Origin of the sequence: Massilia oculi, assembly GCF_003143515.1 — a bacterium.
GTDB lineage: Bacteria > Pseudomonadota > Gammaproteobacteria > Burkholderiales > Burkholderiaceae_D > Telluria > Telluria oculi.
This window is the reverse complement of the sequence record NZ_CP029343.1, coordinates 400,989-1,299,959: the sequence shown is the minus strand read 5'-3', so window position 1 is coordinate 1,299,959 and position 898,971 is coordinate 400,989. Positions and strand designations below refer to the sequence as shown.

Genomic DNA, 898,971 nt, shown 5'->3' with positions numbered 1-898,971 from the left:
CGTGAACAGGGTGCGCAGCGGCGGATGGCGCAGCAGGGTGAGGGCGTGGCGCTCGCGCGCGACCGTCCACCAGCGCTGCCGCTGCAGGTGGGATTGGGCGGGCGCGGCCGGGATCGAGACCAGCACGCCCAGCGTGCCGAGCAGCAGTGCGCCGGCGGCGATGTAGAAGGGCACCGCCGGCCCGAGCGCCATGGTGAAGCCGGCCAGCATTGGGCCGACCAGCCAGCCCAGGTTGAACGAACCGTTGAGCCACGACAGCGCGTGGTTGCGCAGCGGCCCCTTGATGCGCTCGATGACCAATGCCCGCATCACCGCGCCATTGCCCTCCAGCAGGCCGGTAAAGAAGCGCGCCGCCAGGAACAGCGGATAGGATTCCATCACCATCGCCACTGCCGTCAGCAGGTGGCCGAGCGCGGCGCCGGCGGTGGTCAGGAGCAGGGCGCGCCGCCGGCCGAAGCCGTCAGATAGCGGACCCAGGATCGCACTGCCGATCAGCAGGCCGACCGGGTTGATCATGAGCGCGATCCCCAGCAGCAGCTTGGGCGGCAGGCCGAGGAAGCTGTTCAGTCCATTGGCATTGCCGTCGGCGAACAGCGGCGCCAGCATGGGATAGGGGAGGGAGGCGCCGACGGTGGACAGCAGGCCCAGGCCGCACAGGGTGCCGATCAGCAGGCGTTCGTTCATGGCAATGATGAAATTGGCAACCTGCCCAGCTTACGCCTGGCCCGACAATAAGTAAACGAATTCGTTTATTTATCTGGCAGGGTGTCCGGCAGGGTGATGACGAAGCGCGCGCCGCCCAGGCCTGATGTCTCGACCTGCAGGCTCCCGCCATGCAACACCACGGCCTTCTGCGCGATCGACAGGCCGAGCCCGAAGCCGCCGGTGGCGCGGTCGCGGCTGCGGTCGAGGCGGTAGAAGGGATCGAAGATCCTGTCGCGTTCTTCGGCGGGGATGCCGGGGCCGTCGTCGTCGACGGCGATCGCGACGCCATCCGGCGTGCGCCGCGCCGACAGCACGATCCCTCCCCGCGCATATTTCTGGGCATTGCGCAGCAGGTTGCCGACCGCGCGCGCCAGCAGGCGCGCATCGAGCTCGATCGTGCCGAGCCCGTCCGCCAGCTCGCAGGCCACCTGTTGCGGCGAGGGCGGCAGGGTGGCGCAGCAGTCGCGCAGCAGGGCGTCCAGGTCGACCGGGGTGCGCTGCAAGGTGCGCGCGCTGTCGAGCTTGCTCATATCGAGCAGCTCCTTGACCAGGTTGTTCAGTTCGGACAGGTCGCCCTCCATGGCGGCGATGCGGCGGCTCAGCTCGGGATCCCTGGCCTTGGCGTCGAGCAGCTCGAGCGCGAATTCCAGGCGCGCGATCGGCGTGCGCAGTTCGTGCGACACCGAGTGCAGCAGGCTGCGCTGGGATTCCATCAAATTCTCGATGCGGCCGGCCATGTGGTTGATCCGTTCCGCCAGCGGATAGACGGCGTCCGACGGTTTCAACCGGGCGCGCACCGACAGCTTGCCGGCCCCGAACTCGTCCGCCATGCGCGACAGCGACTGCAAGCCCTGCCAGTGCGAGCGCGACCACAGCGCGATCGGCAGCAGCAGGGCGATGGCGACGATCACGTAGCGCAGCAACTCCATCTTGAGCGCCTGCCCGATATCGATCGGCAAGTCGTGGGCGTGCAAGACGTCGTCCTGGCTGCCGATATAGCGTTCGCCATCCAGGTCGACCCGCCGGTACAGGGATTTGCCGGGCACATCGATCACGATGTTTCCCCGTTCGAGCTCGGCGCGCTGGCCGGCGCCGACGGCGTCCAGCGCCTGGGCCAGCGGCATCAGGTCGTAGCGCACGTCGGACACTTCGCGCACATTGTTCAGGCGGCCCAGCCATTCGTCTTCGGGCGCCTGGTCCACGTATTGTTCGAGCAGGAAGATCTGGGCCGCGGCCTGGCGCCGCGCGATGTCGTCCAGCGGGTCGCCGAACAGGCGCGCGAACGCGAAATAGATGACGAAGGTGGCAGCCGTGATCGACAGCATGACGAGCACGAAGAAGCGGAAGAAGATCCGGTTCACGGGCGCGTCCTGGGTAACTGTCGGTCTGGCGGTGGTGCCGGCTGCATGGTGTCTCCTCGGGCACGAATTGTACAGGCGCAACGGTGGTACCGGTAATCCAAAGGAGAGAGCACACAGGGCGGCTTACAAATTGACGACAATTGGCCGACATCTGGAGGGTGCATGACGTGGGGCCGAACGATTACCATCTTTCTCATCATCAGGTTTTCCGTTTGCCCACCTGATGCGCCAGCAATGGAATATCGGTGGGTTTTTTTATTCAAGCAGGAAGCGACCCGGAGCGGGCCGCGCCTCGACCATAAGGAAGTGCTTATGAGCATGGTGCGCGCGAGCGCTGCCTTCGAGTACGGCGCCGCGCCGGCCGGTTCCGAAGCGCCGGCGCGGCGCATAGCAAGGGTCCCAGGCCTGACGGCGGATGCAACCCCAACGGGCATGCGGCGTTTGTCATAATGGGATGGGAGAGCGAAGCTTGCTCGACGTAAAATATCGACAAACAAACTCTCCGAGTAATTTCACGATGAAACCATTCTTCGCCCTGGCCCTGGCGGCTGCGAGCACCGCAGCAAGTGCGCAGACGCCGGCCACCAACCCGATGCCCGACGGCAGCCGCGACATGTACGCAGGGCTGGGCGCCGTCTCGCGGCCGCGTTACGAAGGGGCGGACAGCCAAAAGGTTTCAGCCTTGCCGGTGCTCCAGGTCCAATGGAGCAACGGCCTTTTTATTTCCGGCATGAGCGCAGGGATGCATCTGTCCAACCGTCCCACGGTCGAGTACGGTCCGCTGCTGACGGTCCACCCGAACCGTGACGAGTCCGGCACGGGCCGCATCGTCGATGGCGTCGGCGTATCGACCTCGCCCTTGCATTACGCACGTACCGGGAACCGTCTGACGGGCATGGAAGACGTGAGCACCCGGCTCGAAGGCGGTTTCTTCTTCAATTACTATCTGGCGCCGGAATGGCGGCTGACCAGCAGCGTGCTGTTTGGCGCAGGCAACGACCGCGACGGCGCGCGCATGGAACTGGGCGTGCAGCGCCTGGCCGTGCAGCTCGCGCCGCAGCACACGATCTCGTTCAATGCCGGCGCCACGGTCGTCAACGCCGACTACAGCCGCGCCTATTTCGGCGTCACCGGTCAGGAAGCCTGGCAAAGCGGCAATCCGCCCTATCGCCCGGGCGGCGGCCTCAAGGATGTCCGCGCCGGCGTGCGCTGGAACTGGGCCTTGAGCCCCTCCTGGATGCTGGTCACCAATGTCCAGGCCACGCGCCTGGTCGGCAGTGTCCGCAATAGCCCGCTCGTCGAGCGGCCCACCAACGTGACGGTTTCGGCCGCCTTCGCCTACCGGTTTTGATGATGCGACGCGCACACCTCACCGCCTGCGTGACCTTGCTGCTGACGGCCGGACTGGCCGTGGCGCAGCCGCGCGCCGGGGAATGGGTGAACTATCGTGACGCCTACCGCGCGATGGTGCTGTTTGACAAATACGGTGGCCCCAAGAATCTGTTGAACAACCACTTGCAGGTGCTGCCGCGCGACAAGGGCGTGCTGCAACCGGGCGCGCAACTGCTCATCCAGGGCAAGAGCGTCCGGACCAGCCTGGCGCTGGATCCGCTCGGCCGTGCCGTGCTGCCGCTGCTCAAGGCGGCTTATGACGAGAACGCGGTGTTGACGTTGACCCGGCCGCCGGGCGGCTTCACGGTCAAGCCGCGGGTTTCGCTGGCGCTGCGCGCCGACGGCGCCTACGAGGTGGCCGACCTGCGCGCGGCCTGCGAGCAGGCGCTCGGCTTTGCCCGCTATGCCGACAATTCGGCGCGCGGCCTCCAATGCACCGGCGTGCGCCTGGTGTTCCCGAAAGACGGCGAGGCGGCTGGCGTGCGGGTGCGTGCGCGCGGCGCCGAACAGGCGCTGGCGCCTTCGCGCGGCGCTGCCTTCGCGGGTGACGCCGACGGTGGGTTCCCGGTCGTGACCTACCGTTTCGGCGCGCAGCCGGCGGGCCAGGTCGTTACCTATAACGCCCCGCTGGCGATCGTGCCGCTGTTCGAATAAGCTTCCGACGTAAAAAAACCTGCCGAGCGCAGGTTTCATGGGCAGGTCGTCAATTCCAGGCGGAGGGAGAGAACAGGTAACCTTCGCCCCACACCGTCTTGATCTTTTCGGATTCGGCATCGTCGAACTTGCGGCGCAGCTTCGAGATGCAGTTGTCGATGCTGCGATCGAGGCCGTCGAACTCGATGCCGCGCATCTTCTTGAGCAGGGCGTCGCGCGAGAGCACGCGTCCGGCCGCCTCGGCCAGCACCAGCAGCAGCTTGTACTCGGTATTCGACAGCACGCAGGGCTGGCCGCGCCAGACCACGCTGCGGTCGGAAGTGACGATGCGCAGCGCGCCGAACTGCAGCACGCGCGCATCGACGCCCGACTTGGCCTGGGTGCGGCGCATCAGCGCGCGCAGGCGCGCCAGCAGAACGCGCGGCTGGACCGGCTTGTTGACGAAGTCGTCGGCGCCTTGCTCGAGGCCGGATACTTCGTCATAGGAGTCTTCGCGCGCGGTGAGGATGAGGATGGGCACGTCGGACTGGTCGCGAATCTGGCGGCACACGACCATGCCGTCCAGGCCCGGCAGCATCAGGTCGAGGATCACCACGTCGGGCGCCAGCTCCTTGAAACGGTCGAGCGCCGCATCGCCGCGCGTGACCAGTTCGACCGCGAATTCATAGCCGGACAGGTATTCGGTGACGAGCTCGGCCAGGCGCGCATCGTCTTCCACCAACATCACTCGGTACATACAATTTTCTCCTCCGTCTCGCATTGTATAAGACCAAGTGTCCAATTAACACATCCTCCAGACATAGAAGACAGTCCATTACAGTTTGACGACAATTGGAAGCGCTTGCGGCTTGTCGGGACGATCACGAGCGTGGCCATCGTGCCACCTCGCGGTGGGATGTGAGGTTGCAGATCTGTGGATCTACCCATCCGGAATGTCCTGAAAACGGACTGATCGATGTCAAACGGGCGCGATCGAACGGCGGTTAAAAAGGTGATCTTTCTGTTTTGATCATCCGAGAGATACGCAGTGACGACCGCACCGCATGACGCGCAATCCGACATCCACCCCGGTTCGGGCGATCCGCACGGCGGCTGGCTCCCCCGCCATGGCAGTGCCGGCATGCGGAGGTATGTCGAACGCGTGCTGGGCGCCGGAAGGATGCCGCTGGCGCCATCGGTGCAGGCGCTGGCCACCTACATCGAGGACAACGAAGACGTCCGCCGCCTGGCCGACAAGGCCTGCGCCGAATGCCTGGCCAGCGTCGGTACGCATTCTCCGCGCATCCAGGATGTCGACGCCTTGCTGCATGGTTTCAACACGATGCTCACCCATGCGCCGGGCTTCGTCGAGGGCGAATTGATCGGCCTGCCGTTTTCCGCCTTCCTGGCGGATATCGGCCGGACCGCGAGCGGCGCCGCCTTGTTCAGGCATCCAGTCGTCAAGCTCCTGGCGTCGAACATCCTGAACGACTGGCATGCCTTCCTGGACAGCCCGGCCTCGAACGTGGGCTTCCGTGTCGATGGCGAACAGTGGCTGTCGGCGGCGGTGAAGGAGCGATACCGCTTCTCCTTGTGGCGCAAGGATGCCGGCGCGCCGCCCTACTGGAACAGCTGGAATGCCTTCCTGACCCGACCCTTCGACGATCCCGCGCTGGCACGTCCCGTCGCCGATCCGGATTCGAACCGGACCGTCGCCTGCCCGACCGATGGCGCACCGGCACGCGCGGACGCATTCCGCTTCGGGAGCAGGCATTGCACGCTGGCCGATCTCCTTGCGACGAGCGCGCCCCAGCAGCAGGCGCTGGTCGACCGTTACCGGCTGGTCGAGCTGTTCGAGGGCGGCCGGGTGTTCCAGACGACGCTGGGGCCGTATGACTTCCAGCGCTGGTGGGCGCCCGTGCATGGCGAAGTCCTGTTCGACCCGTTCACCATTCCCGGCGGCTTCGCCAGCGGGGTGATCGTGATCAGGACCGCCGACCATGGCCATGTGTGCTGCATCCCGACGGGCACGCGTGCGGCGTCCGGCATCGTGTTCGATCCGGCCGTGCGGCGCGGCGCGCGGGTGCGCAAGGGCCAGGAAATGGGGATGTTCAGCGGCGGCGGTGTCTCTTTCGCGCTTTTTTTCGAGAAACCGCCCGGCAAGGAACTGATCTTCCTGAATGCCGACGCCGTGCGCCGGTCGCGGGGTTCGGTGTTGATTGGTGCGCAGCTCGGCGCCTGGTACGTCGGAAAGTCGTCACCGACCGACTTAAATATTGGATTCAGTAAATAAAAATTTCTTAAAATAAATTTCAATCCAGTGTTGCCTGGAAATAAATGTCTATACAGAAAAATATCTGTAATAATCGGATTACTTTCTGACGATAACTTCAGGTTTCGATCAGAAAAATCGATGCCTCACCGGCGCAGATCCGGTAGCGCATCTTCTGCTCCTGCCTACCACATACTGCACGGCGGCCAAATGTTCATCCGACACATTCCAACTACCCGGAACGGATCAGCGGCAGGCTGCCAGTCGACCATCACTTCTCCATCAAGGTTCGCCTGCACCTCGCACGGCGAACGCCATGTCACGCGGCGCGGCTTGTCCCGCGTCAGTACGGCGGGTGCACCACATGCCAAGCCTTCGACTGCCGGTTCTCAAAAATCTCAAAACATAACCGCGGTCAATGATTCTCGAAATCGGCTCCAGCAACATCATCTCACTTTCACTGTTTTGATTAACCCCGATGCAACGGCGCCTCCCGGGCGCTGAAGTGAAAGCAGGGAGCGCAATACCTTTGCGGTCGTCCAGGCAGCAATCTTGCACAAAGAGGAGAGCGGCAATAGCGCACATTCACAATCCGAAGAGCACTGTTGGAGAACTGTATCGAGCGGCTGTCTCGCCTGGTAGGCAGTTCGGCCGCCAGGAGCATGCCGACGTCCTTTTTGATGGCAGGGTGCTTTAACTATTCAATGAGCTTGATTTAACTAGAAAAGGCGTAGGGGTTGGCGCGCGGGTCCAGGACTCGACGTGGAGCATGCACATCACACCAAAAAAAGTGGAGACATGAAAATGCTGGAAACCATAACCAGGCAGGTGCCCCCGGCGCCCGCATATCCGTCTGCAGGTCTGAAACAACAACACCTCACCGATCAAGGAGCGCCAAATGCATAATTCATCGGCAGCCGCGCTTCAGCCCCATCAACCGGCGTCCGGCAATACGCGCTGGTTCCAGCTCGCCGTCGGCGTCGTCTGCATGATCGCCACGGCGAACATCCAGTATGCGTGGACCCTGTTCGTTCCAGAAATCCAGGGTGAGTTCGGCTGGTCGCGGGCTAGCATCCAGGTCGCGTTCACGCTGTTCGTCATCGTCCAGACCTGGCTCGCGCCGCTCGAAGGCTACTTCATCGATAAATTCGGTCCCCGCATGATGGTCGCCTTCGGCGCCATCTTCATCGGCCTGGCCTGGATCATCAATTCGCAAGCCACCACCCTGGCCGGGTTCTATGCGGGTGCGGCCGTCGGCGGTATCGGCGTGGGCTCGATCTACGCCACTTGCATCAATAACGCGATCAAGTGGTTCCCGGATCGCCGCGGCCTGGCCGTCGGCCTCACCGCGGGTGGGTATGGCGCCGGTTCGGCCGCCACGATCCTGCCGATCGCGGCCATGATCGAGTCGTCGGGCTTCCAGCAGACCTTCCTGTTCTTCGGCATCCTGCAAGGCACCCTGGCCTTCGTCGCCGCCTGGTTCCTGCGCTCGCCAACAGCGGCCGAAGTCAAGAAGTCGAGCAAGCTGGTGCAATCGACGCATGACTACACGCTCAAGGAAGCGCTGAACACCAAGCTGTTCTGGCTGATGCTGGTGATGTTCGTGCTGGTGGTCACCGGCGGCATGATGGCGGTGGCGCAGCTGGGCGTGATCGCGCAGGATCTCGGCGTGAAGGAATTCCAGGTCGACCTGCACTTCTTCGTGATGGCCGCCTTGCCGCTGGCGCTGATGCTCGACCGGATCATGAACGGCGTCTCGCGGCCGCTGTTCGGCTGGATCTCGGACCACATCGGCCGCGAGAAGACCATGGTCATCGCGTTCACGCTCGAAGGCTGCGGCATCATCGCGCTCGGCTACTTCGGCCACAATCCGTATGCCTTCCTGATCCTGTCCGGCGTCGTGTTCCTGGCCTGGGGCGAGGTGTACTCGCTGTTCTCGGCGCTGGCCGGCGATGCCTTCGGCACCAAGCACATCGGCAAGATCTACGGGGTGCTGTACACCGCGAAAGGTATCGGCGCGCTGTTCGTCCCGGTCGGCAACCTGATGATGGAGGCGACCGGCACCTGGTCGACCGTCCTGTACACGGTGGCCATCATGGACCTGACTGCGGCGCTGCTGGCGATTACCGTGCTGCGGCCGGTGCTGCGCAATCACGTCAGCTACTCCAGGAGTCGCTACGCGGAAGAAAACGCGGTCGGGAAGGGGCCTTTGCCTGCCTGACAGCCCCGGTGCGGCATGACAGGGAAACGGGCTTCTTCGGAAGCCCGTTTTTCTTGCCTGGGCGGCGCGGTTTCGATGTTAAAACGTCATTTCATGAATCTTGACTGCGGTCATTGAGCTCGTCCGGTGCGTCTCGTTAAGATCAAACGGCGTTTTGTTCCCACGCGCCGATGGGTGAAGTGTGCAGTGCAGCGTGCACGAATGCGCTGCCGGGAGCAGAATGCAATGGCTGAGTTAAATCTTCGGAGGAAACTGGTATGGGCAAGGCACTGGAAGGCGTTCGCATCCTCGATTTCACCCATGTCCAGTCCGGACCGACCTGCACCCAGTTGCTGGCCTGGTTCGGGGCCGACGTCATCAAGGTCGAGCGCGCCGGCGAGGGCGATGCGACACGCAGCCAGTTGCGCGACATCGCGGGCGTGGACAGCCTGTATTTCACCATGCTCAACCATAACAAGCGCTCCATGACGCTCGACGCCAAGCGGCCGGCCGGCAAGGAAGTGCTGGAGACGCTGATCAAGCACTGCGACGTGCTGGTCGAGAATTTCGCGCCCGGCGCGCTCGATCGGATGGGCTTTTCCTGGGAGCGTATCCAGCAGCTGAATCCCCGCATGATCGTGGCCTCGGTCAAGGGTTTCGGTCCCGGCCCCTACGAGCACTGCAAGGTCTATGAAAACGTGGCCCAGTGCACCGGCGGCGCGGCGGCCACCACCGGTTTCGACGATGGCCCGCCGATGGTCAGCGGCGCCCAGATCGGCGACAGCGGCAGCGGCCTGCACCTGGCGCTGGGCATCGTCACCGCGCTCTACCAGCGCAACAGCACGGGCCGCGGCCAGAAGGTGCTTACCTCGATGCAGGATGCGGTGCTGAACCTGTGCCGGGTCAAGCTGCGCGACCAGCAGCGCCTCGAGCGCAACGGCGTCATGGAAGAATATCCGCAGTTCGCCGACGGCCAGTTCGGCGAGTCGGTCCCGCGCGCCGGCAATGCCTCGGGCGGCGGGCAACCCGGCTGGATCCTCAAGTGCAAGGGCTGGGAGAGCGATCCGAACGCGTACATCTATTTCATCGCGCAGGCCCAGGTCTGGCCCGCGGTGTGCAAGCTGATCGGGCGCGAGGAGTGGATCACAGACCCCGATTACGCGACCCCGAAGGCGCGCCTGCCGCGCCTGATGTCGATCTTCGCCACGGTGGAGGAGTGGAGCACCACGCTCACCAAGTTCGAGGCGATGGATATCCTGAATAAATACGATATCCCTTGCGGCCCGATCCTGTCGATGAAGGAAATCGCCCAGGAACCGTCGTTGCGCGCCACCGGCACGATCGTCGAAGTCGATCATCCCGAGCGCGGCCCCTACCTCAGCGTGGGCAATCCGATCAAGCTGTCCGACAGCCCGACCGAGGTGCGCCGTTCGCCCCTGCTGGGCGAGCATACCGATGAAGTGCTGGCCGACCTGGGCTATTCGCGCGAGCAGATCGCGCTGCTGCGCGACGAACGGGTGATTTAGGGCCGGCTCATGCCTGGCCGGGTCCAGTATCCGGGCTGGGCATAGACCGCCTTGAGGGTGTCGATGAAGCTGCGTACCCGCGCCGGCAGGTGGCGCTGCTGCATGTAGACCGCCATGATGTCGTAGTCGGGCAGCGCGTACTCGTCGAGCACCGTGACCAGTTCGCCGCTCGCCAGCTGCGCCTGGATCTCCCAGGTCGACCGCCAGGCCAGCCCCAGTCCTTCGCTGGCCCAGCGGTGCAGCAATTCGCCGTCGTTGCAATCGAGGTTGCCGTCCACCTTGACGGTCACCGGCTTGCCGTCCTTCTGGAAGTACCAGCCGCGCTGCTGCCCGCCCTGCAGATTGAAGGCGAGGCAGTTGTGCTGCGCCAGCTCCTCCAGCGTGCGCGGGACGCCGCAGCGCGCGAAATAATCCGGGGTGCCGCACACCACCCGGCGGTTGGTTGCCAGCCGCACCGCGACGAAACTCGGATCGAGCACGCCGCCGATCCTGATCCCCAGCTCATAGCCTTCGCGCACCAGGTCGACCACGTGGTCGGTGAGGTTGAACGAGATCTGCACGTTCGGATTGGCCGCCAGGTAGGCCGGCGCGTGCGGCGCCACGTGCAGCCGTCCGAAGGCAGCCGGCGCCGACACGATCAGGTGCCCGCTGGCCTGGTCGCGTCCTTCGGAGACGATGGTCTCGGCCAGGTCGATGTCGGCCAGCAGCCTGCGGCAATGCTCGAGGAATACCGACCCCGACTCGGTCAGCGTCAGGTGGCGCGTGGTCCGGTGCAGCAGCTTGACGCCCAGCCGGCGTTCGAGCGCATCGATGCGGCGCCCCAGCATGACCGGCGTGATGTTCTGCCCCAGCGCGGCGCGCGCCAGGCTGCCCTTGTCGACGGCGTCGACGAAGGCCCACATCTGTTTGACCTTGTCCATGCCTCCAGTATTCCATACTCCAGAGATCGAATACACCTACTTTTTGTGTTCTTATCATCGGCGCCGCGACGCTCTAGCATAAGGTCATCGCAATCGTGCGTTCATGAGCCTGGAGGTTGGAATGGCAAGGATGACAGCAGCAGAGGCAGCGGTGCTGGTGATGGAAAAAGAGGGCATCGAGGTCGCCTTCGGCGTGCCCGGCGCCGCGATCAATCCCTTCTACGCAGCGCTGCGCAAGCGCGACAGCATCCGCCACTACCTGGCGCGCCACGTCGAAGGCGCCTCGCACATGGCCGAAGGCTATACCCGGGCCAGGGCCGGCAACCTGGGCGTGTGCATCGGCACCTCCGGGCCGGCCGGCACCGACATGATCACGGGCCTCTATTCGGCGCAAGCCGATTCGATACCTATTCTTTGCATTACCGGCCAGGCGCCGCGCGCCCGCCTGTACAAGGAAGACTTCCAGGCGGTCGACATCGAGTCGATCGCGAGGCCCGTGACCAAGTGGGCCGTCACGGTGCGCGAGCCGGCCCTGGTGCCGCGCGTGTTCCAGCAGGCCTTCCACCTGATGCGCTCCGGCCGGCCCGGCCCGGTGCTGATCGACCTGCCGATCGACGTCCAGATGGCGCAGATCGAGTTCGACGGCGACACCTATGCGCCGCTGGCGCTGCACAAGCCGCAGGCGACCCGCGCCCAGGTCGAGAAGGCGCTCGACATGCTGAACGCGGCGCGCCGCCCCTTGATCACCGCCGGCGGCGGCATCATCAATGCCGACGCCTCGGCGCTGCTGGTGGAGTTCGCGGAGATCACGGGCGTGCCCGTCATCCCGACCCTGATGGGATGGGGATCGATCCCCGACGACCATCCGCAGATGGCGGGCATGGCCGGCCTGCAGACCAGCCACCGCTACGGCAATGCGACCTTGCTGGCTTCCGATTTCGTGATGGGCATCGGCAACCGCTGGGCCAACCGCCATACCGGCGGCATCGAGGTGTTCACCAAGGACCGCACCTTCGTGCACATCGATATCGAACCGACCCAGATCGGGCGCGTGTTCGGTCCGGATCTCGGCATCGTGTCCGACGCGAAGGCCGCGCTCGCACTGCTGGTGGAGGTGGCGCGCGAATGGCGCGCGAGCGGACGCCTGCAGGACCGCACCGAATGGCTCGAAGAATGCCAGGAGCGCAAGCGCACCATGCTGCGCAAGAGCGACTTCGACACCGTGCCGGTCAACCCCTTGCGCGTCTACCACGAGATGAACGCCTATTTTGGACGCGACGTGCGCTACGTGGCCAGCATCGGCCTGTCGCAGATCGCCGCCGCCCAGTTCCTGCATGTGAACCACCCGCGCCACTGGATCAACTGCGGCCAGGCCGGCCCGCTGGGCTGGACCATCCCGGCGGCGCTCGGCGTGCGCGTGGCCGATCCCGACGCCGACATCGTCGCCATCTCGGGCGACTACGATTTCCAGTTCCTGATCGAGGAGCTGGCGGTGGCGGCGCAGTTCAAGCTGCCGTACATCCACGTCCTGGTAAACAACGCCTACCTCGGCCTGATCCGCCAGGCCCAGCGCGGCTTCGAGATGGACTACTGCGTCCAGCTGGCGTTCGAGAACGTCAATGCGCCCGAGCTGGAAGGGTATGGCGTCGATCACGTCGCCGTGGTCGAGGGCCTGGGCTGCAAGGCGCTCAGGGTGTTCCGGCCCGATGACATCATCCCCGCCTTCGAGCGCGCCCGCGCGCTGATGCAGCAGTACGGCGTGCCGGTGGTGGTCGAGATCATCCTCGAGCGCGTCACCAACATCGCGATGGGCACGGAGATCGACGCGCTCAACGAGTTCAACGACGTCCTCGATGTCGAATAACGCCAGCACAGGAGACCGAGATGACCAGACTTGCCGCCAACCTGACCATGCTGTTCAACGAAGTCGATTTCCTCGACCGCTTCGAGCACGCCGCCAGGGCGGGCTTTCGCGGCGTCGAATTCCTGTTCCCCTACGCGTACCGGGTGGAGGACATCGCCGCCCGGCTCGACGCACACCGCCTCGAACTCGTGCTGCACAACCTGCCGGCCGGGGACTGGGCCGGCGGCGAGCGCGGCATCGCCTGCCATCCGGGACGCGAAGCGGAGTTCCAGGACGGCGTCGGCGCGGCGATCGCGTATGCCAAGGGGCTGGGCGTCAAGCAGCTCAACTGCCTGGCGGGCATCGTGCCGCCCGGCGTCGCGCCGGAGGAGGCCTGGTCCACGCTGGTGTCGAACCTCGGGTTCGCCGCCGGCAAGCTCAAAGGCGAGGGAATCCGCCTCCTGATCGAACCGATCAACACCTTCGATATCCCGGGATTCTTCCTGCATGGTACGCGCCAGGCGCTGGACCTCATCCACGCGGCCGGCTCCGACAATCTGTTCCTGCAGTACGACATCTATCACATGCAGCGCATGGAGGGCGAACTGGCGGCGACGATCAAGGCCAACCTCGGCCTGATCCGCCACATCCAGCTGGCCGACAATCCTGGCCGCTTCGAGCCGGGCACGGGCGAGATCAATTACCGCTATCTGCTCGGCATGCTCGATGAGATCGGCTATGACGGCTGGGTGGGTTGCGAGTACAAGCCCAGGGCCGGCACCGCGCAGGGCCTGCACTGGATCGGCGAGCACGGCCTTTGATCAGGGCCCGCAGTGACAGCGCGTGAAGCGCTTCGCACGACAACACACCTGGAGACCATCATGACGAAAGTAGGATTCATCGGCCTTGGCATCATGGGCGGCCCCATGGCCACCAAGCTGCAGGAAGGCGGCTGCAAGCTGTACCTGCACGACCTGAAAAATCCGCCGCTGGCGCTGATCGAGGGCGGCGCCACGGTCTGCACCAACGCCACCGAGGTGGCCAAGCGCGCCGACATCATCATCGTGATGGTGCCCGACACCCCGCACGTGGAAGAAGTGCTGTTCGGCGCCGAGGGCGTGGCGGCCGGGCTTACCCCCGGCAAGATCGTGATCGACATGAGTTCGATCTCGCCGATGGCCACCAAGGAATTCGCGAAAAAGATCAACAAGCGCCAGTGCGACTACCTCGACGCGCCGGTGTCGGGCGGCGAGGTGGGGGCGCGCGCCGCGACGCTCACCATCATGGTCGGTGGAGGGCAAGAGGCGTTCGACCGGGCCAGGCCGCTGTTCGAGCTGATGGGAAAGAACATCACGCTGGTGGGCGGCAACGGCGATGGCCAGACCACCAAGGTGGCGAACCAGATCATCGTCGCGCTCAACATCCAGGCCGTGGCGGAGGCGCTGCTGTTCGCCTCGAAGGCGGGCGCCGACCCGGCCAGGGTCAGGCAGGCGCTGATGGGCGGCTTCGCCGCCTCGCGCATCCTGGAAGTGCACGGCGAGCGCATGGTCAAGCGCACCTTCGCGCCGGGCTTCCGTATCGAGCTGCACCAGAAGGACCTGAACCTGGCGCTGCAGGGTGCGAAAAGCCTCGGCCTTTCGCTGCCGAATACGGCCAGCGCCCAGGAGCTGATGAATTCCTGCGCCGCCCACGGCATGGCCCAGCTCGATCATTCGGCGCTGTGCCAGGCGATCGAGCGGATGTCGAACCACGCCATCGCCACCGCCTGACGCGGCTGCCTTCCGCCATCGGGGGAATCATATGGATACCTGGGTGTTTCATCATCCGGCCTGCCTGGCGCACGAGCCCGGGCCGGGCCATCCCGAATCGCCGCAGCGCCTGCACGTGGTGATGAAGGCGCTGCGCCAGCCCGAATTTTCGCAACTGGCCTGGCGCGAGGCGCCGCTCGGCACGCGCGGGCAGGTGCTGCTGGTGCACGGCGAGGAGTATGTCGACGCGATCGCCGCCGCGGCGCCGCGCAGCGGCCTGGTGGCGCTGGACGGCGGCGACACGCTGATGTCGCGCGGCACCTGGGAGGCGGTGATGCGCTGCGTCGGCGCCGCCTGCGCCGGGGTCGATGCGGTGGTGGCGGGGGAGGCCGCCAACGTCTTCTGCGCGACCCGGCCCTGCGGCCATCACGCCGAGCCGGAGCGGGCGATGGGCTTCTGCATCTTCAACCAGGCCGCCATCGCCGCGGCCTACGCCCTCGACGCGCATGGCCTGCAGCGCGTCGCCGTCGTCGATTTCGACGTCCACCACGGCAACGGAACGCAAGCGGCATTCTTCCACCGCCCACAACTATTCTTTGGTTCGACCCATCAGTCGCCGCTGTATCCGGGAACCGGTGCGGAACACGAGACGGGTGCCAGCGGCAATATCGTCAACCTGCCGCTGCCGCCGGGCGCCGGCTCGACGCTGTTTCGCGCCGCCGTGAAGAGCGAGCTGCTGCCCGCCTTGCGGCGCTTCGCGCCACAGCTGATCGTGATCTCGGCCGGGTTCGACGCGCACCACTGCGATCCCCTGGCCAATATGACCCTGGAAGACGAGGATTACGCCTGGATTACGCGCGAAGTGATGGAGATCGCAGGGGAGGTGTGCGAGGGCAGGATCGTGTCGATCCTCGAAGGCGGCTACAGCGCCGAAGGGCTGCTGGGCGGCAGCGCGGCGCACGTACGTGCGCTGCTGCAGCGCTGAAGGGTGTTGCGCCGGGGGCTAGCCCCGGAAGATTACAGGCCGCAACCGTAGTAGGCCGGGTCCGAATCCTGGCCGGTGTAGCCTGGCTCGAGCTTCTCGCGCAGGTTGAGCGTGAGGAAGGCGACGATGAGCGACAGCAGCGAGTGCGACGGGGCTGCGAAAGTGGTTCCGGCTGGTGCGTTGATCATGACTGGCTCCTGAAAGTTGGTTTGTGCGATGCAGTAAATATAGGGACTACCTGCCGGCGCTTCCAATTTCGAGTGCTGATACCAGTTATGCTGCATGTGAATGTTGCTCTATGAGAACCGGCATTTTTCCGTGATCTCTACGGTGATCCGCCTGTTCGCCGCGCGTGGCTGGGCCGCCACAGGATCAGGATCCGGGTGACGGAATCAGCGCGGCGATCCGGGCGTAGCCTTCGTCCAGCAGGAACTGACGGAACGCCCGCGCCACCGGAGGCAGGCGCTTCTCTCTCCGATGCACGACATACCAGTTGAGCATCAAGGGAAACCCTTCGACCTCCAGCACCACCAGACTGCCCGCGGCCAGTTCGCGGGCGATCGTATGAAACGACAGGAAACCCAGTCCGATCCCGGCGATCACCGCCTGCTTGATCGTCTCGGTGCTCTTGATCTCCATGGCGACCTTCAGTTGATCCAGGCGGGGGCCGAAGGCGTCCTGCATCGAGAACCAGGTATCGGAGCCCGGTTCGCGGATCACGAACGGGTGACCGATCAGATCGGTCATCGAGATGCGATCGCGTCCATCAGCCAGGGGTGGTCGGGCGCAGCCACGATCACGTAGGGATGGGGGGCGAAGGCATCGTTCTGCGTGTCGAGATCGGCAGGTGGCCGCACCATCACGGCCAGGTCGGTGCGGTTCGCCGCCAGCTTGTCCAGCAATTCCTCGCGGTTGTGCACCGTCAGGTTCAGCTGCACGCCCGGATGCTGGCGCGCGAAAGCGACCATTAGCTGCGGAAAGAAATAGTCGCCGGCACTGATCACGGCCACGTTCAGCTTGCCGCCGGCGATTCCCTTGAGTTGCGCCATCGCATCTTCCGCTTCGTCGAACTGCTGGATGATGGCGCGGCAGAAGTGCAGCAGCTCGTCGCCCGCCTGGGTCAGGTAGATCTTCTTTCCCAGCTGTTCGAACAAGGGCATGCCGACGTGGCCCTCGAGCGTGCGGATCTGCGTCGACACGGCCGGCTGGGTCAGGTGCAGTTCCTCGGCGGCGCGCGAAAAACTGAGGCGGCGCGCGACCGTCTCGAAGACTTTCAGTTGACGCAATGTCGCGTTCTTCATCGGTTCTCCCCACCCATGTATACGCAGTCGTTAATGATTATCCCTAAAAACTTTCACTATTACTCATGATTTTGTTCGACTACGATGGTTTCAAGACAGCTCGACCGCAACCACCCACCTGGAGACTGCCATGACGACGACCTGCAGCAGCAACATCGATGCCGAGTGCAATGCCTATAACGCGGCGTTTCATGAACTGGGACTGAGCTGGGTCTGGGATACCGGACTCTACGCGAACGCGGTCGCCGGCGCCGATGACCGTACGGGCCTGCGCGATTATCTGGCGCGGCATCAATCCCACCTCCTGAGCGCGCACGACGCGGATTTCCTGGTCGAGGCGATCCTGGCCGCCAAGGAACGCTGCCAGGCGCAGCTGAGCGCCGCCGGCTGCAATCCGGCAGCCTTCATCGACTGGTCCGCGCTGCAGCAGCGGCAGATCGGGGCGTAGCCCCGGGCGGCACGGTTGAGATTTTCGAATCTTAACCGTGGTCAAGGATATACGGATTTCGTTCTTCCACAATCAGAGCATCCACCGACCCGACGTACGAGAGACTTCCCATGATCCGACACTGGATACGCTTCCAACACCTCGACACCGTACGTTTTGGCACGCTCGAGGGCGACAAGATCCGGATCTTCAAGGGCGATATGTTCGACAGCCCGCGACGGACCGACATGGCGGTGAACCTGAACGAGGTCGAGGTGCTCACGCCGAGCGTACCGGGCAAGGTCCTGGCGATGTGGAACAACTTTCACGCGCTCGGCCAGAAGCTGGGCCTGGCGCCGCCCGCCGAGCCGCTCTACCTGATGAAGCCGTCGACCTCCCACCTGGCGCCGGGCGGCACGATCCGCAAGCCGCTGTGTGAGGGCAAGGTGGCGTTCGAGGGCGAGCTGGCGATCGTGATCGGCCGTCGCTGCACCGCGGTCCCGGTCGAGGAGGCGCACGACTACGTGTTCGGCTACACCTGTGCCAACGACGTCACCGTGGGCGAGATCATCGGGCGCGATCCGACCTTTCCCCAGTGGGTGCGCGCCAAGGGCTTCGACACCTTTTGCCCGTTCGGCCCGGTGATCGCCACCGGGCTCAACCCGGCAATGCTGGTGGTGCGCACGACCCTGAACGGCGAGGTGCGCCAGGATTATCCGATCAACGACATGGTGTTTTCGGTGGCCGAACTGGTCAGCCGGATTTCCCAGGACATGACACTTGAGCCGGGCGACCTCCTGCTGTGCGGGACGTCGGTCGGCGTCGGCTCGATGCGGCCGGGCAGCACGATCGAGGTAGAGATCGACGGCATCGGAAAGCTCATCAATCGGTTCGAGTAAACGACAAGGGGTGGGTCATGAAGATCGCAGTAATTGGAGCGGGGGCTATTGGCGGCCTCGTCGGCGCCAGGTTGGCGCTGGCGGGCGAGGAGGTGACGTTCATCGTGCGGGGGGCCAATCTGGCGGCGATCCGCACGAAGGGCATCAAGCTCATCGAGATGGACGGGGAGGAGAGGGTCGCCTCGCAGGTGCGCGCGACGGACGATTATGACGCAGCCGGCGAGCAGGACCTGGTGATCCTGGCCCTCAAGGCGCACCAGGTCGATGGGGTATCGGCCCAGATCGGCAAGCTGTTCGGTCCGCGCACCGTGGTCGTGACGATGCAGAACGGCATACCGTTCTGGTATTTCCACCGCCATGGCGGCGAGTTCGACGGGCGCACCGTGCACAGCGTCGACGCCGGCGGCGAGTTGGCGCGCCGGATTCCACCGGAGCGGGTGCTCGGCTGCGTGGTCTATCCGGCCGCCGAACTGGTGGCGCCGGGCGTCATCCGGCACATCGAAGGCGTGCGCTTCCCGCTGGGGGAACTGGACGGTACGGCGAGCGAGCGGGTGGCTGCGGTATCGGCCTGCTTCCAGAACGCCGGCTTCAAGTCGCCGGTGCTCGACAATATCCGCGCCGAGATCTGGCTCAAGCTATGGGGCAACGTCAGCTTCAATCCGATCAGCGCGCTGGCGCACTCGACCCTGGTCGACATCTGCCAATACCCGCTCACGCGCGAACTGGCGGCGGAGATGATGCGCGAGGCGGAAGCGGTGGCGACCAAATTGGGCATCACCTTCCGCGTGACCCTGGACCGGCGGATCGAGGGCGCGGCGCAGATCGGCAAGCACAAGACCTCGATGCTGCAGGACGTGGAGGCGGGCCGGGGGCCGGAGATCGATGCCCTGGTCGGGTCGGTGATCGAACTGGCGCGCATGACCGGCACGCCGACGCCGCATATCGATTCGGCGTATGCGCTGGTGAAGCTGCTGGAGCAGACCATGACCGAGGAGGGTGGTGGGGTCAAGCTGCAGAGGGCGGTGACGACAGCTTAGTTGCAATCAGCACGTCGCCCCCGCGGAGGCGGGGGCCCAAGTTCTGCTTGCGCTGCCGAAACGCTTGCAAACTTAGGCCCCGCCTTCGCGGGGGCGACGTTTTCGCGCAAACGAAGGAAACAGCTTCGCCTGACTGTCAGATCTTCCCCCGATTCTTCAAGCGACTCAAGGTCTCCGGCGACAGGTTCAGGTACGCCGCCAGTTCCTTCTTGGGCAGCCGTTCGAACAGGTCGGGATGCTTGCGCATGAAGCGGTGGACCCGGCCCGGCGCATCGAGCAGATGCAGCGTGATGGTGTGCGCCATGATCGCGCTCATCAGGTTCATGACCTCGTACTCGAAGGCCTGCTTCACGGTGCTGTGACTTGCCAGGTAATCGACCCACTGCGGCAGCGGCATGCGCGCCACCCGCACCTTGGTGACGCAGGCGATGCTGAACGGCGTCGGCGTCTTGAGGCACCAGGCGGCGTAGCTGGTCTCGATGTCCCGTTCCGCCGAGAAGCGCAGGATCATCTCCTTGGCTTCCTGGTTGGAGACCTGGCGCTTGAGGATGCCGTCCAGGATGAAGTACTGCGACATCTCGTGCACGCCCTGGTTCATCAGCAGGTCGCCCTTCTGGTGGTTCTCGATCGTGAGATACGGCTCGAGCGCCGCCATTTCGCTGTCGCGCAATTCCTTGAGTACCACATTCTGCTTTAACTGCAGACGAATGATGTTTCGTTCCGAGTGATTTGCAATAGTCGTCATGAACGCGGCCGTTTAGCGAGATTTTCGCATCATGCGGCCAAAATTGACCATGGTCAATGAGACAAATCAGGCGTGCTGGCTATGATGGTTTGCGGGCGATACACACCGCGTTCTGCCCGGATCGACAATAACTGGAGACAGCAATGACTAACCACGTATCGGTAGACGTGACCGACGGCTTCCACCTGGTAATCGATGCCCTGAAACACAACGACATCGATACGATCTTCGGCCTGGTCGGCATTCCGATTACCGACCTGGCGCGCCTGGCGCAGGCCGAAGGGATGCGTTTCATCGGCTTTCGTCATGAACAGAACGCCGGCAATGCCGCGGCAATCGCCGGGTACATGACCCAGAAACCCGGTATCTGCCTGACGGTCTCGGCGCCGGGCTTCCTCAACGGCCTGACGGCGCTGGCCAACGCCACCACCAACTGCTTCCCGATGATCCTGATCTCGGGCTCGAGCGAGCGCGAGATCGTCGACCTGCAGCAGGGCGACTATGAAGAAATGGACCAGCTGAACGCGGCCAAGCCCTACGCCAAGGCGTCCTACCGCATCAACAAGGCCGAGGACATCGGCGTCGGCGTGGCGCGGGCGATTCGCGCCGCCGTCTCGGGCCGCCCGGGCGGCGTCTATCTCGACCTGCCGGCCCAGCTGCTGGCGCAGACCATCGAGGCCGGCCACGCCAAGCGGTCCCTGATCAAGGTGGTCGACCCGGTGCCGCGCCAGCTGCCGGCCCCGGACTCGGTGCAGCGCGCGCTGGCGCTGCTCAAGGGCGCGAAGAAGCCGCTGATCCTGCTCGGCAAGGGCGCCGCCTATGCGCAGGCCGACGACGACATCCGCGCGCTGGTCGAGCGCACCGGCATTCCCTACCTGCCGATGTCGATGGCCAAGGGCCTGTTGCCGGACACGCATCCCCAATCGGCTTCGGCGGCCCGCTCCTACGTGCTGGCCGAAGCCGACGTGGTGGTGCTGATCGGCGCGCGCCTCAACTGGCTGCTGGCCCACGGCAAGGGCAAGACCTGGGGCAAGCCGAAGCAGTTCGTCCAGATCGACATCTCGCCGACCGAGATCGACAGCAACGTGGCGATCGCCGCGCCGCTGATCGGCGACATCGGCTCCTGCGTGGCGGCCCTGCTCGACGGCCTGGACGGCGCCGGCATCGCCAGGCCGGACGCCGAATGGCTGGGCCCGATCGCCGAGCGCAAGGAGCAGAACACGGCCAAGATGGCGGCGCTGCTCAACCGCGACGTGGCGCCGATGAACTTCCACACCGCCCTGCGCGCCATCCGCGACGTGCTCAAGCAGCATCCGGACATCAACCTGGTGAACGAGGGCGCCAATACCCTGGACTATGCGCGCAGCATCGTCGACCAGTACCAGCCGCGCAAGCGTTTCGACTCCGGCACCTGGGGCATCATGGGCATCGGCATGGGCTATGCGATCGGCGCGGCCGTCGTCAGCGGCAAGCCGGTGGTCGCGATCGAAGGCGATAGCGCCTTCGGTTTTTCCGGCATGGAGCTCGAGACCATCTGCCGCTACGAGCTGCCGGTGACGACCATCATCTTCAACAACAACGGCGTCTACCGCGGCACCGACGTCAACCCGACCGGCGGCAAGGATGTCGCGCCGACCGTGTTCGTCAAGAACGCCCGCTACGACAAGATGATCGAGGCCTTCGGCGGCATCGGCTACCACGTGACCAGCCCGGAAGAGCTGACCAGGGCGCTGAGCGAGGCGATCGCCGCCGGCAAGCCCGCCCTGATCAATGCCGTGATCGACGAGACCGCCGGCACCGAGAGCGGACGCCTGACCAATCTGAATCCGCAGAGCAACGCGAAAAAGTGACCGATCCGTAGTACAGCGAAGCGACACGCATGACCGCCGGCGCCCACGAGGCTGCCGGTGGAGCCCGCAATATCGACTGAATAAAGGAGACTGACATTATGAGCAAACCACTCGAAGGCATCAAGATCATCGACTTCACCCACGTCCAGGCCGGCCCCGCCTGCACCCAGCTGCTGGCCTGGTTCGGCGCCGACGTGATCAAGGTCGAGCGTCCCGGCGCGGGCGACGTCACGCGCTCGCAGCTGCGCGACATTCCCGGCGTCGACGCCCTGTATTTCACTATGCTGAACAGCAATAAACGGTCGCTGACGCTCGACACCAAGACGCCCGAAGGAAAGGAAATCCTGACCAAGCTGATCAAGGAGTCGGACGTGCTGGTCGAGAACTTCGGTCCGGGCGCGCTCGACCGCATGGGCTTTACCTGGGAGCACATCAAGGAACTGAACCCGGGCATGATCGTCGCGTCGGTGAAGGGCTTCAGCGACGGCCACCACTACGAGGACCTGAAGGTCTATGAAAACGTGGCGCAGTGCGCCGGCGGCGCTGCCTCGACCACCGGCTTCGACGACGGCCCACCGACCGTCAGCGCGGCCGCCCTGGGCGACAGCAATACCGGCATGCACCTGGCGATCGGCATCCTGACCGCCCTGCGTGCGCGCGACACCACCGGCAAGGGCCAGAAAGTGGCGGTGTCGATGCAGGACAGCGTGCTGAATCTGTGCCGTGTGAAATTGCGCGACCAGCAGCGCCTGGACCGGGTCGGCTACCTGGAAGAGTATCCGCAATACCCGCACGGCAAATTCTCCGACGTCGTGCCGCGTGGCGGCAATGCCGGCGGCGGCGGCCAGCCGGGCTGGGTGCTCAAGTGCAAGGGCTGGGAGACCGATCCCAACGCCTATATCTACTTCACCATCCAGGGCCATGCCTGGGCGCCGATCTGCAAGGCGATCGGCAAGGAAGAGTGGATCGACGACCCGGCCTACATGACCGCCATCGCGCGCCAGGACAAGATCTTCGACATTTTCGGGACGATCGAGGAATGGCTGAAGGACAAGACCAAGTTCGAGGCGGTCGACATCCTGCGCAAGTACGACATTCCCTGCTCGCCGGTGCTGTCGATGAAGGAGATCGCCGCCGATCCATCGCTGCGCGCCAGCGGCACGATCGCCGAGGTCGAGCACAAGGAGCGGGGCACCTACCTGACCGTGGGCAGCCCCATCAAGTTCTCGGACATGAAGGTCGAGATCAAGGGTTCGCCGCTGCTGGGCGAGCACACCGATGAGGTGCTGGAAGGCCTGGGCTACAGCACCAGGGAGATCGCGGCGCTGCACGAGAAGCGGGTGGTGTGACCACGGGCCTGGCTGGATAGGGTGGGATTCGGTGCGCGTCGGCGAGTTGCGACGCGCATCTTTTTTTATGGGGAGGCATGACCATGCAAGCCAACATCGATTTCCAACAACTGCTGCAGGCGCTGGGCGACGGCGTCGTCGTCTGTGATGCGAAAGGTAACATCACGTACTGGAACGCCGCGGCCACGCGCATCTTCGGCTTCAGCGAAAACGAGGCCATCGGGCAGTCGCTCGACCTGATCATCCCCGAGCGCCAGCGCCAGCGGCACTGGGGCGGCTATGACAAGACCATGGCCACCGGCCAGACGCGCTACGGCAGCGACATCCTGCGCGTGCCGGCGCTGCACAAGGAAGGTAAACCCCTGTCGATCGCGTTTACGGTGGCGCTATTGCATGGGCCGGGTGGGGAAGTGTCGGCGATCGTCGCCCTGGTGCGCGACGAGACCGAACGATGGAGTGAAGAACGCAAGCTGCGCGCGAGGTTGGCGCAGCTCGAGACGGCGCAGGCTTGACCGGATGGTGGGGCCTGCACCCCACGTGATCAGCCGGCGTCGCCACCCGGCGGCGGAGGCGGCATATGGTCGCGCCGGTGCTCCAGCAACGCTTCGATCACCATCGGATTGAGTCCCTCGCCCTCGGTCTCGTCGATGTGCGAGAACAGCCGGCTGCGCATGCGCGGCGCCCAGAAGCGCTGCAGGTGGTTGGCGATTTCGGTGCGGCCTTCCCGGGGATCCGGATAGGACGCGAAGAAGGTGCCGATCTGGTTGGCCATCGTGACCAGGTTGTCGATGTTCATGCGGATTCCATTGCGATGTTGGCGCCGTGGGCGTAGGCGACGAAGTCGTCGCCGCGGGCAAAGGCGACCAGGGTCAGCCCGCAACCGAGTGCGGTACGGACGGCGAGGGCGGTAGGGGCCGAAATGGCCACCATGGCGGCGATGCCGACGGTGGCGGCCTTCTGCACCATCTCGACGCTGGCGCGGCTGGTGATCAGGCAAAAGCCGTCGCTCAGGTCGGCCCCGGCCAGGTACAGGCCGCCGATCAGCTTGTCGAGCGCGTTGTGGCGGCCGACGTCCTCGAAGGCCGCGCGCGGCCTGCCGTCCCGGCCGCACCAGATGGCCGCATGGGTGGCGCCGGTGATGCGGTTGAGCGGCTGCTGGGCCCTGGCATCGAGCAGGGCGCGCCGGATCGCCGGGCCGGACAGCGCCCGCGTCGGCGCCAGCCAGGGAAGGGGCCGCACCACCTGGGCCAGGCTGTCGACGCCGCACAGGCCGCAGCCGGTACGGCCCGCCAGGCTGCGCCGCCGCTCCTTGAGACGCATGAAGGCGCCGGCGGCGAGGTCGATGTGGGCGGTGATGCCGCTTGCAGCGTGTTCGATCTCCACGCCATAGCATTCGGCGGGCGAGGCGACGATGCCTTCGCTCAGGGAGAAGCCGAGCGCAAACTCCTCGAGGTCGGCGGGCGTGGCCAGCATCACCGCGTGCGAGACGCCGTTGTACTCGAGCGCCACCGGTACTTCCTCGGCCAGCTCGTCCTGCGTGCCGCGCAACTGGCCGCCGTGCGTGCGGGCGACGGTCATGCAGGCGCTCGGGAAGTACTGGAAGGGCTCCTGCACCTTGGCGTGCGCATCCATGTCGAGGGCGTCCATCATGCGACCGGCTCCGCCAGGCCCAGCTGCATCTGGTTGAAGCGGGCATACTCGAGCTGCCAGTCCGACTGCTGCTGGACCGGCATCACCTGCACCGCCGTGACCTTGTATTCGGGGCAGTTGGTGGCCCAGTCGGAATTCTCGGTGGTGATGACGTTGGCGCCCGATTCGGGGAAGTGGAAGGTGGTGTAGACCACGCCCGGCTGCATGCGCTCGGTGATCATCGCCCGCAGCACGGTCTCGCCGGCGCGGCTGTGGATGCCGACCCACTGGCCGTCCTCGATGCCGCGCTCCTGGGCATCGTGCGGATGGATCTCGAGGCGGTCTTCGGCATGCCAGCGCACGTTCTCGGTGCGCCGCGTCTGCGCGCCGACGTTGTACTGCGACAGGATGCGGCCGGTGGTCAGGATCAGCGGATACTTGCGCGTCACCTTCTCGTCGGTGGCGACGTACTGGGTGATGATGAAGCGGCCCTTGCCGCGCACGAAGCCGTCGACGTGCATGGTCGGCGTGCCTTCCGGCGCCTCGTCGTTGCATGGCCACTGGATGCTGCCCAGTTCATCGAGGCGCCGGTAGCTGACGCCGCTGAAGGTCGGCGTCAGGCGCGCGATCTCGTCCATGATCTCGGACGGGTGGCGGTAGTTCATCGGATACCCCAGCCGGTTCGACAGCGCGACGGTGACTTCCCAGTCGGCATAGCCGGCCCGTGGCGGCATCACCTTGCGCACGCGCGAGATACGGCGTTCGGCATTGGTGAAGGTGCCGTCCTTTTCCAGGAACGAGGAACCGGGCAGCAGCACGTGGGCGTACTTGGCCGTCTCGTTCAGGAAGATGTCCTGCACCACGATGCACTCCATGGCTTCGAGCGCCGCGGTGACGTGCTGGGTGTTGGGGTCGGACTGGACGATGTCCTCGCCCTGGCAATACAGGCCCATGAAGCTGCCGTCGAGGGCGGCCTCGAACATGTTCGGGATGCGCAGCCCCGGCTCGGCCTGCAGCGGCACGCCCCAGGCCTGCTCGAACAGGGTGCGCACGGTGGTGTCCGAGACGTGGCGGTAGCCCGGCAGCTCGTGGGGGAAGGAGCCGATATCGCAGGAACCCTGCACATTGTTCTGTCCGCGCAGCGGATTGACGCCCACCCCGGCGCGGCCGACGTTGCCGGTGACCATGGCCAGGTTGGCGATGCCCATGACGGCGGTGGAACCCTGCGCGTGTTCGGTCACGCCGAGGCCGTAGAAGATCGCGCCGTTGCCGCCCAGCGCATACAGGCGGGCGGCGTCGCGCACCTGCTGCGCCGGCACGCCGGTGATCGCTTCCATCGCTTCCGGCGAATTCTCGGGCTGGGCGACGAAGGCGCGCCACTGCGCGAAGGCGCGCAGGTCGCAGCGCTCGGTGATGAAGTCGTTGGCCATCAGGCCTTCGGTCACGATCACGTGGGCCAGCGCGCTGATCATCGCGACGTTGGTGCCCGGCCGCAGCTGCAGGTGGTAATCGGCGCGGGTGTGCGGCGACTTGACCAGGTCGATGCGGCGCGGATCGATGACGATCAGGCGCGCGCCCTGGCGCAGGCGCTTCTTCATGCGCGAGGCGAACACCGGGTGGCCGTCGGTCGGATTGGCGCCGATGACCAGGATCACGTCGGCTTTTTCGACGGACTTGAAGGTCTGGGTGCCGGCCGATTCGCCCAGGGTCGTTTTCAGCCCGTAGCCGGTCGGGGAGTGGCACACGCGGGCGCAGGTGTCGACGTTGTTGTTGCCGAAGGCGGCGCGCACCAGCTTCTGCACCAGATAGCCTTCTTCGTTGGTGCAACGCGAAGAGACGATGCCGCCGATCGAATCCCTGCCGTGCTTGGCCTGGATGCGCTTGAACTCCGACGCCGCGTAGTCGAGGGCCTCGTCCCACGACACTTCCTTCCACGGGTCGGTGATCCTGGCGCGGATCATGGGTTTCAGGATGCGGTCCTTGTGGGTGGCATAGCCCCAGGCGAAGCGGCCCTTGACGCAGGCATGGCCCTCGTTGGCCTTGCCGTCCCGGTCCGGCACCATGCGCACCACCTCGTTGCCTTTCATTTCCGCCTTGAGCGAGCAACCGACGCCGCAATAGGCGCAGGTGGTGGTGATGCTGTGCTCGGCCTGGCCGAGCCAGATGACCGATTTCTCGGTGAGCGTGGCGGTGGGGCAGGCTTCGACGCAGGCGCCGCACGAGACGCACTCGGACTCCATGAACGCTTCGCTCTGGCCGGCGGAGACGCGGGAATCGAAGCCGCGGCCCGAGATGGTCAGTGCGAAGGTGCCTTGCGTCTCCTCGCAGGCGCGCACGCAGCGGTTGCACACGATGCACTTCGAGGAATCGAAGGTGAAATAGGGATTGCTCTCGTCCTTCTTGAGCTTGAGGTGGTTGGCGCCCTCGTAGCCGTAGCGCACTTCGCGCAGGCCGGTGACGCCGGCCATGTCCTGCAGCTCGCAATTGCCGTTGGCGGGGCAGGTGAGGCAGTCGAGCGGGTGGTCGGAAATGTACAGCTCCATCACGCCCTTGCGCACTTCCTGCAGCTTGGGCGTCTGGGTGCGCACCACCATGCCCGCCTCGGCCGGCGTGGTGCAGGAAGCAGGATAGCCGCGGCGGCCTTCGATCTCGACCAGGCACAGGCGGCAGGAGCCGAACGGCTCCAGGCTGTCGGTGGCGCACAGCTTGGGGATGTTGATGCTGTTCTCGGCCGCAGCGCGCATCAGCGAGGTGCCGGCCGGGACGGTGACCTGGACGCCGTCGATGGTCAGGGTGATCATCTCGGTGGCGACGTCGATGTCTTTCGCCGGTGTCCCGAAATCGCGGGTGAGGATGGTTTCGATCATTGCCTTCTCTCCTGGGCAGCCGTTCAGGCGGCCAATTCGTCGCCGGCCACCTGGCCGAAGTCTTGCGGGAAGTGGTTTAGCGCCGACAGCACCGGGTAAGGCGTCATGCCGCCCATCGCGCACAGCGAACCGTTGAGCATGGTGTCGCACAGGCTGCGCAGCAGGATCACCTGTTGCGGACGCTCGGCGCCGGCGCGGATCTTGTCGATCACCTCCACGCCGCGGGTGGAACCGATGCGGCAGGGCGTGCACTTGCCGCACGATTCGACGGCGCAGAATTCCATCGCATAGCGCGCCAGCTTCGCCATGTCGGCGCTGTCGTCGTGGACCACGATGCCGCCATGGCCCAGCACCGCCCACAAGGCGGCGAAGGCCTCGTAGTCGAGCGGGGTGTCCCACTGCGAGGCCGGCAGGTAGGCGCCCAGCGGGCCACCGACCTGCACCGCCTTGATCGGACGGCCGCTGGCGCTGCCGCCGCCGTAGTCATACAGGATCTCGCGCAGCGTGACGCCGAACGCCAGTTCGATCAGCCCGCCGTTCTTGATATTGCCGGCCAGTTGCACCGGCAGGGTGCCGCGCGAGCGGCCCATGCCGAAGTCCTGGTAGAACTGCGGCCCCTTGTCGAGGATGACCGGCACCGAGGCCAGCGACAGCACGTTGTTGATGACGGTCGGCTGGCCGAACAGGCCGGCCAGCGCGGGCAGGGGCGGCTTGGCGCGCACCACGCCGCGCTTGCCCTCGATGCTCTCGAGCAGGGCGGTTTCTTCGCCGCAGATGTAGGCGCCGGCGCCCTTGCGCACCTCCAGCTCGAAGGCGCGGCCGCTGCCGGCGACGTTCGCTCCGAGCAGGCCGGCGCACGTGGCCGTCTGGATCGCGTGATTCAGGGCGGCGATCGCATGCGGATACTCGCTGCGCACATAGATGAAGCCGCGGGTGGCGCCGACCGCGAGGCCGGCGATCGTCATGCCCTCGATCAGGACGAAGGGATCGCTTTCCATGACGATGCGGTCGGCGAAGGTGCCGGAGTCGCCTTCGTCGGCATTGCAGACGATGTATTTCTGGAAGCCGGGCGCCCGCAGCACCGTGTTCCACTTGATCCCGGTGGGGAAGGCGGCGCCGCCGCGTCCGCGCAGGCCGGAGGCGGTGACGGCGGCGACGATGTCGGCGCCCGTCATCGTCACGGCCTGGCGCAGGCCACGGTAGCCGCCGTGGGCTTCGTAGTCGCTGAGGGACAGCGGATCGGTGATGCCGCAGCGGGCGAAGGTCAGGCGGGTCTGGCGGGCCAGGTAGGGAATCTGCTCGACCAGGCCGAGCGACAGGCGGTGCGTGGATTGGCCGTCGTGGAAACCGGCATCGAACAGGGCGGCCACGTCGCTTTCGTCGACGTTGCCGAAGCCGATGCGCCCGTCCGGGGTCTCGACTTCGACCAGCGGTTCGAGGTACAGCAGGCCGCGCGTGCCGTTGCGCACAAGGTCGATGGCGATGCCGCGCCGTGCGGCCTCGCCACGGATCGCGCTGGCGACATCGTCGGCGCCCAGGGCCAGCGCGGCCGAATCGGCGGGAACATGGATACGCACGCTCATGCGACCTCCTCGGCCTTGGTGGCCACTTTCGCGATCAGCTTGTCGAAACGCGCCGACGTCACGCGGGCGTGGACGGCATCGTTGATCATGATGGCCGGCGCGGTGGCGCACTGGCCCAGGCAGTAGACGGGTTCCAGGGCGAAGCCGCCGTCGGCGGTATGCGCGTGCAGCGCGCAACCGAGCGCCTGACTGACGTGCGACAGCAGGGCGTCGCCCCCCATGCTCTGGCAGGCCTCGGCGCGGCAGACCTGCACCGTGCAGCGCGCCGGCGGCGTGGTCTTGTAGTAGTGGTAGAAGGTGATCACGCCATGGACCTCGGCGCGCGACAGGTTGAAGCTTTGCGCGAGTCCCTCGACCGCATCGGGCGGGATGAAGCCGAGCCGGTCCTGGATCGCGTGCAGCACCGGCAGCAGCAAGTCCTGGCCGAGCAGGCCATTGTGCGCATGAAGTGCGAGGATGTCGCCGATGACGCGGCGCGTGTCGGTGCTGTCTTGTTTCATGGTGTCTCCATCTCTGCCTTGCATATGTTTATCGGAACATATATAACGGCTTTTATTGACTGCTCAGGCCAGAGTAGCACCCGATTCACCGGTGTTCAATATGAAGGATTTTGCATATGATCAGAGTGGAGATACGGCCGGACTGGATCGTGCGCGATGCCTCCGGCGAACCGACCGCGCTGCCGGCGCTGCTCGGCCTGCTGCTCGCGGTGAGCGAACTCGGTTCGATCAGCAAGGCCGCCACCGCGCGCGGCATGTCCTACCGCCATGCCTGGGGCCTGTTGCAGCAGTTCTCGGCGCAGTTCGGTGTCGAGCTGGTTCATAAAGTGCGCGGGAAGGGCACGGTGCTGTCGCCGCTCGCCGAAAAGCTGATGTGGGCCGACCGCCGCATCCACGCCCGCCTGACTCCCACGCTCGATAGTCTCGCCTCGGAACTGCAGCAGGAACTGGCGCGGGTCCTGGTCGGCGACGCCCAGGTGTTGCGCCTGACCGCCTCGCACGGGTTCGCGGTGGCGGCGCTGGTGACGCAGTTGAATGAGCACGGCGTCACGGTCGACATCAATTACCGGGGCAGCAGCGACGCGGTGGCGGCGCTGGCGCGCGGCGAGTGCGACCTGGCGGGTTTTCATTTGCCGGTCGGCGAACTGGAAGGGGCGGCGGCCGCCAAGTACCGGCCCTGGCTCGACCCCGAGCGCCACGCGCTGCTGCACCTGGCGTATCGCATGCAGGGGCTGTTCGTGGCCAAGGGCAATCCGAAGGGCGTGACAAGCCTGGCCCACCTGGCGCGCCACGATCTGCGCTTCGTCAACCGCCAGAAGGGCTCGGGCACGCGGGTGCTGCTCGAACTGCTGCTGGCCGACCTTGGCGTCGACCCGGCCGTGATCAACCGTTCCGGCACCGCCGAATTCACGCATGCCGCGGTGGCGGCCTATGTCGCGAGCGGCATGGCCGACGTCGGCTTCGGCGTCGAAACGGCGGCGCGCCGCTTCGATCTCGACTTCATCCCTGTCATACGCGAGCGGTACTTCCTGGCCTGCGATGCGAGCGCACTGGACACGCCGCTCCTGAGGTCGGCGCAGGCGGCGATGGCGGGCGGCGCTTTCCGCGAGGTGCTGTCGGCGCTGCCCGGCTACGATGGCGCCCTGAGCGGCGAACGGCTCGATCTGCACTTCCTGTTCCAGGAGTAGAAGCGAAGCGCGGTATGATGCAGCCATGTCAACCAAGAGCATGGCGGCGGATGAACTGGATCGATGACTGGCGCGTGCGCCGTGAACTGCGGCGGTCACGCTATCGTGAACAGCTGGTGCAGCTTGCGCCGGCCTTGCACGCCTACTGGCAGCGTGTTGGACCGGAAGAATTTCCGGGCATGCCCACCGGACGCCTGTTCTTCCACCGGGCCGCTGTCGGACTGATGGAATTCTTCGACGCATCCGCACGGCGCGGCAAGCCGTGCGCACTGCCGTCGCTGGCCGCGGACTCGGTCTGGCATGCGTGGATGCGCTGGGATGCCGACGATCTCGCCCGCTTTTGCCGGCGCCATTTCGGCGCCACGATCGCGCATCTGCCGCAGTCGGCCCTTGACCGCTCAGCCCTGGCGCAGACGCTCGTCGGCTGCCGCGCGCTGGAAGGGCGGCCTTCCCACGGCCCCGGCCTGCCGCCGCTGTTCGCACTCGACGCCCGCCTGCACATGCCGAACGGCCACGGTTACTGGATCGAGCACGGCGACATCGTGTACCGGCGTCTCGATGCGGCGGGCAGCAGGCCGGGGCCGGCGCGCGTGCATCCCGATCTCGCGCTGCCGGCGCTGTTCGGTGCGGGCCTGGTCAGTGAAATGACCTACCTGGCGCTGATGTATAAGCCAGGGACGCAGGCGCATACTGCGGCGCAAAGCGGCGATGGCGGCATTGTCCTCTTCGATTCCGCTGGCGGCAGCGACAGTTGCGGCGATGGTGGAGGCGGGAGTGGCTGCGGCGGCGGTGGCGGCGACTAGACTCCGGCGCCGGTGAAAAAAGGGCCCGCGCGAGCGGGCCCTGGTCGTCGACGCATCATGCCGCGAGCGGCACGACGGTCAGCGCATTCAGACGAAATTCTTGTTCACGAATTCCCAGTTGGCGAGGTTCCAGAACGCTTCCAGGAACTTGGCGCGCGCATTGCGGTAGTCGATGTAGTAGGCGTGTTCCCAGACGTCGGCGGTCAGCAGCGGCACGTCGGCGGTCGTCAGCGGGGTGCCGGCGCCGGTGGTGTTGACGATGTCGACGCTGCCGTCGGCCTTTTGCACCAGCCAGGTCCAGCCCGAGCCGAAGTTGCCCAGTGCCGATTTGTTGAACTCTTCCTTGAACTTGTCGAACGAACCCCACTTGGCGTTGATCGCGTCCAGCGCCTTGCCGGTCGGCGCGCCGCCGCCGTTCGGGCTCAGGCAGTTCCAGAAGAAGGTGTGGTTCCAGACCTGGGCCGAGTTGTTGAACACGCCGCCGGTCGACTTCTTGATGATCTCTTCCAGGGACAGGTTCTCGAACTCGGTGCCCTTGATCATGTTGTTCAGGTTGGTCACATAGGTCTGGTGGTGCTTGCCGTGGTGGTATTCCAGGGTCTCGGCCGAGATGTGCGGTTGCAGGGCGTCCTTGGCATACGGCAGCGGCGGCAGGGTGTGTTCCATGTGTGCGTTCCTTAGTGGTTGGGAAAGGTTGCTGTTCTTATAGCGCCGTTATTCTACGCAATATGGCGCAACGGTGCAGGCTTGCTGTTTCTGCAGGCCCGGCAAGCGCTGGGGATTCACTCGAGGACGCTCTGGACCTGGGCCACGCCGACCTCGGCGCTGCCATTCGCCAGTCGCACCGTCAGCGTGTCGCGGGCGTGGATCTGGGCCGGGTCGCGCACGATCTGGCCCTTGCCGTCGCGCACGATGGCATAGCCGCGCTCCAGCGTGCGCTGCGGGTTCAGCAGCTCGAGCTGGGCCGCGAGGCCATTGAGCGCCTCGCGCCGCGCCTTGAGCTGGCTGCGCAGGCTCGCGTTCAGGTGGCGGCTGTCGGACGCCAGCCGGGCGCGCAAGGAGCCCATGTCGGGGCGGTGGCGCGACCAGCGCTGCTGCAGCTGCGCGAGCAGCAGGCCGTGGCGGTTCAGCGGCAGCTTGACCGCATGCGTCATGGCCGTGGCCAGCGACAGCAATTTGAGGCGCTGGTGGCCGATCTGGGCCGAGGGGCTGAGCAAGCGGCGGCTCAGGTTGTCGAGGCCCTGGCCGGCGTCGTGCAGGCGGCGTTCCATGGCGCGCTGCAGGTCGAGGGCGTCGCCTTCGAGCGAGGCGAGCCAGTCGGCGCGCGGCGTGGCGGCCAGTTCGGCGGCTGCCGTCGGCGTGGCGGCGCGCACGTCGGCGGCGAAGTCGGCGATGGTGACGTCGGTTTCGTGGCCGACGCCCGAGATCACGGGAATCGCGCAGGCGTCGATCGCGCGCGCCACGCATTCCTCGTTGAAGCTCCACAAGTCCTCGATCGAGCCGCCGCCGCGGCAGACCAGCAGGACGTCCACTTCCGCGCGGCGCGAGGCGGTCATGATGGCTTCGGCGATCTTGTCGGCCGCGAACTGGCCCTGGACCGGGGCAGGGTAGAGCACGATCCGCACGTGCGGGGCGCGCCGGCGCAGGGCGGTCAGCACGTCGCGCAGGGCGGCCGCCTGCGGGCTGGTGACGATGCCGATGCTGCGCGCGAACAGCGGCAGCGCGCGCTTGCGGTCGGCGTCGAACAAGCCTTGCGCGGCCAGCTTTTCCTTCAGGCGCAGGAACGCTTCGTAGAGCTGGCCCACGCCGGCGCGGCGGATCGCCTCGACATTGATCTGGTAGTCGCCGCGCGCGCCGTACAGGGTCACCAGGGCGCGCACCTCGACCTTGTCGCCTTCGCGCGGGATAAAGCCGGCCATCTGCGCGCGGCTGCGGAACATCACGGCGCGCACCTGCGCCGCATCGTCCTTCAGCGTGAAATACCAGTGGCCGGAGGCGGCGCGGGTGAAGTTGGAGATCTCGCCGCCGATCCACACCAGCGGGAACGAACGCTCCAGCAGGCGCGCCACTTGCTGGTTCAGGGCGGTGACGCTCAGGACGGCGGGGGCGGTGAAGGCTGGATCGGCGTCGTTCGGTGCTTGCATGGCGGGCTGGTGAAAATGGCGAAAACAATCATTATCCTCCATCGGCAAGCCTCGGGTGGTTCGGCGGCCGGGGCCATGATGGGCACGATGTTGCTGCTTTTCAATGCAATCTATTGAAATTCGTTGTTAATCAATGACTTATCGGTGGGGTAATGTCGTTTGAGAGCGATTTATCCACAAAAACTGTGGGGAACTCATCCGATCTGAGGGGGAGTGCGCAGCGATTGGGCAGGATAAGTAGAATTGTTACGAATCAATGACTTAAGTCCCTAGCCGGGAGCTTGATCACAAAGTTGTCCACAGAATCTGTGCAAACCTTTCGCGTGGGCCGGAGCTTGGCAGCGTGGTCGCCCGGCCCTTTGTCGCGCTGAAACTGCTGCAACCGCCGCTGCCTGCTTTTTGGGCGGCCTGATCTAATGCCAATTAAATCAAGCACTTAAGTGGTAAAGTTCGACCTTCCTCACATTCTTATCCACAAAAATTGTGCACATGGCGAATAATGTATGCACGGGCGTCTCTCAGGCCGAACAAACAAGGCAGAAACCGCCTTCAAGGCACAGTTTGTTGGCAAAAAATGCCATATGATAATATTTTAGGCAGTGATATTTTATTGAGGTAAATCAAAGGCTTACTGTCATAAATCGCTCATTGCTCACACTTTTGTCCACAAAAAGTGTGCGAAACCCCACATGACCGAAGACGAAGTACAGCCCGGTTTCGCTGCCCGGAATTTAGGCTCAACAATTTAAGCCCGAGAAATCAGTCACTTAGCTGAGTCCGGCTACCCTTGCGCACAATTTTGTCCACAGAATTTGTTCGCAACTACAGCATCCCAGTGGGCAAATACCCAGGCCAGGGTTCGGTTGAGGCAAGTCATGAGGCTGCCATTTTCTTGCGCAGGCTCAGAAAGCCCTTACAAATCAAGGTACTTGTTCCACCTCGCGGTCATTGCGCACAATTTTATCCACAGAAGTTGTGAAGAACTCTACTTGCCGCTTTGCTGCCAACTTGCTACATTGCCGAATTGATTTTTTTCCTCTCAGGAGTATCTCTTGCTCGCCATTTTTCAAGCCGCCGGCTGGCCCATCTGGTTCCTGCTGGTCGCGTCGATCGTCGCCGTCGCCCTCATCGTCGAACGCCTGATCACCCTGCGCCGCGAGAAGATCCTGCCCGCAACCTGCTCGATGAAGTCATCCGCGTCTACCGCAGCGGCAAGGTGACGCCCGACGTGGTGGATAAGCTGGAACAGAACTCGCCTCTCGGCGCCGTGCTGGCCGCGGCGCTGCGCAACGTCGATGCCCCGCGCGACGTGATGAAGGAATCGATCGAGGAGGCCGGCCGCGGCGTCGCCCACAACCTGGAACGCTTCCTCACCACGCTCGGCACCATCGCCTCGCTGGCGCCGCTGATGGGCCTGTTCGGCACGATCGTCGGCATGATCGAGATCTTCGGCGCCGCCAGCCCGACCGGCGGCAACAACCCGGCTCAGCTGGCGCACGGCATCTCGGTCGCGCTGTACAACACCGGCTTCGGCATCGCGATCGCGATGCCGGCCCTGGTGTTCTATCGCCACTTCCGCAACCTGGTCGACACCTATGTCGTCGACATGGAACTGCAGGCGGTGAAGCTGGTCGACGTCGTCCACGGGGCACGCAAATGATGGACTTTCGCCGCGGCCGCAAGCGCGAGGAACCGGAGATCAACCTGATCCCGTTCATCGACGTGCTGCTGGTGATCCTGATCTTCCTGATGGTCTCGACCACCTACAGCAAGTTCACCGAGCTGCAGATCACCCTGCCGACGGCCGAGGCCGAGAAGCAGGCGGACAAGCCCTTCGAGATCAATGTGACGGTCGATGCCAAGGGCAACTACACGGTCAACAATACGCCGGTGGCCTTTACCAGCGTGGCCAGCCTGGCCCAGGACATGAAAAACGCCGCGCGCACGCCCGGCGGCCAGGTGGTGGCCAGCCCGGTGATCATCGTCAACGCCGACCAGTTCGCGATGCACCAGATGGTGATCAACGTGCTGGAAGCGGCGCGCGTGGCCGGCTACGACAAGCTGACCTTCGCGGCCCAGACCGGCGCCGCCAAATAATTCCCGAGGCGCGCGTAGGCTGCGCGCCGTTTTTCTTCCTGCATGGCTTCCCGACTCGAATCGACCCTGACCCGCGCCTGGCTCCGGCGCGGGCCCCTGGCCTTGCTGCTCCTGCCGCTGGCGCTGCTGTTTCGCCTGCTGGCCGGCCTGCGCCGGCTGCTGTTTTGCACCGGCCTGAAAAAGGCCGAGCGCCTGCCGGTGCCGGTCATCGTGGTCGGCAATATCTTCATCGGCGGCACCGGCAAGACGCCGTTGACGATCTGGCTGGTTGAAAGCCTGCGCGCGGCGGGCCTCAATCCCGGCGTGATCTCGCGCGGCCATGGCGGCCAGGAAGGCGCGGCCCTGGAGGTCACCCCGCAGTCCGATCCGCGCGCGGTGGGCGACGAGCCGCTGCTGATCGCGGCCCGCGCCGGGTGCCCGGTCGTGGTCGGACGCCGCCGCGTGGAGGCGGGAAGAAAGCTGCTGGCGGCGCATCCCGGGGTCGACGTGCTGATCGCCGACGACGGCCTGCAGCACTACGCCCTGGCGCGCGACGTCGAGATCGTCCTGTTCGACGGTCGCGGCGTCGGCAACGGCTGGCTGCTGCCGGCCGGCCCCTTGCGCGAGCCGCCTTCGCGCCGGCGCGACTTCACGGTGGTAAACTCGCCCGCGATCTCCCCAGGCCTGGCGCGCGCGGTCGGTGGGCAGCCGTGGCGCATGCACCTGGCGGGAGAATTCGCCGAGCCGCTCCAGGGCGGCCAGCGGGTGCCGCTGGCCCGGCTGGGAGATCGACGCATCGTGGCCGCCGCCGGCATCGGCAATCCGGGACGCTTCTTCGCCATGCTGCGCGCGGCCGGCCTGACGGTCGGCGAGCTGCCCTTGCCCGACCATCACGACTTCATGGACGAGCCGTTTGACGGCGTCGATGCCGATGTCATCCTGATCACCGAGAAGGATGCAGTAAAATGTCGGCAAATTGATCATCTGAAGAACGATCCACGCCTGTGGGTCGTGCCGGTCACGGCGCAGCTCGACCTGCGCCTGGCCGAACAAATCGTGGAGAAATGTCGTGGACGCTCGCTTGCTTGATATCCTGGTCTGCCCGTTGTGCAAGGGACCGCTTGAACTCGACAAAAAGGCGCAGGAGCTGACCTGCCGCGCCGACCGCCTGGCCTATCCGATCCGCGACGGCATCCCGATCATGTGGGCCGACCAGGCGCGCAAGATCGAACCCGCCTGAGCAGGGCGGGCTGAACGACATGAGCTTTACCGTCATCATCCCGGCGCGCCTGGCGTCGACCCGCCTGCCGAACAAGCCGCTGGCCGACCTGGGCGGCAAGCCCATGGTGGTGCGCGTGGCCGAACGCGCGCGCGCATCCGGCGCGACGCGCATCATCGTCGCCACCGACCATGAAGACATCGCCGCCGCCTGCGCCGCCCATGGCGTGAGCGCGGTGCTCACCCGCGCCGACCACCCGTCCGGCACCGACCGCATCGCCGAAGTGGCGCAGGTGCTGGGCCTGGGCGCGCACGAAGTCGTGGTCAACCTGCAGGGCGACGAGCCGCTGATCGATCCATCGTTGCTCGCGGCCTGCGCCGCCCGCATCGACGCCAACACGCCGATGGCCACCTGCGCGCATCCGATCCAAGACGCCATCGACGTCTTCAACCCGAACATCGTCAAGGTCGTGCTCGACAAGCTCGGCCGCGCGCTGTACTTCTCGCGCGCCACCATTCCCTGGCATCGCGACGCCTTCGCGGCCAGCCACGACTCCCTGCCGCTGGCGCAGTTCGCAGGACATCCGCCGCTGCGCCATATCGGCCTCTACGCCTACAGCAACGCCTTCCTGCAAGCCTATCCGAAGCTGGACGTATCGCCGCTCGAGTCGATCGAGGCGCTCGAACAGCTGCGCGTGCTGTGGCACGGCTACCCGATCGCCGTGCATGTCACGCAAGAGGCGCCGCACGGCGGCGTGGACACGCCGGACGACCTCGCGCGGGTCCGCCTGCATTATCCGTCTTGATGACAACCGCTGAGTAAAGATGGGGCCATCTGCGCGGGATCAATAATCTGGTCGCGGGCCCCCAAAACTGGCTTGAAAGCCAACTTTTGTGGTAACTTCCGTGTCAAGAAGGCTTGGCAACAGCAAACATAATTTATACAATCCGCAGCAATTTTCATTATTTTCTAGAATCTCAGGAAACTCATGCGTCTCATTCTGTTAGGAGCACCCGGCGCCGGTAAGGGCACCCAGGCAAACTTCATCAAGGAAAAGTTCAACATCCCGCAAATCTCGACCGGCGACATGCTGCGCGCCGCGATCAAGGCGGGCACCGAACTGGGTCTGGCTGCGAAGAAGGTGATGGATGCCGGCCAACTGGTGTCGGACGACATCATCATCGGCCTGGTGAAGGAGCGCCTGAAGGATGCGGACTGCGCCAACGGCTATCTGTTCGACGGCTTCCCGCGCACCATCGCCCAGGCCGAGGCGATGAAGGACAGCGGCGTCACCATCGACTACGTGCTCGAGATCGACGTTCCTGACGAAATGATCCTCGACCGCATGACCGGCCGCCGCTCGCACCCGGCCTCGGGCCGCGTGTACCACGTCAAGTTCAACCCGCCAAAGGTCGAAGGCGTCGACGACGTCACCGGCGAGCCGCTGATCCAGCGCGACGACGACAAGGCCGAGACCGTGTCGAAGCGCCTGGAGGTGTATCACAACCAGACCGAAGTGCTGCTGGGCTACTACGGCAAGTGGGCCGAGTCGGGCCTGCCGGGCGCGCCGAAATACCGCAAGATCTCGGGCGTCGGCCCGGTCGAGCAGGTGCGCGACAACGCGTTCGCCGCGCTGTCCGAATAAGCGCAGCAACCCAAAGCAGGTTGGCAGTAAAAGTCGTTCCCGCGCAGGCGGGAACCCAGGTTTCCACGTGTCGCGATGACGCAGGCAACTTGAGTTCCCGCCCCCGCGGGAACGGCGTTTTTGGGCGCGGTTGCTTGTCGGCTTGACCTGCATGCCTCCTTGATTATGTGAGAAATTGTTTCTCGTGCGCCGTGCGCACGTTGACAAGACGATAATAGGTCATCGATCAAGTCAAGAGAGAGGTCTGCCATGAATACGCCGAAAACCATCCTTGCCGTCCTGCTCGCCGCCACCGCCATCGGCGCTGGCGCCCAGACCACCGGCACCACCCAGGGCCAACCGGCCACCGGCGCAACTTATCGCCCCTCGCTCGACGGCCAGCAGGCCACGGCGCCGGCCCCGACGATCGACATGCGTCCCATGACCCAGGAAGAAAAAGCCACCGGCCGCCAGGAGCCGTCGCGCCTGAAGGACATCGATCCCGCCACCCACCCGGCGCCGCAGAACGTGCGTCCGCAGCCGTCGCCGGTAACGATGCCGCGTCCGCAGGATAGCCAGGCGGTGCCGCCGAGCGCGCGCATCACGCCGGCGCCGGCCACCGCGCCGGCCCCGGTCGGCCCGAGCGCGCGTCCGGTCAGCGCCTGCACCGGCGCCACCTGCACCGACGCCAGCGGCGCCACCACGGCCGGCCAGGTCGGCAACGCCAGCGTCAACAGCGAAGGCCGCCTGTGCAACCGCACCGGCAATACGATGCAATGCTTCTGAATTCCTGAGCGGCGACAGGGTGGTTCCACTGAAAAGTTCGCTACAATGCCGATTGACGTTAACGTAAACGTTAATAAGCAGCACCAGAACTTTTATAAAGGGACATCACCATGCACATCCAGAACAACGTCTTCATCGTCACCGGCGGCGCCTCGGGCCTGGGCGCGGCCACCGCGCGCATGCTGGCGGAGAGCGGCGCGAAAGTCGTGATCGCCGACGTCCAGGAAGAGGCCGGCCGCGCGCTGGCGGCTGAACTTGGCGGCCAGTTCGTCCGCTGCGACGTCACCCAGGAGGCGGACGGCAAGGCCACCGTCGCGGCCGCCGTGGCGCTCGGCACCCTGCGTGGCCTGGTCAACTGCGCCGGCGTGGCGCCGGCCGTCAAGACCGTCGGCAAGGATGGTCCGCATCCGCTGGACGTGTTCCAGCGCGCCGTCAACATCAACCTGGTGGGCACTTTCAATATGGCGCGCCTGGCGGCCGAGGCGATGAGCCACACGCCCGAGTCCGATTTCGGCGAGCGCGGCATCATCATCAACACCGCCTCGGTCGCGGCCTACGACGGCCAGATGGGGCAGGCGGCTTACGGGTCATCCAAGGCGGCCGTGGCCGGCCTGACCCTGCCGATGGCGCGCGACCTGGCGCGCAACGGCATCCGCGTGATGACCATCGCGCCGGGCATCTTCGAGACCCCGATGCTGATGAACATGCCGCAGGAAGTGCGCGATTCGCTGGGCAAGATGGTGCCGTTCCCGCCGCGCCTCGGCATGCCGAAGGAGTATGCCCACCTGGCCAAGGCCATCATCGAGAACGTGATGCTCAACGGCGAAACGATCCGCCTGGACGGCGCGATCCGCATGCAGCCGAAGTAAAGTTCTTGTCCTGAAAGCAAGCAGGCGCGACATGAGGTAGCATGTCTGCGGTCTCGGGCGCGCTGCCGCTGTCGTGCGGCGGCGCGCCCGTCTGCTTTTGGGAGAATCGTTTGAAACAACTCAGCTCGCTCGCACTCGGCCTGGCCCTGGCCGGAGTCCTTACCCACCCTGTCCTGGCCCAGGATTCGCTGCAGGCCGCGCCCGAAGCGGCCAGCGGCTATGCCGAAAAGACCGGCTGGCCGGCGCAGAAATACATGGTGGCCGCGGCCAATCCGCTGGCGGTGGACGCCGGCTACCAGATCCTGCGCCGCGGCGGCAGCGCGATCGACGCGGCGATCGCCACGCAACTGGTGCTGACCCTGGTCGAGCCGCAATCGTCGGGCATCGGCGGCGGCGCCTTCATGGTGCATTACGACGGCAGGCAGACCCAGGCCTTCGACGGCCGCGAGACCGCGCCCGCCAGGGCCGACGAGCACCTGTTCGAACGCCCGGACGGCACCCCGCTGTCGCGCACCGAAGGCGTGGTCGGCGGCCGTTCGGTCGGCGCCCCGGGCGTGCTGCGCATGCTCGAAATGGCGCACCGCCAGCATGGCAAGCTGCCCTGGAAGGCCTTGTTCGAGCCGGCGATCCTGTTGTCCGAGCAGGGCTTCGCGGTCAGCCCGCGCATGCACAAGATGCTGGCCGGCGAGACCCACCTGCGCAAGGATCCGGTGGCGGCCGCCTACTTCTACGACAGGAATGGCGAGGCCTGGCCGGTCGGCCATGTGCTGAAGAACCCGGCCCTGGCCAGGACCCTGCGCGAGATCGCCGACGGCGGCGCCGACGTCTTCTATACCGGTCGCATCGCGCGCGACATCGCGGCCAAGGTCGCCAGCCACCCGACCAATCCCGGCCTCCTGAGCGCCAGGGACATCGCCGACTACCGGCCCAAGGTGCGCACGCCGGTGTGCAGCGACTACCGCCAGTACACCGTGTGCGGCATGCCGCCGCCGTCGTCGGGCGGGATCGCCGTGGCCCAGATGCTGGGCATGTTCGAGACCTTCGACATGAAGGCGCTGGCCCCGAAGGACGGCGTGCCCGGGGCCGAGGCCGTGCACGTGTTCTCGGAAGTGGGCCGCCTGGCCTATGCCGACCGCAACCGCTACGCGGCCGACACCGACTTCGTGCCGCTGCCGGGCCGTGGCATCCCGAGCCTGATCGACAAGGCTTACCTGAAAGCGCGCGCGAGCCTGGTCGGCGCCCGCTCGATGGGCGAGGCGAAGGCCGGCACGCCGCCGGGGATGGAAGTCGCCTGGGGCACGGACAACGCGATCGAGACGCCGTCGACCTCGCACCTGTCGGTGGTCGACGCCGAGGGCCGCGGCCTGGCCATGACGACCACCATCGAGGATGCGTTCGGTTCGCGCCAGATGGTGGACGGCTTCATGCTCAACAACCAGCTGACCGATTTCTCGTTCAGCGCGCGTGACGCCGACGGCCCGGTGGCGAACCGGGTCGAGGCCAACAAGCGGCCGCGCAGCGCCATGTCGCCCACCATCGTGTTCGAGAAGGACAGCGGCAAGCTGGTGCTCACCGTCGGCTCGCCGGGCGGCCCGGCCATCATCAACTACGTGGCCAAGGTGCTGGTCGGGACCCTGGACTGGGGCCTGAACGTGCAGCAGGCGATCGCGCTGCCCAATTTCGGCAGCCGCAACGGACCCACCGAGCTGGAACGCGGGCGCTTCCCGCCAGCCACGCAAGACCTGCTGCGCGCGCGCGGCCATGCGATCCGGGTCAGCGACCAGACCTCGGGCCTGCACGGCATCGAGCGGATCCGGGTGCACGGGGTGCCGATGTGGTTCGGCGGCGCCGACCCGCGCCGCGAGGGTATCGCCAAAGGCGACTGAAAATCGGCCGGGAAGCCACAACTGAAGACAATTTGTTGCGCTCCCGGCCCCATATTTGCCTCAAGACAAGCGGATTTTGCTACCCTGTCGCCGTGGATAGCAAACAGAAAAACGGATCGATCCTGACAGGGGAAAAAGCGCGCGCCGCCTGCCAGGCCGGGGTCCTGCATGCGATCTCGCGCCTTGTCGTTTCCCTGTTCCTGTCCCTGGCGCTGGCCATTGCCGCGCTGACAACGCTGCCGGCGGCGGCCGCGCCCGAGCCGACCCTGCGCTTCGAGCACCTGTCGGTGCAGCAGGGCTTGTCCCAGGAGTCGGTCCTGTCCATCGTCCAGGACCGCGACGGCTTCATGTGGTTCGGCACCCAGTCCGGCCTGTCGCGCTACGACGGCTACCGCTTCGTGCACTACCGCAGCGAGATCGGCAACCCGCGCAGCCTGTCCAGCAACTGGGTGCGGGTGCTGCACCTGGACCGCCACGGCCGCATGTGGCTGGGCACCGACGGCGGCCTGAATCGCTACGATCCCGCTACCCGCAGCTTTACCCTGTACGCGCCGCACGAGCCCACCCGGCGCGGCACCGGCAACCGCCAGATCAAGACCATGATCGGCGACGGCGGCGACGGGCTGTGGATCGGCACCGCCGACGGCCTGCAGCACTTCGATCTCGAGACCGGCAAGTTCACCGTGTGGCACCACGTGCCGAACGACGAGCGCGCCCTGCGCGACAACGGCATCCAGGCGCTGGCGCTCGATGCCGACGGGCGGCTGTGGATCGGCACCGCGGCGGGCCTGGACAGCCTGGCCCCCGACCGCCGGACGATCGAGCACCACCCATCGACGCTGGATGTCCGCTCGCGGCCGGTGCACGCGCTGCTGGTCGACACCGGCCAGCGGCTCTGGATCGGCCGCTACGGCGGGCTGGAACGGCGCGAACTGCGCGGGCCGGAAGCTGGAAACCTGCGCCGCTTCGGGCCCGCCGACGGCGTCAAGGACTCCTGGATCACCACGCTGTACCAGGATCCCGACGGCACGGTGTGGGCCGGCACCCACGACGACGGCCTGCTGCGCTGGCGCGCCGGGGACGAGCGCTTCGACGCCTTCCGCAACGTCGTCACCGACCGCCACAGCCTGGTCGATAATTACGTCTCGGCCCTGTACCGCGACCGGGTCGGCACCTTCTGGGCCGGCACCTGGTATGGCGGCGTCTCGCGCGTCGACCTGGGCAGCGGCGGCTTCGCGCGCCTGAACGCGCGGCCCGGGGTGGAGGATTCACTGGCCGACAACAAGGTGCGCGCGCTGCTGGAAGACGGGCAGCGGTTGTGGGTCGGCTCGGCCACCGCCTTGCACCACTTCGATCCGCGCACCGGCAAGGCCGAGGTGTTCCGGCACCACAAGGACGACCCCAACAGCCTGATCGACGTGCCGGCGGCGGCCCTGGTGCGCGACGGCGCCGGCCTGCTGTGGATCGGCAGCCGCTCCGGCATCACCTCCTTCGATCCCCGCACGCGCCGCTTCCAGCGCCAGGTGCTGCCGGGCGACGCCGACGCCAACAACGTGCGCTCGATGCTGCTCGATCGCGCCGGCTCGATCTGGATCACGACCCGCGGCGGCATGCACCGGCTCGACCCGCTCACGCGCGCCGTCACCAGCTACCGCCACGATCCGTCGAAATTCACCAGCCTGTCGGACGACATCGCGCGGCCGATGCTGGAAGACCGGCACGGCCGCTTCTGGGTTGGCACCTTCGCCGGCCTCGACCTGCTGGACCGCGCCAGCGGCCGGTTCCGCCACTTCAGGCATGATCCCTACGACCCGAACAGCATCAGCCACGACGAGGTGCACCACCTGATGGAAGACAGCCGCGGCGACATCTGGATCGGCACCGCGGTGGGCCTGAACCGCATGGTGACGGGGCGCGACGGCGCGCTCAGCTTCACCCGCTACACCACGCACGACGGCCTGGTCGACGATTCCGTGGCGGCGATCGTGGAAGACCAGGACGGCCGCATCTGGGCCAGCACCTCGAGCGGCATCTCGAGCTTCGATCCGGCCAGTGGGCGCTGGCGCAGCTATACGGCGGTCGACGGCATTACCGAGGGCGCCTTCTTCGACGCCTCGGTGTTGCGCACGGCCGACGGGACCCTGTATTTCGGCGGCTTCAACGGCATCACCGCCTTCGACCCACGCGCGATCCGCGACAACCGCATCGCGCCGAAGCCCGTGATCACCGGGCTGCAGGTCTACAACCGCCCCTCGAGCAGGCCTTCCCGGGCCTGCTGCCGGGACCGATCGAGAACGCCAGCGCCGTGACCCTGCCGGCCGAGGCCGCCGTGCTCACGCTCGAATTCGCGGCGCTGCACTTCGCCGCGCCCGAGCGCAACAAGTTCGCCTACCGGCTGGACGGCTTCGACAAGGGCTGGGTGAACGCCGGCGCCGACCAGCGCTTCGCCACCTATACCAACCTCGATCCCGGGACCTATGTGTTCCGGGTGCGCGCGGCCAACAAGGACGACGTCTGGAGCGAGGACGTGGCGGCGCTGGCGCTGACCATCGAGCCGCCGCCGTGGGGCACGCCGTGGGCCCGGATCGCCATGATCGTGCTGGTGTGCAGCGCCGTCTACGTGGGCCTGCGCTTCCGCCTGTCGAGCCTGCGCCGCCACAAGGAACGGCTGGAACACCAGGTGAGCGCGCGCACCGAGCAGGTGGAGCAGCAGAACCGCATGCTCGAGCAGCAGACGCAGGAACTGCGGGAGCAGGAGCGGCGCGGGCGCCACCAGAGCAACGAGCTGGCGCGCGCCTATCGCGCGCTGCAGGAGAACGAGGAAGTGCTGCGCCAGGCCAAGGAGCGCGCCGAGGACGCGACGCGCCAGAAGTCCGAGTTCCTGGCCAATATGAGCCACGAGATGCGCACCCCGCTGGCCGGCGTGATCGGCATGCTGGGCTTCGCGCTGCGCGACGCGGCGCTCAGGGACCACACGCGCGAGCAAATCCTGCGCGGCCAGGCCAATGCCGAAGCGCTGCTGGCGATCATCAACGACCTGCTCGACTTTTCGAAGATCGAGGCCGGCAAGCTGACCGTCGAGCGCATCGACTTCGACCTGCACGAGAAGATGCGCAACGTGGCCAGCCTGTTCCAGGAGCAGGCCGCGGGCCATAGCCTGGACTTCTCGGTCCAGGTCGACGACAACGTGCCGCGCTTCCTGGTGGGCGACCCGACGCGCGTGCGCCAGGTGCTGGTGAACCTGATCGGGAACGCCTTCAAGTTCACCAGGTCGGGCAGCGTGGCGGTGCAGGTCGAATGCAGGCCAAGCGACCAGGACCGCCCGCCGGGCATGCACATGATCCGCTTCACGGTGCGCGACACCGGCATCGGCATCCCGGCCGATGCGCTGCCGCGCCTGTTCCAGAAGTTCGAGCAGGCCGACACCACCACCACGCGCCGCTACGGCGGCACGGGCCTCGGCCTGGCGATCTGCCGCCAGCTGGTGGAACTGATGGGAGGCACCATCGGCGTCAACAGCCAGGAAGGCAAGGGCAGCGTGTTCAGCGTGCTGCTGCCGCTGCCGGACGGCGTCGAGCCGGCCCACGTGGAGCATGCGCCGCGCGCGCCGCACAGCCATCGCCTGCGGATCCTGTGCGCCGAGGACTTCCCGACCAACCAGATCATCGCGCGCCTGATGGTCGAGGAGATGGGCCACGCGATCGACATCGTCGACAACGGCGTGGAAGCCGTCGCCGCCTGCGCCCGCAAGCGCTACGACCTGGTCCTGATGGACGGCCGCATGCCCGAGATGGACGGCGCCAACGCCACCCGCCTGATCCGCGCCGGCGGCCCGCAGGATGCGCCGGTAGCCGATCCGCACCTGATGATCGTGGCGCTCACCGCCAACGCCTCCGACGAGGACCGCACGCGCTACCTGGCCTGCGGGATGGACGCCTTCCTGACCAAGCCGATCGACGAGGCGGCGCTGCATGCCCAGCTGGCGCGCGCGATCGAGCGCCAGCTGCAGCGCGGCGTGCCGCTCGAGCCGATGCCGGCGCAGGGCACGCTCGACAGCCGCGCGCAGGCGATGGCGGCGCTGGACGCGATGTTCGAAGTGACCTTCGATGAACCGGCGGCCGCACGCAAGGCGGAACCGGCGGCGCCTGCGCGGCCGGCGGCGACCGGGCATGGGGATGGGGAGGCGCTGGCGGTGCGCCTGCGCGCCGCCTTCCGCGCCGACCTGCCGCGCCGCCGCCGTGAGCTGGCGGCCGCGGTCGCATCAAGCGACCTGGACGCGGCCGGCCGTATCCTGCACGGCCTGCGCGGCAGCGCCGGCCACCTGGCGGAGCCAAGCCTGCAGATGCTGTGCGGCGAACTGGAAGCGGCGGCCGACGCCGGCGACCACGCGCGCCTGCGCGCCGGCCTGCCGCAGCTGCATGCATTGCTCGATGCCTTCGCGCCGCACTGATCGGCAGACAATCTTGCAACCGTGCTACCGTGCCTGCCTATAATGCAGGTCTTGACCGATCAGGCGGAGAGCGAATGAAGGTGCTGGTAGTGGACGACGACATCGTGGCGCGCATGATGCTGATGCATCTGGTCGACAGCTGCGGCAACCATGCGATCCTGGAAGCGGAAGACGGCGCCGACGCCTGGCGCCAGCTGGAGGCCGGCCTGCGGCCCGACATCGTGTTTTGCGACCTGCGCATGCCGCACCTGTCCGGCCTCGAGCTGCTGCAGCGGCTGCGCGCGGACGGTGCGACGGCGGCGCTGCCCTTCGTGCTGGTCTCGGCCGCGTCCGACGCCGCGACGCTGGACCAAGCGGCGGCCCTGGGCGCCAGCGGCTACATCGTCAAGCCGTTCCGCCAGGAGGACGTGCGCGCGCAGTTCGATCGCTTGTTTCCAGCCGGAGGAGACGACATGCCCCCGGACGAAGCACCGCACGAGGTCGCGCGCCGGCTCGGCATCGACGCCGCGCGGCTGCGCCTCTATCTCGACGGACTGGCGCGCCAGCTGCAGGCGGCCATGCACGAACCGCCGCCCGGCGACGAAGGGACGCAGGCGCGCCTGAACCGCCTGCGCGAAGGCTGCAAGACGCTTGGCCTGTACGGCGCCGCCGCGGCACTGGCCAGGGTGGCCGACACCCGTGCTCCGGCGCCGCAGGACGTGGCGGCGGCGCTGGCGACGGCCAGCGCGGCGGTCGTGCGCCAGGCCGGGCGCGCCGCGCATGGCTGAGCGCAAGAAGAGGTGGCGAATCCGCTTGTCGAAGAGGTGCTTTAGATTTAAAGTATTCCTGGATTGTTGCTTGAGCGCTTATTGCCGTCGCCTCGTCTCACCCAGCCGGGATCATTCATGAACGACGCCACCATCGCAACCCTGTCCCCGTCCGGCCACACGGATGGCTTCGCCCGCGCCAACCTGCCGCCGCCGCACGCCTGGCCCGAATTCCGCTTCGACCTGCCCGAACTGCATTACCCGCCGCGCCTGAATTGCGTCGCCGAACTGCTCGACAGCGCCGTCAAGCGCGGCTGGGGCGGGCGCACGGCGCTGGTCGGCGCGCGCGAGCGACTGAGCTATGCCGAGCTCCTCGAACGGGTCGACCGCATCGCCCACGTGCTGCGCCACGACCTGGGCCTGGCCACCGGCAACCGGGTGCTGGTGCGCGGCGCCAACTGCCCGACGATGGCGGCCTGCATCCTGGGCGTGATCAAGGCCGGCTGCATCGCGGTGCCGACCATGCCGCTGCTGCGCGCGCGCGAACTCGGCGCCATCGTCGACAAGGCGCGCGTGAACGCGGTGCTGTGCGCCGGCGCCCTGGTGGACGAGGTCGACGCGCTGGGCCTGGCGGTGCCGGTGCTGGCGTTCGACGCCCCGGCCGCCGACTCCCTCGAACAGCGCATGGCGCGCCATGGCGCGCCGTTCACGGCGGCCGACACGGCAGCCGACGACGTCTGCCTGATCAGCTTCACCTCGGGCACCACCGGCGTGCCGAAAGGGACCATGCACTTCCACCGCGACGTGCTGGCGATCTGCGACTGCTTCCCGCGCCACGTCCTGCGCGCCCAGGCCGACGACGTCTTCGTCGGCACGCCGCCGCTGGCCTTCACCTTCGGCCTGGGCGGGCTGCTGCTGTTTCCGCTGCGGGTGGGGGCGGCCGGGGTGCTGATCGAGAAGCTCACGCCCGATACCCTGCTGGGCGCGATCGCGGAGCACCGCGCCACGGTGTGCTTCACCGCGCCGACCTTTTACCGGCAGATGGCGGCGCAGGCAGGCCGGTTCAGGCTCGCCAGCCTGCGCGCCAGCGTGTCGGCCGGCGAGGCGCTGCCGGTGGCGACGCGCGCGGCCTGGCAGGCGGCGACCGGGCTGGCCATGATCGACGGGATCGGCGCGACCGAACTGCTGCACATCTTCATCTCGAGCGCAGGCGACGACGTCCGCCCCGGCGCCACCGGCAAACCGGTGCCCGGCTACCAGGCCTGCATCCTCGACGCCGAGGGCCGGCGCGTGGGGCCGGGCGTGATCGGCCGGCTGGCGGTGAAGGGCCCCACCGGCTGCCGCTACCTGGCCGACGAGCGCCAGCGCGACTACGTCCAGGATGGCTGGAATCTGACCGGCGACGCCTACGAGATGGATGCGGACGGCTATTTTTATTACCGCGCGCGCCTTGATGACATGATCATCTCGGCCGGCTACAACATCGCCGGCGCCGAGGTGGAAGAAGCGCTGCTGCACCATCCGGCGGTGGCCGAGTGCGCGGTGGTGGGGCGGACGGACCCCGAACGCGGGCAGGTGGTCGAGGCGCATGTCGTGTTGCGCAGCGGTCAGCTCGGATGCGAAGAGCTGGCCCGCGAGCTGCAGGAATTCGTGAAATGCCAGATTGCACCGTATAAATATCCGCGCGCAATTCTATTCAAGGAACAGCTGCCGCGCACCGAAACCGGTAAACTGCAACGGTTTAAATTACGCACTGAAGCGGTTTGAGGAATTGCATGGATGACGACAGGCGCAAAGAGGTGGCCGCTGCCGCTGGGAGAGGGGCGGCCGGGCTGGACCTGGAAAGCCGCCTGACGGACGAACATCACCAGTCGCTGCGGCTGTGGCTGCGCATGCTGTCGTGCACGACCCGGATCGAGAACGAGATCCGCAGCCGCCTGCGCACCACCTTCGGCATCACCTTGCCGCGTTTCGACCTGATGGCGCAGCTCGAGCGGCATCCGGATGGGCTGCGCATGGGCGAGCTGTCCAAGCGCATGATGGTCACCGGCGGGAATATCACCGGGATTACCGACCAGCTCGAGCGCGAGGAACTGGTGGTGCGGGTGCAGGATGCGCGCGACCGGCGCGCGTCGGCGGTCAAGCTGACCGCAGCGGGCCGGGCAGCGTTCGCCGAGATGGCGGCGGTGCATGAACGCTGGATCGAGGAGATGCTAGCGGATGTGCCTGGCGAGGACAAGGCGGCCATGATCGCCTTGTTGTCGACCATGAAGCGAAAACTGCGGGTGGACGATGAGGTCTAGGGGCCGCTAGTCACGCTCTGGCTGCTCGCCGATCTAAATCGGCGGCGGCAGCGAGAACGCCGTTTTCACGTCGCGCGCCTCCCGGCGCGGACTGCGTTGGAAAAAAAGCTTGAATTCCCGGCCGAGCACGGCAAGGGCGCGCCGATCGTGCGTGCCGCCGAGCCGCGCGAGATCGCCAAGATCATCGCCTTCCTGGCGTCGGACAAGGCCAGCTTCATCGGCTGAGCATTGTCAGCCGAATCCCCAAAAAAAGGTACCAACAACTGCAGCCGCTGGGTAAGTTACCGCAATCGGATGTCCTGCATTGTCCGTCTGTATATCCGCGCGACCACACTAAAAGCATGAACAAGCGTGGGCTTATTTGATGTCAAGGATATTGTCGCTCCAAGTACTTACCATTGATTCTTGGAATGTTTTGCGAAGACACCTATAGCCGAGGACGAATTCGCGCTGTCGCCATGTTTCGTCATCGGGTTAAAGCAGCCTCAGCGGCGGATAAATGAACCTCAATGACCTGATTGAAGGATTTACCAGCCTGAGCGAGTCGCATCGCCCCATACGTTTGCGGTTTTCGCGAGGACAGCAAGCGTCTGGCGACGTCCTGCTGGTCCAGCGTGTCAGCGGAACCGAAAGCTTGTGTGGCGGACTGGAATACCGGCTCCTGTGCGTGTCGACACGCGCCGATCTCGCTCTGAAGGACTTCATTGCACTGCCGGTCGAGCTGCAGTTCGTGACGGGACTGGATCAATCCATCTAACCGCAAGCCAAAAGAGGGGGGCGGGTCGTTCGAGCGGACATGCGGGTATCTGGATCGAGTGCAGCAATTTCATCAGACGATCGCGGGCACTTACCACCCCAACAGTTACGCCCATTATGGTGCCGACCGCGGGCGACAGAGCTTTGGCGAAGTGGTATGGGAAATCAGGAACTGTGCTGACCCCAGCGGGTGGCAGGACTGGCCTATTATCAGCGATACCAAACAAGGGAAACTCGAACTGGTCAGTTGGGATGTCAACAACCGTGGCAAAACATTTGCAGAGAGCCCCTCCATCCCCAATCCTAATATCAGCAAGGCTTCTGCCGCGCCGGTTTCAAACCCGAGTGGTAATAAATCGATTCACGCGACAATTCTTCCAGCAAGCGCGCCTGGTGATCAGACGGTGCCCGCCAGGTCCGCCGATCACCAGCTGCACAGCGGCATGTTCAAAGGTGTGTTCCGCCAGACCGGCTACGAACATCAGTCCAGCTACAAGGATCCTCTGGCTATCGCCTAGACCTTGTACAGCATCGTGCGCATCGCCCAGAAGGCAAGCTGGAAATGCTGAAAGGAATACCATGTACCCGACCGCCATCAGACGCTTCATCCTTATTCCACTTGCTGCCGCGAGCCTGCTGCTCGCGGCATGCGACCCTTACCAGAAAGAATGGAAGACGCCGAACATGACCGCCCCTACTCCCCGCCTGCAACACATGTTCGAGAAAACGAAAACTGTCTGCTTTGGCCGGTTCACGGTCGACGTGCCGGTATCGGCTACTGTCGCCTGGGGGAGCACGGATGTCCCACTGGGCGTCACCATCTACCGTGATAACGTGGATGAAGTAAAGGGGTTGGCCCAGAAGCTCGTCGACGAGCTGAGAAGTGAAAAGGCCATTTACCTTAATAACATCCCCTTGCTGATTTCAGTGGACGAGACGCGGCAGCCTGAAGGGCAAATCGTCGCAGGCTACGAAGGGTTTGAAGCGATGGCTGAGCTGAAAATTAGTGGCTTCTTTGGATTAAACAATGACGGCGTCATCATTGATGCGCGTCCATTGAAAAGGCAAAAAGACGAAGTCATCGCAGACATAAAAAGCATGTCCCGCCGCCTGCGGCAACGTGCGGACGACGAAGCCCCTGCCGAGCCCGGAAACTGCATTGAACACTTTTTTTTGCCAGACAAGCAAAATCCAACACAGGATGATCTGATGGAGCACATCCGTATTGGCTTTCGTTTGAAAGAGTTCCCCGACGCGCACTTTTCAATTTATGTCGCACCATCGAATCCTCACGATCCTGAGGGCGACTCGCTCCGGACCCAGTGGAAGCGCGTCAAGGAAAGCCCAACCACGCCCGAAGAGAAACTTGCGCTCGCCAAAATTGATTTTTTCCGCGAGAGCGCGCGCCGGATACATGATTGGAAGACAGGCTACGAGGTCCTCTTGCGTAACCCCGACGAAGAACACGTCCATTCTTATCACGACTTCCAGGCCAAATTCACGGGCGTTCCCCATGACCCGTTCAGACCGTACGCCGACATCCAGTTCCAGACCGGCGTCGGCGACAACGCCGCCGGCTCCACGAAGGCCAGCCTGACCGACGAAGAAGCCATCGCGGTCTGGGACAGGATCATCAGCACCATCCGCGTGCGCGCGACCAGTTCCAATCCCTTGAAATCCGCCGACACCGGTCCACGCCTGCCGCTGGGCGAACTCGCCGCAACCGGGCGCACCTGCCCGCAGACCGGATTGTGGGAGCACGATGGGCCGGGGACGGCGGGGGACAACCGCCGTCAACTCATCCGGGCCGGCGACCGCATGCCGCATGTGGTGGCAATGGGCGAACCGTCGATCTGGCAAAAACTCAAGGGGCAACGGCCCTCTTATCGGGCGGCGACGGTCTGGAAACTGGTCAGCTACGATGATGCGCCTGCTCTTGCGCACACGGCGGGGCAGCCAACCTCGATCGTGGGAATCCCTCCCTCGGACGACCTTTCGAAAGATGCTGCCGATCCCAGGCCGAACGGTGGCCGTGGCGAACAAACCCCACCCAATGAGAAAGGCTGAGCGATGCCCAATGTGATTCGATTAGGTGACGCAACGTCTCATGGTGGCAAGGTCGAAAGTGTGAGCGCCACGCACTTCACGGTTGATGGAGTCCCGGTCGCCTGCGTCGGTGACGCATGCAGTTGTCCCGTCAAGGGGCATGAGAAATGCACGATTGCCGAAGGCGATCCGAGCCACGTCATCAACGGCATTGCCGTTGCCTACGACGGACATAGAACGACTTGTGGTGCAAGCCTGATTGCTTCTATCGGAAACTTCAGTGGGCAATAAAGAACCCGTTCCCTGATATTTCAGGCGCATGTGGTGAGATGCGGTGAAACATTCCGATTGAAAGGGGTGGTCCCCCCGACTGGAATCGAACCAGTATCCCACGCTTAGGAGGCATGTGCACTATCCATTGTGCTACGGGGAGGAGGCAGGTTCCGCCATGACTGGCGACGCCTCGCAAGACAAAGCCTGCAATCCGGTGGCCGCGCCTGCAAGACAGACCGCGACCATGGATCGACTGCAATTATAGCCGAGGATAGCAAGAGTTTTGCAAGTTCGGGCTCGCCAGTCGGTACAATGTGCGCCTTAATCAATCAACGCACATTTTCCGACCCCGCGCCGGCAACACCGCGCGACGGAACGCTTACCGATCATGGCAGTCATCTCCCTCTCCTCCGCGCAACTGGCCTTTGGCCACGTCCCGCTGCTCGACCACGCCGATTTTTCGCTGGAAACCGGCGAGCGCGTCGGTCTCATCGGCCGTAACGGCACCGGCAAGTCCTCGCTCCTGAAGATCATCTCGGGCCGCTCGAAACTCGACGACGGCCTCCTGGTCATGCAGCAGGGCGTGAGCATCGCCTATGTGGAGCAGGAACCGGTGTTCGACCCGCAGATGACCGTGTTCGAAGTGGTCGCGCTCGGCATGGGCGACCAGCAGGCGATGCTGACCGAATACGAAGAACTCACCGGCAAGTTCGGCCAGGGCGACGACGATGCGCTGATGGAGCGCATGCACGTGCTGCAGACCAGGCTGGACGCCACCGACGGCTGGAACCTGGCGAACAAGGTCGAGACCACGCTGGGCCGCCTGAACCTGGCGGGCGAGGCGAAGATGGGCACCTTGTCGGGCGGTATGCAGAAGCGCGTGGCGCTGGCCGTGGCCCTGGTGTCGGCGCCGGACGTGCTGCTGCTCGACGAACCGACCAACCACCTGGACTTTACGTCGATCAAGTGGCTGGAGAGCTTGCTGCGCGAGTTCCGCGGCTCGATCCTGTTCATCACCCACGACCGCAGCTTCCTGGACAATGTCGCTACCCGCATCATCGAACTCGACCGCGGCAAGCTGCTCTCGTTCCCGGGCAATTTCACCACGTACCAGGAACGCAAGCGCGAGCTGCTGGCCAACGAGGAAGTCGAGAACGCCAAGTTCGATAAATTCCTGGCGCAAGAGGAAGTGTGGATCCGCAAGGGCGTGCAGGCACGCCGCACCCGCGACGAAGGCCGCGTGCGCCGCCTGGAAGCGCTGCGCCTGCAGCGCGCCGCGCGCCGCGACCAGCAGGGCCAGATCAAGCTCGACGTCGCCACCGGCGAGCGCTCGGGCAAGATCGTCGCCGACCTGGAAGGTGTGTCGAAGCGCTATGGCGACAAGGTCATCGTCGACGGATTCACCGGCACCATCATGCGCGGCGACAAGGTCGGCCTGATCGGACCGAACGGCGCCGGCAAGACGACCCTGCTCAAGATCATCCTGGGCGAGGAAACGGCCGATAGCGGCGCCGTGCGCCTCGGCACGAAATTGAATGTCGCGTATTTCGATCAGATGCGCACCCAGCTCAACGAAGAGGCGAGCCTGGCCGATACCATCGCGCCTGGCAGCGACTGGGTCGAGATCAATGGCCAGCGCAAGCATGTGATGACTTACCTGAACGACTTCCTGTTCTCGCCCGAGCGGGCGCGTTCGCCGGTCAAGTCGCTGTCGGGCGGCGAGCGCAACCGCCTGCTGCTGGCGCGCCTGTTCGCCAAGCCGGCCAACTGCCTGGTGCTGGACGAACCGACTAACGACCTCGACATCGATACCCTCGAACTGCTGGAAGAATTGCTGGAGGAATACACCGGCACCGTCTTCCTCGTCAGCCACGACCGTACCTTCCTGGACAATGTCGTGACCCAGGTCATCGTGGCCGAGGGCGGCGGCAAGTGGCGCGAATATGTCGGCGGCTATACCGACTGGGAGCGCGTCAGGGCGGCGGCTCCGGTGGTGCAGGCGACGGCGCCGAGCGCGCCCAAGGCCAGCGCCGCCAAGGTGGAAGAAGCGCCGGCCCAGGGCGCGGGCAAGAAGGTCAAGCTGAGCTACAAGGAACAGCGCGAACTCGAAGAACTGCCGCAGCTGATCGCTTCGCTCGAAGACGAGCAGTCCGCGATCACCCTGCAATTGAATGCGCCCGACTTCTACAAGACGAATCCGGCCGACGCCAAGCGCATCAATGCGCGGTATGCCGAGATCGAAGACCTGCTGCTCGACGCGCTCGACCGCTGGGAACGCATCGAGGCGCGCGCCAGGGGCGAGTAAGCGCATCATCCGAGAGATCGGATTCGAACACCATCTTCGGCTGGCCGGCGTCATGGCCGGCGTCGACTATGGCTTGTTGTATATGCGGCATCGCAAGCCGTTGTCGCCGATACTGGCTCACGCTATCACCTGTGGATTGCCGGGAGTCCGGGTGGTGCGTATCGGAGGCCGGCAGTTCTGGTAGTTCCTTTAGCGCAGTATCTACTGGGAAACGCAGAACATGCCTTCCAACCCTGCATCGCATCGGCTTCGGACCGTGGCGGCCCTGGCGGCGGTGTTGTGTTCTTTCCCAGCAGTGTCCGCGCCGAACGATGCGCAGCAAGAAGACGGGCTGCGGCTGCTTGGCGGCATCGGCTGGGCCTACGACGACAATATCTTGCGTGTCGCGGACGACGAGCAACCGTTCGAAGGCCGGCGCAGCGATTCCTATCGCACCCTCGATGCCGGCGTCGTGCTCGACAAGTACATCAGCCGCCAGCGCATCGCGGCGACCGCCAAGGTGTCGAAGGTCAAGTTCGACCACTTCGACCAGCTCGACTACGATGGCCGCGACCTGCAGGCGAGCTGGCTGTGGCAGGCCGGCAAGGGGTTCGAGGGCCGTCTCGAAGCGCTGTACGTCAAGACGCTGGCGCCGTACACCGACTTCGACAGCGACCAGCGCAATCTGCGCGAGCAGCGGCGCCAGTTGCTTGATGCCGGCTGGAAGCTGCATCCAAGCTGGAAGCTGCGCGTCGGCGCCGCGCGCGACAAATACACCTACGAGCTGGAGGCCCAGCGCTACAACGACCGCACCGAAAAGACCTATGAAGTCGAGCTCCAGTACCGGCCGAAAAGCGGCAGCACGGTCGGCCTGGTGGCGCGCCGCGTCGATGGCGCCTATCCGTACCGGCGGCCTTACAACAGCAGCGTGCTCACCGACGATTTCACGCAGGACGAGCTGAAGGCGCGAGTCGACTGGCTCGCCAGCGGATCGACGACGCTGCAGGCGCTGGTCGGCTATGCGCGGCGCGACCAGCCTTCGTACGACGACGGCCGCACCAGCGGCGTCAATGGCCGTGTCACCTGGCTGTACAAGCCGCAAGGCAAGATCAGTTATGGCGCGTCGCTGTGGCGCGAGTTCGCGCCGATCGAAAGCGCGCGGGTCAGCACCACCCTGAACAAGGGGGCGAGCCTGCAAGCCTCCTGGCGCGCGACCGACCGCGTCAGGGTGGACGCCCGCGCGTCCTATGAAAAGCGCGACTACACGGCGCGCGACCTGTTTGCCGGCTCCGATGACCTGACCGACGCGATCCGCAGCGCCAGCCTGCGGGCACTATGGCAGGTCCGGCCCAAGGTACAAGTGATTGCCGGCTACGCCTATGAATCGCGCTCGGGGTCGCAGGCACTCGGCACCGGCAAGTTCGACGCCAATATGGTGCAGCTGAGTGCCAATGTGCTGTTCTGACCAGGGATGTGGCGGCGCATGACGGTCAACGACATTCCCATCATTTCGTTCTTCCAGCGCGTGCTCGATCCGCTGATCGTGATGGGCAGCCTGTACCTGGCGACATTGGCCTTTGGCGAACCGTTCTCCGGCTATTGCCTGGTGCTGATGATCCTGGCCTTCTTCATCTCGTCGGCCGTCTACCAGCAAATCGATCCCTACCGCACCTGGCGCAGCGGCCGCATGCTGGCCTATGCGCGCGATACGGTGTTCGGCTGGTGCCTGACGCTCGCCGTGCTGTACTTCCTCGGCTCGGCCAGCGGCATGACATACTATTACGACGAGCGGGTATTGCTGGCCTGGGCGGTGGCGACGCCGCTGACGATCCTGGCCAGCCATATCGCGGTGCGCTTCGCCACCGGGGGCCGCAAGCACCACGCGCGTGAAATGCGCTCGGTCGTGGTGGTCGGCGCCAACGATGCCGGCATCAAGTTCGCCGCCGTGTGCGAGCGCCATCCGAACCTGTTCATGCAGGTGCAGGGCTTTTTCGACGACCGTGGCGACCGGCGCCAGCCGCCCGGCCTGCGCCATCCGATGCTGGGCAAGATGGCCGAGGTCGCCGCCTATGTGCGGCGCAAGAACATCAAGATGATCTTCATCAGCCAACCGGTCTCGGCCCAGCCGCGCATCCGCCAGCTGGTCGACGAGTTGAAGGACACCACTGCTTCGGTCTATTTCTTGCCCGACGTGTACGTGTTCGACTTGATGCAGGCGCGATTCGATACCGTGGGCGGCATGCCGGTGATCGCGATCAGCGAGACCCCATTCATGGGCTTTAACAGCGTGCTCAAGCGCGGCACCGACGTCGTGGTCAGCACGCTGGCCCTGGTTCTGCTGGCGCCGCTGATGGTGGTGATCGCCCTTGCCGTGAAGCTCGGTTCGCCCGGCCCGGTGCTGTTCAAGCAGCGCCGCTACGGGCTGTATGGCGAAGAAATCTATATCTATAAATTCCGCTCGATGACGGTGCTGGACGACGGGCCGACCATCGTCCAGGCCCGGGCCGACGATCGCCGCATCACGCGCATTGGCCATTTCCTGCGCCGCACGTCTCTCGACGAATTGCCGCAGTTTATCAATGCGCTGCAAGGACGCATGAGCGTGGTCGGGCCGCGTCCGCATGCCGTAGCGCACAACGAGGAGTGCCGCAAGCTCATCAAGGGTTACATGCTGCGCCACAAGGTCAAGCCGGGCATCACCGGCTGGGCCCAGGTAAACGGCTTGCGCGGCGAGACTGTTACCCTCGACAAGATGGAAGCGCGCATCCGCTACGACCTTGATTACCTGCGCAACTGGTCGTTGTGGCTCGATCTGTGGATCATCCTCAAGACCGTCAAGGTCGTCCTCACGCGCGAGAACGCGCACTGACGCCGGCCAGTCGCCGCACGCGAAAATTGAACCGTCGGGCTTCGCGCGCATCGAATGGCAGGGTGGCCGGGTTCCAGCCGGGCTTTCGAGTCTATCAATTTTGTCCCGGAAATTGATGAGCGCTAATCGACACGCTCTTTGATCTGGACGATTGCCGACAAGCTTGCGCGGCCATCCACGCTGGGTAGAATCGATAGCTGGAATGCAAGAGCAATCGTCGGTTTCTCCGCCGCAATAGGGGGGACATCGGCATTGATCACGGGAGGCAATGTGCACGACAAGCCACGCATCTATGTCGCCGGCCACCGCGGCCTCGTCGGTTCGGCCATCGTGCGCGCGCTGCGCGCCGCCGACAAGGCCGAGATCGTCACACGCAGCCACGACGAACTCGAACTGACCGATCAGGGGCGGGTACGCGAATTCTTCCGCAGCGAACGCATCGACCAGGTCTACCTGGCCGCGGCCAGGGTAGGGGGCATCCACGCCAACAACAGCTATCCGGCCGAGTTCATCTACGACAACCTGATGGTGCAGGCGAATGTCGTGCACGAGGCCTGGCGCGCCGGCGTGCGCAAGCTGCTGTTCCTGGGCTCGTCCTGCATCTATCCGCGCCTGGCGGCGCAGCCGATTCGCGAAGAATACCTGATGAACGGCGTGCTCGAGCCGACCAACGAACCCTATGCCATGGCCAAGATTGCCGGCATCAAGCTGTGCGAAAGCTATAACCGCCAGTACGGCACCGACTATCGCAGCGTGATGCCCACCAATCTGTACGGTCCCGGCGACAACTACCACCCCGAGAACAGCCACGTCATTCCCGCCCTGCTGAGCCGCTTCCATGAGGCAAAGACGAGCGCCGCCCCCGAGGTCGTGATCTGGGGCAGCGGCAAGCCGATGCGCGAATTCCTCTACGTCGACGACATGGCGGCCGCCAGCGTGCACGTGATGGAGCTGGCGCCCGAGGCGTATGCGGCTGCTACCGACCCCATGCATTCGCACATCAATGTCGGCACCGGCCAGGACGTGACCATCGCCGAGCTGGCGCGCCTGGTGGGCGAGACCGTGGGCTACCGCGGCAATATCGTCTTCGATGCCAGCAAGCCCGACGGCACGCCGCGCAAGCTGCTCGACGTCTCCAGGCTGGCGGCGCTGGGCTGGCGCGCCAGCACCCCGCTGGCCGACGGCCTGCAGCGCGCCTATCTCGCCTATCTTGCTTCTCTCTCCTGCGAAGCCGGTCTCGACGCGCGATGTGAAATACACAACAGAGCGGATGGCGCAAGCGGTCCAGAATGGCAGATTTCACCCCGGACCGCGCATGCCTGAGGGGCAGTGCCGTCCAACCACGCTGGAGAACACCATGCTTAATGCCTCAGACTCGCCGCTTTCATTCGCACCGGGGTTCAGCCCCGGGCGGGCCGTGTGCGCGGCCCTGTTCCTGGCCAGCGTCGCGCTGGCCGGCTGCAACCGGGACAAGCCGGTGCCCGAGACCAAGCCCGGCCAGGCCCTGGCCAGCGTGAATGGCGAAGAGATCACGGTATTGCAGCTCAATGAAGAAATGCAGCGTGCCGGCGTCCCGGCGGCCCAGCAGCAAAGCGCCAGCAAGCAGTTGCTGCAAGCCCTGATTGACCGCGAGCTGCTTGCAAGCGCAGCGGCCAAGGAAAAGATCGACCGCGACCCCAAGGTGATGCAGGCGATCGAGCGCGCGCGCTCCCTGATCATCGCCCAGGCCTATATGCAGAAGCGGGTCGGCGACGTCGGCCGACCGACCGAGGCCGAGATCGAGGACTACTTCAACAAGCATCCCCGGTTCTTCGCCAACCGCCGCCAGTTCGCGATGACCCAGCTCGTGTTTCCGGCGGCCAGCGTGACGCCCGAGCTGCGCGACGCCGCCGACAAGGCGCGCTCGCTTGAGGAAGTGGCGGCCTATCTCGACACCCGAAAGGTCGCCTATGGCCGCGCCCAGGTCACGCGCAGCACCGCCGACCTCAAGCCCGAGCTGGCCGCGAAGCTGCTGTCGATGCCGAAGGGCCAGTTGTTCCTGGTGCAGGAAGGGCAGCGCGCGCTGCTGACCTCGATCGACGAGGTGCGCGACGCGCCGGTGTCGCTGGCGATCGCCGCGCCGCAGATCGCGCAATACCTGGCCAACCGCAAGAACAAGGAACTGGCCCAGGCCGAGATCCAGCGCCTGCGCGCCACCGCCCGGATCGACTACCTGAACAAGGACCTGGCGCCCGACGCCGCCACGCCCGGCGCGCTCCCGGCCGCGGCGCCGGCCTCGCTGGCGGGCGCTGGACTGGAAACGGGCGCGACCGCGAACGACGGCAACGGTGACAACGACATCGGCCCGGTGGCCGATACCGTGGGCGAGGACGCGCGCGCCGACAAGGCGGCGCTCGATCGCGGCGTGGCCGGCCTCAAGTAACGCATTCCAGGGACTTCCCAACGACGTGCTAGCCGGAGACTGACGATGAAACGATGGATCAAGTGGATGACGGGGGCCGCCTTCATGCTGGGCATGGGTGTGGCCGGTGCGGCCGAGGTGCTGCTGGGCGCCGGGGACGTGGTCAGGCTGTCCGTGTATGGCAGCCCCGACCTGTCGATCGAGACGCGCGTCAGCGAGAGCGGCCACATCACGTTTCCACTGCTGGGCCAGGTGGCAGTGGGCGGCCTGTCGGTGGCCGCCGCCGAAAAGAAGATCGCCGGCCAGCTCGAGAAGGGGGGCTATATCAAGCGGGCCCAGGTGAACATGCTGGTGACCACGCTGGCCAGCCAGCAGGTGTCGGTGCTGGGCCAGGTGAACCGGCCGGGCCGCTATCCGGTCGAAGGCAGGCGCAAGGTGCTCGACATGCTGGCGCTGGCCGGCGGCATCCATGGCGACGGCGGCGACATGATCAGCCTGGTGCGCACGCGCGACGGCAAGACGACGCGCGAGACCATCGACGTGGTCGACATGGTGCACAAGGGCGAGCTCGACAAGGACTACGAGGTCGCCGGCGGCGACATCATCTTCGTGGAGCGGGCGCCGCGCGCCTACGTCACCGGCGAGGTCGGCCGTCCCGGGCCGTTCCGCCTGGAGCGCGGCATGACGGTCCAGCAGGCGATTTCAGCCGGCGGCGGCCTGAGCCCGCGCGGCAGCGACAACGGCATCAAGATCACGCGCCGCGACGCTAAGGGCAAGCCGGTCACGCTGGATGTCCAGGCCGGCGATCCGGTCCAGGTCGACGACGTGATCGTGGTGCGCGAAAGCTGGTTTTAACGAAGCGTGATTGAAGCGCCGGTGCGCTATCACAGCATGTCCGGCATTGGGTTCTTGCTGGGCTGTGGCGCCGGTCCCCGCATGCAAAGGTGAATCATGAGCGTGCATCAATTTCTGCTGATCTCGCTGGCCCGGAAGAAAATCGTCCTGGGAACGCTCCTGGTCACGGTGCTGCTCGCCCTTGGCTGGAGCCTGGTGCAGCAAAAGACGTATGAAGCGACGGCATCGGTGCTGCTCAACTACAAGGGCGTCGATCCGCTCACCGGCCTGACGATGCCAGGGCAATTGATGCCGGGGTATATGGCAACGCAGATGGACATCATCGGCAGCAAGAACGTGGCGCTGCGCGTCGTCGACACGCTGCGGCTGGCGTCCAGCCCGGCCGTCGTCCAGCAATTCCAGGAGGCCAATGAGGGCAGGGGGACGGTGCGCGACTGGCTGGCCCACCTGCTGCTCCAGAAGCTCGAAATCATGCCGTCGCGCGAGTCGAGCGTGGTCGAGATCAGCTTCAGCGGCGCCGACCCCGTGTTCGCGGCCGCGGTCGCGAACGCCTTCGCCGAAGAATATCGGCGGGCCGGCGTGCAGCTCAAGACCGAACCGGCCAAGAACGCCTCGCTGTACTTCAACGAGCAGACCAGGCAGTTGCGCGACAACCTCGAGGCGGCCCAGGCCCGCCTGTCGAAGTACCAGCAAGAAAAAGGCATCGTCAGCCTCGACAACAACCGGGTCGACGTCGAGCTGTCGCGCCTGAACGACCTGGCCGCCCAGCTGGTCATGGCCCAGGCCGCGGCCATGGAAGCGGGTTCGCGTGAAAGGGCGGCCGGGACCGCCGGCGCGGCCGTCGATTCGCCCGACGTCGCCAACAATACCCTGATCCAGAACCTGCGCATGAACCTGGCCAGCGCCGAGGCCAAGCTGGCCGAGGCCGGCGCGCGCTTCGGGCGCAATCACCCGCAATACCAGGCCGCGGATGCCGAAGCCGGCAAGCTGCGCGCCGCGCTCGGAAATGCGCTGGGCAGCGTCACCCGCAGCGTCGGCGCCAACGCCGACGTCTATCGCCAGCGCGAAGCCCAGCTGCGCAGCGAGCTGGGGGCGCAGAAGGAGCGCGTGCTGGAGCTGAACCGCACCCGCGACGAGCTCGGTCCCTTGCTGAAAGACCTCGAAGGCGCACAGCGCGCCTTCGATGCGGCCAGCCAGCGCTATTCGCAGACGCGGATCGAGGCCCAGTCCGAGCAGTCCGACGTCTCGGTGCTCAACCCGGCCGTGGCCCCCACGACGCCGAGTGGCCCGCGCATCCTGCTCAATACACTGGCGGCGATTTTTCTCGGCACCGTGCTCGGCGTCGGCCTGGCGCTGCTGCTGGAATTGCTGGCGCGGCCGGTGCGCTCCAGCAGCGACTTGCACGACATGCTGGGCATTCCGGTGCTGGGCACCATCGCCTGGCAGCAGCCGCCCGCGCGCGCGGGCCGTGTTCGCAGACTGATTTCGCAGGCTGATCGCGCCCGGCGGGCAGCCGCGCCTGAATTGAACTGAGCTGAGCCGAGGACGCGCCATGAACTCATCCGTGCTATCCGCCCTGCACAGCGGCCCCGGCCGCGACGCCAGCATGGGGACGCTGCTGGTCGATGCGGGCAAGCTCAGCGTCGATGACGCCGAGCGCGTGCTGCGCACCCACGAAGACCTGGGCATCCGCTTCGGTGAAGCGGCGCTGCGCCTCGGCCTGGTGAGCGAGGACGACATCCAGTAGGCGCTGGCGCGGCAGTTCGCCTATCCCTATGTGCGGAAAGGGCAGGCCAGGCTCTCGCCCAGGCTGGTCGCCGCCTACGAACCGTTCTCTCCCCAGGTCGAGGCCTTGCGCGCGATCCGCAGCCAGCTGATGCTGCGCTGGTTCGCGCGCGGGAGGCGCGCGCTGGCGATCGCCGGCGCCGACCCGGACGATGGCGCCAGCCTGTTCGCGGCCAACCTGGCGCTGGTGTTTTCCCAGCTCGGCGAGCAAACGCTGCTGGTGGACGCCAACCTGCGCGCGCCGCGCCAGCATGAACTGTTCGGGCTCAGGCCGCGCCAGGGCCTGTCCGACCTGCTGGCGGGGCGGGCCGACCTGGACGCCATATTGCGCGTGCCGTCCTTTGCCGACCTGTCAATATTACCGGCCGGGACCGTGCCGCCGAATCCGCAAGAACTGCTGGCGCGGCCCGGCTTCTGCTCGCTGTCGGCGCAGCTGGAGAGCCGCCACGACGTCGTGCTGGTCGACTTGCCGCCTTTTACCGCCGGCGCCGACGCCCTGGCGGTGGCGGGCCGTGCCGGCGGCGTGCTGCTGGTGGCCTGCAAGCACCGCACCCGCATCGCCGACGTGGCGCGCATGGCCGGGCAGATGGCCGATGCCGGCGCCGAAGTGGTCGGTTCGGTGGTGATGGAGTTCTGACATGGCCACCGGGCGCGAGATGGGGCCGCGGCACGTGCCGTATCCTGGTTCCGGTACTGGTCCTGGTTCAGGTCCTAGTTCCGGTACTGGTCCCGGCGCCGGCCTGCGCCAGGCCGTGCCCGAATGGTGGCCGGTCATGCTGGGCCTGGCCCTGCTGTTCGGACCGACCTTCCACGACCTGTTCACCGGCGCCTGGATCGGCGAAGAGCAGGGTCATGGACCGATCATCTTCTTTTTGTCCCTGTGGCTGGTCTGGCGCAAGTGGCCCGAGGTGAGGGCGGCCAGCGCGCCGCCCCGGCCGCACCCGACCGGCTGGGCGGTGCTGGCTTTCGGCCTCGGCATCCACCTGCTGGGCCGTTCGCAAAACATCCTGATGTTCGAGGTCGCCTCGATCCTGGCGGTGCTGGCGGCAATCGTCCTGCTCAAGCTGGGCGCGCGCGCCCTGCGCCTGCTGTGGTTTCCGTTGTTCTTCATGCTGTTCATGGTGCCGCTGCCGAGCGAGCTGGTGGCGGCGGTGACGATGCCGATGAAGATGGCCGTCTCCTGGGCCACCGAACACCTGTTGTACGCCGCCGCTTATCCGATCTCGCGCTCCGGGGTGGTGCTGCAGATCGGCCAGTACCAGCTGCTGGTGGCCGATGCCTGCGCCGGCCTGCAGACCCTCCTGACCCTCGAGGCGCTCGGCCTGTTCTACCTGAACCTCATGCGCCATCCTTCAGCCGTTCGCAATATTGGGCTGGCGATCCTGATCGTGCCGGTCTCGTTCATGGCGAACGTGATCCGCGTGATCGCGCTGACCCTGGTCACCTATTATTTTGGCGACGCGGCCGGACAGGGCTTCCTGCACGGCTTTGCCGGCATGGTGCTGTTCGTGACGGCGCTCCTGATGATCCTGGCGCTCGACTCGACCCTGCAATGGTTCATCAAACGCCGGGAGCAACTGCGCCATCCCGGCGGCCAGCCAAAGCCGCCAACATCGCCGAATTCGATACGCGGGGCGGTCCAATGAAACCGGCGCGCCGCCACCTGGCCATCAGCATCGCGCTTGGCCTGGCCATGGCCGCGACATCGGCCCTGACCGGGGCCTTGACGCCGGCGCCGCGCGCGCCGTTGCCGCACGAGCGCTTCAGCCTGGAGCAGATGATTCCGCAACGCTTCGGCGCGTGGACGGTCGACCCGAGCGTCGTGCCCCTGCAACCCGATCCGGAGCAGCAGGGCGTGCTTGCGAAGATCTACGACCAGACCCTGTCGCGCACCTATGTCGACGCCTACGGACAGCGGGTGATGCTGTCGATCGCCCATGGCGGCGACCAGAGCAGGGCATTGCAGCTGCACCTGCCCGAGGTCTGTTACGTGGCCCAGGGCTTCGAGCTGCTCGAAGACAGCGAAGACCTGCTGCCCACCCGCCACGGCCGTTTGCCGGTCAAGCGCCTGGTGGCGCGCCTGAGCGAGCGCAACGAGCCGATCACCTACTGGATCACCATCGGCGACAAGGCGACCAAGGCCGGCATACAGCAGAAACTGCGCCGCCTCGCCTACGGCCTGTCGGGCGAGATCCCGGACGGCATGCTGGTGCGGGTATCGACCATCGGCTCCGACCGGCATGCCGCCTGGCGCGTGCAAGACCGCTTCGTGGTCGACCTGCTCGCGGCGCTGGCGCCACGAGATCGCGCCCACCTGATCGGCGCCGACACCGCGCCCACGCCGACGGCCACGGCGGCCGCGCCTGACCCGGCGGCCACGGCCGCCGCGCCGCCGGCAGCACGCACCACTGACCCGGCGGCAGCGCGGCGATGAACGACATCCTGCCCTATATCTATTATTCGCTGCCGTGGCTGTTCGTCATCGGCCTGTCGGTCGCGGCCGTGCTGGGGATCGGCGTCGGGCTGGCATGGCCGCGCTTCCTGGTCTATCCCTATCTGCTGCTTTTTTCTGGGTGAATTCCACCAGCTACGGCAACCTGGCCGTGTTCGCGTCGCGCAGCATCTACAGTCGCGGCTCGGGCATGCTGTTCTTCGGCGTGGTCCTGTGGTACGTCCTCGGCGCCTGGCTGTGCGCCCGCATCGCCGCCAGTTTCAACGACAACGCCGCGACCGGCCCGCAGCGCCAGGCCGCGCCGGCCTGCAATCTGCGGCCATGGTTCCTGGCCTGGACCGTCCTGCTCGCCGCCCACGTCGGCGTCGGGCTGGCCACCGGGGTGCCGCTGGCGGCGTCGCTGGCGCCGTCGGGATTTTCGAACATCGTCTGGATGGCGCCGCTCATTTCGCTGATGCTGCTGGCCTTCCGCACCCGCGAGCAGGCGCTCGCGCTGGCGCGCTTCATCATGCTGGCGGGTCTGGCGCGCGCGCTGTTCGGCCTCGGCCGCTGGGCGGTATCGGAAGGCGACCCGAACAACGTCTATGCCAATATGAATGCGATCCAGATCCGCCTGACCTTCTTCGACATCAACGACAGCCTGCTGTGCACGCTGGCGTTCGCGATCGCCGCCGTCGCGCTGTTCCAGGCGCCATCCGGCGCGCCGCTGCCGGCGCAGGGCCGGCCGTGGCGCGCGCTGGCATGGGCCACCCTGCTTGCTACCACGCTGTGCGTGGTGCTGTCCTATCGCCGCACCGCCTGGATCGGCTTCCTGCTGGCTTTCGTGGTCGTGCTGTGGCGCTTTCCTCCGGCGCGCCGCCTGCAGCTGGGCCTGGCCGCGTTGCCGATGGCCGGCGCCGCGATGGCCTTCGTGGCGGCGCGGCGCCTGGCGCAGACGCGGGCCGAAGGGGGAAGCAGTGCGGGGGGCGGCCTGTTGCACGATATGCAGTCGCGCCGCTTCGGCCCCGAAAGCGAGCGGGTGCTCGAACTCAAGCTGGCCTTCGCCGACTTCCTGGCGCACCCGCTGGCCGGCATCGGCGCCTGGGGCCGCTACCATGGTTATCAAGCCATTTCGTGGCAAGGCAATCCGGACGGCGGCCTGTTCCTGCACAGCGGGGTGCTGCATATCGCACTCAAGAGCGGCCTGCTCGGCACGGTGCTGCTGGCGGGCACGGTCGTCGCCTTCGTCGTGGGCGCGCGGCGGGCGCTGCGCAGCCTGCCGCCCGATCTGCTGGGCCTGGGCGCGGCCGGGGCGGCGGGGCTGGCGTTCATGATTCCCGACCTGCTGATCGGCACGCCGTTCCCGCAGGTGCGCACCACCCAGATGCTGGCGCTATGCCTGAGCTTGCCTTACCTGGCGCTGGCGGCAGCGCAGGGGGCGACAGCGCCGCAACGGCCGGCCTGGCAGCGCGCGCCGCGGCGCCACCTGGTGCCGGCCTGATGAAGCTGCGCCTGGCCCGCAACGCCTGGTCCAACCTGCTCGGGGCGGCGGTCCCCGCGCTGGTAATGCTGGTCACGGTGCCGCTGGTGGTGCGTGGCCTGGGCCAGGCCGGCTACGGCGTGTACTCGCTGGTGACGGCCATCGTCGGCTATTTCGCGGTGATGGACATCAACCTCACGGCCGGCTCCGTCAAGTACATCGCCCAGCACCAGGCCAGAGGCGATGCGCGCCAGGTCGCCGAGACCTTGTCCTTCGGCCTGGCCACCTATGCCGCCATCGGCCTCCTTGGCGCGCTGGGCATCTATCTGAGCGCGGCCTGGCTGATCGAAGCCGTGTTCGCCGTGCCGGCTGCCTTGCGCCCCGAAGCGTGCGCGGCCCTGCAACTGGCCGCGCTCGCTTTCCTGTGCGGCCAGCTGCAGATCTACCTGAACAGCGTGCCGCAGTCGCTGATGCGCTACGATATTTCTGGCCGGCTCGAGATGGCGTTCGGCGCGCTGCTGCCGCTGGCCACGGTGGGCGTGCTGGCCCTGGGCTTCGGCCTGTTCGAGGTGATCCTGCTGCGGGTGGTGGCCAGTGGCATCCACGCCCTGCTGTTGTGGCGCGCCATCCGCCGCCTGCTGCCTGGCTGGCGCTGGCGCTGGCCGGCCGCCGGCATGCGCGCGGTCCTGCTGCGCTTCTCGGGCTGGACTTTCCTGTCGCGCTTTGCGGCGCTGTCGTACGCCCACGCCGACAAGCTGGTGATCGGGGCCCTGGTCGGCGTCGCCGGCCTGGCGTATTTCACGGTCGCCGCCACCCTGGCCAATCGCGTGTTGGGGCTGAGCTTTCGCCTGTCGGCCGTGTTCTTCCCGGCCGCCAGCGCGCTCGCGGCCAGGGGCGAGCTGGCGCGCCTGGATGCGGTCTACCTGAAGGCGACGCGCTACGTGGTCTACCTGAACGCGGCGATCCTGGTGCTGCTGGCGGTGTTCGCCCATCGCATCCTGGGTTACTGGATGGACGCCGACTTCGCCCGCCACGGCGCCGCCATCCTGGCGCTGATGGCCTTGTCGCAATGCGTCGATTCCCTGACCAGCCTGCCGTCGCTGGTCAACGACGGCATGGGCCACCCGCGCGTCTCGGGCCTGTTCGCCATGGGGCGCGCGCTGGCCGGACTGGGCTTCGTCTACGGCGGCGTGGCGGGGTGGGGCATCCTTGGGGCTGCCTGGGGCCACCTGGCCACCTCGCTGCTGTTCGCCACGGCTTTCCTGGTCTACGTCCATGGCCGCACGGTCCCGACCCCGCTGCGGCGCCTGCTGGTCCATGGCTATGCGCCGGGGCTGGCCGGGATCGCACCGGTCGCCATCGCCGCCGGCGCGGCCGAGGCCTTGCTCGACGACAGCCTGGGCGCCTTCGTCGCGATCCTGGCCGCGACCGCGCTGCTGCTGGCTCTGCATGGGGCCCTGTTCGTGATCGAGCGCGACGACCGCGACCTGGCCTGGACCCGCCTCAAGACGCGCTGCCATCCGGCGCGCGCCCGGACCGGCTGAGGACGGCTCAGGACGACGGAGGTCAAACAAGACATGCGCATCCTGATGGTGTCCGAGGATTTGCCGGGCGAACAAGTGGGCGGCCTGGGCAAGCACGTGGTGACCCTGGCCAACCGCCTGCTGCAAGAGGGCCATGCCGTCGAGATCCTGGGCCGCAGCGACCGGCCCTCGGCCGACCCCGCGCGCCAGATCGGATTCGCCGGACGCTTCCGGCCCGGCTTCGCCATCGCGCGCCCCGGCTGGAAAGAGGCGCAGCTGGGCGCGTTCAATCCGCTCAAGCGGCCCTGGCTCGCGCGCCGCATCGCGCGCGCCATCGATGCCCACGCCGCCGGCTTCGACGTGGTCCACTACCATGGCCACCTGCCGATGACGGGTCTGTACGTCCGGGACGGCATCAACTTCGTGCAGACCCGCCACGACCAGGGCAGCGAATGCCTGACCCACCTGCGCTTCGTCGACGGCGCCGTGTGCGAGCGGCTGGCGCCGGGCGCGTGCACGGCGTGCAGCGCGCGTGGCGCCGACCTGCATCCGGGGCCGGTGCGCACGGCGTTGACGGCGCTCGCCGTCAGCGGCTACCGCAGCCAGGCCGCGCGCGCCTTCGCCCGCCACAAGACGGTGTTCGTGTCCGACTTCCTGCGCCGCCATTTCCTGCGCGCGGTCCCCGATGCCGACCTGTCGCGCAGCCGCGTGATCCACAACCTGGTCGACTATCCCTCCCTGCGGGCGCTGGCCCTGGCCGCGCCCAAGCCGCAAGCGGGGGAGGTCGTGCTGGCCGGGAGGATCGACACCGGCAAGGGTTTCGCGGAGTTCCTGGACGCCGCTGCCGGCCGCCTGCCGGGCCATGCCCGCCTGACCGTCGTCGGCGACGGTCCGCAGCGTGCGGCGCTGGAGCGGCGCCACGCCGGCCCGCAGGTGCGTTTCCTCGGCTGGCAAGACCATGCGACCGCCCTGGCCCTGGCCGCGCGCGCCCACCTGTGCGTGGCGCCGTCGGTGTGCGAGGAAGCCTGCAGCACGACGGTGCTCGAAGCGCTGGCGCTGGGCCGCGGCTGCCTGGCGCTGGCGCGCGGCGGCACGCCCGAGCTGGCGTACTACGTCCAGTATCCGGGCCAGCTGGCGCTGGCCTCCGCCATGCCGGAACTGGTGGCGCGGCTCGCGCGCCTGCTCGCGGCGCCGCCACCGCCACGCAGTGCGCCGCCGGCCGACTTCGGTGCCGACGCCGCCCGCCTGCTGCCCACCTTACTGGAGCTGTATGCCGAACCAGCCGACCTTTTCGATCGTCACCTGCACCTGGAACAGCGCCGCCACGCTGGCTGACACGCTGGCCTCAGTCCAGGCCCAGAGCTGCCGCGACCTCGAGCATATCTTCGTCGATGGCGGCTCGCATGACGCCACCCTGGACATGCTCGCCGTCTACCCCGGCAACAAGCGCGTGCTGCGCGACGTGCGGGGCGGCATCGGCCACGCCATGAACCGGGGCATCGCCGCGGCGGGCGGGCGCTACGTCGCCCATTTGCACTCGGACGACTACTATGCCGGGCCGGCGGTGCTGGCGACGGTCGGGCGGCGCATCGGGCAGCTTGTCGGCATGCACGGCGACGGCGACGACGGCGGCGGCGGCGGCGGCCCTCCGCCGGCCTGGCTGGTGGGCAATATCCAGGTACTCAAGGAGGGGCGCCTGCTGCCACCGAACCCGATGCCGCCGTTCTCCTACCGCTCGTTCGCGGCCGGCCGCGCCTGGGTGCCGCACCCGGCCGTGTTCGTGCGGCGCGACGTGTTCGCCCTGGTCGGCGGCTTCGACGAGCGCCTGCGCTACGCGATGGACATCGACTTGTGGCTGCGATTGGGGATGTTGAGCCCACCGGCGCTGGTGGACGCGGTGCTGGCCGTGTTTCGCGACCATGCCGGCAGTGTCTCGTCGCGCAACCGGATCGCGGCGCGGCGCGAAGAATTCGCCGTGCGTCGGCGCCATGCGGGCAAGGCGCCGCTGGCGTTCGGCATCTATTGCCTGCGCTACCTGAAACGCATGCATGCATTACGCGCGCAAGATGCCCAGGCGCCAAGCTAGTTATCGCACAGTCTTTCCATATCGAGCACGACAGTTACAGGACAGAACATCCTGTTCGCCAAATGTTAAATCGTTCGTGTTGGATTCCTGAGAACGGCGGGCGAAAATTCAAAAAATCCTCTGTTTCCTTGGGGAAGTTGATTTTGTTCAAAAAAACCTGCGGTAACATTCTTCCCGTTAAGCAAGCATCGTCCGATGCCTGCGGCAGGTATCGGTCCAGCGCCCGATCGCGGCGCGGTCCCTGAACAATTCTCGTTCTCTCGGAGCTCCAGCATGAATTTTCACCGGAAAGGTAGGGTCCGCGCGCTAGCGCTGTCGTCGCTCTTGGTCTGCATGAGCGCGCGCGCGGACTGGGCTCAGTCCCCCGATCCTCTGGTCGTCCAACCCAGCCCGGACTTGAATCAGGTCCAGGCGCAGAACCCGCCCGGATTCACCTGGGCTCGCCACGCCAGCGGTCCCGCCGCCTACGAGCTCGAGATTACGCCAGGCGGCGGTGCGCCGAGCAAGGTCGTCACCGAGCGCAACTGGTACCTTCCGCCGAAAGCCCTGGCCTTGGGCAAGTACACCTGGCGCGTACGTCCGGTCGGCAGCGACGACTGGTCGACGCCGCGCGCCTTCTCCATCACCAGCAAGTCGAATCTGTTCGAGGTGCCGGAGAATGCCGCGCTGCGCGCGCACATCACGGCCAAGGCACGGCCGCGTTCGTTGCCGCCCTCGTTCACGCCTTACGCCAGCTGGAGCAGCGCGAAGCGCGCCGAACTGGACCCCTACGTCAGCCGCATGAGCAACGAGATCAAGCTGCAGATCAACGCGGTGCCAGCGCTGAGCGATGCGCGCTGGCCGATCGTCATCAGCTCGCCGCTGACGGCCGCCATGGCCAGCCAGCAGACCGACATCCGCCAGCGCATCAACGAAGCCAGCCGCCAGCTCGAGGCCGCCGCCGTGATGTGGCGCATGAAGGGCGAGCGCCTGTTCCTCGACGAGGCATTGCGCCGCGGCGACCAGATGGCGGCCCTCGATCCGCGCGGGCCCACCAGCTACGCCAACCAGGACCAGGCCACGCGCCAGATCTCGGTCTCGCTGATCAAGGCGGTCGACATCCTGGCCGGCGACCTCGACGCGGCGCGCCGCGCGCGCTGGCTGAACACGGTCAAGATCCGCACCGAGGAAATCCATGGCAACCTGGCCGGCGACAATGGCCGCCTCGACCAGTATCCCTTCGATTCGCACGGCAACACGAGCCTGATCTTTCTTGCGCTGATCTCGACCCTGGCCCTGGGCGACATTCCGGAAGCGCAGACGTGGTTCGACTTCTCGTTCCGCGCCTATGCCAATTCGCCGTCGCCCTGGAGCGGCGAGGAGGGCGGCTATGCCAACGGCACCGCGTATGCCGAATACGCGGCCGGCTACCTGGTCGCGCTGTGGGATCCGATGTCGCAGGCGTCCGGCGTGAACTTCTATGCCAAGCCCTGGGCCCAGGGCCTGCTCGACTTCGCCAGCCAGTTCACGCCGCCGGGCTCGCGCGTGCATGCCTTCGGCGACGGCTCCGAGACCAGGCCCGACACCCGGGTCTGGCACGCCTTCGGCTCGCGCATGGTGTCGCCGCGCGCGGCCTGGTACGTCGCCAGCCTGGGCGGCACCGAAGACACGCTGAGCCTGCTGCAAGCGCCTTATCCGCTGCCGATCAAGGACACCAAAACGGAGGCGCCGCCGAGCAACTCGGCCTATTATCCGAGCATCGGCTGGGTCTCGATGCATACCGACATCGGCTCGGCCGGGCGCACCTCGCTGTACTTCAAGTCCAGCCCCTACGGTTCGTTCAACCACAGCCATGGCGACCAGAACGGCATCCTGCTGTCGAGCGCGGGCCAGCCGCTGCTGGTCAAGGCCGGCTGGTATGACTGGTACGGCTCGCCGTACTGGACCGACTGGTATCACCAGACCCGTTCGCAGAATGCGGTCACCTTCGACGGCGGCAAGGGCCAGCTGGTGACGGGCTACCGCGAGCAGCTGCAGCGCAACGGCAAGATCACCGGTTTCGCCGCCCAGCCGGCCTACGATTTCGCCGAGGGCGACGCCACCGCCGCCTATGGCGGCCAGCTGACCATGGCCAGGCGCCAGGTCTGGCACCTGCGCAATGCCGGCAACGCGATCCTGGTGCGCGACCGCCTGGCCAGCACGATCGCCCGCACCTACGAGTGGAATATCCATACCCCGGTCATCATGACGGTGGAGAACGCGCAGAACGTCAAGGTGTCGGCCGGCGGCCAGTCGCTGTGCCTGCGCTCGCTGAACGCGGATGCCAGTTTCGCCAGGTGGATCGGGCCGGGCGCCAAGGTGAACGTGATCGAGGACCATGGCGCCTTCTACCTCAAGAACGACGGCAAGTCGACCGCCGAGTTCCTGGTGCTGCTCGACGTCGGCTGCAGGAGGCCGCAGGTAGGCATCACGACCGCGGGCACGGTGCGCACCGTGACGGTCGCCGGCCAGAGCGTGACCTTGAACTAGGCAATTGCCCGGCGCCTGGGTGGCGCGCTCCGTCCAGGCGCGATGCTAGTCTGGCGCGCATGAGCGGAGTTGCGGCCAGCGATGAAACAGGCGTTCCTGATCTGTGCGCACAAGGACATGGACCAGCTCAATGGGCTGGTCCGGCAACTGTGCGATCCCGACTTCCGCGTCTACGTCCACCTCGACCGCAAGAGCGCGCTCGACCCGGCGCAACTGCATCCGACTGCCCGCCTGGTGCGCGAACGGGTCGCCGTGCGCTGGGGTGACGTGTCCCAGGTCGAGTCCGTGCTGGCATCGGTGCGCCAGATCCTGCTGGAAGTTCCGGATTTCGACAAGCTCATCTTCATATCGGCCCAGGATTTCCCGCTGTTGCCGAATCATTTGTTAAAGGCAGAGCTGGCGAGGATGCGCGGATACGAGCTGATCGAGACCGCGCCGATTGCGGCCAGTGGCTGGCGCGTGATGCATCGCTACGCCTATTTCCATCGCGACAGTGGCAGGCTGGCCGAACGACTGGCCTGCGTCGTCGCCAATCGCGCCTTGCGCCTGCTGGGGCGCACACGGCACCTGCCGGACGGCTTCGTGCCCTATGGCGGCTCATGCTGGTGGACCTTGTCACGCAACTGCGTGCGCGAGCTGCTGCGCCTCGCCGACGCGCATCCCCGCCTGCTGCGTTTTTGCCGCAGCGTACAGTCGCCCGACGAGTTGTTCTTCCAGACGCTGGTGATGCATTCGCGCTTCGCCGGTCGTGTGCTGCCGCAAAATTTCCGCTACATCCAGTGGCCGCAAGGCGGCGCCTGCCATCCGAAGGTGCTCGACGAAGGCGATTTCGAGCGCATCCGGGCTTCCGGCGCCCACTTCTGTCGCAAGCTCGACAGCCACCCCAGCGCCGCCTTGCTGTCGCGCCTGCTGGCATGGAAGGAAGGCCGGGCCGCGTAAAAAGTTTCAGAACGTGATCTTGATCTCGCGCGCGCTGAAGGTCGCTTCACCGTGGTACACGGCTTCGATATTATTACCGTCGGGATCGATCACGAAAGCGCCGTCTTAGCCCGGGTGATCAGGACGTTCGCCCGGCGCGCCATTGTCCTTGCCGCCGGCCGCCAGCGCCGCATGATAAAAGGCGTCGACCATGGCGCGGTCGCGCGCCTGGAACGCCAGGTGATGGCGGCCGGTCAGCTGGCCCTGGGCCGCTTCGCTGTCCGCCGTCGAGACGAACAGCTCATCGGCCCAGAAATAATCGTCTCCCGAGCCGGCCAGCGGAATGCCCGGCACCTCGAACACCGCCGTAGACAACCTGCGTGAAGCGGGCAGGTCGCGCACCACCAGCTGGATGTGGTCGATCAGGCGTCCGCGGTGGATTTCCTCAAGGGTTGGCTGGGCAGCCGATGATACGACAGCCGGCCCGGCACGTGCGCGTCAATACGCTTCGGAATGGCTGAGCGTGGCGACACGCATCTTGCATGGATGGCATGATTTCCCGGAACTCGAATCGGACAAAGCATGGAGGAATGCAAGTGTGGTGGACAGAAAGCTGGCTGACGATACAGCGTGAATTTTCCGACCTGGGCAATGCCGAGGACGTGACCGTCATCGTGGTGCGCCTGCTGGTAGCCGCGCTGGTGGGGGGCATGCTGGGCTACGAACGTGAATCGGTGGGGGCCTCGGCCGGCCTGCGCACCCATATGCTGGTGTCGGTCGGCTCGGCGCTGTTCGTGCTGATTCCGTTGCAGGGCGGCATGAAGATCGAGGACCTGTCGCGCGTGCTGCAAGGCGTCACCGCCGGCATCGGGTTCCTGGGCGCCGGCGCGATTCTCAAGCAAAAGGAAAACAACGACATCAAAGGCCTGACCACCGCCGCCAGCGTCTGGATGACGGCCGCCATCGGCGTCGCCGCCGGCATGGGCCGCGAAGCCACGGCCATCCTCAGCGCGCTGTTCGGCCTGGTGATCCTGTCCATCCTGCGCGCGCCGGCCAAGAAGGAGGGCGAGTACAACAGGGCCAATCGCGACAGCGACCGCTGAGTACTCTCCCGTCAATCAATGTGTTGTTGGCTGACAGAACCGGCGTGTTATTTCCGGTTGAGTACTCAGCGCGCAATTCTGCGATAGCTGAAACGTTTGCGTCGCGGGCCGGTCTAGTATCGTAGGTCCCACCCATCGATACGAGGCGCCATGCCCGAGCCGTTTTCCATCGCGTTCATCGTGCGCGACCCCTTGCCGCCGACCCGCGCCGACCTGCTGACCCTGTTCGGCGCCGAAATGCCGCGCCATGGCGTCGGCAGCGAGCTGGTCGGCCAGTCCGGCGGCGGCGGTCCGGCGGAATGGGGCGGCGGCGGGATGCACGCCGTCGGCAGCCTCAATAGCCGCTACGCCAGCGTGCTGTCGCCCGCCTGGGACCTGCTGGGCCTGGCCCGCGCCTGGCGCCGCCGCAAGCCGGACGGCATCCAGGTGCGCGACAAGATCGCGTCGGGGCTGCTGGGCCGCCTCGCCGCCGCCGCGCTCGGCGTACCCTTCCTGTACTGGATGTCGTTCCCGATCGTCGAAGGCTTCGAGGTGCGGCGCGACGAGATCGCGCGCCGCGGCCGGGGCCCGCGCTGGCTCGCGCATGCGGCGCGCGCGGCCGCCTCGCGCTGGCTGCTCTACCGCCTGGTGCTGCCGGGCGCGCGCCATGTGTTCGTACAGAGCGAGGCGATGGCCGACTGGCTGGCAGGCAAGGGACTCGCACGCGAGCGCATGACGGCGGTGCCGATGGGTGTCGACGCCGCGCTGTGCGAACGCGGGCGCATCGTGCCCAGCCTCGATTCGCGCCTCGACGGGCGGAGGGTGGTGCTGTACCTGGGCCGGGTCGCGCAGGCGCGCGGCTCCGGCTTCCTGCTCGACGTCGTCGAGCGGCTCGCCCTCGATGTGCCCGATATCCTGCTGGTGATCGCCGGCGACGCCCCCTCGGGCGACGACATGGCCTGGATGCGCGCCGAGATCGCCCGCCGCCGACTGGACGGGCGCGTGTTGCTCACCGGCTGGCTGGCGCGGCAGCAGGCGCTCGGCTATGCGGTGCGGGCCGAGGTCGGCCTGTCGCCGATCCCGCGCGGCGTCCTGTACGACGTCTCCTCGCCGACCAAGCTGGTCGAGTACCTGGCGCTGGGCATACCCGGCGTGGCCAACGACATCCCGGACCAGGCCCGGGTGCTGGCCGAGAGCGGGGCCGGGCTGTGCGTGCCGATGGAAGCGCCGGCCTTCGCCGCCGCCGTGCGCCGGCTGCTGCACGAGCCCGGCCTGGCCGCTTCCTGCGCGGCGCGCGGGCCGGCCTGGGTCAGGGCCCATCGCAGCTATGCGATCCTGGGGCGGACAGTGGCGCAGGCCTATGCCGGCATCCTGGCCGGGCGGGGGGACTGATGGATGCGCGCACGCTCGCCCTGGCGCTCAGGTCGCTCGGCCGCCTCCTGGCGCGCGGCCTGCCGGCGCGGCTGCTGGTGCTGCCGCGCCTGATGCGCAATGAACGCTCGGCCGCCGCCCTGAATGCCTATGTGGCGCGGCGCGCGCGCCGCCTCGGCGTGGCCGTGCCGCCGGATGCGACCCGGCTGCACGCGGTGCCGCCCGGCGCCTTCCTGCTCGCCAAGTCGGCGCTGCGCCAGGACCCCGCGCGCCACCTGCGGCCGCGCCGCTTCGGCTCGCTGCTGCGCAACACGATCCGCACCAGCGGCACCTCGGGTTCGCCGCTCACCCTGGTGCAGTCGCTCGGCGCCGTGATCCGCGAGGAGGCCTTCATCCAGCGCCAGCTGCGCTGGATTGGCTGGCGGCCGGGACAGCGTCGCGCCTGGATCCGCGGCGACCTCGTGTGCGACGAGCGTCCGCACGACGGGCGCTACTGGCGCCGCGACCCGGTCGGCAAGCTGCTCGTGATGTCGTCCTATCACTTGTCCAACGCGACCATCGGCGCCTATGTGGCGGCGCTGGAAGCCTTCGATCCGACCGTGATCCACGCCTATCCATCCTCGATCGGGACCATCGCCCACTGGCTGGAGGCGGCCGGGCGCCGCTATGGGGGCCAGGCCTTGCGCGGCGTGATGACCTCGTCCGAGACCCTGGAGCCGGGCGTGCGCGCGGCCGTCATGCGCGCCTTCGGCGTCATCGTGTTCGATTGGTATGGGCAGGCCGAGCGGGTGGCCGCCATCGGCACCTGCGAGCACGCCCGCTACCACCTGCTGACCGACTATGGCGGCGTGGAGTTGCTGGCGCTGCCCGACGGCAGCAGCGAACTCGTCGGGACCAGCCTGAACAATCCCGCGATGCCGCTCGCGCGCTATCGCACGGGCGACACGGTGCTGGTGGGCGAAGGCGTGGACGAACCCGCGCCTTGCCCCTGCGGCCGCGTGTTCCCGACGCTCGAGGCCGTGATCGGACGCCAGGAGCGCATCCTCACCTTGCCCGATGGCCGCATGGTGGCGCGTCTCGACCGTGTGTTCCAGGGCAGCGGCCTGCGCCTGCTCGAGGGCCAGGTGCGCTACCACGGCCAGGCCCGCTTCACCCTGCGGGTGGTCCCCGCCGACGGTTTCGGCAGCCGCGACGAGGCCGCCCTGCGCGAACGATTCCTGCAGCGCGTGCCCGGCGTGCAGGTCGCCGTGGAGCGGGTCGAGGCGATCCCGCGCGGCGCCAACGGCAAGTTCGAGTTCATCGCCGTCGACGGCTGAATCGTGCGCGAGATTCGACAATCCGCCATGTATGATCGTAAATATTGCTCCTTTGGTAAGCACGCGCAAGCTCAGCCCGGGGGCGCCTGCATGCATACGGCGCCCCCACGCGTGCTGATGGTTGGAACGGCGCTGGGGGCAGGGGAGGCATCGCAAGCGTGGTCGACGTGCTGCGCGCCGAGGGCCTGTTCGAGCGCGAGGGCATCGTCTACGTCGCGACCCATGCCGAAGGGCGCAAGCTCGGCAGCGCGCTGCGCGGCCTGTGGCGCGTCGGGCTGGTCTGCATCCAGGCCCGGGAGAGGCCGGCCATCGTCCACGTGCACGCCGGATCGCATGCCAGCTTCCTGCGCAAGTCGCTGGTGTTGCTGATGGCGCGCCTGGGCGGCGCGCGCACGGTGTTCCACCTGCATGGCGGCGGCTTCCGGCGTTACGCGCAGGTAGATGCCGGGCCGTTGCTGCGGCGCTGGATCCGGCACACCCTGGAGGCGAGCTCGCGCGTGATCGCGTTGTCGCCCGGCTGGGCCGCCTGGGTGCGCGAATGCGCGCCGCGCGCGCGGGTCGTGGTTGTGCCCAATCCGGTGCCCAATCCGGCGCCAAACCCGGTGCATCCGGCGTCGCCCGCGGCAAGTGAACCAGCCGAAGCGGGCCGCATCCTGTTCCTGGGGCGCCTCGATCCGGCCAAGGGCGTGGACGAACTGCTGCAAGCCTGCGCCGTACTGGCAGCGCGCCATCCGCGGCTGCGCCTGGTGCTGGGCGGCAGCGGCGACCTGGACTGGGTGCGCCGCCGGGCGGGCGAGCTCGGCGTCGCCAACCGGGTCGAGACGCCGGGCTGGCTGGACGCGGCCGCGCGCGACGCCCAGCTGGCCCGCGCCTGGCTGTTCTGCCTGCCGTCCCATGCCGAAGGCCTGCCGATGTCGGTGCTCGAGGCGATGGCGGCCGGGGTGCCCGTGGTGGCCACCCGGGTCGGCGGCATTCCCGAAGCGCTGGCCGACGGCGCGCTGGGCCTGCTGGTCGCGCCGCGCGACGCGCCAGCGCTGGCCTGCGCCATCGGGCGCCTGCTGGACGACGGCCCGCTGCATGCGCGGCTGGCGTGCGCGGCGCGCGCCGCCGTCGAGCGACACTATTCGGCCGGGGTGGTGTGCGCCGCATTGGCCGCGCTGTACGCGCAATTGCTGGACGAGAGGGCGCAATGAAGAAAACGGTGAGGGAAATTTGATGAACGCAACAGTACGCATGGCATGGCTGGTCAACCGGCTGCGCTGCATGTCGGTGCCGGAAATGGCTTACCGGGTGCACCAGGCGGCGACGATCCGCCTGGCGCGCCGCGCCGTCGGCCGCGCCGCGCCGCCGCCGCTGCCGCGCACCCTGAGCCTGGGCGTGCGCGGCGCGCCGGCTTTGGCGCGGGCCGAGGTCGAGGCGCTGCTGCTCGAGGCCGAGCGCATCGAGGCCGGCCACGTGGTGCTGTTCGCCGAGCGCCGCTTCGATGTCGGCGTGCCGACCGCCTGGAACCGCGATCCGGAAACCGGCGTCGTCGCACCATCGCTGTACCGCGGCGACATCGCCATCGGCGACCGCGAACTGGTGGGCGACATCAAGCACGTGTGGGAGCTGAACCGCCACCTGCACCTGGTGACCCTGGCCCAGGCCTGGGCGCTGACGGGCGAGCCGCGCTGGCTGCACGCGCTGGAGCACAACCTGCGCAGCTGGTTCGCAGCCTGCCCGCCGCTGACGGGACCCAACTGGACCAGCTCGATGGAGCTGGGCATCCGCCTGGTCAACTGGAGCCTGATCTGGCAGCTGGTGGGTGGCGAGCGCAGCGCGCTGTTCGAGGGCGATGGCGGGCAACGCCTGCGCGCCGACTGGCTGGACAGCATCCATGCCCACTGCCGCACCATCGCGCGCCACCTGTCGCGTCATTCGTCGGCCAACAACCACCTGATCGGCGAACTGGCCGGCCTGTATGTGGGCGCCGTCACCTGGCCGTGCTGGAAGGAATCGAAGGACTGGGAAGCCCAGGCGCGGCGCGAGCTGGAGCACGAGGCCCAGGCCCAGTTCTCGCGCGACGGCGTCAACCGCGAGCAGGCGTTCGCTTACCATATGCTGTCCAGCGAATTCCTGTTCGTGGCCGGGCTGCTGGGCCAGGCCAGCGGCAAGCCTTTCCCGCGCAGCTACTGGACCGTGCTGCAGCGCGCGCTGCGCTTCCTGCGCTCGGTGCGCGACGTCGACGGCGGCCTGCCGATGGTCGGCGATGCCGACGAGGGCTGCGTGTTCCGCCTGCACGCCGGCAGCGGGCGGCCGGGCCCGGACCGCGCCGCGCAATTGCTGGCGCTGGGCGACAGCGTGTTCGGCGGCCAGCCCGACCACCACCCCGGCGTGCGCTGGCTGCTGCACGCGCTGCCGGGCGGGCGGCCCGACTGCGATCCGCATGAGATCGAGTCCGGATGGTCCTTCCCCGACGGCGGTTACCTGCTGTTCGGCAACCACTTCGGCGAGGCGAACGAGATCAAGGGCGTGCTCGACTGCGGCCCGCTGGGCTATCTCGGCATCGCCGCCCATGGCCACGCCGACGCGCTGGCCCTGACCCTGTCGGTGGCGGGCGAGGCCTGCCTGGTCGATCCCGGCACCTATTCGTACTGGCAAGACCAGAAATGGCGCGATTACTTCCGCGGCACCTCGAGCCACAATACCGTGCGCGTCGACGGCCTCGACCAGTCGGTGCCGGGCGGGCGCTTCATGTGGCTGCGCAAGGCGCGCTCGAGCATCGAGCGCATGCCTGCCTCGTCTCAGGAATTCGACTTCCGCGGCTCGCATGATGGCTATGCGCGCCTGCCGGACCCGGTGCTGCACCTGCGCAGCGTGCGCTTCGACGGCGCCAGCGATACCCTGACCGTGCGCGACGAGGTGGCGGCCAGGAAGCAGCACAAGGTCGAGGCGTTCTGGCACTTCGCGCCCGGCCTCGACGTGCGCCTGACCAGCCACGGCCTGTCGGTGCGCGGCAAGCGCTTCGTGCTGCAGATGCAGGCCAGTGGCGACGACCTGCACCTGGAGCTGGTGCGCGGCGCCGAGAATCCGCCGCTGGGCTGGTATTCGGCCGCCTATGAATCGAAGACGCCGTGCGACGTGCTGCGCATTACGACCATATCGTCCGCCGTTCCCATCGAATGCAGGTTTACAATCACCTTTATCGATGATAAATAATTAATGAGAAGAAACGTCAGACGCCGGACCGGAGGCACGCATGAACGAGCGCGTCACGCTGTTTGGTTGTAATGTAGATAACGTTTCGATGGAAGAGACCCTGGAACGGGTCGAGGATTTCGTGCGCGCCGGGCGGCCGCACCAGCATGTGGTGGTCAATGTCGACAAGCTGGTCAAGGCCAGCCGCGACGAGGACCTGCGCCGCATCATCAATGCCTGCGACCTCGTCAATGTGGACGGCATGCCGGTGGTGTGGGCCTCGCGCCTGCTGGGCAAGCCGCTCAAGGAAAGAGTCGCCGGCATCGACCTGTTCGAAGCCCTGATGCGGCGCGCGGCGGACAAGGGCTGGCGGGTATTCCTGCTCGGTGCGCGCCCCGACGTGGTGCGCGAGGTGGCTGCGACCTATGCCCGCCGCTATCCGGCCCTGGTGCTGGCAGGCGTGCGTGACGGCTACTGGCAGGGCAAGGATGCGGAAGCAGGGGTGGTGCGCCAGGTGCGCGACAGCCGCGCCGACCTGCTGTTCGTGGCGATTTCCTCGCCCAGGAAAGAACAGTTTCTCGGTCTGTACCAGGCCGAGATGCGGATACCGTTCGCGATGGGGGTGGGCGGGAGCTTCGACGTGGCGATGGGCCGGGTCAAGCGGGCGCCGGCCTGGATGCAGAAGGCCGGGCTCGAGTGGTTCTTCCGCTTCCTGCAAGAGCCGCGCCGGATGTTCCGGCGTTACTTTATCGACGATATGGCATTTATCTGGCTCGTGGTCAAGGAAGCGGCCAGGACGAATGAATGAGGCATGAAAGAAGCGCGCTAACGCGAACAAAGGGCCGCAAGCGGTCCATGGATCACCAACATACTATCAACAGAGAGCGAAAGACATGAAGATTCTGGTTACTGGCGGTGTGGGCTATATCGGGTCGCATACCGTCGTCGAGCTGCAGAACGCCGGGCACGACGTGGTCGTGCTCGACAATCTGTCGAACGCCCGGCAGTCGGTCTGCGAGCGCGTCGAGCGCATCACCGGCAAGCCGTTCGCTTTTGTCCGGGCCGACATCCGCGATCGCGCCGCCCTGGAAGCCGCGTTCGCCGAGCACAAGCCCGAGGCGGTGATCCACTTCGCCGGCCTGAAGGCGGTGGGCGAATCGGTGGCGCAGCCGCTGCGCTACTACGACAACAACGTCAACGGCAGCGTGATGCTGTTCGAGACCATGGCCAAGTTCGGCTGCAAATCGCTGGTGTTCTCGTCCTCGGCCACCGTGTACGGCGATCCCGCCTCGGTGCCGATCCGCGAGGACTTCCCACTGTCGGCCACCAATCCCTATGGCCGCAGCAAGCTGATGATCGAAGACATCCTGCGCGACCTCGCCAAGGCCGAGCCCGACTGGCGCATCGCGCTGCTGCGCTACTTCAATCCGGTCGGCGCCCATCAAAGCGGCCTGATCGGCGAAGAGCCGAGCGGCATCCCGAACAACCTCGTTCCCTACATCGCCCAGGTCGCCAACGGCCAGCGCGACAAGCTGTCGGTGTTCGGCGGCGACTACGACACCCCGGACGGCACCGGGCTGCGCGACTACATCCACGTGGTCGATCTCGCGATAGGCCACGTCAGGACGCTCGATCGCCTGAACAAGGGCCCGGGCATCGTCACCTACAACCTCGGCACTGGCCGGGGCAACAGTGTATTGGAAATGGTACGCGCCTTCGAAGCGGCCAGCGGGCGTCCGGTCGCCTACCAGATCGTCGACCGCCGTCCCGGCGACGTGGCCAAGTGCTACGCCGATCCGTCCCTGGCCCGCGAGGAACTGGGCTGGACTGCCGAACGTGATGTCGCTCAAATGTGCGCGGACGTATGGCGCTACCAAACCACAGCCAAATAATGCAAAGGATAGTCTAATGAAAGCCATGATTCTCGCCGCAGGCAAGGGCACGCGCGTCCGTCCGCTCACCTATGACTTGCCAAAACCCATGATCCCGATTCTGGGCAAACCCGTGATGGCCTACCTGATCGAACACCTCAAGAAAAATGGCGTGTCCGAAATCATGGTCAACGTCAGCTGGCTGCACGAAAAAATCGAAGAGTATTTCGGCGAAGGCGAGCAGTTCGGCGTCCAGATCGGTTATTCCTTCGAAGGCTATACGAAGGACGACGGCGAAATCGTCCCGGAACCGATCGGCTCGGCCGGCGGCATGAAGAAAATCCAGGAATTCGGCGGCTTCTTCGACGACACCACCGTCGTGCTGTGCGGCGACGCCCTGATCGACCTCGACCTCAAGGCCGCGCTGCTGGAACACCGCCGCAAGGGCGCGATGGCCACCGTCATCACCAAGGAAGTTCCATGGGACAAGGTGTCGTCCTATGGCGTGGTGGTCTCGGACGAGCAGGGCCGCATCCTGGAATTCCAGGAGAAACCAAGCCAGCAAGAAGCGAAGTCCAACTTCATTTCAACCGGCATCTATATCTTCGAGCCGGAGGTCATCGACCTGATTCCGTCGGGCGTGCCGTTCGACATCGGTTCCGAGCTGTTCCCGCTGCTGGCCGAGCGCGGCCTGCCGTTCTATGCCCAGGGCCGCCCGTTCAACTGGCTCGACATCGGCACCATGGGCGACTACTGGGAAGTGCTGCAGTCGGTCATCACCGGCGAAGTCAACAATATGGATGTGCCGGGCATCCAGATCAAGCCGGGCGTCTGGGTCGGCCTGAACACCAGCATCGACTGGGAGGGGACGACCATCGAGGGACCCGTCTACATCGGCTCCGGGGTAAAAGTGGAGGCCGGCGCCCGCATCGTGGGCCCGACCTGGATCGGCCATGGCAGCCATATCTGCGAAGGCGCCGAGATCGTGCGCAGCGTGCTGTTCGAGTACACCCGCGTGTTGCATGATGTAACATTGAATGAAATGATTGTCTTTAAGGAATATAGTGTCGACCGAAAAGGCGAAATGAAGCACGCCTCCGAGTATTCCTCGCAGGAGTGGCTCAATGCACGCGACCGTCGCCGCTCCCGGCGCGAAGAAGTCGCGGATCAGAATACCAACGAGTCAGAGAAAGAGAAAGTCAGCGCATGAAGATCTATCCAGTCATCCTCTCCGGCGGCGCCGGCACCCGCCTGTGGCCCCTGTCGCGCAAGGTCTTGCCGAAGCAGTTGCTGCCGCTGGTGGCCGACAAGACCATGCTGCAGGAAACCGCCATGCGCGTGGCCGGCTGGCCGGAGATGATGGCGCCGCTCGTGGTGTGCGGCAATGACCACCGGTTTATGGTGGCTGAGCAATTGCGTGAAGTGGGCATCACGCCGCTGGGCATCCTGCTCGAGCCGGTCGGTCGCAACACGGCGCCGGCCGTGGCCGCCGCCGCCCACCATCTGCAGCAGATCGACCCAGAGGCCGTGATGCTGGTGCTGCCGGCCGACCACGTGATCGAGAACGGCGAAGCCTTCCGTGAAGCGGTCGACCGCGCCACCCGCCTGGTGGCCAAGGGCGCCCTGGCCACCTTCGGCATCGTTCCCAAGACCCCGGAAACCGGCTACGGCTACATCCGCCGCGGCGAAGCGGTGGACGAGTGCGGCGAATGCTACAAGGTGGCGCGCTTCGTCGAGAAGCCGGATGCCGCAACGGCCGAAGGCTTCCTGGCCGAGGGCGGCTACTACTGGAACAGCGGCATGTTCATGTTCGCCGCCGCACGTTATCTCGAAGAGCTTGAGCGGCACGCCCCGGCCATCGCCGGCGCCGCCAGCCAGGCCATGCACGCGGCCTACCGCGACCTCGATTTCTGCCGCCTCGACGAAAACGCATTCTCGGCCTGCCCGTCGGATTCGATCGACTACGCGGTGATGGAACACACCCGCGACGCCGCCGTGGTGCCGGCCGATATCGGCTGGAACGACGTCGGTTCGTGGTCGGCCCTGTGGGAAACCCAGGCCAAGGATGCCAACGGCAATGCCCAGCGCGGCGACGTCTACCTCGACGGCGTCAAGAATTCGCTGGTGCGCGCCGAAAGCCGCATCGTGGCGGTGGTGGGCCTGGAAGACGTGGTCGTGGTCGAGACCCAGGATGCGGTGCTGGTCACCTGCAAAACCGCGGTGCAGCGCGTCAAGCAGGTGGTCGAACACCTGGCCTCCAAGGAACGCACCGAGCACCTGCACCACACCCGCGTCTACCGTCCATGGGGCCACTACGAGGGCATCGATGCGGGCGACCGTTTCCAGGTCAAGCGCATCACGGTCAAGCCGGGCGAGAAGCTGTCGCTGCAGATGCACCACCACCGCGCCGAGCACTGGGTCGTGGTGTCGGGCACCGCGCGCGTGACGTGCGGCGACACGGTCAGCCTGCTGTCCGAGAACGAATCGACCTATATCCCGATCGGCATGAACCACCGTCTGGAAAACCCGGGCAAGCTGCCGCTGCACATCATCGAGGTGCAATCGGGCAGCTACCTGGGCGAGGACGACATCGTGCGCTTCGAGGACATCTACAAGCGCGCGTAACAGAGAGCTTCCAGGCCCGCTCCCGGCAGCGGGCCTGGAACTTGTCCTGCGACGGCCAGTCTGACGTTGCATGAACAAGATCCTGGCACGGGGCGGGGCGGCCGCCATCCTTGTTGCAGCCGTGGGCATGGCGGCATCGCCGGCGGCGGCGCAGACCGCTACGCGCTTGCTCGATCCCAGCCTGCAGGGCCAGCTCGAACGCTGGCTCGGCGCAGGCCCCCTCTATCTCGAGAACCTCTATACGCGGCAGCCGGGCGACGACTCGCTCGACTTTCACGCCGCTGCGGATGGGCGCGGCAGCAACTTCACCCTGATGCGCGTCGCCAACGATGCCGGCGACAGCTGGATCGTGGGTGGCTACAATCCGCGCAGCTGGTCTTCCACGGCCGGCTGGCACGTGTCCGAGTTCGACTGGCAACGCACCGGCTTCCTGTTCAACTACACCGATCCGGCCGTCTACCGCCAGCTGTTGCTCGATAACGTCCTGCCCAGCCAGGGCGCGCGCCAGACCTATAACTGGCCCGATCACGGTCCCACCTTCGGCGCCGGGCCCGACCTCTTCGTCGACAACCAGCTCACCACCTCCATTTCCTGGCAACTCAGCTATGGCGACCCTGGCTTCGAAGGCCGCAGCATCATCGACGGCACCTTTGGCGGCCAGTTCAGGCGGGTCGAGGCGCTCGAGACCTATGCCATTTCACTGGTGCCCGAGCCACCCGCTCATGCGCTGCTGGCCGGCGGACTTGGCGTGATCTGCTGGGCCGCGCGGCGCCGCCAGCGCTGACTTTCACGTCGTTGATTCCCTGCGGCAACCCAACTCAGTGTAGTTGAGTTTCCGCTAAGCTAGAAATTACCCATCCGGGCTAATTTCTAGTCATCATGTTGTCAATATCCGCATTTACTATCATTCTGCTAATAGAAACAGCAGGCACATCTTGTGCGATAACTAATGGGGAATCAATGACCACCTTTGCAACTTCCACGCCGCGGCGTACGCTGCTGGCGACCCTGGTCGCCGGCCTTGCCGCGGGCGCGCCGGCCCATGCCGCCGACGTCGTCATCAACCAGCTGTATGCCCACTCGCACAGCACATCGAGCAACTTCGGTCACGATTTCGTCGAGCTGTTTAACCGTGGCAGTGCGCCGGTGAGCCTGGACGGCATGCGCGTGCAATACCAGTCGGCAAATGGCAGCAGCTGGAGCAGCGTCACCCCATTGCCGGCGGTCACGCTGGCCCCGGGCCAGTACTTCCTGCTGCGCGGCGCGCGCGACCAGGGCAAAAACCCGATCGAGAACTTCGACGTCCAGGCGCCGAGCTTCAATATGGCGGGCGGGACCGGCAAGGTCGCGATCAGCGACGGCACCCGCATCCTCGACCTGATTGGCTACGGCAGCGCCAACCTGTCCGAAGGCGCGCCGGCGCCGTCGCCGACGCTCGAGCAGTCGCTCCAGCGCGCCGCAGCCGGTTGCCAGGACAGCGACGACAACCGCGCCGACTTCGTGCTGGCGCCAGTGGCCGGCCCGCGCACTACCACATCGCCCTTGCAGGCCTGCGGCGACACCGGTCCGGCGCCCAAGCCGATCGTGCTGGCCTGCCCGGCCACGGTGCAGGTCGAGCAGGGCCGTGGCGGGTCGGCGCTGCTGTCGGCGATCGATGGCGATGCCATCGTCAACCGTGCCGGCATCGTGTCGGGCGGCGTCGCCGGCATCACCCTCGGCGGCTTCACCCCGGCCGCTGCCGCCGGCGGCAAGGCCGAGGCGCGCCTCGAGATCGCCGCCACCCTGGCCGGCGGCCGCTATCCGGTGCAGGTCGAGTTCGGTAACGATGCCGGCGAGACCGAGCGCTGCACGGTCGACGTCGCCGTTGCCGGCCTGTTGACCATTCCGCAGATCCAGGGCTCCGGCGACACCAGCCCCTACGCCAACACCGTGCAGACCGCACGCGGCGTGATTACCGCCAAGGTCGACGGTGGCTTCTTCATCCAGGATCCACAGGGCGATGGCGATCCGACGACCTCGGACGGCATCTATGTCTACGGTCTCGATACCGCACATGCGGTCGGCACCCTGGTCAGCGTGACCGGCCAGGTGGTCGAGTTCCGCCCCAACGGCGCCGGCCGCACCTATACCGAGTTCAAGGACGTCACCAATATCACCGCGCTGGGGGCCGGTCCGGCCATCGTGCCGACCAATATCACGCTGCCCGGCACCGACCTGGCCAGCGTGGAAGGCATGCTGGTGCGCTTCACCAATACGCTCACCGTCAACGGCAACGGCGACCTGGCCAACCGCGGCGAGCTGACCCTGTCCAACGGCCGCCGCGAGCAGCCGACCAGCCGCTATCCGCAGGGCTCGGCCGAAGCAGAAGCGCTTTATCGCGAGCATATGGCCAACCGCATCGTGCTGGACGACGGCCTGTTCCGCGCTCCGGCCGCCATGCCTTACCTGGCCGAGGACGGCACCGTGCGGGCCGGCGACACGATCGACAACCTGACCGGCGTGATCGACTTCGGCTCCACCGGCGCCAGCAGCGGCGCCAGCACCGGCTTCAAGCTGCAGCCGACCGAAGCCCCGGTCATCGTGCGCGCCAACGAGCGCCCGGCGGCGCCGGTGCTGCCGGAGGGCGTCAAGGTCGCGGCCGCCAACGTGCTGAACTTCTTCACCACCTTCACCAATGGCGGCGATGCCTGGGGCAGGTCGGGACAGGGGTGCAAGTTGGGCGACAGCACATCCGCCGGCAATTGCCGCGGCGCCGACAATGCGGCCGAGTTCGTCCGCCAGCGCGACAAGATCGTCGCCTCGCTGGCCGCGCTGAATGCCGACGTGGTCGGCCTGATGGAGATCCAGAACAACGGCGACATCGCGGCCAAGTACCTGGTCGACGAGATCAACCGCGTCACCGCGCCGGGCACCTACGCCGTGGTGCCGGCGCCGGTCGGACTGGGCACCGATGCGATCCGCGTCGCCATGATCTACAAGCCCTCCAGGCTGACCCTGGTAGGGGGCGCGCTGTCCGATCCGCACGAGATCAACAGCCGTCCGCCGATGGCGCAGACCTTCATGGCCGGCAACGGCGGCAAATTCTCCGTCATCGCCAACCACCTGAAATCGAAGGGCTGCGGCGGCGCCAGCGGCGGCGATGCCGACCAGGGCTACGGCCAGGGCTGCTATGACGCCACCCGGGTCCAGCAAGCCCAGCGCCTGACCAGCTTCTTCATCCCGCAAGTGGTCGCGGCGGCGAAGGATCCGGACGTGCTGGTGCTGGGCGACTTGAATTCCTACGCTTTCGAGCGCCCGATCAACCATCTGACGGGCGCGGCCGGCATGGTCAATGTGATCGAGCGTTTCGTGCGTCCGCACGCGATGCCGTACTCCTATGTGTTCAACGGCCTGGCCGGCTCGCTCGACCATGTCCTGGCAAGCAGCTCGCTGGCGCCGCAGGTGGTGGGCGCGTCCGAGTGGCACAACAATGCGGATGAGCCGAAGGACATCGACTACAACATCGAGAGCACCGGCACCGACGTCTACCGCAAGAACGCCTACCGCGCCTCGGACCACGATCCGCTGGTGGTCAGCCTGAACCTGAGCGGTTCGTTCAATGACGTCACCGCATCGAGCAAGATCGTGATCGGCGGCTTCAGCATCAACCGTGCGACGGGCAAGACCACCGGCAATGTCACGATCACCAACACGAGCGCCAGGGCGCTGGCCGGTCCGCTGCACCTGGTGCTGCAGGGCCTGCCGGACGGGATCACGCTCGACAATCCGGCCGGCATGCACGCAGGCGCGCCGTACCTGACCTTGCCTCAGGCGGCCATCGCCCCGGGCGCCACGGTCACCGTCACGACCGCGTTCACCAACGGCGCCAAACGCAACTTCACCTATACGCCGCAGCTGGTCTCCGGCGCGTTCTAAAGGAAATGAACATGTCTAACTTTGCATCCCTGCTGTTCCGCGCACTGCTGGCGCTGTCGATCGCGATCGGCGCGCCGGCCGCGCTGGCCGGACCGATCTACCGTGTTTCGCTCGATACCTCGGCCCTGGCCGGTACCGTCGGCTATCTCGACCTGGGCCTGAACGGCCCGCTGGACGCGGCGCCGACGGTGGCCCGCCTCGGCAATTTCAGCGGCGCCTTCCTGGAGGGTGACATGCGGTCCGGCGACGTCGGCGGCGACGTCGTGAACGGCATCGTGCTGCGCAGCGGCCCGGAATGGAATTTCTTCGACCAGCTGGTCACCTTCGGCGGCCTGTTCAGCTTCGACGTCGAATTCGACCTCGGCGAGGGCGCCAACGGCAACCTGTTCAGCGTGGCCTTCGTCGATGACGCCCTGAATTACCTGGGCGCCGCCGGCAATGTGATCGAGATGAACCTGGTCGCGGGCCAGAGCGTCGAGCTGCAACTGGTGGATGGCGCGTTTGCCGGCGTGGCCGAGGTGCCGGAACCGGGGGCCTGGCTGCTGCTCGCGAGCGGCCTGTTCCTGCTGGTGACGACGCGCCGCCTGGCGCAGCGCTGATCCCTGATCATCACCCCGGATCAGGACTGGGACAGGCGGGCCTCGAGCGCGGCACGGCGCTGGGCATCGATGCGCCAGGCCTCCGCATTGCCGTCGATGATGCGCAGGCTGGCGCAGCCCTCGGCGGCGCAGTCGGGCACCGGCATCGTGGCCGGGGCGATGGCAGGGACGACCGAGGCCGCTGCCGCAATCGCCCGATCGGCGCCTGGCGCCGTCTCCGGTACTGCGGCCGGGGCCTGCGCATTGGCGATCACGGTGGCGGACGCCGTCTCGACGGTCGTGTCGACGTCGTATTGGCCGCCGCAGGCAGCCAGGAAGGGCGTGAGGGAGAGGGCGGTAAGGATGCGCAGGAAGGTCATGTGATCTCGGACAAGCTCGTCTGTAACGAGCCATTGTAGTGAGTAATTTTTCCTACGCTCAATTTTTTACATTTGCGAACGTCCAATTCTGCATTCGATGAAAACAGGATGCGCGACGTTCAGGCTTCTTGCCTGCAAATGAGAAATATATCCTTATAGAAATTAAAGATGGTCTGAAGTAACAGTGTAGGCCTTGGACTGTTCCGTAAGCTCCACGCAACAGCCGGGTCGACACATTTGGTAACAGTGAGTCAATGCGATCCGCTTGACCAGTCATATCGTGCGCGCGAAGATGGCGGCATGAAAAAACTCCTCCTCACCCTCCTCTTCGGCGTGACCGCCGCCTGCACCACCCAGGCCCACGATCCCGCCTCGCCGCCCGTGAAAGAGGGCGCACCGCCGGTCGTTGCGCTCCAGCCCGGCGCCACCGTCTCCGAGATCAAGCGCCTGATCGGCACGCCCGCCTGCAGCGACAATGCGCAGTGCCGTTCGCTTCCGGTCGGCGCGCTGGCCTGCGGCGGCCCGCAGGAATACCTGCCGTACTCGACCGCGCAGACCGACGAAAAAGCCTTGCTGGCCCTGGCCGAGCGCTCGAAGACCGAACGCCAGGCCGAGATCCAGCGTACCGGCGAAATGTCGATCTGCATCCACCGCCCCGATCCGGGCGCCGTCTGCGTCGCCGGCGTTTGCCAGCTCGGTTCGCCCGCAGCCTGATTCGCTTCATTTCCATTCAAAACGACAAAGCGCGCCGAGGCGCGCTTTGTCTATTTACTGCTTGCCACTCACCGCTTACACGCCGACGTCCCTTTCCTTGACGCGCTGCGGACGCTCGGCTTTCGGCACCGGCTGGTTGGTCTCGACCTGCAGCACGGTGGTCGAGCCGACCGTGCCGCTGGCGTCCAGCAGGCGCACGGCGCCCAGGAAGCGCTTGCCGGTCGGCAGGCCGGACCAGCTTACCGCGACCGTCGCCTTGCCGCCGGCATACACGGTGGCCGGCACCATGGCGCGCAGGTTGCCGCCCTTGTCGCTGGTGTTGACGACCACCGCATGCAGGCCATACGAGGTGGCGCCGCCGGACGCGGTGCTGTAGCCCAGCGTGCAGACCTTGTAATTGCCTGCCGGCGGCGCCGCCAGCGCGATCGTCTCGTCCGAGCCGTAGGTAGCCGAGTAGGCGACCAGCTGGCCGGCCGCGTTCACCATCACGAGGTCGAGGTCGTCGCCGCCATTGCCGCTGGTATCGCGGTCGAACAGCTCGAACTGCGCCGCCATGGTGTCGGCGGTGAAGGTCACCGGCAGCACGCGGGTGCCGTACAGGCCGCGGTGGCAGGCGTCGGCCATCAGGGCCAGCGTGTCGAGGCTGCCATCCGGCGCCGGGGCGATCGTGTTGGCGGTGCGCACGATTTCCTTCAGGCCGCCGACGGTCGATCCCATCTTGCCGGCGAAGCCGGTGCTGATGCTCATGGCCTTGCTGCCGCTGGCGCGGTCGCTCGAGATGAACGCCGGGGCGATGATCAGCTTGCCGGAACGGGCCACGATCGGGCTGCGCACGGTGTGGCCGCCGCCGGTCCAGGTCAGCGTGCCATATTGCCAGGCGTTCTCGGGCGCATTGGTACGGGTCAGGGTCACCGTGAACGACTTGGTCTGGCCAGGCTCGATCGCCAGCGTGGCAGGCGACACCACGGCGCTATAGCCCGGCACCGAGATCTGCGAGCTGAAGCTCGAGGTGCTGGCGCTGACATTGGTCACGGTGCGGGTGATCTTCAACGAGCCGAGCACGTTGCCGACGGCGATCGACGGCAGGTTCAGCTCGTAGCCGGGGATCTGGCCACCCGCGCACTGGCTCGCCACCCCGGCGCCGCACAGGTATTTGCGGTAGTCGGCTTCGCCGATGTCATAGACCAGGCCCGGATCGAGGGCCGCGGTCGGGTTGACATGGCCGGCGCCCTGCGCGAACGGCAGGATGCCGCGCAGATCGCCCTGCTGGGTATCCGGGAAGGTGTCGGTCGCGGTGGTCATCAGCGCCGACTTGATCATCGCCGGCGTCCAGCTCGGGTATTTCTGGCGCAGCAGGGCGGAGATGCCGGCCACGTGCGGGGCCGACATCGAGGTGCCCTGCAGCGATACGAACTCGACCGGCGGCACCAGGGTGCCGTTGACGATGTCGTCATGCTGCTCTTGGGTCAGGCCCGGCGTGCCGCCGGCGATGATGTCCACGCCCGGCGCGGTGACGTCGGGCTTGAGCACGTTGGCGTCGGCACGGTTCGGGCCGCGCGACGAGAAGCTGGCCATGATCGGGGCGTTCAGCTTCGAGGTGCCGACCACGAACTTGCTGATCGCGGCGGTGGCGTTGGCCGCACTCGCGGCCGCATAGCTGCGGATCGCCTGGCCGTCGGCCTGGGTCACGTGCACCGACGGCACCGAGTGCATGTCGGCCACCAGGCCGGCGCCGTTGTCGACCTGGATCATGCCGACGCCCCCGGCCTCGCGCACCGCGCGGCTCTTGTCGACGCGGTCGTTCTCGCCACGGTTGCAGATCACGACCTTGCCGGCCACCTTGGCCGGGTCGAGCACGGCCTGGCCGCCGTTGAAGGAGGCGCTGTAGCAGAAGGCCAGACGGGCGGCGTTGGCGCCCGGCAGGCCAACCGCCGAAGCGTCGACCAGCTCCTCGGACGGCAGCGGTTGGGTGTTCATCGATGCGCCGGTGTATTTCTGACCATTGCCCAGGGTGACGGTCGCCTGGAATTCGCGGTTATGGGTCGAGGCGCCGACGGTGGTGTGCCACGGGCTGATGTGGGCCACCTGGTTGCCCGGGCCGTCGTTGCCGGCCGAGGCCACGGCCACGACGCCGGCATTGGCGGCGCCGAAGAACGCTTGCTCGACCGGGTCGGTGAGGCTGGTGCCGCCGCTGATCGAGAAGTTAATCACGTGGACGCCGTCGGCGACTGCCTTTTCGATCGCGGCCACGCTGTCGCCGACGAAGCAGCTGTTGCGGCGGCCGATCGTCACGCTCGGGTCGACGTAGGTCCAGCAGACCTTGTATGAAGCGATGCGCGCGCGCGGGGCCACGCCCGACATCTCGCCGATGTCGACGCCGGCCATGGTCACGTCCACGCCGTAGTTGCCGCCGGCGGTGGTCGAGGTGTGGGTGCCGTGGCTACCCTCGCCAACGTCGCCGCCGAGCGAGTCGCGCGGCGAGGAGCGGAACTCGCTCCAGTGGGTGGTGCGCCCGGTGCTCAGGTAGACGCTGTCGAAGTATTGCGCGCCGATCAGCTTGTTGTTGCAGTGGGCGGTGGTGAAGCCTTCGCCGGTCTGGCAGTCGCCCTGCCAGCGCGCCGGCGGCGCCGAGTAGGCCAGGCTGCCGCTGTTGTCGTGGGTCGGCTTGCCGTTGGCGTCCACGCGGTCGGCGTAGGACGTGTGTTCGGGCCAGATGCCGCCGTCGACGATACCGATGATGACGTCCTCGCCAGCCTCGGTCACGCCGCCGAGCTTGGACCAGGCGCCGTTCGGGCCGGTCAGCTTGAGGAAGTCGCGGGTCGAGACAGTGGTCAGTTCGCGCGGCACGTCGGGCGTGACGGCCAGCACGTCGCCGCGGGCGACCAGGGCGCGCACTTCGGCATCGGTCAGCATGGCCGAGAAGCCGTTGAGCACCACCTTGTAGTCGTGCACGACGGGGGCGCCGCCGATGGCGGCGCGCACGGCGGCTTTCTTCTGCGCCAGGTAGCCGCTGTAGAGCTGGACGCTGGCGCTGTCCAGGTCGAGGCGCTGGCCGGGGCGTGGCTGGGTGGCGGCAAGGCCATTGACGCCGCCGTCATAGGAGGCGATCGGTTTGTCGGTCAATTGGACGACATAGGGGCGGCGTACGTCGTCGGCCTGGACTGCCAGCGACAGGCCGGACAGTGCGAACAGGATGGCTGCGGAAATTGGGCGGAGTTTCATGGATGCGTGTCCTTGGGTTCTGCGAGATTCGGCTGGGTCGGGCGGTGCGGTCAGGCCTGGCGGCGGCGGGCGCGGGCGGCGAGGCCGGCAAAGCCGAGGCCGAACAGCGCGAGCGTGGCCGGCTCAGGCACCTCGGCCAGGGCGTCTTCGAGCACCAGGTTGTCGATCGCGAACTGGCCGCGGTTCGAATTGAATGCCGAGCAATTACCGGCGGCATTGCAGGTAAAGCCGAACATCGCCACGCTCACGAAAGCGGTGTTGGCGAAGGTCTCGAATGGGGTGTAGCGGCCGAATTCGAAGCCGCTCGATCCGGGGCCGTCGAGCAGCAGGTCTTGCAGCAGATAGGTGCCGTCGGCCAGGAAACCCTGCATGCGCAGGATGCCCGAGATCGCCGGATAGCCGCCCAGCGCAGCGTCCAGGCCGATGAAGCTTGCGTCGAGCGACTTCATCATGAAGGAAGCGCCGGCGCTCGCGGACGAAAGCCAGACGATGCTGTCGTTGAGGGCGCCGTAATAGCCGCCGTCGCCATTGACCGGGCAGGCCATCGCGACGCAGAAACCCGGATCGCTGGAGTCGGCGATCATGCCGACCAGGCTCCCGACATCGGCCGGGTCATACGCCTCCGTGCGCATGTTGTAGCCGCTTTCCTGCCAGGTATCGCCACTGCCGAACAGCATGCCCGCGCCACTGTCGAACGTGATGTTTGCAGCCTGGACGGGTGCGGCAATCGCCGCCGCGCCGAGCGCGGCAGCTGCAAGCTTGGCCAGGGGACTGGTCAGGGAGGGTAATGCCATCTGCGATTTCCGAGTCATGATTTGCCTTTGTGGTTGGGAGTTCTCTCGCCAGGGTACGGCGGGGCACAGCGTTTCGCACCTGAGGTTCAGGTTGCTAAGAAATATATCAATGGAAGTAATAAAAGTGTAAAAAAGTTTAACAAGCAATATTTTGACTTTTCGCAACTTGCGCTAATTAAATTTGGTTTTCTCTATGACCAATCATTGTTTCCCACCTTTTTTCATCTGTTTGAAATATGCATCATTGCATTTCAGAAATATTGTCATAGTCGTTCAATTGCGATAGGCGTGCGAAAGGGTGGTGCTTTTTTGAAAAGAACAGTTGTCGCAGCGCTCAGCAGCGTGTTACCTTTCACGGGCAGGATTTCAAAGAAGCAATCTAGGAGTCGCTTGATGGTTTTTGCTATGAAACAGGGCGCCGTCGTCCGTCGCGGGCGTGGCGCGGGCTTCACGCTGCTGGAGCTGCTGGTGGTGATCGTCATCATCGGCCTGCTTGCCGCCTATGTCGGACCCAAGTACTTCTCGCAGCTGGGCAAATCCGAAGTCACCGCCGCCCGCGCCCAAATCGACGCCTTCGACAAGACGCTCGATACCTACCGGCTCGATGTCGGGCGCTATCCGACCACCGAAGAGGGCCTGGCCGCCCTGATGACGGCGCCGCCGAGCGCCGGCGCCAAGTGGAACGGCCCCTACCTGAAGAAGGCGATTCCGCCCGATCCATGGGGCAATCCATACCAGTACCGGGCGCCCGGCGCCCGTGGCGACTATGAGGTGCTGTCCCTTGGCAAGGATGGGCAGCCGGGCGGGACTGGCGACAACGCCGATATCAGTTCCAACTGAGCACGTCGACCCGAGCACCTCGAACTGAACGTATCCATTTCGCTTCACCCCAACCTGGCCGGGCATCCCATGCAGTTCGCCGTTCGCACCCTTGCGCCCGATATGTCGATCTCGAACGTCGTCGTCGATGCGCTCGACGCCCAGGACGCGCGCCGCCAGGTCGAGGCGCGCGGCCTGTTCGTCAGCGCCGTCGAACCGGCGCGCGGGGCGGCGCTGGCGCGTCCCAAAGGCGGCAAGCTCTCCCTCGTGCTGTTCAGCCAGGAGCTGCTGGCGCTGCTCAATGCGGGCCTCGGCATCGTCGAAAGCCTCGAGGCCCTGCTCGAGAAGGAAGGCTCGCCGTCCACGCGCGGCGTGCTGGAACGGCTGCTGGGCGGCCTGCGCGAAGGCAAGCGCTTTTCCAGCGTGCTGGCGGCGCAGCCGGCCTTGTTCCCGCCTCTGTACGTCGGCATCGTGCGCGCCGCCGAAGGCACCAGCGACCTGCCACGCGCGCTGGCGCGCTACATCGACTACCAGCAGCGCATCGACACCGTGCGCTCGAAGATCGTCAGCGCCTCGATCTATCCGGTGATCCTGTTGATGGTCGGCGGCGGCGTCAGCGCCTTCCTGATCGGCTACGTGGTGCCGAAGTTCGCCGAGGTGTACCACGGCGCCGGCCGCGACCTGCCGTGGATGTCGCAGCTGCTGCTGGACTGGGGCCAGTTCGCGGCCGGCCACGGCACGGCGATCCTGGTCGCCGCGGCGCTGCTGGTGGCGGGCCTGGTCGCCGGCGTGCGCCATTTGCTGCGCAGCGGCGGCATGGCGCGCCTGCTGGCCCGCCTGCCGGGCATCGGCGAGCGGGTCCGCGTGTATGAGCTGTCGCGCCTGTACCTGACGCTGGGCATGCTGACCGAGGGCGGCATCACCATCGTCGGCGCGATCGAGACCGTGCAGCCGATGGTGTCGAGCCACCTGGCCCGCAACCTGGCCGCGGCGCGCGCCGCGATCGAGGCCGGCCAGCCGCTGTCGAACGCCTTCGAGGCGCACGGCTTGACCACGCCGATCTCGCTGCGCATGCTGCGCGTGGGCGAGCGCACCGGCGAGATGGGGCCGATGCTGACCCAGTCGGCCGCCTTCTACGACGGCGAGATCGGGCGCTGGATCGACCGCTTCACGCGCACCTTCGAGCCGCTGCTGATGGCCGCCATCGGCCTGGTGGTGGGCGCCATCGTGGTGCTGCTGTACATGCCGATCTTCGACCTGGCGGGAGACATGTCGTGAGCGCGGAACCCTTCGACACGGCGCTGCTGGCGCGCGCGCGGGCGGCCGCCGCCGTCTCGCGGCGCGGCCTGGTGGCCGAACTGGAAGCCCTGAGCGGGCGCGATCCGCGCGAACTGGTGCGCGAGCTGGCGGCGCCCTTCGGCCTGCCGGTGATGGAGACCGGCGCCATGCTGGCGCTGTCCCCGGCCTTCGACCTGCTGCCGCTGGCCCAGGCCCTGTCGCGCCACTGCGCGCTGCTGCGCCACCCCGACGGCCGCCTGACCGGGGTGCTGGCCGATCCCTTCGACCTCGACCTGCAGACCTGGCTCGGGGCCCAGGCGCGCGCCAGCGCCAGGCAACCACTGGAATTGTGCCTGGCGCTGCAATCGGACATCCAGGCCTATCTGTCGAAGCAGGAAGAGTCGGCGCGCGCCGTCGACTCGCTGGTGGGCGGCGCCCAGGACGCGCGGCGCGACGGCAAGTCCGGCACCGTGCTGTCGTTCGCCTCGGTATCGGAAGCAGGCAGCCCGGCCGTCAAGCTGGTCAACTCGACGCTGTACGATGCGCTCAAGGCCGGCGCCTCGGACATCCACCTGGAGAGCACCGCCGGCGGGCTGGCCGTCAAATACCGGGTCGACGGCGTGCTCGATCACGCCGCCACCGTGGGCGGCATCGAGCTGGCCGAGCACATCATCTCGCGCCTGAAGGTGCTGGCCGAACTCGACATCGCCGAGCGCCGCGTGCCGCAGGACGGCAGCTTCCGGGTCGAGGCGGGCGGGCGCGACATCGACCTGCGGGTCTCGATCATGCCCAGCATCCACGGCGAGGACGCGGTGATCCGTATCCTCGACAAGCGCGCCATGATCGAGGCCTATGGCGCGCTCACGCTGGAGGCGCTGGGCTTCGATGCGCCTTCGCTGGTCACCCTGCGCCACCTGGCCCAGGAGGCCTATGGGATGCTGCTGGTGACCGGCCCCACCGGCTCGGGCAAGACCACGACCCTGTATGCGGCGCTGACCGAGATCCATAACGGCCGCGAAAAGATCATTACCATCGAGGACCCGGTGGAGTACCAGCTGCCGGGAATCCTGCAGATTCCGGTGAACGAAAAGAAGGGCCTGACCTTCGCCAAGGGCCTGCGTTCGATCCTGCGCCACGACCCTGATAAAATCATGGTGGGCGAGATCCGCGACCGCGAGACCGCCGAGATCGCGGTGCAGTCGGCCCTGACCGGCCACCTCGTGCTCACGACCGTCCACGCCAACAATGTGTTCGACGTGTTCGGCCGCTTCACCCACATGGGCATCGATCCGTATGCCTTCGTCTCGGCCCTGAACGGCATCTGGGCCCAGCGCCTGATCCGCATGTGCTGCCCGCGCTGCGCCGAGCGCTACGAACCGGACGCGCATGAACTGGCCTCGGTGCGCCTGACGCGCGAAGAAACGGCGGACTACGTCTTCATGCGCGGCAAGGGTTGCGGCGACTGCCGCGGCACCGGCTACAAGGGCCGCCGCTCGATCGCCGAGATTCTGACCCTGAACGACGAGATCCGCGAACTGATCGTCGACAAGCAGCCGATCCGCCGCATCAAGGCCGCGGCCCACGCCAACGGCACCCGCAGCCTGCGCCTGGCGGCGCTCGACCTGGTGCGGCGCGGCGCCACCACGATCGACGAGATCAAGCGGGTGACACTGCATGCGTAGACTGAATTTTTCGCCGCCGCTGCCGCGCTTGGGCCAGGCCCTGCGCCTGGGCGTGGCCGCCAACGGCCTGGCCCTGGTCAAGACCAGCCGCCTGTTCGGCGGCGCGCCGCTGGCCTTGTCGGAGCAGCCGCTCGACCTGTTCGCCCCCGACGCGCTGGCGCCCGGGCTGCGCATGCTGCTGTCCGACCTGCCGGTCAAGGGCTGGCCGGTGAGCGTGGTGCTGGCCGACGAGCTGGTGCGCCTGTGGCAGGTGCCGCCGCCGCCGGGCGCGACCCGCATGGGCGACCTCGAGGCGGCCGCCGCGCTGCGTTTCCAGCACCTGTTCGGGGCGTCCGGCGCGGACTGGAAGATCAGCGCGGACTGGGATGCCGTCGATCCCTTCCTGGCCGCGGCTGCGCCAGTGGCCTTGCTCGACGCGCTGGCGGCGGCCGCCGGGGAACATGGCTTCCACCTGGTCGAGATCAGCCCGCAATTCGTCGCCGCCATGAACGCCTGGCGCCGCGAGCGGCGAAGCGGGGCCTGGTTCGGCCTGGTCCATGGGGGCGTGCTGTCGCTGGCGGCCTATGAGGGCCGCAAGCTGGCGGCGGTGAGGAGCGCCCCGATCCCCGCGGGGGCCGACCGCGACTGGCTCGAATCCCATATTGCGCGCGAAGCGCTGCGGGTCGGGATCGCCCGGCCCGAGCTCCTGCAGTTGAGCGGCGCCGCGCCAAGCGCCTGGGCCAGCAGCCCGGGGCGGCTGAAATTCGCCTGCAGCCTGCTCGAGCAGCTTGATGAGTGGTCGGAACTGGCGCGGCTGGCGCGCACGGGAGTAGCAGCATGAGGCGCACCCGCATCGATTTCGCGCCGCCCGGCCTGCGCCGCACGCTGTTCCGCGCGCCACCGACCCTGATCTATGCCGTGCCGGGCGTGCTGGCGCTGTGCATCCCGGCGCTGTTCATGACGCAGCGCTACGTCGAGCAGCAGGAAGAAGTGCGCGACTTGCAGGCCGCGCTGGCCAGGCGCAGCGCGCCGGCGCCCGTGGCCGCGCCGCCGGTCGCGAGGATCGCGGTGTCGCCGACCCAGGCCGGCGCCGTCAATGCCGCCATCCTGCAACTGAACCTGCCGTGGCGCGACCTGGCCGCGGCGCTGGGCGAAGCCACGCCGAACACGATCGCGCTGCTGGCGCTGGAACCGGACGCCAAGCGGCGCACGGTACGCATCAGCGCCGAGGCGCGCTCGAGCGACGAGATGCTGGCCTATATCACGCGCCTGCAGGCCGAGGAATGGTTCAGCAGCGTGGTGCTGCTGCGCCACGAGGTGATGGAACAGGATCCGAACCGCCCGCTGCGGTTCCAGGTGAGCGTACAGTGGGAGGCCGCATGAAGACGGGCGCATCGCTGCTGCGCGCGCGCCTGCTGCTGGCGCGCATCGACCCGCTGGTGGCCCTGGTGCTGGCGCTGCTGCTGGCCGGCGCCGCGGCCCAGGTGGCGCTGGTGCCGGCGCGCGCGCAATTGAACGAGGAATACGAGGCGGCGCGCCTGGCGGCGCGCACGCCGCTCCCGCCGCAGCCCGCGCCGGCGGCGCAGCCGCCCAGCAGCGACCAGAACCTGCAGCACTTCTATGCGACCCTGGGCGAGCGCCGCGGCGTGGAGCGCCAGTTGAAGGAGGTGTTCGCGCTGGCCGAGCGCCACGGCCTGACGCTGCGCCAGGGAGAGTATCGGGCCACCAACGATCGCAACGCCAGGCTGGTCGCCTACCAGATCAACCTGCCGGTGAAGGGCAGCTATGGCGCGATCTGGGAATTCGCGATGGACGTGCTGCGCGCGATACCGCACGCCTCGCTGGACGACGTGGCCTTCCGCCGCGACAGCGTGGGCGAGGCCGGGGTCGAGGCGCGCCTGCGCCTGACCTTCTATCTCACGGAAGGAAGCAAGTCATGAAGCCGCGCCACATTGCCCTGGGCGTGGCGCTGGTGCTGGCCGCCGGCCTGGTCGTCTTTGGCGACAAGGCGCCAGAGACGGAACTGGCCGAGCCGGTCGAACGCGCGACAGCCACGACGGCCACGACGGCCACCGAGCCGGCGCGCAGCGTCGCGCCATCCGTCAGGAAATCCGGCGACGACGTCGCCATCGCGCGCCTGATCCCGCGCGAGACCTTGATCGGCGCCAGCGGCGACCGTTTCGGGGAAGGAGAAAATAGCCTGTTCGCGCGCCATGACTGGACGCCGCCGCCGCCGCCGCCATCGAACGAGCCGCCGCCGCCGCCACCGCCGCCGAGCGCGCCGCCGCTGCCGTTCACCTATATCGGCAAGTCGCTGCAGGACGGCGTGTGGCAGATCTACCTGGCGCGCGGCGAACGCACCTATCTCGTGAACGATGGCGACACCATCGACGGCATCTACCGCGTGGACGCGATCCGCCCACCGGTGCTGACCCTGACCTACCTGCCGCTGGAACAACGACAGCAGCTCAATATTGGAGTATTCGACTGATGGTGCGAACCCGGATTCAAGGCCTTGCCATGCTGCTGCTTCCACTGCTGCTGGCAGGGTGCGCGGCCCAGCGCGCCTACCAGGAAGGCAATGCGCTGGTGGCCCGGGACCAGGTGGGCGCCGGCCTGGCCAAGTACCAGGAAGCGCTGGCGTCCGAGCCGGACAATCCGGTTTACCGGGCGGCCTTCCTGCGCGCGCGCGACAACGCCACCGCGCGCCTGGTGGACCAGGCCGAGCGCGCGCTGGCCTCCGGCCATGCTGACCTGGCGACCCAGGACTTCCGCCGCGTGCTGGCAATCGATCCCGCCAACGACCGCGCCCGCGCCGGCCTGCGCCAGGTCGAGGCCGAGCGCCGCCACGCGACCGCCATCGGCGAGGCGCGCGCCGCCCTCGACAAGGACGAGCCGGACACCGCGCGGCAACTACTGGCGGCGGTCCTCACCGAGCGCCCCACGCACGAGGCGGCGCGCCAGCTGATGCAGGAAGTCGACGAGAAGGCGGCGGCCGCGCCGAAAGGGCAGGCGGCGCTGGCGGCCAGCTACCGCAAACCGATCAGCCTGGAATTCCGCGACGCGCCGCTCAAGCAGGTGTTCGAGGTGATCGCGCGCCATTCGGGCCTGAACTTCATCTTCGACAAGGACGTCAAGGCCGACACCCGCACCTCGATCTTCCTCAAGAACAGCACGGTCGAGGCGGCGGTGTACTACCTGTTGATGACCAACCAGCTCGAGCGCCAGGTCATGGACGGCAACACGGTCCTGATCTACCCGAACGTGGCGGCCAAGTTGCGCGAATACCAGGAGATGACGGTCAAGACCTTCTTCCTGTCCAACGCCGAAGCCAAGAGCATCGCCAACACGTTCAAGACCATCCTCAAGGCGCGCGACGTGGTGGTGGACGAGAAGCTGAACCTGGTGATCCTGCGCGACAATCCGGAAGCGATCCGCATCGCGACCCAGCTGGTGGCCCTGCAGGACGTGCCCGAGCCCGAGGTCATGCTCGACGTCGAGGTGCTCGAGATCCGGCGCAGCAGCGTGATGGACCTCGGCATCGCCTGGCCGGCCGGGCTTTCGTTCACGCCGCTGCAGACGCTGGACGGCATCCCGCTGACGATCGACAGCCTGCGCACCTTCAACAGCAGCAATATCGCGGTCAGCGACATCAGCGCCACGGTCAACGCCAACAAGACCGATGGCGACACCAACACCCTGGCCAATCCGCGCATTCGCGTGCGCAACAAGGAGAAGGCCAAAGTCGTCATCGGCGACAAGATCCCGAACATCTCGGCCACGGTGTCGTCGGGCATCGGCGGCTTCGCCTCCGAGAACATCAACTACATCGACGTCGGCCTGACCCTGAACGTGGAGCCGACCATCTACCTGAACAACGAGGTGGCGATCAAGATCGGGCTCGAGGTCAGCACCCTGGGCGAGTCGGTACGCACCAGCAACGGCACCGTGGCCTACCGCATCGGCACCCGTTCGGCCAACACCCTGCTGCAACTGAAGGATGGCGAGAACCAGGTGCTGGCGGGCCTGATCAGCAACGAGGACCGCAGCAGCGGCAGCAAGGTGCCGGGCATCGGCGACCTGCCGGTCGTCGGCCGCCTGTTCGGCAGCCAGCGCGACCAGCGCGATCGCACCGAGATCGTGCTGTCGATCACGCCGCGCATCGTGCGCGCCATCCAGCGCCCGCCGGCGTCGGCGTCGGAATTCGGCGCCGGCACCGAGGCCAGCTTCCGCCGCCGTCCGGACAATGTGGTGCGGGTGCAGGTCGGGACGGCGCGCGCGCTGCCCACGCCAACCGCGGCGGCGCCGGTCGAGACGACCCCGGTCGCGCCACCGCCGGATGCGACGCCGAGCTTCTCGGTGCCGCCGTCGGCGCTGCCGGCCACGCCGCAACTGGGCTCGCCGCCATCGGCGCCGCCCGGCGCTCCCGTGCCGCAGCCGGAACCGGCGCCGGCGCCTGAACCCGAAGTCGTCCCGGCCGCCTATCCGCCGGGCGTCAACCCGCCGATCCCGCAGCGATGAACATCCTGGCGCGGCGCGGCTTTACGCTGATCGAGCTGCTGGTCACGCTGGCCATCCTCGCGCTGCTGGGGACCCTGGTGTTGCCGGTAGCCGAGGTCACGGTGCAGCGCCGCGACGAGCAGGAGCTGCGGCGCGCACTGCGCGAGATCCGCGCCGGCCTGGACGCTTTCAAGAAGGCGGGCGACGAAGGCCGCATCAGTAAAGCAGCGGACGCCAACGGCTACCCGGAACGCCTGGAACTACTGGTAGAAGGCGTGCCCGACCTGCGCAGCCCGAAGCAGGCCAAGATCTACTTCTTGCGGCGCCTGCCGCGCGACCCCTTCAATCCCGATCCCGAACTGTCGGACGCCGCCACCTGGGGCAAGCGCAGCTACGCCAGCGAGGCCGACGAGCCGAAGGAGGGCGACGACGTGTACGACGTCTATTCGCTGTCGCCACGGACTGGCCTGAACGGCATCCCCTACAACAAATGGTGAACCCGATGAAAACCGCGCGCGGCTTCACGCTGATCGAACTGCTGGTGGTGCTGGGCATCGTGGCCCTGCTGCTGACGCTGGCCGTGCCGCGCTTCTTCCCCAGCATCGACGGCGCGAAAGAGACCATCCTGGCCGACAACCTGCGCAACACGCGCGCCGTGGTCGACCAGTACCGCTCCGACACCGGGCGCTATCCGGAGTCGCTCGAACAGCTGGTGGAAGAAAAATACCTGCGCGAGATCCCGCTCGACCCGGTCACCGAAAGCCGCGAGACCTGGGTGCTGGAGGCGCCGCGGGAAGGCGAGCAGGGGGGCTTTTCCAACCTGCGCAGCGGCGCGCCCGGCAACGACCGGCGCGGGCGTCCCTACCTGGAGTGGTAGTGAAAGCGCGCGGCCAGGCCGGCTTCACCTATTTCGGCCTGATCATTTTTGTGGCCATCATCGGCCTGGTGGGGGCGGCCACGCTCAAGATCGGCTCGCTCCTGCAGCGCGCCGCGGCCGAGGAAGAGCTGCTGGACATCGGCGCCGCCTTCAGCGCAGCGCTGGACAGCTATGCCGCCGCCACGCCGCGCGGCGCCTCGCCCTATCCACCGTCGCTGGCGGAGCTGCTGAAGGACCCGCGCTCGCCCGCCGTGCGGCGCCACCTGCGCAAGGTCTACGTCGATCCGCTGACCGGCAAGGCCGAGTGGGGCATCGTCTACCTGGGCGGCGGCGAGACCGGCGTGGTCGCCATCCACAGCCTGTCGACCGCCAGGCCGCTGAAGGTCGCGAACTTCGACAGCCGCTTCAAGGGACTGGACAACAAGGCGACGATCTCGGAGTGGCGCTTCAGCGCGGGCGAACGCAGCCTGGCGCCTGCCGTCACGAGCACGCAGTCGGGCGGTCCGGGTGCGCAGCCGGCGCCGCCCGTCGAACAGCCGGCGCCGCCCGTCGAACAGCCGGCTCCGCCCGTCGAACAGCCGGCTCCGCCTTCCGCTCCGGCCGTGGAGGAGCCCGCGCCGCCGGAGCCGGCCGGGGAGGAAAGCGAAGCGGTTGATCGGGAGTGAGGCGACGTGATACTTTTGCACGACTGCCCGACACGACCGACAATCGCATGCCTCCGTATTTACACACTGCCGGAACGTCCTGGCGCGGCTTGACCGTCGCGCTGCTGCTCGTCGTGTTGACGCCGATGCTCGCCATGGCGGCCGAGAGCAATGTGCAGCAAAGCCCGCGCGCCACGGTGTCGCTGGTAAGCGAATACGCCGCCGTGAGTCCGGGGCAGCAATTGCGCATCGGCCTGCGCCAGCGCCTGGCGCCGCACTGGCATACTTACTGGAAGAATCCCGGCGACGCCGGTTCGCCGCCCAGCATCGCCTTCAAGGCGCAGGGCGCAGCCACGGTCGGCGAAATCGCCTGGCCGGGGCCGGACCGCTTCATCGTCGGCCCGGTCGCCAGCTATGGCTACGAGAACGAGATCGTGTTCCCGATGGCCCTGACGGTGCCGCAGGATGCGCGGCCCGGCTCGCACCTCGTGCTGGAGGCTGATGCCGACTGGGTCGTGTGCGAAAAGGAGTGCATTCCCGAGGAGGGCAAGTTCCGCCTGGCCTTGCCGGTCGAGGCGGATGCGCGGCCGGCCGACGCCAAGATCCTGGCCGCCTTCAAGATCGCCGACGCGCGCCAGCCGCAGCCATCTCCCTGGCGCGCCTCGGTGAGCGCGAGCGAATCGACCGTGCAACTGGCGGTCGAAGGCGAAGGCATCGCGCCGTCCTCGGTGCAGTCGGCCTTGTATTTCCCCGACAGCTGGGGCGTCGTCGACCACGTGGCCGACCAGGCCCTGACAGTGGAAGAGGGCAGGCTCACCCTGGCGACGACCAAGGGCCAGGGCTACGCGCCCGGGCCGTCCGCCGGCCTGCTGGCGATCACGGACGGCGGCGGACAGAAACGCTGGTTCGCGCTCGAACTCACCCCCGCTGCCGTCGCCACCGCCACCACCGCCACCGCCGCCGCTGATGCGCCGGCCACGCTGCCCTTGTGGCAGATGGCCTTGTTCGCCTTCCTGGGTGGCCTGATCCTGAACCTGATGCCCTGCGTATTCCCGGTGCTGGCGATCAAGGCCACGGCGGTGGCCGGGATGTCGGGCGGCGACCGGCGCGAGGTCCGCCTGTCCGGCCTGTTCTACACCCTCGGCGTGCTGGCCGCCTTCATGGCGCTGGCCCTGGCCCTGCTGGCCGTGCGCCTGGGGGGCAGCGCGGTCGGCTGGGGCTTCCAGTTCCAGTCGCCGCTGTTCGTGGCGGCGATGTCCTGGCTGATGCTGGCGATCGGCCTGAACCTGTCCGGCGTGTACGAGATCGGCGGCGCGCTCGCCGCGAATTTGGCTGGGACCGGCCAGGGCCTCACCGAGCGCAAGGGCCACGCGGGGAGCTTCTTCACCGGCCTGCTGGCGGTGGTGGTGGCCACGCCCTGCACCGCGCCGTTCATGGGCGCGGCGGTCGGCTCGGCGCTGGCGGCGCCGGCTCACGTCAGCCTGGCGGTGTTCGCGATGATGGGCCTCGGCCTGGCCCTGCCATTCCTGCTACTTGGCATGTTCCCGGCGGTCGCCCGAAAACTGCCGCGGCCCGGCGCGTGGATGGTGACCCTGCGCCAGGCGATGGCCTTCCCGATGTATGCGACGGCCGCCTGGCTGCTGTGGGTGCTGGCCCAGCAGGCGGGCGAGGCCGGCTTGCGGATGGCGCTTGCCGGGCTGGTGCTGGTGGGCCTGGTGGCCTGGCTGGTCGGCCTGGGCCAGCATGGGACCAGGAAGCGCTGGTGGCCGCGCGGCGCGGCAGTGGCCTGCGTGGCCGGGATTGCCGGCTTGATGGGCATGCTGCATGGCGCCGAGCCGCAGGCCGCCGCAGCCCCTGCGCAATCCACGCAGGCCGAACCCTACAGCGCCGAGCGCCTGGCCTTTCTGCGCGCCGAAGGCAAGCCGGTGTTCGTCAACATGACGGCCGCCTGGTGCATCACCTGCCTGGTCAACGAGCGCACGACCTTGTCGACGGCCGCCGTCCAGCAGGCCATGCAGGAGCGGGGCGTGGTCTACATGAAGGGCGACTGGACCAACCGCGATCCCGCCATCACGGCATTTCTGCAGTCGTTCCAGCGCGACGGCCTTCCGTTTTATGTCTTCTATCCGGCCGGATCGGCGCCGGTGGTCCTGCCGCCGGTGCTGACCCAGGCCATCGTCACCGAGTCGTTCGGGCAGTAATCATTCATTCACAAAGGAGATGTCATGCAAGCTTCCTCTCGTCGCACAATCTTGCGCACTACGGTATCGATGGCGGCCCTGCTGTTGGGCGCGACTGCGGCGCCGGCCTTTGCCGCGCCAGTCGTCGGCCAGCCGGCGCCCGCCTTCACGGCGGCCGACAGCAAGGGTAAGCAGCACAGCCTGGCAGACTACAAGGGCAAGGTCGTGGTGCTGGAATGGACCAACCACGATTGCCCTTACGTGAAGAAGCACTACCAGGCGAATATGCCGAACCTGCAGAAACAGGCGCAGGATGCGGGCGTGGTCTGGCTGAGCGTGATCTCGTCGGCGCCGGGCGAACAGGGCTTCGTGGATGGCAAGAAGGCCGACGAGCTGACGGCCAGCCGCAACGCGGCGCCAAGCGCGGTGCTGCTCGACCCGCAAGGCACGGTCGGCAAGGCCTATGACGCGCGCACCACGCCGCATATGTACGTGATCGATGCCAAGGGCGTGCTGCGCTACGCGGGCGGCATCGACAGCATCGCCTCGGCCAGTCTGGAAGACATCGAGAAGGCCAGCCCGCTGTTCAAGACCGCGATGGAAGCGGTCGTGAAGGGCCAGAACGTGGCCCAGGCCACGACCCGTCCTTACGGCTGCAACGTCAAGTACAAGTCTTGATCGCGGTGCAGCTCAATTCGCGCGGCGCCGGAAGTCGCGCGGCCTGAAGCCCAGCACTGCCAGCACGGCGAAGTAGGCCAAGGCGCAGGCGGCGATGATGCCGAGCAGGGCGCCGATGCGCAAGCCGGGCGTCGCCTTCATCGCCGCCCAGTCGAACTGCGCCTGGCCGAACCAGGCGAGAAGCCCCATCACGCCGACCGCGACGGCCAGCTTGATGAAGAATGCCAGCCAGCCCGGCTGCGGCGTGTAGATGCCGCGCCGGCGCAGGCCCAGGTACAGGCAGGTGGCGTTGATGCAGGCGCCCAGGCCGATCGACAGGGCCAGGCCCGCCACGCCCAGGTCGAGCCAGTACACGAACAGCACATTCATCAGCTGCGTGGCGAACAGCACCATGATCGCGATGCGCACCGGCGTCTTGACGTCCTGGCGTGCATAGAAGGCGGGCGCCAGGATTTTCACGAGGATGATGCCGAGCAGGCCGGCGCTGTAGGCCATCAGGGGCATGGCCGAGTTGGCCAGCGCCGCGTCGTCGAATTTGCCGTAGTGGAAGAGGGTGGCGATCATCGGCTCGGCCAGCGTCGCCAGGCCCACCGCCGCCGGCAGCGCCAGCAGGAAGGTCAGGCGCAGGCCCCAGTTGAGCAGGGCCGCATACTCTTCGGCATTGCCTTCGCTATTGGCTTTCGACAGCGACGGCAGCAGGATGGTGCCCAGGGCCACACCCAGCATCGCGGTCGGGAATTCCATCAGGCGGTCGGCATACTGCAGGGCCGAGACGGCGCCGGCCGCCAGGCTGGCGGCGATGCCGGTATTGATCAACAGGCTGATCTGGGCCGCCGACACCGCGAACACGGCCGGCCCCATTTTTCTCAGCATGCGCCGCACGCCGGCGTCGCGCAGGCCGTGCATCGGATTGAGCGAAATGCGCGGCAGCATGCCGATCCTGACCAGGGAGGGGATCTGGATCGCCACCTGCAGCAGGCCGCCGACGCAGACCGCGATCGCCATCGCATAGATCGGCTGCTCCAGGTAGTTGACCAGCACCAGCGAGGCGAAGATGAAGGACAGGTTCAGCAAGACCGGGGTAAAAGCGGGAATCTTGAACTGGCGCCAGGTATTCAGGATGCCGCCGGCCAGGGCCACGAAGGACATGCAGGCGATATACGGGAACATCATCTGCGTCATGATCACCGAGGCGTCGTAGGCGCCGGGTGTGTCGCGCAGGTCGCCGGCGAGCAGCGTGATCAGCAGCGGGGCGCCGACGATGCCGACGATGCTGGTCAGCACCGTGGCCCAGATCAGGGCGGTGGCGACGTGGTCGACGAGGGTCTTGGTGGCCCCCTCGCCGTGCTGGGTTTTATATTCCGACAAGATCGGCACGAAGGCTTGCGAGAACGCGCCTTCCGCGAACAGGCGGCGCAGCAGGTTCGGCAGGCGGAAGGCGATGATGAAGGCGTCGGTATAGGCCGAGGCGCCGAAGGCGCGCGCGAACAGGCTTTCGCGCAGCAGGCCGGTGACGCGCGACAGCATGGTCATGCTGGAGATGGCGGCGAGGGTTCTGAGCAGGTTCATGGCGCAAGATTATACTTGGGCAACTCGTCGGAATCCGGTACGTTTCGATGAACCGCGCGAGGCTCCCGGAAGAACAGTAAACCGACAGTCTTTGAATTTTGAATTGCTCCGAATTGAAACCTTCGCTATAATCGTGGGCTGTACTGAATTCTGTTAGCAGACACTAATCGTTGGGCAGGCACCGCATAGCCAACCCCGGCGCCAGTTTGACAGTCGCTAATGTTTGCAAACGCAACTTGACCCCGATTTAGGAAATTCCATGGCAAATACCGCACAAGCGCGCAAACGCGCTCGTCAAGCAGTTAAGCAAAACGCACACAACTCGTCGCAGCGTTCGACCCTGCGCACCGCAATCAAGGCCGTCCGCAAAGCCATCCAGGCTGGCGACAAGGCTGCCGCGACCACCATCTTCCAGCAATCCGTGTCGAAGATCGACAGCATCGCTGACAAGAAGATCATCCACAAGAACAAGGCAGCGCGTCACAAGAGCCGCCTGGCTGCAGCCCTGAAAGCACTGTCGGCTTAATAGCCCGTTTGCGACGCGGCCCTGGGGCCGCGACGGCAAAGTTCTGTGCAGTTGGAAAGACCCGCCCGACTTCGGTCCTGGCGGGTTTTTTTGCTTGGCGCCGCATTTCCTCGCTGCGGCCCGCCAAGCTTGTCGAACGCTTAAAAACTGGTAAGCCGTGCAAAGGTCGGGCATAATATGGCGCGTCTTATGTCTTATAGAAGACTTCGGCGCTGACCGCGACGCCGCAGGGTGATGTGATCACTCCTTTGCGATCTGCCATCCCGGCGTCGGGAGGGGTAGAATGTCCGGCATCAGCGCGGTGCGCCTGGGTCCTGGCCTGTGGCCAATTGTCAGTTTTATACTCGCGACAGCGTTCGCGATTACCGAGGAAAATGTGCATGAGCAGTGATCAGACCATCATCTACACCCTGACCGACGAGGCGCCGCTGCTGGCGACCCACGCCTTCCTGCCTGTGGTCAGCACCTTCACCAAGCCGGCCGGCATCACGGTCGAGGCCAGCGACATCTCGGTCGCGGCCCGTATCCTGGCCGCCTTCCCGGAGAACCTGACTCCGGAACAGCGCGTGCCCGACGCGCTGGCCGAACTGGGCAAGAAGACGCTCACGCCGGAAGCCAACATCATCAAGCTGCCGAACATCAGCGCCTCGGTCACCCAGCTGACCACCGCGATCAAGGAACTGCAGGACAAGGGCTACAACATTCCCGACTATCCGGCCGATCCGAAGACCGACGAAGAAAAAACCATCAAGGCCAAGTATGGCAAGTGCATCGGCTCGGCCGTGAACCCGGTCCTGCGTGAAGGTAACTCGGATCGCCGTGCACCGCGCGCCGTCAAGGAATACGCGCGCAAGAACCCGCACTCGATGCAGCCATGGTCGCAGGCGTCGCGCACCCACGTGTCGCACATGACCCACGGCGACTTCTACCACGGCGAAAAGTCGATGACCCTCGACGCGGCGCGCGACGTCAAGATGGAACTGGTCACCAAGAGCGGCCAGACCATCGTCCTGAAGCCTAAAGTTGCCCTGCAGGCCGGCGAGATCATCGATTCGATGTTCATGAGCCGCAAGGCCCTGCTGGACTTCTACGAAGCCCAGATCGAAGACGCGCACCAGACCGGCATGCTGTTCTCGCTGCACGTCAAGGCGACCATGATGAAGGTCTCGCACCCGATCGTGTTCGGCCACTGCGTGCGCATGTTCTACAAGGAAGCCTTCGCCAAGCACGGCGCCCTGTTCGACAGCCTCGGCATCAACGTCAACAACGGCATGGCCGACCTGTACAACAAGATCGCCGACCTGCCGTCGTCGCAGCGCGAAGAGATCATCCGCGACCTGCACGCCTGCCAGGAACACCGTCCCGAACTGGCCATGGTCGACTCGGCCAAGGGCATCACCAACTTCCACTCGCCGAACGACGTGATCGTCGACGCGTCGATGCCGGCGATGATCCGCGCCGGCGGCAAGATGTACGGCGCCGATGGCCGCCTGAAGGAAGTGAAAGCCGTCATCCCGGAGAGCACCTTCGCCCGCATCTACCAGGAGATCATCAACTTCTGCAAATGGCATGGCGCCTTCGATCCGAAGACCATGGGCACCGTGCCGAACGTCGGCCTGATGGCCCAACAGGCCGAAGAATACGGCTCGCACGACAAGACCTTCGAGATCAGCGAAGACGGCGTGGCCAACATCACCGACCTCGCCACCGGCGAAGTGCTGATGAGCCAGAACGTCGAGCAGGGCGATATCTGGCGCATGTGCCAGGTCAAGGACGCGCCGATCCGCGACTGGGTCAAGCTGGCCGTGACCCGCGCGCGCAACTCGGGCATGCCGGCCGTGTTCTGGCTCGACCCGTACCGTCCGCACGAGAATGAGCTGATCAAGAAGGTCAAGCTCTACCTGAAGGATCACGATACCAGCGGCCTGGACATCCAGATCATGTCGCAGGTGCGCGCGATGCGCTACACGCTGGAGCGCGTCAAGCGCGGCCTGGACACCATCTCGGTGACCGGCAACATCCTGCGCGACTACCTGACCGACCTGTTCCCGATCATGGAACTGGGCACGTCCGCCAAGATGCTGTCGATCGTGCCGCTGATGGCCGGTGGCGGCATGTACGAAACCGGCGCCGGCGGCTCGGCGCCGAAGCACGTGCAGCAGCTGGTCGAGGAAAACCACCTGCGCTGGGATTCGCTGGGCGAGTTCCTGGCCCTGGCCGTCTCGCTGGAAGACCTCGGCATCAAGACCGGCAACAACAAGGCCAAGGTGCTGGCCAAGACCCTGGATGCGGCCACCGGCAAGCTGCTGGACAACCGCAAGTCGCCATCGCCGAAGACCGGCGAGCTCGACAACCGCGGCAGCCAGTTCTACCTGTCGATGTACTGGGCCCAGGAACTGGCCGCGCAGACTGAGGATGCCGAACTGGCCGCCAGGTTCGCGCCGCTGGCCAAGCAGCTGGGCGAGGGCGAAGCCAAGATCGTCGCCGAACTGCTGGAAGTGCAGGGCAAGCCGGCCGACATCGGCGGCTACTACAAGCTGGACGAAGCCAAGGTGGGCGCCGTGATGCGTCCGAGCGCGACCTTCAACGCTGCGCTGGAATCGCTGGCCTGATCGCGGCATTTCGATAAAAAAACCCGCCGAGCCGTCAGGTCGGCGGGTTTTTTTGTCTTCCGCACAGCCCCTCGCCCTGGCCACGCTGCATCGCGCCAGACCGCGGCGCATATATTGACGAGACCCGGTCGAGCTGGAATTTTTTTAGGAGAATCGGGAATAGACGGCATGGCTGTTCCGTCCATCCGACTATAACCCTTCATTTTCCAGAGGTCCGACATGAAACGCCCTTCGTTTACCGCCATGGTCCTTTCCGCAACCTTGCTGGCGCCGCTTGCTCATGCTGAGCCCGCGGCCAGGATGGTGGACGGCAAGCTGGTCGATACGTCCGGCATGACGCTCTACACCTTCGACATGGATGTCGCCGGTGCGGGCACGAGCAAGTGCAACGGCCCCTGCGCGGCCCTGTGGCCGCCCGCACTGGCGGCGGCCGACGCCAAGCCGGAAGGCGACCTGAGTGTCGTCACCCGGGACGACGGCAACAAACAATGGGCCTACAAGGGCAAACCGGTCTATACCTATGCCTCCGATAAAAAGCCCGGGGATGCGACCGGTGACAATGTCAAGGGCGTATGGCACGTCGTCAAGTGAGCCCGGCCGCCACCTACCAACCCGACCATTGACACCGCCATGCGCGCACCAGACGAGGCAGAGATCGTGGCTTGCATCCCCCATTTGCGCCGCTACGCGCGCGGATTGCACTCGAATTCCGAGCACGCCGACGATCTCGTTCAAGACACCCTGGAGCGTGCCTGGAGTAAATATTCCATGTGGCAAAGACGAGGCGAAGTGCGTGCCTGGATGTTCGGCATCATGCATAACCTGTTCATCGACCGCGTACGAAGCCAGCGGACCCGCACGGAAGAGAGCGTCGGCGACGATTTGCCGGACGTTGCCGATCGCGACAGGCAGGGCGACCAGCTCGAGGTGCGGGATCTCGACAGCGCCCTGCAACGCCTGCCGCCCGAACTGCGGGAAGTGCTTCTCCTGGTCGGTGTCGAGGAGTTGAGCTACCAGGATGTCGCCACCGCGCTCGGGATTCCCATCGGGACGGTCATGTCGCGATTATCGCGAGCCCGTGAACGCTTGCGGGCCGAACTCGATGGGCGTCGCTCCGCCCCCAAGATACAGCGCGTGAAATGATATGGCCAACGAAACTCCAGACTCCTCCTCCAAACCGGCTCGCGGCGGGCCGATCACCGAAGCTGACCTGCATGGTTATGTCGACCGGCAGTTGACAGCGGCGCGGCATGCCGAAGTTGAAGCGTATCTGGATACCCACCCGGAGAAACTTCTACAGGTCATGGATTGGCAGCGACAGAATGCGCAGCTACGCGCCTTGTTGAACCCGGTTCTCGACGAAGCCATACCCGGCCGTTTGCCGCTGAAACCTGCCGTTGCCTGCTATCCATGGCGTGGGCTTGCGGCGGGAATCATGATCGCAGTAGTCAGCGCAAGTTCAGCCTGGGTCGTGCGCGGTTCGGTCGATGGGGAAGCGGCGTCCCTTGCCCTGGCCAGATCGACACACATGATGGCCTCGGGCAGCCACCACCTCACCGGATTTGCGCGTCGCGCGGCAGTGGCCCATGTGGTTTACAGCCCCGATATACGGCGCCCGGTCGAAGTGGGCGCCGACCATGAGCAGCAGCTCGTCACCTGGTTGTCCAAGCGCCTGGGTACCGCGGTCAGGCCGCCTGGCCTGCAGGGCATTGGATACGCATTGATCGGCGGGCGTCTGCTGCCCGGAGAGTCCGGCCCGGTCGCACAGTTCATGTACCACGACGCCACCGGACAGCGCTTGACGCTGTACGTGACCCGCGAGGTAGCCAAGCGCGCCAGTCAGGCCGAAACGGCATTTCGTTTCGGGCAGGACGGTCCCGTCAATGTGTTCTATTGGGTCGACGGGGAGTTCGGCTACGCCATCTCGGGCGGCGCCGATCGCAAGGAGCTCATGCGCGTTTCGCACGAGGTGCACCGGCAACTGGCTCCTGCCTGATGCAGTCTATCCGGCGCATCGCGCGCAGCGGCCACGCTCTCCTGTACTGCCTGGCTGCTGCGGCCCATTCAGCGCTTCCTATCTGTTCGCCGCACGCGGCGCCTGGCGGCGTCGACGCGCGCGGCCGGGCACGCATCGCGAACGAAGATCCAAATACCCTGGTCGTGATCGACAGGTCCGACGACCGTCCCGGATCGGCTCAGTAGCGCCATCCTGGCAGGGCGGGATCCGCATGAACGCACGTTGACGCGCAATGGCAAGGACTTGCGGCTCACCTCGCCAGGCCAAGACCGCATCGCCAACCTGCGTACCGAGCGCGCTCCGGTCCGCTGTCCGAGGCGGCTGAACTTCGACACCGAGTCCCATCCCATCCCCGGAGCGCGGCCCGATCGCCGAATCGCCGATCTGGCGGCGCGCACGGGCGTCCAGAATAAATCGGCTCCGTGCAGCGTCTATCCATGTGCGACGACGTTCATCCGTAACGGCCTGGCAAGCACACCGCGATCACTTGTGGTGCGCACCACACACAGAGATCGGACGACCAATATTTTCGTTCAGTTGTTCACAACCAAGGTAAGACATGCAAACTCTATTAAAAAATACATGGCGCTCGCTGGCCACGGCTGCGCTGGTCGCGGCGCTGGTGGCTTGCGGCGGCGGTGATGACGGCCGGCCCGGCAGCGACACGGCGACCGAGACTTTCCTCGTCACGCTGACAGGCGAGCAGGAAGCACCGAAGGCGATTGCCACGGCGGCCAATGCCAGGGCGACGTTGGCGCTGGACCGCGCTACGCGCACGATCAGCGGCAGCATCACCGTCGATGGGCTGGTACCGACACTGGCCCATATTCACACCGGCGAAGCGGGCATCGCGGGACCGGTCACATTTCCGATGACTATCTCAGGAAATGTCGCAACCCTGGCGTCGACGCAGTTGACCGCCGCGCAACTGTCCACGCTGGACGCCGGTGGCTTCTACTTCAATGTCCACAGTGCGGCCCATCCTGGCGGGGAGATTCGCGGGCAGATCGGCCGCGAAGTCTTTGTTGCCCACATGACCGGGTCGCAGGAAACGACACCCGTGGAGAGCGCCGCCGTGGGCGATGGACGCCTGGTCCTCGACCCCGCCACTGGCGCCGTCTCGGGCGGTATCGAACTGTCGAGCATCAAGGCGACCGCTGCCCATGTGCATACGGCGACCTTCGGCGCTGACGGAGCCATCCTGATTACCCTGGAAAATCGCAATGGAGGCGGTCGGTTCACGGTGCCGGCGGGTACGGTATTGAAGGCCGACGAGATCGTCAGGCTTCGTGCGGGAGGCATGTATTTCAACGCGCACAGCGCCGCCAATCCCAACGGCGAGATACGCGGCCAGATCGGACGCAGGATACTGATTGCATCGGCATCGGGCCAGCAGCAAGTACCAAGCAATGGCTCCACGGCCAGCGCCCGAGGCTTCCTCGTTTACGACGCAGCCAAACGCACGGTGGAAGGAAAGTTCAGCCCGAGCGGTCTCGCCGCCAGCAATGTCAGCATCCATCAAGCCACCCCGGGCGCGAACGGCAGCAAGATTCTGGCGCTGACCCAGGCTGCCGCAGGCAGTCATGACTGGCTGCTTCCAGCAAGCACGGCGGCGCTGAGCGTGGATCGGGCGCAGGCACTGCTAAACGATGGCTTGTACTTCAACGCACAATCGGCGGCGTTCCCGGCTGGCGAGATCCGCGGCCAGATCCGCGCCGTCACCGACGATGCTTCACCCGTGATGCGCATCGTGTCGCCGGCGTCCGGGGTGTCGGTGGCGCGCGGCGAGGGCGTTGCCGGTTCCGGAAGCTTCAATGGCAGCGGTTTTTCCATCAATCTCGAGATGATCACCCGCGATGGCGTGGGAATCGCGGCGCAGGAAAGTCTGAATATCCGCGATACGGGCCTGTTGGGCAAGCCCAATCCCAGGCTGCCCACTCTGGTGGTGAGCTTCGATGCCGATCTGATCAAGCCCGATGGAACGGTCATCCCGAAGAATACCAATCTTGCAGCGCTGTTCAATATCGCAGGCAGCGACGACACGCCGGGTCCCGGTGTGACCTTGTGGACTGGCTGGCATGTCCTCGAGTCGCTCAAGGAAGACACCACTGCGGTGACGATGACCGCGAGCGTGACCGACAAGGCCGGCCGCGTCGCGACGGACGTCAGGACCTACAACGTGCTTCCCGGCCGGCGCTCCGGCCAGTCACTCACGCCACAGGCAGCAGGCCTTCCAGGCGATGACATCGACGATGCCGATGGCCCCGAAGTGACGATGATCGCGCCCCGGCCAACGGCGAGCATCTCCACCGGGCCGCAGGACGCGTTGCCGAAGCCGCCGGGGAATGCTTCCCTGATGTTCATTCAAGTGTCGGCCCTGGACAAAACATCCGTTGGCATCGCAACCGATGAAAGCGGTGAGGGGCAGGCGGAGGCGGATCGCGGCACGGTCGTCGATGGGTCGCAGATTGCCGCCAAGGGGCCCAATCGCAAGCTGCCTGGCCTGTTCTTCAGCTTCGACGTTCCGCTGCAGACGCCCCAAGGGCCGATTGTCCCAGCTGGCCAGAATCTTGCGCCACTATTCAATATCGTCGGCAGCGAGGTGGATGCCGGGCGGGTGCGAACCACCTATGGCTGGGTCATCGGGGGCAGCTTGCTTGTACCTGGCGGCAAGACCACGGTCACAGCGCTGGCTCGCGTGACCGATAGCGCCGGCAACTCGGGCAGCACCAGCAGCACCTTCGGCGTCAGCCAGGTCGTCAATGGCCAGGAACTGACGCCCGCACCGTGACACAGGCAGCCGGCGGGGCGATTGTCCGGCCGGCGCGAAAGCGCCGACGGCCGCGCCGTAACTAGAAATGGACTTCGGTATATTCCCCGGGCATCAACGGGTGCGTCGCCAGCGAGAACGGCCCGATGCTGCTGCGCACCAGCCGCAGGGTAGGGAAGCCCACTGCCGCCGTCATCCGCCGCACCTGCCGGTTCTTGCCTTCTTCCAGCGTGATCGCGATCCACGCGGTCGGCTTGTCCTGGCGCGCGCGGATCGGCGGATTGCGCGGCCACAGCCATTCGGGCTCGGCGATGCGCACCGCGTGGCATGGGCGGGTAGTGAAGTCGCCCAGGTCGAGCGGGGCCTGCAGGCGCGCCAGCGCGGCGGCGTCCGGCACGCCATCGACCTGCACCAGATAGGTCTTGGCTTCCTTGTGGTCGGGGTGGGCGATCTTGTGCTGCAGCTTGCCGTCGTCGGTCAGCAGCATCAGGCCCTCGCTGTCGGCATCCAGCCGGCCGGCGGGGTAGATGCCCGGGATATCGAGATAGTCGGCCAGCGACTCGCGGCCCTCCTGCGGCGAGAACTGGCACAGGACCTGGAATGGCTTGTTAAAGAGAATCAGGGGCATGGGGAAGCGTGTGAACGGATGAGGATAGCTGAGGCATAATGCAGGGCACGCCGATGTCTCGTGGCGGCACGCCGGGCGTCATTGTAAGCGAGTTCGCGCCGCCGGCCGCCGCCCTCATGGAGGAATGGATGGTCCAGCATATCACCGTCCCGGCCGCTGGCCGGAAGATCACCGTCAACGCCGACTTCACCCTGAACGTCCCGGACAATCCGGTCATTCCCTATATCGAAGGCGACGGCACCGGCGTGGACATCACGCCGGTCATGCTCAAGGTGGTCGACGCGGCGGTCGACAAGGCCTACGGCGGCGCGCGCAAGATCAGCTGGATGGAAATCTTCGCCGGAGAGAAGGCGACCAAACGCTACGGCGCGGACACCTGGCTGCCGGACGAGACGCTCGCCGTGCTGAGGGACTACGTGGTCTCGATCAAGGGCCCACTGACGACGCCGGTGGGCGGCGGCATCCGTTCGCTCAACGTCGCGCTGCGCCAGGAACTCGACCTGTATGTCTGCCTGCGTCCGGTGCGCTACTTTGCCGGCGTGCCGTCGCCGCTCAAGCAGCCGGAAAAGACCGATATGGTCATCTTCCGCGAGAACTCCGAAGACATCTACGCCGGCATCGAGTGGGAAGCCGGCTCCGAAGGCGCGAAGAAACTGATCGCTTTCCTGTCCGAGGAAATGGGCGTCAACAAGATCCGCTTCCCGGCCACCTCGGGGCTGGGCATCAAGCCGGTCTCGCGCGAAGGGACCGAGCGCCTGGTGCGCAAGGCGATCCAGTACGCCATCGACAATGACAAGCCTTCGGTGACCCTGGTCCACAAGGGCAACATCATGAAGTACACCGAAGGCGCGTTCCGCGACTGGGGGTATGCACTGGCGCAAAAGGAATTCGGCGCCCAGTTGTTCGACGGCGGCCCGTGGTGCAAGGTCAAGAATCCGAAGACCGGGCGCGACATCATGATCAAGGATTCGATCGCCGACGCCTTCCTGCAGCAGATCCTGCTGCGTCCGGCGGAATACAGCGTGATCGCCACGCTGAACCTGAATGGCGACTATATCTCGGACGCGCTGGCGGCCCAGGTCGGCGGCATCGGCATCGCGCCGGGCGCGAATATGTCCGATTCGGTCGCCATGTTCGAAGCGACCCACGGCACGGCGCCGAAATACGCGGGAAAGGATTATGTGAATCCGGGTTCACTGATCCTGTCGGCAGAGATGATGTTGCGCCATATGGGTTGGAGCGAGGCGGCCGACCTGATTATCTCGGCGATGGGCCGGGCGATCGTCGCGAAGACGGTGACCTACGATTTTGCGCGCCTGATGGAAGGGGCGACCCAGGTGTCGTGTTCGGGATTCGGCGAGGCCATCACCCAAAACATGTAGGCGTCATTCAAATCGCATAAGGAGGGACTGTGGGCGAAGAATCGATCACGCAAGCCAGATACGAGAAAATCGGACGTTTTATTGTTGCTTTCCAGCGGCATGCCGATCCGGAGCGCTTGCGCGCTTCGGGCGCAGCCGCTGAGTTGGCGCCCGACCTGGCCGAACGCGCGGCGTCGCTGATACGCCGTTACGACGAGGCGCTCGATGCGCTCCAGCGCAATAGCGCGCAAACCATGCCCGATTCGGTTGACGACGATCAACTCAATGCCATTCTCGCCGACGCGGAGGCATTCGCACGGGAGAGCGGCTGGACGCACGGCGATGCGCCTGGGTGATAATCAAAAAAGGACGAAAAAAAACCCCGCTTGCGCGGGGTTCTTCGCTTCCGGGAGGGGAGTGATTACATGCCCTGGATGTTGGAAGCTTGCTTGCCTTTAGGGCCTTGCGTGACTTCGAATTGGACTTTTTGACCTTCTTTGAGGGTCTTAAAACCGTTCATGTTGATCGCGGAGAAGTGAGCAAACAGATCCTCGCCGCCGTCATCAGGAGTGATGAAGCCAAAGCCTTTGGAATCATTGAACCACTTAACAGTACCAGTTGCCATAAAAGAACTTTCAAATTTAACAAATCACACGAGCCATAAAAGCAAGAAGCTTCTTGCCCCTCCTCAGCCTGCTCACTTCTTATCAACAAGTACATAAGTACAATGTCAATAACTGCATTGTTGGTGGAATAATCACTGAAGTCAAGCGCTTTTGCGTGCCTATTGCCAAATATTTCCGCGCCGACCCACCGGTGCTCTTGATTTCCGCAATCGGAACGCCATCTGCGCAAATATCTGAAAACGCGTAAGATGGAAGCACCAGAAAACGAGCTGATGTTTACGCTTGGCACCAACCGCGGAAGTATTAGAATAACCCCATGGCAACGAAGCACGATACTGAACAGCTGCTCGAGCGGCAGACCGTCGAACCGCCTCCGCTGTACCAGGTGGCGCTACTGAACGATGACTACACGCCGATGGAGTTCGTGGTCGCCGTGATCCAGGAGTATTTCAACAAGGATCGCGAAACCGCAACCCAGATCATGCTCTCTGTTCACCGTCATGGTAAGGGTGTGTGTGGGGTGTTTTCCAAAGATATAGCGTGTACCAAAGTGGAGTTTGTCTTAACGCATGCGCGCAAGGCCGGGCACCCCCTGCAGTGCGTGATGGAGGAAGTATGATTGCGCAGGAACTTGAAGTATCCCTACACATGGCCTTTGTCGAGGCACGCCAGGCACGCCACGAATTCATCACCGTGGAACACCTGCTGCTCGCGCTGCTCGATAATCCATCGGCCGCCGAAGTCCTGCGTGCGTGCGCGGTCAATATCGAAGACCTGCGCAAGACCTTGACTAATTTTATCGGTGACAACACCCCGACCGTGCCGGGCACGGGCGAGGTCGACACACAGCCGACGCTCGGTTTCCAGCGCGTGATCCAGCGCGCCATCATGCACGTGCAGTCGGCTTCGAACGGCAAGAAAGAAGTGACCGGCGCGAATGTGCTGGTCGCGATCTTCGGCGAGAAGGATTCGCATGCCGTCTATTACCTGCACCAGCAGGGCGTGACGCGCCTGGACGTCGTCAACTTCATCTCGCACGGCGTGCGCAAGGACCAGCAGATGGACACCCAGAAGGCGTCCGAAGGCGTGGAAGAAGCGCAGGTCGAAGGCCAGGCGAAGGAGTCGCCGCTCGACCAGTTCACCCAGAACCTGAACAAGGCGGCCGCCGACGGCAAGATCGATCCGCTGATCGGACGCGAGGAAGAAGTCGACCGCGTGATCCAGATCCTGTGCCGCCGCCGCAAGAACAACCCGCTGCTGGTGGGCGAGGCCGGCGTCGGCAAGACCGCGATCGCGGAAGGCCTGGCCTGGCGCATCGTGCAGGAGGACGTGCCCGAGATTCTGCAGAACGCCGTCGTGTTCTCGCTCGACATGGGCGCGCTGCTGGCCGGCACCAAGTACCGCGGCGATTTCGAGCAGCGCCTGAAGGCCGTGCTCAAGCAGATCAAGGACACCCCGAACGGCATCCTGTTCATCGACGAGATCCACACGATCATCGGCGCCGGCTCGGCCTCGGGCGGCACGCTCGACGCGTCGAACCTGCTCAAGCCGGCACTGGCCAATGGCCAGCTCAAGTGCATCGGCGCGACCACGTTCACCGAATTCCGCGGCGTGTTCGAGAAAGACCATGCGCTCTCGCGCCGGTTCCAGAAAGTCGACGTCAACGAACCGTCGGTCGAGCAGACCGTGGCGATCCTGCGCGGCCTCAAGTCGCGCTTCGAAGAGCACCATGGCGTGAAATACTCGGCGTCGGCGCTGTCGACCGCGGCCGAACTGGCGGCGCGCTTCATCAACGACCGTCACCTGCCAGATAAAGCGATCGACGTGATCGACGAGGCCGGCGCGGCCCAGCGCATCCTGCCGAAGTCGAAGCAGAAGAAAACCATCGGCAAGACCGAGATCGAGGACATCATCGCCAAGATCGCCCGGATTCCGCCGCAAACGGTCAACCAGGACGACCGCAGCAAGCTGCAGACGATCGACCGCGACCTGCGCAACGTCGTGTTCGGCCAAGACCCCGCGATCGAGGCGCTGTCGGCCGCGATCAAGATGGCGCGTGCGGGCCTGGGCAAGACCGACAAGCCGATCGGCTCCTTCCTGTTCTCCGGTCCGACCGGCGTCGGCAAGACCGAGGTGGCGAAACAGCTGGCCTTCATCCTGGGCATCGAGCTGGTGCGCTTCGACATGTCCGAGTACATGGAGCGTCACGCCGTGTCGCGCCTGATCGGCGCGCCGCCGGGCTACGTCGGCTTCGACCAGGGCGGCCTGCTGACCGAGGCGATCACCAAGAAGCCGCACACCGTGCTGCTGCTGGACGAGATCGAGAAGGCCCATCCGGACATCTTCAACATCCTGTTGCAGGTGATGGACCATGGCACCCTGACCGACAACAACGGTCGCAAGGCGGACTTCCGTAACGTGATCATCATCATGACCACCAATGCGGGCGCGGAGAGCCTGACCAAGCGTTCGCTGGGCTTCCTCGATTCGAAGGCGGCTGGCGACGAGATGGCCGACATCAAGCGCATGTTCACGCCGGAGTTCCGTAACCGCCTGGACGCGATCATCAGCTTCCGCGCGCTGGACGAAGACATCATCCTGCGCGTCGTCGACAAGTTCCTGATGCAGCTCGAAGAGCAGCTGCACGAGAAGAAGGTCGAAGCGGTGTTCACCGAGAAGCTGCGCAAGTTCCTCGGCCAGAAGGGCTTCGACCCGGCGATGGGCGCGCGTCCGATGTCGCGCCTGATCCAGGACATGATCCGCAAGGCGCTGGCCGACGAGCTGCTGTTCGGCCGCCTGGTCAACGGCGGCCGCGTGACGGTCGACCTGAACGAGAAGGACGACGTGGTCCTGGAGTTCCCGGAAGGCGACGCACTGCCGCCACCGGCACCGGCGGAGACGGTCGAGATCGAGTAACGGAGCGCGCCGTAAGGCGCTCTGAGCAAGAAGCCCGCGCACCCGGTGCCGCGGGCTTTTTTTTGGGCGCTGTACCCGTTAGATATGGATGAGCATTGAACTGCTGAGCTGACCCGCGGTCCAACCCCGGTCGTCATCGATCGGGAGCGCGCAATGAAAGCGCCGGAGTTTGCGAAGCTGTTCAACGGGTTGCCGCTGCTGAACCAGCCGCAGCGCCAGCAGGTGCTCGCCGTCCTGCATCCGGCAGCCGGGCTCGACCGAGTGATCGCCCTCATCGGCGAGATCCGGTCAAAGGAGCGCTGCTGCCCGGACTGCGGCTGCGAGCGTTGTCGCGCTGGCTACCCAACTACCTTGGCTGGCATTGGGCGATCGATGGTGGGAGGGTCCCTTCCGTCGAACAATTGCTGCGTATCGCATTCAAGGTCATCAACAGATAACGATGACAGCGCCTTTTTTTTGTTATCGGAACGATGCATGATGGCGCTCGGCGCTCACTCCAAGCGGCATAACTTTTATTCAACTTTCTTGTCTTTATTTTAAAAATATTTATAAAGAACCATGGTAATTCTTGAAATGTGAGTTCACGACGGTGTCATATAAAATTTCTAGAATGCACGCATCGTTGTCCCACCTCATCACGGACTACCCATGCGACTGCCACAGCTCAATACTTCCGCCAAGCTCATCGGCGCCTTCGGCATCCTCTCCCTCGTCATCGTGATCATCGCCGCCGTCGCGGTATGGCGCATGCACGCGGCGGATGTCATCACCTCCAACCTGGTCGACGACAAGCTGGCGAAGCAGCAGCTGGTATCCGACCTGCTCGGCATCGAACGCCTGAACGGCTCGCGCACGGTCTCGATCGCCCGCAGCGACAGCCTGGAACTGGCCGATTATTTCCAGGCCGAGCTGGCCGAAGGCCGCAAGAACATCGCCGCCATCGAGGCGAAGCTGGCCAAGCTGCCGGTGTCGGAGCGCGAGCGCGCGATGCTGCAGGACGCGGCCCGCCACAAGGCCGCGCTGGGTACGGTGCAGGAAGCGCTGTTCAAGGCCAAGGACCTGGGCCAGACCGGCCTGGTCGAGGACATCCTGACCAGGCAGTGGGAACCGGGCTACAAGGCCAAGGTCGGCGCCTTTGAAGCCCTGCTCGCCCACGAGAGCAGCGAGGCGCACCGTCTGGCCGACGAAACGACCGCCTCGTCGAGCTTCAGCAAGATCCTGCTGCTGGGCCTGGGCGGCGCGGCGCTGCTGGTCGGCGCCGGCCTGGCCTGGGCCTTGAGCCGCAACCTGGTGGTGCCGCTGAAGCAGGCCGCGATGCTGGCCGAGCAGGTCGCCCACGGCGACCTGCGTCCGACGATCCAGCACCAGCGCACGGACGAGATCGGCCGCCTGTTCGACGCCCTCAACGGCATGACCCACGGCGTCTCGCATACCGTGTCGCAGGTGCTGGTCGGCGCCCAGGCGATCGATTCGGCCTCGAACGAGATCGCCGAAGGCAACCAGGATCTGTCGAACCGCACCGAGCGCCAGGCCGACGCGCTGCGCCAGACGGTAAGCGCGATGGATGAACTGAGCGAGGCGATCGCCAGCAACAACGCCAATGCGAAGAACGCCAATGCCCTGGCCCAGACCGCGTCGGGCGTCGCCACCGAAGGCGCGCGGGCGGTCGAGCAGCTGGTGGCGCGCATGGAAGCGATCAAGGTTTCGGCCGCGCGCATCGTCGACATCACCGGCATGATCGACAGCATCGCCTTCCAGACCAATATCCTGGCGCTGAACGCGGCGGTGGAAGCGGCGCGCGCCGGCAGCGAAGGCCGTGGCTTTGCCGTGGTGGCCAGCGAGGTGCGCAACCTGGCCCAGCACTCGGCCGGAGCGGCCAAGGAAATCAAGAAGCTGGTCCAGGAGTCGTCGAGCGAGATCGAGGCCGGCACCGGCATGGCCGAATCGGCCGGCTCGACCATGCGCGCGATGCTGCAGCACGTGCACGAAGTGGCCGGCATTCTCGGCCAGATCCACACCGCCAGCGCGGGCCAGGCCATCGGTGTCACCCAGGTCAGCAAGTCGATCGCCGAGATCGACATGTCGACCCAGCAGAACGCGGCGATGGTGGAAGAAGCCGCGGCGGCGGCGGCCTCGATGCGCCAGCAGGCGGCGGAGTTGTCGGCGCTGGTGGCGACCTTCAAGCTGCGCAGCGCGCTGGCCGCGCCGGAGCAGCCGCATCGGCGCCTGCTCGAAGCGGCTTGACGTTCAGATCGCCGCCAATGCGCGGCGCAGATCCTCGCGCTGGTCATCGACATGCTCGATGCCCACCGACAGGCGGATCAGCCCATCGCCGATGCCGAGCGCGGCGCGCTGCTCGGGCGGAATGGTGGCGTGGGTCATCAGCGCCGGATGCTCGATCAGGCTTTCCACGCCGCCCAGGCTCTCGGCCAGGGTGAACACTTCGCAGGCTTCCAGGAAGCGGCGCGCGCCGGCGATATCGGTGTCGAGGTCGATCGAGACGATGCCGCCATAACCGTGCATCTGGTGGCGCGCCAGCGCGTGCTGCGGGTGCGATTCCAGGCCCGGGTAAAACACCTTGCGTACTTGCGGTTGCTGCTCGAGCCAGCTGGCCAGCAGCATGGCATTGGCGTTGCTGCGCTCGACGCGCAGGGCCAGCGTCTTGATCCCGCGCAGCACCAGGAAGCTGTCGAACGGGCCCTGGATGGCGCCCACGGCGTTCTGGATGAAGCCGAGCTTCTCGGCCAGGCCGGTCTGGGCGTCGCCGGCGCCGACCACGGCCACCCCGCCGATCACGTCCGAGTGGCCGTTCATGTACTTGGTGGTGGAATGCACCACGATGTCGAAGCCGTGCGCCAGGGGACGCTGGTTGATCGGGCTGGCGAAGGTGTTGTCGCACACGCTGATGATGCCGCGCGCGTGGCAGATGCCGGCGATCGCCGTCAGGTCGGCCAGCTTGAGCATCGGGTTGGTCGGGGTCTCGACCCACACCATGCGCGTTTCGGGCTTGATGGCGGCGGCCAGCGCGTCGGGGTCGGACAGGTCGACGTAGGTGAACGACAGGCCGGCGCTGTCGCGGCGCACGCGCTCGAACAGGCGGTAGGTGCCGCCATACATATCGTCGCCGGCCACGATGTGCGCGCCGGCCGGGAGCAGCTCGAGCACCGCCGCGATCGCGGCCAGGCCGGAAGCGAAGGCGAAGGCGGCGCGGCCGCCCTCGATGTCGGCCACGCAGCGCTCCAGCGCCCAGCGCGTCGGGTTGTGCGAGCGGCCGTAATCGAGGCCCTTGTGCACGCCAGGGCTCTCCTGGCGGAAGGTCGAGGTGGCGAAGATGGGCGGCATCACGGCGCCGGTGGCCGGTTCGGGCGACTGTCCGCCGTGGATGACGCGGGTGGCCAGGTGGCGCTTGAATTCGATGGGATGAGATGGATTAGTCAAGACAGGGTCCTTCGCAGATGGTTGAGCAGGTCGTAGCGCGTGATCAGGCCGTAGAAGGTCGGCCCGTCGGCAATGACGGCGGTCAGGCCGCGGTCGAGGATCTCGCGCAGCTGGCCCATGCTCGCCGCCGGATGCAGCGTTTGCAGTTCGGACGTCATGGTGCCGGACACCGGCGCATTGAAGCGCGCGGTATCTTGCGTCACCTGGTGCAGCAGGTCGGATTCGTCGATCAGGCCCAGCAGCCGGCCGCCGGCGTCGACCACCGGCAACTGCTGCAGGTCGCTCGAGCGCATGCGGTTGAAGGCGGTAAGCAGGGTGTCGTCGGGCGAGAGCGTGATGACTTCGCCCAGGTCGTGGCGGCGGCCGATCAGGTCGCGCAGGTCGCCTGTTCTGGGTCGCGTGATCAGGCCCTGGTCGACCATCCAGCCGTCGCTGTACACCTTGGAGAGGTAGCGGGTGCCGGTGTCGCACACGAAGGTGACCACGCGCTTGGGGCGGGTCTGCGCACGGCAATAGCGCAGCGCCGCCGCCAGCAGGGTGCCGGTGGAGGAGCCCGCCAGGATGCCCTCGCGCTGCAGCAGCAGGCGCGCGGTCGAGAAACTCTCTTCGTCGCTGATGGTATAGGCGGTTTTTACGCGCGACAGGTCGGCGATGCCGGGGATGAAATCCTCGCCGATGCCCTCGACCGCCCACGAGCCCGCGTGTTGCGAGACGTGGCCGGTCTCGACGTACTCGGCCAGGATCGAGCCTTTCGGATCGGCCAGGACGAATTCGAGCAGGGGCTGGGTCTTTTTAAAATAGCGCGACAGGCCGGTGAGGGTGCCGGATGAGCCGACGCCGACCACGATGGCGTCGAGCTTGTGGTTGGTCTGGTCCCAGATCTCGGGGCCGGTCGTCGTTTCGTGGGCGCGCGGATTGGCCGGATTGTTGAACTGGTCGGCGAACCAGGCGCCGGGAATTTCTTTCGCCAGGCGCGCGGCGTAGTCCTGGTAATACTCGGGATGGCCCTTGCCGACGTCGGAGCGGGTCAGGTGGATCTCGGCGCCGAGCGCCTTCAGGTGCAGGACTTTCTCGGCCGCCATTTTATCGGGCACGACGAGCACGACGCGGTAGCCCTTGATGCACGCCACCAGCGCCAGGCCCAGGCCGGTATTGCCGGCCGTGGCCTCGATCACGGTGCCGCCGGGCTGCAGCAGGCCGTCGTGCTCGGCCTGCTCGATCATGGTCTTGCCGATGCGGTCCTTGATGGAACCGCCCGGGTTCTGCGATTCGAGCTTGAGGAACAGCTGGCAGGGGCCGGTATCGATCCGGGTGACTTCCACCAGCGGGGTATCGCCGATCAGCGAAAACAGTGCAGCTTGCGACGCATGTTGCATATTGCCTCCGTTAAGCCGGCCAGCCGGCGCGGGTAGCGCAAGAGTCCGCGGCGGGCCGGCGTGCTACGACGAACTGGCGCGGATCGGCGCCAGCACTCTGAAGGATCATGATACGAGCTTTTGTCGAGCGCTGCTTTGGAGAAGCTTAAGGTTTTGCTAAGTCTCGGTCTTGAGGCGGCGCCACAGGGTCGTGCGGCTGATCCCGAGGTGCTGCGCGGCAAGATCGCGTTGTCCGCCGAAGCGCGCCAGCACGGCAGCCACCGATTCGCGCCCAGGCGCAGGGGAGGGCGCCGTGCCAGGGGCCGCCACTTCTCGCCCCAGTTCCGGCGCCACCGACAGCATGAAGGCCGGCGTCAAGGCCTGCAGCGGCTCGGCCGCCAGGAACAGGGCGACCCGTTCCATCAGGTTGCGCAGCTCGCGCACATTGCCCGGCCAGGCATAGGAAGCGAGCAGGGGCGCGCAAGCGGTGATCTCGGCCGCCAGGTTCGGATGCGGACGCGCATCGAGCGCGGCCAACGCCTGTTTCAACGACCATTCGGCCAGCGGCGCGATGTCCTGCGCCCGGGCACGCAGCGGCGGCAAGGCCAGGCGCAGTACCGCCAGCCGATAGAACAGGTCGGCCCGAAAACGTCCTTCGCGCACCCGCGCTTCCAGATCGCAGTGGGTGGCGCTGATCACGCGCACGTCGATCGGCACCGGCCGGGTGCCGCCGACCCGCATCACCTCGCGTTCTTCCAGCACGCGCAGCAGGCGGGTCTGCAGCGCCAGCGGCATTTCACCGATCTCGTCCAAGAACAGGGTGCCGCCGTTGGCGGCCTCGAACAGGCCGGCGTGGCCGCCGCGGCGCGCGCCGGTAAACGCGCCTTCCTCGTGGCCGAACAGTTCCGACTCCAGCAGCGACTCGGCGATCGCGCCGCAGTTCACCGCCACGAAGGGGCGGTTGGCGCCGCGGCGCGGACTTTCGCGGTGGATCGCCTGGGCCACCAGTTCCTTGCCGCTGCCGGTCTCGCCCTCGATCAGCACGGTGCTGGGCGAGCGCGCGTACAGCACCACGGTCTGGCGCAGGCGCTCCATCGCGGGCGAGTCGCCGCGCAAGTCGTTCATGCCGCGCCGCGCGCGTTGTTCAGTGGGCTTGCGCCGTCCACGGCCGGCCTCGAGCCGGGTCAGGCGCGCCAGTTCCAGCGCATCGTCGAAGGCCTGGCGGATCGAGGCCGCCGAATACAGGAACACGCCGGTCAGCCCGGCTTCCTCGGCCAGGTCGGTGATCAATCCGGCGCCGACGATCACGGCGATGCCCTCGGCCTTGAGTTCGTGCACCGCGGCGCGCGCATCCTCGCGCGTGACATAAGTGCGCTGGGCCAGGTCGAGGCCGAAGGTGGCGGCGAAGTCGCCCAGTTCCGGCAGTGGCGCCTGGTAGCTGATGACGCCGATGCGGTGCGAGACGCGGCGCGCCCGCGCCAGCGCCTTCAGTACGTCGAAGCCGCTGGCCTTGGCCGCCACCACCGGCACCGACACGCGGCCCTTGAGCCAGGCGGCATTCGAGCCGGCCGCGATGACCACGTCACAGTGTTCAGTAGCCAGGCGCTCGCGGATATGTTTCGCAGCCTCGTCAAAACCAAGATGCAGCGGTTCGATCAAAGCTAGGTGGTCGTATTCGACGGTGATGTCGCGGAACAGGTCGGACAGGCGCGAGACGGAGACGGTCCAGATGACGGGCTTGTCGCCGGCATCGAGCGGGGAACGGGACGAATTCATGTTTCAAGTCTAGTGCATTTTTCGGAGTAACGTTTCAATTTGAAACGCCGCAACGTAAGCGAACGGGCGGTCAATAACTTCGATGCCGTAAGAATCCGGTAAGGGGGCGCCCGTAGGATGGGTCTCAGCCGCAAAGGCAACACCAGAAAAACCAGGAGACAAAATTGGATCAAGACGTCGTACAAAGGGTCAAGAGCGACCCGAATTACCTCAAGCTCAAAGAGACCCGTTCCAGGTTCGGCTGGACGCTGACCTGGGCCATGATGATCGTGTACTACGGCTTCACGCTGCTGGTCGCCTTCAACAAGGAGTTCATGGGTTCCCGCATCGGTGACGGCGTCATGACCTGGGGCATTCCCCTGGGCCTGTTCGTCATCGTGTTCACCGTCGTCATCACCGGCATCTACGTGCGCCGCGCCAACCGCGAGTACGACGAGCTGAGCGACGCCATCAAAGCGAAAGTGGGTGCCTGATGAAACGCTTCCACACCGCAGCCGCTCTCGCCGCGTTGGCTTCCCTTGCCGCCGCCGGCATCGCCCAGGCCGCCCCTGACCTTGGCCAGGGCGTCAAGCAAGCCACCAACTGGACCGCCATCATCATGTTCGGCGTGTTCGTGCTGGGCACCCTGTACATCACCAAATGGGCTGCAGCCAAGACCCGTTCGGCATCCGACTTCTATACCGCCGGCGGCGGCATCACCGGCTTCCAGAACGGCCTCGCGATCGCGGGCGACTTCATGTCGGCCGCCTCCTTCCTGGGCATTTCCGCCGCCGTGTTCCTGGACGGCTTCGATGGCCTGATCTATGCGATCGGCTTCCTGGTCGGCTGGCCCGTCATCACCTTCCTGATGGCCGAGCGGCTGCGCAACCTGGGCCGCTTCACCTTCGCCGACGTGGCCTCCTACCGCTTTGCCCAGAAGCCGATCCGCGTGTTCGCGGCCTCCGGCACCCTGGTCGTGGTGGCCTTCTACCTGATCGCGCAGATGGTCGGCGCCGGCCAGCTGATCAAGCTGCTGTTCGGCCTGGACTACTGGATCGCGGTGGTGCTGGTCGGCATCCTGATGATGGTCTACGTGCTGTTCGGTGGCATGACCGCCACCACCTGGGTGCAGATCATCAAGGCCGTGCTGCTGCTGTCGGGCGCCTCGTTCATGGCGTTCTCGGTGCTGGCCCAGTACAACTTCAGCCCGTCGCAACTGTTCCAGTCGGCCACCGAGCTGCACGCCAAGGGCGACGCCATCATGGGCCCGGGCAGCTTCATCAAGGACCCGATTTCCGCGATTTCGTTCGGCATGGCGCTGATGTTCGGCACCGCCGGCCTGCCGCACATCCTGATGCGCTTCTTCACCGTCCCGAGCGCCAAGGAAGCGCGTAAATCGGTGCTGTGGGCCACCACCTGGATCGGCTACTTCTACATCCTGACCTTCATCATCGGTTTCGGCGCGATCGTGCTGGTCGGCACCAACCCGGCCTTCAAGGATGCAGCCGGTGCACTGCTGGGCGGTAACAATATGGCGGCAGTCCACCTGGCGCAAGCCGTGGGCGGCGATGTCTTCCTGGGCTTCATCTCGGCCGTGGCCTTCGCGACCATCCTGGCGGTGGTGGCCGGCCTGACCCTGTCGGGCGCCTCGGCGGTCTCGCACGACCTGTACGCGACCGTGTTCAAGAAAGGCCAGGCAACCAGCGCCAACGAGCTGAAGGTGTCGAAGATCACCACCATCTGCCTCGGCATCATCGCCGTGCTGCTGGGTATCGCCTTCGAAAAGCAGAACGTCGCCTTCATGGTGTCGCTGGCCTTCGCGATTGCCGCTTCGGCCAACTTCCCGGTGCTGTTCATGTCGGTGCTGTGGAAAGACTGCACCACCCGCGGCGCCACCGTGGGCGGCTTCCTGGGCCTGGCGACCGCGGTCATCCTGACCGTGCTGTCGAAGTCGGTGTGGGTCGACGTGCTGGGCAACGGTGCCGCGATCTTCCCGTACGCGTCGCCGGCGATCTTCTCGATGGCGGTCGGCTTCTTCGGCATCTGGATCTTCTCGATCACCGACAAGGGCCCGCGCGCACGCATCGACCGCGCCGGCTTCGAGGCGCAGGAAGTGCGCGCCGAGACCGGTATCGGTGCGGCGGGCGCGTCGGCGCACTGAACCGTCGTTGAGTATCAAAAAGGGGCGGCCTGAAAGGGCCGCCCTTTTTTATTTGCCCGACGTCGCGTCCCACGGCTCGAGGCTGAAGGCCGCACCTTCGATGTGGCGGACGGCGGGTTCGCCCGCGAGATAGTCCTGCAAGCCCGCCATGAACAGCTGGTGGTCGTCGCTCGTTTCGAAGCGTGGGGTGTGATCTTCCAGTGTCTGCCAGCGCACGATGAGCGTGAACTGTTGCGGCAGCTCGATCCCGGGCGCCAGCAAATGGCCCCGATAACCCTTCGCGCGGGTCAGCAGGTGAGCGACGTCGGCAAATGCATGTCTGAACGCGTCGGTGTGTTCAGGCCGGACGAGCAGGGTGGCGATTTCGTAAACCATGACGTTCCTTTCGACGTGAATCAACCGGTTCAGGCTTGCGCGCTCGTGCGATCGGCCAGCGGCCCCACCGCGATCGCGATCTTCCCCCTGAGGCCGTTGTCACGGCTTTCCAGCCGCGCATGCGCAAGCGGGATGTCGGCCAGCGAGTAGACGGCGCCGACGTGGGGCCTCAGCTGGCCGCGCTCGATCAAGGCGCTCAGTTCGTCGAGCTTGCCGCGGTTCTGGCGGGTGAAGACGAAGTGGTAGCTCGCATTCTTGCCCCAGGCCTGGATCAGGTTCTGCGGTATCGCGATGTCCACGATCGACACCACGCGGCCGAGCTGCGCCAGCACGTCGGGGCTGCGCGTCAAGGTGTCGCCGCCGATGGTGTCGAACACCACGTCGACGCCGTGGCCACCGGTCTCGCGCACGATGGCCTCGACATAGTCCTCTTTCGTGTAATCGATGACCACGTCGGCGCCCAGGGAGCGTGCGAACGCGAAGTTCTCTTCCTTTACCGTGGTGAACACGCGGGCGCCCATGGCCTTGGCGACCTGGATCACGACGTGTCCCACTCCGCCCGCGCCGCCATGGATCAGGACGCTTTCCCCGGCTTTCAGCTGTGCACGGACGGCGAGCGCTTCCCAGGCGGTGCCGCCGACGAGGGTCAGGCTGGCGGCCTCGAGATGGGTGAGCGACGCGGGCTTCCTGCCGACGATGCTCTCGTTGGCGACATGGTATTCGGCATAGCTTCCGGGACCATCGAAGATTTGCGGGGTGTACCAGACTTCGTCGCCCGGCGCGAACGCGGTCACGCCCGGTCCGACTTGCTCGACCACGCCCGAGACGTCGTGACCGGTGATGCCCGGCAGCGGCACCAGGTCGGCGTAGTCGCCGCGGCGCACCTGATAGTCGAGGGGATTGATGGAGGTTGCCTGCACACGCACCAGCACCTGGCCGGCCTGCGGTACGGGTTTTTGGACGTCGCGCAGTTCGAACGATTCCGGGCCGCCAAAAGAAGTGAGCACTTGAGCTTTCATGATTGTTTCCTCGTTTCGTTAAAAAGGGATATCGGGAATTATCGATATTTACTGGCAAAAAAATTTATAGCTCTTTGCCGATGATCTCGGCGAGCGCACTGATGGCTGCCTCATTGCGCTTGTAGTACGTCCACTGGCCAATGCGCCTGACTTCCACCAGGCCGGCTCTTTGCAGCGTCGCGAGATAATCGGACACGGTCGACTGGGACAGGCCGACACCTTCCTGGATGCTGCTGACACAGACGCCAACCGTGTGCACATCGCCCTCATCCTGCGGAGGGAAATGGTTCTCGGGATCCTTCAAGCCTTTCAAAATGTCGAGGCGTGTGCGGTTCGAGAGGGCTTTGAAGACATCGAGCAGTTCCATGGATTCCAGTATATCGGGATATCCCGATATGTCAAGCCACTCGTTCAGATCGTAGTGCCTTTAAGCTGGCCTTAATTGTTTCACGCGTTGCATCCCGCCGTTTCAGTATGAAACGATGGAGCCTCGACGGCAGGCGCGGGCGTGCGCGGTAATGCAGTCTAAGTGTTTGAATACAATGGAAAATGAATGCTGTTTAGCCATGATGAACAGGGCTGGCACGCGGTTTGCAATACCAATCCAGACAACAACCGCATCTGAAAGGACACCGCATGACCAAGCTCTCCGCCGGCGCCGCATTCCGCAAGGCAATGCAGGAAGAATCCCCTTTGCAAGTGGTCGGCGCCATCAACGCCAACCACGCCCTGCTGGCCCAGCGTGCCGGCTTCAAGGCGATCTACCTGTCGGGCGGCGGGGTCGCGGCGGGTTCGCTGGGTTTGCCGGATCTCGGCATCTCGAACCTGGACGACGTCCTGATCGACGTGCGCCGCATCACCGATGTGTGCGACCTGCCGCTGCTGGTCGACGTCGACACCGGTTTCGGCGCCTCGGCCTTCAACGTGGCGCGTACGGTGCGCACCCTGGCCAAGGCCGGCGCCGCCGCCTGCCACATCGAAGACCAGGTCGGCGCCAAGCGCTGCGGCCACCGTCCGGGCAAGGAAATCGTCAGCAAGGACGAGATGGTCGACCGCATCAAGGCCGCCGCCGATGCCCGTCCGTACGACGAGTTCGTGATCATGGCGCGCACCGACGCGCTGGCCGTGGACGGGCTGGACGCCGCCATCGAGCGCGCCGTGGCGTGCGTGGAAGCCGGCGCCGACATGATCTTCCCCGAGGCAATGACGAGCCTGGAGATGTACAAGCAGTTCGCCGACGCGGTCAAGGTGCCGGTGCTGGCCAATATCACCGAATTCGGTTCCACGCCGCTGTTCACCGTCGACGAATTGAAGGGCGCCGGTGTCGGCCTGGTGCTGTATCCGCTGTCGGCCTTCCGCGCGATGAACAAGGCGGCCGAGAACGTGTACACCGCGATCCGTCGCGACGGCACCCAGCAGAACGTGCTCGACACCATGCAGACCCGCGCCGAACTGTACGACCGCATCGACTACCATCGCTACGAACAGAAGCTCGACGCGCTGTTCGCCCAGAACAAAGCCAAGTAATCAGGAGACCAGGACATGAGCACCACCAACAACGAAACCCCAACCTTCAAGCCGAAGAAATCCGTGGCCCTGTCCGGCGTCGCCGCCGGCAATACCGCGCTGTGCTCGGTCGGCAAATCGGGCAACGACCTGCACTACCGCGGCTACGATATCCTGGACGTGGCCGATGCCTGCGAATTCGAGGAAATCGCCTATCTGCTGGTGCACGGCAAGCTGCCGAACGAGGCCGAGCTGCGCGGTTATAAAGCCAAGCTGAAGTCGCTGCGCGGCCTGCCGCAGGCGGTGAAAAGCGCGCTCGAAGCGCTGCCGGCCGGCGCCCATCCGATGGACGTGATGCGCACCGGCGTGTCGACCCTCGGCTGCGTGCTGCCGGAGAAGGACGACCACAACATCGCCGGCGCGCGCGACATCGCCGATCGCCTGATGGCCTCGTTCGGCTCGATGCTGCTGTACTGGTACCACTACAGCCATGCTGGCCGCCGCATCGACGTGGAAACCGACGACGATTCGATCGGCGGCCACTTCCTGCACCTGCTGCACGGCTTCAAGCCGAGCGAATCCTGGGTGCAGGCGATGCACACCTCGCTGATCCTGTATGCCGAGCACGAATTCAATGCCTCGACCTTCACCGCGCGCGTGGTCGCCGGCACCGGTTCCGACATGCACTCGGCCATCACCGGCGCCATCGGCGCGCTGCGCGGTCCGAAGCACGGCGGCGCCAACGAAGTAGCGCTCGACATCCAGAAGCGTTATGAAAACGCCGACGAAGCCGAGGCCGACATCCGCAACCGCATGGCCAACAAGGAAGTCGTGATCGGCTTCGGCCATCCGGTGTACACGATCTCGGACCCGCGCAACAAGGTGATCAAGGAAGTGGCGCGCTCGCTGTCTCTCGATGCCGGTTCGATGAAGATGTTCGACATCGCCGAACGCCTGGAGTCGGTGATGTGGGAAGTGAAAAAGATGTTCCCGAACCTGGACTGGTTCTCGGCCGTGTCGTACCACATGATGGGCGTGCCGACCGCCATGTTCACGCCGCTGTTCGTCATCTCGCGCACTTCGGGCTGGGCCGCCCACGTGATCGAGCAGCGCATCGACAACAAGATCATCCGCCCGAGCGCGAACTACGTCGGTCCGGAAGACCTGCAATTCGTGCCGCTGGCCGAGCGTAAGTAACTTATTCAGCACTACAGCATCTCGCACGTCGTTCCCGCGTAGGCGGGAACCCAAGTCAGTTCGCAGGCCAGAAGGGCGATCGTTGCCATGCGCGCTTGACTTGGATCCCCGCCTTCGCGGGGATGACGGTTTCACGGTTAACTTATATATTGAGCTGTATCATGAATACCAACCACCTGAAACCCCTGCCAGGCACCGACCTGGAGTATTTCGACACGCGCGCCGCGGTCGACGCCATCCAGCCCGGCGCCTACGACACCTTGCCCTACACCTCGCGCGTGCTGGCCGAGAACCTCGTGCGCCGCTGCGATCCAGCCTGCATGAACGACTCGCTCCGGCAGATCATCGAACGCAAGCGCGAGCTCGATTTCCCCTGGTTCCCGGCGCGCGTGGTGTGCCACGACATCCTGGGCCAGACCGCCCTGGTCGACCTGGCCGGCCTGCGCGACGCCATTGCGCTGCAAGGGGGCGACCCGGCCTTGGTCAATCCGGTGGTGCCGACCCAGCTGGTGGTCGACCACTCGCTGGCCGTCGAATGCGGCGGCTTCGACCCTGATGCCTTTGCCAAGAACCGCGCGATCGAGGATCGCCGCAACGAAGACCGCTTCCACTTCATCGACTGGACCAAGAAGGCCTTCCAGAACGTCGACGTGATCCCGCCCGGCAACGGCATCCTGCACCAGATCAACCTGGAACGCATGTCGCCCGTGATCCAGGTGGAGAACGGCGTGGCCTATCCGGACACGCTGGTCGGCACCGACTCGCACACGCCGATGGTCGACGCGCTGGGCGTGATCGCGATCGGCGTCGGCGGGCTGGAGGCCGAAAGCGTGATGCTGGGCCGCGCCTCCTACATGCGCCTGCCCGACATCGTCGGCGTCGAGTTGACCGGCCGGCCCGGTCCCGGCATCACCGCCACCGATACCGTGCTGGCGCTGACCGAATTCCTGCGCAAGTCGAAGGTCGTATCGAGCTACCTCGAGTTCCATGGCGAGGGTGCAGCCGCACTCACCCTGGGCGACCGCGCCACGATCTCGAACATGGCGCCGGAATTCGGCGCCACCGCCGCGATGTTCTATATCGACGAGCAGACCATCAAGTATCTGCGCCTGACCGGCCGCGAGGACGAGACTGTGCACCTGGTCGAGACCTATGCGAAACAGGCCGGCCTGTGGGCCGACAGCCTCAAAACAGCCCAGTACGAACGCACCCTGAGCTTCGACCTGTCCAGCGTGGTGCGCAATATCGCCGGGCCGTCGAATCCGCACAAGCGCGTGCCGACCTCGGAACTGGCGGCGCGCGGCATCGCCCACCCGGCCGCGAATCGGGTGGAAGATGAACCAGGCCGGATGCCCGACGGCGCCGTGATCATCGCCGCCATCACCAGCTGCACCAACACCAGCAACCCGCGCAACATGATCGCCGCCGGCCTGCTGGCGCGCAACGCCAACCGCGCCGGCCTGCTGCGCAAGCCCTGGGTCAAGAGTTCGCTCGCGCCGGGGTCGAAAGCCGTCGCCCTTTACCTGGACGAAGCCGGCCTCACGCCCGAGCTGGACCAGCTGGGCTTCGGCGTCGTGGCGTTTGCCTGCACCACCTGCAACGGCATGAGCGGCGCGCTCGACCCGGCCATCCAGCAGGAGATCATCGAGCGCGACCTGTATGCCACCGCCGTCCTGTCTGGCAACCGCAACTTCGACGGCCGCATCCACCCGTATGCCAAGCAGGCCTTCCTGGCCTCGCCGGCGCTGGTGGTGGCGTATGCGATCGCCGGTACCATCCGCTTCGACATCGAGAAGGACGTGCTGGGCTTGGACGCCGCCGGCAAGGAGATCCGCCTGGCCGACCTGTGGCCATCGGACGAAGAAATCGACGCCGTGGTCGCCGCCAGCGTCAAGCCCGAGCAGTTCCGCAAGGTGTATACGCCGATGTTCGCGCGCGTGGTCGACGATGGCGCCTCGGTGAGTCCGCTGTACGACTGGCGTGCGCAGAGCACCTATATCCGCCGTCCGCCGTACTGGGAAGGCGCGCTGGCGGGCGAGCGCACCCTGCGCGGGATGCGCCCGCTGGCGGTCCTGGGCGACAACATCACCACCGACCACCTGTCGCCATCGAACGCCATCCTGCTCGACTCGGCCGCCGGCGAGTACCTGGCGAAGATGGGCTTGCCGGAAGAAGACTTCAATTCCTACGCCACCCACCGTGGCGACCACCTGACGGCGCAGCGCGCGACCTTCGCCAATCCGACCCTGAAGAACGAGATGGTCAAGGATGGCATGGGCAATGTGATTGCCGGCTCGCTGGCGCGCATCGAGCCGTCGGGCGAGGTGACCCGCATGTGGGAAGCGATCGAGCATTATATGGAGCGCAAGCAGCCGCTGATCGTCGTGGCCGGCGCCGACTATGGACAGGGCTCGTCGCGCGACTGGGCGGCCAAGGGCGTGCGCCTGGCGGGCGTGGAAGCGATCGTGGCCGAAGGTTTCGAGCGCATCCACCGCACGAACCTGGTGGGCATGGGCGTGCTGCCACTCGAGTTCAAGCCCGGCATGAATCGCATCACGCTCGGCATCGACGGCACCGAGACCTTCGACGTGGTGGGCGAGCGCACGCCGCGCGCCGACCTCACGCTGGTGATCCATCGCAGGAACGGAGAACAGCTCGAGGTCGTGGTGACCTGCCGCCTCGATACGGCCGAGGAGGTCGCCATCTATGAAGCGGGCGGGGTGCTGCAGCGCTTCGCACAGGACTTCCTGGAATCGTCGGCGCCGAAGGCGGCGGCATGATGGAGAACCGCACGATGCCCCATACCCCACAAATCAGGATCCCCGCCACCTATATGCGCGGCGGCACCAGCAAAGGCGTGTTCTTCAAGCTGCAAGACCTGCCCGAAGCGTGCCGCACGCCTGGCGCCGCGCGCGACGCCTTGCTGCTGCGCGTGATCGGCAGCCCCGACCCCTACGGCAAGCAGATCGACGGCATGGGCGGCGCCACCTCCAGCACCAGCAAGGCCGTGATCGTCGAGCGCAGCACCCGTCCCGACCACGACGTCGACTACCTGTTCGGCCAGGTGGCGATCGACAAGCCCTTCGTCGACTGGAGCGGCAACTGCGGCAACCTGTCGGCCGCGGTCGGCCCCTTCGCCATCGCGAACGGCCTGATCGACCCGGCACGGGTGCCGCAGGACGGCATCGCGGTCGTGCGCATCTGGCAGGCCAATATCGGCAAGAGCATCAATGCCCATGTGCCGATGACGGACGGACAGGTTCAGGAAACGGGCGACTTCGAGCTCGATGGCGTGACCTTCCCGGCGGCCGAGGTGCAGCTGGAATTCATCGATCCGGCGGCCGAGGAGGAGGGCGCGGCTGGCGCGATGTTCCCGACCGGGAACCTGGTCGACGAACTGGACGTGCCCGGCGTCGGCACCCTGCGCGCGACCATGATCAACGCCGGCATCCCGACCATCTTCGTCGAGGCGGGTGCGGTGGGCTACGACGGCACCGAGCTGCAGGACGCCATCAACGGCGACGCGCGCGCGCTGGCCATGTTCGAGACCATCCGTGCCCACGGCGCGCTGCGCATGGGCCTGATCGCGAGCATCGAGGACGCCGGCAAGCGCCAGCACACCCCGAAGGTCGCTTTCGTCGCGAAAGCGGCGGGCTACCGGTCGTCCAGCGGCAAGCAGGTGGCGCAGGGCGACGTCGATCTGCTGGTGCGCGCGCTCTCGATGGGCAAGCTGCACCACGCGATGATGGGGACGGCAGCGGTGGCGATCGGCACCGCTGCGGCGATTCCCGGCACCCTGGTCAACCTCGCGGCGGGCGGTGGAGAGCGCAGCGCGGTGCGCTTCGGTCATCCGTCCGGCACCCTGCGCGTGGGCGCCGAAGCGGTGCAGCGGGACGGCGCCTGGAGCGTCAGCAAGGCCATCATGAGCCGTAGCGCGCGGGTCTTGATGGAGGGGCGGGTATGCGTGCCGGGTAACGTTTTCTGACGCGCCGGGACGGCTGTGGCGCGCTGTCGCATTCTTGCTGCAAGCAGTACGATGACCGGCCCGTTTCAGGGTATGATGTTTGTCTTTGTTGCCACTCGGCAATCAATGGCAACCATGAGCATAGCCGCGACAGCAACGACCGATGGATGGATTTTCGAACCTGCAATTAGCTGACGTTGCGCAGACCGGTGGAAACGATGCGGACCTGGCCGCCTTGCGGCGCATGGTGCGCGAGCAGCGCGCCGTGTTCGAGAACGCGCCGGTCGGCATCGCCGTCACCCAGCCCGACCAGATCCGCTCCTTTAATCCGCGCGCGGGCGAGATGTTCGGCTTCGCGCAGGACGAGGTTGGCAGCATCGCGCCGGCCGAGGTCTGCGTCTCTCCCGAGGATTACCAAACGTTGATCCGGGAGGCGTTCGCGGTGCTGGCCGGGGGCGGCCTGTTCGAAAAGAGCGAGCAGCAGTTCCGGCGCCGCGACGGCAGCACCTTCTGGGCGCGCCTGCGCGGCTGCGCGGTCGAACCGGGCAACCGCGGCGCCGGCACCATCTGGATCGTCGAGGACGTGACCGAGGCGCGCCAGGCCATGAGCGAGGTGCAGGCGATCATGACCAATGCCTCGATCGGCATCATGTTCACCCGTAACCGCGTGATCCGCCGCGCCAATCCCGCCTTCTGCCAGATGTTCGGCTATGCCGAGGGCGAGCCGGTCGGGATGTCCACGCGCGTGATCTACCCGGACGAAGAGGCGTATCGCCAGCTCGGCGCCGATGCCTATCCGCAGCTGGCCGACGGCCGGCCGTTCACGACTTCGCGCACCCTGGTGCGCAAGGACGGCACGCCGGCCTGGGTCCAGATGATCGGCTACCAGGTCAACGCGAACGATCCCGACAAGGGCACGATCTGGATGCTGGAAGACCGCACCCGCGAGCGCAGCGACGAGCAATCGCTGCGCGAGGCGCTGATGGAAAACCGCGCCATCCTCGACAACGCGGTGCTGGGCATCGCCGTGGTCGAGGGCGGCCGCACGCTGCACTGCAACCGCAAGATGGAAGAGCTGTTCGGCGCGCCTCCGGGCGGCATGGACGGCTTCGCGGTTCGCGAGCTGTATCCCGATCACGCCAGCTGGAAGAAGGCGCGTGAACTCTCCGGACGCCAGTTCGCGCTCGGCCAGGCCCACATGGCCGAGCACGAGATGGTGCGGCGCGACGGCAGCCGCTTCTGGGCGCGCCTGTCGGGCCGCCTGTTCGACCTGGCGCAGGCGGGCGGCAGGAGCGTGTGGCTGGTGGACGACGTCACCGCCCAGCGCGAGGCGGCCAACGCCATTCTGCGCGCACGCGACGAACTCGAGGTGCGGGTGGCCGAGCGCACCGCCGAACTGGCCGGCGCCAACGCCCTGCTGCAGGATGAGATCAACGAGCGGCGCCAGGCCGAGGCGCGCGTGCATCACATGGCCTACCACGACAGCCTGACGGGATTGCCCAACCGCGCCATGCTGTCCGAGCGGCTCGATGCGGCGATGCGCGTCGTGGCCTCGGGTGACGCGCCCCAGCACGGGCAACAACTGGCGCTGATGTTCATCGACCTCGACCGCTTCAAGAACATCAACGATACCCTGGGCCACATGGTCGGCGACCAGCTGCTGCGCAACGTCGCGCTGCGCCTGGTGACGGCGGTGCGGCCCCGCGACCTGGTGGCGCGCCTCGGCGGCGACGAGTTCGTGGTGCTGATGCCGGAGATCGCCGGCAAGGGCGATGCCGCCGTGGTGGCCGACCGGATCATCGATGCGCTGTCGATGTCCTGCCAGATCGACGGCCACTGCCTGCACATCTCGCCCTCGATCGGGATTTGCCTGTATCCGGACGATGGCGCCGACGTCGAGACCCTGATGCGCCACGCCGACGCCGCGATGTACCAGGCCAAGGCGGCCGGCCGCAACAATTACCAGTTCTTCACCGAGCGCATGAACCTGGCGGCGGCGCGCCATTTCGAGCTCGAATCGAGCCTGCGCGGCGCCCTGGCGCGAGACGAGTTCGAGCTCCACTTTCAGCCGATCATGTGCACCGAGACGCGCCGCCCGCGCGCGCTGGAAGTCCTGCTGCGCTGGCGCCGCGGCGGCGCGCTGGTGGGGCCGGACGAATTCATCCCGATCCTGGAAGAGAGCGGGATGATCATGGAAGTCGGCGAGTGGGTGATCCGCAGCGCCTGCGTCCAGGTCATGCAGTGGCGGCGCGAGGGGCTGGACGTCGTGCCGCTGGCGATCAACCTGTCGGCGCGCCAGTTCACGCACCAGGGCCTGATCGACTCGATCCGCGCCATCGTCGACGAGACGGGGATCGCGCCAGGCATGGTGGAATTCGAGATCACCGAGACCGCCTTGATGCAGCACGGCGGCCAGACGCTCGAGATCCTGCGCCAGATAAATGCGATGGGGATGTGCCTCTCGATCGACGATTTCGGCACCGGGTATTCGAGCCTGGCCTACCTGAAGCGCTTCCCGGTACGCAAGATCAAGATCGACCGCGCCTTCGTGCGCGAACTCGAAGCCAGCACCGAGGACCGCGCCATCGTGGCGGCGGTGATGGCGCTGGCCAACAGCCTGCAATTGTCGGTGGTGGCCGAAGGCGTGGAGACGGAAGGGCAGTATGCCTTGCTGCGCTCCTTCGGTTGCCAATATGCGCAGGGCTATCTGTTCGCGCGGCCGTTGCCGGCGGAGCAGGTGGCCAGGTTGCTGGCCGGCTGATTCGACCGGCCGGCGCACACCCGCCGGTCGAACGCACCATCAGTCCGCCAGCGTCGCCACCACGGGCGCATGATCCGACGGCTGTTCCCACTTGCGCGTCTCGCGGTCGATATGGCAGGCGGTGCAGCGATCGGCCAGTGTCTTCGACAGCAGGATGTGGTCGATGCGCAGGCCGCGGTTGCGGCGGAACGCCATCTGGCGGTAGTCCCACCAGCTGTATTGCTTCTCGGGCTGCTCGAACAGGCGGAAGGCATCAAGCAGGCCGAGCGCCATCAGTTCCCGCAGCGCAGCGCGCTCGGGCAGCGAGAAGTGGATGCGGCCTTCCCATTCGGCCGGGTCGTGCACGTCGCGCGCTTCGGGCGCGATATTGTAGTCGCCCAGGATCGCGAATTGCTCGTGCGCGGCCATCTCCGCCGCCACCCAGGTGCGCAGCGCGTCCAGCCAGGCCAGCTTGTACGTATATTTGTCGGAACCGACTTCCTGCCCGTTCGGGACATAGGCGCAGATGAAGCGCACGCCCCCGATCGTGGCCGCCAGCAGACGCTGTTGGGCGTCTTCAAAATGCGGGTTGTTCCTGACCACGTCCTCGATCGGGAGCTTCGACAGGATGGCCACGCCGTTATAGGTCTTCTGGCCGGAGAACGCGACGTGGTAGCCGGCGGCGTTCAGCTCGGCCAGGGGGAATTTGTCATCCGTGAGCTTGGTCTCCTGGATGCAGAGCACGTCGACCGGGTTGGCCTCCAGCCATTGCAACAGATGCGAGAGTCGGACCTTCAGGGAGTTTACGTTCCAGGTAACTATTTTCATTGTTCTATGTGTGTCATGGTAGAGTGTTGGCCGTCACATACTGTCGTGCGGCCAAGTTGCTTGCCAACGAGCTATTATCACCGAGTTCGCGATCGGCCATCGGGCGGCCTTTGTTTTCCTTGGGGGGAAGCAAGGGCGCCAGCTTGGCCAAGTCACAACAGGCGATAATAAAATTGATTAACAGATTGCCAAAGAGTATTGCTCCACCGCCGGGTCGGCGCTATAAACGAGATCGGGTGGAGTTTGATACAAACGAACTCGGCAGTGTGAGTTTGTTGCTTTTCGGTAATAATAAAATTGCGTACGGGCAACTTCCATTGTACCATTAGCGTGTCGTGAGGCAGGTTCGGTCGGACCACACAGTTGTTCAAGACCATCGACACGCGGTAGTGGTACTATTGTGAAATATTCGGTTTCACGAGTTAATATTCCGGACGCAGATTTGAAAAAGGACAGAAATGCGCAGTGCATTTGAAGCGTGGGCCCAGCGTGAGGGTCATATTGTTCGCCGCCGCGAAGACAAGCCCGAGGAATACCTCGTTTTTGAAACCCAGCGCCGCTGGGTGATCTGGCAGGCAGCGCTGGCGCATGGCGCCAAGGCCGCCGCCGACGCGCCGTCGAAGTTCGCCAAGGATGGCGAGCAGAAGCCGGCGATCGCCCAGGACGAAGCAGCCGTGCGCAATCGCGTGCTGAACGAAGTGCTGGACGCCTTCAGCGAACTGGACGAGACTGCCGGCATGGAAGGCGTGCTCAAGGTCATCCAGGGTCTGAAGAAAAAGCAGAAGGCCGAAGCCGAGAAGGCTTGACCCGTCCGCATGCCGACGTGTTACCGCCATTACAAGGGCGGCATCTACGAGCTGGTGTGCGAAGCAGTGCTGGAAGCCGATCACACACCCGTGGTCGTCTATCGCGGCCAGGATGGTGTCGTGTGGGTAAGGCCCCGTGACGCCTTCTTCGAGACGGTGGTGGTCGACGGCAATACCCTGCCGCGATTCGCCCTGCTCGACGCGACGTCCGCGTGAAGCGCAGGGCAGGGCATCAAGTACGGCGCGCCGCTGCCGTTAACGAGGTATCTGCCTCTCGATGCTCGCCATGCCGTTCCCAATCCGCTCGTTTGCCGTTGCCGCTTTCGCTTCGCTCGCCGTGGGCGGATGCGCGACCATGTCCGAATCCCCCGTGCAGCAGCTCGAGGTGCGCGCCGTGCTCGATTACCGCGAGGTCGGCGGGGTCGGTTGCATCCTCAGCAATGACGTGGGCCGCTGGTACATGATTGCGCCCGGGCGCGTGACCGTCACCCGCAGCAGCCAGCCGATCTCGATCAGCTGCAAGAAGGGCTCGGCCGCCACCGCCGCCGAGGTCGTCCAGGCCAGGCTCGACACCAGCAACCTGATGGGCAACCTCGTCATCAGCGCCGGTCTCGGCTATTTCGTCGACCGTCATTCGGGGGCGGGGTATGGCTATCCGGCCATCCTGACCGTCGTCATGCAGCCGTCCGCGCCGCCGCCCGAGGCGGCAGGGGCGAATCCGCTCGATACGCGGGTGTTCTGACCACCAAGTAAAGCGGCCCCGCATGCGGGGCCGTTCTCGTTGCATCGCCTCAGGCGGCGATTACACCCTCGCTTTACACCCGATTCATCAGGAACGTGGTCAGCAGCGGCACCGGACGGCCGGTCGCGCCCTTGTTCGCGCCCGACTTCCAGGCGGTGCCGGCGATGTCCAGGTGGGCCCAGGTGTACTTGCGGGTGAAGTTCTCCAGGAAGCAGGCCGCGGTGATCGAGGCCGCGCCCGGGGTGCCGATATTGGCCAGGTCGGCGAAGTTCGACTTGAGCTGGTCGTTGTAGATCTCGCCCAGCGGGAAGCGCCATGCCACGTCGCCGGCTTGCTTGCCGGCGTCCAGCAGCTCGTTCGCGAGGCCGTCGTGGGCGGCGTCGTCGCGGGTGAACAGGCCGCTGGTGTGGTGGCCCAGGGCCACGATGCAGGCGCCGGTCAGGGTCGCGATGTCGACCACGGCGGCCGGCTTGAAGCGCTCGGCGTAGGTCAGGGCGTCGCACAGGATCAGGCGGCCTTCGGCATCGGTATTCAGGATCTCGATGGTGGTGCCGTTCATCGCGGTGACGATGTCGCCCGGCTTGCTGGCGCGGCCGGACGGCATGTTCTCGCAGGCGGCGACGATGCCGACCACGTTGAGCTTCAGGCCCATCTCGCCGATCGCGCGGAAGGTGCCCAGCACCGAGCCGGCGCCGCACATATCGTATTTCATCTCATCCATGCCTGGACCGGGCTTGAGCGAGATGCCGCCGGTGTCGAAGGTGATGCCCTTGCCGACCAGGACCACCGGCGCATCCTTCGATTTGCCGCCATTGTGCTTGAGGACGATGAATTTCGGCGCTTCGTCGCTGCCCTTGGCCACCGACAGGAAGCTGCCCATCTTGAGCGCTTCGAGCTGCTTGCGCTCCAGCACTTCGATGTCGAAGCCATAGTCGTCGGCCAGCTTGCGCGCGGTATTGGCGAGGAAGGTCGGGGTGCAGACGTTCGGCGACAGGTTGCCCAGCTCGCGGGTCAGGTTCATGCCGTTGGCGATGGCGGCGGCCTGGGTCAGGGTAGCCTTGTCCATGCCGGCGCCTGGTGCGGCGACGACGATCTTGCGCACGCCGGTGATGGCCGGATCTTTCTTGCTCTTCTGGCCGTCGGTACGGAATTCGGCTTCGCTGGCGCCGAGCACCAGGGCGCGCAGCGCCCAGTTTGCGTCGCGCTCTTTCACGCTGTCGAGCGGGAATGCGATAATGGCGTCCGCCGCGCCCAGGGTGGAGAACACCTTCAGTGCGGCGGTGACGCCGGTGGCGAAGCTTTTCTCGCTGACGGTTTCATCGGCGCCGAGGCCGACCAGCAGCACGCGGGGAGCCGCCACGCCGGTCAAGCCGCGCAGCAGCAGGGTCGAACCCGGCTTGCCGCTGATGTCGCCCGACTTGAGCGCCGCGCTGATGTCGCCGTTCACATCGAGTGCTTTTGCCGCAGCCGACAGTTTCTTGTTTTCGTACACCGCAACCGCGATGCAGCCGGATTTCGCAGCGGCCAGGGTGTTTTTTGTGTCGAATGCTTTTATGCTAAAGTCCATTTGGTTCTCCGTTTCGATGTTTGGCGGCGGACTGCCTAATCTGCAATTATAACTACTCTATTGAATGATTTTCCGACGTTCCCTGCAACGTGAACTGGCGAGCGCCGCGGGCGCCACTTTCACGGTGCTGTTTTCCATCCTCGTCACCTGGACCCTGATCGCCATCCTGGGCCGGGCCGCGGGCGGCAAGGTGGCATCCGGCGATGTGCTGGCGCTGATCGTATTCCGCAGCGCCGAGCTCTTGCCGATCATCCTGATCCTCACGTCCTTCATCGCGGTGGTGGCCACCGTCACGCGCAGCTACCGCGATTCCGAGATGGTGGTCTGGTTCGCCTCGGGTCAATCCCTCCTCGGATGGATCCGGCCGGTGCTGGTCCTGGGCCTGCCGATGGTGGCCCTGGTCGGCGCCTTGTCCTTCGTCGTCACGCCCTGGGCCAAGATGAAGAGCGCCGAATTCGTCGAGCGCTTCCAGAAGCGCGAAGACCTGCAGCGGGTCGCGCCGGGCCAGTTCCGCGAGTCCAGCTCGAGCGACCGCGTGTTCTTCGTCGAACGCAGCGCCGAGGGCTCGACCGTGGTGCAGAACGTGTTCGTCGGCGGCGTCGACGGCGACAGCCACTCGGTGGTGGTGGCCAAGCAGGGCGTCATCGAATCCGACGGCAAGGGCGGCCAGTTCCTGGTGCTCAGCAATGGCCGCCGCTACGAGGGCGTGCCGGGCCAGGCCAATTTCCAGACCATGGAATTCGAGCGCTACAGCATGCGCGTGGCGACCCAGGCGCCGATGATCGGCGCCGACGTGCCGGTAGCGGCGCTGTCCACGCCGGCGCTCCTGGTCGCGCCCAACCGCTTTACCCAGGCCGAGCTGCTGGCCCGTATCGCGGCGCCGATCACCTGCCTGGTCCTGATGCTCCTGGCCATCCCACTTGGATTCGTCAATCCGCGCGCGGGTTCGTCGGCCAACCTGATCGTCGCCTTGCTGATTTTCTTCACCTATAACAACCTGGTGCGGCTGACCGAGGCCAGCGTCAAGCAGGGCAAGCTGGCCTTCGCCATGGGCTGGTGGCCATTGCACTTCGCTGCGCTGCTGGTAGTGGTGGGCCTGTTCGCGTGGCGCCTGAACGTGAACCACCGCTATCATCCGCTGGTCCTGATCAGCGCCTTCAAGCGCCGCCGCCACCTGCAGAAATCGCCGGCCGCCAAGCGCGAGGAGGCGCGCGCAGAATGAAAATCCTCCAACGCTATTTCGCCGTCAATATATTCCAGGCCGTGGCCTTCGTGCTGGCTGCCTTCCTGGCCCTGGTCGCCTTCATGGACCTGACCAGCATCCTGCCGTCGGTCGGCAAGAACGACTTCGGCATGCAGCACGCCTTGTTGTACGTGTTGTTGCTGGTGCCGGGCAATGTCTATCAGGTGATGCCGGTGGCTGCCCTGATCGGCACCATCTATACCATGGCGCAATTCGCGTCGAGCTCCGAGTTCACCATCATGCGCGCCTCGTCGATGTCGACCCGCCAGGCCGCCATGATGCTGTTCAAGATTGGCGCGGTGTTCGTCCTGATCGCCTTCGTGTTCGGCGAACTGATCACGCCGCGCACGGCGCCGATCGCCGAGCGCATGCGCCTGACCGCCAAGGGCGGTTCGGTGTCGGCCGAGTTCCGCTCGGGCATGTGGACCAAGGACAGCGTGCACGCGGATGGTGTGCGCGGCAACATCACCGGCACGCGCTTCTTCAACGTGCGCCGCATCGCGGCCGACGGCCAGCTCGAAGACGTGCGCCTCTACGAATTCGACAACAATATGCGCATGCGCTCGATCGTCACGGCGGTGCGCGGCACCTATGGCGGCAACAACACCTGGCGCCTGCTTGATGTCACCGAGACCATGTTCGCCAACAGCCGCGAGCTGCCGGCGCCCGGATCAAAGGTCCCGGCCGGGCAGACCATCCAGAGCACCTATGGCCAGGAAACGGCCTCGGTCTCGACCCGCAAGCTCGACAGCTACGTGCTCGCTTCCGAGATCACGCCCAAGATCCTGTCGGTGTCCCGTTCCGACCCCGAACGCATGTCGGCCTCCGAACTGGCCGTGTACACGCGCCACCTGGCCGAAAACCGGCAAGAGACCGAACGCTTCAAGGTCGCCTTCTGGAAGAAGGTCATCGACCCGTTCTCGATCTTCGTGCTGATGGCGCTGGCGCTGCCGTTCGCCTACCTGCACACGAGAAGCGGCGGCGTCAGCCTCAAGATCTTCATCGGCATCATGATCGGGGTGAGCTTCCTGCTCATCAATTCGCTGTTCTCGCACCTGGGCGTGCTGACCATCCTGCCGGCATTCCTGACGGCGGTGGCGCCAAGCCTGCTATTCCTGCTGATGGCGCTCGGCGCGCTGTGGTGGGTGGAAAGGCATTGATGAATCATTCGAGCCAGCGTGGCCTAGTCCTGTTCGCCCACGGCGCGCGCGCCGCCAGCTGGGCCGCACCGTTCGAGCGCCTGCGCGACGCCACGCAGGCGCAGGCGCCGGACGCCGAAGTAGCGCTGGCCTTCCTGGAACTGATGACGCCCAGCCTGCCGGATACGGTGGCGGCGATGGTCGCGCGCGGGATCGACCGGGTCACCGTGGTGCCGGTATTCCTGGGGCAGGGAGGCCACTTGCTGCGCGACCTGCCGGCGCTGTGCGACGGCATCCGCGCCGCGCATCCCGGCCTGAACCTGCATGTGGTCGGCGCGATCGGCGAGGACCCTGGCGTGCAGCGCGCGATGGCCGATTATTGCGTGGCCGCGCTCGGCGACTAGTTGTACGCGTGGGCGGGGAATCCGCCCACCCTACGGCTGGTTCGCTCGTTTCGCGAGCGCCTCGCCCATCATCACCAGCACCGGACCATGGCCCGGCTCGAGGCCGCGCGCAAGGTCGGTGAGCGTCAGGCGCAGGATGCGCTCGTCGGCGCGGCTGCAGTTTTCCACCACCACCACCGGCAGGTCGGCGCGCCGGCCCTCGGCCAGCAGGCGCTCGGCGGTGGCGGCGGCTTCGCGGCCGCCCATGTACTGGACCAGGGTGTCGGTTTCGGGCAGGGCAGGATGATCCGGCTCGCCAGGCGCGGTGCTGGAAGTGAAGAAGGCGACGCTGCGCGCGAGGCCGCGCCTGGTGAGCGGCTGCTTGGTCGCGGCGGCGGCGGCCACCGCGGTGGTGATGCCGGGGACGACTTCGACGTCGATCCCCTCGGCCTCCAGCGCGCGCAACTCTTCGTCGGCGCGCCCGAACAGCATCGGATCGCCGCCCTTCAAACGCACGACCAGCGCATATTTTCGCGCGCACTCGACCAGCTGTTCGTTGATCAGGGTCTGCGCCATCGAGCGCTGGCCCGAGCGCTTGCCGACCGAGATTTTCTCGGCCTGCGCGCACAGTTTCAGCATCTCGGGCGTGACGAGGGCGTCGTACAGGACGACATCGGCCTGCGCCAGCAGGCGCGCGCCGCGCACCGTGATGAGGTCAGCCGCGCCGGGTCCGGCTCCTACCAGATACACTTTTCCCAGCGCCGCCATGAAATCAGACCCTGTCCTCTAGAAACGATTACTCTTCGATGCGGATCATACCCGCTGCGACGGTCTGGTGGGTGACTTCGTCGATCAGGATGAAGGCGCCGGTGGCGCGGATGTCGGCGTAGGCGTCGGCCGCCAGCGGCTGCTGGACCGTCAGCTGCACGCGCGCGATGTCGTTCAGCTTCAGGCCGTCGGCAGGGTGGCGCTGTTGCGTGTTGACGTCGAGGATGGTGTCCAGGCGCGCCACCTTGGCCGCGGTCTGGCGCGTGCCGTGCTTGATCCAGTACTTGCGGCGCAGGTCGAGCGGCTCGTCGGCCATCCAGCACACGTCGGCCGTCACCTGCTTGAGCAAGGTCGCCGGCTGCGCGCTGCCGGCCAGCATGTCGCCGCGCGAGACGTCCACGTATTCGTTCAGCACCAGGGTCACCGACTGGCCGGCCACGGCCGATTCCAGCGAGCCGTCGAAGGTGACGATCTCTTTCACCGTCGCGCTCTGGTTCGAGGGCTGCACGACCAGCTTGTCGCCGACCTTGACCACGCCCGATTCGATGCGGCCCATATAGCCGCGGAAGTCGTTCGCCTCGTGGCCGTTGTGGCGCGCCACCAGCTGTACCGGAAAGCGCAGCGGCGCGGCGTGCGACTGGTCGTAGACCGAGAGCGACTCCAGCAGCTCGATCAGGGTCGGGCCTTCGTACCAGGCCAGTTTGTCCGAACGGTCCACGACGTTGTCGCCGGCCAGCGCCGACAGCGGGATCGCGGTGATGTCGTTCAGGCCCAGCGATTGCGCGAATTTTTCGTACTCGGCGACGATGCGCTCGTAGACGCTGCGGTCGTAGTCGACCAGGTCCATCTTGTTCACGGCCACCACGACGTGCTCGATCTGCAGCAGCTTGGCGATGGTCGAATGGCGCTTGGTCTGCGTCAGCAGCTGGACGCTGCCGTCTTCCCCGAACTTCACCTTCGACACGTCGATCAGGATGATGACGGCGTCGGCGGTCGAGGCGCCGGTGACCATATTGCGGGTGTACTGCTCGTGGCCCGGGGTGTCGGCGATGATGAATTTGCGCTTCGGCGTGGCGAAATAACGGTAGGCCACGTCGATCGTGATGCCTTGTTCGCGCTCGGCCTCGAGGCCGTCGGTCAGCAGCGACAAGTCGATGGTGTCGCCCACGGTGCGCTTGTGCTTGGCGCGCGAGACGGCGGCCAGCTGGTCGGCGAAGATGCCCTTGCTGTCGTACAGCAGACGGCCGATCAGGGTGCTCTTGCCATCGTCCACCGAGCCGGCGGTGATGAAGCGCAGCAGGGTCGAACCCCCTTGCTGGTTCAATTTTTCGTCGAAGTTGTCAGTGCGGGCGTTCATCAGAAGTATCCTGCTTTCTTGCGTTTTTCCATCGAGGCTTCGGAGGTCTGGTCGTCCATCCGGGTCGCACCGCGCTCCGTCACTTCGGTGACGGCGGTCTCGGCGATGATGCCGGCCACGGTATCCGCGCTTGACGCCACCGGGCAGGTGCAGGAGATGTCGCCCACGGTCCGGAAGCGCACGGTGCGGTTTTCGACGGTCTCGCCTTCGCGCGCCGGGGTCAGCGGGGTCAGCGGCACCAGCAGGCCGTTGCGCGGGATGACGTCGCGCTGGTGGGCAAAATAGATCGACGGCAGCGCCAGCTTTTCGCGCGCGATGTACTGCCACACATCCAGCTCGGTCCAGTTCGAGATCGGGAATACGCGCATGTTCTCGCCCGGATGGACGCGGGTGTTATACAGGTCCCACAGCTCGGGGCGCTGGGCTTTCGGGTCCCACTGGCCGAACTCGTCGCGGAAGGAAAAGATGCGTTCCTTGGCGCGCGCCTTTTCTTCGTCGCGGCGCGCGCCGCCGATGCAGGCGTCGAAGCCGTGCTCGGCGATGGTTTCCAGCAGGGTCACGGCCTGGGCCGCATTGCGCGAATCCGTCTGAGGATTGCGCAGGCGCACGGTGCCGCGCTTGATCGAGTCTTCGACGCTGCCGACGATCAGGCGTTCGCCCAGTTCGGCGGCGCGCGCATCGCGGAAGGCGATCACTTCGTCGAAGTTGTGGCCGGTGTCGATGTGCACCAGCGGGAAGGGAAATTTGCCCGGGCGGAAAGCCTTTTCGGCCAGGCGCAGCAGGACCACCGAATCCTTGCCGCCCGAGAACAGCAGGGCAGGGTTGCTGCATTCGGCCGCCACTTCGCGCAGGATGTGGATCGCTTCCGATTCCAGCGCGTCCAGGTGGGCGGCGTTCACGTCGCTCAGTACTACATTGTCGCTGATAGTTGTCATGGCTGTGCCTGTTCTTTTCTCGGGTCGTGGCTCAAGCGGCCACGGATTTGATGCGAATAAGTTTGCCGTCCACGACGTGCAGGCCGCATTCCTTCGATTCCGGGTTTTCCCACCACCAGCGCCCGGCGCGCACGTCCTCGCCCGGCTGGATGGCCCGGGTGCAGGGTTCGCAGCCGATCGACGGGTAGCCGCGGTCATGCAGGGCGTTGTAGGGGACGTTGTTGCTACGCAGGTAGTCCCAGACGTTCTGCTCGCTCCAGTCGGCCAGCGGATTGAACTTCTGCATGCCGTGTGCATGGTCGTCTTCCTGTACCGCCAGTTCGGCGCGCGTGGTCGACTGGGCGCGGCGCTGGCCGGTGATCCAGGCGCGCTTGCCGGCCAGGGCGCGGCCCAGCGGCTCGACCTTGCGGATGCGGCAGCATTCCTTGCGCATCTCGACGCTGTCGTAGAAGGCGTTCAGGCCATGGTCCGCGACGTAGCGTTCCACCGCCCCGGGCTGCGGGCGGTACAGGGCGATGTCGTAGTCATACACCTGCTTGACGCGCTCGACCATCGACAGCGTCTCGGCATGCAGGCGGCCGGTCTCGAGCGAGAAGATCGCGATCGGCAGTTTCGCCTTCAGGATCAGGTCGGTCAGCACCATGTCTTCGGCCGCCAGGCTCGATGCGAACACGGCGGGCGTGAGATCGCGGGCAATACGGGTCAGTATCGCGTGGGTTTCATCCACGCGACGATGCAGGTCGCTCATCTTGACAGCTCCTAGATGCCGGCGCCGACGTCGCGGTGCTCCGCCGGGGTATCACGCGGGACCCTGCGGAACAGCGGGATCGGATTGTCGACCGTCGCCTGGTAGGTTTCCGAAAACACCGACAGGCCCTTGAGTGCGTCGTCGATGCTGCGGTCTTGCCTGGTGGCGAAGGCGTCGAAGCCGCAGCGCGCCATCTGGAACAGCTGGTCGCGCAGCACGTCGCCGATCGCGCGCAATTCGCCGGTCCAGCCCAGGCGCTTGCGCAGGTTGTAGGCGATCGAATAGCCGCGGCCATCGGTGAATTTGGGGAAGGAGATCGCGATCACGGCAAAGCGCTGCAGGTCGTCCTTCAACGCGGCGGCGCTTTCGTCCGGCGCCAGCCACACGCCCAGTTCGGCGCGTTCGAGCAGTGCAGCGCGCTGCGCCTGCCACACGGTCAGCGGCACGATGATCTTGCCGGCCGGGACTTCAACGCCTTCGGCGGTCTGTCCTTCGTCGAGGCTCAAGACGCTCCAGTCGTCATCGACCACTTCGCGACCCTTGATGATTTGCGGGTGTCGGTCAAGCATAGTGGTCCTCTCCGTGCAGTTCTTCCGCCGCGATCGGCGTGGCGTACACATGTTCCTTGAATGGGGCGATCCCCAGGCGCTGCACGGTGTCGACGAAGCGCTCACCTTCGATTCGACAGCGTACATAGACTTCGAGCAGGCGCCCGATCACTTCCGGCATCTGCACCGCCGAGAACGACGGGCCGATGATCTTGCCGATGGCGGACTCGTTGCCCTGGGCGCCGCCGATCGATACCTGGTACCACTCGCTGCCGTCCTTGTCGACGCCCAGGACGCCGATATTGCCGACGTGATGGTGGCCGCAGGCATTGATGCAGCCCGAGATATTCAGTTCGATGTCGCCGATATCGTGCTGGAAGTCCAGGTCGTCGAAGCGTTCGGCGATGGCGGCGGCGATCGGGATCGATTTCGCGTTCGCCAGCGAGCAATAGTCGCCGCCCGGGCAGGCGATGATGTCGGTCAGCATGCCGATGTTCGGCGTCGCCATGCCTTTCGACTTGGCCAGTTGCCACACCTCGAACAGTTTCTGTTGCTCGACGTCGGCCAGCACCAGGTTCTGTTCGTGGGTCACGCGCACCTGGCCGAAGCTGAAGCGGTCGGCCAGTTCGGCCACGAAGTCCATCTGCTCGGCGGTAGCGTCGCCCGGCGGCACGCCGGTCTTCTTGAGCGACAGCACGACGGCGGCGTAGCCCGGCACCTTGTGCGGCTTGACGTTGCGATTGAGCCAGTTGGTGAAGGCGCGGTTGTCGCCGTGCGCGGAGGCGCCGTGCGACGCAGCGACGTCGGTATCGGCCAGCTCGCGGTAGGCATGCGGCTGGAACCACTTGGCCACGCGGTCGAATTCTTCCTGGGTCAGCGTTTCTGGACCATCCTTGAGGTCGGCCCATTCTTCCTCGACCTGGCGCGTGAATTCCTCGACGCCGAGGGCCTTGAGCAGGATCTTGATGCGGGCCTTGTATTTGTTGTCGCGACGGCCATGGGTGTTATACACGCGCATCACGGCTTCGGTATAGGTCAGCAGGTGCTGCCACGGCAGGAACCCGCGGATCACGCTGCCCAGGATCGGGGTGCGGCCCATGCCGCCGCCGGCCATGAACCTGAAGCCGACTTCACCGGATTCATTGCGCACGACGGTCAGGCCGATATCGTGCACGGCGATCGCGGCGCGGTCTTCCAGGGCGCCATTGATGGCTACCTTGAACTTGCGCGGCAAGGCCAGGAATTCGGGGTGGAAGGTGCTCCACTGGCGCAGGATTTCGGCGAAGGGACGCGGATCGACGATCTCGTCCGCCGCTACACCGGCGTATTCGTCAGTGGTAATGTTGCGGATGCAATTGCCGGAGGTTTGGATCGCGTGCATTTCGACCGAAGCCAGGTCGGTCAGGATGTCCGGCGTCTGCTCGAGCTCGATCCAGTTGTACTGGATGTTCTGGCGCGTGGTGAAGTGGCCGTAGCCGCGGTCGTACTTGCGGGCGATATGGGCGAACATGCGCACCTGGTTCGACGACAGCAGACCATACGGCACGGCGATACGCAGCATGTAGGCGTGGCGCTGCATGTACAGGCCATTCTGCAGGCGCAGGGGCAGGAATTCTTCTTCCAGCAGCTCGCCGGAGAGGCGGCGGGCGACCTGGTCGCGGTACTGGGCGATGCGCTCGCGAACGATGAGGTGGTCGTATTGGTCGTAACGGTACATGTGCAGGGTCCGTATGGAGAGGCGGATGGTGCTCGCCCATTAAATAATGTGCCGATGATACGGAGCCAAGCTTATATTCCAAACTACGGATAATTTATTTGCTTATATACGTAACCCGAATAAGCATCTTAGAATGTCGTTCTTACCTGGTTTGCTGCCTCCTTAACAACAATAATTATCAAATGAATCTCCACCAACTGCGCTTCGTGCGCGAGGCCGTCCGTCAGAACTACAATCTGACCGATGCCGCCAAGGCATTGTTCACTTCCCAGCCCGGCGTCTCGAAGGCCATCATCGAACTGGAAGAAGAGCTTGGCGTCGACATCTTCACCCGGCACGGCAAGCGCATCCGCGGCCTGACCGAGCCGGGGCGGCTGGTGCTGCAATCGGTCGAGCTGATCATGCAGGAGATCGACAGCCTGAAACGCATCGGCAAGGAGTACGCCGCCCACGACAGCGGCAGCTTCACCATCGCCACCACCCACACCCAGGCGCGCTACATGCTGCCGAGAGTGGTGCAGGGCTTCATGCAGAAGTATCCGAAAGTGCGCCTGTCGCTGCTGCAGGGCAACCCGAAGCAGATCGCCGACATGGTCAAGAACGACCAGGCCGACCTGGCCATCGCCACAGAATCGATCGCGGCCGTCGACGGCCTGATCACCTTGCCCGCCTACCAGTGGGAGCACGTGGTGGTGGCGCCGCCGGACCACCCGCTGTTCAAGTCGCGCGCCATTTCACTGGAAGAAATCGCCAGCTATCCCGTGATCACGTATGATGCCGCCTTCGCCGGCCGCAGCAAGATCGACCACGCTTTCTCCTTACGCAACCTGAAGCCGGACGTGCTGCTCGAAGCGATCGACGCCGACGTGATCAAGACCTATGTCGAGCTGGGCATGGGCGTCGGCATCATCGCCGGCATGGCCTTCGACCCCGAGCGCGACCGCAACCTGCGCGCGCTGCCGGTCGGCCACCTGTTCGGCATGAACACCTCGCGCGTGGCGATCAAGCAGGGCGCCTACCTGCGCAGCTATATCTATACCTTCATCGAGCTGCTGACGCCGACGCTCAACCGCAAGATGGTCGAGTCGGCGATGCGCGGTGGGGAAAACTACGAACTGTGATGGAATCAACGATGGACAAGAACGAGGTCATTGCCTACTACGACGGCATCGCCGCCCACTACGACAACGCTGGCGCCGGGTATTCGGAAGAGCAGCTGGAAGACCTGGACGAGGCGCGCGAGCAGCTCGCCACCTTGCTCAGCGGTCACCGCATCCTGGAACTGGGTTGCGGCACCGGCGCCTGGACCGAGGTGCTGAGCGAGACCGCCGAATCGGTGCTCGCGACTGATGCCAGCGCAGCCATGCTCGACCTGGCGCGCATGCATGGCGAAGACCTGGACAATGTCGAATACCGCCTGGTCGATGCGCTGGCCCTGCCGGACGATATCGGCTGCGGCGAGGACAAGTTCACTGCGGTGTTCATGGCCGGTCTGTGGTCGCGTCTGACGCGCGACCAGCAGGAAGCGCTGCTGCTGTCGCTCAAGAAACGCCTGGGCAAGGACGTGCTGCTGGTGGTCTTCGACGATGCCTATGTCGAAACCGAGAGCGCCACCATCGCCCGCACCGACCTGCAGGGCAATACCCATGAATTCCAGCTCGACGCCGACGGCAACCGCCACGAGCTGGTCAAGAATTACCCGACCGACAGCTACCTGCGCAAGCGCCTCGACAAGGTCGGCCGCGAGATCAAGATCGCGCGCTGGGAGTTCTATTGGGTGCTGACCTGCCGCCTCAAGTGATGGATCAGGGAGCAGCGCGGGACTTGCACATCTGGGTCGACGCCGACGCCTGTCCCGCCGTCATCAAGGACATCCTGTTCCGGGTGGCCGAGCGCCTGCAGCTGAACGTGACGCTGGTCGCCAACCAGCTGATCCGGGTGCCCGGCTCGCGTTTCATCCGCGCGCTGCAGGTGCCGGCCGGACCTGACGTGGCCGACGCCGAGATCGTCGCCCGGGTGAACCCCGGCGACATCGTCGTGACCGGCGATATCCCGCTGGCCGCACAGGTGCTGGACAAGGGCGGCCTGCCCCTCAATCCGCGCGGCGAGTGGTACACCAAGGACACCATCGCCCAGCAATTGACGATGCGCGCCTTCATGGAAGAGCTGCGCGGCAGCGGCGTCGATACCGGCGGGCCGGCCGCCTTCAGCCAGGCCGACCGCCAGAACTTCGCGAATGCGCTCGATCGCCAGCTGGCGCGATCGAGGCCGCGCGCGGCGGACCGCTAGATCCACGCCGCCGCGCCCGATGGCAACACCTGTTGACCTGCGCACGATACAGTTGTGCCATTGATAACAATGTTGTTCTTGTTATAATGAGGCAAGGGTGCACACGTCATCAAAGGCGTGGCAGGATGCGCGATGGTCGGGCCGCCACGCGTAACAGTTCACGCCCGTGTCAACCGGACGCTGGCGTGAACGTTGAGAGCTTGCCATGCACGCTAACGTACTACCCGATCACCGCACCAGGCCACTGTCGCCACCATTCCCGAGGATGGCCGCATGACGCGCACCCGCTACGGCCTGCGCTCTCCCGACAGCCCCGACGGCCGCAGCGGCGCCAGCCTGCTGATCGAGCGGATGTACGCCTGGCGCGGCTACCAGGCGGCAAGGCTCGACGCCGACGACCCGCACCGCATCACACTGACCGCGTCCGACCGGGGCGAGGTGGTAGGCACGCTGACCATCGGGATCGACGCCGGCCGCGGTCTGATGGCCGACGGTATGTACAAGGAAGAACTCGATGCCCTCCGGGGCCAGGGCGCGCGCCTGGCCGAGGTCACCAAGCTGGCGTTCGACCATTCGGTCCAGTCCAAGCATGCGCTGGCCAGCGTGTTTCACCTTGCATTCATCTACGCGCGCGAGATGCACGGCTGCACCGACGCCGTCATCGAAGTCAATCCGCGCCATCGCCGCTTCTACGAGCGCATGCTCGGTTTTCGGCAGGTGGGGGAGCTGAAGGTGAATCCGCGGGTGAACGCGCCATCCTTCCTGCTGCACGTCAGCCTGGCCTATGTGGCGCAACAGGTCGAGGCGGTCGGCGGCGCGTTCAAGCGCGGCATCGACACCGGCGAGCGCTCTTTCTACCCCTATTTCTTCTCGCCGGAAGAGGAGCGCGGCATCGCGGCGCGGCTGCTGCGCAGCGGGGCCGCCGACGCCGATCGCTGAGCCGGGACCTGGCCAGCCGGTGGGATGAAAAACGCCGGCATGGCCGGCGTCAAGCGTCCCCGCGGGCGCGGGGACGGAGTGGAAACCGCGCATGCCGCCCGCAGGCGACACGCGCGGCCTTGCGTGATCAGAACGAGTGACGCAGGCCGACGGTGAACACCGAAGGATCGGCGCCCAGCGCGGTGGCTGGCGGGGTCACGTTGTTCGACGAGGCGTTGATGCCGAACACGCCGCGGCTGTTGTTGCGCAGTTGGGCGTAGGTCGTGTAGATGTTGGTGCGCTTCGACAGCGAGTAGGTGTACGACACCGACACGGTGTTGCCCTTGGCATCGGTGTTGTCCAGCTTCTGCTGCTGGAAGTTCAGGAAGAACTTGTTCGCGCCGACGGCGTACGAAGCGCCGATGTTGGCGTTGGTGTACTCTGGGTTGACCGCGTTGCCGGCGCCTTCCAGCTCGGCCTTCATCCAGTTACCCTTGATCTCGAACGCGCCGAAGTTGTAGCCGGCGCCGAAGGCCATTTCCTTGTCGTCGCCCTCGCTCAGGCGCTCGATGGTGTGGTAGCCGGCGCCCAGGTACAGGCCGCCGTTCTTGTATTCCAGCGACGCGCCCAGCAGGTCGCCCGATGGGTCGACGGTTTTTTCGCCGGTCGAGTAGGCGGCGTTGACGACGAAGCCCGACAGCGCGTTCGATTTGTAGTTGACCGAGTTGGCCAGGCGGCGGGTCAGGCGGTTGGTGCCGAAGGCCGACAGGTTCGAGCCGTACAGGCCCTGGCCGTTGATGTCCGATGCGGCGGCGACGGCGGCGATCGGCGAGTATTCGCGGCCGACGGTCAGGGTACCGAAGTCGCCCTGCAGGCCGACCACGGCGCGGCGGCCGAACGTCTGCGAATCGGTGGCGCCGGTGTCGAGCGACACGCCGGCTTCGATGTTGAACAGGGCTTTCAGGCCATTGCCGAGATCTTCGGTACCGCGGAAGCCCAGGCGGCTGCTCGACTGGTTGCCCGAGCTGACGGTGGTGCGGCGGTCTTCGCCCGGTGCATCGGTGTCTTCCAGGGCGATGGCTGCGTCCATCACGCCGTAGATCTGGACGTTGGTCTGGGCTTGGGCGAACAGTGGCAGGGACGACAGCACAGCGGCGGCCAGGAACTTATACTTCATGAAGATCTCCAGTTTAGTTTCGACAAGATGTTGAGTTATCAATCAACTCAGATCGACAGCGATCTTATCGAGCCAATATGTCGAGTTCATGACATCCTGACTATGTTGTTTTTACGCAATAGCCCGAATAATATTCTTTACTTTCGGCATCCGTAGAAAACTTTAGACGACATGTCCGCTCAGCGGCAGCACGATGTCGATGCGGGTGCCCGGCGCTTCGTCGCCGGCGATGGTGATGTCGCCCCCCATCCCCCAGACCCGTTCGCGCATGCCGACCAGGCCCAGCGACTGCGCCTTCTCCATGTCTTCGGCGCGGATGCCGCGGCCGTCGTCCTGGATCGTCACCAGCAATTCTCCATTGGTGCGGTAGAGGTTGAGCAGGACGTTCTGCGCCCCCGCATGGCGCGCGATATTGATCAGCGCCTCTTGCACGATGCGAAACACGGCCGTGCTGGCGGCATCGTCCAGGCGCAGCTCGGCCTCGTCGGCAAGCAGGGTGCAGGCGATGCCGTGGCGTTCGACGAATTCGTCGCGCAAGCCCTGCAGCGCGAAATACAGGCCGCCTTCGTCGAGGGCCCGCGGACGCAGGTTGGCGGCGATCCGGCGCAGCGAGGCGATGGCGGTGAGCAGGTTGGTTTCCATGCCGGCGACCAGGCGCACGCTATCGTCCGGCAATTGGTCGACCCGGGCCAGCAACGTCAGGTCCATGCGCAGCGAAGCCAGCAGCTGGCCGAGGTCGTCGTGCAGCTCGCGCGCGATGTGGGTGCGCTCTTCTTCGCGGATGCTTTGCAGGGCCGAGGACAGCTGGCGCAGCTGGTCGTGCGAGCGCGCCAGCTTTTGCTGCACCAGGTGGCGCTCGGACACGTCGCGCAGGATCACCGTAAACACGAGGCGGCCTTCGTGCTCGACGCTCGAGATCGATCCCTCGATGGGGAACAGCTGGCCGCCGGCGCGGATGCCGGTGACGGCGTAGTCGGTGGCGCGCCGTCCCGCGCGGCCGCCGCCGGCCGGGAAGTAGTCGAATGGGGTATGCGCTTCTGGCGAGGGCGGCTGGATGAAGCGCGACAAACGGCTGCCCTGCATGGCGCTCACGCTCGAATTGAACATCTGGGCCGCGGCCGGGTTGGCCAGCAGGATGGTGGTGTCCTCGTCGACCGACAGGATGGCGTCGCTTGCGCTGTGCACGATGCGGCGGCTGTCGAAGCCGCGCGCGCCGCGCTGTGGGCCGCGGGCGCGCCTCGGCGCAGCGGCCATATTGCCGGTGCAATAGTCGGACAGGAAGCCGGCCACCAGCTCAGCCGGACCCGTGCGGCGGCTGCGTGCCCTGCGCTGAGGTCTCATGCGGAATAGATATATAGAGGGGAGGGCCGCAGACGCGGACCTGGCCCTCTACATTATGCGCAAGGAGGAGGGTGGGCGTTGAGACGAGACAAGGCGCCAGCGCTCAGCCGCGCCGGCCGGCTTCACATCTGCTTGAACAGGTGCAGGAAGCTGCGGCTGACCTCGAGTTTTTCCGGGCGCCCCTTGACCAGCACGAGGTGACGGCCGCGGATGTCGCGCGTCACGCCCTCGATCGCATTCACGTTGACCAGGGTCGCGCGGTGGATCTGCCAGAACAGCGAAGGATCGAGCTCGTCGGCCAGGTCGCGCACCGGCTTGCGGATCAGGGCTTCGAAGCTGGCCGTCTGCACGGCCGTGTATTTCTCGTCCGACCGGAAGAACAGGATGTCCTCGACCGGGATCATGCGCAAGTCCTGGCCGATGCTGGCCTGGATCCATTGCAGGTGTTTTTGCTTCGGCGCGGCGATCTTCTCGGCCAGCTGGCTCAGCATGGCCGACACGCTGTCGTTGACGCTGCCGGCTGCCTGCGGCTTCTCGAGGCGTTCCTTGAGGCGGTCGACCGTGATCTTCAGGCGGTCCGGCTCGGTCGGCTTGAGCACGTAGTCGATCGCGCCGCGCTCGAAGGCTTCCACCGCGTACTGGTCGTAGGCGGTGACGAACACGATCTGGCTGGCGTCGCCGATCTCGCGCGCCGCTTCCATGCCGGTCTTGCCCGGCATGCGGATGTCGAGGAAGGTCAGGTCGGGCTTGAGCTCGCCGACCAGTTGCACGGCTTCTTCGCCATTCTTCGCTTCGCCGACGATCTGCAGTTCGGGCCAGGCTTCCTGCAGGCGCATGCGCAGCTGGTCGCGCATCAGTCTCTCGTCATCGGCAATAATCGCGGTAGGCATGGTGAGTCTCTTCTCAGGTTTATTATGCAATGATTATTCAATGAAACCGGGCGTCAGGCAAGCCGGGCCGCCAGCGACGCGCATTTCCAGCCCTACCTTCAAGCCTGTTTCGACAGCTGGTAAGGCACCTCGATCGTCGCGATCACGCCGGTCGGGCTGTTGGCGCCGATGTGCAGGCGGGCGCTGTCCCCGTGCAGCAGCTTGAGGCGGTCGCGGATCGTCTGCAGGCCCAGGCCGGTGCCGTCGCTCGGCACCACGCCGAAGCCCACGCCGTCGTCGGTCACGGTCACGCGCAGCTTGCTGTCGGCCACCTCGGCCACGATCCTGAGGGTGCCGCCTTCGGGCTTGCACTCCAGGCCGTGCTTGATCGCGTTCTCGACCATCGACTGCAGCATCATCGGCGGGAAGGCGGCGCTGCGCAGGCCCTCCGGGATCTGCAGATCGACCGTCAGGCGTTCTTCCATCCGCATCTTGAGCAGGGCGAGATAGGCGCTGACCATGTCCACTTCGCGCCCGAGGCCGGTGAGCACGGCGTTGTCGCGCATCTGCGGCAGCACCGCCCGCAAGTATTGGATCAGGCTGCGCTGCATGGCCGAGGCGCGCGGCGGGTCGACCCGGATCAGGTGCTCGACCGAGGCCAGCGTGTTGAACAGGAAGTGCGGTTCGACCTGGGCCTGCATCATCTGCATCTTCGTTTCGGACAGCTGGCGCTGCATGGCTTCGCGCTCGGCGGCGGCGTTGGCGACCTGGGCCTCGGCATCGGCGCGCTTCTTGCCGCCGACCAGGGCCTTGGTGCCGAACAGGGCGAGCAGGAGCAGCAGCACGAAGTTCATGAACCAGGTCGAGGCCTGCTTGTGGTAGCGCGACACCTTCTGCTCGGCGGCGTCCTCGACCGCCGCTTCGATCGCGTTCGACAGTTCTTCGCCGATCTGCGGCGGCAGCTCGATATGGACGGAATCGTCGCCCGGGTGGATATTGATGCCGCTGCCGCTGCCGCTGCCGCTGCCGCTGCCGCCGGTGGCGGGCGGTTTCGGCGGCAGCGGCGGACGCGGCGCCTCCGTGGCATCCGGATCGGCCGGCGGAACCGGTTCGACAGGTTCCGCCGGCTCGGCCGCGCCGCTGCGCGCACGGGTGCGCGGATTGAAGCGGATGCCGCTCTCGTCGATCAGGATGCTGGCTTCGCTGCGCCGCCCTGCCTCGCGCTCGGCGCGCGCGATCTCTTCCTGGGCCGGTCCATTGAACAGTTCTTCCTGCAGGATGCCGGCGGCGGTCAGGGTCAGGCAGGCAAACAGGAGGAATTTCCACCACGATAGCTGGGTAACCCAGGTCGCCACCGCGTCGAAGGCCCGGTAGAGCCAGGACAGGATGCCCGTCAAATACTGTTGTGTCGAACTGCGTGCTTGCATGGTCGTCAATCTTGTGTGCTCGTCGTTGCGGGATAGCCGACGATGGAGCGTTGGAATGTTGCAACTTTAACGCGCCGGACGCGTCAGGACCAGCCCCCTGCGACAGCCTGCAGGATTCGGGGAATGGACGGTGCGCATGCGCTGGAAATGATCGAACTCAACAGCTATTAATTAAAAACATTGCAAGGTATGATGCTCATCTCCGATGGCCGGGCCTTCCGGGCACGTTCCGGGACCAATCACAACCGATGACGAAAGGGTGTGCAGATGTCCGCTATTCCCCAAAAATTCCGCCTCGTAACCCGTAGCGATTTCGACGGTCTCGTGTGCGCCGTGCTGCTCAGGCATCTCGAGCTGATCGACGACATCCTGTTCGTCCATCCCAAGGACATGCAGGACGGCAAAATCGTGATCACCGCCCGCGACATCACGACCAATCTGCCTTACGTCGCCGGCGCCCACCTGGTGTTCGACCACCACCTGTCGGAAACCATCCGCAACACCGGCCGCCGCGAGAACCACATCATCCACCCCGAAGCGCCGTCGGCGGCGCGGGTGGTGTATGACCACTACGGCGGCGCGCGCACCTTCCCGGCCGCCTGGAACACCATGATGGCGGCGGTCGACAAGGGCGATTCGGCGCGTTTTACACGCGAAGAAGTGCTCGATCCGCAGGGCTGGGACCTGCTCAATTTCTTGATGGATGCGCGCACCGGCCTCGGGCGCTTCCACGATTTCCGCATCTCGAACTACCAGCTCATGATGGACCTGATCGGCTACTGCGCCACCCAGGACGTCGAACAACTGATGGCGCTGCCGGACGTGGTCGAACGCAGCACCCTGTACCGCGAGCACAGCGAGCGCTGCAAGGAGCAGATCCGGCGCTGCGCGCGGGTCGAAGGCAACCTGGTGGTGCTCGACCTGCGGGAAGAGCCCGTGATCTATGCCGGCAACCGCTTCATCATCTATGCCCTGTTCCCCGAGACGAACATCTCGATCCACGTGCTGTGGGGCGTCAAGCAGCAGAACACGGTGTTCGCCGCCGGCAAGTCGATCCTCAACCGGTCTTCGAAGACGAATATCGGCGCGCTGATGCTGGAATACGGCGGGGGCGGGCACGAGAATGCCGGCACCTGCCAGGTGGACAACGAGCTGGCCGAGGACGTGCTTGGGGCGCTGGTCAAGCGCATTACCAGCGAGGGATAGTACTCAGGCAGTATGCTGCCGCTGCGCCAGCAAATGCCGCGCCGCGTCGGCCGACAGCGGTTCGCAGAACCACTGGCCCTGCATCTGGTCGCAGCCGTGGCTGCGCAGGAATTCCACCTGCTCCTCGGTTTCGACCGCCTCGCCGACCACCGTGATGTCGAGGTTGCGGCCGATGTCGATCAGGGCCCTGGCCAGCGAGCCGCCGCGGCCGTGGTCGGCGATATCGTGCACCGCCGCCTTCGACAGCTTGACCTGGCGCACCGACAGCTGCTGCAGGAAATTCAGGTCGGAGATGCCGCGCCCGAACTGGTCGATCGACAGCATGGCGCCGACGTCGCGCAATTGGGCCGCCAGGTCGCGTCCCAGTCCCGGATTCCTGATCAGGTCGGCCTCGGGGATCTCGATCTCGAGGGCGCCGGGTGGCAGGCCGTAGCGCGACATGCGCTCGGCGATGCCGGCGATGAAGGTGGGCCGGCTGTACTCGCGATGCGAGACATTGACCGCCACCGGCAGCGCCGTAAAGCCGGCATGGCGCAGCTCGCGCGCGAAGGCGCAGGCCTGGTCCAGCACCCGGTTGCCGATCTCGACGATCAGCCCGTTCTCCTCGGCCTCGCTCAGGAAGGCCGCTGGCAGCATCACCCCGTGTTCGGGATGGCGCCAGCGTAGCAGCGCCTCGAAGCCGCGCACCTTGCCGCTGCGCGCGTCCATGCGCGGCTGGAACAGCAGGAACAGTTCGTCGTTGTCCAGCGCGCTTTTCATGCTGCCGGCCAGGGTCGCGCGCGCTTCGCTGGCCAAACGCATCTCGCTGGAATAGAAATGCACGCCCCCGCCACTGTTCTTGGCCCGGTACATGGCCATGTCCGCCGCCCGCACCAGGTCGGCCGGGGTGCGGCCGTCGTGCGGGAAGGACGCCACGCCCAGGCTGGCGCCGACCGGGATCTCGCTGCCGCCGAAGGCCACCGGCATGGTCAGCGCACGGCGCACGCGCTCGACCATGCGCAGCGTATAGCGCAGGTTGGGCTGGTCGACCAGCACCATCACGAATTCGTCGCCCGACATGCGCGCCACCGTGTCGCTGTCACGCACCGTGGCCTGCAGGCGGCGCGCCACCACCTTCAGCACCACGTCGCCGGCGTCGTGGCCAAAGGTGTCGTTGATGGGCTTGAAGTTGTCCAGGTCGATCAGCACGGTCGCCACCAGCGTCTGGTGGCGCTGGGCCAGGTGCACCGCGTGGCCGAGCCGGTCCCACAGCAGCGTGCGGTTGGCCAGGCCGGTCAGGTTGTCGTGGTTGACCTCGTGCTCGAGGTGGTCGGTGCGCTGCTTGCTGGCCGTGACGTCGGTCACGATGCCGACGAAGTGGGTCACCTGGCCGTTGTCGTCATGCACCGGCGTGATGTGCAGGTCGTTCCAGAACAGCTCGCCGTTCTTGCGCAGGTTGCGCAGCACCGCGTGCACCGAGCGCTGCTCGTGCAGCGCCCTGCTCAAGCGCTTGCGTTCGTCCTCGTCCAGCCCGGGTGCGGCCATGAAGCGCGTATCCTTGCCGATGATCTCGTCGGCCGTGTAGCCGGTGATGCGTTCGAAGGCGGGATTGACGTACTCGACCGGATGGTCTGGGTCGCCATTGTGGGCGATGATCACGCCGTTGCTGGCCGCGTCCAGGGCCCGCTTGTACAGGTTCAGCTGGCGTTCGTGCGCGCGCCGCCTGGAGATGTCGATGCCCATGCCGAACAGGTACCGGCCGCCTTCGCAGTCGATGCGGGCGCCCCGCAGCAGGACGGGAATTTCCCGCCCGCTGCGCGCGACGTAGTCGACCTCCATCTCCAGCTCGATGTTGTCGTCGAACATGCGATGAACCTTGTCGGTGAATTCGACACGGTCGCACGGATCGAGCATCTCGAACGCATTGGCTGCCGCCAGTTCGTCGGGCATCATTTCGCAGACGCGTTCAAGATTGTGGTTCCACATCAGGATGCGACCTTCGCGGTCGAGGATGTAGAAGGTGCCAGGCAGCAGATCGACCACGTCCTTCAGCGCGGTGGCGCCGAGACGCTCGGCGTCGGACATGGCATCGGCTGCCGGAATGACGGTGACGCTGACGCCGCGCGCGCCGCCGCTCGCATCGAGCTGGGCCGAGAGCGTGACGCTGGCCGCGCGCCCCGCCGGCAACACGAGCCGGACGGCGCCGGCGTCGAGCAGCTCGGGCCAGGGCGGCGCGCCCAGCAACCGCGAGACCTCCCGGCCGAGCGCATCCGCCGCCGCCAGGCCGAACAACGCGACGCATCGCGGGTTCCAGGTGACAATCGTACCTGTGTCGTCGGCCAGGAAACTGGCCTGCTCGGAGGGGTCGAACGCTGACATGCCGGGTCGCCTTTCTTGCAACGCAGCGCGTGCCGCCACGGCCAGCGCTTGCGTGAAGCCAGCTTACACCTGTTCCAAATTAGCTTGGCAAGCGTTATGTGACGTGCGCGACAGTAGCGTCATGCAGGCGGCGCGGGTGGGTGTAGGTCACGTGGCGGCCGCCGCGCACGAAACCGGCCAGGGTCAGCCCGGCCCGGTCCGCCAGTCGCACCGCCATCGCGGTCGGTGCCGAGATGGCCGCCAGCAAGCCAATGCCGGCGCGGGCCGCCTTCTGCACCATCTCGAAGCTGGCGCGGCTGGTGACGAGCGCGAAGCCGTCGTGAGCATCGATGCCCGTGCGCGCCAGCGCCCCGACCAGCTTATCCAGCGCGTTGTGACGGCCCACGTCTTCGCGCACCAGCAGCAGGCGGCCGTCGCGGTCGGCCCAGCCGGCGGCATGCATGGCGCCGGTGGCCTGGTGCAGGCGCTGCTGGCCGGGCATGGCGGCCATGGCGCGCTGCAGCGCGGCCGGGGCGAGCGGGGCGTTGGTCTCGCGGGCGCCGCCGTCGCGCGGGTCGTTCTGCGCCATCTCGTGCTCGAACCAGGCCAGGCTGTCGATGCCGCACAGGCCGCAGCCGGTCTGGCCCAGGCGTGCGCGCCGCGTTGCCTTCAGGCGCGCCATGGCGCCGGGCGCGATGTCGATGGACAGCGCGATGCCGTGCGGGCCGGCCTCGATCTCGATGTCACGGACGTCATGCGCGGCGCGGACGATGCGTTCGGAGAGCGAAAAGCCGATGGCGAAGTCTTCCAGGTCTTGCGGCGACGCCAGCATCACGGCGTGGCTGATGCCGTTGTAGACCAGGGCTACCGGCACTTCCTCGGCCAGCAGCTCGCTGCCGTCCTCGATCGCGCCATCGCGCCAGCTTGCTGCCGGCACGCTGCTGGCGAGCGCGAACGTCGCGTCGCCGGCTTCGGCAATCGGTGCGCGCGCGTTCATGGCGTCGTCACGGCGGCGCTGCGTTCGAGCAGCACGTCGATCGACTTGGCCGCCGGCACCTTGCTTTCCTTGGCATGGTGCCACAGCGGAATCAGGGGATTGCATTCCGGGTAGTAGCCGGCGATGCAGCCGGGAGGCACGTCGTAGGGCACGATCTGCAGGCCGTCGACGCGGCGCTCGACGCCGTCGTCGGCTTTCGTGCGCAGTGCCACCACGTCGCCCTTGGCGAGACCGTATCTCGCCATGTCGGCTTCGCCCATGAACAGCACCATGCGGCTGCCGTACACGCCGCGGAAGCGGTCGTCGTGGCTGTAGATCGTGGTGTTGAACTGGCCGTCGCTGCGGATCGTGAACAGGCGCAGCACCTCGGGCCCGCCGTCCATGTCCGGGTTGCCGGGCAGCTCGTCCGGCGCCGTGAACTCGGCCTTGCCGCTCTCGGTCTTCCAGATCCGTTCGGCGGCGGCGAGCGGCTTGCGGAAGCCGCCGGGGGTCCACATGCGCTCATTGAAATCGTGGAAGATCTCGGGGAAGGTCTCGGCGATGGCGGCGCGGATCGTGCCGTAGTCGGCGACCCAGGCATCCCAGTCCACGCGCGGGTTCGGATCGAGCGTGGCCTTGGCGATGCCGGCCACGATGGCCGGTTCGGACAGCAGGGATGGCGCCACCGGCTCGGCCATGCCGCGCGAACCGTGCATGCACGAGGTGCTGTCCTCGACCGTCACCGCCTGCGCTCCCGTGCGCTGGCGGTCGATCTCGATCCGTCCCAGGCAGGGCAGCAGGTAGGCGGCCTTGCCGTGGATGACGTGATTACGGTTGAGCTTGGTTGCGACCTGCACCGTCAGCGGCAGCTCGCGCCAGGCCGCTTCCATCAGGCGCGTCTCCGGCACCGCGCGCAAGAAATTGCCGCCCAGGCCAATAAAGGCTTGCAGCTCGTGCTTCAGGATCGCTTCGCAGGCGTCGACGGTGGTCAGGCCTTCGTCGCGCGGCGGCTCGAAGCCGTACTGCTCCTTGAGCTTGTCGAGCGGGGCGAGCTCGGGCTTTTCGGTGATGCCGACCGTGCGCTGGCCCTGCACGTTCGAGTGGCCGCGCACCGGGCAGATGCCGGCCCCGGGCTTGCCGATATTGCCGCGCAACAGCAGCAGGTTGACCAGCATCGTCACGTTCTGCACGCCATTGCGGTGCTGGGTGACGCCCATGCCGTAGACAGCCATCGCGGCGCCGGCCTGGCAATAGACCTCGGCCGCCTGTTCCAGCGCGGCGCGCGGCAGGCCCGATTCGCGCTCGATCGCATCCCAGCCGCAGGCGCGCACGGCGCGCTCGAAGTCCTCGAAGCCGTGGGTGTGCTCCTGGACGAAGGCGACGTCGATCACGCGCTGCGCGCCGCTCTCCCGGGCGACGTCGTCCAGCGCGAAGACGGTCTTGCAGATGCCCATGATGGCGGCCGTGTCGCCGCCCGGCCTGATCTGGTGGTAATGGGTGCTGATCACGGTCTCGTGCCCGGTCAGCATCTCGAGCGGCGATTGCGGATTGGTGAAGCTCACCAGGCCGCGTTCGCGCAGCGGGTTGAAGGTGACGATCGGCACGTCGCGTCCGCGCGCTTCCTGCAGCTGGTGCAGCATGCGCGGGCTGTTCACGCCCACGTTCTGGCCGAAGAACAGGATGCAGTCGGTATGCTTGAAATCGTTCAACCCCACGGTGCCGACGCCGACCCCGATGCTCTTCTGCAAGCCGACCGAAGTGCTTTCGTGGCACATGTTCGAGCTGTCCGGCAGGTTGTTGTTGCCGTACATGCGCGCCAGGAGCTGGTACATATACGAGGTTTCCAGCGAAGCGCGGCCGGAGGCGTAGAACACCACTTGCCTGGGCTCGCAGGCGCGCAAGTGGGCGCCGATCTCGGCGAACGCCGCGTCCCAGTCGACCGGACGGTACTTGTCGCTGGCGGCGTCGTAGCGCAGCGGCACCGTCAGGCGGCCGTGGTCTTCCAGCGCGTGGTCGCTCCAGCCTTCCAGTTCGGTGAGCGTGTGGCGGTCGAAAAAGTCGGGACCGATCGCCTTGCTCGTGGTTTCCCAGGCGGTGGCCTTGGCGCCGTTGGCACAGAACTCGAATGGATGCGGGTCGGCCGGCTTGGCCCAGGCGCAGCTGACGCAGGCAAAGCCGTCGGGCTTGTTCTGCTTGAGCAGCAGCACCGTGTCCTTCAGCACCACGTTCTGCCCGGTCAGGACCTTCTTCACGTCATCGACTGAGCCCCAGCCGCCTGCGGGCATGGTGGCGTCTTCGACGCGGAGGCGGTGTTCTCGATCACTCATCTGGCTCTCCCTGCTGGTGGAGTTCCACCGTAACGTTGCAGGGGGAATGCCTCGGTGCGTCCGCGCACATTGAGGTGCAATCCATCGTCGCGGTGCGGGACAAGGGCAGGTCGGAGCATCGCGCCGATGGGGGGGGAGGGCGCCAGCAAAAAGCGCGGTACTCGTCAGCCATGGCGTGGCCGCGCGCCGTCTCCCCGATTACCTGGGCTGGCACTGGGCACGCGACGGCGGGAGAGTCAATTCCGTCGAGCAATTGCTGCGTATTGGATTCGGGGTCATCAACAGCTGATGCGTACAGCGCCAACAAAAAAGCCACGGCAGGCCGTGGCTTCATGAGGAGCGCGGCAGCCTTACGCAGCCGCGATATCCTGCTTCTCGGGCAGCGCGATCTCGTTGTTCACGCTGAACTGGTAATCCTTGAACACGTGTTCCGCGCTCAGGATCTGGTAGTTGCCGTCCGCCAGCAGGTGGGTGGTGTCCTTCAGGCGGTAGGTGTAGTGGCCGCAGGTCCAGCAATTGAAGTTGCGCATGTGCGTGCACAGGCAGGTCTTGTCCATCACGACCACTTTCTTCTGGTCCGGATGGGCCTGCACCTCGCGGTTGTACGAGTTGATGTAGGCGCAGTTGCCAGTGGCGTCCAGCAGGTAGCCGTAGGATTCGCAGCCGGGACGGATGCCGGAGCCGATCGCCGGGGTATTCTTGAGCATGCGCATCGGGTAGCCGGTCGGCGACACGCCGTTGACTTCGATGTCTTCTTCGCTGGCGCGGAAGTACTCCTGCTTGACGCTGTCCGGCAGGCCGCACTCGTGGGTGACGGTGAAGCGGGTCGCCACCTGCACGCCGCCGGCGCCTTTTTCCAGGAAGCCGACCGCATCCGAGCCGGTGAACACGCCGCCGGCCGCGATCACCGGGATGCCCAGCTGCTCGGCCTGCATGAAGGCGAGGACTTCGTCCATGATGGTGTGCAGGTCGTACTGCTTCCAGTCATCGATGCCGAAGCCCAGGTGGCCGCCGGCCAGCGGGCCTTCGACGATCACGAAATCCGGCTTGCGGTCCAGGCGCGAGACCTTCTTGAGGAAGAGCTGCAGCGCGCGCACCGAAGACACGATGATGCCCAGATGGGCGTCGCGGAAGCGTGGATGGTCCTTGATCAGCTCGAACGAGCCCAGGTGCAGGCCGGCCGACAGGGTGATGCCGTCGATGCCGGCGTCCAGTGCCGACGCCAGGCGCACGCGCAGGGTTTCCTTCGGCGCATTCATGGTCAGCTTTTCCATGCAATTGACGTAGATAAGGCCATCGCCTTTCTTCGCTTCCATGGTCGCACCGACGTGGCGACGGGTCGCCTCGGCAAGGTGATCCAGGTCGAACTGGACCACCGCCTTGTTCATATTGTTGATGTTGAACTTGTAGGTCTTCGTCTTGTCTTTAACGAAGGTGGTGTCGAACTTGCGGTCGGACACGTCCTGGGACATGGCGTCGGAGATATGACCGATCCCACCGAGGCGGGCCGCTTCAAGGGCCAGCTCGGACGTCGAAATGTCCACACCCATTCCGCCGATCATGATGGGCACATATTCCTTGTTGCCCATACGTAGGCGGAAATCATCAACACGTTTCATTGCTATCCTTAGACTACCTAAACTGCCTGGGGTTGCGGCGGCGCACGGCGTCACGAAAACGCACGAATGTCAAGGCGCCATTCTACTCCAAGCGGGGCTACGCGCCGCGGAACACGTCCGCCTGCGCCACGCTCTCGAGCCGGCCATGCCGGCCACCGGCGACTGGGCTATGAATCAGTCGCGGAAATTATTGAAAGCCAGCGGCAGCTCCTGCACGTCCTTGCGCAGCATCGCCATCGCAGTCTGCAGGTCGTCGCGCTTGGCGCCAGTCACGCGCACCGACTCGCCCTGGATGCTGGCCTGTACCTTCATCTTGCTTTCCTTGATCAGCTTGGTGATCTTTTTCGCGTCTTCGGTTTCAATGCCGTTGCGCACCTTGATCACCTGCTTGACCTTGTCGCCGCCGATCTTCTCGACCTTGCCTTCGTCGAGGAAGCGCACGTCGACCTTGCGCTTCGACATCTTGTTGATGAGCACGTCCTTGACCTGGCTGAGCTGGAAGTCGGAATCGGCCAGCAGCGTCAGTTCGCGCTCTTTTTGTTCGACATTGGCCGAGCTGCCCTTGAAGTCGAAGCGGGTCGCGATTTCCTTGTTCGATTGCTCGACCGCGTTCTTGACTTCGACCATGTCTGCTTCGCAGACCACATCAAACGATGGCATGGAGTGTGTCCTTGTTTAGATTAATCCCTCTATTTTAGCGGACAACGGCCCGAATCGCGACCGTTTTGCCATGCTGGAAAGTCGGGAATGCGTGAACCACTATAATGAAACGACATTTTCCATCCCAACCGTCATGCATCCAGACCTGCCCATCGTCCACGATCAGCCGCTTGCCGGGCTGAATACCTTCCGTATCCCCGCCACCGCCCGTCACTACCTGCGCGTGACAAGCGCCGGGCAATTGACGGCGCTGCGCGCCGATCCGTCTCTCGCCAACCTGCCGCGCCTGGTGCTGGGCGGCGGCAGCAACCTGCTGTTCACCCAGGATGTCGACGGCCTGGTGCTGCACATGGCCGGCCAGGGGCGGGAGATCCTGGGCCAGCACGGCGACAAGGTCCTCGTGCGCGCCCAGGCCGGCGAGAACTGGCATGCCTTCGTCCAGTTTACCCTGGCGCAGGGGCTGGGCGGGCTGGAAAACCTGTCACTGATCCCCGGCACGGTCGGCGCCGCACCCATCCAGAACGTGGGGGCGTACGGCGTCGAAACCAGGGATGTGTTCCACAGCCTGACGGCCTTCGACATGGCCAGCGGCGAACTCCGCACCCTGGACGCCGCCGCCTGCCGCTTCGGCTACCGCGACAGCATCTTCAAGCATGCCGAGGGACGCGATCTCATCGTGCTGGACGTCACCTTCGCGCTGCCGGCGGCCTGGCAGCCGAACCTGCGCTATGCCGAACTGGCCAACGCGGTGCAGGAGGCGGGGCTGGCGGCGCCGACGCCGCGCGATATCGGCGCCATCGTCGAAGCGATCCGTCGCCGCAAGCTGCCCGATCCCCAGGAGATCGGCAATGCCGGCAGCTTCTTCAAGAACCCGGTGGTCTCAGACGAGGAATGCCGGCGCCTGCTGGAGACGTATCCGAACCTCGTCCACCATGCCCAGCCGGACGGCAGCCAGAAGCTGGCGGCGGGCTGGCTGATCGACCAGTGCGGCTGGAAGGGAAAGAACATCGGCCCGGCCGGTGTCTATCACAAGCAGGCGCTGGTCCTGGTCAATCTGGGCGGCGCGATCGGGACCGATGTGGTGCGCCTGGCCCAGGCCATCCAGGCCGACGTGGCGGCCCGCTACGGCGTGGCGCTGGAACCCGAACCCGTATTCATTTAAGGAACCCACCATGAAGAAGGCAATCGTCACAGGCCACACCCGCGGCCTCGGCGCCGCCGTCGCGGCCGAACTGCAGGCGCGCGGCATCGCCGTGCTGGGCCTGGCGCGCGGACGCTCGCCACGGGCCGGCATCGAACAGGTCGTGCTCGACATGGCCGATCCCGCCGCCCTGCAAGCCTGGCTCGCGGGCGATGCGCTGCGCGATTTTCTGCAGGACGCAAACGATGCACTCCTGGTGAACAATGCCGGCGTCGTCGCGCCGGTCGGTCCGCTTGCCGTCCAGGATCCGGCCGAGGTGCTGCGCGCCGTCGCGCTCAACGTCGGCGCGCCCTTGGCGCTGGCCGCCGCCTTCGTGCGGGCCGCGCCAAAGGCCCAGCGCCGCATCCTGCACGTCTCGAGCGGCGCGGCGCGCAATGCCTATCCCGGCTGGGCCGTGTATTGCGCGACCAAGGCGGCGCTCGACCAGCATGCGCGCGCCGTGCTGCTCGATGGCGATCCGGGCGTGCGCGCCTGCAGCCTGGCGCCGGGCGTGATCGACACCGATATGCAGGCGGCCATCCGCGCCACGCCGGATGCCGATTTCCCGATGCGCGAGCGGTTCGTCGCGCTGAAGGAGGGCGGCGCGCTGGATACGCCCGAGGCGTGCGCCAGCAAGCTGGTCGATTACCTGCTGGCGCCGGGATTTGGCAGCGAGCCGGTAGATGACTTGCGTAACTAGTTGACAGGCGTGCGACACTTGTCGCATGATTGTGGCTGCCGTCACACGCTGGAGTGTTGTCCATGGCCGTCCCCTCGATCTCCGAACTGAGCCTGCTGAAAGCGCTGTGGCGCCGGCAGCCATTGAGCGCCCGCGAAATCCATGACGCGGTGGTCGAGGAGCTGGCGTGGTCGTATTCGTCGACCCGCAAGACGCTCGAGCGCATGCTCGAGAAAAACATGGTGCGCCAGGAGCTGCGCCATGGCGTGCAGGTGTACGAGGCGGTCAGCGACAAGGTCGATACCCTGGCCGCCTTCGCCCACGACTTCGGCCGGCGCGTAATGGAAATCGATACGCCTCTGCCGGTCAATATGTTCACTGGCAGCAAGCTGGTCGACGATGCGGAGCTGGCCCGCCTGGAGCGGCTCCTCAACGACTGGCCGGTCGACACGGACGGGGCCCCATGACCGCGCTCGACAAGTTGGCCATCCGCTTCCTGTTCGCCAGCGCGGGTTGCCTGGCGGCCGGGCTGGCGGTGTGGGGCGCGACCCGGCTGGCGCGCCGTGCGCTGCCGGCGCTGGGCATGCAGCGCTCGACCTGGCTGCTGGGCCAGGCCGCGATCGCGGCCACTTTCCTGTTGCTGTTGATAGCGCCCGCCCGGCAGGCGGAGATGCAGCCGGTGTTCGAAGTCGACGTGAGCGCGGTGGCGGCAAGCCTGCCCGCCGCCCTGGCGCCATCGGGCCCCGCCGCCGGCATGCCGGCCACCATCGCAGGTGAGCGTTCCTGGCTGGCGTGGCTGGCCTGGGCCTGGGTGTCGATCTATGCCTGCGGCCTCGCCTGGATGGTCGGCAGGCTGTGGCAGGGCCAGCGGATCGTGCAGCGCCTGATGCGATGCGGGGCGCCCCAGGCGCCCCAGGCGCATCCGGCGCACCCTGCCGTCATCGAAGTCGACGCCCCCATACCTCCGATGCTGGTCGGCCCATTCAAGCCGCGCCTGCTGCTGCCGCGCGGCCTGCGCGACATCGATCCGCTCCAGCGCGAGCTGATCGTGGCCCATGAACTGACGCACTGGCGCCGCGGCGACCTGTGGTGGCTGACGGTGGGCGCCGGGCTGCAGGCGCTGTGCTGGTTCAATCCCGCCATGCGCCTGCTGCGCGAACGACTCGCCTGGGCGCAGGAACTCGGCTGCGACCGCGACGTGTTGCGCGGCCGGCCGCCGCTCGAACGCCGCGCCTATGCCGCCGCGCTGGTCGCGCAGCTGCGCATGCAGCACCGTACGGTGAACGGGGCATTGGCATTTGGCGGCGTCAGCCCCGATACGCTGGCGGCCCGCGTTGAACTGATCCGTGCTCCCGGCGCCGCGCGGCATGCGGCATGGGCGCGCGGCGCGGGACTCGCGATCCTGGCGCTGGCCTTCGGCGGCAACCTGGCGCTGCAGCCCGCGCTGGCCTGGAGCGATCAGCCGGCCAGGCTCGATTGCACCCTCATGCTCGACGCCGCGAGCGGCGCCCCCCTCGTCGAGCAGGGCGACTGCGATGTGCGCGCCACGCCGGCCTCCACTTTTAATATCGTCGTCAGCCTGATGGGCTACGACGCGGGCATCCTGGTCGACGCCCACACGCCGGCGCTGCCGTTCAGGAAGGGTTATGTCGACTGGCTGCCGGCCTGGCGCACCACCACCGACCCCACGGGCTGGATCCGCAACTCGACCGTGTGGTATGCGCAGCAGGTGACCGCGCGCCTTGGTCTCGATGGCTTGCAATCGTATTTGCAGCGTTTCGACTACGGCAACCGGGACCTGTCGGGTGGCGTGACCGATGCCTGGATCGGTTCCTCGCTGCAGATCTCGGCGCAAGAGCAGGCGGCGTTCCTGCGCAAGGTCGTCAACCGCGAGCTGGGTTTGAATGCGCAGGCCTACGACATGACGGCGACGCTGCTGCGCCTGCCCACGCTGCCGAACGGCTGGGACGTGTACGCCAAGACCGGCACCGCCGTGCTGGATCGGCCGAAGGGTTCGCAAGATCCGCCGCGCTCCTATGGCTGGTTCGTCGGTTGGGCCAGCAAGGAAGGGCGCACGATCGTGTTCGCGCGCCTGATCCTGGACCGGGAGAATCCCGATCGCGCAGCCGGTCCGCTATTGAAAGAAGCCTTCCTGCGCGAACTGCCTGCAAGACTGGACGCGCTCTAAACCTCCATCAAAGGACATCTCCATGAAGATCACAAGCCTGGCATTGGCCGCGGCTGGCCTCGTCACGTGCATGCCTTTCGCATCCGCCAGTGACTGGAACACGCCGCAGGACCCGTTCGCGCTCTCCGCCGACAGCTACTACGTCGGCACGCGCGGCCTGAGCGCCGTCTTGATTACCTCCAAAACAGGCCACATCCTGATCGACGGCGCTACGCCGGAGGCGGCAGGCCAGATCGCCGCCAATGTCCGCAGGCTCGGTTTCAAGGTCGAGGACATCCGCATCATCCTCAATTCGCACGAGCACTTCGACCACGCGGGCGGGATCGCCGAGCTGCAACGGCTGTCCGGCGCCGAGGTCAGGGCCACGCCCGCCGCGGCCGCGGTCCTGCGCACCGGTAAAGTCAGCCGCGGCGATCCGCAATATGCCGGCCTGCTGGAAAACGACATGGCGCCGGTGGCCAGGGTCGGCGTCGTGCGCGACGGCGAGACGGTCAAGGTCGGTCCGCTGGCCGTCACCCTGCATGCGACCCCCGGCCACACCCAGGGGGGATCGACCTGGACCTGGACGTCGAACGATGGCGGCAAGCGCGTGAACATGGTGTATGCCGACAGCCTGAACGCCATCGGCGCCGGGGGCTTCCGCTACAGCGGCGACCCGGCCTATCCGAACGCGCGCGGCGACGTGGAGCGCTCGATCGCGAAAGTCGCGGCCCTGCCTTGCGACGTGCTGGTCTCGGCCCATCCTGAAGGGAGCGATGTATGGAAGCGTCACGCGCAACGCGCCACGCTCGGCAACGCGGCCTTCGTCGACAAGACCGCTTGCCGCGCCTATGCCGACAAGGGCCGCGCGCGGCTGCAGAAGACGCTGGCGGAAGAAGCGAAGACGCCTGCGATCGTCTGGCGCGACGATGCGAAGATCGCCGAGATGTTCGAGAAGGCGGGCGTGACCGGCACCTTCGTCGTGCACGACGTCGCCGCCAACGTCTACACAGGGCATGACCGCCAGCGCGCCAATATCCGCTACGTCCCGGCGTCGACCTACAAGATTCCCAATTCGCTGATCGGCCTGGCGACCGGCGCCGTCTCCAGCGTCGACGAAGTGTTGCCGTACGGCGGCGGGCCGACCTACCTGCCGCAATGGGCCAGGGACATGCCGCTACGCGAGGCGATCAGGATATCGAACGTCCCGGTGTACAAGGAACTGGCGCGCCGCATCGGCATGCCGCGCATGCGAGAGGGCCTGCGCCAGCTCGATTACGGCAATATGGATGCGGGGGCTGTCATCGACGCCTTCTGGCTCGAAGGGCCGTTGAAGATCAGCGCAATCGAGCAGACCCGTTTCCTGGGCCGGCTGGCGCAGGACCAGCTGCCGTTTCCGAAAGCCGCGATGGCGGCGGTGCGCGAGATCGTGCGCCAGGACGATCACGCGAACCTGTACGCCAAGACCGGCTGGTATATGCCCGACGATCGCAAGAACCAGATCGGCTGGTGGGTCGGCTGGGTCGAGAAGGACGGCAAGGTGTATGCGTTCGCGCTGAATGCCGACATCACCGACGATACGGTTGGCGCCAAGCGGGTGCCGCTGGGGAAGGCGGCTTTGCAGTCGTTAGGGCTGTTGTAGACCTTTTCAGCCACATATCGCGGCGTACAGGTCGTGCCACGTCGGATTGGTGGACTGGATCAGGTTGATCTTCCAGTCCCGGTTCCAGCGCTTGAGCTGTTTCTCGCGAAGGATGGCGTGGGTGATGTCGGTGCGGGTTTCGTACCAGAAGAGGCGTTTGACCCCGTGTTTGCTGGTGAAGCTCGGCACGACAGCTTCCTTGTGCTGCCACACGCGCTTGATCAGGTCAGAGGTAACGCCGATGTAGAGAGTGCCGTAGGGGCGGCTGGCCAGGATGTAAACGCAGGATGGTTTGTCCATGCCGGCCAGTTTGGTGTCTGGCCCTGGTGTGTGTTTGTGGTGGGTCAAATCGGCTTGGGTTCCCGCCGTTGCGGGAACGACGTGCTCGGGGGCGTGGCCGAAGTCGCTTCTTCAACGCATCGCGACCAGCATCAACGTCGTTCCCGCGAAGGCGGGAACCCAAGCCCGCACGCACACCACCACCTCCCGCCAACGGCCACCCAAGCCATCACGCCACGCCTCCGATCACCCCCAAGCCATGCCGCTCACGCGCCCCATTGCACTTGCCATCCCCGATCTGCACCTCCCTGCATGCCGAAGGCCGTTGCGCATACACGCCACAAGCCATCGGCCCGGCGTCGCCCGTTCCGAGCGCGATGCAATAGGGGCGGGAAGCACTGGTCCCCTTCATGCACGAAATATGCGGCGTGACCTGTTCGGTCATGGCGTCGGGCAGACCGAGGTCGAGGGCTTCGGCCCAGTAGAAGGACACGCGGTAGCTCTTGCAACAAGCTCCGCAGCTCAGGCAGGGAAGGACGTCGTCGGCGCTCATGGTGGCCAATTCTAGCGCGGACACGGGACGAAAAAAAGCCGCCCGAAGGCGGCTTCCCGATCAGCTTGAAACCGGCTGTGAAGCCGGTTGCGTCAGCCCTTGTTGGCCACCTTGTTGGCCACCTTATTGGCCGCTTTATTGACCACCTTATTGGCCGCCTTATTGACCACGTTTCGCGCGCGCCTTGGCGGCAATCCGCATGCGCAGCGCGTTCAGCTTGATGAAGCCGCCCGCATCCGCCTGGTTGTAGGCGCCGCCGTCTTCGTCGAAGGTCGCAATGTTCATGTCGAACAGCGAATCGGTCTTCGAATCGCGCGACACGACGATCACATTGCCCTTGTACAGCTTGATGCGCACCCAGCCGTTGACGGTGGCCTGGGTGTGGTCGATCAGGGTCTGCAGCGCGACGCGTTCCGGCGCCCACCAGTAGCCGTTATAGATCAGCGAAGCGTAACGCGGCATCAGGTCGTCCTTCAGGTGCGCCACTTCGCGGTCCAGCGTGATCGATTCGATCGCGCGGTGCGCGCGCAGCATGATGGTGCCGCCCGGGGTTTCGTAGCAGCCGCGCGACTTCATGCCCACATAACGGTTTTCCACCAGGTCCAGGCGGCCGATGCCGTGCTTGCCGCCCAGGCGGTTCAGCTCGGTCAGGACGGCGGCCGGCGACAGGCGCTTGCCGTTCAGGCCGACGATGTCGCCCTTCTCGTATTCGATGTCCAGGTACTCGGCTTCGTCCGGCGCCTGCTCGGGCGACACGGTCCAGCGCCACATCGATTCCTCGGCCTCGGCGCTCGGGTTTTCCAGGTGGCGGCCTTCGAACGAGATGTGCAGCAGGTTGGCGTCCATCGAGTACGGCGCGCCGCCGTTCTTGTGCTTCATGTCGATGTCGATGCCGGCGTCTTCCGCGTACTTCAGCAGTTTTTCGCGCGACAGCAGGTCCCATTCGCGCCATGGGGCGATGATCTTGACGTCGGGTTTCAGCGCATAGGCGCCCAGCTCGAAGCGCACCTGGTCGTTGCCCTTGCCGGTCGCGCCGTGCGAAACGGCGTCGGCGCCGGTCTCGTTGGCGATCTCGATCAGGCGCTTGGCGATCAGCGGACGCGCGATCGAGGTGCCCAGCAGGTATTCGCCTTCATACACGGTGTTGGCGCGGAACATCGGGAACACGAAGTCGCGCACGAACTCCTCGCGCACATCGTCGATGTAGATGTTTTCCGGCTTGATGCCGAACTTCAGCGCCTTGGCGCGCGCCGGTTCCAGTTCCTCGCCTTGGCCGAGGTCGGCGGTAAAGGTGACGATTTCGCAGTTGTAATTGTCCTGCAGCCATTTCAGGATGACGGAGGTGTCGAGACCGCCGGAATAGGCAAGGACTACTTTCTTGATGTCGCTCATGGGAGTTCCAGTGATGGAGGGATGGTAGAGGAGTAATGGTCAGCTGGCGCACAGGTTCACCGCCCGGGAGGGCAATGAACGGCCAACGATCAAGCTTCAGTGGGTGAAAAAAATCAATTATCTTCGATACGACCGAGCAGCAGGTACTCGATCAGGGCTTTTTGCACGTGCAGGCGGTTCTCGGCCTCGTCCCAGACCACCGATTGCGGGCCGTCGATGACGCCGGCCGAGACTTCCTCGCCGCGGTGCGCGGGCAGGCAGTGCATGAACAGGGCGTCGCTGGCCGCGCGCGCCATCTTGTCCTCGTCGACGATGAAGCCGTCGAAGGCTTTCAGGCGCTCCGCGTTTTCCTTCTCGTAGCCCATGCTGGTCCAGACGTCGGTATTGACCAGGTGGGCGCCGGCGCAGGCGTCCGACGGGTTGTCGAACAGGGTGTAGCGCGAGGTCGAGACCAGGCTCGGGTCCAGTTCGTAGCCCTTCGGCGTCGAGACGTTCAGGTGGAAGCCGAACACCTCGGCCGCCTGCAGCCACGAGTACAGCATATTGTTGGCGTCGCCGATCCAGGCCACCGTCTTGCCGGCGATCGAGCCGCGGTGTTCCCAGAACGTGAACACGTCGGCCAGCACCTGGCAGGGATGGTGTTCGTTGGTGAGGCCGTTGATGACCGGGACGCGCGAATGGGCGGCGAAGCGCTCGATGATGTCCTGGCCAAAGGTGCGGACCATGATGATGTCGCACATGCGGCTCATCACCTGGCCGGCGTCTTCGACCGGCTCTCCGCGGCCCAGCTGGCTGTCGCGGGTATTCAGGTAGATGGCGGCGCCGCCCAGCTGGTGCATGCCGGCCTCGAACGAGAGGCGGGTACGGGTCGAGCTCTTCTCGAACACCATCATGAGGGTGCGGTCGACCAGCGGGTGATACACCTCGTAGGCCTTGAACTTGCGCTTGATGATCGCCGCGCGCTTGATGACGTATTCGAACTCGTCGCGCGTGAAGTCGGAGAATTGCAGGAAGTGCTTGATCGGAGTGGTGCCTGGCATAGTGGGTCTACTCGAATGTTATCCCTTGAATTATAAGGGGTTTTTCTTTCCGTTAGGGAAAGTATAGTCTCTCGTCCCTGGTCTCAGTACAAGGTCTGCGACGATTCGTGCAACAGCTGCGCATACAGTTCGTGGCGCATGCGCGCGATCTTGCCGTCGGCCACCGCATCCAGCACGGCGCACTGCGGTTCGGCCAGGTGGCGGCAGTTGTAGTACTTGCAGCCGCCCAGGTAGGGCTTGAACTCGACGAAGGCGCGCTCCAGCATGCCTTCCGTCAGGTGGTACAGGCCGAATTCCTGGAAGCCGGGCGAGTCGATGATCGTCGCGGTTTTCCCTTCCGCGCCCGGGAGCCGGTACAGCCTGGTGAATGTCGTGGTGTGCTTGCCGGTGTCGAGGGCGGCCGAGATCTCGCGCACCGCGATGTCGGCGTCCGGCACCAGCAGGTTGATCATCGACGACTTGCCCATGCCGGACTGGCCGATGAAGATCGACGAGTGTCCTGCCAGCAGCGGCATCAAGGTGGCAACGGTCTGTTCGGGCTGGCCGGTGGCCGATACCTCGTGCACCGGATAGCCCAGCGCGGCATACGGCGCGACGCGCTCGCGGGCGCGCGGCAGCAGGTCTGCGACGTCGGTCTTGTTCAGGATCAGGTGGGCCTCGATGCCGGCCGCCTCGCAGGCGACCAGCGCGCGCGACACCAGGTCGTCGGTAAAACCGGGCTCGGTGGCGACGACGATGAACAGGCGCGAGATGTTCGCCGCCAGCAGCTTCGATTTGTATTGGTCGGAGCGGTAGAGCAGGGTGGTGCGGTCCGCGATCTTTTCGATCACGGCCTGGTCGGCGGAGGTGCGCTTGAGGTGCACCACGTCGCCCACGGCGACGTTGGTCTTCTTGCCGCGCGTGACGCATTGCAGTTTTTCGCCGTCGACGTCGGCCAGGTAGTGGCGGCCGTGGGCCGCGATGATGGTGCCTTTGAGTTCGCTCATGCGCTCGTCATTCCAGGGTAAAGCGCATTCACTTTCGCGGCGCAGATAAAATCGTTTTCGGTCAGGGCGCCGCCGGCCGAGTGGGTGCTCCAGGCGACGCTGCAGCTTGCGTGGCCGACCGTCATCTCCGGATGGTGGTCCTGCGTTTCGGCGACCTGGGCCACGGCGTTCACGAAGGCGATGGTGGCGCGGTAGTCCGGCAGGCGGAACTCGCGCGACAGGACGCCGTCGACCGCCGTCCAGCCGGGGACGTCGTTCAGCAAGGTGTCGATCGTCCGCGGATCGAGGGCGTTCGCGTGGCGGACGCAGTCGCGATGCTCCAGCTTCATGCGCCCGCCATCGTCAGGTGTTTCACGCGCACCGAGGCCGGCGGATGCGAATCGTAAAAGGCCGAATGCAGCGGGTCAGGGGTGAGCGTGGAGGCGTTGTCCTCGTACATCTTGACCAGGGCCGACACCAGGTGGCGGCCATCGGTATGCTTGGCCGCGAAGGCGTCGGCCTCGAACTCGTGCTTGCGCGAGGTGATCGAGGACAGTGGCGCCAGCGGGAAGGTGAACACCGGCAGAACTAAAACGAAAAGCACCAGGGCCATGCCGTCGTTGGAGGCGTTCATGAAGGGCATCACGCCCAGGCCGGTATAGAACCAGGCCTGGCCCTTCAGGTAGCCGAGCAGGGCCAGGAAGGCCAGCGACATGGCGAACATCACGGCGACGCGCTTGACGATGTGGCGCAATTTAAAGTGGCCAAGTTCGTGCGCCAGCACGGCCTCGATCTCTTGCGGCTCGAGGCGCGACAGCAGGGTGTCGAAGAACACGATGCGCTTGGCGCGGCCGAAGCCCGAGAAATAGGCGTTGCCGTGGGCGCTGCGCCTGGAACCGTCCATCACGAACAGGCCGCGCGACGCGAAGCCGACGCGCGCCATCAGGCCCTCGATGCGCTGCTTGAGGCTGGCGTCTTCGAGCGGGCTGAATTTGTTGAACATCGGCGCGATCACGCTCGGGTAGATCGCGATCATGAGCAGCTGGAAGCCGCTCCACACCAGCCAGGTATAGAACCACCACAGCTCGCCAGATTGCTCCATCAGGGTGAGCACGACCCACAGCAGCGGCAGGCCGATGACGGCGCCCACGATCGTGCTCTTGACCAGGTCGGTGAACCACAGGCCGGGCGTCATCTTGTTGAAGCCGAAGCGCTGCTCCAGCACGAACTGGCGATACCAGTCCAGCGGCAGGTCGAGCAGGCCGGAGATGACGCCGAAGGCCACCACCAGCGTCATCTGGTGCCACAGCCCCGGGCCGGTCAATGGCAACAGTGCCAGCGACAGCAGCTGCAGTCCGCCCAGCAGGGTAAAGCCGATCAGGACCGCGCCGCCCCACAGCATGCCCACCAGGCCAAGGCGGGTCTTGGCGACGGTGTAGTCGGCCGCTTTCTGGTGCGCCGCCAGCGGCACCTTTGGTGCAAACTCGGCCGGCACGCTGGCGCGGTGGCGCGCGATGTGCCGGATGTGGCGCGCGGCCAGCCAGGTGCGCAGCACCATGGTGAGCACGAAGAAAACGACGAACAAAACCGAAAACCCGAATGAAGACATTCTGTGCCTGTGAGAAAATGCAGGATTAAGTGTAAGACACGACTAAACACGACTAGGCAAAGAGAGAATTATGTCACAAGCTACACCAACCACCGAGTCCGCCGCAGCCCAGCGCCCGAACGAGTTCAACCTGGTCTGGGTGGACATGGAAATGACCGGCCTGGATCCGGACAACGACCGCATCATCGAAGTGGCGGTGGTCGTTACCGACCCCGAGCTGAACATCATCGCCGAAGGCCCGGTGTTCGCCATCCACCAGTCGGACGCGACGCTGGACAAGATGGACAACTGGAACAAGGGCACCCACGGCAAGTCGGGCCTGATCGACCGCGTGAAAGCCTCGACTGTCAGCGAAGCCCAGGCCGAGCAGGAACTGATCGCCTTCCTCAAGCAGTACGTGCCGGCGAACAAATCTCCAATGTGCGGCAACTCGATCTGCCAGGACCGCCGCTTCATGGCGCGCGGCATGCCGAAGCTGGAAGCCTTCTTCCACTATCGTAACCTGGACGTGTCGACGCTGAAGGAATTGTGCCGCCGCTGGAAGCCCGAAATTGCCGGTGGTTTCAAGAAGCACCAGAAGCACACGGCCCTGGCCGACATCACGGAATCGATCGAAGAACTGCGCTATTACCGCGAGCACTTCATCCAGAAGTAATGTTGTAAAAGCTGCAGCAAAAAAACTGCGCAGTATTGACAAGAAGGTATGCGACAATCTGCGGTATGGTTCCGCTCACGCATACCGCCTTCGCGAGTGAAGGCCAGGTGGCCTCGCGCATGCGCAGCCACGACTGGCAGACTTCCAGCCTCGGCCCGGCCGACGGCTGGCCGCCGTCCCTGCGCACGGCAGTGGGCATGATGCTGCATTCGTCCTTCCCGATGTTCATCGCGTGGGGACCGCAGTTCTCCTTCCTGTTCAACGACGCCTACATCCCCATCCTGGGCGGGCGCTATCCGTGCGCGCCCGGCCTGCCATTCGCCGAGGTGTGGCCCGAGGCATGGCCGGACCTGCGGCCGTTGCTCGAGCGCACCATGGCGGGCGAGGCGGTGTTTTTCGAAGACCTCGAGCTGAGCCTGCTGCGCAACGGCTATCCGGAGCGCGCCTGGTTCACCTTCTCGTATGCGCCCCTGTTCGACGCGGCCGGCCAGGTCGGCGGCCTGTTCTGCACCTGCATGGAAACCACCGGACGCGTGCTGGCCGAGCGGCGCGCGGCCTTCCAGCTCAGGGTGTCCGATGCGCTGGGCCCGATCGGGGATCCGGGCGAGGTGATTGCCACCGCCAGCGCCTTGCTGGGCGTGGAGCTCGGGGCCGCCCGGGTGTTGTATGCAGAAATCGATCCGCTCAGCGGCCGCCTGGACCTGCCGCGCCTGTGGTCGCAGGATGGCGCCGCGCCGGCGGCCTTGCGCTCGCCATTCCACGAACTCAGTCCGGCGGTGGTGGACGAGCTGCGCAGCGGGGCGGTGGTGCAAATCCACGATGCGGCCAATGACCCGCGCACGCAAGACCTGCGCGCCGTCTGGCGCGGCGAGCGCATCGGCGCCTTGCTGGTGGTGCCGCTGGTGAAATCCGGCCGCCTGATCGCTTGCCTGGGCGTCGATGCGCCGACGCCGCGCTCCTGGACCGCCCACGACGTCCAGCTCGCGCGCGACGTGGCCGAGCGCACCTGGGCCGCGGCCGAGACCGCGCGCGCCCAGGCGCTGCTGCGCGAAGAGCGCGACCGCAGCCGTGACATCTTCGACAATATCTCCGAAGGCTTCGCGCTGTTCGACCGCAACTGGATCGTGCAGCGCATGAACGCCGAGGGCCTGCGCATCTGCGCCGTCACGCGCGAGGAAGTCATCGGCCGCAACCACTGGGAAGTGTTCACTGCCATGGCGGACAGCGAGGCCGGCCGCATGTACCGCCGCGTGATGGACACGCGCCGCGCCGGCGCCGCCGAGCAGTGCCACGTCTTCCCCGACGGGCGCCGCATCTGGACCGACATCCGCGCCTATCCGACCCAGGACGGCGGCATCGCCAGCTTTTTCCGCGACATCACCGACCGCAAGCTGGCCGAAGAAAAACTGATGCAAGCCAACCGCCGCAAGGACGAATTCCTGGCGATGCTCGCGCACGAGCTGCGCAACCCGCTGGCGCCGATCAGCGCCGCCGCCGAGCTGCTCCGGCTGGGCAATATGGACGAGCGCCGGGTGCACCAGAGCAGCGCCATCATCGGACGTCAGGTGCGCCACATGACGCGCCTGGTGGACGATCTGCTCGATGTCTCGCGCGTCACGCGCGGCCTGATCACGCTGGGCCAGGCGCGGGTGCCGGCGCGCGCCGTGGTCGAAGAAGCGGTGGAGCAGGTGCGGCCGACGATCGACGCGCGCTCGCAGCAACTGGGCGTACGCCTGCCGCCCGACTACGCCGCCGTGCGCGGCGACAAGGCGCGCCTGGTGCAGGTGGTGGCCAATGTGCTGGGCAACGCCGCCAAGTACACACCCCCGGGGCGTGGCATCGACCTGCGCGCCGAGGTGCTGGGGACGCGCCTGGTGCTCAGTGTGCGCGACGAGGGCATCGGGATGGACCGCGAGCTCACTGGTCGCGTGTTCGACCTGTTCACCCAGGCCGAGCGCTCGTCCGACCGCTCGCAGGGTGGCCTCGGACTGGGCCTGGCCCTGGTCAAGCACCTGGTCGAGCTGCATGGCGGCACGGTGGGCTGTTCCAGCCCCGGCTTAGGGAAGGGCAGCACCTTCGTGATCAGCTTGCCGTTGCTGCAGGAAGAAGCTTCAGTGCCTGCGCCGGACGCTGCCTGCCCGGCCGGCGCCGCGCCCTTGCGCGTGCTGGTGGTGGACGACAATCATGACGCCGCCGAGACGCTGGGGCTGCTGCTGTCGGCGCAGGGGCACGAGGTGGCGATCGAGCATGCGTCGCTGCCAGCGCTCGAACGCGCGCGCGCCATCCGGCCGGATGTCTGCCTGCTTGATATCGGCTTGCCGGAGATGGATGGGCGCGAACTGGCGCGGCGCCTCAAGGCCGATCCGGCGACGAGGGACGCGACCCTGATCGCCATCACCGGCTACGGCCAGCAGCAGGACCGCGACGCCGCGCTGGCCGCGGGCTTCGCGCATCACCTGGTCAAGCCGGTCAATGTCGATGTGCTGCTGCGCGTGCTCGATGGCGTGCGCGGAGAAGAAAATGCCAGGCAATCGGAGACCTTGGCCGACGTCGTTCCCGCGCAGGCGGGAACCTGAGTATCCGGCGCAGCCACAAAAACAATCGAAGGAGACTAGATGAAAACAAAACGGACCGTCATCGCAAAATCACTGGCGCTTGTATTACTCTCCACCCTGGGCACCGTCTCCCATGCCGCCAACCCGATCGTCCCCGGCTGGTACGCCGACCCTGAAATCCGCATCTACGGCAACAAGTACTGGATCTACCCCACCTATTCGGACCACGACGGCACGCCGCGCACCTCACACGCCTTCACCCCGGAACAGAAGCGCATGCGCGCCAAGTCCGACCTGATCTGGGAACCCTACCTGAAGCAGACCTTCCTCGACGCCTTCTCGTCGACCGACCTGGTCAACTGGACGAAGCACACCCACGTGCTCGACGTCGAGAACGTCGCGTGGGCGGCCTATGCGGTGTGGGCGCCATCCGCCATCGAGCACAACGGCAAGTACTACCTGTTCTTCGGCGCCAACGACATCAAGGCCAACGGCCAGCTGGGCGGCATCGGCGTGGCGGTCAGCGACCGTCCCGAAGGCCCGTTCAAGGATGCGCTGGGCCGCCCGCTGATCGACAAGATCCACAACGGCGCCCAGCCGATCGACCAGATGGTGTTCAAGGACGACGATGGCCAGGTGTATATGTATTACGGCGGCTGGAAGCATGCCAACGTGGTCAAGCTGGCGCCGGACCTGCTGAGCGTCGTGCCGTTCCCGGACGGGACCACCTACAAGGAAATCACGCCCGACCCGGCCTATGTGGAGGGCTCGTTCATGGCCAAGCGCAATGGCGTGTATTACTTCATGTGGTCGGAAGGAGGGTGGACGGGACCGGATTACCGCGTCGCTTACGCCATGAGCAAGTCGCCGTTCGGTCCATTCAAGCGCATTGGGACCATCCTGCAACAGGATACGACCATTGCCAACGGGGCGGGGCATCATTCGGTGGCCAATATTCCAGGGACGGATGATTGGGTCATCGTCTATCACCGCAGGCCGCTCGATGACAAGGATGGCCATCATCGGGAGATGGCTATCGAGCATGTGTACTTTAATGCGGATGGCACGATCAAGCCGGTGGTCATGACGAACGAGGGCGTGGCGCCACGGCAGATCCGTCGCGGCGGATAATGGCGTGAAGTGGTGAACAAGACCGCTAGCCGGTTCTACGGGACGTGGCGGGGCAGTAGTGCAATGGCGCTAGTCCTGCCAGGACATTTTGGCCTTCGGCGGCATCATCACTGGATCGTGTGAATGTATGTACGGCAACAAGCGAACTGGCGCAGAACGCCCTGCAGCACGCTGGAGATGAGTTGACAATGTTTACCTCGCAAGGCAATGGTACGACGGATGACATGCGGAGAATGTGTTAGTCAAAGTCTTACCGCAGGGTTATAGTTCAAGGCGACGTACGGTTGTATGGTTCATGGCGAGCAAAGTCCAATCCCGGATTGCGCCGATACAGCCCCCCCGATATTCCAGGTCGGCGAGTATTGGACAGTTTTATTTATTGTGCCCGTTCCCACCACTGTTTTTACCATGCATTCTTCATCATTTTACGAGGCTGTTTTCAATGGCAGCTCAGTGGGAACCTGCCTGCTCTCCGCTTCGGATGATCCAGTCATCCTCGCGGTTAACGATGCCTTTTTGAGAGGTAACTCGAGGAAGAGGGAAGACCTCGTCGGGAAGAAGCTCTTCGACGTCTTTCCAGAAGATCCATCGGATCCATTTGATACCGGGACCGCGGCCCTGCGCACCGCGCTCGCGAAGGTGGTTGAAACGGGCTTGTCACAGGTCATGACAGTGCAGCGCTATCCGATAGAAGTAGCTCAGGCTGATGGACAAATCATATTTGAGGAGCGTTATTGGCGGGCCACAAGCACGCCGATTCTTGACGTGGAAAACAATGTCGTCTGCATAGAGCACACTGCCGCTGACGTGACGGATCAGGTTTATGCGGAAATCGCCAAGCGCAACAGCGAAGATCGGTTGAGCGCCTTTATTTCAGCCACCTCCGATGTTATCTACCGCATGAGTCCGGACTGGAAATTCATGGACAGCCTGGACGGACGCGGGTTTTTGAAGACAACGACGCAGTGGGCAGAGTGGCCGATGGAGCAGTATGTGCACCCGGATGATCTCGAGCGTGCCCGTTCCGCCATTGAAACGGCAATTCGCGAGAAAAGCGTGTTTGAACTCGAACACCGGGTTCTGCGTGTCGACGGCAGTTGCGGCTGGACCTATTCCAGAGCCGCTCCGCGGTTGGATGATAACGGAGAGATATTTGAATGGATAGGCGCTGCTAGCGACATTACGCAACGCAAGCTGACGGAAGAAAGCTTGAAGCAGGGCGAACGTCGAAAAGACGAGTTTCTCGCGATGCTGGCACATGAGTTAAGAAATCCACTGGCGCCAATCAGTTCGGCAGCAGAACTGTTGCGTCTGGCTCCGCTGGATAGGCCGCGCGTGCAACAAACAAGCGAGATTATCCTAAGACAAATCAAGCATATGGCGAGCCTGGTTGACGATCTGATGGATGTTTCGCGTGTCAGCAGAGGACTCGTGAAGCTTGAACTTGCACCATTGGATGTGCGGCAAGTCGTCGGTGAAGCGGTCGAACAATTGACTCCAATAATGCAGGTTAAGCGCCATCACCTCCAGTTCCATCTGGCGCCTGGTACGACATTGGTCAGCGGGGACCGAAAAAGACTCGTGCAAGTGGTCGCCAATCTTCTGAATAACGCGGCCAAATATACCCCGAGCGGCGGTGAAATCAAGGTTGAAGCAGAAGCGCGCGGCACGCAAGTCGTGGTCAGCGTGACAGATAACGGCATTGGAATGCAGCCCGACCTGGTTGCGCGCGTGTTTGACCTGTTTTCACAGGCTGAGGTGACGTCCGACCGCACATCAGGAGGATTGGGCTTGGGGTTGGCACTCGTCAAGAATCTGGTCGAGCTTCATGGCGGGACAGTTACCGCCGAAAGTCAGGGTTTAGGTTATGGAAGCAAATTCACCGTATGCCTTCCGCATTTGGAGGAAGCCGCCGGAATCGCGCCCGCAGGCGGTGCAGACCAACCGCACCCTTCCCACAACCAGAAGCTGCGGCTGCTGTTAGTGGATGACAATGTCGACGGAGCGCTTACGCTCGCCATGCTTCTGGAGGCATCTGGCCATACAGTCACTGTTGAGCATCATCCGAGAAGCGCTCTCGAGCGCGCTGCTGCCGGCGTTTTCGATGCCTGCCTGCTCGACATCGGCTTGCCGGAGGTTGATGGGTATGAGTTGGCAAAGCGCCTCCGGGAGCATTCCGGAACTGCGGCCTCCGTGCTCATCGCTGTAACCGGCTACGGCCAGGAACAGGACCGTCAGCAATCCCTGGAGGCTGGCTTCGCCCATCATCTTGTCAAGCCGCTTGATGCCGCCGAGTTGTTCTCGATTTTTGCGCATATAGCACCCCGTTAGAGGTCAAAGCACGCTCGACGCTGAGCGAGCGCGCGCCGGATGAGACGATGCGCGCATCAAACAGCGGCCCTCCCGGCGGCTCGGCGCCGTATACCAGGCAAGGCAGCGAAAAGTGGAACGGGCTGAATGCCTGCACTATTTTCGGGTGATTGTGCACTCAATTCGTGCAAATGTGCTGTAATGACGCTCTTCGCGCTCATCCTTGGTGCAATGTCATCCTTTCTTCTATCCATTCTGAGGCGACCCCATCCGGTCGCCTTGCCGCCAATCGGCCAGGCGCGGGCCGCGTTCGGCGCACTGTTCGGCCTGGCCCTTTCCGGCGTGCTCAGCCAGGTCGTGCTGGCCTGGAGCGCTCCAGGCGCTCACGTCGCATGGCTGGTCGCCCCCATGGCCGCCTCCGCCGTATTGCTGTTCTGCGTCCCCGCCAGCCCTCTGGCCCAGCCCTGGCCCGTCATCGGCGGCAACGTGGTGTCGGCCCTGGTTGGCGTTGTCTGTGCCCAGCTGCTGCCCGACCCGATGTTCGCCGCGCCACTGGCGGGCGGCCTGTCGATCGCCATGATGTTCCTGCTGCGCTGCCTGCATCCGCCGGGCGGTGCGGTGGCGATGACGGCGGTGCTGGGCGGGCCGGCGGTGCACGAAGCCGGTCTGTCGTTCGCGCTGGCGCCGGTAGGCCTGAACACCGTGCTGCTGGTGCTGGCGGCGCTGCTGTACAACCGGGTGACGGGCGCCCATCACGCGCACAAGGCCGCTCCCGCGCCGACCGCCGTCGCGGTCGAGGACATTGATGCCGCGCTGGAACATTTTGGCGAAGCGCTCGACGTCTCGCGCGAAGACCTGGCCGTCATCGTCAACGATGCCGAGCACCATGCGGCCGAGCGGCGCGTGCGTCACCTGCATGCCGGCGATGTCGTGGTGCCGCCGCTGGCGCGGCTCGAACCCGATATGCCGCTGGCGACGGCGCGCGCCATCCTGCTCGAACATGGCTTGCCTTCGCTGCCGGTGGTGGATGGGGAAGGGCGGCTGCTTGGCGTGCTGACCCTGAAATCGCTGCTGCGTGCGGCGGCCGAGGCCGAAGCATGGAGCATCAAGGCGCGGGCGCTGATCGTGCTGCGCGGGCGCAAGGAGGCCGAGCGGGTGGCCGAGCTGATGATGACCGGGATCGCGGTGCAGGCGGCGCAGCCGGCCAGCGACGTGGCCACGCTGGCGGGCCGTCATGGACTGGCGCGGGTGCCGGTGGTCGATGCGGCGGGAACGCTGGTGGGGATGGCGGGGCCGGTCGAAGTGCTCGATGCCCTGCATGGGGGGGCGCTGGCGACGCAGGGGTGGCGGTCGCGGCGCCGGCGCGGCGATTGATTCTGGCGAGGCGCCGGTTTCGTCAGCGATGATCTCGCTGCTGACCATCACCGCGTGGGGCGGCAAAGCCGCCCACGCTACGGTGAACGCGGCGGCGAAACGGGTGGATCAGGCCGAATCAGGTGAGCCGGCCCGATACAGGTAATCAAGCCGATTCAGCCCCGCAGCACTTCTTGAACTTCTTCCCGCTGCCGCAAGGGCAATCGTCATTGCGGCCGACCTTCGGCTCCTCGCGCACCACGGTCTCGACCGCGGCCTTGCGCAGCGGCAGCCAGTAACGGTAGAGGGCCGGCACATTGGCTTCGATCTCCAGCGCCAGGGCGTGGATCTTGTGCGGGTTGTCGACCAGGGCCAGTTCTTCTTCCTCGATCTCGTCGGCGCCGAGCAGGTAGATCGGGCGAATGAGTTCGGCGACGTCGGAGGTCCAGATCGGATCCCAGGAATCGGCGCGCAACTCGACGCCTTCCCAGAAGCCCCAGCACCAGGCTTCCGGATCGATCAGGGTCTTGCCCTCGAATTCATGTTCGACGAACAGCGGCTCGAACTCCTTCGGCGAGACTTCGAAGGTGATCAGCACTTCGTTCATGAAGCGCATGATCAGGTTGACGATCTTTTCTTCTTCGCGCTTGTTCTTCCACTTCGGCGCGGCCGCTTCGTCCTGGCCCCAGACCAGCGGCAGCCATTCGGCCGGCATGATGGTTTCCGGACCGATCGCGATCGCGGTCAGGTAGCCGTGCAGGGTGTCCATCGTCATCGCTTCGTCGGAGCAACGGTCGGACAAGAGGAACTGGTCGAGTTCGTCGAATTCTTTTTCGGAGAGGGGCTGTTCGAGATGCATGGGAGTGTCTGGTGATGGCGCCCGGGCGCCGGTTTTGCGTAAAGGCGCCAGTGTAACGCCTGCGCCGCCGGGCGGCAGCAAAAACCTCGATTGCAGACGGGAGATGGCGCCGCGGCGCAACGGCCGCGGCGCCGGGACGGCATCAACGCTTGGCGTTGAAGGCCTTGGTCAGCTCGTCGGCCGCGAACTGCTGCGCTTCCCTGGCTTTCGGCACCACCGCGCCCATGCCGAAGAATTCGTGGGTCACGCCCGCGTAGTGGCGATAGTTGACGGTCACGCCTTCCTTCTTGAGGCGGTCGGCATAGGCCTTGCCCTCGGTCATCAGCGGGTCGATCTCGGCGGTGATCACGGTCGCCGGAGGCAGGCCCTTGAGCGAGGTCGCCTTCATCGGCAGCGCATACGGGCTCTTCGGATCGGCGCCGTAGTGCTTGAAGAACCAGCCCATCATCGCCTTGTTGAGCGGCTTGGCGTTGGCGTTTTTCTTGTATGACGCGTTGTTCATGTCGTTGTCGACCACCGGATACACCAGCAGCTGGTGCACCGGCAGCTGGGCTTTCTGGTCGCGCGCCATCATCGACACCACGGTCGCCAGGTTGCCGCCGGCCGATTCGCCGGCCACCGCCACGCGGGTGGCGTCGCCATTGAACTGCTTGGCGTTGTCGATCGCCCATTTATAGGCGGCGAAGGCGTCTTCCGGCTGGGTCGGGAATGTGTGTTCCGGCGCCAGGCGGTAGTCGGCCGAGACGACGATCGCCTTGGCCTGCTTGGCCAGCGCGCGGATCGACGCTTCATAGACCTTGGTATCGGCGATCACGAAGCCACCGCCGTGGTAGTAGACGATGACGGGGAACGGACCCTTGCCTTCAGGGGTGAAGATATGAACCGGGAAGCTGCCGCCCTTGCCCTGGACCGTCTGGGTCTTCATGGTCACGCCCGGTTCCGGCGCGGTGCTCTGGCCCGCGTCCGACAGCACTTCTTTCACCGCGTCGGCGGCCGACGGCTGCTTGCGCGCTTCTTCCGGGCTCAGGGTCTCGATCGGCTTCGGTTTCAGCGACGCCATCGCGTCGAGCACTTTCTGCATGTTCGGTTCGGCCTTCGGCGGCTGGGCTGCGGTCTGGGCAACCGCGGTGCCGGCCAGCATGCCGGCGGCCAGTGCAACCATGGTCAGGGTCAGTTTCTTCATATTCTTCCTTTCGGGTTTCTCGCCCGGCGCGACATGCGCTCGGGGTTTCTGACATGAGACCGTGTAACAACGCCGCACTCCGTGCGGGAACGAACTCAGCGCGGGTGAAATGCGGGCCACTCCCGCTTCCCGGTGCGCCGCCGTACAATAGGCACATGGATAACTTAACCACCGACAACGAAACGCCCGAGCATCCGTATGCGCGCCTCGATCCTGCCCTGGTGCTGGACGCGCTTGACAGTGTCGGCATGCATGGCGATGGCCGCCTGCTGGCGCTGAACAGCTACGAGAACCGCGTATACCAGGTCGGCCGCGAAGAGGGCGGGCCGGTGGTGGTCAAGTTTTATCGGCCCGAACGCTGGACCGATGCCGCCATCCTCGAAGAACACGCCTTCGTGGCCGAGCTGGTGGAGCAAGAAATCCCGGTCGTGCCGGCCCTGGTCATCGATGGCAAGACCCTGCACGCTTTCGCGGGCTTCCGTTTTTCGGTCTTCCCGCGCCGCGGCGGACGCGCGCCCGAGCTGGGCGACCCGGCCGTGCTGGAATGGATCGGCCGTTTCATCGGCCGCATCCATGCCCAGGGCGCGGTCAAGGCCTATGAACACCGGCCGGCACTGGATCCGGTCACTTTCGGGCGCCAGCCCTACGACTACCTGCGCAAGCACGATTTCGTGCCGCCCGAGCTGATGGCCGCGTGGTCGAGCGTGGTCGAGCAGGCGCTGGACGGCGTGGCGCGCTGCTACGAGCGCGCCGGCGAGCTGCCGCTGCTGCGCCTGCACGGCGACTGCCACGGCGGCAATGTCCTGTGGACGCCGGACGGCCCCCATTTCGTCGACTTCGACGATAGCCGCATGGGCCCGGCGGTGCAGGACTTGTGGATGTTGCTCTCGGGCGAGCGTCACGAGATGGTCGGCCAGATGGCCGACGTGCTGGCCGGCTACGAGGACTTCTGCGATTTCCACCCGCGCCAGCTGTACCTGGTCGAGGCCTTGCGGACCCTGCGCCTGATCCATTATGCGGCGTGGCTGGCGATGCGCTGGAGCGATCCCGCCTTCCCGGCCGCCTTCCCCTGGTTTAATACCCAGCGCTACTGGCAGGACCGGATTCTCGAGCTGCGCGAGCAGGTGGCCCTGATGGACGAACCGCCACTGTGGCCGGCGTGAGGGGTCAAATGGATGAGCTGAGCCAATATTGCCGCCCAGTTCCGCGTAGCATACCGAACGGATTTGCCGGATAATCGAACCGACCGCCGCCATTGAGACCTCGCATGGAACCAAACCCAGCCAAGCAAGACGAAGCCGACTTCTCGATCGACCTGTCGCAGGCCGCCGGCATGGCGCCGGCCGAGGCGTCGCGGGAAACGCCTGACGCGTCGCCCGAACCCGCGCCCGACGCATCGTCGCAAACATCCGCGGCCGCTCCGGCGTCGTCCGCGCGCAAGCCCCTCGAGATGCGCGAAATCCAGGAAGCGATCGCGCGCGTGGAAGCCGAGGCCAAGGCCAACGTCGCCTTTGAAAACCGCCAGACCGCCGAATCGCGCGCCCGCACGCTGGCCGACGAGCGCGCCGCCATCGATGCCGCCGCCGCCGCCGCCGCGCTGGCCAATTCGCAGGCCTCCGAAGACGCGATCGCGGCCAACCGCGACCGCCTGGAATCCCTGCGCGCCGCCGCCAAGGCGTCCGCCGAGCGCCTGGAAGCGATCCGGCAAGAGACCGCCGAGCTGCGCGCGCGGGTCAAGAGCGATACCGAGATCCGCTTGGCGCTGGAGGCCCGTTCGCGCTCCGAAGAAGAAGCGCGGCGCCGCGCCGCGGTCCAGATGGAGGCCGAGGCCGAGCTGGCGGCCAAGGCCGCCCGCGCCGCCGACGAGCTGGTGGCGCATACCGAGCAGGCCAGGCTGCAGGCCGCCGAGCGCATGGCCGCGGTGGAAGCGGCCAAGGAAGAAGTGTTGCACAACGCCAGCGCCGATGCCCGCATCGCCATCCTGGCGCGCGAGCGCGAGCGCGCCGAAAAGGCCGCGCGCCAGACCGCCGAGAAACTGGCCGAGGCCGAAGCCGAGGCGCTCGACCTGACCCAGCAGCGCGAACGCGCCGACCAGGTGGCCCTGGCCTCGGCGTTCCAGCGCGCGGCAGCCGAGGCGCGCGCGCTGGAAGAAGCGCGCGCCATGGCCCATATCGAACAGGAGCGCGAGGCGATCGCGCTGGCCCAGGCCGAGTCCGAGCGCGTCGCGGCCCAGTCGCTGCGCATGCGCCTGCAGACCGAAAAGGAATTGCGCGACGCCGCCACCCACCGCGAGCGCCTGGAGCAGATGGCGGCTGCCAGCGCCGAGGCGCGGCGCGAGGCCGAGACCCGCATCCTGGCCGCGACCGAAGCCCGGATCGAGACCGATCGCAAGCTGCGCCTGGTGGCCGAAGACCGTGTCCGCGCCGAGGAAGAAGCGGACGAGCAGGTGCAGGCCCGGCTGGAGGCCGAGGCCGAGGCGGCGCTGGATGCGCGTGCGCGCGCCGCGGCCGACGAAGCGGCGGCAGCGGCGGCCCGGCGCGAGGCCGAGGAGCACCGGCGCGAGCGGCTTCTCGCCGAAGAAAAAGCGGCGCTGGCCGAGGCCGCGGCCGAGGTCCAGGCCAGACGCAATGCCGACGAGGCGGAAGCGGTCGCGTTCGAGGCCGAACTGGTCGAACTGCAGCGCCAGGCCGCGCAACTGGCCGAGCAAAAACGGGAAGAAGCCGAGCGCCTGGCCCAGCTCGAGCGTGAGCGGGTGGCGGCCGAGACCCAGGCGTTGCTTGAGCTCGAGCAGAAAGTGGCGGCCGAGCGCGAATTGATGCAGGCGGCCCGGGCGCGCAGCGAAGCCGAAGCCGCCGCGGCGGCGGCGCTGGCCGCCAAGGCCCAGGCCGAGCGCCGCCTGGAAGAAGCCCAGCGCGCGGCCTTCGAGGCCCAGCAGGCCCAGATGGATGCGGTGGCGGAAGAAGCCACGCAAGCCGAGGCCACGCGCGACGCCCAGCAGGCGCATGCGCGCCGGGCGCAGGAGCTGGCCCAGGCCCAGGCCGAGCGTACCGAAGTCGAGCGCCAGCAGGTGGCGCTGACCGAGCAGGCGATCGCCTCCGAGCGCGAAGCCACGCAGGCCGCGCGCGAATCGCTGGCCCTGGTCGAGCGCAAGCTGGCCGCCCAGCGCGCCCAGGCCGCGGCCGACGCCCGCGCCAACGAGGCGCAGGCGGCGCGGCTGGCGTCGGAACATGCCGCCGCCCAGGCCGCCGAAGCGCGCGCCGAGGCCGAGGAGGAACAGGCCCGGCTGGCGCGCGAGCGCGAGCTGGTCGAGCAGGCGGCGGTGCAGGCGGCGGTCGACAAGCGCGAGGCCCAGCGCGCGCTGCTGGAGCACGCCCAGGCCCACGCCGAGATGCAGCGCAAGGCGGCGCAGGCGACCCTTCAAATGGCCGATGCGCGCAAGCACCTGGTGAACCTGGAAAGCAAGCGCCAGGATGAGCAGGCCGCCGAGCTGGCGGCGACCGAGCGCGTCATCGGCGAGCGCAAGGTGGAAGCCGGCCAGCGTTCCGTGTCGGCCGACCTGACGCGCGAAGTGTTAGGACGGTTCAAGCAGTCGCAGGCGAGGGCCGGCGACACCTCGGCCGCGCAGGCGGCGGCGAGGCTGGCGGAAGTGATCGCGGCCCAGCGCGAACTCGACCGGGACAAGGAGTAGGGGTGGCGGCTGCGCCGCCGACGCTGCCGCTTACTGTGCCGGCGTTCCCTGCGCCTGGCTCGGCGACACCGGGTCCACCGGCCCGGTCAAGGCACGCTTGACGAAATACTCGGTATCGCCAAAGCAGCTGGTCGGCACGCCCTTGTGCTGCTCGTACGAGATCTGCACGCGGCGGCCGATATTGCTGTTCAGTTGCTGCACGACCGCCTCATCGCGCACGGTGAAGGCGAAGCGTTCGGGAATCGCTCCCGGCATGCTCGACAGCAGGATCTCGCCCTCCCAGGTCTTGCACAGCCAGCCTTTCTTGGAGAACGTCTGCAGATAGCCGGCGCGGTCGCCCTCGGAATACGACCAGGTCAGAGTGAACCAGGTGTACAGAGAACCGAGCACGGCGACGACGGCGATGACGGACAGCAGGATGGCGGTGGCGCGGGCTTTGGGCATGGTCGGGCAGGGCGATCAAAAAGGGTTGGATTGTCAATATGGCAGCGCTGGCGCGATGCGCGCCCATTCTGCCATGCCTTGCCGTAATCGCAAACCGCAATTCTCAGTCTTACCGATTCAGCCGGTCCGCGCCGCTACCTCGGCCTCCTGCGCCGCGATCCGCCTGCGGTGGCGTATGGACGACCACAGCGACACCAGGATGAAGGCCAGCCCCGACAGTCCGGTGAACCATTCCGGGATGTGATAGTGCACGCTGGCGAACATGATCAGGGCCAGGATGCCGATCGCATAGTGCGCCCCATGCTCGAGATAGACGAATTCCTGCAGCGTGCCCTTGTAGACCAGGAACACCGTCATCGAGCGCACGAACATGGCGCCGATCGCCAGGCCCAGCATGATGATCACGACATCGTTGGTGATGGCAAAGGCACCGATCACGCCGTCGAAGCTGAACGAGGCGTCCAGCACTTCCAGATAGAGAAAGCCGCCGATGCTGCCCTGCGAGATCATGGCGCCGACCGACGGGTCTTCTTCCTTCTCTTCGAGCAGTCCGCTCAGCCACTTGACGCCGATATAGATCAGTACCCCGGTGACGCCGGCGATCAGCACCGCCAGCTTGCGCACCTCCGGCATCAGGCGCATCGCGCCGATCACGCCCAGCAGGGTAATCAGCACGGCTAGCCCCTCGGAGCCGTATTTGCCGACTTTTTCCTCGAACCAGGTAATCCAATGCAGTTCTTTTTCCGTGTCGAAGAGGAAGTTCAGGAACACCAGTAACAGGAAGGCGCCGCCGAAGGCCGCGACTTCGGCGTGGTGTTCGGTCAGGTGGCGTGAATATTCATTGGGGTTGTCGAGCGCCATATGCCAGACGTCGAGCAGGCCGAGGCCGGTGGCGGCGGCGACGATCACCAACGGAAACAACAGGCGCATGCCGAACACCGCCACCAGGATCCCGACCGTGAGGAACAGCTTGCGCCAGAATTCGTTCCAGTGCTTGAGCACCGAGGCGTTGACGACGGCATTGTCGAAAGAAAGCGACACTTCCAGCACGCCGAGGATGGCGGTGATCCACAGGGCCTGCAGCAGCCCGGGCATGCCCTTGTGCTCGTAGCCCCACCAGCCGGCCAGGGTCATCAGGACTGCCGTGACGATGAAAGACCATCGGAAATGCCGCATATGCCCCTCTTGTGTGGTTTGACTCGTTGGGTCAATATTACCGTTTCCCGGCCTGATGCGTCCGTTTCAAAAGTCGCCCACCGCGCCTTGCTTCTGAGATAATTCCGCCCAGCATTTTCACCTAGAAGACATCATGGAAATTATCTACCTCGCGACGCCCATACTGACCTGGATGGTGGTCGGCCCGATCAAGTTTCTCATTTCGAGTGTCCGCCTGCGGCGCTGGGCCTTCGACCTGGTCGGCAATGGCGGCTTTCCCAGCAACCATAGCGCGGTCGTGTCCAGCATGGCCACCCTGATCGCCCTGCGCGAGGGCATGGGCCACCCGGCCTTCGGCGTGGCCTGCACGCTGGCCTTCATCGTCATGATCGACGCCAACAGCCTGCGCCAGCACGTCGGCCGCCACGCGGTGTCGCTCAACCGGCTGCACGACGGCAAGGCCGACTACGTGATCCTGCGCGAAAGGATGGGCCATACCAAGATCGAGATCCTAGGTGGCGTCCTGACCGGCATCGGCATGGGCTTCCTGATCAATGCCGTCCTCGGCGGCTTCTGATCATGTACATACAGCGGGCGTCCATCCCCCGGACGTCCGCCTGTCCGTTTCATCCCGCATCTCGTCCGGGCTGGAATGCAGCTCATCGCCAAAAAACGCAGTTCATCCATCGAATTCGGCGTTATACAGGTTCGTCAATTGACGCCATCAGGGCCCTCCTGAATACTTCGCGCTGGCTGTATCTATTCTCATTTTTATAAAAAAGACCAAGTCCTTCTCTGGAGAACCACAATGCTGCGCAAAACCCTCCTCGTTCTAGCCATCGCTTCAAGCCTCGTCGCCTGCGGCAAGGATTCCGCCAAGGCCCCCGGCCAGGCCAAGGACAACAAGCTCACGCAGCTGACGGTGGCGCCCGAGGATGTATTGACGATCCAGAGCGACTCGATCTCGTCCGGCCCGGTCATCACCGGCTCGATCCAGCCCGAACGCAAGGCTGACCTGCGCGCCGAAGTGTCGGCCATCGTGCTGCAGGTGCTGAAGGAGAACGGCGAGCCGGTCAAGCGCGGCGACGTGCTGGTGCGTCTCGATGAAACCTCGATCCGCGACACCCTGACGTCGGCCGAGGATGCGCAGCGCGCCGCCAGCCTGGCGCTGGAACAGGCCAACCGCCAGCTCGAGCGCCTGAAGACCCTGACCGCCTCCGGCATGACCTCGGCCAAGGCCCTGGACGACGCCGAGATGGCGCGCAACAACGCCATGAGTGAACTGTCCGGCGCCCGGAGCCGCGTCGCCACCGCGCGCCAGCAGCTGGCCCGCACCACCGTGCGCGCGCCGTTCGACGGCATCGTCTCCGAGCGCAAGGTCTCCAACGGCGACACCGCCAATATCGGCAAGGAACTCGTGAAAGTCATCGACCCGGCCAGCATGCGCTTCGAAGGCGCGGTATCGGCCGATGCGGTCAGCACCGTCAAGGTCGGCCAGAAAGTCAATTTCCGCGTCAACGGCTATGGCGAACAGCGATTCGCCGGCATCGTCAAGCGCATCGACCCCGCTGCGAACCCGGTCACCCGCCAGGTCGAGGTGCTGGTGGGCTTCGCCGACAAGGCCCAGCCGCGCGTGGCCGGCCTGTATGCCGAAGGCCGCGTCGACGCGGCCGCCACCGACGCCCTGATGCTGCCGGAATCGGCCCTGGTGCGGGTCGGCGACAGCAGCCACACCTGGCGCATCAAGGATAAAACCCTGTCCAAGGTCAACCTGGTGGTGGGCGCGCGCGACCCGCGCACCGGCAACCTGGAAATCAAGCAGGGCCTGGCCGCCGGCGACGTCGTGCTGCGTTCCCCGAGCTCGAACCTGAAGGATGGTCAGAAGGTCGACATGCCGGCGGCCCGTGTCGCCAGCGCGGCAGGGACCGGCAGCGCGAATGCGCCGGTCCAGGGCAAGTAATACGGGAAATAATAACTAGGAAAACAAACCATGTTCCTGTCCAATTTCAGTGTCAAGAAACCGGTCGCGACGATCGTCATCATCGTCGCGATGATGGCCATCGGCCTGCTCGCGCTGTCCAAGCTGCGGGTCAACCAGAATCCCGACGTCGACATCCCGGTCATCGTGGTCGACATCCCGTATCCGGGCGCCTCGCCCGAGACGTCCGAGCGGGAGATCACCAACCGCCTCGAGAAGCAGATGCAGGCGATCCAGGGCGTCACCGAAGTCAATTCCAACTCCTACGAGGGCGGCGCCACGATCTGGATGGAGTTCGACTTCGACCGCAACCTGATCGAAGCCTCGGACGACGTGCGCAACGCCATCGCCGCGGTGCGCTACAAGCTGCCGATCGAAATGCGCGAGCCGGTGCTGCGCCGCATCGACCCGGCCGCGGAACCGGTGATGTCGCTGGCCCTGTCGTCCAGCACCCAGAGCCATGCCGAAATCTCGCGCTACGCCGAGGACGTGCTGGCCGACCAGTTCCGCGCCATCGACGGCGTCTCGACGGTGGCCGTCAACGGCGCCCTGCGGCGCGAGTTGTCGGTGCTGCTGCGCGCCGAGAAGCTGCGTGAATTCAATGTCTCGGTCACGGAGGTCACCAACGCCCTGCGTAGCGGCAATACCAATGCGCCGGTCGGCAAGCTGCGCGACGAGCTGGATGAGAAGGGCATCCGCCTGGTCGGCCGCATCGAGCGACCCGAAGATTTTTCGCAGATCGTGGTCAAGCGCAATGGCGACACCATCGTCCGCCTGAACCAGGTGGCCGAGATCCAGGACGGCTTCGCCGACATCAACAGCCTGTCCATGCGCAGCGGCAAGCCGAACGTCGGCCTGCAGATTTCCCGTTCGCGTGACGCGTCGACCGTGTCCCTGGCCAAGAAGGTGCACGAAGTCGTCAAGGAAGCGAACAAGCACCTGCCCGAAGGCACCAAGCTGGAAGTCACCCGCGACGGCGGCGAGGATGCCCAGTCGAGCCTGAACAATGTGATCGAGGCGCTGGTACTGGGCGCGGTGCTGACCGTGTTCGTGGTGTATGCCTTCCTTAACTCGTGGCGCTCGACCCTGATCACCGCGCTGGCCCTGCCGACCTCGGTGCTGGCGGCCTTCATCGCGGTCTGGCTGTGCGGCTTCACCCTCAACTTCATGACCCTGCTGGGCCTGTCGCTGGCGATCGGCGTGCTGATCGACGATGCGATCGTGGTGCGCGAAAACATCGTGCGCCACATGGAAATGGGTTCCGACCGCCGCACCGCGGCGCTGGAAGGCACCGCCGAGATCGGCATGGCCGTGGCCGCCACGACCTTCTCCATCATGGCCGTGTTCGTGCCGGTGGCCTTCATGCCTGGCGTGTCCGGCGAGTGGTTCCGTCCGTTCGCGCTCACCGTGACGTGCTCGGTGATCGTGTCGCTGCTCATCTCGTTCACGCTGGACCCGATGCTGTCGGCCTACTGGGGCGACCCGCCGGATCACCACACCGCGCCCAAGAAAGGCCTCGGTCGCGTGCTGGACAAGTTCAACCACTGGTTCGACCACCAGGCCGACCGTTATGGCCGCGTGATCGCCTGGGCGCTGCACCACCGCCGCTGGATGGGCTTCCTGGCGCTGGCCAGCTTCGTCGGCGCGATCGCCCTGCACTCGACGTTCGGCGGCTCGAGCTTCCTGCCCAAGATGGACTCGGGCACGATCATGATCGACGTGCGCGTGCCGGCCTCGTCGAGCGTCGAGTACGCCCGCCGCAAGGTCGAGGCGGCCGCCGAGCTGGCGCGCACCCTGCCCGAAGCCGAGGACACCAACAGCAACGTCAACCTGAACGGCGGCCGCGTCTATGTCGACATCGGCAAGCGCCGCCAGCGCGAACGCAGCGCCTCCGAAGTCGCGGTCGAGCTGCGCCAGAAGATCAGCCGCCTGGTCGGCGCCGAGTACGTCGTCATGGACGACCTGAGCGGAAACGGCAAGCCGGTGCAGATCGAATTCAGCGGCCCCGATTCGCGCAAGCTGATGGAACTGACCAATGCCTATATGGCCAAGCTGCGCGAAGTGCCGGGCGCGGTCGACGTCACCCTGTCCGAGCAGGATCCGAAGAACGAGCTGCAGATCGTGCTCGACCGCGGCCTGGCGAACATGATGGGCATCTCCGTCAACGACGCCGCCCAGTCGCTGCGCGTGGCCTTCGCCGGCATCGAGGTGGGCGACTGGGTCGACCCGACCAGCGAGACCCGCGACGTCGCCGTGCGCCTGCATCCGGACGACCGCGTCAATACCGAGAGCATCGAGCGCCTGCCGATCTCGGTCGGCGGCACCGGCATGATGGTGCCGCTCGACCAGATCGCCGAGATCACCATGGGCAAGGGGCCGTCGGCCATCCGTCACAAGAACGGCGAGCGCATGATCACCGTGTCCGCCAATGCCCAGGGACGTTCGCCGGGCGAGGTCACGGCCGACGCCATGAAGCTGGCGCGCACCTTCGACTTCCCGCCGGGCTATGGCCTGGCGCTGGGCGGCTCGGGTGAAGACCAGCAGGAGCTGTTCACCGAAATGATCATCGCGCTGCTGTCGGGCATCGCCCTGATGTACCTGATCCTGGTGATGCAGTTCGGTTCGTTCACGGCGCCGATCGGCGTGATGATGTCGCTGCCGCTGTCGCTGATCGGCGTGGTCGTGGCGCTGATCATCACGGGGCACACGCTCAACCTGATGAGCATGATCGGCATCATCATGCTGATGGGCCTGGTGGCCAAGAACGCGATCCTGCTGCTGGACGCCGCCCGCGCCCTCGAGCACGAAGGCATGGACCGCGAGGAAGCCCTGATGGCGGCCGGCCGCAAGCGCCTGCGTCCGATCCTGATGACGACCTTCGCGCTGATCGCCGGCATGCTGCCGGTGGCGCTGGCCTTCGGCGACGCGGGCGAGTTCTACCAGCCGCTGGCGATCGCCATCATCGGCGGCACGATCACCTCGACCGTGCTGACCCTGCTGGTGGTGCCGACCTTCTACGACAGCATCGAGATCGCCCGCGACCGCATGCTGGCCAAGTATGGCCGGCGCGCAGAGCGCTGGAACGCGCTGCCGGCCTTCCTGATGACCTTCGTCGAAGCGATCCTGACCCTGACCTTCGTGCGCCTGGTCTACCGCGTGATCGTTCGCATCGGCCGCCTGGCGACCGGCCGCGGCAAGGCCGTGCCGGCCTGATCCCGACCTGCGGGCGGCGCCTGCCGCCCTGGATCCGACACGGCCAGCCATGCGCTGGCCGTGTCTTTTCGACGACGAGCCGCATGCGCTCGCCGCGCACTTGCCCATATTGCGCCGGTATTTCCTGTTGTTATGGTCTAATAGCGGATGCCCTCTGCATGAGTTGACGCCGGACTGCATGCGCCGCAGTGAACAGGGTGTCAAGAATCCGTCTTTTATCGTTCCCGCCGTAAGGTCCCGTACCATGTCCGCACTCCCGTCATCCTCCACGCTTGTCGATTCCGACCTGAACTGGCTCGCCGGTGGCGGCGAGATGGGAGAACTGATCCGCAGCATGGATTGGTCGAAGACGCCGCTCGGACCATTGTCGGACTGGCCGCAGAGCCTGCGCACCTCGGTCAGCCTGTGCCTGTCCTCGACCTTCCCGATCCTGGTGTGCTGGGGGCCGGACGACATCCAGATCTATAACGACGCCTACCGTCCGATCTGCGGCGACCTGCATCCGGCGTCGATGGGGGCGCCGTTCAAGGTGGTATGGGCGTCGGCCTTGCCGGTGGTGGGCGCGGCCTTCGAGCGCGCCCACCAGGGCGACGGCGCCTACATCAAGGATCAGCAGATGTTCCTCGACCGCAGCGGCTATCTCGAGGAAGCGAACATGACGTTCTCGTTCTCGCCGATCCGCGACGAGTCGGGGACGGTGGGCGGCATCTTTCACCCGATTACCGAAACCACGGCCCAGGTGCTGGGCGCGCGCCGCAGCCAGGGGTTGCGCGACCTGACCGCCGGCCTGGCGACGACCCGCTCGATGGCCGAGATCGGCCAGCAGCTGACGGCGCATGGCGAGCGCATGGAGGCCGACGTGCCGTTCATGCTGTTCTACCAGATCGACCAGGACAGCGGGATCCTGGAGCTGCGCGGCGGCGGCGGCTTGCCGCCGCACTGCGCGCTGGCGCCGCGGTCGGCGCCGCTGGACGACGATTGCTGGCCGTTCGCGCGCTGCGCCGCCACGGGCGCGGCGGCGCAGGTCGACGACGTCGCCGCGCGCCTCGCCGGCGCCGCCTGCGGACCTTACGACGATCCGCCGCGCTCGGCGCTGGTGCTGCCGCTGTCGCTGCCGGGCCAGCAGGAGCTGTTCGGCTTCCTGGTCGCCGGCGTGAGCGTGCGCCGCGCGCTCGACGCCGACTACCGCAACTTCTATGAATTGCTGGGGGCCGCCGTGAACACCGCGGTCGGCAACGTCATCGCCTACGAGCAGGAGCAGCGCCGCGCCGAGGAACTGGCCAAGATCGACCGCGCCAAGACCGCCTTCTTTTCCAACGTATCGCACGAATTCCGCACGCCGCTGACCCTGATCCTCGGCCCGCTCGAAGACGCCCTGGCCGACGCCGAGGGCAGCATGAGCGCTGCCCAGAGGAAGCGCATCGAAGTTACCCACCGCAACGCGCTGCGCCTGCTCAAGCTGGTCAACTCGCTGCTCGACTTCTCGCGCATCGAGGCCGGCAGGGTGCAGGCCAGTTACGTGCCGGTGGACCTGGCGCACCTGACGCTCGACCTGGCTGGCGTGTTCGAATCGGCCATGGCCAAGGGCGGCCTGGCCTACAAGGTCGAGCTGCAGGACCTGGGCCAGCCGGTGTGCGTCGACCGCGACATGTGGGAAAAAATCGTCTTCAACCTGCTGTCCAACGCCTTCAAGTTCACCCTGAACGGCAGCGTCACGGTCAGCTTGCGCGAGCATGCCGGCATGGCGCGGCTGTCGGTGCAGGACACCGGTACCGGCATCCCCGAGCACGAGCTGCCGCGCATGTTCGAACGCTTCCACCGCATCGAGGGCGCGCCGGGGCGCACCTATGAAGGCACCGGCATCGGCCTGGCCCTGATCCAGGAACTGGTGCGCCTGCATGGCGGGACCATCGCCGTGACCAGCACGTTCGGCGAAGGCACGCGCTTCGACGTCGACCTGCCGTTCGGCCACGCTCACCTGCCGCAGGACCGCATCCTGCACGCGCCGGACACGATGGAAGACCGCCAGCGCATGGGTTCCGCCTTCGTCGAGGAAGCGCTGCGCTGGCTGCCGGACGCCGAGGCGCCACCGCGGGAGGAGGGGCAGCCGGCCCCGGTCGACATCGCCGGCCAGGCCAGAGCGCGCATCCTGATCGCCGACGACAACAACGATATGCGCGCCTACCTGAAGGCCTTGCTCGAGCCGCATGCAGAGGTGCGCGTGTGCGCGGACGGCCAGGCCGCGTTCGAGCTCGCGCTGGCCGACCCGCCCGACCTGCTGCTGAGCGACGTGATGATGCCGAAGCTCGACGGCTTCGGCCTCATCGCGCGGGTCCGCGCCAGCGAGGCGCTGCGCCTGCTGCCGGTGATGCTGCTGTCGGCGCGCGCCGGCGAGGAAGCCAAGGTCGAAGGCCTGCAGGCCGGCGCCGACGACTACCTGGTCAAGCCGTTCTCGGCCAACGAGCTGCTGGCCCGGGTGCAAACCCAGGTGGCCATGGGGCGGGAGCGGCGCCAGATGGAGCACGATGCGCGCGCGCGCGAAGCCCATGTGCGGGCCCTGGTCGACGCCTCGCCGGCGATGTTGTGGACCACCGACAATGACGGCCGGTGCACTTATCTCAGCCAGCGCTGGTACGACTACACCGGCCGAACGCCGGAGCAGGACCTGGGCCTGGGCTGGCTCGACAATGTCCATCCCGAGGACCGCGGCCGCGCCGGCGAGATCTTCCTGGCCGCGAACGCGGCGCGCGAGCCGTTCTCGTTCGACTACCGCCTGCGCTGCCACGACGGCAGCTACCGCTGGTTCATCGACTCCGGCATGCCGCGCCTGAGCGCGGCGGGCGAGCCGGATGGCTATGTTGGCACGGTGATCGACATTCAGGTGCGCAAGACCCTGCAGGAGCGCTTCGAGCGGGTGTCCGAGGCGGGCGACATCGGCGTCTGGTACGCCGATGCGCCGTTCACCGAGTTCCAGCTCAACGCCGAAATGGCGGTGCACTTCGGCCTGGATGGCCCGCGCCAGGCGTCGGTGAATGCGCTGCTGGCGGCGGTCGCCCCGGAAGACCGGGAACGTCTGGCCGCGAGCGTGGAACACACGGTGCGCTCCGGCGCGCCGCTCGACCAGGAGTTCCGCACCGTGGCCGGCGGCGCGCAGCGCTGGCTGCGCGCGATCGGCTGGTGCGGCCTGGGCAAGCACGGCCAGCCGGAGCGCTTCGATGGCGTGACCCTCGACATCGACAGCCAGAAGTGCGCGGAGCAGGAGCTGCAGCGCCTGGCCAGCGAACTGGGACAGAAGAACCGCGCACAAAGCGACTTCCTGTTCACGCTCGCGCACGAGCTGCGCAACCCGCTGGCGCCGATCCGCTCGGGCCTGGAGCTGATGCGCATCGGCGCCGCCAGCGGCGACGTGCAGGCCATCATGCGGCGCCAGGTCGACCACATGGTGCACCTGGTCGACGACCTGCTCGACATGGCGCGCCTGGCCGAGGGCAAGGTGACCTTGCGCCTGGAACGCGTGCTGCTGGCCGACGTGGTGCGCGAGGCGGTCGACATGAGCATGCCGCTGGTCGATGCGCGCAAGCACGCGCTGGCCTTGCGCCTGCCGCAAGCGCCGCTGGCGCTGCACGCCGACCGCCACCGCGTGGCCCAGGTCCTGAGCAACCTGCTCAACAACGCGGCCAAGTACACGCCGCAGGGCGGGGCGATCGAGCTTGCGGCGCGGGTCGAGGCGAACGAGGTGGCGCTCACGGTGTCGGACAACGGCATCGGCATCGCCGGCCCGGCGCTCGAGACGGTGTTCGACATGTATGCCCAGGCCCATCTCGGCACCGAGATGGCGCAGGGCGGCCTGGGCGTGGGCCTGAACCTGGTCCAGCGCCTGGTCAAGCTGCATGGCGGCCGGGTGACGGCCAGCAGCGCCGGCGCCGGCATGGGTAGCCAGTTCACGGTGTGGCTGCCGTTGCCGCAGGATGCGCTGGCCGAGGCGCCCGGCATGGCGGGGACCCGCGCCGCGCCCGAACCGGCCGCTGCGCGGGTCGCCGCCACGCCGGGCGGCGTGCTGCGCATCCTCGTGGTGGACGACAATGTCGACGCGGCCGAGACCTTGCAAGCCCTGCTCGAAATGAACGACCACACCGTCAGCGTCGCCAACGACGGCGCCGCGGCGTTGCGCCTCGCCGGCGAAGACCTGCCGCAGGTGGTGTTCCTGGATATCGGCCTGCCCGACATGAGCGGCCATGAGGCGGCCGAATCGATGCGCCGCATCCCGGGCATGGAAAACGCGACGCTGGTGGCGCTGACGGGATGGGGGCGGAGCAGGATCGGCGACGGTCGAGCGAGGCGGGGTTCGATCATCACCTGACCAAGCCGGCCGATTTCACGATGGTGGAGAATCTGATCCGCGACGTCGCAGCCAGGATGCGCACGACGGGCTAGCCGGCTGCGGCGGATGCGGGCCTGAAAAAAAACAACCCGGCCGTGAGGAGCCGGGTGCTGGTCTTGCGTGGAACGCTGTTCCGAGCGCGCCCTGCAAGCAGGGCGTCGTTCGGTGAATCGCCCAATCGATTACTGGCCGGTGGTGCCGGTCGGCGGCGTGGTGGTGGTGGTGGTCGCCGGATCGGTGGTGGTTGGCGGCGTGGTGGTGTCCATGGTGCCGGTCGCGCCGCTGGTGTCGCCGGCGGTGCCGGTCGCGCCGGTGGTGCCGCTGGTGCCCATGTCGGTGGTGCCGGTGCCGGTGGTGCCGGTGCCGGTTGCGCCGGTGCCCACGTCACCCGTGGTGCCGGTGGCGCCCGAGGTGCTGCTTGGCATGGTCGCCGAAGTGTCGGCCGGGGTGGTGGTGGTCGCTGCGTCGTCCTTCTTGCAGGCGCCCAGCAGGGATGCCAGGACAGCGGCGGTCAGCAGGATTTTTGGTGCTTTGGTCATTGCATTCATTGTTGACTCCTCGTTTTACGTCTATCTTCGTGCCGAAGTTTCCAGCTCATTGTGGTGAGGCGCTGGAAGGTCTGCGGCGCCAGTTAGTTCCGACCCCTTTGCAATTTAAGGGCGGAACACTCAGGGAACCGACGGAATACGCGGCCCCGGTGCGTACTTCAATCCAACTGTGCCCATTAGACCGGAAGCCCGTCTGCCGGTTCGTTAGATACCGCACTCTTGCTCCACTCCGTAACATTTTTTACAGAGTTTTCGTCAGCCGGGCGTCAAGCCCCCAGCTGTTCGTCCCCAGGCACGGCCCGGACGTTCCTGTCATCGGCGCTATGCTTGACGTGGTCGGCGTGCCCGATCTGTTCCAGCAGCGCGGGTACTTCCATAGAAATTTCTCGCGCCAAATATCCCAAGGTGCCAAGGCGCTCTGCCAGGCGGTCGCCGGCGCGCGCGTGCAATGCCACGCCCCAGCAGGCCGCCTGTTCCGGCGCGGCGCCGCGCGCCAGCAGGCCGGCGATGATGCCGGCCAGGACGTCGCCTGAGCCCGAGATGGCCAGGCCAATATTGCCCGCGCCCTTGTGTTGCCACAGCGTGCCGTCCGGCGCCGCGATCACCGTGCGTGCGCCCTTGAGCGCGATCACCGCATTCCAGTCGCGCGCCGCCTGCAGCGCCGGGGCGTCTGGCTGGCCGACGATGCAGTCTTTCTCGAGGCCGGTCAGGTGCGCCATTTCGCCGCAGTGCGGTGTCATGATGACTGGCCGCTCGAAGCGCATCGGCTTGCCTTCGGGCCAGTCGTGCGGCATGTGCAGCATGACGTCCATCGCGCAGGCGTCGAGCACCAGGCCGACGCCCGATTCGTCGAGGCGGGGCAGCAGCGCGTGCACCAGGCGCGCGGTGCATGGGGCGTCGCGCATGCCGGGGCCGACCAGCACCGCGTCGACCTTGTCGGCCAGCGGATCCAGGCTGCCAAGTGCGTCGAGGTGGAAACCGTCGGTGTCGTTTTCCGTCAGGCCGATCACGCGCGCCTCGGGCATCGCCAGCGCCACCAACTGGGCCACGCTGGCCCCGGTCGCGATGGTCAGCTTGCCGGCGCCGGCGCGCAGGGCCGCGGTGGCGGCCAGGATGATGGCGCCCGGCATTTCGCGCGAGCCGCCCAGCACCAGGACGTGACCGCGCAACTCCTTGTCGCCCTCGGCCTCGGGTTGCGGCAGCGGCCACGCGGCCAGGCAGGCGGCGTCCAGGTCGTGCACGGTGTGATTGCCGGAATCCATGGCGGGCGTCAAGCCTTGGGCGAGGTCGGCACATCCCTGGCGACGGTGACCGGGGTGCCGGTGGCCTCCAGCGGCGCCACGAAGTTCACGAGGCGCACGGCCAGGTCGCCGCGCTTGCCCTTGTCGGGGTCGAACTCATAGGACGTGACCGAGCAGTTGGGCACGTCGCCGGCGCGGTCGAAGTCCAGGATCTGCGCCTCGTTCAAGTGTTCGAACAGGTAGCGGAAGCAGTTAACCGTGACCTGGTGCGCGACGATCAGCACACGTTCGCCGCAGAAGTCGCGCTCGAGCGTGTCCATCACGCTGCGCAGGCGCAGGATGACGTCGCACCAGCTTTCGCCGCCGGGCGGGCGGAAATAGAACTTGCCGACGTGCTGGCGCTGCTCGTACAGGTCGGGGAAGTGGTGGGCGATGCCGTGCGTCGTAAGACGGTCGAGCACGCCAAATTCTTTCTCGCGCAGGCGCTCGTCGGACAGCACGCACAGCAGTTCGTCGCGCTCCAGGCGCTGCATCAGGATGTTGGCGGTCTCGGCCGCGCGGACATAGGGCGAGTGCAGCACCACATTGGGCCGCTGGTGCGGCGGCAGGGCGGCGAACCAGGCGCCCAGGGCTTCGGACTGGCGCTCGCCCAGTTCGGACAGCGGCACGTCGACGTCGCGATCGGCGATGTCGATGCGGTGCCCGGCGGCGGCTTCCGCCAGGTCACGCGCGACATTGCCCGCGCTTTGCCCATGCCGGACCAGCCAGATTTCCTGAGGCCACTTCTGCTCCATCGTCGTCCGCCGAAAAGTTAGCATGGCGTCATCATGACGGATTCGGCAGGGCGTCAGCGCACGATTGCTGCCGCCCGCGGCGATGGTTAGGCGTGCTTACACGGCCTGTTCGTCGCCGTCGAGGTTGACGTCGGCATCGTCCTGGAACACCCGCATATCGGTCTGGCCCAGCACCCGGCTGGTGACGCTGCCGGCCGCGATCGAGCCGCTGACGTTGAGCGCCGTGCGGCCCATGTCGATCAATGGTTCCACCGAGATCAGCAGGCCCGCCAGCGCCACCGGCAAGTCCATCGCCGACAGCACGATCAGGGCCGCGAAGGTGGCGCCGCCGCCGACTCCGGCCACGCCGATCGAGCCGAAGGCGACGATCGCCAGCAGTGGCAAGAGAAACGCGGCCGTGAACGGATCGATGCCGACCGTTGGCGCGATCATCACCGCCAGCATCGCCGGATAGATGCCGGCGCAGCCGTTCTGGCCGATGGTGGCGCCGAACGAGGCGGCGAAGTTGGCCGTGCCCTCCGGCGTGCCCAGGCGCGCGGTCTGGGTCGCCACGCTCATCGGGATCGAGCCGGCGCTGGTGCGCGAGGTGAAGGCGAACACCAGCACCGGGAAGATCTTCTTCACGTAGCGCAGCGGATTGAGCCCGACGCCGGCCACCATCGCCAGGTGCACGCAGAACATCAGCGCCAGCGCCGCATACGAGGCGACCACGAAATTGAGCAGGCCCAGGATGTCCTGCAGGCTGGAGCCGGCCACCATCTTGGCCATCAGGGCGAACACGCCGAACGGGGTCAGGCGCAGCACCAGGGTCACCATGCGCATCACGATCACGTGGGCCACGTGCACGAAGCCGCTGAAGGACTGGAACACTTCCGGCTTCTTGCCGGCAATGCCGACCGCCGAGACGCCGATGAAGACTGCGAACACCACCACCGCGATGGTCGAGGTCTTGCGCGCGCCCGTCATGTCGAGGAAGGGATTGGCCGGAATGAAGGACAGCAGCAGCGACGGCAGCGACAGTTGCTGCGCCGTGGCCAGGTTGCCCTGCAGGTATTCGCCGCGCGCGACTTCGGCGCTCGAGGCGGTCAGGCCCACGGCCGACAGGCCGAACAGCTTGGCCATCGCGATGCCGATGATGGCCGCGACCACGGTCGTGATCAGGAGGATGCCGATGGTGAGGGTGCTGATCTTGCCGAGCGACGCGGCGTCGCGCAGCTTGAGGATGGCCTGCACGATCGACACCATGATCAGCGGGATGATGATCATTTGCAGCAGCTTGACGTAGCCGCTGCCGATCACGTCGAGCCAGGCAGTGGTCGCCACGATCTCGCTCGAGCCGGCGCCATACACGGCTTGCAGCCCGGCGCCGAGCACGACGCCGAGCCCGAGGCCGGCGAACACGCGCTTGGTGAACGACGCATGGCGCGCCTGCATGCCATACAGGAGTGCGCAGATGGCCAGGGCAAGGGTCAGGTTAAGGAGGACGGGAAAGGTCATGACACTCGGTTGAAGCAAGGAATCGCGCCATTCTATCGGCAAAGTTGCCTTGCCGTAGTGTTAATGTCACATTTGCTTATGCCTCCAGCGCATTTGGACCGACGATGCCCGCGTTCCGCTGGCCTTGTCGGGTATCTGTTGCTGCACGGCGACGGAAGATGAGTGATAACGCAAGGAAATACTCAATGCTTCCCATAAAGGGAGCAATGTTTCTATAATCCAATGGATACCACATTTTTTATCCATGGGCTTAAGGCCAGCGAATCATGTTCAAACATCTCAGCATCAAGTCGCGCCTCATCTTCGTCATCGCCTTCCTGGCGGTCGAGTTGGTCGCCGGCGCGGTCATCGGCATCTACAACCTCGGCATCGCGAATACCGAACTCAAGCAGATGTACGACCACCGCCTGGTGGGCCTCGGCCAGGTGGGCCAGGTCACCCAGCTGATCACCACCAACCAGCTCACGGTCGCCAAGGCGGTCAACCTGGAAGATGCCGGTACGCGCAATGCCGCGCTCGAAACGGTCGATGCGAATATCGTGGCGATCAGCAAGATCCTCGACAGTTACCGCCAGATGCCGATGAGCGCCGGCGAGCAGGCCCTGTATGAACAATTCACCGAGGCGCGCAAGGTCTTCGTCGAGCAGGGTATCCGCCCGGCGATGGCCGCGCTCCGCGCTGGCGACAATGCCGGCGCCATCGCCCAGCTCAATGGCCCGATGACCAGGCTGTACCTGCCGGTCGCCGATCTCGGCGCCAAGCTGGTCAAGGAACAGCAGGACGGCGCGCTGAAGGAATACCAGGCCTCGCAATCGACCTTCGAGATCGTGCGCGCGGTCTGCCTGGCCGGCCTGGTGTTCGGCCTGATCATGGCCGCCTTCGTCGGCTGGGTGCTGGTGCGCGCCATCGTGCGTCCGCTGGAGCAGGCGGTCGCGATCGCCGGCGCCGTGGCCCAGGGCGACCTGACCCAGACCATCGAAGTGACCTCGAAGGACGAGACCGGCCGCCTGCTGCAGGCGCTGAAGGACATGAACGATTCGCTGGTGAAGATCGTGAGCCAGGTCCGCACCGGCACCGACAATATCGCCACTGCCTCGAGCCAGATCGCGGCCGGCAACCTGGACCTGTCGTCGCGCACCGAGCAGCAGGCCGGTTCGCTGGAAGAAACCGCATCGTCGATGGAAGAGCTGACCTCGACCGTGAAGCAGAACGCCGACAACGCACGCCAGGCCAACGCCCTGGCTACCTCGGCCTCGGAAGTGGCGGGCAAGGGCGGCGCGGTGGTCGAGCAGGTGGTGCAGACCATGGGCGCGATCAACGCCTCGTCGACCCGCATCGTGGACATCATCGCCGTCATCGACGGCATCGCTTTCCAGACCAATATCCTGGCGTTGAACGCCGCGGTCGAAGCGGCGCGCGCCGGCGAGCAGGGCCGCGGCTTCGCGGTCGTGGCGGGCGAGGTGCGCAGCCTGGCCCAGCGCTCGGCGGCTGCCGCCAAGGAAATCAAGCTCCTGATCGACGACTCGGTGGACAAGGTGCACCACGGCTCCGAGCTGGTCGAGCGCGCCGGCGCCACGATGCAGGAAATCGTGCAGAGCGTGAACCGCGTGACCGACATCATGTCCGAGATCACCGCCGCCAGCCAGGAACAGACCGCCGGCATCGAGCAGATCAACGGCGCCGTGGCCCAGATGGACCAGGTGACCACGCAGAACGCGGCGCTGGTAGAAGAAGCGTCGGCTGCGGCGGCTTCGCTGCAGGAAGAGGCGACCGCGCTGGCGCAGACCGTGGGCGCGTTCAAGCTGAATCAGGCGGGCGCCAGCCGCGCCAGCGCCGCGGCGCCGCGCGTGACCACGACCTTGCCGGCGGTGGTGGCGAAGGCGCCGGTGAAGGCGGCCGCGAAGCCGGCCAATGCCCCCGCGTCGGCCAAGCCGAAGGCGGAGGCGGGTGCGGCTGCGGCTGCGGCTGCGGCTGCGGCTGGGAAGCCGAAGAAGGCCGAAACCGCGGACGTGGGCGACGGTTGGGAAGAATTCTGATTCCAGCCTGACGTCACGACGATGAAGAAGCCAACCTGAGGGTTGGCTTTTTTCGTCCACCCTACGCGCGCAGCTTGCGTAGCCCGGTCGCGAGCAATGCGAGCGCCAGCAGGCCCAGCGCCAGCAACTGTCCTGACGGCATGCTCGAACCCGATGCCACATGCTCATACCGTGGTAGCCTGGCCAGATCGTCCTGCGTCATCCTCCGCTCCTCGAACAGATACGGATAGAAGAAGCGCCGCAGCCGCGTGTGATACGCCGCGATGCGGTCCTGGTAGGCCAGCTGCCCCGCCAGGTCGGTATCGGCCAGCCGGTGCAGCAGCACCTGCACGTTCACCGACGCCAGCACCAGGCCGACGCGCGCGGTCCAGCTTTCCCTCGCCTGCATGCTGGCGCGGTACAGCGCGACGTCGGCGGCCACGGCATCGTCGCCCGCCTGGTGCATCGCGTAATACCACTTCCAGTGGAAACGTCCTTCGACCGGCGGCGTATCCTTCCACTCGGGGTGGGTGCGGAAGAATTTCTCGAACGTCTCGGGCTTCGGGATGTCCCAGCCGGAGTGCACGGCCTGGCGCTGCGCCAGCGCCAGCTCGACGCCCTTGGAGACCGGCGACAGGCGCGCGATCGCTGCATCGGCCAGCGTCGGCAGGATCATCGTCAGGCCGACCAGGCAGGCCAGCAGGATCGCGGCGCTGCTGCTCGAGGTGCGCGCGCGCGCGGCCACCCAGCCGGCCAGGCCGAACCAGAAGGCGAGATAGAGCGTGGCCACCAGCGCGATCGCCGCGAAGCCCGCCAGCCCGGCGCCGGCCACCAGCGCGCCGCAGGCCACCGGCAGCAGTGCGGCCATCCATACCAGGCCATAGCGCAAGCCGACCCTGCGCCGCCAGGTGTTGGCCGCCGCCGCGGGCAGCGACGCCAGCAGCCGCAGGCGGCCAGCTTCGCGCTCGCTCGAGACCAGGTCGTGCATCAGCGCGATCACGAACAGTGGCGCCAGGAAGACCAGCACGAAGGCGAAGTCGAAGCGGCCCGGCATGGCCAGCTCGGGGTTGATGGCTTCGGACTCGTACAGCTGCGAGTGCAGGCCGAGCAGGCGCACGCGCAGGGCCTGCGGCTGCAGGTCGCGCTGGCCGATGGCCACGAAGGCCAGCGGCGATGGCGGGTTCACCGTCAGGTGCGGCAGGTAGTAGCCGACCGAACCGGCTTCGGCCGCGCCACTCTTGAGCTGCTTGGCGGCGATGGCGGCATAGTCCTGCGCGTGGCTGGCGGCGATGCGCTCGAGCGCGGCGCGCTGCTGGCTCACGGCCTGCAGGCCGGTCCAGATCGACAACGCGCACAACAGCGCCAGCAGCACGATGGCGCCGACGGCCAGCCGGGAATGCGCGATCTGGCGGAGTTCAAATTTCAGCGTGTTCATTTGGCCTTCCTTTCGAGGCGTTTCGCGATCACACGGCCGGCGCCGGTCAGGACCAGCAACCACCCGCCCAACACGGCGAAGGCCGGCCAGGCGTGGCGGGCGGCCACCTCGGCGTAGGGGGCGGGCGCATAGCCGAAGCGCGGCGTGTCGTCCCAATGGTGCTTGTCGATGCGTCCGTCGCCGGCGCCTTGCGGCGAGACGACGTTGGCGTGCAGGCCGTTGAGCGACTGGACGAAAGCGTAGCGGTATTTTTCTCCCTCGACCAGGAAGCGCGCGTGGCTGTCGAGGTTGGTGCCGGCCAGCGCGGTCGACATGCGGCGCAGCGCGATCACTGGGCTGAACAGGCTGGCAGAGTGCACGATCGCGTTCTCTTCGCGCTGGCGCGCGAAGTCGGCGCGCATGAATTCGTCGAACAGTTCGCTCGTCATGCGCTCGCCCTCGGCCATCAACAGGCCGCCATAGTTCACCGGCAGTTCTTCGACCCGCTGCACCCCGTATTTCTCGAGGGTGCGCGCGCGGAAGGCGTTGAAGTAGGGGTCAATGGGATCGTGGCTGTCGCCGATCGCGGCCAGGCGTTCGTGGATCGCGACCTCGGTTTCGATGCGGCTCGGCCGGCCGACGTCGCCGGCGGCGAAGTCGGGCATCACGCGCGGCAGCAGGATCGCGGTGACGATCCAGCCGGCCACCAGGGCCAGCAAGGCGTCGCGCGCACGCGGCAGGCTGCTCGACACCAGCACCGCCGCCGCCACCCACAGCAGCAGGTAGAGCGCATACCCGATCAGCATCGTCAGCGCCTGCGGCGCCACGGCCGGATGCAGCGCCGCGATCGCGATCAGCGCGACGAAGGCGGGCGCGCCGAGCAGCAGCGCCACGCCGGCGTGCGCGGCCAGCTTGCCGAGCAACAGGGTCGCGCCGGGGATGCCCTGCACGATCTGCAGGCGCAACTGGCCGCGCTCGCGCTCGCGCGCCACGCTGCCGAAGGCCAGGAACACGATCAGCAAGGGCGTCAGCACCTGCAGCACGAAGGCCGGGGTGAGCTGGCCGAAGCGCAGCAGCACCGAGGACTGGCCGGCGTCGCTGAAGTTGGCGCTGTTCTGGCGGTGGCCTTCGAGGAACAGCGTGTTGCCGGTGAAGGGATCGACGCCGAAGTCGAAGAAGGCGAGGGGACTCAGTGGGCGGAACACGTAGTGCCCATAATGCACCACGCGGTGCGGGTGGCGGTCGGGCTGGTTATTCCACTGTTCGTCGGCCGTGTCCTGAAAGCGCGCGCGCTCGGCGTTCACGGCGTCGACGCGTTCATGGCTGACCAGGATCGCGGCCAGGGTCAGCGCCAGCATCAGGATGCCGGCGGCCACCGCCACCTGGTTGCGCAGCATGGCGCGCCATTCGCTGCGGGCGATGGCGGGCAGCGCTTGCATCAGGGCGGCGCTCATGCCGCGTCCTTCGCCTGGCTCGTACCCGCATAGCGCCGGTAGAGGTCGCGCACTTCATAGCGTTCTTCTCCGCTGGCCGCGACTTCGTGGCTGATATGGCCGCGCTCGAGAAAACCGATGCGGTCGGCCACCTCGGCCGCTCCCAGTAAATCGTGGGTGACCATGAAGATCGCGCTGCCGCGTGCACGCAGGCCTTGCAGCAGGGCGTTGAACTCGCTGGTGGCCTGGGGATCGAGGCCGGTAGTGGGCTCGTCCAGCAGCAGCACCGGCACCTGGCGCGCCACGGCCAGCGCGATCGCGACTTTCTGGCGCATGCCTTTCGAGTAGCCGCCCAGGCGCCGCCGCCAGGCCGAGGCATCCAGGCGCACGGCGTCCAGGGCCTCGTCGATGCTGGTGGCGGTCCAGCTGCTGCCTGCCAGGCGCAGGAAATATTCGATGTTTTCGCGCGCGTCCAGGTGCTCGTACAAGGCGACGTTTTCCGGCACGTAGGCCAATTGGCCGCGCGCCGCCAGCGGGTCGGCGGCGACGTCGATGCCGCACACGCGCACGCTGCCGGAGCGGGGAAGCGTGAAGCCGAGGAAGGTGTTCATGGTGGTCGACTTGCCGGCGCCGTTGCCGCCCAGGAGGGCGTAGATCTCGCCGCGCGCGACGCGCAGTGACAGCTCGTTGAGCACGGGCGTGGACTGGTAGGCGACGGTCACGCCGTTTGCTTCCAGGGCAGGGGTAGTCATGGTCATCGTGGTCCTTTGTGGTGAAACTGAAGCAGTGGTCACACGCCGTGCGCGAACGCGCATGCGCGAGCGCAGGCCGGTTTGACGCGGCCTGCGAGGAATTCAAAGACGGATCAGTGGCGCGGAGGCGCCTGGCGGGAAGGAATCAGGTAGCGGCGCAGGACGACCGGCGCGGGGCGCGGCAGGCGCGCGAGGACGAAGGCGATGACGAGGAAGAGCGCCAGCAGTTGTGGCGATGCCGCTGGAAGGTCGGCGGTGGAATGGGAAGCGATCTGGCAGCTGACGCAGTCGGACAGCTGTTCGGACAGGTCATGGTCGTGGAACGAGGCGCCCACGAGCTGCAGGGCAAGGATCAGCGCGCACAGGCAGGCCAGCACCCGGCGCAGGGGTGCGCTCGTTGCACGATAAGGTGCGTGCTGACGTGTGTCCTGGAACTGCATGCGATCCCGATTGACGATGATGCGGGGCAGTATAGCCCAGCCGTGATCGAGTCGACAACCGGGTGTCTTGCGGCGAGGCGCTTACTCGAAGGCGATCAGCAGCGCGGTCAGGCCGATGCATGCAGCGGCGATGACGCCGATGCGGGTGCGCAGGCGGCGGCCACTGGAGACGATGTCCTTGGCGATGCCGCGTCTCGGCGCGCGCGGGTTGCTGCGGTCGACCGCCGTCGCGGCATGGATTGGAGAATGGTGGCGTTCGGTGTGTTCGGTATTCATGGTTAACTCCAGCGCCGTCCCGAATGGAGACTGGCAAATCAATGATGAGTGGCCGGCGTGAGCCGGGCGTAATACGAAGATGGTGTGCCGTTCAGGCGCGCCGGGCGCGCTGAGCAGGATGATGAGCTGACTGGCAACTGGGCCGCACCGGCATGTCGTCGGGATAACGCAGGCAGGGGTAGAGCGGACAATAAATGCGTGACATGCGGATGCCAGTACAAAGCGTCGAATTCGGGACCCGGGGCGGCAACGAGACCTTCAAGTCTGGCTGCGTCCAGGACGTTATTTATTTTACATGCATGCCACGTATAGACAAGCGGCGCACGATTGAAAACAACTGATGTTTTCACATAGCAACAATTCATCCTAGCACGACAGGTGGGGTAGTAGAAGCGTGTATTTGCAGCTTCTCTGGGCCTGACGCAACAGCCTGTCCAAAATGATGCGCTGCGCAATTGCAGTGTGCAGTTTGCGCCATCCCGCGGTGCGCCGGCGCTGCAGAGGATCGTGGCTCACTCTGTACGTTTGCCTGGCATGAAGATTGCGTCACCATCATCAGCGCAATGGAGCGCTGCGTGCGCCGCCAACGAGGGCAGCGCCCACCAAGACAATGACGTCTACCGGGACATGACTACGTTCATGCCGGGTATGCGTCTTTTTTTTTTTGCCTGACTAGATTGGGATTGCGATGAAAAATCAGAAGCTTGAAGCGGAGAGCGTAGCGACGGCGGATGTCGGCGAAGTCGATGTCACGCGCAGGAAGGTCCTTCATGGCGCAGGTCTGGTAGCGGGAGGAAGCTTGATGGGGCTGGCAACGGGCGGCGTGTGGGCGGCAGGATCGGACAAGCCGGAAAAGACCGAGATCAAGATCGGGTTCATTCCCCTGACCGATTGCGCGTCGGTGGTGATGGCTTCGATGCTGGGTTTCGACAAGAAGTATGGCGTGAAATTCGTGCTGAGCAAGGAAGCATCGTGGGCCGGCGTGCGCGACAAGCTGGCGAATGGCGACCTGGATGCCGCCCACGTGCTGTACGGGCTGCTGTACGGCGTCCAGATGGGCATTGGCGGACAGCGCAAGGACATGGCCGTGCTGATGGGACTGAACAACAACGGCCAGGCGATCACGCTCTCGAAGCAACTGGCGAACCAGGGCGCCGTGGATGGCCAGTCGCTGGCCAAGGTGATGCGCACGGAAAAACGCGAGTTCACTTTTGCCCAGACCTTCCCGACCGGCACCCACGCGATGTGGCTGTACTACTGGCTGGCCGCCAACGGCATCAATCCGATGAAGGAAGCGAAAGTCATCACGGTGCCGCCGCCGCAGATGGTGGCCAATATGCGGGTGGGGAACATGGACGGCTTCTGCGTTGGTGAGCCGTGGGGCCACCGCGCCATCATGGACGGCATCGGCATCACCGCCGTCACGACCCAGGACATCTGGCGCGACCATCCGGAAAAGGTGCTGGGCTCGACGCTGGAGTTCGCGAAGAAGCACCCGAACACCTGCCGCGCCATGATGGCAGCCATCATCGAAGCCGGCCGCTGGATTGACGCCTCGATGGCCAACAAGAACAAGATGGCCGAGGTCATCGCCGCCAAATCGTACGTCAACACCAGCAAGGACGCGATCGACCAGCGCATCATGGGCCGCTACCAGAATGGACTCGGCAAGACCTGGGACGACCAGAACTACATGAAGTTCTACAACGACGGTGCGGTCAACTTCCCGTACCTGTCGGACGGCATGTGGTTCATGACCCAGCATCGCCGCTGGGGCCTGCTCAAGCAGGATCCGGACTACCTGGCCGTGGCCAGCGCGGTCAACCAGGTCGCGTTGTACAAGGACGCGGCAACGCTGGCCAAGGCGCCGGTGCCTTCCAGCCCGATGCGCAGCTCGAAACTGATGGACGGCAGCGTGTGGGACGGCAAGGACCCGAAAGCCTATGCCGCTTCGTTCAAGGTCAGGGTCTGACTGTCATCTTGTCTGAATAGGGGAATGCCATGAACGCTATCCTGAAATCCGAACGCCATGCGCCGCCCGCCGGCGGCGCCAACGTCGTCACATTGCCGCTTGCCGTCGATGCGCCTGCCGCCAGCGCCGCGCCTCCCGCGCGCAAGCCGGCGTCCGTCGTGCGTGGAACGCAGCCGTTCGCCAGGGCGGTGAAGGCTGTCCTGCCGCCGCTGGTGGGCATCGCCTTCGTGGTGCTGGTGTGGCAGCTGATCGCGACCCGCAACGAGAGCTTCCCGTCGCCGCTGGTGACTTTCCAGGAGGCGCTCAAGCTGTTCGCCGATCCGTTCTATCACAACAGTCCGAACGACCAGGGCATCGGCTGGAACGTGCTGGCTTCGCTCAAGCGGGTGGCGGTGGGCTTCGGGCTGGCGGCGCTGGTTGGCATTCCGCTGGGCTTCATCATCGGGCGGGTGCGTTTCGTGAGCGGCATGTTCGGTCCGATCATCAGCCTGTTGAAACCCGTGTCGCCGCTGGCCTGGCTGCCGATTGGCCTCTTGGTGTTCAAGTCGGCCGATCCGGCGGCGATCTGGTCGATCTTCATCTGCTCGATCTGGCCGATGATCATCAACACAGCGGTCGGCGTGCAGCGCGTGCCGCAGGATTACATGAACGTGGCGCGCGTGCTGAACCTGTCGGAGTGGAAGATCCTGACCAAGATCCTGCTGCCGTCGGCGCTGCCCTACATCCTGACCGGCGTGCGCCTCGCCATCGGCACCGCGTGGCTGGTGATCGTGGCGGCCGAGATGCTGACCGGCGGCGTGGGCATCGGCTTCTGGGTGTGGGACGAGTGGAACAACCTGAACGTGGCGAACATCATCATCGCCATCGTTGTGATTGGCGTGGTGGGCCTGCTGCTGGAGCAGGCGCTGGTGGCGCTGGCGCGGGCGCTGACGCATGAACAAGTGGCTAACTGATCAAGGAGGGCGATCATGGATGACGTTCAAAGCAAATTCATCGACATCACCGGCGTGGAGATGGCGTTTCACACGAAGAAGGGCGTGTTCCAGGCGCTGCAGGGGATCGATCTCGCGGTGCGCAAGGGGGAGTTCATCACGCTGATCGGGCACTCGGGATGCGGCAAGTCGACCTTGCTGAACCTGATCGCTGGCTTGTTGAAACCATCTGCGGGCGTGCTGCTGTGCGCGAATCGCGAGATCGCGGGACCGTCGCCGGAGCGGGCGGTGGTGTTCCAGAATCATTCGCTGCTGCCGTGGCTGACCTGTTACGAGAATATCCATCTCGGGGTCGAGCGGGTGTTTGGTGCTAGTGAGACCCGCGCCCAGCTGCGCGAACGCACGCTGGCTGCGCTGGCGCTGGTGGGCCTGTCGAGCGCGGAGGGGAAGCGGCCGCATGAGATATCGGGCGGCATGAAGCAGCGCGTCGGGATCGCGCGAGCGCTGGCGATGGAGCCGAAGGTGCTGTTGATGGATGAACCGTTCGGCGCGCTCGACGCGCTGACGCGGGCGCATTTGCAGGATGAGCTGCTCAAGATCGTGGCGGCGACAAGATCGACTGTCGTGATGGTGACGCACGATGTGGATGAGGCGGTGCTGCTGTCGGATCGGATCGTGATGTTGACCAATGGGCCGGCTGCGACCATTGGCGAGATCGTCGAGGTGGGATTGGAGCGGCCGCGCGACCGGGTGGCGCTGGCGCAGGATGCGCGCTATACCGAGCATCGCAAGGCGGTGCTGGAGTTCTTGTATCGAAAACAGGCGCATCCGGCGGCGGAGGCGGCGTAGCTAGCCGGGCGCCGGTCGCGGATAGTACTTCCACAGGAAGAAAGGCACCGACTGGCGCCATTCTTCCTCGGTCTGGTCCGGCACCGCGCGCAAGTCCAGCATCCATTCGCACGACCCTGCCGGCCGCGATCTCGACGTAGATCTCGTCCGGGTAGATATCCCGATGCGGGTAGCCGGTACGGCGGCGCTCGCCCCTAACGCCGCGGATGATGCCGCTGAATTAGGTCGCGGCCAGCGGTGACGTAGCGTGTGGGAACAGCAGTGGCAGATCGGCCTGCGGGTGGAATCCGATCATGAGCAAGGTGTGCTCATGGCCGCATTCCCGGATTTCCCAGGTGGGCGATAGCCGTTCGAGCGGCTAGGCCAAAGATTGAAGCGGGGTGGCGAAGGAAGTGATTTGCGATACGGCTCGACCGCAAAGGTATGGGTCGAGCAGACGAGGCCTTCGACCGTCATGTGCTCGGCGAAGTCCATCGTCATGGTCGCTCCTCCGGCTCAGGATGGGCTCAGGGAGCTTTCTTCTTCTGCACCTGGCGCTGCTGCTGCTTGCGCTGCGTCTGATTGCGGTTCTGCTTGGCTTCGTACAGCGCGACGGCGTCCAGCTTGGCCTGTGCGACCGTGCGCAGTTCTTCCTTGTCGTCGTGGGTGACGAAGTAGTCGGCGGCTTGCGCATCGACCACCAGTTTGATCGCCGCTTCGTCGTCGAGGTTGTAGATCTCGGTGAGAAGGGTCGTTACTTCATCGAGGAAGTCTTCGTAAGTCATGGCGCTATCGTCCTTGAACAAAAGAGAAATAATAAGGTAAAAACAAAAACGCCAGCCCGAAGGCTGGCGTTTCTGAGAATCTTTGGTAGGCCGTGCGTGGCTCGAACACGCGACCAACGGATTAAAAGTCCGCTGCTCTACCAACTGAGCTAACGACCCGAAGAAGCAAGATTATAGGGCCAGGTCGTGAACCTGTCAATTGCCGAGCCCGATCAAGCCCCGGCTTAAAAACCGCGGCTTACTTCAGCGAAGCCAAGCGGTCGCGCGCCGTCTGCGCCGCGCTCGAGTCCGGATACTTGGACACCAGCGTCTGCAGTGACTTCTTCGCGTTCTTGTTGTTCTTCAGCAGGGCGTAGCTGCTGGCGATGTTCAGCATGGCGTCCGGCACCTTGGCGCTGTCGGCGTAAGTGGTGGTCACGACCTGCTGGGCCGCGATGGCCTTCTTGTAGTCGCCCAGGGCGTAATAGGTGTTGCCCAGCCAGTACTGTGCATTCGACGCATAGGCCGATTGCGGATACTGCTTGACGAATTCCTGCAGCGCGCTTGACGCGCCCTTGTAGTCGCCCGACTGGAACAGGGCGGTGGCGGCCTCATAGGCGGTCTTTTCGGTCGGCATCACCTCGGCGGTCTGGCCGTCGATGACTTCCTGGCGCGGCTCGAACCGTTTCATGCGCGCGTCGAGGTCGGCGTACAGCTGCTTCTGGCTTTCCTGGGCCTTGGACAATTCATTCTGCAGCACTTCGATCTGGCCGCGCAGGCGCGCGATCTCGCGCATGGTCTGCTCGTGCTGGTTCAGCATCTCGATCTGGACCGTCTTGTCCGACTTGCCGTCGATGCGCGCGGTCAGGTCGCGCGTGATGTTGTCGACCTTGGTGCGCAGGTCCAGGATGGCCTTGCGCGCTTCCTCGTCATCGAACGGGCCGGCCGCGGCATGCAGCGGCATCCACAGGGCCAGGACGAGGCAGGCGAGGCGGGACGGAGACAGTTTGATCATAAGCGTTGCTCTTTCTAGACCGGTTGCTGAGATAAAACGGGGCGGGTAGCAGTCTGCACTGCGTCCCGCCCCATGTCAATCGGCTGAATCAGCCGTATTGATTACTGGTAGACGATGTCGGCGCGGCGGTTTTCAGCCCAGGCTTCTTCGTTGCTGCCGGTTGCTTTTGGCTTTTCTTCGCCCAGCGAGACGGCTTCCATCTGGCCTTCCGACACGCCCAGCGACGCCATCGAGCGACGGACGGCTTCAGCACGCTTCTGGCCCAGGGCCAGGTTGTACTCGGTGCCGCCGCGTTCGTCGGTGTTGCCCTGGATCAGGACTTTACGCGAGGTGTTCTTGGTCAGGTAGCCCGAGTGGTTCTGCACCACTGGCTGGCCGTCGGCGCGGACCACGAAGCTGTCGTAGTCGAAGTAGACGCTACGGTTGGCCAGGACGCCTTTTGGATCGTTCAGTGGATCGACGGTGCCGGTTTCCACTGGACGGATGTCACGGCTGTCGGCCACTGGTGCTGCTGGCTCTGGCGACTTTTCAACGACTGGGGTTTCGTCCAGTTTGGTTGGCGACGAGCAAGCAGCCAGCAGGGCGGCAGCGGAAGCGATGAAGGCGAGACTCTTGAAGTTGCGCATGGATTTTCTCCTGTTCTGGTTAAGGTTTTACTTCTTACTTCATGAAAGGACCCCAGCTGGGCTCCCGAATGTTTCCCGCTTTGGTCGTCAAGCGTTGCTTGACCCGTCCATCCACAGACACCACTGCAAGCGAGACGCGCCCGCCGCCCTTGGTTGCATACATGATGTACTTGCCGTTAGGCGAAAAACTCGGTTCGGTGGCCCCATCGGCCAGGCGAAGTTCCCGGCCGCTTGCCAGGTCCATCGCGTATAAGGAGAAAGCGCCGCCGCGCTGCGAAATCCAGGCCAGCGTCTTGCCGTCGGAAGAGACGCGTGGGCTGATGTTGTAGTTGCCGTTGAACGTCACGCGGGTGGCATTGCCGCCCGAGACGCTCATCTTGTAGATCTGAGGACCGCCGCTGCGGTCGCTCGTGAAGTAAATGGTCTGGCCGTCGGCCGAGAACTGCGGCTCGGTATCGATGCCAGGATTATTGGTCAGGCGACGGTGGCCGCTGCCGCTCGAATTGACGGTGTAGATTTCCGTATTGCCGTCCTGCGACAGGGCGACGGCCAGGGTCGAGCCGTCCGGCGACCATGCAGGCGCGGAGTTATTGCCCTTCTGGTTGGAGATCACGTTGCGGCGGCCGGTCATCAGGTCTTGCAGATAGACCACCGGCTTGCGGTTTTCCATCGAGACGTAGGCGACCTTCATGCCGTCCGGCGACCAGGCCGGCGAAATGATCGGTTCCTTGCCCTGGGTCGCGATGATCTCGTTCTCGCCGTCGGCGTCGGCCACGGCCAGCGCGAAGCGGCTCGCCGCGCGGTCTTCCTTCACATACGCGATGCGGGTCGAGAAGATGCCGCGCACGCCGGTCAGCTTTTCATAGACGTCGTCGGCGATGCGGTGCGCCTGCAGGCGGGTGTAGCGGGCTGGACTTCGCCGCCCAGCTGCGAGATTTCGCCGCCCTTGACGGTGTTGAGCAGCTTGTAGCGGATCGCGAAGCGGCCGTCCGGCTGGCGCGCCACGCTGCCGACCACCAGCGCGTCGGCGCCACTGGCCTTGAACGCGCCCAGGTTCACCTTGCCGGCGTCGGCATCGCTGATCACCTGGCCGGCGTCGATGACCTTGAACACGCCGCTGCGCTCGAGGTCGGCGCGGATGACGGCCGAGACTTTGTCGGGGGCGACGGATTCGTCGGCGAAGGCGGCGATGGCCACCGGAATCTGGTTGCTGCCGACGCCGGCGATTTCGATCTGGATTTGCGCATTGGCTGTCGTCCCCGTTGCGAGGGAAACGCTGAACAGCAAAATGTGAAGTTTTTTCATGGTGTCTCTAGTAAAACTGGTTCGAACCGAATCAATCGTAATCTTTCATCGAGAAATTCACGTCAAGCGTACGCTCCACGGTCCCGTCCTTCTTCTTGGGAAGTGGAGATGCTTTCTTGATACCATTTTCCACTGCTCTGTCAAATTCTGGCACACCGCTGCTTTTCACGAGGCGTACCGACATGATTTCGCCGGTCGGCAACTGCTCCACCCGGAAGGTGGCGCGCGGATTGCCGGCCACGTCGGTATTGCCCGGATAGGCCGTTGCGCTCTTGATCGCAGCCGTGATCGCGGCGATGTAACCGCCATCGCTGCGCGGACCGGTCGACTTCACCGCGGTGCCGGTGCTGCCCATGGCGCCGGCCATGCGCTTGAGCTCTTCCTGGCGGAATTTCTCCAGCTTGGCGGCCTCGGCCTTGGCGGCAGCGGCGTCCTTTTTCTTTTTCTCGGCAGCAGCAGCGTCGGCCTTCTTCTTCTCGGCGGCTTCCTGCTTCTTGCGTTCCGCTTCCTCGCGTTTCTTCTTCTCGGCTTCGTCGCGCTTCTTCTGTTCCGCTTCCTCGCGTTTCTTCTGTTCCGCTTCCTCGCGCTTCTTCTGCTCGGCCTCTTCGCGCTTCTTCTCTTCCGCTTCCTTGCGCTTCTTCTCCTCGGCGGCAGCCTTCTTCGCTTCTTCTTCCTTGCGCTTCTTTTCCTCGCGCAGCGCAATCTCCGGATCCGGCGTTGGCGCAGGACGTTCCACCACCGGCTCCGGTGGAGGAGGTGGCGGCGGTTCCGGCGCGGGCTCGGGTTCGGGCTGCGGCTCGGGTTCCGGCGCCGGCTCGGGCGGCAATTCGGGCGCCGCGGCGGTCTGCACCGACATATCCCACACCTCGGCCTCGACCGAGACCGGGTTGACCTTCTGCCAGCTCACGCCGATCGCCAGGAAGGCCAGCAGCGCCGCGTGCACCGCCACCGCCAGCAGGAACGATGGCAGCGGTTTCGGTTCAGGCGGCACGTGGTAGGGCATGCCGTTGTTGGCGGACTTCGGTGCGGTCATATCGTCGGCGTCACTGGGTGGCCAGGCCGACCCGGTTGATGCCCATCTTCTTGGCTTCCGAAATCAGCTGGATCACGTCGTCGTATTTGCTGTCCCGGTCGCCTGCGATCAGGACCGGAAAGTCCGGATTCTCTTCGTGCAGTGCGCGCAGTCGCTGCAGCAGGGCGGAGCGGTCGGCCACTTCGTCCTGGGCGACTTTCACTTTTCCGTGCACGCCGATCGACAGCTTGTTGCCCGGCTCGATGGAAATCTGGATATACGTGTCCGGCGGCAGCGCGGATTTCTCGGCGCGCGGCAGATTGACGACGCTCGGCGCCTCATTCGCCGGCACCGCCATGAAAATAATGAGCAGCACCAGCATCACGTCGATATATGGCACGACGTTGATTTCGGACTTGAACTTGCGGCGACGTCCGCCGCGCATGCTGCTGGAAAATGCCATCCCGATGCTCTCCCGGTTCTCGTGGCGGATCAGCGCGACTGGCGCTGGAGGATGTTCGAGAATTCTTCGACGAAGCTCTCGAAGCGGTTCGCCAGGCGGTCGATGTCGTGGGTGAAGCGGTTGTACGCGACCACGGCAGGGATTGCGGCGAACAGGCCGATCGCGGTCGCGATCAGCGCTTCGGCGATGCCGGGAGCGACCACCGCCAGGGTGGCCTGCTCGACGCTGGCCAGGCCGCGGAACGAGTTCATGATGCCCCACACGGTGCCCAGCAGGCCGATGTACGGCGAGACCGAACCGACGGAGGCCAGGAAATTCAGGTGGGTGTCGAGCGAATCGAGTTCGCGCTGGAAAGAGGCGCGCATGGCGCGGCGGGCGCCGTCGAGCACCGAGTTCATGTCCAGGGCTTCGCGCGATGCCTGCTTGCCCTTGATGAATTCGCCCATGCCGGCCTCGAAGATGCGGGCCAGGGGGCCGCTCTGGTCGCGCTGGCTGCTGGCGCTCTGGTGCAGCGTGTGCAGATTGCCGCCGGCCCAGAAGCTGCGCTCGAACTGCTCGGTCTGCGCGCGTGCGGCGCGGATCGCGAACACCTTGCGGAAGATATAAGTCCAGCTCACGATCGACAGCAACAATAGCAAGGCCATGATCAGCTGCACCAGCACATGGGCATTGGCGATCAGGGAGACAAACGAGAGGTCATGGGTTGCGGTCATGGCTTAACTTATATGATTTTTCAGGCGGCACGCATTTTAGCAGCCACGTCGTCGGGCAGGGAACGAGGGCGTGTGGTTCTTACGTCAACGCAGCCGATTTTCACGTTGGCCGAATTGAGCAGCACCTCGCCGCACCATGCTTCCTGGAGAAACTGCACCGAGGCTCCGCCCACTTTCGTCACGCTGGTGCGGATGCTCAGTTCGTCGTCGAGACGGGCGGCGGAGCGGTAATCGAGGGTCATGCTCCTGACGACGAAGGCCGTATGGTCCGCGTCGATCAGGGTTTGTTGTTCGATTCCAAGCGCGCGCAGGAACTCGGTACGGCCACGCTCGAAGAACTTCAGGTAGTTGGCATGATAGACAATGCCTCCGGCGTCGGTATCCTCGTAATAAACCCTGACTGGCCAGTTATACACTGAAGGCATTCTTTGTTGCCGAATAAATGAAAACGGGAAAGATTTTACGCGACTTTCCACTTTAATATGTACGCTGACGTACGTTTAAAGTGGAAAAGTTTTACGTACAGATAGCACGGGGTCGTGCTTTTGAGCAGTAGTAGACTTGAAACGTAGTTAAAAGACCAATCACTGTAACATTTTCTCACAAATAATAGTCGTGTGGCCGGTCTTTGTGGCCACGCGATGCGGCAGGCATGGCGTCGATCAGCTCCGGCGCACGCTGAACGGCGAGAACCCCTGGCAGGTCGGCATCAGTTCGATGCTGTTGACGTTGACATGCGGCGGCAGCGTCGCGATCCAGTAAGCGGTGTCGGCGATGTCCTTCGCGGTCAGCGGCTGGGTGCCTTCATAGACCTTCGCCGCGGCTGCGTCGTCGCCCTTGAAGCGCACGTTCGAGAATTCGGTGCCGCCACACAGGCCCGGCGCGATATTGGTGGCGCGCACGCCGGTGCCGACCAGGTCGGCGCGCAGGTTCAGCGTGAACTGCTCGACGAAGGCTTTAGTTGCGCCATACACATTGCCACCCGGGTAAGGGTAGTGGCCGGCCACCGAGCCGATGTTGATCACCAGGCCGCTGCCGCGCGCCACCATGTCGGGGAGCACGGCGCGGGTCATGGTCACCAGGCCCTGGCAGTTGGTCGCGATCATGGTTTCCCAGTCTTCCAGCGGCACTTCTTGAGCCGGCGCCGTGTTCAGCGCCAGGCCGGCATTGTTCACCAGCACGTCGATCTGTTTCCACTCGGGTGGCAGGCCGGACAGGGCGGCCTCGATCGAGGCGCGGCTCGTCACGTCCAGGGTCACGGCCAGGGCGGACTCGCCCAGCTCACGCGCCAGTTCGGCGATGCGGTCGGTGCGGCGCGCGGCCAGGACGACGCGGTGGCCATGGGAGACGAAGGTGCGCGCCATTTCGGCGCCGAAGCCGGCCGATGCGCCGGTGATGAAGACGATCATGATGGGTCCTTGGATGGCAACAGGGGGCAGGCGGGAGAGGCAAGGCGCGCTGCCGAACCGTAAAATTGTAGCCGAAACGACCACGGGTCCGCTGGGGACCGCCCTTTCTCGGCCGGCACAGCGGTTTCCTTGCCCTGCGATGGGGAGTTCAGTACAATTTGGAGTCCTTACGTCTCACGTAACTGGCGAAACACCGCGTACGCGCACCATTCGGATGCACGGCGCGGCAAAGGTGGGCACCCACCGGGGAACGTGAGACGCCATACGCCGTTCGCCTGGGCAGCCATCAACCGGTACGCGTTCGATCGCGGCTGCCTGCGCCCGTGCCTACGGCCCGCCCCGGCTCCCGCCTTTCAACGCCACCCGTTGCCTGGATTACTATCGATTGGAGTTTTTACATGTTTGCCAAAGACCATACGCTCGCCAATATCGACCCGGAACTGTGGGATGCAATTCAAAAAGAAAACGTTCGCCAGCAAGACCACATCGAGCTGATCGCCTCCGAGAACTACACCTCGCCGGCCGTGATGGAAGCGCAGGGCTCGCAGCTGACCAATAAATATGCCGAAGGCTATCCGGGCAAGCGCTACTACGGCGGCTGCGAATACGTCGACGTCGCCGAGCAGCTGGCGATCGACCGCCTGAAGGAACTGTTCGGCGCCGAAGCCGCCAACGTTCAGCCGAACTCGGGTTCGCAGGCCAACCAGGGCGTGTTCTTCGCCATGCTCAAGCCGGGCGACACCATCATGGGCATGTCGCTGGCCGAAGGCGGCCACCTGACCCACGGCATGTCGCTGAACATGTCCGGCAAATGGTTCAACGTCGTCTCGTACGGCCTGACCGCTGAAGAAGACATCGACTACGAAGCGCTGGAGAAGCAGGCGCACGAGCACAAGCCGAAGATGATCATCGCCGGCGCGTCGGCATTCGCCCTGCGCATCGATTTCGAGCGCATCGCCAAGGTCGCCAAGGACGTCGGCGCCTGGTTCATGGTCGACATGGCCCACTACGCCGGCCTGATCGCCGCCGGCGAATACCCGAACCCGGTGCCGCACGCCGACTTCGTCACCTCGACCACCCACAAATCGCTGCGCGGTCCGCGCGGCGGCATCATCCTGATGAAGGCCGAGCACGAGAAGGCCATCAACTCGGCGATCTTCCCGGGCATCCAGGGCGGTCCGCTGATGCACGTGATCGCCGGTAAGGCCGTGGCGTTCAAGGAAGCGCTGTCGCCGGAGTTCAAGCAATACCAGAAGCAGGTCGTGAAGAATGCCAGGGCGCTGGCGGAGACCCTGATCGCGCGCGGCCTGCGCATCGTGTCGGGCCGTACCGAATCGCACGTGATGCTGGTCGACCTGCGCGCCAAGGGCCTGACCGGCAAGGAAGCGGAAGCGATCCTGGGCCAGGCTCACATGACCTGCAACAAGAACGGCATCCCGAACGACCCGCAGAAGCCATTCGTCACCTCGGGCATCCGCCTGGGCAGCCCGGCCTTCACCACCCGCGGCTTCAAGGAAGAAGACGCGGTCACCGTCGGCAACCTGATCGCCGACGTGCTGGACAACCCGCACGACGCCGCGACCATCGAGCGCGTGAAGGGCGAAGTCAAGAAGCTGACCGACAAGTACCCGGTGTACGCCCGATAAGCGCTCGCTGATCGTCGCGATGTATGGGGCCGGTTCGCCGGCCCGCTCAGTATCCATGTAGTACCTGCAGCCCCGGCGCCATGAAATGTCCCTTTTGCCAGCATGAAGAAACACAAGTCCTCGATACCCGCGTATCGGAGGAAGGGGACGCCATCCGGCGCCGGCGCCGCTGCGGCAAGTGCGACAAGCGCTTCACCACCTATGAGCGCATCGAGCTGTCGATGCCGATCATCGTCAAGAAGAATGGCAGCCGCACCGAATTCGCCTCCTCCAAGCTGCGCGGCAGCCTGATGCTGGCGCTGCGCAAGCGCCCGGTGGCGGCCGAAGCGATCGACGGCGCCGTCGCCTCGATCGAGGAAAAACTGCTGACCAGCGGCCGGCGCGAAGTCCCCAGCGTGTATGTCGGCGAGCTGGTGATGGAAGAGCTCAAGCGCCTCGACAAGATCGCCTATATCCGCTTCGCTTCCGTCTACAAGAATTTCGAGGACCTGGATTCCTTCCAGGCGGCGCTGGCCGAAGTCGGGCACCAGCGCAAGCTCGACAACTGACGTCGTTTCCAAGTTCCGCTTTTCGTCCGACGCATTCTTGCGTCGACGCATGGGCGCCTGTGTCCTGCCTGATAACTTCTCTGCTCGCACATCGTTAGCGGAGGATAGGCATGCAGGCGCATCTCCCCGCCCGCCCGGGCGGTTTCACCATGATCGAAGTGCTGGTGGCCATGTTCGTGCTCGCGGTCGGCGTGGTCGGCGCCAGCGCGGCGCAGCTGGCGGCCCAGCGCACGCGCCAGCATGCGGCATTGACCTCCGAAGCGGCGCTGCTGGCCTTGTCATTAACCGCGCGCATGCAGGCCAACGCCCAGGTGGCGAGCCTGCCGGACGGCGCCAATCCCTATTTGCCGCTCGATTACAAGGCGCTCGATGCCAGCCCGCCGGCAGGCGGCGCCGCGTGTTTCGGCGCGGGCTCCTGCGATCCGCTGGCGCTGGGCGCCTTCGACCTGCGCGAGACGCGCCTGGCGCTGCATCGGGGCTTTCCATCGGGCCGCATCGCGGTCTGCCGCGACGGCGCGCCGTGGGATGCCGACCACGGCCGCTACCGATGGGCGTGCAGCGGGGACGCAACTGCGCCGGTGGCGATCAAGATCGGCTGGCATGGCACGCAGGACGGGCCGGGCTACGTGTTGCTGGTGGCGCGATGAGGGCGGTCAACGCACGCGGGCGCCAGGCCGGCCTGACCATCGCCGAACTGATGGTGGCGATGGCGCTCGGCCTGGCGGTGCTGCTGGCCAGCGGCTCGCTCCTGATCACCAGCGTGCGCGCGCATGCCGCCGTGATGGAAGCGTCCGAGATGGACGACAGCGGCCGCTATGCCGTCGATGCGCTGGCGCGCGCCATCCGCCTGGCGGCGCACGTCGACTGGGCGGCGCATCCGATGTCCGACCCTGCGGCGCCGGCCCGGCTGGCCGGCCTGGATGCCAGTTCACTAGAGCGGTCCGGCGTCGGCATCGATGCGACCTTGCCCGACGAAGCCAATGGCAGCGACGTGCTGGCCCTGCGCTTTCCCGGCAGCGGCGCACCGCCCGACGGCGACGGCGCCACCCTCGATTGCGCCGGTTTCCCCGTGCATCGCGACGAAGAGGGCTGGAGCATCTTCTACGTCGCCCGCAACGCCCAGGGCGATGCCGAGTTGCGTTGCAAGTACCGGGGCGCGAGCAACTGGTCGTCGGATGCGGTGGCGGGCCGGGTCGACGGCTTCCAGGTGCTGTACGGCCTGGATGCCGACGGCGACGGTGTGCCGGACCGCTACGTCAATGCGACCGAGCTGGGCGCGCTCGACGCGGCGCTGGTGCTGGCAGGCGCCACGCCAGACGAGCGCGCGGCCGACCTGCGCAAGCGCACGCACTGGAAGCGGGTGGCGCTGGTGCGGTTCGCGCTGCTGCTGCATGGGCCGCGCCTCGATCCCGGCGCGGATGCCGACATCGCCTACGACTTGTTCGGGCCGGATCATGGCGCCGCCTTTTCCACAGGCGACCCGGGCACGCGGCTGGCGGGAGCGGCGCTCGACGACGGGCGCGCACCCCGCATGCGCAAGGTCTATGGCGCGACCATCGCCTTGCCGGTGGCGCCGGATTGAACCTCGCATGCGTACCCTCAATTCACCGACCCGGCGGCGGGAAGGCGGCATTGCGCTTCTGACCGCCCTGGTCCTGATGCTGGCGGTGCTCATGACCGGCATCGCGTCCACCCGCGGCGCCCTGCAGGGGGCGCGCGCCGCCGCCCACGAACGCGATCGCGTGCTGGCGCTGCAGATGGCCGACGCCGCGCTGCTGGATGCGGAGCGGGACATCGAAGGCGGCGCCGACCCCGGCTCGGCGCGGGCCAACGCGATCGCCGGCGGCAGCGCTGACGCCTTCGTCGCCGGCTGCGGTGGCGGGCGGCCCTACAACGGCCTGTGCGCCCACGCGACCGATCCCGACCAGGTATCCGGGCTGCTGGCCGACGATGACGGCCCGGCGATCCTGGTGGGCAGCTTTACCGGGCAGGGCATGCCGGATGGCGAGGGCGCGCTGCCGCTCGCGGCGCCGCGCTACCTGATCGAGCTGATGCCGACGACGCCCGACGGCCAGCTGTACCGGATCACGGCGCGCGGCGCCGGCAGCATGCCCGGCACCCATGCCGCGCTGCAGGCCTATTACCGCAAGCCGCCCGATGGTGCGCGGGGACGGCGCGTCGGCTGGCGCGAGCTGGGCAACTGGAGCGAAACGTTCGCGCTGCCTGGCGCAAGCGCGGCGGGCCATCCGACTGGAAAGGGCAGACGAAAGGATAGACAATGAGGCATGGCAGCAAGGGATTCACGCTGGTCGAACTGATGGCCGTGCTGGCCATCCTCGCCGTCCTGGCCGCGCTCGTTTATCCCTCATACACGCAGCAGGTGGTGAAGGCGCGCCGCATCGAGGCCCAACTGGCGCTGCTGGACATCATGCAGCGCCAGGAACAATACCGCGCGCTGCACCATTCCTATCTGGCGTTCTCGATCGATACGGAGGACGCCGACACCGGCCAATTCCCGACCTGGACCGGCAACAGCGCCGCCGCCAGCGCCCATGAGCTGGACGGTTACGCCTGTCCCGGCCAGGAGATCGCCCACTGCATCGAATTGCGCGCACGGCCGGGCACCGCCAATGTGGATGCCGGTTTCGCCGACCCCGACTGCGGCGACCTGACGCTCGACAGCACCGGCCGGCAGACGGCCAGCGGTCCGTCGGCGCGCTGCTGGCCGTGAGACGGGCGATGAGGAGGCGGCACTGCGCCGGCCTGTCGCTGGCCGAGCTGGTGGTGGTACTGGGGATGGTCGCGGTGACGGCGGCGGTGGCCGCTCCCGGCCTGCACGCGCTGGTGCGCGGCCAGCAGCTGCGCACCGCGTCGGGCGACCTGCATGGCGCGATCCAGCTCACGCGCTCCCAGGCGATCGCGCGCAACGAGCGGGTCATGCTGACGCCCAACGACGAGGCGGGCCGCGACTGGTCGCGCGGCTGGACCGTCTACGTCGATCGTGACGACGACCGCCGGCCGGGGGAGGGCGACGAGATCCTGGCCGTGCATTCTCCTCTGGCGGACGGCATGCGGGTCAGCTATTCCTTCACCAGCCCTGCGCCGCCGCAATACATCGCCTACAATGGCGCGGGACGCAGCTGCAGCGACACCAACAGTGCCGCATCGCGTCTCGGCACGCTGTCGCTATTCCATGGCGGCGGGGTGCGCCGTATTAAAATCAATATGCTCGGGCGTGCGCGCCTGTGCAATCCGGCCCGCGAAGACGGGTGCGACGGCGCCGCGGCGCCGCCCTGAAGGAAGAGATGGCGACCACCGATATGGCGACCAAAGAGATGGCGAACGGCTACAGCGAACTGATCCTGAACGATACCGACGGCATGGCCCTGGCCCTGGCCTGGGCGGCGCGCGGCATGTACATCACCGCGCCTAATCCGCGCATCGGTTGCGTGATCGTCAAGGACGGCATCGTGATCGGCGCCGGCCACACCCAGCCCGCCGGCCAGGCGCACGCCGAGATCCAGGCGCTGCGCGACGCCGCGGCGCGCGGCAACGACGTGCGCGGCGCCACCGCCTACGTGACGCTGGAACCGTGCAGCCACCACGGCCGCACGCCGCCATGTTCGGACGCCCTGGTGCAGGCCGGCCTGGGAAGAGTTGTGGCGGCGATGGTCGACCCGAATCCGCTGGTAGCCGGCCGTGGCCTGGCTCAGCTCGAGGCGGCCGGCATCGAGGTCAAGGCCGGCGTGCTGGCCGAGGCGGCGCAGGAGCTGAACGTCGGCTTCTTCTCGCGCATGGTGCGCGGCCTGCCGTGGGTGCGACTGAAAGTCGCGGCCAGCCTGGATGGCGCCACGGCGCTGGCCGGCGGCGAGAGCCAGTGGATCACGGGCGAACAGGCGCGCGCCGACGGCCACGCCTGGCGCGCGCGCGCCAGCGCGATCGTCACCGGCATCGGCACCGTCAAGTCCGATGATCCGCAGTTGACGGTGCGCGGCGTCGACACGCCGCTGCAACCGCGCCGCGTAATCGTCGACAGCCGCCTCGAGATCGACCTGGGCGCCCGCATCCTGCAGGGCGAACCATGCTGGATCGTGGCCGCCGTCGGGAACACGGAAAAAGCCGCCGCCCTGACGGCCGCCGGCCATGAGGTCTTGATGCTGCCGAATGCGCGCGGCAAGGTCGACCTGCCGGCCCTGATGCGCGAGCTGGGCCGGCGCGAAATCAATGAAGTGCACGTCGAGGCGGGCTCCAGGCTGAACGCCTCGATGGTGCGCGAAGGCTGCGTCGACGAGCTGCTGGCCTACCTGGCGCCGAGCCTCATCGGACCGGGGCAGGGCATGTTCGACCTGCCCGCGCTCGAGCGCCTGGCGGACCGCCGCCAGCTGCGCTTTCACGACGTGGCGCGCGTGGGCGACGACCTGCGCATCCTGGCCCGCTTCGTCGAGCCGGCCGCCTGATACTGAATTAGCCCCAACACGAAGGAATCACATGTTTACTGGAATCGTCGCCGCCGTCGGCAACATCACATCCGTTTCTCCGCTGGCGGGCGGTCTGGACGCCGGCGTGCGCCTGGTGGTCGACGCCGGCCCGCTGCCGCTGGGTGACGTGGCCCTGGGCGACTCGATCGCCATCAACGGCGCCTGCATGACCGTGGTCGAGAAGACCGACAAGGCGTTCACCGTCGACGTCTCGCGCGAGAGCCTGAGCAAGACGGTTGGCCTGGAAGCCACCGGTGAAGTCAATCTCGAAAAAGCGCTGACCCTGGCCGAGCGCCTGGGAGGCCACCTGGTCTCGGGCCACGTCGACGGCCTGGGCGTGGTGCACAGCTTCGAGCCGGTCGGCGAATCGTTCGAACTGATCGTCGACGCGCCTCATGAGCTGGCCAAGTTCCTGGCCTATAAGGGCTCGGTCGTGGTCAATGGCGTGTCGCTGACCGTCAACCGGGTCGATGATCTCGACGCCGACGGCAAGCAGGTGTGCCGCTTCTCGATCAACCTGATCCCGCACACGATCGAGGTCACCACGCTCAAGCACCTGAAGGCCGGCTCGCAGGTCAACCTGGAGATCGACCTGATCGCGCGCTACGTCGAGCGCATGCTGGCAAGAACCGGCGGCATGTAAGTCTCGAGCCCTGGTACGCATCGGCGGTGGTCAAGCCGCTCAGTCCTGCAATGTGCACAGGCTGTCAGGTGCGGGAGACGCGAGGTCGATGAGATAGTCTGCGACGATTCCATCGACACACGCATTGCCGCCGATCAGGGCCACGCCGTGCTGTTCGCCTTCGACGGTGAGCAGGCTGGCGCCAAGCGTCCTGGCCAGGCTGATTCCCCCTTCGTGCGGGGTCGCCGGGTCGCGGGTGACCGACACGACCAGTGTTTCGGGAAGTCCCCCGATATCGACGGCATAGGGAAAGCCAAGCGTCGGCTTCACCGGCCACGCTTCACAGATATCCCGGGCCTGGACCGGCCGGCCTGTGGCCAGGAAGGGCGCAGCCTCGAACACCGCGCGCTTCATCGCGCTCTCCTCCTCAGGAGTATGGCGTTCTTCGTCGAGACATTCGATCGCGATTTGTGCCTCGTTGGCGTTGCCGTAGCTGCCATCGGCATGTCTCGCTTGGGCCAGGTCACGCAGGAGCATCAGAGGTTCACCTTGCCCGGCTTTCAGTGCGCCGATGCCCCGGATGACGGCTGGCCAGCCCGACTCGCTGTACAGGGGCAGGACCACGCCGTTGAGTGCGCCGGTGTAGGTCAGCTTGCGCCCGTCGGCGGTGACGATCGGTTTGTCGATCAGAGATTGCAGGAGCTGCTGGAAGACGGCGGTCGCCTGCCTGGGATCGGTACCGAGCGGACAGTCTGGTGAGCTGGCGCAGAAGGCCGCCATATTGTCGAAGCCGTGTTGGAAGCCCGCGAACTGAACCAGCCGGCGTGCGGCGGTGCCAGTCAGTGGGTCGACTGCACCGTCGAGCACGAGGGCCCGCACGTTTTGAGGGAACATTTCGGCGTACACGGCGCCCAGCCGCGTGCCGTAGCTGGCGCCGGCGAATGTCAGCTTTTCGTCGCCGAGCACGGCGCGCAGCACGTCCATGTCGCGGACAACATCGCGGGTGCCGACGTGGGCCAGCACGTCCGCACCGCCAGAACGCGCGGCGCACTTCCTGTACACCTGGCGGGTTTCGTCCTCGGTGTAGTCCTCGACCCCGGAGTTGAGCGTGGAGAGTGTCACGTCGGCCTCGCGTTCCGCATCCGTGAAACAGTCCAGTGCCGGTGTCGACGCCCCGACCCCGCGCGGGTCGAACCCGATCAGGTCGAACCGTCGCGTGATCGGACTATCGGCCAGGGCATCCGCCACCGTCGCCGCGTAGCCCATGCCGGAAAAGCCGGGCCCGCCCGGGTTGAGCAGGATCGAGCCAATCCGGTGGTCCGGCTCGCCCTTCGCCGCCACCCGCAGCAGTGCGATCTGCGCCGTTCTTCCCTCCGGTCTCTCGTAGTCGAGCGGCACCTGAAGCCGGGCGCATGTCAAGGTCTTGTCGGCGTATGCCTTGGCTTGCGCGTCCGTGGTGGCGTAGCCGTCGCAGGGACCGAACGTCAGCTGCTGGTTGTAGAAGCGCGCCAGCCCGGGCGGGATGTCGCCGGGCGCCTGCGGTCGATCCGGGCCGCCGTTGCCGCCACAGGCGCCAAGCAACAGGCCCAGCGCCACGAGTGTCCCAATCCTGGCCATGTGCCAACGCCGACCGTCAGCCTTGCGTGTATCTGATGTGTTCATCCAAGCAGCTTCCTTTCGATTTGATTGACTGAAGTTTTACTTCAGGAATACAAATTGGCGGAGCAGCGCGGCGGTTGAGTGGCCTGTCGCTCCAAAGCGCTTAGTTTCAACCTCGATCATTGTGGGAACATGGCGGCGTAGCCGCGGCGGCAGGGGGGAATGCAGGGCGGGAATCAGCGGGTCGCGCGCCAGGTGAGGGTAAAGGCGACCGCCAGCGCCGCCGCCGAGATCAGCACCGTCCACAGGAGGCTGCCGAAGCTGATGCCGTCGCGCCGAACGCACAGGCCGTAGGCCAGCGCCAGCAGGCCCATTCCGGCGGGACGCAGCCAGCGCGACGGGACGGCACGCCGCGACCGGCCGCGCCATCGTTCCCAATGCTCCGGCATGGCCAGCGCCAGGCAGGCGAAGCCGCCATAACTGGCCAAACAGGCGGCGACCAGCATCAGCGCCATCATGCCCGCACCTCGGCCTGGCGCGCGTCGCCTCGGGCCGGTTCGACGCCCAGGCGGCGTGCTCCCCACGCCGCCAGCATTGCCAGCGCCAGCAGCAGCATGTCCACGCCCGCCACCGCCCAGTTTCCGCTTGCGAGCGCCCGCAGCGGATGGTCGCCGGTGGTGACTGCGTTGAGCAGGACGCACACCACGGCCAGCAGGCAGATGGCCCAGGCTTGACCACGCCAGGCCGCGCGGCCGTGCCACCACGCATGGCCGAAGCTGGCCACCCACACCACGTAGAACGTCCAGACCTCGAGCGCCGCGCGCGCCTGGCCGTCCAGTCCCTGCGCGGGCGGCAGCAAGCGGTTGGCGGCCATGAATGCGAGCGTGGCGATCACGATTCCGGTGACGCTGCCGACAGTGAGCCCTTCGACCACGCGCACCCCGGCCAGTCTCTTCGCGGCATGGCGCGCGCGGCGCGCCTCGAGCCAGAACAGGAAGCCGGTGGCGATCAGCACGCAGCCGGCCAACCCGGCCAGGAAGTACAGCCAGCGCAAGGTCCAGTGCTCGAACTGGATGAAGTGGATGCCCGAGATGAAGCGCTGGGCCGACATCACGGGCGCCGCCTGGAACCGGTGCAGCACCTCGCCGCTGGCCGCGTCGAAGAAGATCTGGTCCACGTTCATCGTGACCTCGCGCGCGTAGGAGCGGCGCAGTTCGACGTAGCTGTTGGCGTCGCCCGGGTGCCAGACCCGCACGAAGTATGGCTGGGATCCGGGTTGGGTCCCGCCCCATTCGCGCCGCGCGATATCCGCCATCGCATCGAGCGAGGCCAGGGTGCCGGGCGCGTTGGCCCTGGGCCGGCTGTACTTGCCGTAGGCATCGGCGAAGAACGCGGCCTTGGCCGCCTTGCCTTCGCCATAGACGCCGGTGTACGCCTGGGGAAAGTAGATCATCATGAAGATGACCATGCCGGACAGCGTGATGATGAAGTGGAAGGGCAGGCCCAGCACGCCGACCAGGTTGTGCAGATCGAGGCTGCTGCGCTGCAGGGATTTGCGCGGCCGGAAGGTGAAGAACTGGCTGAAGATCTTGCGGTGGATGATCACCCCCGAGACCAGCAACAGCAGCATGCCCATCGCCGCCACGCCGACGATCCACTTGCCGGTCTCCATCCACTGCAGGTGCAGGCCGTAGTGGAAGGGGAAGAAGAAGCCGCTGCCGCCCAGCGTGCCCTGCTCAGGGAGGAAGGCGAGCCGCTGCGGATCCAGCTGGCGCGGCGCCGGTTCCACATCCGCCGCCTTGTAGGTGAAGCGCAGCACCGGTGTGCGCTGGGTCGGCAGGTCGACCCGCCACTGGCTGGCGCCGGCGGGAACCTCCGGCAGCACGGCGCGCGCGACGGCGTCGAGCGAGATGGGCGCGCTTGCGGGCGCGAGCCGCGTGGCCGGCATCATCCAGCGGTCGATCTCGCGGTCGAACACGCTCAGGGTGCCCATCCAGAACACGGCGAACAGCACGCTGCCCAGCACGACGCCGGCCCAGGTATGGAGCCAGGCCATCGATTTGCGCAAGGTCTCTTCCACGGCGCCTTCCTAGTCGACCATCTGAATGACCGCGGCCGCCAGGACCACCCCGGCCGCCAGCACGATCCACAGCCGCGCCACCGGGCGTACGCTGAAGGCCCAGACCAGCAGCGCGAGATAGAACACGAAACCCAGCATCGACGACAGCGCGACGGCTTCCGAGCGCGCCATGCCGAGGCGGGCCAGCACGGCGCCGGCCGCGATCACCGTCAAGGCGGTGAGCAGGTAACCGCCCGCCACCGCGCCGACGATCCTGAGGCCGCGTTCAGAAGCCGAGCGCATAACCCACGGTCACGGTGCGGCCGCGGCCGGCGAAGTAGCGGGCCGGCTCGACCAAGGCGCTCTGCGAGTAGTACGTGATGTAGTCCTTGTCGAGCAGGTTGGCGAAGCCCAGGCGCAGGTCGCCCTTGCGCAGCTTGTAGGTCAGCGCGGCGTCCACCAGCGTGTAGCCCGAGAAGCGTTTGGCCGGCTCGTCGAAGTCTTGCGAGAACGCATGCTGGGCCTGCACCAGCGACGACAGGCGGTCGGTCCAGTTCGCGGTCCAGCTGGCCAGCACGCGGTCCGGCGCCACGTTCAGGCCGTCGAGCTTCGCATCCAGGCTGCCGTCGTTATTGCTGTCGTAGCGGCCCTTGGTGCGCGCATACGAGAGGCTGGCGCGGTGGGCGGCATTGAAGCGGTGCGCGATCCTGGCCTCGACGCCTTCCAGCCGCGTCTTTTCGCGCGCCATCATGAATACGCCGCCGACCGAGACGACGCGGGCGCCGAAGTCGGAATCGGAACGATAATAACTGGCGTCGAATTCCCAGTCGCCCTTGCGCACGCGGGTGCCGGCTTCCACGCCGTCGGTCAGGATCGGCTCCAGGTTGCGCAGGCTGCCAATGCTCTGGCCCGGCGTGTTGATCGAGCGGAGCGTGCGGCCGATGTCCGGCAGGCCGAAGCCTTCCGAATAATTGGCGTACAGGGTGACGTCCTTGACCGGCTCCAGGACCAGGCCCGCATTGAGCAGCGTTTCGTTGAACTTGATCTTGCCGCCTTCGACGAAGGTGTTGTTGTAGGCGGCGAGCGTGCGGTAGCTGTCCACTTCGAGGTCGGCGTGCTCGCGCCGCGCGCCGGCGTGCAGCGTCAGGTGATCGAGCAGCTTGAATTCGCCCTGGGTGAACAGCGACAGGTTGCGGTATGTCGACTCCGGCACGAACGTGCGCCTGGTCCCGTACATGTCCTGTTTGCCCTCGTCGACCAGCGTGTCGAAGCCGAAGGTGAGCTTCAGGCGCCCATCGAACAGGCCCTCTTTCGTCAGGCCGACCTTGCTGCCGTATTTCGAAGCGACCGAACGCGACTGGTCGTACAGGGTGCCGCGCGGCGCGATCGTCACGTCCTGGAAGGTGGCCGAATTGTCGGCGCCGAACAGGCCGACGAACTCCTGGCTGTAGGCCATCGCGGACAGTTCCATGCCGGCCAGGCTGGTGTGGGTGTAGCTGGCGCTGGTGGTCCAGACGTCGTTCCAGGCCGGGGTGCCGGGCGGTGTGCCTTCGATCGACGTGGAGGGAATGCCGCGCGCGCGGTCGCCCGGCACGCCAAGGTAGCTGGCCTTCGACTTGATGCGGTAGCGGTTGACCGAGAACTGCAGGCGCTGGCGCTCGTCCGGCCGGTAGCCGATCTTGGCCAGCACGTCGTAGCTGCGTGAATCCATCAGGTCGCCCTGGGTCACGTCGACCCCGATCGAACGGCCGGCGCCGTCCAGGTACAGCCCCTGGTCCTCGTAGCCGACCGAGAACAGGTATTCGAGCTTGTCGCCGCGGCCGTCGAGCCGGTAGGTGGTCTTGTAGCCGAGCAGGTCGCCATTCAGGTCGGAGGTGGGCGTCGTCACCTGCACGTCGACGTGCTGGTTGAAGCTGCCCGGGGCAGGGCGGCGCGTGATGATGTTGATGGTGCCGCCGGTCGCGCCGAGGCCGTTGATGGCGTTGGGGCCCTGAACGATCTCGATGCGGTCGACCATCGCGTAATCGATGGTGTGGGCCTCGCGCCCGGTGGGGCGCACCGGATTCGATTGCGGCACGCCGTCGACCAGGATCAGCGGGGTACGTCCGCGCAGCGTCTCGCCCGAACCGTTCATCTTGCCGCGGCTGGGCGTGTACGAGGGCAGCAGGTTGCTGAGGACGTCGGACGTGTTGGTGGAAATGGTCAGCTGGCGCGCGATGTCTTCCTTGCGGATCACGACCACCGTCTGCGGCGCCTTGTCCGCTTCGACGTTCGAGCGGGAAGCCGCGATGACGACCACGGCGCCGTCGCCACCGGACGGCTGGGCCTGGGCGGCGAACGCCAGCAAGGCGAGTGAAATGAACGCCGCGAGCGGATGACGCGTGAAAGGGAAGGTCTGCGATGACTGCACGAACGACTCCGGTCTACTTGATAATGAGAACTATTATCAAGTAGGCCGGAGTCGGTGTCAAATCACCATCGGCGGTCGATGGGGTGACGCGCAGGTCAGCGGCCGGCGGCGCCCGTCCTGCCGGCACTGGCCACCTTGGCCGCCGCCTGCGTCTCCGGGTTGAGCACCACCTGCACGTAGTTCTTCGTGTCGAAGTAACGCCGCGCCGCCGTCCTGATGTCGTCCGCCGTCAGGGCCTGCACCTGTTTTTCCACGGCGAGGATCGAGGCCGGATCGGTGCCCTCGGTCAGCGCCGATTGCAGGTTCGCGACCCAGTAGCCGTTCTCGCGCAGCGAGCGCCGGTGGTTCTGGATCCAGCCGGTCTTGACCTTGTCCAGTTCCGCCGCGTCCGGGCCGTGTTCCTGCAGGCGCGCGATTTCGGCGAAGGTCGCGGCGATGACCTTGTCCACATTTTCCGGCCCGGTCGGCAGGCTGATGCCGACCGAGTAGTTCCCGTAAGGGATCTTGCTCAAGGTGCCGCTGGCGCCGCCGCCGTAGATCATCGCCATCTTTTCGCGCAACACCTCGATGATGCGCAGATTGGTCACTTCGATCAGCGCCGCCAGGCGCAGCTGCTCGGCTTCGGTGAATTCGGCCGGGCCGGTGAAGTTGAGCGCGATCGTGCTCTTCGGCTCCGATCCGCTGCGCACCTCGCGCTTGACGATGCCGGTGGCCGGACGCAGGCCGACGTCGCGGTAAGCGACCGGGATGTCCGGCGTCGGCAGGGTGCCGAGATAGGTCGCCAGCAGCGGCCGGATCTTTTGCTCATCGAAGCTGCCGACCAGGATGAAGGTCAGGTCCTTGGCGCTCGAGAAGCGCTGGCGGAAGATGTCGATGCTGCGGTCCAGGTCGATCTTGGCGTATTCCTCGGCATCGAGCGTGCGCGGCGCGCGCGGGTGATTGTTGTACAGGACCGCGACCAGGGCGTCGTTGAAGTAGCGCCCCGGCAGGCCGCTCTGGTTGCGCGCGATCTCGGCCTGCTTGTCGATGTAGGCGTGGAACAGGCCTTCGTCGCGGCGCACGTCGGCGAACTTCAGCCACAGGAGCTGCAGCATGGTCTCGATGTCGGTGGCGCCCGAAGCGCCCGCGATCACGTCGGTGTAACTCCCCAGGCCCACGGTCACGCCGGCCGCCTTGCCGGCCAGGATCTTGCGCATGTCGAGCGGGGAAAAGTCCTTCACGCCCATGCTGGCCACGATCGCATTCGAGAAGCGCGCATTGAGGATGTCGCCGTCGGGGAACAGGCTCTGGCCGCCGGGACGGGCCGCGCTCAGCATCACCTGGTCGTTGCGGAAGTCGGTCGGCTTGAGGATCACCTTGACCCCGTTCGACAGCGTCAGGCGGGTCAGGCCCAGCGCCTTGTCGTGCTCCTCGGCCGTGATCTTGCCCGGTTGCGCGGGGCGCTCCATCAGGCGTGTCGCCAGCAGTTTTTCGTCGTGGCGCTCCACCGGCGCGCGCGCGGCCGCGCTGACCGCCGCCAGCAGTTGCTCGCCGGTCGGCGCGTCGGGTTTGTCCACGCCCGTGTACAGCACCAGCTTGCCCGAATCCTCGGGAATCGTGCGCTGCGCGTAATCGTTCATCTCGGCGAGCGAAATGCCCGGCACCAGCTGCTGCACGTAGCGCCACTCGGTGTCGATGCCGGGAATCGCCTCGTCCTGCAGGAAGTTGCGGATGTACTCGGCGGCGTAGGTGGCCGAGTCGCTCTTGGCGCGCTCGTTCCAGGCCTGCTCGTAGGTGCGCATCAGGTTCTTCTTGGCCCGCTCGAGCTCCTGCTCGCCGAAGCCGTGCTGGCGCGCGCGCTCGTTTTCCTGGACCAGGGCCGCGATCGCCGGCAGGGCGCCGCGCGGGCCGATGGCGGCCGAGGAATTGTAGGAGTGATAGCGCGGGGTCAGCTTGCCGAGCGAGCTGCTCGCGCCCAGGTAGGGCGCGTCGGGCAACTGCGCCAATTCGGCCAGGCGCTGGTTGAGCATGGTACCGAACAGCGATTGCACCAGTTCGTCGCGGTAGGCGCCGATGGTGCCCAGCTCGCGCACCGGCTGCACCGGGTAGCGGATCAGGACCGCGTTGCCATTGGCTTCCGGGTCGGTGACGACCAGCGCCTCGGTATCGGCGCGCGCTGGAATGGCGGCGTAGCCGCGCGGACGCGGACTGGCCGGGTTCTTCAGGCGCGAGAAATGCCGCTTGACGAGCTTTTCGGCGCGGGCCGGGTCGACGTCGCCCACCACCACCACCGCCATCAGGTCGGGGCGGTACCAGTCGCGGTAAAAGCGCTTGAGGGCATCAGGTTTGAAATTTCTTAATACGTCTTCGCGGCCGATCGGCAGCCGTTCGGCATACTTCGAGCCGTTGAACAGGCGCGGATAGATCTGCTTGCCCATGCGGTCCGAGGCGCCTTTGCCGAGGCGCAGCTCTTCCAGCACGATGCCGCGCTCCTTCTCGATCGCATCGGCATCGAAGCGCACGCCATGGGCCCAGTCTTCGAGCACCTGGAAGGCCTTGCTCACGTGCTCCGGCTTGTCGGTCGGGATCGGGAGGATGTAGACGGTTTCGTCGAACGAGGTATACGCATTCAGGTCGGCACCGAAGCCCACGCCGATCGACTGCAGATAGGACACCAGCTCGTGCTTGCGGAAGTTGGTGGTGCCGTTGAAGGCCATGTGCTCGACGAAGTGGGCCAGGCCGCGCTGGTCTTCATCCTCGAGGATGGAACCGGCCTTGACCACCAGGCGCAGTTCGAGCTTGCGTTCGGGGCGCGCATTGCGCTGGATGTAGTAGGTGAGGCCGTTGTCCAGTTTCCCGACCTTGACCTGCGGGCCGACCGGGATGGGCGATTCCATCTGCAGCGCCGGCGCCTGCACTGCCTGCTGGGCCGGCGCCTGGCCTGCCTGCGGCGCGCCATGCGCCAGCGCGGACAGGCCCAGGACCGCGGCCAGCGCCATCGACGGCAGGCCGCGTACGAATTTGTTGCTCATTCAATGGTTCCCGGAAGACTTGGTGATTGCATTCTACATGGCGCGAAGGTGTGCACGGATGAGCTTAAGGCTGCCCTAAACCTGTCGTCGGTTCAGAGGACGACCCGTCCTTTCGCCAGCAGCTGGGCCATCTCGAAGGCCGGCACCGGCCGCCCGTACAGATAGCCCTGCAGGACGTCACAGCCGAGGGAGCCGAGAAAATCGCGCTGGCCGACCGTTTCCACGCCTTCGGCCACCACCGCCAGCGACAGGCCCTGGGCCAGGGCGATCGTGGCCTGGGCGATGGCGGCGCTGCGCTGTTCGGTGGCGATATTGCGGACAAACGTCTGGTCGATCTTGAGCTTGTCGAGCGGGAAGCGCGACAGGTAGCCGAGCGACGAGTAGCCGGTGCCGAAGTCGTCCAGTGACAGCGAGACGCCCAGCGCGCGCAGCTCGGCCATCTGGGCCTCGGCCGCGGCGCTGTCGCCCAGCATCACGCTCTCGGTCAGCTCGACCTCGAGCCATTGCGCTTCGAGGCCGCTGTCGTGCAGGGCGGCGCGCACCACCTGGGCCACGGACCCGGCCTTGAACTGGCTGGCCGAGACGTTGACGGCCACCCGCACCGGCCCCAGGCCGGCGTTTTGCCAGGCCTTGTTCTGGAAGCAGGCCTGGCGGATCACCCATTCGCCGATCGGGTGGATCAGGCCCGTGTCCTCGGCCAGCGGGATGAAGTCGGCGGGCGAGACCGGCCCGATCTCTTCGCTGCGCCAGCGCAGCAGCGCTTCCATGCCGACCACGCGGCCGTCCAGGCGCGAGACCTGCGGCTGGTAGTGCAGCGACAGCTCGTCGCGCTCGATCGCGCGCCGCAGGCGCGTCTCCAGCGCCAGCCAGCGCAGCGCCTCGGCATTCATCTCGCCCTTGAAGAAGCGGAAACCGTTGCGGCCCGATTCCTTCACGTGGGTCAGCGCGGCGTCGGCCGCCTTGAGCAGGTCGCCCGCCGCGTCGCCGTCGCGCGGATAGACGCTGATGCCGATGCTGCCGGTGACCACCACGTCGTGCTCGCCGACCAGCAGCGGCTGGGACACGGCTTCCATCAGGCGCTGGGCGCAATAGATCACGTCGTCGGTGTCGTCGAAGCCCGTCAGCAGCAGCACGAACTCGTCGCCCGACAGGCGGGCCACGGTGTCGGTCGCGCCGGCCACCTCGCCGGCGCGGCGCGCCACCTCGCGCAGCACGGCGTCGCCGGCCGCGTGGCCCAGGCTGTCGTTGATGCGCGACAGGCGGTCGACGTTGAACAGCAGCAGCGCCACCTGGCTCGCATCTTGGCGCGCGGCGGCCAGCGCCTGCTGCATGCGGTCGTTGAACAGCGAGCGGTTCGGCAGCAGGGTGAGCGAATCGTGGCTGGACAGGAAGTCGAGTTGGTGATGCGCGGCCTTCAGCGCCGACAGGTCGGTCGACACCGCGACGTAGGCGGTGCGCCGGCCCTGCTCATCGTGGACGGCGCTGATGCTCATGCTGGCGGGGTAGATCTCGCCGTTCTTGCGTCGGTTCCAGATTTCACCGCGCCATTGGCCGTCCTGTTCCAGGCAGTTCCACATGGCTGCATAGAAGGCGTCGTCATGGCGTCCCGACTTCATGAGCCTCGGGTTCTGGCCCATCACCTCCGCCTCGCGGTAGCCGGTGATTTCCTCGAAGGCCGGGTTGGCGGCGACGATGCGGGCGTCGGCGTCGGTCATCAGGATCGCTTCCTGGGTGCTGTCGAATACCTGGCGCGCCAGTTCCAGCCGGTGCTCGCTGTCGCGCAGGGCGGCGTCGGCATCGGCGCGCGCCATTGCCTCGAGCTGCAGCTGGGCGGCGTGACGCTGCACGACTTCGTACAGGTTCAGGTTTTCATAGGCCACCGCCAGCTGGGCCGCCAGGGCCGTGGCCCAGCGTTCCTCTTCGTCCGAGAACGGCGCCGCGCCGACCTGGCGCGTGCAATACAGCCAGCCGAGCGGATGCTGCAGGTCGTGCACCTGCAGGCCGAGCAGGTGGCCGACCTCGGGATGGTGGTGGGGCAGGGTGGCCAGCAGCGCGTCGTCGCGGCCAAGGCGCAGCGGAGCGCGGGCGCGCAGCAGCACGCCGGGCAGGTCTTGGTCGTTCAACGCGCGGTCTTCGAGCAGGCCGTGCTCGACGCCGTGGGTGCACAGGTGGCGCACGGTGCGCTCGGTGCTGGCCAGCAGGCACAGGGCGACGCAATCGGCGTCGAGCACGCGCCGCGCGGCGTCCACGAAGGCATCGGCCAGGGCCTCGACGCGGCGCTCGCCCACCAGCATCATGCACATGCGCTCCAGTTCGGACAGGCGCGCGCACAGGTCGAACGGCAGGTCGCGATCGTGTTCGCGGCTGGACGGCAGCGCCGGCGCCGGCGCGCCGTGCACCACGCCCAGCTCGGCCGCCACCGCTGCGAGGATGCGCTGCGGCTCGGACGGCTTGCCCAATACCGTGGTCACGCCGCAGCGCGCCGCCATGGACATGGTCTCGCGCTCCGAATAGACGGCCGATAAGAAGATGACGCGGGTCGCGTGCAGGGCGGGATCGGCGCGCAGCTGCTGGACGAACTCGTAGCCGTCCATGGTCGGCATCAGGATGTCGGTGATGATCAGGTCGGGGCGCTCGGCGCGCGTGATGGCGAGCGCCTGGGCGCCGTCCTCTGCTTCGAGGATCCGGTGGTCGGTGTAGCCGAGCAGGACGCCAAGATAGTTGCGGTTGCTCGGCCGGTCGTCGACGATCAGGATCGTGGCCATCAGCACCGCCCTCCGCATGGGGCGGCGCCTGGATGGCTGACAGGAACGGCTACCCGCATGGCAACTCCGAGAATTGGCCCACACCGCCTGGATGGGTGCGGTAAAGATGTCTTAATAATAATCCAGTTGGATGTGGACACGGTACGATGTTGCAACTGAAAACATCGAGCTTAACAATTTAAAGCCGCAGAATCACTAGTTGTTGCTCATTCGTAACGCTAGTTGACGCCATAGTACGGCTGTGCTGGCGAATTGGGGAGAGGCAGGGGCCGACAATGCGGTTGAACGCCTGTAAATCCTTTAAAATAGCGGATTACGCATAACACTCCCGTTTCAAGGAATCCCGTATGTCTATTTCCAGCACCGAGGACATCGTCGCCGAACTGCGCGCCGGCCGCATGGTCATCCTGGTCGACGAGGAAGATCGCGAGAACGAAGGCGACCTCGTGCTTGCAGCCGACTTTGTCACGCCCGAAGCGATCAATTTCATGATCCGCCATGCGCGCGGCCTGGTCTGCCTGACCCTGTCCGAGGAAATCTGCGACCGCCTGGCGCTGCCGATGATGACCTCGCGTAACGGCACCTCGTTCGGCACCAATTTCACCGTGTCGATCGAAGCGGCCGAAGGCGTCACCACCGGCATCTCGGCGGCCGACCGCGCGCGCACCATCCAGGTGGCGGTGAACAAGGGCACGACGCCGGACGACCTGGTGCAGCCGGGCCACATCTTCCCGCTGCGTGCCCAGAAGGGCGGCGTCCTGATGCGCGCCGGGCATACCGAAGCGGGCTGCGACCTGACCCAGATGGCGGGCCTGACCCCGGCTTCGGTGATCTGCGAGATCATCAAGGAAGACGGCACCATGGCGCGCCTGCCCGACCTGATCGAGTTCGCCAAAGAGCATCATCTGAAGATCGGCACCATCGCCGACCTGATCCACTACCGCAGCCAGAACGAGTGCCTGGTCGAGCGCGTGGCCGAGCGCACGCTGTCGACCGAGGCCGGCGAATTCCAGCTGGTCGCCTTCCGCGATGCGCCGAGCGGCTGCGCCCACCTGGCCCTGGTCCACGGCGAGCTGTCGCCCGAGAAAGAGGCGCTGGTGCGCGTGCACCAGCCGGTGTCGATCCTCGACCTGCTCGAGAACCGCGCCACCACCCACTCCTGGGACATGGCATCGGCCATGAAGACGATCAAGGCCAGCGAGGCCGGCGTGATCGTGCTGCTCAACTGCGGCGAAAGCGCAGAACAATTGTTCGCCCAACTGGCGCCGCAGGACGGCAAGGCCAGCCGTCTGGGTGCGCGCGCCGCGTCGATGGACTTGCGCACCTATGGCATCGGCGCCCAGATCCTGCGCGCCCTGGGCGTGGGCAAGATGCAGCTGCTGGCCAATCCGCGCAAGATGCCGTCGATGACCGGTTTCGACCTGGAAGTCACCGGCTACGTGCCGCGCCCGGACGCCTGAACAATCAACCAATCAACAAGAAGAGGTCAGCCATGACGGTAGGAACTTTTGAAAGCAATCTGCAGGGCGAAGACCTGCGCATCGGTATCGTGCAGGCCCGTTTCAACGCCGACGTCGGCCACGGCCTGCTGTCGTCCTGCCTGGCCGAGCTCAAGCGCCTGGGCGTGGCCGACGAAGACATCCTGCACGTGACCGTGCCGGGTGCGCTCGAGGTGCCGCTGGCGCTGCAGCGCATGGCCGTGACCGAGCAGTTCGACGCCCTGATCGCCCTGGGCGCGGTGATCCGCGGCGAGACTTACCACTTCGAGCTGGTGTCGAACGAATCGGGCGCCGGCATCACCCGCATCGGCCTCGACTACGGCATCCCGATCGCCAACGCGATCCTGACCACCGAGACCGACGAACAGGCCGAAGTCCGCATGGCCGAGAAGGGCGGCGACGCCGCACGCGTCGCGGTCGAGATGGCCAACCTCCTGATGGCGCTGGACGAGCTGGTGCCAGAGGACGAATAACAGTAAAGGCAAGAAAACAATGACTGACAAGAGTACGCACGCCAACCCGAGCAAGAACCGCACGCCGCGCCACCGCGCGCGCGAGTTCGCGCTCCAGGGTCTGTACCAATGGCTGCTGAATAACGAATCGGCGCGGGTGGTGTCGACCAATATCCGCGGCGCCCACGGCTTCGACAAGGCCGACAGCGAGTTCTTCTCGGCGCTGCTCAATGGCGCGATCAGCACCTCGGTCGAGCTGCGCGAAGCGATCGCTCCGCTGATCGACCGCGCGATCACCGAGCTGTCCCCGATCGAGCACGCGGTGCTGCTGCTGGGCGCCTACGAGCTTAAGAATCATCCCGAGATTCCGTATCGCGTCGTGATCAACGAGGCGGTCGAGCTGACCAAGTCGTTCGGCGGCATCGATGGACACAAGTACGTCAACGGCGTGTTGGATAAATTGGCGTCGCGCCTGCGTCCGGACGAAGTGGCGGCGAACGAGCGCCGCTGATCGTTCCGTCTCCAGCTTGACGAGAAAAAGCCACCGTGCGCGAGCCGGTGGCTTTTTTATCGTCGAGGAGATGCATCGAGTGGGGCGGACGGCTCAGCCGTCCACCCTGCATGTATAGGTAGCGTGGCGCAGTCCACGCAAAAAAGCCACCGCCGCAGCGGTGGCATCGAAGGACTTCCCTCGTGATCTTACAGGCCGGCCAGCGGCTCGACGTTCGGCACGTGCGCGCCGGTGGTGGAGGCGGTCGTGGTTTCCTGCATCGGCTTGGCTTCCGGCTTCGCGGCTTCCGACTCAGGCTGCTTGGCCGCCATGATCGTCACCGGCGCCGGCGTCACGCGCGGGCTGCGCACCGGAACGTTCTGGCCCTTCGAGACCTTCTTCAGCAGGCGGTACTCGTTCAGCACCTTGTTGCCATAACCCGAATCGGTTTCCAGGTCGGCCGCGCCGACATAGGTCTTCAGGCCGCCTTCGATCGAGCCGGTACGCTTGACGTAGTCCTTCAGGATCAGGGCGCCGACACGGATGTTGGCGACCGGGTTCAGGGCCGCCTGCGGGCCGCCCACGTCCTCGAACTTGTCGTGGTGGACCTTGGCCATGACCTGCATCAGGCCCTTGGCGCCCATCGGGCTTTCGGCGAACGGGTTCAGGCCCGATTCGATCGCCATCACCGCCAGGATCAGGAGCGGGTCGAGTTTGAGCTCGTGCGCCGTCAGGTAGGCGGTCGAGACCAGCATATTGGCGGCGTCGCCGGCCACGCGATAACGCTTGGACAGCCAGTTGGTGACGTACTGCTGCTGCTTGCTGTTGCCCAGCATCGCATGCGAATCGCGCAGGTGCGTCGTCTCGACGGCCACCGCTTCGGCCACGGCCTTCGGCGTCGGCGCGACGATTGCCACTGGTTCGGCCACGGCAACGGCGACTGGCTGCGGATGCAGCATTTCAGAAACGCGCTTGGCGAAACTGTCATTGGTGTACAGCAGCGCCAGCATGGCGACTGCGGTCAGACCGAACACGGTCAGGGTAGTGCGTGCGGTTTTCACGAAACCGCTAGCCGTTTTGCTCACGGAAGACCACGTGATTGGCTGGCTGGCCATGGATTGCACGAGCCTTGCGCTCGTGATAAAACGATGAAACATCGAATTTTCCCCTTGTCGCGGCGAAAAGAATCCCGTCGTGTCGCTTAGAGCGAAACGCAGAATGTGTTTTGCCGTGCATCAGAAAATCGTTTGTCGCCGCGACGCGGCCGACTAACGCCGTCATTGCTTTGCTTCAGCTGGCTGCTAACCCGTAGGGCAGGGACCAGTGGCTCAACAACTGTCTCGGGGGATTGGGCAGACGCCCAAGAGAAAACACTCCTTAAAATGTCGTATGGGGCCCCGACCCCGTGAATGCATGAGAACAGCTAAAATTGTGGCAAAAAAGGTAAGGCCGTCTCATCAAGTAGAACGGATTGTAGGGGCGGAGCTTATATCAAGTCAACCCTAGCACGCTCGTCTCTTATAACTTTTGGTTCTGATGAGGCGACCTTCCAAATGGAAATACTTGACGAATCAATCACTTGGCTCCACCCTCTCACTTACGTTCTGCAATCGAAGAAATGCTCAAAACTTGATGAAATATACAGACTTGCGAGATTTTATGGCCCAGCTTGACCGCATGGGCGAGCTCAAACATATTGACATTCCGGTGTCGCCCAACCTCGAAATGACCGAGATCTGCGACCGTACCCTGCGCGCAGAAGGCCCCGCGCTGCTGTTCCGGCAACCGACCGGGCACACGATCCCCGTCCTCGGCAACCTGTTCGGCACCCCCAGGCGGGTGGCGCTGGGCATGGGGGCGGAAGATCTGAGTGAGCTGCGTCAAATCGGCCACGTGCTGGCGCGGCTGAAGGAGCCCGAGCCGCCCAAGGGGTTCAAGGACATCATGGGCATGGGCTCGCTCGTCAAGGCGGTATGGGATATGGCGCCGAAGGAAGTGAAGGGCGCCTCCTGCCAGGAAATCGTCTGGGAAGGCAAGGACGTCGACCTCGGCCGCCTGCCGATCCAGCACTGCTGGCCGGGTGACGTCGCGCCCCTGATCACCTGGGGGCTGGTGATCACCAAGGGTCCGAACAAGAAACGCCAGAACCTGGGCATCTACCGCCAGCAGGTGCTGGGTCCCAATAAAGTGATCATGCGCTGGCTGGCGCACCGCGGCGGCGCGCTCGATTTCCGCGAGCACGCGCTGGCCAATCCGGGCAAGCCGTATCCGATCGCGGTCGCGCTGGGCGCCGACCCGGCGACCATCCTGGGCGCCGTGACGCCGGTGCCGGACACGCTGTCCGAATACCAGTTCGCCGGCCTGCTGCGCGGCAGCCGCACCGCGCTCGCCAAGGCGATCGGCAGCGAACTGATGGTGCCGGCGTCAGCCGAGATCGTGCTCGAAGGGCATATCTACCCGGATGCGAATCACCCGTCCGGCTTCGAGCATGCGCTCGAGGGGCCGTATGGCGATCACACCGGCTACTATAATGAACAGGACAGTTTCCCGGTGTTCACGATCGACCGCATCACGATGCGGCGCGATCCGATCTACCACTCGACCTATACCGGCAAGCCGCCGGACGAGCCTGCCGTGCTGGGCGTGGCGCTGAACGAAGTCTTCATCCCGCTGCTGCAGAAGCAGTTCACCGAAATCACCGATTTCTACCTGCCGCCGGAAGGCTGCAGCTACCGCATGGCGGTGGTGCAGATGAAGAAGCAGTACGCGGGCCACGCCAAGCGGGTGATGTTCGGCGTGTGGAGTTTCCTGCGCCAGTTCATGTATACCAAGTTCATCGTCGTGGTCGACGAGGACGTCAATGTGCGCGACTGGAAAGAGGTGATCTGGGCCATCACGACCCGCGTCGATCCGACCCGCGACACGGTCATGGTCGACAACACCCCGATCGACTACCTCGACTTCGCGTCGCCGATCAGCGGCCTGGGCAGCAAGATGGGGATCGACGCCACTAATAAGTGGCCTGGTGAAACCAATCGCGAGTGGGGAACGCCGATCGTGATGGCGCCGGCGGTCAAGAAGAAGGTGGACGAGATCTGGGGGCAGTTGGGCATCTGATCGCTCCTGGCAGGGGCGGTCGCTGCGGCGCCCCTCCCATTTCCCCAAACCGCACACGCTGGGGTATAATGTGTGCTGGCGGGCCCCTGCGCATTGTGGCATAGTTTACCTGGTCAGGTCGGGAACGAAGCAGCCAAAGCCGTTTACCGCAAGTGCCGCAGATCAGGCTCGCCTCTTATCTTTTGCCTGTTATCTCTTCCTCGCAATAACTCCCATTGATCTTTCGAGCCGGTAGCAGGCGTCCACACGTCCGTCGTCTCCGTTGTTCCTTCCTGTTTATACGAGAGCCCGCCCGCGGATTGTTCGCGACGACCGCCATCTGCGGTAAAATCGTGGCATGTCCTATCAAGTCCTCGCCCGCAAATACCGTCCCAAGAACTTCGAAACGCTGGTTGGCCAGGAGCACGTCGTCCGTGCGCTGACCCATGCCTTGCGCACGGAGCGGCTGCACCATGCCTATCTGTTCACGGGCACGCGCGGGGTCGGCAAGACCACCCTGTCGCGCATCCTGGCCAAGTCGCTCAATTGCACCGGGCCGGACGGGCGGGGCGGCATCACCGCCGAGCCGTGCGGGCAATGCGAGGCTTGCCGCGCGATCGACGCCGGCCGATTCGTCGACTACATCGAGATGGATGCGGCGTCCAACCGCGGCGTGGACGAGATGGCCCAGCTGCTGGAACAGGCGGTCTACGCGCCGAGCAATGCGCGCTTCAAGGTCTATATGATCGACGAGGTGCACATGCTCACCAATCACGCGTTCAATGCGATGCTCAAGACGCTCGAGGAACCGCCGCCGCACGTCAAGTTCATCCTGGCGACCACCGATCCGCAAAAGATTCCCGTGACGGTGCTGTCGCGCTGCCTCCAGTTCAATCTCAAGCAAATGCCGCCGGGTCATATCGTCGGCCACCTCGAGAACATCCTGGGCCAGGAAGGCGTGAGCTTCGAGCAGCCGGCGCTGCGCCTGCTGGCGCAGGGCGCGCACGGCTCGATGCGCGATGCGCTGTCGCTCACCGACCAGGCGATCGCCTATGCGGCCGGCCAGGTCACGCTCGATGCGGTGCAGGGCATGCTCGGCGCGCTCGACCAGTCCTACCTGGTGCGCCTGCTCGACGCCCTGGCGGCGCAGGACGGCGCCGACCTGATGGCGGTGGCCGACGAGATGGCCAGCCGCAGCCTGTCGTACAACGGCGCGCTGCAAGACCTGGGCACCCTGCTGCACCGGATCGCGCTGGCGCAGTCGGTGCCCGGCGCGGTGCCGCAAGACTTGCCCGAGCTGGCCGACATCATGCGCCTGGCCGGGGCCTTCGAGCCGCAGGAAGTGCAGCTGTATTACCAGATCGCCGTGCACGGCCGCAATGAGATCGGCCTGGCGCCGGACGAATATGCCGGCTTCACCATGACCCTGTTGCGCATGCTCGCCTTTCGCCCCGGACAGGGTGGAGCCGAAGCATCGGCCGCACCGCCCGCCGCCGCTCCCGTAGGCGCCTCGCCTGCGCGCGCCGCGGTGGCGGCGGCGGCCAGCCATGCGGCGGTGACGCCGCGGTCGGCCCCACCTTCGGCGCCACCGGCTGCACCCGCGGCGCCGGCGCCTGCGCAGCCCAACGCGCCGGCGGCCGCCCCCGGCGCGCCGGCGATGACGTCGGCGCGGGCCGCGATCAATGCGGCGCTGGAGGCGGCGCGCGCCGCCTCGGGCATCCGCACCCCACCCAAGCGTCCGGTGGCCGACCCGGTCGCGCCGGCGCCAGCGGCGCCATCGCCCGCTGCGCCTCCGCCATCGGCGCCCGGACCGTCGGCCGCGCAGTCGTCCGCACTGCCGTCGGCGCCACAGGCACGCGCCGCTTCCGCCCCGCCGCCATGGGACGGCGGCCAGCCGCAGGCCATGGCCCAGCAGCCGCACTCACAAGCGGCCATGCAGGCCCGCCAGCAGCCGCCGCAGCAGCCGGACGACGATGTGCCGTCCTGGGTCACCGATTTTTCCGACGACACCGCCGTCGCCGCCGAGGCGCCGGCCGTGGTTGCGCCCGCGGCACAGGTGCGGGCACCGGCCGCGCCGCCGCACGCCTATGTCGTCACGCCCGTGCCAGAGATCGCCTGGGACGGCAACTGGCCGGCGCTGGCCGGCAGCCTGCCGCTGCGCGGCGTGGCCCAGCAGCTGGCGCTGCAGACCGAACTGCTTGCCTGCGTCGTGCACGACCGCTCGGTCACTTTCAAACTGCGCGTGCCGGTCGATACGCTGCGCGCCAGCGGCAATAGCGAGAAGCTGGCGGCTGCGCTGCAAGAACATTTCCCCGACTTCCGCGTGAACGTGGAGTCCGAGATCGGCCCGGTGTGGTATACAGCCGGGGCCGAACAGAAAGCGGCGCGCGAAGAGCGCCAGCGCCTGGCCGAGTCCATCGTCGCTGCCGATCCTTTCGTGCAGGAGCTCGAGCGACGCTTCGACGCGTTCGTCGTGCCCGGCTCGGTCAAGGTCGCCTGAGCGTGCCGCTGCCGATCAATCACCCATCCGACTTTTGGAGAAACCCACCATGATGAAAAACCAGCTCGCAGGCTTGATGAAACAGGCGCAGGCCATGCAGGACAATATGAAGAAGGCGCAGGAGCAGCTGGCTCAGATCGAAGTCGAAGGCCAGTCGGGCGCCGGTCTGGTGAAGGTCGTCATGACCTGCAAGAACGACGTCAAGCGCGTCACCATCGACCCGTCGCTGCTGGGCGACGACCGCGACATGCTGGAAGACCTGGTCGCGGCCGCGTTCAACGACGCCGTGCGCAAGGCCGAGGCGACCGCCGCCGAGAAGATGAGCGGACTGACCGCCGGCATGCCGGGCCTGCCGACTGGCTTCAAGATGCCTTTCTGATCCATTGATAGCAGTCCCGGCCGGCGCCTGCCGGCGGGACGCCCCACATGTCGACCTCGCTCGAATTTCTCATCGAATCGCTGCGCCGCCTGCCTGGCGTGGGCCCCAAGTCGGCCCAGCGCATGGCATTCCACCTGCTGCAGCACGACCGCGAGGGCGCCGCGCAACTGTCGCGCGCGCTCTACCAGGCGGTCGACACGGTGCACCATTGCGCCAAGTGCAATACCTTCTCCGACATTGAAATTTGCGAGCTGTGCGCCGACCCGGAGCGCGACCACACCCTGCTGTGTGTGGTCGAGACCCCGGCCGACCAGATCATGATCGAGCAGACGCTCACCTGGCGCGGCCTGTATTTCGTGTTGATGGGCCGGCTGTCGCCGCTGGACGGCATCGGCCCGCGCGACCTCGCCCTGGACAAGCTCGTCAACCGCGCCACCGATGGCGTCGTCGGCGAAGTGGTGCTCGCGACCAATTTCACCAACGAGGGCGAAGCCACCGCCCACTACATCAGCGAAATGCTCAAGGCGCGCGGCCTCAAGGTTAGCCGCCTGGCGCGTGGCGTGCCGGTAGGCGGTGAACTCGAGTATGTCGACGCCGGCACGATCGCGCGCGCCATGCTCGATCGACGAAGCGCATGATGTTCGTTATTTCTTTCCGCTAAGCGCGGCCCATCCGGACCACCGGCGCACGCCATGCGTGCGCGCAAGCCGGCGCCCTGGGCCACTGCTATTGTGGATTTTTCTGCGAGCTGGCCATGCATATCGTCGACCTCACGATGTTCTATGCCGCCGAGGGTGGTGGCGTCAGCACCTACCTGAACGCCAAGTCGGCGTGGCTGGCGCGCCAGGGCCGTGCGCGGCACACGATCCTGAGTCCGAACCGCGATGTGGCGGGCGATGTTGCCCGCGATATGGCGACAGACGCCGCGCGCGCCACGCATGCCGCGTCGGCATGCCTGCGCGTCCCCAGCCTGGCCTTGCCCGGCTTTCACGGCTACCGCATGCCGCTGTCGGTCGCCGCCATCGCCCGCCGCCTGCGCCGCTTGCGGCCCGACCTGGTCGAAGTGGGCGACGCCGGCCACTGCGCCTGGGCCGCGCTGCGCGCGCGCGACCGCCTGCACATCCCGGTCGTGGCCTTCTACCATTCCGATTTGCCGCGCCTGGTCGAGAACCGTTTCGGCCTGCATGCCGCCCAGCTCACCCGGCGCTATCTGGCGCAGCTGTACGGCCAGTTCGACCTGGTGCTGGCGCCGAGCCGGCTGATGGTCGGGCAGCTGCACGCGATGGGGGTGCACGGCGCGCTGCACCAGCCGCTCGGCATCGATTGCACCGTCTTCCATCCCGACCGGCGCGATGCCGCCGTGCGCGCCGAACTGGACGTGGCGCCCGGGGCCTGCCTGCTGGTGTATGCCGGACGCTTCACGGCCGACAAGAAACTGGATGTCTTGCTGGAGGCAATGGCGCGGCTCGGCCCCGGCTTTCACTTGCTGATGGTGGGGCCCGGCGAGGCCGCCTTCGATATCCCGAAGGGCGCCCGGATCAGCCGCCTGCCGTTCCAGCGCGACCAGCGCGCGCTGGCGCGCCTGCTGGCCAGCTGCGACTTGCTGGTGCACCCAGGCGATTGCGAAACATTCGGCCTGATCGTACTCGAGGCCATGGGGTGTGGCCTGCCGGTGGTGGCGGCGGGCGCCGGCGGACTTGCCGAACTGGTCGACGACGAGACGGGCGTGCTGGCGCGGCCCAATAGCCCGGACAGCCTGGCCGAGGCGATCAGGCATGCGGCCGCCCGCGACCTGGCGGCGCTGGGCGCCAATGCGCGGCGCAAGGTCGAATCGTCGTTCGCCTGGGAAACGGTGTTCGACGGGTTGCTGATCCATTACTGCAGGCTGCTGCCGCAGGATGCTGCGGGCTGCATGAAGCCAGCCTGCGCGACCCCGGGCCGCGTACCCGACGATCAATCCTACGCCGGGGCCGGGTCTTACCAGTAAGGGCCCCAGTAGCCGCCGCGATAGCGCGGCCCCCAGGCGCCATATGCGCCGGCGCCATTGCCCACGCGCTGCAGTTCCTCGCGCGTGCCCAGGTGCAGCACGCATTCGCGCCAGGGATCGGTGTTCGCGCTATAGCCCAGCTGGCTGCATGCCGGGCCGTAGATATTCATGAGTTCCGCCATCTCGGCCTGCGCGCGCGCCGATTTCTCTTGCGGCGTCGAACAGGCGGCGGCCAGCAGGGCCAGGCCGATAGCGGCGGACGTGCGCACGATGGCCGGCATTCTTGCGCTCTTGTTGACGTTTTGCATGACAGTTCCTCCCGCCGCAACCCGCGGCATGATTCCAGAATAGCATCACCCGCACGCGCCGCGTGTGCGATGACAAACGAATGGTGAGATTTCTTCGCCTACCTCATTGGCGTAGATGGGGACGGATGTGTCCGCCTTCAACGACATCAGCAGCTACGCCGCCGGCGACGCAGTGGATGCGCCCGTGACACCGCCTGTAACGAGGTATTTTTCTCGCACCAATTCGTATTCGGCGTGAATTTTCTGGCAAGATACGCCCCCAAAACAAGGAGACGCGACGTATGGACAAAGCCTTGGGCAAGTCCCGATGGAAGACCTGGACCCTGCGCGGGGCCGGGGCGCTGCTGGCGCTCGTGCTGCTGGCGGCGCTGGCCATCTGGCTGTTCCTGCGCGCCAGCCTGGCCCAGCTCGACGGCGAGCGCCGGGTGGCCGGCCTGGCGGGCGAAGTCAAGGTCGAGCGCGATGCCGGCGGGGTGCCCCTGATCAGTGGCGCCAGCCGGCTCGACGTCGCCTATGCGACCGGCTTCGTGCATGGACAGGAACGCTTCTTCCAGATGGATTTGTTGCGCCGTACGGCGGCCGGCGAGCTGGCCGAGCTGTTCGGCGCGGCGGCGCTCCCCACCGACCGCACCCACCGCCTGCACCGCTTCCGCGCCCGCGCGCTGGAGACGCTGGCGCGCCTGCCGGCGCCGGAACGCGCGCTGCTGGAACGCTATGCGCAAGGCGTCAACGAAGGCCTCGATGCGCTCGGCGCGCGGCCCTTCGAATACGCGTTGACCGGCGTGGCGCCGCGGCCGTGGACGGCGCCCGATTCGCTGCTGGTGGTATGGGCCATGTACATCGACCTGCAGGGCGCCCAGCAGGCGCGCGAACTGGCGCGCGGCTGGCTGCGCGCGCACAGCGACGAGGCGCAGCTGGCTTTCCTGCTGCCCGAGGCGACCGCTTATGATACGACCCTCGATGCGCCCCTGGACCGGGGCGCGGCAAGGGCGGCAAGCCCGTTGCCGCCGCAGGCCCCGGCCTGGTGGGGCGCCGCGCCGGATGCACCCGGCGCGCCGGTCAGGCTGGCCGGCCTGGAGGTCACCGATTCGGTCGGCAGCAACAACTATGCGCTGGCCGGCAGCCGCAGCAGCTCCGGCGCGGCCATCGTGGCCGACGACATGCACCTGGGCCTGCGCCTGCCGAACATCTGGTACCGCCTCGCGCTGCGCTTTCCCGACCCAAGTGCGCCCGGCGGCCAGCGCCGCCTGGCCGGCGTCAGCCTGCCCGGGGCGCCGCCGTCCGTCATCGTCGGCAGCAATGGCCAGGTGGCCTGGGCTTTCACCAACAGCTATGCCGATTCGCTCGACCTGGTCGAACTGCAGGTCGACCCGGCCCGGCCAGGCCAGGTAGGCTTGCCGGGCGGCTGGGAGACGCCGCGCGAGCACGTCGAAGCGATCGCCGTGAAAGGCGCCGCGGCCGAGCGCATGGTCGTGCGCGAGACCTCGCTCGGCCCGATCCGCGAGGCGGCGGGACTCAGCTATGCGCTGCACTGGATCGCCCACGATCCGGCCGCGCTCAATATGAATCACCTGAAACTCGAGCGGGTAGCCAACGTCGAGAAAGCGCTGGCCGCCGCCGCCAGCAACGGCATCCCGGCCCAGAACTTCGTCGCCGGCGACGTGCAGGGGAATATCGGCTGGACGGTCGCCGGCCTGCTGCCGCGCCGCACCGCCGACGGCCAGGCGGCCAGCCTCGCAGCCGGCTTTCCGCTCGCCGCCGGCAGCGGAGCGCAGACCTGGAGCGAGGCGCTGCCCTACGCCGACCACCCGCGCATCCTGAATCCGGCCGACGGCCAGATCACGACCGCCAACAGCCGCCAGCTGCTTGGTGCGGGATCCGCGCTGCTGGGCGACGGCGGCTACGACCTGGGCCAGCGCAACCGGCAGCTGCACGAGGGCTTGCAAGCCATGGGCGACCAGGTCGACGTGCGCCGCGCCTTCGACGGGGCCATGGACGACCGCGCGATCCTGGTCGGCCAGTGGCGCCAGCGCGCCCTGGCCGCGCTCGATGCGCAGGCGCTCTCCGGACACCCGCAGCGCGCCGAGTTCCGGCGCCTGCTGGAGACCAGCTGGAGCGGGCGCGCCAGCGTCGAGTCGATCGGCTATCGGCTGGCGCGCGACTTCATGTGGGCCGTGCACGACCTGCTGTACGGCGGCGTCAATGCGGCGCTGAAGGAGATCGATCCGAAGGCCAGCGCAGCCGCGGCCAGCACGCGCTGGCCGGCGGTGGCCGCGCGCCTGCTGGACGAGCGGCCGCCGGGCTGGCTGCCGGCCGGCCATGCATCGTGGCGCGACCTGGAGCTGGCGGCGGTGGACCGCGCCATCGCGGCCCTGGTCGATGCCGGCACGCCGCTGGCCGAGGCCACCTGGGGCCAGCGCAACACCGCCGACATCGCGCATCCGATCAGCATGGCCGTGCCCGCGCTGCGCCCCTGGCTCGCCGCGCCGGGCCAGCCGCTGGCGGGGGACGCCCACATGCCGCGCGTGGCCGGGCCGAAGTTCGGCCAGTCGGAGCGGCTGACCGTGTCGCCGGGACGCGAAGAGGAGGGCTTGTACAATATGCCGGGCGGGCAGAGCGGGCACCCCTTGTCGCCGTTCTTCCTGCTGGACCACGCGGCCTGGGTCGAGGGCAAGCCGGCGCCGTTGCTGCCGGGGGCGGTGAAGCATACGCTGCGCTTCGTGCCCTGATCTACTTGGCCGACAGGGCCTGCTGCGCATGCTGCAGCATCTCGGTGATCTTCTCGGCGCTGGAAGGGTGGCCGAGGTAGTAGCCCTGCACCATGTCGCAGCCATACTGCTCGAGCAGCAGCAGCTGTTCGCCGGTCTCGACGCCCTCGGCCACCACCACCATCTTGAGGCCGTGGGCCATGGCGATGATGGCGCGCGTGATGGCCGCGTTTTCCGAATCCTGGGGCAGGCCGGCGATGAAGCTGCGGTCGATCTTGAGGGCCCGCACGTCGAAGCGCTTCAGGTAGTTCATCGACGAATAGCCGGTGCCGAAGTCGTCGATCGACAGGTGCACGCCGATGCCGCGCAGCTGCTCGAGCGTGACCAGCGTGGCGCGCGCATCGTCCATCAGGGTGCCTTCGGTCAGCTCCAGTTCCAGCAGGCGCGGCTCCAGCCCGGTCTCGTTCAGGGCCGACAGCACGATCTGCGACAGGTTCTCGTCCTTGAACTGCTTGGCCGACAGGTTGACCGCGATGCGCAGCAGGCGCCGCGTCAGGCGCTGCCAGGCGCTCGCCTGGCGGCAGGCGGTGCGCAGCACCCATTCGCCGATCGGGACGATCAGGCCGGTCTCCTCGGCAAGCGGGATGAATTCGGTCGGCGGCACCAGGCCGCGCTCGGGATGGCGCCAGCGCACCAGGGCCTCGACCCCCACGATCTCGGACGTTGCTACGTCCCGCTGCGGCTGGTAGACCAGGTACAGCTCGTCGTTCTGCAGCGCGCGGCGCAGGCCGACCTCGAGCTTCACATGGCTCATGATCTGCATCGTCAGCGAAGAGCTGTACAGCTTGGCGTTGTTCTTGCCGCAGTTCTTGGCATGATACATCGCGGTGTCGGCGAACTTGAGCAGTGACCCACAATCGTCGCCATCCTCTGGGAACAGCGAGATGCCGATACTGGCGGTGACGAAGATCTCGTTGCCTTCGATCAGAAAGGGCCGCCGCATCGCTTCCTTGACGCGGGTGGCGACGTTCAGCGCGTGCTCGACCCGCTCCAGGTCGGGAATCAGGATGGTGAATTCATCGCCGCCCAGGCGCGCCAGGCTGGCGGCATCGCGGGCGTCGTGCTCGACGCCTTCCCCGCGCGAGACCAGGTCGCTGGGACGGGTGGTCTCGCGCAGCCGCTCCGAGACCATCTTGAGCAGCTGGTCGCCGGCGTTGTGGCCCAGCGTGTCGTTGATGCGCTTGAAGGCATCGAGGTCCATGAACAGCACCGCGAACTTCTTGTTGCCCATCTTGGCGCGCTGCAGCTCGCGTTCCAGGGTCTCGAGAAAGGCTTGCCGGTTGGGGATGCCGGTCAGGCCGTCGCAATAGGCCAGGCGCCGGATCTGTTCCTCGGCGCGCTTGCGTTCGCTGATGTCGCGCACCAGGCCCAGCACCTCGGACGGGCTGGTGGCCACCAGGCGCGCCTCGAAGTGCAGCACCTCGCCGCATTCGATCAGTTCGTACTCGACCGAGCGCACCTGCTGGGTGGCGAGCACGGTCCTCAGCTGCTCCAGCATGCGCGCCGCGATCTCGGGCGGCAGCGTGTCGGACAGGTGCTTGCCGATGAAGCGCGCGCTGGCCGGGGGCGTGCTGGCCGGCCGTCCCGGGCCGGAATAGCCGGGCCGCTCCTGCGGCAGACGCGTCTGACCGGCCTCGTAGTCGAGATAGAAGCCGTCTCCGTTCAGGCGAAAGAAGGTGTCGGGGATGGCTTCGAGCACGGCGCGGTTCTGGGCGTCGGCGATGCGCAGGCGGGCGATGGCGTCGCTGGCGCGCAGCACGTACAGCACGCGGTGGCCGAGGATCGGCCAGTTGATCGGCTTGGAGACGAAGTCGGTGGCGCCGACCTCGTAGGCCTGGGTCACGGCCTCGACGTCGTCGCTGCCGGTGACCATGACGATCGGGACGCAGGCGCCGTCCTTCTCCGCGGCGCGGATCGTGCGGCAGGCCGTGAAGCCGTCCATGCGCGGCATGTCGACGTCCATCAGGATCAGGTCCGGCACGCGCTCGCGCGCAAGTTCGACCGCTTCCAGGCCGTCGCCGGCCTCGATGCCGTCCATCCCGACCTGGGTCAGCATCTCGAGCATCAGGAGGCGCATGACGGGATCGTCGTCGGCGACGAGCACCGTCCCGCGCTGGGTGGAGGCAAAGGCTGGCATGTCAGGATTCCTTTTCAAGCATGGCATGGAGCGACTGGCGCACCGATTGGAATTCGCGCTCCATGTCGCCCAGCAGGGGCGCGGCGCCGTCGACGCTGCCGCTGCGGCCGAGCTGTTCGAGATCGCGGCAGGCCGCGGCCAGGCGACCCGCCCCGATGTTGGCGCTGGCCGACTTGAGGCCGTGGGCGATGCGGCGCAGGCTTTCGGCGTCGCGCGTGGTCACTGCCTGGCGCAGCGCCTGCAGGTGGCGCGGGGTGTCGCCCACATAGGCGTTGATCACCTTCTGCACCAGGGCGTCGCCGGCGTCGCGGCTCAGCGCGCGGATATTGGCGAGGGCGGCGCGGTCGACCGGGGCGTTCTGCTGCGGCGGCGCTGGTGGTGGAGGTGGAGGTGGAGGTGGCGGTGGTGGTGGCGGCGGTGCAGCCGGCTGCGGCGAAGGCGGAAAGGGAAACGCGAGCGCCAGTTCGGCGTCGTCGTCATGGTGGCGCTCGGCCAGCACCGGCAGCGCCACCCAGCGTCCGATCACGGCCGCCAGCTGCTGCTGGGTGAAGGGCTTGGACAGGTAGTCGTCCATGCCGGCCGCGAGGCAGGCTTCGCGGTCGCCCTGCAGCGCGTTGGCGGTGATCGCGATCACGGGCAAGTTGCGCGCGCGGCCCATCTCGCGCTCGTGGCGCCGGATTTCCCCGGTCGCCGCGAAGCCGTCCATTACCGGCATCTGGCAATCCATCAGCACCGCGTCCCAGCCGCCTTCGTGCACCGCATGCAGCGCTTCCTGGCCATTGGTGGCGCAGTGGGTTTCCAGGCCCAGGCTCTCCAGCATTGCCCTGGCCACTTCGACGTTGACCGGATTGTCCTCGGCCAGCAGCACGCGCCGCGCGCGCCGCGCCGGCTGCTGGCGCGCCATCGGCGTCGGCCGGGGAGCATCGTACGGCGCCGCAGCGGCGGCGGCCGGATGATGCAGCCGCGCCGCGCGCGCCGTCAGGCAGGCGTACAGGTCGGCCGCGCGCGCCGGCTTGACCAGCTGGTAGGCCACGCCGGCCTCGCGCCGCTGGACCGGATCGGCGGCCAGCCGCTCTGGACTGAGCAGCACGAAATGGGTATTGATCGGGGTCGAACGGGCCACCGCCTCGGCCCGCACCGAGGCCGCCAGCGCCAGGCCGCTGGTCTGGGTCAGCTCCATGTCGAGCACCGCCGCATCGTAGGGCCGGCCGGCGCGCGCCGCGCTCACCAGGTGCTCGAAAGCGGCCGCGGCGCTGCCCACGCCCTCGCAGGCGGCGCGCCAGGCTTCCAGCTGCTGCACCAGTTCCTTCCGGCTGGCCTCCTGTTCGTCGACCACCAGCACCCGCAGTCCTTCCAGCGTGTGCTGGCGGTGGCCGGGCGCGTCGGGATCGACGCGGCGCTTGTCGAAGCTCAGCGTAAACCAGAAGATCGAGCCCTGCCTGGGCGCGTTCTCGACGCCGATCGTGCCCTTCATGAGTTCGACCAGCTGCTTCGAGATGGCCAGGCCCAGGCCGGTGCCGCCGTACTTGCGGGTGGTGGAATCGTCGGCCTGGGAAAAAGCGTTGAAGATGCGCGCCCGCGCGTCGCGCGAGATGCCGATGCCGGTGTCGTGCACCTCGAAGCGCAGAGCCACCCGCTGCGCGTCCTCGCCGGCCACCCGCACCCGCGCCATGATGCGGCCCTCGGTAGTGAACTTGATCGCATTGCCGATCAGGTTGGCCATGATCTGGCGCAGCCGGTTCGGGTCGCCGCAGATCGCCACCGGGATGTCGTTGGCGATGTCGAAGTCGCAGCCCAGGCCCTTGGCCGCCGCCTGCGGGGTGTAGACGTTGTGGATGTCGTCCAGCAGGTCCCACAGGTTGAAGTTAATGTATTCGATGGTCAGCTTGCCGGCCTCGATCTTGGAGAAGTCGAGGATGTCGTTGATGATCACCAGGAGGTGCTCGCCCGAGCGCTTGACCAGCTGCGTGTAGCGGCGCTGGGCCTCGGTCAGCTCGGTGGCGAGCAGCATCTCGGTCATGCCCAGCACCCCGTTCATCGGGGTGCGGATCTCGTGGCTCATGGTGGCCAGGAAGCCGCTCTTGGCGCGGCTGGCCGCTTCGGCCGCGTTCTTGGCCTTCTCCAGCTGCTCGGTGCGCACGCCGACCTGGCGTTCCAGTTCGTCGCGGTGATGCAGCAGGGCCGCGCCACGGTCCTCGATCTGGGCCAGCATGGTGTTGAAGCTGTCGATCAGCACGCCCAGTTCGTCGCTGCGCTTGTGCTGCACGCGCAGGCCGTAGTTCTGGCTGGCCGAGACCTTTTGCGCGGCCTGGATCAGCCTGGCGATCGGTTCGGCGATGCTGCGCTTGAGCGGCCGCGCCAGTCCCAGCGAGACCAGCAGCGCGGCCCCCATCGCCAGCCCGATCACCAGCAGGCTGGCCAGGATGTCGAGCCACATCGGCAGCAGGTCGGCCTCGATCATGATCGCGCCGACCGCCAGCTCGCCATGGCGTACCTCGTGCACCACGCGCATGTGGCGCGACAGCAGGGAGCTGCCCGCGCGATTGGCGTCGTCGAGCGTATCGAGCCCGAGATCGTCGAGCGAGGGGAGCTCCGCGCCCAGGCGCGACGGCGCGCGGTATTCGGCCAGCGAGCGGCCGAAGCGGTCGTACAGCACCGCCGCCGAGATGTCCTGCTGCGCTTCCAGCGCTGCCAGCGTCGCGCCGGCCTGGCGCCGGTCGACCAGCATCAGGTCGCTGGATGTGGCCGCGCCGATCACCCGCGCGAAGGCGGCCAGTCGCAGGCTTTCGGCCTGGCGGTGATGGATAATGGAAGTGACGGCGAAGGCGCAGAACACGAACAGCAGGGCGGTCGCCGTCGAGAGCAGCGAGAGGATGTTCAGCTTCCGGTTCAGGCTCGAGCGCTCGAAATTCTGCATCGCGGTTCCCGCAAACGGCACAGCGCAGCGGATCCGGCAACGACGCAGATCCTCCTAGCGGGCAAGAACCCGCAGGAAAAAAATATACGCACTAGGGAGGTGACAGCTTTGCGAATCCGCAAATGTGGCAAAGGGAACAATTCCATGTCGCAATTAGCATCGACGGGCGCAAATAAAGGGGCGCCCGCGGCGCCCCTTGTCGGATCAGTTCGTGCTGCCCGTCAGCAGCACGACGCCCGGCTTCCCCCATATCGCGCTTCCTGGCGCTCGCGGAAGAATTCCTCGTACGTCATCGGAGGCTGGTCCGGATGGGTACGCTCCATATGCGCCAGGTAGGTGTCGTACTCGGGCAGGCCGACCATCAGCCGCAGGCTCTGCCCGAGGTAGTTGCCGGCCTGTTTCAGGGTGCCGAACATCACTGCACCTGCGCGACAGGCATGGCGACGTACGGCGACTCCTTGGCGGTCGGCGCATTGGCGCGCCGCGCCTCCATCACCGTGCGCACGCCGTAGAACAGCACCGCCAGCACCACGAAGATGAAGAAGCCTGCCAGGCTGGCGTTGACGTAGTCGTTGAAGATGATGCGCTCCATGTCGATGATCGACTTGGCCGGCGCCAGGATCTCGCCCGCGTCGTGCGCCGCCTGGTACTTGTTGGCGTGCGCCACGAAGCCGATGCGCGGATCGCTGTGGAAGATCTTCTGCCAGCCGGCGGTGAGCGTGCAGGCCAGCAGCCACAGGGTCGGCATGATGGTCACCCACGCATACTTGGCGCGTTTCATCTTGAACAGCACGCAGGTGCCCAGCATCAGCGCGATACCGGCCAGCATCTGGTTGGCGATGCCGAACAGCGGCCACAGGGTATTGATGCCGCCCAGCGGATCGACCACGCCCTGGTACAGGAAGTAGCCCCAGGCCGCGACGCACAGGCCGGTGGCGAGCAGGTTGGCCGGCAGGGAATCGGTGCGCTTGAGCGATGGAGCGAAGGCGCCCAGCAGGTCTTGCAGCATGAAGCGGCCGGCGCGGGTGCCGGCATCGACCGCGGTCAGGATGAACAGCGCCTCGAACAGGATCGCGAAGTGGTACCAGAAAGCCATCATGGCCGGGCCACCGACCAGGTTCGACAGGATCTCGGCCATGCCGACCGCCAGCGTCGGTGCGCCGCCGGCGCGCGAGATGATGGTGTGCTCGCCAACGTTACGCGCCATCTGCTCCAGCGCTTCCGGCGTGATCACGAAGCCCATCTGCGAGACCGCCTGCGCCGCCGACTGCGCGGTGGTGCCGAGCAGCGCGGCCGGGCTGTTCATGGCGAAGTAGATGCCCGGGTCGATGGTCGACGCGGCGATCAGCGCCATGATGGCGACGAAGGACTCCATCAGCATGCCGCCATAGCCGATGAAGCGGGCCTGGGTTTCGTTTTCCAGCATCTTGGGCGTGGTGCCCGACGAGATCAGCGCGTGGAAGCCCGACACGGCGCCGCAGGCGATGGTAATGAACAGGAAGGGGAAGATATTGCCGGACCATACCGGACCAGTGCCGTCGATGAACTTGGTCATGGACGGCATTTTCAGGTCCGGGGCGACCACGATGATGCCGATCGCCAGCGCGAGGATGGTGCCGATCTTGAGGAAGGTGGACAGGTAGTCGCGCGGCGCCAGCAGCAGCCACACGGGGATCACTGCCGCGACGAAGCCATACCCGATCAGCATCCAGGTCAGTTCGGTGCCGGTGAAGGTGAACATCGGGCCCCAGGTCGGCGAATCGTGCACCCACTGGCCGCCGACGATGGCGAGCATGAGCAGGACGAAGCCGATCAGCGAGATCTCGCCGATGCGCCCGACGCGCACGTAGCGCGAATAGACCCCCATGAACAGCGCGATCGGGACGGTCGCCATCACGGTGAAGGTGCCCCATGGCGAACCGGTGAGCGCCTTCACGACGATCAGCGCCAGCACGGCGAGAATGATCACCATGATCATGAAGGTGCCGAGCAGCGCGATCAGGCCGGGGATCTCGCCCATCTCGGACTTGATCAGGTCACCGAGCGAGCGGCCGTCGCGGCGGGTCGACATGAACAGCACCATGAAATCCTGCACCGCGCCGGCGAACACGACGCCGGCCAGGATCCACATCATGCCGGGCAGGTAGCCCATCTGCGCGGCCAGCACCGGGCCGACCAGCGGACCGGCGCCGGCGATCGCGGCGAAGTGGTGGCCGAACAGGACGTTCTTGTTGGTGGGGACGTAGTCGAGGCCATCGTTGAACTTGTAGGCCGGGGTCTGGCGCGTGGGGTCGAGCCCCATCACCCTGGTGGCGATGAACAGCGAATAGAAGCGGTAGGCGATCAGGTAGACGCAGCCGGCGGCGGCGACGATCCAGATGGCGTTGATGGTTTCACCGCGCTTGAGCGCGATGTAGCCGAGCGAGAACGCGCCCAGGATGGACAAGGCGATCCATCCGAGCATGCTCGAGAGACGTTTCATGGGTGACTCCTCCGAAGTGGATTGATGCTTTTGCGCCAGTACGTGCCGACGCCATTATTGACAGCATGCCGTTGAGTATCTTGCACTATTGTCAGTACCGCAAGCGCATGATTACGCAGTCTCTACGTAATCCTACGTAGATCGGTCTCCGCCATCGGACGTAGAATGCAGGCCTTCGAATCGACCCATGCGAGAAAAACCTATGCGGCTGAGGCAAAAAGTGATCGTGCTGGCCGTCGTGCCACTGGTGGTGGCGCTGTGCGCGATCGCGCTCTTCGTGCGCCAGCAGGGGGTGACCCTGGCGGCCGAGCAGCGCGCAACGATCCAGCGCGCCTACCTGGCGAGCAAGGAGGCCGAGCTGCGCCACTACGTCGAGCTGGCCACGCGCTCGATCGCCCACCTGACGCGCACCGGGGACAGCGGCCCGGCCACCCAGCGCGAAGCGATCCGCATCCTGTCGAGCCTGAGCTACGGCGAAGATGGCTACTTCTTCGTCTACGACACCCGGGGCAACAACCTGATGCACCCGCGCCAGCCGGAGCTGGTCGGTACCGATATGTGGGAGTGGCGCGACTCGACCGGCGCGCCCACCATCCAGCGCCTGATCGCGCTGGCCAGCGGGGGCGGCGGCTTCTTGCGCTATACCTGGGCCAAGCCCTCGAGCAACCGGCCGGCGCCCAAGCTGGGCTACGTGGTGCCGATCGCGCACTGGAACTGGGTGATGGGCACCGGCATCTACCTCGACGACGTCGAATCGGCGCTGGCGCTGGTCGACGCCCAGCAGTCGCGCAATATCGAAGAGACCCTGCTGTGGATGGCGGTGCTGGCCACGGTGGCGGCGGTGGGCGTGGCCGGCGGCGGCCTGGCGCTGAACATCAGCGAAGGCAGGGTGGCCGACGCCAAGCTGAAGGCGCTGGCCCAGCGCGTGGTGGAATCGCAGGAAGAAGAACGCGCGCGCCTGTCGCGCGACCTGCACGACGGGATCAGCCAGGCGCTGGTCTCGGTCAAGCTGCAGCTGGAGGCGGGCATCATCCGCATCGACGGCGATGCGGCGCGGCGCGAACAGGGCCGTGCAGGGCTGGAGCGTACCGTCGAGCAGGTCAAGACGCTGCTGGGCGAGGTGCGCCGCATCTCGCACGACCTGCGTCCGACCCTGCTGGACGATATGGGCCTGGCGCCGGCGCTGGACCACCTGGCCAGCGAATTCGGCGAGCACGCGGGCGCGCCGGTGCGCTTCCGCGCGGCCGGCGCGGTGGACGCGCTGCCCGAGATCGTGGGCACGATGCTGTTTCGCATCGCGCAGGAGGCGCTGACCAACGTCGAGCGCCACGCCCAGGCGCGCCACATCGAGATGGTGCTGGAACGCGTCGGCGACCTGGTGAGCCTGAGCATCGCCGACGACGGCGTGGGCTTCGATACGGACGGCGTGGCCGTGCATCCCAAGCGCGGCATCGGGCTAAGGAATATGATGGAGCGCATGGAGGCGATCGGCGGACGGTTCTCGATCGTGTCGTCGCCCACGGGCACCCGGGTGGTGGCCAGCATCGATTTGAAGGAGCAAGGCAGTGATTGGTGATGTGAGTGGTGAAGTGAATGATGAAGTGAATGAGGTAAAAATCCTGCTGGTCGACGACCATCCGCTGGTGCGCGACGGCCTGCGCGCGCGGCTCGAGTCGGCGCCCCACCTGACCGTGGTGGCCGAAGCCGGCTCGGGCGAGGAAGCCCTGGCGCGTGCCGGGGAGTTCCACCCCGACCTGGTGCTGATGGACGTGAACATGCGCGGCGGGAGCGGCATCGAGGCCACCTACCAGCTCACCGCGCGCTATCCCGGCATCGCGGTGCTGATGTTGTCGATGCACGACAAGCCCGAATACGTGAGCCAGGCCATGGCGGCCGGCGCCCGCGGCTATGTGCTGAAGGACGCGCCGGGCAAGGACATCGTGCTTGCCATCGAAACCGTGATGGGCGGCGGCATCTACTACAGCGCCGCGCTGGCGCGCCAGCTGGCCAATCCGGCCACGCCGAGCGACCAGCTGACGGCGCGCGAGCAGGAAGTGCTCAAGCATATCGCGGCCGGGCAGTCGAACAAGCAGATCGCGCGCGACCTCGACTTATCGGTGCGCACCGTCGAAACCCACCGCCTGAACATCAAGCGCAAGCTCGGCATCGAAGGGCAGGCCGAATTGATCCGTTTCGCGGTCCAGCGCGCCGGTAGTAACTGAGAGTGAACTCTCAATATCCACTGAGAAACATTGCGGTTGCTTTATAGTATTCGCTGCCATAAGATTGCCTGAATAATATTGAGAAACATCATATGGCCGAGCAGGGACATTTTCCGCTGGTAGCAATCGACCCGGTCGCCAATGCGCAGAACGAATGGGTGGCGTTAAGCATCAGGCTGGCGCCCGGCGCCGACCTGGCGCAACGCCTGCAAGCGGTGTTCGCCGGCGCCGACCTGCTCACCGCGATCGCTCCGCTCGACTGCCTGCTGCACCTGGATGGCCCGGAGGCGCTGACGGCGCCGGTGCTGGCGCTGCTGCCGGCCAACCGCGTCGGCCTGGTGATCAAGGCCGGGGCGCTGGCATCCGACAGCGCTGCGCGCCAGCTGGCCGAGCTGCATGCCTACGGCTATCGCGTCTGGCTCGACGGCGACGTCCCCGAGGGTGCGCAGGCGCCAGCGGCCCTGCGCTCGGCGGCGCGCGATTGCCGCGCGCATGGTGATGCCGCGCTGCTGCCGGGCCGCCTGGTCTCGCTGTTTGGACCGCACCTGGCGTACGGCGTCGACGGCGCGCGCCGCTTTTCCGAATGCGAGAACGCGGGTTTCGACTGGTTCAGCGGCGACTATCCCCATGACCCCGACGCGGCGCCATCGAAGGACGACGACGGCAGCTCGCGCCGCCGCATCCTGACTCTGCTGGGCCTGTTGGCGCGCGACGCCGAATCGCGTGAGCTGGAAGACCAGATCAAGCAGGATCCGGCGCTGGCCTACCACCTGCTCAAGCTGGTGAACTCGGCGGCGTTCGCGGTGAACACCCAGATCACGAGCTTCTCGCATGCGATCACGGTGCTCGGCCGGCGCCAGCTGCAGCGCTGGCTGCAGCTGCTGCTGTACGCGCGCCAGCAGCCGGACGGCTTGCCGAACCTGCTGCTGCCGCTGGCGGCGCGCCGCGCCGCGCAGCTGGAAGCCTTGAGCCGGGAGGCGGGCGGCGACCGCGACGCGCAAGACCTGGCCTTCATGACGGGCGTGTTCTCGCTGCTCGACCGCCTGCTGCACATGCCGATGGCGGCGATCGCGGCCGACCTGTACCTGCCGGACGACGTCGCCGGCGCCCTGGTCGAACGGTGCGGCGCGCTCGGCGCCTGGCTGCGGCTGACCGAGACGCATCCGGACCAGCCGATGCTGGAAGAGGCGGGCGTGAGCCCCGCCGCCTGGTGGACCAGCCTGCTGCACGCCTATCATTGGGCGATCCAGGTGGGCCGGAATGTCTGACCTGCGCGAACTGGATTCCTTCGACTTCGTCGGCGGCACCACCGCCGTCTGCGACGCCATCCTCCGCCTGCGTGGCGACGTCCTGAGCCTGGAGCTGGGACGCCTGGCGGCCCTGCTCACGGGCAGCCCGGAGGGACGCTTCGTGCCGGGCGCCGGCTTGATCGATCCGAACCCGCCGGGCGCGCGCATCCTGCGCCATCCGGTGGCGGCCGGCATCGAGCAGTTCGGCTGGTATGAGGTGAGCCGCGGCGAAGGGTATTGCCCCGAGACCGAGCGCAAGCTGGTGGCGCTGGCAGGGCTGACGGCCAGCCTGCTGCAGATGCACGCGCTGGCGCAGCGTTCCACCCACGCCTATGTGCAGATGGAAGCGCAGCTGGCGCACCAGTCCCAGATCCTCGACCAGATCCACGAGTCGGTGCTGACGATGGACCAGATGGGCTACATCACCAGCTGGAACCGCGGCGCCGAGCAGCTGTTCGGCTATACCGCGCTGGAAGCGATCGGGCGCAACATCCTGTTCTTGTACGCCGACGAGGACGGCGGCGACGACATGCAGCCCGACCTTTTCGCGGAGCAGGGCGGGCGCATGATGGAAGTGCGGCGCCGGAAAAAATCGGGCGAGGTGTTCTGGGCCAGCCTGTCGCTGTCTCCGCTGCGCGACCTGGCCGAGCGGCCGACGGGCCTGATCGCCTATCTCACCGACATCACCGAACGCAAGCAGGCCGAGGAGCAGCTGCATCACCTGGCCTATTACGATGAGCTGACGGGCCTACCGAACCGCACGCTGTTCGCGCGCCTGGTCGACCAGGCGCTGGCGGTGTCGCAGCGCAACGAGACGGCGGGCAGCGTGCTGTTCGTGGACCTGAACCGCTTCAAGCGCATCAACGACACACTGGGCCGGCGCATCGGCGACGAGCTGCTGCGCCAGGTCGCGCAGCGCTTCAAGGACGCCCTGCGCGAAGAAGACGTGGTGGCGCGCCTGTCGGGCGACGAATTCGCGGTGGGGCTGTCGGACATCCGCCAGCACTTCGAGGCCACCACGGTGGCGCAGAAGCTGCAGGCCTCGCTCGACGCGCCGTTCTTCATCGGCGGGCACGACCTGCGCGTGGGCGCCAGCATCGGCATCAGCGTGTATCCGCAGGACGGCAACGATGCCGAGACCCTGCTCGGCCTCGCCGACATCGCGATGGAGCGCGCCAAGCGCGCCGACGCCAATCCGGACCGCAGCGTCGCCTTCTACAGCCAGGACATGAACAAGGGCATGCAGGAGCGCATGCGCATCGAATCGGGCTTGCGCCATGCGCTGGGCAACGGTGAACTGATCCTGTATTACCAGCCGAAGTTCGAGATCGCCAGCGGACGCATCGTGGGCGCCGAAGCCCTGGTGCGCTGGGTGCATCCGCAGCGCGGCATCGTGCCGCCATCGGAATTCATTCCGCTGGCCGAGACCACGGGCCTGATCGTGCAGGTGGGCGAGTGGGTGCTGGAGCAGGCCTGCGCGCAGGCGGCGATCTGGCAGAGGTCGGGGATTGCTCCTTTCCGGCTGGCGGTGAACGTGTCGGCGCGGGAGTTTACGCCGTCGTTACCTTCGCGGGTGGCCGATACCTTGCGGCGCTACCAGCTCGATCCGTCGTGGCTGGAGCTGGAGATCACCGAGAGCACGCTGATGCACGACTTCGAGCGCGTGACGGCGATCATGGACCGGATCACGGCGCTGGGGGTGTCGTTGTCGCTGGACGATTTCGGGACCGGGTACTCGAGCTTGTCGTACCTGAAGCGGTTTCCGATCCAGACCCTCAAGATCGACCGCTCGTTCACGACCGGGATACCGAAGGATGCGAGCGATTGCGCGATCGCGGGCACCATCGTCAGCATGGCGCGGCAGCTGTGTTTGCGGGTGATCGCGGAAGGGGTGGAGACGCTGGATCAGCTGGAGTTTTTGCGCGAGGCGGGGTGCGATGAGGTGCAGGGGTATCTGTATGCGGCGCCGCTGCCGGCGTATGATTTCGAGCGGTGTTTGCGGGATAACTGGTTATTGATCGGGTAAGCAGGGTCCTGGGGTTTGTCGGGCTGCGCGCTGGCGGCCCATCGATGGCCGCTCGCTGATGCACGTCGTTCCCGCGCAGGGGGGAGCCTCAGCTCGCCGGTCTCATCCTGGCACGTGAACAACCTGACCAGCCCAGATGATTTATGTATAATGCCGGTTCCTCACAGGAAGCGTGGCCGAGTGGTTGAAGGCAGCAGTCTTGAAAACTGCCGACGGGGGAACCCGTTCGTGAGTTCGAATCTCACCGCTTCCGCCAATAAAATCCCATAACGTATTGATTTATATGGGATTTCCAAATCACGCTGCTGACTTACCCCCGTTTCTACCCACAATATCGTGCGAGCTTCAAGCCTTCAGCGAAGGAGTTCACTTCATTCAGCGACCATCTAGTGCATTTCGGTGACAATCGCATTGGTATCGGGAAGCCAGCTTTTGTCGTGCACCACAACCAAGCGGTGCTAACTCCAATCCCCAAGATGCTTGCTACCTTAGTAACAGGGATGAGATGGTCATTCTGAATCATTTACTACCTCCTTCTAAAACGTTAAAGCCGAAGCCTCCTATGTGTATGTTTGCAATAGGCGTGCAGAATCGCCAGTGGGCCGCCACCATGGGATGAATATACCATAGTTGCCATGGTGTTGCAAGCGGGTATCTCTGGGCGAGTTCTCAAGATGGTAGGAATATGGTAGATTAATGGAAACATTCAACGCCGCGATAGTCGCAACAGTAAGCTAAATTCACAAGAGACAAGCGTGACAATTGTATTTACAGCGATGCGAATCGCGCATACTACTCTTTGCCTGACGGAATACCATCGTTACTGGACGACTAACGAGGACGGTGAAAAGGTACGGAATCCTAAATTCACGCAGATGTGTGGCCGCTTGTTGGATGTCAAAGGCGATCCAAATGGCGCTAACTTCAAGGCATCAGTGCAGGTCTACGCACTCCTGTTGTCTAAAGCGCTGAAGGATTATCCGCTGGCTCCGTACGTGAGTATTGATATTGCAATTGTTCCCAAGAGTGAGGCTGGTAGGGTGTCTCCCGGCTTGATTGCTGTTGCTGAGCGTCTGGTGGCCCTTGATAAAAGGTTCGTGATTCCACGTTCGCCGATGCTTGTCCGTACGAAAACTATTGAAAAATTGGCTAATGGCGGCAATCGTGCTCCGTGGGTGCATACCGCCTCTATCGATGCCATCATCCCCAGGGACCGTAGGGGCCGTGCTGTGCTGCTTCTCGATGACATTGGCACAACTGGCAATTCACTAATGGCGTGTGCAGAGTTGCTTTATTTAGCTGGCGCTGCTCGCGTATTCCCGGTGGTATTGGGACGGACCACATGATGGAAGAGTCTTTGTTCTATGCTTCACTCGGAGCGGCGTTGGTCGGCAAGTTGTACATACCGCCCAAGCTGGCGTCTGAGGTGTTGAAGACGCTTGCTCATGCAGGAGCAACACGAGGCACAGTCGTTGAATTGTATGCTGACCTGTATCCAACGTTACCGCCCCTTGGCTCTGCGGACTTGGAAGTTGGTATTAAGCTAATCGAAAGGACTCTTCGAGCGGGTGTCGTGGCATTGCCTGTGACCTCGCCAGCGTATCCTAAGAGCCTTGCTCTGATCGATGATGCTCCCCCGGTAATTTATTATCGCGGAACTCTATCGACACTTAGTCAAGTGCCTGGATTGGCAGTGGTAGGCACACGCAAAGCCACCCCTAATGGGCTGGTGATTGCAGAGCGGATTGGCAAGTACTTTGCGGAAGCTGGGTGGGTGATTGTTAGTGGGCTGGCGTTGGGTATTGATGCCGCTGCTCATAGGGGTGCTCTCCAGGGGCAAGGCAGGACAATTGCTGTCATGGCGCATGGGCTCGGTACGATCTATCCGAAGGCCAATGCTCCTCTGGCGGATGAAATCCTCGCTAGCGGTGGCTTGTTGCTGTCGGAGTATCCTGTTGGAATCCCTGCTAAACCAGAACAGTTTGTGTTAAGGAATCGTATTCAAATTGGTCTGTCTGTCGGCTCGGTTATTGTCGAGGGAGAAGAAAAGAGTGGCACAAGAACCCAAGCCGAGTACTGCCTAAAGAATAGACGGCATCTCTTTGCAGTATTGCAGAATGATGCCACTTCTGCTCTCAATCTCGTGTCGTCGCTGCCTATGCAGTTGGTGAGTAAGCGCGGTGCAATGCCAATTTACTCTAGGGATGATTACGCTAGGGTGGAGAATATGCTGAATGCGAAGAAGGCGCAGATTCTCGGTGATAATGCAATTCTTGCGTAGTAGCTAAGCTATAGTCTCCCTAAATTAGAATTTCCCAGATATCGACAGGGCGGTTTAATACGAATATCCGGGTATGGAATATCCAATGCCCGGATTTCAAAATATCTACCTGCCTAGAACGTTGTGCTATGCTTCGTCTGCGAATGAGCTCAGTGTAGTGACTGTCGCCTTGTCATGCCAGCTTGGTATGTCGCATAAACGTGTTGCATTCTTCCGATCATTCGATCCAAGAGTTCGTCACCGGTCTTTATCTTTATGCTAGGATCGGCACTTTCTACTGGTTGAGTGATTACGATAGCGGTAAGCGCCTTGTCCCGTCTGGGTCGAGATGCGGAGAAGATTTGTCCTTGCTCCTCCCATTCGCTATCAAGCTTATCGCGAGCTTTGTGGATATAACTTAGCCACTCTAGTGCATCGACCAAGCGCGCTTGAGCTTGTTCGGTTGCCCGGTTTTTCGGGCCGAGGTAGGGAAGTTGGGCATAGTGATTGCCAGCATGTATCTCGTTCTTCGGTGCCGCTATCCACGGGTTGTTTAGGCCATGCTTGCGGCACTCCTTGGCCAGCCAGCAATCCTCGAACATGTTGAGAAGTGCTTGCGGTGGCGACTGGTCGGCATCGACCAGAATGAATACGTGAAGGTGTTCGCCTCGCTCCTTGCTGCACTCCCGGGCAGAGAACCATTCATGAGGAAGGCCTCTCCTGGTTAGTTGCTGACATAGGGAGACGAGTACCCGCTTATGTTTTTGATAAGTACATCCAGACAGAATGAGATGATAAAGGCGTGGCTCACGATAGTAAGTGAGGCATTCGACGATCTTTGTCTTGGCTGCTCTATATGCACGTTTCCCTTTTGGGTGCCATCCTGCATTGTTTCGCCTTCTTCCTGATACGACGTTATCTGGATAAGAAGTAATAGCCTTCGGCATGTTGTTGTTCCTTTCTTTAGTCGATAGTCCTCCTTGGTCGATCCGAAGACAGACACATTGATTCCTTGTCTAGTTAAATTAGGCGGTCGGATGACTGCCCTGATTGTTGGCTATTCCTGAGCGACCCAGTGACCAATAGAAGTACTTTAGTAGTACCCCTCTGAGGTCTACTACCTGACTACTAAGGTAACGGGGAATGTCTCCTACGAAGGAGTAGCGTGTCGCTAAGGCTATCAGTGGCCGGAAATGCAGAGCCAGTGCGGCTCTTGGCCAAGTAAGATGCTATGCGAGCCTTGAGTGTAAAACGTTCACCGATCGAGGCGAACCGTCAATTATAGCACGGTATTAAGCTGCTCTGCAAGTGGGGTAAGAATCAATTTAACGGCCCGTAGAGGGGTTGCTGCTATTTGCGTTAGGGGTGGTAGCCTGGCTTTCATGGAAACCGTGTGGTGGCACCTTAAATCGCTTCCTGTTGCATATCACTGGCAGTGGGTTGCTTTCATGGAGGAAACGGGGCGCTCCACAGTATGGGGTTGCCTAAAATTTGTGCAGTGTGTCACATAGAAAACGTACCCATTTGCTTAGTAATGGCGTGTTTCTCTATCCTGTCAGATAGAGGTGGGCTCGGCATCAAGCTTATAGCCCAGGATACTTGCCGCATAGTAATATAAGTGAATAGTTACCATGTCGATAGCAGAATAAGCATGACTAGCACTGTCGCCGTTTGACTCAGACTTGCTGTCATGCCATTCGCTGATGTTTGCGTAGGCAGGCGGTGGAAGAGGCTTGCCGCTATTCTCAATGATAAACTTTAGATATGCCTCAATCTTCTCGCTAAGCGCCTTTGGGCGTGATTCATGCGAAAGAGTATTCCGAAGCTTGTTGAGATCGTTGATCGCTTTCCATATCCAGTGCTCTGGATCGACGTGTGGGCTGCTGGCTTTCGCAACTGCTAGGAGCTGCACGAATGTTAGCCGTGATCCTTCAAGGGCTTTAGCGTTCGGGAGTATCCTGTCCAAGTAGGATCGGAGAAGCTCCTCAAACAATAAGTGAGCCTTCAGTAGTGAGTACGTCGGATCGCCCACTTTCGGAGTGATCCATCGAATGTAACCGTCAATATGATTATCAGACATAGAGGCGCGAAGATGAGTAGTTTGTCAATTCCCTGGCGTGCAGTATAAAGCCCAATCGTTCATGAGCTCACGGCGCTTTTCAAACAGGTCGGAACGAAAGTAGGCTGCCTCTGTTTTATCTTTCTGTGCATGGGCTAGTGCTGCTTCGCAGACTGCATGTGGGTAGCTGGTTTGTTCGGCTGCCCAGTCGCGGAATGAGGATCGAAACCCGTGCACGGTGAACTGATAGCCGAGCCGCCGCAGTGCGGCTGTAAATACCATGTCGGAGTACGCTTTGCCCTTCGTGTTAGGAAAGATTAGCTTGGGGTGTTGCCCCTTCTGTGCTTCCAGAATCTCCACTGCTCGGGCTGGGAGTGGCACTCGGTGCTCGTTGCCGGACTTCATGCGTTCACCCGGGATAATGCGTCGTTTTTCGTCAAAGTCAATTTCTGACCACTCCGCAAGGCGTACTTCTCCTGTCCGTGCGGCCGTTAGTATGATGAACTCCAGCGCCAGCTTGACAGCATCATCACTGCCTGACATGCGGATTGCCGAGACGGTCGTGGCGACATCCTTGTAGGGGCAGGCAGCGAAGTTGCCGCGATTCCCCTTTGCTGCGGGAAGAGCCCTTGCGATCTGTGCCCAGATGCCAGCGTCATGATTGTGTCTGTAGTCCTTGGCTGCGGCCCAGTCGAGAACAGCATGGATACGTTGTTTAACCCGGGAGGCGGTCGGCGCTTTCGTCGTCCAGATCGGGGTAAGGGCCGCAAGAATGTCAGCTTTTGACACGTCCGAGATGGTCTTGTTGCCGAAGAACGGATAGGCGTATGTCTTTAGCGTGTTCGTCCACTGTGCAGTGTGTTTGGCATTCCTCCAAGTGTGCTTGTGAATTTCATAATACTCCTCTGCGCACTGGGAGAAGGTCCGCTGTTGTTGAAAGGTGGCGCGTTGACTATCTCGTGCTGCTATTGGATCAACACCGCTCTTGGCAAGTAGGCGGCTTGCTGTCGCTAATTCCCGTGCCTTTGCGAGCGTGACATCAGGGTATGAGCCAAGGCCCATCTGCCGCTCCTTCTTGTTGAGCGTGAATCGGTAAATCCAGGACTTTGACCCGGTAGGCGACACTTGTAAGTACAGTCCGCCGCCGTCTGGATAATATCCCGGGGCCGTCGCCTTCTTCACCGCCATTGCGCTCATTCGCTCCAACTCCCTTTTACCCACGTTTCTACCCCCGTTTATGACGTAGATTTGAGTGTATCTCAATGGATGAGCTTAGACAAATGCGCGGCTTGTCTCATAGGGAAATGAGTGCTATGCGGGACAGCGATAAATTGATCTGGATTAAAAGTTAGGAGGACACCGCTTCCGCCAAGCATACTGAACAAGAGCCCCACACGCTGGGGCTTTTTTTCGTCCCACACGGTCAATTCCTGCCCGACCAGCTAGGAAGCTGCGTCCTCCGCACAACTGGCTAAAACTCCGAACGACAAAAAACACATGGACCAATCCCGTCACGAACGCAATAATCGTGTCAGGATCATCCATCATTTTCCCGCCAAATGACCGACATCGACGTTAACCAGCCAGGCCCGCCACTGAGCGCCGAACACCGCAGCGAACTGGAATCGCTCCTCCACCCGATCAGGGAAGACCTGCCCACCGGTCCGCCGATCCGCTTCGCCCCCATTTTCGACGTGTTACGCGAGGCGCGCCGGGAAGACGATCCGCGTCTGCCGATGGGCGCTTGGGAGCAGCCTGGGAAGCGCGTCGATTGGGCCAGAGTCGAGATGCTCTGCAAGACGACATTGAGCGACTATGCCAAGGATCTGCAGATCGCCGCCTGGCTCACCGAAGCCTGGACGCGCCAGCAGGGTTTCGAAGGGCTCTTGCGCGGTTTGCTGCTGGTAGAGGGCCTGCTCGTGCGTTTCTGGGAGACCGTGCATCCGCAAGTGGACGAGGATGGCGACCCGGGTTTTCGCGTGGCGCCGCTCGAGTGGATGAAAAATTCGTTGGCGATCACGATCAGGATCCACGTTCCAGTGCTGGGCCAATCCGGCGAGCCGCTCGGGCGATTCAGCCTGGCGGACTGGGAAAGCATGTCGGGCGACGCTTCCTCGCCGGCTGCGCGAGAAATGGCGCGCAGGGCAACGGACGAGGGCGGCCAGGCGCTGCAGGCGCGTGCCGACGTCATCGACTATGCCAGGGCTTGCCGGGGAGCGGACGCCGAGCGCAGCCTTCAGCAGGTTCGCCATTGCGTGGCCGCCGTGCTGTCGATCGCCAGCGTGACCGAAGCGCGCCTGGGTGAGGATGCGCCGGATATGTCGAGGCTGTGCGATACACTGCGCGCGGTCGAGCGCGTATTGCTGCAACTTGGGGCCACTGGCGAAGCCGGCGCCGTCCCTCGGGATGCGGTGCAGGAGCAGGCGCAGCCCGGCGCGGTCGCGGGCAAGATCCCGCACGAGCAAGCAGTGCCTGACGATGCTGCCCCGACGAGCCACACGTCGACCGCCCACGACTCGCCGCCGGACGCGTCGGAACTGCTCGGCCGGCGCATCGACGCCATCTGCAAGGCGGCCGGAATCCATGCGCCAGGCAATGCCGAGCGCCTGATGGCGATGCAGATTGGACTGCTGCACGATCAGAACACGATCCTGCAAGGCGCCACGAAGGACGCGGCGGGCCAGGCGCGTCGGGCCGGGGCGGATGCCGCTTGCGCTGAGTTTACCGCGCTCGTTGGCGCCGTGCTGTCCGGCAAGGGGACGGCCCGCTAGATCGGCGCCGCCCGCTTCGATGCGGGCAAGCTGGTACGTTCACCGGGCGGGCGGTGTGGCCGTCTCGGGTTTCCAGACATAGATGCCGCCATCGGCCATCAAGCTCAAGGACAGCATGTCGCCCTGCATTATGTATGAGCGAACATACCCCATATCGCTGGCGATGCGGCTGTCGAGCGATCCAGGCGGGCACATCGCTCGGGTCATCGCCAGGTTGCTGAACGTAATTGTGCCCCGGCCCGGCTCGCTGGTCCCGATCGTGTACGACGTCGAGCCCCGGTTGCAGTCCAGCTGGAACGCGGCGCGGCCGTCCGGCGTCAGCCGCATCGTATAGATCCGGTCCGGCGGCGGCCGCGTGTTGCCCGTGGCGTCGTCCATCGACTGGATTTCGTGCAGGCGCCAGGTCGTGCCGGTCAAGGCGATGGCCTGGGTGCCCGGTCCGGCGGGATTGGTCGGTGGCGCCGTGTAGGTGCTGCAGGCGGCGCACAGTACTGTCGCGAGCGCGACGGCAATGCTCGATGGCTTCGACATGCTTGGTTTCCTCACGCGTGTCCGGGACTGTCCCGGTGCAGTTCCTGGGGTTTGTATTTTCATCATCATCCCATGCGAGGTGCGACGGCAGGTGCACAGTTGGGTCATCCGATGAACACATGAGCGCGGGCCGTGTCGGCCAAACGCTCGAGCGCGCTCCCCGAGCCGCGAACGCCGCCAGCCTGTCTACGGCGCCTTGCGCTTCTTGCCCCCGGCCGCGAACATCTCGATCTTCTTGGTCGGCCCCGACACGATCAACAGGTCGGCCGAGCGGATCGTCGTCTCCGGCAGCGCATGCTGGAAGTCTTCGTTGGCGCGCTTGACGCCCACCACGGTCACGCCGAAGCGGCTGCGCACATGGGCTTCGGCCAGCGTGCGGTTGTGCGTCTCGGCGGGCGCGTTGATCTTGGCGATCGCAAATCCATCCTCGAACTCGATGAAGTCCATCATGCGCCCCGTGATCAGGTGCGCCACGCGCGCGCCCATGTCGGCCTCGGGATAGATCACGTGGTGGGCGCCGATGCGCTGGGCGATCTGCCCGTGCTCCGGCGTCATCGCCTTGACCCAGATGTCCTTGATCCCCAGTTCGGTCAAGACCATCAGGGTCATCAGGCTGGCCGCCAGGTCCGAGCCGATGCCGACGATCGCATGCGAGAAATCGGCCACGCCCAGCTGCAGCATCACGTTCTCGTTGGTCGAGTCGGCCTGGACCGCGTGGGTCAGGCGGTCGCCCCACACCTGCACCAGGTCTTCGCGCGTGTCGATGCCCATCACGTCGTGCCCAAGGCGCATCAATGACTGCGCCACCGCGCCGCCGAAGCGTCCGAGGCCGATGACGACTACGCTGTCGCCGGCCGAAAACGCGAACTGCTCCGTAAAAATTCTACCCAACAATTGGATGCTCCTCAGGATAACGGTAAGGCATGCGCCGCTCGCCCAGCACCAGCGAGGTCGCGAAGGTGATCGTGCCGACCCGCCCCACGAACATGAGCAGGGCCAGCATCAGCTGGCCGGACACGGGCAGGTCGGCGGTGATGCCGGTCGACAGGCCCGCGCTGCCGAAGGCCGCGATCACCTCGAAAATGACCTGGTCGGTCGGGAAATGCGAGATACGAAGCAGGGCGACGGTGCCGAAGGCCACGATGACGCTGCCCAGCACCAGCACCGTGATCGCCTGGCGCTGGGCCGACGAGCCGACGCGGCGCCCGAACGCTTCGGTATCGGCGTGGCCCTTGGCTTCGGCAATCACCAGGAGCACCAGCACCGCCACGGTGCCCACCTTGACCCCGCCCGCCGTGCCCGCGCTGCCGCCGCCGATGAACATCAAAAAATAATGCAGGGCCCAGGTTTCGCGGGTCAGCGCCGCCACGTCGACCGTGTTGAAGCCCGAGGTACGGGCCGCCGCCGACATGAACATCCCGTTCATGAGCTTGTCGAGCAGGCCGAAGGCGCCGAGGGTCTGCGGATTCTTCCATTCGAACAGCAGGATGGCGACGTAGCCGAGGAGCAGCAGGATCAGGGTGCCGGACAGGGTCAGCTTGGTGTGCAGCGACCAGTGACGCGGATCGCGGAAGCGGTGGCGCAGGTCGTGCAGCACCGGAAAGCCCACGCCGCCGATGATGGCGGCCAGCATCACCGGCACCAGGATGGCGGCGTCGCCCGCGTAGCGGATCATGCTGTCCGGGTGGATCGAGAAGCCGGCGTTGTTGAAGGCCGACACCGCATGGAACAGTCCCACCCAGCCGGCCTCGCCCCAGCCCATGCCGTAGTCGGACTGCAGCCTGAGCGTCAGGATCGCCGCGATCGCCAGCTGGAACAGCACCGACACCACCAGCACCACCCGCGCCACGCTCGAGATGTCGCCCATGCCGATCGAGCGCGTCTCGGTCTGGGTCATCAGGCGCGTGCGCAGCTTCGGTGAGCGGTTCACCATCAGGCCGAGCAGGGTGGCGGCGGTCATCATGCCCAGGCCACCCAGCTGGAACAGCACCATGATCGTCGACTGGCCGAAGCCGGACCAGTAGGTGCCGGTATCGACCAGGACCAATCCGGTCACGCACACCGCCGACACCGAGGTGAAGAAGGCCACCATCAGCGGCGTGGCGCCGCCGTCGGCGCGCGCCAGCGGCAGCATCAGCATCGCGGTGCCCGCGAGGATCGCCAGCAGGAAGCCCAGGGCGACCGCGCGCGCGGGGTGGATGACCTTGTTCATCGACAGCCTGGTTTATTTTGGTTGCGTGGGCGGATCGACGTCGAAGTCCATGGTGTCGAGGTCGCGGTCGGAAGCCAGCGGCGCGCCCATGAGCTTGAGCCAGACGAAGCCGAGCGTGCCCGCGATCACCGAAGCGGCCAGGATCGACATCTTCGAGGCGTTGATGATATCCGCATGTCCCACGAACGCAAGGTTCGTGATGAAGATCGACATCGTGAAGCCGATGCCGCCCAGCATGCCGGCGCCCAGCACGTGGCGCCAGGCCAGGTCGAGCGGCAGGCGGCACAGGCCGATCGCGACCGCCGCAAAGCTGAACAGCAGGATGCCGACCGGCTTGCCGAGCACCAGGCCGAGCAGGATGCCCAGGCTGTTGAGAGAGGTCAGCTCGGCGGCCCAGTCGGCGCCGATCACGATGCCGGTATTGGCCAGCGCGAAGATCGGCAGGATGAGGAAGGCAACCGGCTTGTGCAGCACGTGTTCCAGTTGGTGCGACGGCGAAGCGGCGTCGTCCTCCTGCGCGGAGTAGGGGATGGTAAAGGCCAGCAGCACCCCGGCGATGGTCGCGTGCACGCCCGACTTGAGCATCAGGAACCACATCAGCGCGCCGCCCAGCAGATAGGGCCACAGGGCCAGCACGCGCAGGTACTTGTTCATCACGCGCAGCGCCGCGAAGACCGCGAGCGCGCCCGCCAGGTAGGCGACCGACAGCTGCGCGGTGTAGAACACGGCGATGACGATGATCGCGCCCAGGTCGTCCATCACGGCCAGCGCGGTCAGGAACACCTTGAGCGAGGCGGGCACCCGGTTGCCCAGCAGGGCCAGGACGCCGAGCGCGAAGGCGATGTCGGTGGCCATCGGGATGCCGACCCCGGCTTGCGTCGGCGTGCCGCCGTTGAGGGCGAAGTGGATCCCGGCCGGCACCACGATGCCGCCAGCCGCCGCCAGGATCGGCAGCATGGCATTGCGCAGGTCGGAGAGTTCGCCGTTATACATCTCGCGCTTGAGTTCGAGGCCGACGAGCAGGAAGAAGACCGCCATCAGCAAGTCGTTGATCCACAGTTCGACGGTCAGGCCACCGAGCGGGATGTGCCAGAAGCCCAGGTAGGAAGGGCCCCACGCCGAATTGGCGATGGACAGGGAAACCAGGGTGCACAGGATCAGGATGGCGCCGCCGGCTTTGCCCGATGCAATGAATTCTTGGAAGGTGTTGGAAAGTCGTCGTTCGATGCGCATAATTGTTTTCCAGCCGCGACGGCGCATATGCCGTCCGGTTTGTCTCATGAATTGGCAGCCCACGGTCCGGCATGGCCGGGAATGGGCCAGCGGAGGGCGAATGAAGGCAGGAAGCGAAGCGGCCAGGAGGTGGCCGCGATGATGCAACGATACAGGGTGAGTGTCATGGTAGACGTGCGTAGCCGAGCCGCGTGGCGGCCCGACCAGCGCAAATCCTGTCATACCTGAGCGGTATGATCACCCAGACAAGATTATAGACGATGATCCAGCCGGTGCGGCGCCCTGGAGGCTGTTTTATCCGCCCGGCGCAGGTTCAACGACGGGACGCGGCGGCCGCGTCGATCTCGCCGCCCCAGGGATCCTTGAGCGCCACCGGCTTGCCCGCCGCCGAGAAATCCATGATCCGGTCTTCGCTGCGCGCATAGCGCGGCCAGGCCGGCAAGCCCGCCCCATTCGGATCGCCGCGTTTGGCGAAGTTCACCATATACGTGCTCATCGCCTTGCCCACGGCGACGTCCCTGGCCGTCGCCTGCTCGCCGTACTTGACCGCCACCGTATCGAAGAAGAAGGGGATGTCGGTCGCATGGCCGGCGCCGGCGCCCGGCTTGGCGATGGAATCCGCCACGTACGAGAAGCGATAGGCGTATACCGGCACGCCGTGGTCGGCCAGCGTCGCCGCCAGGCTGCGCGCGCCTGCGACCATATAGCCGGTCTTGCCGCCGATGTCTGCGCTCGTCGCGCCGATCATCACCGGCACCTTGTGCATGCGGCCTGCGGCGAAGGCGGCGCCCGAGTCGATCGCCAGCCTGCCGTCGGCGAACGGCCCGTGGTAGGTCGGCATCCCCTGCATCCTGAAGTTCGCCAGGTTCATCCCGTCCACCACCTGTTCGGCCGGCAGTGCGCGCAGCTTGTCGAGCGCTTTCGGATCGTCGGCAGTGATGCCCTTGCCGGCTGCGAAGTTCACGCCGACTTTTTCGGCGCCGGCCAGCGGCGTCGGCGCCGTGCCGCCATCGCCGCCCGACATCACGACGGCCTTGGCGAACAGTCCGCGGCTCTGTGGCGACGTGAGCAGGAAATTGACGGACATGCCGCCGGCCGATTCGCCGCTGATGGTGACGTTGGCGGGATCGCCGCCGAAGGCCGCCACATTGCGCTTGACCCACTGCAGCGCCGCAATCTGGTCCATGAAGCCGTAGTTGCCGAGCGCGGGTTCCTGGCCAACCTTCCGGCCCGCTTCCTGCGTCAGTTGCGGATGGGCGAAGAAACCGAAGCGGCCGATGCGGTAATTGAAGCTGACCACCACCACGCCCTGTTTCGCCAGCTCGGCGCCGGAATAGGTCGGCGGCGACGAGCCGCCATTGACGAAGCCGCCGCCATAGATCCAGACCAGCACCGGCAGCTTGCCCTCGCTTTTATTCCCGTCGGCGGCCGGCTTCCAGACGTTGAGGTACAGGCAGTCTTCATCGGGTTTGGTGCCGAGCGGCGCGGCGTCGCTGGGGAAGGGCAGTTGCATGCAGTCCGCCGCATGGCTGGTGGCCTGGCGCACCCCGGTCCAGGGCTGGACGGCTTGCGGCGCGCGCCAGCGCAGGCCGCCCACTGGCGGGGCGGCAAAGGGGATGCCTTTCCAGCTGGCGATGCCGGCGTCGACCTGTCCCTCCACCTTGCCGCCGTCGGTCGTCACCACCGGGCCGGCGAACGACCATGGCGCGGCGAAGGCCAGGGCGGCGGCGAGCAGGGGGGAGAGGGGGGAACGCGGCATCGGGGGCTCCTTATTGAGTATGTTAGCGTGTCTTCATGGTAACCGAATCGCTCAGCCGAAGCCGTCGAACGCATCCTTGAGGAAATCGACGAATACCCGCACCCGCGGCGACAGCTGGCGGCTCTGCGGATACAGCACATACACGGGCAGGGCCGGCGGCGCAAGGTCGGGCAGCAGGACTTCGAGCTCGCCCCGGGTCAGCTCGTGCTCGACGCGGTAGCGCGGCACCTGCACGACGCCAAGTCCGGCAAGCGCGCCGGCCGTGTACATATCGGCGCCGGTGACCGCCACCGCGCTGCGCAAGGTCAGCTGCCGCAGCGCGCCATCGACCAAAAATTCGAGCGGATACGGCTTGCCGGTCGCCGAGGAAATGAAGTTCACGGCCTGGTGTCGCTGCAACTCGTCGAGCGTGGCGGGCCGGCCATGGCGTTTCACGTAGGCCGGGCTGGCGCAGGTCACCTGCGCGATCTGCGCGATTTGCTGGGCTACCATCGACGAATCCGCCAGGTTGCCGACGCGCAGCACGCAATCGATGCCTTCGCGCACAAGGTCGACCAGCCGGTCGCCTTCGCCGATCTGCAGCTCGATGCCCGGATAGCGCGCCAGGAAGGCCGGCAGGCGCGGCGCCACGACCCGGCGCGCCAGCGTGGCTTGCAGGTTCACGCGCAGCAAGCCGGTTGGCGTCGCGCGGGTGAAGACGCTTTCCATTTCGCCGAGGTCGGCCAGCAGGCGCACGCAGCGCTCGTAATACGCCTGGCCGTCGAGCGTCGGCGCGACCACCCGCGTGGTGCGTTCCAGCAGGCGGGTGGCCAGCCGCGCTTCCAGGCGCTTGATCGCGTTCGTCACGGTCGCGCGCGGCAGCGACAGCTCCTCGGCCGCCACGGTAAAACTGCGCCGCTCCACGATACGCGTGAAAATCTGCATCTCCTGAAAGCGGTCCATATGCGTGGTCATCGATATCGTCCTTGAGCCAGCCGGCAAAAACGAATAGTGACATGATCGAATGTCTTATTCCCCATAGTCGATTTTTCCGAAAACGCTTGTACTAACATGACGAGAAATGGATACAATTTTTTGCTAAAAGAAATGCTACAACGACTTCAGCTTGCGTTAAAGTGTTGCGTTCCGTCCAAAATCCCCGGCGACCGATAAATTTCCCTTGTGCATTGTTTCCAGTAATGAACTCACCCATAGTTTCATTGCTATCATGACGGGTTATTACGTTCACGCAAATCTCTTATGCAAGGGCTGCTCTGCAAATTTCGCCTGTCCACCCTGATGACCCTGGCAGTGTGCATCACCGTGGCATTGACCGTGGCCTTGCAACTGACGGTGGTGAACCATTTCGCCGTACGCCAGGCGAATGCCGAAGCCGAGCTGCGCCTGCAACAACTGTCGTGGCAGATGCGCGATGCGCTCAATCGCGTGGTGGAACAGGCCGTCGGCGATGCCCGCCTGCTGGCCGCCTTGCCGTCGGTGCGCCAGGCGCGCAATCCCGCGGCGGCGCGCGTCACGCTCGAGAGCCTGCAGCAGACCTTCCCTGACTACGCCTGGATCGGCATGGCCGATAACTCAGGCACGGTGGTGGCCTCGACCATGGGGCTGCTGGAAGGGAACGACGTCAGCATGCGTCCCTGGTTCCAGGCCGGCCGCGATGGCGTGCGCGCCAGCGACTACCATCCGGCGCTGCTGCTGGAGAAGCTGATGCCGCACAGGCCCGACCCCTGGCGTTTCGTCGACGTGTCGACGCCCGTGTTCAGCCAGGAGGGCGAGCTGTTCGCCGTGCTGGGCCTGCACCTGAGCTGGGAATGGGCGCGCCGCCAGGCGCAGATGCTGCTCACGCCGGCGCTGCGCGAGTACGGCGCCGAGATCCTGGTCGTGCGCGCGGACGGCACCGTCATGCTCGGGCCGCAGGAGCTGGTGGAGCAAAAGATCGATACCGCCAGCCTGCGCCGCGCCAATATGGGCGACACCGGCGCGCTGCGCGAAGCGTGGCCGGGCGGGCGCACCTATCTCACCGGTTTCAGCCAGACCGGCAACGCCCGCAATCCGGCGACGTTGCAGTGGTCGGTGCTGGTGCGCCAGGATGAAGAAAGAGCCCTGCAGGGGGCAAGCGAGCTGAAACGTCGCATGCTGGCCTGGAGCACATTATTGGGCCTGCTGCTGGTGATCGCGGCCGCGCTGCTGGCGCGCCGCCTGGCGCAGCCGATGGCCCAGCTGGGCCAGGCGATCGAAAAGGTAACCGAGGCCACGGCTAGCGGGAAAGACTTGCCGGCGATTCCGCAGATCCGTGGCTTCCATGAAGCGAACATGTTGTCGGGCACGATGCGCGACCTGGTCAGCAGCGAAGCGCAATACCGGCGCGCACTGCAGCAGATGAACGAGCACCTTGAAACGGCGGTGGCGGAGCGCACCGCCGAGCTCAATGCGCTGCTGCTGCGCGACGTGCTGACCGGCTTGCCCAATCGGCGCGCGCTCATGGAGGCCTTGCCCGAGGCCATGGCACGGGCCTCGCGCAGCGCGATGCCGGCGGCGTTGCTGTTCATCGACATGGACGGATTCAAGGCGGTCAACGACACCCACGGCCACGAAGAGGGCGACGAGCTGCTGCGCCAGTTCGGCGCGCGCCTGGCTGCGGCCGTGCGCATGACCGACCTGGTGGCGCGCCTGGCCGGCGACGAATTCGTGGTGGTGCTCGAGATGCTGGCCAGCCCGGGCGACGCGGAAGATACCGCGCACAAGCTGCTCGCCTGCATCCGTGAACCCTACACCTTGCTCACCACCGACGTCACGGTGGGCGCCAGCATCGGGGTGGCGCTGTTCGCGCCGACCGACAAGCCCGACCTGGACGCCTGGCTGGCGCGCGCCGACCATGCGATGTACGCCGCCAAGCGCGACGGCAAGAACGCCGTCAGGCTGGCCGCGGTGCCGGTCTGGCATGCGGCGGTGACCGGTACCGTTTCCTGATCGTTCCTCGAGTTTCCACCATGACCCAAATCAGCCAGATCATCGCCACCATCAAGCGCCAGCTGAAACTGCAAGGCTTGACCTACCGCGACGTCGCCGTCGCGCTCGACCTGTCCGAGCCCAGCATCAAGCGCCTGTTTGCCAGCGAGCAGTTCACGCTCGAGCGCATCGTGGAAATCTGCAGCCTGCTCGGCTTCACCCTGGCCGAGATCGCGCAGGAAGCCCAGAGCGGCCAGCGCCGCCTGCGTACACTGAGCGCCGAGCAAGAAGGCGAGCTGGTGCAGGACGACAAGCTGTTGCTGGTGGCGGTGTGCGCGCTGAACCATTGGCGCATGCTCGACATGCTCAATGTCTACCGGCTGAGCGAGGCCGAGTGCCTGCAATACCTGCTGCGCCTGGATCGACTGCAACTCATCACGCTCCTGCCCGGCAACCGCATCCGCGTCAACGTCGCACGCGACTTCGACTGGCTGGCCGACGGCCCGATCCGGCGCTACTTCAACGGCCAGGGCATGCCCGAGTTCGTGGCCGGCGGCTTCGACGGCAGTGGCGAGACCCTCGATTTTGCCCACGGCATGCTCACCGACAGCGCGCGCGCCAAGCTGCAGCACGAGCTGCGCCTGATGCGCGCGCGTTTCGCCCAGCTGCATGAGGAAAGCCTGGCCGCGCCGCTGGCGCAGCGGCGCGGCAGCGGCCTGCTGCTGGCGCTGCGCGAATGGGAGCCGGCCGCCTTTGCCGCCCTGCGCCGTTGACGCCGAGATTTCTGGAAGCATCGTAAAGGTTGCGCCGGTTCATCATTCGGTGTACGGTGAACAGCAGTAGCCGAACCGTGCGCCGGATCAAGGGCGACCATCAGGTCATGCGCTGGCGCATAGGCGGACCGAAAGGCGAGCCGAAACTCCCGGTTATGTGAGGTATTAGACAGATCAGGCTGCCACAACAGGCGGATAGTAGGTGTCAGGGAGAGATTGACGCCATGAGAATGTCCATCGTCGCATTGGCCGTGCTCGGAGGGAGCGCGGCGTGCGCTTCGGCGCAGAATGAGCCGGCGCCTGTGCAAGGGGCCGGCGCCGGAGCGATCCAGGAAGCGGTCTGCGGGCCGGACTGCCTGGCGGAGCTGCAGCTGACGGCGCGCGCGGATGCGGCGCCGTCGGGACTGTCCATCTTCACGCACGAGCGCGCAGCCGACCTCGAGCGCGCGCCCACGCGCGAACGCCAGGGCGCCGTGACCATCGGACGCCAGTACAACCTCGATTACACTACCCTGAACGACGTCGGCGACCCATTCCAGGGCGGCCTGGCGGCCCAGTCGGCGCCGCGCGGCTTTCGCGCCGACGACAGCGTGGGCTACGAAGGCCGCGTGGCCGGCATCAGCACCGGCGCCAAGTGGCGCAAGGGCGATGTCGACGGCTCGCCGTCGGGCCGGGCCTGGGGCATGACGGTCGGCGTCAACCTGGGGCCGCTGAACATCCGCGCCGCCCATCAGAACCGCAACGTGGCCAAGGTCACGCGGGTCAACGAGATCGACATCACGATGGCCGCCAGGAATTCCATCGTCGCCGCCAATATGCGCTTCGATTGGGGCACGGCCTACGCCGCCTATAGCGCGAACCGCGGCTGGGGCAATTCGCCGCTGTTCAATCCGGACAACCCCTATGGCGCCAGCGTCGCCGCCACACGCTCGACCGACAGCCGCGACGTGCTGATGGGGGTAGCGGTGCCGGTGTCGCGCCATACCACGCTGCTGGCGTCCTACGTGCAGCGCAACGACCGCGACCCGGCCAACAACGACGCGCGCCAGCTCGCCGTCGGCGCCAGCTATGCGGTGTCGCGCCGGCTGGATTTCTATGCCGCGTACTCACGCATCCAGCACCTGGCCGGCGCGCATCTGGGGGACAATCGGGGCGACGGTTCCGCGCTCAACGTGGGCATGCGGCGCGCGTTCTGAATTCGCCTGCCGTGCCTGCGCTGCGACAGGCAGTGGCAAAATTCAGTACTCTGTCTCCATGGTTCATCAACACTTATGGAGGCATTATGACTGGCACCAGCACACTTGATCCCGACAACTTCCCGGAACGCCCAGACCGCAACCTGGGCAAGGGCCACGGCATCGACGCGCTTGGCCCGAGCGATATTTCGGACACCGGCAGCGACGTCGTCGGCGGCCCCGGTTTCGCCGGCAATCTCGACCCTGAACAGACGCTCGATTTCGACGAAGGCACGACGTCCGACCTCGAAGCCAGCCACGCCGGCGACACCGCCGGGCCCGACGTGGGCGACGCCGATTTCTCGGGCGACAGCGATATGGGCGGCACCGGCGAGCGCGCCGCGGCCGGCCGCGACGCCGTGTCCAGGGACGGCGCCGACATCGATACCGACCGCATCGAGTCCATCCCCGATCTGCCGCTGACCGAGGAGGAGACCGATTTCTTAACGAGCCGTCCGCCGACTCAGGGCGAAGGCCGCTAGCAGGGCGCCGCCGCCCAGCAGGGCGGTTGCGATCTGCTTCGAGCGCAGCTGGGCCGCCGTGTACGGGCTGCGCTCATGGGTCTGGTAAATGCCCTGGCGCTCGCGCAGCTCGCGCGTGTGGTCGGGCTTGTGCAGGGCGTCACGGCGGCCCGGATCGGCCGGCGCCTCCGACCTCTGGCCCTTGAACATGGTCGCCGTCACATATTTGTCGAAGGCGCGCGGCAGGAAGCGGGCGCCCGATGAGTTCATCTTGGCCGCGCCGCCGACGAACACGTCGCGCTTCGGATGCTGGGCCGCATACAGGATGGCGTCGGCCACCAGCTCCGGCGCGTACACCGGCGATGGCAGCTTCGGTTCCTTTTCCATATAGTTCTTGGCGTGCACCGCGAACATGGTGTCGATGCCCGACGGCTTGACCAGGGTGATCGACATCGGCGCGCCTTCTTTTTCCAGTTCCATGCGCAGCGAATCGGTGAAGCCCTTCACCGCGTGCTTGGACGCCGCGTACATGCCCTGCAGCGGGATGCCGTGGTCGGACAGTTCGCTGCCCAGGTTGATCAGGGCGCCGCCGCCGCGCAGCTTCATGCGCTTGACCGCTTCCAGCGAGCCGTTCACGACGCCCCAGAAGTTGGTCTGGAACAGGCGGTGGTGGTCTTCGGGCGCGATGTCCTCGATGCGGCCGAAGATCGAGATGCCGGCATTGTTGACCCAGGTGTCGATGCGGCCGAATTCGCGGATGGCGGCGTCGCCGATGCGCTCGACGTCCTCGATCTTGCCGACGTCGGCGGTGACAACGATGACATCGGCGCCGCGGGCGCGCAGTTCGTGGGCCAGTTCGTCCAGTGCGTCGTCGGCGCGCGCCGCCAGCACCAGGCGGGCGCCGCGCTCGGCGGCCATGCGCGCGGTCGACAGGCCGATGCCGCTGGTGGCGCCGGTGATGACCATGACTTGCTCGTTGATCTTGCGGAGTTTGACTGACATTGCGTGATCCTTTCCGTGTTCGGGTTATGCAGGGAAGGACCGCCGCGTTCGCGACAGCGATGCGCGGCAGGTCACGAGTTAGTGAATTGTTCACTTCGTGACCGAGTTTGCTATTTCAAGGGATTTCTTGGCGCGCGGGTGAGGCGATGCGTCATGCGCGAAAAAAAGACGCCGCCCCACCAGTGGCGGGAACGGCGTCCAGGAGACATGGTGCGGTGTATGGCCTACTTCCTGGTATAGATCTGGTCGAAGATGCCGCCGTCGGCGAAGTGGTTCTTCTGGGCCGCGGTCCATCCGCCCAGCTCGCTGATCTGGAACAGCTTGATCTGCGGGAATTGCGACGCATATTTCTTGGCGAACTTGTCGACCGCCGGGCGATAGTAGTTCCTGGCGATGATGTCCTGGCCTTCGTCGCTGTAAAGGTATTCGAGGTAGGCCTGGGCCACCTTGCGGGTGCCTTTCTTGTCGACGTTCTTGTCGACCACGGCGACCGGCGGCTCGGCCAGGATGCTCAGCGACGGCGCGACGATCTCGAATTTATCGGGACCGAGTTCGCGCAGCGCCAGCAGCGCCTCGTTTTCCCAGGCCAGCAGCACGTCGCCGATGCCGCGCTCGACGAAGGTGGTGGTCGCACCGCGCGCGCCGGAATCGAGCACCGGCACGTTCTTGTACAGGGCGCCCAGGAACTCGGCCGCCTTCTGCGGATTGCCGCCCGGCTGGCGCAGCGCGTAGCCATAGGCCGCGAGGTGGTTCCAGCGCGCGCCGCCCGAGGTCTTCGGATTCGGCGTGATCACCGAGACGCCCGGCTTGACCAGGTCGTTCCAGTCCTTGATCTTCTTCGGATTGCCCTTGCGCACCAGGAACACGATGGTCGAGGTGTACGGCGCGCTATGGTATTGCAGCTTCTTTTCCCAGCCCGGATTGATCAGGCCCTTGTCGCGGATGGCGTCGATATCGTAGGCCAGCGCCAGGGTGACGACGTCGGCCTGGAGGCCGTCGATCACCGAACGCGCCTGCTTGCCCGAACCGCCGTGCGATTGCTTCACGGTGACGTTGTCGCCGGTCCTGGCTTTCCAGTGCCTGGCGAAAGCAGCGTCGAACTCGTGGTACAGCTCGCGGGTCGGGTCGTACGACACGTTGAGCAGGTTGACGTCGGCGGCGAATGCCGAGGTCTGCACCAGCAGGGTCAGCGCTGCCAGCGAACGGATGAAGGTTTTGCGAAGCATTGATTATCTTTCTGGAGGGTGGGAAACCGTAGCGTACGGTCCCGGCCCACCGAAAGAGAACGAATAAATTCACGCAACCATATGCGTTTTCTTAGCGTAGATCCGGGATGGATCAGTGTGCCTTGGAAAGAATGAGCAGCCAGCGGCGGAACAGCAGGATCTCGACGTGGCCGGCCTCGACACCGGTATCGCACTCGATGACTGGATTGACCGCATAGAAGCGCTTGCGGAAATCGCGGGTGATGATGATTTCGCGGCGGCCGATGCGCGCCAGGAAAGGTACGGGTGCGTGTTCCAGGCCGAAGGAGCTGTTCAGAGTGGTCATGTTCGTTTCCTTGTATCGAAGTGGTTGTGCAGTGAGGAAAGAATAACACAACTACTGTACAAATCCACAGCTACTGTTCGGATATACAGTAAATTTTTGCGTGTGTGGTTTTTTCGCCAAGTCAGTCATAATCAATGTCATGAGCAATATCGTGCCCCGCCTTCACCGTTTTGCCGCCGCCCGCTTCTCGCCCGAAGGCGAGTATGGCCTCCATCTCACTGTCGGCATCGCCTTCCTGCTGCTGGCGATGGCAGGCTTCGCCCACCTGGCCGGCGCGCTCAATGCCGGCGCTCCGATCACCCGGCTCGACGTGGTGGTGGCCGAGTGGCTGCACGCGCACGCGAGCCAGGGCGGCCTGTTGCGCGATGCGCTGCTGGTGCTGACCCATGTGCACAGTACGCCCGGCGTGCTCGCGATCGCCTTCGGCGTCGGCATCTGGCTGTACCGGCGCGGGCATCGCTACTGGGTCGTGGCGCTGGTCTCCAGCGTGCCGGGCGGGATGCTGCTCAATGTGGCGCTCAAGCATACCTTCGAGCGCGCGCGTCCCCATTTCGAGGAGCCGATCCTCACCCTCACCACCTATAGTTTCCCGAGCGGGCACACGATGGCCGCCACCGTGCTGTACGGCGTACTGGCCTGCTACTTCGCGCGTCATGCCAGGTCCTGGATCGGGCGCCTGCTGCCTTTCGTGCTGGCGGCGCTGATGATCGGCCTGGTCGCGTTCTCGCGCATGTACCTCGGCGCCCACTACCTGACCGATATCCTGGCCGCGCTGGCCGAGGGCTGCGGCTGGCTGGCGATCTGCATCGGCGGCGCCGCCACCCTGAACCGGCGCCATGCCCGCGCCGCGCGCGAACGCGGCGAGCAGGGCGGGGCGCCGCCGCAAGAGATATAACAGACACCAAGGAGACCCCGATGCGCACCCTCGTTCACCTGTCGGACCTGCATTTCGGCCGCGTCGACCAGGCGCTGCTCGGCCCCCTGCGGGAGCTGGTCGAGCGCATCGCGGCCGACGTGGTCGTGATCTCGGGCGACCTGACCCAGCGCGCCAAGGTCGAGGAATTCGAAGAAGCGCGCGCCTTCCTCGATTCGCTGCCCGGCCCGCAGATCATCGTGCCCGGCAACCACGACATCTCGCTGTACAACGTGTTCCGTCGCTTCATGCGCCCCCTGGCGCGCTACAAGCGCTACATCACCGACGAGCTCGAGCCCGCGTTCATCGACGACGAGATCGCCGTGGTGGGCGTCAACACCGCGCGTTCGCTGACCATCAAGGACGGCCGCATCAGCCACGAGCAGGTGGCGGGGCTGCGCGAGCGCCTGGCCGGCCTGGGGCCGGAGGTCACGCGCATCGTCGTCACCCATCACCCCTTCGATTTGCCGGAACACTTCGAAAAGCGCGACCTCGTGGTGCGCGCGCCGATGGCGATGGAGGTGTTCGCCGAAACCAGCGTCGACATCCTGATGGCCGGCCACATGCATGCCAGCCACGCGGGCAGCACGGCGGCGCGCTACCAGATCGCGGAGTACGCGGCGCTCGTGGTCCAGGCCGGCACCGCCACCTCCACCCGCGGGCGCGGCGAAGTCAATTCGTTCAATGTGGTGCGGGTCGAGCCGCAGCGGGTCGAGATCGACCGCTATGGCTGGGACGCGGTGGGCGGCAGGTTTGCGCTTGTCACGACCGAGAAGTTCGTGCGGGCCGGGAGCATCTGGTCGCCGCACAGCGACGGGATGCTGGCGGCCGGTCTCTGAACCGGCCGCGGTATTTCAGCTCCCGCATTTCAGATTCCGCAGTTCAGATCCCGCAGTTCAGATCCCGCATTTCAGATCCCGCATTTCAGATCCAATACTCGGTCAGGCGCGACATCATCTCGCGCAGCCGATCGCTCCACGGCCGCCGCTTCCAGTCGGCAAGCTTGATTTCTTTGGAGTGCCGCAGGTCTTCCCTGAACGCCGCTTCCATATCGCGCCCGAAGTGCGGATCGAGCACCACCACATTGACCTCGTAGTTGTGGATGAAGCTGCGGCGGTCGATATTGGCCGAGCCGATCGACGACCACATGCCGTCGATCACCGTGGTCTTGGCGTGCAATACCGCCACCTGCAGCTGGAAGATGCGCACGCCGCCTTCCAGCAGCTCCTGGTAGAACGATTCGCCCGCATACTTGATGAAGTCGTGGTCAGACACGCCCGGCAGCACCAGCTGCACGTCGACCCCGCGCTTCGCCGCCGCGACCAGGCTGTCGACGATCTGCCGGTCCGGCACGAAATAGGCGGCGGTCATGTGGATCGACTTCTTCGCTTCGCCGATGGCCAGCACCAGCGATTTATAGATCTCCGAGTCGCGGTCGGGCGATGTCGCCAGCACCCGCACCACTTTCTCGCCCACCGGGGCGAGCTTGGGGAAGTACTCGATCTCGGGCAGCTCGCCCGCGTCCTGGTGCACCCAGTTGTCGATGAATGCCCATTGCAGGGCGCCGACGGCCGGACCCTCGATCTTGATGTGGGTGTCGCGCCAGCCGACGTCTTCTTCGTTGACCCTGCCGGCGCGCTTGTTCGAGCGGAACAGCGAGCTGTTGGCATAGGTGCTGCTGATATTGATGCCGCCGGTGAAGGCGACCTTGCCGTCGACGATCATGATCTTGCGGTGGTCGCGGTTGTTCAGCGCCCATTTGCCGGGCCGCTTGGTCGGGTTCACCGGGTTGAACACCAGCACGTTGATGCCGGCCTGTTGCAGGCGTTCGAAGAATTCCTTCGGCGTGGCCAGGGTGCCGACGCCGTCGACGATGATGTTGACGGTCACGCCGTCGCGGCGCTTCTGCATCAGGATCTCGGCGAACTGGGTGCCGATCTCGTCATGGTCGAAGATATAGGTTTCGAGGTTGATCGAGGTCTTCGCGTTCTTCGCCGCCTCCATCATGGCGCGCATCGTGGCCGGGCCGTCGAACAGCAGCGAGACCTGGTTGCCGGCGATCAGCGGCACGCCGGTCGCCTGCTCTTCGAGCACCGCCAGCTGCTTGAGGTCGGGCGAGGCGCGCGCCCAGCGCCGCTTGAGCAGCGCCGCCGCCTGTCCGTCCTTGAGCTCGCCGCGCGGCGTGGCCACGGTGGGCACGGCCTTGTCTGGCGCTCCGGCGATGGTGCTGCGGTCGGGCAGGGCCTTGCATGAGGCGACCACGCAGACGAAACCGATGAAGCCACACCAGGCGGCGAAGCGCTTCTTGTTCATTTTATTCCCCTCGAGGACACGGTATCGGGCGGCGGCAACTGGCGATGCCGCGGGCCCAGGAAGAATTCGACCGGCGAATAGGCGAAGCGCCGGCCCAGCGCCTGTACCAGCAGGATCCAGCGCTTGAAGACGATCTTGCGCGCGCGCAGCGCCACCCACAGCGCCAGGCCGAAGCTCACCAGGAGGTTGACGGTGCCGATCATCAGGACGCCGGCGGTGGCGTTGGCGATCTGGGCCCAGGTCATGCCGTAGTCCAGGGCGACCATTGCAGTGGCGAAGTTGGCGGCCGAGAAGGTGATGTGGCGGATGTCGATCGGCAGGCCGAGCAGGAAGCCGACCGTACCGGTGGTGCCGAGCAGGATGCCGAAGAAGAAGTTACCCATCAGGCCGCCGAGATTGTCCTCGACATAGCCGCCCAGGCGCGCCGTGCGCTCGGCGCCTAGAAGGCGGCGCAGGGCGCGGATTTGCCGCACCCGCTGGCCCATGCGCGTATACAGCGCCTTGTTGTCGTAATAGCCCGAGATCAGGCCGGCCACGAACAGCCAGACGCCGGCGACGGCGGCGTAGAACAGGGCCGGGCTGTGCAGCGGGTCGATGTCGTTCAGCATGTGCAGCGCCTTGATCGGGTCGACCAGGTGGTGGCCGGTGTACCAGCGCACGCCTTCGGCAATGCCCATGGCCACCGGAAACGCCACCAGCACGTTGCCGAGCACCGCCACCATCTGGGTGCGGAACACTTTATTGACCAGTTCGGCCAGCTTGTCGACGTCGACGCCGCGCCCGGTGGCCGAGCGGTGCAGCGAGGCCGCGATGCGCTGCGCCGTCATGGCCGGCTGCTTGGTGGCGACCGTGAAGTGCAGCATGTGGATCAGCACGAAGCCGAGCGAGTAGTTCATGCTGAACAAAAAAGCCTCGACCAGCGGCGGCGTCCTCAGGTAGCCAAGCAGGATCTTGAACAGGCCATGAAGCCGACGATGAAGCCGGCGCCGGACGAGGACCACAGCATCTTGCGCAAGTCCTTGCGGTCTTCGGCGATGTAGTGCTCGCCGGTGCGGCTGGCGTTCTCGGTGACGTTGCGCGCCAGCAGGTGCACGTTGTCGCGCACCAGGCCGCTGACCTGGTACTTGGTGTTGTGGGCCTCGATCAATTCCTCGGCCAGTGCAATCGCGGCGCGCTGGCGCGGGCTCAGCATCGGGGTGTCGGTCAGCGCCAGCTGGCCGGGTTTGTCGGCTTGCGGCGCGACCCGTGCCAGCACCTCGCCGTCGATGACCAGCTCGTCCATGACTTCCGGCGCCGGGGCGGGGGCAGGTGAGGGTGTCGAGCCCTTCTCGTCGGTGACGTCGACCAGGAACAGCAGCTTCTGCAGGCGGTCGATGCTCTGCTGCACCGCCACCAGCAGGTAGGTGAGGGCGATGCTGGTGCCGTTGGACAGCGCCAGGCGCCGGATCTTGAGCACCACGTCCTCGCACTGGTCGAGCATCACCAGCAGGTGGCGCGCGTCGTCGGGGCGCTCGCGCTCGCCGCTCAGGTAGCGCGCGTATTCGTCGAGGTAGCGGTTGGCCTCGATGTTCTGCATCAGGAAGGGCGAATCGAAATTCTCGATCTGGCTGTAGCTGTGCACCAGGCGCGGCTCGAGGCCGAGCGCGCAGATGCGGCAGGACAGGGTGCGGATCGCGTCCAGCAGGCCTTTGAGCGTGACCACGAGCGCGCGGCCGGGCGCGCTGCCGTCCGGCGGCGCGGCATTGGCGATCACGTCGAACAGTTGCATCCAGTCGGCGTCGGGCACCGCGCGGATCCATTCGAAGTCGTCCTCGCGGTACAGCACCTGGTCGAGCGCGTCCGACAGATACAGGTCGTCCAGCGCCGGCGGCAGGAGACGGTAGGTGATGCGGCTCTTGAGTTCGGTAACGAAGCCGTCGGTCGACAGGATGCCGATATCGCTGTAAAGGCTGGTATGCCGCCGCTTCTCGAGCAGGGTCGTGACGTAGCGGCGCAGCGCCCAGGCCTGGGCTGGATTGCCTCTCAGGAGCTGGGTCAGTGTGCGCACCGCCTGGGCCGGGTCGTCCCCTTCCTGCCATACCCAGCGCTGGCGCGGGCGCAGGTGGCAGACCAACTCGACCAGCAGGTCGATGTCGTCGCTGTAGGGATCGATCCGTTCGAGTGTAGCAAGCATGAAAACAATTTTTACTGGAAAGCCGTAGTGTACGCGACGAGACCGGTAAATATGGTGTGGCAACGAACAGTAAGGGAAGGGAATGAAACCGCCGACAGTTGGATATGTGCAAGTCACGCCAAATAGTGCTTGCTCTGGCGAGTATTTCCTTGGAGCATGTATTTGCTGCCCGGCGCCGTTGCCGCGGCGGCCGGATGCGAAAGGCGATGAGATGAAACGAAGAATACTGACCGTAATGCTGTCCTGGGCCGTGGCGGGCGCCGCCATGGCCCAGCAAGCCGTGCCGCTGCCGGCACTGGGGGCCGACCTGGGCCAGACCACGGCCTCCGGCCTCGATTCCGGCGGCTTCATGGCGGGCCAGCTCGCAGCGGCCTACTCGAGCCAGATCGCGGGGGTCGGCATCATCGGCGGCGGCCCCTTCTATTGCGCAGGCACCTACCCCGAGCGCAGCACACTGGAAAATGCGGCCGATGCCTGCATGAACCCGATCGCCCGGCCGGTCGGCGCCGATGGCGCGGTGTCGTTCAGGAACGCGCGCAAGTTCGCCGCTGACGGCCGCATCGATCCGGTGCAGAACCTGGCGCGACAACGGGTGTACGTCGCCAGCGGCGGCAACGACGTGGTGGTCAGGACCTCGGTGGTGGAAGAGGTGCGGACGTTCTACCAGCAGGCGGGCGCGGCTCCCGGCCAGATCAGGTATGTCTTCAACGGCGAGGCCGGCCATGCGATCGCCACCGATCATCCGGACGACCCGCCATGCGCGGCCACCCAGCCTCCCTATATCAACAATTGCGGCTTCGTGCAGGCGCACGAGGTGCTGCGGCACCTGTACCCGGAACGCACCCGCGCGGCCGGCGGCGCGCCATCGGGCCAGCTGATCCGCTTCGACCAGCGTGAATTCGTCCGCGGCCTGCGCACCAGCATGGATGCCGAGGCGTATGTCTACGTGCCGGACGCCTGCCGTGGCGGCGGATGCGCGGTGCACGTCGTCTTCCACGGCTGCAGCCAGGGCGCCTCCGAGATCGGGAGCCGGTTCTACCGGAATGTGGGCTATAACGAATTCGCCGATGCCAACCGCCTGATCGTGCTGTATCCGCAGGTCTCCCGTTCCAATCGCATTCCCGCCAACCCCAGGGGCTGCTGGGATTTCTGGGGCTATTCGCAGGACCAGCAGGGCGCCTTCTTCGCGACGAAGCAGGCGCCGCAGATGCAGGCCGTGATGGCCATGGTCGAGCGGCTGGGGCGCAAGTGATGTGCGCGCGACCCGCTAGCCCGGGCTGCGTGGCGCGGCGGCGGCGCTGGACGGGCCGGCGCCGATCCCGCTACACTGGTACGGTTTTGCAATGATGAAGGAAACAATGTACCTCACTTATTACAACGGCCAATGGGCTGAAGGTAACACTCCACTGTATGGCGCAATGGACCACAGCCTGTGGCTCGGTTCGTCCGTGTTCGACGGCGCGCGCGCGATCCGCGGCAAGCTGCCCGACCTGCGTCCGCACCTTGAGCGCGTCATCGCCTCCGCCGAGAAACTGGGCCTGCGCTGCCCGCTGACGGTCGACGAGATGGAAGCCCTGGTGCGCGAAGGCGTGGCCAGATTCCCGCTTGATGCCGAACTCTATATTCGTCCGCTGGTGTTCGGTTCCGAGGGCTTCCTGATCCCGGTCGCCGAAAAAAGCCAGTTCGCGCTGACCCTGTTCGATGCGCCGCTGCCACCGTTCACGGGCTTCTCGGCCTGCCTGTCGACCATGCGCCGTCCGCAGCCGGACATGGCGCCAACCGACGCCAAGGCCTCGGCCCTGTACGCCAACTCGACCCGCGCGATGCGCGAAGCGAAGGAGCGCGGCTTCGACCAGGCCATCATGCTCGACGCCGAAGGCCATGTGGCCGAATTCGCGGCGTCGAACCTGTTCCTGGTGACGGAAGATGGCAAGGTGGTGACGCCGGCCCTGAACGGCACCTTCCTGGCGGGGATCACCCGGGCGCGCGTGATGGCGCTGCTGGCCGAGGCCGGCGTGCAGGTCGAACAGCGCAGCGTCAAGCCAGCCGAACTGAATACCGCGCGCGAGATCTTCAGCACCGGCAACTACGGCAAGGTCACGCCGTGCACCCGCTACGAGGACCACACGCTTGAAGCGGGGCCGGTTGCGCGCCAGGCGCGCGAGCTGTACCTGGCGTTCACCGAAGCGACGTAAGACGTTTCGGACTCGAAAAAGAAGGCGCTGTACCCGTTGGATATGGATGAGCATTGAACTGCTGAGCTGACCCGCGTTCCAACCCCGGTCGTCATCGATCGGGAGCGCGCAATGAAAGCGCCGGAATGTGCGAAGCTGTTCAACGGGTTGGCGCTGCTGAACCAGCGGCAGCGCCGGCAGGTGCTCACCGTCCTGCATCCGGCAGGCGGGCTCGACCGAGTGATCGCCCTCCGCGCAAACGCGGTGGCAGGGCCGCCCTGCGCGACAGCTCACGTCACCTCGACTGCATCCTGGTAGTGCGCGACCGCAGCGGACAGACCATCGATGCCGTCACCGGCCGCGGCGCCTTGAAGGTGACCCAACTGGTCAAGCACCTGCTGCCGACACGCGATTCGCAAGCGCTGCTGGTCACCGACGCCAACGCCGCCTATCGCGCCTTCGCCCAAGCCCTTGGCATTGCGCACCAGGCCGTCAATCTCAGTGCCGGTGAGCGGGTCCGCAGCGGCGTCGAAGCCGCGATCCATCTTCAACATGTGAACGCCTATCATCGGCGCTTCAGGAAATGGCTGGCGCGCTTCCATGGCGTGGCGTCGCGCTGGCTACCCAACTACCTTGGCTGGCATTGGGCGATCGATGGTGGGAGGGTCACTTCTGCCGAGCAATTGCTGCGTATCGCATTCAAGGTCATCAACAGATAACGATGACAGCGCCAAAAAGAAAGGCCGGCATTGCCGGCCTTTGTCGTTAGTGGGGGAGGGGGGGGCGATCAGCCGCGCGCCGGTTCGGCGACGTAGATCTCGACGCGGCGGTTGCGTGCCTTGCCTGCGCTGTCGTTGTTCGAGGCGATCGGTTCGCGCGAGCCGCGGCCTTCGATGGTGATGCGGTTCGGGTTCACGCCGCGGCCGGCGAGGAAGTCGCGGGTGCGCGAGGCGCGGTCGACCGACAGCGGCTGGTTGATCGCGTCGCTGCCGGTGCTGTCGGTGTGGCCGATGATGACGACGTTGGTGTTCGGGTTCTCCTGCAGGGTCTGGGCGAAGCGCTGCAAGATCGGCTGGAAATTGCCTTTGATGTCGGAACGGCCCGTGTCGAACGAGATGTCGCTCGGGATTTCCAGCTTCAGGCGGTTGTCCTGGGTCTGGGTGACTTGCACGCCGGTGCCCTGGGTGGCTTGTTCCATCTGCTGCTTCTGCGCTTCCATGCGCTTGGACCAGATGTTGCCGATCACGGCGCCCGCAGCCGCGCCGATGGCGGCGCCACCGGCAACGCGGCCACCGCCGCCGCCGCTGGTCGTGCCGCCGATCAGGCCGCCCAGGCCGGCGCCGATGCCGGCGCCGGTCGCGGTGCCGCGCTGGGTGGCGGACATGTCGGCGCAACCGGTGGCGGTCAGGGCGACGATGGCGATGGCGGCGGTGGTTTTGATGAAGTTTTTCTGCATGGTGGAACTCCTTAAGTAAAAAATCCGTTTCGTCGTCACGCCCGAATCAGGCGCGACCGCGAAACGGATTGGGTGCTGCGACAAGCATGACTTGCCGCTCTACTGCTATATGCCGCGTCCGCTGATCAGGCGCACCAGGATCATGATGACGGCGACGACCAGCAGGATGTGGATGAAGCCGCCGATGGTGTACGAGGTCACCAGGCCGAGCAGCCAAAGGATAACGAGAACGACAGCGATGGTATACAACATGATGGTTTCTCCTCTACTGTTTGCGCCGGTTGCGCTGTGATTCCAGTATGTAGTTGCATACTGTTGTGTACCGTTCGATGGCGTACATTATGCGCAACTTTTTTGTTTTCGCAAGCCAGGGATCCAGCCCATCATGCCCACCAGGCCGGTGCAGCCGATCAGGCAGGTGAGCAGGCCGCCCGCGATCAGGAACACGATGTCCTGCGGTTGCAGGTGCGCCTGCCCATCGGGCGCGGCCCCGGCCGACAACAGGCCGAACAGAGTGAGTACGATTCCCCAGACGATGATGCCGATCCATGCCATGCTGTTCATGCGCTTCTCCCACGGTTGATGGTGTCCCGCTTTTCGTTTCAGCGTGATTCGATTGTCGGGTCAGCTCATCCATATTTCCGTGCGTTGGCGCACATTGCACTCAGGAAAAACATTGGCCGGGACGCTTGCGCAATCCCGGCCATGTGCTAGCCATGCAGCCTGCTTGATTCAGTCCATCCGATTCACGCCACCGAGCGCAGCTTGCCCTTGACGATGCGCACGCGGTCGCCGCTGCGCCATTGCGGCTGGCTGTTCTGGCGGAAGGTGCGCAGGGTGCCGTCGTCCAGGCGCACGCGGATCTCGTAGCTGGTGGTCGCCTTCATATTGCCTTCGACCTGGTTGCCGACCACGGCGCCGCCGATCGCGCCGGCCGCAGTGGCCAGGGTACGGCCGTTGCCGCCGCCCACCTGGTTGCCCAGCAGGCCGCCGATGACGGCGCCGCCGGCCGCGCCCAGGCCACTGCCTTCAGCGCGCTGGGTGATGGTGCGGACCGATTCCACGTTGCCGCAGTTCTCGCACCAGTTGCGCTCATTGGCGGCGACCTGAGTCGGCCTGGTTTCCTTGACCGGTGTCGCCACGACTGGCGCGGTGACCGGTGCGGGTGCTTGCACCGGAGCGGGCGCATAGGCCTGCTGCTGTGCTTGCTGTGCCGGCGCGAGCGGTGCGCCCGGATAGGCGGTGTAGCCCGGCGCCTGCTGGGGAACGTCCTGCGGCAGGGTGGAAGCGAGGGCCTGGCGGTCGGCTTCGGTCAGCGGTCGGTTGGCGGTGCCGCCGGTGGAGGAGGGCAGCCAGCCCATGATGGCGGCGGTGCCGACCAGGCTGAACAGCACGACCGCAGCGGCCGCCAGCAGCAGCAGCGGGTGGGTGCGGTTCTTAACGGGATTATGTGGGGGCGTATTCATCTTTATTCCTTTCGTATGGCGTTGACGCCTTGGTACATTGATTGTCTTCAGGAACAACCCGGGGTTCCGTGCGTCACCGTACATACTCGCTCAAGGGGCGACGGTTACGCTGCCATAAATTGTTTGCAAATGTATCTGGAACGGGGCGCTTCCGGCTTGCGCCGCGTACTGATCCTTACAATTTTCTCTGAGGAAAGAATGAACGCTGCCGTTCCCCCGCCCGTTACTGACTGCTACAGCAACCTGCTGCTCGCTGCGTTGCCGTCGCAAGAGATGGCGCGCATGTTGCCGATGCTGGACCAGGTCCGGGTGGAGGCAGGGCAGGTGCTGTGCGAAGCCGGGGATCCGATCGAGCACATCTATTTCCCCCACGATTGCCTGGTGTCCCTGCTGGGTGTGGCCGAGGGGCGCATGACGCTCGAGGTCGGCCAGGTGGGGCGCGAAGGCATGCTGGGCGTGACCACCGCATTGGGCCACGACACGACCCAGGTGCGCGCCGTGGTCCAGCGCGCCGGCAACGCCAGCCGCATGGACGGCGCGCGCTTTCGCAGCGAGGTCGAACGCAATCCGGCGCTGCAAAAGGTGCTGTACCGGTATACCGATGCGCTGCTGGCGCAGGCGATCCAGATCGCCGTCTGCAGCCGCTTCCACGTGCTCGAGGCGCGGCTCGCGCGTTCGCTGCTGGTCACGCGCGATCGCCTGCAATCCGACAAATTCCACCTGACCCATGAATTCCTCGCGCACTCGCTTGGCGTGCGCCGCGTGGGCGTCACCAAGGCCGCCAGCGCGCTGCAGCAGCAAGGCCTGATCGACTATAGCCGCGGCAATATCGAGATCCTCGATCCCGAAGGACTGGCGGCGGCGGCCTGCAGTTGCTACGCCATCGTCAGGGAGGCCGGCGCCATGCCGGTCGCCAAGTAGAAACGCCCGGCAAGCCGGGCGTTTTGCTGTCGGACGAGGCCGTCGATCAGTTGGTGGTCTTGACCTGGTTGCCGATCACGCCGCCGACGGCTGCGCCGCCCACGGTGCCGAGCGCGCTGCCGCCGCTCACGGCGCCACCCAGGACGGCGCCGGCGCCGGCGCCGATGGCGGTGTTACGGTCCTGCTTCGACATGTTCGAGCAGCCGACCATGCCGAAGGCGGCGGTTGCCAGGGTTGCGGTCACTACCAGCGATTTGATGTTTTTCATGATGATCTCCTTTTGATGGGGTTACTTCAGGCGCAAGTCATTCCTGACCGATTTGACGCCCTTGACGGTTCGCGCGACCGAGGCCGCCGCGGCTACGCTGTCGGCCGAGCTTACGAAGCCGCTGAGCCGGACAATGCCTTGATACGTGTCGACATCGAGATCGGACACCGTCAGTTCGGGATCGAGCTTGATGGCGCTGCGCACGCCGGCGCTGATGGCTTCGTCATTAACGGTCTCGGCGCTGCCGAAACCGGGAATGCCTGAGGCACAACCTGCCAGCGGTCCGCAGGCCAGGAAGGCCAGCAGGACTGGAATGCTTGCGTGACGCTTGATGCTCGATCCGTTCATTCGGGTATGTCGCTTTCTCGGTGACTTGGTGCAAGACTAAAGTTCGTTGCTAATTTGATCTGTTCGGCAACACACAATCGGCGCGCTGTGTTGTTACAGGGTGTTTCAGGCGCGACCTGGCGCGGGTCTTGTCTGGCCGGTGTGGAAGTCAATGTGCGTCAACGAACTGAGTGCCGGAGATAACAGGTTTATAACGTTCTCTACAACACTTCCCCAGGAGAATATGCGATGAATAAACATCAAACGATGACCGGGCTTCGCCTCAGCTGCGCCGCAGTTGTGCTGACACTGACCGCATGCGCGAGTCCCGACCAGGCTCCCGCGACGGCCGACGTGGCGGTTTCGCGCCACGCGGTCGAGAACGCCGTGTCGGCAGGCGCCGCCGAACTGGCGCCGGCCGAGATCAGCGCCGCCCGCGACAAGATGGGCCGAGCCAACCAGGCCCTGGCCGCGCGCGACTACAAGCTGGCGCGCGAGCTGGCGATCCAGGCCCAGGCCGATGCCAAGCTGGCTCAGAGCAAGGCCGTGTCGGCCAAGGCGACCGCCGCTTCGACCCAGCTGAACGAAGACCTGCGCGTGCTGCGCGAGGAAGTCGATCGCGCCAACGCCCAGTGAGATGAACCGTCGACGTCCGCATAGAACGCATGAGTCCGCGCCGTCGAACGGCGCTTCAACAAGAAGAGGAACAAGAACATGAAAAACCGTAAATCCGCCGTCTCGATCCTGGCCGCCGCCGTGCTGGCCGCCGCCTGCGCCAGCGCCCCGGTGACCACCGCGACCCTGGACCAGGCGCGCGCCGACTTCGTCAGCGCCAACAACAACCCGCAAGTGTCGACCTATGCGCCGATGGAGTTCAAGCAGGCCAGCGAAGCGCTCGACCAGGCCAACCAGGCCGCGCATCGCCGCGAAAGCCTGGAAGACGTCGACCGACTGGCCTATGTCGCCAAGCAGCGCATCGCCACCGCGCAGGAAGTGGCCAAGGCCAAGGCCGCAGAAGCCGACATCGCCGACGCCTCGCGCCAGCGCGACCAGGTCCGCCTGGAAGCCCGTACCGCCGAAGCCGAGCGCGCCAAGCGCGAGGCCGAAGCCGCCACCGCCGCGGCCCAGCAGGCGCAGGCCCAGGCCCAGTCCGCCCAGCAGCAGAACGCTGCCCTGGCCGAGCGCGCCGCCCACCTGGAAGCCTTGCTGAACGACATCCAGGCCGTCAAGACCGAGCGCGGCTACGTGGTGACGATCGGCGATGTGCTGTTCGCAACCAACCAGGCGACCCTGAATCCGAACGGAATGTCGACCCTGCGCAAGCTGGCCGACGTGATGCGCGAGAACCCTGACCGTACGGTGCTGGTCGAAGGGTTTACGGACAGTACCGGCAGTGCGAGCTACAACCAGGACCTGTCGCAGCGCCGCGCCAACGCGGTCGCCAGCGCCCTGGGCGAAATGGGCGTGCCGCGCGATCGCATCTCGATGAAGGCCTACGGCCAGGCATTCCCGGTGGCGTCGAACGACAACGCTTCCGGCCGCCAGCAGAACCGCCGCGTCGAGATCGTGCTGTCCAACGATGGCGCCCAGATTCCACCACGCGCAGCAATGCGTTGAACCGCTTTGAACACTGATTAAGGAACTACCATGGAACAAACGAACAACCTGGCACACGGCTTCGACATCTCGGCGATTCGCCGCGCGGCGGCCAACCTCGACGACGGCGCCGTCACCGAGGGCTACCAGGCCGACCGCGAAGCGGTCATCGCGATGCTCAACGACGCCCTGGCCACCGAACTGCTGTGCGTGATGCGCTACAAGCGCCATTACTACACGGTGGCCGGCCCCAACACGGGCCACATCAAGGCCGAGTTCCTCGAGCACGCCCAGCAGGAGCAGGAACACGCCGACCGCATCGCCGAACGTATCGTGCAGCTCAACGGCTCGCCGAACTTCAACCCGGCCACGTTCGCCGCGCGCAGCCACGCCGAGTACGACGAGTCCGACGACGTGCAGGCGATGGTGCGGGCCGACCTGATCGCCGAACGGGTGGCGATCGAATCCTACCGCCAGATGATCGCGGCGATCGGCGACAAGGATCCGACCACGCGCAATATGCTCATCGACATCATGTCGGTCGAAGAAGAGCATGCCGACGATATGCGCGACCTGATGGCGTGAGTCGTCAGTCCCGTCACTGGCCAGGGCCCCGGCCCTGGCCAGTGACGGGCGTTTGCGTCCGTTTTCTTGATTTTAGTGACAGGAGTAGAACATGCTAGAAACTTCCCGCAATACCAACGGCAGCATGCACCCGATCAGCGGCAGCACCTATGCAACCCAGTCCGACATGAAGGCGCTGGTGCGCGATGCCCAGTCGATGCTGACCGCCGCCGCTTCGCTGACCGGCGAAAAGGCCGAGGAACTGCGCGCGCGCGGCATGGAGCTGCTCGACCGCGCCCTGGGCGGCGCCAGCCTGCTGCCGACCCAGGCTGTGGAAAAGGGCAAGGAACTGGCCCACACCGCCGATGTCTACGTCAAGGACAATCCGTGGCGCACGATGGCGATCGCGGCCGGCGTCGGTGTGCTGCTCGGCATCCTGCTGAGCCGCAAGCAATAAGGCCGGGGAGCTGACGTGGATAAACAAGACGCGATCGTCCGTAACCCTGGTGTCATCAGCGGTATTTCCAGCCTCTTCAAGAGCCTGTTCGGGCTGGCGGTCTCGCGCGTCGAACTGGCGGCGCTCGAGCTGTCCGAGATCCGCAACCACGTGATCGAGCTGCTGGCCATCTTCGCGGCTGCCGTGCTGGCGGTCTGGTTTGCCATCGCTTTCGGCGCGATGACGGTGGTCGCGCTGGCATGGGAATCGATGGGCTGGACCATCCTGCTGATCATGTTCGCGGTCTTCGCCCTGATCACGGCGGTGCTGGTGACGAAGGGGCTGGCGCTGCTCAAGCAGAACAAGCTGGCCTTCCCGGCGACGATGAAAGAACTCAAGAACGACCGCGAGATGTTGATGTAAGGGCAGCTGGAAAAACCGTCGCGAGCGGCGGCAGTTCCGGTCGACAAGCGCAGCTGTACTTGAGGTACAGCTGAGGTACATCGAACATCGCAGACCTACGGCCCGACCGGAAATGCAATGCGCAGCAGGTTTTTCGATGTGCCGTAAGCGATCACCAAGGGAGAAGGTATGCAGAATCAAAACGGAACGACAGGATTGGCAGGTCACCAGCACAGCCTGGATCCGGCGGTGCGCAAGGCGGAGCTGTTGCGTGAGGGCGAATTCTTCCGCGCAGGCGTGGCGCACGCCAAGGCCAGCATCCAGTACGGCATCAAGCCCGAAGTCATGCTGCATTCGGCGATGGATCACGCGACCTGGGCCTTGCGTGCCAGGGCCGATGCCATGCTGAAGCCCACCGGAACCAATGTGTCGGTCCTGTTGCCATATGCGCTGGGCGTGATCAATTTCGTGCGCCAGCGCCGGATGGGCAAGCAAGCGGCGGGCGCCGCCCTGGTGCTGGGCGCACTGGGCTGGTACGTCAATCGCAAACGGGCGCGGCAAATACCAGAATAAGGGTAAGCTGTCTTCGACACGTTGGCGCAGGGAGGTTGCGGCAACCGCCAGCCGGAACATGGGCTGGAACAGCTGCAGCATGAATATGAACGATCGCGCCGCCACCAAGAACGACAGGGCGGATCGTGTTGTACGGAATATGGTGGGGCTTGAGCGGCGTCGCAATCGGGGATTGGACGCCGTCTTTTTTTGTCGGCTGTCCCTATAACGCACGCAGCGGCTGGCGGTTGACGCGCCGTGAGCAGGCGCTGGGTCATGCCGTCGTCAAATCGCGAGGCGCAGCATGCATCCGTCCAATATCGTCCTGCTCGAATTCCATCCTGAACGCGATGACCTCAGCCCCGACAAGGAATTGCGCAATGGCCTGTCGGTGGCCCTGCGCATGGGCGATACCTTGTGGCTGGCCAACGACGAGTCGCTCAGCATCGAGCGCCTGACGCTGGCGGCCGAGGACAGTCGCGGCAAGACCAGTTTTACGCGCGCACACCGCCAGTTCGCGTTGCACGACTTCCTGCAGCTGCCCCTGCCGCCGCATGAGGAGGGAAGCAAGCGCATCAACGAAGCCGATATCGAGGGCCTGGCCAGCGACGGCGACTACCTGTGGCTGACCGGCTCGCACAGCCTGCGCCGCAAGCGGCCGGACGAGGGCGACGGCGTGCGGCGCACGCACAAGCGCCTGGCCAGCGTCAGCGCCGACGGCAACCGCTACCTGCTGGCGCGCATCCCCCTCGTCAGGCAGGACGGCGGCTTCACACTGCAGAAGGAAGCCGTGGACAAGGGCAGGCGGCGCACCGCGGCGCTGCTGCGCGGCGACGAGCACGGCAACGAATTGACGGGGCTGTTGCGGCAGGACGAGCACTTCGGTCCCTTCCTGGCCATTCCCGGCAAGGACAATGGTTTCGATATCGAGGGCATCGCCCTGGCCGGCAAGCATGTGCTGCTGGGCCTGCGTGGCCCGGTGCTGCGCGGCTGGGCCGCGATCGTCGAAGTGGCGCCGGTCGAGGATGGCGAAGAGGGCTGGCTGCGGCTGGCGCCGCTCGACGACGAAGGCGCCCTGTACCGCAAGCATTTCCTCGACCTGGACGGACTGGGCATCCGCGACCTGTGCGTGCAAGGCAAGGATCTCCTGATCCTGGCCGGGCCGACGATGGACCTCGACGGGCCGGTGACCCTGTTGCGCTGGCCCGGCGGGGCGCGGCCCGACAAGGCCTCGGTGGTGAGCCGGGGCCAGCTGGAACACGTGCTGTCGCTGCCGTTCGGACACGGCGTCGACCATCCGGAAGGCATCTCGCTGTTTTCGAGCCAGGAAGGACGCGAAGAGGGGCTGCTGGTGGTGCACGATGCGGCCTCGCCCAGCCGCCAGATCGGCGACAGCATCCTGGTGGCCGACGTGTATCCGCTGCCGCCGCGGCGCAAGAAGAAATAGGCGAAAAAAAGCGGCCATCGGAGTGGCCGCTTTCGCTGGTGCGCCTGGAACCTATTGCCGCGGCATCGGCTTGCCGAGCTGCGCCGTCTCGCGCTGCCAGGTGGCGCGCGCCTCTTGCATGCACGACTTGCGTTCTGCCGCGGGCGCCTTGCGGCAGGCGTTCTGCGCTTCCTGCAGCGCCGCGCCGAGCTCCTTGCGCAGCGTTTGCTGCGCCGGATCGTCGCGGTACCAGCGCGGTGGATCGCCTTTGGCGATTTCCTGGGCCTGCTGCCGGGCGACGGTCGGGTTGACGGCGGCGTCGGTGCCGGCTTGCGCGGTTTCTTGGGCCGATGCGTGGGCCGATGCGTGGGCCGATGCCTGGGCCGATGCGTGGGCGGATGCCGCGAAGGCGGCGCCGGCCAGTGCACAGGCGCAGGCGCCGCGCATGATGCGGGTGAGAGTAGCCATGCTTGCCTCCAGCTGTCTGATACCGCTGGATCAGTAGCGGTAGACGCGGCCGTCGACGATGCGCACGCGGTTGCCCACGCGCAGATCATAGGCGCTGTCCTGGGTCACGGCGCGGTATTCGCCGTTATCCATGCGCATATTGATCTGGTACATCTCCGGGCCTGCGGCGTTGCGGTTCTTCTCGACGTTGTTGCCAACGACGGCGCCAGCCAGGCCGCCGGCCACGGTCGCCGCAGTTCGGCCGCTGCCGCTACCGATCTGGCTGCCGGCCAGTGCGCCGACCACACCGCCCAGCACGCCGCCGGCGCCGCTGGTGCGGTTCTCGCCCTGGACCACCTGGATCGATTCGATCACGCCGTAGCCGGCCGAGGCGGTGCTGCTGCCCGAGCCGTATCCATTGTTGTAGCCGTAGGGCTGGGAGCTGTTGCTGGCGCAGCCAGTGAGAAGCGCGCCGGTCGCCAGCAGGGCGACGATAAATTTACGGTTAGCATTCATGTTGTTCTCCTGACAAAAGTATATGTCCAGAATAGTCAGGTGCCCAATGAGGGTCTGTGCGTTGCCGCACCCACCTTGTTTGGAGAGTAGAGCCGGCCGCGATCGCGCTTTTAGCGATGGGCGGCGCGTCCGATCGCGGCTGGCGGCTCTTTCTGAATCTACTCATTTGTATGCGCGGGCCAACAGTCTGTTGCTTGTGTTCGGCATCGAACAGAAGCCGGTTGCGCGGCATGTAAAGATGTCTCCAATGTTGACAAATGGAGAACAAAAACAATGAAGACGTCCCACGTGCTCCTTCTGATCGGTGCAGCCCTCGGCTGGGCTGGCCAGGCTGTCGCCCAGCAGCCGGCGCCGGAGCCGAAGACCGTCTATCAACAGGCGATGGATGCCGCCGAAGCTTCCTACGACGCAGCCAAGGCGCGCTGCGATGCGGTGGCTGGTGTCCCGCACGAGATTTGCGTCGCCGACGCTAAAGCCGCCCGCGTGCGTGTCGAGGAAGAAGCGGGCGCCGCCTACAAGAACACGCTGGCGGCCTATACCCAGGCGCGCATGCGCATCGCCTCGGCCTATTACGAGCGCGACAAGACGCGTTGCGGCGCCGCGCTCGGCAACGACCGTGAAGTATGCCAGCGCCAGGCCAAGGCGACCCTGGTGGCCAGCCAGGCCGACGCCCGCGCCGACCGCAAGGCGATCGAGGCGCGCCTCGAAGCGCAGGACGCCAGGATCGATGCCGAATACCGCGTCGCACTGCAGAAGTGCGATGCCTTCGCCGGTGACGTCAAGGAAGGGTGCGTCAGCACCACCCGGACGGCCTACGGCAAATGAAAGAACCTGCGGGCCGGATTGCCGGCGCCGCCCAACCCGCCCGCAAGGGTATTGCACCACCATGACTATCAATAAGGAGCCATCATGAAAATCGCCAAGAACCTCATTTCCGCCGCTTTCGTCGCCACCGTCGCCATCACCGCCGTCGGCTGCTCGTCGACCAACCAGCAAGCCAGCACCGGCGAATACGTCGACGATACCGTGATCACCACCAAGGTCAAGGCTGCCCTGATCAACGACCCGAACGTGAAGGCACGCGAAGTCAACGTCGAAACCTTCAAGGGCGACGTCCAGCTGTCGGGCTTCGTGGCCGATGCCCGCGACGCGCAGCGCGCCGTCGAAATCGCCCGTGGCGTCAAAGGCGTGACTTCGGTCAAGAACGACATTCGTGTGAAATAATATACGGGTAACCGGGGCGGCCCGGCATCTCGTTCAGGCAAACCATGCAGCTAGCACCAACCGATCCGGCCATGCCGGCAGCTTCCAACCCTTCGCCTGAACCAGCCGCCCCTCCTGGCGACGCCGCCCGCGCGGAAACGCGCGCGGCTGGCGACGACTTCGCCTTGCACATCGGCGGCATGCGTGTACCGCTGCACGTCAATGCACGCGGACTGTCGCTCGGCATCCTCGCCACCATCGCCTTCGTGTTCGCGCTCCAGTGGGCGCAGAAATTCTTCGTGCCGCTGCTGCTCGGCATCCTGATCGCCTATACCCTCAATCCCGTCGTGCGCTGGCTCGAACGCTGGCACATCAAGCGCATCATCGGCGCCACCCTGGTCACGGCCGTGATCGTGGGCGCGATGGCGGGCACCCTGTACCGGCTGCAGGGCGAGTTCTTCAACATTCTCGACGAATTGCCGACGCTGACCCACAAGGTCACGCGCATCCTTACCAATACCAGCGGCCAGCGCTCGACCCTGCAGCAGATGCAGGCGGCGGCGGCCGAAATCGAGCGCGCCGCAAGCAATGTCGGCGCCGACGCCAAGCGCCTGGCGCAGCAGCGGCGCCAGTATCCGCCGCCGGCCGCCGCCGCGAGTTCGCCGATCCGCGTGATGGACTGGGTGCTGGCCGGCTCGATGAGCCTGGCCGCCTTCATGTCGCAGGCGACCATGGTCGTGTTCCTGGTGTTCTTCCTGCTGCTGGCGGGCGACACTTTCAAGCGCAAGCTGGTCAAGCTCACCGGCCCCTCGCTCACGCGCAAGAAAGTCACGGTCCATATCCTCGACGACATCAATACCTCGATCCAGAGCTATATGTTCATGCTCCTGGTGACCAATATCCTGCTCGCCCTCATGATGTGGGGCGCGCTGCGCCTGATCGGCCTCGAGAACGCAGGCGCCTGGGCCGCCTTCGCCGGCGTGGCCCACCTGATGCCGTATTTCGGTCCCCTCGTCATCACGGTCGCGACCGGGATGGCGGCCTTCCTGCAGTTCGAGACCCTGAGCATGGTGATGCTGGTGGCCGGCGCTTCGCTGGTGATCGCGACCCTGGTGGGCATGGTCGTCGCCACCTGGATGACCGGCAAGATCGCGCGCATGAATCCGGCCGCGGTCTTCGTCAGCCTGCTGTTCTGGGGCTGGTTGTGGGGCGTATGGGGCTTGCTGCTCGGCGTGCCGGTGGTGATGGTGCTGAAGGTGGTGGCCGAGCGGGTCGAGGGGATGGAAGTGGTGTCGGAGCTGCTGGGAGAATAATCCGGGTGGGGTGAAAAGGCGCTGCCTCCCACCCCACAATGCCTCAGGCCGTCCTGGCCTTCGGTTCGACGCCCGTGATTTCCTTCGGCTTGTTGTGCAAGCTACCCATTTGCAGGGCGTACTGGCGCGCGAATTCGGCGCCCAGGAAGAAGATCTGCGCCGAATAATACACCCACAGCAGCAGGGCGATCAGCGAACCGGCGGCGCCGAAGCTGTCGGTGGTGCCGCTGTTGCCGATATACAGCCCGATCCCGAATTTACCCAGCGTGAACATCGCGGCGGTGCCGAGCGCGCCGATGGTGACGTCCTTCCACGACAGCCGCACGCGCGGCAGCAGCTTGTAGATCACGCCGAACAGCGTGGCGATGACCAGGAAGCCGATGCCGGAGGCGATCCAGCCCATGACGATGGCGGCTTCCTGCCACACACCGGTGATGAACTTCTCGGCCACCGTGGTGGCGGCGCTGACGACCAGGGACACCATCAGCAGGAAACCCAACACCAGGACCATGCCGAACGACAGCAGGCGGGTGCGGATCGTATTCCAGATGCCGGCGTCCGGCGGCGCCGGCAGGCCCCAGATCTCGTCCAGGCTGTCCTTCAGCTCGGAAAACACGGTGGTGGCGCCGACGATCAGCAGCACGGTGGCGACGATCGTGGCGAAGCGGCCCGTTTCCTTGTTCTGGGCGCCGGCCAGGATCGCCTGGACCGTGTCCGCCCCCTGCGCACCCAGCAGCCCGCGCAGCTCGGCCAGCAACTGGCCTTGCGCCGCTTCCTCGCCATAGAAGAAACCGGCGACGGCGATCACCAGCACCAGGATCGGCGCCAGCGAGAACAGGGTGTAGAAGGCCAGTGCCGCTCCCTTGCTGGAGGCGCGGTGGTCCAGCCATTCCGTTACCGCGCAGCGCAGGACTTTCAGAATCTGGTGCGTGTAAGGGAACCATTTTTTTTCTGCCATATCCCATCCTCCAAATGAAAAGGGGCCGAAGCCCCCCGAATAAGCGTTACCGCCTAAGCGATTACTGTTGCACCGGCACTTCGACCGTGATCTGGTCGACTTCGACGCGGCGGTTCGGTTCCAGGCAAGCGATCAGCTGAGCGCGGTTTTTCTGGTTGCACTCGACCAGCGGGTTGGCTTCGCCCTTGCCGACGGCGCGCAGGCGGTTGCCGTCGATGCCCTTGCCGACCAGGTATTCGCGCACGGCGTTGGCGCGGCGCTCCGACAGCTTCTGGTTGTAGGCTTCCGAACCCAGGCGGTCGGTGTAGCCGGTGATTTCGACGTTGGTGACCGAGGTGTCGGCCTGCAGGGCAGCGGCGATCTCGTCCAGCTTCGGCGCCGGGGTGATCACTTCAGCCTTGTCGAAGGCGAACAGCTTGGTGGCTTCCAGGGTCACTTTCTGGAAACGCGTGCTGGTGGTGGTGGCGGTTCGACTGGCGCCGGTGCTGGAGGCGGCGCCTCGACCACTGGGGCTGGAGCCGGTGCCGGTGGTGCTGGCGGCGGGTTGAACGCGTAGTTCAGGCCGACGGTCAGCATCTTGTTGTTGCTGCGCTTGAAGCCGAATTCTTCGTCATCACGCAGGAAGCCGCGCACGGTGCGCAGGTCGGCTTGCAGCGACCATTGCGGGGTCAGGCTCGCCTGGAAACCGATACCGACGGTGGCGTATGGCGAGTTTTTCTCGACGAAGCGGCCGACGACGCGGTTCTCAACCTTGTCACGCTCGGCGCCCAGGCCGAACAGGACGAACGGACGGAAGCGATCGCGGCTCAGCATCAGCAGGGCGTCGACGCCCAGCAGGGTCTGGCGATAGTCGTTGATGCCTTGCTCGAAGCGGGTCTGGCTGGCGCCGATCTGGATATCCCAGTTCTGGTGCACCGCCTTACCGAACTTCAGGCCGCCACCGGTGTCGCGATCGTCCACGCCGAAGTCCGCATCCGGCTTCACGTGGTTGACGCTTGGCTGGATGTACCACGATGGGTTGATCTCTTGGGCGAGGGTGGCGCTGGATGCGCACAGCAGTGCAGCGGCCAGGGCGATCTTCTTGGTATTGTTCACAGGTAACTCCCGTAGGTTAAAAGTTGATGACAACGCATACGTCAGCTGCGATGTGGGATAAAGAATAACAGTGCAAGTTCCAAAAGCTCGGTGCGGTAGCGCACCCAACGTGGAAAGGCTGTGCGATTTTACAACAGTGGTAAAAACTCTACATTTCCAAGATGAAACGAACTGTAACGACGCTGTCATGTGCCGAGTGTGCGTGCCGTGCGCAAGGATTGTCACCCGGCTGTCATATCGACATATTTACATTAGGTGGGTGACAGGACATCCTGACATTGTCATGTGGTGCATGCATGCACTGCGAAAGAAGGCTTGCATTTTTTGTATCGTCACTTGCTGGACAGGGCAGGATAAAAAATGCTTTTAGGAATGTTGTCGAATGTTGGATGGCGCACAGACCATGATGTCTGATGCAGGCAATCTTGAGCCCAGTTAAGCGGAACCGAGATGTTGTCAGGGTGTCATACGGCACACAGCGACCCGGACCACACAGTCTCACTCTCTATATTGGAGCTCATCGATATGCATGCAACGACTCAGCACAACGCGGCCCCAGGCGAAACCGGCGCAGTGCACACTTCCGGCAATTCGGCGCTGATCGAGCGCGTCCCACCACAACCGACCGAGCGCGCCCCGATTTCGCTGGCCCCGATCGAGCGTGTGCGTTCGACCTCGGCCACCCAGCGTCGCATCGAAAACATGCAAAAGCTGATCAACGAGCTGTCGAACCACGAAATGCTGGCCGACGAGATCGCATGGTTCCTCAAATTCTCGCCGTCGGGCGCCCGCAAGTACATCCGCGACCTGCGCGAAGCCGGCGTGATCGAACTGGCGCGCTATATCGAAGGCACCGCCACCTACCTGGGCAAGGCCGTGTACCAGATTTCGCCAGATCCAGAGCGCGTCAAGGCCTTCCTGGCCGCCATCTGCCAGCCGAAGCGCGAGGGCGCCGCTCCACGCAAGGAGCGTCCAGGCCTGCGCGAACAGAATATGGCCGGCAGCGGCCGCCATTTCCACATCCTGGCCGATGACACCCATTACGCCATCCGCGTGAACCGCAGCCCGGTCGCGCGCGACCCGCTGGTGGCTGCACTGTTCGGCCCGGCGCCAGGCCAGAACGCCGCAACCGCCAAGGAACGCGCCTGAGTGCGCGCCCGGGACCGCTGCGGTAGAGACCCGCAGCGGCTCCGGTTCGACGATCGCTGTCGTCATTTTTGCCGCGCTTCATGCGCGGCTTTGTTTTTATGCGGCCACCATGCAGGGCCCTTCAGGTAACCAACTTATTGCACCTCCTGTGTTGAAAACCGGTCAATAATCCTCACCTGTCTGCCATGCCGCCGCTCAGCCGGCGGGTTCAACCAGATAGGAGTGACGATGTTACCGAGTGCCGAATCGCTGGAAGGCAAACCAGTCCCGAACGTGGTCTTCAAGGCCAGGCCCGACGACCAATGGCGTGATCTCAGTTCCGACGAGCTGTTCAGGGGCCGCACGGTCGTCGTGTTTTCCCTGCCAGGCGCCTTCACACCAACCTGTTCCTCGACCCATTTGCCGCGCTATAACGAACTGGCGCCGGTGCTGCGCTCGCATGGCGTGGACGACATCCTGTGCGTCTCGGTCAACGATGCGTTCGTGATGAACCAGTGGAAGGCCGGCCAGGACGCGGCCAATATCACGGTCATCCCGGATGGCAACGGCGACTTCACCGAGGGCATGGGCATGCTGGTCGACAAGCGCGAGCTGGGCTTCGGCCGCCGCTCATGGCGCTATTCGATGCTGGTGCGGGATGGCGTGATCGAGAAAATCTTCATCGAACCGGAGCGCGAAGGCGATCCGTTCGAGGTGTCGGACGCCGATACCATGCTGGCCTACCTGGCGCCGGATGCCGAAGTGCCGGAACCGGTGGTCATGTTCTCGCGGCCCGGCTGCCCCCATTGCGCCCGCGCCAAGCAGGCGCTGCGCGACAACGACATCCACTATACCGATATCTCCGAAGACCAGAAGATCAATACCATCGTCCTGCGCGGCGTCTCCGGTCACATGACCTGGCCGCAAGTCTTCGTCGGCGGCGAGCTGATCGGCGGCGCCGACGAGGTGCAAGCCTGGCTGGCCGGCAAGGCCTGACCATGGAAGCCATCGCAGTCGGTACGCTGGGCCTGGCCGTGCTGGCGGCCTGGCTGTGGCCGAAGTGGCGCCTGCGGCAGGCGCTGGCGCGGCCCTTGGCGGCCTCCCATGCCGCCATCCTGGCGCGCAACCTCGCCCAATACCGGGCGATGGACGAGGGGCAGCGCCGGCGCCTGCAGCGCATGGTCCAGCAATTCCTGCACGAGAAGAAATTCGTCGGCTGCGCCGGCCTGGACGTCACCGACGAGATGCGGGTGACGATCGCGGGCCAGGCCTGCCTGCTGTTGCTGGGGCGGGTCGGCGACACGGGCCAGTCCGCCATCTATCCCACGCTCGACCTGATCCTGGTCTATCCCGGCGCCTTCCTGGCGCCGCGCAAGCAGGTCGACGTGTCCGGCGTGGTAACCGAGGAACGCCAGGACTTGCTGGGCGAATCCTGGGGCGATGGCCGCGTGATCCTGTCGTGGGACCATGTGCGGCGCGCCGGCCATGCCGACTCGGCCGGCCACAACGTGGTGCTGCACGAATTCGCCCACCAGCTCGACAGCGAGTCGGGCAATACGAATGGCGCCCCCTACCTGGGCAGCAGCGAGCGTTACCGCAGCTGGTCCGAAGTGCTGTCACGCGACTACGCCAACCTGCGCCAGGAGGCCATGTGGGGCATGCAGGGCGTGCTCGATCACTATGGCGCGACCAATCCGGCCGAGTTCTTCGCGGTGGCCACCGAAAGCTTCTTCGAGCAGCCGCACCAGCTGGCGGCGCGCCATCCGGCCCTGTACGAGGAATTCCTCAAGTATTACCGGATCGATCCACGTCAATGGCAGAGCGCTCCACCGCCCCCGGCGGAGGAACCGCCGAGCTATGGGGTGGTCTATGGACAGTGGCGGTAGCAGGGTACTATCGGTGGCAATGAGCAGCGTGCGATCGCGTACAGAGCGGCCGGCGCGGCCCGCGTACGCTTGAGCTACCGTTTTGCCACCTATTTGCCACGTAAAATTGGGGAGGAATCGCCGATGTCCACCATCATCGCAGGACGTTTCCAGCTTCAGGACGACGTCGACCGTGCGCGCGGCGCCCTGGTCGATGCCGGATTCGATGCCGACCGCATCAGCGGGTTCTACCTGAACCAGCCCGGCCAGCACGATATGACGCCCATCGGCGGCGACCACATCCAGTCGCCCGGCGCCAAGGAGGCGCCCGAAGGCGTGGTGAAGGGCGTGGCCACCGGCGGCGCCGTCGGCGCGGCCGTGGGCGCCGCCACCTCGCCCGTCACCGGGCCGCTGGGTCCGGTGGTCGGTGGACTGGTGGGCGGCCACATCGGCTCGCTCTTCAGCTTCAGCAAGATGAAAGAGCGGGGCGAACCCGAAGAGGGCGGCGAGAACGCCGTGCCGCCGCGTCAGGCCGGCATGCTGGTGGCGGTCGCCTTCGACGATCCCGACCTGCAGGCGCGCGCCGTCGACCTGCTGCGCCAGCTGGGCGCCCACCACATCGAGCGGGCCCAGGGCAATATTGTCGGTGGCGACTGGGCCGATTTCGATCCCGGCAGCAGGCCCGACATCATCGCTTGAACCGCCAGGGAGCGGCGCACCGCGTTGGCTGCGCTGTTCGTTGCACCTCGGCTTTGCCTCCTTCACACTTGATCCTAATCAACAGCCTGCTGTTGTCGTTTCCCTACACTCGGATGCTCGCAGTCGCGCCATTGGCGCCAACGAGAACAGGAGGTCGACATGGCAGGAGACAAGGTAGCACGGCAAGAGAGGCGGGTAGCCCTGGTGACGGGGGCGATGGGTGGGCTGGGCACGGCATTGTGCCGGCGCCTGTATGCGGAGGGCGTCCTGGTGGCGGCAACCCATTCGCCGCAGAATGCGCGCCGCGACGCCTGGCTGGCTGCCCAGGAGGCGGACGGCGTCAAGGTGCGGGCCTACGAGCTCGACGTTACCAACGGCAATGCCTGCCAGAGTGTGGTGCGCCGGGTGCTGGACGACTTCGGCCGGATCGACGTCCTGGTCAATAACGCCGGCATCACGCGCGACCGCAGCATGCGCAAGATGAGCCAGGAAGACTGGCATGCGGTGATGGGCGCCAATCTCGACAGTGTGTTCAATATGACCCGGCCGGTGCTTGAGACGATGATCGCGCAGTGCTGGGGACGCATCATCAATATCTCTTCGATCAATGGCCAGCAAGGCGCCTTCGGTCAGGCTAATTACGCTGCGGCAAAGGCGGGCATGCATGGCTTCACCAAGTCGCTGGCGCTGGAAGTGGCGCGCCACGGCATCACGATCAACACGGTCTCGCCCGGCTACCTTGACACCGCCATGGTGGAAAAAGTGCCGCAGGACGTGCTGCGCGACCGCATCCTGCCCCAAATCCCCGTCGGCAGGCTGGGCAAGCCGGCGGAAGTGGCGGGGCTGGTGGCCTATCTGGTGTCGGACCTGGCGGGTTATCTGACTGGTGCCAATATCGCCATCAATGGCGGGCAGCATATGTACTGAGGGTAGGGGCCGCCATGCGGCGGCCACCTGGTCGGCATCCGCGGTTCAGGCCGCGGCCGTCGGCGGCGTCGGCGTGAGCGCATCGAGGGTGGTGCTGTGCAGCTGGATTTTCTCGATGGCCAGCACGATCGGCGTCGGCTGGCCGGCGGCGACGGCGCCGGCCAGGGACAGCAGGCCGCCGACGAGACCAGTGACTTCGCCGATCACGCCGATGCGCCGGATTTTTTCGGCGGCGGCGGCGGTGAGGGCATTGAGCCGGCTTTGCGGCTGGCCCAGGCCCTGGATGACGAAGGCGGCGGCGTCGGCATACAAGGTATTGGCGCGCTGGCGCAACACCATTTCATCGTCCAGCAGGCGGCGCATGGCGTCCTGCACCGGGACGGGGACGCCGCGGTCGTCGTAGCTGCGGATCTCGCGCAGGATGCGTTCGTGCAGGCGGTCGGCGATCGTCGACAGGCCATCGGCCAGTTCGACCACCTGCTGCATGCTGGACAGGCCGCCGCGGTCGCCAGCACCGTCAGTGGTCCTGATGGCGTCGCCTTTGGCATTGGCGGTTGGAGCGGCCTGGGCGCTGGCGGTAGTGGTGGCCTGGGGCGGAGTTGCACCATCCTGCGCGGCATCCGCATCCGAGGGGGTGGTCTTGTCGTGTGATGGCTCCTGCATGACGTCCTCCTCAATCGCCGTTCAGCCCATCGCGGATCATGCGCAGGTCGCGGGCGTAGCCGGCGAGCATGCGCCGCGTCTCGTCGCCCGTCAGCTTGTTCATGTTCTCGCGCATCTTCTGGTGGCCGAGCGCCACCTTGGTCAAGCCTTGCAAGGCCAGCTCGTAGCGGCGGTCGATCAGCTTGTACTCGGTCGACTTGTTCAGGTAGTGCACCTTGGCCAGGGTGACGAGCATGCGATCGGTGTTGCGGTTGGAAAACGGAAGCTCCACATCGAAGATGCCGAGCACGGTCTTCTTCTCATTCTCGTTGGTCTTGTAATAGAGGCGGGTGAGCGAGATCATGGCGTCGAGCAGCACCTGCACATCCGCATCGCCGTCACGCACCATGGTGTCGACGCTGCGGTTCTGGTAACCCGAGGCGATCACGCGCGTGAGCAGCCGGGTCATCCCCGTGTACGCCGCCACATGCCGCTGCTGCAAGCCGGATTCCGCATTCGCCTTGAGCCCATTGCCAAGGTCATCGATGCGCTCCGACAAATCGTAGCGACCGTCGCCCGCAAGCAGGCTGAGCGTTTGCATATACAGGACCAGCGTCTTCTGGATGGCGACGAAGTCGTCATGCACGGCGCGCCGCCGCACATCGTTCTCGCGCGCGATGCGTTCGGCCTGCGGCGACAGATAGGGCTGCTCGCGCTCGTAGGTGTCGCGATACCGCCGCGACAACTCCGCATAGCCGCCCAGCTTGGCCGAGGCATCCGCGAATTCGCGCACCTCCTGCAAGCTGACCGACCCCTGCGAAGCGCAGCCGCCGAGCAGCACGCCAAGCCCCACCACCAGCCCCACCGCAAGTCGACGCAGCATCACGATCCTCCCGCCCGCCAGCCCTAAAACCCCATTCTTCCAAACCCCCAACGCCCCACCTTGCCAATTATCAATTCCCCTGGTAATCCACCCTCACCACCCTACAATCAGGGTCAGAGTAGAATTAAATGATAACTTTCGAAGTTGTCAAACAATTCTACTTTGACCCTGATTACTGAGTAAGTGATTAAGGGAATGCGTGCCTTGCCGCGTTTCCGCTGCCAAGTTTAATCATAGCTATTGGCCAATAATTCGACGCTGACCCTGATTAATTAGAGGGGCAAAAATAGCGTAGGAGTAAGGCTTTGATGAAAAGCGGCAGAAAAATTGACGAGATGAATCGATATTCCCAGTAAGCGGGCAATTCAATAGATGGGAGAGAACAAATAAATGAGGGTCGGAGTCGAATTAAATGACAACATTTAAAAGTTGTCACTTAATTCGACTCCGACCCTAATTGTTGGGTAATAACTTAACGCAGACAAGCCGAGGGTAAAGTCGGAGAACTGGGCGGTGTGACAATCTTTCCCAATAATTCAACGCTGACCCTCGATAGCTGACCCTCGATGGAATTAGCGGTCGCGGCGGACGGCGGAGGCGGGGCGGGGGCCGCTGTGGCGCTTTGCGGCGGCGGGGGCGCCGGTGCCGGGGGTGCGTGGTTTGCCGCCACCGCCACCACCGCCACCACCGCCGTGGCCACGGCCGCCGCCTGGACGGCCACCGCGGTTCCCGTGGCCTGGCGCGCCGCTCCGCAGCTGGATCGGTTGCGGCTTGGCGTTCAGGTCGGGCTCGAAGCCGGGGATCACTGCGCGCGGCAGCGTTTGCTTGATCAGCTTTTCGATGTCCTTCAGCATCTGGTGCTCGTCCACGCAGACCAGCGACACCGCCTCGCCCGTCGCGCCCGCACGGCCGGTACGGCCGATACGGTGGACATAGTCTTCCGGCACATTCGGCAGGTCGTAGTTCACCACGTGCGGCAGCTGGTCGATGTCGATGCCGCGCGCCGCGATGTCGGTGGCCACCAGCACTTGCAGGCTGCCATCCTTGAATTCCGACAGCGCCTTGGTGCGTGCCGACTGGCTCTTGTTGCCGTGGATCGCCATCGCGCCGATGCCGTCCTTGCCCAGTTGTTCCACCAGTTTGTTGGCGCCATGCTTGGTGCGCGTGAATACCAGCACCTGGTGCCAGTTGTTCGACTTGATCAGGTGCGCCAGCATCGGGTGCTTCTTGTCGCGGTCCACCGGGTGGATTTTTTGCGCGATCACTTCCACGGTCGAGTTGCGGCGCGCGACCTCGATCGACTGCGGATTGTCCAGCAGGCGGTCGGCCAGCGCCTTGATGTCGTCCGAGAAGGTGGCCGAGAACAGCAGGTTCTGGCGCTTTGGCGGCAGCAGGGCCAGCACCTTGCGGATGTCGTGGATGAAGCCCATGTCCAGCATGCGGTCGGCTTCGTCCAGGATCAGGATCTCGATTTTCGACAGGTCCACGGTGCCCTGGCCCGCGTGGTCCAGCAGGCGGCCCGGGGTGGCGACCAGGATGTCGACGCCGTGCTTGAGCAGCTTGATCTGCGGGTTGATGCCGACGCCGCCGAAGATCACGGCCGAATTCAGGTTCGTGTACTTGCCGTACAGGCGCACGCTTTCCTCGACCTGGGCCGCGAGCTCGCGGGTCGGGGTCAGCACCAGCGCGCGGATGGCGCGCGGCGCGGTCTTGTTGCGCTGGGCGGCGCCCACCGCGTCGCTCGACAGGCGGTGCAGGATCGGCAGGGTGAAGCCGGCGGTCTTGCCGGTGCCGGTCTGGGCGCCGGCCAGCAGGTCGCCGCCATTCAGGACGGCCGGGATGGCCTGGCTCTGGATCGGCGTCGGGGCGGTATAACCTTGTTCGGTCACCGCGCGCACGATCGCGTCAGAGAGACCAAGAGAAGAGAATGACATAGATTTTTTCAGTAAAAAACGGCCCGTCGCCACAGTGGCGGCAAGTCCTGGAATCGGGTTGATGCGGGCGCGCAAACAAGCGCTTGCCCGGACACTGCCGCGCAAGGCGGCCAGCAAGGATTATAGTGAAATTAGTTTCACGATAGAAAGTTTTTGCGCCATTACTATGTAATGCTTTGTAAGACGCCTGGAAAAGCGAACGGGCTACCGACAAGCGCAGCCTGCCAGTAGCCCGACCAGAACAACCGGTATTTTACGCGAAAGGCGAAAGCAGCGGGACCAGCGCGCCGAAAACCTTCGGGCCGGCGGCGATCACGTCGCCTTTGTTCAGGTATTCGGACTCGCCATTGAATTCGCCAACGATGCCGCCCGCCTCGGTCACGAGCAGGGCGCCGGCCGCGATATCCCAGACCTTCAGGCCTTTTTCGAAATAGCCGTCGATGCGGCCGGCCGCGACGTTCGCCAGTTCCAGTGCCGCCGAGCCGCCGCTGCGCACGCCGTGGCTGCGCGAAGCGACCACTTCGTACATGCGCAGGTATTCGGCCAGCGCGCGTGGATCGGGACCGTGGCCGGCCGACAGCAGGGCGCGGCCGATGCGCTCGGTGCCGCGTACGCGGATGCGCTTGTCGTTGAGGTAGGCGCCGGCGCCCTTGGTCGCGGTGAACAGGTCGTTGCGGACCGGGTCGTAGACCAGGCCGTTGGTGATCACGCCGCGTTGCTTGAGCGCGATCGAGATGCAGTAATTGGGATAGCCGTGCAGGAAGTTGGTGGTGCCATCGATCGGGTCGATGATCCACACGAATTCACTCTCGTCGTTCAGGTTGCCGGATGCGCCGCTCTCTTCCGCCAGGATGGCGTGGGTCGGATAGGCCTTGAGCAGGGTTTCGACGATCGCCTGTTCCGCCGCCTGGTCGACGTCGGTGACGAAATCGTTGTGTTGCTTCTCAGAGACGACGATGCGATCGATGTCGAAGGACGCACGGTTGATGACGGTGGCGGCGCGGCGGGCGGCCTTGATGGCCGTGTTGAGCATTGGGTGCATGGAGGCTTTTCCGTGAAAAACGCGAACGCCCACTCACGCACCTTGGGGCGTCGTGAACGATCAGCTATTGAAGAGTGATTAAAGAGCAGGGCAGTGCCGAACCGGCTACAATCGTGGGCTTGTTCCCGTGATCACAAAAAACCGTCCGCACTGCGCGATGGTCGCTATTGTAAATGAACCCGACCCAAACCGACACTTCTCTTTTCAAACGCCTCCCGCTTTTCGAGCGTCTTCGGTTTGTCCTGGTCGAGACCAGCCGCGCCGGCAACGTCGGCTCGGTGGCGCGGGCCATGAAGACCATGGGCTTCAGCGACCTGGTGCTGGTCGCCCCCAAGTGCGAGAACCCGCTGACCGACCCGGAAGCGGTGGCCTTCGCCAGCGGCGCCATCGACGTGCTGGGCCAGGCGCGCATCGTCGCCGACATCAACCAGGCGCTGGACGGCTGCAACTTCGCCGCCGCCGTCTCGGCCCGCCTGCGTGAATTCTCGCCGCCGGTCTGGACCCCACGCGCCTTCGCCGCCCACGCCGGCAGCCAGCAGGACCTGCGCCCGGCCATCGTGTTCGGCAACGAGCGGGTCGGCCTGCCGAACGGAATCGTCGAAAGCTGCAACGTCCTGATCAACATCCCGGCCAACCCGGATTATTCGTCGCTCAACCTGTCGCAGGCGGCCCAGGTGCTGGCCTACGAGGCGCGCATGGCCGCGGTGGGCGACGGCATCGATGCGCGTGGGGTAGGCTTCCACGGCGAGGCGGCGAGCATGACCCAGGTCGACGGCATGTATGCCCACCTCGAACAGGCGCTGGTCGCGATCGGCTTCCTGAACGCCGACAACCCCAGGAAGCTGATGCCGCGCCTGAAGCGCCTGTTCGCGCGCACCGGCCTGGAGACCGAAGAAGTCAACATCCTGCGCGGCATCGCGAGCGCGATCCTGAAGGAACGGCCGCCGCGCTGAGCCGTATCTCACCCTGTCCCTACGGCCGCATGGCGTACACTAGGGGACATGGCGAATTCACGCAACACCTCAGGCCGCACCTTGCGCCGCACCTCGCGCCGCACCTTCCTGGCCGTCGGCGGCCTGGCCGCGCTGGCGCTGGGCGCCGGCGGCGCCTGGTACCGCGCCACGCAGCGGCAATCGCCGAATGGTTTCGCGCTCGACGGCGAGGCGCGCGCCGCCCTGCATGCGATCGCGCCGGCCATCCTGGACGGCGCGCTGGCCCACGACCCGGGCCGCCGCCAGCGCCAGCTGGGCGACGCCATCGACGCCGTCGAAGCCGCCATCCGCGGCCTGCCGCCGGCGACGCAGGAAGAAGTGCAGGATTTGTTCGGCCTGCTGGCCCTGCGGCCGGCGCGGCGCCTGCTCACCGGCGTGCCGACCGGCTGGGAGAGCGCCGACCTGGCCCACGTCAGCGCCTTCCTCCAGGAGTGGCGCGTGCACCGCCTCAAGCTGATGCGCAGCGCCTACGGCGCCTTGCACGACCTGGTGCTGGGCGCCTGGTATGCCCAGCCGGCCAGCTGGGAGGCGATCGGCTATCCCGGACCGCCACGGGTGCCGGCATGACGGCCCGCATTCCCAATCCGATCGAGGCCGGCCTCCAGCGCGGTTGGCGCACGATCGACGCCTCGACGCTCGAGCACGACCGCACCCTGGAGGCCGACGTCGTCATCGTCGGCAGCGGCGCCGGCGGCGCCATCAGCGCCGAGATCCTGGCCAGGTCCGGCCTGTCGGTGATCGTGGTGGAAGAGGGCCCCCTGAAATCCTCGCGCGATTTCCGGATGCGCGAGGCCGACGCCTACCCGCAGCTGTACCAGGAATCGGCCGCGCGCAAGACGGCGGACAAGGCGATCAACATCCTGCAGGGCCGGGCCGTCGGCGGCTCGACCACGGTCAACTGGACCTCGAGCTTCCGCACGCCGCAGCCGACCCTGGACTGGTGGCGCCGCCACCACGGCCTGGCGTTCGCATCGAACGACGAGCTGGCGCCATGGTTCGCCATGGCCGAGCGCCGCACCGGCGTGGTCGACTGGCTGGTCGGTCCGAACGAGAACAACGCCATCCTGCGCCGCGGCGCGGCAAAACTCGGCATTGCCAGCGCCGCCATCCGCCGCAACGTGCAGGGTTGCTGGAACCTGGGCTACTGCGGCATGGGTTGCCCGACCAATGCCAAGCAGTCGATGCTGGTGACCAGCATCCCGGCGGCGCTCGACAATGGCGCCACCCTCATTACGCGGGCGCGCGCCGAACGACTGGGCCTGCGCGGCCAGCAGGCCGAGGAACTGGTCTGCAGCGCGCTCGGCGCGGACGGCGTGCTGCCGAGCGGGCGTCAGCTGCGCCTGCGCGCGCGCCATTTCGTGGTCGCCGGCGGCGCCATCAACACCCCGGCGCTGCTGCTGCGCTCGAAGGCGCCCGATCCCAGCGGGCAGCTCGGGATGCGCACCTTCCTGCATCCGACCCTGATCTCGGCCGCCTTTTACGAGAAGCGGGTCGAGGGCTGGGCCGGTGCGCCGCAGAGCGTGTATTCCGACCACTTCCTGTCGCAGGATCCGATCGACGGCCCGATGGGCTATATGCTCGAGACGCCACCCGTGCATCCGCTGCTGGCGGCCACCATGATGAGCGGCTTCGGCGAACAGCATGCGGCGGCGATGCGCGACTTCGCCCACCTGGGCGGCATGCTGGCCCTGCTGCGCGACGGCTTCCATGAAGACTCGCCGGGCGGCGTCGTGCGCCTGCGCAGTGACGGCAGCGGCGAGCTCGATTACGAACTGAACGACTACCTGTGGGACGGGGCGCGGCGCGCGCTGCTCTCGATGGCCGAGATCCAGTTCGCCGCCGGCGCCCGCACCGTGCAGCCGGCGCACGAGAAGGCCCAGCGCTACCGTTCGTGGGCCGAGGCGCGGCGCGAGATCGCGGCCCTGCCGCAGCGCGCCCACGTCACGCGTGTGGTCTCGGCCCATGCGATGGGCGGCTGCGCCATGAGCGGCGACGAGCGCCGCGGCGTGGTCGATCCCGCCGGCCGTTACCGGGGACTGGCGAACGTGTCGGTGCATGATGGCTCGCTGTTCCCGACCTCGCTCGGCGCCAATCCGCAGCTGACCATCTACGCCATCACGGCGCGCCTGGCGAGCGGCCTGGCGGCGAACCTGACGGGCCGCCCGGCGGCGGCGCTGGCATGAGCTCGCGCACCCTGCTGCGATGGATCCTGCTGGTGCAGGTGCTGGCGGCGCTCGGCATCGGCGCGGCCGGGGTGCGCTGGCTCGGTCTGAACGGCTGGCAGGCCGCCGCGCTGGGGCTGGGCAGCGTGGCGCTGGTGCGCCTGCTTATCAATGCCAACAACTTCCTGCTGGCGGCGCGCGCCGGCAGCCCGACGCCGCCCGAATTCCGGATCGGACCGGGCGCCGCCTTGAAAATGGCTTGGGAAGAGTTCGGCACCAGCATGCTGACTACCTCCTGGCACATGCCGCGCGCGCGGGCGCGCAGTCACATCCACTCCGGTTCGGCGGCGGCGCCGGTGCTGCTGGTGCACGGCTACGGCTGCAACAGCGGCTATTGGGCCCACCTGGCGCCGCTGCTGGACACGGCGCGCATCAGCCACGCCACGCTCGACCTGGAACCGCTGACCGGCGACATCGACGGCTATGCCGCGCGCATCGAGGACGCGGCTGAGCGGCTGTGCGCGCAGGCCGGCGCGGCGCAGCTGATCGTGGTCGCCCACAGCATGGGCGGGCTGGCCGCGCGCGCCTGGATGCGCATCCACGGCGCACGGAGGGTGGCGCGCCTGATCACGCTTGGCACGCCGCACCACGGCACCTGCCTGGCCGCCTTCGGGCTCGGCATCAATGCGGGCCAGATGCGGCGCATGGGCGTGGCCGGACCCGAATGCGCGTGGCTCAGCGCGCTCGCGGGCGGCGAAGCGCCCGAAGTACGCGCGCGGATCGTCTCGATCTACAGCCACCACGACAACATCATCGCGCCGCAGACCTCGAGCGAACTGCCGGGCGCGCGCAACCTGGCGCTGGGCGGCGTGGGCCACGTGGCGCTCGGCCGCAACCCGCGCGTGCTGGCCATGGTGATGGGCGAGATCGAGGCCTTGCGCAGCGACAGTGTGGCGCCTGCCGCAGCGCACCATCATCACTGACTCACGACCATGCCGCTGCATGGTACAGTGATGACAACATCGCATTTCCGGAGCGCCATCGTGGCCCGTATCCTCATCATCGAAGACAACCCCGCGAACATCGAGCTGATGTCGTTCCTGCTCGGCGCCTATGGCCACACGCCGCTGTCGGCCGCCGACGGCCCCCGTGGCGTGGCCGCCGCGCGCAGCGAGCGTCCCGACCTGATCGCCTGCGACGTCAACCTGCCCGGCATGGATGGCTTCGCGGTGCTGGCCGCGCTCAAGACCGAGCCGCAGCTTGCAGGCGTCCCGATCCTGGCCGTGACCGCGCTGGCGATGGCGGGCGACCGCGAGAAGGTGCTGGCCGCCGGCTTCGATGGCTACATCAGCAAGCCGATCGAACCGGAGAGTTTCGTCGCCGAGCTCGAAGCCTTCCTGGCCGCCGCGCCGGCAGTTGCGCCGGCTGCCGCGAGCGTCCCTGCAGCCCAGCCCGCGCCCCAGCCCGCACCCGCGCCGAAGCCCGGCGCCGCGCCGGAAGAACGCACGCTGCTGCTGGTCGACGACGACCGCTTCATGCTGGGCGTGCTCAACGACATGCTGGTCGGCCAGCCCTACCGCGTGCTCAGCGCCTGTTCGGGCGAAGAGGCGCTCGAGGTGCTCGACCACGAAGCGGTCGAGGTGATCCTGTGCGACCAGGCCATGCCCGGCATGCGCGGCACCGAAGTGCTGGCGCGCGCCGCCGAGCGTTATCCCAAGACCGTGCGCCTGATGCTGTCCGGCCAGCCCGACCTCACCGAGATCGAGGCGGCGATCGCCAGCGGCGTGGCCGACGACCACTACGTCAAGCCCCTTGGCGCGCGCACCCTGCGCGAACGGATCGACGAGGCCTTCCGCCTGCAGAGCCAGCGCGCCGCCGCCTGAACGGGGGCGATGCGATCGGGCCGATCGAAAGATTCATCGAACGACCGTTCGATGTTATCCTTGCGGGAATGCACTATTAACTTCGGCCTACATGCAACAAAAAGCCCCGCGCCGCACCCGTGAACGCATTCTCGAGCTGTCGCTCAGGCTGTTCAACGAGTTTGGCGAGCCCAATATCACGACGACCGTCATTGCCGAGGAGATGAATATCTCGCCCGGCAATCTGTATTACCATTTCCGCAACAAGGACGACATCGTCAATTCGATCTTCGTCCAGTTCGAGGCGGAGATCGAGCGCGTGCTCGCGGTGCCGGCCGGGCGCCGTTCGAACATGGAAGACGTGTGGCTGTACCTGCACCATATGTTCAAGCTGATCTGGCGCTACCGCTTCTTCTACCGCGACCTGAACGACCTGCTGTCGCGCAACCGCAAGCTCGAACTGCACTTCAAGGCCATCCACGCCCACAAGATCAAGGTCGCGCGCCAGCTGTGCGAAGACCTGCGCAGCGAAGGCTCGCTCGAGGCGTCGGACCAGCAGATCGGCGCCATGGCGACCAATATGGTGGTGGTTGCGACCTACTGGCTGTCGTTCGAATACGTGCGCAACCCGCGCAAGTACAGCGAGCAGCAGGCCATCGCCGACGCGCTGGCGCGCGGCTGCTACCAGGTGCTGTCGATGGTCGGCCCCTACCTGCGCGGCGAGACCCGGGTGCTGTTCGAAAAGCTGTCCGACGACTATCTCCAAAAACTGTCGGCCGACGCCAAGCCGGGCGCCGACTTCTTCTGAGGCTGACACGATGAAAACCCTGGCCGTCTATTGCGGCGCCGCGCACGGCGCCAACCCCCTGTATGCCGACGCCGCGCGCGCCCTCGCACGCGCCATGGTCGAGCACAATATCGCCCTGGTCTATGGCGGCGGCAAGGTCGGCCTGATGGGCGTGATCGCCGACGAGGTGCTGCGCCTCGGCGGCGAAGCGACCGGCGTGATCCCGCGCGCGCTGGTCGAGCGCGAGGTCGGCCACGCCGGCCTGACCCGCCTGTTCGTGGTCAAGGACATGCACGAGCGCAAGGCGATGATGTCGGACCTGTCGGAAGGCTTCATCGCCATGCCGGGCGGGATGGGCACGCTGGAAGAGCTGTTCGAGATGGTGACCTGGGCCCAGCTGGGCATCCATGCCAAGCCGATCGGCCTGCTCAATGTGAACGGTTTCTACGACGGACTGCGCGCCTTCGTGCGGCACCAGGTACAAGAAGGCTTTGTGCGGCCGGAACACGAGGGTCTGATGCTGGCCGAGAGCGACCCGGTCGAGTTGATCCGGCGCCTGCGCGCGGCGGCGCCGGCACCCGCCGTTCAGGCGGCGGTCGAGGCCGACGCCGAGGCCAGGGGATTGCGCGGATAAGGGCCGTAGCCGGCTTTACGCAACGCTCCCACGGCCATCGGCCAGCAGGCGCGCCAGCGCCTGCGCGGGCAGCGGGCGGCTGAACAGATAGCCCTGCATCTCGTCGCAGTCGTTGGCGCGCAAAAAGTCGCGCTGCTGCTCGGTCTCGACGCCCTCGGCGATCACGCGCAGGTTCAGCTTATGGCCGAGCGAGATCACGGCCAGCGCGATCGCCTGGTCGTCGGCGCGGTCGGCCAGGTCGGCCACGAAAGACTTGTCGATCTTGAGGCGGCTGATCGGGAACGACTTCAGCGCCGACAGGCTGGAGTAGCCGGTGCCGAAATCGTCGATCGAGAGCGACACGCCCATGGCCTTCAGCTCGCGCATCTTGTCCACCGAGCGGCCCAGGTCGCGCATGATCAGGCTCTCGGTCACCTCGACCTCGAGGCCTTCGGGCGGCAGGCCGCTCGCGCCCAGGGCGTCGGCGATGCGCTCGACCAGGCGCTTGTCCTCGAACTGGCGCGCCGAGACGTTGACCGACATGCTCACCGGCGGCAGGCCGGCGGCGCGCCAGGCGACGCTCTGGGCGCACGCGGTGCGCAGCACCCATTCGCCGATCGGGACGATCAGGCCGCTCTCTTCGGCCAGGCCGATGAAGCGATCGGGCGAGACCAGCCCTTGTTCCGGATGGTGCCAGCGGATCAGCGCTTCCACGCCGAACAGGCGGCCCGATCGCAGGTCGACCTTGGGCTGGTACAGCAGCTCGAACTGGCAGGGGCCGGCGTGATCGTCGGCGCAGGTGTCGAGCGCGTCGCGCAAACCTTCCAGCAGCATCAGCTTCTCGTCGATGCTGGCGTTCATCTCGCTGGCATAGAACTGGACGTTGTCGTTGCCCAGCTCCTTGGCGCGGTACATGGCGACGTCGGCGTGCATCATCAGGGCGTTGGCGTCGACCCCATCGCGCGGATAGAAGGTCACGCCGATGCTGCAGCTGACCTGCACTTCCTGGCCCTCGACCAGCACCGGCTCGGTGACCGCCTGGCGCACCCGTTCCAGCAGCGGCGCGATCGAACCCGGCTCGCCCGTCAGGGCGGGCAAGAGGATCACGAATTCGTCGCCGCCGAAGCGCGCCAGCGTGTCGCCCGCGCGCAGGCAGCGCCCCATGCGCGCGCCGACCACTTTCAGCAGCGCGTCGCCGGCGTTGTGGCCGAGGGCGTCGTTGACCAGCTTGAAGCCATCGAGGTCGATGAAAGCCAGGCCCACGGCGCCGCCGTCGCTGGCGGCGGTCGCGATCGCCTGGTCGAGGCGCTCGCGCAGCAGGCTGCGGTTGGGCAGGCCGGTCAGGTCGTCATGATGGGCGAGGTGGCGGATGCGCTCTTCGGCCAGCTTGCGGTCGGTGATGTCGCGCACGATCACTACCACGCCGCCCTCGACCGCGACCGCCTGGCGGTACAGCCAGCGCTCGCCATGCGGCAGCGTGCGCGCCAGCCATTCGGTTTCGCGCGTGACGCCGTCCAGCGCCACCGCGGCCAGGTCGGTGAAGATGCCGGCGCTGAAGGCGCCTGGCAGCATCACCGACATGCGCTGGCCCGCCAGATGCTCCTTGGGCAGGCCGGTGAGTTGTTCGGCGCGGCTGTTGGTGGTGACGATGGTGAAGTCGGTCACGCGTCCCCGCTGGTTCACGATGCTGCGCAGGACGAAGAAGGCGTCCGGGCTGGCCTCGGATGCGGCGGCATAGGTCTCCTGGGCCTGGCGCTCGCGCCCGCGCGCCTTGGCCAGCTGCCACGACCAGGCGCTGACCAGGATCACCACCGCCACCAGTAGCGTGCTGCCGGCGCCGGCGCCCAGCAGCCAGGCGCGCCGCTGCTGGCGAAATTGCGCCATCTGTTCGCTCTCCGACAGGCCGGCCACTGCCAGCAGCGGAAATCCACCCAGCGGCCGGCTGCTGGTGTAGCGCGTCTCGCCATCGATGCGGCAGGCGCGCAAGCCGACGATGCCGGTGGGGCCGGCCGTGTAGGACTGGCCCCAGGAGACCTGTTCGCCGATCCGCATCGCGCGCACCACGCCGTCGACGCCGACCAGGCCGAGCAGGCCCCGCTCGCCCTGGCGCGAGCGTTCATATGAGCTGGTGAAATAGGCCGGGTCGACGGCGACGATCGCCACCCCGGCGAAGCGGCCGGCGTCGTCGTCGATGCGGCGCGAGAAATGCAGCTGCGATTCGTTGCCCCGGGCGATGGCCTGGCTCACGTAGGGCAGGTCGTGCCGGATGTGGCGGTGGAACTCGAAATAACTGGCGCCGGACAGGTCGCGCGGGCCGGCATCCGGATTGCTGGCCACCACGCGTCCGTGGCTGTCGGTGATCTCGACCTGGAAGACCAGGCCGGGCGGCAGCAGCCCCCTGGCCGCCAGCGCGGGGAGCGCGCCCGACGGGCCGTTCTGCTCCACCGCGTATTTCAGCACGCGCAGGGTCTGGTCGATGTTGCTGAGACTGCGCGCCATCTGCGCCTCGTAGGTATCGAGCAGCTCGTGGGTGGCGTCGCGCGTGGCGGCCTCCGCGGTGCGGCGTTCCGCCTCGATCACGTGCAGGGCGGCGAACCACATGGCGCCCAGCAGGAGCAGGGCGAACAGCGGCAGCGAGATGTGGGTCTCGAGCGCGAGGGCGAGCCAGCGCGCGGGCATGCGGCGCACCCGGATCCGGGACGGCGCGGCCGGCGAGGTGGTGGACGCGAGCGTGTTCATCGCATCCTCACGGCAGGACCAGCACGGCGCGGACCGAGGCGTCGAGCGCCTCGCGCCCGATATAGCCGATCATCGCCGGATTCCCGGCCACGAGGCGGCGCACGCCGGCGTCGCCACTGGCTTCGCGCGGTGGCTGGCCTCGACCAGTGAACACCATCTTCGACCAGTGCGCCTTGAGCAGGGCAGGCGTCTTGCCGGTGAGTCCGCGGTAGAAGCTGTCGCGCTGCGGCGCGCCGAGCGGCTGGTCGACGGCGACCGCCTGGGCGCCGTCCGGGAAGCGGCTGGCATGGCCGAGGAAGATCGCGGCCACCTGTTCGGCGTTGATGGCCGTTACCGGGCTGCGGCTGGAGACCACCACCACCAGTTCGGCCGAGGCGTTGGCGGTGGCCAGGCTGAGGGCGAGAATGGCGAGCAGGCGCCGCACGGATGGCAAGGAACGAGGGAGCGCGCGCATCAGAACACGAAGTCCAGGGCCAGGCTGCCGACATGCACCGCGCGGTCGGGACGCAGGTCGGGCTGGTTGTTGATCAGGGTGCCGCGCGAGCCATCGCGCGGACGCAGCCGGTCGAACTGCAGCTTGAGCGCGATATTGGTCGCCGCATCCCAGCGCAGGCCGGCGCTCCAGGTGGACTGCACCGGGATCGCCGCCAGAAACTCGTTGATGCCGGCGTTGATCTGGCCGGCCGCCGCGGCCAGTGGCGGCGTCAGGCCGTCCAGCGGCAGGCCGGGATCGCGGGTCGGGACGTCGGCGCGCACCTGGGCGTAGCCGGCGTAGGGCGTCAGCGCGCCGCGGCGCAGTCCTGCGCCGATATACATCGAGGTGCCGCCGCCGAGCAGCGACTCGGTGCGGGTGCGGCCGCACTCGGCGGTGACGAACCAGGGGCCCGGATCGACGCTCACGCCGATGCTGACCATGGAGACACGTTTGTCCCTGATCTCGTAGCGGTCAGCCAGTGCGCCGCCAGCCGGCCCGAAGCGGCGCAGCACCGTGAACAATTCCTCGCCGATGGCGGTGTTCAGGCGCCCGCTGGCGGCCGACAGGCGCGTGCTGACGGCGCCGCGTTCGATGCTGTGCGACAGGCCGACGATGTCCTCGGCCTTGATGCGCAGCTGATTGCGCAAGTCCTGGTCGGTGCGGCCGGCGAATACCTGGGTGGCATGCAGCACGGAACCCGTGCTCCAGCGCCAGGTGGCGTCGAGGCCGTCGCTGCTGGAAATGGGCAGGGAACCGTAGACCTCGACCGGCGTGCGCACCCAGGGGATCGTGTAGCCGACCTTGCGCGATTCGGCGCCGAGGAAGACGGGCAGGGCGATGCGGCCGGCGCGCACGGCCAGGTCGGGCGTGAGCTGGTATTTGATATTGGCCCATTCGATCTGGGGTGTGTAGCTGCCGTCCAGTCGCTGCTCGCTGACCACCTGCAGCACGCCGGACCAGGCGCCAAGGTCGAGGTCGAGCTGGACGCCGAGGCGGCTGTCGACGTCGGCGCTCCAGGCCCGCGTATGGCCGGCGCCATCGGCGCGCAGCACCGAGGCGGTGAAGTCGGCGCTGCGCGCGCTTGAATACACCGCGCCCAGCGTGCCGAAGCCGGACAGCTTCAGAACGGGCGTGGACACGGCCGGCTCGCCCGGCGCTTCCGCGGCGCAGGCGTGGGAGGACAGGAAAGCGAGCGCGCACGTAGCGAACGCGGCGGACAGGCGCCAGGTGTGTTGCTGAACCATGTGATGTGAGTGGCGGGAGGCGAGGGGGCTCGGGATGACGGCAATTCCGAGTGTGCAGACTGTATCGGAGCCGGTTCGCGAAGTCGAGTGACCGATGGTTAGAAATTTACTTTTACGAAACGTTCGTTGTTGAAGTGCAACGATGGCGATTGGCTGCACGCGTTGCGGCATCCGAGAGGCGCACCGTGCGAAAACAGGCTAGGATGACAGGATGGCATGCCGCCACGTTTTCACGAAAGGTTGGAATGAAGCGTTCAGTCTTGTCGATCATCGTCGCAACCCTGGCCGCGTCGGTAGCCGGGCCTGCGCTGGCTGCGGACCCGGCGTTCTGCACCTCGATGTGCGCCTCCGAACAACGCGAATGCCGTGCCGGGGCCCAGGCGCTGCCGCTGGAACAGCGCTTGACCGGGTCTACCCCGGAATACCGCAACCCCTTGGCGCGCACTGCCCAGGGCGCGGTGCCGGGCCAGGCGACCCGCGCGCTCGATGCCGCCGGCGACAACGGACGCCGGATGGCGCGCCTCGACGCTTGCGACACGGCGCTCCAGCGCTGCACGCGCGCTTGCGCGGCGCAGCCGGATGGCGCGGGAAGATCGCCGCTGCGCGAGCCCCCGGTGTCGCCAGCGCCAGCGCAGTCGAGCTAGTCGCCGCTCCACAAGCGCTCGCCGGACAGGTCGAGCCAGGTCAGGTACAGGCGCACGTCGAACTCGAGCTGGTGGTAGTCCGGCTCCATCCAGCAGCACAATTTGTAGAACGCCTTGTCGTGTTCCTTTTCCTTCAGGTGCGCCAATTCGTGCACGGCGATCATGCGCAGGAAGGGCAGCGGCGCGTCGCGAAACAGGCTGGCGATGCGGATCTCGTGCTTGGCCTTCAGGCGTGAACCCTGGACCCGCGAAATGGCGGTGTGCAGGCCCAGCGCATGCTGGATCACCTGGATCTTGCTGTCGAAGGCGACCTTCGCGACCGGTGCGGCCTGGCGCAGGTAGTCGTCCTTGAGATCTTGCACATAGTCGTACAGGGCGCGGTCGGTGCGGATGTCGTGCGGCTCGGGATAGCGGCGCCGCAAGCTGTCGCCAAGGCGGTTCTGTTCGATCAGCCCGCTGACCTGGGCTTGCAGGGTGTCCGGGTAGGCGGTCAGGTATTTCAGGGTAGGCATAAGCCCGGCAATGTACCACAGGCGCAGGCCCGCCGCGCGGGTCTGCGCCGGGACCGCTCCGTGAAACGCCAACAGCCAGCCGCGCTAGCTTTCTTCGCCCTGGCGGTTGCCCTTCTGCGCGGCCGCAGCCGCGGCGGCTGCCGCGCGTTGGGCCGATTGCCGGCTTTCGCCACCCTTGCGGCCGATGTCGGCCATATGGGCCCGGTTGCGGCTCACGGCCTCGCCGCCTTTCTGGCCGGCGCGGCGCGCTTCTTCGGAATCGAATTCGTGCGCCGTGCCTTTTTGATGGGCCGCCTGGCCACCCTTGCTGGCGATTTCGCGCTGCTGGTTCTGGTCCATCGCCGCGAAGCCGCGCTTGGCGGGCGGCCCGCTCTTCTGGGCATTGCCCTGACTGCTGCTCTTTCCTCCGTTCTCCTTACTGGTCGCCATGTCGATCTCCTTGTGCCCGTGGGGCTGTCAGTTGTAGAGGCCGTACGCTATGCTTGAACGCACTTGGAGCCATCTCAGGCTGCGCTCGTGCGATTAGAGAAACGTGGTGAGCGTTAGTTCCGCCCCGTCGCCATGCGGCGCGTCGGCCCGCTCAGGCGGCACGTTTCGCGGGCGCCGGCGCCAGCGCGGCTGCGTGGCCGAGGCCGGTCTGGGCTTCGGCCATCACACCCATCAGGCCCTGCTGCCAGACGCGCACATGCTCGCCCAATGGCTGCCAGCCGCGCATCGCGGTGGGGGCAGTTGCAGGGGATCGGTGCAGGCGGCGAGCTGGCGGCCGGTGTCGAGCGCGGTCTCGACGAAGTGGCGCGCCATCTGCAGGTTCAGGTCGGTCACGCGCGCCAGCAGCTCATGGCTGCGCTGCGACAGCGTGGCCAGCTGGTTCGCTTGCGCGCCCAGCTGTGTGGCCAGTTGCGCGTTCGGCGGCGCGCCCGCCGGCGTGCCGAATGGGCCCTGCAGCGCCGGGTTGGCGAAAAAACTCTCGAAAAGGGACAGCATGGCCAGCTCCATGGAGAAAGGGCGGGGCGCCCTGACCTGTACGACCGTGGAGCCGGCGACAAGTTCTAGGCGTCCGCCACTTTCAGCACCAGCTTGCCGAGGTTGCGGCCTTCGAACAGCATCAGCAGCGCCTGCGGGAACTGCTCGAAGCCATCGACCACGTATTCATGGCTCTGGATCGCACCTTGCTGGAGCCATTCGCCGAGCTGGGCCACGGCTTCGGGATAGCGCGCCGCGTAGTCGAACACGATCATGCCTTCCATGCGCGCGCGGTTGACCAGCAGCGCCAGGTAGTTGGCCGGACCCTTGACCGGTTCGGTCACGTTGTACTGCGAGATCGCGCCGCAGATCACGATGCGCGCCTTCATGTTGATGCGGGTAAGGACGGTGTCGAGGATCTCGCCGCCGACGTTGTCGAAATAGACGTCGACGCCCTGCGGGCAATGCTGCTTGAGGGCGGCGCCGACGTTGCCGGCCTTGTAGTCGATGCAGGCGTCGAAGCCGAGGCGGTCGACGACGAAAGCGCATTTATCAAACCCGCCGGCGATGCCGACCACGCGGCAGCCCATCTGCTTCGCAACCTGGCCCACGGTCATGCCGACCGCGCCGGCCGCGCCCGACACCACCACCGTCTCGCCGGCCCTGGCCTGGCCGACGTCGCGCAGGCCGAAGTACGCCGTCATGCCGGGCATGCCCAGCAGGTTCAGCCAGGCTGTCAGGTTGCCCACTTGCGGATCGATCCTGGCCAGGTTGGCGGTCTTGTCGTCGGCCGGGCCGGACCAGTAGCGCTGCACGCCGGTGCCGCCCATCACGTAATCGCCCACGTTGAGGCGCGGCGAACGCGAGGCCACCACCACGCCCACGCCCCCGGCGCGCATGACTTCGCCGATCGCCACCGGACGGATATACGATTTGCCCTCGTTCATCCAGCCGCGCATCGCGGGGTCGAGCGACAGGTACAGGACCTTGACCACGATCTCGCCTTCGCCCGGTTCGGGCACGGCCTGTTCGTGGAACTGCCAGTCTTCGCGCCTGGGCAGCCCGACCGGGCGGGCGGCGAGCAGGAACTGCTGGTTCGGAGGGAAAGCATTGGTCATCGGGGTCTCCATGTTCAACAAGACGGCCAGTCTAACCCGGCCGGGAACCCCGCAGTCGCCGCGCATGCGACAATAGCGGGTTTTCATCCTTCAGCACACACGAGCGCACGCAACAATGGCTATCAAAGCGACCATCTACAAGGCCGACCTGTCGATCGCCGACATGGACCGAAACTACTACCAGGAACATGCCCTGACCATCGCCCGGCATCCGTCCGAGACCGAAGAGCGCGTGATGATCCGTGTGCTGGCCTTCGCCCTGCACGCCGATCCGGCGCTCGCCTATGGCAAGGACTTGTTCGACGTCGAGGAGCCGGCCCTGTGGCTGAAGGACCTGACCGGCGCCATCCAGACCTGGATCGAGGTCGGCCAGCCGGACGAGAAGCGTCTGCTGAAGGCGGCCGGCCGCGCCGAGAAGGTGGTGGTGTACAGCTATAGCGCGACCAGCAGCATCTGGTTCAAGGGCCTGGCCAACAAGATCGAGCGCGCGAAGAACGTCAGCGTGATCAACATCCCGTCGTCGACCAGCGCGCAGCTGGAAAAGATGGCGCAACGTTCGATGCAGCTGCAGTGCACGATCCAGGACGGCCAGGTGTGGCTGACCGACGGGACGGACACGGTGCAGATCGAGCGCGAAGCGCTGCGCGGCGCCCTGTAAGCGCCTGTCCCGATCAGTTCGGCGCGTCGCCCAGCCGGCGCGACTTGCCCGAACCGGCGACCGAGCTGCGCAGCTTCGGGTCGCCATAGTACTTGACGTCGCCGGACCCGGCGATCGACGTGCTCAACTCGCGCCGAGCCCACACCGTCACGTCGCCCGAACCGGCCACGCTGACGCTGACGCTGTCGGCCGCCACCTTGCCCATGTCGACATTGCCCGAACCCCCGATCGACACCGACACGTCGCGCGCCTTGCCGCCGCTGGCGCGGAAGTCGCCGCTGCCCCCGACGCTGACCGAGACCTTGTCGGCGTCCAGGCTGGCGACCCGGATCTTGCCCGAGCCGCCCAGGTTGATGCGCAGGGTCTGGGCGCGCAGCGCCTCGGCATCGATGGTGCCCGAGCCGCCCAGCGACAGGCGCTCGATCTGGCGCGCGTTGACGACGATCTTCATGGTGCGCGCGCGCAGGTTCATATTGCGCTTGGTGGGGCGGATGCGCAGCACGCCGTCGTCGACCTCGGTCTCGATCAGGCGCTGCAGATTGTCGTCGGTCTCGATCGTGATGCCTTCGGTATTGCCAATGCGCAGTTCGAGCTGGGCCGGCAGTTCGAGCGCGACGCCGGTGAAGCGCTCGACCTGGCGCGCCTGGCGCGTCACGCTGCCGCTGCCTTCGACTTTTTCGCCGCCGAAGGGCCAGGCCATGGCGGGCGTCGGCGCGGCGACACAGGCCAGGGTGGCGGCCAGCAGCAGGGTCCGTACGGCGAATGATGGTGTGAAGGCTTGCATGGGTGGACTCCTTGATTCGTTGGTATGGCAGCCATCGTAGCCAGCCGGGCGTGTCGGCAAGAGGCGTTTGCGACGAATTGCAGCCTGTCGGGGATGAAATGCAGGAGCACGCGACGGGGCGCGCCGACGCGCCGGCCCGGAATGCACTAGAATCGTGCGTTTTTGCCAGGGATGTACAGGGATGAACCTGATTTTATTGGTGGCGGCATTCTGCATCGGCATCGCGATGTCGGCGCAGGCCGCGGTGAACAGCCAGCTGGCCCATTCGATCGGGGCCAATTCGATCATGGCGGCGCTGATTTCATTCAGCTGCGGCACGGTGGCGCTGCTGGTGATGGCGCTGGCCAAGGGCGGTGTGTCGAGCCTCGGGACCACCCTGGCGGCGCTGCCGTCGCAACCGGCCTGGAAGTTCCTGGGCGGCTTCATGGGCGCGGCCTTCGTGCTCGGCACCGTGTTCCTCGCGCCGCGCATCGGCCTGTTGACCCTGGTGGTGCTGGTGATCGCCGGCCAACTGCTCAGTTCAATGGCGATCGACCATTTTGGCCTGATCAATATGGTGAAGCGCGAAGTATCGCCGGTACGCCTGACCGGGGCGCTGGTGGTGGCCCTGGGTGTGACCATCACGGTGTTCGGCGACCGCATTGTGGCGAGTTTGTCACGCTGACGATATTTTTACTCTGGTGCAACATTCCAGTCCTATAATGACTGGAACGCGTTTTTTCTTTGCCACCAGATGGAATACCACCAGTCCTCGCAGATCCCGATCCTCTCGTACATCGAAAACGAAGACCATCCGGTGTTCGAGACCCTGGTGCAGCAAATCCTGCACCTCCTCAATTCGAAGCTGGTGTTCTCGGACATCATCATCCACCAGAACAGCCCGCTGATGCTGCGCCAGCCGAAAGGCCTGGTGGCGGTGACCGATTCGCCGATCACGAAGGAAGAGCTGGAAGAATTCTTCGACGTGATCGAGCCGAACTGGCCGCAGCGCATTGCTTCGCGCGCTTTCGACCGCTCGATCGATCTGCATACGGCGCGCATTCGGGCCAACTGCTTCCGCTTCCAGGGCGGCAAGCGCATCGGGTGCGTGATTCGGCGCTTTCCGAAGGAGCCGATTGCATTGTCCGACCTTGGCCTGTGGGATGACGAGCGCGAGTTCGCACGGCTGACCAGCGGGCTGGTGCTGATCATTGGCGATACCTGCCAGGGCAAGTCGACCACCATCGCCTCGATCCTGGATGAGATCAATCGCCAGCGCTCGGGCCACATCATCACCATCGAGGATCCCGTTGAAACCCTGATCCCGCAGCGCAAGTGCATCATCACGCAGCGCGAGGTGGGGGAGGATGGGGACGTCGAAAGTTACTACCTGGGGGCGCTGGATGCGCTGCGCGAGCGGCCCGATGTCATCGTGATTGGCGAGATCCGCGATGCGCAGACGGCGCAGGAGGCGCTGGCGCTGGCCGAGTCGGGGCCGCTGGTGCTGGCGACCCTGCATGCGCGGTCGACCGAGCTCGGGCTGCAGAAGATGTTGCGCTTGTTGGGTAATTCGGAAGCGCAGGCGCAGGCATTGGCGCATGCCTTGCGTGGCATCTTGTGCCAGGCGCTGTTGCCCTCGGTCGAGGGGAACCGGTATTATCTCGCCACTGAATGCCTGACGCCGAGTCCAGCGGTGGTACGCATGCTGGAGGCAGGTGACCTGGGTGGCATCCGCGCCCAGATGAACAAGAACATCGATGACGGCTGTCACACGATGAACGCCTCGCTCGAAGGCTTGCTGGCCGCGCACAAGGTGCGGGTAGAAGATGCGCGCAATGCCACCACGGACAGGGTGACGTTTGCGGAGATGGTTTGACCAGCCCTGGATATCCGGTACCGTACGCTTTGACTTGAGCGAGTCGTTCATGAGCTGATAATTGAGAAGAGAGCCCGTGCCCGAGATCGACGTACCTTCCTTGTTCATCGCCATGACGCTCAACCTGTTGATCATGGCCGTAGTGCTGCCGTATTTCATGGGGCGGGTGAACCGTGCCGCACGCTGCGCGCAAACCGGGATCGTGCTGCAAACTGCGGGGTGGATTTTCCTGTTGTCGTCGAGTACCTTCGAGCGGGGCGGTTGGGCCGACCACCTGCTGTCGACGCTCTCGATGGCTTGCGTATCGAGCGGCATGGTGTTCAATGCCATCGCATTCCAGTTATGGTGTGGCCGCAGAGAATCCGTGCGGCTTCCGGTCGCCATCGCTGTCTTGATGACTGTCGGTTACGGCATCGGCTACGCCGACTACGAGTTCCGGGTGGCATGGGCCAATGGCCTGCTCGCCTTGCAAATCGCGATCGTGGTGCTCGACCTGTGCCGCCCGCCTCAGGTGCCAGTCGGACGCTGGCGCTGGCTGTTGATCATCTGCCTCTCGATCCAGATCGTGGTGCTCGCCTGCCGCGCGGTGCTGGGCGGATTCTACAGCGCCGCATTCCCGATTTTTTTCGGCCCATACCTGGTCAATCAGGTGTTTGCACTGTCATCGAATGCGATGATGGTGCTGTCGCTGGTGGCGATCCTGCTGGCGCACCGCGACGAGGCGGCGCGGGAGCTGGAGCGGCTAGCCATGCAGGATGGCCTAACGGGCGCTCTGAACCGCCGTGCGTGGCTTCTGCAGTCCGGCGCATCCCTGGTCAGCAGCAAGCGTGACCGCCATCCGCTGGGCCTGTTGATGATCGACCTCGATCATTTCAAGCACATCAATGACACGCACGGCCACGCTGTGGGCGACCGCGCACTCCAGCTTTTCGTCACCGGCTTGCGCGTCGTCAGCGGCGTCGGCGACGTGTTCTGCCGGTACGGTGGCGAGGAATTCTGCGTGCTGCTCAAGCGCGCCGACCTTGCCGCGGTCATCGCTTACGATGAACGCCTGCGCCAATGGCTGGCACAGCACTCGCGCCCGGAACTGGGATTCGCTCTGTCGTACAGCGCCGGCGTCGACATGCGCACGCACGACAGCGACACCATCGACATCATGCTGCAGCGAGCCGACGTCGCGCTGTACCAGGCCAAGTCGCAGGGACGCGGCCGCACGCTATCGAGCTCGGATGCATATCCCAAAACCGACTTGCTCCACTATTGATAAGCATGTTTCAACCCTGCATTGAGCGAGCAACTGCTTGCATAGCCTGGATAAATGCTGTTGGGTGTCTCCAGACCGCAGACGCGACCCACGCGATCTTCGCAGCTTCGTCTGGTGAGCGAGTGGGCTGCTCAGCTGTGGGCTATGCAAACTACGCGGTCTGCTGGATACCAACCGATATCGCTGGGCCAGCAGCGATGACGTCGCCAGCCGCCTGCGTACGGGTGTACAAAGGCTCGGGAGCGCGACTCCAAACGCCTGCTCTCCCGTAGCGGAAAGCGCGTGATCCGAACTGGATTGGCTGGACCTGAGCGACGAGTACCAGTTACTCGTCCATCCAGGGATCGCGGACCATCGTCCGATGTTGAAAGATAGCCGATTGCCCGGCACGCCTGGCTCGCATCGTTCTCTGCTAAGCCACTTCGCACACGTGCAGTGCCGTGTATCCCCGACGCACTCGCTGACCCTGGCACGCGCGATCGCGATCCCGAAAGAATTGTTATTGCGGCGGCTGTCCGTTCGATGCCATCAAGCCGGCGTCCACCGGCAGATTAACGCCGGTAATCAGCCGCGCATCGTCGCTCGCCAGGAACGCCATCGCCGCCGCCACGCCCTCCGGATCTTCAGGCGCGCCGAGCGGCATGCGTTCCCTGAACTTGGCGACCAGTTCGGGATCGTTCACCATGTCCTCGGTCATCCCGGTTTTCGTGAAGCTCGGATTGACGGCGTTCACGCGCACGCCGTGCTTTGCCATATCCATCGCCATCGCCCGCACCATATTGCTGACGGCGCCTTTCGAGGTGTTGTAGGCAAACAGGTTCCAGTCGCCGCCAAGCCCGGAAACCGACGAGGTCATGACGATCGCGCCGCGTGCCTTGATCAGCTCGGGCATCGCCGCCTTGGCCATGTGATAGTAGCCGCCGACATTGACCGCCATGACGCGTTCGAAGTCTTCTTCGCTCGTCTGCGTGATGTCGCCCTCGGTGGCCATGCCGGCGTTGTTGATGAGGATGTGCAGGCCGCCGAAGCGCTCGATGGCCGCCTTGACGGCGGCGGTGGCGGTGTCCTTGGCGGCGGTATCGCCGACCTGCACGAGGACCCGGTCCTGGGGCAGGCTGGCGGCGGCCTTCTCCAGCTTGTCGCCGTCGATATCCAGCATCACGACGCGGGCGCCCTCGTCGAGGAAGCGGCGGGCGGTCGCCAGTCCGATGCCGGAAGCGGCGCCGGTGACCAGCACGGTTTTGTCGTTGAAACGGTTCATTCGTATCCTTTCGGGCTGGCTCAGGGGGGGCGCGATTGCGTGCAGGCCGCTATCCTGAGCCTGATCAGTTCACGGAAATATGGTCACGACGATAACATGGCCGTACTTGCGGAGCCGTTCGGTTCTGGCAGGCAAGGTGGAGGGCATCGCTACTCGCTTCAGTCGCCGCTGATCGCCCGATACCGGTTCACCTCGACGGCAGTGACAGGCGGCGCCGCATTGCCCCAGCTCGTACGGATCCAGCTCAGCACCGCCGCCACCTGGGCGTCGTCCAGCTCATGGCCAAACGGCGGCATGCCGTACGGGCGAGGATTGCCCTTCGTCCCGGGCGGGAAGCCACCATTGACGGTCATGCGGATCGCATTCACGGCCGGGCTCAAGGTCACGGCGCGGTTTCCCGCCAGCGGAGGATAGGCGGGCAGCTTGCCCCGCCCATCGTCGCCATGGCACTGTGCGCATTTGGCTTCGTAGATGCGCCGGCCGTCCGCCAGCACCCGCTCGTCCGCCGGCGGCACGCGATCCGGCCGCTGCGCGGGCGTCGCCGGCAACGATTGCAGATAGCTCGCCATCGCCCCAAGGTCGTCCGGGGTCAGGTGCTGCAGGCTGCGCGCCACCACTTCGGCCATCGGTCCGGTGGCCGAGCCGCGCGGCGAAATGCCGGTGCCGAGCAGCGCCACGATGTGGTCCTTGTCCCAGTCTTTCATCCCGGCCTCGCCGCTAGACGTCAGCGAGGGCGCATACCAGCCCAGCGTGGGGATCAGGCCGCCATCGAGTCCTTCCTTGTTCGCGCCGAACCCGTTGCGCGTGCTGTGGCAGGCGCTGCAATGCCCCAGACCCTCCACCAGATAGGCGCCGCGATTCCACTCCACGCCGCGCGCCGGTTGTTCCTCATGCACGCCGGGACGGAAGTAGAGCAGGCGCCAGCCGGCCAGCAGCAGCTGGCTGTCGTAGGGGAAGCCCAGTTCGTGCGACCGGTTCGGCTGGCGCTGCGGCGCCAGGCTGCGGAAATAGGCGAATAAAGCGTCCGAATCGTCGCGCGTGACCTTCGTGTAGTTCGTGTAGGGGAAGGCCGGGTAGAGCAGGCGGCCATCCCTGGCGATGCCGTTGTGCAGCGCGTTCCAGAAGTCGTCGGCGCTCCAGTCGCCGATGCCGGTCTCCTTGTCGGGCGTGAGATTCGGCCCGTAGAAACGCCCGAATGGCGTCTCGAGCGCACGGCCGCCGGCATACGCCACGCCGCCGCGCGCCGTGTGACAGGCGATGCAGTCGCCGGCCCGCGCCAGGTAGGCGCCACGTTCGATATTGGCCGTGTTCACAGCGTAGGCCGCCGGCGCGCGCGATGGAATATGCTCGGCGCGCGGCCACGCCAGCGCCACCGCGGCCAGGGCGAGAACGACGATAAGGAGGAGGGCAACCCGCAAGGTCTTCATCGCGCCTCCGGATCGCTGCCGCAGGCCAGCGGCAAGGGACGCGCGATGGTGTCGGCCGGGCGCGGGTCAAGCGGCATCGGCTGCGCCGCCAGCCAGCCCGAGATGGCCGCCACGTCTTCCAGCGACAGCCGCGCCGTGATGTCGGCCATGCAGTCCGGCGCATGCGCGCGCCGCACCTTGTTGCGCCATGCGCCGAACTGCGCGTTGACGTAGTCGCGCGGCAGGCCGAGCAGGCCGGGGATGTTCGGTTGCACGCCGGTCAGGCGCGCGCCGTGGCAGGCCACGCAGGCCGGGATCTTGCGCGCGGCGTCGCCGTCGACCACGAGCCGGCGCCCGCGTTCGAGCGCCGTGCCTGACAGGCCGGAAGCCTGGGGCGGCAGCACGGTCGGCGGCAGGGCCGCGAAGTGCTGGGCGATCTCGCGCAGGTAAGCGTCGGGCAGGTGGTCGACCAGGTAGGTCATCAAGGGATACTGGCGCCGGCCGTCGCGGAAGTTCAGCAGCTGGTGATGCAGGTAACCGGCCGGCTTGCCCTGCAATCGGGGATAAAAGCTGTCGTTGACCGGATTGCCGCGCGCATCGACCCGCGCATGGCAGGTGGCGCAGGCGAGCAGGCGCTGGCCGAGGGTATCGGGCACGGTTTGCGGCGCCGCCGTGGCCGCACAGGAGAACAGGCCGAACAGGCAAGCGAGGGACAGGCGCAGGCGACGTGAAATCATGAGCTCCCACCGGCATCGACGATGTGGGAATGATATCGCGGATTGCTGAGCCGGAACTCCCTCTTTTGGTGCGCAGTCTCCCGCCAAGGGTCAGGCCGGCGGATTCGCCTTCCAGTGCCGGTAGATCTTCAGCGCCGCATGGGCATCGTCGGCCGCATACTGCAGCTGCTTGTCCGACAAGCGGGGCAGGGCCCAGTTGGTGGTGGTGATGCGCTTGGACTTTTGCAGGCGCTGGCCGAAGAAGCGCTCGACGGCGCTCCTGGCGCCGAGCGGATTCTTTTCACCGCGCCGGCGCAGGGCCGTCGACAGGTCGAGCACATTGCGCAGCCCGATGCCGAACTTGGACTTCAGGCGCCGCACGTCGTCACCCAGGCCGAAGCCCACCTTCAGCACGCGCTCGTCCTCGAGCACGGGTTTCAGGACGGTGACGGCCAGCGCATTGCCGGCCGGGGTCGCGGTCTGGAACAGCCAGGCCGTTTCCAGGGTCGCGAGCTGCACCAGGTGAGGCCCGGTCGAGACTTCGCCCTTGGCGAAGGTCGGCTTGGATTCGGTGTCGAAGCCGATCGCGTCGCCGCCCAGCAGGTCGGCCAGCGCCTCGCGCGCATCCTGCTCGCTGCGCACCAGGCGCACATTGGCCAGGTCGATGCCGACGTAGGGGGGAAGGTCGTCCTCGGGGACCTCGGGGCCCGCGCTCAATTCTTGGAGAACTTGGACGCGAGCGCCTGCAGTTTTTCCTGGCGCTTGCGGTTGTTTTCTTCTTCTTGCGCGGCTTCGCGTTCGGCCTTCTTGCGTTCGGCTTCCTTCTTGAAGCGCTGCTGCAGCTGCTCCTTGGCGTGCAGGCGGTGCGCCTCGGGCACCTCGGCGCCAGGGGCGCCGTCCAGGTCATGGCGTACTTTGGCTTTTTCCATCGCGCGCAGGTAGCGCATCGAACCGGTGTGGATGCCGAGCGCGGCGCGCATGACCTTCTTGTCCAGGCCGGGCATGCGGGCCTGCAGCTGCTTGTCGATGCCGATCGACAGCGGCAGGCAGTCGCGGAAGGCTGGATACTCCTGCTGGAGTTGCTTGAGCAGTGCGCGTGCCGACAGGCCTTGCGCCGGCGCGGCCGGCGCTGCTGCTTGCGGCTGCTGCGCCTCCGGAGTGGTGGCCTGGGTGGCGTTCGTGTCGACGGACTCTGCAGGGGTGTTGGTATTCATTGACTTCATGGTAAGAACAGGATTGCGAAGGATAGCACGGCGCTCGGGCGCGCATTGTACTAGTTCCAATTATAAATGTTGGGAAACTTATAGCAGGGCAAGCGCTGGCGCATGAAATCGTGTATCATCCGCCTCTTGCCTTGAGTCCGGCTTGCGCCGGCGCAGACCTTCCCGGAAGCTTGTACGGAGGGCATGTCAGGGTAGCGCTATGTGAATTGTGTATATCCCTTATCGGATCTATCAATTATCACCAAAACTTGCAGTGGGGCATAATGTGCCCCTTCCCCTATTCTTCTAGAAAAATAGATGCAAGCCCGTGTTAGCGGGCTTTTTTTCGTTCCGACATGCACAGCACGATTTTGAACATCGACCACCGCCTATCTGTCCGCAGCCCAGAATCGCGTTGGCGCGCACAACACCCGGTAAGTCGTGCTTGAAACCTGGCATGTCCGCCCCTAGGTAGGGCCACTTCCGTTTCCCTTTCCCAGGATCCGCACGCGGGTCCCGCTGGATTATTGACTTCGCAGGCGCGCAACTCGCCTCGACTGGAGAGTTTTAAGTATGAAAAACACCGCCAAGACATTGACACTGACAGCGAAAAAAGCGCCGGCCAAAGCTTCGGCGCCGCTGGCAGTGCCGAAAACCGCGACCTCCTACTTCCTCGAAACGGAAGCGGCGGCCAAGGTAACGGTGGTCAAGACCCGTTCGCGCCTGGCCACGCTGAAGGCGCAGGCCGACGCCATCCTGGCCGCCGGCGCTCCGGTGGTGGACGAGCCGGTCGCTGCGCCAGTCGTGGCGGACGTTACTGCTCCTGCGCCTGCTGCTGCGCCTGCCGCCGACCCGATCGCCGCCGCGGTCGAGGAGGTGGTGGCCGAAGCGGCAGCCCCGGTGGCCGACGAATCTGCTCCTGACTCTGCCGCTGCCGACGCGGACGCCGGCATCGACCTGGCCGCCGAATACATGCAGGCGCAGGCCAAGCCGGCCGTGGCGCCGGTCATCGTGCGCAAGCGCGGCAAGCTGGCGGCCCTGAAGGCGGCCGAGCCGGAAGCTCCGGCTGCTGCCCCGGCGCCGGCGCCGGCCCCGGTCGTCCAGGCCGCCGCCGAGGAAGCGCCGAAAGTCGTGCGCACCCGCGCCGTGCGCCGTGTCGAAGTCAGCCCGGCGGCCCCCGTGAGCGGCGTCGGCGCCGTCAGCAAGACCACCGACGCCGCCGCGCTGGCCGCGATCGACACCTCGGGCTACCTGCTGCCGCAGGTGAAAGTCCCGGGCCGCCGCGGCCGTAAACCCAGCGAATTCGTGCCGGAGAACGACGAAGTCGCGGCGCTGAACGCCGTCGAGCGCGCCGAACTGAAGGCCGCCTCGAAGGCGCGCGAGCGCAAGGCCAAGGGCCTCGGCATGCTGAACGAAGCCGGTTTCTCGGAAGCCGAACTCGAAAAGCGCCGCCAGCAGCTGAAGAACCTGATCAATATGGGCAAGGAGCGCGGCTACCTGACCCATGCCGAGATCAACGACCACCTGCCGGAAAACATCATCGATCCGGAAGCGATCGAGGGCATCATCGCGACCTTCAACGACATGGGCATCGCCGTCTACGAGCGCGCCCCTGAAGCCGAAATGATGCTGCTGTCGGACCAGGCCGTGACCCCGACCAGCGAAGACGAAGTCGAGGCCGCCGCCGCGACCGCACTGTCGACCGTCGACTCCGACTTCGGCCGCACCACCGACCCGGTCCGCATGTATATGCGCGAAATGGGCGCGGTGTCGCTGCTGACCCGCGAAGGCGAGATCGAGATCGCCAAGCGCATCGAGCAGGGCCTGAAGGACATGGTGCAGGCCATCTCGGCATGCCCGACCACGATCTCGGAAATCATCGCGCTGTCGCACAAGATCGCCAGCGACGAGCTGAAGATCGACGACGTGGTGGATGGCTTCGTCGACCTGGAAGACACCCCGGCCCCGGCCGCCTCGGTGGCCCACGCCGCCGCGGTCGCGGAAGAGGATGAAGACGAAGAAGTCGAGGTCGAGGACGAAGAAGAAGAAGGCGAAGGCGGCAACGCCGGCGGCGCCGCGGCCGGCTACTCGGCCGAGCAACTGGCCCAGCTGCGCAAGGGTGCGCTGGAGAAGTTCGCGCTGATCGAGCAGCAGTTCGACCTGATGGGCCACGCCTTCAAGAACGAGGGCTATGGTTCGCCGGCCTACGAAGAAGCGCAGGCCGTGATCTCGTACGAGCTGCTGGGCATCCGCTTCACCGCCAAGGTCGTGGAAAAGCTGTGCGACACCCTGCGCGGCCAGATGGACGAAGTGCGTTCGATCGAGCGCGCCGTGCTGGACATCTGCGTGAACCGCTGCGGCATGCCGCGCGCCCACTTCATCAAGGTCTTCCCGGGCAACGAGACCGACCTGCAATGGGGCGACCGCGAAGTCGACTGCGCCTATCCGTACAGCGCGGTGCTGAGCCGGAATCTGCCGGCCATCAAAGAGCTGCAGCAGCGCATGATCGACCTGCAGGCGCGCGTGGCGCTGCCGCTGGCCGACCTGCGCAAGATCAACAAGCAGATGGCGGCCGGCGAGAAGCGCGCCCGCCAGGCCAAGCGTGAAATGACGGTGGCCAACCTGCGCCTGGTGATTTCGATCGCGAAAAAATACATCAACCGCGGCCTGCAGTTCCTGGACCTGATCCAGGAAGGCAATATCGGCCTCTTGAAGGCGGTCGACAAGTTCGAATACCGTCGCGGCTATAAGTTCTCGACCTATGCGACCTGGTGGATTCGCCAGGCGATCACGCGCTCGATCGCCGACATGGCGCGCACGATCCGCGTGCCGGTGCACATGATCGAGACGATCAACAAGATGAACCGCATCTCGCGCCAGATCATGCAGGAAACCGGCAGCGAGCCGGATCTGCCGACCCTGGCCGCCAAGATGGAAATGCCGGAGAATAAGGTTCGCGAGATCATGAAGATCGCGAAGGAACCGATTTCGATGGAAACCCCGATGGGCGAGGACGGCGATTCGCAGCTGGGCGACTTCATCGAGGACAACGCGACCCTGGCCCCGCTGGACGCCGCGCTGCACGCGTCGATGCGCAACGTGATCAAGGAAGTGCTGGACTCGCTGACCCCGCGCGAAGCGAAGGTGCTGCGCATGCGTTATGGCGTCGAGATGTCGAACGACCACACGCTGGAAGAAGTGGGCAAGCAGTTCGACGTGACCCGTGAGCGTATCCGCCAGATCGAAGCCAAGGCGATGAGCAAGCTGCGCCAGCCTTCGCGTTCGGACAAGCTCAAGACCTTCCTGCACAACCAGTAATCTGCTGGCTCGCTGGATGTAAAAAAGCCGCCCGGTTTGCGCCGGGCGGCTTTTGTTTTGTGGGACGTTACGCGTTCAACCGGTGTTGCGCAAGCCGGCCGCGACCCCATTGATCGACAAATGAATCCCCCGATGCACGCGCGGATCGGCATTGTCGGCCAGCTTGCGGCGCCGATGGATCAGCTCCACCTGCAAGTGGTTCAGCGGGTCGAGATAGGCGAAGCGGTTCTGGATCGAGCGGGCAAGCAGCGGGTTGCCGGCCAGCCGTTCGCTGGCGCCGGTGATCGCTTCCAGCGTGCGGATCGTCTCGCCATGCTCGGCCGAAATGCGGCGGAAGATGCGCTCGCGCAGGCCGGCGTCGCTCACCAGGCCGGCATAGCGCGAGGCGATCGCCAGGTCGGTCTTGGCCAGCACCATGTCCATGTTCGACAGCAGGGTGGCGAAGAACGGCCAGTCGCGGTACATCGCGCGCAGCTCTTCCAGCTTCGCGTCGTGGTCTCCTTCATCCAGCCAGCTCGTCACGCTCGACGCGAACCCGAACCAGCCCGGCAGCAGCAGGCGGCACTGGCCCCACGAGAAGCCCCAGGGAATCGCGCGCAGGTCTTCGATGCGGCGGGTCGACTTGCGCGAGGCGGGGCGCGAACCGAGGTTCAGTTCGGCGATCTCGGCGATCGGCGTGCCTTCGAAGAAGTAGTCGGTGAAGCCCGGGGTCTCGTACACGAGGTTGCGGTAGGCCTTGTAGGCGCGGTTCGACAGCTCGGCCATCACGGACTCGAAACGCTGCAGGCGACCGGCGTCGACACCGCTGGCCCCGTCTTTGGCTCCGTGCGGCGTCAGGCTCGCTTCCAGCGTCGCCGCCACCAGCAGCTCCAGGTTGCGGCGGCCGATCTCGGGGTTCGAGAATTTCGAGGCGATGATTTCGCCCTGTTCGGTCAGGCGGATCTGGCCGTTGACGGTGCCGGGCGGCTGGGCGCGGATCGCGTCGTAGCTCGGGCCGCCGCCGCGGCCGACGGTGCCGCCGCGGCCGTGGAACAGGCGCAGCTTGACCTGGCGCTGGGCGAACACCTCGACCAGTTTCAACTCGGCCTGGTACAGCTCCCAGTTCGAGGTCAGGAAGCCGCCGTCCTTGTTCGAGTCGGAATAGCCGAGCATGACTTCCTGCAGCCGTCCCTGTTTCTCGATGATGCCGGCCACCAGCGGAATCGCCATCCACTCGTCCATGATGCCGGCGGCGCGCTGCAGGTCGGGGATGGTCTCGAACAGCGGGATCACCATCACGTCGCTCGCGCCGGTACTCGCCCGCATCAGGCCCGTCTCTTTCTGCAGCAGCAGCACTTCGAGCAGGTCGGACACGGTCTCGGTGTGCGAGATGATGTAGTTGCGGATCGCGCGCGGGCCGTAGCGCAGGCGGATGTCGCGCGCGCAGCGCAGGATCGCCAGCTCGGAATTGGTCTCGTCGCCATAGCTCTCGTAGGGCGAGAACAGGGGCCGCGACTGCGCCAGCTCGCGCAGGATCAGCGCGCGCTTGTCTTCTTCTTTCAGCGCCGCGTAGTCGGCTTCGACGCCGGCGCGCGCGAACAGCTCGGCCAGCACGCGCTCGTGGATGTCCGAGCTCTGGCGCATGTCGAGCGAGGCCAGATGGAAGCCGAAGATGCGCGCGGCGCGCAGCAGGCCGGCCAGGCGCGGCTGGATCAGCATGGCGCCGTGGTTCTGGCGCAGCGAGTCGGCCAGCACCTCGAGGTCGGCCGCGAACAGTTCCGGGTCGAGATAGGGCGCGGCGTGGCCGACTTCCTTGCGCAGGATGTGGCCCACGCCCAGCTCGCGCGCGGTGGCGGCCAGGCGCGCATAGATGCCGATCAGCGCGCGGCGGTAGGGTTCGTCGCTGCGGTGCGGCGAGGCGTCGGGCGAGGCGTCCGCCAGCTGCTCCAGCGCCGGCGAGACCTTGACCAGCAGGGTGGAGGCCGACAGCTCGGCCCCAGCGCGTGCACCTCGTCGAGGTAGAAGTCGAGGATGGTGGTCGACTGGCGCGTCAGCGCGTGGCGCATGGTGTCGGCGTTGACGTTCGGGTTGCCGTCGCGGTCGCCGCCGATCCAGCTGCCCATCTGCAGGAAGGAGGCGTGGGTGGCGGCCGCCGATCCATCGCCGCCATACTGTTCAGCGAGCTCGAGTTCGATGTCGTCGTACAGGGCCGGGACTTCGCGCAGGAAGGTGATGCGGTAGTAGGACAGGGCGTTCTCGATCTCGTCGGCCACGGTCAGCTTGGAGTAGCGCAGCATGCGCGTCTGCCACAGGGTGGCGATGCGGGCGTGCAGCAGCTGCTCGTTGCGGCGGCGTTCCTTCGGCGTCTGCGGCGCGTCGCGTTCGGCCAGCAGGCGCGCGATGTCGTGCTCGGCGTCGAGGATGCTCTTGCGCTGGACTTCGGTCGGGTGGGCGGTCAGCACCGGCGAGATCAGGGCGTCGCGGAAGAACGCGTCGACGGTGTCGCGCTTGATGCCGGCCTCGGCCAGCTTGCCCAGCGCGTAACCGATGCTGCCCGAACGCGGCGAGGATCCTTTGAGCAGGTGCGCGCGGCGGCGGCGGTTGTGGTGCTGGTCTTCGGCGATATTGGCCAGGTGCGAGAAGTAGGAGAAGGCGCGCACCACCGAAATCGTCTGGTCGCGGGTGAGCTTGTGCAGCAGGGTGGCCAGCTCTTCGCCGGCATCCGGATCGTCGTCGCGGCGGAAACGCACCGCGGTCTGGCGAATGGTCTCGACGATGTCGAACACCGCGTCGCCTTCCTGGTCGCGCAGCACGTCGCCCAGCAGGCGGCCGAGCAGGCGGATGTCTTCCTTGAGTGGGGCGTCCTTGTCGGCGCCGGCTTGTACTACGGGTGCAGCAGGATTGTCCATATCGACCACAAGTAATAGATTGTGCGATGGCGGTTGGCCACGATCTGCAAGATGCCCCATGATAAAATTTATGATCTTATGCAGGGAACGGCTACTGGCATCGTCCGGGTCGGCCCAATGACAGTGAAAGAACTCGAGTGTTAAACGCTATACAGCAGGTATCCAACGCGGCGCCCCAGGCGCCAGCCAGAGTGATTATCGCATCCCGCGAGAGCCGCCTCGCCATGTGGCAGGCGGAGCACGTGCGCGACCGGCTCGTCGCATTATATCCAGAATGTAGCGTCGAAATTCTCGGAATGACAACACGCGGCGACCAGATCCTCGACCGTACCCTGTCCAAGGTCGGCGGCAAGGGCCTGTTCGTCAAGGAACTAGAGGTGGCGATGGCCGAAGGCCGCGCCGACCTGGCCGTGCACTCGCTCAAGGACGTGCCGATGGAGCTGCCGGAGGGCTTCGAGCTGGCTGCCGTGCTCGAACGCGAAGACCCGCGCGACGCCTTCGTGTCGAACGATTACGCCAGTCTGGACGACTTGCCGGCCGGCGCCGTGGTCGGCACCAGCAGCCTGCGCCGCCAGTCGCTGATCGCGGCGCGCTACCCGCACCTGGTGATCCAGCCGCTGCGCGGCAACCTCGACACGCGCCTCGGCAAGCTCGATCGCGGCGATTACGCGGCCATCATCCTGGCCGCCGCCGGCCTCAAGCGCCTCGGCCTGCCGCAGCGCATCAGGGCCCTGCTCGAGCCCGAGCTGAGCCTGCCGGCGGCCGGCCAGGGCGCGATGGCGATCGAGATCCTGAGCGGCGCTCGCAGCGACGGCGTCGACCTGCGCGCCGTGCTGGCGCCGCTGAACCACGTCGCAACCGCCCAGGCGGTGCTGGCCGAGCGCAAGGTGTCGCGCATCTTTGGCGGCAGCTGCCAGATCCCGCTGGCGGCCTATGCCACCGTGCAGGACGGCCAGATGCGCCTGCGCGCCATGGTCGCGACCCCGGACGGCAAGCGCAGCGCGCACGCCGAGGTGGCGGGCGCCGCCGAGCAGCCCGAATACCTGGGCGAGCAGGTGTCCGAGCTGCTGGCGCAGCAGGACGCCAGCGCGATCCTGGCCGCCTGCCGCGTCGATGCGGCCGAGGATGCCTGAGCTGGCGCCAAAGGCGAGCGAGCGCGTGGTCGTGGTCACCCGCCCGCGCGCCCAGGCCGACGGCCTGGCGCGGGCGGTGCGGGCGATCGGCCGCACGGCCGAGGTCTTGCCGCTGCTCGAGATCGCCCCGATCGACGATCCGGCGCCGCTGCGCGCGGCGCTGGCCGCCTTGCATGACTATGCGCTGGCGGTGTTCGTCTCGCCGAACGCGGTCGATGCGGCGTTCGCCCACCTCGATGCCTGGCCGGTGGCCGTGCCGCTGGCGGTCGTGGGCGAGGGCAGCCGCGCCGCGCTGGCGCGCCATGGGGTCGCGGCGCCCGGCCATACGATTCATAGTCCGGCCGACCCGGCCCACAGCGATTCTGAACACCTGCTCCAGAGCCTGGACCTGGCCCTGTTTGCCGGCCGGCGCGTGCTGATCGTGCGCGGCGACGGCGGGCGCGAGCTGCTGGCCGACGCCCTGCGCGCGGCCGGCGCCACGGTCGAGGCGGTAGCGGCCTACCGCCGCAGCACCCCTGTATTGACGTCCGGGCTGGCCGCACGATTGCGCGCCTTGCTGGCGCAGCCAAACGACTGGATAATCACGAGCTCGGAAGCACTGCGTGGCCTGGCCGGCCTGGTGGGGGCGCTGGGACCCGGGTCCCAGGCACAGTTCGAGCAACAGCACCTGATCGTGCCCCATGCGCGGATCGCCGGGACGGCGCATGCCCTGGGCCTGCGCCACGTGACCCTGACGGGATCCGGAGATGCCCGTCTACTAGCAGCGTTACAATCACAATAATGAACGAATTGCCGAACAATCCAGATCAGCCGCAGGCCAACGTGCCCGCACCGAGTCTCCACAAGCCCGAGGGCGTCCAGGGCGGCACGCCGTCGGGCGCGGCCGCGGGCGGCGTTCCTCCGGGCGGCACGCCTCCGGTCGGTGGCGCGCCCCCAACCGGAGGCGTGCCCCCAACCGGAGGCGGTCCCGTCCTGCCGCGCATGGGCGAACCGGGCGGTCCCGCTTTGTTCGACCGCCTGGCGCGCCCGCTGCCGCTGGCCGTGATCGCGCTGGCCGTGCTGCTGGCGCTGCAGACGTATTCGTCGCACAACCGCATCAACGCGCTGCGCCAGGACATGGCGCGCAGCCTCCAGAGGGGCAATGCGGTCAATGCCGAGACGGCGGCGCTGGCGCGCGACGTGGCGGACCAGTCGAAGGAGCTCCAGATCAAGGTCGGCGTGCTCGAAAGCCGCCAGAGCGAGGCCCAGAGCCAGCAGCTGGCGCTCGAGCAGCTCTATAAAGACCTGTCGCAGAACCGCGACGAGTGGGCGCTGACCGAGATCGAGCAGGTGCTGTCGACCGCCAGCCAGCAGCTGCAACTGGCCGGCAACGTGCAGGGCGCCCTGATCGCGCTGCAGAACGCCGACCGCGCGGTGTCGCGCTCCGACACCCCGCAATTCCTCACCATCCGGCGCGCCATCGCGGGCGACATCGAGAAGCTCAAGGCCCTGCCGGCGGTGGACCTGGCCGGCGTCGCCGTGCGCCTCGACCACGTGATCGGGCAGGTCGATACGCTGCCGATGCTGTCCAGTGAAAAACCGCTGCTGCCGGTGGCGCCGGTGCGCACCGGCCGCAAGGGCGAGGCGGCGGCCGCGCCGGCGCCGGCCACCGGTCCGGCGCAGCCGCTGGGCGTGGGCCAGCGCATGCTCGACACCTGGAGTCTGTGGAGCCAGGAGATGTGGGACGACGTGCGCCAGCTGATCCGGGTGCGCAGCGTCGAGTCGCCTGAGGCGCTGATGCTGTCGCCGAGCGAATCGTTCTTCGTGCGCGAGAACCTCAAGCTGCGCCTGTTGAACGCGCGGCTGGCGCTGTTGTCGCGCAACGAGGCGACCTTCCGCGACGACCTGGCCACGGCCCAGGCCATGCTGGTCAAGTATTTCGACACGCGCGCGCGCGTGACGCAATCGAGCCAGGCCGCGCTGCGCCAGGTCCAGGCCAACAACCTGACGATCGAGATGCCGACGCTGGCCGACAGCCTGAACGCCGTGCGCAACTACAAAGCGAAACAATAAGTCATGCACAAAGCGAAGCGATAATAATGCGTTTACTCCTCTGGTTAGTCGCGCTGATGGCCGCCGCCATCGGCATCGCCGTGACGGCGCGCTTCAATCCGGGCAATGTGGTGCTGTTCTACCCGCCGCACCGGATCGACATGTCGCTCAACCTGTTCGTGGTGCTGCTGGTGGCGTCCTTCCTGGCGCTGTACGGCCTGGTGCGCGCCATCAACGCCACCCTCAAGATGCCGCAGCGCGTGGCCGCCTATCGCCAGCGCCGCGCCGAGCGCGAAGGCAACAAGGGCATGCGCGACGCGCTCAAGGCCCTGTTCGAGGGCCGCTTCGGCCATGCCGAAAAAGCCGCGATGCGCGCCGCCGAGCTGCCCGAGAACGCGGGCCTGGCGGCCCTGATCGGCGCGCGCGCCGCGCACCGCATGCGCGAGCCGGCGCGACGCGACGCCTGGCTGGCCGGGATCGCCCACGACAACACCCTCAAGACAGCGCGCCTGATGACGGTCACCGAATTGCTGGTCGACGACCACCAGCCCGAGGCCGCGCTCGAAGCGGTGGCCGAACTCAATGCCAGCGGCCAGCGCCACATCCACGCGCTGCAGTGGGCGATGAAGGCCAACCAGCAGGCGCGCAACTGGCCAGAGGTGTTGCGCCTGGTGCGCATCCTGGATAAACGCCGCGCGCTGCATCCGGCCCTGTCGAGCCGCCTGCGCGAGCTGTCCTACGAGGCGTTGCTGGGCGGCGACGGGCACGACGCCGAATCGCTGCGCCGCATCTGGGCCACGGTGCCGGCGCAGGACCGCACCGTGCCTTATATCGCGGCGCGCGCGGCCAGCGCCTTCAATGCGCGCGGACTGCACGACGAGGCGCGCGCGATCGCCGAAGAGTCGCTCAAGGCGGGCTGGGACGAGCGCGTGGTGCGCGCCTACCGCGACGCCGCCAGCCCATTCGGCTCTCCCTCACTGCTGGCCCAGATCGAAGCCTGCGAGACCTGGCGCCGCGAGCGCCCGACGGACGCCGAGCTGGCGCTGACCCTCGGTTCGCTGTGCCTGAAGCAGAAATTGTGGGGCAAGGCGCAGCGCTACCTGGAGCAGGCGCTATCGGACGCCCTCGAGGCGTCGATGGTGCGCGAGGCGCACCTCAAGCTGGCCCAGATGCACGAGGCGCTGGGGCAGGAGCAGGAGGCGGCGAGCCATTACCGGCAGTGCGCGCTGGCCAGCATTCTTTGAGGCGCGCACGCACGGCCCGCCGCACAGGCCATGTCGGTTTCGCTATAATGACGGCCTATTATTGACTCTCCAGCAACCAAGGACCATCCATGAGCCTGAATAACGTCCCAGCCGGCAAAGACGTGCCGAACGACTTCAACGTCATCATCGAAATCCCGATGAACGCCGATCCGGTCAAGTACGAGGTCGACAAGGACAGCGGCGCGATCTTCGTCGACCGTTTCATGGGTACGGCCATGCACTATCCGTGCAACTACGGCTATGTGCCGCAGACCATCGCCGACGACGGCGACCCATGCGACGTGCTGGTCATCACCCCGTTCCCGCTGCCGCCGGGCGTGGTGGTGCGCTGCCGCGCGCTGGGCGTGCTGAAAATGACCGACGACGGCGGCGGCGACGCCAAGGTGATCGCGGTGCCGGTCGAAAAAGTGCTGCCGATGTACAAGAAAATCCAGTCGCTGGACGACCTGGAAGAGCTGCGCCTGAAGCAGATCCAGCACTTCTTCGAGCACTACAAGGATCTGGAACCGGGCAAGTGGGTCAAGATCGAAGGCTGGGCGGGCATCGAGGAAGCCAAGGCCGAGCTGGTCAATGGCGTGGAAGCATACAAGAAGGGCGCCCAGGCTTAATTGCCCAGGCCCGTTCTTCATCAGGCGAGCCGGCACCCGCGAGGGCGCCGGCTTTCTTTTTTTTTGCCAGACCGGCGTCGCTTACCAGCCCAGGTCGCGCAGCAGCGGCAGCGTCAGATCGCGCGGCGGCATGACGGCGTAGCGCAGGTCGCTGTTGCTCGACGGCTCCATCAGCAGGTTGCGCGTGGCCTCGGTAGTGAAGTGCGAGACCGAGGAGCCTGGCGCGTTGACGCCCGGCGTGTACATCAGCATGCGGCGGCGGCCGTCGGTGCCGGCCAGCCGCGCCGGATCGGACTGCAGCCGCGCCACCACGCCGGAGCGCTTGGACGAGCGGTTCTGGAGGGCCTGCTTGAGCGCCCGTCCGTCGGCGCGCGTAATGCGGGCCGAGGGAATCGCGATGCTCGCATCGAGGCCCGGCATGCCGGCCACTTCGCCCTCCGCGTTATCGGCGACGATCATGCCGAGGGCGCCGGCGGCCTGCACATGCGTGCCTTGACCACGTAGTCGCAACTGCGGCGGTCGACCACGGCGATATTGCCGCGCACCGCCAGCGCATTGACGGCGCTCAGGGCAGAGCGGGCCAGGCCGTTGCCGTTCAAGCCGTCGACCACCGGCGCCTGGGGAGCGGCGGCGGCGAAGCCGCACAGCGCCATCAGCGCTGTGGCAAAAATTGTAGCCAGTGAGGAAAGTGATTTACTCATCGGATTCTCCGGATGTCAATGGCGCGCGCGGCGCTGCATCAGGCCAATCACGCCCAGGCTGCTCGCCAGCACCAGCAGGCCGGCCGGTTCGGCCGCGGCAGCGGCCCTGCGCATGGTTTCCAGGCCGACCTGGCCGAGGGTGGCGGGGTCGCCCAGTTGGCGAAAGACGAAGTGTCCTTCTGGTTCGGCCGCCAGGCCGGCGCCGGGCGGGACGCCGTGATCGGGGTGGTTCCAGCCGGGCATGCCGGCCAGGTTGCCGAAGCCATCATCGAGCAACCCGGCCTCGGCCCCTGCGGCCCGGGACGAGGATGCGGCGGTGGTGGCTGACGCTGTCGCAATCAGGAATGTCAGTCGTTTCATGTGGTGTGTGCGCTCTGGCCAGAAGGATGGAATTCCTCGCGCTGGCTGACGACGAGGCCATTGGTCCATTCATGATAAAAATCGCAACCTCGGCGTTGTTGATATGCATTCAGGGTGACGAGCAGAGCGCATCGTGTCCCTCAAACGCGGCGACGGAACTCGATGAAACCGCGTGTATTCGTGCAAGTTTTTGCTGCGACGTCATCGCTACAGGGAAAGTGGGGGGCTGGAAAGGACGGCGACCCGGCGCCACACGGGCGCCGGGCGCAATGGAGAAGACGCGCCCGGTCTACAGCGGGGCGAGCAGCGGCGTATAGCTGCGCCGGTACAGCTTGTCGCCGAACAGGCCGAAGATGGTGGCGCGCGCCAACGCGGGAAGGCAGCGCATCTTGTCCCGGGCCGCGCACTGGCGCTGCACCCAGCGGATCCGGTGCTGCCGCCGCCGCGTGTACGACGCCAGCGCGAGGTCGAGATCCTGTCCCGTGGCGAGGACGTCGGCCAGCACCACCTCGTCCTCGATCGCCAGCGCCGCGCCCTGCGCCATATTGGGCGACGCGGCGTGGGCGGCGTCGCCGATGAACACGACCCGTCCCTGCGCCCAGTCGTCCATGACCACCTGGCCGAGACGGCCGAAGTGGACCGCCGCCTCGTCCTGGTGTCCGCGCTCGAGCAGCAGGGAGACGGGCGCGGCGAATTTCTGGAACAGTTCCGGCAGGCAGGCGTGGCGGTAGGGCTCGGGATCCGCCCCCGGCGGCAAGGTCAGGTCGGCGTACACATAGACCCCGGTGGCGCTGACGGGAATCGCGAGCAGCGTGCAGCCGTTGCCCAGCATGGCGGTCCAGCCCTCCACGCCGGCGATGTTCTGGGTAATAAAGCGCCAGCAGACCTGGCGGCCATACTGCGGATTGACGTCGGGCCGCACGATCCGGCGCACGCCCGAATGGATGCCGTCGGCGCCCACCACCAGGTCATAAGTGGCCGACCTGCCGTCGGTGAAGACGACCTCGCAGCGTCCCCCGGACTGGTCGATGGCCTCGACCGACACGTCGTGGCGCACCCGGGATTCGCCCAAGGCGGCGCCCAGGATGGCGTGCAGCCGCGCATGCGGCAGCGACAGGCAGGGGCCGCAGCGAGCCCAGACGTCGCTGGTGCGGGTCTCGGTCAGTTCCCAGCCGCGATGGTCCAGTATCTTTTGGCTGCGCACGGCCACGGCGTTGGCGCGTACCCGGTCGAGCAGGCCCAGGCTGGCGATGGCGCGCGTGGCGTTGCCGGGGAGGTAGAGTCCGGTGCCGGACGGCGATGGCGCGGCAAGGCGTTCCACGACGTCGGTTGCGATGCCGCGCTGTTCGAGGGCAAGGCCCAGCGACAGGCCGGCGATGCCGCCGCCCACGATCAAGATTTTCCTTTGCATGATGTCTGCTGCCCGTTCATTCGTTCAGCATGAAGATACGCGGCGCGCCGCATCTTGGATGCGGCGCGCCGGAACAGGCGGGAGACGGATTGCAAGAAAAGCGGGCGGCGTCAGGCGGCGGTCGCGTGGCGCCGCGCCAGCCAGGCCCGCACGCGCAGCTTGCCGACGATCCCGATCGGGAAGAAGTAGATCGACAGGATGAACAGCACGCCCAGCCACAGCAGCCAGCGGTCGGGATGCAGGGCCGCGGCCAGCAGCGGCACGCCCTCCAGCGCGGCCGCGCCGTGCGCCATCAGTTCCTTCAGGTAGTTCTGGGCAAGGATGAACAGGGTGGCGCCGATCACCGCGCCATACATGGTGCCCATGCCGCCGATGACGACGATCAGCAGGATGTCGGTCATCACTTCGAAGCCGAGCGAGGTCTTGGGCCCCACGTAGCGCAGCCACAGCGCCATCAGGGCGCCGGCCAGCGCCGCCACCAGCGCGGCCAGGCAGTTGGCCCAGATGCGGTAGACCATGGTGCGGTAGCCGAGCGCCTCGGCGCGGAACTCGTTCTCGCGGATCGCCTGCAGCACGCGGCCGAACGGCGAGTTCACCAGCCGCAGCAGGAACAAAAACAGCAGCAGGCAGCCGGCGAACACCAGGTAATAGGTGATCACCTTGCCGTCGACGTAGCGGCCGAAGACCTCGTTCTCGAACAGCAGGTAGCCGGGCGACAGCAGCTCCGGCACGCTGAAGGTCACGCCATCCTCGCCGCCGGTGAGGTCGGACAGCTGCGACGCCAGCACGGCAAAAGAAGAGGCAACCGCCAGCGTGATCATGGCGTAGAAGATGGCGCGCACGCGCAGCGCGAACAGGCCGACCACCAGCGCCAGGGCCAGCGCCAGCAGCAGCGCCAGGACCAGGCCAGTCACCATGACGCTCCAGGTGGGTTCGTCGACGCGGGCCAGGGCCAGGCCGACGCCATAGGCGCCGATGCCGTAGAACATGGTGTGGGCAAACGAGACGATGCCGGTATATCCCAGCAGCAGGTCGTAGGACGCCACCAGCACGATGTAGACGCAGATCGTGGCCGCCGTGTTGAGCGGGCGCGCGCCGGAGAACAGGAAAGGCGCGAGCAGCAGTCCCAGCACGATCACGAGCAGCAGCGCGGTGAGGATGCGGCTGCGCGGCAGGTCGCCGGAGAGAAGTCGGTGCAGCATGAAATTGAACATGACTTCAGTTCCTCGACGTCGAATACAGGCCGGCCGGGCGCCACAACAGGACCGAGATCATCAGGATGATGCTCGACACCAGGGCGATCTTCGGCGCAAGGAAGCCGGCGTAGTTGGCCACCAGCGCCATCAGGAGCGCGCCGATGAAGCAGCCGCCCACCGAACCCAGGCCGCCGATGATGATGACGATGAAGATCATCACCATGATCTCGCTGCCCATCGCGGCGGTGAGCGTTTCCTTGTACAGGCCCCACATCACGCCGCCCAGCCCGGCCAGGCTCGATCCGGCCGCGAACACCGCCACGAACAGGCGCCGGATGCGGTAGCCGAGCGCCTCGACCATCTCGCCGTTCTCCACGCCGGCTCGCACCAGCAGGCCGACCTTGGTGCGACCCAGCACCAGGAACATGGCGATGAACACCATGAGTCCGACCACGACGGCGACCAGGCGATACTTCTCCACCGCCGCGTCGCCCAGCAGGATCGCGCCGCGCAGCGCGGTCGGCAGCGGCAGGGCGATCGTCTCGGCGCCCCAGATCACGTGGATCAGCTGTTCGGCAACGATCATGCCGCCCATCGTGATCAGGATCTGCTTGAGGTGCTGGCCATAGACCGGCTTGACGATGATGCGCTCGAAGGCCCAGCCCAGGAGGCCCGTGACGACCATCGCCAGCGTGACGGCCAGGGCCAGCACGCCCAGGTTGATCAGCAGGGAGTCCATCTCGAGCCAGCCGCGCATGGGCAGCAGCACCAGCGTGGCGGAAAACGCGCCAACGGCGACGAAGGCGCCATGGCCGAAGTTCAGCACGCTCATCAGGCCGAACACGAGCGTCAGGCCGCTGGCCATGATGAAGATCATCATGCCCATCGCCAGGCCGGCGACGGTGAGGGTGAGCCAGGTGGGGAAGCTGCCGACCAGCGGCAACATGGCCAGCATCAGGGCCGGCACCAGCAGCAGCGGCGCGATGTCGCGCCTGGCCGCCGGCAGCGGCGAATCTGCGTGAGCAGCGGCCTGCGCATCGGTTTTGGAAGTGGGGAGGATTGCACTCATGTCGTATCCTATTGGTGGGAGTCGAGCGACAGTCCGAGCAGGCGCTGCTGCAGCGCGGCGTCGCCGGCCAGCGCCGCCATCTTGCCCGCATGGGCCACGCGGCCGTCGTCCATCACGCTGACGCTGTCGCCCAGCGAGCGCACGAAGTTGAAGTTCTGCTCGACCAGCAGGATCGTCGTTTCGCGCTCCTTGAGTTCGCGAAAGGCACGGACCAGGCTTTGCACGATGCTCGGCGCCAGCCCCTTGGTCGGCTCGTCGACCAGCAGCAGCTTCTTCGGTTCGACGATGGCGCGCGCGATCGCCACCATCTGCTTCTGGCCGCCCGACAGGTTCCCGGCCGGGTAGTGCCAGAACTTGCGCAGGGCCGGGAAGAAGCCGCAGATCCAGTCCACGCGGGCCGCGTCCAGCGGGCCGTTGCGGGCGGCAAGCACCATGTTTTCGCGCACGGTCAGTTCCGAGAATACCGCCATGTTCTCGGGCACGTAGGCGATGCCGGCGCGGGCGATGTCGGGCGTGGCCATTGTCGTGATGTCGCGGCCGTCGAAGTGGATGCTGCCGGCGCTGGCACGCCAACAGCCCATGATGGTGCGCAGGGTGGTGGTCTTGCCGGCGCCGTTGCGGCCCAGCAGGACGGCCAGTTCGCCGCGCCGCACGGCCAGGTCGACGCCTTGCAGGATGTGGTACTGGCCGATGTGGGTGTGCACGCCCGCCAGCCGCAGCAGCGGCGCATCACGTTCCGTCTGGTGGGCCGGATCAGGCGTGAGCATGTTCGGGTTCGGGTGTTCCAAGATAGGCTTCCTGTACGATCTTCGATTGCATCACTTCGCGCGGATCGCCGTCCGCCACCAGCGCGCCGTTGTGCAGCACGACGATGCGGTCGGCCAGCTGGCGCACCACGTCCATCTTGTGCTCGACCAGCAGCACGGTCTTGTCGCGTTCGTGCTTCACCTGGCGGATGAGGTCGAGCACCACGGGCACCTCGTCCACGCTCATGCCGGCCGTGGGTTCGTCGAACATCATCACGGAGGGCTCGAGCGCCAGCAGGATCGCCACTTCGAGCTTGCGCTGGTCGCCGTGCGACAGCGCGCCCACGAACATGTCGCGCCGGCTGATCAAGGCGACGCGCTCCAGGTAGTGTTCGGCGCGCGCGACCAGCTCCTTGTGGCTCGACCAGATCGAGAAGAAGTTCAGGCCCATGCCGGCGCGGCTCTGCACCGCCAGGCGCACGTTCTCCGCCACGGTCAGGTGCGGGAACAGGTTCGTCAGCTGGAAGGCGCGGCCCAGCCCCAAGCGGGTGCGGCGCGCGGCGCCGTCGCGCGTGACGTCGCGGCCGTGCAGCGCGACCTTGCCGCCCGTCGCCGCCAGCTGGCCAGAGACCAGGTTGAAATACGTGGTCTTGCCGGCGCCGTTGGGCCCGACGATCACGGTCAGGGTGCCGGGGTAGAAATCCGCCGTCACCGCGTTCACCGCGACGTGGCCGCCGAAGCGGACGGTCAGGTCGCGGGTCGACAGCGCCGGCCGGCGCGCATCTGTAGCAGAGGGGAGCGCCGTCATGTCAGCGCTTGTTCTTCACCGGCAGCGGCAGCTCGCTGGCCGGGATTTCGCGCACCAGTTCCAGCAAGTCCCATTCGTTCTTCTGGTCCTTCTTGATGCGGAAGTGGTACATCGGCTGGATCGCCTGGTGGTCTTCCTTGCGGAACGTCATCAATCCTTTCGGAGTCTCGAAGCTCATGCCCTCCATCGCCGCCACCATCTTGTCGCCATTGCCGTCCGGGACCCTGGAGAGCGCCGCCACCACCGCGCCCGCCGCCGCCATGCCGCCGGCGGTGAACATGTCGGGCGGGGCCTTGAAGCGTTTGGTGTGCTCCGCCACGAACCAGTCGTTCATCTTGTTCTTCGGGAAGCTGTAATAGTAGTAGATCGTGCCTTCGGTGCCGGCGAAGTTCTTCCAGGTCTTCATCACCGGCAGGATGTTGCCGCCGGGGGAAAGCACGATGCCATGACGTTCCGGCTTGAGGTCGGCGATCTTGTTCATCGGGTTCGGGCCGGCCCAGACGATCTGCAGGATGCGCGGCTGCGGCTTGTCCTTCAATGCGTCGAACAGCCGCTGCGAGGAGGCGGTGAAGTCGGTCGTGGCCAGCGGCGCGTATTCTTCGTGGACCACCTTGGCCGCGCTGCCGGTGGCGGCCAGCGCCTCCTTGCCGGCCTTGATCGCGTCGCGCCCGAAGGCGTAGTCCTGGGTCAGGAAGCCGATGCTGCCGCCCTTGAGCGTGCTGGCGGCGGCCAATGCATCCTGCATCGAGCTGCGCGCGGTGCGGAAGATGTACTTGTTCCACTTGTCGCCGGTGATGGCGTCGGCCACCGCCGGCTCGATGATCAGGACTTTGCTGTACTCCTTGGCGACCGGCAGCATCGCCAGCGCCGAGCCGGACGACGTCGTGCCGACGGCGATGTCGACCCGGTCATCGCCATAGGCCTCCGCCAGCAAGGTGCGTCCAAGATCCGGTTTGCTCTGGTCGTCCTTGACGATCACCCTGATCTTGCGGCCGTTGATGGCCATGGTGCCATTGGTCAGGTATTCGAGGCCGAGCATGAAGCCGGCCTCGGTCTCGCGCGCATAGGATTCCATGATGCCGGTCTTGCCGGCGATGAGGGCGACCTTGAAGTCCTTCCCCTGGGCCAGGGCGCCGGGAGCGGCGCCGGCGGCGAAGGCGAAGGCCAGGGACAGTGCGAGGGGCTTGATCAGGTGTTGCATTGTGTGTCTCCTTGTAATTATCAGGGAACCCGCGCCAGGAAAGCGCTGATCGCCTCGAAGGCTTCCGGTTCGGTGAGCATCGGCGCATGGCCGACGTTCGGCACTTCGGCATAGGCCAGGCTGGGGGCCGCCTTGCGCATCCAGGCCGCCTGCTCGAGCTCGACCAGGTCGGACAATTCGCCGCGGATCATCAGCGTGGGGCGATGCCGCGTCAGGCGCCGGAAGGCCATGCGCAAGGCCAGCGAGGTTGGAGGAAGTCTACCGTTTTGCAGGCTGTGGGCGATACCGGGATCGTAGCGGGCGCACAACAGGCCGTCGTCGCGTTGCTCGAAGGCGCGCTGGGCCCACTTGTTCCATTCCGTGTCCGGATTGGCGGGGAAGGCGCAGGCATTGATGTCGCGCACGTAGCAAGTCGCCTCGTCCCAGCTGGCGAAGGTGGCCGGCTTGCCGACGTAGCCGGCGATCCGTTCGAGTCCGCGCGGGGACAGCACCGGGCCGATGTCGTTCAACACCGCGCCGGCCACCAGGTCGAGGCGCTGGGCGGCCAGGGTCATCGTGATCAGGCCGCCCATCGAGGTGCCGATGAAGACGGCGCGCGCGATGCCCAGCGCATGCATCAGGGCCACCACGTCGGCGGCGTACACCAGCGGCGTGTAGTTGGCCGGATTCGGGTCGCGCGCCGAGTGGCCGCGGCCGCGCACGTCGACCGCCAGCACGCGGCGCCCCAGGGCTGCCAGCTGCGGGGCCAGTTCGTCGAAGTCGAGCGAGTTGCGCGTGAGGCCGTGGATGCAGATCACGGGCAGGCGGGCCGGGCCGCCTGCGCCGTGGTAGTCGCGTGCGTAGAGGGCGAGGCCGTCGCTGCTGGTGTAGCGTATGGGGGAGAAGATTGACACGCTCGATGGATCCTTCAGGTGGTTCGTGGCACGGGCGTTCACGCCCGTGCCTGTTCCTTCGTCAGAAGCGCAACTCCAGGGTCGCCGACACCGTGCGCGGGTTGCCGTAGAAGGCGGTGACCGTGCCTTCGTTGCCCAGGGTCGGGAACAGGTAGCCGGCGGTCTTGTAGTGCTCGTCGCCCAGGTTCTTGCCGTGCAGGCCGGCGCGCACCTTGCCATCGGCGCGGGTCCAGACGATCGACGCGTCCCAGATCCGGTACGACTCCTGGTCGAGGATCGACGGCGTCTCGAACTGGGCGGTGGCGCCCTTGTACGACCAGCTGCCGATCAGCGAGATGCGGCCGTTGTGGCCCATGATCGGCAGCGCAATATCGTAGTTGGCGCGCAGGTTGGCCGAGTTCTTGGGCGTGTTCTGGAAGATGCGCTGGCCGGCCACGTTCACGCCCGCCACGATGTACTCCTTGTACTTGGCGTCGATGTAGCTATACATGCCCGCGATCATGAAATTGGGCGTGATGTTGGCGATCGCTTCCAGCTCGGCGCCCTTGATCTCGGCCTTGCCGGCATTGGTCGTCACGCCGGCGAAGCTGTCGTCGCGGCCGTCGCCGTTGGTGTCGACCGCGATCGAGCCGGGGATCTGCACGTCCTGGTAGTCGCTGTAGAACAGGGCGGCGTTGGTGGTGATGCGCCCGCCGTTGAGGGCCGACTTGAGGCCCAGCTCATAGGTCTCGATGGTCTCGGGCGCATAGCCGGCGCGCGCGACGTCGAGCGGAATGCGGGTGCCGACCACGTTCAGGCGAGGATCGAAGCCGCCGCCCTTGAAGCCTTCGGAATACGAGGCGTAGACGTTATGGGCGGGGTTCATCTTCCAGTTGACGGCCACGCGCGGGGTGAACTTCTTGTCTTCGCGTTCCAGCAGGCCGTTACGCAGGTCGGTGTCGGTGCGGAACAGGAGCGCGGCCGGATTGCCCATGTTCGGCGAGCCGGCCAGGCCGAAATAGATCTGACGCAGCACGTCGGCTTCGCGCTTGTCGACCGTGTAGCGGCCGCCCAGCGACAGGCTCAGGGTGTCGGTGAGGTTGTAGCTGCCGTCGAAGTAGGCGGCCCAGGCCTTGGTATCGATGTCGCCCATGGTGTAGGTGGACGTCGGCACCGCGCCGGCCAGGATGGTGTCGAACTCGTTGAAGGCGTTGGCGTCCATGTAGTAGACGCCGGCCACGCCCTGCAGGCGCGGGCCGTTGTAGCTGACCTGCAGCTCCTGGCTGAACTGGCGGTTGGTGTACAGCGCCGGCACTTCCATGTCGACCACGGGCAGGGCGTCGAAGTCGATCGGCGCATACGATTTGTCGCGGCGCGCCGCCGTGATCGACTTGACGCTCCATTCGCCATTGATCATGTATTCGATGGTGGCCGAGCCGCCGTAGGCGCGCACTTCCTGGTCGTGCCCCAGCGATTTGGTCAGGTTGGCGCGGGTGTCGAACACGTCCGGCAGGATCGGCGCCCCGCTGGTGCGGCCGACGATCAGGCGATGGCCGTTCTTGGGATTGGAGTCGTCCTGCGTGAAGTCGCCGGCCAGCCGGATGAACAGGTCCTGGTTGGGCGTGAACTCGGCCGAGACGCGGCCGGCGGTGACGTCCTTGTCGTAGTTGCCCTTGCCGGTGAACAGGTTGTCGCCGAAGCCGTCGCGCTTGAAGCGGGCGAAGGTGGCGCCCACGCGGGCGGTGTCGGTCAGCGGGGTGCTGGCGGTGACCACGGCTTCTTTCTGGCCGTACTCGCCGACCGTGGCGCGCACGCGCACGTCGCGCTGCGGGCCGAGTTTGCGGGTGACGTACTTGACGGCGCCGCCGATGGTGTTGCGGCCGTACAGTGTTCCCTGCGGGCCGCGCAGCACCTCGATGCGCTCGACGTCGTAGATGTCGGCCACCGCGGCCTGCGGGCGGGCCAGGTAGATGTCGTCGATATAGATGCCGACGCCGGATTCGAAGCCGGCCAGCGGGTCGGCCTGGCCGACGCCGCGGATGAAGGCGGTGAGCGTGGTGTTGGTGGCGCGCGAGGCCTTGAGGGTGGTGTTCGGCAGCGCCAGGGCTAGGGCGGTCACGTCGGGCACGGCCTGCTTGGACAGCTGGTCGGCGCTGAACGCGGTGACCGAGACCGGGACGTCCTGCAGGGTCTCTTCGCGCCGGCGCGCGGTGACGACCACTTTCGAGACGTTTTCCTCGGCAGAAGCCACTGGCGCGGCGCCGGCATCCTGGGCCTGGACCGTGCCCACCGATCCGCCGGACAGCACCAGCAGGGCGGCGGCGGACTGGTTCAGCAGCTTCATCTTCTTCCTGGTCAGACGCATTCTAGTCTCCTCATTTTTTGGTATGGCATGCAATCGAGCATGCGTGCGATCGAGCGCATGCCAATCAGTGTGCCAAGGTCGGGTTTGGTTGAATAGTCAACAATCGCCCACCCCGTTGTGCATGAATGCACAGTCCGCTCGCAGGCCTTCGTTGTGAGCTTTCCTAGGGACAGATGCCGCATCGCACCATTTCTGTGGCACTGCAGACATCGTCGGTAAATTGCTTGCAGAAGGAATGTGCACGAGTGCACAATGTGTCATCTTGATATCTGACAAGCGATCTCATGAATACGCTGCCGGAGTGGACGGACTTACGGTTTTTTCTCGAGCTGGCCCGTGCCGGCACCCTGTCGGGCGCCTCGCGCCGCCTCGACGTCGAGCACACGACCGTCGCGCGCCGCATCGACCGGCTCGAGACCCAGCTCGGCGCGACCCTGTTCGACCGCTCGCGCGAGGGTTACGAGCTGACCGAGGTCGGCCTGGCGCTGCTGCCGCACGCCGAGGCGATGGAAGGGGCGGCGCTGGCGGCGGCCGAGCAGATCGGCGGGGCGGAAGTGGCGGCCCATGGCGTGGTGCGCCTCGGGGTGCCGGAAGTGTTCGGCGTGAAGGTCGTGGCGCCGCTGCTGGTCGGCCTGCTCGACCAGCACCCGGACCTGCAGATCGATTTGCTGGCGCTGCCCCGCTTCGCCAACCTGGCCAACCGCGAGGCCGATCTCGGCGTGATGCTCGATCCGCCCACCACCGGCCGCTACGTGGTCACGCGCCTGGCCTCGTTCCGCTTCTACCTGTATGCGTCGCCCGCCTACCTGGCGCGCCATCCGGCCATCCGCACCCAGGCCGACCTGGCGCGCCACGACTTCGTCGACTACGTGCAGGACCGCCTGGCCAGCCGTGAGCTGTCGTACCTGAACGAGCTGGGGTTCACGCCGCGCCGGCGCATGTGCTGCTCGGGCATGACGGCGCAGATCGAGGCGGCGTCGCTGGGCATGGGCCTCATGATGGCGCCTCCCTATGCGGTGCCGGACGACGGCCGGCTGGTGCCGGTGCTGCCGGGCTTTTCGGCCGAGCGCTCGTTCTGGCTGACGGCGCCGACCGACCTGTATCGCCTGCGCCGGGTGAAGGTCGTGTGGGACGTGCTGCGCGAGTATGCCGACAGCTCGCCAAGCCTGTTCGTCCAGGAAGGCATGCAGCCTGCATTGGCGCCGGATTGAAGAGCAAGGTATCCTCGCACGGTTCACATTCAAGGTTCACCTTCACAAGGGCCCCATGCGCAGCCAGATCAGCGACGACATCACCTTCCGCAAACTCGAGATCCTGCTGGCCTATATGGAAGGCGGCAACCTGAACGCCGCCGCGCGCATGCTCGACATCAGCGCGGTGAGCGTGCACCGCGCGCTGCATTCGCTCGAGGAGGGCATGAGCTGCCAGCTGTTCAGCCTGCAGGGCCGCAACCTGATCCCGAACGACGCGGCCCAGGTGCTGGCCGAGGTCAGTCGCGAAGTGGTCAAGCTGATGGCGGACGGGATCGCCGCCACGCGCTCGGCGGCCGGCTATTCGGCCGACCATCTCAGGATCGGCTCCTTGTATTCGCTGACCACCGGGGCGATTCCCGAGGTCATCATCGGCATCAAGCTGCGCAAGCAGGAAATCGAGACCGAGCTGGTGCTGGGTTCGAACGCCGAGCTGCTGCATAAACTCAAGCAGAACGCGATCGACGCGGCGCTGATGGGGATGCCCGATCCCGACCCCGAGATCGAATCGATCCCGCTGTTCGAGGACGACGTGTTCTTCGCCGCGCCGGCCGGTTCGCCCTACTCGAAGATGAAGGAAGTCGACCTGCGCGCCTGCGCGGCCGAGAAGTTCGTCTGCCTGAAGGATGGCTTCGTGACCCTCGCGGGCTTCCAGGAAGCCTTCCGCATCGCCGGCTATGCGCCGGCCATCGTCACCCGCGTGGGCGACATCTTCTCGTTGATGAACCTGGTGGCGGCCGGCATCGGCTACACCTTGCTGCCGGGCCGGGTGCGCAATGCCTTCGGCGACAAGGTGCAGCTGATTCCCCTGAAAGCCGACTACCACATGCAGCAGACCATCGGCCTGAGCTTTTTACGGGTACGGGAACGCGACCCCAATCTGCTGGCGCTGGCGGCCGTGTGCCGCATGCTCAAGCACAGGACCGCCTGATACCGCGACGCCTGATACCGCGGCGCAGCATCCGGGCCGGCTTCCAGGTCGACAGTTTCGCTGACAGTAAACGTTGCCGACCGAGCGTAATTGATCTCCACGCCAATCGCGGTTAACTTGGCGTCACGAACAGCATAAAAAAGAGCATGGTCCGGCCCGCCGCAGCTTCCGAGGGCGGCGCACGGCACGGAGCATGCATTGGAGACGTACCACCCGCGGCTACACCGGTTGGAGCCGGCGCCGCACCTCGAAGGAGCCTCGCCGTGTCCTCTCATGTCATTGCAATCTGCGTGCTGGCGCTGATGTTCATCGTCGCCACCGCCATGCCCATCAATATGGGCGTCCTCGCCTTCGTCGGCGCCTTCCTCGTCGGCACCCTGATCGCCGGCATGGAAACCAAGACCATCATGTCCGGCTACCCGGCCGAACTGTTCCTGACCCTGGTCGGCATCACCTTCCTGTTCGCCCAGGCCCAGAACAACGGCACCATCGACTGGCTGGTGCGGCTGGCGGTACGGGCCGTCGGCGGGCGCATCGCGGCCATCCCCTGGGTCATGTTCGCGATCACCGCTTTGCTCACCTCGGTAGGCGCCGTCAGCCCGGCGGCGGTGGCGATCATCGCGCCGATCGCGCTCGGTTTCGCGGCCAAGTACAAGATCAATCCCCTCATGATGGGCCTGCTGGTGATCCACGGCGCCCAGGGTGGCGGCTTCTCGCCGATCAGCATCTACGGGGGCATCACCAACAAGGTGGTGATGGAAGCGGGGCTGCCGATCTCGCCCCTGACCACCGCCTTCACCAGCCTGGGCGTGAACCTGGCGGTGTCGGTGCTGCTGTTCTTCGTGTTCGGCGGCGCCAAGCTGATGCGCCAGCAGGTGCCGATGGCCGAGCGCTCGGGCAAGGGCCTCCCGGTCTCGCCGTTCGGCCCGCCGGTGGCGGTTGCGGCCCAGGGGCCGCAGATCTACGGCGACGCCGAGAACGAATCGGCCAGCGAAGAGCGCCTGACCAAGGAGCGCTCGAGCGCGGCCGTCGGCGCCGTCGGAGCGACCGGCTCGGGCAGCGCCGCCGGCCATGGCGCCGTCGACCTGAACGAAGGCCCGACCTTCCACCAGATGTTCACCGTGGTCGGCCTCATCGCGCTGGCCGTGCTGACCCTGCTGTACAAGCTCGACATCGGCTTCGTCGCCATCACCATCGGCTTGCTCATCTCGATCCTGTCGCCGCAGGTGCAGAAGCGCGCCATCGGCCAGGTGTCGTGGCCGGAGATCATGCTGATCGTCGGCGTCAGTACCTATGTCGGCGTGATGCAGAAGATGGGCACCATCACCTGGGTCGGCGACAGCGCCGCCAGCCTGGCCTCGCCGCTGACTGTCGCCTTGCTGCTGCTGTTCGTCGGCGCGATCGTCTCGGCCTTCGCCTCCTCGACCGCGGTGCTCGGTTCGCTGATCCCGCTGGCGGTGCCGTTCCTGGCCTCGGGCACCGGCGTCGACCCGATCGGCTTCATCGCTGCGATGGCGGTGGCATCCACCATCGTCGACGTCAGCCCGTTCTCGACCAATGGCGCGCTGGTGCTGGCCAGCGCCCAGCACATCGACCGCGACGTCTTCCTGCGGCAGCTGATGATCTATGGCGGCATCGTCACCCTGGTGGCGCCGCTCGTGCTGTGGGTGCTGTTCGTGGTGTTCTGAAGTTGCGCTGACAGGAAATCAACATGAATCAAAGTGAATCGCAGGCTGACCTTCGCTGGACCACCCAGCAACGCAACCGAGGCGATCGCCTGGCAAGAGTCCAGGCGGCGCTCGGCGGGGCGCTGGACGGCAAGGTCGTCCAGGCCGCGCACATCGTCGACCTGCTCAACGCCGTGCTGGAACCGGGCGACCGGGTCTGCCTGGAGGGCAACAACCAGAAGCAGGCCGATTTCCTGGGCAAGGCGCTGACAAAGGTCGACACCGGCCGCGTGCATGACTTGCATATGCTGCTGTCGGTGCTGTCATTGCCCGAACACCTGGACGTGTTCGACAAGGGGATCGCCTCCAGGCTCGACTTCTCGTTCTCCGGCCCACAGGCCGGCCGCCTGGCCAAGCTGGCGCAGGCCGGCAAGCTCAATATCGGCGCGATCCACACCTACCTGGAGCTGTTCGCGCGCTATTTCATCGACCTCACGCCGCGCGTGGCGCTGGTGGCGGCCGAGATGGCCGACCGCGAGGGCAACCTGTACACCGGCCCGAACACCGAGGACACGCCGGCCATCGCCGAAGCGACCGCCTTCAAGAGCGGCATCGTGATCGCCCAGGTCAACCGGATCGTCGACAAGCTGCCGCGGGTCGACATCCCGGGCGACTGGGTCGGCTACGTGGTGCAGTCGCCGACTCCGTACTACATCGAGCCGCTGTTCACGCGCGATCCGGCCCAGATCTCCGAGATCCAGGTCCTGATGGCGATGATGGCGATCAAGGGCATCTATGCCGAGTACGAGATCGAACGCCTGAACCACGGCATCGGCTTCGACACCGCCGCCATCGAGCTGCTGCTGCCGACCTATGCGGCCAGCCTCGGCCTGAAAGGGAAGATCGCCCGTCACTGGGCGCTGAACCCGCACCCGGCACTGATTCCGGCGATCGAAGCCGGCTTCGTGGAATCGGTGCATTCCTTCGGCTCCGAACTGGGCATGGAAAAATACATCAGTGCGCGGCCGGACGTGTTCTTCGTCGGCCCGGACGGCTCGATGCGCAGCAACCGCGCCTTCTCCCAGGCGGCCGGCCACTACGCCTGCGACATGTTCATCGGCTCGACCCTGCAGATCGACTTGCAGGGCAATTCGTCGACCGCGACACTGGGCCGCATCGCAGGTTTTGGCGGCGCGCCGAACATGGGCGCCGACGCGCGTGGCCGGCGTCACCCGAGCAAGGCCTGGCTCAAGGCCGGCGAACAGGCGCGCGCCGGCCGCAACGTGATCCCGCGCGGGCAGAAGCTGGTGGTGCAGATGGTCGAGACCTTCCGCGAGCATATGGCGCCGGCTTTCGTCGAGAAACTCGATGCCTGGCAGCTGGCCGAGCAGGCGAACATGGCGATCCCGCCGGTGATGATCTACGGCGACGACGTGACCCATATCCTGACCGAGGAGGGCATCGCCAACCTGCTGCTGTGCCGCACCGAGGAAGAGCGCGAGCAGGCGATCCGCGGCGTGGCCGGCTACACGCCGGTCGGGATGGGGCGCGACAAGCGCATGGTCGAGAACCTGCGCGACCGCGGCATCGTCCAGCGTCCCGAAGACCTTGGCATCGACAAACGCATGGCGACCCGCGACCTGCTGGCCGCCAAGAACATGAAGGGCCTGGTGCGCGCGTCCGGCGGCCTGTACGATCCGCCGAAGCGCTTCAGGAACTGGTGAGGAAACAAACATGGAAACGTTGAAATACCGTTTCGAGCAGGGCAGGCGCTCGCTGGCCGGCATGCCGCAGCTGGTGGGCGTGGTCGGCTCGGGCAATCTCGAGGTATTGATCGAGCCGTCGCCCTTGCAGGGCGCGTGCGAGATCGAGGTGCGCACCGCGGCGGTCGGCTTCGGCGCCACCTGGCAGGCAGTGATGGCCGATTTTCACGAGCGCTGGAGTCTCGCCGACGCGCGCATCAGCATCAACGACATGGGGGCCACGCCGGCCGTGGTCAGCCTGCGGCTGGACCAGGCGGTGGAATCGCTGACTGGCGCATTTTCAAAGGACGTGCCATGAGCAGTTACCAGGAATTGACGGCGCGCCAGCGCATCCCGGCGATGTTCGACGCCGGCAGCTTCGAGGAATTCCTGCCGCCGAGCGAACGGGTGGCGAGCCCGCACCTGGCCCAGCTCGACGCGCCGGTGTCGTTCGACGACGGCGTCGTCGTCGGCCGCGGCAAGCTCGATGGCAAGCTGGTGTTCGGCGCCGCGCAAGAGGGCGGCTTCATGGGCGGCGCGGTGGGCGAGGTCCATGGCGCCAAGCTGGTGGGCATGCTGCGCCGCGCGATCGACGAGCAGGCGCACGCGGTGCTGCTGCTGCTGGAATCGGGCGGCGTGCGCCTGCACGAAGCCAATGCCGGCCTGATCGCGGTGTCGGAAGTGATGCGCGCCATGCTGGATGTGCGCGCGGCCGGCATCCCGGTGGTGGCGGTGGTGGGCGGCGCCAATGGCTGCTTCGGCGGCATGGGCATCGCGGCGCGCTGCGCCAACACCGTCATCATGTCCGAGGAAGGGCGGCTGGCCATGTCCGGCCCCGAGGTGATCGAGACCGCGAATGGCGTGGAGGAATTCGATTCGCGCGACCGCGCGCTGGTATGGCGCACCACGGGCGGCAAGCACCGCTACCTGCTGGGCGATTGCCAAGTGCTGGTGGCGGACGAGTCGGACGCTTTCCGCAAGGCCGCCATCGATGCCATCGCCGACCTGCGTGGCGGCGAAGTGCGCCTGACGCTCGAAGGTTTGCTTGCCGAGCAGGCCATGCTGGCGCGGCGCCTGGACGACAGCGCGGGCCTGGCCGAACCGATGGACGTATGGAAGAAACTGGGCGTCCCGGAGCCGGCCAGGGTGCCGATGCTCGAAGCCGACGCCTTCCTCGACATGGCGGCGCAATACCGCGCCACAACGGGAGATTGACGATGGATTGGCAACTACTCACGACCCAGCTTTTCCCCGGCGGTCACGACATCGTCGAACGCGATAACTTTTTATCGGGCACGGCGCAAGTCGATGGCCAGCCGGTCGCCGTGATCGGCACCACCGGCCACACGCCGATCGGCATCGAGATCGCGCTGGCCCAGGCGCAAGCCATCCTCAGGACCGTGCAGGAGCATCCGGGACGACCGATCCTGATCCTGGTCGACACGCAGGGCCAGCGCCTGCGCCACCGCGACGAGATGTTGGGCATCAACAGCTATATGGCCCACCTGGGCAAGTGCGTCGACCTGGCGCGCCGCCAGGGCCATACCGTGATCGGCCTGGTGTACGACCAGGCGCTGTCGGGTGGTTTCATCACCAGCGGCCTGATCGCGAGCGCCTGCTATGCGCTGCCGCAGTCGACGATCCTCGTGATGGGCCTGCCGGCGATGGCGCGCATCACCAAGGTGCCCGAGGAACGCCTGACCGAGCTGGCCAGGGACAATCCGGTGTTCGCGCCTGGCCCCGAAAACTATCTGCGCATGGGCGGCCTGCACGGCATCTGGGAAGACGATCTCGCCGGGCAGCTGGTGCGCGCGCTGCGCGACGCCACCGATGAAGACCGGCGCATGGCGCTGGGCCTGGAGCGCGGCGGGCGCCTGCTGGCGCAGCCGGTCGCCGAAGCGGTCCGGAGCGGCGGCCATGTTCGCGCGGCATGACCTGGTGTGGCTGACGCGCCGCGGCTGGCAGCGCGCGCGCGCCTCCGCCCCCGAGGCGGCGCTGGCCGCGCTCGACCGCTGGCGCGACAACGGCTGGCCGGCGGTGGTGCGGCGCGCCGAGGCCGGGATGGCGGCGAACGAGGTGGCGATCGGCTTTCCGTTGCCGCCGCGGCCGGAGGAGGGCGGCAAGCTGAAGTTCGGCTGCCGGGTCGAGCTGTCCGATATAGGCCGCCGCACGCGGGCCTTGCCGCTGGTCGCGGCCCTGGACGCGGTGCCGGAGCAGTGGCGCGACAGCCTGGCCCTGCTCGAAAGCCAGGCCGCGCAGGCCAGCGTCGGCCTGGCGGTGTATGGTTCGGTGGCGCTGGCGGCGCTGACCGGCCAGTACTACCTGACGCCGCACTCCGACATCGACGTGCTGCTGCAGCCCACCAGCCGGCGCCAGCTGATGAAGGGGCTGGACCTGCTGGCCTGGCACGCGGGCATCCTGCCGCTCGACGGCGAAGTGGTGTTTCCCGACGGGCGCGCGGTGGCCTGGAAGGAGTTGCGCGCAGCCTTTGCCAGCGCGCCGGGCGCGCGCGTGCTGACCAAGGGACTGCACCGGATCGCGCTGGTGCTGCCCGAAGAACTGATCGCGAAGCTGGAGGAAGAGACGTGCCCGAATTGATTGTCCTGCAAAAGATGCCGGCACCGCGTCCGGCGGCCGTCCCCGGCGAGCGCGCGTTCTGCCAACGCATTGCGCGCCTGGCCGTGCGCAGCCTGTACGCCGAGCTGGTCCTGTATCCGAAGCCGGGCCTGGTCTCGCTGGTCGACAACGGCAGCCACGCCGACATGACGGCCGCGACCTTCTTGCGCAGCATGTTCGCGCTGCGCCGCTTTTTTTCGGACATCACGCACGCCGGCATGCATGACGCGCCGTTCCACGCGCTCAAGCGGCTCGGCATCGATGCCGAAGCGCGCATGCTGCGCGCCACCGCCGGCATCAACACCCACCGCGGCGCGATCTTTTGCCTCGGCATGCTGTGCGCAGCGATCGGGCGCTGCCACGCCAGCGGCGCGGCCCTTACGGCAGGCAGGGTGCATGCGACGCTCCTCGATGGCTGGGGGCGCGAACTCGGCGCGCACAGTGTCGACGCGGAGGCGCATTCGAATGGGTCCCGTGCGCGGTCGGCGTATGCCGCGAGCGGCGCACGCGAAGAGGGCGCGCGCGGTTTCCCGTCGGTCTTCCATGTCGGCCTGCCGGCGCTGCGCCGCACCCTGGACGCTGGCCGCGGCATGCGCGCGGCGCGCATCGATGCGCTGTTCGCCCTGATGGCCCGCATCAGCGACACCAACGTCTACCATCGCGGCGGCCCCGAGGGCGCCTCGACGGTGCGGCGCCAGGCGCGCGCCTTCGTCGCGCGCGGCGGCACCGCCAGCCCCGATTGGGAAGCGCGGGCGCGGGCCTGTCACCGGGACTTTGTCGCCGCACGCCTGTCGCCGGGCGGCGCGGCCGACCTGCTGGGCGCGGCCTGCCTGCTGCAGGCCGTGACGGTCGGCTAGCATGGCGGGTCGGCTCGCCATCCTGTGCCCGGGACAGGGCGCCCAGCATGCAGGCATGTTCGACCTGGCGCGCATGGACCCTGGCGCCAGCGGCCTGCTGGACGAATGGTTCGGCGACCCGCAACTGGGTCCGGTGCTGCGCGCTTCGGTGGAGAGCGAAGAAGGTTTCGTCAACCGCGTCGCGCAGCCGTCCATCGTCGCGGCGACCCTGGCGATGTGGAGCGCCTTGGGCGCCCGGCTGCCGGAACCTGCGCTGGTCGCCGGCTACAGCATCGGCGAATTGTCGGCCTATGGCGTCGCCGGCGCGCTCGATCCGGGCGATGCGGTGAAGCTGGCCGTCGAACGCGCGCGGATGATGGATGCGTGCCTGGAAGGCGGGGAGGCGCAGGCGATGGTCGCGCTGTCCGGCATGCCGGATGGGAGCGTGGAGGCGCTGCTGGCCCGCTTCGGCTTTTATCCGGCGATCGTGACCGGCGACGATGCGCTGGTGGCCGGCGGTCCCGCCCGGCACGGCGAGTCGCTGGCGTCAGCGGCGCTGGCGGCCGGTGGACGCGCGACCGTGCTGCCGGTGGCCGTGGCCTCGCACACGCCGCTGCTGCAGGACGCCGTCGCGCCGTTCGCGGCGCTGCTGGAGAAGCAGCGCTGGGCCGCGCCGGGCTTCCCGGTGCTGTCCGGCATCTCGGCCGAGCCCGTCACCGATGCGAAGAAGGCAATACGGGAGCTGCCGCGCCAGATTGCCGAGCCAATCCTCTGGCGCGAATGCATGGACGCGTGTGCCGAGGCTGGCGTGACGGTTGCGCTCGAACTGGGTCCCGGCGCCGCCCTGGCCCGTATGTTGCAATCACGCCACCCCGACATCGCCTGCCGCTCGGTCTCCGAGTTCCGTTCGCTCGACGGGATCTATAGCTGGCTACAGAGGCAGCTCGATTAACATTCACAAAGCTGATGTCTGGTATTGTTACTCGGAATTGGAAGTTCGTCCGGGTCGCCTATATAACTCTTGCATAGCAGTCGTTATCGTAGGCGCCGTCGTTGTCGGCGGTGCAATTCAGGAGTCGGAACGTGAAAAAGATCGTCAATGCCCTCGTCGCTGCCGCCGGCAGCCGCGCCAGGACCATCATCCGCAAGCAGGCCGAGGCCGGCATGCCGTTTCAGGAGAATTTCCGCAGCAATGCGGGTGGCTGGAACTGAGCATCACTTGCCGCCGAAACATCGGCGGCCATGAATGAAAAAGCTGATCCGCATCGCGGGCCGGCTTTTTTTTCGTCGGTACCGCTGATCGCGAACCCGAGGCGCCTGGAGCGCGCCTCCCGATCGGGCGCGCGCCATGGCGGCGACCAGGTGCGTCTCGACGGCGACGCATGGGCTGCCGACGATGTTCAGCGCGTCCGGAACGGGTTGCGTTCGTTCAGCTCATCCATGTAATCGTCGATCCCGCCCGCCTCGCGCTCCAGGAAGCGCTCGACCGCATCGGCGAACGACGGATGCGCCAGCCAGTGCGCCGACCAGGTGCGGGTGGGCAGGAAGCCGCGCGCCAGCTTGTGCTCGCCCTGGGCGCCACCCTCGAAGGTGGCGATGCCCTGCTCGATGCAGAACTCCAGTGGTTGATAGTAGGCGGCCTCGAAGTGCAGGCAGGGCACGTGCTCGAGCGCGCCCCAGTAGCGGCCGTACAGCGTGTCCGCGTCGTGGATCACCAGCGAGGCCGCGATCGCCCGGCCTTCCTTCTCGGCGATCACGAGCAGGATATTGTCGGGCATCGTTGCCCCGATGCGCAGGAAGAAATCCAGGTTGAGGTAGGGCGTCGAGTGGTGTTCGCGGTAGGTGTTGCGGTAGCAGCGGTTGAACAGCACCCAGTCCTCGCGCGTGGCGTCGACGCCGCGGACCCGGCGCATCGTCACGCCGGCCTCCATCACCTTGCGCCGCTCGGCGCGGATGTTCTTGCGCTTCTTCTGCTCGAGCGTGGCGAGGAACTCGTCGAAACTGCGGTAATTCTGGTTGAGCCAGTGGAACTGTACGCCGCTGCGCAGCAGGAAGCCGGCGTCGCGCAGCTGCGCTGCCTCGTCCTCGGGCGGAAACAGCACGTGGGTCGACGAGACCTCGGTCGCCTGCTGGGTGGCGCGCAGCACGTCGACCAGGGCGGCACGCGCCGCGGCATCGCGCGCCAGCAGGCGCGAACCGGCCACCGGGGTAAATGGAATGGCGCTCAGGAGTTTGGGGTAATAGTCGAGCCCATGGCGTTGATACGCGTCGGCCCAGGCCCAGTCGAACACGTATTCGCCATACGAGTGGCCCTTGACGTACAGGGCAGGGCGGCGGCCAGCACGTCCCGCTCGTCGAACAGCAGCAGGAATTGCGGCTGCCAGCCCGTCTCGGGCGAGGCGCTGCCGGATGCGTGCAGCGCATGCAGGAAGGCGTAGGAGAGAAACGGCGTCGGCGCCGCCTGGGCCCGGACCAGTGCGTCCCAGGAGGCCTGGCCGACTTCGGACAGATCGGAAACGATATGCGTGCGATAATTCAAAATTGCTTCCATTGACGAGGTGAGTGACGACAGGCACCGATGCAGCCTCGACCTGTCTCACTGCGAAGATCATTTTATGAACAGCCCATTCTTCAATCTCTATTCGCACCATTTCGCCCGCGTCGCGGTGGCCATTCCGCGCGTGCGGATCGCCGACCCGGCATATAACGTCGAGCAGACCATCCTGCTCGCGCGCCAGGCTGCCGGGCAGGGCGCGGCCCTGGTCGCATTCCCCGAACTGGGCCTGTCCGCCTATACCTGCGACGACCTGTTCCACCAGGAAGCGCTGCAGCGCGCCTGCCTCGAGGGCCTGGCGGCCATCGTCGAGGAATCGAAGACGCTGCCGCTGGCCATGGTGATCGGCATGCCGCTGCGGGTCAACCACATGCTGTTCAACTGCGGCGTCGTGGTTGCGGGCGGCAAGGTGCAAGGCGTGGTGCCAAAGAGCTTCTTGCCTAATTATGGCGAGTTTTACGAATCCCGGCAGTTCACCCCCGCGGATTGCGCGGTGGTCGACCAGATCGACCTGTTCGGCGCGCTCGTGCCGTTCGGCCCGAACCAGCTGTTCGAGGTCGCCAACTTGCCGCTGCTGCGCTTCCACGTCGAGATCTGCGAGGACGTCTGGGTGCCGGTGCCGCCATCCTCGTTCGCGGCGATGGCCGGCGCCACGGTGCTGGTCAACCTGTCGGCCTCGAACGTCGTGGTGGGCAAGAGCGGCTACCGCCACCAGCTGGTCGGCCAGCAGTCGGCGCGCTGCATGGCGGCGTATCTTTACACATCGGCCGGCCGCGGCGAATCGACCACCGACATGGCCTGGGACGGCCAGTCGCTGATCTACGAGAAGGGCGAGCTGCTGGCCGAGTCCGAGCGCTTCGCCGACGATTCGCACATCATCTATGCCGACGTCGACCTGGACCGCCTGTCGACCGAGCGCATGAAGACCACCACCTTCGCCCAGTCGGTGCGGCGCCATGCGGCTGAAGTCTCGAACTTCCGCGTCATCGGCTTCGAGCTCCAGTTGCCGTTGGAGCGCACCCTGCCACTGGCGCGCACGATCGAGCGCTTCCCCTACGTGCCGGCCGACCGCGCGCGGCGCGACGAGCGCTGCACCGAAGTCTATAACATCCAGGTCCAGGCCCTGATCCAGCGCCTGTCGTCGAGCGGCATCCAGAAAGTGGTGATCGGCGTCTCGGGCGGGCTGGATTCGACCCATGCGTTGCTGGTGTGCGCGAAAGCCATGGACCGCCTCGGCCTGCCGCGCACCAACATCCTGGCCTATACGATGCCGGGCTTCGCGACCAGCGGCCGCACGCTGAGGCAGGCGCGCGACCTGATGGCGGCGGTCGGCTGCAGCGCGCGGGAGATCGACATCCGCCCGAGCTGCATCCAGATGCTGAAGGATCTCGGCCATCCCTACGTCGATGGCAAGGCCGAATACGACATCACCTTCGAGAACGTGCAGGCGGGCGAACGCACCAATCACCTGTTCCGCCTGGCGAACTTCCACAACGGGATCGTGATCGGCACCGGCGACCTGTCCGAGCTGGCGCTGGGCTGGTGCACCTACGGCGTGGGCGACCATATGTCGCATTACAACGTCAACGCCAGCGTGCCCAAGACCCTGATCTCCTACCTGGTGCGCTGGGTGGCCGAGACCGGCGACGTCGTGGGCAGCCAGGCGCAGGTGCTGCTCGACATCCTCGACACCGAGATCAGCCCCGAGCTGGTGCCCGGAGGTGACAAGGACGACAAGCCCGCGCAAAGCACGCAGGACCGGATCGGCCCCTACGAGCTGCAGGACTTCAACCTGTTCTACACGCTGCGCTACGGCTACAAGCCGAGCAAGACTGCCTTCCTGGCGTATTCTGCCTGGCAGGATCGCGAACTTGGCCGCTGGCCCGAGGAGCTGGGCACGCGCAACCAGTATGACCTTGGCGCCATCAAGCGCAACCTGTCGATCTTCCTGTTCCGCTTCTTCAAGACCAGCCAGTTCAAGCGCTCCTGCGTGCCGAACGGACCGAAGGTCGGCAATGGCGGCTCGCTGTCGCCGCGCGGCGACTGGCGCGCGCCGTCCGATTCCGAGGCCACCGTGTGGCTGGACGACCTGGCCAACATCCCTGATTAACCCGTATCTGAAAGGACCTGCACCATGAAACAGATTACCTGCGTGATCAAGCCGTTCAAGCTCGACGAAGTGCGCGAAGCGCTGGCCGAGGTGAACGTGACCGGCCTGACCGTGACCGAAGTGAAGGGCTTCGGCCGCCAGAAGGGCCACACCGAGCTGTATCGCGGCGCCGAATACGTGGTCGACTTCCTGCCGAAGGTGAAGATCGAGGTGGTGGTGGACGATCCGATGGCCGAGCAGGTGGTCGACGCCATCATCAAGGCCGCGCGCACCGGCAAGATCGGCGACGGCAAGATTTTTGTGCAGAACGTGGAGCAGGTGATTCGTATTCGTACCGGCGAGACGGGCGCGGACGCGGTGTAAGCACGTTCGGGGCGGCGTTCACCGCCCCATTCTTACCGCCCCATCCTTACCGCCCCATCCGCATATCGAACTTCCACGTCAGCAGCCGCAATCCGCTGATGAACAGGCAGCTCGACCACAGCGCGAAGTCGTGCGACACGCCGTATTTACCCATCAGCAGGAACAGCCAGTTGCCGAGGAAGGCGCAGATCGCATACGGCTTGCCGTCCCGGAATACCATCGGCACCTCGTTGCAGACGATGTCGCGCAGCACGCCGCCGAAGATCCCGGTGATCACGCCCATCATCGAGGCGATGAAGATCGGCATCTCGGCCGCCAGCGCGGCCGACGTGCCGGCGATCGAGAACAGGCCCAGTCCCACCGCGTCGGCGACCACGATCAGGCGTTCCGACACGATCTGGCGCAGCGTGCGGATCAGGGGCGACGCCACCAGCGCCAGCACGAAGATCGCGATCGCGTATTCCTGGTGCGTGACCCAGAACAGCGGCCGCTTGTCGAGCAGGATGTCGCGCAGGGTGCCGCCGCCGAAGGCGGTGATGAAGGCGACCGTGAAGACCCCGACCAGGTCCATCCGCTTGCGCCGCGCCTCGATGAAGCCGGAAAACGCGCCGACCAGGATCGCCATGATTTCGATGAACTTGATGAGGGTCATGCAGCAGCGGGAAGCGGGAAGTGTTGTTAGACTACCATGCGCTTGCAGACTTACGTAAGGTAAATCTTCAGCGCCACCAACGACGAGAGAAAGCCCGCCCGCGCATGCGTATCGCCACCATATTCCTGGCCGCCCTGGCCGGCGCCAACCCCGCCAATCCCCTATGGGCAGCCGAGTTGCCCAAGCTGTCTTTCCAGCACCACGACTGGGAACTTGCCTGCGACAACACCCGCACCTGCCGCGCCGCCGGCTACCATGCCGAGGAAGGCCGTCACCGGCCGCTGTCGGTCCTGCTGGAACGCAGGGCAGGGCCGGCCGAGGCGTTCGCCGTCAGGCTGCGGCTGGGCGATGCCGACGATGGCATCGACCTGCCCGCATCGCTGGCGATGCAGGTCGACGGCCGCGCGCTCGGTACGGTCGAGCTGAAAGGCGAGGAGTCGATCGGCAGCCTGAGCCCTTCCCAGGCCCAGGCGCTGCTGCGCGCGGTGGCCGGCGCCGGCAAGGTGAGCTGGCGCGCCGGCGGCCGCACCTGGACCTTGTCCGGACGGGGCGCGTCGGCGGTCCTGCTCAAGATGGACGAGTTCCAGGGCCGCCTGGGCACGCCGGGCGCCGCCATGCGCAAGGGATCGAGGCCGGAGCGGGACGTGTTGCCGCCGCTGCCGGCGCCGGTCGTCACGGCGGCGACGGTCGCGGCTGGCGAGCTGGCGCCCCCAGGCAAGGAAGAAGAACGGATCCTGCTCGCGACCCTGCGCAAGACGGCCGGCAACGAGGATTGTGCCGACCTGGAGGCGATCGCCAGCGGCGAGAGCACATTCACCTATGCGCCGCTCACGTCGACGACGATGCTGGTGTCGGCGCGCTGCTGGCGCGGCGCCTACAACGAAGGTCACGGCTACTGGGTCGTCAACCGCAAGCCGCCGTTCTCCCCGCAAGCCGTGACGCAATCGGGCACCGGCTACGACAAGGGCGTCATCGGCGCCGCGCACAAGGGCCGCGGCATCGGCGACTGCTGGGGCCACGACGAATGGGTATGGGACGGCCGGCGCTTCGTGCACACGGCGTCGAGCACGACCGGCATGTGCCGCGGCATCGCGCCAGGGGCGGCTGGACCTTGCCGACGCTGGTCAGCCAGGTGCGGCGCTGATCAGCCGTCGGTCAGCGGCAGGCGCACGGTGAACACCACGCACTCGTTTTCGTAGCGGTAGACGATCTCGCCACTGTGCTCGCGCACGATCTGCTGCGCGATGTACAGCCCCAGGCCCATCCCGGTGCGGTTGCGTGGATTGTTCAGCGAGGCGCGCTTGAAGGGGTTGAACAGGGACGCCACCGTCTCCGGCGCGATCGGCGCGCCCGCATTCGACACGGCGACCGAGGCCTCGCCGCCCTGCGCGCGCAGGCAGACGGTGATCCGCTGGCCAATCTCGCCGTGGTGACGCGCATTGCTCAGCAGGTTCGACAGCACCTGGGCCAGGCGGCCGCTGTCGGCCTTCACCGTGGCCGGGTCGTCGCACACCAGGTCCAGCGGGATCGACGGATAGGCCATGCGCGCCTCATCGATCAGGTCGATCAGCAGGGCCTTCAGGTCGACCGGTTCGAGCGCCACGCCCAGGCCCATGCCGCGGTCGATGCGGCTCATGTCCAGCACCTGGCTGATCATGCGCTGCATGCGGTTGGTGGAGGACTGGATGCGCTTGCCGAGGGTCGGCTGGTTGTTGCCGCTGCCGCCGGCGTTGCCGGTGCGTTCCAGCACCATGCCGGCCATGTTGATCGAGTGGAGCGGGTCGCGCAGGTCGTGGCCGAGCATCGCCAGCAGCTGGGCGCGGGTGGCCTCGGTCTGCGAGCGGTGCGCGTTCACCGCCCGCACCAGTTCGGCCAGGGTCAGGCGCGCATTGGCCAGCACGTTCGCTTCCCAGGGATGGGCGCAGCCGCGCACCGTTTCGTGCCAGGCGTCGAACGAGCCGCGCGGGGTGAGCCGCTCGCCCAGCGGGCCGAGCGCGGCGATCTTGCCGGGACGGCCGCCCCAGGCCATGGTATCGATCTGCTCGACGCGCAGCAGGATGCACCAGCCCTGGCCCAGCGGGTCGAAGGGCAGGGCCAGCAGGCCGACCCATTTTCCGAGCCGCTCCTGCAGCGCCTGGGGCCAGTCGGCCTGCATTTCGCGCACCACCAGGTCGTGCTCGTTCGCGGGCAGCGACTCGACGATGGCGCGCGCCAGCTCGTCCGGCAGTTCGCCATGGGCGGCGATCTTGCCGTGCTGGGCGGAGATCATCGCCTGCGATCCGGACGCGGCCATCAGTGCGGTGGCGTGCTGGCCCAGGGCGTCGAGCGGATCGTCGTCCAGCAGCAGCGATTCGATCAGCGCGGTGCGCACCCGCGCCGACTGCTCGGCCAGCGTCGCGTCCTCGCGCGCCTCGATGCTGTGGATGGTCGAGGCGATCACTTGGGCCAGCACGTCGGCCGCCATGCGTACGGCATACGGCACCAGCTTGGGCGCCATGTGGTGGCAGGCGAGCAGGCCCCACAGGCGGCCGTTGATCACGATCGACACGCTCATCGAGGCGCGCACGTGCATGTTCTTGAGGTATTCGATGTGCACCGGGGACACGCTGCGCAGTACCGCGAAACTCATGTCCAGCGGCGTGGCGTCCGGGGCGCCGTGCAGCGGCACCTCGTTGTAGTCCATGTCGGCGATCACGCGCAGGGTATTGAGCGTGTACAGGCGGCGCGCCTGGGCCGGAATGTCGCCGGCGGGATAGCGTTGTCCGAGATACGGCACCAGGTCGCCGCGCTGGCTCTCGGCCACCACGTCGCCGCTGTCGTCGGAGCGGAAGCGGTAGGCCATCACGCGGTCGAAGCCGGTGAATTCGCGCACCTGCTGGACCGCGGAAGCGAGCAGGGCGTCGATGGTTTTCTGGCGGCGCAGGCGGTCGATCAGGCCATGCGCCTTGATGGCGAAGCGGGACACTTCCTCGCTCGACGTCTCGCGCAGCTCGAACTCGGCAAGGATGCGGCCCTGGTGCGCGTGCACCACGCAATCGTAGTCGGCGCCGCCGATGACCAGGCCGGCGGCGAGCGGCGCGGCGTCCTCGTCGTCCTGCGCGGCGAGGCAGTCGGCAATGGCCTCCAGCGCCGCCTGCGGCAGGGCGAGCGCGGTGTACGGCATGCCCAGATATGGGACGATGCCGAGCATCGCCGGGGCGTTGCCGCTCCAGCCCGCGAGCTGGCCATCGTTTTGGAAGAACAGCAGCGCCCCATGGGGCTGGATGGAACCCGGGATATGGATGGGTTCGTCAGCGCAGGACAGCAGGTCGACCTGGCGTCCGTGTTCCATTGGAACTGCTTGCGTTGCCTTCAATACACATCCCCTTTTTCGGTAATCCGGAAGCGTCCGGCGTCAAGGCATTCTACAATCAACGGACGAATTTCGGCCGGTTTGCCACTCTGAAACGGAATATTGTCACACGACATTCACCCCGGCGTCTATCCGGCGCAACATCAATCGTGCAGAGCGGGGCGCAGCAGGGCGATCAGGGCGCCATGGCCGCCGTCGGCGCGGCCGGCGGCGCAGAAGGCGATGACTTCGTTCTTCTGCACCAGCCAGCTGTGCACGATGCTGCGCAGCACCGGTTCGCCCTTGGGCGAACCGTAGCCGATGCCGTGAATGATGCGCACGCAGCGTACCCCGCGCCGGTTGGCGCGGTGGAGAAAATCGGTAAGGGCGTCGCGCGCGCCGTCGCGGGTCAGGCCGTGCAGGTCGAGTTCGTCCTGGATCGGCCAGTGGCGCTTGCGCAGCTTTTTCACGACGTCGGGGCCGACGCCGTCGCGGGCATAGCTCATGGACGGGTCTTCGTCGAGCATGCCCTCGACGTCGAACAGGTCGGACAGTTCATCCGACATCGAGGCGCGCAGCACGTCCGCCGTTTCTTCCTCGGGACTCAGCTGCGCGCGTGCACGGGCGGCGCCGGGCGCGACGTACACCGGGCGGTGCACGTAACGGTCCGATTCGGGCAGCTTGTGCACGCCTTCCATCGAGGTGCGGAATTCGACCGCCCGCTCGCGCGCGATACGTTCGCGCTTCTCGCGTTCGGCCTGTTCGATGGCGCGCACGCGCTCCTCTTCCTTGAGCCGGTCGCGCAAGCCTTTCAGCTCGCCGAAATCCTTCATGCCCGCCATCGTTTTGCTACCTTTTTGTTGCGTTGATTACTTTGGATCGTCTTCCAGAGCTTCGAGGTAGCGCTGGGCGTCGAGCGCGGCCATGCAGCCGGTGCCCGAGCTGGTGATCGCCTGGCGATAGATGTGGTCCTGCACATCGCCGGCGGCGAACACGCCCGGCACGCTGGTGGCGGTCGCCATGCCCTCCAGGCCCGACCTGGTCACCAGGTAGCCGCCGCTGTGCATCTCGAGCTGGCCTTCGAAGATGCCGGTGTTCGGCTTGTGGCCGATCGCCACGAACAGCCCGTGCACGTTCAGTTCCTTGGTGGCGCCATCGAGCGCCGACTTCAGGCGCAGCGAGGTGACGCCGCTCTGGTCGCCCAGCACTTCGTCGAGGGTCTGGTTCAGTTCCAGGACAATCTTGCCTTCGCTGACCTTGTGCATCAGGCGGTCGACCAGGATCGGCTCGGCGCGGAACTTGTCGCGGCGGTGGATCAGGGTGACCTTCGAGGCGATGCCGGCCAGGTACAGGGCTTCCTCGACCGCGGTATTGCCGCCGCCGATGACCGCGACTTCCTGGTTGCGGTAGAAGAATCCGTCGCAGGTGGCGCAGGCCGACACGCCGCGGCCCATGAAGGCCTGTTCCGACGGCAGGCCCAGGTACTGGGCCGAGGCGCCGGTGGCGATGATCAGGGCGTCGCAGGTGAAAGTGTGGCTGTCGCCGACCAGGCGGATCGGTTTCTCGTTCAGGTAGGTCGTGTGGATGTGATCAAAGACGATCTCGGTGTTGAAGCGCTCGGCATGCTGCAGCAGGCGCTGCATCAGTTCCGGACCCTGCACGCCCAGCGGATCGCCCGGCCAGTTCTCGACGTCGGTGGTGGTCATCAGCTGGCCGCCCTGCTCGACGCCGGTCACCAGCATCGGCTTCAGGTTGGCGCGGGCGGCGTACACCGCGGCGCTGTAGCCGGCTGGCCCGGAACCGAGGATGAGGACTTTGGCGTGTTTGGTAGTAGTCATGGCGGCGCTCTTTGCTTCACGTGGTTGTGGTGTGGACACACGGCAATTGGGGGCGGCCTGACAGGAATCAAGGGCCCACCGGGGGCTGCCAGAAGGTGTCCAGAGAGCGCCGATTATAGTCGATGATGCAGATGTGCATGAATCGTAGGGGCAACCCGGCCATATATCGCTTAGAATGGGTGGATCGTCGATAGTACTTACTTCCGCAGTACCTGTAATGAGCAAGAATAGCCAAGCCAGCACCTCCGGATACACCCGCACCCAGGCCAGCGCCGCCGCCCGCCGTCCGCTGCCGGGCCGCCTCGCGCGCCTGCTGTCCGAGGCGCGCTGGATCGCCGGCGCCGTCGCCTTCCTGTATTTCGTCCTGATCCTGCTCAGCTACAGCAAGCTCGATCCCGGCTGGTCGCATGCCAATGTCGTGCCGCGCATCGCCAACCTGGGCGGGCGCGCCGGCGCCTGGCTGTCCGACCTGCTGCTGTTCATCTTCGGTTTCTCGGCCTGGTGGTGGGGCGTGATCTTCCTGCGTCAGGTCTGGCGCGGCTGGCGCCGGCTCACCGACAAGCTCGGCACCAAGGTGGAAGAACCGCACCACGGCGAGATGTACGTGCGCTGGATCGGCTTCGCCCTGATGTTCGCCGGCAGCGTCGGCCTGGAATACCTGCGCATGTGGTCGTGGGACGTTGAGCTGCCGCGCGCCCCGGGCGGGGTGCTGGGCCAGTTGATCGGCCACGCGAGCCACGTCGCCTTCGGCTCGACCGGCGCGACCCTGCTCCTGCTGCTGCTGTTCTTCCTGGGCTTTTCGCTGTTCTTCCAGGTGTCGTGGCTGAACGTGGCCGAGCGCATCGGCGCCGTGTTCGATGGCACCATCGACTGGTTCCGCCTGCGCATGGAAGACATCGAGGATCGCCGCCATGGCGAGGCCGCCGCCGTCAAGCGCGACGAAGTGGTGGTTCACGAGCGCGCCAAGTTCACCGAAAAGCATGCCGACAAGCCGATCCCGGTCGTGAAGGCCGAGCCGTCGCTCGAGATGGCGCCTTTGGCGCCGGCGGCTGCCCCGGCGTCAAAGCCCCTGGCGTCGGCCCAGGCGGTCGCGCCAGGCATCAAGATCGAGCCGCAGATGATCAGCGTGCCGAAATCCGAGCGCGCCGAGAAGGAGCGCCAGTCGCCGCTGTTCCAGGATTTGAATGGCGATGCGGGCCTGCCGCCGCTTGGACTGCTGGACGATGCGCCGGCGGCCCAGGAAACGGTGTCCATCGAGACACTGGAATTCACCAGCCGCCTGATCGAAAAGAAGCTGTCCGACTTCGGCGTCGAAGCCAAGGTCGTGGCCGCCTATCCGGGCCCGGTCGTCACCCGCTACGAAATCGAGCCGGCCACCGGCGTCAAGGGCAGCCAGATCGTCAACCTGGCGCGCGACCTGGCGCGTTCGCTGTCGCTGACCTCGATCCGCGTGGTCGAGACCATCCCCGGCAAGAACTACATGGCCCTCGAATTGCCGAATCCGAAGCGCCAGATCGTCCGCCTGACCGAGATCCTCGGCTCCAAGGTGTATGGCGACAGCGTCTCGAGCCTGACCGTGGCCCTGGGCAAGGACATCGCCGGCAAGCCGGTGGTGGCCGACCTGGCCAAGATGCCGCACTTGCTGGTGGCGGGCACCACCGGTTCCGGTAAATCGGTCGGCATCAATGCCACCATCCTGTCGCTGCTCTACAAGGCGGATCCGGCCGACGTGCGTTTGATCCTGATCGACCCGAAGATGCTGGAGATGTCGGTCTACGAAGGCATTCCGCACCTGCTGGCCCCGGTCGTGACCGATATGCGCCAGGCCGGCCATGCGCTGAACTGGGCGGTCAACGAGATGGAGCGCCGCTACAAGCTCATGAGTAAACTCGGCGTGCGCAACCTGGCCGGCTACAACGGCAAGATCCTCGAGGCCGCCAAGCGCGAGGAACACATCCCGAACCCGTTCTCGATCACGCCGGACGCGCCCGAGCCGCTGGAAAAACTGCCGACCATCGTCATCATCATCGACGAGCTGGCCGATCTGATGATGGTCGTCGGCAAGAAAGTGGAAGAGCTGATCGCACGTATCGCCCAGAAGGCGCGCGCGGCCGGGATCCACCTGATTCTTGCGACCCAGCGGCCGTCGGTCGACGTGATCACCGGCCTGATCAAGGCCAATATCCCGACCCGTATCGCGTTCCAGGTGTCGTCGAAAATCGACTCGCGCACGATTCTCGACCAGATGGGCGCCGAGACCCTGCTGGGCATGGGCGACATGCTGTATATGCCGCCCGGCACCGGCCTGCCGATCCGCGTGCACGGCGCCTTCGTGTCGGACGACGAAGTGCATCGAGTTGTAAAACATCTGCAGGAGCAGGGCGAACCCAATTATATTGAGGGCATCCTCGAAGGTGGCACCCTGGAAGAAGGTGGCGCCGACGGCGCGGTGGCGGGCGAGGGCGGCGGCGAATCCGACGCCATGTACGACCAGGCGGTGCAGGTCGTGCTCAAGAACCGCAAGGCATCGATTTCGCTGGTGCAGCGTCACCTGCGCATCGGCTACAACCGGGCCGCCCGCCTGATCGAGCAAATGGAGCAGAACGGCATGGTGTCGCCGATGCAGTCGAACGGCAACCGCGACATCCTGGTGCCGACTGCCAGCGCCGAATAACAATCAAGGAACCCTGGATGCAAGCAATGACCAAATGCAGTTTTGCCGCGCTGTTGGCCGCGAGCGCCTTCGCTTTCCCGGGCACGGCGAGCGCCGCCGCCCTCGACCAGTTCAAGTCCTTCGTCGCGTCGACCCAGTCCGCCAGGGGCGAATTCACCCAGCAGCAGCTGGGCAAATCGAAAAGCGGCAAGGCCACGCCGGCATCGAGCGGCAGCTTCGTGTTCGCCCGCCCCGGCAAGTTCATCTGGACCTACCGCAAGCCCTACGAGCAAGTGCTGCAGGCCGACGGCGAAACCCTGTACATCTACGACAAGGACCTGAACCAGGTCACCACCCGCAAACTGGGCAATGCGCTGGGCAGCTCGCCGGCCGCGATCCTGTTCGGCAGCAACAAGCTGGACGAGAACTTCACGCTGAGCGAAGCCGGCGCGCGCGACGGCATGGAATGGCTGAACGCCACACCGAAGGCCAAGGACACCTCGTTCGAGCAGATCAGCATCGGCCTGAAGGATGGCGTGCCGATGGCGATGGAATTGAAGGACACCTTCGGCCAGACCTCGCGCCTGACCTTCACCAACTTCCAGCGCAACCCGCAACTGGGCGCGCAGCAATTCAAGTTCACGGCGCCGCAGGGCGCCGACGTCGTGAACCAGTAAGCAATCAAACGGGGTGCGCGCGCCGCGCGGGTGCGCGCGCCGCGCGGCCCCGTCGTGCATCGGCTACACTACGCCCATGCACAACCATTCGCCTTTCCGTATTCATGTCCACGGATGACCTGTTCAAGACCGCGCCGGCCGCGCCGCTGGCCGAAGCCCTGCGTCCGCGCACCATCGACGAGGTGGTCGGCCAGAGCCACCTGCTGGGCCCCGGCAAACCGCTGAACCTGGTCTTCAAATCCGGCAAGCCGCACTCGATGATCCTGTGGGGACCGCCCGGCGTGGGCAAGACCACGCTGGCGCGCCTGACCGCCTACGCCTTCGACTGCGAGTTCATCGCGTTGTCGGCGGTGCTGTCGGGCGTCAAGGATATCCGCGCCGCGATCGAGCAGGCCGAGCAGTACCTGGCCCGCGGCAAGCACACGATCCTGTTCATCGACGAGATCCACCGCTTCAACAAATCGCAGCAGGACGCCTTGCTGCCGTTCGTGGAAAGCGGCCTGGTGACCCTGATCGGCGCGACCACCGAGAACCCGTCGTTCGAAGTCAATTCGGCGCTGCTGTCGCGCTCGCAGGTGTACGTGCTCAAGGCCCTGAGCGACGTCGAGATGCGCCAGCTGCTGGGGCGCGCCCGCAAGGAAGCGCTGCAGCACCTGGAATTCGACGAGCTGGCGATCGACACCCTGGTCGGCTATGCCGACGGCGATGCGCGCCGTTTCCTGAACCTGCTCGAGCAGACCAGCACCTCGGCCAATACCGCCGCGACCAACCGCATCACCGCCGAGTTCGTCGAGAACGCGCTGACGCTCAATGCGCGCCGCTTCGACAAGGGCGGCGACAATTTCTACGACCAGATCTCGGCCCTGCACAAATCGGTGCGCGGCTCGCATCCCGATGCCGCCCTGTACTGGCTGTGCCGGATGCTCGACGGCGGCGCCGATGCCAAGTACCTGTCGCGCCGCATCGTGCGCATGGCGTGGGAAGACATCGGCATCGCCGATCCGCGCGCGATCCAGCTGGCCAACGACGCCGCCGCCACCTATGAACGACTCGGTTCGCCCGAAGGCGAGCTGGCGCTGGGCCAGGCCGTGGTCTACCTGGCCGTCGCATCGAAGAGCAATGCGGGCTACAACGCCTTCAATGCGGCGATGGCTTTCGTGCGCAAGGACAAGTCGCGCGAGGTGCCGGTGCACCTGCGCAATGCGCCGACCAAGCTCATGAAAGAGCTGGGCTACGGCCACGAATACCGCTATGCGCATGACGAGCCGAACGCGTATGCGGCCGGCGAAACCTATCTGCCGGATGGGATGCCAGAGCCCGGCTGGTACCAGCCGGTGCCGCGCGGGATCGAGAGCAAGATCGCCGAGAAGCTGGCGTGGCTGCGCAGCCTGGATGATGAGGCGCGCGGCCCGCGGGGTGACGCTTGACCACTCCCTGATAGTCTGCGATGCGTCGCTGCACAGCCCTGCGTCTACGGCCAGGGCCGTATATTGCTTACGATGCCGTCTGTCAACGTGTACGGTACGCGTACGGGCGTGGAGGCGGCCGCAAAGTCGGCCGGATTTCGGGTGACCAGTTGGCGGCCCGTAATATTTGCAGTGGCAAGAATGATCGCATCGGGAGTCGCCAGCTTCTTTCCTGTTCCGGCTCGATGTGCCTTGATGCTGGCGCTTCGAAGCCGTGTCGTCTCCCTGATGATCTCATCGGTAGTGTGTAGTACATAGACAGGAAGTTGTCTGGTCAGCTGATCGAAAGCGCCCGCATCTGCCGGGGACAGACCTGCCGCAACTTCCATCCATGTGATCGCGCTGATCGCCAGATTTTCATGGTTGGCAATCTCGTCCAGCGCTTCGGGAATGCCGTTGAAGTGATCGATCAGAATGTTTGTATTCAATAGGATCAATCCCATTCCGCACGCGCCTCCAGCTGGTACTGCAGACCATCCTTCATGGAATCGTGACGGTCTTTCCACATTCCCGCAGTTTGTCTCAGAACTTCGCGCCGGCGGTTGCGTTCGGCGTGTTGCTCGAGTCGCGCAGCTCGGCTGTTCTGCAACACGTCGTCGACGATATGATCGCCGACAGGAAGGCGCGTGCCCACGCGATATGCGATAACGGGTTGCCTCGGCTTGCTCAGTGAGGACGCTGAATATGCATGTTGTTTGCTGGACGGAGAATATTTCGTATATCGCTTGATCGATATGACTACCCGCCTGGCTGGGCTTGCCGTTAGCGACGCAAGCTGCTCGGACACCAGATTCTCGGGTCGCATGTCCTTGCTTCTTGCCACTTTCTCAAGAGCGCGCATCTGAGCATCAGGCAAATTTACGATGAGCTGTCGCATAGGGTTCTCCTGGCCGTAGCCGAACGGGATAGGGCTGGTCGATGTCGCTGTTAGTTTAGCCCACATTGCACTTCCTGTCTGGCGGGGAAGGTCAAGCCCCGGAATGTTCGGCACTCTCTCGGCAATACGGTCGCGCTTTGTGCGGCCAATCGCGCATTCGCGCATTCTGCGCCGCGTTTCATGCGCTTCGTCGCAAGTCGATGGCGATTCCAGGGGCTGGTGGCTAAAGTACCACCATCGCACAGCAATTCGCGAATCACCCAACCCCTGAAGGAGCCATCATGAACATCCGTAAAAACTTCGAAGCCCTGTTCCTCGCCGTCGCAGCCCTGGGCCTGGTCGCCAGCTTCGCCACCGCCAACGAGCGTCCGGTCGAGATCGCCGCATCGACCGTCCCGGCGATCGACATGGCCAGCATCCAGACCGTGATCGTCAGCGCACCGCGCCTGGCAGTCCGCTAAAACCGGCGCAAGCCGGTTTTGGGGGCAGCAGGGCGAGGCCCCGGCAGCATGGTTGCCGAATCTCGCAAAGAATGTCGGTCGGCTTGGTACAATTGTGTTTTCGATACACAGCCCAGTCCAACCAGACATGATTGACATCCAACTTCTCCGCAAAGACATCGACAACGTCGCCGCCCGCCTGGCGACCCGCAAGTACCAGCTCGATGTGGCCAGTTTCAATGCGCTGGAGGCCGAACGCAAGGCGATCCAGACGCGCACCGAAGAACTGCAAGGCAAGCGCAATGCGCTGTCGAAGCAGATCGGCATGCTGAAGGGCAAAGGCGAAGACACGACGGCCGTGATGGCGGAAGTCGCCGGACTGGGCGACGAACTCAAGGCCAATGAAGTGGCGCTGGGCGAGGTCCAGGCCAAGCTGGCGAGCTTCATCGCCGCGCTGCCCAACCTGCCGCACGAGAGCACGCCGGAAGGCAAGGACGAAAGCGCCAACGTCGAAGTGCGCAAGGTCGGCACGCCAGCCGCGTTCGATTTCGAGGTGCGCGACCACGTCGACATCGGCGAGCGCCTGGGCCTGGACTTCGAGACCGCGACCAAGGTCACGGGCTCGCGCTTCTCGATGATGAAGGGCGGCATGGCGCGCCTGCACCGGGCGCTGGCGCAGTTCATGCTCGACACCCATACCAGCCGTCACGGCTATCTCGAGTGCTACACCCCGTACATGGTCAACGCCGATTCGTTGCGCGGCACCGGCCAGCTGCCCAAGTTCGAGGCCGACCTGTTCTCGGTCAAGAAGGGCGGCGTGGAAGGCGAGGGCGAGCACTTCTACCTGATCCCGACCTCGGAAGTCTCGCTGACCAACGTGGTGCGCGACGAGATCGTGGCGGCCGACGAACTGCCGATCAGGATGACCGCGCACACCCCGTGCTTCCGTTCCGAAGCCGGCAGCTATGGCCGCGACACCCGCGGCATGATCCGCCAGCACCAGTTCGACAAGGTCGAGCTGGTCCAGGTGGTGCATCCGGAGCAGTCGTACGCGGCGCTGGAAGAGATGGTCGGCCAGGCCGAATTCATCCTGACCTCGCTCGGCCTGCCATACCGCGTGATGCAGCTGTGCACCGGCGACATGGGTTTTTCGGCCGCCAAGACCTACGACCTCGAAGTATGGCTGCCGGCGCAGAACACCTACCGCGAGATTTCGTCGCTGTCGAACTGCGAAGCCTTCCAGGCGCGCCGCATGCAGGCGCGCTTCCGCAACGCCGCCGGCAAGCCGGAACTGGTGCATACCCTCAACGGCTCGGGCCTGGCCGTGGGCCGCACCCTGGTGGCGGTGCTGGAGAACTACCAGCAGGCCGACGGCAGCGTCGTCATTCCGGAAGCGCTGCTTCCGTACATGGGCGGACTGGAGCGTCTGGCGCCGGGCGCCTGAGCGGTGGAACAGAGAAATCGTGCTTGTGCACACATTTCCCCCTTCCATTTTTCTTGAATGAGTCTATAATGGCGGTCTCTTGCAGGCCACTGCAAGGATCGACCAAAGCCGGAGAGGTGGCAGAGTGGTCGAATGTACCTGACTCGAAATCAGGCGTACGGGTGACCGTACCGTGGGTTCGAATCCCACCCTCTCCGCCAAGTATCATGAGAACAGCCACCGCAAGGTGGCTTTTTTCATTGGCTCCTCGCCGCACCCATTGACCACACGCAAGCCGGACATGACTGCCCCATCATCGACGCCCCGACCATCCGCACGCGCGCAGAGCGCGGGCCGGAGCGCGCGCTGCGAGCGCCTGGGACGTCAATCCGCCTGCTTCGCGGGATCCGGGCTGCCGCGCGGTTACTTCTGTTCCGTCACACCCCCTTAAGCACCTGCCTTCCGCTCAGTGTGCGCCGACGCCCTGCGCGTCGGCGCCTGGCCGCGCGCGCCCCATGCATGCATCGCCTGGCGCCGCGATCCGTTCCCATCACGTCCGGCGCGCCGCGCCGGGGAAGGTATGTCCGTGTCTCTCCAATCCATCCGCCAGGACTGGTTTTCCAACGTCCGCAACGACCTGCTCGCGGGTCTCGTCGTCGCGCTCGCCCTGATTCCCGAGGCGATCGCGTTTTCCATCATCGCCGGCGTCGATCCGCAGGTCGGCCTGTACGCCTCGTTCTCCATCGCCACCCTGATCGCCTTCTTCGGCGGCCGTCCCGGCATGATCTCGGCGGCGACCGGCGCCATGGCGCTGGTCATGGTCAGCCTCGTCAAAACATACGGCGTGGATTACCTGCTGGCGGCCACGATCCTGGCCGGCCTGCTCCAGGTCGTGGCCGGCTGGATCAGGCTCGGGCGATTGATGCGCTTCGTGTCGCGCTCGGTCGTGACCGGCTTTGTCAACGCGCTGGCGATCCTGATCTTCCTGGCCCAGTTGCCCGAGCTGACGGATGTCGGCTGGCAGGTCTACGCGGTGACCGCCGCCGGACTGGCGATCATCTATGGCCTGCCGCATCTCACACGGGCGGTGCCGTCGCCGCTGGTGGCGATCGTCGTGCTCACCGGGGGCGCGATCGCGCTCGGCCTGGACATCCGTACCGTGGGCGACATGGGCCAGCTGCCCGACAGCCTGCCGTCATTCCTGGTCCCGGACGTGCCGTTCACGCTCGAGACGCTGCGGATCATCCTGCCGTACTCCGTGACCCTGATGGTGGTGGGCCTGCTCGAATCGCTGATGACGGCCACCATCGTCGACGACATGACCGATACCCGCAGCGACAAGAACCGCGAATGCGTCGGGCAGGGCGTCGCCAACGTCGCCACCGGCTTCATCGGCGGCATGGCCGGCTGCGCGATGATCGGCCAGTCGGTGATCAACGTGAAGTCCGGCGGACGCGGGCGCCTGTCGACGCTCACCGCCGGCGTCGTGCTGCTGATCCTGGTCGTGTTCCTGGGCGAGTGGGTGCAAAGGATCCCGATGGCGGCGCTGGTCGCGGTGATGATCATGGTGTCGATCGGCACCTTCGACTGGGCCTCGATCCGCCGCCTGCGCGAACATCCGTCCAGCTCCAGCATCGTGATGGTGGCCACCGTCGTCGTCACCGTCGCGACCCACGACCTGGCCAAGGGCGTGCTGACCGGCGTGCTGCTGTCGGGCGTGTTCTTCGCCCAGAAGGTCAGCAGGATGCTCGATGTGAGCTCGAGGCTGGACGCGGAGGGCGTGCGTCAGTACCGGGTCGCCGGACAGGTTTTCTTCGCCTCGGCCGACCTGTTGGTGCACGCGTTCGACTACGCCGAAGCGCCGGCGCGGGTGCGTATCGACGTCAGCGGGGCGCACTTCTGGGACATCACCGCGATCGGTGCGCTGGACCGGATCGTCATCAAGTTCCGCCGGGCAGGCGCGCAGGTCGAGGTCGACGGGCTGAACGCGGCCAGCGCCAGCATGGTGGACAGGTTCGGAGTGCACGACAAGGACGGCGACGTCATGCTGTCGGGTCATTAGGTTGCGCGTCGAGCAGCAGTTGCCAGTAGCCGACGTCGATCCGGCGCCCGAACTTCTGGCCCACTTCGGCGAAGTGGGCGACCTTGCGAAAGCCCAGGCGCTCATGCAGCGCGACGCTGCGCTCGTTGGGCTGGGCGATGCCGCCGATGACCGTGTGCAGCCCGCGGCTGCGCAGCCCGGCGAGCAGCGTCTCGTAAAGGCGCCGGCCATGTCCCTGGCCGGCCAGCGCCGGATCGAGGTAGACGCTGCTTTCCACCGCATGCCGGTAAGCCGGCCGGGCGCGCCATCTGGTGGCGTAGGCATAGCCGGCGACGTCTCCATCGACTTCCAGCACCAGCCAGGGCAGGCCCCCATTCGTCACGTCGGCGATGCGCCCGGCCATGTCGGCGTCATGCACCGGCGCTTCCTCGAACGAGATCGTCGTGGTGGCGACGTAGTGGTTGTAGATGGCGCAGATGCGCGCTGCGTCCAGGCTGGAAGCGGGGCGGATGTCGGTCATGGCTTGATGGTAGCAGCTCATCGAGTTGCACTCTACAGCTGCGCGATCTGGCGGTCGATCGCCCGGTTCGCGCGCTCGCTGCGTTCGCTGTAGCGGTCCGTCAGGTAGGCGCTGCTGCCGCGCATCAGCAGGGTGATCTTGACCAGCTCTTCCATGACGTCCACCACGCGCTCGTAGTAGGCGGACGGGCGCATGCGGTCGTCGTCGCCGAATTCCTTGTAGGCCATGGGCACCGACGACTGGTTCGGAATCGTGAACATGCGCATCCAGCGGCCCAGCAGGCGCAGGGTGTTGACCACGTTGAAGGACTGAGAACCGCCGCACACCTGCATCACGGCCAGCGTCTTGCCCTGGCTCGGCCGCACCGAACCCTGCTCCAGGGGGATCCAGTCGATCTGGTTCTTGAAGACCGCCGTCACCGCGCCATGGCGTTCGGGGCTGCACCACACCTGGCCCTCGGACCAGATGCACAGTTCGCGCAGCTCGGCCACCTTCGGGTGGGTATCGGGCGCGCTGCCCACCATCGGCAGGGCGGACGGGTCGAAGATCTTCACCTCGGCGCCGAACTGGCGCAGGATGCGCGCCGCTTCCTCGGTCAGCAGGCGGCTGAACGAGCGCTCGCGCAGCGAGCCATACAGCATCAGGATGCGCGGGGGGTGGTCAAGGTCCGCGGCCCGGGCGAGCATGGCGGGCGAGGGTAGTTCCAGGCGGGCAGGGTCGATGTTCGGCAAGTCGGCAATATGATTCATCAAGGGTTCCTTCAAAACTGATCCAGCCTGCGACCGCGCGGGCTGGAAAGCGGGTCAGCCGAGGCGCAGGGCGAGTGCTGCCAGGGTGACGAGCAGGATCGGAAGCGTCAACATCAGGCCCACGCGGAAATAATAGCCCCACGAGATCCGAATGCCCTTCGATCCCAGCACGTGCAGCCAGAGCAAGGTCGCGAGACTGCCGATCGGCGTGATCTTCGGCCCGAGATCGCTGCCGATGACGTTGGCGAAAATCATGGCTTCGCGCACGACGCCCTGGGTGCCGGTGTCGTCGATGGCCAGGGCGCCGATCAGGACGGTCGGCATATTGTTCATGATCGAGGACAGGACCGCGGTGATGAAGCCGGTGCCGAGCGCCGCGCCCCAGACGCCGCCCGCGGCGCACCGCTCGAGCACGACGGTCAGGTAGTCGGTCAGGCCGGCGTTGCGCAGGCCGTAGACGACCAGGTACATCCCCAGCGAAAAAATGACGACCTGCCAGGGCGCATCGCGCAGCACGGCGCGGGTGGCGATCCGGTGGCCGCGGGCGGCCACGCCGAGCAGGAGCGCGGCGCCGGCCGCGGCCACGGCGCTGATCGGCACGCCGATCTCGTCGAGCCAGAAGAAGCCGACCAGGAGCAGGCCCAGCACCCACCAGCCGGTGATGAAGGTCGCGCGGTCGTGGATGGCCGCGTCCGGATGCCGCAGCTGGGTCACGTCGTAGTCGACCGGGATGTCCTTGCGGAAGAACAGCAGCAGCACCGCCAGCGTGGCGCTCACGGCGACCAGGTTGACCGGCGCCATCACCGCCGCATAGCGGGTGAAGCCGATGTCGAAATAGTCCGCCGAGACGATGTTGACCAGGTTCGACACGACCAGCGGCAGGCTGGCGGTGTCGGCGATGAAGCCGGCCGCCATCACATAGGCCAGCGTGGCCCTGGACGAAAAGCGCAGGGCGGCCAGCATGGCGATCACGATCGGCGTCAGGATCAGTGCGGCGCCGTCGTTCGCGAAGACGGCCGCGACCGCGGCGCCCAGCAGCACCAGCAGCACGAACAGGCGCTTGCCGCTGCCCTTGCCCCAGCGCGCGACGTGCAGCGCCGCCCACTCGAAGAATCCGGCCTTGTCCAGCAAAAGGCTGATGATGATGACCGCGACGAAGGTGGCGGTGGCGTTCCAGACGATATTCCAGACGACGGGAATGTCGGACAGGCTGATGACGCCCGCCAGCAGCGCGAGCAGTGCGCCGCCGGCGGCGCTCCAGCCGATGCCGAGGCCGCGGGGCTGCCAGATGACAAGAACGAGGGTCGCGAGGAAAATGAGTGATGCGGCAAGCACGGTGGTCTTTCTTCGAATGCGCGCGCCGGAGCGCGTCGTGGGAGGGGGCTGTCCGCCGGTCAGGCCGCGAGCGTGCCTATGCGGTCGAGTTCGGCCTTGAACGCCGCCTTGTCCTGGGCGAGCTGCGCCAGCGGCAGCGCCAGGAAGGCCTGGATGCGCGCGACGATGATCGCATGGGTGCGCTCGAACGCCTCCTCGATCTCGTCGTCCGTGCCCACCACATGGCTCGGATCGTCCAGGCCCCAGTGCGCGCGCAGCACGTTGCCGAGGTAGGCCGGGCAGGCTTCGCCGGCCGCGCTGCTGCAGACGGTGATCACGATATCGGGCGTCACGGGCAGGTCGTCCCACGACTTGCTGTAGTAGCCCTCGGTCGAGATGCCCTTGCGGTGCAGCAGGGCCACGGCGCGCGGATGCAGTTGCCCGGTCGGCTGGCTGCCCGCGCTGAGCGCGCGCCAGCCTTGCGGCGCCAGGTGATTGAAGACGCCTTCGCTCAGGACGGAGCGGCAGGAGTTACCGGTACAGAGAAACAATACGTTCATGATGTCGTCGTCGGTGGTGGGGAATGGGATCAGGCGTCGCCGATACGGATGAGCTCGGCCTGGATGGCGTTCTTTTCAAGCATGTGCAGCGGCAGGCTGGTGAACAGGTTCAGGCGTGCGACCAGGTGCCGGTAGACCCGGCGGAACGCGGCTCGCCGCACGTCGTCGCTTCCAGCGACCAGTGCCGGATCCTCGCATCCCCAGTGCGCCGAGATCGGATGGCCGGGCCAGATCGGGCAGACCTCGCCGGCCGCGCTGTCGCATACCGTGATGACAAAATCCATGTGCGGCGCATCGGGCGCACTGAACTCGTCCCAGCCCTTGCTGCGCAGTCCCGTCACAGGGCACCCGGCACCGGCAATCTGCTCGACGGCCAGGGCATCGACGGCACCCGCCGGCCGGCTGCCAGCCGAGAAGCCACGAAAGCGGCCACGGCCCATGCTCGTCAACAGCGCCTCGGCCATGATGCTGCGCGCGGAGTTTGCGGTGCAGAGGAACAGCACGTTATACACCTTGCCATCGACGGGTGCGTGGCCGGCAACTTCCGTGGCGGCCGCCGCTTGCGCTGGCGAGAGTAAGCCCGGCGAATTGGCGTCGCAGTGGTGTGTCATCAGGTAGTCCATCAAGTCGCGGACTGTACCGAGCTTGGCGGAGTAAATGATTGCCCCGCCAGCGCGGCGCGGCGTGAGCAGGCAGGCATGCGCCAATACTTCGAGGTGGGACGACAAGGCCGGCGGCGTAATGCCCAACGCTTGCGCGATCGCGCTGCCCGGCAATCCATCGGGCCCCGCCTCCACCAGCAGCCTGAAGACGGCCAGCCTGTGTTCCTGCGCCAGGGCGCCCAGCGCACTGAGCGATGCTGCGGTTTGCATGATGGTCGAAGTTTGAACTCAATAGTTCAATAGATGTTGAGATGAATGCGACTTTAGCAGGCTTTGCTTAATAGTTCAATGACTATTGAATTTTTACGTCCTGCCCGGCGCGCCGGAGCGGGCGGGGTTACAATCGGCGGTTTAAGACGTCCCGCATATGGATACCAAACACGTACTGAAAGCCCTGGCCGCACTGGCGCAGGAATCCCGTCTGGCCATATTCCGGCTGCTCATCCAGACCGGGCCAGCGGGGCTGTACGCCAGCAAGATCGGCGAAGCCTTGCATATCTCATCGTCGGCCCTGTCGTTCCACCTCAAGGAACTCAGCCACGCCAATCTGGTGGTCGCGCGCCAGGAGGGGCGTTTCGTGGTCTACACGGCGCAGTTCGACACGATGACGGCGCTGGTGGGATTCCTGACCGAAAATTGCTGTGCCGGCGAGGCCTGCGCCGTGCCGGCGCAAGCGTGCCCACCTGGCGTGGACGCTGCCGGCAACGCCCGGGCCCACGACACGCGCCCCTGAAAGTGGCCAGGCCGGCGGCGTGCCGCCGATCACAATGACACGGACTTGACCAGCGCCAGCACCTCGCGAAAGCGCGGATGGCGGCAATCGCGCAGCCACTCGAACAGCACCATCTCGTGGGTCACGACGGTCGCGCCGGCATGCCGCAGGCGGCGCATGGCGGCGGCGTGGTCCGACGGGCGGCGCGAGCCGCTGGCATTCTCCACCACGAACACTTCGCGTCCGGCGCGCAGCAGGCCGAGCGCCGTTTGCAGCAGGCAGACGTGGGCTTCGCAGCCGGCGAGCACCACTTGCCCGCGCCCGGGCGCCTGCGCGTCGAGCGCCGCCAGCAGGCCGTCCGCGCAGGCGTCGAAATGCGTCTTCGCCACCGTCTGCACGCACAGCCGCGCCAGTGCATCGGTAGTCGGGCCGAGACGGCCGGGGTTCTGCTCCGTTCCCAGCACCGGCGTTTCCAGCAGCGCCGCAGCGCGCGCCAGTACCTGCGCCCTGGCGACGACGTCCTCCGCGCCGTGGATGGCCGGCATCATCCGGGCCTGGTAGTCGACCAGCACCAGGGTGCTGGCCCGGGCATCGATTGCGTTCATTGTCATTCGGACTCGGATTTTCCTGGGTCAGATTAAGTTTTGTTGCCATGCGGCATAAAATTATTGCTTTGCAGTCATGTGGTGCTACCATCTTGCGGTCACGGCACGAGGAGACAGCCATGGAACCGGTGAACACCACGCATCCCTATTATGACCGGCTGATCGCCACTGCGCGCGAGCAGGGGCCGGTGACGGTGGCGGTGGCGCATGCCTGCGACCGCTACGCGATCGAGGCGGCCCTGGATGCGGCGCGCATCGGCCTGATCACGCCACTGCTGGTCGGCCCGCAAGCACGCATCCACGCCGCGGCCGACGCGGCCGGTCTCGACATCGGCGCGCTGGCCCTGTTCGATACGGAGCATAGCCACGCTTCGGCCGCGCGCGCTGTGGAACTGGTGCGCGAGGGAAGGGCATCGGTGCTGATGAAGGGCAGCCTCCACACCGACGAACTGATGGGCGCCGTGGTGTCGGGCGCCACCGGCCTGCGCACCGCGCGGCGCCTCTCCCACTGCTTCGTGATGGACGTGCCGGGCCGCGGCGAACCCTTGATCATCACCGACGCCGCCATCAACATCATTCCCGACCTGGCGGCCAAGCGCGACATCGTGCAGAACGCGATCGACCTGGCCCGGGTGCTCGGCTTCGAGGGCGTGCGGGTGGCGATCCTGGCGGCGGTGGAAACCGTGAGCGCCAAGATGCCGTCGACGATCGACGCCGCGGCGCTGTGCAAGATGGCCGACCGCGGCCAGATCACGGGCGGCATCCTGGACGGGCCGCTGGCGATGGACAATGCGATCGACCCGCAGGCCGCCGCCGTCAAGGGCCTGCTGTCGCCGGTGGCCGGCCACGCCAACGTGCTGGTGGCGCCGGACCTCGAAGCCGGCAATATGCTGGCCAAGAGCCTGAGCTTCATGGCCGGCGCGGCGGCGGCCGGCATCGTGCTCGGCGCCCGCGTGCCGCTGATTCTCACCAGCCGCGCCGACACGGTCGCGGCGCGCCTGGCCTCGTGCGCGGTGGCGGTGCTGCTGGCGCGCCACCAACTGGCCAGCGCCCAGCTGGCGGGGCGCTGAGATGCAGGCCAGCGACTGCGTCGCCGTCATCAACGCCGGCTCTTCCAGCATCAAGTTCTCGGTCCACCGCCTGCCCGATCTGGGGCTGGCCTTCAAGGGCCGGATCGAGAACCTGTACCGTGGCGCGACGCGCTTCATCGCCCAGGACGCCGACGGCGCCACGGTCGGCGAGCACACTTGGCCGGACGCGCTCGACCACCACGCCGGCATGGCCTTCCTGATCGACTTCGCCGAGCGTGAACTCGATGGCTACCGCGTGCGCGCGGTGGGCCACCGCATCGTGCATGGCGGCGTCGACTACAGCGGCCCGCAGCGGCTCGATGACGCCGTACTCGAACGCCTGGAGCGGCTGGTGCCACTCGCGCCGCTGCACCTGCCGCACAACCTGGCGCCGGTGCGCGCCCTGATGGCGCTGGCGCCCGGATTGCCGCAGGTCGGCTGCTTCGACACCGCCTTCCATACGGCCCAGCCGGCGCTGGCCCAGGCCTTCGCGCTGCCGCGCGAGATCACCGACCTGGGCATCCGCCGCTACGGCTTCCACGGCCTGTCCTACGAATACATCGCGGCCACCTTGCCGCAGCATGCGCCCGCGCTGGCCGGGGCGCGGGTGGTCGCCGCCCATCTCGGCAACGGCGCCAGCATGTGCGCCATGCGCGGCGGGCGCAGCGTGGCCAGCACCATGGGCTTCACCGCCGTCGACGGCCTGCCGATGGGCACGCGCTGTGGCGCCCTCGATCCGGGCGTGGTGATCTACCTGATCGAGGAACTTGGCATGAAGGTGTCTAGCGTGCAGCGCCTGATGTACCAGGAATCGGGGTTGCTGGGTGTGTCCGGCCTGTCGTCCGACATGCGCACGCTGGAGGCCAGCAGCGATCCGCGCGCGCGGCTCGCGATCGATCTGCTGGTCTACCGGATCGGCCGCGAGCTCGGTTCGCTGGCGGCCTCGCTGGGCGGCCTGGACGCGCTGGTGTTCTCGGGCGGGATCGGCGAGAACAGCGCGCGCCTGCGCGCCGCCGTCTGCGAGGGCGCCGCCTGGCTCGGCGCCGAACTCGATCCCGGCCTGAACGGCGCGCCGCCAGCTGGCGTCGCCCGCATCAGCGCGCCAGGCAGCCGTATTTCGATATGGCGGGTGCCGGCGAACGAAGAACTCATGATCGCCCGCCATACCCTCGACCTGCTGGAGACCGCATGATGCACCATCATCCCATCCTGGAAGGAAAGCGCGCGCTGGTGGTCGGCGTCGCCAACGAGCATTCGATCGCCTGGGGCTGCGCCAGATCGTTCCATGCGCTGGGCGCCGAGCTGGTGCTGACCTACCTGAACGACAAGGCGCGCCCGCACGTCGAACCGCTGGCCGCGCAGCTCGGCGCGCGCCTGCTGCCGCTCGACGTGCGCGAGCCGGGGCAGCTCGAAGCGCTGTTCGCCGAACTGACGCGACTGGGCCGGCTCGACATCCTGGTGCACTCGATCGCCTTTGCGCCGAAGGCCGATCTGCAGGGCGGCCTGCTCGACTGCTCGCTCGACGGCTTCCTGCAGGCGATGGACGTGTCGTGCCATTCCTTCGTGCGCATGGCGAAGCTGGCCGCGCCCTTGATGACGCAGGGCGGCAGCATGTTCGCGATGAGCTACCACGGCGCCGACAAGGTGGTGCCGAACTATAACGTGATGGGACCGGTGAAGGCGGCGCTGGAATCGAGCTGCCGCTACCTGGCCTATGAACTCGGGCCGCGCGACATCCGCGTACACGCCATCTCGCCGGGGCCGCTCAAGACGCGCGCCGCCTCGGGCCTGAAGGATTTCGACCTGCTGCTGAGCGATGCGGTGGCGCGTTCGCCGCTGGGAGAACTGGTCGACATCGACGACGTCGGCCAGGTGTGTGCCTATCTCGCCTCGGATTTCGCGCGCCGCCTGACGGGCAGCACCGTCTATGTGGACGGCGGCCTGAACATCATTGCCTGAATCATGGCGCAACCATGAAAGTCATCCTGTCCGGCCTGCACGGCGACGCCTGCGAAACCGTCATCGTCGAAAGCTTCGCGCCGTTCTTCCACATCCGCCACGTCGAGATGATCCGCGAAGGCTCGCCCGACAGCCCCTGGGCCGTGCTGCACAGCGCCGATTCCTTCGAGCGCGCGTGAGGAGCGTGCAATGCGCTGCATGGTGGGAGATGGACGTCCGCTATCGGGTCGATAGCAATAATTTAGTTAGGACTCCTTGACTTAAGCTCGGCAGATGGTATTCTGTGTCCATGGGCAGTCAGGCAGCCGGCGCCGCAGCCACCCGGCCAGACGCGCCAGGCATGCCGTCGCATGCAGGCGGTCGCGGCGCTGGATACCTGACTGCTCCTTTTTACCGTCCTAATAATTAGGATTCCTATTTAAAAGGCCGTACTCACCGATTCCGGCCAATCGACTGAAAGGAAACATCATGTCCCGTATCGAACTCGTGAACCCGGCCACTGCCCAAGGCACCAGCGGCGAACTGCTGCAACAGATCAAGGGCGCTTTCGGCGTCGTGCCCAATATGTTCCGCGGCGTCGCCAACTCGCCGGCGGCACTGACCAGCATGTGGGGCTCGTTTGGCGCCCTCGATGGCGGCGCCATCGGCGCCCGCCTGGGCGAGCAGATCGCCGTCGCGATCGCCGACCGCAACGATTGCCACTACTGCCTCGCGGCCCACACCGCCCTCGGCCAGAAAGCCGGCGCGACGAAGGAGGAGATGGCGCAAGCCCAGGCCGGCCAGTCGAGCGACCCGCAGACCGCCGCCGCCCTGCGCTTCGCGCTGGCCGTGGTCGAGAAGCGCGGCCACGTCGACGCGGCCGAGGTGCAGGCCCTGCGCGACGCCGGTTTCGACGACGGCGCGATCGTCGAGATCATGGCCCATGTGGCGCTGAACCTGTTCACCAACTACGTGAACGTGGCCTTCGACGTGCCGGTCGACTTCCCTGGCGTGAAGCTGCGCGCAAAATGAACGCGCCTCTCTACCACGCGCCAGCGCCCGAGTTCGAGGTCAGCGGCTGGCTGAACGCCACGCAGGCGCCGACCCTGGCGTCCCTGCGCGGCAGGGTGGTGGCGGTGTACGCCTTCCAGATGCTGTGCCCGGGCTGCGTCTCGCACGGCATCCCGCAGGCCAAGGGCATCCGCCAGCTGTTCGGGCAGGACGAGGTCGCGGTGCTGGGCCTGCACACGGTGTTCGAACACCACGAGGCCATGAACGAGGGCGCGTTGAATGCCTTCGTCCATGAGTACCGCATCGGCTTCCCGGTCGGCATCGACCGCGCCAGCGACACCGGCCCGGTGCCGCGCACGATGGAGCGCTACGGCTTGCGCGGCACGCCGACCTTGCTGCTGTTCGACCGCCAGGGCGTGCTGCGTCACAGCCTGTTCGGCCGGGTCGAGGACATGCAGGTCGGCGCGCTGATCGGCCGGCTGCTGGCCGAGCCTGTCGAAGCCACGGGTTGCGACGGCGACGCCTGCAGCGTGCGCTAGCAACAGCAACAGCAACAGCGACAGCAACAGTCAGCGCGTCGGCGCGGCGCGCCCCCGGGAGCGGGGCGCCGCCGGCCATCATCGCGCGATTCGATTCACTCGCAAAACAAGAAAGAGAACCTGTTATGAAACTGATCCAGACCACCATCGCCGCGGCCCTGTCGCTGACCATGCTCGGCGCCCATGCCCACCAGGGTGAGCACAAGGGTGGCATCAAGAGCGCCCCCGCCAAGGCCGTAAAAGCGCCATTCGACATCCACCACACCCGGATCACGACCGAGGGCAATGTCGCGACCTTCCACGTGGCGGTGTCGGGCAAGGCCGGCGCCTCGAAGCCGGGCAAGACCGGCAAGCTGGCCGGCAGCAAGGTGTTCTCGTACGTGTGGCCGACCACGATGGATCCATCGACCGTGGGCTTCGAGCGCGGCGCCGGCATCCTGGCATTCGCCGTGACCTCGCACCCGGATTTCGACGATACCCCGCTGTACGACGAAAACGGCGACGGCAAGCTCGACAACGACGGCGACCTGTGGCACTCGCACTGGGTGGTGCTGACCAGGGACGCGGCCTGCGGCAGGGACGCGCTTAAGATCGTCGACATCCCCGAAGGGGCCAAGCCGAAGCTGCCGAAGACCTGGCCCGGCTTGCCGATCCTGATCGACAGCCCGGCCTACAGCCCGGTCTTCAAGGGCGAGACACTCGAGGTGAAGGTGCCGTTCGACGACATCGGCGTGCTCAATGCGGCCAGCTTCGACGGCGTGACCGCTGCGCTGCGCATCAATGAGAGCGTGCACAATCCGCTGGTCTGCGTGGCCGACGTGTTCAAGGTCGCCTCCGGCGACCTGAGCCTGCCGGGCAAGGTCAACCAGTAATCATCCGGTAAAGGCGCCGCCGGGGATGCGCGGCGCCAGTGGTTTTTGCAGTCGCAGCGCATCCATGCCGTCGTGGTAGTAGGCTGCGTGGCGGCCGAATTCGCGGTAGCCGCGGCCGCGAAACAGCGCCAGCGAAGCCGTGTTGTCGGCGCGGATTTCGAGCCGCAGGCAGGTGTGGCCCAGCGCGCGCGCCTGCCGCTCGGCGGCATCGACCAGCCGCGCGCCCACGCCCCGGCCCAGGTGCGCCGGATGGGTCGCGATCGAATACAGCCGCGCGATCGTCGAGTTCGCGCGAAACAGCAGCAGGACGTAGCCGCGCAAGGACGTGTCGTCATCGGCGTCGACCAGCAGGGCGACTTGCGCGCTGGCGAGCAGGTAGCGAAAGCGCCGCCGGTCGAGCCGGTTGCCGGGAAAGCTGGCGTCTTCGATGCCGACCAGCGCCGCGACGTCGTCCAGGGTGGCGCGCCGGATGAATGCAGGCCTCATCCCCATAATGCGTGCGCCGCCCCGAGCTGCGCCACCGGCAATGTAGACAGCTTCGGCAAGGTGGCGTACACCTCGTCGTACAGCGCGTGCATCTCGGCGGCGGACTCGGGGTCGCAGGTCTCGGCGTCGCTCACGCAGCGTCCAGGGCCGTAGTCATGCGCGGCCGGCCCGTGCAGGACGACGTTGGCCAGGCTGGCGTCTTGCACGCGCGCCACGTGGGCCAGCACGGCCGCGCGTTCTTCCATGCGGGGACCCGCGGCGCCGCAGACCGCGACGAACAGCACCCGCATGCCGGGATTGAAGACGCGCGCCGCGTTCAGGCGCGCCAGCAGCCGGTATTGGCAATCGAGATCGATCTCGCCGCCGCGCACCGGCACCAGCACCAGCCGCGCCGAGGCCAGCACGCAGCGGCACTCCTCGCTGTCGCGCGCGCCGGCGTCGACCAGGATGTCGTTGAACAGCGGCCGCAGGGCGGCCAGCCGCGTCTTGATCGCGCGGCTGCCGACCTGGCGCGTGTCGATCCAGGGCCGCAGCGCCGCCGCGCTGCGCTGCGCGCCCCAGCCATCGTCGCGTGCGGTGTTCATCAGGCACACGCGGCGCCCGCTGCGCGCGCGCAGCACCGCGAGATTGCGCGCGATGACGCTGCGGTCGGGGTTGCCGTGCTGGTTGACGATGGCGATGATCATGATGGCCTCCAGTGCAGGTTCGATGGCGACAAGCGTAGCGGGGAGGCCGTAAAAACAGGGAAAAAGACAGGGGAAGAGCGATCAATGCCGTGTAAACGTGCGCTTCCGCGCTCGACCATGCCGGGATAAGGTGCCGGTCCCCGATCAATCCTGGAGTTGCCATGCCCGACGTTTGTTTTCCCGTCCTGTCCACCGAGCGCCTGCGCCTGCGCGCACTGCGCCCAGACGATGCGCCGGACCTGCTGGCGCTGTACGCCGACACCGAAGTGATGCGCCACTGGATCCATCCGCCCTGGACCGCGCTGGCGCAGGCGCAAGACGCGATCGACGAGGCGCGGCGCGAGCTGGCCAGCGGACGTGCGCTGCACCTGGCGATCGAGGCGCGGCGGGAGGCCCGCCTGGCCGGCAGCTGCGCGCTGTACGATATCGCGCCCGAACGCCGCCGCGCCGCCCTCGGCTATCTGCTCGCCCCGCCGTACTGGGGGAAAGGAATGGCGCGCGAAGCGCTGCAGGTCCTGCTGGCATATGGCGCCGAGACGCTCGGACTGGAGCGCATCGAGGCCGAAGTCACGCCGGACAACATCGCCTCGCAGTCGCTGCTGGCGCGCCTCGGCTTTGGCCGCGAACGACGCCTGCCTGCCCGCTGGCGCGTCGGCGGCGCGACTCGCGACGTCGACCTGTGGGTGTTTACACCCCCTTGCCATGGGTAGGGTGGTTCTTTACACGGTTTTTATGGCTGCGCCGCTAGAGTGGCGTCCAACCCAACTCCGGCATCGCCACCATGACCACGCACCCCAAGAACTCTCCCGATCCCGAGACGCGAACGCGCCGCCTGGTCGTCGTCGACCACGCCCGGGACTGGCGCGCGCCCGACCCCGATTGCACCGTGATCGAGGCCGACGACTTCCTGGCGGCGAGCGCGTCGGACGATGGCGCGCTGGTGATCAACCTGTGCGGCAGCTACAAATACCTGTCGGTCGGCTACTACTGCTCGCTGATGGCGCAAGCGCGGGGGCAGCAGGTGCTGCCGTCGGTGAAGACCATCAACGACCTGTCGCGCAAGGCGATCTATACCCTCGATACGGGTGAGCTCGACCGTGCGCTGAACGATGCGCTCGGCGGCGCCGGCGGCGTGCCGATGCCGGTCGCGTTCTCGCTCGACATCCGTTTCGGGACGACCGACTACACGCCGCTGGCCGGCCTGGCGCGCAGCATCTTCGACACCTTCCCGGCGCCGCTGCTGCGGGTCGACTTCGCACGTGGCGACGCATGGCATATCGCCGCGATCCGGATGCAGGGCGCCGCTGGCCTGGGCGACACGGAACGCACCGCCTGCGTGGCATTGGCGGCCGCCTGGCAAGGCTTGCCGCGGGGCGCCCCGGTCGCACGCCGCTACCGCTATCGCATCGCCATGCTGCATGACGCGCACGAGGAGCTGGCGCCGAGCAATCCGGGCGCGCTGGCGCGCTTCGTCGCCGTGGGCCGCGAACTGGGCGTCGAGCTCGCGCCGATTTCGCGCCAGGATTTTTCGCGCCTGGCCGAATTCGACGCCTTGTTCATCCGCGAGACCACCGCCATCAACCATCACACCTATCTGTTCGCGAAGAAGGCGGAAAGCGAGGGGCTGGTGGCGATCGACGACCCGTCTTCGATCCTGCGCTGCACCAACAAGGTTTATCTTGCCGACCTGCTGCGCCGGCACGGCATTCCCACGCCGCTGACCCTGACCCTGCAAAAGGCCGATGCCGGCGCGCTGGCCGCCATCGAGGCCAGGATCGCCTATCCGATGGTGCTGAAAATCCCGGACGGCGCCTTTTCGCGCGGCGTCGTGAAGGTGGCGGATGCGGATGAATTCCGGCGCGTGGCGCAGGAACTGCTGCGGCAGTCGGCCCTGATCCTGGTGCAGGAATACCTGTACACCGAATTCGACTGGCGCATCGGGGTGCTGAACCGGCAAGCCATCTTCGCCAGCAAGTACTTCATGTCGAAGGGCCACTGGCAGGTCGCCAAGCGCGACGCCAGCGGCAAGGCCGAATTCGGCATGGCGGCGGCCGTGCCGCTGGGCGAGGCGCCGCCCGAACTGCTGGAACATGCCCTGCGGGCGGCCAACCTGATCGGCGACGGCCTGTATGGCGTGGACATGAAGATGACGCCGCGCGGGCCGGTGGTGATCGAGGTGAACGACAATCCGAACATCGATGCCGGCGCCGAGGACAGCGTGCTGGGCGACGAGCTGTACCGGATCGTGCTGCGCGACTTCGTGCGGCGCCTGGACTCGCTGCACGGGGTGGGCTGCTGATTAGGACTCCTTGACAAAGCCGCGCGCTTTGCTATGCTGAAGCGCATGGACATCCAACCCGAAACCCCCTGGGACAGCACGCCCGACGTCTCCGCCCGCATCGTCACCGCCATCGGCCGCATCGCGACCGTGCTGCGCGCCGGCATGTGGGAGGTCTCGACCAGCGAAGGCCTCAATCCGGCCCAGGCCGAGATCCTGCACCTGTTGCAGCATCGCACGCGCGGCGTGCGCCTGTCGTGGCTGGCCAGGCAGTTGTCGATCTCGGCGGCCAGCGCCAGCGATTCGGTGGCCGCGCTGGTGGGCAAGGGACTGGTGCGCAAGGCGCGCGCCGAGGATGACGGCCGCGCCACCGCGCTGCACCTGACGCCCGACGGCGAGCGGGTGGCCGAGCGCCTTGGCCACGCGCTGTCGTTCGCCGACAATGCGGCCTCGCGGCTGCCGTCCGGCCAGCAGTTGCAGTTGCTCACCGGCCTGTTCAAGCTGATCGCAGAACTGCAGAAGACCGACCGCTTTCCCGAACTGCGCGCCTGCCTGTCGTGCCGCCACTTCGAGGCCAATAAATACCCGGGCGCCGAGGTGCCGCACCACTGCGCGCTGGTGGGAGCGCCGCTGCCGATTTCATTCCTGCGCATCGATTGCGCGGAGCACGAGCCGACCGATCCCGTCACCCAGCAACGCAACTGGGCCATCTTCGCCTGAGGGGACAAGCATGGAGGCATTCCGACCGCGCCCGATCGAGGCGTTGCTGACCGGCCGCGCGCGCATGATCGGCACGCCCGGCACGCTCGAGGTGTTGAGCGGCATCGGCAAACAGGCGCGCCAGGGCGCTTTATGGCTGGCGCTCGATGGCCTGGAGGGCGACGAGCAGGGCGACCGCGTCTACCACGGCGGTCCCGAGAAGGCGTTGCATCACTACGCGTTCGAGCATTATTCCCACTGGCGCGCCTGGTATCCGGACAGCGCGGCGCCCTGGCTGGCCGGGGCGTTCGGCGAAAACGTGTCGACCGTCGGCATGAGCGAGCGCGAGGTGCACGTGGGCGACGTGTTCCGGGTCGGAGAGACGCTGGTGCAGGTGTCGCAGGGACGCCAGCCGTGCTTTCGCGTCAACCTGCGTTTCGGGCGGCCCGATGCGGCGCTGGCTCTGCAGGCCAGCGGCCGCACCGGCTGGTATTACCGCGTGCTGCGCGAAGGCTGGCTGGCGGCGGGCGACGCGTTCGAACTGGTCGACCGGCCATGTCCCGACTGGCCGTTGGCGCGCGCGATCGCGGCCATGTTCCCGATTGATGCGCAGGCGCCGGGGCTGCGTGCCGACTGGCAGCAGGCATCCCGGCTGGCGCCGCTGGCGGAGCGCTGGCGCATGACCTTCGAGCGGCGCCTGGCGAGCGGACGGATCGAGGATTGGAGCCTGCGGCTGAACGGTCCACCGGCGTAAAAATTACCTGGCACGCATGCCTTGCAGTTTTCTCCATGCGTCCGCTATAATGCGGCCTCGCTTACGCGACCACGCAGCACCGATTCAGGAGAGGTGGCAGAGTGGTCGAATGTACCTGACTCGAAATCAGGCGTACGGGTGACCGTACCGTGGGTTCGAATCCCACCCTCTCCGCCAAGCAGCATGAAAAAAGCCACCGCAAGGTGGCTTTTTTCATTCCGGGACGTCACAGAGGAGTAGGGCGCCTGCGCGCCCTACGTGGGGGATTCGAAGGGCATCGCGTACTCGCGATGCCGCGGCCTGCAGGATGTAGGCGAATCCCACCCTCTCCGCCAAGCAGCATGAAAAAGCCACCGCAAGGTGGCTTTTTTCATTACATGAGAAGAGTCGCGCAAAGCCTCGCCGCATCGGGGAAACCCCTATGCGCTTCCCTGATGCGGCGCGCTCCCTTGTTTGCGACAATAGGGCTACGGGTGTCCCCACGCCCGATCCGGGCGGTGCCGCACGAGCTCGTCGGCGCCATGGCCCCATCTTTTTCTTCCATCGAATGACAGGTGCGATGTCGCTCTCTCCGATCGATCCGGTCTTTCGGCCTTTCCTGCATGGAGGCCGCGTCCGGCTTTGCTGAGCTCGGCGGTTGCGGGCCTGGCGGTTGGTTCCGCCGGGCCTGGCTCCCGCCGAGCGCCCGGATGCGCTCCGGTTCCACGCCCGCAAGGCGTGGCCGGCTTTCCAGTATGTCTGCAGCGGGAGCAGCAATGCACGATCCAACCATTTCATATCGCCCGGGTGCGCACGCCCCGGATCCGGCGCGCGAAGCCAGGGCCAGGCTCGCGGGACGCCGAAAACGCCTGCTCGCCCGGCAGGCGCTGGCGCGCGGCGCACACTGGCGCCGCTGCGTGCTCGGCGCCATGACGTCCGGCCTGGCCATCCTGGTCGCCCTCCAGTTCGGCATGGGCCGCCCGGCGGCGGCGCCGGCGCCGTCCGGCGAATAGCTGGCGGCCGCGGGCAAGCCGAACGAACAGGCAACGCGCAAGCGCACCCCAGGCTAGGGGGCCGGGCCGGCCCCCACCCCATCCATGAACAGACCAGACCAGGAACACGATGACCCACAAACTCCCTCGTATCTTCGTATCGAGCACCGACTTCGAACGTCTCATGGCCCGGCTGCGCGCCTTGCCGATCGCCGATGCCGACCGCCTGCAAGGGCTGGCCGATGAGCTGGACCGGGCCGATGTACGCGATTGCCGCGCCATGCCGGCCGATGTCGTCATGATGGGCTCGACCGTCACGTTCGCGATCGGGACCGGCGCCGACCTGACGCTGACGCTTGTCTACCCGGACGAGATGGACGGTCAGGCCGACCGGATCTCGGTCTTCGCCCCGGTCGGCAGTGCCTTGCTGGGTTTGCCAGTGGGGGCGCGCATCGAGTGGCCGCGTCCGGACGGGCTGACGCAACTCATCACCATCAAGCAAGTGAGCTGAAAGCGAGCCGGCACCGATGCGGCTTCAGCGCGGCTGGTTCTGCAAATGCTGGCGCACCAGGTCGGCGACCGTCGCCACGTTCAGTTTGTCCATCACGCGCGCCTTGTGCACCTCGACGGTCCGCACACTGATCGCCAGCAGCTGAGCGATTTCACGGTTGTGGCGGCCGTCGACCACCAATTCCATCACCTCGCGCTCGCGCGGCGTCAGACTGGCGTGGCGGCGCGCATGGTCGCGCGCGGCGTGTCCACGGGGCGCGTCGCGCTGGCGCGACAGCGCTTCTTCCACCGCCTGCATCAACTGCGCTTCCTGCAGAGGCTTTTCCAGGAAATCCACCGCCTGCGAGCGGAATGCTTCGCGCGCCGAGCCGACGTCGCCATGCCCGGTGATGATCAGGACCGGCAGCCTGCTGCCCAGTTCCACCAGCTTCTTTTGCAGGGTCAGTCCATCCATGCCCGGCATGCGGATGTCCAGCAGCACGCAGCCGCGCAACTCGTCGTTCCAGGCGCCAAGGAAGGTCGTGGCGTCGGCAAAGAAGGCGGTCCGGTAGCCGTGCAGGCTCAGGAGAAGGCCGAGCGCGTCGCGCACGGCCGCATCGTCGTCGACGATGTAGACGGTTTGTTCACTGTACATGGTCTGGACCTTCATCGGCGCCGTCATGAAAGGGCAGGGTGATCTTGAGTATCGCGTGGGGGCCCGGTTCCACGCTCAGTGTGCCGCCATGCGTCTCCACGATCGCGCGGCTGATGGCCAGGCCCAGTCCCAGTCCGCTCGACTTGAGCGAGATGAACGGTTCGAACAGGCGCGCGCGGATCTTGTCGGCGATCCCCGGACCGTTGTCGGCGATCCGGATCCATACCGTGGCGCCGTCCATCCCGGAGCGCACCGCGATGCGGCGCTCGGCCCCGGCCGGCATCTCGGCCAGCGCCTGGAGCGCATTCGACAGCAGGTTGCGCAGCACGATCTCGAGCTGGATGCGGTCGCCGAGCAGCACGGCGCGCGGCGGCGGCGAGACGTCGAGCACGATGCCCTGGGCCCTGGCCTGGCCCACGAACGGCGCCACAGCGCCGCGGATGAGTTCCGCCAGCGCCAGCGGTTCGAGCGCCGTCGTCCCGGTGCGAAAGAAGTCGCGCAGGCGCTTGAGCACGTCCGAGGCGCGCTGCGATTCGGCGACCATCGACCTGATCGTGGTCTGCAGCAGGGCCTCGTTGCCGCCGCGCGCCATCAGCCGCTCGCAGGCGCTGCCATACATCGACAGCGCCGTCAGCGGCTGGTTCAGCTCGTGCGCGACGGCTCCCGCCATCTCGCCGGCGGCAGCCAGGCGCAGCGAGTGGCGCAGGTCGTGGCTGGCGCGACGCGCGACATCCACCGCGATCCCGATCAGGAAGCCGGACAGCGTCAGCGTCAGCACCAGCATCTGCACGTTCGGCATCTGCGCCGGGTAGGCAATCGGGCGCAGGGCGGCGATCGTCACGCCCGCCTCGAGCACGATGGCGGCGGTGACCGCACCGGCCATGCCGTGCCGCGCGGCCGACCAGGCCAGGGGCAAAAACAGCAGGTAATAGACCAGCGACTCGGGCGCGGGCCGCTGCAGCCCGACGGCCAGCACCAGCGCGATCAGCGCGACATAGGCCAGCGTTTCCCAGCTGGCGATTCGGCCCAGCACGTCGGCGCGCAGCCCGGCGTCGAGCAGGTAGTGCAGGGCCGGCACGATCACCAGCATGCCCGCCGTCTCGGCGATCGTATAGCGCGTCACCAGATCGAGCCAGGCGCGGCTGGCGAAAGCATCGGCGCCCAGCAGCATCAGCGCATAGGCGGCCGCGCTGAGCAGGCTGCCGAGCGTGACCAGTCCGGCCCAGGTCAGCAGGCCGCGGTGGCTGGCGAAGAAGGCGTGGCCGGCCAGGTAGCGCCGCATGACGGCGCCCACGGCCAGGTACATCGGCACCGGAAGCAAGCCGACCACGAGCGACAGCAAGGGCTGGGCAGGCAGGGCCGGCGTGATGGCGGCGGCGACCAGGACGGTCGCCACCAGCTGCGGCACGGCCTTGAACCCTGCCGCCAGCACCAGGTAGAGCGCCAGGCCAGCGGCCGGGTGCCATACCGGCGCGATCGTCTGATGGCGCGCTTCGGGGCCGCTGAGCATGTCGAGGACGATGTAGGCGATGGCGAAAGCGCCGCCGAGCCATACAGCCCGCACGGCACGCAAGTCGGTCATGGTGTGCTTTCCCGGCGCGCGCGCCGCCGGCAGAATGATAAGAGCGAGGAAAGAGCGCATCCTGCACCGTTTGGCGCGGCAGGTCCATCAGAGAAACCCTTACGTGCGGCCCTGATGCGCGCGCGAATGCCCGTCATTATACTGCCGCCGCCTGGTCGCGGGCTGCATTGCCAGCCCCGATGCACAAGCCCAATCTTCCCGTTCGATTTCTTGACATGGACCTCAACAAGCAATTCATCAAGACCAAGCGACCCTGTGCGGACGGTTTTCGCTGGTTCCTCAAACACCACCAGGAGGGCGCCGATTACCAGCCGCTGCTCGATACGCTGGTGCTGGCCGGACGCACCGGCGACGCCTGCTGGCTGCTGGAGCAGTTCGGCCCGACCGATACGGTGCTCGAGGTCGACGCGGTCGACGCCGGGGCGCTCGTGTTCGCTGGCTCGCTGCTGGTGCGGGGCAACATCGAGGTCGACACCGTGCTGGTGGCCGGTGGCGGCATTCGCGGCGGCGGCGGCATCCGTACCGGGCAGGGGCTCACGAGCGGGGCGACATCCGCGCCGGTGGCATGATCCGCTGCGGCGGCGCCCTGGCGTGCGGTGGCGACGTTGACGCCCAGTGGAATATCGAGGTCGTCGGGGACCTGCGCGCGGCCGGCAACGTACGCGCCGGCTGGGACATCGCCTGCGGCGGCGCCGCCGATATCGGCGGCAACTGCAAGGCCGCGCATGGCATCGCGTTCGGCGCCGCCGCGCGCTGCGGCCTCGGCCTGCGTGCGGGCGACGGCATCGAGGGCGAGGCGGCAATCCGTGCCGGCCACGGTATCGAGGCCGGCAGCAGCATCGCCTGCCGCGACCACCTGGAGGCGCAATGGGGCATTCGCGCCGGCGGCGATATCCGCGCGGCAGGCGCGATCCGGGCGGGCGAAAGCCTGCAGGCGCAGCACATCGAGGCCGGCCAGGGCTTTGGCGTGTACGCCGGGCTGGCGGTGCGCGAGGACAACTGGGCGGCCTGCGCCCAGGTACGCTCGGCGCACCGCCCGGTGCGGCTTTTCAGCGGGCACTGGGAGCCATGATGGCGCCGGCGATTCCCGCCTTCGTGGGCCTGTGCGGCAGGCCGCACGCGCTGCGCATCGACGTCGACCATTGCGACGACGGCATCGAACGTGAGCTGGCCAGCCTCTATCGGCGCATGGCGCGGGCTGGCGACTGCCTGTATGGCATGGCGGCGCCTGGCATTGCGCATCCCGGCTTCGCATTCCGCCATCGGGTTGCCGACGGCGAGCACTACGTGTACGCCATCGACGCCGTGCGCGGCCGCATGGCGGGGTATACGGTATTCAACCGGCTGGTCGAAGTCGACCGACGTACGGATCGCCACGTGCGCGCCCCGCACGCCAAGTTCGGGCTCGCCTACCGGCGCGCCGGCATCGCGACCGCCATCTATCGCTGGTGGCTCGATGACGGCAATTGCCTGCTCAGCGGCGCGCGCCAGTCGCCGGGAGCACACGCCCTGTGGATGTCGCTGGCGCGTCGTTACCGTCTGGTTCATGCGAACCTGGACGGTCGCCGGCTAAGCGCCTTGACGCCAGAGCAGCTTGCCCGGCGCCGCGACGAACTCGGCACCCGTATGCTGTTGCTCGGAGAGGGCTGGGACCTCGAGCGCTGGTGCGCCGCGACCGGCATGCCGCCGCCCGGGACGGCTGCTGCCCCGGCGCCGCATTCCGGGCTTGCACGCCCGGGAACCGTCACTGGCAGCGCGGCACGCCGCTGACATGGCGCCGACGGCCCGGGCAGACCCGCGCCTCAGTCCAGCATCCCGCGCCGCAGCGCGATCACCACCGCGTGCGTGCGGTCGCTGGCCTGCAGCTTTTGCAGCACATTGCTCAGGTAACCCTTGACCGTCTCTTCGGCGATGCCGAGTTCACGCGCCACCTCGCGGTTGCCGAGGCCCTGGGCGACCAGGGCCAGCACGTCGCGTTCGCGCGCGGTCAGCTGTTCCGGCCTGGCCTGGGTCAGGCGCTGGGCCAGGTCCGGCGCCAGCACCCGGCGGCCGGCGTGGGCCGCGCGCACCAGGTCGGCCACGCCCGCGCCCAGCGAACTTTTGAGGACGTAGCCCGAGGCGCCTGCCTCCAGTGCGCGCTGCACCTGGCCGTCGCCGGCATAGGTGGTGACGGCGATGATGCAGGCCTGCGGGTCCCTGGCGCGGATCGCACGGATCGCCTCGATGCCGCCGCAGCGCGGCATCGCCAGGTCCATCAGGGTCACGTCGGGCAGCAGCTCGAAGTAGCGTTCCTGGGCCTTGAAGCCGTCGTCGGCCTCGGCCACGATCGCGATGTCCGGCTCGTCCTCGAGCACGCCCGCGATCCCGCGCCGCATCAAGGGATGGTCGTCGACCAGCAGGACCCGGATCGGCAGCGTCGCGCGCTCGCTCATTGCGGTTCGCCGGCGCGGCGCATGCCCGGCGCGAAAATGACGGTGGACCTTCCCATGAACTTCCTGATCGATTGTGTTGGCGATTGTCGCCACGTCCCCCCCGATCGGGCCTGCTGGAGGTGGAATGTGACCGCTATCCTCCCATTATGCCGCCTCCCGGTTACAAATCAATACAAGTAGCGGGATGGCACATGGCGTCGCGGCGGCATTGTCAATCAGCGAGGGAGAGCGAGATGAGAGGCGTACCTGGATATGAAACACTGATATTCCTGGATTTCGAGCTGGTGCCGGCGGCCCGGCGCCTGCGGCGCGGCGGGCAGGCGGTCGCGATCGGCGGCCGGGCCTTCGACCTGCTGGTGCTGCTGGCCACCCACGCCGGCGAGGTGCTGAGCAAGCGCGCGCTGATGCAGGGCGTGTGGCCGAACACGGTGGTGGAAGACGTCAACCTGCGCGCGCAGGTCGTCAATCTGCGCAAGGTGCTCGGTGGCGGGGGCGATTGCCCCTGGCTGGTCAACGTCGCCGGCCAGGGCTACTGCTTCACCGCGCCCGTGCGGCGGCCCTCGATGCGCTACGGCGCCGACGACGGCTGGCAGGAGGAGGCGCGGGAGGTGAGGGAGCTGCGCGCGCCGGCACGCGCCGGGGCGGCGGCGCTCGGCGCCTGAGCGCGTGCGGCCATGCCGTCGCTAGCGGCCCGCCGCCGCGCACACCGGCGAACCGTTGATATAGCGCCAGCCCTGGCCCATCACCACCACATCGGACTCGTCCAGCTTGCGTCCCGGCCCGCACAGGGTCCGATGCGCTGTTGAATTGCGCACGTTGTACAAGGTCTTGAGCGGCTGGTCGGCGTCCGGATAGGCGATCACGCCATCCACGCTGAACGAGCTGTCAAGGTGGGTGGTGCGTTCGTAGAAGATATCCGGATCCGGGTTGTACCACGAGGGCGCCGTCTCGAGCACCCAGCGTCCCAGCGGGCTGAACCAGGTGTACTCGTAGCGTTTGGCGTGCCACATGGCGCCGAACTGCAGCACCAGCACCGCCGTCATCAGGGCCAGCGGCCAGCGCCGCTGCAGGGCCAGCCAGGCCAGCGCCAGGTACAGCAGCGGCGAGGCGCCCCACACCACATAGCGCATCGGGCCGGAGGCGCCGGAATTCCAGTTGACGGTGGACAGCGCCGGAATCGCCAGCGCCAGCATCAGGCCGACCGTCGCGGCCAGGTGCCACAGCGGGCGCTGCGCGCGCCGCTGCCACAGCAGCCACGCCAGCAGCACGGTGACGGCCGGGAAGGCGATGATGGCGCCCTGGTTCGGGTCGAAGAAGAACGAGCCCAGGCGGCCTGGAGTGACCAGCGCCGGGTCGGTCGAGAACTTGGCGATCAGGCTCGGCTCGTGGAACTCCCACAGGCTGAACAGCATCGGCACCACCGACAGCCCCATCTGCAGCGCGCAGGCGATGACATGGCGCCGGTCGACGACACGGCGCAGCGCGGCTTGCCATGCCAGGTCTTCCGAGACGATCAGCCAGCCCATGCGGATGAAAGGTGCGAACAGGCCGAACAACACCAGCGGCGGATTTTGCGTCGCGGCCAGGCCGACCAGGATCGCGCCCGCGATCGGGCGTCCGATGGTAAACAGGATCAGGCCCGCCAGGAGCGAGCCCATGGTGAACACTTCCGGGCTGGTCCAGTTGAGGTAGGGCAGCGCGCCGCACAGCACGAACAGGGTGATGCCGACCCAGGCGCGCCTGGCCGAGCCGAGCAGCAGGTAGCAGGTCGCGGCCAGCGCCAGCACCGGCAGGTAGTTCATCACCTGGTAGGCCTTCCACGGATTGACGCCGATGCCGTCGAGGATGACGAACGGGACCGCCGTCAGCATCGAATAGCCGACGAAGTGGATCGACATGTAGTGGCCGCGCTCGGACAGCAGCAGGCCCGGGATCGGAACTTGCTCGCCGGCGCTGATCCGGTCGCGGATCGTGCCGAGCACGGTGCGGAACTCGACCTCGTTCTGCGGCGTGAGTTCGATCATGCGCTCGACGTCGCTGGCCACGATGTAGGGCGTGCCGTGCTCGGCGACGGCCACCGTGGTCAGGCCATACTCGAGGAAGTCGCCATAGCGCTTGACGCTGGTGGTGCTGAACACCACCACCAGGAGCAGGAACACCGACAGCAGAAAGCGCAGCAAGGCTTGCTTGCCGGGAGGAGCGACTTGCATGAATGGTAGTCGCGCACTGTTCGCGCTGTAATTGCAGTAGTTGCCAGATTGTAATGCCTTGCCCTGGCGAGTACCAGCATTCGCGCGTCATCCCGACGTCGATTATTCACGGCGCATGGATCGGATACGCACTGGCCATGAGCCAGCCATCACTCCAGCCTCAGCGCCTGACCGCATGCAGCGACACCGCCGCGATCCGCTCGACGTCCTCGTAGCCCGGTTCGCCCAGCTGGCCGCCGAAGATGTCGGGATCGAGCTCTTCGTAGGTCCAGGTGTCGCATCGCGCCGCCAGGGTCGGGCGCAGGCTTTCCAGGAAGTGGTCGCGCTGGCCGCATTGGGCGACGCCGGTGTAGAGCATCAGGCTGCCGCCGCGGCGCAGGCGTCCCAGACTGTGTTCGACGATCCGGCGCGACAGTTCGGCGCCGCGTTCGCCGCCGCCATCGCGATAGCGGCGACCATCCGGATCGGCCACGAAGGGCGGGTTCGACACCACCAGGTCGAAGTCGCCCTGCAGGCCATCGAACAGGTCGCTTTGGGCCAGCGCCAGGTTCGAGACCCCGTTCAGGCTGCCGTTGACCATCGCCAGTTCGAGCGCCCTGCTATTGATATCGGCGCCGATCACCTCGGCGTGCGGGAAGGCGCGCGCGATGGCGAGCGCGCCGGCGCCGCCGCCACAGCCGATGTCCACCGCGCGCACCGGCCCGGCGCCGACGAAGGCGAAGCCGCGCCGCATGGCGGTGATGAAACGGTAGGCGTCGGGGCCGAAGAACACGCTGTCGTCGTCGCGTGTCGGCCAGGCCGAATGGAACAGCAGCATGTCGTCCAGGGTCGACGCCCGCACCAGCGAACGCAGCCCATCCTCGTTTTCGTCCAGCACGCCGGCGTCAGCCATCAGCGCGACCACGCTGGCCGGCAGCAGATCGCGGTCGAACGGCCGGCTCCAGCCGAACACGCCGCGCAGGTCATGCGCGCGCTCGTTGCCGGGACGGTTGTTGATGCGGCGGTGCGTCGAGGGCGTGACCGTCATGAAGCAGTAACCGGCCTGGCGCAGGGCCGTGCCGAGGGCGAGGAGGGCGCTGGCATTGGATGAGTTCATTGCGCCAGCGTGGCACAGGCGCCACGGCCGCTCCGTACGCGCACGCACGCACGATGTGTGCGTGCGCGGGCCGGATTTGGTGCATTATGTGATCAACCGGCAGACGATGGAAAAGCGACCGGAAAATCGAGAGCGAGAGAGGAATCATGACGAAGCTGGAACTGGATGAAGTGCCGCGCAGCCGCATGGCGCGCGAGATCGCACGCGAGCGCCGCGAGCGCGCGCTGCACGACGAGCTGCGCGCCGGATTGGGCGCGCTGGACGACCTGCGCGGCAAGGACGCGCGCGAGCGCGCCGACACCTGCAACCTGCGCCGCGGCGGCAACTAAAAGGAGTATCGATGCGTTGGGAAGGCGACCGTGAAAGCGACAATGTAGAAGACCGGCGCGGTGGCGGTGGCGGTGGCGGTGGCGGCTTCGGCTTCGGCGGCCGTTCGATCGGCATCGGCACCATCGTCGTCGCCCTGGTCGCCTCGTATTTTCTCGGCGTCTCGCCCACCACGATCCTCGGCCTGCTGTCGGGCGGTGCGCCGCCACAGCAGCAGGCGCAGGTCGAGCAGCCGCGCGCCGACGATCGCGAAACGCGTTTCGTGCGCACCACACTGGCTTATACCGAGGATGCCTGGGCTCAGCTGTTCAGCGAGCAGGGCGCGCAGTACACGCCGGCCCGCCTCGTCCTGTTCGAAGGCCGCACGAGCACCGCCTGCGGTGTCGGCCAGAGCGCGACCGGTCCATTTTATTGCCCGGCCGACGGCAAGGTGTATATCGACCTGGGCTTTTTCCGCACCATGCAGCAGCGCTTCAACGTCGAGGGCGAGTTCGCACAGGCCTACGTGATCGCGCACGAAGTCGGCCACCATGTGCAGAACCTGCTGGGTATTTCGAACAAGGTGCATGCCGCCCAACAGCGTGCCTCCGAGACCCAGGGCAACGCCTTGTCGGTGCGCCTGGAACTGCAGGCCGACTGTTTCGCCGGCGTATGGGCCAATCGTACCAACCAGCGCGCGCGGATCCTGGAACAGGGCGACGTCGAGAAGGCCCTGAACGCGGCCAGCGCCATCGGCGACGATGCCTTGCAAAAGCAGGCGCGCGGCGTGGCCGTACCGGATTCATTCACCCATGGCAGCTCGGCCCAGCGGGTGCGCTGGTTCGAGCGCGGACTGGAAAGCGGGCAGGTCGAGGCATGCAATACATTTGATGCCAAAAACCTGTAAATGGCATCATTTGGTTGCAATAGGGAATAATCGCCTTATTTTATTCGGCACTATGGGCTGAAATCCGCATTCGTGCGCCTATCGCGATTGGCGACTTTTTCGCACCGCTATCGCTGATTTCCCGGTCGACGTCCGATCATGACCGTGTTGCCGATTTGTGGCAACACGGTCATTGTTCTTGAGCAAACCTACCTTTACAAGCTCGTCCATCATGGTCGATGACCGGCGCCCCCCGGCCCGGCATTCCGGATGGAGACGAGATGATCCCGCAACCGCTTCTCAAGGCAGCCCTGCTGGCGGCTGCCGTCCTGTGCGCGCCCGTGTTGTCGCCTGCAGCGTTGGCTGCGCCGATGATGGGCCCGCCGCTCAAGCTGGACGGCAAGGCCCAGGCCCAGGTCGTGACCCAGCTGGCGGCGCGCCGGCCGGCGGTCGGCCTCGACGCCGACCACGGCTACAAGGTGATGGCCCAGCACCCGGGCGTGCAGGGCACGCACGTGGTGCGCGTCGCCCACCTGTACAGGGGTCTCAGGATTTTCGGTTCGGAATCGGTGGTGGTGCTCGACGCGCGGCGCCAGATCGTGTCCGAAAGCGCTTCGCCGCGCCGCCTGCACCTGGGACGGGGCGCCGCCAACCGCATGCGCGGCGCCACCGCCGGCTTCAACGTCAGGCCCACCATCCACCGCAAGGCCGCGATCGCCGCTGCGCTGCGCGACATGCCGGACGGCGTCGTCAACGTGGTCGCGCCGACGGCCGAACTGCTGATCTATCCATTGATGCGCGACGAACGCGCGCCCGGCGCCGAGGGCAAGCTCGAGTCCGAGCTGAACGCGGTCGACCTGGTCGAGACGGTCGAGCGCTACGAGCTGGCCTGGCTGGTGCGCCTCCGCACGCGCAGCGGCGAGCAGCCGCTGTACTACGACGTCGTCGTCAACGCGCGCGACGGCGAGATCATCGACCGCTGGAACATGCTGCAGACGGTGGAGGGCATCGGCAAGAGCCAGTACAACGGCGAGGTTCCCTTGAGCACCACCTTCGCCAACAACATTTACCAGATGCTCGATCCCGAGCGCGGCAAGGGTGGATCGTTCGGCGCGATGGCGATCACCAACGCCAGCCACGGCACGTCGAGCGGCCGGGTCTACACCAGCACCGTCAACACCTGGGGCGACGGCAAGCAGTTCGTCGAGGGCGGCAGCACCACGGGGCCGAATGGCCAGACCGCCGCCGTCAACGCCATGTGGGGTCTGAAGAACACCTATGACATGCACAAGAACGTGCTCGGCTGGCTGGCGCTGGACGGCCAGGACACGGCCACCCACATCGCGGTGCACGTCAACCGCGGCTACGACAACGCCTATTACAGCGACACCTGCCGCTGCATGTTCATCGGCGACGGCACGTATTTCACCAACCTGGCGTCGATCGACGTGGTCGGCCACGAGATGGGCCACGGCATCACGGCCGCCACCTCGAACCTGGTGTACTCGGGCGAGCCGGGCGGCCTGAACGAATCGAGTTCGGACATCGCGGGCGAGGTGGTCGAAGCCTATGCGCGCGGTGGCGGCACCGGCGACGTGATCCCCGAGAGCGGCAACGACTGGATGCTGGGCAGCGAGATCAGCCGCACCGGCACGCCGCTGCGCTGGATGATCAAGCCGAGCAGGGATGGCAATAGTCACGACGCCTGGAGCACGGGCCTGCGCCGGCTGGACGTCCATTACAGCAGCGGCCCGAACAACCGCATGTTCTATTTCCTGGCGCGCGGATCGAATCCCGATGCCGGCAACGATGCCTGGAGCCGCTACCTGGTGAAGCAGCCGCTGGCAATGACGGGCATCGGGATCGACAAGGCCTTCCGCATCTGGTTCCGCGCCAACACGACCAAGTTCACGTCCTCGACCAATTACGCCGACGCGCGCGCCAGGATGATCGAGGCGGCCGGCGAGCTGTATGGCGCGGGTGGACGCGAGGCGATCGCGGTGCAGCGCGCCTATGCCGCGATCAATGTCGGTGCGGACGTCGACGAACCGGTGGCCGAGCCGTCGAGTGCGCCCGTTACTGGTCGGACATTAGTGGAAACGGATTGAGCGGCGTGCCTTTCCACCACTGCTTTTCGGGCGTCAGCGCGACGACGGCGAAGTGCAGGTGCGGCGCGCCCGGATCGGCATTGCCGGTCGCGCCGACGTAGCCGACGACGTCGCCGCGCTTCACAATCATGCCTTCCTTGATGCCGTCGGCATAGCGGTCGAGGTGGGCGTAATAATAGGCGTACTGCTCGTTCGGATCGAACTGGTAGACCGTCAGCCCGCCCGGTTTGCTCTGGAACAGCTTGACCACCTTGCCGTCGGCCGCCGCGAGTACCGGCGTGCCGGTCGGCGCCATGATGTCGAGCGCCTCGTGCTGGCGCTGCTCGCCGCGCGGCTGGTAGAAGGTGTCGGTCAGCTGGTCCGACTTGACGCCCCGGACCGGCACCAGCAGCTTGCCGGGAACGGTGGCAGGGGCCATGGGCGCGGCGCCTTCGGCCAGTTCAGGCCGCAGCGGCAGGTCGGCGTCGAGCAGGTTCGGCTCGACCACCGGCGCGGGCGGCAGCTGGCCCTCGATCTGCGCTGCGGGCACGCCGGCCGGGTTCGAGGCCGGCGGCGCGGTGGCAACGACCTCGGGCGCCGGCGACCTGGATCGGTCGCTCAGCAACACGAACAATATCCCGGCGCCCAGCAGCGCGCCAACGATCAAGGTCATCAGCCATTTCATCGCGTTCTCCGTCCGGCGCCTTCTGCGCCGCTAGCAGGTTGTTGTAAAAGCGTATGTGATCATTACTTGACCAGTTCGACGTCGGTGCCGTCACTGACCACCGCGCCCACTTCGGCGGCGCTCCAGTTGGTCAGGCGGATGCAGCCATGCGACTCGGTCTTGCCCACGTGGCCCGGCACCGGGGTGCCGTGGATGCCGTAGTGCGGCTTCGAGAGATCGATCCACATCACCCCGACCGGATTGTTCGGGCCCGGCTTGATCTGGGTCTTGCTGTCGCCCGGCTTGGCGTCCCAGAACAGTTTCGGGTTGTAGTGGTAGACCGGATTAGCGTGCACGCCATTGATCTTCCAGTTGCCGATCGGCAGTGGATCGCGGCTGCTGCCGGTCGAGACCGGATATTGGGCCAGCAACTGGCCGCCGGCGTCATACAGTTGCAGGGTCTTGGTCGAATCGCGCACCACGACCCTGGCTGCCGGCGCCAGCGGCTGCTTGCCGCTCACGTGGGGGACCACGATCCGTTCGCCGGCCTGGGACAGGGACTTGCCGGGATTGAGGCGCTGCAGCAGGGCCGGGCTGGCATGGAATTTTTCGCCCAGGCCTTCGAGCGCCGTGGCATAGCCGAGGGCGGGCAGCTTGGCCTTGCCCATCATCGTGTCCGGGATCGGCAGGAAGGGGCCGGCCACGTCTTCCGCCGCGATCGTGTATTCGGCCAGGGTCGGGCTGGGATCGGTGTTCAGCGCGTTCCAGGTGGCTTCGTCAAGCTTGCCGGTGACGGGAAGGTCGCGCCGGGCCTGGAAGGTGTTCAGGGCCTGGCGCATGTTCGAGCCATAGGCGCCGTCGATCTCGCCGGGGGACAGGTATTGGCGCTCGAGCAGCACCTGGGCCCGCAGCAGGCGCTCGAATTCGGCCTGTTCGGCGATGGCCGGATCCTGCATCGCGCCTGGCGCCGCGGTTTGCTGCTGCAGCGGCTGCTGTACAGGAGCTGGCTGGCCGACCGGCTGTTGCGCGAAGGCATAAGGGAGCACGCCTCCAAGGGCGACGATCAGGGTCAGTGCGGTGGCTTTCTTCATACGGTCTCCTGCAAGTTGCTTCTGGAAACCTTAGCGTAATGACATGAATCAACCGGGTCTGTGCGTGAACGAACTCTTCAATCTTGTCCGGTTTGTTCCGCCCGGCGCTACAATCGACCCACCATGCCGACAATCATTCATACCGTCACCGTCGTGCCCCTCGACGCCAGTTTTTCTGTGCAAAAAGATGCGACCCTGCTGCAGGCGCTGGAGGCAGCCGGGCTCGATGCGCCCAGCTCATGCCGTAATGGCACTTGCCGCACCTGTATTTGCCGACTGCAGGCAGGCACGGTGGCCTATGCCATCGAATGGCCCGGCCTGTCCTTCGACGAACAACGCGAAGGGTATATTTTGCCTTGTGTGGCGCTGGCGCGCAGCGATCTGGTGGTTGACATGCCACTGGCCCGGCGCGTGCAATTCGATTGAGCCCGTCAGGCTACGCCGTCCAGGCCGGTTGTGGCGAAACGCTCGCGATATACTTTCGGTGCGATGCCGAGTTTCTTCATGAACACCCGCCGCATATGCGCCTCGTCGCTGAAGCAGGCGCGCGCCGCCACGGTCTTGACTGGCAGCGCAATGTCGGCCAGCAGGTGGGTGGCCCGCTCGAAGCGGCTGGCCTCGATGAACTCCTGGGCGCTCAGGCCGACCTCTTGCTGGAACACCCGGGCGAAGTGGCGCTCGCTCATCATCGCCCGGGCGGCCAGTTGCGCCGTCGTAAAGCGTTGGTGCAGGTTGTCCAGGATCCAGTTCTGCAGTTCGCGGATGTTCGGCCGCGCAGTGCGTTCGCTCTTGAGGTAGGAACTGAACTGCGACTGGCCGCCGGGGCGTTTCAGGTAGACCACCATCTCGGTGGCCACCTCGAGTGCCAGGTCGCGGCCGAAATCTTCCTCGACCAGGGCCAGCGCCAGGTCCATGCCGGCGGTGACGCCGGCCGAGGTCCACAGCTTGCCGTCGCGGATGAAGATCGCATCGGCCTCGACCGCGATGGCGGGATAGTCGGCCTGCAGGCGATCGGCCACGCTCCAGTGGGTGGTGGCGCGCTTGCCGTCGAGCACCCCGGCGGCGGCGAGGAAGAAGGCGCCCGAGCACAGCGACGCCAGGCGTTCGATGCGGGGGCAGGCCGCCGCCACCCAGTCGACGATCGCGGCGCCGTCCGCCAGCGCGGCATCGATGTGGCGCGCGCCGACCACGATCGCGCTGTCGGGCAGGGCCAGCGTGTTCAGTACCTTGGTCGCCTCGAGCGACATCAGGGTGTCCGACCGCACGGGACCGGAGCGGCTTGCCGCGATGCGCACGTCGTAGCCGGGCGGGTGGCCATGCCGCGCGAGATGCAGGTTGGCGTACTCGAACACCGACATCGGCCCGATCGCCTCCATCGCCTTGAAGCCGGGGTAAACCACGATGTCGACGGTTCGGGTGCGTTCTGTGCTGGCCTCGATGGCGGGTGGGGTCGTGCTGCTCATGCGCCATTGTCGCCGCCGCGGCCGGCAAAATCCAGTCTTCATGCAGCAAATTCCTGCCAATTTCTTGCCCCTCCATCCATGGTGGGGGACGGAGGGCGCATACTGCGGGCAGATCACATCCAATCTTATTAACGCAAGCAAGGATCACCATGAAAACCAAAGCAGCCGTCGCATGGCAGGCGGGCCAGCCGCTGACGATCGAGGAAGTGGACCTGCAAGGCCCGCGCGAAGGCGAGGTGCTGGTCGAGCTGAAGGCCACCGGCATCTGCCACACCGATTACTACACGCTGTCGGGCGCCGATCCCGAGGGCCTGTTCCCGGCCATCCTGGGCCACGAGGGCGCTGGCGTCGTGGTCGACGTCGGCCCGGGCGTGACCACCCTGAAGAAGGACGACCACGTCATTCCGCTGTACACGCCGGAGTGCCGCCAGTGCAAGTTCTGCCTGTCGCGCAAGACCAATCTGTGCCAGGCGATCCGCTCCACCCAGGGACGCGGCCTGATGCCCGACGCCACCTCGCGCTTCTCGCTGGACGGCAAGCCGCTGTTTCACTACATGGGGACGTCGACCTTCTCGAACTACATCGTGGTGCCCGAAATCGCGCTGGCGAAGATCCGCAGCGACGCGCCGTTCGACAAGGTCTGCTACATCGGCTGCGGCGTCACCACCGGCGTCGGCGCGGTGCTGTTCTCGGCCAAGGTGGAAGCCGGCGCCAATGTGGTCGTGTTCGGGCTTGGCGGCATCGGCCTGAACGTGATCCAGGCCGCGAAGATGGTCGGCGCCGACAAGATCATCGGCGTCGACATCAATCCGGCCCGCGAAGCCATGGCGCGCAAGTTCGGCATGACCGATTTCATCAATCCGAACGAGGTCGCCAACGTGGTGGACCAAATAGTGCAGCTGACCGACGGCGGCGCCGACTACAGCTTCGAATGCGTCGGCAACACCACGCTGATGCGCCAGGCGCTCGAATGCACCCACAAAGGCTGGGGCCAGTCCTTCATCATCGGCGTGGCCGCCGCCGGCCAGGAGATTTCCACCCGCCCGTTCCAGCTGGTGACCGGGCGCGAATGGAAGGGCTCGGCCTTCGGCGGCGCCCGCGGCCGCACCGACGTGCCGAAGATCGTCGACTGGTACATGGAGGGCAAGTTGAACATCGACGACCTGATCACCCACCGCATGCCGCTCGAACGCATCAATGAAGGCTTCGACCTGATGAAGAGCGGCGAATCGATCCGCTCGGTGGTGCTTTACTGACGAACGCGGATCAGTCGGCCGGCAGCGCCAGCGCTTCGTGCGCGGCGCTGGCCGCGACCCCGACCTTTTCTCCGCCACCCATCAGATAGACGCGGTTGCCGACCACCGCCGCACCGTGGCCATGACGCGGCGTCGGCATGGCCGGCAGTGCCGACCAGCGGTCGCTTGCCGGGTCGTAGACCCAGGATTCGGCGAACACCTTGGCGTGCGGGACGAACTGCTCGCCGCCGAACACATACAGTTTTCCACCGTGGGCGGCCGCCGCCAGGCCGCCCTGGGCCAGCGGCATGGGCGAGCGGGTTTCCCAGCGGTCGCTGGCCGGGTCATACACCTCCAGGGTCGCCACATTGACCGGCCGCGACCTGCCGTCGGCCTGCGCGACCATCCGGCGCCCGCCCACGACGTAGATCCTGTTGTCGATCACGGCGCCGGCCGCGCTATTGCGCGCGCTGGGGGCGTCGGCGATGCGGGACCAGAGGCCCGTGCGTGGGTCCAGGGCCTCGGCCCGATTGGTGTCGGCGTGTTCGCTGATGTGGCTTGCTTCCGGGCTGGTCGGGATGCGGCCGCCGATGAAATAGATCTTGCCTTCCACGCTTGCGACCACGCCTTCCGCCCGCGCTTGCGGCAGCGACGGGCCGCTCGACCAGCGGTCGGTTTTCGGATCGTAGACGAACACCGAGGCGTGGGCGCGCCAGTCCGGAATCGCGCCGGAGAAGCCGCCGATGCCGTAGATCCTGCCGCCGGCCGCGGCCAGGGCGATGTGGTGGCGGGCTTCGGGCAGCGGCGCCAGCTTGATCCAGCGGTTCGCTTGCGCGTCATAGCTTTCGAAGAGATCGGACAAGCCCGGCGCCGCACTCAGGATGCCGCCGGCCACGTAGATCTTGTCGTCCAGGACAGTCGGATAGATTTCCTGGCGCGCCAGCGAGGCGTCGGCCACGCGCGACCAGGACTGCGCCAGGACGGCATGGGAAGCGGCGAGCATGCCCATCGCCAGCAGTGCCGGCACGATCGGTTTCAAGATGGGGACTCCCTGGATCATCGTTGGATGGCGAGCGCCTGTTCGATCACCCGCAGCACTTGCGGCCAGGCGGGCGAGGTCGCCGCCACTTCGTCGTAGTGGCTGGCGTCCGGCAAGATCACGACCTCGGCCTTGTCTCCGGCCGCTGTTGCCCGCGCCGCGTAGTCGTGGGCCACGCGCGGCGGAGAAATCGTGTCGAGCGCGCCCGTCACGAGCCAGGTGCGGCTGCCGTTGGGCATCAGGTCGGCGGCATTGGTGTCGGCCAGCACGTCCGTCCGTTCGGGGCTCGGCGTGCCGGCCAGTTGCGCGATGTCGCGGTCGCAGCTGGACTTGATCAGCGCCGCCTCGTGGCGCAGGTCGGCCAGGCCGCCCAGGCTGACGATGCGGTCGACCTTCAGGCCATCGGGGTGGTAGAGGGGGCTGCCGGCGGGGATGCGCGACCGGCCCGCGATCCACTGCACCAGCTGGCCGCCGGCCGAATGGCCGACCGCGACGATGCGCCCCAGGTCCAGCTTGTGCGCCGGGGCATTGGCGGCGAGCAGGTCGAGCGCCGCGTGCATGTCGAGGTACATGCCGGGATAGCCGCCGCCTTCCTCGTCGACACGCCGGTATTCGACGTTCCAGACGGCGATGCCGCGCGCGGCCAGGGCGCCGGCCATGTTGCGGAACTGCGTGATGCCGCCGAACTTGCTGGTCCAGCAGCCGCCATGCACCAGCACCGCCACCGGGAACGGTCCGGCGCCCTGCGGCACGAACAGTTCGGCGTATTGCGAGGGAGCGGGGCCGTAGGCGAGCTTGGCGCTCGGAGCGGGGCCGCTCAGGGCCAGGTAGTCGTCGAGTTTCATGGGGGCGGCGTGGGCGTTCAGGAGCGCGCCGAGCAGGAGGACTGGAAGCAGGCTGGACAGGCGCATGGCAAGTGTTGCCGAAGTGGATAAAACGCCACTATAGCCGAGATGTTCTTGCTGCGGGACATTGCACTGGTGGTGGACCAATCGAAAAACCTGGCTGCTCCATCCGTGCTAGTCTGCGCACGAATGCACTACAGGCAACCGCGTTGCCTTCCATGTCATCGCGCGCCGGCCGGCATCGCCGCGGCGCGCGTCCAAGCTGAGAGGCCCATATGAGCGAACGACAGTCGTACGAATCCAGGCAAGCGCGCCAACGCGACCGCGTTGGCCAGCACTTCCATTCCACGCCCGATCCGGAATTTCCGGGAGAACCGCCGCCACCGCCAGCGCAGCCGCCGGTACCGGACGACGTCCCCGACCCGGTCAACGCCCCGGTCGAGGAACCCCGCCTGCCCGAACCGCCGATCCGCGCCAGTTAGGCGCTTCGTCCCGGCTTACAGGCCGGGCGTCCCCTGGCGGTTGCCTTCCGGCGCACCGCCGCCGCCTTCATTACCTTCCTTGCCGCCATGCGGCGCGTCCTCGTCGGACTGGCGGTTCGACGGGGGCAGGGATGGGATGCCGCGAATCATCTCATCGGTTTCATGCTGTCCCGGAGAACGTTCGCCGCTCCCGATGTCCGCTTCGTCGTACATCACGCGGCCCTTGTTCTTGGGATCGATACTGGGCGTCGGGTGGTTCATGCTGTGCTCCGCTAAAGTTGTCAATGTCGTACGATCCTAACAGGCAGCCCGCAGTCCCGGCGCGCGGCAGGAAGCCGCCTATGGTGTTGCTTTTTCGTCGCCCGAAACGCGGGTGTGCTCGCTGTCACACAGCGGCAACGGTGCGCTTTCTATAATGAGCTTGTAACTATAAAAAGCAGGAGGAGACGATGGGTTCGACCTTGTACAACAAGATTTACCTGGGCCGCCGCCCGCTGCTGGGATCCGCCCATGGCCGGCTGGCGCTGGTGCTGGGGGTGATTGCCGGGGCCGGGATCGGCTGGTACGCGCTGCGGTCGCTGCGCTGAAGGTTGCCGCGACGGGCCGGGGCGCGTACCATGCGCCCTTTGCTTAATTGAATGCGGTAATGAAAAACGAAAAGCTGACGACGGACGAGTACGACGCGCTGGAACTGGTGCGCCGTGGTGGCAAGCAGAACCTGGCCACGGCCTGCGTCGGGCGCAACACCAAGCGCCTGTGCGGCATCAAGCTGATGTCCCTCGGCCGCGACAAGCGGCTGGCCCTCACCGAAAAGGGCGAAGAAGTGCTGTTCCTGCGCCGCTGCGTGCTGGGCCTGCGCGCGCTGGCGCAAGACCCGATGGCGGCGGTCGACGAAGACGTGCTGCGCTTTTTGGGCCGCAAATCGCATATCCTGCCGCTCGAGGCGGGTGGCCATGCGCTCAGTGAGCGCGGACGCGAATCGCTGGCCGACATCGACCAGCAGGAAGAACGCCGCTGATCTCCAGCGGTGGCGCCGGCGCCTAGCTCGCGCGCCGCAGCTTCGGATAGACCAGCGCCCGCACCGCCACCTCGGCCGGCACGTTCATCGTGGCCAGGAACTCCGCCGCGCGTACCAGGCCGAGCGTCGGGATCGAGGCTATCGCCTGGTTCACCAGGTCGCGGGTGCGACCGTCCACGCGCTGGCTGTGGCCCGCCTGCACGCCGGCCGCGCTTGCCGCGTCAGGCGTCTCGTCGATCATCATGGTTCGTTCTCCGTCAGTGCAAAATTGGCACGGGTATTGGACGTCCGCCGATATGCAAATGGCTATGGAAATGTTTTCGAGAAGGCAATTTTCATGCTTCCCGGATAGGGTCGGCGCGACGTGGCCCCGGCGACGGTTTCAGGCGGGCAGCGGCGCTTCCTGTTCGAGCGCCGGCGCCGGCAGCGCACGGCGCTGGCGCAGCAGCTGCTCGAATTCAGGGGCCGCCAGCGGCTTGCTGAAGTAATAGCCCTGCATCTCGTCGCAGCCGTGGCTGCGCAGGTAGTCGAGCTGTTCCGGCGTTTCCACGCCCTCGGCGATCACCGCCAGCTTCAGGTTGTGGGCCAGCGCGATGATCGAGGTCACGATCGCGGCGTCGTTGGCGTCGTGCGTGATGTCGGCCACGAAGGAGCGGTCGATCTTGAGCACGTCGATCGGGAAGCGCGACAGGTAGGAGAAGCTCGAGTAGCCGGTGCCGAAGTCGTCGATGGACAGGTTCACCCCAAGCGCCTTCATCCGGTGCAGCAGTTCCACCGCCGGCGTGACGTCGCTCATGAACAGGCTTTCGGTCAGCTCGATCTCCAGGCAGGCCGGGTCCAGGCCGGTATCGTTCAGCGTCGACTCCAGGCTTTCCAGCAGGTCGGGCGCGCCGAACTGGCGCGCCGACAGGTTCACCGCCACCCGCAGGCGCGGCAAGCCCGCGTCCTGCCAGGACTTGTTCTGGGCGCAGGCGGTGCGCATCACCCAGGCCCCGATCTGGACGATCAGGCCGGTCTCCTCGGCCACGCCGACGAAGCGGCTCGGCGGCACCATGCCCAGCTCCGGATGGTTCCAGCGGATCAGCGCTTCCATGCCCACGATCTGGCCGCTCTTGAGGTCGACCTGTGGCTGGTAGTGCAGCACGAATTCATTGCGTTCGAGGGCATTCCTCAGCGCGCTCTCGATGCGCACCCGCTCCTGAGACTCTTCGTTCATCGCCGGGGTATAGAACTGGAAGTTGTTCCGGCCCAGCTTCTTGGCGCGGTACATGGCGATGTCGGCATGTTCGATCAGGTTGTCGCTCGACGTGCCTGCGCTTGGATACACCGCCACGCCGATCGAGCAGGTGACGAAGAACTCCTTGTTGCCGAGCATGACCGGCTGGGCCACCGCATCCATCACCCGCTGCACGATGGCCGGATCGAGCAGCTCGTCGGCGTGCTCGTTGAGGATCGCCACGAATTCGTCGCCGGACAGGCGCGCCACGGTGTCGGCATCGCGCAGCGACGAGCGCAGGCGCGCCGCCACCGTCACCAGCAGCACGTCGCCGGCCTTGTGGCCCATGCTGTCGTTGACGAACTTGAAGCGGTCGAGATCGATCAGCATCACCCAGACCGGACGGCCGCTGCGGTTGGCGTAGGCGATCGCCTGGCCCAGGCGGTCCTGCAGCAGCGAGCGGTTGGGCAGGCCGGTCAGCACGTCGTGCTGGGCCACGTGGTGCACGCGCTGTTCGGTCAGCTTGCGTTCGGTGATGTCGCTGCCGGTGCCGCGGTAACCCTGCAACACGCCTTCGTCGTCGAAGACGGGCTGGCCGTTCACGCAGAACCAGCGGGTGTCGCCGTGGTCGTCGACCACCTGGTATTCGAGGTTGGCGAAGGCCTCATGCGCCTGCATCTTGGCCAGGTGCTCGCGTCCGCTCTCGTTGTCGAGCAGGCCCGGCACGTACTCCCAACGCGTCTTGCCGAGCAGGCCCTGGACCGCGACGCCCGACTTTTCGGTGAAGCCGCCGGTGATCATCGTGAAGCGGAAATCCTGGTCCTGCTCCCAGTACCAGTCGGACGACATCGCGACCAGATGGCGGAAGCGCTGCTCGCTTTGCAGCAGCGCCTTTTCGGCGCGCTCGCGCGCGGCCATGTCCTCGATCAGGCGGCGGTTGCTGCGGCGCAGGTCCGACGTGCGCTGGCGCACCAGTTGCTGCACCTTGCGCGCACGCATCCCCGCCGACTGGACGAAGGCGGTGCCAAGCAGGGTCACCAGGATGCCGCCCACCAGCAGCGCCACCGAGGCCATGTGGTCGGGCAGGAAGGGGCGTGGCGCGGCGGCGACCTCGACCCGCCATGGGCGTCCGCCCGCCTGCAGCACGGTAGCGCGGGCGCCATGGTCCGGCCGCAGCCAGCCGATGAGCGCCGGGCGCGCACGGGGCGCGGTGGGGCCGGTCGACATCAGCAGCGCCGCCGGGTCGGCCCGTTCGCCGGCATACACCGACACGAAGATGTCGGCCCGGTCCAGCAGGCCGGCTTCGAGCAGCGACTGGTGCACCAGTTCCTTGCCCCGCACGACGGCCGCGGTATTGCCGAGCAGCTCGCCGCGCTTGCCCAATACCGGCATGACCAGATCGAAGGCGGTGGCGCCGGTCCGCACCAGCGTGAACAGGCTGGTCGCGGTGGGCTGGCCGCTGTTCTTCGCTTCGTCGAGCGCGCTCATGAGCGATGCATCGCGGCCCAGGTCCAGGCCGAACGCGCCTTCGTTGCCAAGCATCGGTTCGACGTACTCGATCACGTGATAGCGGGCGCGCGCCGGCGCCGGCGCCAGACCGTTCGGTGTCTTCTCGGTCACGACGGCGCCCGGCCGCACGCGCTGCAGTTCGGCCTCGACCGCCGCGCGTTCATGGGCCGGCACCACCCGGTGGTAATGGAAGGCCTGGATGAAGCGGTGCCGTTCCAGCAGGCGCGAGGTGAAGTCGGCGAAGCGTTCGCGGCTGACCGGCTCGCCGTTCGAGAACAGCTGGTTGGTCACCGCCAGCACCTCGATCGCCCCGTCCATCCCCTGGCGCACCGCCGCCACCCGCTCGTCGGCGCGCTGGGCGAATGCGAGCGCCATATTGTCGTACTCGAGGTGGCTGACGCCCATGAACAGGCCGAGGGAAGCGGCCAGGCCGCCCCCCAGGGTGAGGGCCGCCGCGAGTGTTAGTGAACGGATCGGTCGGCGCGGCATCGGGTCGTATTCCTGGACTATGGTCTGGCTATGTGCGTGTGTTGACGGAAAACTGCTTGCCGGTGGGCATTAATCCGCGCAAGTGTGTCATAAACGCGATGGGCTCGCAAACGAATCCTGTCGTGCGAGACAATTCGGCCACATGTTCAGGCCCGGCGCCATGCCAGCCAGATCACCAGCAGGCGCGCCAGCAGGCGATTGCTCCAGCCGAAGCCGCGGCCCTCCCTGGACGCCATGCGGACAAGCAGCCGTTCGGCGCGGCCAGGCGCCGCGCCCGGTTGGCTGGGGCGGACCGCGAACAGGATCCGGTTATTGCCGGCGATGCGCGCGAACCAGCCAAGGCGGCCGTCGAAGGCGGCGCGCAGGCGCTGCAGCGCGCCCGCATACTGGGGATCGTAAGTAAATATGTTGGCCACCAGCACGCCGCCCGGGTGCAGTGCGCGCCGGCAGGCGGCGTAGAAGGCGCCGTCCGTCAGGGTGGAAGGCAGGCCCTGGCTGTCGAAGCCGTCGACCATGAGCACGTCGCAGCAGCCCGGCATGCGCGCCAGGTAGTCGGCCGCGTCGCAGTGCAGGATGCGCAGGCGGGCGTCGTCGGGCGGCAGGCAGAACTGGTCGCGCAGGGCGATCACGTCATCCCGGATTTCGAGCACGGTGATGCGGGCGCGCGGGAAGTGGCGGTGGCAGAATTTGGCCAGCGAGCCGCCGCCCAGGCCGACCATCACGATGTGGCGCGGATCGGGCGCGAACAGCGCGAAGCACATCATGGCGCGCGTGTATTCCAGCACCAGCGCGTTGGGCCGCGAGACCAGCATCTCGCTCTGGACCTCGCCGGGCGTGAATTCGAGGGTGCGGCGGTCGCCCTCGGTGCGGACCAGGGGCGGGCGGGTGTCGTCGGTGGCGGGGTGGTCGAGGCGAGCCGGCATGGGTGGAGTATATGCGAGCGGTGCGCCTCGGCGTCCTAAAGATCCACTCCTTCGGGGGCGGCCTTGCATTGATCGGCTCGTCGCTGAGCGTATGCAGCCAACAACAGGCAACAGCGTCGCCCCTGTGTCGAGGATGCACGCGACGTCGCCTGGCCGGGCACAGTCGCCATCGCATCCATGTCGGAAAATGACATCAGGCGCCTGACCCCATCAGCGGCACCACGCCGAAGATCACGGCCGCGACCAGCATCACCAGCGAGGCCGAGATCGACCAGATCAGGGTGTAGCGCTGGTGGTCGCCGAACTCGACCTTGCACATGCCGACCAGCAGGTAAGTCGAGGCGACCAGGGGGCTGAGCAGGTGGACCGGCTGCCCGATGACCGAGGCGCGGCCGATCTCCGCCGCCGTGATGCCATACACCTCGGCCGCCTTGGCCAGCACCGGCACCACGCCGAAATAAAAGGCGTCGTTGGAGATGAAGAAGGTGAACGGGATGCTCAGCAGGCCGGTGACGATCGCGAGATAGGGGCCCATCCATTCCGGCACCGCCGCGATCACGCTCAGGGCGATGGCGTCGACCATTTTCGTGCCCTGCAGGATGCCGACGAAGATGCCGGCCGCGAAGATCAGCGACACCACCGGCAGCACATTCGCCGCATGCGCCTCGATGCGCGCCTTTTGCGCTTCCAGGCCCGGATAGTTCACGGTGATGGCGATCGCGAAGAAGATCATGAACAGCACCGGCAGCGGCAGGGCGCCCAGCACCAGCAGCACCAGCAGCGTGACGGTCAGCAGGAAGTTCACCCAGATCAGCCCGGGGCGCGCGGTATCCGGCGAGGACACGCCGGCCGGTGGTTCGTCGCCACCGCCCGAACCGCCCGATCCGACCGTGGCCGCGGTGCCGGCATCCGCTTCGATACGGCCGGCGGCGAAGGCGCGCACATTGCCTCCGTGCGCAGCGGCGGCCGGCGCGGCGCTCCACTGGCCGGTGGTGCCGTTCATGGCGCCGGCCACCGCGAGTTCCGGAAAGGCCGGCTGCAGACTGGCCACCGGGGCCATTTTCTTGACGCTTGACTGTCCCGGCAGGCTCACGGTGCCCAGGCGCTTGCGTTCGCGCATGCCCAGTACCCAGGCCACGAACATCACCCACGCGGCGGTCACCGCCATCGCCGGGATCATCGGCACGAAGATGTCGCTCACGTCCACGCCGAGCGCAGTGGCGGCGCGCGCCGTCGGGCCGCCCCAGGGCAGGATGTTCATCACGCCGCCGGCCAGCATGATCACGCAGGCCATCGTCAGGCGGCTCATCCCCAGGCGCATGTACAGCGGCAGCATGGCCGACACGGTGATCATATAAGTGGTGGCGCCGTCGCCGTCGAGCGAGATGAACATCGCCAGCGCCGCAGTGCCGACCACGATCTTCATCGGGTCGCCCTGCACCAGTTTCAGGATGATCCGCACGATCGGGTCGAACAGGCCGGCATCGATCATGATGCCGAAATACAGGATGGCGAACATCAGCATGACGCCGGTCGGGGCCAGCGAGCGGATCCCTTCCAGCATCATCGGTCCGAGGCCGGCGCCGAAGCCGCCGATCAGGCCGAAGACGATCGGCACGACGATCAGCGCGACCAGCGCCGGCAGGCGCTTGGTCATGATCAGGAACATGAAGACGACGACCATCGAATAGGCGAGGATGGTCAGCATGTCATGCTCCGCTATAGGTAGGGAATGGCGTGGCAGGAAGGTATGACTGCGCGGCGCGCGCGAAAGCCGGCTGCTTCATGATGTCTCCGATCGTTGTCGTGAATGGGGTGGTTCCCCGTTTTCGCCAACTATAGGCCGCGCTAGCTTTCAATCAGCTTTCAGCGCGCGGCGCATCGAAGCTGACCTGGACTTCCAGGCCGCCGGCATCCGCCCGCCCGAGCGCCAGGGCGGCGCCATGCAGCGTGGCGATGTCGCGCACGATCGCCAGTCCCAGTCCGGTGCCGCCGGGATTGGCTTCCAGCGTGGCCTGGGCGCGGTAGAAGGGCATGACCACCTTGTCGATCTCGGCGTCCTGGATGCCGGGGCCGCTATCGCTCACCGCCAGCACGACACGAGCGTCGCGCCGCCCCACCCACAGCAGCACGCTGCCGCCCGCCGGGGTGTAGCGGATCGCGTTGTCGACCAGGTTCGCCACCAGTTCGTGCAGCAGCAACTCCCGGCCGACGACGGTGGTGTCGGCGTCGGCCTCGGCTTCGAGCGCCAGGTCGATGCCGTTCTGCACCGCAGGCAGGGCCAGTTCCAGGCCCACCTGGCGCGCAATGGTTGCCAGCGCCACCGGCTGCGCCGCTTCGCCGCCGCCGCCATGCTCGATGCGCGCCAGCACCAGCAGGCGGTTGGCCAGGTGGATGGCCGAGTCGGTGGTGCCGGCAATCGAGGCGACGATGGCGCGCATTGCCGCCGGATCGTCTTCGCGCAGGGCCAGCGCGGCCTGGGTCTTGAGCACCGCGAGCGGGGTGCGCAGCTGGTGCGAGGCGTCGGCGATGAAGCGGCGCTGGCTGGCGATCAGGTCCTGCATGCGCGCCATGGTGCCGTTCATGGCCGCCACCAGCGGCCGCACTTCCTTGTGCACCAGGGCCTGGTCGATGGTCGACAGGTCGGACAGCGGGCGCGTCTCGACCTCGTTCTTCAGGCGCATCAGGGGGCGCAGCACCAGGCGCACCGCGAACCACACCAGCGCCGCCACCGCCAGCACCAGCAAGGCCTGGCGCCACAGGGTGTTGAGCAGGATGTCGCGCGACAGGGCGTTGCGGGCGTCGAGCGTCTCGCCGACCTGGATCAGGGCGATGCCGCGCATCGAATCGTCGTAGACCGGCTGCAGCAGGGCCGCGATGCGCACCGGTTCGCCGTTGTAGCTGGCGTGGTAGAAGCGCACCAGGGCCGGATACAGGTCGCTGCGCGGCACGTCGGCCGGGACCGGCGGCAGGTCGTCATAGCCGCTGACGGTCTCGCCTTCGAGGCCGGTGACCTTGTAGTAGATGCGGCCCAGCGTATCGGTCTCGAAACTGTCCAGCGCCACATATGGGACGTTGGCGACCACCTTGCCGTCCCTGACTGTCACGCGCTCGGCCAGCGCGCGCGTGGACGACAGCAGCGAGCGGTCGTAGGCCACGTCGGCCGCTTCCAGCGCGTCGCGGTACAGCGACACGGCATTGAGCGCGACCAGCGCCACCAGCGGCAGGATCAGCCAGCGCAGCAGCTGCTGGCGCAGGCTGCCGAGCGGCGTGGACTCGCGCTCCATGGCCTTAACCGGCTTTTTCCTGCATCAGGTAGCCGATGCCGCGCAGGGTGACGATGGCGGCGTCGCCGCCCGGGCGCTCGAGCTTCTTGCGGATGCGGTGGATGTACAGCTCGATGGCGTCGAGATTGGCGTCGTCGCTCAGGGCGAACACTTCCTGGAACAGCTTTTCCTTCGACAGCGCGCGGCCCGGTCTGGCGATCAGCGCCTCGAGCACCGCGTGCTCGCGCGGCGTCAGCGCCAGCGGCTCGCCGCAATAGGAGAACATGCGCGAGACCGTGTCGAAGGCGAGCTGGCCGCAGCGGTGCACCAGCGCCTCGTTGCCGCTGCGCCGGCGCAGCAGCGCCTTGACGCGCGCTTCGAGTTCGGCCAGCTCGAACGGCTTGGGCAGGTAGTCGTCGGCGCCCAGGTTCAGTCCCTGCACCTTGTCTTCCAGGCCGCCGCGTGCGGTCAGGATCAGCACCGGCGTGTTTGCGCGCGCGCCGCCGCGGGCGCGCAGGCGGCGCAGCACGTCCAGGCCGTCCATGCGCGGCAGGGTCAGGTCGAGGATCACCAGCGCGTAGTCCTGGGTGTGCAGCAGGGCGTCGGCATCGGCGCCGGTGCTCGCGCATTCGACGGTCAGATGGGCGTCGCGCAGCGCCTTCGACACCCAGTGCGACAGCTCGACGTGGTCTTCAACTAGCAGGATTCTCATCGCGCCAGTGTAAGCGCAATCCCGGGGCGGTGGAAAGGGCGGGCGTTGAAAGCTAACTGAAAGCTGGCCGCGCATATAGTCGGGCGATAAAGCAGCACAACCATAACAAAATCCGGAGACACCATGAAGCAGTCGGCCCTCGCGCTCGCCGTCCTGGCAGCGCTTTCCCTGAACCATTCCGCCCACGCCCAGAGCAACGTGCAGGTCTATGGCCTGATCGATGCCGGCGTCGAGTACGTCAACCATGCCGCCGAAGACGGCGGCAAAGGTGGTGGCAACCTCGTGCGCGTGATTTCGGGCGGCAAGAACACCTCGCGCTGGGGCTTTCGCGGCAGCGAAGACCTCGGCGGCGGCCTGAAGGCGATCTGGCAGCTCGAAGGCGGCATCCTGATGGATACCGGCGAAAGCGACGGCCACGTATTCAAGCGGCAGGCCTGGGTCGGCCTGGACGGTTCGCTCGGTCGCCTCGTCATCGGCCGCTCGTTTACCACGACCTATGAACTGGTGATCAAGTTCGATCCGCTGGGCTTCGCCCCCCATTATTCCTGGGCCACCGGCGCCAGCGCCACCGGGCCGTCGAAGTATGGCATGACGACCCAGTTCGACAACCTGGTCAAGTACACGGGAAAAAGCGGCGGCTTCACCTACGGCGCCACGATCGGCCTGGGCGAGCGCTCGGGCAGCCTGGCCGAAGGCCGCAAGCTGGCAATGGGCGGCTCGTGGTTCGGCGAGGGCGGCCTGGGACTGATGGCCTCGTATGAGCGGATCAATGGCAACGCCGTCGCCGGCGTGCCCGCGCGCGACGAGACCACCGCCTACCATCTGGCGGCCGATTATCAGACCGGCAAGTGGCGATATACCGCCGGCATGCGCGGCTACAAGCTTGACGCTGCGCGCGCCAGCGCCGACCTGCGCGCCGACACGTACTGGGGCGGCATTTCGCGCACGATCGATGACGTGACCCTGACCGGCGCCATTTATCATGTCAACACGAAGGACGTCCCGGCGCTGGAAGACGCCGACCCGACGATGTTCGTCGTGCGCGGCATGCTGGCGCTGTCCAAGCGGACCACGCTCTACCTGTCGGCCGCGCATGCGAAGGCCGAGCATGGCCAGCTCGTCGGGCTGTCGCGCGACGACCCCGGTTTCGGTTCGAACCAGACCGGCATCACGGCCGGCATGCAGCATCGTTTCTGAGCCGGTCCGCCACCGCCGCCGGCATGGCGCTATCATGCGTCCCATGAGATTCGTGCACACCTTCCTCGCCATCCTGGCCCTGGCGCTGGCCGCGCCCGGCGGCGCCCAGCCGCGCGAGGCCGAATGCCTGATACCGTCCAAACCCGGCGGCGGCATGGACCTGACCTGCAAGCTGGCCCAGAAAGCCCTGCACGGCCAGCCCGGCGCGCCCGAGCTGCAGCTGAGCTACCTGCCGGGTGGCGTGGGCGCCGTGGCCTGGCACACCATCGTGTCGCAGCGCCGGGCCGAAGCGAATACCCTCGTCACCTTTTCCGGCGGTTCGGTGCTCAATCTCGCGCTGGGGAAATTCGGCGACGCCGACGTCGACGATGTGCGCTGGGTGGCGGCCTTCGGCGCCGACTATGGCATGATCGCGGTGCGCGCCGATTCGCCCTGGCAGTCGCTCGACGATTTGCTGAACGCCCTGAAGCGCGATCCCAAGAAAGTCCTGATCGGCATGTCCGGCACGGTCGGCAGCCAGGACTGGATCAAGATGGCGCTGCTGGCGCAGATGGCCGGCATCGATCCGCGCAAGATGCGCTTCGTCGCCCTCGAGGGCGGCGGCGAGCAGTTCATCGCGATGCAGGAAAACCACGTGCAGGCGGTGTCGGGCGACACCTCCGAGGCCTTGCTCCACACCGGCGCTGGCCGGGTGAGGGTGCTGGCGGTGCTGTCCGAACAGCGGCTGCCGGGTGCGCTGTCAAATGTGAAGACCGCGCGCGAGCAGGGCTACGACGTGGTCTGGCCCGTGATCCGCGGCGTATGGATGGGGCCGGACGTGCGCGAGGCCGACTACCGGCGCTGGGTGCAGGCTTTTGCCAACATGGAGGCCAGCCCCGGATTCGCCGAAAAGCAGGCCCGGGCCGGCCTGTATCCATTCTCGCTCACCGGCGACGCGCTGACGCGGTATATCAGGCAGTCGGTCGCCGGCCACCACCGCCAGGCGCGCCAGTTCAAGCTCTTGCGCGAACGTTAGCCGCCAGGGTCAGGCCCGGCTATACTGTCGCTCGGACGCGCTGGCCCGGACCAGGCGTCGCCCCGCACAACCCAAGATTTCAGGACGACATGAATACAATGTATGGTGAACCGGTTTCCCAGCGCCTGCGCGCCCTGGTTCGCGACATGCCGCGCACCGGCATCACGCTCAGCGAATTGATCCACCGCGTCGGCAACGACGGCCTGCTGATCCTGGTCACCCTGCTGACCCTGGTGTTCCTGATCCCGATCTCGATCCCGGGCGTGAGCACCGTGTTCGGCGCGGCCATCCTGCTCATCAGCGTCAGCCGCCTGTCCGGACGCGACCTGTGGATCCCGTCGAAGCTGTCGCACCGCGTGATCGGCACCCGCAAGCTGCGCCCGCTGCTGCGCAAGGCGCTGTCCTGGCTCAAGAAGCTCGAGCGCGTCAGCCGTCCGAACCGCATCCAGTGGCTGGTGGCCGCCGGCCCGGTCGCCTTCTTCAACAATGCGGCCCTCATCCTGGGCGCCGTACTGCTGATGATGCCCTTCGGCCTGATTCCGTTCAGCAATACCTTCCCGGCGGTGGCCATCCTGTTCCTGGCCATCGGCCTGCTGCAGCGCGATGGCCTGTGCATCCTGCTGGGCCATGTCAGCAATGTCGTGACGATCCTGTATTTCAGTGTATTGATCGGCGGCGGCGGCCTGGCCGCGCGCGAGGTGTTCAACCGCTTCGCCGGCTGAACCTGGCACGCTTGTTGATGTCCAGAAGCAACGTCGAGGCGGAAGAGTTGGCTTGTTGGAAAGCATCTTCTTCTGATAAGCTGGCCGCTTCGACGGAGAGCCCATGTTCCTGGACCATCCCACCATGACCGCGACCGATGCCGTGGCCGAGCCGGACCGCCTCGAGCGGCTGCAGCGCGTGTATGGCTACGCCGCAGCGCTGGCCGATGTGGCGGGCGATGGCGGCTTCGTCGATAAAGTCACCCAGTTGCACGATCACAAGGGCACCCTGATCGTGTTCTGGCACGAACCGCCCCTGGAAGCGGAGCGGGACTATTTCACCCGCGCCTGGGCCAGCAAGGTCGGCGACGGCACCCTGAACGTCGAACATGAGTACTGACACAATGATGCTGGACGCGTCGACCATGGTCCTGGTACTGGCATTGGGCAACCTGACCCTGTGCGCGCTGCTGACCTTCTTCAATCACGGACCGACCCGCTCGCCGGCGCTGGTGCTGTGGAGCCTGTCGAAACAGATCCAGGGCGGCGCCTGGCTACTGCTGGCCCTGGGCGACGCCGGCGTGGTGCCGGCTCCGATCGCGGTGCCGGGCGGCTATGCCTTGCTGTTCGCCGGCGTGGCCGTCGAGGGCGGCGCCTCGTGGGAGGCCGCGCGCCGGCGCGCCTGGCGCACGCCGACCATGATCGTCGGCGGCCTCGCGATCCTGGCTTTCTTCCTGTGCTACCTGATCGACGAGGACGCCCTGCGCGCCGTGGCGGCCTCGCTGCTGCTGGGCGGCTTCTATTTCTCGGGCGCGCTGGCCCTGGCATGGCGCTGGCGTGATGTCAGCCTGCTGCAGCGCTTCCTGGCCCTGGCCAGCATGGCGCTGGCCCTGGTGGTGGCCTCGCGCGGCCTGTCGGTGCTGTTGTTGCCGGGCGGCTGGGGCTGGCTGACGAGCGAGCTGCTGGGCCAGCTGTCCAGCGGCGCCCTGTACCTGCTCATGCTCGGCAATGCCTTCGGCGTGCTGCTCCTGACGCGCGAACGCCTGCAGGACGCGCTCGAACGCGCCGAAGTGATCGATCCGCTGACCGATGCGCCGAACCGGCGCGGCTTCTTCCAGCTGCTGGCGCCGTGGATGGCGCTGGCGCGCCGTCCGGGCCAGCCGACCGCGCTGGTGGTGTTCGATCCGGATGGCTTCAAGCGCGTCAACGACAGCTATGGCCATCCGGCCGGGGACGTCGTGCTGCGCCAGCTGGTCGACGTCTGCCGGCGCCAGTTGCGCGACAGCGATCAGCTGGGGCGCGTGGTCGGCGTGGAATTCGCGCTGCTGTTGCCGCGCACCAATGTGGCGGAAGCCGCGCTGGTGGCCGAGCGCATCCGCGCCGCGATCGAGTCGACCCCGTTCAAGGGCGAGCGCGCGATGATCAAGCTCACGGCCAGCTTCGGCGTCACCACCATCCGCCCCGAGGACAGCACCACGACCCTGTTCCAGCGCGCCGACGAGGCCTTGCAGCGGGCGCGGCAGGCGGGGCGCAACCGGGTGGAGCTGGCCGGCGAGACCCTGGCCGAGGTATGAGCGGCCTCTCTTGAGAGAGTGAGCGCGCGGCGCCGTCACGCGCATGTCACGGACGCGGCATATCCTGCGGCCTGTTCAAAGGACATGCCATGCAAGCATCACATAGCGAATCACCAATCTACGCCGCCGTCGAGCTGGGCTCGGACAGTTTCCGCCTGCACATCGGACATGTCGAGGAAGGCGTGCTGCGCCTGGTCGCCACCATGGCCGAGCCGGTCCGGCTGGCCGCGACGCTCGACGAGGACGGCATGCTGTCCACGGCCGCCATGCGGCGTGCGCTGGACTGCCTCGAGGCTTTCCGCGGCGCGCTCGATGCCTGGCGCCCACAGGCTGTGCGCGTGGTGGCGACTTCGGCCCTGCGGATGGCGCGCAACGCCGCGCTGTTCCTGCCCGCCGCCGGCAAGGCGCTGGGCCGGCCGATCGAGCTGATCGCCGGCGACGAGGTCGGGCGCCTGGTGTACCTGGGGGTGGCGACCACCCTCGGCGCACACGACGCCACGCAGCGGCTGGTGGTGGATGTCGGCAGTGGCGCGACCGAGCTGGTGCTGGGGCAAGGCGCCGCGATCCGGCGTATCGAATCGTTTGCCATTGGCGCCGTGCGCCAGAGCCTGACCTTCTTCGCCGATGGGTGTCTGGACGGCGCCGCTTTCGACGCCGCGGTGCGCTCGAGTCGCAGCCGCTTCGCCGAGGCCAGACTGGGCGCCCAGCGCTGGCAGCGCGTCTACGGCGCCTGCAACCCGGTACGTGCGCTGGCCGAGATCGCCCAATCAAGGGGCGAGCCGGAAGGCATACTGACCAGATCCGGCCTCGAGAGACTGCGCGCCGACTTCATCGCGCTTGGCCACGTGTCGCGGGTGCGCCAGGCCTATGCGCCGGCCGAACGCGTTTCGCACCTGCCGGGAGGATTGGCGATCCTGATCGGATTGATGGAAGAACTCGACATCGCCGAACTGGCGGCGGTGCAGGCCGGCCTGCGCGTGGGCGCGCTGTGGGACCTGCACCAGCGCGCCGTGGCGGTGAACTCGCTAGCGAATCCGCTCGGCGTCGCCTGATTCGGCCGCCGGGACGGGTGGCGCCACCAGATGCGCCGTGCCCGGCGGCTCGTCGCGCAGCCAGCCGAACAGGATCGCCATCATCAGCGGGCCGACGAACAGGCCGATCACGCCCAGCGTCGAGACGCCGCCCAGCAGGCCGAACAGCACCGCCAGGAAGGGCAGGTTGACGCGCTGCCCGATCAGTTTCGGGCGGATGAATTTATCGACCAGGAACAGCTCGACCGCGCCCCAGGTGAACAGGCCCAGCGCCTCGGCCGAGTGGCCCTGGCCGAACAGCAGCAGCGACACCATCGTGAACGACAGCGGCGCGCCGCCCGGGATCAGGGCCAGGTAGCCGGTGATCACGCCCAGCAGCACCGGGGCCGGCGCGCCGGCCACCCAGTAGGCCACGCCCAGCACGATGCCTTCCAGGATCGCGATCGATCCCAGCCCCAGCGCGGTGCCGCGCACCGACAGCGGCAGCACGCGCCGCAGCTTGGTGTACTGGTCGGGCAGCAGGCGCGCGCCGGCGCGGTCGATGTAGTGCATGACGCTGTTGCCGTGCACGTACAGCACGAACAGCGTGAGCAGGGTGAGAAACAGGTACAGGGCGTTGGCCAGGATCGTGGAACCCCAGACGCGCGCGGTATCCGTCAGGTGCGGCATGAAGTCGCCCACCGTGGTGCGCACCAGCGCGTTGAGTCCGCCCGGCACGGCGAGGTGCTCGAGCCACCACTTGACGGCGGGTTCGGCCACCAGCGGCAGGTTGGCCAGCCAGCTTGGGACCGGCACCCCGGTCTGGTTGAAGCTGATGAGCATGCGCTGCAGGCTGGCCAACTCGTAGGTGAGGGTGTGGAACAGCAGCACCGACGGCCCGACGAAGCTGACGATCAGGAGCAGCAGCATGGAGCTGGCGCTGGCCAGCGGCGCCCAGCCGCGCCGCAGCAGGCGCTGGTGCAACGGCCAGGTGATCACCGCCAGCAGGCCGGCCCAGGCGATCGAGCCAAGAAAATGTTGCAACAGGAAGGCCAGGGCGATGGCGAACAGCACCGGCAGGATCAAATGAGCTTTGTTGCGCATACTGGCCCGGGTTGAATCACGTTTTCCTCAATAGTTTCCACGTCGTGCAGAGTTTACAGCAGAGTTGTCCGCTCGAAAGAATAATACAGGATGCATTCCCATAAAAGCGGAGTTTACAGAATGAATACTTCCGAAAAACAGAAAGCCGCCGCTATGAAGATCGCTATGAAGATCGTATTGTGACACCGATCGGCGCCGGCGGCAGCAAGCGCGCGGTATGTACGGCAGCCTGCGGGAAGCGAATAAATCGTTTATACTATTTGCCCTCGCAACGATGGAGCAGCACCATGCCACGCAAGCCGGCGACCGCGCCCGAACCAGCAGCACCAGCGCGCGCGGCGCGCCTCAGGGCGAAGAGCGCCAGTCCAACACCTGCGGCCAGGACGGTGACGAAAGCCGCGGCCAAGCCGGCCGCAAAGCCGGCCGCAAAGCCGGCCGCCAGGGTCACCAGGGCCGCGACGGCGAAGGGCGGACTCAGGACGGCGGTCAAGTCGGCCGCCAGGGCGCTCGCGACTGCGCCGGCCAGGAAGGCCGTCGCCAGGCCGGCGGCGAAGGCCGTGGAACGCGCTCCCGTCCAGGATGCGCGTCCGGTACTGGTGCGCGACAGCTTCACCATGCCCGAGGGGGAATACGCGGTGCTGCTCGAAGTCAAGCAGGCCTGCCTGCGGGCCGGCATCGACGTCAAGAAGAGCGAACTGCTGCGCATCGGTGTGGCCCTGCTGGGCCAGCTCGACGTGGCCGCCTTGCAGGGCGTGCTGGCGGCGCTGCCCCAGCTCAAGACCGGGCGTCCGCCGCAAAGCTGAAGGTCGGGCCGAACCCCTTAGTGGATTGCCGACGCGCTCGTCAACTCCTTGAGTTCGCGGATCGGGATATTCGATTTCTCGTGCATGCGCAGCAGGATTGTGGCGCCGACGTTGAGTTTGCGGTGGCGGATCTTGCTGATGATCGGCGGCTGCACTTCGAGCACGCGGCACAGCTCCGCGTCGTTCTTCAGCTGCAGGCGCTCGATCAGGGTGTCGAGCAGTTTGTTGGGCACGAAACTCGAGGGCTCTAGCGCCCGCGCTCGATGCATGGCCTCGAGCATTTCCTGTTTTTTCTGTCGTACGCTCATGTCGATTCTCCAATATGAAAACATGATTCAAGACAGATCGACCGTTCTGGAAAAGTAGCCCGGCCTGTTGTAATGGCTTGTTGCGGCGGGTCGTTGTGATAATACTACGATTATGTTGCGCACGCTTCGCGAAATTTAACTAAAAATGCTGCAATTGCGCGTTTCTTCCAGGAACTTATGCTAATTTCAGCCCGGAATGCGAGAGGAGCAACACCTTGTCGGCCATGGCGGCCGCGGCGTGGGAGTGGGTGACCATGATGGCGCCGGCGCCGTGGGTGCGGGTCTCGCGGCGCAACAGCTGGAGAATGACGTCGGCCGTTTCCGGATCGAGGTTGCCGGTCGGCTCGTCCGCCAGCAGCAGGGCCGGACGGTGCACCAGGGCGCGCGCGATCGCCACCCGCTGCAGTTCGCCGCCCGACAGCTGGCGCGGGAAATCGTCGCCCCGTCCTCCCAGGCCGACCGCTTCCAGCATCGCGGCCACGCGCGCGGCCGCGGGTCCCGCGGGCATGTTGGTGAGCAGCAGCGGCAACGCCACGTTCTGGCGCAGGGTCAGGTGCGGCAGCACGTGGAAGGCCTGGAAGATGAAGCCCATGCGGGTGCGCCGCAGGCGGGTGGCGGCATCGTCGTCGAGGCTGGACATCGGCGCGCCGTCCACGATCACCTGGCCGGCGTCGGGTGTGTCGAGCCCTGCGATGAGGTTGAGCAGGGTGGATTTGCCGACGCCCGATTCACCCATGATCGCCACGAACTCGCCGGCCTCGAACACATGCGACAGCTGCGCGAGCACCGTGCGGCCGCCGTAGGATTTGGTGAGCTGGTCGAGTTCGAGCATGTGGATGAGATGGGCCTATCGGGTCAGGGAACGCCGGAGGATGGAGCTGGCCGCATCGACCAGGGCCACCAGCACCAGCATCGCGATCACCACGGTGGCCGCGCTGGGCATCTGGAACAGCGACAGGTGGTACTTCAGCATCTGGCCCAGGCCCCCGGCCCCGACCACGCCCAGCACCGCCGCCGCGCGAATATTGTTTTCCCAGCGGTACAGCGTGTACGACAGCATCTGCGGCAGCGCCTGGGGCAGCGTAGCGTACAGGAAGGCTGCTAGCGGCCGCGCGCCGTTGGTGCGCAGGGTCTGCTCGGCATGCGGCTCGACGTTTTCGAGGGCGTCGGCGAACAGCCGCCCCAGCACCCCGGCCGTGTGCGCGGCCAGCGCCATGGTGCCGGCCATGGGTCCCAGGCCGGCCAGCACCAGCAGCACCGCGGCCCACACCAGCTCGGGAATCGAGCGCAGCACATTGAGCACCAGGCGCGTGACGGCGCGCGCCACGCGGCCCAGGCGTCCGGCGCCGGCCAGCGCCAGCGGCAGGCCGACGATGGCGGCGAGCAGGGTGCCGATGGCCGACATGGCCAGCGTCTCCCACAGCGCGCCCAGCGTTTTGACCAGGAAGGGCGTGCCGGTCTCAGGCGGCGCGAAGCCGGCCAGGAATTCGCGCGCCGAATCGACCGCCTCGGCGGTGAAGAAGGCGCTCCACTGCAACGGCAGCGAGGCGAAGCTGGCCACGACCAGGGCCAGCAAGCCAAGCAGGATCAGCCAGGTCCCGATGTCGCGCGGCGGCGCCGGCGGCACTGCCTGCAACTGCGTGGATCGCTTCATCCCAGCCTCCGGCGCAGCATCTTCGACACCAGGTCGGCCGCCGCCACCAGCAGCACGAACACGATCAGCATGGTGGCGACTTCGCCGCCGGCCATCATCTTGGTCGATTCGTCCAGGCGCTGGCCCAGGCCGCCGGCGCCGACGAAGCCCATCACCGCCGAGCCGCGGATCGCGCACTCCCAGCGATAGACGGTATACGACACCAGTTCGGCGCTCGAGTCGGGCAGGGCGCCGTACAGCAGCGCCGGCAGGCGGCCCGCGCCATTGGCGAGCAGGACGTCGGTGGCATGGGCGTCGCTCGACTCGAGGATCTCGGCATATACCTTGGCCAGCATGCCGCTGTACGACAGGGCGATCGCCAGCACGCCGGCGGTCGGCCCCAGGCCGACGATGCGCACGAACAGCAGCGCCCACACGAGTTCGGGCACCGAACGCAGGACCATCAGGATCCAGCGCAGGCCCTGGCGCACGAGCGCCGCGAACGGATGAATGCGGCCGGTGCCCAGGCGTGAGATCGACAGGCGTTCGGTGATGACGAAGGTGGCGGGAATCGCCACCAGCAAGGCCAGCGTGAGGCCGGCGGTGGCGATCGCCACCGTCTGCCAGGTTTCGCGCAGCACCATGGCCAGGAATTCGGCGTCATGCGCCGGGACCAGGAAATCGGACAGGAACATCCCGGCCGCGCGCAGGCTTTGCGCGTCGAACAGCAGCCAGGGCTTGAATTCGGCGCCCGCCAGCAGCGGATACAGCAGGACGAGGAGAATCGCGGCCCAGGTGACGCGCGTGCGCCACGCGGGATCGCGGTGAAGAACTGCAGCGGCGCTCATCAGAAGCAGGCGCCGACGGCGATCTGGCCGGGTGTCTCGTGCAGGGTGGCGGGTGCCGGCTCGACCGCTTCATTGGCGTACAGCTCGGCGATCATGGCGTCGCTGACCTCTTCGCGCAACGCATCGAACACGATGCGGCCGTCGCGCAGGCCGATCAGGCGCCCGAACTGCTCGCGCGCCAGGTCGACCTGGTGCAGACTGCACACCAGGGTCGCATTGCGCCCCTGTGCTTCCTGGCGCAAGGTGGCCAGGGTGTGGCGCGCCAGCGCCGGGTCGAGCGCCGAGATCGGCTCGTCGACCAGCAGCGCTTCGGCGTCGGAGAGCAGCAGGCGCGCCAGGCCGCAGCGCTGGCGTTCGCCGCCCGACAGGCGGTCGACCCGGGCATACAGCTTGTCGCCCAGCGAAAAGCGCGCCAGCGCGGCGTGGGCGGCGGCGGGATCCTGCGGGCGCACCAGCGAGGCCAGGGCCTGCCATAGCGACCAGTGCGGCAGGCGCGCGGCCAGCACCGCCGTCACCACGCGCTGGCGCGCCGGCAGCGGCGGCGCCTGCGGCGCCAGGAACAGGCGCGCACGCAGGTGGTGGCGCTCGGCCCCGTTCAACTGCCAGGCATCCTGGCCGAAGATCTCGAGCGTGCCCTCGGCCGGCCGGTGGGCGCAGGCGAGGGTGGACAGCAGGGTGGTCTTGCCGGCCCCGGAAGGACCGATCAGGGCGACCTGCTCGCCGGCGCGGATCGTGAGGTCGAGCGCGTGCAGGGCCGGCGCGCGGCTGCCGGCCAGGTGGCGCACGGTCAGGCCGCGCAGGCGGTAGGTCGCCATGGTGAATCGCCTTCCGATATTACTTCAGCAGGCCCGCATTGCGTGCGGCGGCTTCGATCGCGCCATAGTTGGCGGTCTTGGTCGGCACGAATTTCGTCGCGCGCTGCAGGTCGAGGATCTGCTTGCCTTCGGCGGTCGAGCCGTCCAGCGCCAGGAAGGCGTCGGTGATTTTCTTCTTCAGCGCCGGATCCATGTCGGTACGCACGGTCCAGTTGTAGTCGAAGTAGCCCGGGGTGGTGTAGAACACGCGCACCTGCTTCGGGTCGACCTTCTTGCTCTCGACCAGCTTCTCCCAGACCGAGATGTTCAGCGCGCCGGCATCGACCTTGCCGCCGGCCACGGCCGCCACGGTGGCGTCATGCGCGCCCGAGAAAGCGATGCGCTTCAGGTCGGTGTCCGGATTGATCTTGGCTTGCAGCAGGAACGAGCGCGGCATCAGGTGGCCCGAGGTCGACGATTCCGAACCGAAGGCCAGGGTCTTGCCCTTCAGGTCTTCCAGCTTGGTGATGCCCGGCACGGTGGTGATGAAGACCGAGCGGAATTTCTCGTCTTCCTCGCGCTGCACCAGCGGGGTGACCTGGCCCTTGCTGCGCACATTGGCCTGCACGAAGGTGAAGCCGCCGAACCAGACCATGTCGATCTTGCGGTTGATCAGGCCTTCGACCGAGGCGGCGTAGTCGGTCACCGGGGTGAACTCGACCTTCAGGCCGGTGGCCTTGGCCAGGTATTCGCCCAGCGGCTTGAACTTGCGCTGCAGTTCGGTCGGCGATTCGTCGGGGATGGCCGAGACGCGCAGCACGCCATTGCTCTGGGCTGCGGCCGAGCCTGCGATCAGCATCGTGCCAGCAACGGCTGCGCACAGGGTTTTCAGGACGTGACGGCGAATGGACATGGTCATGGTGGCTTCTTAGTGATGGTTAATCGTGATGGAATACGAATTATAAATGCCCATCATTCCACTCGGCAAAAACAATAGACGAATTGCTGGGTCGTGCCGAACGGTGTCCGGTGCAGTTCGGTGCGGCTTTCGACCAGGCGGAAGGCCGGGCCGAACTGGTCGTGCAAGCCCTCGGCGTCATAGCGCACGATGTCCAGGCCGCTGCATTTGGTGGGCCCTTCGGGGCCGAAGGTGGCGACGATCACGCTGCCGCCCGGACGCATGGCGCGGGCCACCTGGCGTACGTAGGCGGCCCGCTGGGCGGGTTCGAGCAGGAAATGGAACACGGCGCGGTCGTGCCAGACGTCGTAGCGCCGCTCCGGCAGCTCGGCCTGCGTGATGTCTCCCACCAGCCACCGGGCCCGGCCGGCCTGGGCGCCCAGGCGCGCGCGGGCGACGCGGATCGCCTCGGCCGAGATGTCCAGCACGGACACGTCGGTGTAGCCGCGCGCCAGCAGGTCGTCCACCAGCGTCGCTTCGCCGCCGCCGACGTCGATGATCGCCGCCGAGAGTGCCCCTGCGCTGCGCTCGATCAGGGCGAGCGAGGTGTCCAGGTGCGGGGCGTACCAGCTCACCGCATCCGGCGCCCTGGTGCGGTACACGGTCTCCCAATGAAGTCGCTGGTCCATATTCCACTTTAGAAAGATCGCAGGGCAGCCGGCCCTGCACGCTTGCATTGCCGCGCGCCGGCGATTCGAGGGAATCCGCTATGATGGCAAAAACAGCAACGATGGAAGTAAATCTCATATGCCATCTCGCATGGTGCGGTGTGGCGGCACGAATGATAAACCTTATGCTGACAACCTGCACATCCGACGAGCGCCAGGCCGCCGTTGCCAACGCCCATGACGCACAAGACCTGCATGCGGGCCTCGGCGCGCCAGACGTCTGCATCTCGCCCAAGTTCCTGTACGACGCGCTCGGCTCCAAGCTGTTCGAGGCCATCTGCGAGTTGCCCGAGTACTACCCGACCCGTACCGAAGCAGCCATCTTCGAGCGCCATGGCGCCGAGATCGCGCGCGTGGCCGGCCTCGGGACGACGCTGATCGACCTCGGCGCCGGCAATTGCGCCAAGGCCGCCAGGCTGTTCCCGCTGCTGCAGCCTGCGCAGTACGTGGCGGTCGACATCTCCAGCGAATTCACGCATGACGCCCTGGCGCGCCTGCGCCAGCGTTTCCCGCAGATCGCGATGGAAGCGCTGGGCATGGATTTCTCGAGCCGCTTCGAGCTGCCCGACCTGGTGCGCGCCGAGCGCCGCCTGTTCTTCTATCCGGGCTCGTCGCTCGGCAATTTCACGCCCGAGGACGCGCAGGCCTTCCTGGCGCGCCTGCGCGCGCAGTGCGGGCCGGATGGCGGCATCCTGATCGGCATCGACCTGGCCAAGGACAAGGCCACGCTCGACGCCGCCTATGACGACGCGCTGGGCGTGACCGCCGCCTTCAACCTGAACATCCTGCGCCACGTGAACCGGCTGGTCGACGCGGACTTCGACATCCGCCAGTGGCGCCACCACGGCTTCTACAACGCCGCGCGCGGACGCATCGAGATGCACCTCGAGGCGCGCACGGCGCAGGACGTGCACTGGCGCGGCGGCGCGCGCCGCTTCGAGGCCGGCGACTGCATTCACACCGAGAACAGCTATAAATACCAGCAGGCCGACGCCATCGGGCTGCTGGAGCGTTCCGGCTTCGAGGCGACCCGCGTCTGGACCGATCCCCAGCGCTGGTTCGCGGTGATCCACGCACAGGCCATCTCCGTATGAACATGCTGCGCGACGAGGGCCTGCCGCGCACCTTCGCCCGGGTGCGCGGCCATTCGCTGCACCTGGCCGAGGCGCTGTCCGACGAAGACTGCTGCGCGCAGTCGATGCCCGACGCCAGCCCGATCAAGTGGCACCTGGCGCACACCACCTGGTTCTTCGAGACCTTCATCCTCGAGCCGCGCGAGCCGGGCTTCGCGCCGTTCCACCCGGCGTTTCGCGTCATTTTCAATTCCTACTACAACGGCGTCGGCGACAAGCATCCGCGTCCGCAGCGCGGCCTGCTCACGCGGCCGGCGCTCAGTCAGGTGAAAGCCTACCGCCACGACGTCGACCGCCGCATGGACGCCCTGCTGGCGCGCGGCATCGATGGCGAACTGGCGGCCCTGGTCGAACTGGGCCTGCAGCACGAGCAGCAGCACCAGGAATTGATGCTCACCGACGTCAAGCACCTGCTGGCGCAAAGTCCCCTGTTTCCGGCCTATGCAAGCGATCCGCTGGAGGCGTCCCGGCCGGCGCCGCAGCTAGGCTGGCTGCCGTTCGAAGGCGGCCTGGCCGAGATCGGCCACAAGGGCACGGGCTTTTGCTTCGACAACGAGCTGCCGCGCCACCGCACCTATGTGGCGCCGTTCGCGCTGGCCTCGCGCCTCGTCACCAATGGCGAGTACCGCGAGTTCATCGAGGCCGGCGGCTACCGCGACCCGGCGCTATGGCTGGCCGAGGGCTGGGACCGGGTCTGCTCGGGCGAGATCACCCGGCCGCTGTACTGGATCGAACGGGACGACGGCTGGCACGAGTTCACGCTGCACGGCGTGCAGCCGCTCGACCCCGAGCGTCCCGTCACCCACGTCTCATTGTATGAAGCCGACGCCTATGCGCGCTGGCGCGGGGCACGCCTGCCCACCGAGGCGGAATGGGAGTTCGCGGCGCGCCAAGCCAGCCTGGGCGCACTGCCGGTGCACCATCCGGCGGCGGCCAGCGGCGCCGGCCTGCAGCAGATGTTCGGCGCCTGCTGGCAGTGGACCAGCAGCAGCTACGCGCCTTACCCCGGCTATGCGCCGGCGCCGGGCGCCATCGGCGAATACAACGGCAAGTTCATGATCAACCAGTACGTGCTGCGCGGCTCGTCCTGCGCCACGCCCGAGGGTCATGCGCGCGCCAGCTACCGCAACTTCTTCCCGTCCGGCGCGCGCTGGCAGTTCACCGGCATCCGGCTGGCAAGATGAGTCGCCGGCGTGACTGGCGCGCGCGCCTGAAAGACCAGCGCGCCAATATCTACATCCTGCAGCACCCCCTCAAGTTCACCCTGCAGGTGCTGAGGGGCTTTCGCGCCAACCAGGGCCTGCTGCTGGCCGGCGCCGTCGCCTATTACGCGCTGCTGTCGATCGTGCCCTTCCTGATGCTGGTGGTGGTGGCGCTGTCGCACTTCATCGACCCGGTCGAGCTGCTCGACACCTTGCGCCGCTATCTCGAACTGCTGGTGCCGGGCCAGTCGCGCCCGCTCGTGACCGAGGTCGCCAACTTCCTGCAGGACCGCCAGTTGCTGACCTGGGTGCTGGCGCTCACCATGCTGTTCTTCAGCTCGCTTGCGTTTACCGTGCTGGAGAATGCGATGAGCGTGATCTTCGTGCACCGGGTCGCGGTGCGGCGGCGCCATTTTCTGGTCTCGGCCGTGTTGCCGTATTGCTACATCCTGGCGCTGGGCATCGGCATCATGGTAGTGACCCTGGTCGCCGGCGCCCTGCAGGTGATGGGGTCCGAGAGCGTGTGGCTGTTCAACTACAAGTGGTCGCTGGGCGGGGTGTCGGGGGCCTTGCTGTATCTGCTGGGACTGGCGGGCGAGATCCTGGTGCTGACCTCGATCTACCTGGTGATGCCGGTGGGGCGGCTGTCGATCTGGCACGGCTTCGTCGGCGGTGCGACGGCGGCGCTGCTGTGGGAAATCGCGCGCCACGTGCTGGTCTGGTATTTCTCGACCTTGTCGCAGGTGAACCTGGTGTATGGCTCGATGACGACGGCGATCGTGGTGATGTTCTCGCTGGAGATCGCCGCCACCCTGCTGCTGCTGGGCGCCCAGGTGATCGCCGAGTATGAGCGGGTGGGGCAGGCCGGCGACGGGGAGCCGCCGGCGCAGCCGACTGGCGATACTCCGCCACTTGCGCGGGGCTGACGTTGTCAGCCCCGCGCACGAGGTGATGCCGATTATTTTCCTTCGCCTTTTGGCTTGATCATCAGGCTGGCGATGCAGCTGCCAGCGATCAGGACTGCCACGACGGTCAGCGAAGCCTGCACCGGCACGTGGTACCACGGCATGATCAGCATCTTGACGCCGATGAAGGTCAGCACCATGGCCAGGCCATACTTGAGCAGGTGGAAGCGGTCAGCCACGTCGACCAGCAGGAAGTACAGCGCACGCAAGCCCAGGATCGCGAACATGTTCGACGTGAACACGATGAACGGGTCGGTCGTGATCGCGAAGATCGCCGGGATCGAGTCCACCGCGAAGATCAGGTCGGTCACCTCGATCAGGATCAGGACCAGGAACAGCGGCGTCACGTAACGCAGGCCGTCCTTGCGCACGAAGAACTTCTCGCCGTGGTCGCCCTCGGCCACGCGCAGGTGCTTGCGCGCCAACTTGAGGATCGGGTTGTTGGCCACGTCCGGCTCTTCGTCGACCGCCACCAGCATGCGGATACCGGTGAACAGCAGGAAGGCGCCGAACAGGTACAGTACCCAGCTGAATTCGCTCACGACCCAGGCGCCGGCGCTGATCATGATGGCGCGCATGATGATCGCACCCAGCACGCCATAGATCAGGACGCGGCGCTGGTATTGCTGCGGCACCTGGAAGGCGGTGAAGATCAGCAGGAACACGAATACGTTGTCGACCGACAGCGCTTTCTCGATCAGGTAGCCCGAGAAGAATTCGAGCGACTTCTGGCTCGCGATCTCGGCGCCGGCGGTGTCCTTCAGGTAGTAGTACAGGCCGGCGTTGAAGATCAACGCCATGCTGACCCAGACCAGCGACCAGATGCCGGCTTCCTTGACGCTGACCTTGTGCGCCTTGTTACCGCCGAAAACGAACAGGTCGAGCGCGAGCATGACCAGCACGAAGCCGACGAAGCCGGCCCACATCATGGGGCTTGCGATGGTTTCCAGTCCGTTCATCGGGCACTCCTTGTAAAGACAGTGGAACGAGGGGGCATGACAATCCTCCAATGGGGGTAAAACCCCACTATAGGATGCGCCGATACCTCGCACAAATCGAATCTTATTTGATGTAACATCGAATTTTTCGATGTTTACGAACGCGCGCCATGTCGACACTCAACTACAAGCACCTGCGCTACTTCTGGATGGTGGCCAAGACCGGCAGCATCGCCAGGGCGGCCGAGCAGCTGCACCTGACCCCGCACTCGATTTCGGGCCAGCTGTCCGAATTCGCCGACAGCCTGGGCGTGGAGCTGTTTCGCCGGGTCGGGCGCAAGCTCGAACTGACCGATACCGGGCGCCGCATCGTGAGCTATGCCGAAGACATCTTCAATACCGGCGACGAGCTGCTCGAAGTGGTGCGCGACCACGCCTTCGTCGCCACCTCCTACCGCGTGGGCTGCGCGGACTCGGTCTCCAAGCTGATCGCCTTCGACCTGGTCGAGCCGGCGCTCAAGCTCGAGGAACCCGTCAAGCTGATCTGCCGCGAAGGACGCCTGGACAGCCTGATCGCCGACCTGGCCGTGCACCGGCTCGACCTGGTGATCGCCGACCGCCCGATCCCGGGCCATTTCAGCGTGCGCGCCTACAATCACTTGCTGGGCGAGAGCCCGATGACGGCATTCTGCACCGAAGCGCTGGCGGCCGCATTCGACCGGCCGTTCCCGGCCTGCCTGCACAATGCGCCGCTGCTGCTGCCGGGCGAGGATTTCGCGATCCACCAGCGCCTGCTGCGCTGGCTCGAGCGCTGCGACGTGCATCCGCGCGTGGTGGGGGAGTTCGACGACAGCGCCATGATCCAGGCGTTCGGCCGTTCGGGCGCCGGCGTGTTCTTCGCGCCCAGCGTGATCGCAGCCCAGGTCGGCAGCCAGTACGGGCTGGTCGCGCTGGGGCAGGTCGAGTCGGTGGTCGAGCAGGTGTATGCGATCACGACCGAGCGCCGCATGAGCCATCCGGCCACCGTGGCGATCAGCAGGCTGGCGCGCGACAAGCTGTTTGCGCGGGGAGACGGCGCTGTTGCGCACAGTCAGTCCGAAGCGACGCCCTGAGTGGCACGTTAAGTTCTTCCCGGAAACAAGTCGGAAACGGCGAAACTGACCGGGAGACGGTGTGCGGGCCCGGTCGACCGTGGCCTGGGCGCACTGAGCTGACTGATCTCGATGCCGGCCGGCGGGGTGGGGCGCCGCCGAGCTCCCCGTGGTGTCGCTTCAGGCGCGGACGGTGATGCCGGCGGCGCCGGCGTCGACGCGGCCGACCACTGCCGCGTCAGGGAATCCTTCGCGCGCGAACAGGGCCAGCACGTCCTCGACCGAAGCCGGATCGCAGGCCACCAGCAGGCCGCCCGAGGTTTGCGGATCGGTCAGCAGCGCGCGCTGGGCCGGGCTCAAGGCCTCGTCGAGCTGCACGTCCTTGCCGTAGGCATCCCAGTTGCGGCCTGACGCGCCGGTGAAGAAGCCGTCGTGCGCCAGTTGCAGCACGCCGGGCAGCAGCGGGATCGTCGCCATGTCGAGCTGCGCATGCAGCTGGGCCCCGCGCGCGAGTTCGAGCAGGTGGCCCAGCAGGCCGAAGCCGGTGACGTCGGTCATGGCGTGCACGCCGGGCATGTCGGCCAGCAGGCGGCCCGGCTTGTTCAATCTGGTGGTGTTGGCGATCATGGCCGCATAGCCGTCCTCGCCCAGTACGCCCTTCTTGAGCGCGGCCGACAGCACGCCCACGCCGAGGGGCTTGCCCAGCACCAGCACGTCGCCGGCGCGGGCGGCGCTGTTCTTCTTGACCTTTGCCGGGTGCACCAGACCCATCACCACCAGGCCATAGATCGGCTCGACGGAATCGATCGTATGGCCGCCGGCGATCGGGATGCCGGCTTCGCGGCAGATGGCGGCGCCGCCTTCCAGGATCTGGCCGATGGTCTCGAGCGGCAGCTTGTTGATCGGCATGCCGACCAGGGCCAGCGCCATGATCGGGGTGCCGCCCATCGCGTACACGTCCGAGACCGCATTGGTGGCGGCGATGCGGCCGAAGTCGAACGGGTCGTCGACGATCGGCATGAAGAAATCGGTGGTGGCGACCAGCGCCTGCTCGTCGTTGAGCTGGTAGACCGCGGCGTCGTCCGAGGTCTCGATGCCGACCATCAGCTCCTTCGGCAGCGGGAAGCCGCCCGACGACTTGAGGATCTCGGCCAGCACGCCGGGCGCGATCTTGCAGCCGCAGCCGCCGCCGTGCGAGAACGAGGTGAGTTTGATGGGTTGGTCGGTGGTGCTCATGAGGTTATCCGGAAGTCGTTGAAAGGGACGTAACGGTCATTATCTCCCATGTCGCGCGGTGGCGCTCGATGGCCGCCCCAAATGCAGGAACGGCCGCCGAATGGCAGCCGTTCTTTTCAGACGCTAGGTCAGGAGTCCCGCCTGCGCGGGCCATGCTTATTCGCCGAACGAACGGCGGGCGCCGTCCATCGAGCGCGGGTGGGCGCCCTTGTAGCCGCCTTCGCGGCGCTGGCCCTGGCCTTCGCGCGGGCCGCCGAAGCGGTTGCCGTCGCGTGGCGCGCGGTCGGCGGCCGGACGGTCGCCTTGCGGACGCGGCGCGTAACCTTCACGCGGGCCACGGTCTGCGTAACGGCTCTCGCCGGCCGGGCGGTCGCCCTGCGGACGCGCCGCGTAGCCTTCGCGCGGTGCGCGGTCGGCATAGCCGCCTTCACGCGGGCCGGTCGGCTTGCCGAAGCCGCGCTGTGCCGGCTTGCCGGCATTGCGGCCGTCGCCCGGCTTCCAGCCCGGACGCGCTGCCGAACGCGGCGCCGCCGCGCGCTTCGGTTCGAAGCCTTCGATGACGTTGACCGGGATCGGCTGGCGCGTGAAGCGCTCGATGCGGCGGATGTTCATGTTCTCGGCGTGGTTGACCAGCGAGATCGCGACACCGTTGCGGCCGGCGCGGCCGGTGCGGCCGATGCGGTGCACGTAGTCCTCGGGGAACTTCGGCAGGTCGTAGTTCACCACGTGGGTGATGGTCGGGACGTCGATGCCGCGCGCGGCGACGTCGGTCGCGACCAGCACCCGGACGCTGCCGCGGCGCATGCCGTCGAGCGTGCGGTTGCGGGCGCCCTGGTGCATGTCGCCATGCAGCGCGGCGGCGGCGAAGCCGGCGATGTTCAGGCGGTCGGCGATCATGTCGGCGTCGCGCTTGGTGGCGGTGAACACCACGGCCTGGTCCAGCGTCTCGTCGCGCAGCAGGTGGTCGAGCAGGCGGTTCTTGTGCGACAGGTCGTCGACAAAGTGCACGCGCTGCACGATGTTCTCGTGGCGGTTCGAGGCGCTGGCGATCTGGATCGTCATCGGGTCGGTCGTGATGCGGCGCGCCATATTGCCCACGACGCCGTCCAGCGTCGCCGAGAACAGCATGGTCTGGCGGGTCGATGGCGTGGCGGCGACGATCTTCTCGATGTCGTCGATGAAGCCCATGTCGAGCATGCGGTCGGCTTCGTCCAGCACCAGGATCTCGAGCTGCGAGAAGTCGATCTTGCCCGATTCCATATGGTCGATCAGGCGGCCAGGGGTGGCGACGAGGATTTCAGGATTTTTTGCCAGCAATTGCATCTGCTTTGGATACGGCATGCCGCCCAGGATCGAGACGCAGCGCACGCGGCGCATATGGGCCGTGTACTTGTCGGTGTTGCTGGTCACTTGCAGCGCCAGTTCGCGGGTCGGGGTCAGGACCAGCATCTTCGGCTGGGCCGGCTTGAAACGGACGCGCTCGCCACGTGCGCGGGCAGCCTGCGCTTCTTGCGCAGGGGTCTTGCCGGCTGGCAGGGGCTCGGCGTTCGCCAGGTGGTGCAGGGCTGGCAGCATGAAGGCCGCGGTCTTGCCCGAACCGGTTTGCGACGAAACCAGCAGGTCGCGGCGGGCGATGGCCGCGGGAATGGCTTGCGCCTGGACCGGGGTCGGGGTGGTGTAGCCGGTGTCGGCGACAGCCTGGACGATGGACGCGTGCAGGCCTAGGGCTTCAAAACTCATGTGTTCTTTACTTTCAGAATAAATCATGCGCTCGCACATGGGGCGCGAACGTAAAAATGCAACGCGAACCGACAAACGAAATGACTCAGTAATGAAAGAAATTTCGGCACAAAAGCTTTGCGCCGGGACGGTGTCTGGAAACGACACGCAAGGCGGGAGGCTTTGGAAAGGCGCTCTGCATCGAGCTGCCTGGGGTTTGCGTAGCTGCTTGTTGTACTGCTAACGCTGTTGCTGCCGGCTCATCGAATCTCCTGGAGATCGTATCGAGCGGACGCGATGTCGCAGCGCACAAACCGAACTATACAGGTTTTTCCGGTTCTTTGCACGACAGCGCGTAAAACCGCATAGCTAATGCTGCGCAGCAACATCAGCGCTGCTTGCGCGCCGACGAGGTATTGCGGGCGATGCGCTTGCCGGTCTTGCTGCCTGCGGCCTTGGCCTTGAAGCGCGAGGCATTGCGCTTGGCCTTGCCGCGGTCGGCCTCGAAGGCGACGACGGCGTTCTCGATGATGTTCTCGGCGATGTCGCCATGGCTCGAGGCCGAGGTTTTCGGCACCAGGATCGTCGATCCGGCTTTCAGGCGCGACTGCGGCGGGATGTTGTTGGCCTGGCGAATGACCTCGGGCGTGGTGCCGAACTTCGAGGCCAGCTGGGCGATGGTCACGCGGGCGCCGGTGATCTTGTGCGTGGTCCAGGTCGACAACGCATGGCCCCATTGCGCCAGGTTGATGTGGAATTTCTCGGCGTTCTCGGTCGGCAGCAGGATCTTGGTCCGCTCGCCGCCAATGATGACCGGCTTCTTGAATTGCGGATTGAGCGCCTTGAATTCGTCCAGCGACATTTCGGCCAGTTGCGCCGCGATGGCCAGGTCGATGTCGCTGGTCTTGTCGACCGTGGTGAAATAGGGCTGGTTGTCGATCGCCGGCAGGGTGACGCCGTACTGCGATGGATTGGCCACCACGTTCTTGACGGCTTGCAGCTTGGGCACGTAGTTGCGGGTCTCGGCCGGCATCAGCTCGGCCAGGCTGTCGAAGTCGGTCGGCTTGCCCAGTTCCTGGTTTTTCTTGATGGCGCGCTGGACATTGCCTTCGCCCCAGTTATACGCCGCCAGGGCCAGCGGCCAGTCGCCGAACATCGTGTACAGGCGCTGCAGATAGGTCAGGGCGGCGTCGGTCGAGGCGATCACGCCGCGCCGCTCGTCCTTGAACATGTTCTGGCGCAGGTCGAAGTCCTTGCCGGTGCCCGGCACGAATTGCCACAGGCCGGCGGCGTTGGCGCTCGACATGGCCTGCGGATTGAAGGCCGATTCGATCACCGGCAGCAGGGCCAGCTCGGTCGGCATGCCGCGCTTTTCCAGTTCCGACACGACGTGGTACAGATAGGGCGAGGCGCGCCCGGAAATGCGCGACAGGTTTCCCGGGTGGGCGGCATAGGCCTGGGCGTGGCGCGTCACCAGGGCATTGTTCAGGTCGGGAATCGCATAGCCGCTGCGGATCCGGCCCCAGACGTCGGTCTCGCGGTACTCGTCGGCATCGAGTTTCATCACCGACGGCAACTGCGCCGAACGCTCGAGGCTGGAAGCGGCGAGGGCGCCGGAAGCCGGGGCCGCGTCCATCGCCTGGCTCAGCGGTGCTGCCGCCAGGAGGGCCAGCGCAGCCAGGGTGAGAATGGAGCGTTTCGTGTCGTGCATAGGCTTCATGGTGAGGCGTTTCCAATGTTGCGTCCAGGAACGAAAGGACAGGACAAGAGGGCAGTGTACGTATCAATTGTCGAGTCAGTCAAGAATTAAGTCGCTGTCGTTACAATTCAGGCCGCGCGATAAATGTCATCCGTTGGCATCATGAAAACGGAAGATGCCGCACGTATCATGAATATTGATGAGCGGGACGCTGCTTGCCCGACCCGCCGCGAATAACGGCCGCGTCTGGCAAACCTTAGCGCCGTGGCGGGGTCGAATTGTGCGTGGCCGCAAAGAGTGCGTACAATCCAGGCTTTGCCGTTCGCCTTTCGAAAGCTTCACCATGAGCACCCCCAATCTGAACGCCGACGATGACGCCATCGTCGCCGCCACCCGCAAGTGGCTGGAGCGGGCCGTCATCGGCCTCAATCTCTGTCCCTTCGCCAAGTCGGTCCATGTCAAGGAGCAGGTGCGCTACGTCGTGTCGAACGCCACGACGCCTGAGCAATTGCTTGAAACCTTGATGGACGAGTTGCAGCGCCTGTCCGACACCAGCCCCGAGCAGGTCGACACGACCTTGCTGATCCATCCCTTCGTGCTGAACGATTTCGAGGATTACAACGAATTCCTGGACGTGGCCGACGTCGCGGTCGAGGACATGCAGCTCGACGGCGAGTTGCAGGTGGCTTCCTTCCACCCGGATTACCAGTTCGCGGACAGCGACGCGAACGACATCTCGAACTACACCAACCGCGCCCCGTACCCGATCCTGCACCTGCTGCGCGAGGACAGCATCGCGCGCGCGGTGGAGGCCTTCCCGGAAGCGGAAGAGATCTTCGAAAAGAATATCGCCACCATGGAAAAGCTCGGCCACGAAGGCTGGGACAAGCTCGATGTCGGCCCGGCCTGAAACAGACGGCGCCGCCGCGGCGCCCGAACGTCCCGATACCCCGTGCGTGGCGGTGTGCTCGACCACCTTCGACGAGGTGTGCCGCGGCTGTGGCCGCACCGTCGCCGAAGTCGCCAACTGGGTGTCGATGGACGCTGCCGCGAAGGAAGTCGTGTGGCAGCGCATCCTGGCGCAGGGTTATCCGCGCCGCAACAGTTAAGCGCGGGGCTCAATACGCCCCGATGAAATCCTTCTTGCCGATCGGGACGCCGTTGTGACGCAGGATCGCGTACGCCGTGGTCACGTGGAAGAAGAACTGCGGCAGCGCGAAGTGCGTCAGGTAGCGCGCACCGTCGTCGAAATGGCGCGCCCGCTCGCCGCTGCCGTGGGTGATGGGGCGGGTGGCGCCGGCTTCCACGTCCGCCTGTTTCAGGCTGTCGATGAAGCCCAGCGTCTTGCTGATGCGCTGCTGCAGTTCGGCGAAGGTGCGCTCGCCATCCTCGTAGCGCGGCGGCTCGACCCCGGCCAGGCGCGCGCTCGCGCCCTTGGCGAAGTCAGTGGCGATCTGGACTTGCATGGCCAGCGGGAACATATCGGGATACAGGCGGGCCTGCAGCAGGGCGTCCGGCTCGATGCGGCGTTCCTGGGCGTGGGCCTCGGCTTTTTCGAGCACCGCGGCCAGGCTGCCCAGCAGCTGGCGGAACACCGGCACCGAGGCGGCATACAGGGAATGGCTCATGTGGTCTTTCTCCTAAATAGTTGGTCCTACAGCATCCCGATCATAGCAAGACTTGTCGCGCCTCGTTGACAGCTAGTGACTCCCGGCAAGCAACTGTGCATAATCTGGCCATCCTCCATGCATCGGGCTCGCCCGACCCAGTCCAGCATCCATGTCGAGTCCCGCCGCCCGCACCCCGTCCCGCCTGCGCTCGCTGTACGGCCGTTCGCTTTACGGTGCGCTGCTGCTGGTCGTGTTCGCCGGCTTGCTGGCCCCCGCCGTGGTCGGCGGCTACCTGCTGGTCGACCTGCATCAGCGCGCGGGCGCCAATCCGAATGACACGTTGCAGGGCGATTATGCGCTGGTGCTGGTGCTGCAGCTGGCGGTGTCGCTGCTGCTGATCGCGCTGCTGCTGCGGCGGCGCCTGCTGTCGCCCCTGCGCAAGCTGACGCGCTTTTCGGATCGCCTGGCGCGCGGCGATTTCGAGACCCCGCTGGGGCTGGCGGCCCAGGACGAGCTGGGACGGCTGGGCGAGCAGATGGAGCGCATGCGCCTGGCGATCCGCGACCTGTTCGCCGACGTCGCACGTAGCGAGGAACAGTTCCGCACCATCGTGACCCAGGTCCCGGGCGCGGTCTACCGCGTGCGCGCCGGTGGCCCGATCGAATTCGTCAGCGACGAGATCGAGAAGATCACCGGCTACCCCTCGGCGCGCTTCATGTGCGCCACCACCGAGGATTGGGCCGCCATCGTCCATCCGGAAGACCGGCGCGTCTACCACCGCACCGTGCGCAACGCGGCCTTGTCAGGAAACGCCTATGAGATGGAGTACCGGATCGTCGACGCCCACGGCATCGAGCGCTGGGTGCAGGAGCATGGGCAGCCGCAGGGCGCCTGGGATCCGGCGCTGCATGGGCCGGATGGGGTGCGGGTGGACGGCATCATCTCGGACATCAGCGAGCGCCGCCACGACGAGATGCGCATCGAAGCGCTGCTGGCCGAGCAGGCCGCGATCCTGGACAACGTCATGTTCGGCGTGCTGTTCGTGCGCCAGCGCCGCATCGTCTCCAGCAACCGCCGCTGCGAAGAGCTGTTCGGCTACGGCGAGGGCGAGATGGTGGGACGTTCGACCGCGATCCTGTATCCCAATCACGAGGACTACGAACGCGCCGGCGTCGAGCAGTATCCGCTGCTCGAGAAAGGCATGGACCTGGGCGAGGAGCGCCAGCTGCGCCATCGCGACGGCAGCCTGTTCTGGTGCCTGATGAGCGGCTGCGCGCTCGAACCGAACCGCGCCGACGAGGGCAGCATCTGGGTGTTCGCCGACATCACCGAACGCAAGCTGGCCGAGGAAAAGCTGCGCCTGTCGGCCAACGTCCTGGAACACATCGCCGACGGCGTGATGGTGCTCGACGTGCATGGCCGGATCGTGGCCACCAATCCCGCCTTCACCCGCATCACCGGCTATGCAGAGCATGAGGCCGTGGGGCGCGCATCGAGCCTGTCTTCGCACGACCAGTCGGGCACCCGCAACGATCCCGCCCTGCACCAGGAACTGTGGCGCGAGCTCGGCGCATCCGGCTTCTGGCGCGGCGAGATCTGGGACACGCGCAAGGGCGGCGACGCCTACCTGGAAGCGCTCACGGTGTCGGCGGTGCGCGACGACGATGGCGCCACCACCCACTATGTGTGCGTGTTCAGCGACATCACGCGCGAGCGCGAATCGCAGATCCAGCTCGACCACCTGGCCCACCACGACGCGCTGACCGCGCTGCCCAACCGCCTGCTGTACCACGACCGCCTGCGCCACGCGATGGCGCGCGCCGAGCGCGACGGCGAGCAGCTGGCGGTGATGTTCATCGACCTCGACCGCTTCAAGAACGTCAACGACACGCTTGGCCACCAGGTGGGCGACGAGCTGCTCAAGCAGGCGGCGCTGGCGCTGTCGCGCTGCCTGCGCGAGGGCGACACCCTGGCGCGCCTGGGCGGCGACGAGTTCATCGTGCTGCTGGAAGACGTCGACGGCGTGCATGGCGCCACGCGCGTGGCCGACAAGCTGATGGCGATGTTCGAGCAGCCCTTCGACGTCTCGGGCTACGAGCTGTTCGTCACCGGCAGCATCGGCATCAGCCTGTATCCGCAGGACGGGAACGATATGCACCTCCTGATCCGCAATGCCGACGTGGCGATGTACCAGGCCAAGGCGCGCGGCCGCAACGGCTACCGGTTCTACGCGCCGGCGATGAGCGGCGACGGCGACCTGCGCCTGCGCATGGAGGCGCTGTTGCGGCGCGCGATCGACAAGCGCGAGATTCATCTGGCCTACCAGCCGCAGGTCGAGATCGACAGCGGCCGCCTGGTCGGGGTCGAGGCCCTGCTGCGCTGGAACAGTCCCGAGCTGGGGGAGGTGGCGCCGAGCCGCTTCATCCCGCTGGCCGAGGACACCGGCTTCATCGGCCAGCTGGGCCAGTGGGTGCTGCAGGAAGCCTGCCGCCAGATGGTGGCGTGGGAGGCGGACGGCCTGGCGGTGCCGAAGATCGCCGTCAACCTGTCGGCGCGCCAGTTCGAGCGCGGCGGCATGGCCGCCGCCGTGGCCGAGGTGCTCCAGGGCGCCGGCCTGGCGCCGCAGCGCCTGCAGCTCGAGGTGACGGAATCGGTGATCATGAACACGGGCGACGCGCTGCAGTACGTGAACGACCTGCATGCGATCGGCGTCTGCCTGGCGATCGACGACTTCGGCACCGGTTACTCGTCGCTGGCCTACCTGAAGCAGTTGCCGGTGCGGACCCTGAAGATCGACCGCAGCTTCATCAAGGACATCCCGCAGGATCCGGACGACGAGGCGATCGCGATCGCCATCATCCAGCTCGGCAAGAGCATGAACCTGTCGGTGATCGCGGAAGGCGTCGAGCGGGAGGACCAGGCGGCCTTCCTGCTGCGCCACGGCTGCAACCTGGCCCAGGGCTATTTGTATGGCAAGCCGCTCGCGCACGACGAGATCCTGGCGCGCTGGGGAGCCAGGCATCATGCGTAAGCAGGGTCGCCGCAACTTCCTGCTGGCCGGCCTGGCCGCCGGCGGCGCGCTGCTGATCGGCTGGGGCGCGCAACCGCCGCGCCAGCGCCTGCATCCGTCGCGACCGCTGGCGCTGGATGATGGCGAGGTCGCGCTCAATGGCTGGGTTGCGCTCGCGCTCGATGGCACGGTGTCGGTGGTGGTGCCGCGCAGCGAGATGGGGCAGGGCGTGCACACGGCGCTGCCGATGCTGGTGGCCGAGGAGCTCGACGTCGGCCTGGACGCGGTGCGCGTCATCCAGCCGCCGATCGACAAGATCTATGCCAACGTCACGGTGCTGCGCGAGAACCTGCCGTTCCACCCGGACGACGCCGGCCGCACGGCCCAGGGCGCCCAGTGGCTGATGGCGAAGATCGGCCGCGAACTGGGCATCATGTTCACCGGCGGCTCCAGCAGCGTGCGCGATGCCTGGCTGCCAATGCGCGAAGCGGGCGCGGTGGCGCGGGCGATGCTGGTGAAGGCGGCTGCGCAGGAGTGGGGGGCGCGTGCGGAGGATTGCCGCACCGAAGACGGCTTCGTGATACACGTCGACGGCCGCAGCGCCGGCTATGGCGCGCTGGCCGGGCTGGCGGCGCAGGCTGGCGCCGGCCTCACCGCGCGCGACGTGCGCCTGAAGGAAGCGAAGGATTTCCGCCTGATCGGCAAGCCTTTGCCGCGCCTCGACAGTCGCGCCAAGTCCGACGGCAGCGCGCGCTTCGGCATCGATGCGCGGCCGGCCGGGATGGTCTACGCGGCCTTGACGATGGCGCCGACGCTCGGCGCCACGGTGGCGGGTTTCGACGCCGACGCGGTGCGCCGGATGCCGGGCGTGCTGGCCGTGGTCGACGTCTCGTCCGCGCTCGAAGGGCGCACCGGCGCCGGGGCCGGCGTGGCGGTGGTGGCCTCGACCTGGTGGCAGGCGCGCCAGGCGGCCCAGGCCTTGCCGGTCACCTGGCAGCCGGGCGAGGGTGTGGCGCTGTCGAGCGCTTCGGTCCTGGCCGGCCTGGCGCGCGCGCTCGACGAGGAGCGCGGTTACGTCTATCACGAGACCGGTGCACAGGAGGTCGAGGGCGCCGTGCGCACGCTGCGCGCCGAGTACCGCGCGCCGTTCCTGGCGCATGCGGCGCTGGAACCGGTCAACTGCACCGCCCAGGTCGCGAACGGCAAAGTGCGGCTGTGGGCCTCGACCCAGGTGCCGAGCATCGCGGTCGACTGCGCCGCGCGCGTGGCCGGGGTGGCGCGCGAGGACGTGGCGATCGAGGTCATGCTGCTGGGCGGCGGCTTCGGGCGCCGGCTCGAAGTCGACATGGTGGCGCAGGCGGTGGCCGTCGCCATGGCCACCGGCGGCCAGCCGGTGCAACTGATCTGGACCCGCGAGCAGGACACGATGCACGACGTCTACCGGCCGGCGGCGCTGGCGCGCTTCACGGCGCAGCTGGACGAAGGCGGGAACATCCTGGCCTGGGACAACAAGTCGGCGAGCGGCGCCATCGGCCACCAGTACGTCGAACGCAGCCTGGGCCTGCCGGGCGTGGGACCGGACAAGACCACCGCCGAAGGCGAGTACGACCATCAATATGCGATCCCGAACCAGCGCGTGGCGCACGTGATCGTGGACAGCCAGGTGCCGATCGGCTACTGGCGCTCGGTTGGACATTCCCACAATGCCTTCTTCAAGGAGTCGTTCCTGGACGAGGTGGCGCACGCCGGCGGGCAGGATCCGGTGGCCTTGCGGCGCACCCTGCTGGCGGGGCAGCCGCGCGCGCTGGCGGTGCTGGATGCGGCAGTGGCTGCCGCCGGCCGTGCGCCCGACGGACGCGCGCACGGCGTGGCGCTGCATCGCTCGTTCGGCAGCACGGTGGCCCAGGTGGCCGAGGTCTCGGTCGAGGACGGCGCGATCCGCGTGCACCGCGTGGTGTGCGCGATCGATTGCGGCCTGGCGGTCAATCCGAATATCGTGGCCCAGCAGGTCGAGTCGGGCGTGGTGTTCGGCTTGTCGGCGGCGCTGGCCGGCGAGATCACGATCGAGGCAGGCAAGATCCGGCAGTCCAACTTTGGCGACTATCCGCTGCTGCGCATCGGCCAGGCGCCGCGGGTGGAAACCATTGTGGTGCCCAGCAGCGCGCATCCGGAAGGCGTGGGCGAGCCGGCCGTGCCCCGGTGGCGCCGGCGGTGGCGGCGGCGGTGTTCACGCTGACCGGGCAGCGTTTGCGCAGCCTGCCCTTGAAGTTGGGTTGAGCACCTGGCTGTCGCCGGCGAAGACGGCGGATGCTTCGCGGGGAAGCCGCCCGCCGGTCATTGCTTGCCGGGGCCGTAGAGCAAAGGTTTAGCGCAGGGTCAATCCGGCGCGCCGAACAGCACGCGCAGATTGCATTCTTCTTGCCAGTCGCGCCGCTCCTGGCTCGACTGCGCCAGGCGTGCCAGTTCTTCGTCGCTCTGTCCGGCCTGGGCCTGGATCAGCCGGTCGGCCACGCCGCCGTCGGGCACCATGGTGCCGAAGAAGGCGACCGTGTCGCCGCGCTGCAGCAGCAGGGTCGGGAAATTGTCGACGTCGAGGTCGCCCACTAGGTCGGCCTGGTCTTCGATGTCGATCCAGACGAAGTGCTTGTCGGGATGGCGCAGCGCCAGTTCTTCGAAGGTGGCGCGGTAGGTCGCGCAGGTGCCGCACCAGGCGGCGCACAGGCAGGCGACGGTCCAGCCGTCGCCGTTGACGGCGGCGGCGACCGCGCCGCGGGTCGTGGAATCGAGGGTCAGGCTCTGCATGTGCGGCATTGTACAGCGACTTCCGGATCGTGTTGCAGCGCAATGGCGATTCGCGCCGCCGCCATGGAAGGCGCCGGGCCGAGAGGTTAAAATAGCGGCATGTCTACCATCCTTGCTATCGAAACCTCGGCCGAGCTGGCGTCCTGCGCGCTGCTGGCCGGCGAAATTGTCACTGTCCGTTCGACGCCTGGCGTGCGCAGCCACTCGCAATCGGTCCTGCCCATGGTGCAGGAGCTGTTGAACGAGGCCGGCATCGCGCTGGCCGACTGCGACGCCGTCGCCTTCGGCGCCGGTCCCGGCTCCTTCACCGGCGTGCGCACCGCCTGCGGCGTGGCCCAGGGCCTGGCCTATGGCGCCGGGCTGCCGGTGCTGCCGCTGGTGACGCTCGAAGCGATGGCCGAGGCCTGCCGCGCCGCCACCGGCGCCAGCGACGTGCTGGCCGTGCTGGATGCGCGCATGGGCGAGGTGTACTGGGCCCAGTACCGCTTCGACGGCGGCAAATGGACCGAGGTGGTGGCGCCGGCGCTGTCGGCGCCGCAGGACGTGGCGCCGACAGCGGCAGAAGGCCTGAGGGCCTGCGGCAACGGCTTTGCCGAGTATGCCGGCGCCTTCGCCGGCCAGCCGTTCGCCCAGGGCGCGCTGCCCGACATCGTGCCGCATGCGCGCGAGCTGGCGCTGCTGGCGCGCGGCGCGCTGGCGGCCGGGCAGGGCGTGCCCGCGGCCCAGGCCCAGCCGCTGTACCTGCGCAACAAGGTCGCCTATACCAGCGCCGAGCGCCAGGCGATCAACCAGGCCAAGGCCGGCGCATGACCCGGTTGCAGGATACCGACTTGCGCCTGGCCCCGATGACGGCGGCCGACGTGGACGAGGTGTGGGCGCTCGAATGCAGCGTCTTTCCTTATCCCTGGAGCCGCGGTAACTTCGTCGACGCGCTGGCCAGCGGCTACGATTGCTGGACCGTCCGCGAGGTCGGGGGAGAAGCCGACGGCGAGCTGGCCGGATATTATCTGTTGATGTACGCGCTCGACGAGGCGCACCTGCTCGACGTCGCGGTGGCCGGCAAGCGCCAGCGCCAGGGCCTGGGCCGGCGCCTGCTTTACCAGATCGGCGCGCGCGCCCTCGGCCAGGGCATGGCATCGATCCTGCTCGAGGTCCGGCCGTCGAACGAGCGGGCGCTGGAAGTGTATCGCCGCCATGGCTATGTCCAGATCGGCCGCCGCAAGGGCTATTACCCGGCCGGCCAGGCGGGCCGCGAGGATGCGATCGTGATGAGGCTGGATTTATGAAGAACACGAGCCAGCGCGACGCGCTGTTCCTGGCCGAGATGGGCATCGGCCCGCTGTGGCAGCTGCGAGATGCGCCGCAGTCCGGGGCCGCGGTGTTGACCGATGCGGTGACCGATGCGGTGATCGATGCGATGAGCGATCCGGCGGCCGAAGCGGCCGTCGCCGAGGCGGCGCCGGAAGCCGCCGCGCCCGCAGCGGCGCCGGTTTCTGCGCCTGCGGCTGCACCGGAGCCGGCGCCTGCCGCACGCGTCCACACGCCGCTGTCGGCGCCGCCTTACCGCAATCCGCCGCCCGTGGAAGACGCATCGGCCTGGGACGACAGCGTCGCGCCCGAACCGGCGACGCCCGATGTCGCGACCATGGACTGGGCCGGGCTGCGCCAGGCGATTGCCGCATGCAAGGATTGCGCCTGCGGCGCAGGCCGCAAGCCCGTCCACGGCGCCGGCCCGCGCCAGGCGCGCTGGCTGATCGTCGCCGGCACGCCGAGCGCGCTCGACGACGAGGCCGGCCAGCCGCTCACGGGCGACCCCGGCAAGCTGCTCGACAATATGCTGCACGCGGTCGGGCTGTCGCGCGAGCGCGATGCCTACGTCACGCCGCTGGTCAAGTGCCGGCCGCTGAACGCGAAGGGCGGCGACCGCGCGCCGACCCCCGGCGAGATCGCCGCCTGCCGTCCCTTCGTGGAACGCGAACTGGCGCTCACCGGAGCCACGACCGTGCTGACCCTGGGCCAGGTCGCGACCAACGGCCTGCTGGGCCGCGCGCTGCAGGAGCCGCTGGCCGGCGCCCGCGGCGAGGTACATCGCCTGGGCGAGACGCCGCTGGTGCCGACCCTGCATCCGGGCGAACTGCTGCTGCGCGGCGAAAACAAGGCGCTGGCCTGGGCCGACCTGTGCCGGGCGCGTTCCCTTGGACCACGCGACTAGCAGCTATCAGGCGGCCTTCCACCGCCGCTGGGGCCACCTGCGGCGGGCCCCGGTGCGCGCGCTGGCCTGGCTGCTCGATTCTCCCGACCTGCTCGACGCCGACGCGCCCGAATGGGCGGGCCGCATCGCCACGCTCGGCCCGGTCACAGCAGGGGTGGCCGACTGGCTGGCGCGGCTCGACCTCGACCCCACGGCGCTCGACGCCGCCCTCGGCGGCAAGACGTATACGCGGCTCGGGCTATACGCCGAAAAGCTGATGGCCTTCTATTTCGCCGAACAGGGCCGCCTGGTGCGCCACGGCCTGCAGGTGCGCGCCAGCCGCAACGACACGGTGGGCGAATTCGATTTTTTGCTCGAGCGCGGACCGGATGCACTGACCCACATCGAGTTCGCCACCAAGTTCTACCTGCTCGATGGCGGCGGATCGAGCGAATTCGACGCGCTGGTCGGCCCCAACCTGGCCGACAGCCTGGGCCGCAAGATGCGCAAGGTGTTCGAGCGCCAGCTTGCGCTGGGCGAGCACCCGGCGGCGCAGGCGCTGCTGCCGCGGCCCGTTACCCTGGCGCAGGCGCTGGTCAAGGGCTGGCTGTTCTACCCATCCGGCAGCTGGCCGGCGATGCGCGGCATCACGGCCGGGCATTGCCGCGGCTTCTGGTGCGCGCTGGCGGAACTCGATGAGGTCGCCGGCGAGGCGTTCCTGGTCTTGCCCAAGCTGGAGTGGCTGGCGCCGCTGCGCGCGCCGGCGGCGACCGCGACGATGGACCGGGTCGAGCTCGCCGCCGTGCTGGCCCGGCAATTCACGGCTTCCGGCACGCCGGTCCTGGTGGCCAGCGTACGCCGGCACGACGGTTTCGTCGAGGAAATCGAGCGCGGTTTCGTCGTGCCGGGCGATTGGCGCGGGCGGGCGGCCGCGGCGCGGATGGCGAAGCCGGTCGCCTGATCATCCGCGCAGCAGCCGTGGCAGCGGCCGGGCGCGCGCGCCGTCCGGAAACAGCACCCGGGCCGTGCGCTCGGGATCGAGCCCGAACGCCTCGGCGCAGGCTTGCGCCACCAGCGCGTCCAGCGCGAGCGTGGGCCTGAGATCGCGCCCGTCGAGCAGGTCGGCGGGGGCCAGCCCCGGCCAGTCCGCGACGATGCGCCCGCCTTGCACCGCGCCGCCGACCAGCATGGCGGCGGACCCGGTGCCGTGGTCGGTGCCGCCGGTGCCGTTGGCCGCCGCAGTCCGGCCGAACTCCGTCGCGACCAGGATCGTGGTCTGGCGCCAGGCGTCGCCCAGGCCCTCGCGCAAACCGTCGACCAGGCGGTCGAGGTCGCGCAGCTGCTTGGCCAGCCGTCCGTTCTGGGCGCTGTGCGTGTCCCAGCCGCCGGTCTCGATCATGGCGATGCGCGGACCGTCGGGCCGCGCCAGGAAACCCGCCGCCATCCGGCCAAGTTCGCCCGGCGGCTGGCGGTGTCTGGCGTCCCCGGCGCCGCCGGCCATCGCCTGCGCCTGGAGCGCCGAGGACCACAGCGCGTGCAACTGGGCGTCGCCTTCGTACAGCCGGCGCACGCGCAGCAGCAGGTCTTCGTTCGCCTGGGGCAGCGAAGACGGGGCGAACGACGTGGCCCCGGCCGCGCCGCGCAGGGCCAGCGGCACGGTCGGCGCGAAGGCGATCGCGTCGGCCTGGGACCCGGCGCGCGGCAGCAAGCCCACCAGCCGGTTCATCCAGCCGTCCTTGACCCGGTAGGGCGCGTTGCCGCCGCTTTCGAGCACGTTCTGGCCGTCGAAATGGGAGCGGTCGCGGTAGGGCGAGGCCACCGCGTGGAACATGCTGGCCTGGCCGGCCTCATACAGCTTTGCGATGCCGCCCAATGCGGGGTGCAGCGCGAAGCTGCCGTCGAGCTTGTGCGCGCCGGTTGGATCGACGGCCAGCGCGCCGCGCAGGCGGGCATAGGCGGGATCGGCATACGGCACCACCGTATGCAGGCCGTCGGCCGCGCCGCGCTGGATGATGAAGACGAAGCGGTGCGCGGTGTCGGCCCCCGCGAACACGATCCGCGGCGCCGCGCACAGGGCCGCGGCGGCCGAGAGAAAAGCACGTCGGTTCAGCAGCATGTCATCTCCTCAGGAATTCGGGCGCCGCCAGCATCAGGGCCAGCGCGGTGCCGGGACTGTCGGACGAGGCGATCGCCTTCGCCGTGGCCGGGCTCAGGGAGCCCGGCAGCACCCGCGGCGCGAGCGCGCGCGCATCGAACGCGTCGCCGGCCTGCATCGCCAGCCGCTGCGCGGCCTCGACACGGCGCAGCAGCGCGTCGGGCGCGGCCCAGGTGTCGGCGACGTCGCCGAAGCCGGCCGGCGCGCCCGGCCGCCATACGGGCTGTCCGAGCTGGTTCATCAGGTTAACGAGCTGCGCCGCCGGCATCTCGCGCCGGCCCAGGGCGCGCATGCCGGACAGCGCCCAGTCCCAGGGCGACTTGAACTTGGCGGGGCCGGGTTGCCAGGACTCGGGCGCGGCCACCAGTTCGCGGTACAGGCTGGGCAGGTCGCCGCCGCTGCGTTCGAAGCTGCGCGCCAGCCGTTCCACCAGCGCCGCCGGCGGATCGTCGGCGACGAAGTGGCGCGCGAGCTTGGCGCCGACGTGGCGCGCGGTGGCGGGGGAGACCGCGAGGTCATGCAGGATGGCGCGCGCCTGTTCTTCTCCCGCCGGCGCGTAGCGTCGTCCCAGCACGTTGCGGGCGCCCGGTTCGTGCAGCGCAGGCGCGAAGCGGAACGTGTCGGCGCCGTCCGGGCCGGGCAGCGTCCAGCCGGTCAGCGCGCGCGCGAATTGCGTCACGTCGCCCTGCGCGTAGCCGCCGCGCACACCGAGGGTGTGCAGCTCGAGGATCTCGCGCGCCAGGTTTTCGTTGAGGCCCGGGACCCGGCGTCCCTGGGCGCGCCGCGCCGCCACGCTGTCCGGGCCGGTGGATCCGGCCTGGTCGAGGTAGAGCAGCATCGCCGGATGCCGCACCGCGGCCAGCAGCAGGTCTTCGAAGCGGCCCAGCACGTGCGGCCGGATGGCGTCGGCCTCGAAGCTGCCGGCCAGTCCCAGCACCGGCTGCTTCTCCACCGATACCGCGAAGTGATTCGACCAGAAGTGGACCAGCCGTTCGACGAAGGGTGTGGGGCTGCACAGGGCGCTGGCGGTGCGGGCGGCCACCGCCGCGCGGTAGGCTTCCCGGGCCTTGCGCTGCCAGGCGGCACGGACGTCGGCGCGCTCGGCCTGCGGCGCCTGGCGCTGGGCGCGCTGCTGCGCGATCCAGGCGCGGGTCCGGGCCGGGGTGCGCTCGACGGCGCGCCATGGCGCGGGCAGCGGCTCGAAGCTGTCCAGCTGGGCCAGCAGCCAGCCGCGCGGGTCGGACGGCGCCTCCTCGTCCGGTCGCGCGCCAAGGCCGAAACGGTTTCTTGCAATGGCGTCGGTATTCATGCGGCCCATTATAGGAACAGGCCGCGCTTGACCGATGTAAGCGAGTGTTACAGCGGGATCGAAAAGAACGGAAGGTCGGTCAGTGCTTGCCTTCGCCGATCAGCCCGAGCGAATCGTGTTCGCGCTGATTGAGCGTGTGGCGGCGCTGGATCAGCAGCATGATGCCGGCGACCGACAGGCCGAAGATGACGATGATGATGTCCAGGTCGAGGTTCAGGGTGATCATGATCGCGTAGGCGGCCAGCATCACCAGGATCGACAGGTTCTCGTTGAAGTTCTGTACCGCGATCGAGTGGCCGGCGCTCATCAGCACATGGCCGCGGTGCTGCAGCAGCGCGTTCATCGGCACCACGAAGAAGCCCGACAGGAAACCGATCAGCGCCAGCAGCGGGTAGGCCACCGATACCGAGGTGACGAACACCATCACGGTCACGACCAGGCCCATGATGATGCCCATCGGAATCACGGTCAGCGACTTGCGCAACGGAATCATGCGCGCCGCCATGGCCGCGCCCAGCGCCACGCCGATCGCGACCACGCCGATCAGGTTCGTGGCCTTGTCCAGCGGCAGGCCGAGCGAGCGCTCGGCCCATTTCAGCACGATGAACTGCAGGGTGGCGCCGGCGCCCCAGAACAGGGTCGTCACGGCCAGCGAGATCTGGCCCAGCTTGTCGCGCCACAAGGTGGCCGAGCAGTTGGCGAAGTCGGTGATCAGCTTGATGGGGTTGCGTTCCTGGTGTTCGTAGCGCGCGCCGGTGTCCGGAATGCGCAGGTTGAACAGCGCGGCCAGCATGTAGATGCCGACCACGACCGCCATCGCGGCTTCGGCGCCGGTCGTGATGCCCAGGCCCGCGAAGGCGTCGAACGACAACAGGAAGTTCGCGCCGCGCTCGCTCACCAGGGTGCCCCCGAGGACGGTGCCGAGGATGATCGACATCACGGTCAACCCCTCGATCCAGCCATTGGCGGGCACGAGTTTCTCGGGCGGCAGCAATTCGGTCAGGATGCCGTACTTGGCGGGCGAATACACGGCCGCGCCGAAGCCGACCACGGCATACGAGAGCAGGGGGTGGACGGTAAAGAACATCAAGGCGCAGCCGGCGACCTTGATGATGTTGGCGATGAACATCACGCGCCCCTTCGGCAGGGCATCGGCGAAGGCGCCCACGAAAGCGGCGAGCAAGACGTAGAACAGCACGAATGACAGCTTCAGCAACGGAGTCAGCGATGCCGGCGCATCCATGGCGACGAGCAGGCTGATCGCGACAAACAGGAGCGCGTTATCCGCCAGCGACGAGAAGAACTGCGCCGCCATGATGGTATAGAAACCACGGTTCATTCGAGAATTCACAAATCTGGTCCGGGTTGCTTTATACCATGAATGCATAGACGGGCGAAACGGGAAACGGTGCCATGGCGGCGGCGCGCGGTCCGCTCCGGTAAAATAGGCACTTGACGTTTTATACCGGATTCCCTCCGTTTTTCTTAAAAGATTGCCATGCCGCGTCCGCTCTTCGCCACCATCCACCTCGATTCCATGCAACACAATCTGGCCCAGGCGCGCAGCTGCGCGCCGCTGGCGAAGATCTGGGCCGTCGTGAAAGCCGATGCCTACGGCCATGGCCTGGAGCGCGCGCTGCGCGGCTTCGCCAGCGCCGACGGCCTGGCGCTGGTCGAGCTGGAAAGCGCGATCCGGCTGCGCCAGCTCGGCTGGACCAAGCCGATTCTTTTATTAGAGGGATTCTTCGAAGCGGCCGACGTGCCCATGCTGGCCGAGCACGATATCGCCACCGCCGTGCACAGCATCGAGCAGGTCAAGCTGCTCGAGTACACCCAGCTGTACCGCCCGATCGACGTCTACCTCAAGATGAACACCGGGATGAACCGCCTGGGCTTTCCGCCCGCCGAGTATGCCGCCGCCTGGCAGCGCCTGCGCGCGATCCGCGACGTGCGCTCGATCACCCACATGACCCACTTCGCCAACGCCGACGAACTGGAACACCCGCGCCTGACGATCGCCGAGCAGGTGCGGCGTTTCCAGCTGGGGGCCGCTGGCCTGGCCGGCGAGCGCAGCCTGTCGAATTCCGGCGGCGTGCTGCACCAGGCCGAACTGGCCGGCCAGCTGTCGAACGACTGGGTCCGGCCCGGCATCATGCTGTACGGCGGCACGCCGGGCGGGCGCAGCGCCCAGGATTTCGGCCTGCGTCCCACCATGACCCTGCGCTCGGAAGTGATCGGCATCCAGCATATCGGGCCGGGCGACACGGTCGGCTACGGCAGCCGCTTCGAGGCCGACGGCCCGATGACGATCGGCGTGGTGGCCTGCGGCTATGCCGACGGCTACCCGCGCAGCGCGCCGCACGGCACGCCGGTGATCGTCGACGGCGTGCGCACGACGCTCGTCGGCCGGGTCTCGATGGACATGATGACCGTCGACCTGACGCCCATCCCGAACGCCCGCATCGGCAGCAAGGTCACCTTGTGGGGCGACGGGCTGCCGATCGACGACGTGGCCCAGGCCGCCGGCACCATCGGCTACGAGCTGATGTGCGCGCTGGCGCCGCGCGTGCGCGTGACCGAAGGCCGTCTCGGCACCGACGGTTGAAGCGGCCCGACCATACCCATATATACAAGTACGATGGCAAAAGCGAAAACCAATTACACCTGCAGCGAGTGCGGCGCGATCGCCACCCGCTGGACCGGCCAGTGCGCCGACTGCAAGGCCTGGAACACGATGGTCGAGACCGTCGTCGACACGCCCGGCGTCAACCGCATGTCGCAGACCCCGCACCGCAGCCTGGCGCAGACGGCGCCAGTGCTGTCGCTGGCCGACATCGAGGCGATCGACGTGCCGCGCTTCGGCACCGGCATCGAGGAATTCGACCGCGTGCTGGGCGGCGGCCTGGTGGCCGGCGGCGTGGTCCTGATCGGCGGCGACCCCGGCATCGGCAAGTCGACCCTGCTGCTGCAGGCGCTGTCGAGCCTGTCCGCGGTGCGCAGCACGCTCTATGTGAGCGGCGAGGAATCCGGCGCCCAGATCGCGCTGCGGGCGCGCCGCCTTGCGGTGGATGCGAAAGACCTGAAACTGCAGGCCGAGATCCAGCTCGAGAAAATCCTCGGCACGATCGCCGACCTCAAGCCGGACGTGGTGGTGATCGACTCGATCCAGACCATGTATTCGGATGCGCTGACCTCGGCCCCCGGCTCGGTGGCCCAGGTGCGCGAATGCGCGGCCCAGCTCACGCGGGTGGCCAAGCAGACCGGCGTCACCATCATCCTGGTCGGCCACGTCACCAAGGAAGGTGCGTTGGCCGGCCCGCGCGTGCTGGAGCACATCGTCGACACCGTGCTGTACTTCGAGGGCGATACGCAGTCGAGCTACCGCCTGGTGCGGGCAATCAAGAACCGCTTCGGCGCGGTGAACGAACTGGGCGTGTTCGCGATGACCGAGAAGGGCCTGAAAGGGGTGTCGAATCCTTCCGCCCTGTTCCTGTCGCAGCACGACAGCCAGGTCCCGGGTTCCTGCGTGATGGTGACGCAGGAGGGCACCAGGCCGCTGTTGGTGGAAATTCAGGCGCTGGTCGACGCCAGCCACCTGCCCAACGCGCGCCGCCTGTCGGTCGGCCTGGAACAGAACCGCCTGGCGATGCTGCTGGCGGTCCTGCACCGCCACGCCGGCATCGCGGCCTTCGACCAGGACGTGTTCATCAACGCGGTCGGCGGCGTCAAGATCACCGAACCGGCGGCCGACCTGGCCGTGTTGCTGGCGATCAACTCGTCGATGCGCAACAAGCCGCTGCCGCGCGGGCTGGTGGTGTTCGGCGAGGTCGGCCTGGCCGGCGAGATCCGGCCGGCGCCGCGCGGCCAGGAGCGCCTGCGCGAAGCGGCCAAGCTGGGCTTCTCGCTGGCGCTGATCCCGAAATCGAACGCACCGAAGGCGAAGATCGAGGGCATGAGCATCATCGCCGTCGAACGCATCGAGGAGGCGTTCAGCAAGTTGCGCGAGATCGACTGACGGTCAAGTCGGCCCTGCCGGCCAGGGGCATGGGGTGTCGGATTTCCTGGAAGATTCTATAATTGTGTCTTGTTCACTGTATTCGGATAAACACGTGTTTCAAGACCAACGGAAATCCCCACGCAAGGTGTACCGCACCAAGGCCATGCTCGCCATGGACGGCCAGCCGCCGGTCGGCGGCAAGACCACCGACGTCGGCGCCAACGGCGTGAGCGTCAGCCTGGCCGATCCGCTGGCGGTCGGGCAGGGCGGGCAACTGTCCTTCGACCTGCTGGTCGAGGGCAGCTTCGTGACCATCAATACGCGGGTCAAGGTGTCATACTGCATCTTCAGCAGCGGCGAGTTCAAGGTCGGCTTCCAGTTCCTGCAACCCGACCTGGCGGCGGTGACGGCGCTGGCGCGCTTCATGCGCTGAATCCGCCCCGCATGCGACAAGCGGCAAGCGCCATTGGCCTCGCCGCCTGATGTATCGGCCCACTGAGCGGGCCATTCGCTATTCGTGATAGCGGTCGTGCAAATCGCTGGAACTGCCGCGGATCTCCTGGTAGATCTCGAACGCCACGAGGGCGGCCAGTCCGCTCAGGATCCCCATCACCATCAGATCTAACATATGAACCAGACGCCTGTCGGCGTCCCCTCCATTCCGTGACTACTATCTCAGGTTAGCAGGCAATGGCGTATTTACAAGTGTCCACAATGCGGAACATGACATTATTCGGCTGACGCCGATTTCCATCCGCGCGCCGCGCCGCGCCCGGCGATGACATCCTTGCGCGCGTGTCATGTTCATGTCACATTGGCCAAATATGTCATGAACCTGTCATATTCGCCCGCTAGACTGCGCCTCATCGTCAGCGGGACCATCCCGTGTGTCACTTCCAAAGGATCCGATATGCGCATGAAGCACCTCCTCGTCTCGATCGCCCTGGCCGCAACGGCATTCTCCGCCAGCGCCCAGAACGTCAACATCACCGGCGCCGGCGCGACCTTCCCATACCCGATCTATGCCAAGTGGGCCGAGCTGTACAAGGCGGCTTCCGGTGTCGGCCTGAACTACCAGTCGGTGGGTTCGGGCGCCGGCATCAAGCAGATCAAGGCCAAGACCGTCGATTTCGGCGCGTCCGACATGCCGCTGGCGGCGAACGAACTGAATGCGGCCGGCCTGTTCCAGTTCCCGGCCATCATGGGCGGCGTGGTGCCGATCGTGAACCTGGATGGCATCGCTCCGGGCCAGATGAAACTGAGCGGCGCCGTCATCGCCGACATCTATATGGGCAAGATCGTCAAGTGGAACGCGCCGCAGATCGCCGCGCTGAACCCGGGCGTCAAGCTGCCGGCCACCGACATCACCGTCGTGCGCCGCGCCGACAGCTCGGGCACCTCGTTCCTGTGGACCGACTACCTGAGCAAGGTCAGCCCGACCTGGAAATCGACCATCGGCGCCGGCACCACCGTCAAGTGGGCGGTGGGCGTGGGCGGCAAGGGTAATGAAGGCGTGGCCGCCAACGTGCAGCGCATCAAGGGCGGCATCGGCTATGTCGAGTGGGCCTACGCCAAGAAGAACAAGATGGCGCACACCCAGCTGCAAGGCGCCGACGGCGCCTGGCTGCAGCCTTCGGACGACGCCTTCAAGGCCGCCGCCGCCGGCGCCGACTGGAAGGGCACCCCGGGCTTCGCGGTGGTATTGACCCACCAGCCGGGCAAGGGCGCATGGCCCGTGACCGGCGCCTCGTACATCCTGGTCCACAAGACCCAGGACGCAGCCAAGGGCCAGCAAGTGCTGAAATTCTTCGACTGGGCCTACAAGAACGGCGCTCCGTCGGCCGCCGAGCTGGACTACGTGCCGATGCCGGCCGAAGTCACCAAGCTGGTGCAGGAAGCCTGGCGCGCCAACCTGAAGGACGCGTCCGGCAAGGCGCTCTGGTAATCCACATTTCCTGAACCCGGAAGGGCCGGTGCGACCGGTCTTTCCGCATGCCAGCGATATTGACAAAACGATATTAATAGCGAAGTCAACCATACCATGAGCGTCCATCCATCCGTGTCCGTGAACGAGCTGCCCGCCAAGGCAGCGGCCCAGGCCGACACCTTCGAATCGCCCGCGCTGCGCAATACCATGCGCAACCAGCGCCTGCAGGATTTTTTCTTCCATAAAGTCACCTGGCTGTTCGCGGCCTCGGTGCTGGCGGTGCTGGCCGGTATCATCGTCTCGCTGGCGATCGGCGCGGCCCCGGCCTTCAAGGAATTCGGCCTGGGCTTCATCACCCGGGTGGAGTGGGATCCGGTGAACGACCAGTATGGCGCCATGATCGCGATCTATGGCACCCTGGCGACCTCGATCATTGCGCTGGCGGTGGCCTTCCCGATCAGTTTCGGCATCGCGCTGTTCCTGACCGAGATCTGCCCGGTCTGGCTGCGCCGTCCGCTCGGCACCGCGGTCGAACTGCTGGCCGGCGTGCCGTCGATCATCTACGGCATGTGGGGCCTGTTCGTGTTCGCGCCGCTGTTTGCCGAGTACGTGCAGCCGGCGCTCAAGGATACCCTCGGCCAGCTGCCGCTGATCGGGGTGGTGTTCCAGGGCCCGATCATGGGTATCGGCATCCTGACCGCCGGCCTGATCCTGGCCATCATGATCATCCCCTTCATCGCCTCGGTGATGCGCGACGTGTTCGAGATCGTGCCGACCGTGCTGAAGGAATCGGCATACGGCCTGGGCTGCACCAGGTGGGAAGTGGTGCGCAAGGTGGTGCTGCCGTACACCCGCAACGGCGTCGTCGGCGGCGTGATGCTGGGCCTGGGCCGCGCACTGGGCGAGACCATGGCTGTCACCTTCGTGATCGGTAACTCGCATGGCATCTCGGCCTCGCTGTTCTCGGCCGGTAACTCGATCTCGTCGACCCTGGCCAATGAATTCGCCGAAGCGGCGACCGCGCTGCACTCGTCGGCCCTGTTCGCCCTGGCGCTGATCCTGTTCGCGATCACCTTCATCGTGCTGTCGGCGGCGAAGCTGATGCTGCTCGGTATGTCCGTAACGAAGGCACCAAATAAGAAGGCCGTGCAAATGAATACGACAATTAAGAACCCCGTCTATCGCAAGCGCCTGCTGGCCCACCGCGTCGGCATCACGCTGTCGGTGCTGGCCATGGGCATCGGCCTGGCCTTCCTGGCCTGGATCCTGGGCACGCTGCTGTACAACGGCTTCGGCGCCCTGGCCGGCACCCTGTTCACGAACGACACCCCGGCCCCGGGCACGCCGGGCGGCGGGCTGCGTAACGCCATCGTCGGCTCGCTGATGATGGTCGGCCTGTCGACCCTGGTCAGCACCCCGATCGGCATCCTGGCCGGCATCTATTTGGCCGAGTACGGCGAGAACAACAAGTTCGCGCAAGTGACCCGCTTCGTGACCGACATCATGCTGTCGGCGCCATCGATCGTGATCGGCCTGTTCGTGTATGCGATCTACGTCGCCAACGTCCAGCACTTCTCGGGCTATGCCGGCGCGATCGCGCTGTCCCTGATCGCGGTGCCGGTCGTGGTGCGCACCACCGACAATATGCTGCGCCTGGTGCCGTCGAGCCTGCTGGAAGCGGCCTATGCCCTCGGCGCGCCGCACTGGAAGGTGGCGATGACGGTGCGCCTGCGCGCCGTGAAGGCCGGCGTCGTGACCGGCGTGCTGCTGGCCGTGGCCCGCGTGGCCGGCGAGACCGCGCCGCTGCTGTTCACCGCGCTGAACAACCAGTTCTACAGCCACGACATGAATGCGCCGCTGGCCAACCTGCCGGTCGTGATCTACCAGTTCGCGATGAGCCCTTACGATGACTGGCGTTCGCTGGCCTGGGGTGGTGCACTGCTCGTGACCGCTACCGTGCTGCTGCTGAACATCATTTCGCGCACCATGTTTGCCCAAAAGACCCCGCGTTAATCCCACTGATAAAAGACAAAGTGATGAACCAAGCCATGCTCAATACGACTCCGGCGCCGGCCGCCGCCAAAGCCAAGACGATCGAAATCCAGGGCCTGAACTTCTTTTACGGCAAAACGCAGAGTCTGAAAAATGTGTCGCTCGACATCCACGCCAAGCAGGTGACGGCCTTCATCGGCCCGTCGGGCTGCGGCAAGTCGACCCTGCTGCGCACTCTGAACCGGATGTACGACCTGTACCCGGGCCAGCGCGCAGAGGGTTCGATCATATACCGCGGCCGCAACATCCTGGAGCCGGGTGTCGACGTCAACATGCTGCGCGCCAAGGTCGGCATGGTGTTCCAGAAGCCGACGCCATTCCCGATGTCGATCTACGACAACATCGCCTTCGGCGTGCGCCTGTACGAAAACCTGTCGAAGGGCGAGATGGACGAGCGCGTCGAGTGGGCCCTGAAAAAGGCGGCGCTGTGGGAAGAAGCCAAGGACAAGTTGAACAAGAGCGGCCTGTCGCTGTCGGGCGGCCAGCAGCAGCGTCTGTGCATCGCGCGCGGCGTGGCGGTCAAGCCGGATGTGTTGCTGCTCGACGAACCGACCTCGGCGCTGGACCCGATCTCGACCGCCAAGATCGAGGAACTGATCAGCGAGCTGAAGCAGGATTACACGATCACCATCGTCACCCATAATATGCAACAAGCCGCGCGTTGCTCGGATTACACTGCCTACATGTATCTTGGCGAGCTGGTCGAATTCGGCGAGACCGACCAGATCTTCATGAATCCGGCGCGCAAGGAAACGCAAGACTATATTACCGGCCGCTTCGGCTGATTCCACCCGGTTGATCATTTTGCCGGCCAGGGCCGGCTTCACAAGAATATTTGACGGAGAAGTTATGACAGGCGAGCATTCATCCAAGCAGTACGACCAGGAACTCGAGGGCATCCGTTCCCAGGTCTTGCTGATGGGCGGCATGGTGGAAACCCAGTTCGAGGAAGCGCTCGAGTGCTTCCGCATCGGCGACATCGCGCGCGCCGAGCGCGTGATGGCCGAAGACCAGGCCGTCAACCAGCTCGAAGTCTCGCTCGACGACGCCTGCAGCCACCTGATCGTCAAGCGCCAGCCGACCGCCAACGACCTGCGCACCGTGATGGCCACCATCAAGGTCATCACCGATCTGGAGCGCATCGGCGACGAGGCGACCAAGGTCGCGCGCACCGCGAAAAGCCTGCACGAGCGCGGCACCACCGGCTTCGCCCACTACGACATGATCCGCACCATCGCCAAGGCGACTTCGGAACTGCTGCACGATTCGCTGGACGCGTTTGCCCGCCTGGACGGCAAGCAGGCCTTGCAGATCATCGCCGGCGACGAGGTGGTCGACCACGAGTTCCGCACCATCCTGCGCACCATGGTCACCTACATGATGGAAGACCCGCGCACGATCTCGTCGGCGCTGGACACGCTGTGGGTGGCGAAGGCGATCGAGCGCATCGGCGACCACGCCAAGAACATCGCGGAATACGTGATCTACGTGGTCGAAGGCCGCGACATCCGTCACAGCAAGGTGATCCTCGACGACCAGCCGGCGGCTTGAGCATGGCGGACAATACCTCCGTCCTGGTGGTCGAAGACGAGCCGGCGATCGTCGAGCTGGTGACGTATTCGCTGCGCGAGGCAGGGTGGGACATCCGCACCGCCGACACCGCCGCCGGCGCCTGGGAAAGCATCAGCCGGGGCAAGCCCGACCTGCTGCTGCTGGACTGGATGCTGCCCGACCAGAGCGGCCTGCGCTTGCTGTCGCGGCTGCGCGCCGACCGCGATTTCCAGGACCTGCCGGTGATCATGCTGACGGCAAAGAGCATGGAAGAGGACAAGCTGGCGGGCCTGAACAACGGCGCCGACGACTACATCACCAAGCCGTTCTCGCCACGCGAGCTGCTGGCGCGTTCGCGCGCGCTGCTGCGCCGTAAATCGCCGCACCTGGCCGAGGCGCCGCTGCGCGCCGGCACGGTGACGCTCGATCCGAACAGCTGCACGGTGACGGTCGAGAACCAGCAGATCGACATCGGCAATGCGGAGTACAAGCTCCTGAAGTACCTGATGGCGCATCGGGAGCGCGTGTTCTCGCGCGCCCAGCTGCTCGACAAGGTGTGGGGCGACCACGCGGTGATCGAGGAGCGTACGGTCGACGTGCACGTGCTGCGGCTGCGCAAGGCGCTCAAGAGCGCGGACGGTTTGATCCGGACCGTGCGCAGCGTCGGCTACATGCTGTCCGAGAAATAAGCGGTGTCGAAGGACGCGATGAATCCCAAGCTGCTGTTCTGGGTGCCGGCGCTGCTGCGCACGGCGCTGTTGTTCGCCGCGGCCGGCGTGGTGTGGTGGTGGTTCGGCCCCGTGGCCGGACTGGCGCTGGCCCTGGCCGGCATGGCGGCCGCCGTGTTCACGCAACTGTCGTACCTGTACAAGCTGGGCGAGTGGCTGGACGAGCCGCACAGCACGCGCCTGCCGGACGGCTGGGGCGCCTGGACCGATGCGTTCGCGCGCTTGTATCGTCTCAGGCGCGACGACGAGCGCCACCAGGCCGAACTGACCGAGTGGCTGGCGCGCTTCCGCCAGGCGATGCACCTGCTGCCGGAAGGCGTGGCCATCATGGACGACGTGCTGTTCCTGGAGTGGTGCAACCCGGCGGCGGAGAAGCACCTGGGCCTGACGATGGAGCGCGACAAGGGCCTGCGCGTCACGAACCTGGTGCGCCATCCGGACTTCATCGACTACATCGTGCTGGGGCGCTACGAGCAGCCGCTGACGCTGTCGTTCCGCGGCCGCAAGCTGGAATGCCGCATCATCCCGTTCGAGAACCGGCGCCAGATCCTGGTGACGCACGACGCCACCGACACCGAGCGCATCGAGGCGATGCGGCGCGACTTCATCGCCAACGCCTCGCACGAGCTGCGCACGCCGCTGACGGTGATCGTTGGCTTCCTGGAGATCGCGATGTCCGACCCGGGCATCGACGTCGCCACGCGGATGGCGCACCTGAACCTGATGACGGAGCAGGCGCACCGGATGCAGCGCCTGATCCAGGACATGCTGACCCTGTCGCGGCTGGAGTCGGACGAGTATCCGCTCAAGCGCGAGCGGGTGGACGTGCGCAGCCTGGTCGAATCGATCGCCGCGGAGGCGCGCGCCCTGTCGGGCGGCCGGCACCAGATCGAGGTGGCGGTCGACGGCCCCGACGTGATGGGCAGCATGGAAGAACTGCGCAGCGCCTTCGCCAACCTGGCCTCGAACGCGGTGCGCTACTCGCCGAACGGCGGCACGATCCGCCTGGCCTGGACCCGTCGCGCCGACGCCCTGAGTTTCGCGGTGACGGATTGCGGCATCGGCATCGACCCCGAACACATCCCGCGCCTGACCGAGCGCTTCTACCGCGTCGACAAGAGCCGTTCGCGCGAGACCCAAGGCACCGGCCTCGGCCTGGCAATCGTCAAGCACGTCCTGCTGCGCCACGGCGGCAAGCTGACGATCACCTCACAGCCAGGCAAGGGCAGCACCTTCTCCGCCGCGCTTCCCAACACCTCGCTGCCCGCCTGACCCTGATTGCGTATCGGCGTCGGGCGCCCATGGCGGGCCGGCAGGACCGTCAGAGGCGCTGTGGCGTGTCGAGGACGCGATCGGCCGGGCAATATATTAGACAAGTGCCGTGCTTTTGTATATCTTTGCCCCCTTACTTCGGAGGCAAGATTTGGGCAGCGACAATTTATCACCGCAACACGCAGCCTATGCATTCGGCCTGGACCTGGTCCGCTTCGGCTGCGCACTGATGGTGGCGCTGTTTCACTTTACCTGGCGGATGCCGAACGAGGCCGATATCATGCCGTTCGGTTGGGTCGGGGTACAGGTCTTCTTCGTCGTTTCGGGCGTCGTCATCGCCAACTCGGCCATCGCCTCCACGCCCTACCGGTTCGCCCGCAACCGCTTCCTGCGCCTGTATCCGGCGGCCTGGATCGTCGCCGCGATCAGCTTCGCGATCCTGTCGGTCGTGCCCGCGCCGGCCTATCACGCGCTGGGCATCGGCGTGAATCCCGCGTGGCGGGCGCTGGCCAGCTCCGTGGTGCTGGTGGGCGAGGAAGCGCTGGCCACCGCCTATTGGACCTTGCCGATCGAAATCGCCTTCTATGCCCTGGTGTTCATCGTACTGCTGCGGGCAAGGGCGGGGCTGCGCGCGGTGGCGCGGCTGCTGGCCGTGGCCAGCAGCGCCTATCTGGTTTCCCTGTTCTACCTGGTGGCGTCGACGTCGGGTCCGGGCGCGCTCGACCTCGGCTACGGCCTGAAGAACATGCTCCTGCTGCGCCACGGGGTCTTCTTCGCGATCGGGATCTATTTGTGGATGGCGACGCAGCGGCAGCCGCTGGACCGCAGCGACCGGGTCCTGTTCGGGCTGTCCCTGGGCGCGGCGGCGCTCGAGATCGTCTGCCGCTCGGTGAGCCTGACGACCATCTTTGCCGCCGGCGACGCGGGGCCCCTGGACATCAGGTGGGTGACGGTCGGCGCGCTGCTGTCCTTCGCGGCCCTGCTGGCGGTGATCCGCGTCTCCTTGGTCAATGCGCAGCGCTGGACGCCTTCCGCGCGCGCGGGGGCCAGGATACGGATGCTCGGCCTGGTCACCTATCCGTTCTACCTGGCGCACGAGGTGGTCGGCGGGGCGATCCTCGTTGCCGCCACCGGCAATGGCCTGGGCCGGCCTGCCGGCCTGGCGCTGGCCATCGCCGCGACGCTTGCCGTGGCCTGGCCGATCGCCGCGCTCGCCGAACCGGCCCTCAGGCAGGCGATCGTCCGCGGCGCGAGATGGGTGCGCGGTTCGGGCGCGCGCACCACGATGACCCTGGGCGCCAACGGGCGGCTGCCGAAATAGGACGACAGGATCGGTGTCAAGCCAGCAGGGCCACCAGCACGGCCAGCGCCGGCACGCCGATCCAGGCCGCCTGGATCGCCCGGCGCGGCGCATACTGCAGCAGCAGCGTGACGCTCCAGGCGGCCAGCGACAGCACGCCGCACCACACGACCGGTCCGATATGCCAGCCGCTGGCCGCGATGCAGGCGCCGAAGGACAGCGCCAGTGCGAGCCAGCCGAGCAGGCGCAAACCCAGGCGCAGGCCCGCGTCCGGTTCCGCGCCGCGGCCGTGGATGTCGGCGTAATGGCGGTCGATCGACAGGCCCTTGGCGGCGAAGCCGCTATACGCCAGCGCGGCGCCGGCCAGGATCAGCGCACTCATGCAGCCTCCAGCTTGTCGGTGGTCACGTCGGCCTTCACGTCGGCCGGCGCGCGCATTGATGCCGCCGCCGGCTTCTTCGGCCTGCCCAGCCACCAGGCCGCGTAGCCGAGCAGCAGGCCGAGCGCCAGCACCACCAGGTCGAAGCCGGCCACCGCGTGCAGGGCCGGACCGCCGAACAGGGTCACGCCCAGATGGGTGTCGGTGGTGAGCGCGTTCAGCACCGGAATCCCGGCCAGCAGCATGGCGCCCAGCGTCAGCTGGAAGCGCCACATCGCGCGCGTCGGGCGAATCTGCGCCAGCAGCGCCGCCAGACCCCAGGCGACGAAGAAGCAGTTGGCCTCGAGGTTCGTGCGCTGCGCGATCTCGACCGGCAGCAGGCGGTTGGCCCAGAAGTAGACGGCGAAGGCGATCGGCAGGCCGGCGATGGCGCCGATGTTCAGGGCGTCGACCAGGCGCACCCCGACGCCGGCCTTGCCGCCTTTCGCGATCGCCCTGGCGTATTTCTGGCGCTCCTTCACGCCCCACAGCAGGGCGCCGGTGGCGACCATCGCGGTGCCGGCCAGGCCGCACACGAAGAACAGCGCGCGCAGCAGCGGGTCGGCGAAGTGGGCCACATGCAGGCCGTAGATCGCGGCGCGCGCGTCCAGCGTCGTGCTCATCGGCTTGGGCCCTGACAGCAGCGCGCCGCTCACGCCGTCGAAGGTCATGGTGGGTTCGATGTTCGACAACTGCTGGCCCGAAGGACGATGCAGCGCCACCCGGGCGTTGGCGTCGTTCGGATTGCTCACCACGATCCGGGTCGGCGCCTGGCCCCAGGTGCGCTCGGCCTGCAGCAGCATCGGCCCGATGTCGGCCAGCGGCGCGAATTGTTTCGCCGGCTTCACCCGCTCGGCATTCGGGAACACGTCCGCGAACATGACGTTCTGCTCGGCGCCGTACAGCGCCATGGTGGGCGAGGGCATGTACATGAACATCAGCGTGACCAGGCCGGTATACGTGATCATCAGGTGGAACGGCAGGGCCAGCACCGCCGTCGCGTTGTGCGCGTCCAGCCACGAGCGCTGGCCCTTTCTGGGGCGGAAGGTGAAGAAATCCTCGAAGATGCGCTTGTGCGTGATCACGCCGCTGACGATCGCCACCAGCATGGACATGGCGGCGATGCCGACGATCCAGCGGCCCCAGATCGCCGACATGTAGTACAGGTCGAAGTGCAGGCGGTACAGGAACTCGCCGCCGCGGGTGTCGCGCGGGGCGGCGGTATGCTCGCCGGTCATGGGATCGAGCGTGAAGTTCTGGGTGCGGAAGGCGGCGCGCCGCTCTTCGCGGCTCATGCCCTTGCGCGGCGGATTGGTCCAGCTGGCGTAGATCAGCGGATTACGCTCGTGCGGCAGGTCGAGGAACCAGGCATTGGCCTTCGGGGCGCGCTGCTGCAGTTCGCGCACCGCGAGCGTGGCCGATTCGGCTGGCGTCACCTTCGAGGGCGCATCGGCCGCCTTGTGCAGTTCGGGCTTCATCCAGAACGTGATCTCGTGCTTGTAGTAGGCGGCGGTGCCGCCCATGAACACCAGCAGCAGCAGCCAGCACACCAGCAGGCCGGACCAGGTGTGCACCCAGGCCATCGATTGGCGCAGGCCTTCTTTCATGACGTCCTCCCGGCGAGCCACAGGATGGCGCCCAGCACGCCGCTGGTTGCGACCACGCCGACCCAGGCGCGCAGCGCGCTGCCGGTGGCGAACACCCACAGGATCACGCAGGTATAGACCACGAAGGAGAGCAGGGTGGCGATGGTGACGGCGTCGGCGCGCGGCAGCGGCAGCGCGATGGCGATCAGCGCGCTGGCGATCGCGGTCAGCACATAGCCGCCGCCGATGGCCGCGGCCGCGCGCGCAGCCACGCCGCCGCGGTAGCGCCAGGTGAGGGTAGTCATGAGACTCTGGCCTTTCTATGCAAAAACAGACGGCGATCAGTGCTGCGCGCCCGGCGCCAGCGCAGGACCGGCAGGCAGGGCGGCGATGCCTTTCGGCTGCGCGACGGTCAGCGAGGACGTATGGCTGGCGCTGGCGTACTGGACGCCGGCGCGCTCGCCGCCGGTCTTGTCGGTATGCGCGGTTTCCAGCACATAGGTGCCCTTCCACGGCAGGTCGAACTTCACCGCGCCGTTGGCGTCGGCCAGCGCTTCCTTCGACCAGCCGCTCGGCACGGTGATCGCCACCTTCGCCTTCGGCAGCGGCCGGCCCTGATAAAACACCCTGAATTCTCCGGGGGTGCCGGTCGGGACGATGTCCAGCGCCAGCTTCGGCTGCTGCGCGGCGAAGCTGGTCGCCAGGCGCGCGGCCGGGATCCAGATGTGCTGGCGGGTCGTGCCGTCCTCGGTCGTTTCCCAGCCCGGATAGGCATTGTCTTCGGCCACGATCGCATCTCCCGCTGCCAGGCTGGCGCCGCCGACCACATAGCCCCTGGTGGTCTTCTCGAGCCTGAGCCCGGTCTCACCGGACGCCTTGAGCAGGGTCGCGCGCGGCGCGACCAACTTGTCCAGCAGGCCCGGCGTGGTCTCGCGCTGGTTCAGGCCGAACTCGCCGAACTGCAGGGTCACGGTCTTGCCGTCCTGTTCCAGCCAGACATGGTGGGCCTGGGCGGCGGGTGCGATGGCGGCAAGGGCGAGCAGCAAGGAGAGCAGCGGTTTCTTCATGGTCGTCTTTCTTTTATTCAGGTTTATTTAATTCGATGATGCCCCCGCTATTCCAAAATAAAGAATGTCTTTTTTGGCTTAGGCACCGAATATGTGCATTGCATCAATTATTGAACAAGAATTATAATGCGAATCATTCTCATTATCAAAACACTTTCAAGGAGTGATCATGTTGCGCCCAGTGCCATCCGTTGTATCCCACCCAACGCCCATCGCCCGTCTCGTGCGCCAGGCCACTGCACTGTGCGCAACCGCAGCCCTGCTGTCGCCGCTGACTGCCATGGCGGCAGCGCCGGAAGCGCCGGACGACATCGCGGCGGACGCGATCCCCACCGTCAACATCACCGGCAGGCACGACGCCACCACCGAGAAGAGCAAGTCCTTCGCCACCCGTTCCTCGACCCTGTTCAAGGGCGAGCAGGACATCCGCGACACGCCGCAGCCGGTAACCGTCATCACCCGCCAGTTCATCGAAGAGCGCAACCTGCTCGACCTGACCGACGTGCTCACCAATACCGCCGGCATCACGGTCGAGTACACCGACAGCGAGCGCCTCGGCTACAACGCGCGCGGCTTCGGCATCGATGCGATGCAGATCGATGGGCTGAGCTACAAGCAGTCCGGCTCGGCCTTCATCCAGCCCGACACGGCGGTCCTGGACCGGGTCGAACTGCTGCGCGGCGCGTCGGGCATGCTGCGCGGCTCCGGCAATCCGTCGGCCACCGTGAATATGGTGCGCAAGCTGCCTACCCAAACGTTTCAGGCGTCGGCCGGCCTGACGGTCGGCTCGTGGGATCGCCGCCGCGTCGAGGTCGACGTGTCGACCCCGTTCAATGAAAGCGGCTCGGTGCGCGGCCGGGTGGTGGCGGTCAAGGACAAGAAGGACTTCTTCCAGAACGGGCGCGAAGAAGACCGCGAAGTGCTGTATGGCGTGGTCCAGGCCGACCTGTCGCCGCGCACCACGGTCACCGCCTGGCTGCAGCACACCGATCTCGACGCCACCGGCGCCTGGGGTGGCATACCGGGTAATTTCGACGGGACGTCGCTGAACATGCCGATCGGGACCGGCCTGAGCGCCGCCTGGAATCGCTGGAACCGCTACAACGACCAGGCCCAGATCGGCGTCGAGCACCGCTTCGACAATGGCTGGAGCGTGCGTGCGAATGCCGGCTATCTCGGGCTGCGCATCAAGCCGAATGGCTTCAAGCAGTCGTACATCACGCGCACCAGCACCACCAATCCCTACCTGATGGACATCACGACGTCGCAATACACCGGCGACGACAGCCGCCAGCAGGCGCTGAGCATCGTCGCCGACGGCCCGTTCACGCTGTTCGGACGCAAGCATGCGCTGGTGGTGGGCGCCGAGCGCGTCTACGACCGGACGATCGCGACCTACGGCGTGGGCAGCCTGTTCAGGCAGACCATCGATATCCGCACCTTCGATCCGTATTCGAGTTATCCGGAACGCGAAGTGACGACGATGCCGGCCGGCGGCAATCCACCGACGGTGACGACCAATAACGGCACCTTCGCCACCGCCCGCATCGCGCTGGCCGACCCACTGACCCTGTCGCTCGGCACGCGCCTGAGCTGGTGGGAAACCGAGAACCGCGCCAACGGCAGCGGCTACAAGGTGACGCGCGAAGCCACGCCGTATGTCGGCCTGGTCTATGACCTGTCGAACGAGATCAGCGCCTATACCAGCTATACCGAGATCTTCACGCCCCAGAACGTGCGCGGCGCCGACGGCAACCTGCTCGAGCCGATCACCGGCGAAGACATCGAGCTCGGCCTGAAAGGGGCGTTCTTCGGCGGCCGCCTGAACGCCTCGGTCGGCCTGTTCCAGGTCGAGAACGTCGGCCGCCCGATCGAAGACGCGTCGTCGATCAATCCCTGCCTGCCGTACTTCACCACCGGCTATTGCCGCATCGCCGGCGGCAAGCAGCGCAGCGAAGGCCTGGAGGCAGAAGTGTCGGGTGAGGTCCTGCCTGGCTGGCAGCTGATGGCCGGTTATACCAACACCCGCACCAAATACGTGCGGGACACCGCGGCCAATACCGGCCAGCCGCTGCGCAGCATCGATCCGAAACACCAGCTGCGCCTGTTCACCAGCTACAGCCCGAACCGCTCCGGCCCGGGCTGGACCGTCGGCGGCGGCGTCAACATGCAGAGCGATTCCTTTGTACGCGGCGGCGGCCTGACCGCGACCCAGGGCGGCTACGGCGTCGCCAACGCCATGTTCGCCTGGCGCTTCAGCGACAAGCTGTCGGTCCAGGCCAATGTGAACAATCTGTTCGACAAGGTCTACTACAAGAAATTCGGCCCGACCGGCCTGGCCTGGTACTACGGCGATCCGCGTAACGTGTCGGTGAGCCTGCGCGGCAGCCTGTAACGATCGCCGCCCGCCCACCCTGGGTGGGTTGGATGTGCTCGGGAGAACGAGCCGAGGTACAATCGTCGCCTCGTTCCTTTCCGTACATTCCATGGTTTCTCGTCGTTCTTCCCTCGTGGCCTGCGCCGCGCTGCTGCTGGCAGCCTGCGGCAGCACCCCGACTCCGGCTCCCGTCGTCGCCTCGCCCGTTGCCGCCTCCCAGGCGGCGCCGCTTCCGCCCAAGAAAATCCGCATCGGCCTGGCACTCGGCGGCGGCGCCGCGCGCGGCTTCGCCCATATCGGCGTGATCAAGGCCCTCGAGGCCCAGGGCATCTATCCGGAGATCGTCGTCGGCACCAGCGCCGGCTCGGTGGTCGGCTCGTTGTATGCATCGGGCCTGAACGGCTTCGCCCTGCAGAAGACGGCCCTGACCATGGACGAGGCGACCATCTCGGATTGGGCCATGCCGTGGCTCAGCAAATCCAGCGGCCTGCTCAAGGGGGAGGCGCTGCAGAACTATGTGAACAAGGCGATCGGCAATGTGCCGATGGAAAAGCTGAAATTGCGCTTCGGCGCCGTGGCGACCGACCTCAAGACAGGCCAGCCGATCCTGTTCAACCGCGGCAATACCGGCATGGCGGTGCGCGCGTCGTCGGCCGTGCCGAGCGTGTTCCAGCCGGTAAAAATCGGCAACAAGGAATACGTCGACGGCGGCCTGGTGGCGCCGGTGCCGGTGCGCTACGTGCGCGAGATGGGCGCCGATTTCATTATCGCCGTCAATATCTCGAGCGCGACCGAGGGCGCGGCCACGGCCAGCTCGCTCGACGTCCTGATGCAGACCTTCAGCATCATGGGCCAGCGCCTGAACCATTTCGAATTGAAGGACGCCGACATCGTGATCACGCCGGCGCTCGGCAATATGGGATCGAGCGATTTCGGCGGACGCAATCTCGCCATCCTGGCCGGCGAGCAGGCCGCTGCCGCCGTCATGCCGCAAATTAAGGCCAAGCTCAAGCTCCGGCAGCAAATTCCATAAGAAAGGCGACACCATGAACACCAAACCCTACCTGACCCTGGCGGACGTGAAGAAGATCGGCGCCGCCGCCGAAGCCGAAGCCGTCAACAACGGCTGGAACGTCTCGATCGCCATCGTCGACGACGGCGGCCACCTGCTGTGGCAGCAGCGCCTGGACGGCGCGCCGCCAGTCTCGTCGTATATCGCGCCCGCCAAGGCCAATACCGCCGCGCTCGGCCGCCGCGAATCGAAGATCTATGAAGACGTCATCAATGGCGGCCGCATGTCCTTCCTGAGCGCGCCGAAGCTGGAAGGCATGCTCGAAGGCGGCGTGCCGGTGATCGTCGACGGCCACGTGATCGGCGCCGTCGGCGTCTCGGGCGTCAAGTCGGAACAGGACGTGCAGATCGCGAGGGCAGGGATTGCCGCCCTGAACGCCGCTTGATGGCATATTGCGTGCGCCATATTGTGCACCCAACATAAGTTTCAGCAGGGCAGGGAAGATGGCAGGGTGCGTCATCTTCCGGCAATTTGCGAGAGGGTATGTGGCAGCGCCGCATTGCCGAACATCAGAGTTCGCGCTATAATTCGGAAGTTTATCTAATTCAAACTTAGCCGTAGCGCATACCCACCATCCCTCATTCAACATGACCTCCAACACCGGGCGGCTCCACTGCGTCCAGGACAGTTGGATGTCGGTCTGACGTGGCGAAGCTACGGCAACTTTTTCGGGAGTTGCCCTTGCCGCCATTTTTTTCTGGCCCCTCCGTTCCAGCCATCCTGGCGCTTGCTGACGGGACCATCTTCAAAGGAGTTTCCATTGGTGCCGTCGGTCATACGACCGGCGAAGTGGTGTTCAACACCGCGATCACCGGCTACCAGGAAATCCTGACCGACCCGAGCTACTCGCGTCAGATCGTCACCCTGACCTATCCGCACATCGGCAACTACGGCGTAAACAGCGCCGACGTCGAAGCGGGCAAGGTGCACGCCGCCGGCCTGATCATCCGTGACCTGCCGCTGCTGGCCTCGAACTTCCGTTCGACCCAGTCGCTGGGCGACTACCTCAAGCAAGAGAACGTGGTTGCCATCGCCGGCATCGACACCCGCAAACTGACCCGCATCCTGCGCGAAAAAGGCGCCCAGGCCGGCGCGATCCTGACCGCCTCCCAGGGCGCGGAACCGTCGCCAGCCCAGGCGCTGGAACTGGCGCGCTCGTTCCCGGGCCTGGCCGGCATGGACCTGGCCAAGGTTGTTTCGGTGACCGAGCCCTACGAGTTCACTGAAACCGAATGGAAGCTGGGTGAAGGCTACGGCAAGCAGACCAATCCGCGCTACCACGTGGTCGCCTTCGACTATGGCGTCAAGCGCAACATCCTGCGCATGCTGGCCGAACGCGGCTGCAAGGTCACCGTGCTGCCGGCGCAATCGACCGCCGCCGACGCCCTGGCCCTGAACCCCGACGGTATCTTCCTGGCCAACGGCCCGGGCGACCCCGAGCCATGCGACTACGCCATTGCGGCCTCGCGCGAGCTGATCGAGAAGGGCATCCCGACCTTCGGCATCTGCCTCGGCCACCAGATCATGGCGCTGGCCTCCGGCGCCAGGACCATGAAGATGAAGTTCGGCCACCACGGCGCCAATCACCCGGTGCAGGACCTGGACAGCAAGAAGGTCTTGATCACCTCGCAGAACCACGGCTTCGCGGTCGATCCGGAAACCTTGCCGGCCAACTGCCGCGTGACCCACGTTTCGCTGTTCGACGGCTCGCTGCAGGGCTTCGCCCGCACGGACAAGCCGGCCTTCTGCTTCCAGGGTCACCCGGAAGCCTCGCCCGGCCCGACCGACGTCGCCTACCTGTTTGACCGCTTCATCGGCCTGATGCAAGCAGCGGAGAAAAAATAATATGCCAAAACGTAGTGATATCAAAAGCATCCTGATCATCGGCGCCGGTCCGATCGTCATCGGCCAGGCAGTCGAATTCGACTACTCCGGCGCCCAGGCCTGCAAGGCCTTGCGCGAAGAAGGCTACAAGGTCATCCTGGTCAACTCGAACCCGGCGACCATCATGACCGACCCGGAAACGGCGGACGTGACCTATATCGAGCCGATCACCTGGAAGGTCGTCGAGCGCATCATCGAGAAGGAGCGTCCCGACGCGATCCTGCCGACCATGGGCGGCCAGACCGCGCTCAACTGCGCGCTCGACCTGCACCGCCACGGCGTGCTGGACAAGTACAAGGTCGAGCTGATCGGCGCGACCCCGGAAGCGATCGACAAGGCCGAAGACCGTTCGAAGTTCAAGGACGCGATGACCAGGATCGGCCTGGGCTCGGCGCGTTCGGGCGTGGCCCATTCGATGGAAGAAGCGTGGAGCGTGCAGCGCGAGCTGGGCTTCCCGACCATCATCCGTCCTTCGTTCACGATGGGCGGCAGCGGCGGCGGCATCGCCTACAACGAAGAAGAATTCGAACAGATCTGCAAGCGCGGCCTGGAGGCATCGCCGACCAATGAGCTGCTGATCGAAGAGTCGCTGCTCGGCTGGAAAGAGTACGAGATGGAAGTCGTTCGCGACAAGAACGACAACTGCATCATCATCTGCTCGATCGAGAACCTGGATCCGATGGGCGTGCACACCGGCGACTCGATCACGGTCGCGCCGGCGCAGACGCTGACCGACAAGGAATACCAGATCATGCGCAACGCGTCGATCGACGTGCTGCGCGAGATCGGCGTCGACACCGGCGGCTCGAACGTGCAGTTCTCGATCAACCCGAAAGACGGCCGCATGATCGTCATCGAGATGAACCCGCGCGTGTCGCGTTCGTCGGCGCTGGCCTCGAAGGCCACCGGCTTCCCGATCGCGAGAGTGGCGGCCAAGCTGGCGGTCGGCTTCACGCTCGATGAGCTGCGCAACGAGATCACCGGCGGCGCGACCCCGGCCAGTTTCGAACCGTCGATCGACTACGTCGTCACCAAGATCCCGCGCTTCACCTTCGAAAAATTCCCGACCGCCGACAAGCACCTGACCACGCAGATGAAATCGGTCGGTGAAGTCATGGCGATGGGCCGCACCTTCCAGGAATCGTTCCAGAAAGCCCTGCGCGGCCTGGAAGTCGGCGTCGACGGCCTGAACGAAAAGACCCGCGACCGCGAAAAGATCGAGGAAGAACTGGGCGAGCCGGGGCCGGAACGCATCTGGTACGTGGGCGACGCCTTCGCCCAGGGCTTCACCCTGGAAGAAGTGCACAATCTGACCAAGATCGATCCGTGGTTCCTGGTGCAGATCAAGGAGATCGTGGACATCGAGCTATGGCTCGAGAACCAGACCCTGGAGTCGCTCGACAGGAACGTGCTGTACAAGCTGAAGCAGAAGGGCTTCTCGGACCGCCGCATGGCCTTCCTGCTGAAGGTCGACCCCAGCGCCGTGCGCGCCCGCCGCCACGAGCTGAACATCCGTCCGGTGTACAAGCGCGTCGATACCTGCGCCGCCGAGTTCGCGACCAATACCGCGTACATGTACTCGACGTACGACGAAGAGTGCGAATCGAACCCGACCGACAAGAAGAAGATCATGGTGCTGGGCGGTGGCCCGAACCGCATCGGCCAGGGCATCGAGTTCGACTACTGCTGCGTGCACGCCGCCCTCGCCATGCGCGAAGACGGCTACGAGACCATCATGGTCAACTGCAATCCAGAGACCGTGTCGACCGACTACGATACCTCGGACCGCCTGTACTTCGAGTCGCTGACCCTGGAAGACGTGCTCGAGATCGTGGAACTGGAAAAACCGGTCGGCGTGATCGTGCAATACGGCGGCCAGACCCCGCTCAAGCTCGCGCTGGACCTGGAAGCCAACGGCGTGCCCATCATCGGCACCTCGCCGGACATGATCGACGCCGCCGAAGACCGCGAGCGTTTCCAGCAACTGCTGCAAAAACTGGATCTGCGCCAGCCGCCGAACCGCACCGCGCGCACCGAAGCCGACGCCCTGGCGCTGGCCGAAGAGATCGGCTACCCGCTGGTGGTGCGTCCTTCCTACGTGCTGGGCGGCCGCGCGATGGAGATCGTGCACGAGCAGCGCGACCTGGAGCGCTACATGCGCGAAGCGGTCAAGGTCTCGCACGATTCGCCGGTGCTGCTCGACCGCTTCCTGAACGACGCGATCGAAGTCGACGTCGACTGCATCTCGGACGGCGAAGCCACCTTCATCGGCGGCGTGATGGAACACATCGAACAGGCCGGCGTGCACTCGGGCGACTCGGCCTGCTCGCTGCCGCCGTACTCGCTGTCCCAAAGCACCATCGATGAACTCAAGCGCCAGACCTCGCTGATGGCCAAGGCCCTGAACGTGGTCGGCCTGATGAACGTGCAGTTCGCGATCCAGCAGTCGGAACAGGACGGTCAGACCGTCGACACCGTCTACGTGCTGGAAGTGAACCCGCGCGCTTCGCGTACCGTGCCGTTCGTCTCGAAGGCGACGGGCCTGCAGCTGGCCAAGATCGCGGCGCGCTGCATGGTCGGCCAGACGCTGGCGCAACAGGGCATCACCAAGGAGGTGATCCCGCCGTTCTACAGCGTCAAGGAAGTCGTGTTCCCGTTCGTGAAGTTCCCTGGGGTCGACACCATCCTGGGACCAGAGATGAAATCGACCGGCGAAGTGATGGGCGTGGGCGCCACCTTCGGCGAAGCCTTCGTGAAATCGCAGCTCGCCGCCGGCATCAAGCTGCCGAAGTCGGGCACCGTGTTCCTGTCGGTGAAGTCCTCGGACAAGCCGCGCGCGGTCGGCGTGGCGCGCGACCTGGTCAAGCTGGGCTTCGACCTGGTGGCGACCAAGGGCACCGCCGCCGTGATCTCGGCGGCCGGCATCCCGGTGCGTTCGGTGAACAAGGTGCTGGAAGGCCGTCCGCACGTGGTCGACATGATCAAGAACCACGAAATCGTCATGGTCGTGAACACGGTCGAGGAAAAGCGCAGCGCGATCACCGACTCGCGCACGATCCGTACCTCGGCACTGGCCTCTCACGTGGTGACCTACACCACGATCGCCGGCGCCGAAGCGGCGATCGAGGGCATGCCCCACATCGACGAACTGCGCGTGTACGATTTACAAGGCCTGCATAAAACCTTACACTAAGCACACGCAGTACCCGTAGGACAGCTTAGTACACAAGTGAACCACAGAGCTCGCGCGGCCTTGGCGCCGCGTGCCTCTGTGGTTTTCGCTTTGAGACGCTACGGGTGTCCCGTACAACACAAACAGCAGAGAACCATGAACACACCACTGACCAAATTCGGCGCAGAACTCCTGAAAGAAGAGCTGCACCAGCTCAAGACCAAGGAGCGCCGCATCGTGATCGACGCGATCGCCGAGGCGCGTTCGCATGGCGACCTGTCCGAAAACGCCGAGTACGACGCCGCCAAGGAACGCCAGGCCTTCGTCGAAGGACGCATCGCCGAGCTGGAAGGCAAGCTCTCCACCGCCCAGGTCATCGATCCGTCCACGCTCGACGCCGACGGCCGCGTGGTGTTCGGCGCCACCGTCGACCTCGAAGACCTGGAGTCGGGCCAGAAGGTCACCTACCAGATCGTGGGCATCGACGAAGCCGACCTGAAACTGAACAAGGTCTCGGTGACCTCGCCGATCGCGCGCGCACTGATCGGCAAGTTTGCCGAAGACGTGGTCGAAGTGCAGGCCCCGTCGGGCCCGCGCGAGTACGAAATCCTCGAAGTCCGCTACGTCTGATGGAAGCGGCGGCGGCCAGCGGTGTGAAAGCGGGGCGCTTGCCGGCGGCGCGCCTGCTGGTGGCCGCGCTGTGGACGGGCGTCCTGTGGGCGCTCGGCTATATCGCGGCGCCGGCGGCGTTTTCCGTCCTGGGCAGTAGCCAGGCGGGCGACCTGGTCGCGGTACTGCTCACGCGCCAGGCGTGGCTGTCGATTGCCTGCGCCGTGGTGCTGCTGGTCTTGCTGCGGGTGTCGGGCGACCTGGCGCCGCCGCGCCGCAAGTTCCTCAGCCTGCTGGTGCTGGCGATGCTGGCGTGTACGCTCGTGGTGTTCGTCGGGCTGCAGCCGGCCATGGCGCAATTGCGCGAGCTGGCAGGGCCGGGCGGGGTGAGGGCGTCGCCGTACTGGACGCAGTTCGCCGTCATGCATGGGGTGTCGCAGCTGTTCTATCTTGTGCAGAGCTTGCTCGGGGCATGGCTGCTGGTCAGGTTGCGTTAATCAAGCTGCATTGAACGCGCGGACCGTACCGACGTAAAAAAACCGGGTTGCCCCGGTTTTTTTGTTCACTTGTTCAGCGAATTTTTCTTGGAACTGGTCTGGCGCGGCTTGGCGCGCTTGATGTTGCCGCCGGCGGTGACGCGTTCGTTCCCTTTCAGCATGACCTTGGTGACGCTCGGCTTCTTGGTGCCGCTGGCGCTGGCCTTGACGATGGTGACTTCGCGCATGCCCGGGCCCGATTTGCCGCTGCGTTCCTTGACCGCCTCTTTCTTGGGGCGGTAGAGGACGAGCAGCTTGCCGATGTGCTGGACCGGCGCCGCTTCGAGGTCGGCGCAGATCTGCTCGTACATGGCGACGCGCGCTTCGCGGTCGTCGCCGAACACGCGCACCTTGATCAGGCCGTGCGCATCGAGGCTGGCCGAGATTTCCTTGACGACGGATTCGGTAAGGCCGGCTTCGCCGATCATGACGACTGGATTGAGCCCGTGTGCTTCTGCGCGCAGGGCGCTGCGCTCGGCCGGTGTAAGTTTGATCATAACAATTCTTTTTTGATGTACCTATAAAAGCAGTATTCTACGCGAATGGCCAAGAACAAATTAAACAAAAACTGGTTGCACGACCACATTAACGATCCCTACGTCAAACTGGCCCAGAAAGAAGGCTTCCGCGCCCGCGCCGCCTACAAGCTCAAGGAGATCGACGAGCAGGAGAAGCTGATCAAGCCCGGCCAGGTCATCGTCGACCTCGGCTGCACTCCGGGCAGCTGGGCCCAGTACACGCGGCGCAAGCTGGCCGGGGCCGACGGCGGCGGCATCAATGGCACCATCGTCGGCCTCGACATCCTGCCGATGGAGCCGATCGCGGACGTGCAATTTATACAAGGCGACTTCCGCGAGGAAGACGTGCTGACACAGCTCGACGAAGTCTTGTCCGGCCGCAAGGCCGACCTTGTGCTTTCCGATATGGCGCCCAATTTGTCGGGAATCAGCCATGCCGATGCAGCGCGCATGGAACATTTGATCGACCTGGCGATCGAATTTTCGCAGCTTCATCTGAAGCCGGGCGGTGCGCTGGTGGTTAAATGTTTTAAAGACATGGGTTTCACGCAAATCCTTGAAAAATTCCGGACCGAATTCAAGACCGTGAAGCAGATCAAGCCGAAGGCCAGCCGCGACAAATCGTCCGAGATCTTCCTGCTTGGCCGTGGCTTGAAGAATCCCGCGGACTAAGGCGGGCGATTCATTCTTTAAACGGGTAGAATTTCCTCTTGAAATCTCCATGCGCGCCCACACATCAGCCGCGTGATCCCTCCGGTCCGGTGCCATGGAATTGTATGCAATGTGCCGGCGGGATGTAAAAAGATAGTATTTCGGCACTATTGCCTGCACCGCGTGGCGGTGTCGGCTTATTGCGAGTAAAATCGGAATACTGAAATCGGTAGAGATGCGAATGCATCGGAGGAGTGCTCGTGAATAATATGTTTTCCAAATCCGCCATCTGGGTGGTCGTCGCGCTGCTGTTGTTCATGCTGTTCAAGCAGTTCGACACCCATAGCGTCGCCGGCGGCAGCAAGACCATTGCTTATTCCGAGCTGCTCGATGAGATCAAACAACGTCGCATCAAGGATGTGACGATCGAAGGCTCGAACATCACCGCCACCCGCAGCGACGATTCGAAGGTGCGCGCGACCGCGACCATCCTGGACCGCGGCCTGATCGGCGACCTGCGTGAAAACGGCGTGCGCTTCGACGTGAAGCCGCCGGAGGAGCCATCGTTCCTGCAGCAGGTATTCATTTCGTGGTTCCCGATGCTGCTCCTGATCGGCGTCTGGGTGTTCTTCATGCGCCAGATGCAGGGCGGCGGCAAGGGCGGCGCTTTCTCCTTCGGCAAGTCGAAGGCGCGCATGCTCGATGAAACCAATAACACCGTCACCTTCGCCGACGTCGCCGGTTGCGACGAAGCGAAAGAAGAAGTCTCGGAAATCGTCGACTTCCTCAAGGATCCAACCAAGTTCCAGAAACTGGGCGGCCGCATTCCACGCGGCGTGCTGATGGTCGGTCCTCCGGGTACCGGTAAAACCCTGCTGGCGCGCGCCATCGCCGGCGAAGCGAAGGTGCCGTTCTTCTCGATCTCGGGTTCCGACTTCGTCGAGATGTTCGTCGGCGTCGGCGCGTCGCGTGTCCGCGACATGTTCGAGAACGCCAAGAAGCATTCGCCCTGCATCATCTTCATCGACGAGATCGACGCGGTCGGCCGTCACCGCGGCGCCGGCATGGGCGGCGGCAACGACGAACGCGAACAGACCCTGAACCAGCTGCTGGTCGAGATGGACGGCTTCGAAGCGCAATCGGGCGTCATCGTGATCGCCGCCACCAACCGCGCCGACGTGCTGGACAAGGCGCTGCTGCGTCCGGGCCGTTTCGACCGCCAGGTGATGGTGGGCCTGCCGGACATCCGCGGCCGCGAACAGATCCTCAACGTGCACATGCGTAAAGTGCCGATCGGTACCGACGTCAAGGCCGACATCCTGGCGCGCGGCACCCCGGGCTTCTCGGGCGCCGACCTGGCCAACCTGGTCAACGAAGCCGCGCTGTTCGCCGCGCGGCGCAGCAAGCGCCTGGTCGAGATGATCGACTTCGAGGACGCCAAGGACAAGATCTATATGGGTCCGGAGCGCAAGTCGATGGTCATGCGCGAGGAAGAGCGCCGCAACACGGCCTATCACGAGTCGGGCCACGCGGTGGTCGCCAAGCTGCTGCCGAAGGCCGATCCGGTGCACAAGGTCACGATCATGCCGCGCGGCTATGCGCTGGGCCTGACCTGGCAGCTGCCGGAACACGACAGCCTGTCCGGTTACAAGGACAAGATGCTCGAGGAAATCTCGATCCTGTTCGGCGGTCGTATCGCTGAAGAGATCTTCGTCGGTCAGATGTCGACCGGCGCCTCGAACGACTTCGCCCGCGCGACCAAGCTGGCGCGCTCGATGGTGACCCGCTTCGGCATGTCCGACAGCATGGGCGTGATGGTCTACGAAGACAGCGAGAACGACGGCTTCTTCGGCGGCGCCACCAAGACCATTTCGGAAGCGACGCAGCAAAAGGTCGACGCCGAGATCCGCGCCATCCTCGACACGCAGTACGCGCTGGCACGCCGTCTGCTGGAAGAGAATCGCGAAAAGGTCGAAATGATGACCAAGGCGCTGCTCGACTGGGAAACCATCGATTCCGAGCAGATCAACGACATCATGGCCGGCCGCGAGCCGCGCCAGCCGAAGACTGTGCTGACCAAGCGCACGCCGCCTGGCGACAGCGGCTCGGGCGGTGTGGCGCCGAATGCCACCGCACCCGCCTGACGCTGTCTCTCCCCTCAAAGGCACCCGTCAGGGTGCCTTTTTTGTTTTTTCCGCCATGACCAAAAAACTGCAATGCGGCCACTTCAGCTTCGCGCTGGAGGGAGCTGAATCTGCCTATCCAGTGGTGATGGGCATCCTGAACATTACCCCCGATTCGTTTTCCGACGGCGGCCGCTTCCAGGGCCTTGAATTCGCGCTGACCCATGCCGAGACCATGATCAGGGACGGCGCCACGATGATCGACATCGGCGGCGAATCGACCCGTCCCGGCTCGCCGGGCGTGCCGCTCGACGAAGAGCTGCGGCGCGTGATGCCGACGCTGTACGCGCTGCGCACGCTCGACGTCGCGCTGTCGGTCGATACCTGCAAGCCCGAGGTCATGCGCGAAGCGCTGATCGCCGGCGCCGACATGATCAACGACATCAACGGTTTTCGTGCGCCGGGCGCGATCGCCGCGGTGCAGGACAGCGACTGCGGCCTGTGCGTGATGCATATGCAGGCCACGCCGGAAACCATGCAGCAGGCGCCGCAGTACGACGACGTGGTGGGGGAGGTGATCGCCTTCCTGCGCGAGCGGGTCGACGCGATGACCTTGGCCGGCATCGAGCGCGAGCGCATCTGCGTCGATCCTGGTTTCGGCTTCGGCAAGACGGTGGAACACAACTATGCCTTGCTGCAAGGCTTGCAGCGCATGCGTGACGAACTCGATTTGCCGGTGCTGGCCGGCATGTCGCGCAAATCCATGATCGGCGCCGTGACCGGGCGACCGGTCGAACAGCGGGTGGCCGGCAGCATCGGCGCGGCATTGGCTGCGGTAGCGCATGGCGCTAGAATCGTGCGTGTGCATGATGTGGCGGAGACTGTCGATGCCCTGAAGGTGTGGCATGCGGCGATGCATCCCCCCTCGGTCCTGTAAAAATCGTTTCAATAAGAGAAAAGAGAACTAGATGGCACGGAAATATTTCGGCACCGATGGCGTGCGCGGCACGGTGGGCGTAGCGCCCATTACTCCTGAATTCGTGATGCGTCTCGGCTATGCCGCCGGCACCGTCCTGGCCAAGGGCCGCAAGTCGAGCAGCGGCCGTCCGGTCGTCCTGATCGGCAAGGACACCCGCATCTCGGGCTACATGCTCGAAGCCGCGCTGGAAGCCGGCCTGTCGGCCGCCGGCGTCGATTCGATGCTGGCCGGTCCGATGCCGACCCCGGCCATCGCCTACCTGACCCGCGCGCTGCGCCTGCAGGCCGGCGTCGTCATCTCGGCCTCGCACAATCCCTTCCAGGACAACGGCATCAAGTTCTTCTCGGAACACGGCACCAAGCTGCCGGACGCCGTGGAGCTCGAGATCGAGGAAGCGATCGACGAGCCGATGGGCTGCGTCGCCTCCGATAAACTCGGCCGCGCGACCCGCCTGCGCGACGCCCAGGGCCGCTACATCGAATTCTGCAAGAGCACCTTCCCGAACGAACTCGACCTGCGCGGCCTGAAGATCGTCGTCGACAGCGCCCACGGCGCGGCCTATAACATCGCGCCGCACGTGTTCCACGAACTGGGCGCCGAGGTGATCTCGATCGGCGCCCAGCCGGACGGCTTCAACATCAACGCCGGCTTCGGCGCCACCGCGCCGAAGGCGCTGTCCGAAGCCGTGGTGGCCAACAAGGCCGACCTCGGCATCGCCCTGGACGGCGACGCCGATCGCCTGATCATGGTCGACGCCGACGGCCGCGTCTACAACGGCGACGAGCTGCTGTACGTGATGGTGCGCGACCGCATGAGCACGGGCCCGGTGGCGGGCGCCGTCGGCACCCTGATGACGAATATGGCGCTCGAAGTCGCCTTCAAGCAGATGGGCATCGGCTTCGCGCGCGCCAAGGTCGGCGACCGCTACGTGCTCGAAGTCATGAAAGAGCGCGGCTGGCTGTTCGGCGGCGAAGGCTCGGGCCACCTGCTGGCGCTGGACAAGCACAGCACCGGCGATGGCATCGTGTCGGCGCTGCAAGTGCTGTCGGCCCTGGTGCGTGGCAATAAATCGCTGGCGGAATGCTGCAGCGAGCTGCAACTGTTCCCGCAGACCCTGATCAACAAGAAAGTCACGCCGGGCTTCGACTGGACGCTTGATTCGGCGCTGGTGGCCGAGAAGGAAGCGGTCGAGCGCGAACTGGGCGACAACGGCCGCGTGCTGATCCGTGCATCCGGCACCGAACCCTTGATCCGCGTGATGGTGGAAGCGAAAGAGGCGGCCGTGGCCGAAAGCATGGCGCGCCGCATCGCGGACAAGCTGGCAGCATGACGGAATCGCCAGTCTGGCCGAATGCTGGCCAGGGCTGGCATTTCGCGTCGCCATCGCTTATAATGTTTCTCACGGCGGAGTGTAGCGCAGCCCGGTAGCGCACCTGGTTTGGGACCAGGGGGTCCAAGGTTCGAATCCTTGTACTCCGACCAAAAGATTCATCAAGGCAGGCCGTCATCGACGGCCTGTTTTGTTTTCCGCATCGCTACGCCGGCTGCGCTTGCACTGTCACATTGCAAGCATCAATGCTAACGGTTTATAGTAGCGCCTCTTCCAGGCCGCCCTTAGCTCAGTTGGATAGAGCAACAGCCTTCTAAGCTGTGGGTCACACGTTCGATTCGTGTAGGGCGGGCCACTTCTGCTTACTCAGCGCGCCCGTTCAGGTCACGATGAACTCGTAGCCAGCCTCGAGCGAACCAATGACCCTGGCCTGGTTTTCCGGGCTTTCGCTGAACCCCACCACCATGTCGGCCACGGTGATCGCCTTGCTGTCCAGCGCCTGCTTCCAGAAAGCGAATCCATCGGCGTCCGGCGCGCGGTCGAGCACGTTCGCATAGAGCAGGGTGATGATGTCGGCATTGCTGGCTGCGGCGCCGACCAGCTTGCCGAACTCGGCCGAGTGCACGAAAGCGTCCGCCACCGCGTGCAGGCTGGCCCCGTCACCCATCTGGCCGATCCAGTAGCCGAGTCCACCCTTGTCCGGCGTACGGTCGAAGGCCGCCTGGTACAGGCGGTAGGCCTCGGCCGGAAAGCCCGTGGTCTCGTAGGAAATGTAGTCGCCGCCCTCGAAGGACAGCCGCTCGACGTTGCGCAGGGTGTCGACGCCGTCGAGACCCAGCAGGTCGGTGACCGTGATCGTCCCGTCCTTCACGCTGACCGCGTATTCGTCGCGATAACCCTCCAGCACGAAGGTGTCGATGCCGGCGCCGCCGTCGACGATGTCGTCCGAGCGGGTACCGTACAGCATGTCGTGGCCGCCGGCGCCGACGATGGCATTGGTCGGAGGGTAGACCGGCGCCCGGTCTTCGTACACGTTCAGGCTGGCATAGGTGTCGTAGTAGTCCTGGCTCCATGATGCGTCGATGTAGTACCAGCCGGTATAGGGCGCGACGAAGGAGGCGTAGTCATAACCGTAGGCGCCGCTGCCGTCGTCGCTGGCGATTTCCTTGCCCAGGTCGTCGAACACGCGCAGGTCGACGGGATCGAAGTAACTGCCGCTCTGGACCGTGTACGCCATGCCCCTGGTGGCGTGGAAGACGAAGACGTCGTCCTGGCTGGCATACGGGTCGTGGGTGCCGAAGTGGGCGGTGCGGCCGTAGTACTGGCCGAGCTCCGGGTCCTGCACCGGTCGCAGGTCGAGCCGCCAGGCCCAGTCCATCTCGTTCGGCGTCAGGGTGTACCGGTGATCCTGGGAATAGTTTGGCATGATGGACCTCGCGCAATGTGAGGTCTTCATTGTATGGCTGGGCTATTGCGCCGATGTGTTGAAATGGTGTCGCTTTGTAACGGCGACACCTGAATCGCAAGCATGTCTTTCAATGTATGCATGTGGGGGGCGGCTCGGCGCCGCCCCGATCGTCAAGCCGCGCTGACGGCCTCGGCGCCCGAGTCGCCCCAGGCATGCATCGCGCGGCGCAGCAGCCGGCGCTCGCGGTGGTCGATCACGCTGTCGGCGCGCACGATATCGAGCATGCCCTTGAGGACCGTGACGCGCAGCGCCTCGTCCTGCACCTCGTCCAGCAGGCGGTCGATCGTCGCCGGCTCGATCTCGACCATGCCGCCCTCGCGGTCGGCGCTGGTCGCCAGCAAGTCCTGGGTCAATTCGCCCGCCGTGTCGTCGAAGGTGTCTTCGCTCACCCGCAGCGCCCCGAGCACGCCGCTCCGGTGCAGGCTCTTTAGTTCCTGCGGCGCGATGCGGCCGTCGACGATCATGGCCAGCGCCAGCAGGCGGCACATGGCTTTCGGGCTGTTGGTGGGGTAACTTCTCATTGCATTCCTCGCTTCAAAAGAACTGGGAGTCACCAATATACGGCGCTGCCAATCGAAAGTAAAATCGAATAATCTTTCGAAATCATCCCATTTTTTAGTGGTGTTGCATGATCAATTACAAGCACCTGCAGTACTTTCACGCCGTCGCGACGGTCGGCAGCGTCGCCCGCGCAGCGGAGCAGTTGCACGTGTCGCCGCAGGCGATCAGCACCCAGTTGCAGGTGCTGGAGGAACAGCTTGGCGAGGAATTGCTGCGCAAGAAGGGACGCGGACTGGCGCTGACCGAAGCCGGCAAGACGGTGCTGCGCTATGCCGACCAAATCTTCAGTCTTGGCAACGAGCTGGAGCAGGCAGTGCGGCGCGGCGTGTTCACGGAGACGGAAACGTTGCGAGTGGGCCTGTGCGACGTGATCGCCAAGACGATGGCCTTTCGCCTGCTGCAACCGGCGCGCGACGCCGGCCTGGCCATGCACCTCGTGTGCCGGGAAGGGCGCTTCGCCGACCTGATGGAAGACCTGAGCGCGCACCGGCTCGACCTGCTGATCTCGGACCAGGGCTTGCCGCCCGGCGGCGCGGTGCGCGGTCACAGCCACCTGCTGGGATCGAGCACGGTGACGGTGGTCGCTCATGCCGAGGTCTGCCGGCGCTGGGCCGGACCATTTCCGCAACGCCTGAAGGACGCGCCGTTCCTGATGCCGGGCGAGGACGCCGCCCTGCACAGCCAGCTCAAGGCCTGGCTCGAAGCGCATGGGCTGCGTCCGATCGTGGTGGGCGAATTCGACGACGGCGCCTTGCTCGGCTCCTTCGCTGGCGCGGGCGCCGGCTTCATGGCGGCGCCGACCGTGCTGGCGGACGCGCTGTGCGCGCAGTATGGGCTGGTGCAGGTGGGCGTGATCGATTCGATCGTCGAGCAGATCTATGCGGTGACGGTCGAGCGGCGCGTGCACCACCCGGCCTTGCGACGCATCCTGGAGCGGGCTCCAAGCGCCTTCGGGCAGGCGCCCTCCTAGAACGGCGGGGAGGTGGCGTCGGGCGGCGGCCCGTCGAGGTCGATCTCTCGTTCGACCATGCCGGCAAGGTCGAGTTCCGGCAGCAGCGCGCGCGTATCGAACTGCGCGTAGGCCCGCGCCGGGTGCGCGCGCGGGGCCACCAGCATGATCGGCAGGCGCGGGAACCAGGGACCGAGCCGCGCCAGCAGGGCGTCGCCGACGCCGGCCCGCAGCGAGGCCGGATCGGCGAAGACGAGCGCCATCCGGACGCCGCGCACGGTGACGATGCCGCCGGTCAGTCTCAAATGCGGTCGCTTTCCTTGCGCACCACCCGCCCGATGACGATGCATTCGCCGCCCTGGCATAGCTTGCGGTGGTATTTGCGCTGATCGACGTTGTCCGAGGTCAGCCACCACTGGCCGGCGTCGCGCGCCAGGCGCTTGACCACGGCCTCGCCCTCGTAGTTGAAGGCATAGACGGCGCCGTCGACCAGCTTGGTCTCGAGCGTGTTGATGACCACGATGTCGCCCGCGTACAGCGAGGGTTCCATGCTCTCGCCCTTGACGTAGATCGCGATCAGGTGCGACGGGTGGTACTGGTTGCGCTCGATCCAGGTGCGGCGCATGCCGAGCGTGCCGCCATCGCGCCGTTCCGGCTCGGTCTGATAGCCGGTGATGCCCGCCGACAGCCGCAGCTTGACCATCGGGATCTGCACGAAGCCGTCGTCGTCGCCTTCGGCCGCCACCACCCGCAGGATATTGCTCAACCCGCCAGGGGGCGGCGCGTCCTGCGCCGGCGCGCCCGACATCGACGCCAGGATGTCCGGCGGCAGGCTGCGGCCCGTGACCCGGGAAATGGCCAGCAGCTGTTTCAGGTTCGGGCTGTGCTTTTCGTTTTCCCAGTGCGAGATATTGGCCTTGGTATTGCCGCGCTCGGTGCCGAGCTCGAGCGCCAGCCGCGCGCCGAGCGCCGTGCCGGACAGGCCGGCGCCGGTGCGCGCTTCTCTCACCCAGCACGCAATCATCGTTTGGAGATCCATATCGGCATGGTATAGGAAAACTATACTTAGGAGTATAGTTTTTATTTACTGATGTGGTATAGTTTTCCTATACTTTCATTCACTGCATTGACGTGGCTCAGGGTCGATCACGATGCCCATGCGCCGCTTCAGAGCGAAGCACGGGAGACACGATGATCATTGACACTTACCTGCGCCTGCTTGGCGCCGACCTGGCCACGACGCTGACGCTGTCTGACCTGGGCATCCTGGTCGGCATCCTGACCGGCTTGCTGGGGGCGCTCGTCAATCTGGTGTACACCTGGCGCAAGGACCGCCGCGAGCAGCGCGAAAGCGATGCCGCGTGGGACAGGCGCCGGAGCGAAAAGTGACAGGTCGAACCATACCGCCGCCAGGGTACGGTGCCTGTAGAATAGCGGACCGCATTGACATCGATTCCGGAGTGCCTTCGTTCATGGTTTTTCTCACCGTTCCCTATGCCGAAAAGGACGCCGCCAAGGCGCTCGGCGCCCGCTGGAACCCGACCCGCAAACGCTGGTACGTGCCGGACGGCGTGGCCACCGACCCGTTCGCCAAGTGGCTCGACGGCGCGGCCGGCGTGCAGGCCTCATCTGCGAAGCCGGCCCGGGTCGATAGCTACCAGGGCAAGACCGTGGTCGGCCTGAATTACGTCGAGCTGGCGCACGACTGCAATCCGATGCAGGCCTGCCCAGCCTGCGCGGAGCAACTGGCCGGCACGCCCTGGGCCCAGGCGCAAGCCGGACTGCGGGCGCTGGTGGGCGCGATGCCGGGCACGTCGAGCAAGTGAACGGCGCTGGCCGGGCGTTCGCGCCAGCGTGTGCACGGAGCCGCCCGCCAGCGGGAGTATTTGAATCGTGCGCCTCGCATTACCGCTGAGTAAACGCTAAGATGCCAGCTTGACAATATTGCTCAAGCGACGACATGACCCAAGCGACCGCTGGCAGGCGAGGACACGATCAGGCACGCAGCGACCGGCGCCTGGGCGTGGGCATTGCCATTTCGGTCTTGCTGCACGGGCTGGTATTGTCGCTGCAGTTCGGTGTGCCCGGCCTCGATCTCGGCGGCGGCGGACCGATTGACGTCACGCTGGCGCCATCCCCTGAGGCGCAGCCGGCAACCGCCCCGATTCCCCCATTGCCTGAAACGCCGACGCCGACGCCCGCGCCGCCACCGCCACCGGCGCCTGCGCCGCCACCGCCACCGCCACCGGCGCCTGCGCCGACGCGGGGCCTGCGCCTGGTCGACCCGCCGCCGCCACCGATCGTCCAGGCCGAGGCGCGGCCGCCTGCCCAGGCCCGGCGTCCGAAGCGCCCCAAGCCGCCCGCGCCGAAGCGCAAGTTGCGCGAAGTGCCACCCCCGGTGATCGTGGCCGCGCCGAATCCCGAATCCGAGTTCACCGTTCCCGTGCCCTTGCCGGACGTCGTTCCTGAGCCGGCGCTCGATGCGCCGGCACTGGCCGACGCGGTCGCGGACCAACCTCCGGCGGAACCGGCCGAAGTCGTGGATCCTGGTCCGGATCTCGTCGCGCAACAGGCCGAGGAAGAACGCCAGCGCCTGTTGGCGGCGGAAGAGGAGCTGGAGCGCTTGGCCCAGGCGGAGCGTGAGGCCGCCGAGCGGCTGGCGCAGGAACGGGTCGCGCAGGAGCGGCTCGAACAGCAACGGCGCGAGGAAGATCGTCGCGTGGCCGAGGACGAGGCGCGGATCGCGCGACTGCGCGAAGCCGAGCGTCAGCAGGCGCAGGAACAGGCCGCGCGCGTGCAGGCCGAGCAGCGTCTCGCGCAGCAGGCCGCCGAGCAAGCGCTGCGTCAGGCGCAGATGCAGGAGCAGCTGCGGGAGCAGATGCGGGAGCAGGAGCGCGCCGAGCGGCAACGCCTGGAAGCGCAGCGTCTTGCGCAAGAGGAGGCCGAGCGCCGGCGCGTCGAGGAAAGCGCGCAGCAGCAACTGGCGCAGGAGCGCGCACGCCAGCTGGCGCAGCAGCAGGCGGAAGAACAGGCGAAACGACAGGCGCAACAGCAAGCGGAACAGCAGGCGCGCGCCGAGGCCGAACGCCTGGCCCGCCAGCAGGCGGAAGAAGCCGCGCGCCAGGCCGCCGCGCAGCGGATGCAGGCACAGGCGCCGGGTCCCGGCGCGGGCGCGGCGGCGATGGCTTCCATGCCCGTCGGCCCGGGCCAGGGAGCGGGTCGTGGTGCCGGCAGCGGCGGCGGAAGCCAGCCCGGCGCCGGGGCGCTGGCCGGCTTGCCCGGCAATCGCGCGCGCGAACTGCTGCGCGGCGTGACCATTCCCAACGTGAATGCGCCCGCCGCGCCGGCCGAGCGGACGATGGGCGGACGTCGGGTGCTGGCCGACGGCGGCGAACGCGACGCGCCGCTGCGCCTCTATGTCGACAGCGTGCGCCAGAAGCTGGAGCGCAACGCGGTGCTTGGAGGCGCACGCCTGTCGCTGCAGGACGTGCGCATCGACCCCCTGGTCAGCGTGTCGCTGCGCAGCGACGGCAGCATCGACGACGTCACCATCATCCGCTCGAGCGGACGGGCCGACATGGACGACGCGGTGCGCCGCTTCGTGCGCCTGAATGCCCGCTATTCCGCGTTTCCGCCGAATGTCGCCGCACAATTCGACATCATCGAGATCCGCCGCATCTGGCGCTTCGCCGATGGACTGAAGCTGATCGAAGAGATGCGCTGAACCACCCTGTCCGAAGCCCGCCACGTTTTGCCCGTCGTACCAGACCTGACCGACGCCGCCGTTCGCCATTTGATACGCTGCAAAGCCAAGTCCGATGGACGCCGTACTCTGAACTGAATCGTTCACCTACTGCGTCTATTTTTGATAGGCAACAATCATGGCTCGGTGTCGTTCAGTTGCAATAAGGGATTTGTCGCGGGCTTCACGATGCGCTCCACGGTCGCTTCGCGCGCCGGTGTCCGTGTCCACCATCGCCCTGATGTTTGCCTTGTGTCTCGCCCTGTCGGCCTGCGCGACCGGCATCGGCTTCGGTGAGGCGGCGCGTTCGGGCGGTCCCGGCGATGCGTCGGCGCCCACCACCGAGCTGATCACCGAAACCCTCATCGAAAAAGAGCGCGCGGCGCAGGCCAGCGTCGCCCGGCAAGACCTCACACCCCTGTTCGTGTCCCGGCCGCCGCCGTATACCATCGGGCGCGGCGACATCCTGTCGATCGTGGTCTGGGGCCATCCGGAGCTGGCCGCCGGCGGCATGACCATGGCCACATCGGCCGCCGACAGCGGCGTCGTCCAGCCGAACGCGACGCCGCCAGGCTTCGCGGTCGATCATCAGGGCCGCATCCAGTTCCCGCTGATCGGCCTGCTCAGCCTCGATGGCAAGACCGAGGAAGAAGCGCGCGCTCTGCTCACCGGCAAGCTCGCCCGCTATATCGCCAATCCGAACCTCACCCTGCGTGTGCAGGCCTACCGCAGCCGCCGCGTCTATGTCGATGGCGAAGTGCGCACGCCCGGCCTGCAGGCGATCGACGACATCCCGATGACCCTGGTCGAGGCGCTGAACCGCGCCGGCGGCATGCAACCGGCCGCGGACCAGAGCCGCATCGTGATCGAGCGTGGCGACGACCGCTTCCACGTCAATCTGCGCGAGCTGGTGCAGAAGGGCGTCAATCCGGGCACCATCCTGCTGGCGCATGGCGACGTCGTGCGCGTGCATTCGCGCGACGAGAGCAAAGTGTTCGTCTCGGGCGAGGTGATCTCGCCGAAGGCGCTCACCATGCACGACGGCCGGCTCACGCTCAACGAAGCGCTGGGCGAGACGGGCGGCATCAGTCCCCTGAGCGGCGATGCGCGCCAGGTGTACGTGGTGCGCAAGGCGCAGGACCGCACCCGCGTGTTCCGGCTCGACGCGCGCGATTCCGGCGCGCTGGCGATGGCCGAGACCTTCGAATTGCGGCCCAAGGACGTCGTGTACGTCGCGGCCTCGCCGCTGGCGAACTGGAACCGCCACCTGAGCCTGCTGTTCCCGGGCGCGCTGACGAATGCCGTTGGCGTCACGAATCGTCCCTGAGCAACTGCCGATGCTGTCCCGAGGAGTCCCGCCATGACCAGCCCGCACGAGGCGCATTCGCTCAAACAGGTCTCGCACAGCCCGCCGGTGCTGTCGGTGCCGTTCGATCCACGCCCGCCCGAACCCTTGCCCGAGGAATCCGCGGTCGACCTGAAGGGCTATCTCAATACGCTGTAGCCGAGCCCGATGATGCCGATCACGGCATGGCGGTCGCGCAGCCGGTCCAGCAGCTGCTCCAGGTGAACTGATTGGTTCTCGTCTCGCATGGGTTTCCTCGACATTGACTGTATGACTGCAGGTAAAGACGGCACGTATGACAACGATGTGACGGTATGAAACGGCGGCGCCGGCAGGCGCTAGATCCGGAACGGCACGAACTTGCCAATCAGGCCGGCAGGCACGGGCTCCTCGACCGGCGCCTGCGGCAAGGGCGCCGGCGTCGAGGGTACGTATTCGGACACGATGGCCTTGACCATCGACTCGATGGGGCGCGCTCATGGGTCTCGCAGGCCATCATGAGACAGGTGATGCAGGTCTCGAGCACATTGGGCCGCAGCGCGCTCTCCTTCATGCGCATGATGCGCTGGTGCTCGCTCGGGAAGACGGTGCCGTCGGTGAGCAGTTCTTCATGCAGCTTTTCGCCCGGGAACAAGCCGATGAACTGGATCTCGATGTCGCCGCGCGGCTGCTGCGGCGTGCGCTCGGTGAGGCCGTGCATGGCGATCATGGTGCGCGCCAGGTCGAGGATGCGCACCGGCTCGCCCATGTCGAGCACGAACACGTCGCCGCCCTTGGCCATGGCGCCGGCCTGGATCACCAGCTGGGCCGCCTCGGGGATGAGCATGAAGTAGCGCGACACCTCGGGATGGGTGATCGTCACCGGCCCGCCGCGCTGAATCTGGCGCTGGAACAGGGGGATCACGGACCCCGAGGAGCCCAGCACATTGCCGAAGCGGACCATGCAGAATGTCGTGCCTGCCTTGTTTCCCGCGCCATGGGCCGGGTCATGGCCGGCGCCACCGCTTGCGTCGTCGCCCGGTGCGCACCCACCGGCGGCGCGAGCCGCCGCAGCCTGGAAGATCAGCTCGGCGATGCGCTTGCTGGCGCCCATGATATTGGTCGGCCGCACCGCCTTGTCGCTGGAGATCAGCACGCAGGTCTGGACGCCGTGCCGCGCCGCGCCGGCGGCGATGATCTGGGCCCCCAGCACATTGTTGCGCAGGCCCTCGACGATATTGGTCTCTACCAGGGGCACGTGCTTGTAGGCGGCGGCATGGTAGATGGTGTCGATGCCGCCGGCGGCCAGCACGCGTTCGACCAGGTCGGCATTGCAGACCGAGCCCAGGTGGGCGTGGATGGGCAGGTCGGGAAACCGCGCCGCCAGCTCTTGCCGGATGGTGTAGAGGGCGTATTCGGAGTGGTCGATCAGGTGCAGGCGCGCCGGGCTCAGGGTGACGATCTGGCGACACAGTTCGCTGCCGATGGAACCGCCGGCGCCCGTCACCAGCACCCCCTTGCCGCGCACGCACCGCGCGAACAGGTCGAGACGCGGCGGAACCGGCGGCCGGCCGAGCAGGTCTTCGAACTTGATCTCGCGGATGGCGTCGCGCAGGACCGACTTGTCGCTGGCCCTGTCGTCGGCCAGGTCGACCAGCCGGGTGAGGATCTTGGTGGGTACGCCGGCCTGACCCAGGCGCTGCATCAGCTCGCGCAGGCGTTCGGGCGTGGCGGCGGGCAGGGCGATGACGATGGTGCGGATGCCGAGCGCGGCGCCGAGCTCGACCAGGCGCGAGGTGTGGAAGACGCGCAGGCCGGCCACGGTGCGCTCGTTCAGCGCGTGCTTGTCGTCGAAGAAGCACAGCGGGCGGTACTCGTCGCCGTCGCGCATGATCTGGGCCAGCCGGGCGCCGGCCTCGCCGGCCCCGTAGATGGCGACCGCCAAGGTCTTGCCGGCGAAGTGGCCGCGCTGGCTGCGCAGCAGTTTGCGCACGCCGATCCGCGATACGACGACATAGGAAAAAGCGATGAACCAATATATCGCCAGCGCGCTGCGCGGAAATCGCGCCTCATCGAGGAATACCAACGCAAGATAGGCGCATAATACGGCAATGCCCAATGCGAGACCGGTCAGGGTGAGCAGGCGATGGTCGATAAAGCGGATGACGGCGCGGTATAAATCGGATAGCCAGAAAGCCGCTATCGTCAGCACCGCCACCAGTAAATAAGAGCCCGGACCAAATTGTTTTGCAAGTTGTAAATCGCCACCGCGCAATATCATTGCGATTAAAAAACACACGGGAAGCGCAACCAGGTCGACGGCGATGGCCAGGGCGGCCTTCGCAGTGCGATGCATGGACACGATTCTCGCGCAGAGCTGGTGCGGTAGGTTGTGGCGTTGAATTGACATGGCAATCGGCTTCTCGCTGAAAGAGAACGACGTGCTGCTGCAATCAAAATAATGGTTTACTGCCCGATCAGGCGTTTAAATAAAACTCTGCGCTGGGTGGGGTGGTTTTGCCGATTGGTTTTGTGTGTATAAACTTATTATCTGTCCGAGATTGAGTGACAGGTTTGAGGTCACTCAACAGCGATAGGGGATATAATGCATGAATACAAAGGTTGATATGAAGAAGTGAATATAAGAAATGGCGCTGTATAATAATTTCCAGCGACCATTTATTTGATTCGAGATATTTGGGGAAGCGCGGGGGCGGCGGATGCCGTTGGGAATGGCGGAGATAAACAGGCGTCCCGACCCGGCAGGCCGGAACGCGGTCGACGATGCAGGACGTCAGGCGGCAGGACGCCCCGGACGCGGCTGCGGCGCCATCGGCGGCACCGTGATCTGTTCGTTCAGGCGCAGGAACTTGAAGCCGGCCAGCGCCTGGCCGCGCTTGCCCGCACGCGCGTTGCGCTCCTGGCGCTCGAGCGTGCGCGATATATACGAGTCGAACGTCTCCTCGCGCACCTGCGGTTCGGCCGAATGCAGGAAGTGGCGCTCGCCGTTCGGTCCCAGCACCACCAGGCCCACGTGCGAGGCCCAGTACTCGCCGTCGCGGGTCGAGATCACGTTGACGAAATCCCCCTCCTGCAGCTGGCCGGCGATGGCCGCCACCTGTTCCTTGGGCACATAGGCCTGGCGGCTGGTCTCGACCGGGATGTCGCGCACCGTGTTGTGGCGGGTGGCCAGGAAGCGCGCGCGGTCGACCTTCATGTCGTACGACGGGCCGCCTGGTCCAGCCAGTTCCGCGCTGACGTCCGTCACCAGCCAGCGGTTGGCCACATTCCAGTCCATCTCGGTGTAGTGGTTGCGCGTGGCCACGCCGATCACGCCGTCGCGGTAGCGGATCCGCTGCAGCATCCAGAAGAACTCTTCCCACGTGGCGGACAAGGCCATCGCATAGGTATGCTCGGCGAACACCACGCAATCGCTCTGCGCCAGGCTGTAGAGCGGCAGGCTGTCGTGGATCTCGTAGGGGAACTCGCCCAGCAGGTGCAGCGAGTAGGGCTGGCCGATGTTCTGGCGCCCGATCGCGGCGATGCGCTTGCGCAGGTCCGGCTCGGCGCCCTGCATGTGGGCGATGTACTGGCCGGCCTCGAACGGCGTCATCTGGTAGACCTGTTTTTGCAGCAGCGCCGACAGGGGCGTGGGCGCAGGCGGCGCCCCCGGGATGGACTGGGTGGCGGGCGCGGTCGCGCACCCGGTCAGGACGGCGCTGGCAAGCAGCAGGCAGGCAAGGCGCATGGCGTTCATCAATGTGGGGTAAAAACGTCAAGCTAATCTGGTGCGCCCGGCTTGGGTAATGAAATTTCTTCGTCCAGCCATAACCGCACGGAGGGCGACTTTATGTACATTCCTTCAAGTTATATAGAAGCGAACACAAGTGATTATTCACGGACGGAATACTTCATGAATACTCCGATCATGGCAGTCTTCAGCCTGTCTTAAGAAACACGATAGCACTATTCCCAGGAGAGAGAAGATGTTCAAGCAGAAGCCGCTCGCAGCGGCCGTATCGATGGCAGTCTGGAGCCTTGCAGCCCTGCCGGTCATGGCGCAGGAAGCCACCCCCGACGTGCCGATGCAGACCGTGGAAGTGACGGGCATCCGTGCCTCGCTGGCCAAATCCCTGTCGGTCAAGCGCGACGCCTCGGCCAACGTCGAGGTGATCACCGCCGAAGACGTGGGCAAGATGCCGGACAAGAATCTGGCCGACTCCCTGCAGCGCCTCGCCGGCGTGGCGGTCCGCACCGACTACGACGAAGCGGAGAAGGTGTCGATGCGCGGCACCAATCCGGACATGTCGCTGATCATCTTCAACGGCCACGCGGTCAGCAGCGCCGACTGGTATGTCGCCGACCAGGCGTCGAGCTCGCGCTCGACCAGCCTGTCGCTGATGCCGTCGCACGTGCTGCAGCAGGCGGTCGTCTACAAGAGCTCGCAGGCGAACATCGTCGATGGCGGCCTGGCCGGCACCATCAACGTCAGTACCCGCAAACCCCTGGCGCAGAAAGAGCGCTTCTCGGGCGTGGTCAGCGTCGGCGCCAGCTATGCCGACCTGCCGGGCCGCTACGCGCCGGACATGAACGGTTCGGTCACCTGGAAGAACGAGGCCGGCACCTTCGGCGTGCTGGCCGCGCTGTTCGCCGAAAAACGCCACGTGCGGCGCGACTCGGTGTCGCGCTTCGCCTACGGCACCAATAGCGGCTGGGACGTGATCAACACCTCGACCATGCTGGGCATTACCGACGCGTCGCTGGCCGGCACCGGTTACACCGCGGCCGACCTCAACGGCGTGCGCCTGCCCGGTTCGATGAGCTCGGAGTTCGTGGAGTCGGTGCGCGACCGCAAGGGCGGCATGCTGTCGCTGCAGTTCAAGCCGAACCGCGACCTCGACGTCACCATGACCGGCTTCCATTCGGCCATGGACGCGGATAACCACGGCCGCCTGACCTCGAGCGCCATCTATTCCATGCTGCTCGGTAAGAACCAGCCGCTCGGACAGACGACCGCCGCCGCCGCCAACACCAATTCGAAGGGCCAGCGCGTGTACGCGCAGATCCGCAATCCGGTGATCGTCGACGAGACCACGGTTTACGGCCATCCGCTGAAGGTGCTGAAGGCGGCCGACATCGTCTTCCCCGACGGGACCACGCCGCAGTACGTCGGCAATTCGGAAGGCTTCTTCCGCGACGGCGCCAAGGCCGAAAGCTCCTTCCTCGACCTCGATGCCAAGTATCGCGTCAACGATGACCTCACCGTGAAGACCCTGCTGTCGGCCACCCGCGGCGTCGGCCAGACCAAACTCGACCAGGGCCTGACCCTGGCGCGCTACGGCACCGGAATCTCGTACGCGCTGGGCGACCTGCACGACGCGCCGTTCGTCCAGTACCAGAACGCCGGCGGCAACCAGCCGGGCCTGAACCCGGACGGCAGCGGCTACACGATCGTCGACCGCGCCGCATCCGGCGTGAAGACCGTGGACAAGGAATGGAGCGCGCAGTTCGACGCCGAGTACCGCCTCGACCGCGGCATCTTCCAGTCGCTGGAAAGCGGCGTGCGCTTCGCCGACCACAAGCGCACCAGCGGCCGCCGCGGTCCCGCCTTCCGCAACGGCATCACCGTCGACCCGGTCACCGGCCGTGTGGTGTCCAACACCCCGACCCCGACCACCGGCTGGCAGGCGTTCCCGGGCGACTTCGGCGACGGTCTCGATGGTCCGGCGGGCTGGGACAACACCGGCTTCACCTACACGCCGGAAGCGATCAAGGAATACATTGCCGCCAACACGAAGGTGACCAGCGACGCCTGGGAGCGCCGTGTCAACTCCGAGATCGACATGCAGGAGCGCCAGAGCGCGGCCTACGTGATGGCCAACCTGGAAGGCGAGCGCTGGTCGGGCAACCTCGGCGTGCGCTTCACCCGCACCGAGGTCAAGGCCAATATCGCCACCCCGATCCCGGCCGGCGCCTGCCGGCGCGTGGAGCCGGGCCAGGCTCCGGTTCCCTGCGCCGCCTATCCTGGCGCGATCACCGATGCCGGCGACGCCACCGCCTACTTCGACGGCCAGCCGTTCAATCCCACCGCCGGCATCCTGTACTACAAGACGCCGACCAAGCGCACCTTCGACAACTGGCTGCCGAGCCTGAACCTGCGCTATGACATGGGCAATGACATGCTGGCGCGCTTCGGCGTCAGCCGCACCATCGGCCGCCAGAACTACAATCTGCTGGGCAGCGGCTTCGGCACCCCGGGCTGCGACGCCAACGGCTGCCGCGTGACCGGTCCGAATCCGGACATGGAGCCGCAAACCTCGGACAACCTCGACCTGTCGTGGTCGTGGTACTTCGCGCCGCGTTCGGTCGTGGCGGTGAGCGTCTTCCATTCGTCGATCGACGGCTATCCGAAGACCGGCGCAGTCGGCAGCTCCACCGTCGACCTGCTCGATCCGCGCGACCAGACCGTGAAGACCTTCTTCATCAACACGGCCTCGCAGCAGGGCGCGAAGATCAACGGCATCGAGCTGCAGTACGAGCAACCGTTCGGCAAGACCAACTTCGGCTTCACCTCCAACGTCAGCCGCGCCAAGACCAAGGTCGACGACGGCCGCCCGATGGTGGGCGCATCCGAATGGACCGGCAACGTGGGCCTGTACTACGAGGATGCCAAGCTGTCGTCGCGACTGGTGGCCAACTACCGCGGCGAATACGTGAACAGCACCACGGCGCCGTCGCCGACCGCCAACAGCCAGGGTCTCTCGGTGATCAACGGCATCGCGATGCCGACCGCCCCGACCTATGCCGACGCGGTGACCACGCTGGCGTTCTCCGCCAACTACTACTTCACCAAGAACCTGGAACTCGCGTTCAGCGCGACCAACCTGACCAATGCCAAGCGCGCCCAGTATCGCTATAGCGAGGAAGAGCAGCAAAAGCTGGATGTCAGCGGCCGCCAGTATTATCTGAACCTGCGCTACAAGTTCTGATCGCCGCGATCGCATGACATCAGGGGAGCTTCGGCTCCCCTTTTTTTTGCGTCCATCGCCGTCACACGCAGGTCACCTGGAGGGCTGGGCCGTATTGACGCGCACAGTGTGCGTCACCTAACGGTGCAGTGGCTGCGGTTTCGATAAGATGCACCTGTCTGAGTGAGGAACGCGCGATTCGATTCGCTGCCATCCGAAACCTCAACAGGTTAGCCGGTCGCCTCGAGGATCGGCACCAATTTCAGGGACGCGCCGCCAGCAGTCCAGGCGCGCCCCGCAACGACAAGCGGAGGTTGCCATGTACGATGTCAAGCATCCACCCAAGCATCTGGTGCGCGCCTATCTCGAACGTCGCTCGCGCGATCCGAAACCGCCACCGACCCCGGAAGAAATCCGGCGCCAGCTTGGCTGGGGCATGCTGATGCCGGCCGACCTCAAGATGGGCACCAACCGCTCCTGATTTTCCCTCTTTCCGCGCCGACGTCCCGCGAGGACGCGGCGCCCAGCCCACCACAGGAGACATCCATGACCAGCAAGATTGGCAGCAAACACATCGCCCAGCACCGCGGCAAGAAAGAACGCCTCGAGATCAAGCGCGCCAACGTCGCGCGCGAAGCCGTGCGCCAGCTTGAGGCCCGCGCCAAGTACCGCAACCAGCCGAAAGGCCAGGCAAAGCGCGAGCAGGCGCAGACAACCGCCTGATCCAGCCCATACGCTGCACACGGCCCGCCTGCGAGGCGGGCTTTTTTCGTCCATCCTTCCCGCTCTTCTTCATTCATCGCCGCCCGCCGCGTGCGCTCTCCATTCGCCGCCTTCCAGCCGCCATTCGCCGAATAGCGCTTTCGCGATTGCCTTCCCTTTTGTTATCGTATATCCAGTTCGATAACCAGAAGGAGTGACGCAATGGAGTCCGAAGACGCCTATCGCTGGCGCAAGCAGGTGCTGTGGGGCCTGCTGCTGATCGTCGTCGGCGCGGTGGTGCTGCTCGACCGCCTGCACTATATCGATGCCCAGGATTACTGGCACTACGCCCCCTTGCTGCTGGTCGTGGTCGGCATCGGCCAGACCATCGGCTACCCGAGCCCGAAGGAATTCGGCAACGGCTTGTGGACCGTGTTCACCGGCCTGTGGCTGTTCGCCGTATTGGAGAACGCCTTCGGCCTGACCTTCCGCAACAGCTGGCCGCTGTTCATCCTGATGTGGGGCGTCAAGCTGGTGCTCGATCCGTTCATCGCGCGCCGATTCGCCAACAACCAGAGGAACCGCCATGAAAAATGATCCTCATGCAAAAGGGGTGACGAGCCAGGTCGTGCTCGGCCTGCTCGTGATCGGGATGGGGCTGCTGTTCCTGCTCGATAACCTGGGCTTCGTCGACATGCACCGCGCCTTCTCGTTCTGGCCGATGTTGTTCGTCATCGTCGGCACGGTCAAGCTGTGCGACACCCGGACCCAGGGCGGCACCCTGCTCGGGGCCGGCCTGGTCGGCGTCGGCATCCTGTTGATGCTGGACCGGATGGACATCATCGACTTCAGCTGGCGCACCATCTGGCCGCTGGTCCTGATCGGCCTCGGTGGCCTTCTGGTGGCGAAGGCGCTGCGCGGCAAGCGCGCGCTGGAACACGGGGTGGCGATGGTCGACGGCGCGCCCGTGGACGCGGGCGTGGGCGAGGTGCTGGACATCACCGCCATCCTGGGCGGCTACGAGCGCCGCGTCACGAGCCAGAACTTCCGCGGCGGCGAGATCACGGCGGTGATGGGCGGCTGCGAGCTCGATATGCGCGGCGCCTCGATCCAGGGCGAGGCGGTGGTCAATGTGTTCGCCTTCTGGGGCGGCGTGACCATCAAGTGCCCGCCCGACTGGACCATCGTCCTGCACGGCACGCCGATCCTGGGCGGCTTCGAGGAAAAGACCATCGCGCCGCCGGACAACAGCAAGCGGCTGTTCATCCGCGGCTACGCGATCATGGGTGGCGTGGAAATCCGCAACTGATGGGCGGCGGATTCTGGGCGCGGCGCAGCGCCGCGCTGTACCTGGCGGCCTGGCTGATGCTGGGGCTGATGCTGGCCGGGCTGCTGTCCGCCACGGGCGGCGCCGGCCTGGCTGCCAGCCTGCTGTTCGCGCTGCCGCTGGTGCTGGTTTACGCCGCCGTGTGCGGCTTCTCGGCGTATTACCTGTGCCGCGCCTATCCGCTGGCGCGCAAGTCGACGCCGGCGGTGCTGGGCGTGTTCCTTGTCACCGCCGTGTGCGCGGCGTTGCTGTGGTGCGCCGCGGCGTCCGGCTGGGCCGCGTGGTGGCGGTGGCTGGCGACGGGCGACGATGACGTGGCGATGTCGCGGGCCCTGACGGCGGTGATGTTCGGCGTCGGCGTGCTGCTGTACGGGATGACCGCCTGCGCCCACTACCTGGCGCTGGAATTCGAGCGCGCGCGCGGCCTGGAGCGGCGCGAGCTCGAACTCAAGCTCCTGGCCCAGGACGCCGAGCTGCGCATGCTGCGCACCCAGGTCGATCCGCACTTCCTGTTCAACAGCCTCAATTCGATCAGCGCCCTGACGGCGATCGACGCCGGCGCGGCGCGCGACATGACCTTGCAGCTGGCGGGCTTCTTTCGCCATACGCTGGGACTGGAGGCGCACCGCAAGGTGACGGTGGCCCAGGAAGTGGAACTGGTCGAGCGCTTCGTGGCGATCGAGGGGGTGCGCTTCGGGCCCCGCCTGGGCGTGGAGCGCCACGTGGACGAGCAGGCGGAGGCTTGCCTGCTGCCGCCCATGATCCTGCAGCCGCTGGTCGAGAACGCGGTCAAGCACGGCATCGGCCAGCTGCTCGATGGCGGGGTGGTGCGCGTGCACGTCGAGCGCGCCGGTTCGCAGCTCAGGCTGCGGGTGGAGAATGACGTCGATCCGGATGGCTCCGGCACGGCCGCGGGGGGCGGCATTGGCCTGGCCAATGTGCGCGCGCGCCTGCTGGCGGAGTACGGGATCGAAGCGAGCGTGCATGCGGCGCGCGTGGACAATATTTTCAGGGTGGAGCTGGTGCTGCCCGCCGACACAGGAGAGTAATGGATGCGCACCCTGATCGTGGACGATGAACACCTGGCGCGCGCGCTGCTGCGCGAATACCTGGCGGCCCATCCCGACGTCGAGATCGTGGCCGAATGCGCCAACGGCTTCGAGGCGGTCAAGGCGATCGCCGAGCACGATCCCGACCTGGTCTTCCTGGACATCCAGATGCCCAAGCTGGATGGCTTCGAGGTGGTGGAGCTGGCCGGCGCCAAGCCGCACTACATCTTCGCCACCGCCTACGACCAGTTTGCGTTGCGCGCCTTCGAGGTGCATGCGCTCGACTACCTGCTCAAGCCGTTCTCGCGCGAGCGCCTGGCCGAGGCCTTGAACCAGGCGCGCCTGCGTTCGCCTCAGCCTGCGCGGATCGAAGCGGCGGTGAAGGAGGCTCAGGCGCGCCAGCAGCCGCTCGAACGGATCCTGATCCGCGATGGCGCCCGCGTGCACGTGGTCGCCGCCAGCACGATCGACCATATCGAGGCGCAGGACGACTACGTGCGGATCGCGGCCGGCGGCAAGAACTACCTGAAGCACCAGCGCCTGTCCGAACTCGAAGCGCAGCTCGACGGCGCCGCCTTCGTGCGCATCCACCGCTCTTACATCGTCAATGTCGGCGCGATCGAGCGCATCGAGCCGGTCAGCAAGGACAACCACTGCGCGGTGCTCAGGGATGGCGTGAAGCTTCCGATCAGCCGCAGCGGCTACCAGCGAGTACGCGAGCTATTGGCGTGAATCGAGTTCCCACCATGCCGGCATCAAGGTCCTGATGCCCGGCTGGGCGAAGCGGTCGTCGATCAGCCACACGACGCCGCGATCCTGCTCGGTGCGGATCACGCGGCCGGCCGCCTGCACCACCTTCTGGATGCCGGGGTACAGGTAGGTGTAGTCGTAGCCGGCGCCGAACAGTTCCTGCATCCGCTCGCGCAACTGCTCGTTGACGGGATTGACCTGGGGCAGGCCGAGCGTGGCGACGAAAGCGCCGATCAGGCGCTCGCCCGGCAGGTCGACGCCTTCGCCGAAGGCGCCGCCCAGCACCGCGAAACCGACCCCCGTGCCGCCAACGGCGAATCGGTCGATGAAGCACTGGCGTTCGTGCTCGCTCATGCGGCGCTCCTGGCGCCAGGCCGTGATGGTCGGGTCCAGCCGCTCCAGCGCATTGGCCACCTTGTCGAGATAGTCGAAGCTGCTGAAGAAGGCCAGGTAGTTGCCGGGCCGCTCATGGTACTGGCGCGCGATCAGTTCGGCGATCGGCTGGACCGAGGCGGCGCGCACCTGGTAGCGGGTCGAGATGCCGCGCGCGACGTGGACCTCGAGCTGGCTCGCCCTGAACGGCGAGTCGACCTCGACCCAGGCCGTGTTTTCCGGCATGCCGAGCGTGTCGAGGCAATAATGCCAGGGCCCGAGCGTGGCCGAGAACAGGGTGCTCGAATGGGTGGCGGAAAAGCGCGGGCCGAGGAAGGGCGCCGGCACCACGTTGCGGATGCAGATCGTCGAGTCGCGCAGGGTGGGGCGGTCGGCGTCCCGGCTCAGGTCGCACAGCGAGTGCGGGCCGAACGATTCGGCCAGGCGCACGAAGCCCATGGCGTCGAAATAGAAGCGCTGCAGGTCGGGGTCGAGCGGGCCGGGAAAGGCCGCCAGGTGTTCGTTGATGGCGCTGCCCATTTCCTGCAATGCATCCACCAGCTTCGATGGGATCTTCTCGAGGAGCTGGTAGGGCGCGGGCGCCGTCTTGTCGACCGCGGTCCAGGCCCGGCCCACGCGCTCGAGCGCCTTCTTGACGGTCGGCGGCGCGCCGGCGCGGGCCAGGCGCAGCAGCGCGCGATCGAGTTCGGTGCTGTACATCGAGCGCGCCCGGCCAACCAGGTTGTGGGCCTCGTCGACCAGCAGGCTGGTCTTCCAGCCGTTGTTCAGCGCCAGCGCGTACAGCATGGCGCTGCCGTCGAAATAATAGTTGTAGTCGCCGACGATCATGTCGGACCAGCGCGCCATCTCGCTGCCCAGGTAATAGGGGCAGACCTCGTGCGCCAGGGCGACCTCGCGCAGCGCCTCGCGGTCCAGCACGGGCACGTCGGCCGCGGCCGCGCGCGCGGCCGGCAGGCGGTCGTAGAAGCCGCGCGCCAGCGGGCAGGATTCGCCATGGCACTCCTTGTCGGGATGCTCGCAGGCCTTGTCGCGCGCCGTGAGTTCGAGCACCCGCAGCGGGGCCTGGCTGGCGCGGCACAGGGTCGCGGCGCCGTCCAGCGCCAGGCGCCGGCCGGGCGTCTTCGCGGCCAGGAAGAACACCTTGTCCAGCTTCTCGCGCGGCATGGCTTTCAGTACCGGGAACAGGCTGCCCACGGTCTTGCCGATGCCGGTCGGGGCTTGCGCCAGCAGGCAGCGCCCGCCCGTATTGGCGCGGTAGATGCTTTCGGCCAGCTGGCGCTGGCCGGGACGGAAGTCGGCGTGCGGGAACGGCAGCGACGTCAGTGCGGCGTCGCGCGCCGCGCGGTGCGCCGCTTCGCTGGCGGCCCAACCCGAGAAGCGTTCGCACAGTTCCTCGAAGTGGGCGCGCAGCCAGGCGCTGTCGCGCGTTTCGCGCAGCACGGTTTCGACGCCGCTGACGATGTCGTAGTAGACCAGGGCCAGGTTGACCGAATCCATGCCCTGTTCCTGGCACATCAGGTGGCCATACACGCGCAGCTGGGCCCAGTGCAGGTGGCGGTGGTTGTCGGGGATGGCGTCCACCCGGCCGCGATGGGTCTTGACCTCTTCGATCAGGTTTTCATTGGCGTCGTAGCCATCGGCGCGGCCGCGCACGTGCAGGTCGTTCCACTGGCCGGACAGCGCGACCTCGCTGCGGTAGCCGTCGCCGCGGCGGCCGGCGACGACGGCGTGGCCGGCAATGCCTTCCTGGGCGCTGGGAGAGGGGGTGAAGCGCAGGTCGAGGTCACCCTGCTTGGCGGTGAACTCGCACAGGGCGCGTACGGCGATGGTGTAGCTCACGTAATCCTAGGCCGCCATCCCGGTCGATTCGAGCCACTGCAGGTAGCACACCGCCAGCGGCATGTCATGCGCGGCGCAGTAGTCGATCCAGCGCAGCTGGTTGTCCTGCAGGCGGTCGCCCGGGCCTTTCACCTCGATCATCAGGTAGCGGCCTTCACCCGGCCAGAACTGGATCAGGTCGGGGAAGCCCGTACGGTTTTCCTTGACGTCGGCCAGGATGCGTTCGCACCACTTGCGCAGGTGGGCGGGCGGGATGCAGGCCAGGGCCAGCTCGATGAGTTCAAGCGTGACGCCGTCCCAGTGCACGAACGGCGATTGCAGGCCGGCCTTTTCCTGGTACGTGCGCCGGATCGTGTCGCGGTAGCTGCCGTCGTCCAGCCCGGCCAGGCAGGCGGCGAATTCCGCGCGACGGCGCTGGTGGAAGTCGGCGCTGTGCAGGTCGGCCGGCCCGCGATGGAAAGGGTGGAAGAACGCGCCGGGGATGGCGGCGAACACGGCGCGCCAGCACAGCAGGCCGAACAGGGTGTTGGCCAGCGCGTTCTCGACGTAGAACACGGGGGCGTCGGCCGCGTGCAGGTGGCCGCGCACGGCGCCCTCGACCCAGCGTTCGCCGTTCGGCGGCGCCAGGCACAGCTCGATGCGTTCGACGGCCGTCCTGCCGCGCGCGGCCAGGCGCGGGTGGCCGAGGCGGCGCGCCAGGCGCGGCGCGATGCGGGACAGGTGCTGGCGCTCGGCCTCGTTCTCGGGCGTGGCTTGGGCTTCGAGCAATAGGGCATGCGCCTGCTCGAAGCGCTCGTGTTTTTCGAGCACGCGGATCGCGCGCGCCCGCGCGCCGGGAAAGCGGCAGCGCGCGTAGGCGGCGTAGGCGCCGTCCCAGTCCTTGAGCTTTTCGTAGTGCTGGCCGATCTGGAACGTCAGTTTTTCGCGCCGGCTCTCGAGCCAGTCGTTGCCGAAGGCGTGCACGGGGAGGTCGCGCACCACCTCGTCCACGTCCTCGCCGGCGGCGAAGCGCTCGCGGCAGGCGTGTAGCTGCAGGTAGTGGTCGACGTCGGCGCGCTGGCGGAACCCGCGCGAGGCAGGCGAGATATCCACGCTCTCGTAGCGGAACAGGCCGAGGTCGGACAGCACGAAGTCGGTCCAGCCCTGATGCAGATTGCCGAAAAAGACCAGCCGCAGGCGGTCGCACAGCGGCTTGACCAGGATGCGCCAGGCGACGTCGGAGCAGGCCGGATGCCAGCCGGAGAAGCGCCGCGCCTCGGGGAACACGGGGCGCAGGGCGTCCAGCTGTTCATCCTTGCGCGCCGTCTTGCGCGGCAGCCGGGTGCCGAAGGCGTCGAGGAGCTCGGGCTTGGACAGCAGGTCGAACAGTTCGTCGAGGGTGAGTTCGGGGTCGGGCTCGATCCAGCCGGTGCCAAGCAGGTGCCCGGCGGCCTCGACCGGGCAGCCGATCTCCGCATAGCTCAGTTTGCTGGCGCGGAACAGATTTCCCTTGCGCATGACCATGCGCACGAAGAGGGCGCGCGCATGGTGCGGCAAGGCTGGGAACGTGGCCAGGAACGCCTGTTCGCCGTCGTCCAGCAGGTCGCCATAGCGTTCGCCGATCCAGTCGAGGACCCGCTGGAAGTTATCCAGATAATAAAACTCATTTTCCAACACCCTGATCATGAACAAACGCCTAACCTGTGCTTATATACAGTATAGCGTTTTCTGGCGCCGGCCGCCCGGCAGGTGCGGCCTATTCGCCAGGCCTAGCGTGCCGGAGGGGTAGGGGTTTCATCTTCCGCAGACGTGGCGTGACCGTTGGCATGGTAGATCACGGCCGAGATCAGCGCGACGTCGCTGTCGTCGTGGGACTCGCCGGCGCGCGCGGGGTTGACCGTCCGGGCGGGACGTGTGGCCTGGCGCGAAGCCTGGGCGCGGAGGCGGGTGGGCGCGGCGGCGCGCGCCTCCGGACGGCGCGGCGGCGGAGCCGCCTTGACGGGGGCCGGCGCGGCCTTGGGTGGGGTCGTGGGCACGGCGGCCGGCTCGAGCAGGCGCAGCGGGGGAATGGGGGCCGGCGGAGGCGCCGCCGCCAGCACCGGTTCCGGCGCTGTGTCGACGATCAAGGCCGTCTCGACCTGGGCGGGGGCGTTTTGCTCCATCGGGGCGGGCGCCGCTTCGGGCCGCGCCGCCTCGAGCGGCGCCGGACCGGCGCCGGCCGCCAGCCAGGCCAGTGTTGCCGTCAGGCCGACCGCGACCGCCACTGCCGCGCCATACCAGGCCAGACGCGTACCGTTACCGGCGCCCGCGCGCCGCGCCGGCTCGCGCTCGAGCTTGGCGAGGATGCTGTCCTCACGGCCGCCGCGGCGCGACGACGACATCAGGTTGGGGCGCATATGGGCATGCATGCGGATGTCTTGATTTTCGTCTGATGAACGCACGACATTACTCCTAAGATTGGCTTCTCCTGTTCTGATTAGAAACAATCCTGGGGAGTCCGATGCTGATCTTCCAGGTGTTCGACAAGGGCGTGATGGACGACGCCGAAGGCCGCCAGATCGATTTTCGCAACACGATCATCATCCTGACCTCCAACGCCGGCTCGAGCCAGATGATGGCGGCTTGCCTGAACAAGGCGGCGAGCGAGCTGCCCACGCCGGAACAGCTGTCCGAGCTGCTGCGGCCCGCGCTCATGAAGCATTTCAAGCCGGCCTTCCTGGGCCGCCTGGCGGTGGTGCCGTTCTACCCGATCGGCGACGAGGTGCTGGCCAACATCATCCGTCTCAAGCTGGCGCGCATCGGCGCGCGGGTGCTGGACAACCACAAGGCGACATTCGAGTACGACGACGCGCTGGTGGAGGCGGTGCTCAAGCGCTGCACCGAAGTCGATTCCGGTGCGCGCAACGTCGACAACGTCCTGAACGGCACCTTGCTGCCGGAGATCGCCGACAGCGTGCTGGCGCGCATGGCCGAGGGCGGCGGCATCGCGCGCGTGAAGGTCGGCGCAACCCGCGCGGGCAAGTTCAAGTACCTGATCGAATCGACACAGCCCTGAGGAGCGCGCGATGCTGGATATGGATGCTCTGCTGGCGCCGATCGCGCCCGGCAATCCCTGCGGCGCCGACCTGGCGTTTTCTCCCGAGGTCGACGAGATCGCGCGCGCACGCCTGGCCGACGATCCGTCGCTGGAGCAGGGCGCCTGGGTCACGGCACTGAAGGAAGCCGACTGGAAGCTGGTCGGCAAACGCTGCACCGCCCTGCTGCAAACCCGCAGCAAGGACCTGCAACTGGCCGTGTGGCTGGCCGAGGCGAATGCGAAGACCGGCGGCATGCGCGGCCTGGCCGAGGGCCTTGAACTGGTGGCGGCGCTGTGCGAGCGCTACTGGGAGGGATTGCACCCGCAGGCCGACGAGGATGGCTTCGAGCGCCGCATCGGCAACCTGTCGTGGCTGGCGGGCCGGATCGCGCCACTGGTCAAGACGATACCGCTGGCCGAGAACGGCGTGCTGACCCTGCAGGCCTGGGAAGTCGCGCGCGCCAAGGGGCCGGAAGCGGTGGCCGAACTCGAGACGGCGCGCGCGCGCGCCAAGGGCGCCTTCGTGCAGACGCTGCTGGCCGATTGCGAAGCCTGCCTGGCGGCCTTGCAGGGACTGGAACGGGTGGTCGACGGCCAGCTCGGCGCCGATGGGCCGGGCTACAGCGTCGGACGCGCCACGCTGCGCGACGTGGTCGACCTGCTCGAGCCGGTGGCGGGAGCGGCGCCGACGCCCACCGAGGCGGCGGCCGGCGGCGCCGTCACCGCGCAGGCGCTGCCGATGAGTCTCGACGGGCAGGTGGCGCACCGCGACCAGGCCTTGGCCCAGTTGCGCCAGGTGGCCGAATTCTTCCGCCGCACCGAGCCGCACAGCCCGGTGGCCTACCTGGCCGAGAAGGCCGCGCGCTGGGGCGAGCAGCCGCTGCATGCCTGGCTGCGTTCGGTGATCAAGGACGACGCCTCGCTGGCGCGGCTGGAAGACTTGCTGGGGATCGAGCATCCGGCGCCGTGACGCCGGGCGTCCATGGGCCGATTACTCGGCTTTTTCGGTCCTGGCGGCGCCAGGCGTCACCATCGTGCTGGCGCGCTCGAACTGGGCTTCGACGGTCTGCACCGCCTGGCGCGTGGCCTGGGTTACCTGCTCGTAGCCCTTGAAGGCATTCTCGATCGCGGCCTTGATGATCTCGACCGCGTTTTCCGAGCCCGGCTTGACGTTCTGGGTGACGTCGTAGATCAGCGCCGACAGCGTGTTCTTCGCTTCCGCCACATGGGCATCGGCGGCGCCGCGGAACTCGTTATGCATCTCGTCGATGATGGACTTGAGCTGGGCCGCGTACTCGGTGGCGTTGGTGACGCCGGCGGCCGGCTGCATGCGCGCGGCCAGGGTGTCGAAGGCGGCTTTCGGATTGCCGGCCTGGGTGGCTTCGGCCATGCTGCGGCCGGCCGCCATCGTGCTGTCGACCGAGTTCTTCGCGGCGTTCAGGTTGAGGGCGACGACCTGCTCGACGCCCTTGACGGTCTTGCCGGCCAGGGCGTTGAAGGTCTGCATCTGCAGGTCGAACAGGGTTTTCGTGGCGTTTGCGAACTGCTCCGGGCTGGTGAACATGGGTGTCTCCTCAGTGGATGCTCTGTTATGTCATGAAGTCTGGCGGCGATGTTTGTCAAAACGCCGCCTCTTCCGCTTTCATTATTTAACAACAATGAGTTTTTCGCAACGCATGTCCCGATAGGGACCGTTTGATTTTTCCCAGCCTTCACCCAGCGGAGTCTGGGAACAGGCCAGTTCGCCGGTGAGCTTGCTGCGCCATTGGTAATAGGGGGCAGGCCCGGCCATGGCGGAGGACAGGATGAGGACGAGTGCCAGCCCGAGGGCAGCGGGTCGGAGAATCTGCATGGCTCCATGCTCGGACGTTCTCGACTGCAAGTCAAGCGCCGCTTGAGCCTACCACCATGGGAAGGTGTATGCTGGACGCTTGAAACAACAGGGGAATGCCATGCAGTCCACATGCAAGCTGAACATCGGCGACGCCGCGCGCGCTTCCGGCGTGACGGCGAAAATGATTCGCCACTATGAATCGATCGGTCTGGTGAAAGCGGCGCGCCGGACCGAGGCCGGCTATCGCCTGTACAGCGAACAGGACGTGCGGGTGCTGCAATTCATCCACCGCGGCCGCGCGCTCGGGTTTTCTCTGCAGCAGATCGGGGATTTGCTGGCGCTGTGGGAAGACAAGCACCGGGCCAGCGCCGACGTGCGCGCGATGGCGCTGGCGCATATCGCCGAGCTGGATCGCAAGATCGCGGAAATGGCAGCGATGCGCAGGACGCTGGAAAGCCTTGCCGCGTCCTGCCATGGCGACGAGCGTTCGGATTGTCCGATCCTGGACGACCTGGCGACGCAATGAAAAAAGAGGGGATATGACGAAAAACGCCGTAGTCCTCATGAGAAGGCTACGGCGTTTTGCGGGACGAGAAGTCCGAAAAACAAGGTAGATGTTGGTGCCCACGGAGGGACTCGAACCCCCACACCTCGCGGCACATGGACCTGAACCATGCGCGTCTACCAATTCCGCCACGTGGGCACTGATACAACCGTACAACGATACTGCTTTTACAACCAGGTAGATGTTGGTGCCCACGGAGGGACTCGAACCCCCACACCTCGCGGCACATGGACCTGAACCATGCGCGTCTACCAATTCCGCCACGTGGGCACTGAAACCACCGTACAACCTTACAACCAGAAAACGTTGGTGCCCACGGAGGGACTCGAACCCCCACACCTCGCGGCACATGGACCTGAACCATGCGCGTCTACCAATTCCGCCACGTGGGCGTTTTCTGTATTACAAACAACCTGTCAATCTGTTGGTGCCCACGGAGGGACTCGAACCCCCACACCTCGCGGCACATGGACCTGAACCATGCGCGTCTACCAATTCCGCCACGTGGGCACTGCAAATCAACTCTGCTACAATAGCAGGCTTTGTCATTTTCCGCTAGATCAACATTTCCAGATCGTCACGCCAAAACACCGCTTGCCACTGCTGCTTTCTTCGCTTCGTCGTTGCCGCCGTTGCTGAAGAGAGCGAGATTATAGCGGATGATTTTCAATAGTCAAAGACCCACGATGAAGTTCTGTTCGGGGCACTGAATAATATTCCAGGGACGTCTCGCAGCACGCCGCGTTAGGCGAATCGGATGGACCTCCGTTACACTACGCCTGTCAAGGCGTCAATCAAGCTGGCTGCCGCCTGTTTATTCATGAGCGGCGCTATTACTGGCCAAGAGAAAAAAGAACCGATTTGAAGCAACCTACTCATACCATTCCAAGTCGCGAGGAAATCCTCGCAGTCTTCCGTGACGCCACCGAACCGCTCGATGCGGCCGGCCTGGCACGTGTCCTCAAGGTCAAGCCCGCCGCCCAGGAAGTCCTGGGCCGCCGCCTGAACGCCATGGAGCGTGACGGCCAGATCCGCTCCGACCGCAGCGGCACGTATATGCTGGCCGACCATTCCGCCTTCGTGGCGGGCAAGGTCGCTGCGCATCGGGACGGATTTGGATTCGTGATCCCGGACGAGCCAGGTCCCGACCTGTTCCTGTCCGACCGCGAGATGCAGAAAGTGCTGCATGGCGACCGCGTGATGGCGCGCGTGACCGGCCTTGACCGCCGCGGCCGTCCCGAAGGCTCGATCGTCGAAGTCGTCGAACGCGCCAATACCCACATCATCGGCCGCCTCCTGAATGAGGGCGGCGTCTGGATTGTTTCGCCCGAAGACCAGCGCATCGCGCAGGACATCCTGGTATCCGGTTCGCCGGGCAAGGCGCGCGCCGGGCAGGTGGTCAGCGTCGAGCTGCTCGAGCAGCCGGGCCGCTTCCAGAAGCCGACCGGCCGCATCGTCGAAGTGCTCGGCGAACTGGACGATCCGGGCATGGAAATCGAAATCGCCGTGCGCAAGTTCGGCGTGCCGCACGTGTTCTCGCCACCGGCGCTGAAGCAGGCCGCGCGCCTGCCGAACGAAGTGATCAATGCCGACCTGGCCGACCGCGTCGACCTGCGCGACGTGCCGCTGGTGACCATCGACGGCGAAGACGCGCGCGACTTCGACGACGCCGTGTATTGCGAGCCGGTCAGGATCGGCCGTGCCAAGGGCTACCGCCTGCTGGTCGCGATCGCCGACGTCAGCCATTACGTGAAGCCGAACGACGCGCTGGATGCCGATGCCATCGAGCGCAGCACGTCGGTGTACTTCCCGCGCCGCGTGATCCCGATGCTGCCCGAGAAGCTGTCCAATGGCCTGTGTTCGCTGAACCCGCATGTGGACCGCTGCACCCTGGTGTGCGACATGGTCGTCACCGAGGACGGCGAAGTCACCGCCTACCAGTTCTACCCGGCCGTGATGCACTCGGCGGCGCGCCTGACCTATAACCAGGTGGCCGACATCCTGCTCGACACCGACGGCGAGGAAGCGCAGGCGCGTCCCGGCATCGTGCCGCACCTGCTGAACCTGAACGGGGCGTTCCGCGCGCTGCTCAAGGCACGCCAGGAGCGTGGCGCGATCGATTTCGACACGACTGAAACCTATATCGTGTGCAACCCGCTGGGCAAGATCGAAAAGATCATCCCGCGCACCCGCAACGATGCGCACCGCCTGATCGAGGAGTGCATGCTGGCCGCCAACGTGTGCGCCGCCGACTTCCTGCTGCGCCACAAGCACCCGGGCACCTTCCGCGTGCACGCCGTGCCGACCGAAGAGAAGCTGAACCAGCTGCGCACCTTCCTCAAGCAGGTGGGCCTGAACCTCGGCGGCGGCAACAAGCCGACCGCGCGCGACTACGCCGCGGTGATGCAGGAAATCCGCGAGCGCCCCGACGCGACGCTGCTGCAGACCATGCTGCTGCGCTCGATGCAGCAGGCGGTCTACAGTCCGGACAACGTCGGCCACTTCGGCCTGGCCTACGAGGCTTACGCCCACTTCACCAGCCCGATTCGGCGCTACCCCGACTTGCTGACTCACCGCGCCATCAAGGCGATCCTGCTGGGCAAGCGCTACGAGCCGAAGGGCATCGAGCTTGGCAAGCTGAACTCGACCCAGTCGAACTCCGCGCGCAAGCAGGCCGCCAAGGACAAGCTCGAAGGCAAACCGCAGAAAAGCGAAAAAGACCTGACGATCTGGGATGCCCTCGGCGTGCACTGCTCGGCCAACGAGCGCCGCGCCGACGAAGCCTCGCGCGACGTTGAAAACTGGCTCAAGTGCTTCTTCATGCAGGACAAGATCGGCGAAGAGTTCACCGGCACGGTCGCCGGCGTCACCACCTTCGGCATCTTCGTGCAGCTCGACGAGCTGTTCGTCGAGGGCCTGGTGCACATTACCGAGCTGGGCGCCGATTACTTCCAGTACGACGAAGCCCGCCATGAACTGCGTGGTGAGCGCACCGGCCAGCGCTACCAGCTGACCGACCGCGTCACCGTACGGGTGGCGCGGGTCGACCTCGAATCGCGCAAGATCGACCTGACGCTGGCGTCGGCGCCGGTTGCACCGGAGGCGGGCGAGGACACCGGCCGCAACCGGCAAGGCCGCAGTGAGGGCCGCAATGAGGGCCGCAATGAGGGCCGTGGCAACGGCGGCGGCAAGAAATCGCGCGGCGGCCGTTCGCGTGGACCGAAGCGCGACGTGCCCGCCGTGGTGGAGGCGCCGACCCCGCTCGAGCGTGCCCGCCAGGTTGCGCAGGACGCCATGGTCGTGCCGTCGAAGCCGCCAAAATCGCGCAAGGCCCGTGCCAAGGCGAAGGCGGAAGAGCGCGCGAATGCAGCTGCTCAGGCACCGGCACCGGCACCGGCACCGGCACCAGCGCCAGCACCGGCGCCGACGCCAGCGCCCGTGGTCGAGCAGCAAGCTGCACCGGCCGCGCGCAAGCCGCCTGCGGCCAAGGCCAGCGCCAAGGCTGTCGCCGAGGCAGCACCGGCACCGGCACCGGCGCCAGCACCAGCACCAGCGCCGACGCCGGCGCCGGCGCCGGTTGCCGCCCCTGCAGCGAAGCCGAAGGCAAGGAAGGCGCCGGCCAAGCCCGCTACCAAGGCCGAACCGGTCGCGGAGCCAGTCGTCGCGGCGCCGGTCAAGGCTGTCGCGGCCAAGAAGCCGGCAGCCAAGAAAGCTGTCGCCACCCCGCGCAAGGCGGCCGCTACCAAGACCGCGGCCAAGGCCGACACCAAAACCAAAACCAGCAAGAAAAAAGCACCTGAAAGCGATTGAGAAGTAGCAAATGAAAAATAAAATGATTTTCGGCTTCCACGCCGTGACCTCGCGCCTGCGTCATGAGGCGCAGTCGGTGGAAGAGATCTTTGTCGATGCCGAGCGCAATGACGGTCGCATGAAGGACCTGATCGCCAATGCCAAGGCGGCAGGCGTGCGCGTGATGCCGGTCGACGCCTCGCGCCTCGACAAGATCACCGGCACCCGCCGCCACCAGGGCGTGATCGCCTTCGCCAGCCAGCTGGCGCTGGCGCGCAACCTGGATGAGCTGCTCGACGCCATCGAGGGCCCGCCGCTGTTGCTGATCCTGGACGGCATCACCGATCCACACAACCTGGGCGCCTGCCTGCGCGTGGCCGATGGCGTCGGCGCGCACGCGGTGATCGTGCCAAAGGACCGCGCGGTCGGCCTGAACGCCACCGCCGCCAAGGTCGCCAGCGGCGCGGCCGAGACGGTGCCCTACATTACCGTCACCAACCTGGCGCGCACCATGCGCGAGCTGAAGGAACGCGACATCCTCCTGATCGGCACCTCGGACGACGCCGAGCGCGGCCTGTACGAAGCCGACTTCACCGGCCCGGCCGCCCTGGTCATGGGTTCGGAAGGCGAGGGCATGCGCCGCCTGACGCGCGAGACCTGCGACGTGCTGGTCAACATCCCGATGTTCGGCTCGGTCGAGAGCCTGAACGTGTCGGTCGCCTCGGGCGTCTGCCTGTACGAGGCGCGCCGCCAGCGCATCGCGCGCGAAGGCTGACCTCGGTATTACCGCAACAACGGCCTGGCAGCGCGTCCAGGCCGGCTCTTCCGCATTATCCTCTCCGCAAGCATTCCATCCCCGGATCGGCTACCATGAATGCCGATCCCTCCGAAGCACCACCATGTTTTTCTCACGACTGCGCGAAGACATTCGCAACATCATCGAGCGCGATCCCGCCGCCCGCAACGGCTGGGAAGTGCTGACCTGCTATCCGGGCCTGCACGCCATCGTCGCCCACCGCTGGGCGCACGCCTGCTGGCGCATGGGCCTGAAATGGCCCGGGCGCTTCATCGCGCACCTGGCCCGCATCGTCACCGGCATCGAGATCCACCCCGGCGCCGCGATCGGCCGCCGGGTCTTCATCGACCACGGCTTCGGCGTCGTGATCGGCGAGACCGCCGTCATCGGCGACGACTGCACCATCTACCAGGGCGTCACGCTGGGCGGCACCACCTTGGTGGCCGGTACCAAGCGCCATCCGACGCTCGAGCGCGGCGTGATCGTCGGCGCCGGCGCCCAGGTGCTGGGCGCCTTCACGGTGGGCGAATACGCCAAGATCGGTTCCAACGCGGTGGTGGTCAAGCCGGTCCCGGCGGGCGCCACGGCCGTCGGCAATCCGGCCCATATCATCCAGAAAGAAGACCAGTCGCGCAGCGCGCGCATGTTCGCCGCCTATGGCGTCACGCCCAACGGCGACGACCCGCTGTCGAAAGCCCTGCGCGGCCTGATCGACCACGCCGCGCGCCAGGACGAGCAGATCGAACGCCTCACCGAGACCCTGCGCGCCGCCGGCCTGTGCTGTCCGCGGGTGGAGGAGGGTGATAAACTCGATTCGGAACGACTGAACCGCCTGGTAGATTAAGTAGATGAAGGAATCACATGACGAACGAAGCGACTGGCGGCACTGACGCCGCAGCCGTGCTGGACCCGGTCGAGCTGCGCGTGCTGGCCGTGCTGGCCGAGAAGGAAGCGCTGACCCCCGATAACTATCCGATGTCGCTGAACGCGATCGTGAACGGATGCAATCAATTGTCGAGCCGCGATCCGGTGATGCAGCTATCCGACGACATCGTCCTCGACACCCTGCAGCGCCTCACCGAGCGCAAGCTCGTCAATGCGATCTCGCAGGCCGGCGCCCGGGTCGTGAAGTACGAGCACCGCATGCGCATCAAGTGGACGCTGGAGCAGGACAAGCTGGCCGTGCTCACGGTGCTGATGCTGCGCGGCCTGCAGACCGCCGGCGAGATCCGTACCCGCAGCGGCCGCCTGCACGAGTTCAAGAGCGTGCAGGACGTCGAGACGGCGCTGCAATTCCTGATCGATAAATACCCGCCGCTGGTGGTCAGGCTCGAACGCGCGCCGGGCACCAAGGAATCGCGCTACGGCCAGCTTCTGGGCGGCGAGATCACCATCGTGGTCGGCAGCGAGCAGACCTCGTCGGCACAGACCCAGGGCGGCCGCATCGCCCAGCTCGAGGAAGAAGTCGCGTCGCTGCGCGGCGAGATGGATGAGCTCAGGGCGCAGTTCGAGGCGTTTCGCCGGCAGTTCCAGTAAGCGCCTCCGCGGGTTCGCGCTCGAGCTCGACCAGGGCATCGTCGCTCCAGCTGGTGTCGCCCAGCGGAACGCGAAACCCCTTGCCTTCGGTCTCGAGCAGGGCGCTGCGCTTGCCATCGACCAGCACCGCGGCACGCAGCGCGTGCGTGTACTGGAAGGTGAAGCCGGACTTGCCCTCGAACGTGAAGCCGCACCAGTCGCGCGTGCGCAATAACGTGTTCGCGGCAAGCACCACCCAGAGTGGAATCTCTTCCTTGATGATCGCGACCTGCACCCGGCATTCCAGGCGCAGGTCGCCAAGGCGCCGCACGTGGTCGGCTAAACCCGGCGAGCGCACCACCGGGGTCACCCGGTAGTGACGCCGTTTCTGGTTCAGCACCAGTTCGCTATGTGCATCGAGCGCGGCCTGGCTGCGCGGCACGGTGAACATCCCGTTCGGGTCGACCGCCAGCGCCAGGTTGAAGCCGTCGTCGCCGCCAAGGCGCGCCGCCGGCAGCACGGGGTTGTCGGCGCCGCTGCGCGGCTCGATCCTGAACTGCAGCACCGGTACCGCCGGGGCCATCCGGTGGTAATCGTCGAAGGCATCCAGGCCGGCAACGATCGCCTCATACTTGCGCACTTCCGGATCGCGCATCGCATTGACCTTGATTTCCTCCGGGCTGTCTGGCTTGCTGGTCTGGGCGGCGGCAGGGGCGCCGACGCCCAGCAGGACCGCGCACGCCATGGGGAGCAGGGTGCGCATCGTCTTCAACCCTCGTCGCGCCAGCGGCGCAGGCGGATCGCGCCGTAGATCATCGCGCAACCGGCGGCGGCGGCGATCCATACCGCGGGCGCGGCCAGCGTGCCGTAGGACAGGCCGATCAGCATCGGCCCGTCGAGGCCGGCATTCTGTCCGGCCAGCGCCCTGCCATTGACTTCGCCGAACCAGATGCCCGGCATCAGGCCGCCCAGGATGCGCACCACCACCTGTTCGCCGAACCACTTGACGTTCAGACTCAGGCCCGAGAAGCGGCCGACCAGGAAATCGAACCAGGCCAGGAGGGCAAGGGCGATCATCGGCACGCCGACCGCCCACAGGAACACCTTGGAGCGGGCCCAGCTCGACACCAGCAGCAGCCAGCCGACCGTCGGCAGCGCCCACAGGATGTAGAGCGGCACGAAGGCCAGCAGGTAGAGCGGCGACAGGTAGAAGTTCGCGTTGGCCAGCACCGGGGCGATCAGGTTGACGCCGTTGACCGCGCTGGCCAGCAGGCCGAGCACCAGCAGCACCAGGGACGTGCCGAGGCCGATCGCCACCGTCAGCAGCGGCGCCACCACCAGCGCGACCGCGACCTTCGACAGCACCGTTTCGCGGTCCGATACCTGCAGCGATTTCCAGAACAGGATGCTGCGGTCGCGCCGCTCGTCATACAGGGCCGCCAGGCAGTAGAAGAACACCACCACCGGCAGCACCAGGAACAGCGGCGCCGTGATCGCCAGGTAGCTCGAGGCCGCGACCGCAGCCGCCTTGGCCTGCATTTCCGGCGGAACGCCGTCGATCGTGATCACCTGCCGGCCTTCGACCTGGAGGTGGAAGGCGCCGGTCGTGGCCATCGCATACAGGAAGCCGCCGCCGAGCAGCAGCACCAGCGCCGCCGCCACCACCAGCGGCGCATAGACGAAGGCGCCCTTGTGTTCCCACAGTTCGCGCCGGATCAGCCATTTCATCGTGCTCATGTGCGTATTCATGCGTAGCTTCCTTTCATGGTGGCGACGAACAGGTCGGCCACGCTCGGGTGGCGCACTTCGCCCAGGGCTTCGAGCTGGCTGCGCGACAGGCCGCCCGCGCGCTGGGTATCGAACAGCATCACCGATTTGCCGAACACGGCGCGCTGGTCGAGCGGCTGCAGGGCCCGCGCCGCGGCGGCTTTTTCGTTCGGCACCATCACCTCGACATAGCGCTGGCCGATCTCTTCCATCGATGCCGCGAGCGCGATCTTGCCTTCGCGGATGAACAGCAGGTCGGTCAGGATGTGCTCGATCTCTTCGACCTGGTGGGTGGTGATGACGATGGTTTTTTGTTCGTCAAAGTAGTCTTCCAGCAGGTGCTGGTAGAACTGCTTGCGGTAGAGGATGTCGAGGCCGAGCGTCGGCTCGTCCAGCACCAGCAGGCGGGCGTCGATCGCCATCACCAGGGCCAGGTGCAGCTGCACGACCATGCCCTTCGACATTTCCTTGACCTTCATGCCCGGCTTGAGCCTGGTGTTGGCGATGTAGCGCTCGGCCTTGCTGCGATCGAAGCGCGGATGCACGCCTTCCACGAAGTCCACCGCATCCTTCACCCGCAGCCAGCGCGGCAGGATCGCGACGTCGGCGATGAAGCACACGTCCTTCATCAAGGCATCGCGCTGGGTGCGCGGATCGAGGCCCAGCACCGACAGCTCGCCCTCGAACGGGATCAGGCCCAGGGCGGCTTTCAGGGTGGTGGTCTTGCCTGAGCCATTGGGGCCGATCAGGCCGACGATGCGGCCGGCCGGGATCTCGAAGTCGATGCCGTCGACGGCCACCTGCTTGCCGTAGCGCTTGGTCAGGCCGCGTGCGGACAGGACTGCGCTCGATGCCGCGCTCGACGTCGCGTGCAGGGCCGGGTTCCGGATCGCGTCTTGGACGGTGTTCATGCCGCACCTCCCTGTGGATTGCCGCTGTCGCGCAGCAGCTGTTCGACATCCAGCCCCAGGCGGCGGATGCGCTCGACCATGGCCGGCCACTCTTCGCGGATGAAACGTTCGCGTTCGCTTGCCAGCAGTTTTTCGCTTGCTCCTTCGGTGACGTACATGCCAATTCCCCTTCGCTTTTCCACCAGGTGCTCGTCGACGAGTTCCTGGTATGCCTTCGACACTGTGATCGGGTTGAGTTGATACTCGGCGGCGATCGAGCGCACCGAGGGCAGGGCATCGCCGGCTTTCAGTACGCCGTCGAGCATCATGCCGACCACCCGCTCCTTGAGCTGGCGGTAGATCGGGGTGCTATCGTTCCAGTCGGCGCGCATTGTCGGTCTCCCTTGCGGTGTCTTGCGGCGTGGTGCTCATATGGCCTTCATGGTGAGGTATTGAAGTGGTGATGTAGTTCACTATAACACCTTCTGCGCAAATGTAAACATGCATACCCGCACACCGATCGCGCTAGCGTGAAGGCATGGTCTCGCGCCGCTCGACCAGGAAGTCGAGCAGGACGCGCACGGCGGGCGGCATGTGCTCGCGCGCCGGCGAATACAGGTAGAAGCCGGCGTCCTCGTGGCGCCAGTCGCGCAGGACCTGCACCAGGCGGCCGTCGGCAAGCTGGCGGCGCACCGCGATGTCGACGATCTGGATCAGGCCCAGGCCCTGGAGCGCCATCCGCGTCATGCCCTCGTCGTCGTTGGTGGTGAGCTTGCCGCTCACCGCCTGGGTGAAATGGCGGCCCCCGGCGCCAGGTTCGCGGAAATCCCAGTCGTGCAGGGCGCCAGTGCCGGGATAGCGGTAATTGATGCAGTCATGGCCGGCCAGGTCGGCCGGGGTGTCGGGCACGCCGTGCCGCGCGAAATAGGCGGGAGCGCCGACCACGGCCATCGACACGGGCGGGCTGAGCGGCACGGCGACGACGTGCCCGGCCAGGCTGCGCCCCAGGCGGATGCCGACGTCGCAGCCGTCGGCGATGATGTTCGACAGCGCGTCGGCCATGACCAGTTCGAGCCGTACCCCGGGATGCCGGGCATGGAAGCCGGCCAGCTGCGGTTCGATCAAGGTCCTGGCGGCCAGGCGCGAGGTATTGATGCGCACCAGCCCGGATACGGCGCCATCCGCATCTCCCAGGCCGTGCAGCGCGTATTCGATCTGGCGCAAGGCCGGTTGCAGGCTGTCTAGCAGGCGCTGCCCAGCCTCGGTCAGCGCCATGTCGCGCGTGGTGCGGTACAGAAGGCGGGTGCCCAGCTCGCGCTCCAGCGTCTTGAGATTCTGCGACAGGGCGGCGCGCGACACCCCCATCTCGGCCGCCGCGCGGGTAAAGCTGCGGTGGTGGGCAATGCGTGCGAACCAGGCGAGCGAGGGAAGCAGGGAAGGATTCATCCCATCAGTGTAAATCACAACTTGACAGTCATGTGGCGATTGAGGCCTTCCGCATGCCTAATCAAGCTTTTACCATCGGTGCTCCCTTATTCATTCGGAGCGATACAAGATGGCAAGCAAATCATTACGCGTCGGGATCATCGGTGCGGACACCAAAGCCAGCTGGGCCGGCGCTTCCCACGTGCCCGCGATCTGTTCGCAGCCGGGCCTGGTCCTGGCGGCGGTGGCCACGCGCCACGAGGACAGCGCGCGCGCCGCGGCCGACACGTTCGGCGCCGGGCGCTGGTACGCCGATCCCTATCGGCTCATCGCGGACGACACGATCGATATCGTCACCGTCGCCGTCAAGGTACCGGCGCACCGCGAACTGGTGCTGGCGGCCCTGCGCGCCGGCAAGGCGGTCTATTGCGAGGCGCCGCTCGGCGCCAGCCTGGCCGAGACCGAAGAGATGGCGGCGGCGGCCGGCACGTTGCATACGGCGATCGGCCTGCAGGGGCGCCTGAACCCGTCGGTGCGCCGCGCCGCCGAACTGGTCGCATCGGGCAAGCTCGGGCGCCTGCTGTCGGCGAACGTGCGCGCGACAACCTTCGGGTTCGGTCCGCAATCGATGGCTGCCTACGATTACTTCAACAAATCGGCTTCCGGCGCGAGTTTCCTGACGATTACGACGGCCCACGTGCTGGACGTGGTCGAGGCGGTGTTGGGCGACATCGTCGAGGTCGATGCGCGCACCGCCTTGCTGTGGCCGGAGATCGAGCTGGTCGATACCGGCACGGTCTCGGTGCGCGAGATCCAGGACCACGTGGACCTGATCGCCCGCACCGCGCGCGGTGCCTCGGTGTCGGTACAGGTCCTGGCGGGCGTGGCGCCGCCGGATGCCGGGTTCAGTCTCGAGCTGCGGGGCACGGAAGGCAGGCTCACCTTGTCGGGCACCCACCTGGCCGGCGTCCAGGTCGGCGACCTGGCGCTGTCGGCCAGCTTGGAGTTCGCGGCGCCGGATGCGCCGGTCGCGTCCGGCGTCGGGCCGACCGCCGCCGACTTCTGGGCCGGCGCGGCGATCAATGTGGGCGAAGTCTATGCCAGCCTGGCGCGCGATATCGCCGGCGGCGCCTACGCCACGCCGGGCTTTGCGCATGCGCTGCACAACAGCCGGCTGGTCGCGGCCGTCGAGCGCGCGGCCAGGAGCGGGGAGCGCCAGCGGCTTATCGCGTGAGTTCGGTCAGGTCGTGGCGCACGATGCTGCCGTCGGCATGCAGCGCGAGCCAGCCGCCGCGGTCCGGCTCGGCGTCGAGCTCCCAGTCGGGCAGCACGTAGCGCAGGCGAGTGCCGTGTTCGTGCACGGCGGGATGGTGGGTATGGCCATGGATGATGACGTCGGCGCCGGTATCGAGGAACACGGCGTCGATCGCGTCAGGCGTGACGTCCACGGTCTCGTACGATTTCTCCGTATGCGCGTCGCGCGAACCCTGGCGCAGGCCGGCGATGATCGCCTTGCGCTGGAGCAGCGGCATGCCGAGGAAATCGGCTTGCCAGGCGGGTTGGCGCACCTGGGCGCGAAACGCCATGTAGGCGGTGTCGAGCGTGCACTGGGCGTCGCCGTGCAGCAGGGCCACGCGGCGTGGGCCGGCCTCGATCACGTGCGGGTCTTGCAGCAGCTGCAGGCCGGCGGCGCGGGCGAACCCGTCGCCGACCAGGAAGTCGCGGTTGCCCGCCATCCAGTAGACGGCGGTGCCGGCGTCACTGACCGCGCGGATCGCGGCGACGACCTGCGCATTGAACGGGTCGTCGACGTCGTCGTCTCCGGCCCAGTATTCGAAGATGTCGCCGAGCAGGTAGAGCCGCTCGGCGTGCACCGCGCGCGCGCTCATGAAGGCCAGGAAGGCCTCCAGCGTGCGCGGGTGCGAGACCTGCAGGTGCAGGTCGGAGATGAACAGCGCGAACGGGCGCGGTAAACACGTCATTGGATTGACCCGTGCCGGTGCGCGCCGCGCATTACAGCACTTCGATCTTTTCGATGATGACCGCGTCGACCGGTACGTCCGAGTGCATGCCGCTGCGGCTGGTCTTGACGCCGTTGATCGCGTCGACCACGTCCTGGCCTTCGGTCACTTTGCCGAACACGGCATAGCCCCAGCCGTCCTGGCCAGGGTAATCGAGGAAGGCGTTGTTCTTGGTGTTGATGAAGAACTGGGCCGATGCCGAGTGCGGCGCCGAGGTGCGGGCCATGGCCAGCGTGTACTTGTCGTTCTTCAGGCCGTTCTTGGCTTCGTTCTCGACGGTCGCTTCGGTCGGTTTCTGCTTCATGCCTGGCTCGAAACCGCCGCCCTGGATCATGAAGTCCTTGATCACGCGGTGGAAGATGGTGTTGGTGAAGTGGCCTTTACCCACGTAGTCGAGGAAGTTGGCAACGGTCTTCGGTGCTTTTTCGGCGTCCAGCTCGGCGGTGATATTGCCCTGGTTGGTGGTGATGAGAATAGTCGTCATGGCTTGTCCTGTTCTATGGGTTTGTTGTTTGCTATGTATTGCAACTGCGGCAGCTGCGGCAAAACCGTTATTTTACTAGCTTGTCGCGCTGAAGCAGGGTGACGTTGGTAATCTTGATCGGCACGACCGGCACGTTCTGCATGCCGCGCACGTCGTCGACGACCACGCCCTTGATCTTGTCGACCACGTCCTGGCCCTTCACGACCTTGCCGAACACGGTATAGCCCGAACCCTTGACGAAGGGATGGTCGATGCCGGAATTGTCGGCGACGTTGATGAACCACTGCGAGGTCGCGCTGTCGGGATTGTCCTCGCGCGCCATCGAGATCGTATAGGGCTGGTTCGACAGGCCGTTGTCCGACTCGTTCTTGACTGGCTTGAGGGTTTTTCTGCCCTCGAACTTCTCGTTCATGCCGCCGGCCTGGATCATGAAGCCGTCGATCACGCGGTGGAAGATCGTGCCTTTATAGAAGCCGGACTTGGCGTAGGCGGCGAAGTTGGCCACGGTCTTGGGGGCTTTTTCCTGGTCCAGTTGGACGACGATCTCGCCCATCGTGGTCTTGATCGCATACTGCGGGCCGACCATGGCGGGGGCTTCGGCAGCCGCTGGCGCTGCCGGCTGTTCGGCGGCTTCCTGGGCGAGCGCGGCGCCCGGGAGCAGCAGGCCGCAGGCCAGGGCGGCAGTGGCGCCCGTCATGCGGGCAAGCAGGGAACGGCGGGTGATCGATGACGACATCTGGCTTCCTCTGATGGACCTCGCGCAAGGCGCTGTCAAGGGTTTTCCCCAAAAATAAAGCTGGACCGCAGGCGGCCAGCCGGGATTTTATCAATGCTATACTTTGCGCAAAGGCGTGCGCAGAGCAACGTCCCATTCTATCAAATAAGAACAACACCGAGGAGTCAGGCGAACCCGACGCCGCACCCGCCCAGGGCGCACCAGCATTGCTGTTGCTGCGCCGGAGGCTGCGGTCTGTACTGCGCCCGGCGCTCCTCTTCCGATACGGAATTCAATGAGCCAACTCAAGATTTACAACACGCTCGCGCGTGACAAGCAGGTATTCGTTCCCAAGGTCGCAGGCAAGGTCGGCATGTATGTGTGCGGCATGACCGTCTACGATTACTGCCACGTGGGACACGCGCGGATGATGATGGCTTTTGACGTCGTGTACCGCTGGCTGATGGTGTCCGGCTACGATGTCAACTACGTGCGGAACATCACGGATATCGACGACAAGATCATCAAGCGCGCGGTCGAGAATGGCGAAACCATCGGTGCGCTGACCTCGCGCTTCGAGAAATACATGGACGAAGACACGGCCGCGCTCGGCATCCTGCCGCCGACCGTGGTGCCGCGCGCCACCGAATACGTGCCGCACATGCTGTCGATCATCGAGAAGCTCGAGCAGAAGGGCCTGGCCTATAAAACCGAGGAAGGCGACGTCAACTACGCGGTGCGCGGCTTCGAAGGCTACGGCAAGCTGTCGGGCAAGTCACTCGACGACCTGCGCGCCGGCGAGCGCGTCGACGTCAAAACGACCAAGCGCGATCCGCTCGACTTCGTGCTGTGGAAGGCCGCCAAGGAATCCGAGCCGGCGGAAGCGAAATGGGATTCGCAGTGGGGCCGCGGCCGTCCGGGCTGGCACATCGAGTGCTCGGCCATGTCCTGCGCCACGCTCGGCGAGCACTTCGACATCCACGGCGGCGGCGCCGACCTGCAGTTCCCGCACCACGAGAACGAGATCGCGCAATCCGAAGGCGCCTTCGGCGGCCCGATGGTCAACTACTGGATTCACAACGGCTTCGTGCGCGTGGATAACGAAAAGATGTCCAAGTCGCTGGGCAACTTCTTCACCATCCGCGAAGTCCTCGCCAAGTACGACGCCGAAGTGGTGCGCTTCTTCATCCTGCGCGCCCACTATCGCAGCCCGCTGAACTACTCGGACGTCCATATCGACGACGCCAGGGGCGCGCTCACCCGCCTGTACACGGCGCTCGGCGATATCGACCTGGGCGATGGCGAGCTCGCCGTCGACTGGGACGAAGCGCACGCCCAGCGTTTCCGCGAAGCGATGGATGACGATTTCAATACCCCGCTGGCGGTGGCCGAGCTGTTCGACCTGGCGAGCGAAGTCAACCGCAGCAAGTCGGTGGCGCAGTCGCTTATCCTTGCACGCCAATTGAAGGCGCTGGCAGGCGTGCTGGGCCTGCTTGAGCGCACGCCGCGAGACTTCCTGCAGGCGGGCACGCCGGGCGAGAGTGGACTCGACGAAGCAGCGATCCTGGACGCGATCGCGCGCCGCGCGGCCGCCAAGGCCACACGCGACTTCGCCCAGGCCGACGCGATCCGCAAGGAACTCACGGCAGCCGGCATCGTCCTGGAAGACAAGGCCGACGGAACGACCTGGCGCCGCGCATAATGGCAGCCAACAAGGACAAGGCCGGCGGCGCCGCCGCAGGCGCCAGCGTGGAGTCGTCGGCATCGCCGGCGCAGGATGCGCTGGCGGTGCCGATCTACTGGGCCGAGGCCAAGCGCGAACTGATGCAGCGCGACCGCATCATGAACAAGCTGATCCCCCAGTTCGGCGACCTGCACCTGCGCGGCCAGCCCGACCCCTTCATCACGCTGGCCCGTTCGATCGTCGGCCAGCAGGTGACGCCGAAGGCGGCCGACCTGGCCTGGGGTAAATTGCTTGCCGTCTGTCCCAAACTGGCGCCGAGCCAGGTGATCAAGCTGGGCGCGGTGGAGCTGTCGGGCTGCGGCCTGTCCAAGCGCAAGACCGAATACATCCTCGACCTGGCCGACCATTTCAAGGCCAGGCGGGTGCATGCCGACCTGTGGTCGGAAATGGATGACGAAGCCGTCATCGCCGAGCTGGTCCGGATCCGCGGCATCACGCGCTGGACAGCCGAGATGTTTTTGATATTTAATCTGCTGCGGCCGAACGTCCTGCCACTGGACGACCCCGGCCTGATCCAGGGCATCAGCCAAAATTATTTCTCGGGTGAACCGGTCTCGCGCAGCGATGCGCGCGAGGTCTCCGCCAACTGGGAACCCTGGCGCACGGTTGCTACTTGGTATTTGTGGCGCAGCCTGGACCCCGTTGCGCCTCTTGCTTAGACGCTAATACTCGACGTTATCCCTGCAATCCCGACGTTCGATACGCTGTCGGCTTACGGTAGAATAGCGCCCTGATCGGCCGCGCATCACGGAGCGCGGCCCAAGACATTACCCCGGAGGTACAATGACTAAAACAACTTTCCTCAATTTTGAGCAGCCGATTGCCGAGCTCGATTCCAAGATTGAAGAGCTGCGTTTCGTACAAGACGATTCCGCTGTCGACATCTCCGAAGAGATCGATCGCCTGGACAAGAAGAGCCAGCAGCTCACCAAGGACATCTATGCCAAGCTGACTCCGTGGCAAGTGTCGCAGATCGCGCGCCACCCGCAGCGTCCCTACACGATGGACTACGTGAACGCGATCTTCACCGATTTCCATGAGCTGCACGGCGACCGCACCTTCGCCGACGACCAGTCGATCATCGGCGGCCTGGCCCGTTTCAACGGCCAGCCCTGCATGGTGATCGGCCACCAGAAGGGCCGCGACACCAAGGAGCGCGCGATGCGCAACTTCGGCATGCCGAAGCCCGAGGGCTACCGCAAGGCGATGCGCCTGATGAAGCTGGCCGAGAAGTTCGGCCTGCCGATCTTCACCTTCGTCGATACCCCGGGCGCGTTCCCCGGCATCGACGCCGAAGAGCGCGGCCAGTCGGAAGCCATCGGCCACAACCTGTACGTCATGGCCGAACTGAAGGTGCCGCTGATCGCCACCATCATCGGCGAAGGCGGCTCGGGCGGCGCGCTGGCGATCGCCGTCGGCGACGCGGTGCTGATGCTGCAGTATTCGACCTATTCGGTGATCTCGCCGGAGGGCTGCGCCTCGATCCTGTGGAAGACCTCGGAACGCGCGGCCGACGCCGCCGAAGCCCTGGGCCTGACCGCGCACCGCCTGAAGGCGATGGGCCTGGTCGACAAGATCGTCAGCGAACCGCTGGGCGGCGCCCACCGCGATCCGGCGCAGATGGCGCAACTGCTCAAGCGCGCACTGGCCGATACGCTGCGCCAGTTCCAGGGCATGAAAACCAAGGACCTGCTGGAAGCCCGTCACGCGAAGCTGATGAGCTATGGCAAGTTCAAGGAAACGCTGCCGCGCGAGGAGTGATCCTCTGAGCCGTTCGAAACGCGGGGCCAACCCGGCCGGGCTGGTCCCGGCGACTTTTGCGCAGGCCATGCTCGGCCTGCGCGACAAATACACTACCCGATCCCTGGCGGTTGCCTGTAGCGGCGGCCTCGATTCGATGGTCTTGCTGCGGCTTGCCCACGACTGGTGCGCACAGCACGGCGTGCGGCTGCATGCCTTCCACGTGCATCACGGACTGAGCCAGCATGCCAACGACTGGTGCGCGCATTGCGAGCGCAGCGCCGGCGAGCTCGGCATCGGCTTCGACCACCGCCGCGTGACGATCCCGCACGACGGTTCCGGCGTCGAGGCCGCGGCGCGCAAGCTGCGCTACGCCGCGCTGGGCGAAATGTGCCGCGTGCATGACGTCAAGCTGCTGCTCACCGCCCACCACCTGGACGACCAGGCCGAGACCGTGCTGCTGCAATTGCTGCGCGGCTCGGGCGCTGCCGGTCTCTCGGGCATGGATGCGGACAATCTCGCGCCTGGCCTCCTGGGCGTCGCCGACCTGGCGCTGGCGCGGCCGCTGCTGTCGCAGCCGCGTGCGGCGCTGGAAGCGTATGCGCGCGAGCATGCGCTGGCCTGGGTCGAGGACGAATCGAACCAGGATCCGCGCTACACCCGCAATGCGCTGCGCCACCAGGTGATGCCGGCGCTGGCGACCAACTTCCCCGGCTTCCAGGCGCGGCTGGCGCGCGGCGCGGCCCATGTGGCCTCGGCCCAGCGCCTGCTCGACGAACTGGCGGCCCAGGACCTGGCGGCCTGCCAGGACGGCGACGCCGTCGACCTGGCTTACCTGAGTGGCTTGAGCGCCGACCGCATCGACAACTTCATGCGTCACCTGTTTTCGGTGCGCGGGCTGGCAATGCCGTCGACTGCCTGGCTGACCGAGATGGTGTCGCAGCTGTTCTCGGCGCGTGAGGATGCGCAGTTGAAGGTCACGCATCCAGGCTGCCATATCCGCCGCCATCGCGGCAAGCTCTACCTGACGCCACACCTGCCGATTCTCTCCGGCATGCGCGATCCCGACGATATCGGCGTGCTCGACAGGGAAGGGCAGACGTTCCGCTGGCAGGGCGAGGCGTCGATCGCTTTCCCGGACTACGGCGGCGTTCTGCACTTCGAGCGGGTCGAGCAGGGTTTCGATCCGGACTGGCTGCGCGCACAGACGCTGACGATCGACTTTCGCAAGGGCGGGGAAAGGCTCAAGCTCGCGGCCAACCGGCCATCGCGCGGCCTGAAGGCGCATTACCAGGCGCTGGGCGTGCCGGCCTGGGAGCGCGAACGGCTGCCGACAGTCAGTCGCGATGTCGACCTGTTGTTCGCGGCGGGCATCGGCATGGATTGCCGGCACTGGTCGGCGACCGGCCAGGAGCTGATCGGGCTGCGCTGGGAAGTGAACAGAGGCTAGTTTGTATAGGCAAGTGTATTCCGAAAACGCATTAAGTTATTTTCTTTCCATATAGCTTTTTCGTTCTTCAAGTCTTGTGATGCCGCGTTGCAGCATGCTACATTGAGGGTCCTCTTTTCTATTTACATAAGCTGGAACCCTCCCTGATATGGCTTTAATTGTCCACAAATATGGCGGGACGTCGATGGGCTCGACGGACCGTATCAAGAATGTCGCGGCCCGGGTGGCCAAGTGGCATGACGCAGGTCACCAAATCGTCGTGGTGCCGTCCGCGATGTCGGGCGAGACCAACCGCCTGATTGGTCTGGCCAAGGAAATCATGCCGCAACCGGACCCGCGCGAATTGGACATGATCGCCTCGACCGGCGAGCAGGTGTCGGTGGGCCTCCTGGCCATGGCGCTGCTGGCCATCGGCAAGGATGCGGTGTCGTATACCGGCTGGCAGGCGGGCATCCGCACCGACTCGTCGTTCACCAAGGCGCGCATCCAGTCGATCGACGACAGCCGCGTGCTGCGCGACGTCGCGGCCGGCAAGATCGTCATCATCACCGGTTTCCAGGGCGTGGACGAAGAAGGCAATATCTCGACCCTGGGCCGTGGCGGCTCGGATACGTCGGCAGTGGCGATTGCGGCCGCGCTGAAGGCCGAGGAATGCCTGATCTACACTGACGTCGACGGCGTCTACACGACCGACCCGCGCGTGGTGGACGAGGCGCGCCGCCTGTCGAAGATCACGTTCGAGGAAATGCTCGAACTGGCCTCGCTGGGCTCGAAAGTGCTGCAGACTCGCTCGGTCGAGTTCGCCGGTAACTACCAGGTGCCGACGCGCGTGCTGTCGTCGCTGACCGATCCCCTGATGCCGCTGGAAGAAGAAGCCCAGTCCGGCACCCTGATTTCGTTTGAGGAAGAAAGCAATATGGAACAAGCCGTCATCTCCGGCATCGCGTTCAATCGCGACGAAGCAAAGATCACCGTCCTGGGCGTGCCGGACAAGCCGGGCGTGGCCTACCACATCCTGGGCCCGATCGCCGATGCGAACATCGAAGTCGACATGATCATCCAGAACCAGTCGGTGGACGGCAAGACCGATTTCACCTTCACCGTGCCGCGCAACGACTACGTGCGTGCGATGACCGTGCTGGAGAGCCAGCAGGAAGCGCTGGGCGCGGCCAAGGTGCTGGGCGACGCCAAGGTGTCGAAGGTGTCGGCCGTGGGCGTGGGCATGCGCAGCCACGTCGGCGTGGCGTCGCAGATGTTCCGCACCCTGTCGGAAGAGGGCATCAATATCCAGATGATTTCGACCTCGGAAATCAAGATCTCGGTGCTGATCGACGAGAAGTACATGGAGCTGGCGGTGCGCGCCCTGCACAAGGCGTTTGGCCTGGAGCAAGGTTAACAAATTTCAAAATTTTTGGGCGTGCATCCTTGACGCGATGAGGTCCAGCCCTTAAGATGCCTGCACTCAGCGCTGACGTGCAAACGTCGGTTCTGATGGGAGACGTGGCCGAGTGGCCGAAGGCACTTCCCTGCTAAGGAAGCATACGGCTTATACCCGTATCGTGGGTTCGAATCCCACCGTCTCCGCCAAGTATCATGAGAAAAGCCACCGCAAGGTGGCTTTTCTCATTCCTAGGCAGGGCAGACGAACAAGGCGCCTGCGCGCCTTGTGGGTGGGATTCGAAGGGTTGCGCGTATTCGCGCAACCGCGGCCTGCAGCATGTAGGCGAATCCCACCGTCTCCGCCAGATTAAGGTCCCAAGATGTTTAGGGACATCAAAGAAACCGCTGTTCTCATAAGGCAGCGGATTTTTTGTTGCCTAATACTGTCCAATATCGTCTCCCAGGAGCCAGCATCCTTGGGGGCTCGTTTGGGGGCCCCGTCGGGGCCCCCGTGGACAGGAGGCCCCCAAATGCGCAAGCGCGTACCGCCGCTGAACCAGCTGCAGATCAAGAACGCCAAGCCCCGCGAGAAGCCCTACAAGCGCGCCGACGGTGGGGGCCTCTACCTCGAGGTCACCCCGGTCGGAGGCAAGCACTGGCGGATGAAGTACCGGCAGCCCAAGGCAAGGAGAACAAGCTGCACTTCGGCGCCTTCCCGGCCGGTTCGCTCCTTGACGCGCGCGCGAGGCGCGACAGCGCACGCCAGATTCTGGCCGCTGGGGCTGACCCGGCGCGCCAGGCACGGATGACGGCCGCAAACACCTTCGAGCAAGTAGCGCGCGAATGGCATCACACAATGCTGGCGCAGTGGCAGCCGCAGACGGCGCGCGATATCCTCCATCGTTTCGAGCAGGACGTCTTCCCGCAGATCGGGAAATTGGCCGTCGCCGAGATCCAGCCGCGTGACGTCATCGATGCCATCCGTGCGGTTGAACGGCGCGGGGCACTCGAGATCGCAAGCCGGCTTGCAGCAAACTGTTCGAGGGTATTCAGGTATGCGATGCGATGCGTTGCGGGCTGGCCGAGCGCAACCCGGCCGAGCACCTGCGGGAGGTGTTGGCGCCGAGGGAAAAGGGTCAGTTCGCGGCGATCGGGACGGATGGGCTGCCGGAATTCCTGCGCGCCCTGAACGCGAACGAGGCCTGCATGGGACTGCCTGTGCGGGTCGCGATGCGTCTGATGCTGCTGGTGTTCGTGCGAACTTCCGAGCTGAGCGAGACGCCGTGGGCGGAGATCGACCTGGAGACGGGCGAGTGTGTCATCCCGTGGCGCCACATGAAGCGCGGGAAGCGGCGTATCAACCCGGACAAGACGGACCACCATGTGTGCCTGCCGCGGCAGGGCCTGGTCCTGCTGCGCCAGCTGCACAGACTCACGGGCGGCGGCACCTGGCTGTCTCCCAACATGTGTGACCCACAGCGCCCAACGAGCAACAACACCTTGCTGAAGGCGCTCGAGCGGATGGGGTACAAGGGCGACATGACCGGGCACGGCCTCCGCTCGCTTGCCATGAGCACCTCGAAGGAATAGCTGGGCTACCGGCACGAGGTAGTCGACCGCCAGCTCGCACACGCGCAGAAGGACAAGCTGGAAAGCGCTTACGACCGGGCGAGCTACCTCGAAGAGCGGCGCGCGATGATGCAGCGTTGGGCGGACTACCTCGACGAGGTGGCAGTGGCCGCCTTGCAGCGACGTGACGAAATCCGTCATGTACGGAACGAGGGAGATATCGGTCGTCTCGCACCATGAGGCGGGGCCGCAGCTGTTTCCCAGCCCCGTCCCAAGTCACACAATGCATGATGCTGTTGCCTGGAAGATCGCCGAGTGGAGAAAGGGGCGGAAATCGGGGGTATCCGGCGCTGGTCCTGCCCCAGCTTGCAGGGCTATTCTTGAAGACGTCGCAACTAATTGGAATAGCAGTGCAAACCTCAGTTCTTTCGAGCCACGGTCGGATCATTCGCATCCGTGAAGTCATCGCAATGACCGGGCTTTCCCGCTCAAGCATCTACGCGGCTATCAAGCAGTGCACTTTTCCAGCGCAACTCAAGCTGTCTACTCGCTCATCAGGTTGACTGGAGAATGAAATAATCGAATTGAGGGAAATGCGGCCCCGAGGTTAACAGCGGGAAGGCTGAAAAGTGCCCACGGTCATGTCCAGCTTTGGCGAAGGTCAGTTGCGCACGTACGAGCCTGCGTGAACTCCGAGCTGTCGAGGTAAGAGGACAGTGAAGAATTTCCTTGTAACTTGATCGAATCTGTGGCCAACGGATTAAAAATTGCCGGGTCGAAATGAGCATTCTTTATTAATCAATTACATGCAACGCTTGCCAAATGCGATAACCAGTCATATCAAAGGGGGGAAATCCTAGCTTATCGGGAATCACGTCACAAGAACGTCAAATAGTTAGATCGGATCAACCGACCGTCGCAGGCACGCTGCCGAGCAGTTTGCACCCGCATTCTGTCGTGCATCCCTCGACCGCAACGGGTACCCCGTCGACTGTTAGTGTGTTGTGGGCGGTGATGATCTTGTTTACACCGTGCGGTTTGCCACCAGGGTAGGGCAGCGGACAATCAACCTTATCACCCAGTCGTGCGATCGATCTTCCCCTGATGTCGTGGTTGGGCGAACCGCTAATAACTGTGCCGCCATGATCGGTTTTGTCTCCGACTGTAATGATCTTCAATGACATTTGGCTCTCCAGTGGACTCGGTGACATTAATAAACAGATCGGTGGGCCGTCGGCTAATCGCAGCCGTTAGGTCAACGTTATATATCGCAGCTGACGCTCGCAGTGCTGTAAAACCTTGGAATTAACCGGCGTGCTGTAGGCCCCTTGGTTAAGCGTAATATCAGGCAGCTTTATTTGAAAAAACACCCTTGAAAAGACATATGGTGCCCCTGAAGAGAACGCCAAATCACAAATGGCCGTGAATTTATCCCCAGCTTGCAAGGCCGCTAGCTTATTTTGCTGCGCATCATCGGCAGCGGTCAGTCTTGCCAATTCTTGCGAGTTAGCGTGCGCGCGAACCTTCAAAATTGAATTGCCACTGAATGATTGGCTTACATCAAGTACTGCACCTGAAATTAGTACTTGTTCTGTCGTCTCGGTAAGCTCTAGGGATGAATGTCCGGCTTTTTCAAAATGTTTGTAAAGTTTACTCAAATCGACGGCTTTTGGTGCCGGCTCAGCCATTGCCATGAATGATGCAAGCATAAAGCTTGCAGCGACAGTAATTTTTTTTGAGGTGCACTATGATCTCCTTGGGAGTCCAACGAAAAAATTTCGGCATTCTGTCAGGTGCCCTGAACAGTAAAAATATAATTTCTATAATTAACCCTTTTGCCGAGCCACTTCACCTAGGTTCAATATAGATTTGCGTAACAAATTCACGTAATTCATAACTCACGTCAACTTGCCTCCTCACGTGAAGTGCCACGTACACTGCATATTTTTTATTATCAGATAGACGTCCAACGCTCTCTTCTAAAAATTTCGATAGCATACAATATTCTTTTTTCAGCGCCTTTTCACTTACATCACCCCAACCTATACTGGTGCACGGTCCGTGTAGCCAGGGCAATGCAATATAACCAATTCTCTTCTCTTTCAATGAGATGAAAATGCCAAATCTCATATCGTGTGCCAAACAGTCAGCGCAATAGTAAATACCTCCAGCGTCTTCTGGTTTCTCTATGAAACCTTCGTCGGCAAGGATAATTAAGTCTTTATAATCAGACGCAACCGAAATACTTTCTTCGCCGAGACTGATCTTTCCTTCGGTGAAATTAATCATGGGCTTGCCAACTCTATAAGTGCGCCTTTCCCGATACTCATACGATCTTTTGCGGTGATGTAATACTGCGTTCTACCACTAGATCCATATTGGTCATTGGCTAGCGCGTAAGCTATTTCTACGCAAAGATCTTCTTTTGGTGTGAACTGCTTTACCTGCTCTCGAAATCCGTGCGAATAGTTTGAGGTTTTTCCCAGGGCGCCCTAGTGGCTGACGTTAGTTGTCGAGTCCCGTCTGATCGTAGACGCGTTTGACGAATAGATCAGGTTTGCGTTTCTGCCAATCCTTGAGCGCCTGAATCGGTGTCGTTGAGCCGATAGCTCGCTGCGGGATATGGTGGTTGTAAAGCTTGAGGTAATTGTGCAATGTGGTCTCCAGATCGGCCCTGCTATCGAAGCGGGTCTGCGCGATCAGCTCACTGATCCTGCCATTGAAGCGTTCCACCATGCCGTTAGTTTGCGGGTGGCGCGGAGGCGCCAGGCGATGCTCGACTTCCATGCTGCCACATGCCTTGTCGAAGGCGTGATTGCCGCTGGGCTTCTTGTCTTTGGTGGCGAAGCGGTCGGTAAATTGCGAGCCGTTGTCGGTCAGTATCTTGGTGATCTTGATCGGCGATGCGAGCTTCAAACGGCGCAGGAAATCGACGCTACTACGTTCAGTCATATCGTTGTAAATATGCAGAAAAACCCAGCGCGTCGCGCGGTCAATGGCAACAAACAGGTAGCGGCGTGAGGTTTCGTCAGGCATCTGTGGCAGGTACTTGATATCGACGTGCAGGAAGCCTGGCTCATAGTCCTTGAAGGTCTTCTTGGCCTTGATCGTTTCGCCTTCAGCTTGAGGGATCACGTCCTCCAGTCGTGCCATGCCTTCGCGTTTGAGCAGTCGCGCAATGCCTGAACGAGAGACCTCGGGATTGATGTATTGCCGGGTGATGTAGAGCAGGTCGTCGAGCGGTAAGTAAAGCGTCTGGCGCAGGGACAGCACGACCAGTTCCTGGGCTGCGCTCAGGGTCGTATGCAGGGTGTGAGCACGATGCGAGCGGTCTTGCACACCGTCCCGCTTGAGCCATTTGGCAGCGGTGGCCCGAGTGATATTGAACACCTTGGCCGCTTGACGGTCGGACAGGCCGGAATCCTTGATCTCCTGACGGATTTTTGGCGTGGTGCGGGCTTGCGGGTGAATGCGTGAACTCATGCTCGATATGGTGATGTTCTGCGAGGGGCTGACGAACGATGCGGGAAGCCAGCAATTATCTCATCGAGCACGGCCTTTGCACGGAACAAGGCCATGCTGCGACGGGGAACATGATCACACGAAACTAAACAGTTAGTATATCAGTCGCTCATCCGACTGGGAGCGGCTCATCGAGGTTTCATAAAGATGTCCGCCTGACAGGCACGAGGCTCACAGCACACTTCAAGTAGTCCCCATTTGAAGCGCCAAGTACGCTTCCTATTTCCCTTATTGTCAGGTGGGCGTCTGACCATCTCTTCTATGAAATTCAATAGCAGACGATATTCATCCTTCAACGCCTTTTCACTTACGTTATCCCACCCTTTCATAGAGCTGTCCAACCAGCTCAATCGGAGCCATTCAATTCTTTTCTCTCGCAACCTGATGAAAACGCCGAACCTCATGCCGTCCGTTTCAGCCTCGACGTAGTAATAAACTCTGCCGCCACCAGTCTCTCGCTTTTCAATTAAACCTTTTTCGGCAAGAGCGTTTAAGTATTCATTATCAGAAGCAGCGAAGAGACTTTTCTCTCCGAGATTGATTTGTCCTTCAATAAAATTGATCATGGGTTTGTTAAGTCCATAATTGAGCATTTTTTCATGCGTTTACGATCTCCTACAGTGATGTAATACTGCGTTCCTCCACCCGCACCATATTGGTCGGTGGCTAGCGCGTAAGCTTTTCCGACGCAAAGATCTTCTTTTAGTGTGAATGCCTGTACTCTTTCCCTTGCAGGGAACTTGAAGAGGTCAGGATCTTTTCCAGAGTGCCCCACTTGTGTCGACTCATGATATGCATTAACTGATTTCTTTGACGCAGCAAGAGTAGACGCGTCAGCAATCCGCCTAGCTTCTTGTAAGGATACAGTGTATAGACAGTGGTTCCTTTAGGCAGGATCACATTTGACCAACGGTCTTTATTAGGGTAGTGATCGCTGCTTTGAAATTGTGCCGCACCGCGCGCCGGATTTCTCGTATTTCGACATGGGGTTGCACTACATGCAGGACAAGCTGCTTTCCGGTTCTTCGGCCGCAAACCCAAAGGGTCAATCCAACCCGTGGGATTAGGTGCGTACTGATAAGCGTTCATCCCGCCGAGCAGGCCGATGGGATCAGCCGTTATATAACGTGCGCCGTCCGGATCGTAGTACCGATACCGGTTGTAGTGCAGCCCGGTCTCTTCATCAAAGTATTGCCCCTGGAACCGGATCGGGTTACGCATCCCGGCCGTGCGCGTTGCCTCGCCGATCGCTTCCTTTGCCTGCCCCCACGCCTTGTACTGCGCCGACCAGGCGACCTGGCCCTCGCAATCCGTCAACTCCTGCGGCGTGCCCAGATGATCGCACTGATAGAAGGCAATCTCTTCCTTGCCGAACGGCTCGGCTTCCTGCTCGAATTCATCGTTCCACAGCGGATCAAGCGCAATATCGTACTTGCCGCCGTTGCCCGCCATCAGCGCCTTAACATCGGTGGTGGGCGCCAGTCGAAGCGACTGGTTTCGGGTGGCCTGTACCAGCGGCACGAAGCTGTCGCGCTCGTACACGTAGTGCACCGTGCGTTCGCCCGCGGCATAACCGTGGTGCACGCTGCTTTCCAGGGCCAGCGTGTCGCCGTCCCAACCGTACATGGTCCGGGTGGCCTTCCGGAAGGCAGCGCCTTCCATCGCCTGGCTGTGCTTGGCGATGCGCCGCCCCAGCGGATCGTAGGCAAAGGTGCTGACGCCATGCCGGGTCGTGGCGCGGGTCATTCGGTTGAACGCATCCCATGCATATTCGGACCGCTCGCCGTCCTGGGTACGTTCCACGACGTTGCCGCGTTCGTCGTAGCGGTAGCGCACGCCGACATATTCCTTGAGCAAGTTGTCCAGCAGCTTTGGTAGCGGGACACGGCGGGCAATGGGCTCCTGCTGCGCGGTATCGGGTGCCTGGATGTTGCCGGCCGGGTCGAACGCGAAGGTTTCATGGCCCAATGCGCTGTTTGCCGCCAGCAGCCGTCCCACTGGGTCATAGCGGTATTTGACCTGGCCGCGCCGGCTGTCCTCGATGTTCGTCAGCCAGTAGTGCAGGCCGAGCGCTTCCCAGCGGCGGTGCAGGTGGTTGTAGTCGGTCTCGTTGTACTGGTTGGCCACCGTCAGGCGCGGGTCGTCCTCATAGACGTGCATGTGCCAGTCCGCCTGAGGGTAGTGCTTCAGGGTTTCTTCGGTGATCTCGCGCACGCTTTTGTGGTGGAACGGCACGCTGTTCTTGCGCAGGCGCGCGAATGCGAGCCAGGGTTCCAGCACCATCTCGAAGAAGGCGAAACCGCCGTCGCTGCGGAGAAAACGGAACTCGGTGACGTAGCCGTTGAAGTAGCGCACCGAGCCGTCCTGGCGCACCAGGGAGATGGTCACCATTTTTCCCATGATGATCTTCAGCGGGATGCGCGAGTCGTCCGACAGTACCTCGAGCACGAAGCGGAAGCCGCGCGAGACTTCCTCGCGGGCGACCAACTTGTTGGGTAGCAGGATGGCGGGCGGGCCGTCCTCGAACGGGAATTCCAGCCGCATCAGCCGGTTGTACTGCGATTGCCCGCTGAACGCCGACAGCGCGGCACCTGCCGCGATCACCTGGCTTTCGCCCATTCACTGCTCCCAATGACAGACCGACGTTGCCATAAGCGGGACTTGGAAAGATTCAGCAGACTTCCTGCGCAATTGGCGCGTGGTCTGCTTATCCGATTCGCGTTTGTTAGTCTTTCCACTCTCGGACGATTTGTGCGAGATCGTCGCGCGTCATTTTTCTGGCTTTCAGTATTTCTACAAGATCGTCCTTCGATAATGGGTATTGGTTTAACACCTTGGATACATCGTCGGCATCAAGCTGATAGAGCCAGGTTGATTCGCTTGACGCATGCGAAGAGAGCTGCTCGGCCGGGAGTTTTCCCTTGTAAAACACTTCGATCGTGTAGAGTTCATGCCCTTCTGCAAACCCTTCTTTAAAACGAAGAACCGTATTTGCCGGAATCATGTAATACGGTTCCCCTTTGCCGCTGGCGATGAGCATCGGTTCTGTAAGACGGTACACGGGCTTGTTTTCCATAATTTTATTCCAAAAAAAGATCGTCAAAATTCCTGCAATGAAAAGCAGGGATATTCCACCAGTAAAAAATTTCTTGCTCATTTTGCGCCACCGTGCTTCTCGACCTTGTTAGGCCGGCGGTGCGGGTTACTTTCCAGCATTTTTTTCAAGTCGGCCGGCATGAAGATGCGGGAGGGCCATCCGGCTAACTTTGCGGCGAATTGTTCCGACCCACTCATGCCTTCGCCTTTGTTGAACTTCGGCACGTCAAAGTCGAGATCCTTGATGGCCACACGTGCGCCTGTCATCGCAGTGGTCGCACAGTTATTGTTTAGAGCATGGTAATCCTCGGCTAGACGATATTCCTTCATATGATCTCCATATGCCTTCAAAACCGGACGATTGCCGATGAGAGATTTAAAATGTGCGTTCACATTGGCTGCTGAAGCGGCAGGAACATGATAAGCGAAGCTGGTAGTCGTTCGGCCAGTCGCATTTTCACCCGCGATGTATTTTTTGAATATCGTCCAGACCCGAAGCCTGCCTTGGCCATAAGGGCCAGTCTCACCGTTGTACCTACCAAAATCATATACATAGTCATCGCTAGGAGTGATTACCCGGAGTGCGACATGGCCGTATGTGTGCTCCTTGCCATTCGACTGATAAGGGCCACCGATCAGGATTTCGATAATGGGCGACTGGACCTGTATCGTCGTAGTTTGTTTGGTTGCAATGCCCAAGCCATCTTTAGTGCTTTTGGTAGTTGCGTCTATTGTGGGCACGATCAGCGTCCTCAACGTGAAAGAGCGTGTGTTCAGTTCGTTGGAGCTTCGTACGAATACCCAAGATTCGGGAACGCGATTTTGCATTGCCCGGCAGGAATCTGATCGATACGGGCACCTCCTTGATCATCGACGTTCCCAGAATGCTGAGTACCGCCAGGATCAGTAAGGATGTAGGCTTCGTTTGGGATCGGGCCACTCTCGTTGATCAGCTTGAATTCGACCCAGGTCAAGCTGTCGGTGAGGTCACTGAGCGTCTGTTCGCTAGCAGTCGACGACCCGAATTTTGCTGCCGCCATCGAAGCCGCAACACTCATACTCTTTGCACCAGGAAGACTATGCGTCGCAGCATGCGCGACGAAATTCCCGTTGGTGCCAAATTCGATTTGGCCAGCAGCGAACTTCGCGTAGCTGCCGCCGCCGTTGATAACGACTTCTTCCTTGGCGCTGATCGTGATCCGGTTGGCCGTTTGCGTGATGTCCAGCTTTGCCAGCAGCTTGATGTTGTCGGTCAGCGCCTGGACGTCGATGTCGCCGGCCGCGGCCACCATCTTCATGCCCGCCTTCTGGACGAACAGGCGGAACGACTGGCGGATGCTGGCGAAGAAATGCGTGCCGGCAGCCACCGATAGGCTTTTGCCGGTCGTGAGGGCCGTGTGGCGGTCGCTGGCGATATGGGTGTCGCCCGAGGTCGTCGTGGCGATGCCAGCAGGGCTGGCCAGCACCAAGTGCGGCTTGTTCAGCTCGGGAAAGCCACCGCCGTCCGACGCCAGCCCCTGGACCGCGTCGTTCTGCGACTGCAGAAGGGATGCGACGGCATCCTGGTTGTCGGCCGGCTCCTGTGCGCCGTTCTTGTGCGCGATCTCCGCCAGCAGTTGATGATGTTCGGCAGCGAGCGTGAGCCGACGCGTCGTCTCGCCCATGTCCTTGATCGGCCCGCGGGCCGCCTGGCGCGCCTCGGTCGTGATCAAGAGCCCTCTGGCGGCGCGCGCCACGCCGTGCCCGTCGGTGCGCAGCTCCCAGCCCTCGCCGCGCGCGTCCTTGCGCCCGCTGGTGTCCTCGATGCGCGTGATGTGCCCGAGCGAGAGCTGGCTGCACTGGTGGTCACTTTTCAGCTGCGCCTGGATCTGTTCCTTCGTGTCGTCCAGGACGAGGTGGTTGCCGCGCTTGCCGCCGCCGAGCTCGCGGCTGCGCAGGCCGGCGAGCGCTTGTTGTTTGGGCAGCGACCACGGCGGCATGTGCTTGCCGTTCTGGACGGCCCCGAGGATCAGCGGGTGGTCGATGTTGCCGTTGGCGTAGACGACGACTACCTCCTCGCCCACGCGTGGCAAGCGGATCTGTCCGAATTCGTGGCCGGCGGCGGGCGTCATCACGCGGATCCAGGGCGAGCTGTTCTCGTCATGCTTGCCCAGCCGGTCCCAGTGGAGCTGCAGCTTGACCCTTCCATAGCCGTCCGTGTGGATCTCGGCGCCGGCCGGGCCGCCCACGGTCGCGGTGTGCAGGCCCGTGTAGGTGCCGGGCTCGCTGTTGAAGCCCGAGCCGGGGCGCCAGCGGATGTCCTTGCGCACGCAGGTGAAGCGGTTCTCGTAGTGCGAAGGCGCACCCGGGCCGGCCTGGTAATTGTTGGTCGCCTCGTGGTCGACGGACAGGATCAGGTAGTCGCGGTCGCCGATACCGGGACGCGGTTCGGGATCGTACTCGAGCGAGCGCGGCTTGGCGCTGAAGTGCCCGCCGAGCTTGAAGGTGCGACCTGGCATCACACTCCTGTCGTTGCCCACGGCTTCGAAGGTCTGCGTGTTCTTGTCCTGCTCGACCATGCGCCGCGCCGCCAGCTGCTCGCCGTCGCTGCGCATGCGAAAGCCGTACGACCCCGTATCCTCGTACACCTCGTAGGGGAAGATGTCGCCTTGTCGGTTAGCTGAATGGAAGCTGGCGTGCTGCGCGCCTGGGTTCTTGTAGTCGGTGCTGGCCAGGGTAGTCTGGCCCGAACCGAGGCGCCGGCTCGCCGTCCATTCGCGGATGCCGTCGTCCTCGAGCGAGCCGTCATTGTCGCGAAAGGGGATGACATCCTCGTCATCGTGGCGGGTAGCGTCGATCGGCTCGGCCAGGAAGCTTTTATCGGACAGCATGAGCTTGTGGCCATCGAAGCGGTGCTCGTACCAGTAGTGCAGGCCGAGCGCTTCCCAGCGGCGGTGCAGGTGGTTGTAGTCGGTCTCGTTGTACTGGTTGGCCACCGTCAGGCGCGGGTCGTCCTCATAGACGTGCATGTGCCAGTCCGCCTGAGGGTAGTGCTTCAGGGTTTCCTCGGTGATCTCGCGCACGCTTTTATGGTGGAAGGACACGCAGTCCTTGCGCAGCCGGGTGAGTGCGAGCCAGGGCTCGAGCACCATCTGGAAGAAGGCAAAGCCGCCGTCGCTGCGGAGAAAACGGAACTCGGTGACGTAGCCGTTGAAGTAGCGCAGCGAGCCGTCCTGGCGCACCAGGGAGATGGTCACCATTTTTTCCATGATGATCTTCAGCGGGATGCGCGGGTCGTCCGACAACACCTCGACCGAGATGTGGAAGCCGCGCGAGACCTCTTCATGAGCGACCAGCTTGTTCGGGAGCAGGATGGCGGTCGGGCCGTCCTTGAACGGGAAGTCCAAGCGCATCAGCCGGTTGTGCTGCGATTGTCCGCTGAACGCCGACAGCGCGGCGCCGGCCGTGATCACCTGGCTTTCGCCCATCAACTGCCTCCAATGGCTGCTCAAGATAAAAGATCCAACGGCTAAGTTACCCTGTTGTCGCTAGACCGAAATTGACGGGAGTCAATGTGTTTCTCTGAGCCATGTCTACAGTTTCTGGGTGTCTTCTTCGAATCGATCCACCAGGCGGACCTGACATGCTGAAAAACCTGAGACAACATGGGCGATTGGCCGGGAACGATGCCGCCATAGCGGCTGGAAAGCAGGCGCCGCCGGAGTACGAACTGGTCGACGTCAATCCGGCGGTTAGCTGCAGTCGCGTGATCAATCTTCTCGGGCGGCCTTACGCGGTCCAGTTTCATAGCCAAGGCGCGATCGATGCCTGGACTCGGGCGCTCGGAACCCTTCAGATCTGGCGCCGCTGGCAAGAGCCGAGCACGCGGTGCTGGCAGATCAGGAGGACATTCTTCGGCAGTTCGAACACGCGCGTCCCGAGCGCCCGCTATCGGGGGCAATGGCCGAGATGATTGCCGAGGACCTGCAGAGCTGCGGGACGGGACGTTCGAGCGATCGATGCACGCCGCGGTCAGCTACGTAGTGAGGGTGTTCCTGTACATGGCGTTGAAACAGGCGCGCGTGACGGAGCACCGCGACCACGACGCGGCGCTACGCCGCGCCGCCGGCCTGGGCGAACGCAAGCGCGCCAAGCTCTTGCAGAGATCGGCTGCCCTGTACGACAGCATCATGGTTGGTCCCGAGTCCCTGCCGTCAAGCGCTCCGGATTGTGCGTCCGGGGGCAGCGTGACGCCGCACTGGCGCCGCGGGCACTTCCGGATGCAGCCTTACGGCGCCGGCAACCAGCAGCGTAAACTCATCTTTGTCGCGCCGGTATTGGTGCATGCGGAGCGGCTGCAGGGCGAAGTGCCCGCGCTAAAATCCTACAGGGCCGGCGCGGGCGCAGTCGCTGCCGTTTGAACCGTTCCCGTCCCCTGTGTGGCGCAGGACAAGGGCATCGGCAGGCGCAGCATCGACCTGATTTCCGGACGGCGGGCGACGCCGTCAGACCCAGTCAGGAAGGTGCTCCAGCCAAGCCGGCGTGGCGTCGTCCTCGTACTCAAGGTGAGGCGCTTGATGCAGGGAGGCGCCAGCAGCAGCCGTAGTTCGTAACGCATCATTGGCGTCGCAAACAGGCTGGCCATCTCCGCCAGGGCGCTCAGCGCGTCCCCACCGGGAAGAAAGCCCGCTACCTGGGCCTCAATGAGAGGGCCGATGTGCAGCCTGGCGCGCAGGTCGTGGCGCCACTGGCGTACCCCGAGTGCAGCACTACTACCCAGCGTCGGCGCCGTGACGCCGAGCGTGCTGCGCCGGTTCAAAGGGACCGGCGCCCAGCAGCCGACGAACTGCTCCAGCTCGATTGGTAGCCCGAAGTGGGCGCTCAACACCTGTTCGATGGTGCTTGCCGCGACGGGCCGGGTTCTGAGCAGTCCTGAAAAATAGGCCATCGTTTCCTGCTTCACCTGGCCGGCCGGGTGCGTGCGCCCGATGGCGGATGCCGATCGCACGCCCGCTATGGCGCCCAGCATCGGAAGCAGGCGGTCCTGGCCCTCGATGTCGAGGCTATGCTCGACCCGGTACTTGGCCCAGGCTTCGTAGAACAGCCCGATAAGGCGGTTCGACAGCACGTCGAGGAGTTCGCGCTGACTCGCATCGCCGTCATCCGTCTTGCGGGCCGCGATCCGCTCGGTGTCGTGCAGGGGCAGGGTGCCGCCGGCTCCCAGTAGCCCGATGAATGCCGGCGTGATCCGGATGCGTTTCAGTTCTCCCCTGCGCAGGGCGGCAAGAGGATCCGGTACGTTCGGTTCCACCACGAGCGAATGCACTTCGCTGGCCGGGAACGAGAGGGACAGGTTGTTCTGAAACCTCAGCACCTCGCGCATGGCACGCTCATAGGACACGCCGTGACGCCGCAGCTCGCGCAGCAGCAGGTTGAGCAGCTGCGCGAATTCGAACCGGTACGGCTCGTCAAGCAGCAGGCCGATCACACTAGTGCCATGCGCCCGCTTCGTGGCTTGCATCGAAACAGCTCCTTTCCGCTTTGCCGGGACAGGATGACGAGTTCGACAAAGCTGTTCAGTTGGACATACAGCGCGAAGAACTGATCGAGGACCTGTACAAACAGATGCATTCCGGCGCCGGCGAAGGCTTCTTCGTCGAGCGTGAGGCGGATCTCGGTGCCGTGCACCAGGGACGAACCGCGCCTGTGCCGCATCCAGGCCGTGGTCTCGCTCTGTTCGAGGGCGACAATGCCGCCGATCTGCCGGCGCGAGACTGGCGAAGGCGCGAAGTCGTACAGCGCCAACATCTCCCGCAAGCCTTCCGCTCCTTCCAGCAGCAGCGAATGGTGGTTGAGCGCCAGATGCGAGATCAGGCGCCAATGCATGCCGGATACGTTTGCCAACCGGACCGGGCGGGTCGGCCTGCGCAATAGGCGGATCACGCTACTTTGCCCCGTTCCGGGAACGAACAAATCGCCGTCGGGTGCGCCGATCTTGAGCGAGCATGGCAGGTCGCGGTTGGAGCAAGTCAGATCGATGGAAAGGAAGTGTCGTCCGATTTCCAGTGGCTCGCAGTCGGCATTGACGAGTGTGATCGATTTCTCGTGGCCCGGACTGCAGATGGCAAGCGTCTCGTCATGGCGCATCATCCAGTAGTGCCCTTTGCTCATAAGGCTTTCTTCGCCATGCCGGAGCGAATAGAAGGGGCGAAACTCCGTGACGACCTTGCCGGCGCCGTTCTGGCGCACCATGTGCACGCGGTCGACCGAGTACACTTCGAACGCTTGTGGATGGCTGCCATGTGCGAGCAGGGGGTAGTCGGCCGATAGCTGGTTATAGTTGACCGGAACGCCTGCTTGCCTGAACAGGTTGACCACGGGCGTGCAGCCGGGCAGGAGATGCTGTTTCGACAGGCTTGCCAGCATGCGCGCCTTGTCGCCTTCGGGACGTATGTCGGCGATCGCCAGGCGCAGCGTGAAGTACGTGGGCCCGACAGGGATGCGGCGGAGCAGGGCGGGGACGTCGATGTCGAAGAAGTTGAATTTCTCGGGAAAGGCGAAATACTCGGCGAGGAGGCGGTACGCCGTGTGGGCGCGCGCTTCGAAGGGAATGAGCGCATCGTCATCAGCGAAACCGGCTGGCGTCACCGGGACGACCGGCAATCGTTCCCACGGCCCATTCTCGTCCAGTTGCACGTAAGCGGCGCGGGTGTGCATGCAAAGGGTGTCGCGCAGCGCGGCGCAGAACGAGGCATCGCCATCGATGTACAGGCGCATGACGGCTGCGCTAGCCGCGCAGAGCGGCTCGTCCGGTCGCCTGGAAGCGAACTTCAAGGTCAGCGTAGCGGTGACGTCATCGGGCAGGCGCGTCGCGACTGGGGCGCAGACGGCCGTGTCGAAGTTCGCGTCAAGCAGCACGACGGGTGATGGCTTGACGTCGTAGACGGTCTTGAACGTACATGGGACGCCGGCTAGCTGTGCGGATTCGAGGAGCGTGCCCCGGGGCATCGCGGGCATCGTCTCAGGCTCTTCACCTCCATCGGACGCACCCAGCACGCGCGCGATCGCGCACGAAGGGAACGGCCGCAGGTAGTGGGGAAACAGAAGGTTGAGCAGCGCCTCGGTGAACTGCGGGTACGAATCGTCCAGGCGCTTCGCGACACGCGCACTGAGCAAGGCGACGCCCTGTAGCAGCCGTTCCACGTGCGGGTCGTTACATGTCTCGCCGCCCAACTGCAGTTGTGCCGCGACCTTGGGATAACGCTGCGCGTATTCGCGGCACAGCGACCTGAGGGTCACGAGCTCGCGCTCGTACTTCGTGAACAGTTCATCCATGGGATCGCTGTCTTTCGCTTTCTAGTCGGTGCCTTCGATCGAGTACTGCTGGAGGGACGGTCGAAACACGGCGTTGAAGAGCATCGGTTCGGCCTGCGGCGCGCTCTTGAGCCGGGCCGTGATGACGAAGTCGACGCGGTTGATCACCCCCCGTCGTGGCTGCAGCGTCACCGCGATCTTGTGCAGGCGCGGTTCGTGGCGTTCGATCGCCAGGCGGACGGCCTTGCAGATTTCCTGCTGGTCAGTGTCGCTACTCATGCACATGCCGGCGAAGTCGATCAGGCCGTAGTTCACGATCGATCTCGATACTTCCTGATAGGGCTTGAGCGATGCCGGAGACAGGGCCGAGCGGGTATTGAGGAGCGCCTGCAGGTCGCGCGTGATGCTGCGCATGGCCTCTTCCACTGCCCGCGTGCGCGCGGCACGCCTGTTGCCGGACGCAGCTTCGCCATCGATGTCGAGACGGTCGAACAAGCCGCGGGTAAATCCTTGCATGGTGTTCTCCTCGACGACGCCGCACGGGACCACGACAGACATTATTGAGTCTTGCAGCAAAAAAATGTTGTGCCTTCGCAATAGCGCGGCATCGTCAACGTAACGGACTAAGGGAATGAGCAAGATCAAAACCGAACAGTCTCATGAAGCCATGCTTCCAAGAATCTGTCTGTAGAAAAGACTTTATTGGAGGAACTCATGAGCGTGGCATCCAAGATCATGTGGTCAGAGGGCCTGACGCTGGGCCCACAACACTTCCAGTGTCAGGATCGTTATCATGAGACGCGGCTCCAGCAGATAGCCTCGGCCCTCAACCCGTATTTCTGGGGCGTCAGCGAGGTGCAATGGGATTTGGATGGATTGGCAAATAACCGACTGAGTGCGAACGTGTTATCAGTCATTTTTCCGGACGGCGAGATCTATGAGGCGCCGACCACCGACCTGTTGCCTGAGCCGGTCGACCTCTCGCGCCTGCCGGCGAACCTCGACACATTGACCTTCTGCGTCGCGCTGGCCCTTGTCAAGCCGCATGGTGGCAACGCCGATGAGAACGGGCGCTACGTGTGCCATGACATCGAAACAAGCGATCTGTACAGCGAGGCACTGGCCATCGAGGTGCCATTCCTGAAAAAGCAGGCACGGTTCATCGCCAGTGCCGAGGCGAGCGGCCAGCACATCAGCGTTCCCGTGGTTCGGGTCCGGCGCGCCCCGCAAGGCGGATTCGAGCTCGACCCGACCTTTGTTCCACCCAGCATTACGATTGGCGCTGCGCCTGCCCTCGGGCGAATGCTGGAAGGGCTGGTGAGCGTCATGACCGCAAAAATCGATACGCTCCAGCGCACGCATCGCAAGGCGAGCAGCGAAGTGTATGAGGTCGGCGCAGGCGACATTTCCTCCTGGTGGATGCTCAATATCCTGAGTACCGCCAGCGCCCAGCTGATGCACTGCGCCCGGTCCCCGGGAATGCATCCGGAAGCGATGTTTCGGCAGATGCTGGCCGCGGTCGGCGGGCTGATGACGTTCTCCGACCGCTACAAGACAGCCGACCTGCCAGCTTACCGCCATGAGATGTTGGGCGAGGTGTTCGCGGAGCTGGAGTCGCTGCTGCGCGACCTGGTCGATACCGTCATAGGAACAAAATATTTCATCATCCCGCTGATCGCCGACCGGGGACGGCGCGCATACGCGCAAGCAGTGCTCGATCCGGCAAAGGTCACATTCCAGACGCAGTTGTGCCTGTCAGTTACCGCCGATATGCCGGGGCTTGAACTGGTGGCGACGGTGCCGATCCGGCTCAAGGTCGCCGCCCCTGACGACCTCGAGAGCATTGTCGGATCGGCTTTGCCGGGCGTGCCGCTGGCGCACATGCCGCAGGTTCCTCCGGCAATTCCGGTGCGGCCCAACACCTATTACTTCTCGCTGTCGACGAAAAGCCCGCTGTATGAGAAGGCACTCGCAACAGGCGCGCTGGCGATCTACACCCCGGACGGGATTCCGGGGCTGAAGCTCGAGTTGATTGCGGTGACATGATCCGGGCTACTGTTCATGACGACCTGCACTTGACGGTGAACGCGCGCGGACGACAACCCGTCTGGCCATTGGAATCCTGCTTACGCCGCATTGGTTTCGCTTGGGAAGAACTCGGCAATATTATCCCAGGGTTCCATCGGGTTCACTGCGACGTTGATGACCCGGTAGGGAACTTCGACAACGTCGGGGTTATACATCGGCGGCCGGCTCGATGAAACGAACGGGTTGCAGTCGAGGGCAGTGTCGCTGAGCGAGTGATCGGCATCGTTGATGTCCTGCCCGGCGAAGCCGGAGGGCAGGAAGGTCGCCTGGTAGCTGGGAAGCGCGAGCGCGGTTGCCGGGCCAAGTAGCGCAGATACCAGCAAGCATGTGGGCAATCGTGCGTGGCGTGCCATGATGGTCCTCCGGACGGTGCGGTCATTGACCAGCATGCGCCATGCGTCGTCGCGAGGCTTGAGGTGAATCAGGCGTGCCAACCAGAGCCTGCATGCCGGGCGGTGCGAGCCGCCCACACCGGATGACATTTTTCCTTGCACCCGCGCAGCCCCTTGAATGTGTAGAACGATTCCCCATCCCGGTACACGAAGCCGTCCGACCGGTTCCACATGGGCGTGGCCCTCGACGCGCGTACGCCGGAAAGCGGGGCCATCCCAAGGTTGAACCAGCGATGGCCGTGCTCCTGGCCCCACCGGAAGACATGGGTGAGCATGCCATCCATCAGAACGCGCTGCGCCAGTTCGCCCTGCGGCCACGCATGCGGGTGCTCGACGCGGCGCGAGCCACCCAGCGCCGCGATTCGCCGACAGGGCAACGCCGCCCACACCCCAGCGGGAATGCAGGCGGTGCCGGACGGCCGTCCCCGACAGCAGCGCGAAGCCGACGCTGTTGCCGATCGCGTAGCCGATGAAGGCGATTAGGGCGATTAGGGCGATCAGGGCGATGCACGTGCGTGCGATGCGCCGGCCGATGCAGACGAAAGCGAGCTGGTCGTAGCAGCACGGTCGCTACCGTCGGCGCCGGCCAGTGTCGCAGACTGGTCCGCTTGCCGGACATCGGGGCGAAGCTCACTTGTGTGGTCCTCCCGGCGCTGCGCAATGCGGCTGCATGCCGTTCGAGCCGCGCCGGGGCGCGGTCGTTCCCTGAAGGCGATGACGGAGCGGCGGGCGCGCCGCAGTGAAACGTCAAGCCTGGCGCTAGGCGCCAGCCTTCGCGCGATGGCGCTCCTGGAGCCAGGCCACGATGCCCGGCACCAGGGACAGCACGATGATGCCCATGATGACTGCCGTCAGGTTGTCGTTGACCCAGGTGATATTGCCGAAAGCGAAGCCGGCCACCGTCAGCGACACGACCCACAGGGTGCCGCCGGCCACGTTATACGACAGGAAGGTCCGGTAGCGCATGCTGCCCAGCGCGGCGACGAAAGGCGCCAGGGTGCGCACGATCGGCACGTAGCGCGCCAGTACGATGGTCTTGGGACCATGGCGCTCGAAGAAGCGTTCGGTGTGGGCGATGTGTTCGGGCTTGATGAAGCGCAGCCGGTAGCCGTGCTTCACCCGGTCGCGGAACAGCGTACCGATCGCGAAGTTGACGATGTCGCCGACCACCGCCGCGACGATCAGCAACGGGATCAGGACGGGCAGCGACAGCATGCCTTTCGCCGCCAGCGCGCCGGTCACGAACAGCAGCGAGTCGCCGGGCAGGAAGGGCATCACGACGACGCCGGTCTCGACGAAGATCACGGCGAACAGCAGGATGTAGACGAGGATCTGGTATTCGGCCGCAAGGACGGCCAGGTGACGGTCCAGGTGGAGGAACCAGTCGAGGAGTGTGGTGAGCATAAGCGTTTTCTGATGTCTTGATTAAATACGCCCGTCGCAAGCTGCAGGACGGGGCGGAAGTTCATGCCGCGCTCGGCTTGTGAACGCGTTCCGCGCAGCAGCTTACCATCTCGGTATCGTGTCCGCCTCATCCGAGCCGATCTGGTATACGTTTACCTCCAATCAGACGGATTCGACAACATAACAGGAGCATGCATGACCAGACAACGGATGAAGGCCGCGGTCTACGATGCCGCCGGCGGCCCCGAAGTGCTGCGCTATACCGGCGTCGACATGCCGCCGTGCGGCCCGGACCAGGTGCTGGTGCGGGTCGGGGCGATCTCGATCGAGGGCGGTGATTTATTGCATCGTGCTAATTTGGCGCCCGAGGCGCCGAACCATATCGTCGGCTTCGCCGCCGCCGGCGAGATCGTCGAGGTCGGCAGCGCGGTTACCGACCGGCGGGTCGGGCAGCGGGTGGCGACCGGGGCGCTGGAAGGTTCCCATGCCGAGTTCCGCGCCGTGCGCGCCAGCGCCACCTGGATCGTCCCGGATGGCGTTGACGATGCCGCCGCCGCAGCGGTGCCGGTCGCTTTCGGCACCGCCTGGCACTGCGTGCACGAACGGTTGCGGCTGGCCAAGGGCGAAACGCTGCAGGTACAGGGCGGCGCCGGGATGGTGGGCCTGGCGGCCATCCAGATCGCGCACCGGCTCGGCGCGCGGGTGATCGCCACCGTGTCGGGCGAGGAGCGCAGCGCCCGCCTGCGCGCGCTGGGGCTGGACGAGGCGATCGATCACCGCAGCCAGGACGTGGTGGCCGTGGTGCGCGAACTGACGTCCGGACACGGCGCTGATGCCGTCATCGATCCGGTCGGCGCCACGCTGGCCCAGTCGTTCGAGGCGTTGAGGGAACACGGGCGGCTGGTCTTCGTGGGCAATGCGGGTGGCTCGCTGGCGCCGGACCTGTTCCCCGCCATGGCCAAGAACCTCACGCTGCACGGCGTGTTCTTCGGTGCGCTGTGGGAAAGCCCGGAAGTGGCGGCGACGATCGACGCCATCCTGGCGGACGTCGCGGCTGACAAGCTCGAGGTCGTCATCGACCGCCGCTTCCCGCTGGCCGAAGCCGCGGCGGCCCACCGCCATGCCGAGCAGGGCGGGATACTCGGCCGTACCGTCATGATCCCCTGAAATGAACGGCGGCTGGCGCCGTCCACTGCCGATGCTATCATCGGGCAATGAATATCCAGCAACTTGACGACGCTTGCGCGCCCATGGTCACCGCGGGAGCGCGGGCGCCGGCGGCGCACTGGATAGCGTTATGGGCTGTCTTGTCGATCCTGCTGCTGGCGCTTGGCGGCACAGGCGCACAGGCGGCCGCGCCGAACGGACTGGAGCACCGTCGCTGGTTGTCCGCCGACGGCGGGCCGAGCCAGGTCGGCGCGATCGCCGAAGGCGCCGACGGTTATCTATGGCTCGGCACCAACGATTCGCTGGTGCGCTTCGACGGCTTGCGCTTCCGGCGCCAGTCTCCCGCAGCGCGCGGGGCGCCAGCCATCGTCTCCTCGCTGCTCGCGCAAGGCGATGCGCTGTGGGTCGGTTTGCGCAGCGGCGGCGTGGCGCTGGCGCGGGCGGGGCGGCCGCTCGCACGCGAGCACGGGCCCGGCGCACCCGCCGGCGTGGTCTTCGGCCTGGCGCAAGGACACGACGGCGCCCTCTGGGCCGCCGCCGACGATGGCCTGGCGCGGCGCGTGGACGGCGCCTGGCGGCGCATCGGCCCTGACCATGGCTTCGATGGCGGCGCGCGCGCCGTGTTCGTCGATCGCGACGGCATCGTCTGGGCTGCCGGCGAGCGCCGGCTGTACTACCTGCGGGCCGGCGCGCGGCGTTTCATCGACGCCGGTGTGGCGGTGGCCGACGCCGGTCAGATCGCCCAGGCGCCCGATGGCGCCATCTGGCTGACGGAACGACGGGAAGGCAGGATCCATCGCGTGGAGCTGGACGGGCAGACCGTGTCCTCCGGCGTCGCCCGGCTCGCGGCGCCGGCAACGAGCCTCGTGTTCGACCGCGCCGGCGGCCTGTGGCTGGGCACCACCGGCCGCGGCCTGCTTCATGTCGCGCATCCCGATGGCCTGGCGGCCCTGGCCGGCGCCAGCGACTTCACGGCCAGGGAGGGCCTGAGCGCGGACTTCGTGTGGCGGCTGCACCTGGATGCCTCCGGCAATCTGTGGGTCGGCACTAATGCCGGCCTGGACCGCTTTCGACAGCGCATCCTGGCGCCGTCGGCCTTCCCGCCCGATGCGCTGAACGTGGCGCTGGTCGCCGGCGACGATGGCAGCTTGTGGGGCGGAGCAGGCAGCGGTCCCGCGCTGCGGCTGCAGGATGGCCATGTGCAGGCGCTGGCCATGCCGGCGCCGGTCAACAGCGCGCTGCGCGACGCCGACGGCGGCATCTGGATGGCCGGCCCGGCCGGCATCTGGCGCTCCCGTGGCGCGAATCTGGCGTTCGTCGCCGACCTGCCGCCCGGCGCCGCCGGCCAGGCGCCGGTGCGCGCGATGGCGCGCGATGCGCAAGGCGTGCTGTGGGTATCGGTCAACAAGGTCGGGCTGTTCCGGCTCGAGGCGCAAGGGTGGGTGCGGGCGCCGCTGGCGCCGGGCCGCGACAGCCAGCGCATGCCGGTCAGCGCGCTGGCCGCGCCCGACGGCTGGCTGTGGTTCGGCTACCGCGACGGCCTGCTCGAAGCGCGCCGCGGCGGGCAAACGCTGCGCTGGAGCGCCTCCGACGGTCTCGACCTCGGCCACGTCACCGCGCTGGCGCACCATGCGGGACGCACCTGGGTCGGCGGCCAGCATGGCCTGGCGTATGTCGAAGCGGGCCGCCTGCGCCGCCTGCCGCTGCCGGACGACGGCATGTTCGACAATATCTACGCCATCGTCCCGGCGCCGGGGGCCGACGGCCGCGAGGCCGACCTGTGGCTGCATGCCCGGGCGGGCATCTTCCAGGTCGGCGCGGCCGAACTGCGGCGCGCCGCCGCCACGCCCGGCCATCGTCTGCGCTACCGTTCCTTCGATGCGCTGGGCGGCCTGGCGAACGACCCGCACCAGGTGCTGCCGCTGCCGACCGCCGTGCGCGCGGCCGACGGCCGGCTGTGGTTCTCGACGGGCGGCGGCGTGGTGTCGCTGGATCCGGCGCGCCTGCCGCCGCCGGAACCCGGGCCCGCGGTCGAGATCGAAGCGGTCAGCATCGACGGCGCCCGGTTGAGCGCCGATGCCCCGCTCAGCCTGGGGCCGGAGGCGCGGCGCATCGCCATCGACTACACGGCGCCGAGGCTGGCCGCGCCGGAGCGCCTGAGCTTTCGCTACCGGCTGGACGGCTTCGATACCGACTGGGTCGATGCCGGCCGCGCGCGCCAGGCCATCTATACCGGTCTGGCGCCGGGCGACTATGCGTTTCGTGTCGTCGCCCTGAACAAGGATGGCGTGCCGAGCCCGCGCGAGGCCGTGCTGCCGCTGCGCGTCGCGCGCGCCTTCTACCGCCATCCGCTGTTCCTGGCGGGGGCCGGCCTGCTGCTGCTGGCAGCCTTGCAAACGGTCTACCGGACCACCGCGCGGCGCGCCGCCGAGCGCGTGCGCGACCGCCTTCAGGAGCGCCACCGCGAACGCGAGCGCATTGCGCGCGAGCTGCACGACACCTTGCTGCAGGGCGTGCAAGGACTGGTGCTGCGGTTCCAGGCGGCGGCCGACGTGCTGCCGCCCGGCGCCCCCTCCCGTGCGCAGCTGGAACAGGCCCTGGCGCGCGCCGACCAGGTGCTGGTCGAAGGGCGCGACCGCGTGCGCGCGCTGCGCGCAGGGCCGCTCGATGCCGGCGAACTGCACGAAGCGCTGGCGGCAGCGGGCGAGGAATTGGCCGCGCAGTGGACATGCGGGTTCGCGTTCACGGTCGGCGGGACGGTCAGGCGCCTGCAGCCGGCCATCCTGGACGAGGTCTACCGGATCGGCCACGAAGCGCTGCGCAATGCCTTCGCCCATGCCCGGGCGGCGCAGGTGACGGTGGACGTGACCTACCGGCGCGCCGCCTTCGTGCTGAAGGTGGCGGACGATGGCTGCGGTATCGACCCGTCCTGGCTCGAGGAGCACGGCCGGCCCGACCACTGGGGCTTGCTCGGCATGCGCGAACGCGCCGAGCGCATCGGGGCCAGGCTGGGCATCGGCAGCGGCGCGGGACGGGAAGGAGGGCGCGGCACACGGGTGGTGCTGACGCTGCCGGCACGCATCGCTTATCGTCGCCGCCCGTTCTGGCGGCCGGACTGGCTGCGCGGCGCCTGAACGAAGCGCTTATCGGCTTCCTGGACGGCTTGGGGGGGTAGCCGCGCTCTCGCAGCACGCGCTCGAGCATGCCCAGGTCTTCGAAATGGATGTAACGGAGGACGACGGCTGATTTGCCTACGGTGCGGGCTTTTCTGAATTATGTCATAGGACAAAGTCTGGCACGATGACAAAGTCCCGGCGTGGCGGTCGCCGGGCCAGACCAATGGCAGGGTGCGCCGCCGGCCCCGATCTGCTATCGTCGTCGGCACCAGAAGAAGGAGGCCGGATGTATTCGAGCGCGACTAACAAGTTCCTGTCCCTTGCCCTTGCCCTTCCCTTTGCGCTTGCGCTGGCCCTGGTCCTGCCTGGGGCGTTCACGGTGCGCGCGGCCCCGGCCGACGCGCAGCCGCTGCACATCATCGTGCCGCTCGCGCCCGCGACCACCGCCGACCTCGCGGCGCGCCTCATCGGCCGCCATTTTTCACAGGCGCTGGGCGGGCGGTGCTGGTCGAGAACCTGCCCGCCGCCGCCGGCGTGCCGGCCACCGCGCAGATCGTGCGCGGGGCGCAGGATGGATCGGTGCTGGGCATGGTCGCCTCGAACCACGTCATCAATCGCGCCATGGGCAGGACGATGCCCTACGATCCGCTCACCGGCGTGGCGCCGATCACCGTGATCGGCAGCTTCCCGCTGGTGCTGGTGGCGGTTCCCTCCTTGCCGGTGCGGGGCGCACAGGACCTGATCGCGCTGGCAAGGGCGCGGCCGGGCGTCCTCAACTACGGTTCCGGCGGAGCCGGCAGCCTGCTCCACCTGGCCGTCGAGCTGCTGCGCGCGGAGGCGGGCGGTTTCGACGTCCAGCACGTGCCCTACAACGGCACGGCGCAGATGACGGCCGACCTGCTGCGCAACCAGATCCAGTTCGGCTTCCTGTCGGCGACGGTGGCGACGCCCCTGATCCGCAGCGGCAAGGTGCGCGCACTGGGCGTGTCGACACGGGAGCGCTCGGCCTTCCTGCCGGAGGTGCCGACGCTGGCCGAGCAGGGCTTGCCGGGCTACAGCTTCGATGCCTGGCTGGCGCTGGTGGCGCCGGCCGGCCTGCCGCCACAGCTGGTGGAGCGCTACCATGCGCTGGCGCAGGAGGCGCTGGCATCGCCCGAGGTCCGGGATGCACTGGCGCGCCAGGGAATGACGTTCATCGGCAACAGCCCGGCCCAGGCGGCCGCCTTCCTGGCGTCCGAGCTGGACAAGCACACGGCGCTGGTCAGGCGGTCCGGGGCGGCCCTGGAGTAGGAGGATCGTCGTGCATCCGGCCGGGCCGGCGGAGCGTAACTATCCGGGAATGCCGCACCCCCTGCCACTTCAATGGAAAGCACGATGAACAAGCCATCCCGACACGTCGTTCCCGCCGCTCACCCGGTCCTGCTGTATTCCTGCCTGCGCGCCCTGACGACCCTGCTGGCGGCGGCGCTGCTGGTCGCCGCCAGCGCGAGCGCGCAGGCCGACGCCGCCACTGCGAGCGCCCGCCCGCCGCGCTACGAAACCCTGCCCGCGGTGCCGCCGCTGCCGGCGCTGGCCGAGCAGGGCCACGTCGAGAACGAAGGCGCGTGCATCTGGTATGGCATCGTCGGCCATGGCTCGCCGGTGATCCTGCTGCATGGCGGCCGCGCCAGTAGCCTGACCTGGGGCCACCAGGTGCGCGCGCTGGTGGCGCGCAAGCACCGCGTGATCCTGGTCGACAGCCGCGGCCATGGCCGCAGCAACCTGGGCGAGCAGCCGCTGTCGTATGCCTTGATGGCGCGCGACGTCGCGGCGGTGATGGACCGGCTCGAGCTGCGTCGCGCCGCGCTGGCCGGCTGGAGCGACGGCGCCATCGTCGGCCTGGAGCTGGCGATGCGCCAGCCGCAGCGCGTGAGCCGGCTGTTCGCCTTCGGCCCCAACGTCAACCGGCGCCACATCGAGGCGCCGCTGCCGTCGCCGGTGCTGCCGCTGATCGGCCCGCGCCTGCGCGCCGACTACGAGGCCATCGCCCCCGATCCGCAGGCCTTCATGCGCCTGGGCGACGCGGTGGCGGCGATGCAGGCGAAGGAGCCGGACTACACCGACGCCCAGCTGGCGGCGCTGCGCGGTCCGGCGATCGCGATCGCGGCGGCCGACCACGACGAATTCATCACCATGCGCCACTTTAAGTATGCGGCTGCCGCCATCCCCGATGCGCGCCTGCTCGTGCTGCGCAAGGTCAGCCACTTCGCGCCGTGGCAGGATCCGGCCTGCTTCAACGAAGCCATGCTCGACTTCCTCGATCACTGAGCCGGCCGGAGGACCCGATATGGACAAGCCGCAGCTCGACCGCACGCTGGATCCTGCCTTGCGCAGCTGGGTGGCGTCGGCGAACGCCCCGGACACCGACTTCCCGATCCAGAACCTGCCGTTCGGGCGCTTCCGGCGCAAGGGCGAACTGGCCTGGCGCATCGGCGTCGCCATCGGCGACCAGGTGCTCGACCTCGAACGCGCAGGCCTGGTGGCGGACGCCGACATGAACCGCCTGATGGGGCAGGGAAGGACGGCGCGCGAAGCCCTGCGCCTCGCCATCTCGCGCGGCCTGGCCGAGGGTAGCGCCAAACGCGAAGCCTGGCTGGCGCGCGCCGCCCTGGTGGCCCAGGCCGAGGTCGAGCTGGGGCTGCCGTGCACGATCGGCGACTACACCGATTTTTATACCGGCATCCACCATGCGACCACGGTCGGGCGCATGGTCTTTCCCGACAGTCCACTGGGCGCCAATTACAAATGGGCGCCGCTGGCCTACCACGGCCGCGCCTCGTCGATCGGCGTGAGCGGCCAGCGCTTCCATCGTCCGCACGGCCAGGCGCTGGCCCCGGGCGCGGCGGCCATCGAGCCGGTGCTGGGGCCGTCGTCCTGCGTCGATTTCGAGCTCGAACTGGGCGCCTTCATCGGCAAGCCGAATGCGCCCGGCACGCCGATCGCGATCGGCGCCGCCGAGGAACACCTGTTCGGCTTCACCCTGCTCAACGACTGGAGCGCGCGCGACATCCAGGCCTGGGAATACCATCCGCTCGGGCCCTTCCTGTCGAAAAGCTTCGCCACCACCATCTCGCCCTGGATCGTCACGCCGGAGGCGCTGTCGCCGTTTCGCGCGCCGTCGTCGCGCCCCGGGGGCGATCCCGCGCCGCTTGCGTATCTCGACTCGGCGCGCAACCGCGAGCTGGGGGCGATCGACATCACGCTCGAAGCATGGATCCAGAGCGCGGCCATGGCGCGCGCCGGCCTGCCGCCCGAACGCCTGATGCGTTCGAACTACCGAGATGCCTACTGGACCGCGGCGCAGATGATCGCCCATCATGCGGTGGGCGGCTGCAACCTGCGCAGCGGCGACCTGCTCGGCACCGGAACCCTGTCCGGACCGCAGCCGGAGCAGGGCGGGTCGCTGCTCGAGCTGGGCGCCGCCGGACGGCGCTCCGTGGCGCTGTCGAATGGGGAGACGCGCCGCTGGCTCGCCGATGGCGACACCGTGATCCTGCGCGGATTCTGCGAGCGGCCGGGCTACCGGCGCATCGGCTTCGGCGAATGCGCGGGGACGGTGCTGGCGGCGCTGCCGATGGCGCGCGCCTGCGCCGCGGGCTGAGCGCATGCCAGTCGGGTCTTCGGCGAGGCGCTGCAAGCGCGGGGCGCGGTGTGGCCACGCGCAACCAGCTCAGGCAGGCAGGCGTGGCTTGCGTGCATTATTGAGAATGGGATATCATTATCGAGTTCCAGTGATACTCCTACTTTACCGATAATGAAAATAAAGCTGCTTCCCCTGGCGCTCGGCCTGTCCGGCCTCGCGCCCGTCGTCCATGCCGCCGACCCCGCCATCGTGATGGGCGAAGTGCGCGTCAGTGCCCAGCGCGACGCCGGCGCGCTGCGATCGAGCACCGTCCTGACCTCGGTCGACGTGCTCGGCGCCGACAAGATCGAAGACAAGAACGTGACCAATAGCTGGGAGCTGGTCGGCCAGCTGCCCGGCATCCAGCTCACCGAAACCCGCATGGGCGCCGAGTCGGGCAAGGTGACCTTCCGCGCCTTCAATGGCGAAGGCTATATCAACGGCATCAAGGTGCTGATCGACGGCATTCCGAGCAACGTCAACAGCGGCAACCAGCGCTTCATCGACATGATCTTCCCGCTGGAGATCGACTATATCGAGGTGGTGCGCGGCACCAATGACCCGCGCTATGGCCTGCACAATATTGGCGGCAACATCAATTTCGGTACGCGCCAGGGCGGCAACTACCTGGACGGCCGCTTCACGGTCGGCAGCTTTGATACCCGCGAAGTCCAGCTGGCGTATGGCAAGGAAACCGACGGTTTTTCGCAAAACTACATTCTGGCCAAACAGGATACCGACAGCTACCGCCGCAATCACGGCGATTCCGACAAATACTCGCTCGGCGGCAAGTGGTTCCTGACCTCGAAGGACAAGTCCCTGACCGGTGGCGTGATCCTGCGCACCTACCGTCACGACGCCGACGAGCCCGGGTTCCTGACAGCGGCCGAACTGGCCTGGGACCGGCGCCAGTCGCCGGCCAAGAATGCCAATGATTTCACCAAGCGCGACATGCACCATGCCAGCGCCCACCTGGACTGGCAGATCTCGCCAAACGCCTTTCTCAGCAACAAGCTGTACTACAACGAGTACCAGGATGACCGCCGCGTCACCTTCACCAGCAACCCGGCCGGCCACGCCCCGCGCCAGCGCCGCCTGTGGGACGAGCAGCAGCTCGGCTTCATGAGCACGCTGACCTGGCGCGCCAGCGAGCGCGTGACGGTCGATGGCGGCGTCAACACCGAGCGCCAGGACAATGGCTACAAGCGCCAGCGCTACCTGTACGCGCTGCCGACCGATTTCAGTACCCCGGCTGCGATCCAGAACGACGACCGCTACAAGCTCAACAACGTCGGCGCCTACGTGCAGGCGGTCATCAAGGCCACCGATACCCTGAGGATCGTGCCGGGCTACCGCGTCGACCGCTTCACGGGCAGCAGCTCGCTGCCGGGTAAGCTGGGCTCCGGCCTGACCGCCGGCTTGCAGGATTACGGATGGATCAAGCAGCCCAAGTTCAGCATGGTGTACAGCCCGGCCGCCGACGTAAGCGTGTACGGCAACTGGGGGCGTACCTTCCAGATCCTGACCGGCTCGGTCGGGCCGGCCTACCTGGTGCCGGGGCAGGCGCCGTTCGACGCCTCGATCAATACCGGCAAGGAAGTCGGGATCAAGCTCAAACCGGGCGCGCGCAGCGACCTGCGCCTGGCAATCTGGCGCCAGGATGCGACCGGCGAAGTGGCGAACATGCCGGCCACCGGCACCACGGTCGGCCTGGGCGAGACGCGCCGCGAAGGGATCGACCTGCAGTTGTCGGGCAAGGTCACCGACAAGCTCGCGCTGTGGGCCTCGCACTCGCTGCAAAAAGCCGAGGTGGTGAGCGCCTTTGCCGCCGACGGTGTGTCACTGGCAGGCAAGGAAGTGTTCTCGACGCCGCGCCATATCAGCAATGTGGGCCTCGACTATCACCCGTCCGCGCACTGGCACTTCGGACTGCAGGGACGGGCGCAGGGCAATTACTTCATCGATAGCCCGAACGCGCTGGGCAAATATGGCGGCTTCGTGCTGTTCGACGCCAATATGCGCTACGCGATCACGCCGCGTGTGAGTGTCGACGTGCAGGTCAAGAATATCGCCGACCGCCGCTACGAATACGCGTGGTACGACAATTTCTTCTGGCCGGCGAGCCAGGCGCAGCCGATGTATTCGTCGGGCAACGGTCGCGCAGCGTATGTGTCGCTGAACGTGAAACTGTAATTTGTCGGCTGGCGGTTTGAAAGCAGAACGGGCGCGCCGGTTGGCGCGCCCGTTTCTTTAAAGGCCGGTCCGCTTAGCCGACCTGGCTGCCCAGCGCCGCCTCGTAGCGGCGTTCGACTTCGGCCCAGTTGATGATGTTGAAGAAGGCCGCGATATAGTCGGGACGCTTGTTCTGGTATTGCAGGTAATAGGCGTGCTCCCAGACGTCCAGGCCCAGGATCGGGGTGCCACCCGACATGCCGGCGAACTCGCCCATCAGCGGACTGTCCTGGTTGGCGCTGCTTTCGACCAGCAGCTTGCCGTCCTTGCCCAGGGTCAGCCAGGCCCAGCCGCTACCGAAGCGGGTCTGCGCGGCCTTGGTGAAGGCGTCCTTGAAACGGTCGAAGCCGCCGAGGTCGTCGTCGATGGCCTTGGCCACCTTGCCCGAGGGCTGGCCGCCATCCGGGCTCAGCACGGTCCAGAACAGCGCGTGGTTGGCGTGGCCGCCGCCGCTGTTGCGCACCACGGTCTGGATGTTCTGCGGCAACGCGCCGATATTGCTGATCAGTTCTTCGACCGGCACCTCGGCCACGCTGGCCTCGGCCAGGGCGTTGTTGACATTGGTGATATAGGTCTGGTGGTGCTTGGTATGGTGGATTTCCATCGTGCGCGCATCGAAATGCGGTTCGAGGGCATCGTAGGCATAGGGCAGTGGCGGCAGTGCATAAGGCATGATCATTCTCCGTTCAGATGGTTGTAAACACTGTTTCGGCATGAAGCGTTGCACCGGGACCGGATAGGGCCCCGCGATTTGCATGCGTTGGTCGTATTACACAACCTCAAGCGTGCTTGAGGTCAAGTGAAATGCGCGGCCTGTGCGGTCGCGCCGTTCCAACGACGGTTTGCCATGCGGGCGCACCGGGCGAGTAGGCGGGACGCGAGAACGCATCCCGTGGACGACTCACCGGGCGCCTGGTCCTGTCCAGAATACCAGCATCCCGAGGATGCTGGCGCGCCAGGTGAGCGTGAAGGTGATCGTGAGCGTGGCGCCGGCCAGCGCCATGAGCCATACCAGCACTGCGATCGAGGGCGAATCCACCGTCAGGCAGAGGGCCAGGGACAGCAGCAGGCTTGCCGCGCCGCCCATGCGCAGGGTCCTGGCCAGGGCCGGAGTACAGGGGGCTGCGCCCCTTACCTGGGACCAGTGCACGTCCATCGACAGGGCGAACCACCCCATGCCGGCCACGCAGGCCAGCAGGGCCAGCAGCAGGAGCAGCGCATCAGGCATGGCCGGCCTCCATCGTCGCGTTCTTGACCGCCAGCGGGCGCGCTTCGCGCTGGCGCAGCTTGCGTGCGGCCAGCACCGCCAGCGCGGCGCCGGTGAGCATGAACAGGTCGGCGCCGGCCACCGGCCAGTAGCCGGAGGCGATCGTGCGCAGCAGGTGGTCGCCGGTGGTGATCCAGTTGAGCACCGGCGCCGTTACCGCCAGCACCGCGACCGCCAAACATTGCTCGCGCCAGGCCGGGGCCAGGCGACCCTCGGCGACCGCGGCGGTGCGCCAGAAGGCGTGCGCGCCGGCCACGATCCAGCTGCCCCAGAACAGGGTTTTCTCCATGGCGCCGCGCAGCGGCCAGCCGGCCGGCATGACGTCGGGCAACAGGCGATTGGCGATCAGCATGCACAGGGTGGCCACCAGCATGCCGGTGACGACCGTGACGGCCATCGCGTCGACCACGCGCGCGCCGCTCACGCCCTGCCTGGCGTGCTGGCGCTTGCGCTTCTCGACGAAGAAGAACAGGCCGGTGGCGATGCAGGCCGCGCCAGACAGCCCGCCCAGCACGTACAGCCAGCGCAGCAGCCAGTGCTTGAAGTGCTGCAGGTGCAGGCCGGTCAGGAATTCATTGATGCGCGCCACCACGGTCGGCGGCGGATCCTCGCGCAGCAGCTCGCCGGTGGAAGCCTTGAAGTGGATGCCTTCGCCGGTCAGCTGGACGCGGTCGGTGCCGGCGCGGTAAACGCTGACATAGCCGTTGGTGTCGCCGACATGGGTGATGTTCAGGTAGCCGACGTCGCCGGCCATGCCTTTCGCCGCCCAGCGGCGCTGGGCCTCGGCCACCATGGCGTCGACGGAGGCGAGCGGAGCCGCCACGCCGGCGCGGTCGTGCGGCAGGCCGGTTTCCTTCGACTCGACCAGTTCGTGGCGATCGTGCAGCGGGCTCAGCTGGGTGTGCGTGACCGGGAAATAGATGTAGGCGAAGATCACCAGGCCGGTGAAGGCGAAGAAAAAGTGGAAGGGCAGCGCCACGACGCCGGTCAGGTTGTGCAGGTCGAGCATGCTGCGCTGGGTGCTCTTGTTCGGACGGAAGGTGAACAGTTCGCGGAAGATCTTGCGGTGCATGATGACGCCGGTGACCAGGGCCATCAGCATCATGAGGGCCGAGAAGCCCACGATCCAGTAGCCGACGTTCTTCCAGTCGAAGGTGAGGCTGTAGTGCAGCGGATAGAAGAACTCGCTGCCGATCTTGAGGCGGTCCACCGGCAGGGCCTCGCCCGTGCGCGGATCGACCGTGCGGTTGGCCCAGATCGCGGTTTCATGATCCTTGGCATTCGGCACTTCATAGCCGGCGAACAGCAGCAGCACCGGATCGCGGTGGGTGGTGTAGGCGCCCCAGGTTCGCGGCGTGTCGAAGTGGGCCGGCAGCGGGCCATCGGCCAGCGGCGCCGTCATGGCGCGGGCGGCGGCGTCGGGCTGCATCTGCTTGAAGATCGGCGCCAGCATCTTGTCGAACGACGGCATCGGCTGCGGTTCGTAGCGGGTGTCGGGAATGGCCCAGCGGTCGATCTCGCGGTCGAACACGGACAGCGAGCCGAAGAAGAACACGACCATCAGCACCAGGCCCAGCGCCAGGCCGAACCAGGTGTGCAGCCAGGCCATCGTGTGGCGGAAGTTGGGGAACATATCAGACCCCCGACGCGATGATCAGGCTCTGCAGCCACCAGGCCACCGCGCTCATCAGCGCGCCGCCGCCCACCAGCACCAGCGCCACACGGCGCAATCCCTGGCTGGCGAAGGCCACCAGGAAAGCGGTCAGGAAGACCAGGAAACCGACGATGTAGGACAGGTGCTCGGCATCGTGGAACTCCATGCCGGCGCTGTACAGCAAGGCGATGCCCAGGGCGACGACGCCCCAGGTGAATGCGTAGCCGCCAAGGATGGCCACCGCGGTGCGCGAGGCGATGTGGCGGGGCGTGAGTGTCATTGAGGTCATGGTCGCGCTGGTTGGGCGTGGCTGGAATGAAAAAGCTGTAAATGCGACAGCAAATGATAATCATTCTCATGATAGATGCATCACGCCGCCTTGACAAGCAATCGCGCCGATTTTGAACACGGCCGTGGCGGGCAGGCGTCGTGCGCCTGGCGCGCCGGAAGCGCGACTGTCTTTACTGGCGCAGTGCCTGGACCTCGCGCTGGCTGGCGAGCGGGCGAATCTCGGTGCTTTGCTGCATGGTATTGCGCCAGCCATCCGGCCCCAGCACCCACAAGCGTACATACCGTCCGCGCAGCCGGTTGGCGCCTTGCATCTCGGCCCGGAAGCGCACGGCGACCAGCGCCGCGCGGCCATTGTCGGGCAGCCGGATTTCCATGTCGTCGATCTCGTCCGAACGGAACTCGAACTCGTCGCGGCTCAGGAGTTGCATGAATTCGGTCTTGGTTCGGGCGCGACCGCCCGATTCTGGTGGATGGTGACCTGGACGTATCGACGAACGATGCGGCGGCGGCCCCGACCGGCCTGCCAGCGGGGACGCCATGAACGGGCGGCGCTGGCGCGACTTGCCGAGCAGGCCGGCGCCGCCGGCACGGTGCTGGCGCTGGATGCCGACGCCCTGGCGCCCGATGATGCGGTGGCGCTGGCCGACATTGTGTTCTTCGACGAGGCCGCATTTCGCTGCCGCTTCGACGCGCCGCCCGGTCCGGCGTCCCTGCGGCGCGCACTGGCGCTGGGCCCGCATACGGTAATGGTGACGCTGGAAGGTGCGGGCGCCATGGCGGCCTGCGCCGCCGGCTTTGCCCAGCAGTCCGCCATGCGGCCAGGGCGCACGGAGGGGTTCCATGCGGCGTTTCTCGACGCCTGGCTCGACGGCGTCGCTCTGGACGAGGCCCTGATGCGCGCCGGCGCCCTGGCTGGTCAGTCCGGCGCCGGAGGCAGGTTGCGGTAGACTTTCAGCGCATACGCCCGCGCCTTGGCCGGCGTCGGGCTGTTGTACGCGCCCACGGCCAGCCACGGGTCGCGCAGCCGCTGCAGGTTCTGGGCCAGGATCCAGCTGCCCACCTGCAGGCTCACGCAGGGGTCGTACAGGTGCTTTTCTTCGATGCCGTGGCGCTTGAGGAGCGGGAACCAGCTGCTGTTGATCTGCATGAGGCCCACGTCGTAGCTGCCGTTCCTGTTGCGGTTGATGGCGCGCGGGTTGATGCTCGACTCGGTTTTGGCGATCGCGTACAGCAGGCGCACGTCCACGCCGTAGCGCCTGGCGGCCGCTTCCCAGCAGGCGTGGGCGGGTGTGCAGGCCAGTATAGCGGCGAACAGCAGCAGTGCGAGCAGGCGGGCGCGGATCGTCATGGCGTCAACAGTCCATTCAGGTAGCGAAACTGGTTGTGCGGCGACTGGCAGCTCAGCGTGACGCCATTCGCGTCGCGCATGGCGGTGCCGATCGGGTACAGCCTGCCGTAGCTGCCGTCGGGCCTGGGCTTCTGTCCCGGCAGATTGCAGGCCGTGCCGGCCACGATGGTCTTGCCGTCCACCCAGTTGGCGCCGGATTGCGCGCCGTTGCGGGCGTCGAACTCGCGGCCCCGGACGATGCCGCTGGCGCGCACGTCGCGCCCGGCATCGATGGTCCCGGCGGCAGCGACAGAACCGGCGTCCAGATGGCCGCGGGTGACGAGCGTGCCGGCGCGGGCCTGGGACGGAACCTCGAGGTGACCGTTCTGGTCAACCGCCAGCGCCTGCCAGGCGTTGCCGGCGCGGGCGACGTAGGCGCGGCCGGTATCCGCCGTCATCCGCACATCGCCCGGCGCATCGCCGGCTGGCAGGGCAGCGTGGCTGGCGCTGGTCTCTTTCCATGTGCCGCCGGCGCGCTGGCGTTTCCAGACGCCGTTCGCTGCGCAACTGAGCAGGTCGCGCTTGCTGTCCAGAGCGATGGCCGGGGCGGTACCGCAGGCCTGGCCGACGGCAGCCACGGCGCCGCCGCCCATTGCCAGCGGCGTTTCCAGCACATTCCACGGGGCCTCGACGGCGGGTCCGCGGCGCGCCAGGAAGTCGGGCGCCCCTGCGCCGGTCCCCAGCGGCTGGCGCAACAGGCTGACCAGCCGCCCGGGCGCGATCGGGCCGGCCGGACAGGCGCCAGCGGCGAAGGGCTGAAGGCTGGCAGTATCGAGTGTCCAGGCGCCAAAGGCGCCACGCGCGCGCAAGGGCGCAGCGGGCATCAGATAGCCTGCGCCGGGGCCCGCACTGGCGGCCATCTCGGCGAGATCGGCCGGATCTGGCTGTTGACCCCCGCTGGCACTGACCAGCGCCTCGACCTGGCTCCCGTTCCTGAGCAGCAGCACACAGGCGGCATGACCGTAGACGTTCAGCGGCTCGAAGCCGGGCGCGAGGTAGCCGGCGGCCAGGAGCTGGTCGAGCGGAAGGGCGGTGGCGACGCCCGCCGCGAGTTCGCCGGCCAGCAGGTCGCGCCGCGCTTCCAGATAGCGCTGGGTTGCCGCCGCCAGCTCGGCGTGGCGGCGGGCGCCGTCGCGCAGGCGGGCGCGTTCCCAGTCCTGGCCCAGGATCGGCAGGATGGCGCCGGCCAGCAGCGCGCCCAGCACGATCACCGCCAGCATCTCGAGCAGGCCGAAGCCGCCCTGTGGCGCGCGCCTCATGGCGTCATGCCGCCGCTCTGGTAGCGGAACTTGTGATCCTGCTCGTAGCAGATCATGGTGATGCCGTGCTTGTCCGGCAGCTGGCTGCCGACCGGGTAGATGATCGAGTTGCTGGCCGTCGGGATATGACAGTCGCGTCCAGCCCAGGCATAGTTGCCGTTGTTCGGGTCACCCGTGCCGCTGAATTCGAAGACCGGCGAGATGAAGAAGCTGTCGGCCCACAAATGGTAACCGTAGACGCCTTCGGTCGCTTTCACCTCCTTGGCGCGCACGTCGATGCTGACATTCATGTCGCCGCCCACCTCCGCGTGGCCGATCACCTTGCCGCTGCCGGCAGTCAGGCGGTTGGGGACCTCCAGATTGCCGTTCTGGTCGACCGCCAGCGCCTTCCAGCCGCTGCTGCCGTGCACGAAGGCGCGTCCCGTGTCGAGCGTGACCCGCACCGCGCCATTCGGTTCGTCGGTCAGCGCGAGCAGGGCGCCGAAATTCGCCACCGGGTCGCGCCAGGTGTCGTTGCCGCTGTTCTTCCATCGTTTTTCGGGCCCGCAGGTGACGATATTGCGCTGTTCGTCGATGGCGATGCGGGCGGCGTCGCCGCAGGCCGCGCCGTTCTGCACGAGGGCGGCGCCGGCCATGCGCAGCGGAGCATTCATCTGGTTCAGTTCGGGCCGGCCCGGCACCGCGCCGCGGTACAGGAAATCGGTCGGCAAGGCGGCGCCGGCGTCGGCGAACAGGGCGGATGCCAGGCGTCCACCAGCGGCGGCGGTGCCGGTGCAGCTGCGGTTGGTGTAGGCGGCCAGCGCGGCGGCGTCCAGGCGCCAGCTGCCGAAGGCGCCGCCGGCTGCCGGTCCCGGCGCCGTTGGGTCCAGCTTGATGGCGCCGCCACCGGCGCCGGCATGTGCTGCGATATAGGCGAGCGCGGCGTCACCGATTGCCTCGCCGCCTTCGCTCGCCGCAAGCGCAGACAGCGCCGCGCCGGCCCGCCGCACGAGCAGGCAGGGTGTCTGGCCATAGGGATTGGTGTCGCTGAAGCCGGCCGGCAGGAAGCCCGCGCCGGCCGCCTTCAGCGCGGCCAGGCCGACAGCCACCGTGCCACCGGCGGCCTGCTGGTACAGGGCCGCCTGGTTGGCACGCAGGTAGAGCGCTGCGGCGGCGGCGAAGCGCTGCTGATAGCCTGCCGCGTGCTGGCGCCGCAGGTCGTCCAGCAGGCGCGCGGTCAGCGTCGCGACGCCGGCCGCGACCAGTGTGGCCAGCGCCAGCGCACCCAGCATTTCGACCAGGCCGAAGCCGCGTGTCCGGCTGATTGGCTTCATCGCGCGGCCTTCAGTAGCGGTGCGCCAGCCAGACCGGCGCGCCGGCCTTCAGCGCCCCGTTCGGAATGGCGGGCAGCGCCACCGCGGCGCCGGCATGTGCGGCCGGATCGATGCGTCCGGCGCCGGGATTGGCGCGGCCGGCCAGCTCGGATCCGTGCGCCAGCTGCGCCAGGTCGGCCGCGATGTCGACAGCCGGCAATCGGGTGGCGTAGACCGCGATCACGCCGCCGGCGTCCACGTGGTTGCTCCACAGACCCGGATCCGGGTCGGCATACCAGGTCGGCAGCGACAGCTGGGCTTTTGGCACCGTGCCCGCAAATGCCGGGTGCTCGTGGGCATAGCGCACCACGGCGTCGCGATAGACGGCCATGCTGGATGCCAGGGCCGCGCCGTTGCCGGCCAGGGCCAGGGTCTGGTCGTCGTTATGTTCCTGCATGGCGTACAGGCCGCAACTGCCGGCCAGCGCCAGGGTCACCCATCCGGTCCACATCAGGCACGCTCCCTCAGGTCGAAGACGCCAGCCGGCGCGCGCAACAGATTGTTCACCTGCTGCTGCATGGCCTGGCGTAGTTGGTCGAAATGGCCGTCGCGCAGCAGCCGACGGGCTTCGGGCGCGCCCTGCAACTGCAGGAATTCGGTCTCCAGGCGGCGCGGCTGGCCGGCCTGCACCGGCTCCGGCGCCTGCGGCAGGCGTTGGTGCAGGATGCCGGCCAGGCCATCGGCAAGCAGCGCGCGCGCCGCGCCCTGGCCAAGATGGGCGTCGGCCATCGTGTGCAGACGGCCGAGCGTACGCACCGGGTCTTCGCCGACCATGGTGGCGATCACCAGCCGGCCTTCGCTGCTGGCGCGCAGCACCTCGGCGGCCACCCGCGGCTCGACGATCTCGTGCACCAGCACCATCCCTGCGCCCCAGCGTGCGCTGTCGCGCAGCCGGTCGATGAAGCCGCGCGTGTCGCGCCCGCCCACCGTCTGGTAACAGATGCCGTCGCCGTGGGCGCCTTCGAGCGGCAGCTCGGCCGGCACTTCGGCTGTGACGGCCACGCCCCCGAATGCCGCCAGTCTCTCCTTGACCATCGCACAGGCGGTGGTAGTCTTGCCCATCTTGGGGCCGCCCGCGATCACGAACAGTCCGCCCAGGCCGGGGTCGAGCATGCGCCGCACATAGGCGGGCGGGATGCCGAGTTCGGCCAGGCTGCCGATGCTGCCCGCGAGCTTGCGCAGCACGAACATGGCGCCACGCGGCGTGGGCATCACTGCCACACGGTATTGTGCCTCGCCGTGTTCCTGGCGGAACTCTGCGGCGCCGTCCGGCAGCGCGTCCAGCGTGGCGCGGCAGGCCGCGAGAAGGCGCGCGCAATCCTGGCGCAGCGCTGCGTCGGGCGGAAGCGGCACCACGCGCGCGCCGGGCAGCGCGCAGTAGCGGTCATCCAGGGATGGATGGCCGAGATACAGGTCGGCGAAGGCGAAATGCTTGAGACTGGACATAATCGGGCGGGTAGCGTTGGCGGAGGCGGCAGGCTGGATCAGGTGGCGGTCCAGGTGATCTCGTTCTCGCCGGCGGCGCACGAGGCGTTCGCGGTGGTCGGCGTGATGGGGAAGGAGACAATGTCATTGGTCGCATTGACCTTCACCTTGCTCCAGCCGCTGGCGCCGCTCAGGATCGAGATGCAGGCGTCCTGCGGCACGGCGGCATACTTGATCTCGAAGGCGGAAGTGGCACCGGTGATGGTGACCGCGCCGTTCCAGGCGTTCTTCACGTCGTTGTTGTTGACCGCGAGCGTGGCCGGCAGCACGCGCGACTTGATCGCCTGTTCGGTGATCGCGACCTGTCCGTAGCTGGCTGCCTGGCCCATGTAGAGACGCTTGATGCCGGTGCGGATCGACACCACTTCCTCGATGGTGCGGTTGGCCTGGGCATTGCCGAAGGCGCTGCCGAGCATCGAGACCGCGCCCAGCACGACGATGGCGGCGATGCCGAGATAGGCGATGATCTCGAGCAGCGAGGCGCCCCGCTGGCGGCGTGCGCGCGGGACGATGTGGGCGTTGTGCGGTTGCTTGTTCATGCTGTCGTTCTCCATTGGTGGTCAATCGAATGCCCCGGTCGGGGCGGTTAATATCAGTGCACGGCGCGGGTAAGGGCGGTGATTTCCTGCTGCAGGCCGAAGAATCCGGTCACCAGCCAGCCCATTACCAGAGACAGGGTCAGGATCGCCAGGCCGTTGAGCACCTTCATCTGGCCGGCGATCGCCTCCACCCCTTCCTCCATCCATTCCTGCGCCAGCATCGCCAGCGCTTCGGTGAAGCCTTTGTAGTCGGCGTAGACGCACAGGTCGTCGATCACTTCCTGCGACGGAAAGCCGTAGCCGGCGTTGCGCAGCGCCTCGCCGCAGTTCAGGCCCGACTTGACGCCCAACAGGGCGCCATCGAGCCGCTCGCGCAACCAGGGGCTGGCGGCGTCGGACAGGCGCATCAGCGATTTCTCGACGCTGATGCCGGCCCCCTGCAGCGCCGAGAACGCCAGCAGGAAGCTGCCTCCCGCCAGCAGGCGGTAGATCGACCAGGGCGCGACCCGGTCGGCCAGGGCGCGCAGGCTGCCGCGCCAGCGCGGCAACGAGAAGACCACCAGCGCCGCGAGCGCGCCCAGCCCGGCCAGCACCGGCAGCGTCCAGTGCCGCACCGCCTGCGACATCCAGTACAGCGACGCCGCCACCCCCTGCCATTTGGCGGGATCGACCAGCATCGCGAACTGCGGCACCACCTGGGTGCCGAACACGTACACATAGGCCAGCGTCAGTCCGAACAGCGCGGCCGGATAGGCCAGGCCGCCGACCACCACGCGCCGGATCTTCTTGCCGGCCTGGGCCACTTCGATCAGCACGTAGAGTGTGTGTTCGAGGCGGCCCGATTGTTCCCCGGCCAGGATGATCATCTGCTCGTTCTGCGGAATCCACGGCTGCAGCGCCTCGGACAGCATGCGGCCGTTCTGCAGCATGCGGCGGCAGTCGTCGCAGATGATGACCATGGCGTCGCGCTTTCCGCCGCGCGCCGCCGCGCGTTCGCGCAACTCGTCGATGATCCTGAGCAGCGGCAGGCCGTTGCCGAGCATCTTGGCCACCTTGCGGTAGAAGCGCAGGCGCGGCACGTCTCCGAACTGCAGGCGCGCGAACGCGCGTTCGATATCAATGGGCATGGATACGCTCCCCTCCGGCGGCCGTCATGCCGGCCGCCAGGTCGCGCCACGCGGCCAGTGGCCGGCCTTCCGTGACCAGCAGACCGACCGTCTTCTCTGCAGTGCGCGGATCGACCAGGCCGGCCGCGACCTTGTCGATCGCGTGTTCGACCAGCGTGCGGCCATCGAGTTCGGTGCGCCAGTAGGCCAGCGCGCCACGCTTGTCGCCGCCGCGCAGCAGCTCGCAGAAGCGGTCGTCGGGCAGAATCACTTCGGCCAGCACGCTGCGTCCCGAGGTGGCGCGGCCATGGCAGTGCTGGCAGCCGTCGCCGGACACGCACACGCCGTCCAGGTTCGGACCGAGGGCGCCATGCAGGCGCGCCAGCAGCGCCGGCTCGAACAGGTGGCTGCGGGCGGCCAGCGGCTGCTTGCAGTGCGGGCACAGTAGCTTGACGAGTCGCTGGCTGATCAAGCCACTCACGACGGTGTGGTCGGCTACCATGCCGATCGGCAGTCCCAGGTCGACCAGGCGGTCGACGATCGCGATCGCGCTGTTGGCATGCACCGTGCTCCAGACCTGGTGGCCGGTCATGGCCGCGCGCAGCGCGCTGCGCGCCGAGGCGCCGTCGCGCACTTCGCCGATCATGATGGTGTCGGGGTCGAGCCGCAGGGCGTTGGCGATGGCAGCCGCGAACAGGCGGCTGCGCTCGTTCTCGTCGGCGGCGTTCGTGACCGCAGTCTGCACCGCGCCCGGGATCGGGTACTCGATCGGATCTTCGACCGTGAGGGCGTGGATGCTGCCGCCCGATTCGATGATCTCACCGGTCAGCACGCGCTGCAGCGTGGTCGACTTGCCCGAGCCGGTGGGGCCGCTGATGATGTTCATGCCGATCGGCTGGTTCTTGAGGATGGCGATGGCCGCAGCGTGGGCCGGGCTGAAGCCCAGCGGCAGCAGGTCGATGTCGTCGCCGGCATCGTTGTACAGCAGGCGCAGCACCATCAGATTGCCTTCGGCGGTGGGGGCGGTGGCGATCCTCACCCCATCGAGCATGGGTGGCAGCTTGTCGCGGTCGCCGATGCTGGCATCCTGACGCTCGGTCGGCTTGTAGCTGCTGTCCGAGACCGCAGTCATGGCGCCGTACAGCGTCGCCAGCAGGCGCTCGCCGTATTCGCGGGTCTGGCTGCCTACATGCACCAGATCGTTGTGGATGCGGAAGTGGAATTCGGTGCTGAGACGGTTGACGCGGATGTGCACGTCCGACGCGCGTTCGCGGCAGGCCCGCGTCAGCAGGTCCTTGGCCGTGACCTGCATCAGCGAGTGTTCCTGGTGGCGCGGGGGGCGCCGCCGCTGCCAGACTGGTAGGCGCGGCAGATGTCCTCGATCGAGCTGGCCACCGTCAGGAAGGGCTGTTCCATGCGGCGCAGGCGCGCCTGGTAGGACTGCACATGGGGATTGAGCTCCTGGCCGGCGGCGACCAGCAGGCGGCCGTCGGACAGCAGGCACAGGAGCTTTCTTTCCTCGTCGCTGGCCATCAGCTTGCCGCTGCGGCTGATCACATCGGCTACTTCGGCGCTCTCGGACGCCGCGCCCGGACGCGTGCCGGCGGGTTTCATGGCTGTCCTCCAGGGACGGCCGCCACCGCCACCGGTGGCGGCAGTGCCGACAGCGTCCATGGCAGGCGCGCCGGGGCGGTGACGCCGGCAGCGGCCGGTCCGGCGGCGCTCGCAGCCGGCGCATGGGCCAGGCGAATGCGTTCCTTGCGCCCGCGGCCCACCACCACTTCGCCGGCGCGCACCGACAGCACCGTCATCCCGTTCGGCAGCACTTCGCCGATCGCCGCGTCCATCTGGCTGCCGTTCTCCATCATCAGGGTGGCGTGCATCCGGTGGCCGATGCCCTCGACCGCGACCACGGTCGGGTCGCCGGCCCGCGCGGGGCGCTCCAGTTGGCGTGTCTGCAGATGGCGCTGGGCCAGGTCGTTGCGCTGGGCCGCCAGTTGCAGCCGAACCGCCATCTGGCGCTCCTCGGCCTTGAGCAGCAGGGTTTCGTTTTCGATCCTGGCCAGGCTGTCGGCGGTCGAGCGCGCGCCCGCGGCTTCGTTCGCCGGCTCGGCGGCGATGGCCGTCAGCGACGCTGCGAACAGGGCGCCCAGGACGGCGGCGCGGGTTGGGTAGTCATTTCGCATACAGCACTCCTTCGAGAGACCAGATTCCGGAACGGTAGGTGATTTTTTCGAGCCGCAGTCCGGGCATTTGCAGCATCGCCGGCAAGGCCTGCGGCGCCAGGCGGTCGAGCGCGACGCTGACCGAATAGGTGGTCCATCCCGGTGGTGGCGGCACGGCGCCGTCGGGACCGGGGGGCGCGGGTGGCAGCGGACGTTCGGCGACCTGGCCGGTCAGGCCGAGCCGTTGCCACAATTCCTGCAGCATGCGGCGGCCTTCGATCCCGGACGCCAGTTCCTCGGCGCGGGTGGCGCCGGCCTCGAGCGCTTCGGACAGGACGGCGCGTTCGCCGCTGGCATCGACCTGGGCCTGCGGCAGCGCCGCCAGCAGCAGGCCGAGATGCGATTCGCCGCGCCGCCAGCTGTGCGTGGCGTCGCCTGGTCCGCACTGGAATTGTTCGAGCGGCCAGCCGCCCGGCGCCAGGTGGCGCAGCCGTGCGAGGCAGCGCCGCACCAGGTCGTCGGCCGGCGCCTGCGCGTGCCAGGGTGGAGGGGGCGGCGGCGCCGGTGGCGGCGCCTCGTGTAGCACTGCCTCCATGGCGCGCTGCTGCATGTCGCGCAACTGCTGGGCGCTGTGACGCTGGTACAGCGTGGCTGCCGTCACCAGCGCGGCCAGCGTCGCGCCGGCGCCGAGCAGCCAGGCGCGCCGCTGCGCGGGCCGGCCCACCGTGTCGAGGCGTGCCCAGCGGACCTTCGCGTCGCCGGCCAGCAGCGCATCGATGTCGACCGGGAGGAAGTCGTGAAAGCCGTACTGGGCGAGCCCGGGGTCGCCTGTCACGCGGTTCCAGCCGCCGAGCGCATAGTCGCCGTGCAGGCGTTCGAGCACTTGTTCGCGGGTGCCGGCGAAATCGCCGCCGGGCAGGAAGTTGGCGTCGCGCACGGCCAGATAGGCCCACATCCCGTCCGGCAGCCGGAACGCGCCGAGCCAGTTGTGCGGCGCCTGCCGCTGGCCGTTGCAGAATCCCGCGTCCTGGGCCAGGCGCGCCGCCGCCACGCAGGCGAAGGAGGCCTGGCCGCGCCGTGCGCCGTCGCGGGTGTGGGCATAGCCTGCCTGCGCCATCGTGTGGTCCTTGCGCAGCACCAGCAGATCGGCGTCGATCTTGAGCGCCAGTGCGCGCGCTTCCGCCGCCAGCTCGCGCGGGCGCGACAGCGATTGCCAGAACAGGCCGCACACCAGCTTGTGGCGGCCGATGGCGATGGCGTGGATGCTCATGTCAGCTCTCGTCTCAGGCGCCGGCCATGGCCACGGGGGTGACCAGGATCACGATGATTTCCTTGCCGGCGCGCGCCTTGACGCCGCCCCCGAGCAGGAAGTTGGACGGGTGGCCGACGCCGTTGCGATCGAGGTTGTCGTCGGTCTGCTCAAAGCCGCTGATGATCAGGGTCTCGTTCGATTTCATGGCGACCCGCTGCAGGAAATTGCGGGTATCGACTTCCGGCGTCTGGATGATGGCGGCGTTGTCGCCGCCGCTCGACACCGTGTTCAGGCGCACCAGCGACGAGATATCCGTCGAGAACTGCAGCATCACGGTGCCGTTGTCCAGCAGGTGCGGCAGGATCGACATATTGAAGCCCGAAGTGACGGTGCCGGGCGTGAGCGAGGTGGAGCTGCCGACGTCCGCCGTCAGCGTGGTCTGCGACGACTTCAGATAGGCGGTCTGCTTGGCGACCTGGATCGGCACCGGCTGGTTGTTCAGGGTGACCACCGAAGCGGTGGTTTCGCGCCGCACCTGGCCCTGGTCGGACAGCGCGTCGATCATGACCTCGCTGCCGGCCCAGCGGCTGGCGCCACTCAGGATGCCAGCCGTGAAACTGCTGCCGCCGCTTGGCGCCAGGTTGTTGGTGATCTGGTAGCGGTTTTCGAGCGTCTCGTACAGCAGGTCCCATTTGATGCCGTAGTTGTCGCCCTGGTTCAGGGTGACCGCCAGCACCGTCACATTGATCATGACCTGGCGGCCGAGCGCCTTGTTCTGGGCCTCGATGAAGGCACCGATGCGTTCGAGCGAGGCAGGGGTGTCGGTCACGGTCAGGGTGCCGGTGGCGGGCGAAGCCAGCACCTTGCCGCCGGCAGAGAGCATGATGGCGACCGTTTTTTCGAGGCTGCCGAACACCGACAGCTCCGATTTGACGGCGGTGTTCTGCACATTCGCCGAGCTGACGCCGCCACCGCTACCGCCGCCACCACCGCTGCCGCCCGCGGCGCCACCACCGCCGCCACCCGCGCCGCCTTCGTTACTCGCATTGCTGCTCACGCTTGCGTTCAGGGACGCGTCGCCCGGAATCGCATTGATCTGGAAGGTGCGGGTATCGTGGTGAAAGAACAGGATGGCGCCATCCGCATACTTCCAGGACACGCCGAAACGGGCGGCGGCGGTGTCGAGCAGGCCGCGCAGGCTGCCGCTGGCATAGACGATGTGCGTCGGAGCGCCGCCTGTCGCCGCGTTGGGGGCGGCGGGAACGGTGGCGGCCCCGGTGGCGACCCCGGCGCCGCGCGCGCCCGCTGCCAGCGCATCGGCGCTGACGCGCACCGGGATCCCGGCGCGCACGGTAATGCGCTCGGCGAATTCGGACAGCGAGGCCACGCTGCGGTCGAAGGTCGCGTTCTGGTCGAACAGCGGCGGCAGCGCGGCAAGGTCGCGCTTGACCGTGCTGCGGCCGATCCACATCCCGTTCTCGCTGACTACCGAGGACACGCTGCGGCCGCGCGCCTCGACCTGGCCGACGTCGCGCACCATCCGCGCAGCCTGGCGCTCGCCGGCGTCGATGCGTTTGGCGACATCGCCCGGCAGGCCGCTGCAGGCGGCCAGCGCGGCGGCCAGCGCCACGACCAGGAACGGTTTGACAGGCAGGGAAGGGGACATCACTGGTTTCCTTTCGAAGTCACACGGATCACATGGTTGCCCCGGTACAAGACGACCTGCATGGGCGTTTCGGCGCCGGCCAGGCTGTCGGCGACGGCCGTCACGGCCTGCTCGAATTCGCCCTCGACGCGGGTGTTGGCATCGATCCGGAAGTCGACCGGCATTTCCCACAGCAGCTGCCAGCCGGCCTCGCGCGCCCAGCGCGCGAAGGTCTTGCTGAGCGTGCCGTCTTCGAGCTTGACGGTCCAGCTCGGGATAGGTTTGGGCGCCGCGGCGGTCGCGGTCGGGGTCGCGGGAGCCGCCGCCGTCGCAGCCTGCGCGACCTCGGCCGGCTTGGGACGCAGGCGCATCTTCGGCGCCCCCGGCTTCGACGAGCTGATATACAGCACGGCGCCGTCGTAGTGCCAGACGAACTGGTGGAAGGAACCCAGCATGTCGAGCAGCACCCCCGGGGCCATGTCGAAACTGCCCGTGACGCTGCCTTCGACTTCGTCGGCCAGGTCGAGCTGGACGCGCATCGCGCGGGCGAAGTCGCGCAGCACCTGGCGCAGATCCTGGCGCTGGGCGACGTAGTCGAATTTGGCGCGCTGCCAGGTCGGCGCGGGCGCGGCCGTCAGGGGCATGGACAGCGCCAGCAGCAGCGCGCAGGCGACGGCCCGCAGGCAGCGGCGATCGGATGGAACATTCTGTGCTGGCATGAAGACCCTGTCGAGGAAGGTGGACATCGAGACGGCGGCAGGCCCGAAGGCTTGCGGACGAATGGATTCTAATCAGCACACCGGAAACAGTTTTTCAAAAATTCTCATCGGCAACTTCGATGGTTGATGAGAAATGTTGATGTCTTCTATGGCCAGACGAAGGACATGGGGCGGAACCGGGCCGGCTTTCCGGCTCACACACGACCATCTCACTTCTGCGAACGGACACACCATGGCGGCGATACCTCAGATGATGCGGACCGCGACGAATCTGCTGTCGCGGGCCACGCCCCATCTCACCAATCTCGCGCAGGCGGCCGGTGCAGCGGCGACGCTTCACGCGGCGGTGTCCGGCAGCGGGCAGGCCAGGACGGCGCCGGAGCAGGCGGCGCCGCCGCCGCGGTTCCGGCAGTGCGCCCGTTCGCAGCAATTGCAGCGGCAGTTCCGTGGAGAGCAGGCGGCGCGCGGCGCGCGTGGCGAGGCGGGTCGGGCGGACGAGCCGGCCGACCCGGTCAAGGGGGAGCTCAAGCGCATGTCCGACGAGGCGCAGGAGCGCGCGGAAGCCACGGTCGAGGCGGCGAAGTCGGTCGGCTGATCCTCTACGCCGCGCGGGGGAACCTGCGTGCGCCGCGCTCCACCCCACCGGTCAATTCTTTCTTGTTTCGATCGCTTTACCCTACTTCGGGAGTCATCATGATCAACCAATCCATGCCGGTCGACCCGACCGGCACCACCAGCAGGCTGCACGAGACCGCCCCGGTCCGGATCGATCCGGTCGTCGTCGACGACGGCGACGCGGCCGCCTTCCGCGCTGCCATGGCCCAGCATGCGCGCGCTGCCGGCGTCGCGCCTGACCTGGGCAATGCCAGCGGACGCGTGGCGCTGGGCGAGCAGATCATGGGCCGCGCCAGCACCCTGGCAGAGGAAATCCAGGGCGACCAGCAATACGTGTCGAAGCTGCTGGAAACCGCGACCCGCAGCGGTGACTCGATGCACCTCATGAAGGCGATGATGGCGATGCACGATTACCAGACCCGCGTGCAGTTCGTGTCCAAGGTGGTGTCCAAGGCCGCCACCTCGGTCGACCAGCTGACCAAGCTGCAATGATCATGAGCATCGACCGTTACCCAGCCGGCGTTGCGCCGGTGTCGCCATGGCGCTGGCTGCGCCAGTTGCTGGCCCTGCTGGTGCTCGTATCGCTGTGCGCGTGCAGCCGCCAGGTGGTGCTGCAGAGCGACCTGACCGACGCCGACGCCAACGAGATCGTCGCTTTGCTGCGCCATGCCGGCATCGAGGCCCAGAAGCTGACCGTCAAGGGCGTGGTCAGCCTGCAGGTGCCCGAACCGTCGCTGGCGCGCGCCAGCGAGGCGATGCGCGCCGCCGGCCTGCCGCGGCGCCGCTTCTCCGATCTGGGCACGGTGTTCAAGAAAGAGGGCATGATCTCCACCCCGCTCGAGGAGCGTGCCCGCTACCTGTACGGCCTGTCCGAGGAACTGGCGGCCACGCTGCAGCAGATCGACGGCGTGCTGGCGGCGCGCGTGCACGTGGTGCTGCCCGAACGGGTGGCGCCGGGCGAGCCGGTGATGCCGTCGTCGGCGGCGGTCTTCATCAAGTACCGCGCCCCGTTCGACGAGGACGGCAATGTGGCGCGCATCCGGCGCATGGTGGCCGGCAGCATTCCGGGACTGGCCGGCGACGACGGCGCCGCCAAGGTGCCGGTGGTGTTCACGCCGTCGCTCGAGCGGACGCTCGACGTCGACTGGCGCACCAGCTTCGGCGTGACGGTGCAGGCCGCGTCGGCCGGCCGCCTTGCCTTGCTGGTGTATGGACTGGGTGGACTGGCCTTCGTGGCGCTGGCCGCGTTGGGCGCACTGCTGGCTTTGCGCCATCCTGCGGTGGCCCTGTGGTGGCAGCGGCGCCGTCCCGGCGCGGCCGCGGCGGGGACCGCATGACGGCGCCGGCGTCCCTGTCGCCCGCCTTCGTGCAATGGTGGTTCGCGCCCTGGGATCTGGCCGGCTTGCGCCAGGATGCCGGCGCCCCCGCGCCGCGCGACTTGCTGGGCCGGCGCGACGCCTACCGGCGCTGGTGCCTGGACGCCGGCATTCCGGCGGCCCTGCCGCCCACCCCGGACAGCCGCTGGGCGGCGCTGGCTACCCTCGGTGACACCGAGCTGGCGCGGGCGGCGCGCCTGTTCGGCGGACTGTTCGCGGCGCGCATGCCGCTGCCGCAGGCCCTGGCCGGCCTCGAAGAAGACGAGCGGCGCTGGTGCGCCGGCGTGGCCAATCTGCAGCCACTGCCGCGTGCGCCGTGGCGCGCGTCGACTGCACTGGAAGCGGGCGTGGACGGCGCCGGCCTGGCCTGGCTGGCGCTATGCCTCGAACACGGCTTTCCCGGCCTGTGGCCGCGCCTGCGCCTGCGCCTGCCGGCCAGCGCCGCCGCCGGCGCCGAGCGCTGCCTGCAGGATGGCGGCGTACCCCCGGCCGACGCCGCGCTGGCGCGCCTGGCGCGCTGCTGGACCCTGTGCGAGCGGCGCGCCGCCTGACCCCGACACGAAAGGCAGACCATGGATTTTTGCAGCACCCGCATCGACATGCCACCCGGCCTGGTGGCCAGCCACGGCATCCTGAGCAGCGCGGCCCTGGCCCTGAGCGAGGACGCGCAAGTCGCCGCCGGGCGCCTGCTCGCCGAAGCGCAGACCCGGGCCGGCGCGCTGGTCGAGGACGAACTCGCGCGCTGCCGCGAGGATATCGGCGCGCGCCAGCGGCAGGCGCTCGGCCAGTTGCAGGCCATGCTGGCGGCCCAGGAGCGCCTGCCGCGCGAATTCCTGGCGCGCACCGGGCCGGTCGTCATCGAACTGGCCCAGGCGCTGTTCCTGCGCCTGGTGGGCGAGCTGGCGCCGCACGAACGCGCCCAAGTGCTGCTGCGCCAGTTGCAGACCGAGGCCCCGGCGCGCCTGGCCGACCCGGAATTGCGCGTGCATCCGGAAGATGCGCCGTCGATCGCGCCGCGCCTGCTGCCGGCCGGCTGGCGCGTGCGCCCCGACCCGAACCTGGCGCGTGGGTGCTACCGGCTGGAGTCCGGCGCCGGCGAGTGGCAGGTCGACTTCGATGCGGCGACCCTGGCCTTGTCGGATGCGCTGGAGGCCCTGCAGGCGGCGCCGCCAGAAGAAGGGGCAGCGATATAGATTTTTTTTTCGCGTCGATGGAACCGTTTTGTGCATCGCGTGCACTCACCCTGCACGCGCCCCTGCGCTCGGGGCGCATCCACCTTGTCTCGAAAGGGAGTCCGACATGTCCGTCTCACATGCAGCCAGCATCGACCCATTGCGCCGCCTGGATCGTCGCATGGACGCCGCCAATGGCCAGATCGAAGATTTCATGCAGGCCCAGGCGGCCGGCGAAGAGCCCGATCCGGCCGCTTTCACCGCCATGCTGGAGCAGCGCATGACGGTCGAACAGGCGATGCAGGCCCAGCTCAAGCTGCACGAGAAGCCGCTCAAGACCGTGCTGACGGAAACGCGATGAGCCAGCCGCCAGCGCAGGACCAGGACGTCCAGCTGCGCCGTGTCGGCGACGGGGCGGAGCTCAGCGTCGTGCTGGGGCCGGCCCACGATCCGGATACGCTGCGCGCGGCGCTGGGTCTCGGGCTGTCGAGCGCCCTCTGTTTCGATGCCGGCCTGGCCTGCAATGACGACGGGCGCTGGCTGGTGCTGACGCGCTGGCTGGATACCTTGCCCGATGCACCGGCGCTGGACGCGGCGCGCGCGGCCATGCTCGAACAGCGCGCCGCCTGGCGCGCGCTGCTGCCGGCGCAGGGCGATGCCGGCAGCGCCTCCGCGCGCGCCAGCCAGGAATTGCGCCAGCAGCAGCGCCTGCGCGGCCTGTTCGCCCGCACCAACCCATGAGAGTCACGATGATCAAGCGATTACGCAACAGCCTGTTGAGCGCGGCCATGGCCGCGCTGTGCTGCATGCCGGCCGGCGCCGCCGTGCCGTCCAGCTGGAAGGCGACCGGCTTCTCGATCGATGCCAATAATATGAAGCTGTCGAAGGTGCTGCAGGAATTCGGCAAGACCTATGGCGTCAAGCTCGACATCCAGGTGCGCGCGAGCCAGGCCTTGCAAGGCCGCCTGCAGGCCGACGACGGCGCCGCCTTCCTCGACCGTCTGGCAGCCAGCCACCGCTTCAACTGGTTCGTCTACAACGGCGTGCTGTACGTGGTGCCGCTCGACGACACCCGCTCGGTGCGGATCGAGGTCGGCGAGGACGCCGTTCAGGACGCCAAGGCCGCGCTGCAGGGGCTGGGCCTGTTCGACACCCGCTTCGGCTGGGGCGAGTTGCCCGACGAGGGCGTGGTGCTGGTCAGCGGTCCGCGCGAATACGTGCGGCTGGCGGGCGAGATCCTGCTCCCCGGCGGCAAGAAGAAGGAGCCGTCGCAGGAACGCCAGATGATGCTGTTCCGGCTCAAGTACGCTAGCGCGACCGACCGCGTGATCCAGTTGCGCGGCACGCGCGAGACGCTGCCCGGCCTCAAGACCATCCTGTCGAACCTGCTCAATCCGGCGACGCCCGAGCGCCTGGCGGCGCCGGCCACCGATTTCGACGCCGCCAGCCGCAAGCGCTCGCGCACCGCGCCGGTGGGCCCGGGCGAGGCGCAGGAGCTCGATTTCGCGGCCGGCGCCGAAGCCCTGCGCACCGCGCTGCCGCTGCCGTTCGCGGCCAGGGGCGCGAGCCCGGGCGCTGCCGAGACGGACGCCGCCGGCGCCGACACGGCATCCAGCCGCCGGCGCGACGCGCGCAACGCCGAGCGCGCCGAACGGCCGCGCATCGAGGCCGATCCGGCGCTGAACGCGATCCTGATCTACGACCACGTCAGCAAGCGCGACAGTTACCAGCGCCTGATCGACGATCTCGACGTCGAACCGGCCCAGGTCGAGATCGAGGCGCTGATCGTCGACATCGACCGGACCCGCCTGGCCGATATGGGCGTCGAATGGAGCTTGTCGGTCGGCACCAGCAACGTGACCGTCAATGGCGGCTCGGGCGACTCGGCCGGGGTGGCGCTGCCGCTGCCCGGTTCGACCCTCCTGATCCGTAATGCCGCCAACTTCTATGCGCGCCTGAAGGCGCTCGAGGGCACGGGAGAGGCGCGCGTGCTGGCCAAGCCGACCGTGCTGACGCTGGAAAACGTGGCCGCCGTGCTGGACCTGAGCCAGACCGCCTATGTCCCGCTGGTGGGCGAGCGCGTCAGCGACCTGGCCGACATCACCGCCGGCACCATGCTGCGGGTGTTGCCGCGCATCCTGCGCGACGGCCGCGCCACGCGGGTGCGGCTCGACGTCGACATCGAGGACGGCGGCTTGACCGAGGTCGGCGGCAAGACCAATGCCAACCGCGCGACCATCACCACCCAGGCGATGATCGAGCTGCAGCAGACGCTGATGATCGGCGGCTATCACTCGGAGCAGACCAAGCGCGAGCAGAACAAGGTGCCGCTGCTGGGCGACCTGGCCGGTATCGGGGGCCTGTTCCGCAACGAGTCCGAGACCCGGCGCGACCGCGAGCGCCTGTTCCTGATCACGCCGCGCCTGGCCCAGGGCGGCACCGCCGCGCCGGGCCGCTCGACCGTGGGGCGCTCGGCCCTGCTGATGGTCGATACGCCGTCGATGGAGGTGGCGCCGGCACCGGCGCCCGCGCCTGCGCCGGTTCCGGCGGCGCCGGCCGCCCCTGGCAGCTAGTGTCCGCATCGTCGCCAGCCGCGCACGGCATGCCGTGCGCGGCTTTTCTTTTATCGTTCGACAATGAAGAAGCGCCCCCGGGCCGCATGCGGCCGGCGGGGGCGCCGGGATCGAGGTAAAGACGCAATCAGGCCATGTCGTTGGCCGACTTGGCCAGCGTGTTGTAGCCGCGCAGCTTGGCCATCGCATTGTTCTGGGCGATGCGCCACAGCGCATCCTGGGTCGCCTGTTCACCCAGGGCCTGGGCCTCGGCCGCATGGGCTTCGGCGCTCTGGACACGGGCGTCGCCGCTGCGTTGCGACAGCATGGTGCTCTGGAGTGTCGTCATCGGAAATCCTCCCGGAAAAAAGGATAAAGAAATCCGCCGGGCCCGCAGGCGCCGGCGGCCATGGACTGCTTAGCCGATCGAGCCGGCGGCCTGGACGGTGTCGTTCGAACGGCGGATCTGGGCTTCGGCCATCTTGACCTTCATGCCGTTGATGCCGTTTTCCATGCTCTGGTCGGCGATCGAATCGGCCTCGTCCTGCTGCGAGTTACGGGTGTTGAGGGTGTTCAGGTTCTTGGTATCCTGGGTGTTGTTGTTGGCATCCGTCGCAGCGCGGTCGCTGGCATTGCTGGCGGTGCTGCCGCCGAGGCTGGACAGGGCGCTGATACCGCTGATACCTGCAGAAATGAGACCGAGCATGTGATTCTCCTTGATGATGGGGTTGGAAGCGAAGCGCTGCATCTGGCAGCTGAACATAAGTGGCTTGGTCACCTCAATGGTTCCTTCGCGGAGAAGCTGCCGACAAGCCCACGGGGATCACATCGATCTGTGGAACGGGGCCAGGTCGACCGCAACGGGCATGCGTTTTTTCCACGATGGGCCGACGCCTTGGCCTCGGCTCGCTCGGCGCGGGAACGTCATGGGGGTATTCGGATCTCGGGCGCTCGTCCGAGATATTATTCTGGGAGATCACATGACCGGCGGCGGCAAGCGGCTCGCCATTGGCATGGCGTTCGCCCTGCTGGGCGTCGCCAGCCTGGGCGTGGCCGACATGGTGAGTCAGTGGCTCTGCGCGCGAGTATTCGCCTGTGCCGCGTCCTCTTACGCCCCGATCGACGTGTGCGAGGGCGATGCGCGCCTGGACATGCTGCGGTTTGCGGTCTGGGTCGGCCCGGCTGCCGCGTTCGGGGCCGGCGCATTCCTGTTTGGTGGCCGGCGGCGGTCGTTGCCAGCCTGGCTGGGCTTTCTCATCGCGCTGGTGGCGGCGCATCCGTCGATCATGGCGGGGATTCGGTAGGCAGTCGTCTGGATGACAGGGCTCACCAGTCGGAATGCCATTTTCTGTCACCGGCGCTGGAAAAGATTTCAATCTTTCGGGAACTGTTCTCCGCAATGCGCCACAGACCGGCATCTGTTGAACTTTGTTGAGATTCCCCGGACCGCACAGGAGTTGCCATGAACCCGATTTCCCATCACGACGCCGTATCCGACATCCTGCCTGCCGGCGCCCGTGCGCCGCGCGGCGCCGAGGCCTATGCCGATGTCGAGCCGCTCGGCCCCGACTGCATCGACGGCAGCCAGGCCGGCCTGAACCGCTTTCTGCGCGAGATGGCGCAGCTGGCCGGCGACGACAGCGCGGCGCTGACGGTGCAGCTGGGAGAGATCGTGGTCATCGCGATGCCGGCCCTGGAGGGCGGCATGACGATCGCAGCGCAACTGCCGCGCGGCGGCACGCAGCGCGTACGCCAGCCGGCGCCGGCCGGCTGCGAGCTGGCCTGGCATGCGGACCTGGGATGCGAGGTGATGGTGCGCCACCTGGGACTGGCGGCGCTGCTCGCCGAGCCGGACGTGCTCGACGCCTTGATGGACAGTGCCGCCATGGCGCGCGCACTGGTGGCCTGAAGAGGGCACAGGGAGGGAGGCGGCGCCGCGGCGTCGGCTTGACTATCCCAGGCGGGTACGAATGGCGGCCCGCACCCGCGACACGCGCGAACGCACGGTGCCGATCGGGATGCCCAGGCGCGTCGCCGCGTCCTCGTAGGTGCAGTCGCCCTCCAGCACCGCCTCGAAGGTGGCGCGCATGTCTTCCGACAGGTTTTCCATCATGTCCTGGGCCAGTCGGGCGATCTGGCGCAGCTCGATCAGGCGTGCCGGATTGGCGTATTCGTCGCCGATCTGTTCCAGCAGCGTGTCGTCCAGCTCGTCGGTCGGGTCGGCATAGCTGCGGCGCACATGGTTGCGCGCCAGGTTCAGGGCGATGCCGAACAGCCAGGTCGACGGCTTGGACAGGCCGGCGTAGCGCGGCGCGCAGCGCACCGCTTCGACGAAAGTCTGCTGCACAACGTCCTCGGCATCCTCGTTGTTGCGCACATAACGGCGTACGAAGCGGTACAGGTGCACCTGGTGGGTGCGGAACAGGGCGTCCAGATCGATGGCGACGACCGGTTGGGCCGCCGTATCGTCGGCCAGGGGGAGGAGGGTAGTCTCGGTGGTGGGCATGATGGCTCCGGGTTGGTGACGGGGCCGGCCGGACCGGGTTTGGCCGGGCTCCCCTGTGTCGATGAGTTGCAAGATAGCAAGAAGACTTTTCGCTGTGACGGTTTGCTGAGTAATCCTGAGACTTTGAGAAATCATGAGTTTCCGCAGGCAACCGCCAGCCCCGCCGGCTCCACTGAGCCTCCATGAGAACAATCCATCACCCCGTGCAGCACGTCGCCCCGGCGCTCGTGCAGCCCACCATGCATCCCGGCGCGGCCGGCCATCCCGGCCTGGCGCCGGCGAACGCCCAGACCCACTCCCAGTTCCACCAGCAGCGCGCCGGCGTGCTGCGCCAGATGCCGCGCCCGACGCCGGCCCAGTCCCAGAACGCCCAGCGCAACCGCACCGCCCAGCAGGCGCGGTCGGCGGCCGAGCCCGAGAACGCGCTGATGCGCGCGATCGCAAACGCCGAACGCAGCGGCACCGGCGACGACGAGGCCATGCCGGACGGCATGGAGCGCGCCCTGTCGGCGCGCCTGGACGACAAGGGCGGTCCGGCTGGGGTGGATGTCTTGCAGTGCGACGAGGCCGCCGACGCGACGCCCGACGAGGGCGCGTTGAAACAGTTGCGGGAGCGCCTGGGCGGCGGCGCCGAGATCGGCGGCGTCAGTGCGCTGGACGATGCGCTGGCGCTGGCCGGACGGATGGCGGCGCCCGGGAAGGGCGCGCTGGCCGAGCGGGTGGCCGATCTGCGCCGCAGCGCGGCCCAGGATCCGGCCATGCGCCGTCACGACCTTGATGGCGTCCAGGTCTGGATGGCCCAGCGCCAGGCGGCCAGCATCAATCTGCTGGTGTCCTGCCTGGAGCAGGGCGCCGGCCTGCATGCCCAGCTGCGTGGCAACGGCTTGCTGGACAAGGGCGACGACGGCAAGGGGCCCTCAAGCGCGGAGCGCACCGGCCTCGGCCTGCTGGAAGCGGGCCGCGCCGCCGGCGGCGCCGCGCTGCTGACCCGCCTCGGCGCCGTCGGCGGCCAGGGCCGGGACGGGCGCAAGGCCAGCCAGATGGTGGCCGCGACGCTGCGCACCTTGCCGCACGAACTGTGGGCCACCAACGAGGCGCGCGGCAAGCTGCTGCAGGAACTCGATCAGGACGCCGGCGAGGGCGCCGCGCCGGCACAGGGCGCCGACCGCACCGAACGACAACTACGCGCAAGCCAGGAGCATCGACATGCATAAGGACGCAGCAAAATGGGATGGCTGGGCGCAGCTGCTGGCCGCGCTGGTGGCCAGAGCCCTCGAGGAGGATCAGGTGCTGGGCCAGGCGCTCGGCGAAGAGCGCGAGCTGCTGGCCTACCCGGTCGCCGGCCAGGACCTGGTGCTGGTCGGACTGGGCCTGAGTGCGGCGCGCGCCGAACACCTGGACCTTGCGGCGCTGCTGCGCCGGCGCGGACGGGAGATGGAGCGCTCCGGCCACTGGCTGCCGGCCCGCTTCGAGGACGGCAGCCTGTTCCTGCTGCGGCGCTGGCCGGGCAGGCCGGATCAGGCGTGGCCGGGTGGCGCCGCGCTGGCGCTGCGTCACGCGGAGGAGCTCCTCGATGAATAAGCTCGGTGTATCCGGCGCCGGCATCGGCGCCAATGGCAATGCGCGTGGCCGGCCGATGGCCGCCGGCGCGGCGCGCGCCGCCGCGGCCCCGGTCGATGTGCCGCCGAACCTCGATACCGGCGTGCTGTTCGTCGGCGATGGCGGCGCGCCGATGTCGCCCGGCGCGCGTCACGACGCGTTCGCGCCGCTGACCGACATGGTCGGTCCGCGCATGGGGCCGGCCAATCCGGCCTGGGGCAACGACGCGCTGGCCTTGCTGCGCAGCCTGCAGAAGCGCCTGATCGCCCATGCACTGACGCTGGACGCGGGCGAACGCCGCCGCTGCCTCGATGCGATCGCTGTGCTGGAACCGGCGGTCGGCATGCGCCTGCGCATCATGCAGATGCAGATGTCCGAACTGGAGAATGACCATGGCAAGTGATATCGATCGCGACCTCGAGACCGCCATCGGGCTGGTCTGGGGCCACCTGAAGGCCCGTCAGTACCCGCAGGCCGCGATCCTGGCCGGCGGCTGCCTGTCGCTGTGGCCGGGCCAGCCGATGCTGGTGCTGCTGGCCGCCTATGCGGCCGGCGAACTGGGCGAGCCGCTCACGCCGCAGCTGCGCGGCCAGCTCGATCGTAGCCGGCACGCCGACCTCGCCGCGCTGGTGTTGCGCCGCGCCGCGCCTGCGCACGCAGGGGAGGCGCCATGATCCACGGCTGGGTATTGATTCTGAACCGCTTCGCCCAGCGCGCCGCCGAACGCGCCGAGCTGGCGGCGGCCGCGGTGGTGATCGCCATCGTGCTGATGCTGGTGCTGCCGCTGCCGATCTGGCTGCTCGACATCCTGATCGCGGTCAACCTGTGCGTCGCCGGCCTGATGGTGGTGGTGGCCATGTACCTGCCGGGGCCGACCGCGTTTTCCACCTTCCCGGCGGTGCTGCTGCTGACGACGCTGTTCCGGCTGGCGCTGGAAGTGTCGACCGCGCGCCAGATCCTGCTCGAGGCCGACGCCGGCCACATCGTCGAGACCTTCGGCAACTTCGTGGTGGGCGGTAACCTCGTGGTGGGTCTGGTCGTGTTCCTGATCCTGACCGTGGTGCAGTTCATCGTCATCACCAAGGGTTCGGAGCGCGTGTCCGAGGTGGCGGCGCGTTTCACGCTGGACGCGATGCCCGGCAAGCAGATGTCGATCGACAGCGATCTGCGCGCCAACCTGCTCAGCGCCGACGAAGCCCGCGCCAAGCGCGCCGAGCTGGCCAACGAGAGCCAGCTGCACGGCGCCATGGACGGCGCGATGAAGTTCGTCAAGGGCGACGCCATCGCCGGCATCTTCATCGTCTGCGTCAACCTGGTCGGCGGCATCGCGATCGGCGTCATCCAGCGCGGCATGACGGCCGGCGAGGCGGTGCAGCTGTACTCGGTGCTGAGCATCGGCGACGCGCTGATCGCCCAGATTCCCGCGCTGCTGATCTCGCTGACCGCCGGCATGATCACGACCCGCGTGGTTGGCGAGCAGGAAGAGGGCGAGACGACGAATATCGGCCAGGACATCGTGCGCGAGCTGTTCGGCGAGCCGAAGGCGCTGCTGACGGCCAGCGTCATCATGCTGGTCTTCGCCTGCATCCCCGGCATGCCGGTAGCGGTGTTCCTGACGCTGGCCGCGATGCTGGTGGTGGCAGGCCTGGTCGGGGTCTTGCGTCCGGCGGCCGAGGCGGCCCAGGCCACGACCCAGGCCGCCCATGACAGCGGCCGCGTATCGGACGTGCTCAGCTTCACGGCGACCCGGCCCTTCATGGTGCGCCTGCCGGCGGCGATCGAGGGCAGTCCGCGCGCCGAGGCGATCACGGACGCGATGCGCATCATGCGCAACGAGGTCCTGCTGCAGCAGGGCATTCCCGACCTGCCGATGATCGATTTCGTGTATGCGGTCGACCTCAGCCCTGACCGGATCGAATTCCTGATGGCCGAGGTGCCGCTGGTGGCGGCCAGCATCCGCAGCGGCTGGGGCGCCACCTCCGAATCGGTCGGGCGTCTCGAGGAGCTGGGCTTTACCGCCCTCGAGGACGGCGTGTCCGGCTCGCGCAAGCGCCGGGTATGGGTCGACCTGTCGGCGGGGGCCGAGCTGCAGGCAGCCGGCGTCGCGGCCGAGCCGTGGGAGCGGGTGTTCGCCGCCGACGTGCGCACCGAATTGATGCGCAACTGCCAGATGTTCCTGGGCGTGCAGGAGATGTCGCGCTTCACCTACTGGGCCGAGAAACGCATTCCGGTGTTCGCCCGCGAACTGGGCAAACTGGTGACGACGCCGCGCATGGCCGAGGTCCTGCAGCGCCTGGCGCGCGAAGGCGTCTCGCTGCGCAATGTGCGCCTGATCCTCGAGGCCCTGCTCGACTGGGTGCCGCGCGAGAAGGATTCGGACATCGTCGCCGACCAGGTGCGTCTGGCCCTGAAACGCCAGTTGTGCCACGAAGTGGCGCGCGACGGCCTGATCGAGGTGGTGCTGCTCTCGCCCGAGCTGGAAGACCAGGTGCGCGGAGCGATGCGCCAGACCAGCCAGGGACTGTACCTCGACCTCGATCCGGAACTCGAACAGCGGACCCTCGACCGACTGGGCGAACTGGTGGGCACGGCCGGCATCCGTACGCCGGTGCTGGTCACCGCCGCCGACATCCGGCGCGCGGTGCGGCGCCTGATCGAAGAAGAGTTCTTCGCGGTGCCGGTGTACGCCTTCTCGGAACTGACCCAGCACGCGCATATCCAGCCGGTCGGGATGCTCGAGTGCTGAAGCAACACGATTTTCATTGACACAAGGAAGACCCATGACGAATCTCGAATTACGCATCCTGAGCGGCCTGCATCGCGGCGCGGCACTGCCGTTGATCGGCGAGGCCCTGGAGCTGGGCGGCGCCGAACACTGCGACGTGGTGCTGGCCGACCGCGGCCTGGCCCAGCGCCACGCGCGCCTGTCTCCCGGCATGGAGGGCTGGCGTCTCGACGCGCTCGACGGCGAGGTCTGCGGCGAGTTCGACGTCGAGGCCCGGGAAAGCCTGGTGCTGGCGCCCGGCGCCCGCGCGCGCCTGGGCGAGGTCTGGGTGTGCCTGAGCGCCCCGGACATGCCCTGGCAGGCGGCGCCCGAGCCGGCGCCGGTGGCGCCGGAAGCGCCGGAAGCGCCGCCGCTCGCGCCGCCGACCGTCGAGACGCCGCCGCCACCGCCGCGCCTGCGCAGGCGCTCCAGCGTCAAGCGCCTGGTGCTGCTGCCGTTCGGGATCGTGATCGTGCTGTGCGCGGCCACCGCCTACGCCTTCAATGCGCGTCCGCAGACGCCGCCTCTCGGCATCGACATTCCCGTCAAGCCGGCCCAGGCGCTGCCGGTGGCAGCGGCGGCGCAGGAGAACGCCGCCTTGAGCGGGGCCGCGCTGCGCGCCGCCTTCGAACGCGAACTGGCCGATGGCCAGATGCTCGAGCGCTTCGAGCTGCAACTGAACGACGCGCGCTGGGAGATGCGGGCCGACCTCGACGGCGAAGAGAAAGAACGCTTCGAACGCATCCTGAAACGCTTCATCGCGGCCCACGGCATCGGCTTCCCGGTCGATGCCCGCATCGTGCCATCGGGCGCGCTGCTGCCGTTCCGGATCCAGCAGGTGCTCAGCGGGGCCCAGGCCGGCGTCGTCACCGAGGATGGCCACCGCCTGTTCGTCGGCGACGAGTATCGCGGCACCCGGCTGGTGTCGATGAAGGATGGGCGCCTGGTCTTCGCCGGCAAGCGCAAGATCGAGGTGCAGTGGTGAGTGCGCGCGTGGACGAGGCACTGAGCGAGCCACTGAGCGAGGCCCTGGCCGTCTTGCGCGAACGCATGCCCGGCTGGCTGGCCGCCTTGCCGGCCCAGCCGGGGATGCGGGTGCGCGGCCGCGTGACCCAGGTGCTGGGCACGCTGGTCGAGGCGGCGATGCCGCCGGTGCGGATCGGCGAACTATGCCATCTCCACGACCCCGACGACGATCGCCCGCCGATGCTGGCCGAGGTGTGCGGTTTCACCGGCAGCGCGACCCTGTTGTCGGCCCTGAGTCCGCTGGAGGGCGTGTCGCCGCGCACGATGATCACGCCGCTGCGGCGCAGCCACGTGGTCGAGGCGGGCGAACACCTGTTCGGCTGCGTGCTGGACGGCTTCGGCCGCCTGCAGTACCGGGCCCCGGCCGCGCCGCCACCTGGCGACGACGACGGCGGCTGGCGCGACCTGGTGCCGGTGATCCGCGACGCGCCGCCGGCCAGCGAACGTCCGCGCATCGCCACCCCGCTGCCGACCGGTGTGCGCGCGATCGACGGCCTCCTGACCCTGGGCCGCGGCCAGCGGGTCGGCGTGTTCGCCGGTCCCGGCTGCGGCAAGACCACCCTGCTGGCCTCGATCGCGCGCAACTGCGCGGCCGACGTGATCGTGTTCGGCCTGATCGGCGAACGGGGGCGCGAGCTGAACGAGTTCCTCGAGCACGAACTCGACGCCACGCTGGTGGCCAAGACCGTGATCGTGTGCGCCACCTCGGACCGCACCTCGATGGAGCGCTCGCGCGCGGCGTTTACCGCCACCGCGATCGCCGAAGCCTTCTGCGCGCGCGGCAAGCAGGTGCTGCTGCTGGTCGATTCGCTGACCCGTTTCGCCCGCGCCCAGCGCGAGATCGGCCTTGCGGCGGGCGAGCCGCCAGCGCGCGGCGGCTTCACGCCCTCGGTGTTCACGATGCTGCCGCGCCTGATCGAGCGCGCCGGCGGCACCCGCGGCGGATCGATCACGGCCATGTACACGGTGCTGGCCGACGGCGACAATGCGAGCGACCCGATCAGCGAGGAAGCCCGCTCGCTGCTGGACGGCCACATCGTCCTGACCCGCAAGCTGGCCGAGCAGGGGCATTATCCGGCGATCGACATCCTGGCCAGCATCAGCCGGGTGATGAGCAATGTGGCCGCGCGCGAGCAGTTGAAGGCGGCCTCGCGCTTTCGCCAGCTGCAGTCGCGCTATGCCGACATGGAGCTCCTGATCCGCCTCGGCGAATACCAGGCCGGCAACGATGCCGAGGCCGATGCGGCGGTCGACCGGCGCCCGGCCCAGCTCGACTTCCTGCGCCAGGACACGCGCGCCAGCGCGGGCTTCGACGACACCGTGGAGCGCCTGCAGGATCTGGCGGCATGAGGGGGCGCCAGCACCGGCGCGAACCGGTCGACGTGAAGGATCCGGCCCGGCCCGATCCGCGCATGGCCGAACTGGGCCGGCTGCGCCAGCTGCGCACCGCCAGCGCCGAGCGCGAGCAACTGGCGCGGCGTGCGGCCTGGCGCACGGCGCGCGCGGCGCTGCATGCGGCGGTCGCGGCCTGGCGCGCGGGAGAAGCGCGGACGATGCGGGACTGGCAGGACGCGCGCGCAGCCTTCTTCGCCATGCGCTGCAGCGGCGGCCAGTTCCGCGCCGCCAAAGCCGCCTATGAGCGCGGCCGGCGCGAAGGCGCCGTGGCGCGCGCCGCCGCCCAGGAACAGGTCGGCGCCTGCCGCGCCGACGGCCGCCGCTATTTCGCCGCCGGCGAGGAAGTCCGGCGCGCCCGCAAACGCCAGGAGAAGCTGCGCATCCTGGACGGGGAATTACGGCGCCTGCTGGCGCAGGTGGAGGACTGAATGCGCATCCTGGCGACACCGACTCACGGGACGAGAACCGAACGGGGCGAGCCCGATCCGCCGCGCGAGCGCGACCGGCGCGATGCGCCGGCCGGCACCTGGCAGGCGGCCCAGGCGGAGCGCCAGCGCCAGGCGGCGTCGCATCTGCCGGCGCCGAAGCGCCAGGAAGCAGCGCACGAACAGCGCCGTGCGCCGTCGGCGCCAGCCGGCGCGAGCGCGGCGGCGCGGCTCGATCCCGAGGCGGCGCCGCATGCGTGGGTGGAGGCGCGCCGCGGCCATGAGGGCGGCGCCGGACGGGAAGGCGGCGGTGGCGGGCGCGAGCCGGCCGGCGCGGTCGCCACCCAGGCCCTGGCGGCCGCGCCACCGGACGCGCTGGAGGCCGGACTGATCGACGCCATCGCCGCCCAGGCCCCTGGTCAGGACCTGTTCGAGCTGCTGCTGCCGGGCGGCGAGCGGCTGGGCGTGCTGCTGGCGCCGGGGGCCGACCAGGTGCTGCGCATCCTGCTCAGTTGCAGCAACGCCGGCCTGCGGCGCCGCCTGGACGAAAAATCGATGGAACTGGAACAGGGCCTGGCGCGACGTATGCAGCAAGCGACGCGCCTGACCGTGCTCTGACATCCGGCCAGTGCGCGTCTTTCCATCCACCGACGCCGAAGGATGCCGATGTTCGACACAGAATTAGCCCCCAGTCCGCTCGCCGTCCGCCCGCCGTTGCCGGGCGTGCGTGCGCTGTCGGGCGCACGCGCGGCCCTGTTTGCGCGCCTGGGCGCCGGCTGCAGCCTCGATCTGTGGCCCCAGCGCCCGGCGGACGAACGCATCAGGATGACCCTGTACGCCGATGACGGTCGGGCGACGCTCGACTGGACCGGATCGATGCAGTTGCACGGGCCCTGTGGCGCCCTGCAACTGTCCGACGGCGCGCGCTGGCTGCGCGCGCTCGGCGGCGTCGATCCTGGCGATGGCGCCGACGCATGGCTGTGCGGCGCCGTGCTGGGCGCGCTGGACGGCACCCCGCTGGAAGCCTGCGCCCGGCTCCAGGCCGGCGCCCTCGGACAGGTCGACGACGAAGTGGTGCTGCGCTGGGTGCTGCACAGCGGCCATCACAGCGTGGCCTGCCACGCGCGCGCCGGCGCCGCCACCTGGTGCGCGCTGCTGGCGCAGGCCGACTGGCGCACCAGGTCCGCGCCGCTGGCGCATTTTGCGGCATTGCCGATCACGACCTCGGTGGTGCTGGCCCGCCACACGCTGCCGCGCGCCGCGTTCGACGCCCTGTACCCGGGCGACATCGTGCTGGCCGACAGGCCGGCCTTCGACTGCGCGGGAAGGGGCCGCCTGACGCTGGCCGGCCACGCGCTGGACGTCGCCTGGCGCTCGCCGAATTACCTCGACATTCTTCACCTGGAGCCTTGCATGGAACAGCAGGACATGGATGACGGCGGCGCCGCATTGCCGCTGTCCGACTTCGGCATCGGCGGCGACGAGCGCGCGCCCGGCGCAGGCATGGACCCGGCGGCGCTGGCGGCGCTGCCGGTCACCCTCGACTTCGTGCTGGGCCGGGTGCAGCTGCCGCTGGGCCGCCTGCAGCAGCTGGCAGCGGGCAGCGTGCTGGAACTGAGCCACGGTTCACCGCTCGACGTCGCCATCGACTGCGGCGGCCGGGTCATCGGGCGCGCCGAGGTGCTCGATGTCGAGGGCCGCCTGGCCTTGCGCGTGACGCGCTGGGAGGCGCTTCGTGAGCGGTCAGTTCGATGTGGTGTCATTTGCGGTCCTGGTCGGCGCGCTGTCGCTGATGCCGCTGATGGTCGTGTGCACCACCTCGTTCCTGAAGATCTCGCTGGTGCTGCTGGTGCTGCGCAATGCCGTCGGCGTGCAGCAGGTGCCACCGACGCTGGCCATCTACGGCATCGCGCTGGCGCTGAGCGCCTTCGTGATGGCGCCGACGGTGCAGGAAATCGGCCAGCGCGTCATGGCGATGGAGTCCAGCAACGGACCCGGCGCGCGCACGGCGGCGCGGCCGCTGCTGCCGCAGGCGGCGGAGGCCTTCGAGCCTCTGCATCAGTTCATGCTCAAGTACAGCCGCCCCGAGCAGCGCGAGCTGTTCCTGGCGTCGGCCAAAAAACTGTGGCCGGCCGACGCGGCGCGCGAAGCGCGCGCCACCGATGCCATGATCGTGATTCCGGCCTTCGTCGTGTCCGAGCTGCAGACCGGCTACGAGGTCGGCTTCCTGATCTATATCCCCTTCGTCGTCATCGACCTCTTGATCTCGAACCTCCTGATGGCGCTCGGCATGCAGCAGGTCAGCCCGCAGACCATCTCGATCCCGCTCAAGCTGCTGTTGTTCGTGATGGTGGACGGCTGGGGCAAGCTGCTCAATGCGCTGGCGCTGTCCTATGTGTGAGCGCCACGCCTTCACCGGAGCCTGACGTGGCCGACACCATCCATTTCTTCCAGCAGGGCCTGTGGCTGGCCATCGTCATGTCGGCGCCGCCGCTGCTGGTCGCGACCGTGCTCGGCGTCGCCGTCTCGCTGTTGCAGGCGGTGACCCAGATCCAGGACCAGACGCTGCCCTATATCGTCAAGCTGGTCGCGGTGGCGGTCACGCTGGCGCTGCTGGGGCGCTGGTTCGGCAGCGAGCTGATGACCCTGACCATGCTGGCGTTCGACCTGGTCGCACGCACCGGCCGCTGAAGGCGCAGGTCCCATGCTGATCGACCTGCACCACCTGCTGCTGGCCGTGGCGCTGACGCTTCCGCGCACCGCCGTGGTGCTGGCCATCCTGCCGGGCTTCGGCGCCGGCACGCTCGGCGTCATGCTGCGCGCGGCGGTAGCTTTCGGGATGTCGCTGCCCGCCATGCTGCCGGCCTACCACTTCGTGCGCGACCACCACGCCGGCGTCATGCTGCTGACCGCGCTAGGGATCAAGGAAGCCCTGATCGGACTGGTGCTGGGCATCCTGCTGGCGGCGCCGATGTGGGCCCTGCAATCGGTCGGCTCGATCGTCGACATGCAGCGCTCGCCGATCCAGATCCAGAACGGCAATGCCTCGATCGACCGCGACGCCAGCGCCCTGGGCGGCCTGATCCTGCAGGCGATGGTGGTCATGATGATTCACGCTGGCCTGCTGGCGGCACTGGCGCGCGTGGTGCTCGACAGCTACGCGGCCTGGCCGGTCGGCAGCCTCGGGCCGCCGTTCGGCGATGTGCCGCAGGCGGTGCTGGTCAACCGCTTCGCGGAACTGATGTGGCATATCGTCGTGTATGGTGCACCGATCATCCTGGTGCTGGTGCTGATCGACCTCGGCATGGCCGTTATCGGCGCCTTCGCGCCGAACCTGCAGGTCTCGTTCGCGGCCTCGCCGATCAAGAGCCTGGCCGGCATGTTCGTGCTGCTGGTGTACTGGTCGACGCTGTCCCACTATGCGAGCGGCGACTTCGCGCGCGCGCTCGACCTGATTCCGTCGCTGCTGGCCGGAAGCACCGGGCGATGAGCGAAAAGACCGAAAAGCCCACAGAAAAGTCGCTCCAGGATGCGCGCGAGAAAGGCACCGTCGCGGTCAGCCGCGACCTGGCGCGCGTGATGCCGCTGGCCCTGCTGGGCGAGCTGGCCTTCGCTTTCGAGGGCAGGGCCGGGCGGCCGTCCAGGGACTGATGGAACTGGCGCTGTCGCGCATCGGCACACCGTTCGCGCATGCCCAGGGCGAGCTGGCGACCGAGGCTTTCAGCCTGCTGCTGCCGGTGTTCGCGGTCTGCCTGGTGGCGATCGCGGTGGCGGCGGTGGCCGGCTACTGGGGCCAGTTCGGCATCCTGATCGCGCCCGGCGTGCTCACGCCCAGCATCGACAAGCTCAACCCCGCCAACGGCATCAAGCAGCTGTTTTCGATGCGCAAGGTGGCTGAGGCCTGCATTTCGCTGATCAAGGTCTCCCTGGTGGGACTGGTCACCTGGGTGCTGATCCGCGACGCGCTGCCGACGCTGGTGAGCTTTGCCGGCGGCACGCCGGCCAGCATCCATGAGGGGCTGGTGACCCTGATGCGGGCCCAGTTCCGCACCCTGGTGGGCATCTGCCTGGTGCTGGCGCTGATCGACTACGCCGTGCAGCGTCATTTCACGATCAAGTCGCTCATGATGAGCATGGAAGACATCAAGCGCGAATACAAGAACTCCGAAGGCGACCCGCAGGTCAAGGGCCAGCGCCGCCAGTTGGCCCACGAGCTGGCCGGCACCCCGGCCGAGGACAGCACCGCGCAGGCCGATGCCGTGGTCGTCAATCCGACTCACTTCGCGGTCGCCATGCGCTACGACGCGGCGGCCACGCCGGTGCCGCTGGTGCTGGCCAAGGGCCGCGACGAAGTCGCCCAGGCCATGATCCGGCGCGCCCATGCGCTGGGCATTCCCGTGATCCGCCATGTGTGGCTGGCGCGCACGCTGTATGCCACCGGCCGCGCGGCCCGTCCGGTCCCGCGCGCCACCTATGCCGCGGTGGCGCACGTGTATGCGGTGATCGCGGAACTCGGGCAGGACGGCGCGCATTCCGGCCCGGTCGACCTGGAAACCACCGGACTGGCGCCGGACTGACAAGGACTTCGGAAGATGGACAAGACCCCGTTGGCGCCTGCGGCGCCGCTTTTCACGCACGCCGATACCGTTCACGAGGTACTGCCGGCGGCAGCCTTGCCGCCGTTGCTGCTGGCCGTGCCGCTGGCCTTGCCGTCGGCGATGCCGCTCGGCCTGGGAGGGGCGGCCTGGCCGGGGCGTCGATGATCGGCGGCGAAGGGGAGGTGGAAGGGCCGATCGGCCTGGCGGATCGCACGCCCTGGCTGGGAATGGCGCCTGGATTGCCGCAGCCGGTGCTGCGCGTGGGGGAAGTCAAACCTGGCGTGGGGAAAAGAGATGCGGTGCTGCGGCGCGCCCGTTCGGGGCGGCCCGCACCGCATGCCGGCGCCGAGTGCAGCGCCGGCGTGTGCATCTGCGGCCGCTGTCCGCCGCACCGCATCGAATGAGCGCTGCGGCGGGGCGGGGAGCTCAGCGCTGGCTGTTGAGCAGGTCGTGCAGCTCCATGCGGTTATAGGCCGCGCGCATCGCGTCGCGCGCGCTGATCTGGCGTTTGCCGACCATCGTCGCCAGCACGTCGTTCAGGCTGCGCGACATGTTGTCGTCCTGGCGGCGCATGAATTCGGCGATCATGTGGTGCTTGGACGGATCGCCGATGAACTGGGCCAGCTGGCCATTGTGATTGAACAGCATTTCGCTGGCCAGCATGAAGGCGCGCCCGTCCTCGCTAGGCACCAGGCCCTGGCAGACCACCCCGACCAGGGCGCCGGCCAGCGCGCCGGCATGGCGCTCGCGCTGCTCGGCCGGGAAGAAAGCCAGCAGGCGGGTCAGCGCCGAGACCGCGCTGTTGGTGTGCATCGAGGCCAGTACCAGGTGGCCCGACTCGCCCGCGTGCAGCAGCGTCTCGGCCGTGTCCTGGTCGCGGATCTCGCCGACCATCAGCACGTCGGGCTTCTGGCGCAGGCCTTCGAGCAGGCCCGAGGCGAAGGTTTCGGTATCGACCGGCACTTCCTTCTGCGAGATGATGCCCTGCTTGCGCCCGAACTCGTATTCGACCGGCTGCTCGATGGTGACGATGTGCGACTTGCGGGTCGAGTTCAGGTAGTCGAGCATGGCCGCGATGGTCGTGGTCTTGCCCGAGCCGGTTGGCCCGGTCACCAGGATGATGCCGCGCGTCGCCTCGAGCATCGTGCGCACGTAGGAGGGCAGGCCGGTCTGGTCGAGCGGCAGCGGATTGACCGGCAGGCAGCGCATCGAGATGCAGACCTTGCGCCCGCGCCCGGCGCGGAACACATTGCAGCGCAGGCGGCAGTCGCCCAGCGTGATCAGGCGGTCGATGGCGCGCTCGACGATCTTGTCTTCCCAGTCCTCGTCGATCGTGTCGAGCAGGGCGCGCATCTCGCCCAGGCGTACCGGGACCGAGGTGGCAGCCTGCCAGCCGCGCGGCAGCTTGAGCATCATTGGTTCGTCCTGCTCGATATGGATATCGCTGCATTGCTGACCGAGATTCGCCAGCGCATGGATCTCGAGCATGAGATCACGCGCCTCGGAAAGTGGATTGATCATGTTCTCCCTTTTAAGAATGGAAAGCAGGGACAGTATCGGTTAACCGGTTCGGTGCGCCCGGGCCGCCCCTCGCTGCACGCCATGCGCCAAGGCGATCCATCCGGTCGACCTTGATAAATTATAGAAAGCCATGGCCTGCCTGTCCCTCAACATGTCTCAGCATGTCTGAAATGAGTTTCTAACATACAACATTTTGCACCACCCCGGTGTGCTCGATGTCGATCGCTGCCGCGCCCGATCCGACCAGCTCGAGCCGGTAGCCCTGCGTATATGCGGTGCGCAGCAGCACGCCCCGTTCCGGTCCCAGCGCCAGCTTCTTGCGCAGCTTGTAGACGTGCTGCTCGATGGTGCGGCTGGCGATCTCGCTGCCGACGCCCCAGATGGCGACGCTGATGGTGTCGCGCGAGATATACACGCCCGGTGTCGAGAAGAACAGCCAGGCCATGGTGAATTCGCGCGGCGTCAGTTCGACCTGGCGCCCGTGGTCGCGCAGCACGCTGGCTTCACGGTCGAGCACGAAACCATGGTGCTCGATGGTGCGCTGGACGGGCAGGCGGTCGCGCCGGCGCAGCAGCGCGCGCATGCGCGCACCGACCTCGACCGGCTCGAGTGGCAGGGCACAGTATTCGTCCGCGCCGCTGTCGAAGGCCTCGGCGATGCGCTCCGGTGCGGTGCCGGCGCCGAGCAGCAGCACCGGCGTGGTCTCGCCCGAGCGGCAACCGAGCCAGCTGAAGAAGCCATCGTCCTGCAGCGCGCTCCCGGTCATCTCGAAGACGATCAGATCGTAGCTGCGGCGCCGGATCGCGCGCATCAGTGCCAGCTCGCCTCCCAACCGCTCGCATGCCAGCCGGTGGCGGATCAGGATGGTTTCGAGCGCCTCGAAAGCGCCGTCGTTGCCGATACAGCAGGCGACATTCATCAGCGCCCTCCCTGGGTGCCGGGCGCCGACGCCGTTTCCGGCCGGGCAGGGTCTCCGGGGTGATCCCGGACAACAGAAACGCTCTCGCGCGTTTCACGTCGCAAATGGCACATCATGTCACTCCGATTCGTGGTTCGGCTGCGGTACCGGGCAGCAGCCGATTCGATCGGTGCTACCCGGCTCGCACGATGGCACGGGTGTTGCACAGGCGCGCATGGATGCCGCCGGCCTGGCACGACCGTGCAATGGTCATGACGTTCTATTATGAAAGATTATCGACAAGAAATTTCTCAAAATTTCTCGTTGCGGCGTGCCACATTTTGCGAGACCGATGTGTCAGGGTGATGGCAACCGGATGTCAGGCTTCTTCAGGCACCAGGAAATGGTCCTGCTGCCAGCGCTGGGCGACGGCCACGTGCTTGATCATCATTTCCATCGCGTTGCCCGGGTCCAGCCCGTCCAGCGGCAAGGCGAGCATCGATACCACGTGACCGGTGTCCGGATTCATCGTGAACACCGGGCTCCACAGCCCGTGCAGGTCGCGGTTGGCGGCCAGCAGCGCCGCGTAGATCTCGGCGCGGTCGCGCTCGGGCGCGGGGCCGAAGTCGCAGGCGAACATCACGTTTTCGTCGCCCCACTGTTCAGGATCGTGGGCAATCAGGAAGGGCGTGCCGTTCAGGTCGACCTGGAGCGCGCCCGGCGCTGGGTCGAGCGACGTTCCCAGCTGGGTGGACAGGGCCTGGACAAAACCTTCGAAAGTGGCTTGCTGGTTCATGCATTCTCCTCTGTGGGGTAATGGGGGGATGGCGCCGCCAGTCTGTGGAGGGTGCCGGTCCGACCGGCTTGGGTGGCGCTGGGGGCGGCGCCGGTTCCGCGCTGCGATGCGGCGAACTCGGCGCGCCATCACGACACTCAAGGTGACCACACCTCAAAGGAGAAAGCGCATGTTCAGTTTCCGCACCACCCGTAACACGCCGCCGCCGTTGCCGACCCACGTGTCGCCGACCACCGCCGGGTCGCCGGGCGCGCCGCTTCAGGGCGTCGTCGCGACTTCGCCGCAGGGCGGCGAACTGGTGTCCGCGTCGGCGCATCCGGCGCGCGTGAGCAGCATGCAGACCGACTTTCAGATCAATCGCAACCGAGCGCTGAACGCGGCGATGAACGACATCGTGCGCTGCAGCAGCCACATGACGATCACGAGGACGGACATGGATAACCTGCGCAAGGCCAAGCGCGAGCTGATGAAGATCGACCACGCCATGCGCATGGAGGCGGCGGGCCAGCTCGTCGGGGACGTCTACAAGGCGCTCGGCAAGGACCAGCGCAAGGTATTCCACGACCTGTACCGGGAACTCGGGATGACCCAGCTTGCCGGCGCCCTCAACACCGGCCTGGGCATCCTGCCGACGGCGGTCGGATCGGCGCTCAAGAGCAAGGCGGGCGCCGGCGCCGTCCTCGCATGGTCCGGTCTGGCCCAGCTCTACCAGCCCTATCTTGGTGTGCTGATGTTCAACACACTGTATGCCGGAGCCGACTTCATGCGCAAGACCGGGATGCCCGGCCGTAGTCGCCCGATCGAGAGCGCGAAGACCTTGCAGCAAACGCTCACGGCACTGAACGACGCGAGCGACCGGATGGCCGAGGCGCTGACCGCGGCGCACGATGTCGCGCCTGGTTCGGCAGAGGCGATCGCAGCGCGTCACGCGCTCACCACGGCACGCGTCGCCGGCGCCCAGGCCATGGAAGAGCGGATGAAACGCGAGCAGTTCGACCAGAGCTTCGATGCCGGCCAGTACATCAAGTCGCTGCTGTCGGGCACCAAGCAGGTCGCCTTCTACCTGAGCCAATACGTGGCGTATGCCGACAACCAGGACTGCAAGGGCACGGAACGCGCGTTCAAGATGCAGATGGCGGTGACCGGCATCGTGCTCGGGCTGAATGTACTCGCGGCCGTCGCGGACCGCCGGCGCGAGGCGCAGCGCATCATGGCCACCAACCTGGCGTATGGCGACGTCGACAACAAGAACCATGTGCGCGATATGTTCCGCTCGCCCTACACCCAGAAGATGTGGGGGGTGAACGACGGCATCGAGAAGCGGACCGACGCCACTCTCGGCGAACTGGCCAGGCTGTTCGGCGTGCCGAAGCGCGCACTCAAGCGCTTCGACGAGGCCGGCGGCTTCAACCACCAGCGCTTCAGCCTGGCGCTCGACGCGCCGCGGCGGGAAAAACTGGCGCGGTTCGAGGCGATGACTGAGGGGCCGCTGCTGGCGGGCGCGCGCAGCAATATGGAAGAGCTCACGAAGCTCGTGCACCTCGAGGAAGTGGGCAAGCTCCACATGCTGGAGGACTTGTCCGCGCTGGGCGTGCTGGAGGCGCTGGACCGGCGCCATGCCGAGGTCGCAGGCGGGGGCGCGGCGCCGTATGCGGCGCCATCGGCGGACGAAATCAAGAGATTGCCGGGCATCGTGAGCGACGATCAGGTGCGGCGTCTGCTGGACGGTCCGCTGCCGGCCGCGCTGAAAGACAGGATGGGCGAGCTGCGCGCCCGTTTCGATGCCCTGGACAACCGCAGGACGCTGACCGCAGGCCATCCGAGGATGATGCTGGGACTCGATTCCGAATACGCGCTGTCGGACCTGCTGGACCAGCAGCGCAGGGATCCGGCCGGGGCGCTGCCGGCGCCCCAGGCCGGTGCGCTGCTCGCGCTGCGCGGAAAATACGCCGACCAGGCAGCGCCCCAGGCACTGGCGGACGCGCTCGACATCGATCTGGCGCAGGCCACGAAGCTCTGCGCGGGCCCAATGTCCAACGCTCTTCGGCAGCAGTTGCACGATCTGCAGGACAAATACGAAACGCGCGCCGGTCTCAGGGGCGAAGACCTGGTCGAGGTCGATCGCACCGGCATGCTCGAGTGGGCGGACCTGGCCCGCGCCGATGCAAAGCCACTGTCGGCGTCGGAGAGCGCGGTGCGCAGCCGGCTCGAGGCGAAGTCCCGTACCAGCACGCTCAATCTGGACGGCTGGCGCGGCAACGCCGGCATGGAGGACGTGGCCGAACTGGACGAACGCCGCGCCGCCTCGCTGACGCCGTTCGAGCATTGCCTGCTGCAGACGCTGCGGGTGCGCCCGGGCGCCCCTGGGGCGGTGCCGGGCGACGCCATCCTCGCCGCCGCCAGACTGACGCCCGTCATGGCGAATGAGACGGCGGCTGCGCGGATCCACACGCTGCTGTCCGAATTGCGCGGACACCGGCTCGACAAGGCCTTGAGCACCTGGGATTTCAGCAATCTGTCCGAGCCGGCCAAGTTGTCGGTCGAGAGGCTTCTGCAGGGTAAGCGCGGGGTACTGGGCAACATCAAGGACCTGGCGGGAATGCGCTGGAATATGCCGGGGCATGTGGTGCCCGCGCTGGTCGTGCAGTACGCCCGCGCTACGTTCATGGCGGTCGGCGGCAGCGGCTTCTTTTTCCTGTTGCAGGCGGCGGTTGGGCTGGCGCGCAGGCTCAACGAGGACCAGTTCGCGTGCAAGCCAGGCGAGGGGCCGAACGATGCCTCCAGGACGTTCTCGCACGTGATGATGGGCGTCGGTGTACCCTTCCTGGCCGCTGCGCTGCTCGGCGCCTGGGCCGGCCCGCAAACGGTGAATGCATCGCGCGTACGGCGCGAGTTCTTCACCCGGCGCGAAGGCCGTCCGAATTTCACCGAGATGATGAAGGCCAACTACCTGTATTCCGCGCGCAAGGCGGTTACAGATTACGCCGGCCAGCGCTGGTTCAGTGGGCCGAAGGCCAAGGCCCGCAATACCAGACTGATGGGGCAGGTTGACGCGCGCCTGAAGATGCTGCTCGATGTCGCCGACGGACCGGACCGGGAGTCGTCCCCCGATACCCGACCGGCGTCGCGCGCCGGCAGGTCGCCGGTCCGGCTGCATCCCACCCGCACGCTGACCGAGCAGTCGTACCGGACGCGCACGCCCGACGGCGGCGCGTCGCGCGGTATTGCGCGCCAGGCACGCCATCAGGTGGCCTTCCAGCGCAAGCGACCCGTCACGGCCAACCGTACCTCGCTGTCCAAGGACAGCCAGCGCCTGGCCTGGGGGCTGCGGCCGGATGGGGTCGATTCGACGGTGCTGGCGACGTCGTACAGCCATCAAGCGGGAACGTCCGCGATGCGCCGGCTGGCCTCCAACCTGATGCTGGACATGAATATGTATCTGGAAGAAAAGCTGCAGCTCGCGCTGGAGCACATGATCGAGCTTCCCCGCATGAAGAAGATCGTGGAGCTCGTGCACCAGATGCTGGACGGTGCCGGCGCCGCGTCCGGATTGCCGTTGACGCTCGATGACGAGACGCTGGCCGATCCGGTCAAGGGCGACCTGCGCAAGGCCCGCCTGCTGTACCTGAAAGAGCAGTTGCGCCCCAACTACGACAAGGACGTGCTCGAGACCTTCTTCAATAACGCCGAGGGCAGCGACAAGGCCATCAACGCCTTGCGCAATGCGGCGTCGAAGCCGCTCAGCCCCGAGCAGCAACTGCAGATCAAGCTGGTCAAGATGCTGTTCGGCCAGAAGCCGTATTTCGGCGGCTCGTCCGAGTACCATGACAAGGACGTGAATTCCTTCGAGTACTGGATCTATCACCTGAGCACCATCACGCGCGACCCGCGCCGTGCCCTGAAGGCCGGGCCAGGCGAGCTCGGCCATCAGATGCTCAAGCCCATGCGCGACTACCTGACGCCAGATGGCAGCCTGGTTGCGCTGAACAACCAGAGCAACCTCGGTGTCGGCGTGGCCGAGGCGGACTGGGAGGAGTTGTCGCCGACGATGCATGTGGCGATCAAGCGCCAGTTGCAGAAGCATCTGGACAAGTCGCAGGCCACGGACGCCAGCAAGCTCAAGCTGTACACGACGAGTTTTGCCTTGTGGGACAGGATTCGCAAGGACTACGGCGACTCCAGCAAGGATTACAGCGATGTCAGCAAGGACGGCTCGGATATCGACAAGCTGTGGAACCGTCTTTCGGAGGACGACAGGAAAGAGGTCTATGGCGACATCGCGGCGATTCCGTGGGAGGACGCGCACCTGCACGGCAAGGAGGGCATGATGAATGTCGCCGGCGTGCACGGCAATGTGCTGCAGACGCCCCAGGAGGCGGCAGACCGCTACATTCGTCACATGAAAAAGCAGATGCGCCACGAGCACGACACGGACGTCGTGCAGGTGCCGCGCCCGGACGGTTCGATGGTCAGCAAGAACTATGTCGAGCTGCGCGAGGACTTCCTGCGCAGTCACGAGAGCTGGTATCGCAGCGCGCATGCGAACCACCGGCCGATCGTCGGCGGGATGAGCGGCCATACGCTGGGCTATCTGAACCTGTACAAGGATGCGCTGATCCATGCCATGGACAAGTTGAAAGCCGACCCCGGGGAGCTGCCGTCACTGGAATTCATGCGTGTCGTGATGCTGGCCGCACTGGTGGGCCAGAAGCGTCACCACAGCTACGACGAGGTGATGGCCGCCAGCCAGGGCATCAGCGACGGCCGGGTCACGCTCGAATACAAGGATCGCACCGGCTTCAGGGATCTGCTGGAGTCGGGCGACCGGCAGATCGCGCAGATCGCAGGCAAGGTGCTGGGCGAGGCGGTCGACGGTTATGATGCCAACCAGAGCGGCTCGGTACTGGCGGTGCTGACCAGGGACTGCAACCTCAGCGCCGAGGAGTCGGCGGCCTTGAGCGAGCGCCTGCGTCCGGTCATTGCCGGTTACCTGCGTTCGGTCGCCGAGGGACGTCGGGAGAGGCGCAGGACGGCAAGCCCCAGGCCGGCTTCCTGGACCGGATGGAAGAGGCGCTGAACGAGACCTTCCCCGCCGATCGCGGCGACGCGGCGTCCGTGCGTTCGGTCTGACTGCCCGGGGCGCCAGCCGCCGCGCTCATGGGGCTGTCGGCATCAAGCGGTAGCCCCGGATTCCGGCGCCGCGCAGCATCGCCCCGCGCTGCGGACCGAGCGCCAGTTTGGTGCGCAATTTCTGGACGGTCTGCTCGATGGTGCGGTCGGCAATCACGCCGGCCGCATCCTGCAGGACGGCACAGATCTCGGCGCGCGCCACGAACCTGCCGGGCGCCGAAAACAGCAGCCAGGCGATGGCGAACTCGCGCGTCGTCAGCTCGACCGCGCGGCCGCGGTCGCGCACGCCACCGGTCGTGCGGTCGAGCACGAATCCTTCGTGCTCGATGAGGTGGTGCACCGCCGGCAGGCGGTGCCTGCGCAGCAGGGCGCGTAACCTGGCGTCGAGCTCGGTCTGGTCGAGCGGACAATCCCAGAAGTCGTCGATGCCGCTGTCGAAAGCCCGCGCCACACGCACCGGCGCGATGGCGCTGCCGATCGCGAGCATCGGCGTGTCGGCGGCGAAGTAGCGTTTGCACCAGGTGAACAGGGAAACGTCGTCCGCGTGCCGCTGCAGCTCGACGATGACAAGCTCGGGTCCGGGGTAACGCCATACCGGGGCCGCGGGTTCTCCGGCGATGCTCAGGACGTCGACATGGTGGCGACGCAGTGCGTCCTGAAACTGGCGGCGTATCGCATCCGTGCGGATGCAGCAGGCGACATTCATGGGGCCACCTGCATCGCGCGATATTGATGTGTCATGCGGTTCAAATCGTTATCATCAAGGGACGAGTGGCATGTCGCCATGATCCAGCGCGGCGACGTCGCTTTGAAGCGATGCGGTCCAGCATGCGTCGTGGGTGACCGCCACTGGAAAGACGAAGGGGCCGCCGAAATCCGCCATCGCGCGTGGGTCCAAGGGTGGAGATGAACCGTGGCAATGTCTCCGAGAATGCGTCATCCTCACTGGCGCCACAGGGCGCCGCTCACCCTTGCACCCGGTCGTCCGTGCCGTGCTTGCTGACTCCACGAGGTTTACAACATGAAAAAGAAGTCCCTGCCGGCGGCTCTGGCCTGCGCCATGCCCTTGTCTGCCCACGCCGCCGGGCGGGTCATCGCCACGGGCGAGGCCCGCGTCAGCGCCCAGCGCAACGACGGCGCACTGCGCTGGTCCACCGTCGTGACCTCGGCCGACACGCCCGGCTCCGACAAGATCGAGGAGAAAAAGGTCGGCATCAACGGCATCAAGGTATTGAGCGACGGCATCCCGAGGATGTCAATAGCGGCAACCAGCGCCTGGTGGACACGATCTTATCGCTCGAGGTCGACAACATCGATGTGGTCGGCGTCATGGGCACGCTGACCTGGCGCGCCAGGGAGCGTGTCACCGTCGACGGCGGCCTGACGACCGGGCGCCAGGACAACCGCTACCAGCGCTTGCGCTGGTCTGTCTAGTTGCGTTGCCTACTTCTTCTCGGCAAGTCAATGCCTTGTTGGCAGGTATGTAATTTGGAATCGCTCAGCCTGGAGGAGGATCGGCGGTCTGCCATGCGCCGATGCAGGGTCCACGCCCGTGTTCCTGTCGTCGTCGTAGATGCCAGCAGCGGCAGATCCACCAAGCCGCATCCCGGTCCGAATAGGTGTTCGCGCTCTCGAGCGTTGAAAGCAGCCGGTTGTCTCTCCAAGGCCTGATTATCGTCGACGCGAAGCGCGCTGCCCGACAGGACGCGCTGGATGATGCTACTGCCGACCGCATTCGATTTCAGGAACCCGCTCGCACCGACCGTCCCGGCTGAATGCCGTATGAGCAGGCCTTGCTTGATCACGTGCGCCAGGTGCTGCGTACCGGCGGCGACAGGTCCCTGATGGACGCGGCGTTCAACATGCTGAATGGACATGATACTTCCTTTAGTTGCGTAAATGCTGGAATGGTCAATCACGGTTGTTGCGGGCGCACCTCGTGACAAGTCTCCGGGAAAGATCATCGCGCAAACTCTTCGCGTTTACCGAAAGGCTGACATTCAAGGTTCACCCGACCGTGTCCTGTTTCAGTCTGATGACAATGTCGCGCGAGCCCGGGAACGCTTCGTGCCGCCGCATGCCATGCACCTCCCCAGCGCGTTTGTGAAGCGTGGGTCGTTCGTATCGGGCGTCGACCAACAACGCACGCTGGTTTGCAGCGGCGACGGCAAAACATCCGTCAGCCGTAAGGCAGACGGATAACGCGAGTTTCGGTTGCAAGCCAGGAGAGACGCTCCGGCATGCTGGCTGCGCGATATTGTGCCTGCATGACTAGCGCCCTTATCCTTCGGCTTTTTTTGTCAGACCATGAATTGCTCAGTCACCAGCTTGATCTTGTCGTCTTCGGCGCCATTGTCTGTCACCGCCACGTAGAAGCTTTCGCCATCTGGCGCCACGCGTACCACCACATGGCCGTCGTGGCTGTGCAATTTGCGCGTCAGGCGACCGTTGGCCAGCAGGTTTTCGCGCATCACGGTGGTGGCGAATACTGCACGCGGCCCCGGGTACAGTCGCTCGCTGAACATGCGCTCAAGCTGCAGCATGTCGGGATGCGCGATGTGCCATGACGGGATCACCCAGGCCCGCGGCCTGAGTGTGCGCACGACCTCGGGGTTCAAGCCATCGAACATGCCGTGGTGGTCCGCCGTCGCCACCGATACCGGCCCCGCCGCGCGTGCGGCCGGGCCCAGCACGTCGTGCCAGGGTAGCGCGCCATCGTGCGTGTAGCTGGTCAGGTCGCCCGCCGTGAAATAGCGGAAGCGTCCGCTGGCGATGCGGATCGCCGCCGAGCACGCGTTCTCGCTCGGCCAGTCGGCGCGCGCCAGCGTTTCTAGCGGCGGGAACAACTGACGGGTGGCGCTGCCAGTCCCCGTCCATACCACGCCATTGGCGGCGATATTGCGCACCTCGAAGCTGCTCGCGGTAGCGCGGTGGGCGCGTCCGGCGAACTGTTCGTTACTGCCCACCCGGAAAGCTTCGACGCGCAGCCCCGCCTTACGCCTGTCCGCAATGAAGGCGCGGTAGTTGTCGGCGAACGGCGCGGCGATCCGGGCCGGGAAATCGTAGTCCGGATAGCCTCGGTCGACCACGGTGCCGATCGCGATCTGGGCCGCCACGTCGGTCACGCCGCTCAGCCGGAAGGCGCCGTCAGGCGCCAGCGGTGTCGCCGCGTCGGCGTCGCCGGTATGGTCCGGGTGCAGATGGGTAGTAAGCAGGTAGTCCAGGCCCTCCAGGCCGGCGCGCCCCAGATGACGTCGCACGTAGCGCCCCATCCACTCGCCGGGACGGCGGCTGGCGTTGGGGCGCGGCGCCACCGACACTTCGGGTTCGTTGAACGAGGCGCCGGCGTCGATCAGCATGCTGGTACCGTCAGGCAGCATGACCAGGGTGGCGTTGCCACGGCCCGTAGCGATGTGGTGGATGTCGAGCCAGCCGGGCTGCCATGGCGCAAGCGCCGCACCCGCGCGCTCGGGCGCAGGGACGGAAGCGGGCGCTGCGGGCGCGGCGCGCGCCGATGGGCCCAGCGCCAATGGCAGCAGCGCGCCCAGCAGCAGGCGACGTCGGTCGTTCGGCGCCGCCATCAGAAGCGGCCCGTCAGGCTCAGGCCGAAGGTGCGCGGCTCGCCGGCGTAGCGCGCGCGCACCACCTGCGTCGAGCGGGTCAGCAGGTATTCGGTATCGTTGGCATTCTTCACCCATGCCAGCACGCGCCAGCTGCCGTCCGGCGACTCGACGCCGGCCGACAGGTTGGCCAGTCCGAAGCCTGGAAGCTGCAGGTTCGGGTCGTTGGCCGCGCCGGTGTTGTAGCTGTCTTTCCAGGCATAGCTGGCGGCGCCGACCAGGTATCCGAACGACGTCGGGTAGCGCAGATCGGCCGCAACGCCGGCCTGGCGCCGCGGCGAGTTCGACATGGGGTTGCCACTATTGTTGATATTGCCGATCGCAAAATGGTCGTAGTGCGCGTCCAGGTAGGCGAGGTTGGCAGACAGATCCAGCCAGGGGGCCGGTTTCCAGGCCAGTTCGATCTCGCCGCCGTTGACGGTGGCCTTGCCCGCGTTGAAGATGGAGAGGATGCCGGTGAGGGTATTGTTGACCAGCTCCTGCTTGTCGCGGTACTTCATCCGGAACAGCGAAGTATTGATGCGCATCCGATTTTCCAGCCATTGCGACTTGATACCTGCTTCATAGTTGTCGACTGTCTCGGGGTCGAACGGCGCGCGGAATGCTACCGCGCTCGCGGCGTCGGCGTTGAACCCGCCGCTGGTGAAGCCGCGGGTGGCGCTCAGGTAGGTCATCAGGCCGGCGCGCGGACGCCACGCCAGCACCGCCCGCGGGGTGACTTCGCTCCAGCTTCGGCTCAGGTCGTCCACGCTGAAACCGCTTGTCGGACGGACCAGGTCGCTGCGCGTCAGGCTGGCGCGCTTGCGGTCGCGCGTGTAGCGCGCGCCCATGGTCAGGTCGAGGGCCGGCGTCAGGTGCAGCACGCCGTCGGCGAACACGCCGACGCTGCGGCTGTCGACCTGCTGCTCGGCGACGGTGGCGCTGGCCAGTGCTCCGGTGCGTGCCGCCAGGCCACGCACGGCGAGGCGGCGCCAGCCGTCCTCCTCGGCGAAGTAGAGGCCGGCAACGATGTTGCCGCGCGCCCAATTTGGGCTGGCATAGCGCAGCTCCTGCGAGAAGGTGTCGATGTCGTCGGCGTCGCTGGTGACGCTCTGGCTGCCGCTGGCGAGCAGGGTGTAGCTGGCGCCAACCCCGGAATAGTCTTCGCTGGAGACGGACTTGCGCCAGGCGCTGATCGAGGTCAGCTCGCCGGCGTCCAGACGCCACACCAGCCGCGCCGAGGCGCCCTTGATCGTACGGCGGAACTCCTGTGCGACGCCAAGTTCCGAGGTGCGCACGTCGCCGTCGTTGCCCAGGGTATCGGACGACAGCGTGCGCCCGCCGTTGTCGTCCTCGCCGTAGTCGGCGCCGAAGGTGGCGTTCAGGCCAGGGGCAAGGCGCACGAGCGCCTGGGCGCGCAGGTTCTGGCTGTCGATGTCGTCCTGTTCACGTCCGCTCAGGCGGTCGCGCCCCAGCCCGTCGCGCCGGCGGCTGGAAGCCGACAGCTTGAACGCCGCCTCGCCGCCAAGCGGCACGTTGACCAGGCCCTTGGCATGGCGCTCGCCATAGTTGCCGGCAATGAGTTCGCCCTCCAGCGCGAAACGCTCCGGATCCGGACGCCGGGTATTGATCACGATCGCTCCGCCGGTGACGTTGCGGCCGAATAGCGTGCCCTGTGGCCCTTTCAGCACCGCGATCGACTCCAGGTCGAACAATTCGAAGCTGGCGGCGCTATTGCGGGGAATGAAGACGTCGTCGACGAACACGCCGACCGGCTTGTTGACGCCGATCTGGGAGAAGGTATTGCTGATGCCGCGGATGGCGATGGTCGGATTGGCCTGGCTGAAGGCCGACACCAGCAGCCCCGGCGTCAGGCGCGACAGTTCCTGCAGACCCTGGACCCGGTGCGCGTCGAGTGTACGGGCCGACAGGGCGGTCATGGCGATCGGCACGTCCTGCGCCGGCTGGGCGCGTTTTTGTGCGGTCACGGTGACGGTGTTCAGTTCCGTCCCGGTGCTTGCCGCTTTCTGGGCGGCGCCGGTCGCGGGGCGAAAGATCAGCACGGCGTCGCCGTCGCGCCGTACGCTCAGACCGGTACCGGCCAGCAGCGCCTCGAGCGCCTCGGCAGGGGGCATCTGCCCGCGCACGCCGCTGCTGCGCAGCGCCTGCACATCGTTCGACCGGTACAACAGCTGAACGCCGGTCTGCTGCGCGTACTGGTCGAGCGCGCTCTTGAGCTCTCCCGCAGGGATGTCGAGCGCCAGCGTCTGGGCCTGGAGCGTGGAGCAGAAGGTGAGGGCGCACAGGGCGCCGAGCAGTTTTGGATTTGCCATCGTTTTTTTCCTAGCCATCTTTGCTTGCGTAAGGGGGGCCGTGCCGGCTGTGTGGTGTTGCTTCCCTGTAAGACGGATGGCGCGGAAAAAACCGGAATGCTTCGGTTGAAATTAATTTGTTGGGTCTGCCCGCGACAGTACGATCTGCCCGATGCCATATTGCGCATGCAGGCCGAATCCCTGTTCCAGCAGGCGCACGAATCCGTCCAGGTTCGACGGTGCGAAGCTCCCGCCGATCGGCATCGAGGCCGCCTCCTTGTCGGACAGCACCAGCTTGCGTTCGTTATAGCGGTTGAATTCGGCCACCGCCTCGCCCAGCGTTTCGCCGTCGAACACGATGCGTCCGCTGCGCCACGCCATGCGCTGCGCGGTCTGCGCCGGACTGCGGTCGGCGCGTGCGATCCGGCCGCGCTCGGCACTCGCTTCCTGGTTGGGACTCAGTTCGACGGTTTCTTCGACTTGCAGCACCGTGGCGTTCGCGCTGACCCTGACCCTGCCCTGTTCAACCAGTACCGACGTGCGCTCGCCGTCGCGCCGTACCGTGAAGCGGGTGCCCAGCACAGTCACGCGGCTGGCGCCGGCATCGACCACGAACGGGCGCGCCGGATCGGGAGCGATATCGAAATATGCTTCGCCGTTGTCGAGCCACACCTTGCGCTGGCCATCAGGCGCGGCGCGCAGGCGGGTGGAGGTGTTGAGCGTGAGCCGCGAGCCATCGGCCAGGGCGACGGTGCGGTTCTCGCCGGTACGGGTGGCGTAGCGCTCGCCCTGGCGCGAGCTGAACTGGGGTGCAAGAACCACACCCAACCCGCAGGCGAGCAGAAGACCTGCCGCCAGGCGCCAGGTGTGCGCGAGCGCCGGCCCGGGACGCCGCGCGGGCGCCGGATCGGGACGGGCCGCGCCGTTCAGCGCATCGGCGCGGCGCCAGGCGGCGTGCAGTCGCAGGTAGGCCACACGGTGGCGCACGTCGGCTTCCAGCCATGCGTCCAGTTCGGCCTGCTGTCCGACGTCCCAGCGCGCGCCATCCTGGCGCGCCAGCCATTGGGCTGCCTCTTGCTCGAAGCTTGCTGCTGACTTGTTAGCCTGGTCCATCGCTATATTGAAGTGGTTCCGGTTGCCTGCTCATTCTGCGTATCCTTTTTCTCCGGCTTGCGCAGCTTGCGTTCCAGCTTGAGAATGCCAGCCCCGACGCCGCGTGCGAACAGCGCGTCGGCGATGGCGCGCATGCCTTTCGCGATCTGCTTTTCCACCGTGTCCTCGGTCACGCCCATTTCGGCCGCCACGGCGCGCTGCGACATGCCGTCCACCTTGCGCAGCATCACCGCCTGGCGGCAACGTGCCGGGGAGGGCGTCGAGCGCTTCCGCCAGCACGTTCAGTTCGGCGCGCCCGCTGGCATGCCGTTCCGGCGTCAGCTCGCAAGCCGACAGGTCGTCCAGCTCGGCGAACGCCTCGATCGAGACGACCTGCTGCCGCCGCGCGCGGTCAACCAGCAAATTACGCGCGGTCGCGAGCAGGAACGCAGCGGTGCGTTCGGGACGGCCGCGGCGCGCCGCTTCATACACGCGTGCGTAGACCTCCTGGCGCAGGTCCGGCCATTCCGCGCTATCGCGCCAGTTCTGCCGCAGGTAGCGCATGAGAACGCCCTCCAGCGGCAGCACTTCTCGGATGAACCAGTCGTCCAGATCGTTGAACATGTTTTGTGTGAAAGACGAATGGCGGTCAGAAATCCGGTACCGGCGCGGCAATGGACATCATCGCGCGCCGCACTCGAGGCTAGCAGCACAGTGTGACATGGCGATGAACGACGTTCTGGACGAGCGGACGGCCGTCGGTCGATGGCCTGGCGGCCGTCATTATCCCAGGCTCCACTTCGACGCAGTAGGCGGCATGACGGCGTTCGGCAAGTGGTTGCTGCGTCTGCTGCTGCTGCCACCGCTTCCAAGCAGTAAGAAGCTGCCCAATGTCGAGCTGCGCACCAATGCCTTGCTCAGGGACCGGACACAGCGACGCGAAATCGATGGCATCTGGCTTGCTCCAATCGGTTGAGAGCGGAAAAAGCGCAGTTTTTTCATCTTCACGTCACGATGCTATCAAGAACCGGCCCACCTCAGCATCTCGATCATCCAGGGGGAGGCGTCAGTAAGCTCTGAGCAAACTCGACCGACTGAACGTCACTCGGATCGTGCCGGTAATTTGGCAAGGACAACCAGTCGCTGGACAACCCGCACTAAGCCTGTCCAGAGACTCGACCGTCCCATCGCTCGGACAAGCCGGTGCGATTTCCTGCCTGAGCGTTTTACTTGAGACGCAGGAAAAGCACCGTGTTCGCGTCGAAGTAGTACGAATCGCTCTGGGGCTTCACCAGCGCGTAGATATTCTCCTTCACGTATTCAATATACCTTGTTCGCAATTTATCGTCAAAGAAATGGACTTGCCATTCGGAACCGTGAAGGAGCATGTGGTTTGATCCAGACAGGGCGGCCTGACTAGACGCGGCACGGCCTGGCGGTCTGAAGTGGTTGAGCTTACGCAATCGGAGACCGTTGATGTAAGGGCGCCGGAACGGGTACACGGTTATTTGCGCTTTACGATTCAATGAGTTCAGTTGCGGGCCACGATCGAATACTGATCCCACCGTCAAGCCTGGCGCTAGGCGCCAGCCTTCGCGCGATGGCGCTCCTGGAGCCAGGCCACGATGCCCGGCACCAGGGATAGCACGATGATGCCCACGATGACTGCCGTCAGGTTGTCGTTGACCCAGATGATATTGCCGAAAGCGAAGCCGGCCGCCGTCAGCGACACGACCCACAGGGTGCCGCCGGCCACGTTATACGACAGGACTGACCTCGGTCGATGTGCTGGGCGCCGACAAGATCAACGACAAGAACGTCAGCAACAGCAGGGAGCCGGTCGGCCAGCTGCCCGGCATCCAGCTCACCGAGACCCGGATGGGCGCCGAATCGGGCCAGGCGAGCTTCCGCGCCTGCAATGGTGAGGGCGATATCAACGGCATCAAGGTGCTGATCGACGGCATCCCGAGCAACGTTAACAGCGGTAATCAGCGCTTCATCGACATGATCTTCCCGCTCGAGGTCGACTATATCGAGGTGGTCTAAGGCACCAACGATCCGCGCTATGGCCTGCACAATATCGGCGGCAACATCAAACTCGGCACCCGCCAGGGCGGCAATCACTTCGACAGCCGCTTCACGGTCGGCAGCGTCGATACGAGGGAAGTGCAGGCCGCCTATGGTCGCGAAGCCGACGGTTTCTCGCAGAATTATTTGGTGGACAGGAAGGATTCCAACAGCGACCGCCGCAAGCACGGCGATTCCGACAACTACTGGCTGGGCGGCAAGTTGTTCCTGACCTCGAAGGACAGGTCGCGCACCGGCGTCCTGATGCTGCGCACCTACGAGCACGACGCCGACGAAGCGGGCTTCCTGACCGTGGCTACACCTATGCGATGCCGAGCGATTTCACGACGCCGGCGGCGATCCAGAACGACGACCGCTACAAACTCAACAACGTCGGCGCCTGTGTGCATGCGGTGATCAAGGCCACCGATCAGTCGCGCATCGTGGCCGGCTACCGGCTCGACCGCTTCACTGGCGGCAATCCGCTGGCGAGTGGGCGAATCTCGGTGCTTTGCTGCATGGTATTGCGCCAGCCATCCGGGCCCAGCACCCACAAGCGCACATACCGCCCGCGCAGCCGGTTGGCGCCTTGCATCTCGGCCCGGAAGCGCCCGGTGACCAGCGCCGCGCGGCCATTGTCGAGCAGCCGGATTTCCATGTCGTCGATCTCGTAGGAACGGAACTCGAACTCGTCGCGGCTCAGGAGTTGCAGGAATTCGGTCTTGGTTCGGGCGCGACCGCCCGATTCGACGTGGTAGTAGTCGCCGCTGATCAGCTTGCGCAGCGAGGTCACGTCGCGATTGGCGACGGCCTGGGCGCGGCGCTGCTCGGCCGCGCGCAGCGCCGCCAGATCGCCTGCCGCCGTGCCGGCGTCGCTTGCCGTGCCGCTGTTTGCCGCGCCGCTGTTTGTCATGCCTGCGGAGGCGGGCTTTGGTGCGCCGGGCTGGGGGAGTTGCGTCATGCCGACGGCTGGCTGGGAGGCGGCAAGGCAGAGCAGGGCGGACAGCAGGGCGGGCAGAAAGCGCATGGTCGGCGTGAGAGTGGTGGCACTGGCAAGTATATAAATTCCTGCAGCGGGATTTGTAACAAAGTTTTGCAGCATTTTGACTCGGCGCGCGCTGCGCGTGGTGTGCGGAGGAAAGCAACGTCTGCTCTGGCGCAGTAACGTAGCACTATCGATTGACCGACCCGGAGCGTTCTTTTCATTCATAAGGCCATTCCCGACGCCATGCCTGCAGCCGCCCTGCGTCCCGACGAAACCGAGCGCCTCGCGCTGCTGCGCGAATTTGACCTGCTGGACACGCCGGCCGAGCCGGTATTCGACCGGGTGGTGCGCCTGGCCAGCCGCCTGCAGCAGGTGCCGAAGGTGGCATTCTCGCTGATCGACGCCGAGCGCCAGTGGTGCAAGTCGCGGGTGGGCATCGAGGCCGCCGAGACGCCGGATGGGCGCTGGATCAGTGTCAACCGGGCGCTGTGCGAGCTGCTCGGCCATGCGACCGACGAACTGCAGGGGCGCGGTTTCGCCGACGTCACGCACGAGGACGACCGCGCCGGGGACGCGGCCCAGATGGACCGGCTGGCGCGGGGCGAGATCGACTTTCTGCGGCGCCAGAAGCGCTACCTGCGCCGGGACGGCTCGCCGGTCTGGGTCGACGTCAGGCGCAAGCTGGACGCGGCCGGGCGCCACGAATACGACGTGGCCGTGATCAAGGACATCCATGCGCAAAAGCTGGCGGAGGAAGAACAGGCGCACCTGCACGCCGATCTCGAGCGGCGGGTCAAGGCGTGCACGCCGGAAGAATTGATCAAGGCAGCCGACCATTGGATGGTTGAGGCCAAGAAATCCGGGCGCGGCTGCGTGCTGCCGCTTTCGTCTTCGTCGTAACAGGATTAGGATGTGAACATCGCAGGCGGCCCGCGCCGCATGCCGGCCACTCACAATCCAGGAGAACACGATGCATACCGCAGACTCACGGGACGTCCTCGCGCACAAGGGCACGCTGCGCATCGATCTGTTGCGGGTCAGCCTGGCGACCGCGATGGTCCTGCTGGCGCCCCTGGTCGCCATGCAGTTCACGCACCAGGTGGTGTGGAGCGGCGGCGATTTCGCCGCCGCCGCACTGCTGCTGGCCGGCGCCGGGCTGGCCTGCCTGCGCACCGCGCGCCGCGTGGCGCGCTGGCGGCCGTGGCAGCGGGTCGCCGCCGTCGGCGCGCTGGCTCTGTTGTTCGCCGCGCTGTGGGTGGAACTGGCGGTTGGCGTCTTTTTCGGTCTCGGCAGCTGATGTGCCGCTGGTCCGGTGCAGCCGCCGCGCGTGCTTCCTGAGACCTGGCGGGATGGCGCTGCTAGCGCAGCCGCAGCTCCTCGAACCGGAAGGGCTGGGCGATGAACACCGTATTGCAGACCTCACTCGGGTAAGCGTAGTCGAAAGCGATCCGGCCGGCGCTGTCGACCGCCACCAGCCGCGCCTGGGTGCGTTGCTCCAGCGCCGAATAGGCTACCAGATACTGGCCCGGCGCGCCTTCATAGGCCGACGAACAAATGTCTGACAGTAATTTGCGGTCGGCATCCCAGGTCCAGACTTCGCGCGCCGTGCGCGCCTGCTCGTCGATCGCATACCGTGACGGCGTGCTGTAGCTGCGGTTCTGGCCCGCTGGCGCGCCGGGCGGTTGTTCGGCGCTGGCCAGGCCGTTGTTGAACATCAGCAGTTCGCGGTTGGGCGCGACCGACAGCGAGTGCTGTCCGATCGGCACCTTGCCTTCGGTAATGCGCAGGGCCAGCGCGCGCAGCGACGGATAATTGACATACCAGTGTTTGGTAGTGTCGCCCAGCAGCCAGTGGATGGCGCCCGTTTCGTAGTCGAGCTTGACGACGAAGTTCTCGCGGCTCGAGATCAGCAGCGAATTGTCGTGGGCATCGTAGATGGCCGAGTTCATGTGGAACCAGTCGACGCCGTCGCGCACGAAGTTGTCGGGATTGTCGCCGCCAGCGCGCATCGTGGCGCGGAAGATCTGGCCCAGGTCCCATTCCTTGAGCACCCGCCCCGAGATGTCGATCTCGGCCAGGATCGACTCCACCAGCCGTACGCTGCCGACCAGGGCGTCGAGTTCGGCCAGGAAGCCGGTCTTGCCGCGCGCCAGGTCGTGGTGAAAGTTGGTGAAGCGCGGATCGTCGAGCCGGCTGCTGCGCACGGTGCCGTCGACGTCGACCTGGTGCAGCAGCGGCGCGCCCGGGTCGCCGACATAGAAGGCGTCATCGCCGAACAGCGAGGAGATGGAACTGCCCGGCGCGTCGCCGGCCCAGCGCACCTGGCCGTCGCTGTCGAGGATGACCGGCGTCGTGACACCGTTCTTGATCAGCATGTATTCGACGCCGGGCGAGGCGCCTCCGCGCGCGGTGCGTACCTCGGGCGTGGCATAGACGGTGGCCGGGCCGGTGTAGGGGCCGGTGGCCACCGCCACCTGCGCCACGTGGGTCGAACCGTCGCGAAAGCGCGTCGTGAGCGTGAGCTCGTTGCGGTGGCTGGCATACAGGCCGAAGACGGGGACGGCGATGCGCTTGCCGGACGCGTCCCAGGCCGCGCGCCGGCCGAGCCAGGCATGGTCATAGGTGACCTTGACCGGCCGCGAATGCGAGCCCGGACGGCCGGCGATCGTGTAGTGCACGCTGTCGAGGTGGGCGAAGTTGTCCAGCGTATAGCTCAGCTGCGCCACGAACGGTGTGGCGCCGGGGGCCTGGGCGATGGCGTCGATGCCGGCGCGTTCGGCCTGGGTCTCGTCGTCACTGCCGCAGGCGGACAACATGACGGACATCAGTATCCAGAGCAGGAGCGTGGTTGGCGACTTCATCAGCGCATTCATCGATCCTCCTGCGGGTCATTGCCGAAACCTCGAAACGAGGCACAACTCTGTTGTATTCCCTTTGGCGGACCGGTGCCTGCGATCGGCGCAATCCTGTTGCGCGAACTAAATGAAAAACGCTTGACCTTCCCATCGTGGGAAGGACTATCCTTTCGGTATGGATACGAGGAACGAGCAAATGAATAACACTGTCCTGAACATCGGCGGCATGACCTGCGCCTCGTGCGTGGCGCGGGTCGAGAAGGCGCTGCGCGCGGTGCCGGGCGTGAGCGGCGCCAGCGTCAACCTGGCCACCGAGAAGGCCAGCGTGCAGGGCCAGGCCGCGCCGGAGGTGCTGGCGGCGGCCGTGCGCGCGGCCGGCTACGAGGCGGACATCGAACTGCCGGACGCCTCCGGCGCGCGCCCAGCGCGGCGCAAGGAAACGAACGCGCTGCCGGCCTGGTGGCCGGTGGCCGCCGCCATGCTGCTCAGCCTGCCGCTGGTGCTGCCGATGCTGGCCGCACCCTTCGGTCGTGCGTGGATGCTGCCCGGCTGGCTGCAGCTGGCCCTGGCCACGCCGGTCCAGTTCTGGCTCGGCGCGCGTTTCTACCGCGCCGGCTGGAAGGCGCTGCGCGCCGGCAGCGGCAATATGGACTTGCTGGTGGCGCTCGGCACCAGCGCCGCCTATGGCCTGTCGGTCTATCTGCTCTTGCGTGCGGGCGCACATGGCGCCCATGCCGATCCCGAGCAGCATCTGTATTTCGAAACCTCGGCTGTCGTGATCGCGCTGGTCCTGCTGGGTAAATGGCTGGAAGGCCGCGCCAAGCGCCAGACCCTGGCGGCGCTGGACGCATTGGGCCGCCTGCGGCCCGACGAGGCGCTGGTGCGGCGCGGCGGCAAGGACGTGCCGGTGGCGCTGGGCGCGCTGCGCGTGGGCGAACTGATGGTGGTCAAGCCCGGCGCGCGGGTGCCGGCCGACGGCGTCGTGGTCGAAGGCAGCAGTCACCTTGACGAGTCGCTGCTGACCGGCGAGAGCCTGCCGGTGGCGAAACAGCCGGGCGACCGGGTGGCCGGCGGCGCCGTCAATGCCGACGGCTTGCTGCTGGTCGAGGCGACGGCGGTCGGCGCGGCGACGATGCTGTCGCAGATCATCCGCATGGTCGAGGATGCGCAGGCGGTCAAGGCGCCGATCCAGCGCCTGGTGGACCGGGTGAGCGCGGTGTTCGTGCCGGTGGTGCTCGCGATCGCGCTGGCGACCCTGCTGGGCTGGGGCCTGGCGGGCGGCGACTGGCAGGCGGCCCTGCTCAATGCGGTGGCTGTGCTGGTGATCGCCTGCCCCTGCGCGCTGGGCCTGGCCACGCCCACCGCGGTGATGGTCGGCACCGGCGCGGCGGCCCGCCACGGCATCCTGATCAAGGACGCCGAGGCGCTGGAGACCGCGCATGCGCTGGACGTCGTCGTGTTCGACAAGACCGGCACCCTGACCGAGGGCAAGCCGCGGCTGGTGGCCCATGAAGGCGTCGACCCGGCGCGGCTGCTGGCGCTGGCCGCCAGCGTGCAGGGGGGCAGCTCCCACCCGCTGGCGGGCGCCGTGCTCGAGGAAGCGGCGCGCCAGGGCCTGGCGCCGCCGCCGGCGGCCAGCGCCGCGCGCGCCTTGCCGGGCCGCGGCGTCGAGGCCGAGGTCGGCGGCGCCACCATCGTGCTCGGCAACCGGCGCCTGATGGAAGAGCTCGGCGTGCCGGCCGCGGGTGGCGAGCGGCATGAAGCGGCCGGGCGTACCGTGTCCTGGCTGGCGGAGCGCAGGGACGGGCGGGTGCGGGTGCTGGGTCTGCTCGCCTTCGGCGACCGCATCAAGCCGGGCGCGCCCGACGCCGTCGCGCGCCTCAAGGAGGCCGGCATCGAGCCGGTCCTGCTCAGCGGCGACAGACAGGGCGCCGCGCGCACGGTGGCGCAGGCGCTCGGCATCGAGCGCGTGCATGCCGAGGTGCTGCCGCTCGACAAGGCGCAGGTGGTCGCCGGCTTGCGCCGGGACGGGCGCAAGGTGGCGATGGTCGGCGACGGCATCAACGACGCGCCGGCCCTGGCGGCGGCCGATGTCGGCATGGCGATGGCGACCGGCACCGACGTCGCCATGCACAGCGCCGGCGTGACCCTGATGCGCGGCGACCCGCGCCTGGTGGCCGACGCCATCGCGGTATCGCGTCGGACCTACCGCAAGATCCGCCAGAACCTGGGCTGGGCCTTCGTCTATAACGTGATCGGCCTGCCGCTGGCGGCCTTCGGCCTGCTCGATCCGGTGCTGGCCGGCGCCGCGATGGCGCTCAGCTCGGTCAGCGTGGTCGCCAACGCGCTGCTGCTGCGGCGCTGGACGCCCGCGGTGGCCAACCCGGCGACCGACCCGGCCGCCATTGAATCCGCAACTGCATCTGCACCCGTATCCGAACCGATTCCAACCACCGGGGCGGAAACGCCCCCAAAGACAGGAGAAAACACCATGTATGAACTGACCGTGGAAGGCATGAGCTGCAACCATTGCGTGGGCCGCGTCACCAAATCGGTGCAGGCGGTCGACGCCGACGCCAAGGTCGCGATCGACCTCGACAAGGGCAGCGTGCGCATCGACAGCCAGGCCGACCTCGACCGGATCGTGGCCGCCATCGACGGCGCAGGGTATCCGGTCACCGCGCGATCCGCCGCCTAGGGTTTTTTCGTCCAGCGGTATCAAATATGGACGTTAAGCCATTTATTCCTCGCCCTATGCAAAGAGAATTGCGCTATATTTTATTGAAACGACAATAAAACATGGCGCCGCCCGGACAGCCGCAGAACGCCTGCTGCCCCCGCCGGATCCGCCACGGGGAGAACAATGCGACAAGGCGTTCCGGCAGAACCGACCGACCTGGTAAAGCATCCGCCGAGCGGCGCCCAGCTGCGCCACGCGCTATGGGTAGTGTCCTGCCTGGCGCTGGTCTTCGCGCTGCTGGCGCCGGCCGCCGGGATCCCGCTGGCGCGGGCGCCGGAATTCATCCCGATGTACGGCTCGGTGCTGATCGGCGTCAACTTGCTGACCGGCATCCTGCTGCTGGGACACGTCCACACCGGACGCTCGCGCGCGCTCGGCCTCCTGGTTCTGGGCTACCTGCTCACGGCGCTGATCGCCAGCGCCCACCTGCTGACCTTTCCCGGCCTGTTCGCCGACCAGGGCGTGCTGGGCGGCAATCACCAGACCACGCCCTGGCTGCACCTCGCCTGGCATGCGCTGTTCCCCCTGTTCGTGCTCGGCTATACCCGCAGCACCGATGCGCCGCCGCTGCCCCCGCACTTCATGCGCGTCGGCGCCTTGCTGATCGTGCTGGTCGTGGCGCTGCTGGTGCTGGTGTCGACCTCGGGCGTGCGCTGGCTGCCGCCATTGATGGTGGGAACGCGCACGCTGCCGCTGTATCACTGGATCGCGGGCGCCGTTCTTGCCCTCACGGTCGGCGTGCTGTGGGCGATCGTGCGCAAGCGCCCGCGCACCGTGCTCGATGTCTGGCTGGCGGTGGCGATGGCGGCCTGGATGTTCGAGGTCGCGCTGTCCTGCGTGCTCAACGATGGCACGTTCGACCTCGGTTTCTATGCCGGCCGACTGTATGGACTGGCGGCGGCGCTGTTCGTGCTGGGCGCGCTGGCGATCGACAATATCGCCCTGCATGCGCGCCTGCACGCGACCTTCCAGGAAATGATGGAGACCCGCGCCCACGCCCAGTGGCAAAGCCTGCTGGGGACGGTGCTGCGGCAGTTGCCGGACGGGGTGCTGATCGTCGACGCGGCGGGGCGCTGCGTGATGGCCAATGACCAGGCCGGCCGGATGGCGGCCAATTTCGGCCCGGGCGCCGACGGCGCGCATGCCGGGACGCACCGCGGCATCGCGGCCATGCTCGACCTGATCCGCGCTCCGGTGGCGCGCGCGGTGGGCGGCGAGACCTTCCACGACGCCGTGCTGGAAAGCGTTCATGCAGGCGTGCGGCGCACCTATACGGTGAGCGGCGCGCCGCTGCGCGACGGCGCCGCCGAGCTCGCGGCGGCGGTGATCGTGCTGGACGACGTCACCGAGCGCACCGAGGCCAGCGCGGCCCTGGCGCGCGCGCTGGACCAGACGCGCTACCTGATCGAGAACACCCCGCTGGCCGTGATCGAATGGAACCGCGAACGGGTCGTCACCCAGTGGAATGGCCGCGCCGAAGAGCTGTTCGGCTGGCGCCAGCATGAGGTGGTCGGCTCCCGCATCGATGCGCTGCCGATGATCCACGAGAGCGACGCCGACCAGGTGGGCCTGATGATCCGGCGCCTGCTCGATTCTCCCACCCGCCACGCCAAGTCGAGCAACCGCAACCTTACCCGCGACGGCCGCGTGCTGTGCTGCGAGTGGTACAACTCGGTGCTGGTCGACGAGGCCGGCCAGATCCTGACCGTATTCTCGCTGGTGCTGGACGTGACCGAGCGCGAACAGGCGATGGACGGCCTGCGCGAGGCCGACCAGCGCAAGGACGTGTACATCGCCACCCTGGCGCATGAGCTGCGCAACCCGCTGGCGCCGATCGCCAACGCGGCCTCGCTGCTGCGCTGCAAGTCCCTGCCGCCCGAGCGCATCGAATGGATCGCGGCTATGGTCGGCCGCCAGGTGGCCCAGATGGCGCGCCTGCTGGACGACCTGCTGGAGGTCTCGCGCATCGGCCGCGGCAAGATCGAGCTGCGCCGCGCGCGGGTCGAACTCGGGCGGCTGATCCGCGACGCCCTGCAGGCCAGCATGCCGCTGATCGAGAGCGGACGCCACCAGGTGGCGCTGCGGCTGGTCGACGAGCCACTGTGGGTCGACGCCGACGCGCTGCGCCTGACCCAGGTGTTCGCGAACCTGATCAACAATGCGGCCAAGTACACGCCGCCTGGCGGGGCGCTCGAGATCGGACTGCGCTCGGAGAACGGCGAGGCGGTGGCCTGGGTGGCCGACAACGGCGTCGGCCTTGACGCCGGCATGATCGAGCGCGTGTTCGATCCCTTCGTGCAGGTCGGCAGCGCGCGCCACCTGGCCCAGGGCGGCCTGGGAATCGGGCTGTCGCTGGCCAAGGGCTTCGTCGAGCTGCATGGCGGCAGCGTGCGCGCCGACAGCGATGGGGAGGGGCAAGGCGCCACCTTCATCGTGCGCCTGCCGCTGTGCGAGGCGGCCGAGCCGGAGGCCCACGCCGAGAGCGAGTCGGCCGGCGGCGCCGTCACCGGCAGGCATATCCTGGTGGCCGACGACAACGTCGACGCCGCCGATTCGCTGGCCTGGCTGCTGCGTTCCGAGGGCGCGACCGTGGCGGTGGCGCACGACGGCGTCCAGGCGCTGCGGCTGTACGATGAGCGCCGCGCCGACATCGTGGTGCTCGACCTCGGCATGCCCGAGATGAGCGGACTGGAAGTGGCGGCGATCCTGGCCGACAAGTGTCCGCGCCCCTACCTGGTGGCGGTCACGGGACGCGGACGCCAGGAAGACCGCGCCGCCTCGCGCGCGGCCGGCTTCGACGAGCACTTCACCAAGCCGGTCGCGCCGCAGCAGCTGATCGAGCTGCTGCGCGGGGTGACGCAGGATCAAACAAGGCGCTAGTGGTGGCCGTCGTGGTCCTTCGGGCCCGGCTTGCGCGCCTTGAGGGCAGGGCCGGCCGGCGCCTGCTGGCTGGCATGCGGCGCACTGGTGGCGGCCGGCACCTCGCCGGTCCATTCGCGGGCGACGCTGCCGGCCGGGTGGCGGTACCAGCCGGGATCGCGGTAGTCGCCGCGCTTCAAGCCCTCGCGCACCTTCAGTACCGTGAACATGCCGCCCATCTCCAGGTTGCCGAAGGGGCCGTCGCCGCTCATCATCGGCAGCGTATTGTGCGGCAGCGCCATCTTCATGTCGCCCATCGAGCCGCCCTTGTCGCCCATGACCATATAGCCCGGCACCAGCTTGTTGATCTTCTCGGCCACGCCGCGGTGGTCGACGCCGATCAGGGTCGGCACGTCATGGCCCATCGCATTCATCGTGTGGTGCGATTTATGGCAGTGGAAAGCCCAGTCGCCCGGCGCGTCGGCCACGAACTCGATGGCACGCATCTGGCCGACCGCGACGTCGGTGGTCACCTCGGGCCAGCGCGCCGACTTGGGCACCCAGCCGCCGTCGGTGCCGGCCACTTCGAAGCGGTGGCCGTGCAGGTGGATCGGGTGGTTGGTCATCGTCAGGTTGCCGACCCGGATGCGCACCTTCTCGTTCAGCCCGGCCACCATCGGATCCAGGCCCGGGAACACGCGGCTGTTGATGGTCCACAGATTGAAGTCGAGCATGGTGTTGGTGCGCGGCGTGTAGCTGCCCGGCTCGATGTCGTAGGACGACAGCAGCATCACGTAATCGCGGTCGACGGCGTGCTGGCGCGGATTCTTCGGATGCGTGACCCAGAAACCCATCATCCCCATCGCCATCTGCTGCATCTCATCGGCATGCGGGTGGTACATGAAGGTGCCGGCATGGCGCGCCACGAATTCATAGACGAAGGTCTTGCCCGGCTGGATGCCGGGCTGCGTGAGGCCGGTGACTCCGTCCATCCCGCACGGCAGCAACTGGCCGTGCCAGTGCACGCTGGTGTGCTCCGGCAGCTTGTTGGTCACGAAAATGCGCACCCGGTCGCCTTCGACAACCTCGATCGTGGGCCCCGGGCTCTGGCCGTTGTAGCCCCACAGATTGGCCTGCATGCCGGGCGCCAGCTCGCGCACAACGGGTTCGGCCACCAGGTGGAATTCCTTGACGCCGTCCTTCATGCGCCAGGGCAGGGTCCAGCCGTTGAGGGTCACGACCGGGTTGTAGGGACGGCCGCCGGTTGGCGCCAGCGGGGCCGCGGTGGCGGCGGAGGTGTGGACCGGGGCTTCGGGCAGCGTGGCGGCGCCGGCCTTGCTCACCAGCGAGGCGCCCAGCATGGTCACGCCGGCGCCGGTCAGGAACGATCTGCGGTTGGTCATTGTGCTTCCTTGTGTTCGTGGGCCTGGCCGTGCGGCGGGGCCGCCGGCGGGGCAGTCTGCAGGCGGCCTCCCAGGGCGGCTTCGAGGTCGGCCTCGGCCAGCCAGAAATCCTTGAGGGCGTCGATGGTGGCATGCACCGCCGCCGCCTGTTCGCGCGCATCGGCCAGCAGCTCGAAGGGGCTGGCCAGCATGCCGTTGTAGCGCAGCAGGGTCTCGCCCGCGATCTTCTGGCGCAGCGGGATCACCTGGTCGCGGTAGTGGCGCGCGACGTCGTAGCTTGCGCGGTAGCCCAGGTAGCCGGCGCGCGCTTCGCTGCGCGCATTCACGGCCGTCTCGGCGACCCGCCCGACGGCCTGCATGTACAGGCTTTCAGCACGCGCGACCCGGGCGCCGCCCCAGTCGAACAGCGGCAGTTCGAGCGAGATCTCATAGCCTTCGCTGCGCGGCTCGCCCGTCTCGCTCTTGCTGGCGTAGCCCAGGTCGAGCACATTGACCATGCGCGTGGCGCGCGTCAGGCCCAGGTCGGCGGCGGTGCCGGCGGCGGCGGCGCGCGCTGCGCGCACGTCGAGGCGCCGCTCCAGCGCCAGGCGTTCGATGCCGGCCAGTTCGACCGGCTGCGCCGGCAGCTCCGGCAGGCGTTCCGGCAGGGCGTAGCCGGCCTGAAAGCCCCACAGGCCGAGCTGGCGCGTCAGGTGTTCGCGGGCGACGTCGCGGGCGCGGGCGGCGCGCAGGACAGCGGCGCCGGCTTCGGCATGGAAGGCCGATTCGCGCGCCAGGTCGAGCGCGCTGGCATTGCCGGCCAGGGTCATGCGTTCCATCAGTTCGCTCGAGGCGTCGGCCGCCGCGGCGACCTGGCGCGCATAGTCGAGCGCCTGGCCGGCGGCCACGGCCTCGATCCAGGCGCGCCGGGTGGCGATCGCATGGCGTTCGATGGCGGCGGCGACCCGTAGCGTGGTCTCCTGGTGGCGCCGCTCGGCCATGCGCTGGCGCAGCGGCATGGTCAGGAGGCCCGCCAGGTCGAGCGACACGCCGCGCTCGATCTCGCGGCTGCCGCCGCCATCCATGCGCGAAAAGCCGAACGAGGGATTGCGCAGGCGCGCGGCCTGGGCCAGGTCGGCCTGGGCGATGCCGGCGTCCCAGTAGCTTGCCTGCAGGCCGGGGTGGTTCAGGACGGCGATGCGCACGGCGGCGTCCAGGCCGAGCGGCTCCTTGAGCAGGGCGTCGATTTCCAGCGCCAGTGCGCGCCGGTCGTCGTCGTTGCGCAGCAGGCGCGCCTCGACGCCGGTACGCTCGCGCGCCTCGTCGGCGCTGATGCGCAATGCGGCGCCGGGATCGGTGCTGGCGCAGCCGGCCAGCAGCAGCGCGGCAGCCGCGGCCAGGGCGCTGCGCGACATCATCTGAGTGGCCATCAGTGGTGTTCTCCATGCCCGTGGTGGCCATGGTGTTCATGGCCGTCGGCCTTCGGCTTCGCCTTTGGCGCGGGCTTGGCATGGCCCGCATGTGCGGAGTGGTCGGCATGTGCGGCGTGTGCGCCATGATGGGCATGCGCCGGCTGGCCGGCCACGGTGCGGTTGCTTTCCTGCCAGTTGCGGTCGGGCGTGGTCGCGGCGGCGGCAGGCGGGCGCTGCACATGGGCGCTTTGATATCGCGTCTCGGGAACGGCGGCGGCGGGGTCGATGGCGGTGTGCTGGGCGATGGCGGGCATGGCCGCGAGCAATGCGCCCAGCAGGGCGGCCGCGCGCCATGGCGCGGCGGTGTACGTAAACATGGTGTCCTCGTTCGGATGAAATGCGTCGGACCGCGCACGGGGCGCGGCGGGCGAAATCAGGCGAGCGGGAAGCGGGGCGGTCGTTCGGGCAGCGCGAGGTCGACCGCGGCGAGGCGGCCGGTGGCGGCCACGAGGAGAGCGGTGGTCAGCGTGGGCGGAGGCGGCGCGATGCCGGACGCGGGCGCCATGGCGGCGCCCATGCAGCATGCGGCGCAGGCGCTGCAGCTGCCGTCATGATCGTGCGCATCCTGGGCAATATCTGGCGCCTGGTCCTGCATTTCGTGGCAAGGGGTGCTTGCGGCGTCGTGGTGCGGGGCCGCATGAGCGGCCTGCTGCGTCCCTTGCGGCGCGTCGTGTGCGCACGCAAGCATGGCGGCCGAAGCGATTCCCTGGAACGGGATCGCCAGCAGCATCAGCCATACGAACAGGAGACGGAGAGAATATTTCACGCGGCGATTCTAGCACGCCCGGCGCCCCGGGCGGCAAGCCCCGGCTTTGACGCGCCCTTGGCCCGCGGCGTTTGATACGATGTGTCACTACTTGCCGATAAAAAGGTCACCATCAATGAGCGTTCGCAACCTGCAATACCTGTTCGCGCCGAAATCGGTGGCCCTGATCGGCGCCTCCGAGCGCCCCGGCAGCATGGGCACGACCCTGCTCGACAATCTGCTGGGCGGCGGCTTCAAGGGCAAGCTGTACGCGGTCAACCCCAAGTACGAGCAGGTCGGCGAGCTGCCCTGCTACGACAGCGTGGCCGACCTGCCCGAGGCACCCGAGCTGGCCGTGATCTGCACGCCGCCGGCGACCGTGCCGCAACTGGTGCGCCAGCTGGGCGAGCGCGGCACGCGCGCGGCCGTGGTGCTCAGCAGCGGAATGGCGAAGGCGCGCGATGGACGCGGCCGCAGCCTGCGCCAGGCCGCGCTCGATGCGGCCCATCCCTATCTGCTGCGCCTGCTCGGACCGAACAGCGCCGGCCTGCTGGCGCCCGGCCTCGGCCTGAACGCCAGCGTGGCCCACAGCGGTGCGCTGGCGGGGCGGATCGCCTTCGTCTCGCAATCCGGTTCCCTGATGACCGGCGTGCTGGACTGGGCCCGCACGCGCGGCATCGGCTTTTCGCACTTCATCTCGCTGGGCGACTCGAGCGACGTCGACCTGGGCGACGTGCTGGACTACCTGGCGAGCGACGGCCACGCGGGCGCCATCCTGCTCTACGTCGACCAGCTGCGCTATGCGCGCAAGTTCATGTCGGCGGCGCGCGCCGCGGCGCGCAGCAAGCCGGTGCTGGTGCTCAAGTCGCGCTCCTTTGATGATGGCGTGCGCGCGTTGGCCAGCGAGAGCGGGGCCCTGGCCAGCGAGGACGACGTATTCGACGCCGCGGTGCGGCGCGCCGGCATGCTGCGGGTGTACACCACCGAGCAGCTGTTCGCGGCGGTCGAGACCCTGGCCTATGCCCGCCCGTTGCATGGCGAGCGGCTGGCCATCGTCAGCAACGGCGCGGGACCCGGCGTGCTGGCGCGCGACGCGCTGCGCTACGGCAAGGGCACGGCCGCCACGCTGTCGCCCGAGTCCATCGCCCAACTGGACGCGCTGCTGCCCGGCGGGGCGAACGCAAGGACGGTCAACCTCGCGGTCAACCTGCTGGGCGGCGCGCCGCCCGAGCGCTACGCGGCCGCGCTCGAGATCCTGCTCAAGGACCCGCAGGTCGACGCCGTGCTGGTCGTGCATTCGCCGACCGCCACCGTCGACAGCCGCGAAGTGGCGAACGCCATCGCGCCGCTGGCGCGCGCCGCCTCGCGCCCGATCCTGTCGTGCTGGCTGGGCGGCGCCTCGGTGCTCGAGGCGCGCACCATCGCCGCCAATGCGCGCATGCCGACCTTCCGCACCCCTGAAGACGGCGTGGCCGGCTTCCTGCAGCTGGTGAACTATCGCCGCAACCAGAACCTCCTGATGGAAGTGCCGCCCTCGATGGTCGGCCACATGGCGCCCGACCGCAGCGCCGCACGGGCGCTGGTGCGCGAGGCGATCGCCAACAAGCGCCTGCTGCTGTCCGATCCCGAGACCAAGGCCATCCTGCGCGCCTACGGCCTGGCCCTGGTCGAGACCCGCGCCGCGCCCGACGTCGAGGCCGCGGTGGCGGCGGCGCGCGCCATCGGCTACCCGGTCGCGGTCAAGATCCTGACCCCCGACGTGATGCACAAGTCGGACTTCGGCGGCGTGACGCTCGACCTCGATTCGGACGATGCGGTGCGCGCCAGCGCCCAGCGCATGAGGAAGCGCCTGGACGAGTTGTTCCCCCAGGCGCGCTTCGACGGATTTTCGGTGCAGGCCATGTGCCGGCGCGCCAACGGCCATGAACTGATCGTCGGCGCCGCCACCGATCTGGTGTTCGGCCCGGTGCTGGTGTTCGGCCAGGGCGGGATCTCGGTGGAGGTCACCGACGACCATTCGGTGGCCCTGCCGCCGCTGAACCTGGTGCTGGCGCGCGACCTGGTCGACCGCACGCGGGTGGCGCGCCTGCTGGCCGGCTACCGCAACCGGCCGCCGGCCAACCTGGACGCGATCCTGGCGGTGCTGATCCAGGTCTCGCGCCTGGTCTCCGACATCCCCGAGATCGTCGAACTCGACATCAACCCGCTGCTGGCCGACAGCAAGGGGGCGACCGTGCTCGATGCGCGGGTGCGCCTGGCGCTGGCCGACCGCTCTGGCAGCACGCTCGACCGCCTGGCGATCCGTCCCTATCCGCGCGAGCTCGAAGAGACGATCGACTGGCAAGGCGCGCCGCTGCTGCTGCGCCCGATCCGTCCGGAGGACGGCCCGGCCCACCTGGCCTTCTTCGATGCGCTGACCCCGGACGACATCCGCTACCGCATGTTCGTGCGCATCCGCGAGTTGCAGCCGTCGCAGCTGGCGCGCTTCACCCAGATCGACTACGACCGCGAGATGGCCTTCATCGCCACCCGCAAGAATGCCGAAGGCGTGAACGAGACCCTGGCGGTGGGCAGGGTGGTGGCCGACCCCGACAACACCAGCGCCGAATTCGCGGTGACCGTGCGCTCCGACCTGAAGGGCATGGGGCTGGGGCGGATCATGATGACCAAGTTGATCGAGTATTGCCGGGCGCGCGGCACCGGCGAGATCGTGGGCGAGGCGCTGCCCCAGAATTCGCGCATCGTCGCCATGGTCAAGAAGCTGGGTTTCGAGGTGACGATCGACGGCGAGGAGGGCATCCGAAAAATGCGCCTTGCATTACGTTAGTGTTTTGCGACGTTTAGTGACAAAAGGTGAACTTTGCACGCAGCCACGATGGTATCGTAGCGCCCATTCTTGCCGTACATGTCGCCCTGTCACGTCGTGACGATCCGCCTTAGCATTTGCAACTCGAACCTCGTATCGATCACGATGTCCCGACTCGGTCTTTTCTTTTGCGCTCCCTACGCGCTGTTCATCGCGACCTGCCTCGGTTTCGTCTCGCTGGGCAATGTCGACTACCGGTCGCAGTTCACCTACCTGGAGCTGCCGATCGCGGCCCAGCTGGCGCTGGCGCACTGGCTGGGCCTGGACCGCGCGCTGGAAATCATCTCGTGGCCCGATGCCTACGGGCTGTTCATGACGCCGGCCTTCATCCTGCTCTATGCGGCCGGCGCATCGATCGAGCGCAGGCTGGATCGGGGCTAACAGCGTGATGAAGGAAATACACGCGATCAGGTGGTTCAAGTACCGCGAAGCCGGCATGGCATCGTGGATCGTCAAGCGCGGACTGCTCGCCTACGGCATCCCGATGTACTTCTTCTTCGTGATCTCGGGCTGGTTCCGCAAGCCCGAGCAGTTCGTGCCGTCCCTCGTCTTCAACATCCCGTCCTGGCTGATCGCGGGCACCGTGTTCGGCGTCCTGACCTGGCATGCGTTCGAATGGCAGTATCGGCGCTATGTCGCGAAGAACGGGGAACCTCCGGCATCCGTCAAATGATGCGGCGTGGAGCGGCGGTCAGCGGGGCGCCGCTGTTGTGCGTGCCGGTCGGTTCGATCAGCAGGACGTGCGCTTCTTCGCTCGCCCGGGGGACTTCGTTGCCATCTTGCCCGGCGCATCAGGGGAAGCGTCGGCCGTCACGCCTTCGGGATGGCGCGGCATCCAATGCGCACCCTGGCGATGATCGTAAAATCGCTTTCATTTGCCCGCCCGCCAGCCATGCCAAACCATTCCATCGACCTCTCGATTGCGGTCGAACCGCAACCGGATTACCAGGACGCCAACGTCGTCATCCAGGGCCTCATCGACTTCAACGCGGCGCACGCCGGCGGGGCAGCGCCGCAAGAGCTGCTGGTAATCTTGCGCGACCATGACGGAAAGGTGGTCGGCGGCCTGTCCGGCGACACCTGGGTGGGCTGGCTGCAGGTGCATGCGCTGTGGCTCGCCGACGATATGCGTGCGCGTGGTTTGGGACGCGCCCTGATGCTCGAAGCCGAGCGCGAAGCCGTGCGCCGCGGCTGCACGCAGGCCTTCCTCGAAACGCTCAGCTTCCAGGCACTCGGTTTCTACGAGAAGCTCGGCTATGCGGTATTCAGCCGCCTCGACGGTTTCCCGCCGGGCGGCGCGCGCTACGCCATGCGCAAGTCCTTGGAGCCGGGCCGGGCAGACTGAGTTCGCGCGCTCAGCGCCGGAACCGCACGTCCTCGCTCACCACCGCCGCATCGCCCTTTGGCTTCTTGGGCTTCTTCGGTTTCTTGACGATCTGCCCCTTCGCATCCGTCACCGGTACGCGGTGATCCGGCGCGAAGCCGGGTTCCTCGACGCGCTCGAGCGTCTGCCGGGTCAGCACCTCGATCGCCGCCAGCTGCTCGACTTCGTCGGCGCATACCAGCGACACCGCCTCGCCGGTGGCGCCGGCGCGGCCCGTGCGGCCGGTGCGGTGCACGTAGTCTTCGGCCACGATCGGCAGGTCGACGTTGATCACGGCCGGCAGGTCGTCGATGTCGATGCCGCGCGCGGCGACGTCGGTCGCCACCAGCACCCGCACCTCGCCCGCCTTGAAGCGCTCGAGCGCGCGCAGGCGCGCCGGCTGCGGCTTGTCGCCGTGGATCGAGTCGGCCGTGATGCGCTTCGCTTCGAGCAGGGACACCAGCTCGTCCACGCCCTTGCGGGTGCGGGCGAAGGCCAGCACCTGGGTCCAGTCATGGCGCTTGAGCAGATGCACGAACAGCTCGGGTTTGCGCTTCTTGTCGACCGGGACGATCCACTGCTTCACCGCGGCGACGGTGGTGTTGCGCGGCGTCGCCTCGATGCGCACCGGATCGCGCAGCATCTGGTTCGACAGCGCGCGGATCTGGTCCGAGAAGGTGGCCGAAAACAGCAGGGTCTGGCGCTTCCTGGGCAGCAGTTTCATGAGGCCGTCGAGCTCGCGCGCGAACCCCAGGTCGAGCATGCGGTCGGCTTCGTCCAGCACCAGGGTCTTGACTTCGTTGAAGCGCACGGCGTTCTGGCGCTGCAGGTCGAGCAGGCGGCCGGGCGTGGCGACCATCACGTCCACGCCCTTGCGCAGCGCCATCATCTGCGGGTTGATGCTCACGCCGCCGTAGGCGACCATGGTGCGCAGCGGCAGGCCTTCGGCATAGGTGCGCACGCTTTCGTGCACCTGCTCGGCCAGCTCGCGGGTCGGCACCAGGATCAGCGCGCGCACCGCATTGCTGCCCACGGTGCCGCTCTTGGCCAGGCGCTGGAGGATGGGCAGGGTGAAGCCGGCGGTCTTGCCGGTGCCGGTCTGGGCCGCGGCCATCACGTCGCGGCCGGCCAGCACGGCGGGGATTGCCTGTTCCTGGACGGCAGTGGGAGTGTGGTAGGCGAGGGCGTCGAGGGTGCGGACGATCTGGTCGATCAGGCCGAGGGATGCGAACGACATGGATGGGACAACCTTGGGACGAAAATGAACAGGCCGTAGTTTACCCTGCCGGAGGCCGGCATGGGCGTATCACGACGGCCGGCCGCTGGCGGCGCCGGCGGATCTGGCGCGAATTCGCTGCAAATCAGCCGTGAATCAGCTGTTAATCATCCGAAAATCAGACGAGAATCAGACGAGAATCAGACGAGAATCAGCCGCGAGCAGACTGGCCTGACAAGCCCAGGCTCAGGTCGGTGATCGGCTTGACCGGCTCGTTGTGCTCTCGGCAGCCGCCGAGCAGCAGGCAGCTCATGGTCAGTGCAGCGGCGAGCATTCGGCGTGACAACATGATGGACTCCCTCCCGGTGGTGGAAGCCCATCATACGCCGGCCGTCTCTAGCATGGCGCGCGTTCGGTATCGCCGGCGGGAACGGCGCCGCTCAGAAGCTGTACGACACGCTGGCCCGCAGCACCGGGAAGAACCTGCAGTCCGACAGCTGCTCGACCAGGCGCGCTTTTTCGCGCGCGACGTCGGTCGCGAGCACGGTGCAGGTCAGGCGCGAGCTGGTGCAGCCGCGGCTGACCAGGTTTACGTGCGCCTTGCCCTGGTAGAAGGCGCCCAGATCGGCGCTGAGGTGCCAAGGCTGGTTCGGGGTGAGGGCATTGCCCCACCCGATGCGATGTACGGCGCGGCCTTCTGGAAGTCGATGTTCGCGTCCAGGTTGCCGACATCGGCCGCGGTATAGCCACGGCCATTGATCAGGTACTGGCCGTTGGCATTCGGACGGCCGCGGCCCTTGATCTCGTTGCCGTTGTACAGGATGCCGCCGGTCAGCCGGATCGCTCTGTCGGCGAGCACGTACCAGTCGAACAGCACGTCGACGGTCTGCAGCTTGGCCCTCGCGTCGTAGTTGATGCCGCCGGTGCGCTTGTCGAAATCGTGCTTGAAGTAATTGATGCCGAAACGGCCGTTGAGATTGCTCTCCATCGGCACGACCAGGTGCACGCCGGCGCCGGTGGTGCCCAGCGTGGCGGTGACGGCGGCGCCGATTTCGGCGTGGGCCCAGGCACTGGCCAGCGTGGCGGCCAGCGCGACAACGATGCGTTTCAGTACCATCTGTCTATAAAACCCTTTGATCGGAAAGATGTTGTAGCGGGCAGGGGTGGGGGGGGATATGTCTGAAAATAGTAATGAGAGGTGGAAAGCAACAGTCTTTTCGCCCGACAGCGTACCGGCCCCATGCCGCCTGGCCCCGATTTCGTCGGCCCAGTCCCGACTCCGTCGCATAATGCTGTCTTGCAAGGAATGGATAGCCTATGGTGGGCCCATTCTCACCATCCGAAAGCACATCATGTTTGCAAGCCTGTTCCACGTTTTCCGCCTGCTGCTGGCCTGGCTGGCGGGCTACCTCGCCGTCTGCATCACCCTCAACCAGACCTTGCTGGAGCGGGTCGACGTCGACCTGGGCGCCGTCGGTCCGCTGCTCGGCTTCGCCCTGTGCGGCTGGGTGTTGCTGGAGGTGTTTTCGCATATGCGCCGGGTGCGCCTGGTGATCGGCCACCTGGACGCCAGCACCCTGTCGAACCGCCAGCGGCGCCAGATCGAGATTCCGCTCGAAGCGGGCGAGGCGTTCGACATGATCGATGCCGCCATCCGCGAACTGCCCGGCGCCACCGTCGTCGACAGCGCGCGCGACAGCCTGCAGGTGCGGGCCAAGGTCGCGCGCATCGACCCCTACGGCAAGGAGGCATCCCAGTTGTGGGGCCTGGAAACCTTCGGCAACCGGCGCAACCAGATCCTGGCGACGGTGACGCCCAACGGCGACGTGGCCGGCAGCGTCACATTGATCTGCGAGCCCGAGGCGCCGGCCTGGACTGACTGGTTCCTGGTCGACCATGGCACCAACCTCGAGAACGCCGAGGCCGTGGTGCGCGCCATCGCGCGCCGCATCGCCGAGCGGCGCCGCGCAGAAGCGAAACAGGTGCGCGAGAGCGTGACCGAGAAGGAACTCACGGTGGCGCGCCTGAACCTGCTGCATGCCCAGGTCGAGCCGCACTTCCTGTACAACACCCTGGCCAGCGCCCAGGTGCTCACCCGCAGCGATCCGGCGCGCGCCGACGCCATGCTGGGCAACCTGATCCAGTACCTGCGCCATTCGCTGCCGCGCACCGAGGATGCGCCGTCGACCCTGGGCGAAGAGCTCGAGCGGGCGCGCGCCTACCTCGACATCCTGGCGATCCGCATGGGGCCGCGTCTGTCGCTGCAGGTCGACGTGCCGGACGAGTTGCAGCGGCTGGTGTTCCCGCCGATGATGCTGCAGACCCTCGTGGAGAACGCGATCAAGCACGGGCTGGAACCGAAGCCGGGCGGCGGCACGGTGTGGATCCTGGCCCGCGCGGTGGGCGGCGAACACGCGCAGGCAGTGGCCGTGACCGTGGCCGACGACGGCCGCGGCTTCTCGAGCGAAGGCGCCGGCACCGGCATCGGCCTGCGCAATGTGCGCGAACGCCTGCGCCTGGCTTACGGCAAAGGGGCCAGCTTCGCCATCGTCGCCAACTTCCCGAGCGGGGTGGCGGCGACCATCACGGTGCCGCTGGCGTTGCAGGGGACGGGAGGCCGCCATGCTGCCTGATACCGTTAAATGCGTGGTCGCCGAAGACGAGGCGCTGCTGCGCGACGAGCTGGTCAAATTGCTGCTCGAGGCCTGGCCCGGGCTGGACATCGTCGCCGTGTGCGAGGACGGCGGCAGCGCGCTGGAAGCCATCGAGATCCACCGTCCCGAGGTCGCCTTCCTCGATATCCGCATGCCGGGGCTGTCGGGTCTGGAGGTCGCGTCGAGCCTGCTGGCGGCGGGCCTCGGCACCGAGGTCGTGTTCGTCACCGCCTATGACCAGTACGCGCTCGACGCCTTCGATCGCGGCGCGGTCGACTACCTGCTCAAGCCGGTGGCGCGCGAGCGCCTGAACGCCACCGTGGCGCGGGTGCGCGAGCGCCTGGCGCGCGGCGGCGTCGATGCCGCCACGCTGGCAGAACTGCTGGCGCGGCTGCAGGTGGTGGCGCCGCCGGCGCCGCGCGCGCAGCCGCTGGTCTGGCTGACGGCCAGCCGCGGCAACGAGACGCGCCTGATCCTGGTCGACGACGTGGCGTATTTCCAGTCCGACGCCAAGTACACGGTGGTGATGACGGCGGATGGCGAGTCGCTGCTGCGCAAACCCATCCGCGACCTGCTCGAGGTGCTCGACCCGACCATGTTCAAGCAGGTGCACCGCTCGACCATCGTCAACCTGCGCGCGGTGGCCGGCGTGGCGCGCGACGAGAGCGGGCGTGGCACGATCCGCCTCAGGAACCGGTCAGCCAGTCCTTCATGAACCTGTTCCGTAATATGTAGTCAAGAATATCGACATGCGCAACGTCATTCACGCGGCCATAGTAAAATCGACATTGTCCGAGGACCCGGCGCCGTTGCCGGGCAGGGCATTGTGAAGGAGGCAACTTGCGTAGCGATATCGTGATCGTGGGTGGCGGCGCCGGCGGACTCGAGCTGGCCTGCAAACTGGGCCGCAAACTGGGTCCATCCAAGGTGACGCTGGTCGACAGCCGCCTTTATCATATCTGGAAGCCGTCGCTGCATGAAGTCGCCGCCGGCACCCTGGACATCCACCAGGAAGGACTGTCGTACGCCATGCTGGCCCACGACAATGGATTCAATTTCGTGCTTGGCCCGATGACGGGACTCGACGCCGCCGGCCAGGCGATCGAGATCGGTGCGGTGCACGCCGCCACCGACGACGAAGAAGTGCTCCCCGTGCGGCGCCTGGGCTATGGCTCGCTGGTGATGGCGATCGGCAGCACCTCGAATTACTTCGGCGTCCCGGGCGCTGAAGAGCACTCGATCTCGCTGAACGCGACCGAGGACGCCGAGCGCTTCCGCCTGCGCATGCTGCGCCTGATGCTGGCGGTCGAGCAGCAGCGCGAGGAGGGCAAGGAAACTGGCCTGGACGTGGTCATCATCGGCGGCGGCGCCACCGGCGTCGAGCTGGCCGCCGAGCTGCGCGAAGCGTCTGGCGCTTATGCGCGCTATGGCTTCGCGCGCATGGACGTCAAGCGCGACGTGCGCATCACCATCCTCGAGGGCGCGCCGCGCATCCTGGCGCCGCTGCCCGAACGGGTGTCGAAAGCGGCCCACGACCTGCTCGGCAAGCGCGGCATCGATGTGGTGGCCGACTGCCGCGTCACCGCGATCGAGGCCGACAAGGTCGTCGACGGCAAGGGCAATGTCTACCCCGCCGACCTGTGCGTGTGGGCCGCCGGCATCCGCGCCCCCGAACTGCTGGCCAGCCTGGGCCTGCCGACCGCGCGCGGCGGCGGCCTTGACGTCGACGCCCACCTGCGTGTGAAAGGCGTGCCGAATATCTGGGCGCTGGGCGACTGCGCCGTCTGCATCGACGGCAATGGCGCGCCGGTGCCGCCGCGCGCCCAGGCCGCGCACCAGCAGGCGGATTACCTGGTGGCCGCCTTCCTGCGCATGGACAAGGGCCAGGCGCCCTCGGCTTCGCCGTATGCGTACCGCGACTACGGTTCGCTGGTCTCGGTCGGGCAGAGCACCAGCGTCGGCAGCCTGATGGGTTCGCTGCGCGGGGCCAGCTGGTTCGTGCAGGGCGCGGTAGCGCGCTCGATGTACGCTAGCCTGCACCTGATGCACCACCGCGCGGTGATGGGCATTACCCGCACCGCGCTGCTGGCGGTGGCGCGCTTCCTGATCCGTCGCAGCACGCCGCTGGTCAAACTGCACTAGGTGCTGGCACCAAGGACAACGGCGGCCATTGGCCGCCGTTGTCCTTGGTGCACCGACCTGTTTCAGGCCGCCAGCTGGCGCGGCAAGGTCATCTGCAATATCGCGCCGCCGTTGTCGGCGCGCGCCAGGGTCAGGTTGCCGCCCAGGTAGCGCGCGCGTTCGCGCAGCAGGCGCAGGCCGTGACAACCCTTCGACGATTTTTCCAGCGCATCCTCGCCCGGCCCCACGCCATCGTCGCGCACGGTGAGCATGGCCATTTCGCCGTCATCGTCCAGGATCACGTCCACCCGCGTCGCCTGGGCATGGGCGGCGGCGTTGCGCAGGCCTTCCTCGGCGCAGCGCAGCAACAGCACGCCGTGCTCGCGCGACCAGGCGCCGTCGTCGTCGGGCAGGCTGGCGCGGGCCTTCAGGCCGCGCTCGGCGCCGAAGGCGGGCACCAGTTCGGCCAGCGCGGCGCGCAGGCCAAGGAACTCGAGCTTGTCGTTCCACAGCTCGAGCTGCATCGTGCGGTTGGTTTCGATGATGCCGGCCAGCAGGGTCTTCATCTGGGCCGCGCGTTCGCGCGCCTTGCCGTCGGCCGGCAGGTTCTGGGTGAGCAGGGCCAGGTGCATGGTCAGGGCCGTCATCGACGAGCCCAGGCTGTCATGCAGCTGGCGCGCCAGCTGGCGGCGTTCCTGGTCCCAGCAGTTGGCCAGCCAGGCCAGCATCTCGGTGAGTTCAGCGGTGCGCGCCGCGACCTGGCGCTCGAGCTCCGGGTCGGGGGGCGATGGGGCCGGTTCGGTCATCGTAGGCTCTGTTAAATGTTTCCCAAATCATACAACAGTTGGCAATCCGGCGGCGCGCGTCCGGCGCCGCCAGACGCCAGGCCGGTATTCCCGCATAGCGTGCGCTCCCGTACAGTCCGCACGGCAGCCGCGGCGCATGCTGGAAACGTGGCCAGCGAGCCATCCATACCATACAGAATACGGGGGTACTACCATGAGCAAGAATGAGAAACCGCAGGATGCGATCGAACTCCTGACCAGCCAGCACGACGAGGTCAAGGCGCTGTTCAAGCAATTCGACGAACTAGGCGAGCGCGCCACCACCAGCAAGAAGAAACTGGCGAACGAGATCTGCCAGCAGCTGATCATGCACACGCAGATCGAGGAAGAGATCTTCTATCCGGCGCTGCGCTCGGTGTCGAAGGAAATGGAGGACATGCTCGACGAGGCCCTGGTCGAACACGCCTCGGCCAAGGACCTGATCTCGCAGGTCCAGGAAATGGAGCCGGGCGACGACCTGTACGACGCCAAGGTCACGGTGTTGGGCGAGTACATCGAGCACCACGTCGAAGAGGAAGAAGAGGAGATGTTCCCGAAAGTGCGCAAGCTCAAGCTCGACCTGGACGCGCTGGGCGCCGAGATGGCGGCGCGCCGCGACGAGCTGCTCGCCACGGCGTGATGGCGCCGCCGCTGCCGTGACTGCGGCGGCAACTGCGGCGGCTTCAGGCGGCGGCAGTGCCGGCCGGGCCGGGGCCGAAGCCGCCAGCGCTTCCAGCAGGCGCTCGATCTGCACCGGCTTGACCAGGTGCTGGTCGAAACCGGCTTCCATGACGCGCCGCTGGTCGTCCGGCAGGCCATAGCCGGTCACGGCGATCAGGCGGATCGCGCGCGTGGCCGGATCGGCGCGCAGGCGCCGCGCCACCTCGTAGCCATCGATGCCGGGCAGGCCGATGTCGACCAGCGCGGCGTCGGGTCGGCAGGCATGCGCCTGGCCCACGCCCTGCAGGCCGTCGGCGGCCTGGTACACCGGGTAGCCATGGGCGGCCAGCATGGTCGCCATCATCTCGCGCCCGTCTTCATTGTCTTCGATCAGCAGCACCGACGGTTTGCCGGTGTCCAGCGGCGGCGCCACCGCCGGCGCGCAAGGTTCGGCCGCGCCGGTCGATTGCGCCAGGTCGGCGCTCGGAAGACGGATCGTGAAGCTGGAGCCGAGCCCGGCGCCGGCGCTGTCGGCGGCCACGCTGCCGCCGTGCAGCTCGACCAGGCGCCGCACCAGAGACAGGCCGATCCCCAAGCCGCCCTGCGAGCGGTCGATCGAGATCGCGCCCTGCACGAACACGTCGAACACCTGCGGCAGCAGTTCGGGCGGGATGCCGACGCCCGAGTCGCGCACGCTGAGCACGACCTCGTCGCCGGCGCGCGCCAGGGCGATGTCGATGGCGCCGCCGCTCGGCGTGTATTTCAGCGCGTTGTCCAGCAGGTTCGACACGATCTGTTCCAGCCGGGTAGGGTCGCCGTCGACCCAGCCAGCGGCCAGGTCGACCGCGATGCGGTAACCGCTCGTGCGGCCGGTGGCGCGGAAGGTTTCCAGGCAGCTGGCCACCAGCCTGGACAGGTCGGTGGCCTGGCGCGCCAGCAGGATCTTGCCCGACATCGCGCGCGACAGGTCGAGCAGGTCGTCGACGATGCGCGACAGGTGCTGGCTCTGGCGCTGGATGATGGCGCGGGCGCGCGCCACCGTGTCGGGCGCGGCGCCGGGCAGGCCGATCAGGCCCGAGGCGCTGGTGATCGCCGACAGCGGATTGCGCAGCTCGTGGCCCAGCATGGCCAGGAACTCGTCCTTGGCGTGGCTTTTTCTCTCGGCGGCGCGCCGTTCTTCCATCTCGCGCACCAGGCGCCGATTGGTGGCCGTCAGCTCCGAGGCGTGCTGCGACAGCTTCTCGGCCTGGCGCTTGAGCTGTTCGTTCTTCATCGCCAGAGTGACGAAGACCGACACCTTGGCGTGCAGGATCTGCGGGATGACCGGGGTGAACAGGAAGTCGGCGGCGCCGCGCTGGTAAGCCTTGAGGCGATCGATCTCGTCGGCCAGGAAGGCGGTGACGAAAATGATCGGGATGTCGGCCGATCGCGGGCGCTGGTGGATCGCCTCCGCGGTTTCGAAGCCGTCCATGCCGGGCATGTTCACGTCGAGCAGGATCACGGCGAAATCGTGCAGCAGCACCTGGCGCAAGGCTTCCTGGCCGGAGCGGGCCGACAGCACGGTGTAGTTGCCCTCGTCGGCGCGACCGTCGAGCAGGCTCGTCAGCGCCAGCAGGCTGGCGGGGTCGTCGTTGACCACCAGGATCTTGGGTTTATCGCTGTTCGCCACGAGGGATTCGGTCAACATTGCTGTGCTCGCCAGACAAAGGATTCTAGACTTATAGTTATGTTCGAGTAAATACCTTGCAAAACGCGCCATCATAGCATGTGACATAAGTGCCACTTGGCAAATAAATCAATCGTGCGGCAGGTGACGATGTTCGATGCCGCACATACGTCGGTACGGGCCTGTGCCATAGTGGGATCGAACCGGTTCGCTGGAGGACGGGGGCCTACAAGAAAGGACACAAGATGAATATCGACACCATCGTAAACCAACAATTCCATGGCAAAACTTTCCGTGAGTTGAGCGACGCGCCTTTATCGGCGCTGCGCGGCATCGGCGAGCAGCAGGCCGCCGCGCTGGCCGACACGCTGGGCGTGAAGACGATCGGCGACCTGGCGAACCTGGAGGTCATCCGCTACGCGATCGCCATCAATGCGCTCTCCGGCTGCGAGGGCCTTTCCAACAAGGAAAAGGCCGAGGAAACGCTGCTCGACGATGCGGTCGAGATGACGTTCCCGGCCAGCGACCCGATTTCGGTCGACGCCGGCATCACACGCATCGAGGTGGCGCCGGACATGGTCGACGCGGGCCATGACCACCAGCACGCGCAGTCGATCGAGGAAAAGAGCAAGATTCGCGACTGTCCGGTGGAAGATAAACGCTGATTCTTTTCATTCGAATCAATGACAGGCCATGCGGCATCCGCCGTATGGCCTGTTTGCATTGGGGCCTGCGGTCGCCGGACGCGCCTTCCCGCGAAAGTAAAGGCGCTGTACTCGTTAGATGTGGATGAGCATTGAACTGCTGTGCTGACCCGCGGTCCAATCCCGGTCGTCGACCGGGAGGGCACAATGAAGGCGCCGCAGTTCGAGAAGCTGTTTGACCAGCTTGCGTTGTTGAACCAGCCTCAGCGACAGCAGGTGCTTGCCGCCCTGCATCCGGCAGCCAGGCTCGACCGGGTGGTTGCCCTCATTGGCGAGATCCGGTCAACGGGGCGCTGCTGCCCGGGTTGCGGCTGCACGCGATGCCACCGGCACGGCCAGGCCAACGACCTGCAACGCTTTCGCTGCTGATGCCCATAGCGCCAAAGTAAAAGCCCGGTATCCCGCCGATGCAGGAGCCGGGCCTTGGCGGCCTTGCTGGACGGTCGGCGTGTCAGCGATGCTGCGCTGCCAGCTCCACCGACGTATTCGGTCCTGCGGCCTGGCTCGGCGCCGCCGAGGTCTTGGCGGCCGCCTGGCGGTTCGCCGCCGGCGAGCAGAAGCGGTTCTTGCCGGCGCGCTTGGCCTCGTACAGCGCGTAGTCGGCAATATTGATCAGCGCATCGACCGATTCGGCATCGTCCGGATAGATGCTGATGCCGATCGAGGTCGACAGCCGCAGGGTGAGGTCGTTGATGAAGAAGGGCTCGGACAGCGCCTCGACCAGTTTCGAGGCCGGGCCCTGGGCGTCGGCCAGGCTGTGGATGTCGCCCAGCACCACCATGAATTCGTCGCCGCCGAGGCGCGCCACGGTGTCTTCCTTGCGCGAGCTCGACAGCAGGCGCTGGGACACCATCTTGAAGATGTCGTCGCCATAGGCATGGCCGTAGGTGTCGTTGATCGCCTTGAAGCCATCCAGGTCGAGGTACATGACGGCGGCCTTGGCGTGGCTGCGGTTGGCGTGCTGCAGGGCCGTTTCGATGCGGTCTTCGAGCAGGCGCCGGTTGGGCAGGCCGGTGAGGGCGTCGTGCAGGGCCAGTTCCTGCTGGGCTTTCGAATATTGGGCCAGCTCCCTGTATAGCAGCCGCACCTCCAGCATATTGTGGATGCGCTTGTGCACTTCGAGAAGGTCGAAGGGCTTGCTGATGAAGTCGCGGGCGCCGGCTTCGAGCGCGGCGATCTTGAAACTCGGCTGGGCGGTCAGGGCCAGCACCGGCAGGTAGCCGCCTTGCTCGATCTCCTTGAGGCCCTTCATCACCTGGAAACCATTCAGGCCCGGCATCTGCAGGTCGAGCAGGATCAGGTCATAGTTATGCTCGCGGTGGAGCGGGCAGACCTGTTCCGGCAGCATAGTCGAGCTGACGCAGGTGTAGCCTTCTTCGCGCAATATCTCTTCCATCAGTTCGATATTGTCGGGCGAATCGTCCACTACCAGGATCTTCGCGTTCAAAATGTCTTGTCTGCTCGGCATGCTTTTCTCTTCTCTTCGTACGGAGCGGATTCCCTTCTGGGTGGAATCGGGCTTGAACCCATCACTACTTAGTCTAGCAAACAGCTCAAAATTTCTTGTAGGACAGCGCCGCGTGCGAGGGTAGGAACATGAACGACCGGCCGACAACGACTGCGCTTCATTGGCTCAGCCTCATTGGACCGTCATCACTGGCCCTCGCTCAACGGTCGCCGGTGCGCGTTCCTCCACTGAGCAGTGGCGCCACCGGCGGCGCGGTCACCATACCGATCGCGGCCATCAGCTCGGTCTGCTCGACCGGTTTCGAGACATGGGCCGAAAAGCCCGCTTCCAGCGCCTTGAGCCGGTCTTCGGAGCGGGCGAAGGCGGTCAGGGCGATGGCGGCGACCTGCCCACCCGCCTCGCGCGGCAGCGCCCGCACCCAGGACAGCAGTTCCAGGCCGTCGACCTCGGGCATTCCTAGGTCGCTGATCAGGAGGTCGGGCGGCGCGGTCCGCAGCATCTCGAAGGCCTCGCGCGCGCTGGCGGCCAGGCGCACGCTGGCCTGGCAATCGGCCAGGATGCGGGCGATCAGCTCGCGCGCATCGCGGTCGTCGTCGACCACCAGCACCGAGGTGCCGCGCAGATCGCGGATCGCGCCGTCGGCCGCCTGGGCGGCGAGGTCGGCATCGGCGGGCTGGGCCGGCGATTCGCGGATCATCCGGGCACGGGCCGCGTCGAGGGAGCGCGGCGGGGTCTTGGCCACCGGCAGCTCGATGGTGAAGCTGGCGCCCTGGCCGACCCCGGCGCTTTCGGCGCTCACCGTGCCGCCGTGCTGCTCGACCAGGTGCTTGACGATCGACAGGCCCAGTCCCAGGCCGCCGTGGGTGCGCGTCATCGAGGCGTCGGCCTGGCGGAAACGTTCGAACACGTGGGTGATGAATTCGGGACCGATGCCGGCGCCGTTGTCGCGGATCGTGATTGCGACCTGCTCCTCGTGCCGGCCGACCTCGATCGTGACCAGGCCGTCGCGCGGCGTGAACTTGATCGCGTTCGACAGCAGGTTCCAGATCACCTGCTGCAGCCGGCCCGGGTCGCCCGCCACCGCCGGCACGTCCGCGCCGTAGTGGCGCTCGATGCGGATGCCCTTGGCGTCGGCCGCCGGGCGCACGGTCTCGATGGCGGCGTCGATGAAGCCGGCCGGCGCGACGGTCTGCATGTCGAGCAGCACCTTGCCCGAGGTGATGCGGCTCATGTCGAGCAGGTCTTCGATCAGCTGGGCCTGGGCGCGCGCATTGCGCTCGATGGTCGACAGGCCGCGCTGCAGGTCGGCGCCGTCGCGGCTGCCGCGGCGCAGCACCTGCGACCAGCCGAGGATGGCCGACAAGGGCGTCCTCAGCTCGTGCGACAGGGTGGCCAGGAATTCGTCCTTCATCTGGCTGGTGCGCTCGGCCTCGGCGCGCGCCTCGCGCTCGTTCTCGAGCAGCACCTTGCGCTCCTCGGCCGCGCGGCTGGCGGCTTCCACCAGGTGGATATTGTCGATCGCAATCGCGGCCTGGGCCGCGATGCCGCTGACGATGCGCTCGCTGCGTTCGGTGAACACGCCGGGTTCGGGGTGGCCGAAGAACATCGTGCCGAGCAGCTCGCCCGAGCGCGCCGTGACCGGCACCGACAGGTAGCTGCGCACCGGTGGATGGCCGGCCGGGAGGCCGAACCGGGACGCCTTGTCCGCAAGCAGCGGGTCATGGCGGAGGTCGCCTATCCGTACCAGGCCGTCGGCGCGCAGCCCCGGACCGAACAGGGCGCTGGCGCCCGGCTCCGCGAAATCCTGGAATTCGGCCGAAGTGGCGCCCGACAGCGTGTACAGCGAGAACAGGGTGCCCGCGCCGCGCTCTCCATGGTGGAAGAAGGCGCCGAAACGGGCCCCGCAGACGCCGGCGGCGGCGTCGGTGGCGGCCTGCATCAGCGAGCGCAGGTCGCGGGTCGAGGCCAGGATCGTGCCGGTGCTGTTGAGCAGCTCGAGCACGTGCGATTCTTCGCGCAGCGCCTGCTCGGCGCGTTTGACCTGGTCGACGTCGGTATTGGTGCCGAACCAGCGCACCACGCGGCCGTCGCGGTCGTGCACGGCCTCGACCCGGGTCAGGAACCAGCGGAAGTTGCCGTCGGCGCCGCGGATCGGGAACTCCATCTCGAACGGCGCGCCGGTGCGCACCGATTCGTCCCAGTGCTCGAGCACGGCCGGCAGCACCGCCGGGTCGTACACCGCTTTCCAGCCCCAGCCGGTGGATTCGCTCGGGGTGATGCCGGTGTATTCGTACCAGCGCTGGTTGAACCAGACGATGGCGCCGCTGGGGTCGGCCATCCAGGCCAGCTGCGGGATGGTGTTGGCCAGCGCGCGCAGTTCTTCCTCGCTCTGGCGCAGGTGGTCGTCGGCCTCGCGCCGGGCGCTGATGTCCTGGGCCATGCCGGTCATGCCCAGCACGCCGCCGCCCTCGGCCGGGCTGGCATAGTCGGGGCGGCCGACCAGGGCCACGCAGCGTGCGGCGGCCTGGCCGCTTGGCGCGCCGCCGGCGTGGCCGTCGCGCGGCAGCAGGCGGCATTCGAGGTCGAGGTCCTTGCCTTGCGAGAAAGCTTCGAGCACGGCGCGCCGCACCCGCGGCCGGTCGTCCTGGGCCAGGCGGGCACGCAGCAGCGGCCACTCGAGCGCCACGCCTTCGGGCAGGCCGAGAATCTCGGCCGCGCGCGCGCCGAAGGTGACGCGGTCGCTGGCAGCGTCCCAGCGCCAGTCGCCCAGGCGGCCGGCCGCGATGGCGAGCTGCAGCCGGTTGTTGTTGGCGATCAGGGCTTGCTGGTCGAGCTTGCGCGCCGAGATGTCCTGGAAGTACAGGGTCAGGCCGTCGGGTGAGGGGTAGACCCGCATGTCGAGCCAGCATTGCAGGCGGCGGTAGAAGAACTCCTTGTTGACGGTGATCCGCTGCTCCATGGCGCGCCGGCAGTCGGCGGCGACCGAGGTGCCGTGCAGGTCTTCGAATTCATCCCACAGCCGGCGCCCGACCAGGCTGTCGCGGCTCTTGTTGAGCGGCGCCACCATCTGCAGCGCGCGGCCATTGATATAGGTGATGTTCCAGTCGCGATCGACCGCGCAAAAGCCGTCGGTGAGGCTTTCGAGCATGTTTTCCATGCGCTCGTTGGCGCGCTGCAGCTCTTGCCGGGTGGCCGCCAGGTCTTGTTCGGACACGTGGCAGGGGTTGCTGCTGGAAAGGTCGGAGGGAGTGTTCATGCCGGGGTTGCGGAACGCCCGAGACCGGGCAGGATGTGTTTCATTGTAGACCAGACAAGCCGGTCTGACACACACGCTTGATGCGCGGCTGGCGCCGGTCGCGTTTCAAACGCTTCACGGCGTTTCCTGCGGTGTCGTTCAGCCGGACTTGCCCGGCCGCCGCGCGACCCTGGACAGGGCGTCCTGCAGCTGGTCGATCTCGTAGGGCTTTTGCAGCGACTGGTAGGGGAACGACAGGTGGCGCAGCAGGGTGTCGCCGTAGCCGGAAGCAAAGATCACGCGCAGCGACGGATCGTCCGCGATGGCGCGGGTGGCCAGGTCGACGCCCGACATGCCGGGCAGGCTGACGTCCGAGAACAGCACGTCGTAGCGCTGGCGGGCGAGCAGGGCCAGGGCATCGTCGGGATGGGCCACGCCGTCGGCCTCGTGGCCGAAGGCCTTGAGCATCTCGCACACCAGGTACTGGGAGTCGACGTTGTCCTCGACCACCAGGATGCGCATGGCGCCGCCGCCGGCTTCTTCTTCCTGCGCTGCGGCCGGCGCCGCGGTGGCCGGGGCCAGCGCCACCTGCACGCCGCGCACCGCGCCGGTCTCGTCGCGCAGCGGGGTCAGGCGCAGGTCGAAGCGCGACTCCTGGCTGCCGTCGAGACGGCGGAAGGTGAGGGGGGCATCCTGCACCACGCCGGCTTCGCCGCGCCACGCAGCCTCGAGGGCCTTGCCGGCCGCCGCCAGCGGGGGCGGCAATACCGGCGGCACCGAACCGCCAGGCACACGGCCGTAGCCGGGACCGGCCAGCAGCGCATAGGCCTCGTTGAACACCGTGATCGTCTCGGTGCCCCAGACCAGCAGGGTGGGCAGCGGAGAATTGAGCAGCAGATCGCTGCAGAGCCGGAGCGGCAGCGGCCAGCGGGCAGCGTCGCCCAGCGCGGTCGCCGACCAGTCGTAGGATGCGGTGCTCCGGGCGGAGGTGTCGAGGTCGGGCATGGGCAAGCTTGTTGTAAAAACGAAAATATGGCCGGCATCCTACACCAAAAGGCCGTTGCCTGCTTTGACAAGCGTGCGCAGCCACGCAACGGAAATAAAGTAACTAACCAACACAAATGTTCGGCGCTCCGGTGAGGCCGCTGTCGCGGGGGAGTGGCTGCCAGCATTGGGTGGAGCAAAAAAAAAGCCCGCATCGTGAGAGGCGGGCTGAATCTATTTCCTAGGAAGAGAATAGAGGAGACAGGTGAATGATGCTGCATTGCGTCAAATCAGTCCAATTTATATTTCCAATACCAGTCATAGCCTTAATAAATATCCCAAGGGGATTGTCAAGTGCACACTGTAGCGTGCGCGCACTTGGTGCGTGCGAGAAAATGTTCTAGGATGGCAACTATGTCATCTTCTTCGTTGCTCGCTCGCGCCGGTGTCGCGCTGTTGTCCTGCGCCTGTGCGGTGCAGGCGCACGCGCGTCCGGTCGACCCGCCGGTGGAACCGGCCGTACCGCTTGCCGACTACTCCCTTGAACAGCTCTCCGACATCGTGGTGACCTCGGTCTCGCGCCAGGACGAAGCGCTGGCGCGCGCGCCGGCCTCGGTCTACGTGATCCAGGGCGCCGAGATCGCCCGTTCCGGCGCCACCACCTTGCCCGAGGCGCTGCGCCTGGCGCCCAACCTGCAGGTGGCGCGCATCGGCGCCGGCTCGTATGCGGTCAGCGCGCGCGGCTTCCTCTCGCCGCTGGCCAACAAGCTGCTGGTGATGGTCGATGGCCGCAGCGTGTACTCGCCGCTGTTTTCCGGCGTGTTCTGGGAAATGCAGGACCTGGCGCTCGAAGACGTGGAGCGCATCGAAGTGATCAGCGGCCCGGGCGGCACGGCCTGGGGCACGAATGCCGTCAACGGCGTCATCAACGTCATCACCCGCAGTGCCGCCCAGACCCATGGCGGCCTGGCGAGCGCGCGTGCCGGCGCCGGCGAAAAGGGGGCGAGCGTGCGCTATGGCGGCCAGCTCGAGGGTGGGCCGCACTGGCGCGCCTATGCGCGGGCATGGACGTCGACGGGCTCGCGCTCGATGGGAACGGAGCGGACGGGGGCGCCCTGCGGCGCCAGCAGGCGGGTTTCCGTCTCGACTGGGAGGCCGACGTGACCGATGTCACGTTCAGCGGCGACGTGCACGATGGCCGCCTGCGCGCCGGCGGCGACCAGCCGCGCATCGAGACCTCCGGCGCCAACCTGCTGGGACGGGTCGAGCATCGGCTGGACGGGAACGGGAGCGTGCGGCTGCAGGCCTGGCTCGACCATTCGCGGCGCGACCAGCAGGGTGTCGGCGCCCAGCGCCTGGACACGTTCGACGTCGAGGCCCAGCACCTGCTGCGCCTGGGCGGCCACCAGCTGGCCTGGGGCGGCGGCTATCGCTACAGCCGCGACCGGATCGACAACGGCCCCTTGCTGCGCTTCACGCCGGCGCGCCGCAGCCTGCGCTGGTCGCACCTGTTCGTGCAGGATGAAGTCAAGCTGGCCCAGGACGTGCGCGCGAGCGCCGGCGTGCGCATCGAACACAATGTCTATACCGGCAGCGAGGTGCTGCCCAGCCTGCGCCTGGCATGGGACGTCGATGCGCGTTCGATGCTGTGGGCGGCGCTGTCGCGCACGGTGCGCGCGCCGTCGCGCATCGACCGCGATTTCTACGTCATCGACCCGCGCGATCCCGACGCCTATCTGGTCGGGGGCGGCGCGGACGTGGTGGCGGAGACGGCGCGCGTGGCCGAGCTGGGCTACCGTGCCCAGCCCCTGCCTTCGCTGTCATGGTCGGCCACCGCCTTCTATACGGATTTCGAACGCCTGCGGTCGCTGGAGCGGGCGCAGGCTGGCAACAATCCGCCGGCCGCCTCGCCGGTCGCCTATGTCCTGCAAAGCCTGGGCAAGGGCGCGCTGCGCGGCGTCGAGCTGTGGGCCAGTTGGCAGGCCGCGCGCGGCTGGCGCCTGCATGCGGGCGCGGTGTTGCAGGACGTGGACGTCGGGCGCGAGCCGGCCAGCCGCGACACCACCGGCCTGAGTTTTCTTGCTGGCAACGACCCGCGTCTGACCTGGACCGTGCGCAGCGCGCACGACCTGGGCGCGCGCCTGCGGGCCGATCTGGCGCTCCGTTACGTCGACGGTATGCCACAGGCGGCCCTGCCAAGCTATCATGAGCTCGACGCGCGGTTGGCGTGGCAGGTGCGCCCCGATCTCGAGATCGCCCTTGTCGGGCGTAACCTGCTGCACCGACGCCACGCCGAATTCGGCGCGGCCGGCAGCCGCCAGCTGATCGAGCGGACGGTGTTCGCCAGTGCGGCGCTGCGTTTTTGACTGGCCAATGGAATCCATGACTATCACTCAACCTGAACGCCCGCAGCGCCGCCTGGCCTGCCGGGCCCTGGCGCTGCCCCTGCTGCTGGCCGGCGCCGGCGCGCCCCTGCTGCCGGTGGCCGCCCAGGCCGCGGCGCCGGCGCTCGAGCGGCGCGTGAAGGCGGCTTTCCTGTATAAATTCCTCGGTTACGCCGATTTTCCGCCGCAGGCCTTCGCCGACGCGGCCACGCCCCTCACCCTGGGCGTGTTCGGCGCCGACGACATGGCGGCCGAACTGACGCGGATCGCCACCGGGCGCATGGTGGCGGGGCGCACGATCGTCGTGCGCGCGCTGCGCGAGCAAGACCTGGCCCGGCCCGCGCACCTGCTGTTCGTGGCCGGCCAGGACGAGGCGCGCACGGCGCGCCTGCTGCGCGCATCGCCGGCCTGGCTGACCGTGACCGAATGCGAAGGCTGCCTGCAGCACGGCAGCGTGATCAATTTTACGATCGTCGATGAGCGCGTCCGTTTCGACGTCTCGCTCGATGCGGCGGAAAAAAAGAATGGAAGCTCAGTTCGCGCCTGCTGACGGTCGCGAACCGCGTGCAGAAAGGAGCCTCATGATGCCAATGCACGATACCGGTTCCGTTCGGAGCAAACTGATCCTGATGGCGGTGGCGACCACGGTGGTGGCCCTGCTCACCGCCGGCGTGGCGATGCTGCTGCTCGACCTGCGCACCTTCCAGCGCTACTGGATCGACGACCTCACCACCCAGGCCGACATCGTCGCCAGCGTGACCGCGCCAGCGGTCTCGTTCAACGATACGGCCGACGTCACCCAGAGCCTGACCCTGCTGCGCGTGCGTCCGCAGATCGTGGCGGCCGCGGTCTATACCGCCAACGGCACCCGTTTCGCCACCTATGTGCGGCCCGACGTGCGCGCCCGGTTGCCGGAGCGGCCGGAGCCGGCCGGCTACCGGATCGAACGCGGCGAAGTCGTGCTGTACCGCGACATCGTCGAGAACGGCGAACGGATCGGCACCGTCTACCTGCGTTCGCGCTACGGCGTGCTGGATCGGGCCCTGAGCTATGGCGCCATCCTGGGCGGCGTGCTGCTGGGCGCCCTGGTGATCGCGGCCCTGGTGGCGTCGCGCCTGCAGGCCTCGATCACGCGTCCGCTGGAGGCGGTGACCGACGTCGCCCGCCAGGTGATGCTGCGCCGCGATTTTTCACTCCGGGTGCCGGGCAGGGAGAAGGGCGAGATCGGCGTGCTGGTCGAAGCCTTCAACGACATGCTGGCCGAGATCGGCCGCCGCTCGGACGCGCTGCAGGCGGCCAACCGCACGCTCGAACACGAGATGGAAGTGCGCCAGCGCGCCGAAGGCGCCCTGATCGTGGCCGACCGCCGCAAGGACGAATTCCTGGCCACCCTGGCGCACGAGCTGCGCAACCCGCTGGCGCCGATCCGCACCGGCCTGGACATCCTGCGCATCCGCAGCGGCGACGCCCAGGCCACCCAGCGCGCCACCGACATCATGGAACGCCAGCTGCGCCAGATGGTGCGCCTGGTGGACGACCTGCTGGACGTCTCGCGCATCAATACCGGCAAGTTCACCATCAAGATGGGGCGCGTCGAACTGAAGGCCGTCGTCAACGACGCCCTGGAGGTGGTGCGTTCGTACATCGAGCTGCATGGGCACGAGCTGGTGCTGGAGCTGCCGGACCGTCCGGTATTCCTGCACGGCGACGCCACGCGCCTGGCGCAGATCCTGTCGAACCTGCTCAACAACGCCGCCAAGTACACCAACCGCGGCGGCAAGGTGATGCTCAGGGGCGCGGTGGAGGACAAGACCCTGGTGCTCGAAGTCGCCGACACCGGCATCGGCCTGGCGCCGGACATGCTCGATTCGGTGTTCGAGATGTTCGTGCAGGTCGATTCGACCCTGGAACGCAGCAATGCCGGCCTGGGCGTGGGCCTGTCGCTGGCGCGCAAGCTGGTCGAGCTGCACGGCGGCACCATCACCGCCCACAGCGAGGGCCTGGGCCTGGGCAGCCGCTTCCTGGTGCGCCTGCCGATCGTGGTCGAGCCCGAGCCGCCGACCAAGCCGACTCCGGCCGCCTTCATCAGCACCGAAAGCTATCGCATCCTGCTGGCAGACGACAATGTGGACTTCGTCAACAGCATCGGCGCCTTGCTCACCGCGATGGGCCACAGCGTGGTGATCACCCACAACGGTCCGGACGCGCTGGCCGCGGCGGCCCGCTTCTGCCCCGACTATGCCTTCCTCGACATCGGCCTGCCGCATATGTCGGGCTACGACCTGGCGCGCGGCATCCGCAAGCTGCCGACCGGCGCCCTGACGGTGCTGATCGCGGTGACCGGCTGGGGCCAGGAAAAAGACCGGCAGCTGGCCTTCGAGGCCGGCTTCGACCACCACATGGTCAAGCCGGTGCGCTTCGAGCAGATCGAGGAAATCCTGGGCACGCGCAGCGTCGTCAAGAAGCTGCGCACGTAAAAGGGCAGTGCACATAAAAAACGGAAGCGCCGAACGCGCTTCCGTTTTTTTACTTGCGGCAGGTTGGCGGGGGCGTCAGTCCTGCTTCGCGCGGCGGCGGTGGGCCAGGAAACCCAGCATGCCCAGGCCGCCCAGCATCATCCCGTAGGTGCCGGGCTCGGGCACCGGCGCCAGCGCCACCGCGCCGCCAAAGCTGGCGCCGTCGGCCGACAGCAGTTCGCCGCTCACCTGCAGGTAATAATCGCCGACACCCAGGTTGTCGCTGGCGAGGGTCCACAGGTCGACGGCGCCCGCTTGCACTTCCTCGCCCGCCGTGATGAGTACGTCGTCGGCGCCGTACAAGGCAAGACCCGTGATGTCGAGGCCGACGTCGCCGCTGCGGCTGCCTGACGCGACGACCGCGTCGAGGTTGTGGCCGATCGTGCTCGCGATCGTGAAGGTGAACTGGTCGGCGAAGGTGCTGCCTGCGTTATCGGCGGCAAAGGTGTCGCCGAAATAGGCGGTGAGATCGACCAGGTCCAGGGCTTGCGGCGAGTCGCCGATGTCCTGCGCCATCACGGCGGAAGAACCGAACGACGACGCGCCAGCCAGTACCATTGCAGCAATGAGAGATCGTTTCATGTCTTTCCTCGCTTAGAATCAGCCGCGACCTGCAGCCTTGGTTGAGAGACCGGAACTTCATGCTAACAAAAGAGCAAATAAATGCATCCCCGGCGATCGTGTGCTTATGGAACAAGAAATATGTTCTCAGCGGCCAACTAGTTGCTGGCGCGATAGGGAGCGACCGGGCCGTCATAGGAGAGCGCAGCCATCTTGTGTTGTAGAGAAGAAAACGCCGGAAGTGTGCTCGACATATGTAGGGGAAATCCTACGTCAACTATTGATCTTCTCCGGCGTAGAGGCCGTTGACAGCGTGGGTGCACGGCTGAACAAGGCGTAAGGGATGAGCGCCAATAGCTCTGGCGCATTGTGGAGAGCGGAAAAGAAAAATGGCTCAGAATTTCTTCTGAGCCATTCTCTTTGAAACAGTTGGTGCGGCTGGCAGGAATCGAACCCACGACCCCTTGGTTCGTAGCCAAGTACTCTATCCAGCTGAGCTACAGCCGCCCGAGGGACGCATTATAGCAGCATGTGGTCAGTTGGCAAAGTCGTGCTGATCGGGGTGATGATGGGGCGGGCAGCACGGCATTCCGACTCCGCGGACAGTCATGCCCAGGCCGGAAAAGAAAAATGGCTCAGAATTTCTTCTGAGCCATTCTCTTTAAAACAGTTGGTGCGGCTGGCAGGAATCGAACCCACGACCCCTTGGTTCGTAGCCAAGTACTCTATCCAGCTGAGCTACAGCCGCCCGAGGCACGCATTATAGCGGCATGTGGCGAGTTGGCAAAGTGCTGATTGCATTGCCTGGCCGGCAGTCCTGTCCGTTGGTTGTCGCCTGGAACCAGGCGTCTCGCACGAACCCCGGATCGCTGAAAAGAAAAATGGCTCAGAATTTCTTCTGAACCATTCTCTTTGAAACAGTTGGTGCGGCTGGCAGGAATCGAACCCACGACCCCTTGGTTCGTAGCCAAGTACTCTATCCAGCTGAGCTACAGCCGCCCGAGGCACGCATTATAGCGATGCCTACTCGTCTTGGCAAAGGGTTATCAGGAAATTTATTTCTTCATTGATCGCATCAGCGCCTCAATGACCGCCCGATCGTTGGGATTGCCCAGCAGTGCAGGCAAATCCGCCTGCGGGACCAGGTGCACGGCCTGGCTTTCCCATCCCATCAAGGCCGGATTGCCGCCGATCCGGCGCGCCAGGTAGTAGCGGGTATAGGTCAGCGTACGCGCGCTGTCGACCAGATGAGCGAGGATCTCGACCCGCAGGCCGGACTCCTCGAACGCTTCGCGGATCGCGGTGGCTTGCAGGCTGACCCTGGGATCGACCCGGCCCTTGGGAAAGGTGGCGTCATACCCGCCGAAACGGTTCGACGGCGATACCGCCCACACGCGGCCATCGTCTTCCACGATCACGACCCCGGCCGCCGGGGATCTCGATGGCGGCAGGTCGAAGGCCGGTTCGGCGATATCGGCCTGGCCGGCGACCTCGCTCCATGCGGCATTCGTGGCGGGCGCGTCGATCCACGGCGCGAACGGCACGCCGTTCAGCATCGGGGGCAGGGCGCCGAGCGGGATGACGGTCGCGACCCGCGCCGGGTCGTTCCAGGTATCGGGTGCGGTCGGCAGCGACGGCCGGGCAATCGGTACCGGCTTGCCGTGCTCGTCGGGCTGCGGATGATGGACGGTGGCGTCGTTCATGGGGAGAGTGGCTGAAGCAAAAATGCGGGCCGAAAGCAATAAGGGCACTTCTTGCGAAGTGCCCTTATCTGAAGAAGGTTGGTGCGGCTGGCAGGAATCGAACCCACGACCCCTTGGTTCGTAGCCAAGTACTCTATCCAGCTGAGCTACAGCCGCCCAATGCAGGCATTATAGCGGGAGGCGAGCGTCTTGGCAAAGGTTCATTGCCGAAGAGCGTGACGGGCCGGGAAAATCGTCCCCGATCATCCCCGGTCGATAACGGAAAAGGGCCAGATCTCGCGATCTGGCCCTTCGTATTTTCTGGTGCGGCTGGCAGGAATCGAACCCACGACCCTTGGTTCGTAGCCAAGTACTCTATCCAGCTGAGCTACAGCCGCCCGAGGCACGCATTATAGCAGCGGCTTGTCCGTTCTGGAAGACTCAAAATATTTCACCTAAGCAAACTCCTCTGGTAGATTTGATGGCAGCTCAATGAATTGGATTGCCATGCCGGGTTTCGCCACTGTCCGCGCCACGTCGTGTCGCTACGTGTTCCTGTTGTTGCTGGGCGTCCTGGGCGTGCTCGCCGCGAGCCTGTCGAACGACGCGGGCGCCGCCCAGCGCAGCCTGCGTTTCGAACGGTTGTCGGTCGACGACGGCCTGTCCCAGCATTCGGTCATGAATATCCTGCAGGACCGCCAGGGTTTTATCTGGTTCGGCACCCAGGCCGGGCTGCACCGTTTCGACGGCTACCGGATGACCGTGTACCGCAACGACACCAACGATCCGGGCAGCATCCCCGACAACTTCGTGTCCGCCTCCTACGAGGATCCCCAGGGCCAGCTGTGGTTCGGCACCAAGGGCGGGCTCGCGCGCCACGACCCGGCCACCGGCCGCTTCCAGCGCCATACGCTGGCCGATGAAGGGCGCAGTGTGCTGCGCTCGGTGGTGGCCATCGTGCCGGGACCGGATGGCGCGCTGTGGCTGGCGACCACCGACGGCGTGGTGCGTTTCGATCCGGCCACCGGCCGGCACCGGAGCTATGTGCACGACCCCGAGGATCGCGCCAGCCTGCGCGACGATCGCGTCAATGCGCTTGCCTTCGACAACGCGGGCGCGCTGTGGGTGGGCACGGCGGCCGGCCTGGACCGGATGGATCCGGGCGGCGGCCGCTTTGCACATTTTGCGCTCGCGCCCCTGGCCGACGCCAGACGCAATACCGTGCTCGCGCTGTCGATGGGTCCGCGCGACACGCTGTGGGTCGGCACCGCGTCCGGGCTCGAAGCCTGGCGCCTGGACGAAGGAGAGCCGCAGCGCCGGCGCATGGGCGCGGCCGAGGGCCTCGGCGACGTGCACATCAAGACCCTGTACCATGACAGCGGAGCCCAGCTGTGGGTCGGCACCGAGACCGACGGCCTCAAATGGCTCGACCCCTCCAGCGGCCGCTTCATCAGCTACCGCAACGCGGCCCAGGACCCGCACAGCCTGTCCGACAACCAGGTGCCGGCGGTGCTGGTCGACCGCACGGGCACGCTGTGGGTCGGCACTTATTTCGGCGGCATCAACCGCACCGACCTGGCCAGCGGCGGCTTCGCGCGCTATGGCGACACCGAGGGCATCGGCCGCGCGCGGGTACGCGCCATCGCCGGCGACGGCGCCGGCCGCCTGTGGGTCGGCACCGTCAGCGATGGCCTGATGCTGCTCGACCCCGTCACCCGCCAGGCCAGCCGTGTGCGTGGCGCGCTGCTGGGCGACAGGGTGACCGCGCTCGCCAGCGCCCGTGGCCGGCTGTGGATCGGCACCCCTACCGGCCTGCTGTGGCGCATGCCGGATGGGCGCATGGGCCGGGTGGCGCTGGGGCCCGGACCGAACGCCAGCCATGTGCAGGCGATCCGCGCCGGCCGCGACGGCACCTTGTGGGTGACGACGCGCGACGGCCTGTCGGCGCTGGCGCCGGGGGCCGAGACCACGCGCAGCTGGCGCAACGATCCGCTCGATCCCACCAGCCTGGGCGACAATTATGGCCGTGCGCTGCTGGAAGACCGCCACGGCATCCTGTGGATCGGTACCGAATCGGGCCTGGAACGTTTCGATCGCGCCACCGACACCTTCACCCGCTTTCGCAACGACCCGGCCGATCCGGGCACCTTGCGCCACAGCCGCGTCAACTACCTGCACGAGTCGCGCTCGGGCGAGCTGTGGGTCGGCACCGCCGGCGGGCTGCACCGCATGATGCGCGACGGCGAGCGCACCTGGTTCCGCTTCTATCCTTTCGATCATGCCCGTGAGGGGTCGTCGGTCGGCGCCATCCTCGAGGACGACGACGGCACCCTGTGGGTCAGCACCACGGCCGGGATCACGCGGGTCGATCCGGTGGGCGGCCAGACCAAGAGCTATACGGCCAAGGACGGCCTGATCGACGGTTCCTATTTCGTCGGCTCCGCCTGGCGCGGCGTCAACGGCCAGCTGCATTTCGGCGGCATCAACGGCATGACCTCGTTCCAGCCCGCCGAAGTGCGCGATAACCCGTTCCCGCCGGCGGTCGCGATCACCGACCTGCTGGTATTGAACAAGAGCCGGTCCATCCCCGACCTGCCGACGCGGCGCGAGATCACGCTGTCGTACCGCGACACGGTGTTCACGGTCGAATTCGCGGCGCTGCACTACGCCGACCCGGACGGCAACCGCTATGCCTACCGGCTCGAAGGTTTCGACCAGGGCTGGGTGGACACCAACGCCAGCCGGCGTTTCGCGACCTATACCAACCTCGATCCGGGGCGCTACGTGTTCCGGGTCAGGGCCAGCAACAAGGACGGCCTGTGGAGCCAGGACGCCGCCACGCTGGCGATCACGATCACGCCGCCATACTGGAAGACCTGGTGGTTCCGCACGCTGGGGGCGGCCGTGGCGCTGGCGCTGTCCTACCTGGCCTACCGGCTGCGGGTGCACGCGCTGGTGGAGCAGAAAGGGCTGCTGGCGCGCGAAGTCCATGCCCGCACCGCGGAACTGCTGCTGCAGAAGGAAGCGGCCGAACGCGACAAGCGCGAGGTCGAGCGCCAGAAGGAATCGGTCGAGCGGGCGCACCGCAATATCGCGCTGCTGTCCGACATGGGCCGGGTGCTGACCGCGAACCTGGACAACGAGGCCATCATGAGCACGCTCTACCAGCACGTGGTGGCGCTGATGGACGCGCCGGTGTTCGCGGTCGCGCTGTGGCACCCCGAGCGCGAGACGCTCGAGCTGCCATATGCGATGGTGGTCGGGCGGCGCATGGCGCCGCGCGAGCTGCGCTTCGATCCGGCGCGCCACCTGCTGTCGCGCTGCGTGGCCGAGGGCCGCGAATACCTGCTGGTCGACGTGCAGGCCGAGCTGCAGGTCGAACTACCTGCGTGGCTGGCGCAGGCGGGCGACCCGCTGGACGCGGTGGCGGTCTCGGAGTCCGCCGTCCAGGCGCCGCGCTCGCTGCTGTGCGTGCCGGTGACGGTGGGCGAGCGGGTGCTGGGAGCGGTGACGGTCCAGAGCCGCCAGCCCGGCGCCTACGGCCAGGTCCATCTCGACATGCTCGGCACCCTGGCCGCCTACGTCGGCGTGGCGATGGACAATGCCGAAGCCTATCACCGCCTCAAGGAAACCCAGGCCCAGCTGGCGGCGCAAGAGAAACTGGCCTCGCTCGGTTCGCTGGTGGCGGGCGTGGCGCACGAACTCAATACCCCGATCGGCAACAGCCTGCTGATGGCCAGCACCCTGCAGGAGCGCACCAGCGCGGTGGCGGCGCGCTTCGCGCAGGCCACGCTCAAGCGCTCCGACCTGGAAGACTATATGGCGGCGTCCAAAGAGGCATCGGAGCTCATCGTGCGCAGCCTGCACAACGCGGCCGAACTGGTGAGCAGCTTCCGCCAGGTCTCGGTGGACCAGGCCAGCGCCCAGCGCCGCCGCTTCGACCTGGCCCAGGCCGTCCACGAAATCGTGGCGACCCTGATGAACACGGTGCGCCTGGCCGAACACCGCCTGCTGCTCGACGTGCCGGCCGGGATCGTGATGGATGGATTCCCCGGCCCGCTGGGCCAGGTCCTGATCAACTTCGTCAACAACGCCATGCTGCATGCGTTCGACGGGCCGGGCGGCACGATGACGATCGGCGCCGCGCCACACGACGGCCGGGTGACCATCACCTTCCGCGACGATGGCCACGGCATCGAGGCGGCCCATCTCGGCCGCATCTTCGATCCCTTCTTCACCACCCGCATGGGGCAGGGCGGAACCGGGCTGGGCCTGAACATCGTCTACAACATCGTCACGAGCCTCTTGGGCGGGACGATCCGGGTCGAAAGCACGCCAGGGGCCGGCACGCTGTTCGTGCTCGACTTGCCGCTGCGGGCCCCGGATGCGCCTGAGCAAGGGTAAGAAAGGCGGCAATCAGACCACGTTGCGCGGCGTGCCCGCCCGCCAGGCCTCGATATTATCGACCAGCATATCGGCCAGCGTCTGCATGGCGCCGGCGCTGGCCCAGGCCACGTGCGGGGTCAGGATGAAGTTCGGCAGGCGCAGGCCGAGCAGGGGATTGCCGGACGATGGCGGCTCCTTGGAGAGGACGTCGAAACCGGCGCCGATGCGGCCTTCCATCAGCACGTCGGCCAGCGCCGCCTCGTCGACCAGGCCGCCGCGCGCGGTGTTGATCAGGAGTGCGCCCGGTTTCATCAGGCCCAGCTCGCGCCGGCCGATCAGGCCGCGGGTCTGTTCGGTGAGCGGCAGGTGCAGGCTCACGATGCTTGACGTCGCCAGCAGCTCATCCAGCGCCAGCTGGGTAACGTCCGGCTCCTGGATCGGCGAACGCGAGGTGGCGGCCACCCGCATGCCGAACGCGCGCGCGATGCCGGCGACGCGTTGTCCGAGCGCGCCGTAGCCGACGATGCCCAGGCGGCTGCCGGACAGGTCGCCGATCGGGTGGTCGAGCAGGCAGAAGCGGCTGGACGTCTCCCATTTGCCCGCCTCGACGTCGAGGGCATAGGCGCGCAGGTTGCGGCGCAGCGCCAGCATCAGGGTGAAGCAGTGTTCCGGCACCGAGACCAGCGAATAGTCGCGGATGTTCGACACCACGATGCCACGCTCGCGGCAGGCGGCCAGGTCCACGTTGTCGGTACCGGTGGCCGCGACCGCGACCAGCTTCAGGTCGGGCAGTTGCGCGATCGTCCCTGCGGACAGGGGCACCTTGTTGGTGATCGCGACGGTGGCGCCGGCCAGGCGTTCCACGACCTCGTCCGGGTTGGTGCCCGCGTGATCCTGCCATGCATGCGCGAAGCCGGGCACCCGCACATTGGCTTGCAGGCTGTCGCGGTCGAGGAAGACGATACGGTCCATGATGTCCTTTACGCTGCGGGAAAATACAAAGCGAACTACAAAGCGAAATACAAGGCGAACTACAAGGCGAACTACAAGGCGAAAGCCTATTGTAGAGCAGGCATGGCAAAAGACAGGAAGACCTGTCTTTTGCATGGCGCGGCGTGGGGAACGCCGCGATATGGTGGGGCTCGAGCCGGCTTCTGGTGAGGGCCCTGAGCCTGGGGGATTACTGCGAACGGGCGACGCCGTCGGCCTTCGCTTCGACCTGGTCGGCCTTGGCTTCAGCCTTCTTCTCGGATGCTTTCGCTTCGGCCTTGGCCACGTCGGCTTTCGCCTCGGCATTGGCCTTCTCTACCTTTTCGTCGGCCTTGGCGACTTCTTTCGCGTGCTTGGCGTCGGCCTTGGCTGCATCTTTGTGGGCCTGCGCTTCGGCGTGGGTAGCGGGTGTGGCGTCAGGCGTCTGGGCGAACACGGAAGTAGCGAACAGACCAGCGATCAGGGTAGCGGCGATTTTGCTCATGGTGTCATTCCTTTAAAGTGGTTTGAAACTCGATCGATCTCAGGTGGGGCTCCGTGGAGTTTTCCCCGTGTTACTGAGGTGATAACGGGGAGCGTTACGGTCCAGTTGACGAAAATTACATCCGCTTACATTTATCGCAACGGCCCCGGTCAGCGTTCGCTGCCGTACGGTTCCCGGCGCGAGGCAGGAATAGGCTGTGATCAATAGGTTCCAGGAGCACCGCGATGCCCGACGCACTCAAAGTCTATAAAGCCAAGCGCAACTTCACGATCACGTCAGAACCGGCCGAAGGGGGTACGCCCGGACTCGATGCCCTGACCTTCGTCATCCAGAAGCACTGGGCCAGCCGCCTGCATTACGATTTCCGGCTCGAGCTGGATGGCACGATGAAAAGCTGGGCGGTGCCGAAAGGCCCCAGCTACGACACCCACGACAAGCGCATGGCGGTGCACGTCGAGGATCACCCGATCTCGTATTCCGATTTCGAAGGAACCATTCCAGCCAAGCAATACGGAGCGGGGAAAGTGATCATCTGGGACAAGGGTACCTGGGAACCGCTTGAAGACCCGCACAAGGGTTTTGCCAAGGGCAGCATCAAGTTCGAGATGCACGGGCACAAGATGCGCGGCCGCTGGACCCTGGTGCGCATGAAGGGCCGCGGCAACGAGAAGCAGGAGCCGTGGCTCCTGATCAAGGAGAAGGACGAATACGCGCGCTCGTCCGAGGAGTTCTCGCTGGTCGACGAGATGCCGGACAGCGTCAAGGATCTGCCGATGCCCGGGCGCGTGCAGCGCAAGGTCGACGCGCTGCGCGCAGACGAGGAAGCGGCGCCGGCCCCGAAGAAGCGGGCGGCGGCGAAGAAGGCCGCGAAGAAAGCGCCGGCGTCGCCATCCGCCAAGGTCGCCTTGCCCGAGAAATTTTCTCCCGAGCTGGCCACGCTGGTGGACGCGCCGCCGCCCGACCCGGAGAACTGGGTATTCGAGGTCAAGTTCGACGGTTACCGCATGCTGGCGCGCATCGAGGACGGCGCGGTACGCCTGATCACGCGCAATGCCAACGACTGGACCGACAAGCTGTTGCCGCTCAAGGCCGAGCTGGAGCGCATGAAGCTGCCCGATGGCTGGTACGACGGCGAGATCGTGGTCCACGACGAGCACGGCAAGCCCGATTTCGGCAAGCTGCAGCAGGCCTTCGACGGCAAGCATGCCGAGCGCATCGACTTCTTCCTGTTCGACTTGCCGTACTTCGACGGCCACGATCTGCGCGAGCTGCCGCTGGTCGACCGGCGCGGCTTGCTCGAAAAATTGCTCGCGAAAAAGACGTCGGACAAGGTGCGCTTCTCCGCGGAATTCGGCGACAAGCCGGACGAACTCGTGATCGCCGCCTGCAAGATCGGCCTGGAAGGCGTGATCGGCAAGCGCCGCGACGCGCCCTATGTGTCGCGGCGCTCGCCCGACTGGATCAAGCTCAAGTGCGGGCTGCGCCAGGAATTCGTGATCGGCGGCTTCACCGATCCCAAGGGGTCGCGCACCGGCATCGGGTCGCTGCTGCTTGGCACCTACGACGAGGAAGGCGTGCTGCGTTACGCGGGCAATGTCGGCTCGGGCTTCAACCATTCCTCGCTGACCTCGATCGCCCAGCGCCTGGAAAAGCTGCGCAGCGACGAGAGTCCCTTCCCGCCGCGCGCCGTCCCCGGCCGCAAGCACCACTGGGTCAAGCCGGTGCTGGTGGCCGAAGTCAGCTTCTCGGAATGGACGGGCGCCGGCGCCGTGCGTCATCCGGTATTCCAGGGGCTGCGCGAGGACAAGCCGGCCAAGGGCATCAAACGTGAAAAGGCACAGCACATGACCGATGCGACTCCAAATGACGATGAGGATCCCGTTGCGGCATCCGGCAAGCTACCGGCATCGATGAAGATCACGAATGGCGACCGTGTGATCGACAGGGAAAGCGGCGCGACCAAGCTCGACCTGATCCGCTACTACGCGCTGGTCGGCGAACTGATGATGGCGCACCTGAAGGGCCGTCCTGTGTCGCTGGTGCGCGCACCCGAGGGCGTGGGCGGCGAGCTGTTCTTCCAGAAGCACGCCGACGTGCGCAAGATGCCTGGCCTGCGCCAGCTGGACCAGGCGCTCGACCCCGACCATCCGCCGATGCTCGAAGTGGCGAAGGTGGAAGGCATCCTGTCGTCGGCGCAGTGGAACGTGGTCGAGATCCACACCCAGAACGCGTTCAAGGGCAGTTACCAGAAGCCGAACCGCATGGTGTTCGACCTCGACCCGGGCCAGGGCGTCGAATGGCCGGCGATGCAGGAGGCGGCCCAACTGATGCACGCCTTCCTCGACGAACTTGGCTTGCCTGCTTTTCTCAAGACCAGCGGTGGCAAGGGCCTGCACGTGGTGGTGCCGATCAAGGGCGGCCACGACTGGGATACCGTCAAGGCGTTCTCGCAGGCGATCGTGCGGCATATGGCCGATACCTTGCCCGATCGCTTCGCCTTCAAGAGTGGCCCGAAGAACCGGGTCGGCAAGATCTTCATCGACTACCTGCGCAACGGGCAGGGCGCGACCACCGTCGCCGCCTGGTCGGCGCGGGTGAGGCCCGGACTCGGGATCTCGGTGCCGCTGCGCTGGGAAGAGTTGCCGGGCCTGACATCGAGCACGCAGTGGACTGTGGCCAATGTGCACACACGGCTGGACGAGGGCAATGCGCCGTGGGAGGGTTATGCCACGGCGGCCAGGACGCTCACGAAAGCGATGAAGGCGCTCGGGTTCGAGCCCTGAATCAAAAACCGCCACGCCGGAACTGGAGGCCCGGGTGGCGGCAAGGAGGGAGAACCGGTTTGCGGATTAGTCGACGTTCCTGCCCAGCGCCTTGAGCGAGGCGCGCACGCCGGCGCCATACGCACGATCGGCAAGGTCGAAGTGGCGCAGCTGCCGCTGCAGGATGTCCTCGTCCACCTGGCTCAGCGGGCCGGCCAGGTTGTCGCACAGGTTCTGGCGCGCCTGGGTGTCCATCAGGCGGAACAGGTTGCCGGCCTGCGTGTAATCGTCTTCCTGGCCGCGGAAGTCGAAGCGTCCGGCATCGCCCTCGAGGCCGAGTTCACGCTCGCCGTGGCCCATGCCGGTGGCGCCGGCGCCCACGCTGTTCAAGGTGTGGTAGTTGCGCGCCGAGCCGCCGTTGGCGATCGCCATCGCGCCGTCGCGCTGGTGGTTGTGCACCGGGCAGCGCGGGGCGTTGACCGGCAGGTGCTGGTGGTTGGTGCCGACGCGGTACAGCTGGGCGTCGTGGTAGCCGAACAGGCGGCCCTGCAGCATCTTGTCGGGCGAGTAGCCCAGGCCCGGCACCACGTTGGCCGGCGAGAAGGCGGCCTGCTCGACTTCAGCATGGTAATTCTGCGGGTTGCGGTTCAGTTCCAGCACGCCGACCGGCTGCACGGGGAAGTCGCCATGCGGCCAGACCTTGGTCAGGTCGAACGGATTCCAGCCGGTGCGCGCGCTCCAGGCTTCCAGTTCCTGGATGGTCGCGACCTGCACCTGCACGTCCCACTGCGGAAAGTCATTGGCGGCGATCGCATTGAACAGGTCGCGCTGGGCATGATCCGGGTCGCTGCCGGCAATGCGGGTGGCGTCGAGCGCGCTCAGGTTCTTGATGCCCTGGCGGGTCTTGAAGTGCCATTTCACGTAGACGCGCTCGCCCTGTTCGTCGATCAGGCTATAGGTATGGCTGCCGAAACCGTCCATGTGGCGGTAGCCGTCCGGGGTGCCGCGGTCCGAGAACAGGATCGTCACCTGGTGCAGGCTTTCCGGCGCATTGCTCCAGAAGTCGAACATCATGTTGGCCGACTTGAGGTTGGTCTGCGGATCGCGCTTCTGGGTGTGGATGAAGTCCGGGAAATTGATCGGGTCCTTGATGAAGAATACCGGCGTGTTGTTGCCGACCAGGTCCCAGTTGCCTTCCTCGGTGTAGAAGCGCAGGGCGAAGCCGCGCGGATCGCGTTCGGTATCGGCGCTGCCTTTTTCTCCGCCGACGGTCGAGAAGCGCAGGAACACCGGGGTCTGCTTGCCGACGTGGGAGAACAGCTTGGCCTTGGTCAGCCCGGTGATGTCATGGGTGACGGTGAAGCTGCCATAGGCGCCCGAACCCTTGGCGTGGACGACGCGCTCGGGAATGCGCTCGCGGTTGAAGTGCTGCAGCTTTTCGATCAGGTGGAAGTCCTGCAGCAGCAGCGGTCCGCGCGGGCCCGCGCTCAGCGAATTCTGGTTGTCGGCGAGCGGGATGCCGGAGGCGGTGGTCAGGCGGGATTGGCTCATTCGTGATCTCCTCATTGCGTTGCATTTCAATGAGATAGATTCTAAAGAGCAATCTGGATTAGGGAAAGATAATTGCTTTAATTATTATGATAGGTTTTTACAATACTCCGAGAAGAAGAAATGTCAGAAGGCGGCGGCGCCGCCCTCCGGCATTCAGTCTCCGTTCTTGAAGATGCCCCGGACATTCATCGCCATCAGCGCCAGCTGCAGGGTGATCAGGGCCCAGGCTTCGTCGTGCAAGCCCCAGACGATCCACATCAGGTTACTGAGGATGAACATCCAGAATCCGAAGACCCGGCGTTCGGCGCGCTTGGAGCCGATCAGGAAGGCGGCGTAGAGGCTGACCACCATGGCCGGCCATTGGAGAAGGTCGATCAGTTCCCCCATCCTCACGCCGCCTTCCTGCGTGCCGCCGCCTTCGCCGAGGCTTTTGCCGCCGCCTTTTTTGCGGCGGCCTTCTTCGCGGCCGGCTTGGCCGCAGCCTTGCTCGCCGCGGTGCGGGTCGACTTGGCGGTGGCGCCGGAGCGGCTGCCCGTGCCGGACGTCTTGCGCGCGCGCGGCGCCGGGGCGTCGTCGTCGTCGTCCTCGTCCTCGGCCGGCTTCCTCGACTTGCGCGGCGGCGGATCGTCGTCGTCGTCGTCGTCCAGCGCCGCCAGCGCGGCCTTGGCCGGCTTCTTGCCCAGGCTGGCCTGGAGCAGGGCGACCAGGTCGATGACCTTGCCGCTGGCGCGCTTTTCCTTCTCGGGCTCGGGCTGGGTGATGGTCTTGGTCTGCCTGGCCTTGATCTTCTTCTTGACCAGGGCCAGCACGTCCTCTCGGTAGGTGTCGTGGTACTGCTCCGGCGCCCAGTCCTCGCTCATGCCCTCGACCAGCGCCATCGCCATCTTGAGTTCCTTGACGGTGACGGCGGCGGTCTTCGAACTGGGCGAGGGGATCTTGAGTTCGTCCGCATCGCGCATCTCGTCCGGGTAGCGCAAAGTGTTGAGCACGATGGTGTCGCCCACGCACACCAGCGCGGCCAGGTGCTGCTTGACGCGGATGACGACGCGCGCGATGCCGATCTTGCCGGCCTCGCGCAGGGTCTCGCGCAGCAGGGCATACACCTTGGTGCCGCCCTTGCCCGGTGCGAGGTAATAGGGCTGGTCGTAGTAGATCAGCGGCACGTCCTCGGCATTCACGAAGGCCTGGATGTCGATGGTCTGGGTCGCCTCGGGGTTGGCGCGGCGCAGGTCTTCATCGGACAGCACGACATACTCGCCGTCCTCATATTCGTAGCCCTTGACGATGTCGTCCCACGCGACTTCCTTGCCGTTGCCCTTGTTGTAGCGCTTGAAGCCCACTGGCGAAAAGTCGCGCCGGTCGAGCATGGTCAGGTCCAGCCCCTTGCTGTCGACCGCGGTGTACATATCGACCGGAATGTGGACCAGCCCGAAACTGATCGCCCCTTTCCACATGCTGCGCATGGATGCTCTCCTCGTCGTTTGCGGATCGGCCTGTCAGCCGACCGAACCGGTGATCGGCAGCACGATGCCGGTGATGTAGCCCGAGCACACGGGCGAGGCCAGGAACACGTAGGCCGGCGACAGTTCTTCCGGCTGGGCCGGGCGCTTGTAGTCGGTGGCCGCGCCGAATTTCTTCAGCTGCTCGGGCGTCTGGTCGGCCGGGTTCAGTGGAGTCCAGACCGGGCCCGGCGCCACCGCATTGACGCGGATGCCCTGTTCGATCAGGCTCGAGGCGAGCGACATCGTGAAGGCGTGGATAGCACCCTTGGTGGCCGAATAATCGAGCAGCCTTTTGGAGCCCTGCAGGCCGGTTACCGATCCCGTGTTGATGATCGCCGCGCCGCGTTTCAGATGGGGCAGGGCGGCGCGCGCCATGTGGAAGTACCCATAAATATTGGTGCGGAAGGTCTCGTCGAGGCGCTCTTCGGTGATGTCGAGCAGCGAGTTCGCATGCTCCTGGAAGGCGGCGTTGTTCACCAGCACATCCAGGCGGCCGAACTCGGCGACGACTTTTTCCACCGCCTCGTTGCAGAAGGCGGCGTCCTTGACGTCGCCCGATATGGTGATGCAGCGGCGGCCCTCGGCCTCGATGCAGCGTTTGGTTTCCTCGGCGTCCTCGTGCTCGTTCAGGTACATGACGGCCACGTCGGCGCCTTCGCGCGCGAACAACACCGCGACCGCGCGGCCGATGCCGGAGTCGCCGCCGGTCACGATGGCGCTCATGCCCTCCAGCTTGCCGCTGCCCTTGTAGCCCTCGGCCATGAACTTCGGCTTGAGCTCCATCTGCGCTTCGATGCCGGGCTTGGCCAGGTGCTGGTCGGGCATCGGCGTTTCCGGCTGCCGCACGCCGGTCTGCACGGCGCCCTCGTCATTACTGCCGGCCTTCTGCATGCTGCCATCGATTTGGTCCTGGCGGTTCTGGATGGCCTTCTGCTTGTTCGCCACGTCGTCCTGCTGTCCCATCGTGCTTCTCCCATGAATGTGCATCCGATCTGGAGAGTATTGGACGCATGGCCCGGCGCGACGGTGCGGTTCCACACACAGCGCCGCGCTTATGGCACACTCGCGAGGCAAACATGCCGAATCGGTAATGCCTGGAAACGTTTTGGAGAATGAGGATGGGAGAAGAGGGCGCGCGCGCGGATGAGGTGGACATCGACTACAGCTGCCTGTTCGTGAATCCGGTGGGCCAGCGCCGCGCCGATTTCCAGAGCGCGTGCGCCGGGGTCTTCTCGCAGTTGCGGGTGGCCTCCGGCGCCGAGCAGGCGCGCAGCCTGCTGGCGCGCGAGCCGGCCGACCTCGTGGTGCTGGACCTCGAGCGCTGCGAGCTGGGCATCGACCTGGCGGCCCTGGGCGCCCTGGTGGCCGAACGGACCGGCAAGCCGACCCTGGTGCTGTGCCCCTTCACCAATGCGCGCTGGCTGCCGGCGCTGATGGCCTTCGGCCCGATCGACTATGCCATCGGCCCGCTGCGCGCGCAGCAGACCCGCGCGTTGCTCGACGCCCGCCTGCGCGCCGGCTTCCCGCCGGCATCCGCGCCGGCATCTGCGCCGGCATCTGCACCGATGCTCGCGCCGACCTCCGCCAAGGAAGAGCTGCACAATCTGCTGGCGCTGCGAAGCGCCAGCCTGGAGGCCCTGAGCCACGCCGACGACAGCGTACGCTTCGCCGAGCGCCTGTGCGCCGCGCTGTCCGGCTGGCCGGGCCTGGTGCATGCGGCGCTGTTCCAGCACCGCGACGGCGACCTGCACCTGGAAGCCGAACAGGGTGTGGGCGGCCTGCACCTGATGGCGCTGCTCCACCGTGAGGGGCGCCTGCTGCAGTCGCCGCTGCGCCACGCTTTTCCCGGCCTGCTGGCCGCCGCCACCGGCGAATTCACCCTGCTCGACGCGCCGGAGAAGGCGGGCGAGCCCGAACTGGCGGCCCGCCTGGAGGGCTTCGGCGTGCGCATGGTGGTCGGCCTGCCGATCCCGGGCCAGGGCCCGGGCGGCCCGCGCGGTTCGCTGTGCCTGATGTTCGACCATGCGCGCGCCTTCTCGCGCGCGCAGCTGCAGGCGCTGGACGACCTGGCACAGATGGCGGCCCATGGCCTGCGCATGGCCGAGGTCACGCGCGAGAACGAGGCATTGCTGGCGCGCGTGACCCACCTGGCCACGACCGACGCCCTGACCGAGGTCGCCAACCGCCGCCACGGCGAGCACCTGCTCGAGCAGGAGATCAAGCGCGCCCGCCGCTACCGCCTGCCGCTGGCGCTGGTGAGCTTCGACATCGACCGCTTCAGCCAGGTCAACGACAGCTTTGGGCATCCGGTGGGCGACATCGTGCTGCGCACCGTGGCCGACACCGTGCGCGCCCTGCTGCGCGCGAGCGACGTGCTGGTGCGCTCGGGCGGCGAGGAATTCCTGGTGATCGCTCCGCATGCCAGCGCGATCGACGGCCTGCGCATCGCCGAGAAGCTGCGCGCCGCAATCGAGCAGGTCGAGATCCCGGGCTGCGACCACGTGACCATCAGCCTGGGCGTGGCCCAGTTGGGCGAGAGCGAGAGCGGCGATTCGCTGGCGGTGCGCGCCAATGCCGCGCTGGCGCGCGCCAAGCGGGCCGGGAGAAACTGTGTCGAACTGGCGATGTCCTGAGCCGGCGCCGCCGCGTTAGCTCATAAACCGAATATCCTTATTCGGTATTTATGCTACGCTAGCGGCCTTTCAAATTGGCAAGTCCTCTAGGGTGACCATGCTTCAATGGCTTCGCGAATACCGGGGCGCCGCGCTGCCGGGCGATATCAGCGCCGGCATCGTGGTGGCGATGATGATGATCCCGCAGGGCATGGCCTATGCGCTGGTGGCCGGGCTGCCGCCGGTGGTCGGCATCTACGCCAGCATCTTCCCGCCGCTGCTGTACGCGCTATTCGGCACCAGCAGCACCCAGTCGGTGGGGCCGATGGCCATCGTGTCGTTGATGACGGCGTCCACGCTGGCGCCGCTGGCCACGCCCGGCACCGGCCTGTATGGCGTGCTGGCGGCCCAGCTGGCGCTGATGTCGGGCCTGGTCCTGCTGGCCTGCGGCCTGCTGCGCATCGGCTTTCTTGCCAACTTCTTTTCGCGTCCAGTGATGAGCGGCTTCACCATCGGTTCGGCGATCGTCATCGCGTGGGGGCAGCTGCGCACGCTGATTGGCGGTCCGATCGCGCTGGACGCCTCACCTCACTGGCCCAGCATCGCGCTGGGTTTTGGCTCCCTGGCCCTGCTGGTCATGGCGCGCGAATGGCTGGCGCCGCTGCTGCGCCGGCTGCGCGTCAAGCCCGTCGTGGCCGATATCGCGGGCAAGCTGGCGCCGATGTTCGTCGTGCTGGGCGCCACCGCGCTGGTGCCGTGGCTGGAACTGGACCGCCTTGGCGTGGCTACCACCGGCGCGGTACCGGCCGGCCTGCCGGGCCTGAATCTGGCCACCTCGAGCGGACATTGGCAGGCCTTGCTGCAGCCGGCGCTCTTGACCGGCTTCATGGTGTTCTTGATCAGCATGTCGGGCGCGCAGGCGCTGGCGCTCAAGCGGGGCGGCGAGAAGCTGGCCAGCAACCGCGAGCTGGTCGGCCTGGGCGTGGCCAATGTCGGCAGCGCACTCTCCGGCGGCTTTCCGGTCACCGGCAGCATCTCGCGCTCGGCGGTGAATTTCGCGGCCGGCGCCAACACCCAGCTGGCGAGCGTGATCACGGCCGGCCTGCTGGCCCTGGCGCTGGTGGCGCCCACCGGCTGGCTGGCGCTGCTGCCGCTGCCGACGCTGGCCGCGACCATCATCGTGGCGGTGCTCGGCATGCTCGACTGGTCGACCCTGCGCACCGCCTGGCGCTACGACCGCGCCGACGCGCTGGCACTGCTGGCCACTGCCGGCGGCGTGCTGGTGCTGGGGGTGGAGGCGGGCGTGCTGGTGGGCGTGGCGCTATCGATGGGCTCGCTGATCTGGCGCGCCAGCCGGCCGCACATCGCGGTGCTGGGTCGCATCCATGGCACCGAGCACTTCCGCAACGTCGACCGCTATTCGGCCGAGACCACGCCTGGCCTGCTGATGCTGCGGGTCGACGCCGGCCTGTTCTTCGGGAACGTGGACGCGGTGAACGAGCGTATCGACGAGGAACTGGTGCAGCATGCCGCTACAGCCCACCTGGTGCTGGTGCTGTCGGCGGTGAATGCGATCGACACCTCGGCCCTGTTCGGTCTGCAGGAATTGAACGCGTCGCTGGGCCAGCGCGGCGTGACCCTGCACCTGGCCGAAGTGAAGGGGCCGGTGATGGACCGGCTGCGGGACAGCGATCTGCTGGGCCAGCTCAGCGGGCAGGTGTTCCTGAGCGCGGCGAATGCCTGGGACAGGCTGGCGGGGTCGAGTGCGGCGGGACGGCCGGCGCCGGCCTGACGGCGCCGGTGCCGGACAGCGTGAGGCGCATCAGGCGCGCTTGCGCCGGGCCTCGCTGTCGTCCTTCGCGGCGAGGACGATCGGGGCTGCGTTTTCTGGGTAAAGGGCGGTGACGTCCTGGTAGACCGCGCGGATCGCTTCCATGTCGCGCTCGACGTCGCCCGATAGCTCGAGCGTCTCGGTCACGCGCAGTTCCTTCTTCTTGTAGTCGAAGCTGACCAGCAGCAGCGGCACGTTGGCGGTGCGCGCCAGGTGATAGAAGCCGCTTTTCCAGTGCGGACGATAGCCGCGCGTGCCTTCCGGCGTGATGCCGACCCAGCACCAGTCTTCCTTCAGCATCTGCTGGGCCAGCTGGCGCGTGGCGCCCATCGGCGCGCGGCGATCGACCGCGATGCCGCCCCAGTAGCGCATCAGGCGGCCCATCGCGCCGCGGAACAGCGAATCCTTGGCCAGCCAGCGAAACGGCGTGTCGAGCGCCCACTTGGCGACCAGCCCGATGGGGAAGTCCCAATTCGAGGTGTGCGGGTAGACCACCGCAATGCCATGTGGCCCGGGCAGTGGCTTGAAATACAGCTTCCAGCCGAACAGCTGCAGCACGCGCAGCGCGGTGCGCTGGCGCAGGGTGGGCAGTGCCTCGGGACGCTGCAGGTAATCGCTCATCGGGTCTCCGGTGGGGCGTAATAGCATGTTGCTATGGGAAATCTCATTACGCTCTAGAAAATCAAGCGTCGGATTCTAGCCGGAGCGGGGAGGGGGACAAGCAAAAATGCTGGTGCCGGGTATGCACTGTGGTTATCATGCCGCTGTCTGAACGACAAGCCGATGACAATCCGACACCAAGCCTGATCACAATGGAAATCACGATCTATCACAACCCGCGCTGCGGGACTTCGCGCAATACCCTGGCCGCGATCCGCGAGGCCGGCCACGAACCGCAAGTGGTCGAATACCTGGTCAATCCACCGACCCGCGAACAACTGGCGCGCCTGATCGCCGACGCGGGCCTGCAGCCGCGCGACGCCGTGCGCCGCAAGGAAGCCCTGTACGCCGAGCTCGGCCTGGACCGGCCGGAGGTGGACGACGCAGCCCTGCTCGATGCGATGGCTGCGCATCCGATTCTGATCGAGCGGCCTTTCGTGGTCACGCCGAAGGGCGCGCGCCTGTGCCGGCCGTTCGAGCGGGTGCGCGAAATCCTGTAAGCGTTACGCCCCGGCTAGGGGGGCGGCGCCGACGGCAGGGCCCCGATGTCGGCCTTGCGCATCGGCCGCGCCCCGGTATTGCCGCTGCCGGGCGGCGCGGAATCTGACGGCAAGCCCTGTCCGATCGCCGGCGAGCCGCGACGCAGGCGGAAGTCTGGCGTGCCGCCTGCGCCGTACTCGACGAACTGGGGCGGCGCGCTGATGCTGCCCGTATGCTCGCGGCCGGGCGACAGCTTCCAGTCCTGGCCGGCGTTCTGGTACACGAGGTTGTTGCGGAAGCTGTTGTGGCGGCCGATCGCCCCTTGTTCGAGGATGCCGTGGTGGTTGTCGTAGACGATGTTGTTGCTGACGTGGGTGTGGTCGTTCGGCCCCTTGCTGTGATAAAAGTCGCCGCCGCCGACCACGATGCCGGTGCCGCATGCCGCCACGGTATTGCCACGCACGGTCACGCGGTTGGCGTCGTGCCACAGATGGATGCCCGCGCCGGATACGCGGTAAACGACGTTGCCCCGCACACTGGCCGTGGTGCTGATGTAGATGCCGTGCATGTAGCGGCAGCCGGGTGGGCCGATGTCGTGCACGTGGTTGCCGGTCACGGCCACGTCCATGCCCTTGAAATAGCTGTCGATCCCGATGCCCGAGCCGCCCTTGGGCTCGCACGGCACGTCGTTGCCGATGTGGTGGATGCGGTTGCCGTGCACGCCGTTGTGCGAGCCGCCGTTATAGATGCCGCTCAGCCATTTCATGCCGCTCTGGTACTGGGTGCCGTCGATTTCGAAGCCGACGATGTCGACGTAGTTGCCGCGGTTGTCCCAGGCCGCGCTCTGGCGCGCGTCGAGCGGCGGCACGATCCTGGCGCCCCAGCGCTCGGTGCTCTGGAAGACGATGCGCGCTTCGAGCGTGCCGCTGGTGGTGGTGCGCACGCCGCCCGAATAGATGCCGGGCGCCACGTGCACGGTCGTGCCCGGCGTGACCACCTGGGCCGCGCGCGCGAGGGTGCGGAAGGGTTCGGCGCGGGTGCCGGGATTGCTGTCCGAGCCGTTGGGGGCGAGATAGAGATGGGTGCGCACCAGCTCGGGCACCACGAGTTCTTCGTGCCCGCCGTCGCGCAGCCTGCAGCCGGCCAGCAACGGCCCCGCGAGCAGCGGACTGGCAAGCAGCCAGAACAGGATCAGGCGCATATCGATCGGGATCTTGGGCAGAATCCGGAACATCGCATCCTCGTCGTCGGATCGGGTGACGGAACCAGTCTGATCCCGCCCAAGCGGGCGGTACGCCGGATCGATCAAACTCGTCCTTGAGCATGCGCAATGCAATCATGCGCGCGGGCAGCGTTTCAGTCTGGCGCGACCACGACGGGCATATAAGTGTCCAGGAACTCGGCCGGCATGCGGCGCGGCCGGCCGCTGCCGATCTCGATGCAGACCAGTTCCCAGCGTCCGCGCAGCACGGTGGCGCCGTCGCTGTCGCGCACCAGCTGGAAGCGGCGCTCCATCGTCAGCTTGCCGTCGCCGCCGACCAGCCAGGTGGCCAGGCTCAGCGCCTCACCCTGCACTGTTGGCAACAGGTATGCGTAGTCGCCGCGCCGGATCGCCATCGCGCGGTCCAGGCGCCGGTAGTCGTCCAGCGACAGGCCCAGCATTTCCGAGTGGGCCCAACCGGCCTGTTCGCACCAGCGCACGTAGACGGCGTTATTGGTGTGGTTCAGGCCATCGATGTCGCCAGCCTGCGGCGCGACCGGCAGGATGAACGGTTGCGGAAAATCCCAGTCCAATGTGTTTCCTCTGCAAGCGCGGCCGGGGCCGCGGACCCGGCCATTATATGTTCACGATGATCCTGCTGCTGTACCTGCAACAGCACCTCGACGTCACGCTGGAGAGCAGCAGCCTGCGCGGCGAGTTTGCGAGCGGCGCCGCATGCGAGGCAGCCGCCGTCCGGCTGCGCGGCGCGCTGCCCACGCCCGAAGGCCATGCGGCGGCCTGGCATGACGCGCTGTGCGTGCCGATCGCGCGTGGCGTCAAGGTACGCGAGGGAGCGCCGCTCGACCTGGGCGCGCTGCTGCGCGAACATCCGCCGGCGCAGTGCGGGGCCGACGGCGCATGGCGCCGGGTGGCGGAACTGTGCGTTGCATTGCCGACGGCGACGAGCGGCGCTCAGTCGCGCTTGAACTCGGCCCTGGACGGGCAGGGCACGAGGCCGGCGAGGCCACCTCCACCCGGCTTGTCGAACAGGACGGCGCCGCCGCCCTCGGCGCCGAACATGCTCGCCGCACGCCGCCGCCGGTGCGGCAGTAATATTGACCGTTCTTGCGGAAGCGGTAGACGATGGTGCCGTCGGGCGAGGTATAGCTCTCCGACGTCAGCGTGAGCGAGGTGTCCTTGCGGGCGCCTTCGACGGCGCTGGCAAAGCGCTTCCATGGGGTGTCGGTCGGTTCGAGCGGGGCCAGCTTGCCCTTGCGTAGTTCGTGATCGGCGCTGCCGGCGGCGCGCCTGGCGCGGCTGGCCAGCGTCGCTTCCTCGGAGACGGCATTGTCTTGCGGCGCAGGCTGCGCCGGTGGGTCGAGATAGGCTTCGGCGCCAGACTCCGCTGGCGGGGCAGTGGCAGGAGCGGTCGTGACAGGCTGCGCTTCGACCGCAGGGCGCGCCGGTGAGCGGGCAGAGGAACGGGGAATCGGCGCGGGTGGTGAGGATTCGGGTGCAGGCGGCGGTACCAGCACCGGCACCACGAGGAATTCACGCAGCGTCGGAACGATGGATGGCAACGCCCGCACGCCGGTGGCGTCAAACCACCACCATGCGAGCAGCAGGTGCGCGCCGAGCGTGGCCGCCAGCGGCCAGCCCGGCGCGCGGCGCGGCATCAGGCCGGCGTCCGCGCTCATCGAGGGTCTACTTCGGCGCCGTCATCGCCGCCTTGATGGCCACGCAGCGCTGCTCTTCCTGCAGGGTGTCCAGCAAAGAACGGCGGGTGAACGCCGACAGGTCCTGCATCCGGTCGGCCGCGCGGCTCAGGCGCTGCACGCTTTGCGGCGTGCAGGCGGTCGGGATCATCGTGGTGGCGTAGGCGCGCATATAGACCGGGCCGGCCGCCTTGTCGATTGCCGGCAGGCGCGCCAGGCGTGCGTCGGCTTCGCGCTCGCTCAGCTGGCCCTGTTCGGCCGGGAACACGCTGCCCATCGCCGTACGGATGCGCGAGAACGGCAGCGGCGACTTGAGGTCCTCGATCTTCCCGACCCAGTCCGCCTTGACCTTCGGATCCGGACGCGACGCGGTGGCCGCCACCGCCGCCACCTGGCCGGCGTCGGACTTGTCGCGCGCGCTTTCCGCCACGATCAGCCCTTCGGCGCCGGCGTGATCGTAGCGATTGAGGTGGGCGATGATCGACCAGCGCTGGTCTTGCGTGAGCTGCAGGCCGGCGGCATCAAGCTTGCCGTCGAGGATGCCGGCCAGGCGCGCCAGCGCCTCCGGAGTCGTGGCCACGCTCACGTAGAGACCGAACCAGCGGCGCTGGACGTCGGCATTGGCCTTGTGCGCCAGCACGCCGTCCCAGGCCATCTTTTCAAGCGCGGCGTAGGTCTGTTTCGCATACGCGCTGTCGAGGCGCATGGCGTCGAGGTAGGCTTTCGACTGGACGACCTTGCCCAGCACGTCGCCGAGCAGGGTGTAGTCCTTCTCTTGCGGCGCATTGTTCAGGGCCACGGTGATGAAGTCGTTCAGCGGCAGCTGGGCGTCGCGCACGCCATCCCACAGGCTTTGCCACAGCATGGCGCGCAGCAGCGGATCGTCGACCTGCGACAGTTTCGTCCGCGCGGTGTCGAAGGAGCGCTCGTCCAGCTGGACTTTCGCATAGCCCCAGTCCTGGTAGTTCGGGTACACCAGGTCCGGGCAGGCCGCGCCGTCGAGGTCCCTGACCGCGGTTTTCGCGCCCTTGTAGGTCACCGGCACGTTCTTGATCAGCGACAGCTTGCCGCCGTCGATCTTGAACGCCGCCACCTGTACGCGTTGTTCGCGCAGGGTCGGCAGCTCCTTGCCCGGCGCGGCTTGCGTGAGGGTGAAGTCGCGGATCTTGCCGTTGCTGCAGCTGTAATTGGCGGCGATCGTGTTCACGCCGGCGTGGTACAGCCACTCTTTCGTCCAGCCCGACAGGTCGCGGCCGGCGGTCTTGGCCAGGGTGCCGATGAAGTCGTCGAGGGTGGCGTTCTGCCACGAATACTTGACCAGGTAGTTGTGCACGCCCTTGCGGAACACTTCCTCGCCCAGCAGGTGACGCAGCTGCTTGAGGGCGGCGCCGCCTTTCGAATAGGTGATGGCGTCGATATTGTCGAAGGCGTTGCTCGAGGACGGCACCGGCACCTCGATCGGGTGGGTGCTCGCGGTCTGGTCCTGGATGTAGGCGCGCTGCTTGCCGGTCTGGTAGAACTTCTGCCACGAGTCCTTGAACTCGGTCGATTCGGCGGTGGCCAGGATGCCCATGAACGACGCGAAGCTTTCGTTCAGCCACAGGCCGTTCCACCACTTCATGGTGACCAGGTTGCCGAACCACTGGTGGGCCATCTCGTGCATGATCACTTCGGTCATCGACTGCTTCTGGTCGGCCGTCATGTTGGCCACGCCGTAGCGTGCTTCGGCGAAGGTGATGGCGCCGGCGTTTTCCATCGCGCCGTACAGGAAGTCCGGCACGATCAGCTGGTCGTATTTCTCGAAGGGGTAGGGGATGCCGAAGTACTCTTCGAAGAAGGTCATGCCGGCCTTGGTCTGGCGGAACCAGTCGGCGGGGACCACCTGCTTGGCCAGCGACTGGCGCGCGAACAGGCGCATCGGGTACTTGCCGCTATTGTCTTCCCAGACCTGGTAGGGACCGGCGTGCAGCGAGAAGTTGTAGGGGCTCAGGCGCTTGGTTTGCTTGAAGGTCCAGCGGCGGTTGGCGCCGGCGTCATCGATCTTCGTCTCGCGGGTGGTGGTGACCACGTGCCAGTCCTTCGGCGCGGTGACGGTGACGGTGTAGCTGGCTTTCAGGTCGGGCTGGTCGAACAGCGGGAACATCTGCTGGGCGGCCACCGGCTCGAAGTGCGAATAGGTATACACCCGGCCGTCGGCTGGATCGACCATGCGGTGCAGGCCTTCGCCATTGGTGCTGTGCAGGCGCTCGTAGGCGACGGTGACGGTGTTGCGGCCCTTGGCCAGATGCGCCGGGTCGATGGTGATGAACCAGTTGTTGTAGCGCGCCTGGACCGGCTTGCCGTTGACGCTGACCGACTTGACGGTGGCCTTGTTCAGGTCGAGGGTGACGGCGGAACTGGTGTCCTTGAGATCGAAGGTGACGGTCGTGGTGCCGGCGAAGGTTTCCTTGCCGGTCAGGGTAAAGTCCAGCACATAGTCGACGTTCGCGATGCGGGCGGAACGCGCAAATGCGTCGTCCTGCGAGAGGAAGGCGGTTTCGGCGCGGGCCGGGGCTTGTTTTGCCGGCGCGGCGTGGACGGCGCCGCCGAAGACGACGGCGGAAGCGATGGCGACGGCCATCACGCGGTGTGCGTGAAAGTTCACTGAATATCCTCTCTCTCGGTGGGCGCATCTTGGTGCGCGAAATGTCAATCGCGCAAGAATAGCACTAACGTTCCACGCTGGACACCAGTTGGAGAGATTGCGTGCTCTCGGTATGCGTGTTCGCTAGTATCGTCAATACGCGTAGAAACGGGACCGTGAAGGTCCCGTCGAAAGAGGCGCCGCCACTTCGCCGGCGGTGGGCGGCGAAGCGGTGGCGAAAGCGATGTATCAGGCAGCCTGTTCCAGTGCCGGATAGTCGGTGTAGCCGACCGGGCCAGGATGGTAGAAGGTATCGGTATTCGGCTCGTTCAGCGGCGCACCCAGCCGCAGGCGCTTCGGCAGGTCCGGATTGGCGATGAACAGCTGGCCCCACGACACCGCGTCGGCGGTGCCGCTGGCGATCAGTTCCTCGGCCTTTTCGCGGGTGAGCTGCTGGTTGGCGATCCAGACGCCGCCGAATTCCTTCTTGATCATCGGACCCAGCGCGTCCGGACCTTGTCCTTCGCGGGTGAAGATGAAGGCGATCTTGCGCTTGCCCAGCTCGCGCGCCACGTAGCCGAACGTCTCGGCCGGGGTCGAATCGCCCATGTCGTGCGAATCGCGGGCCGGCGCCAGGTGCATGCCGACGCGGTCGGCGCCCCAGACGTCGATGCAGGCGTCGGTCACTTCCAGCATCAGGCGCGCACGGTTCTCGATCGGGCCGCCGTAGGCGTCGTTGCGCTTGTTGGTGGAATCCTGCAGGAACTGGTCGAGCAGGTAGCCGTTGGCGCCATGGATCTCGACGCCGTCGAAGCCGGCCTTCTTGGCGTTTTCGGCGCCCTTGCGGTAGCCGGCGACGATGCCGGGGATTTCATCGAGTGCGAGCGCGCGCGGGGTGACGAACGGGCGCTTCGGACGCAGCAGGCTCACATGGCCGTCCGGCTGGATCGCCGACGGCGCGACCGGCAGCTCGCCGCCGAGGAAGGACGGGTCCGAGATGCGGCCCACGTGCCACAGCTGCAGGAAGATACGGCCCCCGGCCTTGTGCACGGCCTCGGTGACGATCTTCCAGCCTTCGACCTGCTCGTCGGACCAGATGCCCGGCGTATCGGCATAGCCCACGCCCATCGGGGTCACCGAGGTCGCTTCGGACAGGATCAGCCCGGCGGACGCGCGCTGCACATAGTATTCGGCCATCAGCGCATTCGGCACGCGTGCGCCGCCATCGGCGCGCGAGCGGGTCAGCGGCGCCATGACGATGCGGTTCGGCCATTCGAGGGCGCCCACCTTGATCGGGTCAAACATTGTAGTCATCGGGTATTCCTAAAGTCCGTCGTTCAGTTGTGCGAGAAAGGCATGGATCGCTTCCTCGTTCCGTTGGAAGAAAATCCATTGGCCGACGCGGCGCGTGTTCACGAGCCCGGCGCGCTGCAGGGTGGCCAGGTGCGCCGACACCGTCGATTGCGACAGGCCGGTTTTCTGGTCAATGAGCTTGCAGCACACACCCATCTCGAGCGGGTGATCCTGCTCGCTGAAGTGGTGCTGCGGCTCCTTGAGCCACTGCAGGATCTGGCGCCGCACCGGGTTGGCCAGGGCCTTGTGGATCGCGTCGATGTCCATGGTTTTCCTTATATCGGCTTCTTTCGATCCGAATATCGTCATCTTACGATATTCAAGAAATGTTTGCTGACGACGGCTCGAAATGTCCTGTCCAGGGTCTTACTCGCGGCCGAAAGTCGCGTTGGGGCGGGTCAGGTAGTACCACTCGGTGTTGGCGGCGGCGTTCGCGGCCGGGAACAGGATGCGGCCGCCGAATTCGGCCACCACCGGCGTGCCGTCGGCGCGGTGGCCGAGCAGTTCGCCTTCGCTCACCGGGTCGAAGCTCTTCCATGGGCGTACGAAGGCGTCGTCCGCGTGCAGCTTGTCGTGCACCACGACCATCGACAGCGCTTCCATCTCGTCGAAGGCGACCGGTTCCGGATCGGCGGCGGCGATCAGGCCCAGGTGGGCCAGCGTGTTCATGATGGCGCGGTAGGCGACGTCCGGCGCGGCCGGATCGTCGTGCTGGCCGCACTCGAGGGTCAGCGCGTAGCCGCCGGTGCTGCGCATGTACTCGGTGGTGCCGACGCCGTAGCGCAGCACGGTCTCGAGTTCGTCGGCGCTGCGGCTGCGGCGCTGCACGCCGTCGCCATAGGTGGCCAGCCAGCCGTCGACGAAGCGGCGCACGCCCAGGCGGCGCGCCCAGGCGCGCTCCTTGGCCGCATGGCGGAATGGCTGCAAGGTGCCGTCGTTGTCGAGCGGCCCGACCATCACGAACGGCTCGCCGGTGGCGGCGAAGGAGTGCAGGTCGAGCAGCACGTCGTGCTGGCCGAGGAGGGGGCACAGCCAGTTGGCGACCTGGTCCTCGAAGTCCAGCGGATTCTCTTTCGGGAACAGGTCGCGGTTCAGGTTGCGGTCGCCGTTGCGGGTGTTCTGGGCGTAGGCCAGCGGGTTGACGATCGGGACGAAGGTGACGCTGCCGGCCGCGATGTGCAGCTTGCCGCTGTCGATTTCTTCCATGACCCGCTTGATCGCCTTGGTGCCGCATACTTCGTTGCCATGGGTCGCGCCCATGATGATGACGCGCGGGCCGGCCGCTAGGGCCGTGTAGTTGATGGATTTGAATTGGAACTGGCGGGCGGAAGTCATGGCGGTATGGGCTGTATTGGCTGTGGAACGAAGATGGGTGCTTATTTTATCGGACAAGGTGCGCGGACTCGATGGAGGGGTTCAGCCCTGCGCCTCGATGACCCCAAAACCCGCCGGCGCATCGCCCAGGTAGGCCAGCACCGCATGCGCCTGGATATTGGCGTCGTACTGCGCATTGGCCGCGATCGCGGCGCGCAATCCCGGCACGATGTCTGGCGTATGCGGCTGGCGGTAAGCCTTGATCAACAGGTGCACCAGGTCGGCCGGGGCATCGGCGCGGCGCAGGCGCGATTCGATGATGGACAGCAGCGCGCGCTGCATGCGCGGGGTGGGGTTGCGGATCTCGCCGAACACATAGGGCGTGTTGGCGATCGCGGCGCAGACGACGCTTTCCATCCGGTCGGCCTGGTAGTCGGACGGGATGTCGAAATACGCCTTGTTCCAGCGGGTGTGCGGATAGGCGTGGCCGGGCGGGAAGCGGTCGGCGTTTTCCAGGCCCATGGCCCGGCTTGCACGCGACCAGAGGTCGCCGAGGGTGTCCAGCAGTGCCATTACGAGATGTCTTGCGCTTGTGTCATCCCGCGAGTGTAGCGCATGGCCGGGAACCTCGCATAGGGGGCAGCAGGGCGGTTTGGGGCGCCCTGCTGCCGATCGTTCAACTGAACCTGCCGGCCCGGAAATCCTCGACCGCCTGCTGCAGCTCGGCCTGGGTATTCATCACGAACGGACCGTACTGCGCGATCGGTTCGTTCAGCGGACGCCCGGCCAGCACCAGCGCGCGGGTATCGGCCACTGCCTTGATGCGCACGCCGTCGGCCCCGGGCGCGTTGTCGAGGATCGCCATGCGCGCCTGGCCGACACCCTTGCCCTCGATGACAGCTTCGCCGCGGAACACGTAGACGAAGGCGTTGTGCCCGGCCGGAATCGGCTGCTCGAAGGTCACGCCGGCCGGGATCTCCAGGTCGAGGTAGAGCGGCTCGGTATGCGCGCGCTGCACCGCGCCATCGACGCCATGCGTGCTGCCGGCGATCACCTGCACCGTCACGCCGTCGTCCAGCGTGAAGCGCGGCACTTCCTCGAGCGGGATGTCGCGGTACCAGGGCTCGATCATCTTGTCGCTGGCGGGCAGGTTCAGCCACAGCTGGAAGCCCTCCATCAGGCCCTCGTTCTGCTCCGGCATCTCGGAGTGGATCACGCCGCGGCCGGCCGTCATCCACTGCACGCCGCCATCGGTGATCATGCCCTCGTTGCCGGCGCTGTCGCGGTGGCGCATGCGGCCGGCCAGCATATAGGTGATGGTCTCGAAGCCGCGGTGCGGATGTTCCGGGAAGCCGGCGATGTAGTCGCCCGGCTTGTCGCTGCCGAAGGCGTCGAGCATCAGGAATGGATCCAGGCGGCGCTGCAGGGGACCGGTCAGCACGCGGTTGATCTTCACGCCCGCGCCGTCCATCACGAACTGGCCGTTGATGATGCGCTCGATGCCGCGTGTTTTCTGGATCGAGGTGGTGGCAACTGCGGTGTTCATGCTGCTCTCCTGTTGTTTGCGCCGCCTGGCGGGCGGCAAGAATTACGCCAGTGCCGCCTCGACGGCCGCGTTGGCCGCGGCCTGGCCCTTGGCCACGGCTTCCGGCCCCATCGCCATGCCCGACGAATAGATGAAGGTGTGGTCGTTCAGGCCGAGGAAGTTCAGCAGGGCGCGCATCTGCGGCACCTGCGGGTCGGCCGCTTCGTCGTACACGCCGCCGCGGGACGCGGCCACGTACACCTTCTTGTTCTTCAGCAGGCCTTCCGGACCGGTCTCGGTATAGCGGAAGGTCACGCCGGCGCGGGCCACCGCGTCGAACCAGCTCTTCAGTTGCACCGGCATCGAGAAGTTGTACATCGGGGCGCCCAGCACGATCACGTCGGCCGCCTGCGCCTCAAGGATCAGCGCATCATCCAGGGCGACGCGCGCTGCCTGTTCCGGGCTGCGCTGCTCAAGCGGGGTGAACAGGGCGCCGACGGCGGCGCCGTCCAGCAGCGGGTGCGGCTGGGCGCCGAAGTCGCGGCGCACGACGGTCGCGCCCGGGTTGGCGGCGGCCAGCTTGTCGACGATTTGCTGGGTGACGCGGGTCGATTCCGATGCGTCGCCGCGAACGCTGGTGGTGATGTGCAGGATGTTCATGGTCAGGCCCCTTCGTTTGGTAGAGAGTTTCGATGGGGAACACTTTAGCAATTCCAAAATCAGTCCGGAAGCCAGTAAAATGGATAACATTATTCTGCTGATGGGACAATCATGGACGTGGAACCGAATGACTTGCTGCTGTTCGCGCGGATCGTCGAGTCGGGCAGCTTCACCCGCGCCGCCGAGCGCGTCAACCTGCCCAAGTCGACCGTCTCGCGCCGCCTGGCGCTGCTCGAGACGACCCTGGGCGAGCGCCTGCTGCAGCGCACGACCCGCAAGCTGGTGGTCACCGAGTTCGGCGCCAGCCTGTACGAGCATGCGCGCCGCCTGGCCGACGAAGTCGACGCCGCCGGCGCGCTGGCCCAGCACCGCCAGGGCGAACCGAGCGGCAAGCTGCGCATCTCGGCGCCGGGCGACTTCGCCAACAGCGGCCTGAACGAAGTCATCGCGCGCTTCCTGGAGCGCTATCCGGCGGTCAGGCTGGAGATGGACCTGACGCCGCGCCGGGTCGACCTGGTGGCGGAGAATTTCGACATCGCGATCCGCATGGGCGACCTGCCGAACGACGCGACCCTGAGCGCGCGTCCGATCACGCTCGAGCAGCCCGGCCTGTACGCGGCGCCGAGCTACCTGGCGCGGCGCGGCATTCCCGAGCATCCCGACGATCTCGACGCGCACGACGTGCTGTGCATCCTGAGCCGCACCGGCGGCGCCATGCCATGGACCTTGATGCGCGGGAAGCTGCGCTGGGAGCGCGCGCTCAACGCGCGGCTCACGGCGAATTCGCCCGACCTGCTGGCGCGCATCGCCTCGCGCGGCGCCGGCATCGCGCTCAGCTCGACGCTGTTCGCCCAGCCCTACATGCAGACCGGTGAACTGGTGCGGGTGCTGCCGGAGTGGGATATGCCGACCGCCAGCGGCTGGGCGGTGTTCCCGAGCCGTAAGCTGATGCCGGCCAAGACCCGGGCCTTCCTGGAGATGATCGAATCGGCCTGCACCGAGAAGGGCCACAGCCCGCATGCCGCGGTGGCCGCGTTCAAGGCGCGCGCGGCGCTGGAGGACGAAGCCGTCGAACTCAGGACTTGAGCGGACGCTCGCCCATCGGTTCGCCCAGGCGCACCTTGCCTTCCGGCGCCCAGGCCGGATTGAAGGCGATGGCGCCGCGCTGGAACAGCATCACGACGGTGGAGCCGAGCAGGAAGCGGCCCATCTCGTCGCCCTTCTTCAGGGTGACCTGGCCCGGCTCATAGTGCCATTCGCAGATGCGCGGCATGCGCGGCGGATTGACCACGCCATGCCAGACGGTGGCCATGCTGCCGACGATGGTCGCGCCGACCAGGGTCATCACGAACGGCCCGAATTCATCGCTCTCGAACACGCACACCACGCGTTCGTTGCGCGCGAACAGGCCCGGCACGCCGCGCGCCGTGGTCGGGTTCACCGAAAACAGCTTGCCCGGCACATAGATCATGCGCGTCAGGCGGCCGTCGCACGGCATGTGGATGCGGTGATAGTCCTTCGGGCTCAGGTACACGTTAGCGAAGTGTCCGTGCTGGAAGTGCGCGGCCAGCGCCTGGTCGCCGCCAACCAGTTCGGCCGTGGTGAACTTGTGGCCCTTGGCCTGGAAGATCTGGTGGTCGTCGATGTCGCCGAACTGGCTGATGGCGCCGTCGACCGGGCACACGTAGTCGCTGGCCGCCAGCGGACGCACGCCGTCGCGCAGCGCACGGGTGAAGAATTCGTTGAAGCTGGGGTAACTGGCGATGTCCGGATTGGCCGCTTCGCTCATGTCGACGCCGTACTTGCCCACGAACCAACGAATCAGGCTGGTCGTCATCGACCCGCCCTTGTGGCCAGCGACCCGGCCGGCGAAGTTGGTCATCGCCTGTTTCGGCATGACGTATTGGGGCAAGACTTTTAAGCGGGACACGGGCGATCGCCTTTCTTCGAAAATTGCGCATTATAACGGGCGTACACTATGGTAGTGCCGAATGGAAAATGGTATTTCCATTGCAAGCCTTTGGCCGAGTGTACTCCAGGTAGCGCCATAGCGGCGAACGCTGCCCGGGAGGGCCGCGAACGGGATCGCGGAAAGTACCGGTGTCGCATCGTCAGGTTTTCAGGCCGCTGTAGCTGTGGCCGTGGAAATAGCGCCATGCCAGCAACAATGCCACCGCCTGCATCGCCGCGCACAGGAAGAAGCTGCTGCCGATGCGCCAGTCGTCGCGCGGCAAGTGGCTGACCGCGCTCAGGATGCCGGTACCGAGCAGCGGTGTGACGATTACGCCCAGGCTGCCGATCGACTGCAGCGAACCCATCACCTCGCCCTGCTGCTCGGGCGGCGAGGATTTCGACACGATGCCCTGCAGGGCGGGCCCGGTGGCATAGGCCAGCACATTGGCCAGGATGAAGACGTACATCATCCAGCCCTGGGTCGCCAGGCCATAGGCGAGAAAGGTCAGCATGCCGGAGGTGAGCGCCATCAGCGACAGCCGCACCTCGCCGAAGCGGTGAATCAGCCTGCCCAGCAGCCAGGCCTGGACCACTACCGAGCCGAGGCCGACGCAGAACAGGGCGATGCCGTTGTCGCGCGGCGTCCAGTCGAAGCGGAAGGTGGTGTACAGCACCCAGGTCGACTGCAGCATCATCTGGGCGAAGGTGGCCAGGGTGATGACGATCACCAGGCCGCGGATGTCTTCGCGTTTCACCAATCGCAGCAGGGCGGAGAAGGGATTCAGGCGCGCCAGCTTGAACGGTGCGCGGCCTTCTTTCGCCAGCGACTCCGGCACGAAGAAGAAGCCGTACACCAGGTTCGCCGCCGACAGCGCCGCGGCTACGTAGAAGGGCAGGTGGAGATCGGCGTCGCCCAGCAGGCCGCCCAGCATCGGGCCGCAGATGAAGCCCAGGCCGAAGGCGGCGCCGATCTTGCCGAAGCTCTTGGCGCGGTTCTCGCGGGTCGAGATGTCGGAGGCATAGGCCGAGGCGACCGACATGCTGGCCGAGGACATGCCGCCGATGACGCGGCCGACGAACAGCCAGGCCAGGGTCGGCGCCCAGGCGGTGGCCAGGAAGTTCAGGCACATGCCGGCCATCGAATACAGCAGCACCGGACGCCGTCCGATGCGGTCGCTGAGCGCCCCGAGCGCCGGCATGAACAGGAACTGCAGCACCCCGAACACCGCCGCCAGCACCCCGTACCACAGCGCCTGCTGGTCCGGCCCGTCCACGAACTGGCCGACCAGCAGCGGCAGCACCGGGACGATCAGGCCGATGCCGAGCATGTCGATGAAGATGCAGACGAGGACGAAATTGAGCTTGCCGGGGACAGCTTGCGGTGCTGCGGTCGAACTGGTCATGGACGCCTCGGTCAATACAGTTCGTCTATCTTAACATTGCAACAAATAGTCTAGGCTCCACTCCATTCGGCCGCGAACTCCTCGCGGAAAGCCAGCAGCTGGCCGAGCCGTTCGCGGCCCAAGTCACGCGCGGCGTCGGTCTGCATCATGTCCGGGAGCTTCCTCAGCTTGACCATGATGTGATCGAGGCAATAGCGGCGGTCGTCGAAGTCGCGCTCCTTTCCCAGCGGGTCGCTCGGGTGGGCCAGGCTGCTCTCCATGCGCCCCGCGATATAGAACATGCGCGCCAGTCCCACCAGGCCCAGGCCGTCCATGCGGTCGGCGTCCTGCACGATCTTCGCCTCGATCGTCTCGGCGGGGATCGCGGCCGAGAAGCTGTGCGCCTCGATCGCGTGCGCCACGGCATCCAGTTTTTCAGGCGGGAAGCCCAGGTGGGCCAGCTGGTGGCGCGCCAGCCGCGCCGAGCGAGTTGATGCCTGGTTGCGTTCGGGATCGTTCTTGGGCAGGTTGACCAGGTCGTGCAGGTAGCAGGCGGCCAGCACCACCAGGCGGTCGGCTTCGGGATGGTGTTCCAGCAGCGCCTGCGCAGTGCGCCAGACGCGGTCGAGGTGGGCGCTGTCGTGGGCGCCGTCGGTATCGGCGCTGCCGGCGGCCATGGCGGCCAGTCTGGTGCGCCAGTCGGCGAGATCGGTATTGCTCGTTTCGGTCATGTTTCCTGTTCCAGAGTGAGGGGCGGCGCGGCGCGCTGCGACAGCGCGTCGGCTCTTGCATTCTTGTGGCGCGGGATCCAGCGCAGCCTTGCCTGCGGCAGGCGGGCCAGCAGGGCCAGCGCTTCGGCGCGCAGCAGGCCCAGGGCCGGGGCGTTGGCGCCATCGGGGGTGTTGACGTCGTCGATCACGACCTGGCTGTCGCCCAGCACCAGCAGGTCGTTCGCGCCATGGTCGATGGCCGCGCGCAGCACGGCGTTCAGGGCGCGGTATTCCGCTTCGCTGCTGTTGCCATGTCCGCCGTCCAGCGACAGTTCGATGCGCTGGCCGTCCGGGCCATCGAGGACGGCGCCCAGGCCGCAGCGGCCCGGATTCGGACGCGCCGAACCATCGAACCAGGCGCGCCAGGCGCTGGTCTCCGGCCCAGCACCGCGGTTGCGCGCGGCGGCGGCGCTGGCCTGGCGCCGCGCGGCCTGCAGTTCGGTGTGGCGGCGCTGGGCCTGGCGCTCGGACAGCAGGCTGGCCAGTCCGGCGCTGCCGGCGCTGAGCGTCAAGGTCCGTTCCAGGGCCTCGGCCTCGGGCATGCCGGTGCGCGCCGTCAGACGCCGGGCGGCGGACAGCTCGGCCTTGAAGGCGGCGGCTTGCAGGGTGGCGAGGTCGATCATGGCGAGAGCATAACCGATCCGCGATGATTGACAGGTGTTAAGACTTTTGAAACACTCATCGTGTTCAACCCAACCACAGGAGAAGGTATGCGTCGGAATCGCCGTGCTGTCAGTCTGTCCTTGTTCGCCATGCTCGCCGGCGCCGGTCTGGCGCCGATTCAGGCCATCGCCCAGGCCGCGCCCGCCAAGACGACCGTCAAGCCGCGCACTCGGCCGGTCAAGCGCTACACGATCGAGCAGTTCATGGCGACGACTTCGCTCACCGGCGCCTCGTTCAGCAAGGACGAGAAGCAGATCCTGTTCAGCAGTAACGAGTCCGGCATCTTCAATGCCTACACGGTGCCCGTCGGCGGCGGCAAGCCGCGTGCGCTGACCGCGTCGAAGACCGACTCCACCTACGCCGTCGGCTACTTCTACAACGACGACCGCATCCTGTTCACGCGCGATGGCGGCGGCGACGAGCAGAACCACCTGTATGTGCGCGAGCTCGACGGATCGGCGCGCGACCTCACTCCCGGCGACAAGCTGAAAGCGTCGTTCGCGGGCTGGAAGCCGGACGGCAGCGGCTTCTACGTCGTCACCAACGAGCGCGATCCGAAGTTCTTCGACCTGTACCTGTACGACGCCGCCACCTATGCGCGCACGATGGTGTACAAGAACGACAGCGGCATGAATGTGTCGAGCATCAGCCGCGACGGCAACTGGCTGGCTTTCAACAAGCCCGCCACCACGTCGGACAGCGACGTCTACGTCTACAACGTGCAGGCGCGCGAGATGAAGCACGTCACGCCGCACAAGGAGCCGGCAAGTCATTCGGCCGAGACTTTCGACCCGGCATCGAAGCGGCTGCTCTTCACGAGCAATGCGGACGGCGAGTTCGCGCGCATCAAGGCCTACGACCTGGCCAGCGGCGCGACGAGCGACGTCGAGAAAGCCGACTGGGACCTGCTGGGCACCGGCTACTCGCGCAACGGCCGCCACCGCGTCAGCATGGTCAATCGCGACGGCAGCATCGAAGTGCGCCTGTATGACGATGCCGGCAACCCGGTGGCCCTGCCGAAGCTGCCGGGCGGCGAGATGCGCCAGGTGACCTTCTCCGGGAGTGGCAACCTGATGGCGTTCTACCTGAACGGCGACCGCTCGCCCAGCAATCTGTACGTGCATGACTTCAGGAACGGCAAGACCGCCCAGCTGACGCGCAGCCTGAACCCGGAGATCGATCCGAACGACCTGGTCGAAGCCGAGGTGGTGCGCTTCAAGTCCTTCGACGGCATGGCGATCCCGTCGATCTACTACCGACCGAAGGGCGCGTCGCCAACGGCGAAAGTGCCGGCGGTGGTGTTCGTGCACGGCGGGCCGGGCGGCCAGACCATGCGCGGCTACAGCGCCCAGATCCAGTACCTGGTCAACCACGGCTATGCGGTCCTGGGCATCAACAACCGCGGCAGCTCGGGCTACGGCAAGACCTTCTTCCGCGCCGACGACCGCAAGCACGGCATGGAACCGCTGTGGGACTGCGTCGAGGCCAAGACCTGGCTGGCCAGCCAGGGCGATATCGATCCTGAGCGCATCGGCATCATGGGCGGCAGCTATGGCGGCTACATGACCCTGGCGGCGCTGGCCTTCCGGCCCGAAGCGTTCAAGGTCGGCATCGACATCTTCGGCGTCAGCAACTGGGTGCGCACCCTGGAGAGCATCCCGCCCTACTGGGAAGCGCAGCGCAAGGCGCTGTACGACGAGATCGGCGATCCGGTCAAGGACAAGGAGTTCCTGGTCGCGACGTCGCCGCTATTCCACGCCCATCACATCCGCAAGCCGCTGATGGTGATCCAGGGCGCCAACGACCCGCGCGTGATCAAGGCCGAGAGCGACGAGATCGTCGAGGCGGTGCGCAAGAACAAGGTGGAAGTCGAGTACGTCGTGTTCGACGACGAGGGCCACGGCTTCTCCAAGAAGAAGAACGCGGCCGTGGCGAATGCGAAGATCCTCGCCTTCCTGGACAAGCACCTGAAAGGCTGATCCGCATCCCGGCCGCGCGGTGGATCAGTAGCGGTAGGGATTGTCCGGGCGGCGGTCGTGGCGGTTGCGCACGCCGTCGCCATCGCGGTCGCGGTCATGGCGGTCGCGGATGCCGTCGCGGTCCCGGTCGCGGCCATGGTGGCGGTCGTGCTTGCGGTGATGGCGGTCGCGGTCGTCGCGGTAGTGGCCCGGTGGCGGACCGTAATGGTGGCCCGGGCCGCGGTTCCAGCGCGACGGCTCCATCACCCAGCGGCCGCCGCGATGGTGCCAGCTCGGCGGCGCGTACACATAGCCCGGGCGCGCGGCGATGTAGTGGCCCCGCACCCAGTGGTGTCGGTGCGCGCGCCATTCCCAGTAGCCGGGCGCCCAGACGTAGCCGCGGCGCGGTGCAGGAACGACTTCATAGATGGGCGCGGGCGGCGCGGCGCCGATCACGACCGAGATATGGGGCTGGGCGCTCGAGGCCAGCGGGGTGAAGGCAGCGGCGCCGAGGGCGAGCAGGGCTGCGATTAAAAGAGGGGATTTCATGTTCGTCTCCAGATCCTTGAGCGGATGCGATGGAATATAGCAATCCGGGAATCGGGACGTGGCGTTTGAAGCAAGTTCTTACAACTGATACAGCTCAGTGGGCCAGGCAGGACCCGGTCGCCGCGCGCCGCACGATGGCGGCACGTCGGCGAAGGTGGTCCGGCATGCGGCGGTTCACATGCGGCTCCCGACGGTGACGGTGTCCGCCGCCAGCAGTTGCGACTTTTCGGCGGCGTCCAGGCGCTTGGCGCTGACCGTCACGACCGCCATTTTGTCGCCGCTGGCAATGGCTGCGCTGTCGATGCTGTAGTTGTCGGCACGGGCGTCGGGAATCTTGGCCAGGTAGCCCGCCGGGACGGCGACCAGCGCGGCGGCGATGAAGATGGCTTCCATGTGCTTGAGGACGTTCATTTTGCTGCTCCTTGTAGTGGGTAGTGAGGGGTGGTCGGTGTGTCGATGTGTTCACTGTAGGCCAAGCGCCGCATGGTCTCCAGCGGGATGCGACGAGCCGTAGAAAACGCGGAATGAGCTGCATCAGACGGCGGATGAAGCCACCGGACACCTCGGCTTTCACCTGCCCTCCGCTAGCTGAGCGCGAGGGGCGCGTGGGCGCCACGTAACCACCGGATGACAGGCATGCTCGCGACCCTGATCGACCAACTGGCCGCTACGCGCACGGCGCGCCGCCGTTCCCGCAACCTGCGCGCAGGCGCCCGCTCGACGAGCGCCGAGGCCAGCCGGTCGCTGTCCCTGGGTCCCGCCTGGCTGTGGTCCCTGGTCGTCGTCGTCCTGGGCGGCGCCGTGGCGCTGGCGATGCATGCGCGTGCGCTGCCGGACGGCGCGGCCGAGACGCCCGGTGCGGTCGCGTTGGCCGCCCTGCAGCCGGTCGCGCCGGGGCTCGACTTCGTGGTCCCGCGCGACAGCGGCATTTCGCTCACCCAGCACGGCGGCCTGGCCCTGCTGGTGGCCAGCGGCATGCGCGCCGGCTCGGCGCTGCGGGTCGACCTGTGCACCCAGATGCTCGACCCGGCGCGGCCGCGCATGCTGCCGCTGCGGATCGGCTACCCATTCGACGAGGCGGCGCGTATCGCGCGCGGCGGCAACGCGCCGCCGCGCAGCGTGCTGCTGGCGCGGCCGGGTTCCGGCATGCCACGCATCGACATCACCGGCAATGCCGGCGCCGGCACGGGCGGGCTGGCGATCGCCTGGAACGCCGGCGCCGCCACGGCGGGCTGGATCGGCGATGCCAGCGGCGGCAACGTCACGCGCGCGCGCCAGGGCCAGGCGATGCTGGGCAGCAGCGGCTGGCTGCTGTGGGGCAGCGAGGCACTGCGCTTCACGCGCCGGCCCAGCGCCGCCTGCCCGCAGGCGGGCGAGCTGGTGCTGCATCATTTCCAGCAGGGCGCCGCCGGCGGCGCGGCCCTGGTGCAGGCTTTCCCGGCCCAGGGAGAGCAGGTAGAGCTGCGCCTGGCGCCCGGGGCATGGCAGGTGCCGCTGCTGCCGGGCCCCGGCATGGAAGACCAGGCGCTGTTCGAGGCGCTGCGCACGCGCGGCCTGCTGCGCCTGGGTCGCGACGGCTTGGTCGAGCTGGCGCCGCGCGACCTGCTGGCCTGGCACCGGGCGGGCCAGCAGGCGCGCGCACCGCTGCCGGGCTGGCAAGATCACGTGCTGGACGCCGGCGACCGTCGCCTGCTGGAACGCCTGCACCACCGCGCCGATGGCGCCTATGTGCGCGAGCAGGTGCGCATCTTTAATAGCGAGCGGCGGCTGGTGGCCTGGCGCACCCGTCCGGGCGCCGACGCCGTCTGGCATGCGCTGGTCGGCGGCGCGCCGGCGCCGCGCGAAGCCGGCCTGCCGGTGGCCGCGATGCGCCTGTTCGCTCGCCTGCCGGAAGGCTGGGAGCCGTGGCAGCGGGTCGGCGGCTGGGAAGGAGGCCGCCAGGGATCGCTCGTGACCTTGAATACGCCGGCCACCGGCCGGCCGGTCGAGCTGCTGGTGGCGGGCAGGGTGCGCGGCGTGTCGGGCGCCCGCGTGCTGGCCCAGGGCGCCTGCGATGGCCGCGCCTGCCCGGACCGCGAGGCGGTGCAGCGGCTCGTGCTGGCGCCACTGGCCGGGGCGGCCGCGATCGCGGTGCAGGTCGAGCCGCTCGACCTGGCGGCGATGTCGGGCGGCGCCGACGCCGCCTACCGCCACCTGGCCATGGTCGGTGGCCGCCTGGCCTGGCAGGCGCTGCCGGCCGGCGGCAGCGGTGGAGCACGGTCCGAAGCGGTGCCGGTACGCTTGCGCGACCGTCACGGAGAAGCGTTGTGGGCCGACGGCGCGCCGGCCGAAGCGGCGCTGCGCGCCGGCCTGGCGCCGCTCTTGGGCGTGCACCGCCAGCACGACGGCAGCGTGGCCGGCATGCTGGCGCGGCTTGGCGGCACGGAGCACGTGGCGCATCTGAGCCTCGACCTGGGCCTGCAGGCCACGGCCCAGCGGCTGCTCGATTGCATCGGCCTGCGCGGCGGCCGCTGGGACGGCCAGGCCTGCGTCGGCGGCCTCGATGCCCAGCCGGAGCGGCGCGCCGGCCTGGTGCTGCTGGATGCCGGCAGCGGCGACATCCTGGCCGCGGCCTCCAGCGGCGGCGGCCAGGCCGAGCCAAGCCGCTGGGGAGAATTGCGCGACTTCGACCGCGCCGACCCGGCGCGCAGCCCACTGCGCATCGCCGCCTTCCAGCACGACGGCGGCGCGCACCGGGCCCCTGGCTCGACCTTCAAGGTGATCACCGCCCTCGGCCTGGAGGGAGCCGCGCGCGGTGACGCCCGCCTGGACGGCCTGCTCCAGGGTTTGCCGCTGCATGAGGTGGACCGGCTGGCGCAGGCGGGCGGCTACGATTTTCGCACCGGCGCGCCCAGCTATCCCTTCGATGGCAACCGGGCCCGCATCACCAATTTCCGCGACCAGATCACCAGCACCCGCGCCCAGGACGGCCGCCTCGGGCTGGCGCAGGCGATGGCGCACAGCGTCAATACCTGGTTCGCCTGGAGCGCGGAACTGAGCGACCGCACGCTGATGGACCAGCCCGACGGCGGCATGCCGGGCGCGCGCGAACTGGAACCGGGCGCGCTGGACACGGTGCGGCCGGTGGCGGCGATGGCGGGACGACTTGGCTTCGGCCAGCCGCTGCGGCTCGACGGGGGCCTGCTGCCGCCTGACTACCGCTGGGGCGAGTGGGACGCGCTGCAGGCCAGCGCCTCGCGCCTCGACCCGGTCCACAGCCGCCACGAGCTGCGCCAGATGGCGATCGGCCTGCGCATGCAGACCACGCCGCTGCAGATGGCGCTGGTGGCGGCGGCGGTCGGGGAGGGGCACACCGTGACGCCGCGCCTGCTGCTGTCGCTCGACGGCCGCGCGGCCCAGACGGGGGCGGGCGAGCCGCTGGGCGTGCGCCTGGACCGCGTGCGCGCCGGGATGAAAGGCGTGATCGACGGCGGCACCGCGGCCGGGGCGTTTCGCGCGGCCGGCTTCGACGCGTTGCGCCCTGGCCTGTACGGCAAGACCGGCACGGCGCCGGCCGGCCAGGACGAGCTGGCGACCGTCTGGTTCATGGGCTGGCTCGAGCCGGGCAGCCTGCCGGGCCAGACCCGGCGACTGGCATTCGCCGCCTTCGTGAGCCATTCCGCGGCCACCGGCGGCGGCCATGCGGCTCCCGTCGTGGCCGCTCTTTTGCAGTCAATGCAATCGTCGTTGGAAGGCCAGTCGTTGGAAAAGAGGCACAAATAGGGCTCTCCTGCGCGCCTCAAGGCCGTGTTTGTATGGCATCATCTATTTCAATCCGCAAAAACCCGCGGAGCGAAACAGAGGATGGGGAAGGTATGCGTTTGCCGGGAACCCGGTATCAGGAACACGGTTGGGAGCAGGTCCGCAAGCTGCTGGGACACTGTTCCCTGCAGGCGTGCGCCCGGATCGAGCCGGATACCTTGCTCGATCCGGATCCTGAACAGTCGCTTGGCGCCTATGTCGACGCGGTGGCCCAGGCCCTGCGTACGGCCGGTACGCGTGCCGAAGCGCACGGCAACAGCTACGGCGACACCTGCGGCGAGCTGGCCCTGACCCTCGTCTACGAGCTGCAGGCGCGCCCGTCGGACTGGGCCTTTCTGTGCGCGGCGGTGGCGGCCGAGCATGCGCGCAGCGGTCCGTTCTGGACCCAGCCCGGCGGCGAGGCGCAGCTGCGCAAGAAATTCAACGACCTGTATGCCGTCCTGCGCGACAAGGTCGACAGCGACAACTACCAGGCCGCCTGCGGCCGTCCGTGCAGTCCCAACCGCATGTATGCCTACCGTATGCTCGATACCGCCTGGCACGAGGTCGCACGCCTGTTCGAGCTCTGGCGCGAGCATGCGCCGCAAGTCGGCGCCATCCTGGGTCGCGAGGTGGTGGCGATGCCGATCGAGGCGCGCCAGCTGCGCACGAGCGGCGACTGCAAGCCCGAATGGATCGTGCGCTGGAGCGAAAGCCTCGAGTTGCATACCGGCGCGGCCGGCCCGCTGCACACCAGGTCCAAGCGTTTCGCCAGCCTCAAGAACAGCCCCGAAAAGATCGGCGTCATGCTGCGCGAGATCGGCGAATACGAACTGCTGTCGGCCAACCGCGACCAGGATTGGCTGCACGACGCGGGCGAGGCCAACGCCTGGCTGGACGACTACTGGCGCGTGCTGGATGAGTCGGAACAGGGCAGCACGCCCGGTCCCGACCTGATCCTGGAAGCGCGCCAGGACGAGCTGGACGTCGCCGACGCCGGGGAGGCGTTTGACGCCGACCCGGTCGAGCCGGAGGAAGCCGCGCGCCTGGCCCTGGTGGCGCAACAGCTTTCACTCCCCCCAACTATTCTCTACTGGCGGCGCTGGCAGAAGACCGCGCCAGCTGGGCGGCGCGCCGGATGGCGCAGGATTCGCTGCCGGTGCGGCTGGCGGTGTATCTGAAGCTGCTCGGTCCATTCGACGACAGCTATCCGTCCGAATGGCTGGATCCGCAAACCGGCGAGCTGCCGACGATGCAGCAGCTGGCCGGGCTGGACGGGATTTCGCTGCCGACGCTGCGCAAGCGGCGTGACGCCGCGATCAACCGTCTGAACGAGATGGCGGGAATGGAGGAGGAAAGACGATGGGCATGACGGAACTGGATCGCAAGCTGCAGGCCGGCGCCTTGCTGGGACGCCGGATCGCGGGCGACCGCCTGGTGCTGGCCGACGAGGTGCTGGCGCAGGCGCTGGACGGCAGCCGGCCCTTGACGGCGGGCGAACGCGCCGCGCTGCAAGGCTCGCCACTGACCTTGCGCCGCCTGCGCCACCTGGCGGACAGCCGGCGCGCGCAGGCGCTGTCCGGCAACTGGCGCGGCAGCCGCGGCCTGTTGCGCGCCGCCGATGGCGGCAATGCCCTGGACCTGCTGCGCACCGACGACGGCATGTGGCGCCTGCACTTCGTCGACGCCGCGGGCAGCCTGGCCGTGGTGGTCCAGCTCGACCCGGAAGCGGCGGGTGCGGCCGGGGTGATGGCGGCGCGGCCGGCGATCCAGGTGCGCGATGGCCGCGGCGAGCTGGTCCTGGAAGGGCAACTCGATGCCGACGGCGAGTGCGAGGGGCGGTGGCCTTTCGAAGCGCCGCCCGCGGCGCATTTCCAGCAGCATGGGGCACGCTTCGAGGTGATTCCTCGGGCGACGCCGATCACATAGTGGTGTTCTGAGATACCGGAAGGACGATGATGCTAGGTTCGCTGTTCAAGAGTACATTGCAGAACACGCTGCGCCCGCTGCGGCAGCCGGAGTTCGACGCGAGTCGCCTCGGCGGCGTGGCGATCGCGCTGCCGGCGCCGAATGGCCTCACCGTCCCACCGGGCTGCGCCGCCGTGCTGGTCGACCAGGCCGGACGCAGCCGGCGCCAGGCGGCCGGCAGCCGCATCGCCGCGATCGAGGGCGAAACCGCATGGTGCGTCCATCCCGGCCCTTACACTTGCGAGCTGACGCCGTTCGCAGGCGCGCCCGAGATCGGGCTGCGGGTGCACTTCGCGATCGACGCCAGCGACCCGCGCGCCACGCACCAGCGCTTCGACCTGTTCCTGGCCAGCGAGGCAGGCTGCATGGTCGAACTGGGCGGATTCGTCGAGCTGGCGCAGACCGCGCTGCAGCGCGAGCTGGCCCAGGGCAACCTGGAGCTGCCTCCATGCACCACCCTGGAAGAGTGGAATGCCTTCCGCACCGGTTTCAACCAATTGCTGTATACCCGCTTTGGCGTGACGGTCGACGATTGCGTGCCGGTCGACCTGGGCGCCGCGCGCGATTATGCGGCCACGCTCGATGCCCGCCTGGCCGCGCGGCTCGATGCCGTCCATCCGTCGGCCGCCGCCCGCGAGGGTGCGCTCGCCCCGGTGGCGCCGCAGCAAGCGTTCGTTCCCGCCTGCGAGGACGCGCGCGCGCTGCGCCGCCTGTTCCTCGAGCTGCCCTGCCTGATGTGCGCGGTGCGCATGGCGGTGCTGCCGGCCGACCAGGAACGCTTCCGCCAGCACCAGGACCTGCTGCGCCGGCTCGACCTGGTGAGCCTGTCGGTCGGCACCATGCCGGCCCTGGAGCTGGCGGCTCCCGGCCAGCCGCTGGCGCAGGAAGAGCAGCTGCGGCGCGCGCGCCACAGCCGCCGCGCCGCCGCCGCGCTGGACGAGGCCTGGGCCCTGCTGGCGCGCCTGAAGGTGGCCGGCGAGGGCCCGCTCGACGCCTTGTTCGACGAGGCCGACCGCATCGTGGCCAATCTCGAGACCGAGGCCGGCGCGCGGCGCGCCGTCACTGCGCGTGAAGTGGAGCTGGAGGAGGTATGACCGCTATCCAGTGCCGCAGCATCGCCGTTGACGGCGGCATGCTGACGATCACCGCCACACGCCGTCCGCGCGCCGGACGCGCCGACGTCAAGTGCAGCGTGCCGGGCGCACCCGGCGTGGCCGAGCGCATTCAGCAGGTGGTGCGCCTGGCGCGCCACACCGAGCCGCGCGTCGACAGCCGCGACCAAGTGGTGCTGAGCCTGGACCGCGCGCCGCTCGACGCCGACCGCGATTGGGAACTGGCGGCGGTGCTGGCCGACCGTATCGTGCGCGACGTCTTTGCGCCGAAGCGCGAGGTCGTGGCCAACGGCTGGTCCGATGCCTGGCACCTGGGCCGGATCGACGGTCGTCGGCTGGCAGGGATGCCCGACGGCGTGTTGCTGGGCGGCGCCGACGCCCTGGCGCACCTGGGCGTTCTGAACGGCCAGCCCGATCCCGCCGCCGCGATCTCCAGCGCGCGCGCCTGGTTCCCGATGCACAGCGGCGGCGAACACGACGGCCTGGGCTGGGTCGAGGTCAGCGTGCGGCCATTGGCCAGGGCCGGGAGCGGCGAAGACGATCCTGTCAGCGTGCCGGACGTGGATGCGGTGCGCCAGGCGCAGGTGGCGGCGGTGCTGGCCGGGTCGCGCCACTTCGACGGCCGTGGCCAGGGCCAGTGGCGCACCACGGTGCGTTTCGGCGAGCCGCGCTTCTCGGGCGACTCTTACCAGCTGGCGCTGGTGATGGCCGACCGCATGGCGCGCGGCCGCGAATTTTTGGCGCGTGGCCGGGTGATCGCCACCGGCAGCTCCAGCGCCTGGCATGCGGGACGGGTCGAGGCGGTCGAGGCACTGGCGCCGAAATGCGCGCTGATCGCGCGCGAAGCCGGCCCGGGCGACCGCATCCTGCTGCCGAAGGAGTGGGAAACCGCCCTGCCGCAGGGATTGCGCGAAGCGTTGCGCGCGCGCGGCGCGAGCCTGGCCTGCGTCGAGCGGATCGGCATCATCTAACTGGGCGTCGGGCTGGGATTGACGGATCGCACCCCACGCACGGGAGCGATCCGTGCCGGAGGCATGGCCCTGCTAGAATCCAGTGGCTGGACGGCAGGTTTGTAATCGGAAGTGACGAGAAGTACAGGATAGAACGGAGTCGGATATGTTGCAGATGTTCGGAGTTAAAGGCGCCAGTTGTCCGCGCTGCGAGTGCAGGAACGCGCCCGAGGCGCGCTATTGCGCCGGCTGCGGCGTGATCCTGGGCGCCCCGCGCAACAAGCCGGTGCTGGTCGAGAACCGCTGGGTGCCGGGTCCCGACGAGCTGGCCGTGTTCTTCGGCGTGCGCGAACTATCCGGCCTGTTCGTCAAGACGCTGCGCGTGCCTGCCACGGCGCGCGGCTTCATCCTGCAAGGAGATAAAGCCACCGAGGTGCCGCAGGGCGAGTACGAGATCGAAGGCTTCTTCACCCGCCTGAACCACCTGCTGCGCGACCAGCACGCCGAGATCCTCGTCACCCGCACCGGCGCGCTGGCGGTGCCGTTCGAATTCGCCGACATCCCCACCTGCGAACATCTCGACATCGCCCTGCGTTTCTCGGTCAGCGTCAGGATCGAGCATGTGCCGGCCTTCGCCCGCCATTTCATGACCACGCCGGGCACGATCGGCGCCGGCGAATTGCGCGAACTGCTGTCGCATCCGGTGCGCCAGCTCGCGCTGGAGTTCATCGGCGCGCGCTCGATTCGCGAGCTGGCGGCCAATGGCGAACTGCGCGAACAGCTCGATCAGCGCCTGCAGGGCGGCCTCAGGACGCTCCTGGCCGGTTACGGCCTGGCGGTGACGGCGGTCGAGACCTTCGAGCTGCGCCACGACAAATACGACACCAACCGGGCCCGCATCGGCAGCCTGTGGCTGGCGACCGACGAAAAACACGTGCAACTGGCTCACAGCCGCCAGCTGGACGAGCTGTACACGGCCGAGGAATGGCAGCGCATCAAGCGCAGCGAAGAAGAAGGGCGGCTGCGGCTGCGCCGCGCCGAGCTGCGCCAGGATGACGCCATCGCGCGCGCAGAACTGTCCCTGCAGGGCGCCGATCGCGCGCATGGCGTGCGGGCGCGCCAGATCGAGCTGTATGGGCGCATCCTCGAGGCGGATTCGCGCAAGCAGGCGCTGGCCAACGGCGCGGCCGAGGTGCTGGCCGAACTCGACCACGAGATGGCGCACAAGAACGCGCAGCGTGCCGACGAGACGGCCGAGTGGCAGCACCTGCGGGCGCTGGCCGGCGTGCGCATGCGCGCCGAGATCGCGGGCGCCCAGCAAGAGGCCACCCAGGCGCGCCAGCTGGCCCAGCAGCGCTTCTCCCAGCAGCTGCTGCAACAGCAGATCCGCAACAAGATCGAACAGGCGCGCCAGATCGAGGACGCGGCCCGCCAGCGCGCCGAGCTGGCAAGGCTGCGCGAAAGCGAAGAAGAAGCAGCGCGGCGAATGCGTGACATCGAGGGCGCCGAGCACGAGGCGACGTTCCAGTCCCTGAAGCTGGCCAACGAGGCGCGCCGGCGCGAGGCCGAACGGGCGCAGGAATGGGAAGACGAACAGGCGCGCCAGCGCATCGAGAGCGTGCGCCGCGGCGCCGGCCGGGCCGACGCCCAGGCCCAGCACGAAAAGCTGCTGCGCACGATCGATGCCGACGCCACGCACGCGCGCCGGATGCAGGACGTCACCCTGGAGGCCGACGAGCGCCGCGCCGGCATCGCGGAAGGTGCGCGCGCGGCCGACCGCGCCCACGAACTCGAACTGGCCCGGCTGGCGATGGCGCGCGCACAAGCCCTGGGCGCGATGGACGATACCGCCAAGCTGGCACTGAGCGAGGCGCCGAATGCGGCCGTGCTGGCCGACTACCTGAAAACGCGCGTGCATGCCTCGATGGATGGCGACCAGTTGACGGCGCTGGCCGGCGTGGCCGGCGTCGGCAAGATCGACGCGGCGCTGGCCGATGCGCGGGTCGCCGCGGAACAGGCGCGCCGCGAGCACGAGGTCGACAAGGACCGGCGCCACCAGCTCGACCTGCTGGCCATGCAGAACGATGTGAACAAGGCGGCGCTGACCTCGCAGGCAGCGCTGGCTACTGGCGTCGCCAGCGCGCGCCAGTGCGTCCACGGCCACCCTGCCGGACGTGACGACCGTTTCTGCGCCGCATGCGGAGCGACGCTGCCGGCGTGATTCAATAGCAATGCAGACTGCCATCGACAAGATCCGCGAACTACGCGCGCTGCACGAAGACGGCTTGCTGAGCCGTCAGGAGTTCGACCTGCGCAAGAACGCGATCCTGGACGCGGCCTATACGCCGGCCGAGCGCGCCGGCGCCGGGGCCGAACCTCAGGCGCCCGGCACGGAAATCTACCCCGAGCCCGGCGTACCCATGGCGCGTCCCGGCACCGAGATCGGCCTGATGGCCGGCCAGGAAATCGGCCCGCAAACCCGCCGCTACCGGCTGGAGCGCCTGATCGCCCACGGCGGCATGGGCCAGGTGTGGCAGGCGACCGACCTTGCCACCCACGCCGAACTGGGGCACAGCGCCCAGGTGGCGCTCAAGATCCTGCCCCCGCACCTGACCCAGGCGGCGAGCCACGCCAAGCTCCTGATCCAGGAGGCCACGCGCGCGCGGCGTCTGGCGCACGAGCACATCGTGCGCGTCTACGAATGGGCCCAGGATCCGGCCACGTCCAGCTACTTCATCATCATGGAGTACCTGGAAGGCGAGGACCTCGACGCCGTGCTGGCGCGCGAGTCGCGCCTGCCCCTGGACCGCGTGCTGGCGCTGCTCGACCCGGTGGCCGATGCCCTCGACTACGCCTGGGGCAAGCACCGCCTGGTCCACCGCGACATCAAGCCGGGCAATGTGTTCGTCACCCGCAAGGGCGAAGTGAAATTGCTCGACTTCGGCATCGCCGCGCGCGCCCGCGCCAGCGGCGCCATGTCGCCGCTCGACGCGCCGGCGACGTCCGGCACCGCCGGCTACCGCGCGCCCGAGGCGGCGCTCGAAGGCCGGGTGCCGGAGCCGACGCTCGACGTGTACGCGGTGGCGGTGATGATCCACCAGCTGCTCACCGGCGTGCTGCCCGGCGCACCGGGGGACAGGTGCCCGAGACGCTCGGCGCGCGCCAGTGGGAAGTGCTGCGCGCCGGCTTCGCATCCGACCCGGCGCAGCGGCCGGCCACGGTGCATGCGCTGCTGGACGCGATCCGCGCCGCGGCCGGCCCATCGGCCGAGGAACTGGCCGCGCAGGAGGCGGCGCGCCGGGTCGAAGCAGAGAAGGAAGCGCGCGAGCTGGCTGCACGCCGCAAGGTGGAGGCTGAAGCCGCGGCGGCGGCCCAGGCACGGCTCGACGAGCAGCGTCGCATCCAGTTGCGCGAACAGCAGCGGCGCGAACGGGCTGCGGCCGAGGAGGCGCGCCTGGCGCGCAAGGACTCGCTGCGCCAGCAGTTGCTGGCCAAGCGCGACGAAGAAGTGGCGAAGGCGCAGGCGGCCAAGGAAGAAGCGGCACGCAAGGCTGCCCAGGCCAAGGCCGCCGCCGCGTATCTCGCGGAGCAGAAGAAGGCGCGCGAGGAAGAAGCGGCGCGGGTGGTCGGGCAGGCGGCTCCGGCCCCAACCGCTCCGGCGCCATCGGTGCCGGCCGTCGACCCCGGCGCCATCCTGCACGACCCGTTCACCGACGGCAGCGGCAACGGTCCGGCCCTGGTCCTGATCCAGGCCGGCCGTTTCGAGATGGGCTCGCCCGAGCACGAACGCCGCATCGCGATGGCGGCCGGCTCGCAAAAGAACTGGATCGCGCGCGAGACGCCGCAGCACTGGGTCGGCATCGAACGCCCCTTTGCCATGGGCCGCTATCCGGTGACGGTTGGCGAGTGGCGCGCCTTCGTGCGGGCGAGCGGCTGGGAACAGCATGGCGAGGTCGATTGGGAATCCCCCGGTTTCCCGCAGACCGATATGCATCCGGTGGTGGGCGTGACCTGGTTCGACGCGCAGCAGTACGTGGCCTGGCTGAGCGCGGCCACGGGCAAGCGCTACCGCCTGCCGAGCGAGGCCGAATGGGAATACGCCTGCCGCGCCGGCAGCAGGACCGCGTTCAATGTGGGCGACACCATTACGACCCTGCACGCCAATTTCGACGGCAGCTTCACCTATAACGGCGGGCCGCGCGGCGAGTTCCGGCACGGCACCACGCCGGCCGACATCTTCCAGCCGAATGCCTGGGGCCTGCACGATATGCATGGCAACGTCTGGGAATGGGTGCAGGACGTGGTGCACGACAACTACGAGGGCGCGCCAGGCGACGGCAGCGCCTGGGAACTGGGCGGCGACCAGGTGCGGCGCATCCTGCGCGGCGGTTCATGGCTGTACAACCCGCGTTACCTGCGCTCGGCGCTGCGCAACGGCTTCTCGGCCGTGCTGTCGAACGATATCGTCGGCTTTCGGGTGGTGCGCGAGTTGTAACTCCGGTGTGCAGTCAAGCACGGCCTTTTCGACCAGGAGCGCGCTTCGTCGTGATCGGCGGCCCGCCGCTGGACGGCAAGCGCTTCATCTTCTGGAATTTCGTCTCGGCCAGCCGTGAGCGCATCGAGCAGGCGGCGCACAACTGGGAAGCGGACCGCTTCGTCGCGCTGCCCGGAGAAACTGAACGCATTCCGCTGCCGCCTTTGCCGTCGGCCTGGCGCCACGACTGACTTGCCGCGCGGCTAACTGGCGCGGGCGGGTTGCGGGCAGGCGTAAGCTGGCCTCACCAACGTGGGCTCATTGCATACGGGAGGTGAACCATGAAGATTCCTGAACATCTGCGGGCACCGGCGATCGTGTTCGCCCTGCAGGCCGCACTATTGGCCGGCGCGGCGCTGGTCTTCCTGATCCTGATCCCGCCGCACGGCTGAGCGCTCGCCTGACAGGCGGCGTCAGGCGTCGAGTGCGATCGTGAGAGCGTGGTGGTGGCGTTCGCCGCCGCCGCGGTGGCCGCCATGCGCCTCTGGATAAGCCTGCGCCACGAAGCGCGCCGCCATGCCCAGGCCCGCCTGCTGCAGGCGGTCCAGCCGGGCCTGCGGCGCCAGCGGGGTCTCGCGGCCACTGTCGCGGTCGCGCTGCCAGAAGCCGCCGTCGCGATGGAACAGCATCGGCAGCGCCGCGGCGCGCGGCATGCTGGACGCTTGCTGGGGCCGGTTGGGAGCGGGCAGGCAGTCCGGCGCCATCAGGTAGAAGCATTCGGCGCGCGCGCCGGCGTCGAGGCGGTGCAGCACGACCGCGTGCGCCATCAGGGCCGTCACCTCGAGCGTGACGATGCCCTTGATGCTGGCCGTCAATTCGATCCGCATGCCGAGCCGCAGCTGCACCGGCATGTGCTTGCCGGGCCAGACGCCGTCCAGCAGCAGGCCATAGCGCGACACGTCCTCGATCTCGAAGCCATGCCGGCTGCGGCGGATGACGGCGTGTCGTCCCGACAGTCGGCGGGTCAGGCCGCCAATCTCGGCGCCGGTTTCGCCGTGGTGGGCCAGCAGCAGGTCGGCCTCGGGCGCGATGCTCTCGAAGCGGCCCAGCACGCACTCGTCGAGCGCGAACAGGCGCACGTGGCGCTGGGTGGCCGAGTCGGCCTCGGCGTGCACCAGGCAGGCGCCAGTCACGGGACAGGGATGCTGCGCGGCCTCGACCGGGATGTCGATCTCGATCAGGTCTTCGTCCCAGGCGATGGTCGACATGCCGAGGTCGATCCTGCCGCCGCCGCCGTCCAGGTTCAGCTGGGCGATCGAGGCATTGCGGGCATTGACGTCGATATCGATCCGTCCGCCGCCGAGAGCGCCGCCGGTGGCATTCATGCGGGCGATGCCGGCGTCGTCGGCCGTCACGCGCACGTTCTTGTGGGTGGCGAGGAAGGTCTGGTGGATCTCGCCCAGGCTGGCGTCCTGGCGCGGCACCAGGATGACGGGCGAGCAGGTCCAGGTGCGATTCGATTCCGGGGCCTGGCGATGATGGCTGTGCAGCTCGATCTCGATGCGGTACTGGCCGTGTTCCAGGCCGCGCGAGGAAAACTCGAGGAACAGGGGGCGCCAGTCGCCGCGCGAGGTGCGCTGGAACGCATAGCTTTCGCCGCCGTGCAGGCGCAGCGCCGAGCGCACCAGCATGCGCACCTCGGGCGCGCAATCCATCGGCATGCCGCGCAGCTCGAGTCGGATCGCCTGGCGGCCGCCGGCGGCGCGCGGGTCGAAACCGCTGATGTGCAGCTGGGGGCGTTGCAGGTTGGTCCGGGGGAGCGTCGGCGCCGGCCCGATGTCGGTCGGGCGCCGGCTGCGCAGGGCGGTGATGGCGTCGAAACTCGACGGCAGGCCGACGGCCGGCGCGGTGGCTGCCGGCGGCGGGGAAGGCTGCAGCGCGGCCTGGACCTCGGGCTGGGCATGCCCGTGCGCGCACAGGGCGTCGCCGGGCAGGACCCAGACGGTGCAGTGCGGATGCTCGGGATTGCGGCAGCGGTTCATGTCAGGGCGACAAGTCAAGTAATGGTCGAAATCAATATTGCAAGCTTACGCTGTTTTTGAACCGCACGGCGCACCAAGTTCGTTGATTAACAACATTATTTTCTAAAAGCATTAGATCAGTTGGTGGCTTTGGCCGGGGCTTCCACCGGCAGGACGGTTTCGTCCGCGTGGCGGGCCAGTGGGCGCACGACCAGGGCGGTCAGGTTGTCGGGCTGCAGTCCGGCCGGCGGATCGTTTTCCAGCAGGCCAAACAGGCGCTCGACCAGGGTCACCGCATCCGGATCGCCCTGCATCTGGGCCGGCCAGCCGGCGACGAAACCGTCCGGCTGGGCGCAGGACCAGAAGCCGTCGGTGGCCAGCAGGTAGGCCGCGCCGGGCCGCAGGGGTAGCGCGCGGCGGTCGGCCAGGTGGGCGAGCCAGCAGGGCAGGTTATCCGGGCTCAGGGCGAACAGCGGATCGGACAGGCGCGTCGGATCGGCGAAGGCGTTGCCAAGGATGAAAGCCTGGGCGATCTGCGGCGCATGGCGTCCGTGCACCTGGCGCCACCAGTGGGCTTCGTCGAGGCGGCCGGCGAGGGCGGCCACGGTGGCCGGCACGTGGTCGACTGTGAGGGACGTGGCGTGCGCCGCATCGAGTTCATACAGGCGCGAATCGCCCACGTGGTACAGCAGCGGCGCGCCGCTCGCCGGCAATTCGAGCAGGGTCAGCGTGGTGCCGGGCCGCCCGGCGCCGCTGGCGCCGTGGGCGAAGCGCGCCTGCAGGCCGGCGTGGATCGCGTCCAGCCGCCCGCTCAGTTCTTCCAATGTGGCGCAGGCCGGCATCGCCAGCAAGGCCGCCGCAAGCGCTTCGGCCGCTTCGCGGCCATGGCCATGGCCGCCCATGCCGTCCAGCACCGCCAGCCGGCCATGCCCGGCCGGCCAGCCGTCCACAGTGACAGGGAAGGGCTGCTGGTCCTGCAGGCGGCAGGCGCGGCCGTCGAAATCGATGACGACGAAATTGTCCTGGTTCTCGGCGCGGGTGGACGGGCCGCAACCGACGCGGCTCGCGACCGCGACGTCGAAGCAGGGAGCGAAACGGAAATCGGCGAGCGTGACTGGCATTGGCAAAATGTTCAGGATGATGGCGCCACTTTACACGCTCGCGTGACGGATGAAAGACACGATTAGATGGGGTGTTTCCGGCCACCCGTCAGCAAGACCAGGGCGTTGAGCACCACACAGGCGCCTGCGGCGGCTAACGCGGCGCGCACGCCCCAGGCGTCGGCGACCAGTCCCCACAGCACGCTGCCGGCCGCATAGCCGCCTGACATCACGAACAGGTAGATCGACAAGGTGCGCGCGCGCACTTCGGCAGGGAACGACAACTGGGCCGCCGCGTTGAGGGTCGAGACGGTGGTGGACCAGGCCATGCCGCCGCATACGATCATGGGCGCGAGCAGGGCCAGCGAGCGGGTATGCGGCATGGCCAGAAGCATCGCGCCATACACCAGCAGCGCGCCGGCCAGCAGCCCGGTGCGGTCGACCCGTGACCGCACCTGCGGCAGGAAGAAGGCGGCAGCCACCGCACCACCGCCCAGGCAGCCCATCAGGGTGCCATACACGCCGGCGCGCAGGTGCAGCACGTCGCGCACGAAGACCGGCAGCAGGCTGGCGAAGGCGATGGTGGCGAAGAAGACCGAACACACATTGCGCAGGATGCGGCGGTAGCGCGGGCAAGCGAAGGCGGTGGCGAAGCCCAGGCGCAGGCGCGCGCCGAACGTTTCGCGCGTGCCCGGCTGCGGTTCGCCCTCGCGCCACCAGTGCCAGTAGACCCCGAGCAGTCCGATGAAGGAGACGGCGTTGGCCAGGAACAGGGCGCCTGGCCCGATCCAGCCGAACAGCAGGCCGCCCAGCGCCGGGCCGAGGATGGCGGACAGGTTGTACGACAGGTTGTTGAGCGTGGCGGCGGCTTCGACTTCGTCGGGTTCAACCAGGCTGGCCAGGGCCGCCTGCCAGGCCGGCCAGATGAAGGCGGTGCCGATGCCCAGGCAAAACGTGATCGCCAGCACCGGGCCGCTGGATACCTTGCCGCTCCAGACCAGCACGGCCATCGCGCCGGCGCATACGGCATTGAACAGATTGCAGAAGAACAGGAACTTGGGCCGGTGCACGGCGTCGGCCAGCACCCCGGCGAGCAGCGCGAACAGGAAGACCGGCAGATAGGTGGCGGTCTGCACCAGCGAGGTGATAGAGGCCGATTGCGACAGCGAGGCGACCAGCCAGGCCGCGGCGAAGGTCTGGACCCAGGTACCGAGATTCGATACCAGGTTGGCGAGCCAGATGCGGCGGTAGCGGGCATGGCGCAGCGGCTGCGTCAGGGGCACCTTGCGGCGTCTGGGAACCGTGCCGGCGGCAGGGGAGAACAAGGCGAGTAAGCTGGCTTTCGGCATGGTCGAACCATGGTAGGACGGGGTCCGCTCGCTCGTCAATAAAATTGCATTATGGAAAATCAACGCTGTGGTATGTTTACTCTCCACGCAACACTGTCAAACCATGTCATGGACATCAGACCGCTGGTCGACACCGATATTCCACTGCTCGTTCCCGCCATCGCGGCCCAGTTGCGCGAGCTGGCGCTGGAGTTCATCGTGCACGAATCGACGCACGAGGGCGCCGCGACCTTCCTGGCCGAGAACGACCAGACCGGTGTGCGCAAATACCTGGCGCTGGGGCATGTGTATCACGTGGCGCTGGATGAGGGGCAGCTCGCCGGCTTCATCGCGATCCGCGACAACAGCCATCTGTTTCACCTGTTCGTCGGCAAGCGCTGGCAGGGGCGGGGGCTGGCGCGGCGCTTGTGGAACGTGGCGCGGGCGGCGGCGATCGCGCGCGGCGGCGACGGTAATTTCACGGTCAATGCGTCGAACCATGCGGTGCCAGCGTATGAGGCGTTCGGCTTCGTGCGGGTGGCGCCGACGCAGTGCGTGAAGGGGCTGTATTTCAATCCGATGCGGCTGGGGTGGGCGGACGACGGCCACGGCTAGCGCGCACCGCCCGCCTGCACACCATGGACGTCGACAGCAGCGTCAGCGCGCCGGTTTCGGCCGGCGCCGCGCCCAGCCCAGGATGCCGCCGCCGAGCACGAATAACGAGGCCATGCCGGGCTCCGGCACCTCGCCGCCAGGCGCGTGCAGGATGAAGGAAAGGTTGTCCGCATAGCCGTCGTTGTCGCCGGAGACCAGGCGTTCCATCGACAACCAGAACGACAGGGAGCGGGTGCCCTCCGGCAGGAAGCCCTCGGACTCGCGGTAGAACAGGCCGGTCTGGTTGTCGCGGTCTCCCGGCGTCACGGGGCCGATCGCCGAACTTCCGACCTCGTTGCCCAGTTCGTCGAGGAACTGCACGTAGAACAACGCGTTATCGCCCTGGTTGCTCCAGCCGCCGAGCCATCCGCTCAGGGAGTACGACATCCGCTGCGAGGTCGTCGTGCCGAAGTCCAGCGTCTGATAGCCGACGGCGTATTGGCCGAGGCCGCTGAACATCCGGGCGCCTCGATCGCCGGGGCCGGGCTGGGTCGGCAAGACCCAGTTGCTGCCGTAGTTCACGGACTGGAACATATCGTAGCCGGGATACCCGGTCCATCCGACCAGGCCGGCCTCGGCATCGCCGTTGACGACCAGGTTATCGCCATAGACCACTGCCGCCTGGGCGCTGCACACCGCGGCGAGCAAGGCCGCGCCAACGAGAAATCGCTGCATCATGGAAGACTCCTTGTGAGGTTCAATTGACACGATACTGGTCGAGCCTTGCCGGCCCGTGCATTGCGGGGTCGCTGATCGACGGTAGTCCGTTCTCCAGGTGGCCGGCGAAGCGCCGGAACCAGCCGGGCAAGCCGTTCACGCGAAGGCTGTAGTCGTACCAGTGGTGGCTTGCCGCCAGCGGCAGCCTGAGGCTGCTGCGCGAACGCGCCACGACACGCACCTCGACCGGCCTGGCGTTGTAATACTTGTTGGCGGTCAGGACGAAGGTGCATGGCTGCGCGCCGTCGTTGACCAGCTCGATGACCAGGTCACCCGCCTTGCGGTCGGCGCGCAGGATCAGTTCGGGCCCGGCCGCATTGCTGCCGCGGCGAACATCTCCCGCGACGTGACGGTGGAAGCCGTTCGGCCCCAGAATCCAGAGATCGTAGAGCGAAGCGGCGCCCCAGCGGCCCTTCAGCTGCTTGCCCGCCTCGACGGTGTAGCGGCGCGGAACCTGGTCCAGCGCCAGGCGGTCGTAGACATGGAATACCGCACCGGCTTCGCCGGCGTTGTCGAAGGTGAGTTCGACCTGGCCGGCCAGCGCTTGCGCCTGCACCTGGAGTTCGTACGGCAAGGCGCGCGCCGGACGCACCCCGGCTGCCTGCACCGGCGCGGCCAGTGTGGCCGGCATGGCCGGCACCTTGGTGTTGGGCAGGGCCAGGGCCATTGCGCGCCGGGCCGCCGTTTCGGGCAGCAACTGCCCGAATCCGCTGTCGGGCGGGTTCACGAAATCGAAACACGAGAGCAGGTCGCCGCTCACCGCGCGCCGCCATGGGCTGATGAGCGGCTCGCGCACGCCGAAGCGGGCCTCGATGAATCGCACCACGGACGAATGGTCAAAGACCTGGGAATTCACCCAGCCACCCTTGGACCAGGGCGAGATGACGTACATCGGCACGCGCGGCCCGAACCCGTAAGGGCGGTGCAGCGTGCGTGGATCGGCGCCGTTCAGCACATGGTGGTATTCACCAAGCGTGTCGACTGTCGACGCGCCGGCCAGGCGCGCCTGGGCCGGGTCGGCGCTATAGGCCGTGTAGGCCGGGACCGAGGGAGGCGGCATGTGGTCGAAGAAGCCGTCGTTCTCGTCGAAGTTGACGAGGAACACCGTCTTGCTCCAGCTCTCGGGATTGGCCGTCAGCGCGTCCAGCACGCGCGCGATATAGTCGGCGCCGGAGGCGGGGCTGGACGGGCCGGGGTGTTCGGATCCTTCCGCGGTGGCCACGATCCAGCTCACCTGCGGCAGGCGGTTGGCCAGCACGTCGGCCTTGAGCAGGTCGAGGTCGCGCGTGCTGATGCCGCGCTCGCGCAGCGCCTGTGAAGCGCCGGGGCGCCCGTACCAGGCGTTGCGGAAGCTGCGGAATCCGGCCAGCGGATTGTCGGTAAAGTTGTCCGCCATGTTCTGGTACACCTGCCAGCTGATGCCGGCGGCCTGCAGGCGTTCGGGATAGGTAATCCAGCGATAGTCGGTGGACGGGTCCTGGTTGAAGTTGTCGCGGCTGTTGTCGGTCGACGGGCCGCCCGCCACGGCCAGCGGATCGTTATGGCCGGTAAACAGGAACAGGCGGTTGGTATTGGTGCCGGTCTGCGTGGCGCAATGATAGTGGTCGCAGATCGTGAAGGCGCGCGCCAGCGCGAACTGGAACGGCAGGTCGGCCTCGGCGTAATAGCCCATCGAGTGATTCTGCTTGGCCGCGCACCAGTCGTTCATGCGTCCACTGTCCCAGGCCAGTTGCGCGTCGAGCCAGGCGTGCGGCGTGCCAGCCACCCGGATGACGGGAAAGTCCTGCACCGTGTTGAGCCGGAATGGCGCGATGGCGCGGCTTTGCGGCCAGTCGGGCCGGCCGGGCACCGGCGCGCCGCCGACGCTTTTCTGGACGAAGACCGACTTGCGGCTGAAAAGGTTTTGCCGGTCGACGACGGGGATTGGGAACGGATCCCCGAAGCCGCGCACGCCTTCCATGGTGCCGAAATAATGGTCGAAGCTGCGGTTTTCCTGCGTCAGCACGACGATGTGCTCGACGTCCTGCAGGCTGCGGGTGCGCTGGTTGGCGGGCAGGGCGAGGGCGCGCTGGATGGCGGGAGGGAAGGTGGCCAGCACTGCGCTGGCGCCGCCCGTCTGCGCCACCGTGCGGAGAAAGTCGCGACGGCTCATGGGCGCACCTGCATGATGAGCGGGGCAAAGTCGTGTGGTTGCATTGGATTGATCCGGTCGGTTGGATGGATGGCAAAGAAACACGTACAGCGCCGGCCAGCTTACGTATCGATGATGAAGTGTTGATGACAACATAACGCTGAGTGCGCGAATCCATTATGTTGAAAACAATTCTTGGTCTCAGCGGTGTGCAGCTTGTGCCTGGTGATCGGTTAGGGTATGTTGGACACGCGTGCCGGTCCGCATGCGGCGAGCGTCTAACGTTCGCCGCAATATCCCCTGCTATTTTCATGACGATAGAATTGTTGCTGGCAGCAGCCAGAAGTTTCTTGTTTGTATTGGTCACCATGCTGCCGATCCTGAATCCGGCCGCCACCGCACCGATCTTCCTGAGCATGACCGAGGGCGCATCGCCCGCAACCCGCACGCTGCTGGCGCGCCGCATCGCGCGCAATATGTTCTGGCTGATGACGGGGTCGATGCTCATCGGCTCTTATGTGCTCGACTTCTTCGGCATCTCGCTGCCCATCGTGCGGGTCGGCGGGGGGCTCATTCTCGCCTCGGTGGCCTGGCGCCTGCTGGGAGCGACGCCTTCCTCGCTGGACAGCCGGACCGCGCTGGCCGAGGCCTACACACCGGACCACGCCCACCGGCAGGCCTTTTATCCATTGACCTTCCCGATCAGCTGCGGCCCGGCCTCGATCGCGGTGGCGATCACGGTGGGCGTCGCGCTGCACGACGTGCAGATCGTGTTCTCGCTGGCGCGCATGGGCGGCGCCTTGATGGCGCTGGCGGTCATCGGTGTGCTGATCTATCTCGCGTTTCGTTACGGCGAACATTTGCTGCGGCTGATCGGCGAGGCCGGGACCGCCGTCTTCCTGCGCCTGACCGCCTTCATCCTGCTGTGCCTTGGCGTGCAGATCGTCTGGGACGGCCTGCGCGAACTGCTGCTCGAGGTGATGTCGGTGCCGGTGCACCTGGCCACGGTCCGGACGATCCTGGGCGCCGGATAGAATTGGTGAGCGTACGCGCTGGCCGGCTCGCTATACTGCTGGTCGATGACCAGCCTCTCCTATCCATTACCGCCGACTGCCGGCACGCGCAATGAGCGCCTTGCCGGTGTTGGCGTCACGCTGGCGGTCCACCTGGCGCTGATTCTGGCCTGGCAGATGGCCGGGGGATTGCCGTCGATGCCGCAAGAAGGTAGCGACGAAGCGATGCAATGGTTGACCCTGCCGACGCCGACGCCGGCGCCGCGCGTCGAACCAGCTGCGCCTGAACCGGTGAAGGAAGTGCGGCCCGCATTGGATGCTGCTCCAGCGCGGGCAACCCGCACCATTGCCGCCCCGGTGTCGCCAGTGCAGGAAGCGCCATCGGCAGCGCCGGCACCGACGGCTGCGGACGAGCAGCCCGCCCGGTCGCCAGCCGCCGTGGACATCCTCGCCAATGCGCGGCGCAGCGTCGGAGAGATCGACCGCGCCCTGCGCAAGGAAAACAAGCCCGTGATCGTCCTGCCGCCGGATAGCCCGCAGATCCGCATGCGAGAGGGCATGGAGCAGGCCCGCGCCATTGCGGCGCCGCGTCTGTGGGAAGCGCCCAAGGTCGAGGAACTGGTGAACAATACTGGCGACGGCGCGCGACGCACGCGGGTGATCACCGGGAGGGGTACCTACTGTGTCACCGACAGGGCGCCGACGACCAATGTCGAGATGATCGAGATGCATGGCCGGCAGCGCTTCACCAACTGTCCGACGCATGAAACGCCGGCCAAGCAGCAAGTCTGGCGCACCGCGCGCGATTAGCATCGCTTCGTCAACAGGAAATAAGGAGTTCTATGTTCACAGGCCAGTTGATTCTGGTTTTCTCGTTCGTGACGACGTTTGCGCTGACGGCTTATCTGGCCAGTGGTGCCAAATCGCACAGTCGCCCCGGGCGGTTCTTTATTGCCGCGCTCGTGATGATTGTGATCGGCTACGGCTTCAGCCTGGCGAACAATTCCCGGAATGCCTCAATCGTCAAGATGGAAAACTCTGCTCGTTCCCTGGACCAGAAGATCGAAAATTTGGAAAGCGCCGCGCGCGCCAAGTCGAAGGATGTTCTCCCGGCCGACAGGCAAAGAATCCAAGAATGGAGGCGCCAATCGGGTCAGCTGACCGAATCGGCCACGAAGATACGCAGCGCCACAGCGCATCTGGATCACAGAGCGACGTTACTTCAGCTGGTCGCGGGCGCGTTTGCCGGCGCACTGGCCAGTGCAGCTATCACCAACCGGGCGAAGGCGCAGCATGATGCCAGCGTCCATGCGGCGATGGACCAACATTTCCGCGCACTCTCGGATTCGGCGAAACGGTTATCAGACGATATTCGAATCCATGTATCGACGAGTAACGTCGATACGAGCGTTCACGCGGAAATTACGCGCAAATCAGCGAAACTCGCCGTGCTGGTAAGAGAACTTGAGCTGCTCTCTGCGGAGCTGGGGCGTCGAGAGCTGGAGAATTTCGTCATGCTGGGCGGTAGTGACTGATCCCCGAGGCTCGATCTCCCATTCAGACACCGGGTCCTTCGCCTGCCCGCCGCAGCCACAGGCTGCTGGCCCAGCCCTCGACCGCCTTGCCATCGACCGTCGCACGCACCTGCCACCAGTCGCCTTCGCGCAAGCCGGTCGCTTCCACCCGCGCGCCGGCCGGCACCACCAGCAGCCGTTCAGCGCCGACGCCGCCCGCCACACGCAGGTTGAGCGCATCGTGCACGCGGTAGCGGGCACCGGCGACCGGCAGATCGATGCCTGCCACCTCCCGCGCCTGTGCCGACTGCACCGGCTCCAGGGCCGGCGCCGAAGTCCCGGACACGGCCAGCAACAGCGTCCCGCCAACCGCGGTCCCGACTCCGAGCACGCCGAGCGCGCGCGCATTCGGCCGCCGCCACCAGGCGCGCGGCGTGAGCCAGGCGCAGGCACACAAGGTCAGCACCAAAGCCACCGCGTAGGCGGCCGCGTGAGTCCAGGTGACCATCGTCGTCAAGCGTCGAAACGCAGCACGTAGTGTCCGGCCACCAGGTGATGGCCAGGCGGGATCACATAGGGTTGATCCTGGGTCGCGCTCTCGATCTGGGCCACCAGGGCCAAATGCTCGTCGAGGTGGTACAGCGCCTGGGTAGGCGACAGGCGCGCGATACGCAGGCCTTCGCTGGAGGCTTCCCAGCTGAAGGCGTTGCGCGACAGGCCAAGACGGTCGGCGCTGGCGGCCGGGGCGCCGTCACCCTGACGCACGAATTGCGGCGTGTCGAGCACGCGCAGCGCGCCCAGCGACGGCATGCCGCGCCCGAAGGTCAGGCGCGTGCCCGCTGCCGCAGGCTGCGACGGGCCTTCCGGCAGCACCAGCAGCGCGCGGTAGCGCTCGGCCAGCTGCTGCTGGACCGCAAGCAGGCGGATGCTGGCGTTGTCGAGCGGCGCGAACTGCGACGGCGCGGCGATGCGCTGGCGGCCGGCCGGAGTGATTGCGTGCAGCTCGTCGGCATCGTCGACCGCGAAGCGGATGACGCTGTCCTTGCCCGGCGCACCGGGCAGCAGCTGGGCGTTCAGGCCGACCTCGAGTTCCTGGGCGCCGGTCTCACGGTAGCGGCTCAGGCGCGGCAGGGCCAGCGCGGCCAGTGTGATGCGGTGGCGCGCAACCGGGGCGTAGGTCGCATCGAGCTCGGTCGTTGGCGTCGGTTTAGTCGCCGGGCTCGGAGCGGCCAGCGGCATCGCGGTCATGTCGGCGGCCAGCGGCGTGGTGGTGCGCGACTTCCATACCGCCGGGCTGCGCTGAGGCTGCGCGCTTGGTGTGGCGGGTGCGGCGCTGGACGTCGGCGCAGGCTGCGGACGGACGGCGGCGCCCGCGCTGGCGCCGACGCGGCTGATTTTCAGGAGCAGGCGCTGGGCGCTGGCGCCCTTGCCGCGCAGGACGTAGTAGCCGTTGGCGGCATCGAAGCGGCATTCGAAACTGTCCTTCGGACGCACCTGCAGTTCGAGCGGGGCGCCTGCGCCGTCGTTTACCAGCAGCAGCCCGCCTTCCGGGCCGAACGGCCAGCCGGGCACCGCGAAGGTGGCGTTGGCGCCGTCCAGGCCGACCAGGGTCAGGCGCTGGTTCGGATAGATGGCGCAGACCGGCTGCCAGATCGCGCTGTCGCGCGAGGCGGTCACCGTGTACTGGACTTGCTCGCCCGGCGCCGGCAGGTAGACGGCGTGGCCGAACTTGACCTGCACTTCGCCCGGATCGAGGTCGTCGCTGCCCAGCACGTGGTAGCGTACTTCGTCGCCGCCGAGCAGGTCGCCGAAATCTTTCTGGTGCAGGGCGGCCAGCGATTGCGCCAGGTCGCGCACGCGCGCGCCGCGGGTCAGGTGACGGTCGTCGTCGACCTCGTCCTGCGGCAGCACCAGGGTTACGTGCGAGAAGCAGCGGGTGGCCGCGCGGCCGCGCTGCTCGCGCGGCGAGCGCTCGAGCAGGTCGCGCAGCAGCGGACGGCGCGAGAACAGCGCGAGGCCAGGCGCCTGCCACAGGGCGTCGGCGTTGAACACATCCTGGACCTTGCCTAGGACTTCGTGTTGGACATAGACCGGCATGATTGACTCTCCTCGTTGAATTGGGTGCTCGCCATGCCGAACGCTAGCAGGGGGCAGATGAAAAACAGCAGGTGCGAGCCGCCCGCGGACAGGAAGCTCATGGGCTGGCCCATGATCGGGAACATGGCGAGGTTGGTGCCCCACGACAGCAGCAGGTGGCCGGCGACGAAGGCCGCGCCGCCGCACAGGGCGAAGCACTGGAAGCGGCCGCTCCAGGCGCGCCGGAAGTCCTTGGCCTCGTTCGAGCAGCGCCAGGCGCCGGCGGCGGCGCGCAGCAGCGCCGCCAGGAACAGCGCTTGCAGGCTCCACAAGGCCAGGCCCGCCGCCAGCCCATGGCGGTGCAGCAGGAAGGAGGGGGCGAAGTCGTCCTGGATCGCGGGAATGGACAGGGCCTCGCCGGCCGCGCCGCCCAGCGCCGCCAGGCCGAGCAACTGGTCGGCGCCCAGCCAGCCGCCCTGCACGATGGCGCGGCTGCCCTGCAGCATCTGCTGGCCGGTGTGAGGGTGAATGGCCGGCTCGCTCCAGACCTGGAAGCGCTCGGGATAGAAGCCGAAGGCGCCGAGCAGGTCGCCGCCGGCGCGCATCGTCACGCCGCCCGCCGCCAGCAGGGCTGCGGCCACGAGGACCGAGGCCAGCGCCGCGCGCCGCCCGTGACTCGCGCACCAGGCCAGCAGCATGGCGCCGCTCCAGACCAGCAGCAGCAGCAGCGGAGAATAATCGTCGACCCGCACCAGGGCCGCGGCGAGCAGGAACACGAACAGCAGCACCGGCGCAGCCATCCGCAGCCAGAAGCGCCAGTCGCGCCGCTCGTGCGCGGCCCCGCCGGCGGCCAGCGCCAGGCAGTGGGCGCTCAACGCGGCCAGGGCGAACTTGGCGAATTCGAAGGGCTGGATGTCGAACACGCCGGTTTCGCCGCCGAAGCACACCTGCAGCAGCAAGCCGCCCAGCGCGAGCGCGGCGCATACCAGCAGCACGCGTTCGGTGACCGGGCGCGACACGGCGCCGCGGGCGAAACACGACAGCAACAGCAGGGCGCCGGGCAGGCCAAGCCCCAGCAGCGCGGTCGTGTTCTGGAAGTGGCGCAGCCAGGCCGTGTCGCTCGCCCCCAGCCCCATCTCGAGCTGCACCAGCAGGCCGGCGCCGAGCAGCAGCACGGCGCTGGATGCCAGCAGCGAGGCGCGGCGCGGATACAGCAGGGTGAGCCAGAGCGTGGCCCATGCCAGCAGCAGGGAGATGGCAGCGCCGGGTGCGCCGACGGTGCGCTGGGTCACCAGCAACAGCATGGCGCTGGCGGCCAGCAGGCTTGCTGCGAAGGGGCGCACGAGCGCCGAATATCCCCTGCGCTGGCGCAGCGATGGCGCGATGCAGGCGAGTCCCATCATCAGGACGAGGCAGGCGGCGGCCCAGGCCAGCGACGGCGGCGCGGGCAGGGCGAGATGGTCGCGTTGCTCCCAGCGCCAGCTCACCGTGGCCGGCAACTGATTCGCGGGCGACGCCGACAGCGCGACCTGGCGCGACGGCGACAGGAGCAAGGTAGCGCCATCCCGCGCGATGGTGAACAGGGTGCGGCCGACGGCGAAGCCGTCCACGTCCGCCAGCGGCAGCTCGCGCTGGGCGGCGTCGATCCAGCCGGCGCCCTGCGAGACCAGCACCGGCTGGGCGCCGCGCGCCGACAGGGCGATGCGACCGTCCTCCTGGCGCAGCAGCAGGGCGTCGCCGGGTTCGATCGCGGCGGCGGCGATGCGGTTGCCGCAGTAGAGCAGACCGCCGAGGCTCAGGGGACGGGCCAGGCTCGCTCCTTGCGGCAGCCAGCGGTTCCAGGCCGCTACCGCGCGCGCCGACAGGCCGGCGTCGGGACAGGCCGGCTGGGGCTGGCCGTCGCGCAGCACGGTGGCGCCGTCGTAGGTCCAGGTCTGCTCGCCATCGTGCAGGGTGACGCGTCCCGCTTCGGCGGAGACCACCTGCAATCGCCGCGCGCCGGCCTGGATGCGCTGGCCGGCCGCGAGCGGCAGGTCGCTGCTGCGCTGGCGCGCATCGCCCCGGCGCAGCACGACGGCTTGCTGCGGTTCGGCGTTGCGCAGCAGCCAGTCGCCGTCACGGTCGCGGCGCAGCACCACCTGGCGCGGCGCCGCGCGCGGCGCGCCCAGTTCCTGGCGGCCCAGCATGGCCGATTCTCCGGGGGCGAGGGTCACTGCGATCCCGGCCGGCGTCCAGGCGGCCGGCGCCCTCATCAAGGCCAGCAGCTGCACGGCGCACAGCAGCGCGAGCAGGGTCGCGGCCAGGGTGGCGCCGAGGGATAGGCGCCTCATGCCGCGCTCCGCAGCGGTTCGGCATTCAGGGCGGAGACGATGTCCGCCAGGCCGCGGCTGATGTCCAGCGCATGGCTCGGACGATCGGCGGGACGCTCGGCCACCAGCGCGCGCAGCAGCGCAAGGCCGGGCGCGGCGGCCGGGCCCAGTCGGCTGGCGAACAGCGCCGCTTCGTCCGGTTGTAGTACAGCTGGCCGGGCCTGGCGCTCGGCCAGCAGGCTGGCCGCCGCGTCGCGCCCGTGCGCCTGCCAGGCCTGGCCGCAGGCGCTGCTGTAGCGCAGCAGGCGCCCGCAGACCAGGTAGTAGAGCAGGGCGCCAAGGGCGAAATAATCGGTGCGCGCCTCGGTGGCGTAGCCGTTGGCGTCGGGGAAGAACTGTTCCGGGGCTTGCCAGTTGGCGGTGCCGGCATAGGTGTGCGCGCGCAGGTCGTCGAGGCGGCGGTTGGTGCCGAAATCGGCCAGCTTGACGCTGTCGTTCGCGCCGTCCAGCAGCAGGTTGCCCGGTTTGAGGTCGAGATAGCGCCAGCCGCTGGCGTGCACCTTGGCCAGCGCCTGGCTGACCTGGCCGATCCAGGCCAGCGCGCGGGCAGGGGCGATCGTGCGCCCCAGCGCCATCTCGCGGGTCAGGTGGCCGGCCAGGTCGCCGTCGAGCAGCTCGAGCGCCATCGCCGGCATGCCGGCGTGCTCGCCGCTGTCGAGCAGGCGCACGATGTGGCGGCCATCCCACGGCGCCAGGCCGCGCAGGAAGGCGATCTCGGTGCTGGCGCTGGCCAGCCAGCGTGCGCGCAGGCCGGTTGGGGCGCGTTCCATCTGTTCCAGGTTGACCAGCTTGAGGGCCACGCAACCGTTGGCCTGCAGGCTGTCGGCGCGCCACACGACGCCATAGGCCGATCCGGCCAGCGCCTCGCGCAAGCGATACTGGCCGCCGGCCAGCGAAACGACGGTGCCTGCTTCGTACATGGTGTCCCCGAACCTGGCGCATGGCGCCGATGTGGGGAACTAGCGGAGGGGAGACGAAAAAAAGCCGCGCGGTGCGCGGCTCATTGGATCGGCGTGGATCAGCGGCCGTGGCCGTAGTGATGACCTCGGCGGTCGTCGCGATCCCAGCGGTCGTGGCGATCCCGACGGTCATGGCGATCATGCCGGTCCCAGCCGCGGCCGCGATTGTCGATGTAGACCGGGCGCGGTTGCACGTACACCGGACGGGGCTGGACATAGACCGGACGGGATTCCACATACACCGGGCGTGGCTGCACGTAGACCGGACGCGGTTGCACATACACGGGGCGCGGCTGCACGTACACCGGTTGCGACTGGTAGTAGCCGTTGTTGTAGCCGTTGTTGTAGCCATTGTGGTGGCCGTAATGACGGCGGTCGTCGCGGGTCTTGATGGAGTTGCCCACCGCCGCGCCGATCACGCCGCCGGCGACGGCGCCGCCGGTGCCGCCGACCGTGTGGCCGACGACGGCGCCGAGCACCGCGCCAACGGCCGTGTTCGTACCACGATCACCGGCCATTGCCGCCGGCGATACCGCGACAGCGGCCAGCAGCACAGCACCAAGGGTTGTCGATTTCAACATGGTCTTTCCTTTTACCCTGGCGGAGATCGGGATGATGACTGCGACACCGGGTATGGACGTACTATATTCCCGACGCCGGATTGTGCCTTTCGTTAATACAGTTTTTTACAACTGCTTCTCAGCCGGTAACATTCCGCCTTGCAAGCAGCGGCAGGCGCCCCATCTAGGAACAACCACCGTCATTCGATCATCACCATGCGCCCGAGCCGTAGCTTCGTCGTCGTCCTCTCCCTGCTGGTCTTGCTGCTTGTCTATATCGGCATGCGCCTGCTGCCCGATCTCGGGCTGGGCCTGGCCGGCAATGCCTTCTCCGTCGTCCTGCTGGGCCTGCTCGGCGCGCTGGTGCCGGTCGGCCTGATGTCGTCCTCGCTGCGCCGGCGGCGCTGGTCGAACCTGGTTGCCTGGCTAGGCTTGCTGTCGATGGGTCTGTTCTCGTCGCTGCTGGTGATTACCTTGCTGCGCGACCTGGTCCTGCTGGCGCTGCTGCCTTTCGGCGCGTTGACGCCGGCGATCGGCTACGGCAGTGCACTGGCCGTGCCGCTGGTGGCGCTGGCCGTGACCGTGGTCGGCTACGTCAACGCGCGGCGGGTAGCGCGGGTGGTGAAGGTCGACGTGCCGATCCGGGACTTGCCGGCCGAGCTGCACGGCTACGCCATCGCCCAGATCTCGGACATCCACGTCGGCCCGACCATCAAGCGGCCCTACCTGAACGCCATCGTCAACAAGGTCAACAAGCTCGGCGCCGACGCCATCGCCGTCACCGGCGACCTGGTCGATGGCAGCGTGCAGCGCCTGGCCATGCATACCGAACCGCTGGCGCGCCTGAAGGCGAGCGACGGCGTGTTCTTTGTCACCGGCAACCACGAATACTATTCCGGCGCGCTGGAGTGGATCGCCGAGGTGCGCCGCCTGGGCCTGACGGTGCTCATGAACGAGCACGTGGTGCGCCGGCGCGGCAATGCCGCCCTCATGATTGCCGGCGTGGCCGATTACACGGCCCATCACTTCCACCCCGAGCACAAGAGCGACCCGCAGCGCGCCGTCCATGGCGCGCCGCCCGGGGTCGGCGTGAAGGTGCTGCTGGCCCACCAGCCGCGCAGCGCGCCCGAAGCGGCAAAGGCCGGCTTCGACTTGCAATTATCGGGCCACACCCACGGCGGCCAGTTCTTCCCATGGAATTTATTCGTACCGTTGCAGCAGCCTTTTGTTGCCGGTCTGAACCGCGTACGCGATATGTGGGTTTATACCAGCCGCGGCACAGGCTACTGGGGACCGCCGAAGCGCTTCGGCGCGCCGTCGGAAATCACGCTGGTGCGCCTGGTGCCGGCCTGAGCAAGGAGCTGCGCCCTTACCGTTTAAATGTACGTACGGCAAAAAACAGGGGCGAAAAGTTGCCGAATGCGCTATCGTTTGAATCCTTTCGAACTAGCAAGGGTTTGCCGCATGAAACGCAGCTTCCGTCTCCACCACCTTCCCGTCATGGGCGTCATCGCCGCCGCGCTGCTGAGCGTCCCGGCCCTGGCCGCCAGCCCCGGCAACGATCCGGCAGCCCTCGCCAGGATTCGCGACACGGCGATGAGCAGCGATTACGCCTGGCAACGTACCGAAGACATGACCGACCTGATCGGTCCGCGCCTGTCCGGTTCGCCCGGCGCGGCCGCCGCGGTGACCCAGCTGGCGGAAGCGATGCGCAAGCTCGGCGCCAAGGTGACCTTGCAACCTGTAAAAGTGCCGCACTGGGTGCGCGGCATCGAGACCGGCGAGCTGGTCGAGTACACAGGTCGTCCGCAGGGCGTGACCCAGCGCGTCGTGCTGTCCGCACTGGGCGGTTCGGGCGCGACCCCGGCCGAGGGACTGGTGGCGCCGGTGCTGGTGCTCAAGAGTTTCGACGAGCTCAAGAGCCGCGCCGCTGAAGTGAAGGGCAAGATCGTCCTGTTCGACGTGGCGTTCGACCAGCACATGGCCGACCGCGGCCTGGCCGGTCATGCCTATGGCCAGGGTTCGGCCTACCGCCGCAACGGCCCGCGCATGGCGGCCGAGCTCGGCGCTGTCGGCGCGCTGGTGCGTTCGGTCGGCGGCGCCGCCTACCGCCTGCCGCATACCGGTTCCTCGGGCCTGCTCGAGAACGCACGCATCCCGGCCGCCGCCGTGACGGCGGAGGACGCGATGCTGATGGCGCGCCTGGCCAAGCGCGGCCCGCTGAGCATGAAGCTCGTGCTGACCCCACAGAACCTGCCGGACGCCGACAGCTTCAATGTGATCGCCGACTTGCCGGGCACCGAGAAACCGGACGAGATCGTGATCGTCTCGGGCCACCTCGATTCCTGGGACCTGTCGCCGGGCGCGCACGACGATGCCGCGGCCGTCGCCAGCGCGATGGCCGTGTTCGAGGTGCTCAAGAAGCTCGACTACCGGCCACGCCGCACCATCCGCTTCGTCGCCTGGATGAACGAAGAGAATGGCCAGCGCGGCGCGGCCGCCTACCTGGCCGCCGAACAGGCCAACGCGGGCAAGCACTTCGGCGCCATCGAAAGCGACAACGGCGTCGGCCGTCCCTTCGGCCTGCGCGCCAGCGTCATGCCGCAGTCGGTCAAGCTGTTCGCGCCGCTGCAAGCGGCAATGCAGCCGATCGGCGCCAATGTGTTCCAACGCCAGGACGTGCTGGCCACCGGCGACCTCGCCGGTCTGGAACGCGCGGGCGTGCCGAGTTTCGCGCCGATCGTCGACACCTCGAGCTATTTCGACTATCACCACACGCCGGCCGACACCCTGGACAAGGTCGATCCGGACATCCTGCGCCGCCACGTGGCGCTGATGACCGCGACCGCCTGGTACCTGGCGAATATGGAGCAGGACATCGGCCGCTCCAGCGTGCCGAAGCCCTGATCCCGGTTCGCCCGCGCCGCCGGCTCAGGCCGCTGTGCTGATGCGCCGGATCGCGCGCGCATGGCCGCGGTAGGGCCGGCCATAGATGGTCTGGATGCCACTCGCGAAATTCTGGCCCCAGACCAGCTGCGCGCGGGTGGCGTGCGGCTCGCTCGACCAGTACCAGTTGCGCTCGAACGATTCGCGCAGGTTCGCGAACAGCAGCGCCAGTTCGCGCCGCGTCGGCAGCGCACCCCCATGGGCGCTCGCCCAGTCCACGGCCGTGGGCCAGCTGACGTCGGCGGAGTCGCCTGGCAGCAGGACCAGGTGGTAGTCGGGTTCGTCCTTGCCCAAGATCAGACCGGCATATTCTTCGCCGTCTTGCAGCAATCCCCGGATTTGCATGTATTCGCCCATTGAAATCTCCTCGCGTTAAGTAGCCGTGGGATAAGACTGCTGAGCGCGACTTTTGGTTTCGTGTTGGGTTCGATTTAGATCATGGTCGCGTCTAATTTCTAAGGAGAAGGATCGCCCCGGTCCGCACAGACGCTACCCGCAGCACTGCTGCCGTCGCCTGGCTGGCCGCCGCCATGTCCGCCGTCGCCGCCATCCGGACCGCCCCGAGCAACTATCTGCGCGTCCTTGCCATTTCTCTCTGCAAACTCGTCCGCTGGCGCGCTACATGGGGACAATCCAAGGCGAGTATTCGATTTCTATAGGGAAATTGTTCTTGGAGATTTATTACTTCAAGAAAAATTTCTCTAAAAAAGTTGAACTTAGGAAGTTTCCCAAGCTCAAAGGGTTGCATTCATTATTTGGGGTAAGACACATTCATGCAGACCTTCGCCACCTTCGCTTCGATCCGTACCAACGTCACCCACGCCGCTGCCGCTGTCGCTTTGCTAGCCGCCGCCATGTCGGCCAACGCCGCAACGATCCCGACCACCCCGAACAATTTCTACGTCTCGCCAACCGGCTCGGACACCGCCGCCGGCACCAAGGCCGCACCATTCAAGACGCTGGCACGCGCCGCCAAAGCAGCAACCAAGGCCGGCACGACTGTGTTCGTTGCGCCGGGCACCTATGCCGGCGGTATCAGGACGACCGCCAGCGGTACGGCAAGCAACCGCATCTACTGGGTGTCGACCACCAAGTGGGGCGCCAAGATCGTGCCACCTGCCAATTCGACCAACAAGACCGCCTGGGACAACCGGGGCAACTACGTCAGCATCATCGGTTTCGACGTCGACGGCAGCAAGATCGGCACCGGCACCAAATGGGTGCTCGGCATCTACACCGGCGGTTCGTACAACGTCATCGAGGGCAATCGCGTGCACCACATGGCGACGACCATCCCGTGCAATAGCGCCGGCGGCTCGGCGATCGGCGTCGACAGCTATTACAAGGGCGTCAAGGGCGATGTGATCGGCAACGTCGTGCACGATATCGGCCCGGCCGGCTGCACCTACGTCCAGGGCATCTATCACAGCACTTCGGGCACGATCAAGAACAACATCGTCTACCGCGTGGGCTCGGCGGCGATCCACCTGTGGCACGATGCGACCGACCTGCAGATCGTCAACAACACGGTGAGCTCGTCTGTGTTCGGCATCATCGTCGGCGGCGGCGACTTCTACTTCACGAAGGCAGGCGCCAACAACGTCCACGTGCACAACAACATCGTCTACGACAACAAGTACGGCATCTCGGAACAAGGGACCACCGGCAAGGGCAACACGTATAAAAACAACCTGGTCACCAGGAACACGACCTACAACTTCCGGCTGCGTAACGGCCTGACCCATACGGGCACCATCAGCTCGGAACCGCTGTTCGCCGGTTACTCGCGCACCGCCGCAATGCCGAATTACAAGCTGTCGACCAGCTCGCCAGCGATCGGCCGCGGTCTCGCCACCTACGCGCCGAAGACCGACATCGACGGCAAGGCACGCGGCACCGCCATCGATCTCGGCGCTTACCAGCGCTAAGCAGCACTCAGCACCACCCAGCAGCACCCGGCACTACCCAGCAGCACCCCGGCAGTACCGACCCGGACCGAAGCCAGCCCCGGCCAGCTTTGTCCGGCGTCACCCGCGCCAGCGCCAGCTGGCAGATCTCGTGGACGGGCGCCTGCGCCCCGTCCGCTCCGACACATCAGGAGAAGCCCACGCCTCGCGTGGACAGTCGCGCCCTGTGCGTGGCCCCTCCGTTGCCCGGTCATTTTTCCGGACTAGAAGGAAACCCTTAGATGAAAAGCAGCACCATGATCGCCTCGCACCTCCGCACCAATATGACCCGTGTCGCCGCCGCAGCAACCTTGCTGCTGGCCGCTACCGCATCGGTCCACGCCGCTACAGCCCCGCAAAGTGCGGCGCCAGCCGCCACTGCCGCTGCCTCGGCCCAGGAACAAGTGCGTCAGCTGTACCTGACCCTTCTCGGCCGTGAGCCGGATGCGGGCGGCCTGCAGTACTGGACCCAGGCAATGAGCCGCGGCGTCAGTCTCGTGAGCGTCGAAGCGGAGATCAAGCGCAGCGCCGAGTACACCAAGCGTCATCCAGGCCCTGTCGCCGGCCCGAGCACGATCCCGGCCACGCCGTACAACTACTACGTCTCGCCGAACGGTTCGGACAGCGCCGCCGGCACCAAGGCCGCGCCGTTCAAGACGCTGGCACGCGCCGCCAAAGCAGCAACCAAGGCCGGCACGACCGTGTTCGTGGCGCCGGGCACCTATGCCGGCGGCATCAGGACCACCGCCAGCGGTACGGCAAGCAACCGCATCTACTGGGTGTCGACCACCAAGTGGGGCGCCAAGATCGTGCCACCTGCCAATTCGACCAACAAGACCGCCTGGGACAACCGGGGCAACTACGTCAGCATCATCGGTTTCGACGTCGACGGCAGCAAGATCGGCACCGGCACCAAATGGGTGCTCGGGATCTACACCGGCGGTTCGTACAACGTCATCGAGGGCAACCGCGTGCACCACATGGCGACGACCATCCCGTGCAATAGCGCCGGCGGCTCGGCGATCGGCGTCGACAGCTATTACAAGGGCGTCAAGGGCGATGTGATCGGCAACGTCGTGCACGATATCGGCCCGGCCGGCTGCACCTACGTCCAGGGCATCTATCACAGCACTTCGGGCACGATCAAGAACAACATCGTCTACCGCGTGGGCTCGGCGGCGATCCACCTGTGGCACGATGCGACCGACCTGCAGATCGTCAACAACACGGTGAGCTCGTCGGTGTTCGGCATCATCGTCGGCGGTGGCGACTTCTACTTCACGAGGGCAGGCGCCAACAACGTCCACGTGCACAACAACATCGTCTACGACAACAAGTACGGCATCTCGGAGCAAGGGACCACCGGCAAGGGCAACACGTATAAAAACAACCTGGTCACCAAGAACACGACCTACAACTTCCGGCTGCGTAACGGCCTGACCCATACGGGCACCATCAGCTCGGAACCGCTGTTCGCCGGTTACTCGCGCACCGCGGCAACCCCGGACTACAAGCTGTCGACCAGCTCGCCAGCGATCGGCCGCGGCCTCGCCACCTACGCGCCGAAGACCGACATCGACGGCAAGGCGCGTGGCAGCAGCATCGACCTGGGCGCATACCAGCGATAACAGCTGGTGATGGCGGCATGGCCGCGAGGCGAATGGCCCGGACGTGCGAGCGTCCGGGCCACTTTTTCTATGGCGCTGTCATCGTTATCTGTTGATGACCTTGAACGCGATACGCAGCAATTGCTCGACGGAAGGGACCCTTCCACCATCAATCGCCCAATGCCAGCCAAGGTAGTTGGGTAGCCAGCGCGACGCCACGCCATGGAAGCGCGCCAGCCATTCCTTGAAGCGCCGATGATAAGCGTTCACATGTTGAACATGGATCGCGCCCTCGACGCCGCTGCGCACCCGTTCACCGGCACTGAGATTGACGGCCTGGTGCGCAATGCCATGCGATTGGGCGAAGGCGCGATAGGCGGCGTTGGCGTCGGTGACCAGCAGCGCCTGGGGATCGAGTTTCGGCGGCAGGTGCTTGAACAGTTGGGTCACCGTAAGGGCGCCGCGGCCGGTGACGGCATCGATGGTCTGTCCGCTGCGGTCGCGCGCCACCAGGATGCAGTCGAGGTGACGTGAAATGCCGCGCAGGGCGGCCCTGCCACCGCGTTTGCGCGCAGGGCGATCGAGCTTGCGCGACCCCTTCTGCGATTCGAGCAGGAGCATCTCGTCGGCCTCGACGATGCCGGCCAGGCGCTCGGGCCGGTCGTCCTTGACCCGCTCGAGGAAGCGGTGGCGCCAGCGAAAGGTCGTGTTCCGATGCACGCCTACTCGCTTGGCCGCAGAACGCACCGTGCGGGCATCGAGCACCGTGTCCAGGTAATCGAGCCACTTGTCCTTGTGCCTGAGCCGCGCCAGCGGCGTGCCGGTCAGGTCGTTGAAGGTGCGGCCGCATGCGCAGCAGCGAAAGCGTTGCAAGTCGTTGGCCCGGCCATGGCGGTGACAACGCTCGCAGCCGCAATCCGGGCAGCAGCGCTTCTTTGACCGGATCTCGCCGATGAGGGCGATCACTCGGTCGAGCCCGGCTGCCGGATGCAGGACGGCGAGCACCTGCTGGCGCTGCGGCTGGTTCAGCAGCGGCAACCCGGTGAACAGCTTCGCAAACTCCGGCGCTTTCATTGCGCGCTCCCGATCGATGACGACCGGGGTTGGACCGCGGGTCAGCTCAGCAGTTCAATGCTCATCCATATCTAACGGGTACAGCGCCTTTTTATTCGGATTCGGTATCGACCGGTTGCACGACCTCTGGACCGCCGAGCCCGGCCCGGTTGAGCAGGGTGCTGACCGCGTGCCACTCGAACGCGTCCGAGGGCAGGGCGGCGCGGCGCGCGAACGCCAGCGCTTCCTCGCTCGAGAGCGCAGGATCGAGCCAGGTCTCGGCATCCAGCGCATCCAGCACCACCGGCCGCCGGTCGTGGATGTCGAGCATGCCTCCCGAGGCATCGTCGGTCACGAGCACGAAGCCGGCCTCGGCGCGGTGTTCGGTAAAACCGCCGAAATTGGCCAGGGCCAGCATGAATAGCGGCGCGCCGTCCCGGCGGTGGATGTGCCAGGGTTGTTTATGGCCTTTTTCTCCGGTCCACTCGTACCAGCCCTGGGCCGGCACCAGCGCCCGACCCGACTTGAGCAGGCCGCGCCAATAGCGGTTGGTGAGCTTGTCCATGCGCGCATTGATCGTCACCGGCACCTTGCCCTTGGCCCAGCGCGCCTGGTAGCTCCAGTACACGTCGTCCACCCGCCGCTCGCCATCCTGGATGTGCAGCAGCGGCCGGTAGGTGCCGGGCGGCACGTTGTAGGCGGGCGTGGCTTCGCTGTCATACACCGCGTCGAGCCAGCCGAGCGCGCTGGCGTAGTTGCGAGCCGTCTGGCTCTGGTCGAATCGTCCACACATGGATCGATACTAGCGCAAGCCGCATGAAGGCAGCACGCGGCAGCGCGCGAGGCGTGTGGCGTTTGGCCGCACCGTCCGGCAATGGTATGCTCCGGGATCATATGATTGACGAGGAGCAGGTATGGCAGCAGGCTGGTGGACCGTATTGAAGACCGTCCCTTGGAGCGAGGTGATCAGCGCCGCGCCGCAGGTGGCGACCGGCGCGCGCCGCCTGTGGGACACGGTCAATCGCAAACCGGGGTCGGTGGACCCGGCGACCGGCCTGAGTCCCGAGATGGCCGCGCAAGAAGACGACATCATCGGCCTCCTGATCGCGCGTTCAGAACAGAACGATGCGGAGCTGAACGATTTGCGCAACCAGATGCGCGCGGCCTCCGAGCTGATCGCCAACCTGGCCGACCAGAATGCCCAGCTGATCGCCAAGATGGACGTGCAGCGCCAGAAGATCACCTGGCTCGGCGTGACCGCCGGCCTGTCCGGGCTGCTGGCCGTGGTGGCACTGATCCTGGTGGCAGTGCGGACCTAGATGAAATGAAACTGGTACTGATCTGCGCGACACTGTTCATCTTCATTTCGATGCTGCTGAACGGTGCGCGCCAACGCGGCAAGCTCAACGAGAGCGCCAACCGCGCCGTGACCGGCCTGGCCAATTCGATGCGCATCTTCGTGTTCGGCTTGCTGTTCTTCGTGGCGATCGTCTGCGTGGCGATGGCCTGGCATATGCTGCAGAGCCCGCCTTGACCCCGGCCGGCGTGGGCGCCGGCAATCTTGGTTCTTCCGTTGGTCCGGTAAACTCCGGTATGATTTGAATTGTTTCCCAAATTCAACATTTGCCGATCCGTGACTCAAACCAATCCAGAACCCATCAGCAGCCTGCCGGCGCGGGCGCTCAATCTCGTCGATTGCGGTGTCATCGTGCTCGACCATGAAGGTTGCATCGTCCTCTGGAACGGCTGGCTGGTGCCGCGTTCCGGCCGCGGCGCGGCCCGGATGCAGGGCCATGCCTTGATCGACGTCTTCCCCGACCTGCGCGGATCGCGCGTCGAGGCGGCCATCTTCGCCGCGCTGCTCGAAGGCGTCGCCACCGAGCACGTGCCGCCCTCGAACAGCCGTGCGCCATTCCCGCTGCGCGCGCCGGGCAGTTTCGACGGCGCCCTGATCGACCAGGCGGTCTCGGTCACGCCGTTCGACGAAGGCGGCCAGCGCTTCTGCCTGGTCGAGATCCGCGACGTGAGCAGCATCGCGGTGCGCGAGCGGCGCCTGATGGAGCACGCCGAATCGCTGCGCGCGCGTTCCTATATCGATGGCCTGACCGGGATCGCCAACCGCCGCCATTTCGACGTGGCGCTGGAGCGCGAACTGCGCCGCGCGCAGCGCGCGGATGGCGCGCTGGCGCTGCTGCTGGTCGATATCGATTCGTTCAAGGCCTATAACGACCACTTCGGCCACCAGCAGGGCGACAGCTGCCTGGCAATGGTGGCCCAGGAGCTGGCCGGCATGCTCAAGCGGCCGGCCGACCTGGCGGCGCGCTATGGCGGCGAAGAGTTCGCGGCGGTGTTGCCCGAGACTACTTTGGAACAGGCGCGCGTGCTGGCCGACCGCATCCGCGCCCACGTCGCCGGCCTGGGCCTGCAGCAGGCGCCGGCCGCCCACCATCCGCAGGTCACGCTCAGCATCGGCGTCTCCGCCTTCGACCGGGCGCGCCTGAATGCGCCGGAAGCGCTGATCGAGGCTGCCGACAAGGCGCTATACGCGGCCAAGCGCGGCGGCCGCAATCGCGTGGTCGCCGACGGCGACGAAGTGGACGCCGCCGCCTGAAGCGTCAGACGGGCGGCAGCCGGTCCAGCAGCTTGTCGAGCGTGACCGGATACTCGCGCACGCGCACGCCGGTGGCGTTGTAGATCGCATTCGCGACCGCGGCGCCGACTCCGCAGATACCGAGCTCGCCGACGCCCTTTGCTTTCATGGGCGAGGACAGCTCGTCTTCTTCCTTGAGGAACACGACTTCCTGGTGGGGGATGTCGGCGTGAATCGGCACCTCGTAGGTGGCGAGATCGTGGTTGGCGAAGAAGCCGAGGCGCTTGTCGACCACCAGGTGTTCCATCAGCGCCGCCCCCACGCCCATCGTCATCGCGCCGATCACCTGGCTGCGCGCCTGCTTTGGATTGAGGATGCGGCCGGCCGCGCACACGGCCAGCATGCGCCGCACCCGCACTTCGCCGCTGATCGCGTCGACCGCGACTTCGACGAAGTGGGCGCCGAAGGTCGACAGCTGGTTCTTCTTGTCGAGGCCACCGGAAAATTCGATGGTGTCCTCGGCCACCAGCTCGCCGCCGGCGGCGGCTTGCGCCAGCGGCAGGTTGCGCCCGCCGGCACGCACGGCGCCGTCCACGAACTCGGCCTCGCTCTCCTTGACGCCAAGCTTGGCGGCGACCTGTTCGCGCAGCTTGGCGCAGGCGGCGTAGACGCCCGAGGTCGAGCTGTTCGCGCCCCACTGGCCGCCGGAGCCTGCCGAGACGGGGAAGCTGGAGTCGCCCAGGCGCACCTCGACCCGATCGAGCGGCACGCCCAGCATTTCGGCCGCCGTCTGGCCGATGATGGTGTAGCTGCCGGTGCCGATATCGGTCATGTCGGTTTCGACGATGACCTTACCTTCGCCCGTGAGCCGCACCCGCGCCGCCGACTTCATCACCGGACTGTTGCGGAAGGCCGAGGCCACGCCGTAGCCGATCAGCCAGCGGCCGTCGCGTGTCTGGCCCGGCTTGGGATTGCGCTTGTTCCAGCCGAACTTCTCGGCGCCCATGCGCATGCACTCGACGAAGCGGCGCTCGGAAAACTTGCGGATCGGCTTCTCGGGATCGACCTTGGTGTCGTTGAGGATGCGGAACTGGACCGGGTCGATGTTCAGCTTTTCGGCCATCTCGTCGATCGCGATTTCGAGCGCCATCATGCCTGGCGCCTCACCCGGCGCGCGCATCGCATTTCCTTCGGGCAGGTCGAGCATGGCGACGCGGGTCGCGGTCATGCGGTCGGCGCCGGCGTACAGGAGGCGGGTCTGCTGGGTGGCGACTTCCGAACTGCCCTTGGGCAGATTGCCGTTCCAGGACTCGTGGCCGATCGCCGTGATGCGGCCGTCGCGGCCGGCGCCGATGCGGATGCGCTGGATGGTCGCCGGGCGGTGCGTGGTGTTATTGAAGATGAGGTGACGGTGCAGCGCCACTTTCACCGGACGCTTGGCTGCGCGCGCGCCCAGCGACGCCAGCAGGGCGTCGGCGCGCAGGAACAGCTTGGACCCGAAGCCGCCGCCGACGTAAGGCGAGATCACGCGCACCTTGTCCTTCGGGATGTTCAGCGTCTTCGACAGGTCCTTGACGCACCAGTTGATCATCTGATTCGAGGTCCATACCGTCAGCTTGTCGCCTTCCCACACGGCGGTGGAGGCATGCGGCTCCATCATCGCGTGCGACTGGTCCGGGGTGGTATAGGTAGCGTCGAGCTTCACCGGGGCGGTATCGAAACCACGCTGGAAGTTGCCGGCCTTGGAGTCGGGCGGGTCGGATTCCCAGTCGGGCTTCACGGCCTTGTCCTTCTCGGCGGCGAGGTCGAAGCGACCTTTCTCTTCGACGTACTTCACACGCACAAGATGCGATGCGGCGCGCGCCTGCTCGAAGGTCTCGGCCACCACGAGCGCGACGGCCTGGTGGTAGTGCTCGACCTTGGGGCCGGCCAGCAGGTGGGCGACGTTCATGTCGCCTTTACCCAGCTTGCCGGCATTGGCGGCCGTGACCACGGCCAGCACGCCGGGTGCGCGGCGCGCGGCGTCGATCTCGACCGAGGCGATGCGGCCCTTGGCGATGCTGGAGCCGACCACGAAGCCGTGGGCGGCGTTCGGCACTTCCTTGTGGTGCTCGTAGGCGTAGGGCGCGGTGCCGGTGCACTTGAGCGGGCCATCGATGCGGTCGAGCGGCTGGCCGACGTAGCGCTGGCGGTCGATGGGATTGGTGGTGGCTGGAGTCGTGAATTTCATGGGATCAGCCTTTCTTCGCTGCGGACATCGCTTCCGCGAGGGTACGGTGCACCAGGGTCACCTTGAATGCGTTGTCTTCGGTGGTACGGGCGCCGGCCATCAGGCGATCGGATACCGCCCTGGCGCCTTGCGCCATCTGCCGTTCGGCCTCTTCGACCCGCCACGGCTTGTGCGCCACGCCGCCGACCGCCACGCGGCCGCTGCCGTCGGGCAGGATCACGGTGGCGACCGATACCAGGGCAAAAGCGTAGGAAGCGCGGTCGCGCACCTTGCGGTAGGCGTGCACGCCGCCCAGCGGCCTCGGCAATTTGACGGAGGTGATCAATTCGCCCGGCTCGAGCACGGTCTCGATGTGCGGGGTATTGCCCGGCAGCCGGTGGAAATCGGCGATCGGGATGCTGCGCATGCTGCCGTCGGCCTTCACCGTCTCCACCTCGGCGTCGAGCAGGCGCATGGCGATCGCCATATCGCTCGGGTGGACGGCGATGCAGGCTTCGCTGGCGCCGACCACGGCGTGGTGGCGGGTGAAGCCGCCGATGGCGGCGCAGCCGCTGCCCGGCTGGCGCTTGTTGCACTTCTGCGCCGTATCGTAGAAATACGGGCAGCGGGTGCGCTGCAACAGGTTGCCCGAAGTGGTCGCCTTGTTGCGCAACTGCGTCGACGCACCCGCCAGCAGGGCGCGCGACAGCACGGCGTAATCCTTGCGCACGCGCGCGTCGGCCGCCAGGTCGGTGTTGCGCACCAGGGCGCCCACACGGAGGCCGCCGTCGGCGGTGGGCTCGATCTCGTCGAAGCCAAGACCGTTGACGTCGACCAGGGCGGTCGGGGTCTCGATCTCGAGTTTCATGAGGTCGAGCAGATTGGTGCCGCCGGCGATGAAGCGGGCGTTCGGGGTGCGGGCGACGAGCTGGGCGGCCTGAGCCGGCGAGGTGGCGCGCTGGTAGGTGAATGCCTTCATGCCTTGACCCCTCCCACTTCGGTGATCGCATCGATGATGTTCGAGTAGGCGCCACATCGGCAGATATTGCCGCTCATGCGTTCGCGGATCTCTTCGACGGAGAGCAGGGGTTTCGCATTCAGGTCGGCGGTCACGTGGCTCGGAATGCCCTGGCGGATTTCCTCGATCACGGACACGCTGGCACAGATCTGACCGGGGGTACAGTAGCCGCACTGGTAGCCGTCGTGCTTGATGAAGGCGGCCTGCATCGGATGGAGCTTCTCTGGCGTCCCGAGGCCCTCGATGGTGGTGATGCTGGCGCCTTCGTGCATGACCGCCAGCGACAGGCAGGAGTTGATGCGGCGCCCGTCCATGATGACGGTGCAGGCGCCGCACTGGCCCTGGTCGCAGCCCTTCTTGGAACCGGTCAGGTGCAGGTGCTCGCGCAGCGCGTCGAGCAGGCTGGTGCGGGTGTCCAGCTCCAGGGTGACCTGCTTGCCGTTGACGGTGAAGGTGACGCCGGTGGTGACCGGCTCGGGAGTGGTGGCCGCGCCAGCCGTCGGTGCGGCCTGCTGGGCATGCGCGCCCGGGACGGCCGCGGTCGATACCGACAGGGCGCCGGCGATCAACAGGTCGCGCCGGGTGAGCTTGACGTCGCTAAATTGGTCCATGCTTATGGCTTCCTTCTCTAGAGTGCGTTGCCCACGCCTGTTCTCGGCGTCAATATTGCGGCGCCGACAGGTGTGGAAGGGCTTGCGGAGTTGTCGAATTGATTCTAAGTCAGCTGCCGGGAAGGCCGCGTTCACTTGAAACCTGAAGGATCTGGCTGGCTGTTAAGCACGCCTCGGTCGCACATGGCACATCGGTCCATGCGGGCACATGGTGGGGGGATGCAAGCCCGCACGCAGGCACACGAAACCTCACGCGGACCAACGGGCAGGGCTCGATCGTCCGGACCGGCGGCGCCGGCCAGGGCGGTGTTGGAGCATGAGGAAGGGCTGCGCCTATTGCTGAAGGACGTAGTCGCCCGGCGCCGGCGCCGTATTGGGCATTGGTGCCGGCGGCGGAACATGCTTGCCGGCATGGCCTGACAACCATTGTTCCCAGGCGGGCCACCAACTGCCTTCTACCTGGGGCACGCACGCCAGCCAACGGTCGGGATCGATGTAGGGATCGTCATGCCCGTGCACGGCGATCTGGTAGCTACGGTTGGGACTGCCTGGCGGTGAGACCACGCCGGCATTGTGGCCGCCGCTGGTGAGGATGAAAGTGATTTCGGTATCGGTGAGAGGGATGATCTTGTACACCGAGCGCCATGGCGCGACATGGTCGGTGAGCGTGCCGACCGCGCAGATGGGCACGTCGATGTCGCTCAGCGAGACGGGATGTCCGCCGGCCAGGTAGCGCGAGCTGGCCAGGCTGTTGCTCAGGAACAGGCGGTGCAGGTATTCGGAATGCATGCGATAGGGCATGCGAGTGGCGTCGGCATTCCAGGACATCAGGTCGCTCTCTTTCTCGGGCAGGTCGAGCAGGTAGTGGCGCAAGCGCCGCGACCAGATGAGGTCGTTGGAGCGCAGCAGCTGGAAGGCGCCGGCCATCTGGCGCGTGTCGAGGTAGCCCTGCTGCCACATGGCGGCCTCCAGGAAGCTGACCTGGCTGTCGTCGATGAACAGCGACAGCTCGCCGGGCTCGGTAAAGTCAACCTGGGCCGCCAGCAGCGAGATGCTGGCCAGGCGCAGATCGTGGTCGCGCGCCATGGCGGCGGCGGCGATCGCCAGCAGGGTGCCGCCCAGGCAATATCCAGCGGCATTGATCTTGCTGGCGCCGGTCTGGGCGACGATGGCGTCGAGCGCGGCAGTGATGCCCAGTTGGCGGTAGTCGTCCATGGAGAGGTCGCGATCTTCGGCCTGGGGGTTCTTCCACGACACCATGTACACGGTATGGCCGCGCTCGACCAGGTAGCGCACCAGGGAATTGTGCGGTGACAGGTCGAGAATGTAGAACTTCATGATCCAGGCCGGCACGATCAGGAGCGGCACTTCGTGCACGGCGGGGCCTACGGGGTCGTAGCGCAGCAATTCGATGAGCCGGTTCCGCATCACCACCTTGCCCGGCGTGATGGCCACCTCGCGCCCCGGCCGGTAGTTGACCACGCGCGGCTTGCCCGCGAGCAGCCCTTGCACGTCGCGCCGGGCGCGCATGGCGCCGTTGACGAGGTTCATCCCGCCGCTGGCCAGCACGGCGCGTTGCACGACGGGGTTGGTGGTGACGAAATTCGACGGCGCCACGCAGTCGAGCAGCTGGCGGGCGACGAAGGTGACGACGTCGGCATGGTGCGGCGCCACGCCGCGCACGCTGGAGGTGGCGCGGTGCCACCATTGCTGGCTCAGCAGGAAGCCCTGGCTGAGCTGGCGCCAGGGCCAGGCATTCCAGGCCGGATCGACGAAACGTTTATCCTGGGCCAGCGGTCGCACCAGATCGGCGGCATCGCCGGCCGGCGTGACCAGGTAGTGCAGCCAGCGCTGCCAGCCGAGGGCAGCGTCGGTGGCCAGCTCGTGCTGCTTGTCGGGCGACATCATGAGGTGGCTGGCCCAGTCGAACCAGGCCATGGAGAGCGCTGCCGGCGACAGGTTGCCGGTGAGGCGGCCCAGCCAGGCCCACAGCACCAGGTCGGCATGGACTTGCCCGCTGCCGGCGACCCGCGCATGGCGGTGGGTGCCGCCGAGCCAGGCGCTGCCTTCGAGCCGGCGCGTGCTGCCGGCGGCATCGGGTCGCCGATTGGGCAAGGTATCGGGCGCCATGGCGGGGGCTCGCGGCATGCAGTTGCGCTCAGTGCGCGATCAGGAGCGGTGTGTCGCTGCCCGCCAGCAGCGCGCGCGTGACACCGCCGAGGACGAATTCGCGGTAGCGGCTATGGCCGAAGGCGCCTGTGACCAGCAGGCCGGCATCGTGCTCGCGCGCGACCTTGAGGAGCGCCTCGCCGGTGCTGCTGCGCGTGGTCTCGATGACGACGTCGACCTTGACCCCGTGGCGCGCCAGGTGCAGCGCCATGTCGGCGCCCGGTTCCTCTCCATGCATCTCGGCCATGGCGCCGGGATTGATGAGGGTGAGCTTGACCGTATCGGCTTGCCGTAGCAGGGGCAGGGCGGCGGAGATCGCGCGGATCGCCTGCATGCTGCCATCCCAGCCGACGACGGCGGTGCCGGGCAGGGGCCGGTTTTTCCAGCCGGGCGGCACCACCAGCACGGGACGCGCACCGTGCAGCGCGACGTATTCGGGCAAGCCGCGCGCCTGGGCCGGGATGCCCGGCACGGCGATCGGTTCGCCGTCGCGGCTGACGATCACGAGATCGGCATAGCGCGATTCGAGCAGCAGGGCGTAGCGGGCGTCGTCTTCGAGCATGCGCGTCTCGAAACTGGTGACCCCTTGGCGCTGGACGGCGGTGCTGAATTCTTCGAGCCGCGCCTCGACTGCCTCGCGCACCCCGCTGAAATCGGATTCGGGCATCATCGGTGCCCCCATCGAGCCGACCAGGAGGGAATAGTCGAGCCAGGAAATGCCGGTGGCGGCGCTGCCGACGAGGTGGGCGTCGAAGGCATTGGCCAGCAGCGCGCCGGCGCGCAGGCGCGCCTCTTGCTCGGGACTGCCGTCGACGTGAACCACGATAGTCTTGTACATGCTCGTTCCTTTCTTTTCGGTAAAAGCGGACTCGGGCGGATAGACGTTCCGGAACCTGCCAAGGGAGCGACCCTGGACGGTTTCTGGCCTATACGCTTGGATTATTTAAAGTCCACTTTATTCCCGGATCGGAGACGTGTCAGGGGCGCGGTTGATGTGAATCAAAAAATCTAACAAAGAAGGCGGAGAAATGCCGAGGAGCATTGTCCTGAAGGTGTACGACTGTTCTGACGCAAGGACGCGGTCGCGATTACCACTTTCAGGCCTTGTGACTATCCGGCTTGGCCGCATACTCATGTCATTACCGGCGATGTGGTCGGTTCTCTTGTGTCTCCATCTCGGCCCTGCCGAGGACTTGGCCGTTGCCTGCTTCGTGCGGCAGCGGCTTTTTTTTATCAGATGGCAGGATCCGTGGCATGCGCTGTGGCGAGGTCCGGCGCGGCGGACGGTCGCGCGGCGGCAGTGACGGGCTTGGCGGCGTGCGCGGCCAGGTCGCCGGGAACGAGTACTTCCCAGTTCGTGCTAACGAGGTCGAGGACCATTTCCTCTTGCCGGCCGCAGCAGGTGCAGGTGCGCTGGTCTCGGGTCCTTTCGTACTGCCAGGAATGGGTCGTCGCGATTGCGCTCGTGATGGCCGAAAAGAACGATTTTGATGCCGAGAGAAATCCCATGATGCTCGCCAGAAGTTAACCTGGTCAGCCTATTACGGAACTTGTCGTTACGCAAGATACTGAACAGACAAAGGCAACAGTCCCTCGCTCGCGGCTGCTCGAGTGTTGTGAAATGGATGAATCAGAGGCCGGACCAGGGGCGTGGCGATCCTTGGCGATTCAAGTGACTTCGAAAGTCGCGCTCATGACGCCGACCAGCGCCACCATCTCGGCCGACCCGACCCGACCCGACCCGACCCGACTCGACCAGTGCCGGCAGCACGTCGCCGCGATCGACTGGCCATTGACCAGCAGCGCATTCCATTCCGACAGTTCGAGCGCCGTCGCGTCGCGCCCGAGTGCCGTTCGGTACAGATGGGCGACGAGGGCCGCCTCGTCCGGTCCGCCCGTTGCTTCATCGGCAGCGACGAAGCTGGCGGCGCTGTCGGTCAGCGAGGCCGTCGATGTTGACGGTGGCTGAAACGGTTGCCATGGCGCTTCTTTACGCATGGGCATGTTGAAGCCGCCTAGTGCAAAGGTGAATGAGCCGTGAGCCGGCAAAACGGGTGCTATCGCGGGCGTCGATACTCATTGCGCCTCAGCCAACGCATCGGCCTGGCCGAGGCAGGCCGGAAAAAGGGCCTGCCACAGTGCCATGGCCGACACCAGATCTGCATCGCCTGCAGCGACGAGCGCAAGCGCGAGACCCGGTATCAGGACTAGCGTCAGATCTGATACTGGCGAATGCAAGCAGCGGCACGCATTGGCAAGCTGTTCGGGTGATCGCAGCAGAATTCAGCAATCCAGCCGGTACAGTGTACGAACCCTTTGCACGCCGTGGGATATGGCCATCATTTCTGCAAGGCCCCTGGTAGTAAAGCTTTGCGCGCGGACCTCGTGCAAGGCAGCCGCCTGTTTCGGTGCATCGGGGATGCCGCGGATTCTCTCGATCGAGTATGCGGGCCAGAATCCCCCGTCGGGGGCTTCCACCACGCGACCATGGATGCGGTAATCGCCTTCATCCCAAGGGTTGACCGACCTTGTTGAGCCGAAGCTGTCCATAAACCCCTCGTTCTAAATCGACAACTTATTTTACGAGCGGCGGGGCCTGAGGTCAGTACAAAGCATATCAACAGCGGTTCAAATTCGTACCGGCCATGCTGAATGCATACGGCGTTTCTCGCCTTGAACGGCTGAAGTTTGCCAAAAGCGTCGCGAGCCTCGCTACCGCCGGCTGTAACCGGGTCTGCAATGGGCTGCGCATCGCCGAAGGGCCTCATGGCTGGAATGGCCGGAAGCCAGGGGTGGCATGGGGCTGGAGAGAACACCCATCCGATAGTTGGTGAAATGCATTATTTGTTGTTTTTAAGAAGCTCCTAAGTGAACGGTGCTGTACGAGGTTGCAAACTGCAATTAATATTTAGAAAGAAATCTCTCCAATTGTCACGCTAGCGTTAACTCCCAGCGATTGATGTGGCCCAAAAGGTGGAATAATGCAGAAGTTACGAGGAAAGCGCGTCGCGCAGATGATGAACGAACTGGAAGCTGAGGGAGTCGTCATCTCCGAAGCGGATCAGGCGATGCTGTGCGCGTACGTAAAAGGATCGGTGAGTGGTACGGATCTGCTTGCGCACGCCGTTCAATTCTGTGATCTTTCGTCGTACCAGAGCTGGCTTTGCGGTAACTTCGGGGGGGCCTACCCTACCATGTTGTCAGAGATATCAATCGAACAACTCGTCGCGGAGATGGCAAGCAGTCTGAGGCATCGAAGCGCCGAGACGTCGACAAGACCGGTGCAGGCACCCTGGGCTCACCGGACTGCCGCCGAACTTCTAGAGCCGTTCCGCCTGGGCGCCCGCGTGACGTCGATCGTCGGTCTCGTCGACCCATCCCCTGTGACAGCCCAGGCCCTCCAGGCCGAACTCGATCACACGCCATAGCGCGACGAGCGAGACTGGACCTTTGATCACAGCGGTAATGCCAGCAAATCGGCAGGCTTTTGCGGCTGCGTACGTTGCATCGCTTGCTGTGATCAGAATGACAGCGGCGGTATGGCAGCGGCTTTTCAACTCACCAGCAAATGAGCGCCGCTCCACCGGGCGCGTCGGGCTGCAGATCAACACTACATCGAACCGTGTCGTCCCCACCGCGCTCAACGCGGCATCATGCTTTTCGGTGGTGATAGTCATATAGCCGAGCGAGGTCATATGAATCTTCAGATCCCCGCACAGCTCACGGCTGTCACCGACTACCAATGCTGCTTTCATGTCGGCACCATGTTCTAGCTACTTGGCTCGACTTTACTGTTGATTCATTCCCTAACAGTAGCAGCGCTCGCCGTTCAGGCAGGCGGGACTTCTCCTACAGGTCATCAATGAGCTACCTTTTTCGGCATTCGGCGGTGACAATGTCGATACCGCAGCGGCCCGACCGCCGCGGCACCCGGCTCCTCGTGTACGACCGACACTGCCTGCGCCACGACGCCTGACGCTTCACATGGTGAGCCCGTGCCTGAAAGTCAGACATGACATTGCCGACGAGAAACACTGCAGTCCCGGCCACAGTGATGCAATAGCGTACAGCGTGCCTCGCGAACAAACTTATTGCGTTGACACCGAATTACGCAGAGCGCTGACCGCAGGTTTCACTTCCGTCGACTGATGCATCGTGTTGCGCCAACGGTTCCCATGGCGTTCCCACACGCGCATGAACCTGCCGGTGTATTGAATTTTGTCGAGACCAACTTCTCGGGTGACCGTGAAGCGCCCAACGGCCACTGCGACAAAACCGTTAAGCCTGATTTCGACTTCATCGACTTTGTAGCTCAGGAATTTGAGCTCCCCTCGTTGCACTGCCATCAGAAGCTGAGTTTTCGATCGAACTCGGCCATTGCTTTCAACGTGGTAATAATAATCAGAGAAAAGGTTCTTCAAGAGCTCTACATCTCCTCGCGCCATTGCGTCTTCTCGAAGCATCTCGGCGTCGCGCAGCGCTTGCATCGCATCCGGCGCCTTCATTGTGCTTCCACGGGAAAGGGATGGGGGCGTTTGGAAATCGCTTTTTGCATGTGCCATGCTTGCTGCGATAGACATGGCGACGAGGCTATATATCGCGTACTTGATGGTTTTTTTATTCATGATCTCGAAGGACCAATTTCTGAATGAAGGCTGCTAGTCGGTTGCGAAGCCGGTTATCGAGTGGCCGGCGCGGCCACCCTGGATCAGCGCGCGCTGAATCAGCCGGAAGAGGCGCGCCTGCTTGGTAGAGCGAGAGGAAACCGGCAGCCATTCCAGATGCGGCGGCGATATCAGAACCAAGGTCGACCTTTACGGCTGCGAAACGGTCAATTACTTGATTCATGCGGAAAGTATGGCAGAAATGGCTACATTCGGTATCTGCTCAAGAGAAGACTATGCGTAGTGCATCTAAATGCGATGCTGGCGCAACAGTGGGCATGTTGGCACCAATCGATACTGCATCAGCGTACAGTATTTCAGTGAGTCAACCATGTCCGCCCCCGCGCAGAAGCGGTGTTGGGTCTGCCTATAGCGGCTCCCCCGGTACATTCAATGTAATTTCAAAGAATTTTGTGGAGGTTCTCTTGAGTACGCTGGCATCAAGGAAGACGGCCTGCGGGAACTGCGCGCAAAGGCAACAATCAGCATCGACGAGGTTCAGCTGAACATTGCCGCGGTGGGATAGCTAGGCCATACCGTGCCGTCGATGAGTTCGAGCTATGTGGATCGCCGCAAACGCGAGTTGGTCAAGCCAAAGAGTTTGAAAAGACGAGAATTAAAGGCTTTTGTGAAAAAACGCGCAGTTTGGGGAACGTTGGAGCGGTAAAAGGAGCACGTACTGACCCCGCATATTCCCTGCACATACCCCGCGCATACCCCGCAGATACCCCGCAGAAACCCGTTGATCAGCATAAATCCTTGATGTCCGGAGCGGGAATCGAATCGGCACGCGATTGCTGGCAGCAGATTTTAAGTCTAGCGCCAAGGTTATTAAAATCAAAACCTTAAGCCGGGTTTGCGTTCCGCAAATCTGTAAACGGGAGCGCAGTTCTGTACCGTGAGCAGCGCTATCCATATGTCGTTTTGCGGAACTACTTTGTTGGCGTAACGAGCTTGCCCCTTCGGTGACGGACGTAGTGCTGGGTCATCGTCTGGGTCGAGTGCCCCAGCTGATTCTGGGCTGCTACGATACCCTGAGACTCTTGTTTGCCGCGCGTTCCGCGGCAGCGTCGCAGATATCCCAGGCCAGTACCTGCACAAGCACGGCCCCAGGCCGATTCGGGAAGTTTTTCGCGATCACTGGCATCGGTCGCAAGTTGAGCAAGAAGGATGGGCGCTGCAGACCGCGTTCCGCAGCGGTTGGCGGCACGAGCGAGCCATCGTCCGCGCGCTTGACGGCGCCTTCCGCGCCAAGGTCCGGAGCGCCAAGACCGGCGACTTTCGCCTGGACGGCGACGCCATGCGCGACATCGACACTGCACTAACGATCCACGACTGCCGGATGGAAGTCGCCACCCAGGGCGAGACGGTCGCCGCGCTGCAGCTGGTGAGCCGCCGGATCGATGAGGGCCACGTCTACAATGAGGCCGCTTGACGATCAAGAGCCTGCTGGCGCGCGGCATGATCGCACTCCCTCAACTTGAGGAAGTGCCGAACGACGGCCCGGACCCGAAGATGATCCGTCAAGACCGCGTCGGCAAGCGCGACTCCTATGTGATCGCGGCGCAGCTGTCGCCCCAGTTCACCGCGCGGCTGGTCGACCGTTGGCAGGGGCTGGAGGCCGTCGGGCCAGCGCAGGTCGTGCCGCAGTCGTTCGCGGCGGCGCTGCGTCTCACGGCCGAGCAGCAGGAGTTGATCGATGCTCAGGCCGCCCAGCTCGCCGCGGCGGCGCCGGCCGTGGAGTTCGTCGAGCGCTATGCCGACTCGAGCGGCACCAAAGGCTTCCGCGAGGTGGCCAGGCTGCTGGGTGCGAACGAAAGCGCATTCGGGGAGTTACTGCTCGACCAGAAGATCATGTACCGCCTCGGCGGCGCGCTGACGCCCCATGCCCAGTACATGGACGCCAGCCGCTTCTGCGTGAAGGCCGGCACTGCCCAGAACAACCACGCGTTCAACGCCGCGCGCTTTATCCCGAAGGGCGTGACCTGGACCGCGGGCGAGTGGGCAAAGCACCAAGTAGCGCTGCGTCAGCACCACGGGGAGGCAGCCCATGCTTGACTACTTCCCATTGCGCGGCCTGGCCGCGTCCAGCCCGACCGTGCACTTGAGGTCTTCGTCGGTGGTCGAGTTGCTGGATGAACTGGATCGCCTGCGCGCCAGCGGCGCCGGTGTCGGTCGCCCCGCCGGTCGCGCCAGTGCCGGCGGCACCGACCGAGCGTCGCGGCGTCAAGCCGGAGGGACTGGTGCTCAAGAACCTGGTGCGCCGTAACCCGCCGATGTCAAGGGCCGCGTAGTGGTTGTGCGCCCGGAATCTGCTCTCGCTGCGACCGGCTGGACGTCAAGTCGATAATGCCATCGCTGGGGAGGTAACACCTATTGAGCCGTCCTCGGTTATGACTTTGTGTGCCCTCCATGGGTTCCAATAGAGAATTCCGGCATTGTTGTCGTAGAACGTGTCGCCGTTGTGAACTTGAAGGATTAAAAACTCCGTCATGAGCTTATCCTTCACAGGTCTCATGTTAATTGATTTATCAAGATAGTTCAGCGAAAGTTCAAACAGGTCTTTCTGATCTTGGGTAATGCTGCCGCGGTAAATGGTTGGCATAATTTTCCTACATATCACAATATGTGCTTGCGTTATTTTTATGAACTCTAGACTTAGCCCAAGTGCGCAGGAGCTTTAGAGTCTTCTCATCCGACGTAAGGTATGAGTGTTTAGAAGTTGTACCCTTATCGATAATTCCAAATACTCCGGGCTTCAAGTTGTGCGCATCACTAATAAGCATTCGAACTTTGGATCCGTCGCGAAGAGTAAAATAAATTACGTTGCGAAGCTGGAATTGTTCTTCACCTTCATTCGAGATAATTATCCCTCCGCTTAAAATCGCAGACAGTTCGGCAATCTTCTCCGAATTGCCGTCAATATCATAGATGCATCCGTTCCGTAGCATGTCGGCCTCAGTAACCGGAGCGTAAGTGTTCACGCTTAAGGGATAAAATACCAACTTCGCGCTCTTAATGTCTTTTGCCAGCGGGATCTGCCCAATTCTCTCGTCGGCGGCAACGTGAGTCGAAGATAAAATGGCTGCTGCAGCAGCGAACGAAGATCTGAGCATTTTTAGTTTCAGGTTCATCAGGCCTTCCAAGTCATAGTGGCAGTACTAGTTGCGCAGGCCAATGTAATTACCTTTTCCTGTGCAGAGCAGTCCGCGCGCAGAACTGCTCAAGCGACGGTAATAAAATCATCGCCAACGACAACTTGCGAATGTTCACAAAGTGTAACAAAAGAGAGATTCTTGGCGGAAACGAGTCAATTAGTTGATGATCGACCTCAGGGTGTTTACAAACAATTTTTGCTGGTTGGGAAATAGTTATCTAGCTGTTTAGTTTCGTGTGATCATGTTCCCCGTCGCAGCATGGCCTTGTTCCGTGCAAAGGCCGTGCTCGATGAGATAATTGCTGGCTTCCCGCATCGTTCGTCAGCCCCTCGCAGAACATCACCATATCGAGCATGAGTTCACGCATTCACCCGCAAGCCCGCACCACGCCAAAAATCCGTCAGGAGATCAAGGATTCCGGCCTGTCCGACCGTCAAGCGGCCAAGGTGTTCAATATCACTCGGGCCACCGCTGCCAAATGGCTCAAGCGGGACGACGTGCAAGACCGCTCGCATCGTGCTCACACCCTGCATACGACCCTGAGCGCAGCCCAGGAACTGGTCGTGCTGTCCCTGCGCCAGACGCTTTACTTACCGCTCGACGACCTGCTCTACATCACCCGGCAATACATCAATCCCGAGGTCTCCCGTTCAGGCATTGCGCGACTGCTCAAACGCGAAGGCATGGCACGACTGGAGGACGTGATCCCTCAAGCTGAAGGCGAAACGATCAAGGCCAAGAAGACCTTCAAGGACTATGAGCCAGGCTTCCTGCACGTCGATATCAAGTACCTGCCACAGATGCCTGACGAAACCTCACGCCGCTACCTGTTTGTTGCCATTGACCGCGCGACGCGCTGGGTTTTTCTGCATATTTACAACGATATGACTGAACGTAGTAGCGTCGATTTCCTGCGCCGTTTGAAGCTCGCATCGCCGATCAAGATCACCAAGATACTGACCGACAACGGCTCGCAATTTACCGACCGCTTTGCCACCAAAGACAAGAAGCCCAGCGGCAATCACGCCTTCGACAAGGCATGTGGCAGCATGGAAGTCGAGCATCGCCTGGCGCCTCCGCGCCACCCGCAAACTAACGGCATGGTGGAACGCTTCAATGGCAGGATCAGTGAGCTGATCGCGCAGACCCGCTTCGATAGCAGGGCCGATCTGGAGACCACATTGCACAATTACCTCAAGCTTTACAACCACCATATCCCGCAGCGAGCTATCGGCTCAACGACACCGATTCAGGCGCTCAAGAATTGGCAGAAACGCAAACCTGATCTATTCGTCAAACGCGTCTACGATCAGACGGGACTCGACATCTAACGTCACCAAGCTGACCATAAGAATACTTGTTATACCAAGATGCCTTCGATAACTAGGTGCAACTTTAAGGTTGATAAATAGAAAATCTCGGGCAGGCTTTCATGGGATAAAAGTGCTGGTGTCGTCAGAAGCATTTCAAGGAGAAATCTAAAGTTTGCCGAGCGCTACCTCAACGCACTGAGCACCTCCAACCTGGAGGACGACGACCAGCACCACCAGACCGGGCAGCTGGTGCCGCAGCGCTGGCAGACCTGTCCGGAGGCTCGGGCGAGCTGTTCGGGTCAATGCTGTTGCGCGCGCATATCGCTGGCATGCCGCGTCAGCCCGTTGAGAGTGCGGCGCGCGCGCTGGCGGTACTGCTGCGCGTCTGAACCTGCGCGGTGGCGCATAAGGGATTCAAGCGGAAATCGTTCAACATTAAGGCTGAATGGGACATCGCCGCCGTCTGCGGTCTCTATAAGAAGATCGCCCGCGCGAGTCTCTCCCATTGGCTGGGCGGCGAGTGCGAGTGCTGCCACGACACCAAGGTCGTCGGCGGGAGTGCGTGCACGCATTGCGACGGCACCGGCCTTGAGCCGATCCAGGGCGGCGCGATCGAGCGCGAGAAGGTGCTCGATATGGTTGCGACTCATCAGCGAAACCGCTCATCACGCCGCTGCGCGATGCGAGGTCAATTACTATTGCACGGCAAAATGATGCTATTCAGCGGCATTGAGCGTGACGGCGCCTTCGGCCTCGAGCAGGAATGGGCGGTCCAGATCATCGGCGCGAAGTAGCTTGGCACGCACTTTTGCGGAACCATCGCAAGGGGTGGGGATTTGCAGAGGGGTGCATAAACACTGGTGCCCGGAGCCGGTAACGTTGAGCTATTAAATTCAACAACTTACCGTGGGATTTGCCAAAAAAATGCCAGATAAAATAAGCGAGGCTGAATGGGCTGACCTTTACGAACGTGAGCGCTTCCAAGTTCCGTCTCGAGAGCTAAGTCCACAGGTGAACAGGAGTTTTGTTTGGGAGGGGTGGGATAAGCAGCACAAGACCCCTGCCGCATGGTTGACGCATTATGCCAGCGCCTTCCATTTCAGCAATGAGGAAATTCTAGCGGCGCGGACGTCTAGCGATATGCCATTCGCAGGGGTATCTATTTCCTGTTTGACGACAATGAGTGCGTGTACGTGGGGCAAACGAAGTGCTTCTGGGATCGGTCTCAGCAGCATCAAAAAAACGGCCTCCGCTGGACCTCACATGCTTATTTCGAAGCGCCGAAAAGGCATGCGAAGGCGATCGAGGCCTACTACATTAGGCGTATGAGGCCATGCTTCAACAGCAGCTTCCCGAATGAAGTGACGTATTCGGAGCTGGTGGATAAACTCGGGCTCGACCGGCCCCAGGTTGACGCGCTTATGGCCCCAGCCGCACCGACCACTCCTGGACATACGCCGGCCCCTTGTCGCCCTGCGGCCGTTCCTCGCCCTTGAGCAGCATGCCGGCGCCGTGCATCGTGGTCAGCTTCGCCTCGTAGAGAATCAGCAGTGGATCGGCCACTTGGTTGCCTGGGCGCTGCAGCTCCGCCACGATCATGCCACCCAAGCCGTGCACGACCAGCTCGCCCTCAACGAACGGCGCGCGGGCTATCTCGTTGTCGGACATGCGCTGGCCGCGCTTGCGGAGGAGTTTTACTTTGGCGAGCATCCGGGCAGTGTAGCACCGCTGAGTTTCCCGTCCTCGAGCGGCTCACCCAGCATCCGCTGCATCATCGCTTCGGCGGGCGCCGACACCTCGCCACCAGCGATGACCACCAGCCGCGGCCCGGCGTCCTTGCGCTCCTGGTGAACGGTCAGGACGTGGCCGCCACCGCCCGGCGTGAGCGCGTAGATGTCGAACTCCATCACGGCGCCGCCGGGGCGGGCGGGGTGTACCGGCTGCCACCGAACAGGCGCACCGCCAGCACCATGGGGCCACGGCGCCATGCCGGAACGCCGCACGCCTCGAGCGCCTCGCCGTAGACCTCGTCGGCCAGCGCGCGCGGCACGGCGCCGGTCTCGTAGAGGAAGTCGTGCACGACCGCAGCCTCGTCGCCCACGCCGCCGAACAGCCAGTAGGTGAGCGGCGCACGCGGCACGCTGGCGAAGTCGGTGACGAAGCCTTCCGGCACGACTACGTAGCGGTCGAGCAGCGCCGACGAGAACGCCAGCGGCGCCAGCAGGATCCGGTCGGCGCTGGTCAGGCTCACGCGATCGGTGCGCAGCGTCGACAGGAAGCGGGCCTTACTTGCCCGCGGCGCCATTGCGCACCTCGTCGCCGGTATAGGTGCCGGAGCACTGCAGGGCCAGGTTCGAGCAGCCGGCTAGGGCGAGCAGGGCGGCGAGCAGCAAGATGCGTTTCATGGCTTTCCTTTCAGGTGGTCGTACTGGGACATGTTCCTGCCGCGCATGACGGCGATCAGGTTCTCGGCATACTTCGGGTCGGTGGCATAGCCGGCCTTCTGCAGCGCGCGCGCCCAGGCCTCGCCGGTCACTTCCTTGAAGCACGCGGCGTAGCGCGGGTTGGCCTTGAAGAAGCGCGCGCGGTCGGCGATGCAGTCGTCGATGCTGGCGTAGGCGCGGAACTTGTCGACCACGTTTACGCGTTTGCCGGCGACGTATTCGTGCGTGGCGACGTCGACGGTCTTGCCCTTCCAGGCGCGGTCGGCCTTGATGCCGAACAGGTTGTTGCCGGGCGCGCGGGAACCCCAGCCGGACTCGAGCGCCGCCTGGCCGATCGTAATCGACGCCGGGATGCCGTGCTCGCGGTGCACGCGTTGGGCGGCCGGCAGTAGCATGTTGATGAAAGCGAGTGGTGGCATGGTCAGCCCTTCAGGTGGGAGATGAGCCAGGTCAGCCCGCTGCCGAGCGAGCCGGCGGCGCCGCCGATCAGCATCAGCGTGCGCCAGCCTCCGCGGGCCTGGGCCAGCTGGTTGAGCACGCGATCGAGCTTCTGGTCGAGTTCTTGGTTGGAGGCGTCCAGCCGCGCGATTGCGGCCTTCATGTACGCGACTTCGACCTGGAGCTGGGCCAGGGCGATCATGTTTTGCTGGTCGGTGGTGGTGGTCACGGGGACCTTTCAGAAAAGAGAAAGGCCACCCGGAGGTGGCCTATAATTGTTGAAACTTCTAGGGGCAGGAATGAGCGGCTACATCACGTACAAACTACTGAAGGCCGGTGCCATCCTGGTGGTGATCTGCCTGGTTGGGCTGTGGCAGGGATTCACCGGTCGCGATCACTGACTGCCGAGCACTGGTGCGCTGCGTGCCAGCATCAACTGCACTTCGATCGGCAGTCCAGAATAAGCTGGGTCGAGCACCAACTTCTTCGCTGTCTTGCTGTTCAGGACTGAGTTCACCCCACGCCCAGCAGCAGCGCCTGCAGCAAGCCCGACCGGCCCCGATGCCATTGCTGTGACCCCGCCGACTACCGCACGCTGCGCGGCTCCGTGATTGCCCTCTCGAGACTTGAGAAACTGCGCCGCAATGTCTGCCAGCTCTTGTAGATCCTGATTGCCGATGTTGCGCATGTTCGCTAGGCGGCCGATTGAGATATCGCCGTCTACGCCGTTCTGCGCCAGGCGCTCCAGCGCCAGCATGTTCCCGTACTGCTTGCGGGTCGTGCCAAAGGCTTCTGCCGCCTCGGGCCCGATCGAGCGGTTCAAGGCGCCCATGAGGCTGCGCCGCAGCTCTGTCGCATAGTGGGCCTCTGGCGAATTCCGTTTGCCGATCCGGTCGAGCATCTTCTTGACGTTGTAGGCCGCCTGGCCGTCCAGTTCGCCTGATGCGCCCTTCGACATGATCTCGTCGATCTGGCGCGAGATGATGCCGGCGCCGTCGGCGCCAAGCTCGCGGAAGGCAGTCGCTTCGTGCTCGGCCAGTTCGTCGAGGAACTGCGAATCGACGCGGACTTTGTTGGAGCTGAGCACGCGGTCGAACTCTCCGCCGAGCTGCTGCTGTGCATTCCGCAATGCCATCGTGACGTTGTCGGAATCCTGGCCGAAGGTGCGGCTCAGCGCCCGGTTCAGCTGGCTCTGCATCGCCTCTTCGGTCGCCGCGCGCCCGCTGAACGGGACGTAGTTCAGGCTCGACGCAATCGCATTCAGCGGCTTGCTGTTCGTGATGCGGTCGACCGGGACGTCAATCCCAAGCTCCTGGGCGCGACGCGCCAGATTCGCCACTTCGGGTTTGACGGCTCCGCCTCGCATCGCACGCCCAGTCCCGCGGGTAACGGCCAGCGCTGCCTTCCCAGCCACAGGCAAGCCGGCGCCGATTGCGCCTCCCGCCAGCGCGTCGTCGGGGCTGACCAATCCGGCAGACGCCGCGCCACTGATGCCGCCGCCCAAGGCGCGTACGCCGAGCCCGGCTGCGCCGCCGAGGCCATTCGCTTGCATACCGCTTGATGCCAGGGCAGATACCAGCGCCGGAGATGCTCCAGCTGCGCGCGCGCCCGCCGCCAGCGTGCCGCCGACCGGCAGCGTAGCCGCGATGTTGGCACCGAGCCGCCCTGCCTTGAACGCGGTCGAGTCCTTGTTCTCCTCGGTCAGAGCGTCGAAGTCGGCGTTGCGCGTGCGCGTGGCCTGGGCGATGTCGGGAATGCGATGACGATGTTCCGCTGGCAATGCTTCGCGGATCGCATTGGTCACTTTGCCCGGCAGGTAACTACCTGCGTTGAGCAGCGTATTACCAATATCGGCGATGCCGAGGGCGCCGCCTTCCAGCAAACGGCGCGCCGTGCTTTTCTCCGATTTCGGCTTCATCTCTGCCTTCGCAGGAGCGTCGTACCGGTCGAAGGGGTTCGCGCCGGCGGCCGGTGGATCGTATCGATCGAATGGATTGCTCATTATCGTCCCAGGACGGAAGCGGCGGAGCCGGCGCCATACTTGGCGTCGAAGGCGTCGCGTAGTTTCGGGTTCAGCTTCAAATGGTTGATCGCGTCGCGCGGAATGTCGGCCGGTGGCTTGCTGCCATACTTTTCGTACATCGATTCCAACGTTTTGAGCGCTGCCTTCTTGGTATCGTTTGGCACAGTAGGGTCACCGATTTGCGCAGCCATCTGGCGGTACAGCTCGACGTCCAGGTTCGACTGCGGACCTTCCATGCGCGGCTGCGCCATCATGATGTTGCCCTCGAGGACTCGCAGCTGGGCGATGTTCTTGGCGCCGTCCGTGGACGACCCGTAGTAGCGAGCGCCCTGATCGATGGCAGCGCCAAGATACGATCCTGTTGCGCCATCGATAAGCTTTCCTGCCTGCTTGATCAGTGGCATCAAGTTTTTCGCCGCGGCCTCGCGTTTTACGGCAGCCTCGCCGGGAAGTGCCTGACCATTCATGGTGGCTGGTCGTGCCACACCGGTCGCTTTATCGATCAACAGCGGTCCGCGCAAGGGATCGTTGATAATCTGAGTCTGCTGCCCTTCCCGGGTCAGTGCATTCAGCTCGCGTGCGCGGGTATCTTGACGGAGCGAGTTCTCGCGCTGAACCTGGGCCGAGAGAAGATCTCCGGGCGTGACCGTGTTTGCCATCGACCGGACCGATTTGCCGGTAGTCGGATGGATCAGTTCAGTCGTTCCGCCCAGGTTCACGCGCTCGAGGTTCTGCGCCACCTCGAGGGGAACCGGCTGTCCGCTCGAGCCATCTTCAAAGTAGGGCGCATACAGCGTCTGGTCGCCCACGTTCACCTTCTGCCACTCCTTGACCTTCGGCTGCAGCTTCAGGGCCTGGTTTTCGGCGGCGTTCGCCTCGGCCGCATAGCCGTTGTCGCGCAAGAACTGTGCGTACTGCAAGCGCTCTTGCACTAGGGCGCTGCGGCCGCCGGCGCCGCCTGGCGCGGTCATGCTCGCGGCAGCCATCGGCGCGCCAGGCGTGGTCATCGACGGCGCCGCGCCCGGCATCAAGCTCTGGAACATTGCATTGGCCGAGCGGTCCGCCGGCGGCGCCGACTTCGGTTGACCGGCGCCGCGCGACTGGCCGTATTGCGACGTCAGCTTCAGCAGGTTCTGCGCGCGCTCGCGCTGCGCCTCCTGCGCCGCCAGGTCGGATTCGGCGTTCTTGATCTGCAGCGCGCGCATCTGCTCGAGCTGGGAAGCCTGCTGCGCCTGCTGCGTGGCCTGCTGGCCAGCCATGAGGCCGCTGCCCAGGATCTGGCCCAAGCTGGTCGGAGTGCGCGACGGGCCCGAGGCCTGGAGAATCTGCGCCGCGGCGGCGAGCAGGCCCTGGGATTGCGGGTCGCCGCCGAAGATGTCGAGTAGTCCTGCCATGATGTCTCCTTAGAAATAGCTGCCGCTGGTGCCCAGCCGCCGCTGCCGAACAGGCTACCGAGGGTTCCGGTGGTTCCCCCGGCGCCGCCGCCGAACATCCCGCCAAGCTGGCTTCCGAGAAGCGCACCACCCAGGGCATTACCTGCCGTGCTGTTATAAAGCGGCTGACTGACATTCCCGGTAGTGGTGTTGGTCGTGGTCGAGTTATTGGTTGATGTAGCGCCGGCACCAAGGAAGGGTGCCAGGATGCCGCTACCCATGCCCAGGCGGCCCAAGTCGGTATTGCTGTAGTTTGCCGCGCCGCCCAAAAGGCCTTGCTGCAGGCCGATGCCGGTAGCCAGGTTGTTGCTGTTCTGACCGCGCGTGGCGAGCAGCGCCTGCACGTTCGTGTTGTCGGCCGCTTGGCGCGCCGCCGCGTCCTGGGAGGCGACGCCGTACTGCTGTCCGGAAAGACCCTGTGCCGCCGACAGGGCGCGGTTTTGGCCGTTCTCGTACGCGTTGGCCAGCGCAGACGAGTTGGCCGCCGTGGCGCCCAGGCCGAACTGCGTGTTCGAGTTGTTGAGCTGCTTCGTCAGATCGCTGATGGCCAGGCCCTCGGCAATGCCCTGGCGCGAGCCGCCATACTGGCCCGCTGCGATGGCGCCGCCACGAATACCGGGCAGGATGCTGCGCTGCAGGTTGTCGGTCAGGTTCTGCTGGTTCTGCTGGAACTGGGCGCCGGCGAGCGCGTTCCCGGCCTGGAGCGACTTCATCAGCGCCGACGTGTCGCCGCCGCCGAGCAGGCTCTGGAACGTGGGCGACAGGTTGATGCCGTTTTGCGACGGCGCCTGAACCTGCGCGCCCTGGATCGCCGGCGCGTTGAATTGGCCGCTCATGAGGGCGTTGCTGCCCGCCAGGCCATTGTTCAGGATCTGGCCGGCATTCGAGTTCAGGAAGCTGTTGCTCTGGCCGGCCAGGCTCGAGCCGCCGTTGCCGAGCAGGGATTCCAGGCCGCCCAACACGCCACCTTGGCCGCTGAGGCCCAAGAGTTGGGCGACACGCGGGTCAAGAGTCGTAGTTGAGGTGTTCGACTGCGTTCCATTCTGCGTGCCGTTCTGCGACGTGGTGGTGCTTTTCGGAGCGCCACTACCAGAGACGGCGCCGCCGATCGCCCCGCCGATAGCGCCGCCTACAGGGCCACCGAGGGCCGTCCCTACAATTGGAGCCGCGATGCCGACCAAGCTTTTCAAAAAGCCCATAGTGTTTTCCTTTGTGTAAGTTGATACCAGCTCAGGAGCTACTCACCCCGAACCAGCTCCAGTTCATGCCGTTGTGCAGGTACAGGCCGCGGCCGCTGCCCGGGTTCCACAGCACGCCGTCGGCGTAGCGGATATCCCCTTGGCGTGGCTTCGGCGGCGGCGCGTATGTGACGTCTATGTGGCCTTCGGCCAGGCGCTGGATCGCGACGGCGATCTTGCCGAGCTCTTCCTCCAGGTATCGCTGTGCACTCGGCGGCAGGTCGCTCGGCATCGGGCCTGGCGAATACTGGATTGTTGCAATGGTCGGTGTTCTCACCAGCGGCTCCCAGGTTGAATGTCGTAGTCGTAGCTCTCCAGCAGCCATTGCGCGGCCGTGCCGGACTCGATTCGCAGCGCCGGGTAGCGGGAATCCACGAAGCAGTCGCAGGCGATCGTCTCGCCGATGACGTGCTCCATCTCGGCTTCCCACTCCGGATCTGCGAACGGGTCGGTCTGGTGGCCGCCCACCCTCACAATCACGGTCTCGCCCACGTTGCCGGTCACGCGCAGGCGCACGCCGGTGATGCGCTTCGTGGTGGTGGCGTCGCCGAACGACAGCCCGCGCCGCTCGAGGTAGGCCATGGGCAGGGTTCCGTTGAACGTCGCCGAGGCGTCGAGCAGCAGCAGCTGTGCGTCGTTGGACGCCATCAGCACGCGCGCCTGGTTCGGGACGAAGCCCGGGCCATTCCAGGACGAGATATCGGATTCCCACGGATCGCCGTCCGATGCCCAGCTGTCGCTCAGCGTGCTATTCACCGGGCCGAAGGCGGCATGGTTCAGATTCGGGATGTCGCGATAGCTGACCGTCTTGTCGACGTAGTTCCAGACCAGCGCCTTGTTCGGCACCGTGCCGCCCACGCTCACGTAGCAGACGAAGACCTCATTCATAAACGGGTTCTTGAACACGAACGCGCGGTCGGTGTAGGCCGTGTCCATGTCCTGGAACAGGGCCCGGCGCGCCACCTTGTCCAGCACCGACACCGCAGACTGCCCGTCATGCACATAAACGTCGGAGCTGCCCAGCACGAAGTGCACGCCGTCGAGCTCGACGATGCAGTTGCGGTTCATGGCGCCGGCGGTGCCGAGAACCTTGCGGAAGCTGAACACGAACGGGCCGCCGGTATAGTCCATGCGCCAAACCGACTGCTCCTTGTAGATCATGAAGCTGTCGCGCAGCTGCAGGCCGTCCACGATGCGGTCACCCCCCTCGGCCAGGTCGGTCTCGCCAGCGTCCTGCGTCGGATCGCTCGGGTCCCAGGTGATCGGCACGCCGCCCGGGTCTGCCGGCGACGACCACTTGACCATGTAGCCCAGGTTGACGCCACCGCGCGTGATATTCAGCGCGACCAGGAAGTTCTTGTACGCCCGGAGAGACTTGCAGAAGGTGTTGGCCGGCCAGTTGTCGAGCACCTGGAAGCGCCCGGCAATGTCCAGATTCCAGCGCTGCGGAGGGTCGACCTCGTTCCCGGGGTTCAAAATCGGGATGCCCGACAGCATGGTGCTGGTCCAGGCGTTCTGCTTGCCTGTGTAATCGACGTCGGCGCCGGCGGTCTGGCGCGTCAGATTCGTGTGCACCGCGGCGCCGTTGACCACCGACACCGCGTAGACCTTGGCGGCGCCGGCGTAGAGCCAGTAGCTGTTGCCGCTGATGTTCAGCTGCGCCACGTGGTAGGGCGTGATCGTTGGCGCGCCATAGGCCGGGCCGTGGCCGAAGAACTGGCGCGCCGCGCCGTCCAGGAAGCGCACGTTCTGCGCGTCCGTCCAGGCGGCCGGCGGCAGCTTCTGCTGCGTCAGGTCCTTGATCACGCCCACCGAGCCGGCGCTTTCGATGGTGACCTTAGACATCGAGCGCCCCCGCCATGATGAACAGCTGGTCGACCTCGGCTTCCGTCTTGCCCAGGGCGGTCGGGATGGCCAGCACCAGCTCGTGGTCGCGCGCCATGGTCAGCGCCTGGGCCATATAGGTGCGCGCCAGCAGCTGTTCCTTCGCCGGCATGGCGCTGATGTAGGCCTGCAGCGGCTCCCACCAGCCCATTTCGATGAGCACGAGCTGCGCGTTGAGCATCGGCACGCGCGCCGGCACCTCGATCGGCGCCGCCGGCGGCTCCTTGGCTGCCAGCCCGCCCTTGACCCACTCGTAGGCCAGCGGCGAGAAGTCTGGCGGCAGCTCGGTGCTTACCATCTGCCAGCCTTCGACCGTGTGCACGGGGAAGATGACGTCAGGCGCGCGGATCTCGTCCGGCGTCATCGTGAACGGGCCGACCGCCAAGATGGCGGTGCCCACGACGAGAAGTTGCGTCATGCTGCTACCTCGATGTTAAGCAGCCGGAGCCGCGAGTTAAAGGGGGCCAAAACCAAGACGCGGTTCTGCGCCACCGCCTGGATCGGCTGCATGGTCGGACCACCTAGCTCCGGCACCACGATCGAGCCGCGCTTGACCGCCAGATCACCGTTCGACCGGTAGACCGGTATGGCCTGGATGCCGGCGCCGAAGACCAGGTAGTCGCCCTGCGACAAGCGCACGGCAGGGGTGGTGCCGATCACGCCAGCCGTACCGGTTGGCGAGACCTCCGGGATCAGCTGGGCGGTGCCGAGGGCCACGCTGGTGCCGCTGATCTTGTGCGGGACGATGTTGTATCGCTGATTGCCGGTGATGCCGGAGTTCGTGATTGCGATAAAGTCGGTGGTGTTCTGCGCCGCGACGAAGCCACCCGTGAAGCTGCCCGATAGCAGCGTACCGAAGGTCAGAACATTGCTAGCCTCCGTCACGACCACAGCCCGGGTTGCGCCGCTGTCCGTCCATGTCAGCAGCGCCGAGTTTAGGCCGAGTGGGAATAGCTGAGGATTGAAGCGCGTGACGATATTCGAATACGCAATCACCGCATTGCCAGCGCCAAGCCCAGTCGCGGCCCCGGAAGTGATCGTGGCGCCAACAACCGTCATAGCCATAACGAATACCTGCTGCGACGTGCCGTTGCCGACGGTTAGCAAGAACTTCGTTGCAGACAGCTGGCATGACGAGGTAAAGATTGGGCTGGCAGCGTTGGCCAAAGCCACGGGGGTTCCAGCGGTAGAGGTTACCCCGTTCACCGTTACGATAAGTGCCCCTGGCCCGGCGCCGCTTGAGGTTGAGTAGATGAAGACCGCTGTAGTAGCCGTGAGCGGATAAATTGCGTACTCGCCGGATACGGGCACCCCCATGTTGAGTTGCGTGCCTGGAGTTACGGTTGTGCCACTCACAGAGACCGACATGACGGTCGTGCTATTGCTCATCACGACATACAGTGTCGGGGACAACTGCGCCATGCGTGGCGATCCAATGCCGGTATCGGCATTCGGCACGGTCGCCAGCACCCCGACCGACAGCGAATACGTCGGGCTCGCGCCGGTCAGCGAGATCACGACCGCCTTACCGTTCGTGAACACGATCAGGCGCGTGGCGTCGATCCTGTAGGCGTTCAGCGGCGTCTGGCCGGAAGTCGTATCCACCGTCACCGGCGTACTCACCACCTTGCCCAAGTTGTCCACGACGAAGGCGGCATAGCCGGTCGACAGCGCAGCGAAGTGGACGCTGGTGTTCGCGTCCATGGCGACGAAGGCCGGGAAGATCGTCGTACCGAAGCCAGCCGGGAACAGCACGTCGCCGGTGATCATGCCCGGCTCCATGCCCATGCCGGTGACCAGCCAGACGCCGGCAGCCGTCGCGTTCTCCTTGAGCGAGACGAAGGCGACGCCGCCGGCGGCCACCGCCTGGAGCAGCGTGCCAGCGTTATCGCGGATCCCGGTCGAGTACATGCCCTTGCTGTTGTCGATGATGAACTGCGGGCCGCCCAGGGTCAGGCCGGTCGCGCTCGGTAGCGTGACGGACTTGCCCTGGGCGGTCATTTGCACCGGCACCAGCTGGAAAGCCGTGGTGAGCGCGACATTGTCGGTAGCGGTGGCGGCGACGGTCGCAATGCCGGGATTCGAATAGACGACCGAGCCGTTCAGCACGCGCACGTACTTGCCGTTGTTCGCCGGATCGTCCAGGCCGGGCAGGGCAGCGCTGAACGCAGCCTGGTCGAGCGCATTCTTCGTGATCGACAGCAGGCGGAACTCGGTGCCGGTATAGCAGGCGGCGTAGATGACGCCCGGCACCAGGTCGCCCTGGATCAGGTCGAGGCCGTTCACGCTCTTGAGTGGCTTGGCGTCCAGCGCCGAGATCTTGATGGTCGACGCGCCGGTGTTCGCCACGGTCACGCCGAACACGACGGTCATGCGCTTGCCGTAGCCGATGATTGGCCGGGCCGGCGCGACGGTGTACGCATTGGCTGCGCCGCCGTCGACGCCGGTGCACATGATCGCGCCTTCGAAGCCAGCCAGGTCGTTCAGCAGCGAGGTCTTGACGTTGCGGATGTGGTCGTCGCCCTGGGATTTTGGATCCCCCGGCGTCGGGTTGGTCGGCACCAGTTCGGAAATGTGGGTAGCGGATTCGAGGGCCATGTGTTGCCTATGGTGTAGAGGTGTCGTTTCGCACGACCAGATCGCCGGCCGTGCCTTTTGTCGAGTTGGCGGCGCCGAGCGCGGCCTGGTACTTGCCTTCCCACGTCGCCAGGCCTTCCTGGTCGCGCACCCAGATCATCAGCTCGGCCATCGTCGCAGCGAGGTAGAGCGACGGGTTGCGGGCGATGAGCCAGTTGCTGCCGTCTTCCGCATCGGCCAGCGGCGGCAGCGTCATGCGCGCCGACAGGTTGAGCTGGTAGACACCGTCGGGGGAGGGGCCGAGATACAGGAAATCGCCGATCGTCGCGTAGCAGGCCGGGCGGCCGGTCGTGGCGTCGTCGTAGCGCGCATTGAACGAGTCGGCCGTCAGGTGTCCCAGCGGCTTCGCACCCGGGACACCGATCGAGCGGATCTCGATCACCTCAGTGGGCAGCGGCAGCATGCTCTGGCCCGCCACGGTCGTGATGCTCATGCTCGACTCGATGCCGCGGGCTTCCAGGTCGGCGCTCATGCGCTCCTCGGCCAGCATCACGAAATCGGGAATGCGCGGCGTCAAGTCCTTGCGGTGCGACCAGCTGACCACGGCATCGAGAAGCCAGGTGTAATCGCGAGCGGCCATTAGAAATTGCCTTTCCAGATGCGGAACATGCTGTTGTCGGGGTGCTGCACGAGGCGCTTGATGTGCACCTCGTTGCCCATGAACTCATAGAACGAGATGCCGTTGTCGTTACAGTATTTCTCGACGATCACGTTCGGGATGCGCGCCGCATGCTTCACATCGGCAGTACCGTGGTGGCCTTCGCTGTGCCGGCGCTTGGCGTCTTCGAGGATCGCCGTGCAGTCCTGCGAACGGCCGATTACCAGCTTGTCGTCTTGGGTAAAGATGCGGGTTTCGAGGTTCATTGCAGACCTTGGGTTGATTGATGGCGACGCATAACGCGCCACCTATAAGGACGGACCGGATTAGCCGGCGGCTCGTCACCGAGGTAACCGGCCGCGAACATCGATGCTCCGGCGAGGGTTGATGCAAGGGCGCCCGAGGGCTTCAAAGCCACCGTGCCGGCAGCAGACATCTCGGCACCAGCAAGCGCTGAGGCAAAAGCGCCGCGGTTCAGCACCGCGCCAGCACCAGACATCGAGGCGCCCGAAAGCTGCGAGGCGAGGGCGCCGGAAGGCGAATTGCCGACCGTGCCGCCAGCAGCCATCCCAGCGTTATCCAGGGCTGACACGAGCACGCCACTGACAATCACTGCGCCGCTGCTTGACATACCTACATCACCGGTAGTCGACGACAGCGCCCCCGATACACCCTGGTCTGGCGTGTCGACGGTGAAGTTGTCGACCCGGATCTGGTCAGTCGAAGCACTGGCGAAACGCAATCCTGTGTAGCCGCGGGCCGTGATGGTTGCGTCCGCAACCGGCCCTAGTATCGTTACATCATCGAGCAGCGCACTTATCTGATCACCCCGCATACGCAGCGTGATCTTCGGCTCGGCGCCAACACCGAAGTTCATCGACTGCGACAGCAAGGTGATCGCGTTATTGTTGACAAACCGAGCCAGCACCAGCCCCGAGCCGTTGTTGACCAGTCTGACCTGGTAAAAGGTCAGGGCTGCGCCGCCAGGACCGGTCATGCGGCCGCAAACCCCGACAGATGGAGAATTGGCCGCGCTAGCGAAGAACAGGCCGGCGCTGACGTCGTAGTCGGCGGTTTCGGCTTGGACATCGGAGCGGCAGTAGACGGAAGTTGCTGTTGTAGATTGCCGGGCGCGACTTCCTAAGAGCTGGGAGGTGCCAGATGCCGCGGCGAGCGTCGAGCGGACCCATGCGGCGTTGTAGTTCTCCAGCAACTGTCCATCGGGCCCGGCGAACTCGTCGCGGAATATCTGGGCCATATCAGTTGATCTGCATGCCGCCGTAGGTGAACGTCGGGAATGCCTGCTTGCCGATTCCCTCGACGATGTCCTTGAATGTTGCGGCGGTAGCGAGAAATGCCGCGCTGATCCCGCGGGCGGCCAGGCCGTCAGCCAACGTGACGATCTCGGCCGATGGGATGCTCGACACCGGGTCGTCGCGGCCGAAGTCAGGCAGCGCGAGCAAGCGCGGATCCGCCAGCATGCCGGAGTGGTCTTGTGATTTTGCGAGCGCCAGCGCCCAACTCAGGTCAGCCGCGTAAGCTGCTCCGAAGTCGCGCGTGTATTCGCCGACCACTGGCTCATTGATCGGGTCTTCTTCAGGTCCATACAGCTGCACGTTGCTCACGTAGTAGCGCTTGGTGGCGGTCATGCTGATCTCCTTTAGCCTGCGGTTTGCTCGGAGGCGGTGATGGTGAACGCGCCCGAGACTGGGCACAGGATGAAACTGGCGCCGATCGGCAGGTTGATGCCGTAGGGCGCGCCGACGGTCTGGTTCAGCGCCAGGCCGACTGTGAGGGCCCCGGTGTTTCCGTTCGTCCAGGTGGCCACGATCGTGCCGCTCGAGCAGGTCAGCGGAGCCGTGCCGACTCGGGCCTGCAACGAGCACGTGCTGCCGCCAGCGAGGTTGAGCGACGCCGAGCAGGATGGGCTGATCGTCACGATCGCGGCCTTGGTGGCGTTGATCGCCTGGTATGCGGTCGACACAGCGACCGTGCGGGTGGTCGGCAGGCCATAGTCGAACGTGTATGGGCCGACCGGCGCAGGCTTGTTGATGAGGTCGTTGTAGTCGCCGGTGCTGGCCACTGGCGCGAACGTTGGTTTGCCGGTCAGGTCCGCATATGCGCCGCTGAACAGTGTGGGCCTGCCCACCAGCTCGGCCCACGCGCCAGTGATCGCTACGGGCGCCAGGCCGGTCAGGTCGGCCGCCTCGCCGGTCATCGCCACCGTCTTGAGCAGCGGCTTGTTCAGGATCTGGCCGGCACCGCTGGTGGCGTTCCAGTCCGGGTTGACCTGGGCCGGGATGTTCGCCGAGAGCACGCCATTGCTCGCGACCAGGCCGGCGCCGACGGTCAGGTACGCCGGCAGCTTCGTAGCGTGGCTCCAGATCAGGATGCCGTCGCTGGCAGGATTGTCCAGCGTGCGCGCCTGATTGGCGGTATCGGTGCTGTTGCGCTGCGTGACGATGATGCTGTTCGCAGCCGCCGAAGCTTCAGTGGCGGCGGAAACGGCCAGCAAGAGCGTGATGACGTGGATTGCGAGCTTTTTCATGGGTTCCCTTCGGTAATGACAGCAGAGGTGCAGGAGACTTGGACGCCGGCCGTGATTGCGGTCGTGTTCAGGTTGAAGTCGGCGCCGGACGTACCGACACTGAAGTCCTTGACGAATGCACCGGTCGAGTCGACCACGCGGCCCCAGGTGGCAGTTCCGGTAGCATTGGCCGATGCGTCCGGCGAGATCGCTGAGAACGTCAGCACGCCGCCGGATGCATTCGGCGCGCTTGGAAACGACAGGACCAGTTCAGCAAGGAGCGTGGTTCCTGCGCCGCCAGTGGCTGGCCGGGTGCCGTCATAGACGCGCAGGGTTCCGGCAGCGCCGCCCTTATCGATGTCAGTCTTGATTGCGTTGGCGCGCGTGTTACGCAGTGCAGTGTTGAAGCCGATCGTCATGCGGCACCTCGCAGGCTGGCTTTCGTTGCTTCCGCCCAGGCGATAGCCGCAGCGCGTGCAGCGTGCTCGGTCTCTTCCGATCCAGTGGTCTCGATCGGCTTGCCGTCGGCGCCGTACACGCGGCAGTGCCAGTGCCAGCGCCCATCGGTCGGCTCGGGGTTGATGAAGTATTCGTGGTAGGCGCGGCTGCCCGGGGCTCCGCGAGGGTCAGGGCTGGCGGAGATCGTCTGATCCACGGTCGACTTCTTGAAGCGGTCGAGCAGTCCCATTACAGACCCTCGCCATTGGTGAAGTACAGATTGGTGGTGCCGCTGGCGGTGACTGCGGCCACATGCGACGCGGTGCCGGTGGTGAACGTCTCGGTGGCGCCGGCCTTGATCGGCATCTTCGCGGCGTTCGAGGCCACGGTGACATCGCCGAAATGCAGGAAGGCGGTCGCGGTGCCGTCGTTGACCACGCGCACCACGCTCGAGTTGGGATCGATCTGCACGCGTGCCGACGTCGTGGTCGCCGCCAGCGTCACAGTGTCAGCGCCGGAGGGGCGAAGGTTTTCAGGGTCATGATTGTTCCGAGCAAGGATAAAAAAAGGCGACCCCGAAGGGCCGCCCATTCCACTGCCAGCGCCGTGGGTTACAGCACGTCGAGCACGGCGCCGTTGGCGGCCGGGTTGATCGCTTCCAGCGTGCCTTCCAGCAGGATTTGGTTGCGCTCGCTGTCGCCGGTCTTGGCCAGCGGCGATTTCTGCCATGGGCGGAGGGTGGCGAAGGCCCATTTGTCCGACTGCAGGACGAACACGTCGCGAGCGCGCTGCTGGATGTTCACGACCGCCTTCAGGGTGCCGAAGTCCGACACATAGACATCGATCGAAGCGTTCAGCTTGTTGTCGGCGTCCTTCTGGCGGGTCGCGTTGCCGGTGAAGGTCGAGAAGGTCTGCTTCTGGGTGGCGCCCATCATGATGACGTTCGGGCGCCCGCCGGCGATGTAGGTCTTCTGCAGCGTGTCCTTCAGCAGCGACTCGGTGAACGCGCGGGCGGTACCGTCAGTCTGCGCCACATTGGTTACGTAGTTCGGGGCAACGTAGCCGGCGCCCGAGCTCACGTTCGCGCCGACCATCCAGCCGACCAGGCCACGCATTTGGCGCGGGCCGTTGGCGGTCACGCTGTTGCGGGTCAGGGCGAACTCCAGATCCAGCTTCATCTCGGCCGATTTCAGGGCCATCTGCTTGGCCATTTCCGACTTCTTACCGGCTTTGTCGACGCTTTCCTGGGTGCCCGAAACGCTCGCAGCTTCTTTCAGGATCTGGGTGTAGTTGCCCAGGCGGACTTGTGGGGTCACTGCGGTGGCGGTGGTATCGTCGCCTTCGGCTTGCGCGTTCTGCTTGGCAGCGCGCAGGGCCTGGGTTTGCCATTCGTGCAGCGTGCCCGAGGCCGAGGACTTGCCGATCATCGAGTAGAACGGCGTCTCACTCGGGGTGATCATGTCGATGATGTCGGTCAGGTCTTCGCGGTTGCCGACTGCGGCGGTCGAAACGTAGGTATTGGTTGGTGCGGCCATTGTGGCCTCCTATGAATTTGGTGGTTACAGGAAAGCAGATAAGGCGGCAGCAGCGTCCTTGACGGAGCCGGTCTGCTTGAGCTGTTTGATTGCGGTGGTGCGGCCATCGCCCGGGCGTGCCGAATCGGCATTACCAGGGCGCTCGACCTTTGGCGGCGCGGCTGCGACTTTCTTGGTGGTAGCTCGTGCACGTTCCATCAATGCGTCGAATTGCATCGCCTTACGGGCCATCAGTACTGCGCGGTGGTCGGTGAATACCGCTTCCTCCGGCGTCAGACCCTGGCTCATCAGATACTCTTTGATCTGCGTCGATTCCGCTTTCGCTTTCGCCGGATCACGCCACTCGGGCAGCTTGGCAAGGAGGAGTTCTTGCTGCGTTGCGAGGTGCTGACGTTGGGCGTCCAGTTGCTCGGATTGACGCTGATCGTTGATCTTCTGCAGCTCCTGCTGGGCCTGCTGGAGCTCAGCGTGCCTTGCTTGCAAGGTGCGTTGCTTCATCAGGTATTCCGTTGGGTCGTTCTGCAGCAGTTCTTCAGTGAGCTGCGCCGCGAGGGCATTCAGCTCGTATGTTGCCTGGTCGGCGAAGCTGCCCAACTTCGTCGCATATTCGTCTCGCTGAGCGCGGGCTTGAACGGCCTGGGCATCAGCTTCCTTGCGCTGTTCGGCCAGGGCCATCGTCTTCTGCGTGTAGTCCTGCAGACGCATGCCTGCCTTGACGTGCTCAGCCATCTCATCGGCGGTCAGGGTGACGTCCTTGCCGTCGACTTTGATCGTGAACGACTGGGGCGCGGCCGGAGCATCGTCGGCAGGGTTACCGTCGCCTTCGACCTGCTCACGCGCCAGACGCTCTGCCGCTTCGGCTTCGGTTTCCTCGGCCGGCGCGGCTTCAGCAGGCGAAGGTTCGGCGGCTGCAGGGACTGCCTCGGGCTCGTCGCTCAGGCGCGATTCGAACGCGCTGGCGGCGGCGAAGGCGTCCATCGGGCCGCCAGCCGAGCCGGTGGCGCCGTCGGTGGCCTGATCCATCAGGCGGGGCTTATTCCAGTAATTCGGGTGCATTCGTTATCCTTCGATCGCGACGACTTCGCCGCTGGAGACTTGATAGGCCGGTTTGCCAATGAGGACTTGGGCATTGATCCCGCCGCCCAGGTCGAACAGGTCACCACGCGCTTCTGGATACCAGATGCGCGTGGTCAGCCGGGTATCCTTACGGGCGGCGTCCATCACAGTGAGCCAATCGACCGGACGGGGCGGCGGGGCAGAGGTCAGCGAATTACCACTCCCTCCGCCCGCTCCCGCGCCAGCATCGCCTGCTCGTGCTCCAGGTCCACTTTCGCCAGTCGGCCGTCCGTCATTGCCGCTTCCAGCGTCGAGCGCAGCTTGTGCAGCAGCTTTACCGTCATCCACAACGTTTCGCGCCCTGCGGGGTCGCGTGCTGGGCTGTTTTTCCATGCTTCGACATGCTCCTGTTCAATATCGGCGAAGGCCTTGGCGAAGGCGGGGTTGTCCAGCACTTGGCGCGCCTGCTCGCCCTGCGTGATGCGTTGTTCAAGCGTTTCCATTGGCTGCCATGTCCTCGTTCGATTGGGTTTCGGCGGCAGCCAGAGATTCGCTCTGTGCGCGCGCGGAGATCTGTGCTGCTACGATCTTTGCATCCAGGCCAGCGTCGATTTCGTGGCGCCGCAGGGCCAGCTTTTCGCGCTCGAGTGCTATCCTGTCCATCTGTTCGGCATGACGGCGCTGTGCGTCGCGCTCGGTCTGCTCTGCCTCCAGGAAGATGCGCTGCTCCTGCTGCTGCGCCTCGAGCTGCTGCCGATTCAGATCAACTTCCTTCTGCGCCTGCGCTTTGCGCTCCGCCGTCTCGCGTTCGATCTGCGCCAGCATCTGCGCCTTCTCGCGCTCGAACTCGAGCTGCTCCTTGCGGGCCTGCGCGTCGAGCTGCGCCTTCACTACGGCCGGATCCTGCTGAGGTTCCTTCTGCGGCATCTGCGCCGGGTCGGTGAAGAAACGGTCAGCATCGCGGAAGCCCAGGGCCTCGGTCAGCTTTTTGTCCGCGGCGAACAGGTTGGCCGGCGTGGCGTAGCCGATCTGCAGCGCGGTGACCTGCGACTGCTTCAGAGCCATGAGGTGCTGGACCAGCTGATCCTTGTTGCCGGTGCCCAGGCCTACGCCCGGCGACATGTCGAACTGGTTCGTCCATTCGCGCGGGTCGACGTCGGCCCAGCCGCCGGACAGCTTCACCTGCTCGGCCTTGTTCTGGTACTGCGACACGAGCCGCAGCATCTTCTTGAACAGCCGTGCGAAGCCAGTTTCAGCCATGGTGCGCGCCACCAGCTCCAGGCGCTCATCTGCCCGGTTGGTGACGATGTTCGACTGCGTAGCGGTCTGCGCAACCTGCATGCCGCCGCCCTGGCTCTGCCGGGTGTAGCCGGTGGCTTCCTCTGCATCGCGCTCGGCCGCTTCCATCATGCCCATCGCGCTGGCGATGTCGCCCACGCCCTGGTCGAGGCGGCCGACGCCTTGTGGGTTCTTCACACGCACCACACCGCCTGGACGGCTGTTGAGCAGGTCGTCGATGTTCACCTGTTCCGGAACCGCCCAATAGCGGCCGTTCACTTGCAGGTACAGGTTGTCCAGCACCGAGCGCTTCAGGCTCGTCTTGATCTTCTGGTGTGGCATGGCCAGATCAGCCATCGACCAGCCGAAGAACTGGTGCGGCAGAGGGATCGATGCCAGGTCAACGAACGGATTCGCGTCCACCTTCTCGCGATCGAGGATCTTGCCGCCGGCGCGCATCACCTTAAACAGTGCGGCGCCATCGCCATCCAGGTCGGCATAGACGTAGCATTCCTCCAGCCAGACAAGGCGCGAATCCTTGTCTTCGGACTCAGCCGGGGCGATCAACTGGCTTTGCAGCCCGAGGAGATCGCGCTCGCGTGCCTCTGGCGTCTCGGCCGGGTCGTCGAAGCTCATGCCCTCGGTGTCGTATCCCCGCTCCTTCAGGTACGCCACAGTGCGGCGCACGCGATGACCCTTGAACGTGTTGTCGTCGATGTCCTTGCAGCTGCGCGACACGAACATCTCGTCGGGCGGAATATTCTCGATGCACAGGCGGCCACCTTCGCGCGTGCGCTTGACGGTGATGTCGTAGAGCATCGGGACCGGCTGCTGCTGCATGGCGGCGAACTGCTGCTGCGCCTGCTGTAGCTGCTGCATGCCCTGTTGCGCAGCCTGGGGATTCTGCGCGGATTGCTGCTGCACTTGCGCAGCCATCTGCTGCAACTGCTGTCCTGCCTGTTCGAGTGCGCTGGCTTTCTGCTTGGCGGCCGCCTCGTCCTCGTATGCGCGCTGCCCGGTTACCTCGATTTCCTCGTCGTCCAGCAGGATCGCCAGTTGCACATCGGTCTGGCCGCGGTATTCCTCGGTCGTTTCGACCGGCGCATCGTCCCACCAGACCTTGATGAACCCGACCTTGGACTTGAGCGCGTCCATGATCCAGGTGTAGATGATCATGTAGCCTGGGTTCTTCTTGCGCAGCAGGTAGTTCAGGTACTCCGTCGCCTGCTTGGCCTTCTTCTCGTCATCCGGCTGGGTTTCGGTGAACTCGACCACGTTGTCGGTGCCGCAGAATATCTTCATCAGCGGGCCGTGCATGCCCAGGATGGTATTGGCAACCGTGGTGTCGACTACCGACGAGCGGCCCTCAACCTCTGGCGGCGCCAGGTCACCTTTCGGGAGGCCCTGGAAATAGTATTCAGCCTTGGCGCGCGCTGCCGCCAGCAGGCCGCCGTAGCCGGATTCCGCGCTGGCGTCCTGCATTTCTGCGTCGGTGAGCGCGCGCAGCTGGTCGTCTGTCATTTTTGCCATCAGGTGCTTCCGAGTGATCTGTAGTTGAGTGATCCGCCCCATTCCTCGTTGCGCATGTCGTCGGCATTGATCGCCACGTAGCGGAGGTTGTCGGCGCCGTGGCTCCACTCATCGTGAAGCGGCGCGCCTGGCTCGTTGGTCTGCTTGTTGATCGAGCGGCGGTAGCGTTTGGCGCACTGCACCAACCGCGCAGTGCGGTCCTTGTCGAAGTACATGCGGCCGAAAGCCATGCGGGTGACACGGATGCCATCCTCCACGCTCATGTTCGGCGTGATGCGTACCGACCAGCCCAGCGCCTCCATGATTTCCTTTGCACTCTTGCCGGTCTGGATGTTCTTGTGCTCGCCGTCGTGGGGCAGGTAGACGTTGCCCCAGTTGTATCCCTTGAGCTTCAGGTCGGCCGAATAGCTGTCGAGCGTGCGCCGGTTATCCTCGATGTACTCGATGATGCGCAGCTCCGACGAGTGCTTCTGCACCAGGCTGATAGCCATGGCGTCGTTCCAACCAAGATCGAACACGACGTGGACCTTGAGCATCGGATCGTAGGGGATGTTGCAGATGCGCCTGTCGGCCTCGACCTTCGTCATCTCGTCGTAGTAGATCGCGCCGGCCACCGCGGGCTTGCACACGCCACCCCAAATGTTGTCGTAGTCCTTAGGCTGATTTTGCAAACAGTCGAGGCGCTCTTGCTCCAGCTTGTCGGTGAACCACGGGTTGTCATTGAAGTTCATCTGCACAACCATCGCGCCGGTCGGAGGGGTAGCGACGAACATCTGGTAGGTCACGTCCGTTTCCAACTCTGGGTTGAATGTGATCCAGATTTCCGAGCCCGGCTTGCGGATGGTCGGTCGCAGGACATCCCACGACTTCTTGCTGACCGCCTGGGCTTCCTCTACCCAGCAGATGTCGACGCCCTCGAACGACTTGATCGTGGTGACGGTGTGCTGTGCCAGGCCGGAATAGGCAAACGTCGTGCCGTTCTTGCCTCTGATCTCGTAGGCCAGCACCTCGTAGAAGTCGGACAGGCCAAGCTCGGCGATCTGGTCCTTCAGCAGCGTGTGCACCGAATCCTCGATCGACTTTTGCACCTCACGCGCGCACAGGATGCGGAGAGGCCGCTCGGCACCCAGGATCAGCAGCGCTCGGGCAAAGCCCCAACTCTTGCCGGAGCCGCGCCCACCGTGCGCTGTCTTGTAGGGCGCTGGCTCGAACAGGAAGGCGAGTTTTTCGGGGAACTTAGCTGTTTCCATTGGGTTTCACGAACTCGACCTTGATGCCGGTGAACAGGCCGGTGCCATTCGCGCCGGTCAACTCCGTTTTATCGGTGAACATCTTCAGGTGCTTGCCGAGCAGCTCGGCCCCCTTGAGGACGGCGCTTGCATCGAACTTGTATTCGCCGGTCGCTTCACCATCACGATCGCGGACGGGCTCGGCCTGCTTGCACCGCTCGATGGTGTCCACGATCGTGCGCAGGACGTAATCAGCGTCCACCTGAGTGCGCTCGGTGCGCTGATTCATGGCGGCCTGGATGGCGGCGGCGACACTAACATTTGCTAACAGGCGGCTACCTTGCTCATTGGCGGTTTTCGCGCTGTACCCGGCGCGGATCGCTGCCTGTGTTGCATTGAGGTCAATGAGGTATTCAGCGACGAAGCGCTGCTGCTTGTCGGTGAGACTCATAGTGGTCGCGGAATAAAAAAGCCCGCGCGCGGCGGGCAAAGGGGATGCAGGAAGGATTGGGCCCCGCACCCCGGAGGAGACAAGGAGGGTGGACAGCCCCGCGATGTGCCGCACACGGCGGACGGAGGGTGAGCGGGCGTCCACCACACGGCTGCTGACTGGTGCGCATCGGCCGGGATTCGCCCAGCCGTCCAATCAGCATGCGTGTGGCACCTCGTTTCGTGAGGCATCCGGCGATCTTGCGGCGGCCGCGCGCTCAATCGCACCGAGCTGGGGTTGATCAACCACCATCAGCAACTGGTGGGGCCACACGGCTGCGCACTCCCCGTGCAGTAACCGAGCGCGCTGCTCGGGCTTGCATGTTCGGCGCTCAATGCGCATGCGTGTGGTGACTGGTTACGCCAGTCAGGCGGCAACAGCCTTGCGGCTACCGGGTCAAGCGGCTGATCGGGCGTTGCTCCCCATTGGACGGTGCCGGACTTTCACCGGCTTGGCGCTTCTCCCGAAGTTACGCGCTCACCTTGCAAGCCTGATGCCGAAGCAGAGCAGGAACGTTTTATTTGCCGCTGCCATCCTCGCCCTTGAGATAGGCCTCGTACGCCTTGGCTGCCTGCAGCACGCTGCGGTGGTCGCGCCCCAAGGGGTGCTCGGTGCGCAGTGCAGCTTCCAGCGCATATTCGCGGATCTGGCGGTTGTAGTCGGTGCAGGAATGCGAATTGGCCTCGTCCATGGGCTTCTCCAGTTGGTTGCCGCCTCACGCGCGCGTGCGACCCACCAATGCAAAAAGCCCGCACAGTGGCGGGCTTCGTCGTCCGTAGGGACGAGCGTCATCCTGGTGGAATCGCTCGTCGAATTTCTAGACGGAATTAAGTTGTAGCTTGGAATTTACTGTTGAGTTTGCTCGGTGTCAATAAATTTCTAGGCAGAAGCAGGCACCTCGTCGCCAAACCGCCACGCAACGAGTACACGCATTGCTGCTATCAGCGGGGTTGGTCCCATGTGCTCTAAGTCCTGCGCGGGCCGCATTAGGGTCTCGATACGATGTGCTCGCGCAATCCAGATGTGAGCGGCGCGCGCCTCAATCGAAATGCACCGCTGCTCGATGATCGGACCAGCAAGCGCCCAATCTCTCGACGGCTGGAACTTGGCGGGTCCGTAGCTCTCTCGCCTGCTCAGGTCTGCGCAGTAGGTTGCGCCGATTGTAGTCTCGACAATGGACACACGCACATCAAGCGCGTTGCCCGCCCACAGATCGAGCGCGGGCCCCTCCAGATCGGCCACCCTCATCCAACTATCCCCTTATCCGTATTCACCAACGCCTCAATTGTCTCATGCGCCTTCCGCAGCAGGTCATCGAATATCGACGCCGGCCGGTGGTCGATGCCCATCTTGCGGCAGACGACGCCCCGGTTTGCTCGTTTGATGTAGTGCCATTTCAGGATCACCCGGTACTTCGGGAGCAAGATTCGCATGTTACTCTCGATGAGCTGGGCGTCAGCCTCATCGACGTTGCGGCGCTCGCCCGACTTGTCCTCGATGATGCCGGCGGCGATCTTGGCGCGGTCGATCATCTTGCCGGTCGGGCTGACCTCGATGCGGCGCTCGGACTCAGTGGCCCACCGGCTCCAGTTGGTAAGACGGGCCTCGATGTCGTGGCTCGCGCGCGTCATGGCTGCGCTCCGTACAGTGCCCACAGCAATGGATCGCGCGGCACCGGCTTGCGCTCCCAGTCCTTCACGGTGCGCTGCTTCGGTTGGCCGATGCCGGGCGTCGGATTATCCGGATCGAAGTCCGGCGCCGGCCCCGCTCCCCATTTCGCGCGGCGCTCGTTGAGCAGGTTGATGCGGTGGATTTTTCCTTGGACCTGGAGCCGGTTGACTGCCATGGTGGCCGAGCCGGCGGTGATTTCCAGCTCATCGACCAGCTCGCGGGTCATGATGCCCGGCCGCTTCTTGATGTGTTCCTCGACGCGCTCTTGGACGGTTGGAGGGAGGAATTTCGGGATGTTCATGGCGCGGACTTCCTTTCAATGGTGCGGGTGTTGAGCAGTGCAGCGAACCAGGGCTGCGGTGTCTGGCGCACGCGCTTGATGCGGCCGTAGACGCGGGCGGCGGCCTTGACCCGATCGTGGCGGTCCGGGTCAGCCTTGATGCGCTGCCATTCGAGCTGGTTGCGCTCGGCACGGGTGGCGATGCGCGGTTGCGGGGCGTCCTTGCGGCTGCCGACGGCGTACACAGGCGCGAGCTGGCCCGTGGTGCGCTTCCAGCGCCGGACATGGATCTGACGCTGTGCTGTGGTCAGGAATGCGATGTAGCGGCGCATGGTCGGCTTGGCGATGCCCAGCAGGCATTGCAGTTCGTCGCGGGTCATCGGCTGCTGCTCGAGCGCGGCGAGGATCCGGGCGATCCTTGCCTGGGCCTTTGGCGTGGTGAAGGTGTGGTTCTCGATCACGATGCCTCCTTCATCTTCTTCAGCGCGGCCAGGAACACGGCACAGCCATCCTCGACGCGGCCCGCGGCCGGCACGTTGCAGCCTGTGATCTCGTTCAGGCGAATGCGCACTTGGTTTTTTGTCATCGGGTCCAATTCGGCGCCGAGCTCGGGCATGTTGTGGTCGATCCAGTTGGCGAGCGCCCGGCGATTCGGGCCGCCGTAGGCATAGCGTCGCCGCATTGCCTCCGGGTTGACTGGCTTCGGCATTAGCGACTTGGCCCAGGCGATGAGAGTTGAAATCACGCTGTCTCCTTTTTCATATCCCGCAGCATTGCGCGGTACTCTTTGGTCATCCGGCGCAGGTCGTCATGCGTCCACTTCGCCGGAGTGTTGTTGGCCTCCAGCGCCTCGACGCGCGTCAGGCCGATGCGATCGATCAGGCCGATGCGGTAGTCGACGGCGTTGCCGGCCTTGTACTGGTTGTCGTGCTTGGACTGCGCGTGGCAGTTGTCGAAGTTGAAGCGCAGGTGCGGCGCCGAGCCGGTCGAACGATAGTGGCCGGCATCAACGGCGTTGCCGGTCCAGTCCAGCGTGCGGCCGCTCGAGATGCATCGGTGGCCGGCCAGCATGTCCCGGAGCCGCACGACCGCGTTGAACGCCCGCTGGCAGTCCGCGATGAGCTGGGGGTACGTCTTCATGCCGCCGAGCTTCGCCTTGTCCTGCGCGCGCTCCTGGCGCTTCTGCTTGGCCTTCTGCGCGTCGAGCTTCGTCACCGCGATGACCACAGCGCAGTCGTCGCTGCACCAGTTTTTCCACGGGCGCTTGGCGTCGACCTCGTACGGCGCGCGGCAGGCGCGGTTGCCGCACTTCTTCGTGCGCGGCTTGCCCACCACCGGCGCCGCAGCGCGCGGCAGCGGAGCCTTGCGCTTGAGGGTGCCAGTGCGGGCGATGGGAGAGGTGCGGATCATGCGGCCACCTCCATGACTTTGATGCCGGCCTCTAGCGCCTGCTCGACCATGTTCGCGGTGCCACGGCCGCCGGGGAACGCACATACCCCATCGGGCTTGCCCTCATTGATCATGCGGCCATTGCGGATCGGGCCGGCGGCCTTGCCATGCGCTTTCCAATCGGCTTGGAATGTCTGTACCGGAATACCGTTCTCGACCGCCCATTCACGCGCCAGCCGATCCGCGCCCGCCGCGCCGCCCTCGATAAGCAGAGTGACCGCGCGCTTTGCATGAATTGCGTGCAGCACGTGGCGAACTCGGCTAACGTTTTTGAAGTCGCGCCCTCCGCAGACAAGTAATTTCATGCTTTCTCCAATTCTTGTTGTTGTGCCTGCTGCTGCGCCACATACCGCGCCCTCGGCGCCCGGTCCTTCGCTTCCTTGAACAGCACGCCGATCTGGCCGTTCCAGGGCGTGGCGCGCTCCCAGGCAGTGCACCAGCCGTGGCCAGGCGGAAGGTCGGCGCGGTTCAGGGTGAAGCGCTCACACATGGCGCAGGGGTCGTAGGCGCTCATCGCTGCGCCTCCGCGATCTCGCGTGCCAGTCCGCGCGCCACGATCAGCTCGAGCTGCGCGCGGTATTCGGCGATGCGCTGGGCGCGTGCGGCCATGAGCGCCATTTCCTGCGCGGTAGGGCGCGACGTGGCGCGGGTGTCTTGGTGGGTGGTCATGGCGCCTCCTCGGCGCCCATGGCTTGCTGGGCGAACTGCACCTGGATCAGCGTCAGCGTCTTGTCGCCGCGAGCCGCGCGCGCCAGGATCGCTTTCGCCCACGAATTGTGGTCACGGCCGTCGCTCGGCTTGGCGATGACGGTGGCCGCCTTGAGCTTGCGTAGCATCTGTTCGGCCTGTTCGCGGGTAGGCATGGACTTGCCGGGCGCGGCCAGGGCCAGCATCGGCTGGGGAATCTCGGCCCATTCGCCGGCCTCCATCTGCTCGGCCAGCGCCGTCTCCCAGCGCGGCTTGATCTGGCTGTACGTCTGGTTGCCCAGGTCGAAGGCCAGCGGCATGGCGGCCCAGTACACGGCAGGGTGGGACCACTTGCCATACTCGCCGGCTGCTCGCGCCTGGACGCCGGCCACGGCCTCGTAGTACGTCTTCATCGGGTCCAGCGGTGCGCGGCACAGCTTCTTGAACTCGGGCAGAGTCGGTGGCCAGTCGCGGGTTTCGAGCGCCTTCAGGCCGCGCGTGATCTCGATCGGCTGGTAGCCGGCCAGTTCCTGGGCCCAATGCTCGACCAGCTCGTTGGTGCTGGTGGCGCCCCACTGGTCCGTGAACTTCTTGCCGTAGCTGAGCAGCATCTTGTGCAGCAGCTTCTCAACCCAGCTTGCGGGCAGGGGCGTCGTTGAGGTCGATGATGCGGTTGTCAGGTTCATGGCTTCGGTTCTTTCCGGTCAGGCTGTCGGCCCAGGCTTTGGCTTTGTCGTTCGAGGTCTGGTAGGCCGGCGCTGGACCGGCGCGCTGGTCTTTCAGCACCCATTCGGCCTCGAACCCGGCCCAGCCCCTGGTGCAGCAGAGCGAAAGGGCGGCTTCCAGCGACAAACCGGCTTTGCCAGCTTCAGCGATGATGTTTTTCAGAGCGGTGGGGGTGACCGCAGCACGCTTGGTCTTGCGGAGAGCAAGCCAGTCGGTAGCGATCTGAGGCGAGACAGCCAGGGAAGCGAGTTCAGCACCAGGGTCGAACGTCGGCGCAGCCGGCGCTGGTTTTGCTTTTGACCTTGGTTCTTTCTTTTGTTCTCTTCTCTTCTCTTCTTTAGGTAACGCTGCGGTAACGCTGTCGGCGTTACCTTCATCGTTATCCTTGGCGTTTCCCTTGTGTTTCGCCACGCGCTTCGCAGTAAGCGCGCGGTTTTTAGCGGTCTGGCCGTTGTGTCGCTCGAAGTTTGGAAGCGAAATACCATGCTCATCGGCGATCAGCCAGCCCACATCGCACATCGCTTGTGCGAAGCCGGTAACGCCGATGATGCGATCCATTAACGCTGCGGTAACGCGCGGAGCGTTACCATTCACGGTCTGTTGGTCAAACCAACGCCATACCTTCAGAAGCTTGCCAACGGTCAGGTCAGGGTCGTCCCAGCCCATGGCAACGGTGATCGTGAAGACCTCTTGCTTCTCGGGGGTGTTCGCTTCGAATTTGATCCATTCGCCGGCCATGTCAGTGCCCCTTTTCGATCAGGGACACCTGGCGCGGGTCTACCGGCTTGGCGACGTAGATGAAGCCGCGCTCGCAGTGTTCGAGCTCGGCGCGCTGAGCGACCGTGCAGGCGCGATCGCAGATGGAGGAATGCTGATGCTGGAACAGGCAGCCGCGGCAGCCCTTGGCCGGCCTGGTGGTGAACTGGAGGGACTCGGGCGACATGGTATCGCCCTGGTGCCCGAGCCATTTCTGGATGCTGACGAGCTGCGTCATGGCTGGCCAGCCTTCCCCGCCTTGCGATACTTCTCGACGGCCTCGGCCAGCTCGTTGCTGCTCTTGGCCAGGCGGCCGATTGCACGACCCTTCTGATCGGCGCCCGCATCACGAACGATGCGCCGCTGGTCGGCCCAGCTGCACGCCTTGGCGATAACCTTTGTCGCCGCGTGGGTTTCGGGTGATAATGTGCTCACTGTTTCAATCCTTTCCAAGCCCGGCTCCCACCGGGCTGTTTTTTTACCGAAGCCGGAAACCATTAAAGGTGCCTCCGGCCCGATGCCATCGCGCGGCCAACTGGCCCACGACCGGCCCCTGTACGCACCGGATGACGCGGCCTAACATGGGCACTCACAGCACGCATGAGCAGCAGGTGCGCATGGGTAGCGCTTGGCAATCCCTTCGCAGCGGAACATTTGGCGAACATGTCCTTCTGCTTCTGGGTCGCACGAACTCGGATGATCTGGTCGCGCGGTCCATCGTCTAAGTTCGCCAGCGCTGCTTCGATCAGGGTCGGGCTCGGGTTCTTCATTTACTTCTCCTTGGTGATGCGGATTACGGGGTGGGTGATGCTGGGCAGGAGCCCATAGGCAACTTTCTGCCCGAAAGAAAAAGCCGCGGGTTATTGCGGCTGGGGTGCTGGCGGCTCGGTCGCGACCTTGTGCTTCTTCGCCAGTCGCGCCAAGCCGTCGATCACTTGGAATGAGGGACGCTTCGTGCCGGCCTTGCCGGACTCCATGTCGCTGATTGAGGTTTGCCTCAGCCCAATCGCGTTACCGATCTGCGTTTGGGTGAGCCCGGCCTGGCGCAGGCTTTTGATCGTGAAAGAGATGTCCATGAGACGTATTATGGGAACTCCGGTATTCCCTGTCAACCGGTTTTCCGGTTTTGTTCCAGATGACAATACCGGTATGTCTATAGGAACTCGCGTTAAACAGGCCCGGAAAGCGGCCAAGCTGACTCAGATTGAGCTGGCGAAGAAGTCGAACCTCAAGCAGAGCAGCATTTCCGATCTTGAGGTGGGCAAGTCTCAGGGAACGACCAACCTCGCGTCGCTCGCTGCAGCTCTTGGCGTCAGCGCGCTCTGGCTTGAGACGGGTAAGGGCCCGATGTCGCCTGAGCAGCCGCCGACTGAACAATTTGATCAGAACGTGTCGTTGATCAGATTGGCGTCTAGGCCTATACCGGTTATCTCGTCGGTGCAGGCCGGTGCGCTGCGCGACATGGAGAACCCGTATGAGCCGGGTGATGGCTATGCAGTCGAGTACACGGAAGATCCGAAGTTGTCGCGTTGGGCTTTCTGTCTCGACGTGGAAGGGATGTCGATGGCGCCGCGCTTTCAGCCTGGCGACCGGCTTTTCGTGGATCCTGATCGATCACCTGGGCCCGGCAATTTTGTTGTGGCGCGCAACGGCAGCAATCAGGCGACGTTCAAGAAATATCGGCCGCGCGGGATCGATGCAAATGGCAATGAGATTTTTGAGCTTGTTCCGCTTAATGATGATTTCCCGACACTTCGAAGCGATCAAGAGACTTTGGTGGTTATTGGCGTGGTCACCGAAGTAAAGCAAAAGCTGGTCTAGTAAGAACAAAGTACAACTAGGGGAATTGAATGAAGTTCTTTATTCTTGCCGCGCTCTTAGGCATATCAATGCAAGCCAATGCTAATGAGAAAATTGGAGCATGGGAGGTCATAATAGACGGTGGCGATATCCAAATCGCCAAGACTACAAATAGAAACGGAGAGGTCGCTGGTGTTCTTTGTTTTGCGTCTACAAACTCATGTAGTGCATATTTCTCGTGGAGTCTCACATGTGACGAGAATGGGAAATTCCCGGTCCTGATTAATTCAGCGGCTGGAGCCAATTACACCGACGCGACATGCGCTACTGTAGCTGGGAACAGGCTGATGTTCCTTGACGATCTCAACATGTCGGTTCTGGGATTCGAAGGGGGCGGAGAGATTGGATTCGCTGTGCCGCTGCAAAACGGCCAGTTCAGCGTATCCAGATTTGACTGTTCAGGTGCTACCGCGGCTATCCGAAAAGCTCGCACTCCTCCAGCCAAGGGGAATAAGATAAAAAATCCAGCATCGCAAATTCTGTAAAAATAATCCCCGCCGTGGCTACGAGAGAGGAAATATGCCGAAATTCGTAAAGTTGGAGCAGTGGCGTTTTGACCCGAATTCGGGCGACGTGGATACACGCCTGAAGGATGTAGGCGGAAACATTTACGACGCGTCCTTCAAGCGCGAAATGGTCCCGGAACTCTTGGTGCGGATGCATCAAATGCTGTCCGGGACTATTGACCAATTCCCCGAAGGACTCAAGGAGCTGACGGAGGCATATATTCCGTTGGACGCCAGCCTGCAGATTCTGCCAAATTCTGATCTTGCCATTTTCCTTTTAACTCAAACGGGAATGCAGGTGCCGATTCATTTGGAACTGAAATTGTGCGATAGGCTACTAGAACTTTTAGGGGAAGCTCGGACCACCCTTTTAGCTGAACAGGCGGCAACTCAGTCTGGCTTGAGGCAGTAACTTTCATATGATGCCTTTAAAATAGTCCCCGCCGTAGCGGGGAGTGGAGGGGATATGCTGGAATTGGATTTTAAAGTTTCTGAGGATCGGAAAACTGTTGTATTGAGCGTCGCAGAAGATAACTTATCAGCGCATATACTGAGCCCAAAAGATGTCGAGAATTTGATAAGCAGGCTTTCAGAAGTCCGTCAAATGATGGCTCCAGTGGCAGCCCTATCTGGATCACCATTTGATTCGGATCCGATGGAAATCGATAGCTTTTCACCTGCGATCCAGGTTCATCCAGCATCTCTGAGCGTAGGCGAACTTGTGATACTAGGTGTGGCTTTTCATGGTTTGGGCTGGCGAACGGCCGCTCTGCGTCCAGGCGAGGCACAGCAACTGGGTTATCGGTTGCTGGCCCTTTCTGCCCAGGGACAGAAGAGCTAGCCATGCCAGCAATGAGCTGGCTTGCCTGACTTAACCCGGAAACCGAATAACGCTCCTTCCGATCCGTTCCAAAACGCCGTACATAAATTCGGCAACGTCCGTTCTGTCGCTCGATCAGCTTCACGACTAGTCGTGCAGGCTCCATCCCATCCTCCATGCCCGCCACGCGCGGGCTTTTTTACGCCCCTACGCCGGGGCCGGCTGCCTGAACTGCTCGGGCAGGAAAATTATCGCACAAAAATAACGGAATACCGGTTGACATGACTTACCGGAAGTCCGATAATCACTCCATCGCAACCGAGCCCAGCAGGGCGAGACTGGAGAAGATGATGGCAAGCACCCAGACCCACGACGAGCTGTATGAGACCGAGCTGGCGAAGCTGATCGAGCAGCGCGTGTCCGAACGCCGTGCTGCGCTGGTGGCGCGCGACGAAGCCGCGCTCAAGGTGGTCGCCGACGAGCTGCTCGAGTTCCTGCTGGAGGGCTGCCAGTTCCGCGAGCTGCTGGCGGTGGTGCCGACGGAATCGCAGGCGGTGGTCGGCAAGCGCTTCGCGAACCTGCTCGAACAGTACCTGGCCACCGAGGCGCACACCTGGGCGAAGCACGAGATCAAGAAGGTCGCCCGCGCCAACAAGGAAATTTCCATTGCAGACCGGGCGCACCGTTACCTCGACCGCCTGGCCGCACCAGTGTAAGACGGCGCGCCGCGCCCCGGAACGCGCGGATTGCCCAATCCTGGGTGAGGAAATAGGGGGCCGCCTCGGTCGCAGAGGACGTAGCACCTACGTAGCGTGGGCAGCCGGAGAGACGGCACCGACAACCACAAGGAGAAATGATGGAACTGCTGAACAGGGTCGAAAGCGCCGTCGCCGAGTACCAGCCTTTCTATGCGCAGCTCGCCGAGCTGGAGCAGAAGAACGCCTCGCTGGTCTTCGACTACGAATCGCCGAAGGGCAACAAGGAAGCGCGCAGCCACGTGAACACGCTGCGCCTGACGAAAGGCGCCCTGGAGCGCACACGTAAAGCGGCGAAGGAAGAGTCGCTGCGCGTGGGCCGCGCCATCGATGCTGAGGCGAAGGAAATCAACGCCCGCATCGAGGCCATGATCACTGTTCACCAGACCGCCATCGACGAAATCGAGCAGCGCGAGAAGCAGCGCGTCGCCGACCTGGCCGAGCGCCTGGCCGAGCTGCGCAACACGGGCGCCGGCGCGCGCACCTCCGGCGAACTGGCCGAAGCGATTGCGCAACTCGAGCCGCTGGTCGTCGGCGACGACTGGCAGGAGTTCAAGCCGCAAGCGCTGGAAGTGAAAGACGACCTGCTGCGCAACCTGCGTGTGCGCCACGCTGAATACCTCGCCGACGAAGCCAAGGAAGCCGAGCTGGCCCGTCTGCGCGCCGAAGCTGCCGAGCGTGAGCGCCTGGAGCGTGAAGCCGCCATCGTCCGCGCCGCCGAGGAACGCGCCAAGGCAGAAGCTGCCCGCGCCGCCCAGGAGGCAGAGGCCCGCGCCGCCGCCGAACGCGAGGCCGCCGCGCGCCGCGAACTGGAACTGAAACTGGCCGCCGAGACCGCTGAGCGCCGCCGCGTCGAAGCCGAGCAGCGCGCCGAGCAGGAGCGTATCGACGCCGCTGCCCGCGCCGAGCGTCAGCAGCAGGAAGCGAAGGAGCAGGCTGAGCGCCAAGCCAAGGAAGCAGCTGAGCGCGCAGAGCGCCAGGCCGCCGAAGCCGTGCGCCGCGAGCAGGAGCGTGTCGCCGCCGAGCAGGCCGCCGCAGCTGCCGAGCAGGCGCGTCGCGAGGCGAACAAGGCCCACAAGGCGAAGATCAACCGCGCCGCGCTGGCCGCGCTGGTGGCCGGCGGCCTCTCGGAAGAATGCGCGAAGCAGTGCGTGACCCTGATCGCCTCCGGCCAAGTGCCGGCCGTGTCGATCGCCTACTAAGGAGCTGGAAATGATCGCGATCCAACGCATCCACCGCGGCCCGTTCCGCATCGTACGCCGCCTGGCGCGCAAGCTGTTCAAGCCGCTGCGCCTGGCCGTGATCCGCCACCAGCTTGCGCTGAGCGAGCAGAACATCCGTGCGATCGACGACGCGCGCATCACGGCCATCTGCGCGATCAACGCTGAGCATCGTTTCCAGGTTGACCTGATGCGCAAGCAGCGCGAAGTGGAGGCATGGTGATGGAGCTCCCTATCTGGTTCAGCCTGAATCTCATTTCGGCAGCTATATACGCGGTGTTTTTGGGTCGCGCGTGGCCGCACAAGCCCAGCAAGGAATATGTGGCTCTTCGGAAGAAACATGACACCTACGCATTTATTGCTGCAGCGGCATTCATGCCATGTTCGCTGCTTTTGATTGAGGCGGTGCTTCCATGATCCGCCACCTCCGCACGCAATACCGTCTCAGCCTGCGCGCCGGCTTCGGCCCGCGTAAGGCCGCTGTCCGCGCGCTGCGCACTTACATCCGAGGATTCTGACCATGAACGACGTAATCGAAATGCCGCGCCGCGAAGTCGCCGGCCTCACCGCAGGCGAAGTGCATCGCTTCTCGGCCTCCGAGATCCGCGAGCGCGTGAATCTCGTGCAGACCGTGATGCAGGGCATCATGAAGCGCGACACCCACTACGGCACCATCCCCGGCACACCGAAGCCGACGCTGTACAAGCCGGGCGCCGAGGTGCTGTGCGTGACGTTCCGTGTCGCCCCGGAATATAGGATCGAAGACCTGAGCACTCCGGACGTCGCCCGCTACCGCGTGACCTGCGTCGGCCGCCACCAGGTCACCGGCACCTCGCTGGGTGAAGGCGTGGGCGAATGCTCGTCGGGTGAGGAAAAGTACAAATGGCGCGGTGCCGTGTGCACGGAAGAGTTCGATCTGACGCCGGAGAACGCGCGCCGGCTGAAGTTCGCCAAATGGAAGGGTCAGGTCGAGAAGAAGATCCAGATTCGCACCGAGGCCGCCGACATGGCTAACACGGTCCTGAAGATGGCCTGCAAGCGCGCCATGATCGCGATGACCCTGAACGTCACCGCCGCGTCGGACATCTTCACCCAGGACATCGAGGATCTGCCGGAGGAACTGCGCCAGCACGAGGCCGCCGCGGAGCCGCAACCGCAGCCGAAGGAAGAGCCGAAGAAGCCGATCGACGGCAAGGCGTTCACCAACGCCCTCGCGGCGATCAAGGCCGGCCAGTACGACGCGCAATCGATGCGCGGCTACTACGAGTTGACGGAAGACCAGGCGACGGCGCTGGCCGACCTGGAGAAGGAGCTGGCGAAATGATGCGCTTCCACCCGCATTGCGTCGGCCTGCTGATGACTGATGCTCAGTCGATCGACCAGTCGCTGCTGCCGGCCGATCTGCTACCGATCGCGGCCAAGGCCCGCAAGACCGATGCCGAGAAGGAGCTGCTCCAGCCCTTCAAGGAAATGTCGCTGTCGGCCGGCGCCAAGACTTTTCTGAAGAACATGGCGAAGGAATTCGTCTTCAGCTACCACAAGGACATCGAGACCAAGTACATGGACAAGGGCCTGGCCTTAGAAGAGGCGGCCATCCAGTTTCTGAACAACCAGCGCTTCCAGAGCTACCGCAAGAACACGGAGCGCCGCGTGAGCGACCTGCTGACGGGCGAATGCGATATCTACGTGCCAGGCGTGAAGACCATCGACATCAAGGTGTCGTGGTCCCTGGACACCTTCCCGGCGCTGAGCGAAGACGCGCACGACAGCCTGTACGAGTGGCAGGGTCGGGCCTACATGAACCTGTGGGACGTGCCAGAGCACGAGGTTGTGCACGTGATGCTCGACACGCCGGACGAGTTGATCAAGTGGGAGCAGCGCGAGCTGCACCAGGTCGGCCACATCGACCCGGCGCTGCGCACCACCAGCATCACGTATGCGCGCGATGCCGCGCTGGAGAAGCGCCTGGAGAACAAGTGCCGCGTTGCCCAGGCTTATCTCGCATGCCTGGTCGACCGCATCCTGGTCGAGCACGGCCGCGCGCCGATCGCGGAGGCAGCATGAACGCCGCCGACCACGGCCACCTGTGCGAGCTGGCCGACGCTGCAGCCGAGGCGCTGACCGACCTGCAGATCGTTGACGCGCTGGTTGAGGCGTTTGACCTGCCGGCGCTGGCGATCATCGAGCGGCTGGGCAGCCTGGATTTCGCGGCCGTGCGCGGTGAGGTGATGCCATGAAAGAGATCGTGCTGACCAAGGCCGCCGGCGGCGTGCTGGTGCCGACCGACCCGCAGGCGGCCGAGTACATCGCCAAGCTCAAGACCGGCGCCGCCGTGCGCGCCACGGTGAAGCAGCAGCGCAACCCACGCTTCCACCGAAAATTCTTCGCGCTCCTGAATCTGGCATTCGACGCCTGGGAGCCGGCCGCGAACACGTACAAGGGCCAGGTCGTCGGAAAGAACTTCGACCAGTTCCGCAACGACATCGTGTGCCTGGCCGGTTTTTACGAGATGGCCGTAAATCTCCGCGGCGAGACCCGGCTGACCGCGAAGTCGATCAGCTTCGCCAACATGGGCCAGGCCGAGTTCGATGACCTGTACAACGCGACCGTGAACGTGATCCTGAAGCACATCCTGACCACCTACGACCGCGACACCCTGGACGCTGTGATGGACCAGCTGCTGGGCTTCTTCTAACCAGAACGAGAGAGACTGATGACCGATAACAAAACTCCCGCCCGCCGCATGCGCCACGGCGAACGCCCCGAGCAGCCGCTGTACTTCGGCCCCGAGACCGGCCAGGCGCGCCGCTGGCCAGCGCTCATCACCAGCGCGGGGCATGGAATGTTGCAGGAATACGGGACCAAGTTCGAGTACGCCCAACCGGGCCAGGAAGTGCTGGAGGTCATGGAGATCCTGCCCGGCGCTGCCAATAAGGCGGCAGAAGAAGGCGGACTGCTTGACGAGCTGGTCAAGGTGATCGCTCATTGGAAGTGTGATTCCTGCGGCGGCATCGGCCATGATGGCGAATCTCACTACCAAGGCCACTTCCAGCCGCCAGAGCCTTACCCATGCTCTGACTGCCAAGGAGCCGGGTTACAGCGCGAAGAGTTTTGCAACAAGGCTGAAATCGGCGCTTTCATCAGCCAGTTTTCAGCCATCGCAGCCGACCGCGCATCCCGTCAGGTCGCCAATAAGGCGGAAGTCGAGCCGATTGGCTACGTCAATGGCGATGAGCTGGACAACATGCTGGACGACCGCACCGCAACCATCCAGTCGGCGCGTAGCGGCTGGCGCGCCACTCCAGTCTACGCCACCCCTCCTGCAACTACTGGTGCAAGCACTGGTTGGGTGAAGCTGAATGATGTCCAGTGGATGAACATCGTAAATCACGATCACGCCTATGAAAGCTATAGCAAGGACGAAGCCGTGCATGAAGCGGTCAAGCGCACCGAAGTCAAGCTGAAGGAATTGAACGCGGCTCCGGTGGGTGCAAGCACTGCCCGCAATCAGGCGCTGGAAGAAGCCATCGCTGTATGTGAGGCAATCCATGCTGATCGCCGGGACGCCTACAAGGGTCGTGGAAAGTATGCGCCCAACAACCCCGAGCGCGCTGACACACATTGCGATGGCGAAGGTGATGGTGCCCTACGCTGCGTCGAGGCAATCGAAGCGCTCAAGGGTAACGGTTCGGTCGGTGCAAGCACTGTACTGACGGATGAGCGGATCGCATTCGAGGCTGCATACATTGAAAGGGTAAAAGCGCGTGACCCTTTGCGAAGCTATAGCGAAGAAGAAATCTCTACGCACCTTGCCCGTAATAGCAACAATGAGAGCCGATACTTACACGCTCAAGAGGCATGGGAAGGATGGCAGGCACGGGCAAAGGTCGCGGCACAAGCCGGTCAGGTAGCGCCGGCCAAGCCACTGGCCATGGTCAGCCCGAGCGAGCTGCGCGACATCCAGGCGGGGCGCGGCGGCGTGCCGGTGCGCGGCAACCAGTGGCGCGCTGATCAGACCGTTCCGATCTACGCAGCTCCAGTAGCCGGTCAGGTAGCGGTGCCGGAAGACTGGAAGCTAATGCCGCGCAAGCCGAGTCAAGAGCATGTCGCAGAGGCTGCTTACGAGATTAGCCGCAAACACGCTTCCGATATTGTCACGCCCAACTTGGTACGAATGGTCTACGAAACGATGATTTACGCGCTTCCCCCATCGCCAGCAAAGGAATCGAAATGAACTCTATTTTTGCAAGCCCTGTAATTGAAGTTATACAGGCGCTGTCGCTGGATCAACTTTGGCACGAGGCAGAGAGTCTTGGCAGGATCGAGGTTGATCACCGTATAGGCGGTGCTGCTGCCTACCGTGTGCAAATTAGATTCTCGCGCCGATCGGGAACTACTGTATGGGCGCAGGGCGAGGACACGAATATTGCCTTCGCGATGGCAAAGGCAATCAACGAAGCCCGTGAAATGGGCGCGGGGGAATCTAAATGAGCAATCCAACTGAACTGCCGGACCTGGACAAGCTGGTCCACGATTGTGTTGCGACCACCGTAGACATCCTGAAGAAGTCGGGCATGATCATCGGGCTCAACCCTGAACTCTGCAAAGACATCAGAACCATTCTGATCAAGCGCCATAGCCGCGCCCAGCCAGAGGGCGAAGCGCCGCAAGCCGAAACGTTCAAGGTTTGTCGCTATGTTGATGGGTGCCGTGATGATTGGAAATGCAGCAGCGCCCCTATGGGGGATTGCGGGGCAAAGAACCAAGCCGCCCAGCAAGCCGCAGCACCTGGCGCGCTGCCTGGTTGGAAGTTGGTTCCGGTCGAGCCAACGCCCGAGATGATCGCCGCCATGCATTTCAAAGGCGATGTGGATATCGCAATCGGCCACGCGCAGTTCTACAAGGATGCCGAGGAAGACTACGCGGCAATGCTCAGTGCCGCCCCTAGCGCCCCCGGCACACCGGAAGCGCCGGGGCTGCCGGGCCAAACCGATGAGGAAGCCTATGCGGGTTCGGGCTATCACCACGTCATGTCGCTCGACACCTTCAAGACGTTCCGGCGCGAGTACGAAAATCGCGCCGCCCAGCTCGACGGCGGCCAGGGAGATGGAGCATGAAGCCGCTGAAAGCCTACCAGGTCCACGACGGCGACGAGGGCTGGTCGATCCAGTTCGCCACCAACAGCGCCACCGCGCGCCGCCATGGCGCCAACGAGATCGGCTGCGACTGGGAAGACATCGAGTCCTGCCGCCGTATGCCGGTGCTCGACCAGCACGCTCCAGGGCCTGTGCCGGTAAGCGCGATGCTGGCAGCCGGCTGGTGGTTCGAGTGCATGCACTGCGGCACTCAGGTCTATGACGATCATGAAGGCCACATCGCCGAAGGGCAGCACGTGTACTGCAGCGAGCGCTGCTCCCAGAGGGAATGGCTGGATCGCCGCACCCGCCAGCGCGCCGAGGTCGACCTGATCGAGCTGTTCGAGGCGAAGTTCCCGGGCTGCACCATCAAGCACGTCCACGTGTACCGCCGGCTCGAAGCCAAGGAACACAAGAACGACGGCGGCAAGGCGCTGGTGCGCTTCAGCTTCCCAGGCGCCAAGTATCAGTCGACGTTTGAGTTCGGCGACGACCACGTGTCGATCCCTCTTATCGACGTCGATGCGTGGCATGCCTGGCGCGGCACGAAACCTGAGCAGGAGGCCGACCATGGCTAACCCCTCCCATGACCTGCTGCCGTGTCCGTTCTGCGGTAGCGCCGAAGTCTCCCGCGACGCATGGGAAAGCTTGACGGCTGAAGGCCCGGGATGCGACGAGTGCGGCGCTACTGCTGCCACGGATGCAGACTGGAACCGCCGCGCCACCCCGCCATCGCCCAGCACCGCGCCCGAGGTGAAGACGTGGCAGGAGCGATGCGGGGATACCGGGATGATGCCGTCGCTGCAAGAGGCGTCGCTCGCCATGAAAGCCGAAATCGCCGATCTCCGCGCCGCCCTTGCTTCTCGCCCTGCTGAGGTGGACGACGAAGGGCTGCCGCCGCTGCCGAAGCCAATGATTCCTGGCTCAATAATGGCGCGCTATTCGTCCGAGCAGTTCCGCCAGGGCCAGCGCGATGCGCGGGAATATCAACGCAAGGTGGACGAGAAGATCATCGCCCGACGCGATCAGGAAATAGCCGACTTGCGGTTCAACATCGGCGAATTAATGAAGGCGGCTGCACCCTCGCACACCACCAATAAGGAGAATGGCTGATGAGCGAAAAAGAAATTCTGGCAGCGATCCTGCAGAAGCTTTCCGAGAAGTCGATCCCGGTCGAGGTCGACCTGTGGGACACCGAGCACATCGCCGCGTATCTGAAGCGATCCTATACGACGGTCCGCGACAAGATCATCGTGCGGCCAGACTTCCCGAAGCCAATCAAGATCAACCCGACCCAGGAGCGCTCGCACCCGCTGTACAAGGCGCGCGAGGTGATCCGCTGGGCCGAGAGCCTACAGACGTGAGGCGATATCCTCGGCGGTGGGATTGTAATAGGTGCGCAACTGGTTGATGTTCGTGTGCCCGACCATGCGCGCCAGGTCGAGCACGTCGAGCTTCTGAGCAAGACGGGTGATGGCCTCGTGGCGGGTATCGTGGAAGGTGAGCCCCTCGATCCCGGCCGCCTTCTTGGCCTTGCGGAATAGGGCGTCGAGGATGGCGGGGAGAGGTCGAAGCCGTTCGGGACCAGCGCCCATATCTCCAGCGCGCGCGACGAAAGCGCGACATCGCGCGGCCTGCCGTTCTTCGTCATGTGCAGGCGCGCCACCCGGCCCTGGACATCGCCCGGGCGCAGAGCGCAAATCTCGCCTGCTCGCATGGCAGTCTCGATGGCGAATAGGAAGGCGAGGGCGATGCGGTGCTGTTTCGTCGTTGGCGCCGCGCCGATCTTGTGATCCCACCCGAGCGCCAGGCAGATCATGTCGATCTCGCGTTCGCTGATTCGTCGGTCGCGGTGCGGAGGCGACTCCGGGCGCTGAACATCCTTCGTCGGGCTGCTGGTGATCCAGCCCCATTCGCGGCGTGCGATCGTAAAGACGTGCGACAGGATATTAAGGTCACGGTTCACGGTCGACCCCTTGACCACCCTCAGACGCTCATCACGCCACGCGGCTATGTCGGCCGGCTTGATGTCGGACATCTTGATGCTAGCGATCGAGCTTTCGCGAAACCATGCCAGACGCTTGGCCTCGTTCAGGTGGCCACGCTTCTTGCGCGACACCTCGATCTCATAGCGCTCGAGCGCGTCGCGCAGCGTCTTTCCAGTGGAGGCGTGCTGCCCCTCGACCAGTTGCACTCGCTGCGCTGCCTCCCAGGCCAACGCTGCGGCTTTGGTCGAGAACGTTCCTGACACTCGCTGGCCCTTGACCATGATGCGATGCCGCCAAACTGAGCCTTCTTTTTTCGGTGCCGCCATTGCCAATCCTGATGGTAAATTTTGGCAAATGGTATCAGACTGGAGGGGGCTAAAGCGAGTTAACCGTAGCAGAGGAAATCGATAAGCTGTTGAAAAACAAGCTAAAGTTGATTGCATCTGGAAGCAGTCTATTGACATGAGTGCCCGGAGCCGGAATCGAACCGGCACGCCATTGCTGGCAGCAGATTTTAAGTCTGCGGTGTCTACCAGTTTCACCATCCGGGCAACGCCCGAGATTCTAGCACAGGCGTGCTCAATTCGGAGCAGTTCGGCAACTTTACCCTCTTGATAAGCCCCTTCACGCGGCATGATCGCCCGCCCATCCCTCCCAACCGGCTTCTTGCATCTTTGGAACCCCCGCCCGGATGGTGTAGCATGCCAAGCGGCGTCACCCAAGCTGGCGCTACCTCAGGCAAGACCACGCAAGGACAAGAATTGGACATCAAGATCAACGACGAGCTGCGGTCCTTCGTCGACCCGCTCACCGACATCGAATACGCCGCGCTCGAGCGCAGCCTGCAGGCCGAAGGCTGCCGCGACGCGCTGGTGCTCTGGCGCGACACGCTGATCGACGGGCATAACCGCTACGAGATCTGCAAGAAGCACAACATTCCCTTCCGCACCGTCCACAACAACAACTTCGCCTCGCTCGAGGACGTGATGCTGTGGATGATCGACAACCACCTGGCGCGCCGCAGCGTGTCGGACTTCCAGCGCGGCGTGCTCGCCCTGCGCAAGAAGGAACTCGTCGCGGCGCGCATGGCCGAGCAGCCACCGCAGGAAGAGGGCGACAAGAACGCGCCGGCCGACGACACCTCGCCGCCATGGAGTACCCGCGAGGACGTCGCACGCGCGGCCCGCGTCTCGAGCAATACCATCAGCCAGATCGAACGCATCCAGAAAGCCGCCACCCCGCAGCTGCGCGAGGCGGTTCGCACCGGCACGATCTCGATCAATGCCGCCGCCAACGTGGCGCAACTGCCGGAAGAGCAGCAGATCGCCGCGGTCGCCGGTGGCCGCAAGGAATTGCAGCAGGCCGCGCGCCAGGTGCGCGAGCAGAAGATGGCCACCCGCCCGAAAAAGGAAAAGGTCGAGATCGAGCCGGAAGACGAACTCGCAGCCCTGCGCAAGGAAGTGGCAAGCCTCAAGGATCGCGTGGCGACGCTGCTCACCGATAACCAGCGGCTCAAGCAGCGCCTGGCCAATGCCGGCCTGAACGACGAATAACACGACCTGAAGGAAGACCAACGATGCGCATGCCCCTTTCGTTCACGCCGGTCCTGCTCGGCGCTCTCCTGGCTGCTGCGGCCGCCCCAGGAATCGCCGTTGCCCAGGGCAAGGCGCCGGCCATCGCCGCGCCCGCGACGCCAGCCTTCAGCGCTGCCGACGTCGCGCGCTGGAAGGCGACCGCGCAACGCGTGACGATCATGCGCGACAAATGGGGTATTCCGCACATCTACGGCATTACCGACGCCGACACCGTGTTCGGCATGCTGTACGCCCAGGCCGAGGACGACTTCAATCGTATCGAGCTCAATTACATTAATGCGATGGGGCGCCTGGCCGAGGTCGAGGGCGAGAAGGAAATCTGGCGCGACCTGCGCATGAAGATGTACATCCAGCCGGCCGAGATGCAGGCCAAGTACGCCGCCAGCCCGGTGTGGCTGAAGAACCTGATGAATTCCTTCGCCGACGGTCTCAACTATTACCTGCACACCCACCCCGAGGTCAAGCCGAAGCTCCTGACCCGCTTCGAGCCATGGATGGCCCTGACGTTCAGCGAGGGCAGCATCGGTGGCGACATCGAGTCGATCGACCTCAGGGAACTGGAGCGTTTCTACGGCAAGCGCCCGGCGCTGGCCCAAGCCGGCGTCGACAAGGGCTTCGATCCGGAGCCGCGCGGCTCGAATGGCTTCGCCATCTCCCCCAGGCGCTCGGCGAGCGGCCATGCGCTCCTGATGATCAACCCGCACACCTCGTTCTACTTCCGTCCCGAGGTGCACATGGTCAGCGACGAGGGCCTGAACGCCTACGGCGCCGTGACCTGGGGCCAGTTCTTCATCTATCAGGGTTTCAACGACAAGCTGGGCTGGATGCACACCTCGGGCGGCGGCGACGTGATCGACGAATACCTCGAGACCGTGGTCGAGCGCGACGGCGAGTTCTTCTATAAGTACGGCAAGCACGAAGGCCGGATGCGCACCGCCCAGATCAACCTGCCCTATAAAACGCCGAACGGCGGCATGGCCAGCCGTACCGTCACCGCCTATTTCACCCACCACGGCCCGGTCGTGCGCCAGGAGGGAAATAAATGGGTGTCGGTCAAGATGATGGACGACCCGCTCAATGCGCTGACCCAGTCCTATACCCGCACCAAGGCGCGCGACTACAACGCGTTCTACAAGGCGATGGAACTGCGGACCAATTCCTCGAACAACACCGTGTACGCCGACGCCCAAGGCAATATTGCCTACTTCCACGGCAACTTCATCCCGAAACGCGATCCGCGCTTCGACTGGACCCGCCCGGTCGACGGCAGCAATCCGGCCACCGAGTGGCAAGGTCTGCACGAGATCAAGGAAACGATCACCCTGCTGAACCCGGCCAGCGGCTACATCTCCAATACCAACAACTGGCCGTGTAATGCGGCCGGCGCCGGCAGCAGCCCGAAATGCGCCAGCTACCCGGCCTATATGTGGTCGCTGCCCGAGAATGCCCGTGGCCGTAACGCCGATCGTGTGTTCAAGGATGCCAAGGGGCTCACCGTCGATGGGCTGATCGCGGCGTCCTACGACACGCGCCTGGCCGCGTTCGAGCCATTGGTGCCGGCCGTGGTGGCGGATTACGAAGCGCTGCACGAAAGCGATGCGCGCAAGGCCGCGCTGCTCGAGCAGATCGCCGTGCTGCGCGACTGGAACCTGCGTTACGCGATCGATTCGGTACCGACCTCGCTCGCGATCTATTGGGGGCAAGAGATGGTGGCGGAGCATGGCGCGCGTGCGCGTGCCGAGGACATCCCGGCGGTCGACTACATCGCTTCTCGTCTGAGCCCGGCCGATCGCCTCGATGCGCTGGTGCGGGCCTCGAACAAGCTGCAGGCCGACTTCGGCGACTGGCGCACGCCATGGGGCGAGATCAACCGCTTCCAGCGCATCAGTGGCGACGTCGACCAGCAGTACGACGACAGCAAGCCCAGTATTCCGGTCGCTTTCGCGTCGGCCAACTGGGGCTCGCTGGCCTCGTTCGGCATGTCGGCCAAGCAGAAAACCAAACGCATCTATGGCGATCGCGGCAACAGCTTCGTCGCGGCGGTCGAGTTCGGCCCGCGCATCAAGGCCAAGAGCATCCTGGCCGGGGGCCAGAGCGGCGATCCGCGTTCGCCGCACTTCAACGACCAGGCGGCGATGTATGCGCGCGGCGAGTTCAAGGACGTGCTGTTCTACAAGGAAGACATCGAGCGCAACCTGGAACGCAAATACCATCCGGGGCAGTAGGGTGGACGGGTCTCCCGTTCACGCTCCGTCAGCCACGTCAGCCGACGTAAACCAGTCGCTGACAGCAGGTGCACTCAGAAAGGACCGCGTGGAACTGAGCGAAAAACAGAAGATGTTGGCCGGCATGCCGTACCACGCCAGCGATCCCGAGCTGCGCGCCGAACAGAATGCCACGGCGGCCTGGCTGGCGCGCTACAACGGTGCGCTGGGCGAGCCGGCCAGCTGGCAGTCGCTGCTGGGCGAGCGGACCGCGCGCGCGGGGCAGGGTACGACCGTGCGTCCGCCTTTCCACTGCGACTACGGCTGGCACATCACCCTCGGCGCACGCGTCTTCATCAACTTCGACTGCGTCTTCCTCGACGTCGCGCCGATCACGATCGGCGACGATTGCCGCATCGGCCCCGGCGTGCACATCTATACCGCCGACCATCCTCGCGACCCGGCCCTGCGCCGCGCCGGCTTCGAATCCGGACGGCCGGTCGCCATCGGCCGCAACGTCTGGATCGGCGGCGGCGCCATCATTCTTCCCGGCGTGACGATCGGCGACGATGCGATCGTCGGGGCCGGCAGCGTGGTGACGCATGACGTGTCGCCCGGCGCCCAGGTTGCGGGCAATCCGGCGCAGCCGATCTCGGACTGACCACGGTCTTGTCCGGCGCCGAATGGCTGGCGGCGCCTGTTTCCTGCTTGCTATAATCGCAGCTTCGCTTCATCGGACAGCAAGGCAGGACAGGGCAGTGGCCAAACTCTATTTCAGGTATTCGGCAATGAACGCCGGCAAATCGACCGCCCTGTTGCAGGTCGCCCATAACTACGAAGAGCAGGGCCAGCAGGTCAAGCTGTACACGGCGGCGATCGACAACCGCTATGGCGTCGGCCTGATCACCTCGCGCCTGGGCGCCCAGCGTAATGCCGAGGTATTCGACACCGACACCAATTTCCTCGAGCAAGTGTCCGGCGTGGCTTGCCTGCTCGTGGATGAATCGCAGTTCCTCACCAGCGCCCAGGTCAGCCAGCTGCACCAGTTGGCCCAGGTGCGCGGGGTGCCCGTCATCTGCTATGGGCTGCGCAGCGATTTTCGCGGCGAGCCGTTCCCCGGCTCGGCCTATCTGCTGGCGCTGGCCGACGATATCGAGGAAATCAAGAATATCTGCACCTGCGGCAAGAAGGCGACCATGAATATCCGCGTCGACGAACAGGGTCGCCGCATCCGCGAAGGCGAACAGGTCAGCATCGGCGGCAACGAAAGCTACCGCCAGGCCTGCGGACGCTGCTTCTACTCGGCCTGAGCCCGCCATGTCGTTCGCTTGCGGCGCCTGGCTCCCTGCCGCCGCCTGCGCCGCGGCCGGGCCCGCACTCGACATCGTTCTGTACCTGATCCCCTCGGCCGCGCTGGCCGTGCTGCTGTGGATCGCCTCCAGCGCCCATCCCGGTTTCTTCGTCTTCACCGCCGCCGGCACCCTGTGCCATGAGCTCGCCCATTTTTCGGTGGGCTTGCTGACCAATGCCGAGCCGGTCGGGATGAGCGTGTTCCCGCGCCGCATCAAACGGCCCAAGGGCGGGCATAACTGGGAACTCGGCTCGGTCACCTTCGCCAACCTGCGCTGGTACAACGCGGCCCCGGCCGCTCTGGCGCCGCTGCTGGTGCTGCTGGTGCCGCTCGGCGTGGCGTGGTGGCGCACGCGCGGGGGCCTGGCCTTCGAGCCGGTCGACCTTGCCATCATGTTCTTCCTCGCGCCCCAGTTCCTGTCATTCTGGCCATCGCCGGTCGACTGGAAGCTGGCGGCCCGCTCCTGGCCCTGGGCGCCACTGCTGGCGCTGGTCCTGGCATGCTGGTATTTCAAGGATGCGGCGCTGGTACTTATCAAGGCGTAAAGATTTGGCGAAAAATCGCTTACGTCAGACTTAATTTCGGATGATTCCGGCGCTTCAAGCGGGACAAGCCGCCTCTGGCACGTGTTTGTATCCTGTAGAATGGACCGCAAAGCGCGGTATGGCTGGCTTATCGATATTGGTCATGTCGCAATCCGCAGGAATTCCGTACGGAGAAACGCAGAATGAAGAAGCACGTGCTCATCGCCGCCATGGCATTTGCCATGTCCGCCCATGTGGTGACCGCACAGCCCGAGAAATCGGCTGCCATCGCAACGCCCGCGGCGCCTGCCAAGTCCGCCGACTCCAAGAAGACCGCCGCGCCCCCGGCATCGCTCGAGATGAAGCCGATTGCCGCCCAGACCCAGGCCGCCCTGTGGGCCTCGCGCGTGCTGGGCCGCTACCACTACAGCCCGGTGCCGCTGGACGACGCCATGTCGGCCAAGATCTTCGACAATTACTTCGATGGGCTCGATGGCGAGAAGCTGTACTTCGTCCAGTCCGACCTGGACCGGCTTGCAGCGCTGCGCACCCAGATGGACGACGCCATCAACAATGAAGACCTGACCGCGCCGTTCGCCATCTACAATCTGTACCAGAAGCGCTTCGCCGAACGCATGGCCTATGCGCGTGGTCTGCTCAAGACCAACTTCGACTTCACCACCGACGAGACCATGCAGCTCGACCGCGAAAAGGCGGCCTGGGCCAAGAATGAGGACGAGATCCGCGACCTCTGGCGCAAGCGGGTCAAGAACGACTGGCTGCGCCTCAAGCTGGCCGGCAAGGACGACAAGTCGATCCGCGAAACGCTCGACAAGCGCTATGACAACTACGTCAACCGCATCCGCAAGCTGAACAACGAGGACGTGTTCCAGATGTTCATGAACGCGTATGCGACCGCGATCGAGCCGCACACCAACTACCTTGGCCCACGCTCGGCCGACAACTTCGACATCGCGATGCGTCTGTCGCTCGAAGGCATCGGCTGCGTGCTGCAGTCGCGTGACGATTACACCATCATCCGCGAGATCGTGCCGGGCAGCCCGGCCGACAAGTCGGGCAAGCTGAAGGTCGGCGACCGCATCGTCGGCGTGGCCCAGGGCGACAAGCCATTCGTCGACGTGCTGGGATGGCGCCTGGACGACGTGGTGGCGCTGGTGCGCGGCGAGAAGGGCTCGACTGTGCGCCTGGACGTGATCCCGGGCGACGGCGGCGTCGACGCCAAGCACATGACCGTCTCGATGGTGCGCAACAAGATCAGCATGGAAGAGCAGGCCGCCAAGAAGTCGATCATCAAGGTCAAGGAAAACGGCGTCGAGCGCCGCATCGGTGTCATCGCGCTGCCGACCTTCTACCAGGACTTCGAAGCGCGTCGCAAGGGCGATCGCGAGTTCCGCAGCGCGACCCGCGACGTCGAACGCATCTTGACCGAACTCAAGAAAGAGAAGGTCGACAACGTCCTGATCGACTTGCGCAATAACGGCGGCGGTTCGCTGACCGAGGCGGTCGAGCTGACCGGCCTGTTCATCGACAAGGGTCCGGTCGTGATGCAGCGCACCGCCGAAGGCCGGGTCGAAGTCGAGAGCGACACCAAGCCGGGCCTGGCCTGGGACGGTCCGATGGGCGTGCTGATCAACCGCGGTTCTGCCTCGGCGTCCGAGATCTTCGCGGCGGCGATCCAGGATTACGGCCGCGGCCTCGTGATCGGCGAGCCGAGCTTCGGCAAGGGCACGGTCCAGACCCTGATCGACCTCGACCGCTTTGCGCCGAACGAGAAGATGCGCTACGGCGAACTGAAAATGACCATCGCCCAATTCTTCCGCATCAATGGTGGCACCACCCAGTTGCGCGGTGTGACGCCGGACATCAAGCTGCCGGTGCTGACCGATATGGACACCTTTGGCGAATCGTCGTACGACAATGCGCTGCCATGGGTGGCGATCAAGCCGGCGCAATACATGCCGCTGGGCGATCTGAAGGAGCTGGTCGCACCGCTGCAGAAGCGCCATGAAGAACGCATCGCCAACGATAAGGACTTCCAGTTCCTGCAGGAAGACATCAACGAGGTGCTGAAGCTGCGCAAGGAGAACCTCATCTCGCTGAACGAGGCCGTGCGGCGCAAGGAACGCGACGCCCAGGATGCCCGCTCGAAACTGCGCGAAGCGCGTCTGGCAGGCACCTCGTCGACGCCGGGCGAGCCGGCCAGCGGTCCGGGCAGCGCCGAGAAGCGCGCCGAGACGCCGGATCCGACCAAGCCCGAGAAAACGGTGGTGGCAGTGCGCGGAACCCCGCGCCAGGACGATGGCCTGCAGGGCGACGAGCGCGACCTCAAGGCAGAACTGGCGGCCGAGAAGGCGGCAAAGGATGCCAAGGATGTGATGCTGCAAGAGGCGGCCAATATCCTGGCGGACGAGGTCGGCATGCTGAAGACCGATACCCGGATGGCGTCGCGCGTCATGCCGTACATGACGGTGGTTGACAGCAAGTAAGAGCGTACGAAGCGCGGCACGATATCGCGCCGCTCCATGAAAGGCCACGCCGTGACAGGCGTGGCTTTTTTATTTGCTGCCCACATCAATTGGCCCTTGCAGCGTTTCTTGTCAGAATAACTAGCAAAGTTGCCAGGGCGGTCGCTACGCTCGGCCGCGCCTCGCCTGGAATTGCATGTTCTGCCAGTAGTGATCAAAGCAAAATGAACTTGCTGTCAGTAGCGTTATGTGGGGAATGAAAAAACTACAACTCAACAATAAGTTCGCATGCACGATTTGATGTTGGTCAAAACTTAAGTCTTTTTTGTTTGTGATACGATAATTCCGTAGTTGTAAAAACAATAATCCTTACTTAACTTAGGAGTTATCTTCATGTCAACACGTCACCTCGTTGTTGCTGCCCTGCTGGCCTGCGCCGGTGCAGCCCAGGCAGATGTCGTCTCCACGACAGGCTTTCAGAATGGATGGACCGCCGGAAACGGTACCAGTGTGATCGGTTCGGGTGTGCTCGGTAGCGACGTCAGCCTGGTAGGCGGCGTCGCGCACGGCAGCACCGGCAACCTGATCGGCAAGGCCAGCGCCAGCCTCTCGTCCGCCGATGCGCAGAAACTCTTCGTCCAGCAAGGCATCGACGCGGCCTACGTGCTGAGCGCCGGTAACGGCCTGCTGGCGGCCCGTTATGGTAACTCCGTGTCGGTCATCAACGATGGTGACGGCGTGAAGATCGTGCCTGGCCAGAATGTCGGCGGCGGCGCTGCCGCGCCCGGCGCACCGGTCGGCGGCGCCCCGGCCGCCGGCGGTGGCGGTGGCGCTGGCAGTGCGCCAGTGGGCGGCGGCAGCGCTGCGCCAGGCGGCAGCAGCGGCAGCCCTGCCGCGCCAGGCTCGGGCAGCGACAGCGGTGGCGGCAACGTGACCGTGCCGGCGCCGGATGCGGACCCGGTCTTCAACTTGCCGGTCCAGGACCAGATCGGCGCACTGCCGGACCAGGTCAACGCCGTGCCGGAACCAGGCACCATCGCGCTGATGCTGGCTGGCCTGATGGGCGCCGGCGCCTTCTCGCGTCGCCGCAACGCCAAGCAGTAATCGGCGTCCTGGCCTGGCCGTTTCAAGGCAGGGCCAGGCCAGGTCATCCGCGCCGTCAACGCTAGGCGGCGCGGCCGATTCGGGTACAATCCTTGTGAACGATCGTGCTATTCATGACGGCGACAACAAGGAGACGACGTGGACCTGTACTACTCCGACGAGGACCTGGCCTTTCGCGACCGGGTCCGCGCTTTTCTCGCTTCCCATCTTCCCCCTGAACTCCAGCACAAGGTCCGGCAGCACCTGCGCCTGACCCGCGACGACTACGTCCGCTGGCACCGCATCCTGGCCGCCCAGGGCTGGGCAGCGCCCGGCTGGCCGGTCGAATACGGTGGGCCCGGCTGGACGCCGCTGCAGCGCCACATCTTCGAGCAAGAATGCGCGCTGGCCGGTACGCCGCAAGTCCTTCCGTTCGGCGTCAATATGGTGGCGCCCGTGATCATGGCTTTCGGCAGCCAGCAGCAGAAGGACTATTACCTGCCGCGCATCCTGTCCTGCGAGGACTGGTGGTGCCAGGGCTATTCCGAGCCCGGCGCCGGCTCCGACCTGGCCGCGCTCAAGACGAGCGCGGTCCACGTGCAGGACGCCGAGGGCGGTCATTACATCGTCAACGGCCAGAAGACCTGGACCACCCTGGCCCAGCACGCCGACATGATCTTCTGCCTGGTGCGCACCGATCCCGGCGTGCGCAAGCAGGAGGGCATTTCCTTCCTGCTCATCGACATGCGCAGTCCCGGCGTCACCGTGCGCCCGATCGCGATGCTCGACGAAGACCACGAAGTCAACGAAGTCTTCTTCGACAACGTCAGGGTGCCGGTCGCCAACCTGGTGGGCCAGGAAAACCGCGGCTGGACCTATGCCAAATACCTGCTCGGCCACGAGCGCACCGGCATCGCCGCCGTCGGCCGTTCCAAGCGCGAGCTGGCCTTCGTCAAGCGCCTGGCGCTGCGCGAACGCAAGCGTGGACGGCCGCTCCTCGACGACCCTCTGTTCGGGGCGAAGGTGGCGGCGCTCGAGATCGAATTGATGGCGCTCGAGATGACGGTGCTGCGCGTGCTGGCCCGGGGCGAGGCCGCGCCCGGCCCCGAAGCGTCGATGCTGAAGGTGAAAGGCACCGAGATCCAGCAGGCGCTCACCGAGCTGATGGTCGAGGCGGCCGGCCCGCTGGCGCTGCCCTTCGATCCGGCCTACCTGGGCGGAGCGCGCGAACACGCCATCGCGGGCGACGACGATGCGGCCCCGTTGGCCGGCTATTACTTCAACTACCGCAAGACTTCGATCTACGGCGGGTCGAATGAAATCCAACGCAACATCATCTCCCAGATGATTCTTGGACTGTGAGGACGGCATGCATTTCGAACTGAACGGGGAACAGCAGCAGCTGGCCGATGCGATCCGGCGCTGGATCGGTCGCGACTATGGCTTCGAGACGCGGCGTGCGATCGTGCATTCCGAGTCGGGCGTTTCGCCGGATGCCTGGGCCACCATGGTGGAACTGGGCCTGACGGCGCTGCCGGTGCCCGAGGCGCACGGCGGCTTCGGCGGCGACGCCGTCGCCATGTTCGCCGTGATGCAGGAACTCGGCCGTGGACTGGTGGTCGAACCGTACGTGGCGACGGTACTGGGCGCCGAATTCCTGCGCCTGGGTGGCGCTCACGGTACGCTGCTCGAGCGGGTGGCCGGCGGTGAAGTCAAGCTGGCCTGCGCGCTGGGCGAACGTCAGTCGCGGCACGACGCCTTCGACATCGCCACGCGGGCCGAGGCGGTCGATGGCGGCTATCGCCTGCATGGCGAGAAGCGGGTGGTGCTGCATGGCGCCGAAGCCGATGCCCTGATCGTGTCGGCGCGCAGCGCGGCGAGTGTGGGCAACGGGCAGGGCATCGATGGTGTGAGTCTGTTCGTGGTGCCGCGCGACAGCGCCGGGCTGCGCGTCACGGGCTATCGCACGCTCGATGGCTTGCGTGCGTCCGACGTAGCGCTTGACGGCGTGATGGTCGGGCCAGATGCGGTGGTCGGCCGGGTGGATGAGGGTGGCGCCATCCTCGATGCGGCGCTGGATGTTGGCGCCGGCCTGCTGTGCGCCGAGGCGCTGGGGGCAATGCAGGTGCTGTTCGACATGACGCTCGAGTATCTCAAGACGCGCCAGCAGTTCGGCGCGCCGATCGGCAAGTTTCAGGCGCTGCAGCACCGGATGGCCGATATGGCGATCCACCTCGAGCAGGCGCGATCGATGGCCTTGCTCGCGGCGCTGGCCCTGGCCCGTTCGGCTGGCGGCGCCGGTAGTGACAGCGCCAATGCCGATCGCGATGCCAGCGCAAAGACGCGCCGGCGCGTGGTGTCGGCCGCCAAGTACCGCGTGGGCCTGGCCGCGCGCTTCATCGGCCAGGGCGCCATCCAGCTGCATGGCGGCATGGGCGTGACCGACGAGCTGCCGGCTTCGCATTACTTCAAGCGCCTGTCGATGATCGAACTGACGCTGGGCGATATGGACCACCACCTGGAGCGCTTCATGGCGCAGCCGGGATTCCGGGAGGCCGCATGACTGCAAGACCAGACGAGGGGGCGGGCATGCCGGCGCACGCGCGCGAGCACGTCCACTCCGATGCCCCGGCCGGCAAGCGCTGGTATTTCGAAGATTTCTATCCAGGCCAAAAAATCGACCTGGGCGAGCGCGTCGTCACCGAAGCCGAGATCCTCGCCTTCGCACGCGCGTTCGACCCGCAGTCCTTCCATGTCGACGCCGGGGCGGCGCAACAGTCGCCCTACGGCGGCCTGATCGCCAGCGGCTGGCACACCTGCAGCATGATGATGCGCATGGTGGTCGACGGCCTCCTGAACGCGGCCGACGGCATGGGTTCTCCCGGCCTCGACGGCGTACGCTGGCTGCAGCCGGTGCGCGCCGGCGACACCCTGCGCGTGCGCTACCTGACGCGCCAGGTCAAGGCGTCCAACAGCAAACCCGATCGCGGCGTCGTCTGGTCGACCTGGACCGCCACCAACCAGCACGGCGACGAGGTGTGCACGGTCGACGGCATCGGCCTCTACGGGCGCCGTCCCACCAGGAACAACTAAGGGAGAACGAATGGCCACCACGATCGCACTCGATGCCTTGCCGGCGCGCGTTGGCAGCGAAGTCGCCGTGTCCGACTGGTTCGAGGTCGGGCAAGACCGCATCGCCACCTTCGCCGAAGCCACCGACGACCGCCAGTGGATCCATCTCGATCCCGAGCGCTGCAAGCGCGAGTCGCCGTTCGGCCAGCCGGTGGCGCACGGCTTTCTCACGCTGTCGCTGCTGCCGGCCATGCTCACCAGCGCCCTGGCGATCGAGGGCATGCGCATGGGCGTGAACTATGGCCTGAACAAGGTGCGCTTCCCGAGCCCGCTGCCGGCCGGCAGCCGGGTGCGCGGGCGCTGGACCTTGCGCGGCGCCGATGCGGTCGCCGGCGGCTGGCAATTTACCTGGGACGTGACGATCGAGGCCGAAGGAGCGGCCAAGCCCGTGTGCGTGGCCGAATTCCTGATCCGCTGCTACGCCTGAAGCGCCGTCTTCATGAGCCGTGGCCGCCGGCATTGCCGAGCGCCCCCACGCCGCCCATCCGGTATTGATTGCGCCCATCCGCCTTGGCCTGGTACAGCAGGGCGTCGGCGCTGGCCACCAGGACGTCGGCCCCTTGCGCATCGCGCGGCACCAGGCTCGACAGCCCCAGGCTCATCGTCAGGTGCGGCGCCGTGGGCGAGGCCGCGTGCGGCAGGCCGAGCTGGGCCAGCTCATCCAGCAGGCGATGCGCCACGCCTTCGGCGCCGAGCGCGTCGAGCTGGGGCAGCAGGATGGCGAATTCCTCGCCGCCATAGCGGGTGACCAGGTCGTGAGTGCGGCCGGCGCCGCGCCGCAGCGCCGCCGCCACCTGCACCAGGCAGGCGTCGCCGGCCTGGTGGCCGTAGTGGTCGTTATAGGCCTTGAAATGGTCGACGTCGGCCAGGATCAGCGCCACCGGCAGCCCGGCGCGCCCGCAACGGCGCCATTCGGCTTCCAGGCGCTCATCGAAGGCGCGGCGATTGGCCACGCCTGTCAGCGGGTCGGTCAGGGTCAGTGCGCGCAGGGCGTCGGCCTGGCGCTTGACGGTCAGCTGGGTACGCACGCGGGCGCGCACCACGGCCGCGTTGACCGGTTTGGTGATGAAGTCGGCCGCGCCGGCCTCCAGCGCGCGGGTTTCATCTTCCGGCGTCTTGAGTGCGGTGACGAAGATGACTGGGATGTCGCGCGTCTCGGGCGCCGCGCGTAGGGCCGCGCACACGGCGTAGCCGTCCATGTCGGGCATCATGGCGTCGACCAGGATCAGGTCCGGGTGCTGGGAACGCGCCAGCTCGAGCGCGCGCTCGCCATTCAGCGCGAACAGCACTTCCTGCTCTTCCTGCAGCGCCGCATGCAGGATCTGGATGTTTTCCATCGCATCGTCGACCACCAGGATGCGGCCATTGAGTGCCATCTCGGTCCAGCTCACGGTATTCCCTTTCGCTTGATGAGATCCGCCACCTGGCGCGCCGCTTCGTCGAAGCGCAGCGTGGCGACGGCGTCGGCCAGCGCGGTCGCGACTGGCTGCCCGGCGTCCAGCGCCAGGGCCGGCCGCAAGGCGGCTTCGGCGGCGATCGCCCTCATATTATTATTCTCCAGTAAGTGGAGCAGGCGCGCCAGCGAATCGTGCAGCGTGGCGCCCTCATCCAGGGCGGGTAGGTCCGGCGCCGCTCCGGCGGCGGGCGGGGGCGCCAGCTCGCGCGCGGTTGCGGTCACGGCATCGAGCGCGCGCGCCAGATCGGCCAGGCGCAGGCGCACCGTGCCGTCGTCGGCATCGCGCAGCGCGTGTTCGAGCGCATGGGCCGCCTCGGCCGCTTCGGTGGCGCCGAGATTGGCGCTCACGCCGCGCAGCCGGTGCGCCAGCTGTCCGGCGGCGCCGCGCTCGCCGGCCTCGACGTGGGCGCGCAGCTCGCCGAAGGTCTGTGCCTGGCCCTCGGCGTAGCGGATGAACAGTTCGCAGAAGCGCTCGACGCTGCCGGCAAACCGCGGCAGGGTCGATTTCACGTCGATGCCGGGCAGGTGCGGCAGCGAGGCGGGCACTGCGGGCTCGAGGGCGGCGGGCGCGTGCCGCGTGCGCCGCATATATTGAGTTACCCGCGACAAGGTCGCGACCAGCGCGTCGACGTCGATCGGCTTGGCCAGGTGGGCCTGCATGCCCGCGTCGAGGGAGCGCTGGCGGTCCTCGTCCATCGCGTTCGCGGTCATGGCGACGATCGGCAGGTCCAGGCCGGCGGCGCGGATCGCGGCGGTCGCCTCGAAGCCGTTCATCACCGGCATCTGCAAGTCCATCAGCACCACGTCGTAGGCGGCGTCTTCCTGCAGCATGCTCAGGGCGGCGCGGCCGTTGGCGGCGATCTCGAAGGTGGCGCCGGCATGGGCCAGGATGAAGCTGGCCACTTCCTGGTTGATCGGGTTGTCCTCGACCATCAACACCCGCAGGCCGCGCAGGGCGCCGGCCAGCGGCGTGCTGGCCGGCGCCGGATGCGCCGTCCCGGCGCCGCCCAGGAGCCGGTCCACGGCCGCGCCCAGGCTGGCGCGGGTAAAGGGTTTGCCCAGTACCGCCGCCACGCCCAGCTCATCGCGCAACTCGTCGGCCAACTCGGCATAGCGCTCGGTCTCGGGATCGGGCGCCAGCAGGCAGAAGCGAGGTCCATGCCCATTCACTGGCGCCGCGCGCACGGCCGAGATCAAGGGCAGGCCGTCGAGGCCGGGCATGTCGCTGTCGATGAAGGCGAGGTCGTAGCGCGCAGCGCGCAGCGCCTCGAGGGCGGCGCCGCCATCGGACGCCGTGTCCACCCGCCAGCCGAAGGCGGCGCAGGCCGCGGCCAGGGCGGCGCGCGCGCTGGCGTTGTCGTCGGCGACCAATACACGCCGGCCACCGTCCCCGCGGGCCGGCGCCTCGGGCGCGGCTTCCAGTATCGGGAACGACAGGTCGAAATGGAAGGTCGCGCCGGCGCCGGGCACGCTGTCCAGGCGCAAGACGCCGCCGGCCAGCTCGACAAGCCGCCGCGCGATCGACAGGCCCAGGCCGGCGCCGCCATATTTGCGCACGGTCGAGCTGTCGGCTTGCGAGAACACTTCGAAGATCCCGGCCTGCACCTCGGGGGCGATGCCGATGCCGGTGTCGCGCACCTCGAACGCCAGGCGCGCCTGGCCGTCGGCTTCGCCGCGCAGCGCGATCGACAGCACGATCTCTCCCCGGTCGGTGAACTTGACCGCGTTGCCGACCAGGTTGAGCAGCACCTGCTCGAGCCGCACCGGGTCGCCCTGCAGCACCGGCGGCAGGTGCGGGTCCACCGCGAACGCCAGCTCGACGCCCTTGGCCCAGCCGCCGGGACCGTGCAGCACCGCGACGCTGGCCAGGATATCGTCGAGGCGTAGCGGGATGCGCTCCAGGGTCAGCTGGCCGGCCTCGATGCGCGAGAAGTCGAGCAGGTCGCTCAGCATGCCCAGCAGCGAGCGGGCGGCGGTGCGCATGCGCGCCACGTAGCCGCGTTCGCGCTGGCCCAGATGGCCTTCCTCGAGCAGGCGCGCCAGGCCGACGATGGCGTTCATCGGCGTGCGCAGCTCGTGGCTCATGTTCGCCAGGAACTCGCTCTTGGCGCGGCTGGCCTGTTCGGCCAGGCGCAGCGCCGCCTCCAGCTGGACGCCGGTCGCGCGCAGCGCCGCCTCGGCCGCGACCCGGGTGCTGATGTCGCGCACCGTGGCCTGCATCATGCCGACGCCGCCGATGTCGACCCGGGTCAGCAGGATGTCGGCATGGAACACGCTGCCGTCGGCGCGCAGGTGCAGCCACTCGAACGCGTCGCGGCCCTCGTCCAGCGTGCGCCGCATGTGCTCGATCGCCCCCTCGTTGCTCGGGCGGCCGTCGGCCTGCAGCAGCGGCGACAGGCTGGCCGGCGACTCCTCGAGCAGGGCGGCCGGCGTGGCGAAGCCGAACAGGTCGGCCGCGGCCTGGTTGGCGCTGACGAAGCCGGCGCCGTAGGCCAGCAGCAGGTGGGCGTCGCCGGCGGCCTCGAACAGGGCGCGGAACATCTCCTGGTGGTCGCGCTCGCGCTGCTGCTGGCGCTTGCGGTCGGTGATGTCGAGCACCACCGCGTTGACGCCCATCAGCTGGCGGTCCGGTCCGTACACCGGGAAGTAACTCGAGATCCAGTGACGCGCGCTGCCCGGCGCCGAAGGGGCGTCGCCGGTCGCCTCGACCTCGACCAGCGGCCGGCCGCTGGCGATCACGCGCCGGTAATTCGCTTCGAATTCCTCGCCGACGGGGCCCAGCAGCTCGGACAGGCGGCGGCCGGCATGGTCGCGCGCCGGACGGCCGTTGATGTCGGCCAGGTAGTCGTTGACCATCACCACCCGCAGCTCGGCGTCCATGAAGCACAGGCCGACGGGGATCGAGGCATAGACGGTTTCCAGCTGCGCCTTGGAGCGTTCCAGCTCTTGCGTGCGCTCGGCCACCAGCGTCTCGAGCCCGCGCCGGTGTTCCTGCAGCTCGGCGTCGACCCGGCGCAGCGCGTGCGCCACGGTCTCCACCTCGCGGATATCGGATGGTGGCAAGACCAGCGGCTCGCCGCTTCCCAGCCGCTCGGCGGGGCCGGCCAGGCCCTGCACGGCGCGCGCGATCGAGCCGCCCAGGGCCCAGGCAAGGGCCAGGCTGATCGCCAGCAAGCCAACGATCGCGGCCACGGTCTTGGCCATCGACTGCCCGAGCAGTTCGCCGGCGGCGTTGTGCGGATAGCGGATCGTCACCACCCAGCCATGCTCCGGTGAGTGGGCGAATGCCGCGTAGCCGCGTCCGCCGCCATCCTGCGGCACTTCGACGGTGCCGGCGCTGCACCGGGCCACGGCCTCGGCCAGCGCAGGCTCCATCGGCAAGCCCAGGTGCTGGCCGCGATCGGCGCTGCGCGAGATGGTCAACAGGCGGCGGTCATAAATCCCGGCGATCCAGCCTTCCGGCAGGTGCTGGCTGTCGAGCAGCTCGGCCATGCGGCGCGGGCGCAGGTGGACCGACAGAACGAAGCGCACCTCGCCCTCGTACCAGATCGGCACTTCGACCGACAGCGCGTACTGGCCGCCGCCGTCCAGGCGGTGCAGGCCGGACGCCACGGTATTGCCGGTCTCGGCGACGCGCCGGATAGCTTCCTCGTTGCCGCTGCGCGGCAACGCTACGCCGATGGGATAGCGGGTATGAATCAACGGCATGCCGTTCGGCAGGCTCAATACGAAGGCTTGGGCCGGGAAATCGGGCCGCAGCAGGCTCTTGGCCACCTCGTGGATGGCGACCATGTCGCCCCGGGACATCATCGCCGTATTGGCCAGCACCCGGGCCGCGGTTTCGCCGCTTTCGATGTCGCGGTCGACCGCCGCCGCCAGCACCTCGGCCACCGTCTGGGCGTCGCGCGACACGTGGTCGCGTTCGCGCAGCGCGGCATCGCGCGCCAGGGCGACGTAGCCGACCAGGATCGGCAGCGCGCAGGCCAGCACCAGGATGTAGAGCTTGGCGCGGATCGAGGGCAGCGAAAGACGGGAAAACGGCAAGGACGACTCCTGGTTTCAACACGGTAATGGACGCAAGGCGTCATGTTAGCTGGCCCCATCCATACCGCATAGCGGCGGTCTCGATTGTTGCCTCCCATCGTCTTCACTCTGCAACATGCTGGATTGGCCATATTGTTGTTATAGAACGCCAGATAATCGCCGGTCGATGGTGAACTATTACCATCAGGTGTGGGCAACGAGGCGAAACCGCGACAGAATCACCAGCCGGCACCATGCCGACAGTCACTATTGTTCCCTCAGGCATTAAAATCCTCCTTGCAAGAATTAACCCAAGGGATGGTATGGCAAGGCCAGAGAAAGTCCGCCTCGGCGAAGTGCTGATGCAGCAGAAACTGTTGAGTGAAGAGCAACTTCAGCAGGCGCTCGCCGACCAGAAGCGCACCGGGCGCAAGCTCGGCCGGGTCTTCGTCGAAAGCGGCTTCGTCACCGAAGACCAGATCTCGGGCGCGCTGGCGCGCCAGCTCGACATCCCTTACCTGAACCTGAAGTTCTACAACATCAACGCCGACCTGGTGCGCCTGCTGCCTGAGACCGCGGCGCGGCGCTTCCGCGCGCTGGTGCTGGAAGACCGCAAGGAGACGATGCTGGTCGGCGTCTCCGACCCGACCGACCTGTTCGCCTATGACGAGATCGCGCGCTTGATCAAGAAGGGCGTCGAGCTGGCGGTGGTCAACGAGACCGAGGTACTGGCGGCGATCGATCGCATCTACCGCCGCACCGGCGAGATCACGGGCCTGGCGCGCGAGGTCGAGGCCGACCTGGGTGACGCGTCGATCGACTTCGGCGCGCTGGCCGCCAATCCGGGCCTCGAGGAAGCACCGATCGTCAAGCTGCTGCAATCGGTGTTCGACGACGCGGCCCAGGTGCGCGCATCCGACATCCATATCGAACCGCAGGAAGGCCGGCTGCAGATCCGCTTCCGCATCGACGGCGTGCTGCACCTGCAGACCGAGGCCGACCTCAAGGTCGCCACGCCGCTCGCGCTGCGCCTGAAATTGATGGCCGACCTCGACATCTCCGAGAAACGCCTGCCGCAGGACGGCCGCTTTGCGGTCAAGGTGCGCAACCAGCGCATCGACGTGCGTATCTCGACCATGCCGACCCAGTACGGCGAATCGGTGGTCATGCGTCTGCTGAACCAGGTCGGCGCCAATCTGCGCCTCGATGCGATCGGCATGCCGGCGCGCCTGGTCGAGCGCTTCCGCGCCATCGTCGCCCGGCCCAACGGCCTGGTGCTGGTGACCGGGCCGACTGGCAGCGGCAAGACCACGACCCTGTACAGCGCCTTGTCGGAACTGAATTCGGTCGAGAAGAAGCTCATCACGGTCGAGGACCCGGTGGAATACCGCCTGTCGGGCATCAACCAGGTGCAGGTCAACGACAAGATCGAGCTGTCGTTCGCGCGCGTGCTGCGCTCGGCGCTGCGGCAAGACCCGGACATCGTGCTGGTCGGCGAGATGCGCGACCAGGAGACCGCCGCCATCGGCCTGCGCGCCGCGATGACGGGCCACCTGGTGCTGTCGACGCTGCACACCAACGACGCCGCCTCGACCCCGCTGCGCCTGATGGACATGGGCGTGCCGCGCTATATGGTGAGCGGTTCGCTGCAGGCGGTGCTGGCCCAGCGCCTGGTGCGCGTGATCTGCGAGAGCTGCACCGTCGACTACCAGCCGGCCGCCAACGAGATCGACTGGCTGCGCGCCGAGCTGGGCGAGCATGCCGCGACCACGCGCTTTTATCACGGCAAGGGCTGCTCGCACTGCAACGGCACCGGCTATCGCGGCCGCACCGGCGTCTATGAACTGCTGGAGATGACGCGCGCCGTCACCGACGCCGTCAACCATCCGGACCCCGGTCACTTCCTCAAGGTCGCCCACACCGAAATGCGCGGCGAGACCTTGCGCCGCCACGCGGTGAGCCTGGCGGTGCAGGGGCGCTCGACGATCGCCGAGGCGATGCGGGTCAGTAACCAGATGGACGACTAAGGACTGCGACTGATCCATGCCATATTTCGCCTACAAGGGCCGCAATGGACGCGGCGAGCAGGTAACGGGGGTGCTCGAAGGCGCGGACAGCGGGGCCGTGGCCGACCAGCTGTTCGGCAGCGGCGTCACGCCGATCGAGATCGCGGTCACGCGCAAGGCGGCGACCACTGGCGGCCTGGGTTGGCGCGAGCGCCTGTTCGAGAAGAAGGTCACGTCGATGGACGTGCAGCTGTTCAGCCGCCAGATCCATACGCTGCTCAAGTCGGGCGTGCCGATCATGCGCGGCCTCGCCGGATTGCAGGAATCGGCGATCAGCCCGGCGTTCGCGCGCGTGATCAAGGATTTGCGCGAGTCGCTCGACGCCGGGCGTGAGTTGTCAAGCGCCATGATGCGCCATCCGCAATGCTACTCGCCGTTCTACCTGTCGATGGTGAAGGTGGGAGAAATGACGGGACGGCTGGAAGAAGTCTTCCTGCGCCTGTTCGACCATCTGGAATTCGACCGCGACATGCGCGAGCGGGTCAAGACGGCGCTGCGCTACCCGAGTTTCGTGGTCATTGCGATGATCATCGCCATGGTGGTGGTCAACATCTTCGTCATTCCGCAATTCGCTTCGGTATTCAAGTCGTTCGGGTCCGAATTGCCGCTGATGACGCGCATCCTGTTGGCGACCTCCAGCTTCACGGTCAAGTGGTGGCCGGCCATCGCCGGCGGCGCGGCGCTGGCCTGGTTCGGCTTCCGCGCCTGGACCCGCACCGCGAAGGGACGGCTGGATTGGGACCGCTACAAGCTGCGCCTGCCGATCGCAGGCAAGATCATCCACAAGGGGACCATGGCCCGTTTCGCGCGCAGCTTCGCGCTGTCGATGCGCAGCGGAGTGCCGATCGTCCATGCGCTGACGGTGGTGTCGCAGACCGCCGACAACGCCTACCTCAGTTCGCGCATCGAGCAGATGCGCGACGGCGTCGAGCGCGGCGAAAGCATCCTGCGCACCTCGACGGCGGCGAATGTATTTACGCCAATCGTGCTGCAGATGATCGCGGTGGGGGAAGAGACGGGGTCGATCGACGATTTGATGGACGAGATCGGGCAGATGTACGAGCGCGAGGTGGACTATGAGCTCAAGACCTTGTCCAGTCAGATCGAACCGATCCTGATTACCTTCCTGGGTGTGATGGTGCTGATCCTGGCGCTGGGGATTTTCTTGCCGATCTGGGATCTTGGACAGGCGGCGCTGCATCCAAAATAAGTAGGACGACCTGGAGGTGTTGCGAAAAGAACGCACGCGCTCGGTGAAACTTGACATTTCGTTAATGAAACATTACTTAGCGACGATTCTTTTGCCGTCAAGACATTAAAATTGCACATTCTCACGGTAGAATCGCCCAGCAATACAGACCCCGGCAGGACGGCCACTCGTCCCCCTCATCGTAACGGAGAAAGAAGAATGAAAACCAGTTTCAACAAGACGGCGCAGAGTGGTTTCACCCTGATCGAACTGATCGTGGTGATCGTCATCCTGGGCATTCTGGCGGCGACCGCGCTGCCGAAGTTCGCGAGCCTGAGCGGCGACGCGCGCGCGGCCTCGCTGCAGGGCGCCAAGGGCGCCGTCAGTTCGGCATCGGCGATGGCCCACGGCAAATGGCTGATCGCGAACGCCGCATCGATCACCGTCGAAGGCGGCACCCAGGTCGATATCGTCCTGGGCTATCCGAGTGCCGAAACGATCGCGGCGGCGGCCGGCCTGTCCGACACCGATTACACGATCATCCCCAACGGCCAGCAGACCATCGTGCGTCCGAAGAGCATGCCGGCAGCGCTCAACGCCACCTGCATGCTGACCTACAACGAAGCCAACGGCGCCAACCCGATGCCGCGGATCGTCGTCACCGCAACCAAGTGCGAGTAAGCGCGGCGTGACCCGTGCAACAGGCGCTGCCGGTCAGCGCCTGTTTTCTTATCGCCCGCCGCAAGCGCCTGTGCGATCCAGCCACAGGCGCGCTTCAAATTTGCTGGCTTGGCGACTTTCTGTGATTTTTCGGGGCAGTCTTGTCTATAATCAAGTTTTCGTGGGCATAGTGCGCTTTCGTGTTTCGCTTCCTCGCCGATCCATCACCGATACTTGCGACCTGACTGGCCGTGCGCATGCGTTTGTTTAAAAGAACGAAGAAAAAAGAGGGGTGGCTGTCGATCTCCATCGGGCGCGACGGACTCGCCATCGCCGCCGTCAAGCATGTCGCCGGCGCCCGGCCGTTGCTGCGCCATGCCGTCTTCGTCGGCGGTCCGACCAGCGTCGAGGCGATCGACAAGGCAGCGCGCGACGGCCATGCGGCCACGCGCCATGTGACGACGCTGCTGTCCGGCGGCGACTACCAGATCCTCAACGTCGAAGCGCCGAACGTGCCGCGAGAGGAAATGAAGACCGCGATCCGCTGGCGCCTGAAGGACATCCTCGATTTCCCGGCGGCGGAAGCCACGATCGACGTGCTCGACATCCCGCTCGACGCCAATGCGCGCGCCCAGCAATCGGTCTTCGCCGTCGCCGCCCGCAATACCGTGATCCAGCCGCGCCAGAAGCTGTTCCTCGACGCGAAAGTCGAGCTGCACGCGATCGACATCCCCGAGATGGCCCAGCGTAATGTATCGGCGATGCTGGAACCGGAAGGGCGCGGTGTCGCCATGCTTTCGTTCGGCGACGACGGCGGCCTGCTGACCGTGTCCTATCGCGGCGAGCTGTACCTGTCGCGCCGCTTCGACGTCACCCTGGCGCAGCTGCTCGAACCGGACCATGAGCGCAAGCACCAGACCTTCGACAAGATCACCCTCGAGCTGCAACGCTCGCTCGACCATTTCGAGCGCCAGTATTCCTTCATCAGCATCGCCAAGCTGGTGCTGGGGCCATCGGCCGTGAGCGGCCTGGACGAATACCTGTCGAGCAATCTCTACACGCCGGTCGAGACGCTCGACCTGGCCGCGCTGTTCGACCTGTCGCGCACGCCCGAGCTGGCGGACAAGGCGCAGCAGCAGCGCTTCTTTCTCGCGATCGGCGCCGCGCTGCGCGAAGGCGAGGGCGCATGAAGCAGCAGATCAACCTGTTCAATCCGGCCTTCCAGCCGCAGAAGCAGGTGCTGTCGAGCGCGACCATCGCGCTGGCGGTCGGCGCCGTGATCGCGGGCATCGCCATCCTCGCCGCGATCGGCAAGATGGAAACCGCAGAACTGCAGCAGCAGGCCGCCAGCGGCGCTGGCCAGCTCGAGAAACGCCAGGCGCGCCTGGCCACGGCCAACCGCGAATTCATCCCCCGCCAGCAGGACGCGACGCTGGAGGCGCAGATCGCCGAGGCGACTACCCAGCTGGCCGCGATGCGCCACATCTCCGGCGCGCTGTCGCGCGGAGAACTGGGCGACACCAGCGGCTTCGCCGGCTACTTCAAGGCGCTGGCGCGCCAGAGCGTGCAGGGCCTGTGGCTGACCGGCGTGACGGTGGGCGCCGGCGGCGCGCAGATCGGCATCAAGGGCCGTACGGTCGATCCGGCCATGGTGCCGGGCTACCTGAACCGCCTGACGAACGAGCCGCTGATGCAGGGTAAATCCTTCGCCAGCCTGCAGATCGGCGAGGCCGCGCCGTTGCAGGTGCAGGATGCCGAAGGCAAGCCGGCGACCCGTCCGGCGCCTTATATCGAATTCAGCCTGCAATCGGTCCCCGAGGAATCTCGTCCATGAGCGGGCAAATGAAAGAGCGCATCCTCCAACTGCGTGCGCGCATCGATGCGCTGTCGCTGCGCGAACGCGGCCTGGTAGGCCTGGCGGCATGCGCGCTGCTGGCCTTCGCCGGCCACGCGCTGGTGCTGGCGCCGATGGAGGCGGACCAGGAGGCGCTGCGCAGCCAGATCGCGCAGCAGCGCACCGACATGGCTGCGATCGACGACGCCATCACGGGCCGCGTGCAGGCTTTCCAGCGCGACCCCGACGCCGCGCCGCGCGCTCGCCTGAACTCGCTGCGCCAGGAGATGGGCCAGCTCGGCGACCAGCTGCTGGCCATCGAGCACGGCCTGGTGCCACCCGAGCGCATGGGCCCACTGGTCGACGGCATCCTGCGCGCCAACGGCCGCCTGAAGCTGGTGTCGATGCGGACCTTGCCGGCCGAGCCGCTGGCGGACAAGCAGGCGCCTGCGCCCGCCGCCACGTCTGCGCCGGCCGCCGCCCCCTTGCTATACCGCCACGGCATCGAAGTCACGGTGCGCGGCAATTATCTCGACATGGTCGACTACATGAGCGCACTCGATGCGATGCCGACCCGGATGTTCTGGGGCCGCGCCCAGCTCGACGTGGAGGAGTATCCCGCCGCGCGCCTGACGCTCACCCTGCATACCCTGAGCCTGGACCGACAATGGATGAAGCTGTGAAGAACCTGTTCCTGACCGCGCTGGCTTGCCTGGCGCTCGCCCAATCCGCCAGCGCGCAAGCGCTGCTCGATCCCACCCGCCCGCCGCCGGGAATGGACCGGATCGCTCCTGACTCGATCGCCGTCGACGCCGCGCCGCGCCTGCAATCGGTGCTGATCGCGCGCCAGGCGGGCGGTCGCCACGTGGCCGTGATCGACGGCGAGACGGTGCGCTTGGGCGAGACCTTCAAGGGCGCCCGCGTGGCGCGCGTCAGCGCCGACGAGGTCGTGCTGGTGCGCGGCGCCGAACGCCAGGTGCTGCGCATGGACGCACCGCTGCCCGGCATGACGCCGGCCGCCAAATGACAAGGCAATCCATCATGACCAAGCTTTTCGCGACTCCCTGCGCGCTGGCGGCGGTGCTGTTCCTGGCCGCTTGCCAGAGCGCCCCGCCGAACGCCACCTACGACGCCATCGCCCAGGAGATGGCCAGGGCCAACGCCCAGCCGGCGCCTCGACCGGCGGTCGACGACGCGGTGGCCAATGCGCTGCTGCCGCCGGCGGCGACCCTGGCCAGCCAGCTGCCGAAGGCGCGGCCGGCGCTCGAGGAGCGCTTCAACGTCGCCTTCAACAACGTGCCCGCGCAGCAGTTCTTCCGCTCGATCGTGGCCGGCACCCGTTACAACATGCTGGTGCACCCGGACGTGAGCGGCAATATCAGCGCCAACCTGAAGGACGTGACCCTGGTCGAGACGCTGGAAGCGGTGCGCGATATGTACGGCTACGATTACCGGATCGACGGCGCGCGCATCAGTATCCGCCCGCTGACCATGCAGACCCGCATGTTCCAGGTGAACTACCTGACCGCCAGCCGGCGCGGGATGTCGAACACGCGCGTGTCCTCGACCTCGGTGGCGGACGCCGGCAACAACGGTAACAACAGCGGCAACAACAACGGCGGGATGGGCCAGGGCTTCGGCAACCAGGACGGGCAGAACGGCCAGAACGGCCAGAACGGCAACAGCCAGAACGGCCAGCGCCAGCTCAACAGCACCGACGTCCAGACCCGCTCCGACAACGACTTCTGGAAAGACCTGAAGGAATCGATCGTCGCCATCGTCGGCACGCTCGAGGGCGGGCGCAGCGTGGTGGTCAGCCCGCAGTCCGGCGTGCTGGTGATCCGCGCCATGCCCGACGAATTGCGCAACGTCGACGCCTACCTGAAGGCGACCCAGCTGTCGGTGGACCGCCAGGTGATCCTGGAAGCGAAGATCCTCGAAGTGGAGCTCTCCGACAGCTACCAGAGCGGCATCAACTGGGCCTCGTTCGCCTCGTTCCGCGGCGGCACCGCCAACCGGGTCTCGAGCGGCATGATCTCGCCCGGCGCGAACCTGGCGCCGCTGCCGTACAACGGCGGCCAGCCGGCCGTGATCAACAATGGCGCGGGCCTGTCGGCCAGCACCGGTTTCTCGCTGTCCAACGCGGCCAGCGCGGCCGGTTCGCTGTTCGGCTTCGCCTTCCAGACCAATAACTTCGCGGCCCTGATCACCTTCCTGGAGTCGCAGGGCAGCGTGCATGTGCTGTCCAGCCCCCGCATCGCGGCGATCAACAACCAGAAGGCCGTGCTCAAGATCGGCACCGACGAATTCTTCGTCACCGGCATCACCAATAACATCAACACCACCAACAGCAGCACCATCGTCAGCCCGAGCGTGACGGTGCAGCCGTTCTTCTCGGGCGTGGTGCTGGACGTGACGCCGCAGATCGACGACAAGGGGAATATTCTCCTGCACGTGCATCCATCGGTGAGCCAGGTCACGACCGTCAACAAGGACGTCGACCTCGGTTCGGGCGGCACCCTGCGCCTGCCGCTGGCGGCGTCGAGCACCTCGGAGCTCGACAGCATCGTGCGCGGCCGCGACGGCCAGGTGGTCGCGATCGGCGGCCTGATGCGGCAAGCGTCGAGCGGCGACACCGACCAGCTGCCCGGCGCCGACAGGATCCCGCTGCTGGGCCAGCTGTTCCGCAACAAGAGCCGCTCGAGTCAGAAGCGCGAGCTGGTGGTGCTGATCAAGCCGACCATCGTCGAAGGGGCGAGCGACTGGAGCCAGGACATGCTGGACGCCGGCCGCCGCATCGAACAGCTCGACCCGCGCAGCCGCGGCCGCACCCTGGGTGCCGACTGATGTACGCGACGCACTTCGGCCTGCGCGAGCTGCCGTTCGGGATCACGCCCGACACCAGCTTCTTCTTCGGCAGCCCGCGCTCGCAGGAAGCGCTGAACACGCTGCTGGTGGCGACCCGCGGCGGTGAAGGCTTCATCAAGATCACCGGCGAAGTCGGCACCGGCAAGACGCTGTTGTGCCGCAAGTTCATGGCCACGCTGGGCGAGGGCTTCGTCACCGCCTACATCCCGAATCCTTACCTGGAGCCGCGTACGCTCATGCTGGCGCTGGCCGACGAACTGGCCATCCCGCTCGAGCGCGACGTCGACCAGCACCAGCTGCTCAAGGCGATCAACCTGCGCCTGCTCGATCTGGCCGGCCAGGACTTGCGCGTGGTGCTGTGCCTCGACGAGGCGCAGGCGATCCCGGTCGAGAGCCTGGAGGCGCTGCGCCTGCTGACCAATCTCGAGACCGAGAAGAGGAAGCTGCTGCAGATCGTCCTGTTCGGCCAGCCGGAACTGAACCGCAAGCTCGCACTCGAGTCGATCCGCCAGCTGGCCCAGCGCATCACCTTCCATTATCACCTCGGTCCCCTGAGCCGCGACGACCTCGATTTCTACGTGGCGCACCGCCTGCGCGTGGCCGGCTTCAGCGGCGCGCGCCTGTTTTCGGGCGCCGCGATCCGCGGCCTCTACAAGGCCAGCGGCGGCGTGCCGCGCCTGGTCAACATCATGGCGCACAAGGCGCTGATGCTCAGCTACGGCCAGGGCAAGCAGCAGGTGGCCGGCAGCCATGTGGCGATCGCCGCGCGCGATACGGTGGGCGTGACGCGCACGATCCGGACCTGGCTCGCGGGCGGCGCCGTCGTCGCCGGCGCGGCGGCGGCCCTGGCCTGGGCGTTCGCGCTATGAGCCTGATTAACGAGATGCTGCAGGACCTCGATGCGCGCGCCGGCCAGCCCGGCGCTGCGCCGCTGCCGGCCGACGTGCGCTTGCCGCCGGCGCCCGAACCGCGGGCCCGATGGATGCGTGGGGTGCTGGTGGGTGGGGCGGTGGTCGCCGTCGCCGCGGCCGGCGTGATCGGCTGGCGGATGATGGGCGAACAGCCGCCGCCGGTGGTGGCCGCGGCGGCGCCCGTTGCGCCTGCCATACCCGCGCCGGAGGCGGTGCTGGTCGAGATGCCCGCGGCCGCGCCGGTGCTGGTGGCCGACGTCGCTCCGCCGACGCCGGTAGTGCCGGCACCTGAACCGGAACCGGAACCGGAACCCGCGCCGGCGCCTCCATCGCCAAAAACAGCGGCCGCGCCGCGCAAGCCAGCGCCACCCAAGCCGGCGCCAGTGGCGCAAGGCAGGATTGAGACGGCCCCGCAGCGCGTCGATAATGCCTACCGCCGCGCGCTGCTGGTGCTGGAGGATGGGCGCGTGACCGAGGCCATCGCGACCCTGCAGGCCGGATTGCGGATCGACCCCCGGCACGAGCCGTCGCGCCAGACGCTGGTGGGACTGCTGATCGAAGCGGGACGCACCGACGAGGCGATGCGCCAGTTGCAGGCGGCCCTGGCGCTCGAGGCACGTCAACCGTCGATGGCGATGCTGCTGGCGCGCCTGCAACTGGAGAAGGGCGGTCCGGCGCTCGAGACGCTGATGCGCACCTTGCCCCATGCGGCCGGCAATGGCGAGTACCACGCCTTCCTGGCCGGCGTGCTGCAACGCGAGGGACGTCATCGCGAAGCGGCCGAGCACTACCGGGCCGCGCTGCGCGCCACGCCGGGCAATGGCGTGTGGTGGATGGGACTCGGCATCTCGCTGCAGGCCGAGAAGTGCGATCCCGATGCGGTGGCGGCGTTCTGGCAGGCGCTTGGCAGCGGAACGCTGTCGCCCGAGTTGGCGGCCTTCGTCGAGCGCCGCCTGGGGCAGCTCGAACGATAGTCCAGCCCCGGCGGGTATTGCCGTCCTTGTGATAGCATCGCCGGGTTCGTTTCATTCCTGGCATCTATTCGCAAAATCACGTGTCCACCTCGACGCAGTTCGTCCCTCCAGCCGCACCATGGCGCATGCGCGTGGCGTTAACGCTGTCCGTGCTGCTTCACCTGCTGCTGTTGAGCATCCCCATCCAGGGGGATGTCTTCGGGCTTTCCGGCCTGCGCCTTCCCTGGGAAGAGCGGCGTCTGGCCGCCAGCGACCTGCAGATCGTGCTGGCTCCCGCGGCACCCGCCACGCCGCCCGCACCCGTCGTGGCGCCGCGGCCGCTCCCGTCTCCGGCGCCGGCGTCTGCCCCGCGCGAGCGGCCGGCCGCGGCGGCGCCGGCCAGGGCCGAACCAAAGCCCGAGCCGAAACCCGAACCCAGGCCCGAGCCCCGACCCGTAGCCAGACTCGTACCCAGGCCCGAACCCGACCCGGACCGGCAGGCTGCGCAGCCGTCTCGCCAGGTGGAGCTGATCGCGCTCGCGCGCGAGCAGGCGGAACGCGAAGCAAGCGCGCGCGTGGAGCTCGACCGGATCGCGGCCGAACGACGGGAGGCGGCGCGGGAGGAACAGGAAAGCAGGGAAGCGCTGGCGCGCCAGGAGGAGGAGGAGCGCGCGTCAGCCGCGCTGCTGGAGGCCGGGCGTCTCGAACGTGAACGCCTCGACGCCGTGCGCCGCGAGCAAGAGGCGGCGCGCCAGGAAGCCATCCAGCAGGAGCTGGCCCGGCAAGAACAGGCCCGTCAGGAACAGGCCCGTCAGGAACAGTCCCGTCAGGAACAGGCCCGCCACGAACAGGCAAGGCTGGAAGAAGCCCAGCGCGAGCAGGAGCGCGCAAAACAGGCCCAGGCGCAGGCCACCCAGGCGCCGGCGCAGCAGGGCCCCGCCGACCGCGGGCAGGCCGCGCAACTGGCGCCGCGCGCCGAACGGCTGCGCGCGATCGCCGAACAGCTGGCCCGGGAATCCGGCGGGCGCGACCGCGCAAGCAGTGCGCCGGGGGTGCCGCCGTCCACGGTCAGCGGCCTGCGCCGCGGCTGGCTGTTCGGACGCTCCGATCCCAACCAGGACCTGGTCCAGTATGCGCAAGCCATGGGCCGCAAGATCGAGTTGAACCGGACGCTGGACATGGTGCGCGAAGTGGTGAAGCAGCCGCACACGCAGCCGGTCGTGACGGTGGCGGTGCGCGCCGATGGTTCGGTGGAAAAGATCACGTTCGAGACCTCGAGCGGGGTGGCGGCGATCGATGACGGCATCCGCAAGATCATCGCGAGCCAGGCGCCCTATGGCCCATTCCCGCCGGCGCTGGCGCGGCAGTACGACGTGGTCGAGATCCGCCGCACCTGGCTGTTCGACGTTGCCGTGCGCTTGCAATAATGACCTTTCAAGTTGCTTGACAAGAACCCGGCATGATCCTAGAGTGATATCACTTTGATGTTACTTACCTGCGGGGAGTCCACCATGAATGCAGCACACACGCGCCGGGAGTCGGCGTTTTCGTCGGCAAATGGCTACCTGGCGGCCAGCGCCGGGGTTCTCCTGCTGCTGGCTTCGTTCTATCTGATCCAGAGAATGGCCTTATCGTCCGACGGCCTGTCGTTCCTGCTCGGCGCCGTGGCGCTCGGACTGGCCGGCCTGTTGTGCCTGGGCGGCCTCTATATGCTGCAGCCGAACGAGAGCGCGATCCTGACCCTGTTCGGCAAGTACATCGGCACCGACCGCAGCGAAGGCCTGCGCTGGGCGTTCCCGTTCTACGTGAAGCGGCGCCTGTCGCTGCGCGCCCGTAACTTCAATGCACCGACGCTCAAGGTCAACGACAAGCGCGGCAATCCGGTCGAGATCAGCGCGGCGGTGGTCTGGCGCGTGCGCGACACCGCCCAGGCCGTGTTCGAGGTGGACGACTTCGAGCGCTATGTGTCGATCCAGGCCGAAGCGGCGCTGCGTTATCTGGCGTCGCAGTATGCCTACGACGAAGGCGAAGACCTTGCCCCTGGCGAGACCACACTGCGCGCCGGCATGGATGTGGTGGCCGATACGCTCAAGGGCGACCTGCAGGCGCGCTTCGAGGCGGCCGGCGTCGAGGTGCTCGACGCCAAGCTGACCCACCTGGCCTATGCCGCCGAGATCGCCCAGGTCATGCTGCGCCGCCAGCAGGCCGAGGCGATCATCAGCGCCCGGGCTAAAATCGTGCATGGCGCCGTGAGCATGGTGGAGACGGCGCTGAAGGGCCTGTCCGAGCGCGGCATCGTCGAACTCGACGACGAGCGCAAGGCGGCGATGGTCAGCAATCTGCTGGTCGTGCTGTGCTCGGACAAGGAAACCCAGCCGATCGTGAATACCGGCACCCTGTACAACTAGCAGCGAAGAGCATGGCAAGTCCCGGCAAGAAAGCGTTCCCGTTGCGGATCGATCCGGCCCTGTGGGAGGAATTGCAGCGCCTCGCGGCGCGCGATCTGCGCAGCGTGAACGCCCAGATCGAGTTCCTGTTGCGCGAGAGCCTGGCGCGCCGCGGCGTAAAACTCAAGGACGCAAGAGGCGGGAACGATGGAGCGCAAGATGAAACGTAATTCGAACGGTGGCCTGGTGTATTCCACCGAGAGCGGGCGCATGTGCCCCGAATGCCGGCAGCCGCTGGCCGCCTGCGCCTGCGCCTGTTCGGCCAGGGCGCCTGCCGTCGGTGACGGCGTCGTGCGCGTGTCGCGCCAGTCGAAGGGGCGGGGCGGCAAGACGGTCACCCTCGTCAAGGGTGTCGCGCTCGATCCGGCCGCGCTGGCGTTGCTGGGCAAGCAGTTGCGCACCGCCTGCGGCTCCGGCGGCACCGTCAAGGATGGCGTGATCGAAGTACAGGGCGATCACTGTGATGCGGTGATGGATGCGTTGACGAAACTGGGTCACGGGCCCAGGCGGGCCGGTGGCTGAACGCCCCGGCGGCGGCCAGACTCGCCGCCATGTGCTAAAGTGACATCATTGCCAGGCTGTGAACGCGGCCAGGACGGCGCCGGCCTCGCAGGTGGACGAGGCGGCGCGCATTCTCCCGGTCTAAGCGACCCAAATAATAAACCCCGGGTGTCCCATGAATCTGTTCGAACATTTGGCTATCCTGGCGCTGCTGGTGCTGGCGGCCGGCTTCCTGTCGCTGACCGAAATCGCGCTGGCGGGCGCACGAAAAATCAAGCTGAAACTGCTGGCCGAGGCGGGCGACGAGCGCGCGCGGAAGGTCATCACGCTGCAGGCCCAGTCGGCCGACTTCTTCGCCGCCTCGCAACTGGGCCTGAACGCCATCGCCATCCTCGGCGGTATCCTGGGCGAGGGCGCCCTGCGGCCGTTCTTCCTCGAGTGGCTGTCGCTGTTCTACAGCGGCCCGGGTCGCGAGAACGTGGCCTTTGCCCTTTCCTTCGTGTTCGTCACGACCCTGTTCGTGCTGTTCTCGGACCTGATGCCCAAGCGCCTCGCGATGATCGCGCCCGAAGCCACGGCAATGGCCGTGATCCGCCCTGTGCTGTTCGTGATCCGCCTCTTCAAGCCCTTCTCGTGGGCGCTGAACAAGATCGCCAATATGCTGTTCCGCCTGTTCGGGGTCGACATGACGCGCGAAGACCGCATCACCTTCGACGAGATCTCGGCCGTGGTGGAGGCCGGCGCGCAGGCCGGCGTCTTGCAGAAGCAGGAGCAGCACTTCATCGAGAACGTGTTCGAGCTCGAGTCGCGCACGGTCACGTCGACCATGACGACCCGCGAGAACGTGGTGTTCTTCGACCTGAGCGAGCCCGAGGAAAGCATCCGCCAGAAGATCGCCAACCATTCGCTGTCGAAGTTCCCGGTGTGCGATGGCGTGATCGACCGCGTGGTGGGCTATGTCGACACGCGCGACATCCTGGTGCGCCTGCTGAGCAAGCAGGGCAGGTTCCAGCTGAGCGAACTGACCATCCGCACGGTGCTGATCATCCCGGATTCCCTGACCCTGTCCGAGATGCTCGATCGCTTCCGTTCGAGCAAGGAAACCTTCGCGATCGTGATCAACGAATACGCCTTCGTGGTCGGCGTGATCACGCTGAGCGACATCATGGTCACCGTCATGGGCCGCTGGGGCAGTCCGCTCGAAGCCGACCAGCAGACCTTGCAGCGCGACGACGGCTCGTGGCTGATCGATGGCAGCACGCCGGTGGCCGACATGAAGCGGGTGCTCGACCTGCCGTCGCTGCCGGAGGAAGAGCGCTACGAGACGGCGGCCGGCTTCATGATGTACATGCTGCGCAAGGTGCCCAAGCCGACCGACAGCGTCGAGCATGAGGGCATGCGCTTCGAGGTGGTCGACGTCGACCACTACCGGATCGACCAGTTGCTGGTCAAGCGCCTGGAGCGCGCCGACGCATCCGCCCTGTCGGTGAGCTCGCTGACCGACTAGCCCGCGGCGCGGCGCAACGGCTGAGCCGTGCGTCAATATATCCCGCACTTTGGTAGCCTGTGGTGGTCCGGCTCTCACGCAGATGCGAGCCGCCACCAATCTACAGGAGCCCCATTCATGTCTGTCCGCAACCTGCTTTCCTCGATCCTGATCGGCGCCGTCGCCAGCGCGCGCTCGATGACCCCGATGGCCACCATCGCCACCGCGCGCCTGGCCGGCCGCGGCACCTCCGGCGAACTGTTCCTGCTCGACCGTCCGACCTTCAAGTACGGCGCGCTGGCGATGGGCGTCGGCGAACTTCTTGGCGACAAGATGAAAAGCGCGCCCGACCGCACGGTCTTTCTGGGCCTGCTGGCGCGCGTGATGAGCGCGGGGATCGCCGGCGCGGCGCTGGCGCCGAAGGGCAGGGAGAAGGCGGGCGCCGCGGCCGCGGTGGCCACCGCCGTGCCGCTGGCCTACCTGACCCTGGCCGGGCGCAAGCAGGCGATGGCGCGTATCGGCCAGACCAAGAGCGGCTTGATCGAAGATGCGCTGATCGTGGCTGCCGGCGCCGCGATCGTGGCGATGGCCACGAAGCCGCAGCGCGGCTATTGATCGCTAGAGGCGGCCGAGGCGCGACAACGCCAGTTGCAGCGTCTCGTCCTTCTTCGCGAAGCAGAAACGCACCACCCGCGATTCCTTCGGCTGGCCGTAGAAGGCCGATACCGGAATCGCCGCCACCTTGATCTCGGTGGTGAGCCAGTGCGCGAAATCCGCCTCCGACTGGTCGGAGATGGCGTCATAGCGCACGCACTGGAAATACGTCCCGTCCGACGGCAACAGGGTGAAGCGCGAGCCGGCCAGGCCGGCGCGGAACAGGTCGCGCTTGGCCTGGTAGAAGGCGGGCAGGTCGCGCCATGGCGCCGGGTCTTCCAGGTAGGCCGCGATCGCATGCTGCATCGGCGCCGTCACGCAGAACACATTGTATTGGTGGACCTTGCGGAACTCCGTCATCAGGGCCGCCGGCGCCGCCACATGGCCGATCTTCCAGCCGGTGACGTGGAAGGCCTTGCCGAAGCTCGACACCACAAAGGCGCGTTCGGCCAGCCTTGGGTCGCGCGATACCGATGCGTGCGGCTCGCCGTCGTACACCATGTGCTCGTAGACCTCGTCGGACAGCACCAGGATCGGCGTGCCGTCGACGATCGCCGCCAGCGCATCGAGGTCGGCCTGGCGCAGGATGGTCCCGGTCGGGTTGTGCGGCGTGTTCACCACGATCATGCGCGTGCGCGGGGTGACCGCGGCGGCCACCTGGTCCCATGGCACGCCGAATCCGGCCTCGTCGAAGCGCATCGCCACCGGCACCACCACCCCGCCGGCAAGCGCGATCGCCGGCGCATAGCAATCGTAGGCCGGCTCGATGACGATCACTTCGTCGCCCGGATGCACGACGGCCAGGATCGCCGTGTGGATCGCCTGGCTGGCGCCGACGGTGACGGTGATCTCGGTATTGGCGTCGTAGCGGTGGCCATAGGTCGCTTCGATCTTGGCGGCGATCGCCTGGCGCAGCACCGGCATGCCGGTCATGGGCGCGTACTGGTTATGGCCGGCGCGCATCGCCTCGGCCACCAGGTCGACCAGCTTCGGGTCGCAGGCGAAGTCGGGGAAGCCCTGGCCGAGGTTGACGGCGTCATGCTCGAGCGCCAGCTGCGACATCCGGGTGAACACGGTGGTGCCCACTTGGGGCAGGCGGGAAACCAGCGAAGTGGCCAGGGAAGGAAGGCTCATGGGCGTAGGCGGATCGTAAGGATGAGGTTGGACTTATTCTAGCGTGCCTTCGGCCCTGGCCTTGAGCCATGCTTCCGGCAGCATGATGCGGAACAGGCCGGCCTGCGCCGTCTTGCGGCCCAGCTTGAGCAAGGCCTTGTCCTTGCTGATCAGGACCGAGGCGCCGGCGTCGCGCGCCAGTTCCATGAATTTCTGGTCGTCGCGGTCGGTGCAGACCGGCAGGCGGATCGGTTTCGTGTCCGGCGCGACCAAGCGCAGCAGGGCGTCGAAGCGGGCCGCGGCCTGTTCACGGCCGGCTTCGTCCAGTGGCAGGTGCGGGTAGCGCAGCACCGCGAGGTATTCGTCGCGGCATTCGGCGCGCGTGATCGCATCGACCTGCTTGGCCTCGATGGCGGCGAGCAGCTCGGCCCAGCGCGGGTCGTGGAACACGAACAGGTCGAGCAAGACATTGGTGTCGATGACGATGGGTTGGGCTGGAACGGTTATCATGTAGCTTGTTTATTTGCGGAAAATTTTTGTTCGTTCATGCTGATTGTCCTGTCCCCCGCCAAGTCGCTCGATCTCGAATCGCCCCTGACCACCAAGCAACATACCACGCCCGACTTCATCCCGCAGGCCGCGGAACTGATCGACGTGCTGCGCGACTACTCGCCGGCCCGGATCAGCGAGCTGATGGACCTGTCGGATGCGCTGTCGGTACTCAATGTCGGCCGCTATGCCCACTGGCAGCCCGACCATGCCGAAGCGCGTCCGGCGGTCATGTCCTTCAACGGTGACGTCTATACCGGACTCGATGCGCCGAGCCTGGACGCGAAAGGGCTGAAATACGCGCAGCGATACGTGCGCATCCTGTCGGGCCTGTACGGCCTGCTGCGTCCGCTGGACCGGATGCATCCCTACCGCCTCGAGATGGGCACCAGGCTGGCGAACGCACGTGGCAAGGATTTATATGCGTTCTGGGGCGATACCATCACCCAGGCGCTGAACCGTCAGCTGGCCGAGACCAGATCGACGGCGCTGGTCAACCTGGCCTCGACCGAGTACTTCAAGTCGGTCAAGCCGAAGCTGCTCGATGCGCCAGTGATCGAGCCGGTGTTCCAGGACTGGAAGAACGGCCAGTACAAGATCATCTCGTTCTTCGCCAAGCGCGCCCGCGGCATGATGGCGCGCTATGCGGCCGATCGCGGCATCACGGATCCGGAGCTGCTCAAGGAGTTCGACGTCGACGGCTATGCCTACGAGCCGGGCGCTTCGAAGGAGCGCGCCTGGGTGTTCCGCCGACGTATCGAAGCCTGAGCCGGAAGGACCGCCGGCGCCAGGCGGCGCCGGCGCGAGGGCCTTATTCGACCGCGTCCTTCGGCGACGGCTTCGGTCCGCTCTTGGCCCAGAACTTCCACCACGGCGCATCACCGCGCGCGTTCGGGTTGAGGAAGTAGCTGTTCGGGTAGTTGAGCAGGAACACGCGCTGGGTGTCGTCGCGCAGCAGCGGCATGCCCAGCTTGTCGTAGCTGCGGATCATGATGAACAGCGCTTCTTCGCGCGCCGGTGCGTCGCTGTAGTTGGCGACCGCGTCCTGGGCGCGATTGAGCGCCGCCAGGTAGGCGCCACGACGGTAGTAGTAATTGGCGACGTGCACTTCGTACTGCGCCATCGCGTTGATCAGGTAGCTCATGCGCTCGATCGAGTCAGGCGCATATTTGCTGTTCGGGAACTTGTCGACCAGGGCCTTGAAGGCGGCGAAGGCTTCGCGGGTCGCGCGCGGATCGCGCTCGGTCGGGTCCTGTTCGTAGACGAAGCTGAAGAAACCGAGCTGGTCGTTGAAGTTGATCAGGCCGCGCAGGTAATACATATAGTCGACTTGCGCGTGGTTCGGGTGCAGCTTGATGAAGCGCTCGACGGCGGCCAGCGCCTCGGCCTGGTCCTGCGCCTTGTAGTGGGCGTAGGCGATCTCCATCTGCGCCTGCGTTGCATAGACGCCAAACGGGAAGTTGGTTTCGAGCCGTTGGAACAGCGGAATTGCGGCTTCATAGTGCCCGCCGGCCATCTCTTCGCGCGCCTCAGCGTATAATTTCTCCGCCGACCAGTTTTTGGATTCGTCGGCAGGCTTCGGCAGAACACTGCATGCCGAGAGGCCGACGAGGGCGCAAGTTGCGACCAACACAGACAATTTTTTTTGCATAGCTTTTTGCAGAGAAGTTTTACCTAGATTCAACGAACGGCTGATTATAGCCGATGGGACTGACGTGATATTAACTCCTGCGCCGGATTCGGCGGATTTACCTATTGACCCTGACTTTGACGATGAACTGGAGGCCGGGTTCGCCCCCGCGCCCGGCATCGACCTGTCGCCGATCACGCTCGCGCTGCAAGAGGAACACTGCGGCCAGCGCCTCGACAAGGTGGTGGCCGGCCTCGTGCCCCAGTTCTCGCGCAGCCGCCTGCAGCAATGGTTCGAAAGCGGCCACATCACGGTTGACGGCAAACCGGCGCGCGGCAAGGACACCGCCTATGGCGACGAGACGATCGTCGTCGAGCCGCAGGCCGCACCCGAGGACACGGCGTTCGCGCCGGAGCCGATGGAACTGAACATCGTCCACGAAGACGACGACATCATCGTCATCAACAAGCCGGCTGGCCTGGTCGTGCATCCCGGCTCGGGCAACTGGAGCGGCACGCTCCTTAACGGCCTGCTGCACCACTGCCCGCAACTGGTGGGCGTGCCGCGCGCCGGCATCGTGCACCGCCTGGACAAGGACACCAGCGGCCTGATGGTGGTCGGCAAGACCCTGGCCGCCCAGACCGACCTGGTGCGCCAGTTGCAGGCGCGCACCGTCAAGCGCGAATACTTCGCGCTGGTATGGGGCACGCCGCGCGCCTCCGGCACCATCGACAGCCCGATGGGCCGCGACGCCAGGGACCGGGTCAAGATGGCGGTCTCGAACAGTCCGTTCGCCAAGCCGGCGATCACCCATTACGAGCGCGTCGTCACCGGCGAACTCGATCGCCGCCCGGTGTCGCTGGTGCGCTGCCGCCTGGAGACCGGCCGCACCCACCAGATCCGCGTCCACATGCAGTCGCTGGGCTTCGCGCTGGTGGGCGACGCCGTCTATGGCAAGCGCCACCTGACGCCGGTCTTCCACCGCCAGGCGCTGCAGGCGCGCCGCCTCGGCCTGGTGCATCCGGGTACCGGCGAACAATGCGAATGGACGGTGCCGCTGGCCGACGACTTCGCCGCGTTGATCGCCCAGGCGGGCATCGAGGAGCCGCAGGACGGGGACTTCGGCAGCGCGATCGACGACGAGGATGACGACGACGGCGTCGTCACCTACCGCGTATGACGGGTAAAGCGCTTGCCGGCGCCGACCTGGTCTGGCCGGACTGGCCCGACCTGCCGGCCTCGCTCGGCGCTTTGGCCACCAGCCGCGATGGCGGCGTCAGCGCCGCGCCCTATGACGACGGCAAGGGCGGCGGTGGGCTGAACCTGGGCCTGCACGTGAACGACGATCCTGTGGCGGTGCGCGCCAACCGCGAACGCCTGCAGGCCTGGCTGCCGGGCCGTCCGGCCTGGATCGCCCAGGTGCATGGCGCCGACGTGGTCGACGCCGCGGCGGTGGGGCCGGATCGGCCGGTTTGTACCGGTGACGCCAGCCTGGCGACCGCGCCGGGCGTCGTGTGCGCGATTCTCACCGCTGACTGCCTGCCGGTGCTGTTCGCCGACCTCGACGGCAAGGTGGTGGGCGCGGCCCACGCCGGCTGGCGTGGCCTGGCGGGTGGGGTGCTGGGCGCGACCGTGAAGGCCATGCGCGCGGCCGGCGCCGGCGAGATCACCGCCTGGATGGGGCCGGCCATCGGTCCCGACGCCTTCGAGGTGGGGCAGGACGTGGTGGATGCCTTCGTGGCCGCCATCGAAGGCGATGCCGCACGAGCCTGCTTCCGCGACTATCCTGGCCGTCCGGGTAAATACCTGGCCGATATGTTCACCCTGGCGCGCCTGATGCTGGCGCGTGACGGCGTCGAACGCGTCCATGGCGGCGGCCTGTGCACGGCCAGCGCACCCGAGCGCTTTTATTCCTACCGCCGCGATGGCGTCACCGGCCGCCAGGCTAGCTTGATCTGGATCAAGTGACAAATCGGCATCCTGGCCGATACTGCTCAGTCGCCGTCGCCGTCCCCATGGGGCGGCTCGGTGGCGTTCCCAGCCGCATCCTTGTTTCCAGGTTGGTCTCGGTGCTGCGTTGCCATCTGGCGGCGCTGCCGACGCCGCTTTGCGCCAGTGAGATAGAAAAGAATGGATAATGGCACTGCGCAATAAAAAACGAAGGTCATGATCCCGCCGACCACGGTCGGTTCGGTCGCCGCCATGAGTACGACAACATATATCCACGCAATGGCGACGATCCACATGATCTTTTGTTTCCTGGTTGAAGAGACGAGATTCTAACAACGGATGCCTACATGAACATGCCTGACCCGCAAGCTTTTGCCGCAACCTGGTTGTCCCAGTTTACTGATCCCAAGGTCTGGGATGGCTGGATGAAGATGGCGCCCATGGGCCAATTGTCGCCGCCGCCCACATCCGCCAATCCGCTGGCCGGCTTCCTGAAAGATATCGGCGCCGGCATCGATCCGGGCAAGCTGGAGTCGATCCGCGACGACTACCTCAAGAAGGGCGCCCAGCTCTGGCAAGATTTTGTATCGGGCAAGACGCCCGAGCTGCATGACAGGCGCTTCTCGGCCTCGGAATGGACGGCGCACCCGCTGTCGGCATTCTCGGCCGCCTCTTACCTGTTGAATTCCGAATTCATGCTGGCCCTGGCCGATGCGGTCGAGGCGGGCCCACGCGAGCGCCAGAAGATCCGCTTCGCCGTGCAGCAAATGGTCGACGCCATGTCGCCCGCCAATTTCTTCGCGACGAATCCGGAAGCGCAGAAGAAGATGATCGACACCAGGGGCGAGAGTCTCACCAAGGGCATGGCGAATATGCTGGCCGACCTGCAGAGGGGCCGCATCTCGCAGTCGGACGAATCCGCCTTCGAGGTCGGCCGCAACGTCGGCAATACGCCGGGCCAGGTGGTGTTCGAGAACGAGTTGTTCCAGCTGATCCAGTACACGCCGACCACGCCGACCGTGCACAGCGTGCCGCTGCTGATGATCCCTCCGTGCATCAACAAGTTCTACATTCTCGACCTGCAGCCCGAGAATTCGCTGGTGCGCTATGCGGTGGAGCAGGGCAATACCGTGTTCATGGTGTCCTGGCGTAACCCTGACCGCAGCCAGGCGCACCTGCGCTGGGACGATTACGTGGAAACGGGCGCGATCCGCGCGCTGGAGGTGGTGGGCGAGATCACCGGGCAAGAAAAGACCCACGTGTTCGGCTTCTGCGTCGGCGGCACGATCGCCGCCACCGCGCTGGCGGTGCTGGCCGCGCGTGGCCGCCAGCCGGCGGCCAGCCTGACGCTGCTGACGACCCTGCTCGATTTTTCCGATACCGGCGTGCTGGAAGTATTCGTCGACGAAGCCCAGGTGGCCCTGCGCGAGCAGACCCTGGGCGGCGGCGGCCTGATGCCGGGGCGCGACCTGGCGACGACGTTCTCGGCCCTGCGTCCAAACGACCTGGTATGGAACTATGTCCAGCAAAACTATTTGAAGGGCAAGGAGCCACCGGCCTTCGACCTGCTGTACTGGAATGCCGACAGCACCAACTTGCCGGGGCCGATGTTCTGCTGGTACCTGCGCAATACCTATCTGGAAAACAAGCTGAAGCATCCGGGCGCGCTGACGGTGTGCGGCGTGCCGGTCGACCTCGGCAAGATCGACGCGCCGGTGTTCGTGTACGGCTCGAAGGAAGACCATATCGTGCCATGGCAGGCGGCCTATGCCTCGATGGGACTGCTCAACCCCGGCAACGCGAAGGCGAACCGTTTCGTGCTGGGCGCGTCGGGCCACATCGCCGGCGTCATCAATCCGGCGGCGAAGAACAAGCGCAGTTACTGGGTCAACGACAAGGGCGGCAAAGGCGCGGGCAAACTGCGGCCGAAGGACGCCGCCGCCTGGTCCGCTGGCGCGGTGGAGCACAAGGGAAGCTGGTGGCCTGAATGGGCAAAATTCCTGGCGCAACATGGCGGCGCCGATGTGCCGGCGCCCGCGGCGCCCGGCAATGCCCAGTACACGGCGCTGGAACCGGCGCCGGGACGCTACGTCAAGGCGCGGGCCGATTGACCGCGGGGCGGATAAGTTGACAGAAAAGCTAAGACAGTGATTAAACTGGTAATTGCTGCACCTGCGTCAATTGCATGGTATGGTGTCTGCTGTCCGTCTACTGCCGACCTGGTGGCGGATGGGCAGGGGACGAACCGGCCATGCCGGCGCACACAATTCTAAGTACGAGGCTCACGAAGCCGCGGCGCAACCAATGGAACGAGAGATGAGCAGTGTGAAGAAAAGTACGGAACGCCTGATCAAGAAATACCCGAACCGTCGCCTGTACGACACGCAGACCAGTTCATACATTACGCTGTCCGACGTCAAACAGCTCGTGCTCGACGCCGACGAATTCACCGTGGTCGATGCCAAGAGTAACGAAGACCTGACCCGCAGCATCCTGCTGCAGATCATCCTGGAAGAAGAAGCCAACGGCGTCCCGATGTTCTCGAGCTCGGTCCTGGCCCAGATCATCCGCTACTACGGCCATGCGATGCAGGGCATGATGGGTTCCTACCTGGAAAAGAACGTGCAAGCCTTCACCGACATCCAGAACAAGTTCACCAGCAACGCCGCCGGCGCCCTCGAAGGCAAGCCGTTCAGCCCCGAAATGTGGACCCAGTTCATGAACGTCCAGGGTCCGATGATGCAGGGCATGATGAACAACTACATCGACCAGAGCAAGAACCTGTTCCTGCAGATGCAGGAGCAGATGCAGAACCAGAGCAAGGCGATGTTCGGCGCCTTCCCGTTCCCGGGCATGCCGACCAATCCGACCGACAAGAAATAAGGCAGTCGCACAGCGCTGCAACACACCGGCCCGGCGTCCCCACCGGGTCCCCGGGTTCAGGTACAATCGCGGATTGCCCAAATCATTTGTCGTCCGCCCATGCCTGAACTCCGTCGTAATCCTTCTGCCAACTCCAGCAGCAGCATCGCCGCCGCCGCGAAAGCCCCGGCCATCGTCATCCCGACGCCAGCCGCGGGCGTGACCGCGCCGAAGGTCGGCTTCGTCTCGCTCGGCTGCCCGAAGGCGCTGGTCGATTCGGAACAGATCCTGACCCAGCTGCGCGCCGAAGGCTACCAGACCGCCAAGTCCTATGACGGCGCCGACCTGGTGATCGTCAACACCTGCGGCTTCATCGACGCCGCGGTGCAGGAGTCGCTCGACGCGATCGGCGAGGCGCTGGCCGAGAACGGCAAGGTGATCGTCACCGGCTGCCTGGGCGCCAAGAAGGATGCCGCGGGCGACGACATCATCACCAAGGTGCACCCGAAGGTGCTGGCCGTGACCGGCCCGCACGCCGTGACCGAGGTGATGGAATCGGTGCACCTGCACCTGCCGAAGCCGCACGACCCCTTCATCGACCTGGTGCCGGACCACGGCGTCAAGCTCACGCCCAAGCACTACGCCTACCTGAAGATTTCCGAGGGCTGCAACCACCGCTGCAGCTTCTGCATCATCCCGTCGATGCGCGGCGACCTGGTGTCGCGCCGCATCGACGAAGTCCTGCTCGAGGCCGAGAACCTGTTCAAGGCCGGCGTCAAGGAACTGCTGGTGATCTCGCAGGATACGTCCGCCTACGGCGTCGACGTCAAGTTCCGCACCGGCTTCTGGAACGGCCGCCCGATCAAGACCCACATGACCCAGCTGGTCGAGGCCCTTGGCCAGCTGGCGCGCCAGCACGATGCATGGGTGCGCCTGCACTACGTCTATCCTTACCCGCACGTCGACCAGGCGATCCCGTTCATGGGCGACGGCCACGTGCTGCCTTACCTCGACATCCCGATGCAGCACGCGCACCCGGATGTGCTGAAGCGCATGAAGCGCCCCGCCAGCGGCGAGAAGAACCTCGAGCGCATCCTCAACTGGCGCAAGATGAACCCGGACCTGACGATCCGCTCGACGTTCATCGCCGGCTTCCCGGGCGAGACCGAGGCCGAGTTCGAATACCTGCTGGACTTTTTGAAGGAAGCGCAGATCGACCGCCTGGGCTGCTTCGCCTATTCGCCGGTAGAGGGCGCGACCGCGAACGAGCTGGCCAATCCGGTGCCGGAAGAAGTGCGCGAAGAACGCCGCGCGCGCGTGATGCTGCTGCAAGAGGACATCTCGGCCAAGCGCCTGCAGGCCAAGGTCGGCAAGACCCTGCGCGTGCTGGTCGACGAAGTCGGCCCGCGCGAAGCGATCGGCCGCTCGGCCGCCGATGCGCCGGAAATCGACGGCGTGGTCCACATCAAGCGTCCGCTGGTGCCGGGCAAGCAGAAGCTGGCGGTCGGGCAGTTCGCCGACGTGGTCATCACCAAGGCAGACGCCCACGACCTGTGGGCCAATCCGGTCTGAAGCATTTCCACTCACCCCCGGCGCGCGAGTCCCATGAACGAGAAGTCGATCCAGACCACCCTGATCCATAGCGACTACGTCGCGCCGAGCGGCTTCGATGCCTTCCCGCCGGGCATCCACCGCGCGTCGACAGTGCTGTTCCCGAACACGGCGGCGATGCGCTCGACCGAGTGGCGCGACAAGCAGGCCTATACCTACGGCCTGCACGGCACGCCGACCACCTTCACCCTCGAGGGCAAGCTGGCCGAGATCGAAGGCGGCAAGCATTGCCTGCTGACCCCTTCCGGCCTGTCCGCGATCGCAATGGTCGATTTCGCCTTGCTCAAGAGCGGCGACGACGTCCTGCTGCCGGATAATGTGTACAACCCGAACCGCGAGCTGGGTCGCTGGCTGACCCAGGACTTCGGCGTGTCGGCGCGTTACTACGATCCGATGATCGGCGCCGGCATCGCGGAGCTGATCCAGCCGAATACCAGGCTGCTGTGGACCGAGGCGCCGGGATCGGTGTCGATGGAAGTCCCGGACCTGCCGGCCCTGTGCCAGGCGGCCCGTGCGCGCGGCGTGATCGTCGCGCTCGATAACACCTGGGCGGCCGGGCTGGCGCTGCGCGGCTTCGATCACGGCGTCGACATCGTCATGCATGCGCTGACCAAGTACCAGTCGGGCGGGGCGGACCTGCTGATGGGCGCCGTGATCACGCGCGATCGTGGACTGAACGACCGCATCGCCCAGGCCCATATGCGGCTGGGCATGGGCGTGAGCCCGGCCGATGCCTACCTGGTGCAGCGCGGCCTGCCGACGATGAAGCTGCGCTTCGAGCGCCACGACGCGAGCGCGCGGACGCTGGCCGCCTGGTTCAAGGCGCGGCCTGAGGTCAGCAAGGTGCTGCATCCGGCGTTCGAGGATTGCCCCGGCCACGCATTCTGGAAACGGGATTTCACGGGCGCCGGCGGCCTGTTCTCGATCGTGTTCGATCCGCGGTATGACGAGGCCCAGGTCGACCGCATGGTCGATGCCTTGCGCCTGTTCGGCATCGGCTACAGCTGGGGTGGACCGAACAGCCTGGTGATGCCGTACCGGATCAAGAGCCTGCGCGACAAGTGGACCGAGCCGGGCGTGCTGGTGCGCTTCAACGTCGGCCTGGAAGACCCGGCCGATCTGATCGCCGATCTGGAACGGGCCTTCGGCCAGCTTTGAATGAAAATGGGGCCATGTCGGCCCCATTCGTTTTTATACCGGCATCGCCCGGTTGCTGTTCAGGTCGAGGAAACCGCGCACCAGGCGGTAGGCTTTCCACACCCAGACCACGAACCACAGCAGGTAGGCGACCGGAATGCCGATGACGGTGATGAACAGCACGCCGCCGACAGCCATCCAGGCCACATACCACCAGAACGACCGGATCATCCAGGTGTGATGGCTGTGGACCATCGTGCCCACGGTTTCCGGGCGCTTGACGTAGTTGATGATCACCGGGACGATCGACAGGATCCCGAGCGAAAAGAAGAAGGTCAGCGCGTGGATGACGTACAGGATGCGCGCCCAGTGCTTGTTGTCCTCGACACCGCGTTCCAAAACCAGTTCTTGCGACATAGTGGCTCCTCATGAGAGACGGGATGGACCCGCTTGTTGTCATTGTAGCAGCGCCGGCCGCAAAGTACCGGATCATGCCGGCCGGAATGATGAAGGACTCAGCCTACATGCTGCCGGACCCACGCCATCAGCCGCCCCGCATCCATGGCGCCCGACTGGCGCGCGATCTCGCGTCCGCCCTTGAACAGCGCGAGGGTCGGAATGCTGCGGATCGCGAAGCGTCCGGACAGATCCTGCGAACGCTCGGTATCCACCTTCAACAGGCGCACCTGCGGCTCCAGGCGCTGGGCGGCCTGTGCATAGGCCGGCGCCATCATCTTGCACGGGCCGCACCATTCGGCCCAGAAGTCGACCAGCACCGGGATATCGTTGCGGCCCACGTGGCGCTCGAAACGGGCGCTGTCGACGTCCAGCGGGCGGCCGGTGAAAATGGCTTGCGAGCATTTGCCGCAAGTAGGGGCGTCCTGCAGGCGGGCCAGGGGCATGCGGTTGACCGCATCGCAATGCGGGCAGACGACGTGGAGCGGGTCGCTCATGGTGTTCTCCTTCTGTTGATGCGATGACGGTATTGTAAGCGGCGCCGCGCAATCGGCGTCGCCGGCCCAGCGATGCGCCGCGCCCGGCCCGACGTCCATAGAATGATGGAAACAACACGATCACGATAGTCCGATGCCTCAATCCGAATCGAACGGGCGCCCCCTCGTCGGCTGCGCCGGCTGGAGCCTGCCAACCGCTTGCGCCGACGCTTTTCCCGCCGAGGGCAGCCACCTGGAACGCTATGCCGCCGTCTTTCCCACGGTGGAAATCAATTCCTCGTTCTACAAGCCGCACAAGCCGGAAACCTATGCCCGCTGGGCCGCCAGCGTGCCGGACGATTTTCGCTTCGCGGTCAAGGTGCCGCGCGCCATCACGCACGAGGCGCGCCTGCTCGGGGTCGACGAGCAGCTCGACCGCTTCCAGCGCGAGGCCGGCATGCTGGGTCACAAGCTCGGTTGCCTGCTGGTGCAGCTGCCGCCACGTTTCGGCTTCACCGATGCGCCGGCGCAGGCCTTCTTCGACGGCGTGCGCGCCCGCTTCGGCTGCAGCATCGCCTTCGAGGCGCGCCACGCCAGCTGGTTCTCCGAACCGGCCACGGCATTGCTGCGCGAATGCGGCGTGATCCGCGTGATCGCCGATCCGGCCGCCGGCCAGCCGGGCCCGCACGAGCCCACCAGCGACAGCGAGGTCTACGTGCGCCTGCATGGCGCGCCGCGCATCTATTATTCGCGCTATCCGCAGGAAGAGATCGCCCGCTGGCGCGCCGAATTCGATGCGCTGGTCGCGCAGGGACGCAAGGTCTGGTGCATCTTCGATAATACGGCCGAAGGGGCGTCCGTCCCGAATGCCTTGGAATTGATGCACGGACAGGTTATGCAAGCAATCTAGGACTTTGCGATACTGCTGGCATCATGGTGACCGCGACATTTCGTTTTTATCAGGAACTCGGCGACTTCTTGCCGCGCGAGCGGCGCGGCCGCACTTTCGCCACCGAGTGTGCGCACCGGTCGACCACCAAGCACATGATCGAGGCGCTCGGCGTGCCGCATACCGAGGTGGAGATGGTGCTGGTCAATGGGGAAGAGAGCGGTTTCGACCGGGCGCTGGAAGAAGGCGACCACATCGCCGTGTACGCCCGCTTCGAACTGCTGGAGGTCGGCACGCACGGCGGCCAGGGCCGGAGCGGCTGCGTGAGCGGCTGCGTGAGCGGCCCCGCGGGCGCATGCGCTTCGTCGCCGACTCGCACCTGGGCGGCCTGGCGCGCCTGCTGCGCATGGCCGGCTACGATACGCTGTACGACAACCATTACCATGACGACGATGTCGAGGACCTGGCAGCAGATGACGACCGCATCGTCCTGACGCGCGATCGCGAGCTGCTCAAGCGGCGCGCGATCGTGCATGGCTGCTACATCCACGCCCTCGATCCGCCGCAGCAGTTGCGCGAGTTGTTCGAGCGGCTCGAGCTGGCCGGCGGCGCGCGTCCGTTCTCGCTATGCCTGCACTGCAATGTGCCGCTGCGCGCGGTCGACAAGGCCGGCGTGCTCGATCGCCTGCCGGAATCGGTGCGCGCGCTGCACGACAGCTTTACCACTTGCGACAACTGCCTGCGGGTCTACTGGAAGGGCTCGCACTACAAGCGCATGGCGGCGTTGCTGGCGGCGGTGGGGCAGCGCACCGAAGGCCCCTTGGACGACTTTGCCGATGTAGAATCGTCCGAGGGACCCGACTTCCACCCGTGAGCGTGACTACCTCTGCCGCAACACCATCCCATTCTCCGGCGCCTGTCGCCGGCATGCCCCTGCGGGTCGAGTGCCCGCCGGGCGCCTGCGTGTGCGCGCGCGAACAGGTACTGGCCGACCCGGCGGCCGACCGGCGGCCCCTCCTGATCGACCGTCAGCAGGAACAGAAGCTGATCGAGCGCATCGCGCGCGTCGACAGCTATGCCGACCTGCAGCACGTGCAGAACCTGATCCGCAAGAACGTCGGCAGCGAGCTGCGCATCGCGCCCGGCCCCAACGAGGTGCGCACCGTGCGCGGCATCGTGATCGTGCTCGAGGAGCGTCCCGGGCTGTGCAGGAAGCTGCGCCAGTCGGTGCCGGCGGCGGTGCGCCGGCGCCTGGCCGAGCGGCCCGAGATCGCCTGGGCGATCCTCGATGCCAACGACCTGTTCGGCGCGAGCTGACTCGACAATGGCGGCCGTGCGGGGGGCCGCTGTACGCGAATCGTCCGGCTCTTATACAATCGATGACAGAGCGGCATCGGCCGCCCGTGAACCACCGCGCGCGGCTTTTTGCCTTGCGCGCAGCATCCTGGAGAATCCCATGTCGGGCTATAGCATCAATATCGAAGAAAAAACGCTTGCAGGAAACAACTTCCGCGAGGTGCTGTACACCACCAAGCGCAGCCAGCTGGTCATCATGACCCTGCAGCCGGGTGAAGAGATCGGCCTCGAGCACCACGATGGCCACGACCAGTTCATCCGCGTCGAAGCGGGCGAGGGCGTGGCGCTGCTGGACGGCGAAGAACACAAGCTGGAAGACGGCGTCGCCGTCGTGATCCCGGCCGGCACCGAGCACAACGTCATCAATACCTCGAAGACCGAGCCGATGCGCCTGTACACGCTGTACACCCCGCCCGAGCATCCGGACGGCGTCATTCACGCCACCAAGGCCGAGGCGGACGAGTACGAGCGCCAGCACGGCCACTGATCCTCAGTGAGCGGCGGTCGACCGGGGGCGCGGCGCGTCGCTCCCGGCGGCCGCCGGCGTGGTCACGACAGGCTCAGGTCCAGGCGCAGCCTGGTGACAATGAAGTAGGTGAGCAGTCCCAGGGCCAGCAGCGACAGCACAAAGATGGCGGCCACCTTGCCCGCCGCGCGCAGCACCGCGCGCCTTTCCTCGATCTTCCCTTTCCTCCCCTGGTCGTAATGCCATTTGATGGCGAAGAACATGCCCGTGCCCAGCACGAGTCCCTTGAATATGACGAAGACGACAGGGATCCATTCCATGATTTCGAGTATTTCCGGCTATGACTTGATGCAATCTTGAGGAGCGCAACCTCGGGGCGTTGTACAGGCATGGGGTAGGGTGCCAGCGCATTGAGGCATACTACTTGAAAGCAATCTCCATACATCGAGACAAAATGTCCCAGTTGAAATCCATACAAGATGACCAGGCGCCAGGCTGGTTGCCGCGCCTGGCCACGCATGGCGGCCCCGGTTCTTGCAGATTGCCGATGCCCTGCAGGCGGCGCTGGTGGACGGATCGCTGAAACCGGGCGACCGTCTACCGCCGCAGCGCCTGTTGGCGGCCCGGCTGGACGTCGACCTGACGACGGTCACGCGCGCCTATGATGAAGCCAGGCGCCGCAACCTGCTGGAAGGCCGTGGCGCCAGGGGCACGTATGTCGCGGCGCCGAAAGTCGAACTGAACCCGATCCTCGACCTGAGCATGAACACGCCGCCGCCGCCGGATGGGGTGGACTTCGACGACATGATGAAGCAAGGCTTGTCGCAAGTCCTGATGAGGGCGGACAGTGAATTGCTGATGACTTACCACCTGGGCGGGGCAGCGACGCCGACCGCAAGGCCGGCGCCAGATGGCTCGGGCCGATGTTTGGACATCCGGATCCCGGCCGGCTCATTGTCTGTCCGGGTGCGCAAGCGGCGATCGCCGCATCGATCCTCGCGCTGACGGCGCCCGGCGACGTCGTCCTGGCGGAGCCGATCACGTACCCCGGCTTGCGTACGGCAGCGACCCAATTCGGCCGGCGCATCGTCGCGGTTGAAGCGGACCATCACGGGATGGCGCCCGGGATGTTCGAGGCAGCGTGCCGCCGGCACAAGCCCAGGCTGGTCTACCTCAATCCCACATTGCAGAACCCGACCGCCATCACCATGCCGGAAAGCCGGCGCAAGGAACTCGCCAGCATCGCGCAGCGCTGCGATGTACGCATCGTCGAGGACGATCCTTACTGGCTGCTTGCCGATGCCCCGCCACCGCCCATTGCCACGTTTGCCCCGGAACAGGTGATCTACATCTCGACCCTGTCGAAATGCCTGACGCCCGGCTTGCGCGTCGCCTTCGTGCTCGTGCGCGATCCAGGGGAACGCGAACGTTTCCTCGCCGCGCTCAGATCGTTCGCGCTGATGGTCGGTCCCTTGAGCGCCGCGCTGGCAACCCAGTGGATCCTCGATGGTTCGGCTGACCGGTTGATGGAAGGCGTGCGCAAGGAGGCGCGACTGCGCCACCGGATGGCGCGGGATATCCTGGCGGGGCGCTATGGCGGGTTTGGTGACGGCCTGCATGTATGGCTCGAGCTGCCGGCGTACTGGACCCCGTCGCAGCTTGCGCGGGCAGCCGACAGCGAGGGCATCGCCGTCACGCCGGCGGAGGCATTCGCGACCGGCAGCGACGCCGTGAACGCCATCCGCATCTCGCTCGGCAGCATCAGGGACCGTGGACGCTTGCAGGCGGGTCTTCAACGGCTGTCCCATCTGCTTGCGCGGCGGCCGGGGTCGTTCAGCGCTGCGGTGGTCTGACTGCCCGGCAAAAGCCGCTCGATCGGGCGAGGGCCAGACACGACAAAGCCGGCATCGGCCGGCTTTGTTTGTTACTGCGTTTCTTACCAGCCATAGGGCCAGCGCGTCCCGATGCTCCCACCCCAGCCACGATGGCGATGGCCATGCCAGCTGCTGCGGCCGAAGTCGAAGCCCAGTCCGATCGAAATCGGCGGATACCAGTAACGCGGCTGCGCGACGACCACTGGCTGCGGCACGTAGACCGGCTGCTGCTGCACCCATACCGGTTGTTGTTGCACAAACACTGGCGCTGGCTGCTGGGTGCGATAGACCGGCGTCACCGACGTCGTCGTCCAGCCCGAGCCCGGCGCCGCAGTGGCGATCGGCGTCGAGGTGACGACGCCACCCTCGCCGGAGGCTGCAACCTGGGCGCCCGTGCCGACCGGCACCTGGGTGACCGAGACGACCCGCCATTGGCTGGGATCGGACGGTTGCGCGTAGGTATAGGTCGGACCGGGCGCGGCGCAGCCGGCCAGCAGACCGAGCGACCCGAGAATGATGGCAATATTTTTCATGACGGTGTCCTCCTGATATTGCCATCATACGGAACCCCGAGCCAGTGTGCTGGAGGAATTACACCCTGTTACACGGCGCCACCCCGGAGCAGCCCCCGTCCGCCCTCAGGCGCCCATCAGCGACGACAGCACCGCCAGCGGCACCGCCGCCGCCAGCGCCTCGTAGCCGACGTCGTTCGGATGCAGGCGGTCGCCGCTGTCGTAGGCGGAGCGCAGCCGCTGCGGGTCGTTCGGGTCGCGCAGCGCCAGGTCGACGTCGGCCAGCAGGTCGAACGGGAGCGCGCTGCGCATCCAGGCATTGACCGCCTGCCGCACCGCCTCGCGCGCCGGTGTGTAGTAGACGAAGCCGAGGAAGGGCGGCAGCGTCGCGCCGAGCACCGGGATGCCGTGCAGGTGGGCGCGCGTCACCAGTTGCAGGTAGCCGGCAATCAGGTCGTTGGCCGGGATCGGCGCCGACGATGGGCTGTAGACGATGTCGTTGATGCCGATCAGCACCGCCAGCCCGCGCACGCCGGCGGTGGACAGCACGTCGCGGTCGAAACGTTCCAGCAAGTCCCTGCCGGCCAACAGGGCGGTGGGCGTGTCGGCCAGCATGCGGTTGGCCGAGATGCCGCGGTTGACGACGCCGATGCGATTGCTGCCGAGCTCGGACTGGATGCGGCGCGCCAGGTAGTCGGGCCAGCGCCGGTTGCCGTTGGAGGTGCTGCCCACGCCGTCGGTGACGGAGTCGCCCACCGCCACCAGCACCGGCGCCGCGCGGTCGACGTCGACCTCGGTGAGGAAGGGCCAGGAGGCGAAGGCGCGCTGGACCGGAAGCGAGGCCTGGGCCCCGAAGTCGCCCGTGGTCGAGGCATAACTGGCCTGGTAGGCGGCGTGATGGATCGTGGTCGCCTGGACCGTGCCGGGAAAATACAGGCTGATCGCCAGATCGGTGAACGGCGCCACCGGCAGCGAGACCGGATCGGATACCGCCGGCGCACCGGCCGGAATCGTGACGCCGGGGCGCCCGCCGAAGGTGAGCTGGCGGCTGGTGCCGGCCGTGACGACGGCGCCGCCGGCGCGCAGGCCGACATGGGCGGCCGTCAGCCGCAACTCGGTATCGCCCATCTCGTTCGACAGCCGGATGCGCACGCGGTTGCCGCCGAGGCTGGTGCGCACGATCAGGCGCAAGGTCTGGTTGGTGAAAGTCTGCAGCGAGGCGGGCGGCGGCGGGCCGGCCGGCGCGCAGCCCCAGCCGGCGCTCCAGCGCTCGGGCAGGCCGGCCTGGGCCAGTACGTCGGCCGCCGGCGCGGCCAGCGCGCCCGCCAGGACCGGTGCGCCGAGCAGGAGGCGTCGTCGGGTCTGGTCAACGCCGCGGTCGACGCCATGGTCGTCCTGGAGGGCGACGAGGAGGGAATGACGGGCGAGTCGGAGGCACTGGAATCCGGAAAGGACATGGCGGGCTCCTGAGAAAGGTCGAGAACTGGCGGTCGCGGTGCGAGCGCCAGTCAACGATAGCGCAGAGCGCATGCGACGCGGGTTCGGTCGCTTACATTGTTTGCGCTGCGTCGTGCGGATTTCTGATGGGAAGGGTTGCCAGCTAAAAATCAGCAGATGCCCAGGAACAGCAAGGCGGAAACGTCAGGCGAGAATCGTCAGCAAGCCATCCAGGCCCGAGAAATTGAGGGCGACATCGGCCTGTTCGCGCACCACCGGCTTGGCGCGGAAGGCCACCGACAGGCCGGCGATGCCCATCATTTTCAGGTCGTTGGCGCCGTCGCCCATGACGATGGCCTGCGCGGGATCGATGCCGAGTTGCGCGCATACGCGTTGCACGGTGCGCTTCTTTTCCTCGGCGTCGACGATGCTGCCAGGACGCGGCCGCTCAGCTTGCCGTCGATGACTTCCAGCACGTTGGCGTGGGTGTGGTCCAGGCCCAGGCGCGGCTTGAGGCGGTCGGTAAAGAAAGTGAAGCCGCCCGACACCAGCAGGGTCTTGAGGCCGGCCGCCTGTACCGCCTGCAGCATCGCTTCGCCGCCCATCGAGATGCGCAGGCGCTCGTCATAGACGCGCTGCAGGGCGGATGCATCCAGTCCTTCCAGCAGGGCCACGCGCCGCGTCAGGCTCTCGGAAAAATCGAGCTCGCCGCGCATCGCCGCTTCGGTGATCGCCGCCACCTGCGGCTTGAGGCCCTGCATGTCGGCGATCTCGTCGATGCACTCGATGGTGATCAGGGTGGAATCCATGTCCATCGCCACCAGCCTGAAGTCGGACAGCGTACGCCCGGCCGCGATGAAGGTGGCGTCGACGCCGGCCGCGAAGGCGGCGGCGTCGATCTCCTGCTTGAGCGCGGCGCTGTATTCGACGCCGTCGGCGCGCAAGCAGCGGGCGCCGAGCGCGGTCAGTCGTTGCGGCCTGGCCAGATGCGCCAGGCGTTCGAGGGTTGCTTGATCAGCCTGCGGTCCTTGCAGCACCAGGTTCGTGGTCATGAATGTCGTTCTCGTCAGGCGAGCAGTTGTTTGATGGTCTGTTTGATCTGGTTCACGCGCGCCGCCAGGTCGGGCATGCTGGCCGTGATGCGCAGCTTGTCCTGGCCGGCCAGCTTGACCTGGCGGTTCTTCTGGATCAGCGTGATGATCCTGATCGGGTCGATCGGCGGCTTTTCCATGAACTGCAGGCTGGCCGCCTCGCCATGGGCGTCGATCTTGACGATGCCCACGCGCCTGGCCGCGATGCGCAGGCGTTGCGTCTCGACCAGCGCTTTGACCGCATCCGGCATCTTGCCGAAGCGGTCGATCAGCTCCTCCTGCATCGAATCGATGCAGTCCTGGCTCTCGCAGTTGGCCAGGCGCTTGTAGATCGACAGGCGCTCGTGCACGTCGCCGCAGTAGTCGGCGGGCAGCAGGGCCGGCACGTGCAGGTTGATCTCGGTGGTCGACGACAGCGGCGCCGCCAGGTCGGGCTCCTTGCCGGCCTTGAGCGCGCGCACCGCCTCGTTGAGCATGTCGGAATACAGCTGGAAGCCCACTTCGAGCATCTCGCCGGACTGGTTCTCGCCCAGCACCTCGCCGGCGCCGCGGATTTCCAGGTCGTGCATGGCGAGATAGAAGCCGCTGCCCAGTTCTTCCATCTGCTGGATTGCGTCCAGGCGGCGCTGCGACTGCTTGGTCAGGTTCGACAGGTCGTTCACCAGGAGGTAGGCATAGGCCTGGTGGTGCGAACGGCCGACGCGGCCGCGCAGCTGGTGCAGCTGGGCCAGGCCGAACTTGTCGGCGCGGTGCATGATGATCGTGTTCGCGGTCGGGACGTCGATGCCGGTCTCGATGATGGTCGTGCACAGCAGGATGTTGAAGCGCTGGGCCACGAAGTCGCGCATCACCTTCTCGAGGTCGCGCTCGTGCATCTGGCCGTGGGCCACGCCGATGCGCGCCTCGGGCAACAACTCCTGCAGCATCGCGCGGCGGTTCTCGATGGTGTCCACTTCATTGTGCAGGAAGTAGATCTGGCCGCCGCGTTTCAGTTCGCGCAGGCAGGCCTCGCGGATGATCGAGCCGTCTTCGCTGCGGACAAACGTCTTGATCGCCAGGCGCTTCTGCGGGGCGGTGGCGATGATCGAGAAATCGCGCAAGCCTTCCAGCGCCATGCCCAGCGTGCGCGGGATCGGGGTCGCGGTCAGGGTCAGCACGTCGACCTCGGCGCGCAGGGCCTTCAGGGCCTCTTTCTGGCGCACGCCGAAGCGGTGTTCTTCGTCGATGATCACCAGTCCGAGGCGCGTGAACTTGACGTCGGGAGACAGCAGCTTGTGGGTGCCGATCACGATGTCGAGCGTGCCGTCGGCCATGCCCTTGATCGCATTGTTGATCTCCTTGCCGGTGCGGAAGCGCGACAGCTCGGCGATCTTGACCGGCCAGTCGGCGAAGCGGTCGGCGAAGGTCTGGGCGTGCTGCTCGGCCAGCAGGGTGGTCGGGGCCAGGATCGCGACCTGCTTGCCGCCCATGACGGCGATGAAGGCGGCGCGCAGCGCGACCTCGGTCTTGCCGAAGCCGACGTCGCCGCACACCAGGCGGTCCATCGGCCGGCCCGAGGTCATGTCCTTGATCACGTTATGGATGGCTTCGGCCTGGTCCGGCGTCTCGTCGAAGCCGAAGCTCTGGGCGAAGTTCTCGTAGTCGATGTTCAAATATTCGAACGAATGGCCCTGGCGCGCGGCGCGCCGCGCGTACAGGTTCAGGAGCTCGGCGGCGGTGTCGCGCACCTGCTCGGCGGCCTTGCGCTTGGCTTTTTCCCACTGGCCCGAGCCGAGCGAGTGCAGCGGCGCGTCCTCGGGCGAGGCGCCGGAATAGCGAGAGATCACGTGCAGCTGCGACACCGGCACATACAGCTTGGTGTCCTTGGCGTATTCCAGGTGCAGGAACTCGGTCTCGCCTTCGCCCAGGTCCATGCTGGTCAGGCCCATGTAGCGGCCGATGCCGTGGTTGATGTGGACCACCGGATCGCCGATCTTGAGCTCCGACAGGTCGCGCACCATCGACTCGACCTGGCTCGTCGCTTCCTGCTTCTTCTTGCCGGCGCGCCGGCCCGAACCCGCATACAGCTCGGTCTCGGTGATGAACACCAGGTGGCCGGATTCGGCATCGAGCAGTTCGAAACCGGCCTGTAGCGGGGCCACGCCCAGCGCCAGGCGGGCGTCGCTCTGGCGGAAGCCCTCGAAGCCTTCCACCGGCGCCAGGTCCAGCTTGTATTCGCCGAAGTACTGCTGCAGGGTCTCGCGGCGGCCGGCCGAATCGGCGCAGATCATCACGCGCGTATCGCTGCGCTGCAGGTAGGCGCGCAGATTGGTCAGCGGGTCGTCCAGCCGGCGGTTGACGGCGATGTCGGGGATCGGCGCCGACAGCTCCGAGGCCGGCGCAGCAGGATCGCGCGCGATATTCCAGCGGCCGTGCGGCTTGATGCAGGTGAAGAACTGCTCGGCGCCGAGGAACAGCTCATGCGGTTCCAGGATCGGCCGTTCTCGGTCGCTCTTGAGGAAGCGGTAGCGCGACTCGGTGTCGAGCCAGAAGCGCTGGATCGCCGCATCGATGTCGCCCACGAGGGCTACCGGCGCTTCAAGCGGCAGGTAGTCGAACAGGTTGGCCGTCTCGTCGAAGAACAGCGGCAGGTAGTATTCGATGCCGGCCGAGGCGATGCCGTTGCCGATGTCGCGGTAGATCGGCGAGCGGGTCGGATCGCCCTCGAAACGCTCGCGCCAGCGGCCGCGAAAGGCGGTGCGGGCCGCGTCGTCCATCGGGAACTCGCGGCCCGGCAACAGGCGCACTTCCTTGACCGGATAGAGCGAGCGCTGGGTGTCGGCGTCGAAAGTGCGGATCGATTCGATGTCGTCGCCGAACAGGTCGAGACGGTAGGGCAGCACGGAGCCCATCGGGAACAGGTCGATCAGGCCGCCGCGCACCGAGTACTCGCCCGGCGACATCACCTGCGAGACGTGGGTATAGCCGGCCAGCGTCAGCTGGGCCTTGAGCTTTGCTTCGTCCAGGCGCTCGCCCTGGCGGAAGAAGAAGGTGTAGGCGGCCAGGAACGATGGCGGGGCCAGGCGCACGAGCGCCGTGGTGGCCGGCACCACCAGCACGTCGCATTGGCCGTTGCGGATCTCGTGCAGGGTTGCCAGGCGTTCCGACACCAGATCCTGGTGCGGCGAGAACGCGTCGTAGGGCAGCGTTTCCCAGTCAGGCAGCAGGTGGCAGGACAGCTTGCCGTCCGCAAACCAGGGGATCTCGTCGAGCAGGCGCTGGCCGTCGCTCGCGTTGGCGACGACGACGGTGAGCATCTGGCCGTTGGCCTTCAGGGCCAGCGCGGCGGTGGCGAGGGCATAGGCGTCGGACGAGCCGTGCGCCAGCGGCAGCACGAAACGCTGGCCTGGTTTGGGGAGGTGTTTCTTGAGGTCGAAAGGCATGCAGCGTGCTGTTACGTTCGCGTCAAAAGTAGGCGTCAATTATAGACGAAGGCGCACCAGCCCGCCCTGACACTTGCACCGACTCCGTTCACGTAATATGATAAGTTACGAAAAATCTCGACGAGGGCTATGATGTCTCATTTTCACGATCCTGCCATGGTGGCGCGCTACCACGACGGCCCGCCAAGGTTCGTCCCCGGCTTCGCCGACATGCAGCGCATGGCGCGGGTACTGCTGGCCGAGCACGCACCCCTTGACGCGCGGGTGCTGGTGCTGGGCGCCGGCGGCGGCCTGGAACTGAAGGCGTTCGCGGACGGCCAGCCGGGATGGACCTTCGACGGCGTCGACCCATCGGCCGCGATGCTCGACCTGGCGCGGCAACTGGTCGCGGCGCACGGCGACCGGGTGCGCCTGCACCAGGGCTATGTCGATGTGGCGCCGCCAGGTCCGTTCGACGCGGCGGCCTGTCTGCTGACGATGCACTTCATGCCGCCGGCCGAGCGCCGCCATGCGCTGGGCGCGATCCATGCGCGCCTCAAGCCCGGCAGCCCCTTCGTCGTCATGCACATGAGCGTCGCGGCCGGACCCGGGGAGCGCGCGCGCTGGATGGCGCGCGACGAGGCCTTCGCGGTGGCGGGTGGGGTAGCGCCGGAGATGGCGCGCCAGCGGCGCGAGGGCATCGAGGCCAGCCTGCCGGTGCTGTCCCCGCACGAAGACGAGGCATTGTTGCGCGAGGCCGGCTTCAGCGATATCGACGTGTTCTATGTCGGTGGGGTGTTCCGAGGTTGGATCTGCCGGAGCTGAAGAGGAAGAACGGTTGTGGTCCGGCCTGAACTCGCGCATGATCCTGTTTCCACAAAATAAAGACAGGAGACATCCATGCGTGCAGGACTGGCCGCCTTATCCCTATCGATCGCATCCATGCTGCCCGCCCTTGCGCATGCGGCGCCACCCGCCGACCTGGTCTTGTTCGACGGCGCGCCGCGCCAGGGCGTGACGGTATCGGCGGTCGCTCCCGATACCGAGCACGTCCTGCTGGGCGAACGCGTCGACGCCGATGCGGGCATCCGGGACAAATTCCCCGGCAGCGCGATCGAACTGGCGCGCAGCGAAGGGCCGGGCGGCCGCGGGGCCCTGACCCTGCGCTGGAATAGCATCTGGAAAAGCGGCGTGCGCCTTGCCGGCCCGTCGTTCGACCTGCGCCCCTACCTGGCGGCCGGTACCCTGGCCTTCGACCTCAAGGTCGATGCGCTCGACAAGGGCGGGATCCTGTTCCGGGTCGGCTGCGGCGACGATTGCGAGCGCCACGTCTCCTACGTGCTGCCGGGACGCGCCGCCCAGGGCAAGGGCTGGCAGCGCATCGTGCTGTCGATGTCGTGCTTCGCCCGCGACGGCGACGATTTTGGCGCCGTGACGCGGCCTTTCCTGCTCGAAGGCACCGGCAGCGGCCAGGTCGCCGTCGCCAACGTGGCGTTCGCGCAGGAGGGCGTGCCCAATACGCCATGTCCCGACTGGCGCACGGTGGCCGTCACGCCTTCCACGCTCAACGAAGCGTGGTCCACCTCATGGTGGCTGCCGCGCCACCAGCAGAAGCTGGACGAGGCCAGGCGCATGGTCCTTGAGGGCCGCAGCCCGCAACTGGTCTTCATCGGCGATTCGATCACCCAGGGCTGGGAAAAGGAAGGCGCGCAGGTGTGGCAGAAGCATTATGCGCGCCACGATGCGCTGGCGCTGGGCTTCGGCGGCGACCGCACCGAGAACGTGCTGTGGCGCCTGCGGCACGGCGAGGTGGACGGCATCGACCCGAAGGTGGCGGTGCTCCTGATCGGCACCAACAACACCGGGCATCGGCGCGACTTTCCGGCCATCACGGCGGCCGGCATCGAACGCAATCTCGAGGAACTCAAGCAGCGCCTGCCGCGCACGCGCATCCTGCTGCTGGCGATCTTCCCGCGCGATGCGGGCGCCGACGGTCCACTGCGTCGCCTCAATGACCAGGTCAACGCGCGCCTGCCTGCGCTGGCCGACGGGCGCCGCGTGTTCTTCCTGGACGTGAACAAGGCTTTCCTGGACGCTGACGGCAGCTTGCCGCCAAACGTGATGCCGGACGCGCTGCACCCGAATGCAGCCGGCTATGCCATCTGGGCCAGGGCTATGCAGCCGGAGCTGGATCGCCTGATGGCATTGCCACGCCTGTAGGCGCGCCGGACGCTGCATCGGCCACGCGCCGGTTCGCGACCCCGAACGGCACGTGCACCATCGGGATCGTGCCGCCCGGGCCGGAGGTGAGATGGTCGAGCTGGTCGTCGAAGAAGATGTGCGGCTTGAACACCGACAGCACACGGCTCTTGTCCATCCCGCCCAGAAAGAAGGTCTCGTCGGCCGAGACGCCCCAGCTGCCCAGCGTGGTGACGACGCGCTCGTGCGCGGGCGCGCTGCGCGCCGTGATGATGGCGATGCGCACGATGCGGCGGTAGGCAGGGTCGTCGCGCTCGGCGTCCTTCTCGAGCTGCTGCAGCATGGCCAGCTTGCGGAACATCCCGGCCAGCGGGCCCGGTTGATGTGGGCGCGCCATGTGCAGCGTCTCGTGGGCGTGGAACTCGCCCAGGCCGGCGCGCTTGTAGACCGTCTCGGATTCGTCGTCGGCCAGCACTCCGTCGAAGTCGAAGGCCACCCGCAGCTCGATGTCGTCTGCACGTTCGTCCCCAACCTCGGCGCTGCGCGAAGGCAGCACCAGGCCGGCCGGATAATCGACGTCGATCGCGCTCTTGACGTCTTCCTCGTTCGCGCTCAGGAACAGCGCGGCGTTGAAGGCCGGCAGGTAGGGATAGGGCGATTTGCCGGTCATGAACACGGCGCGCGAGATATCGAGACCGTAGTGGGCGATCGAGCGCATCACGCGCAGCCCGGTCTCGGGCGAGTTGCGCGAGAACAGCACGACCTCGACCGGCGCCTGCTGCGGGAAGCATCTGTTGATGCTGAGGAAGCGCCGAATGAAGGGAAAGGCCACGCCGCGCGCGAGCACGACGTCGCGCTGGCGCTCCTGGTAGGCGCGGTATTCGTCGGGCCCATGTTCGAGGTAGACCTGGTGCGATTCGGACAGATCGAACAGCGCGCTGGAGGCGACGCCGATCACGAGTTTTTCTTCGATGGGAAACGGCATTCAGGCGTCCTGGCGGTCGGATTGTTCGAGAAGGCGATCGTAGATTTGCCGGGCTTCCGGCGGCAGCGCCAGCACGGCGCGCACGAAAAGGGGCTGGCCGCTCCCGGCCAGCATCTGCAGCTTGGCCAGCCGGTCGGCGTCCCGCAGCAGGGTCGGCAGGGCGCCGGCGTCGCCCAGGTGCGCGATCGCGTGGCCGATCGCGGGCGGCAGTTCCCATGCGTCGGCGATGCGGGCCGAGATCAGGCGCGCCGCCGCCACCATGCGCGTACCGAAGGCGTCGCCGTCGGGCAGGGCGCCCGGCGCCAGCAGCTGCTCGATCACGCGAAAGGCCACCACCAGCCCGATGTTGTGCAGCAGGCCCGCCAGATAGGCCTCGAAGGGATCGGCTTTGCTGCGCGGCGCCAGCAAGCCGGCCGCCTGGGCGCACAACTCGGACTGGCGCCACAGCGGCGGCGCGACCAGCCGCGCCAGCGGGCCGGCCTGCTGGCTGATGATCGGACGGAAGGCGACCCGGGCCAGCAGCATGCGCAGGCCGTTCTGGCCAAGCAGGAGCACCGCTCCTTCGAGATTACGGATCGGGGACGCGGGCTGGAAACAGGGGCTGTTCACCTCGCGGATCACCTCGGCGACCAGCACCGGGTCCTGAGCCACCTGGCGCGCCAGCGCGCCGGCGCCGGTGTCGTCCACGCGCAGGCTGCGCAGCAGTTGCGGAATCACGGCAGGCACCCGCGGCACCAGCGCCGCAGCGTCGTGCGGATCGCGCGCCAGGCGCGCCAGCTCGTCGAGTACGGGACCGTCGGGGGCGGGCCGCCCTGTCACGTGCGGTCCGGCCAGCCAGTGGAAGAAGGCGAGGTCGAGGTCGAGGTCGGCCAGGGTCGCCTCATCGGCGCAAGCGCCGGGGCGATCGCCACCGACGTCGGAAGAGACGGCGCTTGGCAGGCCCGCTTCGCGCGTGCCGAACAGGCGGGCAAGCCAGCGTTTCATGGGCATGCGACGTTGGGGGAAGAGGGCATGCGTCCATTCTATCGCGAACGTCGGCCGTGAACGGAAACGGCCCGGCCGCCGCTTGCGCGGCGCCGGGCCTTTCGCCGGGTCACCTGTTACTGGCCGTTGTTCGAGCCGGTGGTGGTGTGACCGGTATTGGTTGGGGTGGAGGCATTGCCGGTGGCGTTGGCCGGGCCGGTGTTCTGCACGTCGTTCGGGCTAATGCCCATCTGGGCGTCGACGGTCGGGTTGCCGGTCGAGCCGGCCTGGGTCGTGCCCATCGAGGACGAGCCGCTGGTGGTGCCGGTGGTGTCGGTGGTGTTGCAGGCGGCCAGGGCAAACGCCATCACGCCGCCCAGCAGTACGGTCTGGATCGTCTTCATCGTGCTTCTCCTTGATTGGTGAGGTTGCTCATCATGCGAGGTCAGCCATACGCATGAAATAGGAAGACAACGTCAATACTTGTAGGATCAGGCTCACGCATTGTGGGCCCGATCCAGGCGCCTCGGCTCAGCGGCTGACCGGCATGTCGGTGGTTTGCTGGTTGTTGCTGGTGGTGCCGGAAGCGGCATTGACGCCGCTGGCGCCGTTGGCGCCCGAATTCCAGCTGTTTTCACCCCCGGTGGTGCTCGGGGTTTGCACTCCGCTGCCGGTGGTTGCGCCGGTGCCTGTGCTGCCGCGCATTGAATCGGTCGTGGTGTCGGTGGTGTTGCAGGCAGCCAGGCCGAAAGCCATCATGCCGGCGAGAACTGCGCTTTGAATGGTGCGTTTCATGGTGTTCTCCTTGGGTATTTGCATGTTTGTATTCTCGCAACGTCTTCGATCAGCGAGAATAGGAACACATCGGATACCCCTGTAGGAATCCACCTTAGCCAGGCGTCAGGCCGTAGCTGTTTCCAGGGCCAGCCAGTCGAGCAGTTCCGACGCCGGCAGTGGCCGGCTGAAATAATATCCCTGCACCTTGTCGCAGCGCTGCTCCCGCACCACGTCGAGCTGCGAGCGGGTCTCGATGCCTTCGGCCACCGTCGTCATGCCCAGGCTCTGCGCCACCTTCACGGTCGCCTCGATCAGCACCCGGTGGTGGAAGCTGGTATCGGCCTGGCACACGAAAGAGCGGTCGATCTTGACCGTGTCCACCGGCAGTAGGTGCAGGCTCGACAGCGACGAGTAGCCGGTGCCGAAGTCGTCCAGCGCCAGTTTGACGCCGAGCGCCTTCAGCTCGTGCAGGCGGACCTGCGTGTCCTGGTCCTGGGCCGCGAGGCTTTCGGTGACTTCGAGCTGCAGGCAGGCGGGCGGCATGCCGGTCGCGCGCAGCACGGCGGCGACGCTGGCGATCCAGCCGGCCTGGCCGAGCTGCGCGCGCGACAGGTTGACCGCCATCAGGCGCGGCGCCGCGTCGCCAAGACGCGCCTGCCAGTCCATGAAGTCGCTGCAGGCGCGCGCCAGCACGAAGTCGCCCAAAGCGCCGATCAGGCCGCACTCTTCGGCCACCTGGATGAATTCGATCGGCGGCACGATGCCGCGTTGCGGATGGCGCCAGCGCACCAGCGCCTCGACCCCGGCCGCGCGATCGACGCCACCGTCCGGCAGCAGGCGCACCACCGGCTGGTAGACCACGAACAGCTGTTCCTCGGCCAGGGCCTGGCGCAGGTCGGCTTCGATGTCGGCGCGGCGCGCCGCACGCTCGCGCATGCTGGCCTCGAACACCGCGTGGCGGTTGCCGCCGGCGCGCTTGGCCTCGACCATGGCGATGCCGGCGTCGCGCAGCAGGCTGTCGGCATCGTGCTCATCGTGCTCATCGTGCGCCACCGCGTCGGGGCCCCAAGCCAGCCCCAGGCTGGCGCTGCACACGATCTCGTGGCCGCCGATCACATACGGGTGGGCGAGGGCTTCCAGCAGGCGCAGTGCGACCCGTTCGGCGTCATGCCGTGTGCGCAGGCCGTCCAGCACCACGACGAATTCGTCGGCGCCGACGCGCGCCGCCAGCTGGCCGCTGCGCGTGACCGGTTCGATCAGGTTCGTGGGCGGGCGCAATGCGCCGCGCAGGCGGTCGGCCATGTGCATCAGCAGCTGGTCGCCGCCGGCCTGGCCCAGGCTGTCGTTGAGCTGGCGGAAGCGGTCGCAGTTCAGGGTGAGCACGGCGAAGCCGTTCCCGTCCTGCGGCCGCGCGAGCAGGCGCTGAAGCTCTTCGCGCACCGCCGCGCGGTTGGGCATGCGGGTCAGGCTGTCGGTGCGGGCGGCGTTGCGCAGGCGCCGCGACAGCATCTCTTGCTCGCGCTGGACCTCGAAAGTGGCGTCGGCCACGGTCGCCATCAGGCGCTCGGGGTCGAGCTTCGTGAGGTTGAGCGACAGCACCTGCAGCGAGCCGCTGGCGGGATGGTGCACGCCGACCGGCAGGCGCAGGCCTTCGCAGATCATGCCGGAAGGTTCGATGAAGGCTTCCACCATGGCCGGCAGCTGGGGCGCGACCGGCGCCAGCACGCCGAACAGGTTATCCAGGCCGGCGTCGGTGGCGAGCGGCATCAGGAGGTTCGAGGCCATCGGATTGAGCATCTCGACCGTGCCGTCGAGCGTGGTCTGGGCCAGGCCGATCGGGGCCCGGTACAGGAACTGCACCAGCGTTTCGTACGCGTCGACCGGTTCATGCTGCATGGGCGTTCTCCTGATGGCGGGCAGCCATGTCCTGTGGTTTGCCGAGATCGCGCAGGATCAGGCAGTAGGCGGCGCCCTCGAGGTCGCCGGGCAGCGGTTCGCGCTCCGGCAGCGGCGCGACCAGCGTGCTGCCCCAGAACACGCTGCCGTCGGCGCGCTGGCGGCGGCCCTCGTCGAGCGACCAGCCGCTGGCGTCGGCCTCGCGCAGCCGGTCCTGGCGGTACTCGAGCGCCACCGCGTCAGGCGGATAGAAGATCGTGAACGGCCGGCCGACGGCTTCGGGCCCGAAACCGGTGACGCGCATGACGCTCGCGTTCCAGTCGCAGAGCCGGCCCTGCAGGTCGAGGCTCACCAGGGCGTAATCCTGGACACCGGTGAGGATGGCGTTGAGCCAGGCGTCGTTCTGGCGCAGCCGGCGCTCGCGCCGCACCTGTTCGGTGATGTCGTCGATCACCGCCATGATGCGTTCGGGATCGAGCTTGAGCAGGGTAAGCGCCAGGATCTGCGGCGCGCGCCTGGCGCCCGCGCCGGCTTCCAGGTAGACGTGCAGGCCGTCGCAGATCTTGCCGTAGGGTTCGTCGTGCCGGTCGGTTCGCTCGCGTAATTCGGGCGCCACCCGGGCCAGGGCCGTGAACAGGTTGTCCAGGCCGCCGTCGCGCGACAGCGGCATCAGGAGCTGGGCCGCCACCGGATTCATCATGGTGACGTCGCCCTGGACGTTGGTCTGCACCAGGCCCACCGGCGCCAGGTACAGGAACTGGATCAGCGCCTCGTGCTCGGCGCCGATATCGTGTGACTCCCGGCTCATCGGGGGCCTACCGCGGCTGGCGCTGGACCAGCACGTAGCGCGCGGCGCCACCCGGGGTCGACAGCAGGCGCAGCGCCACCTTGACCGGGCGCATGCGCAGGGTCAGCACGTAGTCGATGGTGTCGTCCAGCACGATGTTCTCTTCCTTGGCGTCTTCGAAACGCTGGGCCACCATGAAATTGTTCATGCAGGGGGCGACGGTCGTGAACAGGGGCTGGCCCAGCACTCGCTGGGGCGACAGGCCGGCGGCCCGGGATTCGAAGGCGTTGTACAGCGTGACGTTGTTGTCGGCGCCGAAGCCGATGACGCCGAACTCGAGCGCGTCGAGCTGTTCCGGCGTGCATTGGTCCAGGCGCGCAGCCAGGTCGGGCGCGTCGAAGGTCAGGGGCGTTGCGGTCATGGTGTCGGATGCCGCTACGCGGCTATTGAATGTGAGAAACAGATGTTGCATGTGAAACGGTGCAGTGTCAACCGTGCACGCCCTTCGGCGTCACATTTCTCGATATGCGTATCGTTCCGACACGCCTGGCCGCTACAGATCGACCAGGTTCTCGAATCCGCCGAAGAACATGCGCTTGCCGTCGAAGGGCACGCCGCCCGGCTTCATCATGTCGGTCAGGCGCGGGTCTTTCATCACTTTCTCGAGCGTGGCGTCGCGCTGGGCGCGCGACTCGTATACCGCCCATGCCAGGATGACGGTCTCGCCGTCTTCCAGCTTGACGCTCTGCGGGAACGAGGTGTGTTCGCCCGGCTTGACGTCGTCCGCGATCCATTCGCGGTATTCGAGCGCACCGTGTTCGCGCCAGACCTGGCCGGCCAGTTTGGCCTGGGCGCGGTACTCGTCGATCTTCGATTCAGGGAGGGGCAGGACAAAACCGTCAACATACGCCATGATTCTTCTCCTTTAAGCAAGGTGATGCGTGGCCAGGATGCTGCGTGCGGTGCTGCATGCGTGATGGATGGGGCGATAAATAAGCCGCCCCTGTACTGACTCTGCGACTGTGCGCCAGGTTCCCGGCTGCCATGCCGGGAACCTGGAAGATTACCACAAGCTGTTTTGGGCGGGCGGGTCGGGCGGCGGCGCAGCCGGTGGCGGCGCAGGTGGTGGCGCGATCGGCGGCAATGCCTCGATGGCCGGACGTTCGTCGAACGGCGAGGCGTCGGGCGGCACTTCCTGGCTGCCGGGCGGCAGGTCCGGCGGCTGTTCCACGGGCGCCTGCTCGATGTCGATCGTGCGGGTTTCGCCCGCATCGATGAATTCCGGATAGATCCAGTCCTCGCCGTCGTGCACCACGTCCTCGGGCGGCGTGCGCTCCACCGGCGGCGCCTTGGCCAGCGCCGCCCGCATGTAGTCGATCCAGATCGGCATGGCGAGCGTCGAGCCGAATTCGCGGCCGCCCAGCGAACGCGGTTCGTCGTAGCCCATCCACGACACCGCCACCACATTGCCGGCGTAGCCGGCGAACCAGCCGTCGACGGCGTCGTTGGTGGTGCCGGTCTTGCCGGCCAGGTCTTGCCGTCCCAGCTGTTTGGTGGCGCCGGCGGCGGTGCCGAAGCGGGCCACGTCGCGCAGCATGCTGTCGACCACGAAGGCGTTGCGCGCGGTGACCGCGCGGTTGGCTTCGTTCTTCGCTTGTGGCGGCGCGGCCTCGAGGATGACGGCGCCGTTGCCGTCCTGGATGCGCGCGATCAGGTAGGGCTTGACGCGGTAGCCGCCGTTGGCGAACACCGCATAGCCGCCGGCCAGCTGCAGCGGCGTGACGGCGCCGGTGCCGAGGGCCATCGTGTAGTTCTTCGGATGGCGCGCCAGGTCGAAGCCGAAGTGCTCCAGGTACTGGTGGGCGAAGTCGACCGACACCGCGCGCAGCACGCGCACCGTCGGCACGTTCTTCGACTTCACCAGCGCCTGGCGCAGCGTGACTTCGCCGTCGAACACGCCGTCGTCGTTCTGCGGCGTCCAGGGCGTCTCGAGCGTGGCGCCGGGCAGCTCGATCGGCGCGTCCAGGATGCGGGTGGTCGGCGAATAGCCTTTTTCCAGCGCAGCCGAATACACGAAGGGCTTGATGCTCGATCCCGGCTGGCGCCAGGCCTGGGTCACGTGGTTGAACTTCTGCAGGTTGTAGTCGAAGCCGCCCACCAGCGCGTGGTAGGCGCCGGTGTCGGCGTCGATCGCGACGAAGGCCGCGGCCACCTGCGGCACCTGGGTGATGGCCCAGTCGCCATCCTTGTCAGTGCGCTTGCTGATGCGGATGATGGCGCCCGGGGTGATCCTGACGTTCTCGCGCGCCTTGGGGGACAAGGCATTGGCGGCGAACTTGAGTCCGGCGCCGCGGATGGTGACGTCGTCGCCGGACAGCGTGTCGACCAGCACCTCTTCGCTGCTGGCCTTGAGCACCACGGCCGGCAGCAGGCCGTCGCTGCTCGGGCGCTTCTGCAGCGCGTCCACGATCGCTTCCTCGCGTTCCTCGGCATCCAGCGGCAGCTCGACGCGCGCTTCCGGCCCGCGATAGCCATGGCGCTGGTCATAGGCCAGCACGTTGCGCCGCACCGAGTCGTAGGCGGCGTTCTGCTCGGCCGCCAGGATGGTGGTGGTGACGGTGATGCCGCGCGTATACGCTTCCTCGCCGAACTGCTGGTAGACGGCCTGACGCGCCAGCTCGGCCACGTATTCGGCGCGGGTAGCGAAGGATTGGCCGGCGTCGCGCTTGACGCGCAGCGGTTCCGCCAGCGCCTGGCGGTATTGCGTTTCGTTGATTTCGCCCAGTTCCAGCAGGCGCTTGAGGATGGCGTGCTGGCGGGCCTGCGCGCGCTTGGGGTTGGACACCGGATTGGTGCGCGCCGGGTTCTGGGGCAGGCCGGCCAGCATCGCGGTCTCGGCCAGCGTGAGCTGGTCGAGCGTCTTGCCGAAGTAGCTGCGCGCCGCGCTCGAAAAGCCATAGGAGCGCTGGCCCAGGTAGATCTGGTTCATGTACAGCTCGAGGATCTGGTCCTTGGTGAGCGAGTCCTCGATCTTGTAGGCCAGCGCGATCTCGGTGAACTTGCGCGCGAGGGTTTTTTCGTTGGTGAGGAAGAAGTTGCGCGCCACCTGCATCGTGATGGTCGATGCGCCTTGCCGGAAGCCGCCGCGCAGGTTGGCGCGCGCCGCGCCCAGCGCGCGGATGAAGTCGATGCCACCGTGTTCATAGAAACGCGTGTCCTCGATCGCGAGCACGGCGGTTTTCATCGTCAAGGGGATCTTCGCGATCGGCACGAAGTCGCGGTGCTCGACGCCGAACTGGCCGATCAGCACATTGTCGGCCGTGTAGATGCGCAGCGGGATCTTGGGGCGGTAGTCGGTCACGGCGTCGATCGGCGGCACCTTCGGAAGGATCGCCGTCATCACGTAGACGACGGCGCCGGCGCCGGCGAGCAGCAGGGCCGCCAGCACGAGCAGGATGAATGCATTCACATGCTTCATGCGGATTGGGTTTCCGGACTTCTTGTCGGTGTCGCTCACTGCCTGACTCTCGCTATTACGCCATATTTACGGCCATGAGCGGGCGATTATAATCGCTTTCAATCTGCGCTTTCTTTCCGTTCGTGCATGTGCGATATTCTCGCTTTGGGTCCGCCGCCGGCATGGCGGGCCGCATCCGCAACGAAGGAATTCCATGCCATTCGACTCGAAACCGGCGGGCTTCAAGCCCTACATCCCCGCCACCGCCCAGCTGCCGGAGATGACCCCGCGCGCCCTGATCATGGGCGTCATCCTGGGCATGATCTTCGGCGCGTCCTCGCTCTACCTGGTGTTGAAGGTGGGCCTGACCGTCAGCGCCTCGATCCCGGTGGCGGTGATCGCGATCACCTTGTTCGGCATGGCGAAGAAGCTCGGCGCGCGCGAATCGACGATCCTCGAGAACAGCGTGGCGCAAACGGCCGGCTCGGCCGGCGAATCGCTGGCCTTCGGCCTGGGCGTGACCATGCCGGCCATCATGATCCTCGGTTTCGACCTCGAGATCTCGCGCGTGATGCTGGTCGGCGTGCTGGGCGGCCTGCTCGGCATCCTGATGATGATCCCGCTGCGCCGCACGCTGATCGTCGACCAGCACCGCGAGCTGAAATACCCGGAAGGCACGGCCTGCGCCGAGGTGCTCAAGGCGGCCGCCACCGACGTCTCGCGCGAAGCGGCGGGCGAGGTGCGCGACGCTGCCAGCGCGGAAGGCAGCGAAGCCATGAAGACGGCGAAGAGGCGCGCGATGCTGATCTTCGGCGGCTTCGGCATCGGCATCCTCTATAAAACGCTGGGCGTGTCGTTCAAGGGCTGGCGCGACACCATCAACTTCGAGTTCGGCGCGCCGCTCAAGACCGGCAGCATCGGCGCCGAGATCTCGCCCGAACTGGTGGGCGTCGGCTACATCATCGGCCCGCGCATCGCCTACACGATGGCGGCCGGCGGGGTGCTGGCCTCGCTGCTGCTGGTCCCGATGATCAAGTTCTTCGGCGAGCTGGCGACCGTGCCGCTGTCGCCAGCCACGATTCCGATCCGCGACATGACGGGCGACGACATCCGCGCCTCCTACATCCTGTACATCGGCGCCGGCGCGGTGGCGGCGGGCGGCCTGATCTCGCTGGCGCGCTCGCTGCCGACGATCTGGAACGGCCTGCGCGGCGGGCTGGCCGGCGTGAGGCAGGGGTCGAAAGGCGACGTGTCCCTGCGCACCGACCGCGACATCCCGATGAAGTGGGTCGTGATCGGCTGCCTGGCCATCATCGCCATCATCTCGCTGGCCACGCCGCTGCACATGAACGTGCTCGGTGCGGTGCTGATCCTGGTGTTCGGCTTCCTGTTCGCCACCGTGTCCTCGCGCCTGACCGGCGAGATCGGCTCGTCGTCGAACCCGATTTCGGGCATGGCGGTGGCGACCCTGCTGTTCACCTGCCTGATCTTCCTGGTGATGGGCTGGACCGGCGGCCAGTATTATGTGACCGCGCTGTCGGTCGGCGCCATCGTCTGCATCGCCGCAAGCAATGCCGGCACCACCTCGCAAGACCTCAAGACCGGCTACCTGGTCGGCTCGACGCCGCGCATGCAGCAGTATGCGATCCTGTGCGGCGCCTTCGCCTCGGCCCTGATCCTGGGACCGATCCTGCTCAAGCTGAACGAAGCCGGCACCGTCTACGTGCCGGCGGCGCAGGTGGCGCCTGGCCTCACGGTCGACCCCACGACATTGACCGACACCGCGCAGCTGCAGGGGCCACAAGCCAAGGACGACCCCAACACCTACAAGGTCTGGCACAAGACGGACACGGTGGGCGGCCCGGCCGGCAAATACTTCGTCGACGCCGCGGGCGAGGTGGCATACCTGGTCGATCCGGGCATCAACGGCCACCACAGCACGCGTCCGGACGGCACCGAGGTCAAGAAATACGATGCGCCGAAGGCGGTGCTGATGTCCTACATCATCAAGGGCATCCTGGACCAGGAACTGCCATGGACGCTAGTGCTGTTCGGCGTGATGATCGCGATCGTGCTGGAGATGGCGGGCATCGCCTCGCTGGCCTTCTCGGTCGGCGTCTACCTGCCTCTGGTGGCGACCCTGCCGATCGCGATCGGCGGCACAGTGCGCTGGCTGGCCGATCGCCGCAACAACAAGCTGCCGCAGAATGCGCACCTGAACGAAGAAGAGCGCCAGGCGGCGGGCGACCGCAGCGCGGGCGTGCTGCTGGCCTCGGGCTATATCGCCGGCGGCGCGCTGGCGGGCATCATCATCGCCATCACGGCCGGCGTCTTCACCGACTTCGACGCCGCGATCGGCGCCTGGGCCCAGGCCTCGAACCCGTTCTTCGAAGGAGCGGGCGCGAACTGGCTGAGCATGATTCCGTATGGCGCGATCGTGCTGCTGCTGTGGTGGGTGGCGCGCGAGAAGGCGAAACAGGCCTGAGCGCAAACGACAACGCCGGCTTCGAGCCGGCGTTGTCGTTTGACGGGATGTGGTTCAGACGTGAGCCAGATCGTGCTGGCGGATCGCGCTGTCGATCCAGTCGCCGGTATGGCTGAAGCGGTAGCCGAGCTCCGTTGCGCGGCCGGTGTCGAGCATCAGCGGCGTGAGCAGGTCGAACGGCGATGGACTGCCTGCGGCGACCTTGCGCGTGCGCGCCGCGACGCCCAGCGCCTCGGCGACGCGGCCATGCAATTGATAGGCCGACAGCGCGCCGTCGGCCGCGGCGTTCACCGGTCCGGTAAACTGCTGGGCTCCCGCCCAGACCAGGAAGTCGGCCGCCTCGCGCGCCTCGAGGAAGGAGGTGCGCGCCTTCGCGTTCGTGTACTGCAGGACGGCGCCCTGGCGCACCAGGTCGACGTGGTGGGCCAGGCGGCCGGTGAAATCGTCCGGGCCGCCCAGCACGTGGCCCAGGCGCACGGTGACCACCGGCATGCTGCCGGCGCGGTACAGATAGGCTTCGGCCTGCACCTTGCCGGCGACATGGCTGTCGACCGCGTGCGCCGGATCGTGCCATGGATAGGCGGTATCGATCGGCTGGGCGTCGACGTGCAGCGATTCTTCGTCGAAGGCCTGCGACTGCGGTTCCAGTGCGCGGTAGACGTCGATGGTCGAGGTCATGACGTAGCGGCCGACCTGACCGCCGAAGACGCGGCTCGAGATGGCGGCGTCCAGCGGCGAATGGCACATCTGGTCGTAGACGATGTCGAACTTGACGCCGGCGAAGGCGACGCGCATGGCGTGCTCGTTGCGGCGGTCGACGCGCACTCGGGTGATGCGTTCACCGAAAGGATCGGGTGCGTAGCCGCGGGTGGCGATGGTGACGTGGTGGCCGGCCCGGACCAGGCGCTGCACCAGCAGCTTGCCGAAAAAACGGGTTCCACCGATCACGAGAATATTCTTGGGCATGGTGTTTCCTTGTGTGATCACTACTATTTTCCTCGGAGCAGTACAATTCATCAAACGAGAAAAAGTCACGACAATGAATAAGAAAAACTTAGCCATGAGGTGGGTGTGAAAGCGCTGCGCAGCCTGTCCGGCCTGATCGATTTCGAGTGTGCAGCGCGCTGGGGCAGTTTCAAGCTGGCCGCGCACGAGCTGCACAAGACCCCGGCCGCGGTCAGCCTCCAGGTCAAGCAGCTGGAAGAGAACGTCGGTTTCGCGCTGTTCGTGCGGCATCCGCGCCACATCGCCTTGACGGAAAAAGGCCAGGAGCTGGCGATCGCCACCGCCCGCATGCTGGGCGAGTTGCGCGCCAAGGTCACGGCCTTGCAGAGCGGCGACGAAGAGGCGGTGCTGCGCATCGCCACCACCCATTCGTTCGCGATCAAGTGGCTGGTGCCGCGCATGCACCGTTTTACGAAACTGTATCCGGAGCTCGACATCCGGCTCGACTCGAACGACGCGCCGGTCGACCTGCAGGCCGACAGCACCGACGTCGCGATCCGCTATGGTCCGGTCACGGACGGGGATCCGACGGTGCTGTTTCGCGAGCGGCTGATGCCGGCCTACAGCCCGGATTTGCTGGAGCCCGGCCAGGCGGCGTTGACCTTGCATGACCTGACGGCGTACCGCTTGCTGATCGTGCATTCGCCCGAGGCCTGGCTGCAGCTGCTCAACGAGAACCGCGCGCTCAAGGGCGAGTACGATTTTTCGCGCGCCTACAGCCATTGGGGCGTGCTGGTGCAGGCGGCGGTGGCGGGGCAGGGCGTGGCCCTGGTGCCCTACGGGATCGCCTTCCAGGACATCGCTTCCGGCGCCTTGCGCCTGATTTCCTGCCGCAGCGTGCCGTTCGCGAACGGCTACCGTTTTCTCGCCAACCCGCACAAGGAACACATGCTCAAGGTGCGGCGCTTCCGCGAATGGATGGTGGCCGAGATGGCGGCCATGAGCGCGCATCTCGATTACCGGTAAGGGATCTGTCGGCTGGAATGCAAAACGGCGGCCCGCGGGCCGCCGTTTTCAATGAAGCATAGCGCGCTTACTTCACGCCGTGCATCAGTTTCTGGATCACAGGCGCCAGCAGCAGCAGCACGCCGCCGCCCAGCAGCGACCAGAAGCCGAAGCTGTAGCCGCCCAGTGCCGAGGCGACCGACATGCCCGACTCGCCCGAGACGTGCGAGGCGAAGATGCCCGACAGGTTGTTGCCGATGCCGGTCGACAGGAACCAGCCGCCCATGCCCAGGCCCACCAGGCGGGTCGGGGCCAGCTTGGTCACCATCGACAGGCCGATCGGCGACAGGCACAGCTCACCGATCGACTGGATCACGTAGACCGCGAACAGGGTCCAGAACGGGATCTTGCCGTTGTCGTTGATCAGCTGCGACAGCGCGTACATCAGCAGGCCGAAGGCCAGCGCGTTGAACACGAGGCCAAGACCGAACTTGCGCGGGATCGACGGGTTCGCGTTGCGCTTGCCCAGCATCACCCAGACCGCGGCGATGATCGGCGCGAACACGATGATGGCGATCGAGTTCACCGACTGGAACCAGGCGACCGGGAAGATCCAGCCACCGAAGTCGCGGTCGACGATATTATCGGCCAGGAAGGTGAACGAGCTGCCGGCCTGCTCGAAGAAGCACCAGAACAGGATGTTGAAGAAGAAGATGATCATCATGGCCCAGGTCTTGTCGCGCGCAACCTTGCCTTCGCGGATGCCTTCGATGACCAGCATCGCGGCCAGGCCGACGAACAGGATGGTCAGCAGGATCTGCAGACTGTTGGCGCCGGCCTGCAGCAGCAGGTACATGACCGGGATGACGACCAGCGCGCCGACGACCGTGAAGATCAGGCGCTTCGGATTGGCCAGGTCGCCGATCGGCGCGCCGATGCCCTTCAGGGACTTGCGGCCGATGTAGAACCAGACCAGCGAGATCAGCATGCCGATGCCCGAGGCCAGGAACACGATCTTGTACGACGGCATGGCCTGGGTGCCGAACACCTTCTCGGCCAGGATCTGGGTCAGGATCGGCGCGAAGAAGGCGCCGACGTTGATGCCCATGTAGAAGATGGTGAAGCCGGAATCGCGGCGGGTATCGTTCAGCGCATACAGCTGGCCGACCATGGTCGAGATATTCGGTTTGAACAGGCCGTTGCCGACGATGATGGTCGCCAGGCCCAGCTTGAAGACGTCATGGTTCGGGATCGAAATCATGAACAGGCCGGCCGCCATGAAGATCGCGCCGACGAGGATCGAACGCTGGTAGCCGATGATGCGGTCGGCGACATAGCCGCCGAAGACGGCGCCGGCATACACCAGCGCGAGGTAGGAACCGTAGGTGAGGTTGGCGTCGGCCTGGCCGGCCGCGTCGCCGCCGTAGAACTGGGCGACGATGTAAAGGACGAGTGCCCAACGAATGCCATAGAAAGCGAAGCGCTCCCAGAACTCGGTCATGAACAGCATCCACAGCGGTGCTGGGTGGCCCATGATCTGCTTGAATTCTGGAAGAGGTCGGCTGGCGGGTGTAGTAGCTGCACCGCTCATGCGGTTCCTCCCGAAAATGTAATGACTGAGTAATAGTTATATGGATCGATTCGAAGGCCGAACATTCCAATAGGCAGGCATTCTAGTGCATATCCTTCATCACAAGAAAGTTTTTTGCAGATGCGTTCTCACGCATCGAAGATGGTGCACTGCACCGTGCGCAGCTCACGGTTTTGGGGCGCGCGGCGCCCACAAACTGTGCCCGTTTGGCGTATATTGCTGCTAAGGCTGTAATGTTTCCAAGAAGAGAAAAGGAAAACCCGACCATGACCCATGAAGTAGTCGATACACTCGTTTCACCTGAAAGCCTGCAACTGGTCGATACCCTGATTTCGCCCCAAGGACGGCTGGAAGTCCTGTCGAAGGCCGAAGTGGCCAAGCTGCTCGAAACCGGCCAGGCCGGCCTGTACGACGTGTTCCGCAAGTGCGCGCTGGCGGTACTGAACACCGGCAGCGACATCGACGACGGCAAGGAGCTGCTGGAGCGCTACGCCACGTTCGAGATCAGCATCCTGCAGCGCGAGCGCGGCATCAAGCTCGACATCCGCAACGCACCGGGCAATGCCTTCGTCGACGGCAAGATGATCCGCGGCATCCACGAGCACCTGTTCTCGGTGCTGCGCGACATCGTGTTCGTCAATTTCGACGTCACCGACAACCCCAAATTCGACCTGACCCGCAGCGAGGGCATCACCGACGCCGTCTTCCACATCCTGCGCAACGCCAACGTGCTGCAGCCGCAGCGCAATCCCAACCTGGTGGTGTGCTGGGGCGGCCACTCGATCAGCCGTATCGAATACAACTACACCAAGAAGGTCGGCTATGCGCTGGGCCTGCGCGAGATGGATATCTGCACCGGCTGCGGACCGGGCGCCATGAAAGGCCCGATGAAAGGCGCCACCATCGGCCACTCGAAGCAGCGCCTGGGCAACGGGCGTTACCTGGGCATCTCGGAGCCGGGCATCATCGCGGCCGAATCGCCGAACCCGATCGTCAACGACCTGGTGATCATGCCGGACATCGAGAAACGCCTGGAGGCGTTTGTCCGCACCGGCCACGGCATCGTCGTATTCCCGGGCGGCGCCGGCACCGCCGAGGAAATCCTCTACATCCTCGGCATCCTGCTCCATCCGGACAATGCCGAGATCCCGTTCCCGCTGGTATTCACGGGGCCGGCCTCCGCGCGCGACTACTTCACCCAGATCGACCAGTTCATCGGCGTGACTCTGGGGGGAGAGGCGCAGCGGCGCTACCAGATCATCATCGACGACCCCGACGCGGTGGCGCGCGCGATGCAGGCCGGCGTGCAAGAGGTGCGCGCCTTCCGCAAGGCGAACAGCGACGCCTATTACTACAATTGGCGGCTCAAGATCGACCACGAGTTCCAGAAGCCGTTCAGGCCGACCCACGAGAACATGCGCAACCTCGACCTGCACCGCGGCATTCCGACGCACCTGCTGGCGGCGAACCTGCGCCGCGCCTTCTCGGGCGTGGTGGCGGGCAATGTGAAGGAAGAGGGAATCCGCGCGATCGAGCAGTACGGCAAGTACGAGATCCAGGGAGAGGCCGAGATCATGGGGCCGATGGATGCGCTGCTGGCCTCGTTCGTGGAGCAGAGCCGCATGAAATTGCCGGGCAAGGCCTATACGCCGTGCTATACGATCGTGCAATGACATCGCGATAGCGCTGGATGGACTGCTTGCCGTCCATCCAACCCGTCGCTTCAAGCAAAAAAGCCGCCTTTCGGCGGCTTCGTTACATCAGTCTTCCTTGCGCAAGTGCGGGAACAGCAGCACGTCGCGGATATTCGGCGAATCGGTGATCAGCATCATCAGGCGGTCGATGCCGATGCCGCAGCCGCCGGCCGGCGGCATGCCGTATTCGAGCGCGCGGATGTAGTCGGCGTCGTAGAACATCGCCTCGTCGTCGCCTGCGTCCTTGGCGGCCACCTGGGCCAGGAAGCGCGCAGCCTGGTCTTCGGGATCGTTCAGCTCCGAGAAGCCGTTGGCGATCTCGCGGCCGACCATGAACAGCTCGAAACGCTCGGTCACGCCTTCACGGGTGTCCGACGCGCGCGCCAGCGGCGAGACTTCGGCCGGATAGTCGACGATGAAAGTCGGCTCCCACAGCAGCGCTTCGGCGGTCTCTTCGAACAGCGCCAACTGCAGCGCGCCCAGGCCGGCGGTGGCGAACGGCTTGACGCCGAATTTCGTTTTCAATTCAAGCTTGATGAATTCGGCGTCGTTCAGCTGCTCCGGCGTGTAGCCCGGCGCGTACTTGTCGATCGCCTCGACGATGGTCAGGCGCTGGAACGGCTTCGACAGGTCCAGCTCGCGGCCGCCGTAGCTCAGCACGGCGCTGCCCTGGGCGTCGATCGCGGCCTGGCGGATCACCTGCTCGGTGAAGTCCATGATCCACTTGTAGTCGGTGTAGGCCGCATAGAATTCCATCATCGTGAATTCCGGGTTGTGACGGACCGACACGCCTTCGTTGCGGAAGTTGCGGTTGATCTCGAACACGCGGTCGAAGCCGCCCACGACCAGGCGCTTCAGGTACAGTTCCGGCGCGATGCGCAGGTACATTTCCATGTCCAGCGCATTGTGGTGGGTGATGAAGGGCTTGGCCGCGGCGCCGCCCGGAATCGGGTGCAGCATCGGGGTCTCGACTTCCATGAAGCCGTTCTTTTCCATGAAGCGGCGCATCGACGACATCGCGGCGGTACGCGCCTTGAAGGTGCGGCGCGTCTCTTCGTTCATGATCAGGTCGACGTAGCGCTGGCGGTACTTGGTCTCCTGGTCGGCCAGGCCGTGGAACTTGTCCGGCAGCGGGCGGATCGCCTTGGTGATCAGGCGCAGCGCGCTCACCTTGACGGTGAGTTCGTCGGTCTTCGTCTTGAACAGCGTGCCTTCGACGCCCAGGATGTCGCCCAGGTCGTAGCTGCGTAGCGCTTCCATGGCTTCTTCGCCGGCGTTGTCGAGCGCGATATAGACCTGGATACGGCCCGATGCGGCCGGGCCGGAGCTGTCCTGCAGGGTGGCGAAGGCGGCTTTCTTGCCCGCTTCGCGGCGCAGCATCATGCGGCCGGCCAGCCTGACCGCGACCGGTTCGGCTTCCAGCTCCTCGCGGGTCTTGCCACCATAGGTGTCGACCAGGTCGGCCGCCTTGTGCTGCGGGACGAAGTCGTTCGGGAAGGCGACGCCTTTTTCGCGGATCGCCCCCAGCTTGGCGCGGCGCTCGGCCATGATCTTGTTCTCGTCGGCCGCCGGCAGCGGGGCCTGTTCTTGGTTTTCGGTGTTCATATTATGGTGTTCTAGTCTTGGTTGATTCAGGCCAGCAGGGTTTCAACGTCCAGCTGCGTGAAATCGTTGACGATGGCGATGACGTTGTCGAATTCGGCGAACGCTTCGGCCGGCAGGGTGGTGGTGAGCACCACCGCGCGCATGCCGGCGCGGCGCGCCGCTTCCACGCCCAACGGCGCGTCCTCGAATACGATGCACTGGGCCGGCATCGTCTCGCAGCGGTCGGCGGCCTTCAGGAAGACGTCCGGATGCGGCTTGCCGCGCGGGACGTCGACCGTGCCGACCACCACCGCGTCGAAGCGGGGACGCAAGTCCATCTCGTCGAGAATGAAGCGCGCGCTGCCCGGCGAGGCCGAGGTGGCCACCGCCAGCTTCCAGCCCGGGCGCCGGCAGCCTGGATGAAGGCGTCGAAGCCGGGGAGGGTGGCGCGGTGCGGACCGTACAGTTCGCGGTACAGCGCTTCCTTCTCGTGGTTCAGCGTCGCCAGCTCGTCGTCGGCGAGGTCCTCGCCGATGTAGTGGCGCAGGATTTCCTTGCCCTGGCGGCCGGCCGTGTCGCGAAAAAAAGCATCGGGCTCGATGACTTTCCCGCGCCGCGCGAAGAAGGTGATCCACGCCCTGGTGTGGAAGTCCATATTGTCGACGATGGTGCCATCCATGTCGAAGATCAGCGCGCGGGCGGGTGTGGTCATCGGGGCTCTACCTTGTTAAACGTTCTGCTTGAGGGATGCGGAGATGAAATCGTCCAGATCGCCGTCGAGCACGTTCTTGGTATTGCCCGTTTCGAAGCCAGTACGCAAGTCCTTGATGCGCGACTGGTCGAGCACGTAGGAGCGGATCTGGTGGCCCCAGCCGACGTCGGTCTTGGAGTCTTCCAGTTTCTGCTGCTCGCTCATGCGGTTACGCAGTTCGAGCTCGTACAGCTTCGCACGCAGCATGTCCCAGGCCTCGGCCTTGTTGCGGTGCTGCGAACGGTCATTCTGGCACTGGACCACGATACCCGATGGGCCGTGCGTCAGGCGCACCGCAGAATCGGTCTTGTTGATGTGCTGACCGCCGGCGCCCGATGCGCGGTAGGTGTCGATGCGCACGTCGGCCGGGTTGATCTCGATCTCGATCGAGTCGTCCACTTCGGGATACACGAACAGCGAGGTGAACGAGGTATGGCGGCCGTTGGCCGAGTCGAACGGCGACTTGCGCACCAGGCGGTGCACGCCGGTCTCGGTGCGCAGGTGGCCATAGGCGTACTCGCCGTCGACCTTGATGGTGGCGGTCTTGATGCCCGCGACCTCGCCCTCGGACTGTTCCAGGATCTCGGCCTTGAAGCCCTTGCGTTCGCAGTAGCGCAGGTATTGACGCAGCAGCATCGAGGCCCAGTCTTGGGCTTCGGTGCCGCCGGCGCCGGCCTGGATGTCGATGAAGCAGTTCGCGTGGTCCATCGGATTGCTGAACATGCGGCGGAACTCCATCGCCTCGATGACCTTCTGTACTTCATCGAGGTCGCCGGACACCGCTTCGATGGTGTCGTCGTCGCCTTCCTCGCGCGCCATGTCGAACAGGTCCCTGGCGTCGGCCAGGTCGGCCTTGGCTTTCTCGAGCACGAGGACGACGCCTTCCAGCGCCTTCTTCTCTTTGCCCATTTCCTGGGCTTTCTTCGGGTCGTTCCAGATCGATGGATCTTCCATCTCCTGGTTGACCTGTTCTAGTTTCTCCGACTTCTTATCGAAGTCAAAGATACCTCCGAAGTTCGGCCTCACGACCCGTCAGGTCGTTCAGCAGGGCGGAAATGGCGTTGATGCGTTCGGCTTCCATGGTCTCGGCAGTCTCATTGGTTGGTTGAATCGAACCGGGGATTATACCTGACGACTGCGCCGACGAAGCCGTATGGATTGCCACGCTGGTCGCCGCTGCCGTATCATCGGCCCCGTCTAGTTTCCCGGATTCCCCATGAACCGCATTTTGCGTTACCAAATTGGCATGGCCTTCGCGCCGCTGCTGCTCATCCTTCCCGTCCACGCCGCCCCGGCCCCGAGCGGTTCGAGCGCCGTGCTGGCCGTGCTCGAGACGTCCGACCTGCACGCGAACGTGGTCGGCTACGACTACTACAAGCTGGCGCCGGACGCCTCGATCGGCTTCGACCGCACCGCCACGCTGATCCGGCAGGCGCGCAAGGAATTCGCCAACACGCTGTTGCTCGACAATGGCGACACGATCCAGGGCACGGCTTTCGCCGATTACCAGGCGCTGGTCAAGCCGCCGCGCTGCGACCAGGTGCTGGGCATCTATAAAATCATGAACGCGCTCGGCTACGAGGGCGGCACGGTGGGCAACCACGAGTTCAACTACGGCCTGCCATTCCTGAACCAGATCACCGGCAGCAGCTTCAAGGTCAAGGACGTCGCGCCGCAGGCCAAGCCCTGCGCCGGCCCGAACTTCCCTATCGTGCTGGCCAATATCCACAGCCTGCAGACGAACGGGCCGCTGTTCGCGCCCTACAAGATCATCGACAAGAAGATCGTCGCCACCGGCAAGGACGGCAAGCGGGTCGAGAGCACGGTCAAGGTGGGCATCATCGGCTTCACGCCGCCCGAGATCATGGCCTGGGACAAGCGCTGGCTCGAGGGCCGAGTCAAGCCGGTCGACGTCAAGGCCAGCGCCGAGCGCTACATCCCCGAGATGCGCAAGAAGGGCGCCGAACTGGTGGTGGTGCTGGGCCATTCGGGCCTCGACGACGCCGCCTATTCGCCGAAGATGGAACACACCAACTGGCACCTGGCCAGGGTGCCGGGTGTCGACGTGGTGTTGATGGGTCATTCTCACCAGCTGTTCCCGAACAAGGACAGCAGCGTGCCCCAGTTCAACCTGCCGGGCGTGGACAAGGCGCGCGGCCTGGTGCACGGCGTGCCGGCCGTGATGCCGAGCCAGTGGGGCAAGCATCTGGGCGTGGTCCAGCTTCACCTGACCTCCGACGGCAAGCGCTGGAAGGTCGAGAAGGACAAGACCGTGGTCGAGGCGCGTTCGACCCAGACCGGGCCGAAGACCTTCGTCGAGCCGGACGCCGAAGTCACGGCGCTGGTGCGCGCCGAGCACGAGGCGACCATGGCCTACGTCAAGACCCCGGTCGGCAGGTCAAGCTTCCGCATGACGACCTATTTCTCCGACGTCGGCGATCCTTCAGCGCTGGAAGTGGTCAACCGCGCCCAGGCCGACTATGTCCGCAAGTATGTCCATGCCAACCTGCCGCAGTACGCCAAACTGCCGGTGTTGTCGGTGACGGCGCCATTCAAGGCCGGCTTTCCTACCGTGGCCGATTACACCGACGTGCCGGCCGGCGACCTGGCATTGAACAACGCGGCCGACCTGTACCTGTTCCCGAATTCGCTGTATGCGGTGAAGGTCGACGGCGCCGGCCTGAAGGCGTGGCTGGAAACGGCGGCGGGGCGCTTCAACACCATCGATCCTGCCAGGACCGAGGCGCAGGAGCTGGTCAACAGCCGCTTCCCGAGCTTCAATTTCGATACCATCACCTCGCCCGACGTCAGCTATGAGATCGACGTGACGCGGGCGCCGGGCGACCGTATCCGCAAGCTGTCGTACCAGGGCAAGCCGGTCGAGGCCAGGCAGGAATTCCTGGTGGCGACCAATAACTACCGCGCCAGCGGCGGCGGCGGCTTCCCGGGCCTGGATGGCAGCAATGTGGTGCTGGCTTCGCCCGACAATAACCGCGACATCCTGATCGACTACATCCGCGACGCAAAGGAATTGAGCCGCAAGACGCAGGGCGCGGCCCGCAGCTGGCGCTTCGCGCAGGTCAAGACGGCCGGACCGGTGGTGTTCCATTCGGCGCCGGACCTGGTCGCGCTGGCCCGGGAGGCGGGGATCGACAACGTCAGCCAGGTGAAGGCCGACGATGGCAGTGGCAAGGGCACCGCGCTGTATGCGGTGGACCTGTCGAAGTAAGTGAATGGACAACGCCGGCGCTCGTGCCGGCGTTTTTCCTGGAACCTGGCGGGATGGGTTCCTAGTGCAGCTGCTTCTTCTCGGCCTGCACCAGCACGAACGGGCTCACCACCGACGCCCACAAGACCTCATCCGCCTCGAGCCAGCCCTGCGCCTGCGCATCGCTGACCTTGGCCACGCTGCCCTCGTTCATCCAGCGCGCCACGCTCTCGCGATCGTCGTGGGCCACGCGCAGGGCGACGTCGATCAGGTCCAGCGCTTCGCTGACCCAGATCACCGAGCCGCTGGCGAAGTGGCGCTGCAGCTCGCTCCATTTGATGCGGCCGGTCTCGCGGTTGATCTTGTCGTGCAGTTCGGTGTCTTTCTCGGGTCTGGTTTTCATCGTGAATCTGTTCAAGGAATCTCGACCGCAGGATGCGGCGAACCCGCCCATGTTAACCGATAGGTCTGCGCCTTGCGCACATTGCCGACCAGTGCAGGCCGGAAGCAGGCCAGGCAGGTGCCGCCCGGATGGCGCACGCTGGGATAGATGACCCCCATCGACCCGCCCTCGAGCAACTCGTTCGCCAGCGCCTGCGAAGCGACGTAGCTGCCCGGGTCGAGACAGTCCTCGTAGGCGGCGATGGCGCGCACGTCATGGAAGCTGGCGCTGAAATCGGCCAGCAGGCACTGGTAGGTGACGCTGTCGTCGAAACGGTCGATCTCGGCGTATTCCACCGTCTTGTGGAAGATCACCTCGGCCAGCGAGGTCTCGGCATCGAAGCCGCAGTACCAGGCCCCGCGTTCGCCGTCGTTGAAGCGGCTGCCCTCGGGCCGCGCATAGGTGAAGGCGGCATTGATGATGCGGAAGTTCGGCACGCCGAACACCAATTCGTCCACGCCGATGCCCGGCAACAGGCCGGACTCGCCACGCAGGCGGTCGTTGGTGGCGTTGTCGAGGTCGAACAGGTCGCGCAGCACGTCGTCGCTCTCGGCCAGCGGCGCCAGCACCGAGTCTTCCATGTCGGCGAAGCGCGAGGGGATCAGGCGGCAGGTATCGTTCTGGCGCAGCGGGGTCAGGCGCGGACGCAGCTTGCCCATCGATCACAGGCCGCCGCGGCGGGCGTCGAGCAGGCGGCGCACGCTCTGCATCGCGAGCAGGCCGCCGCCGAGCATGAAGGCGAGCGGCGTGCGGCCGGCGAAAATGGGGTTGGTATTGGGCAGCTGGACCCATTCGTCGGCCAGCTTGTCGCCATACAGGATGTGCAGGCTCTTGTAGATGCCGAGCAGGTAGGAGATGCGGGTGATGCGGTCGACTTCGAGCAGCCGGTCGGGGTTCTTCTTCCAGTCGTAGAACGCCGAGGACGACAGGCCGCCAAGCAGTTCGCGCGCATCGTCGTCGCGCAGGTTCCAGGCCGCGGCCAGGCGGAAGAAACCCTTCAGCGCCGACTGCGACAACCGTTCGCGCTCGGCCCGGGAATTGAGGTCGACCAGGGTCGCCGGCTCGAAGCGGCTCTTGGGATAAGCGTAGGCTAAACTCATGATTCCTCCGATCGTGGAGTATTTATACTCCGTTTCAGGATGGCGTGCAAGAGGCGGTTGTCAAGCGCACCCGAGCATGACAGAATCGCTCGATTGCCAAACAGCAAAGTTTCATCGGACTCCATGCGCCTCAGTTCGCTCTCCTTGATCATTATTTGCCTGGTGGCCGTGATCGCCGCCGGCCGCGCGCGGGTGTCGCATGACGACTTGCGCAGTCAGGTAATGGCGCACGAGCGGGCTTTTGCCGCCACCATGGCGGCGCGCGATTTCGAAGGCTTCGGCCACTACCTGTCGCAAGAGGCGGTGTTCATGGCGGACAACGACGCCCAGCGCGGCAAGGAAGCGGTACTGCACGCCTGGCGCCGCTATTACGACGGCCGGCAGCCGCCGTTCTCCTGGGAACCGGAGCGGGTCGAGGTGGTCGAGTCCGGTACGCTGGCCTACAGCACCGGCCCGATCCGCGACACGGCCGGGCGCCGGATCGGCACCTTCAATTCGGTATGGCGGCTCGAAGCGCCGGGGCGCTGGGCGGTCGTGTTCGACAGCGGGTGCGACTGCAGGAGCCAGCCGCCATGACACGGCATCAGGCGCCGTGCGGCGCCGTGGCCGGAATGGGAAACACACGGTCGTACGCCAGGTTGAACAGGAAGCCATACACCAGGTAAAAGGTGACGATGGCAAGGTCCATCAGCAATGCCGCCCACAGCCCGATGCCCAGGTACCAGGCAATCAGCGGAATCAGCATTGCGACCAGTCCCGCCTCGAACAGGAATGTATGCGCGACCCGGATCGCCATCGTCTTGTCGACGCTGCCGCGCAGGCGCAGCATGGCCCGGTCGAATCCCATGTTGAAAACGAAGTTCCAGACGGTGGCGATGGTGGCGGAGGCGACGCCGATCACGCCCATGTGATCCGCCGGCTGGTCGAACAGGGCGGCCGATCCCGGAATGAAGATGGCGAGGGCGACGGCCTCGAACAGGAGCGCGTGTCGAACGCGATCGCGGAAAGTGCGCATATCAGGCAACCTCTGTGCTTGGGTGGGGCCGCATCATGGCACACACGATAAATATATGCACAGAGGAAAAATCGAGGCATCATGCTTCAAATATGAAACATATCGATTGGGATGACTTGCGCCTGCTGCTGCTGATCGTGCAGGAAGGCGCCCTGCGCAGCGCGGCGCGCAAGGCTGGGCTGAGCCCGGCGACGCTGTCGCGCCGGCTCGATGACCTCGAACAAGTGCTGGGGCAAAAAGTGGTCGAGCGTTTCCAGGGCGGCTGCGTGCCGACGGCGTTCGGCGCCGACATCGTCGCCCGGGCCGGCCAGATGGGCGAGATCGCGCTCGACATCGAGCGTAGCGGCGACCGGCAAGATGCGCATGCGGCCGCAGGCATCGTGCGCATCAATACCGATGAGTGGCTGTCGTACTTCCTCACGACCCGCTTCGCGCGCTTCCACGAGCGCTTTCCCAACGTCGAGGTCGAAATCGTGACTTCGCACCGCCCGTACAGCCTGGCCCAGCGCGAAGCGGACATCGCAATCCGGCCTTTCCGCCCGGAACAGCTCGACCTGGTGACACGCCGGCTCGGCACCTTGTCCTTCGGCCTTTACTGCAGCCAGGAAGTGGCGGCGCGCCATGCGGACGCGCTGGCGCGGCGCGATTGGGCCAGCCTGCCATTCGTCGGTTTCGACGAGCCGCGCGCGGAATTCCAGTCGGACCGCTGGCTGCGCGCTCTGCCCGGCGCTGCGGCGCCGTGGATGCGCTGCAGTTATGGACTCGGAATCCTGGATGGCGTGGCGCATGGCGCCGGCCTTGGGGTGCTGGCGACCTTCCTGGCCGCCGACCAGGAAAAGCTGGTCGCCGCGATTCCCCATATTTCCGAACTGGACCAGGATATCTGGCTGTCGATGCACAGCGGCCTGCGCACGAGCGCGCGCATCCGCGCGGTGGTGGATTTCATGGGAGAGGTGTTCAGCGAATATCGCCAGGGCGGCGGCTGACCGATCGCCGGAACCATGCGGGTCGGCGCGATGGCGCAGCGGCCGACCCGGGAAATGCATCGGCACGCGGGCGCATGCCGGGGGGGGGGAGGGTCTCAGTCCTTGCCAATACCGCTGAGCAGCGCCGCATCGGCGCCGGCGCCGGCGCTGAGCATCCAGCCGGTCATCAAGAGATAGAACATCAGCAGCGTGAACAGCACCGACACGCGGCGTGCGTTGATGCCTTCGAACAGCGGCTTCTTGTGATAGGCGACGCCGACGAAGTAGGCGCCGAACACCGTGGCCATATAGTGCACCGCGCCGAAGGTCTCGCCCAGCTCGCCCTTGCGTGGATGGTCGACCAGCAGGTGCGACAGGATCACCAGGACCAGGTAAGGCACCGAAGCGGCCAGCGGCGGCAGGTACAGGCCGAAGCGCTCGACGAAGTCGCGGATCGCCGGACGCTTGCGCGCCAGCAGCGGCAGGAACAGGTTATGGATCAGGCCGCTGATGACGATGAGCTTCAGCAGCACCGCCTTGTGCAGGCTCTCTTCGCCGAAGCCCAGGTTGTGCAGATTGGTCTCGGCCTGGCGGTTATTTTGCAGGAACCATTCCGGCGACTGGATGTTCAGGATGCGCTGGAACCAGCTGATTTCTTCCAGCGCGGCCAGGGCGACCAGGCCGGTCAGGCCTGCCAGCACCAGCACGCCGAGATTGAAACCCTCGGTCCTGTAACGGTCGATCGCGACGTAGCCGAGCAGGCCGGACGTCAGGGAAAATGCCAGGAACTGCATCCATTCGACGATGCCGTCTTCCACCAGCAGGCGCGACAGTTCATGCGGATTGTTTGCCCAGATCAGGGCCAGCAGCAGGCAGAACGCATTGATGATGGTGGCCGAGACGATCACCGGATGCTTGTACCATTTGTTATCTACCACTAAATTACTCCTTCAAAGACGAAAAATGTTCGGTCGCCAGCGGCTGCAGGGCCGGCATTGGGACCGGATCGGGTTCAGCTTCCTGCCGGCGGTCGGAAGCGCGGCGTCCGGTGCGGCGCAGCGCGGCGGCCAGCAGGGCGGCCACGGCCCACGCCCACAGCAGCGGGTCGATCAGGGCATCCCACAGGTTGCCGGTCGGCAGGCGCAGCAGGGCGAAGAGGGCGAGCGCGCCGAGCAGGCTGGCCGCCGGCCCGCGCGCATGGCCACGCAGGATGGCCAGCACGCAGACGATGGCGGCGGCGATGCCGAGCAGCGGCGCGGCGGCCAGGCCGAAGCCGGCATAGTAGAAGCCGCGCGCGAGGAAACCGACGGCGTCGAGATACAGCAGGGCGCCGCTGACGACCAGCACGCCGGCCAGCGCCTGCGGCATGACCTGGCTGCGGCGGAACCCGTTCCAGCGCTCGGCCAGGCGCAGCAGGCAGCAGCCGACCAGCAGTCCGCTCGGGTACTGGAAAGCCAGGCCGAGCCACCAGGCCGGAGAGAGTTCGCCCGGCAGGGCCATCGCGGCGAGCGAGAGCGCCATCACCGAAGCCAGCGCCATGCGCGACATCGGCGCCGACCGGCGCCACAGCGCGCACACCAGGGTGGCGAGGACGATCGCCCAGCCCAGGCGGCCGTACAGCATTTGCGTCGAGAGATCCGGCAGGTTCATCAAATGGTTCCTCCGGCGTTGATGCGATAGCGGTGGTGGGCGATCGCCTGGCGCTGCCAGGTGTACGTCACGTGCAGTTCATCGCCGACCTGCTGCAGGGTCGGATACGAGAATTCGTCGCCGGCCTGGCCCTTGGCGATGTCGGCCACCGTGCGCCAGGTGCGCATGTCGTCGGAGATCGACAGGCGCAGCACGCTCCTCGCCGATGCGTCGTCGGCGGCGTGGTTGTACAGCATCAGGAACTGGCCGCTGGACAGGCGGATGGCCGCCATCGAGGTATTGTGGTTGGGCAGGTCGAGCGCCGGCAGATCCTGCCAGCTGGCGCCACCATCAAGGCTGGCGGCATGCTGCATGCGGCGCGCGTCGCTGTCGTCGCGCAGCAGGGCGCGCACCTCGGTCTTCGACACCGCCACGATCGCCGGTTGCAGGGTCGAGGTGCTTCTCCCGATGCGCGCCAGCGAGGTCGGGTTGCCCTGGGCGTCGAACGCCATCAGCATCGGGTATTTGTTGCCGATTTCAAAATAGACGGGCAGCCACCAGC

Annotated in this window: 855 protein-coding genes, 18 tRNA genes, 1 other RNA gene, 29 pseudogenes and 1 riboswitch (2 of these 904 running past the window's edge); of the genes and pseudogenes, 483 read left to right on the top strand and 420 right to left on the bottom strand. The window is 66.2% G+C overall.

Annotation, left to right across the window (positions count from 1 at the left end; genetic code table 11):
- A protein-coding gene (locus DIR46_RS06015) for an MFS transporter (RefSeq protein WP_109344420.1) crosses the window boundary here: on the bottom strand, positions 1-684 show its 5' portion. 534 nt of this gene lie to the left of the window's left edge; the window shows 684 of its 1,218 coding nt (coding positions 1-684); the start codon lies at positions 682-684; its stop codon lies off the left edge, out of view.
- Between the two features lie 65 nt (positions 685-749).
- Positions 750-2,066, bottom strand: a complete 1,317-nt coding sequence (locus DIR46_RS06010; RefSeq protein ID WP_109344419.1) for an ATP-binding protein — start codon at positions 2,064-2,066, stop codon at positions 750-752.
- A 517-nt stretch (positions 2,067-2,583) separates the two neighbouring features.
- Here DIR46_RS06010 and DIR46_RS06000 point away from each other — a divergent pair.
- Together DIR46_RS06000 and DIR46_RS05995 are read left to right on the top strand one after the other, a co-directional pair.
- The gene (locus DIR46_RS06000; protein WP_109344417.1) at positions 2,584-3,417 is read left to right on the top strand and encodes a MipA/OmpV family protein; all 834 of its coding nucleotides are present in this window, start codon (positions 2,584-2,586) and stop codon (positions 3,415-3,417) included.
- Positions 3,417-4,112 carry a hypothetical protein gene (locus DIR46_RS05995; protein ID WP_109344416.1) on the top strand — a complete coding sequence of 232 codons (696 nt, stop codon included), beginning with the start codon at positions 3,417-3,419 and terminating at the stop codon, positions 4,110-4,112. The genes DIR46_RS06000 and DIR46_RS05995 overlap by 1 nt, the downstream gene beginning before the upstream one ends.
- Before the next feature lie 49 nt (positions 4,113-4,161).
- On the opposite strand, the gene DIR46_RS05990 is transcribed toward DIR46_RS05995, so the two are convergent.
- Complete coding sequence (locus DIR46_RS05990; protein ID WP_109344415.1) at positions 4,162-4,848, bottom strand: response regulator; 687 nt, start codon at positions 4,846-4,848, stop codon at positions 4,162-4,164.
- 291 nt (positions 4,849-5,139) lie between these two features.
- On the opposite strand from DIR46_RS05990, the gene DIR46_RS05985 reads away from it, so the two are divergent.
- From DIR46_RS05985 to frc (DIR46_RS05975), 3 genes are all read left to right on the top strand, one after another.
- Positions 5,140-6,384 (top strand): phophatidylserine decarboxylase associated domain-containing protein, encoded by a 1,245-nt coding sequence (locus DIR46_RS05985; protein WP_162819443.1) that lies wholly within the window; start codon positions 5,140-5,142, stop codon positions 6,382-6,384.
- Between the two features lie 877 nt (positions 6,385-7,261).
- On the top strand, positions 7,262-8,584 hold the full coding sequence (oxlT, locus tag DIR46_RS05980) for an oxalate/formate MFS antiporter (protein ID WP_109344413.1): 1,323 nt from the start codon (positions 7,262-7,264) through the stop codon (positions 8,582-8,584).
- Positions 8,585-8,841: 257 nt separating this feature from the next.
- The gene (gene frc / locus DIR46_RS05975) at positions 8,842-10,089 is read left to right on the top strand and encodes a formyl-CoA transferase (protein WP_109344412.1); all 1,248 of its coding nucleotides are present in this window, start codon (positions 8,842-8,844) and stop codon (positions 10,087-10,089) included.
- Here the strand turns inward: frc (DIR46_RS05975) and DIR46_RS05970 are convergent.
- Positions 10,086-11,009 carry a LysR family transcriptional regulator gene (locus tag DIR46_RS05970; RefSeq protein ID WP_109344411.1) on the bottom strand — a complete coding sequence of 308 codons (924 nt, stop codon included), beginning with the start codon at positions 11,007-11,009 and terminating at the stop codon, positions 10,086-10,088. The two genes, frc (DIR46_RS05975) and DIR46_RS05970, sit on opposite strands and share 4 nt — an antisense overlap.
- Before the next feature lie 121 nt (positions 11,010-11,130).
- Here DIR46_RS05970 and gcl point away from each other — a divergent pair, with 121 nt between their 5' ends.
- From gcl to DIR46_RS05950, 4 genes are read left to right on the top strand one after another with little or no spacing between them, the layout of a single operon-like run.
- Positions 11,131-12,873, top strand: coding sequence for a glyoxylate carboligase (gene gcl, locus DIR46_RS05965; protein ID WP_109344410.1), 1,743 nt, complete (start codon positions 11,131-11,133; stop codon positions 12,871-12,873).
- A gap of 20 nt (positions 12,874-12,893) precedes the next feature.
- Positions 12,894-13,673: a hydroxypyruvate isomerase gene (hyi, locus tag DIR46_RS05960; RefSeq protein ID WP_109344409.1), complete on the top strand. Its 780-nt coding sequence runs from the start codon at positions 12,894-12,896 to the stop codon at positions 13,671-13,673.
- A gap of 60 nt (positions 13,674-13,733) precedes the next feature.
- Positions 13,734-14,621, top strand: a complete 888-nt coding sequence (locus DIR46_RS05955) for a 2-hydroxy-3-oxopropionate reductase (RefSeq protein ID WP_109344408.1) — start codon at positions 13,734-13,736, stop codon at positions 14,619-14,621.
- Positions 14,622-14,652: 31 nt separating this feature from the next.
- Positions 14,653-15,585, top strand: coding sequence for a histone deacetylase family protein (locus DIR46_RS05950; protein WP_109344407.1), 933 nt, complete (start codon positions 14,653-14,655; stop codon positions 15,583-15,585).
- A gap of 32 nt (positions 15,586-15,617) precedes the next feature.
- Here the strand turns inward: DIR46_RS05950 and DIR46_RS26480 are convergent, their stop codons facing one another.
- Positions 15,618-15,773, bottom strand: coding sequence for a hypothetical protein (locus DIR46_RS26480; RefSeq protein WP_162819442.1), 156 nt, complete (start codon positions 15,771-15,773; stop codon positions 15,618-15,620).
- A 184-nt stretch (positions 15,774-15,957) separates the two neighbouring features.
- Positions 15,958-16,886, bottom strand: a pseudogene (locus DIR46_RS05945) (LysR family transcriptional regulator).
- Positions 16,887-17,016: 130 nt separating this feature from the next.
- Here DIR46_RS05945 and DIR46_RS05940 point away from each other — a divergent pair.
- The 3 genes from DIR46_RS05940 (at position 17,017) to DIR46_RS05930 (ending at position 19,249) form a co-directional block, all read left to right on the top strand.
- On the top strand, positions 17,017-17,334 hold the full coding sequence (locus DIR46_RS05940) for an HAD family hydrolase (protein ID WP_109344406.1): 318 nt from the start codon (positions 17,017-17,019) through the stop codon (positions 17,332-17,334).
- Between the two features lie 110 nt (positions 17,335-17,444).
- Positions 17,445-18,212 carry a fumarylacetoacetate hydrolase family protein gene (locus tag DIR46_RS05935; protein ID WP_109344405.1) on the top strand — a complete coding sequence of 256 codons (768 nt, stop codon included), beginning with the start codon at positions 17,445-17,447 and terminating at the stop codon, positions 18,210-18,212.
- Positions 18,213-18,229: 17 nt separating this feature from the next.
- Positions 18,230-19,249 carry a 2-dehydropantoate 2-reductase gene (locus DIR46_RS05930; protein WP_109344404.1) on the top strand — a complete coding sequence of 340 codons (1,020 nt, stop codon included), beginning with the start codon at positions 18,230-18,232 and terminating at the stop codon, positions 19,247-19,249.
- A gap of 136 nt (positions 19,250-19,385) precedes the next feature.
- Here DIR46_RS05930 and DIR46_RS05925 read toward each other — a convergent pair whose 3' ends face one another.
- Positions 19,386-19,994, bottom strand: a complete 609-nt coding sequence (locus tag DIR46_RS05925; protein WP_109344403.1) for a Crp/Fnr family transcriptional regulator — start codon at positions 19,992-19,994, stop codon at positions 19,386-19,388.
- Between the two features lie 143 nt (positions 19,995-20,137).
- Between DIR46_RS05925 and oxc the strand changes: the two genes are divergently transcribed.
- From oxc to DIR46_RS05910, 3 genes are all read left to right on the top strand, one after another.
- Positions 20,138-21,844, top strand: coding sequence for an oxalyl-CoA decarboxylase (gene oxc, locus DIR46_RS05920; protein WP_109344402.1), 1,707 nt, complete (start codon positions 20,138-20,140; stop codon positions 21,842-21,844).
- 98 nt (positions 21,845-21,942) lie between these two features.
- The gene (frc, locus tag DIR46_RS05915; RefSeq protein ID WP_109344401.1) at positions 21,943-23,193 is read left to right on the top strand and encodes a formyl-CoA transferase; all 1,251 of its coding nucleotides are present in this window, start codon (positions 21,943-21,945) and stop codon (positions 23,191-23,193) included.
- An 83-nt stretch (positions 23,194-23,276) separates the two neighbouring features.
- Positions 23,277-23,705: a PAS domain-containing protein gene (locus DIR46_RS05910; protein ID WP_109344400.1), complete on the top strand. Its 429-nt coding sequence runs from the start codon at positions 23,277-23,279 to the stop codon at positions 23,703-23,705.
- Positions 23,706-23,734: 29 nt separating this feature from the next.
- Here the strand turns inward: DIR46_RS05910 and DIR46_RS05905 are convergent, their stop codons facing one another.
- Genes DIR46_RS05905 through DIR46_RS05885 form a run of 5 tightly spaced genes read right to left on the bottom strand, consistent with a single transcriptional unit; the run spans position 23,735 to position 29,772 of the window.
- Complete coding sequence (locus tag DIR46_RS05905) at positions 23,735-23,989, bottom strand: formate dehydrogenase subunit delta (RefSeq protein ID WP_109344399.1); 255 nt, start codon at positions 23,987-23,989, stop codon at positions 23,735-23,737.
- Complete coding sequence (fdhD, locus tag DIR46_RS05900) at positions 23,986-24,843, bottom strand: formate dehydrogenase accessory sulfurtransferase FdhD (protein ID WP_205289082.1); 858 nt, start codon at positions 24,841-24,843, stop codon at positions 23,986-23,988. Before fdhD (DIR46_RS05900) ends, DIR46_RS05905 begins: the two co-directional genes overlap by 4 nt.
- Positions 24,840-27,689 carry a formate dehydrogenase subunit alpha gene (gene fdhF / locus DIR46_RS05895; protein ID WP_109344398.1) on the bottom strand — a complete coding sequence of 950 codons (2,850 nt, stop codon included), beginning with the start codon at positions 27,687-27,689 and terminating at the stop codon, positions 24,840-24,842. The genes fdhD (DIR46_RS05900) and fdhF overlap by 4 nt, the downstream gene beginning before the upstream one ends.
- Positions 27,690-27,712: 23 nt before the next feature.
- Positions 27,713-29,272 carry a formate dehydrogenase beta subunit gene (locus tag DIR46_RS05890; RefSeq protein WP_109344397.1) on the bottom strand — a complete coding sequence of 520 codons (1,560 nt, stop codon included), beginning with the start codon at positions 29,270-29,272 and terminating at the stop codon, positions 27,713-27,715.
- Complete coding sequence (locus DIR46_RS05885; RefSeq protein ID WP_109344396.1) at positions 29,269-29,772, bottom strand: formate dehydrogenase subunit gamma; 504 nt, start codon at positions 29,770-29,772, stop codon at positions 29,269-29,271. The genes DIR46_RS05890 and DIR46_RS05885 overlap by 4 nt, the downstream gene beginning before the upstream one ends.
- 116 nt (positions 29,773-29,888) lie before the next feature.
- Between DIR46_RS05885 and DIR46_RS05880 the strand changes: the two genes are divergently transcribed.
- Entirely contained in the window at positions 29,889-30,959 is a 1,071-nt protein-coding gene (locus DIR46_RS05880; protein WP_109344395.1) for a substrate-binding domain-containing protein, read from the top strand.
- 50 nt (positions 30,960-31,009) lie between these two features.
- A complete protein-coding gene (locus DIR46_RS05875; RefSeq protein ID WP_109344394.1) occupies positions 31,010-31,762 on the top strand; it encodes a UCP032817 domain-containing protein in 753 nt (250 codons plus the stop codon).
- 87 nt (positions 31,763-31,849) lie between these two features.
- Here the strand turns inward: DIR46_RS05875 and DIR46_RS05870 are convergent, their stop codons facing one another.
- Positions 31,850-32,428: a superoxide dismutase gene (locus DIR46_RS05870; protein WP_109344393.1), complete on the bottom strand. Its 579-nt coding sequence runs from the start codon at positions 32,426-32,428 to the stop codon at positions 31,850-31,852.
- A gap of 116 nt (positions 32,429-32,544) precedes the next feature.
- Positions 32,545-33,906: an exodeoxyribonuclease VII large subunit gene (xseA, locus tag DIR46_RS05865; RefSeq protein WP_109344392.1), complete on the bottom strand. Its 1,362-nt coding sequence runs from the start codon at positions 33,904-33,906 to the stop codon at positions 32,545-32,547.
- Between the two features lie 1,052 nt (positions 33,907-34,958).
- Between xseA and DIR46_RS05860 the strand changes: the two are divergent.
- From DIR46_RS05860 to DIR46_RS05775, 19 genes and pseudogenes are all read left to right on the top strand, one after another.
- A pseudogene (locus tag DIR46_RS05860) lies at positions 34,959-35,566 on the top strand (MotA/TolQ/ExbB proton channel family protein).
- On the top strand, positions 35,566-36,003 hold the full coding sequence (locus DIR46_RS05855) for an ExbD/TolR family protein (protein WP_205289139.1): 438 nt from the start codon (positions 35,566-35,568) through the stop codon (positions 36,001-36,003). The pseudogene DIR46_RS05860 and the gene DIR46_RS05855 overlap by 1 nt, the downstream one beginning before the upstream one ends.
- A gap of 42 nt (positions 36,004-36,045) precedes the next feature.
- Positions 36,046-37,071, top strand: coding sequence for a tetraacyldisaccharide 4'-kinase (lpxK, locus tag DIR46_RS05850; protein ID WP_109344390.1), 1,026 nt, complete (start codon positions 36,046-36,048; stop codon positions 37,069-37,071).
- On the top strand, positions 37,052-37,222 hold the full coding sequence (locus DIR46_RS05845; protein WP_005669111.1) for a Trm112 family protein: 171 nt from the start codon (positions 37,052-37,054) through the stop codon (positions 37,220-37,222). The genes lpxK and DIR46_RS05845 overlap by 20 nt, the downstream gene beginning before the upstream one ends.
- Positions 37,223-37,241: 19 nt before the next feature.
- A complete protein-coding gene (kdsB, locus tag DIR46_RS05840) occupies positions 37,242-38,006 on the top strand; it encodes a 3-deoxy-manno-octulosonate cytidylyltransferase (protein ID WP_109344389.1) in 765 nt (254 codons plus the stop codon).
- 183 nt (positions 38,007-38,189) lie between these two features.
- On the top strand, positions 38,190-38,846 hold the full coding sequence (gene adk / locus DIR46_RS05835; RefSeq protein ID WP_109344388.1) for an adenylate kinase: 657 nt from the start codon (positions 38,190-38,192) through the stop codon (positions 38,844-38,846).
- 249 nt (positions 38,847-39,095) lie between these two features.
- Positions 39,096-39,611, top strand: coding sequence for a hypothetical protein (locus tag DIR46_RS26475; protein ID WP_162819441.1), 516 nt, complete (start codon positions 39,096-39,098; stop codon positions 39,609-39,611).
- A 110-nt stretch (positions 39,612-39,721) separates the two neighbouring features.
- Complete coding sequence (locus tag DIR46_RS05825) at positions 39,722-40,480, top strand: 3-hydroxyacyl-CoA dehydrogenase (RefSeq protein WP_109344387.1); 759 nt, start codon at positions 39,722-39,724, stop codon at positions 40,478-40,480.
- A 41-nt stretch (positions 40,481-40,521) separates the two neighbouring features.
- Positions 40,522-42,366, top strand: coding sequence for a gamma-glutamyltransferase (ggt, locus tag DIR46_RS05820; protein WP_109344386.1), 1,845 nt, complete (start codon positions 40,522-40,524; stop codon positions 42,364-42,366).
- A gap of 92 nt (positions 42,367-42,458) precedes the next feature.
- Complete coding sequence (locus DIR46_RS27185; RefSeq protein WP_229446515.1) at positions 42,459-44,675, top strand: ligand-binding sensor domain-containing protein; 2,217 nt, start codon at positions 42,459-42,461, stop codon at positions 44,673-44,675.
- Entirely contained in the window at positions 44,672-46,816 is a 2,145-nt protein-coding gene (locus DIR46_RS27180) for an ATP-binding protein (protein WP_229446514.1), read from the top strand. Before DIR46_RS27185 ends, DIR46_RS27180 begins: the two co-directional genes overlap by 4 nt.
- Positions 46,817-46,890: 74 nt before the next feature.
- Positions 46,891-47,583 (top strand): response regulator, encoded by a 693-nt coding sequence (locus DIR46_RS05810; RefSeq protein WP_109344385.1) that lies wholly within the window; start codon positions 46,891-46,893, stop codon positions 47,581-47,583.
- Positions 47,584-47,700: 117 nt separating this feature from the next.
- The gene (locus tag DIR46_RS05805; RefSeq protein ID WP_109344384.1) at positions 47,701-49,329 is read left to right on the top strand and encodes an AMP-binding protein; all 1,629 of its coding nucleotides are present in this window, start codon (positions 47,701-47,703) and stop codon (positions 49,327-49,329) included.
- Between the two features lie 8 nt (positions 49,330-49,337).
- On the top strand, positions 49,338-49,865 hold the full coding sequence (locus tag DIR46_RS05800) for a MarR family winged helix-turn-helix transcriptional regulator (protein ID WP_109344383.1): 528 nt from the start codon (positions 49,338-49,340) through the stop codon (positions 49,863-49,865).
- 96 nt (positions 49,866-49,961) lie between these two features.
- Positions 49,962-50,090 carry a hypothetical protein gene (locus tag DIR46_RS27595; protein WP_282433177.1) on the top strand — a complete coding sequence of 43 codons (129 nt, stop codon included), beginning with the start codon at positions 49,962-49,964 and terminating at the stop codon, positions 50,088-50,090.
- A gap of 274 nt (positions 50,091-50,364) precedes the next feature.
- Positions 50,365-50,622, top strand: a complete 258-nt coding sequence (locus tag DIR46_RS05790; RefSeq protein WP_109344382.1) for a hypothetical protein — start codon at positions 50,365-50,367, stop codon at positions 50,620-50,622.
- A gap of 58 nt (positions 50,623-50,680) precedes the next feature.
- A complete protein-coding gene (locus DIR46_RS05785) occupies positions 50,681-51,139 on the top strand; it encodes a hypothetical protein (protein ID WP_205289080.1) in 459 nt (152 codons plus the stop codon).
- Positions 51,140-51,200: 61 nt separating this feature from the next.
- Entirely contained in the window at positions 51,201-52,688 is a 1,488-nt protein-coding gene (locus DIR46_RS05780; protein ID WP_109344381.1) for a T6SS immunity protein Tli4 family protein, read from the top strand.
- Between the two features lie 3 nt (positions 52,689-52,691).
- Positions 52,692-52,958 carry a PAAR domain-containing protein gene (locus DIR46_RS05775; protein WP_109344380.1) on the top strand — a complete coding sequence of 89 codons (267 nt, stop codon included), beginning with the start codon at positions 52,692-52,694 and terminating at the stop codon, positions 52,956-52,958.
- A gap of 67 nt (positions 52,959-53,025) precedes the next feature.
- Here DIR46_RS05775 and DIR46_RS05770 read toward each other — a convergent pair.
- Positions 53,026-53,100: transfer RNA gene (locus tag DIR46_RS05770), tRNA-Arg, on the bottom strand.
- Positions 53,101-53,328: 228 nt separating this feature from the next.
- Here DIR46_RS05770 and abc-f point away from each other — a divergent pair.
- The 17 genes and pseudogenes from abc-f to DIR46_RS05685 all read left to right on the top strand — a co-directional run bounded on the left by abc-f (position 53,329) and on the right by DIR46_RS05685 (position 74,101).
- A complete protein-coding gene (abc-f, locus tag DIR46_RS05765; RefSeq protein WP_109344379.1) occupies positions 53,329-55,245 on the top strand; it encodes a ribosomal protection-like ABC-F family protein in 1,917 nt (638 codons plus the stop codon).
- Positions 55,246-55,465: 220 nt separating this feature from the next.
- Positions 55,466-56,689 (top strand): XrtB/PEP-CTERM-associated polysaccharide biosynthesis outer membrane protein EpsL, encoded by a 1,224-nt coding sequence (gene epsL / locus DIR46_RS05755; RefSeq protein WP_109344378.1) that lies wholly within the window; start codon positions 55,466-55,468, stop codon positions 56,687-56,689.
- Positions 56,690-56,707: 18 nt separating this feature from the next.
- Positions 56,708-58,093: an undecaprenyl-phosphate glucose phosphotransferase gene (locus tag DIR46_RS05750; protein ID WP_109347921.1), complete on the top strand. Its 1,386-nt coding sequence runs from the start codon at positions 56,708-56,710 to the stop codon at positions 58,091-58,093.
- Positions 58,094-58,363: 270 nt separating this feature from the next.
- Positions 58,364-59,416 carry a GDP-L-fucose synthase gene (gene fcl / locus DIR46_RS05745; protein ID WP_109344377.1) on the top strand — a complete coding sequence of 351 codons (1,053 nt, stop codon included), beginning with the start codon at positions 58,364-58,366 and terminating at the stop codon, positions 59,414-59,416.
- Between the two features lie 34 nt (positions 59,417-59,450).
- A complete protein-coding gene (locus tag DIR46_RS05740; protein ID WP_205289079.1) occupies positions 59,451-60,515 on the top strand; it encodes an EpsD family peptidyl-prolyl cis-trans isomerase in 1,065 nt (354 codons plus the stop codon).
- Positions 60,516-60,560: 45 nt separating this feature from the next.
- Positions 60,561-61,349 (top strand): polysaccharide export protein EpsE, encoded by a 789-nt coding sequence (gene epsE, locus DIR46_RS05735; protein ID WP_109344376.1) that lies wholly within the window; start codon positions 60,561-60,563, stop codon positions 61,347-61,349.
- Positions 61,350-61,445: 96 nt separating this feature from the next.
- Positions 61,446-62,882 (top strand): chain length determinant protein EpsF, encoded by a 1,437-nt coding sequence (epsF, locus tag DIR46_RS05730; RefSeq protein ID WP_109344375.1) that lies wholly within the window; start codon positions 61,446-61,448, stop codon positions 62,880-62,882.
- Between the two features lie 19 nt (positions 62,883-62,901).
- Positions 62,902-63,771 (top strand): annotated as a pseudogene (gene epsG / locus DIR46_RS05725) (chain length determinant protein tyrosine kinase EpsG).
- Between the two features lie 19 nt (positions 63,772-63,790).
- Positions 63,791-64,780 carry an exosortase B gene (gene xrtB, locus DIR46_RS05720; RefSeq protein ID WP_109347919.1) on the top strand — a complete coding sequence of 330 codons (990 nt, stop codon included), beginning with the start codon at positions 63,791-63,793 and terminating at the stop codon, positions 64,778-64,780.
- Entirely contained in the window at positions 64,777-65,568 is a 792-nt protein-coding gene (gene epsI / locus DIR46_RS05715) for an exosortase-associated protein EpsI, B-type (protein WP_229446512.1), read from the top strand. The genes xrtB and epsI overlap by 4 nt, the downstream gene beginning before the upstream one ends.
- Complete coding sequence (locus DIR46_RS27175; RefSeq protein ID WP_229446511.1) at positions 65,565-65,711, top strand: hypothetical protein; 147 nt, start codon at positions 65,565-65,567, stop codon at positions 65,709-65,711. The genes epsI and DIR46_RS27175 overlap by 4 nt, the downstream gene beginning before the upstream one ends.
- Positions 65,708-67,066, top strand: a complete 1,359-nt coding sequence (locus DIR46_RS05710; RefSeq protein ID WP_229446510.1) for an O-antigen ligase family protein — start codon at positions 65,708-65,710, stop codon at positions 67,064-67,066. The genes DIR46_RS27175 and DIR46_RS05710 overlap by 4 nt, the downstream gene beginning before the upstream one ends.
- A complete protein-coding gene (locus tag DIR46_RS05705) occupies positions 66,961-68,589 on the top strand; it encodes a lipopolysaccharide biosynthesis protein (protein WP_229446509.1) in 1,629 nt (542 codons plus the stop codon). Before DIR46_RS05710 ends, DIR46_RS05705 begins: the two co-directional genes overlap by 106 nt.
- A 33-nt stretch (positions 68,590-68,622) precedes the next feature.
- Positions 68,623-69,903, top strand: a complete 1,281-nt coding sequence (locus DIR46_RS05700) for a glycosyltransferase family 4 protein (RefSeq protein ID WP_109344373.1) — start codon at positions 68,623-68,625, stop codon at positions 69,901-69,903.
- A complete protein-coding gene (locus DIR46_RS05695; protein WP_109344372.1) occupies positions 69,839-70,654 on the top strand; it encodes a glycosyltransferase family 2 protein in 816 nt (271 codons plus the stop codon). Before DIR46_RS05700 ends, DIR46_RS05695 begins: the two co-directional genes overlap by 65 nt.
- Positions 70,655-71,050: 396 nt before the next feature.
- Positions 71,051-73,162 carry a heparinase II/III domain-containing protein gene (locus tag DIR46_RS05690; protein WP_229446508.1) on the top strand — a complete coding sequence of 704 codons (2,112 nt, stop codon included), beginning with the start codon at positions 71,051-71,053 and terminating at the stop codon, positions 73,160-73,162.
- Between the two features lie 81 nt (positions 73,163-73,243).
- Positions 73,244-74,101: a beta-1,6-N-acetylglucosaminyltransferase gene (locus tag DIR46_RS05685; protein WP_109344370.1), complete on the top strand. Its 858-nt coding sequence runs from the start codon at positions 73,244-73,246 to the stop codon at positions 74,099-74,101.
- A gap of 6 nt (positions 74,102-74,107) precedes the next feature.
- On the opposite strand, the pseudogene DIR46_RS05680 reads toward DIR46_RS05685, so the two are convergent.
- Positions 74,108-74,521 (bottom strand): annotated as a pseudogene (locus DIR46_RS05680) (VOC family protein).
- 149 nt (positions 74,522-74,670) lie between these two features.
- On the opposite strand from DIR46_RS05680, the gene DIR46_RS05675 reads away from it, so the two are divergent.
- The 12 genes from DIR46_RS05675 (at position 74,671) to DIR46_RS05620 (ending at position 90,036) form a co-directional block, all read left to right on the top strand.
- The gene (locus DIR46_RS05675; RefSeq protein WP_109344369.1) at positions 74,671-75,183 is read left to right on the top strand and encodes an MgtC/SapB family protein; all 513 of its coding nucleotides are present in this window, start codon (positions 74,671-74,673) and stop codon (positions 75,181-75,183) included.
- A 150-nt stretch (positions 75,184-75,333) separates the two neighbouring features.
- The gene (locus DIR46_RS05670; protein WP_109344368.1) at positions 75,334-76,554 is read left to right on the top strand and encodes a glycosyltransferase; all 1,221 of its coding nucleotides are present in this window, start codon (positions 75,334-75,336) and stop codon (positions 76,552-76,554) included.
- Entirely contained in the window at positions 76,554-77,849 is a 1,296-nt protein-coding gene (locus DIR46_RS05665; protein ID WP_109344367.1) for a phenylacetate--CoA ligase family protein, read from the top strand. Before DIR46_RS05670 ends, DIR46_RS05665 begins: the two co-directional genes overlap by 1 nt.
- 158 nt (positions 77,850-78,007) lie before the next feature.
- On the top strand, positions 78,008-79,042 hold the full coding sequence (locus DIR46_RS05660) for a glycosyltransferase family 4 protein (protein ID WP_229446507.1): 1,035 nt from the start codon (positions 78,008-78,010) through the stop codon (positions 79,040-79,042).
- Between the two features lie 22 nt (positions 79,043-79,064).
- Entirely contained in the window at positions 79,065-81,047 is a 1,983-nt protein-coding gene (locus DIR46_RS05655; protein WP_109344365.1) for a heparinase II/III family protein, read from the top strand.
- A 40-nt stretch (positions 81,048-81,087) separates the two neighbouring features.
- Positions 81,088-81,834: a WecB/TagA/CpsF family glycosyltransferase gene (locus DIR46_RS05650; RefSeq protein WP_109344364.1), complete on the top strand. Its 747-nt coding sequence runs from the start codon at positions 81,088-81,090 to the stop codon at positions 81,832-81,834.
- A gap of 85 nt (positions 81,835-81,919) precedes the next feature.
- Entirely contained in the window at positions 81,920-82,918 is a 999-nt protein-coding gene (gene galE, locus DIR46_RS05645) for a UDP-glucose 4-epimerase GalE (RefSeq protein WP_109344363.1), read from the top strand.
- Between the two features lie 16 nt (positions 82,919-82,934).
- Entirely contained in the window at positions 82,935-84,107 is a 1,173-nt protein-coding gene (locus DIR46_RS05640; RefSeq protein ID WP_109344362.1) for a nucleotidyltransferase family protein, read from the top strand.
- Positions 84,104-85,522 (top strand): mannose-1-phosphate guanylyltransferase/mannose-6-phosphate isomerase, encoded by a 1,419-nt coding sequence (locus tag DIR46_RS05635; RefSeq protein WP_109344361.1) that lies wholly within the window; start codon positions 84,104-84,106, stop codon positions 85,520-85,522. The genes DIR46_RS05640 and DIR46_RS05635 overlap by 4 nt, the downstream gene beginning before the upstream one ends.
- A gap of 70 nt (positions 85,523-85,592) precedes the next feature.
- The gene (locus DIR46_RS05630; RefSeq protein WP_109344360.1) at positions 85,593-86,306 is read left to right on the top strand and encodes a PEP_CTERM-anchored TLD domain-containing protein; all 714 of its coding nucleotides are present in this window, start codon (positions 85,593-85,595) and stop codon (positions 86,304-86,306) included.
- 176 nt (positions 86,307-86,482) lie between these two features.
- Complete coding sequence (locus DIR46_RS05625) at positions 86,483-89,437, top strand: ExeM/NucH family extracellular endonuclease (RefSeq protein WP_109344359.1); 2,955 nt, start codon at positions 86,483-86,485, stop codon at positions 89,435-89,437.
- A gap of 11 nt (positions 89,438-89,448) precedes the next feature.
- Positions 89,449-90,036 (top strand): NF038129 family PEP-CTERM protein, encoded by a 588-nt coding sequence (locus DIR46_RS05620; RefSeq protein WP_109347918.1) that lies wholly within the window; start codon positions 89,449-89,451, stop codon positions 90,034-90,036.
- Between the two features lie 20 nt (positions 90,037-90,056).
- Here DIR46_RS05620 and DIR46_RS05615 read toward each other — a convergent pair whose 3' ends face one another.
- On the bottom strand, positions 90,057-90,395 hold the full coding sequence (locus DIR46_RS05615; protein ID WP_109344358.1) for a hypothetical protein: 339 nt from the start codon (positions 90,393-90,395) through the stop codon (positions 90,057-90,059).
- Positions 90,396-90,695: 300 nt separating this feature from the next.
- Here DIR46_RS05615 and DIR46_RS05610 point away from each other — a divergent pair, with 300 nt between their 5' ends.
- On the top strand, positions 90,696-91,109 hold the full coding sequence (locus tag DIR46_RS05610; RefSeq protein WP_109344357.1) for a hypothetical protein: 414 nt from the start codon (positions 90,696-90,698) through the stop codon (positions 91,107-91,109).
- A gap of 75 nt (positions 91,110-91,184) precedes the next feature.
- Here the strand turns inward: DIR46_RS05610 and DIR46_RS05605 are convergent, their stop codons facing one another.
- Positions 91,185-94,331: a S8 family serine peptidase gene (locus DIR46_RS05605; protein WP_109344356.1), complete on the bottom strand. Its 3,147-nt coding sequence runs from the start codon at positions 94,329-94,331 to the stop codon at positions 91,185-91,187.
- Between the two features lie 50 nt (positions 94,332-94,381).
- The gene (locus DIR46_RS05600) at positions 94,382-95,125 is read right to left on the bottom strand and encodes an NF038120 family PEP-CTERM protein (protein ID WP_205289078.1); all 744 of its coding nucleotides are present in this window, start codon (positions 95,123-95,125) and stop codon (positions 94,382-94,384) included.
- 393 nt (positions 95,126-95,518) lie between these two features.
- Here DIR46_RS05600 and gspG point away from each other — a divergent pair, with 393 nt between their 5' ends.
- The 13 genes from gspG to DIR46_RS05535 all read left to right on the top strand — a co-directional run bounded on the left by gspG (position 95,519) and on the right by DIR46_RS05535 (position 107,762).
- Positions 95,519-95,965 (top strand): type II secretion system major pseudopilin GspG, encoded by a 447-nt coding sequence (gene gspG / locus DIR46_RS05595; RefSeq protein WP_109344354.1) that lies wholly within the window; start codon positions 95,519-95,521, stop codon positions 95,963-95,965.
- Positions 95,966-96,034: 69 nt separating this feature from the next.
- The gene (locus DIR46_RS05590) at positions 96,035-97,222 is read left to right on the top strand and encodes a type II secretion system F family protein (RefSeq protein ID WP_109344353.1); all 1,188 of its coding nucleotides are present in this window, start codon (positions 96,035-96,037) and stop codon (positions 97,220-97,222) included.
- Complete coding sequence (locus DIR46_RS05585) at positions 97,219-98,904, top strand: GspE/PulE family protein (protein WP_109344352.1); 1,686 nt, start codon at positions 97,219-97,221, stop codon at positions 98,902-98,904. The genes DIR46_RS05590 and DIR46_RS05585 overlap by 4 nt, the downstream gene beginning before the upstream one ends.
- Positions 98,897-99,724 (top strand): hypothetical protein, encoded by an 828-nt coding sequence (locus DIR46_RS05580; RefSeq protein ID WP_229446506.1) that lies wholly within the window; start codon positions 98,897-98,899, stop codon positions 99,722-99,724. Before DIR46_RS05585 ends, DIR46_RS05580 begins: the two co-directional genes overlap by 8 nt.
- Complete coding sequence (locus DIR46_RS05575; protein ID WP_109344351.1) at positions 99,721-100,266, top strand: PilN domain-containing protein; 546 nt, start codon at positions 99,721-99,723, stop codon at positions 100,264-100,266. Before DIR46_RS05580 ends, DIR46_RS05575 begins: the two co-directional genes overlap by 4 nt.
- Entirely contained in the window at positions 100,263-100,823 is a 561-nt protein-coding gene (locus tag DIR46_RS05570; RefSeq protein WP_109344350.1) for a hypothetical protein, read from the top strand. The genes DIR46_RS05575 and DIR46_RS05570 overlap by 4 nt, the downstream gene beginning before the upstream one ends.
- Entirely contained in the window at positions 100,820-101,374 is a 555-nt protein-coding gene (locus DIR46_RS05565) for a hypothetical protein (RefSeq protein WP_109344349.1), read from the top strand. The genes DIR46_RS05570 and DIR46_RS05565 overlap by 4 nt, the downstream gene beginning before the upstream one ends.
- Before the next feature lie 29 nt (positions 101,375-101,403).
- Positions 101,404-103,404, top strand: a complete 2,001-nt coding sequence (locus DIR46_RS05560) for a secretin GspD/PilQ domain-containing protein (RefSeq protein WP_307719129.1) — start codon at positions 101,404-101,406, stop codon at positions 103,402-103,404.
- Positions 103,401-103,880, top strand: coding sequence for a type II secretion system protein (locus DIR46_RS05555; protein ID WP_109344347.1), 480 nt, complete (start codon positions 103,401-103,403; stop codon positions 103,878-103,880). Before DIR46_RS05560 ends, DIR46_RS05555 begins: the two co-directional genes overlap by 4 nt.
- Before the next feature lie 5 nt (positions 103,881-103,885).
- Entirely contained in the window at positions 103,886-104,260 is a 375-nt protein-coding gene (locus DIR46_RS05550) for a type II secretion system protein (RefSeq protein ID WP_370659957.1), read from the top strand.
- Positions 104,260-104,925, top strand: a complete 666-nt coding sequence (locus DIR46_RS05545; protein ID WP_109344345.1) for a type II secretion system protein — start codon at positions 104,260-104,262, stop codon at positions 104,923-104,925. Before DIR46_RS05550 ends, DIR46_RS05545 begins: the two co-directional genes overlap by 1 nt.
- Before the next feature lie 89 nt (positions 104,926-105,014).
- Positions 105,015-107,105, top strand: coding sequence for a protein-disulfide reductase DsbD family protein (locus DIR46_RS05540; RefSeq protein WP_229446505.1), 2,091 nt, complete (start codon positions 105,015-105,017; stop codon positions 107,103-107,105).
- Between the two features lie 24 nt (positions 107,106-107,129).
- Entirely contained in the window at positions 107,130-107,762 is a 633-nt protein-coding gene (locus tag DIR46_RS05535) for a redoxin domain-containing protein (RefSeq protein WP_109344343.1), read from the top strand.
- A 12-nt stretch (positions 107,763-107,774) separates the two neighbouring features.
- Here DIR46_RS05535 and murJ read toward each other — a convergent pair whose 3' ends face one another.
- Positions 107,775-109,331 (bottom strand): murein biosynthesis integral membrane protein MurJ, encoded by a 1,557-nt coding sequence (gene murJ / locus DIR46_RS05530; RefSeq protein ID WP_109344342.1) that lies wholly within the window; start codon positions 109,329-109,331, stop codon positions 107,775-107,777.
- A 259-nt stretch (positions 109,332-109,590) separates the two neighbouring features.
- Here murJ and rpsT point away from each other — a divergent pair, with 259 nt between their 5' ends.
- From rpsT to DIR46_RS05500, 6 genes are all read left to right on the top strand, one after another.
- Positions 109,591-109,857 carry a 30S ribosomal protein S20 gene (rpsT, locus tag DIR46_RS05525; RefSeq protein WP_005669248.1) on the top strand — a complete coding sequence of 89 codons (267 nt, stop codon included), beginning with the start codon at positions 109,591-109,593 and terminating at the stop codon, positions 109,855-109,857.
- Positions 109,858-110,237: 380 nt separating this feature from the next.
- Positions 110,238-112,469 (top strand): NADP-dependent isocitrate dehydrogenase, encoded by a 2,232-nt coding sequence (locus tag DIR46_RS05520; protein WP_109344341.1) that lies wholly within the window; start codon positions 110,238-110,240, stop codon positions 112,467-112,469.
- Positions 112,470-112,688: 219 nt separating this feature from the next.
- Positions 112,689-113,060 (top strand): COG4315 family predicted lipoprotein, encoded by a 372-nt coding sequence (locus DIR46_RS05515; RefSeq protein ID WP_109344340.1) that lies wholly within the window; start codon positions 112,689-112,691, stop codon positions 113,058-113,060.
- A gap of 39 nt (positions 113,061-113,099) precedes the next feature.
- Positions 113,100-113,612 (top strand): RNA polymerase sigma factor, encoded by a 513-nt coding sequence (locus tag DIR46_RS05510; RefSeq protein WP_109344339.1) that lies wholly within the window; start codon positions 113,100-113,102, stop codon positions 113,610-113,612.
- A 1-nt stretch (position 113,613) separates the two neighbouring features.
- Positions 113,614-114,465 (top strand): anti-sigma factor family protein, encoded by an 852-nt coding sequence (locus tag DIR46_RS05505; protein WP_109344338.1) that lies wholly within the window; start codon positions 113,614-113,616, stop codon positions 114,463-114,465.
- A gap of 580 nt (positions 114,466-115,045) precedes the next feature.
- Positions 115,046-117,277 (top strand): CHRD domain-containing protein, encoded by a 2,232-nt coding sequence (locus DIR46_RS05500; protein WP_109344337.1) that lies wholly within the window; start codon positions 115,046-115,048, stop codon positions 117,275-117,277.
- A gap of 61 nt (positions 117,278-117,338) precedes the next feature.
- Here DIR46_RS05500 and DIR46_RS05495 read toward each other — a convergent pair whose 3' ends face one another.
- Positions 117,339-117,884, bottom strand: a complete 546-nt coding sequence (locus tag DIR46_RS05495; protein ID WP_109344336.1) for a pseudouridine synthase — start codon at positions 117,882-117,884, stop codon at positions 117,339-117,341.
- A gap of 128 nt (positions 117,885-118,012) precedes the next feature.
- Between DIR46_RS05495 and icd the strand changes: the two genes are divergently transcribed.
- Together icd and DIR46_RS05485 are read left to right on the top strand one after the other, a co-directional pair.
- Complete coding sequence (icd, locus tag DIR46_RS05490; protein WP_109347916.1) at positions 118,013-119,266, top strand: NADP-dependent isocitrate dehydrogenase; 1,254 nt, start codon at positions 118,013-118,015, stop codon at positions 119,264-119,266.
- A 29-nt stretch (positions 119,267-119,295) separates the two neighbouring features.
- Positions 119,296-119,601, top strand: coding sequence for a hypothetical protein (locus tag DIR46_RS05485; protein ID WP_109344335.1), 306 nt, complete (start codon positions 119,296-119,298; stop codon positions 119,599-119,601).
- Between the two features lie 65 nt (positions 119,602-119,666).
- On the opposite strand, the gene cspE is transcribed toward DIR46_RS05485, so the two are convergent.
- On the bottom strand, positions 119,667-119,870 hold the full coding sequence (gene cspE / locus DIR46_RS05480; RefSeq protein WP_020653506.1) for a transcription antiterminator/RNA stability regulator CspE: 204 nt from the start codon (positions 119,868-119,870) through the stop codon (positions 119,667-119,669).
- Between the two features lie 317 nt (positions 119,871-120,187).
- Here cspE and clpS point away from each other — a divergent pair, with 317 nt between their 5' ends.
- From clpS to DIR46_RS05455, 5 genes and pseudogenes are all read left to right on the top strand, one after another.
- Entirely contained in the window at positions 120,188-120,490 is a 303-nt protein-coding gene (clpS, locus tag DIR46_RS05475; RefSeq protein WP_109344334.1) for an ATP-dependent Clp protease adapter ClpS, read from the top strand.
- Entirely contained in the window at positions 120,487-122,787 is a 2,301-nt protein-coding gene (clpA, locus tag DIR46_RS05470; RefSeq protein ID WP_109344333.1) for an ATP-dependent Clp protease ATP-binding subunit ClpA, read from the top strand. The genes clpS and clpA overlap by 4 nt, the downstream gene beginning before the upstream one ends.
- Before the next feature lie 153 nt (positions 122,788-122,940).
- Positions 122,941-123,117: pseudogene (locus tag DIR46_RS28040) on the top strand (IS1595 family transposase); the annotation flags it as partial.
- Positions 123,117-123,224: pseudogene (locus DIR46_RS28035) on the top strand (IS1595 family transposase); the annotation flags it as partial. The pseudogenes DIR46_RS28040 and DIR46_RS28035, both read left to right, overlap by 1 nt.
- A 211-nt stretch (positions 123,225-123,435) precedes the next feature.
- Positions 123,436-125,031 carry a methyl-accepting chemotaxis protein gene (locus DIR46_RS05455; RefSeq protein WP_109344332.1) on the top strand — a complete coding sequence of 532 codons (1,596 nt, stop codon included), beginning with the start codon at positions 123,436-123,438 and terminating at the stop codon, positions 125,029-125,031.
- Between the two features lie 3 nt (positions 125,032-125,034).
- Here the strand turns inward: DIR46_RS05455 and DIR46_RS05450 are convergent, their stop codons facing one another.
- The 3 genes from DIR46_RS05450 to prpR all read right to left on the bottom strand — a co-directional run bounded on the left by DIR46_RS05450 (position 125,035) and on the right by prpR (position 129,356).
- Complete coding sequence (locus DIR46_RS05450) at positions 125,035-126,225, bottom strand: trans-sulfuration enzyme family protein (protein ID WP_229446503.1); 1,191 nt, start codon at positions 126,223-126,225, stop codon at positions 125,035-125,037.
- Positions 126,222-127,601, bottom strand: coding sequence for a pyridoxal-phosphate dependent enzyme (locus DIR46_RS05445; protein WP_109344331.1), 1,380 nt, complete (start codon positions 127,599-127,601; stop codon positions 126,222-126,224). Before DIR46_RS05445 ends, DIR46_RS05450 begins: the two co-directional genes overlap by 4 nt.
- A 156-nt stretch (positions 127,602-127,757) precedes the next feature.
- Positions 127,758-129,356 carry a propionate catabolism operon regulatory protein PrpR gene (gene prpR / locus DIR46_RS05440; protein WP_109344330.1) on the bottom strand — a complete coding sequence of 533 codons (1,599 nt, stop codon included), beginning with the start codon at positions 129,354-129,356 and terminating at the stop codon, positions 127,758-127,760.
- 164 nt (positions 129,357-129,520) lie between these two features.
- Here prpR and DIR46_RS05435 point away from each other — a divergent pair, with 164 nt between their 5' ends.
- Positions 129,521-129,829, top strand: coding sequence for a DUF485 domain-containing protein (locus tag DIR46_RS05435; RefSeq protein ID WP_109344329.1), 309 nt, complete (start codon positions 129,521-129,523; stop codon positions 129,827-129,829).
- On the top strand, positions 129,829-131,496 hold the full coding sequence (locus DIR46_RS05430) for a cation acetate symporter (RefSeq protein WP_109344328.1): 1,668 nt from the start codon (positions 129,829-129,831) through the stop codon (positions 131,494-131,496). The genes DIR46_RS05435 and DIR46_RS05430 overlap by 1 nt, the downstream gene beginning before the upstream one ends.
- 48 nt (positions 131,497-131,544) lie before the next feature.
- Here the strand turns inward: DIR46_RS05430 and DIR46_RS05425 are convergent, their stop codons facing one another.
- From DIR46_RS05425 to DIR46_RS05415, 3 genes are all read right to left on the bottom strand, one after another.
- Entirely contained in the window at positions 131,545-131,871 is a 327-nt protein-coding gene (locus DIR46_RS05425; protein WP_109344327.1) for an antibiotic biosynthesis monooxygenase family protein, read from the bottom strand.
- 29 nt (positions 131,872-131,900) lie between these two features.
- Complete coding sequence (locus tag DIR46_RS05420; RefSeq protein ID WP_109344326.1) at positions 131,901-132,890, bottom strand: zinc-dependent alcohol dehydrogenase family protein; 990 nt, start codon at positions 132,888-132,890, stop codon at positions 131,901-131,903.
- A 64-nt stretch (positions 132,891-132,954) separates the two neighbouring features.
- Complete coding sequence (locus DIR46_RS05415; RefSeq protein ID WP_109344325.1) at positions 132,955-133,257, bottom strand: ArsR/SmtB family transcription factor; 303 nt, start codon at positions 133,255-133,257, stop codon at positions 132,955-132,957.
- Positions 133,258-133,526: 269 nt separating this feature from the next.
- Here DIR46_RS05415 and prpB point away from each other — a divergent pair, with 269 nt between their 5' ends.
- The 5 genes from prpB (at position 133,527) to DIR46_RS05390 (ending at position 142,318) form a co-directional block, all read left to right on the top strand.
- Positions 133,527-134,417 carry a methylisocitrate lyase gene (gene prpB, locus DIR46_RS05410; RefSeq protein WP_109344324.1) on the top strand — a complete coding sequence of 297 codons (891 nt, stop codon included), beginning with the start codon at positions 133,527-133,529 and terminating at the stop codon, positions 134,415-134,417.
- Positions 134,418-134,432: 15 nt separating this feature from the next.
- Positions 134,433-135,593, top strand: coding sequence for a bifunctional 2-methylcitrate synthase/citrate synthase (gene prpC, locus DIR46_RS05405; protein WP_109344323.1), 1,161 nt, complete (start codon positions 134,433-134,435; stop codon positions 135,591-135,593).
- 161 nt (positions 135,594-135,754) lie between these two features.
- On the top strand, positions 135,755-138,373 hold the full coding sequence (gene acnD, locus DIR46_RS05400) for a Fe/S-dependent 2-methylisocitrate dehydratase AcnD (protein ID WP_109344322.1): 2,619 nt from the start codon (positions 135,755-135,757) through the stop codon (positions 138,371-138,373).
- Between the two features lie 14 nt (positions 138,374-138,387).
- Positions 138,388-139,578 carry a 2-methylaconitate cis-trans isomerase PrpF gene (gene prpF, locus DIR46_RS05395; protein WP_109347914.1) on the top strand — a complete coding sequence of 397 codons (1,191 nt, stop codon included), beginning with the start codon at positions 138,388-138,390 and terminating at the stop codon, positions 139,576-139,578.
- A 142-nt stretch (positions 139,579-139,720) separates the two neighbouring features.
- Positions 139,721-142,318 (top strand): bifunctional diguanylate cyclase/phosphodiesterase, encoded by a 2,598-nt coding sequence (locus DIR46_RS05390; protein WP_109344321.1) that lies wholly within the window; start codon positions 139,721-139,723, stop codon positions 142,316-142,318.
- A 39-nt stretch (positions 142,319-142,357) separates the two neighbouring features.
- Here the strand turns inward: DIR46_RS05390 and xth are convergent, their stop codons facing one another.
- Positions 142,358-143,125, bottom strand: coding sequence for an exodeoxyribonuclease III (xth, locus tag DIR46_RS05385; RefSeq protein WP_109344320.1), 768 nt, complete (start codon positions 143,123-143,125; stop codon positions 142,358-142,360).
- A 458-nt stretch (positions 143,126-143,583) separates the two neighbouring features.
- Between xth and DIR46_RS05380 the strand changes: the two genes are divergently transcribed.
- From DIR46_RS05380 to DIR46_RS05370, 3 genes are all read left to right on the top strand, one after another.
- Positions 143,584-143,931, top strand: a complete 348-nt coding sequence (locus tag DIR46_RS05380) for a phiTE_015 family protein (RefSeq protein ID WP_109344319.1) — start codon at positions 143,584-143,586, stop codon at positions 143,929-143,931.
- A 9-nt stretch (positions 143,932-143,940) separates the two neighbouring features.
- Complete coding sequence (locus DIR46_RS05375; protein ID WP_109344318.1) at positions 143,941-144,147, top strand: DUF1653 domain-containing protein; 207 nt, start codon at positions 143,941-143,943, stop codon at positions 144,145-144,147.
- A gap of 139 nt (positions 144,148-144,286) precedes the next feature.
- Positions 144,287-144,673, top strand: coding sequence for a hypothetical protein (locus DIR46_RS05370; RefSeq protein WP_109347913.1), 387 nt, complete (start codon positions 144,287-144,289; stop codon positions 144,671-144,673).
- A gap of 73 nt (positions 144,674-144,746) precedes the next feature.
- On the opposite strand, the gene DIR46_RS05365 is transcribed toward DIR46_RS05370, so the two are convergent.
- Positions 144,747-146,240 carry a leucyl aminopeptidase gene (locus tag DIR46_RS05365; RefSeq protein ID WP_109344317.1) on the bottom strand — a complete coding sequence of 498 codons (1,494 nt, stop codon included), beginning with the start codon at positions 146,238-146,240 and terminating at the stop codon, positions 144,747-144,749.
- A gap of 64 nt (positions 146,241-146,304) precedes the next feature.
- Here DIR46_RS05365 and lptF point away from each other — a divergent pair, with 64 nt between their 5' ends.
- The 3 genes from lptF to DIR46_RS05350 are packed head-to-tail and all read left to right on the top strand — an operon-like array spanning position 146,305 to position 149,026.
- On the top strand, positions 146,305-147,462 hold the full coding sequence (lptF, locus tag DIR46_RS05360) for an LPS export ABC transporter permease LptF (protein WP_109344316.1): 1,158 nt from the start codon (positions 146,305-146,307) through the stop codon (positions 147,460-147,462).
- Positions 147,459-148,643 carry an LPS export ABC transporter permease LptG gene (gene lptG / locus DIR46_RS05355; protein WP_109344315.1) on the top strand — a complete coding sequence of 395 codons (1,185 nt, stop codon included), beginning with the start codon at positions 147,459-147,461 and terminating at the stop codon, positions 148,641-148,643. The genes lptF and lptG overlap by 4 nt, the downstream gene beginning before the upstream one ends.
- Complete coding sequence (locus DIR46_RS05350) at positions 148,643-149,026, top strand: sirohydrochlorin chelatase (RefSeq protein WP_109344314.1); 384 nt, start codon at positions 148,643-148,645, stop codon at positions 149,024-149,026. The genes lptG and DIR46_RS05350 overlap by 1 nt, the downstream gene beginning before the upstream one ends.
- A gap of 30 nt (positions 149,027-149,056) precedes the next feature.
- On the opposite strand, the gene cobA is transcribed toward DIR46_RS05350, so the two are convergent.
- The 6 genes from cobA to DIR46_RS05320 are packed head-to-tail and all read right to left on the bottom strand — an operon-like array spanning position 149,057 to position 155,078.
- Positions 149,057-149,773, bottom strand: coding sequence for a uroporphyrinogen-III C-methyltransferase (gene cobA, locus DIR46_RS05345; protein ID WP_109344313.1), 717 nt, complete (start codon positions 149,771-149,773; stop codon positions 149,057-149,059).
- A 28-nt stretch (positions 149,774-149,801) separates the two neighbouring features.
- Complete coding sequence (locus DIR46_RS05340; protein ID WP_109344312.1) at positions 149,802-151,130, bottom strand: sulfate adenylyltransferase subunit 1; 1,329 nt, start codon at positions 151,128-151,130, stop codon at positions 149,802-149,804.
- On the bottom strand, positions 151,130-152,065 hold the full coding sequence (cysD, locus tag DIR46_RS05335) for a sulfate adenylyltransferase subunit CysD (protein ID WP_109344311.1): 936 nt from the start codon (positions 152,063-152,065) through the stop codon (positions 151,130-151,132). Before cysD ends, DIR46_RS05340 begins: the two co-directional genes overlap by 1 nt.
- A gap of 31 nt (positions 152,066-152,096) precedes the next feature.
- A complete protein-coding gene (locus DIR46_RS05330) occupies positions 152,097-152,813 on the bottom strand; it encodes a phosphoadenylyl-sulfate reductase (RefSeq protein ID WP_109344310.1) in 717 nt (238 codons plus the stop codon).
- An 11-nt stretch (positions 152,814-152,824) separates the two neighbouring features.
- The gene (locus tag DIR46_RS05325) at positions 152,825-153,382 is read right to left on the bottom strand and encodes a DUF934 domain-containing protein (RefSeq protein ID WP_109344309.1); all 558 of its coding nucleotides are present in this window, start codon (positions 153,380-153,382) and stop codon (positions 152,825-152,827) included.
- A complete protein-coding gene (locus DIR46_RS05320) occupies positions 153,375-155,078 on the bottom strand; it encodes a nitrite/sulfite reductase (RefSeq protein WP_109344308.1) in 1,704 nt (567 codons plus the stop codon). Before DIR46_RS05320 ends, DIR46_RS05325 begins: the two co-directional genes overlap by 8 nt.
- 182 nt (positions 155,079-155,260) lie before the next feature.
- On the opposite strand from DIR46_RS05320, the gene DIR46_RS05315 reads away from it, so the two are divergent.
- From DIR46_RS05315 to DIR46_RS05300, 4 genes are all read left to right on the top strand, one after another.
- Positions 155,261-156,199, top strand: coding sequence for a CysB family HTH-type transcriptional regulator (locus tag DIR46_RS05315; protein WP_109344307.1), 939 nt, complete (start codon positions 155,261-155,263; stop codon positions 156,197-156,199).
- Positions 156,199-156,879, top strand: coding sequence for a class I SAM-dependent methyltransferase (locus DIR46_RS05310; RefSeq protein WP_109344306.1), 681 nt, complete (start codon positions 156,199-156,201; stop codon positions 156,877-156,879). Before DIR46_RS05315 ends, DIR46_RS05310 begins: the two co-directional genes overlap by 1 nt.
- A 23-nt stretch (positions 156,880-156,902) precedes the next feature.
- Entirely contained in the window at positions 156,903-157,367 is a 465-nt protein-coding gene (locus DIR46_RS05305; RefSeq protein ID WP_109344305.1) for a YaiI/YqxD family protein, read from the top strand.
- 273 nt (positions 157,368-157,640) lie between these two features.
- Positions 157,641-158,306, top strand: coding sequence for a GNAT family N-acetyltransferase (locus tag DIR46_RS05300; RefSeq protein ID WP_109344304.1), 666 nt, complete (start codon positions 157,641-157,643; stop codon positions 158,304-158,306).
- Between the two features lie 127 nt (positions 158,307-158,433).
- Here DIR46_RS05300 and DIR46_RS05295 read toward each other — a convergent pair whose 3' ends face one another.
- The 4 genes from DIR46_RS05295 to DIR46_RS05280 form a co-directional block, all read right to left on the bottom strand.
- A complete protein-coding gene (locus DIR46_RS05295) occupies positions 158,434-159,462 on the bottom strand; it encodes a porin (protein ID WP_109344303.1) in 1,029 nt (342 codons plus the stop codon).
- A gap of 162 nt (positions 159,463-159,624) precedes the next feature.
- Positions 159,625-160,803: a PAS domain-containing sensor histidine kinase gene (locus tag DIR46_RS05290; RefSeq protein WP_109344302.1), complete on the bottom strand. Its 1,179-nt coding sequence runs from the start codon at positions 160,801-160,803 to the stop codon at positions 159,625-159,627.
- Between the two features lie 122 nt (positions 160,804-160,925).
- Entirely contained in the window at positions 160,926-161,693 is a 768-nt protein-coding gene (locus DIR46_RS05285; protein WP_109344301.1) for a LytR/AlgR family response regulator transcription factor, read from the bottom strand.
- Positions 161,694-161,791: 98 nt separating this feature from the next.
- Positions 161,792-163,099, bottom strand: a complete 1,308-nt coding sequence (locus DIR46_RS05280) for a sensor histidine kinase (protein ID WP_109344300.1) — start codon at positions 163,097-163,099, stop codon at positions 161,792-161,794.
- Between the two features lie 267 nt (positions 163,100-163,366).
- Between DIR46_RS05280 and DIR46_RS05275 the strand changes: the two genes are divergently transcribed.
- Entirely contained in the window at positions 163,367-164,305 is a 939-nt protein-coding gene (locus tag DIR46_RS05275; protein WP_109347912.1) for a DHH family phosphoesterase, read from the top strand.
- Positions 164,306-164,308: 3 nt separating this feature from the next.
- Here the strand turns inward: DIR46_RS05275 and DIR46_RS05270 are convergent, their stop codons facing one another.
- From DIR46_RS05270 to DIR46_RS05260, 3 genes are all read right to left on the bottom strand, one after another.
- Positions 164,309-166,663, bottom strand: coding sequence for a sensor domain-containing protein (locus DIR46_RS05270; RefSeq protein ID WP_109344299.1), 2,355 nt, complete (start codon positions 166,661-166,663; stop codon positions 164,309-164,311).
- A 94-nt stretch (positions 166,664-166,757) separates the two neighbouring features.
- Positions 166,758-167,639, bottom strand: coding sequence for a formate dehydrogenase accessory sulfurtransferase FdhD (gene fdhD / locus DIR46_RS05265; RefSeq protein WP_109344298.1), 882 nt, complete (start codon positions 167,637-167,639; stop codon positions 166,758-166,760).
- Positions 167,636-169,945, bottom strand: coding sequence for an FdhF/YdeP family oxidoreductase (locus DIR46_RS05260; RefSeq protein WP_109344297.1), 2,310 nt, complete (start codon positions 169,943-169,945; stop codon positions 167,636-167,638). Before DIR46_RS05260 ends, fdhD (DIR46_RS05265) begins: the two co-directional genes overlap by 4 nt.
- Positions 169,946-170,114: 169 nt before the next feature.
- Between DIR46_RS05260 and DIR46_RS28030 the strand changes: the two are divergent.
- A pseudogene (locus tag DIR46_RS28030) lies at positions 170,115-170,234 on the top strand (IS1595 family transposase); the annotation flags it as partial.
- 61 nt (positions 170,235-170,295) lie between these two features.
- On the opposite strand, the gene DIR46_RS05250 reads toward DIR46_RS28030, so the two are convergent.
- Entirely contained in the window at positions 170,296-171,564 is a 1,269-nt protein-coding gene (locus tag DIR46_RS05250; RefSeq protein WP_109344296.1) for a nitronate monooxygenase, read from the bottom strand.
- A 174-nt stretch (positions 171,565-171,738) separates the two neighbouring features.
- The gene (locus DIR46_RS05245; RefSeq protein WP_109344295.1) at positions 171,739-172,224 is read right to left on the bottom strand and encodes a YajQ family cyclic di-GMP-binding protein; all 486 of its coding nucleotides are present in this window, start codon (positions 172,222-172,224) and stop codon (positions 171,739-171,741) included.
- Between the two features lie 133 nt (positions 172,225-172,357).
- Between DIR46_RS05245 and murB the strand changes: the two genes are divergently transcribed.
- The 6 genes and pseudogenes from murB to blaOXA all read left to right on the top strand — a co-directional run bounded on the left by murB (position 172,358) and on the right by blaOXA (position 177,892).
- Positions 172,358-173,386, top strand: a complete 1,029-nt coding sequence (murB, locus tag DIR46_RS05240; protein ID WP_109344294.1) for a UDP-N-acetylmuramate dehydrogenase — start codon at positions 172,358-172,360, stop codon at positions 173,384-173,386.
- 10 nt (positions 173,387-173,396) lie between these two features.
- Positions 173,397-174,104, top strand: a complete 708-nt coding sequence (locus DIR46_RS05235; protein WP_109344293.1) for an SDR family oxidoreductase — start codon at positions 173,397-173,399, stop codon at positions 174,102-174,104.
- Between the two features lie 62 nt (positions 174,105-174,166).
- On the top strand, positions 174,167-174,550 hold the full coding sequence (locus tag DIR46_RS05230; protein ID WP_109344292.1) for a BlaI/MecI/CopY family transcriptional regulator: 384 nt from the start codon (positions 174,167-174,169) through the stop codon (positions 174,548-174,550).
- Positions 174,547-176,271: a M56 family metallopeptidase gene (locus tag DIR46_RS05225; protein ID WP_109344291.1), complete on the top strand. Its 1,725-nt coding sequence runs from the start codon at positions 174,547-174,549 to the stop codon at positions 176,269-176,271. Before DIR46_RS05230 ends, DIR46_RS05225 begins: the two co-directional genes overlap by 4 nt.
- A gap of 22 nt (positions 176,272-176,293) precedes the next feature.
- Positions 176,294-177,136, top strand: a pseudogene (gene bla / locus DIR46_RS27905) (subclass B3 metallo-beta-lactamase); the annotation flags it as partial.
- Complete coding sequence (blaOXA, locus tag DIR46_RS27900; protein ID WP_370659968.1) at positions 177,125-177,892, top strand: class D beta-lactamase; 768 nt, start codon at positions 177,125-177,127, stop codon at positions 177,890-177,892. The pseudogene bla and the gene blaOXA, both read left to right, overlap by 12 nt.
- A gap of 6 nt (positions 177,893-177,898) precedes the next feature.
- On the opposite strand, the gene DIR46_RS05215 is transcribed toward blaOXA, so the two are convergent.
- From DIR46_RS05215 to DIR46_RS05185, 7 genes are all read right to left on the bottom strand, one after another.
- Positions 177,899-178,192, bottom strand: coding sequence for a GIY-YIG nuclease family protein (locus DIR46_RS05215; RefSeq protein ID WP_109344289.1), 294 nt, complete (start codon positions 178,190-178,192; stop codon positions 177,899-177,901).
- A gap of 208 nt (positions 178,193-178,400) precedes the next feature.
- Positions 178,401-178,724: a YkgJ family cysteine cluster protein gene (locus tag DIR46_RS05210; RefSeq protein WP_109347911.1), complete on the bottom strand. Its 324-nt coding sequence runs from the start codon at positions 178,722-178,724 to the stop codon at positions 178,401-178,403.
- Positions 178,725-178,883: 159 nt separating this feature from the next.
- On the bottom strand, positions 178,884-180,116 hold the full coding sequence (locus DIR46_RS05205) for an argininosuccinate synthase (RefSeq protein WP_109344288.1): 1,233 nt from the start codon (positions 180,114-180,116) through the stop codon (positions 178,884-178,886).
- A gap of 113 nt (positions 180,117-180,229) precedes the next feature.
- On the bottom strand, positions 180,230-181,156 hold the full coding sequence (argF, locus tag DIR46_RS05200; protein WP_109344287.1) for an ornithine carbamoyltransferase: 927 nt from the start codon (positions 181,154-181,156) through the stop codon (positions 180,230-180,232).
- A gap of 83 nt (positions 181,157-181,239) precedes the next feature.
- Positions 181,240-182,142 (bottom strand): ribosome small subunit-dependent GTPase A, encoded by a 903-nt coding sequence (gene rsgA, locus DIR46_RS05195; protein WP_109344286.1) that lies wholly within the window; start codon positions 182,140-182,142, stop codon positions 181,240-181,242.
- Positions 182,139-182,471: a 4a-hydroxytetrahydrobiopterin dehydratase gene (locus DIR46_RS05190; RefSeq protein WP_109344285.1), complete on the bottom strand. Its 333-nt coding sequence runs from the start codon at positions 182,469-182,471 to the stop codon at positions 182,139-182,141. Before DIR46_RS05190 ends, rsgA begins: the two co-directional genes overlap by 4 nt.
- Positions 182,468-183,730 carry a M48 family metallopeptidase gene (locus DIR46_RS05185; RefSeq protein WP_109344284.1) on the bottom strand — a complete coding sequence of 421 codons (1,263 nt, stop codon included), beginning with the start codon at positions 183,728-183,730 and terminating at the stop codon, positions 182,468-182,470. Before DIR46_RS05185 ends, DIR46_RS05190 begins: the two co-directional genes overlap by 4 nt.
- 70 nt (positions 183,731-183,800) lie before the next feature.
- Between DIR46_RS05185 and orn the strand changes: the two genes are divergently transcribed.
- From orn to DIR46_RS05160, 5 genes are all read left to right on the top strand, one after another.
- The gene (gene orn, locus DIR46_RS05180; RefSeq protein ID WP_109344283.1) at positions 183,801-184,385 is read left to right on the top strand and encodes an oligoribonuclease; all 585 of its coding nucleotides are present in this window, start codon (positions 183,801-183,803) and stop codon (positions 184,383-184,385) included.
- Positions 184,386-184,450: 65 nt separating this feature from the next.
- Positions 184,451-186,961 (top strand): hybrid sensor histidine kinase/response regulator, encoded by a 2,511-nt coding sequence (locus DIR46_RS05175; protein ID WP_109344282.1) that lies wholly within the window; start codon positions 184,451-184,453, stop codon positions 186,959-186,961.
- A 39-nt stretch (positions 186,962-187,000) separates the two neighbouring features.
- Positions 187,001-188,071, top strand: a complete 1,071-nt coding sequence (locus DIR46_RS05170) for a glycoside hydrolase family 43 protein (protein WP_109344281.1) — start codon at positions 187,001-187,003, stop codon at positions 188,069-188,071.
- Positions 188,072-188,359: 288 nt separating this feature from the next.
- Positions 188,360-190,402, top strand: coding sequence for a PAS domain-containing hybrid sensor histidine kinase/response regulator (locus DIR46_RS05165; protein ID WP_109344280.1), 2,043 nt, complete (start codon positions 188,360-188,362; stop codon positions 190,400-190,402).
- A gap of 258 nt (positions 190,403-190,660) precedes the next feature.
- Positions 190,661-191,755: an HPP family protein gene (locus tag DIR46_RS05160; protein WP_229446502.1), complete on the top strand. Its 1,095-nt coding sequence runs from the start codon at positions 190,661-190,663 to the stop codon at positions 191,753-191,755.
- A gap of 145 nt (positions 191,756-191,900) precedes the next feature.
- On the opposite strand, the gene DIR46_RS05155 is transcribed toward DIR46_RS05160, so the two are convergent.
- Positions 191,901-192,593: a UPF0149 family protein gene (locus tag DIR46_RS05155; RefSeq protein WP_109344278.1), complete on the bottom strand. Its 693-nt coding sequence runs from the start codon at positions 192,591-192,593 to the stop codon at positions 191,901-191,903.
- Between the two features lie 142 nt (positions 192,594-192,735).
- Positions 192,736-193,776, bottom strand: a complete 1,041-nt coding sequence (locus DIR46_RS05150; protein ID WP_205289077.1) for an alpha/beta hydrolase — start codon at positions 193,774-193,776, stop codon at positions 192,736-192,738.
- 155 nt (positions 193,777-193,931) lie between these two features.
- Here DIR46_RS05150 and DIR46_RS05145 point away from each other — a divergent pair, with 155 nt between their 5' ends.
- Together DIR46_RS05145 and DIR46_RS05140 are read left to right on the top strand one after the other, a co-directional pair.
- Positions 193,932-194,939, top strand: a complete 1,008-nt coding sequence (locus tag DIR46_RS05145; RefSeq protein WP_109344277.1) for a serine/threonine protein kinase — start codon at positions 193,932-193,934, stop codon at positions 194,937-194,939.
- Between the two features lie 104 nt (positions 194,940-195,043).
- A complete protein-coding gene (locus DIR46_RS05140; protein ID WP_109344276.1) occupies positions 195,044-197,464 on the top strand; it encodes a coiled-coil domain-containing protein in 2,421 nt (806 codons plus the stop codon).
- 30 nt (positions 197,465-197,494) lie between these two features.
- Here DIR46_RS05140 and DIR46_RS05135 read toward each other — a convergent pair whose 3' ends face one another.
- Both DIR46_RS05135 and DIR46_RS05130 read right to left on the bottom strand, forming a co-directional pair.
- Positions 197,495-197,908, bottom strand: a complete 414-nt coding sequence (locus tag DIR46_RS05135; RefSeq protein ID WP_109344275.1) for a DUF8785 domain-containing protein — start codon at positions 197,906-197,908, stop codon at positions 197,495-197,497.
- Between the two features lie 117 nt (positions 197,909-198,025).
- Positions 198,026-199,084, bottom strand: coding sequence for a DUF475 domain-containing protein (locus DIR46_RS05130; protein WP_109344274.1), 1,059 nt, complete (start codon positions 199,082-199,084; stop codon positions 198,026-198,028).
- 133 nt (positions 199,085-199,217) lie between these two features.
- Between DIR46_RS05130 and DIR46_RS05125 the strand changes: the two genes are divergently transcribed.
- From DIR46_RS05125 to DIR46_RS05110, 4 genes are all read left to right on the top strand, one after another.
- Positions 199,218-199,640, top strand: coding sequence for a divergent PAP2 family protein (locus DIR46_RS05125; protein WP_109344273.1), 423 nt, complete (start codon positions 199,218-199,220; stop codon positions 199,638-199,640).
- Between the two features lie 231 nt (positions 199,641-199,871).
- Entirely contained in the window at positions 199,872-201,023 is a 1,152-nt protein-coding gene (locus DIR46_RS05120) for an efflux RND transporter periplasmic adaptor subunit (protein ID WP_109344272.1), read from the top strand.
- A 30-nt stretch (positions 201,024-201,053) separates the two neighbouring features.
- Positions 201,054-204,254 (top strand): efflux RND transporter permease subunit, encoded by a 3,201-nt coding sequence (locus DIR46_RS05115; protein ID WP_109344271.1) that lies wholly within the window; start codon positions 201,054-201,056, stop codon positions 204,252-204,254.
- 244 nt (positions 204,255-204,498) lie between these two features.
- Positions 204,499-208,614 (top strand): ATP-binding protein, encoded by a 4,116-nt coding sequence (locus DIR46_RS05110; RefSeq protein ID WP_229446501.1) that lies wholly within the window; start codon positions 204,499-204,501, stop codon positions 208,612-208,614.
- Between the two features lie 203 nt (positions 208,615-208,817).
- Here the strand turns inward: DIR46_RS05110 and DIR46_RS05105 are convergent, their stop codons facing one another.
- The 4 genes from DIR46_RS05105 to DIR46_RS05090 all read right to left on the bottom strand — a co-directional run bounded on the left by DIR46_RS05105 (position 208,818) and on the right by DIR46_RS05090 (position 212,715).
- Positions 208,818-209,183: a hypothetical protein gene (locus tag DIR46_RS05105; protein ID WP_109344270.1), complete on the bottom strand. Its 366-nt coding sequence runs from the start codon at positions 209,181-209,183 to the stop codon at positions 208,818-208,820.
- A gap of 266 nt (positions 209,184-209,449) precedes the next feature.
- Positions 209,450-210,445 (bottom strand): NAD(P)H-hydrate dehydratase, encoded by a 996-nt coding sequence (locus DIR46_RS05100; protein WP_109344269.1) that lies wholly within the window; start codon positions 210,443-210,445, stop codon positions 209,450-209,452.
- Between the two features lie 8 nt (positions 210,446-210,453).
- Positions 210,454-211,218, bottom strand: a complete 765-nt coding sequence (locus DIR46_RS05095; RefSeq protein WP_109344268.1) for a histidine phosphatase family protein — start codon at positions 211,216-211,218, stop codon at positions 210,454-210,456.
- A 96-nt stretch (positions 211,219-211,314) separates the two neighbouring features.
- Positions 211,315-212,715: an L-cystine transporter gene (locus DIR46_RS05090; protein ID WP_109344267.1), complete on the bottom strand. Its 1,401-nt coding sequence runs from the start codon at positions 212,713-212,715 to the stop codon at positions 211,315-211,317.
- A 266-nt stretch (positions 212,716-212,981) separates the two neighbouring features.
- On the opposite strand from DIR46_RS05090, the gene DIR46_RS05085 reads away from it, so the two are divergent.
- Positions 212,982-214,751, top strand: coding sequence for a methyl-accepting chemotaxis protein (locus tag DIR46_RS05085; protein ID WP_109344266.1), 1,770 nt, complete (start codon positions 212,982-212,984; stop codon positions 214,749-214,751).
- Positions 214,752-214,812: 61 nt separating this feature from the next.
- Here the strand turns inward: DIR46_RS05085 and DIR46_RS05080 are convergent, their stop codons facing one another.
- The 5 genes from DIR46_RS05080 to DIR46_RS05060 form a co-directional block, all read right to left on the bottom strand.
- The gene (locus DIR46_RS05080) at positions 214,813-216,165 is read right to left on the bottom strand and encodes a DUF3526 domain-containing protein (RefSeq protein WP_109344265.1); all 1,353 of its coding nucleotides are present in this window, start codon (positions 216,163-216,165) and stop codon (positions 214,813-214,815) included.
- The gene (locus DIR46_RS05075; RefSeq protein ID WP_109344264.1) at positions 216,162-217,598 is read right to left on the bottom strand and encodes a DUF3526 domain-containing protein; all 1,437 of its coding nucleotides are present in this window, start codon (positions 217,596-217,598) and stop codon (positions 216,162-216,164) included. The genes DIR46_RS05080 and DIR46_RS05075 overlap by 4 nt, the downstream gene beginning before the upstream one ends.
- The gene (locus tag DIR46_RS05070) at positions 217,595-218,329 is read right to left on the bottom strand and encodes an ABC transporter ATP-binding protein (protein ID WP_370659956.1); all 735 of its coding nucleotides are present in this window, start codon (positions 218,327-218,329) and stop codon (positions 217,595-217,597) included. Before DIR46_RS05070 ends, DIR46_RS05075 begins: the two co-directional genes overlap by 4 nt.
- A gap of 113 nt (positions 218,330-218,442) precedes the next feature.
- Positions 218,443-218,769 (bottom strand): hypothetical protein, encoded by a 327-nt coding sequence (locus DIR46_RS05065; RefSeq protein ID WP_162819440.1) that lies wholly within the window; start codon positions 218,767-218,769, stop codon positions 218,443-218,445.
- 81 nt (positions 218,770-218,850) lie between these two features.
- A complete protein-coding gene (locus DIR46_RS05060; RefSeq protein WP_109344261.1) occupies positions 218,851-219,045 on the bottom strand; it encodes a hypothetical protein in 195 nt (64 codons plus the stop codon).
- An 802-nt stretch (positions 219,046-219,847) separates the two neighbouring features.
- On the opposite strand from DIR46_RS05060, the gene DIR46_RS05055 reads away from it, so the two are divergent.
- From DIR46_RS05055 to DIR46_RS05045, 3 genes are read left to right on the top strand one after another with little or no spacing between them, the layout of a single operon-like run.
- A complete protein-coding gene (locus DIR46_RS05055; protein ID WP_109344260.1) occupies positions 219,848-221,017 on the top strand; it encodes a CmpA/NrtA family ABC transporter substrate-binding protein in 1,170 nt (389 codons plus the stop codon).
- Positions 221,018-221,046: 29 nt separating this feature from the next.
- The gene (ntrB, locus tag DIR46_RS05050; RefSeq protein ID WP_109344259.1) at positions 221,047-221,970 is read left to right on the top strand and encodes a nitrate ABC transporter permease; all 924 of its coding nucleotides are present in this window, start codon (positions 221,047-221,049) and stop codon (positions 221,968-221,970) included.
- Between the two features lie 15 nt (positions 221,971-221,985).
- Positions 221,986-222,798 (top strand): ABC transporter ATP-binding protein, encoded by an 813-nt coding sequence (locus DIR46_RS05045; protein ID WP_109344258.1) that lies wholly within the window; start codon positions 221,986-221,988, stop codon positions 222,796-222,798.
- 291 nt (positions 222,799-223,089) lie between these two features.
- Here DIR46_RS05045 and DIR46_RS26470 read toward each other — a convergent pair whose 3' ends face one another.
- From DIR46_RS26470 to DIR46_RS04995, 11 genes and pseudogenes are all read right to left on the bottom strand, one after another.
- The gene (locus tag DIR46_RS26470; protein ID WP_162819439.1) at positions 223,090-223,278 is read right to left on the bottom strand and encodes a hypothetical protein; all 189 of its coding nucleotides are present in this window, start codon (positions 223,276-223,278) and stop codon (positions 223,090-223,092) included.
- Positions 223,279-223,304: 26 nt separating this feature from the next.
- On the bottom strand, positions 223,305-223,562 hold the full coding sequence (locus tag DIR46_RS05040) for a hypothetical protein (RefSeq protein ID WP_109347909.1): 258 nt from the start codon (positions 223,560-223,562) through the stop codon (positions 223,305-223,307).
- Between the two features lie 83 nt (positions 223,563-223,645).
- Positions 223,646-223,721, bottom strand: a tRNA-Lys gene (locus tag DIR46_RS05035).
- A gap of 79 nt (positions 223,722-223,800) precedes the next feature.
- Positions 223,801-224,556, bottom strand: a complete 756-nt coding sequence (gene ybgF, locus DIR46_RS05030; protein ID WP_109344257.1) for a tol-pal system protein YbgF — start codon at positions 224,554-224,556, stop codon at positions 223,801-223,803.
- A gap of 101 nt (positions 224,557-224,657) precedes the next feature.
- Positions 224,658-225,182, bottom strand: a complete 525-nt coding sequence (gene pal / locus DIR46_RS05025) for a peptidoglycan-associated lipoprotein Pal (RefSeq protein ID WP_109344256.1) — start codon at positions 225,180-225,182, stop codon at positions 224,658-224,660.
- A gap of 34 nt (positions 225,183-225,216) precedes the next feature.
- Positions 225,217-226,487: pseudogene (gene tolB / locus DIR46_RS05020) on the bottom strand (Tol-Pal system beta propeller repeat protein TolB).
- 31 nt (positions 226,488-226,518) lie between these two features.
- Positions 226,519-227,520, bottom strand: coding sequence for a cell envelope integrity protein TolA (gene tolA, locus DIR46_RS05015; RefSeq protein ID WP_109344255.1), 1,002 nt, complete (start codon positions 227,518-227,520; stop codon positions 226,519-226,521).
- Positions 227,521-227,530: 10 nt separating this feature from the next.
- Entirely contained in the window at positions 227,531-227,962 is a 432-nt protein-coding gene (locus tag DIR46_RS05010; protein ID WP_109344254.1) for a biopolymer transporter ExbD, read from the bottom strand.
- Between the two features lie 29 nt (positions 227,963-227,991).
- Positions 227,992-228,675, bottom strand: coding sequence for a protein TolQ (gene tolQ / locus DIR46_RS05005; RefSeq protein ID WP_005671250.1), 684 nt, complete (start codon positions 228,673-228,675; stop codon positions 227,992-227,994).
- 20 nt (positions 228,676-228,695) lie between these two features.
- Positions 228,696-229,100, bottom strand: coding sequence for a tol-pal system-associated acyl-CoA thioesterase (ybgC, locus tag DIR46_RS05000; RefSeq protein WP_109344253.1), 405 nt, complete (start codon positions 229,098-229,100; stop codon positions 228,696-228,698).
- Between the two features lie 237 nt (positions 229,101-229,337).
- Positions 229,338-230,084, bottom strand: a complete 747-nt coding sequence (locus tag DIR46_RS04995; RefSeq protein WP_109344252.1) for an SDR family oxidoreductase — start codon at positions 230,082-230,084, stop codon at positions 229,338-229,340.
- 168 nt (positions 230,085-230,252) lie between these two features.
- Positions 230,253-230,372: riboswitch (ZMP/ZTP riboswitch) on the top strand.
- Between the two features lie 110 nt (positions 230,373-230,482).
- Here DIR46_RS04995 and glyA point away from each other — a divergent pair.
- The 9 genes from glyA (at position 230,483) to DIR46_RS04950 (ending at position 237,399) form a co-directional block, all read left to right on the top strand.
- A complete protein-coding gene (gene glyA / locus DIR46_RS04990; protein ID WP_109344251.1) occupies positions 230,483-231,730 on the top strand; it encodes a serine hydroxymethyltransferase in 1,248 nt (415 codons plus the stop codon).
- Between the two features lie 80 nt (positions 231,731-231,810).
- Positions 231,811-232,278, top strand: coding sequence for a transcriptional regulator NrdR (nrdR, locus tag DIR46_RS04985; protein ID WP_109344250.1), 468 nt, complete (start codon positions 231,811-231,813; stop codon positions 232,276-232,278).
- Between the two features lie 110 nt (positions 232,279-232,388).
- Positions 232,389-232,925 (top strand): type IV pilus modification protein PilV, encoded by a 537-nt coding sequence (gene pilV, locus DIR46_RS04980; protein ID WP_109344249.1) that lies wholly within the window; start codon positions 232,389-232,391, stop codon positions 232,923-232,925.
- Positions 232,922-233,860, top strand: a complete 939-nt coding sequence (locus tag DIR46_RS04975) for a PilW family protein (RefSeq protein WP_109344248.1) — start codon at positions 232,922-232,924, stop codon at positions 233,858-233,860. The genes pilV (DIR46_RS04980) and DIR46_RS04975 overlap by 4 nt, the downstream gene beginning before the upstream one ends.
- Positions 233,861-233,867: 7 nt before the next feature.
- Positions 233,868-234,560 (top strand): pilus assembly PilX family protein, encoded by a 693-nt coding sequence (locus tag DIR46_RS04970; protein ID WP_229446500.1) that lies wholly within the window; start codon positions 233,868-233,870, stop codon positions 234,558-234,560.
- Positions 234,557-235,009, top strand: coding sequence for a type IV pilin protein (locus tag DIR46_RS04965; RefSeq protein WP_109344247.1), 453 nt, complete (start codon positions 234,557-234,559; stop codon positions 235,007-235,009). The genes DIR46_RS04970 and DIR46_RS04965 overlap by 4 nt, the downstream gene beginning before the upstream one ends.
- Positions 235,010-235,017: 8 nt before the next feature.
- On the top strand, positions 235,018-235,575 hold the full coding sequence (locus DIR46_RS04960; RefSeq protein ID WP_109344246.1) for a GspH/FimT family pseudopilin: 558 nt from the start codon (positions 235,018-235,020) through the stop codon (positions 235,573-235,575).
- A gap of 83 nt (positions 235,576-235,658) precedes the next feature.
- On the top strand, positions 235,659-236,735 hold the full coding sequence (ribD, locus tag DIR46_RS04955) for a bifunctional diaminohydroxyphosphoribosylaminopyrimidine deaminase/5-amino-6-(5-phosphoribosylamino)uracil reductase RibD (protein ID WP_370659967.1): 1,077 nt from the start codon (positions 235,659-235,661) through the stop codon (positions 236,733-236,735).
- 31 nt (positions 236,736-236,766) lie between these two features.
- Positions 236,767-237,399, top strand: a complete 633-nt coding sequence (locus DIR46_RS04950; protein WP_109344245.1) for a riboflavin synthase — start codon at positions 236,767-236,769, stop codon at positions 237,397-237,399.
- Between the two features lie 39 nt (positions 237,400-237,438).
- Here DIR46_RS04950 and DIR46_RS04945 read toward each other — a convergent pair whose 3' ends face one another.
- The 7 genes from DIR46_RS04945 to DIR46_RS04915 form a co-directional block, all read right to left on the bottom strand.
- On the bottom strand, positions 237,439-238,974 hold the full coding sequence (locus DIR46_RS04945) for an alpha/beta hydrolase (protein ID WP_205289076.1): 1,536 nt from the start codon (positions 238,972-238,974) through the stop codon (positions 237,439-237,441).
- A 239-nt stretch (positions 238,975-239,213) separates the two neighbouring features.
- A complete protein-coding gene (locus DIR46_RS04940; protein WP_229446499.1) occupies positions 239,214-239,495 on the bottom strand; it encodes a DUF3325 domain-containing protein in 282 nt (93 codons plus the stop codon).
- Complete coding sequence (locus tag DIR46_RS04935) at positions 239,492-241,057, bottom strand: PepSY-associated TM helix domain-containing protein (RefSeq protein ID WP_109344243.1); 1,566 nt, start codon at positions 241,055-241,057, stop codon at positions 239,492-239,494. The genes DIR46_RS04940 and DIR46_RS04935 overlap by 4 nt, the downstream gene beginning before the upstream one ends.
- 9 nt (positions 241,058-241,066) lie before the next feature.
- Complete coding sequence (locus tag DIR46_RS04930; RefSeq protein ID WP_109344242.1) at positions 241,067-241,339, bottom strand: iron uptake protein; 273 nt, start codon at positions 241,337-241,339, stop codon at positions 241,067-241,069.
- A complete protein-coding gene (locus tag DIR46_RS04925) occupies positions 241,323-243,446 on the bottom strand; it encodes a TonB-dependent receptor (RefSeq protein WP_109344241.1) in 2,124 nt (707 codons plus the stop codon). Before DIR46_RS04925 ends, DIR46_RS04930 begins: the two co-directional genes overlap by 17 nt.
- A gap of 95 nt (positions 243,447-243,541) precedes the next feature.
- A complete protein-coding gene (locus DIR46_RS04920; RefSeq protein ID WP_109344240.1) occupies positions 243,542-246,457 on the bottom strand; it encodes a M16 family metallopeptidase in 2,916 nt (971 codons plus the stop codon).
- A 92-nt stretch (positions 246,458-246,549) separates the two neighbouring features.
- Positions 246,550-249,240 carry a two-component system response regulator gene (locus tag DIR46_RS04915; RefSeq protein WP_229446498.1) on the bottom strand — a complete coding sequence of 897 codons (2,691 nt, stop codon included), beginning with the start codon at positions 249,238-249,240 and terminating at the stop codon, positions 246,550-246,552.
- Between the two features lie 329 nt (positions 249,241-249,569).
- Between DIR46_RS04915 and ribBA the strand changes: the two genes are divergently transcribed.
- The 3 genes from ribBA to nusB are packed head-to-tail and all read left to right on the top strand — an operon-like array spanning position 249,570 to position 251,684.
- A complete protein-coding gene (ribBA, locus tag DIR46_RS04910; RefSeq protein WP_109344239.1) occupies positions 249,570-250,682 on the top strand; it encodes a bifunctional 3,4-dihydroxy-2-butanone-4-phosphate synthase/GTP cyclohydrolase II in 1,113 nt (370 codons plus the stop codon).
- A 32-nt stretch (positions 250,683-250,714) separates the two neighbouring features.
- Positions 250,715-251,194, top strand: a complete 480-nt coding sequence (gene ribH / locus DIR46_RS04905) for a 6,7-dimethyl-8-ribityllumazine synthase (RefSeq protein WP_005671273.1) — start codon at positions 250,715-250,717, stop codon at positions 251,192-251,194.
- A 19-nt stretch (positions 251,195-251,213) separates the two neighbouring features.
- Positions 251,214-251,684, top strand: coding sequence for a transcription antitermination factor NusB (gene nusB / locus DIR46_RS04900; protein ID WP_109344238.1), 471 nt, complete (start codon positions 251,214-251,216; stop codon positions 251,682-251,684).
- 188 nt (positions 251,685-251,872) lie between these two features.
- Here nusB and DIR46_RS04895 read toward each other — a convergent pair whose 3' ends face one another.
- Positions 251,873-252,778 (bottom strand): transglycosylase SLT domain-containing protein, encoded by a 906-nt coding sequence (locus DIR46_RS04895; protein ID WP_109344237.1) that lies wholly within the window; start codon positions 252,776-252,778, stop codon positions 251,873-251,875.
- The gene (locus DIR46_RS26465) at positions 252,732-252,944 is read right to left on the bottom strand and encodes a hypothetical protein (RefSeq protein ID WP_162819315.1); all 213 of its coding nucleotides are present in this window, start codon (positions 252,942-252,944) and stop codon (positions 252,732-252,734) included. Before DIR46_RS26465 ends, DIR46_RS04895 begins: the two co-directional genes overlap by 47 nt.
- A 351-nt stretch (positions 252,945-253,295) precedes the next feature.
- On the opposite strand from DIR46_RS26465, the gene ubiD reads away from it, so the two are divergent.
- The 6 genes from ubiD (at position 253,296) to DIR46_RS04865 (ending at position 259,625) form a co-directional block, all read left to right on the top strand.
- A complete protein-coding gene (ubiD, locus tag DIR46_RS04890; RefSeq protein ID WP_109344236.1) occupies positions 253,296-254,780 on the top strand; it encodes a 4-hydroxy-3-polyprenylbenzoate decarboxylase in 1,485 nt (494 codons plus the stop codon).
- Positions 254,781-254,857: 77 nt separating this feature from the next.
- Positions 254,858-254,956, top strand: an RNA gene (ffs, locus tag DIR46_RS04885) — signal recognition particle sRNA small type.
- A gap of 161 nt (positions 254,957-255,117) precedes the next feature.
- Positions 255,118-257,259, top strand: a complete 2,142-nt coding sequence (locus tag DIR46_RS04880) for a DNA polymerase III subunit gamma/tau (protein WP_109344235.1) — start codon at positions 255,118-255,120, stop codon at positions 257,257-257,259.
- Positions 257,260-257,308: 49 nt separating this feature from the next.
- Positions 257,309-257,638, top strand: a complete 330-nt coding sequence (locus DIR46_RS04875; RefSeq protein WP_109344234.1) for a YbaB/EbfC family nucleoid-associated protein — start codon at positions 257,309-257,311, stop codon at positions 257,636-257,638.
- 47 nt (positions 257,639-257,685) lie between these two features.
- Complete coding sequence (gene recR / locus DIR46_RS04870) at positions 257,686-258,276, top strand: recombination mediator RecR (RefSeq protein ID WP_109344233.1); 591 nt, start codon at positions 257,686-257,688, stop codon at positions 258,274-258,276.
- 116 nt (positions 258,277-258,392) lie between these two features.
- Positions 258,393-259,625, top strand: coding sequence for a glycosyltransferase (locus tag DIR46_RS04865; RefSeq protein ID WP_109344232.1), 1,233 nt, complete (start codon positions 258,393-258,395; stop codon positions 259,623-259,625).
- Here the strand turns inward: DIR46_RS04865 and DIR46_RS04860 are convergent.
- Positions 259,616-259,933, bottom strand: coding sequence for a hypothetical protein (locus DIR46_RS04860; RefSeq protein WP_109344231.1), 318 nt, complete (start codon positions 259,931-259,933; stop codon positions 259,616-259,618). The two genes, DIR46_RS04865 and DIR46_RS04860, sit on opposite strands and share 10 nt — an antisense overlap.
- A 281-nt stretch (positions 259,934-260,214) precedes the next feature.
- Here DIR46_RS04860 and DIR46_RS04855 point away from each other — a divergent pair, with 281 nt between their 5' ends.
- Positions 260,215-262,662, top strand: coding sequence for a penicillin acylase family protein (locus DIR46_RS04855; RefSeq protein WP_109344230.1), 2,448 nt, complete (start codon positions 260,215-260,217; stop codon positions 262,660-262,662).
- Between the two features lies 1 nt (position 262,663).
- On the opposite strand, the gene DIR46_RS04850 is transcribed toward DIR46_RS04855, so the two are convergent.
- From DIR46_RS04850 to DIR46_RS04835, 4 genes are all read right to left on the bottom strand, one after another.
- Complete coding sequence (locus DIR46_RS04850; RefSeq protein WP_109344229.1) at positions 262,664-264,838, bottom strand: putative bifunctional diguanylate cyclase/phosphodiesterase; 2,175 nt, start codon at positions 264,836-264,838, stop codon at positions 262,664-262,666.
- A gap of 1 nt (position 264,839) precedes the next feature.
- A complete protein-coding gene (locus tag DIR46_RS04845) occupies positions 264,840-267,755 on the bottom strand; it encodes a hybrid sensor histidine kinase/response regulator (RefSeq protein ID WP_109344228.1) in 2,916 nt (971 codons plus the stop codon).
- A 221-nt stretch (positions 267,756-267,976) separates the two neighbouring features.
- Complete coding sequence (locus DIR46_RS04840; protein ID WP_109344227.1) at positions 267,977-268,171, bottom strand: YbdD/YjiX family protein; 195 nt, start codon at positions 268,169-268,171, stop codon at positions 267,977-267,979.
- On the bottom strand, positions 268,171-270,237 hold the full coding sequence (locus DIR46_RS04835; protein ID WP_109344226.1) for a carbon starvation CstA family protein: 2,067 nt from the start codon (positions 270,235-270,237) through the stop codon (positions 268,171-268,173). Before DIR46_RS04835 ends, DIR46_RS04840 begins: the two co-directional genes overlap by 1 nt.
- 202 nt (positions 270,238-270,439) lie before the next feature.
- Between DIR46_RS04835 and DIR46_RS04830 the strand changes: the two genes are divergently transcribed.
- The 7 genes from DIR46_RS04830 (at position 270,440) to DIR46_RS04800 (ending at position 278,055) form a co-directional block, all read left to right on the top strand.
- The gene (locus DIR46_RS04830; protein ID WP_109344225.1) at positions 270,440-271,813 is read left to right on the top strand and encodes a cache domain-containing protein; all 1,374 of its coding nucleotides are present in this window, start codon (positions 270,440-270,442) and stop codon (positions 271,811-271,813) included.
- A 25-nt stretch (positions 271,814-271,838) separates the two neighbouring features.
- Entirely contained in the window at positions 271,839-272,459 is a 621-nt protein-coding gene (locus tag DIR46_RS04825) for a response regulator (protein WP_229446497.1), read from the top strand.
- Positions 272,460-272,551: 92 nt separating this feature from the next.
- A complete protein-coding gene (locus DIR46_RS04820; protein WP_109344223.1) occupies positions 272,552-273,727 on the top strand; it encodes an HDOD domain-containing protein in 1,176 nt (391 codons plus the stop codon).
- A complete protein-coding gene (locus DIR46_RS04815; RefSeq protein ID WP_109344222.1) occupies positions 273,720-275,774 on the top strand; it encodes a putative bifunctional diguanylate cyclase/phosphodiesterase in 2,055 nt (684 codons plus the stop codon). The genes DIR46_RS04820 and DIR46_RS04815 overlap by 8 nt, the downstream gene beginning before the upstream one ends.
- A gap of 166 nt (positions 275,775-275,940) precedes the next feature.
- Positions 275,941-276,030, top strand: a tRNA-Ser gene (locus DIR46_RS04810).
- 499 nt (positions 276,031-276,529) lie between these two features.
- Positions 276,530-277,120 (top strand): phosphoribosyltransferase, encoded by a 591-nt coding sequence (locus DIR46_RS26460; RefSeq protein ID WP_162819438.1) that lies wholly within the window; start codon positions 276,530-276,532, stop codon positions 277,118-277,120.
- Positions 277,117-278,055, top strand: a complete 939-nt coding sequence (locus DIR46_RS04800) for a DNA-processing protein DprA (protein ID WP_109344220.1) — start codon at positions 277,117-277,119, stop codon at positions 278,053-278,055. Before DIR46_RS26460 ends, DIR46_RS04800 begins: the two co-directional genes overlap by 4 nt.
- A gap of 149 nt (positions 278,056-278,204) precedes the next feature.
- Here DIR46_RS04800 and DIR46_RS26455 read toward each other — a convergent pair whose 3' ends face one another.
- From DIR46_RS26455 to DIR46_RS04795, 3 genes are all read right to left on the bottom strand, one after another.
- On the bottom strand, positions 278,205-278,981 hold the full coding sequence (locus tag DIR46_RS26455) for a hypothetical protein (protein ID WP_162819437.1): 777 nt from the start codon (positions 278,979-278,981) through the stop codon (positions 278,205-278,207).
- Positions 278,982-279,589: 608 nt separating this feature from the next.
- The gene (locus DIR46_RS26450; protein ID WP_162819436.1) at positions 279,590-279,946 is read right to left on the bottom strand and encodes a hypothetical protein; all 357 of its coding nucleotides are present in this window, start codon (positions 279,944-279,946) and stop codon (positions 279,590-279,592) included.
- A gap of 192 nt (positions 279,947-280,138) precedes the next feature.
- Positions 280,139-281,290, bottom strand: a complete 1,152-nt coding sequence (locus DIR46_RS04795; RefSeq protein ID WP_109344219.1) for a tyrosine-type recombinase/integrase — start codon at positions 281,288-281,290, stop codon at positions 280,139-280,141.
- A gap of 362 nt (positions 281,291-281,652) precedes the next feature.
- On the opposite strand from DIR46_RS04795, the gene tssA (DIR46_RS04790) reads away from it, so the two are divergent.
- Positions 281,653-282,864 (top strand): type VI secretion system protein TssA, encoded by a 1,212-nt coding sequence (gene tssA / locus DIR46_RS04790; protein ID WP_109344218.1) that lies wholly within the window; start codon positions 281,653-281,655, stop codon positions 282,862-282,864.
- Positions 282,865-282,903: 39 nt separating this feature from the next.
- On the opposite strand, the gene DIR46_RS04785 is transcribed toward tssA (DIR46_RS04790), so the two are convergent.
- From DIR46_RS04785 to DIR46_RS04760, 6 genes are all read right to left on the bottom strand, one after another.
- On the bottom strand, positions 282,904-283,395 hold the full coding sequence (locus DIR46_RS04785; protein WP_162819435.1) for an META domain-containing protein: 492 nt from the start codon (positions 283,393-283,395) through the stop codon (positions 282,904-282,906).
- A 186-nt stretch (positions 283,396-283,581) separates the two neighbouring features.
- Positions 283,582-284,286, bottom strand: coding sequence for a potassium channel family protein (locus DIR46_RS04780; RefSeq protein ID WP_109344216.1), 705 nt, complete (start codon positions 284,284-284,286; stop codon positions 283,582-283,584).
- Positions 284,279-285,607 carry a TrkH family potassium uptake protein gene (locus DIR46_RS04775; RefSeq protein ID WP_109344215.1) on the bottom strand — a complete coding sequence of 443 codons (1,329 nt, stop codon included), beginning with the start codon at positions 285,605-285,607 and terminating at the stop codon, positions 284,279-284,281. Before DIR46_RS04775 ends, DIR46_RS04780 begins: the two co-directional genes overlap by 8 nt.
- A 12-nt stretch (positions 285,608-285,619) precedes the next feature.
- Positions 285,620-286,840, bottom strand: coding sequence for a Na+/H+ antiporter NhaA (nhaA, locus tag DIR46_RS04770; protein ID WP_109344214.1), 1,221 nt, complete (start codon positions 286,838-286,840; stop codon positions 285,620-285,622).
- Positions 286,841-287,153: 313 nt separating this feature from the next.
- Complete coding sequence (locus DIR46_RS04765) at positions 287,154-288,599, bottom strand: carboxylesterase/lipase family protein (RefSeq protein WP_109344213.1); 1,446 nt, start codon at positions 288,597-288,599, stop codon at positions 287,154-287,156.
- A 51-nt stretch (positions 288,600-288,650) separates the two neighbouring features.
- Entirely contained in the window at positions 288,651-289,541 is an 891-nt protein-coding gene (locus DIR46_RS04760; RefSeq protein WP_109347904.1) for a LysR family transcriptional regulator, read from the bottom strand.
- A gap of 297 nt (positions 289,542-289,838) precedes the next feature.
- On the opposite strand from DIR46_RS04760, the gene DIR46_RS04755 reads away from it, so the two are divergent.
- From DIR46_RS04755 to DIR46_RS04740, 4 genes are all read left to right on the top strand, one after another.
- A complete protein-coding gene (locus DIR46_RS04755; RefSeq protein WP_109344212.1) occupies positions 289,839-291,566 on the top strand; it encodes a sensor domain-containing diguanylate cyclase in 1,728 nt (575 codons plus the stop codon).
- Between the two features lie 20 nt (positions 291,567-291,586).
- Positions 291,587-292,318 carry a helix-turn-helix domain-containing protein gene (locus DIR46_RS04750; RefSeq protein WP_109344211.1) on the top strand — a complete coding sequence of 244 codons (732 nt, stop codon included), beginning with the start codon at positions 291,587-291,589 and terminating at the stop codon, positions 292,316-292,318.
- 224 nt (positions 292,319-292,542) lie between these two features.
- Entirely contained in the window at positions 292,543-293,514 is a 972-nt protein-coding gene (locus DIR46_RS04745; RefSeq protein ID WP_109344210.1) for a porin, read from the top strand.
- 86 nt (positions 293,515-293,600) lie between these two features.
- Positions 293,601-294,035 carry a hypothetical protein gene (locus DIR46_RS04740; RefSeq protein WP_109344209.1) on the top strand — a complete coding sequence of 145 codons (435 nt, stop codon included), beginning with the start codon at positions 293,601-293,603 and terminating at the stop codon, positions 294,033-294,035.
- On the opposite strand, the gene DIR46_RS04735 is transcribed toward DIR46_RS04740, so the two are convergent.
- The 3 genes from DIR46_RS04735 to DIR46_RS04725 form a co-directional block, all read right to left on the bottom strand.
- A complete protein-coding gene (locus DIR46_RS04735; protein WP_109344208.1) occupies positions 293,997-295,016 on the bottom strand; it encodes an SDR family oxidoreductase in 1,020 nt (339 codons plus the stop codon). The genes DIR46_RS04740 and DIR46_RS04735 overlap by 39 nt on opposite strands.
- Before the next feature lie 224 nt (positions 295,017-295,240).
- The gene (locus tag DIR46_RS04730; RefSeq protein ID WP_109344207.1) at positions 295,241-296,242 is read right to left on the bottom strand and encodes a sulfate ABC transporter substrate-binding protein; all 1,002 of its coding nucleotides are present in this window, start codon (positions 296,240-296,242) and stop codon (positions 295,241-295,243) included.
- 112 nt (positions 296,243-296,354) lie between these two features.
- A complete protein-coding gene (locus tag DIR46_RS04725) occupies positions 296,355-296,567 on the bottom strand; it encodes a hypothetical protein (RefSeq protein WP_109344206.1) in 213 nt (70 codons plus the stop codon).
- A gap of 151 nt (positions 296,568-296,718) precedes the next feature.
- Between DIR46_RS04725 and DIR46_RS04720 the strand changes: the two genes are divergently transcribed.
- A complete protein-coding gene (locus DIR46_RS04720; RefSeq protein ID WP_229446496.1) occupies positions 296,719-297,462 on the top strand; it encodes a phosphatase PAP2 family protein in 744 nt (247 codons plus the stop codon).
- 20 nt (positions 297,463-297,482) lie between these two features.
- A complete protein-coding gene (locus DIR46_RS04715) occupies positions 297,483-298,319 on the top strand; it encodes a metallophosphoesterase family protein (protein ID WP_109344204.1) in 837 nt (278 codons plus the stop codon).
- An 85-nt stretch (positions 298,320-298,404) separates the two neighbouring features.
- Here DIR46_RS04715 and cls read toward each other — a convergent pair whose 3' ends face one another.
- Together cls and DIR46_RS04705 are read right to left on the bottom strand one after the other, a co-directional pair.
- Positions 298,405-299,793: a cardiolipin synthase gene (cls, locus tag DIR46_RS04710; RefSeq protein ID WP_109344203.1), complete on the bottom strand. Its 1,389-nt coding sequence runs from the start codon at positions 299,791-299,793 to the stop codon at positions 298,405-298,407.
- A pseudogene (locus DIR46_RS04705) lies at positions 299,790-301,966 on the bottom strand (site-specific recombinase). The gene cls and the pseudogene DIR46_RS04705 overlap by 4 nt, the downstream one beginning before the upstream one ends.
- Positions 301,967-302,177: 211 nt before the next feature.
- On the opposite strand from DIR46_RS04705, the gene DIR46_RS04700 reads away from it, so the two are divergent.
- From DIR46_RS04700 to DIR46_RS04690, 4 genes and pseudogenes are all read left to right on the top strand, one after another.
- Positions 302,178-303,218, top strand: coding sequence for an extracellular catalytic domain type 2 short-chain-length polyhydroxyalkanoate depolymerase (locus DIR46_RS04700; protein WP_162819434.1), 1,041 nt, complete (start codon positions 302,178-302,180; stop codon positions 303,216-303,218).
- A gap of 94 nt (positions 303,219-303,312) precedes the next feature.
- Positions 303,313-304,161 (top strand): branched-chain amino acid aminotransferase, encoded by an 849-nt coding sequence (locus tag DIR46_RS04695; RefSeq protein ID WP_370659987.1) that lies wholly within the window; start codon positions 303,313-303,315, stop codon positions 304,159-304,161.
- 111 nt (positions 304,162-304,272) lie between these two features.
- Positions 304,273-304,458: a hypothetical protein gene (locus DIR46_RS28025; protein ID WP_229446706.1), complete on the top strand. Its 186-nt coding sequence runs from the start codon at positions 304,273-304,275 to the stop codon at positions 304,456-304,458.
- Positions 304,374-304,859: pseudogene (locus DIR46_RS04690) on the top strand (IS1595 family transposase); the annotation flags it as partial. The gene DIR46_RS28025 and the pseudogene DIR46_RS04690, both read left to right, overlap by 85 nt.
- 68 nt (positions 304,860-304,927) lie before the next feature.
- On the opposite strand, the gene DIR46_RS04685 reads toward DIR46_RS04690, so the two are convergent.
- The 4 genes from DIR46_RS04685 to DIR46_RS04670 all read right to left on the bottom strand — a co-directional run bounded on the left by DIR46_RS04685 (position 304,928) and on the right by DIR46_RS04670 (position 307,062).
- Complete coding sequence (locus tag DIR46_RS04685) at positions 304,928-305,596, bottom strand: YiaD family glycine zipper/OmpA-like lipoprotein (RefSeq protein ID WP_109344200.1); 669 nt, start codon at positions 305,594-305,596, stop codon at positions 304,928-304,930.
- 105 nt (positions 305,597-305,701) lie between these two features.
- A complete protein-coding gene (locus DIR46_RS04680) occupies positions 305,702-305,848 on the bottom strand; it encodes a lmo0937 family membrane protein (protein ID WP_005671362.1) in 147 nt (48 codons plus the stop codon).
- 87 nt (positions 305,849-305,935) lie between these two features.
- Positions 305,936-306,160, bottom strand: coding sequence for a hypothetical protein (locus tag DIR46_RS04675; protein ID WP_109344199.1), 225 nt, complete (start codon positions 306,158-306,160; stop codon positions 305,936-305,938).
- Positions 306,161-306,342: 182 nt separating this feature from the next.
- A complete protein-coding gene (locus DIR46_RS04670; protein WP_109344198.1) occupies positions 306,343-307,062 on the bottom strand; it encodes an outer membrane lipoprotein in 720 nt (239 codons plus the stop codon).
- A gap of 198 nt (positions 307,063-307,260) precedes the next feature.
- Between DIR46_RS04670 and DIR46_RS04665 the strand changes: the two genes are divergently transcribed.
- Positions 307,261-307,983: a Crp/Fnr family transcriptional regulator gene (locus tag DIR46_RS04665; RefSeq protein WP_109344197.1), complete on the top strand. Its 723-nt coding sequence runs from the start codon at positions 307,261-307,263 to the stop codon at positions 307,981-307,983.
- A gap of 46 nt (positions 307,984-308,029) precedes the next feature.
- On the opposite strand, the gene DIR46_RS04660 is transcribed toward DIR46_RS04665, so the two are convergent.
- Both DIR46_RS04660 and DIR46_RS04655 read right to left on the bottom strand, forming a co-directional pair.
- A complete protein-coding gene (locus DIR46_RS04660) occupies positions 308,030-308,251 on the bottom strand; it encodes a YMGG-like glycine zipper-containing protein (protein ID WP_109344196.1) in 222 nt (73 codons plus the stop codon).
- A 21-nt stretch (positions 308,252-308,272) separates the two neighbouring features.
- Positions 308,273-308,599, bottom strand: a complete 327-nt coding sequence (locus tag DIR46_RS04655; protein ID WP_109344195.1) for a BON domain-containing protein — start codon at positions 308,597-308,599, stop codon at positions 308,273-308,275.
- 228 nt (positions 308,600-308,827) lie between these two features.
- On the opposite strand from DIR46_RS04655, the gene DIR46_RS04650 reads away from it, so the two are divergent.
- From DIR46_RS04650 to DIR46_RS04620, 7 genes are all read left to right on the top strand, one after another.
- On the top strand, positions 308,828-309,214 hold the full coding sequence (locus DIR46_RS04650) for a DUF4398 domain-containing protein (protein WP_109344194.1): 387 nt from the start codon (positions 308,828-308,830) through the stop codon (positions 309,212-309,214).
- A 78-nt stretch (positions 309,215-309,292) separates the two neighbouring features.
- Positions 309,293-310,195, top strand: coding sequence for an OmpA family protein (locus tag DIR46_RS04645; protein ID WP_109344193.1), 903 nt, complete (start codon positions 309,293-309,295; stop codon positions 310,193-310,195).
- A gap of 30 nt (positions 310,196-310,225) precedes the next feature.
- Entirely contained in the window at positions 310,226-310,759 is a 534-nt protein-coding gene (locus DIR46_RS04640) for a ferritin-like domain-containing protein (protein WP_109344192.1), read from the top strand.
- A gap of 91 nt (positions 310,760-310,850) precedes the next feature.
- On the top strand, positions 310,851-311,195 hold the full coding sequence (locus tag DIR46_RS04635) for an ElaB/YgaM/YqjD family protein (protein WP_229446495.1): 345 nt from the start codon (positions 310,851-310,853) through the stop codon (positions 311,193-311,195).
- Between the two features lie 15 nt (positions 311,196-311,210).
- Positions 311,211-311,597, top strand: coding sequence for a phage holin family protein (locus DIR46_RS04630; RefSeq protein ID WP_109344191.1), 387 nt, complete (start codon positions 311,211-311,213; stop codon positions 311,595-311,597).
- A gap of 168 nt (positions 311,598-311,765) precedes the next feature.
- The gene (locus DIR46_RS04625) at positions 311,766-312,149 is read left to right on the top strand and encodes a hypothetical protein (protein WP_109344190.1); all 384 of its coding nucleotides are present in this window, start codon (positions 311,766-311,768) and stop codon (positions 312,147-312,149) included.
- Between the two features lie 283 nt (positions 312,150-312,432).
- Entirely contained in the window at positions 312,433-313,575 is a 1,143-nt protein-coding gene (locus tag DIR46_RS04620) for a DUF3616 domain-containing protein (protein WP_109344189.1), read from the top strand.
- 51 nt (positions 313,576-313,626) lie between these two features.
- On the opposite strand, the gene DIR46_RS04615 is transcribed toward DIR46_RS04620, so the two are convergent.
- Both DIR46_RS04615 and DIR46_RS04610 read right to left on the bottom strand, forming a co-directional pair.
- A complete protein-coding gene (locus DIR46_RS04615) occupies positions 313,627-314,022 on the bottom strand; it encodes a hypothetical protein (protein ID WP_109344188.1) in 396 nt (131 codons plus the stop codon).
- A gap of 30 nt (positions 314,023-314,052) precedes the next feature.
- The gene (locus DIR46_RS04610) at positions 314,053-314,517 is read right to left on the bottom strand and encodes an outer membrane lipoprotein (RefSeq protein ID WP_005671333.1); all 465 of its coding nucleotides are present in this window, start codon (positions 314,515-314,517) and stop codon (positions 314,053-314,055) included.
- A gap of 273 nt (positions 314,518-314,790) precedes the next feature.
- Here DIR46_RS04610 and DIR46_RS04605 point away from each other — a divergent pair, with 273 nt between their 5' ends.
- The 3 genes from DIR46_RS04605 to DIR46_RS04595 all read left to right on the top strand — a co-directional run bounded on the left by DIR46_RS04605 (position 314,791) and on the right by DIR46_RS04595 (position 317,033).
- Positions 314,791-315,342 (top strand): hypothetical protein, encoded by a 552-nt coding sequence (locus DIR46_RS04605; RefSeq protein WP_109344187.1) that lies wholly within the window; start codon positions 314,791-314,793, stop codon positions 315,340-315,342.
- An 84-nt stretch (positions 315,343-315,426) separates the two neighbouring features.
- Positions 315,427-315,741 (top strand): BON domain-containing protein, encoded by a 315-nt coding sequence (locus DIR46_RS04600; protein ID WP_109344186.1) that lies wholly within the window; start codon positions 315,427-315,429, stop codon positions 315,739-315,741.
- A 44-nt stretch (positions 315,742-315,785) separates the two neighbouring features.
- A complete protein-coding gene (locus DIR46_RS04595; RefSeq protein WP_109344185.1) occupies positions 315,786-317,033 on the top strand; it encodes an AI-2E family transporter in 1,248 nt (415 codons plus the stop codon).
- A 43-nt stretch (positions 317,034-317,076) separates the two neighbouring features.
- Here the strand turns inward: DIR46_RS04595 and DIR46_RS04590 are convergent, their stop codons facing one another.
- From DIR46_RS04590 to DIR46_RS27735, 3 genes are all read right to left on the bottom strand, one after another.
- Positions 317,077-317,991, bottom strand: coding sequence for a YihY/virulence factor BrkB family protein (locus DIR46_RS04590; protein WP_109344184.1), 915 nt, complete (start codon positions 317,989-317,991; stop codon positions 317,077-317,079).
- Between the two features lie 61 nt (positions 317,992-318,052).
- The gene (locus tag DIR46_RS27740; RefSeq protein ID WP_307719128.1) at positions 318,053-318,427 is read right to left on the bottom strand and encodes an OmpA family protein; all 375 of its coding nucleotides are present in this window, start codon (positions 318,425-318,427) and stop codon (positions 318,053-318,055) included.
- Entirely contained in the window at positions 318,424-319,086 is a 663-nt protein-coding gene (locus tag DIR46_RS27735; RefSeq protein WP_307719127.1) for an outer membrane beta-barrel protein, read from the bottom strand. The genes DIR46_RS27740 and DIR46_RS27735 overlap by 4 nt, the downstream gene beginning before the upstream one ends.
- Positions 319,087-319,611: 525 nt before the next feature.
- Between DIR46_RS27735 and DIR46_RS04580 the strand changes: the two genes are divergently transcribed.
- The 5 genes from DIR46_RS04580 to phbB all read left to right on the top strand — a co-directional run bounded on the left by DIR46_RS04580 (position 319,612) and on the right by phbB (position 323,705).
- On the top strand, positions 319,612-320,235 hold the full coding sequence (locus DIR46_RS04580) for a winged helix-turn-helix domain-containing protein (RefSeq protein WP_109344183.1): 624 nt from the start codon (positions 319,612-319,614) through the stop codon (positions 320,233-320,235).
- A gap of 228 nt (positions 320,236-320,463) precedes the next feature.
- Positions 320,464-321,210, top strand: a complete 747-nt coding sequence (locus DIR46_RS04575) for a glutathione peroxidase (protein ID WP_109344182.1) — start codon at positions 320,464-320,466, stop codon at positions 321,208-321,210.
- A 2-nt stretch (positions 321,211-321,212) separates the two neighbouring features.
- Positions 321,213-322,100 carry a M90 family metallopeptidase gene (locus DIR46_RS04570; RefSeq protein ID WP_109344181.1) on the top strand — a complete coding sequence of 296 codons (888 nt, stop codon included), beginning with the start codon at positions 321,213-321,215 and terminating at the stop codon, positions 322,098-322,100.
- 123 nt (positions 322,101-322,223) lie between these two features.
- Positions 322,224-322,778 (top strand): hypothetical protein, encoded by a 555-nt coding sequence (locus DIR46_RS04565; RefSeq protein ID WP_109344180.1) that lies wholly within the window; start codon positions 322,224-322,226, stop codon positions 322,776-322,778.
- A 159-nt stretch (positions 322,779-322,937) separates the two neighbouring features.
- Positions 322,938-323,705, top strand: coding sequence for an acetoacetyl-CoA reductase (phbB, locus tag DIR46_RS04560; RefSeq protein WP_109344179.1), 768 nt, complete (start codon positions 322,938-322,940; stop codon positions 323,703-323,705).
- A gap of 45 nt (positions 323,706-323,750) precedes the next feature.
- Here the strand turns inward: phbB and DIR46_RS04555 are convergent, their stop codons facing one another.
- From DIR46_RS04555 to DIR46_RS04540, 4 genes are all read right to left on the bottom strand, one after another.
- The gene (locus DIR46_RS04555) at positions 323,751-324,368 is read right to left on the bottom strand and encodes a hypothetical protein (RefSeq protein WP_109344178.1); all 618 of its coding nucleotides are present in this window, start codon (positions 324,366-324,368) and stop codon (positions 323,751-323,753) included.
- Positions 324,369-324,378: 10 nt separating this feature from the next.
- Complete coding sequence (locus tag DIR46_RS04550; RefSeq protein ID WP_109344177.1) at positions 324,379-325,230, bottom strand: hypothetical protein; 852 nt, start codon at positions 325,228-325,230, stop codon at positions 324,379-324,381.
- 572 nt (positions 325,231-325,802) lie between these two features.
- The gene (locus tag DIR46_RS04545; RefSeq protein ID WP_109344176.1) at positions 325,803-327,164 is read right to left on the bottom strand and encodes a DEAD/DEAH box helicase; all 1,362 of its coding nucleotides are present in this window, start codon (positions 327,162-327,164) and stop codon (positions 325,803-325,805) included.
- Between the two features lie 253 nt (positions 327,165-327,417).
- Positions 327,418-328,197 (bottom strand): inositol monophosphatase family protein, encoded by a 780-nt coding sequence (locus DIR46_RS04540; protein WP_040777633.1) that lies wholly within the window; start codon positions 328,195-328,197, stop codon positions 327,418-327,420.
- A 182-nt stretch (positions 328,198-328,379) separates the two neighbouring features.
- On the opposite strand from DIR46_RS04540, the gene DIR46_RS04535 reads away from it, so the two are divergent.
- From DIR46_RS04535 to DIR46_RS04505, 7 genes are all read left to right on the top strand, one after another.
- On the top strand, positions 328,380-329,159 hold the full coding sequence (locus DIR46_RS04535) for an RNA methyltransferase (protein ID WP_109344175.1): 780 nt from the start codon (positions 328,380-328,382) through the stop codon (positions 329,157-329,159).
- A 48-nt stretch (positions 329,160-329,207) separates the two neighbouring features.
- The gene (locus tag DIR46_RS04530) at positions 329,208-329,765 is read left to right on the top strand and encodes a hypothetical protein (protein WP_109344174.1); all 558 of its coding nucleotides are present in this window, start codon (positions 329,208-329,210) and stop codon (positions 329,763-329,765) included.
- Positions 329,762-331,381, top strand: a complete 1,620-nt coding sequence (locus tag DIR46_RS04525; protein WP_109344173.1) for a GMC family oxidoreductase — start codon at positions 329,762-329,764, stop codon at positions 331,379-331,381. The genes DIR46_RS04530 and DIR46_RS04525 overlap by 4 nt, the downstream gene beginning before the upstream one ends.
- On the top strand, positions 331,378-332,343 hold the full coding sequence (locus tag DIR46_RS04520; protein ID WP_109344172.1) for an esterase/lipase family protein: 966 nt from the start codon (positions 331,378-331,380) through the stop codon (positions 332,341-332,343). The genes DIR46_RS04525 and DIR46_RS04520 overlap by 4 nt, the downstream gene beginning before the upstream one ends.
- A gap of 60 nt (positions 332,344-332,403) precedes the next feature.
- Positions 332,404-333,243: a response regulator gene (locus DIR46_RS04515; protein ID WP_109344171.1), complete on the top strand. Its 840-nt coding sequence runs from the start codon at positions 332,404-332,406 to the stop codon at positions 333,241-333,243.
- 91 nt (positions 333,244-333,334) lie between these two features.
- Positions 333,335-334,030, top strand: coding sequence for a TetR/AcrR family transcriptional regulator (locus tag DIR46_RS04510; RefSeq protein WP_109344170.1), 696 nt, complete (start codon positions 333,335-333,337; stop codon positions 334,028-334,030).
- Positions 334,031-334,040: 10 nt separating this feature from the next.
- Positions 334,041-334,643: an LOG family protein gene (locus DIR46_RS04505; protein ID WP_109344169.1), complete on the top strand. Its 603-nt coding sequence runs from the start codon at positions 334,041-334,043 to the stop codon at positions 334,641-334,643.
- Between the two features lie 15 nt (positions 334,644-334,658).
- On the opposite strand, the gene DIR46_RS04500 is transcribed toward DIR46_RS04505, so the two are convergent.
- From DIR46_RS04500 to DIR46_RS04490, 3 genes are read right to left on the bottom strand one after another with little or no spacing between them, the layout of a single operon-like run.
- Positions 334,659-337,361, bottom strand: coding sequence for a bifunctional diguanylate cyclase/phosphodiesterase (locus DIR46_RS04500; protein ID WP_109344168.1), 2,703 nt, complete (start codon positions 337,359-337,361; stop codon positions 334,659-334,661).
- A gap of 7 nt (positions 337,362-337,368) precedes the next feature.
- A complete protein-coding gene (locus tag DIR46_RS04495) occupies positions 337,369-337,815 on the bottom strand; it encodes a phosphate ABC transporter substrate-binding protein (protein WP_109344167.1) in 447 nt (148 codons plus the stop codon).
- Positions 337,815-339,080: a porin family protein gene (locus DIR46_RS04490; RefSeq protein WP_109344166.1), complete on the bottom strand. Its 1,266-nt coding sequence runs from the start codon at positions 339,078-339,080 to the stop codon at positions 337,815-337,817. Before DIR46_RS04490 ends, DIR46_RS04495 begins: the two co-directional genes overlap by 1 nt.
- A 245-nt stretch (positions 339,081-339,325) precedes the next feature.
- On the opposite strand from DIR46_RS04490, the gene DIR46_RS04485 reads away from it, so the two are divergent.
- On the top strand, positions 339,326-339,724 hold the full coding sequence (locus tag DIR46_RS04485; RefSeq protein ID WP_109344165.1) for a hypothetical protein: 399 nt from the start codon (positions 339,326-339,328) through the stop codon (positions 339,722-339,724).
- Here the strand turns inward: DIR46_RS04485 and DIR46_RS04480 are convergent.
- From DIR46_RS04480 to DIR46_RS04465, 4 genes are all read right to left on the bottom strand, one after another.
- A complete protein-coding gene (locus tag DIR46_RS04480; RefSeq protein ID WP_109344164.1) occupies positions 339,721-340,236 on the bottom strand; it encodes a M48 family metallopeptidase in 516 nt (171 codons plus the stop codon). The two genes, DIR46_RS04485 and DIR46_RS04480, sit on opposite strands and share 4 nt — an antisense overlap.
- 84 nt (positions 340,237-340,320) lie before the next feature.
- A complete protein-coding gene (locus DIR46_RS04475) occupies positions 340,321-340,665 on the bottom strand; it encodes a KGG domain-containing protein (protein ID WP_109344163.1) in 345 nt (114 codons plus the stop codon).
- 231 nt (positions 340,666-340,896) lie between these two features.
- Complete coding sequence (locus DIR46_RS04470; protein WP_109344162.1) at positions 340,897-341,220, bottom strand: hypothetical protein; 324 nt, start codon at positions 341,218-341,220, stop codon at positions 340,897-340,899.
- Between the two features lie 65 nt (positions 341,221-341,285).
- Positions 341,286-342,317 (bottom strand): NADP-dependent oxidoreductase, encoded by a 1,032-nt coding sequence (locus DIR46_RS04465; RefSeq protein WP_109344161.1) that lies wholly within the window; start codon positions 342,315-342,317, stop codon positions 341,286-341,288.
- A gap of 115 nt (positions 342,318-342,432) precedes the next feature.
- Between DIR46_RS04465 and DIR46_RS04460 the strand changes: the two genes are divergently transcribed.
- Positions 342,433-342,975: a YaeQ family protein gene (locus tag DIR46_RS04460; protein ID WP_109344160.1), complete on the top strand. Its 543-nt coding sequence runs from the start codon at positions 342,433-342,435 to the stop codon at positions 342,973-342,975.
- A gap of 13 nt (positions 342,976-342,988) precedes the next feature.
- Here the strand turns inward: DIR46_RS04460 and DIR46_RS04455 are convergent, their stop codons facing one another.
- Entirely contained in the window at positions 342,989-343,759 is a 771-nt protein-coding gene (locus tag DIR46_RS04455) for a head GIN domain-containing protein (RefSeq protein WP_109344159.1), read from the bottom strand.
- Between the two features lie 181 nt (positions 343,760-343,940).
- On the opposite strand from DIR46_RS04455, the gene DIR46_RS04450 reads away from it, so the two are divergent.
- From DIR46_RS04450 to DIR46_RS04440, 3 genes are all read left to right on the top strand, one after another.
- Positions 343,941-344,423, top strand: a complete 483-nt coding sequence (locus DIR46_RS04450) for a DMT family transporter (protein WP_109344158.1) — start codon at positions 343,941-343,943, stop codon at positions 344,421-344,423.
- 69 nt (positions 344,424-344,492) lie between these two features.
- On the top strand, positions 344,493-345,614 hold the full coding sequence (locus tag DIR46_RS04445) for a type IV pilus twitching motility protein PilT (RefSeq protein WP_109344157.1): 1,122 nt from the start codon (positions 344,493-344,495) through the stop codon (positions 345,612-345,614).
- Positions 345,615-345,690: 76 nt separating this feature from the next.
- On the top strand, positions 345,691-346,878 hold the full coding sequence (locus tag DIR46_RS04440; protein WP_109344156.1) for a GGDEF domain-containing protein: 1,188 nt from the start codon (positions 345,691-345,693) through the stop codon (positions 346,876-346,878).
- 499 nt (positions 346,879-347,377) lie between these two features.
- Here DIR46_RS04440 and budC read toward each other — a convergent pair whose 3' ends face one another.
- The 5 genes from budC to DIR46_RS04415 form a co-directional block, all read right to left on the bottom strand.
- Positions 347,378-348,139: a meso-2,3-butanediol dehydrogenase gene (gene budC, locus DIR46_RS04435; RefSeq protein WP_109344155.1), complete on the bottom strand. Its 762-nt coding sequence runs from the start codon at positions 348,137-348,139 to the stop codon at positions 347,378-347,380.
- Positions 348,140-348,297: 158 nt separating this feature from the next.
- Positions 348,298-349,566: a c-type cytochrome gene (locus DIR46_RS04430; protein WP_109344154.1), complete on the bottom strand. Its 1,269-nt coding sequence runs from the start codon at positions 349,564-349,566 to the stop codon at positions 348,298-348,300.
- Positions 349,563-350,282: a c-type cytochrome gene (locus DIR46_RS04425; RefSeq protein WP_109344153.1), complete on the bottom strand. Its 720-nt coding sequence runs from the start codon at positions 350,280-350,282 to the stop codon at positions 349,563-349,565. The genes DIR46_RS04430 and DIR46_RS04425 overlap by 4 nt, the downstream gene beginning before the upstream one ends.
- Positions 350,283-350,372: 90 nt before the next feature.
- Positions 350,373-350,978: a 3'-5' exonuclease gene (locus DIR46_RS04420; RefSeq protein ID WP_109344152.1), complete on the bottom strand. Its 606-nt coding sequence runs from the start codon at positions 350,976-350,978 to the stop codon at positions 350,373-350,375.
- Positions 350,975-351,475: a ProQ/FINO family protein gene (locus tag DIR46_RS04415; RefSeq protein WP_109344151.1), complete on the bottom strand. Its 501-nt coding sequence runs from the start codon at positions 351,473-351,475 to the stop codon at positions 350,975-350,977. The genes DIR46_RS04420 and DIR46_RS04415 overlap by 4 nt, the downstream gene beginning before the upstream one ends.
- Positions 351,476-352,036: 561 nt before the next feature.
- Here DIR46_RS04415 and rpoD point away from each other — a divergent pair.
- Positions 352,037-354,781: an RNA polymerase sigma factor RpoD gene (rpoD, locus tag DIR46_RS04410; protein ID WP_109344150.1), complete on the top strand. Its 2,745-nt coding sequence runs from the start codon at positions 352,037-352,039 to the stop codon at positions 354,779-354,781.
- A 75-nt stretch (positions 354,782-354,856) separates the two neighbouring features.
- Here rpoD and ppc read toward each other — a convergent pair.
- Positions 354,857-357,669: pseudogene (gene ppc / locus DIR46_RS04405) on the bottom strand (phosphoenolpyruvate carboxylase).
- Between the two features lie 149 nt (positions 357,670-357,818).
- Between ppc and hemC the strand changes: the two are divergent.
- The 5 genes from hemC to ppa all read left to right on the top strand — a co-directional run bounded on the left by hemC (position 357,819) and on the right by ppa (position 362,706).
- Positions 357,819-358,802 carry a hydroxymethylbilane synthase gene (gene hemC, locus DIR46_RS04400; RefSeq protein ID WP_370659986.1) on the top strand — a complete coding sequence of 328 codons (984 nt, stop codon included), beginning with the start codon at positions 357,819-357,821 and terminating at the stop codon, positions 358,800-358,802.
- Positions 358,795-359,583: a uroporphyrinogen-III synthase gene (locus tag DIR46_RS04395; protein WP_109344148.1), complete on the top strand. Its 789-nt coding sequence runs from the start codon at positions 358,795-358,797 to the stop codon at positions 359,581-359,583. Before hemC ends, DIR46_RS04395 begins: the two co-directional genes overlap by 8 nt.
- Positions 359,583-360,854, top strand: coding sequence for a uroporphyrinogen-III C-methyltransferase (locus DIR46_RS04390; RefSeq protein ID WP_109344147.1), 1,272 nt, complete (start codon positions 359,583-359,585; stop codon positions 360,852-360,854). Before DIR46_RS04395 ends, DIR46_RS04390 begins: the two co-directional genes overlap by 1 nt.
- A gap of 26 nt (positions 360,855-360,880) precedes the next feature.
- Positions 360,881-362,077 (top strand): heme biosynthesis protein HemY, encoded by a 1,197-nt coding sequence (locus DIR46_RS04385; protein WP_109344146.1) that lies wholly within the window; start codon positions 360,881-360,883, stop codon positions 362,075-362,077.
- A gap of 89 nt (positions 362,078-362,166) precedes the next feature.
- Positions 362,167-362,706, top strand: coding sequence for an inorganic diphosphatase (gene ppa / locus DIR46_RS04380; RefSeq protein WP_109344145.1), 540 nt, complete (start codon positions 362,167-362,169; stop codon positions 362,704-362,706).
- 81 nt (positions 362,707-362,787) lie between these two features.
- On the opposite strand, the gene DIR46_RS04375 is transcribed toward ppa, so the two are convergent.
- The 11 genes from DIR46_RS04375 to DIR46_RS04325 form a co-directional block, all read right to left on the bottom strand.
- A complete protein-coding gene (locus DIR46_RS04375) occupies positions 362,788-363,165 on the bottom strand; it encodes a hypothetical protein (protein ID WP_229446494.1) in 378 nt (125 codons plus the stop codon).
- Complete coding sequence (locus DIR46_RS04370) at positions 363,162-363,407, bottom strand: hypothetical protein (RefSeq protein ID WP_162819433.1); 246 nt, start codon at positions 363,405-363,407, stop codon at positions 363,162-363,164. Before DIR46_RS04370 ends, DIR46_RS04375 begins: the two co-directional genes overlap by 4 nt.
- Positions 363,408-363,422: 15 nt before the next feature.
- Positions 363,423-363,767 carry a hypothetical protein gene (locus tag DIR46_RS04365; protein WP_162819432.1) on the bottom strand — a complete coding sequence of 115 codons (345 nt, stop codon included), beginning with the start codon at positions 363,765-363,767 and terminating at the stop codon, positions 363,423-363,425.
- Positions 363,768-364,056: 289 nt separating this feature from the next.
- A complete protein-coding gene (locus DIR46_RS04360; RefSeq protein WP_205289075.1) occupies positions 364,057-365,178 on the bottom strand; it encodes an FAD-dependent monooxygenase in 1,122 nt (373 codons plus the stop codon).
- A gap of 110 nt (positions 365,179-365,288) precedes the next feature.
- A complete protein-coding gene (locus DIR46_RS04355; protein ID WP_109347901.1) occupies positions 365,289-366,380 on the bottom strand; it encodes a branched-chain amino acid ABC transporter permease in 1,092 nt (363 codons plus the stop codon).
- Positions 366,381-366,396: 16 nt separating this feature from the next.
- On the bottom strand, positions 366,397-367,443 hold the full coding sequence (locus DIR46_RS04350) for a branched-chain amino acid ABC transporter permease (RefSeq protein ID WP_109344141.1): 1,047 nt from the start codon (positions 367,441-367,443) through the stop codon (positions 366,397-366,399).
- Between the two features lie 8 nt (positions 367,444-367,451).
- Positions 367,452-368,210, bottom strand: coding sequence for an ABC transporter ATP-binding protein (locus DIR46_RS04345; protein WP_109344140.1), 759 nt, complete (start codon positions 368,208-368,210; stop codon positions 367,452-367,454).
- Positions 368,197-368,997, bottom strand: coding sequence for an ABC transporter ATP-binding protein (locus DIR46_RS04340; RefSeq protein WP_109344139.1), 801 nt, complete (start codon positions 368,995-368,997; stop codon positions 368,197-368,199). The genes DIR46_RS04345 and DIR46_RS04340 overlap by 14 nt, the downstream gene beginning before the upstream one ends.
- Position 368,998: 1 nt before the next feature.
- Positions 368,999-370,198 (bottom strand): substrate-binding domain-containing protein, encoded by a 1,200-nt coding sequence (locus tag DIR46_RS04335; protein WP_205289074.1) that lies wholly within the window; start codon positions 370,196-370,198, stop codon positions 368,999-369,001.
- A gap of 20 nt (positions 370,199-370,218) precedes the next feature.
- The gene (locus DIR46_RS04330) at positions 370,219-371,133 is read right to left on the bottom strand and encodes an alpha/beta fold hydrolase (protein WP_229446493.1); all 915 of its coding nucleotides are present in this window, start codon (positions 371,131-371,133) and stop codon (positions 370,219-370,221) included.
- Between the two features lie 19 nt (positions 371,134-371,152).
- On the bottom strand, positions 371,153-373,435 hold the full coding sequence (locus DIR46_RS04325) for a TonB-dependent receptor (RefSeq protein ID WP_109344138.1): 2,283 nt from the start codon (positions 373,433-373,435) through the stop codon (positions 371,153-371,155).
- Between the two features lie 284 nt (positions 373,436-373,719).
- On the opposite strand from DIR46_RS04325, the gene DIR46_RS04320 reads away from it, so the two are divergent.
- The 11 genes from DIR46_RS04320 to DIR46_RS27590 all read left to right on the top strand — a co-directional run bounded on the left by DIR46_RS04320 (position 373,720) and on the right by DIR46_RS27590 (position 383,689).
- The gene (locus tag DIR46_RS04320; protein WP_109344137.1) at positions 373,720-374,646 is read left to right on the top strand and encodes a LysR family transcriptional regulator; all 927 of its coding nucleotides are present in this window, start codon (positions 373,720-373,722) and stop codon (positions 374,644-374,646) included.
- 55 nt (positions 374,647-374,701) lie between these two features.
- Positions 374,702-375,616, top strand: a complete 915-nt coding sequence (locus tag DIR46_RS04315; RefSeq protein ID WP_109344136.1) for a LysR family transcriptional regulator — start codon at positions 374,702-374,704, stop codon at positions 375,614-375,616.
- Positions 375,617-375,879: 263 nt separating this feature from the next.
- Complete coding sequence (locus DIR46_RS04310; RefSeq protein ID WP_109344135.1) at positions 375,880-377,304, top strand: SLC13 family permease; 1,425 nt, start codon at positions 375,880-375,882, stop codon at positions 377,302-377,304.
- A gap of 23 nt (positions 377,305-377,327) precedes the next feature.
- Positions 377,328-379,007 (top strand): malonate decarboxylase subunit alpha, encoded by a 1,680-nt coding sequence (mdcA, locus tag DIR46_RS04305; protein WP_109344134.1) that lies wholly within the window; start codon positions 377,328-377,330, stop codon positions 379,005-379,007.
- 10 nt (positions 379,008-379,017) lie between these two features.
- The gene (gene mdcC, locus DIR46_RS04300) at positions 379,018-379,344 is read left to right on the top strand and encodes a malonate decarboxylase acyl carrier protein (protein ID WP_109344133.1); all 327 of its coding nucleotides are present in this window, start codon (positions 379,018-379,020) and stop codon (positions 379,342-379,344) included.
- Entirely contained in the window at positions 379,341-380,240 is a 900-nt protein-coding gene (locus DIR46_RS04295; RefSeq protein WP_109344132.1) for a biotin-independent malonate decarboxylase subunit beta, read from the top strand. The genes mdcC and DIR46_RS04295 overlap by 4 nt, the downstream gene beginning before the upstream one ends.
- Positions 380,241-380,242: 2 nt before the next feature.
- On the top strand, positions 380,243-380,959 hold the full coding sequence (locus tag DIR46_RS04290) for a biotin-independent malonate decarboxylase subunit gamma (protein WP_109344131.1): 717 nt from the start codon (positions 380,243-380,245) through the stop codon (positions 380,957-380,959).
- The gene (mdcG, locus tag DIR46_RS04285) at positions 380,943-381,623 is read left to right on the top strand and encodes a malonate decarboxylase holo-[acyl-carrier-protein] synthase (RefSeq protein ID WP_162819431.1); all 681 of its coding nucleotides are present in this window, start codon (positions 380,943-380,945) and stop codon (positions 381,621-381,623) included. The genes DIR46_RS04290 and mdcG overlap by 17 nt, the downstream gene beginning before the upstream one ends.
- 14 nt (positions 381,624-381,637) lie before the next feature.
- Entirely contained in the window at positions 381,638-382,498 is an 861-nt protein-coding gene (gene mdcB, locus DIR46_RS04280; RefSeq protein ID WP_109347898.1) for a triphosphoribosyl-dephospho-CoA synthase MdcB, read from the top strand.
- Position 382,499: 1 nt separating this feature from the next.
- Positions 382,500-383,429 carry an ACP S-malonyltransferase gene (locus DIR46_RS04275; RefSeq protein WP_109344129.1) on the top strand — a complete coding sequence of 310 codons (930 nt, stop codon included), beginning with the start codon at positions 382,500-382,502 and terminating at the stop codon, positions 383,427-383,429.
- A 131-nt stretch (positions 383,430-383,560) separates the two neighbouring features.
- Positions 383,561-383,689, top strand: coding sequence for a hypothetical protein (locus tag DIR46_RS27590; RefSeq protein ID WP_282433175.1), 129 nt, complete (start codon positions 383,561-383,563; stop codon positions 383,687-383,689).
- A gap of 188 nt (positions 383,690-383,877) precedes the next feature.
- Here the strand turns inward: DIR46_RS27590 and DIR46_RS04270 are convergent.
- A pseudogene (locus tag DIR46_RS04270) lies at positions 383,878-385,028 on the bottom strand (GNAT family N-acetyltransferase).
- Positions 385,029-385,092: 64 nt separating this feature from the next.
- Between DIR46_RS04270 and DIR46_RS04265 the strand changes: the two are divergent.
- Together DIR46_RS04265 and DIR46_RS04260 are read left to right on the top strand one after the other, a co-directional pair.
- Complete coding sequence (locus tag DIR46_RS04265; protein WP_109344128.1) at positions 385,093-387,141, top strand: NAD(+) synthase; 2,049 nt, start codon at positions 385,093-385,095, stop codon at positions 387,139-387,141.
- A gap of 24 nt (positions 387,142-387,165) precedes the next feature.
- Positions 387,166-387,504, top strand: a complete 339-nt coding sequence (locus DIR46_RS04260) for a P-II family nitrogen regulator (RefSeq protein WP_005669566.1) — start codon at positions 387,166-387,168, stop codon at positions 387,502-387,504.
- A 46-nt stretch (positions 387,505-387,550) separates the two neighbouring features.
- On the opposite strand, the gene DIR46_RS04255 is transcribed toward DIR46_RS04260, so the two are convergent.
- Complete coding sequence (locus DIR46_RS04255) at positions 387,551-388,156, bottom strand: trimeric intracellular cation channel family protein (protein ID WP_005669569.1); 606 nt, start codon at positions 388,154-388,156, stop codon at positions 387,551-387,553.
- 104 nt (positions 388,157-388,260) lie between these two features.
- Here DIR46_RS04255 and DIR46_RS04250 point away from each other — a divergent pair, with 104 nt between their 5' ends.
- Positions 388,261-389,355 (top strand): DUF1176 domain-containing protein, encoded by a 1,095-nt coding sequence (locus DIR46_RS04250; protein ID WP_109344127.1) that lies wholly within the window; start codon positions 388,261-388,263, stop codon positions 389,353-389,355.
- Here the strand turns inward: DIR46_RS04250 and DIR46_RS04245 are convergent.
- The 3 genes from DIR46_RS04245 to trxB all read right to left on the bottom strand — a co-directional run bounded on the left by DIR46_RS04245 (position 389,301) and on the right by trxB (position 393,325).
- Complete coding sequence (locus tag DIR46_RS04245; RefSeq protein WP_109344126.1) at positions 389,301-391,487, bottom strand: ATP-binding protein; 2,187 nt, start codon at positions 391,485-391,487, stop codon at positions 389,301-389,303. The genes DIR46_RS04250 and DIR46_RS04245 overlap by 55 nt on opposite strands.
- 164 nt (positions 391,488-391,651) lie before the next feature.
- Positions 391,652-392,329, bottom strand: a complete 678-nt coding sequence (locus DIR46_RS04240) for a Smr/MutS family protein (protein ID WP_109344125.1) — start codon at positions 392,327-392,329, stop codon at positions 391,652-391,654.
- A 27-nt stretch (positions 392,330-392,356) separates the two neighbouring features.
- Positions 392,357-393,325 (bottom strand): thioredoxin-disulfide reductase, encoded by a 969-nt coding sequence (trxB, locus tag DIR46_RS04235; RefSeq protein ID WP_109344124.1) that lies wholly within the window; start codon positions 393,323-393,325, stop codon positions 392,357-392,359.
- 217 nt (positions 393,326-393,542) lie between these two features.
- Here trxB and DIR46_RS27585 point away from each other — a divergent pair, with 217 nt between their 5' ends.
- The 3 genes from DIR46_RS27585 (at position 393,543) to DIR46_RS04220 (ending at position 398,082) form a co-directional block, all read left to right on the top strand.
- Positions 393,543-395,999: a DNA translocase FtsK gene (locus tag DIR46_RS27585; RefSeq protein ID WP_109344123.1), complete on the top strand. Its 2,457-nt coding sequence runs from the start codon at positions 393,543-393,545 to the stop codon at positions 395,997-395,999.
- Positions 396,000-396,016: 17 nt separating this feature from the next.
- Positions 396,017-396,655 carry an outer membrane lipoprotein chaperone LolA gene (lolA, locus tag DIR46_RS04225; RefSeq protein ID WP_109344122.1) on the top strand — a complete coding sequence of 213 codons (639 nt, stop codon included), beginning with the start codon at positions 396,017-396,019 and terminating at the stop codon, positions 396,653-396,655.
- Positions 396,656-396,759: 104 nt separating this feature from the next.
- Positions 396,760-398,082 (top strand): replication-associated recombination protein A, encoded by a 1,323-nt coding sequence (locus DIR46_RS04220; RefSeq protein ID WP_109344121.1) that lies wholly within the window; start codon positions 396,760-396,762, stop codon positions 398,080-398,082.
- Positions 398,083-398,126: 44 nt separating this feature from the next.
- Here the strand turns inward: DIR46_RS04220 and DIR46_RS04215 are convergent, their stop codons facing one another.
- Both DIR46_RS04215 and DIR46_RS26445 read right to left on the bottom strand, forming a co-directional pair.
- On the bottom strand, positions 398,127-398,564 hold the full coding sequence (locus DIR46_RS04215; protein WP_109344120.1) for a PIN domain-containing protein: 438 nt from the start codon (positions 398,562-398,564) through the stop codon (positions 398,127-398,129).
- Positions 398,555-398,998 (bottom strand): hypothetical protein, encoded by a 444-nt coding sequence (locus tag DIR46_RS26445; protein ID WP_162819430.1) that lies wholly within the window; start codon positions 398,996-398,998, stop codon positions 398,555-398,557. Before DIR46_RS26445 ends, DIR46_RS04215 begins: the two co-directional genes overlap by 10 nt.
- 281 nt (positions 398,999-399,279) lie before the next feature.
- On the opposite strand from DIR46_RS26445, the gene DIR46_RS04210 reads away from it, so the two are divergent.
- From DIR46_RS04210 to DIR46_RS04195, 4 genes are all read left to right on the top strand, one after another.
- Complete coding sequence (locus DIR46_RS04210) at positions 399,280-399,459, top strand: hypothetical protein (protein ID WP_109344119.1); 180 nt, start codon at positions 399,280-399,282, stop codon at positions 399,457-399,459.
- A 127-nt stretch (positions 399,460-399,586) separates the two neighbouring features.
- Positions 399,587-400,882: a serine--tRNA ligase gene (gene serS / locus DIR46_RS04205; RefSeq protein WP_109344118.1), complete on the top strand. Its 1,296-nt coding sequence runs from the start codon at positions 399,587-399,589 to the stop codon at positions 400,880-400,882.
- Between the two features lie 110 nt (positions 400,883-400,992).
- Positions 400,993-401,082 (top strand) — tRNA-Ser (locus DIR46_RS04200).
- 359 nt (positions 401,083-401,441) lie between these two features.
- Positions 401,442-402,923 carry a SulP family inorganic anion transporter gene (locus DIR46_RS04195; protein ID WP_109347897.1) on the top strand — a complete coding sequence of 494 codons (1,482 nt, stop codon included), beginning with the start codon at positions 401,442-401,444 and terminating at the stop codon, positions 402,921-402,923.
- Here DIR46_RS04195 and DIR46_RS04190 read toward each other — a convergent pair.
- The 6 genes and pseudogenes from DIR46_RS04190 to DIR46_RS27885 form a co-directional block, all read right to left on the bottom strand.
- Positions 402,904-403,422, bottom strand: coding sequence for an arsinothricin resistance N-acetyltransferase ArsN1 family B (locus DIR46_RS04190; protein ID WP_109344117.1), 519 nt, complete (start codon positions 403,420-403,422; stop codon positions 402,904-402,906). The genes DIR46_RS04195 and DIR46_RS04190 overlap by 20 nt on opposite strands.
- Positions 403,423-403,454: 32 nt before the next feature.
- Positions 403,455-404,171: an arsenical resistance protein ArsH gene (gene arsH, locus DIR46_RS04185; protein ID WP_109344116.1), complete on the bottom strand. Its 717-nt coding sequence runs from the start codon at positions 404,169-404,171 to the stop codon at positions 403,455-403,457.
- A gap of 54 nt (positions 404,172-404,225) precedes the next feature.
- On the bottom strand, positions 404,226-405,506 hold the full coding sequence (locus DIR46_RS04180) for an arsenic transporter (protein ID WP_109344115.1): 1,281 nt from the start codon (positions 405,504-405,506) through the stop codon (positions 404,226-404,228).
- A 59-nt stretch (positions 405,507-405,565) separates the two neighbouring features.
- Positions 405,566-406,045 carry an arsenate reductase ArsC gene (locus tag DIR46_RS04175; protein ID WP_109344114.1) on the bottom strand — a complete coding sequence of 160 codons (480 nt, stop codon included), beginning with the start codon at positions 406,043-406,045 and terminating at the stop codon, positions 405,566-405,568.
- Positions 406,046-406,074: 29 nt separating this feature from the next.
- Positions 406,075-406,557, bottom strand: a complete 483-nt coding sequence (locus tag DIR46_RS27890; RefSeq protein ID WP_370659985.1) for an arsenate reductase ArsC — start codon at positions 406,555-406,557, stop codon at positions 406,075-406,077.
- Positions 406,558-406,740: 183 nt separating this feature from the next.
- Positions 406,741-406,917 (bottom strand): annotated as a pseudogene (locus tag DIR46_RS27885) (ArsR/SmtB family transcription factor); the annotation flags it as partial.
- A gap of 157 nt (positions 406,918-407,074) precedes the next feature.
- Here DIR46_RS27885 and DIR46_RS04165 point away from each other — a divergent pair.
- The gene (locus tag DIR46_RS04165) at positions 407,075-407,440 is read left to right on the top strand and encodes an ArsR/SmtB family transcription factor (RefSeq protein WP_109344112.1); all 366 of its coding nucleotides are present in this window, start codon (positions 407,075-407,077) and stop codon (positions 407,438-407,440) included.
- A 29-nt stretch (positions 407,441-407,469) separates the two neighbouring features.
- Here DIR46_RS04165 and DIR46_RS04160 read toward each other — a convergent pair whose 3' ends face one another.
- A complete protein-coding gene (locus DIR46_RS04160) occupies positions 407,470-408,024 on the bottom strand; it encodes an isochorismatase family protein (protein WP_109344111.1) in 555 nt (184 codons plus the stop codon).
- A gap of 119 nt (positions 408,025-408,143) precedes the next feature.
- On the opposite strand from DIR46_RS04160, the gene DIR46_RS04155 reads away from it, so the two are divergent.
- From DIR46_RS04155 to DIR46_RS04130, 7 genes are all read left to right on the top strand, one after another.
- A complete protein-coding gene (locus tag DIR46_RS04155; RefSeq protein WP_109344110.1) occupies positions 408,144-409,094 on the top strand; it encodes a phosphate acetyltransferase in 951 nt (316 codons plus the stop codon).
- 1 nt (position 409,095) lies between these two features.
- Complete coding sequence (locus tag DIR46_RS04150; RefSeq protein WP_109344109.1) at positions 409,096-410,286, top strand: acetate/propionate family kinase; 1,191 nt, start codon at positions 409,096-409,098, stop codon at positions 410,284-410,286.
- Positions 410,286-411,053, top strand: a complete 768-nt coding sequence (gene fabI, locus DIR46_RS04145) for an enoyl-ACP reductase FabI (protein ID WP_109347896.1) — start codon at positions 410,286-410,288, stop codon at positions 411,051-411,053. The genes DIR46_RS04150 and fabI overlap by 1 nt, the downstream gene beginning before the upstream one ends.
- 14 nt (positions 411,054-411,067) lie before the next feature.
- Positions 411,068-411,232: a hypothetical protein gene (locus DIR46_RS26140; protein WP_205289073.1), complete on the top strand. Its 165-nt coding sequence runs from the start codon at positions 411,068-411,070 to the stop codon at positions 411,230-411,232.
- A gap of 289 nt (positions 411,233-411,521) precedes the next feature.
- The gene (locus tag DIR46_RS04140; protein ID WP_109344108.1) at positions 411,522-412,064 is read left to right on the top strand and encodes a carboxymuconolactone decarboxylase family protein; all 543 of its coding nucleotides are present in this window, start codon (positions 411,522-411,524) and stop codon (positions 412,062-412,064) included.
- Positions 412,061-412,582 carry a redoxin domain-containing protein gene (locus DIR46_RS04135; protein WP_109344107.1) on the top strand — a complete coding sequence of 174 codons (522 nt, stop codon included), beginning with the start codon at positions 412,061-412,063 and terminating at the stop codon, positions 412,580-412,582. Before DIR46_RS04140 ends, DIR46_RS04135 begins: the two co-directional genes overlap by 4 nt.
- Before the next feature lie 125 nt (positions 412,583-412,707).
- The gene (locus DIR46_RS04130) at positions 412,708-413,454 is read left to right on the top strand and encodes a hypothetical protein (RefSeq protein ID WP_109344106.1); all 747 of its coding nucleotides are present in this window, start codon (positions 412,708-412,710) and stop codon (positions 413,452-413,454) included.
- On the opposite strand, the gene DIR46_RS04125 is transcribed toward DIR46_RS04130, so the two are convergent.
- Together DIR46_RS04125 and DIR46_RS04120 are read right to left on the bottom strand one after the other, a co-directional pair.
- Positions 413,455-413,940 carry a GNAT family N-acetyltransferase gene (locus DIR46_RS04125; RefSeq protein ID WP_205289072.1) on the bottom strand — a complete coding sequence of 162 codons (486 nt, stop codon included), beginning with the start codon at positions 413,938-413,940 and terminating at the stop codon, positions 413,455-413,457.
- Entirely contained in the window at positions 413,937-414,626 is a 690-nt protein-coding gene (locus tag DIR46_RS04120) for a hypothetical protein (protein WP_109344104.1), read from the bottom strand. Before DIR46_RS04120 ends, DIR46_RS04125 begins: the two co-directional genes overlap by 4 nt.
- Positions 414,627-414,787: 161 nt before the next feature.
- Here DIR46_RS04120 and DIR46_RS04115 point away from each other — a divergent pair, with 161 nt between their 5' ends.
- The 7 genes from DIR46_RS04115 to rnk all read left to right on the top strand — a co-directional run bounded on the left by DIR46_RS04115 (position 414,788) and on the right by rnk (position 419,839).
- Complete coding sequence (locus tag DIR46_RS04115; RefSeq protein WP_109344103.1) at positions 414,788-415,336, top strand: GNAT family N-acetyltransferase; 549 nt, start codon at positions 414,788-414,790, stop codon at positions 415,334-415,336.
- A gap of 71 nt (positions 415,337-415,407) precedes the next feature.
- Positions 415,408-416,925, top strand: a complete 1,518-nt coding sequence (locus DIR46_RS04110) for a RimK family ATP-grasp domain-containing protein (protein ID WP_109344102.1) — start codon at positions 415,408-415,410, stop codon at positions 416,923-416,925.
- Between the two features lie 45 nt (positions 416,926-416,970).
- Positions 416,971-417,624: a MarR family winged helix-turn-helix transcriptional regulator gene (locus DIR46_RS04105; protein ID WP_109347895.1), complete on the top strand. Its 654-nt coding sequence runs from the start codon at positions 416,971-416,973 to the stop codon at positions 417,622-417,624.
- A gap of 10 nt (positions 417,625-417,634) precedes the next feature.
- Positions 417,635-418,357, top strand: a complete 723-nt coding sequence (locus DIR46_RS04100) for an MOSC domain-containing protein (protein WP_109344101.1) — start codon at positions 417,635-417,637, stop codon at positions 418,355-418,357.
- 87 nt (positions 418,358-418,444) lie between these two features.
- Positions 418,445-418,534, top strand: a tRNA-Ser gene (locus tag DIR46_RS04095).
- Positions 418,535-419,112: 578 nt separating this feature from the next.
- Entirely contained in the window at positions 419,113-419,349 is a 237-nt protein-coding gene (locus tag DIR46_RS04090) for a hypothetical protein (RefSeq protein WP_109344100.1), read from the top strand.
- Between the two features lie 109 nt (positions 419,350-419,458).
- Positions 419,459-419,839: a nucleoside diphosphate kinase regulator gene (gene rnk, locus DIR46_RS04085; protein ID WP_109344099.1), complete on the top strand. Its 381-nt coding sequence runs from the start codon at positions 419,459-419,461 to the stop codon at positions 419,837-419,839.
- A gap of 24 nt (positions 419,840-419,863) precedes the next feature.
- Here rnk and DIR46_RS04080 read toward each other — a convergent pair whose 3' ends face one another.
- Both DIR46_RS04080 and DIR46_RS04075 read right to left on the bottom strand, forming a co-directional pair.
- Positions 419,864-420,472: a response regulator transcription factor gene (locus DIR46_RS04080; protein WP_109347894.1), complete on the bottom strand. Its 609-nt coding sequence runs from the start codon at positions 420,470-420,472 to the stop codon at positions 419,864-419,866.
- Complete coding sequence (locus tag DIR46_RS04075) at positions 420,462-422,054, bottom strand: ATP-binding protein (protein ID WP_162819429.1); 1,593 nt, start codon at positions 422,052-422,054, stop codon at positions 420,462-420,464. The genes DIR46_RS04080 and DIR46_RS04075 overlap by 11 nt, the downstream gene beginning before the upstream one ends.
- 215 nt (positions 422,055-422,269) lie before the next feature.
- Between DIR46_RS04075 and DIR46_RS27725 the strand changes: the two genes are divergently transcribed.
- From DIR46_RS27725 to DIR46_RS04065, 3 genes are read left to right on the top strand one after another with little or no spacing between them, the layout of a single operon-like run.
- The gene (locus DIR46_RS27725) at positions 422,270-422,623 is read left to right on the top strand and encodes a hypothetical protein (protein WP_307719126.1); all 354 of its coding nucleotides are present in this window, start codon (positions 422,270-422,272) and stop codon (positions 422,621-422,623) included.
- A complete protein-coding gene (locus DIR46_RS27720) occupies positions 422,620-423,126 on the top strand; it encodes a hypothetical protein (RefSeq protein ID WP_307719125.1) in 507 nt (168 codons plus the stop codon). The genes DIR46_RS27725 and DIR46_RS27720 overlap by 4 nt, the downstream gene beginning before the upstream one ends.
- On the top strand, positions 423,123-423,824 hold the full coding sequence (locus DIR46_RS04065; protein WP_229446492.1) for an N-acetyltransferase: 702 nt from the start codon (positions 423,123-423,125) through the stop codon (positions 423,822-423,824). Before DIR46_RS27720 ends, DIR46_RS04065 begins: the two co-directional genes overlap by 4 nt.
- Before the next feature lie 32 nt (positions 423,825-423,856).
- Here DIR46_RS04065 and DIR46_RS04060 read toward each other — a convergent pair whose 3' ends face one another.
- On the bottom strand, positions 423,857-424,486 hold the full coding sequence (locus DIR46_RS04060) for a response regulator (protein ID WP_109344097.1): 630 nt from the start codon (positions 424,484-424,486) through the stop codon (positions 423,857-423,859).
- A gap of 233 nt (positions 424,487-424,719) precedes the next feature.
- Here DIR46_RS04060 and DIR46_RS04055 point away from each other — a divergent pair, with 233 nt between their 5' ends.
- Positions 424,720-425,148: a winged helix-turn-helix domain-containing protein gene (locus DIR46_RS04055; RefSeq protein WP_162819428.1), complete on the top strand. Its 429-nt coding sequence runs from the start codon at positions 424,720-424,722 to the stop codon at positions 425,146-425,148.
- A 21-nt stretch (positions 425,149-425,169) separates the two neighbouring features.
- Here the strand turns inward: DIR46_RS04055 and DIR46_RS04050 are convergent, their stop codons facing one another.
- Positions 425,170-426,696 (bottom strand): hypothetical protein, encoded by a 1,527-nt coding sequence (locus DIR46_RS04050; protein WP_162819427.1) that lies wholly within the window; start codon positions 426,694-426,696, stop codon positions 425,170-425,172.
- 160 nt (positions 426,697-426,856) lie between these two features.
- Positions 426,857-427,792: a methyltransferase gene (locus DIR46_RS04045; RefSeq protein WP_109344094.1), complete on the bottom strand. Its 936-nt coding sequence runs from the start codon at positions 427,790-427,792 to the stop codon at positions 426,857-426,859.
- Between the two features lie 146 nt (positions 427,793-427,938).
- Between DIR46_RS04045 and DIR46_RS04040 the strand changes: the two genes are divergently transcribed.
- From DIR46_RS04040 to DIR46_RS04030, 3 genes are all read left to right on the top strand, one after another.
- Positions 427,939-428,121, top strand: a complete 183-nt coding sequence (locus DIR46_RS04040) for a hypothetical protein (protein WP_109344093.1) — start codon at positions 427,939-427,941, stop codon at positions 428,119-428,121.
- A gap of 11 nt (positions 428,122-428,132) precedes the next feature.
- The gene (gene ypfJ, locus DIR46_RS04035) at positions 428,133-429,005 is read left to right on the top strand and encodes a KPN_02809 family neutral zinc metallopeptidase (protein ID WP_109344092.1); all 873 of its coding nucleotides are present in this window, start codon (positions 428,133-428,135) and stop codon (positions 429,003-429,005) included.
- 260 nt (positions 429,006-429,265) lie between these two features.
- Positions 429,266-431,092 carry a M4 family metallopeptidase gene (locus DIR46_RS04030; RefSeq protein WP_109344091.1) on the top strand — a complete coding sequence of 609 codons (1,827 nt, stop codon included), beginning with the start codon at positions 429,266-429,268 and terminating at the stop codon, positions 431,090-431,092.
- On the opposite strand, the gene DIR46_RS04025 is transcribed toward DIR46_RS04030, so the two are convergent.
- Together DIR46_RS04025 and DIR46_RS04020 are read right to left on the bottom strand one after the other, a co-directional pair.
- Positions 431,061-431,744, bottom strand: a complete 684-nt coding sequence (locus tag DIR46_RS04025; protein WP_229446491.1) for a M23 family metallopeptidase — start codon at positions 431,742-431,744, stop codon at positions 431,061-431,063. The two genes, DIR46_RS04030 and DIR46_RS04025, sit on opposite strands and share 32 nt — an antisense overlap.
- A gap of 74 nt (positions 431,745-431,818) precedes the next feature.
- A complete protein-coding gene (locus tag DIR46_RS04020; RefSeq protein ID WP_109344089.1) occupies positions 431,819-432,826 on the bottom strand; it encodes a L,D-transpeptidase family protein in 1,008 nt (335 codons plus the stop codon).
- A gap of 123 nt (positions 432,827-432,949) precedes the next feature.
- Here DIR46_RS04020 and DIR46_RS04015 point away from each other — a divergent pair, with 123 nt between their 5' ends.
- Entirely contained in the window at positions 432,950-433,252 is a 303-nt protein-coding gene (locus DIR46_RS04015; protein WP_109344088.1) for a 2Fe-2S iron-sulfur cluster-binding protein, read from the top strand.
- Between the two features lie 5 nt (positions 433,253-433,257).
- On the opposite strand, the gene DIR46_RS04010 is transcribed toward DIR46_RS04015, so the two are convergent.
- The gene (locus DIR46_RS04010; protein WP_109344087.1) at positions 433,258-434,289 is read right to left on the bottom strand and encodes a GlxA family transcriptional regulator; all 1,032 of its coding nucleotides are present in this window, start codon (positions 434,287-434,289) and stop codon (positions 433,258-433,260) included.
- Positions 434,290-434,438: 149 nt separating this feature from the next.
- Between DIR46_RS04010 and DIR46_RS04005 the strand changes: the two genes are divergently transcribed.
- Positions 434,439-435,545 (top strand): S-(hydroxymethyl)glutathione dehydrogenase/class III alcohol dehydrogenase, encoded by a 1,107-nt coding sequence (locus tag DIR46_RS04005; protein WP_109344086.1) that lies wholly within the window; start codon positions 434,439-434,441, stop codon positions 435,543-435,545.
- Positions 435,546-435,555: 10 nt separating this feature from the next.
- Here the strand turns inward: DIR46_RS04005 and DIR46_RS04000 are convergent, their stop codons facing one another.
- Both DIR46_RS04000 and DIR46_RS03995 read right to left on the bottom strand, forming a co-directional pair.
- Positions 435,556-436,563 carry a Kelch repeat-containing protein gene (locus DIR46_RS04000; RefSeq protein WP_109347893.1) on the bottom strand — a complete coding sequence of 336 codons (1,008 nt, stop codon included), beginning with the start codon at positions 436,561-436,563 and terminating at the stop codon, positions 435,556-435,558.
- Positions 436,564-436,580: 17 nt separating this feature from the next.
- Positions 436,581-437,474, bottom strand: a complete 894-nt coding sequence (locus tag DIR46_RS03995) for an alpha/beta hydrolase (RefSeq protein WP_109344085.1) — start codon at positions 437,472-437,474, stop codon at positions 436,581-436,583.
- Positions 437,475-437,683: 209 nt separating this feature from the next.
- Between DIR46_RS03995 and DIR46_RS03990 the strand changes: the two genes are divergently transcribed.
- Positions 437,684-437,890: a hypothetical protein gene (locus tag DIR46_RS03990; RefSeq protein WP_109344084.1), complete on the top strand. Its 207-nt coding sequence runs from the start codon at positions 437,684-437,686 to the stop codon at positions 437,888-437,890.
- A gap of 15 nt (positions 437,891-437,905) precedes the next feature.
- Here the strand turns inward: DIR46_RS03990 and DIR46_RS03985 are convergent, their stop codons facing one another.
- Positions 437,906-438,151 carry a hypothetical protein gene (locus tag DIR46_RS03985; protein ID WP_109344083.1) on the bottom strand — a complete coding sequence of 82 codons (246 nt, stop codon included), beginning with the start codon at positions 438,149-438,151 and terminating at the stop codon, positions 437,906-437,908.
- Between the two features lie 188 nt (positions 438,152-438,339).
- Here DIR46_RS03985 and DIR46_RS26925 point away from each other — a divergent pair, with 188 nt between their 5' ends.
- Together DIR46_RS26925 and DIR46_RS03980 are read left to right on the top strand one after the other, a co-directional pair.
- Positions 438,340-438,477: a hypothetical protein gene (locus DIR46_RS26925; RefSeq protein ID WP_205289071.1), complete on the top strand. Its 138-nt coding sequence runs from the start codon at positions 438,340-438,342 to the stop codon at positions 438,475-438,477.
- 59 nt (positions 438,478-438,536) lie between these two features.
- Positions 438,537-438,908, top strand: coding sequence for a hypothetical protein (locus DIR46_RS03980; protein WP_109344082.1), 372 nt, complete (start codon positions 438,537-438,539; stop codon positions 438,906-438,908).
- Positions 438,909-438,930: 22 nt separating this feature from the next.
- Here the strand turns inward: DIR46_RS03980 and DIR46_RS03975 are convergent, their stop codons facing one another.
- The 6 genes from DIR46_RS03975 to DIR46_RS03950 all read right to left on the bottom strand — a co-directional run bounded on the left by DIR46_RS03975 (position 438,931) and on the right by DIR46_RS03950 (position 447,023).
- Positions 438,931-439,152, bottom strand: a complete 222-nt coding sequence (locus tag DIR46_RS03975; protein WP_109344081.1) for a hypothetical protein — start codon at positions 439,150-439,152, stop codon at positions 438,931-438,933.
- Between the two features lie 138 nt (positions 439,153-439,290).
- Positions 439,291-442,122 carry a bifunctional diguanylate cyclase/phosphodiesterase gene (locus DIR46_RS03970; RefSeq protein ID WP_109344080.1) on the bottom strand — a complete coding sequence of 944 codons (2,832 nt, stop codon included), beginning with the start codon at positions 442,120-442,122 and terminating at the stop codon, positions 439,291-439,293.
- A gap of 146 nt (positions 442,123-442,268) precedes the next feature.
- Positions 442,269-443,045 carry a spermine/spermidine synthase domain-containing protein gene (locus DIR46_RS03965; protein ID WP_109344079.1) on the bottom strand — a complete coding sequence of 259 codons (777 nt, stop codon included), beginning with the start codon at positions 443,043-443,045 and terminating at the stop codon, positions 442,269-442,271.
- Positions 443,046-443,238: 193 nt separating this feature from the next.
- Positions 443,239-444,753: a CitMHS family transporter gene (locus tag DIR46_RS03960; protein WP_109344078.1), complete on the bottom strand. Its 1,515-nt coding sequence runs from the start codon at positions 444,751-444,753 to the stop codon at positions 443,239-443,241.
- 151 nt (positions 444,754-444,904) lie between these two features.
- Positions 444,905-446,332: a sensor histidine kinase gene (locus tag DIR46_RS03955; protein ID WP_109344077.1), complete on the bottom strand. Its 1,428-nt coding sequence runs from the start codon at positions 446,330-446,332 to the stop codon at positions 444,905-444,907.
- A 4-nt stretch (positions 446,333-446,336) separates the two neighbouring features.
- Entirely contained in the window at positions 446,337-447,023 is a 687-nt protein-coding gene (locus DIR46_RS03950) for a response regulator (protein ID WP_109344076.1), read from the bottom strand.
- A gap of 123 nt (positions 447,024-447,146) precedes the next feature.
- On the opposite strand from DIR46_RS03950, the gene DIR46_RS03945 reads away from it, so the two are divergent.
- From DIR46_RS03945 to DIR46_RS03920, 6 genes are all read left to right on the top strand, one after another.
- Positions 447,147-448,220, top strand: a complete 1,074-nt coding sequence (locus DIR46_RS03945) for a porin (RefSeq protein WP_109344075.1) — start codon at positions 447,147-447,149, stop codon at positions 448,218-448,220.
- Between the two features lie 34 nt (positions 448,221-448,254).
- Positions 448,255-449,235, top strand: coding sequence for a tripartite tricarboxylate transporter substrate binding protein (locus DIR46_RS03940; RefSeq protein WP_109344074.1), 981 nt, complete (start codon positions 448,255-448,257; stop codon positions 449,233-449,235).
- 89 nt (positions 449,236-449,324) lie between these two features.
- Positions 449,325-449,957, top strand: coding sequence for an exopolysaccharide biosynthesis protein (locus DIR46_RS03935; protein ID WP_109344073.1), 633 nt, complete (start codon positions 449,325-449,327; stop codon positions 449,955-449,957).
- A 103-nt stretch (positions 449,958-450,060) separates the two neighbouring features.
- A complete protein-coding gene (locus DIR46_RS03930; protein WP_109344072.1) occupies positions 450,061-450,336 on the top strand; it encodes a hypothetical protein in 276 nt (91 codons plus the stop codon).
- Entirely contained in the window at positions 450,326-451,510 is a 1,185-nt protein-coding gene (locus tag DIR46_RS03925; protein ID WP_229446490.1) for a GGDEF domain-containing protein, read from the top strand. Before DIR46_RS03930 ends, DIR46_RS03925 begins: the two co-directional genes overlap by 11 nt.
- 89 nt (positions 451,511-451,599) lie before the next feature.
- Positions 451,600-452,562 (top strand): Ppx/GppA phosphatase family protein, encoded by a 963-nt coding sequence (locus DIR46_RS03920; protein ID WP_109344070.1) that lies wholly within the window; start codon positions 451,600-451,602, stop codon positions 452,560-452,562.
- On the opposite strand, the gene DIR46_RS03915 is transcribed toward DIR46_RS03920, so the two are convergent.
- Complete coding sequence (locus tag DIR46_RS03915) at positions 452,536-453,624, bottom strand: AI-2E family transporter (protein ID WP_109344069.1); 1,089 nt, start codon at positions 453,622-453,624, stop codon at positions 452,536-452,538. The two genes, DIR46_RS03920 and DIR46_RS03915, sit on opposite strands and share 27 nt — an antisense overlap.
- Positions 453,625-453,911: 287 nt before the next feature.
- Here DIR46_RS03915 and DIR46_RS03910 point away from each other — a divergent pair, with 287 nt between their 5' ends.
- Positions 453,912-454,427, top strand: a complete 516-nt coding sequence (locus tag DIR46_RS03910; protein WP_109344068.1) for a hypothetical protein — start codon at positions 453,912-453,914, stop codon at positions 454,425-454,427.
- A 17-nt stretch (positions 454,428-454,444) separates the two neighbouring features.
- Here DIR46_RS03910 and DIR46_RS03905 read toward each other — a convergent pair whose 3' ends face one another.
- The 7 genes from DIR46_RS03905 to DIR46_RS03875 all read right to left on the bottom strand — a co-directional run bounded on the left by DIR46_RS03905 (position 454,445) and on the right by DIR46_RS03875 (position 459,597).
- On the bottom strand, positions 454,445-454,735 hold the full coding sequence (locus DIR46_RS03905) for a hypothetical protein (RefSeq protein ID WP_005669661.1): 291 nt from the start codon (positions 454,733-454,735) through the stop codon (positions 454,445-454,447).
- A 175-nt stretch (positions 454,736-454,910) separates the two neighbouring features.
- Positions 454,911-455,567, bottom strand: a complete 657-nt coding sequence (locus DIR46_RS03900) for an ABC transporter ATP-binding protein (protein WP_109344067.1) — start codon at positions 455,565-455,567, stop codon at positions 454,911-454,913.
- Positions 455,568-455,582: 15 nt separating this feature from the next.
- Positions 455,583-456,389, bottom strand: coding sequence for a phosphonate ABC transporter, permease protein PhnE (gene phnE, locus DIR46_RS03895; RefSeq protein WP_109344066.1), 807 nt, complete (start codon positions 456,387-456,389; stop codon positions 455,583-455,585).
- Positions 456,386-457,216 carry a PhnE/PtxC family ABC transporter permease gene (locus DIR46_RS03890; RefSeq protein ID WP_109344065.1) on the bottom strand — a complete coding sequence of 277 codons (831 nt, stop codon included), beginning with the start codon at positions 457,214-457,216 and terminating at the stop codon, positions 456,386-456,388. The genes phnE and DIR46_RS03890 overlap by 4 nt, the downstream gene beginning before the upstream one ends.
- A complete protein-coding gene (locus DIR46_RS03885; protein WP_109344064.1) occupies positions 457,216-458,031 on the bottom strand; it encodes a phosphonate ABC transporter ATP-binding protein in 816 nt (271 codons plus the stop codon). Before DIR46_RS03885 ends, DIR46_RS03890 begins: the two co-directional genes overlap by 1 nt.
- Positions 458,032-458,050: 19 nt before the next feature.
- Positions 458,051-458,929 (bottom strand): putative selenate ABC transporter substrate-binding protein, encoded by an 879-nt coding sequence (locus tag DIR46_RS03880; protein ID WP_109344063.1) that lies wholly within the window; start codon positions 458,927-458,929, stop codon positions 458,051-458,053.
- Between the two features lie 53 nt (positions 458,930-458,982).
- A complete protein-coding gene (locus DIR46_RS03875; RefSeq protein WP_109344062.1) occupies positions 458,983-459,597 on the bottom strand; it encodes a class I SAM-dependent methyltransferase in 615 nt (204 codons plus the stop codon).
- 164 nt (positions 459,598-459,761) lie between these two features.
- Here DIR46_RS03875 and egtD point away from each other — a divergent pair, with 164 nt between their 5' ends.
- From egtD to DIR46_RS03860, 3 genes are read left to right on the top strand one after another with little or no spacing between them, the layout of a single operon-like run.
- Positions 459,762-460,730, top strand: a complete 969-nt coding sequence (gene egtD, locus DIR46_RS03870; protein WP_229446488.1) for an L-histidine N(alpha)-methyltransferase — start codon at positions 459,762-459,764, stop codon at positions 460,728-460,730.
- Positions 460,727-461,953 carry an ergothioneine biosynthesis protein EgtB gene (gene egtB, locus DIR46_RS03865; RefSeq protein WP_109344060.1) on the top strand — a complete coding sequence of 409 codons (1,227 nt, stop codon included), beginning with the start codon at positions 460,727-460,729 and terminating at the stop codon, positions 461,951-461,953. The genes egtD and egtB overlap by 4 nt, the downstream gene beginning before the upstream one ends.
- Entirely contained in the window at positions 461,950-462,897 is a 948-nt protein-coding gene (locus DIR46_RS03860) for a YihY/virulence factor BrkB family protein (RefSeq protein ID WP_109344059.1), read from the top strand. Before egtB ends, DIR46_RS03860 begins: the two co-directional genes overlap by 4 nt.
- A 32-nt stretch (positions 462,898-462,929) precedes the next feature.
- Here DIR46_RS03860 and DIR46_RS03855 read toward each other — a convergent pair whose 3' ends face one another.
- Complete coding sequence (locus tag DIR46_RS03855) at positions 462,930-463,895, bottom strand: TerC family protein (RefSeq protein ID WP_109344058.1); 966 nt, start codon at positions 463,893-463,895, stop codon at positions 462,930-462,932.
- A gap of 149 nt (positions 463,896-464,044) precedes the next feature.
- Between DIR46_RS03855 and nhaR the strand changes: the two genes are divergently transcribed.
- Positions 464,045-464,986: a transcriptional activator NhaR gene (gene nhaR, locus DIR46_RS03850; protein ID WP_109344057.1), complete on the top strand. Its 942-nt coding sequence runs from the start codon at positions 464,045-464,047 to the stop codon at positions 464,984-464,986.
- Positions 464,987-465,145: 159 nt separating this feature from the next.
- On the opposite strand, the gene selD is transcribed toward nhaR, so the two are convergent.
- The 3 genes from selD to DIR46_RS03835 form a co-directional block, all read right to left on the bottom strand.
- A complete protein-coding gene (selD, locus tag DIR46_RS03845) occupies positions 465,146-466,201 on the bottom strand; it encodes a selenide, water dikinase SelD (RefSeq protein ID WP_109344056.1) in 1,056 nt (351 codons plus the stop codon).
- Between the two features lie 156 nt (positions 466,202-466,357).
- Positions 466,358-467,941, bottom strand: coding sequence for a DEAD/DEAH box helicase (locus DIR46_RS03840; RefSeq protein WP_109344055.1), 1,584 nt, complete (start codon positions 467,939-467,941; stop codon positions 466,358-466,360).
- Positions 467,942-468,308: 367 nt separating this feature from the next.
- Positions 468,309-469,640 carry a transglycosylase SLT domain-containing protein gene (locus DIR46_RS03835; protein ID WP_109344054.1) on the bottom strand — a complete coding sequence of 444 codons (1,332 nt, stop codon included), beginning with the start codon at positions 469,638-469,640 and terminating at the stop codon, positions 468,309-468,311.
- A 322-nt stretch (positions 469,641-469,962) separates the two neighbouring features.
- On the opposite strand from DIR46_RS03835, the gene DIR46_RS03830 reads away from it, so the two are divergent.
- Both DIR46_RS03830 and DIR46_RS03825 read left to right on the top strand, forming a co-directional pair.
- Positions 469,963-470,529 carry a DUF1415 domain-containing protein gene (locus tag DIR46_RS03830; protein WP_109344053.1) on the top strand — a complete coding sequence of 189 codons (567 nt, stop codon included), beginning with the start codon at positions 469,963-469,965 and terminating at the stop codon, positions 470,527-470,529.
- Entirely contained in the window at positions 470,513-470,728 is a 216-nt protein-coding gene (locus DIR46_RS03825) for a DUF1289 domain-containing protein (protein WP_109344052.1), read from the top strand. The genes DIR46_RS03830 and DIR46_RS03825 overlap by 17 nt, the downstream gene beginning before the upstream one ends.
- Before the next feature lie 9 nt (positions 470,729-470,737).
- Here the strand turns inward: DIR46_RS03825 and DIR46_RS03820 are convergent, their stop codons facing one another.
- On the bottom strand, positions 470,738-471,247 hold the full coding sequence (locus DIR46_RS03820; protein ID WP_109344051.1) for a DUF1993 domain-containing protein: 510 nt from the start codon (positions 471,245-471,247) through the stop codon (positions 470,738-470,740).
- Between the two features lie 151 nt (positions 471,248-471,398).
- Here DIR46_RS03820 and DIR46_RS03815 point away from each other — a divergent pair, with 151 nt between their 5' ends.
- A complete protein-coding gene (locus DIR46_RS03815) occupies positions 471,399-474,260 on the top strand; it encodes a bifunctional diguanylate cyclase/phosphodiesterase (RefSeq protein ID WP_109344050.1) in 2,862 nt (953 codons plus the stop codon).
- A pseudogene (locus DIR46_RS03810) lies at positions 474,253-476,516 on the top strand (xanthine dehydrogenase family protein molybdopterin-binding subunit). The gene DIR46_RS03815 and the pseudogene DIR46_RS03810 overlap by 8 nt, the downstream one beginning before the upstream one ends.
- A gap of 99 nt (positions 476,517-476,615) precedes the next feature.
- On the opposite strand, the gene DIR46_RS03805 reads toward DIR46_RS03810, so the two are convergent.
- Complete coding sequence (locus DIR46_RS03805; RefSeq protein WP_109347892.1) at positions 476,616-477,041, bottom strand: thioredoxin family protein; 426 nt, start codon at positions 477,039-477,041, stop codon at positions 476,616-476,618.
- A gap of 99 nt (positions 477,042-477,140) precedes the next feature.
- On the opposite strand from DIR46_RS03805, the gene tsaB reads away from it, so the two are divergent.
- Genes tsaB through DIR46_RS03785 form a run of 4 tightly spaced genes read left to right on the top strand, consistent with a single transcriptional unit; the run spans position 477,141 to position 480,193 of the window.
- On the top strand, positions 477,141-477,851 hold the full coding sequence (gene tsaB, locus DIR46_RS03800) for a tRNA (adenosine(37)-N6)-threonylcarbamoyltransferase complex dimerization subunit type 1 TsaB (protein WP_109344049.1): 711 nt from the start codon (positions 477,141-477,143) through the stop codon (positions 477,849-477,851).
- Positions 477,848-478,327 (top strand): ribosomal protein S18-alanine N-acetyltransferase, encoded by a 480-nt coding sequence (gene rimI, locus DIR46_RS03795; protein WP_109344048.1) that lies wholly within the window; start codon positions 477,848-477,850, stop codon positions 478,325-478,327. The genes tsaB and rimI overlap by 4 nt, the downstream gene beginning before the upstream one ends.
- Positions 478,324-479,253 (top strand): uracil-DNA glycosylase, encoded by a 930-nt coding sequence (locus tag DIR46_RS03790; RefSeq protein ID WP_109344047.1) that lies wholly within the window; start codon positions 478,324-478,326, stop codon positions 479,251-479,253. Before rimI ends, DIR46_RS03790 begins: the two co-directional genes overlap by 4 nt.
- Complete coding sequence (locus DIR46_RS03785; protein WP_109344046.1) at positions 479,237-480,193, top strand: DUF1853 family protein; 957 nt, start codon at positions 479,237-479,239, stop codon at positions 480,191-480,193. Before DIR46_RS03790 ends, DIR46_RS03785 begins: the two co-directional genes overlap by 17 nt.
- Here the strand turns inward: DIR46_RS03785 and DIR46_RS03780 are convergent, their stop codons facing one another.
- The 3 genes from DIR46_RS03780 to lplT all read right to left on the bottom strand — a co-directional run bounded on the left by DIR46_RS03780 (position 480,194) and on the right by lplT (position 484,035).
- Positions 480,194-481,348 (bottom strand): DUF1501 domain-containing protein, encoded by a 1,155-nt coding sequence (locus DIR46_RS03780; protein WP_109344045.1) that lies wholly within the window; start codon positions 481,346-481,348, stop codon positions 480,194-480,196.
- A 1-nt stretch (position 481,349) separates the two neighbouring features.
- Positions 481,350-482,696, bottom strand: a complete 1,347-nt coding sequence (locus DIR46_RS03775) for a DUF1800 domain-containing protein (protein WP_229446487.1) — start codon at positions 482,694-482,696, stop codon at positions 481,350-481,352.
- Between the two features lie 79 nt (positions 482,697-482,775).
- Entirely contained in the window at positions 482,776-484,035 is a 1,260-nt protein-coding gene (lplT, locus tag DIR46_RS03770) for a lysophospholipid transporter LplT (RefSeq protein WP_109344043.1), read from the bottom strand.
- A 159-nt stretch (positions 484,036-484,194) separates the two neighbouring features.
- Between lplT and alr the strand changes: the two genes are divergently transcribed.
- The 11 genes and pseudogenes from alr to DIR46_RS03715 all read left to right on the top strand — a co-directional run bounded on the left by alr (position 484,195) and on the right by DIR46_RS03715 (position 495,544).
- The gene (alr, locus tag DIR46_RS03765) at positions 484,195-485,301 is read left to right on the top strand and encodes an alanine racemase (RefSeq protein WP_109344042.1); all 1,107 of its coding nucleotides are present in this window, start codon (positions 484,195-484,197) and stop codon (positions 485,299-485,301) included.
- 33 nt (positions 485,302-485,334) lie between these two features.
- A complete protein-coding gene (gene radA, locus DIR46_RS03760) occupies positions 485,335-486,711 on the top strand; it encodes a DNA repair protein RadA (protein ID WP_109344041.1) in 1,377 nt (458 codons plus the stop codon).
- 94 nt (positions 486,712-486,805) lie between these two features.
- Positions 486,806-487,126 carry a PilZ domain-containing protein gene (locus DIR46_RS03755; RefSeq protein WP_109344040.1) on the top strand — a complete coding sequence of 107 codons (321 nt, stop codon included), beginning with the start codon at positions 486,806-486,808 and terminating at the stop codon, positions 487,124-487,126.
- A gap of 477 nt (positions 487,127-487,603) precedes the next feature.
- Positions 487,604-488,638 carry a phosphate ABC transporter substrate-binding protein PstS gene (gene pstS / locus DIR46_RS03750; protein WP_109344039.1) on the top strand — a complete coding sequence of 345 codons (1,035 nt, stop codon included), beginning with the start codon at positions 487,604-487,606 and terminating at the stop codon, positions 488,636-488,638.
- A gap of 189 nt (positions 488,639-488,827) precedes the next feature.
- A pseudogene (gene pstC, locus DIR46_RS03745) lies at positions 488,828-489,739 on the top strand (phosphate ABC transporter permease subunit PstC); the annotation flags it as partial.
- Between the two features lie 33 nt (positions 489,740-489,772).
- Positions 489,773-490,633 carry a phosphate ABC transporter permease PstA gene (gene pstA, locus DIR46_RS03740; RefSeq protein WP_109347891.1) on the top strand — a complete coding sequence of 287 codons (861 nt, stop codon included), beginning with the start codon at positions 489,773-489,775 and terminating at the stop codon, positions 490,631-490,633.
- A gap of 23 nt (positions 490,634-490,656) precedes the next feature.
- On the top strand, positions 490,657-491,457 hold the full coding sequence (gene pstB, locus DIR46_RS03735) for a phosphate ABC transporter ATP-binding protein PstB (protein WP_109344038.1): 801 nt from the start codon (positions 490,657-490,659) through the stop codon (positions 491,455-491,457).
- A 64-nt stretch (positions 491,458-491,521) separates the two neighbouring features.
- Positions 491,522-492,223: a phosphate signaling complex protein PhoU gene (gene phoU / locus DIR46_RS03730; RefSeq protein WP_109344037.1), complete on the top strand. Its 702-nt coding sequence runs from the start codon at positions 491,522-491,524 to the stop codon at positions 492,221-492,223.
- A gap of 2 nt (positions 492,224-492,225) precedes the next feature.
- Positions 492,226-492,912: a response regulator gene (locus DIR46_RS03725; RefSeq protein WP_109344036.1), complete on the top strand. Its 687-nt coding sequence runs from the start codon at positions 492,226-492,228 to the stop codon at positions 492,910-492,912.
- A gap of 18 nt (positions 492,913-492,930) precedes the next feature.
- Positions 492,931-494,223 carry a phosphate regulon sensor histidine kinase PhoR gene (gene phoR, locus DIR46_RS03720; RefSeq protein ID WP_109344035.1) on the top strand — a complete coding sequence of 431 codons (1,293 nt, stop codon included), beginning with the start codon at positions 492,931-492,933 and terminating at the stop codon, positions 494,221-494,223.
- A 151-nt stretch (positions 494,224-494,374) separates the two neighbouring features.
- Positions 494,375-495,544 carry an acyltransferase family protein gene (locus DIR46_RS03715; RefSeq protein ID WP_109344034.1) on the top strand — a complete coding sequence of 390 codons (1,170 nt, stop codon included), beginning with the start codon at positions 494,375-494,377 and terminating at the stop codon, positions 495,542-495,544.
- A 16-nt stretch (positions 495,545-495,560) separates the two neighbouring features.
- Here the strand turns inward: DIR46_RS03715 and DIR46_RS03710 are convergent, their stop codons facing one another.
- The 4 genes from DIR46_RS03710 to DIR46_RS03695 are packed head-to-tail and all read right to left on the bottom strand — an operon-like array spanning position 495,561 to position 498,594.
- Positions 495,561-495,905 (bottom strand): DUF3325 domain-containing protein, encoded by a 345-nt coding sequence (locus tag DIR46_RS03710; protein WP_109344033.1) that lies wholly within the window; start codon positions 495,903-495,905, stop codon positions 495,561-495,563.
- A complete protein-coding gene (locus tag DIR46_RS03705; RefSeq protein ID WP_109344032.1) occupies positions 495,902-497,548 on the bottom strand; it encodes a PepSY-associated TM helix domain-containing protein in 1,647 nt (548 codons plus the stop codon). The genes DIR46_RS03710 and DIR46_RS03705 overlap by 4 nt, the downstream gene beginning before the upstream one ends.
- Positions 497,545-497,832 carry a DUF3649 domain-containing protein gene (locus DIR46_RS03700; protein ID WP_109344031.1) on the bottom strand — a complete coding sequence of 96 codons (288 nt, stop codon included), beginning with the start codon at positions 497,830-497,832 and terminating at the stop codon, positions 497,545-497,547. Before DIR46_RS03700 ends, DIR46_RS03705 begins: the two co-directional genes overlap by 4 nt.
- A 36-nt stretch (positions 497,833-497,868) precedes the next feature.
- On the bottom strand, positions 497,869-498,594 hold the full coding sequence (locus DIR46_RS03695) for a DUF4198 domain-containing protein (protein ID WP_109344030.1): 726 nt from the start codon (positions 498,592-498,594) through the stop codon (positions 497,869-497,871).
- 169 nt (positions 498,595-498,763) lie between these two features.
- Between DIR46_RS03695 and DIR46_RS03690 the strand changes: the two genes are divergently transcribed.
- The 7 genes from DIR46_RS03690 to DIR46_RS03660 all read left to right on the top strand — a co-directional run bounded on the left by DIR46_RS03690 (position 498,764) and on the right by DIR46_RS03660 (position 508,205).
- Positions 498,764-500,989, top strand: coding sequence for a TonB-dependent siderophore receptor (locus tag DIR46_RS03690; protein ID WP_109344029.1), 2,226 nt, complete (start codon positions 498,764-498,766; stop codon positions 500,987-500,989).
- A 91-nt stretch (positions 500,990-501,080) separates the two neighbouring features.
- Positions 501,081-502,004: a patatin-like phospholipase family protein gene (locus tag DIR46_RS03685; protein ID WP_109344028.1), complete on the top strand. Its 924-nt coding sequence runs from the start codon at positions 501,081-501,083 to the stop codon at positions 502,002-502,004.
- Between the two features lie 13 nt (positions 502,005-502,017).
- Positions 502,018-502,428, top strand: coding sequence for a GlcG/HbpS family heme-binding protein (locus tag DIR46_RS03680; protein ID WP_109344027.1), 411 nt, complete (start codon positions 502,018-502,020; stop codon positions 502,426-502,428).
- A 296-nt stretch (positions 502,429-502,724) separates the two neighbouring features.
- Positions 502,725-503,888, top strand: a complete 1,164-nt coding sequence (carA, locus tag DIR46_RS03675; RefSeq protein WP_109344026.1) for a glutamine-hydrolyzing carbamoyl-phosphate synthase small subunit — start codon at positions 502,725-502,727, stop codon at positions 503,886-503,888.
- Between the two features lies 1 nt (position 503,889).
- Entirely contained in the window at positions 503,890-507,120 is a 3,231-nt protein-coding gene (gene carB / locus DIR46_RS03670) for a carbamoyl-phosphate synthase large subunit (protein WP_109344025.1), read from the top strand.
- Between the two features lie 135 nt (positions 507,121-507,255).
- Positions 507,256-507,729 carry a transcription elongation factor GreA gene (gene greA / locus DIR46_RS03665; protein ID WP_109344024.1) on the top strand — a complete coding sequence of 158 codons (474 nt, stop codon included), beginning with the start codon at positions 507,256-507,258 and terminating at the stop codon, positions 507,727-507,729.
- The gene (locus tag DIR46_RS03660) at positions 507,729-508,205 is read left to right on the top strand and encodes a DUF4149 domain-containing protein (RefSeq protein WP_109344023.1); all 477 of its coding nucleotides are present in this window, start codon (positions 507,729-507,731) and stop codon (positions 508,203-508,205) included. Before greA ends, DIR46_RS03660 begins: the two co-directional genes overlap by 1 nt.
- A gap of 65 nt (positions 508,206-508,270) precedes the next feature.
- Here DIR46_RS03660 and yhbY read toward each other — a convergent pair whose 3' ends face one another.
- A complete protein-coding gene (gene yhbY / locus DIR46_RS03655; protein WP_109344022.1) occupies positions 508,271-508,741 on the bottom strand; it encodes a ribosome assembly RNA-binding protein YhbY in 471 nt (156 codons plus the stop codon).
- A 45-nt stretch (positions 508,742-508,786) separates the two neighbouring features.
- On the opposite strand from yhbY, the gene DIR46_RS03650 reads away from it, so the two are divergent.
- The 6 genes from DIR46_RS03650 (at position 508,787) to DIR46_RS03625 (ending at position 514,200) form a co-directional block, all read left to right on the top strand.
- Positions 508,787-509,434, top strand: coding sequence for an RlmE family RNA methyltransferase (locus DIR46_RS03650; RefSeq protein WP_109344021.1), 648 nt, complete (start codon positions 508,787-508,789; stop codon positions 509,432-509,434).
- A gap of 239 nt (positions 509,435-509,673) precedes the next feature.
- Positions 509,674-511,557, top strand: coding sequence for an ATP-dependent zinc metalloprotease FtsH (gene ftsH, locus DIR46_RS03645; protein ID WP_005669764.1), 1,884 nt, complete (start codon positions 509,674-509,676; stop codon positions 511,555-511,557).
- A gap of 55 nt (positions 511,558-511,612) precedes the next feature.
- On the top strand, positions 511,613-512,473 hold the full coding sequence (folP, locus tag DIR46_RS03640; protein WP_109344020.1) for a dihydropteroate synthase: 861 nt from the start codon (positions 511,613-511,615) through the stop codon (positions 512,471-512,473).
- Between the two features lie 31 nt (positions 512,474-512,504).
- Entirely contained in the window at positions 512,505-513,845 is a 1,341-nt protein-coding gene (gene glmM, locus DIR46_RS03635; protein ID WP_109344019.1) for a phosphoglucosamine mutase, read from the top strand.
- A gap of 75 nt (positions 513,846-513,920) precedes the next feature.
- A tRNA-Pro gene (locus tag DIR46_RS03630) sits at positions 513,921-513,997 on the top strand.
- Between the two features lie 126 nt (positions 513,998-514,123).
- Positions 514,124-514,200: transfer RNA gene (locus DIR46_RS03625), tRNA-Arg, on the top strand.
- Positions 514,201-514,224: 24 nt separating this feature from the next.
- Here DIR46_RS03625 and DIR46_RS03620 read toward each other — a convergent pair.
- The gene (locus DIR46_RS03620; RefSeq protein ID WP_162819426.1) at positions 514,225-515,271 is read right to left on the bottom strand and encodes a DUF4214 domain-containing protein; all 1,047 of its coding nucleotides are present in this window, start codon (positions 515,269-515,271) and stop codon (positions 514,225-514,227) included.
- A 152-nt stretch (positions 515,272-515,423) separates the two neighbouring features.
- Complete coding sequence (locus DIR46_RS03615) at positions 515,424-515,834, bottom strand: tellurite resistance TerB family protein (protein ID WP_109344017.1); 411 nt, start codon at positions 515,832-515,834, stop codon at positions 515,424-515,426.
- 107 nt (positions 515,835-515,941) lie between these two features.
- On the opposite strand from DIR46_RS03615, the gene DIR46_RS03610 reads away from it, so the two are divergent.
- Positions 515,942-516,844 carry a LysR family transcriptional regulator gene (locus tag DIR46_RS03610; protein WP_109344016.1) on the top strand — a complete coding sequence of 301 codons (903 nt, stop codon included), beginning with the start codon at positions 515,942-515,944 and terminating at the stop codon, positions 516,842-516,844.
- On the opposite strand, the gene DIR46_RS03605 is transcribed toward DIR46_RS03610, so the two are convergent.
- Positions 516,841-517,128 (bottom strand): hypothetical protein, encoded by a 288-nt coding sequence (locus DIR46_RS03605; RefSeq protein ID WP_109344015.1) that lies wholly within the window; start codon positions 517,126-517,128, stop codon positions 516,841-516,843. The genes DIR46_RS03610 and DIR46_RS03605 overlap by 4 nt on opposite strands.
- The gene (locus DIR46_RS03600; RefSeq protein ID WP_229446486.1) at positions 517,125-517,862 is read right to left on the bottom strand and encodes an XRE family transcriptional regulator; all 738 of its coding nucleotides are present in this window, start codon (positions 517,860-517,862) and stop codon (positions 517,125-517,127) included. Before DIR46_RS03600 ends, DIR46_RS03605 begins: the two co-directional genes overlap by 4 nt.
- Before the next feature lie 152 nt (positions 517,863-518,014).
- Between DIR46_RS03600 and DIR46_RS03595 the strand changes: the two genes are divergently transcribed.
- From DIR46_RS03595 to DIR46_RS26435, 5 genes are all read left to right on the top strand, one after another.
- On the top strand, positions 518,015-518,212 hold the full coding sequence (locus DIR46_RS03595; RefSeq protein WP_229446485.1) for a phage holin family protein: 198 nt from the start codon (positions 518,015-518,017) through the stop codon (positions 518,210-518,212).
- 83 nt (positions 518,213-518,295) lie between these two features.
- Complete coding sequence (locus tag DIR46_RS03590; RefSeq protein ID WP_109344013.1) at positions 518,296-518,649, top strand: DUF5710 domain-containing protein; 354 nt, start codon at positions 518,296-518,298, stop codon at positions 518,647-518,649.
- 347 nt (positions 518,650-518,996) lie between these two features.
- The gene (locus tag DIR46_RS27580; RefSeq protein ID WP_205289070.1) at positions 518,997-520,547 is read left to right on the top strand and encodes an energy transducer TonB; all 1,551 of its coding nucleotides are present in this window, start codon (positions 518,997-518,999) and stop codon (positions 520,545-520,547) included.
- A 241-nt stretch (positions 520,548-520,788) separates the two neighbouring features.
- The gene (locus tag DIR46_RS03580; protein WP_229446484.1) at positions 520,789-521,892 is read left to right on the top strand and encodes a polysaccharide biosynthesis/export family protein; all 1,104 of its coding nucleotides are present in this window, start codon (positions 520,789-520,791) and stop codon (positions 521,890-521,892) included.
- Positions 521,893-521,925: 33 nt separating this feature from the next.
- Entirely contained in the window at positions 521,926-522,069 is a 144-nt protein-coding gene (locus tag DIR46_RS26435) for a hypothetical protein (RefSeq protein ID WP_162819314.1), read from the top strand.
- Between the two features lie 208 nt (positions 522,070-522,277).
- Here the strand turns inward: DIR46_RS26435 and DIR46_RS03575 are convergent, their stop codons facing one another.
- Both DIR46_RS03575 and DIR46_RS03570 read right to left on the bottom strand, forming a co-directional pair.
- Positions 522,278-524,170, bottom strand: coding sequence for a polysaccharide biosynthesis protein (locus DIR46_RS03575; protein ID WP_282433189.1), 1,893 nt, complete (start codon positions 524,168-524,170; stop codon positions 522,278-522,280).
- Positions 524,171-524,683: 513 nt separating this feature from the next.
- Positions 524,684-525,646: an N-acetylmuramoyl-L-alanine amidase-like domain-containing protein gene (locus DIR46_RS03570; RefSeq protein ID WP_109344010.1), complete on the bottom strand. Its 963-nt coding sequence runs from the start codon at positions 525,644-525,646 to the stop codon at positions 524,684-524,686.
- 229 nt (positions 525,647-525,875) lie between these two features.
- On the opposite strand from DIR46_RS03570, the gene DIR46_RS03565 reads away from it, so the two are divergent.
- The 7 genes from DIR46_RS03565 (at position 525,876) to DIR46_RS03545 (ending at position 532,667) form a co-directional block, all read left to right on the top strand.
- A complete protein-coding gene (locus tag DIR46_RS03565) occupies positions 525,876-528,878 on the top strand; it encodes a TonB-dependent receptor (protein ID WP_109344009.1) in 3,003 nt (1,000 codons plus the stop codon).
- Between the two features lie 298 nt (positions 528,879-529,176).
- Positions 529,177-529,338 (top strand): hypothetical protein, encoded by a 162-nt coding sequence (locus DIR46_RS26920; RefSeq protein ID WP_183407287.1) that lies wholly within the window; start codon positions 529,177-529,179, stop codon positions 529,336-529,338.
- 65 nt (positions 529,339-529,403) lie between these two features.
- A complete protein-coding gene (locus DIR46_RS26915; protein ID WP_205289069.1) occupies positions 529,404-529,580 on the top strand; it encodes a hypothetical protein in 177 nt (58 codons plus the stop codon).
- Between the two features lie 201 nt (positions 529,581-529,781).
- The gene (locus DIR46_RS03560; RefSeq protein WP_109344008.1) at positions 529,782-530,156 is read left to right on the top strand and encodes a LiaF transmembrane domain-containing protein; all 375 of its coding nucleotides are present in this window, start codon (positions 529,782-529,784) and stop codon (positions 530,154-530,156) included.
- A complete protein-coding gene (locus DIR46_RS03555) occupies positions 530,146-530,868 on the top strand; it encodes a LiaI-LiaF-like domain-containing protein (RefSeq protein ID WP_109344007.1) in 723 nt (240 codons plus the stop codon). The genes DIR46_RS03560 and DIR46_RS03555 overlap by 11 nt, the downstream gene beginning before the upstream one ends.
- Positions 530,868-531,935, top strand: coding sequence for a sensor histidine kinase (locus tag DIR46_RS03550; protein ID WP_109344006.1), 1,068 nt, complete (start codon positions 530,868-530,870; stop codon positions 531,933-531,935). The genes DIR46_RS03555 and DIR46_RS03550 overlap by 1 nt, the downstream gene beginning before the upstream one ends.
- Positions 531,936-531,938: 3 nt before the next feature.
- The gene (locus tag DIR46_RS03545; RefSeq protein ID WP_109344005.1) at positions 531,939-532,667 is read left to right on the top strand and encodes a LytR/AlgR family response regulator transcription factor; all 729 of its coding nucleotides are present in this window, start codon (positions 531,939-531,941) and stop codon (positions 532,665-532,667) included.
- Here DIR46_RS03545 and DIR46_RS03540 read toward each other — a convergent pair.
- From DIR46_RS03540 to DIR46_RS03530, 3 genes are all read right to left on the bottom strand, one after another.
- Positions 532,656-534,917, bottom strand: coding sequence for an ATP-dependent DNA helicase (locus tag DIR46_RS03540; RefSeq protein WP_109344004.1), 2,262 nt, complete (start codon positions 534,915-534,917; stop codon positions 532,656-532,658). The genes DIR46_RS03545 and DIR46_RS03540 overlap by 12 nt on opposite strands.
- A gap of 6 nt (positions 534,918-534,923) precedes the next feature.
- Positions 534,924-536,582: a VRR-NUC domain-containing protein gene (locus DIR46_RS03535; RefSeq protein WP_109344003.1), complete on the bottom strand. Its 1,659-nt coding sequence runs from the start codon at positions 536,580-536,582 to the stop codon at positions 534,924-534,926.
- Positions 536,583-536,665: 83 nt separating this feature from the next.
- Positions 536,666-537,337 (bottom strand): hypothetical protein, encoded by a 672-nt coding sequence (locus DIR46_RS03530; RefSeq protein WP_162819424.1) that lies wholly within the window; start codon positions 537,335-537,337, stop codon positions 536,666-536,668.
- A 62-nt stretch (positions 537,338-537,399) separates the two neighbouring features.
- Between DIR46_RS03530 and DIR46_RS03525 the strand changes: the two are divergent.
- Both DIR46_RS03525 and tssA (DIR46_RS03520) read left to right on the top strand, forming a co-directional pair.
- Positions 537,400-537,951: pseudogene (locus DIR46_RS03525) on the top strand (AAA family ATPase); the annotation flags it as partial.
- A gap of 10 nt (positions 537,952-537,961) precedes the next feature.
- Positions 537,962-538,942: a type VI secretion system protein TssA gene (tssA, locus tag DIR46_RS03520; protein ID WP_109344001.1), complete on the top strand. Its 981-nt coding sequence runs from the start codon at positions 537,962-537,964 to the stop codon at positions 538,940-538,942.
- Between the two features lie 21 nt (positions 538,943-538,963).
- On the opposite strand, the gene phaP is transcribed toward tssA (DIR46_RS03520), so the two are convergent.
- Both phaP and DIR46_RS03510 read right to left on the bottom strand, forming a co-directional pair.
- A complete protein-coding gene (gene phaP / locus DIR46_RS03515; protein ID WP_109344000.1) occupies positions 538,964-539,536 on the bottom strand; it encodes a TIGR01841 family phasin in 573 nt (190 codons plus the stop codon).
- A gap of 81 nt (positions 539,537-539,617) precedes the next feature.
- Positions 539,618-539,824 carry a hypothetical protein gene (locus DIR46_RS03510; protein WP_109343999.1) on the bottom strand — a complete coding sequence of 69 codons (207 nt, stop codon included), beginning with the start codon at positions 539,822-539,824 and terminating at the stop codon, positions 539,618-539,620.
- Between the two features lie 100 nt (positions 539,825-539,924).
- On the opposite strand from DIR46_RS03510, the gene cueR reads away from it, so the two are divergent.
- Complete coding sequence (gene cueR, locus DIR46_RS03505) at positions 539,925-540,332, top strand: Cu(I)-responsive transcriptional regulator (RefSeq protein WP_205289068.1); 408 nt, start codon at positions 539,925-539,927, stop codon at positions 540,330-540,332.
- Between the two features lie 92 nt (positions 540,333-540,424).
- On the opposite strand, the gene DIR46_RS03500 is transcribed toward cueR, so the two are convergent.
- The 4 genes from DIR46_RS03500 to DIR46_RS03485 all read right to left on the bottom strand — a co-directional run bounded on the left by DIR46_RS03500 (position 540,425) and on the right by DIR46_RS03485 (position 540,881).
- A tRNA-Leu gene (locus DIR46_RS03500) sits at positions 540,425-540,509 on the bottom strand.
- Between the two features lie 47 nt (positions 540,510-540,556).
- Positions 540,557-540,641: transfer RNA gene (locus DIR46_RS03495), tRNA-Leu, on the bottom strand.
- 37 nt (positions 540,642-540,678) lie between these two features.
- Positions 540,679-540,763 (bottom strand) — tRNA-Leu (locus tag DIR46_RS03490).
- 33 nt (positions 540,764-540,796) lie between these two features.
- Positions 540,797-540,881 (bottom strand) — tRNA-Leu (locus DIR46_RS03485).
- 351 nt (positions 540,882-541,232) lie between these two features.
- Here DIR46_RS03485 and rnr point away from each other — a divergent pair.
- The 4 genes from rnr (at position 541,233) to DIR46_RS03465 (ending at position 546,492) form a co-directional block, all read left to right on the top strand.
- Positions 541,233-544,181: a ribonuclease R gene (gene rnr / locus DIR46_RS03480; RefSeq protein WP_229446483.1), complete on the top strand. Its 2,949-nt coding sequence runs from the start codon at positions 541,233-541,235 to the stop codon at positions 544,179-544,181.
- Positions 544,182-544,191: 10 nt separating this feature from the next.
- A complete protein-coding gene (gene rlmB / locus DIR46_RS03475; protein WP_005669879.1) occupies positions 544,192-544,935 on the top strand; it encodes a 23S rRNA (guanosine(2251)-2'-O)-methyltransferase RlmB in 744 nt (247 codons plus the stop codon).
- Between the two features lie 124 nt (positions 544,936-545,059).
- Complete coding sequence (gene cysE / locus DIR46_RS03470; protein ID WP_109343998.1) at positions 545,060-545,800, top strand: serine O-acetyltransferase; 741 nt, start codon at positions 545,060-545,062, stop codon at positions 545,798-545,800.
- Positions 545,801-545,817: 17 nt separating this feature from the next.
- Positions 545,818-546,492, top strand: a complete 675-nt coding sequence (locus DIR46_RS03465; RefSeq protein ID WP_109343997.1) for a YceH family protein — start codon at positions 545,818-545,820, stop codon at positions 546,490-546,492.
- Here the strand turns inward: DIR46_RS03465 and DIR46_RS03460 are convergent.
- The 5 genes from DIR46_RS03460 to DIR46_RS03440 all read right to left on the bottom strand — a co-directional run bounded on the left by DIR46_RS03460 (position 546,452) and on the right by DIR46_RS03440 (position 550,574).
- Positions 546,452-547,234, bottom strand: coding sequence for a hypothetical protein (locus DIR46_RS03460; RefSeq protein WP_229446482.1), 783 nt, complete (start codon positions 547,232-547,234; stop codon positions 546,452-546,454). The two genes, DIR46_RS03465 and DIR46_RS03460, sit on opposite strands and share 41 nt — an antisense overlap.
- 5 nt (positions 547,235-547,239) lie before the next feature.
- Positions 547,240-548,208, bottom strand: a complete 969-nt coding sequence (locus DIR46_RS03455; RefSeq protein WP_162819423.1) for a hypothetical protein — start codon at positions 548,206-548,208, stop codon at positions 547,240-547,242.
- A gap of 8 nt (positions 548,209-548,216) precedes the next feature.
- The gene (locus tag DIR46_RS03450; protein ID WP_229446481.1) at positions 548,217-549,149 is read right to left on the bottom strand and encodes an ABC transporter ATP-binding protein; all 933 of its coding nucleotides are present in this window, start codon (positions 549,147-549,149) and stop codon (positions 548,217-548,219) included.
- Entirely contained in the window at positions 549,146-549,520 is a 375-nt protein-coding gene (locus tag DIR46_RS03445) for a GntR family transcriptional regulator (protein ID WP_109343995.1), read from the bottom strand. The genes DIR46_RS03450 and DIR46_RS03445 overlap by 4 nt, the downstream gene beginning before the upstream one ends.
- Positions 549,521-549,653: 133 nt before the next feature.
- The gene (locus DIR46_RS03440; RefSeq protein WP_109343994.1) at positions 549,654-550,574 is read right to left on the bottom strand and encodes a LysR family transcriptional regulator; all 921 of its coding nucleotides are present in this window, start codon (positions 550,572-550,574) and stop codon (positions 549,654-549,656) included.
- Positions 550,575-550,683: 109 nt separating this feature from the next.
- Here DIR46_RS03440 and DIR46_RS03435 point away from each other — a divergent pair, with 109 nt between their 5' ends.
- Positions 550,684-551,787, top strand: coding sequence for a Gfo/Idh/MocA family protein (locus DIR46_RS03435; RefSeq protein WP_109343993.1), 1,104 nt, complete (start codon positions 550,684-550,686; stop codon positions 551,785-551,787).
- On the opposite strand, the gene DIR46_RS03430 is transcribed toward DIR46_RS03435, so the two are convergent.
- From DIR46_RS03430 to DIR46_RS03420, 3 genes are all read right to left on the bottom strand, one after another.
- On the bottom strand, positions 551,777-552,535 hold the full coding sequence (locus tag DIR46_RS03430) for a UDP-2,3-diacylglucosamine diphosphatase (RefSeq protein WP_109343992.1): 759 nt from the start codon (positions 552,533-552,535) through the stop codon (positions 551,777-551,779). The genes DIR46_RS03435 and DIR46_RS03430 overlap by 11 nt on opposite strands.
- Positions 552,536-552,566: 31 nt before the next feature.
- Complete coding sequence (locus DIR46_RS03425; protein WP_109343991.1) at positions 552,567-553,058, bottom strand: peptidylprolyl isomerase; 492 nt, start codon at positions 553,056-553,058, stop codon at positions 552,567-552,569.
- 67 nt (positions 553,059-553,125) lie between these two features.
- Positions 553,126-553,794: a peptidylprolyl isomerase gene (locus tag DIR46_RS03420; protein WP_109343990.1), complete on the bottom strand. Its 669-nt coding sequence runs from the start codon at positions 553,792-553,794 to the stop codon at positions 553,126-553,128.
- A gap of 274 nt (positions 553,795-554,068) precedes the next feature.
- Between DIR46_RS03420 and cysS the strand changes: the two genes are divergently transcribed.
- The 10 genes and pseudogenes from cysS (at position 554,069) to DIR46_RS27715 (ending at position 562,219) form a co-directional block, all read left to right on the top strand.
- Complete coding sequence (gene cysS, locus DIR46_RS03415; RefSeq protein WP_109343989.1) at positions 554,069-555,475, top strand: cysteine--tRNA ligase; 1,407 nt, start codon at positions 554,069-554,071, stop codon at positions 555,473-555,475.
- The gene (locus DIR46_RS03410) at positions 555,475-556,176 is read left to right on the top strand and encodes a DNA-3-methyladenine glycosylase family protein (protein ID WP_109343988.1); all 702 of its coding nucleotides are present in this window, start codon (positions 555,475-555,477) and stop codon (positions 556,174-556,176) included. Before cysS ends, DIR46_RS03410 begins: the two co-directional genes overlap by 1 nt.
- A 124-nt stretch (positions 556,177-556,300) precedes the next feature.
- Positions 556,301-557,278 carry an acetyl-CoA carboxylase carboxyltransferase subunit alpha gene (locus DIR46_RS03405; RefSeq protein ID WP_109343987.1) on the top strand — a complete coding sequence of 326 codons (978 nt, stop codon included), beginning with the start codon at positions 556,301-556,303 and terminating at the stop codon, positions 557,276-557,278.
- A gap of 67 nt (positions 557,279-557,345) precedes the next feature.
- The gene (tilS, locus tag DIR46_RS03400) at positions 557,346-558,707 is read left to right on the top strand and encodes a tRNA lysidine(34) synthetase TilS (protein ID WP_109343986.1); all 1,362 of its coding nucleotides are present in this window, start codon (positions 557,346-557,348) and stop codon (positions 558,705-558,707) included.
- Positions 558,708-558,855: 148 nt separating this feature from the next.
- Complete coding sequence (locus DIR46_RS03395; protein WP_109343985.1) at positions 558,856-560,103, top strand: aspartate kinase; 1,248 nt, start codon at positions 558,856-558,858, stop codon at positions 560,101-560,103.
- 98 nt (positions 560,104-560,201) lie between these two features.
- A tRNA-Ser gene (locus DIR46_RS03390) sits at positions 560,202-560,294 on the top strand.
- 323 nt (positions 560,295-560,617) lie between these two features.
- The gene (locus tag DIR46_RS27125; protein WP_229446480.1) at positions 560,618-560,896 is read left to right on the top strand and encodes an Arm DNA-binding domain-containing protein; all 279 of its coding nucleotides are present in this window, start codon (positions 560,618-560,620) and stop codon (positions 560,894-560,896) included.
- A pseudogene (locus DIR46_RS28020) lies at positions 560,893-561,090 on the top strand (phage integrase central domain-containing protein); the annotation flags it as partial. The gene DIR46_RS27125 and the pseudogene DIR46_RS28020, both read left to right, overlap by 4 nt.
- Before the next feature lie 62 nt (positions 561,091-561,152).
- Complete coding sequence (locus tag DIR46_RS27120; RefSeq protein ID WP_229446479.1) at positions 561,153-561,677, top strand: tyrosine-type recombinase/integrase; 525 nt, start codon at positions 561,153-561,155, stop codon at positions 561,675-561,677.
- Between the two features lie 215 nt (positions 561,678-561,892).
- On the top strand, positions 561,893-562,219 hold the full coding sequence (locus DIR46_RS27715) for a helix-turn-helix transcriptional regulator (protein WP_307719124.1): 327 nt from the start codon (positions 561,893-561,895) through the stop codon (positions 562,217-562,219).
- 342 nt (positions 562,220-562,561) lie between these two features.
- On the opposite strand, the gene DIR46_RS03375 is transcribed toward DIR46_RS27715, so the two are convergent.
- The 11 genes and pseudogenes from DIR46_RS03375 to DIR46_RS03350 form a co-directional block, all read right to left on the bottom strand.
- On the bottom strand, positions 562,562-562,840 hold the full coding sequence (locus DIR46_RS03375; RefSeq protein WP_109343983.1) for a PAAR domain-containing protein: 279 nt from the start codon (positions 562,838-562,840) through the stop codon (positions 562,562-562,564).
- A 66-nt stretch (positions 562,841-562,906) separates the two neighbouring features.
- A complete protein-coding gene (locus tag DIR46_RS26430) occupies positions 562,907-563,365 on the bottom strand; it encodes a hypothetical protein (protein ID WP_162819422.1) in 459 nt (152 codons plus the stop codon).
- A 139-nt stretch (positions 563,366-563,504) separates the two neighbouring features.
- Complete coding sequence (locus DIR46_RS26425; RefSeq protein ID WP_162819421.1) at positions 563,505-563,945, bottom strand: hypothetical protein; 441 nt, start codon at positions 563,943-563,945, stop codon at positions 563,505-563,507.
- On the bottom strand, positions 563,942-564,142 hold the full coding sequence (locus DIR46_RS28100; protein WP_502561192.1) for a hypothetical protein: 201 nt from the start codon (positions 564,140-564,142) through the stop codon (positions 563,942-563,944). The genes DIR46_RS26425 and DIR46_RS28100 overlap by 4 nt, the downstream gene beginning before the upstream one ends.
- A 19-nt stretch (positions 564,143-564,161) precedes the next feature.
- The gene (locus tag DIR46_RS03370) at positions 564,162-565,139 is read right to left on the bottom strand and encodes an IS481 family transposase (RefSeq protein ID WP_109343982.1); all 978 of its coding nucleotides are present in this window, start codon (positions 565,137-565,139) and stop codon (positions 564,162-564,164) included.
- A 167-nt stretch (positions 565,140-565,306) separates the two neighbouring features.
- Positions 565,307-565,744, bottom strand: coding sequence for a hypothetical protein (locus DIR46_RS26420; RefSeq protein WP_162819420.1), 438 nt, complete (start codon positions 565,742-565,744; stop codon positions 565,307-565,309).
- Positions 565,741-565,956: pseudogene (locus tag DIR46_RS28095) on the bottom strand (hypothetical protein); the annotation flags it as partial. The pseudogene DIR46_RS28095 and the gene DIR46_RS26420, both read right to left, overlap by 4 nt.
- Entirely contained in the window at positions 565,881-567,797 is a 1,917-nt protein-coding gene (locus DIR46_RS03365; protein WP_229446478.1) for a contractile injection system protein, VgrG/Pvc8 family, read from the bottom strand. The gene DIR46_RS03365 and the pseudogene DIR46_RS28095, both read right to left, overlap by 76 nt.
- Positions 567,798-567,903: 106 nt before the next feature.
- A complete protein-coding gene (locus DIR46_RS03360) occupies positions 567,904-568,335 on the bottom strand; it encodes a hypothetical protein (RefSeq protein ID WP_162819419.1) in 432 nt (143 codons plus the stop codon).
- Positions 568,332-569,015 carry a hypothetical protein gene (locus DIR46_RS26415; protein WP_162819418.1) on the bottom strand — a complete coding sequence of 228 codons (684 nt, stop codon included), beginning with the start codon at positions 569,013-569,015 and terminating at the stop codon, positions 568,332-568,334. Before DIR46_RS26415 ends, DIR46_RS03360 begins: the two co-directional genes overlap by 4 nt.
- A gap of 32 nt (positions 569,016-569,047) precedes the next feature.
- Complete coding sequence (locus DIR46_RS03350; protein WP_109343979.1) at positions 569,048-571,741, bottom strand: type VI secretion system Vgr family protein; 2,694 nt, start codon at positions 571,739-571,741, stop codon at positions 569,048-569,050.
- A gap of 336 nt (positions 571,742-572,077) precedes the next feature.
- Between DIR46_RS03350 and DIR46_RS03345 the strand changes: the two genes are divergently transcribed.
- Complete coding sequence (locus DIR46_RS03345) at positions 572,078-572,674, top strand: AcrVA2 family anti-CRISPR protein (protein ID WP_502560519.1); 597 nt, start codon at positions 572,078-572,080, stop codon at positions 572,672-572,674.
- On the opposite strand, the gene tssG is transcribed toward DIR46_RS03345, so the two are convergent.
- From tssG to tssE, 3 genes are read right to left on the bottom strand one after another with little or no spacing between them, the layout of a single operon-like run.
- Complete coding sequence (gene tssG, locus DIR46_RS03340; protein ID WP_109347885.1) at positions 572,638-573,774, bottom strand: type VI secretion system baseplate subunit TssG; 1,137 nt, start codon at positions 573,772-573,774, stop codon at positions 572,638-572,640. The two genes, DIR46_RS03345 and tssG, sit on opposite strands and share 37 nt — an antisense overlap.
- Entirely contained in the window at positions 573,738-575,588 is a 1,851-nt protein-coding gene (gene tssF, locus DIR46_RS03335) for a type VI secretion system baseplate subunit TssF (protein ID WP_109343977.1), read from the bottom strand. The genes tssG and tssF overlap by 37 nt, the downstream gene beginning before the upstream one ends.
- 21 nt (positions 575,589-575,609) lie before the next feature.
- Positions 575,610-576,083, bottom strand: a complete 474-nt coding sequence (tssE, locus tag DIR46_RS03330) for a type VI secretion system baseplate subunit TssE (RefSeq protein ID WP_109347884.1) — start codon at positions 576,081-576,083, stop codon at positions 575,610-575,612.
- Between the two features lie 198 nt (positions 576,084-576,281).
- On the opposite strand from tssE, the gene tssK reads away from it, so the two are divergent.
- Positions 576,282-577,613, top strand: a complete 1,332-nt coding sequence (gene tssK / locus DIR46_RS03325) for a type VI secretion system baseplate subunit TssK (protein ID WP_109343976.1) — start codon at positions 576,282-576,284, stop codon at positions 577,611-577,613.
- Between the two features lie 80 nt (positions 577,614-577,693).
- Here the strand turns inward: tssK and DIR46_RS03320 are convergent, their stop codons facing one another.
- The 3 genes from DIR46_RS03320 to DIR46_RS03310 form a co-directional block, all read right to left on the bottom strand.
- A complete protein-coding gene (locus DIR46_RS03320; RefSeq protein WP_109343975.1) occupies positions 577,694-578,089 on the bottom strand; it encodes a hypothetical protein in 396 nt (131 codons plus the stop codon).
- A complete protein-coding gene (locus DIR46_RS27875; protein ID WP_370659984.1) occupies positions 578,077-578,322 on the bottom strand; it encodes a phosphatidylglycerol lysyltransferase domain-containing protein in 246 nt (81 codons plus the stop codon). The genes DIR46_RS03320 and DIR46_RS27875 overlap by 13 nt, the downstream gene beginning before the upstream one ends.
- Positions 578,323-578,806: 484 nt before the next feature.
- On the bottom strand, positions 578,807-579,451 hold the full coding sequence (locus tag DIR46_RS03310; protein WP_109343973.1) for a VTT domain-containing protein: 645 nt from the start codon (positions 579,449-579,451) through the stop codon (positions 578,807-578,809).
- A 195-nt stretch (positions 579,452-579,646) separates the two neighbouring features.
- On the opposite strand from DIR46_RS03310, the gene DIR46_RS03305 reads away from it, so the two are divergent.
- The 6 genes from DIR46_RS03305 to DIR46_RS03280 all read left to right on the top strand — a co-directional run bounded on the left by DIR46_RS03305 (position 579,647) and on the right by DIR46_RS03280 (position 589,588).
- Entirely contained in the window at positions 579,647-580,618 is a 972-nt protein-coding gene (locus DIR46_RS03305) for a quinone oxidoreductase family protein (protein ID WP_205289067.1), read from the top strand.
- A 140-nt stretch (positions 580,619-580,758) separates the two neighbouring features.
- Entirely contained in the window at positions 580,759-583,752 is a 2,994-nt protein-coding gene (locus tag DIR46_RS03300) for a sensor histidine kinase (RefSeq protein ID WP_109343971.1), read from the top strand.
- 483 nt (positions 583,753-584,235) lie between these two features.
- On the top strand, positions 584,236-585,024 hold the full coding sequence (locus DIR46_RS03295; RefSeq protein ID WP_109343970.1) for a tripartite tricarboxylate transporter substrate-binding protein: 789 nt from the start codon (positions 584,236-584,238) through the stop codon (positions 585,022-585,024).
- Between the two features lie 84 nt (positions 585,025-585,108).
- Complete coding sequence (locus DIR46_RS03290) at positions 585,109-586,041, top strand: alpha/beta fold hydrolase (protein ID WP_162819417.1); 933 nt, start codon at positions 585,109-585,111, stop codon at positions 586,039-586,041.
- 19 nt (positions 586,042-586,060) lie between these two features.
- Positions 586,061-587,374, top strand: a complete 1,314-nt coding sequence (fahA, locus tag DIR46_RS03285) for a fumarylacetoacetase (protein WP_109343968.1) — start codon at positions 586,061-586,063, stop codon at positions 587,372-587,374.
- 153 nt (positions 587,375-587,527) lie between these two features.
- Positions 587,528-589,588 carry a TonB-dependent receptor gene (locus tag DIR46_RS03280; protein ID WP_109343967.1) on the top strand — a complete coding sequence of 687 codons (2,061 nt, stop codon included), beginning with the start codon at positions 587,528-587,530 and terminating at the stop codon, positions 589,586-589,588.
- 73 nt (positions 589,589-589,661) lie between these two features.
- Here the strand turns inward: DIR46_RS03280 and DIR46_RS03275 are convergent, their stop codons facing one another.
- The 5 genes from DIR46_RS03275 to DIR46_RS26410 form a co-directional block, all read right to left on the bottom strand.
- Positions 589,662-590,300: a superoxide dismutase gene (locus DIR46_RS03275; RefSeq protein ID WP_109347883.1), complete on the bottom strand. Its 639-nt coding sequence runs from the start codon at positions 590,298-590,300 to the stop codon at positions 589,662-589,664.
- Between the two features lie 228 nt (positions 590,301-590,528).
- The gene (locus DIR46_RS03270) at positions 590,529-590,855 is read right to left on the bottom strand and encodes a DUF3325 domain-containing protein (RefSeq protein WP_109343966.1); all 327 of its coding nucleotides are present in this window, start codon (positions 590,853-590,855) and stop codon (positions 590,529-590,531) included.
- Entirely contained in the window at positions 590,848-592,527 is a 1,680-nt protein-coding gene (locus DIR46_RS03265; protein ID WP_109343965.1) for a PepSY-associated TM helix domain-containing protein, read from the bottom strand. The genes DIR46_RS03270 and DIR46_RS03265 overlap by 8 nt, the downstream gene beginning before the upstream one ends.
- A gap of 1 nt (position 592,528) precedes the next feature.
- Positions 592,529-592,828, bottom strand: coding sequence for an iron uptake protein (locus DIR46_RS03260; RefSeq protein ID WP_370659955.1), 300 nt, complete (start codon positions 592,826-592,828; stop codon positions 592,529-592,531).
- 181 nt (positions 592,829-593,009) lie between these two features.
- Entirely contained in the window at positions 593,010-593,267 is a 258-nt protein-coding gene (locus DIR46_RS26410; protein ID WP_162819416.1) for a hypothetical protein, read from the bottom strand.
- Between the two features lie 69 nt (positions 593,268-593,336).
- Between DIR46_RS26410 and DIR46_RS26405 the strand changes: the two genes are divergently transcribed.
- Positions 593,337-593,786 (top strand): hypothetical protein, encoded by a 450-nt coding sequence (locus tag DIR46_RS26405; protein ID WP_162819415.1) that lies wholly within the window; start codon positions 593,337-593,339, stop codon positions 593,784-593,786.
- Here DIR46_RS26405 and DIR46_RS03250 read toward each other — a convergent pair.
- From DIR46_RS03250 to DIR46_RS03195, 12 genes and pseudogenes are all read right to left on the bottom strand, one after another.
- Entirely contained in the window at positions 593,756-594,187 is a 432-nt protein-coding gene (locus tag DIR46_RS03250; protein ID WP_109343962.1) for a lytic transglycosylase domain-containing protein, read from the bottom strand. The two genes, DIR46_RS26405 and DIR46_RS03250, sit on opposite strands and share 31 nt — an antisense overlap.
- The gene (locus DIR46_RS03245; protein ID WP_109343961.1) at positions 594,184-595,485 is read right to left on the bottom strand and encodes a type II secretion system protein; all 1,302 of its coding nucleotides are present in this window, start codon (positions 595,483-595,485) and stop codon (positions 594,184-594,186) included. The genes DIR46_RS03250 and DIR46_RS03245 overlap by 4 nt, the downstream gene beginning before the upstream one ends.
- Positions 595,482-596,798 (bottom strand): shufflon system plasmid conjugative transfer pilus tip adhesin PilV, encoded by a 1,317-nt coding sequence (gene pilV / locus DIR46_RS03240; protein ID WP_109343960.1) that lies wholly within the window; start codon positions 596,796-596,798, stop codon positions 595,482-595,484. The genes DIR46_RS03245 and pilV (DIR46_RS03240) overlap by 4 nt, the downstream gene beginning before the upstream one ends.
- A 10-nt stretch (positions 596,799-596,808) precedes the next feature.
- Positions 596,809-597,288 carry a type IV pilus biogenesis protein PilM gene (gene pilM / locus DIR46_RS03235; RefSeq protein WP_109343959.1) on the bottom strand — a complete coding sequence of 160 codons (480 nt, stop codon included), beginning with the start codon at positions 597,286-597,288 and terminating at the stop codon, positions 596,809-596,811.
- Complete coding sequence (locus DIR46_RS03230) at positions 597,288-598,283, bottom strand: ATPase, T2SS/T4P/T4SS family (protein WP_109343958.1); 996 nt, start codon at positions 598,281-598,283, stop codon at positions 597,288-597,290. Before DIR46_RS03230 ends, pilM (DIR46_RS03235) begins: the two co-directional genes overlap by 1 nt.
- 38 nt (positions 598,284-598,321) lie before the next feature.
- On the bottom strand, positions 598,322-598,861 hold the full coding sequence (locus DIR46_RS03225; protein ID WP_229446477.1) for a type 4 pilus major pilin: 540 nt from the start codon (positions 598,859-598,861) through the stop codon (positions 598,322-598,324).
- Positions 598,862-598,914: 53 nt separating this feature from the next.
- Positions 598,915-599,988 (bottom strand): type II secretion system F family protein, encoded by a 1,074-nt coding sequence (locus tag DIR46_RS03220; protein WP_109343956.1) that lies wholly within the window; start codon positions 599,986-599,988, stop codon positions 598,915-598,917.
- Positions 599,978-601,581 (bottom strand): annotated as a pseudogene (locus DIR46_RS03215) (GspE/PulE family protein). Before DIR46_RS03215 ends, DIR46_RS03220 begins: the two are co-directional and overlap by 11 nt.
- Entirely contained in the window at positions 601,578-602,153 is a 576-nt protein-coding gene (pilP, locus tag DIR46_RS03210) for a type IV pilus biogenesis protein PilP (RefSeq protein ID WP_109343955.1), read from the bottom strand. The pseudogene DIR46_RS03215 and the gene pilP overlap by 4 nt, the downstream one beginning before the upstream one ends.
- Positions 602,143-603,402: a type 4b pilus protein PilO2 gene (pilO2, locus tag DIR46_RS03205; RefSeq protein ID WP_109343954.1), complete on the bottom strand. Its 1,260-nt coding sequence runs from the start codon at positions 603,400-603,402 to the stop codon at positions 602,143-602,145. Before pilO2 ends, pilP begins: the two co-directional genes overlap by 11 nt.
- A gap of 13 nt (positions 603,403-603,415) precedes the next feature.
- Entirely contained in the window at positions 603,416-605,050 is a 1,635-nt protein-coding gene (pilN, locus tag DIR46_RS03200) for a PilN family type IVB pilus formation outer membrane protein (RefSeq protein WP_109343953.1), read from the bottom strand.
- Complete coding sequence (locus tag DIR46_RS03195; protein WP_162819414.1) at positions 605,050-605,748, bottom strand: toxin co-regulated pilus biosynthesis Q family protein; 699 nt, start codon at positions 605,746-605,748, stop codon at positions 605,050-605,052. Before DIR46_RS03195 ends, pilN begins: the two co-directional genes overlap by 1 nt.
- A gap of 232 nt (positions 605,749-605,980) precedes the next feature.
- Here DIR46_RS03195 and DIR46_RS03190 point away from each other — a divergent pair, with 232 nt between their 5' ends.
- The 8 genes from DIR46_RS03190 to sctC all read left to right on the top strand — a co-directional run bounded on the left by DIR46_RS03190 (position 605,981) and on the right by sctC (position 611,484).
- Complete coding sequence (locus tag DIR46_RS03190; RefSeq protein ID WP_109343951.1) at positions 605,981-606,343, top strand: hypothetical protein; 363 nt, start codon at positions 605,981-605,983, stop codon at positions 606,341-606,343.
- Between the two features lie 98 nt (positions 606,344-606,441).
- The gene (locus tag DIR46_RS03185) at positions 606,442-606,855 is read left to right on the top strand and encodes an EscF/YscF/HrpA family type III secretion system needle major subunit (protein WP_229446476.1); all 414 of its coding nucleotides are present in this window, start codon (positions 606,442-606,444) and stop codon (positions 606,853-606,855) included.
- 2 nt (positions 606,856-606,857) lie between these two features.
- Complete coding sequence (gene sctJ / locus DIR46_RS03180; RefSeq protein WP_109343950.1) at positions 606,858-607,700, top strand: type III secretion system inner membrane ring lipoprotein SctJ; 843 nt, start codon at positions 606,858-606,860, stop codon at positions 607,698-607,700.
- A complete protein-coding gene (locus DIR46_RS03175; RefSeq protein WP_162819413.1) occupies positions 607,697-608,290 on the top strand; it encodes a hypothetical protein in 594 nt (197 codons plus the stop codon). The genes sctJ and DIR46_RS03175 overlap by 4 nt, the downstream gene beginning before the upstream one ends.
- Positions 608,291-608,311: 21 nt before the next feature.
- Entirely contained in the window at positions 608,312-608,932 is a 621-nt protein-coding gene (locus DIR46_RS03170; RefSeq protein ID WP_109343948.1) for a FliH/SctL family protein, read from the top strand.
- Positions 608,933-609,038: 106 nt separating this feature from the next.
- Positions 609,039-609,272: a hypothetical protein gene (locus tag DIR46_RS03165; RefSeq protein WP_109343947.1), complete on the top strand. Its 234-nt coding sequence runs from the start codon at positions 609,039-609,041 to the stop codon at positions 609,270-609,272.
- The gene (locus DIR46_RS03160) at positions 609,269-609,652 is read left to right on the top strand and encodes a hypothetical protein (protein WP_109343946.1); all 384 of its coding nucleotides are present in this window, start codon (positions 609,269-609,271) and stop codon (positions 609,650-609,652) included. The genes DIR46_RS03165 and DIR46_RS03160 overlap by 4 nt, the downstream gene beginning before the upstream one ends.
- 8 nt (positions 609,653-609,660) lie before the next feature.
- Complete coding sequence (gene sctC / locus DIR46_RS03155; protein ID WP_229446475.1) at positions 609,661-611,484, top strand: type III secretion system outer membrane ring subunit SctC; 1,824 nt, start codon at positions 609,661-609,663, stop codon at positions 611,482-611,484.
- Positions 611,485-611,611: 127 nt separating this feature from the next.
- Here the strand turns inward: sctC and DIR46_RS03150 are convergent, their stop codons facing one another.
- Positions 611,612-611,812: a hypothetical protein gene (locus DIR46_RS03150; RefSeq protein ID WP_109343945.1), complete on the bottom strand. Its 201-nt coding sequence runs from the start codon at positions 611,810-611,812 to the stop codon at positions 611,612-611,614.
- A gap of 69 nt (positions 611,813-611,881) precedes the next feature.
- The gene (locus DIR46_RS03145) at positions 611,882-612,241 is read right to left on the bottom strand and encodes a hypothetical protein (protein WP_162819412.1); all 360 of its coding nucleotides are present in this window, start codon (positions 612,239-612,241) and stop codon (positions 611,882-611,884) included.
- Positions 612,242-612,443: 202 nt separating this feature from the next.
- Between DIR46_RS03145 and DIR46_RS03140 the strand changes: the two genes are divergently transcribed.
- Positions 612,444-612,767, top strand: a complete 324-nt coding sequence (locus DIR46_RS03140; RefSeq protein ID WP_109343943.1) for a hypothetical protein — start codon at positions 612,444-612,446, stop codon at positions 612,765-612,767.
- A 158-nt stretch (positions 612,768-612,925) separates the two neighbouring features.
- Entirely contained in the window at positions 612,926-613,372 is a 447-nt protein-coding gene (locus DIR46_RS03135) for a hypothetical protein (RefSeq protein WP_109343942.1), read from the top strand.
- Positions 613,373-613,414: 42 nt separating this feature from the next.
- Here the strand turns inward: DIR46_RS03135 and DIR46_RS03130 are convergent, their stop codons facing one another.
- Positions 613,415-613,969: an RNA polymerase sigma factor gene (locus tag DIR46_RS03130; RefSeq protein ID WP_109343941.1), complete on the bottom strand. Its 555-nt coding sequence runs from the start codon at positions 613,967-613,969 to the stop codon at positions 613,415-613,417.
- A gap of 182 nt (positions 613,970-614,151) precedes the next feature.
- Between DIR46_RS03130 and DIR46_RS03125 the strand changes: the two genes are divergently transcribed.
- From DIR46_RS03125 to DIR46_RS03050, 17 genes and pseudogenes are all read left to right on the top strand, one after another.
- Positions 614,152-615,183, top strand: coding sequence for a hypothetical protein (locus tag DIR46_RS03125; protein WP_162819411.1), 1,032 nt, complete (start codon positions 614,152-614,154; stop codon positions 615,181-615,183).
- Entirely contained in the window at positions 615,176-615,550 is a 375-nt protein-coding gene (locus DIR46_RS03120) for a hypothetical protein (RefSeq protein ID WP_109343939.1), read from the top strand. Before DIR46_RS03125 ends, DIR46_RS03120 begins: the two co-directional genes overlap by 8 nt.
- Positions 615,543-615,971, top strand: coding sequence for a hypothetical protein (locus DIR46_RS03115; RefSeq protein WP_109343938.1), 429 nt, complete (start codon positions 615,543-615,545; stop codon positions 615,969-615,971). Before DIR46_RS03120 ends, DIR46_RS03115 begins: the two co-directional genes overlap by 8 nt.
- A complete protein-coding gene (locus DIR46_RS03110; protein WP_109343937.1) occupies positions 615,961-616,242 on the top strand; it encodes a hypothetical protein in 282 nt (93 codons plus the stop codon). Before DIR46_RS03115 ends, DIR46_RS03110 begins: the two co-directional genes overlap by 11 nt.
- Positions 616,239-618,314 (top strand): type III secretion system export apparatus subunit SctV, encoded by a 2,076-nt coding sequence (sctV, locus tag DIR46_RS03105; protein WP_109343936.1) that lies wholly within the window; start codon positions 616,239-616,241, stop codon positions 618,312-618,314. The genes DIR46_RS03110 and sctV overlap by 4 nt, the downstream gene beginning before the upstream one ends.
- Positions 618,315-618,348: 34 nt before the next feature.
- Positions 618,349-619,317, top strand: a complete 969-nt coding sequence (locus DIR46_RS03100) for an FHA domain-containing protein (RefSeq protein WP_109343935.1) — start codon at positions 618,349-618,351, stop codon at positions 619,315-619,317.
- A gap of 65 nt (positions 619,318-619,382) precedes the next feature.
- Positions 619,383-620,708 carry a FliI/YscN family ATPase gene (locus DIR46_RS03095; protein WP_205289133.1) on the top strand — a complete coding sequence of 442 codons (1,326 nt, stop codon included), beginning with the start codon at positions 619,383-619,385 and terminating at the stop codon, positions 620,706-620,708.
- Positions 620,705-621,181: a hypothetical protein gene (locus DIR46_RS03090; RefSeq protein WP_109343934.1), complete on the top strand. Its 477-nt coding sequence runs from the start codon at positions 620,705-620,707 to the stop codon at positions 621,179-621,181. Before DIR46_RS03095 ends, DIR46_RS03090 begins: the two co-directional genes overlap by 4 nt.
- On the top strand, positions 621,182-621,796 hold the full coding sequence (locus DIR46_RS03085) for a hypothetical protein (RefSeq protein WP_109343933.1): 615 nt from the start codon (positions 621,182-621,184) through the stop codon (positions 621,794-621,796).
- A gap of 42 nt (positions 621,797-621,838) precedes the next feature.
- Positions 621,839-622,891 (top strand): annotated as a pseudogene (locus DIR46_RS28090) (FliM/FliN family flagellar motor switch protein); the annotation flags it as partial.
- Positions 622,892-622,970: 79 nt separating this feature from the next.
- On the top strand, positions 622,971-623,579 hold the full coding sequence (gene sctR, locus DIR46_RS03075) for a type III secretion system export apparatus subunit SctR (RefSeq protein ID WP_229446696.1): 609 nt from the start codon (positions 622,971-622,973) through the stop codon (positions 623,577-623,579).
- Between the two features lie 26 nt (positions 623,580-623,605).
- Complete coding sequence (gene sctS, locus DIR46_RS03070; RefSeq protein ID WP_109347880.1) at positions 623,606-623,869, top strand: type III secretion system export apparatus subunit SctS; 264 nt, start codon at positions 623,606-623,608, stop codon at positions 623,867-623,869.
- A gap of 13 nt (positions 623,870-623,882) precedes the next feature.
- Entirely contained in the window at positions 623,883-624,668 is a 786-nt protein-coding gene (gene sctT / locus DIR46_RS03065) for a type III secretion system export apparatus subunit SctT (protein WP_109343931.1), read from the top strand.
- Positions 624,665-624,829: an EscU/YscU/HrcU family type III secretion system export apparatus switch protein gene (locus DIR46_RS27575; protein ID WP_109343930.1), complete on the top strand. Its 165-nt coding sequence runs from the start codon at positions 624,665-624,667 to the stop codon at positions 624,827-624,829. Before sctT ends, DIR46_RS27575 begins: the two co-directional genes overlap by 4 nt.
- Positions 624,829-625,755 (top strand): EscU/YscU/HrcU family type III secretion system export apparatus switch protein, encoded by a 927-nt coding sequence (locus tag DIR46_RS03055; protein WP_109343929.1) that lies wholly within the window; start codon positions 624,829-624,831, stop codon positions 625,753-625,755. The genes DIR46_RS27575 and DIR46_RS03055 overlap by 1 nt, the downstream gene beginning before the upstream one ends.
- A gap of 15 nt (positions 625,756-625,770) precedes the next feature.
- Positions 625,771-625,941, top strand: coding sequence for a hypothetical protein (locus DIR46_RS26400; RefSeq protein WP_162819410.1), 171 nt, complete (start codon positions 625,771-625,773; stop codon positions 625,939-625,941).
- On the top strand, positions 625,938-626,180 hold the full coding sequence (locus tag DIR46_RS03050; protein WP_109343928.1) for a hypothetical protein: 243 nt from the start codon (positions 625,938-625,940) through the stop codon (positions 626,178-626,180). The genes DIR46_RS26400 and DIR46_RS03050 overlap by 4 nt, the downstream gene beginning before the upstream one ends.
- A 22-nt stretch (positions 626,181-626,202) precedes the next feature.
- Here the strand turns inward: DIR46_RS03050 and DIR46_RS03045 are convergent, their stop codons facing one another.
- The 3 genes from DIR46_RS03045 to DIR46_RS03035 form a co-directional block, all read right to left on the bottom strand.
- The gene (locus tag DIR46_RS03045; RefSeq protein WP_109343927.1) at positions 626,203-627,297 is read right to left on the bottom strand and encodes a type IV pilus twitching motility protein PilT; all 1,095 of its coding nucleotides are present in this window, start codon (positions 627,295-627,297) and stop codon (positions 626,203-626,205) included.
- A 178-nt stretch (positions 627,298-627,475) separates the two neighbouring features.
- Entirely contained in the window at positions 627,476-628,216 is a 741-nt protein-coding gene (locus DIR46_RS03040) for a response regulator transcription factor (protein ID WP_109343926.1), read from the bottom strand.
- A 358-nt stretch (positions 628,217-628,574) separates the two neighbouring features.
- Complete coding sequence (locus tag DIR46_RS03035; protein WP_109343925.1) at positions 628,575-628,991, bottom strand: CesT family type III secretion system chaperone; 417 nt, start codon at positions 628,989-628,991, stop codon at positions 628,575-628,577.
- Between the two features lie 169 nt (positions 628,992-629,160).
- Between DIR46_RS03035 and DIR46_RS03030 the strand changes: the two genes are divergently transcribed.
- Positions 629,161-634,068, top strand: a complete 4,908-nt coding sequence (locus DIR46_RS03030; RefSeq protein WP_109343924.1) for a hypothetical protein — start codon at positions 629,161-629,163, stop codon at positions 634,066-634,068.
- Positions 634,069-634,146: 78 nt separating this feature from the next.
- Here DIR46_RS03030 and DIR46_RS03025 read toward each other — a convergent pair whose 3' ends face one another.
- On the bottom strand, positions 634,147-634,827 hold the full coding sequence (locus DIR46_RS03025; protein WP_109343923.1) for a winged helix-turn-helix domain-containing protein: 681 nt from the start codon (positions 634,825-634,827) through the stop codon (positions 634,147-634,149).
- Between the two features lie 308 nt (positions 634,828-635,135).
- Positions 635,136-635,366 (bottom strand): hypothetical protein, encoded by a 231-nt coding sequence (locus DIR46_RS03020; protein ID WP_109343922.1) that lies wholly within the window; start codon positions 635,364-635,366, stop codon positions 635,136-635,138.
- Between the two features lie 33 nt (positions 635,367-635,399).
- Here DIR46_RS03020 and DIR46_RS26395 point away from each other — a divergent pair, with 33 nt between their 5' ends.
- Complete coding sequence (locus DIR46_RS26395) at positions 635,400-635,555, top strand: hypothetical protein (RefSeq protein ID WP_162819409.1); 156 nt, start codon at positions 635,400-635,402, stop codon at positions 635,553-635,555.
- Here DIR46_RS26395 and DIR46_RS26390 read toward each other — a convergent pair.
- The 6 genes and pseudogenes from DIR46_RS26390 to DIR46_RS27095 form a co-directional block, all read right to left on the bottom strand.
- Positions 635,552-635,998 carry a hypothetical protein gene (locus DIR46_RS26390; RefSeq protein ID WP_162819408.1) on the bottom strand — a complete coding sequence of 149 codons (447 nt, stop codon included), beginning with the start codon at positions 635,996-635,998 and terminating at the stop codon, positions 635,552-635,554. The two genes, DIR46_RS26395 and DIR46_RS26390, sit on opposite strands and share 4 nt — an antisense overlap.
- Before the next feature lie 423 nt (positions 635,999-636,421).
- A complete protein-coding gene (locus tag DIR46_RS03015; protein WP_109343921.1) occupies positions 636,422-637,702 on the bottom strand; it encodes a ComEC/Rec2 family competence protein in 1,281 nt (426 codons plus the stop codon).
- On the bottom strand, positions 637,702-640,053 hold the full coding sequence (locus DIR46_RS03010; RefSeq protein WP_162819407.1) for a TonB-dependent receptor: 2,352 nt from the start codon (positions 640,051-640,053) through the stop codon (positions 637,702-637,704). The genes DIR46_RS03015 and DIR46_RS03010 overlap by 1 nt, the downstream gene beginning before the upstream one ends.
- 111 nt (positions 640,054-640,164) lie before the next feature.
- On the bottom strand, positions 640,165-641,145 hold the full coding sequence (locus DIR46_RS03005) for a FecR family protein (RefSeq protein WP_109343919.1): 981 nt from the start codon (positions 641,143-641,145) through the stop codon (positions 640,165-640,167).
- 2 nt (positions 641,146-641,147) lie between these two features.
- Positions 641,148-641,372 carry a sigma factor-like helix-turn-helix DNA-binding protein gene (locus DIR46_RS27100; protein ID WP_229446472.1) on the bottom strand — a complete coding sequence of 75 codons (225 nt, stop codon included), beginning with the start codon at positions 641,370-641,372 and terminating at the stop codon, positions 641,148-641,150.
- Between the two features lie 205 nt (positions 641,373-641,577).
- A pseudogene (locus DIR46_RS27095) lies at positions 641,578-641,688 on the bottom strand (hypothetical protein); the annotation flags it as partial.
- Positions 641,689-641,845: 157 nt separating this feature from the next.
- Here DIR46_RS27095 and DIR46_RS02995 point away from each other — a divergent pair.
- Positions 641,846-642,100 carry a hypothetical protein gene (locus DIR46_RS02995; protein ID WP_109343918.1) on the top strand — a complete coding sequence of 85 codons (255 nt, stop codon included), beginning with the start codon at positions 641,846-641,848 and terminating at the stop codon, positions 642,098-642,100.
- 603 nt (positions 642,101-642,703) lie between these two features.
- Here DIR46_RS02995 and DIR46_RS26385 read toward each other — a convergent pair.
- Complete coding sequence (locus tag DIR46_RS26385; RefSeq protein ID WP_162819406.1) at positions 642,704-642,880, bottom strand: SNARE-associated domain-containing protein; 177 nt, start codon at positions 642,878-642,880, stop codon at positions 642,704-642,706.
- Between the two features lie 29 nt (positions 642,881-642,909).
- Between DIR46_RS26385 and DIR46_RS27090 the strand changes: the two genes are divergently transcribed.
- Both DIR46_RS27090 and DIR46_RS27085 read left to right on the top strand, forming a co-directional pair.
- On the top strand, positions 642,910-643,170 hold the full coding sequence (locus tag DIR46_RS27090) for a TonB-dependent receptor plug domain-containing protein (protein ID WP_229446471.1): 261 nt from the start codon (positions 642,910-642,912) through the stop codon (positions 643,168-643,170).
- Positions 643,171-643,290: 120 nt separating this feature from the next.
- On the top strand, positions 643,291-643,608 hold the full coding sequence (locus DIR46_RS27085; RefSeq protein ID WP_229446470.1) for a hypothetical protein: 318 nt from the start codon (positions 643,291-643,293) through the stop codon (positions 643,606-643,608).
- Between the two features lie 34 nt (positions 643,609-643,642).
- Here DIR46_RS27085 and DIR46_RS02985 read toward each other — a convergent pair whose 3' ends face one another.
- The gene (locus DIR46_RS02985) at positions 643,643-644,152 is read right to left on the bottom strand and encodes a nuclear transport factor 2 family protein (RefSeq protein WP_162819405.1); all 510 of its coding nucleotides are present in this window, start codon (positions 644,150-644,152) and stop codon (positions 643,643-643,645) included.
- A gap of 267 nt (positions 644,153-644,419) precedes the next feature.
- Between DIR46_RS02985 and DIR46_RS02980 the strand changes: the two genes are divergently transcribed.
- Entirely contained in the window at positions 644,420-645,076 is a 657-nt protein-coding gene (locus tag DIR46_RS02980) for a PAS domain S-box protein (protein ID WP_229446469.1), read from the top strand.
- Positions 645,077-645,146: 70 nt separating this feature from the next.
- Positions 645,147-645,473 (top strand): hypothetical protein, encoded by a 327-nt coding sequence (locus DIR46_RS02975; protein ID WP_205289065.1) that lies wholly within the window; start codon positions 645,147-645,149, stop codon positions 645,471-645,473.
- 61 nt (positions 645,474-645,534) lie between these two features.
- On the opposite strand, the gene DIR46_RS02970 is transcribed toward DIR46_RS02975, so the two are convergent.
- The gene (locus DIR46_RS02970; protein WP_109343916.1) at positions 645,535-647,049 is read right to left on the bottom strand and encodes an aryl-sulfate sulfotransferase; all 1,515 of its coding nucleotides are present in this window, start codon (positions 647,047-647,049) and stop codon (positions 645,535-645,537) included.
- A 157-nt stretch (positions 647,050-647,206) separates the two neighbouring features.
- Between DIR46_RS02970 and DIR46_RS02965 the strand changes: the two genes are divergently transcribed.
- Together DIR46_RS02965 and DIR46_RS02960 are read left to right on the top strand one after the other, a co-directional pair.
- Positions 647,207-649,729: a heavy metal translocating P-type ATPase gene (locus DIR46_RS02965; protein WP_109343915.1), complete on the top strand. Its 2,523-nt coding sequence runs from the start codon at positions 647,207-647,209 to the stop codon at positions 649,727-649,729.
- Positions 649,730-649,894: 165 nt separating this feature from the next.
- Positions 649,895-652,651 carry an ATP-binding protein gene (locus tag DIR46_RS02960; protein ID WP_109343914.1) on the top strand — a complete coding sequence of 919 codons (2,757 nt, stop codon included), beginning with the start codon at positions 649,895-649,897 and terminating at the stop codon, positions 652,649-652,651.
- Here the strand turns inward: DIR46_RS02960 and DIR46_RS02955 are convergent.
- From DIR46_RS02955 to DIR46_RS02940, 4 genes are read right to left on the bottom strand one after another with little or no spacing between them, the layout of a single operon-like run.
- Complete coding sequence (locus DIR46_RS02955; protein ID WP_109343913.1) at positions 652,648-654,033, bottom strand: multicopper oxidase family protein; 1,386 nt, start codon at positions 654,031-654,033, stop codon at positions 652,648-652,650. The genes DIR46_RS02960 and DIR46_RS02955 overlap by 4 nt on opposite strands.
- The gene (locus DIR46_RS02950; RefSeq protein ID WP_109343912.1) at positions 654,030-655,442 is read right to left on the bottom strand and encodes a TolC family protein; all 1,413 of its coding nucleotides are present in this window, start codon (positions 655,440-655,442) and stop codon (positions 654,030-654,032) included. The genes DIR46_RS02955 and DIR46_RS02950 overlap by 4 nt, the downstream gene beginning before the upstream one ends.
- Positions 655,442-655,801 carry a hypothetical protein gene (locus DIR46_RS02945; protein ID WP_109343911.1) on the bottom strand — a complete coding sequence of 120 codons (360 nt, stop codon included), beginning with the start codon at positions 655,799-655,801 and terminating at the stop codon, positions 655,442-655,444. The genes DIR46_RS02950 and DIR46_RS02945 overlap by 1 nt, the downstream gene beginning before the upstream one ends.
- 56 nt (positions 655,802-655,857) lie before the next feature.
- A complete protein-coding gene (locus tag DIR46_RS02940; RefSeq protein ID WP_162819404.1) occupies positions 655,858-656,250 on the bottom strand; it encodes a hypothetical protein in 393 nt (130 codons plus the stop codon).
- A 115-nt stretch (positions 656,251-656,365) separates the two neighbouring features.
- Between DIR46_RS02940 and DIR46_RS02935 the strand changes: the two genes are divergently transcribed.
- The 4 genes from DIR46_RS02935 (at position 656,366) to DIR46_RS02915 (ending at position 660,440) form a co-directional block, all read left to right on the top strand.
- Positions 656,366-659,056: a bifunctional acetate--CoA ligase family protein/GNAT family N-acetyltransferase gene (locus DIR46_RS02935; protein ID WP_109343909.1), complete on the top strand. Its 2,691-nt coding sequence runs from the start codon at positions 656,366-656,368 to the stop codon at positions 659,054-659,056.
- Between the two features lie 144 nt (positions 659,057-659,200).
- Entirely contained in the window at positions 659,201-659,476 is a 276-nt protein-coding gene (locus tag DIR46_RS02930) for a hypothetical protein (protein WP_205289064.1), read from the top strand.
- Between the two features lie 7 nt (positions 659,477-659,483).
- Positions 659,484-659,768: a hypothetical protein gene (locus DIR46_RS02925; protein WP_109343908.1), complete on the top strand. Its 285-nt coding sequence runs from the start codon at positions 659,484-659,486 to the stop codon at positions 659,766-659,768.
- Between the two features lie 219 nt (positions 659,769-659,987).
- Complete coding sequence (locus DIR46_RS02915; RefSeq protein ID WP_109347877.1) at positions 659,988-660,440, top strand: GNAT family N-acetyltransferase; 453 nt, start codon at positions 659,988-659,990, stop codon at positions 660,438-660,440.
- Between the two features lie 10 nt (positions 660,441-660,450).
- On the opposite strand, the gene DIR46_RS02910 is transcribed toward DIR46_RS02915, so the two are convergent.
- The 3 genes from DIR46_RS02910 to DIR46_RS02905 all read right to left on the bottom strand — a co-directional run bounded on the left by DIR46_RS02910 (position 660,451) and on the right by DIR46_RS02905 (position 662,791).
- Positions 660,451-661,695 carry a DEAD/DEAH box helicase gene (locus DIR46_RS02910; protein ID WP_109343907.1) on the bottom strand — a complete coding sequence of 415 codons (1,245 nt, stop codon included), beginning with the start codon at positions 661,693-661,695 and terminating at the stop codon, positions 660,451-660,453.
- 190 nt (positions 661,696-661,885) lie between these two features.
- On the bottom strand, positions 661,886-662,023 hold the full coding sequence (locus tag DIR46_RS26380; protein ID WP_162819403.1) for a hypothetical protein: 138 nt from the start codon (positions 662,021-662,023) through the stop codon (positions 661,886-661,888).
- A gap of 240 nt (positions 662,024-662,263) precedes the next feature.
- Entirely contained in the window at positions 662,264-662,791 is a 528-nt protein-coding gene (locus DIR46_RS02905) for a hypothetical protein (RefSeq protein ID WP_109343906.1), read from the bottom strand.
- A gap of 235 nt (positions 662,792-663,026) precedes the next feature.
- Here DIR46_RS02905 and DIR46_RS02900 point away from each other — a divergent pair, with 235 nt between their 5' ends.
- From DIR46_RS02900 to DIR46_RS02890, 3 genes are all read left to right on the top strand, one after another.
- Positions 663,027-664,307: a sensor histidine kinase gene (locus tag DIR46_RS02900; RefSeq protein WP_109343905.1), complete on the top strand. Its 1,281-nt coding sequence runs from the start codon at positions 663,027-663,029 to the stop codon at positions 664,305-664,307.
- Positions 664,297-665,043, top strand: a complete 747-nt coding sequence (locus tag DIR46_RS02895) for a LytR/AlgR family response regulator transcription factor (RefSeq protein WP_109343904.1) — start codon at positions 664,297-664,299, stop codon at positions 665,041-665,043. The genes DIR46_RS02900 and DIR46_RS02895 overlap by 11 nt, the downstream gene beginning before the upstream one ends.
- Before the next feature lie 125 nt (positions 665,044-665,168).
- Entirely contained in the window at positions 665,169-666,470 is a 1,302-nt protein-coding gene (locus tag DIR46_RS02890) for an NAD(P)/FAD-dependent oxidoreductase (RefSeq protein WP_109343903.1), read from the top strand.
- A 62-nt stretch (positions 666,471-666,532) separates the two neighbouring features.
- Here DIR46_RS02890 and DIR46_RS02885 read toward each other — a convergent pair whose 3' ends face one another.
- Positions 666,533-667,255 carry a sensor histidine kinase gene (locus DIR46_RS02885; protein WP_109343902.1) on the bottom strand — a complete coding sequence of 241 codons (723 nt, stop codon included), beginning with the start codon at positions 667,253-667,255 and terminating at the stop codon, positions 666,533-666,535.
- Positions 667,256-667,391: 136 nt separating this feature from the next.
- On the opposite strand from DIR46_RS02885, the gene DIR46_RS02880 reads away from it, so the two are divergent.
- The gene (locus DIR46_RS02880) at positions 667,392-667,913 is read left to right on the top strand and encodes a hemerythrin domain-containing protein (RefSeq protein WP_307719123.1); all 522 of its coding nucleotides are present in this window, start codon (positions 667,392-667,394) and stop codon (positions 667,911-667,913) included.
- A 144-nt stretch (positions 667,914-668,057) separates the two neighbouring features.
- On the opposite strand, the pseudogene DIR46_RS02875 reads toward DIR46_RS02880, so the two are convergent.
- Positions 668,058-669,620, bottom strand: a pseudogene (locus DIR46_RS02875) (ATP-binding response regulator); the annotation flags it as partial.
- 224 nt (positions 669,621-669,844) lie between these two features.
- Here DIR46_RS02875 and DIR46_RS02870 point away from each other — a divergent pair.
- Complete coding sequence (locus DIR46_RS02870; protein WP_109343900.1) at positions 669,845-670,264, top strand: hypothetical protein; 420 nt, start codon at positions 669,845-669,847, stop codon at positions 670,262-670,264.
- A gap of 186 nt (positions 670,265-670,450) precedes the next feature.
- Positions 670,451-670,669: pseudogene (locus DIR46_RS02865) on the top strand (IS1595 family transposase); the annotation flags it as partial.
- An 85-nt stretch (positions 670,670-670,754) separates the two neighbouring features.
- Here the strand turns inward: DIR46_RS02865 and DIR46_RS02860 are convergent.
- From DIR46_RS02860 to DIR46_RS02850, 3 genes are all read right to left on the bottom strand, one after another.
- The gene (locus tag DIR46_RS02860) at positions 670,755-671,771 is read right to left on the bottom strand and encodes a GGDEF domain-containing response regulator (protein ID WP_109343899.1); all 1,017 of its coding nucleotides are present in this window, start codon (positions 671,769-671,771) and stop codon (positions 670,755-670,757) included.
- Positions 671,772-671,970: 199 nt separating this feature from the next.
- Entirely contained in the window at positions 671,971-675,027 is a 3,057-nt protein-coding gene (locus DIR46_RS02855) for an ATP-binding protein (RefSeq protein ID WP_109343898.1), read from the bottom strand.
- Positions 675,028-675,165: 138 nt separating this feature from the next.
- Positions 675,166-676,011 (bottom strand): response regulator, encoded by an 846-nt coding sequence (locus DIR46_RS02850; protein WP_109343897.1) that lies wholly within the window; start codon positions 676,009-676,011, stop codon positions 675,166-675,168.
- Between the two features lie 393 nt (positions 676,012-676,404).
- Here DIR46_RS02850 and DIR46_RS02845 point away from each other — a divergent pair, with 393 nt between their 5' ends.
- Genes DIR46_RS02845 through DIR46_RS02830 form a run of 4 tightly spaced genes read left to right on the top strand, consistent with a single transcriptional unit; the run spans position 676,405 to position 680,851 of the window.
- A complete protein-coding gene (locus tag DIR46_RS02845; protein WP_162819402.1) occupies positions 676,405-677,154 on the top strand; it encodes a TonB-dependent receptor plug domain-containing protein in 750 nt (249 codons plus the stop codon).
- Positions 677,055-678,356: a TonB-dependent receptor plug domain-containing protein gene (locus tag DIR46_RS02840; RefSeq protein WP_109343895.1), complete on the top strand. Its 1,302-nt coding sequence runs from the start codon at positions 677,055-677,057 to the stop codon at positions 678,354-678,356. Before DIR46_RS02845 ends, DIR46_RS02840 begins: the two co-directional genes overlap by 100 nt.
- Positions 678,357-678,372: 16 nt before the next feature.
- Entirely contained in the window at positions 678,373-678,924 is a 552-nt protein-coding gene (locus tag DIR46_RS02835; protein WP_162819401.1) for a TOL_0243 family YfiR-like periplasmic protein, read from the top strand.
- Between the two features lie 31 nt (positions 678,925-678,955).
- On the top strand, positions 678,956-680,851 hold the full coding sequence (locus tag DIR46_RS02830) for a sensor histidine kinase, YfiR-like protein-associated (RefSeq protein ID WP_162819400.1): 1,896 nt from the start codon (positions 678,956-678,958) through the stop codon (positions 680,849-680,851).
- A gap of 75 nt (positions 680,852-680,926) precedes the next feature.
- Here DIR46_RS02830 and DIR46_RS02825 read toward each other — a convergent pair whose 3' ends face one another.
- The 7 genes from DIR46_RS02825 to DIR46_RS02795 all read right to left on the bottom strand — a co-directional run bounded on the left by DIR46_RS02825 (position 680,927) and on the right by DIR46_RS02795 (position 683,531).
- Positions 680,927-681,472, bottom strand: a complete 546-nt coding sequence (locus DIR46_RS02825; protein WP_109343892.1) for an FxDxF family PEP-CTERM protein — start codon at positions 681,470-681,472, stop codon at positions 680,927-680,929.
- A gap of 409 nt (positions 681,473-681,881) precedes the next feature.
- Positions 681,882-681,958 (bottom strand) — tRNA-Arg (locus DIR46_RS02820).
- Positions 681,959-682,122: 164 nt separating this feature from the next.
- Positions 682,123-682,199, bottom strand: a tRNA-Arg gene (locus DIR46_RS02815).
- A 174-nt stretch (positions 682,200-682,373) separates the two neighbouring features.
- Positions 682,374-682,450 (bottom strand) — tRNA-Arg (locus DIR46_RS02810).
- A 56-nt stretch (positions 682,451-682,506) separates the two neighbouring features.
- Complete coding sequence (locus DIR46_RS02805; protein ID WP_109343891.1) at positions 682,507-683,154, bottom strand: NUDIX hydrolase; 648 nt, start codon at positions 683,152-683,154, stop codon at positions 682,507-682,509.
- 79 nt (positions 683,155-683,233) lie between these two features.
- Positions 683,234-683,310 (bottom strand) — tRNA-Arg (locus tag DIR46_RS02800).
- A gap of 145 nt (positions 683,311-683,455) precedes the next feature.
- A tRNA-Arg gene (locus tag DIR46_RS02795) sits at positions 683,456-683,531 on the bottom strand.
- A 94-nt stretch (positions 683,532-683,625) separates the two neighbouring features.
- Between DIR46_RS02795 and DIR46_RS02790 the strand changes: the two genes are divergently transcribed.
- Entirely contained in the window at positions 683,626-687,537 is a 3,912-nt protein-coding gene (locus DIR46_RS02790; protein ID WP_229446467.1) for a sensor histidine kinase, read from the top strand.
- 12 nt (positions 687,538-687,549) lie between these two features.
- Here DIR46_RS02790 and DIR46_RS02785 read toward each other — a convergent pair whose 3' ends face one another.
- The gene (locus DIR46_RS02785) at positions 687,550-688,491 is read right to left on the bottom strand and encodes a D-2-hydroxyacid dehydrogenase (protein WP_109343890.1); all 942 of its coding nucleotides are present in this window, start codon (positions 688,489-688,491) and stop codon (positions 687,550-687,552) included.
- A 208-nt stretch (positions 688,492-688,699) separates the two neighbouring features.
- The gene (locus DIR46_RS02780) at positions 688,700-688,993 is read right to left on the bottom strand and encodes a hypothetical protein (RefSeq protein ID WP_109343889.1); all 294 of its coding nucleotides are present in this window, start codon (positions 688,991-688,993) and stop codon (positions 688,700-688,702) included.
- Positions 688,994-689,217: 224 nt separating this feature from the next.
- Here DIR46_RS02780 and ligD point away from each other — a divergent pair, with 224 nt between their 5' ends.
- Positions 689,218-691,776 carry a DNA ligase D gene (gene ligD / locus DIR46_RS02775; protein ID WP_109343888.1) on the top strand — a complete coding sequence of 853 codons (2,559 nt, stop codon included), beginning with the start codon at positions 689,218-689,220 and terminating at the stop codon, positions 691,774-691,776.
- Positions 691,777-691,842: 66 nt separating this feature from the next.
- Here ligD and DIR46_RS02770 read toward each other — a convergent pair whose 3' ends face one another.
- The 4 genes from DIR46_RS02770 to DIR46_RS02755 all read right to left on the bottom strand — a co-directional run bounded on the left by DIR46_RS02770 (position 691,843) and on the right by DIR46_RS02755 (position 695,771).
- Positions 691,843-693,306: a catalase gene (locus DIR46_RS02770; protein ID WP_109343887.1), complete on the bottom strand. Its 1,464-nt coding sequence runs from the start codon at positions 693,304-693,306 to the stop codon at positions 691,843-691,845.
- A gap of 153 nt (positions 693,307-693,459) precedes the next feature.
- Positions 693,460-693,693 (bottom strand): hypothetical protein, encoded by a 234-nt coding sequence (locus tag DIR46_RS02765; RefSeq protein WP_109343886.1) that lies wholly within the window; start codon positions 693,691-693,693, stop codon positions 693,460-693,462.
- Positions 693,694-693,695: 2 nt separating this feature from the next.
- Positions 693,696-694,769 (bottom strand): non-homologous end joining protein Ku, encoded by a 1,074-nt coding sequence (ku, locus tag DIR46_RS02760; protein WP_109343885.1) that lies wholly within the window; start codon positions 694,767-694,769, stop codon positions 693,696-693,698.
- A 33-nt stretch (positions 694,770-694,802) separates the two neighbouring features.
- Positions 694,803-695,771 (bottom strand): SDR family oxidoreductase, encoded by a 969-nt coding sequence (locus DIR46_RS02755; protein ID WP_109343884.1) that lies wholly within the window; start codon positions 695,769-695,771, stop codon positions 694,803-694,805.
- Positions 695,772-695,926: 155 nt separating this feature from the next.
- Here DIR46_RS02755 and DIR46_RS02750 point away from each other — a divergent pair, with 155 nt between their 5' ends.
- Positions 695,927-697,441 (top strand): GGDEF domain-containing protein, encoded by a 1,515-nt coding sequence (locus DIR46_RS02750; RefSeq protein WP_109343883.1) that lies wholly within the window; start codon positions 695,927-695,929, stop codon positions 697,439-697,441.
- A gap of 97 nt (positions 697,442-697,538) precedes the next feature.
- Positions 697,539-699,212, top strand: a complete 1,674-nt coding sequence (locus tag DIR46_RS02745) for a SulP family inorganic anion transporter (protein WP_109343882.1) — start codon at positions 697,539-697,541, stop codon at positions 699,210-699,212.
- Between the two features lie 30 nt (positions 699,213-699,242).
- On the opposite strand, the gene DIR46_RS02740 is transcribed toward DIR46_RS02745, so the two are convergent.
- Complete coding sequence (locus tag DIR46_RS02740) at positions 699,243-699,872, bottom strand: 1-acyl-sn-glycerol-3-phosphate acyltransferase (RefSeq protein ID WP_109343881.1); 630 nt, start codon at positions 699,870-699,872, stop codon at positions 699,243-699,245.
- 191 nt (positions 699,873-700,063) lie between these two features.
- On the opposite strand from DIR46_RS02740, the gene arsC reads away from it, so the two are divergent.
- On the top strand, positions 700,064-700,411 hold the full coding sequence (arsC, locus tag DIR46_RS02735) for an arsenate reductase (glutaredoxin) (protein WP_109343880.1): 348 nt from the start codon (positions 700,064-700,066) through the stop codon (positions 700,409-700,411).
- 14 nt (positions 700,412-700,425) lie between these two features.
- Here the strand turns inward: arsC and DIR46_RS02730 are convergent, their stop codons facing one another.
- The 10 genes from DIR46_RS02730 to DIR46_RS02685 all read right to left on the bottom strand — a co-directional run bounded on the left by DIR46_RS02730 (position 700,426) and on the right by DIR46_RS02685 (position 710,782).
- A complete protein-coding gene (locus tag DIR46_RS02730) occupies positions 700,426-701,625 on the bottom strand; it encodes a right-handed parallel beta-helix repeat-containing protein (RefSeq protein WP_109343879.1) in 1,200 nt (399 codons plus the stop codon).
- A 122-nt stretch (positions 701,626-701,747) separates the two neighbouring features.
- A complete protein-coding gene (locus DIR46_RS02725; RefSeq protein ID WP_109343878.1) occupies positions 701,748-702,185 on the bottom strand; it encodes an acyl-CoA thioesterase in 438 nt (145 codons plus the stop codon).
- A gap of 243 nt (positions 702,186-702,428) precedes the next feature.
- A complete protein-coding gene (locus DIR46_RS26375; protein ID WP_162819399.1) occupies positions 702,429-703,289 on the bottom strand; it encodes a hypothetical protein in 861 nt (286 codons plus the stop codon).
- Between the two features lie 7 nt (positions 703,290-703,296).
- Positions 703,297-705,951 carry an aminopeptidase N gene (pepN, locus tag DIR46_RS02715; protein WP_109343877.1) on the bottom strand — a complete coding sequence of 885 codons (2,655 nt, stop codon included), beginning with the start codon at positions 705,949-705,951 and terminating at the stop codon, positions 703,297-703,299.
- Positions 705,952-706,179: 228 nt separating this feature from the next.
- Entirely contained in the window at positions 706,180-707,244 is a 1,065-nt protein-coding gene (locus DIR46_RS02710) for an alkene reductase (protein ID WP_109343876.1), read from the bottom strand.
- Positions 707,245-707,253: 9 nt separating this feature from the next.
- Complete coding sequence (locus tag DIR46_RS02705) at positions 707,254-707,550, bottom strand: ArsR/SmtB family transcription factor (protein WP_109343875.1); 297 nt, start codon at positions 707,548-707,550, stop codon at positions 707,254-707,256.
- Between the two features lie 99 nt (positions 707,551-707,649).
- Positions 707,650-708,618, bottom strand: coding sequence for a succinylglutamate desuccinylase/aspartoacylase family protein (locus DIR46_RS02700; RefSeq protein WP_109343874.1), 969 nt, complete (start codon positions 708,616-708,618; stop codon positions 707,650-707,652).
- 81 nt (positions 708,619-708,699) lie between these two features.
- Entirely contained in the window at positions 708,700-709,170 is a 471-nt protein-coding gene (locus DIR46_RS02695) for a hypothetical protein (protein WP_109343873.1), read from the bottom strand.
- A 103-nt stretch (positions 709,171-709,273) separates the two neighbouring features.
- Positions 709,274-710,143, bottom strand: coding sequence for a pirin family protein (locus tag DIR46_RS02690; protein WP_109343872.1), 870 nt, complete (start codon positions 710,141-710,143; stop codon positions 709,274-709,276).
- A 42-nt stretch (positions 710,144-710,185) separates the two neighbouring features.
- The gene (locus tag DIR46_RS02685; RefSeq protein WP_109343871.1) at positions 710,186-710,782 is read right to left on the bottom strand and encodes an FMN-dependent NADH-azoreductase; all 597 of its coding nucleotides are present in this window, start codon (positions 710,780-710,782) and stop codon (positions 710,186-710,188) included.
- Positions 710,783-710,893: 111 nt separating this feature from the next.
- On the opposite strand from DIR46_RS02685, the gene DIR46_RS02680 reads away from it, so the two are divergent.
- A complete protein-coding gene (locus tag DIR46_RS02680) occupies positions 710,894-711,868 on the top strand; it encodes a LysR family transcriptional regulator (RefSeq protein ID WP_109343870.1) in 975 nt (324 codons plus the stop codon).
- Here DIR46_RS02680 and asd read toward each other — a convergent pair.
- From asd to DIR46_RS02660, 4 genes are all read right to left on the bottom strand, one after another.
- On the bottom strand, positions 711,858-712,712 hold the full coding sequence (gene asd, locus DIR46_RS02675) for an archaetidylserine decarboxylase (RefSeq protein WP_502560476.1): 855 nt from the start codon (positions 712,710-712,712) through the stop codon (positions 711,858-711,860). The two genes, DIR46_RS02680 and asd, sit on opposite strands and share 11 nt — an antisense overlap.
- Positions 712,713-712,893: 181 nt before the next feature.
- A complete protein-coding gene (locus DIR46_RS02670) occupies positions 712,894-714,138 on the bottom strand; it encodes a TCR/Tet family MFS transporter (RefSeq protein WP_109343868.1) in 1,245 nt (414 codons plus the stop codon).
- A gap of 50 nt (positions 714,139-714,188) precedes the next feature.
- Complete coding sequence (locus DIR46_RS02665; RefSeq protein WP_109343867.1) at positions 714,189-714,848, bottom strand: HD domain-containing protein; 660 nt, start codon at positions 714,846-714,848, stop codon at positions 714,189-714,191.
- Positions 714,845-715,510 (bottom strand): ribonuclease HI family protein, encoded by a 666-nt coding sequence (locus DIR46_RS02660; protein ID WP_109343866.1) that lies wholly within the window; start codon positions 715,508-715,510, stop codon positions 714,845-714,847. The genes DIR46_RS02665 and DIR46_RS02660 overlap by 4 nt, the downstream gene beginning before the upstream one ends.
- Positions 715,511-715,597: 87 nt before the next feature.
- Between DIR46_RS02660 and DIR46_RS02655 the strand changes: the two genes are divergently transcribed.
- Complete coding sequence (locus DIR46_RS02655) at positions 715,598-717,529, top strand: S9 family peptidase (protein ID WP_109343865.1); 1,932 nt, start codon at positions 715,598-715,600, stop codon at positions 717,527-717,529.
- A gap of 24 nt (positions 717,530-717,553) precedes the next feature.
- On the opposite strand, the gene DIR46_RS02650 is transcribed toward DIR46_RS02655, so the two are convergent.
- Both DIR46_RS02650 and DIR46_RS02645 read right to left on the bottom strand, forming a co-directional pair.
- The gene (locus DIR46_RS02650; protein ID WP_109343864.1) at positions 717,554-718,057 is read right to left on the bottom strand and encodes a YXWGXW repeat-containing protein; all 504 of its coding nucleotides are present in this window, start codon (positions 718,055-718,057) and stop codon (positions 717,554-717,556) included.
- A 174-nt stretch (positions 718,058-718,231) separates the two neighbouring features.
- Positions 718,232-718,468: a hypothetical protein gene (locus DIR46_RS02645; protein ID WP_109343863.1), complete on the bottom strand. Its 237-nt coding sequence runs from the start codon at positions 718,466-718,468 to the stop codon at positions 718,232-718,234.
- A 225-nt stretch (positions 718,469-718,693) separates the two neighbouring features.
- On the opposite strand from DIR46_RS02645, the gene DIR46_RS02640 reads away from it, so the two are divergent.
- The 9 genes and pseudogenes from DIR46_RS02640 to DIR46_RS02605 all read left to right on the top strand — a co-directional run.
- Entirely contained in the window at positions 718,694-721,819 is a 3,126-nt protein-coding gene (locus DIR46_RS02640) for a penicillin-binding transpeptidase domain-containing protein (RefSeq protein ID WP_109343862.1), read from the top strand.
- A gap of 92 nt (positions 721,820-721,911) precedes the next feature.
- Complete coding sequence (locus DIR46_RS02635; RefSeq protein WP_229446466.1) at positions 721,912-723,018, top strand: hypothetical protein; 1,107 nt, start codon at positions 721,912-721,914, stop codon at positions 723,016-723,018.
- Positions 722,976-723,209: a hypothetical protein gene (locus DIR46_RS27080; RefSeq protein ID WP_229446465.1), complete on the top strand. Its 234-nt coding sequence runs from the start codon at positions 722,976-722,978 to the stop codon at positions 723,207-723,209. Before DIR46_RS02635 ends, DIR46_RS27080 begins: the two co-directional genes overlap by 43 nt.
- Positions 723,206-723,766: a hypothetical protein gene (locus DIR46_RS02630; RefSeq protein ID WP_229446464.1), complete on the top strand. Its 561-nt coding sequence runs from the start codon at positions 723,206-723,208 to the stop codon at positions 723,764-723,766. The genes DIR46_RS27080 and DIR46_RS02630 overlap by 4 nt, the downstream gene beginning before the upstream one ends.
- Before the next feature lie 26 nt (positions 723,767-723,792).
- On the top strand, positions 723,793-724,899 hold the full coding sequence (locus tag DIR46_RS02625) for a hypothetical protein (protein ID WP_229446463.1): 1,107 nt from the start codon (positions 723,793-723,795) through the stop codon (positions 724,897-724,899).
- Positions 724,896-725,888 (top strand): hypothetical protein, encoded by a 993-nt coding sequence (locus DIR46_RS02620; protein WP_109343860.1) that lies wholly within the window; start codon positions 724,896-724,898, stop codon positions 725,886-725,888. Before DIR46_RS02625 ends, DIR46_RS02620 begins: the two co-directional genes overlap by 4 nt.
- Before the next feature lie 145 nt (positions 725,889-726,033).
- Complete coding sequence (locus tag DIR46_RS02615; protein WP_109343859.1) at positions 726,034-728,088, top strand: coiled-coil domain-containing protein; 2,055 nt, start codon at positions 726,034-726,036, stop codon at positions 728,086-728,088.
- Positions 728,089-728,098: 10 nt separating this feature from the next.
- A pseudogene (locus DIR46_RS27865) lies at positions 728,099-730,362 on the top strand (bifunctional serine/threonine-protein kinase/formylglycine-generating enzyme family protein).
- Between the two features lie 38 nt (positions 730,363-730,400).
- Positions 730,401-730,592 (top strand): annotated as a pseudogene (locus DIR46_RS02605) (pirin-like C-terminal cupin domain-containing protein); the annotation flags it as partial.
- A gap of 222 nt (positions 730,593-730,814) precedes the next feature.
- Here the strand turns inward: DIR46_RS02605 and DIR46_RS02600 are convergent.
- The 3 genes from DIR46_RS02600 to DIR46_RS02590 all read right to left on the bottom strand — a co-directional run bounded on the left by DIR46_RS02600 (position 730,815) and on the right by DIR46_RS02590 (position 734,811).
- Positions 730,815-732,383 (bottom strand): FHA domain-containing protein, encoded by a 1,569-nt coding sequence (locus DIR46_RS02600; protein ID WP_109343858.1) that lies wholly within the window; start codon positions 732,381-732,383, stop codon positions 730,815-730,817.
- Between the two features lie 116 nt (positions 732,384-732,499).
- Positions 732,500-733,483, bottom strand: a complete 984-nt coding sequence (locus DIR46_RS02595) for a PP2C family protein-serine/threonine phosphatase (protein WP_109343857.1) — start codon at positions 733,481-733,483, stop codon at positions 732,500-732,502.
- A 62-nt stretch (positions 733,484-733,545) separates the two neighbouring features.
- Positions 733,546-734,811: an MFS transporter gene (locus DIR46_RS02590; protein ID WP_109343856.1), complete on the bottom strand. Its 1,266-nt coding sequence runs from the start codon at positions 734,809-734,811 to the stop codon at positions 733,546-733,548.
- Positions 734,812-734,919: 108 nt separating this feature from the next.
- Here DIR46_RS02590 and DIR46_RS02585 point away from each other — a divergent pair, with 108 nt between their 5' ends.
- On the top strand, positions 734,920-735,405 hold the full coding sequence (locus tag DIR46_RS02585) for a GNAT family N-acetyltransferase (RefSeq protein ID WP_109343855.1): 486 nt from the start codon (positions 734,920-734,922) through the stop codon (positions 735,403-735,405).
- A 42-nt stretch (positions 735,406-735,447) separates the two neighbouring features.
- On the opposite strand, the gene DIR46_RS02580 is transcribed toward DIR46_RS02585, so the two are convergent.
- Positions 735,448-736,122: a PEP-CTERM sorting domain-containing protein gene (locus DIR46_RS02580; protein ID WP_109343854.1), complete on the bottom strand. Its 675-nt coding sequence runs from the start codon at positions 736,120-736,122 to the stop codon at positions 735,448-735,450.
- Positions 736,123-736,141: 19 nt separating this feature from the next.
- On the bottom strand, positions 736,142-738,313 hold the full coding sequence (locus tag DIR46_RS02575; protein WP_109343853.1) for a phosphocholine-specific phospholipase C: 2,172 nt from the start codon (positions 738,311-738,313) through the stop codon (positions 736,142-736,144).
- A gap of 290 nt (positions 738,314-738,603) precedes the next feature.
- Between DIR46_RS02575 and DIR46_RS02570 the strand changes: the two genes are divergently transcribed.
- Genes DIR46_RS02570 through DIR46_RS02560 form a run of 3 tightly spaced genes read left to right on the top strand, consistent with a single transcriptional unit; the run spans position 738,604 to position 740,840 of the window.
- Positions 738,604-739,326, top strand: coding sequence for a MarC family protein (locus DIR46_RS02570; protein ID WP_109343852.1), 723 nt, complete (start codon positions 738,604-738,606; stop codon positions 739,324-739,326).
- 45 nt (positions 739,327-739,371) lie between these two features.
- Positions 739,372-740,115 carry a hypothetical protein gene (locus DIR46_RS02565; RefSeq protein ID WP_109343851.1) on the top strand — a complete coding sequence of 248 codons (744 nt, stop codon included), beginning with the start codon at positions 739,372-739,374 and terminating at the stop codon, positions 740,113-740,115.
- A 32-nt stretch (positions 740,116-740,147) separates the two neighbouring features.
- Complete coding sequence (locus tag DIR46_RS02560) at positions 740,148-740,840, top strand: hypothetical protein (RefSeq protein WP_109343850.1); 693 nt, start codon at positions 740,148-740,150, stop codon at positions 740,838-740,840.
- Between the two features lie 22 nt (positions 740,841-740,862).
- On the opposite strand, the gene DIR46_RS27060 is transcribed toward DIR46_RS02560, so the two are convergent.
- Positions 740,863-741,108: an SH3 domain-containing protein gene (locus DIR46_RS27060; protein ID WP_229446462.1), complete on the bottom strand. Its 246-nt coding sequence runs from the start codon at positions 741,106-741,108 to the stop codon at positions 740,863-740,865.
- Here DIR46_RS27060 and DIR46_RS27055 point away from each other — a divergent pair.
- Positions 741,098-741,301: a hypothetical protein gene (locus DIR46_RS27055; protein ID WP_229446461.1), complete on the top strand. Its 204-nt coding sequence runs from the start codon at positions 741,098-741,100 to the stop codon at positions 741,299-741,301. The two genes, DIR46_RS27060 and DIR46_RS27055, sit on opposite strands and share 11 nt — an antisense overlap.
- Positions 741,302-741,332: 31 nt before the next feature.
- Here DIR46_RS27055 and DIR46_RS02550 read toward each other — a convergent pair whose 3' ends face one another.
- The 4 genes from DIR46_RS02550 to DIR46_RS02535 all read right to left on the bottom strand — a co-directional run bounded on the left by DIR46_RS02550 (position 741,333) and on the right by DIR46_RS02535 (position 746,804).
- Positions 741,333-742,916 carry an RAD23 family protein gene (locus DIR46_RS02550; RefSeq protein WP_109343848.1) on the bottom strand — a complete coding sequence of 528 codons (1,584 nt, stop codon included), beginning with the start codon at positions 742,914-742,916 and terminating at the stop codon, positions 741,333-741,335.
- Complete coding sequence (locus DIR46_RS02545; RefSeq protein WP_109343847.1) at positions 742,886-745,225, bottom strand: FtsW/RodA/SpoVE family cell cycle protein; 2,340 nt, start codon at positions 745,223-745,225, stop codon at positions 742,886-742,888. Before DIR46_RS02545 ends, DIR46_RS02550 begins: the two co-directional genes overlap by 31 nt.
- Positions 745,222-746,184: a protein kinase domain-containing protein gene (locus DIR46_RS02540; RefSeq protein WP_109343846.1), complete on the bottom strand. Its 963-nt coding sequence runs from the start codon at positions 746,182-746,184 to the stop codon at positions 745,222-745,224. The genes DIR46_RS02545 and DIR46_RS02540 overlap by 4 nt, the downstream gene beginning before the upstream one ends.
- Before the next feature lie 98 nt (positions 746,185-746,282).
- The gene (locus DIR46_RS02535) at positions 746,283-746,804 is read right to left on the bottom strand and encodes a glycine zipper 2TM domain-containing protein (RefSeq protein WP_109343845.1); all 522 of its coding nucleotides are present in this window, start codon (positions 746,802-746,804) and stop codon (positions 746,283-746,285) included.
- Positions 746,805-746,999: 195 nt separating this feature from the next.
- Between DIR46_RS02535 and DIR46_RS02530 the strand changes: the two genes are divergently transcribed.
- On the top strand, positions 747,000-748,136 hold the full coding sequence (locus DIR46_RS02530; RefSeq protein WP_109343844.1) for a metallophosphoesterase: 1,137 nt from the start codon (positions 747,000-747,002) through the stop codon (positions 748,134-748,136).
- Between the two features lie 111 nt (positions 748,137-748,247).
- Entirely contained in the window at positions 748,248-749,690 is a 1,443-nt protein-coding gene (locus DIR46_RS02525) for a M20/M25/M40 family metallo-hydrolase (RefSeq protein ID WP_109343843.1), read from the top strand.
- Positions 749,691-749,714: 24 nt separating this feature from the next.
- On the opposite strand, the gene DIR46_RS02520 is transcribed toward DIR46_RS02525, so the two are convergent.
- Positions 749,715-750,086, bottom strand: a complete 372-nt coding sequence (locus DIR46_RS02520; protein WP_109343842.1) for an Lcl C-terminal domain-containing protein — start codon at positions 750,084-750,086, stop codon at positions 749,715-749,717.
- A gap of 416 nt (positions 750,087-750,502) precedes the next feature.
- Between DIR46_RS02520 and DIR46_RS02515 the strand changes: the two genes are divergently transcribed.
- Together DIR46_RS02515 and DIR46_RS02510 are read left to right on the top strand one after the other, a co-directional pair.
- Entirely contained in the window at positions 750,503-751,657 is a 1,155-nt protein-coding gene (locus DIR46_RS02515) for a right-handed parallel beta-helix repeat-containing protein (RefSeq protein WP_109343841.1), read from the top strand.
- Positions 751,658-751,917: 260 nt separating this feature from the next.
- Positions 751,918-753,303 (top strand): right-handed parallel beta-helix repeat-containing protein, encoded by a 1,386-nt coding sequence (locus tag DIR46_RS02510; RefSeq protein ID WP_205289062.1) that lies wholly within the window; start codon positions 751,918-751,920, stop codon positions 753,301-753,303.
- A gap of 84 nt (positions 753,304-753,387) precedes the next feature.
- Here the strand turns inward: DIR46_RS02510 and DIR46_RS02505 are convergent, their stop codons facing one another.
- Entirely contained in the window at positions 753,388-754,356 is a 969-nt protein-coding gene (locus DIR46_RS02505) for an IS1595 family transposase (RefSeq protein WP_109343840.1), read from the bottom strand.
- A gap of 91 nt (positions 754,357-754,447) precedes the next feature.
- Positions 754,448-755,128, bottom strand: a complete 681-nt coding sequence (locus tag DIR46_RS02500; protein ID WP_109343839.1) for an SOS response-associated peptidase — start codon at positions 755,126-755,128, stop codon at positions 754,448-754,450.
- Positions 755,129-755,249: 121 nt separating this feature from the next.
- Between DIR46_RS02500 and DIR46_RS02495 the strand changes: the two genes are divergently transcribed.
- The 3 genes from DIR46_RS02495 to DIR46_RS02485 all read left to right on the top strand — a co-directional run bounded on the left by DIR46_RS02495 (position 755,250) and on the right by DIR46_RS02485 (position 756,946).
- Positions 755,250-755,654, top strand: a complete 405-nt coding sequence (locus DIR46_RS02495; protein ID WP_109343838.1) for a hypothetical protein — start codon at positions 755,250-755,252, stop codon at positions 755,652-755,654.
- A gap of 5 nt (positions 755,655-755,659) precedes the next feature.
- A complete protein-coding gene (locus tag DIR46_RS02490; protein WP_109343837.1) occupies positions 755,660-755,869 on the top strand; it encodes a hypothetical protein in 210 nt (69 codons plus the stop codon).
- A gap of 99 nt (positions 755,870-755,968) precedes the next feature.
- Positions 755,969-756,946 carry a sensor domain-containing diguanylate cyclase gene (locus DIR46_RS02485; protein WP_109343836.1) on the top strand — a complete coding sequence of 326 codons (978 nt, stop codon included), beginning with the start codon at positions 755,969-755,971 and terminating at the stop codon, positions 756,944-756,946.
- 4 nt (positions 756,947-756,950) lie between these two features.
- On the opposite strand, the gene paoC is transcribed toward DIR46_RS02485, so the two are convergent.
- The 10 genes from paoC to DIR46_RS02435 form a co-directional block, all read right to left on the bottom strand.
- The gene (paoC, locus tag DIR46_RS02480) at positions 756,951-759,155 is read right to left on the bottom strand and encodes an aldehyde oxidoreductase molybdenum-binding subunit PaoC (RefSeq protein ID WP_109343835.1); all 2,205 of its coding nucleotides are present in this window, start codon (positions 759,153-759,155) and stop codon (positions 756,951-756,953) included.
- A 4-nt stretch (positions 759,156-759,159) separates the two neighbouring features.
- Positions 759,160-760,113, bottom strand: coding sequence for an FAD binding domain-containing protein (locus DIR46_RS02475; RefSeq protein ID WP_109343834.1), 954 nt, complete (start codon positions 760,111-760,113; stop codon positions 759,160-759,162).
- Positions 760,110-760,763 (bottom strand): aldehyde dehydrogenase iron-sulfur subunit PaoA, encoded by a 654-nt coding sequence (gene paoA / locus DIR46_RS02470; RefSeq protein WP_109343833.1) that lies wholly within the window; start codon positions 760,761-760,763, stop codon positions 760,110-760,112. The genes DIR46_RS02475 and paoA overlap by 4 nt, the downstream gene beginning before the upstream one ends.
- A 333-nt stretch (positions 760,764-761,096) precedes the next feature.
- Positions 761,097-762,911 (bottom strand): PHA/PHB synthase family protein, encoded by a 1,815-nt coding sequence (locus tag DIR46_RS02465; protein WP_229446460.1) that lies wholly within the window; start codon positions 762,909-762,911, stop codon positions 761,097-761,099.
- A 10-nt stretch (positions 762,912-762,921) separates the two neighbouring features.
- Positions 762,922-763,770, bottom strand: coding sequence for a universal stress protein (locus DIR46_RS02460; RefSeq protein WP_109343831.1), 849 nt, complete (start codon positions 763,768-763,770; stop codon positions 762,922-762,924).
- A gap of 395 nt (positions 763,771-764,165) precedes the next feature.
- Positions 764,166-764,441 (bottom strand): hypothetical protein, encoded by a 276-nt coding sequence (locus DIR46_RS02455; protein ID WP_109343830.1) that lies wholly within the window; start codon positions 764,439-764,441, stop codon positions 764,166-764,168.
- 159 nt (positions 764,442-764,600) lie between these two features.
- Complete coding sequence (locus tag DIR46_RS02450) at positions 764,601-764,930, bottom strand: DUF4214 domain-containing protein (RefSeq protein WP_162819398.1); 330 nt, start codon at positions 764,928-764,930, stop codon at positions 764,601-764,603.
- 285 nt (positions 764,931-765,215) lie between these two features.
- Positions 765,216-765,482, bottom strand: a complete 267-nt coding sequence (locus DIR46_RS02445) for a hypothetical protein (RefSeq protein WP_109343828.1) — start codon at positions 765,480-765,482, stop codon at positions 765,216-765,218.
- A 770-nt stretch (positions 765,483-766,252) separates the two neighbouring features.
- Positions 766,253-766,687, bottom strand: a complete 435-nt coding sequence (locus tag DIR46_RS26370; RefSeq protein WP_162819397.1) for a DNA-binding transcriptional response regulator — start codon at positions 766,685-766,687, stop codon at positions 766,253-766,255.
- 333 nt (positions 766,688-767,020) lie between these two features.
- Positions 767,021-767,557 carry a nuclear transport factor 2 family protein gene (locus DIR46_RS02435; protein WP_109343826.1) on the bottom strand — a complete coding sequence of 179 codons (537 nt, stop codon included), beginning with the start codon at positions 767,555-767,557 and terminating at the stop codon, positions 767,021-767,023.
- 1,339 nt (positions 767,558-768,896) lie between these two features.
- On the opposite strand from DIR46_RS02435, the gene DIR46_RS27565 reads away from it, so the two are divergent.
- From DIR46_RS27565 to DIR46_RS26365, 3 genes are all read left to right on the top strand, one after another.
- The gene (locus DIR46_RS27565) at positions 768,897-769,031 is read left to right on the top strand and encodes a hypothetical protein (protein ID WP_282433172.1); all 135 of its coding nucleotides are present in this window, start codon (positions 768,897-768,899) and stop codon (positions 769,029-769,031) included.
- Entirely contained in the window at positions 769,028-769,654 is a 627-nt protein-coding gene (locus DIR46_RS02430; RefSeq protein ID WP_109343825.1) for a phage antirepressor KilAC domain-containing protein, read from the top strand. Before DIR46_RS27565 ends, DIR46_RS02430 begins: the two co-directional genes overlap by 4 nt.
- A 77-nt stretch (positions 769,655-769,731) precedes the next feature.
- Positions 769,732-769,890 (top strand): hypothetical protein, encoded by a 159-nt coding sequence (locus DIR46_RS26365; protein ID WP_162819396.1) that lies wholly within the window; start codon positions 769,732-769,734, stop codon positions 769,888-769,890.
- Between the two features lie 44 nt (positions 769,891-769,934).
- Here the strand turns inward: DIR46_RS26365 and DIR46_RS02425 are convergent, their stop codons facing one another.
- Both DIR46_RS02425 and DIR46_RS26360 read right to left on the bottom strand, forming a co-directional pair.
- The gene (locus tag DIR46_RS02425; RefSeq protein ID WP_109343824.1) at positions 769,935-770,201 is read right to left on the bottom strand and encodes a hypothetical protein; all 267 of its coding nucleotides are present in this window, start codon (positions 770,199-770,201) and stop codon (positions 769,935-769,937) included.
- Between the two features lie 7 nt (positions 770,202-770,208).
- Complete coding sequence (locus tag DIR46_RS26360; protein ID WP_162819395.1) at positions 770,209-770,730, bottom strand: hypothetical protein; 522 nt, start codon at positions 770,728-770,730, stop codon at positions 770,209-770,211.
- A gap of 377 nt (positions 770,731-771,107) precedes the next feature.
- Here DIR46_RS26360 and DIR46_RS02420 point away from each other — a divergent pair, with 377 nt between their 5' ends.
- The gene (locus tag DIR46_RS02420) at positions 771,108-772,085 is read left to right on the top strand and encodes an IS481 family transposase (protein WP_109343823.1); all 978 of its coding nucleotides are present in this window, start codon (positions 771,108-771,110) and stop codon (positions 772,083-772,085) included.
- Positions 772,086-772,465: 380 nt separating this feature from the next.
- Entirely contained in the window at positions 772,466-772,861 is a 396-nt protein-coding gene (locus DIR46_RS02415; protein ID WP_109343822.1) for a hypothetical protein, read from the top strand.
- Between the two features lie 625 nt (positions 772,862-773,486).
- On the opposite strand, the gene DIR46_RS02410 is transcribed toward DIR46_RS02415, so the two are convergent.
- The 42 genes from DIR46_RS02410 to DIR46_RS02220 all read right to left on the bottom strand — a co-directional run bounded on the left by DIR46_RS02410 (position 773,487) and on the right by DIR46_RS02220 (position 801,490).
- Complete coding sequence (locus DIR46_RS02410; RefSeq protein ID WP_162819394.1) at positions 773,487-773,735, bottom strand: hypothetical protein; 249 nt, start codon at positions 773,733-773,735, stop codon at positions 773,487-773,489.
- A 26-nt stretch (positions 773,736-773,761) separates the two neighbouring features.
- Positions 773,762-773,974 carry a hypothetical protein gene (locus DIR46_RS02405; protein ID WP_109343820.1) on the bottom strand — a complete coding sequence of 71 codons (213 nt, stop codon included), beginning with the start codon at positions 773,972-773,974 and terminating at the stop codon, positions 773,762-773,764.
- Positions 773,974-774,372, bottom strand: a complete 399-nt coding sequence (locus tag DIR46_RS02400; protein ID WP_109343819.1) for a DUF1353 domain-containing protein — start codon at positions 774,370-774,372, stop codon at positions 773,974-773,976. The genes DIR46_RS02405 and DIR46_RS02400 overlap by 1 nt, the downstream gene beginning before the upstream one ends.
- Positions 774,373-774,468: 96 nt before the next feature.
- A complete protein-coding gene (locus tag DIR46_RS02395) occupies positions 774,469-774,930 on the bottom strand; it encodes a glycoside hydrolase family 73 protein (RefSeq protein WP_109343818.1) in 462 nt (153 codons plus the stop codon).
- A 2-nt stretch (positions 774,931-774,932) separates the two neighbouring features.
- Positions 774,933-775,178: a hypothetical protein gene (locus DIR46_RS02390; protein WP_109343817.1), complete on the bottom strand. Its 246-nt coding sequence runs from the start codon at positions 775,176-775,178 to the stop codon at positions 774,933-774,935.
- A gap of 165 nt (positions 775,179-775,343) precedes the next feature.
- A complete protein-coding gene (locus DIR46_RS02385; RefSeq protein WP_109343816.1) occupies positions 775,344-776,951 on the bottom strand; it encodes a hypothetical protein in 1,608 nt (535 codons plus the stop codon).
- Positions 776,951-778,177, bottom strand: a complete 1,227-nt coding sequence (locus DIR46_RS02380) for a hypothetical protein (RefSeq protein WP_109343815.1) — start codon at positions 778,175-778,177, stop codon at positions 776,951-776,953. The genes DIR46_RS02385 and DIR46_RS02380 overlap by 1 nt, the downstream gene beginning before the upstream one ends.
- On the bottom strand, positions 778,096-779,604 hold the full coding sequence (locus DIR46_RS02375; RefSeq protein ID WP_162819393.1) for a hypothetical protein: 1,509 nt from the start codon (positions 779,602-779,604) through the stop codon (positions 778,096-778,098). The genes DIR46_RS02380 and DIR46_RS02375 overlap by 82 nt, the downstream gene beginning before the upstream one ends.
- Positions 779,605-779,635: 31 nt before the next feature.
- A complete protein-coding gene (locus DIR46_RS02370; RefSeq protein WP_162819392.1) occupies positions 779,636-779,920 on the bottom strand; it encodes a hypothetical protein in 285 nt (94 codons plus the stop codon).
- Entirely contained in the window at positions 779,917-781,488 is a 1,572-nt protein-coding gene (locus DIR46_RS02365; protein WP_109343812.1) for a hypothetical protein, read from the bottom strand. The genes DIR46_RS02370 and DIR46_RS02365 overlap by 4 nt, the downstream gene beginning before the upstream one ends.
- Entirely contained in the window at positions 781,481-781,945 is a 465-nt protein-coding gene (locus DIR46_RS02360) for a hypothetical protein (protein ID WP_109343811.1), read from the bottom strand. The genes DIR46_RS02365 and DIR46_RS02360 overlap by 8 nt, the downstream gene beginning before the upstream one ends.
- Complete coding sequence (locus tag DIR46_RS02355; RefSeq protein ID WP_109343810.1) at positions 781,942-784,125, bottom strand: hypothetical protein; 2,184 nt, start codon at positions 784,123-784,125, stop codon at positions 781,942-781,944. Before DIR46_RS02355 ends, DIR46_RS02360 begins: the two co-directional genes overlap by 4 nt.
- 7 nt (positions 784,126-784,132) lie before the next feature.
- Entirely contained in the window at positions 784,133-784,744 is a 612-nt protein-coding gene (locus DIR46_RS02350; RefSeq protein ID WP_109343809.1) for a phage adaptor protein, read from the bottom strand.
- A complete protein-coding gene (locus DIR46_RS02345) occupies positions 784,744-785,028 on the bottom strand; it encodes a hypothetical protein (RefSeq protein ID WP_109343808.1) in 285 nt (94 codons plus the stop codon). Before DIR46_RS02345 ends, DIR46_RS02350 begins: the two co-directional genes overlap by 1 nt.
- Positions 785,025-786,020 (bottom strand): hypothetical protein, encoded by a 996-nt coding sequence (locus DIR46_RS02340; protein WP_109343807.1) that lies wholly within the window; start codon positions 786,018-786,020, stop codon positions 785,025-785,027. The genes DIR46_RS02345 and DIR46_RS02340 overlap by 4 nt, the downstream gene beginning before the upstream one ends.
- Before the next feature lies 1 nt (position 786,021).
- Positions 786,022-786,411, bottom strand: coding sequence for a hypothetical protein (locus DIR46_RS02335; RefSeq protein ID WP_109343806.1), 390 nt, complete (start codon positions 786,409-786,411; stop codon positions 786,022-786,024).
- Positions 786,412-786,422: 11 nt separating this feature from the next.
- Positions 786,423-787,310 carry a hypothetical protein gene (locus tag DIR46_RS02330; RefSeq protein ID WP_109343805.1) on the bottom strand — a complete coding sequence of 296 codons (888 nt, stop codon included), beginning with the start codon at positions 787,308-787,310 and terminating at the stop codon, positions 786,423-786,425.
- The gene (locus DIR46_RS02325; protein WP_109343804.1) at positions 787,307-787,708 is read right to left on the bottom strand and encodes a hypothetical protein; all 402 of its coding nucleotides are present in this window, start codon (positions 787,706-787,708) and stop codon (positions 787,307-787,309) included. Before DIR46_RS02325 ends, DIR46_RS02330 begins: the two co-directional genes overlap by 4 nt.
- On the bottom strand, positions 787,705-787,977 hold the full coding sequence (locus DIR46_RS02320; protein ID WP_109343803.1) for a hypothetical protein: 273 nt from the start codon (positions 787,975-787,977) through the stop codon (positions 787,705-787,707). The genes DIR46_RS02325 and DIR46_RS02320 overlap by 4 nt, the downstream gene beginning before the upstream one ends.
- Positions 787,977-788,231, bottom strand: a complete 255-nt coding sequence (locus DIR46_RS02315; RefSeq protein ID WP_109343802.1) for a hypothetical protein — start codon at positions 788,229-788,231, stop codon at positions 787,977-787,979. Before DIR46_RS02315 ends, DIR46_RS02320 begins: the two co-directional genes overlap by 1 nt.
- A 107-nt stretch (positions 788,232-788,338) precedes the next feature.
- Positions 788,339-789,262, bottom strand: coding sequence for a DUF5309 domain-containing protein (locus DIR46_RS02310; RefSeq protein WP_109343801.1), 924 nt, complete (start codon positions 789,260-789,262; stop codon positions 788,339-788,341).
- Positions 789,263-789,286: 24 nt separating this feature from the next.
- On the bottom strand, positions 789,287-790,318 hold the full coding sequence (locus DIR46_RS02305; protein WP_109343800.1) for a hypothetical protein: 1,032 nt from the start codon (positions 790,316-790,318) through the stop codon (positions 789,287-789,289).
- A 3-nt stretch (positions 790,319-790,321) separates the two neighbouring features.
- Entirely contained in the window at positions 790,322-790,483 is a 162-nt protein-coding gene (locus tag DIR46_RS26355) for a hypothetical protein (protein ID WP_162819391.1), read from the bottom strand.
- Positions 790,484-790,524: 41 nt separating this feature from the next.
- Positions 790,525-790,821, bottom strand: a complete 297-nt coding sequence (locus tag DIR46_RS02300) for a hypothetical protein (protein WP_109343799.1) — start codon at positions 790,819-790,821, stop codon at positions 790,525-790,527.
- The gene (locus tag DIR46_RS02295; RefSeq protein WP_162819390.1) at positions 790,808-793,126 is read right to left on the bottom strand and encodes a portal protein; all 2,319 of its coding nucleotides are present in this window, start codon (positions 793,124-793,126) and stop codon (positions 790,808-790,810) included. The genes DIR46_RS02300 and DIR46_RS02295 overlap by 14 nt, the downstream gene beginning before the upstream one ends.
- Positions 793,126-794,376, bottom strand: coding sequence for a PBSX family phage terminase large subunit (locus DIR46_RS02290; protein ID WP_109343797.1), 1,251 nt, complete (start codon positions 794,374-794,376; stop codon positions 793,126-793,128). Before DIR46_RS02290 ends, DIR46_RS02295 begins: the two co-directional genes overlap by 1 nt.
- On the bottom strand, positions 794,363-794,806 hold the full coding sequence (locus DIR46_RS02285; protein WP_109347873.1) for a terminase small subunit: 444 nt from the start codon (positions 794,804-794,806) through the stop codon (positions 794,363-794,365). Before DIR46_RS02285 ends, DIR46_RS02290 begins: the two co-directional genes overlap by 14 nt.
- A 556-nt stretch (positions 794,807-795,362) precedes the next feature.
- Positions 795,363-795,536, bottom strand: a complete 174-nt coding sequence (locus tag DIR46_RS26350; RefSeq protein ID WP_162819389.1) for a hypothetical protein — start codon at positions 795,534-795,536, stop codon at positions 795,363-795,365.
- Between the two features lie 188 nt (positions 795,537-795,724).
- Positions 795,725-796,093: a phage protein NinX family protein gene (locus DIR46_RS27860; protein WP_109343796.1), complete on the bottom strand. Its 369-nt coding sequence runs from the start codon at positions 796,091-796,093 to the stop codon at positions 795,725-795,727.
- Positions 796,090-796,476, bottom strand: a complete 387-nt coding sequence (locus tag DIR46_RS02275; RefSeq protein ID WP_109343795.1) for a hypothetical protein — start codon at positions 796,474-796,476, stop codon at positions 796,090-796,092. Before DIR46_RS02275 ends, DIR46_RS27860 begins: the two co-directional genes overlap by 4 nt.
- Positions 796,473-796,817, bottom strand: coding sequence for a MarR family winged helix-turn-helix transcriptional regulator (locus tag DIR46_RS02270; protein ID WP_109343794.1), 345 nt, complete (start codon positions 796,815-796,817; stop codon positions 796,473-796,475). Before DIR46_RS02270 ends, DIR46_RS02275 begins: the two co-directional genes overlap by 4 nt.
- Entirely contained in the window at positions 796,814-797,257 is a 444-nt protein-coding gene (locus DIR46_RS02265; RefSeq protein ID WP_109343793.1) for a hypothetical protein, read from the bottom strand. Before DIR46_RS02265 ends, DIR46_RS02270 begins: the two co-directional genes overlap by 4 nt.
- Positions 797,254-797,541, bottom strand: coding sequence for a hypothetical protein (locus DIR46_RS02260; RefSeq protein WP_162819388.1), 288 nt, complete (start codon positions 797,539-797,541; stop codon positions 797,254-797,256). The genes DIR46_RS02265 and DIR46_RS02260 overlap by 4 nt, the downstream gene beginning before the upstream one ends.
- The gene (locus tag DIR46_RS02255; RefSeq protein ID WP_109343791.1) at positions 797,538-798,206 is read right to left on the bottom strand and encodes a recombination protein NinG; all 669 of its coding nucleotides are present in this window, start codon (positions 798,204-798,206) and stop codon (positions 797,538-797,540) included. The genes DIR46_RS02260 and DIR46_RS02255 overlap by 4 nt, the downstream gene beginning before the upstream one ends.
- Positions 798,203-798,550: a DUF2493 domain-containing protein gene (locus DIR46_RS02250; protein WP_109343790.1), complete on the bottom strand. Its 348-nt coding sequence runs from the start codon at positions 798,548-798,550 to the stop codon at positions 798,203-798,205. The genes DIR46_RS02255 and DIR46_RS02250 overlap by 4 nt, the downstream gene beginning before the upstream one ends.
- A complete protein-coding gene (locus tag DIR46_RS02245) occupies positions 798,547-798,759 on the bottom strand; it encodes a hypothetical protein (RefSeq protein ID WP_109343789.1) in 213 nt (70 codons plus the stop codon). Before DIR46_RS02245 ends, DIR46_RS02250 begins: the two co-directional genes overlap by 4 nt.
- Entirely contained in the window at positions 798,756-798,914 is a 159-nt protein-coding gene (locus DIR46_RS26345; RefSeq protein ID WP_162819387.1) for a hypothetical protein, read from the bottom strand. Before DIR46_RS26345 ends, DIR46_RS02245 begins: the two co-directional genes overlap by 4 nt.
- Positions 798,911-799,618 carry a hypothetical protein gene (locus DIR46_RS02240; protein WP_162819386.1) on the bottom strand — a complete coding sequence of 236 codons (708 nt, stop codon included), beginning with the start codon at positions 799,616-799,618 and terminating at the stop codon, positions 798,911-798,913. Before DIR46_RS02240 ends, DIR46_RS26345 begins: the two co-directional genes overlap by 4 nt.
- Positions 799,560-800,396 carry a phage replication initiator YdaU family protein gene (locus tag DIR46_RS02235; protein ID WP_109343787.1) on the bottom strand — a complete coding sequence of 279 codons (837 nt, stop codon included), beginning with the start codon at positions 800,394-800,396 and terminating at the stop codon, positions 799,560-799,562. The genes DIR46_RS02240 and DIR46_RS02235 overlap by 59 nt, the downstream gene beginning before the upstream one ends.
- A gap of 1 nt (position 800,397) precedes the next feature.
- Positions 800,398-800,652, bottom strand: coding sequence for a hypothetical protein (locus DIR46_RS02230; protein ID WP_109343786.1), 255 nt, complete (start codon positions 800,650-800,652; stop codon positions 800,398-800,400).
- Positions 800,649-800,912, bottom strand: a complete 264-nt coding sequence (locus tag DIR46_RS02225; RefSeq protein WP_109343785.1) for a hypothetical protein — start codon at positions 800,910-800,912, stop codon at positions 800,649-800,651. The genes DIR46_RS02230 and DIR46_RS02225 overlap by 4 nt, the downstream gene beginning before the upstream one ends.
- Before the next feature lie 362 nt (positions 800,913-801,274).
- The gene (locus DIR46_RS02220; protein WP_109347872.1) at positions 801,275-801,490 is read right to left on the bottom strand and encodes a helix-turn-helix domain-containing protein; all 216 of its coding nucleotides are present in this window, start codon (positions 801,488-801,490) and stop codon (positions 801,275-801,277) included.
- Between DIR46_RS02220 and DIR46_RS02215 the strand changes: the two genes are divergently transcribed.
- From DIR46_RS02215 to DIR46_RS02145, 18 genes are all read left to right on the top strand, one after another.
- Positions 801,489-802,235 (top strand): LexA family protein, encoded by a 747-nt coding sequence (locus DIR46_RS02215; RefSeq protein WP_162819385.1) that lies wholly within the window; start codon positions 801,489-801,491, stop codon positions 802,233-802,235. The two genes, DIR46_RS02220 and DIR46_RS02215, sit on opposite strands and share 2 nt — an antisense overlap.
- A 29-nt stretch (positions 802,236-802,264) precedes the next feature.
- Positions 802,265-802,759, top strand: a complete 495-nt coding sequence (locus DIR46_RS26340; RefSeq protein ID WP_162819384.1) for a hypothetical protein — start codon at positions 802,265-802,267, stop codon at positions 802,757-802,759.
- Positions 802,760-802,793: 34 nt separating this feature from the next.
- On the top strand, positions 802,794-803,192 hold the full coding sequence (locus DIR46_RS02210; RefSeq protein ID WP_109343783.1) for a hypothetical protein: 399 nt from the start codon (positions 802,794-802,796) through the stop codon (positions 803,190-803,192).
- A gap of 54 nt (positions 803,193-803,246) precedes the next feature.
- Positions 803,247-803,621 carry a hypothetical protein gene (locus DIR46_RS26335; RefSeq protein ID WP_162819383.1) on the top strand — a complete coding sequence of 125 codons (375 nt, stop codon included), beginning with the start codon at positions 803,247-803,249 and terminating at the stop codon, positions 803,619-803,621.
- A 326-nt stretch (positions 803,622-803,947) separates the two neighbouring features.
- Positions 803,948-804,316: a hypothetical protein gene (locus tag DIR46_RS02205; RefSeq protein ID WP_162819382.1), complete on the top strand. Its 369-nt coding sequence runs from the start codon at positions 803,948-803,950 to the stop codon at positions 804,314-804,316.
- A 137-nt stretch (positions 804,317-804,453) separates the two neighbouring features.
- A complete protein-coding gene (locus DIR46_RS02200) occupies positions 804,454-805,557 on the top strand; it encodes a coiled-coil domain-containing protein (RefSeq protein WP_162819381.1) in 1,104 nt (367 codons plus the stop codon).
- 10 nt (positions 805,558-805,567) lie between these two features.
- Positions 805,568-805,798, top strand: coding sequence for a hypothetical protein (locus DIR46_RS02195; RefSeq protein WP_109343780.1), 231 nt, complete (start codon positions 805,568-805,570; stop codon positions 805,796-805,798).
- The gene (locus DIR46_RS02190) at positions 805,798-805,992 is read left to right on the top strand and encodes a hypothetical protein (protein WP_162819380.1); all 195 of its coding nucleotides are present in this window, start codon (positions 805,798-805,800) and stop codon (positions 805,990-805,992) included. The genes DIR46_RS02195 and DIR46_RS02190 overlap by 1 nt, the downstream gene beginning before the upstream one ends.
- Before the next feature lie 103 nt (positions 805,993-806,095).
- Positions 806,096-806,899 carry a hypothetical protein gene (locus tag DIR46_RS02185; RefSeq protein ID WP_205289061.1) on the top strand — a complete coding sequence of 268 codons (804 nt, stop codon included), beginning with the start codon at positions 806,096-806,098 and terminating at the stop codon, positions 806,897-806,899.
- A complete protein-coding gene (locus tag DIR46_RS02180) occupies positions 806,896-807,639 on the top strand; it encodes a hypothetical protein (RefSeq protein WP_109343778.1) in 744 nt (247 codons plus the stop codon). Before DIR46_RS02185 ends, DIR46_RS02180 begins: the two co-directional genes overlap by 4 nt.
- Positions 807,636-807,812, top strand: coding sequence for a hypothetical protein (locus tag DIR46_RS26330; protein ID WP_162819379.1), 177 nt, complete (start codon positions 807,636-807,638; stop codon positions 807,810-807,812). The genes DIR46_RS02180 and DIR46_RS26330 overlap by 4 nt, the downstream gene beginning before the upstream one ends.
- Entirely contained in the window at positions 807,809-808,270 is a 462-nt protein-coding gene (locus tag DIR46_RS02175; protein ID WP_109343777.1) for a DUF1367 family protein, read from the top strand. The genes DIR46_RS26330 and DIR46_RS02175 overlap by 4 nt, the downstream gene beginning before the upstream one ends.
- 18 nt (positions 808,271-808,288) lie before the next feature.
- A complete protein-coding gene (locus DIR46_RS02170; RefSeq protein WP_109343776.1) occupies positions 808,289-809,809 on the top strand; it encodes a hypothetical protein in 1,521 nt (506 codons plus the stop codon).
- Positions 809,806-810,066, top strand: a complete 261-nt coding sequence (locus DIR46_RS02165; protein ID WP_109343775.1) for a hypothetical protein — start codon at positions 809,806-809,808, stop codon at positions 810,064-810,066. The genes DIR46_RS02170 and DIR46_RS02165 overlap by 4 nt, the downstream gene beginning before the upstream one ends.
- On the top strand, positions 810,063-810,692 hold the full coding sequence (locus DIR46_RS02160) for a hypothetical protein (RefSeq protein ID WP_109343774.1): 630 nt from the start codon (positions 810,063-810,065) through the stop codon (positions 810,690-810,692). The genes DIR46_RS02165 and DIR46_RS02160 overlap by 4 nt, the downstream gene beginning before the upstream one ends.
- Positions 810,689-811,288 carry a hypothetical protein gene (locus tag DIR46_RS02155; protein WP_109343773.1) on the top strand — a complete coding sequence of 200 codons (600 nt, stop codon included), beginning with the start codon at positions 810,689-810,691 and terminating at the stop codon, positions 811,286-811,288. Before DIR46_RS02160 ends, DIR46_RS02155 begins: the two co-directional genes overlap by 4 nt.
- Complete coding sequence (locus DIR46_RS26325; protein ID WP_162819378.1) at positions 811,281-811,823, top strand: hypothetical protein; 543 nt, start codon at positions 811,281-811,283, stop codon at positions 811,821-811,823. The genes DIR46_RS02155 and DIR46_RS26325 overlap by 8 nt, the downstream gene beginning before the upstream one ends.
- Entirely contained in the window at positions 811,823-812,074 is a 252-nt protein-coding gene (locus tag DIR46_RS02145) for a hypothetical protein (protein ID WP_109343771.1), read from the top strand. Before DIR46_RS26325 ends, DIR46_RS02145 begins: the two co-directional genes overlap by 1 nt.
- Here the strand turns inward: DIR46_RS02145 and DIR46_RS27050 are convergent.
- The 3 genes and pseudogenes from DIR46_RS27050 to DIR46_RS02135 form a co-directional block, all read right to left on the bottom strand.
- Positions 812,063-812,305, bottom strand: a complete 243-nt coding sequence (locus tag DIR46_RS27050) for a tyrosine-type recombinase/integrase (RefSeq protein ID WP_282433170.1) — start codon at positions 812,303-812,305, stop codon at positions 812,063-812,065. The genes DIR46_RS02145 and DIR46_RS27050 overlap by 12 nt on opposite strands.
- Before the next feature lie 62 nt (positions 812,306-812,367).
- Positions 812,368-812,427 (bottom strand): annotated as a pseudogene (locus tag DIR46_RS27560) (hypothetical protein); the annotation flags it as partial.
- 738 nt (positions 812,428-813,165) lie between these two features.
- Positions 813,166-813,249: transfer RNA gene (locus DIR46_RS02135), tRNA-Leu, on the bottom strand.
- 210 nt (positions 813,250-813,459) lie between these two features.
- Here DIR46_RS02135 and DIR46_RS02130 point away from each other — a divergent pair.
- The 11 genes from DIR46_RS02130 to DIR46_RS02075 all read left to right on the top strand — a co-directional run bounded on the left by DIR46_RS02130 (position 813,460) and on the right by DIR46_RS02075 (position 825,500).
- Complete coding sequence (locus tag DIR46_RS02130; RefSeq protein WP_109343770.1) at positions 813,460-814,251, top strand: hypothetical protein; 792 nt, start codon at positions 813,460-813,462, stop codon at positions 814,249-814,251.
- Positions 814,252-814,274: 23 nt separating this feature from the next.
- Entirely contained in the window at positions 814,275-816,518 is a 2,244-nt protein-coding gene (locus DIR46_RS02125) for a penicillin acylase family protein (protein WP_109343769.1), read from the top strand.
- A gap of 88 nt (positions 816,519-816,606) precedes the next feature.
- Positions 816,607-817,158, top strand: coding sequence for a sugar O-acetyltransferase (locus DIR46_RS02120; protein ID WP_162819377.1), 552 nt, complete (start codon positions 816,607-816,609; stop codon positions 817,156-817,158).
- 97 nt (positions 817,159-817,255) lie between these two features.
- Positions 817,256-817,807 carry a thymidine kinase gene (locus DIR46_RS02115; RefSeq protein WP_109343768.1) on the top strand — a complete coding sequence of 184 codons (552 nt, stop codon included), beginning with the start codon at positions 817,256-817,258 and terminating at the stop codon, positions 817,805-817,807.
- A 7-nt stretch (positions 817,808-817,814) separates the two neighbouring features.
- A complete protein-coding gene (locus DIR46_RS02110; protein ID WP_109343767.1) occupies positions 817,815-818,393 on the top strand; it encodes a hypothetical protein in 579 nt (192 codons plus the stop codon).
- A 182-nt stretch (positions 818,394-818,575) separates the two neighbouring features.
- Positions 818,576-820,879: a carboxy terminal-processing peptidase gene (locus DIR46_RS02105; RefSeq protein WP_109343766.1), complete on the top strand. Its 2,304-nt coding sequence runs from the start codon at positions 818,576-818,578 to the stop codon at positions 820,877-820,879.
- 372 nt (positions 820,880-821,251) lie between these two features.
- The gene (locus tag DIR46_RS26320) at positions 821,252-821,962 is read left to right on the top strand and encodes a PEP-CTERM sorting domain-containing protein (protein WP_162819376.1); all 711 of its coding nucleotides are present in this window, start codon (positions 821,252-821,254) and stop codon (positions 821,960-821,962) included.
- A 138-nt stretch (positions 821,963-822,100) separates the two neighbouring features.
- Positions 822,101-823,303, top strand: coding sequence for an acyl-CoA dehydrogenase family protein (locus DIR46_RS02090; RefSeq protein ID WP_109343764.1), 1,203 nt, complete (start codon positions 822,101-822,103; stop codon positions 823,301-823,303).
- Positions 823,304-823,310: 7 nt separating this feature from the next.
- On the top strand, positions 823,311-824,504 hold the full coding sequence (locus tag DIR46_RS02085; protein ID WP_109347870.1) for an acyl-CoA dehydrogenase family protein: 1,194 nt from the start codon (positions 823,311-823,313) through the stop codon (positions 824,502-824,504).
- The gene (locus DIR46_RS02080) at positions 824,501-825,034 is read left to right on the top strand and encodes a MaoC family dehydratase (protein WP_109343763.1); all 534 of its coding nucleotides are present in this window, start codon (positions 824,501-824,503) and stop codon (positions 825,032-825,034) included. The genes DIR46_RS02085 and DIR46_RS02080 overlap by 4 nt, the downstream gene beginning before the upstream one ends.
- 10 nt (positions 825,035-825,044) lie before the next feature.
- Positions 825,045-825,500, top strand: a complete 456-nt coding sequence (locus DIR46_RS02075) for a MaoC family dehydratase (protein WP_109343762.1) — start codon at positions 825,045-825,047, stop codon at positions 825,498-825,500.
- Between the two features lie 10 nt (positions 825,501-825,510).
- Here DIR46_RS02075 and DIR46_RS02070 read toward each other — a convergent pair whose 3' ends face one another.
- Positions 825,511-826,464 carry a diguanylate cyclase domain-containing protein gene (locus DIR46_RS02070; RefSeq protein ID WP_205289060.1) on the bottom strand — a complete coding sequence of 318 codons (954 nt, stop codon included), beginning with the start codon at positions 826,462-826,464 and terminating at the stop codon, positions 825,511-825,513.
- A complete protein-coding gene (locus DIR46_RS02065) occupies positions 826,461-830,573 on the bottom strand; it encodes a response regulator (protein ID WP_109343761.1) in 4,113 nt (1,370 codons plus the stop codon). Before DIR46_RS02065 ends, DIR46_RS02070 begins: the two co-directional genes overlap by 4 nt.
- 302 nt (positions 830,574-830,875) lie before the next feature.
- Here DIR46_RS02065 and DIR46_RS02060 point away from each other — a divergent pair, with 302 nt between their 5' ends.
- From DIR46_RS02060 to DIR46_RS01985, 16 genes are all read left to right on the top strand, one after another.
- Entirely contained in the window at positions 830,876-832,579 is a 1,704-nt protein-coding gene (locus DIR46_RS02060; RefSeq protein WP_109343760.1) for a GspE/PulE family protein, read from the top strand.
- 16 nt (positions 832,580-832,595) lie between these two features.
- Positions 832,596-833,828: a type II secretion system F family protein gene (locus tag DIR46_RS02055; protein WP_109343759.1), complete on the top strand. Its 1,233-nt coding sequence runs from the start codon at positions 832,596-832,598 to the stop codon at positions 833,826-833,828.
- Between the two features lie 198 nt (positions 833,829-834,026).
- A complete protein-coding gene (locus tag DIR46_RS27555) occupies positions 834,027-834,488 on the top strand; it encodes a prepilin-type N-terminal cleavage/methylation domain-containing protein (RefSeq protein ID WP_109343758.1) in 462 nt (153 codons plus the stop codon).
- Positions 834,489-834,724: 236 nt separating this feature from the next.
- Positions 834,725-835,657 carry a type IV pilus biogenesis protein PilM gene (gene pilM, locus DIR46_RS02045; RefSeq protein WP_109343757.1) on the top strand — a complete coding sequence of 311 codons (933 nt, stop codon included), beginning with the start codon at positions 834,725-834,727 and terminating at the stop codon, positions 835,655-835,657.
- On the top strand, positions 835,654-836,301 hold the full coding sequence (locus DIR46_RS02040; RefSeq protein ID WP_109343756.1) for a hypothetical protein: 648 nt from the start codon (positions 835,654-835,656) through the stop codon (positions 836,299-836,301). Before pilM (DIR46_RS02045) ends, DIR46_RS02040 begins: the two co-directional genes overlap by 4 nt.
- Before the next feature lie 8 nt (positions 836,302-836,309).
- Positions 836,310-836,984 carry a type II secretion system protein GspM gene (locus DIR46_RS02035; RefSeq protein ID WP_109343755.1) on the top strand — a complete coding sequence of 225 codons (675 nt, stop codon included), beginning with the start codon at positions 836,310-836,312 and terminating at the stop codon, positions 836,982-836,984.
- Entirely contained in the window at positions 836,969-837,328 is a 360-nt protein-coding gene (locus DIR46_RS02030; protein ID WP_109343754.1) for a hypothetical protein, read from the top strand. Before DIR46_RS02035 ends, DIR46_RS02030 begins: the two co-directional genes overlap by 16 nt.
- A gap of 14 nt (positions 837,329-837,342) precedes the next feature.
- A complete protein-coding gene (gene mshL, locus DIR46_RS02025; protein ID WP_109343753.1) occupies positions 837,343-839,148 on the top strand; it encodes a pilus (MSHA type) biogenesis protein MshL in 1,806 nt (601 codons plus the stop codon).
- The gene (locus DIR46_RS02020; RefSeq protein WP_109343752.1) at positions 839,148-840,038 is read left to right on the top strand and encodes an ExeA family protein; all 891 of its coding nucleotides are present in this window, start codon (positions 839,148-839,150) and stop codon (positions 840,036-840,038) included. The genes mshL and DIR46_RS02020 overlap by 1 nt, the downstream gene beginning before the upstream one ends.
- Complete coding sequence (locus DIR46_RS02015) at positions 840,035-841,054, top strand: tetratricopeptide repeat protein (RefSeq protein ID WP_109343751.1); 1,020 nt, start codon at positions 840,035-840,037, stop codon at positions 841,052-841,054. Before DIR46_RS02020 ends, DIR46_RS02015 begins: the two co-directional genes overlap by 4 nt.
- 80 nt (positions 841,055-841,134) lie before the next feature.
- Complete coding sequence (locus DIR46_RS02010) at positions 841,135-842,460, top strand: TonB C-terminal domain-containing protein (RefSeq protein ID WP_162819375.1); 1,326 nt, start codon at positions 841,135-841,137, stop codon at positions 842,458-842,460.
- 84 nt (positions 842,461-842,544) lie between these two features.
- Positions 842,545-843,441: an SPFH domain-containing protein gene (locus DIR46_RS02005; protein ID WP_109343749.1), complete on the top strand. Its 897-nt coding sequence runs from the start codon at positions 842,545-842,547 to the stop codon at positions 843,439-843,441.
- A gap of 11 nt (positions 843,442-843,452) precedes the next feature.
- Positions 843,453-843,650 carry a type II toxin-antitoxin system antitoxin gene (locus DIR46_RS02000; protein WP_109343748.1) on the top strand — a complete coding sequence of 66 codons (198 nt, stop codon included), beginning with the start codon at positions 843,453-843,455 and terminating at the stop codon, positions 843,648-843,650.
- Positions 843,640-844,002 carry a translation initiation factor Sui1 gene (locus tag DIR46_RS01995; RefSeq protein ID WP_109343747.1) on the top strand — a complete coding sequence of 121 codons (363 nt, stop codon included), beginning with the start codon at positions 843,640-843,642 and terminating at the stop codon, positions 844,000-844,002. Before DIR46_RS02000 ends, DIR46_RS01995 begins: the two co-directional genes overlap by 11 nt.
- Before the next feature lie 154 nt (positions 844,003-844,156).
- Positions 844,157-845,488 (top strand): polyamine export protein PaeA, encoded by a 1,332-nt coding sequence (gene paeA, locus DIR46_RS01990; protein WP_109343746.1) that lies wholly within the window; start codon positions 844,157-844,159, stop codon positions 845,486-845,488.
- Positions 845,489-845,605: 117 nt separating this feature from the next.
- Entirely contained in the window at positions 845,606-846,082 is a 477-nt protein-coding gene (locus DIR46_RS01985) for a hypothetical protein (protein ID WP_109343745.1), read from the top strand.
- Between the two features lie 3 nt (positions 846,083-846,085).
- Here DIR46_RS01985 and DIR46_RS01980 read toward each other — a convergent pair whose 3' ends face one another.
- Together DIR46_RS01980 and DIR46_RS01975 are read right to left on the bottom strand one after the other, a co-directional pair.
- On the bottom strand, positions 846,086-847,255 hold the full coding sequence (locus DIR46_RS01980) for a pyridoxal phosphate-dependent aminotransferase (protein ID WP_109343744.1): 1,170 nt from the start codon (positions 847,253-847,255) through the stop codon (positions 846,086-846,088).
- 33 nt (positions 847,256-847,288) lie between these two features.
- Positions 847,289-847,744: a putative toxin-antitoxin system toxin component, PIN family gene (locus DIR46_RS01975; protein ID WP_109343743.1), complete on the bottom strand. Its 456-nt coding sequence runs from the start codon at positions 847,742-847,744 to the stop codon at positions 847,289-847,291.
- Positions 847,745-847,780: 36 nt separating this feature from the next.
- On the opposite strand from DIR46_RS01975, the gene yaaA reads away from it, so the two are divergent.
- Positions 847,781-848,551: a peroxide stress protein YaaA gene (yaaA, locus tag DIR46_RS01970; protein WP_109343742.1), complete on the top strand. Its 771-nt coding sequence runs from the start codon at positions 847,781-847,783 to the stop codon at positions 848,549-848,551.
- Positions 848,552-848,594: 43 nt separating this feature from the next.
- On the opposite strand, the gene DIR46_RS01965 is transcribed toward yaaA, so the two are convergent.
- Positions 848,595-849,434: an outer membrane protein assembly factor BamD gene (locus DIR46_RS01965; RefSeq protein ID WP_109343741.1), complete on the bottom strand. Its 840-nt coding sequence runs from the start codon at positions 849,432-849,434 to the stop codon at positions 848,595-848,597.
- 64 nt (positions 849,435-849,498) lie between these two features.
- Here DIR46_RS01965 and DIR46_RS01960 point away from each other — a divergent pair, with 64 nt between their 5' ends.
- Positions 849,499-850,593, top strand: coding sequence for an RluA family pseudouridine synthase (locus DIR46_RS01960; RefSeq protein ID WP_109343740.1), 1,095 nt, complete (start codon positions 849,499-849,501; stop codon positions 850,591-850,593).
- Entirely contained in the window at positions 850,590-851,381 is a 792-nt protein-coding gene (pgeF, locus tag DIR46_RS01955) for a peptidoglycan editing factor PgeF (RefSeq protein ID WP_109343739.1), read from the top strand. The genes DIR46_RS01960 and pgeF overlap by 4 nt, the downstream gene beginning before the upstream one ends.
- Positions 851,382-851,407: 26 nt before the next feature.
- On the opposite strand, the gene DIR46_RS01950 is transcribed toward pgeF, so the two are convergent.
- Positions 851,408-851,659 carry a hypothetical protein gene (locus DIR46_RS01950; protein WP_109343738.1) on the bottom strand — a complete coding sequence of 84 codons (252 nt, stop codon included), beginning with the start codon at positions 851,657-851,659 and terminating at the stop codon, positions 851,408-851,410.
- Positions 851,660-851,710: 51 nt separating this feature from the next.
- Between DIR46_RS01950 and phaC the strand changes: the two genes are divergently transcribed.
- The 4 genes from phaC to DIR46_RS01930 all read left to right on the top strand — a co-directional run bounded on the left by phaC (position 851,711) and on the right by DIR46_RS01930 (position 856,994).
- Entirely contained in the window at positions 851,711-853,474 is a 1,764-nt protein-coding gene (gene phaC, locus DIR46_RS01945) for a class I poly(R)-hydroxyalkanoic acid synthase (RefSeq protein ID WP_109343737.1), read from the top strand.
- A 205-nt stretch (positions 853,475-853,679) separates the two neighbouring features.
- Entirely contained in the window at positions 853,680-854,246 is a 567-nt protein-coding gene (gene phaR, locus DIR46_RS01940; protein ID WP_005670179.1) for a polyhydroxyalkanoate synthesis repressor PhaR, read from the top strand.
- Positions 854,247-854,345: 99 nt separating this feature from the next.
- On the top strand, positions 854,346-855,797 hold the full coding sequence (gene rimO / locus DIR46_RS01935; protein WP_229446459.1) for a 30S ribosomal protein S12 methylthiotransferase RimO: 1,452 nt from the start codon (positions 854,346-854,348) through the stop codon (positions 855,795-855,797).
- A 33-nt stretch (positions 855,798-855,830) separates the two neighbouring features.
- The gene (locus DIR46_RS01930; RefSeq protein WP_109343736.1) at positions 855,831-856,994 is read left to right on the top strand and encodes a cystathionine beta-lyase; all 1,164 of its coding nucleotides are present in this window, start codon (positions 855,831-855,833) and stop codon (positions 856,992-856,994) included.
- A 33-nt stretch (positions 856,995-857,027) separates the two neighbouring features.
- Here the strand turns inward: DIR46_RS01930 and DIR46_RS01925 are convergent, their stop codons facing one another.
- Both DIR46_RS01925 and trxC read right to left on the bottom strand, forming a co-directional pair.
- Positions 857,028-857,390: a DUF4870 family protein gene (locus DIR46_RS01925; RefSeq protein ID WP_109343735.1), complete on the bottom strand. Its 363-nt coding sequence runs from the start codon at positions 857,388-857,390 to the stop codon at positions 857,028-857,030.
- A 98-nt stretch (positions 857,391-857,488) separates the two neighbouring features.
- Complete coding sequence (gene trxC / locus DIR46_RS01920; protein WP_109343734.1) at positions 857,489-857,926, bottom strand: thioredoxin TrxC; 438 nt, start codon at positions 857,924-857,926, stop codon at positions 857,489-857,491.
- 133 nt (positions 857,927-858,059) lie between these two features.
- Between trxC and DIR46_RS01915 the strand changes: the two genes are divergently transcribed.
- The 5 genes from DIR46_RS01915 to DIR46_RS01900 all read left to right on the top strand — a co-directional run bounded on the left by DIR46_RS01915 (position 858,060) and on the right by DIR46_RS01900 (position 860,637).
- Positions 858,060-858,815 (top strand): DUF72 domain-containing protein, encoded by a 756-nt coding sequence (locus tag DIR46_RS01915; protein ID WP_109343733.1) that lies wholly within the window; start codon positions 858,060-858,062, stop codon positions 858,813-858,815.
- 23 nt (positions 858,816-858,838) lie between these two features.
- Complete coding sequence (locus DIR46_RS27855) at positions 858,839-859,288, top strand: ubiquitin family protein (protein ID WP_370659954.1); 450 nt, start codon at positions 858,839-858,841, stop codon at positions 859,286-859,288.
- Positions 859,201-859,668 (top strand): Mut7-C RNAse domain-containing protein, encoded by a 468-nt coding sequence (locus tag DIR46_RS27850; RefSeq protein ID WP_370659983.1) that lies wholly within the window; start codon positions 859,201-859,203, stop codon positions 859,666-859,668. The genes DIR46_RS27855 and DIR46_RS27850 overlap by 88 nt, the downstream gene beginning before the upstream one ends.
- A gap of 53 nt (positions 859,669-859,721) precedes the next feature.
- Positions 859,722-860,111: a hypothetical protein gene (locus DIR46_RS01905; protein ID WP_109343732.1), complete on the top strand. Its 390-nt coding sequence runs from the start codon at positions 859,722-859,724 to the stop codon at positions 860,109-860,111.
- Between the two features lie 139 nt (positions 860,112-860,250).
- Positions 860,251-860,637: a cupin domain-containing protein gene (locus DIR46_RS01900; protein ID WP_109343731.1), complete on the top strand. Its 387-nt coding sequence runs from the start codon at positions 860,251-860,253 to the stop codon at positions 860,635-860,637.
- A 62-nt stretch (positions 860,638-860,699) separates the two neighbouring features.
- Here the strand turns inward: DIR46_RS01900 and DIR46_RS01895 are convergent, their stop codons facing one another.
- On the bottom strand, positions 860,700-860,936 hold the full coding sequence (locus tag DIR46_RS01895; protein WP_109343730.1) for a hypothetical protein: 237 nt from the start codon (positions 860,934-860,936) through the stop codon (positions 860,700-860,702).
- A gap of 134 nt (positions 860,937-861,070) precedes the next feature.
- On the opposite strand from DIR46_RS01895, the pseudogene DIR46_RS01890 reads away from it, so the two are divergent.
- Positions 861,071-862,469 (top strand): annotated as a pseudogene (locus DIR46_RS01890) (aminotransferase-like domain-containing protein).
- Positions 862,470-862,552: 83 nt separating this feature from the next.
- On the opposite strand, the gene DIR46_RS01885 reads toward DIR46_RS01890, so the two are convergent.
- From DIR46_RS01885 to mfd, 4 genes and pseudogenes are all read right to left on the bottom strand, one after another.
- Positions 862,553-863,023, bottom strand: coding sequence for a hypothetical protein (locus tag DIR46_RS01885; protein WP_109343729.1), 471 nt, complete (start codon positions 863,021-863,023; stop codon positions 862,553-862,555).
- Positions 863,024-863,128: 105 nt separating this feature from the next.
- Positions 863,129-864,514 (bottom strand): SGNH/GDSL hydrolase family protein, encoded by a 1,386-nt coding sequence (locus tag DIR46_RS01880; protein WP_162819374.1) that lies wholly within the window; start codon positions 864,512-864,514, stop codon positions 863,129-863,131.
- Between the two features lie 129 nt (positions 864,515-864,643).
- Positions 864,644-865,491 (bottom strand): annotated as a pseudogene (gene serB, locus DIR46_RS01875) (phosphoserine phosphatase SerB).
- Between the two features lie 14 nt (positions 865,492-865,505).
- Positions 865,506-868,952, bottom strand: a complete 3,447-nt coding sequence (gene mfd / locus DIR46_RS01870) for a transcription-repair coupling factor (protein WP_109343727.1) — start codon at positions 868,950-868,952, stop codon at positions 865,506-865,508.
- Positions 868,953-869,081: 129 nt separating this feature from the next.
- Between mfd and DIR46_RS01865 the strand changes: the two genes are divergently transcribed.
- Positions 869,082-869,756 carry a class I SAM-dependent methyltransferase gene (locus tag DIR46_RS01865; RefSeq protein ID WP_307719121.1) on the top strand — a complete coding sequence of 225 codons (675 nt, stop codon included), beginning with the start codon at positions 869,082-869,084 and terminating at the stop codon, positions 869,754-869,756.
- Between the two features lie 75 nt (positions 869,757-869,831).
- Positions 869,832-871,151 carry a GDSL-type esterase/lipase family protein gene (locus DIR46_RS01860; protein ID WP_109343726.1) on the top strand — a complete coding sequence of 440 codons (1,320 nt, stop codon included), beginning with the start codon at positions 869,832-869,834 and terminating at the stop codon, positions 871,149-871,151.
- On the opposite strand, the gene DIR46_RS01855 is transcribed toward DIR46_RS01860, so the two are convergent.
- From DIR46_RS01855 to DIR46_RS01815, 9 genes are all read right to left on the bottom strand, one after another.
- Positions 871,105-872,115, bottom strand: a complete 1,011-nt coding sequence (locus DIR46_RS01855; RefSeq protein WP_109343725.1) for a 5'-nucleotidase — start codon at positions 872,113-872,115, stop codon at positions 871,105-871,107. The two genes, DIR46_RS01860 and DIR46_RS01855, sit on opposite strands and share 47 nt — an antisense overlap.
- The gene (locus DIR46_RS01850; protein WP_109343724.1) at positions 872,116-873,099 is read right to left on the bottom strand and encodes an HDOD domain-containing protein; all 984 of its coding nucleotides are present in this window, start codon (positions 873,097-873,099) and stop codon (positions 872,116-872,118) included.
- Positions 873,100-873,215: 116 nt separating this feature from the next.
- Positions 873,216-873,482: a hypothetical protein gene (locus DIR46_RS01845; protein ID WP_109343723.1), complete on the bottom strand. Its 267-nt coding sequence runs from the start codon at positions 873,480-873,482 to the stop codon at positions 873,216-873,218.
- A 127-nt stretch (positions 873,483-873,609) separates the two neighbouring features.
- Entirely contained in the window at positions 873,610-873,873 is a 264-nt protein-coding gene (locus DIR46_RS01840; protein WP_162819373.1) for a hypothetical protein, read from the bottom strand.
- 105 nt (positions 873,874-873,978) lie between these two features.
- Positions 873,979-875,751, bottom strand: a complete 1,773-nt coding sequence (locus tag DIR46_RS01835; protein ID WP_109343721.1) for a putative bifunctional diguanylate cyclase/phosphodiesterase — start codon at positions 875,749-875,751, stop codon at positions 873,979-873,981.
- Positions 875,741-876,559 (bottom strand): PAS domain S-box protein, encoded by an 819-nt coding sequence (locus DIR46_RS01830; protein WP_109343720.1) that lies wholly within the window; start codon positions 876,557-876,559, stop codon positions 875,741-875,743. The genes DIR46_RS01835 and DIR46_RS01830 overlap by 11 nt, the downstream gene beginning before the upstream one ends.
- Before the next feature lie 7 nt (positions 876,560-876,566).
- Complete coding sequence (locus DIR46_RS01825; RefSeq protein ID WP_109343719.1) at positions 876,567-876,959, bottom strand: phosphonate transporter; 393 nt, start codon at positions 876,957-876,959, stop codon at positions 876,567-876,569.
- Positions 876,960-877,091: 132 nt separating this feature from the next.
- Positions 877,092-877,451, bottom strand: coding sequence for a DUF1428 domain-containing protein (locus DIR46_RS01820; protein ID WP_109343718.1), 360 nt, complete (start codon positions 877,449-877,451; stop codon positions 877,092-877,094).
- A 150-nt stretch (positions 877,452-877,601) separates the two neighbouring features.
- Complete coding sequence (locus DIR46_RS01815) at positions 877,602-880,016, bottom strand: penicillin-binding protein 1A (RefSeq protein WP_229446458.1); 2,415 nt, start codon at positions 880,014-880,016, stop codon at positions 877,602-877,604.
- Between the two features lie 193 nt (positions 880,017-880,209).
- Between DIR46_RS01815 and DIR46_RS01810 the strand changes: the two genes are divergently transcribed.
- Positions 880,210-882,480 (top strand): OPT family oligopeptide transporter, encoded by a 2,271-nt coding sequence (locus DIR46_RS01810; RefSeq protein ID WP_109343716.1) that lies wholly within the window; start codon positions 880,210-880,212, stop codon positions 882,478-882,480.
- A gap of 54 nt (positions 882,481-882,534) precedes the next feature.
- Here DIR46_RS01810 and DIR46_RS01805 read toward each other — a convergent pair whose 3' ends face one another.
- Complete coding sequence (locus DIR46_RS01805) at positions 882,535-883,446, bottom strand: NAD-dependent epimerase/dehydratase family protein (protein ID WP_109343715.1); 912 nt, start codon at positions 883,444-883,446, stop codon at positions 882,535-882,537.
- 105 nt (positions 883,447-883,551) lie between these two features.
- On the opposite strand from DIR46_RS01805, the gene DIR46_RS01800 reads away from it, so the two are divergent.
- Entirely contained in the window at positions 883,552-884,451 is a 900-nt protein-coding gene (locus tag DIR46_RS01800; RefSeq protein ID WP_109343714.1) for a LysR substrate-binding domain-containing protein, read from the top strand.
- Between the two features lie 67 nt (positions 884,452-884,518).
- On the opposite strand, the gene DIR46_RS01795 is transcribed toward DIR46_RS01800, so the two are convergent.
- Positions 884,519-885,964: a peptide MFS transporter gene (locus DIR46_RS01795; RefSeq protein WP_441295132.1), complete on the bottom strand. Its 1,446-nt coding sequence runs from the start codon at positions 885,962-885,964 to the stop codon at positions 884,519-884,521.
- A 323-nt stretch (positions 885,965-886,287) separates the two neighbouring features.
- Here DIR46_RS01795 and ppnN point away from each other — a divergent pair, with 323 nt between their 5' ends.
- Positions 886,288-887,694 carry a nucleotide 5'-monophosphate nucleosidase PpnN gene (ppnN, locus tag DIR46_RS01790; protein ID WP_109343712.1) on the top strand — a complete coding sequence of 469 codons (1,407 nt, stop codon included), beginning with the start codon at positions 886,288-886,290 and terminating at the stop codon, positions 887,692-887,694.
- A gap of 87 nt (positions 887,695-887,781) precedes the next feature.
- Here ppnN and lysS read toward each other — a convergent pair whose 3' ends face one another.
- The 4 genes from lysS to prfB form a co-directional block, all read right to left on the bottom strand.
- Positions 887,782-889,320 (bottom strand): lysine--tRNA ligase, encoded by a 1,539-nt coding sequence (gene lysS / locus DIR46_RS01785; protein WP_109343711.1) that lies wholly within the window; start codon positions 889,318-889,320, stop codon positions 887,782-887,784.
- Between the two features lie 26 nt (positions 889,321-889,346).
- On the bottom strand, positions 889,347-889,649 hold the full coding sequence (locus tag DIR46_RS27700) for an HAD family hydrolase (protein ID WP_307719145.1): 303 nt from the start codon (positions 889,647-889,649) through the stop codon (positions 889,347-889,349).
- The gene (locus DIR46_RS01780) at positions 889,553-890,011 is read right to left on the bottom strand and encodes an HAD family hydrolase (protein ID WP_307719147.1); all 459 of its coding nucleotides are present in this window, start codon (positions 890,009-890,011) and stop codon (positions 889,553-889,555) included. Before DIR46_RS01780 ends, DIR46_RS27700 begins: the two co-directional genes overlap by 97 nt.
- Positions 890,012-890,026: 15 nt before the next feature.
- A protein-coding gene (gene prfB / locus DIR46_RS01775; protein WP_109343710.1) for a peptide chain release factor 2 occupies positions 890,027-891,131 on the bottom strand; the annotation gives its coding sequence in 2 pieces (ribosomal slippage) (positions 890,027-891,049 and positions 891,051-891,131; 1,104 coding nt in all).
- A 165-nt stretch (positions 891,132-891,296) separates the two neighbouring features.
- Between prfB and DIR46_RS01770 the strand changes: the two genes are divergently transcribed.
- Entirely contained in the window at positions 891,297-893,279 is a 1,983-nt protein-coding gene (locus DIR46_RS01770) for a bifunctional 2',3'-cyclic-nucleotide 2'-phosphodiesterase/3'-nucleotidase (RefSeq protein WP_502561187.1), read from the top strand.
- Positions 893,280-893,340: 61 nt separating this feature from the next.
- Here the strand turns inward: DIR46_RS01770 and DIR46_RS01765 are convergent, their stop codons facing one another.
- From DIR46_RS01765 to DIR46_RS01755, 3 genes are read right to left on the bottom strand one after another with little or no spacing between them, the layout of a single operon-like run.
- Positions 893,341-893,661: a DUF2288 domain-containing protein gene (locus DIR46_RS01765; RefSeq protein WP_109343708.1), complete on the bottom strand. Its 321-nt coding sequence runs from the start codon at positions 893,659-893,661 to the stop codon at positions 893,341-893,343.
- 11 nt (positions 893,662-893,672) lie between these two features.
- Entirely contained in the window at positions 893,673-894,359 is a 687-nt protein-coding gene (locus DIR46_RS01760; protein WP_109343707.1) for an RES domain-containing protein, read from the bottom strand.
- A 3-nt stretch (positions 894,360-894,362) separates the two neighbouring features.
- Entirely contained in the window at positions 894,363-894,800 is a 438-nt protein-coding gene (locus tag DIR46_RS01755) for an antitoxin Xre/MbcA/ParS toxin-binding domain-containing protein (RefSeq protein ID WP_109343706.1), read from the bottom strand.
- Between the two features lie 123 nt (positions 894,801-894,923).
- Here DIR46_RS01755 and DIR46_RS01750 point away from each other — a divergent pair, with 123 nt between their 5' ends.
- Complete coding sequence (locus DIR46_RS01750) at positions 894,924-895,376, top strand: YybH family protein (RefSeq protein ID WP_109343705.1); 453 nt, start codon at positions 894,924-894,926, stop codon at positions 895,374-895,376.
- A gap of 7 nt (positions 895,377-895,383) precedes the next feature.
- On the opposite strand, the gene DIR46_RS01745 is transcribed toward DIR46_RS01750, so the two are convergent.
- Positions 895,384-895,815: a PACE efflux transporter gene (locus DIR46_RS01745; RefSeq protein WP_109343704.1), complete on the bottom strand. Its 432-nt coding sequence runs from the start codon at positions 895,813-895,815 to the stop codon at positions 895,384-895,386.
- 92 nt (positions 895,816-895,907) lie between these two features.
- Here DIR46_RS01745 and DIR46_RS01740 point away from each other — a divergent pair, with 92 nt between their 5' ends.
- Complete coding sequence (locus tag DIR46_RS01740; RefSeq protein WP_162819372.1) at positions 895,908-896,801, top strand: LysR family transcriptional regulator; 894 nt, start codon at positions 895,908-895,910, stop codon at positions 896,799-896,801.
- A 95-nt stretch (positions 896,802-896,896) separates the two neighbouring features.
- Here the strand turns inward: DIR46_RS01740 and DIR46_RS01735 are convergent, their stop codons facing one another.
- The 3 genes in view from DIR46_RS01735 to DIR46_RS01725 are tightly spaced (at most 4 nt apart) and all read right to left on the bottom strand, a layout consistent with a single transcriptional unit that may run on beyond the window.
- A complete protein-coding gene (locus DIR46_RS01735) occupies positions 896,897-897,718 on the bottom strand; it encodes a hypothetical protein (RefSeq protein ID WP_109343702.1) in 822 nt (273 codons plus the stop codon).
- A 4-nt stretch (positions 897,719-897,722) separates the two neighbouring features.
- Positions 897,723-898,430, bottom strand: coding sequence for a hypothetical protein (locus DIR46_RS01730; RefSeq protein ID WP_109343701.1), 708 nt, complete (start codon positions 898,428-898,430; stop codon positions 897,723-897,725).
- Positions 898,430-898,971, bottom strand: partial view of a sialidase family protein gene (locus DIR46_RS01725; protein ID WP_109343700.1) — the 3' portion only. Its footprint extends 622 nt past the window's final position; 542 of the gene's 1,164 nt are visible here — the last part of the coding sequence; its start codon lies off the right edge, out of view; the stop codon is at positions 898,430-898,432. Before DIR46_RS01725 ends, DIR46_RS01730 begins: the two co-directional genes overlap by 1 nt.

Coding starts and splice junctions, on each gene's coding strand:
- DIR46_RS06000 (WP_109344417.1), top strand. CDS start 2,584: ATGAAACCATTCTTCGCCCTGGCCCTGGCGGCTGCGAGCACCGCAGCA.
- DIR46_RS05995 (WP_109344416.1), top strand. CDS start 3,417: ATGATGCGACGCGCACACCTCACCGCCTGCGTGACCTTGCTGCTGACG.
- DIR46_RS05990 (WP_109344415.1), bottom strand. CDS start 4,848: ATGTACCGAGTGATGTTGGTGGAAGACGATGCGCGCCTGGCCGAGCTC.
- oxlT (WP_109344413.1), top strand. CDS start 7,262: ATGCATAATTCATCGGCAGCCGCGCTTCAGCCCCATCAACCGGCGTCC.
- frc (WP_109344412.1), top strand. CDS start 8,842: ATGGGCAAGGCACTGGAAGGCGTTCGCATCCTCGATTTCACCCATGTC.
- DIR46_RS05970 (WP_109344411.1), bottom strand. CDS start 11,009: ATGGACAAGGTCAAACAGATGTGGGCCTTCGTCGACGCCGTCGACAAG.
- gcl (WP_109344410.1), top strand. CDS start 11,131: ATGGCAAGGATGACAGCAGCAGAGGCAGCGGTGCTGGTGATGGAAAAA.
- hyi (WP_109344409.1), top strand. CDS start 12,894: ATGACCAGACTTGCCGCCAACCTGACCATGCTGTTCAACGAAGTCGAT.
- DIR46_RS05955 (WP_109344408.1), top strand. CDS start 13,734: ATGACGAAAGTAGGATTCATCGGCCTTGGCATCATGGGCGGCCCCATG.
- DIR46_RS05950 (WP_109344407.1), top strand. CDS start 14,653: ATGGATACCTGGGTGTTTCATCATCCGGCCTGCCTGGCGCACGAGCCC.
- DIR46_RS26480 (WP_162819442.1), bottom strand. CDS start 15,773: ATGATCAACGCACCAGCCGGAACCACTTTCGCAGCCCCGTCGCACTCG.
- DIR46_RS05940 (WP_109344406.1), top strand. CDS start 17,017: ATGACGACGACCTGCAGCAGCAACATCGATGCCGAGTGCAATGCCTAT.
- DIR46_RS05935 (WP_109344405.1), top strand. CDS start 17,445: ATGATCCGACACTGGATACGCTTCCAACACCTCGACACCGTACGTTTT.
- DIR46_RS05930 (WP_109344404.1), top strand. CDS start 18,230: ATGAAGATCGCAGTAATTGGAGCGGGGGCTATTGGCGGCCTCGTCGGC.
- DIR46_RS05925 (WP_109344403.1), bottom strand. CDS start 19,994: ATGACGACTATTGCAAATCACTCGGAACGAAACATCATTCGTCTGCAG.
- oxc (WP_109344402.1), top strand. CDS start 20,138: ATGACTAACCACGTATCGGTAGACGTGACCGACGGCTTCCACCTGGTA.
- frc (WP_109344401.1), top strand. CDS start 21,943: ATGAGCAAACCACTCGAAGGCATCAAGATCATCGACTTCACCCACGTC.
- DIR46_RS05910 (WP_109344400.1), top strand. CDS start 23,277: ATGCAAGCCAACATCGATTTCCAACAACTGCTGCAGGCGCTGGGCGAC.
- DIR46_RS05905 (WP_109344399.1), bottom strand. CDS start 23,989: ATGAACATCGACAACCTGGTCACGATGGCCAACCAGATCGGCACCTTC.
- fdhD (WP_205289082.1), bottom strand. CDS start 24,843: ATGATGGACGCCCTCGACATGGATGCGCACGCCAAGGTGCAGGAGCCC.
- fdhF (WP_109344398.1), bottom strand. CDS start 27,689: ATGATCGAAACCATCCTCACCCGCGATTTCGGGACACCGGCGAAAGAC.
- DIR46_RS05890 (WP_109344397.1), bottom strand. CDS start 29,272: ATGAGCGTGCGTATCCATGTTCCCGCCGATTCGGCCGCGCTGGCCCTG.
- DIR46_RS05885 (WP_109344396.1), bottom strand. CDS start 29,772: ATGAAACAAGACAGCACCGACACGCGCCGCGTCATCGGCGACATCCTC.
- DIR46_RS05880 (WP_109344395.1), top strand. CDS start 29,889: ATGATCAGAGTGGAGATACGGCCGGACTGGATCGTGCGCGATGCCTCC.
- DIR46_RS05875 (WP_109344394.1), top strand. CDS start 31,010: ATGAACTGGATCGATGACTGGCGCGTGCGCCGTGAACTGCGGCGGTCA.
- DIR46_RS05870 (WP_109344393.1), bottom strand. CDS start 32,428: ATGGAACACACCCTGCCGCCGCTGCCGTATGCCAAGGACGCCCTGCAA.
- xseA (WP_109344392.1), bottom strand. CDS start 33,906: ATGCAAGCACCGAACGACGCCGATCCAGCCTTCACCGCCCCCGCCGTC.
- DIR46_RS05855 (WP_205289139.1), top strand. CDS start 35,566: ATGGACTTTCGCCGCGGCCGCAAGCGCGAGGAACCGGAGATCAACCTG.
- lpxK (WP_109344390.1), top strand. CDS start 36,046: ATGGCTTCCCGACTCGAATCGACCCTGACCCGCGCCTGGCTCCGGCGC.
- kdsB (WP_109344389.1), top strand. CDS start 37,242: ATGAGCTTTACCGTCATCATCCCGGCGCGCCTGGCGTCGACCCGCCTG.
- adk (WP_109344388.1), top strand. CDS start 38,190: ATGCGTCTCATTCTGTTAGGAGCACCCGGCGCCGGTAAGGGCACCCAG.
- DIR46_RS26475 (WP_162819441.1), top strand. CDS start 39,096: ATGAATACGCCGAAAACCATCCTTGCCGTCCTGCTCGCCGCCACCGCC.
- DIR46_RS05825 (WP_109344387.1), top strand. CDS start 39,722: ATGCACATCCAGAACAACGTCTTCATCGTCACCGGCGGCGCCTCGGGC.
- ggt (WP_109344386.1), top strand. CDS start 40,522: ATGTCTGCGGTCTCGGGCGCGCTGCCGCTGTCGTGCGGCGGCGCGCCC.
- DIR46_RS05810 (WP_109344385.1), top strand. CDS start 46,891: ATGAAGGTGCTGGTAGTGGACGACGACATCGTGGCGCGCATGATGCTG.
- DIR46_RS05805 (WP_109344384.1), top strand. CDS start 47,701: ATGAACGACGCCACCATCGCAACCCTGTCCCCGTCCGGCCACACGGAT.
- DIR46_RS05800 (WP_109344383.1), top strand. CDS start 49,338: ATGGATGACGACAGGCGCAAAGAGGTGGCCGCTGCCGCTGGGAGAGGG.
- DIR46_RS05790 (WP_109344382.1), top strand. CDS start 50,365: ATGAACCTCAATGACCTGATTGAAGGATTTACCAGCCTGAGCGAGTCG.
- DIR46_RS05780 (WP_109344381.1), top strand. CDS start 51,201: ATGTACCCGACCGCCATCAGACGCTTCATCCTTATTCCACTTGCTGCC.
- DIR46_RS05775 (WP_109344380.1), top strand. CDS start 52,692: ATGCCCAATGTGATTCGATTAGGTGACGCAACGTCTCATGGTGGCAAG.
- abc-f (WP_109344379.1), top strand. CDS start 53,329: ATGGCAGTCATCTCCCTCTCCTCCGCGCAACTGGCCTTTGGCCACGTC.
- epsL (WP_109344378.1), top strand. CDS start 55,466: ATGCCTTCCAACCCTGCATCGCATCGGCTTCGGACCGTGGCGGCCCTG.
- DIR46_RS05750 (WP_109347921.1), top strand. CDS start 56,708: ATGACGGTCAACGACATTCCCATCATTTCGTTCTTCCAGCGCGTGCTC.
- DIR46_RS05740 (WP_205289079.1), top strand. CDS start 59,451: ATGCTTAATGCCTCAGACTCGCCGCTTTCATTCGCACCGGGGTTCAGC.
- epsE (WP_109344376.1), top strand. CDS start 60,561: ATGAAACGATGGATCAAGTGGATGACGGGGGCCGCCTTCATGCTGGGC.
- epsF (WP_109344375.1), top strand. CDS start 61,446: ATGAGCGTGCATCAATTTCTGCTGATCTCGCTGGCCCGGAAGAAAATC.
- xrtB (WP_109347919.1), top strand. CDS start 63,791: ATGGGGCCGCGGCACGTGCCGTATCCTGGTTCCGGTACTGGTCCTGGT.
- epsI (WP_229446512.1), top strand. CDS start 64,777: ATGAAACCGGCGCGCCGCCACCTGGCCATCAGCATCGCGCTTGGCCTG.
- DIR46_RS27175 (WP_229446511.1), top strand. CDS start 65,565: ATGAACGACATCCTGCCCTATATCTATTATTCGCTGCCGTGGCTGTTC.
- DIR46_RS05705 (WP_229446509.1), top strand. CDS start 66,961: ATGCCTGAGCTTGCCTTACCTGGCGCTGGCGGCAGCGCAGGGGGCGAC.
- DIR46_RS05700 (WP_109344373.1), top strand. CDS start 68,623: ATGCGCATCCTGATGGTGTCCGAGGATTTGCCGGGCGAACAAGTGGGC.
- DIR46_RS05695 (WP_109344372.1), top strand. CDS start 69,839: ATGCCGAACCAGCCGACCTTTTCGATCGTCACCTGCACCTGGAACAGC.
- DIR46_RS05685 (WP_109344370.1), top strand. CDS start 73,244: ATGAAACAGGCGTTCCTGATCTGTGCGCACAAGGACATGGACCAGCTC.
- DIR46_RS05675 (WP_109344369.1), top strand. CDS start 74,671: ATGCAAGTGTGGTGGACAGAAAGCTGGCTGACGATACAGCGTGAATTT.
- DIR46_RS05670 (WP_109344368.1), top strand. CDS start 75,334: ATGCCCGAGCCGTTTTCCATCGCGTTCATCGTGCGCGACCCCTTGCCG.
- DIR46_RS05665 (WP_109344367.1), top strand. CDS start 76,554: ATGGATGCGCGCACGCTCGCCCTGGCGCTCAGGTCGCTCGGCCGCCTC.
- DIR46_RS05655 (WP_109344365.1), top strand. CDS start 79,065: ATGAACGCAACAGTACGCATGGCATGGCTGGTCAACCGGCTGCGCTGC.
- DIR46_RS05650 (WP_109344364.1), top strand. CDS start 81,088: ATGAACGAGCGCGTCACGCTGTTTGGTTGTAATGTAGATAACGTTTCG.
- galE (WP_109344363.1), top strand. CDS start 81,920: ATGAAGATTCTGGTTACTGGCGGTGTGGGCTATATCGGGTCGCATACC.
- DIR46_RS05640 (WP_109344362.1), top strand. CDS start 82,935: ATGAAAGCCATGATTCTCGCCGCAGGCAAGGGCACGCGCGTCCGTCCG.
- DIR46_RS05635 (WP_109344361.1), top strand. CDS start 84,104: ATGAAGATCTATCCAGTCATCCTCTCCGGCGGCGCCGGCACCCGCCTG.
- DIR46_RS05630 (WP_109344360.1), top strand. CDS start 85,593: ATGAACAAGATCCTGGCACGGGGCGGGGCGGCCGCCATCCTTGTTGCA.
- DIR46_RS05625 (WP_109344359.1), top strand. CDS start 86,483: ATGACCACCTTTGCAACTTCCACGCCGCGGCGTACGCTGCTGGCGACC.
- DIR46_RS05620 (WP_109347918.1), top strand. CDS start 89,449: ATGTCTAACTTTGCATCCCTGCTGTTCCGCGCACTGCTGGCGCTGTCG.
- DIR46_RS05615 (WP_109344358.1), bottom strand. CDS start 90,395: ATGACCTTCCTGCGCATCCTTACCGCCCTCTCCCTCACGCCCTTCCTG.
- DIR46_RS05610 (WP_109344357.1), top strand. CDS start 90,696: ATGAAAAAACTCCTCCTCACCCTCCTCTTCGGCGTGACCGCCGCCTGC.
- DIR46_RS05605 (WP_109344356.1), bottom strand. CDS start 94,331: ATGAAACTCCGCCCAATTTCCGCAGCCATCCTGTTCGCACTGTCCGGC.
- DIR46_RS05600 (WP_205289078.1), bottom strand. CDS start 95,125: ATGGCATTACCCTCCCTGACCAGTCCCCTGGCCAAGCTTGCAGCTGCC.
- gspG (WP_109344354.1), top strand. CDS start 95,519: ATGGTTTTTGCTATGAAACAGGGCGCCGTCGTCCGTCGCGGGCGTGGC.
- DIR46_RS05590 (WP_109344353.1), top strand. CDS start 96,035: ATGCAGTTCGCCGTTCGCACCCTTGCGCCCGATATGTCGATCTCGAAC.
- DIR46_RS05580 (WP_229446506.1), top strand. CDS start 98,897: ATGCGTAGACTGAATTTTTCGCCGCCGCTGCCGCGCTTGGGCCAGGCC.
- DIR46_RS05575 (WP_109344351.1), top strand. CDS start 99,721: ATGAGGCGCACCCGCATCGATTTCGCGCCGCCCGGCCTGCGCCGCACG.
- DIR46_RS05570 (WP_109344350.1), top strand. CDS start 100,263: ATGAAGACGGGCGCATCGCTGCTGCGCGCGCGCCTGCTGCTGGCGCGC.
- DIR46_RS05565 (WP_109344349.1), top strand. CDS start 100,820: ATGAAGCCGCGCCACATTGCCCTGGGCGTGGCGCTGGTGCTGGCCGCC.
- DIR46_RS05560 (WP_307719129.1), top strand. CDS start 101,404: ATGCTGCTGCTTCCACTGCTGCTGGCAGGGTGCGCGGCCCAGCGCGCC.
- DIR46_RS05555 (WP_109344347.1), top strand. CDS start 103,401: ATGAACATCCTGGCGCGGCGCGGCTTTACGCTGATCGAGCTGCTGGTC.
- DIR46_RS05550 (WP_370659957.1), top strand. CDS start 103,886: ATGAAAACCGCGCGCGGCTTCACGCTGATCGAACTGCTGGTGGTGCTG.
- DIR46_RS05535 (WP_109344343.1), top strand. CDS start 107,130: ATGCAAGCTTCCTCTCGTCGCACAATCTTGCGCACTACGGTATCGATG.
- murJ (WP_109344342.1), bottom strand. CDS start 109,331: ATGAACCTGCTCAGAACCCTCGCCGCCATCTCCAGCATGACCATGCTG.
- rpsT (WP_005669248.1), top strand. CDS start 109,591: ATGGCAAATACCGCACAAGCGCGCAAACGCGCTCGTCAAGCAGTTAAG.
- DIR46_RS05520 (WP_109344341.1), top strand. CDS start 110,238: ATGAGCAGTGATCAGACCATCATCTACACCCTGACCGACGAGGCGCCG.
- DIR46_RS05515 (WP_109344340.1), top strand. CDS start 112,689: ATGAAACGCCCTTCGTTTACCGCCATGGTCCTTTCCGCAACCTTGCTG.
- DIR46_RS05510 (WP_109344339.1), top strand. CDS start 113,100: ATGCGCGCACCAGACGAGGCAGAGATCGTGGCTTGCATCCCCCATTTG.
- DIR46_RS05505 (WP_109344338.1), top strand. CDS start 113,614: ATGGCCAACGAAACTCCAGACTCCTCCTCCAAACCGGCTCGCGGCGGG.
- DIR46_RS05500 (WP_109344337.1), top strand. CDS start 115,046: ATGCAAACTCTATTAAAAAATACATGGCGCTCGCTGGCCACGGCTGCG.
- DIR46_RS05495 (WP_109344336.1), bottom strand. CDS start 117,884: ATGCCCCTGATTCTCTTTAACAAGCCATTCCAGGTCCTGTGCCAGTTC.
- icd (WP_109347916.1), top strand. CDS start 118,013: ATGGTCCAGCATATCACCGTCCCGGCCGCTGGCCGGAAGATCACCGTC.
- cspE (WP_020653506.1), bottom strand. CDS start 119,870: ATGGCAACTGGTACTGTTAAGTGGTTCAATGATTCCAAAGGCTTTGGC.
- clpS (WP_109344334.1), top strand. CDS start 120,188: ATGGCAACGAAGCACGATACTGAACAGCTGCTCGAGCGGCAGACCGTC.
- clpA (WP_109344333.1), top strand. CDS start 120,487: ATGATTGCGCAGGAACTTGAAGTATCCCTACACATGGCCTTTGTCGAG.
- DIR46_RS05455 (WP_109344332.1), top strand. CDS start 123,436: ATGCGACTGCCACAGCTCAATACTTCCGCCAAGCTCATCGGCGCCTTC.
- DIR46_RS05445 (WP_109344331.1), bottom strand. CDS start 127,601: ATGCAACATGCGTCGCAAGCTGCACTGTTTTCGCTGATCGGCGATACC.
- prpR (WP_109344330.1), bottom strand. CDS start 129,356: ATGAATTCGTCCCGTTCCCCGCTCGATGCCGGCGACAAGCCCGTCATC.
- DIR46_RS05430 (WP_109344328.1), top strand. CDS start 129,829: ATGAAACGCTTCCACACCGCAGCCGCTCTCGCCGCGTTGGCTTCCCTT.
- DIR46_RS05425 (WP_109344327.1), bottom strand. CDS start 131,871: ATGGTTTACGAAATCGCCACCCTGCTCGTCCGGCCTGAACACACCGAC.
- DIR46_RS05420 (WP_109344326.1), bottom strand. CDS start 132,890: ATGAAAGCTCAAGTGCTCACTTCTTTTGGCGGCCCGGAATCGTTCGAA.
- DIR46_RS05415 (WP_109344325.1), bottom strand. CDS start 133,257: ATGGAACTGCTCGATGTCTTCAAAGCCCTCTCGAACCGCACACGCCTC.
- prpB (WP_109344324.1), top strand. CDS start 133,527: ATGACCAAGCTCTCCGCCGGCGCCGCATTCCGCAAGGCAATGCAGGAA.
- prpC (WP_109344323.1), top strand. CDS start 134,433: ATGAGCACCACCAACAACGAAACCCCAACCTTCAAGCCGAAGAAATCC.
- acnD (WP_109344322.1), top strand. CDS start 135,755: ATGAATACCAACCACCTGAAACCCCTGCCAGGCACCGACCTGGAGTAT.
- prpF (WP_109347914.1), top strand. CDS start 138,388: ATGCCCCATACCCCACAAATCAGGATCCCCGCCACCTATATGCGCGGC.
- DIR46_RS05390 (WP_109344321.1), top strand. CDS start 139,721: ATGGATGGATTTTCGAACCTGCAATTAGCTGACGTTGCGCAGACCGGT.
- xth (WP_109344320.1), bottom strand. CDS start 143,125: ATGAAAATAGTTACCTGGAACGTAAACTCCCTGAAGGTCCGACTCTCG.
- DIR46_RS05380 (WP_109344319.1), top strand. CDS start 143,584: ATGCGCAGTGCATTTGAAGCGTGGGCCCAGCGTGAGGGTCATATTGTT.
- DIR46_RS05375 (WP_109344318.1), top strand. CDS start 143,941: ATGCCGACGTGTTACCGCCATTACAAGGGCGGCATCTACGAGCTGGTG.
- DIR46_RS05370 (WP_109347913.1), top strand. CDS start 144,287: ATGTCCGAATCCCCCGTGCAGCAGCTCGAGGTGCGCGCCGTGCTCGAT.
- DIR46_RS05365 (WP_109344317.1), bottom strand. CDS start 146,240: ATGGACTTTAGCATAAAAGCATTCGACACAAAAAACACCCTGGCCGCT.
- lptF (WP_109344316.1), top strand. CDS start 146,305: ATGATTTTCCGACGTTCCCTGCAACGTGAACTGGCGAGCGCCGCGGGC.
- lptG (WP_109344315.1), top strand. CDS start 147,459: ATGAAAATCCTCCAACGCTATTTCGCCGTCAATATATTCCAGGCCGTG.
- DIR46_RS05350 (WP_109344314.1), top strand. CDS start 148,643: ATGAATCATTCGAGCCAGCGTGGCCTAGTCCTGTTCGCCCACGGCGCG.
- cobA (WP_109344313.1), bottom strand. CDS start 149,773: ATGGCGGCGCTGGGAAAAGTGTATCTGGTAGGAGCCGGACCCGGCGCG.
- DIR46_RS05340 (WP_109344312.1), bottom strand. CDS start 151,130: ATGAACGCCCGCACTGACAACTTCGACGAAAAATTGAACCAGCAAGGG.
- cysD (WP_109344311.1), bottom strand. CDS start 152,065: ATGACAACTATCAGCGACAATGTAGTACTGAGCGACGTGAACGCCGCC.
- DIR46_RS05330 (WP_109344310.1), bottom strand. CDS start 152,813: ATGAGCGACCTGCATCGTCGCGTGGATGAAACCCACGCGATACTGACC.
- DIR46_RS05325 (WP_109344309.1), bottom strand. CDS start 153,382: ATGCTTGACCGACACCCGCAAATCATCAAGGGTCGCGAAGTGGTCGAT.
- DIR46_RS05320 (WP_109344308.1), bottom strand. CDS start 155,078: ATGTACCGTTACGACCAATACGACCACCTCATCGTTCGCGAGCGCATC.
- DIR46_RS05315 (WP_109344307.1), top strand. CDS start 155,261: ATGAATCTCCACCAACTGCGCTTCGTGCGCGAGGCCGTCCGTCAGAAC.
- DIR46_RS05310 (WP_109344306.1), top strand. CDS start 156,199: ATGGAATCAACGATGGACAAGAACGAGGTCATTGCCTACTACGACGGC.
- DIR46_RS05300 (WP_109344304.1), top strand. CDS start 157,641: ATGACGCGCACCCGCTACGGCCTGCGCTCTCCCGACAGCCCCGACGGC.
- DIR46_RS05295 (WP_109344303.1), bottom strand. CDS start 159,462: ATGAAGTATAAGTTCCTGGCCGCCGCTGTGCTGTCGTCCCTGCCACTG.
- DIR46_RS05290 (WP_109344302.1), bottom strand. CDS start 160,803: ATGAGACCTCAGCGCAGGGCACGCAGCCGCCGCACGGGTCCGGCTGAG.
- DIR46_RS05285 (WP_109344301.1), bottom strand. CDS start 161,693: ATGCCTACCGCGATTATTGCCGATGACGAGAGACTGATGCGCGACCAG.
- DIR46_RS05280 (WP_109344300.1), bottom strand. CDS start 163,099: ATGCAAGCACGCAGTTCGACACAACAGTATTTGACGGGCATCCTGTCC.
- DIR46_RS05275 (WP_109347912.1), top strand. CDS start 163,367: ATGTCCGCTATTCCCCAAAAATTCCGCCTCGTAACCCGTAGCGATTTC.
- DIR46_RS05270 (WP_109344299.1), bottom strand. CDS start 166,663: ATGTCAGCGTTCGACCCCTCCGAGCAGGCCAGTTTCCTGGCCGACGAC.
- fdhD (WP_109344298.1), bottom strand. CDS start 167,639: ATGAACGCGCGCGCACCGATTGCCGAAGCCGGCGACGCGACGTTCGCG.
- DIR46_RS05260 (WP_109344297.1), bottom strand. CDS start 169,945: ATGAGTGATCGAGAACACCGCCTCCGCGTCGAAGACGCCACCATGCCC.
- DIR46_RS05250 (WP_109344296.1), bottom strand. CDS start 171,564: ATGAAACGTGTTGATGATTTCCGCCTACGTATGGGCAACAAGGAATAT.
- DIR46_RS05245 (WP_109344295.1), bottom strand. CDS start 172,224: ATGCCATCGTTTGATGTGGTCTGCGAAGCAGACATGGTCGAAGTCAAG.
- murB (WP_109344294.1), top strand. CDS start 172,358: ATGCATCCAGACCTGCCCATCGTCCACGATCAGCCGCTTGCCGGGCTG.
- DIR46_RS05235 (WP_109344293.1), top strand. CDS start 173,397: ATGAAGAAGGCAATCGTCACAGGCCACACCCGCGGCCTCGGCGCCGCC.
- DIR46_RS05230 (WP_109344292.1), top strand. CDS start 174,167: ATGGCCGTCCCCTCGATCTCCGAACTGAGCCTGCTGAAAGCGCTGTGG.
- DIR46_RS05225 (WP_109344291.1), top strand. CDS start 174,547: ATGACCGCGCTCGACAAGTTGGCCATCCGCTTCCTGTTCGCCAGCGCG.
- DIR46_RS05215 (WP_109344289.1), bottom strand. CDS start 178,192: ATGGACAAACCATCCTGCGTTTACATCCTGGCCAGCCGCCCCTACGGC.
- DIR46_RS05210 (WP_109347911.1), bottom strand. CDS start 178,724: ATGAGCGCCGACGACGTCCTTCCCTGCCTGAGCTGCGGAGCTTGTTGC.
- DIR46_RS05205 (WP_109344288.1), bottom strand. CDS start 180,116: ATGAGCGACATCAAGAAAGTAGTCCTTGCCTATTCCGGCGGTCTCGAC.
- argF (WP_109344287.1), bottom strand. CDS start 181,156: ATGCCAGGCACCACTCCGATCAAGCACTTCCTGCAATTCTCCGACTTC.
- rsgA (WP_109344286.1), bottom strand. CDS start 182,142: ATGAGCGAACTCAAAGGCACCATCATCGCGGCCCACGGCCGCCACTAC.
- DIR46_RS05190 (WP_109344285.1), bottom strand. CDS start 182,471: ATGAAGCTGGAGCATCGCGACTGCGTCCGCCACGCGAACGCCCTCGAT.
- DIR46_RS05185 (WP_109344284.1), bottom strand. CDS start 183,730: ATGTCTTCATTCGGGTTTTCGGTTTTGTTCGTCGTTTTCTTCGTGCTC.
- orn (WP_109344283.1), top strand. CDS start 183,801: ATGTCACAAGCTACACCAACCACCGAGTCCGCCGCAGCCCAGCGCCCG.
- DIR46_RS05175 (WP_109344282.1), top strand. CDS start 184,451: ATGGTTCCGCTCACGCATACCGCCTTCGCGAGTGAAGGCCAGGTGGCC.
- DIR46_RS05170 (WP_109344281.1), top strand. CDS start 187,001: ATGAAAACAAAACGGACCGTCATCGCAAAATCACTGGCGCTTGTATTA.
- DIR46_RS05165 (WP_109344280.1), top strand. CDS start 188,360: ATGGTTCATGGCGAGCAAAGTCCAATCCCGGATTGCGCCGATACAGCC.
- DIR46_RS05155 (WP_109344278.1), bottom strand. CDS start 192,593: ATGCATCTCGAACAGCCCCTCTCCGAAAAAGAATTCGACGAACTCGAC.
- DIR46_RS05150 (WP_205289077.1), bottom strand. CDS start 193,776: ATGAAGAAACTGACCCTGACCATGGTTGCACTGGCCGCCGGCATGCTG.
- DIR46_RS05145 (WP_109344277.1), top strand. CDS start 193,932: ATGGATAACTTAACCACCGACAACGAAACGCCCGAGCATCCGTATGCG.
- DIR46_RS05140 (WP_109344276.1), top strand. CDS start 195,044: ATGGAACCAAACCCAGCCAAGCAAGACGAAGCCGACTTCTCGATCGAC.
- DIR46_RS05135 (WP_109344275.1), bottom strand. CDS start 197,908: ATGCCCAAAGCCCGCGCCACCGCCATCCTGCTGTCCGTCATCGCCGTC.
- DIR46_RS05130 (WP_109344274.1), bottom strand. CDS start 199,084: ATGCGGCATTTCCGATGGTCTTTCATCGTCACGGCAGTCCTGATGACC.
- DIR46_RS05125 (WP_109344273.1), top strand. CDS start 199,218: ATGGAAATTATCTACCTCGCGACGCCCATACTGACCTGGATGGTGGTC.
- DIR46_RS05120 (WP_109344272.1), top strand. CDS start 199,872: ATGCTGCGCAAAACCCTCCTCGTTCTAGCCATCGCTTCAAGCCTCGTC.
- DIR46_RS05115 (WP_109344271.1), top strand. CDS start 201,054: ATGTTCCTGTCCAATTTCAGTGTCAAGAAACCGGTCGCGACGATCGTC.
- DIR46_RS05110 (WP_229446501.1), top strand. CDS start 204,499: ATGTCCGCACTCCCGTCATCCTCCACGCTTGTCGATTCCGACCTGAAC.
- DIR46_RS05105 (WP_109344270.1), bottom strand. CDS start 209,183: ATGAATGCAATGACCAAAGCACCAAAAATCCTGCTGACCGCCGCTGTC.
- DIR46_RS05100 (WP_109344269.1), bottom strand. CDS start 210,445: ATGGATTCCGGCAATCACACCGTGCACGACCTGGACGCCGCCTGCCTG.
- DIR46_RS05095 (WP_109344268.1), bottom strand. CDS start 211,218: ATGGAGCAGAAGTGGCCTCAGGAAATCTGGCTGGTCCGGCATGGGCAA.
- DIR46_RS05090 (WP_109344267.1), bottom strand. CDS start 212,715: ATGACCTTTCCCGTCCTCCTTAACCTGACCCTTGCCCTGGCCATCTGC.
- DIR46_RS05085 (WP_109344266.1), top strand. CDS start 212,982: ATGTTCAAACATCTCAGCATCAAGTCGCGCCTCATCTTCGTCATCGCC.
- DIR46_RS05080 (WP_109344265.1), bottom strand. CDS start 216,165: ATGAACACGCTGAAATTTGAACTCCGCCAGATCGCGCATTCCCGGCTG.
- DIR46_RS05075 (WP_109344264.1), bottom strand. CDS start 217,598: ATGAGCGCCGCCCTGATGCAAGCGCTGCCCGCCATCGCCCGCAGCGAA.
- DIR46_RS05070 (WP_370659956.1), bottom strand. CDS start 218,329: ATGACTACCCCTGCCCTGGAAGCAAACGGCGTGACCGTCGCCTACCAG.
- DIR46_RS05065 (WP_162819440.1), bottom strand. CDS start 218,769: ATGCAGTTCCAGGACACACGTCAGCACGCACCTTATCGTGCAACGAGC.
- DIR46_RS05060 (WP_109344261.1), bottom strand. CDS start 219,045: ATGAATACCGAACACACCGAACGCCACCATTCTCCAATCCATGCCGCG.
- DIR46_RS05055 (WP_109344260.1), top strand. CDS start 219,848: ATGGGGCTGGCAACGGGCGGCGTGTGGGCGGCAGGATCGGACAAGCCG.
- ntrB (WP_109344259.1), top strand. CDS start 221,047: ATGAACGCTATCCTGAAATCCGAACGCCATGCGCCGCCCGCCGGCGGC.
- DIR46_RS05045 (WP_109344258.1), top strand. CDS start 221,986: ATGGATGACGTTCAAAGCAAATTCATCGACATCACCGGCGTGGAGATG.
- DIR46_RS26470 (WP_162819439.1), bottom strand. CDS start 223,278: ATGACGATGGACTTCGCCGAGCACATGACGGTCGAAGGCCTCGTCTGC.
- DIR46_RS05040 (WP_109347909.1), bottom strand. CDS start 223,562: ATGACTTACGAAGACTTCCTCGATGAAGTAACGACCCTTCTCACCGAG.
- ybgF (WP_109344257.1), bottom strand. CDS start 224,556: ATGATCAAACTGTCTCCGTCCCGCCTCGCCTGCCTCGTCCTGGCCCTG.
- pal (WP_109344256.1), bottom strand. CDS start 225,182: ATGCGCAACTTCAAGAGTCTCGCCTTCATCGCTTCCGCTGCCGCCCTG.
- tolA (WP_109344255.1), bottom strand. CDS start 227,520: ATGACCGCACCGAAGTCCGCCAACAACGGCATGCCCTACCACGTGCCG.
- DIR46_RS05010 (WP_109344254.1), bottom strand. CDS start 227,962: ATGGCATTTTCCAGCAGCATGCGCGGCGGACGTCGCCGCAAGTTCAAG.
- tolQ (WP_005671250.1), bottom strand. CDS start 228,675: ATGACCGCAACCCATGACCTCTCGTTTGTCTCCCTGATCGCCAATGCC.
- ybgC (WP_109344253.1), bottom strand. CDS start 229,100: ATGCCTTCAGTGTATAACTGGCCAGTCAGGGTTTATTACGAGGATACC.
- DIR46_RS04995 (WP_109344252.1), bottom strand. CDS start 230,084: ATGATCGTCTTCATCACCGGCGCATCGGCCGGCTTCGGCGCCGAAATG.
- glyA (WP_109344251.1), top strand. CDS start 230,483: ATGTTTGCCAAAGACCATACGCTCGCCAATATCGACCCGGAACTGTGG.
- nrdR (WP_109344250.1), top strand. CDS start 231,811: ATGAAATGTCCCTTTTGCCAGCATGAAGAAACACAAGTCCTCGATACC.
- pilV (WP_109344249.1), top strand. CDS start 232,389: ATGCAGGCGCATCTCCCCGCCCGCCCGGGCGGTTTCACCATGATCGAA.
- DIR46_RS04975 (WP_109344248.1), top strand. CDS start 232,922: ATGAGGGCGGTCAACGCACGCGGGCGCCAGGCCGGCCTGACCATCGCC.
- DIR46_RS04970 (WP_229446500.1), top strand. CDS start 233,868: ATGCGTACCCTCAATTCACCGACCCGGCGGCGGGAAGGCGGCATTGCG.
- DIR46_RS04965 (WP_109344247.1), top strand. CDS start 234,557: ATGAGGCATGGCAGCAAGGGATTCACGCTGGTCGAACTGATGGCCGTG.
- DIR46_RS04960 (WP_109344246.1), top strand. CDS start 235,018: ATGAGGAGGCGGCACTGCGCCGGCCTGTCGCTGGCCGAGCTGGTGGTG.
- ribD (WP_370659967.1), top strand. CDS start 235,659: ATGGCCCTGGCCCTGGCCTGGGCGGCGCGCGGCATGTACATCACCGCG.
- DIR46_RS04950 (WP_109344245.1), top strand. CDS start 236,767: ATGTTTACTGGAATCGTCGCCGCCGTCGGCAACATCACATCCGTTTCT.
- DIR46_RS04940 (WP_229446499.1), bottom strand. CDS start 239,495: ATGATGGCGCTGATGCTGGTCGCCGCCTGTTTGGCCAGTTATGGCGGC.
- DIR46_RS04930 (WP_109344242.1), bottom strand. CDS start 241,339: ATGCGCTCGGCTTCTGAACGCGGCCTCAGGATCGTCGGCGCGGTGGCG.
- DIR46_RS04920 (WP_109344240.1), bottom strand. CDS start 246,457: ATGAGCAACAAATTCGTACGCGGCCTGCCGTCGATGGCGCTGGCCGCG.
- DIR46_RS04915 (WP_229446498.1), bottom strand. CDS start 249,240: ATGCGGAGGGCGGTGCTGATGGCCACGATCCTGATCGTCGACGACCGG.
- ribBA (WP_109344239.1), top strand. CDS start 249,570: ATGTCTATTTCCAGCACCGAGGACATCGTCGCCGAACTGCGCGCCGGC.
- ribH (WP_005671273.1), top strand. CDS start 250,715: ATGACGGTAGGAACTTTTGAAAGCAATCTGCAGGGCGAAGACCTGCGC.
- nusB (WP_109344238.1), top strand. CDS start 251,214: ATGACTGACAAGAGTACGCACGCCAACCCGAGCAAGAACCGCACGCCG.
- DIR46_RS04895 (WP_109344237.1), bottom strand. CDS start 252,778: ATGGCCAGCCAGCCAATCACGTGGTCTTCCGTGAGCAAAACGGCTAGC.
- DIR46_RS26465 (WP_162819315.1), bottom strand. CDS start 252,944: ATGACGGCGTTAGTCGGCCGCGTCGCGGCGACAAACGATTTTCTGATG.
- ubiD (WP_109344236.1), top strand. CDS start 253,296: ATGAAATATACAGACTTGCGAGATTTTATGGCCCAGCTTGACCGCATG.
- DIR46_RS04880 (WP_109344235.1), top strand. CDS start 255,118: ATGTCCTATCAAGTCCTCGCCCGCAAATACCGTCCCAAGAACTTCGAA.
- DIR46_RS04875 (WP_109344234.1), top strand. CDS start 257,309: ATGATGAAAAACCAGCTCGCAGGCTTGATGAAACAGGCGCAGGCCATG.
- recR (WP_109344233.1), top strand. CDS start 257,686: ATGTCGACCTCGCTCGAATTTCTCATCGAATCGCTGCGCCGCCTGCCT.
- DIR46_RS04865 (WP_109344232.1), top strand. CDS start 258,393: ATGCATATCGTCGACCTCACGATGTTCTATGCCGCCGAGGGTGGTGGC.
- DIR46_RS04860 (WP_109344231.1), bottom strand. CDS start 259,933: ATGCAAAACGTCAACAAGAGCGCAAGAATGCCGGCCATCGTGCGCACG.
- DIR46_RS04855 (WP_109344230.1), top strand. CDS start 260,215: ATGGACAAAGCCTTGGGCAAGTCCCGATGGAAGACCTGGACCCTGCGC.
- DIR46_RS04850 (WP_109344229.1), bottom strand. CDS start 264,838: ATGCCAGCCTTTGCCTCCACCCAGCGCGGGACGGTGCTCGTCGCCGAC.
- DIR46_RS04845 (WP_109344228.1), bottom strand. CDS start 267,755: ATGCAGAATTTCGAGCGCTCGAGCCTGAACCGGAAGCTGAACATCCTC.
- DIR46_RS04840 (WP_109344227.1), bottom strand. CDS start 268,171: ATGTTCGGCACCCTGAAACAGGCCGGCAACTACCTCGGGCAGAGCCTG.
- DIR46_RS04835 (WP_109344226.1), bottom strand. CDS start 270,237: ATGAAACGTCTCTCGAGCATGCTCGGATGGATCGCCTTGTCCATCCTG.
- DIR46_RS04830 (WP_109344225.1), top strand. CDS start 270,440: ATGCGGCTGAGGCAAAAAGTGATCGTGCTGGCCGTCGTGCCACTGGTG.
- DIR46_RS04820 (WP_109344223.1), top strand. CDS start 272,552: ATGGCCGAGCAGGGACATTTTCCGCTGGTAGCAATCGACCCGGTCGCC.
- DIR46_RS04815 (WP_109344222.1), top strand. CDS start 273,720: ATGTCTGACCTGCGCGAACTGGATTCCTTCGACTTCGTCGGCGGCACC.
- DIR46_RS04800 (WP_109344220.1), top strand. CDS start 277,117: ATGATGGAAGAGTCTTTGTTCTATGCTTCACTCGGAGCGGCGTTGGTC.
- DIR46_RS26455 (WP_162819437.1), bottom strand. CDS start 278,981: ATGCCGAAGGCTATTACTTCTTATCCAGATAACGTCGTATCAGGAAGA.
- DIR46_RS04795 (WP_109344219.1), bottom strand. CDS start 281,290: ATGAGCGCAATGGCGGTGAAGAAGGCGACGGCCCCGGGATATTATCCA.
- tssA (WP_109344218.1), top strand. CDS start 281,653: ATGACCGACATCGACGTTAACCAGCCAGGCCCGCCACTGAGCGCCGAA.
- DIR46_RS04785 (WP_162819435.1), bottom strand. CDS start 283,395: ATGTCGAAGCCATCGAGCATTGCCGTCGCGCTCGCGACAGTACTGTGC.
- DIR46_RS04775 (WP_109344215.1), bottom strand. CDS start 285,607: ATGAACAAGGTCATCCACCCCGCGCGCGCGGTCGCCCTGGGCTTCCTG.
- nhaA (WP_109344214.1), bottom strand. CDS start 286,840: ATGCGCATCGAACGACGACTTTCCAACACCTTCCAAGAATTCATTGCA.
- DIR46_RS04765 (WP_109344213.1), bottom strand. CDS start 288,599: ATGCCGCGTTCCCCCCTCTCCCCCCTGCTCGCCGCCGCCCTGGCCTTC.
- DIR46_RS04760 (WP_109347904.1), bottom strand. CDS start 289,541: ATGGACCGCTTTCAGGAGATGCAGATTTTCACGCGTATCGTGGAGCGG.
- DIR46_RS04755 (WP_109344212.1), top strand. CDS start 289,839: ATGCAAGGGCTGCTCTGCAAATTTCGCCTGTCCACCCTGATGACCCTG.
- DIR46_RS04750 (WP_109344211.1), top strand. CDS start 291,587: ATGACCCAAATCAGCCAGATCATCGCCACCATCAAGCGCCAGCTGAAA.
- DIR46_RS04745 (WP_109344210.1), top strand. CDS start 292,543: ATGAGAATGTCCATCGTCGCATTGGCCGTGCTCGGAGGGAGCGCGGCG.
- DIR46_RS04740 (WP_109344209.1), top strand. CDS start 293,601: ATGACTGGCACCAGCACACTTGATCCCGACAACTTCCCGGAACGCCCA.
- DIR46_RS04735 (WP_109344208.1), bottom strand. CDS start 295,016: ATGTCAGTCAAACTCCGCAAGATCAACGAGCAAGTCATGGTCATCACC.
- DIR46_RS04730 (WP_109344207.1), bottom strand. CDS start 296,242: ATGCTTCGCAAAACCTTCATCCGTTCGCTGGCAGCGCTGACCCTGCTG.
- DIR46_RS04725 (WP_109344206.1), bottom strand. CDS start 296,567: ATGACCACTCTGAACAGCTCCTTCGGCCTGGAACACGCACCCGTACCT.
- DIR46_RS04715 (WP_109344204.1), top strand. CDS start 297,483: ATGCGCACCCTCGTTCACCTGTCGGACCTGCATTTCGGCCGCGTCGAC.
- cls (WP_109344203.1), bottom strand. CDS start 299,793: ATGAACAAGAAGCGCTTCGCCGCCTGGTGTGGCTTCATCGGTTTCGTC.
- DIR46_RS04700 (WP_162819434.1), top strand. CDS start 302,178: ATGAAACGAAGAATACTGACCGTAATGCTGTCCTGGGCCGTGGCGGGC.
- DIR46_RS04695 (WP_370659987.1), top strand. CDS start 303,313: ATGAAGGAAACAATGTACCTCACTTATTACAACGGCCAATGGGCTGAA.
- DIR46_RS28025 (WP_229446706.1), top strand. CDS start 304,273: ATGAAAGCGCCGGAATGTGCGAAGCTGTTCAACGGGTTGGCGCTGCTG.
- DIR46_RS04685 (WP_109344200.1), bottom strand. CDS start 305,596: ATGCAGAAAAACTTCATCAAAACCACCGCCGCCATCGCCATCGTCGCC.
- DIR46_RS04680 (WP_005671362.1), bottom strand. CDS start 305,848: ATGTTGTATACCATCGCTGTCGTTCTCGTTATCCTTTGGCTGCTCGGC.
- DIR46_RS04675 (WP_109344199.1), bottom strand. CDS start 306,160: ATGAACAGCATGGCATGGATCGGCATCATCGTCTGGGGAATCGTACTC.
- DIR46_RS04670 (WP_109344198.1), bottom strand. CDS start 307,062: ATGAATACGCCCCCACATAATCCCGTTAAGAACCGCACCCACCCGCTG.
- DIR46_RS04665 (WP_109344197.1), top strand. CDS start 307,261: ATGAACGCTGCCGTTCCCCCGCCCGTTACTGACTGCTACAGCAACCTG.
- DIR46_RS04660 (WP_109344196.1), bottom strand. CDS start 308,251: ATGAAAAACATCAAATCGCTGGTAGTGACCGCAACCCTGGCAACCGCC.
- DIR46_RS04655 (WP_109344195.1), bottom strand. CDS start 308,599: ATGAACGGATCGAGCATCAAGCGTCACGCAAGCATTCCAGTCCTGCTG.
- DIR46_RS04650 (WP_109344194.1), top strand. CDS start 308,828: ATGAATAAACATCAAACGATGACCGGGCTTCGCCTCAGCTGCGCCGCA.
- DIR46_RS04645 (WP_109344193.1), top strand. CDS start 309,293: ATGAAAAACCGTAAATCCGCCGTCTCGATCCTGGCCGCCGCCGTGCTG.
- DIR46_RS04640 (WP_109344192.1), top strand. CDS start 310,226: ATGGAACAAACGAACAACCTGGCACACGGCTTCGACATCTCGGCGATT.
- DIR46_RS04635 (WP_229446495.1), top strand. CDS start 310,851: ATGCTAGAAACTTCCCGCAATACCAACGGCAGCATGCACCCGATCAGC.
- DIR46_RS04625 (WP_109344190.1), top strand. CDS start 311,766: ATGCAGAATCAAAACGGAACGACAGGATTGGCAGGTCACCAGCACAGC.
- DIR46_RS04620 (WP_109344189.1), top strand. CDS start 312,433: ATGCATCCGTCCAATATCGTCCTGCTCGAATTCCATCCTGAACGCGAT.
- DIR46_RS04615 (WP_109344188.1), bottom strand. CDS start 314,022: ATGGCTACTCTCACCCGCATCATGCGCGGCGCCTGCGCCTGTGCACTG.
- DIR46_RS04610 (WP_005671333.1), bottom strand. CDS start 314,517: ATGAATGCTAACCGTAAATTTATCGTCGCCCTGCTGGCGACCGGCGCG.
- DIR46_RS04605 (WP_109344187.1), top strand. CDS start 314,791: ATGAAGACGTCCCACGTGCTCCTTCTGATCGGTGCAGCCCTCGGCTGG.
- DIR46_RS04600 (WP_109344186.1), top strand. CDS start 315,427: ATGAAAATCGCCAAGAACCTCATTTCCGCCGCTTTCGTCGCCACCGTC.
- DIR46_RS04595 (WP_109344185.1), top strand. CDS start 315,786: ATGCAGCTAGCACCAACCGATCCGGCCATGCCGGCAGCTTCCAACCCT.
- DIR46_RS04590 (WP_109344184.1), bottom strand. CDS start 317,991: ATGGCAGAAAAAAAATGGTTCCCTTACACGCACCAGATTCTGAAAGTC.
- DIR46_RS04580 (WP_109344183.1), top strand. CDS start 319,612: ATGCATGCAACGACTCAGCACAACGCGGCCCCAGGCGAAACCGGCGCA.
- DIR46_RS04575 (WP_109344182.1), top strand. CDS start 320,464: ATGTTACCGAGTGCCGAATCGCTGGAAGGCAAACCAGTCCCGAACGTG.
- DIR46_RS04570 (WP_109344181.1), top strand. CDS start 321,213: ATGGAAGCCATCGCAGTCGGTACGCTGGGCCTGGCCGTGCTGGCGGCC.
- DIR46_RS04565 (WP_109344180.1), top strand. CDS start 322,224: ATGTCCACCATCATCGCAGGACGTTTCCAGCTTCAGGACGACGTCGAC.
- phbB (WP_109344179.1), top strand. CDS start 322,938: ATGGCAGGAGACAAGGTAGCACGGCAAGAGAGGCGGGTAGCCCTGGTG.
- DIR46_RS04555 (WP_109344178.1), bottom strand. CDS start 324,368: ATGCAGGAGCCATCACACGACAAGACCACCCCCTCGGATGCGGATGCC.
- DIR46_RS04550 (WP_109344177.1), bottom strand. CDS start 325,230: ATGCTGCGTCGACTTGCGGTGGGGCTGGTGGTGGGGCTTGGCGTGCTG.
- DIR46_RS04545 (WP_109344176.1), bottom strand. CDS start 327,164: ATGTCATTCTCTTCTCTTGGTCTCTCTGACGCGATCGTGCGCGCGGTG.
- DIR46_RS04540 (WP_040777633.1), bottom strand. CDS start 328,197: ATGCTCAACACGGCCATCAAGGCCGCCCGCCGCGCCGCCACCGTCATC.
- DIR46_RS04535 (WP_109344175.1), top strand. CDS start 328,380: ATGAACCCGACCCAAACCGACACTTCTCTTTTCAAACGCCTCCCGCTT.
- DIR46_RS04530 (WP_109344174.1), top strand. CDS start 329,208: ATGGCGAATTCACGCAACACCTCAGGCCGCACCTTGCGCCGCACCTCG.
- DIR46_RS04525 (WP_109344173.1), top strand. CDS start 329,762: ATGACGGCCCGCATTCCCAATCCGATCGAGGCCGGCCTCCAGCGCGGT.
- DIR46_RS04520 (WP_109344172.1), top strand. CDS start 331,378: ATGAGCTCGCGCACCCTGCTGCGATGGATCCTGCTGGTGCAGGTGCTG.
- DIR46_RS04510 (WP_109344170.1), top strand. CDS start 333,335: ATGCAACAAAAAGCCCCGCGCCGCACCCGTGAACGCATTCTCGAGCTG.
- DIR46_RS04505 (WP_109344169.1), top strand. CDS start 334,041: ATGAAAACCCTGGCCGTCTATTGCGGCGCCGCGCACGGCGCCAACCCC.
- DIR46_RS04500 (WP_109344168.1), bottom strand. CDS start 337,361: ATGAACACGCTCGCGTCCACCACCTCGCCGGCCGCGCCGTCCCGGATC.
- DIR46_RS04495 (WP_109344167.1), bottom strand. CDS start 337,815: ATGCGCGCGCTCCCTCGTTCCTTGCCATCCGTGCGGCGCCTGCTCGCC.
- DIR46_RS04490 (WP_109344166.1), bottom strand. CDS start 339,080: ATGGTTCAGCAACACACCTGGCGCCTGTCCGCCGCGTTCGCTACGTGC.
- DIR46_RS04485 (WP_109344165.1), top strand. CDS start 339,326: ATGAAGCGTTCAGTCTTGTCGATCATCGTCGCAACCCTGGCCGCGTCG.
- DIR46_RS04480 (WP_109344164.1), bottom strand. CDS start 340,236: ATGCCTACCCTGAAATACCTGACCGCCTACCCGGACACCCTGCAAGCC.
- DIR46_RS04475 (WP_109344163.1), bottom strand. CDS start 340,665: ATGGCGACCAGTAAGGAGAACGGAGGAAAGAGCAGCAGTCAGGGCAAT.
- DIR46_RS04470 (WP_109344162.1), bottom strand. CDS start 341,220: ATGCTGTCCCTTTTCGAGAGTTTTTTCGCCAACCCGGCGCTGCAGGGC.
- DIR46_RS04465 (WP_109344161.1), bottom strand. CDS start 342,317: ATGACCAATGCTTTCCCTCCGAACCAGCAGTTCCTGCTCGCCGCCCGC.
- DIR46_RS04460 (WP_109344160.1), top strand. CDS start 342,433: ATGGCTATCAAAGCGACCATCTACAAGGCCGACCTGTCGATCGCCGAC.
- DIR46_RS04455 (WP_109344159.1), bottom strand. CDS start 343,759: ATGCAAGCCTTCACACCATCATTCGCCGTACGGACCCTGCTGCTGGCC.
- DIR46_RS04450 (WP_109344158.1), top strand. CDS start 343,941: ATGAACCTGATTTTATTGGTGGCGGCATTCTGCATCGGCATCGCGATG.
- DIR46_RS04445 (WP_109344157.1), top strand. CDS start 344,493: ATGGAATACCACCAGTCCTCGCAGATCCCGATCCTCTCGTACATCGAA.
- budC (WP_109344155.1), bottom strand. CDS start 348,139: ATGAACCGTTTCAACGACAAAACCGTGCTGGTCACCGGCGCCGCTTCC.
- DIR46_RS04430 (WP_109344154.1), bottom strand. CDS start 349,566: ATGAAGACCTTGCGGGTTGCCCTCCTCCTTATCGTCGTTCTCGCCCTG.
- DIR46_RS04425 (WP_109344153.1), bottom strand. CDS start 350,282: ATGATTTCACGTCGCCTGCGCCTGTCCCTCGCTTGCCTGTTCGGCCTG.
- DIR46_RS04415 (WP_109344151.1), bottom strand. CDS start 351,475: ATGAATACCAACACCCCTGCAGAGTCCGTCGACACGAACGCCACCCAG.
- rpoD (WP_109344150.1), top strand. CDS start 352,037: ATGAAAAACACCGCCAAGACATTGACACTGACAGCGAAAAAAGCGCCG.
- DIR46_RS04395 (WP_109344148.1), top strand. CDS start 358,795: ATGCCTGAGCTGGCGCCAAAGGCGAGCGAGCGCGTGGTCGTGGTCACC.
- DIR46_RS04390 (WP_109344147.1), top strand. CDS start 359,583: ATGAACGAATTGCCGAACAATCCAGATCAGCCGCAGGCCAACGTGCCC.
- DIR46_RS04385 (WP_109344146.1), top strand. CDS start 360,881: ATGCGTTTACTCCTCTGGTTAGTCGCGCTGATGGCCGCCGCCATCGGC.
- ppa (WP_109344145.1), top strand. CDS start 362,167: ATGAGCCTGAATAACGTCCCAGCCGGCAAAGACGTGCCGAACGACTTC.
- DIR46_RS04375 (WP_229446494.1), bottom strand. CDS start 363,165: ATGATCGTCGCCGATAACGCGGAGGGCGAAGTGGCCGGCATGCCGGGC.
- DIR46_RS04370 (WP_162819433.1), bottom strand. CDS start 363,407: ATGAGTAAATCACTTTCCTCACTGGCTACAATTTTTGCCACAGCGCTG.
- DIR46_RS04365 (WP_162819432.1), bottom strand. CDS start 363,767: ATGAAACGACTGACATTCCTGATTGCGACAGCGTCAGCCACCACCGCC.
- DIR46_RS04360 (WP_205289075.1), bottom strand. CDS start 365,178: ATGCAAAGGAAAATCTTGATCGTGGGCGGCGGCATCGCCGGCCTGTCG.
- DIR46_RS04355 (WP_109347901.1), bottom strand. CDS start 366,380: ATGCTGCACCGACTTCTCTCCGGCGACCTGCCGCGCAGCCGCATCCTC.
- DIR46_RS04350 (WP_109344141.1), bottom strand. CDS start 367,443: ATGAGTGCAATCCTCCCCACTTCCAAAACCGATGCGCAGGCCGCTGCT.
- DIR46_RS04345 (WP_109344140.1), bottom strand. CDS start 368,210: ATGCTCACGCCTGATCCGGCCCACCAGACGGAACGTGATGCGCCGCTG.
- DIR46_RS04340 (WP_109344139.1), bottom strand. CDS start 368,997: ATGACGGCGCTCCCCTCTGCTACAGATGCGCGCCGGCCGGCGCTGTCG.
- DIR46_RS04335 (WP_205289074.1), bottom strand. CDS start 370,198: ATGCAACACCTGATCAAGCCCCTCGCACTGTCCCTGGCCTTCGCCTTC.
- DIR46_RS04325 (WP_109344138.1), bottom strand. CDS start 373,435: ATGCGTCTGACCAGGAAGAAGATGAAGCTGCTGAACCAGTCCGCCGCC.
- DIR46_RS04320 (WP_109344137.1), top strand. CDS start 373,720: ATGAATACGCTGCCGGAGTGGACGGACTTACGGTTTTTTCTCGAGCTG.
- DIR46_RS04315 (WP_109344136.1), top strand. CDS start 374,702: ATGCGCAGCCAGATCAGCGACGACATCACCTTCCGCAAACTCGAGATC.
- mdcA (WP_109344134.1), top strand. CDS start 377,328: ATGAATCAAAGTGAATCGCAGGCTGACCTTCGCTGGACCACCCAGCAA.
- mdcC (WP_109344133.1), top strand. CDS start 379,018: ATGGAAACGTTGAAATACCGTTTCGAGCAGGGCAGGCGCTCGCTGGCC.
- DIR46_RS04295 (WP_109344132.1), top strand. CDS start 379,341: ATGAGCAGTTACCAGGAATTGACGGCGCGCCAGCGCATCCCGGCGATG.
- DIR46_RS04290 (WP_109344131.1), top strand. CDS start 380,243: ATGGATTGGCAACTACTCACGACCCAGCTTTTCCCCGGCGGTCACGAC.
- mdcG (WP_162819431.1), top strand. CDS start 380,943: ATGTTCGCGCGGCATGACCTGGTGTGGCTGACGCGCCGCGGCTGGCAG.
- mdcB (WP_109347898.1), top strand. CDS start 381,638: ATGCCGGCACCGCGTCCGGCGGCCGTCCCCGGCGAGCGCGCGTTCTGC.
- DIR46_RS04275 (WP_109344129.1), top strand. CDS start 382,500: ATGGCGGGTCGGCTCGCCATCCTGTGCCCGGGACAGGGCGCCCAGCAT.
- DIR46_RS04265 (WP_109344128.1), top strand. CDS start 385,093: ATGAACAGCCCATTCTTCAATCTCTATTCGCACCATTTCGCCCGCGTC.
- DIR46_RS04260 (WP_005669566.1), top strand. CDS start 387,166: ATGAAACAGATTACCTGCGTGATCAAGCCGTTCAAGCTCGACGAAGTG.
- DIR46_RS04255 (WP_005669569.1), bottom strand. CDS start 388,156: ATGACCCTCATCAAGTTCATCGAAATCATGGCGATCCTGGTCGGCGCG.
- DIR46_RS04250 (WP_109344127.1), top strand. CDS start 388,261: ATGCGTATCGCCACCATATTCCTGGCCGCCCTGGCCGGCGCCAACCCC.
- DIR46_RS04245 (WP_109344126.1), bottom strand. CDS start 391,487: ATGGAACACGGACGCCAGGTCGACCTGCTGTCCTGCGCTGACGAACCC.
- DIR46_RS04240 (WP_109344125.1), bottom strand. CDS start 392,329: ATGGCGGGCATGAAGGATTTCGGCGAGCTGAAAGGCTTGCGCGACCGG.
- trxB (WP_109344124.1), bottom strand. CDS start 393,325: ATGACTACTACCAAACACGCCAAAGTCCTCATCCTCGGTTCCGGGCCA.
- DIR46_RS27585 (WP_109344123.1), top strand. CDS start 393,543: ATGAGCAAGAATAGCCAAGCCAGCACCTCCGGATACACCCGCACCCAG.
- lolA (WP_109344122.1), top strand. CDS start 396,017: ATGCAAGCAATGACCAAATGCAGTTTTGCCGCGCTGTTGGCCGCGAGC.
- DIR46_RS04220 (WP_109344121.1), top strand. CDS start 396,760: ATGTCCACGGATGACCTGTTCAAGACCGCGCCGGCCGCGCCGCTGGCC.
- DIR46_RS04215 (WP_109344120.1), bottom strand. CDS start 398,564: ATGGGATTGATCCTATTGAATACAAACATTCTGATCGATCACTTCAAC.
- DIR46_RS26445 (WP_162819430.1), bottom strand. CDS start 398,998: ATGCGACAGCTCATCGTAAATTTGCCTGATGCTCAGATGCGCGCTCTT.
- DIR46_RS04210 (WP_109344119.1), top strand. CDS start 399,280: ATGAACATCCGTAAAAACTTCGAAGCCCTGTTCCTCGCCGTCGCAGCC.
- serS (WP_109344118.1), top strand. CDS start 399,587: ATGATTGACATCCAACTTCTCCGCAAAGACATCGACAACGTCGCCGCC.
- DIR46_RS04195 (WP_109347897.1), top strand. CDS start 401,442: ATGTCCGTGTCTCTCCAATCCATCCGCCAGGACTGGTTTTCCAACGTC.
- DIR46_RS04190 (WP_109344117.1), bottom strand. CDS start 403,422: ATGACCGACATCCGCCCCGCTTCCAGCCTGGACGCAGCGCGCATCTGC.
- arsH (WP_109344116.1), bottom strand. CDS start 404,171: ATGAATCATATTGCCGACTTGCCGAACATCGACCCTGCCCGCCTGGAA.
- DIR46_RS04175 (WP_109344114.1), bottom strand. CDS start 406,045: ATGAACGTATTGTTTCTCTGTACCGGTAACTCCTGCCGCTCCGTCCTG.
- DIR46_RS04165 (WP_109344112.1), top strand. CDS start 407,075: ATGGATACCAAACACGTACTGAAAGCCCTGGCCGCACTGGCGCAGGAA.
- DIR46_RS04160 (WP_109344111.1), bottom strand. CDS start 408,024: ATGAACGCAATCGATGCCCGGGCCAGCACCCTGGTGCTGGTCGACTAC.
- DIR46_RS04155 (WP_109344110.1), top strand. CDS start 408,144: ATGGAACCGGTGAACACCACGCATCCCTATTATGACCGGCTGATCGCC.
- DIR46_RS04150 (WP_109344109.1), top strand. CDS start 409,096: ATGCAGGCCAGCGACTGCGTCGCCGTCATCAACGCCGGCTCTTCCAGC.
- fabI (WP_109347896.1), top strand. CDS start 410,286: ATGCACCATCATCCCATCCTGGAAGGAAAGCGCGCGCTGGTGGTCGGC.
- DIR46_RS26140 (WP_205289073.1), top strand. CDS start 411,068: ATGAAAGTCATCCTGTCCGGCCTGCACGGCGACGCCTGCGAAACCGTC.
- DIR46_RS04140 (WP_109344108.1), top strand. CDS start 411,522: ATGTCCCGTATCGAACTCGTGAACCCGGCCACTGCCCAAGGCACCAGC.
- DIR46_RS04135 (WP_109344107.1), top strand. CDS start 412,061: ATGAACGCGCCTCTCTACCACGCGCCAGCGCCCGAGTTCGAGGTCAGC.
- DIR46_RS04130 (WP_109344106.1), top strand. CDS start 412,708: ATGAAACTGATCCAGACCACCATCGCCGCGGCCCTGTCGCTGACCATG.
- DIR46_RS04125 (WP_205289072.1), bottom strand. CDS start 413,940: ATGAGGCCTGCATTCATCCGGCGCGCCACCCTGGACGACGTCGCGGCG.
- DIR46_RS04120 (WP_109344104.1), bottom strand. CDS start 414,626: ATGATCATCGCCATCGTCAACCAGCACGGCAACCCCGACCGCAGCGTC.
- DIR46_RS04115 (WP_109344103.1), top strand. CDS start 414,788: ATGCCCGACGTTTGTTTTCCCGTCCTGTCCACCGAGCGCCTGCGCCTG.
- DIR46_RS04110 (WP_109344102.1), top strand. CDS start 415,408: ATGACCACGCACCCCAAGAACTCTCCCGATCCCGAGACGCGAACGCGC.
- DIR46_RS04105 (WP_109347895.1), top strand. CDS start 416,971: ATGGACATCCAACCCGAAACCCCCTGGGACAGCACGCCCGACGTCTCC.
- DIR46_RS04100 (WP_109344101.1), top strand. CDS start 417,635: ATGGAGGCATTCCGACCGCGCCCGATCGAGGCGTTGCTGACCGGCCGC.
- DIR46_RS04090 (WP_109344100.1), top strand. CDS start 419,113: ATGCACGATCCAACCATTTCATATCGCCCGGGTGCGCACGCCCCGGAT.
- rnk (WP_109344099.1), top strand. CDS start 419,459: ATGACCCACAAACTCCCTCGTATCTTCGTATCGAGCACCGACTTCGAA.
- DIR46_RS04080 (WP_109347894.1), bottom strand. CDS start 420,472: ATGTACAGTGAACAAACCGTCTACATCGTCGACGACGATGCGGCCGTG.
- DIR46_RS04075 (WP_162819429.1), bottom strand. CDS start 422,054: ATGACCGACTTGCGTGCCGTGCGGGCTGTATGGCTCGGCGGCGCTTTC.
- DIR46_RS27725 (WP_307719126.1), top strand. CDS start 422,270: ATGGACCTCAACAAGCAATTCATCAAGACCAAGCGACCCTGTGCGGAC.
- DIR46_RS27720 (WP_307719125.1), top strand. CDS start 422,620: ATGATCCGCTGCGGCGGCGCCCTGGCGTGCGGTGGCGACGTTGACGCC.
- DIR46_RS04065 (WP_229446492.1), top strand. CDS start 423,123: ATGATGGCGCCGGCGATTCCCGCCTTCGTGGGCCTGTGCGGCAGGCCG.
- DIR46_RS04060 (WP_109344097.1), bottom strand. CDS start 424,486: ATGAGCGAGCGCGCGACGCTGCCGATCCGGGTCCTGCTGGTCGACGAC.
- DIR46_RS04055 (WP_162819428.1), top strand. CDS start 424,720: ATGAGAGGCGTACCTGGATATGAAACACTGATATTCCTGGATTTCGAG.
- DIR46_RS04050 (WP_162819427.1), bottom strand. CDS start 426,696: ATGCAAGTCGCTCCTCCCGGCAAGCAAGCCTTGCTGCGCTTTCTGCTG.
- DIR46_RS04045 (WP_109344094.1), bottom strand. CDS start 427,792: ATGAACTCATCCAATGCCAGCGCCCTCCTCGCCCTCGGCACGGCCCTG.
- DIR46_RS04040 (WP_109344093.1), top strand. CDS start 427,939: ATGACGAAGCTGGAACTGGATGAAGTGCCGCGCAGCCGCATGGCGCGC.
- ypfJ (WP_109344092.1), top strand. CDS start 428,133: ATGCGTTGGGAAGGCGACCGTGAAAGCGACAATGTAGAAGACCGGCGC.
- DIR46_RS04030 (WP_109344091.1), top strand. CDS start 429,266: ATGATCCCGCAACCGCTTCTCAAGGCAGCCCTGCTGGCGGCTGCCGTC.
- DIR46_RS04025 (WP_229446491.1), bottom strand. CDS start 431,744: ATGACCTTGATCGTTGGCGCGCTGCTGGGCGCCGGGATATTGTTCGTG.
- DIR46_RS04020 (WP_109344089.1), bottom strand. CDS start 432,826: ATGAAGAAAGCCACCGCACTGACCCTGATCGTCGCCCTTGGAGGCGTG.
- DIR46_RS04015 (WP_109344088.1), top strand. CDS start 432,950: ATGCCGACAATCATTCATACCGTCACCGTCGTGCCCCTCGACGCCAGT.
- DIR46_RS04010 (WP_109344087.1), bottom strand. CDS start 434,289: ATGAGCAGCACGACCCCACCCGCCATCGAGGCCAGCACAGAACGCACC.
- DIR46_RS04005 (WP_109344086.1), top strand. CDS start 434,439: ATGAAAACCAAAGCAGCCGTCGCATGGCAGGCGGGCCAGCCGCTGACG.
- DIR46_RS03995 (WP_109344085.1), bottom strand. CDS start 437,474: ATGCGCCTGTCCAGCCTGCTTCCAGTCCTCCTGCTCGGCGCGCTCCTG.
- DIR46_RS03990 (WP_109344084.1), top strand. CDS start 437,684: ATGAGCGAACGACAGTCGTACGAATCCAGGCAAGCGCGCCAACGCGAC.
- DIR46_RS03985 (WP_109344083.1), bottom strand. CDS start 438,151: ATGAACCACCCGACGCCCAGTATCGATCCCAAGAACAAGGGCCGCGTG.
- DIR46_RS26925 (WP_205289071.1), top strand. CDS start 438,340: ATGGGTTCGACCTTGTACAACAAGATTTACCTGGGCCGCCGCCCGCTG.
- DIR46_RS03980 (WP_109344082.1), top strand. CDS start 438,537: ATGAAAAACGAAAAGCTGACGACGGACGAGTACGACGCGCTGGAACTG.
- DIR46_RS03975 (WP_109344081.1), bottom strand. CDS start 439,152: ATGATGATCGACGAGACGCCTGACGCGGCAAGCGCGGCCGGCGTGCAG.
- DIR46_RS03970 (WP_109344080.1), bottom strand. CDS start 442,122: ATGCCGCGCCGACCGATCCGTTCACTAACACTCGCGGCGGCCCTCACC.
- DIR46_RS03965 (WP_109344079.1), bottom strand. CDS start 443,045: ATGCCGGCTCGCCTCGACCACCCCGCCACCGACGACACCCGCCCGCCC.
- DIR46_RS03960 (WP_109344078.1), bottom strand. CDS start 444,753: ATGCTGACCATCCTCGCCTATTCGATGGTCGTCGTCTTCATGTTCCTG.
- DIR46_RS03955 (WP_109344077.1), bottom strand. CDS start 446,332: ATGGAGCGCGAGTCCACGCCGCTCGGCAGCCTGCGCCAGCAGCTGCTG.
- DIR46_RS03950 (WP_109344076.1), bottom strand. CDS start 447,023: ATGAGAATCCTGCTAGTTGAAGACCACGTCGAGCTGTCGCACTGGGTG.
- DIR46_RS03945 (WP_109344075.1), top strand. CDS start 447,147: ATGAAGCAGTCGGCCCTCGCGCTCGCCGTCCTGGCAGCGCTTTCCCTG.
- DIR46_RS03940 (WP_109344074.1), top strand. CDS start 448,255: ATGCGTCCCATGAGATTCGTGCACACCTTCCTCGCCATCCTGGCCCTG.
- DIR46_RS03935 (WP_109344073.1), top strand. CDS start 449,325: ATGAATACAATGTATGGTGAACCGGTTTCCCAGCGCCTGCGCGCCCTG.
- DIR46_RS03930 (WP_109344072.1), top strand. CDS start 450,061: ATGTTCCTGGACCATCCCACCATGACCGCGACCGATGCCGTGGCCGAG.
- DIR46_RS03925 (WP_229446490.1), top strand. CDS start 450,326: ATGAGTACTGACACAATGATGCTGGACGCGTCGACCATGGTCCTGGTA.
- DIR46_RS03920 (WP_109344070.1), top strand. CDS start 451,600: ATGCAAGCATCACATAGCGAATCACCAATCTACGCCGCCGTCGAGCTG.
- DIR46_RS03915 (WP_109344069.1), bottom strand. CDS start 453,624: ATGCGCAACAAAGCTCATTTGATCCTGCCGGTGCTGTTCGCCATCGCC.
- DIR46_RS03910 (WP_109344068.1), top strand. CDS start 453,912: ATGCCACGCAAGCCGGCGACCGCGCCCGAACCAGCAGCACCAGCGCGC.
- DIR46_RS03905 (WP_005669661.1), bottom strand. CDS start 454,735: ATGAGCGTACGACAGAAAAAACAGGAAATGCTCGAGGCCATGCATCGA.
- DIR46_RS03900 (WP_109344067.1), bottom strand. CDS start 455,567: ATGCTCGAACTCGACCAGCTCACCAAATCCTACGGCGGCCGCACGGTG.
- phnE (WP_109344066.1), bottom strand. CDS start 456,389: ATGAAGCGATCCACGCAGTTGCAGGCAGTGCCGCCGGCGCCGCCGCGC.
- DIR46_RS03890 (WP_109344065.1), bottom strand. CDS start 457,216: ATGAGCGCCGCTGCAGTTCTTCACCGCGATCCCGCGTGGCGCACGCGC.
- DIR46_RS03885 (WP_109344064.1), bottom strand. CDS start 458,031: ATGGCGACCTACCGCCTGCGCGGCCTGACCGTGCGCCACCTGGCCGGC.
- DIR46_RS03880 (WP_109344063.1), bottom strand. CDS start 458,929: ATGACCATGTCCATTCGCCGTCACGTCCTGAAAACCCTGTGCGCAGCC.
- DIR46_RS03875 (WP_109344062.1), bottom strand. CDS start 459,597: ATGGACCAGCGACTTCATTGGGAGACCGTGTACCGCACCAGGGCGCCG.
- egtD (WP_229446488.1), top strand. CDS start 459,762: ATGCTGACAACCTGCACATCCGACGAGCGCCAGGCCGCCGTTGCCAAC.
- egtB (WP_109344060.1), top strand. CDS start 460,727: ATGAACATGCTGCGCGACGAGGGCCTGCCGCGCACCTTCGCCCGGGTG.
- DIR46_RS03860 (WP_109344059.1), top strand. CDS start 461,950: ATGAGTCGCCGGCGTGACTGGCGCGCGCGCCTGAAAGACCAGCGCGCC.
- DIR46_RS03855 (WP_109344058.1), bottom strand. CDS start 463,895: ATGAACGGACTGGAAACCATCGCAAGCCCCATGATGTGGGCCGGCTTC.
- nhaR (WP_109344057.1), top strand. CDS start 464,045: ATGTCGACACTCAACTACAAGCACCTGCGCTACTTCTGGATGGTGGCC.
- selD (WP_109344056.1), bottom strand. CDS start 466,201: ATGAGCACCACCGACCAACCCATCAAACTCACCTCGTTCTCGCACGGC.
- DIR46_RS03840 (WP_109344055.1), bottom strand. CDS start 467,941: ATGAGTTTTGAAGCCCTAGGCCTGCACGCGTCCATCGTCCAGGCTGTC.
- DIR46_RS03835 (WP_109344054.1), bottom strand. CDS start 469,640: ATGAAGCCTATGCACGACACGAAACGCTCCATTCTCACCCTGGCTGCG.
- DIR46_RS03830 (WP_109344053.1), top strand. CDS start 469,963: ATGAGCACCCCCAATCTGAACGCCGACGATGACGCCATCGTCGCCGCC.
- DIR46_RS03825 (WP_109344052.1), top strand. CDS start 470,513: ATGTCGGCCCGGCCTGAAACAGACGGCGCCGCCGCGGCGCCCGAACGT.
- DIR46_RS03820 (WP_109344051.1), bottom strand. CDS start 471,247: ATGAGCCATTCCCTGTATGCCGCCTCGGTGCCGGTGTTCCGCCAGCTG.
- DIR46_RS03815 (WP_109344050.1), top strand. CDS start 471,399: ATGTCGAGTCCCGCCGCCCGCACCCCGTCCCGCCTGCGCTCGCTGTAC.
- DIR46_RS03805 (WP_109347892.1), bottom strand. CDS start 477,041: ATGCAGAGCCTGACCCTCGATTCCACGACCCGCGGCGCGGTCGCCGCC.
- tsaB (WP_109344049.1), top strand. CDS start 477,141: ATGTCTACCATCCTTGCTATCGAAACCTCGGCCGAGCTGGCGTCCTGC.
- rimI (WP_109344048.1), top strand. CDS start 477,848: ATGACCCGGTTGCAGGATACCGACTTGCGCCTGGCCCCGATGACGGCG.
- DIR46_RS03790 (WP_109344047.1), top strand. CDS start 478,324: ATGAAGAACACGAGCCAGCGCGACGCGCTGTTCCTGGCCGAGATGGGC.
- DIR46_RS03780 (WP_109344045.1), bottom strand. CDS start 481,348: ATGCTGCTGAACCGACGTGCTTTTCTCTCGGCCGCCGCGGCCCTGTGC.
- DIR46_RS03775 (WP_229446487.1), bottom strand. CDS start 482,696: ATGAATACCGACGCCATTGCAAGAAACCGTTTCGGCCTTGGCGCGCGA.
- lplT (WP_109344043.1), bottom strand. CDS start 484,035: ATGAACCGTGGTTTCTATACCATCATGGCGGCGCAGTTCTTCTCGTCG.
- alr (WP_109344042.1), top strand. CDS start 484,195: ATGCCGCGTCCGCTCTTCGCCACCATCCACCTCGATTCCATGCAACAC.
- radA (WP_109344041.1), top strand. CDS start 485,335: ATGGCAAAAGCGAAAACCAATTACACCTGCAGCGAGTGCGGCGCGATC.
- pstS (WP_109344039.1), top strand. CDS start 487,604: ATGCGCATGAAGCACCTCCTCGTCTCGATCGCCCTGGCCGCAACGGCA.
- pstA (WP_109347891.1), top strand. CDS start 489,773: ATGAATACGACAATTAAGAACCCCGTCTATCGCAAGCGCCTGCTGGCC.
- pstB (WP_109344038.1), top strand. CDS start 490,657: ATGAACCAAGCCATGCTCAATACGACTCCGGCGCCGGCCGCCGCCAAA.
- phoU (WP_109344037.1), top strand. CDS start 491,522: ATGACAGGCGAGCATTCATCCAAGCAGTACGACCAGGAACTCGAGGGC.
- DIR46_RS03725 (WP_109344036.1), top strand. CDS start 492,226: ATGGCGGACAATACCTCCGTCCTGGTGGTCGAAGACGAGCCGGCGATC.
- phoR (WP_109344035.1), top strand. CDS start 492,931: ATGAATCCCAAGCTGCTGTTCTGGGTGCCGGCGCTGCTGCGCACGGCG.
- DIR46_RS03710 (WP_109344033.1), bottom strand. CDS start 495,905: ATGAGTGCGCTGATCCTGGCCGGCGCCGCGCTGGCGTATAGCGGCTTC.
- DIR46_RS03705 (WP_109344032.1), bottom strand. CDS start 497,548: ATGAAAGAAGGCCTGCGCCAATCGATGGCCTGGGTGCACACCTGGTCC.
- DIR46_RS03700 (WP_109344031.1), bottom strand. CDS start 497,832: ATGACTACCCTCACCTGGCGCTACCGCGGCGGCGTGGCTGCGCGCGCG.
- DIR46_RS03695 (WP_109344030.1), bottom strand. CDS start 498,594: ATGAAGAAACCGCTGCTCTCCTTGCTGCTCGCCCTTGCCGCCATCGCA.
- DIR46_RS03690 (WP_109344029.1), top strand. CDS start 498,764: ATGTTGCGCCCAGTGCCATCCGTTGTATCCCACCCAACGCCCATCGCC.
- DIR46_RS03685 (WP_109344028.1), top strand. CDS start 501,081: ATGGTTTCTCGTCGTTCTTCCCTCGTGGCCTGCGCCGCGCTGCTGCTG.
- DIR46_RS03680 (WP_109344027.1), top strand. CDS start 502,018: ATGAACACCAAACCCTACCTGACCCTGGCGGACGTGAAGAAGATCGGC.
- carB (WP_109344025.1), top strand. CDS start 503,890: ATGCCAAAACGTAGTGATATCAAAAGCATCCTGATCATCGGCGCCGGT.
- greA (WP_109344024.1), top strand. CDS start 507,256: ATGAACACACCACTGACCAAATTCGGCGCAGAACTCCTGAAAGAAGAG.
- DIR46_RS03660 (WP_109344023.1), top strand. CDS start 507,729: ATGGAAGCGGCGGCGGCCAGCGGTGTGAAAGCGGGGCGCTTGCCGGCG.
- yhbY (WP_109344022.1), bottom strand. CDS start 508,741: ATGATCAAACTTACACCGGCCGAGCGCAGCGCCCTGCGCGCAGAAGCA.
- DIR46_RS03650 (WP_109344021.1), top strand. CDS start 508,787: ATGGCCAAGAACAAATTAAACAAAAACTGGTTGCACGACCACATTAAC.
- folP (WP_109344020.1), top strand. CDS start 511,613: ATGACCAAAAAACTGCAATGCGGCCACTTCAGCTTCGCGCTGGAGGGA.
- glmM (WP_109344019.1), top strand. CDS start 512,505: ATGGCACGGAAATATTTCGGCACCGATGGCGTGCGCGGCACGGTGGGC.
- DIR46_RS03620 (WP_162819426.1), bottom strand. CDS start 515,271: ATGCCAAACTATTCCCAGGATCACCGGTACACCCTGACGCCGAACGAG.
- DIR46_RS03615 (WP_109344017.1), bottom strand. CDS start 515,834: ATGAGAAGTTACCCCACCAACAGCCCGAAAGCCATGTGCCGCCTGCTG.
- DIR46_RS03610 (WP_109344016.1), top strand. CDS start 515,942: ATGATCAATTACAAGCACCTGCAGTACTTTCACGCCGTCGCGACGGTC.
- DIR46_RS03600 (WP_229446486.1), bottom strand. CDS start 517,862: ATGGATCTCCAAACGATGATTGCGTGCTGGGTGAGAGAAGCGCGCACC.
- DIR46_RS03595 (WP_229446485.1), top strand. CDS start 518,015: ATGATCATTGACACTTACCTGCGCCTGCTTGGCGCCGACCTGGCCACG.
- DIR46_RS03590 (WP_109344013.1), top strand. CDS start 518,296: ATGGTTTTTCTCACCGTTCCCTATGCCGAAAAGGACGCCGCCAAGGCG.
- DIR46_RS26435 (WP_162819314.1), top strand. CDS start 521,926: ATGACCAGCCCGCACGAGGCGCATTCGCTCAAACAGGTCTCGCACAGC.
- DIR46_RS03575 (WP_282433189.1), bottom strand. CDS start 524,170: ATGATATTGCGCGGTGGCGATTTACAACTTGCAAAACAATTTGGTCCG.
- DIR46_RS03570 (WP_109344010.1), bottom strand. CDS start 525,646: ATGAACGCCATGCGCCTTGCCTGCCTGCTGCTTGCCAGCGCCGTCCTG.
- DIR46_RS03565 (WP_109344009.1), top strand. CDS start 525,876: ATGTTCAAGCAGAAGCCGCTCGCAGCGGCCGTATCGATGGCAGTCTGG.
- DIR46_RS26920 (WP_183407287.1), top strand. CDS start 529,177: ATGTACGATGTCAAGCATCCACCCAAGCATCTGGTGCGCGCCTATCTC.
- DIR46_RS26915 (WP_205289069.1), top strand. CDS start 529,404: ATGACCAGCAAGATTGGCAGCAAACACATCGCCCAGCACCGCGGCAAG.
- DIR46_RS03560 (WP_109344008.1), top strand. CDS start 529,782: ATGGAGTCCGAAGACGCCTATCGCTGGCGCAAGCAGGTGCTGTGGGGC.
- DIR46_RS03555 (WP_109344007.1), top strand. CDS start 530,146: ATGAAAAATGATCCTCATGCAAAAGGGGTGACGAGCCAGGTCGTGCTC.
- DIR46_RS03550 (WP_109344006.1), top strand. CDS start 530,868: ATGGGCGGCGGATTCTGGGCGCGGCGCAGCGCCGCGCTGTACCTGGCG.
- DIR46_RS03545 (WP_109344005.1), top strand. CDS start 531,939: ATGCGCACCCTGATCGTGGACGATGAACACCTGGCGCGCGCGCTGCTG.
- DIR46_RS03535 (WP_109344003.1), bottom strand. CDS start 536,582: ATGATCAGGGTGTTGGAAAATGAGTTTTATTATCTGGATAACTTCCAG.
- tssA (WP_109344001.1), top strand. CDS start 537,962: ATGCTGGATATGGATGCTCTGCTGGCGCCGATCGCGCCCGGCAATCCC.
- phaP (WP_109344000.1), bottom strand. CDS start 539,536: ATGTTCACCAGCCCGGAGCAGTTCGCAAACGCCACGAAAACCCTGTTC.
- DIR46_RS03510 (WP_109343999.1), bottom strand. CDS start 539,824: ATGCAGATTCTCCGACCCGCTGCCCTCGGGCTGGCACTCGTCCTCATC.
- cueR (WP_205289068.1), top strand. CDS start 539,925: ATGCAGTCCACATGCAAGCTGAACATCGGCGACGCCGCGCGCGCTTCC.
- rlmB (WP_005669879.1), top strand. CDS start 544,192: ATGAAAAATAAAATGATTTTCGGCTTCCACGCCGTGACCTCGCGCCTG.
- cysE (WP_109343998.1), top strand. CDS start 545,060: ATGTTTTTCTCACGACTGCGCGAAGACATTCGCAACATCATCGAGCGC.
- DIR46_RS03465 (WP_109343997.1), top strand. CDS start 545,818: ATGACGAACGAAGCGACTGGCGGCACTGACGCCGCAGCCGTGCTGGAC.
- DIR46_RS03460 (WP_229446482.1), bottom strand. CDS start 547,234: ATGCGCACCCTGCTCCCCATGGCGTGCGCGGTCCTGCTGGGCGTCGGC.
- DIR46_RS03455 (WP_162819423.1), bottom strand. CDS start 548,208: ATGAGCACGATGAAATGGCTGATCCGGCGCGAACTGTGGGAACACAAG.
- DIR46_RS03450 (WP_229446481.1), bottom strand. CDS start 549,149: ATGAACACCGTCCAAGACGCGATCCGGAACCCGGCCCTGCACGCGACG.
- DIR46_RS03445 (WP_109343995.1), bottom strand. CDS start 549,520: ATGCGCGCCGACTGGAACGATAGCACCCCGATCTACCGCCAGCTCAAG.
- DIR46_RS03440 (WP_109343994.1), bottom strand. CDS start 550,574: ATGAATCCTTCCCTGCTTCCCTCGCTCGCCTGGTTCGCACGCATTGCC.
- DIR46_RS03435 (WP_109343993.1), top strand. CDS start 550,684: ATGGCAAGCAAATCATTACGCGTCGGGATCATCGGTGCGGACACCAAA.
- DIR46_RS03430 (WP_109343992.1), bottom strand. CDS start 552,535: ATGACGTGTTTACCGCGCCCGTTCGCGCTGTTCATCTCCGACCTGCAC.
- DIR46_RS03425 (WP_109343991.1), bottom strand. CDS start 553,058: ATGACGACTATTCTCATCACCACCAACCAGGGCAATATCACCGCCGAG.
- DIR46_RS03420 (WP_109343990.1), bottom strand. CDS start 553,794: ATGTCGTCATCGATCACCCGCCGTTCCCTGCTTGCCCGCATGACGGGC.
- cysS (WP_109343989.1), top strand. CDS start 554,069: ATGAGCCAACTCAAGATTTACAACACGCTCGCGCGTGACAAGCAGGTA.
- DIR46_RS03410 (WP_109343988.1), top strand. CDS start 555,475: ATGGCAGCCAACAAGGACAAGGCCGGCGGCGCCGCCGCAGGCGCCAGC.
- DIR46_RS03405 (WP_109343987.1), top strand. CDS start 556,301: ATGACTAAAACAACTTTCCTCAATTTTGAGCAGCCGATTGCCGAGCTC.
- tilS (WP_109343986.1), top strand. CDS start 557,346: ATGCTCGGCCTGCGCGACAAATACACTACCCGATCCCTGGCGGTTGCC.
- DIR46_RS03395 (WP_109343985.1), top strand. CDS start 558,856: ATGGCTTTAATTGTCCACAAATATGGCGGGACGTCGATGGGCTCGACG.
- DIR46_RS27125 (WP_229446480.1), top strand. CDS start 560,618: ATGCGCAAGCGCGTACCGCCGCTGAACCAGCTGCAGATCAAGAACGCC.
- DIR46_RS27120 (WP_229446479.1), top strand. CDS start 561,153: ATGCGTTGCGGGCTGGCCGAGCGCAACCCGGCCGAGCACCTGCGGGAG.
- DIR46_RS27715 (WP_307719124.1), top strand. CDS start 561,893: ATGAGGCGGGGCCGCAGCTGTTTCCCAGCCCCGTCCCAAGTCACACAA.
- DIR46_RS03375 (WP_109343983.1), bottom strand. CDS start 562,840: ATGTCATTGAAGATCATTACAGTCGGAGACAAAACCGATCATGGCGGC.
- DIR46_RS26430 (WP_162819422.1), bottom strand. CDS start 563,365: ATGCTTGCATCATTCATGGCAATGGCTGAGCCGGCACCAAAAGCCGTC.
- DIR46_RS26425 (WP_162819421.1), bottom strand. CDS start 563,945: ATGATTAATTTCACCGAAGGAAAGATCAGTCTCGGCGAAGAAAGTATT.
- DIR46_RS03370 (WP_109343982.1), bottom strand. CDS start 565,139: ATGAGTTCACGCATTCACCCGCAAGCCCGCACCACGCCAAAAATCCGT.
- DIR46_RS26420 (WP_162819420.1), bottom strand. CDS start 565,744: ATGATCAATTTTATTGAAGGACAAATCAATCTCGGAGAGAAAAGTCTC.
- DIR46_RS03365 (WP_229446478.1), bottom strand. CDS start 567,797: ATGGGCGAAAGCCAGGTGATCGCGGCAGGTGCCGCGCTGTCGGCGTTC.
- DIR46_RS03360 (WP_162819419.1), bottom strand. CDS start 568,335: ATGAGCAAGAAATTTTTTACTGGTGGAATATCCCTGCTTTTCATTGCA.
- DIR46_RS03350 (WP_109343979.1), bottom strand. CDS start 571,741: ATGGGCGAAAGCCAGGTGATCACGGCCGGCGCCGCGCTGTCGGCGTTC.
- DIR46_RS03345 (WP_502560519.1), top strand. CDS start 572,078: ATGCCTGGACTCGGGCGCTCGGAACCCTTCAGATCTGGCGCCGCTGGC.
- tssG (WP_109347885.1), bottom strand. CDS start 573,774: ATGCAAGCCACGAAGCGGGCGCATGGCACTAGTGTGATCGGCCTGCTG.
- tssF (WP_109343977.1), bottom strand. CDS start 575,588: ATGGATGAACTGTTCACGAAGTACGAGCGCGAGCTCGTGACCCTCAGG.
- tssE (WP_109347884.1), bottom strand. CDS start 576,083: ATGCAAGGATTTACCCGCGGCTTGTTCGACCGTCTCGACATCGATGGC.
- tssK (WP_109343976.1), top strand. CDS start 576,282: ATGAGCGTGGCATCCAAGATCATGTGGTCAGAGGGCCTGACGCTGGGC.
- DIR46_RS27875 (WP_370659984.1), bottom strand. CDS start 578,322: ATGCTCACCCATGTCTTCCGGTGGGGCCAGGAGCACGGCCATCGCTGG.
- DIR46_RS03310 (WP_109343973.1), bottom strand. CDS start 579,451: ATGCTCACCACACTCCTCGACTGGTTCCTCCACCTGGACCGTCACCTG.
- DIR46_RS03305 (WP_205289067.1), top strand. CDS start 579,647: ATGACCAGACAACGGATGAAGGCCGCGGTCTACGATGCCGCCGGCGGC.
- DIR46_RS03290 (WP_162819417.1), top strand. CDS start 585,109: ATGAACAAGCCATCCCGACACGTCGTTCCCGCCGCTCACCCGGTCCTG.
- fahA (WP_109343968.1), top strand. CDS start 586,061: ATGGACAAGCCGCAGCTCGACCGCACGCTGGATCCTGCCTTGCGCAGC.
- DIR46_RS03280 (WP_109343967.1), top strand. CDS start 587,528: ATGAAAATAAAGCTGCTTCCCCTGGCGCTCGGCCTGTCCGGCCTCGCG.
- DIR46_RS03275 (WP_109347883.1), bottom strand. CDS start 590,300: ATGCCTTATGCACTGCCGCCACTGCCCTATGCCTACGATGCCCTCGAA.
- DIR46_RS03270 (WP_109343966.1), bottom strand. CDS start 590,855: ATGCCTGATGCGCTGCTCCTGCTGCTGGCCCTGCTGGCCTGCGTGGCC.
- DIR46_RS03265 (WP_109343965.1), bottom strand. CDS start 592,527: ATGTTCCCCAACTTCCGCCACACGATGGCCTGGCTGCACACCTGGTTC.
- DIR46_RS03260 (WP_370659955.1), bottom strand. CDS start 592,828: ATGACACTCACGCCCCGCCACATCGCCTCGCGCACCGCGGTGGCCATC.
- DIR46_RS26410 (WP_162819416.1), bottom strand. CDS start 593,267: ATGCAACTCCTGAGCCGCGACGAGTTCGAGTTCCGTTCGGACGAGATC.
- DIR46_RS26405 (WP_162819415.1), top strand. CDS start 593,337: ATGCGGCGGCGGCCCCGACCGGCCTGCCAGCGGGGACGCCATGAACGG.
- DIR46_RS03250 (WP_109343962.1), bottom strand. CDS start 594,187: ATGACGATCCGCGCCCGCCTGCTCGCACTGCTGCTGTTCGCCGCTATA.
- DIR46_RS03245 (WP_109343961.1), bottom strand. CDS start 595,485: ATGAGGCGCGCGCCACAGGGCGGCTTCGGCCTGCTCGAGATGCTGGCG.
- pilV (WP_109343960.1), bottom strand. CDS start 596,798: ATGAAGCCAATCAGCCGGACACGCGGCTTCGGCCTGGTCGAAATGCTG.
- pilM (WP_109343959.1), bottom strand. CDS start 597,288: ATGTGGACCGGATGGGTGACCCTGGCGCTGGCCGGCAGTTGCGGCCTG.
- DIR46_RS03230 (WP_109343958.1), bottom strand. CDS start 598,283: ATGTCCAGTCTCAAGCATTTCGCCTTCGCCGACCTGTATCTCGGCCAT.
- DIR46_RS03225 (WP_229446477.1), bottom strand. CDS start 598,861: ATGAACAAGCAACCGCACAACGCCCACATCGTCCCGCGCGCACGCCGC.
- DIR46_RS03220 (WP_109343956.1), bottom strand. CDS start 599,988: ATGCCCATTGATATCGAACGCGCGTTCGCGCGCCTGCAGTTCGGAGAC.
- pilP (WP_109343955.1), bottom strand. CDS start 602,153: ATGCGAAATGACTACCCAACCCGCGCCGCCGTCCTGGGCGCCCTGTTC.
- pilO2 (WP_109343954.1), bottom strand. CDS start 603,402: ATGAGCATCCACGCCATCGCCATCGGCCGCCACAAGCTGGTGTGCGGC.
- pilN (WP_109343953.1), bottom strand. CDS start 605,050: ATGTCCCCTTCCCTGCCTGTCAAACCGTTCCTGGTCGTGGCGCTGGCC.
- DIR46_RS03195 (WP_162819414.1), bottom strand. CDS start 605,748: ATGCCAGCACAGAATGTTCCATCCGATCGCCGCTGCCTGCGGGCCGTC.
- DIR46_RS03190 (WP_109343951.1), top strand. CDS start 605,981: ATGGCGGCGATACCTCAGATGATGCGGACCGCGACGAATCTGCTGTCG.
- DIR46_RS03185 (WP_229446476.1), top strand. CDS start 606,442: ATGATCAACCAATCCATGCCGGTCGACCCGACCGGCACCACCAGCAGG.
- sctJ (WP_109343950.1), top strand. CDS start 606,858: ATGAGCATCGACCGTTACCCAGCCGGCGTTGCGCCGGTGTCGCCATGG.
- DIR46_RS03175 (WP_162819413.1), top strand. CDS start 607,697: ATGACGGCGCCGGCGTCCCTGTCGCCCGCCTTCGTGCAATGGTGGTTC.
- DIR46_RS03170 (WP_109343948.1), top strand. CDS start 608,312: ATGGATTTTTGCAGCACCCGCATCGACATGCCACCCGGCCTGGTGGCC.
- DIR46_RS03165 (WP_109343947.1), top strand. CDS start 609,039: ATGTCCGTCTCACATGCAGCCAGCATCGACCCATTGCGCCGCCTGGAT.
- DIR46_RS03160 (WP_109343946.1), top strand. CDS start 609,269: ATGAGCCAGCCGCCAGCGCAGGACCAGGACGTCCAGCTGCGCCGTGTC.
- sctC (WP_229446475.1), top strand. CDS start 609,661: ATGATCAAGCGATTACGCAACAGCCTGTTGAGCGCGGCCATGGCCGCG.
- DIR46_RS03150 (WP_109343945.1), bottom strand. CDS start 611,812: ATGACGACACTCCAGAGCACCATGCTGTCGCAACGCAGCGGCGACGCC.
- DIR46_RS03140 (WP_109343943.1), top strand. CDS start 612,444: ATGACCGGCGGCGGCAAGCGGCTCGCCATTGGCATGGCGTTCGCCCTG.
- DIR46_RS03135 (WP_109343942.1), top strand. CDS start 612,926: ATGAACCCGATTTCCCATCACGACGCCGTATCCGACATCCTGCCTGCC.
- DIR46_RS03130 (WP_109343941.1), bottom strand. CDS start 613,969: ATGCCCACCACCGAGACTACCCTCCTCCCCCTGGCCGACGATACGGCG.
- DIR46_RS03125 (WP_162819411.1), top strand. CDS start 614,152: ATGAGAACAATCCATCACCCCGTGCAGCACGTCGCCCCGGCGCTCGTG.
- DIR46_RS03120 (WP_109343939.1), top strand. CDS start 615,176: ATGCATAAGGACGCAGCAAAATGGGATGGCTGGGCGCAGCTGCTGGCC.
- DIR46_RS03115 (WP_109343938.1), top strand. CDS start 615,543: ATGAATAAGCTCGGTGTATCCGGCGCCGGCATCGGCGCCAATGGCAAT.
- DIR46_RS03110 (WP_109343937.1), top strand. CDS start 615,961: ATGGCAAGTGATATCGATCGCGACCTCGAGACCGCCATCGGGCTGGTC.
- sctV (WP_109343936.1), top strand. CDS start 616,239: ATGATCCACGGCTGGGTATTGATTCTGAACCGCTTCGCCCAGCGCGCC.
- DIR46_RS03100 (WP_109343935.1), top strand. CDS start 618,349: ATGACGAATCTCGAATTACGCATCCTGAGCGGCCTGCATCGCGGCGCG.
- DIR46_RS03095 (WP_205289133.1), top strand. CDS start 619,383: ATGCCCGGCTGGCTGGCCGCCTTGCCGGCCCAGCCGGGGATGCGGGTG.
- DIR46_RS03090 (WP_109343934.1), top strand. CDS start 620,705: ATGAGGGGGCGCCAGCACCGGCGCGAACCGGTCGACGTGAAGGATCCG.
- DIR46_RS03085 (WP_109343933.1), top strand. CDS start 621,182: ATGCGCATCCTGGCGACACCGACTCACGGGACGAGAACCGAACGGGGC.
- sctR (WP_229446696.1), top strand. CDS start 622,971: ATGCCGCTGATGGTCGTGTGCACCACCTCGTTCCTGAAGATCTCGCTG.
- sctT (WP_109343931.1), top strand. CDS start 623,883: ATGCTGATCGACCTGCACCACCTGCTGCTGGCCGTGGCGCTGACGCTT.
- DIR46_RS27575 (WP_109343930.1), top strand. CDS start 624,665: ATGAGCGAAAAGACCGAAAAGCCCACAGAAAAGTCGCTCCAGGATGCG.
- DIR46_RS03055 (WP_109343929.1), top strand. CDS start 624,829: ATGGAACTGGCGCTGTCGCGCATCGGCACACCGTTCGCGCATGCCCAG.
- DIR46_RS26400 (WP_162819410.1), top strand. CDS start 625,771: ATGGACAAGACCCCGTTGGCGCCTGCGGCGCCGCTTTTCACGCACGCC.
- DIR46_RS03050 (WP_109343928.1), top strand. CDS start 625,938: ATGATCGGCGGCGAAGGGGAGGTGGAAGGGCCGATCGGCCTGGCGGAT.
- DIR46_RS03045 (WP_109343927.1), bottom strand. CDS start 627,297: ATGATCAATCCACTTTCCGAGGCGCGTGATCTCATGCTCGAGATCCAT.
- DIR46_RS03040 (WP_109343926.1), bottom strand. CDS start 628,216: ATGAATGTCGCCTGCTGTATCGGCAACGACGGCGCTTTCGAGGCGCTC.
- DIR46_RS03035 (WP_109343925.1), bottom strand. CDS start 628,991: ATGAACCAGCAAGCCACTTTCGAAGGTTTTGTCCAGGCCCTGTCCACC.
- DIR46_RS03030 (WP_109343924.1), top strand. CDS start 629,161: ATGTTCAGTTTCCGCACCACCCGTAACACGCCGCCGCCGTTGCCGACC.
- DIR46_RS03025 (WP_109343923.1), bottom strand. CDS start 634,827: ATGAATGTCGCCTGCTGCATCCGCACGGATGCGATACGCCGCCAGTTT.
- DIR46_RS03020 (WP_109343922.1), bottom strand. CDS start 635,366: ATGCCGTCGCTCAATACCTTGATGCCGTTGATGCCGACCTTTTTCTCC.
- DIR46_RS26390 (WP_162819408.1), bottom strand. CDS start 635,998: ATGTCCATTCAGCATGTTGAACGCCGCGTCCATCAGGGACCTGTCGCC.
- DIR46_RS03015 (WP_109343921.1), bottom strand. CDS start 637,702: ATGGCGGCGCCGAACGACCGACGTCGCCTGCTGCTGGGCGCGCTGCTG.
- DIR46_RS03010 (WP_162819407.1), bottom strand. CDS start 640,053: ATGGCAAATCCAAAACTGCTCGGCGCCCTGTGCGCCCTCACCTTCTGC.
- DIR46_RS03005 (WP_109343919.1), bottom strand. CDS start 641,145: ATGGACCAGGCTAACAAGTCAGCAGCAAGCTTCGAGCAAGAGGCAGCC.
- DIR46_RS27100 (WP_229446472.1), bottom strand. CDS start 641,372: ATGCTGCGCAAGGTGGACGGCATGTCGCAGCGCGCCGTGGCGGCCGAA.
- DIR46_RS02995 (WP_109343918.1), top strand. CDS start 641,846: ATGGCGATGAACGACGTTCTGGACGAGCGGACGGCCGTCGGTCGATGG.
- DIR46_RS02985 (WP_162819405.1), bottom strand. CDS start 644,152: ATGACGCAACTCCCCCAGCCCGGCGCACCAAAGCCCGCCTCCGCAGGC.
- DIR46_RS02980 (WP_229446469.1), top strand. CDS start 644,420: ATGCCTGCAGCCGCCCTGCGTCCCGACGAAACCGAGCGCCTCGCGCTG.
- DIR46_RS02975 (WP_205289065.1), top strand. CDS start 645,147: ATGCATACCGCAGACTCACGGGACGTCCTCGCGCACAAGGGCACGCTG.
- DIR46_RS02970 (WP_109343916.1), bottom strand. CDS start 647,049: ATGAATGCGCTGATGAAGTCGCCAACCACGCTCCTGCTCTGGATACTG.
- DIR46_RS02965 (WP_109343915.1), top strand. CDS start 647,207: ATGGATACGAGGAACGAGCAAATGAATAACACTGTCCTGAACATCGGC.
- DIR46_RS02960 (WP_109343914.1), top strand. CDS start 649,895: ATGCGACAAGGCGTTCCGGCAGAACCGACCGACCTGGTAAAGCATCCG.
- DIR46_RS02955 (WP_109343913.1), bottom strand. CDS start 654,033: ATGACCAACCGCAGATCGTTCCTGACCGGCGCCGGCGTGACCATGCTG.
- DIR46_RS02950 (WP_109343912.1), bottom strand. CDS start 655,442: ATGGCCACTCAGATGATGTCGCGCAGCGCCCTGGCCGCGGCTGCCGCG.
- DIR46_RS02945 (WP_109343911.1), bottom strand. CDS start 655,801: ATGTTTACGTACACCGCCGCGCCATGGCGCGCGGCCGCCCTGCTGGGC.
- DIR46_RS02935 (WP_109343909.1), top strand. CDS start 656,366: ATGAGCGTTCGCAACCTGCAATACCTGTTCGCGCCGAAATCGGTGGCC.
- DIR46_RS02930 (WP_205289064.1), top strand. CDS start 659,201: ATGTCCCGACTCGGTCTTTTCTTTTGCGCTCCCTACGCGCTGTTCATC.
- DIR46_RS02925 (WP_109343908.1), top strand. CDS start 659,484: ATGAAGGAAATACACGCGATCAGGTGGTTCAAGTACCGCGAAGCCGGC.
- DIR46_RS02915 (WP_109347877.1), top strand. CDS start 659,988: ATGCCAAACCATTCCATCGACCTCTCGATTGCGGTCGAACCGCAACCG.
- DIR46_RS02910 (WP_109343907.1), bottom strand. CDS start 661,695: ATGTCGTTCGCATCCCTCGGCCTGATCGACCAGATCGTCCGCACCCTC.
- DIR46_RS26380 (WP_162819403.1), bottom strand. CDS start 662,023: ATGTTGTCACGCCGAATGCTCGCCGCTGCACTGACCATGAGCTGCCTG.
- DIR46_RS02905 (WP_109343906.1), bottom strand. CDS start 662,791: ATGGTACTGAAACGCATCGTTGTCGCGCTGGCCGCCACGCTGGCCAGT.
- DIR46_RS02900 (WP_109343905.1), top strand. CDS start 663,027: ATGTTTGCAAGCCTGTTCCACGTTTTCCGCCTGCTGCTGGCCTGGCTG.
- DIR46_RS02895 (WP_109343904.1), top strand. CDS start 664,297: ATGCTGCCTGATACCGTTAAATGCGTGGTCGCCGAAGACGAGGCGCTG.
- DIR46_RS02885 (WP_109343902.1), bottom strand. CDS start 667,255: ATGACCGAACCGGCCCCATCGCCCCCCGACCCGGAGCTCGAGCGCCAG.
- DIR46_RS02880 (WP_307719123.1), top strand. CDS start 667,392: ATGCTGGAAACGTGGCCAGCGAGCCATCCATACCATACAGAATACGGG.
- DIR46_RS02870 (WP_109343900.1), top strand. CDS start 669,845: ATGAATATCGACACCATCGTAAACCAACAATTCCATGGCAAAACTTTC.
- DIR46_RS02860 (WP_109343899.1), bottom strand. CDS start 671,771: ATGCCGAGCAGACAAGACATTTTGAACGCGAAGATCCTGGTAGTGGAC.
- DIR46_RS02855 (WP_109343898.1), bottom strand. CDS start 675,027: ATGAACACTCCCTCCGACCTTTCCAGCAGCAACCCCTGCCACGTGTCC.
- DIR46_RS02850 (WP_109343897.1), bottom strand. CDS start 676,011: ATGCCCGACCTCGACACCTCCGCCCGGAGCACCGCATCCTACGACTGG.
- DIR46_RS02845 (WP_162819402.1), top strand. CDS start 676,405: ATGTCATCTTCTTCGTTGCTCGCTCGCGCCGGTGTCGCGCTGTTGTCC.
- DIR46_RS02840 (WP_109343895.1), top strand. CDS start 677,055: ATGGACGTCGACGGGCTCGCGCTCGATGGGAACGGAGCGGACGGGGGC.
- DIR46_RS02835 (WP_162819401.1), top strand. CDS start 678,373: ATGACTATCACTCAACCTGAACGCCCGCAGCGCCGCCTGGCCTGCCGG.
- DIR46_RS02830 (WP_162819400.1), top strand. CDS start 678,956: ATGATGCCAATGCACGATACCGGTTCCGTTCGGAGCAAACTGATCCTG.
- DIR46_RS02825 (WP_109343892.1), bottom strand. CDS start 681,472: ATGAAACGATCTCTCATTGCTGCAATGGTACTGGCTGGCGCGTCGTCG.
- DIR46_RS02805 (WP_109343891.1), bottom strand. CDS start 683,154: ATGAACGACGCCACCGTCCATCATCCGCAGCCCGACGAGCACGGCAAG.
- DIR46_RS02790 (WP_229446467.1), top strand. CDS start 683,626: ATGAATTGGATTGCCATGCCGGGTTTCGCCACTGTCCGCGCCACGTCG.
- DIR46_RS02785 (WP_109343890.1), bottom strand. CDS start 688,491: ATGGACCGTATCGTCTTCCTCGACCGCGACAGCCTGCAAGCCAATGTG.
- DIR46_RS02780 (WP_109343889.1), bottom strand. CDS start 688,993: ATGAGCAAAATCGCCGCTACCCTGATCGCTGGTCTGTTCGCTACTTCC.
- ligD (WP_109343888.1), top strand. CDS start 689,218: ATGCCCGACGCACTCAAAGTCTATAAAGCCAAGCGCAACTTCACGATC.
- DIR46_RS02770 (WP_109343887.1), bottom strand. CDS start 693,306: ATGAGCCAATCCCGCCTGACCACCGCCTCCGGCATCCCGCTCGCCGAC.
- DIR46_RS02765 (WP_109343886.1), bottom strand. CDS start 693,693: ATGGGGGAACTGATCGACCTTCTCCAATGGCCGGCCATGGTGGTCAGC.
- ku (WP_109343885.1), bottom strand. CDS start 694,769: ATGCGCAGCATGTGGAAAGGGGCGATCAGTTTCGGGCTGGTCCACATT.
- DIR46_RS02755 (WP_109343884.1), bottom strand. CDS start 695,771: ATGGGACAGCAGGACGACGTGGCGAACAAGCAGAAGGCCATCCAGAAC.
- DIR46_RS02750 (WP_109343883.1), top strand. CDS start 695,927: ATGGGAGAAGAGGGCGCGCGCGCGGATGAGGTGGACATCGACTACAGC.
- DIR46_RS02745 (WP_109343882.1), top strand. CDS start 697,539: ATGCTTCAATGGCTTCGCGAATACCGGGGCGCCGCGCTGCCGGGCGAT.
- DIR46_RS02740 (WP_109343881.1), bottom strand. CDS start 699,872: ATGAGCGATTACCTGCAGCGTCCCGAGGCACTGCCCACCCTGCGCCAG.
- arsC (WP_109343880.1), top strand. CDS start 700,064: ATGGAAATCACGATCTATCACAACCCGCGCTGCGGGACTTCGCGCAAT.
- DIR46_RS02730 (WP_109343879.1), bottom strand. CDS start 701,625: ATGTTCCGGATTCTGCCCAAGATCCCGATCGATATGCGCCTGATCCTG.
- DIR46_RS26375 (WP_162819399.1), bottom strand. CDS start 703,289: ATGAGCGCGGACGCCGGCCTGATGCCGCGCCGCGCGCCGGGCTGGCCG.
- DIR46_RS02710 (WP_109343876.1), bottom strand. CDS start 707,244: ATGACTACAATGTTTGACCCGATCAAGGTGGGCGCCCTCGAATGGCCG.
- DIR46_RS02705 (WP_109343875.1), bottom strand. CDS start 707,550: ATGGACATCGACGCGATCCACAAGGCCCTGGCCAACCCGGTGCGGCGC.
- DIR46_RS02700 (WP_109343874.1), bottom strand. CDS start 708,618: ATGACTTCCGCCCGCCAGTTCCAATTCAAATCCATCAACTACACGGCC.
- DIR46_RS02695 (WP_109343873.1), bottom strand. CDS start 709,170: ATGGCACTGCTGGACACCCTCGGCGACCTCTGGTCGCGTGCAAGCCGG.
- DIR46_RS02690 (WP_109343872.1), bottom strand. CDS start 710,143: ATGAACACCGCAGTTGCCACCACCTCGATCCAGAAAACACGCGGCATC.
- DIR46_RS02685 (WP_109343871.1), bottom strand. CDS start 710,782: ATGAACATCCTGCACATCACCACCAGCGTTCGCGGCGACGCATCGGAA.
- DIR46_RS02680 (WP_109343870.1), top strand. CDS start 710,894: ATGGACGTGGAACCGAATGACTTGCTGCTGTTCGCGCGGATCGTCGAG.
- DIR46_RS02670 (WP_109343868.1), bottom strand. CDS start 714,138: ATGACCAGTTCGACCGCAGCACCGCAAGCTGTCCCCGGCAAGCTCAAT.
- DIR46_RS02665 (WP_109343867.1), bottom strand. CDS start 714,848: ATGACCGAAACGAGCAATACCGATCTCGCCGACTGGCGCACCAGACTG.
- DIR46_RS02660 (WP_109343866.1), bottom strand. CDS start 715,510: ATGATCGACCTCGCCACCCTGCAAGCCGCCGCCTTCAAGGCCGAGCTG.
- DIR46_RS02655 (WP_109343865.1), top strand. CDS start 715,598: ATGCGTCGGAATCGCCGTGCTGTCAGTCTGTCCTTGTTCGCCATGCTC.
- DIR46_RS02650 (WP_109343864.1), bottom strand. CDS start 718,057: ATGAAATCCCCTCTTTTAATCGCAGCCCTGCTCGCCCTCGGCGCCGCT.
- DIR46_RS02645 (WP_109343863.1), bottom strand. CDS start 718,468: ATGAACGTCCTCAAGCACATGGAAGCCATCTTCATCGCCGCCGCGCTG.
- DIR46_RS02640 (WP_109343862.1), top strand. CDS start 718,694: ATGCTCGCGACCCTGATCGACCAACTGGCCGCTACGCGCACGGCGCGC.
- DIR46_RS02635 (WP_229446466.1), top strand. CDS start 721,912: ATGCGTTTGCCGGGAACCCGGTATCAGGAACACGGTTGGGAGCAGGTC.
- DIR46_RS27080 (WP_229446465.1), top strand. CDS start 722,976: ATGGCGCAGGATTCGCTGCCGGTGCGGCTGGCGGTGTATCTGAAGCTG.
- DIR46_RS02630 (WP_229446464.1), top strand. CDS start 723,206: ATGACGGAACTGGATCGCAAGCTGCAGGCCGGCGCCTTGCTGGGACGC.
- DIR46_RS02625 (WP_229446463.1), top strand. CDS start 723,793: ATGATGCTAGGTTCGCTGTTCAAGAGTACATTGCAGAACACGCTGCGC.
- DIR46_RS02620 (WP_109343860.1), top strand. CDS start 724,896: ATGACCGCTATCCAGTGCCGCAGCATCGCCGTTGACGGCGGCATGCTG.
- DIR46_RS02615 (WP_109343859.1), top strand. CDS start 726,034: ATGTTGCAGATGTTCGGAGTTAAAGGCGCCAGTTGTCCGCGCTGCGAG.
- DIR46_RS02600 (WP_109343858.1), bottom strand. CDS start 732,383: ATGAACCGCTGCCGCAATCCCGAGCATCCGCACTGCACCGTCTGGGTC.
- DIR46_RS02595 (WP_109343857.1), bottom strand. CDS start 733,483: ATGCCAGTCACGCTCGCCGATTTCCGTTTCGCTCCCTGCTTCGACGTC.
- DIR46_RS02590 (WP_109343856.1), bottom strand. CDS start 734,811: ATGCCGAAAGCCAGCTTACTCGCCTTGTTCTCCCCTGCCGCCGGCACG.
- DIR46_RS02585 (WP_109343855.1), top strand. CDS start 734,920: ATGGACATCAGACCGCTGGTCGACACCGATATTCCACTGCTCGTTCCC.
- DIR46_RS02580 (WP_109343854.1), bottom strand. CDS start 736,122: ATGATGCAGCGATTTCTCGTTGGCGCGGCCTTGCTCGCCGCGGTGTGC.
- DIR46_RS02575 (WP_109343853.1), bottom strand. CDS start 738,313: ATGAGCCGTCGCGACTTTCTCCGCACGGTGGCGCAGACGGGCGGCGCC.
- DIR46_RS02570 (WP_109343852.1), top strand. CDS start 738,604: ATGACGATAGAATTGTTGCTGGCAGCAGCCAGAAGTTTCTTGTTTGTA.
- DIR46_RS02565 (WP_109343851.1), top strand. CDS start 739,372: ATGACCAGCCTCTCCTATCCATTACCGCCGACTGCCGGCACGCGCAAT.
- DIR46_RS02560 (WP_109343850.1), top strand. CDS start 740,148: ATGTTCACAGGCCAGTTGATTCTGGTTTTCTCGTTCGTGACGACGTTT.
- DIR46_RS27055 (WP_229446461.1), top strand. CDS start 741,098: ATGCCTGCCACCTCCCGCGCCTGTGCCGACTGCACCGGCTCCAGGGCC.
- DIR46_RS02550 (WP_109343848.1), bottom strand. CDS start 742,916: ATGCCGGTCTATGTCCAACACGAAGTCCTAGGCAAGGTCCAGGATGTG.
- DIR46_RS02545 (WP_109343847.1), bottom strand. CDS start 745,225: ATGAGGCGCCTATCCCTCGGCGCCACCCTGGCCGCGACCCTGCTCGCG.
- DIR46_RS02540 (WP_109343846.1), bottom strand. CDS start 746,184: ATGTACGAAGCAGGCACCGTCGTTTCGCTGGCCGGCGGCCAGTATCGC.
- DIR46_RS02535 (WP_109343845.1), bottom strand. CDS start 746,804: ATGTTGAAATCGACAACCCTTGGTGCTGTGCTGCTGGCCGCTGTCGCG.
- DIR46_RS02530 (WP_109343844.1), top strand. CDS start 747,000: ATGCGCCCGAGCCGTAGCTTCGTCGTCGTCCTCTCCCTGCTGGTCTTG.
- DIR46_RS02525 (WP_109343843.1), top strand. CDS start 748,248: ATGAAACGCAGCTTCCGTCTCCACCACCTTCCCGTCATGGGCGTCATC.
- DIR46_RS02520 (WP_109343842.1), bottom strand. CDS start 750,086: ATGGGCGAATACATGCAAATCCGGGGATTGCTGCAAGACGGCGAAGAA.
- DIR46_RS02515 (WP_109343841.1), top strand. CDS start 750,503: ATGCAGACCTTCGCCACCTTCGCTTCGATCCGTACCAACGTCACCCAC.
- DIR46_RS02510 (WP_205289062.1), top strand. CDS start 751,918: ATGAAAAGCAGCACCATGATCGCCTCGCACCTCCGCACCAATATGACC.
- DIR46_RS02505 (WP_109343840.1), bottom strand. CDS start 754,356: ATGAAAGCGCCGGAGTTTGCGAAGCTGTTCACCGGGTTGCCGCTGCTG.
- DIR46_RS02500 (WP_109343839.1), bottom strand. CDS start 755,128: ATGTGTGGACGATTCGACCAGAGCCAGACGGCTCGCAACTACGCCAGC.
- DIR46_RS02495 (WP_109343838.1), top strand. CDS start 755,250: ATGGCAGCAGGCTGGTGGACCGTATTGAAGACCGTCCCTTGGAGCGAG.
- DIR46_RS02490 (WP_109343837.1), top strand. CDS start 755,660: ATGAAACTGGTACTGATCTGCGCGACACTGTTCATCTTCATTTCGATG.
- paoC (WP_109343835.1), bottom strand. CDS start 759,155: ATGAAATTCACGACTCCAGCCACCACCAATCCCATCGACCGCCAGCGC.
- DIR46_RS02475 (WP_109343834.1), bottom strand. CDS start 760,113: ATGAAGGCATTCACCTACCAGCGCGCCACCTCGCCGGCTCAGGCCGCC.
- paoA (WP_109343833.1), bottom strand. CDS start 760,763: ATGGACCAATTTAGCGACGTCAAGCTCACCCGGCGCGACCTGTTGATC.
- DIR46_RS02465 (WP_229446460.1), bottom strand. CDS start 762,911: ATGCCGCGAGCCCCCGCCATGGCGCCCGATACCTTGCCCAATCGGCGA.
- DIR46_RS02460 (WP_109343831.1), bottom strand. CDS start 763,770: ATGTACAAGACTATCGTGGTTCACGTCGACGGCAGTCCCGAGCAAGAG.
- DIR46_RS02455 (WP_109343830.1), bottom strand. CDS start 764,441: ATGGGATTTCTCTCGGCATCAAAATCGTTCTTTTCGGCCATCACGAGC.
- DIR46_RS02450 (WP_162819398.1), bottom strand. CDS start 764,930: ATGCGTAAAGAAGCGCCATGGCAACCGTTTCAGCCACCGTCAACATCG.
- DIR46_RS02445 (WP_109343828.1), bottom strand. CDS start 765,482: ATGGACAGCTTCGGCTCAACAAGGTCGGTCAACCCTTGGGATGAAGGC.
- DIR46_RS26370 (WP_162819397.1), bottom strand. CDS start 766,687: ATGAAAGCAGCATTGGTAGTCGGTGACAGCCGTGAGCTGTGCGGGGAT.
- DIR46_RS02435 (WP_109343826.1), bottom strand. CDS start 767,557: ATGAATAAAAAAACCATCAAGTACGCGATATATAGCCTCGTCGCCATG.
- DIR46_RS27565 (WP_282433172.1), top strand. CDS start 768,897: ATGCGCGACATCGACACTGCACTAACGATCCACGACTGCCGGATGGAA.
- DIR46_RS26365 (WP_162819396.1), top strand. CDS start 769,732: ATGAACTGGATCGCCTGCGCGCCAGCGGCGCCGGTGTCGGTCGCCCCG.
- DIR46_RS02425 (WP_109343824.1), bottom strand. CDS start 770,201: ATGCCAACCATTTACCGCGGCAGCATTACCCAAGATCAGAAAGACCTG.
- DIR46_RS26360 (WP_162819395.1), bottom strand. CDS start 770,730: ATGAACCTGAAACTAAAAATGCTCAGATCTTCGTTCGCTGCTGCAGCA.
- DIR46_RS02420 (WP_109343823.1), top strand. CDS start 771,108: ATGAGTTCACGCATTCACCCGCAAGCCCGCACCACGCCAAAAATCCGT.
- DIR46_RS02410 (WP_162819394.1), bottom strand. CDS start 773,735: ATGTCCGACAACGAGATAGCCCGCGCGCCGTTCGTTGAGGGCGAGCTG.
- DIR46_RS02405 (WP_109343820.1), bottom strand. CDS start 773,974: ATGGAGTTCGACATCTACGCGCTCACGCCGGGCGGTGGCGGCCACGTC.
- DIR46_RS02400 (WP_109343819.1), bottom strand. CDS start 774,372: ATGGCGCCGCGGGCAAGTAAGGCCCGCTTCCTGTCGACGCTGCGCACC.
- DIR46_RS02395 (WP_109343818.1), bottom strand. CDS start 774,930: ATGCCACCACTCGCTTTCATCAACATGCTACTGCCGGCCGCCCAACGC.
- DIR46_RS02385 (WP_109343816.1), bottom strand. CDS start 776,951: ATGAGCAATCCATTCGATCGATACGATCCACCGGCCGCCGGCGCGAAC.
- DIR46_RS02380 (WP_109343815.1), bottom strand. CDS start 778,177: ATGCGCGCGCTGCAGATCAAGAACGCCGAATCCGACCTGGCGGCGCAG.
- DIR46_RS02375 (WP_162819393.1), bottom strand. CDS start 779,604: ATGGGCTTTTTGAAAAGCTTGGTCGGCATCGCGGCTCCAATTGTAGGG.
- DIR46_RS02365 (WP_109343812.1), bottom strand. CDS start 781,488: ATGTCTAAGGTCACCATCGAAAGCGCCGGCTCGGTGGGCGTGATCAAG.
- DIR46_RS02360 (WP_109343811.1), bottom strand. CDS start 781,945: ATGACGCAACTTCTCGTCGTGGGCACCGCCATCTTGGCGGTCGGCCCG.
- DIR46_RS02355 (WP_109343810.1), bottom strand. CDS start 784,125: ATGGCCCTCGAATCCGCTACCCACATTTCCGAACTGGTGCCGACCAAC.
- DIR46_RS02350 (WP_109343809.1), bottom strand. CDS start 784,744: ATGGCCGCTCGCGATTACACCTGGCTTCTCGATGCCGTGGTCAGCTGG.
- DIR46_RS02345 (WP_109343808.1), bottom strand. CDS start 785,028: ATGAACCTCGAAACCCGCATCTTTACCCAAGACGACAAGCTGGTAATC.
- DIR46_RS02340 (WP_109343807.1), bottom strand. CDS start 786,020: ATGGCCCAGATATTCCGCGACGAGTTCGCCGGGCCCGATGGACAGTTG.
- DIR46_RS02335 (WP_109343806.1), bottom strand. CDS start 786,411: ATGACCGCCACCAAGCGCTACTACGTGAGCAACGTGCAGCTGTATGGA.
- DIR46_RS02330 (WP_109343805.1), bottom strand. CDS start 787,310: ATGAAAAAGCTCGCAATCCACGTCATCACGCTCTTGCTGGCCGTTTCC.
- DIR46_RS02325 (WP_109343804.1), bottom strand. CDS start 787,708: ATGACGATCGGCTTCAACACTGCACTGCGTAACACGCGCGCCAACGCA.
- DIR46_RS02320 (WP_109343803.1), bottom strand. CDS start 787,977: ATGGGACTGCTCGACCGCTTCAAGAAGTCGACCGTGGATCAGACGATC.
- DIR46_RS02310 (WP_109343801.1), bottom strand. CDS start 789,262: ATGGCCGCACCAACCAATACCTACGTTTCGACCGCCGCAGTCGGCAAC.
- DIR46_RS02305 (WP_109343800.1), bottom strand. CDS start 790,318: ATGCACCCGAATTACTGGAATAAGCCCCGCCTGATGGATCAGGCCACC.
- DIR46_RS26355 (WP_162819391.1), bottom strand. CDS start 790,483: ATGGACGCCGCCCGTAAGGATACCCGGCTGACCACGCGCATCTGGTAT.
- DIR46_RS02300 (WP_109343799.1), bottom strand. CDS start 790,821: ATGGAAACGCTTGAACAACGCATCACGCAGGGCGAGCAGGCGCGCCAA.
- DIR46_RS02295 (WP_162819390.1), bottom strand. CDS start 793,126: ATGGCAAAAATGACAGACGACCAGCTGCGCGCGCTCACCGACGCAGAA.
- DIR46_RS02290 (WP_109343797.1), bottom strand. CDS start 794,376: ATGGAAACAGCTAAGTTCCCCGAAAAACTCGCCTTCCTGTTCGAGCCA.
- DIR46_RS02285 (WP_109347873.1), bottom strand. CDS start 794,806: ATGAGTCTCACCGACAAGCAGCAGCGCTTCGTCGCTGAATACCTCATT.
- DIR46_RS26350 (WP_162819389.1), bottom strand. CDS start 795,536: ATGGACGAGGCCAATTCGCATTCCTGCACCGACTACAACCGCCAGATC.
- DIR46_RS27860 (WP_109343796.1), bottom strand. CDS start 796,093: ATGAGGGTGGCCGATCTGGAGGGGCCCGCGCTCGATCTGTGGGCGGGC.
- DIR46_RS02275 (WP_109343795.1), bottom strand. CDS start 796,476: ATGACGCGCGCGAGCCACGACATCGAGGCCCGTCTTACCAACTGGAGC.
- DIR46_RS02270 (WP_109343794.1), bottom strand. CDS start 796,817: ATGAACATCCCGAAATTCCTCCCTCCAACCGTCCAAGAGCGCGTCGAG.
- DIR46_RS02255 (WP_109343791.1), bottom strand. CDS start 798,206: ATGATCCGCACCTCTCCCATCGCCCGCACTGGCACCCTCAAGCGCAAG.
- DIR46_RS02250 (WP_109343790.1), bottom strand. CDS start 798,550: ATGAAATTACTTGTCTGCGGAGGGCGCGACTTCAAAAACGTTAGCCGA.
- DIR46_RS02245 (WP_109343789.1), bottom strand. CDS start 798,759: ATGAGCGCCTACGACCCCTGCGCCATGTGTGAGCGCTTCACCCTGAAC.
- DIR46_RS26345 (WP_162819387.1), bottom strand. CDS start 798,914: ATGACCACCCACCAAGACACCCGCGCCACGTCGCGCCCTACCGCGCAG.
- DIR46_RS02240 (WP_162819386.1), bottom strand. CDS start 799,618: ATGAACCTGACAACCGCATCATCGACCTCAACGACGCCCCTGCCCGCA.
- DIR46_RS02235 (WP_109343787.1), bottom strand. CDS start 800,396: ATGGCCGGCGAATGGATCAAATTCGAAGCGAACACCCCCGAGAAGCAA.
- DIR46_RS02230 (WP_109343786.1), bottom strand. CDS start 800,652: ATGACGCAGCTCGTCAGCATCCAGAAATGGCTCGGGCACCAGGGCGAT.
- DIR46_RS02225 (WP_109343785.1), bottom strand. CDS start 800,912: ATGGTTTCCGGCTTCGGTAAAAAAACAGCCCGGTGGGAGCCGGGCTTG.
- DIR46_RS02215 (WP_162819385.1), top strand. CDS start 801,489: ATGAGACGTATTATGGGAACTCCGGTATTCCCTGTCAACCGGTTTTCC.
- DIR46_RS02220 (WP_109347872.1), bottom strand. CDS start 801,490: ATGGACATCTCTTTCACGATCAAAAGCCTGCGCCAGGCCGGGCTCACC.
- DIR46_RS26340 (WP_162819384.1), top strand. CDS start 802,265: ATGAAGTTCTTTATTCTTGCCGCGCTCTTAGGCATATCAATGCAAGCC.
- DIR46_RS02210 (WP_109343783.1), top strand. CDS start 802,794: ATGCCGAAATTCGTAAAGTTGGAGCAGTGGCGTTTTGACCCGAATTCG.
- DIR46_RS26335 (WP_162819383.1), top strand. CDS start 803,247: ATGCTGGAATTGGATTTTAAAGTTTCTGAGGATCGGAAAACTGTTGTA.
- DIR46_RS02205 (WP_162819382.1), top strand. CDS start 803,948: ATGATGGCAAGCACCCAGACCCACGACGAGCTGTATGAGACCGAGCTG.
- DIR46_RS02200 (WP_162819381.1), top strand. CDS start 804,454: ATGATGGAACTGCTGAACAGGGTCGAAAGCGCCGTCGCCGAGTACCAG.
- DIR46_RS02195 (WP_109343780.1), top strand. CDS start 805,568: ATGATCGCGATCCAACGCATCCACCGCGGCCCGTTCCGCATCGTACGC.
- DIR46_RS02190 (WP_162819380.1), top strand. CDS start 805,798: ATGGAGCTCCCTATCTGGTTCAGCCTGAATCTCATTTCGGCAGCTATA.
- DIR46_RS02185 (WP_205289061.1), top strand. CDS start 806,096: ATGAACGACGTAATCGAAATGCCGCGCCGCGAAGTCGCCGGCCTCACC.
- DIR46_RS02180 (WP_109343778.1), top strand. CDS start 806,896: ATGATGCGCTTCCACCCGCATTGCGTCGGCCTGCTGATGACTGATGCT.
- DIR46_RS26330 (WP_162819379.1), top strand. CDS start 807,636: ATGAACGCCGCCGACCACGGCCACCTGTGCGAGCTGGCCGACGCTGCA.
- DIR46_RS02175 (WP_109343777.1), top strand. CDS start 807,809: ATGAAAGAGATCGTGCTGACCAAGGCCGCCGGCGGCGTGCTGGTGCCG.
- DIR46_RS02170 (WP_109343776.1), top strand. CDS start 808,289: ATGACCGATAACAAAACTCCCGCCCGCCGCATGCGCCACGGCGAACGC.
- DIR46_RS02165 (WP_109343775.1), top strand. CDS start 809,806: ATGAACTCTATTTTTGCAAGCCCTGTAATTGAAGTTATACAGGCGCTG.
- DIR46_RS02160 (WP_109343774.1), top strand. CDS start 810,063: ATGAGCAATCCAACTGAACTGCCGGACCTGGACAAGCTGGTCCACGAT.
- DIR46_RS02155 (WP_109343773.1), top strand. CDS start 810,689: ATGAAGCCGCTGAAAGCCTACCAGGTCCACGACGGCGACGAGGGCTGG.
- DIR46_RS26325 (WP_162819378.1), top strand. CDS start 811,281: ATGGCTAACCCCTCCCATGACCTGCTGCCGTGTCCGTTCTGCGGTAGC.
- DIR46_RS02145 (WP_109343771.1), top strand. CDS start 811,823: ATGAGCGAAAAAGAAATTCTGGCAGCGATCCTGCAGAAGCTTTCCGAG.
- DIR46_RS27050 (WP_282433170.1), bottom strand. CDS start 812,305: ATGGGCGCTGGTCCCGAACGGCTTCGACCTCTCCCCGCCATCCTCGAC.
- DIR46_RS02125 (WP_109343769.1), top strand. CDS start 814,275: ATGCGCATGCCCCTTTCGTTCACGCCGGTCCTGCTCGGCGCTCTCCTG.
- DIR46_RS02110 (WP_109343767.1), top strand. CDS start 817,815: ATGTCGTTCGCTTGCGGCGCCTGGCTCCCTGCCGCCGCCTGCGCCGCG.
- DIR46_RS02105 (WP_109343766.1), top strand. CDS start 818,576: ATGAAGAAGCACGTGCTCATCGCCGCCATGGCATTTGCCATGTCCGCC.
- DIR46_RS26320 (WP_162819376.1), top strand. CDS start 821,252: ATGTCAACACGTCACCTCGTTGTTGCTGCCCTGCTGGCCTGCGCCGGT.
- DIR46_RS02085 (WP_109347870.1), top strand. CDS start 823,311: ATGCATTTCGAACTGAACGGGGAACAGCAGCAGCTGGCCGATGCGATC.
- DIR46_RS02080 (WP_109343763.1), top strand. CDS start 824,501: ATGACTGCAAGACCAGACGAGGGGGCGGGCATGCCGGCGCACGCGCGC.
- DIR46_RS02075 (WP_109343762.1), top strand. CDS start 825,045: ATGGCCACCACGATCGCACTCGATGCCTTGCCGGCGCGCGTTGGCAGC.
- DIR46_RS02060 (WP_109343760.1), top strand. CDS start 830,876: ATGGCAAGGCCAGAGAAAGTCCGCCTCGGCGAAGTGCTGATGCAGCAG.
- DIR46_RS02055 (WP_109343759.1), top strand. CDS start 832,596: ATGCCATATTTCGCCTACAAGGGCCGCAATGGACGCGGCGAGCAGGTA.
- DIR46_RS27555 (WP_109343758.1), top strand. CDS start 834,027: ATGAAAACCAGTTTCAACAAGACGGCGCAGAGTGGTTTCACCCTGATC.
- pilM (WP_109343757.1), top strand. CDS start 834,725: ATGCGTTTGTTTAAAAGAACGAAGAAAAAAGAGGGGTGGCTGTCGATC.
- DIR46_RS02040 (WP_109343756.1), top strand. CDS start 835,654: ATGAAGCAGCAGATCAACCTGTTCAATCCGGCCTTCCAGCCGCAGAAG.
- DIR46_RS02035 (WP_109343755.1), top strand. CDS start 836,310: ATGAAAGAGCGCATCCTCCAACTGCGTGCGCGCATCGATGCGCTGTCG.
- DIR46_RS02030 (WP_109343754.1), top strand. CDS start 836,969: ATGGATGAAGCTGTGAAGAACCTGTTCCTGACCGCGCTGGCTTGCCTG.
- mshL (WP_109343753.1), top strand. CDS start 837,343: ATGACCAAGCTTTTCGCGACTCCCTGCGCGCTGGCGGCGGTGCTGTTC.
- DIR46_RS02020 (WP_109343752.1), top strand. CDS start 839,148: ATGTACGCGACGCACTTCGGCCTGCGCGAGCTGCCGTTCGGGATCACG.
- DIR46_RS02015 (WP_109343751.1), top strand. CDS start 840,035: ATGAGCCTGATTAACGAGATGCTGCAGGACCTCGATGCGCGCGCCGGC.
- DIR46_RS02005 (WP_109343749.1), top strand. CDS start 842,545: ATGAATGCAGCACACACGCGCCGGGAGTCGGCGTTTTCGTCGGCAAAT.
- DIR46_RS02000 (WP_109343748.1), top strand. CDS start 843,453: ATGGCAAGTCCCGGCAAGAAAGCGTTCCCGTTGCGGATCGATCCGGCC.
- DIR46_RS01995 (WP_109343747.1), top strand. CDS start 843,640: ATGAAACGTAATTCGAACGGTGGCCTGGTGTATTCCACCGAGAGCGGG.
- paeA (WP_109343746.1), top strand. CDS start 844,157: ATGAATCTGTTCGAACATTTGGCTATCCTGGCGCTGCTGGTGCTGGCG.
- DIR46_RS01985 (WP_109343745.1), top strand. CDS start 845,606: ATGTCTGTCCGCAACCTGCTTTCCTCGATCCTGATCGGCGCCGTCGCC.
- DIR46_RS01980 (WP_109343744.1), bottom strand. CDS start 847,255: ATGAGCCTTCCTTCCCTGGCCACTTCGCTGGTTTCCCGCCTGCCCCAA.
- DIR46_RS01975 (WP_109343743.1), bottom strand. CDS start 847,744: ATGATAACCGTTCCAGCCCAACCCATCGTCATCGACACCAATGTCTTG.
- yaaA (WP_109343742.1), top strand. CDS start 847,781: ATGCTGATTGTCCTGTCCCCCGCCAAGTCGCTCGATCTCGAATCGCCC.
- DIR46_RS01965 (WP_109343741.1), bottom strand. CDS start 849,434: ATGCAAAAAAAATTGTCTGTGTTGGTCGCAACTTGCGCCCTCGTCGGC.
- pgeF (WP_109343739.1), top strand. CDS start 850,590: ATGACGGGTAAAGCGCTTGCCGGCGCCGACCTGGTCTGGCCGGACTGG.
- DIR46_RS01950 (WP_109343738.1), bottom strand. CDS start 851,659: ATGTGGATCGTCGCCATTGCGTGGATATATGTTGTCGTACTCATGGCG.
- phaC (WP_109343737.1), top strand. CDS start 851,711: ATGAACATGCCTGACCCGCAAGCTTTTGCCGCAACCTGGTTGTCCCAG.
- phaR (WP_005670179.1), top strand. CDS start 853,680: ATGAGCAGTGTGAAGAAAAGTACGGAACGCCTGATCAAGAAATACCCG.
- rimO (WP_229446459.1), top strand. CDS start 854,346: ATGCCTGAACTCCGTCGTAATCCTTCTGCCAACTCCAGCAGCAGCATC.
- DIR46_RS01930 (WP_109343736.1), top strand. CDS start 855,831: ATGAACGAGAAGTCGATCCAGACCACCCTGATCCATAGCGACTACGTC.
- DIR46_RS01925 (WP_109343735.1), bottom strand. CDS start 857,390: ATGTCGCAAGAACTGGTTTTGGAACGCGGTGTCGAGGACAACAAGCAC.
- trxC (WP_109343734.1), bottom strand. CDS start 857,926: ATGAGCGACCCGCTCCACGTCGTCTGCCCGCATTGCGATGCGGTCAAC.
- DIR46_RS01915 (WP_109343733.1), top strand. CDS start 858,060: ATGCCTCAATCCGAATCGAACGGGCGCCCCCTCGTCGGCTGCGCCGGC.
- DIR46_RS27855 (WP_370659954.1), top strand. CDS start 858,839: ATGGTGACCGCGACATTTCGTTTTTATCAGGAACTCGGCGACTTCTTG.
- DIR46_RS27850 (WP_370659983.1), top strand. CDS start 859,201: ATGGCCGGCTACGATACGCTGTACGACAACCATTACCATGACGACGAT.
- DIR46_RS01905 (WP_109343732.1), top strand. CDS start 859,722: ATGCCCCTGCGGGTCGAGTGCCCGCCGGGCGCCTGCGTGTGCGCGCGC.
- DIR46_RS01900 (WP_109343731.1), top strand. CDS start 860,251: ATGTCGGGCTATAGCATCAATATCGAAGAAAAAACGCTTGCAGGAAAC.
- DIR46_RS01895 (WP_109343730.1), bottom strand. CDS start 860,936: ATGGAATGGATCCCTGTCGTCTTCGTCATATTCAAGGGACTCGTGCTG.
- DIR46_RS01885 (WP_109343729.1), bottom strand. CDS start 863,023: ATGAAAAATATTGCCATCATTCTCGGGTCGCTCGGTCTGCTGGCCGGC.
- mfd (WP_109343727.1), bottom strand. CDS start 868,952: ATGCCTTTCGACCTCAAGAAACACCTCCCCAAACCAGGCCAGCGTTTC.
- DIR46_RS01865 (WP_307719121.1), top strand. CDS start 869,082: ATGATGTCTCATTTTCACGATCCTGCCATGGTGGCGCGCTACCACGAC.
- DIR46_RS01860 (WP_109343726.1), top strand. CDS start 869,832: ATGCGTGCAGGACTGGCCGCCTTATCCCTATCGATCGCATCCATGCTG.
- DIR46_RS01855 (WP_109343725.1), bottom strand. CDS start 872,115: ATGCCGTTTCCCATCGAAGAAAAACTCGTGATCGGCGTCGCCTCCAGC.
- DIR46_RS01850 (WP_109343724.1), bottom strand. CDS start 873,099: ATGAAACGCTGGCTTGCCCGCCTGTTCGGCACGCGCGAAGCGGGCCTG.
- DIR46_RS01845 (WP_109343723.1), bottom strand. CDS start 873,482: ATGAAGACGATCCAGACCGTACTGCTGGGCGGCGTGATGGCGTTTGCC.
- DIR46_RS01840 (WP_162819373.1), bottom strand. CDS start 873,873: ATGAAACGCACCATTCAAAGCGCAGTTCTCGCCGGCATGATGGCTTTC.
- DIR46_RS01835 (WP_109343721.1), bottom strand. CDS start 875,751: ATGCAGCATGAACCGGTCGACGCGTACGAAACGCTGGTGCAGTTCCTG.
- DIR46_RS01830 (WP_109343720.1), bottom strand. CDS start 876,559: ATGAGCCGGGAGTCACACGATATCGGCGCCGAGCACGAGGCGCTGATC.
- DIR46_RS01825 (WP_109343719.1), bottom strand. CDS start 876,959: ATGACCGCAACGCCCCTGACCTTCGACGCGCCCGACCTGGCTGCGCGC.
- DIR46_RS01820 (WP_109343718.1), bottom strand. CDS start 877,451: ATGGCGTATGTTGACGGTTTTGTCCTGCCCCTCCCTGAATCGAAGATC.
- DIR46_RS01815 (WP_229446458.1), bottom strand. CDS start 880,016: ATGAAGCATGTGAATGCATTCATCCTGCTCGTGCTGGCGGCCCTGCTG.
- DIR46_RS01810 (WP_109343716.1), top strand. CDS start 880,210: ATGCCATTCGACTCGAAACCGGCGGGCTTCAAGCCCTACATCCCCGCC.
- DIR46_RS01805 (WP_109343715.1), bottom strand. CDS start 883,446: ATGCCCAAGAATATTCTCGTGATCGGTGGAACCCGTTTTTTCGGCAAG.
- DIR46_RS01795 (WP_441295132.1), bottom strand. CDS start 885,964: ATGGGCCACCCAGCACCGCTGTGGATGCTGTTCATGACCGAGTTCTGG.
- ppnN (WP_109343712.1), top strand. CDS start 886,288: ATGACCCATGAAGTAGTCGATACACTCGTTTCACCTGAAAGCCTGCAA.
- lysS (WP_109343711.1), bottom strand. CDS start 889,320: ATGAACACCGAAAACCAAGAACAGGCCCCGCTGCCGGCGGCCGACGAG.
- DIR46_RS01780 (WP_307719147.1), bottom strand. CDS start 890,011: ATGACCACACCCGCCCGCGCGCTGATCTTCGACATGGATGGCACCATC.
- DIR46_RS01770 (WP_502561187.1), top strand. CDS start 891,297: ATGGCCTTCGCGCCGCTGCTGCTCATCCTTCCCGTCCACGCCGCCCCG.
- DIR46_RS01765 (WP_109343708.1), bottom strand. CDS start 893,661: ATGAAAACCAGACCCGAGAAAGACACCGAACTGCACGACAAGATCAAC.
- DIR46_RS01760 (WP_109343707.1), bottom strand. CDS start 894,359: ATGGGCAAGCTGCGTCCGCGCCTGACCCCGCTGCGCCAGAACGATACC.
- DIR46_RS01755 (WP_109343706.1), bottom strand. CDS start 894,800: ATGAGTTTAGCCTACGCTTATCCCAAGAGCCGCTTCGAGCCGGCGACC.
- DIR46_RS01750 (WP_109343705.1), top strand. CDS start 894,924: ATGCGCCTCAGTTCGCTCTCCTTGATCATTATTTGCCTGGTGGCCGTG.
- DIR46_RS01745 (WP_109343704.1), bottom strand. CDS start 895,815: ATGCGCACTTTCCGCGATCGCGTTCGACACGCGCTCCTGTTCGAGGCC.
- DIR46_RS01740 (WP_162819372.1), top strand. CDS start 895,908: ATGAAACATATCGATTGGGATGACTTGCGCCTGCTGCTGCTGATCGTG.
- DIR46_RS01730 (WP_109343701.1), bottom strand. CDS start 898,430: ATGAACCTGCCGGATCTCTCGACGCAAATGCTGTACGGCCGCCTGGGC.